797 protein-coding genes, 10 tRNA genes, 81 pseudogenes and 1 riboswitch (2 of these 889 only partly in view) are annotated in these 913015 nt (G+C 63.3%); of the genes and pseudogenes, 328 read left to right on the forward strand and 560 right to left on the reverse strand.

What is annotated here, in order from left to right; all coding sequences use genetic code 11:
- Window positions 1-239: the 5' portion of an IS110 family transposase gene (locus ACHMW6_RS30255; protein WP_395402598.1), read on the reverse strand. Its footprint begins 985 nt before the window's first position; the window shows 239 of its 1224 coding nt (coding positions 1-239); it begins with the start codon at window positions 237-239; the stop codon falls past the left edge of the window.
- Between the two features lie 484 nt (window positions 240-723).
- Between ACHMW6_RS30255 and ACHMW6_RS30260 the strand changes: the two genes are divergently transcribed.
- Window positions 724-1362 (forward strand): hypothetical protein, encoded by a 639-nt coding sequence (locus ACHMW6_RS30260; protein ID WP_395402600.1) that lies wholly within the window; start codon window positions 724-726, stop codon window positions 1360-1362.
- Here the strand turns inward: ACHMW6_RS30260 and ACHMW6_RS30265 are convergent.
- From ACHMW6_RS30265 to ACHMW6_RS30310, 10 genes and pseudogenes are all read right to left on the reverse strand, one after another.
- Window positions 1334-3089: pseudogene (locus ACHMW6_RS30265) on the reverse strand (chloride channel protein). The gene ACHMW6_RS30260 and the pseudogene ACHMW6_RS30265 sit on opposite strands and share 29 nt — an antisense overlap.
- A complete protein-coding gene (locus tag ACHMW6_RS30270) occupies window positions 3086-3499 on the reverse strand; it encodes a MarR family winged helix-turn-helix transcriptional regulator (RefSeq protein WP_395402602.1) in 414 nt (137 codons plus the stop codon). Before ACHMW6_RS30270 ends, ACHMW6_RS30265 begins: the two are co-directional and overlap by 4 nt.
- Window positions 3500-3786: 287 nt before the next feature.
- The gene (locus tag ACHMW6_RS30275; protein WP_395402604.1) at window positions 3787-4893 is read right to left on the reverse strand and encodes a ribonucleotide-diphosphate reductase subunit beta; all 1107 of its coding nucleotides are present in this window, start codon (window positions 4891-4893) and stop codon (window positions 3787-3789) included.
- A gap of 102 nt (window positions 4894-4995) precedes the next feature.
- Window positions 4996-7911, reverse strand: a complete 2916-nt coding sequence (locus ACHMW6_RS30280) for a ribonucleoside-diphosphate reductase subunit alpha (RefSeq protein WP_395402606.1) — start codon at window positions 7909-7911, stop codon at window positions 4996-4998.
- Between the two features lie 386 nt (window positions 7912-8297).
- Window positions 8298-9767, reverse strand: a complete 1470-nt coding sequence (locus ACHMW6_RS30285; RefSeq protein ID WP_395402608.1) for a sigma-54-dependent transcriptional regulator — start codon at window positions 9765-9767, stop codon at window positions 8298-8300.
- Window positions 9764-11461: a sensor histidine kinase gene (locus tag ACHMW6_RS30290; protein WP_395402610.1), complete on the reverse strand. Its 1698-nt coding sequence runs from the start codon at window positions 11459-11461 to the stop codon at window positions 9764-9766. Before ACHMW6_RS30290 ends, ACHMW6_RS30285 begins: the two co-directional genes overlap by 4 nt.
- 1 nt (window position 11462) lies before the next feature.
- Window positions 11463-11711, reverse strand: a complete 249-nt coding sequence (locus ACHMW6_RS30295; RefSeq protein WP_395402612.1) for a PP0621 family protein — start codon at window positions 11709-11711, stop codon at window positions 11463-11465.
- Window positions 11708-12512, reverse strand: a pseudogene (locus ACHMW6_RS30300) (inner membrane protein YpjD). The gene ACHMW6_RS30295 and the pseudogene ACHMW6_RS30300 overlap by 4 nt, the downstream one beginning before the upstream one ends.
- A gap of 143 nt (window positions 12513-12655) precedes the next feature.
- Window positions 12656-13642, reverse strand: a complete 987-nt coding sequence (locus ACHMW6_RS30305) for a M48 family metallopeptidase (protein WP_395402614.1) — start codon at window positions 13640-13642, stop codon at window positions 12656-12658.
- Window positions 13642-14664 carry a YjgN family protein gene (locus ACHMW6_RS30310; RefSeq protein WP_395402616.1) on the reverse strand — a complete coding sequence of 341 codons (1023 nt, stop codon included), beginning with the start codon at window positions 14662-14664 and terminating at the stop codon, window positions 13642-13644. Before ACHMW6_RS30310 ends, ACHMW6_RS30305 begins: the two co-directional genes overlap by 1 nt.
- A 167-nt stretch (window positions 14665-14831) precedes the next feature.
- Here ACHMW6_RS30310 and ACHMW6_RS30315 point away from each other — a divergent pair, with 167 nt between their 5' ends.
- The 7 genes and pseudogenes from ACHMW6_RS30315 to ACHMW6_RS30345 all read left to right on the forward strand — a co-directional run bounded on the left by ACHMW6_RS30315 (window position 14832) and on the right by ACHMW6_RS30345 (window position 21265).
- Entirely contained in the window at window positions 14832-15911 is a 1080-nt protein-coding gene (locus ACHMW6_RS30315; RefSeq protein ID WP_395402617.1) for a hypothetical protein, read from the forward strand.
- A 19-nt stretch (window positions 15912-15930) separates the two neighbouring features.
- On the forward strand, window positions 15931-16860 hold the full coding sequence (locus ACHMW6_RS30320) for a hypothetical protein (protein ID WP_395402619.1): 930 nt from the start codon (window positions 15931-15933) through the stop codon (window positions 16858-16860).
- Between the two features lie 2 nt (window positions 16861-16862).
- Window positions 16863-18047 carry a hypothetical protein gene (locus ACHMW6_RS30325; protein WP_395402621.1) on the forward strand — a complete coding sequence of 395 codons (1185 nt, stop codon included), beginning with the start codon at window positions 16863-16865 and terminating at the stop codon, window positions 18045-18047.
- A gap of 64 nt (window positions 18048-18111) precedes the next feature.
- Window positions 18112-19481 (forward strand): annotated as a pseudogene (gene ffh / locus ACHMW6_RS30330) (signal recognition particle protein).
- A 181-nt stretch (window positions 19482-19662) separates the two neighbouring features.
- Window positions 19663-20043, forward strand: coding sequence for an SWIB/MDM2 domain-containing protein (locus ACHMW6_RS30335; RefSeq protein WP_395402623.1), 381 nt, complete (start codon window positions 19663-19665; stop codon window positions 20041-20043).
- A gap of 65 nt (window positions 20044-20108) precedes the next feature.
- Entirely contained in the window at window positions 20109-20756 is a 648-nt protein-coding gene (locus tag ACHMW6_RS30340) for an MFS transporter (RefSeq protein ID WP_395402625.1), read from the forward strand.
- Window positions 20741-21265: a hypothetical protein gene (locus tag ACHMW6_RS30345; protein WP_395402627.1), complete on the forward strand. Its 525-nt coding sequence runs from the start codon at window positions 20741-20743 to the stop codon at window positions 21263-21265. The genes ACHMW6_RS30340 and ACHMW6_RS30345 overlap by 16 nt, the downstream gene beginning before the upstream one ends.
- On the opposite strand, the gene ACHMW6_RS30350 is transcribed toward ACHMW6_RS30345, so the two are convergent.
- The 3 genes and pseudogenes from ACHMW6_RS30350 to ACHMW6_RS30360 all read right to left on the reverse strand — a co-directional run bounded on the left by ACHMW6_RS30350 (window position 21254) and on the right by ACHMW6_RS30360 (window position 24030).
- A complete protein-coding gene (locus ACHMW6_RS30350) occupies window positions 21254-21574 on the reverse strand; it encodes a hypothetical protein (protein WP_395402629.1) in 321 nt (106 codons plus the stop codon). The genes ACHMW6_RS30345 and ACHMW6_RS30350 overlap by 12 nt on opposite strands.
- Window positions 21575-21645: 71 nt before the next feature.
- On the reverse strand, window positions 21646-22305 hold the full coding sequence (locus tag ACHMW6_RS30355; RefSeq protein ID WP_395402631.1) for a lytic transglycosylase domain-containing protein: 660 nt from the start codon (window positions 22303-22305) through the stop codon (window positions 21646-21648).
- Window positions 22305-24030: pseudogene (locus ACHMW6_RS30360) on the reverse strand (proline--tRNA ligase). The gene ACHMW6_RS30355 and the pseudogene ACHMW6_RS30360 overlap by 1 nt, the downstream one beginning before the upstream one ends.
- A 193-nt stretch (window positions 24031-24223) precedes the next feature.
- On the opposite strand from ACHMW6_RS30360, the gene ACHMW6_RS30365 reads away from it, so the two are divergent.
- Together ACHMW6_RS30365 and ACHMW6_RS30370 are read left to right on the forward strand one after the other, a co-directional pair.
- Complete coding sequence (locus ACHMW6_RS30365; RefSeq protein WP_395402633.1) at window positions 24224-24841, forward strand: RNA pyrophosphohydrolase; 618 nt, start codon at window positions 24224-24226, stop codon at window positions 24839-24841.
- Between the two features lie 62 nt (window positions 24842-24903).
- Window positions 24904-25332, forward strand: coding sequence for a DUF1841 family protein (locus tag ACHMW6_RS30370; RefSeq protein WP_395402635.1), 429 nt, complete (start codon window positions 24904-24906; stop codon window positions 25330-25332).
- A 113-nt stretch (window positions 25333-25445) separates the two neighbouring features.
- Here the strand turns inward: ACHMW6_RS30370 and ACHMW6_RS30375 are convergent, their stop codons facing one another.
- Entirely contained in the window at window positions 25446-25787 is a 342-nt protein-coding gene (locus tag ACHMW6_RS30375; protein WP_395402637.1) for a c-type cytochrome, read from the reverse strand.
- Window positions 25788-25798: 11 nt separating this feature from the next.
- Complete coding sequence (locus ACHMW6_RS30380) at window positions 25799-26119, reverse strand: c-type cytochrome (RefSeq protein WP_395402639.1); 321 nt, start codon at window positions 26117-26119, stop codon at window positions 25799-25801.
- A 161-nt stretch (window positions 26120-26280) separates the two neighbouring features.
- Between ACHMW6_RS30380 and ACHMW6_RS30385 the strand changes: the two genes are divergently transcribed.
- From ACHMW6_RS30385 to ACHMW6_RS30395, 3 genes and pseudogenes are all read left to right on the forward strand, one after another.
- Window positions 26281-27135 (forward strand): AAA family ATPase, encoded by an 855-nt coding sequence (locus ACHMW6_RS30385; protein ID WP_395402641.1) that lies wholly within the window; start codon window positions 26281-26283, stop codon window positions 27133-27135.
- Window positions 27135-27721, forward strand: a pseudogene (locus ACHMW6_RS30390) (GNAT family N-acetyltransferase). The gene ACHMW6_RS30385 and the pseudogene ACHMW6_RS30390 overlap by 1 nt, the downstream one beginning before the upstream one ends.
- The gene (locus ACHMW6_RS30395) at window positions 27721-28890 is read left to right on the forward strand and encodes a VWA domain-containing protein (RefSeq protein WP_395408751.1); all 1170 of its coding nucleotides are present in this window, start codon (window positions 27721-27723) and stop codon (window positions 28888-28890) included. The pseudogene ACHMW6_RS30390 and the gene ACHMW6_RS30395 overlap by 1 nt, the downstream one beginning before the upstream one ends.
- Here ACHMW6_RS30395 and kdpE read toward each other — a convergent pair whose 3' ends face one another.
- From kdpE to ACHMW6_RS30430, 7 genes and pseudogenes are all read right to left on the reverse strand, one after another.
- Entirely contained in the window at window positions 28891-29586 is a 696-nt protein-coding gene (gene kdpE / locus ACHMW6_RS30400; protein ID WP_395402643.1) for a two-component system response regulator KdpE, read from the reverse strand. It abuts the gene before it with no gap.
- Window positions 29586-32330 carry a two-component system sensor histidine kinase KdpD gene (gene kdpD, locus ACHMW6_RS30405; RefSeq protein WP_395402645.1) on the reverse strand — a complete coding sequence of 915 codons (2745 nt, stop codon included), beginning with the start codon at window positions 32328-32330 and terminating at the stop codon, window positions 29586-29588. The genes kdpE and kdpD overlap by 1 nt, the downstream gene beginning before the upstream one ends.
- A gap of 3 nt (window positions 32331-32333) precedes the next feature.
- Window positions 32334-32918: a potassium-transporting ATPase subunit KdpC gene (gene kdpC / locus ACHMW6_RS30410; protein ID WP_395402647.1), complete on the reverse strand. Its 585-nt coding sequence runs from the start codon at window positions 32916-32918 to the stop codon at window positions 32334-32336.
- 13 nt (window positions 32919-32931) lie between these two features.
- Window positions 32932-35026 (reverse strand): annotated as a pseudogene (kdpB, locus tag ACHMW6_RS30415) (potassium-transporting ATPase subunit KdpB).
- A 10-nt stretch (window positions 35027-35036) separates the two neighbouring features.
- Window positions 35037-36824, reverse strand: coding sequence for a potassium-transporting ATPase subunit KdpA (kdpA, locus tag ACHMW6_RS30420; RefSeq protein WP_395402649.1), 1788 nt, complete (start codon window positions 36822-36824; stop codon window positions 35037-35039).
- Window positions 36824-36913 (reverse strand): K(+)-transporting ATPase subunit F, encoded by a 90-nt coding sequence (gene kdpF, locus ACHMW6_RS30425; RefSeq protein ID WP_395402651.1) that lies wholly within the window; start codon window positions 36911-36913, stop codon window positions 36824-36826. The genes kdpA and kdpF overlap by 1 nt, the downstream gene beginning before the upstream one ends.
- A gap of 318 nt (window positions 36914-37231) precedes the next feature.
- The gene (locus ACHMW6_RS30430; RefSeq protein ID WP_395402598.1) at window positions 37232-38455 is read right to left on the reverse strand and encodes an IS110 family transposase; all 1224 of its coding nucleotides are present in this window, start codon (window positions 38453-38455) and stop codon (window positions 37232-37234) included.
- Window positions 38456-39386: 931 nt separating this feature from the next.
- Here ACHMW6_RS30430 and ACHMW6_RS30435 point away from each other — a divergent pair.
- The 3 genes and pseudogenes from ACHMW6_RS30435 to ACHMW6_RS30445 form a co-directional block, all read left to right on the forward strand.
- Window positions 39387-39461, forward strand: a tRNA-Phe gene (locus ACHMW6_RS30435).
- A 296-nt stretch (window positions 39462-39757) separates the two neighbouring features.
- Entirely contained in the window at window positions 39758-40531 is a 774-nt protein-coding gene (locus tag ACHMW6_RS30440) for an alpha/beta hydrolase fold domain-containing protein (protein ID WP_395402653.1), read from the forward strand.
- A 13-nt stretch (window positions 40532-40544) separates the two neighbouring features.
- Window positions 40545-40832 (forward strand): annotated as a pseudogene (locus ACHMW6_RS30445) (alpha/beta hydrolase); the annotation flags it as partial.
- A gap of 6 nt (window positions 40833-40838) precedes the next feature.
- On the opposite strand, the gene ACHMW6_RS30450 reads toward ACHMW6_RS30445, so the two are convergent.
- The gene (locus tag ACHMW6_RS30450; protein WP_395408752.1) at window positions 40839-43016 is read right to left on the reverse strand and encodes a molybdopterin cofactor-binding domain-containing protein; all 2178 of its coding nucleotides are present in this window, start codon (window positions 43014-43016) and stop codon (window positions 40839-40841) included.
- Here ACHMW6_RS30450 and ACHMW6_RS30455 point away from each other — a divergent pair.
- Entirely contained in the window at window positions 42919-43254 is a 336-nt protein-coding gene (locus tag ACHMW6_RS30455; RefSeq protein ID WP_395408802.1) for a hypothetical protein, read from the forward strand. The two genes, ACHMW6_RS30450 and ACHMW6_RS30455, sit on opposite strands and share 98 nt — an antisense overlap.
- Here the strand turns inward: ACHMW6_RS30455 and ACHMW6_RS30460 are convergent.
- Window positions 43236-46055 carry a M16 family metallopeptidase gene (locus ACHMW6_RS30460; RefSeq protein WP_395402655.1) on the reverse strand — a complete coding sequence of 940 codons (2820 nt, stop codon included), beginning with the start codon at window positions 46053-46055 and terminating at the stop codon, window positions 43236-43238. The two genes, ACHMW6_RS30455 and ACHMW6_RS30460, sit on opposite strands and share 19 nt — an antisense overlap.
- 125 nt (window positions 46056-46180) lie before the next feature.
- Here ACHMW6_RS30460 and ACHMW6_RS30465 point away from each other — a divergent pair, with 125 nt between their 5' ends.
- The 5 genes and pseudogenes from ACHMW6_RS30465 (at window position 46181) to ACHMW6_RS30485 (ending at window position 51177) form a co-directional block, all read left to right on the forward strand.
- Window positions 46181-46921, forward strand: coding sequence for a glutathione S-transferase family protein (locus ACHMW6_RS30465; protein WP_395402657.1), 741 nt, complete (start codon window positions 46181-46183; stop codon window positions 46919-46921).
- 186 nt (window positions 46922-47107) lie between these two features.
- Window positions 47108-48312 (forward strand): annotated as a pseudogene (locus tag ACHMW6_RS30470) (ammonium transporter).
- 348 nt (window positions 48313-48660) lie between these two features.
- Window positions 48661-49779, forward strand: a complete 1119-nt coding sequence (locus tag ACHMW6_RS30475; protein WP_395402659.1) for an alcohol dehydrogenase catalytic domain-containing protein — start codon at window positions 48661-48663, stop codon at window positions 49777-49779.
- Between the two features lie 26 nt (window positions 49780-49805).
- Window positions 49806-50333: a cupin domain-containing protein gene (locus ACHMW6_RS30480; RefSeq protein WP_395402661.1), complete on the forward strand. Its 528-nt coding sequence runs from the start codon at window positions 49806-49808 to the stop codon at window positions 50331-50333.
- A 103-nt stretch (window positions 50334-50436) separates the two neighbouring features.
- Window positions 50437-51177: an SDR family NAD(P)-dependent oxidoreductase gene (locus tag ACHMW6_RS30485; protein ID WP_395402663.1), complete on the forward strand. Its 741-nt coding sequence runs from the start codon at window positions 50437-50439 to the stop codon at window positions 51175-51177.
- 56 nt (window positions 51178-51233) lie between these two features.
- Here ACHMW6_RS30485 and ACHMW6_RS30490 read toward each other — a convergent pair whose 3' ends face one another.
- The 20 genes from ACHMW6_RS30490 to ACHMW6_RS30585 all read right to left on the reverse strand — a co-directional run bounded on the left by ACHMW6_RS30490 (window position 51234) and on the right by ACHMW6_RS30585 (window position 73288).
- Complete coding sequence (locus ACHMW6_RS30490; protein WP_395402665.1) at window positions 51234-52097, reverse strand: alpha/beta fold hydrolase; 864 nt, start codon at window positions 52095-52097, stop codon at window positions 51234-51236.
- 22 nt (window positions 52098-52119) lie between these two features.
- The gene (gene dmpG, locus ACHMW6_RS30495; protein WP_395402667.1) at window positions 52120-53151 is read right to left on the reverse strand and encodes a 4-hydroxy-2-oxovalerate aldolase; all 1032 of its coding nucleotides are present in this window, start codon (window positions 53149-53151) and stop codon (window positions 52120-52122) included.
- A 15-nt stretch (window positions 53152-53166) separates the two neighbouring features.
- Entirely contained in the window at window positions 53167-54111 is a 945-nt protein-coding gene (locus tag ACHMW6_RS30500) for an acetaldehyde dehydrogenase (acetylating) (protein WP_395402669.1), read from the reverse strand.
- A gap of 13 nt (window positions 54112-54124) precedes the next feature.
- Window positions 54125-54913: a 2-keto-4-pentenoate hydratase gene (gene mhpD / locus ACHMW6_RS30505; protein WP_395402671.1), complete on the reverse strand. Its 789-nt coding sequence runs from the start codon at window positions 54911-54913 to the stop codon at window positions 54125-54127.
- Between the two features lie 28 nt (window positions 54914-54941).
- On the reverse strand, window positions 54942-55883 hold the full coding sequence (locus ACHMW6_RS30510) for a 3-carboxyethylcatechol 2,3-dioxygenase (protein ID WP_395402673.1): 942 nt from the start codon (window positions 55881-55883) through the stop codon (window positions 54942-54944).
- Window positions 55884-55947: 64 nt separating this feature from the next.
- Window positions 55948-57195, reverse strand: a complete 1248-nt coding sequence (locus ACHMW6_RS30515; protein ID WP_395402675.1) for a DUF1329 domain-containing protein — start codon at window positions 57193-57195, stop codon at window positions 55948-55950.
- A gap of 25 nt (window positions 57196-57220) precedes the next feature.
- Window positions 57221-58843 (reverse strand): DUF1302 family protein, encoded by a 1623-nt coding sequence (locus ACHMW6_RS30520; protein WP_395402677.1) that lies wholly within the window; start codon window positions 58841-58843, stop codon window positions 57221-57223.
- A gap of 23 nt (window positions 58844-58866) precedes the next feature.
- Entirely contained in the window at window positions 58867-61035 is a 2169-nt protein-coding gene (locus tag ACHMW6_RS30525; RefSeq protein WP_395402679.1) for an RND family transporter, read from the reverse strand.
- Window positions 61020-61229, reverse strand: coding sequence for a hypothetical protein (locus ACHMW6_RS30530; protein ID WP_395402681.1), 210 nt, complete (start codon window positions 61227-61229; stop codon window positions 61020-61022). The genes ACHMW6_RS30525 and ACHMW6_RS30530 overlap by 16 nt, the downstream gene beginning before the upstream one ends.
- A gap of 45 nt (window positions 61230-61274) precedes the next feature.
- Complete coding sequence (locus ACHMW6_RS30535) at window positions 61275-62324, reverse strand: WD40/YVTN/BNR-like repeat-containing protein (RefSeq protein ID WP_395402683.1); 1050 nt, start codon at window positions 62322-62324, stop codon at window positions 61275-61277.
- A 228-nt stretch (window positions 62325-62552) separates the two neighbouring features.
- A complete protein-coding gene (locus ACHMW6_RS30540) occupies window positions 62553-63893 on the reverse strand; it encodes a M20 family metallopeptidase (protein ID WP_395402685.1) in 1341 nt (446 codons plus the stop codon).
- A 22-nt stretch (window positions 63894-63915) separates the two neighbouring features.
- The gene (locus tag ACHMW6_RS30545) at window positions 63916-64572 is read right to left on the reverse strand and encodes an FAD-binding oxidoreductase (RefSeq protein WP_395402687.1); all 657 of its coding nucleotides are present in this window, start codon (window positions 64570-64572) and stop codon (window positions 63916-63918) included.
- Window positions 64556-64930 carry a 2Fe-2S iron-sulfur cluster-binding protein gene (locus ACHMW6_RS30550; protein WP_395402689.1) on the reverse strand — a complete coding sequence of 125 codons (375 nt, stop codon included), beginning with the start codon at window positions 64928-64930 and terminating at the stop codon, window positions 64556-64558. The genes ACHMW6_RS30545 and ACHMW6_RS30550 overlap by 17 nt, the downstream gene beginning before the upstream one ends.
- Window positions 64931-64953: 23 nt before the next feature.
- Window positions 64954-66351, reverse strand: coding sequence for an amidase (locus tag ACHMW6_RS30555; protein ID WP_395402691.1), 1398 nt, complete (start codon window positions 66349-66351; stop codon window positions 64954-64956).
- 70 nt (window positions 66352-66421) lie between these two features.
- On the reverse strand, window positions 66422-67759 hold the full coding sequence (locus ACHMW6_RS30560) for a Rieske 2Fe-2S domain-containing protein (RefSeq protein ID WP_395402693.1): 1338 nt from the start codon (window positions 67757-67759) through the stop codon (window positions 66422-66424).
- Between the two features lie 151 nt (window positions 67760-67910).
- A complete protein-coding gene (locus ACHMW6_RS30565) occupies window positions 67911-68906 on the reverse strand; it encodes an AraC family transcriptional regulator (protein WP_395402695.1) in 996 nt (331 codons plus the stop codon).
- Between the two features lie 191 nt (window positions 68907-69097).
- On the reverse strand, window positions 69098-70150 hold the full coding sequence (locus ACHMW6_RS30570) for a porin (protein WP_395402697.1): 1053 nt from the start codon (window positions 70148-70150) through the stop codon (window positions 69098-69100).
- A gap of 119 nt (window positions 70151-70269) precedes the next feature.
- Window positions 70270-71592 carry an MFS transporter gene (locus ACHMW6_RS30575; protein ID WP_395402699.1) on the reverse strand — a complete coding sequence of 441 codons (1323 nt, stop codon included), beginning with the start codon at window positions 71590-71592 and terminating at the stop codon, window positions 70270-70272.
- Between the two features lie 56 nt (window positions 71593-71648).
- A complete protein-coding gene (locus tag ACHMW6_RS30580; protein WP_395402701.1) occupies window positions 71649-72596 on the reverse strand; it encodes a hydroxyacid dehydrogenase in 948 nt (315 codons plus the stop codon).
- Entirely contained in the window at window positions 72593-73288 is a 696-nt protein-coding gene (locus tag ACHMW6_RS30585) for an RraA family protein (protein ID WP_395402703.1), read from the reverse strand. Before ACHMW6_RS30585 ends, ACHMW6_RS30580 begins: the two co-directional genes overlap by 4 nt.
- Window positions 73289-73391: 103 nt before the next feature.
- Between ACHMW6_RS30585 and ACHMW6_RS30590 the strand changes: the two genes are divergently transcribed.
- The gene (locus tag ACHMW6_RS30590) at window positions 73392-74285 is read left to right on the forward strand and encodes a LysR family transcriptional regulator (protein ID WP_395402705.1); all 894 of its coding nucleotides are present in this window, start codon (window positions 73392-73394) and stop codon (window positions 74283-74285) included.
- 3 nt (window positions 74286-74288) lie between these two features.
- Here the strand turns inward: ACHMW6_RS30590 and ACHMW6_RS30595 are convergent, their stop codons facing one another.
- Window positions 74289-74480: a DUF2945 domain-containing protein gene (locus tag ACHMW6_RS30595; RefSeq protein WP_395402706.1), complete on the reverse strand. Its 192-nt coding sequence runs from the start codon at window positions 74478-74480 to the stop codon at window positions 74289-74291.
- 249 nt (window positions 74481-74729) lie between these two features.
- Between ACHMW6_RS30595 and ACHMW6_RS30600 the strand changes: the two genes are divergently transcribed.
- Both ACHMW6_RS30600 and ACHMW6_RS30605 read left to right on the forward strand, forming a co-directional pair.
- On the forward strand, window positions 74730-75473 hold the full coding sequence (locus tag ACHMW6_RS30600) for a hypothetical protein (protein ID WP_395402708.1): 744 nt from the start codon (window positions 74730-74732) through the stop codon (window positions 75471-75473).
- A complete protein-coding gene (locus ACHMW6_RS30605) occupies window positions 75397-75945 on the forward strand; it encodes a hypothetical protein (RefSeq protein ID WP_395402710.1) in 549 nt (182 codons plus the stop codon). Before ACHMW6_RS30600 ends, ACHMW6_RS30605 begins: the two co-directional genes overlap by 77 nt.
- A 48-nt stretch (window positions 75946-75993) precedes the next feature.
- On the opposite strand, the gene ACHMW6_RS30610 is transcribed toward ACHMW6_RS30605, so the two are convergent.
- Window positions 75994-77202, reverse strand: a complete 1209-nt coding sequence (locus ACHMW6_RS30610) for an NAD(P)/FAD-dependent oxidoreductase (RefSeq protein WP_395402712.1) — start codon at window positions 77200-77202, stop codon at window positions 75994-75996.
- A 162-nt stretch (window positions 77203-77364) separates the two neighbouring features.
- Between ACHMW6_RS30610 and ACHMW6_RS30615 the strand changes: the two genes are divergently transcribed.
- Window positions 77365-78135, forward strand: coding sequence for a ParA family protein (locus ACHMW6_RS30615; protein ID WP_395402714.1), 771 nt, complete (start codon window positions 77365-77367; stop codon window positions 78133-78135).
- On the opposite strand, the gene ACHMW6_RS30620 is transcribed toward ACHMW6_RS30615, so the two are convergent.
- The 11 genes from ACHMW6_RS30620 to ACHMW6_RS30670 all read right to left on the reverse strand — a co-directional run bounded on the left by ACHMW6_RS30620 (window position 78136) and on the right by ACHMW6_RS30670 (window position 86017).
- A complete protein-coding gene (locus ACHMW6_RS30620; RefSeq protein WP_395402716.1) occupies window positions 78136-79212 on the reverse strand; it encodes an alkene reductase in 1077 nt (358 codons plus the stop codon).
- Between the two features lie 18 nt (window positions 79213-79230).
- Window positions 79231-79431, reverse strand: coding sequence for a DUF2905 domain-containing protein (locus tag ACHMW6_RS30625; protein WP_395402718.1), 201 nt, complete (start codon window positions 79429-79431; stop codon window positions 79231-79233).
- 43 nt (window positions 79432-79474) lie between these two features.
- The gene (locus ACHMW6_RS30630; RefSeq protein WP_395402720.1) at window positions 79475-80125 is read right to left on the reverse strand and encodes a protocatechuate 3,4-dioxygenase; all 651 of its coding nucleotides are present in this window, start codon (window positions 80123-80125) and stop codon (window positions 79475-79477) included.
- Window positions 80126-80181: 56 nt separating this feature from the next.
- Window positions 80182-80649 (reverse strand): carboxymuconolactone decarboxylase family protein, encoded by a 468-nt coding sequence (locus ACHMW6_RS30635; protein ID WP_395402722.1) that lies wholly within the window; start codon window positions 80647-80649, stop codon window positions 80182-80184.
- A gap of 83 nt (window positions 80650-80732) precedes the next feature.
- Window positions 80733-81476, reverse strand: a complete 744-nt coding sequence (locus ACHMW6_RS30640; protein ID WP_395402724.1) for an SDR family NAD(P)-dependent oxidoreductase — start codon at window positions 81474-81476, stop codon at window positions 80733-80735.
- Entirely contained in the window at window positions 81455-81853 is a 399-nt protein-coding gene (locus tag ACHMW6_RS30645; protein ID WP_395402726.1) for a MerR family transcriptional regulator, read from the reverse strand. Before ACHMW6_RS30645 ends, ACHMW6_RS30640 begins: the two co-directional genes overlap by 22 nt.
- A gap of 56 nt (window positions 81854-81909) precedes the next feature.
- Entirely contained in the window at window positions 81910-82374 is a 465-nt protein-coding gene (locus tag ACHMW6_RS30650) for a carboxymuconolactone decarboxylase family protein (protein ID WP_395402728.1), read from the reverse strand.
- A complete protein-coding gene (locus ACHMW6_RS30655) occupies window positions 82371-83273 on the reverse strand; it encodes an AraC family transcriptional regulator (RefSeq protein ID WP_395402730.1) in 903 nt (300 codons plus the stop codon). Before ACHMW6_RS30655 ends, ACHMW6_RS30650 begins: the two co-directional genes overlap by 4 nt.
- A gap of 7 nt (window positions 83274-83280) precedes the next feature.
- Entirely contained in the window at window positions 83281-84045 is a 765-nt protein-coding gene (locus tag ACHMW6_RS30660) for a cysteine hydrolase family protein (RefSeq protein WP_395402732.1), read from the reverse strand.
- Window positions 84046-84225: 180 nt separating this feature from the next.
- Entirely contained in the window at window positions 84226-85077 is an 852-nt protein-coding gene (gene bla / locus ACHMW6_RS30665) for a class A beta-lactamase (protein ID WP_395402734.1), read from the reverse strand.
- A gap of 7 nt (window positions 85078-85084) precedes the next feature.
- Window positions 85085-86017 (reverse strand): LysR family transcriptional regulator, encoded by a 933-nt coding sequence (locus ACHMW6_RS30670; RefSeq protein ID WP_395402736.1) that lies wholly within the window; start codon window positions 86015-86017, stop codon window positions 85085-85087.
- A 99-nt stretch (window positions 86018-86116) separates the two neighbouring features.
- Here ACHMW6_RS30670 and ACHMW6_RS30675 point away from each other — a divergent pair.
- Window positions 86117-87037: pseudogene (locus ACHMW6_RS30675) on the forward strand (MFS transporter); the annotation flags it as partial.
- 140 nt (window positions 87038-87177) lie between these two features.
- Here ACHMW6_RS30675 and ACHMW6_RS30680 read toward each other — a convergent pair.
- Window positions 87178-88248 (reverse strand): tartrate dehydrogenase, encoded by a 1071-nt coding sequence (locus tag ACHMW6_RS30680; protein ID WP_395402738.1) that lies wholly within the window; start codon window positions 88246-88248, stop codon window positions 87178-87180.
- Between the two features lie 83 nt (window positions 88249-88331).
- Here ACHMW6_RS30680 and ACHMW6_RS30685 point away from each other — a divergent pair, with 83 nt between their 5' ends.
- The gene (locus tag ACHMW6_RS30685; protein ID WP_395408753.1) at window positions 88332-89216 is read left to right on the forward strand and encodes a LysR family transcriptional regulator; all 885 of its coding nucleotides are present in this window, start codon (window positions 88332-88334) and stop codon (window positions 89214-89216) included.
- On the opposite strand, the gene ACHMW6_RS30690 is transcribed toward ACHMW6_RS30685, so the two are convergent.
- From ACHMW6_RS30690 to ACHMW6_RS30700, 3 genes are all read right to left on the reverse strand, one after another.
- A complete protein-coding gene (locus tag ACHMW6_RS30690; RefSeq protein WP_395402740.1) occupies window positions 89147-89803 on the reverse strand; it encodes a lysostaphin resistance A-like protein in 657 nt (218 codons plus the stop codon). The genes ACHMW6_RS30685 and ACHMW6_RS30690 overlap by 70 nt on opposite strands.
- Before the next feature lie 239 nt (window positions 89804-90042).
- Complete coding sequence (locus ACHMW6_RS30695) at window positions 90043-91659, reverse strand: methyl-accepting chemotaxis protein (protein ID WP_395402742.1); 1617 nt, start codon at window positions 91657-91659, stop codon at window positions 90043-90045.
- 161 nt (window positions 91660-91820) lie between these two features.
- Window positions 91821-92240, reverse strand: coding sequence for a winged helix-turn-helix transcriptional regulator (locus tag ACHMW6_RS30700; protein WP_395402744.1), 420 nt, complete (start codon window positions 92238-92240; stop codon window positions 91821-91823).
- Between the two features lie 81 nt (window positions 92241-92321).
- Here ACHMW6_RS30700 and ACHMW6_RS30705 point away from each other — a divergent pair, with 81 nt between their 5' ends.
- The 3 genes from ACHMW6_RS30705 (at window position 92322) to ACHMW6_RS30715 (ending at window position 94329) form a co-directional block, all read left to right on the forward strand.
- On the forward strand, window positions 92322-92873 hold the full coding sequence (locus ACHMW6_RS30705; RefSeq protein ID WP_395402746.1) for an FMN-dependent NADH-azoreductase: 552 nt from the start codon (window positions 92322-92324) through the stop codon (window positions 92871-92873).
- Between the two features lie 96 nt (window positions 92874-92969).
- Entirely contained in the window at window positions 92970-93962 is a 993-nt protein-coding gene (locus ACHMW6_RS30710; protein WP_395402748.1) for a cyanophycinase, read from the forward strand.
- Window positions 93963-94029: 67 nt separating this feature from the next.
- Window positions 94030-94329: a hypothetical protein gene (locus tag ACHMW6_RS30715; protein WP_395402750.1), complete on the forward strand. Its 300-nt coding sequence runs from the start codon at window positions 94030-94032 to the stop codon at window positions 94327-94329.
- A 76-nt stretch (window positions 94330-94405) separates the two neighbouring features.
- Here ACHMW6_RS30715 and ACHMW6_RS30720 read toward each other — a convergent pair whose 3' ends face one another.
- Window positions 94406-94654: a DUF1059 domain-containing protein gene (locus ACHMW6_RS30720; protein WP_395402752.1), complete on the reverse strand. Its 249-nt coding sequence runs from the start codon at window positions 94652-94654 to the stop codon at window positions 94406-94408.
- A 156-nt stretch (window positions 94655-94810) separates the two neighbouring features.
- Here ACHMW6_RS30720 and ACHMW6_RS30725 point away from each other — a divergent pair, with 156 nt between their 5' ends.
- Entirely contained in the window at window positions 94811-96088 is a 1278-nt protein-coding gene (locus tag ACHMW6_RS30725; RefSeq protein ID WP_395408754.1) for a sodium/glutamate symporter, read from the forward strand.
- 1 nt (window position 96089) lies between these two features.
- Here the strand turns inward: ACHMW6_RS30725 and ACHMW6_RS30730 are convergent, their stop codons facing one another.
- Both ACHMW6_RS30730 and ACHMW6_RS30735 read right to left on the reverse strand, forming a co-directional pair.
- Window positions 96090-96707 (reverse strand): CsgG/HfaB family protein, encoded by a 618-nt coding sequence (locus tag ACHMW6_RS30730; protein WP_395402754.1) that lies wholly within the window; start codon window positions 96705-96707, stop codon window positions 96090-96092.
- Window positions 96670-96969, reverse strand: a complete 300-nt coding sequence (locus tag ACHMW6_RS30735; protein WP_395402756.1) for a hypothetical protein — start codon at window positions 96967-96969, stop codon at window positions 96670-96672. Before ACHMW6_RS30735 ends, ACHMW6_RS30730 begins: the two co-directional genes overlap by 38 nt.
- A gap of 134 nt (window positions 96970-97103) precedes the next feature.
- Between ACHMW6_RS30735 and ACHMW6_RS30740 the strand changes: the two genes are divergently transcribed.
- Window positions 97104-97403 carry a PsiF family protein gene (locus tag ACHMW6_RS30740; RefSeq protein WP_395402758.1) on the forward strand — a complete coding sequence of 100 codons (300 nt, stop codon included), beginning with the start codon at window positions 97104-97106 and terminating at the stop codon, window positions 97401-97403.
- Between the two features lie 44 nt (window positions 97404-97447).
- On the opposite strand, the gene ACHMW6_RS30745 is transcribed toward ACHMW6_RS30740, so the two are convergent.
- Together ACHMW6_RS30745 and ACHMW6_RS30750 are read right to left on the reverse strand one after the other, a co-directional pair.
- Window positions 97448-98731, reverse strand: a complete 1284-nt coding sequence (locus tag ACHMW6_RS30745) for a hypothetical protein (protein ID WP_395402760.1) — start codon at window positions 98729-98731, stop codon at window positions 97448-97450.
- A complete protein-coding gene (locus ACHMW6_RS30750) occupies window positions 98728-99741 on the reverse strand; it encodes a mechanosensitive ion channel family protein (RefSeq protein ID WP_395402762.1) in 1014 nt (337 codons plus the stop codon). The genes ACHMW6_RS30745 and ACHMW6_RS30750 overlap by 4 nt, the downstream gene beginning before the upstream one ends.
- A gap of 176 nt (window positions 99742-99917) precedes the next feature.
- Between ACHMW6_RS30750 and ACHMW6_RS30755 the strand changes: the two genes are divergently transcribed.
- The 9 genes from ACHMW6_RS30755 (at window position 99918) to ACHMW6_RS30795 (ending at window position 109309) form a co-directional block, all read left to right on the forward strand.
- Window positions 99918-102149 (forward strand): family 1 glycosylhydrolase, encoded by a 2232-nt coding sequence (locus ACHMW6_RS30755; RefSeq protein ID WP_395402764.1) that lies wholly within the window; start codon window positions 99918-99920, stop codon window positions 102147-102149.
- 161 nt (window positions 102150-102310) lie between these two features.
- On the forward strand, window positions 102311-103060 hold the full coding sequence (locus ACHMW6_RS30760) for a GntR family transcriptional regulator (RefSeq protein WP_395402766.1): 750 nt from the start codon (window positions 102311-102313) through the stop codon (window positions 103058-103060).
- Window positions 103057-104805, forward strand: coding sequence for a fumarate reductase/succinate dehydrogenase flavoprotein subunit (locus ACHMW6_RS30765; protein WP_395402768.1), 1749 nt, complete (start codon window positions 103057-103059; stop codon window positions 104803-104805). The genes ACHMW6_RS30760 and ACHMW6_RS30765 overlap by 4 nt, the downstream gene beginning before the upstream one ends.
- Window positions 104780-105013, forward strand: a complete 234-nt coding sequence (locus ACHMW6_RS30770; RefSeq protein WP_395402770.1) for a ferredoxin family protein — start codon at window positions 104780-104782, stop codon at window positions 105011-105013. Before ACHMW6_RS30765 ends, ACHMW6_RS30770 begins: the two co-directional genes overlap by 26 nt.
- Before the next feature lie 17 nt (window positions 105014-105030).
- Window positions 105031-106425 carry an ABC transporter substrate-binding protein gene (locus ACHMW6_RS30775; protein WP_395402772.1) on the forward strand — a complete coding sequence of 465 codons (1395 nt, stop codon included), beginning with the start codon at window positions 105031-105033 and terminating at the stop codon, window positions 106423-106425.
- A gap of 8 nt (window positions 106426-106433) precedes the next feature.
- Window positions 106434-107318 (forward strand): ABC transporter permease, encoded by an 885-nt coding sequence (locus tag ACHMW6_RS30780; RefSeq protein WP_395402774.1) that lies wholly within the window; start codon window positions 106434-106436, stop codon window positions 107316-107318.
- Window positions 107315-108109 (forward strand): ABC transporter ATP-binding protein, encoded by a 795-nt coding sequence (locus tag ACHMW6_RS30785; RefSeq protein WP_395402776.1) that lies wholly within the window; start codon window positions 107315-107317, stop codon window positions 108107-108109. Before ACHMW6_RS30780 ends, ACHMW6_RS30785 begins: the two co-directional genes overlap by 4 nt.
- A gap of 10 nt (window positions 108110-108119) precedes the next feature.
- Window positions 108120-109043 (forward strand): HEAT repeat domain-containing protein, encoded by a 924-nt coding sequence (locus ACHMW6_RS30790; RefSeq protein WP_395402778.1) that lies wholly within the window; start codon window positions 108120-108122, stop codon window positions 109041-109043.
- Complete coding sequence (locus tag ACHMW6_RS30795) at window positions 109040-109309, forward strand: DUF971 domain-containing protein (protein WP_395402780.1); 270 nt, start codon at window positions 109040-109042, stop codon at window positions 109307-109309. Before ACHMW6_RS30790 ends, ACHMW6_RS30795 begins: the two co-directional genes overlap by 4 nt.
- Here ACHMW6_RS30795 and ACHMW6_RS30800 read toward each other — a convergent pair.
- Complete coding sequence (locus ACHMW6_RS30800; RefSeq protein ID WP_395402781.1) at window positions 109306-111216, reverse strand: PAS domain S-box protein; 1911 nt, start codon at window positions 111214-111216, stop codon at window positions 109306-109308. The genes ACHMW6_RS30795 and ACHMW6_RS30800 overlap by 4 nt on opposite strands.
- Window positions 111217-111263: 47 nt before the next feature.
- Between ACHMW6_RS30800 and ACHMW6_RS30805 the strand changes: the two genes are divergently transcribed.
- From ACHMW6_RS30805 to ACHMW6_RS30815, 3 genes are all read left to right on the forward strand, one after another.
- Window positions 111264-112271, forward strand: a complete 1008-nt coding sequence (locus tag ACHMW6_RS30805; protein WP_395402783.1) for a hypothetical protein — start codon at window positions 111264-111266, stop codon at window positions 112269-112271.
- A 185-nt stretch (window positions 112272-112456) separates the two neighbouring features.
- A complete protein-coding gene (locus tag ACHMW6_RS30810; protein ID WP_395402785.1) occupies window positions 112457-113059 on the forward strand; it encodes a hemerythrin domain-containing protein in 603 nt (200 codons plus the stop codon).
- Window positions 113016-113153: a hypothetical protein gene (locus ACHMW6_RS30815; RefSeq protein ID WP_395402787.1), complete on the forward strand. Its 138-nt coding sequence runs from the start codon at window positions 113016-113018 to the stop codon at window positions 113151-113153. Before ACHMW6_RS30810 ends, ACHMW6_RS30815 begins: the two co-directional genes overlap by 44 nt.
- Window positions 113154-113158: 5 nt before the next feature.
- Here the strand turns inward: ACHMW6_RS30815 and ACHMW6_RS30820 are convergent, their stop codons facing one another.
- The 5 genes and pseudogenes from ACHMW6_RS30820 to ACHMW6_RS30840 form a co-directional block, all read right to left on the reverse strand.
- Entirely contained in the window at window positions 113159-113473 is a 315-nt protein-coding gene (locus ACHMW6_RS30820; protein ID WP_395408804.1) for a hypothetical protein, read from the reverse strand.
- A 144-nt stretch (window positions 113474-113617) separates the two neighbouring features.
- Window positions 113618-113878: pseudogene (locus tag ACHMW6_RS30825) on the reverse strand (hypothetical protein); the annotation flags it as partial.
- A 431-nt stretch (window positions 113879-114309) separates the two neighbouring features.
- Window positions 114310-114486 (reverse strand): annotated as a pseudogene (locus ACHMW6_RS30830) (GAF domain-containing protein); the annotation flags it as partial.
- A complete protein-coding gene (locus ACHMW6_RS30835; RefSeq protein WP_395402789.1) occupies window positions 114483-114971 on the reverse strand; it encodes a hypothetical protein in 489 nt (162 codons plus the stop codon). The gene ACHMW6_RS30835 and the pseudogene ACHMW6_RS30830, both read right to left, overlap by 4 nt.
- Window positions 114972-114983: 12 nt before the next feature.
- Window positions 114984-115370 (reverse strand): GtrA family protein, encoded by a 387-nt coding sequence (locus ACHMW6_RS30840; protein WP_395402791.1) that lies wholly within the window; start codon window positions 115368-115370, stop codon window positions 114984-114986.
- Between the two features lie 97 nt (window positions 115371-115467).
- Between ACHMW6_RS30840 and ACHMW6_RS30845 the strand changes: the two genes are divergently transcribed.
- The 5 genes from ACHMW6_RS30845 to ACHMW6_RS30865 all read left to right on the forward strand — a co-directional run bounded on the left by ACHMW6_RS30845 (window position 115468) and on the right by ACHMW6_RS30865 (window position 120625).
- A tRNA-Phe gene (locus ACHMW6_RS30845) sits at window positions 115468-115543 on the forward strand.
- Between the two features lie 110 nt (window positions 115544-115653).
- Complete coding sequence (locus ACHMW6_RS30850) at window positions 115654-116580, forward strand: LysR family transcriptional regulator (protein ID WP_395402793.1); 927 nt, start codon at window positions 115654-115656, stop codon at window positions 116578-116580.
- 77 nt (window positions 116581-116657) lie between these two features.
- Window positions 116658-118064 (forward strand): FAD-dependent tricarballylate dehydrogenase TcuA, encoded by a 1407-nt coding sequence (tcuA, locus tag ACHMW6_RS30855; RefSeq protein WP_395402795.1) that lies wholly within the window; start codon window positions 116658-116660, stop codon window positions 118062-118064.
- Window positions 118051-119223, forward strand: a complete 1173-nt coding sequence (tcuB, locus tag ACHMW6_RS30860) for a tricarballylate utilization 4Fe-4S protein TcuB (RefSeq protein WP_395402797.1) — start codon at window positions 118051-118053, stop codon at window positions 119221-119223. Before tcuA ends, tcuB begins: the two co-directional genes overlap by 14 nt.
- A gap of 58 nt (window positions 119224-119281) precedes the next feature.
- On the forward strand, window positions 119282-120625 hold the full coding sequence (locus ACHMW6_RS30865; RefSeq protein ID WP_395408755.1) for an MFS transporter: 1344 nt from the start codon (window positions 119282-119284) through the stop codon (window positions 120623-120625).
- A gap of 13 nt (window positions 120626-120638) precedes the next feature.
- Here the strand turns inward: ACHMW6_RS30865 and ACHMW6_RS30870 are convergent, their stop codons facing one another.
- From ACHMW6_RS30870 to ACHMW6_RS30890, 5 genes are all read right to left on the reverse strand, one after another.
- On the reverse strand, window positions 120639-121622 hold the full coding sequence (locus tag ACHMW6_RS30870; protein ID WP_395402799.1) for an LLM class oxidoreductase: 984 nt from the start codon (window positions 121620-121622) through the stop codon (window positions 120639-120641).
- Between the two features lie 99 nt (window positions 121623-121721).
- Window positions 121722-122297, reverse strand: a complete 576-nt coding sequence (locus tag ACHMW6_RS30875; RefSeq protein ID WP_395402801.1) for a DsbA family protein — start codon at window positions 122295-122297, stop codon at window positions 121722-121724.
- A complete protein-coding gene (locus tag ACHMW6_RS30880) occupies window positions 122294-122767 on the reverse strand; it encodes a redoxin domain-containing protein (protein WP_395402803.1) in 474 nt (157 codons plus the stop codon). The genes ACHMW6_RS30875 and ACHMW6_RS30880 overlap by 4 nt, the downstream gene beginning before the upstream one ends.
- Before the next feature lie 141 nt (window positions 122768-122908).
- Entirely contained in the window at window positions 122909-123502 is a 594-nt protein-coding gene (locus tag ACHMW6_RS30885; RefSeq protein ID WP_395402805.1) for a low temperature requirement protein A, read from the reverse strand.
- Window positions 123396-124070: a low temperature requirement protein A gene (locus ACHMW6_RS30890; protein ID WP_395402807.1), complete on the reverse strand. Its 675-nt coding sequence runs from the start codon at window positions 124068-124070 to the stop codon at window positions 123396-123398. Before ACHMW6_RS30890 ends, ACHMW6_RS30885 begins: the two co-directional genes overlap by 107 nt.
- Before the next feature lie 430 nt (window positions 124071-124500).
- On the opposite strand from ACHMW6_RS30890, the gene rnk reads away from it, so the two are divergent.
- On the forward strand, window positions 124501-124875 hold the full coding sequence (rnk, locus tag ACHMW6_RS30895; RefSeq protein WP_395402809.1) for a nucleoside diphosphate kinase regulator: 375 nt from the start codon (window positions 124501-124503) through the stop codon (window positions 124873-124875).
- A gap of 154 nt (window positions 124876-125029) precedes the next feature.
- Here the strand turns inward: rnk and ACHMW6_RS30900 are convergent, their stop codons facing one another.
- The 7 genes and pseudogenes from ACHMW6_RS30900 to ACHMW6_RS30930 form a co-directional block, all read right to left on the reverse strand.
- Window positions 125030-127462 carry a penicillin acylase family protein gene (locus ACHMW6_RS30900; protein WP_395402811.1) on the reverse strand — a complete coding sequence of 811 codons (2433 nt, stop codon included), beginning with the start codon at window positions 127460-127462 and terminating at the stop codon, window positions 125030-125032.
- Between the two features lie 222 nt (window positions 127463-127684).
- Window positions 127685-128602: an MYG1 family protein gene (locus ACHMW6_RS30905; protein WP_395402813.1), complete on the reverse strand. Its 918-nt coding sequence runs from the start codon at window positions 128600-128602 to the stop codon at window positions 127685-127687.
- Window positions 128603-128711: 109 nt separating this feature from the next.
- Entirely contained in the window at window positions 128712-129386 is a 675-nt protein-coding gene (locus ACHMW6_RS30910) for a hypothetical protein (RefSeq protein ID WP_395402814.1), read from the reverse strand.
- Between the two features lie 82 nt (window positions 129387-129468).
- Window positions 129469-131037, reverse strand: coding sequence for a diguanylate cyclase (locus ACHMW6_RS30915; RefSeq protein WP_395402815.1), 1569 nt, complete (start codon window positions 131035-131037; stop codon window positions 129469-129471).
- 39 nt (window positions 131038-131076) lie between these two features.
- Entirely contained in the window at window positions 131077-132912 is a 1836-nt protein-coding gene (locus ACHMW6_RS30920; RefSeq protein ID WP_395402816.1) for a glycoside hydrolase family 2 protein, read from the reverse strand.
- Window positions 132909-134183 (reverse strand): hypothetical protein, encoded by a 1275-nt coding sequence (locus tag ACHMW6_RS30925; protein WP_395408756.1) that lies wholly within the window; start codon window positions 134181-134183, stop codon window positions 132909-132911. Before ACHMW6_RS30925 ends, ACHMW6_RS30920 begins: the two co-directional genes overlap by 4 nt.
- 54 nt (window positions 134184-134237) lie before the next feature.
- Window positions 134238-135643: pseudogene (locus tag ACHMW6_RS30930) on the reverse strand (Tat pathway signal sequence domain protein); the annotation flags it as partial.
- A gap of 211 nt (window positions 135644-135854) precedes the next feature.
- Between ACHMW6_RS30930 and ACHMW6_RS30935 the strand changes: the two are divergent.
- Window positions 135855-136175: pseudogene (locus ACHMW6_RS30935) on the forward strand (DUF1840 domain-containing protein); the annotation flags it as partial.
- Between the two features lie 18 nt (window positions 136176-136193).
- Here the strand turns inward: ACHMW6_RS30935 and ACHMW6_RS30940 are convergent.
- From ACHMW6_RS30940 to ACHMW6_RS30950, 3 genes are read right to left on the reverse strand one after another with little or no spacing between them, the layout of a single operon-like run.
- Window positions 136194-137024: a GNAT family N-acetyltransferase gene (locus ACHMW6_RS30940; protein ID WP_395402818.1), complete on the reverse strand. Its 831-nt coding sequence runs from the start codon at window positions 137022-137024 to the stop codon at window positions 136194-136196.
- Window positions 137021-137356: a hypothetical protein gene (locus tag ACHMW6_RS30945; RefSeq protein ID WP_395402820.1), complete on the reverse strand. Its 336-nt coding sequence runs from the start codon at window positions 137354-137356 to the stop codon at window positions 137021-137023. Before ACHMW6_RS30945 ends, ACHMW6_RS30940 begins: the two co-directional genes overlap by 4 nt.
- 6 nt (window positions 137357-137362) lie before the next feature.
- Window positions 137363-137899 carry a DUF2058 domain-containing protein gene (locus tag ACHMW6_RS30950; protein ID WP_395402822.1) on the reverse strand — a complete coding sequence of 179 codons (537 nt, stop codon included), beginning with the start codon at window positions 137897-137899 and terminating at the stop codon, window positions 137363-137365.
- An 86-nt stretch (window positions 137900-137985) separates the two neighbouring features.
- On the opposite strand from ACHMW6_RS30950, the gene ACHMW6_RS30955 reads away from it, so the two are divergent.
- The 4 genes from ACHMW6_RS30955 to ACHMW6_RS30970 all read left to right on the forward strand — a co-directional run bounded on the left by ACHMW6_RS30955 (window position 137986) and on the right by ACHMW6_RS30970 (window position 141912).
- Entirely contained in the window at window positions 137986-138738 is a 753-nt protein-coding gene (locus tag ACHMW6_RS30955; protein ID WP_395402824.1) for a hypothetical protein, read from the forward strand.
- Complete coding sequence (locus tag ACHMW6_RS30960) at window positions 138735-139112, forward strand: VOC family protein (RefSeq protein ID WP_395402826.1); 378 nt, start codon at window positions 138735-138737, stop codon at window positions 139110-139112. Before ACHMW6_RS30955 ends, ACHMW6_RS30960 begins: the two co-directional genes overlap by 4 nt.
- Window positions 139113-139183: 71 nt before the next feature.
- Window positions 139184-140218: an alpha/beta hydrolase gene (locus tag ACHMW6_RS30965; RefSeq protein WP_395402828.1), complete on the forward strand. Its 1035-nt coding sequence runs from the start codon at window positions 139184-139186 to the stop codon at window positions 140216-140218.
- A 584-nt stretch (window positions 140219-140802) separates the two neighbouring features.
- Window positions 140803-141912, forward strand: a complete 1110-nt coding sequence (locus ACHMW6_RS30970; RefSeq protein WP_395402830.1) for a M28 family peptidase — start codon at window positions 140803-140805, stop codon at window positions 141910-141912.
- Between the two features lie 31 nt (window positions 141913-141943).
- Here ACHMW6_RS30970 and ACHMW6_RS30975 read toward each other — a convergent pair whose 3' ends face one another.
- The 3 genes from ACHMW6_RS30975 to ACHMW6_RS30985 all read right to left on the reverse strand — a co-directional run bounded on the left by ACHMW6_RS30975 (window position 141944) and on the right by ACHMW6_RS30985 (window position 143488).
- Entirely contained in the window at window positions 141944-142405 is a 462-nt protein-coding gene (locus tag ACHMW6_RS30975; protein WP_395402832.1) for a Rid family detoxifying hydrolase, read from the reverse strand.
- Window positions 142406-142488: 83 nt separating this feature from the next.
- Window positions 142489-142839, reverse strand: coding sequence for a DUF5335 family protein (locus ACHMW6_RS30980; protein WP_395402834.1), 351 nt, complete (start codon window positions 142837-142839; stop codon window positions 142489-142491).
- 43 nt (window positions 142840-142882) lie between these two features.
- Window positions 142883-143488 carry a DUF1579 domain-containing protein gene (locus ACHMW6_RS30985; RefSeq protein WP_395402836.1) on the reverse strand — a complete coding sequence of 202 codons (606 nt, stop codon included), beginning with the start codon at window positions 143486-143488 and terminating at the stop codon, window positions 142883-142885.
- A 118-nt stretch (window positions 143489-143606) separates the two neighbouring features.
- Between ACHMW6_RS30985 and ACHMW6_RS30990 the strand changes: the two genes are divergently transcribed.
- Complete coding sequence (locus tag ACHMW6_RS30990; protein ID WP_395402838.1) at window positions 143607-144449, forward strand: CAP domain-containing protein; 843 nt, start codon at window positions 143607-143609, stop codon at window positions 144447-144449.
- Here the strand turns inward: ACHMW6_RS30990 and ACHMW6_RS30995 are convergent.
- Window positions 144446-144955: a YgjV family protein gene (locus ACHMW6_RS30995; protein ID WP_395402840.1), complete on the reverse strand. Its 510-nt coding sequence runs from the start codon at window positions 144953-144955 to the stop codon at window positions 144446-144448. The genes ACHMW6_RS30990 and ACHMW6_RS30995 overlap by 4 nt on opposite strands.
- Before the next feature lie 199 nt (window positions 144956-145154).
- Between ACHMW6_RS30995 and ACHMW6_RS31000 the strand changes: the two genes are divergently transcribed.
- The 3 genes from ACHMW6_RS31000 to ACHMW6_RS31010 all read left to right on the forward strand — a co-directional run bounded on the left by ACHMW6_RS31000 (window position 145155) and on the right by ACHMW6_RS31010 (window position 148122).
- Window positions 145155-145598, forward strand: a complete 444-nt coding sequence (locus ACHMW6_RS31000; protein WP_395402842.1) for a nuclear transport factor 2 family protein — start codon at window positions 145155-145157, stop codon at window positions 145596-145598.
- A gap of 149 nt (window positions 145599-145747) precedes the next feature.
- Window positions 145748-146923 carry a GGDEF domain-containing protein gene (locus ACHMW6_RS31005; RefSeq protein WP_395402844.1) on the forward strand — a complete coding sequence of 392 codons (1176 nt, stop codon included), beginning with the start codon at window positions 145748-145750 and terminating at the stop codon, window positions 146921-146923.
- Window positions 146924-147003: 80 nt separating this feature from the next.
- Window positions 147004-148122 (forward strand): ScyD/ScyE family protein, encoded by a 1119-nt coding sequence (locus ACHMW6_RS31010; protein WP_395402846.1) that lies wholly within the window; start codon window positions 147004-147006, stop codon window positions 148120-148122.
- Between the two features lie 207 nt (window positions 148123-148329).
- On the opposite strand, the gene ACHMW6_RS31015 is transcribed toward ACHMW6_RS31010, so the two are convergent.
- Entirely contained in the window at window positions 148330-149301 is a 972-nt protein-coding gene (locus ACHMW6_RS31015; protein WP_395402848.1) for a DUF4214 domain-containing protein, read from the reverse strand.
- A 537-nt stretch (window positions 149302-149838) separates the two neighbouring features.
- Here ACHMW6_RS31015 and ACHMW6_RS31020 point away from each other — a divergent pair.
- Complete coding sequence (locus ACHMW6_RS31020) at window positions 149839-151224, forward strand: tetratricopeptide repeat protein (RefSeq protein ID WP_395402850.1); 1386 nt, start codon at window positions 149839-149841, stop codon at window positions 151222-151224.
- Window positions 151225-151282: 58 nt separating this feature from the next.
- On the opposite strand, the gene ACHMW6_RS31025 is transcribed toward ACHMW6_RS31020, so the two are convergent.
- The 3 genes and pseudogenes from ACHMW6_RS31025 to pepN all read right to left on the reverse strand — a co-directional run.
- Entirely contained in the window at window positions 151283-151708 is a 426-nt protein-coding gene (locus ACHMW6_RS31025; protein WP_395402852.1) for a hypothetical protein, read from the reverse strand.
- Between the two features lie 114 nt (window positions 151709-151822).
- Window positions 151823-152362: a hypothetical protein gene (locus tag ACHMW6_RS31030; protein ID WP_395402854.1), complete on the reverse strand. Its 540-nt coding sequence runs from the start codon at window positions 152360-152362 to the stop codon at window positions 151823-151825.
- Window positions 152363-152438: 76 nt separating this feature from the next.
- Window positions 152439-154544 (reverse strand): annotated as a pseudogene (gene pepN / locus ACHMW6_RS31035) (aminopeptidase N); the annotation flags it as partial.
- A 15-nt stretch (window positions 154545-154559) separates the two neighbouring features.
- Between pepN and ACHMW6_RS31040 the strand changes: the two are divergent.
- Both ACHMW6_RS31040 and ACHMW6_RS31045 read left to right on the forward strand, forming a co-directional pair.
- Complete coding sequence (locus ACHMW6_RS31040; RefSeq protein ID WP_395402856.1) at window positions 154560-155012, forward strand: GNAT family N-acetyltransferase; 453 nt, start codon at window positions 154560-154562, stop codon at window positions 155010-155012.
- Window positions 155009-155353 carry a nucleotide pyrophosphohydrolase gene (locus tag ACHMW6_RS31045; protein WP_395402858.1) on the forward strand — a complete coding sequence of 115 codons (345 nt, stop codon included), beginning with the start codon at window positions 155009-155011 and terminating at the stop codon, window positions 155351-155353. The genes ACHMW6_RS31040 and ACHMW6_RS31045 overlap by 4 nt, the downstream gene beginning before the upstream one ends.
- Window positions 155354-155401: 48 nt before the next feature.
- Here the strand turns inward: ACHMW6_RS31045 and ACHMW6_RS31050 are convergent, their stop codons facing one another.
- The 7 genes from ACHMW6_RS31050 to ACHMW6_RS31080 form a co-directional block, all read right to left on the reverse strand.
- A complete protein-coding gene (locus ACHMW6_RS31050) occupies window positions 155402-156232 on the reverse strand; it encodes an alpha/beta hydrolase (protein ID WP_395402860.1) in 831 nt (276 codons plus the stop codon).
- A gap of 202 nt (window positions 156233-156434) precedes the next feature.
- Entirely contained in the window at window positions 156435-158903 is a 2469-nt protein-coding gene (locus tag ACHMW6_RS31055; RefSeq protein WP_395402861.1) for a TonB-dependent receptor plug domain-containing protein, read from the reverse strand.
- Window positions 158904-158942: 39 nt separating this feature from the next.
- Entirely contained in the window at window positions 158943-159434 is a 492-nt protein-coding gene (locus ACHMW6_RS31060) for a RidA family protein (protein WP_395402863.1), read from the reverse strand.
- Between the two features lie 166 nt (window positions 159435-159600).
- Window positions 159601-159987, reverse strand: a complete 387-nt coding sequence (locus tag ACHMW6_RS31065; protein ID WP_395402865.1) for a c-type cytochrome — start codon at window positions 159985-159987, stop codon at window positions 159601-159603.
- A complete protein-coding gene (locus tag ACHMW6_RS31070; protein WP_395402867.1) occupies window positions 159984-161558 on the reverse strand; it encodes a flavin monoamine oxidase family protein in 1575 nt (524 codons plus the stop codon). Before ACHMW6_RS31070 ends, ACHMW6_RS31065 begins: the two co-directional genes overlap by 4 nt.
- A gap of 176 nt (window positions 161559-161734) precedes the next feature.
- Window positions 161735-163375, reverse strand: coding sequence for a hypothetical protein (locus tag ACHMW6_RS31075; RefSeq protein WP_395402869.1), 1641 nt, complete (start codon window positions 163373-163375; stop codon window positions 161735-161737).
- 212 nt (window positions 163376-163587) lie between these two features.
- Window positions 163588-165747, reverse strand: a complete 2160-nt coding sequence (locus ACHMW6_RS31080) for a DEAD/DEAH box helicase (protein ID WP_395402871.1) — start codon at window positions 165745-165747, stop codon at window positions 163588-163590.
- A gap of 162 nt (window positions 165748-165909) precedes the next feature.
- Here ACHMW6_RS31080 and ACHMW6_RS31085 point away from each other — a divergent pair, with 162 nt between their 5' ends.
- The 4 genes from ACHMW6_RS31085 to ACHMW6_RS31100 all read left to right on the forward strand — a co-directional run bounded on the left by ACHMW6_RS31085 (window position 165910) and on the right by ACHMW6_RS31100 (window position 169528).
- The gene (locus tag ACHMW6_RS31085; protein WP_395402873.1) at window positions 165910-166974 is read left to right on the forward strand and encodes a sensor histidine kinase; all 1065 of its coding nucleotides are present in this window, start codon (window positions 165910-165912) and stop codon (window positions 166972-166974) included.
- Window positions 166971-167576 (forward strand): response regulator transcription factor, encoded by a 606-nt coding sequence (locus ACHMW6_RS31090; protein WP_395402875.1) that lies wholly within the window; start codon window positions 166971-166973, stop codon window positions 167574-167576. The genes ACHMW6_RS31085 and ACHMW6_RS31090 overlap by 4 nt, the downstream gene beginning before the upstream one ends.
- An 84-nt stretch (window positions 167577-167660) precedes the next feature.
- Window positions 167661-168026, forward strand: coding sequence for a response regulator transcription factor (locus ACHMW6_RS31095; RefSeq protein ID WP_395402877.1), 366 nt, complete (start codon window positions 167661-167663; stop codon window positions 168024-168026).
- Window positions 168023-169528: a putative bifunctional diguanylate cyclase/phosphodiesterase gene (locus tag ACHMW6_RS31100; RefSeq protein ID WP_395402879.1), complete on the forward strand. Its 1506-nt coding sequence runs from the start codon at window positions 168023-168025 to the stop codon at window positions 169526-169528. The genes ACHMW6_RS31095 and ACHMW6_RS31100 overlap by 4 nt, the downstream gene beginning before the upstream one ends.
- A gap of 69 nt (window positions 169529-169597) precedes the next feature.
- Here the strand turns inward: ACHMW6_RS31100 and ACHMW6_RS31105 are convergent, their stop codons facing one another.
- Complete coding sequence (locus tag ACHMW6_RS31105) at window positions 169598-170407, reverse strand: SDR family oxidoreductase (RefSeq protein WP_395402881.1); 810 nt, start codon at window positions 170405-170407, stop codon at window positions 169598-169600.
- Window positions 170408-170472: 65 nt separating this feature from the next.
- On the opposite strand from ACHMW6_RS31105, the gene ACHMW6_RS31110 reads away from it, so the two are divergent.
- On the forward strand, window positions 170473-172095 hold the full coding sequence (locus tag ACHMW6_RS31110; RefSeq protein ID WP_395402883.1) for a M28 family peptidase: 1623 nt from the start codon (window positions 170473-170475) through the stop codon (window positions 172093-172095).
- Between the two features lie 55 nt (window positions 172096-172150).
- On the opposite strand, the gene ACHMW6_RS31115 is transcribed toward ACHMW6_RS31110, so the two are convergent.
- On the reverse strand, window positions 172151-174985 hold the full coding sequence (locus ACHMW6_RS31115; protein WP_395402885.1) for an EAL domain-containing protein: 2835 nt from the start codon (window positions 174983-174985) through the stop codon (window positions 172151-172153).
- A 137-nt stretch (window positions 174986-175122) separates the two neighbouring features.
- Between ACHMW6_RS31115 and ACHMW6_RS31120 the strand changes: the two genes are divergently transcribed.
- The 4 genes from ACHMW6_RS31120 (at window position 175123) to ACHMW6_RS31135 (ending at window position 178088) form a co-directional block, all read left to right on the forward strand.
- The gene (locus ACHMW6_RS31120; RefSeq protein ID WP_395402887.1) at window positions 175123-175605 is read left to right on the forward strand and encodes a host attachment protein; all 483 of its coding nucleotides are present in this window, start codon (window positions 175123-175125) and stop codon (window positions 175603-175605) included.
- Window positions 175606-176304 carry a dienelactone hydrolase family protein gene (locus ACHMW6_RS31125; RefSeq protein ID WP_395402889.1) on the forward strand — a complete coding sequence of 233 codons (699 nt, stop codon included), beginning with the start codon at window positions 175606-175608 and terminating at the stop codon, window positions 176302-176304. It abuts the gene before it with no gap.
- 77 nt (window positions 176305-176381) lie between these two features.
- A complete protein-coding gene (locus tag ACHMW6_RS31130; RefSeq protein WP_395402891.1) occupies window positions 176382-177560 on the forward strand; it encodes a PQQ-dependent sugar dehydrogenase in 1179 nt (392 codons plus the stop codon).
- A gap of 84 nt (window positions 177561-177644) precedes the next feature.
- Complete coding sequence (locus ACHMW6_RS31135) at window positions 177645-178088, forward strand: thioesterase family protein (RefSeq protein ID WP_395402893.1); 444 nt, start codon at window positions 177645-177647, stop codon at window positions 178086-178088.
- Window positions 178089-178103: 15 nt separating this feature from the next.
- Here ACHMW6_RS31135 and ACHMW6_RS31140 read toward each other — a convergent pair whose 3' ends face one another.
- Window positions 178104-178592, reverse strand: a complete 489-nt coding sequence (locus ACHMW6_RS31140) for a DUF3016 domain-containing protein (RefSeq protein WP_395402895.1) — start codon at window positions 178590-178592, stop codon at window positions 178104-178106.
- Window positions 178593-178900: 308 nt separating this feature from the next.
- On the opposite strand from ACHMW6_RS31140, the gene ACHMW6_RS31145 reads away from it, so the two are divergent.
- Entirely contained in the window at window positions 178901-179551 is a 651-nt protein-coding gene (locus ACHMW6_RS31145) for a DNA-formamidopyrimidine glycosylase family protein (protein WP_395402897.1), read from the forward strand.
- 131 nt (window positions 179552-179682) lie between these two features.
- Window positions 179683-181188 carry an HD domain-containing phosphohydrolase gene (locus ACHMW6_RS31150; RefSeq protein ID WP_395402899.1) on the forward strand — a complete coding sequence of 502 codons (1506 nt, stop codon included), beginning with the start codon at window positions 179683-179685 and terminating at the stop codon, window positions 181186-181188.
- Between the two features lie 104 nt (window positions 181189-181292).
- Here the strand turns inward: ACHMW6_RS31150 and ACHMW6_RS31155 are convergent, their stop codons facing one another.
- On the reverse strand, window positions 181293-183257 hold the full coding sequence (locus ACHMW6_RS31155) for a GAF domain-containing protein (RefSeq protein ID WP_395402901.1): 1965 nt from the start codon (window positions 183255-183257) through the stop codon (window positions 181293-181295).
- Between the two features lie 80 nt (window positions 183258-183337).
- Window positions 183338-183815 (reverse strand): annotated as a pseudogene (locus ACHMW6_RS31160) (hypothetical protein).
- 38 nt (window positions 183816-183853) lie between these two features.
- Between ACHMW6_RS31160 and ACHMW6_RS31165 the strand changes: the two are divergent.
- The 4 genes from ACHMW6_RS31165 to ACHMW6_RS31180 all read left to right on the forward strand — a co-directional run bounded on the left by ACHMW6_RS31165 (window position 183854) and on the right by ACHMW6_RS31180 (window position 189924).
- Window positions 183854-184237, forward strand: coding sequence for a hypothetical protein (locus ACHMW6_RS31165; protein WP_395402903.1), 384 nt, complete (start codon window positions 183854-183856; stop codon window positions 184235-184237).
- A gap of 65 nt (window positions 184238-184302) precedes the next feature.
- A complete protein-coding gene (locus ACHMW6_RS31170) occupies window positions 184303-185646 on the forward strand; it encodes a TolC family protein (protein ID WP_395402905.1) in 1344 nt (447 codons plus the stop codon).
- The gene (locus tag ACHMW6_RS31175) at window positions 185643-186806 is read left to right on the forward strand and encodes an efflux RND transporter periplasmic adaptor subunit (RefSeq protein WP_395402907.1); all 1164 of its coding nucleotides are present in this window, start codon (window positions 185643-185645) and stop codon (window positions 186804-186806) included. The genes ACHMW6_RS31170 and ACHMW6_RS31175 overlap by 4 nt, the downstream gene beginning before the upstream one ends.
- Before the next feature lie 13 nt (window positions 186807-186819).
- Complete coding sequence (locus ACHMW6_RS31180) at window positions 186820-189924, forward strand: CusA/CzcA family heavy metal efflux RND transporter (RefSeq protein ID WP_395402909.1); 3105 nt, start codon at window positions 186820-186822, stop codon at window positions 189922-189924.
- Window positions 189925-189958: 34 nt separating this feature from the next.
- Here ACHMW6_RS31180 and ACHMW6_RS31185 read toward each other — a convergent pair whose 3' ends face one another.
- The gene (locus tag ACHMW6_RS31185) at window positions 189959-190147 is read right to left on the reverse strand and encodes a hypothetical protein (RefSeq protein WP_395402911.1); all 189 of its coding nucleotides are present in this window, start codon (window positions 190145-190147) and stop codon (window positions 189959-189961) included.
- Between the two features lie 177 nt (window positions 190148-190324).
- Between ACHMW6_RS31185 and ACHMW6_RS31190 the strand changes: the two genes are divergently transcribed.
- Entirely contained in the window at window positions 190325-190705 is a 381-nt protein-coding gene (locus ACHMW6_RS31190) for a hypothetical protein (RefSeq protein ID WP_395402913.1), read from the forward strand.
- On the opposite strand, the gene ACHMW6_RS31195 is transcribed toward ACHMW6_RS31190, so the two are convergent.
- A complete protein-coding gene (locus ACHMW6_RS31195; RefSeq protein ID WP_395402915.1) occupies window positions 190702-193656 on the reverse strand; it encodes a CHASE domain-containing protein in 2955 nt (984 codons plus the stop codon). The two genes, ACHMW6_RS31190 and ACHMW6_RS31195, sit on opposite strands and share 4 nt — an antisense overlap.
- A 50-nt stretch (window positions 193657-193706) precedes the next feature.
- Window positions 193707-194414, reverse strand: a complete 708-nt coding sequence (queC, locus tag ACHMW6_RS31200) for a 7-cyano-7-deazaguanine synthase QueC (protein ID WP_395402917.1) — start codon at window positions 194412-194414, stop codon at window positions 193707-193709.
- Window positions 194415-194539: 125 nt separating this feature from the next.
- On the opposite strand from queC, the gene ACHMW6_RS31205 reads away from it, so the two are divergent.
- From ACHMW6_RS31205 to ACHMW6_RS31215, 3 genes are read left to right on the forward strand one after another with little or no spacing between them, the layout of a single operon-like run.
- Entirely contained in the window at window positions 194540-196318 is a 1779-nt protein-coding gene (locus tag ACHMW6_RS31205) for an autotransporter assembly complex family protein (RefSeq protein WP_395402919.1), read from the forward strand.
- Window positions 196318-198663 (forward strand): hypothetical protein, encoded by a 2346-nt coding sequence (locus tag ACHMW6_RS31210; protein WP_395402921.1) that lies wholly within the window; start codon window positions 196318-196320, stop codon window positions 198661-198663. Before ACHMW6_RS31205 ends, ACHMW6_RS31210 begins: the two co-directional genes overlap by 1 nt.
- The gene (locus ACHMW6_RS31215; protein ID WP_395402923.1) at window positions 198639-201269 is read left to right on the forward strand and encodes a translocation/assembly module TamB domain-containing protein; all 2631 of its coding nucleotides are present in this window, start codon (window positions 198639-198641) and stop codon (window positions 201267-201269) included. The genes ACHMW6_RS31210 and ACHMW6_RS31215 overlap by 25 nt, the downstream gene beginning before the upstream one ends.
- Here ACHMW6_RS31215 and ACHMW6_RS31220 read toward each other — a convergent pair.
- Complete coding sequence (locus ACHMW6_RS31220) at window positions 201266-201421, reverse strand: hypothetical protein (protein WP_395402925.1); 156 nt, start codon at window positions 201419-201421, stop codon at window positions 201266-201268. The two genes, ACHMW6_RS31215 and ACHMW6_RS31220, sit on opposite strands and share 4 nt — an antisense overlap.
- 84 nt (window positions 201422-201505) lie before the next feature.
- Here ACHMW6_RS31220 and ACHMW6_RS31225 point away from each other — a divergent pair, with 84 nt between their 5' ends.
- Entirely contained in the window at window positions 201506-202036 is a 531-nt protein-coding gene (locus ACHMW6_RS31225; protein WP_395402927.1) for a hypothetical protein, read from the forward strand.
- Between the two features lie 86 nt (window positions 202037-202122).
- Window positions 202123-202602 carry a hypothetical protein gene (locus ACHMW6_RS31230; RefSeq protein WP_395402929.1) on the forward strand — a complete coding sequence of 160 codons (480 nt, stop codon included), beginning with the start codon at window positions 202123-202125 and terminating at the stop codon, window positions 202600-202602.
- A gap of 119 nt (window positions 202603-202721) precedes the next feature.
- Here the strand turns inward: ACHMW6_RS31230 and ACHMW6_RS31235 are convergent, their stop codons facing one another.
- From ACHMW6_RS31235 to ACHMW6_RS31255, 5 genes are all read right to left on the reverse strand, one after another.
- Complete coding sequence (locus ACHMW6_RS31235; RefSeq protein ID WP_395402931.1) at window positions 202722-205541, reverse strand: ATP-binding protein; 2820 nt, start codon at window positions 205539-205541, stop codon at window positions 202722-202724.
- 3 nt (window positions 205542-205544) lie between these two features.
- Complete coding sequence (locus ACHMW6_RS31240; protein ID WP_395402932.1) at window positions 205545-206294, reverse strand: hypothetical protein; 750 nt, start codon at window positions 206292-206294, stop codon at window positions 205545-205547.
- On the reverse strand, window positions 206287-207651 hold the full coding sequence (locus tag ACHMW6_RS31245; RefSeq protein WP_395402934.1) for a hypothetical protein: 1365 nt from the start codon (window positions 207649-207651) through the stop codon (window positions 206287-206289). Before ACHMW6_RS31245 ends, ACHMW6_RS31240 begins: the two co-directional genes overlap by 8 nt.
- A gap of 205 nt (window positions 207652-207856) precedes the next feature.
- Window positions 207857-208606: a DUF3108 domain-containing protein gene (locus tag ACHMW6_RS31250; protein WP_395402935.1), complete on the reverse strand. Its 750-nt coding sequence runs from the start codon at window positions 208604-208606 to the stop codon at window positions 207857-207859.
- Window positions 208599-209747: a DUF3108 domain-containing protein gene (locus tag ACHMW6_RS31255; protein WP_395402937.1), complete on the reverse strand. Its 1149-nt coding sequence runs from the start codon at window positions 209745-209747 to the stop codon at window positions 208599-208601. Before ACHMW6_RS31255 ends, ACHMW6_RS31250 begins: the two co-directional genes overlap by 8 nt.
- 99 nt (window positions 209748-209846) lie before the next feature.
- On the opposite strand from ACHMW6_RS31255, the gene ACHMW6_RS31260 reads away from it, so the two are divergent.
- Window positions 209847-211022: a low temperature requirement protein A gene (locus tag ACHMW6_RS31260; protein ID WP_395402939.1), complete on the forward strand. Its 1176-nt coding sequence runs from the start codon at window positions 209847-209849 to the stop codon at window positions 211020-211022.
- Here ACHMW6_RS31260 and ACHMW6_RS31265 read toward each other — a convergent pair.
- The 6 genes and pseudogenes from ACHMW6_RS31265 to ACHMW6_RS31290 form a co-directional block, all read right to left on the reverse strand.
- On the reverse strand, window positions 210991-211875 hold the full coding sequence (locus ACHMW6_RS31265; RefSeq protein WP_395408757.1) for an aminotransferase class V-fold PLP-dependent enzyme: 885 nt from the start codon (window positions 211873-211875) through the stop codon (window positions 210991-210993). The genes ACHMW6_RS31260 and ACHMW6_RS31265 overlap by 32 nt on opposite strands.
- Window positions 211802-212785 (reverse strand): annotated as a pseudogene (locus ACHMW6_RS31270) (aminotransferase class V-fold PLP-dependent enzyme); the annotation flags it as partial. The pseudogene ACHMW6_RS31270 and the gene ACHMW6_RS31265, both read right to left, overlap by 74 nt.
- Complete coding sequence (locus tag ACHMW6_RS31275; RefSeq protein ID WP_395402941.1) at window positions 212760-213689, reverse strand: family 2A encapsulin nanocompartment shell protein; 930 nt, start codon at window positions 213687-213689, stop codon at window positions 212760-212762. The gene ACHMW6_RS31275 and the pseudogene ACHMW6_RS31270, both read right to left, overlap by 26 nt.
- A 103-nt stretch (window positions 213690-213792) precedes the next feature.
- Complete coding sequence (locus tag ACHMW6_RS31280) at window positions 213793-214014, reverse strand: helix-turn-helix domain-containing protein (RefSeq protein WP_395402943.1); 222 nt, start codon at window positions 214012-214014, stop codon at window positions 213793-213795.
- Window positions 214015-214021: 7 nt separating this feature from the next.
- A complete protein-coding gene (gene epsC / locus ACHMW6_RS31285; protein ID WP_395402945.1) occupies window positions 214022-214981 on the reverse strand; it encodes a serine O-acetyltransferase EpsC in 960 nt (319 codons plus the stop codon).
- Window positions 214982-214991: 10 nt separating this feature from the next.
- Entirely contained in the window at window positions 214992-215444 is a 453-nt protein-coding gene (locus ACHMW6_RS31290; protein ID WP_395402947.1) for a rhodanese-like domain-containing protein, read from the reverse strand.
- A gap of 158 nt (window positions 215445-215602) precedes the next feature.
- Here ACHMW6_RS31290 and ACHMW6_RS31295 point away from each other — a divergent pair, with 158 nt between their 5' ends.
- On the forward strand, window positions 215603-216322 hold the full coding sequence (locus tag ACHMW6_RS31295; RefSeq protein ID WP_395402949.1) for a PhaM family polyhydroxyalkanoate granule multifunctional regulatory protein: 720 nt from the start codon (window positions 215603-215605) through the stop codon (window positions 216320-216322).
- A 29-nt stretch (window positions 216323-216351) separates the two neighbouring features.
- Here the strand turns inward: ACHMW6_RS31295 and ACHMW6_RS31300 are convergent, their stop codons facing one another.
- The 8 genes from ACHMW6_RS31300 to ACHMW6_RS31335 all read right to left on the reverse strand — a co-directional run bounded on the left by ACHMW6_RS31300 (window position 216352) and on the right by ACHMW6_RS31335 (window position 224891).
- The gene (locus tag ACHMW6_RS31300) at window positions 216352-216567 is read right to left on the reverse strand and encodes a hypothetical protein (protein WP_395402951.1); all 216 of its coding nucleotides are present in this window, start codon (window positions 216565-216567) and stop codon (window positions 216352-216354) included.
- A 26-nt stretch (window positions 216568-216593) separates the two neighbouring features.
- Window positions 216594-218294, reverse strand: coding sequence for a tetratricopeptide repeat protein (locus ACHMW6_RS31305; protein ID WP_395402953.1), 1701 nt, complete (start codon window positions 218292-218294; stop codon window positions 216594-216596).
- Window positions 218291-218992, reverse strand: coding sequence for a sensor histidine kinase (locus tag ACHMW6_RS31310; protein ID WP_395402955.1), 702 nt, complete (start codon window positions 218990-218992; stop codon window positions 218291-218293). The genes ACHMW6_RS31305 and ACHMW6_RS31310 overlap by 4 nt, the downstream gene beginning before the upstream one ends.
- A 29-nt stretch (window positions 218993-219021) precedes the next feature.
- Window positions 219022-219204 carry a hypothetical protein gene (locus ACHMW6_RS31315; RefSeq protein ID WP_395402957.1) on the reverse strand — a complete coding sequence of 61 codons (183 nt, stop codon included), beginning with the start codon at window positions 219202-219204 and terminating at the stop codon, window positions 219022-219024.
- A gap of 31 nt (window positions 219205-219235) precedes the next feature.
- Window positions 219236-220717 carry an FAD-dependent 5-carboxymethylaminomethyl-2-thiouridine(34) oxidoreductase MnmC gene (mnmC, locus tag ACHMW6_RS31320; protein WP_395402959.1) on the reverse strand — a complete coding sequence of 494 codons (1482 nt, stop codon included), beginning with the start codon at window positions 220715-220717 and terminating at the stop codon, window positions 219236-219238.
- Window positions 220707-221267, reverse strand: coding sequence for a DNA-3-methyladenine glycosylase I (locus ACHMW6_RS31325; RefSeq protein WP_395402961.1), 561 nt, complete (start codon window positions 221265-221267; stop codon window positions 220707-220709). The genes mnmC and ACHMW6_RS31325 overlap by 11 nt, the downstream gene beginning before the upstream one ends.
- Window positions 221268-221297: 30 nt before the next feature.
- Window positions 221298-224078, reverse strand: a complete 2781-nt coding sequence (locus ACHMW6_RS31330; RefSeq protein ID WP_395402963.1) for a diguanylate cyclase — start codon at window positions 224076-224078, stop codon at window positions 221298-221300.
- A gap of 135 nt (window positions 224079-224213) precedes the next feature.
- Window positions 224214-224891, reverse strand: coding sequence for a DUF4142 domain-containing protein (locus ACHMW6_RS31335; RefSeq protein WP_395402965.1), 678 nt, complete (start codon window positions 224889-224891; stop codon window positions 224214-224216).
- A 144-nt stretch (window positions 224892-225035) separates the two neighbouring features.
- Between ACHMW6_RS31335 and ACHMW6_RS31340 the strand changes: the two genes are divergently transcribed.
- From ACHMW6_RS31340 to ACHMW6_RS31350, 3 genes are read left to right on the forward strand one after another with little or no spacing between them, the layout of a single operon-like run.
- A complete protein-coding gene (locus ACHMW6_RS31340; protein ID WP_395402967.1) occupies window positions 225036-225392 on the forward strand; it encodes a hypothetical protein in 357 nt (118 codons plus the stop codon).
- A gap of 6 nt (window positions 225393-225398) precedes the next feature.
- Entirely contained in the window at window positions 225399-225902 is a 504-nt protein-coding gene (locus ACHMW6_RS31345; protein WP_395402969.1) for an RNA polymerase sigma factor, read from the forward strand.
- Window positions 225899-226654, forward strand: coding sequence for an anti-sigma factor family protein (locus ACHMW6_RS31350; protein ID WP_395402971.1), 756 nt, complete (start codon window positions 225899-225901; stop codon window positions 226652-226654). Before ACHMW6_RS31345 ends, ACHMW6_RS31350 begins: the two co-directional genes overlap by 4 nt.
- Before the next feature lie 12 nt (window positions 226655-226666).
- Here ACHMW6_RS31350 and ACHMW6_RS31355 read toward each other — a convergent pair whose 3' ends face one another.
- The gene (locus ACHMW6_RS31355) at window positions 226667-227164 is read right to left on the reverse strand and encodes a winged helix-turn-helix transcriptional regulator (RefSeq protein ID WP_395402973.1); all 498 of its coding nucleotides are present in this window, start codon (window positions 227162-227164) and stop codon (window positions 226667-226669) included.
- 257 nt (window positions 227165-227421) lie between these two features.
- On the opposite strand from ACHMW6_RS31355, the gene ACHMW6_RS31360 reads away from it, so the two are divergent.
- A complete protein-coding gene (locus ACHMW6_RS31360) occupies window positions 227422-228195 on the forward strand; it encodes a response regulator (protein ID WP_395402975.1) in 774 nt (257 codons plus the stop codon).
- 161 nt (window positions 228196-228356) lie between these two features.
- Here ACHMW6_RS31360 and ACHMW6_RS31365 read toward each other — a convergent pair whose 3' ends face one another.
- Window positions 228357-229406, reverse strand: a complete 1050-nt coding sequence (locus ACHMW6_RS31365; RefSeq protein ID WP_395402977.1) for a TonB-dependent receptor domain-containing protein — start codon at window positions 229404-229406, stop codon at window positions 228357-228359.
- A complete protein-coding gene (locus tag ACHMW6_RS31370) occupies window positions 229403-230779 on the reverse strand; it encodes a TonB-dependent receptor plug domain-containing protein (protein ID WP_395402979.1) in 1377 nt (458 codons plus the stop codon). The genes ACHMW6_RS31365 and ACHMW6_RS31370 overlap by 4 nt, the downstream gene beginning before the upstream one ends.
- Before the next feature lie 460 nt (window positions 230780-231239).
- Between ACHMW6_RS31370 and ACHMW6_RS31375 the strand changes: the two genes are divergently transcribed.
- The 3 genes from ACHMW6_RS31375 to ACHMW6_RS31385 are packed head-to-tail and all read left to right on the forward strand — an operon-like array spanning window position 231240 to window position 233640.
- Window positions 231240-231629 carry a BlaI/MecI/CopY family transcriptional regulator gene (locus ACHMW6_RS31375; RefSeq protein ID WP_395402981.1) on the forward strand — a complete coding sequence of 130 codons (390 nt, stop codon included), beginning with the start codon at window positions 231240-231242 and terminating at the stop codon, window positions 231627-231629.
- Entirely contained in the window at window positions 231626-232918 is a 1293-nt protein-coding gene (locus ACHMW6_RS31380; RefSeq protein WP_395402983.1) for a TonB family protein, read from the forward strand. Before ACHMW6_RS31375 ends, ACHMW6_RS31380 begins: the two co-directional genes overlap by 4 nt.
- Window positions 232918-233640, forward strand: a complete 723-nt coding sequence (locus ACHMW6_RS31385) for an SIMPL domain-containing protein (protein ID WP_395402985.1) — start codon at window positions 232918-232920, stop codon at window positions 233638-233640. Before ACHMW6_RS31380 ends, ACHMW6_RS31385 begins: the two co-directional genes overlap by 1 nt.
- On the opposite strand, the gene yghU is transcribed toward ACHMW6_RS31385, so the two are convergent.
- From yghU to ACHMW6_RS31410, 5 genes and pseudogenes are all read right to left on the reverse strand, one after another.
- Window positions 233633-234478: a glutathione-dependent disulfide-bond oxidoreductase gene (gene yghU, locus ACHMW6_RS31390; protein ID WP_395402987.1), complete on the reverse strand. Its 846-nt coding sequence runs from the start codon at window positions 234476-234478 to the stop codon at window positions 233633-233635. The two genes, ACHMW6_RS31385 and yghU, sit on opposite strands and share 8 nt — an antisense overlap.
- Window positions 234479-234507: 29 nt before the next feature.
- A pseudogene (locus ACHMW6_RS31395) lies at window positions 234508-235684 on the reverse strand (MFS transporter).
- Between the two features lies 1 nt (window position 235685).
- Entirely contained in the window at window positions 235686-236249 is a 564-nt protein-coding gene (gene pnuC, locus ACHMW6_RS31400; RefSeq protein WP_395402989.1) for a nicotinamide riboside transporter PnuC, read from the reverse strand.
- A gap of 3 nt (window positions 236250-236252) precedes the next feature.
- Window positions 236253-237242: a peptidase M48 family protein gene (locus tag ACHMW6_RS31405; RefSeq protein ID WP_395402991.1), complete on the reverse strand. Its 990-nt coding sequence runs from the start codon at window positions 237240-237242 to the stop codon at window positions 236253-236255.
- Window positions 237205-237465, reverse strand: a complete 261-nt coding sequence (locus ACHMW6_RS31410; RefSeq protein WP_395402993.1) for a hypothetical protein — start codon at window positions 237463-237465, stop codon at window positions 237205-237207. The genes ACHMW6_RS31405 and ACHMW6_RS31410 overlap by 38 nt, the downstream gene beginning before the upstream one ends.
- Before the next feature lie 171 nt (window positions 237466-237636).
- On the opposite strand from ACHMW6_RS31410, the gene ACHMW6_RS31415 reads away from it, so the two are divergent.
- Both ACHMW6_RS31415 and ACHMW6_RS31420 read left to right on the forward strand, forming a co-directional pair.
- A complete protein-coding gene (locus ACHMW6_RS31415) occupies window positions 237637-238665 on the forward strand; it encodes a hypothetical protein (protein ID WP_395402995.1) in 1029 nt (342 codons plus the stop codon).
- A 20-nt stretch (window positions 238666-238685) separates the two neighbouring features.
- Entirely contained in the window at window positions 238686-241988 is a 3303-nt protein-coding gene (locus ACHMW6_RS31420) for an ATP-binding protein (protein WP_395402997.1), read from the forward strand.
- Here the strand turns inward: ACHMW6_RS31420 and ACHMW6_RS31425 are convergent.
- On the reverse strand, window positions 241982-243490 hold the full coding sequence (locus tag ACHMW6_RS31425; protein ID WP_395402999.1) for a tetratricopeptide repeat protein: 1509 nt from the start codon (window positions 243488-243490) through the stop codon (window positions 241982-241984). The two genes, ACHMW6_RS31420 and ACHMW6_RS31425, sit on opposite strands and share 7 nt — an antisense overlap.
- Window positions 243491-243671: 181 nt before the next feature.
- Here ACHMW6_RS31425 and ACHMW6_RS31430 point away from each other — a divergent pair, with 181 nt between their 5' ends.
- Window positions 243672-244421 carry a substrate-binding periplasmic protein gene (locus tag ACHMW6_RS31430; RefSeq protein WP_395403001.1) on the forward strand — a complete coding sequence of 250 codons (750 nt, stop codon included), beginning with the start codon at window positions 243672-243674 and terminating at the stop codon, window positions 244419-244421.
- Here ACHMW6_RS31430 and ACHMW6_RS31435 read toward each other — a convergent pair.
- From ACHMW6_RS31435 to ACHMW6_RS31445, 3 genes are all read right to left on the reverse strand, one after another.
- Window positions 244418-245392 (reverse strand): alpha/beta hydrolase, encoded by a 975-nt coding sequence (locus ACHMW6_RS31435; RefSeq protein WP_395403003.1) that lies wholly within the window; start codon window positions 245390-245392, stop codon window positions 244418-244420. The genes ACHMW6_RS31430 and ACHMW6_RS31435 overlap by 4 nt on opposite strands.
- A gap of 80 nt (window positions 245393-245472) precedes the next feature.
- Window positions 245473-246354, reverse strand: a complete 882-nt coding sequence (locus tag ACHMW6_RS31440; protein WP_395403005.1) for a DUF2145 domain-containing protein — start codon at window positions 246352-246354, stop codon at window positions 245473-245475.
- Window positions 246354-246821 carry a hypothetical protein gene (locus ACHMW6_RS31445; protein WP_395403007.1) on the reverse strand — a complete coding sequence of 156 codons (468 nt, stop codon included), beginning with the start codon at window positions 246819-246821 and terminating at the stop codon, window positions 246354-246356. The genes ACHMW6_RS31440 and ACHMW6_RS31445 overlap by 1 nt, the downstream gene beginning before the upstream one ends.
- A gap of 158 nt (window positions 246822-246979) precedes the next feature.
- Between ACHMW6_RS31445 and ACHMW6_RS31450 the strand changes: the two genes are divergently transcribed.
- Window positions 246980-247321, forward strand: coding sequence for a carboxymuconolactone decarboxylase family protein (locus tag ACHMW6_RS31450; protein ID WP_395403009.1), 342 nt, complete (start codon window positions 246980-246982; stop codon window positions 247319-247321).
- 9 nt (window positions 247322-247330) lie between these two features.
- On the forward strand, window positions 247331-248095 hold the full coding sequence (locus ACHMW6_RS31455) for an SDR family oxidoreductase (RefSeq protein WP_395408758.1): 765 nt from the start codon (window positions 247331-247333) through the stop codon (window positions 248093-248095).
- Here ACHMW6_RS31455 and gcvA read toward each other — a convergent pair.
- Window positions 248086-248997, reverse strand: coding sequence for a transcriptional regulator GcvA (gene gcvA, locus ACHMW6_RS31460; protein ID WP_395403011.1), 912 nt, complete (start codon window positions 248995-248997; stop codon window positions 248086-248088). The genes ACHMW6_RS31455 and gcvA overlap by 10 nt on opposite strands.
- 47 nt (window positions 248998-249044) lie before the next feature.
- On the opposite strand from gcvA, the gene ACHMW6_RS31465 reads away from it, so the two are divergent.
- Window positions 249045-249818, forward strand: coding sequence for an SDR family NAD(P)-dependent oxidoreductase (locus ACHMW6_RS31465; RefSeq protein WP_395403013.1), 774 nt, complete (start codon window positions 249045-249047; stop codon window positions 249816-249818).
- 11 nt (window positions 249819-249829) lie between these two features.
- On the forward strand, window positions 249830-250309 hold the full coding sequence (locus tag ACHMW6_RS31470; protein ID WP_395403015.1) for a DUF6130 family protein: 480 nt from the start codon (window positions 249830-249832) through the stop codon (window positions 250307-250309).
- Here ACHMW6_RS31470 and ACHMW6_RS31475 read toward each other — a convergent pair.
- Window positions 250306-250620, reverse strand: a complete 315-nt coding sequence (locus ACHMW6_RS31475) for an Lrp/AsnC family transcriptional regulator (protein WP_395403017.1) — start codon at window positions 250618-250620, stop codon at window positions 250306-250308. The two genes, ACHMW6_RS31470 and ACHMW6_RS31475, sit on opposite strands and share 4 nt — an antisense overlap.
- A 222-nt stretch (window positions 250621-250842) precedes the next feature.
- Between ACHMW6_RS31475 and ACHMW6_RS31480 the strand changes: the two genes are divergently transcribed.
- The gene (locus tag ACHMW6_RS31480) at window positions 250843-251445 is read left to right on the forward strand and encodes a LysE family translocator (RefSeq protein WP_395403019.1); all 603 of its coding nucleotides are present in this window, start codon (window positions 250843-250845) and stop codon (window positions 251443-251445) included.
- On the opposite strand, the gene ACHMW6_RS31485 is transcribed toward ACHMW6_RS31480, so the two are convergent.
- The 3 genes from ACHMW6_RS31485 to ACHMW6_RS31495 are packed head-to-tail and all read right to left on the reverse strand — an operon-like array spanning window position 251433 to window position 253302.
- Window positions 251433-251828, reverse strand: coding sequence for an alpha/beta fold hydrolase (locus tag ACHMW6_RS31485; RefSeq protein ID WP_395403021.1), 396 nt, complete (start codon window positions 251826-251828; stop codon window positions 251433-251435). The two genes, ACHMW6_RS31480 and ACHMW6_RS31485, sit on opposite strands and share 13 nt — an antisense overlap.
- Window positions 251743-252351 (reverse strand): alpha/beta fold hydrolase, encoded by a 609-nt coding sequence (locus tag ACHMW6_RS31490; protein WP_395403023.1) that lies wholly within the window; start codon window positions 252349-252351, stop codon window positions 251743-251745. The genes ACHMW6_RS31485 and ACHMW6_RS31490 overlap by 86 nt, the downstream gene beginning before the upstream one ends.
- Before the next feature lie 48 nt (window positions 252352-252399).
- Window positions 252400-253302 carry a LysR family transcriptional regulator gene (locus tag ACHMW6_RS31495; RefSeq protein WP_395403025.1) on the reverse strand — a complete coding sequence of 301 codons (903 nt, stop codon included), beginning with the start codon at window positions 253300-253302 and terminating at the stop codon, window positions 252400-252402.
- 120 nt (window positions 253303-253422) lie between these two features.
- Here ACHMW6_RS31495 and ACHMW6_RS31500 point away from each other — a divergent pair, with 120 nt between their 5' ends.
- Both ACHMW6_RS31500 and ACHMW6_RS31505 read left to right on the forward strand, forming a co-directional pair.
- Complete coding sequence (locus tag ACHMW6_RS31500; RefSeq protein WP_395403027.1) at window positions 253423-254097, forward strand: type 1 glutamine amidotransferase domain-containing protein; 675 nt, start codon at window positions 253423-253425, stop codon at window positions 254095-254097.
- A complete protein-coding gene (locus tag ACHMW6_RS31505; protein WP_395403029.1) occupies window positions 254094-254402 on the forward strand; it encodes a putative quinol monooxygenase in 309 nt (102 codons plus the stop codon). Before ACHMW6_RS31500 ends, ACHMW6_RS31505 begins: the two co-directional genes overlap by 4 nt.
- 17 nt (window positions 254403-254419) lie before the next feature.
- Here the strand turns inward: ACHMW6_RS31505 and ACHMW6_RS31510 are convergent, their stop codons facing one another.
- Both ACHMW6_RS31510 and ACHMW6_RS31515 read right to left on the reverse strand, forming a co-directional pair.
- The gene (locus tag ACHMW6_RS31510; protein WP_395403031.1) at window positions 254420-255139 is read right to left on the reverse strand and encodes a hypothetical protein; all 720 of its coding nucleotides are present in this window, start codon (window positions 255137-255139) and stop codon (window positions 254420-254422) included.
- 3 nt (window positions 255140-255142) lie between these two features.
- A complete protein-coding gene (locus tag ACHMW6_RS31515) occupies window positions 255143-256006 on the reverse strand; it encodes a LysR family transcriptional regulator (protein WP_395403033.1) in 864 nt (287 codons plus the stop codon).
- A 97-nt stretch (window positions 256007-256103) separates the two neighbouring features.
- On the opposite strand from ACHMW6_RS31515, the gene ACHMW6_RS31520 reads away from it, so the two are divergent.
- Both ACHMW6_RS31520 and ACHMW6_RS31525 read left to right on the forward strand, forming a co-directional pair.
- On the forward strand, window positions 256104-256568 hold the full coding sequence (locus ACHMW6_RS31520) for a nucleoside deaminase (RefSeq protein ID WP_395403035.1): 465 nt from the start codon (window positions 256104-256106) through the stop codon (window positions 256566-256568).
- Window positions 256531-257779, forward strand: a pseudogene (locus tag ACHMW6_RS31525) (cyanate transporter). Before ACHMW6_RS31520 ends, ACHMW6_RS31525 begins: the two are co-directional and overlap by 38 nt.
- Window positions 257780-258396: 617 nt before the next feature.
- On the opposite strand, the gene ACHMW6_RS31530 reads toward ACHMW6_RS31525, so the two are convergent.
- The 21 genes and pseudogenes from ACHMW6_RS31530 to ubiE form a co-directional block, all read right to left on the reverse strand.
- Complete coding sequence (locus tag ACHMW6_RS31530) at window positions 258397-259164, reverse strand: enoyl-CoA hydratase (protein ID WP_395403037.1); 768 nt, start codon at window positions 259162-259164, stop codon at window positions 258397-258399.
- 54 nt (window positions 259165-259218) lie between these two features.
- Window positions 259219-260415 carry an acetyl-CoA C-acyltransferase gene (locus ACHMW6_RS31535; protein ID WP_395403039.1) on the reverse strand — a complete coding sequence of 399 codons (1197 nt, stop codon included), beginning with the start codon at window positions 260413-260415 and terminating at the stop codon, window positions 259219-259221.
- A gap of 127 nt (window positions 260416-260542) precedes the next feature.
- Entirely contained in the window at window positions 260543-260941 is a 399-nt protein-coding gene (locus ACHMW6_RS31540) for a PaaI family thioesterase (protein WP_395403041.1), read from the reverse strand.
- 7 nt (window positions 260942-260948) lie between these two features.
- Window positions 260949-263349 (reverse strand): annotated as a pseudogene (locus ACHMW6_RS31545) (3-hydroxyacyl-CoA dehydrogenase/enoyl-CoA hydratase family protein).
- A 127-nt stretch (window positions 263350-263476) separates the two neighbouring features.
- Window positions 263477-265267 (reverse strand): acyl-CoA dehydrogenase C-terminal domain-containing protein, encoded by a 1791-nt coding sequence (locus ACHMW6_RS31550; protein ID WP_395403043.1) that lies wholly within the window; start codon window positions 265265-265267, stop codon window positions 263477-263479.
- 54 nt (window positions 265268-265321) lie between these two features.
- Complete coding sequence (locus ACHMW6_RS31555) at window positions 265322-265909, reverse strand: TetR/AcrR family transcriptional regulator (protein WP_395403045.1); 588 nt, start codon at window positions 265907-265909, stop codon at window positions 265322-265324.
- Window positions 265910-266170: 261 nt separating this feature from the next.
- Window positions 266171-266545, reverse strand: a complete 375-nt coding sequence (locus ACHMW6_RS31560) for an RNA-binding S4 domain-containing protein (RefSeq protein WP_395408759.1) — start codon at window positions 266543-266545, stop codon at window positions 266171-266173.
- Window positions 266545-267709 (reverse strand): annotated as a pseudogene (gene clsB, locus ACHMW6_RS31565) (cardiolipin synthase ClsB). Before clsB ends, ACHMW6_RS31560 begins: the two are co-directional and overlap by 1 nt.
- Window positions 267710-268522, reverse strand: coding sequence for an endonuclease/exonuclease/phosphatase family protein (locus ACHMW6_RS31570; RefSeq protein ID WP_395403047.1), 813 nt, complete (start codon window positions 268520-268522; stop codon window positions 267710-267712).
- Window positions 268523-268560: 38 nt separating this feature from the next.
- A complete protein-coding gene (locus tag ACHMW6_RS31575) occupies window positions 268561-268701 on the reverse strand; it encodes a hypothetical protein (RefSeq protein WP_395403049.1) in 141 nt (46 codons plus the stop codon).
- A 20-nt stretch (window positions 268702-268721) separates the two neighbouring features.
- A complete protein-coding gene (locus ACHMW6_RS31580) occupies window positions 268722-268892 on the reverse strand; it encodes an ATP-binding protein (RefSeq protein WP_395403051.1) in 171 nt (56 codons plus the stop codon).
- Window positions 268819-271527, reverse strand: coding sequence for a DUF3391 domain-containing protein (locus ACHMW6_RS31585; RefSeq protein WP_395403053.1), 2709 nt, complete (start codon window positions 271525-271527; stop codon window positions 268819-268821). The genes ACHMW6_RS31580 and ACHMW6_RS31585 overlap by 74 nt, the downstream gene beginning before the upstream one ends.
- 69 nt (window positions 271528-271596) lie before the next feature.
- On the reverse strand, window positions 271597-272061 hold the full coding sequence (gene nudB, locus ACHMW6_RS31590; protein ID WP_395403055.1) for a dihydroneopterin triphosphate diphosphatase: 465 nt from the start codon (window positions 272059-272061) through the stop codon (window positions 271597-271599).
- Window positions 272062-272134: 73 nt separating this feature from the next.
- Window positions 272135-273940 (reverse strand): aspartate--tRNA ligase, encoded by a 1806-nt coding sequence (gene aspS / locus ACHMW6_RS31595; RefSeq protein ID WP_395403057.1) that lies wholly within the window; start codon window positions 273938-273940, stop codon window positions 272135-272137.
- A 25-nt stretch (window positions 273941-273965) separates the two neighbouring features.
- Entirely contained in the window at window positions 273966-274553 is a 588-nt protein-coding gene (locus ACHMW6_RS31600) for a DUF502 domain-containing protein (RefSeq protein ID WP_395403059.1), read from the reverse strand.
- Window positions 274554-274574: 21 nt separating this feature from the next.
- On the reverse strand, window positions 274575-274859 hold the full coding sequence (locus ACHMW6_RS31605; RefSeq protein ID WP_395403061.1) for an FmdB family zinc ribbon protein: 285 nt from the start codon (window positions 274857-274859) through the stop codon (window positions 274575-274577).
- A 32-nt stretch (window positions 274860-274891) separates the two neighbouring features.
- Window positions 274892-275533, reverse strand: coding sequence for a methyltransferase (locus ACHMW6_RS31610; RefSeq protein WP_395403063.1), 642 nt, complete (start codon window positions 275531-275533; stop codon window positions 274892-274894).
- Window positions 275533-277100: pseudogene (gene ubiB / locus ACHMW6_RS31615) on the reverse strand (ubiquinone biosynthesis regulatory protein kinase UbiB). Before ubiB ends, ACHMW6_RS31610 begins: the two are co-directional and overlap by 1 nt.
- Window positions 277100-277732: an SCP2 domain-containing protein gene (locus ACHMW6_RS31620; protein WP_395403065.1), complete on the reverse strand. Its 633-nt coding sequence runs from the start codon at window positions 277730-277732 to the stop codon at window positions 277100-277102. The pseudogene ubiB and the gene ACHMW6_RS31620 overlap by 1 nt, the downstream one beginning before the upstream one ends.
- An 81-nt stretch (window positions 277733-277813) precedes the next feature.
- Window positions 277814-278788, reverse strand: coding sequence for a Tim44 domain-containing protein (locus tag ACHMW6_RS31625; RefSeq protein WP_395403067.1), 975 nt, complete (start codon window positions 278786-278788; stop codon window positions 277814-277816).
- 8 nt (window positions 278789-278796) lie between these two features.
- Window positions 278797-279531: a bifunctional demethylmenaquinone methyltransferase/2-methoxy-6-polyprenyl-1,4-benzoquinol methylase UbiE gene (gene ubiE, locus ACHMW6_RS31630; RefSeq protein ID WP_395403069.1), complete on the reverse strand. Its 735-nt coding sequence runs from the start codon at window positions 279529-279531 to the stop codon at window positions 278797-278799.
- A 179-nt stretch (window positions 279532-279710) separates the two neighbouring features.
- On the opposite strand from ubiE, the gene ACHMW6_RS31635 reads away from it, so the two are divergent.
- On the forward strand, window positions 279711-279959 hold the full coding sequence (locus ACHMW6_RS31635) for a hypothetical protein (RefSeq protein ID WP_395403071.1): 249 nt from the start codon (window positions 279711-279713) through the stop codon (window positions 279957-279959).
- A 576-nt stretch (window positions 279960-280535) separates the two neighbouring features.
- Window positions 280536-280787 carry a hypothetical protein gene (locus tag ACHMW6_RS31640; RefSeq protein WP_395403073.1) on the forward strand — a complete coding sequence of 84 codons (252 nt, stop codon included), beginning with the start codon at window positions 280536-280538 and terminating at the stop codon, window positions 280785-280787.
- Here the strand turns inward: ACHMW6_RS31640 and ACHMW6_RS31645 are convergent.
- The 5 genes and pseudogenes from ACHMW6_RS31645 to ACHMW6_RS31665 all read right to left on the reverse strand — a co-directional run bounded on the left by ACHMW6_RS31645 (window position 280784) and on the right by ACHMW6_RS31665 (window position 286772).
- Complete coding sequence (locus tag ACHMW6_RS31645; protein WP_395403075.1) at window positions 280784-281134, reverse strand: YciI family protein; 351 nt, start codon at window positions 281132-281134, stop codon at window positions 280784-280786. The genes ACHMW6_RS31640 and ACHMW6_RS31645 overlap by 4 nt on opposite strands.
- A gap of 73 nt (window positions 281135-281207) precedes the next feature.
- Window positions 281208-281624 (reverse strand): gamma-butyrobetaine hydroxylase-like domain-containing protein, encoded by a 417-nt coding sequence (locus ACHMW6_RS31650; protein ID WP_395403077.1) that lies wholly within the window; start codon window positions 281622-281624, stop codon window positions 281208-281210.
- On the reverse strand, window positions 281617-282087 hold the full coding sequence (locus tag ACHMW6_RS31655) for an HIT family protein (protein WP_395403079.1): 471 nt from the start codon (window positions 282085-282087) through the stop codon (window positions 281617-281619). The genes ACHMW6_RS31650 and ACHMW6_RS31655 overlap by 8 nt, the downstream gene beginning before the upstream one ends.
- Window positions 282084-286098 (reverse strand): annotated as a pseudogene (locus tag ACHMW6_RS31660) (DUF3683 domain-containing protein). The gene ACHMW6_RS31655 and the pseudogene ACHMW6_RS31660 overlap by 4 nt, the downstream one beginning before the upstream one ends.
- Window positions 286099-286277: 179 nt before the next feature.
- Window positions 286278-286772, reverse strand: coding sequence for a YqaA family protein (locus ACHMW6_RS31665; RefSeq protein WP_395403081.1), 495 nt, complete (start codon window positions 286770-286772; stop codon window positions 286278-286280).
- A 198-nt stretch (window positions 286773-286970) separates the two neighbouring features.
- Here ACHMW6_RS31665 and ilvA point away from each other — a divergent pair.
- The 5 genes and pseudogenes from ilvA (at window position 286971) to rapZ (ending at window position 292013) form a co-directional block, all read left to right on the forward strand.
- Window positions 286971-288503 (forward strand): annotated as a pseudogene (gene ilvA, locus ACHMW6_RS31670) (threonine ammonia-lyase, biosynthetic).
- 140 nt (window positions 288504-288643) lie between these two features.
- Complete coding sequence (gene queF, locus ACHMW6_RS31675; protein ID WP_395403083.1) at window positions 288644-289480, forward strand: NADPH-dependent 7-cyano-7-deazaguanine reductase QueF; 837 nt, start codon at window positions 288644-288646, stop codon at window positions 289478-289480.
- A 204-nt stretch (window positions 289481-289684) separates the two neighbouring features.
- Window positions 289685-290167, forward strand: coding sequence for a PTS sugar transporter subunit IIA (locus ACHMW6_RS31680; RefSeq protein WP_395403085.1), 483 nt, complete (start codon window positions 289685-289687; stop codon window positions 290165-290167).
- 45 nt (window positions 290168-290212) lie between these two features.
- The gene (gene hprK, locus ACHMW6_RS31685; protein ID WP_395403087.1) at window positions 290213-291148 is read left to right on the forward strand and encodes an HPr(Ser) kinase/phosphatase; all 936 of its coding nucleotides are present in this window, start codon (window positions 290213-290215) and stop codon (window positions 291146-291148) included.
- A gap of 1 nt (window position 291149) precedes the next feature.
- Window positions 291150-292013: an RNase adapter RapZ gene (gene rapZ / locus ACHMW6_RS31690; RefSeq protein ID WP_395403089.1), complete on the forward strand. Its 864-nt coding sequence runs from the start codon at window positions 291150-291152 to the stop codon at window positions 292011-292013.
- Window positions 292014-292135: 122 nt separating this feature from the next.
- On the opposite strand, the gene ACHMW6_RS31695 is transcribed toward rapZ, so the two are convergent.
- The 11 genes and pseudogenes from ACHMW6_RS31695 to ACHMW6_RS31745 all read right to left on the reverse strand — a co-directional run bounded on the left by ACHMW6_RS31695 (window position 292136) and on the right by ACHMW6_RS31745 (window position 300240).
- Window positions 292136-292633, reverse strand: a complete 498-nt coding sequence (locus ACHMW6_RS31695; RefSeq protein WP_395403091.1) for an arsinothricin resistance N-acetyltransferase ArsN1 family B — start codon at window positions 292631-292633, stop codon at window positions 292136-292138.
- An 88-nt stretch (window positions 292634-292721) separates the two neighbouring features.
- The gene (locus ACHMW6_RS31700) at window positions 292722-293099 is read right to left on the reverse strand and encodes a VOC family protein (RefSeq protein WP_395403093.1); all 378 of its coding nucleotides are present in this window, start codon (window positions 293097-293099) and stop codon (window positions 292722-292724) included.
- 84 nt (window positions 293100-293183) lie between these two features.
- Window positions 293184-293645 (reverse strand): Lrp/AsnC family transcriptional regulator, encoded by a 462-nt coding sequence (locus tag ACHMW6_RS31705; RefSeq protein ID WP_395403094.1) that lies wholly within the window; start codon window positions 293643-293645, stop codon window positions 293184-293186.
- Window positions 293642-294726 (reverse strand): annotated as a pseudogene (locus ACHMW6_RS31710) (enoyl-CoA hydratase/isomerase family protein). The gene ACHMW6_RS31705 and the pseudogene ACHMW6_RS31710 overlap by 4 nt, the downstream one beginning before the upstream one ends.
- A gap of 67 nt (window positions 294727-294793) precedes the next feature.
- Complete coding sequence (gene hpf, locus ACHMW6_RS31715) at window positions 294794-295153, reverse strand: ribosome hibernation-promoting factor, HPF/YfiA family (protein WP_395403096.1); 360 nt, start codon at window positions 295151-295153, stop codon at window positions 294794-294796.
- A gap of 67 nt (window positions 295154-295220) precedes the next feature.
- Window positions 295221-296705, reverse strand: coding sequence for an RNA polymerase factor sigma-54 (locus tag ACHMW6_RS31720; protein ID WP_395403098.1), 1485 nt, complete (start codon window positions 296703-296705; stop codon window positions 295221-295223).
- A gap of 8 nt (window positions 296706-296713) precedes the next feature.
- Entirely contained in the window at window positions 296714-297469 is a 756-nt protein-coding gene (lptB, locus tag ACHMW6_RS31725) for an LPS export ABC transporter ATP-binding protein (protein ID WP_395408760.1), read from the reverse strand.
- Between the two features lie 171 nt (window positions 297470-297640).
- Window positions 297641-298054, reverse strand: a pseudogene (gene lptA / locus ACHMW6_RS31730) (lipopolysaccharide transport periplasmic protein LptA); the annotation flags it as partial.
- Window positions 298055-298075: 21 nt separating this feature from the next.
- Complete coding sequence (lptC, locus tag ACHMW6_RS31735; RefSeq protein WP_395403100.1) at window positions 298076-298669, reverse strand: LPS export ABC transporter periplasmic protein LptC; 594 nt, start codon at window positions 298667-298669, stop codon at window positions 298076-298078.
- Between the two features lie 9 nt (window positions 298670-298678).
- Entirely contained in the window at window positions 298679-299218 is a 540-nt protein-coding gene (locus tag ACHMW6_RS31740) for a KdsC family phosphatase (protein WP_395403102.1), read from the reverse strand.
- Window positions 299218-300240, reverse strand: coding sequence for an SIS domain-containing protein (locus tag ACHMW6_RS31745; protein ID WP_395408761.1), 1023 nt, complete (start codon window positions 300238-300240; stop codon window positions 299218-299220). Before ACHMW6_RS31745 ends, ACHMW6_RS31740 begins: the two co-directional genes overlap by 1 nt.
- 81 nt (window positions 300241-300321) lie before the next feature.
- Here ACHMW6_RS31745 and ACHMW6_RS31750 point away from each other — a divergent pair.
- A pseudogene (locus ACHMW6_RS31750) lies at window positions 300322-302302 on the forward strand (cation:proton antiporter).
- Between the two features lie 99 nt (window positions 302303-302401).
- On the opposite strand, the gene ACHMW6_RS31755 reads toward ACHMW6_RS31750, so the two are convergent.
- The 3 genes and pseudogenes from ACHMW6_RS31755 to ACHMW6_RS31765 form a co-directional block, all read right to left on the reverse strand.
- On the reverse strand, window positions 302402-303535 hold the full coding sequence (locus ACHMW6_RS31755; RefSeq protein ID WP_395403104.1) for a DUF484 family protein: 1134 nt from the start codon (window positions 303533-303535) through the stop codon (window positions 302402-302404).
- A gap of 31 nt (window positions 303536-303566) precedes the next feature.
- Window positions 303567-304420, reverse strand: a pseudogene (locus ACHMW6_RS31760) (MOSC domain-containing protein).
- A 92-nt stretch (window positions 304421-304512) separates the two neighbouring features.
- Complete coding sequence (locus ACHMW6_RS31765; RefSeq protein ID WP_395403106.1) at window positions 304513-306012, reverse strand: NYN domain-containing protein; 1500 nt, start codon at window positions 306010-306012, stop codon at window positions 304513-304515.
- Window positions 306013-306142: 130 nt separating this feature from the next.
- Between ACHMW6_RS31765 and ACHMW6_RS31770 the strand changes: the two genes are divergently transcribed.
- A complete protein-coding gene (locus ACHMW6_RS31770) occupies window positions 306143-307531 on the forward strand; it encodes a proline iminopeptidase-family hydrolase (protein WP_395403108.1) in 1389 nt (462 codons plus the stop codon).
- 65 nt (window positions 307532-307596) lie between these two features.
- Here ACHMW6_RS31770 and ACHMW6_RS31775 read toward each other — a convergent pair whose 3' ends face one another.
- The 6 genes from ACHMW6_RS31775 to pepA all read right to left on the reverse strand — a co-directional run bounded on the left by ACHMW6_RS31775 (window position 307597) and on the right by pepA (window position 312361).
- Window positions 307597-309009, reverse strand: a complete 1413-nt coding sequence (locus ACHMW6_RS31775; protein ID WP_395403110.1) for a YncE family protein — start codon at window positions 309007-309009, stop codon at window positions 307597-307599.
- 142 nt (window positions 309010-309151) lie between these two features.
- Window positions 309152-310168, reverse strand: coding sequence for a hypothetical protein (locus ACHMW6_RS31780; protein ID WP_395403112.1), 1017 nt, complete (start codon window positions 310166-310168; stop codon window positions 309152-309154).
- Window positions 310169-310182: 14 nt separating this feature from the next.
- Window positions 310183-310449 carry a hypothetical protein gene (locus ACHMW6_RS31785; protein WP_395403114.1) on the reverse strand — a complete coding sequence of 89 codons (267 nt, stop codon included), beginning with the start codon at window positions 310447-310449 and terminating at the stop codon, window positions 310183-310185.
- Between the two features lie 50 nt (window positions 310450-310499).
- Window positions 310500-310736: an IS66 family insertion sequence element accessory protein TnpB gene (gene tnpB / locus ACHMW6_RS31790; RefSeq protein ID WP_395403116.1), complete on the reverse strand. Its 237-nt coding sequence runs from the start codon at window positions 310734-310736 to the stop codon at window positions 310500-310502.
- Between the two features lie 90 nt (window positions 310737-310826).
- Window positions 310827-311195: a transposase gene (locus tag ACHMW6_RS31795; RefSeq protein ID WP_395403118.1), complete on the reverse strand. Its 369-nt coding sequence runs from the start codon at window positions 311193-311195 to the stop codon at window positions 310827-310829.
- A gap of 281 nt (window positions 311196-311476) precedes the next feature.
- Window positions 311477-312361: a flocculation-associated PEP-CTERM protein PepA gene (gene pepA / locus ACHMW6_RS31800; protein WP_395403120.1), complete on the reverse strand. Its 885-nt coding sequence runs from the start codon at window positions 312359-312361 to the stop codon at window positions 311477-311479.
- Window positions 312362-312859: 498 nt separating this feature from the next.
- Here pepA and ACHMW6_RS31805 point away from each other — a divergent pair, with 498 nt between their 5' ends.
- From ACHMW6_RS31805 to ACHMW6_RS31815, 3 genes are read left to right on the forward strand one after another with little or no spacing between them, the layout of a single operon-like run.
- Complete coding sequence (locus tag ACHMW6_RS31805) at window positions 312860-313042, forward strand: hypothetical protein (protein ID WP_395403122.1); 183 nt, start codon at window positions 312860-312862, stop codon at window positions 313040-313042.
- 15 nt (window positions 313043-313057) lie between these two features.
- On the forward strand, window positions 313058-313612 hold the full coding sequence (locus ACHMW6_RS31810; protein WP_395403124.1) for a hypothetical protein: 555 nt from the start codon (window positions 313058-313060) through the stop codon (window positions 313610-313612).
- Complete coding sequence (locus ACHMW6_RS31815) at window positions 313540-313698, forward strand: transposase (RefSeq protein WP_395408762.1); 159 nt, start codon at window positions 313540-313542, stop codon at window positions 313696-313698. Before ACHMW6_RS31810 ends, ACHMW6_RS31815 begins: the two co-directional genes overlap by 73 nt.
- A 509-nt stretch (window positions 313699-314207) precedes the next feature.
- On the opposite strand, the gene ACHMW6_RS31820 is transcribed toward ACHMW6_RS31815, so the two are convergent.
- Complete coding sequence (locus tag ACHMW6_RS31820) at window positions 314208-315404, reverse strand: IS256 family transposase (protein ID WP_395398832.1); 1197 nt, start codon at window positions 315402-315404, stop codon at window positions 314208-314210.
- Between the two features lie 224 nt (window positions 315405-315628).
- On the opposite strand from ACHMW6_RS31820, the gene ACHMW6_RS31825 reads away from it, so the two are divergent.
- Complete coding sequence (locus ACHMW6_RS31825) at window positions 315629-315892, forward strand: hypothetical protein (RefSeq protein ID WP_395403126.1); 264 nt, start codon at window positions 315629-315631, stop codon at window positions 315890-315892.
- A gap of 57 nt (window positions 315893-315949) precedes the next feature.
- Here the strand turns inward: ACHMW6_RS31825 and ychF are convergent, their stop codons facing one another.
- The gene (ychF, locus tag ACHMW6_RS31830) at window positions 315950-317041 is read right to left on the reverse strand and encodes a redox-regulated ATPase YchF (protein ID WP_395403128.1); all 1092 of its coding nucleotides are present in this window, start codon (window positions 317039-317041) and stop codon (window positions 315950-315952) included.
- A 70-nt stretch (window positions 317042-317111) separates the two neighbouring features.
- Here ychF and ACHMW6_RS31835 point away from each other — a divergent pair, with 70 nt between their 5' ends.
- The 5 genes and pseudogenes from ACHMW6_RS31835 (at window position 317112) to ACHMW6_RS31855 (ending at window position 322349) form a co-directional block, all read left to right on the forward strand.
- The gene (locus ACHMW6_RS31835) at window positions 317112-317648 is read left to right on the forward strand and encodes a DinB family protein (protein ID WP_395403130.1); all 537 of its coding nucleotides are present in this window, start codon (window positions 317112-317114) and stop codon (window positions 317646-317648) included.
- A gap of 692 nt (window positions 317649-318340) precedes the next feature.
- Window positions 318341-319414 (forward strand): DUF2339 domain-containing protein, encoded by a 1074-nt coding sequence (locus ACHMW6_RS31840; RefSeq protein ID WP_395408763.1) that lies wholly within the window; start codon window positions 318341-318343, stop codon window positions 319412-319414.
- Window positions 319305-320987: a DUF2339 domain-containing protein gene (locus tag ACHMW6_RS31845; protein ID WP_395403132.1), complete on the forward strand. Its 1683-nt coding sequence runs from the start codon at window positions 319305-319307 to the stop codon at window positions 320985-320987. Before ACHMW6_RS31840 ends, ACHMW6_RS31845 begins: the two co-directional genes overlap by 110 nt.
- A pseudogene (locus tag ACHMW6_RS31850) lies at window positions 320984-321622 on the forward strand (DUF3999 family protein); the annotation flags it as partial. The gene ACHMW6_RS31845 and the pseudogene ACHMW6_RS31850, both read left to right, overlap by 4 nt.
- Window positions 321576-322349, forward strand: coding sequence for a DUF3999 family protein (locus tag ACHMW6_RS31855; protein WP_395408764.1), 774 nt, complete (start codon window positions 321576-321578; stop codon window positions 322347-322349). The pseudogene ACHMW6_RS31850 and the gene ACHMW6_RS31855, both read left to right, overlap by 47 nt.
- A 19-nt stretch (window positions 322350-322368) precedes the next feature.
- Here ACHMW6_RS31855 and pth read toward each other — a convergent pair whose 3' ends face one another.
- The 13 genes and pseudogenes from pth to ACHMW6_RS31920 form a co-directional block, all read right to left on the reverse strand.
- On the reverse strand, window positions 322369-322953 hold the full coding sequence (gene pth, locus ACHMW6_RS31860; RefSeq protein WP_395403134.1) for an aminoacyl-tRNA hydrolase: 585 nt from the start codon (window positions 322951-322953) through the stop codon (window positions 322369-322371).
- 51 nt (window positions 322954-323004) lie between these two features.
- Entirely contained in the window at window positions 323005-323466 is a 462-nt protein-coding gene (locus ACHMW6_RS31865) for a YybH family protein (protein ID WP_395403136.1), read from the reverse strand.
- 1 nt (window position 323467) lies between these two features.
- Window positions 323468-323893 (reverse strand): hypothetical protein, encoded by a 426-nt coding sequence (locus tag ACHMW6_RS31870; RefSeq protein ID WP_395403138.1) that lies wholly within the window; start codon window positions 323891-323893, stop codon window positions 323468-323470.
- A gap of 11 nt (window positions 323894-323904) precedes the next feature.
- Window positions 323905-324150 carry a hypothetical protein gene (locus ACHMW6_RS31875; protein WP_395403140.1) on the reverse strand — a complete coding sequence of 82 codons (246 nt, stop codon included), beginning with the start codon at window positions 324148-324150 and terminating at the stop codon, window positions 323905-323907.
- 2 nt (window positions 324151-324152) lie between these two features.
- A complete protein-coding gene (locus tag ACHMW6_RS31880) occupies window positions 324153-324671 on the reverse strand; it encodes an ArsR/SmtB family transcription factor (protein WP_395403141.1) in 519 nt (172 codons plus the stop codon).
- Window positions 324628-325233, reverse strand: a complete 606-nt coding sequence (locus tag ACHMW6_RS31885; RefSeq protein WP_395403143.1) for a 50S ribosomal protein L25/general stress protein Ctc — start codon at window positions 325231-325233, stop codon at window positions 324628-324630. Before ACHMW6_RS31885 ends, ACHMW6_RS31880 begins: the two co-directional genes overlap by 44 nt.
- A 109-nt stretch (window positions 325234-325342) precedes the next feature.
- Window positions 325343-326294: pseudogene (locus ACHMW6_RS31890) on the reverse strand (ribose-phosphate pyrophosphokinase).
- A 115-nt stretch (window positions 326295-326409) separates the two neighbouring features.
- Window positions 326410-326486: transfer RNA gene (locus ACHMW6_RS31895), tRNA-Gln, on the reverse strand.
- Between the two features lie 77 nt (window positions 326487-326563).
- Complete coding sequence (ispE, locus tag ACHMW6_RS31900) at window positions 326564-327442, reverse strand: 4-(cytidine 5'-diphospho)-2-C-methyl-D-erythritol kinase (protein ID WP_395403145.1); 879 nt, start codon at window positions 327440-327442, stop codon at window positions 326564-326566.
- Window positions 327443-327448: 6 nt separating this feature from the next.
- Window positions 327449-327943 (reverse strand): outer membrane lipoprotein LolB, encoded by a 495-nt coding sequence (locus ACHMW6_RS31905; protein ID WP_395403147.1) that lies wholly within the window; start codon window positions 327941-327943, stop codon window positions 327449-327451.
- 93 nt (window positions 327944-328036) lie between these two features.
- Complete coding sequence (locus ACHMW6_RS31910) at window positions 328037-328789, reverse strand: heme biosynthesis protein HemY (protein ID WP_395403149.1); 753 nt, start codon at window positions 328787-328789, stop codon at window positions 328037-328039.
- Window positions 328789-329205: a tetratricopeptide repeat protein gene (locus tag ACHMW6_RS31915; RefSeq protein ID WP_395403150.1), complete on the reverse strand. Its 417-nt coding sequence runs from the start codon at window positions 329203-329205 to the stop codon at window positions 328789-328791. Before ACHMW6_RS31915 ends, ACHMW6_RS31910 begins: the two co-directional genes overlap by 1 nt.
- Window positions 329103-329816 carry a hypothetical protein gene (locus ACHMW6_RS31920; RefSeq protein ID WP_395403152.1) on the reverse strand — a complete coding sequence of 238 codons (714 nt, stop codon included), beginning with the start codon at window positions 329814-329816 and terminating at the stop codon, window positions 329103-329105. The genes ACHMW6_RS31915 and ACHMW6_RS31920 overlap by 103 nt, the downstream gene beginning before the upstream one ends.
- A gap of 89 nt (window positions 329817-329905) precedes the next feature.
- On the opposite strand from ACHMW6_RS31920, the gene mutM reads away from it, so the two are divergent.
- The 3 genes from mutM (at window position 329906) to mutY (ending at window position 333896) form a co-directional block, all read left to right on the forward strand.
- On the forward strand, window positions 329906-330739 hold the full coding sequence (gene mutM, locus ACHMW6_RS31925; protein WP_395408765.1) for a bifunctional DNA-formamidopyrimidine glycosylase/DNA-(apurinic or apyrimidinic site) lyase: 834 nt from the start codon (window positions 329906-329908) through the stop codon (window positions 330737-330739).
- Window positions 330740-330758: 19 nt separating this feature from the next.
- Window positions 330759-332687 (forward strand): dynamin family protein, encoded by a 1929-nt coding sequence (locus tag ACHMW6_RS31930; RefSeq protein ID WP_395408766.1) that lies wholly within the window; start codon window positions 330759-330761, stop codon window positions 332685-332687.
- 69 nt (window positions 332688-332756) lie between these two features.
- Entirely contained in the window at window positions 332757-333896 is a 1140-nt protein-coding gene (gene mutY, locus ACHMW6_RS31935; protein ID WP_395403154.1) for an A/G-specific adenine glycosylase, read from the forward strand.
- Here the strand turns inward: mutY and ACHMW6_RS31940 are convergent.
- From ACHMW6_RS31940 to ACHMW6_RS31975, 8 genes and pseudogenes are all read right to left on the reverse strand, one after another.
- Complete coding sequence (locus ACHMW6_RS31940) at window positions 333893-335020, reverse strand: deoxyguanosinetriphosphate triphosphohydrolase (protein ID WP_395403156.1); 1128 nt, start codon at window positions 335018-335020, stop codon at window positions 333893-333895. The genes mutY and ACHMW6_RS31940 overlap by 4 nt on opposite strands.
- A gap of 2 nt (window positions 335021-335022) precedes the next feature.
- A complete protein-coding gene (gene aroKB, locus ACHMW6_RS31945) occupies window positions 335023-336642 on the reverse strand; it encodes a bifunctional shikimate kinase/3-dehydroquinate synthase AroKB (RefSeq protein WP_395403158.1) in 1620 nt (539 codons plus the stop codon).
- 55 nt (window positions 336643-336697) lie between these two features.
- A complete protein-coding gene (locus tag ACHMW6_RS31950) occupies window positions 336698-338914 on the reverse strand; it encodes an Ig-like domain-containing protein (RefSeq protein ID WP_395403160.1) in 2217 nt (738 codons plus the stop codon).
- A gap of 35 nt (window positions 338915-338949) precedes the next feature.
- Entirely contained in the window at window positions 338950-341112 is a 2163-nt protein-coding gene (gene pilQ / locus ACHMW6_RS31955) for a type IV pilus secretin PilQ (RefSeq protein WP_395403162.1), read from the reverse strand.
- Window positions 341109-341642 (reverse strand): pilus assembly protein PilP, encoded by a 534-nt coding sequence (locus ACHMW6_RS31960; RefSeq protein WP_395403164.1) that lies wholly within the window; start codon window positions 341640-341642, stop codon window positions 341109-341111. Before ACHMW6_RS31960 ends, pilQ begins: the two co-directional genes overlap by 4 nt.
- Window positions 341639-342303 (reverse strand): annotated as a pseudogene (locus ACHMW6_RS31965) (type 4a pilus biogenesis protein PilO). Before ACHMW6_RS31965 ends, ACHMW6_RS31960 begins: the two are co-directional and overlap by 4 nt.
- Before the next feature lie 11 nt (window positions 342304-342314).
- Window positions 342315-342947, reverse strand: a complete 633-nt coding sequence (locus ACHMW6_RS31970) for a PilN domain-containing protein (RefSeq protein WP_395403166.1) — start codon at window positions 342945-342947, stop codon at window positions 342315-342317.
- Window positions 342947-344024: pseudogene (locus tag ACHMW6_RS31975) on the reverse strand (pilus assembly protein PilM). Before ACHMW6_RS31975 ends, ACHMW6_RS31970 begins: the two are co-directional and overlap by 1 nt.
- A gap of 321 nt (window positions 344025-344345) precedes the next feature.
- On the opposite strand from ACHMW6_RS31975, the gene ACHMW6_RS31980 reads away from it, so the two are divergent.
- The gene (locus tag ACHMW6_RS31980) at window positions 344346-346667 is read left to right on the forward strand and encodes a penicillin-binding protein 1A (RefSeq protein WP_395403168.1); all 2322 of its coding nucleotides are present in this window, start codon (window positions 344346-344348) and stop codon (window positions 346665-346667) included.
- 150 nt (window positions 346668-346817) lie between these two features.
- On the opposite strand, the gene cyaY is transcribed toward ACHMW6_RS31980, so the two are convergent.
- Window positions 346818-347150: an iron donor protein CyaY gene (gene cyaY, locus ACHMW6_RS31985; RefSeq protein ID WP_395403170.1), complete on the reverse strand. Its 333-nt coding sequence runs from the start codon at window positions 347148-347150 to the stop codon at window positions 346818-346820.
- A 39-nt stretch (window positions 347151-347189) separates the two neighbouring features.
- On the opposite strand from cyaY, the gene ACHMW6_RS31990 reads away from it, so the two are divergent.
- Both ACHMW6_RS31990 and lysA read left to right on the forward strand, forming a co-directional pair.
- A complete protein-coding gene (locus ACHMW6_RS31990) occupies window positions 347190-347378 on the forward strand; it encodes a lipoprotein (protein WP_395403172.1) in 189 nt (62 codons plus the stop codon).
- A 3-nt stretch (window positions 347379-347381) separates the two neighbouring features.
- Window positions 347382-348650 carry a diaminopimelate decarboxylase gene (gene lysA / locus ACHMW6_RS31995; RefSeq protein WP_395403174.1) on the forward strand — a complete coding sequence of 423 codons (1269 nt, stop codon included), beginning with the start codon at window positions 347382-347384 and terminating at the stop codon, window positions 348648-348650.
- A gap of 122 nt (window positions 348651-348772) precedes the next feature.
- Here the strand turns inward: lysA and ACHMW6_RS32000 are convergent, their stop codons facing one another.
- The 5 genes and pseudogenes from ACHMW6_RS32000 to ACHMW6_RS32020 form a co-directional block, all read right to left on the reverse strand.
- Complete coding sequence (locus ACHMW6_RS32000; protein WP_395403176.1) at window positions 348773-349444, reverse strand: sulfite oxidase heme-binding subunit YedZ; 672 nt, start codon at window positions 349442-349444, stop codon at window positions 348773-348775.
- Window positions 349444-350409: a protein-methionine-sulfoxide reductase catalytic subunit MsrP gene (msrP, locus tag ACHMW6_RS32005; protein ID WP_395403178.1), complete on the reverse strand. Its 966-nt coding sequence runs from the start codon at window positions 350407-350409 to the stop codon at window positions 349444-349446. Before msrP ends, ACHMW6_RS32000 begins: the two co-directional genes overlap by 1 nt.
- A 157-nt stretch (window positions 350410-350566) precedes the next feature.
- Window positions 350567-351718 (reverse strand): c-type cytochrome biogenesis protein CcsB, encoded by a 1152-nt coding sequence (gene ccsB, locus ACHMW6_RS32010; RefSeq protein ID WP_395403180.1) that lies wholly within the window; start codon window positions 351716-351718, stop codon window positions 350567-350569.
- A gap of 28 nt (window positions 351719-351746) precedes the next feature.
- A pseudogene (locus ACHMW6_RS32015) lies at window positions 351747-353832 on the reverse strand (cytochrome c biogenesis protein ResB).
- A gap of 100 nt (window positions 353833-353932) precedes the next feature.
- A complete protein-coding gene (locus ACHMW6_RS32020) occupies window positions 353933-354595 on the reverse strand; it encodes a c-type cytochrome (RefSeq protein ID WP_395403182.1) in 663 nt (220 codons plus the stop codon).
- Between the two features lie 162 nt (window positions 354596-354757).
- On the opposite strand from ACHMW6_RS32020, the gene yihA reads away from it, so the two are divergent.
- Together yihA and hemB are read left to right on the forward strand one after the other, a co-directional pair.
- Window positions 354758-355456 carry a ribosome biogenesis GTP-binding protein YihA/YsxC gene (gene yihA, locus ACHMW6_RS32025; protein WP_395403184.1) on the forward strand — a complete coding sequence of 233 codons (699 nt, stop codon included), beginning with the start codon at window positions 354758-354760 and terminating at the stop codon, window positions 355454-355456.
- Window positions 355457-355458: 2 nt separating this feature from the next.
- The gene (hemB, locus tag ACHMW6_RS32030; protein WP_395403186.1) at window positions 355459-356460 is read left to right on the forward strand and encodes a porphobilinogen synthase; all 1002 of its coding nucleotides are present in this window, start codon (window positions 355459-355461) and stop codon (window positions 356458-356460) included.
- A 146-nt stretch (window positions 356461-356606) separates the two neighbouring features.
- Here hemB and ACHMW6_RS32035 read toward each other — a convergent pair whose 3' ends face one another.
- The 7 genes and pseudogenes from ACHMW6_RS32035 to ACHMW6_RS32065 form a co-directional block, all read right to left on the reverse strand.
- Window positions 356607-358070 (reverse strand): sodium:solute symporter family protein, encoded by a 1464-nt coding sequence (locus tag ACHMW6_RS32035; RefSeq protein ID WP_395403188.1) that lies wholly within the window; start codon window positions 358068-358070, stop codon window positions 356607-356609.
- Between the two features lie 110 nt (window positions 358071-358180).
- Entirely contained in the window at window positions 358181-359095 is a 915-nt protein-coding gene (locus ACHMW6_RS32040; protein ID WP_395403190.1) for a hypothetical protein, read from the reverse strand.
- Window positions 359096-359188: 93 nt separating this feature from the next.
- A complete protein-coding gene (locus tag ACHMW6_RS32045) occupies window positions 359189-362326 on the reverse strand; it encodes an efflux RND transporter permease subunit (protein WP_395403192.1) in 3138 nt (1045 codons plus the stop codon).
- Window positions 362323-363087, reverse strand: a complete 765-nt coding sequence (locus tag ACHMW6_RS32050; RefSeq protein WP_395408767.1) for an efflux RND transporter periplasmic adaptor subunit — start codon at window positions 363085-363087, stop codon at window positions 362323-362325. Before ACHMW6_RS32050 ends, ACHMW6_RS32045 begins: the two co-directional genes overlap by 4 nt.
- A gap of 118 nt (window positions 363088-363205) precedes the next feature.
- Window positions 363206-363511, reverse strand: a pseudogene (locus tag ACHMW6_RS32055) (biotin/lipoyl-binding protein); the annotation flags it as partial.
- 21 nt (window positions 363512-363532) lie between these two features.
- The gene (locus tag ACHMW6_RS32060; RefSeq protein WP_395403194.1) at window positions 363533-364879 is read right to left on the reverse strand and encodes an ATP-binding protein; all 1347 of its coding nucleotides are present in this window, start codon (window positions 364877-364879) and stop codon (window positions 363533-363535) included.
- A gap of 17 nt (window positions 364880-364896) precedes the next feature.
- Window positions 364897-365622 (reverse strand): response regulator, encoded by a 726-nt coding sequence (locus ACHMW6_RS32065; protein ID WP_395403196.1) that lies wholly within the window; start codon window positions 365620-365622, stop codon window positions 364897-364899.
- A 381-nt stretch (window positions 365623-366003) separates the two neighbouring features.
- Here ACHMW6_RS32065 and ACHMW6_RS32070 point away from each other — a divergent pair, with 381 nt between their 5' ends.
- Window positions 366004-366486, forward strand: coding sequence for a Spy/CpxP family protein refolding chaperone (locus tag ACHMW6_RS32070; RefSeq protein WP_395403198.1), 483 nt, complete (start codon window positions 366004-366006; stop codon window positions 366484-366486).
- A 293-nt stretch (window positions 366487-366779) separates the two neighbouring features.
- Here ACHMW6_RS32070 and dsbD read toward each other — a convergent pair whose 3' ends face one another.
- On the reverse strand, window positions 366780-368633 hold the full coding sequence (gene dsbD / locus ACHMW6_RS32075; protein WP_395403200.1) for a protein-disulfide reductase DsbD: 1854 nt from the start codon (window positions 368631-368633) through the stop codon (window positions 366780-366782).
- 120 nt (window positions 368634-368753) lie between these two features.
- On the opposite strand from dsbD, the gene ACHMW6_RS32080 reads away from it, so the two are divergent.
- Window positions 368754-370421: a M20/M25/M40 family metallo-hydrolase gene (locus tag ACHMW6_RS32080; RefSeq protein WP_395403202.1), complete on the forward strand. Its 1668-nt coding sequence runs from the start codon at window positions 368754-368756 to the stop codon at window positions 370419-370421.
- 172 nt (window positions 370422-370593) lie between these two features.
- On the opposite strand, the gene rplQ is transcribed toward ACHMW6_RS32080, so the two are convergent.
- The 28 genes and pseudogenes from rplQ to rplC all read right to left on the reverse strand — a co-directional run bounded on the left by rplQ (window position 370594) and on the right by rplC (window position 384649).
- Window positions 370594-370989 (reverse strand): 50S ribosomal protein L17, encoded by a 396-nt coding sequence (gene rplQ / locus ACHMW6_RS32085; RefSeq protein ID WP_395403204.1) that lies wholly within the window; start codon window positions 370987-370989, stop codon window positions 370594-370596.
- A gap of 118 nt (window positions 370990-371107) precedes the next feature.
- Complete coding sequence (locus tag ACHMW6_RS32090) at window positions 371108-372085, reverse strand: DNA-directed RNA polymerase subunit alpha (RefSeq protein WP_395403206.1); 978 nt, start codon at window positions 372083-372085, stop codon at window positions 371108-371110.
- A 138-nt stretch (window positions 372086-372223) separates the two neighbouring features.
- Window positions 372224-372847 carry a 30S ribosomal protein S4 gene (gene rpsD, locus ACHMW6_RS32095; protein WP_395403208.1) on the reverse strand — a complete coding sequence of 208 codons (624 nt, stop codon included), beginning with the start codon at window positions 372845-372847 and terminating at the stop codon, window positions 372224-372226.
- A gap of 225 nt (window positions 372848-373072) precedes the next feature.
- Window positions 373073-373477, reverse strand: coding sequence for a 30S ribosomal protein S11 (rpsK, locus tag ACHMW6_RS32100; RefSeq protein ID WP_028101645.1), 405 nt, complete (start codon window positions 373475-373477; stop codon window positions 373073-373075).
- Window positions 373478-373491: 14 nt separating this feature from the next.
- Entirely contained in the window at window positions 373492-373857 is a 366-nt protein-coding gene (gene rpsM / locus ACHMW6_RS32105) for a 30S ribosomal protein S13 (RefSeq protein WP_395403211.1), read from the reverse strand.
- Between the two features lie 19 nt (window positions 373858-373876).
- Entirely contained in the window at window positions 373877-373990 is a 114-nt protein-coding gene (gene rpmJ / locus ACHMW6_RS32110; RefSeq protein ID WP_005663407.1) for a 50S ribosomal protein L36, read from the reverse strand.
- 32 nt (window positions 373991-374022) lie between these two features.
- Window positions 374023-374241 (reverse strand): translation initiation factor IF-1, encoded by a 219-nt coding sequence (infA, locus tag ACHMW6_RS32115; RefSeq protein ID WP_005663428.1) that lies wholly within the window; start codon window positions 374239-374241, stop codon window positions 374023-374025.
- Window positions 374242-375575: pseudogene (gene secY, locus ACHMW6_RS32120) on the reverse strand (preprotein translocase subunit SecY).
- A 27-nt stretch (window positions 375576-375602) separates the two neighbouring features.
- Window positions 375603-376034: a 50S ribosomal protein L15 gene (rplO, locus tag ACHMW6_RS32125; protein ID WP_395403219.1), complete on the reverse strand. Its 432-nt coding sequence runs from the start codon at window positions 376032-376034 to the stop codon at window positions 375603-375605.
- 26 nt (window positions 376035-376060) lie between these two features.
- Window positions 376061-376237 (reverse strand): 50S ribosomal protein L30, encoded by a 177-nt coding sequence (gene rpmD / locus ACHMW6_RS32130; protein ID WP_395403221.1) that lies wholly within the window; start codon window positions 376235-376237, stop codon window positions 376061-376063.
- Window positions 376238-376247: 10 nt separating this feature from the next.
- Entirely contained in the window at window positions 376248-376766 is a 519-nt protein-coding gene (rpsE, locus tag ACHMW6_RS32135; RefSeq protein ID WP_395403223.1) for a 30S ribosomal protein S5, read from the reverse strand.
- Window positions 376767-376776: 10 nt separating this feature from the next.
- Entirely contained in the window at window positions 376777-377139 is a 363-nt protein-coding gene (gene rplR, locus ACHMW6_RS32140; RefSeq protein ID WP_028101651.1) for a 50S ribosomal protein L18, read from the reverse strand.
- A gap of 13 nt (window positions 377140-377152) precedes the next feature.
- Window positions 377153-377686, reverse strand: coding sequence for a 50S ribosomal protein L6 (gene rplF, locus ACHMW6_RS32145; RefSeq protein ID WP_395403225.1), 534 nt, complete (start codon window positions 377684-377686; stop codon window positions 377153-377155).
- 11 nt (window positions 377687-377697) lie between these two features.
- Window positions 377698-378093, reverse strand: a complete 396-nt coding sequence (rpsH, locus tag ACHMW6_RS32150; RefSeq protein WP_395403227.1) for a 30S ribosomal protein S8 — start codon at window positions 378091-378093, stop codon at window positions 377698-377700.
- A gap of 14 nt (window positions 378094-378107) precedes the next feature.
- Window positions 378108-378413 carry a 30S ribosomal protein S14 gene (gene rpsN, locus ACHMW6_RS32155; RefSeq protein WP_055937643.1) on the reverse strand — a complete coding sequence of 102 codons (306 nt, stop codon included), beginning with the start codon at window positions 378411-378413 and terminating at the stop codon, window positions 378108-378110.
- Between the two features lie 6 nt (window positions 378414-378419).
- Window positions 378420-378959, reverse strand: a complete 540-nt coding sequence (gene rplE / locus ACHMW6_RS32160) for a 50S ribosomal protein L5 (protein ID WP_395403230.1) — start codon at window positions 378957-378959, stop codon at window positions 378420-378422.
- A gap of 6 nt (window positions 378960-378965) precedes the next feature.
- Entirely contained in the window at window positions 378966-379280 is a 315-nt protein-coding gene (gene rplX, locus ACHMW6_RS32165; protein ID WP_395403232.1) for a 50S ribosomal protein L24, read from the reverse strand.
- An 11-nt stretch (window positions 379281-379291) separates the two neighbouring features.
- The gene (rplN, locus tag ACHMW6_RS32170) at window positions 379292-379660 is read right to left on the reverse strand and encodes a 50S ribosomal protein L14 (protein WP_028101657.1); all 369 of its coding nucleotides are present in this window, start codon (window positions 379658-379660) and stop codon (window positions 379292-379294) included.
- A gap of 255 nt (window positions 379661-379915) precedes the next feature.
- Window positions 379916-380182, reverse strand: a complete 267-nt coding sequence (gene rpsQ / locus ACHMW6_RS32175; protein ID WP_395403234.1) for a 30S ribosomal protein S17 — start codon at window positions 380180-380182, stop codon at window positions 379916-379918.
- On the reverse strand, window positions 380179-380370 hold the full coding sequence (gene rpmC, locus ACHMW6_RS32180; protein ID WP_395403236.1) for a 50S ribosomal protein L29: 192 nt from the start codon (window positions 380368-380370) through the stop codon (window positions 380179-380181). The genes rpsQ and rpmC overlap by 4 nt, the downstream gene beginning before the upstream one ends.
- Before the next feature lie 14 nt (window positions 380371-380384).
- The gene (gene rplP / locus ACHMW6_RS32185; RefSeq protein ID WP_231767621.1) at window positions 380385-380804 is read right to left on the reverse strand and encodes a 50S ribosomal protein L16; all 420 of its coding nucleotides are present in this window, start codon (window positions 380802-380804) and stop codon (window positions 380385-380387) included.
- Between the two features lie 2 nt (window positions 380805-380806).
- A complete protein-coding gene (gene rpsC, locus ACHMW6_RS32190) occupies window positions 380807-381604 on the reverse strand; it encodes a 30S ribosomal protein S3 (protein ID WP_395403239.1) in 798 nt (265 codons plus the stop codon).
- Between the two features lie 9 nt (window positions 381605-381613).
- The gene (gene rplV, locus ACHMW6_RS32195; RefSeq protein WP_395408768.1) at window positions 381614-381946 is read right to left on the reverse strand and encodes a 50S ribosomal protein L22; all 333 of its coding nucleotides are present in this window, start codon (window positions 381944-381946) and stop codon (window positions 381614-381616) included.
- A complete protein-coding gene (gene rpsS, locus ACHMW6_RS32200; RefSeq protein ID WP_093556914.1) occupies window positions 381943-382218 on the reverse strand; it encodes a 30S ribosomal protein S19 in 276 nt (91 codons plus the stop codon). The genes rplV and rpsS overlap by 4 nt, the downstream gene beginning before the upstream one ends.
- Before the next feature lie 9 nt (window positions 382219-382227).
- Window positions 382228-383055, reverse strand: a complete 828-nt coding sequence (gene rplB, locus ACHMW6_RS32205; protein ID WP_395403241.1) for a 50S ribosomal protein L2 — start codon at window positions 383053-383055, stop codon at window positions 382228-382230.
- The gene (gene rplW, locus ACHMW6_RS32210) at window positions 383055-383372 is read right to left on the reverse strand and encodes a 50S ribosomal protein L23 (RefSeq protein ID WP_395403243.1); all 318 of its coding nucleotides are present in this window, start codon (window positions 383370-383372) and stop codon (window positions 383055-383057) included. Before rplW ends, rplB begins: the two co-directional genes overlap by 1 nt.
- Window positions 383369-383989, reverse strand: a complete 621-nt coding sequence (gene rplD, locus ACHMW6_RS32215; protein WP_395403245.1) for a 50S ribosomal protein L4 — start codon at window positions 383987-383989, stop codon at window positions 383369-383371. Before rplD ends, rplW begins: the two co-directional genes overlap by 4 nt.
- 3 nt (window positions 383990-383992) lie before the next feature.
- Window positions 383993-384649, reverse strand: coding sequence for a 50S ribosomal protein L3 (gene rplC / locus ACHMW6_RS32220; protein ID WP_395403247.1), 657 nt, complete (start codon window positions 384647-384649; stop codon window positions 383993-383995).
- A gap of 332 nt (window positions 384650-384981) precedes the next feature.
- Between rplC and ACHMW6_RS32225 the strand changes: the two genes are divergently transcribed.
- From ACHMW6_RS32225 to ACHMW6_RS32235, 3 genes are all read left to right on the forward strand, one after another.
- The gene (locus ACHMW6_RS32225) at window positions 384982-385173 is read left to right on the forward strand and encodes a hypothetical protein (RefSeq protein WP_395403249.1); all 192 of its coding nucleotides are present in this window, start codon (window positions 384982-384984) and stop codon (window positions 385171-385173) included.
- Between the two features lie 120 nt (window positions 385174-385293).
- On the forward strand, window positions 385294-386658 hold the full coding sequence (locus ACHMW6_RS32230) for a family 43 glycosylhydrolase (protein WP_395403251.1): 1365 nt from the start codon (window positions 385294-385296) through the stop codon (window positions 386656-386658).
- 38 nt (window positions 386659-386696) lie between these two features.
- The gene (locus ACHMW6_RS32235) at window positions 386697-386969 is read left to right on the forward strand and encodes a DUF2784 domain-containing protein (protein ID WP_395403253.1); all 273 of its coding nucleotides are present in this window, start codon (window positions 386697-386699) and stop codon (window positions 386967-386969) included.
- 42 nt (window positions 386970-387011) lie between these two features.
- On the opposite strand, the gene ACHMW6_RS32240 is transcribed toward ACHMW6_RS32235, so the two are convergent.
- From ACHMW6_RS32240 to ACHMW6_RS32315, 16 genes and pseudogenes are all read right to left on the reverse strand, one after another.
- The gene (locus tag ACHMW6_RS32240) at window positions 387012-388916 is read right to left on the reverse strand and encodes a glycoside hydrolase family 127 protein (RefSeq protein WP_395403255.1); all 1905 of its coding nucleotides are present in this window, start codon (window positions 388914-388916) and stop codon (window positions 387012-387014) included.
- Between the two features lies 1 nt (window position 388917).
- On the reverse strand, window positions 388918-390354 hold the full coding sequence (locus ACHMW6_RS32245) for a formylglycine-generating enzyme family protein (protein WP_395403257.1): 1437 nt from the start codon (window positions 390352-390354) through the stop codon (window positions 388918-388920).
- Entirely contained in the window at window positions 390303-391106 is an 804-nt protein-coding gene (locus ACHMW6_RS32250) for a hypothetical protein (protein ID WP_395403259.1), read from the reverse strand. The genes ACHMW6_RS32245 and ACHMW6_RS32250 overlap by 52 nt, the downstream gene beginning before the upstream one ends.
- On the reverse strand, window positions 391078-393546 hold the full coding sequence (locus ACHMW6_RS32255) for a sodium/solute symporter (RefSeq protein ID WP_395403261.1): 2469 nt from the start codon (window positions 393544-393546) through the stop codon (window positions 391078-391080). Before ACHMW6_RS32255 ends, ACHMW6_RS32250 begins: the two co-directional genes overlap by 29 nt.
- Window positions 393547-393553: 7 nt before the next feature.
- Complete coding sequence (locus ACHMW6_RS32260; protein ID WP_395408769.1) at window positions 393554-394807, reverse strand: CaiB/BaiF CoA transferase family protein; 1254 nt, start codon at window positions 394805-394807, stop codon at window positions 393554-393556.
- Window positions 394692-395618: an HpcH/HpaI aldolase/citrate lyase family protein gene (locus tag ACHMW6_RS32265; protein ID WP_395403263.1), complete on the reverse strand. Its 927-nt coding sequence runs from the start codon at window positions 395616-395618 to the stop codon at window positions 394692-394694. Before ACHMW6_RS32265 ends, ACHMW6_RS32260 begins: the two co-directional genes overlap by 116 nt.
- Before the next feature lie 26 nt (window positions 395619-395644).
- On the reverse strand, window positions 395645-397654 hold the full coding sequence (locus ACHMW6_RS32270) for a TonB-dependent receptor (protein WP_395403265.1): 2010 nt from the start codon (window positions 397652-397654) through the stop codon (window positions 395645-395647).
- A gap of 194 nt (window positions 397655-397848) precedes the next feature.
- A pseudogene (rbsK, locus tag ACHMW6_RS32275) lies at window positions 397849-398798 on the reverse strand (ribokinase).
- Between the two features lie 103 nt (window positions 398799-398901).
- Window positions 398902-399903, reverse strand: a complete 1002-nt coding sequence (locus tag ACHMW6_RS32280; RefSeq protein WP_395403267.1) for a LacI family DNA-binding transcriptional regulator — start codon at window positions 399901-399903, stop codon at window positions 398902-398904.
- A gap of 1 nt (window position 399904) precedes the next feature.
- Window positions 399905-400849 (reverse strand): serine hydrolase domain-containing protein, encoded by a 945-nt coding sequence (locus ACHMW6_RS32285; RefSeq protein WP_395408770.1) that lies wholly within the window; start codon window positions 400847-400849, stop codon window positions 399905-399907.
- A complete protein-coding gene (locus tag ACHMW6_RS32290) occupies window positions 400749-401177 on the reverse strand; it encodes a hypothetical protein (protein ID WP_395403269.1) in 429 nt (142 codons plus the stop codon). Before ACHMW6_RS32290 ends, ACHMW6_RS32285 begins: the two co-directional genes overlap by 101 nt.
- A gap of 37 nt (window positions 401178-401214) precedes the next feature.
- Window positions 401215-402705, reverse strand: coding sequence for a tryptophan halogenase family protein (locus tag ACHMW6_RS32295; RefSeq protein ID WP_395403271.1), 1491 nt, complete (start codon window positions 402703-402705; stop codon window positions 401215-401217).
- 10 nt (window positions 402706-402715) lie between these two features.
- Entirely contained in the window at window positions 402716-403720 is a 1005-nt protein-coding gene (locus ACHMW6_RS32300) for a cupin-like domain-containing protein (protein WP_395403273.1), read from the reverse strand.
- Window positions 403713-404423: a SapC family protein gene (locus tag ACHMW6_RS32305; RefSeq protein ID WP_395403275.1), complete on the reverse strand. Its 711-nt coding sequence runs from the start codon at window positions 404421-404423 to the stop codon at window positions 403713-403715. The genes ACHMW6_RS32300 and ACHMW6_RS32305 overlap by 8 nt, the downstream gene beginning before the upstream one ends.
- 30 nt (window positions 404424-404453) lie before the next feature.
- Complete coding sequence (locus tag ACHMW6_RS32310) at window positions 404454-406010, reverse strand: tryptophan halogenase family protein (RefSeq protein ID WP_395403277.1); 1557 nt, start codon at window positions 406008-406010, stop codon at window positions 404454-404456.
- An 88-nt stretch (window positions 406011-406098) separates the two neighbouring features.
- Window positions 406099-409074: a TonB-dependent receptor gene (locus tag ACHMW6_RS32315; RefSeq protein WP_395403279.1), complete on the reverse strand. Its 2976-nt coding sequence runs from the start codon at window positions 409072-409074 to the stop codon at window positions 406099-406101.
- Window positions 409075-409392: 318 nt separating this feature from the next.
- Here ACHMW6_RS32315 and ACHMW6_RS32320 point away from each other — a divergent pair, with 318 nt between their 5' ends.
- Complete coding sequence (locus ACHMW6_RS32320; protein ID WP_395403281.1) at window positions 409393-410664, forward strand: ROK family protein; 1272 nt, start codon at window positions 409393-409395, stop codon at window positions 410662-410664.
- A gap of 10 nt (window positions 410665-410674) precedes the next feature.
- Here the strand turns inward: ACHMW6_RS32320 and creD are convergent, their stop codons facing one another.
- The 10 genes from creD to rpsL form a co-directional block, all read right to left on the reverse strand.
- Window positions 410675-412027, reverse strand: a complete 1353-nt coding sequence (gene creD, locus ACHMW6_RS32325) for a cell envelope integrity protein CreD (protein ID WP_395403283.1) — start codon at window positions 412025-412027, stop codon at window positions 410675-410677.
- Between the two features lie 75 nt (window positions 412028-412102).
- Window positions 412103-413533 carry a two-component system sensor histidine kinase CreC gene (gene creC / locus ACHMW6_RS32330; RefSeq protein ID WP_395403285.1) on the reverse strand — a complete coding sequence of 477 codons (1431 nt, stop codon included), beginning with the start codon at window positions 413531-413533 and terminating at the stop codon, window positions 412103-412105.
- Entirely contained in the window at window positions 413530-414198 is a 669-nt protein-coding gene (gene creB, locus ACHMW6_RS32335) for a two-component system response regulator CreB (RefSeq protein WP_395403287.1), read from the reverse strand. Before creB ends, creC begins: the two co-directional genes overlap by 4 nt.
- A complete protein-coding gene (locus tag ACHMW6_RS32340) occupies window positions 414195-414392 on the reverse strand; it encodes a hypothetical protein (RefSeq protein ID WP_395403289.1) in 198 nt (65 codons plus the stop codon). Before ACHMW6_RS32340 ends, creB begins: the two co-directional genes overlap by 4 nt.
- A gap of 51 nt (window positions 414393-414443) precedes the next feature.
- Window positions 414444-415118, reverse strand: coding sequence for a M15 family metallopeptidase (locus tag ACHMW6_RS32345; RefSeq protein ID WP_395403291.1), 675 nt, complete (start codon window positions 415116-415118; stop codon window positions 414444-414446).
- A 95-nt stretch (window positions 415119-415213) separates the two neighbouring features.
- Complete coding sequence (gene rpsJ, locus ACHMW6_RS32350; protein WP_028101676.1) at window positions 415214-415531, reverse strand: 30S ribosomal protein S10; 318 nt, start codon at window positions 415529-415531, stop codon at window positions 415214-415216.
- Between the two features lie 116 nt (window positions 415532-415647).
- Window positions 415648-416838 carry an elongation factor Tu gene (gene tuf, locus ACHMW6_RS32355; protein ID WP_395403294.1) on the reverse strand — a complete coding sequence of 397 codons (1191 nt, stop codon included), beginning with the start codon at window positions 416836-416838 and terminating at the stop codon, window positions 415648-415650.
- Between the two features lie 75 nt (window positions 416839-416913).
- Entirely contained in the window at window positions 416914-419019 is a 2106-nt protein-coding gene (fusA, locus tag ACHMW6_RS32360) for an elongation factor G (RefSeq protein WP_395403296.1), read from the reverse strand.
- A 105-nt stretch (window positions 419020-419124) separates the two neighbouring features.
- A complete protein-coding gene (gene rpsG / locus ACHMW6_RS32365; protein WP_395403298.1) occupies window positions 419125-419595 on the reverse strand; it encodes a 30S ribosomal protein S7 in 471 nt (156 codons plus the stop codon).
- Between the two features lie 114 nt (window positions 419596-419709).
- Complete coding sequence (gene rpsL, locus ACHMW6_RS32370) at window positions 419710-420093, reverse strand: 30S ribosomal protein S12 (protein WP_395403300.1); 384 nt, start codon at window positions 420091-420093, stop codon at window positions 419710-419712.
- Window positions 420094-420389: 296 nt separating this feature from the next.
- On the opposite strand from rpsL, the gene ACHMW6_RS32375 reads away from it, so the two are divergent.
- From ACHMW6_RS32375 to ACHMW6_RS32425, 11 genes are all read left to right on the forward strand, one after another.
- Window positions 420390-422240 carry a phosphoethanolamine transferase gene (locus tag ACHMW6_RS32375; RefSeq protein ID WP_395403302.1) on the forward strand — a complete coding sequence of 617 codons (1851 nt, stop codon included), beginning with the start codon at window positions 420390-420392 and terminating at the stop codon, window positions 422238-422240.
- A gap of 135 nt (window positions 422241-422375) precedes the next feature.
- Entirely contained in the window at window positions 422376-423512 is a 1137-nt protein-coding gene (locus ACHMW6_RS32380; protein WP_395403304.1) for a DUF1624 domain-containing protein, read from the forward strand.
- Window positions 423513-423585: 73 nt separating this feature from the next.
- Window positions 423586-424854: an efflux RND transporter periplasmic adaptor subunit gene (locus ACHMW6_RS32385; protein ID WP_395403306.1), complete on the forward strand. Its 1269-nt coding sequence runs from the start codon at window positions 423586-423588 to the stop codon at window positions 424852-424854.
- 18 nt (window positions 424855-424872) lie between these two features.
- Entirely contained in the window at window positions 424873-425577 is a 705-nt protein-coding gene (locus tag ACHMW6_RS32390; protein WP_395403308.1) for an ABC transporter ATP-binding protein, read from the forward strand.
- A gap of 132 nt (window positions 425578-425709) precedes the next feature.
- Window positions 425710-427023 (forward strand): ABC transporter permease, encoded by a 1314-nt coding sequence (locus ACHMW6_RS32395; protein ID WP_395403310.1) that lies wholly within the window; start codon window positions 425710-425712, stop codon window positions 427021-427023.
- 284 nt (window positions 427024-427307) lie between these two features.
- Complete coding sequence (locus tag ACHMW6_RS32400; RefSeq protein WP_395403312.1) at window positions 427308-428267, forward strand: ABC transporter permease; 960 nt, start codon at window positions 427308-427310, stop codon at window positions 428265-428267.
- A gap of 15 nt (window positions 428268-428282) precedes the next feature.
- On the forward strand, window positions 428283-429623 hold the full coding sequence (locus ACHMW6_RS32405) for a sigma-54-dependent transcriptional regulator (RefSeq protein WP_395403314.1): 1341 nt from the start codon (window positions 428283-428285) through the stop codon (window positions 429621-429623).
- 44 nt (window positions 429624-429667) lie between these two features.
- Window positions 429668-430972, forward strand: coding sequence for a sensor histidine kinase (locus ACHMW6_RS32410; protein ID WP_395403316.1), 1305 nt, complete (start codon window positions 429668-429670; stop codon window positions 430970-430972).
- A gap of 43 nt (window positions 430973-431015) precedes the next feature.
- The gene (locus ACHMW6_RS32415) at window positions 431016-431774 is read left to right on the forward strand and encodes a spermidine synthase (RefSeq protein ID WP_395403318.1); all 759 of its coding nucleotides are present in this window, start codon (window positions 431016-431018) and stop codon (window positions 431772-431774) included.
- A gap of 223 nt (window positions 431775-431997) precedes the next feature.
- On the forward strand, window positions 431998-432807 hold the full coding sequence (locus ACHMW6_RS32420) for a TonB-dependent receptor plug domain-containing protein (protein ID WP_395403320.1): 810 nt from the start codon (window positions 431998-432000) through the stop codon (window positions 432805-432807).
- Window positions 432794-434443: a TonB-dependent receptor plug domain-containing protein gene (locus ACHMW6_RS32425; protein WP_395403322.1), complete on the forward strand. Its 1650-nt coding sequence runs from the start codon at window positions 432794-432796 to the stop codon at window positions 434441-434443. Before ACHMW6_RS32420 ends, ACHMW6_RS32425 begins: the two co-directional genes overlap by 14 nt.
- Window positions 434444-434485: 42 nt before the next feature.
- On the opposite strand, the gene ACHMW6_RS32430 is transcribed toward ACHMW6_RS32425, so the two are convergent.
- Window positions 434486-435136 carry a pentapeptide repeat-containing protein gene (locus ACHMW6_RS32430; RefSeq protein WP_395403324.1) on the reverse strand — a complete coding sequence of 217 codons (651 nt, stop codon included), beginning with the start codon at window positions 435134-435136 and terminating at the stop codon, window positions 434486-434488.
- Between the two features lie 70 nt (window positions 435137-435206).
- Between ACHMW6_RS32430 and ACHMW6_RS32435 the strand changes: the two genes are divergently transcribed.
- Window positions 435207-435608 (forward strand): hypothetical protein, encoded by a 402-nt coding sequence (locus ACHMW6_RS32435; RefSeq protein ID WP_395408805.1) that lies wholly within the window; start codon window positions 435207-435209, stop codon window positions 435606-435608.
- A gap of 108 nt (window positions 435609-435716) precedes the next feature.
- On the opposite strand, the pseudogene ACHMW6_RS32440 reads toward ACHMW6_RS32435, so the two are convergent.
- From ACHMW6_RS32440 to ACHMW6_RS32450, 3 genes and pseudogenes are all read right to left on the reverse strand, one after another.
- Window positions 435717-435767: pseudogene (locus tag ACHMW6_RS32440) on the reverse strand (hypothetical protein); the annotation flags it as partial.
- The gene (locus tag ACHMW6_RS32445) at window positions 435767-435892 is read right to left on the reverse strand and encodes a hypothetical protein (protein WP_395403326.1); all 126 of its coding nucleotides are present in this window, start codon (window positions 435890-435892) and stop codon (window positions 435767-435769) included. The pseudogene ACHMW6_RS32440 and the gene ACHMW6_RS32445, both read right to left, overlap by 1 nt.
- Before the next feature lie 116 nt (window positions 435893-436008).
- Complete coding sequence (locus tag ACHMW6_RS32450; protein ID WP_395403328.1) at window positions 436009-436257, reverse strand: hypothetical protein; 249 nt, start codon at window positions 436255-436257, stop codon at window positions 436009-436011.
- A 145-nt stretch (window positions 436258-436402) separates the two neighbouring features.
- On the opposite strand from ACHMW6_RS32450, the gene ACHMW6_RS32455 reads away from it, so the two are divergent.
- A complete protein-coding gene (locus tag ACHMW6_RS32455; protein ID WP_395403330.1) occupies window positions 436403-437029 on the forward strand; it encodes a Crp/Fnr family transcriptional regulator in 627 nt (208 codons plus the stop codon).
- On the opposite strand, the gene ACHMW6_RS32460 is transcribed toward ACHMW6_RS32455, so the two are convergent.
- On the reverse strand, window positions 436992-437624 hold the full coding sequence (locus tag ACHMW6_RS32460; RefSeq protein WP_395403332.1) for a Crp/Fnr family transcriptional regulator: 633 nt from the start codon (window positions 437622-437624) through the stop codon (window positions 436992-436994). The two genes, ACHMW6_RS32455 and ACHMW6_RS32460, sit on opposite strands and share 38 nt — an antisense overlap.
- Window positions 437625-437726: 102 nt before the next feature.
- Window positions 437727-439205 carry a PLP-dependent aminotransferase family protein gene (locus ACHMW6_RS32465; protein WP_395403334.1) on the reverse strand — a complete coding sequence of 493 codons (1479 nt, stop codon included), beginning with the start codon at window positions 439203-439205 and terminating at the stop codon, window positions 437727-437729.
- Window positions 439206-439275: 70 nt separating this feature from the next.
- Between ACHMW6_RS32465 and ACHMW6_RS32470 the strand changes: the two are divergent.
- A pseudogene (locus ACHMW6_RS32470) lies at window positions 439276-439786 on the forward strand (pyridoxamine 5'-phosphate oxidase family protein).
- Here the strand turns inward: ACHMW6_RS32470 and ACHMW6_RS32475 are convergent.
- From ACHMW6_RS32475 to ACHMW6_RS32520, 10 genes and pseudogenes are all read right to left on the reverse strand, one after another.
- Window positions 439783-441429 (reverse strand): hypothetical protein, encoded by a 1647-nt coding sequence (locus tag ACHMW6_RS32475; protein ID WP_395403336.1) that lies wholly within the window; start codon window positions 441427-441429, stop codon window positions 439783-439785. The pseudogene ACHMW6_RS32470 and the gene ACHMW6_RS32475 overlap by 4 nt on opposite strands.
- Window positions 441426-443477: a DUF4175 family protein gene (locus ACHMW6_RS32480; protein WP_395403338.1), complete on the reverse strand. Its 2052-nt coding sequence runs from the start codon at window positions 443475-443477 to the stop codon at window positions 441426-441428. Before ACHMW6_RS32480 ends, ACHMW6_RS32475 begins: the two co-directional genes overlap by 4 nt.
- Window positions 443458-444459 carry a BatA domain-containing protein gene (locus ACHMW6_RS32485; protein ID WP_395403340.1) on the reverse strand — a complete coding sequence of 334 codons (1002 nt, stop codon included), beginning with the start codon at window positions 444457-444459 and terminating at the stop codon, window positions 443458-443460. The genes ACHMW6_RS32480 and ACHMW6_RS32485 overlap by 20 nt, the downstream gene beginning before the upstream one ends.
- Complete coding sequence (locus ACHMW6_RS32490) at window positions 444456-445334, reverse strand: DUF58 domain-containing protein (RefSeq protein WP_395403342.1); 879 nt, start codon at window positions 445332-445334, stop codon at window positions 444456-444458. Before ACHMW6_RS32490 ends, ACHMW6_RS32485 begins: the two co-directional genes overlap by 4 nt.
- A gap of 18 nt (window positions 445335-445352) precedes the next feature.
- Window positions 445353-446354: an AAA family ATPase gene (locus ACHMW6_RS32495; protein ID WP_395403344.1), complete on the reverse strand. Its 1002-nt coding sequence runs from the start codon at window positions 446352-446354 to the stop codon at window positions 445353-445355.
- Window positions 446351-446971, reverse strand: coding sequence for a DUF4159 domain-containing protein (locus ACHMW6_RS32500; RefSeq protein ID WP_395403346.1), 621 nt, complete (start codon window positions 446969-446971; stop codon window positions 446351-446353). Before ACHMW6_RS32500 ends, ACHMW6_RS32495 begins: the two co-directional genes overlap by 4 nt.
- Window positions 446972-447125: 154 nt before the next feature.
- On the reverse strand, window positions 447126-448460 hold the full coding sequence (locus ACHMW6_RS32505) for a TldD/PmbA family protein (protein ID WP_395403348.1): 1335 nt from the start codon (window positions 448458-448460) through the stop codon (window positions 447126-447128).
- Window positions 448461-448468: 8 nt separating this feature from the next.
- A pseudogene (locus tag ACHMW6_RS32510) lies at window positions 448469-450107 on the reverse strand (TldD/PmbA family protein).
- Between the two features lie 133 nt (window positions 450108-450240).
- Window positions 450241-451578 carry a TldD/PmbA family protein gene (locus ACHMW6_RS32515; protein ID WP_395403350.1) on the reverse strand — a complete coding sequence of 446 codons (1338 nt, stop codon included), beginning with the start codon at window positions 451576-451578 and terminating at the stop codon, window positions 450241-450243.
- Window positions 451579-451589: 11 nt separating this feature from the next.
- Window positions 451590-453225: pseudogene (locus ACHMW6_RS32520) on the reverse strand (TldD/PmbA family protein).
- Between the two features lie 217 nt (window positions 453226-453442).
- Here ACHMW6_RS32520 and ACHMW6_RS32525 point away from each other — a divergent pair.
- Together ACHMW6_RS32525 and ACHMW6_RS32530 are read left to right on the forward strand one after the other, a co-directional pair.
- Entirely contained in the window at window positions 453443-454252 is an 810-nt protein-coding gene (locus tag ACHMW6_RS32525) for a class I SAM-dependent methyltransferase (RefSeq protein WP_395403352.1), read from the forward strand.
- Window positions 454253-454257: 5 nt separating this feature from the next.
- The gene (locus ACHMW6_RS32530) at window positions 454258-455106 is read left to right on the forward strand and encodes a hypothetical protein (RefSeq protein ID WP_395403354.1); all 849 of its coding nucleotides are present in this window, start codon (window positions 454258-454260) and stop codon (window positions 455104-455106) included.
- 325 nt (window positions 455107-455431) lie between these two features.
- Here the strand turns inward: ACHMW6_RS32530 and ACHMW6_RS32535 are convergent, their stop codons facing one another.
- From ACHMW6_RS32535 to ACHMW6_RS32555, 5 genes and pseudogenes are all read right to left on the reverse strand, one after another.
- On the reverse strand, window positions 455432-457048 hold the full coding sequence (locus ACHMW6_RS32535) for a serine hydrolase (protein WP_395403356.1): 1617 nt from the start codon (window positions 457046-457048) through the stop codon (window positions 455432-455434).
- Between the two features lie 20 nt (window positions 457049-457068).
- Complete coding sequence (locus tag ACHMW6_RS32540) at window positions 457069-458910, reverse strand: M1 family metallopeptidase (RefSeq protein ID WP_395403358.1); 1842 nt, start codon at window positions 458908-458910, stop codon at window positions 457069-457071.
- A 58-nt stretch (window positions 458911-458968) separates the two neighbouring features.
- Window positions 458969-462907: a GH36-type glycosyl hydrolase domain-containing protein gene (locus tag ACHMW6_RS32545; protein WP_395408772.1), complete on the reverse strand. Its 3939-nt coding sequence runs from the start codon at window positions 462905-462907 to the stop codon at window positions 458969-458971.
- Between the two features lie 96 nt (window positions 462908-463003).
- Window positions 463004-463291: pseudogene (locus tag ACHMW6_RS32550) on the reverse strand (glucoamylase family protein); the annotation flags it as partial.
- Between the two features lie 4454 nt (window positions 463292-467745).
- The gene (locus ACHMW6_RS32555; protein WP_395403360.1) at window positions 467746-469950 is read right to left on the reverse strand and encodes a LamG-like jellyroll fold domain-containing protein; all 2205 of its coding nucleotides are present in this window, start codon (window positions 469948-469950) and stop codon (window positions 467746-467748) included.
- 157 nt (window positions 469951-470107) lie between these two features.
- On the opposite strand from ACHMW6_RS32555, the gene ACHMW6_RS32560 reads away from it, so the two are divergent.
- The gene (locus ACHMW6_RS32560; protein WP_395403362.1) at window positions 470108-472264 is read left to right on the forward strand and encodes a TonB-dependent receptor plug domain-containing protein; all 2157 of its coding nucleotides are present in this window, start codon (window positions 470108-470110) and stop codon (window positions 472262-472264) included.
- 25 nt (window positions 472265-472289) lie between these two features.
- On the opposite strand, the gene ACHMW6_RS32565 is transcribed toward ACHMW6_RS32560, so the two are convergent.
- Window positions 472290-474290, reverse strand: coding sequence for an aminotransferase class V-fold PLP-dependent enzyme (locus tag ACHMW6_RS32565; RefSeq protein WP_395403364.1), 2001 nt, complete (start codon window positions 474288-474290; stop codon window positions 472290-472292).
- Between the two features lie 99 nt (window positions 474291-474389).
- On the opposite strand from ACHMW6_RS32565, the gene ACHMW6_RS32570 reads away from it, so the two are divergent.
- A complete protein-coding gene (locus tag ACHMW6_RS32570) occupies window positions 474390-474869 on the forward strand; it encodes an Lrp/AsnC family transcriptional regulator (RefSeq protein ID WP_395403366.1) in 480 nt (159 codons plus the stop codon).
- A gap of 10 nt (window positions 474870-474879) precedes the next feature.
- Window positions 474880-476019, forward strand: a complete 1140-nt coding sequence (locus ACHMW6_RS32575) for an HPP family protein (RefSeq protein WP_395403368.1) — start codon at window positions 474880-474882, stop codon at window positions 476017-476019.
- Window positions 476020-476087: 68 nt separating this feature from the next.
- On the opposite strand, the gene ACHMW6_RS32580 is transcribed toward ACHMW6_RS32575, so the two are convergent.
- Window positions 476088-476720 (reverse strand): TIGR02281 family clan AA aspartic protease, encoded by a 633-nt coding sequence (locus ACHMW6_RS32580; protein WP_395403370.1) that lies wholly within the window; start codon window positions 476718-476720, stop codon window positions 476088-476090.
- A gap of 101 nt (window positions 476721-476821) precedes the next feature.
- Here ACHMW6_RS32580 and ACHMW6_RS32585 point away from each other — a divergent pair, with 101 nt between their 5' ends.
- Entirely contained in the window at window positions 476822-478642 is a 1821-nt protein-coding gene (locus tag ACHMW6_RS32585; protein WP_395403372.1) for a DUF885 domain-containing protein, read from the forward strand.
- A gap of 67 nt (window positions 478643-478709) precedes the next feature.
- On the opposite strand, the gene ACHMW6_RS32590 is transcribed toward ACHMW6_RS32585, so the two are convergent.
- Window positions 478710-479156 carry an acyl-CoA thioesterase gene (locus ACHMW6_RS32590; protein WP_395403374.1) on the reverse strand — a complete coding sequence of 149 codons (447 nt, stop codon included), beginning with the start codon at window positions 479154-479156 and terminating at the stop codon, window positions 478710-478712.
- A gap of 155 nt (window positions 479157-479311) precedes the next feature.
- Here ACHMW6_RS32590 and ACHMW6_RS32595 point away from each other — a divergent pair, with 155 nt between their 5' ends.
- On the forward strand, window positions 479312-480733 hold the full coding sequence (locus ACHMW6_RS32595) for an ATP-binding protein (RefSeq protein ID WP_395403376.1): 1422 nt from the start codon (window positions 479312-479314) through the stop codon (window positions 480731-480733).
- Here the strand turns inward: ACHMW6_RS32595 and ACHMW6_RS32600 are convergent.
- The 4 genes from ACHMW6_RS32600 to ACHMW6_RS32615 all read right to left on the reverse strand — a co-directional run bounded on the left by ACHMW6_RS32600 (window position 480668) and on the right by ACHMW6_RS32615 (window position 485004).
- On the reverse strand, window positions 480668-480988 hold the full coding sequence (locus ACHMW6_RS32600; protein WP_395403378.1) for an Mpo1-like protein: 321 nt from the start codon (window positions 480986-480988) through the stop codon (window positions 480668-480670). The genes ACHMW6_RS32595 and ACHMW6_RS32600 overlap by 66 nt on opposite strands.
- A complete protein-coding gene (locus ACHMW6_RS32605; protein WP_395403380.1) occupies window positions 480948-481592 on the reverse strand; it encodes an ArsR family transcriptional regulator in 645 nt (214 codons plus the stop codon). The genes ACHMW6_RS32600 and ACHMW6_RS32605 overlap by 41 nt, the downstream gene beginning before the upstream one ends.
- A 106-nt stretch (window positions 481593-481698) precedes the next feature.
- The gene (locus ACHMW6_RS32610; protein ID WP_395403382.1) at window positions 481699-482790 is read right to left on the reverse strand and encodes a LacI family DNA-binding transcriptional regulator; all 1092 of its coding nucleotides are present in this window, start codon (window positions 482788-482790) and stop codon (window positions 481699-481701) included.
- Between the two features lie 54 nt (window positions 482791-482844).
- Complete coding sequence (locus ACHMW6_RS32615; RefSeq protein ID WP_395403384.1) at window positions 482845-485004, reverse strand: alpha-glucuronidase family glycosyl hydrolase; 2160 nt, start codon at window positions 485002-485004, stop codon at window positions 482845-482847.
- A gap of 94 nt (window positions 485005-485098) precedes the next feature.
- Between ACHMW6_RS32615 and ACHMW6_RS32620 the strand changes: the two genes are divergently transcribed.
- Complete coding sequence (locus tag ACHMW6_RS32620; protein ID WP_395403386.1) at window positions 485099-486214, forward strand: endo-1,4-beta-xylanase; 1116 nt, start codon at window positions 485099-485101, stop codon at window positions 486212-486214.
- 196 nt (window positions 486215-486410) lie between these two features.
- Here ACHMW6_RS32620 and ACHMW6_RS32625 read toward each other — a convergent pair whose 3' ends face one another.
- Both ACHMW6_RS32625 and ACHMW6_RS32630 read right to left on the reverse strand, forming a co-directional pair.
- The gene (locus tag ACHMW6_RS32625; protein WP_395403388.1) at window positions 486411-489248 is read right to left on the reverse strand and encodes a glycosyl hydrolase 115 family protein; all 2838 of its coding nucleotides are present in this window, start codon (window positions 489246-489248) and stop codon (window positions 486411-486413) included.
- A 52-nt stretch (window positions 489249-489300) separates the two neighbouring features.
- The gene (locus tag ACHMW6_RS32630) at window positions 489301-490434 is read right to left on the reverse strand and encodes an SGNH/GDSL hydrolase family protein (RefSeq protein WP_395403390.1); all 1134 of its coding nucleotides are present in this window, start codon (window positions 490432-490434) and stop codon (window positions 489301-489303) included.
- A gap of 168 nt (window positions 490435-490602) precedes the next feature.
- Between ACHMW6_RS32630 and ACHMW6_RS32635 the strand changes: the two genes are divergently transcribed.
- The 9 genes from ACHMW6_RS32635 (at window position 490603) to ACHMW6_RS32675 (ending at window position 501359) form a co-directional block, all read left to right on the forward strand.
- Window positions 490603-491991: an enolase C-terminal domain-like protein gene (locus tag ACHMW6_RS32635; protein WP_395403392.1), complete on the forward strand. Its 1389-nt coding sequence runs from the start codon at window positions 490603-490605 to the stop codon at window positions 491989-491991.
- Window positions 491992-492018: 27 nt separating this feature from the next.
- Complete coding sequence (locus tag ACHMW6_RS32640) at window positions 492019-493200, forward strand: fumarylacetoacetate hydrolase family protein (RefSeq protein ID WP_395403394.1); 1182 nt, start codon at window positions 492019-492021, stop codon at window positions 493198-493200.
- Window positions 493201-493205: 5 nt separating this feature from the next.
- Window positions 493206-493994: an SDR family NAD(P)-dependent oxidoreductase gene (locus ACHMW6_RS32645; RefSeq protein WP_395403396.1), complete on the forward strand. Its 789-nt coding sequence runs from the start codon at window positions 493206-493208 to the stop codon at window positions 493992-493994.
- Window positions 493991-494860 (forward strand): SMP-30/gluconolactonase/LRE family protein, encoded by an 870-nt coding sequence (locus ACHMW6_RS32650; RefSeq protein WP_395403398.1) that lies wholly within the window; start codon window positions 493991-493993, stop codon window positions 494858-494860. The genes ACHMW6_RS32645 and ACHMW6_RS32650 overlap by 4 nt, the downstream gene beginning before the upstream one ends.
- Entirely contained in the window at window positions 494857-496629 is a 1773-nt protein-coding gene (locus ACHMW6_RS32655) for an IlvD/Edd family dehydratase (RefSeq protein ID WP_395403400.1), read from the forward strand. Before ACHMW6_RS32650 ends, ACHMW6_RS32655 begins: the two co-directional genes overlap by 4 nt.
- A gap of 42 nt (window positions 496630-496671) precedes the next feature.
- A complete protein-coding gene (locus ACHMW6_RS32660) occupies window positions 496672-497832 on the forward strand; it encodes a sugar porter family MFS transporter (RefSeq protein ID WP_395403402.1) in 1161 nt (386 codons plus the stop codon).
- Window positions 497829-498104 carry an MFS transporter gene (locus ACHMW6_RS32665; protein WP_395403404.1) on the forward strand — a complete coding sequence of 92 codons (276 nt, stop codon included), beginning with the start codon at window positions 497829-497831 and terminating at the stop codon, window positions 498102-498104. The genes ACHMW6_RS32660 and ACHMW6_RS32665 overlap by 4 nt, the downstream gene beginning before the upstream one ends.
- 58 nt (window positions 498105-498162) lie before the next feature.
- Entirely contained in the window at window positions 498163-500550 is a 2388-nt protein-coding gene (locus ACHMW6_RS32670) for a glycoside hydrolase family 3 N-terminal domain-containing protein (protein ID WP_395403406.1), read from the forward strand.
- A gap of 134 nt (window positions 500551-500684) precedes the next feature.
- The gene (locus ACHMW6_RS32675; RefSeq protein WP_395403408.1) at window positions 500685-501359 is read left to right on the forward strand and encodes a PEP-CTERM sorting domain-containing protein; all 675 of its coding nucleotides are present in this window, start codon (window positions 500685-500687) and stop codon (window positions 501357-501359) included.
- On the opposite strand, the gene ACHMW6_RS32680 is transcribed toward ACHMW6_RS32675, so the two are convergent.
- The 15 genes and pseudogenes from ACHMW6_RS32680 to ACHMW6_RS32750 form a co-directional block, all read right to left on the reverse strand.
- Entirely contained in the window at window positions 501356-503347 is a 1992-nt protein-coding gene (locus tag ACHMW6_RS32680; protein ID WP_395403410.1) for a hypothetical protein, read from the reverse strand. The genes ACHMW6_RS32675 and ACHMW6_RS32680 overlap by 4 nt on opposite strands.
- 8 nt (window positions 503348-503355) lie before the next feature.
- Window positions 503356-503937 (reverse strand): hypothetical protein, encoded by a 582-nt coding sequence (locus tag ACHMW6_RS32685; protein WP_395403412.1) that lies wholly within the window; start codon window positions 503935-503937, stop codon window positions 503356-503358.
- Window positions 503938-504019: 82 nt separating this feature from the next.
- The gene (rpoC, locus tag ACHMW6_RS32690; protein ID WP_395403414.1) at window positions 504020-508243 is read right to left on the reverse strand and encodes a DNA-directed RNA polymerase subunit beta'; all 4224 of its coding nucleotides are present in this window, start codon (window positions 508241-508243) and stop codon (window positions 504020-504022) included.
- Window positions 508244-508360: 117 nt separating this feature from the next.
- Entirely contained in the window at window positions 508361-512470 is a 4110-nt protein-coding gene (gene rpoB / locus ACHMW6_RS32695; RefSeq protein WP_395403416.1) for a DNA-directed RNA polymerase subunit beta, read from the reverse strand.
- Window positions 512471-512668: 198 nt separating this feature from the next.
- Window positions 512669-513046 carry a 50S ribosomal protein L7/L12 gene (gene rplL, locus ACHMW6_RS32700; RefSeq protein WP_395403418.1) on the reverse strand — a complete coding sequence of 126 codons (378 nt, stop codon included), beginning with the start codon at window positions 513044-513046 and terminating at the stop codon, window positions 512669-512671.
- Window positions 513047-513110: 64 nt separating this feature from the next.
- Window positions 513111-513609 (reverse strand): annotated as a pseudogene (gene rplJ, locus ACHMW6_RS32705) (50S ribosomal protein L10).
- Window positions 513610-513852: 243 nt separating this feature from the next.
- Complete coding sequence (gene rplA, locus ACHMW6_RS32710; RefSeq protein ID WP_395403420.1) at window positions 513853-514548, reverse strand: 50S ribosomal protein L1; 696 nt, start codon at window positions 514546-514548, stop codon at window positions 513853-513855.
- A gap of 2 nt (window positions 514549-514550) precedes the next feature.
- Window positions 514551-514981, reverse strand: a pseudogene (rplK, locus tag ACHMW6_RS32715) (50S ribosomal protein L11).
- Window positions 514982-515079: 98 nt separating this feature from the next.
- Complete coding sequence (gene nusG, locus ACHMW6_RS32720) at window positions 515080-515679, reverse strand: transcription termination/antitermination protein NusG (RefSeq protein ID WP_395403422.1); 600 nt, start codon at window positions 515677-515679, stop codon at window positions 515080-515082.
- Complete coding sequence (gene secE / locus ACHMW6_RS32725; protein ID WP_395403424.1) at window positions 515679-516062, reverse strand: preprotein translocase subunit SecE; 384 nt, start codon at window positions 516060-516062, stop codon at window positions 515679-515681. Before secE ends, nusG begins: the two co-directional genes overlap by 1 nt.
- A gap of 36 nt (window positions 516063-516098) precedes the next feature.
- Window positions 516099-516174 (reverse strand) — tRNA-Trp (locus ACHMW6_RS32730).
- Window positions 516175-516252: 78 nt separating this feature from the next.
- Window positions 516253-517444, reverse strand: a pseudogene (tuf, locus tag ACHMW6_RS32735) (elongation factor Tu).
- A 69-nt stretch (window positions 517445-517513) separates the two neighbouring features.
- Window positions 517514-517588, reverse strand: a tRNA-Thr gene (locus ACHMW6_RS32740).
- 31 nt (window positions 517589-517619) lie between these two features.
- Window positions 517620-517693, reverse strand: a tRNA-Gly gene (locus ACHMW6_RS32745).
- A 41-nt stretch (window positions 517694-517734) separates the two neighbouring features.
- Window positions 517735-517820, reverse strand: a tRNA-Tyr gene (locus tag ACHMW6_RS32750).
- A 203-nt stretch (window positions 517821-518023) separates the two neighbouring features.
- Here ACHMW6_RS32750 and ACHMW6_RS32755 point away from each other — a divergent pair.
- On the forward strand, window positions 518024-521059 hold the full coding sequence (locus ACHMW6_RS32755) for a diguanylate cyclase domain-containing protein (RefSeq protein ID WP_395403427.1): 3036 nt from the start codon (window positions 518024-518026) through the stop codon (window positions 521057-521059).
- On the forward strand, window positions 520941-521270 hold the full coding sequence (locus tag ACHMW6_RS32760) for an EAL domain-containing protein (protein ID WP_395403429.1): 330 nt from the start codon (window positions 520941-520943) through the stop codon (window positions 521268-521270). The genes ACHMW6_RS32755 and ACHMW6_RS32760 overlap by 119 nt, the downstream gene beginning before the upstream one ends.
- Before the next feature lie 6 nt (window positions 521271-521276).
- Here the strand turns inward: ACHMW6_RS32760 and ACHMW6_RS32765 are convergent, their stop codons facing one another.
- The 4 genes and pseudogenes from ACHMW6_RS32765 to ACHMW6_RS32780 form a co-directional block, all read right to left on the reverse strand.
- Entirely contained in the window at window positions 521277-522800 is a 1524-nt protein-coding gene (locus tag ACHMW6_RS32765) for an HDOD domain-containing protein (RefSeq protein WP_395403431.1), read from the reverse strand.
- A gap of 49 nt (window positions 522801-522849) precedes the next feature.
- A complete protein-coding gene (locus ACHMW6_RS32770; protein WP_395408806.1) occupies window positions 522850-523662 on the reverse strand; it encodes a hypothetical protein in 813 nt (270 codons plus the stop codon).
- Window positions 523663-524194: 532 nt separating this feature from the next.
- Window positions 524195-524503, reverse strand: a pseudogene (locus ACHMW6_RS32775) (response regulator); the annotation flags it as partial.
- A 52-nt stretch (window positions 524504-524555) separates the two neighbouring features.
- The gene (locus ACHMW6_RS32780; protein WP_395403433.1) at window positions 524556-526217 is read right to left on the reverse strand and encodes a DUF3369 domain-containing protein; all 1662 of its coding nucleotides are present in this window, start codon (window positions 526215-526217) and stop codon (window positions 524556-524558) included.
- 102 nt (window positions 526218-526319) lie between these two features.
- On the opposite strand from ACHMW6_RS32780, the gene ACHMW6_RS32785 reads away from it, so the two are divergent.
- Window positions 526320-526805: a chemotaxis protein CheW gene (locus tag ACHMW6_RS32785; protein WP_395403435.1), complete on the forward strand. Its 486-nt coding sequence runs from the start codon at window positions 526320-526322 to the stop codon at window positions 526803-526805.
- A gap of 8 nt (window positions 526806-526813) precedes the next feature.
- On the opposite strand, the gene ACHMW6_RS32790 is transcribed toward ACHMW6_RS32785, so the two are convergent.
- The 3 genes from ACHMW6_RS32790 to ACHMW6_RS32800 form a co-directional block, all read right to left on the reverse strand.
- The gene (locus ACHMW6_RS32790; protein WP_395403437.1) at window positions 526814-527107 is read right to left on the reverse strand and encodes a hypothetical protein; all 294 of its coding nucleotides are present in this window, start codon (window positions 527105-527107) and stop codon (window positions 526814-526816) included.
- A gap of 272 nt (window positions 527108-527379) precedes the next feature.
- Entirely contained in the window at window positions 527380-527652 is a 273-nt protein-coding gene (locus tag ACHMW6_RS32795) for a hypothetical protein (protein WP_395403439.1), read from the reverse strand.
- Between the two features lie 169 nt (window positions 527653-527821).
- Window positions 527822-528964 carry a class I SAM-dependent methyltransferase gene (locus ACHMW6_RS32800; RefSeq protein WP_395403441.1) on the reverse strand — a complete coding sequence of 381 codons (1143 nt, stop codon included), beginning with the start codon at window positions 528962-528964 and terminating at the stop codon, window positions 527822-527824.
- Between the two features lie 50 nt (window positions 528965-529014).
- On the opposite strand from ACHMW6_RS32800, the gene ACHMW6_RS32805 reads away from it, so the two are divergent.
- The 4 genes and pseudogenes from ACHMW6_RS32805 (at window position 529015) to ACHMW6_RS32820 (ending at window position 532322) form a co-directional block, all read left to right on the forward strand.
- Window positions 529015-529794 carry an SDR family oxidoreductase gene (locus ACHMW6_RS32805; RefSeq protein WP_395403443.1) on the forward strand — a complete coding sequence of 260 codons (780 nt, stop codon included), beginning with the start codon at window positions 529015-529017 and terminating at the stop codon, window positions 529792-529794.
- Window positions 529795-529818: 24 nt separating this feature from the next.
- Window positions 529819-530218 (forward strand): annotated as a pseudogene (locus ACHMW6_RS32810) (dihydroneopterin aldolase).
- Complete coding sequence (ttcA, locus tag ACHMW6_RS32815) at window positions 530215-531129, forward strand: tRNA 2-thiocytidine(32) synthetase TtcA (RefSeq protein WP_395403445.1); 915 nt, start codon at window positions 530215-530217, stop codon at window positions 531127-531129. The pseudogene ACHMW6_RS32810 and the gene ttcA overlap by 4 nt, the downstream one beginning before the upstream one ends.
- A gap of 215 nt (window positions 531130-531344) precedes the next feature.
- Complete coding sequence (locus ACHMW6_RS32820) at window positions 531345-532322, forward strand: IS110 family transposase (RefSeq protein WP_395403447.1); 978 nt, start codon at window positions 531345-531347, stop codon at window positions 532320-532322.
- A 22-nt stretch (window positions 532323-532344) separates the two neighbouring features.
- Here ACHMW6_RS32820 and ACHMW6_RS32825 read toward each other — a convergent pair.
- Both ACHMW6_RS32825 and ACHMW6_RS32830 read right to left on the reverse strand, forming a co-directional pair.
- Window positions 532345-533483, reverse strand: a pseudogene (locus tag ACHMW6_RS32825) (GH92 family glycosyl hydrolase).
- Window positions 533443-534663 carry a glycoside hydrolase domain-containing protein gene (locus tag ACHMW6_RS32830; protein ID WP_395403449.1) on the reverse strand — a complete coding sequence of 407 codons (1221 nt, stop codon included), beginning with the start codon at window positions 534661-534663 and terminating at the stop codon, window positions 533443-533445. The pseudogene ACHMW6_RS32825 and the gene ACHMW6_RS32830 overlap by 41 nt, the downstream one beginning before the upstream one ends.
- A gap of 101 nt (window positions 534664-534764) precedes the next feature.
- On the opposite strand from ACHMW6_RS32830, the gene ACHMW6_RS32835 reads away from it, so the two are divergent.
- Window positions 534765-535472, forward strand: coding sequence for a substrate-binding periplasmic protein (locus ACHMW6_RS32835; RefSeq protein WP_395403451.1), 708 nt, complete (start codon window positions 534765-534767; stop codon window positions 535470-535472).
- 153 nt (window positions 535473-535625) lie between these two features.
- On the opposite strand, the gene ACHMW6_RS32840 is transcribed toward ACHMW6_RS32835, so the two are convergent.
- The 3 genes from ACHMW6_RS32840 to ACHMW6_RS32850 are packed head-to-tail and all read right to left on the reverse strand — an operon-like array spanning window position 535626 to window position 538487.
- The gene (locus ACHMW6_RS32840; RefSeq protein WP_395403453.1) at window positions 535626-536474 is read right to left on the reverse strand and encodes a hypothetical protein; all 849 of its coding nucleotides are present in this window, start codon (window positions 536472-536474) and stop codon (window positions 535626-535628) included.
- Window positions 536429-537379 (reverse strand): M14 family zinc carboxypeptidase, encoded by a 951-nt coding sequence (locus ACHMW6_RS32845; protein ID WP_395403455.1) that lies wholly within the window; start codon window positions 537377-537379, stop codon window positions 536429-536431. Before ACHMW6_RS32845 ends, ACHMW6_RS32840 begins: the two co-directional genes overlap by 46 nt.
- A 58-nt stretch (window positions 537380-537437) precedes the next feature.
- Window positions 537438-538487 carry a PAS domain-containing protein gene (locus ACHMW6_RS32850; RefSeq protein ID WP_395403457.1) on the reverse strand — a complete coding sequence of 350 codons (1050 nt, stop codon included), beginning with the start codon at window positions 538485-538487 and terminating at the stop codon, window positions 537438-537440.
- A gap of 168 nt (window positions 538488-538655) precedes the next feature.
- Between ACHMW6_RS32850 and ACHMW6_RS32855 the strand changes: the two genes are divergently transcribed.
- The 10 genes and pseudogenes from ACHMW6_RS32855 to ACHMW6_RS32900 all read left to right on the forward strand — a co-directional run bounded on the left by ACHMW6_RS32855 (window position 538656) and on the right by ACHMW6_RS32900 (window position 546962).
- Complete coding sequence (locus ACHMW6_RS32855; protein ID WP_395403459.1) at window positions 538656-539234, forward strand: aromatic ring-hydroxylating dioxygenase subunit alpha; 579 nt, start codon at window positions 538656-538658, stop codon at window positions 539232-539234.
- A complete protein-coding gene (locus ACHMW6_RS32860) occupies window positions 539128-539784 on the forward strand; it encodes an RHO alpha subunit C-terminal catalytic domain-containing protein (RefSeq protein ID WP_395403461.1) in 657 nt (218 codons plus the stop codon). Before ACHMW6_RS32855 ends, ACHMW6_RS32860 begins: the two co-directional genes overlap by 107 nt.
- A 17-nt stretch (window positions 539785-539801) precedes the next feature.
- A pseudogene (locus tag ACHMW6_RS32865) lies at window positions 539802-540683 on the forward strand (aldehyde dehydrogenase family protein); the annotation flags it as partial.
- A 76-nt stretch (window positions 540684-540759) separates the two neighbouring features.
- Window positions 540760-541269, forward strand: a complete 510-nt coding sequence (locus ACHMW6_RS32870) for an aldehyde dehydrogenase family protein (protein WP_395403463.1) — start codon at window positions 540760-540762, stop codon at window positions 541267-541269.
- 20 nt (window positions 541270-541289) lie between these two features.
- Window positions 541290-542999, forward strand: a pseudogene (betA, locus tag ACHMW6_RS32875) (choline dehydrogenase).
- 127 nt (window positions 543000-543126) lie between these two features.
- Window positions 543127-543375 (forward strand): annotated as a pseudogene (locus ACHMW6_RS32880) (TorF family putative porin); the annotation flags it as partial.
- 7 nt (window positions 543376-543382) lie between these two features.
- The gene (locus tag ACHMW6_RS32885; RefSeq protein WP_395403465.1) at window positions 543383-544003 is read left to right on the forward strand and encodes a TorF family putative porin; all 621 of its coding nucleotides are present in this window, start codon (window positions 543383-543385) and stop codon (window positions 544001-544003) included.
- 33 nt (window positions 544004-544036) lie between these two features.
- Window positions 544037-544309: a hypothetical protein gene (locus ACHMW6_RS32890; protein ID WP_395403467.1), complete on the forward strand. Its 273-nt coding sequence runs from the start codon at window positions 544037-544039 to the stop codon at window positions 544307-544309.
- Between the two features lie 72 nt (window positions 544310-544381).
- Window positions 544382-545990: pseudogene (locus tag ACHMW6_RS32895) on the forward strand (APC family permease).
- An 18-nt stretch (window positions 545991-546008) separates the two neighbouring features.
- The gene (locus ACHMW6_RS32900; protein WP_395403469.1) at window positions 546009-546962 is read left to right on the forward strand and encodes a PDR/VanB family oxidoreductase; all 954 of its coding nucleotides are present in this window, start codon (window positions 546009-546011) and stop codon (window positions 546960-546962) included.
- A gap of 24 nt (window positions 546963-546986) precedes the next feature.
- Here ACHMW6_RS32900 and ACHMW6_RS32905 read toward each other — a convergent pair whose 3' ends face one another.
- From ACHMW6_RS32905 to hppD, 3 genes and pseudogenes are all read right to left on the reverse strand, one after another.
- Complete coding sequence (locus ACHMW6_RS32905) at window positions 546987-548534, reverse strand: S41 family peptidase (protein ID WP_395403471.1); 1548 nt, start codon at window positions 548532-548534, stop codon at window positions 546987-546989.
- A 64-nt stretch (window positions 548535-548598) separates the two neighbouring features.
- Entirely contained in the window at window positions 548599-552177 is a 3579-nt protein-coding gene (locus ACHMW6_RS32910) for an indolepyruvate ferredoxin oxidoreductase family protein (protein WP_395403473.1), read from the reverse strand.
- 128 nt (window positions 552178-552305) lie between these two features.
- Window positions 552306-553434: pseudogene (gene hppD / locus ACHMW6_RS32915) on the reverse strand (4-hydroxyphenylpyruvate dioxygenase).
- 126 nt (window positions 553435-553560) lie between these two features.
- Here hppD and ACHMW6_RS32920 point away from each other — a divergent pair.
- The 4 genes from ACHMW6_RS32920 to ACHMW6_RS32935 all read left to right on the forward strand — a co-directional run bounded on the left by ACHMW6_RS32920 (window position 553561) and on the right by ACHMW6_RS32935 (window position 559160).
- A complete protein-coding gene (locus ACHMW6_RS32920; RefSeq protein WP_395403475.1) occupies window positions 553561-554079 on the forward strand; it encodes an Lrp/AsnC family transcriptional regulator in 519 nt (172 codons plus the stop codon).
- 58 nt (window positions 554080-554137) lie between these two features.
- On the forward strand, window positions 554138-555028 hold the full coding sequence (locus ACHMW6_RS32925; protein WP_395403477.1) for a bile acid:sodium symporter family protein: 891 nt from the start codon (window positions 554138-554140) through the stop codon (window positions 555026-555028).
- Between the two features lie 333 nt (window positions 555029-555361).
- Window positions 555362-557704 (forward strand): TonB-dependent receptor, encoded by a 2343-nt coding sequence (locus ACHMW6_RS32930; RefSeq protein ID WP_395403479.1) that lies wholly within the window; start codon window positions 555362-555364, stop codon window positions 557702-557704.
- Window positions 557694-559160: a CehA/McbA family metallohydrolase gene (locus tag ACHMW6_RS32935; RefSeq protein WP_395403481.1), complete on the forward strand. Its 1467-nt coding sequence runs from the start codon at window positions 557694-557696 to the stop codon at window positions 559158-559160. The genes ACHMW6_RS32930 and ACHMW6_RS32935 overlap by 11 nt, the downstream gene beginning before the upstream one ends.
- A 6-nt stretch (window positions 559161-559166) precedes the next feature.
- Here ACHMW6_RS32935 and ACHMW6_RS32940 read toward each other — a convergent pair whose 3' ends face one another.
- Both ACHMW6_RS32940 and ACHMW6_RS32945 read right to left on the reverse strand, forming a co-directional pair.
- Complete coding sequence (locus ACHMW6_RS32940) at window positions 559167-559940, reverse strand: hypothetical protein (RefSeq protein ID WP_395403483.1); 774 nt, start codon at window positions 559938-559940, stop codon at window positions 559167-559169.
- A gap of 27 nt (window positions 559941-559967) precedes the next feature.
- The gene (locus tag ACHMW6_RS32945; protein WP_395403485.1) at window positions 559968-560705 is read right to left on the reverse strand and encodes an alpha/beta fold hydrolase; all 738 of its coding nucleotides are present in this window, start codon (window positions 560703-560705) and stop codon (window positions 559968-559970) included.
- Window positions 560706-560818: 113 nt separating this feature from the next.
- Here ACHMW6_RS32945 and istA point away from each other — a divergent pair, with 113 nt between their 5' ends.
- Both istA and istB read left to right on the forward strand, forming a co-directional pair.
- Window positions 560819-562432 (forward strand): IS21 family transposase, encoded by a 1614-nt coding sequence (gene istA, locus ACHMW6_RS32950; RefSeq protein WP_395400544.1) that lies wholly within the window; start codon window positions 560819-560821, stop codon window positions 562430-562432.
- A 2-nt stretch (window positions 562433-562434) separates the two neighbouring features.
- Window positions 562435-563211 carry an IS21-like element helper ATPase IstB gene (gene istB, locus ACHMW6_RS32955; RefSeq protein ID WP_395408548.1) on the forward strand — a complete coding sequence of 259 codons (777 nt, stop codon included), beginning with the start codon at window positions 562435-562437 and terminating at the stop codon, window positions 563209-563211.
- Between the two features lie 24 nt (window positions 563212-563235).
- On the opposite strand, the gene ACHMW6_RS32960 is transcribed toward istB, so the two are convergent.
- On the reverse strand, window positions 563236-563697 hold the full coding sequence (locus ACHMW6_RS32960; protein ID WP_395403487.1) for a hypothetical protein: 462 nt from the start codon (window positions 563695-563697) through the stop codon (window positions 563236-563238).
- Window positions 563698-563782: 85 nt separating this feature from the next.
- Here ACHMW6_RS32960 and ACHMW6_RS32965 point away from each other — a divergent pair, with 85 nt between their 5' ends.
- Together ACHMW6_RS32965 and ACHMW6_RS32970 are read left to right on the forward strand one after the other, a co-directional pair.
- Window positions 563783-564310, forward strand: a complete 528-nt coding sequence (locus ACHMW6_RS32965) for a PAAR domain-containing protein (RefSeq protein WP_395403489.1) — start codon at window positions 563783-563785, stop codon at window positions 564308-564310.
- Window positions 564307-565527 carry a hypothetical protein gene (locus ACHMW6_RS32970; protein ID WP_395403491.1) on the forward strand — a complete coding sequence of 407 codons (1221 nt, stop codon included), beginning with the start codon at window positions 564307-564309 and terminating at the stop codon, window positions 565525-565527. Before ACHMW6_RS32965 ends, ACHMW6_RS32970 begins: the two co-directional genes overlap by 4 nt.
- A 1574-nt stretch (window positions 565528-567101) precedes the next feature.
- Here the strand turns inward: ACHMW6_RS32970 and ACHMW6_RS32975 are convergent.
- From ACHMW6_RS32975 to ACHMW6_RS32995, 5 genes are read right to left on the reverse strand one after another with little or no spacing between them, the layout of a single operon-like run.
- Window positions 567102-567776, reverse strand: a complete 675-nt coding sequence (locus ACHMW6_RS32975) for a GNAT family N-acetyltransferase (protein WP_395403493.1) — start codon at window positions 567774-567776, stop codon at window positions 567102-567104.
- Window positions 567773-569038, reverse strand: a complete 1266-nt coding sequence (locus tag ACHMW6_RS32980) for a multifunctional CCA addition/repair protein (protein ID WP_395403495.1) — start codon at window positions 569036-569038, stop codon at window positions 567773-567775. Before ACHMW6_RS32980 ends, ACHMW6_RS32975 begins: the two co-directional genes overlap by 4 nt.
- Before the next feature lie 2 nt (window positions 569039-569040).
- Window positions 569041-569757 carry a glutathione S-transferase family protein gene (locus tag ACHMW6_RS32985; protein WP_395403497.1) on the reverse strand — a complete coding sequence of 239 codons (717 nt, stop codon included), beginning with the start codon at window positions 569755-569757 and terminating at the stop codon, window positions 569041-569043.
- Window positions 569758-569774: 17 nt separating this feature from the next.
- Window positions 569775-571016: a transglycosylase SLT domain-containing protein gene (locus ACHMW6_RS32990; protein WP_395403499.1), complete on the reverse strand. Its 1242-nt coding sequence runs from the start codon at window positions 571014-571016 to the stop codon at window positions 569775-569777.
- Entirely contained in the window at window positions 570989-571711 is a 723-nt protein-coding gene (locus ACHMW6_RS32995; RefSeq protein ID WP_395403501.1) for a hypothetical protein, read from the reverse strand. The genes ACHMW6_RS32990 and ACHMW6_RS32995 overlap by 28 nt, the downstream gene beginning before the upstream one ends.
- A gap of 63 nt (window positions 571712-571774) precedes the next feature.
- On the opposite strand from ACHMW6_RS32995, the gene ACHMW6_RS33000 reads away from it, so the two are divergent.
- On the forward strand, window positions 571775-572362 hold the full coding sequence (locus ACHMW6_RS33000; protein WP_395403503.1) for a 5-formyltetrahydrofolate cyclo-ligase: 588 nt from the start codon (window positions 571775-571777) through the stop codon (window positions 572360-572362).
- 115 nt (window positions 572363-572477) lie between these two features.
- On the opposite strand, the gene metF is transcribed toward ACHMW6_RS33000, so the two are convergent.
- From metF to metK, 4 genes and pseudogenes are all read right to left on the reverse strand, one after another.
- A complete protein-coding gene (gene metF / locus ACHMW6_RS33005; RefSeq protein WP_395403505.1) occupies window positions 572478-573305 on the reverse strand; it encodes a methylenetetrahydrofolate reductase [NAD(P)H] in 828 nt (275 codons plus the stop codon).
- Window positions 573298-573648: a phage holin family protein gene (locus ACHMW6_RS33010; protein ID WP_395403507.1), complete on the reverse strand. Its 351-nt coding sequence runs from the start codon at window positions 573646-573648 to the stop codon at window positions 573298-573300. The genes metF and ACHMW6_RS33010 overlap by 8 nt, the downstream gene beginning before the upstream one ends.
- A gap of 75 nt (window positions 573649-573723) precedes the next feature.
- Window positions 573724-575139: an adenosylhomocysteinase gene (gene ahcY / locus ACHMW6_RS33015; protein WP_395403509.1), complete on the reverse strand. Its 1416-nt coding sequence runs from the start codon at window positions 575137-575139 to the stop codon at window positions 573724-573726.
- Between the two features lie 28 nt (window positions 575140-575167).
- A riboswitch (S-adenosyl-L-homocysteine riboswitch) is annotated at window positions 575168-575234 on the reverse strand.
- Window positions 575235-575363: 129 nt separating this feature from the next.
- A pseudogene (metK, locus tag ACHMW6_RS33020) lies at window positions 575364-576529 on the reverse strand (methionine adenosyltransferase).
- A gap of 190 nt (window positions 576530-576719) precedes the next feature.
- Between metK and ACHMW6_RS33025 the strand changes: the two are divergent.
- The 3 genes and pseudogenes from ACHMW6_RS33025 (at window position 576720) to dapF (ending at window position 579324) form a co-directional block, all read left to right on the forward strand.
- Window positions 576720-577571 carry a lysophospholipid acyltransferase family protein gene (locus ACHMW6_RS33025; RefSeq protein WP_395403511.1) on the forward strand — a complete coding sequence of 284 codons (852 nt, stop codon included), beginning with the start codon at window positions 576720-576722 and terminating at the stop codon, window positions 577569-577571.
- Window positions 577568-578465, forward strand: a pseudogene (locus tag ACHMW6_RS33030) (lipid A biosynthesis acyltransferase). The gene ACHMW6_RS33025 and the pseudogene ACHMW6_RS33030 overlap by 4 nt, the downstream one beginning before the upstream one ends.
- Window positions 578462-579324, forward strand: a pseudogene (dapF, locus tag ACHMW6_RS33035) (diaminopimelate epimerase). The pseudogenes ACHMW6_RS33030 and dapF overlap by 4 nt, the downstream one beginning before the upstream one ends.
- Before the next feature lie 105 nt (window positions 579325-579429).
- On the opposite strand, the gene ACHMW6_RS33040 reads toward dapF, so the two are convergent.
- Complete coding sequence (locus ACHMW6_RS33040; RefSeq protein WP_395403513.1) at window positions 579430-580569, reverse strand: tetratricopeptide repeat protein; 1140 nt, start codon at window positions 580567-580569, stop codon at window positions 579430-579432.
- Between the two features lie 613 nt (window positions 580570-581182).
- Between ACHMW6_RS33040 and ACHMW6_RS33045 the strand changes: the two genes are divergently transcribed.
- The 10 genes and pseudogenes from ACHMW6_RS33045 (at window position 581183) to ACHMW6_RS33090 (ending at window position 590969) form a co-directional block, all read left to right on the forward strand.
- Window positions 581183-582280, forward strand: coding sequence for a porin (locus tag ACHMW6_RS33045; RefSeq protein ID WP_395403515.1), 1098 nt, complete (start codon window positions 581183-581185; stop codon window positions 582278-582280).
- Window positions 582281-582489: 209 nt separating this feature from the next.
- Window positions 582490-583785: a porin gene (locus ACHMW6_RS33050; RefSeq protein ID WP_395403517.1), complete on the forward strand. Its 1296-nt coding sequence runs from the start codon at window positions 582490-582492 to the stop codon at window positions 583783-583785.
- A 181-nt stretch (window positions 583786-583966) separates the two neighbouring features.
- On the forward strand, window positions 583967-584638 hold the full coding sequence (locus ACHMW6_RS33055; RefSeq protein WP_395403519.1) for a DUF484 family protein: 672 nt from the start codon (window positions 583967-583969) through the stop codon (window positions 584636-584638).
- 8 nt (window positions 584639-584646) lie between these two features.
- Complete coding sequence (locus ACHMW6_RS33060) at window positions 584647-585588, forward strand: tyrosine recombinase XerC (RefSeq protein WP_395403521.1); 942 nt, start codon at window positions 584647-584649, stop codon at window positions 585586-585588.
- Window positions 585589-585701: 113 nt separating this feature from the next.
- Window positions 585702-586755, forward strand: a pseudogene (locus tag ACHMW6_RS33065) (CobW family GTP-binding protein).
- A gap of 69 nt (window positions 586756-586824) precedes the next feature.
- On the forward strand, window positions 586825-587274 hold the full coding sequence (gene dksA, locus ACHMW6_RS33070) for an RNA polymerase-binding protein DksA (protein WP_395403523.1): 450 nt from the start codon (window positions 586825-586827) through the stop codon (window positions 587272-587274).
- 68 nt (window positions 587275-587342) lie between these two features.
- On the forward strand, window positions 587343-588671 hold the full coding sequence (locus ACHMW6_RS33075) for a hypothetical protein (RefSeq protein WP_395403525.1): 1329 nt from the start codon (window positions 587343-587345) through the stop codon (window positions 588669-588671).
- 208 nt (window positions 588672-588879) lie between these two features.
- On the forward strand, window positions 588880-589416 hold the full coding sequence (gene hslV / locus ACHMW6_RS33080) for an ATP-dependent protease subunit HslV (RefSeq protein ID WP_395403527.1): 537 nt from the start codon (window positions 588880-588882) through the stop codon (window positions 589414-589416).
- A gap of 9 nt (window positions 589417-589425) precedes the next feature.
- Window positions 589426-590763 carry an ATP-dependent protease ATPase subunit HslU gene (gene hslU, locus ACHMW6_RS33085; protein WP_395403529.1) on the forward strand — a complete coding sequence of 446 codons (1338 nt, stop codon included), beginning with the start codon at window positions 589426-589428 and terminating at the stop codon, window positions 590761-590763.
- Window positions 590763-590969 carry a hypothetical protein gene (locus ACHMW6_RS33090; RefSeq protein ID WP_395403531.1) on the forward strand — a complete coding sequence of 69 codons (207 nt, stop codon included), beginning with the start codon at window positions 590763-590765 and terminating at the stop codon, window positions 590967-590969. The genes hslU and ACHMW6_RS33090 overlap by 1 nt, the downstream gene beginning before the upstream one ends.
- Here ACHMW6_RS33090 and ACHMW6_RS33095 read toward each other — a convergent pair whose 3' ends face one another.
- From ACHMW6_RS33095 to gpmA, 18 genes and pseudogenes are all read right to left on the reverse strand, one after another.
- Window positions 590970-593183 carry a patatin-like phospholipase family protein gene (locus ACHMW6_RS33095; RefSeq protein ID WP_395403533.1) on the reverse strand — a complete coding sequence of 738 codons (2214 nt, stop codon included), beginning with the start codon at window positions 593181-593183 and terminating at the stop codon, window positions 590970-590972.
- Between the two features lie 4 nt (window positions 593184-593187).
- Complete coding sequence (locus ACHMW6_RS33100; RefSeq protein ID WP_395403535.1) at window positions 593188-593856, reverse strand: type II secretion system protein N; 669 nt, start codon at window positions 593854-593856, stop codon at window positions 593188-593190.
- A gap of 16 nt (window positions 593857-593872) precedes the next feature.
- The gene (gspF, locus tag ACHMW6_RS33105; protein WP_395403537.1) at window positions 593873-595093 is read right to left on the reverse strand and encodes a type II secretion system inner membrane protein GspF; all 1221 of its coding nucleotides are present in this window, start codon (window positions 595091-595093) and stop codon (window positions 593873-593875) included.
- Window positions 595094-595096: 3 nt separating this feature from the next.
- Window positions 595097-596518: a type II secretion system ATPase GspE gene (gspE, locus tag ACHMW6_RS33110; RefSeq protein WP_395403539.1), complete on the reverse strand. Its 1422-nt coding sequence runs from the start codon at window positions 596516-596518 to the stop codon at window positions 595097-595099.
- Window positions 596515-598689 carry a type II secretion system secretin GspD gene (gene gspD, locus ACHMW6_RS33115; protein ID WP_395403541.1) on the reverse strand — a complete coding sequence of 725 codons (2175 nt, stop codon included), beginning with the start codon at window positions 598687-598689 and terminating at the stop codon, window positions 596515-596517. Before gspD ends, gspE begins: the two co-directional genes overlap by 4 nt.
- Window positions 598689-599498 (reverse strand): type II secretion system protein N, encoded by an 810-nt coding sequence (gspN, locus tag ACHMW6_RS33120; protein ID WP_395403543.1) that lies wholly within the window; start codon window positions 599496-599498, stop codon window positions 598689-598691. Before gspN ends, gspD begins: the two co-directional genes overlap by 1 nt.
- On the reverse strand, window positions 599458-599976 hold the full coding sequence (gspM, locus tag ACHMW6_RS33125; RefSeq protein WP_395403545.1) for a type II secretion system protein GspM: 519 nt from the start codon (window positions 599974-599976) through the stop codon (window positions 599458-599460). Before gspM ends, gspN begins: the two co-directional genes overlap by 41 nt.
- Entirely contained in the window at window positions 599973-601154 is a 1182-nt protein-coding gene (gspL, locus tag ACHMW6_RS33130) for a type II secretion system protein GspL (protein WP_395403547.1), read from the reverse strand. Before gspL ends, gspM begins: the two co-directional genes overlap by 4 nt.
- Before the next feature lie 77 nt (window positions 601155-601231).
- The gene (gspK, locus tag ACHMW6_RS33135) at window positions 601232-602203 is read right to left on the reverse strand and encodes a type II secretion system minor pseudopilin GspK (RefSeq protein WP_395403549.1); all 972 of its coding nucleotides are present in this window, start codon (window positions 602201-602203) and stop codon (window positions 601232-601234) included.
- Window positions 602200-602955, reverse strand: coding sequence for a type II secretion system protein J (locus ACHMW6_RS33140; RefSeq protein ID WP_395403551.1), 756 nt, complete (start codon window positions 602953-602955; stop codon window positions 602200-602202). Before ACHMW6_RS33140 ends, gspK begins: the two co-directional genes overlap by 4 nt.
- Window positions 602952-603317, reverse strand: a complete 366-nt coding sequence (gspI, locus tag ACHMW6_RS33145; RefSeq protein WP_395403553.1) for a type II secretion system minor pseudopilin GspI — start codon at window positions 603315-603317, stop codon at window positions 602952-602954. The genes ACHMW6_RS33140 and gspI overlap by 4 nt, the downstream gene beginning before the upstream one ends.
- Before the next feature lie 2 nt (window positions 603318-603319).
- On the reverse strand, window positions 603320-603781 hold the full coding sequence (gene gspH, locus ACHMW6_RS33150; protein ID WP_395403555.1) for a type II secretion system minor pseudopilin GspH: 462 nt from the start codon (window positions 603779-603781) through the stop codon (window positions 603320-603322).
- Between the two features lie 13 nt (window positions 603782-603794).
- Window positions 603795-604235 carry a type II secretion system major pseudopilin GspG gene (gene gspG, locus ACHMW6_RS33155; RefSeq protein WP_395403557.1) on the reverse strand — a complete coding sequence of 147 codons (441 nt, stop codon included), beginning with the start codon at window positions 604233-604235 and terminating at the stop codon, window positions 603795-603797.
- 54 nt (window positions 604236-604289) lie between these two features.
- Window positions 604290-606287: an amidohydrolase family protein gene (locus ACHMW6_RS33160; protein ID WP_395403559.1), complete on the reverse strand. Its 1998-nt coding sequence runs from the start codon at window positions 606285-606287 to the stop codon at window positions 604290-604292.
- A 124-nt stretch (window positions 606288-606411) separates the two neighbouring features.
- Window positions 606412-607170: a HesA/MoeB/ThiF family protein gene (locus ACHMW6_RS33165; protein ID WP_395403561.1), complete on the reverse strand. Its 759-nt coding sequence runs from the start codon at window positions 607168-607170 to the stop codon at window positions 606412-606414.
- Between the two features lie 2 nt (window positions 607171-607172).
- A complete protein-coding gene (locus ACHMW6_RS33170) occupies window positions 607173-608645 on the reverse strand; it encodes a S41 family peptidase (RefSeq protein ID WP_395403563.1) in 1473 nt (490 codons plus the stop codon).
- 223 nt (window positions 608646-608868) lie between these two features.
- The gene (locus ACHMW6_RS33175) at window positions 608869-610317 is read right to left on the reverse strand and encodes a murein hydrolase activator EnvC family protein (protein ID WP_395403565.1); all 1449 of its coding nucleotides are present in this window, start codon (window positions 610315-610317) and stop codon (window positions 608869-608871) included.
- Between the two features lie 6 nt (window positions 610318-610323).
- Window positions 610324-611071: pseudogene (gene gpmA, locus ACHMW6_RS33180) on the reverse strand (2,3-diphosphoglycerate-dependent phosphoglycerate mutase).
- 104 nt (window positions 611072-611175) lie between these two features.
- On the opposite strand from gpmA, the gene ACHMW6_RS33185 reads away from it, so the two are divergent.
- From ACHMW6_RS33185 to ACHMW6_RS33210, 6 genes and pseudogenes are all read left to right on the forward strand, one after another.
- A complete protein-coding gene (locus tag ACHMW6_RS33185; RefSeq protein ID WP_395403567.1) occupies window positions 611176-611577 on the forward strand; it encodes a rhodanese-like domain-containing protein in 402 nt (133 codons plus the stop codon).
- Window positions 611578-611593: 16 nt separating this feature from the next.
- A pseudogene (grxC, locus tag ACHMW6_RS33190) lies at window positions 611594-611855 on the forward strand (glutaredoxin 3).
- Window positions 611856-611997: 142 nt separating this feature from the next.
- Window positions 611998-612477, forward strand: a complete 480-nt coding sequence (gene secB, locus ACHMW6_RS33195; protein WP_395403569.1) for a protein-export chaperone SecB — start codon at window positions 611998-612000, stop codon at window positions 612475-612477.
- Between the two features lie 89 nt (window positions 612478-612566).
- A complete protein-coding gene (locus ACHMW6_RS33200) occupies window positions 612567-613013 on the forward strand; it encodes an SH3 domain-containing protein (protein ID WP_395403571.1) in 447 nt (148 codons plus the stop codon).
- Between the two features lie 5 nt (window positions 613014-613018).
- Window positions 613019-614056, forward strand: a complete 1038-nt coding sequence (locus ACHMW6_RS33205) for an NAD(P)H-dependent glycerol-3-phosphate dehydrogenase (RefSeq protein ID WP_395403573.1) — start codon at window positions 613019-613021, stop codon at window positions 614054-614056.
- A 41-nt stretch (window positions 614057-614097) separates the two neighbouring features.
- Entirely contained in the window at window positions 614098-615363 is a 1266-nt protein-coding gene (locus tag ACHMW6_RS33210) for an ATP-binding protein (RefSeq protein ID WP_395403575.1), read from the forward strand.
- On the opposite strand, the gene ACHMW6_RS33215 is transcribed toward ACHMW6_RS33210, so the two are convergent.
- The 6 genes from ACHMW6_RS33215 to ACHMW6_RS33240 form a co-directional block, all read right to left on the reverse strand.
- Window positions 615344-615742 carry a cupin domain-containing protein gene (locus tag ACHMW6_RS33215; protein ID WP_395403577.1) on the reverse strand — a complete coding sequence of 133 codons (399 nt, stop codon included), beginning with the start codon at window positions 615740-615742 and terminating at the stop codon, window positions 615344-615346. The genes ACHMW6_RS33210 and ACHMW6_RS33215 overlap by 20 nt on opposite strands.
- 53 nt (window positions 615743-615795) lie before the next feature.
- Window positions 615796-616521, reverse strand: coding sequence for a PEP-CTERM sorting domain-containing protein (locus tag ACHMW6_RS33220; RefSeq protein WP_395403579.1), 726 nt, complete (start codon window positions 616519-616521; stop codon window positions 615796-615798).
- A gap of 206 nt (window positions 616522-616727) precedes the next feature.
- Window positions 616728-618563, reverse strand: a complete 1836-nt coding sequence (locus tag ACHMW6_RS33225) for a glycoside hydrolase family 35 protein (protein WP_395403581.1) — start codon at window positions 618561-618563, stop codon at window positions 616728-616730.
- Between the two features lie 187 nt (window positions 618564-618750).
- The gene (locus ACHMW6_RS33230; protein ID WP_395403583.1) at window positions 618751-619170 is read right to left on the reverse strand and encodes a DUF4019 domain-containing protein; all 420 of its coding nucleotides are present in this window, start codon (window positions 619168-619170) and stop codon (window positions 618751-618753) included.
- 61 nt (window positions 619171-619231) lie between these two features.
- Window positions 619232-619462 (reverse strand): hypothetical protein, encoded by a 231-nt coding sequence (locus ACHMW6_RS33235; RefSeq protein ID WP_395403585.1) that lies wholly within the window; start codon window positions 619460-619462, stop codon window positions 619232-619234.
- 13 nt (window positions 619463-619475) lie between these two features.
- Window positions 619476-620363: a cupin-like domain-containing protein gene (locus ACHMW6_RS33240; RefSeq protein WP_395403587.1), complete on the reverse strand. Its 888-nt coding sequence runs from the start codon at window positions 620361-620363 to the stop codon at window positions 619476-619478.
- Window positions 620364-620462: 99 nt separating this feature from the next.
- On the opposite strand from ACHMW6_RS33240, the gene ACHMW6_RS33245 reads away from it, so the two are divergent.
- The gene (locus ACHMW6_RS33245; protein ID WP_395403589.1) at window positions 620463-620645 is read left to right on the forward strand and encodes a hypothetical protein; all 183 of its coding nucleotides are present in this window, start codon (window positions 620463-620465) and stop codon (window positions 620643-620645) included.
- Here the strand turns inward: ACHMW6_RS33245 and ACHMW6_RS33250 are convergent.
- Entirely contained in the window at window positions 620642-621568 is a 927-nt protein-coding gene (locus ACHMW6_RS33250) for an AraC family transcriptional regulator (RefSeq protein ID WP_395403591.1), read from the reverse strand. The two genes, ACHMW6_RS33245 and ACHMW6_RS33250, sit on opposite strands and share 4 nt — an antisense overlap.
- Before the next feature lie 115 nt (window positions 621569-621683).
- Here ACHMW6_RS33250 and ACHMW6_RS33255 point away from each other — a divergent pair, with 115 nt between their 5' ends.
- The 4 genes from ACHMW6_RS33255 to ACHMW6_RS33270 are packed head-to-tail and all read left to right on the forward strand — an operon-like array spanning window position 621684 to window position 623373.
- Entirely contained in the window at window positions 621684-622220 is a 537-nt protein-coding gene (locus tag ACHMW6_RS33255; protein WP_395403593.1) for a carboxymuconolactone decarboxylase family protein, read from the forward strand.
- Between the two features lie 11 nt (window positions 622221-622231).
- The gene (locus ACHMW6_RS33260; protein ID WP_395403595.1) at window positions 622232-622360 is read left to right on the forward strand and encodes a hypothetical protein; all 129 of its coding nucleotides are present in this window, start codon (window positions 622232-622234) and stop codon (window positions 622358-622360) included.
- 22 nt (window positions 622361-622382) lie between these two features.
- Window positions 622383-622712, forward strand: coding sequence for a DUF417 family protein (locus ACHMW6_RS33265; protein ID WP_395408774.1), 330 nt, complete (start codon window positions 622383-622385; stop codon window positions 622710-622712).
- A 37-nt stretch (window positions 622713-622749) separates the two neighbouring features.
- Window positions 622750-623373, forward strand: coding sequence for an amidohydrolase family protein (locus tag ACHMW6_RS33270; protein ID WP_395403597.1), 624 nt, complete (start codon window positions 622750-622752; stop codon window positions 623371-623373).
- Between the two features lie 24 nt (window positions 623374-623397).
- On the opposite strand, the gene ACHMW6_RS33275 is transcribed toward ACHMW6_RS33270, so the two are convergent.
- Entirely contained in the window at window positions 623398-623763 is a 366-nt protein-coding gene (locus tag ACHMW6_RS33275) for a cupin domain-containing protein (protein ID WP_395408775.1), read from the reverse strand.
- 387 nt (window positions 623764-624150) lie between these two features.
- On the opposite strand from ACHMW6_RS33275, the gene ACHMW6_RS33280 reads away from it, so the two are divergent.
- The 4 genes from ACHMW6_RS33280 (at window position 624151) to ACHMW6_RS33295 (ending at window position 626751) form a co-directional block, all read left to right on the forward strand.
- Window positions 624151-625071: a LysR family transcriptional regulator gene (locus ACHMW6_RS33280; RefSeq protein ID WP_395403599.1), complete on the forward strand. Its 921-nt coding sequence runs from the start codon at window positions 624151-624153 to the stop codon at window positions 625069-625071.
- Window positions 625072-625181: 110 nt separating this feature from the next.
- The gene (locus ACHMW6_RS33285) at window positions 625182-625937 is read left to right on the forward strand and encodes an SDR family oxidoreductase (protein ID WP_395403601.1); all 756 of its coding nucleotides are present in this window, start codon (window positions 625182-625184) and stop codon (window positions 625935-625937) included.
- A 119-nt stretch (window positions 625938-626056) separates the two neighbouring features.
- Complete coding sequence (locus ACHMW6_RS33290) at window positions 626057-626179, forward strand: hypothetical protein (protein WP_395403603.1); 123 nt, start codon at window positions 626057-626059, stop codon at window positions 626177-626179.
- A 74-nt stretch (window positions 626180-626253) separates the two neighbouring features.
- The gene (locus ACHMW6_RS33295) at window positions 626254-626751 is read left to right on the forward strand and encodes a pyridoxamine 5'-phosphate oxidase family protein (RefSeq protein ID WP_395403605.1); all 498 of its coding nucleotides are present in this window, start codon (window positions 626254-626256) and stop codon (window positions 626749-626751) included.
- On the opposite strand, the gene ACHMW6_RS33300 is transcribed toward ACHMW6_RS33295, so the two are convergent.
- The 6 genes from ACHMW6_RS33300 to ACHMW6_RS33325 form a co-directional block, all read right to left on the reverse strand.
- Entirely contained in the window at window positions 626746-627102 is a 357-nt protein-coding gene (locus tag ACHMW6_RS33300) for a hypothetical protein (protein WP_395403607.1), read from the reverse strand. The genes ACHMW6_RS33295 and ACHMW6_RS33300 overlap by 6 nt on opposite strands.
- 3 nt (window positions 627103-627105) lie before the next feature.
- Window positions 627106-628455, reverse strand: coding sequence for a CoA transferase (locus tag ACHMW6_RS33305; protein ID WP_395403609.1), 1350 nt, complete (start codon window positions 628453-628455; stop codon window positions 627106-627108).
- A gap of 38 nt (window positions 628456-628493) precedes the next feature.
- Complete coding sequence (locus ACHMW6_RS33310) at window positions 628494-628613, reverse strand: PEP-CTERM sorting domain-containing protein (protein ID WP_395403611.1); 120 nt, start codon at window positions 628611-628613, stop codon at window positions 628494-628496.
- Window positions 628600-629067: an NF038129 family PEP-CTERM protein gene (locus ACHMW6_RS33315; RefSeq protein ID WP_395403613.1), complete on the reverse strand. Its 468-nt coding sequence runs from the start codon at window positions 629065-629067 to the stop codon at window positions 628600-628602. The genes ACHMW6_RS33310 and ACHMW6_RS33315 overlap by 14 nt, the downstream gene beginning before the upstream one ends.
- A gap of 10 nt (window positions 629068-629077) precedes the next feature.
- Entirely contained in the window at window positions 629078-630721 is a 1644-nt protein-coding gene (locus ACHMW6_RS33320; RefSeq protein ID WP_395403615.1) for a right-handed parallel beta-helix repeat-containing protein, read from the reverse strand.
- Window positions 630722-630799: 78 nt separating this feature from the next.
- The gene (locus ACHMW6_RS33325; protein ID WP_395403617.1) at window positions 630800-631702 is read right to left on the reverse strand and encodes a polysaccharide deacetylase family protein; all 903 of its coding nucleotides are present in this window, start codon (window positions 631700-631702) and stop codon (window positions 630800-630802) included.
- A gap of 317 nt (window positions 631703-632019) precedes the next feature.
- Between ACHMW6_RS33325 and ACHMW6_RS33330 the strand changes: the two genes are divergently transcribed.
- Complete coding sequence (locus tag ACHMW6_RS33330; RefSeq protein ID WP_395403619.1) at window positions 632020-632661, forward strand: PEP-CTERM sorting domain-containing protein; 642 nt, start codon at window positions 632020-632022, stop codon at window positions 632659-632661.
- A 52-nt stretch (window positions 632662-632713) separates the two neighbouring features.
- Here ACHMW6_RS33330 and ACHMW6_RS33335 read toward each other — a convergent pair.
- From ACHMW6_RS33335 to petA, 6 genes and pseudogenes are all read right to left on the reverse strand, one after another.
- Window positions 632714-632789: transfer RNA gene (locus tag ACHMW6_RS33335), tRNA-Thr, on the reverse strand.
- A 25-nt stretch (window positions 632790-632814) separates the two neighbouring features.
- Complete coding sequence (locus ACHMW6_RS33340; protein WP_395403621.1) at window positions 632815-633297, reverse strand: ClpXP protease specificity-enhancing factor; 483 nt, start codon at window positions 633295-633297, stop codon at window positions 632815-632817.
- A gap of 65 nt (window positions 633298-633362) precedes the next feature.
- Window positions 633363-633975 (reverse strand): annotated as a pseudogene (locus ACHMW6_RS33345) (glutathione S-transferase N-terminal domain-containing protein).
- 118 nt (window positions 633976-634093) lie between these two features.
- The gene (locus ACHMW6_RS33350; RefSeq protein WP_395403623.1) at window positions 634094-634858 is read right to left on the reverse strand and encodes a cytochrome c1; all 765 of its coding nucleotides are present in this window, start codon (window positions 634856-634858) and stop codon (window positions 634094-634096) included.
- A 34-nt stretch (window positions 634859-634892) separates the two neighbouring features.
- Window positions 634893-636305, reverse strand: a complete 1413-nt coding sequence (locus ACHMW6_RS33355; RefSeq protein WP_395403625.1) for a cytochrome bc complex cytochrome b subunit — start codon at window positions 636303-636305, stop codon at window positions 634893-634895.
- Window positions 636306-636308: 3 nt separating this feature from the next.
- Entirely contained in the window at window positions 636309-636917 is a 609-nt protein-coding gene (gene petA / locus ACHMW6_RS33360) for a ubiquinol-cytochrome c reductase iron-sulfur subunit (protein WP_395403627.1), read from the reverse strand.
- Between the two features lie 277 nt (window positions 636918-637194).
- On the opposite strand from petA, the gene mscL reads away from it, so the two are divergent.
- The 5 genes and pseudogenes from mscL (at window position 637195) to ACHMW6_RS33385 (ending at window position 640706) form a co-directional block, all read left to right on the forward strand.
- A complete protein-coding gene (gene mscL / locus ACHMW6_RS33365; RefSeq protein ID WP_395403629.1) occupies window positions 637195-637623 on the forward strand; it encodes a large conductance mechanosensitive channel protein MscL in 429 nt (142 codons plus the stop codon).
- A gap of 44 nt (window positions 637624-637667) precedes the next feature.
- A pseudogene (locus tag ACHMW6_RS33370) lies at window positions 637668-638812 on the forward strand (Do family serine endopeptidase); the annotation flags it as partial.
- A 24-nt stretch (window positions 638813-638836) separates the two neighbouring features.
- Window positions 638837-639532 carry a DUF2461 domain-containing protein gene (locus tag ACHMW6_RS33375; RefSeq protein WP_395408777.1) on the forward strand — a complete coding sequence of 232 codons (696 nt, stop codon included), beginning with the start codon at window positions 638837-638839 and terminating at the stop codon, window positions 639530-639532.
- A gap of 192 nt (window positions 639533-639724) precedes the next feature.
- A complete protein-coding gene (locus tag ACHMW6_RS33380) occupies window positions 639725-639919 on the forward strand; it encodes a hypothetical protein (protein ID WP_395403631.1) in 195 nt (64 codons plus the stop codon).
- Between the two features lie 34 nt (window positions 639920-639953).
- Entirely contained in the window at window positions 639954-640706 is a 753-nt protein-coding gene (locus tag ACHMW6_RS33385; protein ID WP_395403633.1) for a GIN domain-containing protein, read from the forward strand.
- Between the two features lie 73 nt (window positions 640707-640779).
- Here the strand turns inward: ACHMW6_RS33385 and ACHMW6_RS33390 are convergent, their stop codons facing one another.
- The 15 genes from ACHMW6_RS33390 to ACHMW6_RS33460 all read right to left on the reverse strand — a co-directional run bounded on the left by ACHMW6_RS33390 (window position 640780) and on the right by ACHMW6_RS33460 (window position 652845).
- Window positions 640780-641283: a LytR C-terminal domain-containing protein gene (locus tag ACHMW6_RS33390; protein WP_395403635.1), complete on the reverse strand. Its 504-nt coding sequence runs from the start codon at window positions 641281-641283 to the stop codon at window positions 640780-640782.
- Window positions 641284-641460: 177 nt separating this feature from the next.
- Window positions 641461-642381 carry a type II secretion system F family protein gene (locus ACHMW6_RS33395; protein WP_395403637.1) on the reverse strand — a complete coding sequence of 307 codons (921 nt, stop codon included), beginning with the start codon at window positions 642379-642381 and terminating at the stop codon, window positions 641461-641463.
- Window positions 642378-642827, reverse strand: coding sequence for a type II secretion system F family protein (locus ACHMW6_RS33400; RefSeq protein ID WP_395403639.1), 450 nt, complete (start codon window positions 642825-642827; stop codon window positions 642378-642380). Before ACHMW6_RS33400 ends, ACHMW6_RS33395 begins: the two co-directional genes overlap by 4 nt.
- A 535-nt stretch (window positions 642828-643362) precedes the next feature.
- On the reverse strand, window positions 643363-644706 hold the full coding sequence (locus ACHMW6_RS33405; protein ID WP_395403641.1) for a CpaF family protein: 1344 nt from the start codon (window positions 644704-644706) through the stop codon (window positions 643363-643365).
- Window positions 644693-645865 (reverse strand): CpaE family protein, encoded by a 1173-nt coding sequence (locus tag ACHMW6_RS33410; protein WP_395403643.1) that lies wholly within the window; start codon window positions 645863-645865, stop codon window positions 644693-644695. The genes ACHMW6_RS33405 and ACHMW6_RS33410 overlap by 14 nt, the downstream gene beginning before the upstream one ends.
- Window positions 645866-645891: 26 nt before the next feature.
- On the reverse strand, window positions 645892-646455 hold the full coding sequence (locus tag ACHMW6_RS33415) for a TadE/TadG family type IV pilus assembly protein (protein ID WP_395403644.1): 564 nt from the start codon (window positions 646453-646455) through the stop codon (window positions 645892-645894).
- Window positions 646445-646912: a hypothetical protein gene (locus ACHMW6_RS33420; protein WP_395403646.1), complete on the reverse strand. Its 468-nt coding sequence runs from the start codon at window positions 646910-646912 to the stop codon at window positions 646445-646447. Before ACHMW6_RS33420 ends, ACHMW6_RS33415 begins: the two co-directional genes overlap by 11 nt.
- Window positions 646909-648333 (reverse strand): pilus assembly protein TadG-related protein, encoded by a 1425-nt coding sequence (locus ACHMW6_RS33425; protein ID WP_395403648.1) that lies wholly within the window; start codon window positions 648331-648333, stop codon window positions 646909-646911. The genes ACHMW6_RS33420 and ACHMW6_RS33425 overlap by 4 nt, the downstream gene beginning before the upstream one ends.
- Complete coding sequence (locus ACHMW6_RS33430) at window positions 648330-648590, reverse strand: hypothetical protein (RefSeq protein WP_395403650.1); 261 nt, start codon at window positions 648588-648590, stop codon at window positions 648330-648332. The genes ACHMW6_RS33425 and ACHMW6_RS33430 overlap by 4 nt, the downstream gene beginning before the upstream one ends.
- Window positions 648587-649942 carry a type II and III secretion system protein family protein gene (locus tag ACHMW6_RS33435; RefSeq protein ID WP_395403652.1) on the reverse strand — a complete coding sequence of 452 codons (1356 nt, stop codon included), beginning with the start codon at window positions 649940-649942 and terminating at the stop codon, window positions 648587-648589. Before ACHMW6_RS33435 ends, ACHMW6_RS33430 begins: the two co-directional genes overlap by 4 nt.
- A gap of 9 nt (window positions 649943-649951) precedes the next feature.
- The gene (gene cpaB / locus ACHMW6_RS33440; protein WP_395403653.1) at window positions 649952-650797 is read right to left on the reverse strand and encodes a Flp pilus assembly protein CpaB; all 846 of its coding nucleotides are present in this window, start codon (window positions 650795-650797) and stop codon (window positions 649952-649954) included.
- Window positions 650794-651393, reverse strand: coding sequence for a hypothetical protein (locus ACHMW6_RS33445; RefSeq protein ID WP_395403655.1), 600 nt, complete (start codon window positions 651391-651393; stop codon window positions 650794-650796). Before ACHMW6_RS33445 ends, cpaB begins: the two co-directional genes overlap by 4 nt.
- Window positions 651335-652144: a hypothetical protein gene (locus tag ACHMW6_RS33450; protein ID WP_395403657.1), complete on the reverse strand. Its 810-nt coding sequence runs from the start codon at window positions 652142-652144 to the stop codon at window positions 651335-651337. Before ACHMW6_RS33450 ends, ACHMW6_RS33445 begins: the two co-directional genes overlap by 59 nt.
- Window positions 652145-652213: 69 nt before the next feature.
- Window positions 652214-652654 carry a prepilin peptidase gene (locus ACHMW6_RS33455; protein ID WP_395403659.1) on the reverse strand — a complete coding sequence of 147 codons (441 nt, stop codon included), beginning with the start codon at window positions 652652-652654 and terminating at the stop codon, window positions 652214-652216.
- A gap of 17 nt (window positions 652655-652671) precedes the next feature.
- A complete protein-coding gene (locus tag ACHMW6_RS33460) occupies window positions 652672-652845 on the reverse strand; it encodes a Flp family type IVb pilin (RefSeq protein WP_395403661.1) in 174 nt (57 codons plus the stop codon).
- A 319-nt stretch (window positions 652846-653164) separates the two neighbouring features.
- Here ACHMW6_RS33460 and ACHMW6_RS33465 point away from each other — a divergent pair, with 319 nt between their 5' ends.
- Complete coding sequence (locus ACHMW6_RS33465; RefSeq protein ID WP_395403663.1) at window positions 653165-654217, forward strand: GGDEF domain-containing protein; 1053 nt, start codon at window positions 653165-653167, stop codon at window positions 654215-654217.
- Window positions 654218-654323: 106 nt separating this feature from the next.
- Here ACHMW6_RS33465 and ACHMW6_RS33470 read toward each other — a convergent pair whose 3' ends face one another.
- Window positions 654324-655541 carry an HD-GYP domain-containing protein gene (locus ACHMW6_RS33470; RefSeq protein WP_395403665.1) on the reverse strand — a complete coding sequence of 406 codons (1218 nt, stop codon included), beginning with the start codon at window positions 655539-655541 and terminating at the stop codon, window positions 654324-654326.
- An 88-nt stretch (window positions 655542-655629) separates the two neighbouring features.
- Here ACHMW6_RS33470 and ACHMW6_RS33475 point away from each other — a divergent pair, with 88 nt between their 5' ends.
- The 4 genes from ACHMW6_RS33475 to ACHMW6_RS33490 all read left to right on the forward strand — a co-directional run bounded on the left by ACHMW6_RS33475 (window position 655630) and on the right by ACHMW6_RS33490 (window position 664847).
- The gene (locus tag ACHMW6_RS33475) at window positions 655630-656568 is read left to right on the forward strand and encodes a LysR substrate-binding domain-containing protein (protein ID WP_395403667.1); all 939 of its coding nucleotides are present in this window, start codon (window positions 655630-655632) and stop codon (window positions 656566-656568) included.
- A 262-nt stretch (window positions 656569-656830) separates the two neighbouring features.
- Window positions 656831-660376, forward strand: a complete 3546-nt coding sequence (locus ACHMW6_RS33480) for an indolepyruvate ferredoxin oxidoreductase family protein (protein WP_395403669.1) — start codon at window positions 656831-656833, stop codon at window positions 660374-660376.
- 135 nt (window positions 660377-660511) lie between these two features.
- Window positions 660512-663805, forward strand: coding sequence for a fused isobutyryl-CoA mutase/GTPase IcmF (icmF, locus tag ACHMW6_RS33485; protein ID WP_395403671.1), 3294 nt, complete (start codon window positions 660512-660514; stop codon window positions 663803-663805).
- A 133-nt stretch (window positions 663806-663938) separates the two neighbouring features.
- Window positions 663939-664847 (forward strand): phytanoyl-CoA dioxygenase family protein, encoded by a 909-nt coding sequence (locus ACHMW6_RS33490; RefSeq protein WP_395403673.1) that lies wholly within the window; start codon window positions 663939-663941, stop codon window positions 664845-664847.
- On the opposite strand, the gene ACHMW6_RS33495 is transcribed toward ACHMW6_RS33490, so the two are convergent.
- From ACHMW6_RS33495 to ACHMW6_RS33515, 5 genes are all read right to left on the reverse strand, one after another.
- Window positions 664819-665835 (reverse strand): substrate-binding domain-containing protein, encoded by a 1017-nt coding sequence (locus tag ACHMW6_RS33495; RefSeq protein ID WP_395403675.1) that lies wholly within the window; start codon window positions 665833-665835, stop codon window positions 664819-664821. The two genes, ACHMW6_RS33490 and ACHMW6_RS33495, sit on opposite strands and share 29 nt — an antisense overlap.
- Entirely contained in the window at window positions 665835-667094 is a 1260-nt protein-coding gene (locus tag ACHMW6_RS33500) for an MFS transporter (protein WP_395403677.1), read from the reverse strand. Before ACHMW6_RS33500 ends, ACHMW6_RS33495 begins: the two co-directional genes overlap by 1 nt.
- Window positions 667095-667127: 33 nt before the next feature.
- Complete coding sequence (pgmB, locus tag ACHMW6_RS33505; protein WP_395403679.1) at window positions 667128-667769, reverse strand: beta-phosphoglucomutase; 642 nt, start codon at window positions 667767-667769, stop codon at window positions 667128-667130.
- Window positions 667766-670078 carry a glycoside hydrolase family 65 protein gene (locus ACHMW6_RS33510; RefSeq protein ID WP_395403681.1) on the reverse strand — a complete coding sequence of 771 codons (2313 nt, stop codon included), beginning with the start codon at window positions 670076-670078 and terminating at the stop codon, window positions 667766-667768. The genes pgmB and ACHMW6_RS33510 overlap by 4 nt, the downstream gene beginning before the upstream one ends.
- Before the next feature lie 74 nt (window positions 670079-670152).
- Window positions 670153-671112, reverse strand: coding sequence for a LacI family DNA-binding transcriptional regulator (locus ACHMW6_RS33515; protein WP_395403683.1), 960 nt, complete (start codon window positions 671110-671112; stop codon window positions 670153-670155).
- 193 nt (window positions 671113-671305) lie between these two features.
- On the opposite strand from ACHMW6_RS33515, the gene ACHMW6_RS33520 reads away from it, so the two are divergent.
- Entirely contained in the window at window positions 671306-673741 is a 2436-nt protein-coding gene (locus tag ACHMW6_RS33520; protein WP_395403684.1) for a TonB-dependent receptor, read from the forward strand.
- Between the two features lie 177 nt (window positions 673742-673918).
- On the forward strand, window positions 673919-674200 hold the full coding sequence (locus ACHMW6_RS33525; protein WP_395403686.1) for a hypothetical protein: 282 nt from the start codon (window positions 673919-673921) through the stop codon (window positions 674198-674200).
- A gap of 8 nt (window positions 674201-674208) precedes the next feature.
- On the opposite strand, the gene ACHMW6_RS33530 is transcribed toward ACHMW6_RS33525, so the two are convergent.
- Both ACHMW6_RS33530 and ACHMW6_RS33535 read right to left on the reverse strand, forming a co-directional pair.
- On the reverse strand, window positions 674209-675198 hold the full coding sequence (locus ACHMW6_RS33530; RefSeq protein WP_395403688.1) for a TonB family protein: 990 nt from the start codon (window positions 675196-675198) through the stop codon (window positions 674209-674211).
- A 40-nt stretch (window positions 675199-675238) separates the two neighbouring features.
- Window positions 675239-676255 (reverse strand): MBL fold metallo-hydrolase, encoded by a 1017-nt coding sequence (locus ACHMW6_RS33535; RefSeq protein WP_395403689.1) that lies wholly within the window; start codon window positions 676253-676255, stop codon window positions 675239-675241.
- 94 nt (window positions 676256-676349) lie between these two features.
- Between ACHMW6_RS33535 and ACHMW6_RS33540 the strand changes: the two genes are divergently transcribed.
- Window positions 676350-676940, forward strand: coding sequence for a TetR/AcrR family transcriptional regulator (locus ACHMW6_RS33540; RefSeq protein WP_395403691.1), 591 nt, complete (start codon window positions 676350-676352; stop codon window positions 676938-676940).
- Between the two features lie 64 nt (window positions 676941-677004).
- Here ACHMW6_RS33540 and ACHMW6_RS33545 read toward each other — a convergent pair.
- Window positions 677005-678091 (reverse strand): annotated as a pseudogene (locus tag ACHMW6_RS33545) (WD40/YVTN/BNR-like repeat-containing protein).
- A 1-nt stretch (window position 678092) separates the two neighbouring features.
- Window positions 678093-678362: a MoaD/ThiS family protein gene (locus tag ACHMW6_RS33550; protein ID WP_395403693.1), complete on the reverse strand. Its 270-nt coding sequence runs from the start codon at window positions 678360-678362 to the stop codon at window positions 678093-678095.
- A gap of 52 nt (window positions 678363-678414) precedes the next feature.
- On the opposite strand from ACHMW6_RS33550, the gene ACHMW6_RS33555 reads away from it, so the two are divergent.
- Entirely contained in the window at window positions 678415-678735 is a 321-nt protein-coding gene (locus tag ACHMW6_RS33555; RefSeq protein ID WP_395403695.1) for a hypothetical protein, read from the forward strand.
- On the opposite strand, the gene ACHMW6_RS33560 is transcribed toward ACHMW6_RS33555, so the two are convergent.
- The 19 genes and pseudogenes from ACHMW6_RS33560 to ACHMW6_RS33650 all read right to left on the reverse strand — a co-directional run bounded on the left by ACHMW6_RS33560 (window position 678732) and on the right by ACHMW6_RS33650 (window position 703611).
- Window positions 678732-680468 carry an asparagine synthase-related protein gene (locus tag ACHMW6_RS33560; RefSeq protein WP_395403697.1) on the reverse strand — a complete coding sequence of 579 codons (1737 nt, stop codon included), beginning with the start codon at window positions 680466-680468 and terminating at the stop codon, window positions 678732-678734. The genes ACHMW6_RS33555 and ACHMW6_RS33560 overlap by 4 nt on opposite strands.
- Complete coding sequence (locus tag ACHMW6_RS33565; RefSeq protein ID WP_395403699.1) at window positions 680465-682024, reverse strand: hypothetical protein; 1560 nt, start codon at window positions 682022-682024, stop codon at window positions 680465-680467. The genes ACHMW6_RS33560 and ACHMW6_RS33565 overlap by 4 nt, the downstream gene beginning before the upstream one ends.
- Window positions 682021-683460, reverse strand: coding sequence for a lipopolysaccharide biosynthesis protein (locus tag ACHMW6_RS33570; RefSeq protein WP_395403701.1), 1440 nt, complete (start codon window positions 683458-683460; stop codon window positions 682021-682023). The genes ACHMW6_RS33565 and ACHMW6_RS33570 overlap by 4 nt, the downstream gene beginning before the upstream one ends.
- A 9-nt stretch (window positions 683461-683469) precedes the next feature.
- Window positions 683470-684465, reverse strand: coding sequence for a polysaccharide deacetylase family protein (locus ACHMW6_RS33575; RefSeq protein ID WP_395403703.1), 996 nt, complete (start codon window positions 684463-684465; stop codon window positions 683470-683472).
- Complete coding sequence (locus tag ACHMW6_RS33580; RefSeq protein WP_395403705.1) at window positions 684462-685781, reverse strand: putative O-glycosylation ligase, exosortase A system-associated; 1320 nt, start codon at window positions 685779-685781, stop codon at window positions 684462-684464. Before ACHMW6_RS33580 ends, ACHMW6_RS33575 begins: the two co-directional genes overlap by 4 nt.
- Window positions 685782-685856: 75 nt before the next feature.
- Complete coding sequence (locus tag ACHMW6_RS33585; protein ID WP_395403707.1) at window positions 685857-687215, reverse strand: phenylacetate--CoA ligase family protein; 1359 nt, start codon at window positions 687213-687215, stop codon at window positions 685857-685859.
- A complete protein-coding gene (locus ACHMW6_RS33590; RefSeq protein ID WP_395403709.1) occupies window positions 687212-688456 on the reverse strand; it encodes a glycosyltransferase family 4 protein in 1245 nt (414 codons plus the stop codon). The genes ACHMW6_RS33585 and ACHMW6_RS33590 overlap by 4 nt, the downstream gene beginning before the upstream one ends.
- Window positions 688339-689554: pseudogene (locus ACHMW6_RS33595) on the reverse strand (TIGR04063 family PEP-CTERM/XrtA system glycosyltransferase). Before ACHMW6_RS33595 ends, ACHMW6_RS33590 begins: the two are co-directional and overlap by 118 nt.
- 2 nt (window positions 689555-689556) lie before the next feature.
- Window positions 689557-691453: pseudogene (locus ACHMW6_RS33600) on the reverse strand (XrtA/PEP-CTERM system amidotransferase).
- On the reverse strand, window positions 691441-692607 hold the full coding sequence (locus tag ACHMW6_RS33605) for a TIGR03088 family PEP-CTERM/XrtA system glycosyltransferase (RefSeq protein WP_395403711.1): 1167 nt from the start codon (window positions 692605-692607) through the stop codon (window positions 691441-691443). The pseudogene ACHMW6_RS33600 and the gene ACHMW6_RS33605 overlap by 13 nt, the downstream one beginning before the upstream one ends.
- Window positions 692608-692618: 11 nt before the next feature.
- Window positions 692619-694187 (reverse strand): exosortase A, encoded by a 1569-nt coding sequence (xrtA, locus tag ACHMW6_RS33610; protein WP_395403713.1) that lies wholly within the window; start codon window positions 694185-694187, stop codon window positions 692619-692621.
- Window positions 694184-695392: a TIGR03087 family PEP-CTERM/XrtA system glycosyltransferase gene (locus ACHMW6_RS33615; protein ID WP_395403715.1), complete on the reverse strand. Its 1209-nt coding sequence runs from the start codon at window positions 695390-695392 to the stop codon at window positions 694184-694186. Before ACHMW6_RS33615 ends, xrtA begins: the two co-directional genes overlap by 4 nt.
- 3 nt (window positions 695393-695395) lie before the next feature.
- Entirely contained in the window at window positions 695396-696580 is a 1185-nt protein-coding gene (locus ACHMW6_RS33620) for a FemAB family XrtA/PEP-CTERM system-associated protein (RefSeq protein ID WP_395403717.1), read from the reverse strand.
- Window positions 696577-697422 carry an XrtA system polysaccharide deacetylase gene (locus ACHMW6_RS33625; protein ID WP_395403719.1) on the reverse strand — a complete coding sequence of 282 codons (846 nt, stop codon included), beginning with the start codon at window positions 697420-697422 and terminating at the stop codon, window positions 696577-696579. The genes ACHMW6_RS33620 and ACHMW6_RS33625 overlap by 4 nt, the downstream gene beginning before the upstream one ends.
- A gap of 5 nt (window positions 697423-697427) precedes the next feature.
- Window positions 697428-699581 carry an XrtA/PEP-CTERM system-associated ATPase gene (locus tag ACHMW6_RS33630; protein ID WP_395403721.1) on the reverse strand — a complete coding sequence of 718 codons (2154 nt, stop codon included), beginning with the start codon at window positions 699579-699581 and terminating at the stop codon, window positions 697428-697430.
- 15 nt (window positions 699582-699596) lie between these two features.
- Window positions 699597-701150 (reverse strand): TIGR03016 family PEP-CTERM system-associated outer membrane protein, encoded by a 1554-nt coding sequence (locus ACHMW6_RS33635; RefSeq protein ID WP_395403723.1) that lies wholly within the window; start codon window positions 701148-701150, stop codon window positions 699597-699599.
- Window positions 701131-702060, reverse strand: a complete 930-nt coding sequence (locus ACHMW6_RS33640; protein WP_395403725.1) for an XrtA-associated tyrosine autokinase — start codon at window positions 702058-702060, stop codon at window positions 701131-701133. Before ACHMW6_RS33640 ends, ACHMW6_RS33635 begins: the two co-directional genes overlap by 20 nt.
- 124 nt (window positions 702061-702184) lie before the next feature.
- Window positions 702185-703270, reverse strand: a pseudogene (locus ACHMW6_RS33645) (XrtA system polysaccharide chain length determinant); the annotation flags it as partial.
- A gap of 8 nt (window positions 703271-703278) precedes the next feature.
- On the reverse strand, window positions 703279-703611 hold the full coding sequence (locus tag ACHMW6_RS33650; protein WP_395403727.1) for a Wzz/FepE/Etk N-terminal domain-containing protein: 333 nt from the start codon (window positions 703609-703611) through the stop codon (window positions 703279-703281).
- A gap of 213 nt (window positions 703612-703824) precedes the next feature.
- On the opposite strand from ACHMW6_RS33650, the gene ACHMW6_RS33655 reads away from it, so the two are divergent.
- From ACHMW6_RS33655 to ACHMW6_RS33680, 6 genes and pseudogenes are all read left to right on the forward strand, one after another.
- Entirely contained in the window at window positions 703825-704589 is a 765-nt protein-coding gene (locus tag ACHMW6_RS33655; protein ID WP_395403729.1) for a serine protease, read from the forward strand.
- Between the two features lie 200 nt (window positions 704590-704789).
- Window positions 704790-705345, forward strand: a pseudogene (locus ACHMW6_RS33660) (XrtA/PEP-CTERM system exopolysaccharide export protein).
- Between the two features lie 203 nt (window positions 705346-705548).
- Entirely contained in the window at window positions 705549-706130 is a 582-nt protein-coding gene (locus tag ACHMW6_RS33665; protein ID WP_395403731.1) for a hypothetical protein, read from the forward strand.
- Window positions 706127-706360 (forward strand): hypothetical protein, encoded by a 234-nt coding sequence (locus ACHMW6_RS33670; protein ID WP_395403733.1) that lies wholly within the window; start codon window positions 706127-706129, stop codon window positions 706358-706360. The genes ACHMW6_RS33665 and ACHMW6_RS33670 overlap by 4 nt, the downstream gene beginning before the upstream one ends.
- On the forward strand, window positions 706354-707274 hold the full coding sequence (locus tag ACHMW6_RS33675; RefSeq protein ID WP_395403735.1) for an HprK-related kinase A: 921 nt from the start codon (window positions 706354-706356) through the stop codon (window positions 707272-707274). Before ACHMW6_RS33670 ends, ACHMW6_RS33675 begins: the two co-directional genes overlap by 7 nt.
- Window positions 707271-708383 carry a nucleotidyltransferase family protein gene (locus tag ACHMW6_RS33680; RefSeq protein WP_395403737.1) on the forward strand — a complete coding sequence of 371 codons (1113 nt, stop codon included), beginning with the start codon at window positions 707271-707273 and terminating at the stop codon, window positions 708381-708383. Before ACHMW6_RS33675 ends, ACHMW6_RS33680 begins: the two co-directional genes overlap by 4 nt.
- On the opposite strand, the gene ACHMW6_RS33685 is transcribed toward ACHMW6_RS33680, so the two are convergent.
- The 8 genes from ACHMW6_RS33685 to ACHMW6_RS33720 all read right to left on the reverse strand — a co-directional run bounded on the left by ACHMW6_RS33685 (window position 708380) and on the right by ACHMW6_RS33720 (window position 719996).
- Window positions 708380-709447 (reverse strand): molybdopterin biosynthesis protein MoeY, encoded by a 1068-nt coding sequence (locus tag ACHMW6_RS33685; RefSeq protein ID WP_395403739.1) that lies wholly within the window; start codon window positions 709445-709447, stop codon window positions 708380-708382. The two genes, ACHMW6_RS33680 and ACHMW6_RS33685, sit on opposite strands and share 4 nt — an antisense overlap.
- Window positions 709444-710325 (reverse strand): ThiF family adenylyltransferase, encoded by an 882-nt coding sequence (locus ACHMW6_RS33690; RefSeq protein WP_395403741.1) that lies wholly within the window; start codon window positions 710323-710325, stop codon window positions 709444-709446. Before ACHMW6_RS33690 ends, ACHMW6_RS33685 begins: the two co-directional genes overlap by 4 nt.
- 12 nt (window positions 710326-710337) lie before the next feature.
- Complete coding sequence (locus ACHMW6_RS33695; RefSeq protein WP_395403743.1) at window positions 710338-711102, reverse strand: N-acyl amino acid synthase FeeM domain-containing protein; 765 nt, start codon at window positions 711100-711102, stop codon at window positions 710338-710340.
- 425 nt (window positions 711103-711527) lie between these two features.
- The gene (prsT, locus tag ACHMW6_RS33700; protein ID WP_395403746.1) at window positions 711528-714290 is read right to left on the reverse strand and encodes an XrtA/PEP-CTERM system TPR-repeat protein PrsT; all 2763 of its coding nucleotides are present in this window, start codon (window positions 714288-714290) and stop codon (window positions 711528-711530) included.
- A gap of 48 nt (window positions 714291-714338) precedes the next feature.
- On the reverse strand, window positions 714339-716186 hold the full coding sequence (locus ACHMW6_RS33705) for an asparagine synthetase B family protein (RefSeq protein ID WP_395403748.1): 1848 nt from the start codon (window positions 716184-716186) through the stop codon (window positions 714339-714341).
- Entirely contained in the window at window positions 716183-717166 is a 984-nt protein-coding gene (locus ACHMW6_RS33710) for a glycosyltransferase family 2 protein (protein WP_395403750.1), read from the reverse strand. Before ACHMW6_RS33710 ends, ACHMW6_RS33705 begins: the two co-directional genes overlap by 4 nt.
- 14 nt (window positions 717167-717180) lie before the next feature.
- On the reverse strand, window positions 717181-718416 hold the full coding sequence (locus ACHMW6_RS33715) for a pyridoxal-dependent decarboxylase, exosortase A system-associated (protein WP_395403752.1): 1236 nt from the start codon (window positions 718414-718416) through the stop codon (window positions 717181-717183).
- A complete protein-coding gene (locus ACHMW6_RS33720) occupies window positions 718413-719996 on the reverse strand; it encodes an acyl-CoA ligase (AMP-forming), exosortase A system-associated (RefSeq protein WP_395403754.1) in 1584 nt (527 codons plus the stop codon). The genes ACHMW6_RS33715 and ACHMW6_RS33720 overlap by 4 nt, the downstream gene beginning before the upstream one ends.
- Before the next feature lie 255 nt (window positions 719997-720251).
- On the opposite strand from ACHMW6_RS33720, the gene ACHMW6_RS33725 reads away from it, so the two are divergent.
- From ACHMW6_RS33725 to ACHMW6_RS33760, 8 genes are all read left to right on the forward strand, one after another.
- On the forward strand, window positions 720252-721529 hold the full coding sequence (locus ACHMW6_RS33725) for an aminotransferase class I/II-fold pyridoxal phosphate-dependent enzyme (protein ID WP_395403756.1): 1278 nt from the start codon (window positions 720252-720254) through the stop codon (window positions 721527-721529).
- On the forward strand, window positions 721526-722617 hold the full coding sequence (locus tag ACHMW6_RS33730; protein WP_395403758.1) for a GNAT family N-acetyltransferase: 1092 nt from the start codon (window positions 721526-721528) through the stop codon (window positions 722615-722617). Before ACHMW6_RS33725 ends, ACHMW6_RS33730 begins: the two co-directional genes overlap by 4 nt.
- A 12-nt stretch (window positions 722618-722629) precedes the next feature.
- A complete protein-coding gene (locus ACHMW6_RS33735) occupies window positions 722630-722884 on the forward strand; it encodes an acyl carrier protein (RefSeq protein ID WP_395403760.1) in 255 nt (84 codons plus the stop codon).
- Window positions 722881-723738: a hydrolase 2, exosortase A system-associated gene (locus ACHMW6_RS33740; RefSeq protein WP_395403762.1), complete on the forward strand. Its 858-nt coding sequence runs from the start codon at window positions 722881-722883 to the stop codon at window positions 723736-723738. Before ACHMW6_RS33735 ends, ACHMW6_RS33740 begins: the two co-directional genes overlap by 4 nt.
- The gene (locus ACHMW6_RS33745; RefSeq protein WP_395403764.1) at window positions 723728-724627 is read left to right on the forward strand and encodes a hydrolase 1, exosortase A system-associated; all 900 of its coding nucleotides are present in this window, start codon (window positions 723728-723730) and stop codon (window positions 724625-724627) included. Before ACHMW6_RS33740 ends, ACHMW6_RS33745 begins: the two co-directional genes overlap by 11 nt.
- Window positions 724597-725916, forward strand: a complete 1320-nt coding sequence (locus ACHMW6_RS33750) for a glycosyltransferase (RefSeq protein ID WP_395403766.1) — start codon at window positions 724597-724599, stop codon at window positions 725914-725916. Before ACHMW6_RS33745 ends, ACHMW6_RS33750 begins: the two co-directional genes overlap by 31 nt.
- Entirely contained in the window at window positions 725913-726632 is a 720-nt protein-coding gene (locus ACHMW6_RS33755) for a tetratricopeptide repeat protein (protein WP_395403768.1), read from the forward strand. The genes ACHMW6_RS33750 and ACHMW6_RS33755 overlap by 4 nt, the downstream gene beginning before the upstream one ends.
- 562 nt (window positions 726633-727194) lie before the next feature.
- Window positions 727195-729054 (forward strand): hypothetical protein, encoded by a 1860-nt coding sequence (locus tag ACHMW6_RS33760; protein ID WP_395403770.1) that lies wholly within the window; start codon window positions 727195-727197, stop codon window positions 729052-729054.
- Here the strand turns inward: ACHMW6_RS33760 and prsR are convergent.
- From prsR to ACHMW6_RS33790, 6 genes and pseudogenes are all read right to left on the reverse strand, one after another.
- Window positions 729027-730391: a PEP-CTERM-box response regulator transcription factor gene (gene prsR, locus ACHMW6_RS33765; protein WP_395403772.1), complete on the reverse strand. Its 1365-nt coding sequence runs from the start codon at window positions 730389-730391 to the stop codon at window positions 729027-729029. The genes ACHMW6_RS33760 and prsR overlap by 28 nt on opposite strands.
- 16 nt (window positions 730392-730407) lie before the next feature.
- A complete protein-coding gene (locus ACHMW6_RS33770; RefSeq protein WP_395408778.1) occupies window positions 730408-730827 on the reverse strand; it encodes an ATP-binding protein in 420 nt (139 codons plus the stop codon).
- Window positions 730828-730948: 121 nt separating this feature from the next.
- Window positions 730949-732460, reverse strand: a pseudogene (gene prsK, locus ACHMW6_RS33775) (XrtA/PEP-CTERM system histidine kinase PrsK); the annotation flags it as partial.
- A gap of 20 nt (window positions 732461-732480) precedes the next feature.
- Window positions 732481-733884 carry a TIGR03013 family XrtA/PEP-CTERM system glycosyltransferase gene (locus ACHMW6_RS33780; protein ID WP_395403774.1) on the reverse strand — a complete coding sequence of 468 codons (1404 nt, stop codon included), beginning with the start codon at window positions 733882-733884 and terminating at the stop codon, window positions 732481-732483.
- A gap of 86 nt (window positions 733885-733970) precedes the next feature.
- Entirely contained in the window at window positions 733971-735008 is a 1038-nt protein-coding gene (locus ACHMW6_RS33785) for an SDR family oxidoreductase (RefSeq protein ID WP_395403776.1), read from the reverse strand.
- Window positions 735009-735023: 15 nt separating this feature from the next.
- Window positions 735024-736313 (reverse strand): nucleotide sugar dehydrogenase, encoded by a 1290-nt coding sequence (locus tag ACHMW6_RS33790; protein WP_395403778.1) that lies wholly within the window; start codon window positions 736311-736313, stop codon window positions 735024-735026.
- Window positions 736314-736649: 336 nt separating this feature from the next.
- On the opposite strand from ACHMW6_RS33790, the gene ACHMW6_RS33795 reads away from it, so the two are divergent.
- From ACHMW6_RS33795 to ACHMW6_RS33830, 8 genes are all read left to right on the forward strand, one after another.
- Window positions 736650-737597, forward strand: a complete 948-nt coding sequence (locus ACHMW6_RS33795; protein ID WP_395403780.1) for a glycosyltransferase family 2 protein — start codon at window positions 736650-736652, stop codon at window positions 737595-737597.
- A gap of 38 nt (window positions 737598-737635) precedes the next feature.
- Window positions 737636-738295 carry a class I SAM-dependent methyltransferase gene (locus ACHMW6_RS33800; protein ID WP_395403782.1) on the forward strand — a complete coding sequence of 220 codons (660 nt, stop codon included), beginning with the start codon at window positions 737636-737638 and terminating at the stop codon, window positions 738293-738295.
- Window positions 738296-738336: 41 nt separating this feature from the next.
- Complete coding sequence (locus ACHMW6_RS33805) at window positions 738337-738819, forward strand: glycosyltransferase (RefSeq protein ID WP_395403784.1); 483 nt, start codon at window positions 738337-738339, stop codon at window positions 738817-738819.
- 113 nt (window positions 738820-738932) lie between these two features.
- Complete coding sequence (locus tag ACHMW6_RS33810) at window positions 738933-739346, forward strand: hypothetical protein (protein WP_395403786.1); 414 nt, start codon at window positions 738933-738935, stop codon at window positions 739344-739346.
- Window positions 739347-739482: 136 nt separating this feature from the next.
- A complete protein-coding gene (locus tag ACHMW6_RS33815) occupies window positions 739483-740337 on the forward strand; it encodes a TIGR02466 family protein (RefSeq protein ID WP_395403788.1) in 855 nt (284 codons plus the stop codon).
- A gap of 45 nt (window positions 740338-740382) precedes the next feature.
- On the forward strand, window positions 740383-741522 hold the full coding sequence (locus tag ACHMW6_RS33820) for an acyltransferase family protein (protein WP_395403790.1): 1140 nt from the start codon (window positions 740383-740385) through the stop codon (window positions 741520-741522).
- A gap of 16 nt (window positions 741523-741538) precedes the next feature.
- A complete protein-coding gene (locus ACHMW6_RS33825) occupies window positions 741539-742732 on the forward strand; it encodes a hypothetical protein (RefSeq protein WP_395403792.1) in 1194 nt (397 codons plus the stop codon).
- Window positions 742725-743648 carry an AAC(3) family N-acetyltransferase gene (locus ACHMW6_RS33830; RefSeq protein WP_395403794.1) on the forward strand — a complete coding sequence of 308 codons (924 nt, stop codon included), beginning with the start codon at window positions 742725-742727 and terminating at the stop codon, window positions 743646-743648. Before ACHMW6_RS33825 ends, ACHMW6_RS33830 begins: the two co-directional genes overlap by 8 nt.
- Here ACHMW6_RS33830 and ACHMW6_RS33835 read toward each other — a convergent pair.
- From ACHMW6_RS33835 to ACHMW6_RS33845, 3 genes are all read right to left on the reverse strand, one after another.
- Window positions 743645-744628: an acyltransferase family protein gene (locus tag ACHMW6_RS33835; RefSeq protein WP_395403796.1), complete on the reverse strand. Its 984-nt coding sequence runs from the start codon at window positions 744626-744628 to the stop codon at window positions 743645-743647. The two genes, ACHMW6_RS33830 and ACHMW6_RS33835, sit on opposite strands and share 4 nt — an antisense overlap.
- Before the next feature lie 111 nt (window positions 744629-744739).
- Window positions 744740-745291 (reverse strand): GNAT family N-acetyltransferase, encoded by a 552-nt coding sequence (locus ACHMW6_RS33840; RefSeq protein ID WP_395403798.1) that lies wholly within the window; start codon window positions 745289-745291, stop codon window positions 744740-744742.
- Window positions 745291-745902, reverse strand: a complete 612-nt coding sequence (locus tag ACHMW6_RS33845) for a GNAT family N-acetyltransferase (protein ID WP_395403800.1) — start codon at window positions 745900-745902, stop codon at window positions 745291-745293. Before ACHMW6_RS33845 ends, ACHMW6_RS33840 begins: the two co-directional genes overlap by 1 nt.
- 71 nt (window positions 745903-745973) lie before the next feature.
- Here ACHMW6_RS33845 and ACHMW6_RS33850 point away from each other — a divergent pair, with 71 nt between their 5' ends.
- On the forward strand, window positions 745974-746255 hold the full coding sequence (locus tag ACHMW6_RS33850) for a hypothetical protein (RefSeq protein ID WP_395403802.1): 282 nt from the start codon (window positions 745974-745976) through the stop codon (window positions 746253-746255).
- Here ACHMW6_RS33850 and ACHMW6_RS33855 read toward each other — a convergent pair.
- From ACHMW6_RS33855 to ACHMW6_RS33875, 5 genes are all read right to left on the reverse strand, one after another.
- Window positions 746234-747193, reverse strand: a complete 960-nt coding sequence (locus ACHMW6_RS33855) for a hypothetical protein (protein WP_395403804.1) — start codon at window positions 747191-747193, stop codon at window positions 746234-746236. The genes ACHMW6_RS33850 and ACHMW6_RS33855 overlap by 22 nt on opposite strands.
- 81 nt (window positions 747194-747274) lie before the next feature.
- On the reverse strand, window positions 747275-749089 hold the full coding sequence (locus tag ACHMW6_RS33860) for a hypothetical protein (protein WP_395403806.1): 1815 nt from the start codon (window positions 749087-749089) through the stop codon (window positions 747275-747277).
- Between the two features lie 158 nt (window positions 749090-749247).
- Window positions 749248-749323: transfer RNA gene (locus tag ACHMW6_RS33865), tRNA-Arg, on the reverse strand.
- Between the two features lie 53 nt (window positions 749324-749376).
- Complete coding sequence (locus tag ACHMW6_RS33870; protein ID WP_395403808.1) at window positions 749377-750798, reverse strand: MBOAT family O-acyltransferase; 1422 nt, start codon at window positions 750796-750798, stop codon at window positions 749377-749379.
- Between the two features lie 8 nt (window positions 750799-750806).
- Window positions 750807-753521 (reverse strand): AMP-binding protein, encoded by a 2715-nt coding sequence (locus ACHMW6_RS33875; protein ID WP_395403810.1) that lies wholly within the window; start codon window positions 753519-753521, stop codon window positions 750807-750809.
- Window positions 753522-753721: 200 nt separating this feature from the next.
- Here ACHMW6_RS33875 and ACHMW6_RS33880 point away from each other — a divergent pair, with 200 nt between their 5' ends.
- The gene (locus ACHMW6_RS33880; RefSeq protein ID WP_395403812.1) at window positions 753722-754267 is read left to right on the forward strand and encodes a c-type cytochrome; all 546 of its coding nucleotides are present in this window, start codon (window positions 753722-753724) and stop codon (window positions 754265-754267) included.
- A gap of 110 nt (window positions 754268-754377) precedes the next feature.
- On the opposite strand, the pseudogene ACHMW6_RS33885 reads toward ACHMW6_RS33880, so the two are convergent.
- From ACHMW6_RS33885 to ACHMW6_RS33915, 7 genes and pseudogenes are all read right to left on the reverse strand, one after another.
- A pseudogene (locus ACHMW6_RS33885) lies at window positions 754378-756394 on the reverse strand (M13 family metallopeptidase).
- An 86-nt stretch (window positions 756395-756480) separates the two neighbouring features.
- The gene (locus ACHMW6_RS33890) at window positions 756481-758502 is read right to left on the reverse strand and encodes a M13 family metallopeptidase (RefSeq protein WP_395403814.1); all 2022 of its coding nucleotides are present in this window, start codon (window positions 758500-758502) and stop codon (window positions 756481-756483) included.
- A gap of 160 nt (window positions 758503-758662) precedes the next feature.
- Window positions 758663-760682 (reverse strand): annotated as a pseudogene (locus ACHMW6_RS33895) (M13 family metallopeptidase).
- A gap of 130 nt (window positions 760683-760812) precedes the next feature.
- Window positions 760813-761625, reverse strand: a complete 813-nt coding sequence (locus ACHMW6_RS33900; RefSeq protein ID WP_395403816.1) for a class I SAM-dependent methyltransferase — start codon at window positions 761623-761625, stop codon at window positions 760813-760815.
- 45 nt (window positions 761626-761670) lie between these two features.
- On the reverse strand, window positions 761671-762873 hold the full coding sequence (locus ACHMW6_RS33905; RefSeq protein ID WP_395408779.1) for a TonB-dependent receptor plug domain-containing protein: 1203 nt from the start codon (window positions 762871-762873) through the stop codon (window positions 761671-761673).
- Window positions 762874-763471: 598 nt separating this feature from the next.
- Window positions 763472-763963, reverse strand: a pseudogene (locus tag ACHMW6_RS33910) (TonB-dependent receptor plug domain-containing protein); the annotation flags it as partial.
- Window positions 763964-764101: 138 nt separating this feature from the next.
- Window positions 764102-764647, reverse strand: a complete 546-nt coding sequence (locus ACHMW6_RS33915) for a hypothetical protein (protein WP_395403818.1) — start codon at window positions 764645-764647, stop codon at window positions 764102-764104.
- A gap of 318 nt (window positions 764648-764965) precedes the next feature.
- Here ACHMW6_RS33915 and ACHMW6_RS33920 point away from each other — a divergent pair, with 318 nt between their 5' ends.
- The 3 genes and pseudogenes from ACHMW6_RS33920 to ybaL all read left to right on the forward strand — a co-directional run bounded on the left by ACHMW6_RS33920 (window position 764966) and on the right by ybaL (window position 769459).
- Window positions 764966-766408 (forward strand): S41 family peptidase, encoded by a 1443-nt coding sequence (locus ACHMW6_RS33920; RefSeq protein ID WP_395403820.1) that lies wholly within the window; start codon window positions 764966-764968, stop codon window positions 766406-766408.
- A gap of 176 nt (window positions 766409-766584) precedes the next feature.
- Entirely contained in the window at window positions 766585-767706 is a 1122-nt protein-coding gene (locus ACHMW6_RS33925; RefSeq protein WP_395403822.1) for a beta-ketoacyl-ACP synthase III, read from the forward strand.
- Window positions 767707-767712: 6 nt separating this feature from the next.
- Window positions 767713-769459 (forward strand): annotated as a pseudogene (gene ybaL, locus ACHMW6_RS33930) (YbaL family putative K(+) efflux transporter).
- Window positions 769460-769527: 68 nt separating this feature from the next.
- Here ybaL and ACHMW6_RS33935 read toward each other — a convergent pair.
- Window positions 769528-771563 (reverse strand): annotated as a pseudogene (locus ACHMW6_RS33935) (FAD-dependent oxidoreductase).
- An 87-nt stretch (window positions 771564-771650) separates the two neighbouring features.
- Between ACHMW6_RS33935 and ACHMW6_RS33940 the strand changes: the two are divergent.
- Window positions 771651-772289 carry an SRPBCC family protein gene (locus tag ACHMW6_RS33940; protein WP_395403824.1) on the forward strand — a complete coding sequence of 213 codons (639 nt, stop codon included), beginning with the start codon at window positions 771651-771653 and terminating at the stop codon, window positions 772287-772289.
- Here ACHMW6_RS33940 and ACHMW6_RS33945 read toward each other — a convergent pair.
- From ACHMW6_RS33945 to ACHMW6_RS33995, 11 genes and pseudogenes are all read right to left on the reverse strand, one after another.
- Window positions 772286-772738, reverse strand: coding sequence for a hypothetical protein (locus tag ACHMW6_RS33945; RefSeq protein WP_395403826.1), 453 nt, complete (start codon window positions 772736-772738; stop codon window positions 772286-772288). The genes ACHMW6_RS33940 and ACHMW6_RS33945 overlap by 4 nt on opposite strands.
- A 4-nt stretch (window positions 772739-772742) precedes the next feature.
- The gene (locus tag ACHMW6_RS33950; RefSeq protein WP_395403828.1) at window positions 772743-773195 is read right to left on the reverse strand and encodes a DUF2721 domain-containing protein; all 453 of its coding nucleotides are present in this window, start codon (window positions 773193-773195) and stop codon (window positions 772743-772745) included.
- Window positions 773192-773500 carry an alpha/beta hydrolase gene (locus ACHMW6_RS33955; RefSeq protein WP_395403830.1) on the reverse strand — a complete coding sequence of 103 codons (309 nt, stop codon included), beginning with the start codon at window positions 773498-773500 and terminating at the stop codon, window positions 773192-773194. Before ACHMW6_RS33955 ends, ACHMW6_RS33950 begins: the two co-directional genes overlap by 4 nt.
- Window positions 773449-774183: an alpha/beta fold hydrolase gene (locus ACHMW6_RS33960; protein ID WP_395403832.1), complete on the reverse strand. Its 735-nt coding sequence runs from the start codon at window positions 774181-774183 to the stop codon at window positions 773449-773451. Before ACHMW6_RS33960 ends, ACHMW6_RS33955 begins: the two co-directional genes overlap by 52 nt.
- An 8-nt stretch (window positions 774184-774191) precedes the next feature.
- The gene (locus tag ACHMW6_RS33965; protein WP_395408780.1) at window positions 774192-774944 is read right to left on the reverse strand and encodes a hypothetical protein; all 753 of its coding nucleotides are present in this window, start codon (window positions 774942-774944) and stop codon (window positions 774192-774194) included.
- Window positions 774847-775491, reverse strand: coding sequence for a hypothetical protein (locus ACHMW6_RS33970; RefSeq protein WP_395403834.1), 645 nt, complete (start codon window positions 775489-775491; stop codon window positions 774847-774849). The genes ACHMW6_RS33965 and ACHMW6_RS33970 overlap by 98 nt, the downstream gene beginning before the upstream one ends.
- 33 nt (window positions 775492-775524) lie before the next feature.
- Window positions 775525-775974 carry a DUF1761 domain-containing protein gene (locus tag ACHMW6_RS33975; RefSeq protein WP_395403836.1) on the reverse strand — a complete coding sequence of 150 codons (450 nt, stop codon included), beginning with the start codon at window positions 775972-775974 and terminating at the stop codon, window positions 775525-775527.
- A gap of 201 nt (window positions 775975-776175) precedes the next feature.
- Window positions 776176-776917, reverse strand: a pseudogene (phbB, locus tag ACHMW6_RS33980) (acetoacetyl-CoA reductase).
- 45 nt (window positions 776918-776962) lie between these two features.
- A complete protein-coding gene (locus ACHMW6_RS33985; protein ID WP_395403838.1) occupies window positions 776963-778141 on the reverse strand; it encodes an acetyl-CoA C-acetyltransferase in 1179 nt (392 codons plus the stop codon).
- Between the two features lie 79 nt (window positions 778142-778220).
- Window positions 778221-778493: a hypothetical protein gene (locus ACHMW6_RS33990; protein WP_395403840.1), complete on the reverse strand. Its 273-nt coding sequence runs from the start codon at window positions 778491-778493 to the stop codon at window positions 778221-778223.
- Between the two features lie 118 nt (window positions 778494-778611).
- Window positions 778612-779523 (reverse strand): LysR substrate-binding domain-containing protein, encoded by a 912-nt coding sequence (locus ACHMW6_RS33995; protein ID WP_395403842.1) that lies wholly within the window; start codon window positions 779521-779523, stop codon window positions 778612-778614.
- Window positions 779524-779623: 100 nt separating this feature from the next.
- Between ACHMW6_RS33995 and metE the strand changes: the two genes are divergently transcribed.
- Entirely contained in the window at window positions 779624-781954 is a 2331-nt protein-coding gene (gene metE, locus ACHMW6_RS34000; protein WP_395403844.1) for a 5-methyltetrahydropteroyltriglutamate--homocysteine S-methyltransferase, read from the forward strand.
- Here metE and ACHMW6_RS34005 read toward each other — a convergent pair.
- The gene (locus ACHMW6_RS34005) at window positions 781951-783855 is read right to left on the reverse strand and encodes an alpha/beta hydrolase family protein (RefSeq protein ID WP_395403846.1); all 1905 of its coding nucleotides are present in this window, start codon (window positions 783853-783855) and stop codon (window positions 781951-781953) included. The two genes, metE and ACHMW6_RS34005, sit on opposite strands and share 4 nt — an antisense overlap.
- Before the next feature lie 111 nt (window positions 783856-783966).
- Between ACHMW6_RS34005 and minC the strand changes: the two genes are divergently transcribed.
- The 3 genes from minC to minE are packed head-to-tail and all read left to right on the forward strand — an operon-like array spanning window position 783967 to window position 785835.
- On the forward strand, window positions 783967-784734 hold the full coding sequence (minC, locus tag ACHMW6_RS34010; RefSeq protein WP_395403848.1) for a septum site-determining protein MinC: 768 nt from the start codon (window positions 783967-783969) through the stop codon (window positions 784732-784734).
- Between the two features lie 33 nt (window positions 784735-784767).
- Window positions 784768-785583, forward strand: a complete 816-nt coding sequence (gene minD, locus ACHMW6_RS34015; protein WP_395403850.1) for a septum site-determining protein MinD — start codon at window positions 784768-784770, stop codon at window positions 785581-785583.
- Window positions 785584-785835 (forward strand): cell division topological specificity factor MinE, encoded by a 252-nt coding sequence (minE, locus tag ACHMW6_RS34020; protein ID WP_395403852.1) that lies wholly within the window; start codon window positions 785584-785586, stop codon window positions 785833-785835.
- Between the two features lie 68 nt (window positions 785836-785903).
- On the opposite strand, the gene ACHMW6_RS34025 is transcribed toward minE, so the two are convergent.
- On the reverse strand, window positions 785904-786392 hold the full coding sequence (locus ACHMW6_RS34025) for a hypothetical protein (protein ID WP_395403854.1): 489 nt from the start codon (window positions 786390-786392) through the stop codon (window positions 785904-785906).
- Window positions 786393-786589: 197 nt separating this feature from the next.
- Here ACHMW6_RS34025 and ACHMW6_RS34030 point away from each other — a divergent pair, with 197 nt between their 5' ends.
- The 10 genes from ACHMW6_RS34030 (at window position 786590) to ACHMW6_RS34075 (ending at window position 795344) form a co-directional block, all read left to right on the forward strand.
- A complete protein-coding gene (locus tag ACHMW6_RS34030; protein ID WP_395403856.1) occupies window positions 786590-787279 on the forward strand; it encodes a response regulator transcription factor in 690 nt (229 codons plus the stop codon).
- Window positions 787280-787333: 54 nt separating this feature from the next.
- Window positions 787334-788608 carry a glutamyl-tRNA reductase gene (hemA, locus tag ACHMW6_RS34035; RefSeq protein ID WP_395403858.1) on the forward strand — a complete coding sequence of 425 codons (1275 nt, stop codon included), beginning with the start codon at window positions 787334-787336 and terminating at the stop codon, window positions 788606-788608.
- A 72-nt stretch (window positions 788609-788680) separates the two neighbouring features.
- Window positions 788681-789757 carry a peptide chain release factor 1 gene (prfA, locus tag ACHMW6_RS34040; RefSeq protein ID WP_395403860.1) on the forward strand — a complete coding sequence of 359 codons (1077 nt, stop codon included), beginning with the start codon at window positions 788681-788683 and terminating at the stop codon, window positions 789755-789757.
- Window positions 789758-789886: 129 nt separating this feature from the next.
- Entirely contained in the window at window positions 789887-790354 is a 468-nt protein-coding gene (locus tag ACHMW6_RS34045; RefSeq protein ID WP_395403862.1) for a disulfide bond formation protein B, read from the forward strand.
- Entirely contained in the window at window positions 790351-791181 is an 831-nt protein-coding gene (gene prmC / locus ACHMW6_RS34050; protein ID WP_395403864.1) for a peptide chain release factor N(5)-glutamine methyltransferase, read from the forward strand. The genes ACHMW6_RS34045 and prmC overlap by 4 nt, the downstream gene beginning before the upstream one ends.
- Before the next feature lie 125 nt (window positions 791182-791306).
- The gene (gene gshA / locus ACHMW6_RS34055; RefSeq protein WP_395403866.1) at window positions 791307-792899 is read left to right on the forward strand and encodes a glutamate--cysteine ligase; all 1593 of its coding nucleotides are present in this window, start codon (window positions 791307-791309) and stop codon (window positions 792897-792899) included.
- Window positions 792893-793936: a histone deacetylase family protein gene (locus ACHMW6_RS34060; RefSeq protein WP_395403868.1), complete on the forward strand. Its 1044-nt coding sequence runs from the start codon at window positions 792893-792895 to the stop codon at window positions 793934-793936. The genes gshA and ACHMW6_RS34060 overlap by 7 nt, the downstream gene beginning before the upstream one ends.
- A 138-nt stretch (window positions 793937-794074) precedes the next feature.
- Window positions 794075-794500, forward strand: coding sequence for an organic hydroperoxide resistance protein (locus tag ACHMW6_RS34065; RefSeq protein WP_395403870.1), 426 nt, complete (start codon window positions 794075-794077; stop codon window positions 794498-794500).
- Window positions 794501-794556: 56 nt separating this feature from the next.
- Window positions 794557-794850, forward strand: coding sequence for a DUF4148 domain-containing protein (locus ACHMW6_RS34070; protein WP_395403872.1), 294 nt, complete (start codon window positions 794557-794559; stop codon window positions 794848-794850).
- A 41-nt stretch (window positions 794851-794891) separates the two neighbouring features.
- Entirely contained in the window at window positions 794892-795344 is a 453-nt protein-coding gene (locus ACHMW6_RS34075; RefSeq protein WP_395403874.1) for a GNAT family N-acetyltransferase, read from the forward strand.
- 49 nt (window positions 795345-795393) lie between these two features.
- On the opposite strand, the pseudogene ACHMW6_RS34080 reads toward ACHMW6_RS34075, so the two are convergent.
- Together ACHMW6_RS34080 and ACHMW6_RS34085 are read right to left on the reverse strand one after the other, a co-directional pair.
- Window positions 795394-795802: pseudogene (locus ACHMW6_RS34080) on the reverse strand (FKBP-type peptidyl-prolyl cis-trans isomerase).
- Between the two features lie 145 nt (window positions 795803-795947).
- Entirely contained in the window at window positions 795948-797831 is a 1884-nt protein-coding gene (locus tag ACHMW6_RS34085) for a potassium transporter Kup (protein ID WP_395403876.1), read from the reverse strand.
- Between the two features lie 210 nt (window positions 797832-798041).
- On the opposite strand from ACHMW6_RS34085, the gene rarD reads away from it, so the two are divergent.
- Complete coding sequence (rarD, locus tag ACHMW6_RS34090) at window positions 798042-798926, forward strand: EamA family transporter RarD (RefSeq protein ID WP_395403878.1); 885 nt, start codon at window positions 798042-798044, stop codon at window positions 798924-798926.
- On the opposite strand, the gene ACHMW6_RS34095 is transcribed toward rarD, so the two are convergent.
- Entirely contained in the window at window positions 798910-799485 is a 576-nt protein-coding gene (locus ACHMW6_RS34095) for a hypothetical protein (RefSeq protein ID WP_395403880.1), read from the reverse strand. The two genes, rarD and ACHMW6_RS34095, sit on opposite strands and share 17 nt — an antisense overlap.
- Window positions 799445-800890 carry a hypothetical protein gene (locus tag ACHMW6_RS34100; protein WP_395403882.1) on the reverse strand — a complete coding sequence of 482 codons (1446 nt, stop codon included), beginning with the start codon at window positions 800888-800890 and terminating at the stop codon, window positions 799445-799447. Before ACHMW6_RS34100 ends, ACHMW6_RS34095 begins: the two co-directional genes overlap by 41 nt.
- A gap of 243 nt (window positions 800891-801133) precedes the next feature.
- Between ACHMW6_RS34100 and ACHMW6_RS34105 the strand changes: the two genes are divergently transcribed.
- From ACHMW6_RS34105 to ettA, 3 genes are read left to right on the forward strand one after another with little or no spacing between them, the layout of a single operon-like run.
- Window positions 801134-802213, forward strand: coding sequence for a hypothetical protein (locus ACHMW6_RS34105; RefSeq protein ID WP_395403884.1), 1080 nt, complete (start codon window positions 801134-801136; stop codon window positions 802211-802213).
- Entirely contained in the window at window positions 802159-802710 is a 552-nt protein-coding gene (locus ACHMW6_RS34110) for a hypothetical protein (RefSeq protein WP_395403886.1), read from the forward strand. The genes ACHMW6_RS34105 and ACHMW6_RS34110 overlap by 55 nt, the downstream gene beginning before the upstream one ends.
- 59 nt (window positions 802711-802769) lie before the next feature.
- On the forward strand, window positions 802770-804437 hold the full coding sequence (ettA, locus tag ACHMW6_RS34115; RefSeq protein WP_395403888.1) for an energy-dependent translational throttle protein EttA: 1668 nt from the start codon (window positions 802770-802772) through the stop codon (window positions 804435-804437).
- A 186-nt stretch (window positions 804438-804623) separates the two neighbouring features.
- Here the strand turns inward: ettA and ACHMW6_RS34120 are convergent, their stop codons facing one another.
- Together ACHMW6_RS34120 and ACHMW6_RS34125 are read right to left on the reverse strand one after the other, a co-directional pair.
- Complete coding sequence (locus ACHMW6_RS34120) at window positions 804624-804824, reverse strand: hypothetical protein (protein ID WP_395403890.1); 201 nt, start codon at window positions 804822-804824, stop codon at window positions 804624-804626.
- Window positions 804817-805410, reverse strand: coding sequence for a YdeI family protein (locus tag ACHMW6_RS34125; protein WP_395403892.1), 594 nt, complete (start codon window positions 805408-805410; stop codon window positions 804817-804819). The genes ACHMW6_RS34120 and ACHMW6_RS34125 overlap by 8 nt, the downstream gene beginning before the upstream one ends.
- Before the next feature lie 116 nt (window positions 805411-805526).
- On the opposite strand from ACHMW6_RS34125, the gene ACHMW6_RS34130 reads away from it, so the two are divergent.
- Window positions 805527-805988, forward strand: coding sequence for a DUF6265 family protein (locus ACHMW6_RS34130; RefSeq protein WP_395403894.1), 462 nt, complete (start codon window positions 805527-805529; stop codon window positions 805986-805988).
- Window positions 805989-806085: 97 nt separating this feature from the next.
- Here ACHMW6_RS34130 and ACHMW6_RS34135 read toward each other — a convergent pair whose 3' ends face one another.
- The 3 genes from ACHMW6_RS34135 to ACHMW6_RS34145 form a co-directional block, all read right to left on the reverse strand.
- Window positions 806086-806481, reverse strand: coding sequence for an outer membrane protein (locus ACHMW6_RS34135; protein ID WP_395403896.1), 396 nt, complete (start codon window positions 806479-806481; stop codon window positions 806086-806088).
- The gene (locus tag ACHMW6_RS34140) at window positions 806481-806675 is read right to left on the reverse strand and encodes a hypothetical protein (RefSeq protein ID WP_395403898.1); all 195 of its coding nucleotides are present in this window, start codon (window positions 806673-806675) and stop codon (window positions 806481-806483) included. The genes ACHMW6_RS34135 and ACHMW6_RS34140 overlap by 1 nt, the downstream gene beginning before the upstream one ends.
- Window positions 806676-806858: 183 nt before the next feature.
- The gene (locus ACHMW6_RS34145; protein ID WP_395403900.1) at window positions 806859-807431 is read right to left on the reverse strand and encodes an alpha-ketoglutarate-dependent dioxygenase AlkB family protein; all 573 of its coding nucleotides are present in this window, start codon (window positions 807429-807431) and stop codon (window positions 806859-806861) included.
- Between the two features lie 44 nt (window positions 807432-807475).
- Here ACHMW6_RS34145 and ACHMW6_RS34150 point away from each other — a divergent pair, with 44 nt between their 5' ends.
- On the forward strand, window positions 807476-808054 hold the full coding sequence (locus tag ACHMW6_RS34150; RefSeq protein ID WP_395403902.1) for a molybdopterin-dependent oxidoreductase: 579 nt from the start codon (window positions 807476-807478) through the stop codon (window positions 808052-808054).
- Here ACHMW6_RS34150 and ACHMW6_RS34155 read toward each other — a convergent pair.
- The 7 genes from ACHMW6_RS34155 to ACHMW6_RS34185 form a co-directional block, all read right to left on the reverse strand.
- A complete protein-coding gene (locus tag ACHMW6_RS34155; protein WP_395403904.1) occupies window positions 808045-808407 on the reverse strand; it encodes a hypothetical protein in 363 nt (120 codons plus the stop codon). The two genes, ACHMW6_RS34150 and ACHMW6_RS34155, sit on opposite strands and share 10 nt — an antisense overlap.
- A 255-nt stretch (window positions 808408-808662) precedes the next feature.
- Window positions 808663-809490: a Rossmann-like and DUF2520 domain-containing protein gene (locus ACHMW6_RS34160; RefSeq protein WP_395403906.1), complete on the reverse strand. Its 828-nt coding sequence runs from the start codon at window positions 809488-809490 to the stop codon at window positions 808663-808665.
- The gene (locus tag ACHMW6_RS34165; RefSeq protein WP_395403908.1) at window positions 809490-810074 is read right to left on the reverse strand and encodes a DUF924 family protein; all 585 of its coding nucleotides are present in this window, start codon (window positions 810072-810074) and stop codon (window positions 809490-809492) included. Before ACHMW6_RS34165 ends, ACHMW6_RS34160 begins: the two co-directional genes overlap by 1 nt.
- A gap of 9 nt (window positions 810075-810083) precedes the next feature.
- Window positions 810084-810827 carry an MgtC/SapB family protein gene (locus tag ACHMW6_RS34170; protein ID WP_395403910.1) on the reverse strand — a complete coding sequence of 248 codons (744 nt, stop codon included), beginning with the start codon at window positions 810825-810827 and terminating at the stop codon, window positions 810084-810086.
- A gap of 12 nt (window positions 810828-810839) precedes the next feature.
- Window positions 810840-811100, reverse strand: coding sequence for a hypothetical protein (locus tag ACHMW6_RS34175; protein ID WP_395403912.1), 261 nt, complete (start codon window positions 811098-811100; stop codon window positions 810840-810842).
- Window positions 811097-812902: an aminopeptidase P family protein gene (locus ACHMW6_RS34180; RefSeq protein ID WP_395403914.1), complete on the reverse strand. Its 1806-nt coding sequence runs from the start codon at window positions 812900-812902 to the stop codon at window positions 811097-811099. Before ACHMW6_RS34180 ends, ACHMW6_RS34175 begins: the two co-directional genes overlap by 4 nt.
- Before the next feature lie 84 nt (window positions 812903-812986).
- On the reverse strand, window positions 812987-813673 hold the full coding sequence (locus ACHMW6_RS34185) for a Crp/Fnr family transcriptional regulator (protein WP_395403915.1): 687 nt from the start codon (window positions 813671-813673) through the stop codon (window positions 812987-812989).
- Between the two features lie 179 nt (window positions 813674-813852).
- Here ACHMW6_RS34185 and ACHMW6_RS34190 point away from each other — a divergent pair, with 179 nt between their 5' ends.
- From ACHMW6_RS34190 to ACHMW6_RS34230, 9 genes are all read left to right on the forward strand, one after another.
- On the forward strand, window positions 813853-815763 hold the full coding sequence (locus tag ACHMW6_RS34190) for an AMP-binding protein (RefSeq protein ID WP_395408781.1): 1911 nt from the start codon (window positions 813853-813855) through the stop codon (window positions 815761-815763).
- Window positions 815760-816590 (forward strand): ABC transporter ATP-binding protein, encoded by an 831-nt coding sequence (locus tag ACHMW6_RS34195; RefSeq protein ID WP_395403917.1) that lies wholly within the window; start codon window positions 815760-815762, stop codon window positions 816588-816590. The genes ACHMW6_RS34190 and ACHMW6_RS34195 overlap by 4 nt, the downstream gene beginning before the upstream one ends.
- 7 nt (window positions 816591-816597) lie before the next feature.
- Window positions 816598-817494 (forward strand): branched-chain amino acid ABC transporter permease, encoded by an 897-nt coding sequence (locus ACHMW6_RS34200; RefSeq protein ID WP_395408782.1) that lies wholly within the window; start codon window positions 816598-816600, stop codon window positions 817492-817494.
- A 1-nt stretch (window position 817495) separates the two neighbouring features.
- Complete coding sequence (locus ACHMW6_RS34205; RefSeq protein ID WP_395403919.1) at window positions 817496-818554, forward strand: branched-chain amino acid ABC transporter permease; 1059 nt, start codon at window positions 817496-817498, stop codon at window positions 818552-818554.
- A 29-nt stretch (window positions 818555-818583) separates the two neighbouring features.
- Window positions 818584-819891: an ABC transporter substrate-binding protein gene (locus ACHMW6_RS34210; RefSeq protein ID WP_395403921.1), complete on the forward strand. Its 1308-nt coding sequence runs from the start codon at window positions 818584-818586 to the stop codon at window positions 819889-819891.
- The gene (locus ACHMW6_RS34215) at window positions 819888-820745 is read left to right on the forward strand and encodes an ABC transporter ATP-binding protein (RefSeq protein WP_395403923.1); all 858 of its coding nucleotides are present in this window, start codon (window positions 819888-819890) and stop codon (window positions 820743-820745) included. Before ACHMW6_RS34210 ends, ACHMW6_RS34215 begins: the two co-directional genes overlap by 4 nt.
- Window positions 820746-820755: 10 nt before the next feature.
- Entirely contained in the window at window positions 820756-821109 is a 354-nt protein-coding gene (locus ACHMW6_RS34220; protein WP_395403925.1) for an MmcQ/YjbR family DNA-binding protein, read from the forward strand.
- A complete protein-coding gene (locus tag ACHMW6_RS34225) occupies window positions 821109-822365 on the forward strand; it encodes a phenylacetate--CoA ligase family protein (RefSeq protein ID WP_395408783.1) in 1257 nt (418 codons plus the stop codon). Before ACHMW6_RS34220 ends, ACHMW6_RS34225 begins: the two co-directional genes overlap by 1 nt.
- 113 nt (window positions 822366-822478) lie before the next feature.
- Entirely contained in the window at window positions 822479-823060 is a 582-nt protein-coding gene (locus ACHMW6_RS34230) for a hypoxanthine-guanine phosphoribosyltransferase (RefSeq protein ID WP_395403927.1), read from the forward strand.
- Here ACHMW6_RS34230 and ACHMW6_RS34235 read toward each other — a convergent pair.
- The 4 genes from ACHMW6_RS34235 to ACHMW6_RS34250 all read right to left on the reverse strand — a co-directional run bounded on the left by ACHMW6_RS34235 (window position 823047) and on the right by ACHMW6_RS34250 (window position 825957).
- The gene (locus ACHMW6_RS34235) at window positions 823047-823658 is read right to left on the reverse strand and encodes a YSC84-related protein (RefSeq protein WP_395403929.1); all 612 of its coding nucleotides are present in this window, start codon (window positions 823656-823658) and stop codon (window positions 823047-823049) included. The two genes, ACHMW6_RS34230 and ACHMW6_RS34235, sit on opposite strands and share 14 nt — an antisense overlap.
- A gap of 49 nt (window positions 823659-823707) precedes the next feature.
- On the reverse strand, window positions 823708-824664 hold the full coding sequence (locus ACHMW6_RS34240) for an NAD(P)H-dependent flavin oxidoreductase (protein ID WP_395403931.1): 957 nt from the start codon (window positions 824662-824664) through the stop codon (window positions 823708-823710).
- Window positions 824665-824830: 166 nt separating this feature from the next.
- The gene (locus tag ACHMW6_RS34245) at window positions 824831-825742 is read right to left on the reverse strand and encodes an MBL fold metallo-hydrolase (RefSeq protein WP_395403933.1); all 912 of its coding nucleotides are present in this window, start codon (window positions 825740-825742) and stop codon (window positions 824831-824833) included.
- Entirely contained in the window at window positions 825742-825957 is a 216-nt protein-coding gene (locus ACHMW6_RS34250) for a DUF1289 domain-containing protein (protein ID WP_395403935.1), read from the reverse strand. The genes ACHMW6_RS34245 and ACHMW6_RS34250 overlap by 1 nt, the downstream gene beginning before the upstream one ends.
- A 178-nt stretch (window positions 825958-826135) precedes the next feature.
- Between ACHMW6_RS34250 and ACHMW6_RS34255 the strand changes: the two genes are divergently transcribed.
- A complete protein-coding gene (locus tag ACHMW6_RS34255; protein WP_395403936.1) occupies window positions 826136-827119 on the forward strand; it encodes an alpha/beta hydrolase family esterase in 984 nt (327 codons plus the stop codon).
- Here ACHMW6_RS34255 and ACHMW6_RS34260 read toward each other — a convergent pair.
- From ACHMW6_RS34260 to ACHMW6_RS34275, 4 genes are read right to left on the reverse strand one after another with little or no spacing between them, the layout of a single operon-like run.
- Window positions 827058-827372 (reverse strand): SemiSWEET transporter, encoded by a 315-nt coding sequence (locus ACHMW6_RS34260; protein ID WP_395403938.1) that lies wholly within the window; start codon window positions 827370-827372, stop codon window positions 827058-827060. The two genes, ACHMW6_RS34255 and ACHMW6_RS34260, sit on opposite strands and share 62 nt — an antisense overlap.
- Window positions 827324-827548, reverse strand: a complete 225-nt coding sequence (locus ACHMW6_RS34265; protein WP_395403940.1) for a cysteine-rich CWC family protein — start codon at window positions 827546-827548, stop codon at window positions 827324-827326. The genes ACHMW6_RS34260 and ACHMW6_RS34265 overlap by 49 nt, the downstream gene beginning before the upstream one ends.
- A complete protein-coding gene (locus ACHMW6_RS34270) occupies window positions 827545-827745 on the reverse strand; it encodes a zf-HC2 domain-containing protein (protein ID WP_395403942.1) in 201 nt (66 codons plus the stop codon). Before ACHMW6_RS34270 ends, ACHMW6_RS34265 begins: the two co-directional genes overlap by 4 nt.
- Window positions 827742-828308 carry a sigma-70 family RNA polymerase sigma factor gene (locus ACHMW6_RS34275; protein ID WP_395408784.1) on the reverse strand — a complete coding sequence of 189 codons (567 nt, stop codon included), beginning with the start codon at window positions 828306-828308 and terminating at the stop codon, window positions 827742-827744. The genes ACHMW6_RS34270 and ACHMW6_RS34275 overlap by 4 nt, the downstream gene beginning before the upstream one ends.
- A gap of 112 nt (window positions 828309-828420) precedes the next feature.
- On the opposite strand from ACHMW6_RS34275, the gene argB reads away from it, so the two are divergent.
- Entirely contained in the window at window positions 828421-829344 is a 924-nt protein-coding gene (argB, locus tag ACHMW6_RS34280) for an acetylglutamate kinase (RefSeq protein ID WP_395403944.1), read from the forward strand.
- A 50-nt stretch (window positions 829345-829394) separates the two neighbouring features.
- A tRNA-Thr gene (locus ACHMW6_RS34285) sits at window positions 829395-829469 on the forward strand.
- Window positions 829470-829533: 64 nt separating this feature from the next.
- On the opposite strand, the gene ACHMW6_RS34290 is transcribed toward ACHMW6_RS34285, so the two are convergent.
- Complete coding sequence (locus tag ACHMW6_RS34290) at window positions 829534-830454, reverse strand: TraB/GumN family protein (RefSeq protein WP_395403946.1); 921 nt, start codon at window positions 830452-830454, stop codon at window positions 829534-829536.
- Between the two features lie 21 nt (window positions 830455-830475).
- Here ACHMW6_RS34290 and ACHMW6_RS34295 point away from each other — a divergent pair, with 21 nt between their 5' ends.
- The 3 genes and pseudogenes from ACHMW6_RS34295 (at window position 830476) to ACHMW6_RS34305 (ending at window position 833627) form a co-directional block, all read left to right on the forward strand.
- Window positions 830476-831201, forward strand: a complete 726-nt coding sequence (locus ACHMW6_RS34295; protein ID WP_395403948.1) for a pyrimidine 5'-nucleotidase — start codon at window positions 830476-830478, stop codon at window positions 831199-831201.
- Between the two features lie 22 nt (window positions 831202-831223).
- Window positions 831224-831798: pseudogene (slmA, locus tag ACHMW6_RS34300) on the forward strand (nucleoid occlusion factor SlmA).
- A pseudogene (locus ACHMW6_RS34305) lies at window positions 831799-833627 on the forward strand (chorismate-binding protein).
- Here ACHMW6_RS34305 and ACHMW6_RS34310 read toward each other — a convergent pair.
- Both ACHMW6_RS34310 and ftrA read right to left on the reverse strand, forming a co-directional pair.
- Window positions 833622-833981, reverse strand: a complete 360-nt coding sequence (locus ACHMW6_RS34310) for a DUF1428 domain-containing protein (protein ID WP_395403950.1) — start codon at window positions 833979-833981, stop codon at window positions 833622-833624. The pseudogene ACHMW6_RS34305 and the gene ACHMW6_RS34310 overlap by 6 nt on opposite strands.
- 30 nt (window positions 833982-834011) lie before the next feature.
- Window positions 834012-834980 (reverse strand): transcriptional regulator FtrA, encoded by a 969-nt coding sequence (ftrA, locus tag ACHMW6_RS34315; RefSeq protein WP_395403952.1) that lies wholly within the window; start codon window positions 834978-834980, stop codon window positions 834012-834014.
- A gap of 214 nt (window positions 834981-835194) precedes the next feature.
- On the opposite strand from ftrA, the gene ACHMW6_RS34320 reads away from it, so the two are divergent.
- Entirely contained in the window at window positions 835195-835605 is a 411-nt protein-coding gene (locus ACHMW6_RS34320; RefSeq protein WP_395403954.1) for a rhodanese-like domain-containing protein, read from the forward strand.
- A gap of 4 nt (window positions 835606-835609) precedes the next feature.
- On the opposite strand, the gene ACHMW6_RS34325 is transcribed toward ACHMW6_RS34320, so the two are convergent.
- Complete coding sequence (locus ACHMW6_RS34325; protein ID WP_395403956.1) at window positions 835610-836215, reverse strand: glutathione peroxidase; 606 nt, start codon at window positions 836213-836215, stop codon at window positions 835610-835612.
- A gap of 59 nt (window positions 836216-836274) precedes the next feature.
- Between ACHMW6_RS34325 and ACHMW6_RS34330 the strand changes: the two genes are divergently transcribed.
- Window positions 836275-837513, forward strand: coding sequence for a PHA-depolymerase-like protein (locus ACHMW6_RS34330; RefSeq protein ID WP_395403958.1), 1239 nt, complete (start codon window positions 836275-836277; stop codon window positions 837511-837513).
- A gap of 8 nt (window positions 837514-837521) precedes the next feature.
- Here the strand turns inward: ACHMW6_RS34330 and ACHMW6_RS34335 are convergent, their stop codons facing one another.
- Window positions 837522-838319 carry a PPK2 family polyphosphate kinase gene (locus ACHMW6_RS34335; protein WP_395403960.1) on the reverse strand — a complete coding sequence of 266 codons (798 nt, stop codon included), beginning with the start codon at window positions 838317-838319 and terminating at the stop codon, window positions 837522-837524.
- Window positions 838320-838470: 151 nt separating this feature from the next.
- On the opposite strand from ACHMW6_RS34335, the gene ACHMW6_RS34340 reads away from it, so the two are divergent.
- Window positions 838471-838716, forward strand: a complete 246-nt coding sequence (locus ACHMW6_RS34340) for a hypothetical protein (RefSeq protein ID WP_395403962.1) — start codon at window positions 838471-838473, stop codon at window positions 838714-838716.
- Window positions 838717-838719: 3 nt separating this feature from the next.
- Here the strand turns inward: ACHMW6_RS34340 and ACHMW6_RS34345 are convergent, their stop codons facing one another.
- Together ACHMW6_RS34345 and ACHMW6_RS34350 are read right to left on the reverse strand one after the other, a co-directional pair.
- Window positions 838720-840330 carry an NAD(P)-binding protein gene (locus ACHMW6_RS34345; protein ID WP_395403964.1) on the reverse strand — a complete coding sequence of 537 codons (1611 nt, stop codon included), beginning with the start codon at window positions 840328-840330 and terminating at the stop codon, window positions 838720-838722.
- Window positions 840330-841841 (reverse strand): polyamine aminopropyltransferase, encoded by a 1512-nt coding sequence (locus tag ACHMW6_RS34350; RefSeq protein ID WP_395403966.1) that lies wholly within the window; start codon window positions 841839-841841, stop codon window positions 840330-840332. The genes ACHMW6_RS34345 and ACHMW6_RS34350 overlap by 1 nt, the downstream gene beginning before the upstream one ends.
- A gap of 64 nt (window positions 841842-841905) precedes the next feature.
- On the opposite strand from ACHMW6_RS34350, the gene ACHMW6_RS34355 reads away from it, so the two are divergent.
- The 7 genes from ACHMW6_RS34355 (at window position 841906) to ACHMW6_RS34385 (ending at window position 847101) form a co-directional block, all read left to right on the forward strand.
- Window positions 841906-842292, forward strand: a complete 387-nt coding sequence (locus ACHMW6_RS34355) for a DUF350 domain-containing protein (protein WP_395403968.1) — start codon at window positions 841906-841908, stop codon at window positions 842290-842292.
- Between the two features lie 19 nt (window positions 842293-842311).
- Complete coding sequence (locus ACHMW6_RS34360; protein WP_395403970.1) at window positions 842312-843379, forward strand: SPFH domain-containing protein; 1068 nt, start codon at window positions 842312-842314, stop codon at window positions 843377-843379.
- A 9-nt stretch (window positions 843380-843388) separates the two neighbouring features.
- The gene (locus ACHMW6_RS34365; protein ID WP_395403972.1) at window positions 843389-844873 is read left to right on the forward strand and encodes a DUF4178 domain-containing protein; all 1485 of its coding nucleotides are present in this window, start codon (window positions 843389-843391) and stop codon (window positions 844871-844873) included.
- Complete coding sequence (locus ACHMW6_RS34370) at window positions 844870-845049, forward strand: hypothetical protein (RefSeq protein WP_395403974.1); 180 nt, start codon at window positions 844870-844872, stop codon at window positions 845047-845049. Before ACHMW6_RS34365 ends, ACHMW6_RS34370 begins: the two co-directional genes overlap by 4 nt.
- A complete protein-coding gene (speD, locus tag ACHMW6_RS34375) occupies window positions 845046-845420 on the forward strand; it encodes an adenosylmethionine decarboxylase (protein WP_395403976.1) in 375 nt (124 codons plus the stop codon). The genes ACHMW6_RS34370 and speD overlap by 4 nt, the downstream gene beginning before the upstream one ends.
- A 269-nt stretch (window positions 845421-845689) precedes the next feature.
- Window positions 845690-846712, forward strand: coding sequence for a ribosome small subunit-dependent GTPase A (gene rsgA / locus ACHMW6_RS34380; protein WP_395403978.1), 1023 nt, complete (start codon window positions 845690-845692; stop codon window positions 846710-846712).
- A gap of 20 nt (window positions 846713-846732) precedes the next feature.
- Window positions 846733-847101: a VOC family protein gene (locus ACHMW6_RS34385; protein WP_395403980.1), complete on the forward strand. Its 369-nt coding sequence runs from the start codon at window positions 846733-846735 to the stop codon at window positions 847099-847101.
- Here the strand turns inward: ACHMW6_RS34385 and ACHMW6_RS34390 are convergent.
- Window positions 847098-847487: a VOC family protein gene (locus tag ACHMW6_RS34390; RefSeq protein ID WP_395403982.1), complete on the reverse strand. Its 390-nt coding sequence runs from the start codon at window positions 847485-847487 to the stop codon at window positions 847098-847100. The genes ACHMW6_RS34385 and ACHMW6_RS34390 overlap by 4 nt on opposite strands.
- A 74-nt stretch (window positions 847488-847561) precedes the next feature.
- Here ACHMW6_RS34390 and ACHMW6_RS34395 point away from each other — a divergent pair, with 74 nt between their 5' ends.
- Window positions 847562-847864, forward strand: coding sequence for a hypothetical protein (locus ACHMW6_RS34395; protein ID WP_395403984.1), 303 nt, complete (start codon window positions 847562-847564; stop codon window positions 847862-847864).
- A gap of 195 nt (window positions 847865-848059) precedes the next feature.
- The gene (locus ACHMW6_RS34400; RefSeq protein ID WP_395403986.1) at window positions 848060-848611 is read left to right on the forward strand and encodes a hypothetical protein; all 552 of its coding nucleotides are present in this window, start codon (window positions 848060-848062) and stop codon (window positions 848609-848611) included.
- 75 nt (window positions 848612-848686) lie between these two features.
- Here the strand turns inward: ACHMW6_RS34400 and ACHMW6_RS34405 are convergent, their stop codons facing one another.
- From ACHMW6_RS34405 to ACHMW6_RS34475, 15 genes are all read right to left on the reverse strand, one after another.
- Window positions 848687-849367 carry an SDR family NAD(P)-dependent oxidoreductase gene (locus ACHMW6_RS34405; RefSeq protein WP_395403988.1) on the reverse strand — a complete coding sequence of 227 codons (681 nt, stop codon included), beginning with the start codon at window positions 849365-849367 and terminating at the stop codon, window positions 848687-848689.
- A 66-nt stretch (window positions 849368-849433) separates the two neighbouring features.
- Window positions 849434-849859 carry a F0F1 ATP synthase subunit epsilon gene (locus ACHMW6_RS34410; RefSeq protein ID WP_395403990.1) on the reverse strand — a complete coding sequence of 142 codons (426 nt, stop codon included), beginning with the start codon at window positions 849857-849859 and terminating at the stop codon, window positions 849434-849436.
- 54 nt (window positions 849860-849913) lie between these two features.
- On the reverse strand, window positions 849914-851314 hold the full coding sequence (atpD, locus tag ACHMW6_RS34415) for a F0F1 ATP synthase subunit beta (protein WP_395403992.1): 1401 nt from the start codon (window positions 851312-851314) through the stop codon (window positions 849914-849916).
- Window positions 851315-851344: 30 nt separating this feature from the next.
- Entirely contained in the window at window positions 851345-852217 is an 873-nt protein-coding gene (gene atpG / locus ACHMW6_RS34420) for a F0F1 ATP synthase subunit gamma (protein WP_395403994.1), read from the reverse strand.
- 53 nt (window positions 852218-852270) lie between these two features.
- Complete coding sequence (atpA, locus tag ACHMW6_RS34425) at window positions 852271-853812, reverse strand: F0F1 ATP synthase subunit alpha (protein WP_395403996.1); 1542 nt, start codon at window positions 853810-853812, stop codon at window positions 852271-852273.
- 65 nt (window positions 853813-853877) lie between these two features.
- Window positions 853878-854411: a F0F1 ATP synthase subunit delta gene (locus ACHMW6_RS34430; RefSeq protein ID WP_395403998.1), complete on the reverse strand. Its 534-nt coding sequence runs from the start codon at window positions 854409-854411 to the stop codon at window positions 853878-853880.
- A 2-nt stretch (window positions 854412-854413) separates the two neighbouring features.
- Window positions 854414-854884 (reverse strand): F0F1 ATP synthase subunit B, encoded by a 471-nt coding sequence (locus ACHMW6_RS34435; protein WP_395404000.1) that lies wholly within the window; start codon window positions 854882-854884, stop codon window positions 854414-854416.
- A gap of 38 nt (window positions 854885-854922) precedes the next feature.
- Window positions 854923-855204, reverse strand: a complete 282-nt coding sequence (gene atpE, locus ACHMW6_RS34440) for a F0F1 ATP synthase subunit C (RefSeq protein WP_395404002.1) — start codon at window positions 855202-855204, stop codon at window positions 854923-854925.
- Between the two features lie 65 nt (window positions 855205-855269).
- The gene (atpB, locus tag ACHMW6_RS34445; RefSeq protein WP_395404004.1) at window positions 855270-856088 is read right to left on the reverse strand and encodes a F0F1 ATP synthase subunit A; all 819 of its coding nucleotides are present in this window, start codon (window positions 856086-856088) and stop codon (window positions 855270-855272) included.
- Window positions 856089-856106: 18 nt separating this feature from the next.
- Window positions 856107-856475 carry an ATP synthase subunit I gene (locus ACHMW6_RS34450; protein ID WP_395404006.1) on the reverse strand — a complete coding sequence of 123 codons (369 nt, stop codon included), beginning with the start codon at window positions 856473-856475 and terminating at the stop codon, window positions 856107-856109.
- A 274-nt stretch (window positions 856476-856749) separates the two neighbouring features.
- Window positions 856750-857622, reverse strand: a complete 873-nt coding sequence (locus ACHMW6_RS34455; RefSeq protein WP_395404008.1) for a ParB/RepB/Spo0J family partition protein — start codon at window positions 857620-857622, stop codon at window positions 856750-856752.
- Between the two features lie 18 nt (window positions 857623-857640).
- Window positions 857641-858411, reverse strand: a complete 771-nt coding sequence (locus tag ACHMW6_RS34460) for a ParA family protein (protein WP_395404010.1) — start codon at window positions 858409-858411, stop codon at window positions 857641-857643.
- A 79-nt stretch (window positions 858412-858490) separates the two neighbouring features.
- Complete coding sequence (rsmG, locus tag ACHMW6_RS34465; RefSeq protein ID WP_395404012.1) at window positions 858491-859144, reverse strand: 16S rRNA (guanine(527)-N(7))-methyltransferase RsmG; 654 nt, start codon at window positions 859142-859144, stop codon at window positions 858491-858493.
- Complete coding sequence (gene mnmG / locus ACHMW6_RS34470) at window positions 859144-861072, reverse strand: tRNA uridine-5-carboxymethylaminomethyl(34) synthesis enzyme MnmG (RefSeq protein ID WP_395404014.1); 1929 nt, start codon at window positions 861070-861072, stop codon at window positions 859144-859146. Before mnmG ends, rsmG begins: the two co-directional genes overlap by 1 nt.
- Window positions 861073-862509: 1437 nt before the next feature.
- On the reverse strand, window positions 862510-863277 hold the full coding sequence (locus tag ACHMW6_RS34475; RefSeq protein ID WP_395404016.1) for a TSUP family transporter: 768 nt from the start codon (window positions 863275-863277) through the stop codon (window positions 862510-862512).
- 101 nt (window positions 863278-863378) lie between these two features.
- Here ACHMW6_RS34475 and ACHMW6_RS34480 point away from each other — a divergent pair, with 101 nt between their 5' ends.
- Complete coding sequence (locus ACHMW6_RS34480; RefSeq protein ID WP_395408785.1) at window positions 863379-864536, forward strand: iron-containing alcohol dehydrogenase; 1158 nt, start codon at window positions 863379-863381, stop codon at window positions 864534-864536.
- A 101-nt stretch (window positions 864537-864637) separates the two neighbouring features.
- Here ACHMW6_RS34480 and ACHMW6_RS34485 read toward each other — a convergent pair whose 3' ends face one another.
- The 8 genes and pseudogenes from ACHMW6_RS34485 to ACHMW6_RS34520 all read right to left on the reverse strand — a co-directional run bounded on the left by ACHMW6_RS34485 (window position 864638) and on the right by ACHMW6_RS34520 (window position 874161).
- Window positions 864638-866683 carry a 3-hydroxybutyrate oligomer hydrolase family protein gene (locus ACHMW6_RS34485; protein WP_395404018.1) on the reverse strand — a complete coding sequence of 682 codons (2046 nt, stop codon included), beginning with the start codon at window positions 866681-866683 and terminating at the stop codon, window positions 864638-864640.
- Window positions 866684-866731: 48 nt separating this feature from the next.
- Window positions 866732-867706 (reverse strand): branched-chain amino acid ABC transporter permease, encoded by a 975-nt coding sequence (locus ACHMW6_RS34490; protein WP_395404020.1) that lies wholly within the window; start codon window positions 867704-867706, stop codon window positions 866732-866734.
- A 1-nt stretch (window position 867707) separates the two neighbouring features.
- A complete protein-coding gene (locus tag ACHMW6_RS34495; RefSeq protein ID WP_395404022.1) occupies window positions 867708-868592 on the reverse strand; it encodes a branched-chain amino acid ABC transporter permease in 885 nt (294 codons plus the stop codon).
- An 88-nt stretch (window positions 868593-868680) separates the two neighbouring features.
- Window positions 868681-869890: pseudogene (locus ACHMW6_RS34500) on the reverse strand (ABC transporter substrate-binding protein).
- Between the two features lie 43 nt (window positions 869891-869933).
- On the reverse strand, window positions 869934-870641 hold the full coding sequence (locus ACHMW6_RS34505) for an ABC transporter ATP-binding protein (protein ID WP_395404023.1): 708 nt from the start codon (window positions 870639-870641) through the stop codon (window positions 869934-869936).
- Window positions 870641-871411, reverse strand: a complete 771-nt coding sequence (locus ACHMW6_RS34510) for an ABC transporter ATP-binding protein (RefSeq protein ID WP_395404025.1) — start codon at window positions 871409-871411, stop codon at window positions 870641-870643. The genes ACHMW6_RS34505 and ACHMW6_RS34510 overlap by 1 nt, the downstream gene beginning before the upstream one ends.
- Before the next feature lie 83 nt (window positions 871412-871494).
- Complete coding sequence (locus tag ACHMW6_RS34515; protein ID WP_395404027.1) at window positions 871495-873117, reverse strand: GMC family oxidoreductase; 1623 nt, start codon at window positions 873115-873117, stop codon at window positions 871495-871497.
- Window positions 873118-873127: 10 nt separating this feature from the next.
- Window positions 873128-874161: pseudogene (locus tag ACHMW6_RS34520) on the reverse strand (NAD(P)H-dependent flavin oxidoreductase).
- Window positions 874162-875009: 848 nt separating this feature from the next.
- Between ACHMW6_RS34520 and ACHMW6_RS34525 the strand changes: the two are divergent.
- The 3 genes and pseudogenes from ACHMW6_RS34525 to ACHMW6_RS34535 all read left to right on the forward strand — a co-directional run bounded on the left by ACHMW6_RS34525 (window position 875010) and on the right by ACHMW6_RS34535 (window position 878444).
- The gene (locus tag ACHMW6_RS34525; protein WP_395404029.1) at window positions 875010-876323 is read left to right on the forward strand and encodes a PAS domain S-box protein; all 1314 of its coding nucleotides are present in this window, start codon (window positions 875010-875012) and stop codon (window positions 876321-876323) included.
- A complete protein-coding gene (locus ACHMW6_RS34530) occupies window positions 876293-877426 on the forward strand; it encodes a putative bifunctional diguanylate cyclase/phosphodiesterase (RefSeq protein ID WP_395404030.1) in 1134 nt (377 codons plus the stop codon). Before ACHMW6_RS34525 ends, ACHMW6_RS34530 begins: the two co-directional genes overlap by 31 nt.
- 309 nt (window positions 877427-877735) lie before the next feature.
- A pseudogene (locus ACHMW6_RS34535) lies at window positions 877736-878444 on the forward strand (5'-methylthioadenosine/adenosylhomocysteine nucleosidase).
- 62 nt (window positions 878445-878506) lie between these two features.
- Here the strand turns inward: ACHMW6_RS34535 and putA are convergent.
- A pseudogene (gene putA / locus ACHMW6_RS34540) lies at window positions 878507-882145 on the reverse strand (trifunctional transcriptional regulator/proline dehydrogenase/L-glutamate gamma-semialdehyde dehydrogenase).
- A gap of 212 nt (window positions 882146-882357) precedes the next feature.
- Here putA and ACHMW6_RS34545 point away from each other — a divergent pair.
- Window positions 882358-882813: an Lrp/AsnC ligand binding domain-containing protein gene (locus ACHMW6_RS34545; RefSeq protein ID WP_395404032.1), complete on the forward strand. Its 456-nt coding sequence runs from the start codon at window positions 882358-882360 to the stop codon at window positions 882811-882813.
- Window positions 882814-882966: 153 nt separating this feature from the next.
- A complete protein-coding gene (locus ACHMW6_RS34550; RefSeq protein ID WP_395408786.1) occupies window positions 882967-884397 on the forward strand; it encodes a methyl-accepting chemotaxis protein in 1431 nt (476 codons plus the stop codon).
- Between the two features lie 68 nt (window positions 884398-884465).
- Here the strand turns inward: ACHMW6_RS34550 and ACHMW6_RS34555 are convergent, their stop codons facing one another.
- Window positions 884466-885434 carry a LysR family transcriptional regulator gene (locus ACHMW6_RS34555; RefSeq protein ID WP_395404034.1) on the reverse strand — a complete coding sequence of 323 codons (969 nt, stop codon included), beginning with the start codon at window positions 885432-885434 and terminating at the stop codon, window positions 884466-884468.
- A gap of 102 nt (window positions 885435-885536) precedes the next feature.
- Here ACHMW6_RS34555 and ACHMW6_RS34560 point away from each other — a divergent pair, with 102 nt between their 5' ends.
- Window positions 885537-885800: a hypothetical protein gene (locus ACHMW6_RS34560; RefSeq protein ID WP_395404036.1), complete on the forward strand. Its 264-nt coding sequence runs from the start codon at window positions 885537-885539 to the stop codon at window positions 885798-885800.
- Window positions 885801-885841: 41 nt separating this feature from the next.
- Here the strand turns inward: ACHMW6_RS34560 and ACHMW6_RS34565 are convergent, their stop codons facing one another.
- The 5 genes from ACHMW6_RS34565 to ACHMW6_RS34585 all read right to left on the reverse strand — a co-directional run bounded on the left by ACHMW6_RS34565 (window position 885842) and on the right by ACHMW6_RS34585 (window position 888929).
- Complete coding sequence (locus tag ACHMW6_RS34565) at window positions 885842-886447, reverse strand: chalcone isomerase family protein (protein WP_395404038.1); 606 nt, start codon at window positions 886445-886447, stop codon at window positions 885842-885844.
- Window positions 886448-886563: 116 nt separating this feature from the next.
- On the reverse strand, window positions 886564-886821 hold the full coding sequence (locus ACHMW6_RS34570; RefSeq protein ID WP_395404040.1) for a YfhL family 4Fe-4S dicluster ferredoxin: 258 nt from the start codon (window positions 886819-886821) through the stop codon (window positions 886564-886566).
- Window positions 886822-886833: 12 nt separating this feature from the next.
- Entirely contained in the window at window positions 886834-887325 is a 492-nt protein-coding gene (gene coaD, locus ACHMW6_RS34575) for a pantetheine-phosphate adenylyltransferase (RefSeq protein ID WP_395404042.1), read from the reverse strand.
- A gap of 50 nt (window positions 887326-887375) precedes the next feature.
- On the reverse strand, window positions 887376-887948 hold the full coding sequence (gene rsmD / locus ACHMW6_RS34580) for a 16S rRNA (guanine(966)-N(2))-methyltransferase RsmD (RefSeq protein ID WP_395404044.1): 573 nt from the start codon (window positions 887946-887948) through the stop codon (window positions 887376-887378).
- A 114-nt stretch (window positions 887949-888062) separates the two neighbouring features.
- Window positions 888063-888929 carry a DUF6279 family lipoprotein gene (locus tag ACHMW6_RS34585; RefSeq protein WP_395404046.1) on the reverse strand — a complete coding sequence of 289 codons (867 nt, stop codon included), beginning with the start codon at window positions 888927-888929 and terminating at the stop codon, window positions 888063-888065.
- Window positions 888930-888958: 29 nt separating this feature from the next.
- Here ACHMW6_RS34585 and glmU point away from each other — a divergent pair.
- A pseudogene (gene glmU, locus ACHMW6_RS34590) lies at window positions 888959-890336 on the forward strand (bifunctional UDP-N-acetylglucosamine diphosphorylase/glucosamine-1-phosphate N-acetyltransferase GlmU).
- A gap of 19 nt (window positions 890337-890355) precedes the next feature.
- Here glmU and ACHMW6_RS34595 read toward each other — a convergent pair.
- On the reverse strand, window positions 890356-890883 hold the full coding sequence (locus ACHMW6_RS34595) for an ACP phosphodiesterase (RefSeq protein ID WP_395408787.1): 528 nt from the start codon (window positions 890881-890883) through the stop codon (window positions 890356-890358).
- Between the two features lie 417 nt (window positions 890884-891300).
- Window positions 891301-891766, reverse strand: a pseudogene (locus tag ACHMW6_RS34600) (Lrp/AsnC family transcriptional regulator).
- Between the two features lie 129 nt (window positions 891767-891895).
- Between ACHMW6_RS34600 and glmS the strand changes: the two are divergent.
- Both glmS and ACHMW6_RS34610 read left to right on the forward strand, forming a co-directional pair.
- Window positions 891896-893723 (forward strand): annotated as a pseudogene (gene glmS / locus ACHMW6_RS34605) (glutamine--fructose-6-phosphate transaminase (isomerizing)).
- Window positions 893724-893873: 150 nt separating this feature from the next.
- The gene (locus tag ACHMW6_RS34610; RefSeq protein WP_395404048.1) at window positions 893874-896438 is read left to right on the forward strand and encodes an ATP-binding protein; all 2565 of its coding nucleotides are present in this window, start codon (window positions 893874-893876) and stop codon (window positions 896436-896438) included.
- A 23-nt stretch (window positions 896439-896461) separates the two neighbouring features.
- On the opposite strand, the gene ACHMW6_RS34615 is transcribed toward ACHMW6_RS34610, so the two are convergent.
- The 8 genes from ACHMW6_RS34615 to ACHMW6_RS34650 all read right to left on the reverse strand — a co-directional run bounded on the left by ACHMW6_RS34615 (window position 896462) and on the right by ACHMW6_RS34650 (window position 906753).
- Window positions 896462-898000: a PHA/PHB synthase family protein gene (locus ACHMW6_RS34615; protein WP_395404050.1), complete on the reverse strand. Its 1539-nt coding sequence runs from the start codon at window positions 897998-898000 to the stop codon at window positions 896462-896464.
- A 190-nt stretch (window positions 898001-898190) separates the two neighbouring features.
- On the reverse strand, window positions 898191-900539 hold the full coding sequence (locus ACHMW6_RS34620) for a glycoside hydrolase family 31 protein (RefSeq protein WP_395404052.1): 2349 nt from the start codon (window positions 900537-900539) through the stop codon (window positions 898191-898193).
- Between the two features lie 10 nt (window positions 900540-900549).
- Entirely contained in the window at window positions 900550-902226 is a 1677-nt protein-coding gene (locus ACHMW6_RS34625) for a hypothetical protein (protein ID WP_395404054.1), read from the reverse strand.
- Window positions 902227-902409: 183 nt separating this feature from the next.
- The gene (locus tag ACHMW6_RS34630) at window positions 902410-903390 is read right to left on the reverse strand and encodes a Bug family tripartite tricarboxylate transporter substrate binding protein (protein ID WP_395404056.1); all 981 of its coding nucleotides are present in this window, start codon (window positions 903388-903390) and stop codon (window positions 902410-902412) included.
- Window positions 903391-903439: 49 nt separating this feature from the next.
- Entirely contained in the window at window positions 903440-904630 is a 1191-nt protein-coding gene (locus ACHMW6_RS34635; protein WP_395404058.1) for a glycoside hydrolase family 28 protein, read from the reverse strand.
- A gap of 339 nt (window positions 904631-904969) precedes the next feature.
- Window positions 904970-905476 (reverse strand): peptide-methionine (S)-S-oxide reductase MsrA, encoded by a 507-nt coding sequence (gene msrA / locus ACHMW6_RS34640; RefSeq protein ID WP_395404060.1) that lies wholly within the window; start codon window positions 905474-905476, stop codon window positions 904970-904972.
- A 40-nt stretch (window positions 905477-905516) separates the two neighbouring features.
- A complete protein-coding gene (locus tag ACHMW6_RS34645; RefSeq protein WP_395404062.1) occupies window positions 905517-905909 on the reverse strand; it encodes a cupin domain-containing protein in 393 nt (130 codons plus the stop codon).
- 112 nt (window positions 905910-906021) lie between these two features.
- Window positions 906022-906753 carry an SDR family oxidoreductase gene (locus ACHMW6_RS34650; RefSeq protein ID WP_395404064.1) on the reverse strand — a complete coding sequence of 244 codons (732 nt, stop codon included), beginning with the start codon at window positions 906751-906753 and terminating at the stop codon, window positions 906022-906024.
- A gap of 109 nt (window positions 906754-906862) precedes the next feature.
- On the opposite strand from ACHMW6_RS34650, the gene ACHMW6_RS34655 reads away from it, so the two are divergent.
- On the forward strand, window positions 906863-907777 hold the full coding sequence (locus ACHMW6_RS34655) for a cupin domain-containing protein (RefSeq protein ID WP_395404065.1): 915 nt from the start codon (window positions 906863-906865) through the stop codon (window positions 907775-907777).
- Here ACHMW6_RS34655 and ACHMW6_RS34660 read toward each other — a convergent pair.
- The 3 genes from ACHMW6_RS34660 to ACHMW6_RS34670 are packed head-to-tail and all read right to left on the reverse strand — an operon-like array spanning window position 907749 to window position 909713.
- Window positions 907749-908711, reverse strand: coding sequence for an ATP-binding protein (locus tag ACHMW6_RS34660; protein ID WP_395404066.1), 963 nt, complete (start codon window positions 908709-908711; stop codon window positions 907749-907751). The genes ACHMW6_RS34655 and ACHMW6_RS34660 overlap by 29 nt on opposite strands.
- Entirely contained in the window at window positions 908659-909054 is a 396-nt protein-coding gene (locus tag ACHMW6_RS34665; protein ID WP_395404068.1) for a hypothetical protein, read from the reverse strand. The genes ACHMW6_RS34660 and ACHMW6_RS34665 overlap by 53 nt, the downstream gene beginning before the upstream one ends.
- Window positions 909051-909713: a response regulator gene (locus ACHMW6_RS34670; protein WP_395404070.1), complete on the reverse strand. Its 663-nt coding sequence runs from the start codon at window positions 909711-909713 to the stop codon at window positions 909051-909053. Before ACHMW6_RS34670 ends, ACHMW6_RS34665 begins: the two co-directional genes overlap by 4 nt.
- 118 nt (window positions 909714-909831) lie before the next feature.
- Between ACHMW6_RS34670 and ACHMW6_RS34675 the strand changes: the two genes are divergently transcribed.
- The 4 genes in view from ACHMW6_RS34675 to ACHMW6_RS34690 are tightly spaced (at most 1 nt apart) and all read left to right on the forward strand, a layout consistent with a single transcriptional unit that may run on beyond the window.
- The gene (locus ACHMW6_RS34675) at window positions 909832-911259 is read left to right on the forward strand and encodes an ArnT family glycosyltransferase (protein WP_395404072.1); all 1428 of its coding nucleotides are present in this window, start codon (window positions 909832-909834) and stop codon (window positions 911257-911259) included.
- Window position 911260: 1 nt separating this feature from the next.
- The gene (locus ACHMW6_RS34680; protein ID WP_395404074.1) at window positions 911261-912271 is read left to right on the forward strand and encodes a glycosyltransferase family 2 protein; all 1011 of its coding nucleotides are present in this window, start codon (window positions 911261-911263) and stop codon (window positions 912269-912271) included.
- The gene (locus ACHMW6_RS34685; protein WP_395404076.1) at window positions 912268-912945 is read left to right on the forward strand and encodes a ChbG/HpnK family deacetylase; all 678 of its coding nucleotides are present in this window, start codon (window positions 912268-912270) and stop codon (window positions 912943-912945) included. Before ACHMW6_RS34680 ends, ACHMW6_RS34685 begins: the two co-directional genes overlap by 4 nt.
- Window positions 912917-913015: the 5' portion of a hypothetical protein gene (locus ACHMW6_RS34690; protein ID WP_395404078.1), read on the forward strand. The gene runs 36 nt beyond the window's last position; only the first 99 of its 135 coding nucleotides appear in the window; it begins with the start codon at window positions 912917-912919; its stop codon lies beyond the right edge, outside the window. Before ACHMW6_RS34685 ends, ACHMW6_RS34690 begins: the two co-directional genes overlap by 29 nt.

Genomic DNA, 913015 nt, shown 5'->3' on the forward strand with positions numbered 1-913015 from the left:
ATTTCCAGCGCTGCATAAGGGCTCTTCCAGTAAATGCCGGTACTTTCCATCACGACTTCGTCAGGCTTCAGAGCGGCTGCCCAAGCTGCGAGCTCCTGGCGATGTCGCTTGAAGGCACCAAATTGCCGCTGCTCAATCCGTTGCGTACCGTCGGCTTCCTCAATTAAGGCGCAGGCAGTGATTTGGCTCTGGTGCACATCCAGGCCAATCACGCGTTTGTAGAGTGTTTGCAGTTCCACATGACCTCCCGCTGTTTTACACTGATGGAGGAAAGCGGCGGATGTGGCCTGAAGTCTGCCTGAGGGCACCGAAGCGCCCACGGCCTTTTTAGCGTGCGCTCTCTAGGAAGCAATCCGGGGTACGGATCAGGTCAAGGGATCATGTTACTAACGGGGTCTGACCGCCAAAAAACACAACGATCTCGATCCGCCGCTTTCTCTCCCCAGTCTAGTTTCTTTCATCCTCCGGGGCGGCGGTGTGCTCCGCCATGCCTGTTACTAAAACGCGATATCCCTTACTACTTCGCGCGGGTCGTCGCTATTTTGTCGGAGTTTGCTCTATTAGGGGAACTAATTCGCGCTGCCCACTCCAACGAACACAGGCCACACGCATTTAGTACCGATTCGCGTTCTGAAGGGCAATTTTAGTAACAGCCAGTACGTTTTAGCAGGCATTGGAAGGAAGTAGTAGCGCTTAGTAAAAACCGACTTTTGGAGACCCATCATGTCTACGCTCCATTACCCGATTCGCTTGCCCAGCGATCTGTTGGAAACCCTGGGCGAATTCACCGGCCAATGCTGGTCGGATTCTTTAGCACTGGAGCCGTTTATTTGCGAGGCGATACGCAACTACGTACGGCCGGCAGCGGCGGCCGAGGCGCAGCCAGCGGAACCGTCCGGGACCGGATACCAATGGAAGCAGGTCTTCCTTCCCGATGGAACACGGTTGCGCGCCAGCTTTGGCGGTCACAATTATTTCGCGAAGGTGGAAGGCGGCGAAATCAAGTATGGCGAGCATGCGATGTCGCCGTCGCGCTTTGCAAATCTTCAGGGCAGCGGCAATCGCAATGCATGGAAGGCCGTCTGGCTCTGCCTTCCTGGCAGTGAAGAATGGCTGCTTGCCGATGTCTGCCGGTCCGCACGGTATACGGCAATAGCGCGCCTGATTGGAGACATTGCTTCGGCCGAGCGCCCGCCGCAAGCGAGAGAGCGTGCCGAAGCACGTCAAGCGCCTCTGGCGCACCTGGCGGCGCCGGCCGAAATGGTCGCCGCAGGCACCGTGCGGGGGATCGCCTTCCGGGAGTCTGTGATGAACCAAGGCAGCCGGCGGAGGCTTAATCCGCTTTTTCGGCCTGCAATGTAAAGCGCCTGAAAGTGTGCCGCGTGTGCTCCTCGTTGTGCAAGGCCAGCGAAGATTTGATCAGGTCGCTGCGGCTGATCACGCCCACCAAAAGGCGGCTGTAGACATCGTCTACGACCGGCAGGCGCTCCAGGTCGTGCACCGCCATGCGCACGGCCACGGTGCGGCAGGTTTCGCCGCGCAGGGCGACGATGGGGGTGTTCACGCCATATAGGTCGCGTACGAAAACGGCGCCCTCGCTGCGGTCCAGGCCAGCGCGGTCCAGCATGCCGACCACGGCGCCATCGCGCGTGACCGGGTAGGCGCGGTGCCGCTGCGTAGCGCCGAAATGGGAGTGCAGCACGTCGGCCAGCAGCGCATTGGCGTCGATGGACTGCGGCGTGGCGCTCATCACTTCTTCCACGCTGTGCCGCTCCAGCGGATCGATGCCGTATTCGCGGTAGATGTGGTGGCCGCGACGGGCGATCTTTTCGGTAAGGATGGAGCGGTGCATGGTGATGACCGTGAAGCCGTAGGCGACGACCGATGCCGCCAGCACGGGCAGCAGCGCGTTCGTGTCGTGCGTCAACTCGAAGGCGAACACGGTGGCCATGATGGGTGCGCGCATCATGCCACCCAGCGTGGCGGCCATGAAGACCAGCGGCCAGACGGCCGGCGAGCCGCCCGGCAGATAGGGGCCGAGCACGGCGCCGAGGCCGGCGCCCAGCATCAGCAGGGGGCGCCAGCACGCCGCCCGAGGTGCCGGAGCCGAGGGCGATCAGCCAGATGATGGCCTTGACGATCAGCAGGCCGGCCACCACGCTGCCTGCCAGGTGGTTCTGCAGCAAGTCCCCTATCACGTCGTAACCGACGCCCAGGGCGCGCGGCTGGAAATAGCCGCCGATGCCGATCGCCAACGCCCCCAAGGCGGGCCACCACATCCAGTGGATCGGCAGTTTGTGGAAGCCGTCTTCAACGCGGTAGAGCGCGGTGGACAGCAGCCAGGCCATGGCGCCGCACAGCAGGCCGGCGAGCACGCAGGCGAACAGGGCCGTCGGCTGCAGCGCGGGGCTTTGCTGCGGGAACAGCGGCCCGGCCTCCATCACCAGCGGACGCAGGAAGCCGGCCACGGCGCAGGCAATCGCCACCGGCAGCAGGCTGCGCGGACGCAGTTCGAACAGCAGCAGTTCGACGGCCAGCAGCAGCGCCGCGATCGGCGTGCCGAAAACGGCTGTCATGCCGGCCACGGCGCCCGCCACCAGCAGGGTCTTGCGCTCGGCGTCGTTCAGGTGGAAGTGCTGGGCGATCAGCGAACCGACCGCGCCGCCCGTCATGATGATCGGACCTTCGGCGCCGAACGGCCCGCCGCTGCCGATGGCGATGGCCGAGGCCAGCGGCTTGAGCACCGCCACCTTGGGCGACATCGCGCTGCGCTTGAACAGGATGGCTTCGATCGCTTCCGGAATGCCGTGGCCGCGGATCTGCTCGGAGCCGTAACGGGCGATCAGGCCGATGATCAGCGCGCCGATCACCGGTACCACGATCACCCAGGCGCCCAGCGCGTGGTCGGCGGGCGAGTGCGCTTCGGTGGACAGCGTCTGGTAGAAGAACAGGTTGGTGAAGAAGGCGATGGCGTGCAGCAGCACCCAGGCGGTGCCGGTGCTCAGGATGCCGATGACGGCGGCAATGGCGCCGATCGGCAGCAGACGCGCGTCGCCGCTGAAGTCGCGGCGGGAGTCGTAGGGTTTCATGGTTGGGCCGGCAGGTTGGGAATCGTGAACACGCCGGCCAGCGATTGCAACTCGGCACGGTGGATTGCGGCCAGGCGCGACAGCACTTCTTCGCCGGCCGGCAGCAGGTGGATTTCGACGCGGCGGCGGTCAAGCGCGCTCTGCCGGCGCTGGACCAGGCCGGCGGTCTCGCAACGGGTCAGCAGCGCGACCACGCCGTGCTGCTGCGCCTGCAGCCGCTCGGCCAGCTCCCCCACCGTGGCCCAGTCGCGGCCGGGGTAGCCCTTGATGTGAAGGAGCAGCAGGTACTGCAGGGGCGTGATGCCCTCAGCCTGCGCGGCATTCTCCGAAAAACGCTCGAAGCGCCGCATCTGGTAACGGAATTCGGACAAGGCCGAGAAGTCGGCCTTGCTTAGTGGCGAAGATGACATGGCGAAATTTATATCACGTTATGATGTAATTTAGCCGTAAATCATACCATCGAAAACCCGAGACGTAACCCTGGTGTCTGCCACATCGTGGCAGACACCTGCTTTATGCCGTGGGTTCTAAGAGCGTCAGCGGCGCGCGAGAAAACCAACGGCGTAACCCTGGTGGCTGCCACGTCGTGGCAGCTACCTGCTTTATGCCGTGGGTTCTAAGAGCGTCAGCGGCGCGCGGAATGCAAAAAGGGCCGGGTCCCTTGCAGGACCCGGCCCTTTTCAGGCAAGGCGAAAAATCAGTCCCAGCTCAGCGCGCCGCCGGTCTGGTATTCGGTGACGCGGGTTTCGAAGAAGTTGCGTTCCTTCTTCAGGTCGATCATTTCGGACATCCATGGGAATGGATTCTCGTCCTGGTCGAACAGTTGCTCGAGGCCGATCTGGACCGCGCGGCGGTTGGCGATGAAGCGCAGGTAGCCCTTGAACATGGCGGCGTTCAGTCCCAGCACGCCACGTGGCATGGTGTCTTCGGCGTAGCGGTATTCCAGCTCGACGGCTTGCAGGAACAGCTGCTTGATCTCTTCCTTGAAGGCCGGGGTCCACAGTTGCGGGTTTTCCAGCTTGATGGTGTTGATCAGGTCGATGCCGAAGTTGCAGTGCATGGACTCGTCGCGCAGGATGTACTGGTACTGCTCGGCAGCGCCCATCATCTTGTTCTGACGGCCCAGCGCCAGGATCTGGGTAAAGCCGACGTAGAAGAACAGGCCTTCCATCAGGCAGGCGAACACGATCAGGGACTTCAGCAGTTGCTGGTCGCTCTCAATGGTGCCGGTCTTGAAGGCTGGATCGGTCAGGACGTTGATGAACGGAATCAGAAACTGGTCCTTGTCGCGGATCGACGCCACTTCATTGTAGGCGTTGAAGATTTCCTGCTCGTCCAGGCCCAGCGACTCGACGATGTACTGGTAGGCGTGGGTGTGGATCGCTTCTTCGAACGCCTGGCGCAGCAGGTACTGGCGGCACTCAGGCGCGGTGATGTGGCGGTAGGTGCCCAGCACGATGTTGTTGGCGGCCAGCGAGTCGGCAGTCACGAAGAAGCCGAGGTTGCGCTTGACCAGGCGGCGCTCGTCTTCGGACAGGCCGTTCGGGTTCTTCCACAGCTCGATGTCGCGCTGCATGTTCACTTCCTGCGGCATCCAGTGGTTGGCGCAGCCGGCCAGGTATTTGTCCCAGGCCCATTTGTACTTGAACGGCACCAGCTGGTTGACGTCGGTCTGGCCGTTGATGACGCGCTTGTCGTCGGCGTTCACGCGCAGGGCGACCTGCTCGGCGCTCGCTTCGGCGGTGGCGCCCATCGGAGGGGTTTGGCGCGGGGTTGCCGCGGCTTCATCATCCCAGGATAGCATTTTGTTGAGTTCCTTCTCTTTAAGCTTTTAAACCCGAGGCCAAAATCCAGTGCCTGCCACATCGTGGCAGGCACTTGTTTTGCCGGTTCTATGTGTATTGTATTACTGGCAGGCTTCGCACTCTTCGAAACCGTCGTCACCCGGACGCAGGTAGCAGGCGGCGCCTTCGACCACGGCTGGTGCTGCCTCGACCGGAGCGGCCGGTGCGGAGCTCAGCGCTGCCGGGGCGTTGGCCGACACGGCGTTCAGCGCGCCGGTGCGGGTGGTCGACTTTTCCATGTGCGACGCAGCGATGGTGCGCAGGTAGTAGGTCGTCTTCAGACCGCGCAGCCATGCCAGCTTGTAAGTCTCGTCCAGTTTCTTGCCGGAAGCGCCAGCCATGTAAATGTTCAGCGACTGGGCCTGGTCGATCCACTTCTGGCGGCGCGATGCAGCTTCCACCAGCCAGGTTGGCGAGATTTCGAAGGCGGTGGCGTAGATGTCGCGCAGGTCTTGCGGCACGCGGTCGATCTTGCTCAGGGAGCCGTCGAAGTACTTCAGGTCGGCAATCATCACTTCATCCCACAGTTCGCGCGCCTTCAGGTCGCGCACCAGGTAGGCGTTGATTTCGGTGAACTCGCCGGACAGGTTGGACTTCACGTACAGGTTCTGGAAGGTCGGCTCGATGCAAGCGGACACGCCAATGATGTTCGAGATGGTCGCGGTCGGAGCGATCGCCACGCAGTTCGAGTTGCGCATGCCGAACTTGGCGATGCGCTCGCGCACCGGCGTCCAGTCCATCGCGGACGACAGGTCCTGCTCCAGGTAGCCGCCGCGGTTTTCAGCCAGCAGCTTGACGGAATCCTGCGGCAGGATGCCGCGGTCCCACAGGGAACCTTTGTAGGACTCGTACTGGCCGCGCTCTTCCGCCAGCTCGGTCGACGCCAGGTAGGCGTAGTAGCAGACCGCTTCCATCGAGGTGTCGGCGAAAGCAACGGCTTCCTGCGAAGCGTAAGGCACGCGCATCATGTGCAGGCAGTCCTGGAAGCCCATCACGCCCAGGCCGACCGGACGGTGGCGCAGGTTGGCGTTGCGCGCCTTGTCGACAGCGTAGTAGTTGATGTCGATCACGTTATCCAGCATGCGCATCGCGGTGCGGATGGTCTTCTGCAGCTTGATGTGGTCCAGCTTGCCCTCTTTCATGTGGGCAGGCATGTTCACGGAACCCAGGTTGCAGACGGCGATTTCGTCTTCGTTGGTGTTCAGCGTGATCTCGGTGCACAGGTTGGAGCTGTGCACCACGCCCACGTGCTGCTGCGGCGAACGGATGTTGCATGGGTCCTTGAAGGTGATCCATGGGTGGCCGGTTTCGAACAGCATGGACAGCATCTTGCGCCACAGGTCCAGCGCTTCGATCTTCTTGAACAGGCGCAGTTCGCCCGCGGCCGCCTTGGCTTCATAGCCCAGGTAGGCTTCTTCGAAGGCCTTGCCGACCTTGTCGTGCAGGTCCGGGCAGTCGGACGGCGAGAACAGGGTCCAGGTGCCCTTTTCCATCACGCGCTTCATGAACAGGTCGGGAATCCAGTTCGCGGTGTTCATGTCGTGGGTGCGGCGGCGGTCGTCACCGGTGTTCTTGCGCAGGTCGAGGAATTCCTCGATGTCCATGTGCCAGGTTTCCAGGTAGGCGCAGACGGCGCCCTTGCGCTTGCCGCCCTGGTTCACGGCGACGGCGGTGTCGTTGACCACTTTCAGGAACGGCACCACGCCTTGCGACTTGCCGTTGGTGCCCTTGATGTGGGCGCCCAGCGCACGCACCGGGGTCCAGTCGTTGCCCAGGCCGCCTGCGAACTTGGCCAGCAGTGCGTTTTCCTTGATGGCGTCGTAGATGCCTTCCAGGTCGTCGGACACGGTAGTCAGGTAGCAGGAAGACAGCTGCGAACGCAGGGTGCCCGAGTTAAACAGGGTCGGGGTCGACGACATGAAGTCGAAGGTCGACAGCAGGTTGTAGAACTCGATGGCGCGCGCTTCGCGGTTTTCTTCGTTCAGGGACAGGCCCATCGCGACACGCATATAGAAGGCCTGCGGCATTTCGATGCGCACATCGCGCACGTGCAGGAAGTAGCGGTCGTACAGGGTCTGCAGGCCGATGTAGCCGAATTGCAGGTCGCGGTCGGCCACCAGGGCCTTGGCCAGCTTGGCCAGGTCGAACTTGGCCAGCTCAGGGTTCAGCAGCTCGGCGTCGATACCCTTGGCGATGTATTTCGGGAAGTATTCGATGTATTCGGCGGCAGCTTTCGCTTGCGGGGTTTCCTTGCCGAAGACTTCCTTGCGGATGGTGTGCAGCAGGATGCGGGCGGTCACTTGCGAGTAAGCCGGGTCCTTTTCCATCAGCGCGCGGGCAGCCAGGATGGCGGACTTGTGCAGCTCTTCGACCGGCACGCCGTCGTACAGGTTCTTCACGGTTTCAGCCAGGATGGCGTCGGAATCGACGTGCTTTTCCAGGCCGGAGCAGGCGGCGCTGATCAGGTCGCGCACTTCCTGCATCACCAGCGGACGGCGCACGCCGTTTTCGGTGACGGAGATTTGCGGCTCGGCAGCAGCGGCGGTGCCTTGCGCTTCCTTTTTCAGGCGGCGTTCTTCCATGTGCTTGGCGCGGTACAGCACATAGGCGCGGGCCACGTCGTGCTCGCCGGAGCGCATCAGGGCCAGTTCCACCTGGTCCTGCACGTCTTCGATGTGGAAGGTGCCGCCGGACGGCTGGCGGCGCACCAGGGCGTTCACGACGTTATTCGTGAGCTGCTCCACCAGTTCGCGGATGCGCGCGGACGCTGCACCCTGGCCACCATTCACGGCGAGAAACGCCTTGGTCATCGCCACGGCGATCTTGGACGGCTCGAAAGCGACCACGGCGCCATTGCGGCGGATGATACGGTAGTCGCCCAGCGCGCTGGCTGGGGTGGTCAGACCGCCGGCGTTAGCGCCTGCGGCTGCCGGTGCTTGTGGCACTGGGGTGATGGAGGTGTCTTGAGTAGATTGCATTTAGGCTCCCACGATAACGCGTGTCAGGTATGTTTTCTTACGGCAATTACGACCACTACATCTAGTGAATCGGATAAATCCATCCACTAATTGTAGTGACGGCTTCCCGGACGCACAAGGGCAATTTTTTAGAGCCCGGACAATATTTCTATTGACTTTTCAGTTCGCCGGAAACGGCGGGCGATCGACGGTTAGCAAGTACTAACTGAGTAATTTTATTGCTCAGAAAGTAAGCAAAGTTGAGCCCCGGCAGGGTATTGTGCATTGGCAAAAACGCTACAGGTTCGGGCTGGAAAAGGGCCGGGGGACGGCATTATAAACCCACGGCGTGAAGCAGGTGTCAGCCACGATGTGGCTGACACCAGGTCTATGCCGTGGGTTCTGAATTACGCCTCCGGCTCCTGGATGTTGAGCTTCTGCATCTGGTAGCGCAGCTGGCGGAAGCTGATACCCAGCAATTGGGCGGCCTGGGTGCGGTTGTAGTTGGTCTGGGCCAGGGCGCGGATGATGATGTCACGCTCGACAGCAGCCAGATAGGCCGGCAGGTCGCTGGGCAGGACATCGAAGGCCGGCAGCGGCGGCATGGCCGACACTGGCGCGGCCGCAGCAGGCGCGGTCGGCGCAGGCGTGACGACAGGCGCCGGCACGGCCGGGACGGAGACAAAGGCCGGCGCAGCGGGCGCAGTCACCGGCGGCGGCGCAGCGTAAGGCGCGCCCTTCAGCGCCAGGTCCTCTATATTAATAACGCCATCGTTGGAGAAAGCCAGCGCCCGCTCAAGAATGTTCTCCAGCTCGCGCACATTGCCCGGGAAGGAATACGAGCGCAGCGCGTCGAGCACGCCCGGCCCCAGCGTGACCTTGTGTTCGAAGGTGCCGAGCCGCGACAGGATCGCCTCGGTGAGTTCTTCCAGGTCGTCGAGCCGTTCGCGCAGCGGCGCCAGGCGCAGCTCGATCACGTTCAGGCGGTAGAACAAGTCCTGGCGGAACAGGCCCTCCTCCACCAGCTTTTCCAGGTTCTTGTGGGTGGCGCTGATGATGCGAACGTCCACCGGCTCCTCGGACGTGGCGCCGATCTTGCGCACGCGCCGCTCCTGGATGGCGCGCAGCAGCTTGACCTGCATGGCCAGCGGCAGGTCGGCCACCTCGTCCAGCATCAGGGTGCCGCCATTGGCGGCCTGGAAGAAGCCGTCGCGCTCGTCGGCCGCGCCGGTGAAGGCGCCCTTGCGGTAGCCGAAGAACTCGGCCTCCATCAGCGCTTCCGGAATGGCGCCGCAGTTGACGGCGATGAAAGCCTTGTCCGCGCGCGAACTCTGGGCGTGGATCTCGCGCGCCGCCAGCTCCTTGCCGCTGCCCGACTCGCCATTGATGGCGATCGGCGCCATCGAACGCGCCAGGCGTCCGATCTGGGCGCGCAGCGCCTGGATGGCGGCCGAGTGGCCGCGCAGGCGGCTGGTGACGGCGGGCTTGTCCGCCGCGGCAGGCATAGCATCGTTCAGCTTCAGGGCCGACTGCACCATCACGCGCAGCTGATCCAGTTGCACCGGCTTGCTGACGTAATCGAAGGCGCCCGCCTTCAGCGCCACCACTGCGTTGTCGGCGCTGCCGAAGGCTGTCACCACGGCGATCGGGATATTCTTGCCGCTGGCCGTCACGTCGCGCACCAGCTCCAGGCCCAGGCCGTCCGGCAGGCGCATATCGGTCAGCACCAGGGAATACTCGCTCTCGGCGTAGCGGCGGCGCGCTTCGGCCAGGGTTTCGGCGCTGTCCACGTCCAGCCCCATTTTCAGCAGCGTTATTTCCAGCAATTCGCGCAGGTCGGCTTCGTCATCGACGACCAGGACACGTGGAGACCTCATGCAATTCCCTTGTTGGCTTGCGCGGCATGCCGCGCGAAAGTAATCACGAATCGTCCGCTCGACTTGCGGCCGCCAGCTGCCATTTCGGAATCGAAGCGGTATTCGTAATCCAGCATGGCCTCGTTATTCAAGCACAATTCGCGCGCCAGATACAGCCCCAGGCCCGTGCCCTTGCTGGACGTGGTGTAGAAAGGCTCGAACAAATGGGCGCGCACTTCGGGCGAAATGCCGGGGCCGTCGTCCTGCACATGCATTTCCAGCGCCCGGCCCTTGGGCTGCACGATGAAGATTTGCATGCTGCCCGGCTTGCCGCTGGCGTAGCGCACGGCGTTGTTCAGCAGGTTGATCAGCACCTCGCGCAGATGCAGCGGATCGAAGCGCACGGTCACATCCTGCACGCCGCCGAGGCAGACGATGTCGCCACTGAGCTTGTGGGTTTCGTCGAATTCCGCTTTCAGCTCCGCCAGGAAGTGGCGCAGCGCCAGCGGGTCGTGGTGGCTCTGCGCCTTGCGCGAGAGTTGCAGGATGTCCTCCACCATGCGGTTCACGCGCGCCACATTGTCGCTGATGATCTTCAGCAGGCGCTTGTGCACGGGCGCCTGCAGGTCCTCTTCCAGCAGCGAGTTGGCGTGGCCGATGGCCGACAGCGGATTGCGCACCTCGTGCGCGATGCTGGCCGTGAGGCGGCCCATCGAGGCCAGCTTCAGCTGCTGCGCCTTTTCCTCGATGCCCGTCACGTCTTCCAGGAAGATCACATTGCGCTCGGCGCCCAGGCCGGCCGTGTCGGCGGCGGCGAAGCGCACTTTCAGGTGGGAAGCGACGTCGCGCCGCGCGCTCCAGGCGGCGGTCACTTCCTGCAGCGCGGGATCGTCATTGGGCTTGATGGTGACGAAGACGGAAGCATGTTCGGGATGGCCGCGCCAGTCGTTATAGGCTTGCACGATGGGCTGCAGCGCCGGCGTGTCGGTCAGGCGGCTGCCCTGGCGCGCGCCGACGGTGCCGAGCATCTTCTGCGCCGCCGGATTGTTCATGTGGATCACGCCATCGCCGCCCACCACCAGGATGCCGTCGCCGGACTGCGCCAGCACCAGGCGGTTGATGGCCTGCTGCACGCCGATCTCCAGGCCGCGCTGCACGGCCAGTTCTTCCTGCCCGATCAGGCGCGCGGCCATGCGGTTGACCACGATCACGGTGGCGAAGCCGGCCGCGCCGTACAGGCCGGCCTGCACCAGCAGCACCAGTTCGCCATCCGGTCCGAAGGCGCGGTAGGCGGCGTCCGCCAGCAACACCAGGGATGCCGTCGACGCAAAGAACAGGGCCACCAGCAGCGGCGCCAGGATGGCGCAGCCGGCCAGCGGGAACAGATAGAGGATGGCCAGGCCGCTGCGCATGCCGCCATCGGTCAGGTAGAGCATGGAGATGATGGCGATGTCGCAGGCCAGCTGCACCACCAGCTGCAGCATGAAGCGGCGCTTCCAGTAGCTGGCCGCCAGCACGAAGCCGAGCGAGGCCGCCAGGTAAAGCACGCACAATTCCAGGCGCGGGCTGCGGTTGGCGGCGCTGCCCGCGGCGCCCAGGCTCAGGTAGGCAAGCAGGACGACGGCGATGATGGCGCGCGTGCCATTCAGCGTTTGCAGCGAACGCCAGAAGGTCTCGCGCGATTCGGCCGACAGGGAAGCCAGGCGTGCGCGCAAGTTATTTCGCCGCCAGCTGGGCGTGGGCCGTGCTGCAGTAGTCGCGGCCGTTGACCACGACATTCTCGGAAGCGGGGTAATGCACGCCGCAGTGGGTGCAGCACAGCATCGCTTCAACCTGGTCGGCCGGCCGCGCTGCCGGACGCTGCGGCGTCGATGGCGGCGGCACGTGGCGTGCGCTGCGCAGCTTGGCGCGGATGGCGGCGATGACCAGGAAGACCAGCGCCAGCCAGAACAGAATACGTGTCATGCAATCCCTCGATGTAAAACCACTTCCAGTACAAAACGGCTGCCGACATAGGCCAGCAGCAGCGTCGCAAACCCGGCCAGCGTAAAGCTCAGCGCGGTGCGGCCGCGCCAGCCGCGGAAATGGCGGCCCGCCAGCAGCGACGCAAACAGAATCCAGGACAGCAGGGTGAAGACCGATTTATGGTCCCACTTCAGCGCCCGGCCAAACAATTCTTCCGAAAACACGATGCCCGACAGGACGGTCAGGCTAAGCAGCAGGAAGCCGAAACCGATCAGGCGGAACAGCAGCTTTTCCATCGTCAGCAGCGCGGGCAGCTGGTCAAGCGCGGTGGACAGGAAGCTGGCGCGTTCGCTGCGCGTATGCAGCCGCGATTCCTGCAGCGCCATCAGCACGGCGTGGAAGGCGGCGATGGTCAGGGTGGCGTAGGCCAGCGTGGCGATCGCAGATATGCCAGCCCAGCGCGCTCGAGTGGCCGGTGACCGGCACCAGGTTGCCGGGAAAAGCCGCCTGCAGCACGGTGGAGCAGGCCGCGACCGGCATCACGATGCGGCGCAATCCGTCCAGCGGATAGTTCTGATTCTCCAGCCAATACGCCGCCACCGAAATCCACAGCGCGGACGACAGCATGGCCGCAAAGCCGATGCGCAGCGAGCCAGGCAGCATCACATCGATCCACAGCGCCGCGCCGTGCAGCAGCCATGCACCGGCGATCAGCGCGGCAATGGGGACGGCCTTGCGGGATGGGAGGAAGGCACAAACAAGATAGAGCAGCGTCGCTGCGATCAGGAAGTAAGTCTGCATTTAGTAAGTGTAACACCGCAATACCCTGGGGGCAGATCCGACATTCCAATACCCTGGGGTCAGATCCGACATTCGGACACGGCCTCAGCCACCACGAGGCTGAGGCCGTGTCCGAATGTCGGATCTGACCCCAGGGTTCTAAGTTATTCGGTGCGGCGGGCGTGGAGGCGGGCCAGGCGGTCGGCGCTGAGGGGGTGGCTGGACAGGTAGGGCAGCTGCGATTTTTCCAATGTCTGCAGGACCTTGAAGCCGTCCTCCAGGCTGGACAGGGAGATGCCGTTGTGGACCAGCATATCGGCCGCGTAATCGTCCGCTTCCGTTTCGGCGTCGCGCGAGTAGTGCATGTCCAGCGCCAGCGCGGGCAGGCCGGAGATGGCGGCGCTGGCGTCGCCGAACAGCAGGGCGCTGACCGCTGCCACGGCCGAGCCCTGGATCAGGCGGCGCGTCATGTGACGGCGGTGCAGGTGGCCCAGTTCGTGGGCCAGTACGCCCATCACGGCGCCATCGTCCGGCATCAGCGTGACCAGTTCGTCGGTCAGCACGATGTCGCCGGACGGCAGGGCGAAGGCATTCGGCCCGATGCGGCTCTTGCGGAACAGCAGGCGATAGGACGGCGCGCCTTCGTGCGGCGCCTTCAGGTTGGCGAAGGATTCGGCAATGCGCCGGCGCCGCTCGTCCGGCAATTCGCTGGGCGCGAAGACGCGGCGGTCCAGCATGTCGAGCACGCCCTGCCCCAGCTGCTGCTCGGCGGCCGGCGGCAGCGCCTGCGCGACACGGTCGGCCACGACCGGCAACGCATACAAATAGGCCAGCGCCAGCACCGTGACGATGGCCAGCAGCGATGCCAGCACGATGCGCCAGCTGCCCTGGGCGTGGACGACAGAACTGTCCTGGTGGCCGGTCTGTTCCAGCAGCGTATTGAAGGCTTGCTGGTCTTCCGCTTCGAAGGTGGCGCCATCAGGAAAGGTCACCCGGCGCGCCGTATGGCTGCTGCGTTCGGAAACGCGCAGCGCATCGAGCGGACAGGCGCGATCCGCCTCCCCTTCCAGTACGGCCGTGCCGTCCTGCACGGACAGCGCCACGCGGTAAGCGCGCGAAGTACGGCCGTCGAAATAGCGCCCCGGCAGCATCACAGCGACAGGTCGAGGTCCATGAAATCGGCCACGCCTTCGCCGGTCGCGCCGACCTGCACCTGCTCGCCGGCCACGAAGTTATCCAGGCTGCCGTTGACCACCATGGCCATCGCCTCCACCCGGTACTTCATCGCCCGCACCTTGGCGAAGGGAATGAACAGGCCGAGCGTGCAGACAATGCCCAGCAGGTTGGTGAAATAAATCCAGCACAGCGGGCCCCACTTCAGGTTGCAGCGGAATTCATGCTCGCCCAGGCGGGTGTGGTTCCAGATGATGTTCTGGATCATGGAGAAGAACAGCGGCATCAGGGACAGCATCAGCAGATAAACCGCCAGCGGGGCGTACACGGCATTCTCCGCGTTCACACCCAGCAGAGCCGCCAGGATGCCGGCGCCGAATGTGAACACGAGGAAGAAACCAAACATGATGCCGTAGGCCTTGTAAAAGCTGAGGGCTGACGCGTCGTAGCTGAAATGGCTGGCGCCGAAGCGGCTTTCCGTGTGCTGGAAGCGCTTGATGCGGTTGTGGGCCAGCGGCGCCAGCAGGCCGGTGCCGAACAGCAGGGGCAGGAGCAGATAGTGGGCGTAGGCTTCGCCGATGCTGCCGTCGAAACCGAAGCGGATGCCGCGGTAGCTGGCGTTGTGCAGCTTGAACTGCAGGCTCTTCCAGGTCAGCACCGGCATCACCAGCGCCATCACGCCCAGCATCACGAAGCCCGCCGTGGCCGACACGCTGAACGCGTAGTTATAGCCGCCCAGCAGCGCCACGGCCAGGATGCGGCCCTTGAGGATGGCCCCGGGATTGCCGTGGTATTCGAAGCTGCTGCCGGCCAGTCGCGTGCTCGCGTAGAAGTACTGGTTACGGCGCACCTTGGCCCAGGCGGAGTAGATGCCCAGGGTCACGATGCTCAGCAAAAGGTTGACGATCCAGATGCGGAAGTATTCGCTGCCTGTCGCGGAAAAGGCGAGCTGCTGCTCGCCGTCCTCGACCACCTGTTCCCGCATCGCGAGGTTATGCATGACCGCTCCTCCGGTTGATTAAATTACAACCAAGATGCCGTGCGCCACGAAAGTTGTCAATCAGAAACGTCAAGCACTTAAAGTTTTGTGCATGACTGTGACAATGTGAGAGTTAGTTGCAGGCCGGCCCAGCGCATAATCGCGCTTTTCATAATTTATTGCCATTCATGAAACTATGCTTTTGCGCCGCAGCGTTGGCGTTTGCCCTTTCCGCATGCGGCGGCGGCGGCGGAGGAAGCAATGGGCCGCAGCCTTCTGCTCCCCCGCCGCAGGCTGCGGCCGAGATCACGCTGAGCGGTGCGCCTGCCTTGGTGTTCACGGGCGATGGACCGGTGCCTATCCAGTCCAGGCTATCGGCCGCCGGCACGGTCAGCTGGAGCCTGGAGACGGGCTCGCCGGGCAGCCTGTCCGCCGCCACTGGCGAATCGGTCAACTACCTGCCGCCGGCAGCGCGGCAAGCCGCCGCCACCGTGACCGTAGTCGCCACATCCGGCAGCAGCCGCAAGACCATCAGTTTCAAGCTCTATCCCAATCCTGGCGCGGCCGGCATTTCCATCGTGGCGGGAGCCAGCGGCAGCAAGGACGTGATCGACGGCGCGGGCACGGCTGCGCGCTTCCAGTCGATCACCAATATGACGCCAGACAGCCAGGGCAATGTCTGGCTCATCGACGGTAATGCGCTGCGCCTGCTGCAGCCCGATGGCAGCGTGCGCACGCTGAAGGATTTCGCCCAGCGCTCGGACGACGGCCTGGCCACCGGCTACTTCCCCAGCATGAAGGGCGTGGCGCTGGCGCGGGATGGCAGTCCCCTGCTGCTGTGGTGGTGGCAGGGCTCGACCATCAGTTCCGTCGACAGCCATGGCGTCCTGCACGATATCGTGAAATTCCCCGACCAGCGCCCGCCGCTGGGCATGGTTGATCGCGGCAATGGCCAGTTCTATCTGCTGTACGCCAACCATATCCACAGCGTGTCCACCACTGGCAGCAGCGTGCTGCTGGCCGGACGGCAGGACCAGCCGGGCAAGACGGATGGCAATGGCGCCGATGCCCGCTTCGAAGGTATCCAGGATGCCGCGCTTGCCGCCGACGGCACGCTGGTCGTAGCGGACCTTAATGGCGTGCGCAGGGTGCAGCCGAATGGCACGGTGTCGACGCTGCACAGCACGGCCGTTGCGCTGGACCGGCCGCGCTCCGTGGCGCGGGATAACAACGGTAATGTGCTGATACTCGAATCGCGGCACCGCTGACGCCTACACCATCAGCGTGATGCTGGCGGGCGGCGAGATCCGCCCAGTGCTGCAGGCGCAGGATCCGTCCATCGGCGGCAAGGCTGCGCTGATGCGCCTGACCAGCAATAACCAGCTGATCCTGGGCGCCGGCAGCCGCGCCGATATCGTAGCGGGCGACCGCGTAGTCCCGCTGGCCGGACTGGAAGACGACACGACCGTCGCCGTCGACGGCCCCGCCGCCAGCGCCCGCTTCCAGCGCCCAAGCGCCCTGGCGGCCGACGCTGCAGGCAATCTGTATGTGCTGGACCGCCCGTTCGACCCGGCCGATGCGGCCAGGCTGACCACCCACCTCGTGGTGCGCAAGATCACACCCGAGGGCCAGGTGAGCACCATGGTCGACCAGTCCATGGGCGATCCGGCGGGGCTGGCAGCGGCTCCGTCTGGCAGCGTTTATGTGGCGATCCGCCCGACGGGCAGGCTGCTGCCGCAAGGGCCGGCCATCTACCGCGTGAACGCGACAGGGCCGCTCGAGCTGGTGGCAGGCCAGCCGCTGGCCGCGCCCTCGCTGCGCGACGGTGCCGGCATCGAAGCGCGCTTTGCCGAACCGGTCGTGCAAAACGTCGCGGCCGACGGCAGCGTGATCGTTTCCGACTACGATAAGGAAAAGCAGACTGCCGTCTGGCGCAAAGTGTCGCCGGCCGGCCTGGTGACCACGCTGCCGGACGGGAAAGATGCCGGGAAGCTGGCCTGGGATGGCCGGCAATACACGGTCAATCTCAACAACCAGATCGTGCGCATCAATGCCGATGGCAGCACGACAGTCGTTACCAACGGCGGCTACGGCGCCAGCGCACCAGGCCCATTGCCGGGCCGTCTGACGCCGGCGGGCCTGCCAGTGCCCTACGGCCCTTATGCGCTGGCGGTCATCGGCGGCAATACCATTTATAAAGTTGTTCTTCCCCACTGATCATGAAAAATACCCTGCTTACGATGAGCTTGTCCCTGTTCCTGGCTGCCTGCGGTGGCGGTGGCGACGGCGCGGGCGATACTTCGCCACCGCCGGCAGTCCTGGCCCTGGCCGCTGCCAGCAGCGAGACGCTGGCGGGCGGCAAGGCGATCGATCTCAGTGCGTCCGGCGTGAGCGTCAATGTCAACTGGCAGCTGGCGGCAGGCAGTCCCGGTTCGCTCAGCGCCAGCAGCGGCGCGACGGTGCGCTACCAGCCGCCGGCCACACTGAAGGACAATGCGCGCGTGACCGTGACCGCCACTGCAGGCGCGTCCACGCAGTCCATCACGCTGACGGTGTATCCCGATCCGGGCACGCCGGGGCTGTACCTGATGGCGGGCGATCCGAACGGCCGCCCCTACCCGTTCTCCGAAGCCGACAAGGACGGCGCCGCCGCGGATGCGCGCTTCTTCGGCCCGAGCACGCTGGCGGCCGACCGCCAGGGCAATGTGTACGTGATCGAAAACCAGAATCCCAGCCCGTCCAAGCAATCGGGCCTGGTGCTGCGCAAGCTGGCCGCGGCCGGCCAGGTCAGCACGCTGGCCGACTACAGCAACTGGTTCGGCAAGCCGGGGGCACAGCCCGAGCCCATCTTCATTTATCCGAGCGGCATCGCAACCGACAGCCAGGGCAATCTGTTCATCTCCGACCGCCAGGTGCTGTCCAACAGCCGCAGCCTGATCCACAAGCTGGGCGCGGATGGCGCGAATACCGTTTTCGCCGGCACCGACCAGACGGTGAGCGCCTCGGTCAAGGATGGCACAGGCAAGGATGCGCGTTTCAGCGCCCCCACCCTGCTCGGCATCGATGGCGCGGACAACCTCTATGTGCGCGACGACCTGGATAAGCAATTCCTGCGCAAGATCACGCCGCAAGCCGTGGTCACTACCATCGACAGCCTGCCGGCGGACCTGAACGCTGACCTGAACGGCAATATCTACCGCATCGATCCGATTCGCTTTGTGGTCCTGCAACGCGCGAAAGATGGCACGGAGCGCGTGATCGCGGGCGTGGACGGCGTCGGCGGCAACCGCCTGGGCGCCCTGCCCGGCGGCCTGGCGCGTCCCGTCGCCATCGCCAGGCTGGGTCCCGCCAGCTATGCCGTGATCGCGGAGACGGCGATCCTGAAGCTGGTGGTGCCGCACTGAGGTAAAATCAGCCCTTTTCCCGGCCCTGCCGGGACCGAGCTTGTATATATTTAGTAGGTAGCCAATGCTAGACAATCTGACCCAGCGCCTTGCCAAGGTCGTCAAGACCATGCGCGGCGAAGCGCGCCTGACCGAGTCCAACACCGCCGAAATGCTGCGCGAAGTGCGCCTGGCGCTGCTGGAGGCCGACGTGGCCCTGCCGGCCGTGCGCGAGTTCATCGCCAGGGTCAAGGAAAAGGCCCTGGGCGAGGAAGTGATTTCCTCGCTGACGCCGGGCCAGGCCCTGGTGGGCGTGGTGCAGCGCGAACTGGCCGCCCTGATGGGCGCCGACCTGGGTCCGGAAGCGGCCCAGCTCAGTTTTGCGCAACAGCCGCCGGCGATCATTCTGATGGCCGGCCTGCAAGGTGTGGGTAAGACCACCACCGTCGGCAAGCTGGCCAAGTACCTGAAGGAACAAAAGAAGAAGAAGGTGCTGACCGTGTCGGCCGACGTGTACCGTCCCGCCGCTATCGCCCAGCTGCAATCGGTGACCGGCCAGGTCGGCGCCGACTTCTTCCCGTCCACCGCGCAGGACAAGCCGGTCGATATCGCGCTGGCCGCGCTGGACTGGGCCAAGAAGCACTACCACGATGTGCTGATCATCGACACCGCCGGCCGCCTCGGTATCGACGAAGAGATGATGAAAGAGATCGCCGCCGTGCACGGCGCGGTCAAGCCGGTCGAGACCCTGTTCGTGGTCGACGCCATGCTGGGCCAGGATGCGATCAATACCGCCAAGGCTTTCAACGATGCGCTGCCGCTGACCGGCGTGGTGCTGACCAAGCTCGATGGCGATTCGCGCGGCGGTGCGGCGCTGTCCGTGCGCCATATCACGGGCAAGCCGATCAAGTTTGCCGGTGTCTCGGAAAAACTGGACGGCCTGGAAGCCTTCGATCCGGCGCGCATGGCCAACCGCGTGCTGGGCATGGGCGACATCCTGGCCCTGGTCGAGGAAGCGCGCAAGGGCGTGGACGAGAAGGCAGCGGCCGAACTGGCGGCCAAGGTCAAGTCCGGCGGCAAGTTCGACATGAATGACTTCAAGTCGCAGCTGACGCAGATGAAGAAGATCGGGCGGCATGTCCGGCCTGCTCGACAAGCTGCCGGCGCAGTTCCAGCAGGCGGCCTCCGGCGCCAACATGGACCAGGCGGAAAAGCAGGTGCGCCGCATGGTCGGCATCATCGACTCGATGACGCCGGCCGAACGCGCCAAGCCGGAGCTGATCAAGGCGGCCCGCAAGCGCCGCATCGCGGCCGGCGCCGGCGTCCAGGTGCAGGAGGTAAACCGTTATGCTCAACCAGTTCGAGCAGATGCAGACGATGATGAAAAAGCTGTCCGGCGGCGGCCTGATGAAGATGATGAGGTCGATGAAAGGCATGATGCCGGGACTGCGCTGATTCGCCTTTTTCCCCTATGAGAGCCGCCTTTTTGGCGGCTTTTTACATTTTGTAGCTGCTTTAACGTGTGTTTCCCACAAAAAAGGGAAAAAACACTTGCATAAGCTGCAAATCCCTACCAATATTAGCCGTGCGAATGTATTGCGCAATTTTTCCAAGTGTTTGTTAAGGAGGCTCGAATATGGCAACAGCCAAGAAAACCCCAGCAGCACCAGCAAAAAAAGCGGCAGCCAAGCCGGCCGCCAAAAAAGCAGCTCCGGCCAAAGCCGCTGCCAAACCTGCAGCAGCAAAGAAAGCAGCACCGGCCGCACGTAAGCCAAATGCCGCTTTCATGAAAGAGATGACTCCTTCGTCCGCACTGTCCGCGGTGGTCGGCTCGGCTCCACTGCCACGCACCGAAGTGACCAAGAAAGTGTGGGATTATATTAAGAAGCTGAATCTGCAGGATGCCGCTAACCGCCGCATGATTAATGCAGACGACAAGCTCAAAGCCGTTTTCGGCGGCAAGTCGCAAGTCTCCATGTTCGAAATGACCAAGCTGATCTCCGATCATCTGAAATAAAGCGCCTCCGGCTGTTGCGGCCGCAAAAAAGCCCCGATGCTCCGCGCTCGGGGCGTTTTTTTTATATGTCCAAGCCACATCTTCTCGCCATGCCGCTGGCCAGCCTGACGGCGGTCGGCCTGCTCGCTTCCGATCTTTATTTGCCGGCGCTGCCTTCGATGGGCGCGGAGCTTGCTGCGTCCATTCCTGCGGCGCAGGCGACCATGGCGCTGTTCATGATTGCGCTGGCCTTGTCGCAGCTGGTGTGGGGATGGGCGGCGGATCATTTCGGCGACCGCTGGACCATCCTTGCCGGCACTGCGCTGCTGGCGGGCGGCAGCCTGCTGTGCGCTCTGGCGCCGGGGATTGATGCGATGCTGGCCGGGAGGCTGGTGCAGGGGCTGGGCGCGGGCGCGGCTACCGTTGCCGTGCCGGCGCTGATTCGGCGGCGGTTTTCGGAGACGGATGCGGTGAGCGCGCTGGCCATGGTGGCGATGGCGGAGTCGGTGATTCCGGCGATTGGGCCGGCGGTGGGGGCGGCGATTGTTTTGTATGCGGGGTGGCGCGTGACGTTTTGGGTGATTGCGGTGATGTCGGTGGCGTTAATGCCGTTAGCGGCGCGCATAGTCGGCGCCGCAATCGAGGCACGGGTCGGGGCGGGACTGCGGGCGGAAGCGCGCTACTGGCGTATGTGCCACTGCTGCGTAACGGGCCGTTCATGCGCTACGCCCTGAGCTACGCGCTGATGTTTGGCGCGCTGCTGATGTTTGTCGCGAGCGCGCCGGTGATTGTGACGCATTCGATGGGCCTGAGCATCCGCGCCTTCGCGGTGCTGCAAATCTGCGGCGTGGCGGCCTTCATGCTCGGCGCGACGACGGCGATGCGCAGGGTGAAGCAGACCGGCGCGGCGCCGCTGCTGCGCTGGGGAGCGTGGATGCAGATCGCGTCCGGCGTGCTGATGACGATGTTGGCATGGCAAGGCGATTTCGGGCTGGCGCCGCTGGTGGTGCTGTGGGCGCTGTTTTGCAGCGGACTCGGTGTGCGCGGCCCGTCCACCATGGGCGGCGCGTTACAGGCCGCAGGCGAGCACGCCGGCAAAGGCGCGGGACTGACGATGTTCCTGGCGTTTGCAGCGGTTGCGCTGGCGACCATGGCCGCGGCGCCGCTGCTGCATTTCGGCCTGTTGCCTGTAGCCGCCCTGCTGCTCGCGCTGGCTGCAGCAAGCAAGCTACTACTGCGTTAAATCGGGATACCAGGCGACCGGCGCGCGCCTGATCAACTTCAGTTGCGTGCCGGTCCACTTATAGAATGAGATGCCGCGCTGTTTGGTATCCTCGTTCGGCATGCCGATCAGCACCAGCAAGCGGCTGTCGGGCCGGAAGCGCAGCGAGCCTGCGCCATGCCAGCCACCGACGCCCAGGTCCTCGTGCACGTTGACTGCGACATTGGTGGCGATGTCCGGCTGGTGCACTTTGCCGGTCCGGGCATCGATGATCATGAACATCGTGCAGTCAGTGCCGCAGCCCCAGTCCTTCAGGCGCGTGCGGAACATGCGCGCGGCGCGTCAGCCGGATAGTGGGAAGCGTGGATCGTGTATTCGCGCTGCGCAGCACAGGCGGCGGCTCAGAGCTTCCACTTGTTCCAGGCGGAGAGCACGGCGTTGGGGTATTCAGGGCGGCCGCGGCTGCCGTTGTAGCGGCCGAGGGCGAGGTAGAGGTTGCCGCCTTCCATGTCCAGGTACATGCGCAGGATGGCGCAACCGTAGCGCAGGTTGGTCTGCATATTGAACAGCTTGCGGCGGTCGCTGTCGCCGATGATGTTGGTCCAGAAGGGCATCACCTGCATATAGCCGCGCGCGCCGACAATCGACACGGCGTACTTGCGGTAGGCCGATTCGACCTGGATCAGTCCGAGCACGAGGCCGGGATCGAGGCCGGCGCGGCGCGCTTCGTACCAGGCGGTTTCGAGGAATTCGCGGCGCTGCATTTCGTCCGGCAGCTTGCGCCGCAGGCGGTCGGACATGGCAAAGTGCCACGCATCGTACTGCGCCTTGTCGGAAGGATTGAGGAAGACGGGCTTGGGCGGCCGCGAGTCCAGGATGGCGTTGGAGAGCGCCAGCCGCACCGAGTCGGCCAGCGCTTCCTCTTTCTGGTTGCCGGCAAAGCCGAACGGCGCCGACAGCACGCCGGCCGAGAAAGCCAGGACGTGCCACCAGCGCAGCGGCCGCGCCCACCAGCGGCGGCGTTCACGGCCTGCGGGCAGCGGCTTGGCGGCTTCCGGCATCACTGCTGGACTTTGCCCTTGATGAAGGAAACGATATCGGCCAGCGGCACGGCGGTGGCTTCGGCATCGCGGCGGCCCTGGTATTCCAGGTTGCCTTCCTTCAGGCCGCGCTCGCCGATCACGACGCGGTGCGGCACGCCGATCAGTTCCCAGTCCGCGAACATGGCGCCCGGACGCAGGCCGCGGTCGTCCACGATCACGTCGATGCCGGCGGCTTGTGCGGCGGCGTACAGCTTGTCGGTCTCCTCCTTCACCAGCTCGGAGCGGTCATAGCCCATCGGGCACAGCACCAGCTCGAAGGGAGCCAGCGAGGTCGGCCAGATGATGCCCTTGTCGTCGAAGTTCTGCTCGATGGCGGCGCCCAGGATGCGGGTGATGCCGATGCCGTAGCAGCCCATTTGCAGCGGGGCCGGCTTCTGGTTCTCGTCCAGGAAGGTAGCCTGCATCGACTCGGAGTAGGCGGTGCCCAGCTGGAACACGTGGCCCACTTCGATGCCACGCTCGATGGCCAGCACGCCCTTGCCGTCGGGCGAAGGATCGCCTTCGACCACGTTGCGCAGGTCAGCGACGATTGCCGGTTCGGCCATGTCGCGGCCCCAGTTGGCGCCTGTGTAGTGGTAGTCGGCTTCATTGGCGCCGGTCACGAAGTCGGACATCAGCGCCACCGTGCGGTCGGCCACCACGGTGACCGGCGCCTTGGTGCCGATCGGCCCCAGGTAGCCCGGCACGCAGCCGTACACTTCCTGGATTTCCGCCTCGGTGGAGAAGCGGTTCTGCGCCAGGCCCGGCACCTTGCCGGCCTTGATCTCGTTCAACTCATGGTCGCCGCGCAGCAGCAGCATGAAGTATTCCTTCTTGCCGTCTTCTTTCTCCACGGTCAGCGCGATGGTCTTCACGGTCTGCTTCAGGTCGATATTGAGCAGCTTGGCAACGTCTTCGCACTTGGCCGCTTTCGGCGTGGAAGTCTTGGCCAGTGCGGCGGAGCCGGTAGCGCGGGTGCCGTTGGCCACCGCTTCGGCGGCTTCGATATTGGCCGCGAAGTCGGAGGTCGGGCAGTAGACCAGCGCGTCCTCGCCGGTGGAGGCGATCACATGGAATTCATGCGAACCGGTGCCGCCGATGGCGCCGTTATCCGCCGCCACGGCGCGGAACTTCAGGCCGAAGCGGCTGAAGATGCGGGTGTAAGCGTCGTACATGATCTGGTAGGACTTTTGCATGCCTTCCACATCGCGGTCGAAGGAATAAGCGTCCTTCATCGTGAACTCGCGGCCGCGCATCAGGCCGAAGCGCGGACGGCGCTCGTCGCGGAATTTGGTCTGAATGTGGTAAAAATTCAACGGAATTTGTCGGTAGGACTTAACCTCATTGCGCACGACATCGGTGATCACTTCTTCCGATGTCGGCTGCAGCGCGAAGTCGCGGCCGTGGCGATCCTTCATGCGCAGCAGCTCGGGACCCATCTTGTCCCAGCGGCCAGTCTCCTGCCACAGTTCGGCCGGCTGTACCAGCGGCATCAGCAGCTCAATGGCGCCGGCGTTGTTCATTTCCTCGCGCACAATCGCCTCGACCTTGCGGATCACTTTCAGGCCCATCGGCATATAGGTGTAAATGCCGGAACCGAGGCGCTTGATCATGCCCGCGCGCATCATCAACTTGTGACTAACGATTTCTGCGTCCGAAGGCGCTTCTTTGAGTGTAGAAATAAAAAAAACGGGAAGCACGCATAACGGTGAATTCTTTTTAAAAAGAGAGAGTTATAATCGACCTAATTTTAAAGGATTAGCTGGCCGATGCGTCCAAACTTTATACAAATGAGCGCAATTGCAAGCCTCCCGGGCTGTTTCCGACGGCCCGGCGGCGGGATTTGTAGCCAAAAATATAAGAGGAAGGCTCGGCCACGGAAAGTTTGAGGTGCAATATGCTCGATCGTGAAGGGTTCCGCCCCAACGTCGGCATCATCCTGCTCAACGCCCATAACGAGGTGTGGTGGGGCAAACGGGTGCGGGAGCACTCGTGGCAGTTTCCGCAAGGTGGCATCAAATATGGTGAAACGCCTGAGCAGGCGATGTATCGGGAGTTGGAAGAAGAAATAGGTTTACGTCCGGAGCACGTCAAGATTATCGGCCGCACGCGCGACTGGCTGCGTTACGAAGTGCCGGATCACTTCATCAAGCGGGAAATCCGCGGCCATTATCGTGGCCAGAAGCAGATCTGGTTCCTGTTGCGAATGTGTGCACGTGATAATGAAGTCAATCTGCGATTGACCGATCATCCGGAATTCGACGCCTGGCGCTGGCACGAATACTGGGTGCCGCTGGATGTGGTCATCGAGTTCAAGCGCGAGGTGTACCAGCGCGCGCTGCAGGAGTTGTCCAGGTTCCTGACCTGGCCTGCACATGGTGACCGCCGGCATTCGTCGCGCTACCTGCGCCAGCCTCACGGCCAGCGCAGCACGCCGCCGGCGCAGCGGGATAAGCCGCAGCAGCCGGTGGTAGCACCGCCGGAGCCGGGCACCGTGGTGTGCGACAAGGATTGAATCCGGTTCAAAAAAGGGGCGGCGCCTGCGGGCCTGCCCCTTTTTTCATATAATGACGGCTTATGTTTACACCGTCCTCCCACGACGTTCGCCGCTTTTTCTGCGAAGTCTTCCGCAAGCACCACGCCAAAGAGATCCTCACGCCGCTGGAATCCATGGCGCTGGACTGGATCGTCCAGCATCCCGAGTATGACGACGCGCTTCAGGATGCCGAAGCCGCTGTCGCCCGCGACTATTCGGTAGAGGGCGGGCAGGCGAATCCCTTCCTGCATCTGTCGATGCACCTTTCGATCGCCGAGCAAGTGTCGATCGACCAGCCGCGCGGCATCCGCGCCGCTTACGAGGCTTTGTCCCGCAAACTCGACTCTTCCCACGAGGCGCACCATGTGATCATGGAATGCCTGGGCGAGATGATCTGGAACTCCCAGCGCCGCGGCCTGCCGCCGGACGGCGAAGCCTACGTTGAGGCGGTGAGACGGCGGCTGTCTTAGAACCCAAGCCGTAACCCTGGTGGCTGCCACGATGTGGCAGCCACCTGCTTTACGCCGTTGGTTAAAAAAAAGCCTGCGGCAAGCAGGCTTTTTTTTCGGGCGGATCGCGAAGATCAGCGGTGGTTCACCAGCGAGCCTGGCAGGGAGTGCAGGTAGGCGGCGATGTCCTTGATGTCCTGGTTGGTCAGCGGCTTGACCTGGCCGGTCATGATGGCGTTGGAGCGGCCGTTGGCGCCGTCGCCGCGCTTGTAGGCGGTCAGGGCGTGCTGCAGGTAGTCCTGGTGCTGGCCAGCCAGCTTCGGGTAGGACGGGTCGATCGGGCTGTTGAAGTCCTTGCCGTGGCAGGCGGCGCAGCTGTACTTGTCGGCCAGGGCCTTGCCGTTGTCGACATTACCACCCGCCAGGGCGCTGAACGAGACTGCGGAGCAGAACAGAGCGAGAATCAGTTTTTTCATGGTGAAGGGCCTTATTTCTGCTGGGAGTAGTAAGCGGCGATGTCAGCGATGTCCTGGTCGGACAGGCTGACAGCGATACCCTTCATGGACGGGTGCTTGCGCTCGCCCTTCTGATAGCCCTTCAGGGCGTTCTCGATGTATTTGGCAGACTGGCCACCGATCTTCGGCACCTGGAACACTTCCGGGAAAGTCGCCTTGTAGCCAGGGATTGCATGGCATCCGATACACATTTCGATCTTGGCTGGGGCGGCTTTGGCGTCTCCAACGATGTCCGCGGCTGCGGCAACCTGGGCGACGCCGGCGAGCACGAGAAGTGCGAAGATTTTTTTCATGGTGATGGCTTAGCTTATAAGTTTGTGATCGGTTTGCCCGTGCAAAAACATCACTTTTGCACTATCAACCTGCGATTCTAACCCACAATTTGGCAGATCGTCCACATCACCGTTCTGGCATATACTCGGGGAATCGCGTCTATCAACAGGAAACCCGCACCATGCAAGCACCGCAGCGCTTCGAGGGCAGCGACAACTACGTCGCCACCAATGACCTGAAACTGGCGGTCAATGCCGCCCTGACCCTGCAACGTCCCTTGCTGATCAAGGGTGAACCCGGCACCGGCAAGACCATGCTGGCCGAGGAAGTGGCCGCCGCGCTGAACATGCCGCTGATGCAGTGGCATATCAAATCGACCACGAAGGCCCAGCAAGGCCTGTATGAATATGACGCCGTGTCCCGCCTGCGCGACTCGCAGCTGGGCGACGAGCGCGTGCGCGACATCCATAACTACATCGTCAAGGGCGTGCTGTGGCAAGCCTTCACCTCGCCGGAACCGGTGGTGCTGCTGATCGACGAAATCGACAAGGCCGATATCGAATTCCCCAACGACCTGCTGCGCGAACTCGATCGCATGGAGTTCTATGTATACGAGACGCGCGAAATGGTCACGGCCAGGCACCGTCCGCTGGTCATCATCACGTCCAACAACGAGAAGGAACTGCCGGACGCCTTCCTGCGCCGCTGCTTCTTCCACTACATCAAATTCCCGGACAAGGACACGATGGAAGCCATCGTCAAGGTCCACTACCCGCACCTGAAGCAGGAGCTGCTGGCGACCGCCCTGCAGACCTTCTATGAAGTGCGCGAAGTCTCGGGCCTGAAGAAAAAGCCGTCCACCTCCGAATTCCTGGACTGGCTCAAGCTGCTGATGGCCGAGGACATTCCGCCGGAAGCCCTGCGCAGCAAGGACCAGAAGTCCATCGTGCCGCCGCTGCACGGCGCCCTGCTGAAGAACGAGCAGGACGTGCACCTGTTCGAGCGCCTGGTCTTCATGTCGCGGACGAACCGCTGATGATTGCCGTTGCCCCGGTCACGCTGGAACTGGACGGCATCCGCCTGGAGCCGCTCGGCCCGGAGCATGCGGACGGCCTGCTGCAGGCCGCGCAGGACGGCGAACTGTGGAAGCTGCGCATCACCTCCGTGCCGGAGCCGCAGCAGGTGGCGCAGTACATCGCCACCGCGCTGGAAATGCGCCCTTCCCGTCTGGCCTGGGCCGTGACCGAGGCGGCGTCCGGCCGCGTGCTGGGCACCACCAGCTACCACGACATCCTGCCGACCGTGGACCGCGTGGAGATTGGCTACACCTGGTACCGCCAGAGCGTGCAGCGCAGCCACGTCAACACCAGCTGCAAGCTGATGCTGCTGACGCATGCCTTCGACACGCTGGGCTGCGCCGTGGTCGGCTTCCGCACCGATAACTTCAACCACGCGTCGCAGAAGGCCATCGAACGCCTGGGCGCGAAAAGGATGGCGTGATCCGCCACCACATGATGCGCCGCGACGGCACGGTGCGCGATACCGTCATGTACAGCATCGTGCGCGGCGAATGGCCCGAGATCCGCGCCCACCTGCGCTACCTGCTCGACCGGAGGGCATGATGCTCATCGATTTCTTCTTCACGCTGAAAGACGCGAAAATCCCCGTCACCATCAAGGAGTTTCTGACGCTGCTGGAGGCGATGGAGAAGCAGGTGCTGGAACCGTCGCTGGACGACTTCTATTACATGTCGCGCCTGTGCCTGGTCAAGGACGAAGCGAACTACGACAAGTTCGACCGCGCTTTCGGCGCCTACTTCAAGGGCATCAGCAGCGTGTTCGACACCAAGGGCGAGATCCCGCTGGACTGGCTGCTGCAGCGCATGAAGCGCGAGCTGACCGAGGAGCAGATCGCCCAGCTGGAGAAATTCGGCTACGACAAGCTGATGGACCGCCTGAACCAGCTCCTCAAGGAGCAGAAGGAACGCCACGAAGGCGGCAACCGCTGGATCGGCACCGGCGGCACTTCCCCCTTCGGCAATGGCGGCACCAATCCGGAAGGCATCCGCATCGGCGGCAAGGGCGGCAACCGCACGGCAGTCAAGGTGTGGGAGCAGCGCAGCTACAAGGACTACGACTCGGAACGCGAACTGGGCACGCGCAATATCAAGGTGGCACTGCGCCGCCTGCGCCGTTTCGCGCGCGAGGGCATGGCCGAGGAACTGGCGCTGGACCAGACCATCCGCGCCACGGCCAATAACGCCGGCTGGCTGGACATCAAGATGCAGCCCGAGCGCAAGAACAATATCAAGGTGCTGATGCTGATGGACGTGGGCGGCACGATGGACGACCACATCGAGCGCGCCGAGGAGCTGTTCTCGGCGGCCAAGTCCGAGTTCAAGAACATGGAGTTCTATTACTTCCACAACTGCGTCTATGACTACCTGTGGAAGCACAACCGCCGCCGCAATTCCGAGCGCTTTGCCACCTGGGACGTGCTGCGCAAGTACACGCCGGACACGAAGCTGATCTTCGTCGGCGATGCGACCATGAGCCCCTACGAAGTCCTGCAGCCGGGCGGCTCGGTCGAATACAACAACGAGGAAGCGGGCAGCGAATGGCTGACGCGCTTCACCAATACCTTCCCCAAATTCGTCTGGCTCAATCCCGAGCCTGAAGGCCTGTGGCAGTACCGCCAGTCCATCACGGTGATTCGCCAGCTGATGAACAACCGCATGTTTCCGATCACGATCGAAGGCCTGGAGCGGGCCATGCGCCTGCTCAGCAAATAGTCAGGGCAGCTGCAGGCGGTAGCCGACCGCCGTTTCGGTCAGCAGGTATTGCGGCTGGGCGGGATCGTCTTCCAGCTTGTGGCGCAGGTGGCCCATGTAGATGCGCAGGTAGTGGCTGTTGTCCGACTGCGCCGGCCCCCAGACGGCGCGCAGCAGCTGCGGCGCTGTCATCACCCGGTTGGCATTGGCCACCAGCACGGACAGCAGGCGGTATTCGGTAGGCGTCAGGTGCACCGGCTGGCCGCCCTTCGTCACGCGGCGGTTCGGCAGGTCGACACTGACTTCGCCGAACTGGATCTGGCCGGCGCTGTTGGCCTCCGGCTGCCGCTGCCGGCGCAGCGTGGCGCGCACGCGCGCCAGCAGTTCGCCAACGCCGAAGGGCTTGCTCAGGTAATCGTCGGCGCCGGCATCGAGGGCGCGGATCTTGTCCGCCTCGTTGACGCGCGCGGACAGAACGATCACCGGAACGTTCGACCACTTGCGCAGGTCGCCGATGAAGTCGATGCCGTCGCCGTCCGGCAGGCCGAGGTCGAGGATCACCAGGTCGGGGCGGCGCGTGCCGGCGTCGATCAGGCCGCGCTGCATGCTGGCCGATTCATGCACATGCCAGCCCTCCTCTTCCAGCGCCCCGCGCACGAAGCGGCGGATTTGCGGCTCGTCTTCCACCAGCAGGGCGGTCGGCGCGATATCAGTCATTACAGTTCATTCTCCATGCGTTCGGAGGGCGGCTCGGGCAGGTCCGGCATTTCCGGCGGCGTGCCAACCGGCAGCGTAAAGACAAAGGCGGCGCCGCCGATCGGCGATTTCGCTGCCTCGATCGTGCCGCCGTGGGCTTCCACGATGGCGCGGCAAATGGCCAGTCCCAGGCCGACGCCCGGCTTGGCCGATTCGCGCTCGCCGCGCGTGAATTTCTCGAAAATCGCTTCCTCGCGGCCGCGCGGCAATCCGGGGCCGTTATCGTACACCATCACGCGCACGAATTCGCCGCGCTGCACGGCATGGATGACGATGGACGATCCCGGCGGCGTGTATTTGCCGGCGTTTTCCAGCAGGTTGCACAGCACGCGCTCGATCAGGACGGCGTCGAAGCGCAGCAGCGGCAGGTCATGCGGCAGCTGCGTGCCGACCTTGTGCTGCTTCAGTTGCAACGCGCTGCAGCGCAAGGCGCTGCCCACGACTTCTTCCAGCGGCTGCCATTGCAGGTTGAACCGGAGTTCGCCGCTTTCGATGCGCGCCATGTCCAGCAGGTTGGCTACCAGGGCGCTCATGCGCAGCGATTCGTCGTGCAGCGAGCGCGCCAGGTCCAGCTGCGCCGGCGTCAGCGGCGGTTTCGAGCCCGCCAGCGATTCGGACAGGCCGACCAGCGATGTCAGTGGCGTGCGCAGGTCATGCGACAGCGCGGCAAGCAGCGAGTTGCGCAGGCGCTCGGATTCCATGCTGACCAAGGCTTCCTGCGCCACTTCGATATAGTGCACGCGCTCCAGCGCGATGGCTGCCAGGGCCGCGAAAGTGTCCAGGTGCTGCCGCTGCTCGGGGATGAAGATCCAGCGCCGCTGCGCCGGCTCGATCGCCAGCACGCCGCGCGTGCGCATCGGCGCTACCAGCGGCATGTAGTAAAGGGCGCTGGCCGGCAGCGTATCGGTGCCCGTGCCGGCACTATCGGCATGGTCGAAAGCCCATTGGGCAACGCCCTCGTCCAGTCCGGGCGGCGGCGACGCGCCCGGCGGCAGATGCAGGCGGCCGTCGTTGTCCGGCACCAGCAGCGTGGCATGGGCACGGAAGGTGGACTGTACAAAGCGCGCCGTGGTCTCGAAGATCTGCTCCGTCTGCAGCGCGCCGGATAGTTCGCGGGCGAATTCGTACAGCGCCCTCGCCCGCGATTCGCGATGCGCCGCCACCCTTGCCTGGAAGCGCAGGCCGGCCGTCAGGTGGCCGGTGATCAGTCCCACCGCCAGCATGACGCCGAAGGTGATCGCGTACTGCAGGTCGGAGATGGCAAAGCTGAAGCGCGGCGCGACAAAGAAGTAGTCGAAGCAGGCCACGCTGACGCAGGTCGCCAGCACCGACGGGCCGCGTCCGAATTTCACGGCCACCAGCAGCACGACCAGCAGGAAGAGCATGGCGATGTTGGCCAGGTCGAGGTAGGCCAGCAACGGCGTGGCCAGCAGGGCCATGCCAATGCTGGCGGCGGCGCCCATGCCATAGCCGATGGCGCGCGACCGCGCATGGCTGGAGTCCGCGTCATCCACCTCATCGCGGCCGGAGCCGGCAGCGGCGACGCCACGCGAGGTTTCGTCGCGCTCGGCTACGGAAACTTCGATCAGGTCGATATCCGGCGCCATGTGCGCCAGGCTGCGGATATGCGAACGGCGCCAGGGCCAGGTCAGGTGGCCGCGGCCCATCGTGATGCGCGACAGGTTATGGCTGCGCGCATAGTCGACGGCCGTGGCGGCAATGCTGTTTCCGGACAGGACTGCGGTGGTGGCGCCCAGGTCCTGCGCCATCTTCAGCGTTTTCAGGATGCGTTCGCGTTCGGCCGCGGGCAGACGCTGCAAGCCCGGCGTTTCAACGTACACGGCATGCCATTCGGTGCCCAGTTGCCCGGCCAGGCGCGCCGCACTGCGCACCACCTGCTCACTGCCGGGGCGCGGGCCGACCAGCGCCAGCACCGAGGCGCCGGTCTTCCAGATGGTGTCGATCGACTGTTCGACGCGGTAGGCCCGCACATCGTCTTCGATGCGGTCGGCGGTGCGGCGCAGCGCCAGCTCGCGCAGCGCAATCAGGTTCCCCTTGCGGAAGAAATTGCGGGCGGCGCGCTCGGCCTGGGTCGCGTGATAGACCTTGCCGCCCTTCAGGCGCGCCAGCAGTTCATCGGCGGGGATATCGACCAGCACCACTTCGTCGGCGGCGTCGAAGACGGTGTCCGGCACGGTTTCGTTGACCTGGATGCCGGTGATGCCGCTCACCACGTCGTTCAGGCTTTCCAGGTGCTGCACGTTGACGGTGCTGAAAACATCGATGCCCGCCTCCAGCAATTCCTCGACGTCCTGCCAGCGCTTGGGATGGCGCGAGCCGGGCGCGTTCGAGTGCGCCAGCTCGTCGATCAGGATCAGCGGAGGACGGCGCTCCAGCGCAGCGTCGATATCGAATTCGTGCAGGGTCTTGCCGCGGTATTCCACCGCGCGCAGCGGCAGCAGCGGCAGGCCGTCCACCAGTGCCGCCGTCTCGCTGCGGCCGTGGGTTTCAATCACGCCGACCAGCAGGTGCTGGCCGGCCGCCTGCAGCTTGCGGGCGGCCGACAGCATGGCGTAGGTCTTGCCGACGCCCGCCGACGCCCCGAAGTAGATGCGCAACTTGCCGCGCGCAGCCTTGCGTTCCTGCGCCTGCACCTGCGCCAACAGCGCATCGGGATCGGGTCGGTCGTCGTCGTTCGGCATCATATATCAGCGAGTATGCGTCGTTTTGCCGTCCAGCGCCAGATTCAGTTCCAGGACATTGACGCGCGGCTCGCCGAAGAAACCGAAATACTGCCTGCCGGCGTGCTGCTGCACCAGCGCGCGCACCTGCTCCGGCGCCATGCGGCGCTGGGCGGCCACGCGGTTCAGCTGATACTCAGCCGCAGCCAGGCTGACTTCCGGATCGAGGCCGCTGCCGGAGGCGGTGACCAGGTCGACCGGGATCGGCGCGCTATTGGCCGGATCGGCCGCTTGCAGCGCTTCGATGCGGGCCTTGACCGCGTCCGTGAAGGCCGGATTCAGCGGGCCCTGGTTGGAGCCGGAAGAAGCACTGGCGTTGTACGGCATGGGGCCGGTCGCCGACGGGCGGCCCCAGAAGTATTTCGGCGATGTGAACTGCTGGCCGATCAGGGACGAGCCCACGGCCTTGCCGCCCACTTCGATCATGGAGCCGGCCGCCTGCTGCGGGAAGGCCGCCGCGCCGACGCCGGTGATGGCCAGCGGATACAGTACGCCGCAGGCCAGGGTCAGTCCGGCGAACAGCACCAGGGCGGGACGGATAGTCGAAATCATGGTGTACTCCTGCTTAAACGAGGTTGAAGGCTGCCAGCAGCAGGTCGATCAGCTTGATGCCGATGAACGGCAGGACCAGGCCACCGGCGCCGTAGATCAGCAGATTACGGCGCAGCAGCGCGGTGGCGCCGATGGCGCGATAGCGCACTCCCTTCAGTGCCAGCGGGATCAGGAATACGATGATCAGCGCATTGAAGATCACGGCGGACATGATGGCCGAATCCGGGCTGGCCAGCTGCATGATGTCCAGCGCTTTCAGCTGCGGATAGGTGCCGACGAAGGCAGCCGGGATGATGGCGAAATACTTGGCGACGTCGTTGGCGATCGAGAAGGTGGTCAGCGAGCCGCGCGTCATCAGCATCTGTTTGCCGATTTCCACGATTTCCAGCAGCTTGGTCGGATTGGAATCCAGGTCCACCATATTGCCGGCTTCCTTGGCAGCCTGCGTGCCGGAACTCATGGCCACGGCCACATCGGCCTGGGCCAGTGCAGGAGCATCGTTGGTGCCGTCGCCCGTCATCGCGACCAGGCGGCCATCGGACTGGTAACTGCGGATCAGTTTCAGCTTGTCTTCCGGCGTCGCCTCAGCAAGGAAGTCGTCCACGCCCGCTTCGGCGGCAATCGCGGCGGCGGTCAGCTTGTTGTCGCCGGTGATCATCACGGTCTTGATGCCCATGCGGCGCAGTTCGGCGAAGCGCTCCTTGATGCCGCCCTTGACGATGTCCTTCAGCTCGATCACGCCCATCACGCGGCCGCTGTCGGCCACTACCAGCGGCGTGCCGCCGCGGCGCGACACTTCTTCCACGGCGCACGCCACTTCGGCAGGCCAGGACTGGCCGTTGCCTTCCACATATTTGCGCACGGCTTCCGCGGCGCCCTTGCGCACTTCGCGGCCGTCCAGGTCCACCCCACTCATGCGGGTCTGGGCGGAGAAAGGCAGGAACACGGCGTGCATCGAAGACAGCTCGCGTTCGCGGATATTGAACTTCTGCTTGGCCAGCACCACGATGCTGCGGCCTTCGGGCGTTTCATCGGCCAGCGACGCCAGTTGCGCCACGTCCGCCAGTTCACGCTCGGACACGCCGGGCGCCGGGAACAGCGCCGATGCCTGGCGGTTGCCCAGCGTGATGGTGCCGGTCTTGTCCAGCAGGAGCACGTCCACATCGCCCGCCGCTTCCACGGCGCGGCCGGAAGTGGCGATCACGTTCGCCTGCATCATGCGGGCTCATGCCGGCAACGCCAATCGCGGACAGCAGGCCGCCGATGGTGGTCGGGATCAGGCAGACCAGCAGTGCGATCAGCACGGTAATGGTGATCGGCGTGCCGGCTTTCGCCACTTCCACGGAATACATGGACATTGGCAACAGGGTTGCCGTCACGACCAGGAAGACGATGGTCAGCGCCACCAGCAGGATGGTCAGGGCAATTTCGTTCGGCGTCTTCTTGCGCCTGGCGCCTTCGACCATGGCGATCATGCGGTCGAGGAAGGTCTCGCCGGGATTGGATGTCACCTGCACCACCAGCCAGTCGGACAACACGCGCGTGCCGCCGGTCACGGACGAGAAGTCGCCGCCCGATTCACGGATCACAGGCGCCGATTCGCCTGTAATGGCGCTTTCATCCACCGACGCAACGCCTTCGATCACGGTGCCGTCGATGGGGATCACGTCACCGGCTTCGACCAGCAGGTAATTACCCTTGCGCAGGTCAGTGGCCGGGCATGGCAGCCAGCTGCTGCCGTGCTTCGGCGCGGCCAGCTTCTTGGCGCTCACGCTCTGTTTCAAGCTGCGCAGCGACGCCGCCTGCGCCTTGCTGCGGCCTTCCGCCAGCGCTTCGGCAAAATTGGCGAACAGCACGGTGAACCACAGCCAGACCGTGGTCGCCAGGATGAAGCCGGGGCTCGCTTCGGCCTGGCCGAACAGGGCTTGCACATACAGCAGCGTGGTGATGATGCTGCCCACATAGACGACAAACATCACGGGGCTGCGCAGCTGCACGCGCGGGTGCAGCTTGCGGAAGGAATCGGCGATGGCGGGCAGCACCAGCTGCGCGTCAAAGAGTTTCAGGCGCTGGCCCGGCTGGGCTGCAATCGCTTGGGTATGCGACATTTTGCGCTCCTTATTTATACAGTTGCAGATGTTCGATCACCGGGCCGAGGGCCAGGGAAGGAACGTAATTCAACACGCCTACCAGCAGCACGACGGACACCAGGAGGAACACGAACATCAGGCCGTGGGTCGGCATGGTTCCGGCGTTGGCTTGCAGGCGCTGCTTACCGGCCAGCGAACCGGCAATGGCCAGCACCGGCACGATCATGGCGAAGCGGCCGAACCACATCGCAATGCCGAGCATGACGTTGTAGAACGGGACGTTGGCCGAGATGCCGGCAAAGGCGCTGCCGTTGTTGTTGGCGGCGGAGCTGAAGGCATACAGGATCTCGGAGAAGCCGTGCGCGCCTGGGTTGGCCACGCCGGCCTTGCCGGCGTCCAGCATCACGGCCACCGCCGTGCCAGCCAGCACCAGAACAGGCGTCACCAGGATGGCGATGGATGTCATCTTCATTTCATAGGACTGGATCTTCTTGCCCAGGTATTCCGGTGTGCGGCCAATCATCAGGCCCGCGATGAACACGGCCATGATGGCGAAGATCAGCATGCCGTACAGGCCGGAGCCAACGCCGCCAAAGATCACTTCGCCCAGCTGCATCAGCAGCATCGGCACCATGCCGCCGATTGGCGTGAAGGAATCATGCATGCCGTTCACGGCGCCGCACGAAGCTGCGGTGGTAACGGCTGCGAACAGCGTGGAAGCGCTGATGCCGAAGCGCGTTTCCTTGCCTTCCATATTGCCCCCGGCCTGCAGGGCACTCGCCGACTGGTCGACGCCCATGGCCTGCAGCGCGGGATGCGCCTGCTGCTCGGCGCCCATGATGACTGCCGTCGCGACCACGAACATGATGGTCATGGCGCCCAGCACGGCCCAGCCCTGGCGGCGGTCGCCGACCAGCTGGCCGAAGGCGAAGCACAGCGCCGCCGGGATCAGGAAGATCGCGATCATCTGGAAGAAGTTCGCCAGCGGGGTCGGATTTTCATACGGGTGGGCCGAGTTGGCGTTGAAGAAGCCGCCGCCATTCGTGCCCAGCATCTTGATGGCTTCCTGCGACGCGACCGGTCCCATGGCGATGGTCTGGATGGTTGCCGTCTGCTCCACCGTCACCGGTTGGCCGGTCGGGGAAGTCGATGGCACCGAATAGGTCACCGGCTCCAGCAGCGGCACTTCCTTGTACGCCGAGAAGTTCTGGATGGCGCCCTGCCCGACCAGGAAGATGGCGAACACGAAGGACAGCGGCAGCAGCACATACAAGGTCACGCGCGTCAGATCCACCCAGAAGTTGCCGATCGACCGCGCCGAGCGCGAAGCAAAGCCGCGGATCAGCGCGAAGGCAACGGCAATGCCGGTAGCGGCGGAGAAGAAATTCTGTCCGCTCAGCGCGACCATCTGACTGAAGTAGCTCATGGTCTGTTCGCCCACATAGCCCTGCCAGTTGGTGTTGGCCGCAAAGCTGATGGCGGTATTGAAGGAGGAATCGACGCTCACATTGGCCATGCCCTGTGGGTTCAGCGGCAGCCAGGATTGCTGGCGCTGCACGCCATAGACGAACAGCGTGCCCAGTACGTTGAACACTAACAGCGCCATGGCGTAGGCTTTCCAGCCCATGCCCTGGCGTCCGGCGTCGAGCGGCACGCCGGCGGCGCGGTACAACAGCTTTTCGACCGGCGCCAGCCAGCCCATGCCGGGAATCCTGCGGCCATCGGCTACGCGCGTCAGCAGGTAGCCGAGGGGCCATGCCACGGCCAGCAGCACGACCAGGAACAGGGCCAGCAACAGGAAGGACGCGGTATTCATTACAGGTCCTCCGCTTTCAGCAGGGCCACCAGCAGGTAGACCAGCAGGCCGGCGGTGGCGACGGCGCCGATGAAGTAAAAGGCGTTCATTGCTGGCCTCCCAGCTTGTCGCAGCCAGCGGCCATGGCGGCCATCAGCGCGAAAAAGGCGACGATTGCGCCGATATATACAAGGTCCATTTCTTTCCCCGAAAGGTTATGTTTTGACACTGTCAGCTTATCGAGCGATGTCTAAAATCGGTGTAAAGACATGGCAGGGCTGTGTAAACAAGGTGTAAAAAGGCTTCCCGCAAAGCGCGTATAGGGAGGGGTACTTGATTTTTCGGTTTTTAGCGTGAAAGAATCAGGTATCAGGGCGAGCTAGTACCTGACTCACCAAAGGCCAGTGTGGTATTAACTCGGACGGCAATCAGGCTTGAACTGGCTTGATGTATCCAAATTTGTTGAGCGCCTTGAACCAGCGCGGGGCATTGCGCTGCACCGACATGGCCTCATAATCGGCACTGCTATCGCGATAAGGTTGTTCGCGCCTGAGGATGTAATAGATGGTGCGCAGCATCTTGTGAGCGACGGCGACGATAGCGCGCTTATACCCTCGTCGCAATTTCATGGCTTGGAACTTCAATTTGAAGACGCATTTGGTGCGGCTGGCAGCATGTGCAAACTCGCACAGCAGGCGACGGATGTAGTTGTTGCCTTTGCCGGCCTTGCCAGTTTTCCGCTTACCAGCAGATTCGTTATTGCCCGGACAGATACCCACCCAGGAGGCGAGGCGGTCAGCGCTGTTGAACAGCGACATGTCAGTACCGATTTCTACCAGCAGCATGGCTGCGCCTATTAGATCGATACCGGGCATGGTCTGCAGCAATTTTAGCTTGGGCTGCTCATTGGCCAGTTCGCTGAGCAGGCGTGCGTCGAAGCGAGCGATGCGTGCCTCAATTTCGTCGATATGTCGCATTAGCTCATCCAGTACAAAGCGGTGACTCCGGCTCAAGTCTCCTTGCACAGCGTCGAACAGTTCTTCTCTGCTGGCTTTAAAGCGGCGCCCAGCCAGATCGAGTATTTCATGGGGCGCCTTACCTACAATAATGGCTTTGACCATGGCACGGGCCGATTGTCCAAACACATCGCTGACGACGACACTCAGGCGGATGCCGCCATCGCTCAGTATTTTATGCAGGCGATTCTTTTCCGAAGCTAGTTGGCCAACCAGTTTTTGTCGTTGTCGCGCGATAAGACGCAATTCGCGCAATGCAGTGGGTGGCACGAAAGAGGCGCGTAGCAGGCCTGCCCGCGCCAGCATGGCCAGCCAATGCGCGTCTGCCACATCGGTTTTTCGCCCAGGGACATTCTTGACGTGACGCGCATTGACCACTTTGGCCTGAATGCCCACCATTTCCAGCGCTGCATAAGGGCTCTTCCAGTAAATGCCGGTACTTTCCATCACGACTTCGTCAGGCTTCAGAGCGGCTGCCCAAGCTGCGAGCTCCTGGCGATGTCGCTTGAAGGCACCAAATTGCCGCTGCTCAATCCGTTGCGTACCGTCGGCTTCCTCAATTAAGGCGCAGGCAGTGATTTGGCTCTGGTGCACATCCAGGCCAATCACGCGTTTGTAGAGTGTTTGCAGTTCCACATGACCTCCCGCTGTTTTACACTGATGGAGGAAAGCGGCGGATGTGGCCTGAAGTCTGCCTGAGGGCACCGAAGCGCCCACGGCCTTTTTAGCGTGCGCTCTCTAGGAAGCAATCCGGGGTACGGATCAGGTCAAGGGATCATGTTACTAACGGGGTCTGACCGCAAAAAAACACAACGATCTCGATCCGCCGCTTTCTCTCCCCAGTCTAGTTTCTTTCATCCTCCGGGGCGGCGGTGTGCTCCGCCATGCCTGTTACTAAAACGCGATATCTGGTGCTACTCCGCACTGGTCATCGCTATTTCGTCCGCGTTAGCACTATTCGGGGAACTAATTTGCGCTACCTGACTCCAACGAACACAAGTCATGTCTACGCTTGCCTACCCCATCCGCGTGCCCAGCGATATTCTGGAAGCCCTGGGCGAATTCACCGGCCAGCTGTGGTCGGACTCTCTAGCACTGGAGCCGTTCATCTGCGAGGCGATCCGCAATTATGTCCAGCCAGCGCCGGCAGGCCGAACGCTGCCTGCCCGGCAACGAAGAGTGGCTGCTTGCCGATGTCTGTCGGTCAGCGCGGCAAGCGGCGATAGCGCGCATGATCGGAGACAGTGTTCCGGCCGATCGCTCGCCGCAAGACCGGGAGCGGCGCGTTGCGCAACGCCGCACATTCCGCAGTGCGGCTATCGGAAAGCGCACCCGTGACTTGAGTCACCCCGCCGCGCGGGCCAGTGCCCTATATCCAAGCGATTCGCGCGAAAACGTGCCAAGCGCGCCGGTCGTCTTAAATATCAACGGCAATCAGCGCACGAGCGGCACTGAGCGAAATGGCCGCCGTAAGCGCCTGCGACGTATCGCCTTCCCGGAAATCCGTGAAGAACCCGAAAAAAGGACTATTGCAATCCGCTATCGGCCTGCTATAATGCGGCCTCTTGGCCTGGTAGCTCAGTTGGTAGAGCAGAGGACTGAAAATCCTTGTGTCGGTGGTTCGATTCCGCCCGGGCCACCAAGAATAAAAAGTGAAAACGCCGACCCATCCAGGTCGGCGTTTTTCGTTCTCAGCTCCGTTTGTCCGCTCTTTCAATATTCGGTGGGGGCTGACGGCCAATTGACCGAGGTTGGCAGCATCGCGACGCCCGGCCAACCGACGCAGATCATCCTGTTCCATCGGTGACCAACGCTTTTCTCGTCAAGCCGGAGTATGAATTTGCTGAGCTCCGGTTGCGAAATTTCCCAAGTGCACTAAGGCGGCCAATGCCGCTCATATAATTTGAGCAATTTCATTACCGTGAGAACGAGATGATCTTGCTGCATAAAGTCAGGTTGGCCATGCTGCAGGCGTTAATTGCGACCAGCGTTCAAGCACAGGTCACTGTGGGAGTGATTGAATCGGACGGTACGGTGGTTGTGCCTTCCTACCGCCTGCCGCCATCACCTTACATGAGCGCAGAAGCGAAAAAAGCGCTGCCACGGGAGGTTTCTGAAGACAGCAATGGGTGGGCATCCCTGGTGACGAGCGGCGCGACCCCGGCTCAGCGGCGCGCAGCGGCCGGGAACTCTACCTGGATTCAACATATCAAGGAACTCTATCCGGCCAAAACCGAGGAAGTGACCATCGCCGGAGTTCACGCGTATCGCGTCATGCCCTTGGCAGGCGTTCCGAAACAAAACCGGGGCAAGATTCTGATCAATCTCTCCGGTGGCGGCTTCGTCCTGGCCAATGCCGCAACTGGCGGCCTCAATGAATCGATTCCGTTGGCGGCACTTGCCAAGATCGAGGTTGTAACACTCGATTACCGGCAAGCGCCAGAAGCGACCTTTCCTGCCGCTAGCGAGGATGTCGCGGCCGTCTATCGTGAACTGTTGAAAACCCACAAACCACAGAACATTGGTATCTACGGATGTTCAGCCGGCGGCCTGCTCACTGCGCAGTCACTCGCGTGGTTCCAGAAAGAGGGCTTGCCGGCGCCAGCGGCAGCCGGCATTTTCTGCGCGTCCGCGGACGCCCGATGGGGCGGCGACAGTTGGTTCTGGCAAAAGCCGATACAGGGACTGGCAACGCCCCCCGTCGCTCAATGAACGGTTCTATTACGGCGATCATGACCTGGCAGATCCGCTGATGTCGCCAATGGAATCGCTGGCAGTCCTGTCCCGCTTCCCGCCTACTCTATTTATTACCGGATCCCGCTCCGGCGAATTGAGCTCGGCGATCAATACGCACCGCCTTCTCACCAAGGTTGGCGTACGCGCCGACCTACATGTCTGGGATGGCATGGGCCACGGATTTTTCGGCAACGTGGACCTGCCTGAGTCGAGGGAGGCGTTCGACGTCATGGCCAGGTTTTTCCAAACCCAGTTAGGCCGTCCTCAGAAACGCTAGTGCACCTCATGCCGATCCCAAGTCAAACGGCAGCTTGCGCAGACGCTTGCCGGTGATGTCGAAGATGGCGTTGGCGAAGGCCGGCGCCAGTGGCGGCAGTCCCGCCTCGCCAATGCCGGTCGGCGGGTCATTTGACGGAACGATGAACACCTCCACCTGCGGCATGTCGGGCATGCGCGCCACGGTGTAGGTGTCAAAATTCCGCTGTTCGACGATGCCATCCTTGAGCGTGATGGCAGAGCCCGGCAAGGTGGTGCCGACGGCCATCAGCACCGCCCCCTGCACTTGCGCTTCAATTGTCAGAGGATTGACCGCGACGCCGCAATGAACCCCAGCCGTGACCTTGTGCAGCCGGGGCACGCCATCTCTCACCGAGGCCTCCACCACGTAGGCCACCACGCTGCCAGATACGCCATGCAGCGCCACTCCCCAGCCATGGCCCCTGGCCAGCTTTTTCTTTCCATAGCCGGACTTGGCCACTGCCAGATCGAGCGCAGCCAGATGGCGTGAACGCTTCCCGCTCAATAAGCTGCGGCGGTAGACAACCGGATCGACTCCTGCTGCATGGGCGGCTTCATCGAGCAAGGTTTCCATGACAAAGGCGGTGTGGGACGAACCCGCCGCACGCCACCACAGTACCGGCACGTTGACCTTGACGTGATGGACTGTCAGATTCACCGGCAATGCATAGGTTTCACCGATGCCCTCGATCGTCGTGGCGTCGACGCCATTTCTCACCAATGCCGATTCGAATGGCGTCCCGGCACTGATGGACTGGCCAACCACCACATGATTCCAGGCCAGGACGCCACCCAGTTCATCCAGGCCAATATCGACCTTGTGGACATGCGACGGACGGTAATAGCCGCCCGTGATGTCGTCTTCGCGGCTCCAGATCACTTTCAGCGGGCCGCGTTTATAGGACTTGGCGATATTGACCGCTTCGATCAGATCGTCCGAGGTACTGACTCCACGGCGGCCGAAGCTCCCGCCCGACATCATGGTATGCAGGACGACCTGCTCCGGTTTGAGACCCGTGGCGGCAGCGATGGCGGCATGGTCCAGGGTCTGGAATTGCGAACCGGTCCATACCGTGCAGCGGTCCGCCTGGAGATCGACCAGGCAATTGACTGGCTCCAGCGGCGCATGCGCAAGGTAGGGGAACTCATAGACCGCCGAGATCTTCCTGGGCGCAGATGCCAGCTTGCCGACGTCCGCCACCACGGCCGGCACACCAGGGGTGTTGGCAAGCGCACGGTAGGCGTTCATCTGTTGATCGGAACTGACCTTTTCCACATTGCTGGTATCCCAACTGATCGCAAGCGCGTTCCGGCCTTGCGTGGCGGGCCAATAGCCATCGGCGATCACCGCCACACCGCGGCCACCGCAGCAGGTACCCACTTCAATCACATCGATCACGCCCTTGATGGCGTTTGCCTTGCTGGCGTCCACGCTGCCTGCCCTGGCGCCGAATACCGGTGGCCGCGCGACCACTGCCACCTTGGCGCCGGGCAGCGTGAAATCGATGCCGAACTGCTGGCTGCCGCACGACTTGGCGCGTGCATCCACGCGCTGGACCGGTTTGCCGATGTACCGGAAGGTCTTGGTCTCCTTTAGCTGGACGGCGACTGGTAGCGGCTGCTTCATGGCCGCGTCGGCCAGCGCGCCGTAGCCGGCCCGCTGGCCATTCGGACCAAGCACCACGCCCCTGGCGGTAGTGCACTGCTCCGGCTTGACTTGCCATCGTTCAGCTGCGGCAGCGATCAGCATCGCGCGGGCGCGCGCGCCGATTTCGCGATAATGAGTAAACGAATGCGCTACCGAAATCGAACCGGCAGTCATCTGAATGCCGAAGCGCGGATCCTTATAGGGGCCATCGGCCGGCGCCAGTTCGCTGCGCACCTGCTGCCAGTCGGCGTCAAGTTCTTCTGCGATCAGCATCGGCAGCGCGGTATCCACACCCTGCCCAAATTCGAGACGGTTGACCATCACGGTGACAGTGCCATCTGGCGCAATGCGCAGGAAGGCATTGGGCGCTGAAGGCACGGCCGCGCCGCCAGCCTGCGCCAAGTGGCTGGCGGAGGGCATGACAAAGCCCAGTATCAGTCCACCTGTGGCAACCGTTCCGGCTTTCAGAAAGCCGCGGCGCGAGATGACTCCTTGGGTTGAACGTGGCAAGGCCACATGCTTGATCCATTTATTTCGCATGCGGCTCCTCAGGCGAACGTACTGGCGGCGTCCTGCTGCCCCGGCAATCGCCGGGCCGGCGGATGATCGAAAAATCATACGCTTTGGCCATTTTTTGCAATATTACAAATTTCACCAATTTGCTTTGCAAAATCTGCCAGCTAAAAATGAAAACGCCACCCGCAGGTGGCGTTTGATTTCAGCGTCGGAAGTCGTTTATGGCTTGGAAACCTGAGGCGAAGCGGATGCGCCGGCAGCGGCCTTGGCGAAATCGCCGGCCTTGATCACGGAAACGGCTTCAGGCTTCAGGTGCGCGCGCAGGGCTTCGTTGACCTGCGCCACGGTCAGCGCGCGAACTTTGGCTTCCAGGTCCTTGTCGAAAGCCATGGTGCGGTCGAAGCTCAGGTAGTTCGCCAGGCGGCCGGCCAGGCCGGCGTCAGCGGTACGGCCTACTTCCTGCGATTGCAGCCAGGCTTTCTTGGCATCGGCCAGTTCGGCGTCGGTGAAGCCTTCCTTGAGCGCCTTGTCCAGCTCCTCGCGCAGCGCGGCTTCAACCTTGACGGTGTTTTGCGGCGCGCTGATCGCGAAGGCCAGCCACAGGCCGGCCGGATCGCGCGATGGCACGGACAATTGAGAACCGATCCCGTAAGACAAGCCTTCCTTCTGTCGGATGCGGTCCGCCAACCGGCTGCGCAATGCGCCGCCGCCCAGCATGTAGTTGCCCATCAGGAGGGCTGGATAGACCGCCGCATCGTCCTTCAACGGCACCGGTTGGATGGCGAGCAGGACCGAGTTGGCCTTATCGGGCGTCTCCAACGCTACGCTCTGACCCGCCACGGGCTTCATGATGCTGGCAATGCGGACATAGGGCTGCTCCGCCTTCCAATTGCCGAACAGCCTGGCCGCCTGCTCCTTCACGGCAGCAGCATCGAAGTCGCCAACCACGGCCAGGGTAGCATTGCCGGCGCCGTAGTAGGCTTTGTGGAAGGCTTTGACTTCCTCCAAAGTCACGGCTTTTTCGGCCGCAAGTTGCTCCTGCAAGGTCGGGACATGACGCACGTGGCCTGCCGGGAAAGCGTCGGTCATGCGCTGCAGCGCATTGTTGGCGAGCGGCTGCGGCTCGGTCATTTGCTGTTCGGTGCCGGAGGTGAACTCGCGCTGGCGCTCGGAGAAGTCCTTGGCGGTGAACGCCGGCTTGGTCAGCGATTCGCCCAACAGATCCAGCGCCGGCGCCAGATTGTCGCGCGTGGTGGTCACGGTGGCCGTCACCCCTTCGGCGTTGCCGCGGATGTTGACGTTGGCTTTCAGTTTGTCGAAGGCATCCTTGACTTCCTGGCGCGACAGGCGCTCGGTGCCATCCGTCAACAGCGACGCGGTCAAGGCGCCGATGGTGCCCTTGCCGGCCAGGTTCTCGGCAGTGCCCATGCGCAGCTGCACGGTAGCGCTTACGGTATTGCCCTTGGTGCTCTTCGGCAGCAGCGCGAGCTTCATGCCGTTGGCGAGGACCGAACGCTGGGTGCGCTTTTCGATATTGTCCGGGCTCGGATCGAACACTTCACCCTGTGCGATCGCCGCGTGGCCCTTATAGTCCTTGACCAGGGCGGCGACGTCCGGCGTCATCGGCACTTCGGTGCGGTCGGCCGCATCGGTCGGGATGAAGCGCGCCAGCGTCCGGTTCGACGGTTTCAGGTATTTGACCGCCACTGCCTGCACAGCTGCCACATCGACTTTCTCGACCTGGTCGCGGCGCTGGTAGAACAGGCGCCAGTCGCCGGCGGCCTGCGCGGAGGTCAGTGCGATCGTGAAACGAGCAGTGTCGTTCACGATCAGGTCGATATCCTTGGCAATCGCGGCCTTGGCACGCGCCACTTCGGCTTCGCTGACCGGGTTGGACTTCGTGTCCTCCAGCGCCTTGAGCATCGCGTCTTCAACCGCTGCGGTCTGGCCGTCTTTCGGCACCACGGCGGCGAACAGGCGGTAGCCCGGTTCCATGTGGTTGAAATCGAGATCCATCACGGAAGACGCCAGCTTGGCATCCACCAGGGCTTTGTGGAGGCGGCCGCTGGGTGCGTCGACGAGGATTCGTCCCAGCACCTGCAAGGCTGCCGCATCGGCATGGCTGGCCGGGGCAACGTGGTAGCCGGTCGCCACGATCTGGGTGCCACCGGTGCGGCGGATGGTAACGGAACGCTCGCCGTCCTGGGTCGGCTCCGCGGTATAGGTCGGCGCCAGCACGCGGGTCGGCTTTGGAATTTTCCCGAACAGATCGTTGATCTGGGCCAGCACCTTGGCTTCGTCGAAGCGGCCCGCGACCATCAGGATCGCATTGTCCGGCTGGTAGTAGCGCTTGTAGAACGCACGCAGGCGGTCAATGCTCACACCTTCGATATCGGAGCGGGCGCCGATGGTCGATTTGCCGTAATTGTGCCAGTCGAAGGCAACCGACATGGTGCGCTCAAGCGTGACGCGGAATGGATCACTCTCACCGCTTTCGAACTCATTGCGCACGACCGTCATTTCGCCTTTTTGGGTCTTGTTGTTCCACAGGTCGTCCTGGCTGATCGGCGAGTTGACCATGCGGTCGGCTTCCAGCGCCAGCATCTGCTTCAGGTTGTCGTCGTTGGCGGGGAAGGTCGCGAAGTAGTTCGTGCGGTCATACCAGGTGGTGCCATTGAAGCGGCCGCCGATCTGGTTCAGCACTTCCACCGGCGTCTTCGTGCCTTTCTTGATGCCGAAGTTGGCCGTCGGCTTGAACAGCAGGTGCTCCAGCAAGTGGGCCATACCGGTCTCGCCATAGTTCTCGTGGCGCGAACCCACCATATAGACGATGTTGGTGGTCAGGGTCGGCTTGCTCGCATCCGGGAACAGCAGCACGCGCAGGCCGTTGGCCAGGCGGTACTCGCTCATCCCCTCGACCGAGGTGACTTTGACTGCGGCAGTCTTGGCAGCGGCAGTCTTGACCGGAACAGCCGGCTCGGCGGCGAAGGCGGGCGACAGGATCCCTGCGCTGAGCATGATGGCGGTAAGTAACTTCATTCTTGAGACTCCCCCACGGAAATAAGGTTATCAATTATATAATCCGAAATGCTTGCCTTTGAAAAATTTTATCGACGCCGGCACGTGTCATGATTTCTTATAGAAAAATATAAAAGGGGAAGGCCATGATTGTGTACAAGTACGGTCATCCAGAACCCAAGGTGTCTCCGGATATCAGCCCTTTTGTGGTCAAGCTGGAGACATGGCTGCGCATGTCGGGCATCGACTACGAAACGCGCACTGGGACCAACCGGGACATGCCATATAAAAAACTGCCGGTAGCCAGGATAAACGGCGAACTCGTCCCCGATTCTTCCCTCATTATCCGGCGCCTGCGCCAGCTCCACCCGCAAGCCATCTCCGACGACAACCTCTCCGAAACCAATCGCGCCGTATCGGCCGCCCTGACGGCATTATTCGAGCAGCATCTTTACTTTGTCGTTCTATTCGTCCGGTGGTGCGTGCCGGCTAATTTCAATACTTACAAACCGCTGTTGCTGGATTATGCGAGGCGTATCACACCCGGCTGGCAACAGCCGCTGCTTTCCTTGCTGGCTCCGGTGATCCTTCCCATGGCGAGAAACAAGCTCCGCCGGCAGGCATGGCAACAGGGAACAGCACGCCACACGATTGAAGAAATCAACGCGATGGGTATCGAGGTCTGGAAGTCGGCAAAGGCAATTCTCGGCGATAAGCCCTTCCTCTTCGGCGACGCGCCGAATACCATCGACGCCACCGCATTTGCCTTCCTGCACGCCGAAATACGCTACCCATTCCTTAGCCCGATTCACGACTATGTGCTGAGCGAGCCGGCACTGATCGCTTATCACGATCGCATCTGGAAGCGGTACTGGTCGGTCGCCTAGCGGTGCGCCCCCCGGCCGACGCACCAAAATCAGGCACTCCCCACGAGGGCGCATCATCCCGGTGCACGCGCGCCCTTCCTCTATCGCCAAATCAAGCACTTAGCTTCCCGCACCAAATTGGAATGTTTTTTGCTTACCAGTTCAGACTTTATTTTTTGTCTTGCACTTTTTTGGGGAGTTTTGGGGATGGAAGGTTTGAAAAGCGCCAACGACGCACTCTTTATCCTGTTGGGGGCGATCATGATCCTGGCAATGCATGCCGGCTTTGCATTTCTTGAGCTGGGCACGGTGCGCAAGAAGAACCAGGTCAATGCACTGGTAAAAATCCTGGCCGATATGGCCGTCTCCACCATCGCCTACTTCTTTGTCGGCTATGCAGTGGCTTATGGCGTGAACTTTTTCGACGCCGCCCCGGTGCTGGCCGCGCACAACGGCTACGAGCTGGTGAAATTCTTCTTCCTGCTGACCTTTGCCGCTGCGATCCCCGCCATCATTTCCGGCGGCATTGCCGAGCGCGCACGCTTCCAGCCGCAACTGATCGCCACCGCCGTGCTGGTCGGCCTGGTCTATCCATTCTTCGAAGGCATTGCCTGGAACCAGCGCTTCGGCGTGCAAGCCTGGCTGCTGGCTACATTCGGCGCCGAATTCCATGATTTTGCCGGCTCGGTTGTCGTGCACGCTGTTGGTGGCTGGGTCGCGCTGCCCGCCGTGCTGCTGCTGGGCGCGCGCCGCGGCCGCTATGCAAAAAACGGCGCCATCGCCGCGCACCCGCCCTCGTCCATCCCCTTCCTGGCGCTGGGCGCCTGGGTGCTGACCGTTGGATGGTTCGGCTTCAACGTGATGAGCGCCCAGACGCTGGACAAGATCAATGGCCTGGTCGCCATGAATTCGCTGATGGCCATGGCCGGCGGCACCCTGGTTGCGCTGCTGATGGGCAAGAACGATCCAGGCTTCGCCTACAACGGCCCGCTGGCCGGCCTGGTCGCCGTTTGCGCCGGCTCCGACCTGATGCATCCGCTGGGCGCGCTGGCTACCGGTGGCATTGCCGGCGCCATCTTTGTTGCCATGTTCACGCTGACCCAGAACCGTTGGAAAATCGACGACGTACTCGGCGTCTGGCCCCTGCACGGCCTGTGCGGCGCATGGGGTGGTGTCGCAGCCGGCATCTTTGGCCTGAAGGCGCTGGGCGGCATCGGCGGCATCTCCTTTGGCGCCCAGCTGGCTGGCACCGTGCTCGGCGTGGTGATCGCGTTGGCGGGCGGCGCCCTGGTGTACGGCGTGCTCAAGCGCACGGTCGGCATCCGCCTGGATCCCGAGCAGGAATTCCAGGGGGCCGATTCTGCTCCATCCACCATATTTCGTCCACGCCGGAGCGCGAATCGAATTGGTAAGAGCGCTGGCGCGTCGTGCGCGCCACACATTCGTGGAAGCGAAGGCAGGCTCCGGCCAAACGTCAGACTGGTACCCAATGTACTGGGGCGCCAGGGGAACCCAGGGTCAAGCAGTCCCTGTTTGACAGCCCTGCGTCGCCGGCCGCGGCGATGCCAGCGCAGCAATCGCACGCGGCCGCATAAAAGACGACCTGCGGGAACAAAGCCCCGAAAGCTGAATATCAGCTTTCGGGGCTTTTGCTTTTGATGTCACTTTCCGCATTTACTGGATAGGTCGTGCGGTGTGTGGAGTGCCGGCTTATGCGCATGTGAATACCCTCTTCTCAATAATCATCAACAGGAGACCAAATGAACTCTTCGAACCATATGCGCGCAATGCGTGTACATGAACCGAGCGGGCGCTTCCGCCTGGATACCATTCCGCGTCCAACGCTGCTGCGCCCGACCGATGTGCTGGTAGACGTGAAGGCGTCCGGTGTTGTCCCTAACCTGCGCAATGTGATGAGCCACTACGGCGAACGCTCCTACCTGACCGTGCCGGATCTGCCTGCGATCTATGGCCTCGATACTGCCGGCGTCGTGACGGAAGTGGGCAGTGCAGTTACCGGGATCGCGCCGGGGGACCGCGTGTACATCAATCCGGGGCGCTCTTGCGGATCATGCCATGCATGCCGTAGCGGCGAATGGACCAACTGCGTGGCTTACACATTCCAGGGCTATTTCGGTTTTGGTCCACGCTCGAAGCAGATTTACGAGCAGTACCCGTATGGCGGTTTCAGCGAATTCGCAACCGCGCCGGCCGACGGCCTCGTCAAACTACCGCCTGCGGTGAGCTTCGAACAGGCCGCGCGCTTCGGTTATCTGGGAACCGCTTATTCTGGCCTGCGCAAAGCCGGCATCAGCTCTGGAAAGACACTTTTGATCAGCGGCGCGAGCGGCACGCTGGGTCTGGGCGCAGTGCAGATTGCGCGTGCGATGGGCGCGGTGAAGATCCTCTGTGTCGCGCGCAACCCCGAATTGCTTGAGCGCGTACGTCAGCTTGATCCGCAGCGCATTCGCACCTTCGCGCACGGTAACGGCGACCTCGGCGCATGGGCGCGCGAGGAAACCGACGGCGTCGGCGTGGATGCGGTACTGGACGCCATCGGTCCGGGCGCATCGCATCAGGTCACACTGGACTGCATCAAAGCTCTGCGTCGTGGCGGCCGGCTGGTCGAGGTTGGCGCTATGTCAGACCCGCTGCCGCTCAACCTGCACGAAATGATGTGCTCGCAGCTCAGCGTGATCGGTTCGCTGTGGTTCTCGGTCGCGGAAGGACAGGACCTCGCCTATATGGCCGCCGCCGGCACGCTGGACTTGAACATTTTCGAGCATCACAGCTATGCCCTGGAACAGGCCAACGAAGCGCTGGCCGATGCCGAGCAGCGCAAAGGCGGATTCGTCAACGTCGTGATCGTGCAGCAGTAAAACGCACGCAGAACAGGGAGATTGATATGGTAAGACGCATCGTAACCGGCGAACGCAACGGAAAATCCGTCATTGTTTCCGACGGTCCGGCAGAGAACACGCATGACTACGCAGCAGTGCCCGGTTTTCGGACCACGCTGGCCTGGGCCACCACACGGGCTGTGCCCGTGTTGCCCTTCGATTGGCGCGACCCGGTTGCCAACAGCCGCTCGGCGCTGCCCGCCCCCCACGGCACCCGGCTGATCGTGGTGCAGTTCCCGCCGGATAGCGTCACAGCCTCGCCCAGCTTCAATCCAGTTGCCGCCGGCGAAGAATACGCGAAGTACCTACCCGGCCTCGCCGAGACCTTCGATACGGATGGTTCGGGCTTTCATCGCACGCAGACCGTCGACTATGACGTTATCCTGTCGGGCGAACTCTGGCTGGAGCTCGATGACGGTGACGTCCGCCACCTCAAGGCTGGCGACATCGTGATCCAGAATGGCACGCGCCACGCATGGCGTAACCGCAGCGAATCGCCTGCAGTGATGCTTTCGGTGCTGATTGGTGCCTGAGCTAAACCGAAACGGCCCACGTCAGCCCGTCAACGACCACGGCCGGTTTTTCGTCACTGTTTCATTCACCACTGACCGTGAGAACAAGGAAACGGAGCCACGCATGCTGATGCAAGACAAAATAGGATTGGTAACAGGCGCCGGATCGGGCATGGGCCGGGCAGCTGCGCTCACCCTCGCCGCAGAAGGTGCCACGATCGTGCTGGTGGGCCGCAGTGAGGACAAGCTCGCCGGCGTACGCCAGGAAATCGTGGATGCCCGCGGCAAGGCCGAGATCTTCTCCGCCGACGCCGGCAAGCGCGATGACAACAAAGCCATGGTCGATTTCGTCGTCTCCAGGTTCGGCCGCCTCGATTTCGCCTTCAACAATGCCGGTGGCCACGGAAAGCTTCAACCCATCCACGAAACCAGCGACGACGAGATCGAGTGGGTCGTCGACCTGAATTTCAAAGGCGTGCTCTACGGCGTCAAGTACCAGGTCGAGGCTATGCTCAGGAATGGCGGCGTCATCGTCAACAACGCCTCGATCTTCGGCCTGCGCGGCATGGATGGCATTGCGCACTATGTGGCAAGCAAGCACGCCATAGTTGGCCTCACTAAGGCGGTTGCGAAGGAATATGCCGGCAAGAACATCCGCATCAACGCTGTTTGCCCCGGTGCCACGCAGACGCCCAACTACATGCGCTCGATGAACGACAATGTGCATGCGCTGGACGACATGATTCCCATGCGCCGCATCGGGCAACCCACCGATGTCGCCAAGGCGGTGCTTTACCTGATGTCGGACCAGTCGGCCTATACGACCGGCACTACGCTTTCCGTGGATGGCGGCATGACCGCCTGATCAGCATCAAAGCAGAAACGCCGCGCAGATCCCTCCATCTATGCGGCGCTTTGGTTTCAAGTTCCGAGGAAGTCGAGCATCATCCGGTTGAAGGCATCGGCATGCTCCCACTGTACCCAGTGGCCGCAGCGGCTAAAGATGTGCATCTGCGAATTCGCGATGCCGGCAATCAGTTTCAGCCCGGTGTCCAGCGGCACGAAGCGGTCGTCACGCCCCCAGATGACCAGTGTCGGTGCCGTGATCTCGCCAAGGCGCGAGCTGTAGTCGTTGAACTGCTTTGGATTAGCCGCCAGGCTCTTGAGGAAGTTTTCCAAGTGGTCCCGGCGCGCGAGAATGTTGTTCAATCGCTGCTGCATAAGGTCCTCCGTGATCGCGCTGGCATCGTACACGAACACGTCCATCATGCGCCTCAGGTTCTGGATGGTCGGCTCGCGATAGACGCCATTGAGCAGCTTGATCCCTTCGGTGGGCATCGGCGCATACAGGCTCGGACCGCCGGTGCCTCCGCCCATGAGAACCAGCTTGCCAATGCGCCTCTTGTTCGCCAGAGCGAAGGCCACCGCACTGTGCCCACCCATTGAATTGCCGAGGATATGGATGCGCTCGATATCCAGCACATCGACCAGGCCCTTCAGGATGGCGGCATTCAGTTCCGAGCGGGAGCCGGTGTTGACGATGGTGTCGCTCTTGCTCCAGCCCGGGCAGTCCATCAGCACCACTCGGTAGCCGGCGGCGACCAGTGGTTCGATGTTGCGATGGAAGTTGGCCCAGCCGCTGGCGCCGGGGCCGGAGCCGTGCAGCATGACCACGGTTTCGCCGTTACCGCCGTCGCTCCTCACATCGTTGTAATGGATGTTCAGACCCAGTTCGCCGTGCCTGATGCGCACGAACCTGCTCGTGGAGGCTTCTGTGAAATTCATTATCCAGGTTCCTTTTGTTATTTCATGCGTGTTCGGCGCGCTGCTTGAGCATGTCCAGCGCCACGTCGACGATCATGTCTTCCTGCCCGCCGACCATGCGGCGCTTGCCCAGCTCGACCAGGATGTCGAAAGCCGGCAAGCCGTATTTCTGCGCCGCGGCTTCCGAGTGACGCAGGAAGCTGCTGTAAACGCCGGCGTAGCCCAGAGCCAGCGTTTCGCGGTCCACCCGTACGGGGCGCTCCTGGAGCGGCCGCACGATGTCTTCCGCGGCATCGATCAGCTTCTTGACGTCGCAGCCGTGGCTCAATCCCATGCGGTCCACCGCCGCGATGAACACCTCCAGCGGCGCGTTGCCGGCGCCCGCCCCCATGCCGGTCAGGCTGGCATCGATGCGATCGCAGCCATGCTCCAGCGCGACAATGGAGTTGGCCACGCCGAGGCTGAGATTATGGTGCGCATGCATGCCGGTGTGCGTCTCGGGTTTCAGCACGTCCTTGAACGACTTGAAGCGGTCCGCCACGTCGTACATATTCAGTGCACCGCCCGAGTCCACCACGTAGATCGTGGTTGCGCCGTAGCTCTCCATCTTCTTGGCTTCCTGCGCGAGATTTTGCGGCGTGGTCATGTGGCTCATCATCAGGAAGCCCACTGTGTCCATGCCCAGGTGCCTTGCGTATTCGATGTGCTGTCGGGAGACGTCCGCTTCAGTGCAGTGGGTGGCGACACGCACCACCCTCGCGCCAGCGTCATAGGCATTCTTCAGGTCGTGGACAGTGCCGATGCCGGGCAGCAGCAGGGTGGCGACCTTCGCATGTTTCAGCACGCCGGCCACCGCTTCGATCCACTCCAAGTCCGTGTGTGCGCCGAAGCCGTAGTTAAAGCTGGCGCCCTGCAAACCGTCGCCGTGCGCGACTTCGATGGAATCCACTTTTGCCTCGTCCAGCGCTCTGGCGACCTGTACCGCTTGCGCCAGAGAATACTGGTGACGGATGGCGTGCATACCGTCGCGCAGCGTTACGTCGGAGACGTAGATTTTCTTACTCTTGTCGATCATATTCATTGCTCCGCTTCAGGCCATTGCCACAGAAAATTCACGTTCCGCCATGCGCTCGGCGGTCTTCAAGGCTGCGCTTGTCATGATGTCGAGGTTGCCGGCGTAGGCCGGCAGGTAGTGGGCTGCACCCTCAACTTCGAGGAAGACGGAGACTTTCAGCCCCGGCGTGTTGCCAATACCGGGCAGGTTCAGGCCATCCTCAAAACGGTCGAACTGGACTTCCTGCTTCAGGCGGTAGCCGGGCACGTATTCCTGCACGGCTGCCGCCATGTCCTTAATCGATTTGCGGATCGCTTCCTGGTCGGCATTGAGTGCCGTCATGCAGTACACCGTGTCGCGCATGATCAAGGGCGGTTCAGCCGGGTTCAGGATGATGATGGCCTTGCCCTTTTGCGCGCCGCCGACCTGTTCGATCGCCCTGGAAGTTGTTTCCGTGAATTCGTCGATGTTGGCGCGCGTGCCTGGGCCAGCGCTCTTGCTTGAAATCGAAGCGATGATCTCGCCGTAATAGACCTTAGCCACGCGCGAAACCGCCGCGACCATCGGGATCGTGGCCTGGCCGCCACAGGTGACCATGTTGACATTCGGCGCTTCCAGATGCTCAACGCCGTTCACCACGGGGACGCAGTATGGGCCGATCGCCGCCGGCGTCAAGTCGACCATGCGGATGCCTGGATTGAGCTTTCGCAGGAAGGCGTCGTTGCTGACATGCGCCGACGCCGAAGTGGCGTCGAAGACGATGCCGATCTCACCAAAATCCGGCATGCGCGCCAAACCTTCCACGCCCTCGTGCGTGACAGCCACACCCATGCGCACGGCTCGCGCCAGGCCGTCCGAATTGGGGTCGATGCCAACCATCGTCCCCATCTCGATATGCTTTCCATGCCGCAAAATCTTGATCATCAGGTCCGTGCCGATGTTGCCCGAACCAATGATGGCGGCTTTGATTTTCTTTCCCATAAAGACTCCAGTGTTATGCAGAGAACACGGCGCGCACCGCGCCGAGTCCTTCGATTTGAGCAGTAAACGTACCCGGCTGCGTGACGGCCACCATCGGTCCAAGCGCGCCGGTCAGCACCACATCGCCGGCACGCAGCGGCGTACCCAGCCTGACCATGCGATCGGCCAGCCAGGCGGCGGCGTTCAGCGGATTGCCCAGACAGGCGGCGCCACTGCCGCGCGACGGCACTTCGCCTTCGCGCGACAGTGTCATCGTGGCCGCGGCGAGATCGGCATCGGACAGGCGCACCGGGCGGCTGCCCAGCACGAACAGTGCGCTCGAAGCGTTGTCGGCGACGGTATCGACGAAACGAATGTCCCAGTTCTGGATGCGGCTGTCGACCACTTCAATCGCCGCCAGTGCATAGGCGCTTGCGCTGATGATATCGGCGAAGGTATGCTTTTCCTGCGTCAGGTCGCGCTCCAGCACGAGCGCGATTTCAGCCTCGACCTTGGGCTGGATGAGCTTCGAGAGCGGCATCGCTTCGCCGTCGCCATAAGCCATGCTGGCGAACAGCGCGCCGAAGTCGGGCTGGTCGACGCCCAATTGCTTTTGCACGGCGAGCGAGGTCAGGCCAATCTTGCGGCCGACGATGCGCTCGCCCTGCGCCAGGCGGGCATCCACATTCGCCTGCTGCACGGCATAGGCCGTGGCCATATCGTCGAGCGCGATGTCGCCGCGTAGCGGAGCGACGGTTTGCCGGGCGGTTTCGGCCTGGCGCAGCCTGGCTGCCAATGCCTGCACGGTATTCTTGTTGGACATCAATGACTCCTGTTTCGTCTATGTGTATTCATGCTGCGGCTGGCACGGCGTGCATGGCCGCGAATCCCGCGATCCATTCTGGAATCGCACGATAGAAATCCATCGAGGCGCTGTAGCCGCCGTAGGCCGACAGCACACCGAATGCAGCGACCCAGGTACGGATCTCGTGTGCGGACCTGCCGCCATCGCGCGTGATGTCGTCGTTGCTCATGCTGTCAACTGCTGGAAAATCGTTCGCCAGCCGCTCAAGGAAAGCGAGATCCCACTCGGGATTCAGCGGACGCAGACTGCTGCTGCCTGCGGTGAAGTCCTTGGCTGCGGCTATCGTGCGTGCTTGGCGTGCGGCGCGCGCTTCGGGTGTCGGGTTGCGTCCGGCAATGAGGCGCTCGGCCACTTCATCGTTGGCGGTAGCCAGCTCCGGTACAGGCGGCTCGTGCGAGATTCCGCCTGAGCCGATGACGAGCACACGTCTGCCGCTGCGCTTCAGGAAGCGTCCGATGGCCTCTCCGAACAGGCGCGTGCGGCGCAGCGTCGCCATGGGTGGTGCGACGGAATTGATAAACACCGGAATCACCGGATACACGTCCAGGCCACCTGTCAGTACCTCCAGCGCCTGTGCGCAGCCGTGATCGACCTGCATGCGATAGGACAAGGCCGTGTCAATATCGTCCGCAAGCACACTCGCCGCCATGTCGCGCGCCAGTGTGCACGGCACCGCCAGTGGTCCGGCAAGACTCTTGTAGTCGCCCACGGCGCTGGCGTCCGCGCCAATGCAGAACGGCGGCATCAGGTCGTAAAAGAAGCCGTTATAGTGGTCTGGCGCGAACACCACGACCAGTTCGGGATCGTAGGCGCGCACGCGTTCGAGCGCAGCAGCCTGCACGCGCTCCACTTCCGCCACCACTTCCGGCGCCGGATCGAAATAGCCGTGCAGCGGCGTGTGGGAAAGGCATTCGAGATGAATTGGCATATTGATGCTTAAGAATTAGACCGGCCGCTCACTCCGGGGTAGTGAGCGGCCCTGCAGCCCCTGATCAGCGTCCGGCAGACTCCAGCCGGTTCAAGGACACATCACTCGGCTTGGCATCGAAATTGGTGCGCCAGGTCGAAACATCGATCAGCGAAATCGTCGCGTGGTTGCGCTGGACATCGATCACGTCGGCCGCGACGGTGCGGATATCGCCATCCTTGGTATTGACGTAGGAGTGGATCTCCATGAACTTCCAAAATTCACCCTTGCGGTTATAGGCTTCCACATAATGAACGCGCGGGTATTCGGTCTCGACATAGAGCACCTTCTTGCTGTATGGATGCTGCGACGGCGTTGTTACCTCAACCATGTAAACTTCGCGCGGCTCAAAATTGTCATTGAGGTTCCAGTACGGCGCGCCTCGGTCCAGCGTCGGATACTTATCGGCAGGTGACGAGGCCTTCTGCTGCCAGACATCCAGCTTGCTGTTGGCCGGCGCCAGGACCCAGCGCTTGCCCAAAAGCTTGTAGTCCGGATACCAGCAAGGGCGTGCATTGAATCCCTCCAGGTCATCCTGTAATTGATCGGAAGAACCGACCGGATCCATCCAGGCGCCGCCCGACAAGCGGCGCGTACGGCGTACCGCCGGCACATAGGCCCAGACATCCGGCACCTTGTTCGAGTCATACATCATGGAATAGGTGCCGATGCCCTTGACCTCGGAAGGCGCCTTGAAGAACAGCAGCTGGCGTCCGCTTTCATCATCCTCGCCGAGCGTCGATGAATTGCCGCTCAGGCGGCCTTTCATATTGAGGCGGGTGAATTCGGCCACCAGCTCGGCGTGGATGCCGGTCTTGCCGTCGATCAGCAATTGCGTGAAATTCGGCACCGAGGACACGTCACCAAGCAACGCGCCGATGCCCACGTTCCAGATCACCTTCTTCGCCGCTTCAGGATCCTTCATGTCGATGCTCGGGAATGGCGCGCCGGCTTTCCAGCCATCGACCTTGCAGGCTGCATCGTTGATCCTGGTCTTGCCTTCGTTGGCCTTGCTGGCCTTGACCCAGCGCGGATCGAGAGGAATTTTCTTCGAGCGAGCCAGCGTGAGCTTCCAGCCACCGGTACGGATGCGGGCTTCCATCTTTTCGGTCAGCATGCTGCCGATGGTGTGGCCTTCAAAGGTCTGGTTCTTCAGCTGGTCGAGGTTAGCGGCGGAAATCACCGTTCCTTCAGCCAGATCGGCCGCCAGCGCCGGCAGGCAGGCCGCGCCGATCAGCGCAGCCAGCAGGTGACGATATGAGCTTGCTTTCATGATTTTGTCTCCGTGTTGATGTGGATTAGAACTGGTAGGTCAGGCTGGTGTAGACCTGGTCACGCTTGTGGAAATAACCGAACATCGTGGCGTTGTCCTGATTCACGCCAACGGCGCCGGCCGGGCGATGGCCACTATCCCAAAAACCGTCGTATTCAATCTTCCAGCGCAAGTTCTTGCTCAGCTGGAAGGTCACGGAGGGCACATAGAAGCCGCCGCCATTGGTCACGTCCGAGCCCAGCACGAGCTGCGGATGGAGGCGGCCGTTGTCATAGCTTAGGTCGAAGATGGTGGTCACGAGCGCGTTGTGGCGCTTGACCTTGCCGCCCCAGCCCACGCTATACAGCAGTCCGTCATCCGCGTCGAAATTCTGGATCCACTTATCGAATACCTGCACCGAGAAGAACATCGGCTTCTCTGTGCCCAGCAGGGTCTGAGTGAAGGCGAAGTTCTTGTCCATGCGGATCATGGAAGCGACCACGTTCTTGCGCCTCCAGCCGTCGAAGCCGGGAGCGATCAACTGGCTCAGCATCATTGCGCTGGCGGCCTGGTAGTTGTAAGGCGCGCCCTTGATGTAGGCGACTTCGGCACTGAATACGGCATCGGCCATGTCGGAATAGCGGCTGGCCGTTGCACCGAAGATGTTGACAATCGGGTAGATGATGTCGCCGGCAAAGCCCATCGAGGCAGCGTCCCCGCTGCCGACCGGATTCATCGACGAGTTCAGGATCGGTGCGTTGTAGAAAGTGCGCATCCACGACAGCGAATAATTGGTATCGCCGGCTAGGCCGGTCCAGCGCACGCCGCCTGTCTTGCTGTGGATGTCGGCTTCGCTATTGTTCCAGGCGTAGGGGTCGATGTTGCGGAAATCCACGCCGGCGTATGGCTGGCTGGACCAGCGACCGCCGTAGATGTCGATCTCAGTGCCCATGTCGCGCTTCCTATCCCAGCCGGGGCGCAGGAAGGCTTCGATGCCGCCATTTAGTTCGGGCACATCGATATTGAGCTTGGCGGCGATACTGCCCTTGCGTAGTTCTTCGTTGGCCGGCTCCAGGAAACTGCGCCAGGTGTAGTCATAACCCATGGCCAGGTCGTTGGCGACGAAGAAGTCGGTCTCGCCCCAGACGATCTGCTGTTTGCCCAGGCGGAATTTAACGCGATCGTTCACTTTGACATCGGCATACCACTCGCGCAGGTCGATGTCCTTGTACAAGTCCATCAGCTTGCCATTGTTATAGTTGTAGGCCCCCATCGACTTCAGGTGACTCAGGAACGGCGTCTCGTATTCATAGGAGGCGCGCGCCTTGGCCGAGAACGACACGGCATCGCTCGCCTTGAAGTCCACGTTCAGGCGGATAGTCGAACGCGCCATGGATACCTTGCCCTGGTCTTTGTAATCGGGCGTGTCGTCCCAGTTCTTGGCGTTGACGGATATTTCCTGGCGCAGATAGCCGTCAAAATGGAAGCGGCTCTCTTCATTGGAAGCTGTCATATCTGTCGAAGCTGCTGCATCGCCGGCCAGTGCCAGGGGACTGGCCGCTGCCAATATGAACGTGGGGACAAGCGCGCCGAAAAGACAGCGGCTTGGCGAAAGGCTCCTGTTGCGTTTTCTCATTTTATATTCCTGCAAATGCGTTGAAGGTGTCATGTTTTGCTTTGGTATGCGGCTGCTCAGGCGGCTTGCTCCAGCGGCGTCCGCATTTCGCCGTGGGATTCGCCGAAGATGAACTTCGGGCGGAATACGTAAATCATGGAAGGCATGACGAAGAGCGCCGACATTGCCGACACGCTCAGCCAGATAGCCATCAGCAGGCCCATCTCTGCCTGAAAGCGCAGCGAAGACACCCACCACAACAGGGTGCTGAGGATCAGCACGCTTGCCGTGACGATGACACCCATGCCGGCCGACTGCAGCGCCTGGCGGATGGCGTGTTCGGGTGTGCTACCAATGGCGATCTCTTCCTTGACGCGGTCTGCGATGTAGAAAGCGTAGTCAACGCCAAGGCCGATGCCCAACGCGGCCACCGGCACGGTGTTGATGCTCATGCCGATGCCCATCCAGACCATGAAAGCAAAGGTCAGCATGTTGGAGATAATCACTGGCACCATGAACAGCATGCCGGCGATCGTGGAGCGATAGACGATGGTGCACAGCACGGCCAGAACCAGCAGCGCCAGTGCAATGGCTTCGATCTGGCTCGACAGGATGATCTCGTTGATCGCGGCCATCACGCCGACCGTGCCGCCGGCCAGCTGCCACTTGCCCTCCCTGAGCGGATTGGCGGCGATGAATTCCTTGATGCGCGCCACCGCGGTACGTATGGTTTCGCCCTGGCGGTCGCGGAACATCAGCGTCACCGAAGCGTTGGCAGGGCCCCGATCGATGAAGCGGTCCATATCGCCAGGCTCTGAGACCGAATCGAGCATGGCCAGGAGGCTGCCGTTGATGGCCTCGTTATCCGACATTTCCAGATAGTGTGGATTGCCTTCGTGCAGGCTGGCATTGACGTGCGGCAGCACGTCGGCAACCGAAAGCGAGCCGCCGATCTCCGGCTGCACTTCCATGAAGCGCTGGAAGCGGTTCATCGATTGCAGCGCCTCATTGCTCTTGACTAGGCCGGGATGCTTGTCGTCACCAATGACCACGAACATGCGGTCGACGCCCTCGAAGCGCTTGTTGATCGCAGAAGAATCCTGGTTGTATTTCGCTTGCGGCCAAAGAATCGGCGAACCCGGATTGGCATCGCCGATCTTCAGGTTCAGCGCATAGATGCCGGCGCTGACGATCACTATGAGGCTTATAGCCAGCACGACAAAACGGGCGCGGGACAGGGTGATGCCCACGGCGAAATCGAGCACCTTGCGCAACAGTGGCTGCAGGTTGACCGGATGCGCGAAGCCACGCGGCTTGCGGATGTAGGACAACAATACCGGTGTCAGGATCACAGCGCTTACCGTCAGGGTGGCAACCCAGACCACCGACAGCACCGTCAGCTTCTGCAGCATGGGGATCGGGCTCATGGCGACCACGGCCATGCATGCGGCATCGGCAATCACCCCCAGCATGCCGGGTCGGAACAAGTCTGCCAGTGCAACCCTGGCCGCGGTGCGTGGGAGCTCAACGCCTTCCGGCTGTATGTCCAGTTCATCATCGAAGCGGTTAACAATCTGCACCGAGTGCGACACCGCCCGCGAGGTGATCAGCATCGCCACCACGATGACCAGCGGTTCGAAATGGATGCCCAGGATCTGGCAGATGCCCAGTGCCCAGATCGCGCTGACCAGGCCGGCCAGCAAAGGCAGCACTACGCCGCGCCAGGTGCGCAGCAACACGAACAGCATGACCAGCGTCAGGCCCAACGCGTAAAACACGAGGTGCAGCGTTTCCGGCAGATAGTGGTTCACCCAGCCGAACAGGATCGGATCGCCCACCACACGGATGCGCACCGAACCGTCATCGACTTTGGCAATGGCGGCATTGATTTCCTTGAAGACCGTGGCGTAATCCACTTTCTGGTCGATGAAGTCGACCGTGATGAGCGTGGCTTGTAAGTCCTTCGATACGTAGGGGCCATACACCAGCGGATTGCGCAGCACGGCGGACCTCAGTTCGGCCATTCGTTCGGCATCCTGAGGTACGTCCGGCCACATCAGCGGCGAGCTTTCGATACCTTCGGTGGACGAATGCACTTCCTTGAGCTTCTTGGAAGCCAGCGACGTAATCTGGAACTGATTGACCGCAGACACTTCGCGCATGGCCAGCGTCAGGTCGCGTACTTTCTCCAGCACGGACTTGTGGAAGATATCGCCCTGGTCGACCTCGATCATGATCGTGACCATGTCGAGCCGCCGAAGGTATCCTTGAATTTTTCGTGTGTCTTCACGTATTCGTGCTTCGAGGGCAGCATATCCTCGAACACGGTGCGTACCTGAATTTGCAGGGCAAACCAGCTCAGGATCAGAGTACAGGCAGCCAACAGGCCGGCTACCCAGTTCCGGCGGCGGATGCAGAAATGTGCGATGCGTTCAATCATGGCAACTCTTGGCTAGGTGATTAAGAACAGGGACTCAGGACAGGGTCAGCGGGATGTCAGTGGCGACCATTGCTTGCCGTCCCAGGTACCGATATCGGCGCCCGACAGCCAATAAACGGGTCCGGCGGCGAGTGCGCGGGTGTGCCAGGACAAGGTGTGCTCGCCCAAAACGCCGCTGCTCCAGTCCACACCCTCGCCAGCCGGCGCGCCGCTGACCCAGCGCCCCATCACGCCGACAGCGAACCATTCCTTCTTGTCGGCGTTCCACAGCACGTCCAGCAAGTGATCGTGAATGCCCGTGTCGGCCTTAACCCACTTGCGTCCACCATCGCTGCTTGTCAGCACCACGCCGTCCAGGCCGACGGCAACGCCGTTGACCGTGTCGCGGAAAGCAAGCGCCATCAGCGAACCCTTGACTGGCGCCTGTTCCTCGATCCAGTCCTTGCCGCCGTTTGCGCTGCGCAGCATGCGGCCGAATTCGCCCGCTACCAGCAAATTGTTTGCATCGAGAATGGCCACATCGTTCCAGGCCACGTCCTCTTCCTTGCGCAGGCGTTGCCAGGTCTTGCCGTAGTCCGGTGTCAGCAGCAGGGCCCCCATCTCGCCGACGGCCACTGCTACGCCGTTGGCGCCGGCGCGCAGGCGGTTCAGCTTGTTGGCGACGGCCGAGCGCGGCACATTGCCGGACTGGATCCAATGCTTGCCGCCGTCTTCGGTGTAAAGCACGGTGTTGTCATTCCCGACCGCCACTGCCCGGGTGCCGTCGAAGGCGGCGATGTCCTGCAGGGATAGGAATACCGGTGTTGGCTGGCGCGTGATACTGCCGTCTTTGCCGATGGCGAAGATCTTGCCGTTGGAAGCCGCCGCCAGCAGCGTGCCATTTTCTCCATGGGCGATGCCGTAAACGCGGTCACGGTGTTCCAGGATCGGCGGCGTGACGCTGCCGCCGACTGGCCTGGGCTTGACGAAAAGGCCCGCATACAGCAGACCGGAAATGATCAGCCACGGCAGCGCCGAGACCACGAAACCGGCCAACCGCGGCTTGCCTTTTGGCTGGCCCAGGTTCACGGTGTTGAGACTGGAAGACTTGTTCATGAAGCGATCCACAAAATTGAGATGCCGGAAAACGGCCTCTATGGATTGCATTCTGTAGAGCTGGTCTCGGCGCGACTATCCAGAGACCGCGGGCTTATCCCTTCGCTGCAATATTTGACGGCAGCATGGCAATCGCACCACAACCGGAGCGGCGGCTGGGCTCCAAAAAAACAAAAGCGCGACCACATGGGTCGCGCAGGAGTGCATTTTCCGGATAATGCATGTTGCTTACCGCAGGCCGACTTCCTCACGGCTACGGGTCAGCGTGTCGATGAGCGCATACATGATTTTCCTGGCACAAGGGATCAGCTCAGGGATGTAGGTTGCGCCCATGCCGCCCAACCCTTCGGCAACCGGCAGTGGCGAACCCCGCGCCGGCCATGGCCAGCCGATGCGTGCGGTCGGTACCCCCCAGCGGCGCAAAGCCGCGCCATCGGTCTGCCCCCCCAGCAGGTCCGGCGTGCCATGCGGCCTGCCCTCGATGTACTCCCAACCGCGCCTGGCGGACTGGATGATCCAGTTCTGCGGATCGGTCGTGCCGCCGGGCACGGAGCCGTACATTTCCCAGTCCATCTGCAGTTCCGGACGGCGCGCCTTGAGAGCAGAGACAAAGTTTGCGAATTGCGCCTTTACTTCCGCCGGCGAGGTGCGCGGGTTGACGCGCACATCGAAGAACAATTCCGTCAGGAAGCTCGGGAAGGCTGGCCGTTCGGGCGAACCGCCGCGCACACCGGCGATCCAGCCGTGCGGCTTGACCACGCCAGAGGTGTTTCTCTCGGCATACTCGATGATCCATTTCTCCAATTCCGGAATGACGGTCGCCATCGCGCCGACCGAACTGCGGAAACCTGGAATATCGTGCGGCACGCCGGCGTAGCCCAGGGTGCCGTAAACACGCAGCTTGAACCAGGCCATCCCTGGCTCTTCGTGATAGATCCAGTTCCACGGCTTCATGATGATGGCGAAGTCGGGATACATGCCTCGATTCAGAAGATGCAGTACGCCGCCGGACATGCCGGCATGCTGTCGCGCTGCAATGTCCACCGGCATTCCGCCATCAGCCAGGCCCATTAGCAGGTCGCCCTTGATCGGCACCCTGGCTTCAATCAGTGCAGTGGCGACTTCGGTCAACGTGGCGATCATGCCCTTTGGATTCGAGGATCCCAGCCCGTACACCCAGTCATCAACCTGCTGCGCGTAGGGCTGCATATCGGCTTCGACTGCAGGACCGGTCAGCTCCGCCTTTTCTTCCGGCGTGCATTCGAGGTGGGTATCGATCGGGGCATACAACATCACGGCAGCACCACCGCCGCTGCCCCTGTACTGCGCCCTGACGTTGCCGCTGATATCGGTAAGGGCTTGATAGTCGGCCTCGAAACCCAACGAGCGCAGGTGCCCGGCCATGAATTCGCTGGCAGCGCGCGTGGCCCCGGTCGGGCTGTGGATATTGGTCAGATCGAACAGCAGTCTTTGCAGGCGCCTGGGATTGATCTTGGCGCAGGCTTGCTCATACCACTGCTTCTGCAGGTCGGAAAACGGCGCTTGGGTGGTTGGTGTCGACGAGGACATGACGACTCTCTTTCTGCCTTGCTTAATTGCTCGGCGTGAACTGTTCGCTGTAGATATTTTCCGGCGCGGCGCCCAGTTCGATGAGGCGCCGCGTCGCCGCATCGATCATGACCTGCGGACCGCACAGGTACGCCACGGTATCGTGCGTCACATCGCCTGCGCACAAGGCGCTGACCGGATTGCCGTGGTGCATACCCTCCTGCGGATCCCGGTCCACACAGATGCGCGTCTCGAGCGTCGGCAGCCATTGCTTACGCAGATCGAGGTCCTGCAGGCAAAACAGCGCGTCCGGGGTGGCGCAACCGAAGCTGAGCAGCATGCGCGGCTTGCGGCCGCTGGTCTGGCGTAGCGTATCAATCATCGACAGGATGGGCGCCAGGCCTGTGCCGCCAGCCACGAAAATGTGCGGTGCACGCTTCTTCTCCTCGCGCAGGAAGAAGGAACCGTAAGGACCTGTCAGTTTCAACACCTGGTCCGGTTCCACTTCCTTCGACAGGAAGTTGGACATCGCGCCATCGGGCAGGATGCGGATCAGGAACTCAAGCTTCGGCACATCCGTGCCTACGCTCGACGGCGAATAGCTGCGCACGGCGCCTTGTCCCGGCACTTCGATCTGCATGAACTGGCCGGGGCGAAACTCCATCCAGTCGCCCTCCGCCAGTTCAAGTCTCAGGCGCACGGCATTGCTGGCGACCTGCTCTACCGAGTCGACGAAGGCATTGACTTGCTGGGGGACGTTCCGCGCCGGCTTCGCTAGTGTAAGCGAGATCGAAGCTGCAATCCGTTTTGGCTTCGCACACACAGAGCAGGCGCAAGCCGTCGCTGACTTCGCTGGACAGCAGGGTCGAGCTGGCGCCGGCACGGGTCTGCGCATCGCCATCTGACAGCTTGGCCACGCAGGTGGAGCAACTGCCCGACTGGCATTGGTACAGCACGGGAATTTCCGCCGCAATGGCGGCATTGAGGATGGGTTCGCCAGGCGCGACATCGAAGCTGCGGCTCGCACCGTCCGCAAAGTTGAAAGTTACCTGATGCATGATGTGTATCTCGCTGATGAATTTCAGAGTCCGGGCGGATGCTGTTTGTGCCAGTCGCTGACGCGCTGCACGGCCATGCCGGCTCGGCACAGGGTGCCTTCCGAGCCCTTTTTCCCAATGAATTGCGCGCCCAGCGGCAAGCCCTGCTCCGTAAAGCCGCAAGGCAGGCTCAGGCACGGATGGCCGCTGACGTTGAACGGTGAAGTGAATTGAATCAGGCGGCGATTGGCTTCCGGGTCGGACGCCAGGCCAGCCAGCTGCTCGTAGGTTGGTGCGGCATGAGGCTGGACTGGCGCGAGCACCAGATCAACCTCGTTGAGAAGCGCATCGACCTCACCGGTGAACCATTGCGCGGCCAGCAGGATGCGCTGGTAGTCCACACCGCTCAACTCGCGGCCGCCATCGATCAGCCGGCTGAGCGCGGGGCCATATTCGGCAGCGCGGCTGGGGTAGCTAGCCTCGTGCGCGAGCGCCGTCTGCACACCGCAATGGCGTTCCCAGTTGGAGCTGACGGCACGCGTATCGGGCATTTCCACGCGCACCAGCTTGCCGCCGCCCTGGCGAATCAAGTCCATGATCTGCTGCAGGCCCCGCTGGATCGCGGGATCGACGCCGTCGCTCAACCAGACCTCGTCCACGCCGACACGCAGTCCCTTGAAGCTTTCGTCGATACCCGGAATTTCCAGGCATGCGCTGGGCAGCGAGGTCGAATCCTTTGGATCGTGACCGGCGATGGTGGACAGCAGGAACAACACATCCTTGGCGTTGCGCGCCATCGGGCCGACATGGTCCAGGCTGGCCGCTAGCTCAAACGCGCCAAACCGGCTCACGCGACCCCAGGTCGGCTTCAGGCCGGTCAGGTTGTTGGCGGCAGCAGGGAAGCGGATCGACCCGCCCGTGTCGGTGCCAAGTGCGGCAAAGCACAGGCCGGCAGCCGTGGCCACGCCACTGCCGCTGGACGAGGCCCCGGCCCAATGCGCTGCGCCCCAAGGATTGTTGGGCGCCGGCAGGTCGGGATGATGAATGGCGAATGCGCCTTCGGTCATGCGCAGTTTGCCGAGGATGACCGCACCGGCTTCCTTCAGGCGTGCCACCACAGTGGCATCCTCCTGCGCCATGAAGCCGCGATGGATGGTCGTACCAGCCGTGGTGGGCATGTCTTTGGTCCAGAACAGATCTTTCACGGCGATGGGCACGCCGTGCAGCGGGCTGCGGCATTTACCGCGCATCAGCTCGGCTTCAGCCTGCCTGGCCTGTGCCAGTGCAGACTCGGCGGCGACACAGGCGTAGCTGTTCAAGGCTCCATCGAGCTTTTCGATACGCGCAAGCAGCGCCTGCGTGATGTCGACGGGTGAGACCCTGCCGCTGCGGATCAAGAGCGACATGTCGAACATGTCCAGATAGTGCAACTCGTTTTCCATACCAATTCCAATCCTGGGAAGAAGGGCAAACAGGACCGCGCGCGACGACGAGATCCTGCCAGGGCGGTGATTACTCTTCTTCGATCTTGATGACCTTGTAGCCAGGACGACGACCATCCGCCGTATCCTTGAAGCGCAGGCTGGTGTCCTTGCGAGCCCCGGCTACGCCGCGCGCCGGCTTGGCAATGCCGCGGTTCCAGCGCGAAGCCAGCTTGCGCCAGGTGATAGGCGAAATATCGGTCGCCATCAGTTGCTCATCGTCCCAGCCGCTACCATCGGAGTAGAAGTTCTGCATGGCTTCACGTGCATACAGGTCGCAATCGTTAAAGCCGTGCAGCGCCAGCGGCTTATAGAAATGGTTGAAGCGATATTGGAATTTCTCGCGCTCGGCATCGGTCGGGCAGACGCGTACCAGTACTTCCCAGTATTCGTGCGTATCGTCGGTGATCGGCACATACCATTCGTACTGCACCACATGCTCTTCCGGCCAGTTCTCGACCATCAACACCCCCGGCAGCACCACGGAAGTACGGTACGGACGGCCCTTGGTATTCTCGACCTTCAGGCCCAGCTCCTTGTTTTGCATCACAGGCGCCCACTTCTCGGTGAACAGCCACTGAACCAGGCCTTTCGGCCCGTTGTCGTCTTCAACCGTGGCGATGCAATCGTCGCTGGTCGGCAGGATGCCAAGCGGCAGCACCCAGTCCATGGCGTGGATGATGGTATTGTCCTTGTGGACCAGGATGTGCGCATTATCGAAGCCGTTTTCGCAGGCGATGCGCCAGTTGCCGAAGCCGGTGCGGTGCATGCCATGCGCGACGGCGTTGTCGTCCAGGATGCTTGGCGAGGCGGGCCACAGCGGGTGCGGGAATTTCTCGCTGTTCTCCGGGAAGCGGAACGGCAGGTCATGCGACAGCGGCGGCACATCGGCATCGGGGAAATCGTCTTCGCGTACGAACACGAAGATCATGCCGGCAACTTCCTGTACCGGATACGTCGTGATACCGGTTGTACCAACCAGCTTGTCGTCAGGGTTGGCTACGATGGTAGACAAAACACCGTCATCGAGGTTGAAGGTGAACCCGTGGTACCAGCAGGAGATCGTTTCCTTGTTAAAGCACATCGGCTTTTCCGACAGGCGCACGCCCCGGTGCAAACACTGGTCCTTCAACGCAAAGATCTTGCCGTTGACCCGGCGCAGCACGATGGGCGTACCACAAATTTGGATGCCTTCGACGTGGTCTTCCGGCAATTCCTTGCTGAACAGTGCGGGATACCAGTGATTGCTGAAGCCCCATGCCGCATCTTTGTACGGCTGGTATTGGCTCTGGACTTTGCTGCTGTTGGTACGTTCTTCGCTAATGCCGGTCTTGACGATACGGCGACGGACAACGGGTTGATCTGCCATGGAAGTCTCCTGCGGTTCTATGAAAAAACGTTTCGCGTGCCGCGAAACAGTTGACTCATAGTACGCAGTGACACCTCTGCATGACGCTCCCTGGGGCGAAGCCACTATCCCATCAATGCAAGAAACTTTGGGATAGTTTGCGCCCGCCGGCTCAACGCATCAGGGTTTCGGACGGGGTTTCGCCAAAGCGGCGTTTGTAGTCAGTCGTGAAGTGACCGAGATGGCTGAAGCCCCAGCGGAAGGCAATGGTGGTCACCACACCACTGGAAGACGAGGAGCGCAGCAGCTCCTCGTGTACGCGGCGCAGGCGCACCTCCTTGAGATAATGCATCGGCGAGGTATTGCGGAAATTACGGAAGCCGGCATAGAGCGAGCGCGTGCTGACCCCGGCGTACTCCGCCAGATCGCCCACCGTGATCGGCTCGTGGGCATTCTCTTCGACGTAGTGCTCCACCCTCTTGACGAACGAAGGGGCAAGCGACGAGCCCTTGTCCTCGCACAGTTCCGCGCTATAGTTATGTGGCTGGTAAGTTAGCAACGCAGCAACAAAGGTCGATTCGAACTGCGCGCCCAACAAAGGCGAAAGCTTGTCGGAGTTGGAAAGAATATCGCACATCCAGGCCAGCATCTGGGTGAAGTTCCGTCCTTCAACCGTATCCAGGACCATCTCCGGCCTGAACTCGACATCTTTCCGCAATGTGCGGCCGAGATGCTGCTGGCACTGGCGCTTGATCATGTCATTATCCACACGGACGATGATCTTCTCCGTGTTCTCCATGTGCTGGATGCGCGTCGGAACGTTAGCGTTCAGGATCACGCCCTGCCCTTCTTCGAACAGGACGCGCCGATCTCCTACCGTGACGAACTCGCGCCCTCTGATGGGAATCTGGACCAGGGCAAACGAGTGCATGACCTCCGGTTCAATGATGGCTTCGCCACCATAGGTCATGCGTCCGACACCTAATCCTCCCGCCCGCCGATAGTTGATGCGCGTATTGAACCGCGGATCTTTTGAATACACTTTGTTCTTGCAGAAAATGCGTTCGCCTACCGCAATGGCTTCTTCAATATTGCCCGTTTTGCACAAGCCATATCCGGCCAATACAGAGTCTGCTGGAGTCTGAGAGGGAAAGACTGCGCGGCCCATAGATGCCTCTATTGGATAAATTGATTGATATGCAACCAGAAGGCCCATCCGCACTTAATCAATTTATTTTCATGCGTGGCACCACCATGCGACCCGATTATCTGGAAATAAGTCCACGTCGGTCAATCAATTATTTGACTTGTGGCACGCATTCCTTGGAGGAAACCGTTGTCGGCGCGCAGCCGTCGCCATCAGAACAGGTGCAAAATCCCCACCGACATGCCTCGCTGGGAAGCCTGCTTCGATGCGGGAAGCAGCGCGCCGCGATAGCGGTTCAAGTCGAACTCGGCGTAAAGATTTGTATTTTTCGAGAAGACATAAGTCCCACCGGCCAGCGCCAGTGTGCGACTGCCGACGCTCGCTGCACTATCGAACGCAGAGCGATAGACGGCGGCAGTCAGCTCCAACGCCGGGGTGAACCTGTAACTCGCGCCGCCGAACGCCGTCTCTAGCTGATAGGTGCCCGCGCTGGCGGATTCCTGGCGTTCGCGCGAAAAGCCGGCCTTGGCCCGGATGGCGCCAAACTTCACGCCGCCGCCCGCAATAAAGGCCTGGTTGGTGAATCCGCTCGGCGTTTCCTTGCGGGTGTAGGCGGCCGCAGCGAGCACAGTGTCGCCCGTGTAGGCGAAGCCCGCTGCCTTGGCAGCACCTTTGCCGGTATCGCCCACCACTTCGCCCAGCGCATACTCGGCGCGCACGATCAGTCCGCCAAACGTACCGGTGTAGTGCACGTCATTATTAAAGCGCGTTCCCGAGGAAGATGATGCACTGAGCCCGGCGGTTTTGGCCGCCGCAGGCAGGGTCGTGCCGGCGCCCGAGGAAAGCGGCACGATGCCGGTGTAGTGGTGATCAAAAGGATCGAGGAATTTTTCGGTGCGGAAGCCGATCGTGTACTGCCGGCCAAGATCGATCGATCCCCACTTGCCGCCAATCCCGACCGAAGCGGTACGGTTGAACAGCACGTTGTTGGCATTATCGAGTTCGCCGGTCTTGGTGTTGAAGCCTGACTCCAGCTGGAAGTGGGCGTTCATTCCGTCGCCGAGATCCTCCTGGCCGCGGAAGCCGAGCCGGTTGGCGTAGGAATTGCCGGATGCCATCGAATACAGGCCATCGCCTGCGGCGGTGACGTTGGTCTGGTAACGCACGCCGGCGTCGATCGATCCATAAATCTTTACGCTGGATTGAGCGAATACAGCGGCCGGGAACATGGCCGCCAGTGCCAGCATCAGTGCAGTTCGTTTCATTGCTTGTCTCTTTATAATGTTTTAGGAAGCGAAGGGACGCCAGGGCCCCTCCGCGTACTGCCGGTGTGAATAAACCGAGGTGGAGCGGCTATTGCTGCCGCTTCAGGGGAGAGCGGATGTCAGACGGTCGCCTTGGCCGCGGCGTTGCGGGCCTCACGACGGGCGTCGTTGCTCAGGGAGAAGAGGGTGATGATGCTGGCTACCGCCAGGGCCGCGATCGGCAACAGCGCCAGCGAATAACTGCCCGTTTCCTGCTTGATCCAGCCATACACGTTGACCATCAGGCCACCGCCAATCAGGTTGGAAAACGCATTGATCGATGCCAGGCCTGCCGCCGCAGCGGAAGGCGCCAGCCAGCTGGAGCTGAGCGCCCAGAACGGCCCCTTGAAGGAATAGGCGCCGACCAGGATGCACGACAGCAGCAGGATGGTCGATGCGAGTTCACTGGTGATGAGCGTGCACAGCATGCCGCCACCAATCAGGGACAGCGGAATTGCGGTGTGCCAGCGGCGTTCGCCCGTTTTGTCCGAATGCCGGCCCCAGGCCACCATGACGATCGCTGCAATCACGTAGGGCACGGAATTCAGCAGGCCCGTCTGCATGACGGTCAGGCCGAACGATTTGATCAGCTGGGGCTGCCACACGCCAAGCACGGAGCCCGCTGCGGAAGCGGCCGAACAGATCAGGGCCATGCCCAATACTTCCTTGCTGCGGAACAGCTTCCAGATGGACTGGCGCGCGACACTCTTTTTCTCCTGGCGCTCGCTGTCCATGCGGGTGCAGAGCCAGTTGCGCTCGGCGTCGCTCAGCCAGGCGGCCTGGTGCGGGCGGTCGGTCAGGAAGAAGAGGCAGCTGAAGCCCATCAGCACGGTAGGCAAGCCCTCGAGGATAAACAGCCACTGCCAGCCGCGCAGGCCCAGGAAGCCGTCCGTCTGTAACAGCAGCGCGGAAAGCGGCGAGCCGACAAAGCTGGCCATCGGGATCGCCACCATGAACATCGCGATGATACGGGCGCGATAGGCGGCCGGGAACCAGTAGGTCAGGTAGAGCACGACGCCCGGGAAGAAGCCTGCCTCAGCGGCGCCAAGCAGGAAACGCAGCACGAAGAGCGAGTTCTGGCCTTGCACGAACGCGGTGCCTGCGGAAACGATGCCCCAGGTGACCATGATGCGGGCAATCCACTTGCGGGCGCCGAACTTCTGCAAGGCCAGGTTGCTGGGTACTTCGAACAGGAAGTAAGAGAAGAAAAACAGGCTGCCGGCAAAGCCGAACATCTTCTTGGTGAGGCCCAGGTCGTCGTTCATCTGCAAAGCGGCCATGCCAATATTGCCGCGGTCGATGAAGGCGAGCAGATAGCACACCATCAGGAATGGCAGGAGGCGCCAGGTCACCTTGCGCATGGTGGCCGCCTCCAGCGATACATTTTTATCGATATTACTCATGTCGTCTCCGGTTTAACTTTAATCTTAAGGCGCGTCTTGGTGCGCGCTTCTTCGAATTACGCTGCGTGACCCAGTGCGGCGAGCACGTTCTTAGCCGCCGCCACGCCCATGCCGACGTAGGCGTCGCTCGTCACGCCACCGATGTGCGGGGACAGGATCACGTTCGGGATGGCCGTAAATGGATGACCTGCGCCGAACGGCTCTTCCTGGAAACTGTCCAGGCCCGCTGCGCGCAGCGTGCCGCTGCGCAGTGCGGCCGCGAGCGCCTGCTCGTCGATCAGGCCGCCGCGTGCCGTATTGACCACGATTGCGCCCGGGCGCATGGTTGCCAGGGTGGTGGCGTTCAGCATGTTCGCGTTGTTGCTGGTCAGCGGGCAATGGAGCGACAACACATCGGCACCGGCGATAACGTCTGCCAGGGATGCCAGTTCAATCCCTTCCGGCGCAGTCGTTGCGAAGGGATCGTGCGCGATGACGCCCATGCCCATGGCCAGGCCGACCGCCGCCACGCGCGCGCCGATGGCGCCGATGCCGACCAGGCCCAGCGTACGACCGCGCAGTTCCAAGCTCTTATGGGTAGCCTTGTCCCAGTGGCCGTCGTGCATCCGGCGGTCGAGCGTCACCACATCTTTGGCGCAGGCAAGGATCAGGGCCCAGGTATGCTCGGCGACGGCAGCCGCATTGGCGCCCAGGGCAGCCTTGACCGCGATGCCGCGACGGGCGGCCGTCACACTATCGATGGTGTCGATGCCGGTGCCGTGCTTGGAAATCACGCGTAAATTGCTGCTGGCTTCGATCACGCGCTCGGTAATGCGGCCATAGCGCACGATGATTGCGACCGGCTGATGCTCGCGGGTCAGGGAGACCAGCGTTTCCTCATCCGGCGTCTTGCCGGCATAGACCAGGTCAAAGTCGGACAGCAGGCCCACAGCCTGTTCAGCCAGGTCGGCGCCGGTCACCAGGATCACGTCGCGGCGGGGCTGGATGTTCGGCAATGCGCTCACAGCGTTTCCCCCTCCGCCAGCACGCCGGCCTTGCGCAGTGCGCCGTCGAGCCAGGTGGGACGCAGCTGGGCGCCGCTGCGGATGCCTTCCAGGCGAGCGGTTTCGTCCGCCAGTTTTTTCTTCGCCAGTTCCAGCACGGCCGGTACCTTGGCCGGCTCGACGACAACAACGCCGTCGCCGTCCGCCACGATCAGGTCGCCCGCTTGCACGGTGACGCCGCCCACGGAAATAGGCCAGTTGAGGCGGCCCGGTACCAGCTTGGTCGGGCCATTCGGATTGGCGCCGATGGCGTACATCGGGAAGCCCAGGGCGCGGATCGCTTCGGTGTCGCGCACGGCGCCGTAGATGATCACGCCGGCGATGCCGGATGCCATGCATTGCGACACCATGATCTCGCCCATCAGCGCGGAGCTCTCGTCGCCCTTGCCGTCGATGACCAGCACGTCGCCGGGCTTCGCGATCGCCATGGCCGCATGAATCATCAGGTTGTCGCCGGGACGCACTTCGACCGTCAGCGCAGAACCGGTCACGCGCATGGTCGGCGCCAGCGGCGCAATGCGGCTGCTCAGCGCTCCGCGGCGGCCGGCGACGTCTGCAAGAATGGACGACGGGTACTGCGCAGCACGGTCGATAAGTTCTGGACTGATCCGGTTGAAGTCACGGATCACATCGGGTGGGGTCGGGTGGCTCATGAAGTCTCCTGCTCGTGGGTGGAATGTGAACCGAGTATAGGAAGCCCCATCTATAATGTATATTCACTTAATTTTCGTATTTTTAAACTTTGGGGAATATGTCGTGGACCTTCGTGACCTGAAATATTTCGAGGTCATCGCCACCGAGGGCAACCTCGGCCGCGCTGCCGAACGCCTGCACCGCACCCAGCCGGCGTTGACCAAATGCATTGACCGGCTCGAGGAGGCAATCGGGACGAGGCTGTTTGCCAAGGACGGGCGCGGCATGCGCCTGACGGCGGCCGGCCACATCCTGTTGAGGCGCACCCGCCAGCTGACGATCATGGTGGATGAATCCGCGCGCGAAATTCAGGACTACGCTGCCGGGCTCCAGGGCGAGGTCCGTCTCGGCTGCGTACCGACAGTGGCGCAATACCTGATGCCGGCCGTGTTCGAGCAGTTGCTGGCGGAAGCGCCGGAGGTCAGCGTGAAGCTGGCGGTGGCTACCAACGATAGCCTGCTGGCCAGCCTGCGCGATGCCGAGATCGATCTCGTAATCGGCCCGATGATAGACACTGGCCCGGACTTTGAATGCGAGCAGATCGCGGAAGATACCGTGGTCGTCATGGCGCGCGAGGACCATCCGATTTTCGGCTCTCCCTGCACGCTCGCGGACCTGCTGGAGTACAAATGGATGCTGCCGGCGGCCACCGTGGCAACGCGCCAGTGGCTGGACCAGACTTTCGAGCGGAATGGCCTTGCGCGTCCCCACGTGCAAATCGAATCGAATGTACTGACCCTGACCTTGCAGATTCTGGAGAAGACGCCCTTGCTGGGCTTTGTCACGCGCTACAACCTGGTCGGCGGACGGGCCAACGTGCGCGAGGTTGCGGTGCCTGAAACGCATATGAAGCGCCGCCTCGGCCTGACCTATCGGCGCAACGGCTACCTGTCGCCTGTGGCGACCCGCGTGGCGGATATCCTGCGCGAGCGCGGGAAGGATTTGCTTTCTGTCTGACGTTCAGATTTTCTTCAACGCTTCGGGCTTGTGGGCTGCCTCCGCGCCGGACCTGTCACTGACGACCAGGTACTCGACGTGATCGGGCGAAGCGGCGACTTCGTGACCCTTGATGTGGGTCGCCGAAGTCAGCTTCTTCTTGACCGTGCCGCGGACGGGCCCTTGCGATGAGTGCCACTCTACTTTGTCACCCACTTTGAGCTCGTCCGCCATGCCCGGCCCACTTAGTGGAAGAAGAAGTAAATCAGGACCAGCACAATCGCCGGAACACCCAACAGCCATGCCAGGAAATATTTACCCATGATTGCGTCTCCTTATTGAACGTGGTGTGGATGCAGGATGCCGTGGCACGCAAAAGGCGTCCGTACGGTGATGCACGTATGTCCCGGCCTTTTGGCGAGCCAGTGACAAAGCGAGAGTTTTGTTTATAAATGAACAAGTAAAATGGCCATTTCCCGCTTTCCCAGGCCTGGCATGACAACTTCCCGCGGCTTTATTTCCTTAAGCATTTGCACGCTGCTCGTCGCGTGCGGTGGCGGTTCCTCGTCGAGCCCGGCGGAGCCGCCGACGACGACGCCGCCAGCGTCCCAGGCCGGCATCGTACTGCTTGCCGAAAACCCTGGCGGCTATTTCTTCCCGGGCGGGATTGCGGTGGATCCGGCCGGTGTGGTCTACGTGGGTAACAACGCCCGGCATCAGGTACACAAAGTGTCGCCATCCGGCGCAGTAAGCGACTTTGCCGGCAGCCCGGCCATGGTGTCGGGAACGGATGGCGTGGGCGACAAGGCGGGATTCGATTACATCGACCAAATCGTGTATGACAAGCGCAGCCAGTCGCTGTACGCAGTCGACCGGCACTACCAGGAAACGAGCGGCTTGTTGCGGCGCATCGGCATGGCAGGCGAAGTCAGCACGATGACGCTGACATCCTTCCCTTCGCACGCCAGTGAGGGCCAGGTTGGCACCGCAAATTATGGCGACCGCCCTGCTTCGCTCGCGGTGGGCGTCGATGGCGGTTTGTACGCAGCCACGATGTTCAGCGCCGAGCCGGCGCGACGGCGGCGGGCCGCACATTTCCTACACCGGCTACCGCTTCCTGAGCTGGCGCACCGTGGAAACCGATGGCAGCGGCCGTCCGCTGTTTTCGCAGGAAATCTATTACAGCCGATTCGGCTCGCTTCCGGATGAATCGTCGCCGGCTTATCTGTATCCGGCGGACGTCAGCGCCACCGGCGGCGTGCTCGGCTTCAATCTGCTGGGACTGGCGCTGGACCGCGCCGGCAACGGCTACATCGCCGATACCGGCCGCAACGTAATCATCAAGGTCACGCCGTCCGGCGCGGCCAGCATCTTTGCGGGGGCCGTGAAGGTGGAAGGCGCGGTTGACGGAACGGGCGCTGCGGCACGCTTCCGGCGGCCGACACAACTGGTCGTCGACAAGGCGGACAATCTCTACGTGCTCGATCGCGGCAATTCGACTGTGCGCAAGATTACGCCGGCTGGTGTGGTCAGCACCGTGGCCGGCGTGGCGGGGCAGGATAAGACGGTGGCAGGGCCGCTGCCGGGCGGTCTGGGCACGCCGTCAGGACTGGCGATTGACGACAGCGGACGCCTTTACCTCACGGTTGAAAAAGGCGTTGTGCGCGTTCAACTGCCTTGAACCCCAAACCCAGGGTCAGACCCCTCGGGTCTGACCCAGCCGTTCGGTTTAGGGAACAATCACGTAGTCCGGATTGGCGACGGCGAAGATGGCATCGCGATCCGGCACCGGCGGGTAAATCCACACGGTGTTGATTTCGCGCTTGATCGCCTTGCCCTGCTCGCTTTCGAAACGCAGCTGGCGATCCCAACCCTCGGCGTAGATGGCGCCCCAGGCGCCCAGGTCCAGGCACATCACATACTTCGGCTGGCTGTAGGCATGCAGCGGCAGGCCGACCAGTTCCGCCGCAGCGTTATGGCCCGCAACGCGGCCCAGGCTGAGCGCGTGCTGGCAGGACATGGCCGCGACATTGCCCACGTCGTCGGTTGCGGCGCGCACCGTGTCGCCCGCCACAAAGACGCCCGGCGTGCCCGGTGCATGCAACATCGGATCCGCCACCACGCGGCCGAAATTGTCGGTGGTCTCACCCAGCGACGCGGCCAGCGCCTGCGCGCGCACACCCGCGGTCCACACCACGGTCGAAGCTTCGATCTTCGAGCCATCGGACAGGGTCACGCCATCGGCGCCGATGGCGGTCACGCCGGTCCCGGTCAGCACTTCCACGCCGCAGAAGTCCAGCGCCTCATGTACCTTGGCGAGGGACTCGTCGGACATGTCCGGACCGACCTTCGCGCCACGCTCGATCAGCACCACGCGCACGGCAGCATCCGCGCCGAGGACATTACGCAGGCGCGCCGGCAGCTCGGTAGCCGCTTCCAGGCCGGTGAAGCCGCCGCCGATCACCACCACCGTATTGCGCGCCTTGCTAGCGGCATGCGACGGCAGACGATTCAGGTGCGCGTCGAGCGCATGTGCGCTTTCCAGCGAATCGACGTCGAACGCGAACTCGGCCAGGCCGGGCAGCGGCGGACGGAACACATTGCTGCCGGTGGCCAGCACGAAGCGGTCGTAGTTCAGGGTGGTGCTGTGGCCATCGCGCTGCTTGACCTGCACGCGGCGGCCGCCGCTGTCGATCTCCTTCACCCAGCCCGGCAGGTGGCGCACGCCGACCGCTTCGAATACCGCGCTCAGGTCCGGCGCCATATTTTCCAGGCTTTGCTCGTAAAAGCGCGGGCGGATGTGCAGGGCTGGCTCCGGGGACACGACGGTGATGTCGATCGAATCGGTCTTGCCGGCCAGGGATACGGCGCGCGCGGCCGACAGTGCTGCCCACAGTCCAGCGAAGCCGCTGCCGGCGATAACGATATGCTGTTTCATTCTGGTTCCAGGAAAGTAGTTACGGTCGGTCAATTCTCCATGTGAACCGGACCAATGTCTTGAGCCATTTTTTGCGACTTGCTATAGGCCACATTTGACATCGTTTGTTGCGGCGCATCATGCTAAAATCGTTGCATTCTTGGCCATGTGATGGGGCAGCATATGAAACGGGTGATCTTCAACCAGAAGGGCGGCGTCGGCAAATCAACTATTGCAGTGAATCTCGCTGCCATCGCGGCCCACCAGGGCAAGCGCACCCTGTTGATCGATATCGATCCGCAGTGCAATTCCAGCCGCTATGTGCTGGGCGCGGCCACGGCGGACGTGGCTCCCACCCTCGGCGCCTATTTCGAACAACTGCTGAGTTTTTCCATGTTTTCCCGGCCGGCCGGCGAATACGTGCACCAGACGCCGTTCGAAAACCTGTCCATCATGGTGGCCCATCCGGAACTGGGCGACCTGCAATCCAAGCTGGAATCGCGTCACAAGATCTACAAGCTGCGCGACACGCTGAACGAGCTGAACAAGGAATACGACGAGATCTTCGTCGACACGCCGCCCGCCTATAACTTCTTCACCCAGTCCGCCCTGATCGCGGCGGACAGCTGCCTGATCCCCTTCGACTGCGACGATTTCTCGCGCCAGGCCCTGTACACCCTGATCAACAATGTGAAGGAAATCAAGGCCGACCACAACGCCAAGCTGGAAATCGAAGGCATTGTCGTCAACCAGTTCCAGCCGCGCGCACTGCTGCCGCAGCGCCTGGTCGATGAGCTGATAGGGGAAGGCTTGCCGGTCTTCGAGAACAAGCTGTCGAGCTCGATCCGCATCCGCGAATCGCACGAACGCAACCTGCCCATGATCCACCTGGACCGCAGCCACAAGCTGAGCCAGGAATTCCTGGCCCTGTACGACGAATTGCAGGCCGCCTGATTACAGCGTCGGATAGTCCGTATAGCCGGCCGCGCCGCCACCGTAATAGGTGGACGGGTTCGGCTTGTTGAGCGGCGCGCCGCGGCGGAAGCGCTCGACCAGGTCGGGATTGGCCAGGAAAGGCTGGCCAAACGCGATCAGGTCCGCCAGGCCCTCCTTCAGCACTTCATTGGCGCGCTCCAGCGTATAGCCGCCGGCAACGATCAACGTGCCCGGATACAGGGGACGGAAATAGCTTGCCGAAAGGTCCGGCATCGGGTGCTCGCCAGCCGAGGCTGCTGGTTCGATCAGGTGCAGGTAAGCCAGGTTCATGGTTGCCATGCGCTTGACCACATAGCCGAAAGTGTCCGCCGGGTGGCGGTCGCACATATCGTTGAAGGTGCCGCCGGGCGACAGGCGCACGCCTACCCGCTGGCTGTCCCACACCTGGCAGACGGCGCTGATCACTTCGAACAGCAGGCGCGCGCGGTTTTCCACGCTGCCGCCATACTCGTCGGTGCGCTGGTTGGTACCGTCTTCCAGGAACTGGTCGAGCAGGTAGCCGTTCGCGCTGTGCACTTCGATACCGTCAAAGCCGGCGGATTTCGCGTTTTCTGCTGCGCTGCGGAATTCCTCGATGATGGCCGCGATTTCCGTTTTTTCCAGCGCGCGGGGCGTTGGAATGTCCTGCAAGCCGCTGGCGGTGTAGGTCTGCACGCCGCGCGGGGCAATGGCCGAGGGCGCGACTGGCGGCTCGCCGTTGCGGAAGTCCGGATGCGAGATGCGGCCCGTGTGCCAGAGCTGGACGAAGATCAGGCCGTTTTTCTGGTGTACCGCGTCCGTCACCTTGCGCCAGCCAGCCACCTGTTCCGGGCTGTACAGGCCGGGCGTTGCGATATAGCCCTGCCCGCCCGCGCCCGCCTGCGTGGCTTCGGTGACGACCAGTCCTGCGCCAGCGCGCTGGCTGTAATACTCGGCCGCAAAATTCGACGGCAGGTTGTCCGTTTCCGCCCGACTGCGCGTCAGCGGCGCCATCACCGTGCGGTTCTTCAGTTGCAGCCCGCCAAGCACATATGGCGCGAAAATATCGATATCCATGGCATCCCTTTCCGGTGACTATCGCCGAAAAAACCAAACCACCACCCACACAAGCGCCGACACCACAATGCAACTCACGATCGGAAAATGAAAACTGAAGCCCTCGCGCACGATATGGATATCGCCCGGCAGGCGCCCCAGTGGCAGCTTGCGCAGCCAGGGCCAGGCAAAGCCGCCGATGAGCAAGACCGCTCCCAGCACAATCAAGAAACGCTGCATCTGCAATCCCCTGGCGCAAATCAAATGCCAGTGTAGCGCAGCGTCACGCAGTGCGAAGCACGACGTCCCACTCCAGCCGGGTTACCCCATCCGTAACGCCGGCCTGGCGCGCCAGCACCGCGGCGCGCTCGGCTTCGGGGATGGCAAGGAAAAGCCTGTCCGTGCCATTCAGGCTTTCATTGGGGAAGAACATTTGCGTGACTTCGCGCGAAGTCTTGCTGCGCACATCGAAATGGATGTGCGGCGGACGGGTCCAGCCGGTTGTGGCCGGATAGGCGCCGGGCTTGATGGTAAGCAGCTTGTAGCGGCCCTCGCTATCCGTGCGAACCAGGGCATAACCCTGGAAGTCGGGATCGAGCGGGGCGGGATTGGTGTCAGCCGGGTGGGCGTAGCGGCCGTGGTGGTTGGCCTGCCAGATTTCGATGATGGCGTCGGCGATGGGTTTGCCGTCCAGCGCCAGCACGCGGCCGCTGATTTCCACGACCTGCCCTGCGGCGCGCTGGCTGTGCCCGCGGACCAGGGTGAGATCGGCATCGCTGTCTTCCGGCTTCTTCACCGGGTAAAAAGGGCCTCGGTCCACGGCGGGCGTTGGCCCCGCCAGTACGGCAGGCAAAACGAGGCCGGACGCCAGCGGCGCCCCGGCCATCCATCTCAGCAGGCTGCGCCTGCCGAACCGCGTCGAACGCTCTGTCATGGCCGCCTCCGTTTTTTCTCTCCAGAATATGCAGCGACGGCCCTGAAGTCCAGTTTTTACATGCCTGGCGGCGGCACTTCCGGAATCTGGTTGCGCAGGCTCAGGTTCAGCATGTTCCAGCCCTTGATCACGGAGATCGCATAACCCATCTGCGCGATTTCCTCGTCGTTGAAGTGTTCCTTCACTTCGCGGAAGGCGGCATCGGTATCGTCCTTTTGCGGCAGCGCGTTCACGGCTTCGGCCCAGCCCAGCGCGGCGCGTTCACGCTCGTTGAAGAAGGGCGACTCGCGCCAGCCGGCGATCGAGTTCAGGTGGCGCGGGTCGGCGCCCTGCTTGATCAGGTCGCGCCAGTGCATGTCGATGCAGACGCCGCAGCCATTGATTTGCGAAACGCGCAGGTTGATCAGCTCGATCAGGCGGTGACCAAGCACGCCGTTTTTGACGGACATGGACAGGGCGACCATGCTTTTCAACTGGGCCTGGGCCACGGTGAAGAAGGCTGGGATGCGGGCAGTGTGGGTCATGATTTGCTCCATTAAGTGGTGGTATCTGACCTATAAGACGTGGCCAGTAAACGGTTTGTGACAGCCTGCGCGAAATTTTTTTATCAGGCGATATTCAGCCCGCCGTCAGCGGCGAGAACCTGGCCGGTAATCCAGCCGGCTTCCGGGCCGGCCAGGGCGACAATCCAGGAGGCCACATCGTCCGGTGCGCCGCGCCGTCCCAACGGGATGCGGGCGCGCTCCTGTGCCTTGACCTCTTCGATCTGCGCAGGCGTGAGGTGCATGCGTTCGGCCAGGAACTCGGTTTCAGTAGGCCCGGCGGCTACGGCGTTTACGCGCACGCCGTCCGCCGCCAGTTCGAGAGCCCAGCAGCGCGTCATGTGCTCCAGCGCCGCCTTGCTTGCCGCGTAATGCGACAGCGCCGGCGCAGCCTTGTGACCGAAGGTGCTGGATATGTTGACAATCGCGCCGCGCGCCGCCTTCAGGTGCGGCAAGGCGGCCGTGGCCAGCAGCGATGGTCCGATGACATTGGTGGCGAAAATATCGCGCACCTGCTGCAGGCCCGCCTGCGCCAGCGGCAGGATGGCGCCTGCACCGGCGTTATTCACCAGCACATCGAGCCGGCCGTGGCGCTGTACCACCTCCGATACCGTGCGCGCCGCATCGTCCGCGCTGGACGCATCGGCCAGCACGTAACTGATGCGGGGTGACTCCGCAGACAGCGCCTGCAGCGCTGCCTCGCGGCGCCCCGTCACCACGACCTGGGCGCCGAGCGCCGCGAAACGCAGCGCAGCGGCGCGGCCAATGCCGGCGCCACCGCCGGTGATCAATACGACTCTTCCTTCCATGGGATTTCCTTTGCTTCGTCAATGTGAGCGCCGAAAAGCTGGTCCATACGGGCAGCAAGCCGCGTGCGGCGTTCGCTGAGGACGGAGATGACGTCGTCCAGCTCACGCAATTTCTCGCGGTGCTGCGCCAGCCCTGCGGCGCATTGAACGGCATCGACATGCTCCTGGCCGAAGCAGTGCAGGAAACCCTGGATCTGGCGGGTACTGAACCCGCAGTCGATCAGGTCGCGAATCCAGCGCACCTGCTTCACGGCGTCCGGGTGATAGTCCCGGTAGCCGTTGGGCAGGCGGCTTGCCTGCAGCAGCCCCTGTGCTTCATAGTGCCGCAGCAGGCGTTCGCTGGTTTGTGCTGCTCGTGCCAATTGGCCAATCTTCATGTTCGTGCCTCCGAAATGAATCCTGGCCCCTTCTCATTAATGTCAGTGTCAAGCATTTACATACCTGGGGGTGGAACTTCCGGGATCTGGTTGCGCAGGCTCAGGTTCAGCATGTTCCAGCCCTTGATGACGGAGATGGCATAACCCATCTGGGCGATTTCCTCGTCGTTGAAGTGCTCCTTCACTTCACGGAAGGCAGCGTCGGTATCGTCCTTCTGCGGCAGCGCGTTCACGGCTTCGGCCCAGCCCAGCGCGGCGCGTTCGCGCTCGCTGAAGAAAGGCGACTCGCGCCAGCCGGCGATCGAGTTCAGGTGGCGCGGGTCGGCGCCCTGCTTGATCAGGTCGCGCCAGTGCATATCGATGCACACGCCGCAGCCATTGATTTGCGATACGCGCAGGTTGATCAGCTCGATCAGGCGGTGGCCAAGCACGCCGTTTTTGACGGACATGGACAGGGCAACCATATTCTTCAGCGGGGTCTGGGCCAGGGTGAAGAACGGCAGACGGGCAGTGTGGGTCATGATTTTCTCCATAAAAGTGGTTGGATCTGCCCTATAAGACGAGGCCCGCCAGCGGTTTGTGACAGCTCTCGCGAAAAAATATCGTCAACCCCTGCCCTGCAGGCGGAATTGCTCGGGTCGATGCCGTGGGCATCCTTGAACAGCTTCCAGAAATGACTGCGGCTGCGATAGCCAAGGCGCGCGGTGATGGTCTTGATCGGCATATCCGTTTCGGACAGCAGCGCCTGCGCGCGCTTCATGCGGAATTCGCGCAGCATGGCCAGCGGCGAGCTGCCATAGGTTCGCGTGAACAGGCGATGGAATACGGTGCGGCTCATGCCGGCCGCCTGCGCCAGTCCATCCAGTGTGTATTCGCGCGCTGGGTCCTTCTTGAGCAAATCGACAATCTTGCCGAGCCGCTCCTGCTGGCTGGCGACGCCCGCCGGCGAAATCTCGTCAGGCTTCGGCCACGCATCGCGCACCAGGGTCGTGACCAGGCGCCGCGCCAGGCAGGTCACGATGGCGGCCGAGCCGGCGCCGCCATGGGCTGACTCGCGCAACATCTCGGGAATCGCCCCGGTCAGCAATTCAGTGCCCGCCGCGTTGAGACGGTGCGGCAGGGGCAGCAAGGCGAACAGGCTGCGGCCATCGAGCAGCGTCGCTCCCAGCAGGCCGTGCGCCAGCACCAGCTCCGGTGACGGCCGAAGTTCCATTTGCTCCGGCAAGAGCAGCAGCTCGCCTTCGGTGACGGGAATCGGCTCCGGCGCGCCATCCAGCGTGCCGGAACCACCCAGGACAGCGATGAAATGCACCAGGCCAGGCGCCGCGGGCGCGAGTACCGTTTCCGGCAGTTCGACGCGACGGAAGGCGATGGCCGTGATATCCAGCTGCCCCAGCGCCTGGTCCAGTGTCAGTCCCATGCTGTTCTCACTTCTCCAGCCGCTTCAGGACTTCGTCCGTCGTCCAGACGGCATTGGCGATGAAGCGGAAATTCACCAGCGCGCTGCCGTAGCCGTCACCTTCCGGCACCTTGGGGCCGGCGACAGCGTCCTTCACCACCACGACTTCGAAACCGCGCTCCAGGAATTCGCGCAGGTGCGATTCCACGCACAGGTTGGAGGCCATGCCCGTGAGGATGATCTTGTCGATGCCCTGCTTGCGCAGCTGGAGCATCAGGTCATTGCTCTGCGGGCCATACAGCTTGTGGGTGGACGCGACCAGCGTCTTGCCATCTTCTATATACGGCTTGAACTCGGGCATCCAGTCCGAGCCGGAACCGGTAAATCCTTCCAGGTTCAGGTTGCCCTTGCGCTCGAACATGCGCAGCTTGTGCTGCACGCTTTCGGCGGGCGCCTGGAATTTCCAGTCATGGTCGTGCGGATAGTAGTAGTGCGGCGAGATCGCCACCGTCATGCCGGCGCGCTTGGTCGCAGCAAACAGCTGCAGGAGGTGCGGCACCAGTTTCTGCTCCGTGACGCTCTCGCCAACGATGCCCCAGGCCGCGCCTTTGGGGCTCATGAAATCGATCTGCGGATCGATCACGACCAGCGCCGTGCGGCTGGCATCCCATTTGAAGGTGGACGCAGGCAGCGCCGGATTAGCCGGATCGGCATAAGGATTTTGCGGGGCGGCGTTGGCAGCGCAGGCCAGCAGCATCGCTGTGGCCAGGACGAGGGGTTTCAGGCTTTTCATTCGAAGACTCCGGTAAGTTAGGAGCCTCCAGATTAGCGGCGGGCGCGAACGGAATGGTACGCAAATGGTTCTGTTTCGTTCCGCTCGCAGCCGGCATTCGCGCGGACTCCTTGACCAGTGAGACGAGCCCCGCGTCCGGTTTGTGACAGCTCGCGCGAAAAATCTGCGAAGGGTGCTGCTTTAAAGCTGTTCGAGCACCAGCCTGGTCGCAGCGGCCAGCAGTGGAACGGGATTGTCGGCCTTGGGCTGGTTGCGGCGCAGGTAAATCGAGAGCACGATGGGCGCGCGGCCGGCGGGCCAGATCACGCCGATGTCGTTGGTGGCGCCGTAGGGACCGGTGCCGGTCTTGTCGCCAACCTTCCAGCCCGAGGGCACGCCGGCGCGGATGCGCTCATCGCCGGTGGTATTCCCGACCAGCCATTCCTGGAAGCGCGCCTGCTGTGCCGGGGGGAGCGCCTTGTCCAGCGCCAGCTTGCGCAAGGTCGCGGTCATGGCGCGCGGCGTGGTCGTGTCACGCAGGTCGCCGGGGATGGACGTGTTCAACTCCGGCTCCCAGCGGTCGAGACGCGTGGTCTGGTCGCCGATGCTGCGCAGGAAGGCAGTCAGCTGGGCGGGACCGCCGATTTCCTTCAGCAGCAGGTTGGCGGCAGCGTTGTCGCTGTAGGCCACGGCGGCCGCGCACAGTTCCTCGATCGGCATGCCGTCATGCAGGTGCTTCTCGGTGATGGGGCAGTGATTGAGCAGCACGCGCTTGTCGTAGCGGATGCGCTTCTGCATCAGCTTTGGATTCTTCACGCTGCGCTCCAGCAGCGAAGCCGCCAGCGCAGCTTTGAAGGTGCTGCACATCGGGAAGGCTTCGTCCGCGCGCCACGCCACTTCCTTGCCGCTGCCGGTATCGATGGCGTAGACGCCGATCTGTCCATCCAGCCCCTCTTCCAGCGCCGCGAATCCGGACGGCGCTGCGGCGAAGGCCAGCGAAGGAAATGCGGAGACGGATGCGGTGGCAAGCAGGAATTGGCGGCGTGTGCTCATGGTCGGTTCAGGGCAGGAAGCCCGCTGGTAAATCGGCAAGCGCATCTTCGCAGCGCTGCGCCAGAAAGTCCAGCAGCACGCGCACGCGCGGCGGCATGTAGCGGCTGCGCTGGAACAGAGCATGGATCGACGTGGGACGCGACTTCCAGTCCGGCAGCAGCACCTGCAGCCGGCCGGCGTTCAGATCGTCCGCGATATCCCACAGCGATTTGTAGGCAATGCAGCGGCCGCACAGCGCCCATTCGCGCACCAGGGCGCCATCGTTGGTATCCCAGGCCTGGTCATGCGGCACCACGTGCAGCCAGCGCTCGTCGCCGCGCGTGAACTCGATTTCGTTCTGCGTGCCGGCGGATGTGGCCCACAGTGCGAAACGATGTTTGGACAGGTCGGCCGGGCTTTGCGGCACGCCGTGCTGCTTCAGGTAGGCGGGCGAGGCGCACAGCAAGCGGCAATCCGGCGCCAGGCGGCGCGCAGCCAGGGCGCTGTCCTGCGGCATGGAGAAGCGGATGGCGAGGTCGATCTCTTCCTGCAGCAGGTTGGACATGGCGTCGGTCAGATAAAGCGAGAACGTCACCTCGGGATACAGCTCGCAAAATTCTTCCAGCCATTTGCGCAGGCGGTTGCGGCCGAAGTCGGACGTGGCGGACAGCCTCACCTTCCCGCGCACCATCTCACGGCGGGCATGCAGGGCTGCCTCGCCGTCCTCGATCGCTTGCAGGGCGATGCGGCAGTGCTCCAGGTAGAGCAGGCCCTCGGGCGTGACGCGCAGCTGGCGCGTGGTGCGGTCGAACAGGCGGGTGGAGAGGTCGCGCTCCAGTTTCAGCAGGCGCGCGCTGGCCGCGGCGGGCGAGAGTCCGAGCTTGCGGCCGGCCGCGGACAGGCTGCCCAGGTCCGCAGCTTCCACGAACAAACGCATGTCTCCCAGACGGTCAGTCGCCATATTCAAATCCAATTTGAAAACCGTTCAAATTCTAAGCCAATTATCAAATCGGCGTTGCATCCCCACAATTCAGGCATTCAGCCTTTAAAAGGACTTGTCATGCCAATCACCTTGCTCGCGCTGGCCATCAGCGCATTCGCGATCGGAACCACGGAGTTCGTGATCATGGGAATCCTGCCGGATGTGGCGCGGGATCTTGCCGTCTCGCTGCCCGATGCGGGACTTCTCGTCAGCGGCTACGCACTGGGCGTGGCCGTGGGCGCCCCTCTGCTGGCGGTGCTGACCAATAAGCTGCGCCGCAAGCTCGCGCTGCAGCTGCTGATGCTGATCTTCATTGTCGGGAATGTGCTGTGCGCACTGGCGCCAGGCTACACGGTGCTGATGGTGGCGCGCGTGGTCACTTCGTTTGCGCACGGGTCCTTCTTCGGCATCGGCGCCGTGGTGGCGGCGTCCCTGGTGCCCGCCGACAAACGCGCCAGCGCGATCGCGCTGATGTTCACCGGCCTTACGCTGGCCAATGTGCTGGGCGTGCCCTTCGGGACGTTCATCGGCCAGGAATTCGGCTGGCGCACAACGTTCTGGATTGTCGCCGTGATGGGCGTGCTGTCGTTTGCTGGCCTGAGCGTGCTGCTGCCAAACCGTTCGGAGTCCTCCGCCGCGCGCCTGGGACAGGAAGTGCGCGTGCTGGCCGAACCGGCGGCCTGGCTTGCGCTTTTGATGACGGTGGTCGGCTTCGGCGGGGTGTTCGTCGTGTTCACCTACATCGCACCGATTCTCGAACAAGTGACCGGCTTTTCGCCGCGCGCGATTTCGCTGGTGCTGGTGCTGTTCGGGGTTGGCCTCACGCTTGGCAATACTCTTGGCGGACGACTGGCCGACCGCGCGCTGATGCCGTCGCTGATGGGCATCCTGGCCGTGCTGGCGGTGATCATGGTGGTGTTTGCGTTCACCAGCCATTATCGGCTGGCGGCGGTTGCCACGATCTTTGTCTGGGGTATCGCGCCGGCCTGCAACGTGCCGAACAGGGATTCCGGCGCAGGCAGCCCCGATCGTCCATGTTCCCCCTGAAGTAGCGATAGAAATTCGACATATCTCCTCCCATCCGTGGATGAGAGGAGAATAGCGCCTGCGCAGGAAGCGGACTTTGCGGTAGCTTAAGGTCAGGCGTGGGCGATGGCGGCGGCGATGGACTGGCCGACTTCGGTGGTGCTGGCTGAGCCGCCCATGTCCGGCGTGCGGGGGCCTTCGACCAGGGCGGCTTCGATGGCGCGCACGACCGCGTCGTGAGCCTCTTTGTGGCCGAGGAAGTCGAGCATCATGGCGCCGGACCAGATCATGGCGATCGGGTTGGCGATGTTCTTGCCGTAGATGTCCGGCGCGGAGCCGTGCACGGGTTCGAACAGCGACGGGAAATTCCGCTCCGGATTCAGGTTGGCGGACGGCGCGATGCCGATCGTGCCCGCGCAAGCCGGTCCGAGGTCGGACAGGATATCGCCGAACAGGTTGGAGGCAACGACCACGTCAAACCGCTCAGGGCTCAGCACAAAGCGCGCGGCCAGGATATCGATGTGGTACTGGTCCCAGCGCACATCCGAATACGACTCGGACATCAGCTTCACCCGCTCATCCCAATAAGGCATTGAAATCGAAATGCCGTTGGACTTGGTGGCCGAGGTCAGATGCTTCTTGGGGCGCGACTGCGCCAGGTCGAAGGCAAACTTCAGGATGCGGTCCACGCCCTTGCGCGAAAACACAGCCTCCTGCAGCACCAGCTCGCGCTCGGTCCCCTCGAACACCTTGCCGCCCACGGCCGAATACTCACCCTCGGTATTCTCGCGCACCACGTAGAAGTCGATATCGCCCGGCTTCTTGCCGGCCAGCGGGCAAGGCACGCCCGGCAGCAGCCGCACGGGACGCAGGTTCACATATTGGTCGAACTCGCGACGGAACTTCAGCAGGGACCCCCACAGCGAAATATGGTCGGGCACCGTCGCCGGCCAGCCCACGGCGCCGAAGAAGATCGCGTCGAAGCCGGACAGCTGCGCGTGCCAGTCATCCGGCATCATCTTCCCGTGCTGCGCGTAGTAGTCGCAGCTCGCCCACTCAAAGGTCTTGAACTCCAGCGAAATGCCGAAACGCCCGGCGGCCGCCTGCACGGCGCGCAGGCCCTCGGGCATCACTTCCTTGCCAATGCCGTCACCGGCCAGTACTGCGATTTTGTGAGTTGTCATGGCTTTGCTCCTTTCGATGAACTACAGGATAGCACCGCACACCATGTATATAATCCCCATTATCGTGAATTAATGGAACACGAATCGTGAATAATGACGATCTGCGGGTTTTTGCCATGGCCGCCCGCAAGGCCAGCTTTGCCGCCGCCGCCGCGGAACTGGGCATGTCGCCCGCCTACGTGAGCAAGCGTATCGGCATCCTGGAGGAGACGCTGGGCGTGAAACTGTTCCACCGCACCACCCGCCGCGTGGTCATCACCGAGGACGGCGAACGGATCTACGCCCGCGCCCAGGCCATCCTCGATAACCTGGACCAGCTGTTCGACGAAGTAGCCGAGCAGCGCAGCACCCCGCGCGGCCAGCTGCGCATCAGCAGCAGCTTCGGTTTCGGCCGCAATGTGGTCGCCCCCGCCATCGCCCGCCTGGCCGAACGCCACCCTGCCCTGCAGGTGCGCTTCGAAGTGTTCGACCGGGTGGTGGATATTGTCGAAGAGGGCTTCGACCTGGACGTGCGCGTCGGCGACGAAATTGCGCCGGACCTGATCGCCCGCAAGCTGAAATCCAACCACCGCGTGCTGTGCGCGTCGCCCGCCTATGTCGACAAGCATGGCGCGCCGAAGCACCTGCAGGATCTCTCCAGTCACAACTGCCTGGCGATCAAGGAACGCGACCTGCCCTTTGGCGTATGGCGCCTGCGCGGCCCGGCCGGCGATGAAACGGTGAAGGTTACGGGCTCGCTGTCCACCAACCACGGCGAAATCGCGCTGCAGTGGGCCATCGAAGGCGCCGGCATCGTGCTGCGTTCACTGTGGGACGCCCAGGCCCACATCGACGCCGGCCGCCTGGTCCAGCTCCTGCCCGACTACCGGCAGGACGCGAATGTGTGGGCGGTCTACCCTCAGCGGCTTGGCGGCTCGGCCAAGGTGCGCGTCTGCGTGGAGTTCCTGGCAGAGTACCTGAGCACATAGGCCACCAGCGCCAACTCGATCACATTCGCCGTGCGCTCGAAGGCGAACTCCGCATCCGGCCCGATGTTCGAAAAGATCATGCACAGGTTAAGGGTCATGTGCAGCAAGATGGTGAGCCACAGGCTGCCCGTCGCATAGCGCACGGACGCGAACATCATGCCGGCCACCGAGGTTACGCAGGCCTGCCACAAGGCCGTGCTCCAGTCGACGCCCATGAAACCGTGCAGCAGGTGCATGGACCCGAACAGCACGCCGGACAAGACAATGCCCTGCCAGCGCGGCAGCGTTAGCAGCAGCGCGAAAATCACGCCGCGGAACAGCAGCTCTTCGCCGAAGGCGTTCACGAACTGCATCAGCAGCTCGCCGCCAAAGCCGCCCTTGGAACTCACGCCCATCACCAGGAACAGGGCGGCGGTCAGCAGGCTGGCGAGGAAGACCGGCGTGGGACGGATCTTGTCCAGATCGAAGCCGACCTGGCGCCACAGGCCAAGCGCGTGCACCAGCGCGAGCGGCAGCACTACGGTGGATGCGAAGGCGGCGAGCTTCACCTTGCCGAACGCGTCCCGGCGGCGCGAACGCGAAACCAACTTTCAGGATCAGTACCGTCAGCAGGAACTGGGCGGCGGCGCAGGCGACTGCGGCATGAATGGGGCGCTGGATAGCCATGGCGTGTATGCATCGTTAGTTAGCTTGGCCCTCACTGTATCGATGCCACGAGCGCCGTGGCAGCGCCGTGCGACGAAATGCAAAATTCGAGACACAGCCTGTAACATTAGCACCCGGCGCGGCCGCGCACCAGGATGCGTCGGGCGCAGGCAATCCGGAATCACGCCACCAGCTTCAGCGCCGGCACGGCGCGTACCGGCGACGTCACTGCCACAGCCGCCTTGCGGACCTCGCCCGCCAGCCGGAACACGCCCACGGCGCGCGACAGCTGGTTGGTCTGCTGGTGCAACGAGCCGACGGCGGCGGCAGCCTCCTCCACCAGGGACGCGTTCTGCTGCGTCACGCGGTCCATCGATGTCATCGCCTGGTTGACCTGCGCGATGCCGTCGCTCTGCTCTTGGCTGGCGGCAGTAATTTCGCCCATCAGGCCCGTCACCTGCTGGATGCCGGCGACGATCTGCTCCATCGTGGCGCCGGCCTGCTGCACCAGGCGGCTGCCTGCGTCGACCTGCTCCACCGAATTGCCGATCAACGTCTTGATTTCTTTCGCCGCGGCGGCGCTGCGCTGGGCGAGGTTGCGCACCTCGCTGGCCACGACGGCGAAGCCCCTGCCCTGCTCGCCGGCGCGGGCAGCTTCCACGGCGGCGTTCAGCGCCAAAATATTGGTCTGGAAGGCGATGCCGTCGATCACGCTGATGATGTCCACCACCTTGCGCGAGGAGCCATTGATCGAGTCCATGATGTCCACCACTTCCGACATCACGGCGCCGCCGGTGCCCGCAATGTCCGTCGCGGCGCGCGCCAGCTGGTTAGCCTGGCGCGAATGGTCGGCATTGCGCTGCACGGCAGTCACCAGGTCGCCCATCGAAGCGGCGGTTTCCTCCAGCGAGCCGGCCTGCTCCTCGGTGCGCGCCGCCAGGTCCTGGCTGCCCGCCGCGATCTGGCTGGAGGCGGACGCAATCGCGTCCGTACCCTGGCGCACCTGGTCCACGATGCTGGCCAGGCCATCGTTCATGTCCTTCAGCGCCTGCAGCAGCAGGCCCGTTTCGTCGGTGTTGGAGACTTCGATGTCGGCGCTCAGGTCGCCGCCCGCCACCTGCCTGGCGATGTCCACTGCGCGGCGAATGGGCAGGATGATCGAGCGCGCCGTCCATATCGCGAACACTGTCCCGGCCAGCAGGGCCACCACGCTCAGGCAAATCAGCAGGATCTGGCTGCTCCGGTTCTGGCCGGCCGCCTCGCGCGACAGCGCATCGATCTCCGCGACCTGGCGCCGCGCCAGCTGGTCGATCGACTCAAGATAAGCATTCATGGCCGGCTCCAGCCGGGACTCCGTGAGCACGGCCGCGGACTCGCCGTCGCCTTTGTCCCTCTGCGCGATTACTTCCTGCCGCGCCGCGCGGTAGGCGTCGCGCCGCTCGCCGATGGCGGCATACAGCGCAGCTTCGTCATCGCCGTGCAGCATGCCCTCCAGCTTCTGCTGGATTTCGCTGACGCGCGCACTGGCGATCGCGATGCGCTGCTCATTGCGCTGGCGTTCCCGGTCGCCGTTTGCGGACGCAAGGGCCAGTGTGCGGGCACCGTTTACGTGGGTGAGGCTGTACCACTCGGTGATCAGGCGTTCCTTGACCAGCGTGTCATTCAGCATGCGCGAGATCAGCACGCCTGCCGCTTCCAGACGCCAGTAGCCGATGCCGGCCACCATCATCAGCAATACCAGCACGAACCCGAAACCGGCCGCCAGCCGGGTCGATACCTTCCAGTTTTTGATGTTCACTTTTTTCCTCGACTGATCGACATATCACCCGGTCGAGGTTAGTGCATGGGCTTGGGCGCAGGTAAGCGGATTTACGTGGTTTAACACGTTCGCCGAAGATCCCTACACTTCAGAAACAGTAAGCGACAAAAAGGTAGGGATATCCTGACAGAAGCCGCTGACTACTTTGGTGCAAACAGCGCGGCGTGCACGGCGGCGCGCTCGGCCGCCTTCCGCTCGAAGGCGTTGCGCGCCGCGGCCACTTCGGACTGATGCGCCACCGCCCAGTCATACAGCACCAGCAAGGGTTGATGCAGGCTGCGTCCAAGCCCCGTGAGTTCATAATCTACGCGGGGCGGGATGGTCGGGTACATGGTGCGCTCCACCATGCCATCCTGCTCCAGGCCTTTCAGGGTAAGCGTCAGCATGCGCTGCGAGATGCCTTCCACGCGCCGCTGAATCTCGTTGTAGCGCAGCGGCCCGTTACGCAGCGTGCCGACCACCATCACCGTCCATTTATCCCCGATGCGGGCCAGCAGATCCGTTACCGCCATGCAGGCGGAATGATCGACGCCGCATACATCCGTGTTCGTATCGCCCATAAAAGTGCCTCCTTGTTTCAATCCTCCCACAGTCTAACATGGCGTCACGAACAATTTGTTCCTTACATACAGGAGTAGCCCATGAAGGTATTGCATATCGATTCCAGCATCAACGGCCAGCAGTCCGTGAGCCGTCAACTGAGCGCCGCCATCGTGCGCCGCCTGCGCGAAGCGAATACCGGCGCCAGCGTAGCCTACCGCGACGTGGTCGCCGATCCGGTGCCGCAGTCCAGCGGCATGGCCGGCAGCAGCCCGCTGCTGGATGAATTCCTGGCCGCGGACGTGGTCGTCATCGGCGCGCCGATGTACAACTTCGGCGTTCCCAGCCAGTTGAAGGCGTGGCTGGACACCCTGGCCGTGGCCGGCGTCACCTTCAGCTACGGCGCCAGCGGTCCGCAGGGCCTGTGCGGCGGCAAGCGCATCATCGTCGCTTCCTCGCGCGGCGGCATCTACAGCGCGCCGTCGCCGGCGGCCGGCATGGACCATCAGGAAAGCTACCTGAGCAGCTTCTTCGGCTTCCTCGGCGCGCAGATTGAATTCATCCGCGCGGAAGGCGTGGGCATGGGCGACGAGCAGCGCCAGCGTGCCATGGACTCCGCCTTCGCCGCCGCCGGCGCCCTGCAGGCTGCGTGATCGCGCTAAATCGCTGCACTGTCGGCTAAATAGCAACCTTGTACAGGCGGGCAGGGCTTAGAATGGCTCAACAACAAACTACTGCAGAGAGCCGCCATGACCCGCCTGTTCCGCTTTTTTGCTGTATTACTGCTGCTGGCTTCGTCGGCCGCCTACGCCGGCAAGCCCTACCAGCACTTCGTGGTGGGCGATCCCACCGATGTCGTGCTGCGGGCGCCCAAGAAGCCCAGCCTGGTGCTGATGGGCGGCGGCCCGGACGTGGACCAGGCCTTTGCCTGGATGATCGGCAAATCCGGCGGCGGCAATTTCGTCGTGATCCGCAGCCGTGGCACGGATGCCTACAACCCTTACATCTATGCGATGGGCGGCGTGCAATCCGTTGAAACGCTGGTGATCCCCAGCCGCGATGCCGCCAACGATCCCTTCGTACTGCAGCGTATCCGCGGCGCCGAGGCGCTCTTCATTGCCGGCGGCGACCAGTCCGACTACATCAAGTTCTGGGAAGGTACGCCGGTGCAGGCCGCCATCCAGGAACTGGCGGCGAAGAATATCCCGATCGGCGGCACCAGCGCGGGACTGGCGCTGATGGGCAAGTTCGGTTTCTCCGCCCTGAACGGCAGCATCACGTCCGACGCGGCCCTGTCCGATCCTTTCGACAAGCGCATCACGCTGGAACGCGATTTCCTGACCCTGCCCGACCTGGGCGGCCTGATCACCGATTCCCACCTCGACGCGCGCGACCGCATGGGCCGCCTGATCACCTTCATGGCGCGCATCGTTAACGACGGCTGGGCAGGTACCGTGCGCGGTATCGGCGTGGACGTAGAAACCGCGCTGCTGGTCGAAGCAGGCGTGGGCACACGCGCTGGCCTGGGCTCGGTCTATTTCATGCAGACGGTCGGCTTGCCGCAGGTCTGCTCGCCGAAGACGCCACTCACTTACCGCAATGTGGATACGCAGCGCCTGTCCGGCAGCGGCAGCTTCGATCTGGGCAACTGGGCCGGCTATGGCGGCGCTACAACACGTTATTCGATTTCTGCCGTGGGCGGTGTGCTCAGTTCGACACAGCCGGGCGGCGCGATCTACTGAGTTCCCCGAATCTCGCCTATATTGGACAGATGGCGCTTGCACTGGAGCGGCGCAGGGGAGAACTGCCATGATCACATTCAGCAGGACTGCAAACGTTGCACCGGGCAAGACCACTGAGGCAATCAAGTTCGCCAAGACCATACAGGCCTACCTGAAGGAGGGCTATGGCATTGAGCTGGAAGTCATGCTGCCGTTCGGCGGCAATCCCCTTCGTGTCGCCTGGACGGGGCGCTTCGACAGCGTCGCCAAAATCGACGAGTTCCAGCAGAAAATGATGGGCGATCAGCAGTACTGGAACATCATCAGCCAGTATAAGGACTGCCTGCTGCCCGGCTCGGTGAACGATTCGATCTGGCGCACGGTCTGATTAAAACCCAAGGCGTAAAGCTGGTGTCAGCCACATCGTGGCTGACACCTGTTTTTGGCCGTGGGTTTTGATTTGCTCAGTGGCGGGTCGGCGAAGTGGCATGCTCCCCAACCGGCGCGCCGGCAGGCACCACATGCTCCGGCGGCATGCCGTCGCGGAACAGCTTGCGCAGCTCGGTGCGCAGTTCGGGGCTGTCGGTGTAGCCATGGCTGGCGATGGCATGCTGGACGGCGATGGTCAGCAATTCCTCTTCCGTATCGGCGGAGATCGCGATGCTGCAGTGCGACTCGCTGGGGAACTCACGGCAGTCGATATACTTTCTCATTTCAGTTCTCCCTTTGCCACGGAAGCCGGTCCGTTGCGGACCAGTTTGCCCTTCCGCTGCTATTCACTATAGGCCGCGCAGCGCGTGCTGCAATGCGGTTTGACAGGGTCTGCGGGCGCGGCAATACTTGCCGCTTTCAAACTGATCTTGTCCGCCATGACGCTGTCCGCCTGGTATCTGCTTGCGCTCGCCGTTCCTGTACTCCTGCTGGGTGAATTCGTCTTGCGCCGCGTGCCGGTGCTGGCGCGCTTCAATATCCCGGTGCCGGTGGTGGGCGGGCTGCTGTTCGCCCTGCTCCTGCTCGGCCTGCGCTACGCCGGAATGCCGGTGAGCTTCGCCGGCAAAGTGGACGCGGCCTGGTGGACCTGGCTGGTCACCACCGAGCCTGAGTGGCTGGCCCCTCCGGCGCGTAACCTGAACCTGCCTTTGCTGATCGGCTTCTTCACCTGCGTCGGCCTGGCAGCGCCCTTACGCCTGCTGCGCACGGGCGGGCGCATGCTGCTGGTGCTGCTGGTGGCCACTACCGTGTTGTCTGTCTTGCAGAATGCGGTGGGGGTCGCGGTAGCTGTGGCTCTCGGCGCACCCGCGCTGCTCGGCGTTGCCTGCGGCTCGCTCACACTCGTCGGCGGACACGGTACCGCGCTCGGCTTTGCCCCGCGCTTCGAACAGGCTGGCCTCGCTGCGGCCGCCACTATCGGCGCCTCCGCCGCAACCTTCGGTCTCGTCGCCGGCGCCCTCCTCTCCGGGCCCCTCGGCGCCTGGCTGTTGCGCAAACGGGGCGCGAATCCCACCTCGTCCGCCGCCGCAGCCCCGGCCCACGACGCTCAGCGCGCGCCTGTCGTGGCGAGCTTTGTGGCGGACGTGCAGGCGGTCGCAGCGCTGGGCTGGAGCGCGCTGGGCCATGCCTTGCTGATTGCAGCCTGCGTCAAGGCCGGCGCCTGGGCCAGCTATGGACTGGACAAGCTGGGCGCTACCCTGCCCGCCTACATGGGCGCCCTGCTGGCCGGCTTCACCGTCCGCGCGCTGCACGACGCCGCAGGCCAGAACTGGCTCCGTAGCGAGGTAATCACAAAGATCGCGGCGGTGCTGCTGCCGCTGTTCCTGGCGGTCACGCTGTCGGCCCTGAACCTGCAGGAACTGGCGCAAGTGGCCGGGCCGATGCTGGCCATCCTGGCGGTGAACACGATTGTCACGCTGGCCTTCGCTGCAGCGCTCGTCTACCCATTGCTGGGACGCGACTATGAAGCCGCCGTGGCAACGGCCGGCCTGACAGGCTACGGAATAGGCTCCACCGCCACCGCCGTTGCGGCGATGGACGCGATTACACGACAGCGCGGCCCGGCGCCCCGGGCCACGACCATCGTCCCGCCAACAGGCGGCTTCCTGATCGACCTGACGAACGCGCCAGTGATCGCCGCCTTCCTGCGTCTCTAGCCTACTGTTTCTTTTTGGCCTTCGGATCTTTCGGCGCCGGTTTGTCCAGCGCCTTGGACGCCGGCGTCGAACCACCTTGGACGCCGAGCGCACCGCCCGTGCCCATGCCGCCGGCCACTTCCTGTGCCTTGTAATTGCGCACAGCCCGCACCAGCTGGTTATACGAATCCATGAAGGCAGCAATCAGGATCTTGCCTTCCGGCGTATTCGAATACCCCCCGGCGCCGCCGAATGCGCCGCCGCCGAACAGGCCGCCGGCGACATTGAAGTCAAAGTTCTTGGCGCTGCCCTCCGCGGCAGCCAGCTGGACCCCGGACCGGTTATCGATCATCAACAGCGTGGTCGACGCTTCATTGGCCTTGATGCCGCCAGCGACCGCACCCGCTATGCTGCCCAGCATGCCCGTGCCGCCCAGCATGCCGCCCATGCCCTGGGTGCCTTTCTGGCTGAAGGTAATGGTCGGGCTCATCGTGTAGTCCGCCGCCACCACCTGCCCTTTGCCCATATTGCTGCCGGAGCGCATCTCACCCGACTGGGCCAGCTGGCGTTCCATCATCATCTTGTTCATGGCGCCGCCACGCTCAACGATGACGAAGCAGTTCGACTGCTGGATCATCATGCGCAGCACCGGCACAGTCGATCCAAGCTTGTATTGCGACAGCTGGTCGGTACCAGGGTGCGGCTGTGTCTTCCACCACGCCCAGCGTGCCCAGGGTTTTGTCGCATTTTTCCAATTGCGGATTCGCGTTTGCCGCCTGCGCGCCACCGGCTGCGCCAGTCGCCACCGTGCCGCCGCCGCCCAGTTTTGGTTCTGTTCCCGCGCATGCTGCGAGTGTCAACGCCACAGCAGCAATCGCCGTTGATACGATGAGTCTGTTCATGGTATTTCTCCCCTTTTTTACTCAACCGCACATTCAAGAATAGGGCACATCGACGAAAAATCCACTTCCGCCACAGATTATTTGTCGTATATAGTTACTCCGCCGCAAGGCTAACTTCTATAAGGATCTGACCTATGAACAAACTGATCGCTGCCTCCATCGCCATGTTCTTTGCCGCATCCGCCTACGCCGCGCCGGACGCGCCTGCCAAGAACTCCCAGCAATCGAAAATGGCGAGCTGCAATGCGGATGCCAAGGAATTGAAAGGCGACGAACGCAAGGTATTCATGAAGGAATGCCTGAGCGCGAAACCTGCGAAAGCTCCGACTCAGCAGGAGAAGATGAAGACCTGTAACGCGGACGCGGCAGGCAAGAAGGGGGATGAACGGAAGGCGTTTATGAAGGAATGTTTGAGCGCGAAGAAAGCGGCATAAGGAAACGCCGCAGGCCCGCGCGGGCCCGCGGCGAGGCGCATCGTTTAACGCAATCCGCTGGCGAGGCGCGGCGACGACAATAACTGCTTGAACGCATCCCACCGCTGAACACGGGCGGCCGCCGGATCGGTGGCCGTCGCGTGACGTTCCACGAAGGCCTTGACCATGTCCTGGCCCAGGTTGTAGTTGATCACATAACCGCGGTTCGCGTCATAGAAGGAGACGCGCTGCGCCGACTTCTCCGGCGGATACAGGCCGACATTCACCATCCACTCCTGCGCCTGCTCCTTGCTGAAGCGCCCTTCCAGGTACTCGCGCGCGCCGTCATTGTCCGCATAGCTCAGTTTTGCCATCAGCTTCAGCAGCTGTGCATATTTCGGCGCCAGCGCGGGATCGAGGCCGGCCAGCGGGAACAGGGTTTTCTGTTCAAAGTCCAGTCGCTCATCGTCCGTGAAAGCCATCTTGATGCCATAGTTCGCGCTGCCCTCGGCGATCAGGGACATCGGCGAATACAGCGGATACACGCTGAACTCCACCCAGTTGCGCTTCTTCACCAGCTCCTGCTCCAGCAGCGCGTTGTAGACGTGGTGACCCGGATAGCCCTCGTGGCAGCCCAGGTCCAGCGCGCGCTCGATATAGATCGGGAATTCGGTATTGATCTGGATGAGGGAATGGGCATTGCCCTTGTACCAGTTGTAGCCTGACCAGGGCTTGTTGCTCACGAACTCCAGCACAAAGCTCTCGTTCTTCGGCAGTTCGACGAAGCGCGCCGTGCGTTCGCGGCAGGCGGCGATGGATGCGTCGAACACGGTCTTCAGGCGCTCCTTCGGAATCACGAACTGGGCGCGGAATGTTTTCAGGCGCTCCTGCAGCGGGCCGGCGCCGGGAATCAGCTTGTCCACTTCAGCCACGATGGCTTCGTAATAGGCGCGGTCATGATGGGGCGACACAGCATCGTACAGCAGCGAAGTCTCCTCATCGAAGCTGAACTTCTTCCCCTCCAGCATATCGATGCGCGCCTCCACCGCGCGCAGCTGCTTGGACAGGAACTCGATGCGCAGCGCCTCGTCCGGATTGCCGGCTTTCTGTTGCGCGATATCGCGCCGCGCGGCCTGCACATCCTTGCGAATCGCAGCCAGCGGCTGCTTGCTCTTCACCGCCGCTTCCTGCAGCGCGGCCGGGCCATAATACGCGTCCACATAGTTCGCGTCATGCTGGCCTACCGCCAGCACCGCCTTGCGGTACCGCTCCGCCACATCCTGAACCGACGCCGCCAATGCACTCCCCGCCATCACCATGGCAATCCCTCCCATGACCAGCTTTTTCATACTACCTCTTCGGTTATCTTCGAAGGGGTCAAGTTTAGCTGATCGGGGACCATCAGTCGCATCGGCACCGCAAGCTCGATGCCGGCCGCGTCCAGCTCGCGCACCACGGAAAGGAAGATGGCCTGCTGTGTGTCCATGAACACGAAGTAGTCCGGCGACTTGATCCAGTAGACGGTTTCAAAGTCGAAGGACCATTCGCCCATGCCTGAGAAATGCGCCCGCTCGAAATTGGCAGTCTTCGATTGCGCCAGTACGGCGTTCTTCAGGATCTCGGGGATGAGCCGCAGCTGATCCTCGCCGGTGCCGTGGCGCACGCGCAGGATGAAAGCCGCGCGGCGCATCTGCATGCGCGTCTGGTTCAGGATGCGCGCCTTCAGGATGTCGCCGTTGGAAAAGATGATCTGGTCGCCGCCCAGGCCGCGCAGGCGCGTAGTCTTCAGGCCGATGTATTCGACGGAGCCCAGCTTGTCGTCCACGATGATGAAGTCGCCGACCACGAAAGGCTTGTCCAGCACGATGGAGAGCGAGGCGAACAGGTCGCCGAGGATGTTCTGCACCGCCAGCGCCACGGCGATACCGCTGATGCCCAGGCTCGCCACCAGGGTTGTGATATTGAAGCCGAGATTGTCCAGCACCATCAGGGTGAAGACGATCCACAGCATCAGGCGCAGCACGAAATCGATGATGGCGGCCGACGTGGCCGAAGCGCCGGTTTCCCTGCGCCGGTAATGGCCGCGCCACGAGCGCACCAGGCTGTCGCCCCACACGCCGGCCTGCACCAGCAAGGTGGTCGCCGTCACGCGCCACACCCATGTGTGCTGTTTCGATGGAAGGTCCAGCATCTGGCTGCCCATCCAGGCGGCGCCGACGAGAATGGTCAGCAGCCAGGTGGAGCGCAGCATGCGCACCAGCCAGTCATCAATGGGAGTATGGGTGCTCTCGGCAATCACTGCCAGGCGCCGCACCGCCAGGCACTTCACCAGGTACAGGACCACAGCCGTCGCTGCCATCACAGCCAGCGCCGTGCCCCAGTCTTCGAGTGTATTTCCGAGAAAAGAAAAACGCATGCGACGCAGTGTAGCCAAGCATCCAGGGCAGGCGCGCACGCATGACTGGAGGCAAGGTTGCGCCACCCCGACAAAAAATTCTGGATACTTTTTGTCTCCTCTACTAACAAAGCCCAATAATGTCCACGAACAAGCCAACCACTATTCAGTTGTGGGGCGGGCTGGAAGGCACCGTCAACCGCGTATCCGATCAGTATTTCAGCCAGATAGAACAGAACGGCCACGACCGCCGTGAAGATGACCTCGACCGCTTTGCCGCACTGGGCATACGCGCACTGCGCTATCCCGTGCTGTGGGAGCGCGTGGCCCCGGAAGGCATCGCCAATGCCGACTGGAGCCAGCCCGATGAGCGCCTGCCGGCCTTGCAGGCGCTGGGCGTCACCCCGATCGTTGGCCTGATCCACCACGGCAGCGGCCCGCGCCACACCAGCCTGGTGGACCCGGACTTCCCCGAACAACTGGCCGAATACGCCGGCGCGGTTGCGCAGCGCTATCCCTGGGTGCAGTACTACACGCCTGTCAACGAACCATTGACGACGGCGCGCTTCTGCGGCCTGTATGGCTTGTGGTATCCCCATGGCCGCGACGATGTGACCTTCCTGCGCGCGCTGATCAACCAGTGCCGCGCTACCGTGCTATCGATGCGTGCGATCCGCGCGGTCAATCCGAACGCCAGGCTGGTGCAGACGGATGACCTGGGCAAGACCTACAGTACGCCGGAGCTGGCCGGATGGGCGAATTTCTATAACGAGCGGCGCTGGCTGGCCTGGGATCTGCTGTACGGCCGCATGGGCCCGGATCACGCGCTGTGGGACTACCTTACGCGGCGCGGCAAACTGAGCGAGGAAGAACTGCTCTGGTTCAGGGATAATCCCTGCCCTCCCGATATCGTGGGCCTGAACTACTACATCACCAGCGAACGCTGGCTCGATCACCGCGCCGACCGCTATCCCCAGCGCTATGTAGGCGTGGACGGCTTCGCCGATATTGAAACGGCGCGTGCGCTGGCCGTGCCCACGCCCGGCATCGGTCCGCTGATCGAAGAAGTGTGGGAGCGCTACGGGCTGCCGATGGCCGTTACCGAAGCGCATATCGACGCCAACCGCGAGGACCAGCTGCGCTGGCTGCTGGAAGTGTGGAACGCGGCGCTCGATGTCAAGCGGCGCGGTGCGGACGTGCGCGCCGTCACCGTCTGGTCCCTGCTCGGCTCCTTCGACTGGAATTGTCTCGTGACCGAATGCAAGGGGTATTACGAAACCGGCGCCTTCGACCTGCGCTCGCCCGTGCCGCGCCCAACCGCACTGGCCGGGATGATGCGCGAGCTGGCCACGGGCCGTCCGCCAAGCAACCCGGTATTGCAGGGCGCAGGCTGGTGGCGCCGGCCTGGGCGCTTTCTCTGTCCACCCGCTGCGACCAGTACGACGATTGCAGCCCTGCCGCCGGAACGCCACTTCCCGCAGCGTCCCGTGCAACCGATCCTCGTCATCGGGGCCACCGGCACGCTGGGCTCGGCCTTCGCCCGCATCTGCGAGCAGCGCAACCTGTCCTATCGCGTGCTCACGCGGCAGGACATGGACATCGCCGATCCTGCCTCCGTGGAGGCGGCCATCCAGCGCTATCAGCCCTGGGCCATCATCAATGCCGGCGGCTACGTACGCGTACACCAGGCGGAGCACGACGCCGTGCGCTGCCTGCGCGAGAACACGCATGGCGCCGTCGTGCTGGCGGTGGCGTGCGCGAAGCATGCGCTGCATCTGCTCGGCTTCTCCAGCGACCTGGTCTTCGATGGCAGCAAGGGAGCGCCCTATGTGGAAAGCGACGCCGTGGCGCCGCTGAACGTGTATGGCCGCAGCAAGGCGGAAGCGGAAAAGCGCATGCTGTCCATCCACCCGCAAACGCTGGTGGTGCGCACCAGCGCCTTCTTCGGACCATGGGACTGCCACAACTTCGTCACGCTGGCCCTGCAGGCGCTGGCGGCCGGCGAGCCATTCGCCGCAGCGAACGACCTGGTGGTGTCGCCAACCTATGTGCCGGACTTGGTGCAGACCTGCCTCGACCTGCTGATCGACAAGGAATGCGGCATCTGGCACCTCTCCAACGGCAAGGCCCTGAGCTGGCATGATCTGGCGCAGCGCGTATGCGCCATGGCGGGCGTGGATCCGGAGGGACTGGAAGGCCGGCCTGCAGCCGCCTTCGACGCACAGGCCGCCCAGCCACGCTTCTCGGCCCTCGGCACCGAGCGCGGCATCCTGATGCCTTCGCTGGACGATGCCCTGGCACGCTACCTCGATACCGCCACCGGCCTGGCCGAAAGCGGCGCCGCGCAGACCGCGCATTACGGCAGCAGCTGAAGCAATCAGCTGACGGCGGCCATCCTCGTTTGCCGCATTAGCATATGCGCCGGCGGCGCATATGCATGCGCGAATTGATTCGTTTTCATGCATGAAGGTGCTCGATAAGATCGGTTCATCCAAATCGATCATGACCTGTCATAACAGGTCGAGCCACCTTCATGACCCTGTCCTTATCGCCGCTGCCGCTGTATGCCCAGGTCAAGGAAAGCCTGCGCGAGCGCATCCTTGACGGCACCTATCCGCCGCACGCCCAGTTGCCCGCCGAGAGCGATATCGGCAGCCGTTTCGGCGTCAGCCGCATCACCGTGCGGCAGGCGCTGAACGACCTGCAGAAGGAAGGCGTGATCTTCAAGGTGCCGGGCAAGGGCACTTTCGTCTCCAAGCCCAAGGCATTCCAGGAACTAACCCAGCTCGAAGGCTTCGCCGAGGCGATGTCGCGGCGCGGCTATGAAATCTATAACCGGGTGGCCGGCATCGACAGCGTCGCCGCGGCGCCTCAAGTGGCGCAGCAACTGGGCCTTGCCGCCGGCGCGCCGGTGACCGAGATCCGGCGCATCCGCCTGCTGAACCGCGAGCCTGTCTCGCTGGAAGTGACCTATGTGAGCCCGGAACTCGGCGAGCGCCTGCGCCATGAAGACCTTGCCGTGCGCGACATTTTCCTGATCCTGGAAAACGACTTCGGCATCGCGCTCGGCAAGGCCGACCTGCGCATCGACGCCATCCTGGCCGACCACGCGCTTTCCGCCGCACTGCAGATCGACGAAGGCATGCCTGTGCTGCGCATCGAGCGCCTGACCCACACGGCCGGCGGCAAGCCGATCGATTTCGAATACCTCTACTTCCGCGGCGACGCCTTTCAGTACCGGCTGCAGATCGCGCGCCGCTCTCCAACCCAGGAAACCCCATGAATACACATATCCAGACTGTGGACGTGCTGGTGATCGGCGGCGGCACGGCCGGTCCGATGGCGGCAGTCAAGGCCAAGGAGGCCAATCCGGAGCTGCGCGTGCTGCTGCTGGAGAAGGCCAACGTCAAGCGCAGCGGCGCCATCTCGATGGGGATGGACGGGCTGAATAACGCCGTCGTCCCCGGCTTCGCCACGCCCGAGCAGTACGTGAAGGAGATCACCACCGCCAACGACGGCATCGTCAACCAGAAGACGGTGATGGCCTATGCGCGCAACAGCTATCCGATGATCGAGGAACTGGACCGCTGGGGCGTGAAGTTCGAGAAGGATGAAACGGGCGATTACGCGATGCGCAAGGTGCACCATATGGGCACCTACGTGCTGCCCATGCCCGAAGGCCACGACATCAAGAAGGTGCTGTACCGCCGGCTGAAGCGCGCCCGCGTCGAGATCACCAACCGCCTGGTCGCCACGCGCCTGCTGACGGCCGCCGACGGCAGCATCGCCGGCGCCATGGCCTTCGACTGCCGCACGGCGGAGTTCCACGTGATCCGCGCCAAGACCGTGGTGCTGTGCACGGGCGCCGCCGGGCGTCTCGGCCTGCCCGCTTCCGGCTACCTGTTCGGCACCTACGAGAACCCGACCAATGCGGGCGACGGCTACAGCATGGCCTATCACGCGGGCGCCGAGCTGTCCGGCATCGAGTGCTTCCAGATCAATCCTTTGATCAAGGACTACAACGGCCCGGCCTGCGCCTATGTGACCGGCCCCTTCGGCGGCTACACGACCAATAACAAGGGCGAGCGCTTCATCGAGTGCGATTACTGGAGCGGCCAGATGATGATGGAGTTCTACCGCGAACTGCAAGGCGGCGACGGTCCCGTGTTCCTCAAGCTGAACCACCTGGCCGAGGAAACCATCAGCACCATCGAAACGATCCTGCACACGAACGAACGTCCAAGCCGCGGCCGCTTCCATGAGGGCCGCGGCACCGACTACCGCGAGCAGATGGTGGAAATGCATATTTCGGAGATCGGCCTGTGCAGCGGGCATTCCGCTTCCGGCGTCTGGGTCAACGAACATGCCGCGACCACCGTGCCCGGCCTGTACGCGGCAGGCGACCTGGCCTGCGTGCCGCACAACTACATGCTGGGCGCCTTCGTGTACGGCAAGCTGGCCGGCGAAAGCGCGGCGCGCTACTGCGCCGAGCGTCCGCTGCCGGAGGTGGACGAGGCCCAGGTCGAGCGCGAACGCGCCCGCGTACTGGCGCCGCTCACCCGCGAGGACGGGCTGCCGTCGAACCAGGTCGAGTACAAGCTGCGCCGCATGGTGAACGATTATCTGCAGCCGCCCAAGGTCACGCGCAAGATGGAAATCGGCCTGCAGCGCTTCGAGGCCATCCGCGAAGACCTGGACCGCCTGTCCGCGCGCAATCCGCATGAACTGATGCGCGCCATGGAAGTGCACGCGATCCGCGATTGCGCCGAGATGGCGGCGCGCGCCTCGCTGTATCGCAAGGAGAGCCGCTGGGGACTTTATCACTACCGGGTAGACCATCCGGAGCGCAACGATGCCGACTGGTTCGTGCACGTTCAGCTGCAAAAACAGAACGACGCAATGACCTGCTTCAAGCGGCCGATCGAGCCTTACATCGTGAAGCTGGATGAAGAGGAAAGGACCGCCTACCAGCGGCTGCGGATCAACAAGGAAGAGAAACAGGATGCCAACGACTTTGAATATAACTAGCGTGCCGGTGCGCGTGGATGAGGATAAATGCATCGCGCACAAAGGCTGCACCGTCTGCGTCGACGTCTGCCCGCTGGACGTACTGGCCATCGATTTCGTCAAGGGCAAGGCCTATATGAAATTCGACGAGTGCTGGTACTGCATGCCTTGCGAGAAGGATTGCCCCACGGGCGCCGTCCACGTCGATATCCCTTATTTGCTGCGCTAAAACCAGGAGAGAAGAAAATGAAACAACCGCTACTAGGGCTTGCACTTGCACTGCTGCTCGGCACAGCGAATGCCGAAACCATCCGCGTCGCCATCGGCACGCAGGATACGACAATCAATTGCGCCACCGGCGGCATCCTGATCCGCGAACTGAAGCTGCTGGAGAAATACCTGCCGCGCGACGGAAAATACAAGGATGCCCAGTACGACATCCAGTGGAAGAACTTCACCTCCGGCGCGCCGCTGACCAATGAGATGGTGGCCGGCAAACTGGATATCGGCTCGATGGCCGACTTCCCAGGCTCCTTCAACGGCGCCGCCTTTGCCAAGGCGGGCCGGCAAAGCCTGTTCATCACCGTCCTTTCCGGCAGCACGGCAGGCAGCGGCAACGGCATCGTGGTGCCGAAGGCATCCGCCGTGCAGTCGCTGGCGGAACTGAAAGGCAAGACCATTTCCGTGCCCTTCGCCTCCACCGCCCACGGCATGCTGCTGCGTGCCGTCAAGGCCCAGGGCTGGGACCCGGATAAGGACGTGAATATCACCACCCAGGCGCCGGAAATCGCCGGCTCGGCCCTGCAGAGCAACAAGGTCGACGCCCACGCCGACTTCGTGCCCTTCGCCGAACTGTTCCCGCACCGCGGCTTCGCCCGCAAGATCTATGATGGCTCGCAAGCCAACGCTCCCACCATGCACGGCAGCCTGGTGGACAGCGACTACGCGAAAAAGTATCCGGAAGTCGTGGTGGCCTTCCTGCGCGCCGCCATCGAAGCCGACCGCCTGTTTGCCGCCGAGCCGGAGAAATACAGCGAACTGGTGGCGAAAGTGACCGGCATCGAAGCCGAAGTGAATTATCTGTTCCACGGCCCCCTCGGCCTGCAGACGCGTGACCTGAGCTGGAAGCCGGAGTACCGCCAGGCGGTCAAGACGTCGATCGAAACCCTGCGCCTGCTGAAACGCACGGACAGCGATATCGACGCCAGCACCTTCATCAACGACCAGTACATCCGCACAGCCTTCAAACAGGCAGGCCTGGATTACGACTCCCAGCTGAAGAACTACGCCAAGCTACCGCTGGCAGGCAAGGACGCCGTCAGCGGCAAGCCGATCACCGACGTCAAGCGCGTGGCCCAGATCTGGGTCAGCGGCGAACCGCTGGTGCGCAACTACTCCACGCCGGAATCGGCCCTCACTGACCTGGCGAAGCTGGAGAAGTCCGGCAAGAAAATCCGCACCGTCTATGCCCAGGACCGTGAAACCGGCATCAAGCTGTTCGCCAGCGACGCGTGGTTCGTCAGCAGCGGCAAGAACGAGATCAATGCCTTCCTGCTGAAGGAATCGGCCGAAGCGTGGGCAAAGAAAAACAACGGCAAGGTGCTGGACTTTAACGGCGCCAGGGCCGCCATCGCTGGCTGAGGCGCATCATGACTGCATCGACGCTCAACTCCGCCGCACCGGCTGCCACGCGCGGCCAGGCACAGCCCGCCCGGCCCGCCGGCGCCGCCCGCATCGGCCAGTCCGGCACGCTCGGCCGCCTCGCCCGCATCGCCCTGCGCGTGCTCTCGGTCGCCGCCTGCGTGCTCGCCTGGCAGTGGGCGTCGACACACCGGATCGACCTCGGCCTGGTGACCTTCCGCAATGTGCCCTCGCCACAGGAAGCACTGCTGGCCGCCGGCGCCCTGCTCCAGTCGCCGAAACTGGCGCACCACCTCACGGCCAGCGTCTACCGCGTCTTCGCCGGATATGCCGCGGCAGCCCTGGTGGGCATCGCGCTCGGCCTGCTGATCGGCCGCTCGCGCTTCCTGGAGGACACCTTGCTGCCGCCGCTGGAAGTGCTTCGCCCCATCCCCGCCGTGGCCTGGATTCCGCTGGCGATCCTGATGTTCCCATCGTCCGAACTGTCGATGGTCTTCATCACTTTTATCGGCGCGCTGTTCCCGATCCTGCTCAACACGATACACGGGGTGGAAGGCGTGGATGCCAGGCTGATCGCGTCCGCGCGCAGCCTGGGCAGCGGACCGGCATCCGTCTTCACCGAAGTGATCCTGCCGGCTGCCGCGCCCAGCATCGTCACCGGCCTCTCGATCGGCATGGGCACGGCCTGGTTCTGCCTCGTGACGGCGGAGATGATCTCGGGCCAGTTCGGCATCGGCTACTACACGTGGGCGTCCTACATCGTGCAGAACTATCCGGAAATTATCGTCGGCATGCTGTTCATCGGCGTGTTCGGCATGGGCAGCAGCGTGCTGGTGAAAAAGATCGGCAACGCGCTGATGCCCTGGTACTTCATGGGGAGGAAAGCAGCATGACGCAAGGTTCCATCGATATCCGCAAGCTGCACATCGAGCGCGGCGGCGTGACGGCACTGCAGGATGTTTCGCTGTCGGCCCGGCCGGGCGAATTCATCTGCGTACTCGGGCCTTCCGGCTGCGGCAAGTCCACCCTGCTTGACGCATTGGCGGGGCACCTGCGGCCGGACGCCGGCAGCGTGCACGTTGACGGTCAGCCCGTGACCGGTCCGCATCCGGACCGCGGCATGGTCTTCCAGCAGCACACCCTCTTCCCGTGGAAGAAGGTGCTGGATAACGTGGCCTTCGGCCTGAAGATGAAAGGCGTGCCGCGCACCGAACGCCGCGAGCGGGCCCGCGAAATGCTGCAGCTCGTAGGCCTGGAAGGATTCGAAAACAGCTATCCCTCCCAGCTCTCGGGCGGCATGCAGCAGCGCGTGGAAATCGCCCGTGTGCTGATCAACCATCCGCGCGTGATGCTGATGGACGAGCCCTTCGGCGCGCTCGATGCGCAAACCCGGCTGAAGATGCAGGAGCTGTTGCTGGACGTATGGGCGCGCATCCGCACCACCATCGTCTTCATCACCCACGATATCGACGAAGCCCTGTTCCTGGCCGACCGCATCGTGGTCATGAGCCCGCGCCCCGGCCGCATCATCGAGGAAATCACGCTGGACTTCCCGCGCCCGCGCCATTCCGGCCTGGTGACCTCGCTGGAATTCATGCGCCTGAAGCGCCATTGCCTCGACCTGCTGCACACGCGTACCGCCGCAGAAGAAGCGCCGGCCGCTCAACTCCGTTTCGCCACATGAGGAATACAGATTGACTACGATAGAACACCGCCTGCAGCACGAGGACAGCGAAGTGCGCCGCATCGCCGTGCTGGACCTGGCCGACGAAGCCGACGAAGACGATGCCCACCTGTTCATCGCCGCCCTGCGCGACTCCAGCGCCGAAGTGCGCGCGGCTGCCGCCCGCGCGCTGGAGTTCTTCGAAAGCGATGCCGCCGTCACCGGCCTGGTTGAACTGCTGGACGACGAGGAGGCTGACGTGCGGGCTGCCGCCGCGCAAAGCCTGAGCGAACTGAAAGACCCGCAGTCGGCACGGCTGCTGGCCCCGCACGCCGCCCATCCGCAAGCCTTCGTCCGCTTCGCCATCCTGCGCGCCCTGCGCGAATTGCGGGCGCCGGAAAGCATCGCGCCCGCCCTGGCCGCGCTGGAGGATGCCGACGCCATCGTGCGCCGCGAGGCCGTCGCGGTACTCGGCTACCTGAAGCACGTCCCTGCCCTACCCGCACTGACCGGCCTCGCTACCGCCGATCCAGACCCCGAAGTGCGCCGTGCAGCGGCCGGCGCCCTCGGCCTGGCCAGCGACGCCAGCGTGTTATCCGCGTTGGTGGCCGCCTTGATAGACCCGGCCTGGCAGGTGCGCGAGGAAGCCGCCACCACGCTGGGCAAGCTGCGGCTGCCGCAGGCCGGCGAGCAACTGGTCGCCGCGCTGCAGGACAGCTACTGGCAAGTGGCGCTGCGCGCCGCCCGCAGCCTGGGCCGGCTGCGCAGTCCGGCCGCCGTGCCCGCCCTGCTCCCTTTGCTGGCGCACGCCATCGCCAATCTGCGGCGCGAGACCGCACTGGCGCTGGGAGAGATCGGCGATAGCGCCGCCCTGCCCGCATTGCGCAGCGCGGCACAGGACCCGGACCCGGAAGTGCGCAAGGCCGTGCGCCTGGCGCTGGAACAGATCCGATGACGCCCCTGTCGATCAGCCGCGGCGGCGGCATCGTGGAAATTGAATGGCCGGACGCAGCCCGCCAGCAACTGGACGATGCCCTGCTGCGCCGCAGCTGCCGCTGCGCCGACTGCACTGCGGCCCGCCGTCGCAACGCGGAAACGCCCGTGGCGCCGGACGTGCGGCTGCTGGATATCCGCCCTGTCGGCAGCTACGCCGTGCTGCTGGTGTTCAGCGATGGCCACGAGCGTGGCATCTACCCCTGGCCCTACCTGAAAGGGCTTTAAGTACGCAGATGGCGCGCCACGTCGGCCAGGCGGTAAGGCTTGCTGACGAAGGCGAATTCGCTGAGGTCCTGCTGTTCGGACTTCAGCGCGGGTAGCGGGTCGCCGGAAGCGAGGATGATCTTCACCGCCGGGTAGCGCTCGCGCACCGCATGCGCCAGTTCCAGGCCCGACATCCCGTTCGGCATCATCACATCGCTGAACAGGACATCGATATCCGGCTCGCGCTGCAGCAGGCGCAGCGCTTCGGCGCCGTCGCGCGCGCTCAGCACCGTATAGCCCATGGCCTGGAACAGTTCACTGGCCGCCTCCAGCACCAGCTGGTCGTCTTCCACTACCAGGGCGCGTTCCTCGCGCGGCTTATCGTTGCTGGACGGCTGCACTTCCGCGCCCTCCGGCAGTGCGGGCAAATAAAGCCTGATCGACGTGCCGAATCCTACTTCGGTATCGATGGCCACGTCGCCGCCCGACTGCACGATAAAGCCGTACACCTGGCTCAGCCCGAGGCCCGTGCCCTTGCCTGGCTCCTTGGTCGTGAAGAAGGGTTCAAAGGCGCGCAAACGCGTGGCCTGCGACATGCCGGTGCCCGTATCGCGCACCGTCACCTTCACGTAGGCGGCGGCAGGCAGCGTTCCCACTTCATTCTCGGCCAGCGAGACATTGCGCGTTTCCACCGTCAGCGATCCGCCTTCCGGCATCGCATCGCGCGCGTTGACCACAAGGTTCAGCAGGGCCGCCTCGAAGCGCGCTTCGTCCACGGACACCAGGGCCAGTTGCGGTCCCAGGTTCAGTTCAAACCGCACCTGTGGACCGGCCGCCCGCCGCAGCACGGCCTCGAAGCCGGCGATCAGGGTGTTCAGCTGGTGCACGGCCGGCGCCAGCGGCTGCTGGCGGGCGAAAGACAGCAGCTGCTGCGTGAGCAGGGCGCCGCGGTCCACCGCGCGCCGCATGCCGTCCAGCACGCGCGCACCAGGACCGGACAGCTGCATCGTGTTGAGAATGTCGATACCGCTGGAAACCACGGCCAGCAGGTTGTTGAAGTCATGCGCCACGCCGCCGGTGAGCTGGCCGATGGCTTCCATCTTCTGCGCCTGGAACAGCGCGGCACGCGCCTGCTCCAGGGACTCGGCAGTCTTGCGCCGCTCCGTGTTGTCGCGCGTGATCTTGGCAAAGCCGATCAGCGTGCCTTGCTCGTCGTAGATCGCATCGAGCACCGCGTGGGCCCAGAAGCGCGTGCCATCCTTGCGCACGCGCCAGCCCTCGCTTTCGTAGCGGCCTTCGCGTGCAGCGGTGGCCAGTGCGCGTTCCGGCACGCCGGCGCGCTGGTCTTCGGGCGTGAAGAAGCGGCGGAAGTGCGTGTTCAGCACTTCGTCCTGGGAAAAACCCTTGATGCGCTCGGCGCCCAGGTTCCAGTTGCTGATCAGGCCCTCCGGCGACAGCATGTACAGTGCGTAATCGGTCACGCCCTGCACCAGCAGGCGGAAACGCTGCTCGCTCAGGCGCAGTGCTTCCTGCGCCTCCTTGCGTTCCGTGATGTCGCGTGTGATCTTGGCAAAGCCCACATGCTCGCCGCGGGGCGTATAGACGGGATCGATCACTACGCTGGCCCAGAAGCGCGAGCCATCCTTGCGCACGCGCCAGCCCTCGCTCTCATAGCGCCCTTCGCGCAGCGCAGTCGCCAGCGCACGGGCGGGAAGGCCGCCCTCCCGATCTTCGGGCGTATAGAATTTGGAGAAGTGCTCACCGAGCACTTCCTGGGCCTGATAACCTTTAAAGCGCTGAGCACCAGTATTCCAGCTGCTGACTCGGCCTTCCGTGTCCAGCATGTAGATGGCATAGTCGCTGATGCTCTCCACCAGCAGCTCATAGCGGGTCGGCAGGCTTTCGCTTGGCGGAGTCTCTTTTAACATCGTTTAATTGTAGCGCGTACTTATTAAGGGTGTGACACAATTAGAAAATGGGGAGCAAAGCACGCCTGTTGGCGGCCAGCCTGCTGCTGGCCTGCGGCGCCGTACCGGCCCAGGAGCCGGCGGCACCCAGTGTCGTTGTACGCAACACGCGCGATCCCGTCGATAAATCCTACCGCAAAATGCTCAGTGGAATCGCGCGATTTGAGCGCGACCATGCGCTGGCGCCGGGCGCCACGCTGCGTTTCCGGCTGTTGCCGCGCACGGCCACGGTCGACATGAAAGGGATCGAGCTGAAGGTGGTGGGCGATACCGCCAGCATGACGGTGCCGATTGCCCAGGACAACAGTTTCACGCTCGCGCGCAACGATGTCCTGCTGCGCGAAGACGCCGCCTTGATCGCCAACCGCAGGACCAGTTCGATGACCTGGCGCGCCGAAGTGCGCAGCCCTGGCGTACCCGACGGCATGCGGCGGCTGGGCGACTTGCGGCTGGAATGCCTGGTGGGGATCGACGCCGGGCTGGTATCCAACAATGCCCAGCTGTTTCGCTGGCTGGGCGAGCTGTTCACCAATGCCGACCGCGTGTGCGGCGATCCGGATGGCAACTATCTTTTCTTCACTGAACGTCCCGTGTTTGCGGTCATCGCGCAGCACGGCGAGCGGCGCGAAACGATGCCCTTCCGCATGACTTATGCGAACGGCGGACCGCCCGCCTCCGAGCTGCCCTACTGCGATTGCCAGGTGTTGCTGGACCGCAGCTATTTCGCGCCGATCTGGGACCGCAGCTGGCCGGACGATACCCTGCTCAGCTTTGAATACATGGACGATCCGCCACAGCCTGATGCCGCCCCGTCCAGCCGCGAAGAAGCGCGCGCGGCGCTGGGGCCGCCGCTGAAGGAATTGCGTTTCGACCGTGGCTACGAAATCTGGCTCTACGAATGGCCGCCCGCGCGCAAGCTTCCGCCGGGACAGGACAAGCGTCCTCAGATAGCGGAACAGGTATTGCTATTCGACTCCGACGGTTCCACCCGAAAAACCCGCCGCCGCGAGCCTTGAATGGGGTCAGGCACGAAATGCTACATGCGCTTGCTTGAGAAGCGAGCTTATGTAGCATTTCGTGCCTGACCCCAGTTAAGAAGTATTTAAGGTTTACTGAGGCGTTTTTTAAGAACGCCGCGGGCATCCTCTTACTACCATTCTGTTCGGGCATTTCGCCCACGGATCATGAAAGAGGACTGGAAATGAGCGAACAACAAATCAGCCGCCTGAACCTGTACAGCGGCATTCACAAAGCACTGCGCGCCTACATGAACGACACCGTGCAACGCACGTCCCGCATCGATGCGGAAGATGCCGAGGACCTGTCCGGCGGCCTGCGCCAGGTGCGCGAGCTGCTGGCCTTCATGCGCAAGCACCTGCAGCACGAGGCGAAGCACGTCCACCCCGCCATGAATGCGCGCCGTCCCGGCTCCGCGCAAGTGACCGAAGGCGACCACGATCACCACGACTGGGCCATCGACAAGCTGAACGCATTGTGCGACCACGTGGAGCAGGCCAGCGGCGCCAGGCGCGCGGCCCAGCTCTATCACCTGCAGCTGCAGCTGTCGGTGTTCGTGGGCGAGAACCTGGTGCACATGAATATGGAGGAAACCGAGAACAACGCCGTGCTGTGGGCCTGCTATACGGATGAGGAGCTGGAAGGCATCCACCACGCCATCGTCTCCGATATTTCCGCCGGAAGAAATGCAGTTCACGATGCGCTGGATGCTGCCTGCGCTGAATCCGCAGGAGCGCGCGGGCATGCTGATGGGGATGCGCGCCGGGATGCCGCCGCCCGTGTTTGAAGGCTTTTTCGCCTTTGCCTGCAGCCTGCTCGACGAACGCGACGTACGCAAGCTGAAGGCGGCGCTGGATGCACCACAGGCGCTCGCCGCGTGACCGGGCTACCCGGCTTCCTGCAGTTGCAAGGGCTGGCGCACGCAGAGACGGAAATGGCCGCGTCCCGTCTTCTCGATCTGCACGCCGGCGCGGCGCTCGCACAGGCGGCGCGCCAGCAATACCAGGCGCGCTTCCAGGTTGTCGCTGATGTCCGGCAGGCGGATGCGCGGATCGAGGCGCAGCTCGCGGTTGCTGAAACAGGTGCGGCCCTGCGCCGCATGGTCGCTGAGAAGGCACCACAGCACGGCGCCCGCCACGCCCTTGATCAGGTAATCGTCGCCAAAGAAAACGGAATCATTGCCCGCGTAATGACGCACCACCAGCGGCGCCGCTTCGCCTTCGCTGCGGGACTCGGGCGCAGGCGGCTCTTCCGCTTCCGGCTCGGCGCTCTGCAGGATGTACATCTGCGCCGCCAGCTGGTTGCACAGCGTGACCAGCGCATCCTCATCGTCGTAGGTAAAGCGCAGGTCCTGCGGACTTTCCACGTACAGCACGCCCAGCACATGTTCGCAGCCGATAATGGGCACGGCCAGCTGGCTGCGCGCCTCGGCCAGGCCGGGAAGGGAATTTCCGCATCCAGTTCGCTGCCCGCGAGCTGCTGGCGGATGGCGCGGCTGTAGCTGTATTCCGCCGTCATGTGGCTGATGCGGACTGGCGTGCGCTCGCGCGCCGCCACGCCGATCACGCCCTGCCCCAGCGGGATTTCCGAGCCCACGCCGGAGCACGCGTAACCGTGGCTGGCGACCGTGTACAGATTGCCCGCCGCCTTGTCGTGCATCAGCAGCATGGCGTGGCTGATGCCCAGCTTCTCGTCCAGGCAAGCCATGGTTTCATCGAACAGGCGGTCCAGGTCACGGCAGGCCAGCAGGCGCTCGGAGCACACGCGCAGCGCGGCCAGCGTGTTGCGCGAGGCTTCCGGCGCCGGGATTGCGTCGCGGTCAACGCGCTGCAGTTCCAGCACCTGGTAGACGTCCGACCCCAGCAGCCTGAACACGCCGCTCATGCCCGTGTGCGAAGCCAGTCCCGCCAGGCGCGCCTTCATGCTCTCGAACAGCGAGCCCTCGGTTTCCGTGCGCAGGTATTTGATCACCAGCGCATACTGGGCACCGGTGAAGGGATTGATGACCATCAGCCGCGCCAGCGGATTGGCAAGGATGTTGGCGCGCGTCTTGTTGAAGAACTGGTAGGACAGCGCGATGTGGCCGCGGTCCATGTACTGCACCTGCGACAGGTAGGAGACGTTGGGCACGCCCGCCCTGTCGGCCGTGGCCAGCACGGCGGGGATCACGCCTTCAAAACACTCGCGAATCGTATCGAGGCGCACGTCGCTCATGCGCCGGACTCCAGCGGCTTGCCGGCATTGGGTCCCGGAGTCTGCGTGAAGGCTGCCTGCGGACGGAAGCTCAGGCCCACGATTTCATCCGGCGGGCAAGTGAGCAGTAGGCGCACCATCCCGGCGTTGAATCCAAGCTGGCCCACTTCGGCCACGAAGGCGTCGCGATACGCTTCGATCAGCGGCAAGTCTTCCGGCGCGAGCGCGGCCACGCGCGCGTCATCGCTTTTCAGTTGCATCGTGCGGTGACTGGAAGGCTGGGTGAAGGCGACGGCAATGCGGCCCGTGGCGAAGATATCGCGCTGCACGGCCTGCGATTTCGATTCGGGCACGAAGACGGTCACGCTGCTGCCGTCATCGGCCACACGGCAGCCTATCCCCCGCACGAGCTCCGGCACGCCGCCTGCCGCGCAGGTGGCGACGCTGATGGACACGCCACCGCGCATGAACGCGATCTGTCCGGCATCGAGGGAAGGCTGGCTCATGTCCGGTTCATTTTATCTGAACACGAAACGCTTGGCCGTGACGAAGTTCGACAGCATGCCCGCCAGCGAGCCCGCCGCAACACCCGCCGCCGGCGCCCATACGCTGGGCGGCAATAGGTGCAGCACCAGCGTGTAGGTCGCGTAATTGATCGCGCCGCCGCCCAGCATGGCCGTCAGGTAGCGCAGCCATTCGCGGAAGGGATTGTCAGTGGCGGCGAACGTGTAGCGCCGGTTCAGGCTCCACGTGACCCAGACCGCGAACAGGAAGGACAGTAGGCGGCCCAGGTAATAGCCGCTGCCCAGTGCCAGCGCGAGATACAGCGCGCCCATGTCGGCCACCAGCCCGGCCACCCCGGTGGCGGCAAAGCGCAGGAACTGATGGGATGTCGATTTCGTCATTATTGGTTGTTTCGCAATGCCCTCGCGGGCGTCAGCCAGGAATTATAAAACAGGCACTAGCCAAGCGGCCAAACACCCTGCTATAATTGCGCGCCTTGGCCTGGTAGCTCAGTTGGTAGAGCAGAGGACTGAAAATCCTTGTGTCGGTGGTTCGATTCCGCCCCGGGCCACCAAGAACATCCCAAGCAAAACGCCGATCCCTGCAGATCGGCGTTTTGCGTTTGTAGGCGCGACAGCGCATGCTAAGATCCGCCATTCCAATGCTGGGACAGGTCTATCTACTATGGAACTCAGGCAATTGCGATACTTCGTGCGCGTGGTCGAGCTTGGAAGTATGGGGCGTGCCGCTGCGGACCTGGGCGTCGTCACATCGACACTGAGTCAGCAAATCAGCCGGCTCGAAAGCGAGCTGTCCACCCGTCTCTTGCGCCGGACCACGACAGGTATTGCGCCGACGGACGCGGGACTTGCGTTTTGGCGGCAGGCGCAGCTGGCCTTGCGGCATGCGGATGAAGCCACGCGGGTCGCACAGCAGGCAAGGTTGGCCGGTCACGTCAGTGTCGGACTCGCCCCTTCGACGGCGTCCGTCCTTGCACTGCCGTTCATGACCGCGTTGCGTCAACGCTATCCGGACGTCAGTTTGAGGCTGGTCGAGAGCCTGTCGGGCAATCTGTCCGCCATGCTCAACGCGCGGCAGCTGGATCTTGCGGTGCTATTCGAAACCGACGCGGCAAGCCATCTCAGTTCCAGTCCACTGCTCGATGAGCGCTTGTTCCTTATCGGAGCGTCCACTCTGACCGGCATGCCGGCCACCCAAAAGGTTCGGCTCAAGGACATATTGGCACTGCCGCTGGTCATGCCCAGCGGTACGCATGGGCTGCGGGCCATCGTTTCGACGGCCTTCGCACGGGCCAGATGCAAACCCAATATCGTCGCAGAGGTCGATGGCCTGGCGATTTTGATGGACGTGGTTCGCTCGGGCCTGGCCGCGACGATTCAGCCTGGCGCTGCCACAACGCGTTTGCCTGCTTCAGAGATCCGGTTGGCCGAGCTGGCGGAAAGCGGACTGCGCCGCCGCAATCTGCTGGCGAGTCTTCCCGAGGACGAGCTATCCCCGGCAGTGCTCGCCTCCCGCATTGTCCTTAGGGATGTGGTGCGAGAACTCGTGGCCAATGCCGCCTGGCCCGGCGCAAGTCTTCACGAATCGTAAACAGGCCTTGCCGGCCAGGGTACTACCTGGCATGCATGCCTTCTCCTACCATTGTTTTCCAATCAGGAGGAAAACAAATGGTGGACGTATTGGTAATTGGCGGAGGTAATGCGGCCCTTTGCGCAGCGCTGATGGCGCGTGAGGCCGGTGCTTCCGTACTACTGCTGGAAGCATCACCGCGCGAGTGGCGAGGAGGTAATTCGCAACACACCCGCAACTTGCGCTGCATGCACGAGGCGCCGCAAGATGTCCTGGTCGACGCCTATCCCGAAGAAGAATATTGGCAGGACTTGCTCAAGGTTACGGGCGGGATTACCAATGAAAAGCTGGCCCGGCTGGTGATTCGTGCTTCATCTAATTGCCGTGACTGGATGCGTAGTCACGGTGTGCGCTTCCAGGCGCCGCTGTCGGGAGCCTTGCACGTAGCACGCACCAATGCTTTCTTTATGGGCGGTGGCAAGGCGCTGGTCAACGCGTACTATCGCAGCGCCGAGCGGCTTGGCGTCCAGATCCGGTATTCCACGCCAGTGATTTCATTGGAACTCGATGACGGACGTTTTGTTGCCGCCCTGACGGCTGGCGGGGAGCGCATTCCAGCCAAGAGTTGCGTACTTGCGGCTGGCGGCTTCGAATCGAATCGGGACTGGCTGCGCGAGGCCTGGGGCCAGAACGAACGCGGTGAATGGCCTTCGGACAATTTTCTGATCCGGGGCACGCGTTTCAACGAAGGCATACTTCTCAAGCATATGATGGGCGCCGGCGCGGACACGATTGGCGACCCGACGCAGGCGCACATGGTGGCGATTGATGCGCGTGCTCCCTTATATGACGGCGGTATTTGCACGCGCATCGATTGCGTCTCGCTTGGTGTGGTTGTGAATCGCGATGGCGCCCGGTTCTACGATGAGGGCCAGGATTTCTGGCCGAAGCGTTATGCGATATGGGGCCGTCTCGTTGCCAGGCAGCCCGGCCAGGTTGCGTACTCGATCATCGACCAGAAGGCGATCGGCCGGTTCATGCCTCCGGTATTCCCAGGCGTTACCGCCAGCTCATTGCCGGAACTGGCATTCAAGCTTGGATTGCCGCAGGACGCCTTCGTGAAGACGATGGCGGACTATAACGCCGCGTGCCAGCCAGGTGATTTCGACCACGCCGCGCTAGACAACTGCCACACCCAGGACTTGATGCCCCCTAAAACGCACTGGGCGCGGCCCATCGATACGCCGCCCTTCTACGGCTACGCACTAAAGCCAGGCGTCACCTTTACTTACCTTGGTCTCAAGGTCAATGAAGAGGCCGCCGTCCATTTCAACGGGTGCCCCAGCCCTAACCTCTTCGTCGCTGGCGAAATGATGGCCGGGAACGTCCTCGGCCAGGGTTATACGGCTGGCGTCGGCATGTCCATTGGTACTGCCTTCGGCCGCATTGCGGGCACCCAGGCTGCCAAAGCCGCTACACGGAAAGTGAACCATGCAACAGCTTGAAGCAATCATTCGCGAGGGTAGAGCACTGGCTGCCCCGGCCTATCCCGTTATTCCTATCCTTAGCGCCAGCGAGGCGGAAGTGAGTCGCCAGATGACGATTTGCAATTCCTGCCGCTACTGCGAAGGGTATTGCGCCGTGTTCCCCGCCATGACGCGGCGGCTGGAGTTCGTGAAGGCAGACATTCACTATCTCGCCAACCTTTGCCATAACTGCGGCGCGTGCCTGCATGCGTGCCAATATGCGCCGCCGCACGAATTCGCGATCAATGTGCCACAGGCCTTGGCCAAGGTACGCGTAGAGACCTACGCTGACTATGCGTGGCCACCGGCACTCGGGGCACTGTACAAGCGCAATGGCTTGATGCTTTCAGTCGCATTGGTTTCGGCGTTGACGTTGTTCCTGGCCCTGGCTGCGGGACTTCGAGGCTCGCTATTCAACGTCAACCCTGGCGCAAGCTTCTATTCCATCTTCCCGCATCAGCTGATGGTGAACCTGTTTGCGCCAATCTTCCTGTTCGCCGCGTTGGCGCTTGGCCTTGGAGTCCGGAGGTTCTGGCGTGATGTCTCGCCTGGCCAGGCTTCACTGGAATCCATGGGGGATGCTGTCGATAAGGTGCTGCGGCTGAAATTCCTGGATGGTGGGCACGGCGATGGATGCAATAACTCAGATGACGCTTACACGCTCGCGCGCCGCCGCTTCCATCACTTGACGTTTTACGGCTTTATGCTGTGCTTCGCCGCCACCGGCGTCGCTACGCTGTTTCACTACCTCTTCGGCTGGGAAGCGCCTTACGGCTACACCACGCTCCCCAAGCTGCTCGGCATTGCAGGCGGTGTTTCCTTATTGGCCGGCACGACAGGCCTGTTCTGGCTGAACCTGCGCCGGCATCCGCTGCAAGGTGACGCGGCCCAGAAACCGATGGACAGGGGCTTCATCGCATTGCTTTTCCTCGTCGCGCTAAGCGGATTGGCGCTGCTGCCGGCCCGTGCGACGCCGTTCCTGCCATCGGTCCTGTGCATCCACCTGGCATCCGTCATGGCTTTGTTCGCGACACTGCCCTACGGGAAGTTTGCCCACGGTGTTTTCAGGAGCGCTGCACTGCTCAAGTGGGCAATCGAGAAAAGGCAACCGAACCGCCTTCAACTGGGCGGCGACTAAAAAAATCCAGTTGACTGCATACAGCCAAACCAAAAACACGATATCGGAGATGAATAACATGAATTGCCAGACTCAGGCCGCCGTCAGCGAAAAGGCAGTTGCGGCGCCTTCAAAAATCGGCGCCGTTCTGCGCGTGACGAGCGGGAACTTCTTGGAACAGTTTGATTTCTTCCTGTTCGGCTTCTATGCCAACTACATTTCGAAGGTCTTTTTCCCCGTCGACAGCGAGTTTGCGTCCCTGATGCTGACCTTTTCCGTGTTCGGCGCCGGCTTCCTGATGCGACCATTAGGCGCAATTATCCTGGGTGGGTATATCGACAGCGTCGGCCGCCGCCAGGGCCTGATCGTCACATTGTCGATTATGGCCAGTGGTACTGTCCTGATTGCGTTGGTTCCGAGCTACGCCACAATTGGATTACTCGCCCCCGCGCTGGTGCTGGTTGGACGACTGCTTCAAGGCTTCTCGGCTGGCGCCGAACTGGGCGGCGTATCCGTGTATTTGGCGGAGATCGCGACGCCGGGGCATAAAGGGTTCTACACCGCCTGGCAGTCCGCCAGCCAGCAAGTTGCGATTGTTTTCGCCGCGGCTATCGGCTACGGATTGAATCTGTGGTTGTCGGCAGAAGAACTGTCAACCTGGGGATGGCGCATGCCGTTCCTGATTGGCTGCGCCATCGTGCCGCTCATTTTCTTCCTGCGACGCAGCTTGCAGGAGACCTCCGCGTTTCAGGCGCGCCGGCATCACCCCGGCACCCGTGAAATTTTCCACTCGATGCTGCAAAACTGGCGGACAGTGTTGACCGGGATGCTCTTCGTGGCAATGACGACGACGACGTTTTATCTCATCACCGTCTACACGCCGACCTTTGGCCGGAAGGTGCTGCATCTGAGCGCAGCGGATAGTCTCCTCGTTACGCTTCTGGTCGGTGTGTCGAACTTCGTCTGGCTTCCGATCGGCGGCGCACTCTCCGATAAAGTGGGCAGAAAACCAATTCTGATCGCGATATCCACTCTTGCTCTGTTGACCGCATACCCAGCCATGTCCTGGCTTGCAGCAGCGCCAAGTTTTGCTCATTTGCTTGCGGTGTTACTGTTGTTCTCGTCTTACTTTGGGTTGTACAACGGCGCCATGGTTGTGGCGCTGACCGAAGTGATGCCGGTGAGCGTGCGCGTGGTTGGTTTTTCGCTGGCTTTCAGCCTCTCTACCGCGTTGTTCGGCGGGTTCACGCCGGCCATATCCACGTACTTGATCGATGTGACCGGCAATAGCGCCGGGCCGGGCATTTGGTTGAGTTGCGCCGCGCTGAGCGGATTGCTCGCTACCTTGATCTTCTATCGGCGTGATGGCGCCGCGAATCGTGCCTTGGCAATTGCATCACCAGGAAAGAGTCGCCCGGAGTGAAAAAGAGCGTAGCTCAGGGCTGGGATGCCGCCAACTGCGGCAGGATCTCCTTGCCGATCTCTTCAAGCACGTCGCCGGCGTTGCGCGCGCCGTACTTGAAGTTAAGGATGACGTGATTGACCCCGATCGAGCGTAGCGCCTCGAGGAAGCGCAGGACGAAATGCCGTCCGGCGCGAAAGCCCAGGTGGATCGGCGTGGGCGCCGCGTCGGGATAGTCGCTCAGATCGACATAGAACGATTGCACGAACGGCTTGAAGACACCGGGCGCCGCAGTTCCCACGGCGGCGCGCCAGTGCGCTGCGACCTCGGCCTGGCGCTCGAGTCCGCGCGGGTAGGTAATCCACCCGTCCGCATTTTTCGCGATCCATTCCAGTGGCTGCCCGCTGTGACCGGTAACCAGCAGTGGCACGGGAGTCATCGGCTTGGGCACCAGGTCCGCGGTCCCGGCCAGCGTGCCGTAGGACGACTGGAGCATCGGGAACGCCTCGGCAAGGGTGGCGCGCACGACCCGCAGGTTGTCGCGGAACAGAGTGGAACGCTGTTCAAAGTCGACCCCGAAGGCCGGGAACTCCACCGGCCGGTCGCCCGAGGCAATGCCGAGGACCAGGCGGTTGCCCGACAGCCGGTCGACCGATGCCGCGCCCTTGGCGGTATGCAGGGGGTGACGCAGGGTAAGGACCAAGGAGCCGGTCGCCAGCGTGATCTCGCTGGTCTGCGCCTCGATCCAGCCAAGATAGACCCACGGATCGTACACCTGCCCCACGTCGCCGAAGCCCGGGTCGCGCAGCGGAACGTCGCGGAACCACAGCGCGGCGTATCCCAGCTCTTCAGCACGACGGGCCAGGCCTTCCTGCCCAAGCATGCTGGGTTGGTCGCCGGAAAATGCCTCGATTGGGAAGAACACGCCGAGCGTCAACCGGTCCGGCGCAAACATTCGCGTAAAGCCTCTGGAATCGCCTGGCCTGGCCGTCCGGTTCGGTGTCAGCATGTCTGCCATGACTTCCCCCGCGCGTTGAATTGCCATCCTCGACAAAGCCATGAAGGAATACCGATGGCCAAGGTCCGCAGCGTGGGCGCGGCGCCGACGCTGCCGCAGTCAGTGCGCCCGCGGCCGTGGGGCGTGCTGCCCCTTCGTCACGTGCGGGACACGCGCCTGCACGGCAAAGCGCAGTGCGTCGATCAGCGCCTCATCGTCGAAGCTGCCTTCATACGGCTCGCCATTGATGAAGAAACTTGGCGTGCCAGCCGCGCCGCTGCGCACGGCGCTCATGAAGTCCTCCTTCACCTTGGGAAGAAAGCGGTGGGATGCCGAATCGTCGGTGAAACGCTGCATGTCGAGCCCCAGGCGCTGCCCCAGTCGCGTTAGCAGCGCTGGGCTGAGCAGGTCCTGGTTCTCGTAGATCAGGTCGTGCAGGGGCCAGAACTTGCCCTGCGCGCCGGCCGCTTCGGCCGCCTCGGCCGCTAGTTGCGCCATCGGGCGGATCTGGGTCAGCGGCATGTGACGGAACACGAAACGCACATCGTCACCCATCGTCGCCAGCACGTTCTTCAAATAAAAATGCGCCGTTCTGCAGTGCGGGCACTGGAAATCGCCGTACTCGACCAGGGTCACCGGCGCATCTGCCGGTCCGAGCACGTGGTCATTTTCGTCGACTGGCTTTGCTAAACTCATGATGTACTCCCATCCATTTCCCCCAGCACCTTGAGGATGCCGTCGGCGCCCGGATTGATGCCGATCGGGGAAACATAAGTCCAGCGCACCACGCCTTCCTCATCGATGATGAACAAGGCCCGTTCGCTCACCCCTTCCCTGGTCCGGTATACGCTGTAGCCGCGGGCAACTTCGCCCTTGGGCTCGAAGTCGGACAGCAGCGCAAGTTTGTAGCCGCGCTGCTCGCGAAAGGCAGCATGGCACCAGGCGCCGTCGACTGAAATGCCGATGCAAATCGCCTTGTGTCTGGCGAACTCATCGCGCAGTTCGTTGTAAAGCGCCAGCTGATCGCCGCAGACGGGACTCCAGTCGGCAGGATAGAACGCGAGAATCACCCGCTGGCCGCGAAACTCCGAGAGTTTTACGCGCTGGTCGGGAGTGGAATTCAGTTCAAACTCTGGGGCAAGTGTGCCCGCTTGCAATGCGTCCATGCTGACCCCCTCGATCACATAAAAACCCGGTAACCCGTCGAACGGGAGGTGGCGAGCCAAACTACCACTTTATATCAGATGGCGGGAAGGGCAAGGCTGGAAAAGGATGACCGGGTTTCACAACTTTGTCTGCTGCGTGGCTCATGGCCGGTCTCCCGTGACCGGGCTGTCGCGCGGATGGTCGTTACGGCCGCGGGGCACGTTCAGGTACCTGAGACTGAGGACGGCATAACAAATCATCGCAGCGGTAAGACCAAGCAGGATGTAATCAATCCTGGGCAATAGCAGTGCAAGCCCGCTCAACATGAAGACGACCAGGGTGTTGACGACCAGCTGCCGCCGCAACTCGGGAATCTCCATGAAGTAAGCGTACTGCTTGCCGATGAAAAAGCAGACCGCACCGATGGCAGCCAGCACCCTGAAATCGGAAACCACCATGTTGTCCATGATCGCGTGCCGGATCAGGCTGGCCAGGATCGACAGCCCGATGAAGACGAAAAAGTGCGAGTAAATCACCGAATGGCCGGTCGTGAGCTTCTGTCTGGTCAGCAAGTGAAAACTGTCAAAGTAGACCCACCAGATCGCCGATATCATCACAAACCCGGTGACGGCGGTCAGCAGCGTCTCCTCAGTCCAGCTGAAGTTGGCCAGTCCCACAGACAGGCTGCTGACGGACTCTCCCAGTAAGATGATCGTGAGCAGGCCCACACGCTCGATCAGGTGTTTGGTATGCACGGGGATGACCTCGAGCCGAGGCGGCAAGAAAAAAGATGAACGCAAGCAGATCGAATGCTATGCCCACGTAAAACACGACATATCGCTGTGGCGCCGGGAACAGGATCGAAGCGAGGCTGATGCTGGCGCCAGCGACGATCACCCAGCAAACTGCCGTTGTGAGTTTGTCGCTTTCCTTGTGCCGGTACTTTGACACGAAGTACATCACGGCGATGATGTATTTCGAGAGGGCGTAGCAGACGACAATGGCGTCAAAGCTGGCCAGGAATCGTCGGTCGATCAAGCCCGAGATGATGATCAGCAGGAACATGATGCACAGGGTTGCCAGCCGATGCTTGCGGTCATCCGCGTCGAACCGGTTGGCATAGACCGTATGGCTGGCCCATATCCACCACAGCGGTATGAAGATCAGGACGAATTTCCAGAACTGGAGCGGGTCGAGATGACCCTCGTGCGTGTGGCTCAGGATATGCGTTACGTCACCGATCGTCACCACAAAAATCAGGTCGAAGAACAACTCGAGCCAAGTGGCGGTGCGATTGGGCTCGAAATATTTTGTGTTGTGCATATCGTCTGGTCCCCGTTGGCCATGTCAGATTTTCCAGGCCGGACAGACCGATTGTAGTCCTCGTTCCTGCCGCGGGCCCTGTGAGTCGTGTTTGACGTCGGCAAGGGTCAACCGCGGGCGTCGTGAAGAAGCTTCGCCCCGCCAGGACGACGGATAACGCCAAACGCCGCGTTCGGGCGATATCCTGTTTTCCGGGCTATACTCGCTGCCATGATGAAGGCCGCTATCGCTGCACGCTGCAACGCTTGCTCCCAGACCGGGAGCGGATCGCTTGCGCCCGTCGTGCCTGGCCTGCTCTTCAACCGCAATCTCGCCTGGCTTTCCTAGGCTCGGTGGGGCCGGTCGGACTAATCCGGCATCCTTCGCCTCTCCGAGCCTCCCTCAGCTTCCCGCTTGCTTCATGCTGAATCGAAAACCAGGAGATATTCCAATGAAACCCCACATCACCATCTCATCGCTCGACGCCGACCGCCTGGAAGCGCTGATCAGCGCCATGCGGCCTGACAACCTCGCCGGCCGTGCGCTGCTCAATGAAATCACGCGCGCCGATATCCTGGCGCCGGAAGACATGCCGGCCGACGTCGTCACGATGAATTCCACGGTCCGCTTTGAAATTGCCGGGTCGACCGAAGTGCGTTGCCTGACCCTCGCCTACCCCAGGGATATGGCGCAACTGCCGAACGGCATTTCCATCCTCACGCCCATCGGCTCCGCCCTGCTGGGTCTATCCGTAGGCGACACCATCGACTGGCCCGGTCCCGACGGCCAGCTCCTGACGGTGCGCGTGCTGGAAGTGGTGCGCTAACCCCATTCGGGGTCAGCTCTGTCATTCGGACAGCTAGCGCTAGCTTTTGATCTATCTCAATACGCAAAATCGGCTGAATTTTCGTATTGAGGAATATCAAAGAATTGGTGCGCGTGTCCGAATGACAGACCTGACCCCGGATTTGGGCCGGGCTTTATTCCGATATGTCGATGCGCCGGTACTCGGGGTCGGCGGTGATTTGGGCTTCCGTGTAGGGGAGCGTTATCCATTTGCCGGCTGCGTAAAGCCTGGTCAGGTCGCTGAAGTGGGCGCTTTCGGGGTTCGACGATTGGCCGTAGCTCAGCATGCCTTCGGCGACGGGGCCGTCATCGCCCCAGGTCACGAACTGGAGGTAGCTGTTGCCGTAGGCGCCGGCGTTGGTCGCCGGATGGCCGGTGTAGATCCAGTTGCCGGGTGCTACCTGGGTCTTTACGCCGCGCCAGTTGTAGAAAGTGTAGCGCCCTCCGGGGATGGACTGCGGACCTCCACTGCGCGAAAGGATTTGCACATCCTGCGGACGCACGCGCCGTTTAGCAGCGCTGTCGAATTGCGAGGAGGCGACGAGTTCCTCCAGCCTGGCCAGCGCAGCGTCGATGCCGGCGGCGCCACGCGGCGTTTCCAGCGGGTCGGCCGGATCGAGCGGGACCCTCCACCAGGAAGCAGCATTCAGCTCGCCCAGCGCCGTATACAGCTCCTGGAACAGGATCGCCCCCGAGCTGCCGGGCGTATGCGTCTTGTCCCGATCCTGCAGCACCGCGCAGGCGTCCCTGGCGGCGGCAGAAGCGGAGCTTGAGGCCAGGCAGGCGCTGACAAATTCGGGCAGCCATTTCTCCGCCTTGAAGAAGCGGCCCTGAAGGTAGAGCTGCTGCAGCCTGGCGATGTTGAAGCGGTTGCCTGCCGCGCCGTCCGTGCCGGCCAGCCGGTCGCGCACGATGGCGTGGCCGGTGCGGGTGCGATTGTTCGCCGCCACGCCCTCGGCGTAGGGGCCGGTAGCGATGATGCGCGGATAGCCGGTGAGGAAGCTGTTCATGCTCGGCCACCAGTGGCTGTCATTCGAGTTGAGCACATAGTCGCTGCGCTTGACCCACGGGCGCTTGTCGGCGCCGACCGCGCCAGCCCAGTCGCAGGCGGAGCTGGCGCCGCTCATGACGACCACGCCTGACGAGGCCATGATGTTGCGGAACGGGCCGACCACGCAGGCATCCAGCTGGGCGTCGGACACATTAGCCGCCACCGAGTAGTTGGCGTACAGCGCATTGCCCTTGCGGTCGGCGGCCATGGTGTTCACCCAGGGCATGGCGGTGTAGGTTGCCGCCGCTTCGCGCAGTTCGTCCACGCTGTCGGATTTGCCGTTCAGGATGACCTGGTCGATCAGCTTGTAGTTCGTCAGGTTCGCATCCTGGATGGCGAAGGCGGACGACGCTCCCCAGGCAAACGAGCCATCCATCAGCATCGGCCCGAACTCGGTCGTGTACAGGGTGCGCGACAAGGTGGTCATGCTGCCGTCCGCGGCTTTCGCGCTGATGGTCAGCGGCACGGCCGTCATCGCAACCGGCTTGCCATCCTTGATGTAGCGCGTCGGGCTGGAAGGGTCGAGCGTCAGGTAGCGCAAGGTGAAGCGGTTGTCGGTCGAGAAGGTGTGGGTCCACGCGACCTTGTTGTTAAAGCCGATCAGGGGCAGCGGCACGCCCATCAGCGTCGCGCCATACACGTCATAGCCCTTGTTGCTGACGGTCAGGTGCAGCTGGTTCAGGCGCAAGGCGCCCCACCACGGAAAGTGCGGATTGCCGAACACAATGCCCTTGCCGCTTTCAGTCACGTCCTTGCCCAGGCCGAAGCCGTTGGAGCCGATCGTATGGTCCTGGATGGCCTGCAGGCTGCGGGCAATCGAGGAATTCGCGTAGTCGATGGCCGGCAATTTCCCCTTGCGCAGGCCGGACAGCGCGATGCCGGCGGCCGGTGGCTGCGCCGAGCCAATTTGCCTGACGAAGGCCAGCGAGCTGGCCACCGTCGTTGCTTGCGCAAAGCGCAGGTAGGCGTCGTCTTCGGTCATCGGCTGGACCCAGGCCGCGTTACGGCAAGCGGCGGGCAGGCCATCGGCGCCCGCTTCCCTCAGGTAGCGGTTGTAGCCGGCGGTGAAGCCGGCGGCGAGGTCTTGCGCGTCGGGACTCGCAGCCTCCCGCATCTTTGCCGCCAACGCCTGCGTGAACAGCAGCTTGTAAAAGAAGTCGGAATCGACATTGCCGAAACTGTCGCCCAACTGGCCGAGGTAGCCGCCGGCCATGCCAAAGTATCTGGCGCGCTCGCCGTGCAGCGTCACCAGTTCCTCGGCATAGAGGCAGATATTCTCCTGCGCGAACGCATATCCGTAGCCATAGCCGGCGCCCTTGAAGTCGTTGGCCTTGATGTGCGGCACGCCATAGGACGTGTAGCGGATCGTGGCGCTGTAGGGCTTGGGCGCGGAAGCCGAAACCAGTGACGCCAGCCGTTGCGGCGGGGCGCTGTCTTTATCGCTGCTGCCGCAGGCAGCCAGTAGTGTGAAGGGTAGGATCGCCAGGATGCCACTGGCTGGGGAGCGTGGTTTCATCTGTTTCCTTTTTTGCGACGGGTGGATCGGCCAAAGCTGGAAAGATTTCCAATTTGCCAAATCTACTACGACGCATCGGACGCGCGATACCATCTATCACAAGAACAGCTGAGTCCTGGTTATTTTGTTGTGCGCTTCAAACGCACGGCGTCCCTTGCAATCGGCAAGCAGGCATTGCTGCGGGAAGCGGGAGGAAGGGACGCGGACGCGCGCAGGAAAAGGCTAGGCCGCGCCTTCGTCGACGGCCTTGAGCGCCAGCGCCGCCATGGCGCGGGCGCCTTCGTAGGATTTGACCGCGGCGATGAAGCGCCCGTTGTGGCAGAAGGTGGCGTCCGGCACGCCGGTGACTGCGGCCAGCTCCGCATCGCGCAGCCCGGCCCAGGATTCCGGAAGATCGGCCCGCGCATCAAAGCTTTCGGGGCTGACGGGCACCGTGTGCAGCATGTAGCGCTGCTCGGCGATGCTGTGGCTGATCACGAACAGCACCTTGGGCATTTCCTTGCGCACGATCTGCGTCCACGGCAAGGCGCCGTTTTTCAGGAACAGGACCTTGCCGCCTTCCAGCACTTCCGACTGGCGCACCTGTTCCACCGCGAGCAAGGCGCCGACGCGGTATTTGACTGAATTCACGAGGATATCGGTCAGCAGGGACATCGCGCGGCGGAACTGGCCCAGCCGATACTCGTCCGCAGCGGGGCCGTAGTTCAGCCTTTGTTCGTCCAGCCAGTTGGGATTGAAGCCGGATACCACCGCGGACAAGCCATAACCGCCGGGCGCGCTCTTGGCAGCGCCGACATCGGCCAGGTCCAGGTACTGCACCAGTTCCGCATCGATGGCGTAAGCCATCTCGCGTGCCTTGTCTTCCGACAGCTGATGTCCCGCATGCGCCAGGGCCAGCGCAGTCACGCAACGCGGCCCGTACTCGCGCCACACCAGGCCCGCGCTGGCATAAGGGACGCCGGTCTGCCTGGCAGCGCCGAAGCCCTTCTGGTGGTGGTCGAAGCGGCCGGTGGCCGGGTCCCAGATGCCGCCGACATCGACCGCGAAGTCGGCCGCTTCGATCGTGGCCGGATCGCGCGTGCGGATGATTTCGGCGTCCGGGGAACAGGACGTTGAGGACGGCGACCGCCCACGCGTCATCCGCGTGGAACTTGCCGCCATGAGTCACGATGACCATGGGGCTTCCAGTACTTGCATTGATATAGCGAGGATCATATCCCGATTGTGGCATGGACCGCGTCCCCCACGGTCAGCCCTTCAAGGCCACCATCAGGCGCTTCTTCAAATCGTCGGGCAGGCCGAGCGCATCGCTCTGCAACGCCTGCATCGCGTTCGGCTGGTATTCGGCCGGCTGCTCGCGGAAGGTTTTCACCAGCTCGGCCACCACTTCCTGACGCTCCGGCTCGGACATCGCGGCATACGCTTCCCGCATCTTCGCCTGCTCCGCCTTCATTTCCTGGAACTGCCGCAGCTGCATGCGCAGCATGCCGATCATTTGCGGCGGCATATTGGCCATCCCGGCACGCAGCTCGCGCACATCGGGGATCTCGTCCGGTCCGGCTCCCGCCGCCTTGGCCATCATGGTCACGGTCTGCTCGTACTCGGCCCACTCGGCATCGGTGAACGGCTTCGCGCCGGTGTCGTTGAAACCTGCCGCCTGCAGGCTTGCCGTCGCCTCGGACGACATGCCCGGCCGCGGCCTGAAGCCGCCCATGCCAGGCATCATGCCCAGCAAGCCCGCGCCCGGCACGTCCGCCAGCGCTTCCCCCGCCAGGCCCGTGGCTTTTTCCTTGGCGTAGGCAATCAGCTTTTCCTTCAGCGCCTGCTTGACGTAGCCGATAACAATGGCGGCCAGCGGACCAACCGCATAGGCGGGTGTTGCCAGGCTGATCGCCAGCGCGGCGACGACGAGCATGCGTTTCACGGAGTTTCCCCTGATTTAACAAAGCTGCTATTTTAGCCACTTTTCCTGGCACTTTCATTATCGCCAGGCAGAAACTGTTGCGTCAGCGCGCCGGGTCGGATGCCCGGGCCTGGCGCTCGACAGGCCAGATGATTTTGCGGACCGTACAGCTGCGGCCGGCCGCCTTGGCTTCGTAAAGGGCGTTGTCGGCCAGCGAGTACAGGCCTGCCGCATCGATTTCGGCGCCGGGTAGCACGCAGACCAGGCCAAAGGACATGGTGACCACGCCGGCCGGGTTGTCCTCATGGGACAGGCCAAGCTGCTCGATACGGTGGCGCACCGCTTCCACCAGCTGCCAGGCTTCGTCGGGGCCGGGCGCGGCAAACAGCATGGCAAACTCCTCGCCGCCAAGACGGAAAGCGTAATCGGCGGCGCGGTGCATGGCTTCGCGCATCAGACGGGATGCCTGCTGGAGCGCGGCGTCGCCTTGCGGATGGCCGTAGCGGTCGTTGTACTTCTTGAAGTTGTCCATATCGCCGATGCAGAAGGCCAGCATCGCATCGCTGCGGCGCGCGCGCAGGATCTCGCGCGGGAACACGACGTTGAAGTAGCGGCGGTTGTGCAGGTTCGTGAGCGGGTCGACGATCGCCTGCTGTTTCAGCTCCTCGTTCAACGTACGCAGCGCCTCGTTCTGCTCGTGCAGCGTGGCCTGCGCCGCCATCAGCTGCGTCAGATGGCGCCATAGAAGGCCAATCAGCGCCAGCATCAGCAGGATGGACGCGCCGCCGATCAGCAATGCCTGCTGTCGCCGCTCATGCCAGGGCCGAAGCACTTCATCTTCGCGCTGGGCCACCACCACCAGCAGCGGGAAATGCGGAACGCGCGCGAAGGACACCAGCCGCGCCGTGCCGTCCATTACGCTGGTATCGGTGGTAAAGCTGCCGGATTCATCATCCTTGTATTGCGCCCAGTACGGCGAGCGTGACAAGTCGCGCGCGCCCGCTCCCGGCAGGGCGGGACTTTCCACCAGCACCGGACCGCCGGCGCTTACGAGCATCACACGCACGCCCTTGCCCGCATCGAGCGTGCGATAGAACTCGCCGAAGTAATCGGTGCGCATGCTGCACAATATGACACCCTTCAACGTACCGTTTTCATTGCGCTGGCTGCGCGTCAGCGCGAATACCTGACGGTCGTTGACCTTGCTCTTGTAGGTCGGTGTCACGAACAGTGAGCCATCCTTGTGCGACTTGTGGTAGCTGTAATAGCCGGTGTCGCTGGCATCGGCCGGCTCCATCAGCTGGGCGCCGCTGACAGCCAGTACCTTGCCATCGCCGTCGATGATGGTGAGCTTGGAAATCTGCGGCAGTTCCATCGAGTAGCGCCGCAGGATGCGCTCCAGGGCGAAGCGGTTGTCCCAGGTCAGCGCCAGGCCGCTGCGCGCGATCTCTCCCATTGCCGCCTGCATCACGCGATCGGCCTCGCCCACGGAGCGGGCGGCGTGTTCCTTCAGCGCGGCGGCAATCTGGCGATTTTCCGCATCCGCGTCGGCTATGGTGGTGCGATAGTCGCGCTGGGCGGACACGTACTGCACGTACACATAGACAAGGGGGAACACCACGGCCAATACGAGCAAGCCCTGGCGCATCAACCGCAAACGCGAAGAATTCATGCCTTGCTCCAAGCAAATGTGCATGAATTCTACATGTTTTTATTGGCTTGCCGCACGGTTCCTGTAGTACTCAGCCAACACTTCAAAGGCCTCCTTGCGCACGCCTGTCTCGGACAGCAGGCCCTTGCGGTTCCAGCCGTTCTGGAACACCGGGTGCTCCCGGCGCGGCGAACGGAAATCTTTCAGCACCCAGGGCGACATGCCGCGCAGCGTGGGGATCTTTCCCGCCATCGCCAGCGTCTTGCGGTAATACTCGGCCTGGTATTCCTCGGTAAACTTCCTGGCGCCATCGTTCCTGTAGCCCGCCAGCGCATCGGCGCCGAACTCGGAGAAGATCAGCGGACGGTCGGCGGGCAGCTGCCATTTCAGGTCAGGCAGCGATTCCAGCTTGTCGTCGCCATACCAGCCCGCGTAGGTGTTCACGGCCAGTACATCGAGCTTGTTCGCCAGCGGATCGTGGATGGCCGTGACGCCGTCCTTGCGCTCGACCAGCAGCGCGGCGCTGATCAGGCGCGTGGGATCGAGGCTGCGCACGTTATCGGCCATCGCGCTGTGGAAGCGCGTGCGCGCTTCGGACACCGGCGTTTCATTCCCCACGCTCCACAGCACCACCGACGCGCGGTTGCGGTCGCGGTAAATGGTTTCGGCCTGCATTGCAAGCGCCTTGCGCAGCACGGCCGGATTCTCCCAGTCCACGCTCCAGTAGACGGGAATCTCGCTCCACACCAGCAGGCCCATTTCATCGGCCAGACGCAGCGTGGTTTCGGAATGCGGGTAGTGCGACAGGCGCACGTAATTGCCGTGCAACCCGTGCTTCACTTCATGCAGCAGCGCGCGCGCAGCCTGCTCCGTCATATTGCGCGCCGGGTTGGGGCCGAACTCCTCTTCGTGCAGCGAGATCCCGCGCAGGAAGACCGGTTTGCCGTTCAGGAGGATTTCACCGCCCTTGACCGCGATGGTGCGGAAGCCGATGCGGTCGCGCACCGTATCGCCGGCGGCGCTGAAGCGCACGTCGTACAGCTTCGGGCTTTCCGGCGACCAGCGTTCAAGCGCGGCGGGCGCCTTGATGTCGATGGCCGCGCGGCCGGCTTCGTCCGTCGTCGCGGTTGCCGGCGCGAGCGAGCCGATGGCCACGGTGACCTGTTGGCGCGCCGCCTTCGGGCCCTGCAGGCGCACTTCGCCGGCAATATGCCCGTCCGTCCGCAGGGTCAGCGTAGCGTCGTCGATAAAGGTCGCGGGTGCATACACCAGGCGCACCGGGCGCGTGATGCCGCCGTACAGGTCCCAGTCGGTGATGAAGGTCGGGATCGATTGCGCATCGTGCGTGGAATCGACGCCGACGGTCAACCGGTTGTCGCCCGCGCGCAGCGCATCGGTGACATCCAGGACGAAGGGCGTGAAGCCGCCTTCGTGCCGCCCGACCTCCTTGCCGTTCAGGTAGACATAGGCGCGGTAGTTGACCGCTTCGAAGCGCAGGAAGGCGCGGCCGCCATTCACTGGCTTGGCGTTGAACTTGCGCTGGAACCAGATCAGGCCATCGTAGTAGCGCAATTCCGCATCGGCAGCGTTCCATGCGCCGGGGATGGACATCTGCGGGCCGCGGTCCATGTCGAATTCATAAAAGCCGGCGCCGCCGCGCGACTCCTCGGCCGCCACATTGATGTCGCGGTAGCGCTGCATGCGCGACTTGGCGACCCAGCCGTTGATGTCGGTCAGGCCGGTGCGGTACAAGTCCTTCGAGTATGTCCACTGGCCCGAGAGGTCCTGGCTGTCGCGCGACTGCGAGGCGGTCAGCAGCAGCGCGGGGCGGAGGTCCTGCGCAGCAACGCCGCCGCAGCCGATCGCAAACAGCAGGGCAAGGAGGAGCCGCCTCATTGCGTGAGGCCTGCCGTGCGCGCCGCTTCCTCCAGGCTGTCGCCGATCAGGGCCAGGTTCTGGATGGCGGCCAGGCTCCATTGCGCAGCGCCGTTGGTATTGGCGCCCCCCTGCTCGTCCAGCGGACGGATCACGGCCGGGCCATCGACGCGCCGCGAGCGCGCCTTTAGCCCGCGCGAAGCACCCAGGAATTCACGCCAGGCCCGCAGCGCCAGCGCGTGGTCGCGCTCCTGGTAAGCCGCATAAGCCGTGATGCGCGAGTGCGCATCCGTCAGCGAGCGGCCGCCTGGATCGGTGCCCAGCAGCGATACCAGGTCTTCCTTCGGCGCGTTGTAGTAGCGGCAGTACTCCAGCCACGCCTTGCGGTAAGCCGGTGCGTCGACCAGCGTAAGCAGTTCCGAACTCATTTCGACCACGCCGAATACGCCGTTCAGGTGCGAGATCGCGAGGTGGTCGCCCGGCCCCTGGAACTTGCCGGTCTTCGCATCGTACGGCGCGGAGGAAGCGAACCAGCGGCGCTTCATGGCGCCAATGCTTTCCATGCCGTTGACGATCTTGTCGCGCCAGCGCGGATCGCCGGTGCGCTCCCACTCCGCCAGCCAGGACGCCACCAGCGAACCCCACATGGTGCCGAAGGAAGCGTTGGTCATGCCCGGCGCGCTTTCAAGCGCGGCGCTGCGCGCCAGCTTGCGCGAGATATCGACATTGCCCAGGTCCGCATCGGAATCGAGCAGCTCGCGCATCAGGTCCCCTACACGCTCGTCCGCGGTCAGATAGTAGTAGATGCGGCGGTAGGCGGCGTTTGACACGCGCGGCTGCTTGGATGAATCGGACCAGTGCTGCACCCCGTGGCGCGTGCCGAAGCCCTTGAAGCGGCCCAGGTGATACACGTCCACCTCGCCCGTGTGGCGCGTCATCGCTTCGGCAAGGCGGAAGATGTCGGCGCGGCCCGTGCGCAGGTAGCTGTACCACAGCCACAGGTCGGTGGAGAGCTCCGAGTTGTCCCAGGCGAAGCCGCCGATATCGTAGCGCCACATATGGCGGTCGTTATCGTAGGTGTGCATCACGTCGCCGTAGGACCAGAAGCCGTACCAGCGGTGCTGCTCGACCTCCCTCAAGTACTGGTCCACCTGGTAGGCCAGGCGGTCTTCGACGATCTTGCGCGCGGGCTTGCTGGAATCGGCCACGTCCCAGTCGCCGAACACGCCGCACTGGTGGATGCGCTGCGGCGCCAGCACCAGGCGCGGCGGGGTGGCGACTTGCGAAGCCATCTCGGACAGGGCTTCATGCGAGGGCGTTGCACCCAGCACCCACAGCTGCAGCTCGGAGGTGCGCGCCACGCCGATCGGCGTATCCCAGCCCGGTTCGTAGTCCTCATAGGTGATGTTCAAGCCTTCGTTCTGCTTGGCGTAAGTATCCATGCCATCGACGGCGCGGTAGGGCCGCATATCCATCGCCGGCGCGGACGGCGACCAGAGCCAAGCCGTGACTTCGGCCATCGGCGTTGCCGCATTGCGCACATCGAGTTGCGTGGGCGCGCGCTGCCAGAAGTCCTTCAGTCCCAGCGCGATGCCGCCGCTTGCGCCGCCTGCATACGCCAAGCCCTTGGTGCGCGTGCCGGCATTGGAATCGATCCAGGCCTGGCCCGTGGTGGTGCGCTTGCGGATCACGAAGCCGTCGGCGGTCTGGTGCGACAGCGAAAAATCGCCCCACTCCGGAATCCACTTTAGGCCATCCTGCACCTGCTTGTTCATGCCATCCAGCGGCGGCAGGGCCTTGCCGGCGATCTGCGCGTCGCGGTAAGCCTGGCCGGGATCGCGGCGCAGGCCGGTCAGCGAGCGCACGGCTTCCCCCACACGCCCACGCCTTCACCGGAGAAGCGGATGTGGCGGTTGACCGTGGCATCGCTCATCGGCACCCTGGCGGTCACGCCCAGGCCACGGATGAAGTCTTTCGCCGGATCGCCGTCGTAGATGAAGGAGTGGACGATGCGCACGCTGTCCGAACCGGAATAGAAGTAGAGCCGCACCGAGAACGGCAGCCAGTCGCGCCCTACTCCCGCATGCATGCCCTCCACTTTCAGCACGGCGCGCACCGGGCCGGCCTGCTCAATCGTCACGCGCGTGACCTTGCTGGCGAAGGGCTGGCGCGAGACGGAACCGCCCGCGTCCGGATCGGGGCCGTCCTGGCGCAGGCCAACCAGCTTCAGTTCCTGCATGGTCACGCGGCCCTTGCGCGTGGCCTTGGCGATCAGGTGCTCGCCGCTGGTGGGTACGGTCCATACGAGGTCGCCGGCTGTGACCACGATTTCCGCGCCGGACTGCTTTACCGTCACGCTGCCCGCCGCCGGGGCGCCTGCTTCGAGCTGCCAGCCTTCCGCCGGGGCGCCGCCGCCCACCGCATGGGCCGTCCATTTGAGCGACCCGTCCGGCCAGTACGCCAGCGGCCAGGATTGCACGGGCAGGCCCGATCCGCCACCCAGGCGGAACTGCAGGTTCTTGTTGGCGGGCAGGCGCATCGTGCCGCGCGGCCACGGCACGCCGAAGGTCGCGCCTTCGAAGCGGGCCGGCATCTTGCCATCCAGCCAATGCAGTGCGGTGCCGGCTACCGGGGCCACTTTGGCGCTGGTATTGGACGTTACCGCCCAGGAAACAGCCGGAAAGGCCGACATGACGGATACTGCGGCGGCCGACTGCAGGAAGCGGCGGCGGGATGGGATCTGCGTTGCCATGGGAATCCTAGCGAAATAAAAACCGAGTATAAGAGCTGGTTTTCGCTATGTTTCACGCCGATTACAAATAATCAAAGGAATGAATTTTGAAACTTAATGGTTACTTAAGGATACAAATAGGACTATGGATTTTCAGCGCATTGGCCTAATGTTTGCTCAAAGGGCAGCACATTTGGAGTTGCCGCCCCTTAAATCGAATAAAGGTGTGCAAATGCTAATAACCTTCAAGTCCAAGTCCTCGCCCGAAGTACTGATGTACCAGGAACATGCCGAACGCATATTGCATCTGCTGCACAAGAGTCCGAAGCGCGGCGTGATTACTCCGGACGAGGCAGCCGAAGCCCTGCAGTTGCTGGAGCGCGAGGTGGCGTGGACGAAGGACCACCCGAGCGAGGATGTGGAGCATGATGTGCACTCCCATGAACGCGAAGAAGGCGAAACCGAGGAGCATGCAAAGCTGCAGCGCGTGAGCTTCTCGGCGCGCGCCTATCCCCTGCTGGAGATGCTGCGCGCGGCCCGGCAGGAAAACGAATACATCATGTGGGGCGTCTTAGCCCAGTTCGAACGTGGTAATGCCGTAAGTGCGGGCGAGGCTGATTTCCGGCTCGCCCGCCGTATACATGCGCGCCGTTTCGAAGCACTGTCGCAACTGATGGCGTTCCGCCAGCGCCAGCGCGGCTTGGTTCGGTTCCGGGACATCGAGGAATAGGGGCGCTCCTTGCGGCGCCTCGTCTTGCAGTGCCGTGAACAGCTGCTCCGCCAGCTCCGGAGTATCCGCGAACAGGGGACCGATCTTGTAGCCGTTGCGGCAGGGGCGCATGACCGCATAGCCTGCGATTCCGCCGGCCACGCGCGCCGCCAGGGTGACGTGCTGCGGCTGGCCCGTCCAGCAACGCAGGAAGTCTGTGCGATCGTCTGCGAAAAAGGCGCTGTCGTAGCGAGCCAGCTCCGTGTGGCCTGATACGCGCTCAAAGCTGGCCCCCGGCGCGGTCCGCCCCGTGCCCTGCCCTTCGAACCGGATATTACGGTGCGCCAGCACGAAGCCGGATTTCGCGTAATTCGCCTGCTGCGCCACCACGCCATCCAGCGCCACATTGCGCCCTGCCAGGCGGTCCATGCCGGCGTTCCAGACGGCGATGCCGTGGCCCTTGCCACGGTATTCCGGCTTGACGATGTAGCCGCCGATGAAGCCAAACGAAGCGCCATAGCGCACGGCGAAAATGCTGGCGGCCATTGCGCCGTCAACGAAACCGGCCAGATAGCCGCCGGGATCGGCGGCGTAAAAGCAGTCCGCATCATGCAGACCCGGGTTCCAGCCTTCAGCGGCGGCCCAGTCGAGCGCCACGTCCAGCTCCTGCCGGCTCATTGCGCGGATGATCATCCCACCCACCTGGATTTGCGTGAGGCGCGGCACTGGCGGGCCGCGGGGCCCGGCTCGATGTGGGATTCGAGGCCCGTGAGCCTGTCCATCACCTGTTTGCTCAAACGGTACTTCTTCTTCAGGCTCGCCAGCTTGCGATCGGTGCCGGCGCAATACTGGCAGACCGACCAGCTGATTTCCGCGCGGCGGTCGGCGTCGTAGCCATCTTCGCCGCGCCAGTGATCGCAGGACTCGCGCTCCGCCAGGAAGGCGCTCACATCATCCGGCAGCCCGGCGGGTTCCGCCGATGCCGTCAGCGCGGCCGCCATCAGAAGCAAGAGCGCGGTCCGCATGATGGCTTACCACATTAGGTCATCAGGAATCTTGAAGGCTGCGTACGGATCGTCCTCATCGACCTCGTTGCTGGCCTGCTTGGCGAAGACCACGATTGACGCATCGCGTTCGGCGATCTTTTCGCCGATGACCTTGGGCACCAGTTCAAACGCACCGTCCAGGCCCACGATCGCCAGGCGGCGCGCGATCAGGTGGCCGCGTACGGCTTCGGAAACGTAAATGCGCTCGATCTTGCTGCCGATGGTGAAGTTGTAGGCGATATCGCCATTGCCCTTGGACTGGCGATTCTGCTGCACCATTTGCGCAATTTGCGCGCGGATCGCCTTCTGCTGTGCCGCGGCGTCGCGCTGCGCATTCAGTTCGCGGGCGCGCTCGGCGCTCTGGCGTTGCTGCTCCTGCACGGCCAGCTTCGCCTCGTCCACCGATTGCGCACCGGTGCGGCGTTCTTCCTTTTTCTGCTTCGCCTTGTCCTGGTTGATCTTCTTGGCCTTGTTCTTGTCGCCCAGGCCGGCTTTCAGCAGTTGCTCTTGCAACGAAACCATCTCTGCTACTCCGAATAATGCAAAGACCCTAGCATAGCAAATGCGCGCGGCGTATAGTTGGCGGACTTTCAACTGCCAGCTCAGCAATGACACCTCATCCTAGCGCCGCGGCCGCCGCCCTCGCGGTGGCACTGGCCGCGCCGGCGTGGGCCGATCCAGCGGCCGCCGAGCCGCAAATGGTGGAAATCAAGGGCGTCCGCAATCCCGAACTATTCCGCTACCGCGCCATGCTGGCGGGGCTGGACGCGTTCGAGTCCTACCACGAGCTGGCGCCCACTGCGCCGGAGGTTCGCTTCCGCCTGCGTTCCCAGCCTGGCGCCGGCGCGGAGCTGAACGACCTCACGCTGCGCATCGCGGGCGACAACACGTCCATCAATGTGCCGATCGACGTCAACCTCACCTTCATCCTGCCGCGCGATGAAGCCGCCGCCGCCGACAACGCGGACCTGCTGCTGAACAAGCCCAAGTCCGGATACCGCTGGCAGCCGGACATTCGCAGCCCGAACGTATCCACGAACATGCGCCGCCTCGGCGACCTGCGGCTGGAATGCGAAGTGCTGGTCGGCGTGGCCAAGGAGGAATTGGGATTCGTGTTCAAGGCGATGATCAACTCGCTGCTGCTGACCACCCGCTGGTGCACGCACGAGAAAATCAGGCTGTCCACCTCGGTCAGCCCGCGCAAACTAAGCACGGCGACCCTGCTGCATGACGGGCGCCGCGTGGAGCTCAAGCTGTCGGACAAGGGCCGGGCCTACTATCCGCCGCTGGCGGACAAATCGTACCCTGACGATTCGCTGATCGAGCTAGAATTCGCGGACGACAAGGAGGGACCACCATGATCCAGCTCGACCACCTGATCCTGCACGTGCACGAACCTGCCGCCATCGTGAAGTTCTACGGCGAAGTGCTGGGCTTCACCCATGCCGGCCGCGCCGAGCCATTCGAGATATTGCGCGTCAACGAGCACCTGACGATTGACCTGATGCAGGCGCCGCCGGGCCATCCCCAGCACCTGGCCTTCGCGCTGGAGCGCGAGGAATTCGACGCGGTGCACCAGCGCCTGATCCAGATGGGCATCCCCTACGGCGGCACGCCCTTCGACCGCAGCAGCCATGGTCCGGCCCAGACCCAGGGCGCCCGCGGCATGGCCGAGTCAATCTACTTCTACGATCCTGACAGGAACAACATCGAAATCCGCTGCTATTCCAGCTAAATTCGGACACACATCAGATACATTCTGTACATATACTTCTTCCATGCACACAACATTTAGCGGAGGAAGCGATGAACGAAAAGATCAATAAGCAGCGCCGTTTCATGATGACCGGCGCGTTCGCACTGGCGGGCTTGTCCACCCTGGAGCTGGCATTCGGCCCGACCGCCAGGGCGGCCGCCTTGCCCTCCTCCGCCAGCCGTTCGCCGCTGGACCAGCTGCGCCATGTGCGCACGTCCGAACTGGATATCGCTTATGCGGAACTGGGTCCGGCCAGCGGCCAGCCCGTGATCCTGCTGCATGGCTGGCCCTATGACATCCACGCCTTCGAAGACGTGGCCCCGCTGCTGGCCGCCGCGGGCTACCGCGTGATTGTGCCCTACCTGCGCGGCTACGGCGCCACCCGTTTCCTGTCCAAGGACACCTTCCGCAACGGCCAGCAAGCCGCGATCGCCGTCGATATCGTGCAGATGATGGACGCGCTGAAGATCCCAAGCGCCGTCTTCGGCGCCTTCGACTGGGGTGCGCGTACGGCCTGCATCGTGGCAGCCCTGCATCCTCAGCGCGTGAAGGGACTGGTTTCGGTCAGTGGCTACCTGATCGGCAGCCAGGCGGCCAACAAGAACCCCCTGCCGCCGCAGGCGGAGCTGGAATGGTGGTACCAGTACTACTTTGCCACCGAGCGTGGCCGCGCGGGCTATGAAGCCAACCGCAAGGACTTCAACCGCCTGATCTGGAAGCTGGCCTCGCCCAAATGGGCTTTCGACGAAGCCACCTACCTGCGCAGCGCCCAGTCCTTCGACAATCCGGACCATGTGGACGTTGTCATTCACAACTACCGCTGGCGCCTCGGCGCGGCCCAGGGCGATGCGAAGTACGATGAAATCGAGCAGAAACTGGCGCAGTTCCCCGCGATCTCGGTACCGACCATCACGATGGAAGGCGACGCGAATGGTGCACCGCACCCAAACCCGAGCGCCTATGCCAAGAAGTTCAGCGGCAAGTACGAGCACCGCACGTCCACCGGCGGCATCGGCCACAATCTGCCGCAGGAAGCGCCGCGCGACTTCGCCCAGGCCGTTCTGGACGTAGCCGCCATGCGCTGAACCTGATACGCTGTTGCCTCCAAAAGAAACCATGGAGAACACAGTGAAAAAAGCACTGCTGGCTAGCCTGATCCTGTCCGCTACCGCGGCCCAGGCTCAGGATGCCCCGAAATTCGACCCGCAACACCTGTCGCAGGACGTGAAAGTCCTGGCCTCCGATGAATTTGAAGGCCGCGGCCCGAACACCGCCGGTGAAACCAAGACGGTCAGCTACATCGTCGACGGATTCAAGGCTGCCGGCCTGCAGCCGGGCGGCGACCTGGTGAAGGGCAAGCGCAACTGGACGCAGGAAGTGCCGCTGGGCCGCTTCGAGATCAAGGGTCAGGTCACGCTGACCGTCAACGACGGCAAGCAGGACCAGAGCTTCACCCAGGGCGAACAGATGGCCGTGCGCGCCGCCATGAACGGCAAGCAGCGCGTGGACTTCGACAAGGCCCCGCTGGTCTTCGTCGGCTATGGCGTGACGGCGCCCGAGCGCAAGTGGGACGATTTCAAGGGCCAGGACCTGAAGGGCAAGCTGGCCGTGGTGCTGATCAACGACCCTGACTTCGAAAACGGGACAGGGCGACTTCGGCGGCAAGGCCATGACCTATTACGGCCGCTGGACCTACAAGTACGAAGAGATGGCCCGCCGCGGCGCACTGGGCACGATCATCGTGCACGAAACCGCGCCCGCCTCCTATGGCTGGCCGACGGTGAAGAATTCCAACACCAACGTCATGTACGACATCGTGCGCAAGGAGCCGGCCAAGGCCCACGCGCCGATGGAAGCCTGGATCCAGCGCGATGTGGTGGTGGACCTGTTCAAGCGCGCCGGCATGGACTTCGAAGCGTCGAAGAAGCTGGCGCAGACGCGCGAGTTCAAGCCGCAACTGCTGAAGGGCGTGACTCTGTCCGCCCACTATGCGGTGGATGCGCAGGTGATCAAGTCGAAGAACGTGGTCGGCATCAAGCCAGGCACCGAGCGCCCCAACGAAACCGTGATCTACAGCGGCCACTGGGACCACCTCGGCGTGGGCCTGCCGGATGCCAAGGGCGACAAGATCTATAACGGCGCCGTGGACAACGCCACCGGCATCGCCTCCCTGCTGGAACTGGCGCGCGCCTACGGCAAGGCGCCGGCGCCGAAGCGCAGCGTGGTCTTCCTGGCTGTAACGGCCGAAGAAAAAGGCTTGCTGGGCACCGAGTACTACGCCTCCAACCCGCTCTATCCGCTGGCGACCACCGTCGGCATGATCAATATGGACGCGCTCCGTCCCGACGGTCCGGCACGCAATTTCAGCAGCTCCGGCGACGCCAAACAGGACATGCTGGACATGCTGGTCGCCAAGGCCAAGCAGTGGAACATGAGCTACTCGCCTGACCCGCAGCCGGAAGCCGGCCACTTCTTCCGCTCCGACCACTTCCCGATGGCCAAGCGCGGCGTGCCGGCGATTTCCTTCGAATCCGGCGAGGACTGGCTGGAAGGCGGCGAAGCGGCGGGCCGTGCGGCCAAGGAAGCCTACACGACCAACAACTATCACCAGCCTTCCGACGAGTGGAGTGCGCAGTGGCCATTCACGGGCATGGCGCGCGACCTGGAAGTGCTGTACAGCCTGGGCCGCGATCTGGCGGACTCGAAAGCCTGGCCGAACTGGTCGCAGGATTCCGAGTTCCGTACCGTGCGCGACCAGACTGCAGCCAAGCGCAAGTAAGCACGGCGCAGGTGGCGCGCCCCACAGCGCGCTAAGGCAGGCGCGCCACCATATCCACCTCCATGTTCGCACCACCCGGCAGCTTGGCTGCCTGGATGGTGGAACGGGCGGGCTTGTTCTCCCCGAAGCGGGCCGCGTAGGCCTCATTCATCTTGGGGAAGTCATTCAGGTCCGTCATGTAGACGGTGACCTTCACCACATCCTTCAGCGAGCAGCCGGCGCCGGCCAGGATCGCTTCCAGGTTATCGATGATGCGGTTGGTCTGCACCGTGATATCGCCTTCCACGGGCTTGTTGGTTTCCGGATCACGCGCCAGCATGCCGGCCGTGTACAGGAATCCGTTGGCGACCACGCCCTGCGAATACGGGCCGATAGCCTTGGGCGCGCCATTCACCGCGACCGGCCGCATATCGGGGCGGTTCATGGTGGCGCAGCCGGACAAGGTCAATGCAATCAAGCCAATCACGAACGGAACACGCAGGCGGGTACGCATGGCAGATCCTTTCAGGGCAGGTGGATGAATTTAACAAATTAGCATCCGGCCAGCAATCTGCAAGGTCCTGCCAGGCTTTGTGGCTAGGATGCACCAGTGTGCGGCGCCGGCAGCATCAAGGGCTCGCGCAGCCTGATGATTTGCCGTATGCCTTCCTCGTCGATGACAAGCAGGCTGTTCAAGCCCGCCGGCCCTTCATCGACATGGATTTCGCGTGGCTGTTGAACGAGATGGTCGAGCCCCTCCAGCAGCACGGCCAGCACCCGGCGGGCAGGGTCGTAGCTGATGCCCATCAGGGGCAGCCAGTCCGCCTGGACCTGGTTGCCCAGGGCCAGCGCGGCAATTTCAATTTCGGCCGACTGGCCGTGGAGGTTTCTGGACAGGCCGTCAAAGTAAGCCTGCCAGGATGCGCCCTCGAGCTTGCGTGGTCCCATGATGCATCTCCATGAGCCGTGGTGGATGCAGCCGATTCTACTTTTATTTGGCGCGCGTGTACTGAAGTTCCATCCACTTCACGTTCTTGCCGTCCGGTCCGGGCCCCCACATCTCCAGCGTGTGGTGGTCGTTGTCCGCGATCTTCAGGCTCATCGTGTAGGGCACTTCCTTGCCCGCCATCGGGTCGCTCATCTTGCCCTTGTACTTGATGGTATTGCCGGCCAGGGTACCGGTCGACATCGACATGCTGGTGCTGCCCGAATCGATCCAGCTGCCGAAGTAGCGCTTCATCACATTGTCGTAGCCCTGGATGCCCATGCCGGTAAAGGCCTGGCCCATCATGGTGCCCTTGTACTCTTCCTGCAGGTAGCGGTTGCCCATGATCCATTTGCGCTCGGTCGAGCCGGTGCTTTCCTCGGGCGGCTTGGACGGGTCCATCCACATCTTCGATTTCACGGCGAACTTGCCGGCCAGCGGTTCCAGCTTCTTGTGGCCTTCGCCGGGCGCAGCGGCTTTCTCCATCGCTTCCATCGCTTTTGCATCGGCGGGCGCGGCGGCTTGCTTCTTGTCGTCCGCAGCGGTGGCGGTGACGGCCAGGCCCAGGGCGCCGGCAACAACCAGGTACTGCGCGACATTACGGAGCTTCATGGCTCTCTCCTATCAGCAGGGGTTGTGGAATGGACATTGTTTCGCGAGCGCTGGACAGTGTCAATCCATCGCCGTGGTGCAGTGGCTTTTTTGGCGCGGGCCGGGCATAGTGGCCGCCATGAACTTCCTGCTGAAATCCGCTGCCGCCTGCGCCCTGCTTGCCGCCCTGCCCGCGCAGGCCGCCGACGACCTGGCCGCCCTGATCAATGGCTTCCGCGCCGCGCCTGGCGCCTGCCAGGGCCGCAAGCCGCTTCCCGCACCTCCGCTGACGCCGCATCCGGCCCTGTCCCGCGTCGAATTGCGGCCGGGCTCCATCCTGATCGCCGCGCTCGACCAGCAGGGCTACGAAGCGGAGCTGGCCGACGCGGTGCAGGTCAGCGGCCCCACCGATGCGCGCAGCGCGTTGGAGGCGTTGTCCGAGCACTATTGCAGCACCCTGCTGGGTACCCAATACGCGGCGATCGGCGTTTCGCGGCGCGGCGAAACCTGGACCGTGGTGCTGGCCCAGCCTTCGCCCGACCTGGCGGTGCTGCTGCCGCCCTGGCCGGAAGTCGGTCAGCAGATCCTGGCCGCGACCAATGCGGCGCGGGCGAAAGCGCAGGACTGTGGCGGCGTGCGCATGGCGCCGGCCGGTCCGCTGGCCTGGAACGAAGCGCTGGGGCGCGCCGCCCTGGCCCACAGCGAGGACATGGCGAAACGCCGCTACTTCAGCCATAAGGGCAAGGATGGCCACGACTCCGGCGACCGGGCACGCGCGGCAGGCTACAGCTGGCGCCGCGTGGGCGAGAATATCTCGCTGGGCCAGATCAGCGCGGAGGAAGCGGTGGCAGGCTGGCTTTCCAGCCCCGGCCATTGCGCCAACCTGATGAATCCGGGTTTCACGGAAATGGGGGCGGCGTATGCGATCCGCGAAGGCAAGCGCCCATCCGCCTACTGGACGCAGGTGTTCGGCACGCGTTAAGCCGCGGCCGCCTCCTGGCGGCGCAGGCGCAGGATGGTGGAGATATTGACCACGGCCACCACCACTTCCAGCGCGGTACCGCCAATTGATCCGGCGATTACATTGTTGACGATCCACAGCATCGTCCCGCACAGCATCAGCAGGCGCATCGGCACGCCGCGCAAGAGGAACAGCGCCAGCGTGCCCAGGCAGGAAGCACACAGGGGCAGCCAGTCGCTGGGCTGCTTCGCGATTGCCAGGCCGAAGCCGACGTTCGCGGCTACCACGGCAAAGACCACCCATTTCGAACGCGTGCGCAGCGATATCAGCGAACGCAGGAAGGACAGCGAGGAACTGGCCACCGCGGTCGGATTGCCCAGCAGCGCGAAGTGGACGATGTACGCCAGGCACTCGCCGGTCATGAACAGTTTGAAGCGCCGATCGTCGGTTTGCAGGAAGGAGCCTACGCCAAGCACGAAGGCCACATAGCCTATGCACTGCGCGGGGGAGAGCCAGTCGGTCAACATAGCCCGCCATATTAAACCAAAGGCGTGAACCAGGTGTCAGCCACGATGTGGCTGACACCAGATTTTGGCCGTGGGTTTTAAGGAAGCCGGCGGCTGGTTTATAGCAGGCTTGTAGCTTGACATCGCCTTGCCCCGTATTAGGCTGAACAAACGGCCGTCCGTGGCGCCGCTGCGGCGGCCGGCCATCAGGAGGGACGTCATGAATATTCAAGAGAACAAACAGCGGGTCATGGAGGGCTACAAGCTGTTCCAGGCCGGCGACATCCAGAATCTTCTGGGCCTCTATCACGAGAACGCCGAGTGGCTCGCGCCCGAGTCGGAACACGTGCCGTTCAGCGGTAACTTCCACGGCAGGGCGGGCATTGCCGAATTCTTCAGGAAGCTGGACGCCAGCGTGCAGCCGCTGCACATGGAGCCGCGGCGCATGATCGCGGAAGGTGACACCGTGGTCGTCATCGGCGACTCGACCTGGCAGGCCCGCAACACCGGCCGCCAGTACGATAACCCATTCGTCCATATCTTCACCCTGCGCGACGGCATGGTGGAACGTTTCGAAGGCATGTGGGACACCGGCCCGGCGGAACGCGCGCTCAGCACCGATCTGCCGCTCGGCCAGGACCTCGGCAAGCCCCTGCACCACTAATCCCCCGACCTTGCCCGCCGCGCCCGGCGGGCCCTCCCCCTGTAATCGTTGGTTTTCACCCATCTGTGACAATCTGAGCATTTTTGCATATGCGAAACTCCCTATACTGACGGGCCACAACAACCGTAGCTCAAGGGTAAAGGGAAAGGATGGATGCATTCACTTTGATCGTTGCATCAGGGTTGGCGTCCGCCATCATGGCGATGGCCATGTTCTTCCTGTACCGCGCCAGCCGGCGCGAGCTGTGCCTGATGGACTGGTCCTTCGCCGGCCTGTCCTTCCTCGCCTCGAACATTGTGGGCGGCGTCGCGGCCGCCCGCCAGCTGGACCACTTCCTGCTGCCGGCGATCGGCAATGCCTTTTATATTGCAGGTCACTTCGCGATTGCCGCCGGCCTGCGCCGCCACCTCGGCCTGGCGCCGCGCTATCTGCTGCTGGGACTGATGTCTACGGCTATCGTACTGCTGCACCTGCTGCCGTTCACCCAGGCTTCCGTCGCCAACCGGCTGCTGCTGTTCACGCCCATGATTGCCGTGATCAATTTCCATGTGGTGTCGCTGATCTGGCGCCTGCCGCCAGGCCCTGAGCGCTCGGCCTACCTGCCGCTGCTAGTGATCGAGCTGGGCTTCATGGTGCAGCTCAGCCTGCGCACCGTCTACATGGTGCTGAACCGCGACAATCACCTGACCTTCCTCGGCAGCCAGATCCTGCAGACGTCCGGCTCGCTGTGCGTGCTGGTGTTCCTGTCTGTCGCCGGCATGTGCTGCGCCGTGATCGTGATCCGGCACCAGGAACTGGCGCTGCGCAAGGCATCGCTGACGGACAGCCTGACCGGCTGGCTGAACCGGCGCGCCCTGCACGACGCGGCGCACCGCGAATTCGAGCGCACACGCCGCACCGGCCAGCCGCTGGCTTTCATCGCTTTCGATATCGACCACTTCAAGTCCGTCAACGACCGCTACGGCCACCAGACGGGCGACGCGGCGATACGCCATGTCACGGACCTGGCCGCGCATGCGCTGCGCGGCTACGATGCCTTGTTCCGCCTGGGCGGCGAAGAGTTTGCCGTGCTGGTCACCGGCATCGCGCCGCAGCAGGTGCTGCACATGGCGGAGCGCGTGCGCGCCCTGATCGAAGCGACGCCGCTGCCAACCGACGAAGGCCCGGTGCCCATGACGGTCAGCCTCGGCGTCGCGGCCCTGGCACGCCAGGATGCAAGCTGGGAGGCCGCGTTGCGCCGTGCCGACAACGCGCTCTACCGCTCCAAGAAGGATGGCCGCAACCGCTGCACACCTCATGAACTTCTGGTGGCTGCGGCTGCTTGACTTGCCTTCCTGCTGTGCTAAGTTGAATCCTTGCCGATATTGCATCACCCCCGCTTTAACTAGAATAACGGAGGTTTGCCATGCACGGATTCCGCTACATCCTCGGCTGCGCCTTGTCTGCAGCCTTTGCGGCCCAGGCCGCTCCCCAGGTCGACGTGATTGCCAAAGGGCTCAGCAACCCGCGCGGCATCGCTTTTGCGCCAAACGGACAGCTCTTTGTTGCCGAAGCCGGCGTTGGCGGCGCCGGACCCTGCTTCGTCCTCGCCGACAACCGCAATGCCTGCTATGGCGAATCCGGCGCCATGACGCGGGTCGATCCCAGCGGCCTGGCCGCTCCGGTGCGCGTGATCACCGGCCTGCCCTCGCTGGCGCCGCCGGGCGGCTTCGGCGCGGTTGGCGCGCAGGGCATTTCCTTCCACGGTTCCGGCAATGGCCAGCTCGTGCTGGGGCTGGCCGCGCTGGCCAATGCGCGCGACAATCTGCCAGCCAAGGCCGCGCTGCTGGGCCGCGCCATCCAGGTGGGCGTGGGCGGCAACTGGAAAGCGGGCGCGGACATCGCGGGCTATGAGCTGGCCAACGACCCCGTCCCCGGCGGCAAGGACAGCAACCTGAACGGCGTGGCCGCAACCGGCAGCCGCCACTTCATTGCGGACGCGGGCGGCAATGCCGTGTACGAGGTGGCCGCCAACGGCAAGGTCAGCGTGTTCGCCGCCTTCCCCTCGCGCATGATTCCGGCGCCGCCCTTCATGCACGTGCCGGCCGGCGCGATGATTCCAATGCAGTCAGTGCCTACTTCGGTGGTGGACGGCCAGGATGGCTATATCTACATCGGCGAGCTGACCGGTTTCCCATTCCCTGTGGGGGCGGCCAATGTCTACCGCGTGCCGGCGGGCGGCGGCGCGCCGGAAGTGTTTGCCAGCGGCTTCACCAATATCATGGGCATCGCCTTCGACGTCCGCCATCGCCTCTACGTGCTGCAGGTCGGCAGCGGCTTCGCCGGCGGCATGCCGCCATTGCTGCCGCCCGGCCGGCTGATCCGCCTGAACGCGGACGGCAGCCGGACCGTGATTTACGAGGGCCTGTTCTATCCGGGCGGACTGGCCATCGGGCCGGATGGCGCGGCCTATGTGACGAACTTCGGCATCGCGCCTGGCTCCGTCCCGGATAGCGGCCAGGTTTTGCGGATCAGCCTGGATTGACCGCCGGTGCAGGCGAGCACGGACGCCGCAGGCACGCATGCACGGCGGATCAATGATCCGCCCTACGCGTCTCATGGTAAACATGCCGATGCATTCCGAGCCCGCCAGTCGCCGGCCGCGCGGCACGACGGCGATGCAGCGACGCAAGTCGGCACGGGGAGCGTAGGGCGGATCATTGATCCGCCGTGCCTGCCCCGTGTTGGCGTCCTATTTGGCGCCGGCTTCGAACCACTGCTTGATGGTGACCCGTTCGTCTTCGGTCATGCCGGTCGAATTCCCTTGCGGCATGGCGCGCGTCACCCAGACCTGGGTGTAGATATCGGCCGCATGGCTGCGGATGCCGGCCTCCGTATCGAGGCGGATGCCGAGCGGTGCGAACGAACCGGAGTGGCAGACGATGCAGCGCCGGTTAATGATGCCCTGCACCGTGGCGAAGCTTGGCCCGGCCGCGGCAAGCAGGGCATTGATGGTGTTTTCGATTTCCACGTTGAAGGCGGCAATATCGGTATTGGCATCCACCTTGGCGAGCATGGCTCGGGCGGCGGCGGCGGCGGCGTCGCCGCTGTAGGCGGACTGCTTGGCCGGCGTATTCAGCGCAGCGGTGAAATTGCCGGCCACGACAATGCGGTTGCGCACGAGCTTGCCGTCCTGCAAGCCCTGCGGAGTCTGGTTGAGCAAGGCGCCGGCCATGATGGACAGGGAAGCGTCCGGGCGGGTCAGCGCGCCACTATTGATGGCGTTGACCCAGAAGGCCTTGCCTTCCGCATCCGGCGCACGGTTCAGCACATTGGCGTAAATGGCCGTGACAAAGGCATCGTTATCGCCGGAATAAAGGGCCGCCGATTCCGCGCTGGTGCCGAAGCTGTCGATCAGCTCGCGCAGCGAGGCGCTGGTGGCATAGGAGGCGTTGACGCCCTGGATCTCGGAAGGCGCCTGCAGCTGGGATAGCCGGTTGGCGAAATTCGTCAGCCCGCCCGTATCGGCGGGACGGCCGAAGTACGAGATATACAGCTCCTGCACGACTTCAAAATAGCTGGAAGCCGGAAGCGGAGCGGATTGTGTGACGGAAGCGGCTTGCTTCTGCGGCATGGAAGCAGAATCCATATTGCCGCCGCCGCAGGAGGCGAGCAACGTCGTAACGCCAGCCATCAGGCAGGCGCGAAGAAGTGTGACCTTCATTTTTGTGTACCCTTGAAAAAGGGTGCGTGTGCATAGTGAGTATAACCAAAAGTCTGACGAATTGGCTATCTTTGTTCTTCCGGCATTCTTGGCTAAACTCATTTTGTCTGCTGCACTGCCTTAGGGAGGCTATCATGCATCAGAAGTCCCTGTTGGCCGCTGCCCTGATGACACTGGGCACGGCTCCTTCGCTGGCCGGGCGGGATGCCCCCCAGAACACCTTCGATCCGCTGCTGTCCAGTAACCGGGCGCTGTGCGCACCGGGGCCGGCCGGCCGCCCCGCACTGCTGGACAAGCTGCTGCTGGCGCAAGCGGAAACGGCTCCTTTCAAGCCGACCCAGCAGGCCCGCCCTGCCGCCAATGCAGCCAAGCCCCCGCTCTATCCGAGCCTGGGCAGCCTGCACATGAAGATCAGCACAGCCGTTCCGGTCGCACAGTCCTATTTTCGACCAGGGCCTGCGCCTGACCTTCTCCTTCAACCACGCGGAAGCGGCGCGCGCCTTCCGCGCGGCCCAGCAGGCCGATCCCCAGTGCGCCATGTGCTACTGGGGCGAAGCGCTGGTGCTGGGGCCGAATATCAACGCGCCCATGTTCCCGGACGCTGTCGCCCCCGCCGCTGCCGCCGCAGCCAAGGCCGAATCGCTGATGGCCAGCGCCAGCCCGCCTGAGCAGGCGCTGATCCGCGCCGTCGTCAAACGCTACCAGGCCAGTCCGCCGGCCGACCGCGCGCCGCTCGATGCGGCCTATGCGGACGGCATGACGGAAGCGGCGCGCGCCTTCCCCAACAACGACACCATCCAGGTGCTGTTCGCGGAAAGCATCATGGACCTCTCGCCGTGGGACTACTGGCAGGCCGGCGGCGCCCAGCCCAAGGGGCGCACGGCCGAAACGGTGGATGCGCTGGAGCGCGTGCTGGAGCGCAATCCCAGCCACCCGGGCGCCATCCACTACTACATCCACGCCGTGGAAGCGTCCACTCATCCGGAAAGAGCCCTGCCCTATGCGCGCCAGCTGGCCAAGCAGATTCCCGGCGCCGGCCACATCGTGCACATGCCCTCGCACATCTACTACCGCGTGGGCCTGTACCGCGAAGCGCTGCAATCGAATATCGAGGCGATTGCCATCGATGAAAAATACTTCAGCAAGGCGGACAGCGACCCTGTCTACAAGGGCGCCTACTACCCGCACAACATCCACTTCGCCATGGTGTCCGCACTGATGGGCGGCGACGCCAAAACGGCGCTGGATGCGGCCTCCAAGCTGGACAAGGCGGTACCGGTGGAAGCGGCCAAGGCCTTCGGCTCGCTGCAGCCGATCAAGGCCGCGCCCTACTTCAGCCAGGTGCAGTTCAGCTCACCCGACGCGCTGCTGGCCCTGCCGGATCCGGGCAACGACCTGGTGCTGGTGAAAGCCATGTGGCACTACGCCCGCGCCACCGGCTATTCGCGCAAGGGGGCGCTGGCCGAAGCGCAGAAGGAAGTGGAAGCGCTGGCGGCGCTGGAAAAGGCGGACTTCAAGCCGGTGCAGGACTGGGGCGTGCCAGGTCCGGACATTGTGCATACCGCGCGCGCCGTCGCCACGGGCCGCGTGGCGGAGGCGCGCGGCGACCTGGACGGCGCCATCAAGGCCTACGAGGAAGCGGTTGCCGTGCAGGACACCCTGCCCTACACCGAACCGCCCTACTGGTACTACCCGGTGCGCCAGTCGCTGGGAGCCGCCCTGCTGAAGGCGGGCAAGCTGGATGCCGCGGAAGCAGCGTTCCGGTCCTCGTTTGCCAAGACCCCGAGCAATGGCTGGGCCCTGCGCGGGCTGATGGAAGTGTACAAGCAGCGCGGCGACACGGCGGCGCTGGCCGCAGCGCGCAAGCGCTTCGAGACGACATGGCTGGGCCGCAAGGATGGACCCGACCTCGCCAGACTATAAGGGGAGAGATGGCGGAAGGCCGGGCTAAGATTGTGCCCGGCCTTTGGGTGGTGTGGTATTACTGGGCGCCGAAGGTCAACAGCACTGGAGCGGCCGGTAGGCCCGCCATGGCTGCAGGAGAAGCAAGCAGCACATCGCCGCGCACTTCGCCTTCAATATTACGGTTCAGGTTAAGTTTCATGCTGCGGTCCATGGCCACGAATGTGTTCATGTCTGCAGCGATCACCTGGACTTTGTCGCGGCCATCAATTTCGGCATACATCGTGCGGCCGCGCTGGGTGAGGGAAATGGTCCGTCCATCGGAAAGGTCATAAGCACCTTTGTAGACATCCCAGTTGGTCAGGGCACTGCTCAAAGCCCTGGCCGGCAGGTCGATGCTCAGGGGGGCGGGCACGCGGACGGTGCTGTCCCCCTGTTCCACTGACTGGGCGGCCACCACGCAGGGCAGCGCACACAGTAGTGCGGTGAGGATTGTCGCTTTCATGATTGTCTCCCTGTGGTTGCGGAGCAAAACCACTATACCGCGCCGCAGCACCCACCGCGCACCGATAGTGAAATGCAATGGCGCTACCAAAAGCGTAGCGCCTTTGCCGATCGATCAGCTCAGGGGGACGGTGATCGCCTTGCGGATCGCCACGCAGCGTGCATCTTCCTGGTGCGCCACCAGCAGCGCACGGCGCGTGCCGGCCGACAGGTCCTTGTACTCCTCGGCGGCCTTCGCCAGGCGCTGCACGCTGTCGGCGGTGCAGGCGGCAGGGATCATGCTCACGTTATAGGAGCGCATAAAGACCGGGCCGGCGGCCTTGTCCAGCACCGGCAGCTGCGCCAGGCGCTGGGCCGCGGTCTGTTCACCCAGCTTGTTCTGCGAAGCCGGATACATGGATTCCATGGCCGTGCGGATGCGCGAGAACGGCAGCTTGGTCTGCAGGTCGTTGATGCGGCCCAGCCATTCCTCCTTGACCTTGGCGTCAGGACGCACCACGGTGGCCGCCAGCGCCGAGGACTGGCCGGTGTCCGACTTGTCCTTCTCCTGCTCGGCCGCCAGCAGCGCATCCGCGCCGGCATAGCCCACCCCGTTCAGGTGGGCGATGATGGTCCAGCGCAGGTCCTGGCTGACGTTCAGGCCCTTGAGCTGCACGCTGCCGTCCAGCAGGCCGGCCAGGCGCTTCTGCGCTTCCGGCGTAGTGGCGAAGTTCACATAGCTTCCGAACCAGCGGCGCTGGAAGTCGGCCCGTGCTGGACTGGGCGCCCTTCCACGTCATCTGCTCCAGCGCGGCCACGGTCTTGCGCGCGTAGGCGGAATCGGGGCCGATCTTGTCCAGGTAAGCCTTGGCGCGCGCGGTCTTGGCCAGTACATCGCCCAGCAGCACATAGTCCTTCTCGGCTGGCGCGTTATTCAGCACGGTCTGCAGGAAGTCGTTCAGCGGCAGTTCGCCGTCACGCACGCCATCCCACATCGACTGCCACAACATAGTGCGCAGCAGCGGATCTTCCACCTTGCTCAGGCTCTTGCGCGCGGCGGTGAAGGAACGCTGGTCCAGCTTGGCCTTGACGAAGCCCCAGTCCTGGTAGTTCGGGTAGACCAGGTCCGGGCAGGCGGCGCCCTTCAGCTCCGGCACTTCGGTAGCGGCGCCCTTGTAGGTCACGGCCACGACCTTGTCCACCTTCATGTGCTTGCCCATCAGGGCCAGCTGCACGCGCTGCTCACGCAGCACCGGGTACTGGGCGCTCGCGCTTTGCTGCAGGCTGAAGTTGCTGATCTTGCCGCCCGCGCAGCTGTAGCTGGCGGTCACGGTATTGACGCCCGGCTGGTACAGCCACTCCTTGGTCCACTGCGACAGGTCGCGGCCGGCCGCTTCGCCCAGGCTGCCGATGAAGTCATCCAGTTTGGCGTTCTTCCACTGGTACTTGACCAGGTAGTTGTGCACACCCTTGCGGAAGGTTTCTTCGCCCAGCAGGTGGCGCAACTGCTTCAGCGTGGAAGCGCCTTTCGAATAAGTGATGGCGTCGATATTGTCGAAGGCGTTTGCCGTGGACGGCACCGGGACTTCGATCGGGTGCGTCGTCACTTGCTGGTCCTGCACGTAGGCGGCGGACTTGCCCTGCGTGTAGAAGTACTGCCAGCCATTCTTGAATTCCGTTGCCTCGGTGGTAGCCAGGGTGCCCATGAAGGAGGCGAAGCTCTCGTTCAGCCACAGGCCATTCCACCACTGCATGGTCACGAGGTCGCCGAACCACTGGTGGGCCATTTCGTGCATGATCACGCTGGCCAGGCTGTGGCGCTCGCTGGCCGTCATCTTATCCTTGTGCATGAAGCCATGCTCGGCGAAGGTCACGGCGCCGGCGTTTTCCATCGCGCCGTAGAGGAAGTCCGGCACCAGCAGCTGGTCGTACTTGTCGTACTGGTAAGGGACGCCGAAGTATTCGTCGAACCAGGCCAGGCCCTGCTTGGTGAACTTGAACCATTCTTCCGGCTGGATCTGCGACGCCACCGACTGGCGCGCAAAGAGGCGCATCGGGTACTTGGCGCTATTGTCTTCCCACACCTTGTACGGACCGGCGTGCAGCGAGAAGTTGTAGGGGCTCAGGATCTTCGAAACGGGGAAGGTCCAGCGCTTGCTGGCGCCGGCGTCTTCCACCTTTCTTTCGCGCGTGGTGGAAACCACGGTCCAGTCGGCGGGCGCAGTCACATTGACCTGGTAGGTCGCCTTCAGGTCAGGCTGGTCGAACAGCGCGAACATCTGGTGCGCGGCGGCGGGTTCGAAGTGAGAGTAGGTATACACGCGGCCATCGACCGGGTCCACCATGCGGTGCAGGCCTTCGCCGTTGGTGCTGTGCAGGCGTTCGTATTCCACGGTCACCGTGTTGCGGCCGGCGAGCAGGTCGGCGGCGGCCAGGGTGATGAACCATTTGTTGTACTGCGGCTGGACTTCCTTGCCGTTGACGACCAGTTTCTTGATGGTGGCCTTGTCCAGGTCCAGGGTCAGCGGCTGGTCCTTGTCCTTCAGGTCGAACTGCACTGTGGTGGTGGCGGCGAAGCTCTCCTTGCCGGTCAGCGTGAAGTCCAGCACATAGGCCACTTTCGACACGCGCGCCGAACGGGCGGCGGCATCGGCCTGGGACAGGTAGGGGTTCTCGGCACGCTGGGCGTCCACCGCGAAAGCGCTGGTGGTATAGCCGGCGCCGGCCAGGAATACGGATGCAACGGCCAGGGCGGCCGCGCGAGGCACGAATCTCGTCACTTTGTCTCCCTTGTAGTGAGTGTTAGTGTGCCCAGCCTCTTGGATTGGGCGGCGCAAAGAATACCACGGTCGGGGCATGATAAGATCAACAGCATGAAGATCTCTTTCGAAACGCCCGACCAGCCCGAGGTCATTTCCCTGATCGCCGACCTCGACGCCTACCAGCTGACCCTCTACCCTCCCGAGTCCGTATATGCGCTGGACATGGCTTCGCTGAAGCAGCCGAACGTGCTGTTCGCCGTGGCGCGCTCGCCGGAAGGCGCGGCCGTCGGCTGTGGCGCGATTGTGGTGACGCCGGAATTCGGTGAAGTGAAGCGCATGTTCGTGTCGCCCGCCGCGCGCGGACAGGGCGTGGCGCGCCGCTTGCTTGGCGCGCTGGAGACGGAAGCGCAGGAACGCGGCGTTTCCCGTTTCATGCTCGAAACGGGGCCTTACCAGCCCGAGGCGCTGGCCCTGTACGAACGCCTGGGCTATGCACGGCGCGGCCCTTATGCCGATTATCCGGACGATCCCTTGAGCGTGTTCATGGAAAAGCGCGTGGCATGAGCACCGATCCGCTGACCACCCTGCGCGACGCCACCCGCGCCTTTGCCGCGGAACGCGACTGGGAGCAGTACCACACGCCGAAAAACCTGGCGATGGCGCTGTCGGTCGAAGTGGCCGAACTGGCCGAGCATTTCCAGTGGCTGCAGACCGGCGTTGCCTCCGAACTCGACGACGCAACACGCGAGGGCGTGCGCCAGGAGCTGGCCGATGTGCTGCTCTATCTGGTGCAGATCGCCGATAAGCTGGATGTGGACCTCTACGCCGCCGCGGTTGAGAAAATGCGCCTCAACGCGTTGAAATACCCAGCGAGCCGCGAAACCGAACCAACACCCAAGGCGTGAAACAGGTGTCTGCCACGATGTGGCAGACACCAGCTCTTGCTTTGGTGGTCATTCGAGCGCGCGCATAATCTCGCGCCCCACGATCGCCCACGATGGCGAATCGGCCGACACCTCGTCATAATGACTGGCCCCCGGCAGCATGAAAACCTCCACCTCATCGCCTGCCGCCCGCGCCCGCGCCGCGTAGCGCTCGCCCATGGCCAGCGGCGAAATCTCATCGAACTCGCCATGAATCAGCACCGTGTGTGCGTTGCAGGGCAGCAGTTCGGCCGGTGATGTATCGAGGAACACGTCCGGACGATCGGCCGTCGGCACGCCCGCCAGTTGCGGCGTGGTGCGCTCGCAGCTGGTACAGATCAGGCCCGCCTCGTTGCGCAGATCCGCCAGGCCGCCCAGGCTGACCACCTGCGGCAGCGGCAGCGGATCCTGCGTCCACGTGGCGCTCCATGATGGCAGCTTGTGACGCGATGCTGCCCATTGCGCCAGGTGCCCGCCCGCCGAATGTCCGACTGCCACGATGCGCGACAAGTCCAGCGCGTGTTCGGCCGCATGCTCGCGCAGCAGGTCCACGGCGCTTGCCACGTCCTGGTACATGCCCGGATATCCACCGCCTTCTTCGTCGTAGCGGCGGTATTCGACGTTCCACACGGCGGCGCCTACTGCTGCCAGCGCGCTGGCCATACTCCGCATCTGGCGGATGCCGCCGAAGTCCACCGTCCAGCAGCCGCCATGCAGCAGGACCACCACCGGATGCGGACCAGGGCCTTCTGGCAGGAACAGTTCGACGAATTGCGATGGCGCGGCGCCGTAGACGATATGCTTTTCCGGCGCGCGGCCGTCCAGGGACAGGTAATCCTGCAGGGTCATTGCTGCGGCCATCGCGCGTTCTCCTCCACATTGTTCGAATTGCGTGAAGGATGCCATAAGTCGCGGGCGGCGCACAGACGGCGGATCAATGATCCGCCCTACGCAGCACGACAGATCACGTGGGGTGTAACCGCCGACGGATCATCGTGAGGGAAAATCCGCCGAGGCGCGTAGGGCGGATCGTTTGATCCGCCGTGCATGGGCCGACGCGGGCTTAGAACCTGAAGCTGGCGCGTGCGTAGTAATACCCTCCGTTGATGCCAAACGGCGAGAAGGACGGATAAATCGACACCGCCGAATTGTCCAGATTCGCGCGATAAACGGCCAGCAGCTCCGAATTCACCTTATCAGGATACTTGTTGAAGATATTATTGCCGCCGACAGTCAGCGTCCAGGCCTTATCGAGCTTGTAGCTGACCTCAAGATCCGTGGTCGCCGTGTTGCCGATCTCGTTCTTGTACCACGCCGCCCCGTCCGGACTCGCCCACTCGTGCGACTTGCCATACAGCGACTCGCGCAGGTTGACCGACCACGGCCCCAGCTTCCACAGCGCACCAAGATTGATGCGCGTCTTGGGCGACGCCGTCTCCAGATGCGAGATCGCCTGCTGATCAAGCAAGGTTTGCGGCTGCAGCTGCACCGGCGCCTGGTTGATCTTCGTCACGCGCACCTCGTTCCAGTTGGCGGCGATCGACCAGTCCACGCGGCCATAGTCGGCGTAATTGGAATTCAGCGTCGTCACGAATTCCACACCGCGGGAGCGCGTGTTGACGGCGTTAGAGAAGATGTTGATACCAGTCTGCACCACCGTCGGGTCCAGCACATTGCCATTGGCCTTGATCGCCGCGACCACGGCCGGCGAATTGTCGGCGCCACCGGAGCCATACAGTGCGCCGGAGCCGACAATCCGGTCGCGGATCTTGATCTGGTAGGCGTCCAGCGTGACGGCGAGATTGCTGGCCGGGTTCAGCACCACGCCGAGGCTCAGGTTGGTGGACGCCTCCGGCTTTAAGCCATCGACGCCGACCAGCTTCGCGCCCGGCGAATTCGGCGCCAGCTGCACGAAGGCGCTGCGCGGCGACACATTGGTGGCCGAGTAGTACTGCTCCGCCAGCGTCGGCGCGCGGAAGCCGTTGGAGAAAGTACCGCGCACGGCGAACATCGGATTGAAGTCGTAGCGGCTGGTCAGCTTGCCCACCTTGGCGTTGCCGAAATCGCTGAAATGCTCATAGCGGCCGGCCAGGTCCACCGTCCAGTCGGCGACCGGCTTCACGATGAAGTTGAGATAGATCGCCTTGTTGTTGCGCGAGTGCTTGCCGGCATCCGTCAGCGAGAAGCCCGGATAGGACTGCGAACCTTCCTTGTAGCGCGAGGCGGAATCGCCGGCCTTGATCTCGTACTTGTCCTGGCGGTGCTCCAGGCCCAGCGCAAAGGTCAGCGGCGTAGCGAGGCCGATCTCGAACTCGCGGCTGATGTCCAGGTTATTGGTCCATTGGCTGGCGATGAACTGGCCGGCTTCGAAGACGGTCGGCGTGTAGCCGGTATCCGTGTACAGCGACACATTGCCGGAATCCTCCACGCCGATGCGCGACTTGTCGCGTCCATAGGTCGAGCTGAAGTCCCAGTTCCACGCATCGATCTTGCCCTTGGCGCCGGCCGTGAAGGCAAAGTCTTCCTCGCGCATGGTTTCCTTCGGGCTGAAGCCCAGCGGATAGACGGCAGGCAGACGGTTCGGCATGCGGTAGTTCTCGAAGGCGCGTGCATTCTTGCGGCCGGCCGTGGCGAAGGCATACAGCTCGGTGCCTCCGCCCAGGTCATACCCCGCGTTGGCGCCCAGCGTGTACAGGTGATACTGTGCGTCGCCCGAGATGTGGTTCAGCTGCGGATAGCCGGGCACCTGCAGCAGCGGCATGTTCTTGATATTTTTTGGGTCGCTCACGCGCGGGTCGACGCCGCCCCGGTCGGTGAAGTCATGGTATTTGCCTTCGGCGGTGAGACTGATGTAGCCCTGCTCTCCCAGCTTGAAGCCGGCATTGGCCGTCGCATCCGGCGTCTTGCCGCCGCCATCGGTGTAGCCGCCGCCGCTCACGGAGCCGCTCACGCCCTGGTTGTTCGATTTCAGGATGATGTTGATCACACCCGCGATCGCATCCGTGCCGTACTGCGCGGCCGCGCCGTCGGTCAGCACCTCGATGTGGTCGATCATCGCCACCGGAATGAAGTTCAGGTCCGCCGCGGCGCTGCCCTGGTATGGGCCGCCCAGCACGGCCAGGTTGGACGTGCCGTGGCGACGTTTGCCGTTGACCAGCACCAGCGTGTTGTTCGGGCTCAGGCCGCGCAGCCGGGCCGACAGCGTCAGGTTGGCGGTGTCGCCGCCGAAGGCCTGGGCCGTGAAGGAGGGCAGGTTTTGCGCCAGCGCCTGGATCAGGTCAGGCTGGCCGGTACGCTGCAGCGTGCCCGCGTCCAGCACCTGGATGGGCGAGGCGCTGTTTTCCACTTTGAGGCCGTTGGCGCGCGTACCCGTCACGATCACGGCGCCCGCCATGGCCGGACTGGCCGCGGCCGCGCCGGCTACGCTATCCGCTTGCGCATCGGCCGCGTCGACAGGGTCGGCCAGGCTTACGCCGGCATAGAGCAGCATGACCGCTGCGGCACAGGTTTTCAGTTTGCCCTTCTTATGCATCGCGTATTCCTTTTCTGATGAGGAGTGAGTAGTGCGGCTTTACTTCTTTGCAGCTACAACTTCGATTTCAACCAGCCAGCCGGGCACGTTCAGCGCGGCCACCTGCATCACGGCGCGGGCCGGCAGGTTGGGTTGTGCCCCCCCGAAGAACTGGGTGTAGGACTCCATGAAGCCCTTGACGTCGGCGCGGCCGCCCTTGGCCGGGTCGCCGACCAGGAAGACCTGCATCTTCACCACATCGCCCATGGACAGGCCCATGCCCTTCAGGATCTCCTCAATCTTCTTCAATACGCCCAGTGTCTGGGTCTTGGTATCGCCATACGCGGCCAGCGAATCGGCCGGGGCGTTCTTGTCAATCACCGGCGGCACCTGGCCGCTGATGAAATGAATGGTTGCACTCGGCGGCAGGGTTACGGCCTGCGCAATCGGGAAGTCCGAGCCGGGGATTTTGTGGCGGACGATGTCCTGGGCGGCGGCGAGGTTGGCGACCAGGGTCAGGGTTGCGGCGGCCAGGATTGCTTTGGTTTGCATGCGGTTTCCTTTGTATTCGATGTTGGTGGCGGCTCTGGCACGGCGGATCAATGATCCGCCCTACGCTTTTCGCGACGCGGTGGGCTGCAATTCGTTCAATTCGTTCAATTGGCCGAGCCACAGCAGCGTAGGGCGGATCGTTTTGATCCGCCGTGCGTGCGGACCGTTAATGTTTGTTCGACATCTGCCCGGCGGCGAACCGCTCGACCTTCAATGCGTCGCGCAGCGATGAAACTTCCTGCTCCGTCAGCGCAGGCGCCTGGTTGCCCCAGGAGCTGCGCACGTAGCTGAGGACTTCGGCGATATCGGCATCCGCCAGCGTGGGCGAGAAATCGGGCATGCCGCCCCGCCCTTTCAGCAGCACGGCTGCCACGTCCGCCGACGGCCCCTGCACGAACTTGCTGCCAGCCAGCGCCGGGAAAGCGCCGGGGATGCCTTTGCCTGTGGCCTGGTGGCAGGCCGCGCAGTTCTTGGCAAAAATCGCCTTGCCGTCGGCGAAGGCGCCGCCGTGGACGATCAGCATTGCTGCGGCGAGAATGGTCCTCAAGGTCATGCGCTTGCCCTTTCATGAATGCGTTCCAGTTGCTGCCAAGCCGATTCGATGGCGCCTGCCTGCCAGCCGCCCAGGTAGCTCAGGTGCTCGCCGGCCAGCATCACCCTGCCCTCGCCCTGCAGCAGCAGCGGGTAGACGGTCTTGCGTTTTTCCTCGCTCCAGTCGGCCCAGCCGCCCAGGTTGTATTGCACGCGGTGCCACGCGACGGAGAACGCGCTTTCGTAGGAGTCGCGGTAGGCCGGGAAGATCTTCTGGCCCGCCTTCACTGCGAACTCGGCGCGTTCGGCCGGGGACAGCGCGCTGATTTCGATGGCCGAGGTCTGGTAGTTGTAGTAGCCCAGCAACACGCCCTTCTTCTTCTGCCAATTGGAGGACGGCAGGGAAATCGTGTTGATGCCCGCCATATCGGTCAGCACATGGCCGCCGTAGATCTGGTCGTCCTCTTCCCAGAAGCGGCGCTTCATCTGCAGGCCGATCTTGCCGACGGGCGCGTAGGCGACGGTGGCAATGGCCTGCTTGAAGTTGTCGGAGAAGTCCGTCTCCACATGGCGCAGCACGGAGAGCGGCAAGGTGCAGAGGCAGTAATCGGCGGTCACGCTGTGCAGCTTGCCGCTGGCGGTGTCCTTGTACTTCACCGTCACGCTGCGCTCCCCGTGCGCAATGGACTGCACTTCCGCCTTGTAGCGGATGGTGCGTCCCACCTGCTTCTCGAAAGCCTTGGCAATGGCATCCATGCCGCCCACCGGCTGGAACATGGTGTTCTGCATCGGGAAGTCCTGCACGGCGCTATAGACATTGCCGATGCGCGAGGACAGCAGCTCCTCGAAGCCGAGCGGGTCGGACAGGCGTCCCGGATTCAGGCCGGCGCCGGGATTGACGGCATAACCGCGGCCGCTGCGGCCCTTGTAGCGCAGATCCACCTGATCCAGCTGGCCCTCGTGCGCCAGGTAGTCGAGCAGTGAGCGCTTGTCGTCCGCGGTCAGATCCTGGTCCAGCATATTGCCCTTGACGGCCTTGGCCAGCAGCTCGGCCACGTGGCCGCGCATGTCGGCCTTGATCTGGGCCGGACGCAGCCGCTGTTTCGCCAGCGGCCCGCCATTTTCCAGATAGACGAAGGAGTGGTCGTTATCGTTGACCATGACTTCCAGCGGTACGTTGAACAGGCGCGTGTAGTACAGCGTTGACTGGTGGTGCAGCGGGATGCGCCAGGGGCCGTGGTTGATGTACTGGCCTTCATCGAATTTGCAGTCCTGCTTCTCGCCGCCCAGCTCCGTCAGCGAAAAGCCCTTGCGCGCAGTCTGGCAGCGGCCGCCAGCGAAATCACGGGCCTCCAGCACCTGCACCGTGTATCCGAGCTTGCCCAGCTCATAGGCCGCCGTCATCCCCGCCAGGCCCGCGCCAAGGATCACCACGCGCTTCCCTTTGCCGTCGCCGACCAGCACCGGCGGCGAATTTACCTTCGATGCGATGCCTATGCCCCATGCATTCATCGCGTTCAGCAAGAGCCCTGTGCCGCCCACCGCCGCCGCGCGGTACAGGAACTGCCTTCGTGTAATCGAGCGTTCTTCCATCTGTCACCTCGTCTGCTATGAATGACAGTGGTAAAGCAATCGTTGTGCCAAAACCCTCTGCGAAACGACTCTATTCGGAAGAAGAAATAAACTGTTTAAACAAAAAGCGCGCCTTGTGGGACAAGGCGCGCTTTATTACGGACCACGACAGTACTTTGTTTTGTGTAAGCTCTTTTTCAGATACTTGCCAATTGCACGGATGGCTGCACCATCGCGATGCGCTCGACCGGACGGCACACATGGAACTGCAGCGGCGCGGCCGCATCCACCAGGTACACCATGCCCTCGCTGGACGGATCGACCGCCACTCGTACGGGCCAGCGGCCGCGCATGCGGGCACGCTCGAACCAGCGCTCATGCTCGGCGCGCGGGCAGCTGAAGTAATTCCCCTGCACGCAGATGCCTTCGGCCGTCACCCATGCCTCGCTGACGGGCAGCAGGCAGCAGCGCACCAGGTCTTCCGGGAACTGCTTGAGCGACGCCCCGCGCTGACGCACGCCCCATTCCCACAGCTGCAGCGGTGCGTGCACGCCGGCGCCGGCCGTGCGGTTGTAGGCCAGCAGGCGGTCCATGACGATGCGACGGAACTCGCTCAGGGTGAGGACGCCATCCAGCTTGCCCAAGCCCGCGCCGTCCGCAGCGGCGCCGAAGCAGCTGCGCAGGAAGGACAACCAGGGCCGGTCCGGCGTTTCATAGTCGGCCACGCAGCGCACGTGGAAATTCGCCAGCAGCGCATCACTGTTCGCACGCAGCATCAACTCGGGCGGCAGCAGCAGGCGTTCCGGCAGGTGCGCGCACGGCCACTCCTGCGGCGTCAGCATGCGGCCGTGGCGGCGCGCCATGCGCTGCTTGTCGGACGCGCAGCTGGCCAGCGCCATCATGGCCTGGCTGAAGCCCGTCGCCTCCATGCTGGCGTAGAAGCCCGTGACCATGCCGCTGAAGACGTCCGTGACCACGTACAGCGTGGGCGAGCCGGCCAGCAGGTTGCGGTCCTGCCCGTGCAGCAGCTGCAGGCCGAACGGCAACACGTCCAGCCGGAAAGCGGCGCCGGGCTGGCCCTGGCGTGCTACGGCCGTCCCTTCAGGCAAGGGCGCCTCCTGCGGCTGCGATGACAGCATGCCATCCTGGTCCAGCCAGTAATTGAACTGGCCGAAGCTGGGCAAGGCGCCGCTGGCTTGCGTGCGGCGCAGGCGGCGCGAGTACTGGTCGGGAGTGCGCTCGCACAGGAAGTCGCGCAGCATCTCGTCATAGCAGGCGCGGCGCGAGAACTGCCTGTTCGACGCTGCATGGCGCGCAGCCGCCAGCCGGAACACCACGCGCATCGCATCGTCCACATTCACGCCGTCCGCGCCGCCATCCTTGCGCGGCCGGCCGCGCTTGACGCCCACCGTGGACGTGCGGCTCTTGCCCCGCCCACCGGAGTTGGCGTAATCCGGCAGCAACGCATTGGGCGTCTGCCCGCGCTGCCAGTAGCGGCGCAGGTAGCGGTAGATGGTGGGATGGGAGATGCCGTGACGGCGCGTGGCTTCCTGCACCAGCTGGCCGCGCCGGCGCGGCTCGTAAATGTCCGGCTCCTGCAGCACCAGGTCGGAGAGCACATTCCAGGCGCGGTCGCGGAGCTGGATGTGCTTGGCCGGCAGCAGCTGCTGGTTCGCGATCACCAGATGCGGGTCGGACTCCAGCCGGCGCACCCGGCCCTTTGCCAGTTCGCTTTCCAGCACCGGCACGCGGTGCAGTTCGACTTCCGCAGCCGCGGAAGCCACGTCGAACACATAGGCGAAACTGCGTGAGACGTCGATCCAGAGTATCCGGACCACCCTGCGCCTTGGCTCGCTGAATTCAAGGAGATCGTTTCGCAATAACATCCGCCACCTTTCGAAAAGAAGGGATAACTGGTGTATGTCATGCAAAATTCAGGCCACGCCCCAATGTCGGGGTCAGACCCCGACATTGGTGGGGTCTGACCCCGACATTTTGGCGGCGAGGCGTTATCCGTGGTGCAAGATTGCACCAGCGATGTGCGAAAAGCTTATTTTTCGCGGCGCGGCTTGCCGGGAACGGGCTTCTTCGGCGGGGTGTGCTTGGCCGATTCAGGCGGCATTTCGTCGGCCTTGCTGATTTTCAGCTGCTGGCCGCCGACCCAGACTTTTTTCAGATGGCGGAAAATCTCGTCCGGCATCCCGTCCGGCATTTCGAGGAAGCTGTGGTCGTCCAGGATCTCGATGCGGCCGATGAAGCGCGCTTCCAGGCCGCTCTCGTTGGCGATGGCGCCAACGATATTGGCCGGCGTGGCGGCGTGCTGGCTGCCCACCTCGATGCGGTAGGCGCGCATCGGCACATCGGGCTGGCCGGTCTTGTCCTTCTTTTTCTTTTTCGGCTTGTCTTCGAAGGCCGGCTCCTCGTCGTCCTCACGCGAAACCAAGGGCGGAACCCTGGTGTCAGGCACGTCGTGCCTGACACCACCTTTTGGCTTCTCGGTTGGCGCGTCGTCGCCGTCGCGGTGGATGCGCAGGAACTGGCCCGCCACGCGCAGGCCGCCGATCACGTCCAGCGTGTCGGGCGGCAGGTCGTCCGGCATGTCGAGGATGGTGTAGTCGTCGAAGATTTCGATGCGGCCGATGTACTTGGAATCGACGCCGCCTTCGTTGGCGATGGCGCCCACGATATTGCCCGGCTTGACGCCGTGGCGGTAACCCACTTCAACGCGATAGGTCTGCATGCCCGCTTCCGCCTCGCGCGGGACACGCTCCTTCTTCGCGCGCTCAGGGCGCTCGGCGCGAGGAGGACGATCCTCACGGAACTCACGCTCGCCGCGTTCAGCGCGTTCGGGACGCGGCGCGCCGTCTTCATGCCAGCCGCGCTCCAGCGACTTGTCCAGCAACAGCGGCTTGCCGCCGCGCGCCATCACGGCCAGGGCCGCGGCAATTTCCGTTGCCGGCACATTGTGTTCGTTCTCGTATTCCTCGATCAGGCCCTGGAAATGTTCCAGCCCGCCGGCGGCCAGCGTTTCGGTGATCTCGTCCTTGAACCTCTGGATGCGCACATCGTTCACCGCCTGCAGCGTCGGCAGCTGCATCGGCGTGACCGGCTGGCGCGTGGTGCGCTCGATCAGCTTCAGCAGGTTGCGCTCGCGCGGCGTGATGAACAGGATCGCTTCGCCGCTGCGGCCCGCGCGGCCGGTGCGGCCGATGCGGTGGGTGTAGCTTTCCGGGTCGTACGGCACGTCGTAATTGACCACGTGGCTGATGCGCTCCACGTCCAGGCCGCGCGCCGCTACGTCGGTGGCGACGAGGATATCGATCTTGCCGTTCTTGAGCTGCTCGATCATGCGTTCGCGCGCCGCCTGCTGCATGTCGCCGTTGATGGCGCCGGCCGAGAAGCCGCGCGCCTGCAGACGCTCCGCCAGCTCCTCGGTACCGATCTTGGTGCGCGAGAAGATGATCATGCCGTCGAACGGTTCGGCTTCCAGGATGCGGGTCAGCGCATCCAGCTTGTGCATGCCGCTCACCAGCCAGTAGCGCTGGCGGATATTGGTGTTGGTGGTGGTCTTGGCCGCCATCGCCACTTCGGCCGGGTCGTGCAGGTAGGTGGTGGCGATGCGCTTGATCTGCGCCGGCATGGTGGCCGAGAACAGCGCGGTCTGGCGCGACTCCGGCACTTCCTGCAGGATGCGCTCCACGTCGTCGATAAAGCCCATGCGCAGCATTTCGTCCGCTTCGTCCAGCACCAGCGTCTTCAGGCCGGAGAGGTCAAGCGAGCCTTTGTCCAGGTGGTCGATCACGCGGCCCGGCGTGCCGACGACAACGTGCACGCCGCGGCGTAGCGACGCCAGTTGCGGGCCGTAGCTCTGGCCGCCGTAGATCGGCAGCACATGGAATTTCGGAATATGGTTGGCGTAGCGCTGGAAGGCTTCCGCCACCTGGATCGCCAGTTCGCGCGTGGGCGCCAGCACCAGCGCCTGCGGCGTGGTCTGCTTGATGTCGATCTGGTTCAGGATGGGCAGGGCAAAGGCCGCGGTCTTGCCAGTACCCGTCTGCGCCGTGCCGAGGACATCGCGCCCTGCCAGCAGGTGCGGGATGGTGGCGGCCTGGATCGGAGATGGGCTTTCGTAGCCGACCTCTTTCAACGCCTTGAGCAAGGGGTTGCTGAGCTGGAGATCGGTAAACAGAATTGGGGCTGTGTCAGACATGGCGGCACTCGCTTGTTGGTTATTGTTCGAATCGCCTAAATGCGACAGAAAGACGTAGTTTACCGTTTTTGCGAGCTTTCTGCGCGGCAACGCCGCCGACCAACCTATACATTGGTTTAGGTCCCCCTGCATACCGGTAGTAACTAATCTATACTCGGTTACATGCTACGCCACATCTCGCCCCAATTGCTGCGCCTCCTGATCGTGCAGGTGGCGACAGTGATCTTCATCATTGACGCGTTCACGCCGCTGGATATCGCCATCGCCGTGCTGTATGTCGTGGTGGTGCTGGCGTCCGTGCATGCCTGGCCTCGCCACGTGCTGCGCATCAGCGGCATCTGCGTGGTCCTGACGCTGTTCGGTTTCCTGTTCTCGAACTGGGGCCATCTGGTCGACGCTTCAGCCGGGCGCTGTGCCGTCAGCCTGGCGGCCATTGCCATCACCGGCTATCTGGCGCACACCAATCACATCGCCAATGAACGCCTGTGGCAGCAGGAAGAAACGCTGCGCGAGTCGCGCAACCAGCTGGCGCATGCGGCGCGCGTTTCGACGCTGGGCGAGCTGGCGGCTTCCATCGCCCATGAGGTCAACCAGCCGCTGGCCGCGATTTCGGCCAATGGCTCGGCCGCCCTGCGCTGGCTGAACCGCCCGCAGCCCGAACTGGAAGAAGTGCGCATCGCGATCGGCCGCATCCAGGCCGACACCGCCCGCGCCAGCGAAGTCATTACCCGCATCCGCGCGCTGGCGCGGCGCAGCGATCCCGAACAGCAGGCGCTGGACCTTAACGAGGTGGCGCGAGAGAGCGCGGCCCTGGTGCGGCGCGAACTGAAATCCCACAAGGTAACCCTGCGCCTGGCGCTCGCGCAGGGCCTGCCGCCAGTGCTGGGCGACCGCGTGCAATTGCAGCAAGTGATTATCAACCTGCTCATGAACGGCATGCAGGCCATGGACGGCCAGGGCGGCGGCAGGCTGGAACTGGCCACGCAAGCCGGCGCCGAAGGCGGCGTGCAGCTGTCGGTGGCCGACACTGGGCCCGGCATCGCCAGCGAAAACCTGGGACGCCTGTTCGACCCCTTCTTCAGCACCAAGCCGGACGGCATGGGCATGGGCCTGGCCATCAGCCGCTCCATCATCGACAGCCACGGCGGCCGCATAGCCGCCACTTCCAGCGGCAGCGGCGCCGTGCTGCAATGTACGCTGCCGGCGCTGGCGGAGGTGCCGGCATGAGCGAAATGGTCTATATCGTCGATGACGATGCGGGCTTGCGCGATGCGCTGCTTGGCCTGATGCGCTCGGCCGGTATGCAGGCGGCAGCCTTCGATTCGGTGCCGGATTTCCTGGAGCATACGCGCCTCGACTGCCCCAGCTGCCTGGTACTGGACGTGCGCCTGCGCGGCGGCAGTGGCCTGGATTTCCATACCGAACTGCTGCGCCGGGGAGAGACCCTGCCCGTGATTTTCATGACGGGCCACGGCGACATCCCGATGTCGGTGCGGGCCATGAAGGCCGGCGCAGTCGATTTCCTGGCCAAGCCTTTCCGCGAACAGGACTTGCTGGACGCCGTGGCCGGCGCCCTGGAAAGCGACCGCCGGCGCCGCAGCGAGCACGAAGCCGGCGCCGACCTGCGCCGCCGCTACGAGTCACTGACGCCGCGCGAGCGCGAGATCATGGGCCTGGCGGCGCGGGGCCTGATGAACAAGCAGATTGCCGGCGAAGTCGGCACCAGCGAAATCACCGTCAAGATCCATCGCGGCAATGCGATGAAAAAAATGCAAGCCCGCACCTTCGCCGGCCTGGTGCGCATGGCCGAAGCGCTTGGCCTGAAATAACTTCTCCTAATACCCAGGTATGATTTTGCGCCGCCGCGGGGCGGGGTAAAGTTGTCACATGTCAGACGTATTCGGGAGTTTCCAGTGCCAGCAGTAGCAATCATCGATGACGACGAATCGGTCCGTTCCGCAATCAGCAGCCTGCTGCGGTCGGTCGGATTGGACGTGAGCCTGTTCGGATCGGCCGAGGAATTCCTGGCGCCGGATGGCCCGCGCAACTTCGACTGCGTGGTCAGCGATGTGCAAATGAGCGGCATGAGCGGCATCGAGCTGCTGGAAACGCTGCGCTCCCGTCAATGCAGCACGCCTTTCATCGTGATTACCGCCTTCCCGCAGGAGCACTTGCGCAAGCGCGCCAGCCAGGCCGGCGCCAGTTGCTTCCTGACCAAGCCTTTCGACAGCGCGGCCCTGCTGCACTGTGTGGAGAACGCCGTAAAGGACCTGCCATGAGCCTTCCGCCACTTGCCGGACGCCAGTACCGCGCCGCCATCTACATGCTGCTGTTGCTGCTGCTTGCCGGCGGCGCCGTCGCCTCCCTGGTGCTGGAACGCTACGCCAGCCTGCACGCGATGGCGCACGTGTTCAACCTGATGGCGCTCGGCACGGCGAGCTTCATGATCTATCACGTGTGGTCGCGCTTCCGTTCCGAGGATGCACTGACCCACCTGGCCAATCACGATCCCCTCACGGGCCTGGCGCACCGCCGCTATTTCGAGCAGCGCCTGCAATCGCTGCCGCCCGCTCCGCACACCGTGGTGCTGGGCACCATCGACCGCTTCTCGCGCGTGATCGGCAGCTTCGGCCACGCCTTCGGCGACCAGATGATGAAATCCATGGCGCGGCGCATCCGCGAGGCGGCCGAGGCCCACGGCGGCCAGGCCTTCCGCCTCGACGGCGCCAACATCGCCGTGCTGTATCCGATGGACCAGCAGGCGCCGGCTTTCCGCAGCGCGCTGTCCGCGCTGCAGGAATATATGCGCAGCCCTTTCAGCTGCCAGAATCACGAGGTGTACTCCACCCTGAGCCTGGGTGCAGCCACCTTCCCTCTCGATGGCGCCGACCCGGCCACGCTGCTGCGCAATGCGGATGCGGCGTTGCAGGCGGCGCGCCGCAACGGCGGCGACCTGCTGGTGTCCTATTCCGATGAGCTGAACACAGAGGAGGACCAGCGTCTTGACATGGAATCGGACCTGCGCCACGCCATCGAGCGCAACGAGCTGGAATTGCACTATCAGCCGCAGCAATCGCTGCTGGATGGTTCGCTGTCCGGCTTCGAAGCCCTGCTGCGCTGGCGCCGCCGCGGCGAGCTGGTGCCGCCTTCGGTCTTCATTCCGCTGGCCGAGGAGTCGGGCCTGATCGTGTCCATCGGCGACTGGGTGCTGGAGCAGGCCTGCCGCCAGGCCAGCCAGTGGATCGCGCACTACGGCCGCCCACTGACGATTGCCGTGAACATTTCACCGCGCCAGTTTGCGCACCCATCCTTCCTGCCGAAGATTATGGACCTGCTGGAAACCACGCATATCGATCCTTCCGCGCTGGAGCTGGAAATCACGGAGGGTGTGGTGATGGAGAATACCGAGCAGGCCATCGCAGTGCTGGTGCGCCTGCGCGCGCTGGGCCTGAAACTCTCCATCGACGATTTCGGCACCGGCTATTCGAGCCTGGCTTACCTGAAGCGCTTCCCTATCCATAAGCTGAAGATCGACCAGAGCTTCGTGCGCCAGCTGGCGCCCGGCACCGGCGATGCCGCCATCGTGCAGGCCGTTATCGGCCTGGGACGCAACCTGGGCATCAGCGTGATTGCGGAGGGCGTGGAGGATGCGGGACAGCGTGCTTTATTGCATCAGTGGGGATGCGATGAGATCCAGGGCTACCATTACGGCCGGCCGATGCCGCCGCGCGAAGCGGCGCGGTATTTGCGCGAGGGGGTAAGCGTCGCGTTGGCCGCCTAGAAAACCCACGGCGTAAAGCTGGTGTCTGACACATCGTGTCAGACACCTGGTTTCGGCCTTGGGTTTTAATCAGGCCTGCGGCTTGGCTTCTTCCTTTAATGCCGCCATCGCCATTTTCTCCACCAGCCCCGGCGCCAGCAATTTGAGCCAGCGTCCCAGCTTTCCCTTGGCCGTCATCACCACCTCGCGCCTCCGCGCCTGCATGCCATCGACAATCAGCGCCGCGCACTCGGCCACCGGCATGGCCTTATCCTCCTTCAAGCCGCTCATGCCCAGCTCCCCGCCCGCCGCGTTATAGCCGCGATGGCGAATCCGCGTATCGACCACACCCGGATATGCCGTGGTCACCGAAACTCCATGCGGTTTCAGCTCCGCGCGCAGGCTCTCGAAAAAGCCGGACATGGCAAACTTCGAGGCCCCATACGCACTGCGCCCCGGCACGCCCACCAGCCCTGCCAGCGAGCACACGGCCACGACGCGTCCGCGTGACGCCTTCAGGTAAGGCAGCGCCGCGTGCGTGCACCACACGCTGCCCCACAGGTTCACGCGCATCAGGTCTTCGTACCAGCCCAGGTCCTGCACTTCCTCGAACAGCGCCTGCGCCGAGCGGCCGGCATTGTTGACCAGCGTATCGACGCGGCCGAAGCGTTCCACGGCAGCGGCGATCAGGCGGCGGCACTGCGCCTGGTCTCCCACGTCGGTCGGCACCACCAGCGCTTGTGCGCCCAGCGCCGTGCAGGCATCGGCCACGGTCTGCAGCTGGTCGACCTTGCGCGCGGCCAGCACCAGGGCCACTTCCCTGCCGCGGCGCCGCGCCAGCTGGCGCGCCATTTCCGCGCCGATGCCGTCGGACGCGCCGGTAATCACGATGACTTCCATTTGTCCCCCGTTTTGCTCTTATGATGAATAATTAGGTATATCGATTATGCGTTAAGATGGCCGCCATGAAAACTCAACGCACCCTGATCGCCGCCAGCCTCGCGCTGGCCTGCGCCGCCGCCTCCGCGCAGCAAGCGCCTATCGTTCGTGAAGCGCCGCTGCGCGCCCACCTTTCCTTCCTCGCCGACGACCTGCTCGAAGGCCGCGGCACCGGCCAGCGCGGCGGCGACCTCGCCGTGCGCTACCTGGAAACCCAGGCCGCCGCGATCGGCCTGAAGCCGCTGGCGGACGGCACGTATCGCCAGTCCGTCAAGTTCCAGGGCAGCAAACTGCTGGCCGGCAGCTCGGTGACTTTCAATGTCGGCGGCACGCGCGTGCAGCCGCAGATCGGGAAGGACATCGTCTTCGGCACCGGCAGCGGCCGCGCCGACCTGAACTTCGACGCTCCCCTGGTGTTCGTCGGCTACGGCGCCGCCGCCCCGGAAGAGAACTGGGACGACTACAAGGGCGAGGACATGAAGGGCAAGATCCTCGTGATGATGGTGAACGACCCGCAGCCGACTGCCGAAGAACCGAACCGCTTTGCCGGCAAGGCCTACACCTACTATGGCCGCTGGATGTACAAGTACGAGGAAGCGGTGCGCCGTGGCGCCGCCGGCGCGCTGCTGATCCACACCACGCCTTCCGCGTCCTACGACTGGAACGTGCCGGCAACCAGCTTCTCGCACGAGCGCTTCCACCTGCCGGGCGGCGGCAACCAGATCGAAGGCTGGATCAGCGAAGACCAGGCGCGCCGCCTGTTCGGCGCGGCCGGCTTCGATCTCGACAAGCTGCGCGCCGACGCTGAAAAGCGCGACTTCCGTCCCGTGGACCTGAAGACCAGCGCCCACGTGGAGCTGCGTTCCTCGATCCGCCAGGTCGAGCAGTTCAACGTGGTCGGCATCGTGCCGGGCAGCGATCCGAAACTGAAGGAACAGGCGGTCGTCTATTCCGCGCACTGGGACCACCTGGGCATCGACGAAGGCGCCAAGGATGGCGGCGACCATATCTATAACGGCGCCATCGACAACGCTTCCGGCTCGGCGGCCTTGCTGGCGATGGCGGCGGAGGCGGTGAAGAAGCCCGCCAAACGCTCGCAAGTTTTCCTGTGGCCGGCGGCCGAGGAACAGGGCATGCACGGCGCGGCGACCTATGTGAAGAATCCGGCCTTCCCGCTGAAGGATACGCTGGCTGACCTGAACCTGGACAGCATGAACTTCGCCGGCCGAACGAAAGATATCGGCGTGGCGGGGGCGGAGCGCAGTTCGCTGTACGAGTCGTCGGCCAGGGTGGCGAAGCAGATGGGACTGAGGCTGGCGCCGGCGATTCCGGATTTGTCCGGCGCTTACTTCCGCGCGGATCACTTCCAGTTCGCCAAGGCGGGCGTGCCGGCGTTTAATGTGGGCTCGGCCGTGTTTTCGGGCGATGGACATTTCGAGTTCGAGCATCATCATGCCGACGCGGCGGCCAGCATTGTGGGATTCAAGAAGGATTACCACACGGTGAAGGATGAGTACCACGCGAACTGGGATTTGTCCGGCATGGTGCAGCAGGCGCAGTTTACGCTGAACCTGGGGTATGAGCTGGCAAATGGCAAGACTATGCCGACGTGGAAGAAGGGGGATGCGTTCGGGCAGGTGAAGCGTTAACGACGTCGCACGGATGCGCCGGGATGCAGCGTAGGGCGGATCATTGATCCGCCGTTTATGCGGCGACGCGGGCTTCGTTTTCTTCCAGGACCGTAATAAACGCGCTGGGCGGCACGGGGCGGCTGAAATAATACCCCTGCATCTGCTGGCAGCCATGCTGGCGCAGGAAGGAGATCTGCTCCTCCGTCTCCACCCCTTCCGAAATCACTTCCAGGTCCAGGTTGGACGCCAGCGCGATGATGGTGATGACGATGGCCGCGTCGTCCGGATCCTCGGTCAGGTCGCGCACGAAAGTCTGGTCGATCTTCAGCACATCGATCTCGAAGCGCTTCAGGTGAGCCAGCGAGGAATAGCCGGTGCCGAAATCGTCGATCGCCAGCTTCACGCCCAGCTTCTTCAGCTGGCGCATCACGGTGATGGCGTGCTCCACATCGTTCATCACCGTGCTCTCGGTCAGTTCCAGTTCCAGGCACTGCGGCTTCAGGCCCGTTTCGGCCAGCACCGCCGCCACGGACTGCACGAAGTCCGGCTCCGCCATCTGGCGTGCGGACACATTGACCGCCATGCGCAGATGCTCCCGTCCTTCACTCTGCCAGGCGCGCAGCTGCTGGCAGGCGGTGCGCAGCACCCAGGCGCCCACCGGCAGGATCAGGCCCGTTTCCTCCGCCAGCGGAATGAACCGGTTCGGCGCCACCATGCCCATCTCCGGATGGCGCCAGCGGATCAACGCTTCCATGCCGACGATGCGGCCGCTGGCCGTATCCACTTGCGGCTGGTAATGCAGCTCGAATTCGCGCCGCTCCAGCGCGGTGCGCAGCGCCGACTCGATGCGCAGGCGTTCACCGAGGCGTTCGTTCATCGCCGCCGTATAGAACTGGTAATTGCTGCCGCCCATTTCCTTGGCGCGGTACATGGCGATATCGGCGCGTTCGGCCAGGATGTGGGGATCGTCGCTGTCGGCCGGATAAACGGCAATACCCGCGCTGCAGCTCATGAACAATTCCACGCCATCCAGCACCAGCGGCTCGGCCAGCTTGTCCAGCACGCGCTGCAGCTGGTCGGCGCGCGGCGCATTGCTGCCCTGTTCCGCCAGCAACAGCAAGGCGAATTCGTCGCCACCCAGGCGCGCCACCGTATCGAGTGGACGCACCGCCGCGCGCAGGCGCGCCGCCACCACTTGCAACAGGCGGTCGCCGCCCTTGTGTCCCAGGCGGCTGTTGGTGAACTTGAAGCGATCCAGGTCCATGGACACCAGCCACAGCTCGTGCCCCTTGCGTGATGCGTGCTGGATGGTTTGCAGCAGCCGGTCCTGCAGCAGCACGCGGTTCGGCAGCCCGGTCAGCGCATCGTGCGTGGCCTGGTGGTGCAGTTCGGACTCGTAAGCCTTCATCGCCGTGATGTCGTGCTGGATGGAGACGAAGTGGGTAACCCTGCCCTCGTCATCGCGCACCGGCGACAGCGTCACGTCGTTCCAGAACATCGTGCCATCCTTGCGGTAGCAGCGCAGCACGGCGTGGCCGTCGCGCTGCTCGCGGATGGCATTGCGGATTTCCGCCACGCCGTGCTGGTCCAGGTCCGCGCCGTACAGCAGGCTGGGGCTCTTGCCCTGCATATCGGCCAGGCTGTAGCCGGTGGTGTGTTCAAACGCCGGATTCACATAGACGGTGGGGTTGCCCTCGCGCGCCTCGCTGACCACGATGGAGCTGGTGCTCGATTCGATGGCGCGCTCGCGCAGGCGCAGCGCCTCGTTGACGCGCTTGAGCTGGGCCGTGCGCTCCTCCACCCGGCCCTGGATCACGCGGTTGCGCGAAGCGAGCGAACTTACATAGGCCGTGCCCAGCAGCGTGGTGACGATGCCCAGCACCAGCGTGAACAGGGAGGCCAGGTGCTCGCCCGCCATCACCGCGCGGTCCGGGCTCGCCTCCAGCATCCAGGTCTTGCCCGCCACTTCGATCGGCACTTCCACCGGCTGCACGCGCACCGGATACAGCCAGCTCGGCAGCGCCAGCCCCGCAGTTGGGGCGCGCTGGGGCGACTGGTAGACCAGCGAGTCGGGCGAAGGCTCGATGCTGGCATAGACTTTCAGGTCGGCCTGCTGCGGCGCGCCCATGCCGGACTTCTCCACGATCTTCTCGATCATTTCGCCCGGCAGCACGGCCAGCGTGGTTTCACCGATCACCGCGGCGCGCCGCGCGGCGGCATCGGTCAGCGGCGCGCCGGCGCGGTAGACCGGCATGGCAATCACCACGCCCATGCGCGAGCGGGCGCGCTGCGCCAGCGGGACCAGCTTGCCGGCCGAAGGCAGGCCGGTGGCATAGGCGCGCTCGCGTGCGGCTTCGTCGCGCGCAGGGTATAGGGTATCGAGGCCGAGGGCGCCCGCATTGTCGTCCAGCGGCTCGATGTATTCGATGGCGCGGTACAGGGGGCGGCGCCCGGCCGGCTCGGGATGGCCGTCGTGCATTTCGCGCAGGATGGCGCCCGGACGCACGGCCGCCAGCTCGGCCTCAAAAGCGGCGCGCTCTTCGTCGCGGATGAAACGGATGAAGCTTGCGCTCAGCACATAGGGACGCTGTTCCAGCAGCGGCACGGCGAACTTGCGGAATTCCTCGCGGCTCACGTCAGTCCGGCTGGCAAACAGCAGGTTGATCGCTTCCAGCCCCGTGATGGCATTGGCCAGGCCCTCGCGCAGCGCCGACACGCGGCCATGCACCTGCTGCTTGAAGGTCAGTTCCAGCCGGTCCTGTTCAAGATGGCTGACGCCGGCAAACAGCACGCCGGTCAGCCCGAATCCGCACAGCATGGCCAGCACGGCCGCCTTCGAGCGGAAGTTCCGGCCGGGCCGGCGCTCGGACGCTGCTGCTGGCGATGATTCGCTGTTCGGTTCATCCATGTCAAAATGCCATCTAAAGTGCAAGGTTAGCACGCCCTGCCATTTTCGCACGGACGTGTCATAAATGCCATACGGAAACTTTCTTTCTGTGGTATGCCTGCCGCGCGTCGCAGCGCGCTTCCCTTGGCTATACTGAAATGCCACTTACATGGAGGCGAACATGGAAAAAACATGGGGTCGTCGTGGCCGACAGCAGCCACGCGCGTATCTTCCAGGTGCGCGACGCACAGCACTCCCTCGAAGAAATTGAAGACATGGCCAATCCCCTCGGCCGGGCCGACAACAGGCAATTCCAATCCGACGCCAACGCGCAGTTCTTCAGCCCGGAAGGCGCACGGCACACTTACCAGCCGTCCGAAGATCCGGTCGAGCATGAAGTGCACCAGTTTGCACGCCAGCTGGCCCACCGCCTGGATACGGCCGCCGCGCAGAACAAGTTCCAGCATCTGTGCCTGCTCGCCGCACCGAAATTCCTCGGCCTGCTGCGCGACAGCTTGAACCGGACCACCCGCAAGCTGGTGGTCGCCGAGTCGAACAAGAATTTCGCTGCCTTCCCGCGTCCCGAAATCGAAGCCTGCGTACGGGACCTGATCAAGCCCCCTCGTCCGCAGGAGAGCTAAATGGATACTTATCCGCAGTGGATCGACGTGCATGGCGCTGACGGCAAGTTCAGCGCCTACCTCGCCGTGCCGCGCAGCGGTCAGGGTCCCGGCATCCTGCTGATTCAGGAAATCTTCGGCGTCAACGCCCATATCCGCAGTGTGGCCGACCAGTATGCGGCCGACGGCTTCGTGGTGCTGGCGCCCGATATGTTCTGGCGCCAGCAGCCGCGCGTGGAACTGGGCTACGACGAGCAGGATCGGGGCAAGGCCGCCGCCTTCATGCAAAAGGCGGACGTGGCCAAGGCCCAGCAGGACATCGCGGCCACCGCGAAGGAGCTGCGCGGCCTGCCCGGCGTGGGACAGAAAATCGTGTCCATCGGCTATTGCTGGGGCGGCCGCATGTCCTACCTGGCTGCCGCCAACGGCCATGTGGATGCGGCCGTCGCCTACTACGGCGGTGGCATCCAGAATTGCCTAGACCGGGCGGACGATATCAAGGTTCCCCTGCTGATGCATTTCGGCGGCAAGGACAGCCACATCCCGAAGGAAGCCGTGCGCAGCATCGCCGAACGCTTCGGCGAGCGGGAAGATGTGGAAATCCATCTCTATCCGGATGCGGAACACGGTTTCAACTGCTCCCACCGCAGCACGTACCACCAGCGCTCGGCAACCGAAGCCCACGGCCATACCCTGATCTTCCTCAGCGAGAACTCCTGAGCTTTTGTGCGCTGCCGCACAGATGCCCCCCAGCCCGCCCTTTAGTCTTAACAGCTGGACAACTTGAGGAGGCGGGCATGGCGGGTTCTATCAAATTGAAACTGGCGGCGTGCGCCGCGGCAGTGCTGGCGGCAGCTTGCGGCGGCGGTGGTGGCGGAGGAGGCGGCACAGTTGCGTCGCCCTCCACGCCGGCCACCCCCACGCCGACGCCAACGCCCACCTTCACCCTGGCGCTACGCGAAGTCGCGTCCGGCCTCAGCGAACCGCTGCTGCTGACGGCGCCCACCGGCGACAGCCGCCAGTTCATCGTCGAGCGGCCGGGACGCATCCGCATCCTGTCCAATGGCGCCCTGCTGCCCACGCCCTTCCTCGACTTGAGCGGGCTGATCAGCACGGCAGGCGAAGGCGGCCTGCTCTCGGTCGCCTTCCACCCGAACTACGCCAGCAATGGCCGCTTCTACGTCTATTACACGGACAAGTTCGGCAATATCGCCATCGACTCGGTGAAGGTATCGGCCAGCAATCCGAACGTGGCGGACAACCAGTCGCTGAACCGCATCATCACCATCCCCCACCCGACTTATACCAACCACTACGGCGGCATGCTGGCCTTCGGCCCGGACGGCTACCTGTACGCCGGTACGGGCGACGGCGGCAGCGCCGGCGATCCCGACAAGAATGCGCAGAACCTCGACTCCCTGCTGGGCAAGCTGCTGCGCCTGAACGTGGATACCGCCGTTGCCCCGCTGTACAACGTCCCGGCCGACAACCCCTTCGCCAACCAGGATGGCAAGCGCGGCGAAATCTGGGCCTATGGCTTGCGCAACCCATGGCGCTTCGCCTTCGACCCGGTGGACAAGCAGCTCTACATTGCGGACGTGGGCCAGGATGCGCGCGAGGAAGTGAATATCGTCGCAGCCAATACGGCGGCCGCCAACTATGGCTGGAACATCATGGAAGGCACCGGCTGCTATAACGCCACCAGCTGCAACCAGACCGGCATCACCCTGCCCAAGGTCGAATACCAGCACGGCGCCAGCAACGTCAACGGCTGCTCGATCACGGGCGGCTTTGTCTACCGCGGCAAGGATTTGCCTGAGCTGGCCGGCCGCTACCTGTACTCCGACTATTGCAAGGGCTTCCTGAAGAGCTTTGTGTACAGTAACGGGGCCGTCAGTGAACAGAAGGACTGGGCCGTGAACAATATCGGCACGTGCCGGGGTTCGGCCAGGATGCGCAGGGCGAGCTCTACCTGATGGGCGGCGACGGCAAGGTCTACAAGATCGTGCGCGGGCAGTAAGCGCTAAAATCGGAAGCTTTCGTTTCCCCTGACTGCAACCATGGCCAGACTGAAGCTTGAGTTCCCTGAAGACCAATACTGCTTTTCCACCCAGCTGACAGTGCGCGTGACCGACATCAACGGCGCCAACCACCTGGGCAACGATTCGATGATTTCAATGATTTCGGAGGCGCGGGCGCGCTTCCTGTACGAATTCGGCGTGCGGGAAACGGAGGGGGACGGCACGGGAATCATCGTCACCGACCTCGCCACCACCTACCGCGCCGAAGCGCATGCGCGCGACCAGCTGCTGTTCGAAGTGGGCGTGATGGACTTTAACAAGTACGGGGGTGATGTGATCTTCCGCATCACCCGTCCGCACGATGGCACGCTGATTGCGATGGCGAAGTCCGGCTTTGTGTTCTTTAATTATCGGCACAAGGAGGTTGTGCCGATGCCGGATGATTTTCGGGGGAAGTTTCCGCGCGTGAACTGGATCGACTGAGCAGGCAACGACGGATCAATGATCCGCCCTACTTACCCGGGCCGGTTCGAATTTTTCGCGGAACCAGTCGTCGAGCATTTGCTTCTCGTATTTCAGGTTGTCGTTGTCGTAGCGGTTGATGCGGTTCAGGTACATCATATTCGACACGCGTTCGTCGCCCGACTTGAGTACCTGTCCATTCTGCTCAAGCGAGTACTGGATCTGCATGCTGGGCCAGTCGGCGCCGCCGCGCAGGATGCGGATGTCGTCGATGCGGCGGCGGGTCGGTTCCTCGCGGCCGGCCAGGTCGATGTCCTTCACCGTGATGACCAGATCCTGCCCGGCGGGCAGCTTCTTGGCCAGCTTGGCGAAGTGTTCGCTCAGGTCCTTCATGATTTGCGCGCGGTCGCGGTCGTTGTGCGGCATATCCTGGAAGTTTTCCGGATTGTCGTACTTGACCGTCACTCCGGCCGATGCCATGCCTGCGCAGGCCAGCAGCGCGGCGGCAATAATTTGGTAGCGCATGATGTGCTCCTTCTGGTACGTGCGTCGAGCCTTGCAGCCCCTGCTATCACAATATACGCCTACCCTGCCGCACCGCAGCCGCTGAAACTAATTTTTACCAAAAAAACGGCCCGGATACAAGGCGCGATTCGGCCGCGCCGGCTCGGTGCGCGTGCGCACAGGCGGCCCGCCAGCGGCACGCCACACTGGCGTATCGCAACGCCGGGAGAGCGCCATGCCGGAAGGCCCATCCATCGTCATCCTCAGGGACCTGGCCGAAACCCTTCGAGGGCCGCACCATTGCCGAAGCCAGCGGCAACAGCAAGGCCGTGCCGTACGCAGACTTGCCGGGCCAGCCCATCCTTTCGCTGCGCAGCTGGGGCAAGCATTTCCTGATCGAGCTGCCGCTATTCAGCCTGCGCGTCCATTTCCTGATGTTCGGCTCTTATCGCATTGACGAGCGAAAAGACAGTCCACCCCGGCTCTCCCTGCAATTCGAAGAAGGCGGGGAAATGAATTTCTACACGTGCTCGATTAAGGTAATTGAAGAAGAATTGGACTACGCTTATGACTGGCGGTCGGATGTCATGGCTGACCAATGGTCAGCGGCACTGGCATTAAAGAAGTTGCGAGCTGTCCCGGACAAGCTGGCATGCGACGCGCTGCTCGACCAAAATATTTTCTCGGGTGTTGGCAACATTATCAAAAACGAAGTATTGTTTCGCTTGCGCATTCACCCTCTCTCTACAGTAACAGCACTACCGGTTACAAAGCAGAGAGAACTGGTGAAACAGGCGCGCCAATACAGCTTTGAATTCCTTGAATGGAAAAAGGCATTTGTATTGAAGCAGCATTGGCTGGTGCATACAAAGAAAATATGTCCTCGGTGCAATATCCCCTTGCATAAGGCCCACCTGGGGCTGACAAATCGGCGGACATTCTGGTGTGAGCGCTGTCAAAAGCGTTACGGAAGCCCGTAGGTGTTGTAAAGAATCCGGTAAATAGTATTGCCTGTTGTTAATAGCAGCGCTGTCGTTCTATACTCGTCCAGATGTACCTCACAAGGTGTACATCGCCCAGGACTTTGTGTCATTTTGCGGAATTCGCCTATATGTCTTTTTTGTCTTCAGCATCGCCCAAGTTAGCGCCATGGAAAATCCTGCTGGTTGATGACGAACCGGATATTCACGACATTACCAAGCTGACCCTGAGCCGCTTCCGCCTGGAAGGCCGCGGCCTGACTTTCCTCCACGCTTACAGCGGCGCCGAAGCCAAGGAAGTGCTGGCGCGTGAATCGGATATTGCCCTCGTCTTCCTCGACGTGGTGATGGAAAAGGAGGACTCCGGCCTGGAAGTGGCGCGCTGGATGCGCCAGGACCTGGACAACCAGTTCACCCGCATTGTGCTGCGCACCGGCCAGCCCGGCCAGGCGCCCGAAGAGCGCGTGATCGTCAATTACGACATCAACGATTACAAGGAAAAGACGGAGCTGGACCGCACCAAGCTGTTCACCACGACTTTTGCCGCCCTGCGCGCCTATCGCGACATCATGAAGGTCGAGGAAGCGCGCCGCGCCCAGGCCCATTACCGCGAAGGCCTGGAGCGCGTGATTGCCGCCTCCGCCCACATCTTCCAGCAGCGTAACCTGAAGGACTTCGCCAACGGCCTGCTGCAGCAGGTGGTGGCGCTGCTGCGCCTGGAGAACAGCATGCTGCTGCGCCTGCGCGGCGCAACGGCGATCACGGGCGAAAACGAATACGAAATCCTGGCCCAGATCGGGCAGGAAGAAGACACCCTGCTGACGCCGGAGCTGCTGTCCCACCTGAAGGATGCCGAGAGCAACAAGATCTCGCGCATGCTGGGCGATACCTACGTCGGCTACTTCCCCAACAACAGCGGCAAGGCTTCGCTGCTGGTCCTGAAGGGTGTGGAAGAGATTTCCGAAATCGACGGCAAGCTACTGGAAATCTTCTGCAGCGGCGTGGCCATCGCCTTCGACAATATCCTGCTGACGCAGGAGATCACCGATACCCAGGCAGAACTGATCATGCGCCTCGGCGACGTGGTCGAATCGCGCTCGAACGAAGCGGGCAACCACGTGCGCCGCATGTCCGAATTCTGCTTCCTGCTGGCGCAGGCCGCGGGCATGCCGGAAGATGAAACAGCCGTGCTGCGCCACGCTGCGCCGATGCACGATATCGGCAAGATCGCCACGCCGGATTCGGTGCTGCTCAAGCCGGGCAAGCTCGATGCGGCGGAATGGGAAATCATGAAGCAGCACCCGGCGGTGGGCTTGTCCATCCTGGACGGCTCGCAGCGGCCGATCTTAAAGGCCGCCGCGGTGATCGCTTACCAGCACCATGAGAAGTTTGACGGCAGCGGCTATCCGCAGGGGCTGAAGGGCGAGAACATCCACGAATACGCCCGCATCGTCGCCGTCGCCGACGTGTTCGATGCGCTGATGCACAAGCGCTGCTACAAGGATGCGTGGCCGGTGGAGGAAGTGATGATCCACATGCGCGAGGTGGCGGGCAAGCACCTCGATCCGAAGTATGTGGAGCTGCTGATCAGGAATATCGACAAGGCGCTGGCGATTAACGAGCGGTTCCCGGACTGAGCACACACGGCGGATCAATGATCCGCCCTACGCAGTGTTGGCGGTACCCCGTTATAAATGTCACGTTGACGCGTAGGGCGGATCGTTTTGATCCGCCGTGCGTGCTACGCCGCTACCTTACGCTGGTCGCGGGGGAAGCGGAGGTGGTAGTGCAAGCCCATGCCGGGCGACGAAACCACCTTAACCGTCCCGCCCAACGGCCCCGTGACCAGGTTGTACAGGATATGCGCCCCCAGCCCGCTGCCGCCCGAGCCACGCTTGGTGGTGAAGAAGGGATCGAACAGCTGCTGCAGCGTCGCCGGGTCCATGCCCACGCCATCATCGCTGTAATCGAACACCACGTGATCGCCCTCCAGCCTGCCCGCGATGCGGATCTTGCCGGACTGGCCCTCCTCGAAGCCGTGCACCAGCGAGTTCACGACCATATTCGTCACGATCTGCGACACGGCGCCGGGGAAGCTCTCCATATTGATGTCGGAGGGGCATTCCACGCTCACTTCGATCGGCTTCCCTTTCAGCTTGGGCTGCAGTGACAGCAGCACCTCGTCCAGGTATTTGCGCAGGTTGAAGTGGCGGATATTGTCCGAAGACTGATCGACCGCGACCTGCTTGAAGCTGCGCACCAGCGCGGCCGCGCGCTGGGTATTGGTGGTCATGATCTTCAGCGACTGGTCTATCGTATCGAAGAAACCGTTCAGGCCATCCTCATCGAGCACGCCGTCGGCCAGATCCTGTTTGGTCAGGCGCAGTTCCTCGACCAGGTGGGAAGTCGCCGTCACGCAGATGCCCAGCGGCGTATTGATTTCGTGCGCCACGCCGGCCACGAGGCGGCCCAGCGACGCCAGCTTCTCCTGGCGCACCAGTTCCGATTGTGCATCCTGAAGCTGATTGATGGCGGTGGCCAGCGCCGTGTTCTGCTCTTCCAGTTCCGTCTTGGCGCGGCGGATCGCCAGGTCGGCGCGCGTGCGCGCGATAGCGACGGCCGTGTGGCTGGCCATGAAGGCCAGGATGTCCATCTCGGCCTGGGTATAGGTCACGCTCTCGTCGTAGCTTTGCACGATGATCACGCCATAAGCCTGGTCGCCCAGCAGCATGGGCGCGCCCATCCAGCTGGAGATGCCCTGGTTGCCCAGCGGCTCATTGATCTCGCCGGACGCCAGCAGCGCGGCAAAGCCCGGGCCATCGAGCAAAGTCGGCGCGCGGCGCTTCAACACGAAGGAACTCATGCCGATGCCATACTCGAAGCGCTTCACCGGCGCGTCCACGTCCTTCTCGTCGACAAAATAGGGAATCGAGATTTCTTCCGTCTTCGCGTGAAACAGCGCGATGAGGAAATTACGGGCCGTGATCAGCTCACTGATGATTTCGTGCAGGTGGCGATACAGGTCGCGCGGATCGGATTCCGTGGAAGCGGCGGCGGACAGGCTGGCGATCTCGTACAGCGCGCGCTGCAGCTTCTCCGCCTTGCTGCGCTCGGCCACTTCGCGTTCCAGTTCCAGCGTGCGCTCGTGCACGGCGCGCTCCAGGCGGTCCATGCTTTGCAGGCCTTGCAGCGCGCTGGACACGTGGTTGGCGATCTGCGCGAACAGGGCCTGGTCTTCGTCACTGTAGGTGTGCTGCCGATCGTAACTCTGGATCACCATCGCGCCGATCACCTCGTGGTTCTGGTCCATCAGCGGACAGCCCATCCAGTGCTCCGCCACCGTGCCCACGCCGAAGTCGTCCTCGCCGCGCGCCAGCTGGTCGGCAGCCGTCATCACCAGGCGCTGTCCGTTCAGGATGACCCAGGCGGTTGGCGATTCATCGGGCGATGCCAGCTGCACCAGCTGGTCGCGGTAGGGATGGTCGTCCACTTCATCGACGAAGTAGACAAAACGGACAGCATTGCCTTCCGCCTCGCGGTCGCACAGCGCCACATAGAAATTGGCCGCATACATGATGCGGCCCAGCGCAGCGTGCACCGATTGCAGGAACACGGCGATATCGGTGCAGCTGCTTGAGAGCTGGCCGATTTCCAGCAGAATCTCCTGGACTGCTTCCAGGCGGCGAAGACGGCTTTCGCTTTCCATAATTTCCCTAGTTTTGGTGCGTCTGGGAAATATATCAGGCCGCCCCTGTTAGGGCCAGCCTGAAGGCGCAAATGCAACAGCTACGGCCGGCCGAACCCGCCCTCGATCCAGGCCGACGCACTGGACGTGGTCAATTTGAAATCGGGCCGCGCGCGCACGCTGGCCACTTCCTCGCCGAAGGCGTCGACCGCGCTGAGGGTGGCGGTAGGATTATCCTCGTCCGGATCGATATCCAGCTTCACCGTCAGCTCGCCCACGCGCACGGACTTGTGCAATTGCGCGTGCAGCTGCTGCTCATGGCGGCGCAGCACTTCGCTTGCCGTTTTGACCAGTGTGTTGAAGGCGTTGATATCCAGCGGCTTGCGGATTTTTCTTGTCGCGGCCCATGGTCCAGGGGCCGACCAGGGCCGGTTCCGGCTCGCCGTCCTGGTACATGGCGACGGCCCAGCCATCGTCATCTTCGTTCTTGATCACCCGCGCGGTCCAGCCATTGCCCTGCCATACGCGGTCTTCCTGGATCGGGGCTGTTTCATCGTCAAATTCGCTCATGGCCGGCATGATAAAGCAAAGCGGGCGACGATGTTATACTGCTCCGCATGGTCCGCCGCTTCGTCTACCTGCTGCTTGTCGCTTTCACACTCCAGCTTAGCTGGGGGACGATTGCCGCCTATTGCGAGCACGAGTCCGGACGTGCCGCGCGCCACCTCGGCCACCACGAGCATTCTCCTGCCACGGCCGATGCCGCCGACGCCGCGTCCACTGCCGCCAGCGACCACGGCGACCAGTCCGGCGCCGCGAAAAAGTCCGCCGGCCACACGCACTGCTCCTCTTGCTCGCACGCCGCGCTGGCGGCGATCGAGCTTGACGGCGGTCACGCGCACCCGCAAGCGATTGCCATCGCCGCGGCGGCGCCGATCATCCGCATCTCCTCCGCTTACTTAGCTCCGCCTGAACGCCCCCAGTGGCTGCACGCTGCCTGATCCCGGCTCGCGGGTAATGTCCCGCGCCGCCGGATAGCCATCGTGTTCATCCACTGGAGTTATCCATGCAAATCCGAATTCCCTTGCGGGGATGGGCCTGCGCCTTGGCGCTGTCCATTCCGGCGGGCCTTTCCTGCGCAGCCGAGACGCTGACGCTGGAGCAGGCCATCGCCCGCGCCTACGCGGCGAATCCTTCATTACGGGCCGTGTCGCACGGCGTAGCCATTGCCGATGCAGAGCGCGAGCAGGCCGGCGCGCTGCCGAACCCTGAATTTTCTTATCTGCGCGAGGGCAGCGATACGCGCACCGTACAGGTGTCGCAGGCGCTGGAGCTGGGCGGCAAGCGTGGCGCGCGCATCGGCGTCGCCGACCGCCAGCGTCAGCTCGCTGTCGACGCGCTGGCCGTGCAGCGTACCGCGCTGCGGGCTGACGTGACCGCCGCTTATCTGGACGCGCTGCTGGCGTCCCAGCGCGTGGAGCTGGCGCAGGCGGAGCTTGATCTGGCCGCCCAGGCCACGTCCGCCGCCTCACGCCGCGTGGCCGCCGGCAAAATCTCGCCGATAGAGCAAACCCGCTCCAGTGTCGCCGAAGCCGGCGCCCGCCTCGAGCTGACCCAGGCCAGCGCAGCCCTCACCCTCGCCCGCCGCAAGCTCGCTGCCCTCTGGGCCGGCAAGTCCGACGCCAGCCCAGCCGCCGTCGCCTCCGGTCAGAGCGCCGCGGTGGCCGCGTCCGCCGTTCTGCGCGGCGAGTCCACGGCGATCCCGGCACAGCTTGACGCCGGCGCATCTCCCCTGCCCGCCCGCCGTGCGGACGAGCAGCTCGTGGCGCCGGCGCTGGTGGAAGCGCAAGTGCCGCCGCTGCAAGAACTGCTGGCGCGGCTGGAAGGCGGGCCCGCCATCAGGCACGCCCGCGCCAACGTCGCGCACGCCGAAGCGCAATCGAAGCTGGAGCGCGCCAGGCGCGTGCCGGACGTAACACTCACCCTGGGCAGCAAGCGCGAAGCCGCCGATCCGTCGCGCAGCCAGACCGTGGCGGGCATCGCCATCCCCCTGCCCCTGTTCGACCGCAACCAAGGCAATGTGCTCGCCGCGCTGCGCCGCGCCGACCAGGCGCGTGACCAACTGGAAGCCGAGCGCCTGCGCCAGCGGGAAGCGCTGGCCGAAGCCTGGCAGCGCGCCGACGTCGCGCAAACCCAGCTGGCCGCCATCCAGCAATCCGTGCTGCCGCCGGCAAGGGAAGCCTACGCCGCCTCAGTCAAAGGCTTCGAACTGGGCAAGTTCAGCTTCCTGGACGTGCTGGACGCCCAGCGCACCTTGTTCGGCGCGCGCGCCCAATTTCTGACCGCCTTGTCTGACCGCTACCGCGCCATCGCCGACCTGCAGCGCCACATTGAAGGACCCGCACAATGAACACGAACAAACGCAGCATCCTTACCATCCTCGCCATCGGCGCCGTACTGGCCGCAGCCATCCTGCTCTGGCAGCGCGCGCCCGCGCACAACGACGAACATGGCGAACACGCCGCCGCGGAAAAGGAACACGAAGGCCTGGTCGAACTGAGCGAAGAACAGATCAAGGCCGCCAATATCAGCACCGAGCGCGCCGGCAGCGCCGCCATCGCGCAAGCCGTGCAGCTGCCCGGCGAAGTGCGCTTCAACGAAGACCGTACGGCGCACATCGTGCCGCGCCTGCCGGGCGTGGCGGAAAGCGTGTCCGCCGACCTCGGGCAGCAGGTGAAGAAAGGCCAGGTGCTGGCCGTGATCTCCAGCCCGGAACTGGCCGAACTGCGCAGCGCCGAACTGGCGGCGCGCAAGCGTCTCGACCTCGCGCGCCTGACCTACGAGCGCGAGCAGGAACTGTGGCAGGACAAGATCTCCGCCGAGCAGGATTTCCTGCAGGCGCGCCAGTCGCTGCGCGAGGCGGAAATCACCGAACAGGCGGCCAGCGCCAAGCTGTCCGCCCTCGGTGCGCCCGACGAGCGGCAGGCGCTGAGCCGCTATGTGCTGCGCGCCCCCTTCGACGGCATCGTCGTCGAAAAGCATATCGCGCTGGGCGAAGCGGTGAAGGAAGACGCGAATGTCTTCCTGCTGTCCGACCTCTCGACCGTCTGGGTCGAAGTCGTGGTCACGCCGCAGGACCTGGAAGCGGTGCGCGTGGGCGACAAAGCCACCGTGCAATCGTCCGCCACCGGCGCCAGGGCCACGGGCGTGATCAGCCACGTGGGCGCCCTGCTCGGCGAACAGACCCGCACCGCCAAGGCCCGCGTGGTGCTGGACAATCCGCAGCGCGCCTGGCGTCCCGGCCTGCTGGTCAACGTGGCATTGCAGCGCGGCGAGCGCAGCGTGCCCATCGCCGTGAAGGCGGACGCGGTCCATAGCACCGATGGCAAGCAGGTCGTCTACGTGCGGCACAAGGAAGGCTTCGAAGCGCTGCCGGTACGCACCGGCGCCGGAGACGGCAGCATGGTCGAAATCCTTGAGGGCCTGAAGCCGGGCGCCGAATACGCAGCCAGCGGCAGCTTCGTGCTGAAAGCGCAGCAGGGCAAAGACGGCGCAAGCCACGATCACTGAAACGGGGATGACCATGTTTGAACGACTGATACGCTTCGCCATCGCGCAGCGCTGGCTGGTCCTGCTCGCCGTGCTGGCCATGGCCGCCGTGGGCGCCTACAGCTACCGCCTGCTACCCATCGACGCCGTGCCGGACATCACCAACGTCCAGGTCCAGATCAACACCGCAGCGCCAGGCTACTCGCCGCTGGAAACCGAGCAGCGCATCACCTATCCGGTGGAGAACGCAATGGCCGGCCTGCCCGGCATCGAGCAAACGCGTTCGCTTTCCCGCTATGGCCTGTCGCAGGTGACCGTGGTCTTCAAGGACGGCACGGACATCTACTTTGCCCGCCAACTGGTCAACCAGCGCATCCAGGAAGCGCGCGACCGCCTGCCTCCTGGTATTGCGCCGGCCATGGGTCCGATCTCGTCCGGCCTGGGCGAAATCTACCTGTGGACGGTGGAAGCGGAGCCGGACGCGCGCAAGGCCGACGGCACACCCTACACGCCGGCCGACCTGCGAGAAGTGCAGGACTGGATCATCAAGCCCCAGCTGCGCCAAGTCACGGGCGTCACCGAGATCAACACCATCGGCGGCTACTCGAAGGAATACCACATTACGCCCGATCCGCTGAAGCTCAGTGGCCACGGCCTCACGCTGCAGCAGGTGGTGGCCGCGATCGAACGCAATAACGGCAATGTGGGCGCCGGCTACATCGAGCGCAGTGGCGAGCAGTTGCTGGTGCGCGCACCGGGCCAGTTGCGCACGCTGGACGACCTGCGCAATACAGTGCTCACCACCGTGCAGGGCGTGCCCGTGCGCGTGCGCGACGTGGCCGAAGTAGGCCTGGGCCGCGAGCTGCGCACCGGCGCCGCCACCGAGAATGGACGCGAGGTGGTGCTGGGCACCGTCTTCATGCTGATCGGCGAGAACAGCCGCGCCGTGGCGCATGCCGTTGCCACCCGCATGCAGGAAATTGCCGCCACGCTGCCGAAGGGCGTGAAGGCCGTTCCCGTCTACGACCGCACGGTGCTGGTGGACAAGGCTATCGCCACCGTTCGCAACAACCTGCTGGAAGGCGCCGCCCTGGTGGTGGCGATTCTCTTCCTCTTCCTCGGCAACCTGCGCGCGGCGCTGATCACGGCGATGGTGATTCCGCTCTCCATGCTGTTCACCTTCTCCGGCATGGTGGCTTACCGCGTGAGCGCCAACCTGATGAGCCTTGGTGCGCTGGACTTCGGCATCATCGTGGACGGCGCCGTGGTCATCGTGGAGAACTGCGTGCGCCGCCTGGCCCACGCCCAGCACGCGAAGGGCCGCGCCCTGACCCGCGCCGAACGCTTCGAGGAAGTATTTGCCGCCGCCCGCGAGGCGCGCCGCCCGCTGCTGTTCGGGCAATTGATCATCATGGTGGTGTACCTGCCCATCTTCGCACTGACGGGCGTGGAAGGCCGCATGTTCCACCCGATGGCGATCACCGTGGTGGTGGCGCTGCTGGGCGCCATGCTGCTGTCCATCACCTTCGTCCCCGCCGCCGTGGCGCTGTTCATCGGCGAGCGCGTGGATGAACGCGAAAACCGCCTGATGGCGGCAGCGCGCCGCGCCTATATGCCGCTGCTGGATGGCGTGCTGCGCCAGGGTGCGCCCGTGCTGACGGGCGCCGGTGTGCTGGTGGCGCTATCCCTGCTGCTGGCCCTGCGCATGGGCAGCGAATTTGTGCCCAGCCTGAACGAGGGCGACCTGGCGCTGCAGGCGCTGCGCATCCCCGGCACGAGCCTGAGCCAGTCGCTGGAAATGCAGAAGCAGCTGGAGGCAGGGCTGAAGGCGAACGTGCCGGAAGTGGAGCGCGTGTTCACGCGCACCGGTACTGCGGAAATCGCCTCCGACCCCATGCCGCCGAATATTTCGGACGGCTTCATCATGCTCAAGCCGCAGCGCGAGTGGACCAGGCCGCGCGAGGAAATCATCGAAGCGGTGGAGAAGGAAGCGGCGCGCCATCCCGGCAATGGCTATGAGCTGTCGCAACCGATCCAGCTGCGCTTCAACGAGCTGATTTCGGGCGTGCGCAGCGACGTGGCCGTGAAGATCTATGGCGACGATATGGAGGTGCTGGCGAACAGCGGCCAGCAGGTGGCCAAGGTCCTGCAGCGCATCCGCGGCGCGGCCGAAGTGAAGGTGGAGCAGACTGCCGGCCTGCCCGTGCTGACTGTGACCGCCGACCGCGAAAAGGCGGCGCGCTTCGGCCTGAATATCGCCGACATCCAGGATGCGCTGGCCATCGCCACCGGCGGCCGCGAAGCCGGCGCCATCTTCGACGGCGACCGCCGCTTCGCCATCATGGTGCGCCTGCCCGAATCGCTGCGCGGCGATCCGTCCGCCCTGCGCCGCCTGCCGATTCCGCTGCCGCCGCAGGCCGGTTCGGCCGCCGCCTTCATCCCGCTGGGCGAAGTGGCGGCAATCGACGTGGCGCCGGGCCCGAACCAGGTGAGCCGCGAAAACGGCAAGCGCCGCATCGTGGTCAGCGCCAATGTGCGGGGACGCGATATCGGCTCCTTCGTGGCGGAGGCGGAGGAAGCGATGGCCGCCGTCCAGCTGCCGGCCGGCTATTGGACCAGCTGGGGCGGCACCTTCGAGCAGCTGCAGTCCGCCACGCGCCGCCTGCAACTGGTGGTGCCGCTGGCCCTGGGCCTGGTATTCACCCTGCTCTTCATCATGTTCGGCAATGTGAAGGATGGCTTGCTGGTCTTCACCGGCATCCCCTTCGCGCTCACGGGCGGCATTGCGGCGCTCGCGCTGCGCGGCATTCCGCTGTCGATTTCCGCCGCCGTGGGTTTCATCGCGCTATGCGGGGTCGCGGTGCTGAACGGACTGGTGATGATTTCCTTCATCCGCGGCTTGCGGGAGGAAGGCATGGGACTGGATGTAGCGATCCGCCACGGCGCACTGACGCGCCTGCGGCCGGTGCTGATGACGGCGCTGGTGGCTTCGCTGGGTTTCCTGCCGATGGCGCTGGCCAAGGGCACGGGCGCCGAGGTCCAGCGCCCGCTGGCGACGGTGGTCATCGGCGGCATCCTGTCTTCCACCGCGCTGACCTTGCTGGTCCTGCCCCTCCTCTACCGCCGCGCGCACCGCTAACGCAAATGGGGTCAGGCACGAAATTCGCACGCGGCTACAGCAGCGACAGCGCCGGGCGGCGTGGCGGACGTACCGGTGGGTTGAGCGGGGTGATGCGCGGGTCGATGGCCGGCTCGGGCGTCTGATACTTGAAAGGATTGATGATGATGGGCGGGATGGTGGGCGGTGCCGATGGCGGGCCTTTTGGGCCGCCTGAACATCCGATTGTTGCTAGCCTTGCCATGTTGCCCTCCCTAAGCGAGATCGGATATTCAGTATAGGCAAGACATTCCTCATTTCAAGTCGACGGCCCTGCCATTCCATTCGCCCCCGCAAAATGGCAGTCCGTCGCATTCCGATGGCCCGTCGCCCGCCCCGGGAATACAGTGGAGCCATACCAAACAACACTTGGGGAATGATGATGAAAAAGCTGCTTGCCATCGTACTGGTCGCTGTCCTGGCTATGGCCGCCTGGTATTCGATAGTCGACTACAACAATATGATCGTCCACATCGGCGACGAGGACTTCGATGGCCCGCTCGGTGCGCTGATCGGCATGGTCGCGGCCGGCGGCGGCATGGTGATCGCTTTCATTGCCATGACCTGCGCGGCGGTCTTTGTCGGCTTCGTGTTTGCCGGCCTGGGCATCCTGATGCTGATCGGCCTGTGCCTGCTGGCCATTGTGCTGGCCGCAGTCATCGCTCCCTTTCTGCTTCCTCTTCTGATCCCGATCGGCATCATCTGGTGGATTGCACGGCGCAACAAGCGCAAGGAAACCCTGGCCCTGGAACAACCCGTCTAAACCATCACCTTGTTGCGGCCGCTGCGTTTGGCTGCGTACAGCGCCTTGTCGGCGCGCACCAGCGCAGCGTCGCCGCACTCATCCTCCGGCGCCAGCGCCGCAATCCCCACACTCACCGTCACCGCAAAGCTGTGCCCCTCCTGCTTCAGGGGGGTCTCCGCGATGCGCAGGCGCAGGCGTTCCGCGAAAGCATGGGCCGCTTCCAGGTCGGCGCCGGGCAGCAGGGCCGCAAACTCCTCGCCGCCTACGCGGCCCAGCACGTCGATCTTGCGCAGGGTGTCGCGCATCAGCGCCGCCAGGTGGCGCAGCACGGCGTCGCCGACCGGGTGGCCGTATTCATCGTTGACATCCTTGAAGTGGTCGATGTCCAGCATTAGCACGGCGGCACGAGCGTGCGCGTCGCGCTGCATGCGGTTCTGTTCCGCTTCCAGCCGCGCCATGAATTCGCGCCGGTTGGGCAGGCCGGTGAGGAAATCGGTAGTGGCCAGCACCAGCAATTCCTCGTTGGCGCGCTTGCGCTCCGTGATGTCCACGGTGGAGACAATCACGAAGTCCAGCGTGTGTTCATGGCCGGGCATCACCAGCAGGGTCAGTTCGTTCTGGCGCGCCACGCCATCCAGCCGCAGGTAGCCGCTTTCGCACACGAACATATGGGCGCCCTTGGACAGCGCCCCCAGCGCCCGCGCAAAGCAGGCCATCGAGTTGCACACCTGCGCCAGGCTGAGGGCAGACGCATCCTTCCTGCCGCCCACCGCGCCCACCTGTGCCAGCGCAGCCGCGTTCACGTCGGTGATGCGCACCAGGACCGCCAGGCGCTCCAGCTGGCTGGGATTGTTCTGCAGCCAGGCCTGCACATCCTCCACGCCCGAATTTTCCAGTTCGATCAGCGCCCGCCGCACGGCCGACCAGTCCTGCTCCCACAAGGCGACGGGGGCATTGTCGTACAGGCTGCGGAAGCGCGCCTGCCCGGCGCGCAGCGCTTGCGCGGCCTGCGCCCTTTCGATGGCGCTGCTGGCCAGCTGGGCTGCCTGCTCGATCTGTGCGATATGCGCCACGCTGGGACGATAGGCTTCCTGGTGGTAAATGGCGAAGGTGCCCAGCACCCTGCCGGCCGCTGTGCGGATTGGTTCCGTCCAGCAGGAGCCAAGCCCCGCCTGGGCCGCCAGCTCGCGGAAAGGAGCCCACAGCGGGTCGCTACGGATGTCTTCCACGATCACGCGGCTGTTGGTCTGGACGGCCCTGCCGCAGGAGCCATTGCCATAGCCGATGGGCTGCCCGTGGATGGCCGCATTGAAGAAGGCCGGCAGGCTGGGCGCTGCGCCGATCAGCAGGTGCTTGCCTTCTTCATCCAGCAGCATCACGCTGCACAGCATGGACGGGTTGCGTTCCTCCACGCCCTGCACCACGATTTCCAGCACTGACTTCAGCGTGGCGCCGCCGGCCAGCGCTTCCAGCATCTGGCGCCGCGTGGCTTCGCGCCGCTCGATCTGCACGCTTTCCGTAATATCGCGGAAGGACCACAGGCGCGCCGCCTCGCTGCCCAGGCGCAGCGGGCGCGTGGTCTGCTCAATCGTGCGGCCATCCTTCAGCTGCAGGCGCAGGCGGCAATCCTCGTTGCGCCGCTTCTTGCTGCAATCGTTGAATTCGTCGGAAGACTCCAGCTGGGAAGCCATGTGTTCGAGCAGGATAGCGCCATCGTTGCGCCAGTCCAGCTGCTCGGGCACGCTCCACAACTGGCGGAAGCGGCGGTTCGAATTCAACACGCCGCCGTGGTAGTTGTCGACGAGGATACCGTCCACCGTCGAATCGAGGATGCTGCGCAACATGGCCTGGCTATTCTGCGCATCCTCCGCCATCGCCAGCAGGTTGGATTGCCCTTCTTTCAGCTCCGACGCCATTTTGTGAGAATGCGCCAGCGCGTCGGCGGCGCGGCGGCGGCTCTCGGCCAGTGCATACGCCAGTGCCGCCAGCAACACGCTGAACAGGATGCCGCCCAGGCCAATCAGCAGGGCCTTGTCGGCCAGCGGTCCCTTAACTGCTGCGGCGGACGAGATCTGCATCGTCCAGCGGTGCCTGGCGATGCTGAGCTTCTGCGCGGACTGGCGCAGCCCTTCGCCAAAGGTGCGCGGCGTGCTGTTGTACATGCGATTGTGTTCGCTCGTTTCCTCACCGTCGTAGATTTCGATATCGAGGTCGGCGCTGCGGTCGCCGAGGATGTCCAGCATCACATCGCCGATGCGGAATGGCGCGTACACCCAGCCCATGATGGAGCTGCGGCGCTGCGCCAGTGTGATGTGCGGCTCGCCATTGCGGTAGACCGGCACCACGATCAGGAAGCCCGACTGCACGGCGGCCCGCGTCTCCTGCTTGAGCGTGATCTTGCCCGTCATCGCCGGCAGGCCGGAATCGCGCGCCTGTTCCAGCGCGGCCCGCCGCACCGGATCGGACCAGGAATCGAAGCCGACTGCCAGCATATTGATGCCGGTGTACGGTTCCAGATAGACGACAGGGGCATACACGCTGCGCTGGCCCGCCGGCTTGATGGCATAGTCGGGCAGGCCTTCCTTGCGCACCAGGGCTTCGTGCTCCTGCCGCTGCGTGCCGGGCACCAGGCGCATATAGCCAACGCCCTGCATGCCGTCGAAATGCCCTGCCAGTTCCTGCCGTTCGAGATAGGTGCGGAATTCCTCGCGCTCCACGTATTCGGAGCTGGCGAACAGGCCTTGTGCGCCGTACAGGATCTGCACATAGCCATGCATGCGCGAGGCTATATTGTTGACCAGTTCGCGCACGCGGTAATCGAAATCGGCGCGCGCATTGCGCTCAGCGTCTTCGCGCGCCCCCTGCCATAAACCTGCCGTGAGCGTCAGGCACAGGATCAGCACCAGCCCGGACAACAGTCGTGGGCTGAGCAGCTTCTGAACCGCGACACTGGTTGTAAATTTCGGCATACAACCATAGTAGGCGAGATTTTATGGATCTGTGGAAATATCTAGATCCGTCAAGGCTTGCGCGAACGGTAAGCCTGGTAGCCCCGCGCACGCAGTTCGCAGGCCGGGCAGGCGCCGCAGCCATAGCCCCAATCGTGCAGATCGCCGCGCTCGCCCTTGTAGCAGGTGTGGGTGTCGGCGCGGATCAGGTCGACGAGCTGCTGGCCGCCGAGGGACTCGGCCAGGTCCCATGTTTGCCCTTTGTCCAGCCACATCAGCGGCGTTTCCAGCTTGACGCGCGTATCCATGCCCAGGTTGAGCGCGACCTGCAGGGCTTTCATCGTATCGTCGCGGCAGTCCGGATAGCCGGAGAAATCGGTTTCACACATGCCGCCCACCAGCACGTTCAGGCCGCGGCGGTAGGCCAGCGTGGCGGCCACGGTCATGAACAGCAGATTGCGGCCGGGGACGAAGGTATTCGGCAAACCGTTGGCCTGCATCGTGATTTCGATATCCTCGGTCATGGCGGTCTGCGAGAGCCGGGAGATCAGGCCCAGGTCCACCATATGGTCTTCGCCAAGGCGGCCGGCCCATTCCGGCTTCACGCTGCGGATCTTCTCCAGCACGGTAGGGCGCACGGTAAGCTCGATGGCGTGGCGCTGGCCATAGTCGAAACCGATGGTTTCCACGCGCTCGAAGCGGTCGAGCGCCCAGGCCAGGCAGGTGGTGGAATCTTGTCCACCGCTGAACAGCACGAGAGCGGCGTCGGTTTTCTGCATGGGGGGATTCTTTCTAAAACGGAAATCTTAGTGAGTACGCCATCCTCGCAATCGATCCGGTAACATTCGGTATTGCTCATCGGACGGCAGAAAGAAGAATTTTGGCACAACTCGGCATAAAAGTATTGCGGGCCCTGGCCTTGATGGCCGTCCTGCTGCTGCCCGGCCTGCTCATGGCCCAGGGCCTGGACTATCGCGTCCAGATCAATGCGCCGGGCAAACTGGACACCCTGCTGGAGCAAAACCTGGACCTGGTGCGCTTCCGCGGCAATCCCCGCACCGACCGCGACCAGCTGCAGCGCCTGGTGCGCGCGGCGCCGGAGCAGATCCGCACCCTGGTCGCCACCGAGGGCTTCTACACGCCGCTGGTCAATGTGTCGATGAACGATGCCGCTACGCCCGTGGTCACGGTGGAAGTGCAGCCGGGCCAGCCGACGCTGGTGGGCGATGTGCAGATCGACCTGGAAGGATTCGAGTCCACTTCGGAAAAGCCTTTCGACAAGGATGCGCTGAAGGCGGGCTGGCTGCTGCCCAAGGGCGCCGTGTTCCAGCAGGAGGCCTGGGAGACGGCCAAGCGCTCCATGCTGCGCGCCGTGGTGCAGACCCGCTATCCGCGCGCCCAGATGACGGAAAGCGAGGCCGTGGTCGATCCCGAGAACCGCGTGGCCCTTTTGCGACTGAAGCTGGAGAGCGGCCCGGAAATGCGCTTCGGCCAGTTGCGCATCGAGGGCTTGCGGCGCTATCCGGAGTCGATCGTGCGCAACCTGAACCAGATCAAGCCGGGCGACTACTACGATGAAGCGGCGCTGCAGTCCTACCAGGCGAAGCTGCAGGACACGGGCTATTTCTCCAGCGTGGAAGTGAGCGCGGACCTGTCCGCCGTGCTGGGCGAGCAGATGGAGGCGGCGGAGGCAAAGAACGAAGGCTTGCCCCAGCCCGAGACGATGGCGCCGCTGCCGCTGCTGGTGCGCGTGATCGAGAACAAGCGCAAGAACGCCAGCGTGGGCCTGGGTTATTCGACCAACACGGGCTATCGCGTGTCCGGCGCTTACGATGACCTGTCCATCTTCGGCCTGAAGATGAAGAGCGCGCTGACGCTGGAACAGAAGAAGCAGACCGCGCGCGGCGATTTCTACTTTCCCACCACGGCCGACGGCTATACGGACAGCTTCGGCGCGGCCGTGGAGCGCAAGGATATCGAAGGCGAGATCACGCGCACCGCGTCCATCGCCGGCAAGCGGGCCTGGGGCACGCCGCTGCTGGAGCGCAGCATCTCCATCGAGTTCCTCACCGAGAGCAAGACGGTGGACGGCTTGCCTTCGACCGTGTCGCGCAGCCTGCCGCTGACCTATGCGGTCACCTGGCGCAAGCTGGATAACCTGGTGTTCCCGACCAAGGGCTATGTGCTGAACGCCACGCTGGGCGGTGCGCTGCTGCCGATTCTCACGGACGAGAAGTTCATCCGCTCCACCGCGCGCGGCATCATGTACCTGCCCCTGGGCAGCAAGAGCACCGTGATCCTGCGTGCGGAACTGGGCGCGTTGGCTTCCGCCACCAAGGTTGGTGTGCCGGCCACCTACCTGTTCCGCGCCGGCGGCGACAACTCGGTGCGCGGATACGGTTATCAGGAGCTGGGCGTGAAGGAAGGCGATGCGACCGTGGGCGGGCGCTATCTGGCCACGGCCAGCGCGGAGTATCAGTACTGGTTCCGTCCGACCTGGGGCGCGGCGGTGTTCTATGACGCGGGCAATGCGGCCGATTCGCTGGGCGGGATTCATCCGAAGTCCGGCTACGGCGTCGGCGCGCGCTACAAGAGCCCTGTGGGGCCGATCAATGTCGACGTGGCGTATGGCCATGCGGTGCGCAAGGCGCGGCTGCACTTCTCCCTGGGGTTCACGTTCTGATGGATACGCACGACACCTCGCCTCCGGCCCCGCCTTCGCCGCCTGCGCCTCCTTCCCGGCCGCCGCGGCGCTGGCTGCGCCGCACGCTGATCGGCGGCGGCGTGGTGGTCGCGCTGCTGGCCGGCGGCGTGTGGCTGCTGGGACGCGAGTCCACGCTGCAGCAGATCGTGGCGCAGATTGCGCGCTCCAGCGGGGGCAGCATCACAGTGACCGGCGCGACCGGGTCGCTGTATGGACGCATGCATATCGTGCGCATCGTGTACCGCAGTCCCGAGAGCGTGCTGACCATCGAGGATGTGGACATCAACTGGTCGCCGCTGCAGTATTTTTCCGAGGGCGTGGCGATCAGCGAGCTGCATGCGGCGCGCGCCGTGCAGCAGAGCATTGGTCCTTCCAAGCCGCCCGAAATGCCGGTATCTCTCGCGCCGCCGTTCCGCCTGCGCCTTTCCGACGCGCGCCTGGATCGCCTGTCGCTCATTTCCGCCGACGGCACCCGCAACGAGGTCAGCGCCGTGCGCCTCCAGCTGTACGGCGACAGCCAGCGCTGGCAGCTCAAGGACGCCAGCGCCCTCACCCGCATCGGCCGCCTCGACGCCTCCGCCGAAATCGCCACCACCCGCCCCTTCGCGCTGACCGGCACCGCCACCCTGAGCCAGATCTTCCACGCCGCGTCAGCCCCCGCGCCCTCCCCCTCCGCCGCCACCACGCCGCGCGTCGCGCCAGCCGCCCCCCCGCGCAGGCCGCCTCCGGCGCCCCCCACCGGCCCCGCCGCCGACGCGTCTCGAGCGGCGCAACGCTATGCGGCCCGTGCCGCTGATTCGCACGCGTCCACCGCGCAGCAAGGCGCTGTGCCGCCTGCCGCTGGCCGTCGCGCTCGTGGCAGCGCGTCCCAACCCGCGCCGGCCACTGGCAAGCCGAGCACCGCGCGCGCAGAAGCGCAATCGGCAAAACCACGCGCCGCAGGCACACCGAGCGTGCAGCCCGCGCGGCTGACCGCAATAATGAGCGGCAATCTGGAACAGATGACGGCCCGGCTCACGGGCACATCGCCGAACGCGGATGGCGACGGGGTAATGGTGCTGGCCCCGTTCGATCCGGTGATCCTGCGCTCGGCCAGCCTGCGCGCGAAAGGCGTAGACCCATCGCGTTTCGATCCCGCCTGGCCGCAAGCAAGCCTGGACATGGCCGTGGACGCAACCATCGCCAAGGACCAGAAAATAAGCGGCAGCCTCGCCATAGCCAACTCCGGCAAACCCGGCCCCCTCGACCAGCAACTGCTGCCGCTGAAGACCGTCAGCGCAAAACTGGGCGGCACGCTGACCGTGGCGACCATCAACGACACGCTGATCGACCTCGGCGCCGCCGGCAAATTCACCGGCGGCGGCAATATCAAGCGCGTGGCGATCGACAGCGGCGTCGAAACCGCCAGCTTCAGGCTGCATACGGACAGGCTGGACCTGCACGAGGTGCACGGCAGCGCGAACAAGACCGCCATCGCCGGCGATATCAGCGTGGACAGCAATAAAGGCCAGCTGCACACCTTGCGCGCCGCGCTGGCCGAGAAAAACCTGCGCCTCGATGCCCACGCCACGCTGCAGGATCTGCTGCTGACCGTTACGCAGGCACGCCTGCAGGCGAAGCAAGGCAGCGTCACGCTCGCGGGACAGGCCAGCCTGAAGGAAGACAAGGCATTCAAGGCCAACGCGGTCGTCAGCCACTTCGACCCGTCCGCACTGGGCGCCTATCCGGCCGCGGACCTGAACATCGACGCGCAGGCTTCCGGCAAGCTCGTGCCGGACTGGAACGCCGCGCTAGCCTTCAAGATCAAGCCCAGCCGCGCCATGAACCAGGCCTTGTCCGGCGAGGGCAAGCTGCAAGCGGATGCCAGACACCTGAGCGGCATCAACGTCAACCTGGCCATCGGCCCGAACACGGCCACTGCGCGCGGCGCCTTCGGCCTGCCCGGCGAGCAGCTTGCCTGGCAGTTCGACGGCCGCCAGCTTTCGGCGCTGGACAGCCGGCTGCAGGGCATCCTCACCGCGTCCGGCACCGCCACCGGCGGCTACGCCGCACCGCGCACTACGTTTTACGGCCGAATCGCGCGCGCTCGCGTTCGCGCCGTCAACCACGACAGGCCGCGCACCGGCCGCACCGCCCGCACCCGTCGCGCCCACTGCCCTTGCCCGCAAGGCCGCCGCCAAGCCCGCTGGCGACACGTCAACTTCTGCCACGTCACCGGCGGTGGCCCGGGCGACTGCAAAGGCGGCCCGCGCGCGCGGCGGAGCAGCCGGCGCAGGGCGGTGGGCGCGGAGCGGCCGGGGTGGCACGGAACGCGGACGGCGTGATCAAGGCCAGCGGCGAGCTGTGGCTGTCGGGCACGGGCAAGCAGCGCGCGCCGGAGTTCAAGGTCGCGGGCAGCGCGGCGAAAATCAACCCGGCCGCTTTCGGCGCGCCAACGGCAGGCAGCGTGAACGCGGACTTCAGCGCCAATGGCAGGCTGTCAAACGACTGGCGCGTGACCGCAGACCTGCGCCTGCAACCGTCGACACTGGGCGCGGCCCCGCTGACCGGCTACGCGAAAGTCGCAGCCACCAGCGTCCACGTCGAAAACGCCGACGTCGACCTGCACGTCGGCCCCAACACCCTGCAGGCCAAAGGCGGCTTCGGCGGCGCCAGGGACCGCCTGGACTGGAAAATCGACGCGCCGCAACTGGCCAGCCTGGGCCCGGACTTTGCCGGCGTCGTACGCGGCACCGGCTACGCATCCGGCAGCACGGACAAGGTCACACTGGGCCTGAGCATGGACGCCAGCAGCCTGCGCCTGCCCGGCCAGCAGCGCCTGAAAGCGATGAAGGCCAGCGCCACCATCGGCCTCACCACAGCGCAAGGCGCGATGACCATCGGCCCCAACGACCCGCTTACCGCCGACATCGACCTGCTGGGCTACTCCGCGCCAAGCGCGAGCGGCGGCACAAACATCGACCGCGCCCGCCTGCAGGCATCCGGCATCGGCAGCGCCCACACGCTGCAGCTGACCGCCACCAGTCCCGACTTCGACGCCACCACAACACTGCGCGGCGCCTTCGGCAAGGACAACTGGAACGGCACCATCGAATCCTTGCAAAACCGCGGCCGCTTCGCCTTCACCCTGCAATCGCCAGCTCCGCTGCGCATCGCGGGACCGGAAGGACACGGCCTGGCCGGTCTGGCGAAACCCGAACAGCTGGCACTGGGCGGAGCGACGATCGCCCTGCCCGAAGGCGGCATCCGCATCGAATCGCTGGAAAAGAACGGCAACAAATGGCGCAGCCGCGGACTGGCCAGCGGCGTGAACGCCAGCTACCTTGCGCAATTGTCGGACGCGTGGCGCAGCAATGTCGCCAGCACGATGACCCTGGGCGCCGACTGGTCGATCGAGCTTGTGGCACCGGCCGCGAAAGGCGCCGCCCCGGCGGTCGACGGCTACGTGCACGTGCTGAGGGAAAAAGGCGACATCACCGTGACCGGCGGCAGCAAGCCGATCCCGCTTGGCCTGCGCACACTCGACGCGCGCCTCAGCGTGCAAGGCAACGCGCTGCGCGCCCAGGCGGAACTGGATGGCGCGCGCACCGGCCAGGCGAAACTGAACGCCACCGCACAACTGCAGAACGGCCGCATCCCCAGCGACAGTCCGCTCACCGTCAGCGGAAATGTGAACATGCCCTCGATCGCCTGGCTGTCGCCGCTGGCCGGCGTCGATGGCCTGGAACTGGATGGCGCCCTGAAGGCCAATTTCAGCGGTCATGGCACGATCGCCAATCCGGCGCTGGATGGTGAAGTCAGCGGCCAGGAGCTGGTCGTAAACTGGCCCGACCAGGGCATTCGCCTGCGCAACGGGCAGCTGCAGGCGCGGGTGGCCGGCGACCAGCTGCAACTGCAGCGCCTGCGCTTCGAAGGCAATAAGGGCAGCGCGCAAGCGGAAGGATGGCTGCGCATGGCGAACGCCGAAGCGACGATGGACCTGAAGCTGAATGCGGACAAGCTGGAAATCCTGTCCCGCCCCGACCGCACCCTGGTAGTCACGGGCCAGAGCACGCTGGTACGCGACGTCAAACACTTCCAGCTGGACGGAAAATTCCGCGCCGACCGTGCCAGCATCGAGCTGCCGTCCCAGGACGCCCCAACCATCAGCGACGATGTGGTCATCCTCGGCAGGGACAAGCCCACTGTCAAATCCGCCGCCCAGGCCACGCCGCTGAACATGGACGTGGAGGCCGACCTTGGCGACGACTTCTTCCTGAAAGGGAAAGGCCTCGATGCGCAGCTGGCCGGCGCCGTACGCGTGCGCATGACCGAGCGCCGCACGCCGCGCATCAACGGCAGCATCCGCGTGGTGAACGGCACCTATGCGGCGTATGGGCAGAAACTGGCGATCGAGCGCGGCGTGATCAACTTCACCGGCGCTTACGACAACCCGGGCCTGAACATCCGCGCCGTGCGCAAGCGTCCCGAAGGCGAAGAGCTGACGGAGACCAATGTGGAGGCAGGCGTGGAAGTGCGCGGCACGGCGCTGGCGCCGGTGGCGCGGCTGGTGTCCACGCCATCGGTGCCGGACAGCGAGAAGCTGGCCTGGCTGGTGCTGGGCCACGGCATGGAAGACATGGCCGGCAACGAAATGGGCCTGCTCAGCACGGCCGCCGCCGCACTGTTCGGCGGCAAGGGCGGCGGCAGCCTGGCCAACAAGGTCGGGCTGGACGAACTGGGTGTGTCCCAGGCGAAAGGGCTGGAGAGCACCGTGGTCACGGTGGGCAAGAAACTATCCTCGCGCGCCTACCTGAGCTTCGAGCAGGGCGCAGGCACGGCGACCAGCCTGGTCAAGCTGCGTTACAAACTCAATCCGCGCTTCACGCTGCAATTCCAGACCGGCACCAATAATGCCCTGGACGTGCTGTACACCTGGGCGTTCGACTAATCCGCTTCGGGTTTATGGTCGGGCACCGGATCTTCCTGCTGCACCGGCGCGTGCGGGTGATGCGGATGGGCGGGTTGCGGCTCGGGTGCCGGCTCGTCGACGGGCACAGGCAGGTCCGGCGCGCGGTGGGCGTGAACTGGGGATTTGTCCATGGCTGAAGCTCCCTCGGTGGCTGGGCTTGAATGGCTATTTTACGCCGCAATGTACAATCGCTCTTTTCCGCACGATCCCTATTTATGGAACTGACCGTTACGACCGTTGTTTTGCTCATCCTGATCCCGCTGCTGGTGTGGCGTATCTACAATCGCCTGCGCAAGCTGTTTACCAAGCAGGAATCGGTGATGTGGCGGCACTGGTCGGGCGCCGTGTTCTTCCCGATCGCGCTGGCCGCATCCGCCAGCTCGATGACGGCCAATCCCCCGGCACTCTCCATGCTCGGCGGCGCCGTGCTGGCCGGCGGCTGGCTGGCCGTCTTTGCGCTGAAAAAGACGCGCTTCGAAAACTCTTCGCACGGCTTCTTCTTCCTGCCGCCCGTGCGCACCGGCATGGTCATCTGCATGCTGTTCACCGCGCGCGTGCTGCAGATCGCGGTCGAGTTCTACATCAACCGCCAGTCCGAATTCCCGCGCGTGATCCGTCACGACGAAGTCATGCAACACCCCTTCACCGTCGTCACCTTCGGCCTGCTGGTCGGCTACTTCGGGCTGTACTCGATCGGCCTGATCCGCTGGCGCCTGTCGCAGAAGCCGGTGGCCGAGCAGGAGTGAGTTGTTGTTACTTTGCATCTGAGGTGATGTCTTTTTCGTAAAACGGGAGTATCCTCGAGGAAAATAATTCCAACAGGAAACTTCCCATGACTATTTACGATAAGACCGTCAAGGGGCGGGAGGAGATTGCTTCACGTTGCTACCAGCTGGCGCCGCGCATGCGCTCGCTGTTGGTGATGATCGATGGGCGCCATCCCATCGAAGACCTGCTGTCGAAAGTGGCGGGCCTGGGGCTGGGAGAGGCGAACGTGCAGTCCTTGCTGGACGATGGCTTTATCGAACCTGCCAAGCCAAGCTTCGCGCCGCCCGAGCCCGAACCGCTGCCGCCCGATCCGGCCACGATCGCCGAGCAGTTCAAGTCCGCCTACGAATACTACACGCGCACCATCAAGCCGACGCTCGGCATCCGCGGCATCAATTTACAACTGAAAGTTGAAAAAGCGGCCACATTGGATGAATTGCGGGAGTTGCGCATTCCCTTCTTCGAAATGGCCGTCCGCGCCAAAGGCCGCCCGGCCGCGCTGCAGCTGCGGCGGGAGCTGGATGATATTTTTCTGGAACGCTGAAATAAAACCAAAGACGTGAAGCTGGTGGCAGGCACGATGTGCCAGCCACCGGGCATGGGCCACAGGCCTCAAACAGGTGGCTGGCACATCGTGCCTGCCACCAGCTTTTGGTGTGGGTTTCAGGCCGCCTGCTGCTGCCGGCGCTGAAGAACGAAGATCGGTTGCGCCCACTGCGTATCCTTCTTCTTCTTGCTCGTGATGAGGGTAAGCTCGGAAGGATCGTAGACGTCCGTGTTGTGGGTCAGCGGGGTGGTCATCAGGTACTGGGCTTCGGTGTTCTTCAGGAACTCGCCGACCAGCTGGATGTTGCGGATGTCCAGGTGGGCGAAGGGTTCGTCGATGAAGACGAAGCCGCCGGAGCCTTCGTCGGACTTCAGCAGGCCAATCAGCAGCACCAGCGATTTCATCACCTGCTGGCCGCCGGACGCTTCGCCGTCGTTCATGCCGATCGGGCCCTTGCCGTCGAACTTGAAGCGCACGTGCAGGCCCGCCTGCGCCAGCAGCAGATCGTCGTTCTCCAGCTTGACCGGATCGGCGTTGACTTCGATATTCGCCAGCTGGCCCAGCTCCTTGATATTGGCCGTGTAAGTCTTGATCGTGTAGCGCAGTCGCTCGATATAGGCGCCGCGGGCATTCGCCGTCGCTTCGATCGCGCGGTTGTTCTGGTAGCGGCGCTCCTCGGTTTCCGATTTGCGGCTGGACAGCTGGTCGTTCAGGCGCTGGTACTGGTCGATCACGGTCGCATCCAGTTCCCAGTCATCACGCGCCAGCGAAGACTGCAGGCTGGCGACGCGCAGATCCACCTGGTGGGCATTCTGGTGCTGGGCCACGAGCGCCTGGCGGCGTGCGGGACGCTTCCAGGCCGGCGGCAGATGGCGCCACTGGCGGCGCAGCGCCAGCAGTGCACGGGCATGGTCGGAGCGCTGCTCCAGCTGACGCTTGTGCGTCAGGCGCATGCCCGCTTCGGCTTCGGACAAGGCCATGCGCGCCGACTGCCAGGTGGTGTCCGCGCGGGTGCGGGTCACGGTGGCGTTCTTCATCAGGCCCTGCAACTCGCCCAGGCGGCCACCCACTTCCAGGCGCTCGGCGCGCAGCGGCACGGCCGCGCGGGCGGCTTCGTCGAATTCCTCGGTGCGGGCCGACAGTTCCTTCACCGCGTCCACGCCGGCCACGCGCGCCTTCAGCGCGCTGGTTTCGGAAGCCAGCTTGGAAATCTGCAGCGTGTACTTGTCCTCCTCCGCTTCCAGCGAGGGCAGGTTCTTCTGGATCGCGTCCATACGCTGGGTCTTGCCCGCGGAACCAAAGCGGTAGCGCGACGCTTCAACGAACAGCGAACGGCCGCCGCGGCGCTCCTTGTGGTAAGCGTCCGGCGTGATCCACTCTTCGATATTGCCCAGCTTTGCGCCGTCTTCCACCGACTCCACGCGCGTGATGCGCGAGAGCTGGTCGATCAGCCATTCCGGCGCCAGGCCGCTGAAGCGGACCACGGACAGCAGGCTCTGGTTCTTCGGCTCGTGCGCCTTCACGCAATCGGGCACGATGAAGTGGCGATAGCGTTCCTTCTCCGCCAGGCGGTAGGCGGCCGATGCGTCGGACGAGCGCTCCAGCAGCACCACGGAAGCATAGCCACCCAGCACGCCTTCCACGGCGCCCTGCCATTTCGGATCGGTGACTTCGACGATATCGGACAGCATGGCATGCGGGATGTTGGCATCGCGCAGCGCACGGCGCATAGCGCGCACATTGTCCGGCTCCGGCATGGCGGTCTTGCCTTGCAGGGCCGAAATGGTGGCCTTGTCCTGCGCGATGCGGGCGGAAACGGCGTCACGCGAGGCGCGCAGCTTGGCCAGCTCCGCCTCTTTCGACTCCAGCGTGGCGACAGCGTCCGCCACATCGGCGCCCGCTTCGGCGGCCAGCTTCTGCAGGCGCTGCTTCTGTTCGGCCAGCGATTCCAGCGGCTTCAGTTTGGAGTTGATCTGGTTCAGGCGCGACTGCAGCGCCGTCTGCTCCTGCTCCAGCAAGGTTTCCTGCTGCTGCGCGTCCTGCAGCGCCTTGGCCTGGCGCGCCAGCTCATTGCGCTTGTCCGCCAGCTGCTGGTCGGCCTGGGCCAGCGGCTTGCGCGCTTCGCGCAGCTGCCTGCCCAGGTTGTTGGCCTTCTCGCGCGCCTCGTGGTACTCCAGCGACGGCAGCACTTCCTCTTGCAGGTTGCGGCGTTCCTTGTGCAGCGTTTCCCACTGGTGGTAGTTAGCCACGCGCAGACGCAGGCCCTCCAGGTTGGTCTTGGAGCCTTCCAGTTCAGCCTCGAAGCGCTTCAGCTCTTCCTCGGTGTCGCGCTGGTGGCGCTTCGCCTCGTCGTAGGCATCCAGCACCTCCTTGTCGCCGAAGACCTGGAACACCAGGTCCAGCAACTGGCGCGGCGCGTATTCGCATAGCTTGTCCGTTTCGCCCTGCTCCAGCGCCAGCACTTTGGCCATCGCCGGCGACAGGCCTGCCTGCGCCAGGCGCTTGCGGTAGTTCTCCACGCCCAGCCAGTCGTTCGCCTCGGTCACTTCCTCGATGTCGACATTCCCGGGACGCATCAGGTACTGGCGCTTCCAGTCGCCGCCGTTCTTCTCGACCTTGCAGAACAGGGTCACCTCGTCTTCCGCGAAGAAGCCGCTGTGGCGGAAGGGACGGTTCGACAACTGCTTGCCCACCGGGCGGTTGTCCACGACTGAGCGCAGCCACGCGGTCTGCTGGCCGCTGTGACGGGCGTAGTGCTTGTAGGTGCGGCCCATCGAGCAATCGAGGCCGAACAGGGTGCGCATCGCATCCAGCAGCGTGGTCTTGCCCGAGCCGTTCTGGCCCGCGATGGTGATGATCTTCGCATCGAGCGGAATGTTCTTGATGCGCTGCCAGTAATCCCAGTGGACTAGCTCGAGAGATTTGATGTGGAACATGGATCAGTCCTCGTTCGGGGTATCGGTGGGCGCGGCATCGGCCGGCGGTGCTTCTTCAACGGCGGACGCGTTGTCGATCGCGGCGGCGGCTTCGGCCAGCACTTCGCGCGGGATGTGCACGACCTGGGCGGGCGCGCGCTTGAACACGTCGGCCAGGGCGCCGTTGATGATGCGCTCCTTCAGCAGGTCGGTATCCATCAGCAGGTCCAGCAGCGGGCCTTCGACGATGATGTCGCCGCGGCGCTCGATGAAACCGAGCTTGCCGAGGATGCCGAGGTTCATGTCCATGCGGGTTTTCTTGCCAAGCTTGTCGCCGAAGTCGGCCAGCAGTGCTTTATAGGGAATGCCGATGGACGTGTCTTCCGCGCGCGGCACGGGCTTGTCAGTGCCGAACATATCGTTCTGGTCATCGTCAGCCGCCTGGTGGGTTTCCTGGCGCTCGCGCTTGGGCAGGATGATCAGCGCCCACAGCACGACCAGCAGGGCCACGCCGTCGCGCGCCAGGCCGAAGTTATTGTTCTGCCATACGTCGCGCGCGCCGAACACCTTCGGCTCGATGGCGCGGTGCAGGGCCAGGGTCACGTGGTCGGCATAGACGTTATCCAGCAGCTTCAGGCCGCAGGCGGTCAGGCGCGCGTCCACTTCGGCGCGGAACAGTTCATCGGACAGGGCGCGCTTGACCAGCTTGTCGTCGCGGCGCAGCGTCTGATGCGTCATCAGGCGCGCGATCAGGATTTGGGTATCGTCATTCATCGGCCTTGCCGCTTTCATCTTTCAGTTGGAGCGAGAGCGCAGCCAGGGACATGGCGGCAATCTCAAGGTCGGGCAGCTGCACCATGTCATCCTGCGGCTGGAACCGTACCGGCAGGCGCGCCAGGTCGGCGGTCGCGCCCTGCATCGACGCCTCGGCTTCATCGCCCAACAGCGGCAGCAGCGAAGCGCGGTAGGACGCCACGGCAAACGAGGCAGGCAGCAGCGCTTCGTGCGCCTGGATCTGGCGCGGCGACTCTTCGGCCACGCTCGGGAAGTTGTTCAGCTGCGCGAAATCGGAAAGGCGCGCCAGCCAGTCGTCCAGCTCTTTCTGCATCGCTGGCGAATCGTTGATCGTGGTCGGAGCATCCTGGCCGGCAGGCAGGCCATTCAGCCCATTGTTATTGGCACGTTCTGTCATTAATTCTGTTTCTGCTACGTCGATCATTTCTGCGGGTGTGACGAACAGCGGCTTCACCGGCTGGTCGATCGCATCCTGCGCCAGCGAGGAAAGGTCCTCATGGGCCAGCAGCCAGCGCTTGATGTCCGTGGTGGACAGGCCGGACTGGCCCAGGTGCACGCGCTGGCGCTCGATCTGGTTCAGCGCGCGCGAGAACATGCCCTGCATGTTCAGCAGCGCGGACTGGGCGCGGCCGATCGCCTGCGCGGCTTTGTGCGTGGCGCTGTCCGCGTTTTCATCGGAGGTGATGGCGCGCAGGATCTCGCTGCCCTTCTCCACCCAATCGCACGCCTGGTGCCACTTCGCCTGCGATTCGCGCAGGCGGAACTCGGAACCGGAAGCGATGGCGTCGCGGAATTCCTCGGTCAGGTCCACCAGGCGGCCCAGCAGGTGCTGCAACTGCTCGCCGGTGACCCCGCCCACGGCCTGCGCGCCCGCCACCTGGGACAGCAGGAAGCCCATTTCGGCCTCGTCGTCCGGCTGCGACAGCGCCAGCAGGCCATCGATGGCCGACAGCACATTGCGCGCCATCGGCGTCACGCGATAGACCGCCTGCTGCGCATCCCAGGCCAGCAGGCCGTTGGTGCGCAGGCGGATCAGCACCGTTTCCAGGCTTTCGGGCAGCAGATAGGCCAGCTTGGTGTTGATGTCGGCACGCGAATAGAACGACGTGGTCGTATCGTTCGCCAGCTCGCGCAGCACGAGCAGGCGCACCAGCACGCCCTCGAAGCCGCCATGGAACAGGGCCGTGAAGACCTGCAGCAACGGCTGAGCACGCTTCAAGTGGAAGACTTGCTCGATTTCGTCTGCTGAAATATGGGGCTGGAAGTGGGCTTGCAGGGCATCCTGCTGCTCTTGCTCAGTCGGGTTCGCGTCGGCAGCCGTAGCCGCACTTGGCATTAAGTCAATCATTGCACTCCGTTAATCAAAACCGGGGTCAGCTCTGTCATTCGGACAGCTAGCGCTAGCGTTTGACGCAGATCAATACGCAAAATCGGGCGAAATTGCGTATTGAGCAAGATCAAAGGTTAGCGCTAGCTGTCCGAATGACAGACCTGACCCCGGTTCTATGGGCGGGGGTGTGAGTATATCAGGCTGGGTGTGGCTATTTGCGGTTGACTTTTTCGAGAAGTTGCTCAAAGGAATCGCCGTTTTCTTCCACGAAGCGGATTTTGGCGGGGTACCATTCGAGCGAGGGGGCGAGCCAGAGGTCGACTTGCTGGCCGTTGTCGCGCTTGGGCGGCTCCTTGACGAAGTGGATGGCCTTGATGTCGCCCATGCCCGTTTGCAGGGTTTCGGTGCCGACCACCTTGAAGGTCCAGACGTCGGCATCCTTGCGGCCGGCCGTGAAGAAGGCCCATTCCGTGCCCGGCTTGAAGTGGTCCGGGGCGTGGCGCGCTTGCGACACCAGCTGCCACTGCGCGCTGCTGCGGTCCTGTTCGCCGCCCTTCAACGGGTAGGTCTTGTCGCCGCCCTGGAATTCGATCTGCTTGGCCTGGCGGTTGAAGGTGGTCGTCGTGGGGTCCTTACGGATGCGTTTTTCATAATAGCTGGACGGCGCCAGGCCATAGTCGTCCACCGCGCCTTCGCTGCGGTGCTCCAGTACTTTGCCGAACAGGCCGGAGCGTGCTTCGGTGACCAGCGTATATTTGCCGTCACCCTGGCGCCAGGCCACCGTGCCGGTGCCGCTCAGCGGAAGGCCGTGATTGCTGCCCTTGACCGTGTACACGAGGTCCGCGGACGGCGGCAGGCTGTAGCCGCGCTTGACCACGGGATGGTCGGGGTCCTGGGCCTGGGCGCCGCCGGCAGCCAGCGCCAGGGTCAGCGCCATTGCGGCGGGAATAAATTTATCCATTTTCTTTCCTGATAATTTTGGTCACGGTCTGCGTGGTCACCGCGCCATTGCCTTCTGTATTCCTGATCTGCACCGGGTACCATTCCAGCGACGGCGCCAGCCAGATATCCAGCCGCGCGTTGTAGCTGCCCGGCTTCGGCGGACGGGCCAGCCGCCACGTGACCAGCTTGCCCATCCCGGTTTCCAGTTCCTCTTCGCCCACCAGCTGGAAACGGTAGATGGTGGCGCTCTTGTCCTCGCCCACCAGCATATCGATATCGCTGCCGAACTGGTTGACGTCGGCGCGGCCGATCGCGGCCAGCTGGAAGGGCACGGTGGCCTTGTCCTGCGCGCCGGCCAGCAGCGGGAACGAGCGCTCGCTGGCCGAGAACGTGATGCGCTTCTCTTCCTGGTTGAAGTGGGTGGCCGTCTCCGACCGCCCGCGGCGCTTCTCGCGCATCGTCTGCGGCGCAATGCCCGCATCGTCGATGATGCCTTCGCTGTTCAGCGTCAGCAGGTTGACCCGGAATACGATGCTGATGCCCACGTCCAGCCCGACCTTGTAATTGCTGCCATCGCTCTGCCAGGACATCGTCGCCGACCCGCTCCACTTCTTGCCATCGGGGTCGGTGCGCTTCACGTCCAGTTCAAATGACGCCGGCGGCGGCAGGTTGACCTTGTAGCGCCGCGCGCCCGGCGGCGGCGCATTGTCCTGTTGCGGCGGCTCCGGTTGGGCGGATTGTACTGCGCCCGGCGTTGGCGCAGCGCCCGCCTGGTCAGCCGGCGAAGCCTGTGGCTCGGGCGGCGCCATGTCCGTGCCCGCCGCATCCGGCTCGGCGGCCGCCGTCAGCGCACCATCGGCGGCCGGTTGCGGCGCCGGCGCGGCAGCGGGGGCCAGCTTGGGCGCGACCTTGCGCGGACGCTTCGGCTTGGGCGCAGCTTCCTCCGGCTTCACTTCCGGCACCGGTTCGGCAGCGGCCACGCGCGGCGGCAGGGCCAGGCGCAGTTCGGCCTTCACCACGGCCGGCGTAGCCTTGCGGCTGTCCTCCAGCAGTCCGATGCGGGACACGAACCAGTCGATCGCCACCACATGCAGGGCCACCGTGGCCGCGCACAGGGCGAGCACGCGGCGGCGGCGGGAAAGGAAGGTAACAATCGTCATGGCCGCTAGTTTAACGTCTACCGCCACCCTTCCGCTGACAGCAGAGTTAAAAGCGCGGTGGCATAATCGCGCCATAATCATTTTGATAAGGTTCAGAGGATGTCCCTCCTGCGCACCCGCGGCCTGGCCGATTCCGGCAAGGTTGGCATGGTCGAGCTGTTTTTCGACCTGGTCTTCGTCTTCGCCGTCACCCAGCTCTCGCACACGCTGCTGAAAGACCTCAGCCTGGGCGGCGCCCTGCAGGTAGGCATGCTGTTCTTCACGACCTGGTGGATCTGGATTTATACGACCTGGGTGACCAATGCGCTGGACCCGGACAAGATCCCGGTGCGCATCGCCCTGTTCGTGCTGATGGTGGTCGGGCTGATGATGTCCATCTCGATCCCGCAGGCGTTTGGCGACAAGGGCTGGCTGTTCGCCGCCGCCGTGGTGGCCCAGCAGGTGGGACGCAGCCTGTTCGCCATCTGGGCGGCCCGCAGCAGCGCCAGCCTGCGCCGCAACTTCACGCGCATCACGGCATGGACCGCCACCTCGGCCATCTTCTGGCTGCTGGGCGCCGCCGCCGCGCCTTCGCAGCGGGCCGCCATCTGGGCCGTGGCCATCGCCATCGAGCTGCTGGGCCCTCCCCTGTATTTCTGGACGCCTTTCCTCGGCCGCTCCACATCCGCCGACTGGAATGTGGAAGGCAGCCATATGGCCGAGCGCAGTGCAGGCTTCGTCATCATCGCGCTCGGCGAATCGCTGCTGGTCACCGGCGCAACCTTTGCCGAACTGCCTTCCAGCCCGGAAGGCACGGGCATCTTCCTGCTGGCCGTGCTGGGCACGGTGCTGATGTGGTGGCTCTATTTTGACCACGGTGCACAGGACGGCCACCATCACATCCTGCATACAAAAGATCCCGGCCGCCACGCCCGCAATACCTACACTTACCTGCACGTGCCCCTCATCGCCGGCATCATCGTCAACGCCGTCGGCGATGAGCTGGTGCAGGCCCACCCGGACCATGCCGATCCCGCCGCGATGGCGGTGATCGTTGGCGGCCCGCTGCTGTTCCTGATCGGGACCATGCTGTTCAAATGGGTGACCCACCAGCGCACCTTCCCGCCCCCATCCCATATGGCGGGCGTGCTGCTGCTGGCGGCACTGGCCTTGCTGGCCGTGCCGCTGCACCTGACGCCGGTGGCGGCCACCGCCGCAGCGGTGGCCATTTTGCTGGTGGTAGCAGTCTGGGAGGGCGTTGCGCTCAGCGGCGCGCGGAAGACAGCCGGCGAGTGACGGCAATCATCCGGTCGATTTCCTCGCAAGTGTTATAGAACGCGAACGAGGGACGCACGGTCGCTTCCACGCCAAAGCGGCGCAGGATGGGCTGGGCGCAATGGTGGCCTGTACGTACCGCGATACCTTCCTGGTTCAGCGCCTGGCCGACTTCACCCGTCTCGTAACCCGCCAGCACGAAGGAAGCCACGCTGGCTTTTTCGTGTGCGGTGCCGATCAGGCGCACACCGGGAATGGACTGCAAGTGGCGGGTTGCGTACTCCAGCAGCGCCGTTTCGTAGCGCGCCACGTTTTCCAGGCCGATGCGTTCCAGGTAATCCAGCGCAGCGCCCAGGCCGACAGCATCGGCGATATTGCCGGTGCCGGCTTCCAGACGGGTGGGTGGAGCATGATACAGGGTCCGCTCGAATGTCACGTCCGCAATCATATTGCCGCCGCCCTGCCATGGAGGCAACTGCTCCAGCAGTGCAGCCTTGCCGTATACGACGCCGATGCCGGTCGGGCCGAACACCTTGTGGCCGGAGAACACATAGAAGTCGGCATCCAGCGCCTGCACATTCACCCGCAGATGGGAAACGGCCTGCGCGCCGTCGACCAGCACACGCACACCGGCCTTGTGGGCGAGTTCGATGATTTCCTTCACCGGCGTTACCGTGCCGAGCGCATTCGACACCTGGGTGACCGCTACCAGCCTGGTACGTGGATTGAGCAGGCGGGGCGAATTCGTCCAGCAGCAGCTGGCCGCTGTCGTCGACCGGAATGACGCGGATCGCCGCGCCCTTCTCCGCCGCCAGCTGCTGCCAGGGCACGATATTGGCGTGATGCTCCAGGTGTGAGACGATGATTTCGTCACCTTCGCCGATGAACTTCCTGCCGAAGGTATTGGCCACCAGGTTGATCGCTTCCGTGGCGCCGCGCACAAACACGATTTCATTCGGGCTGGCTGCGCCGAGGAAGCGCGCCACCTTGCTGCGGGCGCCTTCGTAGGCATCGGTCGCGCGCGCGGCCAGTTCATGGGCGGCGCGGTGGATGTTCGAGTTTTCGTGGGCGTAGAAATAGGCCAGGCGGTCGATCACGGCTTGCGGCTTGTGCGTGGTCGCCGCGTTGTCGAACCATGCCAGCGGCTTGCCGTTCACCCGTTCGGAGAGGATGGGAAAATCGCGGCGGATCGCCTGCACATCGAAACCGGAATATCCCTGCCATTGCGGCCGCTGCTGGCGTGGCGGGGCATTGTCATCGAAGTAGTAGGCCGGCTGCAGCGTTGGCGTAGCCGGGCCGGCCGGCGCTTGCGGCGCGGCGCCGATCAGCAGCTGGCGCAAGGCGTCGGCGCCCGGCAGGCCGAACGCCTGCGCGGTCACGCGGTCGTCGGGACGGCCCGCCTGCTGCGCCAGGCCATCCAGGTCAGGCGCGGTGCGCGGATAGCCCCCCGCCTCGCCGAGGAAGTAGTACGGCGAGGATGGCACCGCAGGCAGCGGGTGGCCGCCCGCCTGCGGCAGCGCGGCGGCATAGCTATGCGCCGGCGTTCCGGGCTGCGCCTGTGCGGCCGGCGCAGGAGCAGCCGCGGCGGCGGCCGTGCCCTGCGGCGCGGCGGACAGCGCGGGCGCGTATTGCGGCGCGGCGGTGGGACCGCGCGGCGAGACCGGCAGCGCAGGCGCCGGCGACAGAGCACCCGGCAGGCGGGCGAAGAATTCCCCCGCCAGCTGGTTCAGCACGGCCTCGTCGAACGGTGCCCCGGGATTACTTGTAGGTGTCTGGATAGTCATGGTACTTGCCGATCTCCACGTCTTCCAGCACGGCCACTGCGTCGTCCGTCAGCACCGCCAGCGAGCAATACAGCGAAATCAGATAGGACGAAATCGCGTTGCGCTGGATGCCCATGAACCGCACCGACAGGCCCGGGCTCTGCTCACCCGCCAGGCCAGGCTGGAACAGGCCAACCACGCCCTGGCGCTGCTCGCCCACACGCAGCAGCAGGATCCTGGTCTTGCCGTCCTCGATCGGCAGCTTGTCGGAAGGGATGAGCGGCACGCCGCGCCAGGTCAGGAACTGGGAACCGAACAGGCTCACGGTCGGCGGCGGCACGCCGCGGCGCGTGCATTCGCGCCCGAAGGCGGCGATCGCCAGCGGATGCGCCAGGAAGAAGCCGGGCTCCTTCCACACCTTGGTCAGCAGTTCATCCAGATCGTCCGGCGTGGGCGCGCCGGTCAGCGGGAAGATGCGCTGGTCGTCGTGGACGTTGGCCAGCAGGCCGTAGTCCGGATTGTTGATCAATTCGCTCTCCTGGCGCTCCTTGATCGTCTCGATCGTCAGCCGCAACTGCTCCTTGATCTGGTCGTGCGGGCTGCTGTACAGGTCGGACACGCGGGTATGCACGTCCAGCACGGTGCTGACGGCATTCAGGAAGTATTCACGCGGCTGTTCGTCGTAGTCGACAAAGGTTTGCGGCAGTTCCGATTCGTCGCGCTGGGCGCAGGCCACGCGCACATCGCGCGGATTCTTCACCCTGTTCAGGCGATAGATGCCGGCTTCCACAGGCAGCCATTGCAGCAGATGCACCAGCCAGCGCGGCGTGATGGTGGAAAGCTGGGGAACGGTCTTGGTTGCATTGGCCAACTGGCGCGCGGCGTTATCGCCGAGTGCAAGCTGGCTCTCGTTTACTTCGGCCATGAATACTCCTAATGAGCTGACTAAATAAGGTTATGAGCGGAACGCATGTAGTATCGGCCGCCGCGCGGGGGCGGCTCAACATGCTATAGCCAGCAATTTGCGCTCAGGCGGCGATTTCTTCGCAGCGTTCCAGCAGGCGTGACGGCGTGGTGGCGAGGGCGCCGGCCAGCTTGTGGATGGTCTGCAGCGACGGCATGGCGATGCCGCGCTCCAGTTCTCCGATATAGGAACGGTTCATGTCGGCTGCTTCGGCCAGCCGTTCCTGCGACCAGCCGCGTTCCTCGCGCAAGCGGCGCACCGCGAGACCAAATTGACGGGACGGCATGGCGGCCTCACGCGGCAACGGCCGTGGCGGCAGCGCCCTCGGGCTGCGCGATGACCTGGGTGATATTGCTGTGCGGGGGCACGCCGCGCGTCAGCCATACATTGCCGCCAATGACGGAGCCCCTGCCGATGGTGATGCGGCCCAGGATGGTGGCGCCGGCATAGATCACCACATCGTCCTCCACCACCGGGTGGCGCGCCAGGCCTTTCTGCAGCGCGCCGTTGTCGTCGGTGGGAAAGCGCTTGGCGCCCAGCGTGACCGCCTGGTAGATGCGTACACGCTCTCCGATTACAGCAGTCTCGCCGATCACCACGCCGGTGCCATGGTCGATGAAAAAGCTGCCGCCGATGGTGGCGCCGGGGTGAATGTCGATGCCGGTTTCCGAGTGCGCCAGCTCGGCCACGATGCGCGCCACCAGCGGCGCCCCCAGGCTGTACAGCGTATGCGCCAGCCGGTGATGGATGATGGCGAGGATGCCGGGATAGCAGAGCAGGACTTCGTCCACGCTCAGCGCGGCGGGGTCGCCGTGGTAGGCCGCTTCGACATCGGTGTCCAGCAGGGCGCGGATCTGCGGCAGCTTGCGGGCGAAATGCTGCACGATGTCGTAGGCGCGCTGCTCGGCGCCGGCTGCCTGTGCCGCGTCGTGCCGGGCGTTGTAGGCCAGCTCGCGGCGCACCTGCTCGTGCAGGCCGCTCAGCGCCGTGTCCAGCGTGTGGCCGACATAGAAGTCTTCCGTTTCCTGCCGCAACTCGGCCGGGCCAAGGCGCATCGGAAAGAGCGCGGCGCACAGCAGCTGCAATACCTCGCGCAGGCGCTGGCGCGATGGGAATTCGCGTCCCCCGCACTCCTGGTTGCGCAGGCGGGCCTGGCGCCAGCGCGCCCGCACCTGGCGCAGTTCATCGACAATGGCGGCCAGCTCCCAGTGCGGAGCGGCGGCGGGCAATATAGCAAATACGCGATCGTTCATGGCTGTCCCCTCAATCCTGCACCCATGGCAGGCCGTGCCAGCGCCAGCCGCCGACGTGGCCGCGCTGTCCCGCTTCATCGAGTTCGCCCTCGAAACCTTCCGCGACATTGAAAACATTGGTGAAGCCTGCCGACCTCGCCGCCGCGGCCGCCGCCGCCGAACGCTTGCCGCTGCGGCACAGCAGGAATATCACGACATCCCTGCCGCCGGCCTTCGCTTCCAGCTCGCGCACGAAGCGCGGATTGCGCGTCAGCGCGGTGCCGGTGGCCCACGCCACATGCAGCGAATGCGGCACGCGGCCGACGAAGACCCGCTCTTCGTTGGTACGCACATCGACCAGCACGGCGTCGCCCTGCTGCACCAGGCGCCAGGCTTCCTGCGGCGGCACGTTGCCGGAGGGGGCCAATCCGAACGGCGCGCCGCGCGAGGCAGGCGCAAAAGGAATCGGGGCTGCAGTGCTCATCTTGTTTCCTTTCCTTGCACAGTGATTGCTGTCTATGCCCATCAATGTAACTAACGGTCGGTCCCGCTGAGAACGAATTTAAAAGCACATGCAAAATCGAAAAATGGATAACAGTTGCGTAATCTGCTACGCTTAACCATCTAACAAGGAGATTCGCTATGGCTCTTCATCAAATGCCCAACATGCCGGGCGCCGGTGTGATGACGGATACGCTGGACTTCGTCAAATCACTGTGGGGCAGCATGGGAGTACCGGGCATTAACATCCCTGGGATTGCCGCGCCCACCTTGTCGGTCGATGACCTGGACAAGAAAATCAATGAACTGAAAGCCGTGGAATCGTGGCTCAACCTGAACTCCACCATGCTGCGGAGTAGCATCCAGGCGCTGGAAGTCCAGCGCGGCACGATCGCTGCCTTGAAGTCGATGGGCCAGTCGCTGGCGGCCAGCATGGCACAGTCGGTGCCCACGCCGGACAAGTCGCCCTTTGCGTCCGCCTCGTCCGCCAACGCTTCCTGGCCTGCCACTGAGCGCAAGGCGGAAGCAAAGCCGGAACCGGCGGCCGCCGCGCCGGCGCCCGAAGCGGAGAAGCCGGCAGAAAAACCTCAGGCCGCCGCGGACGCCGCTACCGCCGCCGCGCAAATGGCCAATCCGGCGATCTGGTGGAACCTGCTGCAGGAACAGTTCAAGCAGGCTGTGAGCACGGCCATGGCTCCGGAGCCGGCAAAACCCGCAGCGCCAAAAGCCAACGGCGACGGCAACGACAAGGGCAACGGCGCACCCGCCAAGCCTGCTGCATCGGCTGCATCGGCCACAACAAGCGCGGCGCGCAAGCCGGCGGCTAAGCGCCCGCCCAAGCCGCCGAAGAACGCGAACTGAGGCGCCCCCCGCGCGCAGCAACAGCGGCGCTAACTCAGGCGCTGGATGCGGATGGCCGATATCTGGCCTTCCGCATCGCGTTCAATCTTCATGATATTGATCAGGCCCTCCTCTTCGAGGGCTTGTGCCGCTTCGTGCGCGGACTGGAAACTGGCGATCGTGTCGCCCCGTGCGGAGACCGGCTTTACCCAGGCCATCGCCCCAATCTTCATCTTGTTGTAGACCTCTTTGGCGATATCACGCATGATCACTCCTTCCCGGGTCGATTTTTCTATTCGCCGGACACCTGTTCATTGAGCGCGGCGTCCAGCTCCGCTTCGATTTCCTCCGGTGTGGCCGTGCGGCCCGGCACCAGCAACTGCAATTGTTCGATCAGCTGGGCGAAGCGCTGCTGGCCCGGCGCGACCTTGTCGACGTGCATCAGCACTCCATTCGCTTCCATCATCAGCAGCTCGTCGTAGCCCCTGGCCTGCATGTGCGAGATTAGGATCTGCGCGGAGTTGAACAGGATGCGCAGATTATCCGGCAAGGCCTGGCGCGCCTCGCGCATCCAGGCCACGGCTTCGTCGAGCTTGTTGGTCTTCCACAGCAGCACACCCTTGTTCATCATCTCGGCCGCTTCCTTGCGCGCGGACTGGATCAGGGCCGCGCCCTCTTCGCTCATGCGCGCCTTGTCGAAGATGCGCTGGACATCGTCGTGCAGCAGCTGGTTGTCGTGGTTGTTGCGCACCACGTAGCACAGCAGCTCCACCGGCGCATCTTTTACGCCGACGGCAAACAGCAGGGTCGCCATTTCCAGGCAGGTGCCGGTGTCTGGACGGCCCCTGTCCGCCTTCAGCATTTCCTCCAGCTCATCGCCGGACTTGCGCGCGCGGCGATAGTCCCCGCTTTCATGATAGACCAGCCCCTCGGTGATTTTGGCGCGCAGCTGCACCAGCTCACCCGGAAAGTCATGCTGCGCGACGGAGAGCAGCTGCAGCGCTTCCTTCGGATCGTTCCTGTGGCCGCACACGCGGGCCAGGCCAAAGTAGGCATCCTCCGAGCGCAGGATGGAGTACTCGCCGATGGTCAGGCATTTGCGGAAAGCCTTTTCCGCCAGCGGAATATTGCCCAGCCTGAGCGCAGCGTTACCGAGGTTGCGCTGGCGCGGCACGGAGTTGGGCGACAGCCTTGCCGCGCGTTCCAGCACCTCGCAGGCTTCTTCCATGCGGCCCATATTCTGCAGCGACAGCGCCAGCTGGTCGTAGGCGTCGATATAGAAGCGGTTCTCGGCGATCACGCCCTGGAACATCTGGCGCGCGGCTTCGTGGTCGCCGTTGGCCATGCGGATCTTGCCGACGCCCGTGCGCGCCCAGTTGTAGTCGCGGTCCTGCAGCAGCTTTTCATAGACTTCGCGCGCCTGTTCCGGCTCGCCCGCCTTGAGCAGCAGGCTGGCCTTCATGCGCAGCAGGTCGGTCTCGTGCAGCTTGTGGTGCGGCACCTGCGCGTCACACAGTTTTGCGGCGCGCAGGAAGTCTTTCTCCAGGTAAGCATGGTCGATCTCGCGGAAGATCTGCTTCTTCTGCCACACGCGGTTCAGGCGCGTGAGCAGCACGCCTTCGGTGATGGGCTTGATCAGGTAGGCGTCCGGCTGATGCTCGGCGGCGCCCATCACCGCTTCCACGCTCTTCTCTGCGGACACCATCAGCCACACGCTGCTGGGCGCCAGCAGGTGCCGGATGCGCGCCTCCTCCAGCACGTGCTGGCCGCTCTTGCCTTCGCCGAGATTGAAATCGCACAGCACCACGTCGTACACGGTACGCTGCAGCAGGCCGATCGCCTCGCCGCCGCTGGAGGCCTGGTCAATATGCCTGGCGCCCAGGCTGCGCAGCGATTCGCGCAGCAGCTGGCGCACGCCGACGAAATCGTCGACGATCAGGTATTTTTTCTCGGCCCAGTCTACGCCGGGCGCTTCGGCGGCGGGTGCGGTCATGGCAGGCGCAGGATGAAGCAGCCGCCGCACAGCGAGCCGCAGTTTTCCAGGCGGATGCTGCCGTGGCGGCCGCGGTGCTTGTGGCTGCGCGCCACTTCGCTGGCGAAGTAGAGTCCCAGCCCGCTGCTGTTGGTCATGAAGTTGATGCCCTGCCCCACCAGCGTGCCCGCTTCCAGCATCGAGGGCGGGAAGCCGATGCCGTTGTCTTCCACGCGGAACTCCAGCATGCCATCGTTTTCCGCGATGACGAGGCGGATCTTGTCCTGCGTGTAGCGCACGGCATTGTTGATGGCGTGAGCCAGCACGCCGAGCACGAGGTCTTCGTCGAAGGTCCAGATCAGGTCTGACGGGTAGCTGCTTTCGAGTTCGATGCCTTTCGATTGCAGCAGGATGCGCTGGCCGCTCTCCAGCTGTTCGACCAGTTCGCGCAGCGGCACGGCGGTCGGTTCGAAGGGATAGCCTGGTTTGCCGACTTCCTTGTACAAGGCAAGCAGCTGGATCAGGTTGTCGTTCAGGCGCTTGGTCTGGTACAGCATGTGCGCCATCTGCGGGTAGGCGGGATTGTCCTGCGCTGCGCCCTCGGACTGCACAAGCAAATTCTCCAGCGTGCCACTGAGGACGCTGATCGAATTTTTCATGTCGTGCACCGTCGATGCCAGGAACATGAACAGCTCAGGCGAGCCCGGTTGATCTTCCATGAATTCTCCCGCGGGGTCGATGGACGTCATTATAACTTGCGGCGGGCTTTCAGAAGGAAGCGTGCCGGGTCCAGCGCGGCGGCTAGCGTGGCCTCCAGCGGCAGCGGTTCGTGCTCGAGCTGACTGGCCAGCAGCTCGGCGGCCAGCGGAGCCCAGATCAGTCCCCGACTCGCGTAGCCTAGCAGGGTGTAGATGCCTTCGTGACGCTGCACGTCGCGCAGCCTCTCCGCCCGGCTGGCCGCCTCATAGTCGGGCAGCGCGCCGACCAGGGGCAGGCGGTCGGGGGCCATGGTGCGGAAGCCGACGCGTCCCCGCCAGCGCGGCATTGCGCGCGCCGGCGGCCTGCAGCCGCTCTGCACCCAGGATTTCTTCCGCCCGCTGCAGGTTTTCTTCCTGGCTTTCGGCGCGCAAGCCACGGTCGTCGTCACGGTCGTAGGTGGCGCCGACGCTGGCGATGCCTTGCACGGGCGGGGTCATATACGCCTCGCGGCAGACGACCATTTTCAGCTGCGGGAAAGCGTCCGCCGGCAGGTGGGTGACCTGGCCGCGCATCGTGTACAGCGGCAGCTCGGCCGCCTGCGCGATGTCCGTCGCCCCCGCGCCGTTCGCCAGCACGACGGTCGGCGCCGACGCGATCACGCGCCCGTCCGCCGCCACGGCTTCCCACTCGCCGCCAGCGCGGCGCAGGGTGATGGCTTCGGCATGGAAGATGCGCGTGAGGCGGTCGCCGCAGGCAGCGAGCATGGCGCGGCACACGGACGCGGGATTCGCCCAGCCGCCTTGCCCGAACAGCCAGGCGCCGTGGGGCGTTTCCGACCCGAGCAGCGCGGCTGCTTCATTGGCGTCCAGCCACTGCACGAACTCCCGCGGATACTGCCAGGCCTCGGCGACCTCGCGCTGCAACGCTGCGTGTTCTGCGTCACGTGCCAGCTGCAGCACGCCACACTGGTCGCCCAGCACCGGCGCGCTGCCGTCCGGCGCAAGTCCGCCCAGGCGCTGCCAGGCGCGCATCGCGTGCAGGTAAGCGGCGCGCGTGAGACGGGTCGGAATATTGTCGTCCTTCGACAGCAGCGGCATGAAGATGCCGGCGCGGTTGCCGGACGCTTCCTGCGCCGGTTCTTCCTGACGCTCGATCAGCGTGACCTGCCAGCCGCGCGCAGCCAGGCGCTCGCAGGCCGCCGAACCGGCCACGCCCGCGCCGATCACGATGGCACGGCGCTCACGCGGCGGCGGCGCCGGCGGCTGCGGCTTGCGGCTGGTGTAATCGGCATGCAGCCAGCCTTCTGCGTCCGGCGCGTGCTGCCAGCTGAAGCCGGCCGCTTTCAACGCCCGCAGCTGTTGCTCGTCGGGGGCGTGCACACGCAGCTTTGCGCCGGGAGCGGCCAGGCGGGATAGCGCGCGCATGGCGTCCAGCGGTTCGGGGATGACGAATTCGTCGACGCGCGCAGTGATTTCGGGCAGCCATTGCGCCGCCGTGCCGCCCACCAGCAGGTCGAGCGTCACGCCGCCGTCCAGCGCCAGCCGGTGCAGGCCCGCAACCGCAACCGGCCATGCGGCGCGCAAGTCCACCGGAGCATCCGCCCCCAGGGACGGCAGCTCCGGCGCGATTGCGATGTAATGCAACGTCGCGCTGGTTGGCGCACGATGTGACGCCAGAATGGCCAGAAGGCGGGAGGCGTCGGCGAAGGCGGTTTCGAGGACGACGCGGCGCGACTCAGGCGCCACGCTGGCACTCCGCGTGGCGGAAGCACTTGATGTCATGGTCGTTCACCATGCCGATGCCCTGCATATACGCATACACAATCGTCGAGCCCACGAACTTGAAGCCGCGCTTCGACAGATCCTTCGACAGCCGGTCGGATAACTCCGTCTTGGCGACACGCTCGCCGCGATTGACGATCGGCTTGCCATCGACCCAATCCCACAGATAAGCATCAAGCGTGCTGCCGGCATCGCGCAGCCGCAGATAAGCCTGGGCATTGCTGATCGCCGCCGCGACTTTGAGTTTGTTGCGAATGATGCCAGGGTTGGCAAGGAGTTCGCCGACCTTGTCCGGCCCGTAGGCTGCGATCTTGCGGGCGTCCCAGCCGTCGAAAGCCTCGCGGTATGACTCCCGCTTGTTCAGCACCGTCTCCCAGCTCAAGCCCGCCTGCGCGCCCTCCAGATTGAGCATCTCGAACAGGCGCAGCTCGTCGTGGCAGGGCAAACCCCACTCCTCGTCGTGGTAAGCGATATAACGGGGATTGGCCGGATTGGCCCAGGAACAGCGGTGCATGGTCTTTAAGGATGAATGATGGGTTGTTGCTCAAAGCTGGTCACCACGCGCACTTCGCCCTCGGTCACGGTGCGCGCCAGCTGGTGCATGAGGCGGGGGGAACAGTTCTTCCGAGCGCGTGCGCTCGGTGGCGTACAGCGCCGCCCAGGCGTTGCGTCCCGAATGCTTGGCGATGTAGAGGCCCTGGTCGGCCAGCTCCACCACCTGCGACCACGAAAGAAGACGAGGATGCGATGGCAGGAAGGGGAAACAGGCGAAGCCGATCGAACAGGTCTTGGGCAGGCGCTTCCCGTCCGGCAGCACGAAATCGCGCGAGGACACGGCCTGGCGGATGCGCTCCGCCACCACCTTGGCTTCTTCGCGGTGCGTGGCGCGCGCCAGCACGAGGAATTCCTCGCCACCCCAGCGCACCAGGTAGTCGGACTCGCGGAACACCTCGCGCAGGCGCTCCTTCATCTGCACCAGGATCGAATCGCCGGCCGCGTGGCCGTACTGGTCGTTCACTTCCTTGAAGTGGTCCAGGTCCACCATGAAGAACACCAGGTCGCGGTCCGGCAGCGGCTCGCGCGCGGGTTCGGCCAGCAGGGCCGGATCGTCATAGCGGCGCAGCGACATCGCCACGTCCGCATCCACATGCTGCAGGAAGAAGCGGCGGTTGCGCAGGCCGGTCAGCTGGTCGGTCAGGCTCACATCTTCCAGCGTCTTGTAGGCGCGTTCCAGCTCGATGTTTTTCTCGAGCAGCTGCGCCTGCGTTGCGCTCAGGGTCTTCAGCGTGGCCGCCACCTGGCGGTAAGCCGCCGCATTATCCAGCGCAATCGCGCCGTAGGCGCACAGCGTGCGGAAGATCATGCGATCGCGCTCGCCGTAAGCCTTGGACAGCAGGGACTGCACCGTCATCACGCCCAGCACGCGCTCGCCAATGGTCAGCGGCGCGAACAGCAGCGTCAGGGTCGGCAGCGTGCCGGGGATCAGGTTCGGCGTGTCGGCATGACTGTCGATCTCGATCAGGATTTCGCGCCGCTCGCGCACGCAGCGCGCCGAGTTCATGTTCGGATCGACCAGCGGGAAACGGGTGGACGGCACCGGGCGGCCCGCCTCCACGCCGAACGCGCAGTACAGGTGGTGTCCATCCGGCTCCAGCAGGAAAACGGAGAAATGCGTCGCATCGAGCAGGCCGTGCACGTGGCGGTCCAGCGCGCGGAAGACGGCCGCCGCATCCAGGTGGGCCGTGATTTCCTGCCCGATCGCGGACAGGTGGCTCAGCGTGGCCGTAGTCTGCTGCAGCACTTCCACGCGCTCCGCTTCGGCCGCCGCCAGCTGGCGATGATGCTCGCCTTCCGTTTGCGCGCGCTCGGTCTGGTACTGCACCTGCATCGCGATGGCGCGGTTGGTGGCATCCTGGCTGTGCGTCTTGTCGCGGGCTGCGCTGGCCTGCAGCGAAATCTCGTAGGCGCGCGCATAGTCGCCGGTGGCTGCATACTCGCGCGCCGCGACATCGAGCAGCGCGCCGGGCACCGTGTAGCCCTCGATGGTCGCCGCCACGGCCAACGCCCGGTTCAGGTAATGCAGCACGGCGTTGGGCGCTTCCAGCGCGGGAGGCGGCGGCAGCACATGGCGCGAATGGATATCGGCCAGCACGCGCAGCGCGGCGATCTCGTTGTAATGGTCGCCCTGCTCGCGCGAGAGCGACAGCGCCGACTGCGCCGCGGCCAAGGCCTCGGCCGGACGTCCCAGGCCGGACAGCGCATGTGCCTGCCCGCGCCGCGCGCCGCTCTGGAAGTCCGCCTGGGCCAGCGCATGGCCGCGCTGCTCCAGGTCGCGGAAGCTTTCCAGCGCCGCCTCGTAATCGCCCAGGTCCAGCGACAGGTCGCCGCGGTATTCCAGCGCCACCGCGTAGGCGCGCGAACCGGACAATGGCTTCAGCGTCTGCAGCGCCTCGCCCAGCAAGGTCCTGGCGGCTTCGCGCTGGCCCAGCTGGCGCAGGGTTTCCGCCGTCTGCATCTGGCACAGGCCAATGCTCATCGGCCAGCCGGTGGGGCGCGCGATATCCAGACCGCGCTGCATCCACTCCAGTGCGGCGTCGTGGGCATTCAGGCTGGTGAAGGCATTGCCGATATTGGTGGCGACATTGATCGCGCGGCGCAACTGGCCGGACAGCATGGCCGCCTCGAAAGCCACCATCAAGTGGCTGATGGCGCGCCCGAAGTCGGCTTGCTGAAAGGCGCTGGTGCCGTAGAAATCGCTGATCCAGCCGGCGACCACGGGATGCTGGGTATCCAGGTCAACGTTGAAGCGCTTGCCCCAGCGCTCGGTGGCGGCGGCCAGGTTGCGGAAGGAGGCGAACAGCGCGGCCGCGCTTTCGAAGACATCGGTACGCAGGCAGTCGCCGGCGGCGCGCGCATCGGCCGCCGCCAGGGACAGTTCATTGTCGCAGCCGGCGGAATCTCCCCGATCGACGGCGATCCAGGCCAGCAGATGGTGGGCGTCGGCCGTGCCGTAGCGGTCGTTCAGGCGGGTGAATTCCTGCATCGCCTGTCCGGCCAGGGACGCTGCTGCATCCAGTTCACCGAACAGCCAGCGCGCTTCGGCCTGCACCAGGGTATAGCGCGCGGCCAGCACGCGCTGTTCAGTGGGACCGAGCAGGAAACCCAGCGGCGCCGCTTCGGCGGCCAGCTGTTCCGCGCGCGCCACATTGCGCTGCCGCAGGTGCCAGGACAATTTGGCCAGCAGGGCGAGGCGAGGCACGCCATCCGCATGCGGCAATTGCAATTCCCACTGGTCCAGCTCGTCGTCGAGCGCAAAAAGTTCCACTAATTTAAGTCCCTGAACAATATTGCCGCAGCGCATTTTCGGTCACACTGCATTATTCCACAGTTCTCGGCCGCAGCAAGCGAAATTGCCCAGGACATGCCGGACGGTTTCCCCCGGTTTTACCGTCCGTTGGCCCTATTTAACCGGCGCTGGCGTCATGGGCGCCGGTGGCTGGGTGGTCGGATTGGCCGGGTTTTCCGGATTGTCCGTATTGCCGCTGGCCGGTTGCGGCTTGCGTTCGCTGCTGCCGCTGCGTCCCTTGGTGCCGCTGGCGCCCATGCTGGTGCTGCCCTTGATGCTGGCGTTCAGCTGCTCGGCATTGCCCGTGTGCTGCTGGATAGTCGGCTGCAACTTGACGGCCAGCGCCTTCACTTCGCCATCCTTGGCGCTGGACTCGGCCTTCGCCACGAGGCGGCTGGCGTCATGGTGGGCCTTCACCCCTGCCTGGTCCATATAGGCGCGGTCGAACTTGTCGCCGGACAAGCCTTGCAGCTTGTGCGCCATGGCCTTGTGTTTGCTGTCCAGTTCAGTGGGCAGGCTTACATTCTTGGCGGCCGCTACTTTTTTCACTTCTTCCAGACCCTTGCTGTGGTCATCGACCATTTGCTGGGCGAAACTCTTGACCTGGTCGCTGTGCGACTTCTGCAGCGCCAGCTTGCCCGCTTCGACCTCGGCCATATTGGCCATGGCCATGTCCGTCAGAAGCTTCTGATCGGATTTCTCCAGCGACTGCGCGAAGGCCGCGCCGGCGCCGAACAGGGCGGCCAGCAGCGGCACACCCACGATATGCTTCCACAACCTTGCCTTGCTCATGCGATTCTCCTGTCCAGTTTGGGGAAAAGCCGCTTTCAGGACTTGTGTCTTTTCGTTGTGTGGAAAATAATTTTACGCAGGATGGAATAGAAGGGCCGCACACTTCGTATACGCCATTGTTCACCCACCTGAAGGAGACTGACCATGAAACGTACTGCCCTGCTGATTTCCGCCCTGCTGCTGAGCGCCACCGCCTTTGCCGCCGATCCCGTCAAAAAATCCGGCGACATCTATGTCAATGGCGAAGGCATGACCATCTACACCTTCGACAAGGACACCGCCGGCAGCGGCAAGAGCGCCTGCGCAGATGCCTGCCTGAAGAACTGGCCGGCCGTGGCCGCCACCGGCGACGTGTCGGGCGACTGGTCGACCATCACCCGCGACGACGGCTTCAAGCAGCTGGCCTACAAGGGCAAGCCCGTCTATACCTTCGCCGGCGACAAGAAGGCCGGCGACCGTAACGGCGATGGCTTCAAGGATATGTGGCGCCTGGTGAAGTAAACGCCCATGCCGGACCCGCGCGAACGCCTGCTTGCCTGCCTGCCGCGCCTGCGCCGTTACGCGCGGGCGCTGACGGGCGAGCGCTGCAGCGCCGATGACCTTGTGCAGGACACCGTGGAACGCGGCTGGGCGCGCCTGTCCCAGTGGCGCTCGACCAGCGATATGCGGGCCTGGCTGTTCAGCATCATGCACAACCTGCACGTGGACCAGATGCGGCGCCCGCATTTGTCCACGGTCGAACTGGAGGAGGCGCCGCCGACGCCCGCGCCCACGTCCGCCTCCGCCCGGCTGGAACTGCGCGATGTGCAGACCGCGCTGGCCCTGCTGCCTGCCGAACAGCGCGAGGTGTTGTTGCTGGTCGCATTGGAAGAAATGACGTATGAGGAAGTGGCGGGCACGCTCGGCATTCCGCTGGGAACGGTGATGTCGCGCCTGTCGCGCGGACGCGAACGCCTGCGCCTGCTGATGCTCGGTCAGGCCGTGCCCGCGCCGCTGAAAGTCGTGAAATGAACATGCCTACCGAAGCCGAATTGCAAGCCTGGGTTGACGGCTACCTGGCCCCGTCCCGCCGCGCCGACGTGGACTCCTACCTGGCCACCCGGCCCGAGGAAGCGGAACGCCTGAAGGCTTACCGCCTGCAGAACAAGGAGTTGCGCGCACTGTTCAACCCCGTCCTGGACGAACCCCTGCCTTATGCGCACATCAAGCCGCGGCGACGCCAGTGGCCGTGGGTGCGCATTGCCGCCGGGGCCGCCATTGCCGTCGGCGCTGGCCTGCTGGGCGGGGTCGCCGGCTGGTCGCTGCGTGGCGCGGCGCCAACAGTTTCGGCCGAAAACCTGCCGCGCATGGCGGCCGTGGCCCACGCCGTCTATGTGCCGGAGGTGCGTCATCCCGTCGAAGTTGCGGCGGATCAGCAACAGCATCTGGTGGCCTGGCTGTCGAAACGCCTGGGCACGCAGCTAAAACCGCCCCAGCTTGGTGCGCTGGGCTATGAACTGGTGGGCGGCCGGCTGCTGCCCGGCGATGGCGGCCCCGTCGCGCAATTCATGTACGCCGACGCCAGCGGCCAGCGCCTGACGCTTTACGTGAGCTCGGGCCAGAAAGAAAAACGCGAAACGGGTTTCCGTTTCGCGCAAGAGGGAGCAGTGAGCGTTTTCTACTGGATCGATGGCAGCTTCGGTTATGCGCTGTCCGGTGGCATCAGCCGCCCGGACCTGGGCCGTGTAGCGAAGGTGGTCTACGACCAGTTGGCGGATCAATGATCCGCCCCTGAATCAACTATGCATCCGGCGGCTCGCTTCCGCGATCCGCATGCGGGTGATTTCATTCGCTGCCGGGCCCGGTGCGAACATATAGTCCTCATCGTTGATGGCCAGGCCGCTGTTGGCATCCACCAGCACCTGGTCGGCCGGCTTGCCGGTTTCGCGGCTCACCACCAACAGGCTCGCGCCTTCCGGCGACAGGTGTTCATTGCCCCATGCGACAAACGCCAGCAGTACAGGTTTGAAGTCGCGGCCCGCCTTGGTCAGCACGTATTCATAGCGTGGTGGGCGGGCGCTGTACTGTCGACGCTCCATCAGCCCGCCTTCAACCAGCCCGGCCAGTCGGCGGGTCAGCATGTTGGGGGCGATTTTCAGACTCTTCTCGAACTCATCGAAGCGGGTCAAGCCGTAGAAAGCATCACGCAGGATCAGGATGCTCCACCACTCACCCACCTTGGACAGGCTGCGAGCGATTGGGCACGGCATCTGGCCAAAGTCTGTGTGTTTCATATTTCCTCCGTTTCAGGTGGATAACCAAGTGTCAACGCCAGTCTCTGTTTTACATCTAAAAGTGCCTGAAAAGACTCACCAATAATCACTAGCGGATCTCAACCCTGCAAAACTGCAGGATTGCTAGTGCATTTTGGCGAAGCAAAAGGGGTTTCGCTTTTGCCAGACGCGACAGCATGTTTGCCAGAGGAGAAAAATGAAAAATTTCATGGAAGTTGGGCATAATAAGCAACAGCCCCTTGTATGAATGCGCCCACATGTACCTGACCAGTGATGCACAAGTTCGCAACATCCTGATCGTGGATGACTCCGCGTTCGAGCAGCGCATGCTCGTGGACCTGCTTAGCGAACTGCCTTATCGCGTTTCCGTAGCCTTCAACGGCGAGCAGGGTTATCAGCTCGCGCTGTCCAGCCGGCCCGACCTGATCCTGCTCGATGTGCGCATGCCGAACATGGACGGCTACACTTGTTGCCGCCTGCTGAAGGCCAATCCGGCCACGCGCGACATTCCAATCATCTTTTTGAGCGGAACGGATGCGGTGGAGGATCGCATCATGGGACTCTCGATTGGCGGGGTGGATTTCGTTTCGAAACCCTTCACGCCTGGCGAACTGGCGGCGCGCATCCATGTGCACCTGAACCTGATCCAGCGCCAGCCGGCGCCTGTCGCGCAGGAGGAAGCGCCGCCGGCGGATCCGGATACTGTCATCGTGAATGCGGCCAAGCGGCTGATTTCCGACAATCTCGCCGCCCTGCCGACCCTGGCGGAAATTGCCTGTAGCGTGGGCACTTATCGCGAGAAACTGAACCACCTGTTCCGCACGCACACGGGGATGACGGTGTTTGCCTTCATCCGCGAGGCGCGCATCCAGCGCGGCTTGCAGCTGCTGCGTGATACGGATATGGATGTCCAGGACATCGCCCTCCTCATCGGCTTCAACAACGCCGGCAACTTCGCCACCGCCTTCCGCGAGAAAACCGGCAACACGCCGAGCGCGTTCCGCGCGTCGTTGCAGGACGATACGGCGTAATCCATCGCGCAGGCCGCGGGACCGCATGCACGGCGGATCAATGATCCGCCCTACGCGTCGTGGTATGCGACATTCGTGTTCCGGGTGCCATCTCCCATCGCGTGACGGCCCGAAGGGTGTAGGGCGGATCATTGATCCGCCGTGCGTGAGGGCGACGCGGCTTAAAACTTGTGCGTCAACTTAACCGACGCAAACCTCCCCCGCGGATCCGACTGCGTGTAATCAAAGAACGCAAACGACGAATCCCACGAAGGCCGCTTGTCCCCCACATTCAGCACAATGAGGTTCAGCGTAGTTGCCGTGCTCACCTTATACCCAAGATTCACGTCAAAAGTCCCCACCGGCTTCACCCGCTCGCCCGGACGCGTAGTCTGGTCATATCCATCCACATAATTCCAGGTCAGCGTGCCGCTATACGGACCATTCTCCCAGTTCGCAGCCGTCACGCCGCGCCACTTCGGAATCGACCCAAACCAGTTATTGCCAGCCCCATTGGTCAGCGGCGCCCCGACGGACAAAGGCTGCTCAAACTTCAGCACATAGCTCAATTGCGCATTCAGCGTGAAGCTGCCGTAAGCCGTGCGCGGGAAGCGCTGGCGCAGGTCCAGGTCGAAGCCGCTGGCGAGACGATCGCCCTGGTTCGCATACTGGCGATACAGCGTCGTGATGCGCCCCTGCGCGTCGCGCACGATTTTCTCAGGATGCGCGCCCTCGTTGGCGATGATGCTGTCCGCGCTTTCGGTGCCGATCACGCCATTGGTGCGGATACGGTAGTAATCGAGGCCGATGCTGCTGGTCGAAGTGGGCGACAACACAAAGCCCAGGTTCAGGTTATTCGAACGCTCCGGCGATAGCGCGCTGTTGGCGACCGTGATATTGGTGATGCCGCGCGCCTGCGTCGGCGTGATCGGATCGCGTGGATCGATCACATTGCCATAGCTGACCGAAGTCGAATTCGTGATCTCCGGCAGCGACGGCGCACGGAAGCCGCGCGACGCCGTGCCGCGCAGCAGCAGCCACGGCGCCGCCTGATAGCGCACGCTGGCCTTCGGCGAGAAAGCGCTGCCGAAGTCCGAGTAGCGGTCGGCGCGGCCGGCCAGGTTCACGCTCAGGTCCTTCACTACCGGGATATTGAACTCGGTGAACAGCGCCGTCACATCGCGCTTGCCGTTGATGATATTGATGGCCGGGCGCAGTTCGGTGCCGCTCAATACGGCGGTCGAAGTCGAGAGTCCATCTCTTCCTGGCGCCACTGGCCGCCGAATGCAAAGCCCAGCGGACCGGCCGGCAGTTGCGCGATTTCCTTTGACGCGTTGAAGTCCACCGTGGTCAGCGTGGATTCAGCGGGACGCAGAGTGGAAAGGCGCAGGCGATTGCGCACGGCCTCGCTGTTCTTCGACTGGTCGGCGAAGTTGTAGCTGCCGTCCGCCAGCACTTTCTCGAACTCGTAGCGGTTGACGAAGTTCTGTACCGTCTCTTTCAGCTTGCTGCCCGAACGGCCGACGGAAAAGTCATAGTCCCAGCCCTGCCACACGCCTTTCACGCCGGTCAGCGCGCGGTAGAAATCGACCTTATCCTGCTTCATGCGCGGACCGAGATCGAACAGCGTGGCGGTGAACGGCAGCGGCGTCGTGCCCGGATTGTTCGGATGGCCGACAGGCAGTACCACATTGATCGTGTCCAGCGCCTGCTTGCCATTGTTCCAGGCGCGCAGGCCGCTACCCACCGTCAGCGGAGCGCTGAAGGTTTGCTCGGCCCAGGAGTAGCCGTACAGCAGGTCGGCGTAGGCTTCCGTATCTTCATTCAGTTTCAGCGTGCCGCGCAGCGAGGTATGGACGCGCTCAACGCCCGGAATCAGGGTGCGGAATTCGGCCGGGTTATAGGCCAGCACACTGCCCTTCTTGCCCGGCGTGATGTCGCCGTATGGCTTGACCTGCAGCGGGCCTTGCACGCCGCCGAGGAATTTCGTCGGATCAGTGCCGAAGTAATTGGTCGGCACCCAGCCCAGCGTGCCGTTCGCATTGCCGCGGAAATCGGAATCGCGCATCCAGGACACATCGCTTTGCTGCAGCTTGTCGCGCTTCAGCGCATCCAGCGAGAACACGATGCTCCAGCCCTTTTCATCGAGACTGCCAAAGCCCGTCTGCAGCGATGCGCTGCGCTCGACCTGGCCAGTGCCTTCAGTGGACGTGCCCACTTGCGCGCTCACTTCGGTTCCCGTGAATTCCTTGTAGAGGATGATGTTGACCACACCCGCCACCGCGTCCGAACCATAGACGGAGGACGCGCCATCCTTCAGCACTTCGATGCGCTGCACGGCCGCCATCGGCAGGCTGTTCAGGTCAACGAAGGTCTCCTGCAGGTTCTGCGCCGTGGCGTAGCTCGATACGCGCTTACCGTTCACGAGGATCAGCGTGTTCTTCTGCCCCAGGCCGCGCAGCGAAAGGCCCGCCGTGCCGGCCGAGAAGGAACCGGTGAACTGTTCGTTGTAGCTGTTGCCGCTGTTGGCGGAGATGGTGCGCAGGATATCCGCGACGTTGGTCTTGCCCGTGGCGGCAAGGTCCTTCGCGCTGAACACCTGCACGGCGCTGGCGCCCTCCTTCTGCGCGGTGCGGATCTGGACCCGGTGACGACAACGCGCGCCAGTTCCTCCTGGGCGGCAGCGAGTTGCGGGAATGCGGCCGCAATGGCCAGGGCAATACTGAGTGGCTTGAACATATTTTCCTCTTGATGGGATGTAGGCACGCGCGTCCACTGCCGTTCTTGTGAAACGGTGCGGTGCTACGCGATGGGGTTACGGCGGGGGTTAGATACAGCGGCACATTCGCCGCGCCATAGAAAGCACGGGATTGCGAGAGAAGTGATTACGGGATGTTTGGCTGAAATAAGACATTACTGAACTATACACAAGTACTTTCACGCGTGAAACGAATTTAAATGCAGTTACATATGCCAAAAATCACATATAGACAAGTTTGTCTATAAGTCGCAACAGCGGCATAAAAGAAGTATACAAGTCTGTCTAGACAGACTATTCTGGACTTATGAAAACGCCACCCAAACCGACTCCAGCGGAACTGGACCTGCTGCAATTCATTTGGCCACTGGGCGCCGCAACCGCCAAGCAGGTACATGAGGCCATGCTGAAGGAGCGCCCGGATGTCGCCTACGGCACCGTGCTGCGCCTGATGCAGATCATGCACGGCAAGGGCTTGCTGATCCGCGATGAGAGCCAACGCTCCCACATCTACGCGCCGGCCGTCGGCAAGGAAGCGATGCAGACCAATATGCTGCAAGACCTGCTGCAGCGCGCCTTCTCCGGCTCGGCCAAGGCGCTGGTGCTCACTGCCCTGCGCAGCGGTATCAGCAAGAAGGACCGTGAAGAAATCGAGAAGCTGCTGAAAGACGGGGACCAGCAATCAGCGCCGCCATGACCGCGGCCACCGAGGCTGTCGGCTGGACGCTGGTGCACTTCGTCTGGCAGGGCGCGCTGATCGGCGCCGCCGCTGCGCTGCTGCTTGTAATGCTGCGCCGTGCGCCGGCGACGCAGCGCTATCTCGTCGCCTGCCTGGCACTGTTGATGTGTGCGGCCTGGCCGGCCGCGGGGCTGGTGCTGCGCCTCACCGCTCCCGCCGGCCCTGCGCTCGCCGCCGACAGCGCATCCGGCGCGGCCAGTCTGTCCGCCCTGGCCGCGCTGGCCGGCTTCGGCGCCGGCTGGCCCGGCATGCTACGCGCGCATCTGGGCGGCGTGGTCGCCTTCTGGCTGGCCTGCATCGTCTTGCTGTGCGCGCGCTCCGTGCTTGGACTGCTGTGGATCGGCCGCGCCGCGCGCCGTGGCGACTCAGACGCTGTCTGGCAAGCGCGCCTGTCGGCGATGGCGGAGCGCTTCGGCATTGCGCGCCCTGTGCGGTTGCGCATCGTGAACACGCTGGCCAGCCCAATGACGGCCGGCTGGTGGCGTCCCGTGGTGCTGGTGCCCGGCACGCTGATAACGGGCATGCCGCCCGACCTGCTGGAAGCGCTGCTGGCGCACGAACTGGCCCATGTGCGGCGTCACGACTACCTCGTGAACCTGCTGCAGAACCTGATCGAAATCCTGCTGTTCTATCACCCTGTGGTGTGGTGGCTGTCGCGCCGCGTCCGCAGCGAACGTGAACTGATTGCCGACGATCTCGCCTCAAGCCAGTCGGGCGAACCGCGGCGCCTGGCCCTTGCACTTTCCGAGCTGGAGAAACTCCAGTTTTCCAACCACCACCTGGCGCTCGGCGCCGACGGAGGAGACCTGATGAAGCGCATCAAGCATCTGCTGCAACCGCAACCTGCCGCAAGCAACTGGAAGGCCGTCATCGGCGTGCTGGCCCTGGCCGCGGCCTGCGGGGCCAACGTCGCCAACGCTCACATCGATGCCGACGCGCCGCCGCACGCCGCGCCAGCTCCTAAGCTCGAGGACCGCGCAATGGTGGACTTCAAGAGCTGCTCCAAGCCTGCATGGTCGAAGCCCGACCTCGAGGCCGGCCATACGGGCACAGTCGTACTGGGCTTCCTCATCTCGGCCGAAGGCGAAGTCCTGCAATCGACAGTCAAGAAATCCAGCGGCTATCCGGGCCTCGACAAGGCTGCGGAAAGCGGCATCTCCAAATGCCGCTTCAAGCCCGCCAAGGTGAACGGCAAGCCGGTCGAGTCCTGGATGCAGATGATGTACGTCTGGCAGCTGCACAACTGATGCGCGGACTGCTGACTGCACTGGCCCTGTGCGCCGCACTTGGCGCGCAAGCCTCGCCCCTGCCCGAGTATCCCTTCGTCACCGCCAGCGGCAAAGCCCAGGTCTGGCTGGCGCCCGACATCGGCGAGTTGCAATTCGACCTCGGTGCGCAGAGTCCCAGTTCCGAGGACGCCGCGGCCGAACTGGAGGCGCTTGCCACCACGGTGCTGGCCGCGCTGGCCGAACGCGGGATCCCGGAAGCGGACATCGAATGCTTCGACCTGGCGAAGAAGACCACGCAGCTCTCACGCCCGACCGCCAGCGGCATCACCCAAACCTATTCATTGGCGCGCCACTTCCGCGTGCAGGTGCGCGACCTGGCACAGTGGCAGCCGCTGGTAGCGTCGCTGGTGGGACTCGACCACGTCGAGAACATGAACGTGTCGTTCGACCGCACCGACCGTGACCGCGTCAACACGAAGCTGATGGCCGAAGCGGCGCAGGACGCGCACGGCAACGGCGCGCTGCTGGCCGAATCCTTCGGCCGCAAGCTGGGTCCCGTCCAGGCCATCACGCGCGCGCCGCTGGACAAGCTTGCCGCGCCATTCGGGCTGCAGGAATCAGCAGCGCCCGCCGGCGTGCGCACGGCAACGCCGCCCGCAGCGGCCAGCACGGCACGCTACGCCGTGCCGCTCAACCTGGCCTTCACGCAGGCCGTGCACGCCGTATTCCGGCTCAAGTAGCCAGCTTGTCCTGCGTCTTGGTTTCGAAGTCGCTGGCGTCGTGGCGCTCGTGAAGTTGTTCGGACAGCGCGCCGCTAGTGCGGTTGACCATGCGTCCGCGCTTGACGGCGGGGCGGGCCAGCATGGCGTCGGCCCAGCGCAGAACGTTCCTGTATTCGTGCACGGAAAGGAACTCGGCGGCGCCGTAGACCCAGCCCTTCACCAGCCCGCCGAACCACGGGAAGCAGGCGATATCGGCAATCGAATACTCCTCGCCGCCGATCCAGGTGTTGCCGGCCAGGCGTTGGTCCAGCACATCGAGCAGGCGCTTGGTTTCCATCGCATAGCGGTTGATCGCATACTCGATCTTCACCGGCGCGAAATGGAAGAAGTGGCCGAAACCGCCGCCGATAAAGGGCGCGCTGCCCATCTGCCAGAACAGCCAGGACAGGCATTCGGTACGCTTTACAGGGTCCTTCGGCAGCAATGCGCTGAACTTCTCCGCCAGGTACAGCAGGATCGCGCCGGACTCGAACACGCGCACCGGCTCGGCGCCGGAACGGTCCACCAGCGCCGGGATCTTCGAATTCGGGTTGATCTCCACAAAGCCGCTGCCAAACTGCTCGCCGTTGATGCGGACCAGCCATGCGTCGTACTCGGCGCCCGCGTGGCCCAGGGCCAGCAGCTCCTCCAGCATGATCGTGACCTTTTGGCCGTTCGGCGTGCCGAGAGAATAAAGCTGCAGCGGATGACGGCCGACAGGCAGTTCCTTCTCGTGCGTGGCGCCGGCGATCGGGCGGTTGGTGCCGCCGGCCGATTTATCCCATGTCCACACTGGCGGTGGGGTGTAATCGCTCATATCGCGCTCCAAAAATTTTGGGGACGATACTAGCGCATTCCGCCAAAGCGTGCATGCCAGCCAAGCGCCAGCAGTGACAGCAGGCTGAAAGCGGCGCCCGCATAGAAGGTGGCGGCGGCGCCGTAGCGTTCCCACAGCAGCCCGGCCAGCACGCTGGCCAGCAGCATGGCGATGCCGCTGGCGAGATTAAAGAAGCCGAAGGCCGTGCCGCGCATATTGTCCGGCGCGGCATCGGCCACCATGCGCGACAGCAGCCCTTGCGTAAGGCCCATGTGGACGCCCCACAACGCCACGCCGCCCAGCACCAGCATCCAGCCGCCGTCCTGTGCCAGCACCAGGTCGGAGGCTATCAGCACGGCAAGGCCCAGCGCCAGCATCTTGTGGTGGCTGTAGTTATCGGACAGCTTGCCGAACGGATAAGCCGTGGCGGCATAGACCACATTCATCGCCACCATCACCAGCGGCGCCATCGCCAGCGACATGCCCGCCTGCTCGCGCGCGCAGCACGAGGAAGGCTTCACTGAAGCGCGCCAGCGTGAACACGGCGCCGAAAATGACCACCATCCAGAAGTCCCTGCCCATGCGGCGCATGGCCTTGCGCGTCAATGGCGGCGAGCGTTTCGGGGCGGAGGAACCCGTGGGCTCGCGCACGCCCAGCCAAAGCAGAGTGACCGAAGCGACGGCCGGTATCACGGCCACCCAGAACACGGCGCGGAAGTCGTTGGCCCAGGCCAGCATCAGCACCACCGCCAGCAGCGGACCGGCCACGGCGCCTATCGTATCGAGCGACTGGCGCAAGCCGAATGCCGCGCCGCGCATGTCGGACGGCGTGATATCCGTGATCAGCGCATCGCGCGGCGCGCCGCGCATGCCCTTGCCGATGCGGTCCAGCAGGCGCGCCACCAGCACCATGCCGGCGACCGGCGCCACGGCAAACAGGGGCTTGGTGGCAGCGGCCATGCCGTAGCCGAATACGGCCAGCACCTTGCGCTTGCCAAGCCTGTCGCTCCAGGCGCCGGAAAACACCTTGACGATCAGCGCCGTGGATTCGCCCAGGCCTTCCACCAGGCCCACCATGAACACGCTGGCGCCGAGCGGGCCGATCATGAACAGGGGCAGCAGGCTGTGGATCATTTCCGAAGATACGTCCATCAGCATGCTGACCAGGCCCAGGAGCCATACACCGGACGGTATCTTCGAAGCCATGCTATGCCCCTGCCCTCATCTGGCGGCGCCAGAACCACCACGACACCACCGCATTGACCCAATAGGCCGCGTACAGCGCGGACGTCAGATAAAGGCCGCGGCTTGCGTACAGCGGAACGGAAACAGTATTCACCAATACCCATACCGGCCAGGTTTCGATGCGGCGCCCCATCAGCAGCACCTGCGCCACGATGGAAAACATCAGCACCGAGGAATCGATGAAAGGTGCATAAGCATCAGTGTAGTACTTCAGCATGGCGCCGTACGCCACGGTTGCCGCCAGGCCGGTGAGCGCCATCCAGCTTAGCGTGCGGACATGGGCGGAGGTGATGTGCAATGCGTGTCCGTGGTCGCCGCGCAGCCAGCGCAGCCAGCCGATTGCGCAGGTGACGATGAAGAACAGTTGCAGGGCCACGTCCGCATAGAGCTGGGTCGTGTAAAAAAGCACCGCGAACATCGAGCAGCCGATGATGCCGAGCCACCAGGAATGGACATTATTGCGTCCGGCGAGGACGATGGAAACAGTCATGACCGCGTTGGCGGCCAGTTCGAGGGGAGAGGTCATCCCTCAATTATCCCTGCATTCGGACGGAAGGAGGTGGGCTGGAATCTGGGCGCTGCCGCACAGCCAGGAAAGCTTATGGTCCGCATCCTGCACGGGCACGAAGGCGATCGGCTTGCTGCGCCACTCGTAGGCGGAAGGATAGACGCGCACCACGCCGCCCGCATCCAGCTGCACCGACACCACGGCGCGGCCCGGATCGTCCAGCGCGAAGCCCGCCTCGGACAGGGTGTCCGGACTGCGGCCATTGGTGTAGTAGTAGCGCTCCACCGCCGCCGTGGCTTCCTTGCCGACTTCCACCGCGCTGGCAATGCGCTGCAGGTCGCGGTTTTCGCGGTAGGCCGGCAGCAGGCCCGCCCCGGCGATGCCCAGCACGGCCAGCAGCACCAGCAGGCCGCCCACGCCGCCGACGACGCCCGTGCGCGGCACGAACAGCGCCGTCACGAAGGCCAAGGGGGGGCGTTCGGGCACGGCGGGAGGACGCCCAGCCGCCATGGCGTTCAGGACTGCCATGCGCTTGACCAGCCAGGGACTGTCCGACACCAGTTCATGGAAGGACATCCAGAAACCCGCCGATTCCCGCGACTGTTCCGCATACTCGGTCACGCTGAGCTGGCGCCGGCGGCGTCCCCCGGCTGCCAGGGCGGCCAGGCCCTGCTCCGCGCTGTGCAGGCTGTCGCAGGCCAGGAAACCGTGCCGGTCGCTGGTATAGGCGCAGGCACGCGAATAGGCAGCGCCCAGCAGGGGCAGCACGGCCGCCGGTATTAATAAAGGTGCCCAGCGGCGATTGCGCCGCTTGATGTTGCCGATCTCGTGGCCAATATAAAAATTGATGGCCTCGGGTTTATCTTCCAGCGCTTCCACAATAGCGCTATCGAGGATGATAAATCGTCCGGACAGAATTCGGAGGGCAATCACATCCAGCGCGCCGCGCACCTGCACCAGATAGGCGCTGGGATTATCCAGCAAGCCAAGGCGCTCGCAGCAGACGTCCACGCGCGACCGCAGGTCCGGAAACTGCTGGTAGCTTATTTTTGACCCCGGTCCCTTTCAGCCAGGCAGCGAGAGCGGAGTTAACAAATACGTGCGCAAGAACCACAAGTACCGGGCATAGCGCGCCCGGCAGCGGCACAGTGGCAATCAGCGCGGTCCAGAATAATAAGGAAAACCCCATCATCAGAAAAAACAGCACGCGCTCGTTTTTATAAGTCAGCTCCATGGCGCGCATTTTAGGATAGTTTATTAAAAAATAAAACCTACATTAACTTAATATTAATTCGCCATTAATACCGGGATCATCTGATACCGAACTGAGACGACACTGGACTGTCGCCCGCGGCGGCAGGGCTGGATACTGGCTCCATACCACCCAGCCACGGATTTATCTGCAATGAGCACCCTGCCCGCCGTCACCCTGCCCACCATCACATTGCCGCCAGGCCGCCGTTTCAACGCCGCGCTGCCGATGAATGAGGTATTCCACGTGGGCGACATCATCGTTTCCGACAACGGCCTGTTCTTCGCCACCCTGCGCGAGGACGGCTGCTTTGCCGTCTACCGGGGCATCGACGACAGCGATCCCGAAGCCCTGCTCTGGCAAAGCGCCAGCAAACCGGCGGAAGGCCCCTTCTTCGCCCTGGTGCAGAACGACGGCAATTTCTGCATTTACCAGGGCGCAGACCTGGCGCACAACGCCGGCTGGCACTGGGGCAGCCAGATGACGGCCAAGGGCAGCCGCTTCTACGGTGCGCTGCAGGATGATGGCAATTTCTCCGTCCGCAAGGGCACGGGACCGGACGACAGCTGTGGCCTGATCTGGGCCAGCGGCGCCACCGACCGCGTGGAAAGCATTGTCGAAGTGCTGCACATCGAATACGAGATGGAGCAGGCCTGCGTGCTGCGCACCAGCCCCGCCAGCCTGTATAGCGAAACCCTCTGCAACTGCAAGAACGAAGAAGAGACGCACCGCGTGCTGGGCGCGATCGCAGTGACCGAAACCACGGCGTGGACCAATGCCCTCAACGCCCGCTACTGCGCCGACACCCACTTCCGCGCGCCGGTGCCGGAGATGGATGGCGATGAATGCCAGCTGTCGTCCGAAGCCAAGCGCTATGAACCGAACGGCGCCCAGACCAGCACCCGCAACTGGGGCTTCAACACGCCTGTCGCCATGGGCCCGCAAACGACGCTGCGCGCCTCGATTGCCGTGACCTATTCCACCATCGCCGTGCCTTATGTGCTTCTTGGACAACTGCGCTTCGAATCCGGCGTGCGCGTCGTCGGTCCCGTCAAAGGCGCTTTCCTCGGCACCAATGCCCACAGCCTGGCCACCACTTTCGCGCCGCTCGGCCCAAAACCCAACAACGCTGGCCGCATTGAGCGCCAAATGCCGCAGGCAGCGGGGCCGCACCCGGTTTGACGTGCTATATTGGTCGGGCCATGAGTCCGGACCAGAACACGCCCTACGCCAGCGAGCAAGCTCCATCCGACGGCCGTGTCCTGCTTGATGCCAGTTTGCTAAAGAAATTGCGCAAGGCCCGCGGACTAAGCCAGGAAGCGCTTGCCGAATTGTGCTTCCACCAGCAGCTGTGCGTTTCCATTGCCTCCATCAAGCGCGCCGAAACGGGCAAGGTGGTCCTGTACCGCACCGCGCGCCACCTGGCCCAGGTTTATGGGGTAACCCTGGAATCGCTGGTTGCGTCCAGCGCCTCCGCCTCCATGCCGGCCGATGTACCGCAGCAGATCGCGGACTTTGCCGCCGCCTACGCCTCCCTGCAGCCGGCCGCACCGCTCGCCGAAGACATCGTGCGCTACGTGGTGATGCTGCACATCGAGCTTTCCGAACCGCCGGACCATAAGCTGCAGCAGGAAGTGGGCGCCCATGTGCTGCAATTTGGTGGCCGCGTGGAATCCGTCACGGGTGCCCAGCTGTGGGCCGTGTTCGGCCTGCCGCGAGCCTACCGCTCCGATGCCGAGCGTGCCGTGCGCTGCGCGCTGGAGCTGAACCGCCTGCTGCTGGCCAATGGCGGACGTGCGATGGCGATCCGCCTTGCGCGCTGGGAGCACGGACGGCCCGGCCGCGTTGAAGGCGCGTTGCCGGACCTGCGCCTGCCCGAAGCGGCGGCACGGCCCATCCGCCTGCCGCTCTATGTATCGGCCGGCCTCGTGCCGCAGCTGGATGGCCGCTTCCTGTTCGACACGGGGCCGCGCCGCTTCCCGGGCTATATCGCCTTCAGCCGCGCCGCCGCCGGCGATGCGGCCGCACTGCCGGCCCTGATCGGGCGTTATTCCGAAACGCGCCAGTTCAAGGCCGTGGTGGAAGCCATGCTGGAAGCGCAAAGCGGCAGCCTGGTCTACCTGCGCGCCATGGCAGGCGTGGGCAAGAGCCGCCTGGCCCAGGAATTCGCCGAGATCGCGCGCCAGGATGGCATGCGCTGCCACAGCTGCGAGGTGGCGGATGCCGGCGCGGACAACTGGCGCGCTCCGCTCGAACAACTGGCGCGCAGCCTCTTCGGCATCAGCGCCTCCAGTGCGGACGCGGCCCAGGTCATCGAAGACACCGTCGCCACGCTGCGCCTGCCACAGGAATCCGCGATGTTCTTCCGCGCGCTGTGCGGCGTGCCGCTTGAGACGCAGCAGACCGCCCTCTACGGCGCCATGAGCCACGAGGTGCGCGAGCGCGGGCTGGCGCGAGCGCTGGAAGTACTGGTGCTGCGCCTGGCCGTCAACGAGCCGCTGCAGATCACGGTGGAGGATGTGCACTGGGGCGAGCCGCACTTCTTCGATGCGCTGGCCGCGCTGTTGTCCGCCACGCGCGAGGCGCCCGTGCTGTGGGTGTTAACTTCGCGCGTCGACGACGATCCGCTGGAAGCGGCGCTGCGCCCGCAGCTTTACGATATGGCGCTGACCGTGTTCGACTTGGGTCCCATGAGCCCGCGCGAAGCGGTGGCGCTGGCGGACCAGTACAGCGAAGTCGATCCCGCATTCCGCCGCCAGTGCGTCGAACGCGCGCAGGGGAATCCGCTCTTTCTTACGCAGCTGCTGGCCAACCCCGGCGACCTCCTCCCGGACAGCCTGAAACACCTGATCCAGGCCCGCCTCGACACCCTGCCGCCGGAGCACAGCCGCGCGCTGCGCATGGCGTCCGTGCTGGGCAACCGCTTCGAACTGGCGCAGCTGCGCGCCGCGCTGGGCGAGCCGGAATACACGCCGCCCGCGTCCGGGCGAAACAGCCTGCTGCGTCCTGCCGGCGCGGGGCGCTACGCCTTCGTGCACGACCTGGTCATGCACTGCATTTACGAATCCATCGAGGGTGAACAGCAGCAGCGCATGCACGCCATCGCGGCGGACCTGTTCCGCGAACACGATGCCGCGCAGTGCGCCCAGCACCTCTACCGCGCCAGCGATCCGGGCGCGCTGGACATGATGCTGACGGCGATCCAGGGCAAGCTCTCGCAGCATGAATACGAGGCGGCGCTGGATCTCACGCGCGAGTGCAACAAGGCCGATTCCACCAGTTTCTCCAGCTTCCCCCTGGCCCTGCTGCGCGCCCACGCCAGTGCGGGCATGGGGCAGATGGGCAATGCGCGCCAGTACTACCAGCACGCGATGATGCTGGCCGGGCGCCCCGAGGAAAAGATCGATGCGGTTGTCGGGCTGGCGACCACGCTGAATATTCTCGAGGAACTGGAAGAGGAAGAGCGCCTGCTGGACGAGACAGTGCCGCTGGCCATGTCCATCGGCGCCGAGGCCGCGCTGGGCAAACTGCTTTACCTGAAGGGGAATATCTACTTCCCGCGCGGCGACTACAGCGAATGCCGCCGCTATCACGAGGATGCGGCGCGCTATGCGCAGGCCAGCGATATGGCCGAAACGCGGGCGCGCGCGCTGAGCGGCGTCGGCGATTCGTATTACGCGCAGGGACGCATGCGCAAAGCGAATGAGCTGTTCAGCGAGTGCCTGTCCATGTGCGAGCAGCACAGCTATCTGCATATCGAGGCGGCCAACCGCTCGGCACTCGGTTCAACACGCATCTACCTGGGCGAGTCGGAGCGCGCCGTGGCGGATGCGCTGGCCTCGGCCGATATCGCGCGCAAGGTGGGCAACCGCCGCGCCGAGACGTTTGCGCGCATGACGGCCGGCTGGGCGCTCGTTTCCAGCGGCCAGGCCGATGCGGCGCACGAACAGGTGGAATCAGGGCTCGAACTGGCGCGCTCACTTGGCAGCGCGCGCTTCGAGACTTTCCTGCGCGAGAGCCAGGCGCGCATTACCTGGCAGCGCGGCGACCACGATATGGCCTTGCGCCAGATTCTTGCCGTGGCCGAGGATGTGGAACGGCATAAGCTGCAGAATTTCATCGGCCCGTGGGTGATGGGGACGCTGGCCCTGTTTGCCCGCGACGCGGCGGTGCGCAAGCGCGCCTTGCTCAAGGGCGCGTCCTATTTCACACGCGACTGCCTGGCGCATAATGCTTATCGCTTCTATCTCAATGCGGCGGAAGTGTCGCTGCTGGATGGAGATTTTGTGTCGGCGGAGTTTTATGCGGAGCAGCTGGCGGCTTGCGGTTCGGCCGAGCCTTGCACGTGGGTGGAGCATCATGTGCAGCTGATTCGGGATTGCGCGCAGTGGCAATCCGCGCGCGACGAGGCGGCCGGCGCCCGCCTGTCTGCGCTGCGCGCGCAGGGCGCGGTGTACGGGTTCACGCAGGCCGCGCCACTGCTCTACGGTTCGGCAGATCAATGATCCGCCGTCAACACCGCCAGCAGGCCGGCGATGTCCGCGCTATTCTCCTTGCGTAATACACACGACTCCATCGCGATCACCTCAAACCCATGCGCTGCAGCGAGCGCGCGCAGATAAGCCTCCGAATGCGCATAGCGCCCTGACGCGCGCAAGGCAAACTCGCCGTCCGCCAGCGCCTCGACAGAAAACGCCAGCTGCCCGCCGCGCCGCAAAGCCGCCCGCGCCGCGGCGAAAACGGCCGACAAATCGCCCGCATACACAAACACATCCGCCGCCACGACCAGGTCCGCACTGGCAGGCCGCGCGCGCAGGAACTCCGTCATCTCCGCACAATGCAGCGCATCGTAGATGCCCAGCTCGCGCGCCCGCTCCAACATGCGCGGCGAGAGATCCACGCCCTCCAGCCTGCGCGCCAGTGGACGCAGCAACGCGCCGCACAAGCCCGTGCCGCAACCGAGGTCCAGCACATCGTGCACCGGCTCGGCCGCAACCGACTGCAACGCACTGCGGCGTAAGGCGTCCGCCAGCAAGGCCGGCGTGCGGTACTGCAGCACTTCCACCAGGTGACGATCGAAACGTCCCGCATACTGATCGAACAAGCCCTGCACATACGCCGCAGGCGAAGACGACGGCGCCTGCTGCGCACCCAGCGCAGCCAGCATATAGCCGACAACTTCCGGGTCCGCGCCAAGCGACAGCGCCTGCTCATAGGCCGCAACAGCCTCCGGCACGCGCTGCATGGCGCGCAAGGTATTCGCCAGGCCGAGCTGGGCGCGGGCGTAGTCGTTGCGAATATCCAGCGCATGCTGGAAACTGGCGCGCGCTTCATCGAAGTCCTGCGCGCGCAACAGCAGGCTGCCGCGCGCACACCATGCCTCCGCATAATCGGGACGCAGCTTCAGCGCGCGCTCGAAGCCTTCCAGCGCCTGCCCCGCTTCGCCCAGGGCCAGCAAGGAATTCGCCGCTCCATGCAGCGCCTCCGGATACGCGCGCCGGGCGGACAGCGCCGCGCCGAAGTCATCCAGCGCTTCCTCGTGGCGTCCCAGTTCCTGCAATGCCGCACCGCGGTTGCACAGCGCCTCCGCATAGTCCGGCTGCACGGACAGCGCGGCGGCATAACTGTCCAGCGCTTCCTCCGTGCGCCCCAGCTTGCGCAAGGCGTTGCCGCGATTACTGTGCGCCATCGGGTAGCGCGGCTGCAGCGCCAGCGCGCGCTCGAAACTCGCCAGCGCGTCTGCGTGGCGGCGCAAATCCTGCAAGGCGACGCCGAGATTGCAGTGTGCGATGGCCTTGCCGTCGTCAATGGCAATCGCCTGCCCGATCAGGGCGAGCGCGCGCTCCGCATCGCCGCGCTGGCGCGCCAGAACCCCGCTCAAATGCAAGGCATCGAAATTGCGCGGATCGGCGGCCAGCACCTCATCGTACAAAGCCTGCGCGCGAGCGAAATCGCCCTGCTGATGCAGCGTCACCGCTTGTTGCAACAATAATTGCTTGTCATTCATATCGCGTATTACAGCACATCAGTCAAACGCCTGTCATATTCAAAGGGCAGAATGCCGGCTTCTGGTGTTCAGCACCACTACCGGCGCCGGCGGTCGGGAAATATACCGGCACCAGAATCTTTACATTGCCAGTCGCTTCTGAAACACTTACGCGTGTAGAAAATTTCTCGAAGCGACTCTCATGAGGCATTTGTTTGCAGCCCTGCTATGCGTGCTCGCCATGCCGCTGCACGCGTGCACGCTGCGCATGGCGCCCGAAGACTGGCCGCCTTACATCTACCGCAGCGGCGGCCATCTCACCGGTATCGATTACGAGCTGGCCTCCGCCATTTTGCGCCAGGCCGGCTGCAAGTTGAAAGAGGAAGAAGAAGTTCCGCCGGCGCGCCGGCAACTGATGTTCGAACAGGGCCGCATCGACCTGCTGCTCGCGGCCTTCGACACGCCGGAACGCCGCGGCATCGCACGCTTCAGCCTACCCTACCGCAATGAGACTGTCGGCCTGTTCTCGCTCCCGGCGGCGCAGCCGCGCTACCGCGACATCAGCAGCTTCACGGCCCTGGCGGATGCCGGCTCCTCGCTGCTCACGCCCCGTGTCGGCTTCTATGGCGCCGATTACGAACGCGCACTGCCCAGGCTGGACGCCGGCGGCAAGCGCAGCACCTTCAGCAGCTTCGAACAGGGCATCAGGATGCTGAAGGCAGGGCGCGCGGACCTGATCATGGGTGACACCGTGGCGTTGCGCTATGCGGCGCGCCAGCTGGGTGTAGCGATCGAGGCCCTGCCCTTTGTGCCTTACCACGCGCCCGTGCACATGATGCTGAATGCTGCCAGCACCACGCGCGAGCAACTGGCGCGCATCAACCGGGCGATTGCTTTGCTTGAGAGGAACGGCACGCTGCGCGCGATACGCGAGCGCTACGGCATCGACTAGTCCCGTTCGAGGAAGTTTTCCACCGCCTGCTTCAGCTGCGTGTGCGCGGCTTCCAGGTGCATGACGTGGGTGCCGCGCGGGATAATCACGTACTCCGTGCTTGCGGCGCCGGTCATACGCGCCTTGAGCTGCCTGTAGTCTTCATCGTTGGGCCACGCGTCCCATTCGCCGCGCACCAGCAGCGCTGGCGCCTTGATGCGCGCGGGATCGTAATAGGGCTGACCGTGGCGCAGGTCGTCGGCGTCGGCCGAGGGGCCGGAGGGGAAGCGCACAGCGCCGGCCGCCGCGCTCGCCCCCGCCGCCGACGCAAGCCATTCCTCGCCCCACCGCGCATACACGTCCGCATGCAGCTGCGAAGGCTCGCTCGCTGGGCGCAGGCTATCCATGCCCGCGATGCGCTGCACCGGCGTCAGCTCCTCATACGGCGGCACCGCCGTACGCGGCCCGGCTTCATTGCGCACGGTAATCGCCGCAAACAGTACGAGCTTGCCTACCTTTGCCGCATGCCGCTCTGCGTACAAGGCGCCCACGGAGCCGCCCCACGAGTGTGCGATCAACGCTACCTGGCGCGCGCCGGTTTTCGCCAGCACCAGGTCTACGGCGCGGTCGACATCCTGCACCACGTCGCGCGCGCGGCCTTGCGGCTGTTGCGCGTCCGGGTAGCGGTCGGAAAGGCCGTAACCAAGGAAGTCCAGCGCGTAGACATCGTGGCCGCGTGCGGACAGCCTGTCCATCCATGACTGGCCGTCCATGCGGAAATCGAAGGCCAGTGCGGAAGGGAAAGAAGCGCCGTGGATGAACAGGACCGGAATGCGGGCCGCCCGCGTCGCCATGGCGGGCGGCGTGTGCCGCAGCCGGATCTGCAGTCCCGGCACGTGGCTGGCAGTCGCCAGCACTTCCGCGCGCGCGTCTGCTCTCGCGCCGGCCAGCGTGGCGGCGGCGGTGGCGGCCGCGAAAATCAGCTTGCTCATGATAATGTCTCCATATCGAAAGCGCGCATGCTAGCCCGCTTAAAAGGCCAACAATTCGCCGGCCATCGAAATATGGAAGATCAGAAGGCGATGACTTCGTCGCCGGGCAATGGCTCGCAGCCGGGGCCGAGCGGCTGCCAGCCGCGGTGGATGACCATGCGCTGCGTGTCGTAGCACATCTCCACGCGCTGCGCATCCGGCACTTCGCGGCGCGTGAAAGCTTCGATGGAGCTGGGCATGCTGACGCGCATTTTCAGCGCATAGATATCGTCAACCGGATGATCGCTCAGGTGAACGAGCGGAATGAACTGGCCCGCGAACATCAGCGCCTGGCCGGGAATCTTTACTTCCTCGGGCGCGTAGTCCTGCTCGCGCAGCCACTGCTGCGCTTCATCGCGGCCACGGCGCGCCCCCCATGCGCCGGCCAGCATCTCCATCACCCACTGGTTGCAGTTCTGGTAGCGCGTGGCCCAGGCGTAGGCGTTGGCGCTGTAATCGCTTGCCAGCAGGGCCAGTGCAAGCGGCTTGTCCAGCGCCGTTGACGCCAGGGCGTCGGCGCGCGGACCGGACGGCATCACCATCGACACATAGCCCAGCCGCGCCGCATCGGCGCCGACCACAAAGCCAGCCATGCCCTGGTCGAACACGCGCGGACGCGACTCGTCACAAGCGTAGTAAAGCTGGCGCACCGACCATGTGCCATTCGGACTGTCGCGCAAGGCGATGCCCGCATGCGAATAGCGGATGCCGAAGCGGCTCAGGTCCGTGCCGGCGCGCGACACCAGGGCTACCTGCGCGCCGGAGCGCTCCAGCTCCTCCTTCACCACGGCGCTGAAACGCAGCATGCGGTCCTGGTCCGCGGCCGTGATGTCGGTGGCGCGGTCGCAGAAAACGAGGCCGCCCGCCAGCGCCGACGTGCCCCAGCACGCCGCCAGCGCAGCCGCGGCGAGGCGCAACTTCATCAAAGAGCGTTGGAACGCAGCTCGCTATACCAGTCGTCGTGCAGCGCGAGGAAGAACGGACGCTGGGTCTGCACATTGGCGAACTCGTAGCCATAGGCGCGCTCGCGCACGTCCACCAGATTGCCTGCCGCCAGCGGCTGGTCGGCCAGCGCGCGGTTCGGCACGTCCAGATAGAACTCGCCGCTCATGCCGGCATCAGCGGCACGCAGGGTCAGGCGAACCTTGCCTGCCTTGCCCGGAGCCTGGGCAATGTCGATCACGCGGTACTGGCCCGCTGCGACCTTCTTCTTGCCGCTGGAGCTGTCGCTGGAACCGCCAATGGAATCGGACACGCTGCCCGACGATGCCGAACCGGCACTGGAAGCCGAGGATGCGAAGCTTTCGGCATGCGCCGGCAGGGAGAAGCTGGCCGCCAGCAGGGACGCGAATGCGGCGTTACGCAGGAGTTTCGTTACAGGAGAAACCATAGTCAAAATTTCAAGTGCGTGGAATAAAGGCAGGCGTGATTGTCTCACAAGGTTCGCGGCAAAGATTTTCTTTAGGCGAGACGCAAATAATCGCGTTTGTCGGGCGAGACACGGACGCCAATAATGGGTTCATCGATCACCACCTGAAGGAACGAACCATGATGCAGGACTGGAACACACAACGCGAAGCCCTCCTTGGCCGCGTTGGCGAATTCGCGAAGCTGAGCCCCGACACCGTGCGCGGCATCGGCATGATGGATGCGGCAGGCAAGAACGGCACGCTCGGCCCCAAGATCCATGAGCTGATCGCCTTGGCCGTGGCCGTGACCACCCGTTGCGACGGCTGTATCGCCGTGCATACGAAAAATGCCGTCGCACGAGGTGCAACGCGCGAGGAAATCGCCGAAGCGCTGGGCGTGGCCGTCGCTCTCAATGCGGGCGCCGCACTGACCTACACCGCACGTGTGCTCGACGCCCACGACGCGCTCACGAACAAGTAAGGAGAATCCATCATGTTGAAAAACAAAACGGCACTGATCACCGGCGGCAGCTCCGGCATCGGCCTGGCCACGGCAAAACTGCTCCTCGAAAATGGCGCCCGCGTCGCCATCACCGGCCGCGATGCCGCCTCCCTGAATCAGGCACGCGAAGTCCTCGGCAACGACGTGCTCACACTGGAAGCGGACGTGCGCTCCCGCGCCGACCTGCAGCGCATGGCAGCCACCGTCAAGGAAAGCTTCGGCGGCCTGGATATCCTCTTCGCCAACGCGGGCGTGGCCTTCGTTACGCCGCTGGCGACCACCACCGAGGAACAGTTCGACACACTGATGGACATCAACGTGAAGGGCGCCTTCTTCACCATCCAGGCGGTGGAACCCATCATGCGCGAGGGCGGTTCGGTCATCCTCAACACTGCCTGGCTGAACCAGGTCGGCGCGCCGGGCCGCGGCGCCCTGTCCGCATCCAAGGCCGCGGTACGCTCCTTCGCGCGTACGCTGTCCGCCGAACTGTTGCCGCGCCGGATTCGCGTGAACGCGGTCAGCCCGGGCCTGATCGAAACTCCGATCCTGCGCGGTGTCGGCCAGTCCGAACATCCGGGCCAGACCGATACGGAATTCAAGGCTTACATCCAGGGCGCGGTCGACATGATCCCGATCGGCCGCCTTGGCAGCGCGGAGGAAATCGCGGGTGCGGTGCTCTTCCTGGCCAGCGATGCGTCCAGCTATATGCTCGGTTCCGAACTGGTGGTGGACGGCGGCTTCGGTCAGCTCTGAGCCGCTGCCTCTGAAATCAGCCAGTCGCGGAAGGCCCTGATCTTCGGGAGGCTTTCACATTCGGTGCGATACACGACGTAGTAGCCCAGGTTCAGGGCGCTGCATTGCTCACCGAAGGGTTTGATCAGGCGGCCGGCGGCAAGGTCGTCGGACGCCATGACGCTGCGCGCCAGTGCGACACCTTGCCCATCCATCGCGGCCTGCAGCACGGACGCGGAATTATTGATGCGCAGGCCATTGTCGGCCTGGATGCCTGAGTAAGCGAATTCGTTCAGCCAGTGGCGCCAGCCGGGAAAGTCGGAAATGGCGGTCACGTCGTGCAGCAGAGTGGCGCGGGACAGCGCCTCGATCGAGAGCTTGCCATCAACCAGCAGCGGAAAGTCCGGTGAGCATACGGGGAAGAGCGTTTCCTTCATCAGGTGCACCGCGGTCAGGCCGGTCCACTTGCCCGCGCCGTAGCGCACGCCGATGTCAATCTGTTCGGCGACGAAATCGACGGTGCGCCAGTTGGTGTTCAGGAAAACGTTCAGGTTTGGGTTGGCGTGCTGGAAGCGGTCAAGCCGCGGCAGCAGCCACTTGGTGGCAAAGGCGGGGCTGACGGTAACGCTCAACTGGGCGTGCGCTGTTTCATCCTTCAGGCGCGCAAGGCCGATGCTCAGCTTTGCGAAGCCTTCCTGGATGTCGGGCAGCGCAGCGCGCGCTGCATCAGTGAGGATCAGGCGCGACGACCCGCTGCCGAGGCGGTCGAACAGGGCGATGCCCAGCCACGACTCAAGGCTGCGAACTTGCTGCCCCACCGCTGCGGCGGTGACGTTCAGCTCTGCGGCAGCGGCGGCAAAACTCTGGTGCCTTGCGGCGGCTTCGAACGCTTTCAGGGCGTTCAGGTACGCGGGGGTGGTCATCTTCGTACTACGAACCAATAGTCAACGTCTCATATTTTCCCACTATCATGAAAAAATTTCTGAACAAAGTTGCGGTTATAACGGGCGGCAGTTCCGGCATCGGCAAGGAAGTGGCCCAGCGCCTGGTTGAAGCGGGCGCGCAGGTTGTCATCGGTGGACGCGATGCGGCCAGGCTTGAGCAGGCCGCGAACGATATCGATCCCAGCGGCGAACGTGCGCGCATCCTTGCGGGCGATATCGCCCTGCCCTCCACCGCACAGGCTCTGGTGGACCTTGCGGTACGCGAGTTCTGCGGAGTGGACATCCTCTTCAATAACGCGGGCGTGTTCCGTCCCAAATCCTTCCTTGAGGTGGATGCGCAGGAATACGACTGGTTCCTGGATACGATCCTGAAGGGCAAATTCTTCATGGCGCAGGCGGCTGCGAAGGCCATGCAGAAGCGTGGCGGCGGCGTGATCGTGCAGACCGGATCGTTCTGGGCCAACCAGGCAGTCGGCGCCACGCCTGCCGCTGCCTACTCGGCCGCCAACGCCGGCGTACATGCGCTCACGCGCAACCTGGCCATCGAGCTGGCGCCGTCGAAGATCCGCATCAACACGGTAGCGCCGGCCGTGGTGGAGACGCCGATCTTCGGTACCTTCATGGACCCGGCGCACGTCAAGAATGTGCTCCCCACCTTTAATGCCTTCCATCCGCTGGGGCGCAACGGCCAGCCGTCCGATATCGCGGACGCGGTGCTGTTCCTCGCTTCGGACGAGGCCTCCTGGATTACCGGCGCCGTGCTGCCTGTCGATGGCGGTGCGTCGGCCGGCCATAGCTGATTGAAGAAATCATGAATAGCATGCGTTTGATGGCCGCTACGGCCGCCCTGCTGGCAGCAAGCGCCGCGGCTTGCGCCGCGCCCACGGCGAAAGAGATTCGCGGCGCCTCGACCTATGTGGAAATCGACAACGAACCGCCTCCGAAACTTTTCGTGGATCAGCCGCTTCCGGAAGGGCTGGCGATCGGCATCGTGTGGATCCAGTACCGCGTTGAGAACCTGCGCATCGTGCCGGTGTTCGGCGCCGGCGCCACCAGGGTGTCGCCGCGCGTCGGCCATTTGCACATCACGGTCGACGACCTGCCGTGGTGGTGGGCCGATGCGAGCGACAACAATACAATCGATATCGCCGGGCTGCCGGTGGGCGAGCACACGGTGCGGATCGAGCTGGTCAACCCGAACCACAAGATCTACGAGACCAGGGTCGTGAAGTTCAATCTGCCGGTGGCCGTGCAGCACGAGTTTCACAAGAGCGGCACCGGGCACCACTAGAACCGCTGCACGCCCCGGCGCGGGATCTGCGAGGACATCACAATCGATGTCCTCGTTTCACCATATTTGTTCAGGCTCGCGAGGATCTGCTCCAGGTCGGCCATATTCTTTGCCACCACCGTGAACAGGCAGGAATCGGCGCCCGTAACGTGCAGGCATTCCAGCACCTGCGGCATGGCGCGCAGTACGTCGATGAATTTGTGCTTGTACGGATGCTGGGTGGTGATCGCGATCACGGCCTTGATGATGTAGCCGAGTGCTTCGGGATCGATGTCCGCGTGGTAGCCGCGGATGATGCCCGCCTCCTCCATCTTCCGGATGCGCTCCGCTGTCGCGGGAACCGACAGGCCGGCGGTTTTCGGCCAGCGCCTTCAGCGGCGCCCGCGCATCTGCCTGCAGCGCGGTCAGGATGCGCCAGGACTTTTCATCTACTGCACTCATACGCCAGATCTCCTTAAATTCTAAGGCGAAGACCTTATTTTGCCTGAATAATCGCATTCTGCGCAGCGACGCAGCTGGCTATACTTTTCGGCATGGATACCTTGCCTCTCTTCTTCAAGTCGGCGCTGATCGGCCTTTCGGTCGCAGCGCCTGTCGGGCCGATTGGCCTGCTCTGCATCCAGCGCACGCTGGATCACGGACCGCGCGTCGGTCTCGCCACCGGCCTCGGTGCCGCCGTCGCGGACGCGCTGTATGGCGCTCTGGGCGCCTTCGGCGTCACAGCCGTTATCACACTGCTGACCGGCGCACGGGCGCAGTTGACCGTCGGCGGTGCGATCTTCCTGCTGTGGCTAGCGTGGCGCACCTGGCGCGAGGGCCTGCCGCAACAAGCTGCCGTGGTCAAAGGCGACGTAAAGGGATGGCACGCATTCGGCGGCACCTTCCTGCTCACGATCTCCAACCCCGCCACCATCCTCTCCTTCATGGCGGTGTTCTCGGCGTTGGCGGGCGGCATGTCGACGGCGTCGCCGGCGTGGATGATTGCCGGCGTGTTCGCCGGTTCGGCGGCGTGGTGGCTGCTGCTGGTCGGCATGGTGGGGCGCCTGCGCGTCCGCCTGCAGCCGCAGCACCTGCGCTGGCTGCGCCGCGGCTCGGCGCTGCTACTCGCAGGGTTTGCTGTCTATCAGTTGGCCTGATCGACAAAGGCCTGGATGGCGTCGATGGTCGGCTCGGTCGCCTCTTCCATCAGCCAGTGGCCGGCGTCCGGAATCACCAGTTCCGTGACATTCGTGGCTGCCGCGCGCATCACCAGCGCTTCATTGGCGCCGAAGGACTTGGCCCCGCCAATGGCGAGCACCGGCATGGCAAGCTTGCTGGCGGCGACGGCCTTCTGGTTGTCTTCAGCGTCCTTCGGAATGCTGCGGAACTGGGCGAAGGCCGAGTGCATGGCGCCGGGACGGGCGTAGAGCCTTGCGTAGTGGACCCGCGTGGCTTCATCGACTTTCTTCGGATCGCCGGCGAATTCGTTCCAGAACCGGTCCAGGTAGATGCGCTCGCGGCCCGCGACCAGGCGTTCCATGTCCGGCCCGCCGAAGTTGAAGTGCCACAGCAAGGGATTGCGCACGATCTGGTCCCAGGGACCGACGCCCGGCACCGGCGCATCCATCACGACCAGCCTTTCCGTTTTTGTCGGGATAGCGCGCGGCGTAGGCGAAAGCCACCATGGTGCCGATATCGTGGCCCACCACGACCGCCCGGTCGATTTTCAGCTCGGCCAGCACGGCACGGATGTCGCCTGCCTGTGTCCATTTATCGTAGCCCTCGGCCGGATGCGACGACAAACCCATGCCGCGCAGGTCGGGCACGACGACGGTATGTTTTGCAGCCAGCCTGGCGGCCAGCGGCGACCACATGGCGCCGGTGTCGCCGAAGCCGTGCAGCAGCACCACTGCAGGTCCCTCCCCTCCGACCATCACGTGTATGGTGGCGCCTTCGGTCTTGATGTCGCGCGCCTTGAAGGTTGAAGGGAACGGCCGAACCTCCGCCGCTGCCGGCAGGGAGAGGGTCAGGACAACGACGGCGCTTGCTATCAATCTGAACATGACGGACGCTCCTCGCCAAAAGTGGGATTAGTCCAGTATAGGCTGAATTTACGCCGCCGCATCCCGCGCCGAATCGAGCAGAAAGTCGCGCAGCAGGCGCGCGCTGGGGCCGATGCGCTGCGAGTGAACCAGGAAGATCTCCAGCGGCGCGGTTTCGACTTCGGGCAGCACCTGAACCAGTTCGCCGGACGCCAGCAGCGCGGCGGCGTCGTAAGCAGGCAGGCGTGCGATGCCTTCGCCAGCCAGCACAAACGCCAGGCGGGACGCCGCGCTGTCCGTCACCACATCGCCTTGCACGGGAATCTGCACTTCCTGCCCGCCGGCGCGCGCGGTGAGCGTTCGCTGGCTGGGCGGATAGAGCACCCAGCGATGCTGCGCCAGGTCGGCGACGGTAGCCGGCGGTCGATGGCGCCGCAGATAGGACGGCGCCGCACAAAGCATGGTCGACTCGCGCACCAGCCGGCGCGCGACCAGCGATGAATCCGCAAGAGGCCCAGCGCGCACGGCGAGCTCGATACCATGCTGGACCAGGTCGACGTTGGCGTCATTCATCGCCACGTGCAGGCGGATGGCGGGATAGCGCCGGCGGAACTCAAGCAAGGCCGGCATGATGCGCTTGCTGCCGAAATGATGCGAGCACGTGATGCGCACTTCGCCGCGCGGCTCGGCGCGCAGCAGCTCCATGCCGCGAATACCGTCCTGCGCTTCATCGAGCAGGCGCTCGCAATGCACGCGGAACGCCTCGCCTGCCGGCGTGAGGCTGAAACTGCGGGTGCTGCGCTGGGCGAGCGGCACGCCCAGCTTGGCCTCCAACGCACGAATGTGGTGGCTCACCACCGCGCGGGTTAGCCCCAGTGTGCGCGCGCCGGCCGCAAAGCTTCCACTGCGCACCACCGTGGCGAAGATCGCCATTGCGCGCAACTCGTCCAGAATGGGGGCCTGGTCGCTCATGGATTGTCTTATTCAATTTGACATTGAGTCATCTTAGCAGCATCTACCGGCGTCGGCATTGCCCTCCTATAGTGAGTTCAACCGCAGCACGCTGCGTCCCAAACCCTAAAGGAGCAAGCCATGAAACACGTACTGTTTATTTTGACAAACGCTGCCGAAATCGGTCCGAACAAGCGCAAGACCGGTTACTTCTTCCCTGAAGTCGCCCACCCGGTTGAAGTCTTCGAGCACGCCGGCGTGGCCGTGGAATACGCATCTCCGCTGGGCGGCGCGGTTCCGGAAGACGGCTACGACGAGGACGATCCCTCGCAATTGGCTTTCCGTAACAGCGCTGCGATCCGCCGCCTGAATCACAGCCGCAAACTGTCCGAAGTGGATGTGCTGGATTATGACGCGATCTTCTTCCCCGGCGGCCTTGGCCCGATGGTGGACATCGCCAACGATCCGGACGTGAAGGCCGCCGTGGCCCGCGCCTGGGACGGCGGCAAGATCGTGGCTGCAGTTTGCCACGGTCCGGCAGCCTTCCTGGGCGTGAAGCTGGAGGATGGCACGGCGCTCGTCAGCGGCCGCAAGCTGACTTCCTTCTCCAATGCCGAAGAAGAAGGCTATGCCCAGGCCGACGTGCCCTTCAAGCTGGAAGATGCCCTGAAAGCGGAAGGCGCCGAGTACTCGTCGGCCGGCGTATGGCAGGAAAAGGTTGTTGTCGATGGCCGTCTGATGACGGGCCAGAACCCCGCCTCCGGCGCCCCGCTGGCGAAGGAAATCGTTGCAGCACTGCGCGGAGAATCGAAATGAGCGCACCAGGCCCGATTACCGTTGTCGCCCACTGGCATCCGGTCGCCAACGCATTTGACGAAGTACTAACCATCGTCGCCGAATTGCGAGCCAAGTCCCTGTTGGAGCCGGGCTGCCTTGGCTACGAGGTGTACCGCAGCGAGGAGGACCCGCATGTTCTCCTGCTGCTGGAACGCTACCGCGACGAGGCCGCGATCGAAGCCCATCGCCAGTCGCTGCACTACCAGTCGCTGGTACCTGGGCGCGTGTTGCCCTTGCTCGCAGAGCGCCGTCTAGAACTCCTGCAGACGCGAGCTCCCACCTGACGCGCCGCGAAGGCAAATCAGAGAGCCGCCTCCAAAGCGGCTCTCTCTTTCATTGCCATCACCGCTTCGATAAAGCGCTGCCGCCCGGTCCGCCCCTGCATTGGCCGGGAAGGTCGATTCCACCATGAGGTGGCGGGATGAGGCACACCCACCGTCCTGACGCCCGCGGTTTCAAGTTGCATCAAGAGCCCACTCTCTTTTGCATGTCGCCATCCAAGCCGCGATGCAAAAACGATTAATTGCGGCTGCAGCGCCGCTGTAACATTCAGGAGCACTCGACTCGCCTCGGACACGTCACGTGGCCGCACTTTTATCGACAGCTTTGCGCGTTCGGCTGGTCGTTGAAAAAAGTTCATATATGCGATGGACTGCAGGGGACTGCGCATTTGGTACGCTTCAATTCCGCAGTCAGCCAGCGCGGCGGCGAGGGAGTAAAAAATGGCTTTCGATTTGCGCGGAAACCGTCCCAGTACTGCGTTGTTGAACACATTGCGCGTGTTGATGTTATCTGCGGATTTGCCAAGCGTGAATTCGCGCTGCTCATACCAGCGCTCCGGATGATTCGAATCTTCCGGCTTGTCGAGATAATGACTTTCTCCCAAAACAAGGATCCTGCCGTGCGGTCCTGCATAGTGAGAGCCGACAGCAACCATCATTTCAGGATAAAGCGCGTAGTGCGGGATTGTTGACAGCATGTCGTCAAACTGGCTCGAAAGTGCCGCGTAGTTTCTTTTCATCTTTCACTTTCGTGTCTTGACGGGCAAGTTGACCCGGGTTGCGAGAACAGCCTCCATCTGATCGACCAGTTCGGCGATGAGGCCAGCGCTTTCCCAGGCGTAGATCGAGATGGCGATAGGCGGCACGCCGGGGAAGCGCGCGAATGGACGCACGCGATAGCGGGCAGCCGCATGGCGGGGCAGGAGCGAAACGCCCAGGCCCGCCTCCACCGCCACCAGCACGTTGTGAAGACTGCTGCCCGAGAACGCGATATACCAACGCAATTGCTCCTGTTCGATACGCTCGAACATCGCTTCGCGGTAAAGGCCACCCGGCGGGAAGGCGACCAGGGGGATTGGGTTGGGCCACTCGTCCGGCGCGTCGGCACTTTCGAACCAGGCCAGCGGCTCAGGAAAAGTCGCCCGGCAATCGGGGCCGGCGGCGGGCTCCTTGACGATGACGATGTCGAATTCGCCGGCGCGGTAGCGGGCGCTCAGATCGCGGCTCAAGCCGGCCGTGACGTCCAGATGGATTTCTCGGTGGCTGCCGGCAAAGTCGTGGAATGCCTTTGCCATCGTGCTGCTGACGATGTCCTCAGGCACGCCAATGCGGATGGTCGCCGTGCCGGACGGATCGCCAAGCGCGGATTCCGCTTCCTGTTGCAGGGCGAGGATCCGGCGCGCATACCCCAGCAGCCGCTCGCCCGCCACGGTAGTCTTGACCGGCCGCGCCGCGCGGTCAAGCAGCGCCGCACCAACGGCATCTTCCAGCCGCGCGAGCTGCTGGCTGATCGTGGACTGCGTCATGTTCAACCGCTCCGCCGCGAGCGTGAAGCCGCCGGCATCGACGATGGCAATGAAGGAACGCAGCAGGCGCGGGTCGAGCATTTCTAGGCCCCATGCAGGAAATGAATTAATTCTATCTGAATATTTAATTTCCAAATGTCCAGCCGGCTCCTTATATTGGCGTATGAAGGAGATCCCAATGCAGAACGAAGAGCGCTACCTGCGCGAAGCAATCGAACTGGCCCGCGCCAATATCGGCCGCGGCGGCCGGCCATTTGGCGCGCTGGTGATCCGCGATGGCGCCGTGATCGCCACGGGTGTCAATGAAATCCTCGCCACCAACGATCCGACCGCGCATGCGGAATTAACGGCCATCCGCGCCGCGAGCCGAGCGCTCGGTTCGCCGGACCTGGGCGGCTGCACCGTCTACGCGAGCGGCCATCCCTGCCCCATGTGCATGGCCGCGATGCGGCTGGCGGGCGTGCGCGAGGTGGTCTTTGCCTACTCCAACGATGTCGGCGCGCCGTTCGGATTGTCCACGGCGGCGATCTATGAAGATCTGGCGAAGCCGTTCGCCGAGCAATCGATGAACATCCGCCATTTACCGCAGGCGCGCTCCGATTTGTATGCCGAGTGGGCGCATTTACGCGACCAGCGGGCGTAAGCGCGTGCAGTCCGCAAAGTCCGCCTCCGCCACCCTGCTGCTGGCGGCAATCGCCCTCGTTGCGCTAAATCTCAGGCCCTTCATCACCGGCATCGGCCCCCTTGCGGCCGACATCGGCGCCCATACAGGCTTGCAGCGCCAGGGTGTGGCGCTTCTGACGCTGGTGCCGATGCTGCTGATGGGGATCTTTGCGTTCGCCGGGCCCGCGCTGCAGGCACGGATCGGCGCAAGGCTTGCAGTCATCGCAGCGTTGGGGGGCGCTCGCACTGGGTTCGCTCTTGCGATTGCTTGCCTCGACCGGCTGGCAGATGGTGGGGACTGCAGCCGTGCTGGGAGTTGGAGCAGCGGTCATTCAAGCCGTCCTGCCAGGCATCATCAAGCGACAGTTTCCGCGCCATGTGGGCGCGGCCATGGGACTCTATTCAGCCATGCTGATGGGCGGCGGCGCGCTCGGTGCGCAATTGTCGCCTCTGGTCGCCGCAGCCAGCGGCAGCTGGCAGACCGGCCTCGCATGGACGGCATTGCCGGCGCTGCTTGCCCTTGCACTGGCAGCGCGCTGCCTGCCGCGCGACGCTGCCAACCGGCAGGGTGGGATCAACGTGGCGCGCCTCCTGCGCCTTCCGCGCGTCTGGCTGCTGATGGCCTGCTTTGGCCTCGTCAACGGCGGCTATTCGACTGTGGTGGCGTGGCTGGCGCCCTTCTATCGTGAACACGGCTGGAGCGCCGCCGCCAGCGGCAGCCTGCTTGCGACGCTCGCGCTGTGCCAGGCGGCGGCTGCCCTGCTGCTGCCAATGCTCGCCGTCCGCAGCGACGACCGCAGGCCCTGGCTGTGGCTCACCCTCGCCATGCAGGCCGCCGGCTTCGCCGCCCTGGCGTTATGGCCCGCGGCGGCGCCCTTTGTTTGGGCTATGCTGCTGGGGATGGGATTGGGCGGCTGCTTCGCCCTCTCGCTGATCACGGCCCTCGATCATTTGCACGACCCGGCGCACGCGGGCGCGCTGTCCGCTCTGATGCAGGGCGGCGGCTTCCTGCTCGCCGCGCTCCCGCCCGCGATCGTCGCAGTGCTCCGCGACGCTACCGGCGGCTTCTCGGCGGGCTGGTTGCTGCACCTGTGCTGCGCTGCCGTCGTTGCAGCGCTCTACTTGCGCGTGACCCCGACGAGCTATGCTGCGGCGATTAGTGGCAAGCAGTATTCATGTCTGCGGGTGTGACCGGCTTATTCGCGAGCGGAGGACTTACTTTCCGCGTGTCGACTACGTTTCTCATTCGCGAACTCGGATATTGCTGAAACTACGGACATGACCAGAGAAGCAGCCAGACGGAAGCTGTCTTTGAACCCGTCTGCAAAGGAATGCAGCACGCTCTTCATTTCTGATTCTCCCAACCATCCTTGATGAAACGAATTGCCCCTCCGAGCAACACGAACGCACAAAGAACGGAATCACCATACACCAAATATAGTTCAAACTTCCTGATGAATCCGAAAATCTCCACAGGGAATGGAAAAATTCCATGCAAGTAATGCAGGACGAAGGAAACTGTCCACCCTATCGCGAAAAACGAAACGAATATTAGAGCGGTGCCAACGAGATGGCCAATTAGCCGAACCACTGATTGTGCGTAACTCCCATGGTCCGTATGTTTCGACTCACGAGGTTTATGCCGTTGGAACATCGTTTGGTCCATGAAGGTTGGTTCAACCTCACAATGTTCCCTCCAACGGCCAATCAGTTTCTTTCTTAATCAAGGATCTTTGACATCAGTCTAGTAGCCACGTCCTGTCAGTAGCGTACAGGCGACGCGAAGCCGATTCGCGTCGCTGCGCGACTCAGGCGAACTTGGAGAAGTCCGGCTTGCGCTTTTCGAAGAAGGCGGTGAAGGCTTCCTTAGCTTCGGCGCCCATCAGCATTTCGCCGAACATCTTGCTTTCGACGTCGATGTGGGCTTGCAGGGCTTCGCGGCCGGATTTCATCAGGCGCTTGGTGGCGCGGATGGAGGCGGCGGGCAGTGCGACCAGCTTGGCGGCTTGCGCCTGGGCGTGGGCCAGCACGTCGGCGGCGGGGAGGACTTTGGAGATCAGGCCCATGTCATAGGCTTCCTGCACGCCCCAGGCCTCGCCCAGCATCAGCTTCTCGGCGGCGCGGGCGTGGCCGGCGGTGCGCGGCAGCAGCAGGCTGGAGCCGAATTCGGGGCACAGGCCCAGTTGCGCGAAGGGCACGGAGAATTTGGCGTTGTCGCCGGCGTAGACCAGGTCGCAGTGCAGCAGCATCGTGGTGCCGATGCCGATGGCCGCGCCGGTGACGGCAGCCACCACGGGCTTGTTGCAGTGGCTCAGCGCGTGCATGAAGCGGAACACGGGACGGTCGGCGATCGGCGCGTCCGGCGACGTTTTCAGGAAATCATCCAGGTCGTTACCGGCAGTGAAAATTTCGGGTTTGCCGCAGAACAGGATGACGCGCACTTCGGCGTCGGCATCGGCTGCGTTGATGGCGTCGGCCATCGCCTGGTACATCGCGGACGTGATGGCGTTCTTGCGTTCGGCGCGGTTGAATTCGAGCGTGAGGATGCCGCCGGCCTTGGTGGTCTGGATTTCCATGGATTCTCCACATCAAAAAAAAGGGCGGGTCCGCAGACCCGCCCGAAGTGCGCGTTATACGCGCTCGATAATGCCTGCTGCGCCCATGCCGGCGCCCACGCACATTGTCACCATGCCGTATTTCAGGCTGTTGCGACGCAGTGCATGCACGACGGTCGCGGCGCGGATAGCGCCGGTAGCGCCCAGCGGGTGGCCCAGGGCGATTGCACCGCCCATCGGGTTCACTTTGCTGGTGTCCAGGTTCAGGTCGCGGATCACGGCCAGTGCCTGGGCGGCAAATGCTTCGTTCAGTTCAATCCAGTCCAGCTGGTCCTGGGTGATGCCGGCGGCCGCGCAGGCGACAGGGATCGCCACTTTCGGGCCGATGCCCATGATCTCCGGCGGCACGCCGCGCACGGCGAAGGAGGAGAATTTGGCCAGCGGGGTCAGGTTGTGTTCCTTCAGGATCTTCTCGGACACCACGATCAGCGCGCCGGCGCCGTCGGACATCTGCGAGGAAGTCGCGGCAGTCACGGAACCCTTGGCGGCGAAGACCGGCTTCAGCTTGGCCATCGATTCCATCGACGCATCGGCGCGCGGGCCTTCGTCCAGGTCCACGGTGCGCTTGCCGATCTTGATTTCGCCGCTGCGCAGGTCAGGCGTGCGGGTCACGACTTCCACGGGAGTGATCTCGTCCTTGAACAGGCCGGCCTGCTGGGCGGCGATGGCCTTGCGGTGCGATTCCAGGCCGAAGGCATCCTGGTCTTCGCGCGACACCTTCCACTGGGCAGCCACTTTTTCAGCGGTCAGGCCCATGCCGTAGGCCAGGCCCACGTTCTCGTCCTTGAAGGTTTCCATATTGATGGACGGGTGGTGGCCCATCATCGGCACCATGGACATGGATTCCACGCCGCCGGCGATCATCACGTCCGCCTCGCCGACGCGGATACGGTCCGCAGCCATGGCCAGGGCGGTGATGCCCGAAGCGCAGTAACGGTTCACGGTCACGCCGCCCACGGTGTTCGGCAGGCCTGCCAGCACCACGGAGTTACGCGCCACGTTGAAGCCCTGCTCCGCTTCCGGGAAGGAGCAGCCGACGATGGCGTCCACGATCAGGGCCGGATCCAGGTTGGGCACGGCAGCCATGGCGCCCTTGATGGCGGCGACCAGCAGGTCGTCCGGACGGGTGGTGCGGAACATGCCGCGCGGCGCCTTGCCGATCGGGGTGCGGGTGGCGGCGACGATGTATGCGTCTTGAAGTTGTTTGCTCATTTTAAGCTTCCGATATTTGGTGTTCGATTAGCGTTTGGCGGAGAGGTACCAGTCCACCTGTACTTGCGCTGCCAGCGTGCCGTGTTCGTCGAAGACGTCGACATCGACCGGGAACGCCACTTTTCCTTCATCCTTCAGCTGGGCCTTGAGCGCCGCGATATCGCCAGGCACGCGGCCGGAGGCGCGCGTCGCGCCCTTGGCCACTTTCTGGTACTGGATGCGCGACTCCTTGGCCACCGGACGCATGTCCATGATCAGCTCCGCGAAGCCGCCGGCCATGGCCGCGCCGGGACGCGGTTTCGGCCAGCGTGAACAGGGCGCCGGCATGCGGCGTGCCGAGGTGGTTATGCAGCTTCGCATCATCCGGCATCGACACTTCGGCCGTGCCCGGGCCGATGCTGTCGATGCTGATGCCCAGCAGCCGCACGAACGGCAGCGTCTCGCTCATTTGCTTCTTGATCAGTTCATAGACCATGGTCGGTTTCACTTTCAGCAGGACATTGAAGGCCAGCGACAGGGTGGACATGGGCCTCTTAGTTGCGTACCGGCTTACCGGTTTGCAGCATGCCCATGATGCGCTCCTGCGACTTCGGATTGTTCAGCAATTCCAGGAAGGCCTTGCGTTCCATATCCAGCAGCCACTGCTCGCTCACCACGCTGCCCTGGTCGATGTCGCCGCCGGACACGATCTCGGCGATCATGTCGCCCAGCTTGTAGTCGTGGGCGGAGATGAAGCCGCCGTCGCGCATATTGACCAGCTGGCCGCGGATGGTGCCCCAGCCGTAACGGCCCGTCACAGTCACCGGACGCTGGATCGGCGCGCGGTAGCCTGCGTCGAACATGGAGCGCGCGGTCACTTTCGCCACATGCAGCAGTTCATACGGGTTGAACACGATAACGTCGTCTTCCTTCAGGTAGCCCATGGCCTTCGCTTCCAGCGCGGACTTGGACACGTTCGCGGTGGCCGCGTTGGTGAAGCCGGTCTTCAGGAATTGCAGGATGTCGTTACCCTTGGCTTCGCGCTGTGCACGCACAGCCGCTTCCTTCAGGCCGCCGCCCGCAGGAATCAGGCCCACGCCCACTTCCACCAGGCCGATATAGGACTCGATGGACGCCACGCGCTTCGATGCGTGCAGCGCCATTTCGCAGCCGCCGCCCAGCGCCAGGCCCGCGACAGCAGCCACCACAGGCACGTTGGAATACTTCATGGCCATGAAGGTATCCTGCAGTTCGCGGATGATCGGATCGACCGCTTTCGCGCCGCCCGCCATGAAGGCTGGCAGCGCCGATTGCAGGTCCGCACCGGCGGAGAATGCGCCGCCGTCGGCTGCGTCCCGCGCTCCAGATCACCAGGCCCTTGAAGCTCTTTTCGGCTTCGGCCAGGCCGCGCTGCAGGCCCTTGATCACGCCGTCGCCAATCACGTGCATCTTGGTCTTCAGCGAGATGATCAGCACTTCGTCGCCGGTATGCCACAGGCGCACGGAGTCGTCTTCGAACACGGTGGTGCCGGCGGTCTTCGGATCGGCTGCGCCGCTGCCGAATACCGGCGCACGGAATTCCTGGCGCTGGTACACGTCCAGCGTCGAACGCGGTACGTAGGACTTCGACACAGCGGAGTAGGAACCCTCAGGGGTGTGCACACCCTTCTCGGCCACGGCGCCTTGGAACACCCAAGCCGGCAGCGGTGCATTGCACAGCGCCTTGCCTTCTTCGATATCCTGCTTCACCCATTCGGCGATCTGGGTCCAGCCCGCGGCCTGCCAGGTCTCGAACGGACCGACGGACCAGCCGAAGCCCCAGCGCATGGCGAAGTCCACGTCGCGCGCGTTGTCGGCGATGGACTCCAGGTGATAGGCGATGTAGTGGAAAGCGTCGCGGAAGATCGCCCACAGGAACTGGCCTTGCGGGTTGGTCGATTCGCGCAGCGCCTTGAATTTCTTGACCGGATCCTTTTCCTTCAGGATGCGGGCGATGATGTCGGTCGCTTTTGCGCCGCCGTCAACGTATTCGCCGGATGCGAAGTCCAGGCGCTTGATGTCCTTGCCGACTTTCTTGTAGAAGCCGCCGCCGGTCTTCTGGCCCAGGGCGCCCTGCTCGATCAGCTTGGACAGGATGGCCGGGGTCTTGTAGACGCCGAAGAAGGGATCGTCAGCCAGGTTGTCCTGCATGGTCTTGATCACGTGGCCCATGGTGTCCAGGCCGACCACGTCCGCGGTGCGGAAGGTGCCGGACTTGGCGCGGCCCAGCTTGGCGCCGGTCAGGTCGTCCACCACGTCCACGGACAGGCCGAATTTCTCGGCTTCGTGGATGGTGGCCAGCATGCCGAAGATGCCGACGCGGTTGGCGATGAAGTTCGGCGTGTCCTTGGCGCGCACCACGCCCTTGCCCAGGGTCGAGGTCAGGAAGGTTTCCAGCTGGTCCAGGATTTCCGGCTTGGTCGCGGCGGTCGGGATCAGTTCCACCAGGTGCATATAGCGCGGAGGATTGAAGAAGTGCACGCCGCAGAAGCGCGCCTTCAGGTCCGCGTCGAAGCCGTCGGCCAGCTTCTCGATCGAGAGGCCGGAAGTGTTGGAGGCGAAGATGGCGTTCTGGCCGATGTGCGGAGCGACCTTCTTGTACAGGTCATGCTTCCAGTCCATGCGCTCGGCGATGGCTTCGATGATGATGTCGCAGCCGGCCAGCAGGTCCAGGTTGTCTTCGTAGTTGGCGACCTGGATCAGTTCAGCGTCGGCCTTGTCGCCGAACGGCGCGGGGGACAGCTTCTTCAGGTTTTCGATGGCTTTCAGGACGATGCCGTTTTTCGGCGTGCCCTCTTTTCCGGGCAGGTCGAACAGGACGACCGGCACCTTGGCGTTGACGCAGTGGGCGGCGATCTGCGCACCCATCACGCCCGCGCCCAGCACGGCTACTTTTTTCACGTTGAAGTTGCTCATGGTTTTCCTTTGGGTTGTGTGCCGGGGACTCTTGCTAAAACCCGAGGCTTAAAGCTGGTGTCTGCCAAATCGTGGCAGACACCTGGTTCACGCCTTGGGTTCTAAAGAGGCCAACGGCACTTCACGATTAGAACAGGTCAGCGTCCAGTGCCATCAGGTTGGCGGAGCCGGAACGGGCCTGGCGGATCAGGGATGCAGTTTCCGGATACAGGCGGCCGAAGTAGAAGCGCGCGGTCGCCAGCTTGGAGGTATAGAACTTGTCGCCGGTGGACTCCTTCGCCAGCGCGATCTTGGCCATCTGCGCGAAGAAGTAAGAGTACACCAGGTGGCCCACGACGCGCAGGTAAGGCACGGCGGCGGCGCCCACTTCATCCTGGTTCTGGAAGGCCTTCATGCCGATTTCCATCGTCAGCTTACCGACCTTCTCGCCCAGATCGCCCAGCGGGGTGATGAACTCGGACATGGCTTCGTCCGTGCCGTTTTCTTCCACGAAGGCGCGGATTTTCTCGCCGAACTTGCGCAGCTTGGCGCCGTTGTCCATCAGGATCTTGCGGCCCAGCAGGTCGAGCGATTGCACGGTGTTGGTGCCTTCGTAGATCAGGTTGATGCGCGCGTCGCGCACGTACTGCTCCATGCCCCACTCGCTGATGTAGCCGTGGCCGCCGTACACCTGCATCGCGTCCGAGGTTGCGGTCCATGCGTTGTCGGTGATGAAGGCCTTGATGATCGGGGTCAGCAGAGCGACTTCGTCGCCGGCTTCCTTGCGCACATCTTCGTTCGGGTGGTTCAGTTCGCGGTCGATCTGCAGCGCCACGTAAGAGGCGAAGGCGCGGGCGCCTTCGGCATAGGCTTTACCGGTCAGCAGCATGCGGCGCACGTCCGGGTGCACGATGATCGGGTCGGCCGGGCCTTCCGGGTTCTTCACGCCGGACAGGGAGCGCATCTGCAGGCGGTCTTTCGCATACACCAGCGCGTTCTGGTAAGCCACTTCGGTCAGGCCCAGGGACTGCACGCCCACGCCCAGGCGGGCGGCGTTCATGAACACGAACATCGCCTGCAGGCCCTTGTTCGGCTGGCCGATGATCCAGCCCTTGGCGCCGTCCAGGTTCATCTGGCAGGTGGAGTTGCCGTGGATGCCCATCTTCTCTTCGATCGCGCCGCAGAAAATCGGGTTGCGCTCGCCGATGCCGCCGTCAGCGGTCGGCAGGAATTTCGGCACCAGAAACAGGGAAATGCCCTTCGAGCCTTCCGGTGCGTCCGGCACGCGGGCCAGCACCAGGTGCAGGATGTTTTCGGACATATCGTGCTCGCCGGCCGAGATGAAGATCTTGGCGCCGGTGATGTCCCACGAGCCGTCGGCGTTCGGGATGGCTTTGGAGCGCAGCATGCCCAGGTCGGTGCCGCAGTGCGGCTCGGTCAGGCACATGGTGCCGGTCCACTCGCCGGAGACCAGTTTCGGCAGGTACAGGCGCTTTTGCTCGTCGGTGCCGTGTTCCTTCAGGCACTCGTAGGCGCCGTGCGACAGGCCGGGGTACATGGTCCACGCCTGGTTGGCCGAGTTCAGCATCTCGTAGAAGGAGTTGTTCAGCACGATCGGCAGGCCCTGGCCGCCGTATTGGGGATCGCAGGCCAGCGCCGCCCAGCCGCCTTCCACGTACTGCTTGTACGCTTCCTTGAAGCCCTTCGGAGTGGTTACGGTCTTGGCGGCCGCGTCGTGATGGCAGCCTTCGCGGTCGCCGGAATGGTTCAGCGGGAACAGCACTTCAGAGGTGAACTTAGCGCCCTCTTCCAGCACCTGGTTGATGATGTCGGCATCGGTTTCCGCGTGCGCCGGCAGTTCCTTCAGCTTCTCTTCCACGTTCAGCAGCTCATGCAGCACGAACTGCATATCACGGATTGGCGCGACGTATTGACCCATTTCTTTTCTCCTGATGAAGGCTAAATAGTGTGAAAGGCTGCGGCTGGCGCAGCGTTAGGATTGGTAATTCTCAATCAAGCGATCGAAGCCGATGCTGGCGCGGTCCACGCTGCCCGGACTGCGCATGAAGCGCGCGTCATGGTGCAGGGCCAGGATCAGGCCGTACATCTCGTAGACCAGCTGGCCCGCATCCGTTTCGGAGCGCAGGTCGCCGTTCTCGATAGCCTGGCGCACGCAGCGCAGCAAGGCACCCTGCCATGCCGCCACCATCGCCACCAGCTCCTCGCGGATCGGGCCCGGACGGTCGTCATACTCGACGGCGCCGCTGATGTAGATGCAGCCGGACGCGATTTCCACGCTGACCTTTTTCACCCAGTGGGCGAACATGGAGCGCAGGCGCGGCAAGCCACGGGCTTCCTTCATGGCCGGGTAAAACACTTCCTGCTCGAAACGGCGGTGATACAGCTTCAGCACTTCGATCTGCAAATCTTCACGCGAGCCGAAGTGGGCAAATACGCCGGACTTACTCATGTTCATCTTGTCGGCCAGCACGCCAATGGTCAGGCCTTCCAGGCCGTCACGGCTCGCCAGGTCAAGGGCCACATCCAGAATGGCCGCCCGGGTCAACTCGCCTTTGCGCATGAATTTCGTAGGAGTATTAATAAGAATGCCACTCACGTTAGTAACCCATCAGAGAGATTGGAAAATCTTATTTTCTCTCCAACAGGCCAGCTTTGGTGCAAAAAGATTTGCGAACGTTCGTACTATTATCTAGTGCAGTGCAAAAGTCAAACGCGAATCTAGAGGTGGCGTTCTAGATTCGGGGTCAGCTCTGTCATTCGGACACGGCCTCAGCCAATAAATTGCTGAGCTTGTGTCCAAATGACAGAGCTGACCCCGAATCTATTCGTTGAAGCTGTCGAGTGTGCGGCGGTCGCGCTTGGTGGGGCGGCCTTTGATGTCGGCGCCGGGTTCGCGGAAGAGGCGGCGGCGGTCGGCCTCTTTGGCACGGCGGGCGATGGAGTCGGGGCTCTCCTCGTACAGCGTGCGGGCGATGGGGGCAGCCTGGCGCTTGTCGGAGAGGCCTACCACGAGTACCTCCCATTCGTCCGAGCCGTTGTCGATGTGCAGCTTGTCGCCCAACTTGACCAGGCGCGCCGGCTTGACGCGGTCGCCGCCCGCTTTCACCCGGCCATTGTCGATGGCATCGATGGCCAGCTGGCGGGTCTTGAAGAAGCGCGCTGCCCACAGCCATTTATCGATCCGTACATTGTCCATCATGCGTATTTCCCTACAGCAAAAATTCTCATCAGTGTCTTATACACAACAAACGCGACTTCGTAGCCGATGCGGCGGAAGCGGCCGATATGCTCGAAATCCTGGGCATGGATCACCACACCCTCGGCCACGGCCGCTTCAATCTTCTCGCGCAGTGCGCGGGCGAAGCGGGCATCCTTGATCACCACGTTCGCTTCCTGGTTCAGGAACAGGCTCAGCCCGTCGACATTGCTGGAGCCCACCGTGGCCCAATCATCGTCGATTACCGCCACTTTTGCATGCAGCTGCGTCTTGCGGTATTCGACCACCTTGACGCCGGCCTGCAGCAGCTTGGGATAGAAAGAGTGGGCGACGGCGTCCTGCAGCCAGATTTCGCCCACGCCGATCAGCAGCACGACTTCCACGCCGCGCTGGGCGGCCTTGGCCAGCCCGCGGCGGAAACTTGCGGCCCGGGGCGAAGTAGGGATTGGCAATCAGCACCGACTTGCGCGCCCGCCCCAGCGCGTGCAGGTAGGCTTTCTGGATCTTGCTGCGATTGCGCAGGTTGTCGCGCACCACGAAGCCGGCGTGTACGGTGGTGTCGCTGGCCGCCTTGGCGACCTTGCGCATTTCCTTGAACAGCTGGTAGCGCTTGATCAGGCCGATGTGTCCCTGGCGCTGCCACTGGGCCTGGGCTTCTCGGTGGATGGAAGCCACCAGCGGCCCGCGCACGGAGACGGCAAAGTCCCAGCGCGGCGCCGCCAGCGCGATGCGCGGCCCGATGTCCGAGAACAGGTCGTCGTTGATATTGATGCCGCCGACGAAGGCGATGTCGCGGTCCACCACGCAGATCTTGCGGTGCGTACGCGTGATGCCGCGCGTGAACCAGGGATTGAAGATGCGGTGCTCCACGCCGGCCGCTTGCATTTCCTCGTGCATGCGGTTGGCGGACTTGTGGCCGGTGCCGAACCAGTCCGTCAGCACCCGCACTTGCACGCCGCGGCTGGCCGCCAGCTTCAGGGCGGACTTGACCAGCTTGCCCGTGTCATCGTCGGCAAAGATATAGGTCTCGAAATAGATTTCATACTGCGCCTGGTCGATGGCATCGATCAGGGCCGGGAAATAATCTGTACCGCAATGGAGGAGGCTGACTTCGTTATCGGCTATGAACTCGACAGGTCGCATCTAAGACACCAGTTTCAGGTTCGCCACAATGGGTGCGTGATCCGAGAGCCTGGCCCACATGGAGCCGTGCAGGACTTCTGCGGATTCTACCCTGAACCCCCGCACATAGATGCGGTCCAACCTGAAAAAGGGCAAGGCTGCCGGGAAGGTACGGGCCGGACGGATAGCTGTCTCGCGTCGTGCCAGGGTACGGACCAGGTCGCCCAGGCTGGAGCCGGAACCAACGTCGTCAAAGACCTCGACCACTCCCAGCGCCTTGCGCAGTTTGGCGCTAAGCGTGTTGCGCCAGTCGTTGAAATCGCCGGCGATGATCACCGGCTCGCCGTTCGGCGCGGAGTGCCGTACGGCTTCAATCAGTGCTTCGACCTGGCGCACGCGGCTGCGTTCGAACAGGCCAAGGTGGATCACGTAGCAGTGCACGGTGGTATCAGGCGTCTGCACGATGGAGTGCAGGATGCCGCGCGCTTCGTACGCATGATCCGATATATCGGTATTGCTCCATTTTTCAATGGGATATTTGCTGAGCAAGGCATTGCCATGGTGGCCGTGGTCATACTGGGCGTTCAGCCCGTAGACCGACTGGTGCGACTCGCCCGCGAAGAATTCATGCTGGGCCTTCTTCGGCCAATTCCGGTGCCCGTGCTGTTCGTCGCCATACAGGGCTTCGATCCGGTCATGCTGGCCCTGCACTTCCTGCAGGAAGATCAGGTCCGCATGGAAAGCCTCAATAGCATTCCGTAGCGCGTGTACCCTTGGATGGCTGCGGTACGACACGCCCTTGTGGATGTTGTAGGTGGCAACGCGGATCTTCATGACGCCGATTGTACCTCCGAGTCGTGATTTGCCGGAGGTCAATTGTGCGGCGGCGACACAATTGCGGCGCCCGCAGCCTGGCGCGGCAGGATCACGCGGAAGGTAGTACCCTGATTGATCACGCTGTCCACCTCGATGCGACCGCCGTGCTTCTGCACAATGCCGTAGGACAGCGACAAGCCCAGCCCCGTGCCCTTCCCTACCGGCTTGGTAGTGAAGAAAGGCTCGAAGATGCGCCCAGGTTTTCCTCGGGGATGCCGCTACCGGTGTCGCTCACTTCGACCGTCACGTTGGCATCATCCTGCCGTGTGCGCACGGTGATGCGGCCCCGTTCTCGGATGGCGTGGGCGGCGTTGATCAGCAGGTTCATGAACACCTGGTTCAGTTGCGAAGGGATGCATTCGATCGGCGCCACGCCACCGAATTCGCGCACCACTTCGGCCTTGTATTTGAGCTCGTTTCCACACCACGTTCAACGTGCTTTCCAGCCCCGCTTCCAGGTTGGCTACCAGCACATCGCCGCCGCCCACATGGGAGAAATCCTTCATGTCCTGCACGATGCGCTTGATGCGGTCCAGGCCGTCCATCGACTCGGACAGCAGGCTGCCGAGGTCTTCGCGCAGGTAATCGGCATCGACATCGCGACGCAGGGCCGCCAGCACGACCTGGTCCTCTGCGCTCAGGCGCGTGGCCGCTTCCTCATAGCCGTCCAGCAGTTGCAGCAGGGCCTGCGCATAGCGCTGCAGGCTGCTCAGGTTGGAATTGACGAAGCCCACGGGGTTATTGATCTCGTGCGCCACGCCGGCCGCCAGCACGCCGATGGACGCCATCTTTTCCGACTGCAGCAGCTGGCTCTGCGCCTCGCCCAGCTTGCGTATCAGTTCGGCCTGGCGCTCCTTTTCCTTCTCCAGCGTTTCGTTCGCCATCTGCAGCGCCAGCGTGCGTTCGCTGACGCGGCTCTCCAGCTGGTCGCGCGATTCGCGCAGCGCTTCTTCGGCGCGCTGGCGTTCCGTGATGTCGGTGTAGCCGAACACGCGGCCGATGATGCGCTCGCCCAGGTACTGCGGGCGGGAGCGGCATTCGAAGACGCGGCCATCGTTCAGCCGGAACGTGTCTTCCGTTTCGCTGCGGTCCACCACCTGCTGCAACCGCTCGCGGCACAACTCGCTCTCCACCACGCTGGACGCGAGGAAGGCCAGGATGGCGGCGTCATTCCCCGCCTGCAGCAGCGCTTCGGGTATGCCCCACATCTGGCTGAACAGGCGGTTCATGCTGGCGATGCGGTTATGCCAGTCGATCACCAGGATGCCGTTGCCGGTCGATTCCAGCGTGGTGCGCAACTGGGACAGCGTCTGCTCCAGCGCATCCTCCACCTTGCGCTCCTGGCGCACATCGCGCGCCTGCACCAGCAGCAGCGTGCGGCCTTCATATGCGACCGGCTTGACCGACTTCATCACGGCGATGGATGTGGCATCGGCCCGGTGGTATTCGCCTTCCTGGGCCTGGATTTCCTGGTACTGGCCGTTGCGCACTTCCTCCCAGTAGAACACGTCCTGCAGCGAGGATTCGATATCGGTGATCTGCATCGCCAGCAGCTGCTTGCCGCTATAGCCCAGCGCCTGTTCGACTGCGCGATTGGAGACGAGGATATGCAGATCGGCCGGATCGACAAGCAGCATCATCTGCGGACTGTGATCCAGCATCAGTTGCCGCAATTCCGCTATCACGTGCTTGCCCCCTGCCCCGGCTGGCCTGCGTCGAAGTAGTAGCTGACCCGCTTGCGGGGGCTCAGGTAATTGAAGATCTCTTTTCGGCACCTGGGCGGGCTTGATCGAGCGCACGATGTTCAGGTCCGGCTCTCGGTCCAGGTCCACCATGATGGCTTCCTCGCGCGGCACGCCCGCTTCATAGATCACCAGCACGGGCTTGGTCGGCTTGTCCGTATTGACGGTAGCGACCATGCCGGTGGCCCCGTTCGCCAGTTGCACGATGGTGCCGGGCGGGTAGACGCCGAGGCAGCGGATGAAGACTTGCAGCAGCTTGGGATCGAATTTGCTGCGCAGCTTGGCGAACATCAGAGACAGCGCCTCGTGCGGCGTGAGGCCGGTACCGCCATTGATCGGGTTGCACAGCTCGTCGTAGTAATTGGTGATGGCGACGATGCGCGCCAGCATGCCGATCGCCTCCCCTTTCAAGCCGCGCGAGTAGCCGCTGCCGTCGAACATTTCGTGATGGTCGCGGCAGACGGCGATGGCGGCGTGGGGGAAGCTCATCGACTGGCCCATCTCGTAGCCGGCATGTGCGTGGGTTTCGTAGAGCTTCTGCTCGGAGCCGGTCCAGGGATCGAGTTTATTCAGTACGCGGTCGGGGATGTTCTTCACGCCGATATCGTGGAACAGCGCGCCGACGCCGAGCGCCTTCGCCACTTCGACCGGCAGCTTGATGTCGCGCGCGATCATCATGGACAGCATGGTCACGTTCAGCGAGTGCACGTAGATTTCCTCGCCACCCGCCTTGTCGCCCATGACGTGAATGGCAAGGTCCGGCGCGACCAGGATGGAATCCGTGATCTTGCCAATCAACTCGGTCGCACGCTGCAAGCTCTCGGCGGGACGGGAGAACAGGTTCTTTTCGATGTCGCGTATCGACTTGGCCGTGTCCACAAAGGCGTGCTCGATGCGGGCCGCGCTTTCACGCTGGGCGCGGATGCGCGCCATCATCGCGCGCTTGGCGGCCAGTTCGGGCGATTCGGGTGGGGGCGTGCGCAGCGCTTCAGCCGGCGGCGCTGGCGGCGCATCGGGCGGCAGCGGCACGGGCGGCACGTCGCTGAGGGCGGGATCGAAGCGTATCCTTTGCAAGCCGAGGCTGCGCAGGGTGCGGATCTGGTCGTCCGACTTGATCTTGAACTGGCTGAATGCGAAGGGGTGCTCGAACCATTTCAGGTCGAGATGGATATACAGTCCAACTTGCAGCTGCTCCAGCGAGATGTCCTGAGTGTCTGGCATGACGGCCGTCCCGGCAAAGACGAGTAGGTGTTTCCATTATCCACACTTTGGCCGCGAACGCACGTGGTCTTAAAGCTTGTACTTTGCTAGCTGATGCGGCAGCTGCAGGACGGCTTCCGCATTGGAGGGAGAGAAGCAGCGGTCGGCCGCTTCGAGCCAGGGCAGCCATACGTGCGCCACGTGCTCGCGGGCGCTGAGCATGATGGGAATGTCGCGCGGGACTTCGACGCTGAAGACGTGCTCGGTGTTGTGCGTGACGCCGGGTTCGTAGCGGTGACGCCAGACCGGGTAGATTTCGTAGATGTTGGAGAGGCCCCAGTCGCGCAGCACGATGTCCTTGCCGTCGGCAACGATGCCGGTTTCTTCGAACAGTTCGCGGGTGGCGGTGGTGAGCAGGGGTTCGTCGAGCCGGTCCTTCGAACCGGTGACGGATTGCCAGTAGCCGCCTTTGTCGGCGCGCTCGATCAGCAGCACCTGCAGGTCGGAGGTGTGGATGACTACCAGGACGGATTCTGGAATCTTGAAGGGCCGCATACGCTTTTAGAACCAAAGGCGAAGAGCTGGTGTCTGCCACGATGTGGCAGACACCTGTTTTGGGCCGTGGGTTTTAGCCGGCGACTTTAGGCTCGGGCGTGCGCAGGCGGATGTGCAGCTCGCGCAGCTGCTTCTCGTCCACCGGCGACGGTGCGTGGGTCAGCAGGCACTGTGCGCGCTGGGTTTTCGGGAAGGCGATCACGTCGCGGATCGAATCGGACTTGGTCATCAGGGTCACGATACGATCCAGGCCGAAGGCCAGGCCGCCGTGCGGAGGCGCGCCGTACTGCAGCGCGTCCAGCAGGAAGCCGAACTTCTCGCGCGCTTCCTCAGCGTCGATCTTCAGCGCGCGGAACACCTTCGACTGCACTTCCTCGCGGTGGATACGGATCGAGCCGCCGCCCAGTTCCCAGCCGTTCAGCACCATGTCGTAGGCCTTGGCGATGCAGGCGCCCGGATTGGTTTCCAGCATGTCTTCGTGGCCGTCCTTCGGCGAGGTGAACGGGTGGTGGGTTGCGGTCCAGCGGTCGTCTTCCTCGTCGTACTCGAACATCGGGAAGTCGATCACCCACAGCGGCGCCCACACGTCGTCGAACAGGCCGGCGTTCTTGCCGAAGTCCGAGTGGCCGATCTTCACGCGCAGCGCGCCGATCGCATCGTTGACCACCTTGGCCTTGTCGGCGCCGAAGAAGATCAGGTCGCCGTCCTGCGCGCCGGTGCGCTCCAGGATCTGGGCCAGTGCCGCGTCGTGCAGGTTCTTCACGATCGGGGACTGCAGGCCGTCGCGGCCCTTGGCCTTCTCGTTGACCTTGATGTAGGCCAAGCCCTTGGCGCCGTAGATGGCGACGAACTGGGTGTAGGCGTCGATTTCCGAACGCGGCATGTCCGCGCCCTTCGGCACGCGCAGGCCGACCACGCGGCCATTGGCCATGTTGGCGGCGCCGGAGAAGACCTTGAAGTCCACGTCCTTCATCACGTCGGTCAGGTCGGTGAAGGCCAGCTTCACGCGCATGTCCGGCTTGTCGGAACCGTATTTGCCCATGGCTTCGGCGAAGTCCATGACCGGGAACGGGTTAGGCAAGTCGACGTCCATGGTGTTCTTGAACACCAGGCGGATCATGTCTTCGAACAGATCGCGGATTTCCTGTTCGTTCAGGAAGGAGGTTTCGCAGTCGATCTGGGTGAATTCAGGCTGGCGGTCGGCGCGCAGGTCTTCGTCGCGGAAGCACTTGGTGATCTGGTAGTAACGGTCGAAGTTGGCGACCATCAGCAGCTGCTTGAACAGCTGCGGCGACTGCGGCAGCGCGAAGAATTCGCCTGCGTTCACGCGCGACGGCACCAGGTAGTCGCGCGCGCCTTCCGGGGTGGACTTGGTCAGCACCGGGGTTTCGATATCGATGAAGCCCAGGTTGTCCAGGTACTTGCGCACTTCCATCGACACCTTGTAGCGCAGGCGCAGGTTGTTCTGCATCTGCGGACGGCGCAGGTCCAGCACGCGGTGGGTCAGGCGGGTGGTTTCGGACAGGTTGTCGTCGTCCAGCTGGAACGGCACCGGCACGGAAGCGTTCAGCACTTCCACCTGCGATGCGATTACTTCGATCTTGCCCGACTTCAGGTTGTTGTTGACGGTGCCGGCCAGGCGATCCTTCACTACGCCGGTCACGCGCAGGCAGTACTCGTTGCGCACGGACTCGGCGACCTTGAACACGTCCGCCTGGTCCGGATTGCAAACGACCTGCACCAGGCCTTCGCGGTCGCGCAGGTCGATGAAGATCACGCCGCCGTGGTCGCGGCGACGGTGTACCCAGCCACACAGGCTGACGGTTTGGCCTACGAGTGCTTCAGTGGTGAGGCCGCAGTAATGAGTACGCATGGACATATTGATTCTCAGTTCAGGTTGGATTTTATTCAGGGGCGACAACGCCCATCGAAACGATGTACTTCAGCGCGGCGTCGACAGTCATGTCGAGTTCGATAACGTCTTTTTTCGGCAGCATCAGGAAGAAGCCGGACGTGGGGTTGGGGGTGGTGGGCACGTAGACGCTGATGAATTCCTCGTCCAGGTGCCTGGCCACGCCGGTGGCGGGCGTGCCGGTCAGGAAGCCGATGGTGCGCGAACCCGCGTGCGGATACGGCACCAGCACGGCCTTGCGGAAGGCATTGCCGGAGGAGGAGAACAGCGTGTCCGACACCTGCTTCACGCTGCCGTACAGCGAGCTGACCACGGGAATGCGGTGCAACAGCTTTTCCCACTGGCGTACGATGAAGTTGCCGACCAGGTTATTGGTCAGCAGGCCGGTCAGGAACACGATGAGGATGGTCAGGATCGTCCCCAGGCCCGGGATGTCGAAGCCGAACAGGGTATGCGGCTGCCAGCGCTCGGGCACCAGCAGCAGCGACTGATCCAGCGTGCCGACGATGATGTTGAGCACCCAGGCGGTAATGGCCAGGGGCACCAGGATCAGCAAACCGGTAATGAAATATTTACGCATCGGGTTCCTTGTGCGGAGGACTTAGTCGGCCTTGGCCGCAGGCGTCGGCGCAGCCGCTGCAGACGCCGGTGCTGCATCGCTCTTGGCGCCCGTGCCGCTGGACACGCCGGTGGCCGGCGCGCTGCCGCCACGGAAGTCCGTCACATACCAGCCGGTGCCCTTCAGTTGGAAACCGGCGGCGGTCAGCTGCTTCTTGAAGGTCGATTTGCCGCAGGATGGGCAATCGGTCAGCTGCGGATCGGAGATCTTTTGCAGCACGTCCTTCGCAAAGCCACAGTCCTCGCAGCGGTAAGCATAGATAGGCATCTTTACTCCGCAAAAAACATCAAAACCCTGAATTATAAGCCTTTTTTCCGGCGCCAGGACATCCAGCGCTCCTTGCCCTGGAACACAGGGATGGAGTCTTCCACCGCTTCGTCCTGTTCCAGCACGAAATATCGTTCGAGCTGCGCCTGCAGCTCTGCGCGGTCGGCGCCGAATGGGGGGCCTTTTTCGTTGTTATCGAAGAAGAAATATCCGACCAGCTGGCCGCCTTCCGGCAGCAGGTCCGCCCATCGGACGATGACTTGCGGCCACATGTGGCGCGGCATGGCGCACAGGAAGGCGCGCTCGTAGATGATGTCCAGCGGCTGCGGCGGCTCATAGGCGAAGAAATCGGCCTCGACGACGCGGTCGGCATGGCGACCAACGTTCTGTCGCGCGGCTGCCACAGCGGAAGGAGAGAAGTCGATGGCCGTGGCGTCCCAGCCGGATTCGCACAGCAAAGCCAGCTCGTAGCCGGCGCCGCAGCCGGGGATCAAAACCCGAGGCCCAAAACCTGGTGTCTGCCACATCGTGGCAGACACCTGTTTTGCGGTTTCGGCAATAAATGCCCGCAGGCGCGCGGGCGCTGTCCCACGGTCCCAGGGCGTGAAGGCCTGGTCGAAGCGCTCATCCCAGAACTCCGGCGACAAGGGGTCGCGCGTGCGGAACTCGGGCATCAGTGCCCCCCGCCCCAGCGCATCCAGGCCTGGAAGCCGACCGCGCCGAGCACGAAGGCGCCGACGAAGAACACGAAGAAGGCCAGCAGGCGGTTGGTGCGGCGCTGCTCGATGGCCATCAGGCGCAGCAGCGCCTTGGTTTCATCGTCACGTTCGCCAGCCACGACCAGCGCTTGCTGCGCCAGGCGCGGCAAGGCGGGCAGGATCGTGGGAATAGCGCGGCGCCTCGGCCTTCAGGCGCTCGATGAGGCCGCGCCAGCCCACCTGCTCGGCCATCCAGCGCTCCAGGTAAGGCTTGGCGGTCTTCCACAGGTCCAGGTCCGGGTCCAGCGTGCGGCCCAGGCCCTCGATGTTCAGCAGGGTCTTTTGCAGCAGCACCAGCTGCGGCTGCACTTCCACATTGAAGCGGCGCGAAGTCTGGAACAGGCGCAGCAGGACCTGGCCGAAGGAGATGTCCTTCAGCGGACGGTCGAAGATCGGCTCGCAGCAGGCGCGCACGGCGGCTTCCAGCTCGTCCACCCGGGTCTCTTTTTGGCGCCCAGCCCGACTCGATGTGCGCCTCGGCCACGCGCTTGTAGTCGCGGCGGAAGAAGGCCAGGAAGTTCTGCGACAGGTAATCCTTGTCGTAATCGTTCAGCGTGCCGACGATGCCGAAGTCCAGCGCGATATAGCGGCCGAAGGTTTCCGGCTCGATCGACACCAGGATATTCCCCGGGTGCATATCGGCGTGGAAGAAACCGTCGCGGAACACCTGGGTGAAGAAAATCTCGACGCCGTCGGACGACAGCTTTTTCATGTCCACGCCCGCCTCGATCAGGCGGTCGATCTGCGACACCGGAATGCCGTGCATGCGCTCCATCACGATCACGCTGCTGGAGCAGTAGTCCCAGTACATCTCCGGCACCAGCAGCAGGTGCGAATCGACGAAGTTGCGGCGCAGCTGGCTGGCGTTGGCCGCCTCGCGCATCAGGTCCAGTTCATCGTGCAGGTATTTGTCGAACTCGGACACGACTTCCTGGATCTTGAGGCGCTTCGAGTCCTCCCACACGCTGTTGATAAAGTTGGCCGCGATATGCATCAGGGCCACGTCTTCATCGATCAGGCGCTTCATGCCGGGGCGCAGCACCTTCACCGCCACCTGGGTGCCATCCTTCAGCGCGGCGAAGTGCACCTGGGCGATGGAGGCCGAGGCGACGGGCACGCGCTCGAAGCGGGCGAACAGTTCATCCGGGTGGGCGCCCAGCGAAGATTGGATCAGCTCGATGGCGAGATCGGAATCGAAAGGCGGCACGCGGTCCTGCAGCTTGGACAGCTCATACACCAGGTCCGGCGGAATCAGGTCGCTGCGGGTGGAGAGCACCTGGCCGAACTTGACGAAGATCGGGCCCAGCTCCTCCAGCGCGCGGCGCAGGCGCACGCCGCGCGGCGTGGACAGGTCGCGCCAGAAGAAAACGAGGTCGAGGAACTGGCTGATGCGCGGCTTGTCGAAGCCGGAGATGGCGATTTCGTCCAGCCCGTATTTGACGGACACGCGGACGATCTTGAACAGCCGGAGGAATTTACGGATCATTGAGCTTCGGGATTCGATTGCGCCGCCTGGCGCGCCAGTTTTTGTTCGAGTTTTTCGAGGCGCTTGCTGGCGCGTTCGACATCATCCCGCAGCTTCACCACGCTGGCGCCGAACTCCTCGGCCAGCACGGGACGGATCAGCAGCGGCTTCTCTTCCAGGAAGTATTCAGCCACATTCTCGGCCAGCTTGCGCTGCCCGTTCTGCGCGGCGGTCATGGCCGCCCTGGCGCCCTGCACCACGCGCACGGCCGCTATCGGCCCCACCAGCTTTTCCAGGTCATGCTCGGCTTCCCAGCGCAGCGACTGGCTGAGGTGGGAAATGGCGTTGGCGAATTCCGCGTCGCCTTCGATCTGCACATAGGAAAAGGCGCGTTCGCGGTTCTGCGCAATCAGCGGCAGGTCGGACAGCTTGAGGCTGATCTTCACATTGGCGGCCGCATCGGCCGGCGCCGCAGCCACCATGCCATCGGGCGACACGCGCAGGCGCAGTGCGACCGGGCTGGCGTCGATCACGGCCACCTTCCCCGCATGCAGCTTCAGTTCCGTGCGCGCCCAGTCCTCCTGCGCCAGCAGGTGGTTGATGGTGGCTGCAACGGGAACGGCGAATGTGGGCAGGGAAAATGGGAACATAAACGTTTTGAACAAACAAAAACCGCCCCGGAAATCGGGGCGGTCTCGATCTTACCAGCTAGAAGGCTGCAACGCTGCTCTTCAGGCAATCTGCTGGATACCGCCCAGCAGCCAGCCGCCGTTGCCGGAGACAGGCTTGACCAGGTTCCACACTTCCTTGAACGGTTCGGCCAGTGCGTCCTTTGCAGGCTTGATCATGCCGGTGAAGCGAACGCTTGCCAGGTAATCCTTGCCGTCGTTCTCGATGCCCAGCAGTTCGGCGTCGATCTGCACCACGTCGGTGAAGTCTTCCTGGCCGTCGCGCTCCTGGATCTGCATGCGCAGTTCGGCGAACACTTCCGGGGTGGTGAATTCGCGGATATCGTTCACGTCGGACTTGTCCCAGGCTGCCTGCAGGCGGATGAAGTTGCTCTTCGCGTGGCGCAGGAAGTTGTAGGAGTCGAAGTCGGCCGGCACGCCCCACTGGGCGTGCGCAGGCGCCTCAGCCGCTGCAGGAGCCGCGACCGGCTCAGGCTGCACAGGCTGGAACGCTGACGGCTGTGCTGCGGGCTGATTCAGGCCCGAGCCGATTTCCGGCGTCGCCACGCCTTGCGGGCCGCCATAGCCCTGCTGGCCGCCGAAAGCGGACACGGGACGTGGCGCCGGCGCCGATTTGCGGCGCAGCATGCTGACGATGAAGAAGATCACGCCGCCGATCAGGGCGATCATCAGGATCGAGCCCAGGGCGCTGGCCAGTGCGCCACCCATGCCGAAGTGGGAGAACAGCGCACCGAGGCCCAGGCCCAGCAGCGCGCCGCCCAGGATGCCCTTCCAGGGGCTGGGCGGTTTCGGGGTGGCGGCAGGCGGCACGGCTGGGGCCGGTGCAGGCTGGGCAGCCTGGCGCGGCGCCATCGAAGGCGACTGCGACGGCGCAGGCGCGGCCGGCATGCGGCTCACGTTCTGCGACTGGCGTCCGAACGAGCGGCCACCGCCCATCGGGCGGGCGGCCAGTTCCGCCATCACACCCATGGTGGTGATGGCAATGGTCAAGCCGACCAGGAATTTTTTCAGTTTCATCGCGTCTCTCACAGTTTGATACCGGTGTGCAAAGCGGCCACACCTGCCGTCAGGTTGTAGTACTGCACGCGCTCCAGACCTGCTGCCTGCATCATGGTCTTCAGCGTTTCCTGGTCCGGGTGCATGCGGATGGACTCGGCCAGGTAGCGGTAGGACTCCGCATCGTTGGCCACTTTCTGGCCCATCCACGGCAGCACCGTGAAGGAATAGAAGTCGTACGGCTTCTGCAGCGGCTCGGCCACCTTGGAGAACTCCAGTACCAGCAGTTTGCCACCCGGTTTCAGCACGCGGCGCATTTCAGACAGGGCCAGGTCCTTGTGCGTCATATTACGCAGGCCGAAGGCAACGCTGACACGGTCGAAGTAGTTGTCCGGGAAGGGCAGCTTTTCCGCGTCGCACAACAAAGTGGGGGTCACCATGCCGCGATTCAAGAGGCGGTCGCGTCCCACACGCAGCATGGATTCGTTAATGTCGGTCAGCCAGACTTCGCCCGTGGGGCCGGCCTGCTTGGCGAAAACCTTGGCCAGGTCGCCGGTGCCGCCGGCAATGTCGAGCACCTTCATGCCGGGGCGCACGGCCGCATTGGCAATCGTGAAGGTCTTCCACACGCGGTGCAGGCCGGCCGACATGAGGTCATTCATCACATCGTACTTGGCGGCAACAGAGTGGAAGACTTTCGCGACTTCCTTTACCTTATCGTCTTCATTGACGGTCTTGTAGCCGAAATGGGTCGTATTTGTCATGGTGAGCAAGCCTTAATGTTGGCAGCATTATACAAGCCCCGCAGGATGCAAATGTTTTCTTTAAAGCAATTCAAGCAATTAAGAAAAAAGTTTGTCAACCGCTTTGCTCAACAGGCGTTAATGATTCCAGATCCCGCGCAAAACATGACAGGGATCAATCGCACACTTAGGAGCAAAGAATGGAACTTCAGCAAAAATTGCCCGCGGATATCTTTTTCCCGGAGATCGATGATGCAACCAAGCAATTCATTGATGCCACCCGTGCGCAATCCCGTGTGCTGCCGGACGATGAGCCGCATCCGATGACCTTCAACGTTGAAGCCATCCGCCGCCTGAACCCGGAAGCCCGCGCCGCTTTCCGCTACATCTGGGAGCGCGAACAGCTGCGCTACGAGGAATTCCAGCGCCGCAAGCGCCTGGTCAACTAAGTTCGTCCCCTTACGGCGGCGCCTCGATCCTGCGCCGCCTTCCCCTGATTCTCCGCAAGCCTTCAGCCCGCGTCCAGCCCTAAGCTGGACGCATGGCATGTTCCCTCTACCTCGACAGCTCGCTGATCGCCGCCCTCGCCGATCCGCTTAGCCGACGCGCATCCGTCCGCCACACCCAGCTGCTCGCCCGCCGCTGGTGGCGTTCATGCGCCCCGGCCTTCCATTGCTGCACTTCAGAGTACGCCCTCCCCACCCTCTCCACCGGCAATCCGCACCTGTTTTCCGCCCGCCTTACGCTGGCGCAATCATTGATGCAATTGCCAACGTCCAGGGAGTGCGAGCATATTGAGGAACTTTTGCTCTCAGGTGGCGGTCTATTAGCTCATGACTGGCGAAAAGGGTGCGAACTCGCGTGCGCAGCCTACATGGAATCGGCCTGTTCGCAACTTGCGACGGCGAGCTCGGCGCAGCGCTGCGACTTCCAAAGCTGCGGTTCCTGTTCGATGTCAGAGAACTTGCGATGCCCGACATCGTGACAATCATTCAACTAGTCGAGGACAGCTATGACCCCTGACTTTGAAATTCCCGGAAGACATTGAGTATCCCGAACTCGACCCACGAAAAAAGGCTGAAATTGACGAACTACATGGACGGATACTGGCCATGCAGGCGCAAAGGCATGATCAGCAGAGGCCTCCACCGCCGAAATTCAAGATGGAAGCGCTCAGAAAGCTGGAACCGCAGGAGCGTTCAGCAGTACGGTATGTGCTTGAAATGCATCTGCGCGAGTGCCACGAGTGGGAAAAAGCCCACCCGGGACAGGACTAAGCGCCGCTAAGGATTGGACGGACTTCGATCGAGCCGTCCACGGCTGAGGGGCAGCGGGAGGCCCATTTCACAGCTTCGTCCATGTCCGCGCAATCGATCAGGAAGTAGCCGCCGAGGCATTCCTTGGTCTCGGCGAAGGGTCCGTCGGTGATGGCGGGCTCGCCTTTGCGGACGCGCACGGTGCGCGCCTTGCGGACGGACGCCAGCTCGGCGCCGTGGCGCATCACGCCGGCAACCCGCATTTCGCTCTCGTACACGCCGTAAGCGGCCATCACATCCGCAATCTGGGCTTCGGACATGCGTTCGTAGACTTGCTCGTCCGCGTAAATCAGGATCATGAATTCCATTGCTGCCTCCATAAGTGGTTAGCCTGCACCGCCACGACGGGCGCGGCGGGGGGAATTCGACAATGCTGGAAACTTAGTGGTGGTGGCCGCAGCCGTGGGCCTTCGGGGCGCCGGGGAGCTCGGTTCCGGGTTCACGGCCGGTGTCGCCGGGAAAGCCGGCGGCTTCGAGGCGGGCGCGGTAGTCGGCCCAGTGGTGGTCCTGGCGGGCGCCGAGGTCGTACAGATAATCCCAGGTGTATAAGCCGGAGTTATGGCCGTCCGTGAAGGTCGGCTTCACGGCATAGTTGCCGACCGGCTCAAGGTCGCTCATGCCAACTTCGCGCTTGCCAACCTGCAGCACTTCCTGGCCTGGACCATGCCCCTTTACCTCGGCCGACGGCGAATACACGCGCAGCAGCTCGTAAGGGATGTTGAAGCTGGCGCCGTCGTCGAAGGAGATTTCGAGATAGCGCGATTTGTTGTGCAGGGTCAGTCCGGTCGGATTAGGCATGGTTCAGTTTCTTGACGATGGCTGCGCGCAATTGCGGCAGCAGGGCCTCACGGGACGCCACCGTGGCGGCGTCCGGCTCGCGCTGCTTCGCGCCCCAGGTGGGGTTCGGGAAGTGCGCATCGTCAGTGTAACGCGGGATCACGTGCCAGTGCACGTGAGGGGTCATATTGCCGAAGCTGGCCACGTTCACCTTGTGCGGGGACATGGTTTCGCGCTGCGCTTGCTCGACGGCCCAGACGGCCTGCATGATGTGGCCGCGGTCTTGCGGGGACAGGTCGGTCATTTCACGCACGTGCTCGTGCCACACCACGCGCGCGAAGCCGGGGTAGCCCGGCTCGTCGACCAGGATCACAGCCAGGAGGTCGTTGCGCCAGACCAGCGGGCCGGTGGCCGCGGAGGCCGGGTCGGACGCGGCGGCGTCGAAGCCGGCCAGCAGGCGGCACAGGTCGCAGCCTGCCGTCATACCAGCACCCGCTCGATGCCGCCGTCGTTGGCCTTGGCGACGTAATCGACCAGCCAGTTCTCGCCCAGCTTGTGCTTGGCGATCTCGATCACGATGTAGTCGGCGGTGGTGCCGGAATCGTCGTTGTAGCGGGTCAGGCCCTGCAGGCAGGACGGGCAGGAAGTGAGGATCTTCACCTCGCCATTGAAGCCGTCTGCCCGCAGCTTGTCCGCGCCGCTGACCATTTCCTGCTCCTTGCGGAAGCGGACCTGGGTCGAGATATCGGGACGGGCGGCAGCGAAGGTGCCGGACTCGCCGCAGCAGCGGTCGTTCTTCTCGATCTTCACGTTATCGACCGTGGACACCAGCGCATTCACCGTCTTCAGCGGGTCCTGCTGCTTCATCGGCGTGTGGCAAGGATCGTGGTACATATAGCGGGTACCGTTCACGCCTTCCAGCTTCACGCCCTTCTCCAGAAGGTACTCGTGGATGTCCATGATGCGGCAGCCCGGGAAGATCTTCTCGAACTCGTAGGACGCCAGCTGGTCGTAGCAGGTGCCGCAGGAAACGACCACGGTCTTGATATCCAGGTAGTTCAGCGTATTGGCCATGCGGTGGAAGAGGACGCGGTTATCCGTCATCATCTTCTCGGCCTTGTCGTAGTCGCCCGAGCCGCGCTGCGGATAGCCGCAGCACAGATAGCCCGGCGGCAGCACGGTCTGCACGCCCACATCCCACAGCATCGCCTGGGTTGCCAGCCCGACTTGCGAGAACAGGCGCTCGGAACCACAGCCCGGGAAGTAGAACACGGCTTCCGAGTTCGCGCTGGTCTTCTTCGGATCGCGGATGATCGGGATCATCTTGTTATCCTCGATATCCAGCAGCGCACGCGCCGTCTTCTTCGGCAGGTTGCCCGGCATCTTCTTGTTGACGAAGTGGATCACCTGCTCGCGGATGGCCGGCTTGCCCACCGATGGCGGCGGCGCCTTGGTCTGCTTGCGCGCCACGGACTTGAACACTTCATGGCCCAGGCGCTGCGCCTTGTAGCCCCAGCGCAGCATGGTCTCGCGCGTGGCGTGGATGGTCGCAGGATCGGTCGCATTCAGGAAGAACATGGCCGCCTTCTTGCCGGGGTTGAAGGAGCGCTTGTCCATCTTGCGCAGCAGATTACGCATATTCATCGACACGTCGCCGAAGTCGATGTTGACCGGGCACGGGGTCACGCACTTGTGGCACACGGTGCAGTGGTCGGACACGTCCTCGAACTCTTCCCAGTGGCGGATCGACACGCCGCGGCGGGTCTGCTCTTCGTACAGGAAGGCTTCGATCAGCGAGGACGTCGCCAGGATCTTGTCGCGCGGCGAATACAGCAGGTTGGCGCGCGGCACGTGGGTCGAGCACACCGGCTTGCATTTGCCGCAGCGCAGGCAGTCCTTGACGCTGTTGGCGATCTCGCCGATATCGCTCTGCTGCATGATCAGCGATTCGTGGCCCATCAGGCCGAACGAAGGCGTATAGGCATTGGTCAGCGTGGCGTCCATGCCCGGCAGGTTGAGCAGCTTGCCCTTATTGAAGCGGCCTTCCGGATCGACGCGCTCCTTGTACTTGCGGAAGTCGCCGATTTCGTCATCGGTCAGGAATTCCAGCTTGGTGATGCCGATGCCGTGCTCGCCCGAGATCACGCCGTTCAGCGAACGGGCCAGCTTCATGATGCGCGCCACTGCCTTGTGCGCGTCCTGCAGCATCTCGTAGTGGTCGGAGTTCACCGGCAGGTTGGTGTGGACGTTGCCATCGCCTGCGTGCATGTGCAGCGCCACGAACACGCGGCCGTGCAGCACGCGCTTGTGGATGGCCTGGGCTTCATCCAGGATCACCTTATAGGCGCCGCCATTGAAGATGTGGCGCAGTTCGGCGCGGATCTCCTGCTTCCAGCTGATGCGCACCGTGCGGTCCTGCGCCACGTCGAACAGGGTGGCGTTGGGCTGGTGCTGCAGGCGCTCGTCGAAGGCGCCGGCCAGCGATTGCAGGCCAAGTTCGAACAGCTGCTCGCGCACTTCGGCCAGGGGCTTGTCCAGATTGTCGAGGATGAAGGACCAGCGTGCCTGCACCTGGTCCAGCAGCGCCAGCGCCTGGGCAGGACGGTCGCCTATGATTTCGGCGTAAGGCACCTTCTCGTCCGACACTTCATCGCTCTTGCCGACCGGGAGATTCCCGGCCGCGAAGAATTCGCGCAGGGCTTCGGCCAGCTGCAGCTTGTTCTTGATCGACAGCTCGATGTTGATGCGCTCGATGCCGTCCGTGTACTCGCCCCATGCGGTTCAGCGGGATCACCACGTCTTCATTGATCTTGAAGGCGTTGGTATGCTTCGCGATGGCCGCGGTGCGGGCGCGGTCCAGCCAGAATTTCTTGCGCGCTTCCGGGCTCACGGCCACGAAGCCTTCGCCCACGCGGGTATTCGCCAGGCGCACCACTTCGGAGGTGGCCAGCGCCACGGCGTCTTCATTGTCGCCGACGATGTCGCCGAACAGCGCCATCTTGGGCAGCGTGCCGCGCTTCGATTTGGTGGCGTAGCCGACAGCGCGCAGGTAGCGCTCGTCCAGGTGCTCCAGGCCGGCCAGACGCAGGGTGGTGAATTGCTCGCCCTGTTTCGGCAGGCCGTCCAGGTAATCCTTGATTTCAACGATCGACGGGATCGCGTCGCGCGCCTGGCCGAAGAATTCGAGGCAGACGGTGCGCGTGTACTTCGGCATCTTGTGCAGGATCCAGCGCGCGGACGTGATCAGGCCATCGGTGCCCTCTTTCTGCACACCCGGCAGGCCGGCCAGGAACTTGTCGGTGACGTCCTTGCCCAAGCCTTCCTTGCGGAACTTGCGGCCTTCGATTTCCAGGATCTCGGTCCTGAACGGCTCGCCCTTTGCTTCGCCCTTGGCGTTCGGATGCGTCCATTCCAGCTTGAAGCGGGCCAGCGGGGTATCGTGAATCTTGGACAGATTGTGGTCCAGGCGGGTGACTTCCAGCCAGTCGCCCTGCGGATCAACCATGCGCCACGAGGCCAGGTTGTCCAGCGCGGTGCCCCACAGCACGGCCTTCTTGCCGCCCGCGTTCATGGCGATATTGCCGCCGATGCAGGAAGCGTGGGCCGAAGTCGGGTCCACGGCAAATACGAAGCCCGCCTTCTCGGCCGCTTCGCTGACCTTGTTGGTGATCACGCCCGCTTCGGAGAAGATGGTCGCGTATTCTCGATCCACGCCCGGCAGGACTTTCATCTCGACCTTGCCCAACGTAAGCAGTTTTTCCGTGTTGATGACGGCCGACAGTGGCGTCAGCGGGATCGCGCCGCCGGTGTAGCCGGTGCCGCCGCCGCGCGGGATGATAGTCAGGCCCAGTTCGATACAGCCTTTGACCAGGCCGGCCATTTCATCTTCGGTATCCGGCGTCAGCACCACGAACGGGTATTCAACGCGCCAGTCGGTGGCGTCGGTCACGTGGGAGATGCGCTTCATGCCGTCGAAGCAGATATTGTGCTTCTCAGTGTATTTGCCCAGTACCTTCTGCGTACGCTTGCGCAGGTCGTACATCTGGCGGAACTCTTCGCCGAAGTCGGCTACGGCCTTGCTGGCGGCGCGCAGCAGCTTCTCGACGTTCTCGCTGCGCTTGGCGGCATCGCTGTCATTGTCGCTGGAGTCGACGGCCAGGCGGCGCTTGTCCACTTCCGTCAGGCGGTGATGCAGGGCGTCGATCAGGGCATTGCGGCGCTTCGGGTTATCCAGCAGGTCATCCTGCAGATAGGGGTTGCGGCGCACCACCCAGATATCGCCCAGCACTTCGTACAGCATGCGCGCGGAACGGCCGGTCTGGCGGGCGCCGCGCAGTTGATCCAGCAATTGCCAGGCCTCTTCGCCCAGCAGGCGAATGACAATTTCGCGGTCGGAGAAGGACGTGTAGTTATAAGGGATTTCGCGCAAGCGGGTGTGCGCGTGACCATCGGGCGATTCTGCGAGCAATGCCTGGATTTGGGCTGGGGCGTTCATTATCTGCGTGGACGTAAGGCTGACGCTGGGCATGACATTCTAGCTTATTGCGGCGCACAAAGGCCGAACAGCCTTAGAACCCGTCCGGGTTCCGTTAACGTCAATTGCCAAGCAAATATTTAGTTGAGTGCGATACCAACTGAATAAGATTCAGTTTAGCACACTCGGCAAGCCTTGGTTCAGCCGCCGAAGAAGTTCGCGACCGAACGCCAGAAACCGTCGGGAATAAACAGCAGCGCAGCGGTCATGGTGACGTAGCGGGCGAATTTGCCGATGGCCATATAGGTGACCGAGGACCAGAACGGCAGCTTGAGCCAGCCGCCCAGGGTACAGAGGGGGTCACCGATGCCTGGCAGCCAGGCCAGCAGCATGGTTTTCGACCCGTAGTGGGACAGCCAGCCGAACCACCGGCTTTGGCGTTCCTTGGCGAATGCTGCCTTGGCGTAATAGCCGATCCAGTAATCGACGATGCCGCCCAGGGTGTTGCCGACCGTGGCCACGGCGATGGCGGGCCAGAACATGTCGCCATTGGCCTTGCAGACGGCAAATACGGCCGGTTCCGAGCCCAGCGGAACCAGGGTGGCGGAGACAAAACTGATGACGAAGACCGATGTCAGGCCTACTTCGGGTGCGGCCAGCACGCCCAGCAGCCAGCGGATTGCAGATTCGATCATCGATCAGGGTGGATGAGCTATAGAGGAGGTGAATGGCATACATTATAATGGTCCGCACCAAGCACACCGCACGACTGGACAGCCGGCCACCCGCAGACCCGCGCAGGCCGGCGTGCTGCACCCCTTCGGTTACAAGCCGTTGAAGCATGTCTTTGCACCAGGCCACCCTGCCTGGCCTTAATCGTTGAATCCAAGACTATGACTATCGACTACCTGAAGAAAATCCTGACCTCCGCGTCTACGACGTGGCTCATGAAACGCCTCTGGAACTGGCGCCGACCCTGTCGCAGCGTTACCAGAACCAGATTTATTTCAAGCGCGAGGACATGCAGGACGTCTTTAGCTTCAAGGTACGCGGCGCTTACAACAAGATGGCGAATCTGAGCGACGCGCAATTGAAGCGCGGCGTCATTTGCGCCTCCGCCGGCAACCACGCTCAAGGCGTCGCCCTCTCGGCTGCAAAGCTGGGCTGCCGCGCGCTGATCGTGATGCCGACCACCACCCCGCCGCTGAAGATCGAGTCGGTGCGCGCACGCGGCGGCTCCAGCGTGGAAATCGTGCCTGCACGGCGATTCCTACACGGACGCCTACAACCACGCGCTGCTGCTGGAAAAAGAGCAGAAACTGACCTTCGTCCACCCCTTCGACGATCCGGACGTGATCGCCGGCCAGGGCACGATCGCGATGGAAATCCTGCGCCAGCATTCCGGCCCGATCCACGCCATCTTCGTGGCCATCGGCGGCGGCGGCCTGATTGCCGGCGTGGCGGCCTACGTCAAGCAGCTGCGCCCGGACATCAAGGTGATCGGCGTGCAGACCATGGATTCCGATGCGATGGCGCGCAGCCTGAAAGCGGGCGAACGCATAACCTTGCCGGACGTGGGCCTGTTCTCCGACGGTACTGCCGTGCGCCTGGTAGGCCAGGAAACCTTCCGCCTCGCGCAGCAGTTCGTGGACGAGATCATCATCGTCGACACGGACGCGATCTGCGCGGCCATCAAGGATGTGTTCACCGATACGCGCTCGATCCTGGAGCCTGCCGGTGCGCTCGCGATTGCCGGCGCCAAGGCTTATATCGAACGCGCGGAGCTTTCCAAGAACCCGGTCAAGCATGAAACGCTGGTCACCATTGCCTGCGGTGCGAACATGAACTTCGACCGCCTGCGCTTCGTGGCTGAACGCGCGGAGCTGGGCGAGTCGCGCGAGGCGGTGTTCGCGGTGTCGATGCCGGAGCAGCGCGGTTCCTTCAAGCGTTTCTGCAGCCTGATCGGCCCGCGCAATGTGACCGAGTTCAACTACCGTATAAGCGATGAGGCGACCGCGCACGTGTTCGTGGGCGTGCAGATCAGCGACCGCGGCGAATCCGGCTCGGTGGCGCGGCGCTTCGAAGAAAATGGCTTCGATACGCTGGACCTGACGCACGATGAACTGGCGAAGTCCCACCTGCGCCACCTGGTCGGCGGCAAGAGCGCGCTGGCGAAGGATGAATTGCTGTACCGCTTCGAGTTCCCCGAGCGTCCGGGCGCGCTGATGCGCTTCCTCGATTCGATGGCGCCGAACTGGAATATCTCGCTGTGCCACTACCGCTCGCAAGGCGGCGACGTGGGACGTATCCTGATCGGCTTGCAGGTGCCGCCGGATGAGATGGACGAGTTCGCACGCTTCCTGGCAACGCTGGGCTATCGTTATTGGGATGAGTCGCAGAATCCGGTGTACAAGCTGTTCCTGTAAACCGGGAAGTGCTGGTGCCTGCCACGATGTGGCAGGCACCCGTTACGCGCCGCCGGCCAAGGTGTCTGCCACATCGTGGCAGACACCAGCATTTGGGTTTGGTTTACCATGTCGGTCTTAAGTAACAATCAAATGCACCCATGTCCACCAATTCCCCCGACCAATCCCCTCTCGGCAAGACTTCCTCGTACCGCACCGAGTACGCCCCCGAGCTGCTGTTCCCTATTCCGCGCCAGGCCAAGCGCGATGAGCTGGGGCTGGCGGGCACGCTGCCCTTCTACGGCGTGGACATCTGGAACGCCTACGAACTTTCCTGGCTGAATATGCGCGGCAAGCCGCAGGTGGCGGTGGCGCGCATCACGGTGCCGGCGGCGTCGCCGAACATCATCGAATCGAAGTCCTTCAAGCTTTACCTGAACTCCTTCAACCAGACGCGGCTCGCGGGTCCGGATGCGCTGAAGATGCTGCTGGAGCAGGACCTGTCCGCTGCGGCGGGCGCCAACGTGCATGTGGTGATCACGATGCAGGAAGATTTCGCCAAGCTGCAAATGGGTGAACTCGATGGGCAGTTGCTGGACCGCCTCGATATCGAAGTGGATAACTACTCGCCCAAGCCCGATATCCTGAAAGCGAATTTCGATGAGCAACCAGTGGAAGAAATCCTGGTATCCCACCTTCTCAAATCAAATTGCCTGGTCACCGGACAGCCGGATTGGGGCAGCGTGCAAATCACGTATGCGGGTCCGCAAATCGACCAGGAAAGCCTGCTGAAATATCTCATCGGTTTCCGCGAACATAATGAATTTCACGAGCAGTGCGTGGAACGTATCTTTACGGACATATTGCGCCAATGCAAGCCTCAACATTTAACGGTGTACGCACGCTACACCCGTCGAGGCGGTCTTGATATTAATCCGTGGCGCACCAACTTTAGTGGTGCAAGCAAGCCGTCAAATTTACGCAACGCCCGACAGTAATTTGGCGGAATCTGTCTTACAATGAATCAATAACTGTTGCGGCAATTCCTCAGCAATTGCCGCCTCAAGTCCCGCTCAAAAAACGGCGAAACCGCGCCACAACAAGGCAAAACATGGTGTTTGCCTTGCATGACCGATTTCAAGTGTCACGGCTGAGAAAGAAGCCTATAATTCGCTCGCAGTCAGCAGAAACTATGTCGCGTTATGAATAACCTGAGCAAAATCCTGTCGCTCGAGAACGTACAACTGGACCTAGAAGTGTCCAGCAAAAAACGTGCTTTTGAGCAAGCAGGTCTGATCTTCGAGAACAACTGCGGCATCGCCCGTTCCACTGTGTCCGACAACCTGTTCGCGCGCGAGCGCCTCGGTTCGACCGGCCTCGGCCACGGCGTCGCAGTGCCCCACGGTCGCATTAAAGGCTCGAAAAGCCTGAAGTCGCCGCTGGCCGCTTTCGTGCGCCTGTCCGAGCCGATTCCTTTCGAATCGCCGGATGGCAAGCCCGTCAATCTCTTGTTCTTCCTGCTGATCCCGGATCATGTAACGCAGCAGCACCTGGAAATCCTGTCCGAGATCGCTGAGATGTTCTCGGATGATGCTTTCCGTACGGCACTTTCCACCGACCCCGATCCGGCTTCCGTGTACAGCCGCATTGTCAACTGGCAGCCAAGCCTTCAGGCGGCCGGTTAAGTTTAAGTTAAACTAGGGGCTTCGACATCACCTTCAGGCAGGCCCATGCTGCAAACCCCTCTGACGATTCAACGCTTATACGACGATAATCGGGAGACGTTGCAGCTGGGATGGTTCGCCGGCTTTCCCGGCGGCGAGCGCCTGATTTCGGGCGACGTGGCATCCGCGGCCGACCAGGTCGGCCACCTGAACACCATCCACCCAGGCCGTATCCAGGTCTTCGGGCACCAGGAAATCAATTACTACCAGCGCCTGAAGTCGCTGACGCGCGCCCATGTGATCGGTGAGCTGATTGCGGGCGGACCGCCGGCGCTGATCATCGCGCAGGGCCTGGAAACGCCGCCGGACATCCTCGCAATCTGCGACGAGAAAAACATCCCGCTGTTCTCCACGCCGTTGCCTGCGGCACAGGTGATCGACTTCCTGCGCGTCTATCTGTCCAAAAAGCTGGCGCAGCGCGTGATCATGCACGGCGTGTTCATGGACGTGCTGGGCGTGGGCGTGCTGATTACCGGCGATTCCGGCCTGGGCAAGTCCGAACTTGGCCTGGAACTGATTTCGCGTTCCCACGGCCTGGTGGCGGATGATGCGGTGGAGTTCTCGCGCATCGCGCCGAACATGATCGAGGGCCGCTGCCCTCCCCTGCTGCAAAACCTGCTCGAAGTGCGCGGCCTGGGCCTGCTGGACATCAAGGCCATCTTCGGCGAGACGGCAGTGCGCCGCAAGATGCGCCTGAAGCTGATCGTGCATCTGGTGCGGCGCTCGGCGTTGGAAGAGGAAGTGGAGCGCCTGCCTTTCCAGTTCCCGACCGAGGACGTACTTGGCCTGCCGGTCCGCAAGGTCGTGATCCCGGTGGCGGCCGGCCGCAACATCGCGGTTCTGTTGGAAGCCGCGGTGCGCAACACCATCCTGCAACTGCGCGGCATCGATACCCTCCAGGAGTTCATGGAGCGCCAGCGCCAGGCAATGAGCGGAGACTGATATGCGCATCGTTCTGATTACAGGCATCTCCGGTTCCGGCAAATCCGTGGCGCTGAACGTGCTGGAGGACATCGGCTACTATTGCGTCGACAACCTGCCGCCGGCGCTGCTGCCAAATCTCGTTTCCACGCTGTCCGACGAAGGCGCTGACGCGCTGGCCGTGGCGGTCGATGCGCGCAGCGCGGCTTCGCTGGCCAGCCTGCCGGCCGAGTTCCGCAAGCTGAAGGAAGAAGGTCATGATGTGAAGATCATGTACCTGACGGCCAGCACGCATTCGCTGGTGGCGCGCTTTTCCGAGACACGCCGCAGCCATCCTTTGTCGCACGAGCTGCATCCTGGACAGAATCCGGCCGGGCGGCGTACGCTCATTGAGTGCATTGCGGAGGAGCGCGAGCGCTTGTCCGCCATCCAGCAGCTGGGGCATGTGATCGATACGTCGGAACTGAGCGCGAACAAGCTGCGGGCGCTGATCAAAGATCTGGTGCTGAGCGAGAATGCGCCGTTGACGCTGTTCTTCGAGTCGTTTGCGTTCAAGATGGGCGTGCCGCTGGATGCGGACTTCATGTTCGATGTGCGCGCAATTCCCAATCCTTATTACGACCTGGCGCTGCGTCCTTTGACGGGACGCGATGAGCCGGTGATTGCTTTCCTCGATGCGCAGCCCAGCGCGGAGGAGATGTTCAACGATATCCGCGGCTTCGTTGAGAAGTGGCTGCCGGCGTTCAAGAAGGATAACCGGAGCTATCTGACTGTGGCTATCGGCTGCACCGGGGGACAGCACCGCTCCGTCTACATGGCAGAGCGCCTGGCGCGGCATTTTCACGATACGGAGAACGTCGTTCTACGGCACCGCGAGCAGTCGTAGCCGTGCACGCACGGCGGATCAAACGATCCGCCCTACGCCGGGCAGCAGATCATCGTCTCATGTGATTTGACGCAACGCGTAGGGCGGATCATTGATCCGCCGTGTCGAGGCCGTCGGCGGCGTTAAACGCCGAGGCGGAGCTGCCAGTAGCTCACGTCAAGCCAAGAACCGAACTTGAACCCGACCTCGCGGAAGCTGCCGACTGGCTCGAACCCCATCTTCTGGTGCAGGGCCATGCTGGCCTCGTTTGGCTGCGCCACGCCGCCGATCACCAGGTGGATGCCGCACTGGGTCAGCAGTTCGAGCAAACGGGCGTAAAGCCTTCGCGCATGGCCGTTGCCGATAGCGCAGGGCTTGAGGTAAATGGAACTCTCCACCGAACGCCGGTAAGCCGAGCGCTCCTTCCATTTGGTCGCATAGGCATAGCCGAGAATCTCGTCGCGGTCTTCCAGCACCAGCCAGGGCAGGCCGGCTGTGATCACATGATCGATCCGGCGCGCAATTTCGGCGCTGGTGACTTCGATCTCTTCAAAGGTGATGGTGGAATGCGTGACGTAATGGTTGTAGATGCCTGCGATGGCTGCTGCATCGGCCGGGTGGGCTGCGCGTATCGTGGTCATGTCCGCTTCGATAAAAGTTAATGACCACGATGAATGAGCAAGTAGCGCGCCAGAGAATAGCGGCGTCCGCCGCACCATAGCGGTGCGATCAGCCCAGCCAGTGCACCACTTCGATCGTATGCTGGTCAGGATCGGTGATCATGGTGCCGTAGTAACGTTCGTTGATGTCGGGACGCAGGCCCGGCTGGCGCAAGGTCCGAGCGCCCAGTTCGGTGGCGCGGGCATGGAAGGCTTGCGCGGCTTCCGCCGACGGCGCGGCAAACGCAATGTGCGCGCGATGGCCGGGTAAAGGGCTGTCATCCTGCGCGGGATAGATGGCGAAACCCCAGTGGCCGTCGGCGCCGAAGATGGCCTGGGTACCGTCCTGATGCTGCACGGTGTAGCCGAGCGGGGCGAGGCAGGCAGTGTAGAAGTCCAGCGCACGCTGCAGGTCGCGGGTGCCGATGGATACGTGGTCGATCATCATGCTTCTCCTTGTGTGGGAGAGCACATCTTACGGACGGGCCGTGGAACGATTTCGCAATTTAAAGGCAGCGAATGGGAAATTTTCTCACAGCGTGAGCTTGGTCTCGAACTTCGAGCAATTCATGGCGAACAGGCTCTTCACGTTGATCACGTTGTTATTCGACGTGAACACGCGCCGCGTGAACTCGTGATAAGCCTCCATCGAAGCCGCCGTCACGATCAGCATGAAGTCGAATTCGCCCGCCACCTCGTAGCAGGACATCACATCCGACTCCCGCCGCATCTGCGCCTCGAACTGCTGCAGGATGGCGCTGTTCTGGTGGTCCAGCTCCACGGACACGAACACCGTCAGCGGACGCCCCGCCTGCACGCGGTCCACCAGCGCCACATCCTTCAGCAGCACGCCGGACGCGCGCAACTGTGCGATGCGGCGCTGGCAGGTCGCCACCGACGAATGCACGCGCTCCGCGATCTCGCGCAAGGGGGTAGCCGCGTCGTCCTGCAGGATGTTGAGGATGGCGCGGTCGATGCGGTCCAGCTCCTTCATGCGAGGAGGCGCAGCGGGTGGGCGTAGTCCGGCCAGCAGGGTTCGAAGAAGTGCTCCACCATTGCGGGCGTGACGCCATCCAGCGTGGGCGGATTCCAGCGTGGGGCATTGTCCTTGTCGATGACCAGGGCGCGTACGCCTTCCAGGATTTCGCCATGCTCGAAGTTGCGGCGCACCAGGTTGCGCTCCATCCGCAGGCAGTCGGCCACGTCCAGCGACGCGCCGCGGCGCAGCAGTTCGTGGGTGACGCACATCATCAGCGGCGAGCGCTGCTCCATGGCGTTCAGCGACTTCTTCGCGAACGGGTCGGCATCGGTGCGCAGCGAGTCCATGATGGCGTCCACGCTGCCGGCCGAGAAGTGGCGGTCGATCAGGGCGCGCTGAGCTTCCAGCTCGCCGGCACCGGCCAGCTCGCGCATCGGCGCTGCGAAGGCGGCAATTTCGGCGGGCAGCGCAGCGGCGGGGGACGCGTCGATCAGCGCGCCCAGCGTACGCCATTCGGCTTCCGGCACGAAATGGTCGGCCAGGCCGAGATAGAGCGCGTCGGCGGCGCCCACGGTCAGGCCGGTCAGGCCCAGCCACATGCCCAGGCTGCCCGGCGCATGGGACAGGAAATGGCTGCCGCCCACGTCCGGGAACAAGCCGATATTGACTTCCGGCATCGCCAACTTCGTACGGCCGCTGACAATGCGCACGCCGCAGCCCGGCCCGCCCTGCGAGATGCCCATGCCGCCTCCCATCACCACCCCATCCATCAGGGCAATATACGGTTTGTTGTAGAAATGAATTAAATGATTTAGCCCGTATTCCTCGGTGAAGAAATCCTCAAGCAGCGCGCTGTTGCCCTGGGCGAGCTGTGGCCCACTTCATGGAAGAAACGGATATCACCGCCCGCGCACAAGGCTTTGCCGCTGCTGCTGCGGATCACCACCGCCGCCACGGACGCATCGCCGCGCCAGGCCAGCAGCGCACGCGTGATGGCGCGCACCATGTCGAGGGAGAGGGAGTTGAGTGCCTTGGGGCGGTCGAGGGTGATGAAGCCGGTGCTGTTGCTGATGTGGGTGATGACGTATTCGCTCATTGTTCTCAGGGTGAGGTTGCAAAAAGGGCGCCAGATGCGCCCTTTGTTGATGAGTCCCGCGTGTCCTTTACATAGCGGTGACTGGTGCTTCGTAAGTGTCCGGCAGATGCTTGATCGCTTCGTGGTTATGGTTCTGCACGCGGTCCTTGTGCTTCATGACCTGGCGATCCAGTTTGTCGATCAGCGTATCGATGGCGGCATAAAGGTCTTGCGAAAGGCTCTCCACATACACAGTCTTACCCGACATGCGCAGATTAATCTCTGCTTTTTGACGTTTTTCTTTCTCGGTGAGGTTATCTACAGTCAGGATGACAGCAATATCAATCACTTGATCGAAATGGCGTTTAATCCGCTCCAGCTTGTTCTGCACGTACTCGCGAATCGCTGGGGTCACTTCGACATGATGTCCACTGATGGTGAGATTCATACACACTCCTAAAGATGATGTCGCTTACAAGTTCATACATGCTTGTAGCATGCAGCGGAACCGTGCACTACAAAGACTTGCGGAGACTTACTGGTGGGATCTTCAATGCTTCTCGGTACTTGGCAACAGTACGTCGCGCTATGACCATGCCCTGTTCTCCCAGCATGTCCGCAATCTTACTGTCGGATAAAGGATTTTTCGGGTCTTCTGCTCCTGTCAATTGCACGATCAGCGCACGGATCGCAGTCGATGAGGCTTCACCCCCAGCTTCAGTCGCGACGTGGCTTCCAAAGAAATATTTCAACTCAAACATGCCATGCGGGGTGAGCATGTATTTTTGAGTTGTTACCCGAGAAATAGTGCTCTCGTGTAGTCCCAGTGTATCAGCTATTTCACGCAACACAAGGGGTCTCATGGCCACTGCGCCATGACTGAAAAAGTTCTTTTGTCTTTCTACTATCGCCTGCGAAACGCGCAGGATTGTGTCGAAGCGCTGGCGCATATTCTTGATCAGCCACTTGGCTTCCTGCAGCTGGGCGCTCATCTGGGATTCGCCCTTGCCCTGCTTGAGCAGGCTCGCGTACAAGGCATTCACGCGCAGGCGCGGCATGACGTCGTTGTTCAGGCTGACCTGCCAGCCATTGCGGCTCTTCTTCACGATCACGTCCGGCACGACATAGTCTGACACGTCTGACGCAAATTCAGCGCCCGGATGGGGATTGCACTGGCGAATCACCGCCTGCGCTTCGCGCAAGTCTTCATCGTCGCAGTCCAGCGCCTTCTTCAGCTTGTTGAACTCGCGCTGGGCAAACCAGGTCAGATGCTTCTCGACAATGCACAGCGCCATGCGGCGCGTGACCATGGGCACATTGGGCAGGCGCTTGATCTGCAGCGCCAGGCATTCGGACGCATTGCGCGCGCCCACGCCGACCGGGTCGAAGTTCTGCAGCAGCAACAGGGCCGTGCGCAACTCTTCCAGTTCGACTTCCAGCTCTTCCGGCAGGCGCGCATGGATCTCTTCCAGCGGTTCTTCCAGGTAGCCGTTCTCGTCCAGCGCATCGATGATGATTTCCATCAGCGCGCGGTCGCGCGCTTCCGCCACGGTCACGCGCATCTGCTCCAGCAGGTGCTCGCGCAGCGTGCAGTGGTTCGCTTCCAATTGCGGGCGGCTGTCCTCGTCGTCCGGCGACTTGTTGCGGCCGGAATCGCTCCAGTCGCTATCGCCTATGTCGCCGCCCTCGCCTTCGCCGCCTTCACCGCCTTCATAGCTGTCGGCTTCGGCGCTGGGCGCGGATTCGCCCTCGCCTTGCGGCGCGGACTCTTGTGGTGCTTCGGCAGAGCCATTGCCCTGGTTGATGGCGCCGTCCGCCAGCAGGCGCACCGAATGATCGAGCGGATCATCCAGGCGTTCCAGCAGCGGGTTGTCGCTCAGCAGCTGCTCCAACTCCTGGTGCAGCTCGAGCGTCGAGAGCTGCAACAGGCGGATGGATTGCTGCAGCTGCGGTGTGAGCGCCAGGTGTTGCGAGGTTCGCAGTTGCAGTGACTGTTTCATGGCCTTGCTTACATGCGGAAGTGTTCGCCGAGATACACGCGGCGGACAGACTCGTCGGCAATAATATCGTCCGGGCGGCCCGAAGCCAGCACCGAACCCTGGTTGATGATGTAGGCGCGATCGCAGATACCGAGCGTCTCACGCACATTGTGGTCGGTAATCAGCACACCGATATTGCGCTCCTTCAGGAAACGTACGATACGCTGGATTTCGATCACGGCAATCGGGTCCACGCCCGCGAACGGCTCGTCCAGCAGCACGAAGCGGGGGTTGGTGGCGAGGGCGCGCGCAATTTCCACGCGGCGGCGTTCACCGCCGGACAGCGACAGCGCCTGGTTCTCGCGCAGCTTTTCGATCTGCAGGTCGGCCAGCAGGGCTTCCAGGCGCTCGTCGATCTGCGCCTTGGTCATCGGCTTGCCGTCCACGTTCTGAATCTCCAGCACGGCGCGGATATTCTCTTCCACGGTCAGCTTGCGGAACACCGAAGCTTCCTGCGGCAGGTAGGACAGGCCCAGGGTGGCGCGCTTGTGGATGGGCAGCATGGACACGTCCACGCCGCCGATATCGATGGTGCCTGCGTCGGACGCGACCAGGCCCACGATCATGTAGAAGGACGTTGTCTTGCCCGCGCCGTTCGGCCCCAGCAGGCCTACCACTTCGCCGCAATCCACCTGCAGCGACACGTCATGCACCACCTGGCGCTTGCCGTAGGTCTTTTGCAGGCCCTTGACGACCAGGGTGCTTTCGCAAGTCGAAACCGCCATGCTTATTTCCCTGCCGCTGGCGTTGGGTTGGTCGTGGCCGGCGGCGTTGCCGGTGGAGCGGTGCGCGTCGGCTGGATCACCATCGTGCCGCGGCCGCCGCCCTGTTTTACTCTCGCCGGTGGAAGTGTTCTTCACGCTGAAGAATTCCTTGCGGCTGTCATAGGAGATGAATTCGCCTTCGACTTCGTCGCTCGGCTTGGCGCCTTCCAGGCGCTTGATCTTCGCCTTGCTGAACATCTTCACCAGTTCAACGTTCTCGTCGTACTCGATGCGTTCAGCCTCGCCTTCCACCCACTGGTCGCCTTCGCCGTCGCGCTTCTGGCGGAAGGTGGCCTTGCCGCCGCCGCCCGTCAGCACCACGTGCTGGAAGCCTTCCGGCGTCTGCGACACCACGGCGCGCGCCGCCTTCATCAACAGCGTGCCGCGCGTGAGGACCACATTGCCGGTGGCGATGCGCTGCTGCTTCACATCGTCCACTTCCAGGTTATCGAACTTGATTTCCATCGGCTTGTAGGAGTCGGCTTTTTCGGCGGCGGCCATGCCGCTCACCAAAGCCAGGACTGCCGAAAGCAGGAGTTTTTTCATCGTAATTCCATTCGTATTGGGTTAGCGCGCCTTCGGCGGGAAGACGAGCGTGCCGCGGCCGGACAGTTCCAACTGTCGGCTGGCGTTATTGGCGCGCATGCCACTGGCTTGCGCGGTGGTTTCACCCGATTTCATGCGCACCGGCTGGTCCGTCTCCATACGGTCCTCGTCCGGGTAGATCACCAGCTTATCCGTTTCCAGGTGCAGTTCCTGGTTCGCCTGCCCGGCGGCGCGGTCGATCCTTACCTCGTCGCGCAGGGTCACGCGGCTGTTCACATCATCCACCCGCGCCGTTTTCGAGCGGATATCCATGGGAGGCTTGTCCTCGGCCAGGCTGCGCACGATCGGCTTGTCGATCTCGGAGGAATCGTCGATCGGACGGTGGGTCAGCTTGTCGCCGGAGATGATGTAGCTTGGCTTGCCAACCTTGTTCAGGCGCACGAAGCTGAAGCGTTCGACGATGTAGTCCGGTTCATTCATCCGCATATCGGCCTGCATTTCCTCGCCGGCGCGGTTCAGCAACTCCAGTATCCAGAAGGAGCCGACGGCGGCAAACAGCGCCAGCAGCATGCCGAGCGACAGGCGGAAACGGTGGGCGGTCCTCTGGTTGCGCATGCTGCTCCCTTACACCATGAACTGGGTCATGATGCGCTCGTAGTTGCCCTGGGCGCGCAGAATGAATTCGCACACCTCGCGCACGGCGCCGCGGCCGCCGGCCGCTTCGGTAATATGATGCGCACGGCTGTGCACTTCCGGGCGGCCGTTCGGCACGCTGACGGCAAAGCCCACGCGGCTCAGGATGGGCAGGTCCACCACATCGTCGCCGATGAAGCCGACCTGCTCTTCGGTCAGGCCCAGTTGCTGGATCAGGGCGCGGAAGGGGGTGAGCTTGTCGTGCCCGCCCTGGTGCACGAACTCGATGCCCAGGTCCTTGGCGCGCGCAGCTACGGTGGCCGAACGGCGGGCGCTGATGATGGCGGTCTGCACGCCCGATTCCTGCAGCAGCTTTATGCCCAGGCCATCGTGCACGTTGAAGGTCTTCATCATCTCGCCTTCGGGGCCGTAGTGCAGGCTGCCGTCGGTCAGCACGCCATCGACGTCGAAGATCATCAGGCGCACCTTGGCGGCGCGCTTGACGTTGTCCATATTGTAGGGGCGGCTCATCAGATCACCTTGGCGCGGGTCAGGTCGTGGATATGCAGGGCGCCAACCAGGATGCCCGCATCATCGGTGACCAGCATCTGGTTGATGCGGAATTCTTCCATGATGGCGACAGCGTCCACGGCCAGCTTGTCCGGGCCGATGGTGCGCGGGCTCAGGTGCATCACGTCCTTGATGACGACCTTGCCGAAGTCCTGCACCTTTTCGATCATGCGGCGCAGGTCGCCGTCGGTGAAGACGCCGACCGGCTTGTTGTCCGCATCGACGACGGCGGTCATGCCCATGCCCTTCTGGGTGATTTCCAGCAGCGCATCGGGCAGGCGGGTGTCCAGGCCCACGGCGGGGATGGCGGCGCCGGTACGCATGATGTCGCGCACATGGGTCAGCAGGCGGCGGCCCAGGGCGCCGCCCGGGTGCGAGCGGGCGAAATCCTCTTCCTTGAAGCCGCGCAGGTCCAGCAGGGCCACGGCGATCGCGTCGCCCAGCGCCAGCGTGGCGGTGGTGGAGGCGGTGGGCGCCAGGTTCATTGGGCAGGCTTCCTTGGCCACGGAAACGTCCAGGTGCACGTCCGACAGCTTGGCCAGGCTCGATTCCGGCTTGCCGGTCATCGAGATCACCACGCCGCCCATGCGCTTCACGACCGGCAGGATGGCCATCAGTTCGGCCGCCTCGCCGGAATAGGAAATGGCGATCACCGCATCTTCCGGCGTGATCATGCCCAGGTCGCCGTGCGCGGCTTCGGCCGGGTGCACGAACAGGGCCGGGGTGCCGGTGGACGCCAGCGTAGCGGCAATCTTGCGGCCGATATGGCCGGACTTGCCAATGCCGGATACCACGACGCGACCTTTGCATTGCAGCAACAGGGACACGGCCTTGCCTACGGATTCGTCGGTCGCCAGGCGTTCATGCAGGGCGCGCAGCGCGTCCGTCTCGATTTGCAGGGCCTCGCGCGCCAGTTCCAGTGCGCGGGTTGCGGTCTTGGCATCAAAAACTTTCAGCATTGTTTTTTCATCGGTTACACTCATGCCGGAAGTATAGCCGAATTGGTAAAGCAAAAAACTTGCCAGACGCAACAAACAACGGTGCCAATCGACTAAGATCAGATAATGTTCACGCCTCTTGAACTGACCCTCCTGCTGCTCGCCAGCGCGGTGCTGGGGGTGGTCGCCTTCCGCATGATGCACCTGCCGCCCATGCTGGGCTACCTGGCGGTCGGCATCCTGATCGGTCCCAATGCCCTGGGACTGGCCACCGAAAGCGACGCCACCCACTCCCTTGCCGAATTCGGCGTGGTCTTCCTGATGTTCTCCATCGGGCTGGAGTTCTCCCTGCCCAAGCTGATGGCCATGCGGCGCATCGTGTTCGGGCTGGGCATGGCCCAGGTGGCGCTGACCATCGTCGCCACAATGGTATTTGGCTGGGTCATCCACTTCGTGCTGCCGCCTTCCATCCACCTGACGTGGCAGGCTTCGTTCGCCCTGGGCGGCGCGCTGGCGATGTCCTCCACCGCCATCGTGGTGAAGATGCTGACCGAGCGCCTGGAACTGGAAAGCGAGCATGGGCGCAATATCGTCGGCATCCTGCTGTTCCAGGATCTGGCCGTGGTGCCCCTGCTGATCCTGATCCCGGCCCTGGCCAAGAATCCCGATAACCTGGCCGGCACGCTGGCCCTGGCGAGCCTGAAGGCGGTGGTGGTGCTGGTGCTGCTGCTGTTCATCGGCCAGCGCGTGATGCGCAAGTGGTTCACCATCGTGGTCAAGCGCCGCTCGCAGGAGCTGTTCATGCTGAACCTGCTGCTGATCACGCTGGGCGCGGCCTGGATTACCGAGATGGCCGGCCTGTCCCTGGCGCTGGGCGCCTTCGTGGCCGGCATGCTGATTTCCGAAACCGAATACAAGCACCAGGTGGAAGAGGACATCAAGCCTTTCCGCGACGTGCTGCTGGGGCTTTTCTTCATCACCGTCGGCATGCTGCTGAATATCCGCGTGGTGGCGGAGAACTGGTGGCTGGTGCTGATCCTGCTGGCCGGCCCCGTGCTGCTGAAATTCGCCCTGATCGCCGGCCTGGCGCGGCTGTTCGGCGCCTCCACCGGCACGGCGATGCGCACCGGCCTGGCGCTGGCCCAAGCCGGCGAGTTCGGCTTCGTGCTGCTGAATGTGGTGGGCGGCATGCGCCTGGTCGACCCCTTCGTGGTGCAGGTCGTGCTGGCGTCGATGGTGCTGTCCATGCTGTTGGCGCCCTTCCTGATCGAGCAGTCGGACAAGATTGTGCTGAAGTTCTCTGCCAACGAGTGGATGATGCAGTCGCTGACGCTGACCAAGATCGCGGCGCGCACCATGTCCACCAACAAGCACGTGATCGTGGCGGGCTTCGGCCGCTCCGGCCAGAGCCTGGCCACCCTGCTGACCGAGGAGAAGATCGATTATCACGCGCTGGACCTGGACCCGACCCGGGTGCAGGAAGCGCAGACGGCGGGCGCCAACGTTTCCTATGGCGATGCGGCGCGGCGCGAATCCCTGGTGGCGGCCGGTATCTACCGCGCTTCGGCGGTTGTGATCACCTATGCCAGCACCCCGTCCGCGCTGAAGGTGCTGCACCTGGTGCACGAATTGGCCCCCCACCCTGCCCGTCATTGTTCGCTCGCATGACGATACGGACCTGGACCGGCTGAAGTCCGCCGGCGCCGCCGAAGTGGTTCCGGAAATGATGGAAGGCTCGCTGATGCTGGCCTCCCACGCGCTGGTGATGCTGGGCGTGCCGCTGCGGCGAGTAGTGCACCGCGTGCAGCGCGCCCGCGAGGAACGCTATGCCTCGCTGCGCGGCTACTTCCACGGCGCCAGCGATACGGCGGACGAGTCGGAACTGGTACGCCTGCATTCGGTGGCGCTGGCCGATGGCGCCTCATGCGTCGGCCGGGAGTTGGGCGAAATCGACATTGCCGCCACGGGCGCGGAAGTCTCGGCCATCCGGCGCGGCAAGGAGCGGCTGGAGGTGGCGCCCGATACGGTGCTGGAGGCAGGCGACGTGGTGGTGCTGCGCGGCGCTGCCGACGCCGTGGCGCGGGCTGAGGGGGAGCTGTTGGCTTGAACCGGGCCGCGGGTCGGGATGCACGGCGGATCAATGATCCGCCCTACGACGCGTCCCGTGCCCGTCAGGGTGTAGGGCGGATCATTGATCCGCCGGCGTTTACGGTGCGTACCTGATTACGCGGTTACGGCCGCCGTCCTTGGCCTGATACAAGGCTTCGTCGGCGTGGGCGATCAATTCCTGGGCCTGGACTTCAACCGCGCCGCCGGCGGCGGTCTGGGACAGGCTGGCTACGCCCACCGATGCGGTAATCGATACCTTTACGCCACCGGACAAGTCGATCATGCTGGCCGCAATGCTGGCGCGGATACGCTCGGCCACGAAGGCGGCGCTCTCCAAATCCGCGTTGATCAGCAGGACCACGAACTCCTCGCCGCCGAAGCGGGCCAGTGCGTCCGAAAGCCGCAGCTCGTTCTTGATGCGGTTGGCGATCTCGCGCAGCACATCGTCGCCGCCCTGGTGGCCCACGGTGTCGTTGACGCGCTTGAAGTGGTCGATGTCGATGTACATGAAGGAAATCGGATACTCCTGGCGGCGCGCACGGGAGATCTCCTCGATCAGGCGGCGGTCCACATAGCGGCGGTTGTAGACGCCGGTCAGGGAATCGGTCAGGCCGATGTACTTCAACATCTCGTTGGAGATCACGTTCTCCAGGCAGATGGCGATGATGGAGGCCATGTGCTCGACGAAATCCGTGCCCAGCGACGGCGAGAAGCGCGCCGGGTCAACGCTGCCCAGATTCAGGCTGCCGATGATGCGCTTGTTGCGCAGCAGGGGCACGATGGCCGCGCTTTGCAGGCGCTGCTCGGGACTCGGGAATTGCGCGCCGTGGCGCTGCGCGTCGAACATGCCTAGCTCCGGCTTGGGCGGGGTACGAGGGTTCAGCTCGAAACCGAGGGCGTCCACGTCCGGCACAAAGATCAGCTGCGGGAAGTCGGCGAAGTTCACGCCCAACTTTTCCATCACGGTGCGGATATCCGAATCCTCATCGATCAGGCTGAGGGTGACAGCGCTCAGGTCCGAGATCACCGGCAGGGTCCGGAAGATAGTGCCAATCAGCTCGGGGAAGGTGGACGCGCCGACGATCTCCAGGTCGAAGGCCTGGTGGCGCATCATGATTTCGTGATTGCGTTCGGCCTGCTCGATCAGATAGGCGAGACGAGCACGCAGCGCCTTGTTTTCGGCCACAAGGTCCGTTTGCTTGGGCTGCTTGCCCGGAAGTTTTTGCGCCATGTCCATCCGCACCGCCGATCCAGCTAAGCTATCAAAATGCCAGTGTAACCCCGATTTCCTGCCCCACCTTCAATTGCTGGCCCTCGCCTTGCAGAACTACCACATTCATGCCGAAGCAGATGCCGCCTTCGACTTCCTCCTTGGCGCGGTAGGACTGCAGGATATCCAGCGGGTCGGGGCCGAATTCGCCGGTTCCCTGGTCGACCGAAGGCATCGGGCAGCGGGCGCAGGGCTTTACCGGCTTGAGGATTGCGTCGCCGACGCAGAAGGTTTCCGTGTAGTCCTCTTCGAAGGGCTCGATATCGCCGATCACGATATTGGGACGGAAGCGGTTCATCGGCAGCGGTTCGCGGCCGGCCGTGTGCAGCTTTTCATTGAGGTCCTGCAGGGAGCCGGTGCCGATCACCAGGATGGGATAGCCGTCCGAGAACAGGGTCGGATGCAGCTCGCCATCGGTCCACCTGCCGCTGGTGGTGCGCTTGGCGTTGGCGTGGTAGCGCGCCAGGCGGCACGGCACGCCGAGGAAGCTGGAGAACCAGGTGGCGGTAGTCTCGTCGCAGTCGTAGGCGAGGACCGTGTCTTCCCCACACCTGGACTTGCAGCGTGGGCGCTGTTTCGGGATCGGGCAGGCCGAGGGGGATTTCCAGGCGCAGCATGCCGGGCGCGCGCAGCTCCAGCGTTTCGCTTTTCAGCCTGGGCACAATCAGGGACATGCGCGGATGCTCGCGCTGGGTGAGCGCCACGCCATCCAGGCCGACGACCGCCCACTCGCGGTCATAAATCTGCTCGGTCATCAGCCCGGCGCGGGGTCAGCGTGGCTTCCTTCAGCGCAATGCCGGCGCAGGATTTGATCGGATAGAGATTGAGTTCGGACAAGATGGCCATAACGCTAACGCCTAATGACTAATTATTAAGCATCGATTATGGCAGCAAAGCCGGGCGCAGACAATCAACTATCTGCGCCCGGCCGCCCGAAATCAGGCTTCGGTCTTGCTGGTCTTGGGCTTGCGCGGCAGGCGGCTGCGGGCCGGCGCCTTGTGCGTGCCTGGCTTCGGCATGCGCTTTTTCTGCGCAGAGTCGGCATCCAGCGAGTTCTCGATCGCGTTGACCGAGGCTTCGGCAGCGCGGTCTGCTGCGGCTTCGGCATCGGCTTCGGCTTCGGCGGCGATATTGTCCGCCGCGGCGGCGCCGGCGTCGGCCGCCAGCACGGCTTCCGCTTCGGCGGCTGAGGCCTTGGCCTTGCTGGTGCGGCCGGTCTTCTTGGCGGCGGGCTTGCGGGCCGCGCCGCGCGCGCCGCGCTTGGCCGGCGCCGGGGCTTCGGCTTCGGGCTCGCCGGCAACGGCGTATCCGGCCGCTTCCTCGGCGGCGACCACCGGTGCGGCGGCAGGCGCCCCGAACTCGGATGCATCGTCGAGCGCGGATTCGACTTCGTTGGCTTCCTCCTCGAGCATCTGCTCGGCGCTCGCCGCTGCGGCGGCGATTTCGGCGGCCATCGACTCTTCGGACTCCGGCACCGGCGCGCCGCCGCGGCGATTGCGTCCGCCACGGTTGCCGCGGCCACGACGGCCGTCCTGGCGGCCTTCACGCTGCTCGGCGGCGTCGCCCTGCTCCGCACCCTCGGCTGCGGCCAGGTTTTCGCCTTCGGCAGCGGCAGCAGGCTCGGTCACGGCGACGGGCGCAGCCACAGGCTGGCTGCCTCGGTAGACGTAAGCGCCGGATTTCTCATCGCGGCCGAATTCCAGCAGCCCGCGCGCCTTCATCTCTTCCAGCAGGTTGCCGAAGGTGCGGTAGCCGTAATAGGACTCGCTGAAATCCGGCTTGCGGCGCTTGATCGCTTCCTTCAGCACCGAAGCCCAGATCTTGCCCTCGCCCCGCTCGGCGGCCAGCGCATCGAAGGTCGAGTAGGCGATTTCGACGGCCTGGTTGCGGCGCTTTTCCATTTCCTCCTTGCGGCGCTTCTCCTCTTCCGGCGTACGCTTCGGCTGCTGCTCGCGCGAATCGCGGCGGGCGGCCTGCTGGCGGCGCGATTCGCGCACCAGGTCGTCGTAGAAGATGAATTCGTCGCAGTTGGCCACCAGCAGGTCGGAAGTCGAATCCTTCACGCCCACGCCGATCACGCGCTTGGCGTTCTCGCGCAGCTTGGAAACCAGGGGGGAGAAGTCGGAGTCACCGGAGATGATGACGAAGGTATTCACGTGGGACTTGGTGTAGCACAGGTCGAGCGCATCGACGACCATGCGGATGTCGGCGGAATTCTTGCCGGACATGCGCACGTGCGGAATCTCGATCAGTTCGAAATTCGCCTCGTGCATGCTGCCCTTGAAGGCCTTGTAGCGGTCCCAGTCGCAATACGCCTTCTTGACCACAATGCTGCCTTTCAGCAGCAGGCGTTCGAGCACCGGCTTGATATCGAATTTTTCGTAGTTTGCATCGCGTACGCCCAGTGCGACGTTCTCGAAGTCGCAGAACAGCGCCATGCTGAGATTTTCGTTTGAAGCCATGAGTAAAAGTGATTGTTATCAGCTGTGCACAATCCAACGATTATACAGCCAGCGCCAAAGCGCTTGATGCTATGCTGCGCGCACGATAACAACAAGGAGAGAATCGATGAAACTGTTCCTGGCGATGATTGCCGCCCTCGTCTTTGCCGGCGCCGCGCCGGCGGCGGAAGTACAGACCGGCGGCGTGCGCATGATCCCTGTCCAGACACCAAAAGGCGAGTTCCGCGTATGGACCAAGCGGGTAGGCAACAACCCCACGGTCAAGGTCCTGCTGCTGCACGGCGGCCCCGGCGCCACCCATGAATACTTCGAAGCCTTCGACAGCTTCTTCCCCCAGGCGGGCATCGAATACTATTACTACGACCAGCTGGGTTCCGACCGCAGCGACAAGCCGGAAGATCCGTCCCTGGTCGATACCGCGCGCTATGTGGAGGAAGTGGAACAGGTGCGCAAGGCGCTTGGCCTGGACAAAAGCAACTTCTACCTGCTGGGCCATTCCTGGGGCGGCATCCTCGCCATGGAATATGCGCTGAAATACCAGCAGAACCTGAAGGGCCTGGTGATCTCGAACATGATGGCCAGCATCCCCGCCTACAACAAGTATGCGCACGATGTGTTGATGCCGAAGATGGACCAGAAGGCCCTGGCCCGCATCAAGCAACTGGAAGCCGAGGGCAAATACGAGTCGCCCGAGTACATGGAATTGCTGATGCCGCACCACTACGAGCACCACGTGCTGCGCCTGCCTGCGGCCCAGTGGCCGGAACCCGTCACCCGTTCTTTCGGCCACCTGAACCCGAAGATCTATGTACCGATGCAAGGCCCGAGTGAACTGGGCGCCAGCGGCAAGCTGCTGAACTGGGACCGCGTTGCGGACCTGGGCAAGATCACCGTGCCCACGCTGGTGATCGGCGCCGAGCACGATACGATGGACCCGGCCCATATGAAAATGATGGCCGCCAAACTGCCGCACGGCAGCTATCTCTATCTGCCGAACGGCAGCCATATGTCCATGTACGACGACCAGCAGGCTTACTTCAAGGGCTTGATCGGTTTCCTCACCAGCAGCGACGACGCGGCATTCAGCAAGGCGGTCAATGCTTTTGTCGACCGCTGGCACGATGATGCGGCGAACACCCGTCCCGATTACTGGGACAAGTTCGCGCCGCAAGGCGTCTTCATTGGCACGGACAAGTCCGAAGTCTGGACCCGCGACCAGTTCAAGACCTGGGCCAAGCGTTTCTGGGACCGCAAGAAAGCCTGGAACTTCACAGCGCAGCAGCGCAACGTGTACTTCTCGCCGGACAAGCAGTATGTGTGGTTCGATGAACAGCTGAATACCCAGATGGGCACCTGCCAGGCCAGCGGCGTGCTGCGCAACACGCCCGAGGGGTTCAGGATTGAGCACTATCAACTGTCGCTCGCCGTGCCGAATCCACTGATGGACAGCTTCAGCAAGGCTATCGCCGAGCATGAGAAGAAAGCGGCGCCTTAAAACCGAAAGTCGGGGTCAGACGGGGACGCCGAGTCCCGGCGGGTCTGACCCCGGGTTAGGTTTTTTTAAGGCCCGACGGCGATGAAAGTGATGCTGGGGTCATCGGTCACGCCGATCAGCATCATGCCGTCGCCGGAAACGACCAGTTGGCGCTCCAACAGGTTCTTGCCGACTCCCGACAGGCGGAAGGCTTTCAGCAGGGTGCCGGTGGCGCTGTGCATCCAGACATCGTTGTTGCCGTATGGCGCAGCGCTGCCGCAATACACGCGGCCAAGGCTGTCCACTTCAACGTTGCTTGGCCAGGGTTCGCCACCCGGCAGGATCCCAAGGTTCGAAAAATCCGAAGCTTTCGCCACCGTGCAGCGCGACGGCGTGGCGCTGGCACTGTAGACGCGCGTGCCATCAGTGCTGACTGCGATGTCATTGCCGCTGCTGCCATTGCCCGCATAAGCCGTGCGTCCTTCCACTGCGAACAGCGTGCCGCCGCCCATCGCCGAGAAGTCGACATCGTAAATGCTCACGGTAGTGCTGTCCCTCTCGTTCTGGACGTACACACGGCGGCCATCCGGCGATGCGGCAATGATACCCGTCCTGAATGGCGTGGCCAGGCGCCGGCCGGTCGCCACACGGTAGGCGCCCTGCTCACTGGTCAGCAACAGTTCTTCGCCATTCGGGCGAATTACCTTCAGTTTGGTTTCCAGGTCGGTGACACCTGTTACCGGCCACGCCGCCTGTTTCGTCATCGTGGCCAGATCGACCACGACGATGGAGCGTCCGCCGCGATCGACTGCATACAGGCGGTCGCCGTTCGGGCTCACGGCCATGTCCCCGAGCGTGCTGCCCAGGGCGGCGGTGCTCAGTACGAGCTGGCCGGTGTAGACGTTGTAGACGTCGATCTTGCTGTCACCGTTGTGCACATAAACCAGCGGACGAATCGGATCGGCTGCCACGCGCCAGTAGCTGGTCTTTACGCGAAACGCCGTCGCCGGAGCGTACGCGCTGCGCCACAGCGCCACGCGCACCACTTCGGGCGCGGCCACGCCTGCCGTCGTCGGCGAGAGCGTGACGGTGGCGTAGCTGATGGTTTCCAGCGGCGTGGACGGCGCGGCGCTCAGGGTCAGCGTGTCGCCGTTCTGGCTCACGGTCAGCCAGGGCTGGCTGGAGCTCGCGGTCCAGGTCGCGCCGAGGCCGAAGTTGTCGCTGATCTTGATGGTGGCGTTCAGGCGCGTCCAGCCGGGCACGGACACCAGCGCCACGCCCACATCGGAAGGCACCAGCTTGCGCTGGTCGCGGTTGACGGTGAGGGTGACCGGCTTGACCACCGTGTCGCCATTGACGATGGCGGTAGCGTTCACCACGGCGCTGCTGGTGCCTGCCGGCAGCGCGGACGTGTTGGCCGTAAATCGCACGGTGCTGCCGTTCTCGTTCACCGCGCCGCTGGTGGCGCTCGGCGTGATCCAGGCAGGTACGCCGCTCAAGGTCCACGGCCACGCGTTGTCCCGCGTGTTCAGGGCAAGGGTCAGCGCAGCGGCGTGCTATCGCGGCCGTAGGCGCCGCCCAGCGTCACGGAGTTGGAGGACAGGGACAGCGCAGGCTGGGTCAGGGTCAGGCTGAAAGGCGTTACGCGGTCGCTCTCCCGGGCGCGCTGAGCGTGACCTTGCCCGCATGGGTGCCGCTGGCCAGCGGGCCGCGTGCGGGATTGACGGTAAGGCTCAGCAGGCCCGGAGTTGTGCTGCTGGGCGCGGCGCTCAGCCACGCAACGTCCGCCTTCGCGCTCCAGGTGCCGGTGCTGGGCAATTGCATCTGCAGCGGTGCGATCGGCGCACCATTCACGGCGGTAACGCTGAAGCTGCCGGAATTGCCCTGGTTGCCGGGCTGCAGGTTGAGCACGGCGGGCAGCACGACTTTCTGCCCATCGCCGCTGCTGACGGTGATTTCGCCGCGCAGGGTGGTATCGGCGATCACGATCATGCCGCTGGTGTCATAGGTTACGGCGAAGCTGCCGTCGCCTTCGCCCGCGGACGTGGAAATCTTAAGCCAGGGCACGTTCGAGGCGGCCGTCCATTTCAGCGACGCGCCTTTGACAGCAATTTGCACGGGCGCTGGCGCCGTGCCGCCGATAGTCATGGTGGCCGTCAGCGGCGCGGCGGGCGTTGCGGCCAGTACGGCGGTGGGAGCGACGACCTTGAAGTCATACGGCAGCTGCATCGGCGAGCCGGGCCAGTGGGCGGCGCAGCCGGTATCCTTGCACAGGCTGACGCTGAAATTGCCCTTGTAGCTGCCCGGCGCGAGCGTGGCGGCCGTCTGCAGCACGGCGCTGTATTCGGTCGCGGAGCTGGACAGGATCTTCGCGGTCGGCAGCAGCACGCCGGTGCTGTCGACGATCAGCGCGTAGACATTGCCGGTGAAGTCCGAGGGACGGTTGACGCTGGCATTGATGGTGAGGGTGCTGCTCTTGCCCGCTTCCAGCGTCGCCGTCGCGGTCGAGGGACGGAAGGTCAGGGCTGCCGAGGTGGTGGGAGGGATGGGCGCCGTGGTGCTGTCGCCTCCACCACTGCTGCCGCCGCCCCCGCCGCCGCAGCCGGACATCAGCACGGACATGGCGGCGAGAAGGCCCGTAAAGAAATTTCTGGTCACTGGGATAACCTTGCCTATGGTAAATTAAAGTTGGCAAGGCTACCATCGCGGCATAGCAGCAAAACTATCGAATTTTCACTTTTGGTAAATTTTTCGATATGTAAAAAGCCCCGGCTGCGGACAGCAATCTGGGCTTTTAGCTGCGGAACCCGCCGGATTCCGGCCTGGCTTTGACGTTGAACATTACGCGTAATGACTTCGGCTTGCTGGCGAACCAACTCGCGCAGTTCGTCGGCCGTCAGTTGATCGAGGTTGGCGGGCAATGTCATGGCCGACATCATGCCGCCTGCAAGATGAACTGGCCATCGTGGACTTCCCTACTGGTAGATACTCACAGAACCCGGATCACGCCGCCGTCGGCCAGCCGTTCCCAGGGCAGACCCAGGATCAGCGCCTCGAATTGCCCGCGGGTGAGCGCGACGCTGCCCTCGCTTGGCCGGAGTTGAAACCGCCCCTGGTTCAGACGACGTTTGGCCAGCCAGACGCCGTAACCGTCATGCACCAGCACCTTCAGGCGATTGCCTCGTCGGTTGGCAAAAGAGATAGGCATGGTGCGGTTGCGCCTCACCGAAGATCCGGACGACCTGGGCCAGGATCGTTTCCGTTCCCGCCCGCATCTCAAGCGGTCGGGTCGAGAGCCAGGGGGCATCGACCCGGATCATCGCAGCCAATTGCGCAACCCGGCGGCGCAATCGCCGGATGCCTGGACCGGCCATTCGACCTTGATCGCAGTATTGTCCCGGCGAACCTCGATCCGGATATCCCCCAATGTCGGCATCGCTGGGGCAATCGGCAATTGCACGAAGGCCGGCGTTGGCCCCGTTTCGAGCACTGGCATCGCTACGCGTCGCGTCGGCGGTTCAATACCGCGCTCACGCATCCAGCGCCGGACCTGATTCGCGTTGACGCTGTTGGCCACGGCAATGCCAGCGACCGAGGCACCCGGCTCGCAGCACGCTTCAATTACCGCCTGCTTGAATGCCTCCGGATGATGACGCCGGCTGCGGCCTGGCTTCTGGATTTCCATCGAAAGTGTCCACCATCGTTTTAAGGGGACACGATCTTCGCGGTCTAACGTCTCAATTTACAAATGGGTTCGCCGGGCGCTTACGAAGATAGCCCTGTTTTGTCTTATGGAGGTAACCGGACAATCGCAGTCTGTCGGCGTGTACTCTGGGGAAACGCATAATAAAAACTGCGCAGCGAGTGGCTGCGCAGTTTGACAAATACAGCGTTAGCTGTAACTCGTTAATTGTGGATGCAGGCTACCTACATCGATATCCCGACAACTCCACTGCCTGTCCTATATCAGGCGGAGGGAGTGCGGCGACGCTTTGCACCGGTGACGGCCAGTCCGGCCAAACCAAGCCCCAAGAGTGCGAGCGAACCCGGTTCCGGAACGGCAGCACTGAAGCTGTTGGACCCGTCAAGCTTAAGTAGCAGACCGGAGCTAGTAGGGGTTCCGTTAGCCATCGTCGCAGGGTTGAAAAATGGTGGAAGATTGAGCGTGCCGGTTGCTTCAATATCAAAAATACTGCCAGTCGCGACATCAATGTAGTCCGAGTTGGACCCATCGATGATGTAACGAATATTGAACGATCCAGTACCAGTCCCCGCGCCCGTTCCGGCGATGATGCCGTCGAAACTGGATACAGCGCTCACTGCGTGACCGCACAAAATCGCACCGCTAGCGCAAGTCGAACTGCCGGATATGATTGGCGAAATATAGCCGGATGCAATATTCGGGTTCGCGTTGACCGTGCTGTCAAAGTAGAGGTCAAAAACGTTGGTGCCCGCAGCTAAGCCAAAGCTAGCTACTTCATGGGTACTGCCAAAAAGAACACCGGTAGATTGGCTAAGCACCGTTTCTTTGATCGCGGTCACAAACGTAAGTTCGTAAGTGCTGTTAAGACCTGCTGGCGTAACGACCGCCCCGCCATTCTGAAGAGCCCCGATTCGCCCTTGAGCAATCAAGTCAATAGGGCCATAAGCTGGCGGAGCTGTCGTCCCGGGCACGAACCCGACGGAGAGTGCCGAATCCGTGAGCCATGTAAAGAGGTCGGCCTGCACATATCCGGCGCCTGAGCCGGTGGGGGTAAAGCCTATCGCGGGGGCGGCATTGGCTTGGCCTGTAGCTCCCATTGCAAGCACGGCCGCAGTGCCCAGCGTCCAAATCGTTTTCTTCATGTTCATGGTTTTACTCCAGTTGGCTGTCCGAAATAATTAGTGCGCATAATCACCCTGCCGGGCATCATTTTGTGCAAGGAGTTAAGCACCGTACATTACCTATGCAAAAGTCGGGCCATATATATTAATCACCAATAAAACAAGATGTTGAGTGTGCATTGGCTGGGTTTGCTCGCGGGGGGGCGGTGGGGGGTGTAAAATTATCCGACACTATCCTGGCCGGCATTCGTACCCGAAAAAGTCAACAACACATCACCTCATGCTTCTGTTGTGTTGAGCAACGATATGTATTGCCAGCACATGGGAGGCATCTTCTTTTTTTGAGCCTCTAGCCAGTTCCTCGGCACGGTTCGCAAATGTTGGATGTTGAGTTGCACCGAAGATTGACCCACCATCACCACAGATTTGCATCTGAACCTGATAATCATCTAGCCGTCCTCCCTTTGGCAGTAGCCGGAGCATAAAGTCACGGTACGAATCCGAACTTTATCGAGGAGGGGCGTCATGTTATTTTGTAGCATTGATCTTCATTCCAACAACTGCTTTGTCGTCGTCTCCGACGATGCCGACAAGATCGTGTATTCCAAGCGGCTCCCCAACGATCTTGTCGCCATACGTGCCGCGTTAAGTCCATATCAGCAGGAGCTGTTCGGCGTGGTCGTGAAGTCCACCTACAACTGGTACTGACTAGTTAATGGACTGATGGCCGCTGGCTATTCGCTCCACCTAACCAACACCACCGCGATCAAGCAGTACGACCGTCTTAAGCATCGTGGCGATGAATGTGACGCTCGCCATCTGGCACATATCCTTCGCCTGGGTTTGCTGCCAGAAGGTCACATCATGCTGCAGCCGATTCGCGCAGTTCGGGATCTAGCCCGCGAACGTATGCAGTTGGTCCAGCAACGCACAACCCAGCTCGTGGCCATACAGACTTGTTTGATGCAGCAAACTGGCGAGGCTGTCGCTGCCAACGATATTAAGCGACTGACCTGTTCCTTTGTCGATGCCCTGGCGCTAGAGCCAGACACAGTGCTTGGTATCAAGGCAAATCTTTTCGTACTCCAGGCGCTGCAAACCAGATCGACATCGTTGAAGACGTCCTGGCAGCGTATTGCCATGGCAACCCAGAATATAAATTGCTCACCAGCGTGGCAGGCATTGGCCCCATCCTCGCTACGCTCATTCTTCTTGAGACCGGCAAGATCGAGCGCTTTGCTAACGCCGGCAACTACGCATCGTACTGCCGATGTCTGAACAGCACGTACGTCTCGAATGGGAAAAAGAAAGGTGAAGGCAACACCAAGAACGGAAACCGCTACTTAGCGTGGGCCTACGTCTAGGCCGCAAATTTTGCCATCCGCTATTGCGAGCCAGCTCGTAAATTCCACCAGCGGAAGAAGGCAAAGCGAAACAAACGGTACCGAGATGCTTCTGGGGCAGCACAGGCTGCCAGGACAGCGGTCGATTTGGCACCGCTGCTTGATCCATATGGGTGACTGGTGCGATTCAGGCAACCAACTAACGAAGCGCAGGATGCGATGTCAGATTCGTCTATCTACAAAGCGATGGCCAAGTTGTCGAGAGATCGCCAGGCAGGCGAGGAAGACGTCTGCGCCCTTGACTATGGACGGCTAATGGGTGACCCACGTTAGTAGCACAATTCCACCTGTCTTATCGGCAGGAGATCGGAGTGATCGACGTGGCTGTGCTTTGCAAAATTCGACGCTGGCACCTTCGTGACCAGGTCCCACTACGAGAGATCGCCAGACGACTCGGCATCTCGCGCAACACCGATGGTGTCCCCAGGAGTGGTGTACGAGAAGTGATTCTCAAGGGGCTGGGTCCCCGATCAGTTGATCACGGCAGAGAGCCGTGCGGACTGATTGTCGCTCAAGGACTGCAATCCTTCAAGCTGCATGTATCGGCGTTGCAGTGACCACTCGTCATTTTGCTCCAGCATCAAGGCGCCCACGAGCCGGATGATGGCGCGGTCATTGGGGAAGATGCCAATAACGTTAGTGCGGCGTTTGACCTCGGCGTTCAGGCGTTCCAACGGATTGGTGCTGTGAATCTGGGTTCGGTGCGCCTTGGGAAAGCTCATGAAGGATAGAACCTCATATTCGGCGTCATCCATCATGGCAGCCAGCTTGGAGAATTTGGCCCGCAGCTGGTCGGCCACTGTTCGCCACTGCCCGCTGGCTGCCTCGGCGCTTTCCTGCACAAAGATGGTATTGATCATGGCCAGTACGGCCTGGCGCTGGCCTTTACCAACATGCGCCAGGGCGTTACGGATAAAGTGCACACGGCAACGCTGCCAAGTTGTCTTCAACACCTTGCTGGTGGCCGCCTTCAGCCCTTCATGGGCATCCGAGATAACCAGCTTAACGCCACGCAGCCCTCGCCGCGTCAGGCCGCGCAGAAACTCGGTCCAGAAAGGCTCAGCCTCGGAAGGGCCGGTCGCCACGCCAAGGATTTCGCGCACGCCGTCAGTGTTGACGGCCACCGCGATTATCACGGCCACTGACACAACTCGGCCGGCCTGACGCGATTTAACGTAGGTGGCATCGATCCACAGGTAAGGCCAATCGCCTTCGATAGGCCGACCAAGGAAAGCTTGTACCCGCTCATCGATCTCTTCGCACAGCCGCGAGACCTGGCTCTTGGAGACGCCGGTCATGCCCATAGCCTTGACCAGTTCATCGACTGAGCGGGTGGAGATGCCCTGAATATAGGCCTCCTGAATCACCGCTGTTAGCGCCTTTTCGGCTGTGCGCCGTGGCTCCAGGAAGCCGGGGAAATAACTGCCGCTGCGCAGCTTGGGTATTTTGAGATCGACTTTGCCGGCCCGGGTTTCATAAGCGCGGTCGCGATAGCCGTTGCGGCTGTTGATGCGTTCATCACTGCGCTCGCCATAGGCGGCCTGGCAAAGCGCTTCCACGTCCATTTCCATGAGCCGCTGCAAGGCATGTTGCAAGGTCTGACGGATGAAATCTGCATCCGCCCCCTTTTCGGCGAGCTCGGATAGTGCGATAGTGGCGTTGGTCATTGTGTTTCCCTTAGGTTGAGTTAAGGTCTTCGCAAACCCAACATTACCTTAAGAATCACAATGGCCGCCCTCAAGCAGCCTTCCTAAACGCCGACTCCGGCGACCTCTTCATACACCACACCCTGGGGCACCATCGCAACACCGTCCGACGTTATCTACGTTCGGAAACCGTAGAGCCCTCCTATGCGGAGCGGCGTTCCTCCAGCGGACTCGACAAATACACAGTGCAGCTTTCAGGCTGGATCAAGGTCGAGGCGAGCAAGCCTCGTAAGCAGCGGCGAAATTTGCGGCAGCTCCATCTGGACCTGAAGGAATTGGGTTATGAAGAGTCATACGACCGCGTGGCCGCATTTGCAAGGCAGTGGAAGGCGGGTCAGTTGCAGTGGGTCAATTCGGCGAGCAAACGCACAGATAGAGCTTCTCTTGTGGAAATGAAACAGCACAAAAACAAAAAAGCCGCGAAATATCGCGGCTTTTCAATGACTTAGAATTCCCTTGTTATCCTCACGAAATAAATAGAAACCTCATGAAACAGCTATGACAACTTAGACGTTGAACAGGAAGTTCAGCACGTCGCCATCCTTGACGACATATTCCTTGCCTTCAGCGCGCATTTTGCCCGCTTCCTTGGCGCCGGTTTCACCCTTGTACTGGATGTAGTCGTCGTAGGAGATGGTCTGGGCGCGGATGAAGCCGCGTTCGAAGTCGGTGTGGATCACGCCGGCGGCTTGCGGAGCGGTGTCGCCGATGTGGATGGTCCAGGCGCGCACTTCCTTCACGCCGGCGGTGAAGTAGGTTTGCAGGCCGAGCAGCTTGTAGCCGGCGCGGATCAGGCGGTTCAGGCCTGGCTCGTCCATGCCCATGTCGGCCAGGAAGGCGCCCTTGTCGGCGTCGTCTAGGTCGGCGATCTCCGCTTCGATGGCGGCGCAGATGGCGACGATCGGCGCGTTCTGGGTTTCGGCGTACTTGGTCAGCTGGTCCAGCAGCGGGTTGTTGGTGAAGCCGCTGTCGGACACGTTGGCCACATACATGGCCGGCTTGGCGGTGATCAGGCACAGCGGCTTGATCAGGGCCATTTTTTCTTCGTCCAGGCCGAGGGCGCGCACCGGCTTGGCTTCGTTCAGGTGCGGCACCAGGGTTTCCAGCACGGCAACCAGCTTGGCGGATTCCTTGTCGCCGGAGCGGGCTTTCTTCTGCTCGCGGGCGATGGTCTTTTCGACGGTGGACAGGTCGGCCAGGCACAGTTCGGTCTGAATCACTTCGATATCGTCCAGCGGGCTGACCTTGCCGGCCACGTGCACCACGTTGTCGTCTTCGAAGCAGCGCACCACGTTGACGATGGCGTCCGTCTCGCGGATGTGGGACAGGAACTGGTTGCCCAGGCCCTCGCCTTTCGACGCGCCCGCGACCAGGCCGGCGATGTCGACGAATTCCACGATGGCGTTGACCATGCGCTCGGGTTTGACGATTTCCGCCAGCTTGTCCATGCGCGAGTCAGGCACTTCGACCACGCCCACGTTCGGCTCGATGGTGCAGAACGGGTAGTTCTCGGCGGCGATGCCGGCCTTGGTCAGTGCATTGAAGAGGGTGGACTTGCCGACGTTAGGCAGGCCGACGATGCCGCATTTGAGACTCATGGAAAACCTTTTAATATACTGTTCTGCTACGGCGAACGCCGCAAAATAAACCGAGATTGTACCCCAGAACATGTCCCGAACCGCCCATTTCCGCCTGCTGGCCCAGTACAACGACTGGATGAACCACAAGCTGTATGAAGCCGCCGCGACCTTGCCGGAAGAGGAGCGTCACGCTGAACGCGGCGCATTTTTCGGCTCTCTGCACATGACGCTGCAGCACATTGCGGTGGCGGATGTGATCTGGCTGCGCCGCTTCGGCGCCCATCCGCATTTCGCATCCATCCTGGCGGAGGTGATGGCCCTGCCGCAGACGGTGGACGGTCGCGGCGAGCCGATGAGCTGGGAAGCACTACGCGTGCGCCGCGCCTGGCTGGACCGCCAGATCATGCACTGGACTTGCGCGCTGACCGAGGCGGATCTCGACCTGGTGATCCACTACAAGAGCCTGGCCGGGGTGCCGGGCAGCCGCTGTCTTGGCGGGCTGGTCACGCACTTCTTCAACCATCAGACCCATCATCGCGGACAGGCGACCACTCTGCTGTTCCAGCAGGGCATTGATGTGGGCGTGACCGATCTGGTGGCCCTGATTCCTGAACACGGGACCTGATACAGCTCATATTCCGATACTTTTGGCAGCTTGGGGTGATACAGGTATCGCCGGGCTTGTGCTATCGTCAGCCCTTGCAAATAATGCACTGCGACCATTTTTTCGGGGGCGTTCATGGATTTGCTTTGGTTCTTGCTGTTCATCGTCATCGGGCGATGGGCGTGGACGGCGCGGCGTGATGCACGCAACGCCGCGGCGTTGATCGAGCGCTTGCAGCGCGACTTGCGCTTGCTCGAGGGTTCGGTTGAACGGTTGCGCCCGGGCGTTACGCGGCAGCCGGCAGAAAGTGAGACGCTTGTGGCGCGTGCGCAGGCCGCGTCCGACGCACAGTCTGCGCCCGTTGACATGCCCGTCGTGGCGGACGGCGGACGGAGCGTGATGCCTGCCGATGCGGCGCGACAGTCAGATAGCGCCGGCGCGGAGGCTGCGATCGCGGCTGGGCAGCGCGACACGTTCGACGCGACAGCGATGGCTGCAGACGCTGCAGCGACGGCCGGGGACGAGGCGGCGACGGCCGCGGACGCGGCGGGGGCGCGGCGAGGGAGCGAACGCGGGCGGCGAGACGCAAGCGGCGCGGAGGCTGCCGAGCGAGCCGCCGGCGTGGGTGCGGGCTGCGCGGCGCTGGCTGTTCGAGGGGAACCTGGTTCGCGAAGATCGGCCTGCTGGTCCTGTTTATTGGCGTCAGCTTCCTGCTGAAATATGCGGCCGCGCGCGTCACAGTACCGATCGAACTGCGCCTGGCCAGCATCGTGCTGGTCGACCTGGCCGCGCTGGCCTGGGCCTGGCGCATCCGCGACAGCAACAAGTCGGTCAGCCTCCCGCTGCAAGGCACCTGCATGGCCGTGCTGATGCTGGTGACTTTCGGCGCGTTCCGGCTGTACCACCTGATCCCGGGCGGCATGGCCTTCGCCCTGCTGTTCCTGCTGACGCTGGGCACCTGCCTGCTGGCCGTGCTGCAGAATGCGCAATGGCTGGCGATCTTCGGCATCGTCGGCGGTTTCGCGGCGCCGATCCTGGCTTCGACCGGCGGCGGCAGCCACGTCGCGCTGTTCAGCTATTACGCCGTGCTGAATGCCGGCGTGCTGGCGATTGCGCTGAAGCGCTCCTGGCGCGCACTGAACCTGCTCGGGTTTGCGTTCACCTTTGCCATCGGCACCGCCTGGGGTGTGCTGCGCTACGAGCCGCAGGATTACCTGTCGGTGCAAGCCTTCCTGGCCCTGTTTTTCCTCTACTACGTTGGCATCGCCGTCGCTTACGCGCGCCTGCAGGCGCCCAGGTTGAAAAGCTATGTCGATGGCACCCTGGTATTCGGCACGCCGATGCTGGCCGCCAGCCTGCAATTCCCGCTGGTTAAGGATATGGCATTCGGCATGGCCTATTCCGCCCTGGCGCTCGCCCTGTTCTACGCCACGCTGGCGATGACGCTGGCGCGCCGCCGCGCCGTGTACGGCATGCTGGTCGACGCCTTCGTCGCGCTGGCCGTGGTGTTCGGCACGCTCGCCATTCCCTTCGCCCTCGATGGCCGCTGGACGTCCGCCGCCTGGGCACTGGAAGGCGCGGGCATCGTGTGGATCGGACTGCGCCAGCGCCAGCCGCTGGCCTGGGGCTTCGGCCTGCTGGTGCAACTGGGCGCGTGGGGCGAGCTTCATCGGCAGCGTGTCCGGCATCGACCAGGAAGCGGCGCTGCATTCCAACCTGTGGCTGGGCTTCCTGCTGCTGGCCGTCAGCGCCTTCCTGATGGCGACGCGCTTCCGTGCTCAGCGTGACGACGCGTCGCCGCTGGTGAAAGTCCTGGCCGCCGTGTTCCTGGCCGGCGCCGCCGTGTGGCTGGTCGGCGGCGCGTGGACGGAGATCCTGCTGCGTACCCACGGCACGGTGCAGGCCAACCTGCTGGTCGCCAGCGCTCTCGTTGCCGCCGCGCTGCTGGGGTTCGTCGCACAACGCATGGAATGGACGCTGGCACGCGGACTGGCGCTGGCCGCCCAGTGGCTCGCAGGCGCCGCCCTGCTCTTCCTGATGCTGTTGCAGGCGGAACTGGCGCCTGTGTCCACCGACCTGTTTGCGACGCCCTTCCTCGGCGGCGTGATGATTCTCGCCGGCGGCGGCTTCACCGCCTGGGCGCTGATGCGGCATGGACAAGCCGCGCAACAGCGGCTGTCGGCGATCGCGCTGGGGTGGTCGGCCTTGTGGTGGCTGCTGATGGTGGCGCCGACGCTGTCCAACTGGGCGCTGGCGCACTACGAGCGCGGCGACTATGTGCGCCTGGACCTGCAATGGCCGGCCTACTGCCTGCTGATCGCGGCCACTACTCCGCTTTGGATGATGCTCGCGCATCGCCTCGCCTGGCCGGCGCTGCGCTGGACCGCTTTGCCGGCATGGGCGCTGTTTGCGCTGTCTACGGTGGGCATGCTGATCCAGCTGCACTTCGACAGCATGCCCGGAAGGGAATTCTGGACCGCCTTCGCCGCGCTATGGCTGCTGTCCGAATGGCTGCTGCACAGCTGGCCGCGGCAAGGCTGGACGATCTCGCCGCTTGCGCTGCGCGTTCTGCACACGCTGCGTTCGGCCGGTCCGTGGCTGATGATCTGGCCGGTGGCGGCGTATTGGATCAAGCTCGGACTGGAGGGCAGCCATGCCGACCCGGCCTGGTCGCGTTTCCTGCCGGCCTGGCTGATGATGGGCGTGCTGGCGTGGACCATACGCCGCGTGCGTGCGGATGCCTGGCCGGTGCATCCTGTCGCCGAGTGGTATCGCACGGTGCTGCTGCCGCTGGGCTGCGCGTGGTCGCTGCTGCTTGCGGCGGCGTGGAACCTGTCGCAGGATGGGGCGATGGCGCCGCTGCCCTATATCCCGCTGGCGAACCCGCTGGACCTGACCAGCATCTTCGCCCTGCTACTGGCCATTGCCGCCTACCGCCTGCTGGAGGACAAGCTGGCCAGCCGGCGCCCGCAACTGATCGTCGTTGCGGCACTGGCCGGCTACGGGTGGTTCAACCTGGCTCTGCTGCGCACTGTCTCGCACTATCTCGACGTGCCCTACACCTTCGACGCCATGTTCGCCTCGCAGTTCGTGCAAGCCATGCTGTCGCTGGTGTGGAGCGTAACGGCGCTGGTGCTGATGCGCCATGCGGCGCGCAGGCAGGGCCGCGCGCTGTGGGTGGCGGGCGCCGTACTGCTTGGCGTGGTGCTGGCCAAGCTGTTCCTGGTAGATCTCTCCAATGTAGGCGGCGTTGAGCGCATCGTTTCCTTCCTCGGCGTGGGTGCGCTGATGGTCGGCATCGGCTATCTGGCGCCCTACCCCGCCGACCGGGGCGGCCCATCGCAGAAGGAGGCGGCATGAGCGCCCTGATCCTCGCGGCCGCGCTGGCGGCGGCCAGCGATACGCCGCTCGATTACAGCCACGTGATTCCGGTGAACGTCAGCGGCAAGCAAAGCGTGGTGCAGCTGCAGGTTCCGCGCGCCGTCTATCTCAATGCTCATTCGCCCGACCTGCGCGACTTGCGCGTGTTCGATGCGCGCGGCGTGGTGCAGCCCTTTGCGCTGCGCCAGCCGGAAAACGCGATGCAGACCAGCCACCGCAGCCTTGCCGTGCGCGTGTTCCCGCTGATGGCCGACAGCGTTGACGGCGAGCTGGCGGGACTGGAAGTCAGCACCGGCAGCGATGGCCGCGTGCTGTCGGTGCGTTTGCCGGCGGCGAAGGATGCTGCGCGCCCGCGCCAGCAACTCGCCGCGCTGGTCCTGGATTTGCGCCAGGAAGGCGACGCCGAGCCGCCGCTGATCGATGCGCTGCGTTTCCAGCTGCCAGCGGGGCGCAGCACCTACACCGGCCAGGTATGGCTGGAGGCCAGCAATGATCTGAAGAGCTGGGAGACCGTGGGCGTGGCGGAACTGAGCTGGCTGGCCAATGCCAGCGATGAAACGCTTGCCAATGACAAGCTGGAGTTCGCGCCGCGCCGCATGCGTTACGCCCGCCTGCGCTGGCGCGGCGGCGAGCCGGTGCAGTTCGCGGCCATCACGGCCGAGGCGCAGGTGCACTCGAGACGCGCCGGCAGCTGTCGAATCGCTGCTGCTGCCGGCGCAAGCGGGTCGGGAAGCGCGGGATCTTCAGTACGCGAAGCCGCCAGGTGTTCCCGCCACGCGTGCCGGGCTGCAGTTCGACGGCGGCGCCGTCGTGCTGCCGGCCACGCTGGGCCGCTACCGCGAGCAGGCGCGCAAGGGCCGAATATGGTTCGAGCCGGTGCTGCGCACGACTTTCTATCGGCTGGAGCGCGATGGCAAGCCTTACGAATCGGCGGATATCCTTGTGCCGTCCTACCTCGGTGACCGCTGGGTACTGCGCTTCGACCAGCCGCCCGCCGCCAGCCCGGCACTGCGCGTGAGCTGGCAGCCCGCCACGCTGGTCTTCGTCGCCGGCGGCACTGCGCCCTACTCGCTCGCCGTTGGGCGGGACAAGGCGGTTTCCGCCGAGCGGGCAATGAGCGATGTGGCGCCCGGCTTCAAGGAAGCGGAACTGCGATCGCTGGAACAGGCACGGGACCGGCGCAGCGCAGTTGCAGGGCGATGTCCTGGCCGCCGCCGCAAGGCGGGCCGACGCGGACGCCGCCAGCGCCACGCGCCGCCTGGTCCTGCTGTGGGGCGTGCTGCTGTTGGGCGTTGCGGTGGTTGCCGCGATGGTGTGGCGCCTGCTGCGCCAGGTGGATAGCAAGGCCTGAGCGCCGGCCTCATGGCGTATGCAGCTCCATCGTCGCCTTGGGGAAGTCGCCGGCGACGGCGATTGGGATGATGCGTAGGGATTTCTCGATCGCTTCTTCGATCAGCAGCTGTTCTTCGCGGCGCGGGCGGTGCAGCACGAAGTCGGCGACGGGTTGCTGCAGGTTCAGCGTGCGCGGGTGGCCGATGCCGATGCGCAGGCGCCAGTAGTCCTGGGTGCCAAGGGCGGAGGTAATGTCTTTCAGGCCGTTGTGGCCGCCGGAGGAGCCGCCCTTTTTCAGCTTGGCCGAGCCGGGCGGCAGGTCCAGCTCATCGTGCACCACCAGCACTTCGTCCGGCTGGATCTTGTAGAAGCGCGCGATGGCGCCGACCGACTGGCCGGAGCGGTTCATATAGGTTTGCGGTTCGATCAGCCAGACCTGGTTGCCGCCGATGACCGTCTTGGCCACCAGCGCGTTGAAGCCGGACTCGCGCTGCAGGCGCGCATTCGGCAGCGAGTTGGCCAGGTTGTCCACCAGCCAGAAGCCGGCGTTGTGACGGGTTTGTTCGTAATCGGGACCGGGGTTGCCGAGACCGACGATCAGGCGGATGGGCATGGCTGTGCTAACGCTTGGAAAAGCGCAGATTATACCCGGCCGCCTGTTGCGTCAGGGTTTGCCGGGCATGGCGTCGGTATTCCAGGTGTCGCGCCAGTACAGCCACTTGCCGTTGACCTTCTTGCTCACCGAAAGATATTTGCCGGTGGCGACGCTCTTGCCGTCCTTGTCCTTGACGGTGAAAGTGCCGGAGGCCCAGCCCAGGTTGCCGTTCGCGCCGCCATCGGGCTTGTCGCCAAAGCTCGTGCTGACGCCAGCCTTGGAGGTTTCGGCGATGTCCTTGACGAAGAATTCCCTGATTGCCGCGCGGCCCTTCACGGCCGGGTGGTTGGCGGGCAGCAGCACGGCCTGCTCGTCATACAGTTTCGAGATGGCGTCCGCATCGCCGGCGGTGTAGGCCTTGAGCCAGGCGTGGTCGACGGCGTGGATGGCCGTCACTTCGGCATTCTTGTCGGCCGCCCAGGCCGGAGCGGAGATGAAAGCAAGTGCTGCAATCCAGACGTGTGTGCGCATGTCATGCCTCCCTTGTCGAGCGTTCAGCATACCACCGGTCGCCGGGTTTGCGGAGGTAGTGGTCGAATACATAGCCCCAGGGGATGACGAAGGGGATCAGGATGACCAGCGAGCAGTCGAAGGCGGTTTGCGCGGTGCGGGCATCCATCGTGCCGTTCAGCCATTGCGGCAGGGCGACGTTCAGCAGCCAGATGGTTTTCCACGTCAGCTCCCAGAACAGGATGGGCAGCATCTGCAGCGGATAGCGCAGGCCGAGCAGCGCGGCCAGCGAGAAGGCGGCGAGCATGCTGGAGATCACGCTCTGGTTCAAGTCGTGCATGGCGCGGCCGCTCAGCACGCCGGGCCAGATGACGGCGCCCAGGCCAAGCACGATCAGCAGGTACATCGCCCGCAACAGGTACAGGCGCCACAGCGGTATGGTGTTCATGTCCGGCCTCCTTATTCCACTTGTTTGAGAAGCTTTTCGACGGCTGCCAGGCGTACGGCCGTTTCGGCGGCCGTGGCGCGCAGCGCGGTCAGGGTGGTGAGCATGTCGGCCTGCTGTGCGGCGGCCTGGGCGGCGAGCTGGCGGTAGGCTTCGTTCGCCCGCGCCTGCTGGATGGCCGCGTAATACTTCATGCCGAAGATGATCAGCGCCGTGATGAAGGGAAAGCTGAGCGTCACCAGATAGATATGTTCAGACATTGCTATTCCTCTTTGCTCAATGTGGGCGCCGCCGCCGCAATGGTGGACGGCGTCAGTTCCAGCCCAAAGGGGTTGACCTCGAAGTAATTCAGCGCCTTGCCGTCCTGCGACAGCTCCAGCTGACTGGTGACCAGGCCGGCGTCTTCCAGCTTCTGCAGGTGCAGGTGCAGCAGCGGACGGCTCATCTCCAGCTCGCGGGCAAGCTGGCTGACATAATTGCGGCCGCCGTTGGCGAGGGCCGCAATGATGCGCAGGCGGTGCGGATTGGCGAGGGCAGCCAGTCTTGCCAGCAGCAGATCACCATCGCTACGGTTCGTTTTTTCTCTCACATGTAAAAAATAGCTGACAGGTGTCAGGAATTCAAGGTGGACGGGCGAAAAAAAAACCCCGCGGGGCGGGGTTCTTCTTAAAACCAACGGCGGAAACCAAGTGTCTGCCACGATGTGGCAGACACCAGTTTTAGGCCTTGGGTTTAAATTACTTCTTCTCTTCGTCAGCAGCGGCAGCAGCTTCAGCAGCAACGTGGCCGGCCGGGATGGAAGCGGTGGCGATGGTTGCGTCGGAACCGTGGGTCACGATGGTCACGCCCTTCGGCAGGGTCAGCGCGGAAGCGTGGATCGACTGGCCGACTTCCATCTTCGACAGGTCAACAACGATGAACTCTGGCAGGTCGCCTGGCAGGCAGGAGATCTCGATCTCGTTGGCCACGTGGCTGATGGTCGCAGCGTGCAGTTTCACAGCTGGGGACACTTCAGCGTTTTCGAAGTGCAGGGCCACTTTCACGTGCAGCGGCTTGTTGGCGTCAACGCGCTGGAAGTCAGCGTGCAGAACCAGTTGCTTGTACGCGTGCATCTGGAAGTCACGCAGCAGTACTTTCTGTACTTTGCCGTCGATTTCCAGGTCCAGGATGGACGAGTGGAACACTTCTTTTTTCAGCGCGTGGTACAGCGCGTTGTGGTCCAGGGCGATGGTCACCGGTGCTTCGGTACCGCCGTAGATGATGCCAGGGGTCTGGCCGGAATTACGCAGGCGGCGGCTCGCACCCGTGCCCTGCAGATCACGTTTGAATGCTACAACTTTCATGGAAAGCTCCAAATAAAAAGACAAGGCCGATGCCTTGCCGGGTAATTGAGATGCCCCGCGACCAGGGCAGCTCACGCAAACGGCCGCGGTTTCCCGCGGCCGGAAAATCTTAGTCTACGAACAGGGAGATCACGGAATCGCCCTTGATGATGCGCTTGAAGGTCTCTGCCAGCAGCGGTGCGCAGGTCAGTTGACGGATCTTGCCGCAGGACTTGGCTGCTTCGGACAGCGGGATGGTGTCGGTCACCACCAGCTCGTCCAGCGAGGAGCCGGTAATACGTTCGATCGCCGGGCCGGACAGCACGGCGTGCGTGCAGTATGCGGTCACTTTCTTGGCGCCGCGCTCTTTCAGCACTTCAGCGGCCTTGACCAGGGTACCGGCGGTATCGACCATGTCGTCCATGATCACGCAGTTGCGGCCTTCGACGTCACCGATGATGTTCATCACTTCGGACACGTTGGCTTTTGGACGGCGCTTGTCGATGATGGCCAGGTCGCAGTTCAGGCGCTTGGCCAGCGCACGGGCGCGCACCACGCCGCCGACGTCCGGGGACACCACCAGCAGGTTTTCGTTGTCCTTCTTCTGCAGGTCGCCCAGCAGGATTGGCGAAGCGTAAATATTGTCAACCGGGATATCGAAGAAACCCTGGATCTGGTCAGCGTGCAGATCCATGATCAGCACGCGTTCAACGCCGGCGCCTTCCAGCATATTGGCCACAACCTTGGCCGAAATTGCCACGCGGGCGGAAACGCGGACGGCGGTCCTGGCGGGCGTAGCCGAAGTAAGGAATTGCAGCGGTGATACGGCCAGCGGACGCACGTTTCAGGGCATCGACCATCAGGATCAGTTCCATCAGGCTGTCATTAGTCGGCGCACAGGTCGATTGCAGCACGAAGACGTCTTTACCGCGGACGTTTTCGTTGATTTCGACCATGACTTCGCCGTCCGAGAACTTCGATACGACTGCTTTGCCGAGAGGAATGCCGAGATTCTTTGCGACCCCTTCTGCCAAGGCAGGATTAGCGTTGCCGGTAAAAACCATCAGGTTTTCGTAAGCCATTGGGAGTCCCGAGAGATGAGTTTTGAAATCTTGAAAGTGCTCCGCGCTTGCTAGCGGGAGTCTTGTTTTTAACCCTGGCTGGAGACCAGCGCCTCGACAGATCCAGGGAAAACGGTGGCAGGGGAACAAGGATTCGAACCTTGGTATGCCGGAATCAAAATCCGGTGCCTTAACCAGCTTGGCGATTCCCCTACTCTTAACTGACTGCTTTCCGTCAGTAGGCCGACATTATAAGGCCTAATTCACGAAAAGCCAAATCTTTTTACGCTTCACAACTTTTCGATGATCGGGTGCCGTTTCAGCGCTTTCGCCTTCCAGCCAGTCCAGGCGGCAGGCACTCTGGCGAGCACTGCATCGGCCTGTTCTTCGCTGCGGACTGCGCAGAACACACATGCACCGGAGCCAGTCATCCTGGCGTCACCGTAAGCATCCAGCCATTCTACCGCTTCTGCTACTTGCGGGAACAACCGGGTCGCTACCTGTTGCAAATCGTTCTTCCCAAACTGCCGCAGATCGTTTCGATTTGCGTGGTAGCTGGAAAAGTCCGACATATTAACGGGCTGGGTATTCCTTGTCAAATGCCCGGAAGTAAAAATTTGTGGCGTTGGCACGTGCACGCCCGGCTCGATCACCACGTACCACCAGTCAGGCGCATCCACCGCACGCAGCGCCTCGCCGACGCCTTCGGCAAAGGCGGTCTCGCCGAAGATGAAGAATGGGACGTCGGCGCCCAGGGGGAGCGCGAGGTCCATCAGCTCCTGCTTCGACAGGCCGGCCGCCCACAGTTTGTTCAAGGCCATGAACGTCGTCGCCGCGTCCGAGGAGCCGCCGCCAACGCCGCCGCCCATGGGCAGCACCTTGTGCAGCGTGATATCCGCGCCGGGTGGCTGCACGCCGGTGCGCTGCTGCACGGCGGCCGCCAGCATGCGGGCGGCGCGGATCACGAGGTCGCTATCTTCCGGCACACCCGGCACATCGTTCACGCGGCGGATTTCATGGTCATCGCGCAGCTCGAAGTCGAGGGAGTCGCAGCGGTCGATCATCTGGAATACTGTTTGCAGCAAGTGGTAGCCATCGGCGCGGCGGCCGGTCACGTGCAGGAACAGGTTCAGCTTGGCCGGAGCCGGGCAATTCTTCAGGCTTTTCATTCTTGCTTATTCGGCATCGATGACGATGCGCAGGGACATTTCTTCAATCTGGCCGGTGGCGGAGCGTTCGGCGTCGATGCGCTTGGGTTTCGGCGGCGTGGCGCCCTCCTGCCAGGACACAAAGCTCAGGCGCCAGCCATCGTTGGTGGTGACGGCGTCGTGGGCGGGGCTGGCGGTGAAGCGCTTGCCGTCGGCGGCGGTGGCCTGCCCTTGCAGCCAGTCGCGCAGGCCGGCCACGGGCAGCGACCAGCCGAGGATGCGGGCGCTCAGGGTGTCGATATCGGGCGCGCTGCGCGGCGGCTTGCCGCTTTCGGTCAGCACCGCTTCCTGCGGCGTGACGGCGATGGTGGCGATGGTGGACCCGACCGGCGACATCAGCGCCACATCCGTGCGCTGCGGCGTCTGCTTCCAGTCGAACTTGCCGGACATGGATTTCGGTTCGCCGTTCTGCGTGTACTTCACGGACAGGCGGCCATGCAGCTCGACGGCGTCGGCGGACACCGCGCCAGCCGCGCGCGCGCGGCGTGCTCGTCGTGGCGCAGCCGGCAAGGAGGAAGGCCGCGGCGACGGCGGCGATGCGAATGCGTGCGCCCATCAGATGCTGGCATTCAGGCGCGCCAGGGTGCTGCGCAGCGCATCGTTATTCGGATCCTTGGAGCGCGCTTCGCGCCACAGCTGCTGGGCGGCGGCCTTGTCGCCCTGGGCCCACAGCACTTCGCCCAGGTGAACGGCAATTTCCGGATCGCTGCGCAGCGTGTAGGCCTGGCGCAGCATCTGCTCCGCTTCCTTCAGCTGGCCCATGCGGAACTTGACCCAGCCCATGCTGTCCATGATGAAAGGATCGCCCGGCGCCATCGTCAGCGCCTTTTCGATCAGCTCATAGGCTTCCTGCAGGCGGATATTGCGGTCGGCGAAGGAGTAACCCAGCGCGTTGTAGGCGTGATGGTTTTCCGGCACGGACTCGATCACCTTGCGCAGCGCCGTTTCCATCGAATCGAGCTTGCCCAGCTTTTCAGCTGCCAGCGCGTAGTCGTACATCAGGTCCGGGCTGTTCGGGAAACGCAGCACGCCATCTTCCAGCGTGGAATAGGCTTCCTTGGAGCGGCCCGCATCGCGCAGCAGCTGGCCCTTGGTCTGCAGGATCTGCACTTCTTCGGCCTGGTCGGTCGGCTGGATTTCCTTCAGCTGCGCCATGGCGCCATCGACATCGCCCTTGCGCGACGTGAGGTGGGCGCGTTTCAGGCGGGCCGCCAGCAGCATGCGCGGATCATCGTTGTCGATGCGCTCCAGCCAACCGATGGCGGCATCGTAGTCACCGCGTTCTTCAGCGATCTGGGACAGGATCATCAGCGCCTTGGACGGGTCGCGGTCCGGGTCCGGCTCTTGTCCAGCACTTCCACATAGCGCTTGAAGTAATCCTCGGCGACCTTGGCGTTATTCCCTTGCATGGACATGATGCCCAGCGCATACAGCGTGGCGGGATTGTCCGGCTGGGCTTTCAGCAGGATCTGGAACTGGTCGGTGGCCTTGTCGAATTTCTTTTGTTCGACCAGCAGGCGGGCGTAGGCGGAGCGCACTTCGCGCGCGTCGGGATATTTCTTGAGGAAGCCGGTGAACAGGGTGGCGGCGCCATCGAGGTCCTGCAGCACCTGGGCCATGGTCAGGGCCGCCAGCTCGGAATCGGGCTTGATGGCCAGCGCACGCTTCGCTTCGGCCTGGGCGCGTTCCTTGTCTTCCGCCGCATAGGCGCCCTGGGCCAGCACCAGTGGGTTTCCAGCATCGAGTCATAAGGCTTCAGCACGCGCTGCATCAGGGCGAAGGCGGCGGCCTTGTCCTTGGCACGCAGCAGGAATTGCTGCATCTGGAACATGGCCAGGCCGCGCGTGGCCGGCGGGGCCGCCTGCAGGCGCTGCGCAAACAGCTGCTCGGCCTCGCTCAGGTCGTCGCCCAGCACCGAGAAGCCGAGAAAGTATTGCGCCGCTTCGTCCGAATCCGGGGCCAGTTCGCGCCACAGGCGGATCGCCGCCAGCGCCTCGTTGCCCTGCTTGGCGGCCAGCGCCATTTCGGCGGAACGCTTGGCCAGGCGCGGGTCGCGGGTCTGCTGGGCCAGCACCATCATGCTGATATAGGCGCTTTGCCACTGGCCGCGCTTGAAGTCCAGTTCGGCCTTGGTCAGTTTGTAGAACAGGTCGCTTGTAAGCTCGACGGAGGGCAGCGGCTCTTCCTGCCTGGCGATCGTAGCGAGGGCGTCGCCCGGCGTGGATGGCAAGGCGGCCAGGTCCGGCGCCTGGGCGGGCTCGGGCGCTTGCTTCGGTACGACGGCGCAAGCGGACAGCAGGGCCGAGAGCGTTACAATGGCGAATGCGTTTTTCAATGGATGATCCTGCAAAGTCGGGCTCAGGTCTTGATTCTACGCCAACCCACAACTTGCGTTGCTTTGCAGGTGTAAGCAAATCCCCAAACATGCCTGAATTACCAGAAGTTGAAGTCACCCGGCGCGGGGTAGCGCCCCATATCGAAGGCCGTACCGTGCGCGAAGTCATCCTGCGGCGCGACGGCCTGCGCTGGCCGTTTCCGGAGGATTTGCCTGCCGCGCTGGCGGGCAAGGCGGTGCTTGCGACCGGGCGGCGCGGCAAATACCTGCTGATACATTTCGATACGGGCACGCTGATCATCCACCTGGGCATGTCCGGCCATTTGCGCGTGCTGCCCACCGATATTCCCGCGCAAAAGCATGATCATTTCGACATGGTCGTGGACGGCCCCGATGGCTTGCAAGTGTTGCGCATGACCGATCCGCGCCGTTTCGGCGCCGTGCTGTGGCATCCGCGCGAGGAAGGCGAACTGGACGAGCACCTGCTGCTGCGCGGCCTGGGCGTGGAGCCGCTCGGCCCCGAGTTTACCGGCAAGCTGCTGTGGGAACAGACGCGCACGCGCAGCGCCGCCATCAAGCAGGTGCTGATGGCGGGCGACATCGTGGTCGGCGTGGGCAATATCTATTGTTCTGAAAGCCTCTTCCGGGCCGGCATCAACCCGAAAACGGCGGCCAACCGCATCAGCGCGGCACGTTACGATCGTCTCGCGCAAGCGATCCGCGACGTGCTGTCCGAGGCGATTGTGCAAGGCGGCAGCACTTTGCGTGACTTTATCAGCGTAAATGGACAATCCGGGTATTTCCAGCAGACATATTTCGTCTATGATCGTGCTGGTGTCCCGTGCCGGATCTGCGGTGCCCCCGTGCGCCAGATCAAGCAGGGACAGCGTTCAACCTTCTATTGCGTAAACTGTCAAAAATAACAACGGGGTAAGTCTCATGATGGTCAGGGACCTGGAGCAGTACAGCGCGTGGCGACAGAATGTGGTCGCGGCGCTGCAAAATTACCGCAACTGGGTGGTGGGGGCCGAGCTGGCCGACGCCGCCGCCGAGCAGCGCCTGGCGCGCACGCTGGCAAAGCTGGTGGACGATAAATTGTCCGTCGCTTTCGTCGCTGAATTCTCGCGCGGTAAATCGGAACTGATCAACGCCATCTTCTTCGCCGACTACGGCCAGCGCATCCTGCCGTCGGCCGCCGGGCGCACCACGATGTGTCCGACGGAGCTGATGTACGACCCGGCTTACCCGCCCTGCATCCGCCTGCTGCCGATCGAAACGCGGGCCGAGAACCTCTCCACCAGCGACTACCGCGACCAGGCAGCCGCGTGGACCATGCTGCCGCTGAACCTTGACCGTGCGGACGAGATGCACGATGTGTTCAAGCAGGTCAGCCTGACGCGCCACGTAAGCGTGGAGGAAGCGAAGCGCTACGGCCTGTATGACGAGAACGATCCGGACATGCCCGTCACGCTGGACGACAACGGCCTGGTCGAAATCTCGCTGTGGCGCCACGCCATCATCAACTTCCCCCACCCGCTGCTGAAGCAGGGCCTGGTGATCCTCGATACGCCGGGCCTGAACGCGATCGGCACCGAGCCGGAGCTGACGCTGAACCTGATTCCGCACGCGCACGCCGTGCTGTTCATCCTGGCCGCCGACACCGGCGTGACCAAAAGCGATATCGAAGTCTGGCGCAACCACATCGGCGGCGGCGCGGGACGCATGGTGGTGCTGAACAAGATCGACTCGATGTGGGATGCGCTGCGCAGCGATGCGGAAGTCGAAAGCGAGATCGCGCGCCAGCAGGAGCATGTGGCGCACATGCTGGGCCTTCCGGCGCGCCAGGTGTTCCCGGTGTCCGCGCAGAAGGCGCTGCTGGGCAAGATTACCAGCGACAAGGCCTTGCTGGAAAAGAGCCGCATGGAGCAGCTGGAAGGCGCGCTGTTCAACGAGCTGATCCCGGCCAAGAAGGACATCATCCGCAAGCGCCTGTCCGACGAGATGCAGGCCTTGAGCACGTCGCAGCATGCGATGCTGTCCACGCGCGTGCGCGGCATCGTGGAGCAGCTGCTGGAGCTGAAGGGCTTGCGCGGCAAGAACCAGAACGTGATCACGCACATGATGAAGCGCGTGGATGCGGAGAAGAAGGAGTTCGACGAGAGCCTGTTCAAGCTGCAGGCGACGCGCGCGGTGTTCACGCGCCTGTCCACCGAGCTGTATTCCAGCCTGGGCATGGACGTGCTGCGCGACCATGTGCACACGGTGCGCGATGCGATGTCCAGCAGCCGCTTCTCGGCCGGCATGCGCGATGCGGTGCGCGTGTTCTTCGACCAGCTGCGCGCGGACTTCGATGCGTCCGAAAAGAAGATCGTGGAAATCCGCGAGATGATGGAAGGGATGTACCGCAAGTTCTCCGGCGAGCATGGCTTGCAGCTGAACATGCCCATGCCTTTCTCGCTGGCCAGGTATGTGGACGAAATCGCGGCAACGGAGGAGGTCTATCACAAGCAGTTCGGCACCGCCGCGCTGATGACGACCACGCGCGTGGTGCTGATGGAGCGCTTTTTCGATTCCATCGCTTCGTCCGTGAAGCGCTGCTACAAGTCGGCCAATGCGGACGCGGAAGCCTGGCTGAAAGTGATCATGGCGCCGCTCGAGGCGCAGATCAAGCAGCATAAGGAACAGCTGAAGCACCGCCAGGCCTCGATCCAGCGCATCCACGACGCGACCGACACGCTGGAGCAGAAGATCGAAGCATTCGAGCGCATGCAGGAGGAGCTGGAAGCGCAGAAGTCGCGCCTGGCCGAACTGGCCGGCGCCGTGAATATCGCCATCAACTCCGAACTCGTCGCCCTTCCCGCCGCCGCATAAGGCCGGCGCAAAAGGAAACAGCATCCACGCCACCCCCGGCGTGTAGGGCGGATCATTGATCCGCCGTGCATGAACAGAGGAATACTTTTGCAGTACCACGACCCCACCTTCTCCGCCGCCCTGATCAGCTGGCAAAAGCAGCACGGCCGCCACACGCTGCCCTGGCAAAACACCCGCGACGCCTACAAGATCTGGCTGTCCGAAATCATGCTGCAGCAAACGCAAGTCAGCGCCGTGCTGGGCTACTTCGCCCGCTTCCTCGAGCGCTTCCCCACTCTGCAAGACCTGGCCGCCGCGCCGGTGGAGGACGTGATGGCGCAATGGTCCGGCCTGGGCTACTACACGCGCGCCCGCAACCTGCACAAATGCGCCCAGCGCGTGGTGGCTGAATATGGCGGCATCTTCCCCAGCGACCCCGCCCTGCTGGCCGACCTGCCCGGCATCGGCCGCTCCACCGCCGCCGCCATCGCCGCGTTCTCGTCAGGCCGCCGCGCCGCCATCATGGACGGCAACGTGAAGCGCGTCTTCGCGCGCGTGTTCGGCGTCGACAGCTACCCCGGCGAGCGCAAGACGGAAGAAGCCATGTGGGCGCGCGCCGAAGCGCTGCTGCCGCAAGAAGGTATCGAGCCGTACACGCAAGGCCTGATGGACATGGGCGCCACGCTGTGCACGCGCAGCAGCCCCGATTGCACGCGCTGTCCGATGCAGCCGCGCTGCGTGGCCTTTGCCACGCAGCGCGTGAAAGACCTCCCGGTGCGTAAGCCTAAGAAGGCGACGCCCGAAAAGCACGCAACCATGCTGCTGATCGTGGACCGTGATGAGGTGCTGCTCGAGCAGCGTCCGGCGAGCGGCATCTGGGGCGGGCTGCTCTCGCTGCCCGAACTGGACGGACACAACGCCGCAGATGACGACGATGGCGCCGCCGTGCCGGACGTCGATCCGGCCGCCGTCGCCGCAGCCGCGTCCCCCTTCGGCGCCGTCGAATCGCAGGAACGCCTGAAAACCGTGACGCACGTCTTCACCCACTACAAGCTGCACATCGCGCCGCTGCTGATTACGCTGTCAAAGCGCGCCGCGCTGGCCGGCGAACCGCATTACAGCTGGCTGCCAGCCGCCGCGCTGGCCGAAGCCGCCCTGCCCGCCCCCATCAAGAAGCTGTTGCTGGAGTTGCTGGGCGACCGCGCACAAGCGCAGACAAGGATGTTCTAAAGCTCTTCGAGCGAATACAGCCGGCGGTGTTCGGCGATGGCGTAGCGGTCGGTCATGCCGGCGATGTAGTCCGCGATGCGGCGCGCCTGGGCGCTGGGGCCTTCCTCGCAGCGGTAGTCGGGCGGCAGCAGCGCCGCGTCGGCGCCGAAGGCTTCGTACAGCTCGCGCACAATGCGGCTGGCCTTCAGGCGCATGCGGTTGACCTTGTAGTGGCGGTAGAGGTTCTCGTGCAGGAAGCGCTTCAGTTCCGTGGCATCCTTGCGCATCTGGTCCGAGAAGCGGATCAGCGGCGGTGCGTTGCGCACATCGTCCAGGCTTTGCGGGCCATGTTCGGCGATGCGCTCGGTGGACGTGACGATCAGATCGTCCGCCAGTGCAGTGATCAGGCGGCGCAAGGTTTCATAGATTGCGCGGCGTCCCGCCAGGCCCGGATGCGCATGCTGCACATCGCGCCACAGGCGGGCGAAGAAATCCACCTGTTCCAGCTGCGGAATCGAGATCAGGCCGGAGCGCAGTCCATCGTCGATATCATGGCTGTTGTAGGCGATTTCGTCGGCCAGGTTGGTCAATTGGGCTTCCAGCGAGGGCTGGGTGCGGTCGATGAAGCGCTGCGCCACTTCGCCCAGCAGCCTGGCGTTCTTCAGCGAACAGTGCTTGAGGATGCCCTCGCGCGTTTCGAACATCAGGTTCAGGCCATCGAAGGCGCCGTACTGCTCCTCCAGATGATCGACCACGCGCAGGCTTTGCAGATTGTGCTCGAAGCCGCCGTGCTCCTTCATGCATTCGTTCAGTACATCCTGGCCGACGTGGCCGAAAGGCGTGTGGCCCAGGTCGTGCGCCAGCGCGATTGCTTCGACCAGGTCCTCGTTCAGCAGCAGGTTGCGCGCCAGCGAGCGGCCGATCTGGGCCACTTCCAGGCTATGCGTCAGGCGCGTGCGGAATAGGTCTCCCTCGTGGTTGAGGAAGACCTGGGTCTTGTATTCGAGGCGGCGGAAGGCCGTGGAATGGATGATGCGGTCGCGGTCGCGCTGGAACTGCGAGCGCGAGGCGTGGGGCGTTTCGGCATAACGGCGGCCGCGCCCCTTATCCGAATGTGCGGCGTAGGGCGCGAGCGTCTCTTCCATGCTTATTCCGTGCAGGCTGCCAGCGTTTGCAGCAGCAGGTCCTGCGGTGCGTTGGTGATATCGGCTTTGCCGAGAGGATTGAGCAGGATGAACTTGATCGCACCGCCCTCGTTCTTCTTGTCCACCTCCATCAGCTCCAGCCAGCGCTGCACGCCCAGGTTGGGCGCCTTCACCGGCAGGCCGGCGGCGTCCACCAGGGCGCGGATGCGCTCCACGGTGGCGGCGTCGATATAGCCCATGCGCTGGGACAGGTCGGCCGCCATCACCATGCCGCAGCCCACCGCCTCGCCGTGCAGCCAGTCGCCATAGCCCAGGCCCGCCTCGATGGCGTGGCCGAAGGTGTGGCCGAAATTGAGGATGGCGCGCAAGCCGCCCTCGCGCTCATCCTGGCGCACCACGTCAGCCTTGATTTCGCAGGAGCGGGCGATGGCGTAAGCCAGGGCGCCCTTGTCGCGCGCCATCAGCTTGCCGATATTCGCTTCGATCCACTCGAAGAAGGCGGTGTCGATGATGCAGCCATGCTTGATCACTTCGGCCAGGCCGGCAGACAGTTCGCGGTCCGGCAGCGTATCGAGCGTGGAAGTATCGGCCACCACCACTTTCGGCTGGTAGAAGGCGCCGATCATGTTCTTGCCCAACGGGTGGTTGATGCCGGTCTTGCCGCCCACCGAGGAATCGACCTGGGACAGCAAGGTGGTCGGCACCTGGATGAAGTCCACGCCGCGCATATAGGACGCCGCGGCAAAGCCGGTCATGTCGCCGATCACGCCGCCGCCAAGGGCGATCATGGTCGTCTTGCGATCGCATTTATTGGCCAGCAGCGCATCGAAGATCTGCATCAGGCTGGACCAGTTCTTGAATTCTTCGCCATCCTGCAGCACCACGGAAATGACTTCCTTGCCGGCCGCCGCCAGCGGGGCGCGTATGCGCTCCAGGTACAGCGGCGCCACGGTGGTGTTGGTGACGATGGCCACTTTCTTGCCGCCGGCGTGGCGGGCAAACAGTTCCGGCTCGTCCAGCAGGGACGGGCCGATATTAATAGGGTAGCTGCGCTCGCCGAGATCGACGTTCAGCAGCAGTCGGGATTCTTCAGTCATCGAGGGTTCCGCCTGGGTGGAGCAGTTCGGCGCGGCCTGGCAGGCCAGCGCGTCCAGCTGGTTCAAAATCGCGTTAACCATCGATTGTACGTTAGGACGGCCGGTATCGATCACCAGATGGGCCATTTCCATGTACAGCGGCTCGCGCTGGGCCAGCAACTCTTCCAGTTTCTTGCGGGGATCGGCCGTCTGGAGCAGGGGCCGGTTCTTGTCGTGCGCCGTGCGCGCCAGGATGCTGTTGATCGAGGCGCGCAGGTAGATCACGGTGCCGCGCTCCATCAGCAGCGCGCGGCTTTCGTCATTGAGGATGGCGCCGCCGCCCGTGGCCAGCACTACGCCGTGCTGGCCGGTCAGGTCACGGATCACATCCGCTTCCCTGCGACGGAACGCCTGTTCGCCTTCGATCTCGAAGATCCACGGGATCGATGCGCCGGTGCGCGCTTCAATCTCGTGATCCGAGTCTATGAAGCGCAACCCCAGTTTCCGGGCAAGAAGACGGCCGATGGTCGTCTTGCCTGCCCCCATTAAACCTACCAGATAAACATTTTGCATTCACATATTTTAATTCGGATTTGCACAGTCACCCAAGACGCCGGATGGCGCGGTGACAAATGCTCCGAATGGGCTGGTCGCGCCAGGCGGCGTGATGGCCTTGTCGCGGTAGTCGTCGGCGAGGCCCAGCAGGCGTGGAATGTAAGCCACGTAGTACCGCTTCGCTGCCCGATGCCTGGCCGCGGATGGTCAGGTCCACCGCCATCCATTTGGCGCGGTCGCGCGGGTAGGTCAGCGACACGGTGGCCTTGCCCGCGGCGTCCGTGGTGCCGGTCGAGGTCACGTTGATCGGAATGCCCGGATCGAGGCGGCCATTGCCGTTCACGTCTTCACCACCGCCCAGCAGGCCGTTGCCGTCGACGTCTTCGTTCGGGCAGGCATAGGAAGCTTGCGGCACCCATGGGCCATCCTGACCCACGAAGATCATGACACCTTTGTAATAGTAGCGCGGGCGCACGGCGGCGGTGACGTTCACGCCCGGCACGGCATTGCCGTTCGCATCGGACACGAAGACGGCGTAATCCACGCGGTAGGTGGCGCTGTCCGGCGTAGCAACGGAGTTACCGGTGCCGGCGGAGATGAACAGGGACTTGCGCGCCACCGTCAGGGCGACGGTGTTGTTGGCGCTCACGCCCTGTACCTGGGCGCGGATCACCACGCCGTTGACGGCGGTCGACGAGGTACCGGCAATATAGCTGATGGAAGCGGAACCATCGGCGCCGGTGGTCACCAGCGAAGGCTGGGTCAGCGTGCCGCCGCTTGGGTCGGTCACGATGGAGAAGCTCACCACGGCGTTTTTCACCAGGTTGTTCTGGGCGGTGCCATCACGCACCACGGCGCGGATGGTGGTCTGCTGCGAGGTGCTGCCCGGCGTATTGGCGCCCAGCACGGCCGGATCGGCCTGCACGGTCACGGTGGACGACGGCAGCAGCGGGGCCACGAATTCCACGACGCCCTGGGCGGTGGAGCCGGTGCTGCTGGCAGTCGCGTTCAGGGTGGAAACGCCCGGGCTGGTGGCCTGGACATAGGCGGTCGCGTTGCCGGCAACGAAGGCCACGCCCGAATTCAGCACGGTGGTGCAGGAGGCATCGGAATACATGGTGCCGCGCGAGGAGCTGACGGTGGCGGTGCCGGTCAGCACGGTGCCGCCCAGGCTGCGCACCAGCACGCGCTGGCAGGTGTTGATGTCGGCGCTGGCAAGGGCCGTATCGGCGCCGTCCACTACGGCCACGCTGAAGCTGGAGGAACCGACGGTAATCGAGGCGCTGGCCGTTTCACCCATGGATTTCACGGTGATCACGTCGCTGCCGCTGCTGCTGCCGGAGTAGCTCAGGATCAGCTGGCCGGCTGCGTCAGTCACGGCACTGCCACCGCCCTTGACGGAAACCTGGTTGCGCGAAGCGCTGAAGCTCACGGTCTTGCCGGACAGCGCATTGCCGGCCGAATCGACCAGCTTGACGGTGACGTCGGTGGTGGCGCCCAGGTTGACGGCGCTGTTGGAGTTGACGGTCAGATGAGTGCCGGAAACTGCCACCGTGGTGCTGACCGGAGTCAGGCCAGGGATCGAGGCAGTCACCTTGATCTGGCGCGAGGTCGGGTCGCCGCCGGTGGACAGCTTCTCGGTCACGCGGCCGTTGGCGTCGGTCAGGCGGGTGCCCGAGGTCAGGCTGCCCGAATCGGCGGACAGGTCGACCTTCACGCCCGACATCACGGTGTTGTTGGAATCCTTGACCAGGGCCGTCACGGTCACTTCGGAGCCGGAGGCGCCCGACGATTGCAGCGTGCCGGAATCGGTGGTCAGGGTCAGGGTCTGGGTGGCGGAGACGACCTTCACCGTGACGGTGTTGGAGGTCGCGCCGCCAGCGCTGGCGGTGATGGTGATGTCGCGCAGGCTGGAATCGCCCTTCACGTTCAGTTTCTCCACCACCTGGCCGTTGGAATCGGTGGTGCGGTTGCTGTTGCTGATGTTGCCGGAGCTGGACTTGAAGCTCACGGTCTCATTCGGCAGCACATTGTTGTTTCCGTCCTTGACGATGGCCGTCAGGGTCACTTCGGTGCCATCCTGGCCGGAGGACGCGATGGTGCCGGCGCTGGCCGTCAGCACGATGCTGGAAGCCTTCGACGGCTGCTGGCCGTTGAAGTTGGTGCCGGCCGAGCCGCCACCGCCGCCGCAGGCGGCCAGCAGGCTGGCGCAGGCTAAGGCGCCCAGCCAGCCGGAGAATTTTCGTAAACCTTGAATGCTCATTTCTTATTACCCTTTTTTGAAGCGGAATACTCGTCTCAGCGCGCCGACAGGCGTTCTGCAACGATTTTTGGCGTGATAAAGACCAGCAGTTCGGTCTTGTCGTTTGTACGGCTGTTATTCTTGAACAGGTTGCCAAGTATCGGCACATCGCCCAACACCGGCACTTTGCTGACGGAGTTGCGTTCGATTTGCTGGTAAATGCCACCCAGTACAACAGTACCGCCGTTTTCCACCATCACCTGAGTTTTCACGTGCTTGGTGTCGATTGCGAAGCCGGCCCGGGTTTCCTGGCCGACGCTATCCTTATTCACATCCACGTCCAGCACCACATTGCCGTCCGGCGTGATCTGCGGTACCACGTCCAGCTTCAGGTTGGCCTTGCGGAACACGATGGCGGTGGCGCCGCTGGAAGTGGCGATCTGGTATGGCAGTTCCACGCCCTGCTCGATGGTGGCGGCGGCCTTGTCGGCGGTGACCACGCGCGGGCTGGAGATGATCTTGCCGGTGCCGTCCGCTTCCAGGGCCGACAGCTCCAGGTTCAGGAAGCGGTTGGCGGCCGAGGAGAACAGGCTGATGGCCAGGCTGCCGGCCTGCTGGCCGTTGATGCCGGCCGCCGGCAGGTTGATGAACTGGGTGTTGTTCCAGGAATCGGTGGCGTTGTCGACCCTGACCTGGCCCGTGCCCTGGCCCACGCCGGTAATATTGCCGCCCAGCCCCAGGCGGGTGTCGCCGCTGCCCAGCTGCCAGCCCGAATCGCCGCCGCGCAGGGTGCGCAGGTCGGCGAAGCCCAGCTTGGCGCCCAGGTTGCGGGTGAAGGTGTCGGCCGCTTCCACGATACGTGCCTCGATCAGCACCTGCTTGGTGGCGACGTCGGTCTTGGCGATCAGCTTGCGCACGTCGTCCAGCTTGGACGCGATATCGGTCACGAACAGCTGGTTGGTACGCGGTTCGATGATGGCGCTGCCGCGCTTGGACAGGATGCGGTTCTTGGCGTCGCCGGCGCCCTCCAGGCCGAACACGGACTTGAACGCTTCAGCCTTCTGGTAATTGAGCTGGAAGATTTCGGACTTCAGCGGTTCCAGGTCGGCGATCTGGGCGCGCTGCTCCAGTTCCAGTTTTTCCTTGGTCAGCAATTCTTCCTTGGGTGCGATCCACAGCACATTGCCGTTCTTGCGCATGTCCAGGCCCTTGGCCTGCATCACCACGTCCAGCGCCTGGTCCCACGGCACTTCCTTCAGGCGCAGGGTCAGGTTGCCCTGCACGCTGTCGCTGGTGATGATGTTCAGGCCCGAGATGTCGGCAATCGCCTGCAGCGCGGCGCGCACGTCCACGTTCTGGAAGTTGAAGGACAGCTTCTCGCCGCGGTAGCCCTGGGTGCCCTGCACCAGCTTGTTCGGGTCTTCCTTGATCGGCTTCACGTCCACCACCAGCTGGGTGTCGCTCTGGTACACGCTCTGCTCCCACAGGCCGTGGGCTTCGATGGTCATGCGCACATTGTCGCCCTGGGGCACGGTGGTGACCCTGGAGACGGGAGTGCCGAAGTCCATCACGTCCAGGCGGCGGCGCAGCGTTTCCGGCAGGCCGGTCTTCATGAAGTCCACCACCACGCCGGTCGGGCCCTGGCGCACATCCACGGCGACCTGGCTGTTCGGCAGGTCCACCACCACGCGGCCTTCGCCGCCGGAGCCGCGGCGGAAGTCGATATCGCGCAGGATCTGCTTGCCCGACGGGACGGGAGCGGCAGCCTGCTTCACCGGCAGGCCGCGCGCATCGACGGCGGTGGCGATGCCGCCCGAAGCGTCGATGGTCATGATCACGGCATTGCCGTCGATGGCGGTGGCGTAGTTCAGCGGCCGTTTCAGGTTGAAGACCAGGCGCGAACGCTCGCCGGCCTGCACCACGTTGACGCTGTTCAGGTCACCGAGGTTGATTTCCTGGCTGGTCTTGCCGGTGCCGTTGCTGGTGGCGCCGAAGTCCAGCGCAATGCGCGCCGGATTGGTGATGGCAAAGCCGATGGGCAGCTTGGCGGGCGCATCTTTCAGCGCGATTTTCACGATGACGTTGCTGCCCTGCTGGTTGGCCGTGATCGATTCGATCGCGTTGCCTTGCTGGGCCTGCGCCACGGCTGCGCTACCGGCCAGCGCCAGCGCGAGGCCTGCAAAACGCAGGGCACGCGTCACGGTTCTGATGGCGATCATTTGGTGTTCTCCTTACTTTCCTGCAGTTCCAGCTTCGACATGCGCTCGACCCAGTCGCCGGCCGCATCCTGTACGATTTCCTTAACCGCTATCGCATCTTCGGAGACTGAGGTGATCAGCCCGAAGTTCTGGCCCGCGTGCTGGCCCGGCCGCACCTGGTACACGGTGCGGTCGATCTGCAGCAGGCCGTACATCTGCCTGTCCTTTTCCATCGTGCCCACCATCTTCATGGCGTCCAGAGGGAAGCCTTCGAGGAATTCCTTGCGGCGGTTGGTGTCCGGCTGCAGGCCGCCGCCGGGGCGCGCCTTGGCCAGCTCGGTCAGCAGCTTGTTGGGATTGAAGGGGTCCGTCTGCTCGACCGGGGCGTAGGCGAAGGGCACGAATTTCTTCGGCTCCGACAGCGGCTGCACGGTGGGCTGGGTCTGGGCGTCCACTTCCTTCATCCAGTTGCGGACTTCCTGCACATTGCTGTCGCCGCAGCCGGCCAGCGCCAGCAGCAGGGGCAGCAGGAGGTAAGCGCGGCGCATCATTTCTTCCTCTCCGCTTTCTTCTTTTCGGCGGCTGCCTTGCGCGCCGCCGCCACTTCCTCAGGATCGAGGTAGCGGAAGGTCTTGGCCACGGCATTCAGCACCAGGGTGCCGTCCTTGCCGGTATCCAGGGCCATATTATTCAGCGTCACGATACGCGGCAGGTTGGCCATGTCGCCGGCAAAGGAGCCCACGTCGTGGTAATTGCCGGTGACGCGGATATCGATCGGCAGTTCGGCGTAATATTCCTTGACGTCGACCTTGCCCGGCTTGAACAGCTCGAACTGCAGGCCGCGGCCCAGGCCGGCCTGGTTGATGTCCGACAGCAGGGCCGCCATTTCCGCCTTGCTCGGCAGCTGCTTTTCCATCTGCAGCACGTACTGGTCGACTTTTTCCTTCTGCTTCTTCAGCTCTTCCAGGTTGACCGCCTGCGCCGTCTTCAGGCGGTATTCGTCGCGCAGCTTGAGTTCCTGCTGGGCGCCCGCTTCCTGTTCCTCGAACTGGCCCTGCCAGTAGGCGAAGTAGCCGAGCGCCACCACCACGGCCGCCACGCCCACGCCGCACAGGACGCGCGGCACGATCGGCCACATGCCGGGTGAACGCCGCTCAACCCCTGGAACTGGGCCGACAGCGATGCTCCAATGTCTTTCAAATCGATGTTCATGGTGTGCGCTCTCAGGGCTGGGCGGCGGAAGCCGTCACGGGCGCCTTGGCGCCGGGCTTGCCGCCGGGCGGCAAGTCCTTGTCACGCGGGCGCTTGATATTGACGGTCAGGTTGAACTCAACCACCTTGCGTCCCGTATTCTTGTTCTGGCCGAGCGTGGCGGCCTTGACTTCGATCAGGTCCGGGCGCTCCAGCCATGGCGAATTGCCGGCCAGGTTGCGAAGCAGCTCCGAAACGCGCTCCTGCGACTGGGCAAAGCCGGTCAGCGTGACCTTCTGCCCGTCCTGCTTGAAGGATTTCAGGTAAACGCCGGCCGGGGTCTGCTTGACCAGTTCATCCATCAGGTAGACGGGCTGGTTGCGGTCGGCCTGCAGGTCTTCCACCGCCTGCTGGCGCGCCTTCAGCGATTCGATTTCCTGTTTCAGCGAGGCGATCTGGGCGATCTTCACGTCCAGCTGCTTGATGGAGGTCTTCAGCACTTCGTTGCGCTGGTCCTGCACGGCGATGGCGCGTGCGTTGTACGCGCCCACCAGCAGCACGATGGCTGCGCCGGCCAGGCCGCCCAGCACCAGCAGGGCGGCAAAGGCGGCCTTGCGCTGCTTGCGCTTTTCCTCGCGGTGAGGCAGCAGGTTAATACGTATCATCAGCCAAACCTCCGCATCGCCAGGCCGCAGGCCACGAGATAGCCGGGAGCGTCGCTGCGCAGCGCCTGCTCGCGCACGCCGGCACCCAGCTGCATGCCCTTGAAGGGCGAAATCACCGCGCTGGAGATGCGGGTCCGGCTGGCGATGATGTCGAGCAGGCCTGGCAGCACGGCGCTGCCGCCGGCCAGGAAGATCTGGTCGATCTTGGTATAAGGAGTGGAGGTGAAGAAGAACTGGATGGCGCGCGTGACTTCCAGCGCCGCGCTTTCCAGGAAGGGGGCCAGCACTTCGCTGGCGTAGTTCTCGGGCAGGTCGCCCGTCTTCTTGCGCGCGTCGGCTTCCTCGTAGGCCAGGCCGTAGCTGCGCACGATGTCCTGGGTCAGGGAGTGGCCGCCGAAAGGCTGCTCGCGCTCATACACGGTCACGCCATCCAGCATCACCGAGATATGGGTGACCTGGGCGCCGATCTGGAACAGGGCGATCACCTGGCCGGCGCCGCCATCCGGCATCTGGGCCACGACGCGGTCCATGGCGGCGCGCGCGGCGTAGGATTCGATGTCCATCACCTGGGCCTTCATGCCCGAAGCTTCGGCGATCGCCACGCGGTCTTCCACTTTCTCGCGGCGGGCGGCGGCCAGCATCACTTCGATGTCTTCGGTGGAATTGGGCACGGGTCCGAGCACATCGAAGTCCAGGCTCACTTCATCGAGGGCGAACGGGATATACTGGCTTGCTTCGGATTCGACCTGCACTTCCAGCTGTTCTTCGGACATGCCGGCCGGCAGCACGATCTTCTTGGTGATCACGGCGGCGGGCGGCATGCCCAGCGCCACGTGGCGGGCGCGCGTGCCGCTCTTCTTGATGACACGGCGCACGGCATCGACCACCTGATCCATGTTTTCAATATTTCCGTCGGCAACAGCGCCGCGCGGCAGGGGGTTCGGCGGCATAGCGCTCCAGGCGCAGGCCATCCTTGCCGGCATCGGCCAGCTCAACCAGGCGTACGCTGGAGGTGCTGATGTCGAGGCCGACCAGCGGCGCCTGCGCGCCGCCGAGCAGGGCTTTTAGATCGAGCATCATTTATGCACTCCTGACAACTCCATAGACATTTGCATATCGGAATTCGTTTAAAAACCCGTGCTTAGCGAGTAAAGGTGAGACAGTACATTAGATGCTAGCAATATTGCTTTAGAGGTGTAAAGATATTTCTGTGAGGAACGATTGTGTCGCTGTTTGCCTTACGCCACAGTCACTTAGGCCATTTGTGGCCGCGAAATTAACACAGTTGTTTCGTTGCTCATGGTAAATATTACTGAAAATAAGGTCCATTTTCGTGCGCGCCTGCTTAATTGCTGCTCGCTTATAATTCCTTGAATAATTATTTACCTCGTCCTGCGCATGACTTCTATTAATAAAGAGGCCCCGTCCAAACCGTCCCGCGGCTTCCTGCTGATGGCCCTGGTTTCCGTGCTGGGCCTGATCCTGGCCGGCGTGCTGCTGGTAGTGTTCGGCCTGGCCCTGGCCTACCCCAACCTGCCCTCGCTTGATACACTGACCGATTACCGGCCCAAGATGCCACTGCGGATCTTCTCCGCCGACAATGTGCTGATCGGCGAGTTCGGCGAAGAGCGCCGCAACCTGGTGCACATCAAGGACATCCCCGACGTCATGAAGAAGGCCGTGCTGGCCATCGAGGATGACCGCTTCTACGAACACGGCGGCGTCGATTACTGGGGCATCCTGCGCGCCGCCCTGCATAACGCGACCGGCGGCGCCCGCCAGGGCGCGTCCACGATCACGCAGCAGGTCGCGCGCAACTTTTTCCTTTCCAGCGAACAGACTCTGAAGCGCAAGGCCTATGAAGCGTTACTGGCCTGGAAAATCGAGCAGAACCTGACCAAGGACCAGATCCTTGAGGTCTACATGAACCAGATCTACCTGGGCCAGCGCGCCTACGGTTTTTCCTCGGCTGCCCAGATCTACTTCGGCAAGAATTTGAAAGACATTAGCGTGGCCGAAGCGGCCATGCTGGCCGGACTGCCCAAGGCGCCTTCGGCTTACAACCCGGTAGTCAATCCGAAGCGCGCCCGCACGCGCCAGCAGTACATCCTGCAGCGCATGGCCCAGCTTGGGTATATTACGCCGGCACAGTACGAAGCGGCGAAGAACGAGCAACTGAAAGTGAAAACAGACAGCAGCGAGTTCGGCGTCCACGCGGAATATGTGGCGGAAATGGCGCGCCAGCTGGTCTATGAACAGTTCAAGGAAGAAACCTACACGCGCGGCCTGAACGTCTTCACCACCATCACCAAGGCCGACCAGGATGCCGCTTACCTGGCCCTGCGCCGCGGCGTGATGGATTACGAGCGCCGCCACACCTACCGCGGCCCGGAAGCCTATGTCGACCTGCCGAACAACAAGTCCGAAGCGGACGAGATGATCGAGACCGAACTGGCCGAGCATCCGGACAGCGACGATATCGTGGCCGCCATGGTGCTGAGCGCCTCGGCCACCAAGCTGACGGCGGTCACCGCATCCGGCGAAGAAATCACGATCACCGGCGCCGGCCTGGAACAGGGCCGCTCGTGGCTATCGGACAAGAACCCGCCCAACAAGCGCCTGCGCCGCGGCGCCGTGATCCGCGTGGTCCAGGAAGGCAAGGACTGGCTGCTGACCCAGATGCCGGAAGTCGAATCGGCCTTCATCGCAGCCAGCACCGAAGACGGCTCGATCAAGGCCATGGTGGGCGGCTTCGATTACAACCGCAACAAATTCAATCACGTGACCCAGGCCTGGCGCCAGCCGGGCTCCTCGTTCAAGCCCTTCATCTATTCGGCTTCGCTGGAGCGCGGCCTGTCGCCGTCCACGATGATCAACGATGCGCCGATCTCCTTTGACGCGGGCCAGACCGGCGGCCAGGCGTGGGAACCGAAGAACTACGACGGCAAGTATGAAGGGCCGATGAGCATGCGCCGCGGCCTGACCAAGTCGAAGAACATGATTTCGATCCGCATCCTGCACAAGATCGGCGCCAAGTACGGCCAGGAATACGCGACCCGCTTCGGCTTCGACGCCGAACGCAATCCGCCCTACCTGACGCTGGCCCTGGGCGCGGGCGCCGTGACGCCGCTGCAGATGGCGGGCGCGTATTCGGTGTTCGCCAACGGCGGCTACAAGGTCACGCCTTACCTGATCTCCAGGGTGACCGATGCAAACGGCAAGGTGCTGTCCCAGGCGGCGCCGGACCGCGCGGGCGACGAGAAGAACCGCGTGATCGACGAACGCAACGCCTTCCTGATGGATTCGATGATGAAGGATGTAGTGCGCTTCGGTACCGCGACCAAGGCGCTGTCGCTCAAGCGTCCGGATATCGCGGGCAAGACCGGCACCACCAACGATTCGATCGACGCCTGGTTCGCCGGCTACCAGCCCAAGCTGGTGGGCATCGCCTGGATCGGCTTCGACCAGCCGCGCAACCTGGGCAACCGCGAAACCGGCGGCGGCCTGGCCCTGCCGATCTGGATCGGCTATATGCAGAAGGCGCTGAAGAATCTTCCTGTCGAGGAACGTGCCGTGCCGGAGGGCGTCATCATGGCGGACGGCGAGTATTACTATGCCGAGAACCCGCCGGGCATGGGCGTGCAGAGCCTGGAAGGCGCTACCCGCGGGACGCCGGCGGAGGAGAAGGCGAAGGATGCGGTGAAGAACGAGTTGTTCTAGAACCTGAACCTGAAAGGCTGGTGTCTGCCACGATGTGGCAGGCACCTGGCACATGCCGACGGCTTAGACAAGCCGCTGCGGCTCGCTAAGGCATTCGGTGCCGAACGGGTGGCTGCCACATCGTGGCTGCCACCAGGGTGTGCCGTGGGTTCAGGGTTCGAGCACCACCGGCGCGCCGCCCTGGGCGGTCGCGATCTCCGACAAGGCGGCGAACAATTCCAGGCCGCTGCGCGTATCGCTCCACTGGCCATCCACATGGCGGTAATGGAAACCGCCCGAGCGTGCGGCGACCCACAGTTCCTGCATGGCCGCCTGGCTGTTGACGATCACCTTGGATCCATTGCCCAGGAACTCGATTTCCAGCACATTGCCGCTGCGGCTGCACTCCACGTCGACCATATCCTGCTCAGCCAGGCGGTCCAGCGCGGCCTCGATCCCATCCAGCGTCTCTTCCGCCAGCTCCAAAAATTCCGATTCGGTCATGCTACACTCCAAGATTCCTATCAAGACCCTATTTTAATCGTGAAGTCCCGAATTGCACTGCCCGCCGCGCTGGCCATCGCCGCCCTGCTGACCGCATGCGGCCAGACCGGCCCGCTCTACCTGCCCAAGCCGCCAGCCAAGCCTGCCACCTCCGACAACCTTGGAAAACCAGGCGTGGCGCCACCGTCCGCCCCCGTGCCGTCGACTCCTCCCGCCTCCCAACAATAATTTATGTCCCAATTTGAATACCAGAATGGCGTGATGCACGCCGAAGGCGTTGCGCTGACCGCCATCGCAGAACAGTACGGCACGCCGGCTTACGTCTATTCCAAAAAGACGCTGCTGGATAACTTCGATTCATACGCAAACGCCGCGGCCGGCCGCGATGCGCTGGTCTGCTATGCAATGAAGGCGAATTCCAATCTGGCGATCCTGAAACTGCTGGCGGACCGCGGTGCGGGCTTCGATATCGTGTCCGGCGGCGAACTGCTGCGCGTGGTCGCTGCGGGCGGCGACGCGAAGAAAGTAATCTTCTCCGGCGTCGGCAAGAGCGTGGACGAGATGCGCCTGGCGCTGAGCCACGACATCCTGTGCTTCAACGTGGAATCCATCCCTGAGCTGCACCGCCTGAACGACGTGGCGGCCGGCATGGGCAAGAAGGCGCGCGTATCGCTGCGCGTGAACCCGAACGTGGATGCCAAGACCCACCCGTATATTGCGACCGGCCTGAAAGCCAACAAGTTCGGCGTGGCCTTCTCCGATGCGCTGGATACTTACCACGTGGCGTCGAAGCTGCCGGCGCTGGACGTGGTCGGCATCGATTGCCACATCGGCTCCCAGCTGCTGGACGATGCGCCGCTGCTGGAAGCGCTGGACAAGCTGATTGAGCTGATCGATACCCTGCACGCCGAAGGCATCCACCTGCACCACCTGGACATCGGCGGTGGCCTGGGCATCGACTATGGCGACGGCGCTCCGGTGCCGGTCGGCGACTACCTGGGACGCCTGTTCAAGCGCATCGACGCCTGGCGCGCCGCGAAGCACGGCGGCCAGCCGGTCAAGGTGATCTTCGAACCGGGCCGCTCGATCGTCGGCAACGCCGGCGTGCTGCTGACGCGCGTGGAGTTCATCAAGCACGGCGAGGAAAAGAATTTCTGCATCGTGGACGCGGCCATGAACGATATGGCGCGTCCGGCAATGTATCAGGCCTGGATGGATATGCAGCCTGTCGTGCAGGGCGGCGCCGAGTCGGCCATGTTCGATGTGGTGGGGCCGATCTGCGAATCCGGCGACTGGCTGGCGCGCGACCGCGAACTGGCGGTGGCGCCGGGGGATCTGCTGGTGATGAAGACCGCCGGCGCCTACGGCATGACCATGGCGTCCAATTACAACACGCGCGGCCGCGCCGTTGAATTGGTCGTGGATGGCGCACAGGTGCACGTGGTGCGCCAGCGCGAGAATCCGGCGGATTTGTTCGCGCTGGAGTCCACGATCAAGTAATTACGCCCCGGGACCGCACGCACGGCGGATCAATGATCCGCCCTACGCCGTGCGGCAAATCATCGTGCCCCGCCCCCGGCCATGGCGAGACAACGGTCCACATTGGCCCGGACACGCGCGTGTCAACGTTGGGCGTGCATGCGCACGCGAGGTGCGTAGGGCGGATCATTGATCCGCCGCTGTTCCGCCCGCGACTTTTCCCGCGCCCACCAGACCCTCAGCGCCAGCAGCGCGAAGACGATCAGCCCGAACAGAATCGGCTGCCCGAAATCGTGCTTGGCCGCCTTCATCCACCAGAAGTGCAGAATCCCCAGCGGCGCGATCACGTAGATCAACTTGTGCAGCAACTGCCAGCGCTTGCCGCCCAGCCGGCGCACCATGGCATTGGTGCTTGTCACCGCCAACGGGATCAGCAGCACAAAGGCCGTAAAGCCAACCGTGATGAACGGCCGCTTGGCCACATCCTTCAGCATCTCCTGCACATCGAAGAAATGATCGAACCACAGGAAAGTGGTGAAGTGCAGCAGGCCGTAGAAGAAAGCATACAGCCCCAGCATGCGGCGCAGCTTCAGCACCCAGTTCCATTTCGAGAACCGGCGCAGCGGCGTCACCGCCAGCGTGATGCAGAGGAAGTACAGCGTCCAGTCCCCCGTCGCGCGGGTGATGTATTGCAGCGGCTCGACCAGCTGATCGTTGCCGACCAGCCAGGCCAGCTTGAAGAACGGCAGCAGTGACAGCACGAAGACAACGGCCTTCAGCGCTGTGATCTGCCGCGGCGAAGGATTGAAAGCCATCAGAAATTCTTCCTCAAATCCATGCCGGTGTAGAGCGAAGCCACATCGGAATAACCGTTGAACATCAGCGTCTTGCGCTTGCGCGTGAAGAAGCCGTCCTCGCCGATGCGACGCTCGGTGGCCTGCGACCAGCGCGGGTGGTCCACATCCGGATTTACGTTGGAATAGAAGCCGTATTCGCTAGGCGCCGCCAGGTTCCAGGCAGTGCGCGGCATATCCTTCACGAAGCGGATCTTCACGATGGACTTGGCCGACTTGAAACCATACTTCCACGGCACGATGATGCGCACCGGCGCGCCGTTCTGGTTCGGCAGCACTTCGCCATACATGCCCAGGGTCAGCAGCGCCAGCGGATGGTTGGCTTCATCCATGCGCAAGCCTTCCACGTATGGCCAGTCCAGCACGCGGCTGCCGACGCCCGGCATCTGCTTCTTGTCCGCCAGCGACACGAATTCCACGTACTTGGCATTGCCCGTCGGCTCGGCCTTCTTGATGATCTCGGAGAAGGAATAGCCGATCCACGGAATGACCATCGACCAGCCTTCCACGCAGCGCAGGCGATACACTCGCTCTTCCAGCGGCGCCAGCTTGAGCAGGCTGTCGATATCCAGCGTGAACGGCTTCTTTACCTCGCCCTCGATGGACACGGTCCAGGGCCGCGGCTTCAGGGTGCCGGCGTAATGCGCCGGGTCGCTCTTGTCCGTGCCGAATTCGTAGAAGTTGTTATAGGTGGTGGCATCCTTGTAGGCCGTCTGCTTTTCCATGGCCGACCAGGCGGGATTCAGCCTGGCGGCCAGCTTGGCGTTGCCGCTCTGGGCCCAGGCCTGGTCCAGCAGCCCGGCGCCCGCGATCGAGCCCACGGCCAGCTGCTTGATGAAGGTGCGGCGCGACTCGAAGATTTCGCGCGGGGTGATTTCGGATGAGAACGGCAGGTCGATGCCGTTCGGGCTGCGTTTGATCAACATGACAACTCCGGAAAAGTGTTCGGTCAGGCTTTAGAACCCACGGCTTAAATCTGGTGGCTGCCACGCCGTGGCAGCCACCTGTTTTACGCCTCGGGTGTTGGTCGTTCTATTAGCCCTAACCTTACACGAATCCGGAATTCACATAATTACGATGTAATTACAATTTGCCGTAGGAATGCAGACCGGAAAGGAACATGTTGACGCCAAGGAAAGCAAAGGTCGTTACCAGCAGGCCGACCACAGCCCACCAGGCCGCTGCACGGCCGCGCAGGCCTGACATCAGGCGCATGTGCAGCCAGGCCGCATAGTTCAGCCAAACGATCAGCGCCCAGGTTTCCTTCGGGTCCCAGGACCAGTAACCGCCCCAGGCCTCGGCCGCCCACAGCGCGCCCAGGATGGTGGCGATGGTGAAGAAGGCGAAACCGACGGAAATGGCCTTGTACATCACATCGTCCAGCAGTTCCAGCGACGGCAGGCGGTCCGCCAGGTAGCCGTGCGACTTCAGCAGGTAAGCCGTGCCCACCATGGCTGCCAGCGCGAAAGTGCCGTAGCCGATGAAGTTGGCCGGCACGTGGATTTTCATCCACCAGCTCTGCAGCGCCGGCACCAGCGGCTGGATGTCCGAGGCGCCGCGCGCCACCGTGTACCACAGCAGGAAGCCGATGGCCGCCGAGATCACCAGCAGCACGAAGGGGCCCAGCTGGCGGGTCTGATAATGCTGCTCATAGTAGAGGTAAAACAGGGCCGTGATCAGCGAGAACAGGACGAAGACTTCGTACAGGTTGGAAATCGGAATGTGGCCCACGTCCGTGCCGATCAGGTAGGACTCGTACCAGCGCACCAGCATGCCGGTCAGGCCCAGCACCACGGCCGCCCAGCTCAGCTTGGAGCCCACCGAGCCGCCGAACGGGGAGCGTGCGACCAGGCCTCCCCAATAGAACAACGTGGACAGGAAGAACAGCGTGCTCATCCACAGAATGGCGGACTGGCTCGACAGCGCATACTTCAGGAAGAAGCGCGTATCTGCGTTCGGCAGCTGGCCGGCGTACAGCTTGACGGCATACAAGGCCAGCAGGAAGGCCAGCGGCATCACCCAGCGCACCGGTTTCCAGTGCCAGCCCAGCGCCGCAAAAGTCGGCACGGCCGCCAGCAGGATGGCCTTTTCGTAATAATCCATATAGGCGCCGAAGCGGTTCAGCGCATACAGCGCGCCGCCCAGCAGCAAGAGCGCGAACAGCCAGTCCAGGACGTTCAGGCGCTTGAAATAGCCCGGCGCCTGCGTATAGGTTTGGTTTTGCGTGATTTCCATCGTAATTCTCCAAAAAACTTGCTTCAGCTTACGCCGATTGCGGCAGTTTTTCCTTCAATTCCTTAAATTCGCGTTCGAAGTCCATGGTCTTGCGCTGGGTGCTCATCGCCATCAGCGCGTCGGCGCCCTGCGCGCTATCCTTGATCCACACCCACAGGCGGCGCTCGCGGATGTAGAACATGGAAAATACGCCCAGTACAAGGAAGACGCAGCCAATGTACACCACTGTCTTGCCGGGCGAACGCGTCACCTGGAATACCGATGCTTTGATTTGCGTATAGTCGTCCAGCTGGAGGAAGACCGGAGCGCCGTAGAAGAATGCATCCGACAGCGCGGTCGTGGCCATCTGCAGGTAGCGCGCGTGCTTCTCGTCGGCGGCCGGCGGCTGCTGGCCATGCTCTTCGCGCACCAGCTGCCACAGTTCCCACATGGTGCCGTTCAGGATTTTCATGAAGATGTCGGCCGCCTTGGTCTGCTCGGCTTCCGGCACCCTTTCGAGGAATTTGCTGATGGCGAAGAAACCGGCGGCCTTATCGTCCCCCGCGAAAATTTCCAGGCCCTTCTCGGGCGGAAGCCTGCAACTGCGAGCGCACTTCGCTGCCGCCTTGCGGCATGGCGCGGCGGGCGTAACGTTCGGCCGCCCTGGCGCGCAGGGCCGGATCGTTCAGGCCGGCGCGCAGGTTCATCCATTCGCGCACGCTGTGCTCATCGTCCGCCGGAATGCGCAGGTAGCTGAACGGGTCGCCCGGGTTGGCGCGCACGCCGGCCAGGAAGATGGTTTCCCCATCGATGGTCACCGGCTGCATGTAGTTCTGGAATTCGCGCGCCTGGCCGTTCTTGTCGCGCAGCTTGTACTGCACGGAAGGGCCGACGTTCTTCAGGTCCTTGTTGTGGGCGTTCTTGGCGGCCGAGCCCAGCTGCTTGTCCAGGCTGCGGGCGAAGGATTCGTTCAGGTTTTCGCCCTTGGTGACGGAGCGCGCATCTTGCGTGCCGATATTTTCCACGTTGAAGGGACGGAAGTCGCTCCACTCCACCGTGTATTCGTCGTTCAGCTTGGTCGCGTTGCCCACTTCGCCGGCAATGTCGAATTTTTCGTTGCTGCTGCCCTTCATCGGGAAGCCCGTCAGCTTCAGCTTGCTGCCGCCATCTTCAAAGCTGGACTGGTAGATCGCCACGCCCTTAAAGATCAGCGGCTTGTTCACTTCGATGGTGCCGGAGATGGTTTCGCCCGTGTCGTTGGCACGCACCACCACATCGCTGGCGAACAGCTTGGGCATGCCGGTGCTGTAGAAGTCGATGTCGAACTTCTTCAGCTGGATCGAGAACGGCAGATCCTGCAGCAGCACGCCATCCGGGCGCGGCAGGATCGCGATATTGCCCGTCTGCCCCTCCGGCAGCGAAATATTGCCGCGGTAAGTCGGGTTATGCACGCCAAGGCGGTGCCTGGCCGGGATTCCGCTGATCAGGCCATTGCCGCTGAAGGCAGTCTTGTTGAACAGCCACTGCTGCAGGCGGATCGGCACGTCCGAATCGAGCATGCCGCCCACGCAGATCACCACGATCGCGGTGTGGGCGAAGATATAGCCGAACTTGTTGCCTGCGCCGCGCTTGGCCGTTACCAGGGTGGCGCCATCCTTCTCGACGACCTTGGTCGAGTAGCCGGCGTGCTGCAGGCGCTCGGAGGTCTGGGCAGCCAGCGCCGGGCGGGCCAGGGACGAAGCCCACTGGTTCTTGTGGTGGAAGTTATTGAGGGATTGCTCGCGCACCTTTTCGCGCCAGCTGCGCATATCCTTCAGCATCTTCGGCGTGTTGTGCACGACGCACAGCGAGGTCGAAATGACCAGCACGCCCATGATCAGCAGGAACCACCAGGACGAATAGATCGCATACAGCCCCAGCTTGCTGTACACCTCGGCCCAGAACGGCCCGAACTGGTTGATGTAGTCACCGGAGGGCTTGTTCTGCTGCATGATGGTGCCGATGACCGAGGCAATTGCGATCATGGCCAGCAAGGCAATGGCAAAACGCATCGAGGACAGCAGCTCGACGATTTCAGCGACGGCGCCGCGCCTGTTGCGCAGCTGGATTCCGGAAGTGCTGGGGGTGTTGCTCATGTGCGGAAATTTCAGGAGGATAAAACAAAAAAGGGCAGCCTGCTTACGCAGCCGCCCTTTTCACGTCCAGGCCGCACGCCCTGGAGCGGCCGGATATCGATTACTTCAAGCCGGCCACGTAGTCGGCGACGGCTTTGATCTCGTCGTCGGACAGGCGGGAGGCGATGGTCGCCATCTCAGCACTGTTCTTGCGGGTCTTCGCCTTGAAGCCATTCAGCTGGGCGATGGTGTAATCCTGGTGCTGGCCGCCCACGCGTGGGTAGCGGGCCGGCATGCCGCCGCCGGAAGCGCCGTGGCAGGATGCGCAGGCAGGCACGCTCTTCTCGGCGATGCCGCCGCGGTAGATCTTCTTGCCCAGCTCGACGGTGTCCTTGTTCTTGGCAGCGCCCGGCTTCTGGGTCTGGGTGGACAGGTAAGCGGCGATGTTCTTCTTCTCTTCGTCCGACAGCATCTTGGCGTAGGTGGTCATCACCGGCTGGTTGCGCGACGGCTCAGTGAAATCCACCAGCTGCTTATAGACATAGGCTTCCGGCAGGCCGGCCAGCTTCGGGTTGGCGGCAATGGTCGAATTGCCGGCAGCGCCGTGGCAGGATACGCAAGCCGGCAGGCCGCGTGCGGAGTCACCATCACCGTACAGGGTTGCGCCCTTGGCCGGATCAACCTTGGCGGCAGGAGCATGCGCTTCGGCAGCGGATGCCACACCAGATACAGCCAGCAGTGCAACGAACAAGGATTTTACAAATGGTGAAAACGCACGATTCATTCAGACACCCTGAGACTAGTAAATAATAGTGGTAGAGGATTGTTTACCGCACATTGCCTTATAAATAGGCAGAATGGCGCATGACAACAATTCGTAACCCCTTATTGTACAATAGCTTTCTAGCGTTTTTCCCACCTTTTGTTGCAATTTCTGCCCCATCCCATGTCCAAACTCTGGCAAGCCCGCTTTTTCACGACCGTAAACCATTTGCGCGACCTGCCACGCACCACCGTGCCTGAAATTGCTTTCGCGGGCCGTTCAAATGCCGGTAAATCGACGGCAATTAATATTCTTTGCAATCAGAAAGGCCTGGCGTTCGCGTCCAAAACACCGGGCCGCACCCAGCACATTAATTTCTTTTCCGTCGGCGGCTCCCATGTGGCGATGCACCGCCACGATGCGACCAAGGTCGAGGAAATCGAATGCCTGATTGCCGACTTGCCGGGGTATGGCTACGCCGAAGTGTCCGGCGACGCCAAGCTGCACTGGCAGCGCCTGCTGGGCGATTATGTGCAGCAGCGCGAACAGCTGGCCGCCCTGGTGCTGATGATGGATGCGCGCCGCCCGTTCACTGACCTGGACCAGCAAATGATCGAGTGGTTCGCACCGACCGGCAAGCCGATCCATTGCATCCTGACCAAGGCAGACAAGCTGAACCGCAATGAATCCGTCAACGTGCTGCGCCAGGCGCAAGCCAAGCTCGACAGCTACGTGGACGAAGATGGCGAAGGCTTCCCCTTCACCGTGCAACTGTTTTCCGCGCTCAAGCGCACCGGCATCGAGGAAGCGACGGCCAAGATCGAAGAACTGGCCGGCCTCACCGGTGACGCGGACGCATCCACCCCAACCGAAACGGAATAAAGATGATTACGCCTGACTTCCCAGCCATCCGCATGCGCCGCATGCGCCGCGATCCCTTCTCCCGCGCCCTGATGCGCGAGAATGTGGTGACCGCTTCCGACCTGATCTACCCCGTCTTCATCCTGGAAGGCACGAACCAGCGCGAGCCGGTGTTGTCCATGCCGGGCGTGGAGCGCGTGTCGGTGGACTTGCTGATGAAGGTGGCCGAGGAATGCGTGAGCCTGGGCATCCCCGTGCTGGCCCTGTTCCCCGTAATCGATGCGTCGAAGAAAACGCCGGACGGCGTGGAAGCGACCAATCCTGAAGGCCTGGTGCCGCGCGCCGTGCGGGCACTGAAGAAGAACTTCCCCGAGCTGGGCATCCTGACCGACGTGGCGCTCGACCCTTACACCAGCCACGGCCAGGACGGCCTGATCGACGACAATGGCTATGTGCTGAACGATGTGACCACCGAAATGCTGGTGCGCCAGGCGCTGGCCCAGGCCGAAGCCGGCGTGGACGTGGTGGCGCCTTCGGACATGATGGATGGCCGCATCGGCTATGTGCGCGCCGCGCTGGAGGAGAAGAATTTCATCCACACGCGCATCATGGCGTATTCGGCCAAGTATGCTTCTGCCTTCTACGGTCCCTTCCGCGATGCGGTGGGCTCGGCCAAGAACCTGGGCAAGAGCGACAAGAACACTTACCAGATGGACCCGGCCAATTCGAACGAGGCCCTGCGCGAAGTGGCGCTGGATATCGCCGAAGGCGCGGACATGGTCATGGTCAAGCCCGGCATGCCTTACCTGGATATCGTGCGCCGCGTGAAGGATGAGTTCAAGGTGCCGACTTTTGCTTACCAGGTGTCCGGCGAGTACGCGATGATCAAGGCCGCCGCCCAGAACGGCTGGCTGGATCATGACAAGGTGATGATGGAATCGATGCTGGCGTTCAAGCGCGCCGGGGCGGATGGGGTGTTGACCTATTTTGCGCTGGATATTGCACGCAAGCTGAAAGCCGCGTGACCGCATGCACGGCGGATCAATGATCCGCCCTACACACCTCGATTACGCAAGTCCCAATGAAAAACGCCGCGAATTCGCGGCGTTTGCATTTCGGTGACGCGTAGGGCGGATCATTGATCCGCCGTGCCTCCCGGCCCGCGGCGCCGTTATGCGCTGAGGCCCTTGACGAGGTGTTTCGGATCGTGCCGGTTCTTGAGGATCTGCGGCATCAGCGATCCGCCGATCATCCCCACGAATGCCGCCATCAGGCCCGCCAGCTGTCCCGGGAAATGCGTGCCCAGCTCCGACACCTGCGGGAAGAACACAATCCACGTCCCGATGCCCAGCGCCAGCGAAGCAATCGCGCCCTGTGTCGTCGAACGCTTCCAGTACAAGCCCATCACCAGCGGCACAAAGGCGCCCACCAGCGTCACCTGGTAAGCACTCGACACCAGGTCATAAATCGAAGTGCCCTTCATCGCCACCGCATACGCCAGCACCAGGGCGGCAAACACGACGATGGTCATGCGCATGGCCAGCAGCTGCTGGCGGTCGCCCATGCCGGGACGCAGGTTCTTCAGGATGTTCTCCACGAAGCTGGTCGAAGGCGCCAGCAGCGTCGCCGACGAAGTCGACTTGATTGCGGACAGCAGCGCGCCAAAGAACAGGATCTGCATGACCAGCGGCATCCTGGTCAGCACAAAGGTCGGCAGCAGGCGCTGGTAATCGTTCTTGGCCATTTCCATCGCGTTATCGCCCATCACGATCACGGCGCAGGCCACAATGAACATCGGCACGAAAGCGAAGAGGATGTACGACGCGCCGCCGATCATGGCGCCGGTGCGCGCCGTCGGCGCATTCTTGGCGGACATCACGCGCTGGAACACGTCCTGCTGCGGAATCGAGCCCAGCATCATGGTCACGCCGGCGCCGATGAAGAAGGCGATGTCGGTGAAGGAAGCCGGCGGCAGGAAGTTCCACAGGTTCGAATCGGACGCCATCGCGACCACCTTGCCGGCGCCGCCCGCCAGGTCAGCGGAGAAAAAGGCGATCACGGACAAACCCAGCACCAGAACGATCATCTGGATGAAGTCGGTCCAGGCCACGGCCAGGAAGCCGCCCACCACCACGTAGATAAGCACGGCCAATGTGCCCACGATCATGCCCATGGTTTCGGACATGGCGCCATTGGTCAGCACCGAAAACACCAGGCCCAGCGCGGTAATCTGCGCCGCCACCCAGCCGAGATAGGAAACAATGATGGCCACCGAGCAGAACACCTCGATGCCCTTGCCGTAGCGCTGGCGGTAGAAGTCGCCGATGGTCAGCAGGTTCAGTTTGTAGAGGCGGGCCGCGAAGAACATGCCGACGAGGATCAGGCAGGTGCCCGCGCCGAACGGGTCTTCCACCAGCGCATTCAGGCCGCCCTGCACGAACTTGGCGGGAATGCCCATCACGGTTTCCGCGCCGAACCAGGTGGCGAAGGTCGTGGTCACGACCATGATCAGCGGCAGGCTGCGGCCGGCCACGGCGAAGTCGGTCGTATTCTTGATCCGCGTTCCTGCCCACACGCCCAAGGCAAGCGTACCCAGCAAATACAGTACGACGAAGGAAATCAGCGTGACGTTCATCTCAGTTCAGTGCTCCGGCCATATGCAAAAATTTTGGGCGATTATAGCGGCAGAACGAAGCCGGAACTACGTCAGTTGCAAGAAAAAGATCGCAGTGACAACACTTTTTTTCAGCGCAGCTTACCGTAGCCAGGGAAGAACTCCTGCAGCAGGAAAGCCTGCAGTTCCGCTTCGTCTTCCTTGCGCGCACTCATCGGCACATTGCGGCCGAGGCGGTGCGATTCCCAGACGAAGTCGCCAGGTTTTTCCTTGCGGATCATCTCGATCATTTTCTTCACGATGGCCGTTTCGATATCCTTTTCCAGGCCCTGGTCCACGTGGACCTGCTGCGACCACTGGCGCTTGAAGTTCGAACTGAAGCCGCGGAACTTGATGTCAGCGCCGTTGAAGGTCTTGTCCACGACCTGGAAGATGCCGCCCGTATCGTTGCGCTCGCCGTTCGCACTGCGGCCCTGGGCGCCCATGATATTGGCCATGGCGCGGCCCTTGGCGGCCGCTGCTTCGCTTTCGGCGGCGGACGGCTCAGCCGGCTGCGCATCCGCATTGCGGGCGCGGCGGCGCATTTCGACCATGGCCTGCATATCGGTCGCCTCCGGCGGCGGTGGCGTCAGCTTGGCCTGCTCGGGCGGCACGATCTGTTCCTGCGGCTTGATGCGCTCGGTGATGGCGTTTTTGTTCGGCGGCAGGTAGGCGCGGGTCGCCTTCGGCGTTTCGGCCTTGGCCGTTTTGGTCGGTTTGGACGGAGTCGGCTTCGGCGTGGGCTTAGGCTTGGAGACCGGCAGCGGCGCCACCCACACCATTTCGCCCTCCTTGGCCGGCGGCGTTATCTTGATTTCAGTCTTGGGATGAATGAAATACGCCAGGACCACCAGCAGGTGAACCAGCACCGTCGCGCCGATACCGTAGCGGTTCGGCTGCTTGTGTGCACCATATTCGTGCACGACGATCTGCTCCTGCGGCATGGGCTGGCCGCAGTGGGGGCAGAACTCGGTGTGCTCTTCGGGGACTTGGGCGAATTGGTACAAGATAAACAGTCTTCGGCAGGTACAGGGGACAAGCTTACTCAAAGTCGACTTTGACGAATGTTACAGTATGTAAGCTTGACCCCGGCAATGATATCAGTGCTTGCCGGCACTGACTGCTTTCAGCTCGATGGCGCGCACTTCCTTGCCATCGCCACCCTCTTCCATATCCTCGTCCTTCATCGGACCATTGCCGCTGTACTTGTCGAGGAACAGGTAAATCACAGGCGTAATGTAAAGCGTGATCACCTGCGAGAAGATCAGGCCGCCGCACACCGCCAAACCGAGCGGCTGGCGCAGCTCGGCGCCGGCGCCCAGGCCGAGCGCGATAGGCAGCGCGCCCATCAGTGCCGCCAGCGTGGTCATCATGATCGGGCGGAAGCGCAGGATACAGGCTTCGCGGATCGCGTCGGATGGCTTCATGTTCTGCTCGCGCTGGGCGTGCAGGGCGAAGTCGATCATCATGATCGCGTTCTTCTTCACGATACCGATCAGCATCAGGATGCCGATGATGGCAATCATGCTGAGGTCCATCTTGAAGATCCACAAGGTCAGCAGCGCACCCACGGCCGCGGACGGCAAGCCGGCCAGGATGGTGATCGGATGGATATAGCTTTCGTACAGCACGCCCAGCAGCACGTAGATCACGCCCAGTGCGGCAATGATCAGGATCAGCTGGCTGCCCTGGGTGCTCTGGAACACGGCCGCGTCGCCGCCGTAGCTGGTGATGATGGACGCGGGCAGGCCCATGTCCTGCCCCATCTTGTCGATCTTGGCGGTCGCGTTACCCAGCGGGACATCCGGCGCCAGGTTGAAGGAAATCGTGATTGCCTGCAACTGGCCCTGGTGGTTGACGGCGGTCGGGCCCACGGTGCGTTCCACGGTGGCAAAGCTGGACAACTGCACCAGGTTGCCGGCCGAATTGCGTACCGACACCTTGGTCAGCGCATCGTCGAACTGGCGGTCCTCATCGGAGGCTTCCATGATCACGTAATAGCTGGCCGCCGACGAGTAGATGGTCGAGACCTGGCGCTCGCCATAAGCGAGGTACAGCGCGGTGCGGATATCGGCCATCTTCACGCCCAGGATGTTGGCCTTGTCGCGGTCGATCTTCAGCTGGGCCTGCAAGCCCTTGGCCTGGGAATCGCTGGTCACGTCGCGGAAATCCGGGTCGGAGCGCATGCGTTCCTGGAATTTGGAAGCCCAGTCGTTCAGCGAATCGGGGCTGACGGACTGCAGCGTGTACTGGTAGCGGCTCTTGGACGGGCGACCGCCCAGTTGCAGATTCTGTACCGGGCTCAGGTACACCGAAACGCCGGCCACCTTTTTCGTTTCCTGGCGCAGACTGTCCAGCACCTGGGGCATGGGCTTGCGCTCGGAGCGCGGCTTCAGCACCAGGAACATGCGGCCCGTATTGCCGCCGCCGGTGAAGGACGTGACATCCTTCACGGCCGGATTGGCGCGGATCACGTCCACCACTTTCATCTGCAGTTCCAGCATGGCGGAGGTGGAAATATCTTCGGACGCTTCCGTGGTCACGCGGATCTGGCTCAGGTCTTCCTCGGGGAAGAAGCCCTTCGGCATGACCGCATACAGCCACACCGTCAGCGCGAAGGTGCCGAAAGCGATGCCGAGCACAACGAAGCGGTGGCGCAGCGCGATGTCCAGCGTGCGCGCATAGCCGTTGCGGGTGGCGTTGAACAGGCGTTCGAAGTGGCGGCCGATGAAGGTGTCGTCGCCCGAGGTTTCGTGCGAATCGGACGGCAGCAGGCGCGAGCACAGCATCGGCACCAGGGTCAGCGACACGATGGCCGACACCAGCACCGACAGGGCCACCACCACGGCGAATTCGTGGAACAGCAGGCCGATCACGCCCGGCATGAAGAAGATCGGAATAAACACCGCCACCAGCGACACGGAAATCGACACGATGGTGAAGCCCATTTCGCGCGAGCCGACAAAGGCCGCCTGCAAAGGCTTCATGCCATGCTCGATGTGGCGCACGATGTTTTCCAGCACCACGATCGCATCGTCCACCACCAGGCCGACGGCCAGCGTGATGCCCAGCAGAGACACGTTGTCCAGGCTGTAGCCGAAGGCATACAGCAGGGCCAGCGCGCCCAGCAGCGAAATCGGCATCGTGATCGCCGGAATGAAGGTAGCGGCCGCACGGTGCAGGAAGAGGAAGATCACCAGCACCACCAGGATCACCGTCAGGCCCAGGGTCAGGTTCACGTCGTGGATCGCTTCGCGGATGGAGACCGAACGGTCATTGACCAGGTTGATGTTGACCGAGGCCGGCATCTGGGCCTTGAAGCGCGGCAGCAACTGGCGCACGCCATCCACCACCTGCACGGTATTGGCATCCGGCTGACGCTGCACCAGCAGCACGATGGAGCGCTCGCCGTTGTAGCTGCCGGCAGCCTTGATCGACTGGAAGCTGTCCTCCACCGTGGCCACATCCTTCAGGCGTACCGGCTGGCCGTTGCGCGTGGCGACAATGATCTCGGCGAATTCGGCGGCGCGCATCATCTGCGCATTGCCCTGGATGGTCAGGGTCTGCTTCGGACCATCCAGGATACCCAGTGGCGTGTTCGCGTTGGCGGCCTTGATGGCCTGCTGCAGCTCATCCAGCGTCATATTGCGCGAATTGAGCAGGTCGGAGCGGGCGCGGACACGCACGGCAAAGCGTTTCTGGCCATTGACCGACACCTGGGCCACGCCCGGCAGGGTCGACAGGCTCGGTGCAATCAGGTTTTCCGCGTAATCGTTGAGCTCGGACAGGCTCAGCGATGGCGAGTTCATCGTCATGAACAGGACCGGCGCATCGGCCGGGTTGAGCTTGCGGTACGAAGGCAAGTCCGTCATTTCCTGCGGCAACTGGCGCTGGGCGCGCAGCAGCGCGGCCTGCACGTCCACCGCCGCTTCATTGACGTTGATCGAGGGATCGAATTCCAGCGTCAGCGAGGTATTGCCCAGCGTGCTGGTCGAGGTAATCAGGGACAGGCCGGCAATCGTAGAGAATTGCTTCTCCAGCGGCAGCGCGACGGAAGACGCCATCGTCTCCGGGCTGGCGCCCGGCAGGTCGGCCGAAACGTTGATGACCGGGGTGTTGTAGCTCGGCAGCGCCGCCACAGGGATGTGCGAATAGGCGAGCACACCAGCCAGGATCACGGCTATCGAGAGCAGCACCACCATGACGGGGCGCCGGATGCTCAGCTCGGAAAGGTTCATTCGGCTTTACCCTTCTTATTGCCCTGCCCTTCGCCCGGGCCCTCCTGCTGAGCCAGCTTGGCATCGGCGATACGCACCTTGCCGCCTGGACGCAGGTTCTGCTTGCCCTCGACGATGACTTTCTCGTCGCCCTGCAGGCCGTCCACCGCGGCGTTCGCGCCAAAGGCATAGAGACGCTTGATATTGATGACCTTGGCCGTCTGGTCCGGGGCCACCGCGTATACGAAAGTGCCGCGTGTGTTGGTAATGATAGCGTTTTGCGGCACGACAAGCGCGCCTTTCAGCGTGGCCACGGTCAGCCTGGTGGTCACGTACTGGCCCGGCCAGAGGCGGGTGTCCTTGTTGTCGAAGCGGCCCTTGACGCGGATCACGCCGGCCACCGGATCGACGGTGTTGTCGACGAAACTGAGTTCACCGTTGATAGGCTTGTCCGAATTGTTCTGGAAAGCCTGTACCGACACTTTGCCGGCGCGCTGCGCGTCCAGCAGGGCAGCCAGGTTCGTTTCCGGCACGTTGAAGGCAACGTTGATCGGATCGAGCTGGGTGATCGTGGTCAGCGAGGTGGTCAGTTGCACCAGGCTGCCTGGATAGACATTGATGGCGCCCACGCGGCCGGACTGCGGCGCGCGGATAGCGTTGTAGCTCTGGTCCACGCGTTCGGCGCGGGCAGCGGCGATATTCGATTCCAGCACGGCGCGCTGGGAGTCGACCTGGGCCTTGAGCGTGTCGACCGAGCTCTTGGCCATGAAGTTCTGGGCCACCAGTTCCTGTGCGCGCTTGTATTTGGCGCTCCAGGTCTGCCAGGGTGGCGCGGTCCTTCTGCACCTGGGCTTCAGCCTTGTCCACATTGGCGGTGGCGCTGCGGCTGTCCAGCGTGAACATCAGCTGGCCTTCCTTGACGAACTGGCCTTCCTTCACATGCACCTTGACGATGGTGCTGGTGGTTTGCGGATGCAGGTCCACGGTACTGATAGGGCTAACAGTACCGTTAGCACTCAAGGTTACGGGCACATCCTGGCGTTCCGGCGCAATGACGTTGACGGTGGTCGGGCCCATGTCGCCGCCCTTGCCTTTGCCGCCGGCAGGCGCGCCGCTGCCTTCGGCCGGCGCCTTCATCGAATACCAGGCGCCAGCGCCGACGACGGCTGCCACGCCTACCAGAACTACCAATGTTTTCTTTTTCATCGTTGAAGTGGGATTTGCTTTTTACTTACCTGCATAGAATTCGGGTACGACCAGTACGGCTTCGAGTCCGCCCCGATCGTGGTTGGCCAGGCTCAGGCTGGCGCCATGTTGTTCGGCGATATTGCGGGCGATCGTCAGCCCCAGGCCGGTGCCGCCGGAACTGCGCGAACGCGACGTTTCCAGCCGGTAGAAAGGTTCGAACACGCGCGCCAGCTGGTCCTGGGGAATGCCGGGACCTTCGTCGCGGATGCGCACGCGTGCAGCGCCGGCCATGCGTTCCACTGTGACGTGGGCGCGCTGGCCGTACTTGACTGCATTATCGATCAAGTTGACGAGGCAGCGGCGAATATCGAGCGGGCGGCCCATCAGCGCCATGGCGGCATGGCCCTTCAGGTCCACCGACTGGCCGGCATCGGCGGCGTCGGCACAGACGCTGTCCAGCAGGGCATCGAGATCGAGGCGCTGCATCGCTTCCGTGGTATCCATGCTGCGCGCCAGGTCGAGCCCCTCCCTCACCATCTGCTGCATGGCGGACAAATCGCCCAGCAGCTTCTGCTGCAGGTCATCGTCGCTCACCTTTTCCAGGCGCAGGCGCATGCGGGTCAGCGGCGTCTGCAAATCATGAGTGATGGCGGCCAGCATTTCGGTGCGCTGGGCGATATGCTGGCGGATACGCGCCTGCATCGCGTTGAAGGCGGCGCTGGCCTGGCGGATTTCATTGGAACCACTGAGCTCAAGCGGCGGATGGTTGATGTCATTGCCGAGATCCTTGGCGGCGCTGGCCAGGCTCTTCAGGGGATTCATCGTCATGCGCGCCACCAGGTAAGCCAGCACGGCAATGCTGAGCAGGAAGGGCACGAAGGCGGCATACTCGTTCTGGCCGGCGCCGGGCGGCTGGCGCGGCGGGAGGATGGAAAGCTTCAGCGTCTGGCCATCCGGCATTTCCACCAGCATGGCTTCACAGGCGCCGCGGTACTCGGTGACCTGGGGCGCGAAGATGGCGAAGGTGGAATAGGACTGGCGCGGCTGGTCGCAGCGGTCGGGACGGTCAACCAGCGAGGTCAGCTTGTATTCGCTGCCGAGGCGGCCGGCCAGCGCCGTGCCGAACTCGCTCAGCGGCTGGCTGGCTTCGTTACCGTGGGCCACTTCCAGCTTCACATTGGCCTTGCTGGCCACTTTCAGGTACTGGTCGCGCGACTCGGGGCGCACGACTTCGGTGGTCGCAATGATTTGCTCGGCACGTTCCAGCGCGTGGAAACCGCGATAGCGTTCCAGCGTGCGCTGGCGTTCGTTGACGGCCAGCCATTGGGTCAGCGCGGCGGAGGCGACGATGCCCAGCATCAGCACCAGGAACACGCGGCCCGTCATGGACCTCCAGAAAGCAATCACGCAGTGGGCTCCACAGAGACCGGGCCGGCCAGCACATAGCCTCCGTTACGTACGGTCTTGATGATCTGGGGCAGGCGCGCGTCCTCACCCAGCTTCTGGCGCAGGCGGCTGATCTGGATGTCGATCGAACGATCGAAGGGGTCGGCGTCCCGGCCCTGGGTCAGGTTCAGCAACTGGTCGCGGTTCAGCACGCGGTTCGGATGCTCGAGGAAGACCTTGAGCAGGCGGAACTCGGCGCCGGACAGCATGATGACCGTGCCCTGCGGGTTCAGCAGATGGCGGGCGGTCAGGTCCAGGATCCAGCCGGAAAAGCGGATCTGGGTTGCCTTGTCCGAGCCGGAAGCCGCAGTCGCCGTGCTGCGGCGAAGCACGCTGCGGATGCGGGCCAGCAGCTCGCGCGGCTCGAAAGGCTTGGGCAGGTAATCGTCGGCGCCCATCTCGAGGCCGAGGATGCGGTCCAGAGGCTCGCTGCGGGCGGTCAGCATGATCACCGGCAGGTTGGAATGCGCGCGCAGCTTGCGGCAGAGGGTCAGGCCATCTTCGCCGGGCAGGTTCAGGTCGAGCACGATGAGGTCGGGCTTGGATTCGTCCAGCAGCTTCCACATGGCCGAGCCGTCGCCCGCACCCTGGGTGCGATAGCCGTTAGTTTCCAGATAATCCTGCAGCAGCGTGCGGATATCACGATCGTCGTCGACGATGAGGATGTTGGTGGCATTTTCCATGCCCATAATTATCCCTTGCAACGCCGACGGCAGGTAAGCAGTTTGTATCGTCATGTTTAAAAATGAGGCACCGATACATGACGTTACAAAACTTTTCGCCTAATAATTCAAATAGTTAATTGTGAATCATGATGAATGGACTGCTAACTCCGCCGCGGCCAATCATCCAAAAATTTGCCCGCAAAATCCAGCGCCGGCCGCGTGCAGGTCATCGCGCGAGTCCCGGCCGCCGACCTGATACCAAGCGCCGCCGCCCCTCGCGAAACACTCGGATACAAAAATTGGGGCTCGGGACACTTCGCTGAAACAGCATGTTGAGAAGATGCACTCATGTGCCGACGAATTGCACATCAATCGTCAACGAATCGGGAGATTTAAAGCATGAAAACCTTGCAAAAAGTATTCATTATCGGTGCGGCTGTTATCGGCATGAGCTCGGCCGCATTTAGCGCCCAGGCGCAGGATGCGACGCCGCATCGCCAATATGCGGCAACCAAATTCGATCCGGCCAAAATGGCCGAGCGCATGGATAAGCGCATGCAAAAACTGCACGACGCCTTGAAACTGACGTCGAATCAGGAAGGCGCCTGGCAGACTTATGCCTCCGCCATTAAAGCGGATATGCCAACCACGCGCCCGGATTTCGCCTCGTTTAAAAACCTGAGCGCACCGGAAAAAATGGAAAAGCGCATTGAATTCGCCAAGACCCATATTACCCATATGGAGAATCACCTGGCCGCGCTGAAAACTTTTTACGCAGTGCTGACTCCGGAACAGCAAAAGACTTTCGACCAGGCGATGAGCCACGGTCGCCACGGCCGCGGTGGTCATCATGGTGATCCGGCAGCCCGCAAGCAGGGTTAAGCCCTACTTCTGATTTTCTTGCTCTTTGGTGCTTAGCCGGGACAGCGCAAGCTTTCCCGGCCTTTTTCGCCCTTATCACGCCAAGATTTAGCGCGATCTGGCTAGAATCCGGCATGAAAGGGCCGACGGCGCATCTGAAACCAGTAGCGTAACCCTGGTGGCAGCCACCCCATTTGCTGCTGCGCGACGGACCGCACGATAAGCAATGGGGTGGCTGCCACCTGCTTTTGAGCCGTTGGTGTGGAAAAGAAAAAGGGCGCCTTGCGGCGCCCTCTTCTGTCTTGAGTTCGATCCTAATTGAGCCGTTCAAGCGACTTCAGGAACTTGCCGCTATCCTGGAATCCGATCACGCGGCTCGCGGGAATTTCCTGGCCTTGCGCGTTGAAGAGAATAATTCCCGGCGGGCCGAATAATCCGAATCGCTTCAGCATTGCCTTATCATCTTCATTATTGGCCGTCACATCGATTTGCAGGGTAATGGTATTAGCCAGCTTTTGCTGAATAACCGGCTCAACAAATGTCAGCTTTTCCATTTCCTTGCAGGAAACGCACCAGTCGGCATAGAAATCGAGCAGCACGGTTTTGCCGCCGGTATTGGCAAGAATGGCATCCAGTTCCGCGCTGTTTTTAATGCGCGCGAATTTCATATGACGATCGGCGCTGCCGGTCAAATGGCTTAATGGCGCAAGCGCATCGCGTCCGCCGGTTGCCACACCGACCAATTGCACGGTGCCGAAAATAACAAATACCGCACCGATGACTTTCGGCAACAAGGTGCCGCGCTGGCGCAGCAAATAAACACCGTAGCCGAGGCCAAGGAGGGTCCATCCCACCATTTGCACGACTGCCGGCAATACCGGTGAAACCAGCCACCAGGCCATGGCCAGCAGCAGCACGCCAAAGAACTTCTTCACCGAATCCATCCAGGCGCCAGCGCGCGGGATTAGTGCACCTGCCGACACGCCCACCAGGATCAGCGGCACGCTCATGCCCACCGCCATCGAGAACAGCGCGCCGCCACCGACGACCACGTCGCGGGTCTGGCTGATGTAGACCAGGGCGCCGGCCAGCGGGGCTGCCACGCAGGGGCCGACGATCAGCGCGGAAATGGCGCCCATTGCGAACACGCCGGCCAGCTTGCCCGACGACTGGCGGTTGGATGCCATCGTCAGGCGGCTCTGCATCCCGGCCGGCACTTGCAAGTCATACACGCCGAACATGGACAGCGCCATGCCCGCCATGCCCAGCCCGAAGATACCCAGCACCCAGGGATTCTGCAGCGCGGCCGACAGGCCTTCGCCGATCAGGCCGGCCGCCACGCCCAGTGCGGTATAAACAATGGCCATGCCCAGCGAATAGGTCACCGACAGCGCAAAGCCGCGCGAGCGATTGCCGCGTGCGCCGTCGCCGACAATGATGGAGGACAGGATGGGCACCATCGGCAACACGCATGGCGTGAACGACAATCCCAGGCCCAGCGCAATGAACAGGGGAACGATGACGAACAGGCTGCGGCCTTTCAGCGCGGATTCGATGCGGCCCATCTCGCTTCCCTCGGCAGCCGCGGGTGCGGCAGCGGCGACAGGCGCGGCGGCGGCAGGCACCACGGCGGCGGTCGCCGCTGCGTCGGCGCCGGGCGCACCCGCCACGCTCACGTCGGCAGGCGCCGGCTGCGTGCCGAGCGCAAGCGCGGATTTCGCGCCGGCCGCCGGCGGACCGGCCAGCGCCGCACCGCCCACAGCCATCAAGCGTGCGGTCGATTCCTGCGGCGAGTAGCACAAGCCCTTGTCCGAACACCCCTGGCTGGTCGCCACCAGGGTGAACGGTCCTGCCGCGGACTGCACCGGCACCAGGATCGTCACGCTGTGGCGGTAAGTCTCGACATTCTTGGCAAAGGTTTCGTCGTACTTGACCTTGCCGGGCGGGATCTGGGGTGCACCCAGTGTGGCGCCGTCCGCCTTGAAGGCGAAGCGCTCGCGGTACATGTAATAGCCCTCGGCAATGTCATACGTGATGGAGATGGTCTTTCCATCAACAATTCTGGCCGAGAACTTGAAGGCGACGGCCGGGTCGAGGAATTCTTCATCCGCGCGCGCCGGATGGGCGAACAGGGAGAGCAGGAGCAGCACGGCGGATAGCAGTGCCATCAGGGGAGTTTGGGAACGGGGCATGGATCGGGCGAATTGGTGAATCGACAGCGCAGGCAAATAGTACACCTATGCATGGTTTTCTGTGCGAGACTGGGAAATCTTTTGCCAGGAGAACTTATGCCATGTTTGCTTGCCGCGATAGGTGTCGCCACCAGCCTCGCCGCCGCCCCTGCCCTGCTGCTCGCGGCCGACAAGGCCGAACAGCGCGCCCTGTCCGCGATTACCGAACCCGGCTTGATGGGCACGATCAGGATCCTCGCTTCCGACGAATACGAGGGCCGATCGCCCGGCACGGAAGGGGAAACGAAAACCATCGCTTACCTGGAGCGGGAATTCCGCAAACTTGGCCTGAAACCGGGCAATCCCAACGGCTCTTACCTGCAGGCGGTGCCCTTGCGCAGCCAGACTGCCACGCCGCGCTTCAGCTACACGGTCGCCGGCAAGACTGTGGACCTGAAGTTTCCGGATGATTTCGTCGCCCACTCCACCGGACCCGCTACCGATGTGAACATCAAGGATTCCGAACTGGTCTTCGTCGGCTATGGCGTGCAGGCGCCGGAATACGGATGGGACGATTACAAGGGCCTGGATGTGAAGGGCAAGACCATCGTCATGCTGATCAACGATCCGGCGGTTCCCGATCCGAAAGATCCGTCCCAACTCGACCCGTCTCTGTTCAAGGGCAAGGAGATGACGTACTACGGGCGCTGGACCTACAAGTATGAAATTGCGGCGAAGCTTGGCGCTGCGGCGGCCATCATCGTTCATGAAACCAAGCCGGCGGCCTACCCCTACGGCGTGGTACGCAGCGGCGGCATCGGCGAGCAGTTCAGCCTGGAAGGCGACAGCAGGGATAATCCGGAAGTGCCCGGCTGGATTCACGAGGACCGTGCGCGCGAGCTGGTCGCGGCTGCCGGCTACGACTTCGACGCGCTGAAGAAGGCGGCGCTGTCGAAGGACTTCAAGCCAGTCAGCCTGAAGGGCGTGGCGAATTTCGAGATCAGGAGCCAGCGCCGCATGCTGGACTCGCACAATGTGGCCGCCCTGCTGCCCGGCTCGGACCCGAAGCTGAAGAATGAGTTCATCATCTATTCGGCGCACTGGGACCACCTTGGTATCGACGAGAAGCTGCCGGGCTCGCGCACGCAGCAGATCTATCACGGGGCGCTGGACAATGCGTCCGGCACGGCGGCGCTGCTGGAGCTGGCCAAGGCCTTTAAAGCGCTGCCTAAGCCGCCCAAACGGTCCATCCTGTTCCTGGCCACCACGGCCGAGGAGCGCGGCCTGCTGGGGGCCAAGTATTACGCCCACCATCCGCTGTATCCGATCGATAAGACGCTGGCCAATATCAATATCGACGGCGTGAACGCCTGGGGACGCACGGCGCAGATCGAGAACGTGACCTCGGGCCACTCGACGCTGGATGATTTGCTGGAGCGCCGCGCGACGCAGCAGGGGCGCAGGATGGTGCCGAATTCGCGTCCCGAGCTGGGGAACTTCTATCGGGCGGATCAGCTGGAGTTTGCGCGCGTGGGGGTGCCGGTGCTGTACACCAAGGCGCGCAGTAATTATTTGGGGAAGCCGGAATCGTATGCGCGGGAGGTGGTGGACCGGTATACCGAGCACGATTATCACAAGGTGACGGATGATGTGCGCGGGGATTGGGATTTCAGCGGGGGGATTCAGGATATCCGGCTGCTGTTCCAGGTGGGGCTGGATGTGGCCAATGGGGTGGCGCGGCCGGTGTGGAAGCCTGCTTCCGAATTCAGCAAGCTGCGCGACTGAGCATGCACGGCGTGGCTAGGCGCCTCCATATGATCCGCCCTACAGCCCCTGCGGGGCCTAACGGCATGTTTCGTGTTGCGGCGTAGGGCGGATCGTTTTGATCCGCCGTGCAGGCGCCGCCGTAAACAAAAAAAGCCGGGCAAAGCCCGGCTTCTCTAACAACCAGCTGAAATTACTCAGCGGTCGGTGCCTCTTCAGCGGTGGTGATCTCTGGACGATCCACCAGCTCAACGAACGCCATAGGCGCATTGTCGCCGTGACGGAAACCCATCTTCAGGATACGCAGGTAGCCGCCGTTGCGGTTGGCGTAGCGTGGGCCCAGTTCAGCGAACAGCTTCAGGACGATCTCGCGGTCACGCAGACGGGAGAAGGCCAGACGCTTGTTAGCCAGGGTGTCGGTCTTGCCCAGGGTCAGGATCGGCTCCACGACGCGACGCAGTTCCTTTGCCTTCGGCACGGTGGTCTTGATCGCTTCGTGACGCAGCAGCGAAACAGTCATGTTGCGCAGCATTGCCAGACGGTGGGAGGAGGTACGGTTCAGTTTACGAAGGCCGTGACGGTGACGCATAGTGCTTCCTTTCGATAATGTTTAAATCCGAGATCTTCGATCGCCTTGGCAAGCCGCGGCGCGGTCCGGTTATAAGGGAAAACGCCCGGAGCACAACGCCCCAGGCGGGTACTGCAAATTACTTCTCCAGGCCGGCAGGCGGCCAGTTTTCCAGCTTCATGCCCAGGGTCAGACCGCGGGATGCCAGAACTTCCTTGATTTCGTTCAGCGACTTGCGGCCCAGGTTCGGGGTCTTCAGCAGCTCGTTTTCGGTGCGCTGGATCAGGTCGCCGATGTAGTAGATGTTCTCGGCCTTCAGGCAGTTTGCCGAACGGACGGTCAGCTCCAGGTCGTCGACCGGACGCAGCAGGATCGGATCGACCAGCGGAGCGCGGGATGGCGCTTCGGCGGCGGTCTCGGTGCCTTCCAGGGCGGCGAACACGTTCAGCTGGTCAACCAGCACGCGGGCCGACTGGCGGATCGCTTCTTCCGGGGTGATCACGCCATTGGTTTCAATGTTGATGATCAGCTTGTCCAGGTCGGTACGCTGTTCCACACGGGCCGATTCCACGGCGTAGGACACACGGCGCACTGGCGAGAACGAGGCGTCCAGGATGATGCGGCCGATGGTCTTGTTGGTGTCTTCGGACAGGCGACGCACGTTGCCTGGCACATAGCCACGGCCTTTTTCGACCTTGATCTGCATGTCCAGCTTGCCGCCGGCGGTCAGGTGAGCGATCACGTGATCCGGGTTGATCAGTTCCACGTCGTGCGGCAGATCGATATCCGATGCCAGCACGGCGCCTTCGCCTTCCTTCTTCAGGGTCAGGGTCACGGAGTCACGGTTGTGCACCTTGAACACGACGCCCTTCAGGTTCAGCAGCAGGTCAACCACGTCTTCCTGCACACCGTCCAGCGAGGAGTACTCGTGAACGACGCCAGCGATGGTCACTTCGGTCGGCGCGTAGCCGATCATCGAGGACAGCAGCACGCGGCGCAGTGCATTGCCCAGAGTGTGGCCGTAGCCGCGCTCGAACGGCTCCATCACGACTTTGGCGTGACCGTGGCCCAGGGCTTCAACGTCGATAATACGTGGTTTCAACAAGCTATTTTGCATGTGTAAATGTCCTTTTCATTACCCTCGGCTCGTTACACCGATAAGGCTGATGGCATTAAAAATGGTGAAGGCGGATCGAAGATCCGCCTCGGGTACAACGGTGCTGCATGCACGGCGGATCAATGATCCGCCCTACAATTAACGCGAGTACAGTTCGACGATCAGCGCTTCGTTCACGTCCTGAGCGATTTCCGAACGCTCCGGCAGGGACTTGAAGGTGCCTTCCATCTTCTTGGAATCCACCGACACCCATGCCGGCATGCCGACTTGTTCAGCCAGCGACAGGGCTTCAACGATACGGGTCTGCTTCTTGGACTTTTCGCGCACAGCGATCACATCGCCGGTCTTCACAACGTAGGAAGGGATGTTCACCACGTTGCCGTTCACGGTGAAGGCCTTGTGGGATACCAGCTGGCGTGCTTCAGCGCGGGTGGAGCCGAAGCCCATGCGGTAAGTTACGTTGTCCAGGCGGGTTTCCAGCAGGGACAGCAGGGTTTCACCGGTGTTGCCCTTGCGGCGGGAAGCTTCGGCGAAGTAGCGGCGGAACTGACGCTCCAGCACGCCGTAGATACGCTTCACTTTCTGCTTTTCGCGCAGCTGGTTGCCGTAGTCGGAGGTGCGGGCACCCGACTTGACGCCGTGCTGGCCTGGCTTCACGTCCAGTTTGCACTTGGAATCCAGCGAGCGGCGGGCGCTCTTCAGGAACAGGTCGGTGCCTTCACGGCGGGCGAGTTTTGCTTTTGGTCCGATATAACGTGCCACGGTAGTTTTCCTTAATGATTAAATGACGCCCCAGCCGCATCGGAGTGCGGTTAGGCGCTAGCCTGGCTCACTTGCTGCGCAGGCGGTGGCTCAACAGCCTTGCCGGCAAACCGGAAAGGCGAAAATAGCCGGACAGTATAACCGTTTCCGGTTCACTGTTCCAGCGATTTCATTCAGAGGGACGGTGGCCGGTGCACACCGCACCGGCCATGGTCTTGCTCGATATTAGATACGACGACGCTTTGGAGGACGGCAGCCGTTGTGCGGCACTGGGGTCACGTCCTGGATCTCGGTGATCTTGATGCCCAGGTTGTTCAGTGCACGAACAGCGGATTCGCGGCCAGGACCAGGGCCCTTGATGCGAACTTCCAGGTTCTTCACGCCGCATTCCTGCGCCACTTTACCAGCGGCTTCAGCAGCAACCTGCGCTGCGAACGGGGTCGACTTACGCGAACCCTTGAAGCCAGCACCACCGGAGGTCGCCCACGACAGAGCGTTGCCCTGACGGTCGGTGATGGTGATGATGGTGTTGTTGAAGGAAGCGTGAACGTGAGCGATACCTTCAGCGACGTTCTTTTTAACTTTCTTACGAACGCGAGCTGCTGCTGCGCTGCTTTGTTGCTTAGCCATAATAGTTCCCTAGATTATTTCTTCAGCGATTGAGCGGCCTTACGCGGGCCCTTGCGGGTACGCGCATTGGTGCGGGTGCGCTGGCCGCGGACCGGCAGGCCCTTACGGTGACGCATGCCGCGGTAGCAGCCCAGGTCCATCAGACGCTTGATGTTCATCGACAGTTCGCGGCGCAGGTCGCCCTCGACTACGAACTTGCCGATTTCATCACGCAGCTTTTCCAGCTCGCTGTCGTCCAGGTCCTTGACCTTCTTGTTGGTTGCAACGCCGGACTGGGCGCAGATGAACTGCGCGCGAGGACGGCCAATACCGTAGATCTCGGTCAGGCCGATAACGGTGTGCTTATGATTTGGGATGTTAACCCCTGCAATACGTGCCATTCGTTATTCCTCGAACTGATTAACCTTGACGCTGCTTGTGACGCGGCTCGACGCAGATTACGCGTACCACGCCCTTGCGCTTGATGATCTTGCAGTTGCGGCAGATCCGCTTGACTGAAGCGTTAACTTTCATGATTGCACTCTCTATGGTTCGATTTTCTAAAATTACTTGGTCCGGAACACAATACGGGCCCGGGAGAGATCGTACGGCGTCAATTCAACCGTGACCTTGTCACCGGGGAGAATGCGGATGTAGTTCATGCGCATTTTACCCGAAATGTGGCCGAGTACCACGTGACCGTTTTCCAGCTTTACTCGAAATGTTGCATTCGGCAGATTCTCCAGAATCTCACCCTGCATCTGTATGACGTCGTCTTTTGCCATTTATCGCGTCGGAATTCCGCCCTTGAAGTTAGCTTTGCGCAGCAGCGATTCATATTGCTGCGACATCACATAGTTTTGTACCTGGGCCATGAAATCCATGGTCACCACGACAATAATCAACAGGGATGTGCCACCAAAATAGAACGGCACTTTCCACTGGGCTTGCATGAATTCCGGCAGCAAGCACACTACGGTAATGTAGACGGCGCCTGCCAGGGTCAATCGGGTCAGGATCTTGTCGATGTAACGGGCTGTCTGCTCTCCGGGACGAATCCCTGGCACAAAGGCCCCGCTCTTCTTCAAGTTATCCGCAGTCTCCTTGCTGTTGAACACCAGAGCGGTGTAGAAGAAGCAGAAGAACACGATTGCCACGGCGTACAACAGTGCATGGATGGGCTCACCAGGAGCCATCGATGCAGCCAGATCTTTCAGGAACCGCACCACCGGATTGGCGGTGTCGGCGCCCTTCGAAAACCAGTCCACGATGGTAGCCGGGAACAAGATAATCGACGAAGCGAAGATCGGCGGGATCACACCTGCCATGTTCAGCTTGAGCGGCAAGTGGCTGGTCTGCCCACCGTAGATCTTGTTACCGACCTGACGCTTGGCGTAGTTGACCAGGATCTTGCGCTGTCCGCGTTCCACGAACACCACGGCATAGGTCACGGCTGCAACCAGTACCACGATGACGATGGCCGAGAAGGCGCCGATGGTGCCCGTCGAGACCTGGGTGAACAAGCCACCCAGCGCGCCCGGCAGGCCGGCAGCGATACCGGCAAAGATGATGATCGAGATGCCATTACCCAGACCACGCTCGGTAATTTGCTCGCCCAACCACATCAGGAACATGGTGCCAGTCAGCAGCGTCACAATCGTGACGAAGCGGAAGCCCATGCCAGGGTCCAGTACCAGGCCGGGCTGGGCTTCCAGCGCGACTGCGATACCGAAGGCCTGGAACAGGGCCAGCAGCACGGTGGCATAGCGGGTGTACTGGGTAATCTTGCGACGACCTGCTTCACCCTCTTTTTCAGCGCTTCCATCTGCGGCACGACGATCGACACCAGTTGCATGATGATCGACGCCGAGATGTAAGGCGTAATGCCCAGTGCGAACACCGTAAAGCGCGACAGGGCACCACCCGAGAACATGTTGAACATGCCCAGGATGCCGCCTTCCTGCGACTTGAACAGTGCTGCCAGCTGTACCGGATCAACCCCGGGAACGGGGATGTGTGCACCGATCCGGTACACTACCAGAGCGCCCAGCAAAAACCACAGCCGGTTCCAGGGGAAGCCGGCGGCGGCACTTTTAGCAAGCTGTTGGTTCGTTGCCAATTTTCGCTCCGATCAAGCCAGCGGGACTCAGGCTACCGAGCCGCCGGCTGCTTCGATGGCGGCTTTCGCGCCAGCGGTCACCTTCAGGCCCTTGAGGGTCACTGCTTTGGTGATTTCGCCGGAAGCGATCACGCGCACGTCACGTGCCAGGACATTCAGCACGCCCGCTTGCTTCAGCACCAGCAGGTCCACTTCGGACACTGCCAGGGCGTTCAGCTCGGACAGACGTACTTCCGCCTTGAAAGTAGCATTCAGCGATTTGAAGCCACGCTTCGGCAGACGACGCTGCAGAGGCATCTGACCGCCTTCGAAACCGACTTTGTGGAAGCCGCCCGAACGCGATTTCTGACCTTTGTGGCCACGGCCAGCGGTTTTACCCAGGCCGGAGCCGATACCGCGGCCTACGCGGCGCTTAGCATGCTTCGCGCCTTCTGCCGGTTGAATGGTATTCAATTCCATTAGTTTCTCCTGATCGTAAGGGGTGCTTACGACACGACTTTGACGAGGTAGGCGACCTTGGTGATCATGCCGCGCACAGCAGGAGTGTCCTGCAGTTCACGCACGGAGTTCACGCGGCGCAGGCCCAGGCCGCGCACGGTGGCACGGTGGTCCTGACGGGTGCCGATCAGGCCCTTCACCAGTTTTACTTTAATAGTGCTCATGAAGTTCCCCTTAAGCCAGGATGTCTTCAACCGACTTGCCACGCTTGGCGGCGATCTCGGCTGGAGTGCTCATTTTCGACAGGCCGTCCAGGGTGGCGCGCACCAGGTTGTACGGGTTGTTCGAACCGGTGGATTTCGCCACCACGTCGGTCACGCCCATCACCTCGAAGATAGCGCGCATGGCGCCACCTGCGATCACGCCGGTACCTGGCTTGGCCGGGCTCATCAGGACGCGCGAGGCGCCATGGCGGCCGGTCACGGTATGCTGCAGCGTACCGTTCTTCAGAGGCACCTTGATCAGGTTGCGGCGGGCTTCTTCCATTGCCTTTTGCACACCGACCGGAACTTCCTTCGACTTGCCCTTGCCCATGCCGATGCGGCCATCGCCGTCACCAACCACGGTCAGCGCGGCGAAGCCCATGATACGACCACCCTTGACCACTTTGGTCACGCGGTTGATCGCGATCATTTTTTCGCGCATGCCATCATCCGGCTTGTCGCTTGCCATTTTTGCTTGCATTTTTGCCATGATCGTACCCTTAGAACTTCAGACCGGCTTCACGCGCGGCTTCCGCCAGCGCCTTGATACGGCCGTGGTAACGGAAACCGGAGCGGTCGAAGGCGACTTCGGTGATGCCCGCTTTCAGTGCTTTTTCTGCGACGCGCTTGCCAACCAGTGCGGCAGCGGCGGCGTTGCCACCCTTGCCAGACTTGCCAGCCAGCTCGGCGCGCACTTCCGCTTCCACGGTCGAGGCCGAAACCAGAACTTTGGCGTCCGGGCTGATCAGGTTCGCGTAAATGTGCAGGTTAGTGCGGTGGACCGACAGGCGGTTCACTTTCAGTTGCGCGATCTTGATGCGAGTTTGACGTCCGCGGCGCAGACGAGATTCTTTTTTGTCCATCGTCAGCCCCTAATTACTTCTTCTTGGTTTCTTTGAGCTTAACCACTTCGTCCACATAGCGGACACCCTTGCCCTTGTAAGGCTCAGGGGAGCGGTAAGCACGAACTTCAGCAGCCACCTGGCCCACCTTCTGGCGATCAACACCGCTGATCACGATTTCGGTTGGGGTCGGGGTTGCCACCTTGACGCCGGCAGGCATGTCGTGAACGACAGGGTGCGAGAAGCCCAGGGACAGGTTCAGCTTGTCGCCTTGCGCTTGCGCCTTGTAACCCACGCCAACCAGGGACAGCTTCTTCTCGAAGCCCTTGGTGACGCCGGTAACCATGTTGTTGACCAGGGCACGCAGGGTGCCGGACATGGCGTTCGATTCACGGCTGTCGTTGACCACGTCGAAGGTCAGGGTGCCAGCATTGTTTTCGACTTTAACCAGGCCGTTCAGGCTCTGGGTCAGGGTGCCCAGCGGGCCCTTGACGGTGATCGCTTGCGCGGAGATGGCGACTTCGGCGCCAGCAGGCACAACGATCGGCATTTTAGCTACACGAGACATTGTGTTACTCCTTAAGCCACGAAGCAGATGACTTCGCCACCGACGCCGGTAGCGCGCGCTTTGCGGTCGGTCATGACACCTTTCGGGGTCGACACAATCGCCACGCCCAGGCCGTTCATCACGGTCGGGATTTCATCCTTGCCCTTGTAGATGCGCAGGCCTGGACGCGACACACGCTCCAGACGCTCGATCACAGGACGGCCTACATAATATTTCAAACCGATCTTCAGTTCCGCCTTGCCTTCCGCGGTGCTCACGGCGAAGTCCTCGATATAGCCCTCGTCCTTCAGGACGGCGGCGATAGCTACTTTGACTTTCGACGATGGCATGGCCACGGTGGTCTTCTGCACGCCCTGGGCGTTGCGAATGCGGGTCAGCATATCGGCGATAGGATCGCTCATACTCATTGCTTATTCTCCTATTACCAGCTGGCTTTGGTCATACCCGGGATTTCGCCGCGCATGGCGAATTCACGGAGCTTGATACGACCCAGGCCGAATTTACGGAAGGTGCCACGTGGGCGACCGGTCACCTGGCAGCGGTTACGCTGACGGGTCGGTGCGGAGTTACGCGGCAGGGCCTGCAGCTTCAGGCGGGCCTCGTAACGCTCTTCTTCCGACTTGGTCTGGTCATCAATGATGGCCTTCAGAGCGGCGCGCTTGGCAGCAAACTTGGCTACCAGGTCAGCACGCTTCTGTTCACGGTTAATCAGTGCGAGTTTTGCCATGATCGTTTAGTTCCTGAACGGGAATTTAAAGGCGGCGAGCAGCGCTTTGGCTTCATCGTCGGACTTCGCGGTAGTGGTGATCGAGATGTTCATACCACGCAGTGCATCGATCTTGTCGTACTCGATTTCCGGGAAGATGATCTGCTCTTTCACACCGATGTTGTAGTTGCCGCGGCCATCGAAGGATTTGCCGGACACACCACGGAAGTCACGCACGCGCGGCAGGGCCACGGTGATGAAACGGTCCAGGAATTCATACATGCGGGCGCCGCGCAGGGTCACCATGGTACCGATCGGGTAGCCTTCGCGGATCTTGAAGCCTGCGATTGCCTTACGGGCCTTGGTCACGACTGGCTTCTGACCGGCGATCTTGGTCAGGTCGCCAACAGCGTGCTCGATAATCTTCTTGTCAGCCACGGCTTCCGACAGACCCATATTCAGGGTGATCTTGGTCAGGCGCGGCACTTCCATCACCGATTTGTAACCGAATTTTTCGGTCAGCTCGGCGACGACTTTGTCTTTGTACAGTTGTTGCAGACGGGCCATTTCTTATTACCCCTTCACTACTTCGCCGTTCGACTTGAAGACGCGGACTTTTTTGCCGTCCACATCCTTGAAGCCTACGCGATCTGCCTTACCGGTCGCAGCGTTGAACAGAGCAACGTTGGACACGTGAATCGGCATGGTCTTGTCGACGATGCCACCGGTAACACCAGTCATCGGGTTCGGCTTAACGGCCTTCTTGGCCACGTTAACGCCTTCCACTACGACGTGCTCAGCGTCTACACGCTGGGTCACTACGCCGCGCTTGCCCTTGTCCTTACCAGTCAGGACGATGACTTCGTCGTTTTTGCGAATCTTATCCATTGTCTGACTCCTTACAGGACTTCCGGTGCCAGGGACACGATCTTCATGAACTTCTCAGTGCGCAGTTCACGCGTCACTGGGCCGAAGATACGGGTACCGATCGGTTCCAGTTTGTTGTTCAGCAGGACAGCGGCGTTGCCGTCGAACTTCACCAGGGAACCGTCCTGGCGACGCACACCCTTAGCGGTGCGCACTACCACGGCGTTATAAATTTCACCTTTTTTGACACGGCCGCGAGGCTGAGCCACCTTAACGGTGACTTTGATCACGTCGCCAATGCCAGCGTAACGGCGCTTGGAACCGCCCAACACCTTGATGCACATTACTTCTTTCGCACCGGTGTTGTCGGCCACTTCGAGCCGGCTCTCAGTTTGAATCATAGTATTCTCTTTCCCAACTTAAGCCGAAGAATCCACACAATGCGGACATCGGTCAGTCTTGGTCCCGCCAGAGGGCACAATGCCCGCTGCTTGGGTGCTTGATCTTCATACAAGTAACTGACCGCTACCGCGCCTGTGGAGAGACACTTTGCGGCGGATACATGAACGAAGCCCGCAAGTATTACATAAAACCTGCGGGCCTGCAAGAACTAATTGGATTGTGGCCGGAACCAGACGGTTCCGGCCCCAGTCTTCTTAGACGATTTGTGCGACTTGCACTACTCGGGTCACCGTCCACGCCTTCGTTTTGGAGATCGGGCGGCCTTCCTGGATTTCAACCGTATCACCGGTCTTGGCCTGGTTGGCTTCGTCGTGCGCGTGGTACTTGGCGCTACGAACGATGATCTTGCCGTACAGAGGGTGCTTGACGTGACGCTCGATCAGAACGGTAACGGTCTTGTCCATCTTGTCGGACACAACTTTACCGATCAGCGTGCGCTTCAGCTTTACTTGATCAGTCATTTTGCTTCCTTCGAGTTCATTACCGTTTTCACGCGTGCGATGTCGCGGCGTACCTTCTTCAGCTGGGAGGTGTTGCTCAGCTGCTGCGTAGCGGATTGCATGCGCAGGCCGAATTGTGCCTTCAGCAGGTCGTTCAGCTCTTTTTGCAGAGCTTCCTGGTCTTTGCCGCGGAGTTCAGATGCTTTCATATTTCACTCCACAATTATTGGCCAACCTGGCGCACCACGAAGGTGGTAGCCAGCGGCAGTTTGGCAGCAGCCAGGCGGAACGCTTCGCGTGCCAGTTCTTCGGCCACGCCGTCCATTTCGTACAGGACTTTGCCCGGACGGATTTCGGCCACGTAGTACTCCGGATTACCCTTACCGTTACCCATACGGACTTCGGCCGGCTTGTTGGAGATTGGCTTGTCCGGGAACACACGGATCCAGATACGGCCACCACGCTTGATGTGACGGGTCATCGCACGACGTGCGGACTCGATCTGGCGCGCGGTGATACGGCCGCGTGCCACGGCCTTCAGGCCGAACTCACCGAACGACACGGAAGTGCCGGTGGTGTGCGAAATGCCGGTGTTACGGCCTTTCTGCTCTTTACGATATTTCCTGCGGCTAGGTTGCAGCATGCTTATTCTCCTGCTTTGTCAGCTGCAGCCGGCTTGGCAGCGCGGCGACCGGCTGGTGCGGTTGCTGGTTTAGCACCTGGACGGCCACGGCCAGCTGGCTTGCCATCTTCGCGACGCGGACCACGTGGCTTCTTCTCGTCGGCCGGAGTCTCGATGACTGGTGCTTCGCCGGTAGCGGAGCGGTCACCCTTGTAGACCCAGACCTTGACGCCGATGATGCCGTAGGTGGTCGATGCTTCGGAGGTACCGTAGTCGATGTCCGCCTTCAGGGTATGCAGAGGCACGCGGCCTTCGCGATACCATTCGGTACGGGCGATCTCGATGCCGTTCAGACGGCCGGAGGACATGATCTTGATGCCCAGGGCGCCCAGGCGCATTGCGTTCTGCATGGCGCGCTTCATGGCGCGGCGGAACATAATACGCTTTTCCAGCTGCTGCGAGATCGAATCGGCGATCAGTTGCGAATCGATTTCCGGCTTGCGGATTTCTTCGATGTTCACGTGCACAGGCACGCCCATGATCTTCGACAGGGAAGACTTCAGCACTTCGATGTCTTCGCCCTTCTTGCCGATCACAACGCCCGGACGGGAGCTGTAAATGGTGAAGCGTGCATTCTTGGCAGGACGCTCGATGACGATGCGGCCCACGGAAGCGTTCTTCAGCTTCTTCTTCAGGAAAGCACGTGCCTTCAGGTCTTCGTTCAGCATCGAAGCGAAGTTGCCGTTGGTTGCGTACCAGCGCGAAGCCCAGTTACGGGTGACCGCCAGACGGAAACCGGTTGGATGAATTTTCTGACCCATCTCAGCTCCTTAGTTACCGACAGTCACGTAGATGTGACAGGATTGTTTGGAAATACGATCACCACGGCCTTTAGCGCGAGCGGTGAAGCGCTTCAGGATCGGGCCCTTTTCGACGTAGATCGTTTTCACGAACAGTTCGTCGATGTCGGCGCCGTCGTTGTGCTCAGCGTTCGCAATTGCGGACTCCAGCACTTTCTTCATGATGAACGCGCCTTTTTTCGGGCTGAACGTCAGGATGTTCAGCGCAGCGTCAACCTTCTTGCCACGGATCAGGTCCGCGATCAGGCGGCCCTTTTGATCCGACAGGCGCACGCCTTTGAGGATAGCTTTGGTTTCCATTATTTCTTAGCCTTTTTGTCAGCAGCGTGGCCCTTGAAGGTACGGGTCAGCGCGAATTCGCCGAGCTTGTGACCAACCATGTTCTCGGAAACGTACACAGGCACGTGCACCTTGCCGTTGTGCACGGCAATGGTCAGACCGATGAAGTCAGGCATGATCGTCGAGCGACGGGACCAGGTTTTGATTGGCTTTTTGTCTTTGGTCGCTTGAGCGGCTTCGACTTTTTTCACCAGGTGGGCGTCGCAGAACGGCCCTTTTTTCAATGAACGAGTCATGGTTTATCCTTATTTCTTGCCGCGGCGCGAGACGATCATCGAAGAAGTACGCTTGTTGGAGCGAGTCTTCTTGCCCTTGGTCTGCTGGCCCCATGGCGACACTGGATGACGACCAGCGGCGGTACGGCCTTCACCACCACCGTGCGGGTGGTCGATCGGGTTCATCACCACACCACGGACGGTCGGACGCACACCGCGCCAGCGCATGGCACCGGCTTTACCGATTTTGCGCAGCGAGTGTTCGGCGTTGCCGACTTCACCGATGGTGGCGCGGCACTCGATGTGCACGCGGCGCACTTCGCCGGAGCGCAGACGCACCTGGGCGTAAGTACCTTCACGGGCCATCAGCACCACAACCGCGCCGGCGGTACGGGCCATCTGGGCGCCCTTACCCGGCAGCATTTCCACGCAGTGGATGTTGGTGCCCACTGGGATGTTGCGGATTGGCAGGCAGTTACCCGGCTTGATCGGCGCTTCCGAGCCGTTGAACAGGGTGTCGCCGACAGCAACGCCCTTCGGGGCGATGATGTACTTGCGCTCGCCGTCGGCGTAGCACAGCAGGGCGATGTGCGCGGTGCGGTTCGGATCGTATTCGATGCGTTCCACTTTCGCAGGGATGCCATCCTTGTTGCGCTTGAAGTCCACCAGACGGTAGTGGTGCTTGTGACCACCGCCGATGTGACGGGTGGTGATGTGGCCGTTGTTGTTACGGCCAGCAGTCTTGGACTTCTTTTCCAGCAGGGCGGCGAACGGACGACCCTTGTACAGGTCGGCGTTCACAACCTTCACCATGCCGCGACGGCCTGGGGAGGTTGGCTTCATCTTAACGAGTGCCATTACTTAGCCTCCTCGGTGAAATTGATTTCCTGGCCGGGCTTCAGGCACACGAAAGCACGCTTGGTGTGGTTGCGGCGGCCGATGAAACGGCCCGAACGCTTAACCTTACCTTCGCGGTTTACGGTCTGCACCGATTCCACTTGGACCTTGAACAGCAGTTCAACGGCGGCCTTGATTTCTGGCTTGGTCGCATCCTTGGAAACCAGGAACACGATCTGCTCGTTCTTTTCCGCGACCATGGTGGCCTTCTCGGAAATGACCGGCGCCACGAGCACCTTCATCAGGCGCTCTTCGCTGTGTTTGATGACTGCGCTCATGCCAGCATCTCCTCAATCTGTGCCAGTGCCGCTTTGGTAACCAGGACCTTCTTGTAGAAGACCAGCGACATTGGATCTGCGTGACGCGGCTCAACAACCAGCACGTTCGGCAGGTTACGGGAAGCCAGCTCCAGGTTTTCCTGAATGGTGTCGGTGATGATCAGAACCGATTCCAGACCCATGCCGGTCAGCTTTTGCGACAGCAGCTTGGTCTTCGGAGCTTCGATTGCGATATCTTCGATCACAACCAGACGCTCTTCGCGTGCCAGCTGCGACAGGATCGAGCAGAGACCTGCGCGATACATCTTCTTGTTCACTTTGTGGGTGAAGTTCTCGTCAGGCGAGTTCGGGAAGATACGGCCACCACCGCGCCACAGAGGCGAGGACGACATACCGGCACGTGCGCGGCCAGTACCTTTCTGGCGCCACGGCTTCTTGGTCGTGTGGTGAACTTCTTCACGGTCTTTTTGCTTGCGGTTGCCGCTACGCGCGTTGGCAGCGTAAGCAACAACAACCTGGTGGATCAGCGCTTCGTTGTAGTCGCGGCCGAAGACGGTGTCAGCGGCAGCCACGTTCGACGCAGCTTGACCTTGCGCGTTCAAGAGCTTGAGTTCCATCGATTAAGCTCCCTTCTTAGCTTTGACTTTAACGGCTGGCGATACAACAACCTGGCCGTTCTTCGCGCCTGGTACTGCACCTTTCACCAGCAGCAGCTGGCGGTCAGCATCGATACGAGCGATTTCCAGGTTCTGGGTGGTGACGGTAACGTCGCCCATGTGACCGGTCATGCGCTTACCTGGGAACACGCGGCCCGGATCCTGCGCCATACCGATGGAGCCTGGCACGTTGTGCGAACGGGAGTTACCGTGGGTAGCACGGCCGGACGAGAAGTTGTAGCGCTTGATGGTACCGGCATAGCCTTTACCAATGGAAACGCCTTGCACGTCGATCTTCTGACCGACTTCGAACAGGGACACGGCAACAGCGTCGCCGGCTTTCAGTTCGTTTGCTTTGGCAGCGTCAACGCGGAATTCCTTGACGAAGGAACCAGCTTCAACACCAGCATTAGCGTAGTGACCGGCAGCGGCTTTGTTCACGCGGGAAGCGCGACGCTGACCGAAGACAACCTGAACAGCGGAATAACCATCCACTTCAGGAGTTTTGATTTGCGCAACACGGTTGTTCGATACGTCCAGCACGGTCACAGGGATCGAGTCCCCATCATCCGTGAAGATGCGCATCATGCCAACCTTGCGACCGAGGAGGCCAAGGCTCATTTTTTCTCCATTCCCACCTACGATTGGGCGGGGCTTTGTTGAACTACAAAAAAAGATACGGGCCAAATAAAAAGACGAACCCATACCGAAGCCGGCTAGTGTACTTCGATTTGCCTCTTGACGCAACAGCTTTGTACGAGGTATGTCAGTTGTGCGCACCCCACAGCCCGCTTTGCCTACACTCCTCAAGTTGTTAAAAAAATAACAATGGAGGGAGTGATGGCGAAAAATGCAATGCGTTTCGCGCCCGCGCTGCTACTGGCTTCGCCCGAATCCGGTGCTGGCTTCGGCGGCCACCTTCGGCTCCCTGAAGCGGCGGCGCCGTCTCCGGGATGCGGGGCGACGGTCTGCTGTTGCTGCATCTGGACCGGGCGGGCTATCCGTGGCGCTACGCCGATGCCGACATTGGCAGCGTCGTCTACATCGACCTGGCGCCGCACTGTGCCTGTCCCCGGCCAGCGGGTCCTGCACGGCGGGCTGACCGTGCTGGGTGCGGCTGGGGCGCGCCGGCAACGCTGATGTAGGGCAATTCCCATGTCAAAAAACATATCGCGGCCGGAAAAAATCTCATTAGCGGCCGCGGCGGGCGTCTCCTAAGCTCTGGAACGAGCTCAGCTCATCCATAAAACAATACGGGAGACACGATGAAACGATTGCTGGCAGCCCTCTGCCTGATGGCGCTCGCCCTGGCGAGCCATGCAGTAACCCTGAGCGGCGTGCAGAACGCCCACGACCCCGGCACCGTCACGAAGGACGGCGACACTTACTTCAACTTCACCACCGGCACCGGCATCTGGTATTCGACCTCGAAGGACTTGCTGAGCTGGTCGGCCGGCCCGGCGCCCGTGTTCACCACCTATCCCAGCTGGATCGCCAACAAGATCCCGAACTTCAGCGGCTCATTCTGGGCGCCGGACGTGATCCACATGAACGGCTATTACTATCTGTATTACTCGGTCTCGACCTTCGGCACTTCCAGTTCGGCCATCGGCGTGGCGCGCTCCGCATCGCTGAAGAATCCGGCCTGGACCGACCTGGGCATCGTGGTCGAATCCTTCGGCGGCGCCGGCGAAATCAATGCCATCGACCCCGCCCTGTACCGCGACCACGACGGCAAGGTGTATATGACGTACGGTTCCTTTTTCGGCGGCATCGGCATCGCCGAGATCAACCAGGGCACCGGCAAGCTGGCATCCAGCGTCAGCACCATCCTGGGCGGTGGCGGCAAGGATATGGAAGCGCCCTACATCACGCGCGACGGCAATTACTATTATCTGTGGGTCAACCGCGGCGCCTGCTGCAAGGGCGTGGACTCCACCTATTATGTGGAAGTGCAGCGCGCCACCAGCATCACCGGGCCCTATTCCGGCACCCGCACCGCGCTGCCGAACGTGGATGGCCGCTACAAGGGTCCCGGCCATATCGGCGTGCTGAAGCAGGACGGCTGCAACTGGACGTCGATCCACTACTATGACCTGAACGACAACGGCAACGCCAAGCTGGACTTCCTGAAGATGACGTACAGCGGCGGCTGGCCCGTCCTCACGCGCAACTTCACCGCCTTCGACAGCTGTGGCGGCATCAGCGACGGCCCCTGGGTCTTCAAGTCCCGCCTGAGCGGCAAGGCGCTGGCCGTGGCTGGCGCGTCCACCAGCAACGGCGCCTGGGTGCAGCAGCAAACGTATACCGGGGCGAAGAACCAGTACTGGTACCTGATCGGCCACGGCGACGGCCAGTACAGCATCATCAATGGCAACAGCCTGCTCAGCATGGATAACTATGACAACTCCACCACGGCCGGCACCAATATCGCCCAGTGGTCGTACTGGGCCGGCATTGGCCAGCACTGGAGCTTTGCCAGCCCGGCCGCCGGCTACGTCACCGTGAAAAACCTCCTGAGCGGCTATGTCCTCGATGTGCAGAACAAGAGCACGGCCGAAAACGCGCAAATCATCCAGTGGACGCTGAATAACGGCAGCAACCAGCAGTGGTCGATGAGCCGGCCGTAAGAGAACGGCTGTCGGCGGGAGCGTAGAATGCTCGCATCATGCTCACCCGCTTTGCCGCCGACGCCGTGCTGCTGCTGCACCTGGCCTTCATCCTGTTCGCCACTTTCGGCGCCCTGCTCGCGCTGCACTGGCGCTGGGCGCCGCTCGTCCATCTGCCGGCCGCCGGCTGGGCGATGTACGTGGAACTGGCGGGCCAGCTCTGTCCGCTGACCACGCTGGAGAATTACCTGCTGCAGCGGGCCGGGGATTTCGGCTATAGCGGCAGCTTCATCGACCACTACCTGATCCCCCTGCTCTACCCGCCGGACTGAAGCCGGCCACGCAAAACATCCTGGCCGGCCTGGTGCTGATCATCAACCTGGCGCTGTATGGCTGGCTGCTGTGGCGCCGGGCGGCGCGAGCTGCAGCCAGGTGAGGCGCCAGGTCCCGTCGGCACGGCCGCCCGCCTCGTAATACGGCACAAACACCAGGTCCGGCCGCGAAGCCAGCTTCAGGCGGATGGCCGGACCATTGGCGCCGGCGGGCAATGCTTCGGGCGCCATTTCCAGCTGCGGACCGTCGGCCAGGATCACCGTTTCCTCGGTCTTGAAACCATCGATGAGACCCGTCGCAAATACCAGCGGGCCGCGCGTGACGGCCGCGTATTCATAGCGCATGACCTGCTGGGCCACCGGCGAGCCATCCGGCGCGCGCGATTCCTGGGTATTCTGGCTCAGCTTGCGATGCAGGCGCGGCGCCATCGGCAGTGACAATTCGACCACATCGCCGTTGCGCCATTCGCGCTCCAGGCACAGGTAGCCGCCGGCCGGCGCCACGCCGGCGGCAGCACCGGTCCATGCCGCGCCATCGGCGCCGTTCACACGCACCGAGGCGTCTTCCGCCCAGGACGGGATGCGCAGCGCCAGCGCAAAGCGCGCCGCCTGCGCGGGTTCCACGCTGATGCGCACGGCGCCGTCGGCCGGATAAGCCGTCTGCTGCACCAGCCGCACGCGCCCGGCTGCGGGCAGCTCCAGCTCCGCAACGCCCGGCCCGTACAGGTTCACAGCAATCTCGTCGGCGCCGCGCAAGGCATAGGCCACGGCCGGCAACTCCTCCAGCGCCATGGCGCCGCTGGACTTGCAGCAGCGCCAGTAGGTCGTGAAGACCCGCTTCCCGTTCGGGAAGATGTAATAGCACCAGTCCTCGCCGTTCGGCGCCTGCGCGCCCAGCAGATCGTTATATGCCGAGCGCTCGATCTCCTCGGCATACTGCGCTTCTCCCGTGATGGCCAGCAGCTCGCGGTTCATTTGCAGCCAGGCCAGCGTGGAACAGGTTTCGATATAGCCGTAGGGCGAGAAAGCGCCATGATGGTTGAACACCTCGCGCGAGCGGTGCGCCACGCCGCCCCAGGGGCCGCCTCCCAGGCTCAGATGGTATTCATGCACGCTGCGCCAGACATTGCGTACCGCGTTCAGGTAATCCTGCTTGCCGGTGGCGCGGTGCAGCTTGGCCAGGCCGACCATATTCCAGCACAGTTGGTACGCCTTGCCGGTCGCGATGTCCGCCGCATCCGTGCCCTGCAGCGCCTGCGCCAGCAGGTTCAGTTCCGGGCGCGCGTCCGCCTGCTGCACAATCAGCTCCGCCAGTTGCAGGTAGCGCGCCTCGCCGGTGCGCAGGTACAGCTCCGCCGCCGGGTCGAGCAGGATGGTGGCGGACATGCCATGATGGTTGCCCAGCTCCGTAATGTCGACGCCGCCCTGCGTCAGCGCCTGCAGGCACAGGTCGCCGATGCGGCAGGCGGCGTCCAGGTAGCGCGATTCAGGGAAGTATTTGTGGACTTCCAGCAGGCCGATGACCAGGTAGCTGTGGGTCCAGATATCCCAGGTGCGCTGGCCCGGCGCGCCATCCCAGGTACGCGGCCCGCGCGGCTGCCTGTGCATGAAGCGGCGCTCCTGCGCATAGGTGCCGAGGTAGCCGTCCGCCTCCTGCTGCGCGGCCAGGAAGTCGGTCACGCGCCGCACCTGGGCTGCCAGCGGATGGCCGGCGCTGCGGCTGGCCGCGCGGGCGGCCGCGTACAGCCATTTGCCGGCGTGCTCGCCGTACCAGTCGCCTTCATGGTTGCAGCACTTGTGCTCCGCCCCGAACAGCGCGATGGCCGGACTGTGCTCATCCTCGATGAAGTGGGACAGGCGGCCATTCAGGTTGGCCTCCAGCGCGGCGCCGAGCAGGCCGTGCAATTGCACCTGCGCCGGCGACGGGAATCGTGTGACCGCTTCCATATCAGGCCGCGTCCACCACGCAGCGGAAGCCCAGCATGCCCGAGCGGTCCTTGGACGGCGCCATCAGCAGGTACTTGCCGTGCTGATCAAGGCGGTGCGCCTGCGGGAAGTACCAGTGCGAGCTTTGCGGGATGTAGGAGCTGCCGCCGCGCAGGGCCGCGGCGCGCGTGTGCTCGTCCTCGAACTCGCTGGTCCATTGCCACACATTGCCAACCAGGTCCATGACGCCGAAGGGGCTGGCGCCTTCCGGGTGGGCATCCACGTCGTCCGGCGGCAGCAGTTCACGGCCGGTATTCTGCTTCGGCACAACGCTTTCATTCCACTGGTCGCCCCAGGGATAGAGGCGGCCATCCGTGCCTTGCGCGGCATACTGCCATTCCCATTCGTGCGGCAGGCGCTTGCCGGCCCAGGCGGCGTAAGCGCGCGCATCTTCCAGGCTGACCCAGGTCACGGGCTTGTTTTCCCAGCCCTTGCGCGGCGCGCCACCGTCCCAGTCCTTGAGGAAGTTGTGGGCATCGCGCGGCGCGTAGCCGGTGGCGTCCAGGAAGCGCTTGAACTGGGCGTTGGTGACGTTGTACTTGTCGATGTAGAAGGGCTTCATTTCCATGCGGCGGCGATGCGCGCGGCGGCCGATGCTCTCCCATGGATACTGGAAGTCCATGCTGGCCCAGGTATAGCCCTCCACCTCGATGCCGGTCACGACGAAATCGAATTCGCCGCCGGGGATGGCAACCATGCCCGCCGGCGCTTCCGCGGCAGGTGCGGTCGGCGCGATGTCGATCATCTTTTGCGGCAGCGGCTTCCAGGAGCCGGAGAAGCTGCGCAGCGGCGTGGCAGCCATACCGGCCATCCTGTGCAGGAAGTCGTCCATGCCCGGCACGCTGGCGCCGCTGTCCACGCCGACGACGGCGCCGAAGCCCTTGGTCTCAAGCCTGAGGTCGAAAGTTGCGGTGGTCTGCTCGCCCTGGCCGCTGATGCGCGGCGTGAGCGCCGCACCGTTCCATGCGTCGTAATACATGCGGCCTTCGGTGTGCGGCACCACCAGCTGGTCGCCGTCCACCTCGTATTCATTGCGGTTCACGATGGTCCACAGCGTGACGCCATTGGCCGGGAAGCGGCTGGCGAAGACGTTTTGCTGCAGCGCCATCGAATACGGTTCCCAGCCGGGGCTGACCAGCTGCTCGGGGAACTGGCGATAGATGGTGGCGATGCGGCGCAGCGCTTCGCCGTCACGGTCCGTGAACTGGTTCCAGATGCCCCACACGTTTTCCCAGGCCGTGTAGCCGACGCCATTGAAGAACATGTACTGGAAATCGTCGGTGCGGTCGCGGCACCAGCGGTTTTCCAGGTTGACCATGTGGCGCGATTCCAGCCACTTCACCTTGCTCACGGCCGGGATGATGTCGGTCGACGCCTTGCCCAGGTCTGCTGGTTCCACTGCAGCGCTTCGTCGGCAGTCAGCGAACCTTCCGGCTGGAAGATCAGCGGGCGGTTGGCCTTGTCCGACACGTCCGCATACACGCGCGGCACGCCATTGTAGGTGTCGCCGTTCACGCCATCGGCGCCCAGCTGTACGGCGAGGCCGGTGACGGCATCCCAGTCTTCCACGCCTTCCGGCCTGGTGCCGTTATCCCAGGGCATGGTCGGCAGAAACACGCGCACGCCGCGCTTCTGGAATGCCTGCACCGCCTTCTTCAGGCCATCCAGGCCGCCCGGCATATCGCTGGCCAGCATGGTCTGGTTGCGGTTGTCGATGCCGATGTTGGGATAGACGTACCAAATCAACACACTGTCGATGCCGCCGAAGCGCTTTTCGAGGTCGTCCAGATAGCGGTCCACCGTGTACTCTCCCTTCACGGGATCGTAGAAATAGCGGTCCTCCACCATCATCTGCGTATGCACGAAATTGCGCTGCGACCAGGCCAGTTCCGGGCGGTCGTAGCGCGAACCGTCGTAACCGGCGCGGATCTTGTGCTCGTGGCGCCATATCGTCAATTCCTTGCGCCAGCTCTCCGCATAGTTGTTGACGTCGATCTTCCACTTGCCGATATTGATGTAGGGCCAGTCCGGCGACTTGCCCGGCGTGGGCAAGTGGGCCGGCAGCGTGTGCGGCAGCGGCGTATCCCAGTGCTTCGGCTCCCTGGCGGGAACGGTGCGGGTGTCATAGGTTGGTGGACGTTTGCCGGTCATGATCTTCCTCGGTACTCGATGGGGTGTCTGTGTAGATGGTGAGGCCGGCCAGCGACTGCGTCGGCGCCGGGAACAGGTAGCTGGCCAGATAGCCGAAGACGATGCACAGCATGATCGAAATCGGCAGGTAGAAGTAAGGGTGGACCAGCTTCATGGTCCAGCAGATGGTGGTCAGCACCGAACTGCAGACAATGCCGATGGCCACGCCCTGCCAGTTGGCACGGCGCGTGAACATGCCCAGCGTGTAGGCGCCCGCGAAACCGCCGCTCAGCAGGCCAGCCAGTTCGATCGATACGTCGAACAGCGAGTGCGCATTGAAGCGCGACAGCAACAGCGCGGCCGCAATGCCGATCAGGCCTGTGGCCACGGTGGCGATTTCGGCGAACAGCACGCTCTTTTTCGGCGTGGGGTGCTTCACCAGCTTCTCGTAGAAGTCCACCGAGGCCAGCGTGGCAACGCTGTTCATGATGCCGGACAGCGTGGCCATCGCCGCCGCCAGGATGCCGGCGATGATCAGGCCCGTGATGCCGGTCGGCAGTTCGGCGGCGATGAACAGGGGGAAGGTCGCGTCCACGTTCAGCAGGGGGTTCATGCGCTCGGGATGGCTCTTGTAGAAGGTATAGAGCGCGGTGCCGATGGTGTAGAAAATGAAGCCGCCGGGAATGGAGATGGCTGCGAAAGTCCAGATCGACAAGGTTGCTTCCTTGGCCGACCTGGTGGACAGCACGCGCTGCATCAGCACCTGATCCTTGGGGAAGGTCAGCACCACGTCGAATACGACGAGGAAGATGAAGCCCCATACGGTGGGCTGGGTCAGGTCCCAGCTGAAGTCGAACAGCTTCGTCTTGCTCTCAGCAGCCGCCACGCTGACGAATTCCGTCACGCCGCCATCGAGCTTCCACAGGATGAAGCCGATGGCGAACAGCGCGCCGCCCATCTTCACGAACAGTTGCACGAAGTCGGTCCACACGACCGCCTTCATGCCGCCCATCGCCGTGTAGACGATGGTGAAGCTGCCCATGATGATGATGCTCCAGGTGACGTCGATGCCGGTAATCGTGGCAATGGCCAGCGACGGCAGCAGCAGGATTACGCTCATGCGGCTGCCGATCTGCACCAGGATGCAGATCAGGCTTGCGATCATGCGGATGGAAGGATGGAAGCGAATTTCAAGATACTGGAATACCGACATCAGGTTCAGGCGGCGCAGCAGGGGCACGATGGCGACCGCCACGAAGGTCAGCGCCACGACGGCGACCAGGTTGTTGGTCATGTACTGCCAGTTGGTCTCGAATGCCTTGGCAGGAATCGCGATATAGCTGATGGAGCTGGTGTTGGCCGCGTACAGGCTGACGCCGGCCGCCCAGAAGGGAATGCTGCGGCCGCCGACGAAGAAATCCGACGTGGAATTGCGCTTCTCGCGGATGTAGCAGTACCAGCCGATGCCCAGCATGCCCGCCAGATAGGCCACGATGACGATCCAGTCGAAGGTCTTCAGCAGGCGCTTGCCGCTGACGATTTCCGTGTAGGCCAGCTGCTGCTTGCCGTCCGCCCCGGTGTAGGCGCGCAGCAGGCCGTTGCCCCAGCCGGCGCCGAATTCTGCGCCCTGCCCGGCCTCCGCTTCAGGCACCGGCGCCACGGCCCAGGAGCCGGTAATCGTGTGGTAAGTGTGCAGCTGCGGCAGGCCTGGCTGCTCGCCTGCCGCCACAACCGGATAAGCCAGGTAGAGCACGTGCGCCTGGCCGGTGGCGCGCGCGGCGCCGGCCAGCACGCGGCCGCCCACTGGCTTCATGTCCGTCCATCCGCCGCGCGCGGTCCAGCGCAGCAGGCGGTCGGCCTGCCCTTCCGCGCCGCGCAAGGTCAGCAGCACGGAGGAATTCTGCGCCACCAGGGAACTGATGCCGAAGCCGCGGCCAGCCCACGGCGGCAGCGTTTCCCAGCTTGCGCCCGGGGCGACGGTATCCAGCGCCAGCATGCGCGGTTCGCTGGCCGCGTTGTAGCCGGCCACGTACAGTTTGTCGGCGAGGACCGCCGCGTAAGCCTGGTGCAGCGGCTCGGGCAGCGGCGGCAGCGGCCGGCTTTCGATGGCTGCGCCCTGCAAGGCAAGGCGCTGCGCAGCGACGGTGCTTTCGTTCGGGCCGGACAGCAGCCAGGTGTAGTGTGCGCCGGCGGCGTAGCTGCGCGCCTGCGGCGCCCGTAAATCAGCGGGACGCCATGCCTTGCGGTCCTCGTCGAGCAGCCAGCTGCCCGATCCGGTCAGCGCCAGCAGACGGCCCGCGACGGGCAGCAACTGCGTGGCCGGCTGCGGCAGCGGCGGCAGCTCGACCTTGCGCACGGTGGCGAGATTGTCGGCCAGCGCGAGGCGCGGCGCCAGCGTGCCGATGCAGAGTGCCGTCAATAGCGCCAGCAAGCGCGCCAGGAAAAGGTAATGCCTGCTCATGTGTACCTCAGCGAATCACATCGAGGGCGCGCAGGCGCGCGATCTCTTCGGCCGAATAGCCGTTGGCGGCCAGGATCTGGTCCGAATGCTGGCCCAGCGCCGGTGCTGCAAAAGGCGCCGGCGGCGGCGCGTCGCCGAAGCGTACTGCCTCGGTGAAGCCCCGGTAGCTGCCGACGGCCGGATGCTGCATGTCCGCCATCATATTCTCAGCCAGCACTTGCGGGTGGTCGAACATTTCCTCCAGCTGCCGGGCGGCGGCGCAGGGCACGTCGCTGCCGAAAATCTGCTCCCATTCCCGCGCTGTGCGCGCGGCCAGCGCGTCGCGCAGCTTCGGTACCAGTACTGCCGCATGCTCGGCGCGCTTGCGCACGCTGTCATAGCGCTCATCCGACGCCAGTTTGGGCAGGCCGACGCGCTCGCACAGCGTGGCCCAGAAGTGCGGCGTATTCGCGGACAGGTAGATATAGCCCTCGCGCGCCGGGTGGATGCCGGTAATGCCGCCGGAGCGCATGTCGCGGCCGATATCCAGCGGTTCGCCCTCGGCCTTGATCAGGCGCGCCGACTGCATGGCCAGCGCGCTGCGCAGCAGGGAGACGCCGACATACTGGCCACGTCCTGTGCGGCTGCGCTCGAACAGGGCCGCGTTGACGCCCGAAGCCACCAGGGCGGCGGCGTAATAATCGACCACGCTGCCGTAAACGATCTGCGGCTCGCCGCCTTGCGGCCCCTGCATGGCGCAGATGCCGGTAAAGGTTTGCAGCACCTGGTCGTAGCCGGCGTTGTCCTTCATCGGCCCCGTCTCGCCGTAGCCGGTGACGGCGCAATACACCAGCTGCGGGCGGCGCTGTTTCAGCTGCTCGTAGCCTATGCCCAGGCGCTCAGGCACGCCGGGGCGGAAGTTGTGCACCAGGACGTCGGCTGTATCGACCAGCTTATGCAGGACCTCGCGGCCCTCCTGCTGTTTCAGGTCGATGACGATGCCGCGCTTGCTGCGGTTCACGCCGAGGAAGGCGCGGCTTTCTTCCTGCAGCGTGGACGGATATTTGCGCAGGTTGTCGCCCGCGGGCGGCTCGATCTTGATGACTTCAGCGCCCATGTCCGCCAGTTGCGTGCAGCCGTAGGGGCCAGCAATGTAGGCGCTCAGGTCAAGAACGCGGATGCCGGCCAGGGGCTGGCGCGCATTCGCCGGAGGCGCGGCGGGCGCGGTGGAGGACGCGGCAGCGGGGCGGCCGGCGGCGACGACGGCTTGCGCCCGGCGGATGAACGGCAGGTCGATCATCTTGCCATCCACCGTGAATGCGCCCCGCGCCGGACGCCTGCGCAGCGCGCGCTGCATCCAGCACGCGCAATGCGAAGTCGTATTCCTCTTCGCTCGCACTGAAAACCTCATTTGCCAGCGCCACCTGCGAAGGATGAATGCAGCTCTTGCCCCAGAACCCCAGCCGGCGCGACATCGAGGCCTCCGCGCGGAAGCCCTCCACATCCCGGATATCGGGAAACGCGCTGTCGTAAGCAAACACGCCCGCCTCCGCCGCCGCCATGCGCAGGGCGAACATGGCCGCATGCACATTGCCTGCATCGCGGCGCGCAATGCCATTGACCTCGAACAGATCGGCAAACCCCAGCTGCAATCCCGCCACGCGCGGATCCGCTACGCCAATTTCCGCAGCGCGGCGCAAGCCGGCCGCCGACTCGATATTGGCCAGCAGCCGCACTGGCGACGCAACACCGTTGGCCGCCTCGGCACGCGCCAGCGCCGCGCAAGCGGTATGAACATCGGCCGCCGATTCCGCCTTGGGCAAATTCAGCATGCCCAGCGCCGGCAGCGTCACGGCCAGGACGTCGGCCTCGAAATGCGGTGTGCCGATGCCGTTCACGCGCACGATAATCAGCTTGCCGCTTTCCAGCGCCTGGGGCGAGCGCAGGAAGTCGGCAACCGCACGACGCGCCTCCTCCTTGCGCGCTTCCGGCACCGCATCCTCCAGGTCGATCGAAATCGCATCGGCCTGGCCCTGGAGCGCCTTGACGAATAACTCCGGGCGCGAGCCCGGCACAAAGAGTTTGCTGCGCATGGTGTTCCGTTCCGCGATCCCGCTACTTAAAAGGTGATGCTGTGGGTCAGCGAGAAAGTCCGGCCACGGCCGGCGAAATAGTTCTGGAAGCCCGGCACCTGCGCCCACGTGAGGATGTAGAAGCGGTCAGCCAGGTTCTCGATGCCCAGGGTCAGGTCGCCGTAGCGCGTCTTGTAGGTGCTGGTCAGGTCGAACAGCGTGTAGCCACCGGTCTTTTCCGCCGAGCTCCTGCCTTCGTTGATCGAGCGACCCTTCAGCGTAGTGGAGCTGAGGCGCACATTGCCGCGATCGGACCACTGCCAGCTGGCGCCGAGGCCCAGCTTGTCCGGATTGATGGTGGCGACACCCTGCTCGGTATCCAGCGGACCGCCGAGGCGCGAAGCGGACTTGCCGCGGATGCGCGAATACAGGCCGTTCAGGCGGATCGAAGGCGTAACGATAAACTCACCAGACAACTCGAAGCCCTTCACCTGCACCGGCGAACGCTGCATGACAAAGTCGCCCGTCACCGGATCGATGGACAGCGACACGCCAAAGTCCGAATCGGACTTGTAGTAGGAAGCCGCCAGGCTGCCCCACTTGCCCTTCCAGTTGGCGCCGATTTCCTTGTTCTCGACGATGACGGCCTGCAGGTCGAGGATGCCCTCCACCGACTGGCCCGGCGTCTTGATGTTACGCAGCGGGATGCCCACGTTCGGCAGGCTGAAGCCCTTGGCGTAAGACACATAGGTCGACCAGCCCGGCGCAAAGCGCCAGACCACGCCGCCGTTGGGCAGATTGGCCTTGTAGTCCAGCGAGCCGCCCTGCACGAACACGCGGTTGTTGAAGTACGTGGTGGTGTAGCTGTCCACTTCCAGATCGCCGCTCTCGCGGCGGAAGCCGCCGCTCACAGTGAAGTCGCCGATGTCGTAGGACAGCTGCGCATATGGCGCGGTGCTGGTATAGACCATCGGCGGCACCCAGGTGCGGTTGGTCAGCGCCAGGCGCTGCTCCGTCTGGTCGCGCACCACGTCCACGCCGGCGCGCAGTTCCAGGCCGCTGATGAAGAGATCCGGACGGCTGTAGCCGGTGCGCAGGCCGCGCTTCTTCGAGAACACTTCGGATTGATCGACCAGAGTGCCCAGCGGCGCGATCTGCGGATCCTGCTTGTCCGGACCACCCTTTTCCGCCACGAAGCGCATGCGCTGCTGTGCCGCATAGGCCTGCGCGGTTACCGTGCCGCCCAACACATCGTCATTGCTGTAGTTGGCCGCGTACTGGCGGAAGTCGTTGAATTCCGCCTGGTTGTTGAACGGCTGGCCCGGCACCGAAGTATCGGTGATGAACTTGGCGCGGTTGCCTTCCTGGTAGACGTAATTGCCCTTGCCATTCAGCTTGAAGCGGCTGGCCTGCAGTTCCACGCGCTGATGCGGGGTCAGGTTGAAGCCCGTCTTCAGGAACAGGTTACGGCCTTCGGTGTCGTTCAGCGAACCGGAAGCATTCATGCCGATGCGGCGGCCATTGGCATCCCATTGCATGCCGCGGTCGACTTCGGACATCGCCAGCAGCAAATCGTAAGACTCCTCCTTGTGGGCGAAGACTCCGCCAATCTTCCAGCCGAAGCTGTCGTCTTCGAACTGGCTGGTCAGCTTGGTGGTCAGGGTAAATTCATTGCCCATCTTGGTGGGCGTTTTCGACACGTAGTTGATGATGCCGCCCGCCGCGCCCACGCCTTCGGAGGCGGACGGGCCATTGATCACTTCGATGCGGCCCACCACGCCGAGATCGGTGAAGGAGCCGCCGCGCTGGGTCTCGCGCAACGGAGAGCTTTGCGGGATGCCGTCGAACAGGCGCAGCGCGATGCGGCCGCGCAGGGTTTCGCCGGTGTTGCTCATGGCCTGGGTGGATTCGGCATAGCCGGGCACCACGCGCGACAGGACGGCGGTGGCGTCTTCGCTGATGGCCAGCGAGTTGGCTACTTCGGCACTTGAAATCACGTTCACAGCGCCGGGAATCTTGTCCACGGCCTTTGCCGTGCGCGTGCCGGTCACGATCACGGTGCCGGCATTCTTTTCCTTGTCCTCGTCCGTCTTCTTCTCATCGGCCTGCTGGGCGAAGGCGCCGCCGCAGAAAAGCAGCGCCGCTATGGCCGCGGCGATGGGCTTCAGTTTGATGGTCTCACTGATTGCTATCTCCTCTTTATTGCGGTTTTTTATGCTTATGAGAGTTACTGGAAAACGGGCCGGCCCTCCTATCCATCGAGACCGAGGGCGGCCCGTCCACCCCGGCTTTCGATAAACTCCTGCAATTCCGCACGTGTGGGAATCGAGGTCTGGGCGCCGATGCGCGTCACCGCCAGCGCCGCCGCAAACTGCGCTTCGCGGGTGGCGGCAGGCAAGGCCATGCCGCGCGCCAGCGCCACCGTCAATGCGCCCACGAAGGTGTCGCCCGCCGCCGTGGTATCGACCGGCTGCACTTTCACGGCCGGCACCAGGTATTCGCCATCGGCCGCGCAAACGGCCACGCCGGCTTCGCCCATCGTCAGCAGCACAGCGCCGGCGCCACGATGGCGCAGGGCGCGCGCGGCCGCTTCCGCATCGGCGGGACCGGTGACACAGAGGCCGCTCAGTTGCATCGCTTCCGTTTCATTGACGACGAGGTAGTCGGCCATGGCCAGCAGGCTGTCCGGCAGCGGCGCGGCCGGCGCCGGGTTGAATACGACTTTCACGCCGGCGCCGTGGGCGATTTCGATCGCGCGCTGCACGCTTTCCAGCGGCGACTCCAGCTGGCAGACAAGATAGGAAGAGGAGGCAATGGTTGCGGCGGCCGCTTCGACCTGGACCACGCTGAGCGCATCGTTCGCGCCAGGGGCAGCACGATGCTGTTGGCGCCTTCCGCATCGACGAAAATGCCGGCCACGCCGGTGGCCACGTCCGGCGCCACCACAATCCGGGTAGTGTCCACGCCATTGGCGCGCAGGTCGGCCAGCGCGCTCTGCCCGAATGCGTCGCTGCCCACGGCGCCCACGAAGTGCACTTCGGCGCCCTGCCGTGCTGCGGCAACGGCCTGGTTGGCGCCCTTGCCGCCGCCGACCTGGCGGAAGCCGCTGCCGCTGATGGTTTCACCCAGCAGCGGCATGCGCGGCGTGCGCAACACCAGATCGATGTTGATACTGCCGACGATGGTGATGCGGGGAGTCATGCTGGGTATCTCCGATTTAACTATTTTCAGACGCAATCGTTTGCGCAAACGATTGCTATTGAATACGTGCACCGATCGGCTGTCAACTCTTTCTTTTCGGAAATTAGGTCAATTGGCGGGTGGATTGCCGCACAACCAGCTTGGTGTGCAGCAGTTCGCGGCGCAGCGCCTGGCTCTGGCCCGCTACGCGCTCGAGGAGAAGGCGGGCCGTCAGCTCGCCCATTTCATACTTCGGCTGGGCGACCGTGGTCAGCGGCGGCGTTGTAAAGGAGGCAAGCGCAATGTCGTCATAACCCAACACCGACAGCTGGTCCGGCACGCGCACGCCGCGCGCGCTGGCCGCGCAAATGCCGCCAATTGCCATCAGGTCGTTGCTGGCGAAGATGGCGGTCGGCGGTTTGGCCAGCGCCAGCAACTGGCTGAAAGCCTGGTAGCCGCCCTCGCTGGTGAAATCGCTGCGCACCAGGCAGTCGAGACGGAAACGCAGGCCCGCCTCCTTCAGCGCACGCAGGTAGCCTTCCACACGCGCCCGCGAAGGCGGCAGGTCGATGGGGCCGGACACGCAAGCGATGTCGCGGTGTCCCAGTTCGATCAGGTAGCGCGCGGCGAGGTAGCCGCCCTCCTCGTGGTCGGCTTCCACGAAGTCGGCCTCCACGCCCGCCACTTCGCGGTCCACCAGCACGGTGGGGATGGGCAGGTGCTGGAGCCGGGCGGACAACTCCGCATCGCCTCCCGACGCCACCAGGATCAGGCCATCGATGCGCTTTTCCATCAGCACCTGCAGGTAGGCCGTCTGCTTGCGCGTGTCGTCATAGGCGTTGCACAGGATGACGTTATAGCCCTGCTTGAAGGATGCATCCTCGATGCCCTGGATCAGTTCCGCAAAATAGGGATTGGTGTTATTCGGGATCATCATCCCGATGGTATGGGTCTTGTCGCCCTTCAGGCTGCGCGCCACGGCGCTCGGGATATAGCGCAGCTCTTTCATTGCCGCGCGCACCCGCTCCTGCACGTCCTCGCTGACGACGCGCGTGTTATTGAGCACGTGGGATACGGTCGTGGTGGATACGCCTGCGCGCTCCGCCACCTGCTTCATTGTTGCCATATCAGTCGATCAAGGATTGGTAGACCAGGTTATAGAATTTGAGATGGAGCTTCGGCGGATCGCCGGGCAAGCCTTGCGGCAGGTGCTGCATCATCAGCAGCATCACCAGCTGCTCTTTGGGGTCGATAGTGTAATAGGTGGCCGCCGCTCCCAGCCAGCCAAATTGTCCGGCGCTGCCCTGCCGGCCGCGCCGCGCTACATCCAGCAGCACATAGCCGCCCAGGCCAAAGCCTTCGGCCTGGCTGAATTCATGCACGGGTGGAGTCAGGTGGGTGAGGTGGTTGGACATCATCAGTTCCACACTCTTGCGGCCCAGTATACGCACGCCATCCAGCTGCCCGCCATTGAGCAGCATCTGGGCGAAGCGCGCGTAGTCGGGCGCGGTCGAATACAGCCCGCCGGCGCCGCTGACATAGGGATTCTGCTGTTCGCCGTCCGCTGCGATCCTGCCGGGCGCGGCCAGCCGGCCATCGGCATCGGTAGTCGTCATCGCGGCAATGCGGTGGCGCTTCGCCGGCGGCACGGTGAAGCCGGTATCCACCATCTGCAGTGGCTTGAACAGGCGCTCCTGCAGGAAGACATCAAAGGATTGGCCGGAGATGACTTCAACGAGACGGCCTGCGAGCACGGTGGCGGTGCCGTCATAATGAAATTCCTCGCCCGGCTCGTGTGCCAGCGGCAGCTTCGCCAGGCGCTGGGCGAACACGGCGAGGTCCGGCGCATGCGGCAAGTCGGCAGCATCGAAGATGCGGTTGACGGGCAGCGAGCGGTCGCCGTAGCTGGCGAAGCCCGGCGTGTGCGTGAGCAGCTGGCGGATCGTCACCGGCCCTTTCGGCGCCCGGGTTTCAGGCGCCTCCGCCGTGCCGCCAGCGAAGAGGCGCGGCCCGGCAAATTCGGGGATGTACTTCGACACGGGATCTTCCAGCAGCAGCTTGCCCTCTTCCATCAGGATCAGGATGGCGGCGGCGGTGACGGTCTTGGACATCGAATAAGATGCGGAAAATGGCGTCGCGCTGCAGCGGCTCGTTGCGCGCCAGGTCGCGGTGGCCGAATGCCTTGTAATCGACCACCCTGCCCTTGCGCAGCACCAGCGCGACCGCTCCCAGGTACTCCTGGCGCTCGATGGCGCTGGCGAGCAAGCTGTCCGCCCGCTGCAGGCGCTCGGCGGACATGCCCAGCGCCGCCGGCGCGGCGGCCGGCAGCGCGCCTGCCTGCACGGGCGGGGCGCCGGCGCAGGCGGATGCAAGGGCTATGGCAGGCAGCAGTCGTTTCATCGAGGGCGGATACGGGAGTAACGCGCCCAATTGTACGTCAGGGCGCGGGACAGTAGCGCCGCAGGTAATCCTGATGGCGCGGCAGCTGGCGCACGACCGCCTCCACGGAGCCGCTGATATTGCGCAGGAATTGCGTCAGCTCGGCGTCGCCCATCATGTCGGCGATCTGGTGGTAGCGCTCCGGCTCAATGCCCTGGCCCAGCATCACCTGCACCCAGGAGTTTTCCGCAAACAGCTCATTCGGCACACGGAACACGCGGCCCGTTTCACGGAAGTGGCTGATGCGATGGCGCAGCGACGGCGGCAGTTCGAGTTCGCGGCAAGCGCGCCAGAACGGCGAGTCGTCACGGTTGGTCACGTGGTAGTGCAGGATGATGAAATCGCGGATGTGCGCCACTTCGTGCGCCGTCTGCTGGTTGAATTCATCGATGTCGGTCTGGCAGATGCCGGCGCTCGGGAACATTTGCAGCAGGCGGATCAGGCTGCGCTGGATCAGGTGGATGCTGGTCGATTCGATCGGTTCCAGGAAGCCGCTGGCAAGGCCGATGGCCACGCAGTTGCCGCGCCAGGTCTGGCGGCGCTGGCCCGGCTTGAAGCGGATTGGACGCGGCTCCATCAGCGGCTCACCGGCCAGGTTGGAGAGCAGCATGCGGCGCGCCTCTTCGTCATCCAGGTAACGGCTGGAATACACGAGGCCATTGCCGACGCGGTGCTGCAGCGGGATGCGCCATTGCCATCCCGCGTGGTGGGCGATGGCGCGCGTGTACGGCGGCACCACGCCTGTCGATCCGGTCTGCACTGCCAGTGCACTGTCGCAGAACAGCAGATGCGACCAGTCTTCGAATTCCACGCCCATGGTCTGACCCAGCAGCAGGCTGCGGAAGCCCGAGCAGTCGATGAACAGGTCGCCTTCGATCTGCGCGCCGCCATCCAGTGTCAGGGAACGGATAAAGCCGGATTGCGCATCCTGGCCCACCTGCACGATCCTGCCCTCCACGCGGCGCACGCCCAGCGCCTCGCTGAACTTGCGCAGGTAGCGTGCGTACAGCCCCGCATCGAGGTGATAGGCGTAGTTCATGCCCTGGTCCGGCAGGTGGGCAAAGCGGTCCATCTGTGCCGCCTTCAGTTCGCGGCAATAGTCGCCATAGTCGCCCGCCAGGCGGCGCGCGCGGGCCTTGAGCCAGAAGTGCTGGAAGCCGGCGGTCCAGTGGTCGGTGCCGGTAGTGCCGAAGGAATGGATGTAGTCCTCGCCCACGTTGCGCCAGTTCTCGAAGCTGATACCCAGCTTGAAGGTCGCCTGCGTGGCGGCCATGAACTCGCTCTCGTTCAGTTGCAGCAGGTCGTGGAAGGTGATCATGGACGGGATGGTGGCTTCGCCCACGCCCACCGTGCCGATTTCGTCGGATTCGACCAGGGTGATGTCGAGGATCTTGCCCATCGTCCTGGACAGCGCGGCCGCAGCCATCCATCCGGCCGTGCCGCCGCCGGCGATGACGACGCGGCGGATCGGGTGATTATTTGCTTGCATGGGAATGTCCTTAACGGTTCATGCGGTTGAGGATCTGGCCGCGCAGCGCGCGCGCGGCGGCATCGTCCAGGGGCGCCAGCACGCCGCGCGCGCCAGGGGGAATGTGCGCGGCCTCGCTGCCGTCGCTGTCGAAGACGTAATGGCGGAACAGTTCCTGCCAGGCGGCGCGCTGGGCCGGCGGCAGCTCGCGCATGGTCATCAGCGCCAGCATCAGGGTATTGGTGGGCGTGTCCATGTAGCCGGGCGACTGGCGCCACCAGTAATTGACCAGGATGTTGAAGGGGTCCAGCGCCTCCACGTGGTGCCACCACATGCTGGGGATGAAGATCGCGTCGCCTGCCTCCAGTTCAGCCGACTGCGCATGTTCCAGCGCCGTGGCAAAGCGGGGAAAGCGGGCCAGGTCGGGACGGTGAAAGTCGACCAGGCTGATGGCCTGCCCGGCCGGCGTGAAATCGAGCGGGCCGATATACAGGTTGCCCAGCTGCCCGGGCGGGAACAGTGTGAAACGGCGGCGGCCGGCCGCCACGCAGGCGATATTGTCCGGCAGGTCATAGTGGGCCGCGATGCGGGTCTGGTTGCCCAGCCAGATGCTGACGTAGGGCTGGCGCGCACCGAGATCCAGGTCGTTCTCCGCGCGCAGGCCCGGCAGGCAGCCGTCAACTTCGGTGGAACCCACATAGATGGCGGGCGGCTGCGGTGCGTTGCGGTGCGCCGCCAGTTCGTCCAGCACGCCGCCCAGGCCCGTGCGCACGGATGCGAAATTGAAGCCGCTCAAGTCTTCGTTGTAGAAAAAGCGGCCGCCGATATCCGGAGCGCCCAGCATGGCAATCACCTTTTCGCCCCGATAGTAGCGGCGCAGGTAGTCGCTGGCGGCCTGCTGCGATGCGCGTCCGGCCTTCACCAGCGGCCACTCCGCGGCCAGGCCACGCAAGACCAGCGGCTCGGTGGAGGTCAGCAGCTCGTCGCTGAGATCCGCCGGGCGCAGGCCGGACAGCTCGCGGATCGGCTTAAGCATGGGCGTTGACGGCGCGCTGCTTGCGGTCGATCAGGCCGCGGAAATTGGACAGCGAGGCCATCACCATGTAGATCGACTGCAGATGGCCCGCGCGCATCAGGCCTTCCAGCACGGCGCCCGGCAGTTGCAGCAGCTTGTCCTCATTGATGGTGTAGAAGCCGAACAGGCGGTTTTGCGAGCCGTCTTCCAGTTCGATGTCGGCCACGAAGGATTCCAGCAGGTCATGCTCGCGCAGCGCGGCGATAAAGCCCGGCAGGTCCTGCAAGCCCTGGTGGATCGTCAGCAGCATGGAATTGATGCGCTCCAGGTAAGGCGTGATGCCGCCATACGCCAGGAACAGCGCCTCGCCTTCCGTGCGGCTGACGCGCGGGCTGTCCAGGTCGATGTGGATGTTCAGCTCTTCGCCCGAGCGGCCGATCAGGAAAGGCAGGCGCTCCATCGCCATCGGGATGTAGTTCACGTCCCAGCCCTGCGGGCCGAGATACAGGTTTTCGCCCTCCTGGAAGCCCAGCAGCGCCACGGGCTCGAAACCGAAGCCGTCTTCCGTCTTGCGGAACACGATGGGGTAATGCGCCTGCAGGTCGCGAAACTCGCGCGGAAAGGTGGCGCAGGTCATCAGGTTGTCGCCATACTTTTCACCGTGCGCAGTGACAACGCGCAGGTTCTGGTGGTCGACATTATTGAGCATTACGATATTGGTCATGGTGTACCTGTCGTTAAAGGGCTGGGCGGCTCAGCGCCGCGCCAGGCCATGGCGTTGAATGTGTGCGATCAGTTCGCGGTTGCCCGGCAGGCCGGCCAGCATCCTGCGGGTGAGCTCCTGGGTTTCGGCGAAACAGGCATCGGCCAGCTCCGGGCGGTCGGAGCGCCGGCGGCCGTCGCCATAGTCGGTCTCGAAACCCATGCCATACAGGATGTACTGGTAGCTGGCGGCCGGGAATACCTCCTCGATGCGCTGCAAATCATAGCGCGAGGGCGGCTGGTGCCGCCACAGCTGCAGCAGCTCCTGGAGCCGCAGCGGAATCGATCCGGCTTCGCGATTCTCGCGCCAGTAGCTGCTGTCATCGCGCCTGCTCAGCACATAGTGCAGCTTGAGGAAATCGATGACGCGCTCCCAGCGATAGCGGAATGCCTCGTTGAAGCGCTGCGCGGCAATGTCCATCGCCGCACGGTTGGCCGGCATGGCGTCGGCCAGCATCGCCGCCGACAGTTCGACCATCGCCAGCGCCGAGGCCTCGAGCGGTTCCAGGAAGCCCGCCGCCTGGCCGATAGCCACGCAGTTGCCCACCCAGAAGCGCTCCCGGTAGCCGGGCTGGAAGGACAGCTTGCGCGGCGTGGGCAAATCATGCTGGCTGCCCGTGCGCCGCAGGTAGGCGTGCAGGGCGTTGACCGCCTGCTCGTCGCTGCAGTGCGCACCGGAATATACATAGCCGATGCCGCGCCGGGTGGGCAGGCCGATATCCCAGATCCAGCCATGTGCCTGCGCCGTGGACACGGTCTGCGACGCGATCGGGGCCTGGTCATCAGGATATGCCTGCTGCAGCGCCATCGCGCTGTCGTTGAACAGGATGTGCTGCTGCGGCAGCAAGGGTACGCCGAAGTGCTGGCCCAGCAGCAGCGACTGCGAGCCGGTGCAATCGATGAACAGGTCGGCCTCGATGGCGCCGTGCCGGCGTGTCTGCAAGGCGGCGATATCGCCGTTGTCGCGCGAGGTGACGGCCGTGACATGGTCGGTAATATGGCGCACCCGCAGCCGGTCGGTGCAATGCCGCCGCAGGAAGGTGCCGAATTTGCCCGCGTCCAGGTGGTAGCCGTAGTTGGACACCGCCGCAAACTCCGGCGTGCCGGCCTGCTTGGGCGCCCGCCCGTGCAGGCAGAGCTGCGGCTGATAGCAGACCAGGTCGGCGAAGGCGGCATCGGGATGCGCCTGCCGCCAGCGCGCCGCCAAGTTGGCTTCGCCGTATCCTTGCGGCACAACGAAGGGATGGAAGTAGTGGTCGCCTTCGCTGCCGTCGACCCAGGCATTGAAGCGCGAACCTTGTTTGAAGGAGGCGTCGCATTGGCGGAAGAAGTCCGTCTCCGAAACGCCGATTCGCGCCAGCGTGTCGCGCATGCTGGGCCAGGTGCCCTCGCCGACGCCGATGGGCGCCACATCCGGCGATTCGAGCAGGGTCACGCGCAGGCGCGCGCCCGCGTGCGCCGAGTGTTCCGCCGCAAGCACGCCGGCCGTGAGCCAGCCTGCCGAGCCACCGCCGACAATCACGATATGCTGAAGTTCCTGGATACTCATGGGTACTTTCGAAAAAGGCAGGCCGCGATCGCGGCCTGTGAAAAATGCCGGGGCAGCACCACACTACCCCGGCATCGCGCCCCAGAGATCAGAACTTGTAGCGGGCCCCGAACATATAGCGCGGTCCGGATTGCGTCAGGCTGAGCACCATCATTTCGGTGCGGCCGTGGATGCGCTGCTGCTGGTCGGTGAGGTTGATCACCTCAAACTGGAAACTGAGGTTCTTGTTGTAGGCGTAGCCCACGCTCAAGTCCAGTTGGCCGTAAGGCTCGACATACTGCGGGTTCGGCCCCGCCAGGTCGGTGGTCGAAGCGAGGAACTTGTCGCGCCAGTTATAGGCCGCGCGAATACTCCACTTGTTATCCTCGTAGATACCCACCAGGTTGGCCGAATTGCCAAGGCCCACCAGCGCGAACTGGTCGCCAAAGCCGTTGTCGTTGTAGGTCAGGCCGGACTTCACATAGGTGTAGTTGGCCTGGATGCCGAAGCCGCTGTTGCCAAACATGTGCTGCCAGTTGATTTCCGCGCCACGCAGGTTGGCCGACTGCGCGTTGACGTAGCTGGTGGTCTGGAAATTGATGATCGGGTCGAAGTCCTGGCCCGTGATGGTGCCGGTGATTTCGCCTTTCTCGTTGTCCGGCCCGCGCACCACGCCAGGCTGGCCGTTGAAGTTCTTGAAGATGAAGTTGCGGATGCAGGCGGTGTCGGTACTGATACAGCCCGCCCCCAGCGCCGCGTTCCAGTACTTGCCGCCCACTGGCGTGTGCAGGCCCGCCTGCGGGATGCTGGTCACGGACTGGCCCGCGTAGTTGCTCAGCTTCTTGTAGAACAGGCCCAGCGAGACCACGCTGCGGTCGTCGTAATACCATTCGCCCGACAGGTCCAGGTTCTTGGACTTGACCGGCTTCAGGCCCGGATTGCCGGTGGATGCTGAGTCGCCGTTCACGTTGGCCGTGGCGCCGATAGTGGTGCCGCCCTGGATCTGGTCATAGCGCGGCCGGCCGATGGTGACGCCATAGCTGGCGCGTACCTTGATGTCCTGCCGCAGGTCGGCATCCCAGTCCACATTCGGCAGCACATTGGTGTAGGAGCCGGTCTGCGAAGTGAAGGTCTTGCCGTCGAACTTGATCGGCAATTCATTCTGCGACACCCAGGTCACCGCCACCGGCTTCACGGACAGCGCCGTGGACAGCACGTCGGTCTTCTCATAGCGCACGCCGACGCCGGCATGCATCGGGATGGCCGTGTCCCAGTCCGTCACGAACTGCAGATAGGCGGACTTGGACTTCTCGCGCGTGCGGCGGTCGTAGTCCGGATTGGCCAGGCTTGGCATGTACAGCTCCGGCTTGCCGGTCGCCTTTGCCGCCACCTCGCGCATGGCGGCGAAGTTGAAGGTGTGGATCTGGTTGAACAGGGCCGGATCATCCACGCCGTCCATCTTGCCGAAGTACTTGCGCAGATCGTCCGCCACGAACAGCGACTGCGGGTAGTCGGACGCCTTGGTAGCGCCACCCCAGGTATCGCTTTGCACCTGCTGGAAGGCGGAGCGGTTGCGCACGCGGGTGAACGAGAGGCCGAAGTTCAGGTTGGAGCTTTCCATCAGTTTCAGGCTGCCGCTGCCCTGGGCCTGGTCGACCGTCATCTTCTGGTAGCCGTCCTGGAACCAGGAACCGGAGACCTGCATCGGCGCGTTCACGAAGTCCGCCCCCTGGATGCTCAGCACCGGCATCTCGTGCTCGAAGTTGACGCGCGTGTTGCCGCGGCTGAAGCTGACCGTGGACAGGTCATTGTTCGAGCCAAACGGGCTGTCGGCCTTCGATTCGGCGGTCGAATGGTGGGCGTCGAACACCAGTTTCAGGCCGCTGGTGGGTTTCCAGACGGCGTTGAAGCCGGTCGACTTGTTTTCCGACTTGGTGGCATAGTCCGCGCCGTTCATGGCGATATCCTGCGCCGTCACGTTCTCCTGGTAGAAGATCGGCGAAGCGATCGGGCCGCCGGTCCAGGAGCTCACGGAAGGACCCATATTGAACCAGGCGCTCAGCTCGTGCGACCTGGTCTGGATCTTGTTCTGCGAGTAGGTGTAGTCCAGCGTGGTGACCAGCTCATTCACCGGCTTGAACTGCATGGTCAGCTGGCCGTTGGTGCGCTGACGCTGCGAACCGCGCATGAAGTAGGAGATATTCTGCGGCACCGAATAGATGGTGTCTCCCGTCGGGCGGTTGGTGATGTTGCCGTAGCCGGTCTGGCCCGGCTGCGGGATGGTGCCCCAGTTATTTTCATCCGCGCGGAACGGACCGCGCCAGCCATTGGTGATGGAGGCCGTGTTCACGCCCAGGTTGCGTTCCTGGTAGCTGCCGCTGACGGCGATGCCGAATTTGCCGTCGGCGAAGGTATTGCTGTAGATGCCGGAGATTTCCGGCGTCACCGAGGTGCTGGCCTTGTCTTCCTTCGGCAGGTGGTCGTTCGAGCTGTCGTACACGCCCTTCATGCCGATGCTCGAATGCAGGCCCGGATTGTCGAAGGGCCGCGCGGTGATGATGTTGACCGTGGCGCCGATGCCGCCGGGCGGCGTGTCGGCACGGCTGGTCTTGTAGACCTGGATCTGCTGGACAGCGTCCGAAGCCAGGTTGGCGAAGTCGAAAGCGCGGCCGTTCAGGTCGGCCAGGCCGGACGTCGGCATCTGGCGGCCGTTCAGCAGGATCATGTTCAGGTCCGGGCCCACACCGCGCACGGTGACTTTGGCGCCCTCGCCATTGGTGCGGTCGATCGAGACGCCGGAAATGCGCTGGATCGATTCGGCCAGGTTGGTATCGGGGAATTTGCCGATGTCGTCGGCGACGATGCCATCGACGATACCGTCGGAATTGCGCTTCAGGTTCAGGGTGGACTGCATCGCGGCACGGATGCCGGACACAATCACTTTGGGCGCGTCGCCCGAATCCCCCACCGACCTGACGGCCTCGGCGTCCTGTGCCTGGGCCGGCAGATAGCTGGCGCAGGCGCCGGCAACGGCGAGGCTGATCAGGGTGCGCCGGTTCAGCCGGCGACTTGAAAACGTTTTCATATTGTGCTGCACGTTGTCTCCTGTTTTGTTTATTAGAAACGACTAGCGGTGCTGAGAACTGCAAACGGCTGCGGCGTGCGAACGCCGAGATACTGCACTACCGTGCGGCGCGAGCCGCCTGGAAGCTGATACGAGAGGTACGACTTGGTGGTACGACTTAGTTAAATCGATTTACTAATTGAAAAGCAGGGTCAGAATAGGAGAAATGTAATAATTCGTCAATCGGATGAACAAATGCGATCCGTGCAATGTTGCATGAATACAGCACTGACAGCTTCGTGTATGATCGGCGAACGCCCTACTTCTCCTACGAAACCCATGATTGTCGCTGGCGACCAGCAGATGCTGAAGCAGATCAACCGCATGGCCCTGGTGCGCCAGCTGTGCAGCCAGCCCGGCCTGTCGCGCGCGGCGCTGGCCGAGACTGTGGGGCTGACCAAGTCCACCGTCAGCATGCTGGTACGCGAGCTATTGGACGAGGGCTGGCTGACCGAAAGCGAGCTGCGTTCCACGGGCGCCCTGGGCCGGCGCGCCACGCCGCTGCACATCGATGGCAGCCGCCTCGCGCTGCTGGGCGCCGACATGGGCATCGGCGAGGCCCGCCTCGTCGCCACCAACCTGCTGGGAGAGGTGCTGGCCGAGCGCGTGCTGCCCTACGCGGACGCCAACGATCCCGGCGCCTGCATTGCCGCCGCCGCCGCCGCCATGGCGGAGCTGGCCCGGCCGGACGGCGCGCTGTCCGGCCGCACCGTGCTGGGCACGGGAGTCGGCCTGCACGGCGTGGTCGACGACGTGATGGGCATGCTGCACTACGCGCCGCACCTGGGCTGGCGCAATGTCGATGTGGCGGGCCAGCTGCGCGCGCATTTCGAAGGCACGGCCCTGGCGGGCTTGCCGCTGTATGTGCAGAACGAGGCGAACGTGGCGGCGCTGGCCGAGCTGGAATTCTCCGGCCAGGTCGATGCCGACCCGCTGATCTACCTGAGTATCGGCTATGGCGTGGGCTCGGGCATTATCGTCAATGGCCGCCTGCTGACCGGCCTGTATGGTTTCGCAGGCGAGGTCGGACACACCATCCTGCAACAGAACGGCCCGCCCTGCTCCTGCGGACGGCGCGGCTGCGCCGACGCGCTGATCGGCCTGCAAGCCCTGATGGACGAGGTGTATGGCAAGTTGTCCGGCGCCAGCCCGGAACAGCTGGAGCGCCTGTTCCAGCAGTCGGAATCCGGCGACCCGGCCGCCTGCAAGGCGATCGAGGCGGCGGGACGCAACCTCGGTGTGCTGCTGAATAATCTGTGGGTCGCCTTCGACCCGATGTGCATCGTGATCGGCGGCGCCGCGATCCGCCTCGGCGAGCGCTTCATCGAACCGGGCCGCCGCGTGCTGAACGACTGCGCCAGCGCTACGCTGCTGCCGGCGCCCACCATCCGCACGCCGCGCTTCGGCCTCAACGCCATCGCCATCGGCGGCGGAGCGATGGTGCGCCATTACCTGATGCGCCCCTTCGCCGACGACGGCGCCGCGCGCCGCAACGCCGGCAGAGCGGGCGCCCCTTCCACGCTGGCCGCCGGCTTCTGGGCCTGGAGCTGAGCCCCAGCGATCAGCCCCGCGCTGGCAAAGGGTCGCCGAGACGGTACCAGTCCACCTTGCGGGTCGCCACCATGATGCCTGCCAATACCGCGAACAGCAGGATCGCCCCGAGCAGCAAGGCATTGCTTTCGGAGCTGAGCAAGCCATACAGCACACCATAAAGCACCGTCAGGGCGGCGCCGAAGCTGATGCCGCGCCGGCGGTCATGCAGCACGTGGGCCAGGTAGTAGCCGATCAGCACGATGCACGCGGCGCTGGCCAGCAGATAGGCCGGCAGGAAAGCGATGTGCTCGGAAAGGCTGAGCAGCAGCAGGAAGAACAATGCCAGCGCCAGTCCCACCAGGGCATACTGCACGGGGTGGATCGGCAGCCGTTTCATCACTTCGAACAGGAAGAAGGCGGCGAAGGTCAGCGCGACAAAAAGCAGGCCATACTTGGTGGCGCGGTCCGCCATCGAATACACATTGACCGGCTCGATAAAGCTGGTGCGGATCACGTCCAGCGCCGGCGCGGCGCGCTGGCCCTGCGTTGCACCGCGCTCTGTGCGCAGCAGCTGGTCCTGCGCTTCCGTCGCCAACGATGAAATACGCCACACCGCCTGGAAGCCCTTGTCGCCAACCTCGCGCTGCTCCGGCAGGAAGCGGCCGCCGAACTGCGGGTGCGGCCACGGCGACGACATCACAAAGCGGTTGTTCCTCGCCAGCGGCACGAACTCCTGGCTGTTCATGCCGGACAAATTCAGATCGAAACTGAACTTCACCGGTCCGGGCGTGACGTCCGCGATCTGCAGCGTGGCATGCAGGCCGGCCGGCTGCGAGCGCAGTCCCGAGCCGCGCTCAAATTCAAAGTTCTGCAAGCCCCACACGAGACGCGGAAAATCGTGCACGCCCCGTACGTCGGCGACCGCCAGGGCGACGAACGGCAGACCAAGCTTGATATCGGAGCCAATCACCTTATGCGGAATATCGCTCAGCGGCGGCACCACGAAGTCGCCGCTCACCCTGTGCGCGCCGTTGTACATCAGCACCTGGTGGATGCCGCGGTAACGGCGCTCCGTGCCCAGCCTGGATACGACCTCCAGCTGGTTCGGGAAAATGAGATGCGTGGCGTGCACGGTCTGGCGACGGACTTCTTTCCTGTCGCCGTTCTTTTCCTCTACGTTGTAGCTCTCGTCATAGGGAATGACGAGCACGGGGCCGTACACCTGCTGCTCTCCCACCGAGTCCTGGGCGATGCTCCTTGCCGCATTGTCGCGGAAAACCATGCGCTCACTGATGGTCGACTGGATCATCAGCAGCGGCAAGCCTAACAGCAGCATCAGCACGCCGATGATGATGGCTTTAATGGCTAGATTCTTTTGCATGGGTGGCGCTTTCCGTTGTTAAGGTTGCGCCAGTGTAGAAAGCGAATATGCGTTGACGATGCGTTCTTTGTGAAGTCAGAGCGAAAGGGGGAAAGGCAGGCGCAGGGTGGCGCGGCAGCCGCCTTGCGGAGCGTTGGCGACTTCCACGCTGCCGCCATGCAGCGCGGACACCTCGCGCACGAAGGGCAGGCCCAGGCCAGTGCTCCTTGCGCCGTCCGGCCGAGGCAGCGAATAGAAGCGCTCGAACACGCGCTGCGCTGCATAGTCGGGTATGCCGGCGCCCGTGTCGATGACGTGGATCGCGGCCTGCTCGCCTGCGCGCTGCGCTTCCATGCGCAGCGTGCTGTGGGCCGGTGCGAAACTGATGGCGTTGTCCAGCAGGTTGCCGAGGGCCTGGCGCAGCAGCAGCGGATCGCCGCGCACCTGCAGCTGGCCGGCGACAGCGATGTCGAGCATCTGGCTGCGGTCGGCGAGGCGGGCGCGGTAGTCGTCCGCCACATCCTGCAGCAGCGCGGCCACATCCACCGGCTCGGCGGCATCGAGGCGCTGCTGCTTCTCGACGCGCACGAGGGCCAGCAGCTTGTCGATCAGGTCGCGCTGGCGCGCGTTCTGGCTCTGGATATTGGACAGGAAGCGGCGCCGTTCTTCCTCCGGCATGTCCTCTTCCAGCAATTCAGCCGCGGCCTGGATGGCGGCGATCGGACTTTTCAGCTCGTGGGTCAGCGTGTGCATCAGCGTTTCCACATACTCCTTGCCTTCGAGCTTGACGCGCATCGCTTCCAGCGCGTGGCCCAGGGTGCCGATCTCGGTGCGTCCCAGTTCCGGCAGCACCGCCTTGCGGCCGGCCTGCACATCCTCCACATAGGCCATCAGCTTGCGCAGGGCGCGCGCCAGCCAGAGCGTGACGGCGACGCCGATCAGCAGCGACAGGCCAAGCAGCACGGCGCCGCGGCTCAGGATGATGCGCTGGCTGCGATCGACGAAAGCCTGCACGCTGGAGATGGGCTTGGCCACGGTCAGCACGCCGATGATGCGCTGGCCGTCCCGTATGGGCGCGGCGACGTACATCACGGCGCTGGCGTCGTCTTCGGGATGGCTGCGCGTCATGCGCGCGCCGTACTGGCCGCGCAGCGTCAGGTAGACGTCGTTCCAGCGCGAATAGTCTTCGCCCACGGCCTTCTTCGCGGTATCGAAGCGCACGATGCCTTTTTCATCCGTGAGGTAGATGCGGTAATCGATGCGGCGCTTCGGCAGGCCGCCGATGTTGGCATCGAGCGGACGGGCCGCGGCGCGCTGCAGGCGGGCCAGCAGGGCTTCATCCAGGGCGCTGCCGCGCACATCGTCTGCCACGGCGCCGGCCAGCAGCTGCGCGGTGTCGTTCAGCGTGTCCTCCAGCGTGGAGCGCACGCCGGGCTTGACCTGTTCGACAAAGACATTCAGCAGGAACCACGCGGCCAGGCCCACCACCAGGAAGTAGCCGAGCAGGATGCGCAGGCCGATCTTCATGCCGGCGGCAGGCTGTAGCCCATGCCGCGGTGGGTCTGGATCGGGTCGGCGGCGGGGTCGATGGCGCGGATTTTCGCGCGCAGGGATTTGATGTGGGCGTCGACGGTGCGGTCGAGCGTGTCCGGCGCGTCGGACCAGACGCGGTCCATCAACTGGGCGCGGGAGAGCACGTGGCCGGGATGCTCGATGAGAGTCTTCAGCAGCAGGTATTCGTAGCGCGTGAGGTCGAGGGGACGGCCGCCGTACAGCACGCGCGCTTCGGCGGCGCGCAGCTCGAAGGCGGGCGCGCCGACCGCCGGCCCACCGGCGCGGCGCAGGATCACCCGCACGCGCGCCACCAGTTCGCGCGGCGAAAACGGCTTGGTGACGTAATCGTCCGCCCCGATTTCGAGGCCGACGATACGGTCGATTTCATCGCTGCGCGCGGTCAGGAAGATCACCGGCACATCGGAAAACTGCCGCAGGCGGCGGCACACTTCCAGCCCGCTGATATCGGGCAGGCCGACGTCCAGGATCATCAATGCCGGCGGCGTTGCGCGCGCCGAGGCCAGCGCCTGCTCGCCGAGCGTGATGTGCAGGGGCTCGTAGCCATCCTTGCGCAGCGCGTAGGCGATGCTGTCGGCAATGGCCGCCTCGTCCTCGACGATCAGGATCGCCTTGTTCACTGCTTCTCTTCGCCGGCCTTGTCAGCCGCTTCCTTTGCCTTGTTCTGGCTTTCCTCCAGCTGCTTCAGCGCGTCCTGCGCCCTGGTGCGCTGCTCGCCCATGGCCTTGATATCCTGCGCCGCCTGGTCCGCAGGATTCTTCTTGCCGCAACCGCCAAGCGCCGCCAGCACCACGATCAATCCCAATACCTTCATTTCGCCTCCCAGCTCTGGAACCGCCATATTGACATAAGTCGCGGCGGCCGCCTAAGGCCCGTCGACGTTCTGCACGTGGTTGCGGTAGATGTCGGGGAGCAGGTCGAGCACGAGGTCGCGTCCCAGCATGTCCGATTCGCGGACGGCGCGGGCGACCATGTCGATGTCGAGGGCGGCGAGCGCCGGCTGGGCGGTGGCGATGTGGCTGAGGTGCCAGGGTTCGGGGTACATGCCGCCGCGCCAGGTGCGGTAGGGGCGGAAGAAGCCGAAACTGGCGAGGTGCAGATCGAGCCAGGCGTGCAGGTGTTCGTAGACGCCGCCAGGCGCCACTTCCTCCGGCAGCAGCTTCACCTTGTAGCCGACGGGTTGGGTCGCGCGGTCAAAGACATCGATATCCGTGCCCCAGTGGCGGCGCGTGGCGCCCGGCAGCGCCGACCAGCCGAGGATGGCCCATACCAGCTGTTCCGGCGCCAGCGCGGCGGCATCGCGCGGCTGACCATGGTGGTCGCGCAGGGTACCCTCGCCGGAGAATTTGCGGTTCCAGATGCGCACCTGGCCCGCCAGCGGACGAAACGATGCGCAGGGCAGCATGTCGATCCCGTCGCGCAACGCCGCTTCGCGCATGACCAGAAAGGCGGCAGCCACCTCAGGCCGGGCGGCAAAGCGCGGCTGAGAATACTGCTGCACGTGAGTGCGGGCGCGGCCCGTCAATTCCCATTCGTCCATCGCGGCTCCCGATGACGCTAAAAGAAAAAGGCCGGTCCGCGTGAACGGACCGGCCTTTCTGTGGCTGGCGGCTCAGGGCCGCCTGCCGAAACCGATTACTGCAGTTTGATTTCGACGTCCACGCCAGCTGGCAGGTCCAGCTTCATCAGGGCGTCAACGGTCTTGTCGGTCGGATCCACGATGTCCATCAGGCGCTGGTGGGTGCGGATTTCGAACTGGTCGCGCGAGGTCTTGTTCACGTGCGGGGAACGCAGCACGTCGTAACGCTGGATACGGGTCGGCAGAGGAACCGGACCTTTGACCACAGCGCCGGTGCGCTTGGCGGTGTCAACGATTTCCAGGGCGGACTGGTCGATCAGCTTGTAGTCGAAAGCCTTCAGGCGGATGCGGATCTTTTGGTTTGGAGCGGACATGCTATTTCCTTAAAAAGAACGAACCGGCAACTTTGCGTCACCAGCAATGTAAGTAAGTACAGCAACTGGGCCGACATGATAGCACATGTCGGCCCAGTTGTTTCAGCGCTTAAAAATTAAGCGATGATCTTGGCAACAACGCCGGCGCCAACGGTACGGCCGCCTTCGCGGATTGCGAAGCGCAGACCTTCTTCCATAGCGATCGGGGAGATCAGCTTGACGGTGATCGACACGTTATCGCCAGGCATAACCATTTCCTTGTCGGCTGGCAGCTCGATGGAACCGGTCACGTCGGTGGTACGGAAGTAGAACTGCGGACGGTAGTTGTTGAAGAACGGGGTGTGACGGCCGCCTTCATCTTTCGACAGAACGTAGATCTCGCCGGTGAAGTGGTCGTGCGGCTTGATCGAGGCTGGCTTGGCCAGAACCTGGCCACGCTGCACGTCTTCACGCTTGGTGCCGCGCAGCAGCAGGCCAACGTTGTCGCCGGCTTGACCCTGGTCCAGCAGCTTGCGGAACATTTCCACGCCGGTCACGGTGGTCTTGACGGTGTCAACGATACCAACGATTTCGATTTCTTCGCCGACCTTGATGATGCCGCGCTCAACACGACCGGTCACCACGGTGCCGCGGCCGGAGATCGAGAACACGTCTTCCACTGGCATCAGGAAGGCGCCGTCAACAGCGCGTTCCGGAGTCGGGATGTAGGTGTCCAGTGCATCGGCCAGACGCATGATGCAGTCTTCGCCCATTTCGCCCGGCTGGCCTTCCAGGGCCATACGTGCCGAACCCTTGATGATTGGCAGGTCGTCGCCTGGGAACTCGTACTTGGACAGCAGCTCGCGCACTTCCATTTCCACCAGTTCCAGCAGTTCAGCGTCGTCCACCAGGTCGCACTTGTTCAGGAACACGATGATGTAAGGAACGCCAACCTGACGCGCCAGCAGGATGTGCTCGCGGGTCTGCGGCATTGGGCCGTCAGCGGCGGAGCAAACCAGGATCGCGCCGTCCATCTGCGCAGCACCGGTAATCATGTTCTTGATGTAGTCGGCGTGGCCTGGGCAGTCAACGTGGGCGTAGTGACGTGCCTGGGTTTCGTACTCGACGTGCGCGGTGTTGATGGTGATGCCGCGTGCTTTTTCTTCTGGAGCAGCGTCGATCTGGTCGTAAGCTTTAGCTTCGCCGCCGAACTTCTTCGACAGAACGGTTGCGATAGCAGCGGTCAGGGTGGTCTTGCCGTGGTCAACGTGACCGATGGTGCCTACGTTCACGTGCGGTTTAGTCCGCTCGAACTTTTCTTTTGCCATTTTAATTCTTCCTTAGAACTATGAATTTAAGGTTTGCGGCCTGCCGGAGGATCGCCCCAGCAGGCCAAATCAAGATTACTTCGCTTTCGCGGTGACGATTGCGTCGATCACGTGCTTAGGCGCTTCGGAGTAGTGCTTGAATTCCATCGTGTAGGTTGCACGGCCCTGGGTTGCGGAACGCAGGACGGTCGAGTAGCCGAACATCTCGGACAGAGGAACCTCTGCCTTGATGATCTTGCCGCCGCCGCCTGGGATCTCGTCCATGCCCTGCACCATACCGCGGCGGGACGACAGGTCGCCCATCACGGTACCGGCGTAGTCTTCCGGCGTTTCCACTTCCACAGCCATCATTGGCTCCAGAATCACTGGGGACGCTTTACGGCAGCCTTCCTTGAACGCCATCGAACCGGCCATGCGGAATGCATTTTCGTTCGAGTCCACGTCGTGGTAGGAACCGAAGGTCAGGGTGACTTTAACGTCAACCACTGGGTAGCCAGCCAGCACGCCGCTGTTCAGGGTTTCACGAACACCCTTCTCAACTGCAGGGATGTATTCGCGAGGAACGGTACCGCCCTTGATCGCGTCGATGAACTCGAAACCCTTGCCGGCTTCTTGCGGTTCGATGGTCAGCACAGCGTGGCCGTACTGGCCGCGACCGCCGGACTGCTTGACGAACTTACCTTCCGAATCCACAACGGTCTTGCGGATGGTTTCGCGGTATGCCACCTGTGGCTTGCCGACGGTCGCTTCCACGCCGAATTCGCGCTTCATACGGTCGACGATAATTTCCAGGTGCAGCTCGCCCATACCGCCGATGATGGTCTGGCCGGATTCTTCGTCGGTCTTCACGCGGAACGAAGGATCTTCCTGTGCCAGGCGGTTCAGCGCCAGGCCCATTTTTTCCTGGTCAGCTTTGGTCTTCGGCTCAACAGCCTGCTGAATCACTGGCTCTGGGAACACCATGCGTTCCAGGATGATCACTGCGGTTGGATCGCACAGGGTTTCGCCGGTGGTCACGTCTTTCAGACCAACTGCAGCAGCGATGTCACCAGCGCGCACTTCCTTGATCTCTTCACGCTGGTTGGCGTGCATCTGCAGAATACGGCCCAGACGCTCTTTACGGTTCTTCACCGAGTTCAGCACGGTGTCGCCCGAGTTGATGGCGCCGGAATACACGCGGAAGAAGGCCAGCTGACCAACGAACGGGTCGGTCATGATCTTGAATGCCAGCGCGGAGAATTTCTCCTCGTCCGAAGCTTTACGGGTTGCAGGCTGCTCATCGTCGTCGGTACCGGCAACGTCGTCGATGTCCACTGGGGATGGCAGGAATTCAACAACCGCGTCCAGCATTGCCTGCACGCCTTTGTTCTTGAATGCAGTGCCGCACAGCATCGGAACGATTTCCGAAGCGATGGTACGCTGGCGCAGGGCGGTCTTGATCTCTTCTTCGGTCAGATCGCCTTCTTCCAGGTACTTGTTCATCAGCTCTTCCGACGACTCGGCAGCTGCTTCCACCATCTTCTCGCGCCACTCCTGAGCAACGTCGACCAGTTCCGCAGGGATGTCACGGTAGTCGAACTTCATGCCCTGGGAAGCGTCGTCCCAGATAATCGCTTTCATCTTGACCAGGTCAATCACGCCAGCGAAGGAATCTTCGGCGCCGATTGGTACCTGGATCGGTACTGGGTTTGCCTTCAGGCGAGCACGCATCTGCTCGTAGACCTTGAAGAAGTTGGCGCCGGTACGGTCCATCTTGTTCACGAAAGCCAGACGAGGGACTTTGTACTTGTTAGCTTGACGCCACACGGTTTCCGACTGTGGCTGCACGCCGCCCACTGCACAGTAAACCATGCAGGCGCCGTCCAGAACACGCATCGAGCGCTCAACTTCAATGGTGAAGTCCACGTGGCCCGGGGTGTCGATGATGTTGATGTGGTGTGGCTTGAAGTTGTTCGCCATACCACTCCAGAAGCAGGTAGTCGCTGCGGAGGTAATGGTAATACCGCGCTCTTGTTCCTGCTCCATCCAGTCCATGGTGGCGGCGCCGTCGTGCACTTCACCAATCTTGTGGTTCACGCCGGTGTAGAACAGCACGCGCTCGGTAGTGGTCGTCTTACCGGCGTCGATGTGAGCGGAGATACCGATATTACGGTAGCGCTCAATGGGGGTCTTGCGGGCCATAGTTAATCCTAAATCTTTTAATGGACAAAACCGAGCAGCATTTTTTGAATCAAAAATGTGCCCGGCCTGAACAACTCAAGGGGCCGGACGATCCGGCCGAATGTATTAGAAGCGGAAGTGCGAGAACGCCTTGTTCGCTTCAGCCATACGGTGCACCTCGTCACGACGCTTCATCGCGCCGCCGCGGCCTTCCGCAGCTTCCATCAGCTCACCGCCCAGGCGTTGTGGCATGGATTTCTCGGAACGCTTGTTCGCGGCTTCGCGCAGCCAACGCATGGACAGGGCCAGGCGGCGTACTGGACGCACTTCAACCGGCACCTGGTAGTTAGCGCCGCCAACACGGCGGGACTTCACTTCAACCATTGGCTTGGCGTTGTTGATCGCTGCGGTGAACACTTCCAGAGGATCCTTGCCGGATTTCGATTGGATGTGGTCAAACGCACCGTAGATGATGTTCTCAGCAACCGACTTCTTGCCGGACAGCATCAGAACGTTAACGAATTTAGCGACTTCGGTGCTACCGAATTTTGGATCCGGCAGAATCTCGCGCTTGGGTACTTCACGACGACGTGGCATGTTATTTCCTTCCTGTCTTCAGTTGAGCGCCACTGTTTTGGCACTCGCGGAGGCCATCTTAGCCTTCCACTTACTCGGTCTCGCGACCGCCTCAACTCATTTAAATTGCAAGAATTACTTCTTGGTGGCCTTAGCGCGCTTCGCACCGTACTTGGAGCGAGCCTGCTTACGGTCTTTAACGCCCTGGGTATCCAGAGAGCCGCGAACCATGTGGTAACGAACACCTGGCAAGTCTTTTACACGACCGCCGCGGATCAGAACAACCGAGTGTTCCTGCAGGTTGTGGCCTTCACCGCCGATGTACGAAATGACTTCGAAACCGTTGGTCAGGCGCACTTTTGCAACTTTACGCAGTGCCGAGTTAGGCTTCTTAGGAGTGGTGGTGTACACACGGGTGCACACGCCACGCTTTTGCGGGCAGTTTTCAAGTGCCGGCGATTTGCTCTTCACGACCAGAGCGGTACGTGGGCTGCGAATCAATTGATTGATGGTTGGCATCGTTCTTAATCCAACAAAATTACAGCATTGACATCCCAGGCTCGCTTGCCTGGGGGCTAAAACCGATTCCCGATGAAGTCGCGCAAGAGGCGCAAAAAGCCACCCTCAGACGGAGCGGCTGGCAAACGCGTATACGAGGCGCAGACTAAATTGAGAACTCGCGAGTATATACCGTGTCAACAGAGCAGTCAATCGGTTTTGCTGAATAATGTGGCAGACGGCGCCCCGCGGGGAGCCTCCCATTGGAGAGGGAATACCACCATAATAGCGCTCGTTTTCGCCATTTTCCCGCCTTTATGCAATATATGCTGCGTCCCGCCCATCTGTTCATCCTGCTCAGCTACCTGGCCCTGTCGCTGGTGCCCTTCGTGCCGATGGCGCTGGGCAAGCCGGTGGACATGGCCTGGCAGCTGGCGGGCATGGAAATCATGGCATGGACGGCGGTTTGGGCCGTGTTCAAGCGTCCGGCCTATTTTCACTGGCTGTTGGTCCCGGCCTTCCTGGCGCTGCCGACGGAGATTTATCTATTTGTCTTCTACGGCCAGGGCATCTCCACCCATCACCTGGGCATCCTGGCCGAAACCAGTCCGCGCGAGGCGCTCGAATTCCTGGGGCAGAAGGTGTGGACCATGCTGGCCGTGATGGTTGCCGTGGCGGTGTGGTGGGTGCTCACTTTCCGTGCAGCCCGCCAGACGCGCGAGATGGACTGGCATGACAAATCGCGCTGGGTGGCCATCGGCGCCCTGGTGCTGCTGGGTGCGGTGGCCGCTTATGGCTATGAGTTCGGGGCGAGCGCGGCGCCGAAGCCGGGTGCGGCGCGGATGTCCGCCCCCACGTCGGCATCGGTGTCGGGCAGCGCCAGCGACGATGACGCATCTGACGCGCCGGCGGCCAAGCCGATCGCCGCTGCCGGCAACACGGGCTGGAAGCTGCCGCCCCTGCCCTACTGGGCGCGCGTGCCGGTGGCGGGCAAGGCTTTCGGCGAGTCCTGGCCCTTCGGCCTGGCTGTGCGCGGTTATGACTTCTATAAGGAGCGCCGCTACCTGGCGGAGCTGAACGAACGGAGCGCGAAGTTCGCCTTCCACGCCAGCCAGCCGGAGCCGGACAAGCTCCCGGAAGTGGTGGTGGTCGTCATTGGCGAGTCCTCGCGCTACGACCGCTGGAGCCTGAACGGCTACGGGCGCGAGACCAATCCGCTGCTGTCCAAAGAGGCAAACCTGGTGCCGCTGGCGGACGTGGTGTCCGCCGTCTCGGCCACGCGGCTGTCGGTGCCGGTCATCATTTCGCGCAAGCCGGCGCGGCAAAGCCTGAAGGATGGATTCAGCGAAAAGTCCTTCCTCACGGCCTACAAGGAAGCGGGCTTCAAGACCTGGTGGCTGTCCAACCAGATCTCGTTCGGCCAGTACGACACGCCGGTGTCCGTGTTCGCCAAGGAAGCGAACGTGATCCAGTTCCTGAACCTGGGCGGCTTCACCAACAATTCGAATTTCGACGAAATCCTGTTCGATCCGCTCAAGCTCGCCCTGGCCGATCCGGCGCCGAAAAAGCTGATCGTGCTGCACACCCTGGGCAGCCACTGGAACTACAGCCAGCGCCACCCGAAGGCCTTCGACAAGTGGCAGCCCTCGCTGTTCGGCATCGACAAGCCGGTGTACACGGACCTGAAGATCAAGCCCCAGCTGAACAACAGCTACGACAACTCGATCCTCTACACCGACTGGTTCCTGTCGCAGGTGATCGGCCGCCTGAAGCAGGCCGCGCCACTGTCCTCGCTGATGTATGTGGCCGACCACGGCCAGACCCTGTACGACAACGCCTGCCGCCTCGCCTTCCACGGCCACAACACCCAGTACGAATTCCACGTGCCAGCGTTCATGTGGTACTCGGATGATTACCAGGTGCGTTATCCGGAAAAAATCGACCAGCTGAAACGCCACCGCAAAACGAAGCTGGCCACGGAGAACTTCTTCCACACCCTGGTCGACATGGCCGACATCCGCTACCCCGGCGACCACCTCGAATGGAGCTTCCTCAGCCCCGAGTTCACGCTGCACAAGCGCTATGTGGACAGCTATGGCTGGTCCAACTACGACAACGCCACCTTCAAGGGCGATTGCCGTGAAGTGATCGACAAGTCCCGCCGCTGACGTTCTTAGAACCCAAGGCGCAAACCTGGTGTCTGCCACGTCGTGGCAGACACCTGTTTTTATGCCGTGGGTTGTAATGCTTGCTTCGGCGCGCCGGCAGCATGAGAATGAGCAAAAATAAACAGGGAGACCAGCATGCCCAGGACTGCGCGCCTTGCCAGCATCGATATGCTGCGCGGGCTGGTGATTGTGTTGATGGCGCTCGACCACGTGCGCGACTACTTCGGTCCCGCCACCTGGGGCCCGGAACAGCTGGACCAGACCACACCAGCGTGGTTCTTCACGCGCTGGATTACGCATCTGTGCGCGCCGACCTTCGTGCTGCTGGCCGGCAGCTCAGCCTTCCTGCGCGGCACCAACTGCGGTATCCCGGCCCTGTCGCGCTACCTGGCCACGCGCGGCGCCCTGCTCCTGCTGCTGGAGGCGACGTGGATCAGCTTCAGCTGGCAGTTCGGCTATAACGTGATCATTTTCCAGGTGCTGTGGGCGCTGGGCGTGGGCATGATTTTCCTGTCGCTGCTGGTGTGGCTGCCGCAAGCCGCGGTCGCGCTGATTGCCGCGCTGCTCATCGTGCCGCATAACCTGCTGGACGCGCTGCAATCGAAAAATCCTCTGTGGCAGGCCTGGCACCAGGGCGGCTTCACGGCGCTCGGCGATTCCGGCTTCGGCATGGTGTTTGTCTATCCGCTGATGCCCTGGCTGGGGCTGATCGCCGCCGGCTACGCCCTCGGCCCCGTCTTCCTGTGGGATGCCGCCCGCCGCCGCCGGCTGCTGCTGACGGCAGGCGCGGTGCTGTTGCTGGTCTTTGTTGCCCTGCGCAGCGGCAACTTCTACGGCGACAACCAGCCATGGACGCCCCAGCACGCCGGCGCTATGTGGGACCTGATTTCCTTCCTGCGCGTGCAAAAATATCCGCCCTCGCTGCTGTATATCTGCGTGACGATGGGTCTCTCGCTGCCGCTGCTGGTGCTGCTGGAGCGCGTCAGGCCGATTCCGCTGCTGATGCTGTTCGGCGGCTCGCCCATGTTCTTCTACGTCATCCACATCTCCCTGATCCACTTCCTGGCCGGTCCCTACTTCCTCGCCCGCTACGGCGCCTTGCCGCAGGGCAGTCCGCTGGGCATGACCTTCCCGGATGGTTACCAGCCCTCGCTGCCGGTGGTTTACGCGGCCTGGGTCGGCATCATCGCCATCATGTACGGCCTGACGCTATGGTGGCGCGGACACTACGGACGGACGCGGACAGCCGTCCGGCCCGTCCACCCCTTGTAAAATCAATCACTTAGCCACTGGCACAGTTCGTGCATCGTCGGGTGCAATACAACGCCGACGATAGACCGAACACATGATCCGCGACACCTCCCATCAAGACACCGTGATCGCCACGCCATCCGGCCGCATCGCCAAACGCCGCGCCATCCTGGCCGTGGGCGCGGTGGCGATCCTGGCGGCCGCCTACGGGTTGCTGAAGACCTGGAACGGCAGCGAGCACTCCGTCAACGCATCCCGCCTGCGCATCGCCGAAGTCACGCGCGGCACCCTGATCCGCGACGCTGCCGTCAATGGCCGCATCGTGGCCGCCGTCAGCCCGACCCTGTATTCGACCGCGCCGTCCACCGTCACGCTGAAAGTGCATGCGGGCGACACGGTGAAGAAAGGCGATGTGCTGGCCGTGCTGGAATCGCCCGACCTGGCCGATGAGCTTAAGAAGGAACAGTCCAGCTACAACGAATTGTCCGCCGAAGTGGCGCGCCAGCAGATCCTGGCCCGCAAGCAGAAGCTGGCCGCGCAGCGCGAAGCCGACACCGCCGAAATCGAGCGCGTGTCCGCCATGCGCACGCTGCAGCGCTACGAGAGCGTGTCCAACGAAGGCATCGTGGCCAAGATCGACTTCCAGAAAGCCAAGGACGCGGTGGCTGCCGCCGAGATCCGCGCCAAACACACCAGGCAGGCGGCGGAGCTGGAACAGGACAATGTCGCGCTGGAACTGAAGACCAAGAGCGCCCAGCTGGAACGCCAGAAAGCCGTGCTGTCCAACGCCCAGCGCCGGGTCGAAGAGCTGACGGTGCGCGCGCCGGTTGATGGCTTCATCGGCACGCTGTCTGTGGCCAATCGCAGCGTGGTGCAGGCCAACGTACCGCTGATGACGCTCGTCGACCTGAGCCAGCTCGAAGTGGAACTGGAAGTGCCTGAGACTTACGTGAATGACCTGGGCCTGGGCATGAATGCGGAAATCGAAGTGGCGGGCGTGAAGACGACCGGCAAGCTGTCCGCCTTGTCGCCGGAAGTGGTGAAGAACCAGGTGCTGGCGCGCGTGCGCTTCAACGGCAAGCAGCCGGAAGGCCTGCGCCAGAACCAGCGCCTGTCCGCGCGCCTGCTGATCGACGAGAAGCCGAATGTGCTGATGGTGCAGCGCGGCCCCTTCGTGGAATCGGAAGGCGGACGCTATGCCTACCTGGTGCGCGACGGCATCGCCGAACGCACGCCGATCAAGATGGGCGCGACCAGCGTGAGCGCCGTCGAAATCATCAGCGGCCTGAAACAGGGCGACAAGATTGTTATCTCCGGAACCGAAAACTTCGAGAACGCGGCGCGCGTCTCGATCAACCAATAATCCACACAGGAGTACACCATGCTGCGCATGCAGAACCTGAGCAAAGTCTACCGCACCCACATGATCGAAACCCACGCGCTGCGCGGCTTCGAAATCGATGTCAAGCAGGGTGAATTCGTCACCGTGACCGGTCCTTCCGGCTCGGGCAAGACCAGCTTCCTGAACATCGCCGGCCTGCTGGAAGACTTCACCAGTGGCGAGTACATCCTGGACGGCATCAATGTCAAAGGCATGGACGACAATGCCCGCTCGCGCCTGCGCAACGAGAAACTGGGCTTCATCTTCCAGGGCTTCAACCTGATTCCCGACCTGTCCCTGTTTGATAACGTGGACGTGCCGCTGCGCTACCGCGGCTTCAATGCGGCCGAGCGCAAGGAGCGCATCACGGACGCGCTGACCAAGGTGGGGCTGGCTTCACGCATGAAGCACTATCCGGCGGAGCTGTCCGGCGGCCAGCAGCAGCGCGTGGCCATCGCGCGCGCACTGGCAGGTTCGCCCAAGCTGCTGCTGGCCGACGAACCGACCGGCAACCTCGACACCGCCATGGCGCGCGGCGTGATGGAGCTGCTGGAGGAAATCAATGCAGAAGGCACGACCATCCTGATGGTGACCCACGATCCGGAACTGGCGCAGCGCTCGCAGCGCAATGTGCACATCATCGACGGGCAGGTGTCGGATCTGGTGCGCAAGTCGCCGACACTGTCCGTCGCACGCGAGGCGTAGACGCATGCACGGCGGATCAATGATCCGCCCTACGCTGTACGTCGTGGAAATTGTGAGAACCGTCGAATGATCGAGGTGCGTAGGGCGGATCATTGATCCGCCGATGCGTACCGCAAACGGAGAATATAAAAAATGTTCCAATACTATTTCATGCTGGGCGTGCGCAGCCTGCGCCGCAACCCGGCGCTGACGGCGCTGATGGTGCTGATCCTGGCGGTCGGCGTGGCGGCGAGCGTAGCGACGCTGACCATCCTGCACGTGATGTCCGGCGACCCGTATCCGCACAAGAGCGAGCGCATGATCGTGCCGCTGGTCGATAACGGTCCGATCGAAGGCTACACGCCGGGCGAGGAGCGCAACGACAACCAGGCTTCCTACCGCGACGCAGTCAATTTCCTGAACAGCAAGCAGGGCGACCGCCGCACCGTGGTGTATGGCGTGGCCGGTTCCGTGGAGCCGGACCGCAAGGACATCGGCGTGTTCACCGCCGAAGGCCTGGCGCCCACCCGCGACTTCTTCGACATCTTCGAAGTGCCCTTCCTGTACGGCCAGTCCTGGAGCGCCGCCGAGGACAAGGACGCGACGGATGTCGTGGTCCTGGGCCGCAAGCTGTCCGACAAGCTGTATGGCGCCACGAACCCCGTCGGCCAGCGCATCAAGCTGCTGGGCAACAGCTACCAGATCGTCGGCGTGATCGACACCTGGCGCCCCGTCCCGCGCGTGCACCGCATCATTGGCGGTCCTGGCGCCTTTGGCGACGAGGACGAATTCTTCATCCCCTTCAGCACGGCCATCCGCCACGAAACGGGCCACAACGGCAGCATGAACTGCTCCAGCTACCGCGACCCGGGCTGGCAATCGCTGCTCGACTCCGAGTGCACCTGGCTGCAGGTATGGATCGAACTGCACTCGGCCAGCGACCGCGCCGACTTCCAGAACTGGCTGGACGCCTACGCTGCCGAGCAGCGCAAGCTGGGCCGCCTGAAGCGCGCTGCGCCGAACGTGCAGTTCAACCTGATGCAATGGCTGGAAGAGATGAAGGTCGTCGGCAAGGACAGCCGCATTTCCGCCTGGCTGGCCTTCGGCTTCCTGATCCTGTGCCTGGTGAACACCATCGGCCTGCTGCTGGCGAAGTTCTCGGTGCGCGCCCCGGAAATCGGCGTGCGCCGGGCGCTGGGCGCCTCGCGCAAGGAAATCTTCACCCAGTTCCTGATCGAGAGCGCGGTGGTCGGCCTGGTGGGCGGCGTGCTGGGCCTGGCCCTGGCTATTGGCGCGCTGTCGCTGATCGGCAGCATCTCGAAGCAGCTGGCCATCGTCACCCATATGGACTGGCTGATGCTGGGCGTTACCTTCGTGATGGCGGTGAGCGCCGCCATTCTGGCCGGCCTGCTGCCAACCTGGCGCGCCTGCCAGGTGACGCCCGCCCTGCAACTCAAATCCCAGTGAGGAAACCATGGAAATCAAACCGATTTTCGCCGCGCTGATGCGCAACAAGACCGGCCCCATCCTGGTCGCCGTGCAGGTGGCGCTGTCGCTGGCAATCCTGGCCAATGCGCTGCATATCGTGAACGTGCGCCAGGCCGTTTCCGCCCGCCCGAGCGGCGTGGTGGCCGAAGAAAACACCTTCAGCCTGCGCGTGCGTCCACTGCGCATGGGCAGCCATGAAGAACAGCTGGCCACGCAAAAGGCCGAAAACGGCGGCGCTGCGCGCGGTGCCGGGCGTGGTCTCCGTGGCCGGCACGATCCAGGTGCCGCTGTCCAACTCCGGCAACTACAACAGCCTGGCCGCGGTGCGCGAGCAGCTGAAGGAAAGCACCAACGCGGCCATGTACGTCACGCCCGATTCGCTGGTGAAGACCTGGGGCCTGAAGATCATTGAAGGCCGCGACTTCAACGAAGCCGATGTGCTGGAGATCGATCAGAACGCCAGCAAGGCCTTCCCCAACGCCACCCTCATCACGAAGAAGGTGGGCGAGCGGGTATGGCCGGGCGCCACCAGCTATGTGGGCAAGACGCTGTACTACGGCACCGGCAAGGAAGCGCGCCAGGCGCAGGTGATCGGCGTCATCGAGAAGCTGCAGACGCCGAGCGCCGCCGTCGGCGACGATGGCGAAACGTCGACCATCGTGCCGGCCCGCCTGACCGGCAATACGCGCACCATGTACGCCATCCGCGCCGAACCGGGCCAGCGCGACCGCGTCATGCGCGATGCCGAGCAAGCCATGCGCAATCTGCACAAGGGCCAGGTGGTCACGCGCGTGCGCACCATGCTGGAAGACCGCACCGACCGCTACAAGGCTGACAATGCGCTGGCCTGGATGCTGATCACGGTGAGCGTGCTGCTGCTGATCGTCACCGCCAGCGGCATCGTCGGCATGGCCAGCCTGTGGGTCACGCAGCGCCGCAAGCAGATCGGCGTGCGCCGCGCACTGGGCGCCCGCAAGCTGGACATCCTGCGCTACTTCGTCACGGAGAACATCATGATCACCACGGCCGGCATTTCCGCCGGCCTGCTGGGCGCCCTGGCGCTGAACCAGCTGCTGGTCAGCAAGCTCGAATTGGCGCGGTTGCCGGCCGAGTACATGATCGTCGGCGCCATCCTGTTCTGGGCGCTGGGCATCTTTGCGGTGTATGGGCCGGCCTGGCGCGCCGCGTCGATTTCCCCCGCGCTCGCCACCCGCAGCGCCTGATGTTATGCTTTGTGCATGCCTACTGTACTGATCATTGACGATAACGCGGCGGTCGCCGTTGCGCTCGAAGTCCTGTTCTCGCTGCACGATATCGATGCGCTGCGCGCGGCCTCGCCGGAAGAGGGCCTGGCCCTGCTGGAAAAGCGGGGCGCCGCCATCGACCTGGTGCTCCAGGACATGAACTTCACTGCCGACACCACGTCCGGCGAGGAAGGCGTGGCCCTGTTCCGCGAAATCCGCAAGCGCTACCCCGACTTGCCGGTGATCCTGCTGACAGCATGGACCCACCTCGACGCGGCGGTCGACCTGATCAAGGCCGGCGCCGCCGACTACCTGGCCAAGCCCTGGGACGACAAGCGCCTGATCGCCACCGTGCAGAACCTGCTGGAGCTGGGCCAGGCCAATCGCGCCCTGCGCCAGCGCCTGCAGGGCGACCTGCGCCAGCGGCGCGAACTGGAGCGCTTCGACCTGCGCGGCATGGTGTTTGCCGACCCGGCCACCGAGCGCGTGGTCACGCTGGCCTGCCAGGTGGCGCGCGCCGACGTGCCGGTGCTGATCAGCGGTCCGAATGGCACAGGCAAGGAACGCATTGCGGAAATCATCCAGGCCAATTCCTCGGTCAAGGATGGTCCCTTCGTCGTGCTGAATTGCGGCGCGCTGCCGGCGGAGCTGATCGAAGCCGAACTGTTTGGCGCCGACGCCGGCGCCTACACAGGCGCCTCCAAGGCGCGCGAAGGCAAGTTCGAGGCGGCCGACGGCGGCACCCTCTTCCTCGACGAAATCGGCAACCTGCCGCTGGCCGGGCAAATGAAGCTGCTGCGCGTGCTGGAAACGGGACGCTTCGAGCGCCTGGGCTCCAACCGCGAGCGCCAGGTGCAGGTGCGCGTGATCAGCGCCACCAATGCGGACCTGCAGTCCATGATCCGCGCCGGCACCTTCCGCGAGGACCTGTACTACCGCCTGAATGTGATTGAACTGAAGCTGCCGCCGCTGGCGGCGCGTCCCGGCGACATCCTGCCGCTGGCGCGCGGCTTCCTCGGCAACGGACGTCGGCTGCGCGCCGATGCGGAAGCGGCCCTGCTGGCGCATAACTGGCCGGGCAATGTGCGCGAGCTGAAAAACGTGATGGCGCGCGCCAGCCTGCTCGCCACCGGCGACGAGATTGCCGCCGACGACCTGGGCTTGCCGGCGGCCGCGTCCACCGGCGCCGGCGCGGACGCCGAACCTGACCGCGAGGCGATCGTGGTTGCACTGAGCCGCGCCAATGGCGTCGTGGCGCAGGCGGCCGCCGAACTGGGACTGTCGCGCCAGGCCTTGTACCGCCGCATGGAGCGGCTGGGTATCGCGCGGCCCTGATGTCCGCACCGGCGCCGTCAGACAAGCCTGTGCCGCATAAGCGCATGCGCTTATCCCTGCTCACGCGCTGGTCGGCCCTGGTCGGCACGCTGCTCACCGTCGGCATCCTGATTGCATTGGCCCTGATGCGCCTGATGCCCGACCAGCCGCTGGTCGTGATCGGCATCTGCCTGCTGTGCGTAGTGCCGATTTCGATCATCACGATCCGCATCCACCTTGAGCAAACCCTGTCGCTGTACCGCGCGCTGACCGGCACTGTGACCAGCTACCGCGACGGCGACTTTTCCTTCAGCCTGCACTGGCCGCAGAACGATGAGCTGAGCGACCTGGTAGGCGCGCACAATGAGCTGGGCCAGGTCCTGCGCGAGCAGCGCCTGGCGCTGGTGCAGCGCGAACTGCTGCTGGATACGATGGTGCAGCATACGCCCGTGGCGATGCTGCTCGTCTCCGACAGCGGCGCCATCGTCTACGGCAATATCGCCGCCCGCCAGCTGCTGCACGAAGGCCGCAAGCTGGAAGGAGCCCACCTGCACGAGATCATGCAAAACGCCGCGCCCGCGCTGCGCGAAGCGATGGGTCGCGGCGGAGACGGCCTGTTCACGAGCGGCGAAGCGGAGGAAGAGGAAGTCTTCCACCTGGCCCGCCGCAGCTTCAGCCTGAACGGGCGCCAGCATGAACTGATCCTGCTGCGCCTGCTCACGCCCGAATTGCGCCGCCAGGAAGTGCAGACGTGGAAAAAAGTCATCCGCGTCATCAGCCATGAGCTGAACAACTCGCTCGCGCCACTGACCTCCCTCGCCCACTCCGGCGCCGAACTGGTGCGCCGCGGCCAGACGGAACGCCTGCCGCAAATCCTCGCCACCATCGAGGAACGCACGCGCCACTTGGAAAGTTCCATCCTCGGCTACGCCCGTTTCGCCAAGCTGCCCACGCCCCGACTGGACCCGCAGGACTGGCAAGCCTTCGTCAGCGGCCTGGCCGATCAGGTGCAGTTCAAACTGGCCGGCGACGTGCCGCAGGAACCGTCCGCCTTCGATGCCGCCCAGATGGAGCAGGCCCTGCTCAACCTGCTGAAGAATGCCCACGAATCCGGCTCCCCGGCACACGAGGTGGTGCTCGACGTGCGCCGCGTGCAGGGCCTGCTGCGCATCGAAGTGCTGGACCGCGGCCCCGGCATGAGCGACGCCGTGCTGGCCAACGCGCTGGTCCCCTTCTATTCCACCAAGCGCAGCGGCACCGGCCTGGGCCTGGCGCTGGCACGCGAAATTGCGGAAGCCCACGGCGGACGCATCACGCTGGCCAACCGCGACGGCGGCGGCCTGGCGGTCACGATGGTGCTGCCGATATAGCCCGGCGCGGCGGGCGGGCCCCGGATCGGGTAAACTGCCGGCCATGCAAAACCGACGTTTCGACCAGCCAGGCCACCCTCCCGCCACCATTACCGAATTTGAAGGCGTTCGCTCGCTGCACCTGGGGACCTCCTGGGTCCAGGGCGCCATGCGTCTCTCCAAGCCGGACAATATCGAGCTGGAATATGTGCAAATGATGACGATGTGGATGCTGTTCCTGCAACAGCCGCGCCACATCGTCCAGCTTGGCCTGGGCAGCGCGGCGCTGACCAAGTTCAGCTACCGCCGCTTCCCCGATGCCCGCGTAACGGCCATCGAACTGAATCCCAATGTGATTGCCATCTGTGAAGCACTGTTCGGCCTGCCGGCCAATGACCAGCGCCTGCAGGTGCGGGAAATGAATGCGATGGACTGGGTTACCGATCCGGCCAACCACAATACCGTGGACGTGCTGCAGGTCGACCTGTACGACGAGGAGGCGCGCGGCCCGGTGCTGAGCAGTCCGGAGTTCTACCAGGCTTGCGCCGACTGCCTGAGCGCCGATGGCATCATGACAACAAACGTTTTTGGTGAATTCAGCAATTACGACAAGAACCTGAGCGCGATGGCGGAAGTCTTCGACGCCGTCGTCTGGCTGCCGGAAGTCCACGATGCCAACATCGTCGTACTTGCATTTAAGAACTCACCGTCGCTGGACTTCAGCGTGCTCTATGACCGTGCGGCCACCATCAAGAAACAGATGAACCTGAACGCGAAAGCGTGGGTGAACGGGTTGAAGGATTGGATGCAGGACCAGCAGTGAAGAGCGGTGAAAAATTCAGCACTGTTGTAAAAAACCCATACCCAATTTATATGGGGGCATAAGGTTACTTTATTCCCAAGTGTTGTGCACGAAATATTGTTTATTGTGCACATTCCGCAACATTACGATACATCGGCTTTTGTCTGTATCAAATGTGCGCGTTACGTATTTTTTTCGCGTTGCTTCCGGTAACGCCAAGAAAACACAACGAGAGAACGCTTATATGAAGAAAGCCGCGCCCGCAGCACCTCAGTTCAAACGTACCATCCTCGCCAGCGCCATCCTGCTGGCAGCCGCCGGCCAGGCCTGGGCCCAGACCGACACCCCACCCGAAGAACAGAAAGTGATCGTGCTCGGTTCCCGCTCGCCGGCCAAGACCGCGCTGGATACCGCGAACCCGGTCGGCCTGATCAGCCTGAAAGACATGGAAACCGCCGGCCCGCTGGAACTGGGCAAGCTGCTGCAGACGCTGGACCCGTCGTTCAACTTCTCGTCCACCTTCATTTCGGACGGCACCGACATCATCCGCCCGGCCACCCTGCGCTCCCTCGGCCCTGACCAGCTGCTGGTGCTGGTGAACGGCAAGCGCCGCCACCAGCAGGCCCTGGTCAACGTGCAGCAAACCGTGGGCCGCGGCTCGGCCGGTACCGACATCAACGCCATTCCGCTGTCCGCCATCCACCACGTGGAAGTGCTGCGCGACGGCGCGGCCGCGCAGTACGGCTCGGATGCAATCGCCGGCGTGATCAACATCGTGCTGAAGAAGAATGTGGGCGAGACCGCCCTGTCTGGCCAGCTGGGCACCACCTCGGAAGGCGACGGCGACCTGGTGTCCGCCAGCCTGAACCGCGGCTGGGCCATCGGCGACCGCGGCTACATCAACCTGACCCTGGAAGGCCGCAAGCGCGACGAAACCAACCGCGCCGGGCCGGACACGCTGCGCGTCAATCCGCCGCGCGTGACCCCAGCGCATCGGCGACTCCGATGCCAAGGATGCTTACCTGTGGTGGAACGCCGCAGTGGCGGCCGATAACGGCGGCGAGTTCTACGCCTTCGGCGGCGCGTCCAAGCGCAGGGGCGATTCCTCCGGCTTCTTCCGCTCCAAGGGCGATGGCCGCACCGTGCCGGCCGTGTATCCGGAAGGCTTCCTGCCGAATATCCGCACCACTGTGAAGGATTACTCCACCGCCTTCGGCTTCCGCAAGGACCTGGCCAACGAGTGGAACTTCGATATCAGCGTGAACTACGGTCACTCCGAGCTGGGCTTCCGCGAGGCGAACACGATCAACGTGTCCTACTGGTATGAGCCGAAACCGGGCGGCGGCATCTATGCCGAATCGCCGCTGTCGGCCGATACCGGCAAGTTGAAATTCAACCAGACCACCTTCAACGCCGACCTGAAAGGCCCGATGAAGCTGGGCGGTGCTGAAATCTTCCTGGCGACCGGCTTCGAATGGCGCCGCGATAACTACCAGATCGAAGCGGGCGATCCGGTGTCCTACCAGTATGGCCGCAGCAACAACCCGGCCATCGTGATCAAGGACCAGACGGGCGGCGTGGCTGCTGCGGGCACCCAGGGCTTCCCGGGCTACACCCCGGCCACCGCAGTGGACGCAGGCCGCCACAATATCGCTCTGTACCTGGACGCAGAATACCGTCCGTTCAAGGAACTGCTGCTGGCAGGCGCCGTGCGCTACGAGGATTACTCGGACTTCGGCAAAACCACCACCGGCAAGATCAGCGCACGCTGGGATCCGACCGAGCAGTTCGGCCTGCGCGGTTCCGTGTCCACCGGCTTCCGCGCTCCGGGCGTGCAGCAGGAGTTCTACAGCTCCGTATCGACCAACCTGAATGCGGCTGGCGTGCTGACCGAAACCCTGACCGCGCGCCAGGGCAGCCCCGTGACCAAGGCACTGGGCATCGCTCCGCTGAAGGAAGAGACTTCGAAGAGCGCGTCCATCGGCATGGTGCTGCGTCCGGCGAAAGACACTTCGCTGACCGCCGACCTGTATCGCATCAAGATCGACGACCGCATCGTGTTCTCCAGCGTGATCGAGCCTGAAGCGAAGGGTGGCCCGATCGCCAATGTGCTGATCCCGCTGAAAGTGGGCCAGGCGCAGTTCTTCACCAACGCGATCGATACCACCACCACGGGCCTGGACATCGTGGCCGAGAAGACCCTGCGCTTGCCGTCCTCGACCCTGGTGCTGTCCGGCCAGCTGGGCTTCAACAGGACCAAAGTCGATGGCCGCCACTCCACCTCGTCCATCCTGAGCGGCACCCAGCTGTTCGACGATTCCCAGGTGACCCTGATCGAACATGGCCAGCCACGCAAGCACCACGTGGTCGCAGCCGACTTCACCACCGGCCCATGGAACGCCACCGCACGCGCCAACTACTACGGCGAAGTGCAGGGCCAGGGCTTCACCCCGGGCTATATCCAGACCTGGGCCGCCAAGTGGCTGCTGGACATCACGGGCCGCTACAGCTTCAGCAAGAAGACCCACATTTCCGTGGGTGTGAACAACGTCTTCGACACCATGCCGACCAAGTGGGACCCGGTCAAGGCAGCGCCCTTCCCTCAGCTGGGCTTCACCCACTGCTGGGAAACCTGCCCGTTCGGCATCAACGGACGTTCGATGTACGTCCGTTTCGACACCGCGTTTTAATCCCGGTAGTCTTCAACACGGCGCCTTCGGGCGCCGTTTTTTTTACGCCACCACCAGGCCCAGTTCGCGCATCAGCGCCGCGGCCTGCGCGTGCGAGATGACGGCGCCCTTGAACATGGCGTCGGCCACGCGCACGCCTTCGATGTGTGCGCCGCGCAGGTCGGCGCCGCTGAACTTCGCCTGCTTCAGCACCGCGTTGCGAAGGCTGCCGCCTTCGAATACCGCGTCGCGGAAGTCGCAACCGGCGAGGTAGGCGTCGGAGAAATCCAGCTCCTTCAGCGTGGCGCCCTTGAAGGAGAAGCCGCGCAGGTCGGCGCCCACCAGCAGGGTTTCCTCGAAATGCAGGCCCAGATGCGCCACTTCCTCGAACGAAGCGCCCGTCAGCTTGCAGCTCCTGAAGCTTGCCGACGCCAGCTTGGCGCGACGCCATTTGCTGTTATTCAGGTCGCAGCCGGCGAATTGCGCGTCGACCGCGTCCACCGACTCGAAATCGGCGCCGCCGGCGCGGCAGCGCAGCCATTTGCTGCCCGCCAGTCTGCTGGCAAAAAGCACGGTATCGGCAAAAGTGCAGCGTTCAAAGGTGCAGGCTTGCAGGTCCAGGCGCGACAAATCTTCGCCGTCGAACGAGCAATCCGAAAAGTGTTTTTGCGACTGCGCGAGTGCGCTTTCAAACGTGGCCCGGTCCATGGTCATATTACTTAGAAGAGGGATTGCGGTGGCGCTGCGCATGAGCGAAGATAGACGCAGCATAAAGGGGAAGATTATGGACGAAAATCAGATGCGCGGGGAACTGCGCGAACTGTCGCGCGCACTGCGCCGGGTGCACAAGGCGGTGGCCGACATTGAGCTGCAATACGTTACCGGTTCGGTGAGTGCGCTGGAACAGTTGCAGATCCTGACCAATCATCCGCAGCTGCTATGGCTGCAGAAACTGTCCGCGCTGATGGCGGAGCTGGATGAGTGCATGGAAGAGCCGGACGTCGCCGCCGCCGACATCGCCGCCCGCTTCCGCACCGTGATCGAACAGCTGGTCGGCCCGCGCGCGCCCAGCGACGAAGAATTCCGCAAGCGCTACACCACGCTGCTGCACGACGGCCCGGACGTCGCCATCGCCCACGGCGGCCTGCGCGCGGTGCTCATGCGCCTGCCCTCCGCCGAGGTGTAAGCGCTGCCTCACCTGCCGCGCGATCAACCGACGCTGATCTCCGCCGCCGCTATCGAGCGTCGAATGCGCGTCCGACGCCAGCACAACTTCATAGCCGCGCGCCAGCGCCCCGCGCACGGTCGCATCGATGCAGCAATCGCTCTGCTGGCCGCAGATCACTAGCCGCTGCGCGCCTTGCCGATCAGCGCATTCACGCGCCCGATCACATTTTCCACCTCGAACGCCTCCTCCTCGCCCTCGCACAACCCGCGCTGCATATCCACCACTACCAACGCCGCACTCATATTCCCTCCCCAAATCCCTACGAAGCGAACAGCTTACCCCATCCCCGCCAGCCCGCGCCGCCGGCCAGGTGGCTGCCACATCGTGGCTGCCACCAGTTTCCGATTCTGGTTTCGTATCAATGATCCGCCCGACGCGCCGCGGAGGCGCCGTCCAGAAAACGGCGGCCGGCGGGGGAGAGGGTGACGAGGGTGCCGGCGCCGGGCGTGTGGGTGCGCTGGACCAGTCCGCGGGAATTCGCTTCCTCCCAGACCGGCATGCGGGGACAGGACGTGCGCCAGACTTCCATCACTTCGGCATAAGGCTTGCCCTCGCTGCCCAGCCACTCGAGCAGATCGAGAACCAGGGTGTCAACGGTATCGGCCATTGGGGCGCCTCCCTAGGACAAGTTGGAGAAGATTGTAACCAGTTGTCAAACGTTAGCGACAAAGCATTGCGTCGCGCAATCGCGCGGGTTTATATTGCGAAGCCAGTTTTTTGCCAGTTGGCAAAATGGTTTTAATATAAATACCATGCCCAAACTATTCCTCCATCAGCGCGAACGCTTCCGCAATGCCGTGACCACGCGTCTCGGCGTCAGCGACGAACTGTATGACCAGTTTAATCGCACCGTGGCGCCGTACGTGCAGCATGTGCGCTTCCGCAAGGGGGAATTCCTGCAGTGCTGTGCGCATCCGGCGGTGGCGGCGTTCTGGCTGAGCGGGGGCGTGACGCGGCGCGGCATGTTCACGCGCGATGGCGGGGACATGACGATGGGCTTCGCCATCGAGGGCGAACCGGTGGGCTCGCACCACGACCTGCTGGCAGGCCAGGAAGGCAAGCCCGCGATGGAATTCGTCGTCGCGGAATCGCCAGTCACTGCGGCGCGCTTCGAATGGGCCACGCTGATGCGCCTGCGCGACGAGCATGAGTTCATGCGCGAGTATTACCTGAAAGTGGCCGAGTACTCGCTGCGGCACTATTCGCGCAGCACCTATATGCGCAGCATCACGGCGGCAGCGGACCGCCTGCTGGCATTCAGGGAACTGCATCCCGGACTGGAGGAGCGCATTTCGCAAAAGGCGCTGGCCTCCTTCCTCGGCATCACACCGCAGTATATGTCTACGCTGCTGCGGCGCGCTCACTCTCGCGGCGAATGAGCTGCGACAGATAGGCCGGCGTAATCTGCAGGTAGGACGCCAGCACCTTCTGCGAAATGCGGCGTTCCAGTCCCGGGTAATCCTGGCGGAAGATGGACAGGCGCTCCTCGGCGTCGGATGCGCTGTGCGTGACGAAGCGGCGCGCCTGGCTGCCCAGTGCATGCTCCAGCAATCCCGTGTGATACGCCAGCAGCACATGATTGTCGCGGCGCACGCGGCATACAGCCTGCCAGTCAAAGCGGAAACCGTTCAAGGCCGTCTCGGCGACGATGAAGCTCTCCACCAGCTGGTGCTCCCTGAATTCCAGGTAATCCTCATAGGCGTTGGCGCCCTGCCCTTCAGTCGCGAAGCGCATGGTGATCTCGTTGCCCATTTCGCTGACATAGCCGACGCGCGCCACACCGCCCGTGAGCCAGAATACTTCGCGCGCCCCCTGGCCTGGACGCTGCAGCAATTCGCCGCGCCGTATGCTGAACGGGATCGCCATCGGCGCGAGCGTAATACTGGCGTCGTCGTAGATCTTCTCGCTGATGCCGTAGCGCGTCATCATGTCCGCTTTGTAGTGCTGGCGTTGCCGCAGGAAGTGCTGGCTCATTTCGCTGTTGTTCCTTGCTGATTCATTAAGCTTCAAACATTCTAGAAGTATGTTTAAAGCTCGATGTTCAACTGGTTGAAGAAAGCGAAAAAAATCTGCCGGCTATCTTTCGTTTTGCCTGCGGGCCGTATACGCGAACAGATGCACGACCGCCGCGAGCCGCTTCACCAGGCCCTCCATTTGCGCCGGCGGTACCTGCGCATAGCCCAGCATCAGGCCCTGCCAGGGCGATTCACCCTGCACCGTCTGTACGCTGAGCGCATTGACGATAATACCTTCATCCCGTGCACGCTCGCTGATGGCGACATCCGACAACGCCGGGTCGCGGAGACGCAGCGACAGATGCATGCCGGTGGAAGCGCCGTGCACTTCGGCGATATTCCCCAGATGCTTCTCCAGCAGCTGCACCAGCGTGTCGCGGCGCTGGCGATAGATGCGGCGCATGCGGCGCAGGTGCAGGGCGAACTGGCCGCTGCGCAGGAATTCCGCCAGCGCCAGCTGTTCCGCAGGGCGTCCGCGTGACGCGGCCTGGGCCAGCATCACCGACAGCGGCTGCGCCAGTTCGGGCGGCACAACCAGATAGCCCATGCGCAGGCCGGGGAACATGGTCTTGCTGAAGGTGCCGGCGTAGAGCACCGGCGCATCCGGACGCAGGCCCTGCATGGCCGACAGCGGCGGCCCATCGTGGCGGAATTCGCTGTCGTAATCGTCCTCGATGATCAGGGCGCCGCAGGCGCGCGCGCCGTCGATCAGCGCCATGCGCCGCTGCAGCGAAAGCACGGTGCCTGTCGGGTACTGGTGCGAGGGCGTGGTGTAGATCAGTTTGGGCGGGCGCTCCAGCCAGTCCGCGGTGGAAGGCGCGATGCCGTCTTCGTCCACCGGGATGCCCTCGATGCGCAGGCCGGCCGCGCGGAAGGCAGCCATGGCGCCGCCGTAGCCGGGGTTTCCCATCCAGATGGTGTCGCCGCTGTCGGCGCAGGCGCGGGCGCACAGATCAAGGCTGCTCTGGCTTCCGTCCGTGATGAAGACTTGCGCGGCCTCGCAGACCACGCCGCGCGAGGCGCGCAGGTAATCGGCGACGGCTTCGCGCAGGACGGCCTCGCCGCTGGGGTCACCGTAATTCAGCTTTGCGCTGGGCATGCTGCGCCAGGCGCGGTCCAGCAGGCGGCGCCACAGCGCGATCGGGAAGCTGGCCAGGTCCGGCACACCGGGAACGAATGGTAGGCCGATGCTGGCCGAGATGGTGGTGCGGCGCAGGTTGCGGGCGCGCTGCGACAGGCCCGCCTGCGGAATCGGCGCGGGCTGGCGCTCCGTCTTTGCTGCCGCCGCCGCGACGATGGTGCCGCGGCGGTCCGTGGTCACGAAACCTTCGCTGGCCAGCTGTTCATACGCGTACAGCACGGTGTTGCGGGCCACGCCCAGCTCGGACGCCAGCGCCCGCGTGGCCACCAGCCGCGTGCCTGCGGCCAGCTTGCCGTCGCGGATGGCGGCGCGCAGGCATTCGTGCAGCAGGCGCTGGCGCGGCCAGGCATTGTGTCCGTGTTCTTCGTTGAAGCAGGAAAGCAGCAGGGCGTAGTCCATCTTGTGGCTCCATCAAATCGCGCATCGCTGGACCTGTTTCTGGTGCCAGCTTGGCAATTATAGTGCGCCCATGAACACACTTTCCACTGCTCCCAGCGCTCGCACACAGGTGCGGCGCATTCCGCTGGCCGCTTCCTACGACCGCGCACTGGTTCATGCGATCGTTGACGAGGCCTATATCTGCCATATCGCCTTTGCCGATGCGCATGGCGCGCACTGCATCCCTACGGCCTGCTGGCGCGAGGGCGATGACCTGTACATCCACGGTTCGAACGGCTCGCGCATGCTCAAGCGCCTGTGCGAGCAGGATGCCTGCGTGACCATCACGCACCTCGATGGGCTGGTGCTGGCGCGGGCGGCGTTCAATCATCGAATATGCCGCCACGACGGTGATGCGCATTTCCCTTGCCGAGGCGGCGTGCAAGTCGCGTTCAGGACCGCCCAAGGATGAGGAGGAGGATTTGTCCGTAGCTGCCTGGGCGGGCGTGCTGCCCTTGCGCGCTTCCCGGCTATCGCCCGTTGCGGACGCACACTGCCCGGAACCGGCTCCGGACCACGTGCTCGCCTGGGCGGAGCGCTAGCGCCGCTCGCGCCACCAGAGCGTGAGCAGCGCAGCGGCAAAGAGGACGCCCGGCGGCCAGCGCGGCCAGCGCGGCCACGTGTGCGACGGTGCAGGCGCGGACGCGGGCGCGGCGGCGGGTGCCGAGGGGACCGCGCGGGCGGCGTAGGCCTGGGTGGCGTCGTGGCGGAGGGCTTGCTGCCAGGCGGGCCAGTCGGAGGCGGCGTAGACGTAGATCCGGGTGGCGGCGTCGCCGCTGCGGATCGTGGTCCAACCGGCGCGCGCGGGCCAGAACGCGGCGCAGACGGCGTCGGCGCGGTCGGTGCGGGATTGCCAGGCTGCGGGCGGGACGCCGTCAATGGCGACTGCGGCGCCCGAGGCAGGACCTTGCGCACAGGTTTCGGTGCGCAGGCCCGCCAGCGGCATCGGATCAGCGTCGAGCCAGCGCACCTTCTGCGGACTGCCCAACGCCGCCAGATCCATCACCTGCTGCCACCAATGACCGAGCGCCGCCGGCTCGGTAATCGCATAGCGGTGCCAGTCGCGCACGCCCAGCCAGATCACGCGTCCTTTCTGCCAGTCACGCTGCCACAGCCAGGGCTTGCCATCCTTGTCCTTCGCCAGTACCTGCCAGTTGCCGGCAGACGGATTCCACGGCGCGGGCGCCAAGGCCAATGAAGTACCGGGCAGCGCGGGATGGCGCGTGTCTTCAAGCTCGGTGGTCGCCGACTGCTGCGACAACTTCAGCCCCAGCTCGCGCTCCCACAAGGCCGCGTCTTCGGCATTCCCGCCAAGGACCAGCACCGGCACGCCCTGCGCGGCCTGCGCCAGCGCGCCGCGGATGCCGCCCTTCTCCATCCACGCCGCATCGGCCACCAGCACACTTTGCTGCGTCTGCGCCGCGCGCGACTGCTCGCTGCGGGTCAGCGACTTACCCAGCGTGGTCTGCCAGTCAAGCAGGGCGCCGCCATCCGTCAGCAGCTGGTTCAGCACGCGCGCATCGAACGATGGCGCGCCAAAGCGGCCTTGCACCTGCAGCGGCACCGCCTCCTGCACGCGCAAAGGAACAGGCCCCTGCGCCAGCGCTTTGCCGGCGCTATCGAGAACGCGTGCCTGCAGCACGAGGTTCTCGGCCAGCGGCGGTTGCCATTGCACGGACAGTGCTTCCGCCGCGCCGGCGGCGTTGGCATCGGCCAGCACCTGCCCATTTTCAGCCAGCAGTTGCAGGCGCCAGCCGGGCTGCGGCTGCTCGCGCTGCACGGTCAGTGTGAAGTTTCGGCCCAGGGAGACCGTACGGGGGAAGTCCAGCCGCATCAGCGCGCCGGCCGGGGGCTTCCACGTGAGGGGGCGAGACGGTAAGTCGCGCCACTGTGCTTCGCGCAAGCCATGGCCCTGCAGCTCAATGGCCGAGGCGGCAGGGACAGCCGCAAGCGCCGCGGCGAGTGAGTCGTCCGGCACCGCGGTGGCGCTGCGCTCCGTAGCAAGCGACACCACGCGCGACTCCGCAGGCGGCGCGACAGGTGCGGCCAACACGGCAGCCAGCGCCACGCCGGCCACGCCGGCGAGCGCGGCATCAGCCCAGCGTTTCCTGCGCGCATACAGCCCGGCGCTCGCCGCCCCGGCCAGCAAAGCGCCGCCGCAAAGCAGGTTGATATCCAGCGTCACGGCGCCCCCTTCCCTTGCAAGACCTGTTCGAACCGCGTTTGCGCCTGTGGGCGTGCCTGCAGCACAACCGCAGGATTGGACAGCGTCGCACGCAGCCAGGCACGCAGCGGCGCGCGGCATGGCACACAGCCATCGGCCACGTCCTGCACGGCGCCCTGGGCAGCGAGGCGCTGTTCGTCATCCTTCAGCCGCGCAATCGCTTCGCGCGCGGTCTTGCTCCACAAGGCCGGCAAGGCGCCGTCGCCGTCGAGGGCCTGCACCAGCGTGCGCACATCGGCCGGCACCAGGTCGCTGGCCTCGGCCTGCGGACGCTTGTAGCTCTGCGCCCCCGTCAACTCGCCGCTCATGCGCTTCTCTTCCTTCAGCGCGGGCGGCACGAAGGCTGTGCGGTGCAGGTAGACGCGTTCGGCCTGCTGCAATTCCTTGATCGCTTCCAGCGCCTTGTACTCGTGTGGCAGCGCAGGCTTGGGCGTGATGGCGCGCAGTTGCTTCTCGGCGTCCCACATGGCGGCCAGCGCGCGGCGCAGGATGGCCTTGGCTTGCGGATCGAAAATGGTGGCGTTGTCTTCCTGGTCGTGGGCGTGGCCGTACTGCGCCGCGATATTGCCGGTACCAAAACCGCCCGGCGGCGGCGAGCCGGCGCTGTGATCGTGGCCATCGCCATCGCCATGCTCGTCGCCACCGCCGAACAGCGACGATTCCTCGCCCAGGAACTGGCCGTAGCGCAGGCGCAGCTTGGCCTGGTCGCCGGCGATCTTCTCGCTGCGCGCACGTAGCTCGGGCGGTGCGAGGCGTGGCTGGTCGGCCAGCAGCTGTTCCGTGTCCAGGATGATCTGGCGCTGGCTGCGCAAGCTCTCGGGCTTGACCATCGATGGCAGCGCAGTGGACTCGACCGACTCGCCCTGCTGGCCCGGGAGACGCAGCGTGTAGGTCGGCGATTGCGTGGTATGCGGCTCCGGTGCGTTGTCGCTGGCGCGCACGAAGAAATACAGCTCGTCGCCGGGTTCCATGCCCAGTTCCTTCAGCATCCACTGCTTGTTCCAGCTGCGCTTGCGCGGATCGCTGGACGCGGGCAGCGGCGCTTCCTTGTCGCTGAAGCGGATGTTCTCGCCGCTGCCGCGCGCGAGGGTCATGTGCAGCGTGGCTTTTGTGATCGCGTAATCGTCACTGACCGTTACATTGATCTGGGCGCCTTGCGCATCCGGCTTCATCACCGTGACTGACTCATTGGGAACGGCGATGGCGACTTGCGGCGCCTGGTCGGCGATCACGCGGATGTTGTAGCGCTGGGCCGGCGTTTTGCGGCTGCGCCAGAACACCGTATCGTCGGCACGCCACTCGGCGCATTGCCCGTTTTCGATATTGAAAGCCTGTCCGTCACTCAGTTCGACGGTGACGTCGCCGCCATGGGCACACCAGCGGATCTTGCTGTGCTGCGGCAGCTGCAGGTCGCGCGGAGCGCCTTCGCTTGGCTTGGCGCCGGTGTATGCAGGCGGCTCGGCATGCAGGCTGATGCCGGCGGCGGCGATGGCGGCTTTGGTTGATGGCCCGCTGGCTAATGCTTGCACGAGCCGCGGACTGTGGGCGGCGGCGTAGGCCCAGGTAGAAGCCGCTGCGACTGCCGCCAGCGCAGCCGGAATGAAGGTGGTCCGGACGCGGGCGCGCACGATGGACTGGATACGGGCCGCGTCCAGCACCTGGTCGATGCGGGCCAGCAGGCGGGCGCGCTGCAGGGCGGCGACGCCGCTGGCCGGTTCGACGCGCAGCAGTGCGCTGCTGTCCTCCAGCTCGGGAATGTCGTGGTCGAGCCAGCGCAGCAGGCCGGCGTTGACGCGCCTGCGCCACAGCGCGCAATCGATGGCGGCCCATAGCGCGGCGGCGGCAACCTGGGCGGCGCATGCCAGCGGTGAGATGAGGTCACGCGCGGTCGCGGCAAGCACGATGGGTGGCAGCATCGGCAGCAGCCAGCTGAGAACGCGCCGCCGCGCCAGCGCCTGCATCAGGCGGCGCTGGATGGCCTGAAGCTGGTCAGCGGCTGCGGCGGACATGGGCGAGGATCCTCTCTATTGCGAACAGTGCGAGCATGGCTGCGGCAAGCCACTCGGGCGATGCGGCCAGCGTCGCAGGCAGTGGCGTTTTGCGCTGGGCTGGCATGGTCTGAATGGCTGGCATCGGGTAGGCGCCAGGTGGACAGCTTTGACGTTGCCACTGTTCGTACAGCGTGCGCGCGGCGGCAGCATCCTGCAGCGGCCATTGCGAGGCGGACCAGATGTGGCCGCGGCGCTCAGGTGCTGCGCCGGCTGCGGTGGTACGCCACCAGAGGGGGGATTGCCAGGACGTGGGCGGTTGGGCGTCCGGGCGGTCCCAGACGATCAGCTCTGTTTCAGGCGTGGGCTGGTCGGTGAGGACGTAGCGGTAGGCGTTATCGCCGGCAGTGCTGAAGGCGGCGAACAGCGCCTTCCAGCGCGCGAGCCGCTCCGGCGAGGTGGCGATCACTACGTGACGCTCCGCCGGCGCGGACACGGCGGCGGGTGCGGGCGTGTGCGGCGCGGGGGTGCGCAGGGTGACCGTGTGGGCGAGGCGCGGCGGGAGCGCGGGCATGGGCAGCTTGCGGGCGACGATGAGGAAGCGCGCGGACGGGTGCCAGGCGTGCTCGTTGCGGGCGAGCCAGTTCCACACGTCGGCCGGCAGCGGCTCGCGCGTGGCGGCGTCCATGCCGGCAGCGCGGATCTGCTGGACGGCCCAGGCGTCGGATGCCAGCGCAGGATCGATGAAAACCGTGTCGCGCTTCAACGGCATGGTCAGCACCGCCAGCCACGCGATGAGCGCAACGAGGAGCAGCAGGCGGGCGAAAAGCAGCAGCAAATCAATCAGACGAGGAACGCGCTGCTGGCGCGGCGCGGCCGCGGGCAGGAAGCGCGCGGTGGCAAGGGGCTCGGTGCGCGTGCGCTCGCGCTTCTGCAGATGCCACCACAGCGGCAGCAGCAATACCGGCAGCGCGAACCACCACATAGGCAGCATGCTCGTCATCGTGGATTCCTCAGCCAGGCGCGCAAGACCTCGCCCAGCGGCTGCTCGACCTGCGCCACGCACAAGGGGATGTCGTGCCGGCGCGTTGCAGTGCGAACAGCGGAGAAGTGCTCGTCCAGCGCAGCGCGGTAGGCATCGCGCGAATCACGGTCAAAGCTGTGCAGGCCGGACGGCGCTTCAGGATCGCGATAGGCGTGTCCGGACGCGAGTTGGGCGTTGGCCTCGGCCTCCGTGCGCAGGGCCAGCAGGCGCACATCATGGCGCATGTGGCGCAGGCGGATCAGCGCCTCGCTGAGCGGCGACGGCCAGTCCAGGGCATCGGTCGCGGCGAAGACCATGCTTTGCGAGCGCGCGAAATGCAGGTTGGCGCGCAGGGTGTCGGCATCCGGCAACACGCCGACGGGACGCGCGCGCTGCAAGGCCGCCAGCACGCGCTGCAGCTGTCGCGGACCGCGCGAGGCGGGTGTAAAGTCGACCCGGCCGTCGCTGCAGACCACCAGCCCGAACGCATCGCCCTGCCGCTGCGCGATCGCCGCCATGCAAGCCAGCGCCGTGCGCGCGAACCAGAACTTGTCCAGCCCCTGCACGCGGCGGCTTCGCTCGGCCATCGAGGCAGTGGCGTCCAGCCAGAGCCAGACGGCGACATGGCTGTCTCGCTCCGCCTCGCGCACATAGTAGCGGTCCGCACGGGCCAGCAGCTTCCAGTCCACACGGCGCCATTCGTCGCCCGGTGCGTAGGCACGGTATTCCGAGAATTCGACGCCAGCACCGCGCTCGCGGCCCGCGTGGATGCCATGGCCGAGACCCGCCAGCACGTGGCGGATCACCAGCTCAAGATCGGCGGCATGCGCAACGAGCGCAGGAGTTTCCAGCATGGTTCTTCTGCGGCCAGCTTATTCGGGACGGACCGCTTCGCGCAGCGCGGTCAGGATGTCCGCAATCGCAATGCCATCCGCTTCGGCCTCGAAGTTGCGCAGCACGCGGTGCGCCAGCACGGGCAGCAGCATGTGCGCGATGTCCTCGCGCGTGACAGCCAGGCGGCCCTGCATCAGCGCGCGCGCCTTGGACGCCAGCACCAGCGCCTGCCCGGCGCGCGGACCGGCGCCCCAGCCGACATGCTTGCGCACGGCCTCCACTGTCGATTCGCGCGGGCGCGTGGCGCGCACAAGGCGGGTTGCCCAGCGCAGCAGATGTTCGCCGATCTCGATATCGCGCACCAGGGTCTGCAGGCGCAGCAGCGTAACCACGTCCATCGCCGGGTGGGCATCGGCCAGCCCGGCGTGCGTGGTGGCGGAGACCATGGCCATTTCCTCGTCTTCGGTCGGATAGCCGACATCGATATGCAGCAGGAAACGGTCCAGCTGCGCTTCCGGCAAAGGATAGGTGCCTGCCTGTTCGATCGGGTTCTGCGTGGCCAGCACGAAGAAAGGCCTGGGCAGCTTGTGCGTCTGGCCGGCGAAGGTCACGGCGCGTTCCTGCATGGCTTCCAGCAGCGCGGACTGGGTCTTCGGCGGCGCGCGGTTGATCTCGTCCGCCAGCAGCACCTGCGTGAACACGGGGCCCTGCTGGAAGCGGAATTCGCGTTTGCCGGTGGCGTGTTCCTCTTCCAGGATCTCGGTGCCGACGATATCGGACGGCATCAGGTCCGGCGTGAACTGCACGCGGCGGAACTGCATGTCCGTCGCCTGCGCCAGCGACTTCACCAGCAGCGTCTTGCCCAGCCCCGGCACACCCTCCACCAGCGCATGGCCGCCGGCCAGCAGGCAGATGATCAGGGAATCGATCACGGACTCCTGGCCGATAATGACCTTGCCCATGCTGGCTTTCAGGTCCTTTACCCTGGCGTGCAATACGCCGATCTCGTTTTCGCTCCAGCCGCTTTCAGCCACGGTCATGCTCCCAAAGCATATTGAATGATGTTGACGGCGAAGCGCGTGTTGTCCACCGCCAGCCAGCGCTTGTTGCGGAAGTCGTAGTCCCACTCGCAGCCATAATCCTTGTTGCTGTATAAAACCCTGATACGGCCGCCCAATTCGATGGCCTTCAGGTAGTCGTGCACCAGATCGTCGCCCCAGCCATTCAGCTCCACGGCCGTATTCGGCGGCCCGTCGAACTTGAAGAAGGCCGAATACAGCGGATGGTTGTTAGGGATCTTGTGCAGCGCTTTCGGCCCGAAGATACGGGCCAGCTCCGCCTCGAACGATTTCGCAAACAGGCCGTCGATATCGTGGTTGCAGTCGTCCACGAAGACGAAGCCGCCGCCCTTCACGTAGCGCTCGAAGTTCCTGCGCTCGGCCGGCGTGAACTGCACCAGCTTGTGGCCGGCCATATAGCAGAACGGCGCTTCCAGCATCTTCGGGTCGGACAGCGCCACGATGCGTTCAACGGGATCAACCTTCAGGGTCGTGTATTCGACCAGGGAATTGAGCACGTTGCTCGGCATGCGGATGTCCACATCCCAGTCGCCCGATTCGTAGGTCAGGCGGGTGAAGTAGAAGTCGTAGGCGGGCATTTTCGTTCGCGTCCATTCACGCACGGCGGATCAATGATCCGCCCTACGCATTGCGGTTACACATCCAATTTCGAACACCGGCGCCGCGAGTTTGGCGGCAAATTTTGAACGCCCGCACGGTGTAGGGCGGATCATTGATCCGCCGTGCATGCGCTTAGACGGCATCGGACAACGACGTAAAGTTAAAGTCCCTGACCTTCATCGCCGGCACCAGCAGCTTGCGCGAATCGGTATCGCCGATCAGGACCGGCCGGCCCAGCTCCTCGATATTATTCAGCATCGTCACCGGGCTGTCGTTGAAGCGGAAGTTCTTGATCGGATGCTTGATCTTGCCGTTCTCGATATAGAACGTGCCGTCCCGGGTCAAGCCGGTTAAAGACACCGCCTGCGGATCGACCATCCGGATATACCAGGTGCGCGTAACCAGAATGCCCTTCTTCGTGCCCGCAATCAGCTCCTCGGTCGATTTGCTGCCACCGCCCATGATCACATTGCCGGCGCCGGCCACGGCCTGCTTGCCCTGCTTCTGCGCCCAGTAGCGGTCATAGTCCAGCGAAGCGACCACGCCATTCTTCACCAGATCGCGGCGGCCGCGCGCCATCATGGAAGTCTGATCCCACGGCAGCACAGGCGCGCGCGGGTCCCACGGGTCGGTCCAGATGTTCACCTGCTCATCGAACAGCTTGTCGCCCAGGCGGTTGGCGCCGCCCTTCTTGGACAGGAAGCTGCGCCCTTCATCCGCATTGCGCGCATTGAAGGAGCTGAACATGAAGTTCAGCAGATCGGACGTGGCAGCCGGCTCCATCACGACCGTGTAGCGGCCCGGCTCCAGCGCCTTGGCGTCCACCGAGCGCAGTGCCTTGTCGATCGCGATTTCGGACGCTTCACGCGCATCGAACTGCTTCGGATCATAGGCCGAGCGGCTCACCCAGCCGGAGCCGCGGCCGTCTTCAGTACGCGTGGTCACGGTGAAGTTCAGGCCTGCGGTCTGCTGGAAACCAAATACGCCATTGGAATTGGCGATGCACTCGAAACCGACGCTGTCGTTGAAGAAGCCTGCAGCCACGAGGCCCTTCTTGCGCGCCGCGTCAATGCTGGCAAAAGCCACGTCCGCACGGTATTCCGGGCTGAAGGCTTCAGCCGACGGGCTGTAGGTCGCGGTGGCCTTGAAATCCTGCTTGCCGATGGCCGGCACGAACTCAGGATTATCGGGCGCCAGGCGCGCCACTTCTTCCGCCCGGCGCACGGCCGATTCCAGCGACTTGTCGTCGAACTGGTTGATGGTGGCCGCGCCCTGGCGCTTGCCAAAAGCCACCGTCACCAGCAGCTGCGTGTCCTCATTCAGCCCTGCAGTCGATACGCTGTTGCGCGCATAGCGCACATTGCCCTTGCGGCTGCCGCTCAGCACGACGCGGCATTCGTCCGCCTTTGACAGGGACATCACCTTGTCGGTAATACGTTTCGCTTCTTCCTGGTTCAGAAGTTTCATGGATATCCTCAGTCGATCTTGCGAGCAGTGTTGATCACGTTCACGCCGTTGAAGCGCGTGGTGGACGAGCCGTGCGACACGGCGCTGACCTGCGAAGGCTGGCCCTTGCCGTCGAAGAAGGAGCCGCCCATGCGCCAGTCGCGTTCATCGCACATGGCGGTGCAGGCATTCCAGAATTCCTGGGTGTTGGCCTGGTAGGCGACGTCGTTCAGCATCTGGCCGATCTTGCCGTCCTTGATTTCGTAGAACAGCTGGCCGCCGAACTGGAAGTTGTAGCGCTGCTGGTCGATGGAATAGGAGCCACGGCCCATGATGTAGATGCCCTTCTTCACATCCTTCACTAGTTCGTCCGGCGTGAGCGGCTTCTTGCCCGCGGCAAGCGACACGTTGGGCATACGCTGGAACTGCACGCTGCTCCAGGAATCGGCGTAGGAACAGCCGTGCGACTCTTTTTCGCCGATAATGTGGGCCTGGTCGCGCGTGGCCTGGTAGTTGACCAAAACACCGTCCTTGATGATGTCCCAGCGCTTGCCTGCCACGCCCTCGTCGTCAAAGCCGACGGCGCCCAGGGGAACCGGCGCTGGTCTTGTCGGCGACGAAGTTGACGATATCGGAGCCGTACTTGAAGTTCCTGCCTTCCCACTTGTCCAGCGTGGCGAAGGACGTGCCGGCGTAATTGGCTTCGTAGCCCAGAACGCGGTCCAGTTCCGTGGCATGGCCGACGGATTCGTGGATGGTCAGGAACAGGTGTTCGGGCGACAGCACCAGGTCATATTTGCCCGGATCGACCGATTTTGTGGTGAGCTTCTCGCGGGCCTGGCGGCCGGCGGCGCGCGCATCCTCGATAATGTCGTAGCCGCCGTTGTACAGTGTGGTGACGCCGCCCGCGGCGCGCACCTTGTGCTCGGGCTTCACGTCGAAGAATTCATAGCCCATGCCCGCCGGCGAGGACAGGCCATCGCGCGTGCGGAACTTGCCGGTGGTCTTGTCCACGGCGGTCGCGGTGAGCGGGGACCACAGGCGGTGGAAGTCCTGGTCGATATAGGAACCGTCGGTGGACGCGAAGTACTTCTGCTGGTTCACCTGGAACAGCATCGATTGCATGAAGGAGGCGCCCGCTTCCATGCCGGCCTTGTTGGCGGCGAGCAGCATCTCGGCCTTGTCCTTCACGGGCACGGCGCGCCAGTCCTTTTTGTATGGCGTGCTCCATGCGACTTCGCCTACGCCTTTTACCGGCGCCAGTTGCACAGGCTCCGTTTGCAGCCTTGCATTGGCTTTGGCGATGGCGACGGCCTGGCGGGCGGCGTCGGCCACGGAATCAAGGGTCATTACGTTGGTGGCGGCGAAGCCGTAGGCGCCGTTGGCGATCACGCGCACGCCGACGCCGGAGGATTCGGTGTTGACGATGTTTTCGACGCGCGTGTCGCGCGTGGTGATGAACTGGTTCAGGTAGCGGCCGATGCGCACGTCGCAGTAGGTGGCGCCGGCTTTTGTGGCTGCGTTCAGGGCGGCGTCGGCCAGCTGCTTCTTGAACTGGCGGGCGAGAGGGTTGAGCAGCTCTTCGGCTGCGATTGCGTTGCCGAAGACCGGTACCATTAACACGCCGCCTGCGGCAGCGCTGACTTTCAGGAATGTTCTGCGTTCCAAGTTTGCTCCAGATTGCTTTTTACGTTCGCGGCCTGCGGGCACGGCGGATCAATGATCCGCCCTACGCACCAGTGGCTAATCCATGGCAGCCGGACAGCGTAGGGCGGATCGTTTTGATCCGCCGTGCGTGCGCTTAGACGGCGTCAGACAGAGAGGTAAAGTTAAAGTCCCTCACCTTCATGGCCGGAATCAGCAGCTGGAACTGGCTCTCGTCGCCGGCCAGCACCTCGGGCCGGCCCAGCTCCTCGATATTATTCAGCATCGTCACCGGACTCTCATTGAAGCGGAAGTTCTTGATCGGATGCTTGATCTTGCCGTTCTCGATATAGAAAGTTCCGTCGCGGGTCAGGCCCGTGAGCAGCACGGTCTGCGGATCGACCATGCGGATATACCAGGTACGGGTCACGAGCACGCCCTTCTTGGTGCTGGCGATCAGTTCCTGGGTGGACTTGCTGCCGCCGGCCATCACGATATTGCCCGGCGCGCCAACCGCGCGTGCGCCCTGCTTCTTCGCCCAGTAAGGCGAATAGTTCAGGGACGCGATCTTGCCGCCCTTGATGATGTCCATGCGCTCGCGCGCCAGCATCGTGCCGTTATCCCAAGGCAGCACGGGAATGTCCTTATCCCACGGATCCGCCCACACATTGACCTGCTCATCGAACAGCTTCTCACCCAGGCGGTTGCCGCCGCCCTTCTTCGCGAGGAAGCTGCGGCCCTCGTCCGCGTTACGCGCGTCGAAGCTGTTGAACATATAGGCCAGCAGGTCGGATGTAGCAGCCGGCTCCAGGATCACCGTATAACGGCCCGGCTCAAGCGCCTTCGCGTCCATCGAGCGCATGGCCTTTTCCATCGCCACTTCAGCCGCTGCGCGCGGATCGAACTTGCTCACGTCGTTCGCATCGCGGCGCACCCAGCCCGAACCGCGGCCATCTTCCGTACGCACGGTGCAGGTGAAGTCCACGCCCGTCTGCGCCTGGTGGCCGAACACGCCACGCGAGTTCGCAATCGTCTCGAATGACGACTGGTCGGTGAAGAAGCCCGCGGCGACCAGCTTGCTCTTGCGGCAGGCTTCGATGCTGTAGGCCGCAACCTGGGCGCGGTACTCGGGATCGATCGCGTCCGTGCTCTTGCTGAAGGTGTTCGATGCCTTGAATTCCTGCTTGTCCGGCGTCGGCATGAACTCCGGATTTTCCGGCGCCAGGCGGGCCAGTTCCTCGGCGCGGCGCACGGCCTTTTCCAGCGACTTGTCGTCGAACTCATTGACGATGGCCGTGCCCTGCTTCTTGCCGAAGGCGACCTGTACCTGCAGCTGGGTGTTTTCCACCAGGCCCGCGGTGGACACCGCATTGCGCGCGTAGCGGATATTGCCGGTGCGGGCGCCATTGATGGTCACGGAGCATTCATCGGCTTTCGACAGGGACAGCACCTTGTCCGTGATGCGTTTGGTCTCTTCCTGATTCAGAATCTTCATCGATTATCCCCTCAGCCGATCTTGCGTGCAGTGTTGATCACGTTGATGCCGTTGAAGCGCGAGGTCGAGGAACCGTCGGGACACGGCGCTCACCTGCATCGGCTGGCCCTTGCCGTCGAAGAAGGAGCCGCCCATGCGCCAGTCGCGCGCGTCGCACATCGCCGTACAGGCATTCCAGAACTCCTGCGTGTTGGACTGGTAAGCCACGTCCTCCAGCATCTGGCCGATCTTGCCGTCCTTGATTTCGTAGAACAGCTGGCCGCCGAACTGGAAGTTGTAACGCTGCTGGTCGATCGAGAACGAACCGGCGCCCACGATGTAGATGCCCTTCTTGACATCCTTCACCAGTTCGTCCGGCGTGACCTGCTTCTTGCCCGACTTGAGGGAGACGTTCGGCATGCGCTGGAACTGCACATTGGACCAGGAATCCGCATACGAGCAGCCGTGGGACGCGGTCTCGCCGATCATCGCCGCCTGGTCGCGCGTGGCCTGGTAATTGACGAGGATGCCGTCCTTGATGATGTCCCAGCGCTTGCACTGCACGCCTTCATCGTCGAAACCGACAGCGCCCAGAGAGCCTTGCGTGACCTTGTCGGCCTCGATGTTCACCAGCTCCGAGCCGTACTTGAATTTCTTCGACTGCTGCTTGTCCAGCGTGGCGAAGGAAGTGCCGGCGAAGTTCGCCTCGTAGCCCAGCACACGGTCCAGTTCCGTCGGGTGGCCTACGGATTCGTGGATGGTCAGCCACATATGCTCCGGCGACAGCACCAGGTCATACTTGCCCGGCTCGACCGATTTGGCGACCAGCTTTTCCTTCGCCTGGCGGCCCGCGGCGCGCGCATCTTCGATCAGGTCATAGGACCCGCGGTACAGGGTGGCGACGCCACCGGCGGCCTTGATCTTGTCTTCCTTGCGGCCGTCCAGGTATTCGTAGCCCATGCCGACCGGCGTACCCAGGTCGCTGCGGCTGCGGAACTTGCCGGTGGCCTTGTCCACGGCGGTTGCCTGGAACGGCACCCACAGGCGGTGCAGGTCCTGGTCGATATAAGAGCCGTCGGTGGAAGCGAAGTACTTCTGCTGGTTCACCTGGAACAGCAGCGATTGCATGAAGGACGCGCCCGCATCCATGCCGGCCTTGTTGGCGGCGATCAGCAGGTCGGCCTTCTCCTTGATCGGAACAACGCGCCAGTCCTTCTTGATCGGCGTGGCCCAGGACACTTCACCCACACCCGGCGTCGGCGCCAGGCGCACCGGTTCCAGCTGCAGTTTGGCGTTGGCCTTGGCGATGGCCACAGCCTGGCGGGCCGCTGCGGCGACATCATCCGGCGACATGCTGCTGGTCGCCGCAAAGCCGTATGCGCCGTTGGCGATCACGCGCACGCCCACACCGGCCGATTCCGTGTTGGTCACGTTCTCGATATTCAGGTCGCGGGTGGTGATGAATTGATTCAGGTAGCGGCCGATGCGCACATCGCAGTAGCTGGCGCCGGCTTGGGTGGCCGCGGTCAGCGCGGTATCGGCCAGCATTTTCTTGAACTTCGTGTCGACGGGCTTGAGCAGCTCGTCGGCCGCGATGGCGCGGCCAAAAGGCATCATCACGGCGGCCATAGCGCCACCGCTCATATTGAGGAATGCACGACGATCCATAGTCTCTCCAGGTTTTTTATAGGTTCGGACAGGCTTGCAAGGGCAAGATCGTACGCAATTTTTATGCCACTGTGTAATCGATCGATGCGGCACTGCCGCAAGGGAGAACGCTGGTCGAATGTGTCCGGAAAGTGTCCGGCCGGCGTCCGCGCGGACACTTGACCGGCGCCCGCGCTTGCACCATCATCTGCGGCACTAACCCACCAGGAGACTCCGTATGAAACGACTGATCCTCGCAGGCTTGATGGCAGTATCCACCGTAGTATCCGGCACCGCCGTGGCGGACGACGCGTTGAAGGCGGCCATCGCCAGCCCGGCGCGCTCGCCGGCCAACACGCCGCGCGATGTCTACCGCCACCCATACGAGACGCTGACCTTCTTCGGCATCAAGCCGAATATGACGGTGATCGAATTGTCGCCGGGCGGCGGCTGGTACACCGAGATCCTTGGCCCCTATCTGAAGGAGCACGGCAAGCTGATTGCCGCGGGCTCTTCGCCGGAATCGAAAGATGAACGCGTGCGCGCTTCCGCTTCGCGCTTCCAGGACAAGCTGAATGCGAACCCAGGCACCGCCAAGGTCCATCTGGCAGCCTTCGAACCGGGCAACGCCGTGTACAGCTTCGGCCCCAGGGGCAGCGCCGACATGGTGCTCACCTTCCGCAACATCCACAACTGGATCGGCACCGGCGACGAGAACATGAAGAACCTGTTTGCCGCCGTGTACGACGTGCTGAAACCGGGCGGCTTATTCGGCGTCGAAGAGCACCGCCGTCCCGCCTCGCAGCCGCAGGATGCGAAGGCCGATAGCGGCTATGTGCACGAAGCCTATGTGATCAAAATGGCCGAACGCGCGGGCTTCAAGCTGGCCGGCAAATCCGAAGTCAATGCAAACCCGAAAGATGACGCCAACCACGAAGGCGGCGTCTGGGCCCTGCCTCCGACCTATACCAACAAGGACAAGGACCGCGCCAAATATACGGCCATTGGCGAGAGCGATCGCATGACGCTCAAATTCGTCAAGCCTTGATTGGGTTGTGGCGATACGCCGCCGCCGGCCTGCTGCTGGCGGCGGCCATGATTCAAGCCTGGGCGGCCGAGCCTTTGCGCATCGTGCTGCCCATGACGGCGCCGGGGTCCGAAGAACACACGCGCTACTTCCCCATGCTGCTTCGTCTTGCGCTCGAAAAGACTGAAGCGCGGGACGGTCCTTTTATCCTCTCCTACTACGGCTATGATCTGACCAGTCCCCGCCGCTCGCTGGAACTGAAGCGCAATGGCGCCATCAATGTGATGTGGGACGGCACCAATGCCCAGCGCGAACGCGACCTGCTGGCGATCCACATCCCCCTGCTGCGCGACTTGAACGATTACCGCGTGTTCCTGATCCGCCGCGATGACCAGGCGCGCTTCCGGCAGGTGCACACGCTGGACGACCTGCGCAAGCTGCGCGCGGGCGCCGGCTACAACTGGCCTTCAGTGGACGTGCTGCGCCATAACGGACTTGTAGTGGAAACGTCGGTCGCCTATCACTCTCTGTTCCCGATGCTGCTGGCGAAGCGCTTCGACTACATGCCGCGCGGCGTGCACGAAGCGTGGGCGGAGGAGAAGGTACACGCGCACGAAGGGCTGATGGTCGAACCGACCATCTTCCTGCACTATCGCGTGCCGTTTTATTTTTTTGTTAACCGGAATAATCCAGCGCTGGCGGACCGCATTGAGCGCGGCCTGCGCCTGGCCATGGCCGACGGCAGCTTTGACCGTCTCTTGAACAGCTATCCCGCCTTCCGGCGCGGACTGGCCGAAATCGCGGCCCACAAACGGACCGTCTTCGAACTGGAATTACCTACTCCGCAGCCGACTGCAGATGGCTCATCAAGGTAAGGAAGGCAAACAAGCCAACACCCCATCGCGCCGCAAACGGCGCCAATCGCGAGTAACAATTCGGTCATGCAGTGTAATCCGTGGTATGCAAAACGCTATTATGCTGCATCCGCACATTAAAAAGTGTCACAGATTTTCACTACTTATTCAAAAATTATCGCCTGGAAATTTGGGGTCAGCTCTGTCATTCGGACACGCAAAGCTTTTCTTTGAGGTAGATCAATACGCCAAAACGGCTATATCCGCGTATTGATCTACATCAAACGTTAGCGCTAGCTGTCCAAATGACAGAGCTGACCCCGAATTTCGTGGAACGCTGCGGTGGTCAGTTCTTGACGGGGACGGGTTTCTTCACGGGGGTGAAGGCCAGGTCCTGGAAGTCGTAGCTGAAGTCGGTCTCGGAGGAGATGGGGGCCATTTTCATGCGGTCGATGCTGCCGTCCGGGTTCAGGGCGAAGGTGATGTAGGCGTCGGCGTTGAAGTTGCGCTGCTTCCAGCGAACGATGAACGTGTCGTGCTGGAAGTGCTCCATCTCGCCGACCAGGTCCGGCGTGCGCGAGAAGGACATCAACTGCTTGCCGCCTTCCTGGCGGATCGTCACGCTGCCATACCAGGCGTCGCGGTACTCGCCATCATAGGCAGCAAGCGGCAGGGACGGACGCGATTTCGCAGCGCGTACGGCATTGGCCTTGCCCTGCTTCGCCAGTTCTGCCGCATGATCTTCCGCCTCGCGCGCCGCGATGATCTTGATCCAGTCGATCGGCGACGCGCCCATGTAGTGGTCGAGGATGCGCCAGCCCAGCGCCGTCATCGAGCCGCTGTTCTCGGCATTGGTGAAGATGGCCACGCCCAGCTTCTCTTCCGGCACCAGCAGGATGCGCGAGTAGAAGCCTTGCAGCGCGCCGCCGTGCATGGCGATCTTGCGCCCGTTGTAGTCGCGCAGGTTGAAGCCCAGGCCATAGCCACTGAAGTTGGGACGGGTCTTCTCCAGCCCCGGCTTGGGCTCCGAAATCTTCATCGGCGTCTGCTCGGTGAACAGTTCGCGCACCTGCCTGGCGCCGATCAGCTGCTTGCCGTCTTCCTGCTTGCCGCCGTTGAGCAGCAACATCATCCACTTGGCGATGTCTTCGGCATTGGTGTTGATGCCCACCGCGCCTACGGCATTCGACACGGGCATCGGCTTGACCACGGAAATCTTTTCGTTGATCTTGCTGTGCGGCGCGGAATAATCCGCCGACTTGAGCATCTCGTCCACCGAAGTGGTGGTGGTGTCCATGCCCAGCGGCGACAGGATGCGTTCGCGCACCGTCTCGCCCCAGCTCTTGCCCGCCTTCTCGGCGATGATCTTGCCCGCCACGATGTAGAGCAGATTATCGTAGGCGTAGCTGTTGCGGAAGCTGGTGGCCGGCTTCACGTAACGCAGGCGCTCGATGATTTCATCGGTGCTGAAAGTGGTGGTTGGCCACCACAGCAGGTCTCCCGCGCCCAGGCCCAGTCCACTGCGGTGCGTCAGCAGGTCGCGCACCGTCATTTCGCGCGTCACGTAGGCATCGTACATCGCGAAGTTCGGCAGATGCTTGATCACGGGATCGTCCCAGGACAGCTTGCCTTCATCGACCAGCATGGCCAGCGCCGCAGCGGTAAAAGCCTTGGAGTTGGACGCCACTTCGAACAGCGTCTTGCCGGTCACCTGCGCCGCATCGCCCAGCTTGCGCACGCCGAAGCCTTTCGCGGCCACCACCTTGCCATCCTTGACGATGGCGATCGCCATGCCCGGCACGTCAAAGGTTTTCAGGGCGGCGTTGACATCGCGGTCCAGGTCAAAGGCTTGCGTCGCGGCGGCCGATGCCGGCAAAGCGCCCTCGGGTGCGGCCAGCACGGGATACGCCATGGCGGAACAGGCCAGCCAGACCAGGGCGGCAAGAGGCTTCTTCAGGTACATCGGGGATTCTCCAGGATCGGTTATTTTCTCATCTGCTTATCCACCGACGCTTGGGTATCGGGGTGGTAGCGTGGCCGTGCCTTCAGGTACAGGCTTTTGGCCCATCCCGTCTCGGACGGATTCTTCAGCATTGCGCTGTACAGCGGCAGTACGAACTTCTTGCGTCCCACCTGCATCAGGAAGGTGTTCAGCGGATCGCGCACGTTATAGCCCGCATTCACGGAAGCGAGATAGAAGCGGAAGGCGATTTCATTATTCTGGCTGGTGCGCAGGCCATAGACTTCGTCCAGCTCCTTCAGCTGGGCGGCATTGGCCTTGGTGTCGATGTCGTTCAGAAAGTGCATCCATTCCAGCGCGATCCAGTTCTTCGCATCCAGGTCCACGGTCGGCAGCTCGCCCCTCAGCCACGCGTCACGCTTGGCGTCCAGCGCGGCCAGGCGCGGCGAGGACACGTGCTGGGCGCTGGCGGGAATGCCGCTGCCGTACAGCCACTCGTCCAGCTCCGCATCGCTCATCGCATCCGGGAATTTCTCCAGCAGGTTCTTGCGCAGGTAGGCGACGAATTGCTCGGTAGTGGCGGACTGGAAAGCATGCTGGTCGAACCAGCCGCGCAGGAAGGGATCGAAGGCTTCGCGGCCCACGCGCTGTTCCAGCGTGTGCAGCAGCCAGGCGCCTTTAGGATAAGCCAGGCCTTCATCGGTGTAGGTGGCAGGATTGACGTCCGGATCGCGCGTCAGCAAGGCTTGCTTCGCGACGGGAATGACCTTCAGCGACGCCAGTGCTTCCTCCTGCTCGACCTGCAGGTTCATCTCCGCCACTTCCTTGCCGTACAGGCTTTCCACGATGCGCGTCGTCACATAGGTGGTGAAGCCTTCGTTCAGCCACCAGTGCTTCCACGATGCGTTGGTGACCAGGTTGCCGGACCAGGAATGCGCCAGTTCATGGGCGATCAGGTCGTTCAGGCTGCGGTCGCCGGCGATCATGGTCGGCGTGAGGAAAGTCATGCGCGGATTTTCCATGCCGCCGATGGGGAAGGACGGCGGCAGCACCAGCATGTCGTAACGCCCCCAGCGATAGGGACCGTACAGGGATTCGGCGGCGGCCACCATTTTCTCGGTGTCCGCCAGTTCGAAGGCGGCCGCTTCGATGCGGCCCGGTTCCGCGTACACGGCGGTGCGCGGGCCGAGGTTGCGTACTTCGATCTCGCCGATGGCAATCGCCAGCAGGTAGGACGGAACCGGTTGCGGCATGCGGAACTGCCAGCCGCCCGCGCCCGTGGCATTCTGGTCGCTCTCGGCGCTCATCACCACGCGCATGCCCTGCGGTGCGGCGATGCGCGCGCTGTAGGTGAAGCGCACGGCCGGCGTATCCTGCACCGGCGCCCAGGAACGGGCGTCGATGGTTTCGGACTGGCTGAACATGAAGGGACGCTTGCCGGACAAGGTCTGCGCCGGCGTCATCCACTGCAGCGCACTGGCGGTTGGCGCGGTGTGGTAATAGATACGCACTTTTTCCGGCTGCGACGAGAGCTTGATGCGCAGGGCCTGGCCCTTCTTCGCATCGGGGCGGTCCAGCATATAGGACGCCGGCTGCCAGCGATTGTTTGCATCCAGCACCTGCACGCGCGCGATGCTCAGCTGGCGCGTATCGAGCACCAGGGTGCGGGCATTCTTGTCGATCCAGTTCAGGCTTAGTTCCGCGTAGCCGTCCAATGACTTGCGTGCGAAGTCGGCCTTCAGGTCGAGGTGCAGGTCGGTCGTGCGGACCTGGTCGTAGCGCGCGTAGCTGAGCGGGTCCTGGGCCAATGCAGGCAGTGCGGCCAGGCCAAGCAGCGCGGCGGCGATCGGGTTCAGTCGGGACATGTTTCCTCTTTTTTTCAGTGCGCCTGCTCCACGGCAGGCGCGGAGAGGATAGCACAGGCTAGCGTGGGACGCGGACTTCGACCTCGTGTTCGCCGGCATGCGCGCTTAACGGTATCACCGCCGGTAGGACGCCGTCGCCGCGCACCACGCGGATCCGGTACGTGGCATCGCCATGGCGGTAGCTGAGCGTGAAGCCCTCCCAGTCGGCCGGGATGCGAGGAGACAGCAACAGCCGGTCCGGTTCACGGGTCAGGCCCAGCAGCGACTCCAGCATCAGGCGGTACATCCAGCCGGAAGAACCGGTATACCAGCTCCAGCCGCCGCGGCCGATATGCGGCGGCACGGCATACACGTCCGCCGTGACCACATAAGGTTCGACCTTGTAGACCTCCGGCCCGTCGCCATGCTGCACGGGATTAATCATGCGCATCAGCTCCCAGGCTTTCTCGACATCGCCCATCTTCGCGAACGCCATCACGGTCCAGATGGCGGCGTGGGTGTACTGGCCGCCGTTCTCGCGCACGCCAGGCACATAGCCGCGGATATAGCCCGGATTGAGCGGCGACTTGTCGAACGGCGGATCCAGCAGCTGGATCAGGCCGAAGTCGCGCCGCACCAGGCGCTGGTCGACCTGCGCCATCGCGCCCTTGACGCGCTGCGGATCCGCGGCGCCGGACAGCACGCCCCAGCTTTGCGAGATGGAGTCGATCTGGCATTCCTCGTTCTCTTTCGAGCCAAGCGGCGTGCCGTCGTCGAAATAGGCGCGGCGGTACCATTCGCCGTCCCAGGCATTCTGCTCGATATTGGCCGCGACCGTTTTCGCATGCTCGCGGCATTCGTTGGCGAAGGCTTCATCGTTGCGGCGCTCCGCCACCTCGGCAAAGCGCTGCAGCACCTCGATCAGGAACCAGGCCAGCCATACGCTCTCGCCCTTGCCCTCCTCGCCCACCTTGTCCATGCCGTCGTTCCAGTCGCAGGACCCGATCAGCGGCAGGCCATGCACGCCAAAGCGCAGGCCGTTGCGGATGGCGCGCACGCAATGCTCGTACAGGTCGCCCACCTGGCCCGAACGGGCCGGCATATCGTAATAGGAATCCTCTTCCGGCTTGACGGGGCGGCCTTCCAGGTAGTGCACCGTCTCGTTCATCACGGACATATCACCCGTCGTGGCGACATAGCGCCAGGCGGCCAGCGGCAGCCAGAGGTAATCGTCCGAGCAGTGGGTCCGCACGCCGCGGTCGGACGGCGGGTGCCACCAGTGCTGCACATCGCCTTCCACGAACTGGTGGGCTGCGCACAGTACCAGGTGGTCGCGCAGGATCTGCGGTTGCGTGTGCACCATGGCCATCGCATCCTGCAGCTGGTCGCGGAAGCCGAAGGCGCCGCCGGATCGGTAATAGCCGCTGCGCGCCCACATGCGGCAGGCGATGGTCTGGTACATCAGCCAGCCGTTGGCGATCAGGTCCAGGTGCGGTTCCGGCGTTGCCACCTGCACGGCGCCCAGCACCTTGTCCCAATGCGCGCGAACGGCATCGAGCGCCGACATGGCTGCCTCGTAGCCGCCGTGCTTCTGCACCATCGTCGAGGCATCCGCATTGCGGCGGCCGCCCATGCCCAGCACGAAGGCCACCGTGCGCTCCTGGCCCGGCTGCAGCTCGAACGGCGTGTGGATGGCGGCGCAGGCGTCCAGCCCCGTTCCCGCCTTGCCGGACAGGCGCACGCGCCGCAGCGCGGCCGGGTTGGCGAGGCTGCCGTTGCGGCCGATGAATTCCGTGCGGTCGCAGCTCACGGTACGCTGCACCGAGTCGGCATTGAAGAAGGCTACGCGGCCCGAGAATTCCGTGTTGTAGGCATTCTTGGCGAACAGCGCACCGCTGACGGGATCGACCTCGGTCACAATGTGCATGCCGGACTTGGAGCGCATATCGCCCAGCACCCATTCCACATAGCCGATGACGGACACGCGCCGAACCACCGGTGAATCATTGCGCACCTTGAGCAGCGTATAGCGCACCGGCGCATCCAGCGCGACGAAGGTGGTCAGCTCGCTGCTGATGCCCGCCTCGCTGTGTTCGAACACGCTGTAGCCGAAGCCGTGGCGCGTGACGTAGTCGCCTGTGCCGCGCGCCGGCAGCGCCGTGGGCGACCAGAAGCGGCCGCTCTGTTCATCGCGGATGTAGAAGGCTTCGCCGCTCAGGTCCGACACCGGATCGTTGTGCCACGGCGTGAGGCGGAATTCGTGGGCATTCTCCTGCCACGTATAGGCCTGGCCGCTTTCCGAGATCACAGTGCCGAACTGCGGATTGGCCAGCACGTTCGACCACGGCGCCGGCGTGCGCTTGCTGTCGCTGGTGACGATCACATATTCGCGCCCATCGGAAGAGAAGCCGCCCAGTCCATTTTCCAGCTGCAGGCCTTGCGGCAGCGGCGTCGATGGACCGCCTTCCTCGTATTCGCCGCGTGAATCGGCCAGCAGCGGCGGCATGCGCAGCGGCGTGACGGCGCCCCGTTTTAGCTGGTCGGCCAGCGTGCCGCGTTCGTCGCTCAGCACCGCGCGCGCCACCGTCTGCAACAGCACGCGGTCTTCCGGTGCAATGCCTTCCAGCGGACGCACGAAGATGCCGCCCGGGCGGTCGATCGACTGCGCATCGATGCCGGAGGCGATCAGGCCCATGATCATGTCGTGCAGGGCCTGGCGGTAGCCGGAAACATCCTCGTACCAGATCACCAGGTCCACCACCAGGCCTTTCAGTCGCCAGTAGGCGTGCGCCTGCACCAGCTGGCGCGCCAGCTCGATATTGCTGGAATCGCGGATGGTCATCAGCACGATCGGCAGGTCGCCGGAAATGGCGTAGGCCCACAGGCCGGACTGGCCGCGCTGGTTGCGCGCCAGCACGGCGCCCTCGGCGCGCAGCGCCGCGTTCGGGTAGATCACGTGGTTGGCCAGGCGCCCGTACAGCTGGGCGTCCGCCTCGCTGGCGTTCAGCTGGCGCAGCACCACCTGGCTGTGGGTCCAGGCCAGCTCGAACACGCGGTCGGCCATGTGGCGGTCCTGGTATTTGTCGATCAGGTGCTGGGCGCCTTCGCGGTTGTCCGCCATGCCCGTCACCAGGTCGGCGATCGCGGCCTGGCCAGGCTGCAGCACGATGCGGTAGCGGATCGCCACCACCGGGTCGAGCACCGAGCCTTCGCTGTTGGACAGCGGACCCGGCTCGCGCAGGGCCAGCGGATTCTGCGCCGTGTTGCCGCGCCCGATGAAGCGCGCACGGTCCGTCTCGTAGGACACCTGCACCACCTGGGCATCGTGCATCGTCATCACATGCAGCAGGTAAGGCGTGGAATCGCCCTTGCTGCGCGGGCGGCGCGTGCACAGGATGGCGCTTTCGTCTTCCACGATCTCAGTCTGCACGAACAGCTTGCTGAAGGCCGGGTGGGCGGCGTCCGCGGCCGGCGGCGCCAGCACCACCTCGGCAAAGCTGGTCAGCTCGATGGTGCGTTCGCGGCCGGAGTGGTTGGTAATGCGCGTGCGGCGCATTTCGATATCGTCTTCCGGCGACACCACGATTTCCGTATGCAGCTCGATATCGTGCTCGCTGCGGCGGAATTCGGCGCGCCCTTCGGAGAAGATCACTTCCATGCGCTGCGGCTCGATCAGCGTCGGTTGCCAGGTGGTGGACCACATGCGGCTGTCGTCCACATCCTGCACATAGCAGAAGTTGCCCCAGTTGTCGCGCGTGCTGTCCTCGCGCCAGCGCGTGACCGACAGATCCTTCCAGCGGCTGTAGCTGCCGCCCGCATTGCTGACCATGACGTGGTAGCGGCCATTGGACAGCAGCTGCGTTTCCGGCACCGCCGTATTGGCCTGGTTCAGGATGCGCATCGGCGCGGCCTGTTCCGGCGCCGGCGTGCGCAGCGCGGCCTGTTCGGCGCTGGACGAGTAGAAGGCGCCCATGCGCGGGCTGCGCTCCTGCAGCACCAGCAGCGTCGATTGCAGCATCGGGTCGGCTTCGAAGCGGCGCTGCATCGGCCGGTCGTTCAGCACATAGTTCAGGGCCAGCAGGCCCATGCCCTGGTGGTGCACCATGAAGGACTTGACGATGGCGTGGTTCTGCCCGCGCGGCAGGCGCGCCGCCGTGTAATCGATCGCCTCGTAGAAACCGTAGCGGCCCATGAAGCCCATCGCCTGCATCTTCTGCAGGTTCTGGCAGGCCGCGTCCGGATCGACCATCAGGGCCAGCATGGACGCATACGGCGCCACCACCAGGTCTTCCGCCAGGCCGCGTTTCAGGCCGATACCCGGCACGCCGAAGGCGCGGTACTGGTAGTTCAGGTTCGCATCGGTGGTGTTGTAGCCGGGACTCGGAAATCCCCCACGGCACATTGCGCTGTTTCGCGTATTCGATCTGGGCCGCGACCACCGAGCGGTAGGTCTGGTCCAGCAGCGTGCTGGGATAGCTCGGCATCACCAGCAGCGGCATCAGGTATTCGAACATGGAGCCGGACCAGGACAGCAGCACGGGCTGGCTGTGCACGATGCACAGCTGGCGGCCCATGGCGAACCAGTGCTCCTGCGGCAGCTGGGCCTGGGCGATGGCGACAAAGCTGGCCAGGCGGATTTCCGACGCCAGCAAGTCGTAGCAGGCGGCATCCAGGCGGCGGTCCGTCAGGTTGTAGCCGATGGCCAGCAGCTTGGTGGTGGGGTTAAACAGGAAGCCGTATTCGATGCGCGAGAATTCGCAAGCCTGCTGCGCCAGGGCCGCCAGGTCCTCCAGACGCTGGCGCGCAGCAGCGGCGCCCTGCTCCACCAGTACGGACAGTTGCTGCTGCCGTTCGCGCTCCTCCGGCGCCAGGTCCGATTGCGCCGCTCCCGCCAGCGGATAGCCGGCCAGTTCGCGCAGTGTGGGGATGCGGTCCAGGCTCGCGTCGAGCACCGTGCCCTGCGCGGCGGACAGCCAGGGCGCCAGCGCGTTCACCTCGTCCAGCGCATCGCGGCACTGGGTACACAGCGCGCTGGCCCACATGCGCAGGGTGGCGTCGCTGTGCACGCCGGCCTTGGGCATGAAGGCTTCCGCTTCGGCATGCACGCGCGCCAGCCAGTCGCGCACGACGGACAGCTTGTCCGGCAGCGGCACAGGCAGCGTGCAGGCTGCCGACAGCGCCTGCAGCGCCTCGGCCGGCACGGTTTCGGACGGCCCTGCCGCCAACGCCGCCTCCTGCAGCACGGCGCAGGTGGTGGCGATGCCTTGCAGCGCCTGTGCGCCGATCGCTGGCTGGTCGGGCAGCCCGAGCAGGCCGGCCTGCAGCGTGATCAGGTGGCCGGCCAGGTTGCCGCTGTCCACCGTCGAAATATAGATGGGGTGCAGGGGCTTCATCGACTGGGTGTCGTACCAGTTGTAGAAGTGGCCGTTGTGGCGCTCCAGCTGGGCCATGCTGTCCATCGTGCTGCGGCTGCGGACGATCAGCTGGCTGGTGGTGATATAGCCGAAGTCCCAGGCGGTCAGGTTGGCCAGCAGCGCCATGCCGATATTGGTGGGCGAGGTGCGGTGCGCCACCACCTGGGTCGGATGCTCCTGCATATTATCGGGCGGCAGCCAGTTGTCCTCGGGGCCGACGAAAGTATCGAACCACGCCCAGGTACGGCGCGACAGCTTGTGCAGGAAGAGATTCTGGTCTTCCTTCAGCTCCGTCTGCACGCGCGCAATGGGCAGGCTGATCCACCAGGCGACGATGGGCGCCACGGCCCAGGCCAGCAGGAAGATCATGGCCGGCTGCAGCGCGTGCGGCCGCCACATCACCAGCGCCGCGCCGACGCCCAGCGCCAGCAGCGGCGAAGTCCACATCGTGCGCCAGTTGCTGGCCAGGCTGGTGCCGGACTGCGACAGCGCCGAGGCGCGCCATTGCAGCAGGCGCTTGTGAGAGAACAGCAGGCGCCACATGGTGCGGCCGATGGCGTCCAGGCTGACGAAGGCTTCATACGGCAGGAACACCAGCGTGAGCAGGGCGTGCGCGAATTGCAGGCCGCTGCGCCGGACCGAGCCGGGCAAATGCTGGCGCCACAGCGTGTCGCGCGGCTTGGCGACCAGGTCCCACAGCGCGGCCACGACGGCCGGCAGGAAGATGATGGTCAGCACGGCGGCGGTCCAGAACCAGGGGTGGGGCATGGCGCCGAAGGCCAGCAGCAGCGAGGCAATCAGCACCGCCGGCACCAGGCTGCGGCGCAGGTTGTCGAACAGCTTCCAGCGCGAGAGGGCGGACAGCGGATTGCCTTCCTTGCCGCCGCCGCGCACCGGCACGCGCGGCTTCAGCCAGGACAGCAGTTGCCAGTCGCCGCGCATCCAGCGCTGGCGGCGGCTCACGTCCTCGCGGTAGCGCGCCGGATAGTGTTCATACAGCTGGGCGTCGCTCAGCAGGCCGGCGCGCAGGTAGCAGCCTTCCAGCAGGTCGTGGCTGAGGATGCGGTTGTCGGGGAAGCGGTCGCCCAGCAGCTGTTCGAACACGTCCACATCGTAGATGCCCTTGCCGATGAAGGAACCCTCGGCAAACACGTCCTGGTAGACGTCGGACACGGTGCGGGTATACGGGTCGATGCCCGGCTCGCCGCCGCACAGGCGCTCGTAGCGCGACGCATCCTCGCTCGGCAGGCTGACGGCCACGCGCGGCTGCAGGATGCCATAGCCTTCCACCACCCGCTTCTTGCGCGGGTCGATGCGGGGGCGGTTCAGCGGGTGGCACATGGTGGCCACGAACTGGCGCGCCGAGTCGCGCGGCAGCTGGGTGTCGGTGTCCAGCGTGATCACATAGCGGAAGGCATCCAGGTCGCCCGTTTCGCCGACCACCAGGTTGAACGCATCGCGCGCGCCGCCGCGCATGAAGTGGTTCAGGTCTTCCAGCTTGCCGCGCTTGCGTTCGCGGCCCATCCAGGCACGCTCGCCCGCATTCCAGCGGCGCGGACGGTGCAGCAGCAGGAATGGCGGCGCAACGCCGTTGGTGTACTTGCCATTCAGGCGCGTGATGCATTCGCGTGCCTGCTCCAGCAGGGCGGCATCGGTCGGCAAGACTTCTTCCTGCGCATCCTCGAAATCGGTCAGCAGGCAGAAACGCATGTTTTCGTCGCGGTTGGCGAGGAAGCGCACTTCCAGCTGCTCGCACAGTTCGTCCACATTGTCGCGGCTGTACAGCAGGGTCGGCACCACCACCAGCGTGCGCGCATCGGGCGGGATGCCCTCGCGGAAGTCCAGGCGCGGCAAGGGACGCGGACGCACCGTCTGCGTGGCGGCCCAGTTCACCAGCGCCAGCGCCAGCTGGCTGCTGCCCATCAGGCCCAGAATGCCGATCACCACCACCAGCCACAGGGACACATCATCGCGCACGGCACGCTCCAGCATCAGCGCGGTCAGGATCACGGACAGCACCCCGATCGCACCGAGGTAGGAGGTGAGCGGCGATGTGCGCAGCGTCTTGCGGAATGCCATCCAGGCGGGCAACCGTACGCTGGCCTTCTTCTCCAGCAGCACGGCGCCGCCGCCGACGAGATAAAAGCCCACATGGGAATGGCGCGGGTCGCCATTGCCGTGGGTGCGCGCCAGCTCAAGCGCCTGCTGCGCCACTTCGACTTCGGTCAGCTCGGAATACCGGGCCAGCTTTTCCACCACATGGCGGTACTGGTCGCGCGTGGCGAAGTCCATATCGCTGTACACGTCCGCCGGATCGCAGCGCAGGGCCTGTTCGACCGCGCTCATCGTCTCGACGAATTCCTGCCAGTCCATCGTACCGAGGAAGCGCAGGCTGCCGATGCTGTTGGCGATCGATACCTGCTCGGCGGCCTGCATATGGATCTCGGCCTGGATCTGGGCTTCGATGGTCTGGCCCGTTTCGGCCAGGCGGTAGGTGATCCAGTTCAGCGCCAGCGTCAGCACGGGGCTCTGGCCCTGCAGGCGGCGCGCCAGCTCGGCAACAAAGGCGCTGGTGATGGGCGGATCGGAGCGGGCCATGTCCGCCACCAGCAAGATCAGGCCGCTGGGATTCTTGTCCGCGATTTCCACCATCTGGTCGGCCCAGCTGTTGGCCAGGTCGCGCTGCTGCCGGTTCTCGGCCACGCGCGCGGCTACCCGGCGCAGATTCTCGATCAGGGCCAGGCGCAGCATGATCGGAATCGCCCACAGCTCACCCAGCTTCAGCGTGGCGCGCTCCTGGTAGGCTTCCACGAAGCGGCACAGGCTTTCCGGATCGACACGGCCATCGCCGTGGGAAATGATTTCCAGCGCGATCTGGTACACGCGCGGCGTGCCTTCCGGGGCGCCCTTGGCCAGGCGCGGCAGTTCCTTGCTGTAGTCTTTCGGCAAGTGACGGCGGGCAATACGAATCTGCTCTTCAATCAGGTAGAAATTGTCGAGCAGCCATTCGGAGGCCGGCGTGATCTGGCGGCCATCCTTCACGGCTGCGGTGAGTTCCTCGCAGGTGCGGCTGATGACGTCGGCGTTCTCGCTCAGGCGCGACAGCAGGCGATCGCTGCCGCCGCGCTTGCTGAGTTCGTGATGGGCCGCCAGCAGGCGGCCATGATGCGCCATTTGCTGGGCGCTGAATAATTCGGCTCGCAGGGGCAGCTCAGCTGTATCCCCGCTGTCCATGTTGCCGGATAGATTTTCCTTGAAGCTGGCGCGGGACGCCGGCCACAATAAGGGATGCTCTTTCAAGGGTGGCCTCGCTGTTCTTACTTGTTTGCGCGCAGTGCAGAAGTATGTGCCAAGCAATAGTATTCGGGCGCACGTCTGCCGACTGTTCGCTAGCGTACATACAGGCCCGGCGCACAGGCCGGGCCGCAAGGCCGTCCCCCCTTCAGCCCTGGCTGAGCGCCAGCACTTGTGCCGCAGTCAGCGCTCCGCGGTAGATGCGGAAGTCATCGATTTGCCCGGCAAAACGGGAATCGCCGCTGTATTGCGAACGGCCCAGCCAGTTCTTGCTGGTCGGTCCCAGCCGGAACGGCGACAAATTCACTCCCGACGTGCTGTTGACGGCCACCCCATTCACATACAGTGTAAGCGTTGCGCCCGACAATGTGACCGCAACATGCACCCATTGATTGCCAGGCAGTGCCGCGTTGCCCAGCACGCGCTGTTCAGCGTTGCCGCCGCTGGTGGTCATCGCGAAGCGCACCAGGCCATCCGAGCCGCGCGGCGTCAGAAACATATAGCGGCCGGTGCCGGTTCCGAAGTCGAAAATGCGCGTCCAGTTCTTGCTGGTGTTGGTCCAGTACACCCAGCTGGCAATGGAGAAATCGGACAGCGTGCTGACGATATCCGCCGGCAGCAGCACATCGTCGTCCGCGCCATCGAACACGATCGAGCTGCCGCTGCGGCCCGCCGCCCAGGCCGCGCCGCTTTCCAGCGTGGCCGTGAAACCGTTGCCGCTGCTGTCAGCCGCGCTGGTACCGCTACCCTCATTGAACAGCCACGTCGCATGGGCAACGACTGCCGTGACGGCCTTCACTTCGTTCGACGTCAGCGTGGCGCCGCCCGGCATCTGGGCCGTGACCACATAGTAGTAAGTGCCCGCCGCCAGTCCGCTATCCGTATAGCTCAGCAAGCCGGTGATGCCGCTCGCCACAGTCGTGTATGGCCCGCCGGACGTTGTCGCGCGCTTCACCGTATAGCTGCTGGCATATTGCCCGCCCCACCACGACAGTTGCACCGAACTCGCGCCCGCGATGGCGGAAAGGCCGCTTGGCGCGGCTCCGCTGGCGATCCCGTCCAGCGCATGCGTCAGGCTGCCGTAGCCCAGGCTGTCGTAGCCGCCGCTGTTTGGGCCGTAATTGCCGCCACCGCCTTCCGGCAGCACCTTGTCGCGCATGGCCTGGCACCAGGGCGCGGCCATGCCCTTGCGGTTGGCGTAATGGTTGTACACCATTGACCAGACCGGCACCGAATTGCCCTGCCCGCTCGTTCCGATCACCGTCTGGTTGACGTTGTCCACATTGTTGTAGGGCACAAACGGCATGCTGTAAAAAGCGCCGGTGGACGGATCGATGAGATTGGTCTTGGCCACGTATTCGGCGCCGGCCAGCACGCGGTTGTTCTCGAAGCCGTACAGATCGATGCCCTGGTGCCAGGCGATCTCACAAATCACGCTGACCAGTCCGATGCCGAGCAGGCAGTGACCCTGGTCGCGCCCGGTTTCCTGCCACTGCCCCATATAGCCGGGATGCATGTAGTACATGGCTTGCTCGATGCGGCCGTTGCCCAGGCCGTTGTAAAAGTAATTCAAGCCCTCGTTGAACAGCGCCGTGTCGTCGCACAGCACGCCGGTGGCCATGATGCTGGCGGTGGCGCACAGGTCCCAGTTGGCCCAGTAGTGGGTGATGTCGGTGCCGTTGTGGCGCACCAGGAAATCGCTGCAGATCGGATAGAACACCGTTTTCATCATGTTCTGGAAGCGCGCAAAATCGGCGGCGGCCCAGCCGCTGTAAGTGCGCATGATCTCGGCGGCGCAGCAGAACTGGTAGCCGTAGATGCCGGCCGCCAGCAGCGCATCGGTGCTGCCGCCGATCACGGTCAGTGTGCTGGACCAGCCATTCATGATGGCGATGGACTTCTCCGCATAGGCGGGGTCGTTCGATACCTTCCAGCGCAGCGCGGTGGCGTAGGCGGCGGCGACATCGTTGTAGAGAATGGGATAGTTCTGGGCGTGCACGCCATCGTCGCCGCGATAGACGGCCGATTGCGGACGGTAGTTGTAATTCAGGCTGGAGCGGCCATTGGCCAGCAGGACGTTCCAGGTGTCGTACCAGGGCTGCTCCTTCGCGCCCACCTTGTTGCGCATACGGGTGAAATCGTCCTCCGTATTCAGCAGGCCCGGATGCGCGAAGCTGGTAACGACGGCAGCGGCCAGTTGGCGGGGCGAAGCGGGTGCAGCGCCCGAATCTGTTTCGTTATCGATAACACCGCCGCATGCGGAAAGGGCCATGGGACCCAGGACAGCCAGCCCAAGGGAATTGGCGCAGAAGGCGCGGCGTTTCAGGGATAACTCCGGATGCTTGTCTTGCATGGTTTTCTCCTGGTTAGGGTTGAGGGGACAGCACCCGGGAGCATCCCACATATTTGCCTCGGAGCAACAGTGCGCGGCCAATCGTGCCAGAAAATCAGGATTTCCTTACCGCATACCGGTGCGATACAGGTATGCTTATGCCTCCCAGAAAAAACCGTTGCCCTATCACCAGATGAAGATCAAGATTTTGCCGCTGTCCCTGTTCCTGGCTTATGGGGCGGCAGTGGCCGCCGATGAGCTGTCCGCCGACAAGGTCGTCCCCAAGGTGGAAGTGAAGGGCAGCGCGGCCATGGAAGCACGGCGCAACGACACGGCGACCAAGATCGTGGTCACGCAGGAAGAAATCCTGAAGAACGGCGACACCAGCATCGGCGAAGTCCTGAAGCGCCTGCCCGGCATCACCATCGGCGGCGTGCAGGGCCGCGGCGGCGATATCCGCATGCGCGGCCTGGGCAGCGGCTACACGTCCATCCTGCTGAACGGCGAGCCTGCGCCGCCGGGCTTCTCCCTCGATTCGCTGACGCCGGACATGATCGAGCGCATCGAGATCATGCGCGCCGCCACGGCGGAGTTTTCCACGCAGGCCATCGCGGGCGGCATCAACATCGTGCTGAAGCGCACCGTGCACACGGGGCAGACCGAAATCAAGGCCGGGCTGCAGTCGGAGAACGGCCATCCGGGCGGCTCGCTGAATGTGCAGCTGTCCGACCGCAAGGGCCCGTGGTCTTATGCGATCGGCGGCGGCGTGATCGCTTCGCGTTTCGACCGCCCGGCCCGCGAGCTGACCGAGGGCGAGGATGCGAGCGGCAAGCCGAACCTGCGGCGCGAAGGCGAAACCTGGAGCACGGGCAGCTTCCGCCAGCTGAACATCTCGCCGCGCGTGAACTATGCGATCAAGCCGGGTGACGTGATCACCTCGCAAACCTTCATCAACGTGAACCGCTTCAATGCGGACAACGGTGAACGCATCACCACCCTGTTCGGCGCGCCGCCGCCGTACAGCGCCTCCATCATCGGCGTGAACGCGAAATTCGAACAGTTCCGCGAAGACCTGAGCTGGTCGCGCAACCTGGGCGAAGGCGTGAAGCTGGACATCAAGGCGGGCGTTAACTACAACCACCGTGATGTGACGGCGCCGTCGCACCAGTTCTGGGCAGATGGCACGCAGGCGCTGGACCGACTGATCACGTCCGAAGGCACGGACAAGGGCTTCACCACCACCGGCAAATATTCCACGCCCGTGGGCGCCGGCCACGCGCTGGCCATGGGCTGGGACGCCGGCTACAGCAAGCGCAGCGAAAGCCGCATCCAGCGCGAAAGCTCCACCGTGGGCGCCAGGGCAGAGAACCTGGACCAGCTCTATGACGCCGACGTGAAGCGCATCGCCGTCTACGCGCAGGATGAATGGAATGTGACCGAGCGCTGGTCAGTTTACTTCGGCCTGCGCTGGGAAGGGCTGGAAGTGACCAGCACCGGCAATGACTACGAAGACGTCAACAACAAGTTCCACGTGCTAAGCCCACTGTTCCAGACCCTGTGGAAGCTGGGCGAGCAGAAGAAGGACCAGGTCCGCCTGGGGATCACGCGCACCTACAAGGCGCCGGGCGTGGGCGACCTGATCCCGCGCCGCTTCGCGTCCAACAACAACACGGCGACCACGCCGGACCAGAAGGGCAATCCCGATCTGAAGCCGGAACTGGCCTGGGGCCTGGACCTCGCCTTCGAACACTATCTCGGCGAAGGCGGCCTGCTGAGCGCATCCACCTTCGTGCGCCGCATAGAGGACATCACCCATCGCCGCGTGGACCTGATCAACGGATTGTGGGTATCTCGGCCCGTGAACGATGGTGTCGCCAACACGCGTGGCGTGGAACTGGAAGCCAAGCTGCCGCTGCGCAGCCTGATGAAAGGCGCGCCGGCGGTCGAAATGCGGGCGAACCTGGCGCGCAACTGGTCCGAACTCGATTCCGTGCCGGGCCCCAACAACCGCCTCGACCAGCAGACGCCGGTCAGCGGCACCGTGGGCGCGGACTGGAAACTCGATAGCCTGCCATTAACCACGGGCGGCAGCTACAGCTTCCAGTCCGGCGGGCCGGTGCGCATTTCTGCGCAGCAGTCGGCCTATACCTCGGCCAAGCGCTCGCTCGATCTGTATGCCTTGTGGAAGTTCGACCCGAAGAAGCAGCTGCGCGTGTCGATGTCCAACGCCCTGCACCAGGACAACATCGCCCAGACCAGCTACCTCACCCTGCACGACAGCACCATCACCCCCACCTTCGCCCAATTCCGCGCCCAGCTCGAAATCAAGCTCTGATCATTTTGGGGTCAGGCACGAAATGTTACATGAGCTCGTGTAACGAAACGTGCCTGACCCCAAAATCGGCGGCGAGGGCGAGGCCGCCGTTCAGGGTGTAGGCTGACGCGTAGCCGAGGCGGCGCAGGCAGAGGGCGGCTTTGGCGCTGCGGTTGCCGCTGCGGCAGAAGAAGACCAGCGGCACTTGCGGCTGCGTGGACAGCCAACCCGGCAGCTCGTCCGCCAGCCGGCTCAGGGGCACGCTGACGGCCGCGCGTCCGCCCGGGATGCACGCGGCCTGTTCATAGCGCTCGCGCACGTCGACCAACAGCGCATTCGGGTGCGACAGCAGCAGCGCTTCCAGCGAGGCGCTGTCCAGCTGCATATCGGCGTAGCTGCCGCGCGCGAGCTGCGCTTCGGCACGCAGGCTTGTGCAGCAGGCGTTCTGCGCTTCGCGTGCGGGACAGAGCAAGGTTTCCGGCGATACCCAGCGCGCCAGTTCGTGCGAGGCCGCGTCGCCCGTGAAGGCATACGCCACTTCGGAGGCCGACAAGCGGTCAACGCCATCGCCCAGCAAATAAGCCAGCTGCCCGGCATTCAGCACCAAGCGCTGCAACAGTTGCCCACCAATCCGCAGTACATCGCCATCCACTGGCCAGGAACTGCCTTCGCGCGTGCAAAGGCGCGCGGCCAGCGTGTAGCCATGGCGACGCAGCAGACCGTCAATTCGTTCGGACATTTCATCCTGGTGGTCGATCACCACGCAACGGCGCGACGCTTCATCGCACACCAGCCAGGTGTGCACGCCGCCCGCGCTCAGTTGCAGCACGCCGTCCAGCGCCTGCGCATCGGCGTGTTCTTCGGACAGCAGGCCGGCGCTACGCAGGGCCTGTCCGCAGCGCTCGATGCGCGCACAGGCTTCGTCGATCATCGCTTCATCCGCCAGGGGCCCGAAGGACATGCGCACCGCGCTGCTGCTGCGCCACTCCGGCAGTCCCATCGCGTCCAGCACATAGCTCGGCGCAGCCTTGGCCGCCGAACAGGCACTGCCCGCACTCACGCGCACATTGGCCGCGTCGAAGACATCCAGCAGCTCTTTGCTCGACAAACCCGGCACGGAGAAATTCAGCGTGGTCGGCAGCGCCTTGTCGAACGGCGCATTGAAGACGATGTCCGGGAACGCGCGGCGCAGGCTCTCCGCCAGCGCGGCACGGTAGCCTTGCAGCTCGCCGTGCGTACGGAACGTGCCGCCCTGCTCCAGCGCCGCGAGCACGGCGCCCAGCGCGGCGATGCCGGCCATGTTTTCGGTGCCGGAGCGCAGGCCGGTTTCCTGTCCACCGCCCATGATCAGCGGCGTGAAGGGCGCGCCTTCGCGCACATACAGCATGCCGATGCCTTTCGGCGCGTACAGCTTGTGGCCGGAGAACGGCGCGTAATCGATGCGCGTGGCGGAGAGGTTCAGCGCCAGCTTGCCCAGGCCCTGCACGCAGTCCACCAGCCACAGCGCCTTCGCATACTTCAGCACCGCTTCGATGCCCGCCAGGTCGGACATCACGCCCGTCTCGTTATTCGCCGCCATCGTGCAGACCAGGGCCGCATCGCGCGCCAGCTCGCGCAGCGCTTCGAGATCGTGGCGCCCTTCGCCATCCACCGGCAGCTTCACCAGCTCGAAATCCAGTCCCAGCAAGCGGTTCCAGTGCGCCAGCGCTTCCGGCACGGCCTTGTGCTCGGTGGCGCCGTACACCAGCAAGGTGCCGACGGCTTCGCCACGCGCGCGGCGTTCACGCAACGACACCAGCGCGGACAGGACCGCCGTCTGGATGCCTTCCGTGGCGCCGCTGTTGAACATCAGCCGCCCCGTGCCCACGCCCAGCAGGCGCGTGGCGCGCTGGCGGACTTCGTCCATCATGGCTCTAGCCTTCAGGCCGGTGCCGTGAGTGCTGCTGGGATTGCCGAAACGTTCCCCCATCGCCTGCACGGCCGCGTCAATGGCGGCGGGCAGGACGCAGGTGGTGGCATTGCCGTCTAGATAGATTTCATTGTTCATATAGGTAGCTTACGCAGCGCAGCCGAAGTATTCATTCCAAATTTTCCCAATGCGACGTAATATTTGGCATATCCATGCTACTTTTTCTCCAAAATAAGAATGAATGAACTTGATCGTTTTGACTACGCCATCCTGGGCGCCCTGCAGGTGGATGGCACGCTGTCCGTGGCCGAGTTGGCCGAGAAGGTAGGTTTGTCCTCCACGCCGTGCTGGAAGCGCCTGAAGCGGCTGGAAGAGGACGGCTATATCGACCGCCGCGTGGCCATCATCAACCGGCGCAAGGCGGGCCTGCCGGTGACGGTGTTCGTCAGCGTGCGCACCAGCCAGCACGACGAGAAGTGGCTGGCGAAATTTGCGGCCGGCGTGATCGCCCTGCCCGAAGTGCAGGAATTCCACCGCATGAGCGGCGATGTCGACTATTTGTTAAAGGTCGTGACGACGGATATCGAGGGCTACGATCGCTTTTACAAAAAGTTAATCAAAGTCGCTAACCTGACAGGCGTTTCCTCTGCGTTCTCAATGGAACAAATCAAGTATTCGACGGCGTTACCGTTGCACTTGGTGGCAACAGGCGTGTGATAATCATGGGATGTGGAAATCCCTCCTGCCCGTAAAAAACACGACCAGCCCTGTTGAACGGATGCGCGCCTGCGGCGGCGCGCTGATTGGGCTTTTGATCACCGCGCTGTGTGCGCACTACCTGCTGGGCAACCAGGCCATCTGGCTGGTCGCGCCAATCGGCGCCTCATCGGTGCTGGTGTTTGCGCTGCCCGCCAGTCCGATGGCCCAGCCGTGGGCCGTGGTGGGCGGCAACGTCATTTCCGGTCTGGCCGGCGCGGCGTGCGTGAAATTGCTGGGCACCGATCCGTATGTGGGCGCTGCAGCGGCCGCCGCGGCGATTGGTGCGATGTTCGCGCTGCGCTGCCTGCATCCGCCCGGCGGCGCCGTGGCGCTGACGACCGTGATTGGCGGACCGGCCATTCATTCCCTTGGCTTCGGCTTCGCGCTCGGACCGGTCGCCATCAACGGCGTGCTGCTGGTGCTGGCCGGCGTCATCTACAACAACCTGACGGGCAAGCGCTATCCGCACGCGCAAGTGCTGGCGCATCCGAATCCGCACGCGACGAGAGATGAAGTGCCGACCATGCGGATGGGCTTCCGTCCCGAGGACCTGGATGCGGTGCTGAAGCAGTACAACCAGGTGCTGGACATCAGCCGCGATGACCTGGAAGAGCTGTTCCTGAAGACGGAAATGCGCGCATACCAGCGCCGCTTCGGCGTGATCACCTGCGGCGACATCATGTCGAAGGATGTGGTCACCGCCGATTTCGCAACGCCGCTGGCCCAGGCCTGGAAGGAAATCCGCGCCCACCACATTTCCGCGCTGCCTGTGCTGAACCGCGCGCGGCGCGTGATCGGGCTTGTCACCCAGGGCGACTTCCTCAAGCACGGCCAGCTGGACGAGGCCTACACCAGCATGCGCGAGCGCCTCACGCATTTCCTGCGCCCCAGCGGCACGACGCATTCGGAAAAGCCGGAGGTGGTGGGACAAATCATGGTCAAGCATCCGCGCACGGCCAAGGTCGATACGCCGATCACCGAACTGGTGCCGCTGATGGCGGATTCGGGTTTCCACCATATTCCGATTGTCGACAATGAAAATCGCTTTGCGGGGATTGTTACTCAGTCGGATGTTGTGGCTGCTCTCTACGAGACGCGGTTGGCTTGATTTAAAACCCACGGCAGAAGCAGGTGGCTGCCACGATGTGGCAGCCACCAGGGTTACGCCTTTGGTTTTTAATTTTTCCGCGACAGCGTCATCGTGGTGCCGTCGCGGCGCATCTCAAAGCGGTTGAGGAAGTTATTGCCGAGCAGGATAATCGGCAGCCCGTCTTCTATGACCATCGCTTCGATATTGTTCACTTCCACATCGCTGATCTTCAGCCGGTCCACCTTCACCACCCAGGCCTCCTGCTTGCCGCCCGCAGTCTGCACGAAGGCGCGCGTGCCTTTCAGGCGGTAATCGATGCCCATGCGTTTGGCTTCATAGCCTGGGATGGCGACCGTGGTGGCGCCGGTGTCGATCATCATGCGCGTGAGAACGCCATTGATCTCACCCGGCACCACGTAGTGCCCGTTCGGGTCTGCATAGAACACCAGCTTGGGCGCGCCCATCGACGGCGCCGCGTTGGCGAACTGCCCTAGCTGGACGGAATAGCGCTTGCCATTCTCTTCCAGCGTGACGCCGTTGCCGCTCACGGCCACCAGCCTGCTGCCGTCGGGCAGCGTGGCGCCGACCGGATAGACCTTGCCCGGCCCGCCATCCACCGACAGCAGCGCTTTCTCCTTCAGCACGCCGACCACGCTCACGTCCGCCTGGACGGCGCCGCAGGCCAGCGCCAGCACGGCGGTCATCACATTCTTCCGCATCCGATATATCCTCCTCGCAACATTATGCCAGCAGTCCCGGACTGTTCCGCCGGGCGCTGATCGCGTATCCTTGTCGCTTCTTCTTTCCAAGGAACAAAAAGATGAAGCAACGCATTACCCTCGGCGTGCTGGCAGCCGCCGTGCTGCTGGCCTGGGCACCCGCCCAGGCGGCAACGCCGGCCACCAAGCCGGCTTCTGTTGAAAAAGCGCCCGCCAAAAGCGAGCCGCAAGCGCGCAAGCATTTCCTGGCACTGGCCGATGAGTACTGGGACGCTGTCGCCAAGTTCAATCCGGTGGACGCTACGCAGAACGGCGACAATCGCTTCGACGACCAGATCGGCATGGCCATCAGCCCCGCCGAGCGCGCCAAGCAGTTCGACCGCTACCGCGCCTTCAGCAAGCGCCTGCACGCAATCCCGCGCGCCCAGTTGAACCGGTCCGACCGCATCAGCTATGACGTGCTGACCTTCGAGCTGAAGACCCTGCTGTCCTACGAGCCCTTCCCCGAACACCTGCTGCCGATTAACCAGATGGACAGCATCCCCGTCACGCTGGCGAACTTCTCCAGCGGCGAAGCCTCGCAGCCGCTGACGAATGTGCCGCAGTACGAGGCTTACCTGAGCCGTATGAACCAGCTGCCCGCGTGGATCGACCAGGCCATCGCCAATATGAAGGAAGGCATGGCCAAGGGCATCGTGCAGCCGAAAGCGATCATGGTGTCCGCCCTGCCCCAGTTCCAGAAGCTGGTCAGCGAAGCGCCCGAGAACAGCATCTTCTACGCGCCGGTGACCAAGTTCCCGGCCACCTTCAGCGAGGAAGACAAGAAGCGCCTGTCCGCCGACTATCACAGCACTATCGCCAACAAGCTGAATCCCGCGCTGACCAGGCTGGCGGCTTTCCTTGAAAACGAATACATCCCGTCGTGCCGCACCAGCACCGGCCTGTCCGCCCTGACCAACGGCGCCGCCTGGTATCAGGTGCGCGTATCGGATTCGACCACCACCCAGATGACGCCGGAGCAGATCCACAAGATCGGCCTGGAAGAAGTCGCCCGCATCCAGGGTGAATTCGCCAAGCTGGGTCCGAAGCTGGGCTATGACGGTCCGCCGGCCGGGCTGCCGGGCTGGGTGGCGCAGCAGCCGAAGTTCTTCCCCTTCAAGACGGAAGGCGAAGTCCAGGCCGTGTACGAAAAGCTGAACACATTGCTGGACTCCAAGCTGCCAGCCATGTTCACCCTGGTCCCGAAAGCGAAGCTGGACCTGCGCCTGGAGCCTGAGCTGAGCCGCGATACCGCGTCCGACCACTACACGGCGCCGGCGCTGGATGGCACGCGCCCTGGCGTGTTCTGGTCCGTGGTGACCGATCCGAGCAAGTACGCATCCACCGGCATGAACACGCTGTTCCTGCATGAAGGCAAGCCAGGCCACCATTTCCACATCGCCCTGATGCAGGAGCTGGACATGCCGAAGTTCCGCAAGCTGGGCGGCAACACGGCCTTCACCGAAGGCTGGGCGCTGTACGCCGAAACCCTGGGCAAGGAAATGGGCCTGTTCGACGATCCGGCCCAGTACTTCGGCCACCTGAACGACGAGCTGCTGCGCGCCACGCGCCTGGTGGTCGACACCGGCATGCACGCCAAGGGCTGGACCCGCGAACAGTCCATCCAGTACATGAAGGACACGCTGGGCTACGACCAGGGCGCCAAGACCGAGACCGAGCGCTATATGGCCTGGCCGGGACAGGCGCTGGCCTACAAGGTCGGCGCACTGAAGATCCAGGAACTGCGCCGCCGCGCCGAGCAAGCCCTCGGCGACAAGTTCAGCTTGCCGAAGTTCCATGCCATTGTGCTGGGCGATGGCACCGTGCCGCTGGCTTTGCTGGAGCAGAAGGTGGATGCGTGGATTGCGTCCACGCGCAAATAAAACCCACGGCGTAAAACTGATGTCTGCCACGATGTGGCAGACACCTGATTCATGCCTTGGGTTCTAATCACTTCATCATTTCATAGCGTTTAATACGCTTGATCACAATTTCCGGCAAAGCCGTAATCTGCTTCTGGTGGTTGGCAAACACAATCTGCTGCCGCCCCACGGACACCGGATGTCCCTCCGAATAAAAGCGGAACTCCAGCCAGAACGAGCAGCGCCTCACGTCAAGAGTATTTACCTCGCAGCGAACATCCTGGAACGGGAACGTCTCCTGCAGATAATCCTGCTCCGCGTGTTTGGTAATGAACACGCCCTCTTTTTGCAGCATGTCGCGCGAAATGCACTCGTAAAACCACTTTTCGCGGCAAATCCCCTGCCATTCGAAATAGCGCGCGAAATAGGTATTGCCATAGGCGTTTGAATCCTTCAGGTAGATCGACAACTGATGGTGAAAGGTCAGGTCGGCGACGATGGCGGAATCATTGGCAACTGTGGCGTGCATAAACATGGTTTTTCTCCGTGGAAAGTGGTGTTCGCCAGCTGAATTACTGGTCGAAGCTTGCACTTATTGCGTATTGGCACGGCGCACTGTTGAGAAAGATCAATACTTGGTAGAAATCCAGCCATAACATGTAATTACTTAGATCTCCGTCAAGCTTATTGATGTATTCGATCCTGCCAGCCCTCGTTTCCGCCCTGTTCATCGGCTACGGCATTTACGTGCTGAGCTCACGCGGACCCAGCCGTGTTTCGCTGACCTTTTTCCTGGTCTGCGTGCTGACCTTCAATTGGCAGGCCGCCTGGGCGCTGTTGTTCCAGATGCGCGATGAAAGCACAGCGCTGGCGATTGCCCAGCTGGGCTATCTGTTCATCCTCTTCCTGCCGACAACGCTCTACCACTTCATCACCGAGCTCACGGGCGCCAGGGCCGACCGACGCTGGGTCTACACCAGCTATGCCCTGGCCTTCTTGCTGGGTTTGCTACTGCCGCTGTCGGACTGGGTCGTCAACGGGCTGAACCGCTACTTCTACGGCTTCTATCCGCGCGCCGGCTCACTGCATCCACTGCATTTGCTGCAGACTATGCTGGTAATCGGACGTGGGCTATGGCTGCTGTATCAGCGGCTGCAACTGGCTGTGTCGACCGAGAGGGCGCGGCTGCGCTACTGCCTGCTGAGCGTGCTGATCTACTTCGCCGCCGCGATTGACTATTTGTGCAACTATGGCCTGTCCTTCTACCCGCCCGGTGTGATCTTCATCGCCGCCAGCCTGGGTCTGATCGCGCAAGCCATGGTGCGCCACAACCTGCTGGCCGATCCGATGGCCGCCGCAGCCACCATCGCCCATGAAATGCGCACGCCGCTGGCCTCCATTCGTGGCCAGGCTCGCGTGCTGGCGCGCAGCCTGCCGGAGCTGATCCGAGGCTACCAACCCACGCGCGAGTCGCCGCTCGGTGACGCTCAGCTCAAGCAACTGAGCGAAATTGCGCGCAGCATCGATGCCGAAGTCCAGCGCTCGAATCTGGTGGTGGACATGCTGCTGGCCGCTGCGCGCGACGGCGTGTTTCAGGGCGAAAGCTTCCGCCCCCATTCGATCCGCGCGTGCGTGACCGAAGCCATGGCCTGCTACCCGTTCAGCGGCGCCGAGCGCGATCGCGTCAGCGTTACCGTGCACGCCGACTACCGCTTCCACGGCTCGGACGTGCTGCTGATGTACGTGCTGTACAACCTGCTGAAAAACGCCCTGCTGGCGGTGCAGGCAGCGCGCCGCGGCTCGGTGGAAATCGACTGCTTCTGCCGCGAGCACTGGAACTGGCTGGTGGTAACAGACACCGGCCAGGGCATCGCACCGGACGTGCTGCCCCACGTGTTCGACCCGTTCTACACGACGCGCCGGGTGGGCACGGGCATGGGGCTGGCGTTCTGCCAGCGCGTGGTCACGGCCTTCGGCGGCCAGATCCGCTGCGAATCGGAGCTGGGCAGCTACACCCGCATTTCCATCCTGCTGCCGCCGGATGCGCTACCAGGCGATGCGCCCCGTGAGCATGTCGCGGAACATCACCCAGTCGCCCATCAGGCTGAATAAGGGATACTTGAAGGTGGCCGGGCGGTTGTGCTCGAAGAAGAAATGGCCGACCCAGGCGAAGCCGTAGCCGACCACGGGCAGCAGCCACAGCAAGGACCACTGCTGCGTGAACAAGGCCGTTGCGATCAGCACCAGCACGATAGTCGAGCCGATGAAATGCAGGCGGCGACAGGTCGCATTGCGGTGCTCGTTCAGGTAGAAGGGATAGAACTCTTTAAAACTTTGAAACCTCTTGGCCGTCGCTTCCATCGTCATCCTCCGTCTGGGTTTCTTTGATGATGTTATCGAGATCGGTTTCGTCGCCCAGCACGAAGACCTTGCGGTCCTGCAGCATATTCATGATGAAGGCTTGCTGCTCGCGCAGGCGGCGCTTGAAGTCGGGCACGGAATACAGGTTCGGATAAATCTTGCGGCGCAGGATGCGCTCGGCGACCGGCAGGCGGCTCAGCAGCTCGCCATAGGTGGTGTTCTCGCCGATCAGCAGCAACTCGATCGCATTGGTCGAGTCCTCCGCCTCGCGCGCCGTGGCGCCGTACACGAAAGCCACGTTGAGCTGACGGCGCATGGGCGCCAGCGCCGAGTTCAGCACGCTGACCAGGCCAAAGGTTTTCTTGACGATGCTGGCCAGTTCGTCATACACCAGGTTGTTCTTGTTGGGACGGAATTGACGCACGTTGCCAATGCGTTCGGAGACGATGAGTCCCGATTCATGCAGGCGCTTCAGCTCGCGCTGGGCCGACGCGCTGCCCAGCCCGGTAAGGCGCATGATTTCATTGAGGTGGAACCCCTCATTCACGCGCACAAACAGCAAGCCCAGCAGCTTTTGCTGGGCGGGGGTAAACAGGGCTGAGGCGATCATAGACCAAATCTTAGCATGACCTGCTTCCTAAAACCCACGGCCTAAAACAGGTGCCTGCCACGATGTGGCAGGCACCAGGGTCACGCCGTGGGTTTTTAGGAAGGCGTCAGCCCTTGAAGACCTTGCTGGAAGGCCGCGTGCGCGGCGCTGCATCCGACTGGCGGCGGATCAGCGAGAAATCGACCAGCAGATGCTCCGGATCCTCCGGCGCTCCCTCGCGCTCGGCGCGGATCTGGCGCACGAGGAATTTGACCGCCGTCTCAGCCATGTCTGAAATCGGCTGACGCACAGTAGTCAGCTCCGGCCAGATCGTGGTGGCCAGCGCGGTATCGTCGAAGCCGGCGACGGTCAGGTCACCAGGCACATCGAGACCCATGCGGTGGGCGATAGCGACCGTTGCGGCCGCCATATCGTCGTTGCTGGCAAAGATAGCGGTGGGGCGCTGCTCCAGGCTCAGCAGGGACTCCGCCGCGTCGAGGCCGGAACGATAGGTAAACATGCCCTGCACGAACAACTCGGGCGGCGTATTGACGGAGCGGTCCTTGATTGCCGCCTTGAAGCCTTCCAGGCGGCGCGCCGATGCGGTCTGGTTCGGATTGCCGATGACGAAGCCGATGCGCTGGTGCCCCAGCGAGATCAGGTGGTTGGTCATGGCATAGGCAGCCTGGTAGTCGTCAATGCTGACGGCGCTCACACGCTTGTCCGGCAAGCCACAGGCCACGGCCACTGCGGGCGTGTCGGATTTGGCGATCAGATCGATCAGGCCCTGCACATCGCACAGGGGCGGCGGCAGGATGATGCCGTCCGCACCGTTATCGATCAGGCGCTGGGTCATGTCCTTCCACTGCTCGCCCTCGCACTTCTCCACCACCAGCTGCACATTGTTCAAGCTGGCCTGGTTCAGCAGGCCGACCAGGAACTCAGTCAGGTACCCGGCGGACGGATTGCTGTACAAGAACCCAATGCGGATCGGCCGCACGCCCGCCAGGCGGCGCGCCGCCTGGTTCGGCACATAATTCAGCGCCGCTACCGCTTCGTCCACTTTCTTGCGCGTGCTCGCGCGCACATTCGGGTCGCCGTTCATCACGCGCGACACCGTCATCGGCGACACCCCTGCCAGCTTGGCGACATCCGACATCGTCGGCGCTCCCGGCTTTGCGGCTGGCTCCACTTCCGGCTTCACCTGTTTTCTGGTCATCTTCCTGCAGTTTTGGAAATTGTTATAACAATCGGGACTCTACCACAGCGTTAATTAACCGTGGCCCGGTGCATAAGGGAACTGCAGCGACTTGTAGTATTCCAGCGTCTGCGGCGGCGCTTTCACACCGGCCGGCAGCGGCAGCCCGTTCACCGACTGGAAATAGGCAATCGACGCATCGCGCCACCATTGCGCTTCCTTCAGCTGGCGCGCCAGGCGCTGCGCAGTTTCCTCGTAGCGCTGCTGGTCAACCAGCGGCTTCAGTTTCTGCCAGCGCTGCTGCATGTCCGCCACCTGGGCCACGCCATGGTCGTAATGCGCAACCAGCTCGGTCCACAGCGTGCGGCCGGACGGCATCTTGTAATCCCACGGCAGGTGGTGGAACCACAGCAGGTCGGCCAGCGGCGTGGTGCGCGGATCGGCATACTGGCGCGCGATTTCCGGCGCGTACTGGGCCAGCGCATTGCTGCCGGTGGCGGTGCGGTCGAAGCCGATGCCGTTCTTGTCAGCCTTGTGATAGTAGACGGGGTTCCAGTCCGGGCGGCCCAGGTTGTCCACCCACGGCGCCGGGCCGTGATGGTGGCCGGTGCCCATCACGTGGTGCAGGCCCAGTGGCGACATGTAATCGACAACGGCTTCGCGCGACATCATCATGATCTGCACGATGTCATCAGCGGCCTGCGGCGCGAAGGTTTGCTGCGCCCATTCGCGGGCGATGGCCTTGCTGGACGCTTGCGGGTCCCAGGCCAGGCGGCCGAACGCATACCAGTTCGCCTGGTCGAAATGCGAGCCGCTCCAGTTGCGCGAGCTGCCGATATTGGCCACGCCGGCCATGCCGGTGAGGTGGCCCGCGTCTTCCAGCGCATCGGCGACGGTCGGGCCCTTGCCCTTCTGCTTCGTATCGGACTGCAGCGTTTCCTCGTACATGGCGCCGAGGTAAGCCAAGTGCGTGGAGTAGCCCAGGTATTCCTTGGTGATCTGGAATTCCATCATCAGGGGCGTTTTGTCCATCGCGCCGAACAGCGGATGGAAAGGCTCGCGCGGCTGGAAATCGATGGCGCCGTTCTTTACCTGCACCAGCACGTTCCGTGCAAACTTGCCGTCCAGCGGCTTGAATTCGCCATAGGCCTGCTTGGCGCGGTCGTCAGGCTTTTCGGCAGCGTAGACGAAGGCGCGCCACATCACGATGCCCTTGTGCGGCGCGACGGCGGCGGCCAGCATATTGGCGCCGTCGGCGTGGGTGCGGTGATAGTCCTGCGGGCCGGGCTGGCCTTCGGAGTTCGCTTTTACGAGGAAGCCGCCGAAGTCGGGAATGGCCTTGTAGATTTCGTCGGCCTTGGCTTTCCACCAGGCGGCCACTTGCGGATCGAGCGGATCGGCGCTCTGCGTTTCCTTCAGCTCCAGCGGGGTGGAGAAGCGTGCGGACAGGTAGACCTTGATGCCGTAAGGACGCAGCTGGTTCGCGACGGCGGCGACTTTCTCGATCCAGGGCGAGGTCAGGATTTCCTTTTTCGAGTTGACGTTGTTCAGCACCGTGCCATTGATGCCCAGCGAGGCGTTGGCGCGGGCGTAGTCGGTATAGCGCTGGTCGGTGACTTCCGGCAGGTCCCACCAATGCCAGATCGATTCGCCGGCGTAACCGCGTTCCACGGTGCGGTCCAGGTTGTCCCAGTGGTTCAGCACGCGCAGCTGCAGCTTTGGCTTGCTTTGTTCGTTCAGGGCGTCCATTTGCTGGCCGGTGCGGGCGGCGCGCAGCCAGGCGAAGGCGCCATACAGCAGGCCGATGTCCGTGTTGGCGGCGATGATCGTCGATTTGCGCCCCTGCCCGCGCGTTGCCCGCAACAGGTAGCCCTCGGTTCCCAGCGCTTCCAGATCCTGCGCCTTGACGCCTGCGCGCAGCGCTGCATCCTTCAGGGCGAGGACGATGGCGCCGTCCGCCGGCTGCCCGGCCGCGGACGCGGTGGTGGCGGGCGCCTTGCCGAGCATGCCGGCCAGGCCACGTTGCAATTCGTCGACAGCTGCATTCACCGTCGCCGACTGAGGTGCGGCGACAACAATGCTGCGCGTCTGAGGTGCAAGCTTCGCCCGGGCCGCCGAATCCAGGGGCCGATAGCGCAGCCACAGGTCATAGCCATCCTCGGCCGACGCGGCGCCAGGGGCAAGGCCGAGCAATACCAACAACAAGGGCAGCAATGCCCGCAGCATGATTCTCATTGTGTCTCCAGGGGGAATATTTTTGGTTGCGCAATCTTTTGGAAGTCAATCTATGTTAGCGTAACTTCACAACTAAATCCAATAGGAGACTTTGATGAACACAAACCGCCGCCGCTCGCTGCAGCTGCTGGCCGGCGCCGCCGCTGTTGCGGCCATGCCAATTACGCCCTTCGCGCAGGAAGAATCGCTGAAATCCATCGCCTCCCGCAAGGGCATGCGCTTCGGGAATGCGCTCGGCTACCGTCACCGCACACCGGACTACCTGGCGCTGATGGCGCGCGAGTGCAACGTGATCGTCGCGGAAAATGAGACGAAATGGCAGGCTTTGGAGCCCCGTCCCGGCGACTACCAGTTTGAGAAGGCGGACGAAATGTTCGCCTGGGCGCGCTCGCAGGGCATGCAGGTGCGCGGCCACACGCTGGTGTGGCAGCCAGCCAAATGGCTGCCGGACTGGGTCAACAAGCATGATTTCGGCGCCAATCCGGCGCGCGAAGCCGAGCGGCTGCTGCGCGATCACGTGGGCAAGGTGTGCGACCATTTCGGCCGCGGCATCTATAGCTGGGACGTCGTCAACGAAGCCGTGGATCCGGAAACTGGCCTGAACCGGGTGAATGTGTTCACCGAGCGCCTGGGCGCCGTCGAGCAGATCGACCTGACTTTCCAGCTGGCGCGCGAGCATGCGCCGACCGCGCATCTGGTCTACAACGACTACATGCGCTGGGACGAAGGGAGCGCCAAACATCGCGCCGGCGTGCTGAAACTGCTGCAGGACCTGAAGAAGCGCAATGCGCCCGTGCAGGCGCTGGGCATCCAGAGCCACATCGGTTCCTGGGACAGTTCGCGCAATGCGTCCAACGACCTGCGCGAGTGGCGCAAGTTTTTGGACGAAGTCACGGGGATGGGGCTGGATTTGCTGATTACGGAGTTCGACGTGAACGACCGCAAGCTGCCGGGCGATATCGCCAGGCGCGATGCGGGCGTGGCTGCTTTGGCGCGCGATTATCTGGATGTGACGCTCAGTTATCCCCGCTTGCGTGATTTCCTGCTGTGGGGGATGTCGGACGATCACAGCTGGCTGCTGACCTGGGATGAAGCGCCGCGCACCGACGGGCTGCCGATGCGGCCTACTCCCTACGACGCTCAACTCCGCGCCAAGCCGCTGCGCGGCGCGATCGCCGACGCGCTGCGCGCCATGCCACAGCGGGTTTGAGCCGGCCGCCGCGTTCAGGCGTTCGCGGCGCGCGAGCACGGCGGATCAATGATCCGCCCTACGCACCTCGATAATTTTCCGCACCTCGCGCCCCGATGTGCGCACGACGTGCGTCCGAACACGCCGCGATGGGCGCCTAAACGGGACGTGTAGGGCGGATCATATGGGGGCGCCGAGCCCCGCCGTGCATGCGCAGTTACAGGCGCGGGCTTTCTTCGGGACCGAGATAACTCGGTTTCAACCCACCCGCATCGATAACCACCTTCTGCAACACCACCCCCGGATCCACGGCCCAGAACTTGAGCACATGCTTGCCCGGCCCGGCAACAGCATGTTTGGTCTTGAACACAACCGCCCCATCCGACACCGCCTTCTCCCAGAACTGCTGCGACTCATCCGCATGCACGTTCACGATCTGCGGCGCCTCATCATCGATCGACACGGCATAGCGCAAGCCGGAACCCGGCTGGAACTTCAAAGTCGGCGCCAGCGTGGCGTGCACGGTAACCGCACCAGCCTTCTCCAGATTCACCTCATACTCCAGGCGCATGCCATCGCCACCCGGCGTTGCCGCCGCCGCCAGCACCGGCATCGCGGCCACAGCGGACAGCGTGCGGCCGTGGTCCGGAATGGTCAACCAGCTGCGTCCCTGCGGCGCCACGGCGCGCGTATAGTGCGCGGCCTCCATCGACACCACACCGCCCGTTTCCACGAACCCGTGCGGCGCCGCCGCGCCGGCATGCACCACCGGCACGCGCACCGGCATCTTCTGCCCATTCGGCCCACTGACGGTCAGCGTGGCAGTCGTCGCACCTGCCGGCACATCGGCCCAGCGCACATCCACCGTGATGCGCTCCTCGCGGTCCACCGTGCCGGACGTCTTGCTCAGCACAACCCACGGCTGGTCCGACGTAACGGTGAAAGCAAACGGCTTCTGCCCGCGATTAAACACATCAAAGAAGCGCGCCTTGCGCTCGTAGCCATCCAGCGCCGGCACCTTCAGCTCATTCACCTGCCAGTACGGCCACGCATACTCATTGCCTTCAACGGCCACACCCATATCGCTGCCCTTGAGCAGCCGCACTTCGGACACCGGCGGCATCACATTCACCGTCGGCTGGTTCCAGTAGGTATAGCCCAGGTGAGCCTGCGACATCATATGGTTCCACTTGCCGCCGCCCAGCGCGTGATACTGCGCCACCAGCGCCTCGTCCTGCGCGAACAGCTCGCGCGCACGCGCCGCCAGGGCATTGGTCGACGAGCGGCCCTGCACCGCATACAGCTTGTTCAGGCCCGCCGTCGCATACAGCTCATTCACCACAGAACCAGCCTTGACCGGATACAGCACCAGCTGGAAGAAGGCGTCCTTCTGCGACGCCGGCAGCGAGGCATACACCTTCTCGGCGCGTGCGGCCAAAGCCTTGTACTCGCCCACCACGCGCGCCGACTCGTTGTAGTTGACCAGGCTATAGGTCGAAGGCTCCACCTGCTCCGGCTTGCGGCGGCCGTTGTACTTCACATATTTGGCAACCAGGTCGGCGATTTCGTCCGCATGCTGGGCGCCAAACTCGCGTGCGGCCCACAGCTTCAGGTATTCCGGCAGGCGCTCGGCCGGCCAGGCAGACGGGTTCCAGGCGTAGGCCAGGAAGAACTCGATCGGCACTTCCATCGGCTTCAAGTCGCCCACGTTGACGATCCACATGCGGTCCGCCTTGTACTGCCAGGCCAGGTGCATCTGCTCCCAGATCTTCGGCAGCGGGGTGACGTTGACCCATTTGTAGGAACGCGGGCCGCCCACGTAGTCGAAGTGGTAGTACACGCCCGCGCCACCGGGACGCTTGCGCTCCTCGGCCGTCGGCAGGCGGCGGATATTGCCCCAGTTGTCGTCGCACCATAGCAGCAGCACGTCGTCCGGCACGCGCATGCCCTTCTCGTAATAGTCCTGCACTTCCTTGTACAGCGCCCACAGTTGCGTGGTGCCGGGCGACAGCATGGCGCGCTGGTCGGCCACGATCTTCTGCAGCAGCGCCACATTCGACTCTTCGGACATCGGCTCATCGCCATCGCCGCGCATGCCGATCGTGACGACCTTATCCAGGTCCTTGCGCTGGTCCACGGCCGTCTTCCAGAAGTCCTTCAGCACCGCCTCGTTGCGGTGGTAGTCCCACGGCCCCTTGCCGTGGCGCGCCCATTCGCGCTGGGCGCGCGTCATCGGCTCATGGTGGGAGGTGCCCATCACCACGCCATACTCGTCCGCCAGCTTGCCGTTGAGCGGATCGTCGTCGTAGAAGGCGGCATCCCACATTGCCGGCCACAGGTAATTGCCGCGCAGGCGCAGGATCAGCTCAAACACCTTTTCATAGAAGCCGTGCTTGTAGCCGCCGTATTTTTCCTTCACCCAGCCCGTCAGCGCAGGCGCTTCGTCGTTCAGGAAGATGCCTCGGTACTGCACCACCGGCGCATCGCTGACCGCCTGTGCGGCCGAAACGTAGAGGGACTTGCTCTGCCTGACCGGCACGTCCGCCCACCAGTACCAGGGCGATACGCCAATCTGTTCGGAGATTTCGTAGATGCCGTAGATCGTGCCGCGCTTGTCGCTGCCAGCGACCACCAGCGCACGCTCCACACCCGGCATCGGGTTGGCAACGGTCTGCACCTGCCAACCCTCCCACTTGCCCTTGATCGCGGACGTATCCAGCTTGCCCGCCGCCACCAGGCCGTCGATCAGCGCGCTCTTGCCCAGCGTGCCGACGATAACCACGTCGCTGCCCTTGGGCGCGCCGCGTTCCAGTGCGGGGCGCTTGCCCGTTACGCGTTCGATATCGCCCTGCAGGCTGGCCGCAGCACGCAGCACGCCCGCGTGGTCGGCGCCATCGACAAAGATCGTGGCGGCGCGGCCGTTCTCCGCCAGCGTGAAACTGGCTGCTGCAGGGCGCTGCGTACTGATGAAGGGTTTCTGCCCGAGAGCCTGGGCGGATGTGGCGACGGTAAGCGCCAGGACTGCGCCGGCAATGGCGCGTCGGATAAGGGTCATGCAAGTCTCCTAAGGATGCGTCGCCCGGTCTGCGCCCGGCGTACATTATGAATTATTTAGCTGCTTTGCACTGGCGCAGGGACGCCAGCGGGAATGCGTTTGCCAGTTGCTGGTAGCCGGCGATCGACGGGTGCAGGCCATCGTTGTCGACATCCTTGCGCAGGCGGTCGGGCGCGGCCGGGTCACGCAGCGCGGCATCGAAGTCGGCCACGCCATCGAACACGCCCGAGGTGCGGATCCACTGGTTCAGGGCCACGCGGTCGGCTTCATTGTCCGGGCCCGGCTTGTAATAGTCGCTGCCGGCATAAGGCGTCACCGTGGCGCCGATCACGCAGACGCCGCGCACATGGGCGCGTTCCACGATCTGGCGGTGCGCCTGCTTCAGGTCCTCCAGCATTTGCTGGCGCGCTTCCGGCGTGTCCTTGCCGGCGCGATGCAGGCCGCCCATATCGTTCACGCCAATGAAGACCAGGGCATGCGTCACGCCGCTGCGGCCCAGCACATCGCGCTCGAAGCGCGACGCCAGGTTCGGGCCCAGGCCATCCAGCAGCATGCGGCCGCCGCCGATACCGGCATTGACGATGCCCATCTTCACGCCCTCCTTCGCCATGCGCGCGGCCAGGAAGTCAGGCCAGCGGTTGTTGGCGTCCGTGGTGGTGCCGTAGCCGTCCGTGATCGAGTCGCCGATCGTGACCAAAGCGCCAATATTGCGCGGCGCCTGCACCTCGATGTCGGTGATGGCATACCAGCGGGTCACCTTGCCCGCTTCCGGCCAGCTCGCCGCCATCTCCTGGCGGCCCGGCAGCGTAAAGCTGGTGGTGCGCGAACCCGGGTGGCCGGTCTGGCGCGCCGGAGCATCCTTGAAATACAGCGTGATCGCCAGGTCGGCACCGGGCGCATGCTCCAGCGTTACGCTGTCGCTGTAATACTCGGCGCCGGGGGGCACCGTCACGCTGGTGCTGCCGCCGAACGTCAGCTGGCGCAGCGTGGAAGGCTCCACGTCCGCCGTGCCAAGCTTCACGGCGCGGGCAATGCTGGCGCCATCGACTATTAGCGGGGTGGTGCCGTGCACATTGCTGACGCGTACCCGCAACATCTTGCCGCCCAGGGTCGTATGCACGATCTGGCGCAGGCTGCCCTCCTTCCAGGCGGCGGCGGGCAATTCATTCTGCGGTTCGACGACCATTTGCGCCGAACCCCACGAGGTAACCCAATGCAACGGCTGAGCTGCTGTTGCAGTGCCGCATAAACCCAGCGCCAGTGCTGCCACCGACGCACACATCATCTGTTGACTTGCCCGCATAAATACCTCACACTTGAGAAATGGTAGCGCTATTCATTTTAGGATAATCAAATGGTACACGCAACAATTCAGGGTAGCGGAGGCACTCCCCTGGTAACGGAAATGCGCGTGATCCCAGTAGCGGGTCACGACAGCATGCTGCTTAATCTGTGCGGCGCGCATGCCCCGTACTTCATCCGCACACTCGTGCTGTTGAAGGACAGCGCCGGCAACACCGGTATCGGCGAAGTTCCAGGCGGTGCCGGCATCAACCGCGCGCTGGAAAATTCGATCCCGCGCGTGGTAGGCACCGAGATTGGCCGCTTTAACCGTACCCTGAATTCCGTGCGTGCGTCCATCGCCGGCAACCGCGGCGGCATGCAGCACCAGGTCACTTCCGAAGCGGAAGCGGCCGTGCTGAAACAGCCGCACGAAATCAACCTGCGCCTGGAAAACGTGGTGACGGCTATCGAAGCCGCCCTGCTCGACCTGCTGGGACAGCACCTCGGCGTGCCGGTGTGCGAACTGCTCGGCTCCGGCCAGCAGCGCGACACCGTTCCCATGCTCGCCTACCTGTTCTATATCGGCGATCGCAGCAAGACCGACCTGCCCTACCTGTCCGGCGACGGCCAGACCGGCTGGTACGCGGCGCGCCACCGCGAAGCGGTCACCCCGCAAGGCATCGCCGAGCAGGCCGCCGCCGCCGCCGAGAAATACGGCTTCCGCGACTTCAAGCTGAAAGGCGGCGTGATGCGCGGCCATGACGAGCTGGAAGCCGTGAAGGCGATCAAGGCGATCTTCCCCGATTCCCGCGTCACCCTCGACCCGAACGGCGCCTGGAGCCTGCGCGAAGCGATCGACGTCTGCCGCGGCCAGGGCCATGTGCTGGCATATGCCGAAGACCCTTGCGGTCCGGAAGACGGCTACTCCGGCCGCGAGATCATGGCCGAATTCAAGCGCGCCACCGGCATCCAGACCGCCACCAATATGGTCGCCACCGACTGGCGCCAGATGGCTCACTCCCACCTGCTGGGCGCGGTCGACATTCCTCTCGCCGACCCACACTTCTGGACCATGCAGGGTTCCGTGCGCCTGGCGCAGCTGTGCGAGGACTGGGGCATGACCTGGGGTTCGCACTCCAACAACCACTTCGACGTGTCGCTGGCCATGTTCACCCACGCCGCTGCTGCAGCGCCGGGCAAGATCACCGCCATCGACACCCACTGGATCTGGCAGGAAGGCCAGGAACGCCTGACGAAGGAACCGCTGCAGATCGTGGGCGGCGAAGTCGCCGTGCCGGACACGCCGGGCCTGGGCATCGAGCCGGATATGGACCGCATCGAAGCAGCACACGAGTTGTTCAAGAAAGTCGGCACCGGCGCGCGTGATGACGCGATGGCCATGCAGTACCTGGTGCCGGGATGGAAGTACTCGCCCAAGCTGCCAAGCCTTGGCCGATAACACAAAACCAGAACTCCAAGGAGACATATGAAACCCGTTACCGCATCTTCCTGCCTGCCGCAGGACCTGGGCAGTGCTTTGCTGGTTGGCCGCATCTGGCGCGGCGGCGACATCAACGGCCCTTGCGTGGTCGTTGTGCGCGAAGGCCAGATCATCGACATCACCGCCAGGGCGCCGATCATGGCCGACCTGCTGGACCGCAGCGACGTGGCCGATTTCGTGCGCAGCGTGCAGGGCGAGAACCTGGGCAGCGTGGAAGCGCTGATTGAAGCCAGCCTGTCCGGCGAACAGAACGCGCCGCGCCTGCTGGCCCCCTGCGACGTGCAGGCGATCAAGGCTTGCGGCGTGACCTTCGCCGTCAGCCTGCTGGAGCGCGTGATCGAAGAACAGGCCGGCGGCGACCCGGCGCGCGCCGATGCGCTGCGCGCCGAACTGCTGTCCACCATCGGCGCCGACCTGTCTTCCATCAAGCCCGGCTCGGAAGACGCGGAAAAGCTGAAGAAGGAATTCCAGGCGCGCGGCGCATGGTCGCAGTATATGGAAGTGGGTATCGGCCCGTTTGCCGAAGTGTTCTCGAAGTCGCAGCCTATGTCCGCCGTTGGTTTCGGCGCCGATGTGGGCCTGCACCCGGCTTCCGAGTGGAACAATCCTGAACCGGAAATCGTGCTGGCCGTGAACAGCCGCCACGAAACCGTGGGCGCCACCCTGGGCAACGACGTCAACCTGCGCGATATCGAAGGCCGCAGCGCGCTCCTGCTGGGCAAGGCCAAGGACAATAACGCTTCCACTTCCATCGGCCCCTTCATCCGCCTGTTCGACGGCAACTTCACGATCGACAGCGTGCGCAATGCGGAAGTGCGCATGACCATCGAAGGCACGAATGACGGTTTCGAGCTGGATGGCGTCAGCCGCATGAAGGAAATCAGCCGCGATCCGCTGGATCTGGTATCCCAGACCGCCGGCGCGCACCACCAGTATCCGGACGGCTTCATGCTCTTCCTCGGCACCATGTTCTCGCCGATCAAGGACCGTGGCGCCAAAGGTGCGGGCTTCACCCACCATATGGGCGACCGCGTCACCATCAGCAGCCCGTCGCTGGGTGCTTTGATCAATCATGTCCAGCGCAGCGACCAGATCACCCCCTGGACTTTCGGCGTTCGCGCCCTTTACAGCAACCTGGCACGCCGCGGCATCGCGGCAGGAGAATAAGCAACATGACCGAAGCAAGAAAACCACTGGTGTTCGCCACCTATCCCGACCTCGCGGACAAGCGCGTGGTCATCACGGGCGGCGGCACTGGCATCGGCGCAGCCATCGTTGAGGCATTCGTAAAACAAGGTGCGCAGGTCGTGTTCCTCGACATCCAGGACGAAGCTTCGCAAGCCCTGGCCGCCAGCCTGGCCGGTGAAAAGCACGCGCCGAAATACATCCGCTGCGACCTGACCAACCTGGACGCCGTCACTGCGGTGTTCGCCCAGATCGAGAAGGAACAGGGCGCCACACAGATCCTGGTCAACAACGCCGCCAACGACAACCGCCACAACGTGGAGGACGTCACCGCCAAGTACTGGGACGACAGCCTGGCCGTAAACCTGCGCCACCAGTTCTTCTGCGCGCAAGCCGTGGCGCCGGGCATGAAGGCCGCCGGCGGCGGCGTGATCCTGAACTTCGGTTCCATCTCCTGGCACCTGGCGCTGGGCAACCTGACCCTGTACATGACCGCCAAGGCGGCCATTGAAGGCCTGACCCGCGGCCTGGCGCGCGACCTGGGCGCCGACGGCATCCGCGTCAACTGCATCGTCCCGGGCCAGATCCAGACTGCGCGCCAGATGGCCCTGTGGTACTCGCCGGAACAGGAAGCGCAAATCCTGTCGGCACAATGCCTGCCGGAGCGCGTATTGCCGGAAGATGTGGCTGCGCTGACCCTGTTCCTGGCATCGGACAATGCCGGCCGCTGCTCCGGCCGCGATTACTTCGTCGACGCAGGCTGGTACGGTTCATGAGCGCCCCAGGCTGCATCTGGAACGTCGGCGCCAAGCTGGCCGAAGGGCCAGTCTGGCACGCTGCCGACAACGCGTTCTACTTCGTGGACATCAAGGGCCAGCGCCTGCACCGCGTCAATGAAGACGGCAGCGGGCAGCAAAGCTGGGATGCGCCGGGCGAAATCGGCTTCGCCCTGCCGGTGGAAGGCGGCGGCTTCGTCTGCGGCCTGCCCGGCCAGCTGATGCAGTTCACGCCGGAGCTGGGCTTCCGCCCGATGCTGGTGCTGGAAACGGCCATCCCCGGCAACCGCCTGAATGACGGCGGCGTCGATGCCGAAGGCCGCCTGTGGTTCGGCTCCATGGACAATGCCGAGGAAGCGCCTACCGGCTCCCTGTACCGCCTGGACAAGCGCGGCCTGCAGCAGATGGACAGCGGCATCGTCATCACCAATGGCCCGGCCACCAGCCCGGATGGCAAGACCTTCTACCATACCGACACCCTGGGCAAGGTGGTGTACGCTTTCGACAAGGCGGAGGACGGCAGCCTGTCCAACAAGTGCGTGTTCGTGCGCACGGCGGCCCCCGGCCACCCGGACGGCAGCACCGTCGACTCGCAAGGCAATGTGTGGATCGCCATGTTCGGCGGCCACCGCATCGACTGCTATGCGCCGGACGGCAAACTGTCCGCCACGGTCGAGATGCCCTGCCCTAATATCACCAAGATCGCCTTTGGCGGCAAGGACCTGCGCACGGTCTTCGCGACCACGGCCTGGAAAGGCCTGACGGACGCGGAGCGCGCCCAGTATCCGCTGGCAGGCGGCGTGTTCACCTTCCGCGTGGACGTGCCTGGCCTGCCGCAACCCCTTTTCAACAGGAACGCAGCATGAGCAACACCCGCCGTTACCGTTCGCAGGATTGGTTCGACAATCCCGACCACATCGACATGACCGCGCTCTACCTCGAGCGCTTCATGAACTATGGCATCACGCCGGAAGAGCTGCGCAGCGGCCGTCCCATCATCGGCATCGCGCAGTCGGGCAGCGATATCAGCCCCTGCAACCGCATCCACCTGGAACTGGCCAAGCGCGTGCGCGACGGCATCCGCGATGCGGGCGGCATCCCGATGGAATTCCCTCTGCATCCGATCTTCGAGAACTGCCGCCGTCCTACCGCGGCGATCGACCGCAACCTGGCGTATATGGGCCTGGTCGAGATCCTGCACGGCTACCCGATCGACGCAGTGGTGCTGACCACCGGCTGCGACAAGACCACGCCTTCGCAGATCATGGCTGCATCCACCGTCAATATCCCGGCCATCGTGCTGTCCGGCGGTCCGATGCTGGATGGCTGGCTCGATGGTGAGCTGGTGGGTTCCGGCGCCGCGATCTGGAAAGGCCGCCGCCGCCTGGCTGCGGGCGAGATCGACAACGAGAAATTCCTGCAGATCGCGGCCGCATCGGCGCCTTCTTCGGGCCACTGCAACACCATGGGCACGGCGTCCACGATGAATGCGATTGCCGAGGCGCTGGGCATGTCCCTGACCGGCTGCTCCGCGATTCCGGCGCCTTACCGCGAACGCGGCCAGATGGCTTACGAAACGGGCAAGCGCATCGTGGAGATGGCCAAGCTGGATATCCGTCCTTCGTCCATTCTCTCGCGCGACGCCTTCCTGGATGCGATCGTGGTCAATGCCGCCATCGGCGGTTCCACCAACGCCCAGCAGCACATCATGGCGATGGCGCGCCACGCCGGCGTGGAGATCAAACAGGAAGACTGGATGGAATTCGGCCACGACGTGCCGCTGCTGCTGAACATGCAGCCGTCCGGCAAATACCTGGGCGAACGCTTCCACCGCGCGGGCGGCGTGCCGGCCGTGATGTGGGAACTGGAGCAGGCGGGCAAGCTGCGCTCGAAGCGCCCTACCGTCACCGGCAGGACCATGGCCGAGAACCTGCAGGGCCACGAGAGCGTCGACCGCGAGATGATCACGCCGTTCGACCAGCCGCTGAAGGACAAGGCCGGCTTCTTCGTCCTGAAGGGCAATCTGTTCAATTTCGCGATCATGAAGACTTCCGTGATTTCGGAAGAATTCCGCCAGCGCTACCTGAGCCGCCCGGGCGAGGAAAATGTGTTCGAATGCCGCGCCGTGGTGTTCGACGGTTCCGGCGACTACCACGCGCGCATCAACGATCCTTCGCTCAACATCGACGAGGACAGCATCCTGGTCATCCGCGGCGCCGGTCCGGTAGGCTGGCCTGGCTCGGCGGAAGTGGTGAACATGCAGCCGCCTGATGCGCTGATCAAGCGCGGCATCAAGAACCTGCCGACGCTGGGCGACGGCCGCCAGTCCGGCACGTCGGACAGCCCGTCCATCCTGAACGCTTCGCCGGAGAGCGCGGTGGGCGGAGGACTGGCTTATATCCGCACTGGTGATATCGTACGCATCGACCTGAACAAGGGCGAATGCAATATGCTGGTCGGCGAAGAAGAACTGGCGAAGCGCAAGGCGGAGGGCATTCCAGCCTACCCGCCAAGCCAGACGCCGTGGCAGGAGCTGTACCGCGCTACCGTGGGCCAGATGGAAAGCGGGGCCTGCATGGAGCTGGCATTGAAGTACCGTGGTGTAGCGGACGACACGCCGCGCCACAATCACTGACCCGGCGCGAGCCGGGCCTGAAAAACAAAGGAGGGGACACACATGAACAGCATTGCAATAGAAAATACCGAATCCACGCATGAAGCGGAAAACACCGCGCTCATCATCCTGATCAGCTGTATCGCCACCATCGGCGGTTTCCTGTTCGGCTTCGATAGTGGCGTCATCAACGGCACGGTCGACGGTCTGAAACAGGCCTTCCATTCGACTTCCGCCGGGATCGGCTTCGAAGTCGCTTCGATGCTGCTGGGCTGCGCAGCAGGCGCCTTCTTCGCAGGCCGCCTCGGCGACCGCTGGGGACGCCGCGCAGTGCTGATCATCTCCTCCGTGATGTTCCTGCTGTCGGCGCTGGGCGCAGGCTTTGCCACCACCTCGGCGTTCTTTATCGCGGCACGCGTGCTGGGTGGCTTTGCGGTCGGTGCCGCCAGCGTGATGTCGCCGGCCTACATTGCGGAAGTCGCCTCGGCGCGCTACCGCGGCCGCCTCGCCACCGTGCAGCAGATCGCGATCATCAGCGGCCTGTTCTGCGCCTTCCTGAGCAACTATGTGCTGGCGAATGCAGCCGGCAGTTCCACCGGTGTGCTGTGGCTCGGACAAGAGGCGTGGCGCTGGATGTTCTGGATGATGGCGATTCCATCGGCGCTGTTCCTGGTGCTCCTGCTGGCGATTCCGGAAAGCCCGCGCTTCCTGGTCGTGAAAAAGCGCAAGGATGAAGCGCTGGCCGTGCTGGAACGCCTGTATGGCGCATCGGCTGCCAAGGCCAAGTTTGACGCGATCGACGTTTCGCTGTCCGAAGACCACCATCGTCCGCGCCTGTCCGACCTGGTCAACAAGGCAACCGGCAAGCTGCGCCCTATCGTCTGGGTCGGCATCGGCCTGGCCACCTTCCAGCAGCTGGTCGGCATCAACGTGGTGTTCTACTACGGCGCGGTACTGTGGCAGGCCGTTGGCTTCTCGGAGAGCGATGCGCTGCTGATTAACGTGCTCTCGGGCGCCCTGAGCATCGGCGCCTGTATCGTCACCGTGTTCCTGATCGACCGCATCGGCCGCAAGCCGCTGCTGTGGATTGGCTCGGCCGGCATGGCTGTGACGCTCGGCCTGGTCACGTTCGCATTCGCCAGCGCAGGCCTCGACGCAAACGGCAAGCTGCAACTGTCCGGATCGATGGGTGTCTCGCGCTGGTTGCCGCGAATGTCTACGTGATCTTCTTTAACCTGTCGTGGGGCCCGGTGATGTGGGTCATGCTGGGCGAGATGTTCCCCAATCAGATCCGCGGTTCCGGCCTGGCGGTCGCCGGTGCGGCCCAGTGGACTTCGAATTTCATCATCACGGTGACGTTCCCGATCCTGCTCGCCGGCATCGGCCTGGCTGGCGCCTACGGCATCTACACCGTGGCCGCAGTAATTTCCCTGTTCTTCGTGCTGCGCTACGTGTATGAGACGCGCGGTAAGGAACTCGAGCAGATGGAAGGCTGAACCTCAGCACCCGCAGACTAAAACAATCAGTTCAAATCAAAAAAACAGGAGACACTACATGAAGCGCCGGCAGTTCCTCACATCCCTATCCAGCGTCGCAGGCGTCAGCGCCATCGGCGCACCAGCCGCCATGGCTGCCGCAGCAGCACGGCCCCTCTACAAGGACCCTGCCGCGCCTGTGCCGTCGCGCGTGAAGGACCTGCTGGGCCGCATGACCCTGGAAGAAAAAGTCGCGCAGATGCTGTGCATCTGGGCCGACAAGAGCGCCGTCGAAGACAAGGGTGAATTCTCGGGCGAGAAAGCCGCCAAGACCCACCCCTACGGCCTGGGCATGATCGCCCGTCCGTCCGACCGCATGGGCTCCGGCGCGGGCGACGTGGTGGTGGCCGGCGATGACGGCGGCCGCAATGGCCGAAACGCCTACCAGACCGCAGTCTACGTGAACGCCGTCCAGAAATGGGCGGTGGAACAGACCCGCCTCGGCATCCCCGTCTTCATGCATGAAGAATCGCTGCACGGCTATGTGGCCAACGACGCCACCAGCTTCCCGCAGGCGATCGCGCTGGCTTCGTCCTTCGACCCGGCCATGGTGCGCAAGGTGTTCTCCGTCGCCGCACGCGAAATGCGCGCACGCGGCGCCAACCTGGCGCTGGCGCCGGTGGTGGACGTGGCGCGCGAGCCGCGCTGGGGCCGTATCGAGGAAACCTATGGCGAAGATGCGCACTTGTGCGCCGAAATGGGCAAGGCCGCCGTGCTGGGCTTCCAGGGCGAGGACCGCAAGCTGGCCAAGGACAAGGTGTTCGCCACGCTGAAGCACATGACCGGTCACGGCCAGCCGGAAAGCGGCACCAATATCGGTCCTGCGGAAATCAGCGAGCGCACGCTGCGCGAAGACTTCTTCCCGCCGTTCGAGCGCCTGATCAAGGAAACCAATGTGGCGGCCGTGATGCCGTCCTATAACGAGATCGGCGGCCTGCCGTCGCACGCCAACCGCTGGCTGCTGACCAAGGTCCTGCGCGAGGAGTGGGGCTTCAAGGGCGTGACCGTGTCCGACTACTTCGGCATCAAGGAACTGATCACCCGCCACAGCCTGGTGGACAACGAGAAGGACGCCGCCTACCGCGCCATCAAGGCCGGCGTGGATATCGAAACGCCGGACATCTTCGGCTACAAGATGCTGCCCCAGCTGGTGAAGGAAGGCCGCGTGTCGGTGAAGGAAATCGACGCCGTGGTGTCGCGTATCCTGGAACTGAAATTCCTCTCCGGCCTGTTCGAGCAGCCTTACGTGGACGCCGACCTGGCCGACAAGCTGACCGCCACGCCGGACGCTGTCGCCCTGTCCCATGAAGCGGCCGTGCGCTCCGCCGTGCTGCTGAAGAATGACAAGGGCCTGCTGCCGCTGAATCCGAAGAAGATCGGCAAGGTGCTGCTGGTCGGCACGCACGCCAAGGATACGCCGATCGGCGGCTACTCGAATGTGCCGCGCCATGTGGTGTCGATCTACGACGGCCTGAAAGCCGAGGCGGACCGCCAGGGCTTCCAGCTGTCCTGGTCCGAAGGCGTGCGCATCACCGAAGGCCACAGCTGGGGCAAGGACGAAATCGTCTTCACCAAGCCGGAAGTGAACGCGAAGCTGATCGCCGAGGCGGTGGAAGCGGCCAAACAGGCCGATACCATCATCATGGTCCTGGGCGACAATGAGCAGACCAGCCGCGAAGCCTGGGCCGACAATCACCTGGGCGACCGCCAGTCGCTGGACATGTACGGCCAGCAGAACGACCTGGCGAAGGCCCTCTTCGACCTGGGCAAGCCGACCGTGGTATTCCTGCTGAATGGCCGTCCACTGTCCGTGAACCTGCTGGCCGAGCGTGCGGACGCACTGGTGGAAGGCTGGTACCTGGGCCAGGAAACCGGCTTCGCTGCCGCCGACCTGCTGTTCGGCCGCGCCAACCCGGGCGGCAAGCTGCCCGTGTCCTTCGCGCGCAATACGGGCCAGCTGCCGATCTTCTACAACCACAAGCCTTCCGCGCGCCGCGGCTATATCGACGGCGTGACCACGCCTTTGTTCCCCTTCGGCTTTGGCCTGAGCTACACCACCTTCGCGATCTCCGAGCCGCGCCTGTCTTCCGCCAAGATCGGCGTGGACGGCACGACCAAGGTGTCGGTGGACGTGGCCAACACCGGCAAGGTGGCCGGCGATGAAGTCGTCCAGCTCTACATCCGCGACGACATCAGCTCCGCCACCCGTCCGGTGAAAGAGCTGAAAGGCTTCCAGCGCCTCACGCTGCAGCCAGGCGAGAAGCGCACCGTCACCTTCGACATCAAGCCGACCGACCTGCGCTTCTACAACTTCGAAATGAAACGCCTGGTCGAACCGGGTTCCTTCACGATCTCCGTCGGCCCGAACAGCGCCGACCTGAAGTCGACCAAGCTGATCGTTTCATAACTGTCGGAAAACTTTACATTTGAGGGGCGGCCGCAGTTGGGGTCGCCCCTAATTATTTGATTTCAAAGAAACTTAATTTTCTGGCCTGAAATTTACTTTAACGTGAAGAATCATTGTTAAGTCGGATTTCATTCATGTCCAAGTTCAGCAGCATCGTCCTCGCTTCCGCCCTCGCCTTCTGCGCTTCGTCCCAGGCAGCGGTCATCAATTTCAACAACCTCGCCGGCACCAATATTGCGAACAATAACTACATCTATAACGCAGGCGACAGCACCAAATACACCCATTTCTACAACAGCGACGCTGCGCTGGATGGCTTCTACTTCCACGGCAACAACACGTACGGCAATACCTGGGAATACTTCATCTCATCCGGCTATGGCGGCGGCGGCGATGCGGCAGGCACGGCATACAACGGTACGGACTTCCTGATGGGCTTTGGCGGCATCGTCATGAGCAGCCAAAACGGTTCGGCATTTTCGGTAAGCAAGATCGACCTGGTGAGCTGGCAAGGCGACCAGGCTATCGCCACGTTGTTCGGCACCCGGATGGACAGCAGCACCATCAGCTACACCGTCGATCTGAGCACCGCGGCCAATTGGTCCAAGCAGACCGGCGATGACTTCACCAGCTTCTCACTGAATGGGTTCACTGGCCTGAAGTCGCTGAGCATCACCAGCAGTAACGCCGGCAGCTACCTGGCGGTCGACAACATCACGGTTAACGCCGTCCCGGAACCCGGCTCGCTGGCCATCGTCGGCCTTGGCCTTGGCGCCCTGGGCCTCGTCCGCCGCCGCAAGCGCGGCTAACGGCCGGCGGCGGCCTTGAAGGCGGCGATCTTGTCGTAGTTTTCGCAGTCCTGTAATTCAGGCTGCCAGTTGCGACTCCAGGTGACTGCGATGGAGTGCATATTGCCGGCTTCAAGATCGAGTTCGCGCGCCAGCTCGTAGTTGGCGTTGACCTCGGCCTGGCATTCGGCGGTCGTCATGCCTTCATACTTGGCCTGCCCGGCCGGCTTCGGCTGGACGAGGTGGGCGAAGTAGTAGCGCCGGCAGCCCAGCGCCACATGGGGCGCACCCTGGCATTCGGACGCCTTGGCGGGCGAATTATTCTGCGCCCAGCGCTCCCCCTCCTCTTCCTGCCGCTTGCGGCGCGCTTCGATGGCGCTGCGGCAGCCGCGCATGAATTCGTCCGAGCCCTCGCACTCGGAAAACTTCACCGGCGACTCTTTGCTGCCCCAGTCGCGCCCGGCCATGAATTGATCGCTTTCACGCGCGGCGGCTGGCGCCATCGGTATCACCGACGCAGCGCGCTCCCGCGCATGATCAGGCTTCCTGCATGCGCTGAGTCCCAGGCCGAGCGCCATGGCGACGATGATGATAGTGGTCTTCAAAGAGCAGTCTCCAGGCGTTTCAGACGAATGCGGATCGGATGGTCGGCCGCCAGCGCCGCATATGCCGGCAGACTGCGCCGCGACTGCCTCGCGCAGCAGGCCGGCCGCTTCAGGGTCGGACTGCGCCAGCCGCTGCAGGCATGCCTGTTCGCCGTCCGGCGCGCACATTGCGAGCTCCCAGGCGGCGCGCAAGGCCGGCTCCTGCCCTGCCATGCCGTCCGACGGCATCCAGTCAGCGACGCCAGCGCGTCGCAGCACCGCGGCGCGTTCTTCGATCGTATGCAGGGCCGGATACAGGTCCAGGCTGTCCTCGGGCCGGTCCAGCTGCAGCGCCTTGCCAAGGACGGCCTTCACCGCCGCGCCACGGAAAGCCGGATGCACTTGCGTCAGCGCGGGGCCGAGCTTCGCATATGTCGCCGGATAATTCTCATTCGGCATGACCAGCCAGTTGGCGAAGACCGGCCCGCCCTCGCCTGCCTCCGGGAGCAGCAGCATCTTCACGCCGCCATTATCGGCCTTCGGCGCGCCGGACAGCGACACCGAACGGCTCTCGCCACCCAGGGACGCGATCAGTTCAACAGGCACGCCCCCAACGCTGTCCAGCGCCACCGACACCTTCGCCTCACGCCCGGCCAGATCGCGGCCGGCGAAGTCGAGCCACATACGGCCACCCTCGACGCGCACCAGCAGGCTGTCGCCCGCTTTCTTGTCCGCGCCGCGCACGAAGACGGGCATCAGCCGCACTTTCTCCATCAGGCGCATGACGTCGGCCGCCTGGCCCACCGGCAGCGCGCCCTCAGGCAGCACAGGGAAGCCGTCCCTGCGCCGCGCCTGCGCCAGGCCAGGACAGTCGCTCAGGGCCAGTCCATCCACGCAGTGCTCATGCCAGGCGCCCTTGCGGACGGCGTCCGCGGCGAAATAGGCCAGCAGATCGACACTGTCGTACCCGAAGCCCCCCACCCGCAGCGACTGCGGCTCCAGCCACCCGCGTCCGCGCATCCATGCGCCAATGCGCTGACCCCATGCGCCGTCGATATCGCTGCGGGCGACCGCGGACACCAGCCTGCCGCGCATGCCGTAATCGATGCTGGCCTGGATCGTCAGCGTCCGCGCCGGCCAGGCCATGCGCTTGCTGCAGCTCAGGGGCTGCACATCGCTTTGCTCGCGCGGCAACTGACACTGGTAACCCGCGTTGCGCAGCGCACCGGTCAATGTCTCGACCGGCATGCCGTAGGTCGCCCAGCGGTCGATACCGCCATAGCCGGCGCTGTGGGTGCTCGTGTAGTACGCGTAGGCGGGATCGCCCGGCGCCTCCAGCAAGGCCTCGCCGCCGGCCAGGCGCGCAGCCAGCAGTGCGCCGACCGTGACAGCGGCGACCACAGCCCCCGCGCCGGCTACTCGCATGCGCCGCCTCATTTCGTGCCCACGGCGACGCCGTCCAGCGTGATACGCCAGGTGTTCTTCGCATCGGCTGCGAAAATCAGCGTCTGCTCCTGCCCATCGGCGCTGCGCGTATAGCGCGCCATGCTGACGTATGGGATGGGCGGAGCGGGCGGCGGCTCCGGCTCCCCACAGGCCACCCGGTGCAGCAGGCACTGCGTGGCCCGCGGATAAATGGTGCGCGCATTGCCGGTTTCGGTGGCGACCTGCCGGAAGCCATGGCGGCGGAACAGCGCATCGAAATGCGCCAGCATCGCATGCTGCAACGCTGCGTAGTTTTCGTCGGAGGATAGCTGCGGCCCCGGTCCCAGTGTCAGTTCGCCGATCAACTCCAGCACGCGGCGGCCCGGCGCCGGCTTGTCGGCAGTGTCATAGGTGACGACAGGCCCCGCACAGGAGCGGATGCGGATCGGCGGCTGGTAAGGCAGCTTCCACTCGATGCCGCCGAAATCGGCAAGACAGCGCCGCAGTTCTTCCGTGCGCACGCCGGCCTGGCTGGATAGCGGCACGCACAGCGCTGCGATCGCCGCGAATAGGACTAGATGTATCTTCATTGCAAATAATTCTACTAGAGCAAGCCGCCGCGGCAAAAAAAAACGCCACCCGAAGGTGGCGTTTTTGTCAGCGGGAGGAAGCTTATGCTTCGTCGCTGTGGTGCGGTTCGTCCGCTGGCAGTTCGGCCACGATGGCGGCGCGTTCGGCGTCGAGCAGCGCCTTGCGCTCTTCGGCTTCCCACACTTCCTTCTCCTTGCGGGCGCGGTGGAAGGCCAGACCGGTACCGCCCGGGATCAGGCGGCCGACGATCACGTTTTCCTTCAGGCCGCGCAGGCCGTCGCGCTTGCCCATGATCGCAGCTTCGGTCAGCACGCGGGTGGTTTCCTGGAACGATGCGGCCGAGATGAAGGAGTCGGTCGACAGCGATGCCTTGGTAATACCCAGCAGCACGTTCTCGTAGGTCGCCGGCAGTTTGCCTGCGGCCACGGCCTTGTCGTTTTCTTCCAGCAGCTCGGAACGCTCCACCTGCTCGCCGACGATGTAGTCGGTGTCGCCAGCCTGGACGATCTGAACACGGCGCAGCATCTGGCGAACGATCACCTCGATGTGCTTGTCGTTAATCTTCACGCCCTGCAGACGGTACACGTCCTGCACTTCGTCAACGATGTAGCGCGCCAGGGCTTCGATACCCAGCAGACGCAGGATGTCTTGCGGATCGGCCGGGCCGTCCACGATCATCTCGCCCTTGTTCACCACCTGGCCGTCGTGCACCAGCACTTGCTTGTCCTTGGTAATCAGGAACTCGTGCTTGTTGCCGTCCATGTCGGTGATTTCCAGACGCTGCTTGCCCTTGGTTTCCTTACCGAAGGCCACGGTACCGGTGACTTCCGCCAGCATGCCCGCGTCTTTCGGCGAACGTGCTTCGAACAGCTCGGCAACGCGCGGCAGACCACCGGTAATGTCACGGGTTTTCTGCGATTCGGTCGGGATACGTGCCAGCACTTCACCCACCGACACTTGCTGGCCATCTTTCACCATGATCAGCGCGCCTACCTGGAAGCCGATCGCCACGGCGTGTTCCGTGCCGGCGATCTTCACTTCCTGGCCGTCTTCGTTCAGCAGTTTCACCTGCGGACGCATGGCCTTGCCCGGCGAGCCACGACGCTTGGCGTCGATCACCACCAGGGTTGCCAGACCGGTCACGTCGTCCACCTGACGGGCCACGGTCACGCCTTCTTCGACATTCTCGAAACGCACCGTACCGGCGTATTCGGTAATGATCGGACGGGTCAGAGGGTCCCAGGTTGCCAGAGGAGCGCCGGCCTTGACGGTCATGCCATCCTTGACGATCAAGGTCGCACCGTACGGCACCTTGTGACGCTCGCGCTCACGGCCGTGGTCGTCGGTGATCAGCACTTCGCCGGAACGGGAAATGACGATCTGCGCGCCCTTGCCGTTGGTGACGTAACGCATGGTCGCGGTGAAACGGATGATACCGTTCGACTTCGCTTCCACCGAGGACGCCACTGCCGCACGCGATGCCGCACCGCCGATGTGGAAGGTACGCATGGTCAGCTGGGTACCCGGCTCACCGATCGACTGCGCTGCCACCACGCCGACCGCTTCGCCGGAGTTCACCAGCAGGCCGCGGCCCAGGTCGCGGCCGTAGCACTTGGCGCACAGACCGTAACGGGTTTCGCAGGTCAGCGGCGTACGGACTTTCACCTCGTCGATGCCCAGACGTTCGATCTCTTCGACCATGTCTTCGTCCAGCAGCGAGCCGGCTTCGTACAGGGTTTCCTGGGTTTCAGGATTGACCACGTCGGTACCGGCCACGCGGCCGAGGATACGGTCGCGCAGGGCTTCGATCACTTCACCGCCTTCGACCATCGCCTTCATCTGCGTGCCGTTGGAAGTGCCGCAATCGTCCTCGGTCACCACCAGATCCTGGGTCACGTCCACCAGACGGCGGGTCAGGTAACCGGAGTTTGCAGTCTTCAGCGCGGTGTCGGCCAGACCTTTACGGGCGCCGTGCGTCGAGATGAAGTACTGCAGAACGTTCAGGCCTTCGCGGAAGTTCGCGGTAATCGGCGTTTCAATAATGGAGCCGTCCGGCTTCGCCATCAGGCCTCGCATACCGGCCAGCTGACGGATCTGGGCAGCGGAACCACGTGCGCCCGAGTCGGCCATCATGTAAATCGCGTTGAACGATTCCTGGGTCGACTGGGTGCCGTCGCGGCGCACCACGTCTTCCACCTTCAGCTGGTCCATCATCGCCTTGCCGACTTCATCGGAGGTCTTGCCCCAGATGTCGACGACCTTGTTGTAGCGCTCGCCCGCGGTCACCAGACCGGAAGCGTATTGCTGCTCGATCTGCTTGACTTCGGATTCGGCGGTCGCGATCAGGGTCTTCTTCACGTCCGGCACCAGCATGTCGTCCACGCAGATGGAGATACCGGCGCGGGTCGCCAGGCGGAAGCCCGACTGCATCAGCTGGTCGGCAAACACCACGGTCGCGCGCAGGCCGCACTTGCGGAAGGACGTGTTGATCAGCTTCGAGATTTCCTTCTTCTTCAGCGCGCGGTTCAGCACGGAGAATGGCAGGCCCTTCGGCAGGATCTCGGACAGGATCGCACGGCCGACGGTGGTCTCGTAACGGGTCAGGGTACGCACGAATTCGCCGGTGGCCGGATCTTTCGGGTTTTCCACGATACGCACGGTGATGCGGGTCGCCAGTTCCACTTCCTTGTTGTCGTAGGCGCGGATCACTTCGGACACGTCCGGGAACAGCATGCCTTCGCCCTTGGCGTTGATCGCCTCGCGGGTCGCGTAGTACAGGCCCAGCACGATATCCTGGGACGGCACGATCGACGGTTCGCCGTTGGACGGGAACAGGATGTTGTTCGACGCCAGCATCAGGGTGCGCGCTTCCATCTGAGCTTCGATGGACAGCGGCACGTGAACTGCCATCTGGTCACCGTCGAAGTCAGCGTTGAAGGCGGCGCAGACCAGCGGGTGCAGCTGGATCGCCTTGCCTTCGATCAGCACCGGCTCGAACGCCTGGATACCCAGACGGTGCAGGGTCGGCGCACGGTTCAGCATGATCGGATGTTCGCGGATCACTTCTTCCAGGATGTCCCACACCACCGGTTCCTGTTGCTCAACCAGTTTCTTGGCAGCCTTGATGGTGGTCGCGAGACCCATCAGTTCCAGCTTGTTGAAGATGAAGGGCTTGAACAGTTCCAGGGCCATCAGCTTCGGCAGGCCGCACTGGTGCAGTTTCAGCTGCGGACCCACCACGATCACGGAACGGCCGGAGTAGTCTACGCGCTTACCCAGCAGGTTCTGACGGAAGCGGCCGCCCTTACCCTTGATCATTTCAGCCAGCGACTTCAGCGGACGCTTGTTGGCGCCGGTCATCGCCTTGCCGCGACGGCCGTTGTCCAGCAGCGAGTCCACTGCTTCCTGCAGCATGCGCTTTTCGTTACGCGTAATGATTTCCGGAGCGCGCAGTTCCATCAGGCGCTTCAGACGGTTGTTACGGTTGATGACGCGGCGATACAGGTCGTTCAGGTCGGAGGTCGCAAAGCGGCCGCCATCCAGCGGGACCAGCGGACGCAGTTCCGGCGGCAGCACCGGCAGCACTTCCATGATCATCCAGTCCGGCTTGATGCCGGAACGCTGGAACGCTTCCAGCACTTTCAGGCGCTTGGCGTACTTCTTGATCTTCGCTTCGGACTTCGATTCCTTCAGTTCCACGCGCAGGGCTTCGGCATCGCGGTGGATGTCGATGGAGCGCAGCAGTTCGCGGATACCTTCAGCGCCCATGAAGGCAGTGAAGTCGTCGCCGTACTCTTCGTACTTGGCGGCGTAATCATCTTCCGACATGATCTGGCACTTCTTCAGCGGGGTCATGCCAGGATCGGTCACAACGTATGCTTCGAAGTACAGCACGCGCTCGATATCGCGCAGGGTCATGTCCAGGACCATACCCAGACGCGACGGCAGCGATTTCAGGAACCAGATGTGGGCGACCGGCGAAGCCAGTTCGATGTGGCCCATGCGCTCACGGCGCACCTTGGCCAGCGTGACTTCAACGCCGCACTTTTCGCAGATGACGCCGCGGTGCTTCAGGCGCTTGTACTTGCCGCACAGGCACTCGTAGTCCTTGATCGGGCCAAAGATCTTGGCGCAGAACAGGCCGTCGCGCTCAGGCTTGAAGGTACGGTAGTTGATGGTCTCAGGCTTCTTGACTTCGCCGTAAGACCAGGAACGAATTTTTTCAGGCGAGGCCAGACCGATCTTGATCGCGTCGAAGGACTCGTTTTGCTGTACTTGCTTGAATAGATCCAGCAGTGCTTTCATGTATCACTCCAGGTAGTGATGAATTCTTAAACTTGCGCGTTGGTGACTTCTTTAAAACCCGAGGCGGAAACCTGGTGTCAGACACATCGTGTCTGACACCTGCTTCTGCCGGTGGTTTTAGTTGCGTTCCAGGTCGATATCGATACCCAGGGAACGGATCTCTTTCACCAGCACGTTGAACGATTCCGGCATGCCGGCATCGATCACGTGATCGCCCTTGACGAGGTTCTCGTACACTTTGGTACGGCCGTTCACGTCGTCGGACTTCACGGTCAGCATTTCTTGCAGCACGTACGATGCGCCGTAAGCTTCCAGAGCCCACACCTCCATCTCACCGAAGCGCTGACCGCCGAACTGGGCTTTACCGCCCAGAGGCTGCTGCGTCACCAGCGAGTAAGGACCGGTCGAACGCGCGTGCATCTTGTCGTCCACCAGGTGGTGCAGCTTCAGCATGTGCATCACGCCCACGGTGACCTTTCGCTCGAAGGCTTCGCCGGTGCGGCCGTCGTACATGGTGACCTGGTTCTTGGAGTCGGTCATGCCCAGCTTGGTTGCGATCTCGTCCGGATACGCCAGGTCCAGCATGCGGCGGATTTCGGATTCGTGCGCACCGTCGAACACCGGGGTCGCGAACGGCACACCCTTCTTCAGGTTGGCCGCCAGCGACATGATTTCCTCGTCGCTGAAGTTGGCGATGTCTTCCTTCGAACCGGTCTCGTTGTACACGGTGGTCAGGTACTTGCGCATCTCTTCAACCTTGATCTGCGCCTGCAGCATTTCGCCGATACGGATGCCCAGGCCCTTCGCTGCCCAGCCCAGGTGGGTTTCCAGGATCTGGCCCACGTTCATACGGGACGGAACGCCCAGCGGGTTCAGCACCACGTCGGCCGGGGTGCCGTCTGCCATGTAAGGCATGTCTTCCACCGGAACGATACGCGAGACCACACCCTTGTTACCGTGGCGGCCTGCCATCTTGTCGCCGGACTGCAGGCGGCGCTTCACGGCCAGGTAAACCTTGACCATCTTCTGCACGCCAGGCTGCAGCTCGTCGCCCTGGGTCAGCTTCTTGCGCTTCTCTTCGAAGGCCAGGTCGAACTGGTGGCGCTTCTCGTTGATGGATTCCTTGATGGCTTCCAGCGCGGTCGCAGCGGTGTCTTCCGCCGGACGGATGTCGAACCAGTGGAACTTGTCCAGATCGTCCAGGTATTCCTTGGTGATCTTGGCGCCTTTCGCCAGCTTCTTCGGACCGCCGTTCACGACCTGGCCGATCAGCATCTTTTCCAGACGCTGGAAGGCGTCGCCTTCCACGATACGCATCTGGTCGTTCAGGTCCAGGCGGAAGCGCTTCAGTTCATCGTCGATGATCTGCTGGGCGCGCTTGTCGCGCGGGATGCCTTCGCGGGTGAACACTTGCACGTCGATCACGGTGCCGACCATGCCCGAAGGCACGCGCAGCGAAGTGTCTTTCACGTCGGAGGCTTTTTCGCCGAAGATCGCGCGCAGCAGCTTCTCTTCCGGAGTCAGCTGGGTTTCGCCCTTCGGGGTCACCTTGCCGACCAGGGTGTCGCCGGCCTGCACTTCAGCGCCGATGTACACGATGCCGGATTCGTCCAGGCGGGCCAATTGGTTCTCGGCCAGGTTGGAGATATCGCGGGTGATTTCTTCAGGGCCCAGCTTGGTGTCGCGGGCCACCACGGACAGTTCTTCGATGTGGATCGAGGTGTAACGGTCGTCTTTCACGACGTTTTCCGAAATCAGGATCGAGTCCTCGAAGTTCAGGCCGTTCCATGGCATGAAGGCCACGGTCATGTTCTGGCCCAGCGCCAGTTCGCCCAGGTCGGTCGATGCGCCGTCGGCAATCACGTCGCCCTTGGCCACGCGGTCGCCCACTTGCACGATCGGACGCTGGTTGATGTTGGTGTTCTGGTTGGAACGGGTGTACTTGATCAGGTTGTAGATGTCGACACCGACTTCGCCAGCCTGTGCTTCTTCATCGTTCACGCGGATCACGACGCGGCCCGCGTCGATGTAGTCCACCACGCCGCCGCGCAGCGCCTGCACGGTGGTGCCGGAGTCGACTGCCACGGTGCGCTCGATGCCGGTACCGACCAGCGCCTTTTCAGGACGCAGGCAAGGCACAGCCTGGCGCTGCATGTTGGCGCCCATCAGTGCACGGTTCGCGTCATCGTGCTCCAGGAATGGAATCAGCGAGGCTGCCACGGACACGATCTGGCCCGGGGCCACGTCCATGTACTGCACGCGTTCCGGCGACACCAGGATGGTCTCGCCCGCTTCACGGGACGATACCAGCTCGTCGACCAGTTGGCCGTCTTCATTCACTTTAGCGTTTGCCTGGGCGATGATGTAACGGCCTTCTTCGATGGCGGACAGGTAATCGATCTTGTCGGTCACCTTGGAACCTTCGACCTTGCGGTACGGGGTTTCCAGGAAGCCGTATTCGTTCAGGCGGGCATACAGTGCCAGCGAGTTGATCAGGCCGATGTTCGGGCCTTCAGGCGTCTCGATCGGGCACACGCGGCCGTAGTGGGTCGGGTGCACGTCGCGCACCTCGAAGCCGGCGCGTTCGCGCGTCAGGCCGCCCGGGCCCAGAGCGGAAACACGGCGCTTGTGGGTGATCTCGGACAGCGGGTTGGTCTGGTCCATGAACTGCGACAGCTGGGACGAACCGAAGAACTCACGGATGGCAGCCGAAATCGGCTTGGAGTTGATCAGGTCGTGCGGCATCAGGTTGTCGGCTTCGGCCTGGCCCAGGCGTTCCTTGACGGCGCGTTCAACGCGCACCAGGCCGGCGCGGAACTGGTTCTCGGCCAGTTCGCCCACGCAGCGCACGCGGCGGTTACCCAGGTGATCGATATCGTCCACTTCGCCGCGGCCATTGCGCAGCTCGACGAGGATCTTGATGACGGCCAGCACGTCTTCGTTCGACAGCGTCATGGCGCCGGTCAGTTCATCACGGCCGATGCGGCGGTTGAACTTCATGCGGCCCACGGCGGACAGGTCGTAACGCTCAGGGCTGTAGAACAGGCCGTTGAACAGCGCTTCCACCGATTCTTCGGTCGGCGGTTCGCCAGGACGCATCATGCGGTAGATCGCCACGCGGGCGGCGGTCTGGTCGGCGGTGTCGTCGATACGCAGGGTCTGGGAAATGTAGCCGCCCTGGTCCAGGTCATTGGTGTACAGGGTCTGGATCTGGTTGATGCTGGCATCGCGCAGTTTGCCCAGGGTTTCCTCGGTCAGCTCGTCGTTGGCCAGGGCCACCACTTCGCCGGTTTCCGGATCAACGATGTTCTTGGCGAGCACACGGCCCAGCAGGTAGTCTTCCGGCACGGAGATGTGCTGGATGCCGGCCTGCTCGATTTCACGCACGTGCTTGGCGTTGATACGCTTGTCCTTGACCACGATGGTCTTGCCCGACTTCGGATCGACGATGTCGAAGCGCGCGACTTCGCCGCGCAGGCGTTCGGACACGAACTCCATCTCCGCCCCTTCCGAGCGCAGGTTGAAGTTGTCGAAGACAAAGAAGTTGGCCAGGATCTGTTCCGGCGTCATGCCGATCGCCTTCAGCAGGATCGATACCGGCATCTTGCGGCGGCGGTCGACGCGGAAGTACAGGATGTCTTTCGGGTCGAACTCGAAGTCCAGCCAGGAACCGCGGTAAGGGATGATACGGGCCGAGAACAGCAGCTTGCCGGAGGAGTGCGTCTTGCCGCGGTCGTGCTCGAAGAACACGCCCGGGGAACGATGCAGCTGAGAAACGATCACACGTTCGGTACCGTTGATGACGAACGAACCGGTGGTAGTCATCAGGGGCAGTTCGCCCATGTAGACTTCCTGTTCCTTCATTTCCTTGACGACCGGCTTGGTCGGCGATTCCTTGTCCAGGATCACCAGGCGCACCTTGGCGCGCAGCGGAGACGCGAAGGTCAGGCCGCGCAGCTGGCATTCCTTGACGTCGAAGGCGGGATCGCCCAGCACATAGGACAGAAATTCCAGGCGGGCAAAGCCGTTGTGGGAAACGATGGGGAAGATGGAGCTGAAAGCCGACTGCAGGCCTTCATTCTTGCGTGTGGCAGGTGGAGTGTGCTCCTGCAAGAAGTTTTCGTACGACTCGAGCTGGGTAGCCAGCAGGAACGGAACGTTGTGGACGTTGGCGCGCTTCGCAAAAGACTTGCGAATGCGTTTCTTCTCAGTAAATGAGTAGTGCATGGACACTCCGTGAGTGACAGGAAAGGGTAGAGGATTCAGGTTTTGGCTGGCACACGCCAGCGAAAACCTCAAGCCACTGAGCGAACAAACAACACTTACAACACAGACGACAAAGGAGCCAAAGGCGGACCCCTCCTTTCAGAGGAGATCCGCCGCTTGGCTTCCCACGTTTAGCGACTTGCGCCGCCTTACGCAAAATTACTTCAGATCGGCCTTGGCGCCAGCTTCTTCCAGCTTCTTCTTAGCGGCTTCAGCGTCAGCTTTCGACAGGGCTTCTTTCACGGTCTTCGGTGCGCCGTCAACCAGGTCCTTGGCTTCTTTCAGGCCCAGACCGGTGATTTCGCGAACTGCCTTGATCACGCCAACTTTGTTCGCGCCGACTTCGGACAGAACCAGGTTGAATTCGGTCTGCTCTTCAGCAGCAGCTGCACCAGCAGCGGCGCCGCCAGCAGCCGGAGCTGCCATTGCAGCGGCGGACACGCCGAACTTCTCTTCGAATGCCTTGACCAGTTCGTTCAGGTCCATCACGGACATTTCGCTCACTGCGTTCAGGATATCGTCTTTGCTAATTGCCATTTGAAACTCCTAATTTGTTTGTAATGCTACAGAATTGGTATTGACTAAGAAACGCAGCCAGCGATTAAGCGGCTTCGGTTTCTTTCTTGGCTGCCAGAGCAGCCAGACCACGTGCAAAGCCCGACACCGGAGCCAGCATAACGCCCAACAGCTGCGAGATGAGGACTTCACGGCTTGGAATGCTCGCCAGTGCGGTAACGCCAGCTACGTCGAGCTGTTTTACCTGCAAAGTTACCAGCCTTCACAACCAGCTTGTCGTTGGTTTTGGCGAAGTCGGCGACGACTTTCGCTGCAGCAACGGCATCATCCGAGATCGAGTAGATCAGCGGACCGGTCATGGAATCGGCCAGAGGGGCGAACTGCGTGCCTTCTACTGCACGACGTGCCAGGGTGTTCTTCAGAACACGGATGTACACGCCTTGCGCACGCGCTTTGGCACGGAGTTGAGTCAAGTGACCAACCTGGATGCCACGGTACTCGGCCACGACGATAGTTTGCGCAGTTGCTACTTTTGCGGAAACTTCGGCGACAACGGCCTTTTTGTCATTCAGATTGAGACCCACGGTCAACCTCCTTAAATGATGTCAGGCTTGCGCCCCACATCGGTTCGAACAACGGCGTCCGAGGTTTAGGAGTCCAATGGACTACAGAAACTTGTTCGGGTACACCATCTGCGTTGGGCGCCTTCCGGCGATTAACCCGATGCCTGCCTGCTGCATCGAGCCCAACGGTCTTTGAAGGCCTGGCAGGAAAACCCTGCCAGCCCAAAGATCCGCCCGGCGTTTCCACCGGGACTTAATTCTTTATTACGCTGCCAGGGTAGCGTGGTCCACGCGAACACCGGCGCCCATGGTCGAGGAAATCGACACTTTGCGCAGGTACACGCCTTTGGACGAAGCCGGCTTGGCCTTGTTCAGTGCGTCGATCAGAGCCAGCAGGTTGGTCTTCAGGTCAGCATCGGCGAAGGACTTGCGGCCGATGGTGGCGTGGATGATACCTGCCTTGTCGGTACGGTATTGAACCTGGCCGGCCTTGGCGTTCTTGACGGCGCCAGCCACGTCCGGGGTCACGGTGCCAACCTTCGGGTTCGGCATCAGGCCGCGCGGGCCCAGGATCTGACCCAGGGTACCCACGATACGCATGGTGTCCGGGGAAGCGATCACGATGTCGAAAGGCATGTCGCCGGCTTTGACGCGCTCGGCCAGGTCTTCCATACCCACCACGTCGGCGCCGGCTGCTTTAGCAGCTTCAGCCTTGTCGCCGGATGCGAACACAGCAACACGAACGGTCTTGCCGGTGCCGGCTGGCAGAACGACGGAACCACGCACCACCTGGTCGGACTTCTTCGGGTCCACGCCCAGCTGGACGGAGACGTCGATCGATTCGTTGAACTTGGCGGTAGCCAGCTCTTTCACCAGGGAAACAGCGTTGTCGAAGGCGTACACTTTGGTACGGTCTACTTTAGCCTTGATGGCTTGAGCGCGCTTGGACAGTTTTGCCATGATCAGATGCCCTCTACGGTGATGCCCATGGAACGTGCGGAACCAGCGATGGTGCGCACAGCCGCTTCCAGATCGGCAGCGGTCAGGTCCGGGGTCTTCAGTTTTGCGATTTCTTCCGCCTGAGCGCGGGTCAGCTTGCCAACCTTGTCGGTGTGCGGCTTGGGGAGCCTTTTTGCACGCCGGAGTGCTTCTTGATCAGGTAGGTCGCTGGCGGGGTCTTCATCACGAAGGTGAAGGACTTGTCCGCGAAGGCGGTGATGATCACAGGGATCGGCATGCCTGGTTCCATACCTTGGGTCTGCGCGTTGAACGCCTTGCAGAATTCCATGATGTTCAGGCCGCGCTGACCCAGGGCCGGGCCGATCGGAGGGGATGGGTTTGCCTTACCAGCTGGCACTTGCAGCTTGATAAAGCCAATGATTTTCTTTGCCATGTTGGGCACTTCCTATCGTTGGATTGAGTAGTAGCGCCCCGCACGCGGCGGGGCTCCTCTTGGTTGGCGGATTAGACGTTCCGCCGGGACGTGAATCTTTAGACCTTCTCGACCTGGCCGAACTCGAGTTCGACAGGCGTTGCGCGGCCGAAGATGGTGACCGATACACGCACCTTGGACTTCTCGTAGTTGACTTCCTCGACATTGCCGTTGAAGTCGGTGAACGGACCATCCTTGATGCGGACTTGCTCGCCCACTTCGTACAGCACTTTTGGACGCGGCTTTTCCACGCCTTCCTGCATCTGGTGCATGATCTTTTCGATCTCGCGCGCAGGAATCGGGGTCGGCTTGTTCGACTTGCCGCCAATGAAACCGGTCACCTTGCTGGTGTTCTTCACCAGGTGCCAGGTTTCGTCCGTCATTTCCATTTCAACCAGCACATAGCCCGGGAAGAAACGGCGTTCGGTAACGGACTTCTGGCCGTTGCGCACTTCAACGACCTCTTCAGTCGGAACCAGGATCTGGCCGAACTGTTCTTGCATGCCGGCGCGCTCGACGCGCTCCGTCAGGGCTCGCTGCACGCTCTTCTCCATGCCGGAGTAAGCGTGGACGACGTACCAGCGCTTGTTGCTGACCGGCGTGGAAACCGCCTGCTCAGGCTCTTCCTTGCCCGGCTCGTCTTGCACAATTTCGCTCATTATTTCTTCCAACCAAGGATTACGTCGTACAACAGGAATTCCAGCAATTTATCCGTGCCCCACAGGAACACAGCCATCACCAGCACAAAACCGAACACGATCAGGGTGATCTGGGTCGCTTCCTTGCGGGTCGGCCAGACCACCTTCTTGGTCTCGCGAATGGATTCCTTCGCGAAATTCATGAATTCGCGACCAGTGGTCGAGGTGTACGCGATGCCGGCGGAAATGAGCAAACCAACCACAAGCGCGGCTGCCCGCACAAGGGTTGGTTGACCTGCCAGGTAGAAGAACCCGACTACGCCCGCAACCAGCGCAACCACTGCCAGCACGACTTTGAACTTATCGTTCGTCGTGCTAACGGTTTGCACGGATTGATTAGACATTTACTTTTTACTTTCGGTGCCCTGCACCAGATTCGGTGGCAGGGGCGGAGGGCATCGAACCCCCAACCTTCGGTTTTGGAGACCGACGCTCTGCCAATTGAGCTACGCCCCTACGTGTAAAACTTTATCAGTGGAATCCGTGATTCTAGCACCCATCACGGATGGGCGCTAGCCTTGGCCCGGATTCTTATCAGGCGATGATCTTGGCAACCACGCCGGCGCCGACGGTACGGCCGCCTTCGCGGATTGCGAAGCGCAGACCTTCTTCCATAGCGATCGGGGAGATCAGCTTGACGGTGATCGACACGTTATCGCCTGGCATAACCATTTCTTTATCGGCTGGCAGCTCGATGGAACCGGTCACGTCGGTGGTACGGAAGTAGAACTGCGGACGGTAGTTGTTGAAGAACGGGGTATGACGGCCGCCTTCATCTTTCGACAGAACGTAGATCTCACCGGTGAAGTGGTTGTGCGGCTTGATCGAGCCCGGCTTAGCCAGAACCTGACCACGCTGAACGTCTTCACGCTTGGTGCCGCGCAGCAGCAGGCCAACGTTGTCGCCGGCTTGACCCTGATCCAGCAGCTTGCGGAACATTTCCACGCCGGTGCAGGTGGTCTTGACGGTGTCGATGATACCAACGATTTCGATTTCTTCGCCGACCTTGATGATGCCGCGCTCAACACGACCGGTCACCACGGTGCCGCGGCCGGAGATCGAGAACACGTCTTCCACTGGCATCAGGAAGGTGCCGTCAACAGCGCGTTCCGGAGTCGGGATGTAGGTGTCCAGTGCATCGGCCAGACGCATGATGCAGTCTTCGCCCCATTTCGCCCGGCTGGCCTTCCAGGGCCATACGTGCGGAACCCTTGATGATTGGCAGGTCGTCGCCTGGGAACTCGTACTTGGAGAGCAGCTCGCGCACTTCCATTTCCACCAGCTCCAGCAGTTCAGCGTCGTCCACCAGGTCGCACTTGTTCAGGAACACGATGATGTAAGGAACGCCAACCTGACGCGCCAGCAGGATGTGCTCGCGGGTCTGCGGCATTGGGCCGTCAGCTGCGGAGCAAACCAGGATTGCGCCGTCCATCTGCGCAGCACCGGTAATCATGTTCTTGATGTAGTCGGCGTGGCCTGGGCAGTCAACGTGGGCGTAGTGACGTGCCTGGGTTTCGTACTCGACGTGCGCGGTGTTGATGGTGATGCCGCGTGCTTTTTCTTCTGGAGCAGCGTCGATCTGGTCGTAAGCTTTAGCTTCGCCGCCGAACTTCTTCGACAGAACAGTTGCGATTGCAGCGGTCAGGGTGGTCTTGCCATGGTCAACGTGACCGATGGTGCCAACGTTCACGTGCGGCTTAGTCCGCTCGAACTTTTCTTTTGCCATTTTAGACTCCTAACAATATGTAAGATTGCAGGGCACGTGCCCGTCTGTCGATCTGATACTTCTGAATTCTGGTGCCCTTGACGTGGATTGAACACGTGGCCTCTCCCTTACCAAGGGAGTGCTCTACCACTGAGCTACAAGGGCTTTGTTTGATGCCATGTATTGCGTGCCATACTGGAGCGGGTGAAGGGAATCGAACCCTCGTCTTAAGCTTGGAAGGCTTCAGCTCTACCATTGAGCTACACCCGCGAGGTCCGTATTACATTTTCTTCACTCTGTTCCTTGCAATCTGGTGGAGGGGACTGGATTCGAACCAGTGTACTCATAAGAGGGCAGATTTACAGTCTGCTGCCTTTAACCACTCGGCCACCCCTCCGCGAAGGAACCGCAGAGTATGAAGCAATTACAATCAACTGTCAACAAGCGCCGTGCGGCTTTCTGCACTGCGAAGCTGACCGTCTGCTTCGGGGCGAGATTGTAAGGGCTACGCCTGCAAATTTGCAAGTGTTGTTTTTAGGTTGCGATTTCGTCAGCTTGTACGACAATGTGGCACCCTGCTGTTTTCACCCGGAGTCCACCTTGACCACCCTGCCCCGGCGCCGCTGGCTGCTGGCCAACCTGCTGCTGCTTGCCGCCTACCTGGTGACGGGCCGCTTCGGCCTCTACCTCTCGCTGGCGCCCGGCTATGCCACTCCCCTCTTCCTGCCGGCCGGCATCGCGCTGGCGGCTGTCGCCAGCCGCGGCCCCGCCCTGCTGCCGGGCGTGGCGCTCGGCGCCCTGCTGGTCAACCTGTTGCCCCTGCCTGCTGCGCCCGATCCCTTTACCCTGCCCACAGCGTCGCAGGCCATGGCCGCCTTGTGCGCAGCGCTGGGCGCCAGCCTGCAGGCGGGGCTGGCGGCGCATGCCTTCCGCCGCTGGATCCGGCCCGACATCGGCGCCGGGCGCGACGTACTGCTGTTCCTGCTGCTGGCGCCCCTGGCCAGCCTGGTCAGCTCCACCGTGTCGATCGGCGGCGCCGCACTGGCCGGCGCCGTGGCAGTCGCCGATGCGCCGGCCAACTGGCTGGCCTGGTGGATTGGCGACGCAGTAGGCATGCTGCTGGCCGCGCCCCTGGTATGGATCGTCATCGCCGAACCGCGCGCCCTGTGGTGGCGCCGCCGCTGGCTGGTGGGCCTGCCCCTGCTGGTGCTGATGACCACCTTCATTGCCGTGTATGTGCAGGTGGCGCACTGGGAAGCGCAGCAGCGCATGCAGGGCTTCCGCCTCAAGGCGCAGCAGGTGGGCGACTTGCTGCAGGCCCGCTTCTCCGAGCATGAACGCTACCTGTACGCCATGTCGCGCGGCATCACGGTGTACGGCAACTTCATGACGCGCGACGACTTCCGCAAGTTCGCTTCCGGCTACCTCGACCAGCGCCCGGAGCTGTTGTCGATGGCCTGGCTGCGTCCCGTTGAACACGCCGACCGCGAGCGCTTCGAAGCATGGGCGCGCGTCGCAGCCGCACCCGATTTCCAGCTGCGCCAGTTTGCCCCGCAGGGCGAGAACATTCCCGCGCCGCGGCGCCCGCACTACCTGGTGGCCACCTTCATCGAGCCGCAGGAGCGCGCCCACTACCTGGGCGTGGACATCCTCGGCTCGCCGCAACGCGCCGGCGCGGTGGACGCCGCCCTGCGCAGCGGCTTTCCGGCGGCCAGCGCACCACACATGCTGATGCGGCGCGGCGCCGGCCGCGGCATCGTGCTGATGCAGGCCGTGCGCGCTGCGGACGGCGCGCCGCCGATGGGAGTGCTGCAACTGTCGCTGTACATCGAATCCTTCGTGCAGGTGGCGCTGCAGCAGGCCTACTTCCCCCATCTGCGCGTGAAGCTGGAAGACACGTCGGACGGCGCGCCCGTGATCGACCAGCTGGAGCGCGTGCCGCACCTGGACGCGGTGACGAGGACGCTGCACCTGGGCGGCCGCAGCTACCGCCTGACGATGGCGCCCACACTGGACTATGCGCTGCAGCAGCGCGGCTGGCAAAGCTGGACCGCGCTGACGGCCGGCCTGGCGCTGACCGGCCTGCTGGGCGCGCTGATGTTGCTGATCAGCGGCGAACGGGCCCAGATCCAGGCCCAGGTCAAGCAGAGCACGGCCCAGCTGCGCGAACGCGAGGCGCGCCTGCAGGCCATCCTCGACAAGGCGGCGGACGCTATCCTCACCATCGGCTGCGATGGCGCCATCCTGTCCGCCAATGCGGCGGCGGGCGATCTGTTCGGCCAGCGGCCGGACGCCCTGCGCGGCCAGCCGCTGGCGCGCTTCCTGCCGCTGCCGGAGGGCCAGGCGCCGGGCGCTTTCCTGCGGCATGTGGCCGAAGGCGACAGCCGCGAACACGAAGCCGAAGGACGGCGCAGCAATGGCGAAGCCTTCCCGCTCGCCCTTTCCGTCAGCGAGGTGGACCTGCCGGACGGCCATCTCTTCGTCACCATCCTGCATGACCTCACGGAGCAGCAGCGCGCCCAGGAGCGTATCTACCGCCTGGCCCATCACGATCCGCTGACCGGCCTGGATAACCGCCTCTCGCTCAACCTGCGCCTGGAACAGTTGCTGGCACAGACGCGCCGCAGCCGCGGCCAGGCGGCCGTGATGTTCCTCGACCTCGACCACTTCAAGAAGATCAACGATACCCACGGCCACCAGACGGGCGACCTGCTGCTGCAGGCCGTGGCGGACCGGCTGCGCGAGCTGCTGCGCGAAGTGGACACCATCGCCCGCCTGGGCGGCGACGAATTCATCGTCGTCACCAATGGCGCTGTCACGCCGGAAGACGCGGGCGCCATCGCGGTGCGCATCGTCGATGCGCTGGCGGCGCCCTTCCAGCTGGCGGGCAAGCTGATTCACAGCGGCACCAGCGTGGGCGTGGCCATGTTCCCGGCCGATGGCGATAATGCGGCCACCCTGCTGCGCCATGCCGATACCGCGATGTACGCCGCCAAGAGCCAGGGCCGCGGCAATTTCCAGTTCTTCCAGCCGGCCATGAACGCGGCCACGCACGAGCGCCTGCTGATGGAGAACCGCCTGCAACAGGGACTGGAGCAGCAGCAGTTCGAGCTTTATCTGCAGCCGCAGGTTGCGCTGTCCGACAGCCGCCTGCTGGGCGCAGAAGTGCTGCTGCGCTGGCATCATCCGGAGCTGGGCATGGTCAGCCCGAACCGCTTTATCCCCATCGCCGAGGAATCGGGCCTGATCCTGCCGCTGGGCGAATGGGTGTTGACGCGCGCCGTGCAGCTGCTGGACAAGTGGCGCGCCTCGGGCCTGGGCCATTTGCGGCTGGCGGTGAACCTGTCCGCCCGCCAGTGCCACGGCAGCGGCCTGCTGCCGCTGCTGGACCGCCTACTCGCCAACAGCGGTGTCGATGCCTCGCGGCTGGAACTGGAAATCACGGAATCGGCTGCCATGCAGGACCCCGGAACACAGCCGCCGCCTGCTGCGCGAACTGCGCCGGCGCGGCATCACCGTGGCCATCGACGATTTCGGCACCGGCTATTCCTCGCTCAGCTACCTGAAGCTGTTCGAGCTCGATCGCCTCAAGATCGACCGCGCGTTCGTGAAAGATATCGAGACCGATCCGAATGATGCGGCGATCGTGACGGCGACCATCGGACTGGCGCATTCATTGGGCTTGTCGGTGGTTGCGGAAGGTGTGGAAACCGAAGCGCAGGCGGCGTTTTTGCGCGGGAAGCATTGCGAGGAGGCACAGGGATATTTGTTCGCCCGGCCCATGCCCATCGCCGCGTTCGAAGCGCTGGCCGGAGCCGCAGCGCCGGCATACACGGCGGATCAATGATCCGCCCTACGGGGTCAGCGCCGCCAGAACTTGCCCTTTAAGCGCGCGGATCAGGGAGGTTTCGTCGGGAGGCACCCCCTCCGGCGCCGGCTGTGAACGATCCGCATAAAACAACCCCAGCTGCACCCCCTGCACGACCAAAGGCAGCACGATAAAGCTGCGCGCATCCGGCAGCAGCTTCAAGTGCCACTCCGGCAGCAGATCGCGGATCTTCGGCACGGACGCATCAGCGATCATCAAGTCCGCATCATTCTCCATCGCCAGATGAAAGAGATCCTTGCCCTGCAAGGGAAACGCGAACCTCGTGGCGCGCTGCACATGCTGCTCGCCGAAGGCGATGCGCGCCCGGAACTGGCCGCTCTTCACATCCTTCAGCGCCACCGTCGCAAAGCGGAAGCCCATGCTGCGATACAGCGTCTCCAGCACCGCCTGGATCAGCTCATTGACCTTGCTGCGTCCCGTTGCGCGCATCTGCGTGACTTCCTGCACGCCCGACAGCAGCAGCTCGCGCGCATGGAAAGGCTTGCCGCTCGGGTAGACGCCCTCCTGCTCGCTCTCGCCCGCATCCATGGTGGCCAGCGCCAGCACATTCGGCAGCCCTTCATGCGCTTCCTCACCGGCCTCCTCCTGCGGGCCGAGCTGCATGCTGTCCAGCAGCGCGTCCATATTGCGCCGCACGGTAAAGAACAGCTGCTCGATCTGCTCGCGTTCCAGGTTCAGCGCGGGACCATAGCGTTGCGTCAGCAGGCGCGCATCGTCCGGCGCCGGGCCGCTCTTGCGCGCCACGGCGCGCGCTGCGTCCATGCTGAAAGACACCACGGTACGCATCCACTCCGCGCGGTCGACCGGATCACGAATCACGCCCGGCGCCAGCGGCGCCACCGAGCGCACGATCACATCCGGAATCTTCCACTCCTTGAGGATGGCGGCGGACAGCGTGTCGTAGGTCGAGCCCAAAATCATCTGCGACGCCTGCGCCTGCGTATGCTGCCCAGTCGCCATCAGCTGGCCGATTTCGCGGAAACGCTCATGCTCGCGCGAGGCGATCAGCAGCGGCCCGATATTCTTGAACAGCGCGCCGATCGACGCTTCCTCCGCCTTCTGATAAGGGCTGAGGCGCGCCAGTTCGCGCCCCACCAGGCTGGCGCACAGCGCCGCCTCCAGCTCCGTGCGCACGCTCTGCGCGTGCTTGCTGTTGGCCAGCGTATCGACCAGCAGCATGGCCAGCGCCGTGGTTTTCACATTATCGAAACCAAGCAGCGAAATCGCGCGGGAGACGGTGGTGACGGCCATGCCGGCGGCGGTGCGGTATTGCGGCGTATTGGCCAGGCGCAGGATTTTCTGGGTCAGCGCGACATCGGACAGCACGTAATAAGCCAGGCTTTGCGTGCCCTGGTCTTCCGAGTCGGCCAGCTGCACGACGCGCGCGACGGACACGCCCAGGGCGAACAGGCCTTCGTCATCGCTGCAAAGCTTTTTCAGCAGCAGCCCGCGTACCGGCCGCCCCTCATCATGGGAATGTGGTGGCATTACTTTTTCGTTATAAGTAGATCAGGCCATTGTAGCGCCACAAGGCCGCCTAGATTGCGGCGCGCACGGCGGGAGAGGCGCCCCGGCCGGGCCGGATGTTGTATTTCTTCAAAATTTCCTGGTGCAGGCCGGCCAGCGCATGCAATTTCGGGTTGACGGGGTCGAGGCGGCGCACGCCGGCGATGAATTCCAGCGCGGACTTCCCCAGATGCTCGTCCCAGCCTGTGTTCTCCAGGCACTTCAGCACCGCCACGGCGGCGTTGAACACCACCTGCGGGTTGTCCGGCAGCTTGGCGACGGCTTCCGTCATCAGGTCCACGGCGCCACGGAAATCGCCCTCCTTCGCCAGGCGGGCGCCTTCGGCCACCATATCGCCCACCTCGGCCCGGCTCTCGTTGGCCAGGCGCGCGGCCAGTTCGCCGTGGCCGGTCTGCTCCATCATGCGCACGGCCTTGTCGATCGCCGCATTGCTGGCGGCATTGCGCATCACATCGCGCATCACTTCCGTGGCCTGCTCCTCCTTGCCCACTTCCAGGCAGGTGCGCGCCAGCTCCATCTTCATTTCGTTCGACAGCCCGGTGGCGCGTTTGCAGCCGGCCAGCGCGGAGTCGAGCGAAGCATTCATGCGCGCCTCGTTGCCCGTGTACTCGTGCAGCATGGCGGACGAAATCGCGCTGCACACTTCCGTGTTCTTCTGTCCCCCCAGCGACTTGTCGAGGTCGCGGATCACCGCCGCGGCCTGCACCGGATCGCCCTTCTTCACCAGCGTCTGGGCCAGGCGCGCATGGTCTTCCGGGTTGCGGAATTCCGAATAGCGCGCCTTGCTGACCACCTGCTTCAGCGCGCGTTCGGGCGGCTTCAACGTCGCCCGCTTCCAGCGCCACTTCGCCCAACCGGCGCAGGCGGCGCACCGCGTGCGGCGACAATTCCACCGCATCGTTCAGCACGGCCTGGGCCGCCGGCAGGTCGCCCTTCGCTTCATGGGTTTTCGCCAGCCAGTCGTAGGCGTCGAGAAAGCGTGCATTGTGGCCCAGTAGCTCTTCCAGCATCTCGCGCGCTTCCTCGTAGCGCTCGCGCAGGAACAGCGTCTTGGCCTGGCCCAGGCGGGCCCAATGGACGCGGCGGCTGTTCCACAACTCGGCGTAAACCGGTTCGGCCAGTTCCGGCTCGCCCAGTTGCAAATGCATTTCGGCGCGCAGGCGCATGAAGTCGGCGGAGAAGCGCGGCTGCGCCAGCTCGCCCGCTTCGCAGGCTTCGATGGCGGCGCGCTGGTCGCCCACTTCCACCAGCTGGTAGACGGGCAGCAGCGCCGTGCGCCGGTCCAGCGCGCGCCAGATGCGGTCCATCATATTGTCGGCGGCGAAGGGCTTCAGGATGTAATCGCTGGGCATCAGCTCGGCGGCGCTGACGACCTTGCTGAACTGGCCTTCGCCCGTGACCATGAAGAACATGGTGGCGGCGGAGATCAGCTTATGGTGGCGCAAGTCTTCCAGCATCTGCTGGCCGTCCTGGCCGGTTTCAAGATCGTACTCACAAAGGATCAGGTCGTAGCTCTTGCTGGCCAGGGCGCGGATGGCCTGGCCGGAGCTGGAGGCGTCATCGATGCGGCTCAGGCCGCACAGGTTCAGCATATTGTGAAGGCTGGCGCGCATGCCCGGGTGGGGTTCGATGATCAGCGCGCTGAGGCCCTTCAGTTCTTTCATGATATTTGGCGTAAACGGGGGCAATCCCCTCTCAAGGGCTGCCCCAAGTATATTACGCCGCAGTGAGAATTGGTGAGATTGGCCGGGCGGGCGCGGCGCGGCCGCCACAGCCACTGACTCTCAGTTGGGTTTGCTGATTTCGTCCGTGCCCAGTTTCGGGTCGCGCTCGATCACTTCCAGCAGCGCATCCACCACGTCCGGATCGAACTCGGGTGCCGCGGCGCGCCGTGATATAGCTCATCACATCCGGGTACGGCCACGGTTCCTTGTAGGGGCGCTCATGCAGCAGCGAATCGAAGACATCGACCACGGCCACGATGCGGGCGGACAGCGGAATGTCCTTGCCCTTCAGGCCGTTCGGGTAGCCCTGGCCATCGTAATGCTCGTGGTGGGCGCCCGCAATCTCGGCGCCATAGTGCAGGTAGCTGACGCCATCGACCATGTGGGCGGCGCGTTCGAGCACGCTGCGGCCGACGGCGGCGTGGGTCTGCATCAGCGCCCTCTCTTCTTCCGTATGCGGGCCCGGCTTCAGCAGGATGTGGTCCGGCGTGGCGACCTTGCCTACGTCGTGCAGGATGGAGGCGAGGCCGATCATGTCCACCAGCTGGGTCGTCAGCTGCGGATCGTCGATGCCGCGCTCCTTCATGCGCGCCGCGATCGCCGACGACAGGCGCTGCACGCGCCGCACATGGCCGCCGGTGCAGCCGTCACGGAACTCGGCCAGGTCGGCCAGTGCGACCACGGTCGCTTCCTGCGCCTTGCGCAACTGGCCGAACATGTAGAGATTGTCGAAGGCGGCGGCGATGCGCTCGCAGAACACTTCCAGCAGGTCGCGCTGGATCTGGGCCAGCGGCCAGGGCGGCGTGACGGAAATGGCCACGTCGCGGTTTTCCTGGGTGTGGATGTAGAGCACATTGGCCGGGTGTTCGAACTGGCTCTTCTTCTCGGCGAAAGCCTTGGCGATGGCCGGCCACAGCGTATGCTCATGCGGCATGCTCTCGTTCTCTGCCAGCGGCGCGTAATTGCCGGTGGCGGCCACCACGGTGGCGTCGCCGGTATCGACCTGCATCAGGCACAGCACGCCGTCCGCCCCCACATCGAGGATGGCGGATACCTGGTTCAGTACGCCGGACGCGAACTCGCGCAGCGAATGGATCTGGTACAGGTTGGTGGCGCCGGCCAGGATCTTGCCGAGGCCGATGCGGCTGCGCTCCAGCATGTTCAGGCTTTCATAAGCGCGCAGCGCGGAAATGACGGTGGTGAACAGCTTTTGCGTGGTCAGCTCAGTCTTGGCCTTGTAGTCGTTGATATCGTATTCGATGATCACGCGCTGCTCGGGCGCCTGGCCCGGCTGGCCGGTGCGCAGCACCACGCGCACGATGGAGTTGTGCAGCTCTTCGCGGATGCGGCGCGCCAGCAGCAGGCCGGCATCGTCCGTTTCCATCACCACATCGAGCAGCACGAGCGCGATATCGGGGGTATCGCGCAGGATATCGAAGGCTTCACGGCCGCTGTAAGCGGAAAACAGTTCCAGCTCGCGTCCCTTGAAGCTGACGTTGCGCAGGGCCAGGCGGGTAACGGCGTGCACATCCTGGTCGTCATCGACGATCAGGACGCGCCATTGGCGCTGGTCGGGTGCCGCCAGGGCGGTCTGCTTGTCATCGTCATCTTCTTCCAGCAGCCAGTCGTCCTCGACGGCGTTGGGGTCCGCCATACCATCTCCTTGATTTAAAATGCCGAATCGTCACAACCAGCATAATCAGAATTTAATTGTGTGACAATCGAAACTTTCCTCAACACCACGAAGGAGAAAGCCATGCAAGACAATCAAGTCGCGGCCGCCGACGGCCTGGGACGCGAGTTCCTGGCTTTCAAGCTGGGCAGTGAGGAATACGGCATCGATATCCTCAAAGTCCAGGAAATCCGGGGATATGAGGCTGTCACGCGCATTGCCAACGCGCCGGACTTCATCAAGGGCGTGATCAATCTGCGCGGCATCATTATTCCGCTGGTCGATATGCGCATCAAATTCAAGCTGGGTGACCCCGTCTATGACCAGTTCACCGTGGTCATCATCCTCAATATTAATGGCCGCGTGGTCGGCATGGTGGTCGATTCGGTGTCCGACGTGACCACGCTGACGCCGGACCAGATCCGCCCCGCGCCGGACTTGGGCACCGTCTTCAGCACCGAGTACATGATCGGCCTTGGCACCATCGATGAGCGCATGCTGATCCTGGTGGACATCAACAAGCTGATGTCGAGCGCCGAAATGGGATTGATCGACGGCCTGGCTACCTGATTCGGCGCTTAACTGGCAGCCTGCTTGGCCCGGCGGTCGGCGCAGCCGTTCTTGCCCGGGCCCAGGTCGATGTTCTGGTAGCGGATTTCGTACTTGCCGTTGGAGAGCTGATCGACCACCAGCTTGTCGTGCGCCTGCACGAAGGCATAGCGCACGTTGACGTGGCGCTCGAGGTCGTAAACCTTGATGAAGACGGCGGAGGCATTGCTGGCATTGTCCAGCGTCAACTGCATATCCTCGCCCTTGTTTCCGACCGGGAAACCATCCACATAGCCGGACTGGGCCGGCCAGGGGCTCGCCATTCGGCGCCACCAGGGTCGGGCTGTCATGTTCGCAATCGACGACCGAGCTCGGCAACACCACCTGGGACAGGGTCACGACCTTGATTGGCGGCGGTTTAGCCACGTTCGGTTCCGGCGAGTAAGGCTTGGCGACGGCCCAGCCATCGTCGCCCGTCTGGGCTTTCTCGACGCGGGGGAAGCTGCGGGTGGGCGTGGTGGTTGCGGTGGCCGTCAGCTCGGCGGCAGGTTTGCCGCCCCAGCCGGACGCCAGGACGGAAGAAACGCGGTGCGGCTCACCCACGGTCAACATGCCGCCCATCCAGCCCAGGGCCAGGCAGCCGCTCGAGCGAACCCCACAGCTTGAGGCGATGCTTCAGTTTCCGGCGGCGCGGGATATCGACGGGATGATCGGTCCAGCCCTGCTCAGCCGGCGGCGGATGCTGGCCCTCGTGCCTGGTGCTTTCCAGCCATTCCACTTCCCATTCTTCCTGGGCAATCCACTCATCGTGCTCCTTGCGCCGCACGGGATCGGCCAGGGCGCCGTACGCCGTGTTGACGATAGCCATGATGCGCGCCGCCTTTTCATCACCCGGATTCTTGTCCGGATGATATTCTGGCTCAGCGCCTTATAGGCGGCACGTATGACTTCCTGCGGCGCGCCGCGGGACACCTTCAGGTTGTCATAGTGAGTGTGGATCTTTCCCATCTCTTAATATTATCAGCGGCTGGCTGCCTCTACAAACGGTGGGTTCGATCCGCGCGCAGGAGTTCCTCAGGCAATTCCACGCCCTTGCCGACCGTCAGCACCTTGAACAGCTCGCCCATTTCAGCCGGGGACAGCAGCTTTTGCAGGGCATTGGCCTGAGGCAGGTAGCGCACGGCGTCCGACGGATCGGTGCGCAGCAGCAGTTCGCCCACGCCCACGCCGATCAGGAAGCCGGCCTGGCTGGCGTAGCCAAGCACCTCTGCCCCCGCCTCCTGGGCTGCCAGCGCCATCGCCGTAAAGTCGACGTGGGCTGTGATGTCCTGCAGGCCTGGCAGGTAGAAGGGATCCGGATGGGCGTGGTGGCGGTAGTGGCACATCAGCGTGCCGGTGGCGCGGTCGCCCAGATAGAATTCACGGGCCGGGAAGCCGTAGTCGAACAGCAGGGCTGCGCCCTTGCCCAGCATCCGTCCCAGCGTCGCCATGAATCCGCAGGCGGCGCCATGGACTTCGGTCACGTAGCCGACCGGCAGCGTGTCCTGGTCAGGAACTTGGCGCTCGATCTGCGCCGCCAGCGCGGCATCGGGCGCCACCGGCTGCCAGGCGAATGCGCCGTCGCGTACCGTGACGTGCAGCGCCTGCCAGCCCTGTTCGGTCAGCGTGACCACATCGACCGGCATGGCGTCGAGCACTTCATTGCCCAGGACAACGCCATCGAAGCGCTCCGGCAGCGTGTCCAGCCAGCGCACTTGCGGGAAATCCTTCAGGCGCTCCTGCTGGCGCGCGCGCAGCTCGCCGGACAGGTCGACAATCGAATAGCTCTCGACCGCCACGCCGGCCGCTGCCAGCTCGGTCAGCACATCGAAGGCCAGCTTGCCCGTGCCGGCCCCGAATTCGAGGATATGCGGCGCGCTTTGGGCGATAATAGCGGCTGTAGCGTGCGCCAGCGCCTGCCCGAACAGGGGCGTGAGCTCGGGCGCGGTTGTAAAATCGCCATCCCTGCCTAGCTTGGCGGAGCCGCCGCTGTAATAGCCCAGGCCGGGCGCATACAGCGCCTGTTCCATGAAGCGGGAGAAGGGAATTGCGCCGCCCTGCCGCTCGATATCGGCGGCGATCTGGCGCTGCAAGGCTTGGGACGCGGCCAGCGCGTCGGGAGAAGGTGCTGGTAAAGACATTCCGGCATTGTAGCGAATCGGCGTCTCCATGGGATCACACCGTACTTAATATGACGACAACACAGCCAGACAATTCGCCGCGCGTCGCCCTCGTCACGGGCGCCGGCAAGCGCCTCGGCCGCGCCATCGCCCTCGGGCTGGCGCGCGCAGGCTGGGACATCGCCGTCCACTACCGCCACTCGCACGACGAGGCGCGCGCCCTTGCGCATGAAATCGCCGCCCTGGGCCGGCGCGCGGTAATCCTCGACTGCGACCTGTCCGACGAAGCCGCCGCAAAGCAACTGGTGCCGCGCGCCGTGGTCGCGCTGGATGCCGTGCACTGCGTGGTCAACAACGCTTCCCTGTTCGATTACGACAGCCACTTCGACTTCGGCATCGAACGCTTCGACGCCCACATGCACGCCAACGTGGCCGCGCCAGTACTGCTGGCCCACGCCCTGTACGAAGCCACGCCGGAGCGCGGCGAGGCGGTCGTCATCAATCTGCTGGACCAGAAGCTTTATAATCTCAATCCCGATTTTCTGTCCTACACCCTGTCCAAGGCGGCGCTGGGCGCGGCCAACACGATGCTGGCCCAGGCGCTGGCGCCGCGCGTGCGGGTGGTGGGCGTGGCGCCGGGAATCACCATGGTGTCCGGCGACCAGAGCGAGGAAGGCTTCGCCAAGGCGCACAAACAGACGCCATTGGGCCGCTCCAGCACGCCGGAGGATATTGCCGCCGCTGTCGTCTATGCGGCCGGCGCACGCGCCATGACGGGCACGGTCTTGCTGGTCGATGGCGGCCAGCACCTGGTGCCGATGGAACGCGACGTGATGTTCGTCGCCAAATAATTTCAACTTTAAGGTTTACGCATAATGCTGTCCGCCCTGATTCACCCACAACTGCAGGATTGCCGCCGGCTGTTCCTGCGCAATTACGAAGTGCTGATCAATATCGGCGTGCACGATTTCGAGAAGAAGGGCGAGCAGCGCGTGCTGATCAACGTGGACTTGTATATTCCGCTGGCCGTGTCCACGCCCAAGGCCGACGAGCTGCAGGAAGTGGTCGATTACGACTTCATGCGCGAGACCATTGCGCGCCGCATGGCGCAGGGCCATGTCCATCTGCAGGAAACCCTGGTGGACGATGTGGTGCGCGCGATGCTGGAACACCCGCATGTGCGCGCCGCGCGCGTGTCCACCATGAAGCCGGGACGTGTATCCGGATTGCGAAGGCGTGGGCGTGGAAGTATTCAAGATCAAGGATGCAGCATGAACGCCGTTGTAGACACCAAGGCCGCCGATAAAGTCACCTACGAAAACAACAAGCTGCACAAGCGCCTGTGCCGCCTGGTCGGCCAGGCCATCGGCGACTTCAATATGATCGAGGAAGGCGACAAGGTCATGGTCTGCCTGTCCGGCGGCAAGGACTCCTACGCCCTGCTGGACATCCTGATGACGCTGCGCGAGCGCGCCCCGATCAATTTCGAGATCGTGGCCGTGAACCTGGACCAGAAGCAGCCGAACTTCCCGGCCGATGTGCTGCCGCGCTATCTGACGGAACTGGGCGTGGCTTTCCACATCGAGAACCAGGATACGTATTCCATCGTCAAGCGCCTGATCCCGGAAGGCAAGACCACCTGCTCGCTGTGCTCGCGCCTGCGCCGCGGCATCCTGTACCGCGTGGCCGATGAACTGGGCTGCACCAAGATCGCCCTCGGCCACCACCGCGACGACATCCTCGAAACCTTCTTCCTCAATATGTTCTTCGGCGGGAAGATCAAGGGCATGCCGGCCAAGCTGGTGTCCGACGACGGCAAGCACGTGGTGATCCGTCCGCTGGCCTATGTGAAGGAAGAAGACACCGAGCGCTACGCGGCCGTGAAGAACTTCCCAATCATCCCTTGCGACCTGTGCGGCTCGCAGGAGAACCTGCAGCGCAAGCAGATCAAGGCCATGCTGCGCGACTGGGAGAAGAAGCATCCGGGGCGCGTGGAAAACACCTTCTCCGCCTTGTCGACCGTGGTGCCGTCGCACCTGATGGACCGCGCGCTGTTCCCGTTTGCCGAGATCAAGGCGGACGGCGTCGCCAATCCTCTTGGCGATATCGCGTTTGACGAAGAGCCCTGCTCGACCACCACGTCCGTTCCAGGCGTTATCCCATTGCAGGCAACGGCGGATCAATGATCCGCCCTTGTATCTTTACCTTGTTGGTGGTTAGCTACTACCAACGGAAGTGATGGGGAACTTGCATCCGCCCTGAGGGCTTAGACCCTGCTGCGTAGATGAAGCCCATCACTTCGCCTCCACACCATTTCGACACTGGACGGTAGCCTAGGGCTTGGACCCTGCATGTACAAGGTGAGTGGGTGGGATGATTCGCTGAGGCAAAGGGGAAGATCATGTTCTATTTGGGCATAGATGTATCCAAGGCCAAGCTCGACTGCGCCTTGTTCGATAGTTCAACTAGCAAGCAGAAATGTAAAGTCGTGAGTAATGACCCGGATGGCTTCGCTAAGTTGCTGGACTGGCTGGCCAAGCAAAAGGTAGAGGCGGTGCATGTCATCATGGAGCCGACTGGCGTTTATCATGAGCCAGCCGCCTTGGCACTGACCGATGCGGGCATTAGGTTATCGCTGGTTAATCCGGCCCAACTGCGCAATTTTGCCAAGGGGCTTGGGGTTAAGACGAAGACCGACAAAGCAGATAGCAGTGTCCTGGCACGCTTTGGGGCCACGCAAAATCCCGAACTCTGGCAACCGCCTTCCATCGCCGCACGCACTTTGAAAGCCCTGCTGGCAAGGCGCGATGTGCTCGCCGAACACCTGCAGCGTGAACATAATCGCAGGGAAATGATTCAGTTCAGCGAAGTGCCTGCGCCCGTTCAGCAGTCCATCGCTGCCTCTATCGAATTTCTTACTGGCGAACTGGCACGGCTGGATCAACAAATTCAGAGCCATATAGACGATGACCCAGATCTGAGAGGGAAGAAAGACCTCTTGGAGACCATTCCTGGCGTCGGTCCGCGTGTTGCGCTCAATATGACGGCGTTGCTGGCTGCGCGCCATTTTGAGCGCGCCGAACAACTGGCCGCCTATCTGGGCCTGGTGCCGGTTCAGTGGGAGTCCGGCACTTCAGTCAGTGCTCGGCCACGCATGTCCAAAGCCGGCCCTTCTCATTTGCGCAAGCTGCTTTATATGCCAGCAGTAGTAGCGATCCGCGCAAATCCCCACATCAAGGCGCTTTATGAACGACTGCTGATCCGTGGCAAGCCCAAGATGGCTGCCATCGGCGCAGCCATGCGCAAACTAGCCCACTTATGTTTTGGAGTCGTCCACACCGGCAAGCCTTATGACGCAAAATTAATGCATCCAGCTTGACGGCGGAGACGGTATCTACGCGCTAGTAGGCGGTCTGGCTGTACGGCCGGACCGTCCGGTCGCGTCCCCAATCGGTGTTGGGCGCCGCCTGCATGCGGAATACCAGCTCCCCGCCGGCCATGATGTCTTCGTGGCGCAGGAAGCTGCGCGCTAAAGGCTTGCCGTTCAGCGACACGCTGCCGATATAAACGTTGGCAGCGGACAGCTGCTCGGCGCGAATCGTAAAGCGCTTCCCGTTCGGCAGATTCAGCACCGCCTTGTCCACAAATGGGCGCCCAATCACATACTCGTTACTGCCCGGCGCCACCGGATAAAACCCCAGCGCCGTGAACGCGAGCCAGGCGGACATCTGCCCCAGGTCATCGTTGCCCGCCAGCCCGTCCGGCCTGTTGCCATACTGGCTGGCGACAATCTGCCCAGCCGCGCCTGGGTCTTCCACGGCGCGCCCGCGTAGTTGTACAGGTAAGCCACATGACGCGAAGGCTCATTGCCATGAGCGTAGTGGCCAATCAGCCCCGAGATATCCTCCATGTGCGCGTACACATTCTCATCCACGTTCGCATCGAACACCTGATCGATCTTCGCGCTCATGCCCGCGTCCCCGCCCAGCATGGAGATCAGGCCCGCGTTATCGTGCGGCATATACCATGAGTACTGCCAGGCGCTGCCCTCGGTATAGTCGCTGCCGAAGTTCGACTGCACCGGATTGAAAGGCTCGCGGAACTCGCCGCTCGATTTGCGGGCGCGGATGAAGCCCGTCTTCGTATCGAACACATTGCGGTAATTCTGCGCGCGCTGGTAGTAGCGCGCCGCGATATCCTTGCGGCCCATCTTCTCGGCCACGCGCGCAATGGTCCAGTCATCGAAGGCATATTCGACCGTCTTGGACGCCGCTTCCGGTTCCAGGTCGATCGGCACATAGCCCAGCTTCATGTAGTGTTCAAGCCCGCCGTAAGGCCCATACTCGGCGCTGGCCATCATCGCCGTCAGGGCTTCGTCGGCATTGATGCCCTTCATGCCTTTCATGTAGGCGTCCGCAATCACGGGCACCGCGTGGTAGCCGATCATGCACCAGGTTTCCAGGCCGTGGAACTGCCAGACGGGCAGGATGCCGTAAGGGCTATGCTGCTGTGACGCGATCAGCGAGCGCACGAAGTCCACATTGCGCTGCTCCGGCTGGATCAGCGTCAGCAAAGGATGCAGGGCGCGGTAGGTGTCCCGACAGCGAGAAGGTGGAATGGAAGCGGAAGCCTTTCGCCTGGTGCACCTGGTTGTCCGGACCGCGATACTTGCCGTCGCGGTCCATGAACAGGCTTGGCGCCAGCATGCTGTGATACAGGCTGGTATAGACCATGGTGCGCATGTCCGCCGGCGCATCGATCGTCACGGCGGACAAAGCCTCATTCCAGGCATCGCCCGCGCGCTTGCGCTCCGCATCGAAGTCCCAGCCCGGCATCTCTTCCATGTTGGCCAGCGCGCCATCCTCGCTGACGGCGGACAGCGCCACCTTGACCATCACCGTGCCGTCTTCGGGCACGCCGAAATCCAGCGCACCGACCAGCGCCTTGCCTTCGACATAAATTTTTTCCGCCGGCGTCTTGCCCGGCGCAGCGAAGCCTTTGTACTCGACGCCCTCTTCCCGGTTGTAAAGCGCGCGGCCCGCGATCGGACGCGAGAACTTCATCGCGAAGAAAACCTGGCGCCCCGGCGCCCAGCCGCGCGTGATGCGCATGCCGGTAATCGTGCTGCTGTCGCGCACGCGCACGGAAGACCACAGGTTCTTGCCGTTGTAGTCGTAGATGCTGTTGCGCAGGTCGAGGATCAGCTTTGCGCCGGCGCCTTTGGCGTAGCGGTAGCGGTGCAGCCCTACGCGCTCGCCGGCGGTCAGCTCCACGTCCACATCATGATCCTGCAGGCGCACTGCGTAGTAGCCCGGTTCTGCGCGCTCGTCCTCATGGCGGAAGCGCGAGCGGTAGCCGCTGACGGGACGCTCGGGATAGCCCGGTTCCAGCTTGGTGTCGCCGCTGTAGGGCATCAGCAGCACATCGCCCAGGTCGGAATGGCCGCTGCCGGAGAAATGGGTGTGGGAGAAGCCGAGGATGGAATTGTCCTCATAGCGGTAGCCGGCGGCCCAGGGATAGCTCTGCCTGAAGTGGCGCACCTGGGTGTCCGGGCTCAGTTGCACCATGCCGAAGGGACGCGTTGCGCCAGGGAAGGTGTGGCCGTCGCCACCGGTACCGATGAACACATTGACTGCCGCCGCCGGACTGCCCGGCTGCGCCGCCTGTGCCGCCATCGCGGTCAGCAACGCGAGCCCTCCGATCACGCTCCGAATACCCATTATCCCTCCCCAGATTGTTAGCTCAGCCGCGACATCTTATACAATGTGGCACGAATCGCAACGGAATGCTGAAAGATATGCTGCCAGTAGTGAAACGACTGATGCTGTTCTTATGGCTCGCCGCCGGCGTTGCCAGCGCCGCACCGCCAATCGAAATCATGGTCGAGGATGGGGCCGCGCCGTGGTCCGGGCCGGACGGCAACGGCTATGCGAATGACCTGGTACGCGCCGCCTTCGCCGCCGTCCACACCGAGATCAGGCTGGCAGTCGTTCCCTACGCGCGCTGCAAGGCATATGTGATGCAGGGCGCGGTGGCGGGCTGCTTCAATATGTCGCCCTCGCCCGAGCACCAGGGCAAATTGCTGCTGTCGGACATGCCGCTGTTTGAAGTCCATCCCCGCTATTACTACAACACGGACAAGCCGCTGCCGGCGGTGTCTGAACACATGGTCGCTGCCGGAACCCGCATCGGCGTGGTCAATGGCTATGAATATCCGCCCTCGCTGGCCGAGCTGGAAAAGCGCGGCGCCATTCTCGACCGGGCCAATACGGAAATCGCCACCCTGCGCAAGCTGGCGGCGGGCCGGGTGGACCTGGCGCTGATGATGGCCGACCAGGTCAAGGCCGACGCGGCGCAGATGCGCAACGTGGCAGTGGCCTTCCACGCCGCATCCATGGGCTCCTACATCGGTTTCAGCACCATCCACCCGCAGGGCGAACAGGCGCGCAAGTTATTCAACGAAGGTTACCGCATCATTTCCACCAACGGCCGCAAGGCCGAAATCGCCCGCCGGTGGCAGATCCGTTAAGCCGCAGGCCCGCAAACACGGCGGATCAATGATCCGCCCTACGCCGCACCGAGGCCATTTACGTCCAACACCGCAGCCCACCACATGGCCACGTGCCAGGGGGCTGTAGGGCGGATCGTTTTGATCCGCCGTGCGTGCGAACCGACGGCAGTTTTAGTACCTGCGCGCTGTACGGAACAAGGGGTAGAGATTAAACCGCTCATCCCACGAAGCATGCCGCCTGGCGAAGAAATTCAGCCGCGCCCGCGGATTTTTGGCAAACTCCGGATCGCTCGCCAGCCGCGCCTTGAACTCCGCGGCGACAGCAGGATCCGCCGCAATCTGCTCACGCGCCACCTCCTCCGCCACATACTCCTCCATATACTCCTTGCGCTCGAAGGAATTGTTGAAGAAGCCCCAGGCCAGCAGCGAATCAGCGCCTTGCGGCTCCAGCATCGTCATCACCAGGCGCGACTTCGGCTGTGCGGACGGAATGAACAGCGCACCCTTGCCGATCTCGCGCTGCTCCGGCTTCCACACCCCATCAACTGTCAGCATCTGATGCCCCTCGAAGGAAGTCGGCGTCAGCTTCGTGCGCTCGGCGCGGAAAGCTTCGACATCCACCTTGCCCGGCGCCGACGCCAGCACCTTGTACGCAATCCCGTGCACCTTCAGCTTCGGCTCAACGATCGAAGCCTGCGCCGCCGGAACCAGATAGCCGCCGGCCGGCGCTTTCATCACGAAGTCCGGCACCACCTCATCGCGCAGCGGCACGGTCCACACCTGCGGCTTCGATTCATCGTACTTCGTCCACAGACCGCCCGAGATATCCGATGGCGTGCGGGTGTATTCATAGCCGCCGAACTGGATGGTGGTGACCTTGTCCGTGGTCTTGTAGCTGAGCGGCGTATCGGCCAGCGCGACGGCGCGCGCGTCGGCTTCGGCCGCCAGCTTCGACCACGCGGCGCCATGCTGCGCTACCTGTTCGAGCAGGGACACGATGGTATTGTGCGTGATGCGCACGCGGGTCGGATAATCCTTCCACGAATGCGTTTCCACCAGCATGGCGAAGCGGTTCCGCAGCGGGAAATAACCGGTGGAGAGCGTGGCGTGGACATGCTGTCCACGAAGCCGGAAGTCGGATCGTCTGTCTTGTCGAAGGAAATGTAATAGTGCTTCGGATCGGAACCCCGCTTGCGCAAATCCGCCATCACATTCTCGCGCAGGTCGAGGCCCGCCTTCATCAGCGCAGCATCGCCGCCGTGCACCGGCTCGACCTGGATCGACACGTCCGGCTGGAACTTGGCGCCGTCCGTCACGTGCAGGTCAATATAGGCCAGCGGGTCCCACTCGTTGACCAGCGCCAGCATGTTCTGCATTTCAGGCGCGTCAGCCTTCACGTAGTCGCGATTCAGGTTGTAGTTCTGCGCCGTGACGCGCCAGCCCATTTCCACAGGGCCGCGCTGGTTGGGACGATTGTTCTTGCCGAAGCGCTCGTGACCATCGACATTGAAGACGGGGACGAAGAGCAGCACCTGCTTGTCCAGCGCGCCCACGGCCGCCTCGCCCTCAAGCGCCTCGCGCAGAGCCAGAAAACCGGCATCCTTGCCGTCAATCTCGCCGGCATGGATGCCGCCCTGCACCAGCAACACCGGCAGCTTGCGCGCCTTGGCCGCCTTCGCCGCCAGCGCGCCCGTACGCGACACGGCCAGCGCCAGCATCGGGCGCCCTTCCGGTGTCGTGCCAAAGCTGAAGCAGCGTACGGCTTTCGGATAAGCCTTCTGGAACTCTCCGCACAGCTTCACCACTTCATCGTATCGGCCCGTGGCCTGGAAGCCGGAGCGTTCGGAAACGGTGGTCAGATCTGGGGCCGCATTGGCCAGTGGCAAGGCAGCAAGCAGGGACAGCAGGACGGCAGGTCGAATCATCAAATGCTCCGGCAGGGGTTGATCAATGCCGGGGCATTATAGACGCGGCTCACAGGTTTCAGGACTTCATGCCCTTCACCATGGCCAGTAATTGCATCTGCTCCGTCACATCCTGCGACGCGCCGACCATATTGGCGACGTTGCCGTTTTCGTCGAGGGATACCTCGCCCTCCTCGTGGATGTTGCGCAGGCTGCCGTCCGGCAGCTGTATCGTGTAATCGACGCGGTAAGGCGCCTTGTTGGCGATCGCGCCATCGATGGCGGCTTTCACACGCGCACGGTCGCCGTCCACGATCGACGCCAGGTAGCGCTCCATGGTCACCTTGAACGCTTGCGGCGCCCAGCCAAAGATGCGATAGGCTTCGTCGGTCCAGGAGCAATCGTCGGTCTGCACATTCCAGTACCAGCCGCCCAGGTGGGCAATGGCCTGCGCCTTGGCCAGCAGCGCTTCGTTTTGCCGCAATGCGGCTTCGGCGCGACGGCGCTCCGTGATGTCGATGCTGACGCCGATCATCTTGACGGGTCGCTGCTCGGAATCGTGCACCAGTGTTGCACGCGATGAGATCCAGCGCGGCGTATCGCCGGCCTGCACGCGAAACTCCCATTCGTGCATTTCACTGGCTTGCAGCGTCCGCTGCAGGACTTCCTTCAGGCGCGCCACGTCGGCCGGGTAGACGCAGGCCCAGAAGTCGTCCATGGAGCGGATGTGGCGGCCGAACAGCGCAACATCGTTGCTGGAATAGGTCAGCGCATCGGACAGCACATTCCACTCCCAGGTAACGATGCCCGACACTTCCTGCGCAAACTTCATGCGCGCTTCGCTTTCCATGATTTCGGACAGGTGCTTCTGGCGCAAGGCGCGCAAGTGCGGGTCTTCCGACGTGCTGGCCTGCAATTCTGCAATGGCCTGTTCGCCATAGCGCAGCCACAGCCAGTTCACGCTCAAGAAGCGGGCCAGCTCCACCAGGCGCTCATGTTCGATTTCCCCGCCACGTGTCCATTTGTGCACGGCGGACGGCGACACCTGCAGCGCCTCGGCCACCTGTTTGCCCATGATTTTTTTTGTTTCCAGCAAGCCCTTGAGGCGGTCTCCAAAGGTCTGTTCCATAGAGAGAATTTACTGATGGTGAATTGATTGGGTGAAGAATACACCACAAGTGAACCCAAACCCCAGCATTTTTACCTTGACCTCGTCTATCTGCCATCCTAAACTCATCTCAAATTGATCTACGGTGAATTAATTAACTGATGGTAAATTCAGAAAGAGGAGACAACCATGCAGCAATCGACGTTCCCAGCCTGCCCAATTGATCAGCCACCCGGCGAGCTGGGCTACAGCCTGCCTGCGCACTACTACACGTCCCAGGAAGTGTTTGAACAGGAAAAAAATACGATCTTTGCCCGCAACTGGATCTGCGTGATGCACCGCAGCCAGGTGGCCGAGGCCAACCAGTACGCGACCGCGAAAGTCGCCGGCGAAAACGTACTGGTGGTGCGCGGCCGCGACGGCGTGCTGCGCGGCTTCTACAACGTGTGCCCGCACCGCGCCCATGAACTGTTTGCCGATGGCGCCGGCAAAGCCAAGAACGTCATCACCTGCCCTTACCACGCCTGGTCGTTCGGCCTGGACGGCAAATTGATCCACGTGCGCAACGCGGAAAACGTGCCTGGCTTCTGCAAGGACAATGCCGGCCTGACGCCGGTGCGCGTGGAAGAATTCTGCGGCCTGGTCTTCGTCAACCTGGGACATGAACGCCACCCCGCTGGCCGAGCTGGCGCCCGGCCTGAACGACGATATCCGTGCCCGCTGCCCGGACGTGGACAAGCTGGTGCCGGCAGTGCGCCTGACCTATGAAATGAAGGCGAACTGGAAGGTGGTGGTCGATAACTACCTGGAATGCCTGCACTGCCAGACCGCGCACCCGGCCTTGGTCGAGTCGATCAATATGGAAACCTATCGCCACGTCGTGCATGGCATCTACACCAGCCAGATCGGCAAGACCCGCTCCGGCAGCGAAGCCTTTACCTACGATAACGAGGCGCCGAACACGGACTTCGCCGCTTACTGGCTGTGGCCCAACGTGACCCTGAACGTGCTGCCGGGCGATGGCAACTACGGCGTGTTCTACATGTTCCCGGTCGACGCCGACACCACCATCCAGCACTTCGAATTCTATTTCCGCGACGGCACGCCGACCGCGGAGCAGGAGCAATTGATCGACTACTACAAGAACGTCCTCAAGCCGGAAGACCTGAGCATCGTCGAATCCGTGCAGCGCGGCCTGAAATCGCGCGGCTACCGCAATGGCCAGGGACCGCTGCTGGTCACTGCCGACAAGACTTCCGCCATCGGCGAACACGGCGTACAGCACTTCCAGCAAATGGTGCTGGACGCGCTGGCTTAATAACAAAGGAACAAAGAATGATTCACACCCAGCTCTATATCAACGGCCAATGGCAGGCGCCTGTAACCGCCGCCACCCGCGCGATTATCAATCCCGCCGATGAAAGCGTGATTGCGCAAGCGGCCGAAGGCACGCGCGCCGACGCCCGCCTGGCCATCGCCGCCGCGCGCCAGGCATTTGACGGCCCGTGGCGCCAGAGCACGATCCGCGAGCGCGCCAAACTGCTCAACAAGATCGCGGAACTGGTCGACCGCGACGCCGAGAAACTGGCGCACCTGGAATCCCTGAACACCGGCAAGACCCTGACGGAAAGCCGCACCGATATGGGCGACATCGCCGCCACCTTCCGCTACTTTGCCGGCCTGGTGGCATCCGAATCGGGCGCCGTCAACGAAGCGCCGCACCATGTGATCAGCCGCACGCTGCGCGAACCGGTCGGCGTCTGCGGCTTGATCACGCCGTGGAATTACCCGCTGTTGCAAGCGGCATGGAAGATCGCTCCAGCGCTGGGCGCCGGCAATACCGTCGTCATCAAACCCAGCAACCTGACGCCGCTGACCACGCACCATTTCACGCAACTGATCGCTGAACTGGATCTGCCGCCCGGCGTCTTCAACCTGGTAACGGGCGGCGCCGAAGTGGGCGCTGAACTGGCGGAGAGCCATGACGTGGACCTGGTGTCGTTCACCGGCGGCGCCATTGCCGGCGAAAGCATCATGAAGGCCGCGACCGGCAACTTCAAGCGCATCGGGCTGGAACTGGGCGGCAAGAACCCGAACATCGTGTTTGCCGACGCCGACCTCGATGTCGCCGCCGACTATGCGCTGAACGCGGCCTTCTTCCATGCCGGCCAGGTGTGCTCGGCCGGCTCGCGCCTGATGGTGGAAGACAGCGTGTATGACGCCTTCATTGCCAGGCTGGCGGAGCGCATGCCGCGCATCGTGATCGGCAACGGCTTCAACGCCGAAAACGCAGATGGGCCCCGTGCAATCGGCGCACCAGCACGAAAAAATCCTCGGCATGGTACGCGCCGGCATCAACGAAGGCGCACGCCTGGTCCATGGCGGCAAGCGCCCGGCCGGCCATGTCTACCAGAACGGCTACTGGCTGGAGCCGACCCTGCTGGCGGACGTCACCGCGGACATGAAGATCGCCAAGGAAGAAATCTTCGGCCCCGTGATCACGGCGGAACGCTTCCACTCGGAAGAGGAAGTGCTGTTTGCCGCCAACGACACGCCTTATGGCCTGGCTGCTGCCGTGTGGACCAAAGACCTGGACAAGGCCAACCGCCTGTCGCGCAAGCTGCGCTTCGGCACCGTTTGGGTCAACGATTACCACCCGTACTTCCCGGAAGCGCCGTGGGGCGGCTACAAGGCGAGCGGCATCGGCCGCGAACTGGCGCGCATCGGCCTGGATGAATACACGGAACTCAAGCACAGCTACATCAACCTGGCGCCGAAGGCGATGGGCTGGTTTGGCGCATAATGGACGAGAGGAGATTGCAAATGAGCGCAATCGCAGAATACGACTACATCATCATTCGGCGCCGGCTCGGCCGGCTGCGTGCTGGCTGCGCGGCTGACCGAGGATGCGGACGTGACGGTGCTGCTGCTGGAAGCGGGCGGCCCGGACTGGCGCCTGGACTGGCGCACCCAAATGCCGGCCGCGCTGGCCTATCCGCTGCAGGGCACCACCTATAACTGGGCCTATGTGACGGAGCCGGAGCCGCACATGAACAACCGCCGCATGACACAAGGCCGTGGCAAGGGCCTGGGCGGCTCATCGCTGATCAATGGCATGGTGTATATCCGTGGCAATGCCATGGATTACGACGGCTGGGCGGAAAACAAGTCGCTGGAAAACTGGAGCTACGCCGACTGCCTGCCCTATTTCCGCAAGGCGGAAACCTATGACAAGGGCGCCAACGATTACCATGGCGGCGACGGCCCGCTGCACGTCACCACGCCGAAACCGGATATCAGCCCGCTGTTCGACGCCTTCGTGCGCGCCGGCGCGCAGGCCGGGTACAAGGCCACCGACGATCTGAATGGCTTCCGCCAGGAAGGCTTCGGCCGATGGACCGCACCACCACGGCCCAGGGTCGCCGCTGCAGCACCTCGCTGGCCTATCTCGACCAGGCAAAGGACAGGCCCAACCTGACGGTGCGCACCCGTGCGCTGGCCGACCGCATCGTGTTCACGGGCCAGCGCGCCACCGGCATCGCCTACCTGCAGGGCGACCAGGTGCAGACTGCCCATGCGCGGCGCGAAGTCATCGTCAGCAATGGCGCCATCGCTTCGCCGCAACTGCTGCTGCGTTCCGGCGTCGGCAATGCCGATGAGTTGCGCGCTCTGGGCATCGACCCGGTGGCGCATTTGCCGGGTGTGGGCGAGAACCTGCAAGACCACCTGGAGATGTACCTGCAATACGAGTGCACCAAGCCGGTCTCGCTGTATCCCGCCCTGAAATGGTGGAACAAGCCAGCCATCGGCATCGAATGGTATTTGCGCGGCACCGGCACGGCGGCGTCCAACCATTTCGAAGCGGGCGGCTTTATCCGCAGCAGCGCGGAATTCGCCTGGCCCAACCTGCAATACCATTTCATTCCGCTGGCCATGAATTACGACGGCAGCAACCCGGTCGAGATGCACGGCTTCCAGTGCCACGTCGGTTCGATGCGCTCGCCCAGCACAGGCTTCGTCAAGCTGGCCAGCCGCGATCCGCGCGTGAAACCGCGCCTGCTGTTCAACTACATGGCGCATGACGTCGACTGGCGCGAATTCCGCGCCGGCGTGCGCATCACGCGTGAAATCATCAGCCAGCAGGCGATGGACCAGTACCGTGGCCGTGAAATAAAGCCCGGCATGAAAATCCAGAGCGACGCGGAAATCGATGCCTTCGTGCGCGACCATGCGGAAACCGCGCTGCACCCTTCCTGCACCTGCAAGATGGGTGACGCGTCCGACCCGATGGCCGTGGTGGACAACCAGGGCCGCGTGCATGGCCTGCATGGCTTGCGCGTGGTGGATGCATCGATTATGCCGAAGATCATCACCGGCAATCTGAACGCCCCCACGATCATGATGGCGGAAAAAATCGCCGACGTGATCCGCGGCCGTCCGCCATTGCAACGTTCAACAGCGCCTTACTTCAAGGCCGCCCAGCCCACACGGGCAGTACAGGAACCAGCGCGCCACACCCTCGTGCATTCCTGAGCCAGACCAGCGTTTCATCCCGCTGCCATCCATGACCTGCCAAGGACGCAGGCGGCTGCCTGCGTCCCGCACATAACGAAAACGGCCCAATGCCCGCCAGAGGCACCGGCCATCCGAGGAGACTTTTATGTTGCGCAAATTTGTAGATCGACGTATCTGTGCCCGTTTCAGCTGCGCCCTGTTGCTGTTCCCGGCTGTTGCCGCACATGCGGACACGGCGCCGGCCGATGCCGAAGGGGCGCCGCCGCCTGTCACTACCCCGGTGGCGGCGCCCGCAACCGCGGCATCGCCTTTCACCGCCAATGTGACGCTGGCTTCGCAATATGTGTCGCGCGGCTTCCGCCAAGGCTGGGGCAAGCCCGCCGTCCAGGGCGGCGTCGATTATGCACATCCCAGCGGCTGGTCGGTCGGCACCTGGATGTCGTCCGTCAGCGATAAATTCATCGAAGGCGGCTCGCTGGAATGGGGACATTTACGGCGGCTACAGCGGCGCCGTTGGCGACGTGACTTATGGGCTGCAGCTGTATTACTACCTGTATCCCGGCGCGAAGCTGCAATACGCACAGGTCAAGTACGACTATGGCGAAGTGGCGGCGTCGTTGACGTACAAATGGCTCACGGTCAAATACTGGCTGACCTACACGCCGGACTATTTCGGCTACAACAGCAGTTCCCTGTTGCTGGGCAAGGACCAGCACAGCCGCGGTTCCGGCTATGCGGACATCAACGGCAACTTTGACCTGGGCCATGGCACATCCCTGCTGCTGCACTTCGGCCATGAGCGCGTGCGTAATTTTTCGGACTACAGCTTCCGCGATGCCCGCATTGCGCTGACCAAGACCTTCGATGGCGGCTGGAGCCTTACCGGCGCCGTCACGCGCGGCTGGAACAGCTCCGGCGTCTATCGCAGTTACACCACCGGTGCGCTGGATTCGTCCGGCAAGCCGGCGGTTTCCAACCCCTTGCAAAGCACTTTCCTGGTCTCGCTGACCAGGACGTTTTGAACGGGCCCCGTTTCACTTAACAACAACATACCAATGATATCCCTGAGCCTTACCGATGCGACCGGACTGGTCGGCGTTGTCGCCTATATCGGCGCACATTTTGCCGTGCAAGTCCTCCACAAATCCCCCACCAGCAACCTGGTGATCGCCCTCAACGTGATCGGCCCCGCCTGCATCCTGATTTCACTGACCGGCGCATTCAATCTTGCGTCGTTCCTGACCCAGGTGTTCTGGCTGGTGCTGACGGTGGCGGGCTGGTGGCGCAAACGGACGGCGAGGAGCACCGCGGCTGCGCAATTCCCATAGCCGCTCCCCAAATGCGGCAAAATATAATTAGGAGACATCGTGTATACACAAAAAGACGTGCTTCCGGCCGGTATGATTCCGGCCCGCGACGAGACCATGGCACAGTCCCATACACATCATCAATTGAAGCGCACCCTGACCTGGAAAGACGCGTTCTGGGTGACGAGCGGCGTTCCGGCCGGCGTGCTGTTCACGATCGGCGGCGTGTCGTCGACCATCGGCAACCCGGCCTGGGTTATCTGGATCATGGCGATCCTGATCGGCTTTGCGCAAAGCTTCGTCTATGCGGAGATTTCGACCCTGTATCCGCACAAATCCGGCGGCGCTTCCGTCTATGGCGCGCTGGGCTGGGTACGCTACAGCAAACTGGTGGCGCCAGTCTCGGTCTGGTGTAACTGGATTGCCTGGTCGCCGATGCTGGCACTGGGCACCAGCCTCGCGGCCGGCTATATGCTGAGCAGCCTGTTCCCCGCGGATTCCGTGATCAATACCTGGCACTGGACGCTGCTGGACCTGGGCATCATCAGCAAGAGCCTGACCCTGCGCGTCAACGCCACCTTCATCCTGGCCGCAATCTTCCTGCTGATCACCTTCAAGCTGCAGCACAGCGGCGCCAGCGCCGCCGCCACCACGCAACGCATCCTCGGCATCGCTTCGCTGACGCCACTGGTGATCATCGCCCTGGTGCCGATGTTCACCGGCGATATGCCGTCGACCAACTTCCTGCCCCTGCTGCCCTTGACGCATGATGCCCTCCGGCGCCGCGGTGCTGGGCGGCTGGAATGCGGCGGGCCTGAGTACCGCGATGGGCGCCATGTTCCTCGCGTGCTGGTCCACCTTCGGCTTCGAAACTGCCGTGTGCTACACCCGCGAGTTCAAGGACCCGCAAAAAGACGTGTTCAAGGCGATTTTCTGGTCCGGCGTGCTGTGCCTGTTCATGTTCATCGCAGTGCCGATCGCATTCCAGGGTTCACTGGGCCTGGAAGGGATGCTGAAGCCATCCATCGTTGATGGTTCCGGCGTCGGCGCTGCCATGGCGAACTTCGTTGGCGGCGGCAAGGTGGTGTTCAATGTGATCGTGGTGATGCTGGTGCTGGCGATCCTGCTGATCGTCATGACTTCGATGACGGGTTCGTCCCGCACGCTGTACCAGGCGGCCGAAGATGGCTGGCTGCCGCGCTACCTGACGCACGTGAATGAGCACGGCGCACCGACCCGCGCCATGTGGACCGATCTGATCTTCAACCTGTTCCTGCTGCTGATGTCCGACTACATGGCGATCCTCTCGGTCTCCAATGTGTGCTACATGATCTTCGTGTTCCTGAATCTGCAATCGGGCTGGATCCACCGCCTCGACCGCGCCGACTGGCCGCGCGCCTACAAGTGCAAGAACTGGCTGCTGATGCTGGGCGCCGCCTGCGGTTTCCTCGACCTGGTGTTCGTCGGCGCGGGCGCCAACTTCCAGGGTGAGAACACGCTGCGCAACGGTCTGCTGACGGTGCTGCTGATCGTGCCGGTATTCGTCTACCGCCACTACATCCAGGACAAGGGCCACTTCCCGGAATCCATGCGCCGCGATATGGAACTGCCCCATGCCCGCGCCGGCGTGCTGCCCTACGTGACGATGGCGGCAGCCGTGCTGGTGGTGTGGATTTCCTCGCGCCTGACCGTGATCACCTGATGCCGTAAGGAGAAACCCATGTACCCAACCTTGCGAGTGCGGGTCAGCCGCATCGAACAGCTGGCGGCCGGCATCAAGAGCTTTACCCTGCAACCTTGCGATGGCGGCGCCCTGCCCGCCTTCGACAGCGGCAGCCACATCGTCGTGCACATGGACCAGGGCCGGATGCGCAATGCGTATTCGCTGACCAGCGCGCTGGATGACCGCAGCCGCTACCAGATCAGCGTGCGGCTGGAGGAAGCGTCGCGCGGCGGCTCGCGCTTCATGCACGAACAGCTGCGTGAAAACGATGAACTGGATATAGGCGCCCCGGCCAACCTGTTCGGCCTGGGCGACGGCGCCGGCAAGCATGTGCTGGTGGCGGGCGGCATCGGCATCACGCCGTTCATGACGCATATCCAGGCGCTGGCGCGGCAGCAGGCCTCATTCGAGCTGCATTACTGCTTCCGCAACCGGGACAGCGCCGCCTACCTGGACGAGCTGCCGTCCACGCTGGCGCCGGATCAACTGCACCTGTATGAAAGCGATACCGGTGGCAAGCTCGATATCGATGCGCTGGTGGCGTCGCAACCGGCCGGCGCGCACATCTATGTGTGCGGGCCGCAGGCGCTGAACGATGCGGTGGTGGCAGCCGCGCGCGCCGCAGGCTGGGCTGCAGGCAGGGTGCACTTCGAGCAGTTCCGCAATGAGGTCGATGCTACCGGCGGCGCCTTCGAAGTGGCGCTGCGCAAGAGCGGCGTGACGCTGCAGGTGGGAGCGGACGAGCCATTGTTGCGGGCGATCGAAAAAGCCGGCGTCAAGATCGATTGCATGTGCCGCGAAGGCATATGCGGCACATGCGAGACCGCCATCATCGAAGGGGAAGCGGATCACCGCGACCAGTACTTGTCGGACGCTGAAAAGGCGGCGCAAAAGACCATGATGGTCTGCGTGTCGCGCTGCAAGGGCAAGCGGCTGGTACTGGACCTCTGACGCCGTCTGCCGCCCTGCCGCCCGTCAGCGCTCGCGCACTGCAATCTCAGCCGCTTCCGGACGTGCCGGCACCAGCGCCGGCACAGGAGCGGCGGCGCGGGCGCGGGCCGAGGCGGCTGGCGCCGGGCAGACGCCATTGGCGCGCAGCGACAGGGCCGCAGCCAGCTGGCCTTCGGCCTTGTCGCCCAGCGCGTGGCTGAAATCATCGTCCACCTTGCAGGTGGGCGCGAAGCCGTCGCCATAGTCGCCGAAACCCTTGGCGTTGATGCCCTGGTACTGGATCGCGAAATAAGTGGTGCCGCAGTTCGGCAGCGGCGTGAACGCGTAAGGCTTGCCGCAAGTCTGGCCGCCCACCAGGTTCACTTCCACGTCCACCCCGCGCAAGCTGTTAATCACGGACTCGCTGGCCGAGCAGGTGCCGGCGCTGGTGAGGATGGTCACGCGCTTCAGGCCCAGGTAAGGCAGCGGCGTGTTGCGCGGCGCCGGGTTCGGCACCAGATAGCCTACGGTTTTCGTCACGAACTGGATCGGCCTGGGCTGGTCGGTCTTGTCGTTGGCAACGGTCTGCTCGAAGATCTTGTCCCTGGTAGGGACGGGGCCGGCGATCATATAGGACAGCTGGCTGGCGATCGACAGCAGGCCGCCCCCGTTGTAGCGCATATCCAGCACCAGATCCTTCACATCCGCATCGCGCAGCTGGGTGAAAGCGTCGAACAGGTATTTCTCGGCCGCCGTATTGTGCGAATTGAACATCAGGTAGCCAACCTTGCCGGTCGGCGTATCGATCGCCTGCACATACTGCACGGGAGAGATGTCCAGGCGTGCCGAGCGCATGGCGACAGCAAACTTCTGCCCGCCGCGCAGCACCTTGAAGTCGTGCAGCTCGTTGACAGCTTTCGGCGTAATCCCGGCGTTCAGCTTTGCGACCGAATCGGCGTCCGACGCGTTGATGAAGTCGACGCCATCCACTTCCACCAGCTGGTCGCCGCGCTGCAGTCCGGCCAAGGCTGCGGCCGTGCCGGCAATCACATAGGTCACGCGCCAGGTGCGCGGCGCCTTGCCGTCCGCATTGCGCGCCCAGTAGACGCCATAGCCGTAGTCCACGCCCTTCTGCAACTCATCCCACTGCGCGCTCGGATAGGTGAAGTGGAAGCGGTCCTTGGCCGCGCCCGATGCCGTCACAAGCGGCGTTTTGAGGGCGTTGAAATGGCTGATCGCGCTGGGGTAGCTGGCCTCATCCAGTTTTGGCAATTCCTTGTACCAGAGATAAGCCTCGTTCAGGTACAGGCGCATGAACTTCTTCTCGTCGGCCAGCGTGCCCTGCACATCGGGATAGGGAAGGAAGCCGTCCGGCGAACCGGTGCGCGGATGCTCGCAGCGGTTCCAGTATGGCAGCGACGCTTCATCCTCCGCCGGCGGCGGTGGTTCGACTGGTGGCGGAGGCTCGACCGGCGGCGGTTCCACGGGCGGCGGCGGACTGCCGCTGTCCGGCTGGCGCGGCGGCACGTAGTCGTTGCCGCCACAGGCAGCCAGAGTGGCGCACACGGCCAGCAGGACGAGAGTTTTTTGCATGGCCGCGATTATAGGTCAAAAAAAACGGCGCCCGCAGGCGCCGTTTGCACTAAATTGTATCCGCTCAGGCAGCGTGGGACGCCGCAGCGGTGGCCGATGCGGCAGCCGGGGCGCCGAACGTCGCCAGCAGCGCTGCTTCCTTCTGCTTCGCGGCCTTCAGGTGGCGCTCCTTCACATGGCCATAGCCGCGGATGTCTTCCGGGATGCGGGCGATGGCAACGGCAGTGGCGTGGTTCTCGGCCGTCAGTTTCGGCAGCAGGGCCGCGATGGTGTCGCGGTATTCGCCGATCAGCGCGCGCTCCATCTTGCGCTCCTCGGTGTAGCCGAAGATGTCCAGCGCGGTGCCGCGCAGGCCCTTGAACTTCGCCAGCACGCCGAAGGCTTTCATCATCCACGGGCCGAATTCCTGCTTGACCAGGTGGCCGTCCTTGTCCTTCTTCGCCAGCAGCGGCGGAGCGAGGTGGAACTTGACCTTGTAATCGCCTTCGAACATGCCGGCGATCTTTTCGCGGAAGGCCGGGTCGCTGTGCAGGCGCGCCACTTCGTACTCGTCCTTGTAAGCCATCAGCTTGTAGAAGTAGCGGGCCACGGCTTCGGTCAGCTTCAGGGATTTCACACCCAGCTTGCTTTCCGCGGCCTTTACCTGCTCCACGAACTCGATGTATTTCTTGGCGTATGCCATGTCCTGGTAGGCGGTCAGCAGCTCAACGCGCTTGTTGACGATTTCTTCCAGCGTCTGCGTGCGCTTGAACTCAATCACCTTGGCCGGGCTCGTGATCCTGGTGACGGCGGCAATATCGTGCGCCGCATAACGGCCCCAGGTAAAGGCGGACTTGTTGAAGCCCACGGACACGCCATTCAGCTCGATCGCCTTCATCAGCGACTCTTCCGACAGCGGCACATGGCCCTTCTGGAAGGAGTAGCCCAGCATGAACATATTGGTGGCGATGGAGTCGCCCATCAGGGCGGTCGCAATCGCGCCCGCATCGACGAAGTCCGTATTCTGCTCGCCGCAGGCACGCTTGATTTCAGACTGCGAAGTCGAACCCGGGAACTGCCAGTCCGGATTCTTGATGAAGGCCGCCGTGGTGGCGCCGGTCGAGTTGATCGCGGCCCAGGTGCGGCCTTCGCCCATGCGCGAGAGCGCATCGCGGCTGGCGGTCACGATCTGGTCGCAGCCGATCACCAGGTCTGCGCTGCCGGTGCCCACACGGGTCGAGTACAGGTCCGACTGCTTGTCCGCCAGGCGCACGTGCGACATCACCGGGCCGCCCTTCTGGGCCAGGCCGGACATATCGAGCACGATGGCGCCCTTGCCTTCCACGTGGGCCGCCATCGCCAGGATCTGGCCGACGGTGACCACGCCCGTACCGCCGATACCGGTGATCAGGATGCCGTAGGGGTTCAGCGTCGACGGCAGCTTGGGCAGCGGCAGCGCAGGCACTTCGCCGCCGGTGCCGGCAGCCTTCTTCGCCTTCTTCAGGCCACCGCCTTCCACCGTCACGAAGGACGGGCAGAAGCCGTTCACGCAGGAGTAGTCCTTGTTGCAGCTGGACTGGTTGATCTGGCGCTTGCGGCCCAGTTCCGTTTCCAGCGGCTCCACGGACAGGCAGTTCGACTGCACGGAGCAGTCGCCGCAGCCTTCGCACACGGCTTCGTTGATCACGGCGCGCTTGGCCGGGTCAGGGTATTCGCCTTTTTTCCGGCGGCGGCGCTTCTCGGACGCGCAAGTCTGGTCGTAGATCATGGCGGACACGCCCGGCATGTCGCGCAATTCCTTCTGCACGTCCATCAGCTCGGAGCGGTGGCGCACGGTGACGCCCTTGGCCCAGTTGTAATCGTCCGGATACTTGTCCGGATCGTCGGTCACAACGATAATCGGCGTGACGCCTTCGGCCGCGATCTGGCGCGAGATCATGCCCGGATCGAGCGGACCGTCCACGTTCTGGCCGCCGGTCATTGCCACCGCATCGTTGTACAGGATCTTGTAGGTGATGTTCACCTTCGCCGCCACGGCAGCGCGGATCGCCAGGATGCCGGAGTGGAAGTAGGTACCGTCACCCAGGTTGGTGAATACGTGTTTCTCGTTGGTGAACGGCGCCTGGCCGACCCAGGTCACGCCTTCCGCGCCCATATGCGTGAAGGTGGACGTTTCGCGGTCCATCCACAGCACCATGTAGTGGCAACCGATACCGGCCATGGCGCGTGAACCTTCCGGCACCTTGGTGGACGAGTTGTGCGGGCAGCCGGAGCAGAAATAAGGAATGCGGTCCGTTTCCGGATTGGCTTTCACCGGCAGGCTTTTCAGCGCGGCTTCCTTCGCTTCCAGGAAGGCGATACGCTCCTTCACGCGTGCCGCCACCGGATGGCCGGTGCAATAGTGCTCGATGCGCGATGCGATGGCGCGCGCGATCTGGGCCGGGTTCAGCTCATAGGTTGCCGGCAGCAGCCAGTCGCCGTGGCCGGTCTTGCCCTTGTTGCTCCACTCGCCGGTGTCGTCGAACTTGCCGACCACGCGCGGACGCTCGCCGTCCGGCAGGTTGTACAGCTCTTCCTTCAGCGCGTATTCCAGGATCTGGCGCTTTTCCTCGACCACGATGATCTCGTCCAGGCCCTTGGCGAATTCGTGCACCCCGTCCGCTTCCAGCGGCCAGGTCATGCCGATCTTGTACAGGCGGATGCCGATGTCGGCGGCGGCCTGCTCGTCGATACCCAGGTCGGCCAGCGCCTGGCGGGTGTCCAGGTAGGACTTGCCGGCGGTAATGATGCCGATCTTCGGCTTCGGCGAATCCCAGATAATCTTGTTGAGCTTATTGGCTCGGCAGTAGGCCAGGGCGGCGTACCACTTGTAGCTGTTCATGCGGACTTCCATGTCCAGCACGGTGTCCGGCCAGCGGATATTCAGGCCGCCTGCCGGCAGCTCGAAGTCTTCCGGCATCTTGATCTGCACCCGGTCAGGATCGAAGTCCACCACGGCGCCCGACTCGATGATGTCGGTCACGCACTTCATGGACACCCACAGGCCCGTGTAGCGGCTCATCGCCCAGGCGTGCAGGCCGTAGTCGATGTATTCCTGCACCGAGCTTGGATAAAGCACGGGGATGCCGCAGGCGTTCAGAATGTGGTCGGACTGGTGGGCGGTGGACGAGGACTTCGCTGCGTGGTCGTCGCCGGCCAGCACCAGCACGCCGCCATGCTTGGCGGAGCCGGCATTGTTGGCGTGCTTGAACACGTCGCCGCAGCGGTCCACGCCCGGGCCCTTGCCGTACCACATGGCGAACACGCCGTCGTACTTGGCGTCTTCGAACAGGTTGGTCTGCTGGGTGCCCCAGACGGCGGTCGCCGCCAGGTCTTCGTTCATGCCGGGGTGGAATTTGACGTGGTGCGCGTCCAGGTACTTTTTGGCCTTCATCGACGTCATGTCGATCGAGGTCACGGGCGAACCGCGGTAGCCGGTGATGTAGCCGGCGGTGTTCAGGCCCGCTTTCAGGTCGCGCTCGCGCTGCAGCATCGGCAGGCGCACGAGCGCCTGGGTGCCGGTCATGAAGGCGCGGCCGCGTTCCAGCGTCCACTTGTCGTCGAGAGTGATGTCCTGCGCTGGTAGGCCGGATTCTAGCTGACCGCTTTTGGCGGGTGCGTTCATTGATATGTCTCCAAGTAGTATTCGTTGCCGGTCCCCGTCTTGTCGCGGGATTGCGGACTAGAACCCGAGGCTGAAACCAGGTGGCTGCCACATCGTGGCAGCCACTTGTTCTACGCCTCTGGTTTCATTCAAGCTGCCGATTTATTCGGGTCTTCAAGCACCCCGCGGCGAATCTGATCGAGCTCGATCGACTCGAACAGCGCGCGGAAATTGCCTTCGCCGAAGCCCTGGTCGCCCTTGCGCTGGATGATCTCGAAGAAGATCGGGCCAATCACGTTCTGCGTAAAGATCTGCAGCAGCAGCTCGCGCTCATTCGAATCCGGGCTGCTGTGTCCATCGATCAGGATCCGCAGGCGGCGCAGTTCTTCAAGGTTCTCGCCGTGGTTCGGCAGGCGGCGGTTCACCAGTTCGTAATAGGTCTCGATCGTGTCCTGGAACACGATGCCCTGGCCGCGCATGCCCTGGATCGACGAATAGATATCGTTCGAGCCCAGCGCGATGTGCTGGATGCCCTCGCCGTGGTATTCGTTCAGGTATTCGGCGATCTGCGACTTGTCATCCGAAGACTCATTGATCGGAATGCGGGATCTTGCCGCAAGGGGAAGTCATGGCCTTCGACTTCAGGCCGGTCAGCTTGCCCTCGATATCGAAGTAGCGCACTTCGCGGAAGTTGAACAGGCGCTCGTAGTAGTCCGCCCATTCCTTCATGCGGCCGCGGTGCACGTTGTGGGTCAGGTGGTCGATATAGGTCAGGCCATTGCCGACAGGGTTGGCTACCGCGCCCGGGATGGCGACGAAGTCCGCGTCATAGATGCTGATATCGCCGATGCTGCCTGGCTCCGAGTCCTTGTTCTTGCCGCGCCAGCGGTCCACCAGGTAGATCAGGGAATCGCCCACGCCCTTGATGGCGGGGATATTCAGTTCCATCGGGCCGGTCTTGTTGTCGAAGCCCCAGGCGCCCAGTTCCAGCGCGCGCTTGTAGGCGTAGGCGGCGTCGTTCACGCGGATCGCGATCGCGCATACGGACGGACCGTGGATACGGGCGAAACGCTGCGCGAACGAATCCTGTTCGGCATTGATAATGAAATTGATTTCGCCCTGGCGGTACAGGGTCACGTCCTTGTGGCGGTGGCGCGCGATCGCGGTAAAGCCCATGCGCTCGAACAGCGCCCCCAGTGCCTTAGGATCGGGAGCGGCGTATTCGACGAACTCGAAACCGTCGGTGCCCATCGGATTTTCCCAGGGGGTGAATTTCATGCCTGTCTCCTATTCTGAATTGCGCCCAGTATAGTCCCGGGAAAGAGACATTAAATTGCAAAGATTTCCCTGCTTTCAGGGTTATGAGCAATAATATTGCTGGAACCACGAATAACAGAGGAAATAATGACCAAGATTGCGCTGGATAAAACCGACCGCAAAATTCTTTCCATATTGCAAACGGATGGACGCCTGTCGAACCAGGATGTGGCCGAGCAGGTCAACCTGTCGCCATCGCCCTGCCTGCGCCGCATCAAGCGCCTGGAAGAGGAAGGCGTGATCCGCCAGTACGTGGCCCTGCTGGACCCGGACAAGATCGGCCTGGGCCTGCTGGCCTACGTGAACGTACGCCTGGAAAAGCATAGCGAAGTCACGGCCGGCACGGCGCGCGTGCTGGGCGTGAACCCGCCCGTTTCCTCGCCGCGCGCCGACTTCGCCGTGGCGGTCGAGCAGTGGCCGGAAGTCGTTGCCTGCTATGCGATGACGGGCGAGATGGATTACCTGCTGCGCGTGCACGTGGAAGACATGGACCACTTCTCGCGCTTCATGATGTCCACCCTGCTGCGCCACCCGGCCGTCCTGGATGTGAAATCAAGCTTTGCTTTACAGCGCGTGAAAGACACGACCGCGCTGCCGCTCGTGTAGTGAGTTCCGCCTCATAAAGAGCCGCCCGCCGGGCGGCCGCACAATAAGGAGACGCACCATGCAAGGCGATATCGTTTCGACTGTTCTGCTGCCGTTTTCCCTGGCTTTCATCATGTTCTCGCTGGGCCTTGGCCTGACACCCGCCGATTTCGGCCGCATCGTGCGCCAGCCGCGCGCGCTGCTGGTGGGCGTGCTGTGCCACTTCGTGCTGCTGCCCCTGGTCTGCTTCGCCATGGTGCAGGCGGCCGGCCTCACCGGCGCCTTTGCTGTCGGCTTCATGATCCTGGCGGCCTGCCCCACCGGCTCCACGTCCAACCTCCTCACCTACATCGCGCGCGGCGACGTGGCGCTGGCCCTGAGCTTCACTGCGGTGGCCAGCGTGCTGACCATCTTCACGCTTCCCGTGGTGGTGACGTTCGCGCTGGAATATTTCGCCGGCAGTTCGCAGGCTGTCAAAGCACCGGTCGGCGCGATGATGGGCCAGATCTTCCTGATGCTTGGCGTGCCCGTGGTCCTCGGCATGTTCGTGCGCCACCGCTGGACGCAGCGCGCACTGAAGCTGGAGAAAACATGCACAAAAGTGGCCACCGTGCTGTTCATCCTGATCGTTGCCGCCGCCGTGGCCAAGAACTGGGCCCTGCTGCGCGATAACTTCACCACGCTGGCGCCATTCGCGGTGGCGCTGAACGTGACCATGCTGCTGGTGGGCTTCTTCGTGGCCTGGCTGGTGCGCCTGTCGCGCAAGCAGTCCGTCACGCTGGGCATCGAGACGGCGGTGCAGAACGCCACGCTGGGCCTGGTCATCGCCAGCACTATGCTGAAGCAGGACGCGATGGCCGTGCCGGTGGCGCTGTACGGGGTGCTGATGTACGCGGGCGGCCTGCTGTTCGCCTACGCCATGCGGCGTTTCACGGCCGGGGACCCGGCCGCCGCCGCGATTGCCGCCTGAGCAACAGTATCACTTTTGGTAATACCTCCATAATACCACCTCAATGCAGGCCGCGCACGCTTGAAAGCGGCCTGTCATCAAGCTTTCACAATCACTTGTCAGTATAGCGCCCGCTGTTACCGATCACATTTTGCGCATTGGTATCTGACTGGTCTTATCATAAACTGACAAGGGAATTCATCGTGGCAAATCCAATCATCGCGCGCGCCGTGAGCGCGGCCCTGTTGACCATGGCGGCGTTGCCGTTGCACGCCCGAGGAGGCGGCCGAACCGGCAGCGCCCGCCGAAGCAGCGGCCGCCGCCGGCGATGCACTGCCGGGCGACGTGGTCGTCGTGAGCGGCACTGCGAACAAGCGCAGCAAAACCAAGGCCAGCTACTCGATCACCACCATCAACGAAGAAACCCTGCGCCTGCAGGCGCCGACTTCGGTCACGGAAGCGATGAAGTCCGTGCCGGGCTTCTGGGTCGAATCCTCGGGCGGCGAAGCTTCCGGCAATATCCGCGCACGCGGCATTCCGGTGGACGGCTTCGGCTCCGTGACCCTGCTGGAAGACGGCATCCCCGTCCAGCACGACCCATCCCTGGGCTACCTGAACGCCGATCAGGCTTTCCGCCTCGATGAAACCATCGACCGCATCGAAGTCGTGCGCGGCGGCCCGTCCTCCGTCTTCTACACCAATGCCCCGGCCGGCGCGATCAACTTCCGCTCGCGCGAAATCGGCGACCAGCCGAATGGCCTGATCAAGTTCAGCGTGGGCGACTACGGCATGCGCCGCGCCGACTTCTGGTACGCCACCCCGCTACAGGATGGCTACGGCATCGGCATCGGCGGCTTCTACCGCCAGGACGACGGCGTGCGCGACCCGGGCTACAAGGCCAATGACGGCGGCCAGATCCGCCTGAAGCTGACCAAGGATATCGACCACGGCCGCATCACCTTCGACGCCAAGCACCTGGACGACAAGGTCGCCCTCTTCCTCGCCATTCCGATGCGCAGCTATCCGGACGGCGAAATCCGCGCCATCCCCGGCTTCGACGGCAACTACGGCACCGTGGCCGGACCGGACACCAAGATCGTCGACCAGAAGATGGGTAACGGCGGCACCTACCACTTCGACAATGGCGAAGGCACGCACGTGAAGCGCAACCAGGTGAGCATCAGCCTGGAAAAGGAACTGGGCGACTGGAAGCTGACCGATGGCCTGCGCTATTCGAAGACCGACACCCAGCGCAACGGCGTGTACGCCAACCAGCTCCTGAGCGTTTCCGCCTTCCTGAAACAGTCGCAATCGCTGCTGTCCTACGTACCGGGCGCCACCCAGCTCTCGCTGCAGTACGCCAAACAGCAGCCGGGCACCGCCTACAACGACCCGAATGGCCTGCTCATCGTGGGCGGCCTGCGCGGCGTGACCCTGCCGCTGGAAGAAGTGACCAACGACCTGCGCGTATCGCGCGCCTTCGACATCGCCGGCCAGCGCCATGAAATCACGGCCGGCTACTACTTCGCCCGTTTCAACCAGCACTTCAACCGATACTCCTCCTCCGTGCTGCTGGGCGCGCAGAGCCAGGCGCCGCTGCTGAACCTCGTTGGCAGCGACGCTTCCGGCAAGACCATCGGCAGCATCACCGACAACGGCATCTACAACTACGGCTACGAATCCGAGAACGCAAACGGCGTCTCGAAGACCCACGCCGTCTACCTGGCCGACGAATGGCAGATCGATCCGAAGCTGCGCGTGGATGCGGGCGTGCGCTGGGAGCAGGTCAACACCACCGGCCAGACCGAGCGCCAGGCCAATGTGAACCTGGGCACCTTTGCCACGTCGAAGATCCGCACCGGCACCGGCGTATTCGACTACTACGACCACAGCTTCAGCAAGGTGGGCTGGACCCTGGGCGCGAATTACCAGCTAGCGCCAAGCTCCGGCGTGTTCGGCCGCTGGACCAAGGCTTTCCGCCTGCCTAACCTGAGCTCCTACATCACCAGCCCGACCGCCACGCCAATCACCCAGACCATGGACCTGGGCGAAGTAGGCTACAAGATCGCGGGCCAGCAGTATGAGTTCTTCCCGACCTTCTTCTACTCGAAGTACGACAACGTCAGCTACACCAACTATGTGTTCAACCTGAACAACTCCACTTCCACGCCGCAGACGGGTTATGCATCGACCCGCACCTACGGCCTGGAACTGGAAGGCAAGCTGCGTCCTGTCAGCTGGGGCGACCTTGGCTTCACTTTCACTTACCAGCAGCCCGAGTACCGCAACCTGCAATACACCGACCGCGTAAACAACCTGCCGGTGGACCGCAACTTCAGCGGCAACCAGCTGGTGCGCGTGCCGAAAGTCAGTGCGCGCCTGGTGCCGGGCGTGAACCTGATGGACGACAAACTGCGCCTGCAGTTGTCCTGGGAATATGAAGGCGCCCGCTTCGTCGATTCCGCCAACTCGGTGCGCCTGCCTTCCTACAAGGTGCTGAACTTCTCCGCGCGCTACCAGGTCACGCCGGCGATCACCGGCTACTTCTATGTCGACAATATCGACAACTCGCAGGGCCTCACTGAAGGGAACCCGCGCGCCGGCGAACTGCAAAGCGCCGACGCGGGCGCCAACACCTTCCTGGCCCGTCCGGTGCTGGGCCGCACCATCCGCCTGGCTGTGAAATATGACTTCTAAGGCCCGCCGCCTGCTGTCCGCCCCGGCCCTGGCTCTGCTGCTTGCAGCGGCCGCGGGCGCCGCACCGGCCGCGTCCGCGCAGGATCTCGTCCTGCGCGGCACGCTGGACGGGAACGACCACCAGCGCTACCGCAAGCTGCCATTTACCGTACCGGCCGGCGTGGAGCGCGTCACGATCCGCTTCAGCTACACGGGCAAGGCCGAACGCAGCGTGATCGACCTGGGCGTCATTGGTCCGGACGGCGAACCGCGCGGCTGGAGCGGCGGCAACAAGGACGTGATCACCATCAGCAGCACCGATGCCACGCCTTCCTACCTGCCGATGCCGCATATGCGGGGCGAATGGGCCGTCCTGATGGGCGTGCCCAACCTGCGCAAGACGGCACGCGCCGACTACACGGCGGAGATCTTCTTCTCGCGAGGCCTGAACGCCGCCGATGAACCGGCGCTGCTGCGCATGCCGCTGAAGCCGGGTCCCGGCTGGTTCCGCGGCGACCTGCACAGCCATACCGCCCATTCGGACGGCAGCTGCAAGAGCCAGAGCGGCAAGAGCGTACCCTGCCCCATGTTCCTGACAGCGAAGGAAGCGTCCGACCGCAAGCTGGACTTCCTTGCCATCACCGAGCATAACGGCATCGCCCATAGCAGCGGCATCCGCGAACTGCAGCCCTACTTCGACAAGACCCTGCTGATGCCGGGCCGCGAGATCACCACCTTCTACGGCCACGCCAACCTGTTCGGCACCGTGGCGCCGCTGGACTTCCGCGTGGCGCCGGATGCGTCGCCCGACTGGAACACGCTGCTGTCGCGCGCGGCGCAGCTGAAAGGCCTGGTGTCGATCAACCATCCGGTGCGCCCTTCCGGCGAAGACTGCATGGGCTGCGGCTGGGAGCAGCCGACGGATATGCGCCTGGTGCAGGCCATCGAAGCGGTCAACGGCCCCGATGCCGACACGCCCTGGTCCGGCGTGCCGTTCTGGGAAAAGCAGCTGAACGCGGGCCACCGCATCGCGGCCATCGGCGGCAGCGACAGTCACCGTCCGGACGAACACGGCATCGGCAAGCCGGCTACCGTGGTGTATGCGCCGGAGCTGTCGCAGCTGGCCATCCTGCAGGGCATCCGCGCCGGCCACGTGTTTGTGGATGTGACGGGCGCCGGCACTGGCCTGCTCGACGTTCGCGCACGCGAAGCCATGATGGGCGACGCGCTCGCCGCCTCTGCCGGCGCCAGGGTACCGTTCCGCGTGCAGGTTTCCGGCATGCGCGGCGCCCAGCTGCGCGTAACGGACAACGGCCGCGTAATCCAGCCGCTGCGCGATGCCGCCATCGGCGGCGACGAATCCCGGCTGGCGTTCGACTACGCCAGCGACGGCCAGCCGCACTGGGTTCGCATCGACGTGGTCAGCGCCGAAGGCAAGCTGCTGTTGTTGGGGAATCCCGTCTACCTGAACCACTGAAGCGGTTCAGTCCTCGCGCCGCGCCTCGGCTTCCATCTTGCGGAATTCAGGCGTGGCGCGCACCACCGGGATGGCGCTCCAGATCGCCTCGATGCGCTTCGGGTCGCGCTCGTACACCTTGCGGCTGATGTGCAGGTAGAGGGGTAAGGTGACATAGGGCGTCTTCGCCAGGTCGATCCTGTCCCTGAAACGTGGGTCGTTGTGCACCAGGTCCTCGGCGGCACGCCCCTGCAGCACTGCCACATCGGCCATTCCGGCTGCCACCATGCGCAAGCCGTCTTCCACCGACTTCACCGTATCGAGCACGCGCTGGCCGCGCTGCTGCAGGATGTCCGCCACGTAGTAGCCGCGCTGCGCGGCCACCACGCCGCGCGGATTGATCAGGTCCCTGCCATCCCAGCTGGCACCGCTGCCCGTGCGTATGTAGACACTCGCGTGATCATGGTACAGGGCCTTGTCCGCATTGGCGGTGCCGTCCGGGTTCAATGGCGGCAGGCTGTAGTTGCGGCGGTCGGGTGAATCAGCGCCACCGATCATGCCGTCCATGTGGCCGGTGCGGGTCTCTTCCTGGCAGCGCTTCCAGGGGCGCGGATGGTAGATGAATTCCTCGCCGGTGAGCCTGGCGACGCGCTTCAATAGTTCGATATTGAGGCCGGTGCCATCGGGCATGGTCCAGGGAGCTTGTGGGGCATCCTCATAGCAAAAGTGCAGGGGTGCAGCGAGGGCCGCGGCCTGAGTCAGGCCGCACAGGATTGTGACTGTCAGTGTCCCCAAGCGCATAGACGCCTCCCCGGAACACATTATGCATCACTTTGCCGTTTGCTCAAGCAAAGCCTGCAGATGCTGTTTCCAAAGCGCCGCAACGGTATGGCTGCCGTGGCCGCGCGTTTGCGGCGTGAGCGGCAGCACGATGGCGCGGCCCTGCGGCACGCGCTTGATGCCTTTTTCCAGGATGCCCAGTTCCGGCGGGTTGATCAGGTCATCGGCGGAGTTCACCGCCACGAGCGGCACGCGGATCTTCTCCAGCTCGGGCGCGGGGTCGTAATCGTGGGACGCGTCCAGCTGGTACAGCAGGTCGTTGGCGTCGGCGTGACGCACGCCTTCGTTCACGTAGGCGTCCAGCGCCGCATCGGTGGCGGCCAGCGTGGGTGTGGCCTGCTGGCGCAACACCGGATTGCTGCCCATGAAGTACAGCATCTGTTCCGCCGTGCGCAGGCTTTGCGGCTGCTGCCTGTATTCGCCGCCCTGCCAAGTCGGGTCATTGCGGATCGCGTCCATCACCGTCTTGCGCCAAACGCGATTGCGGCCCGAGATCTGGTCGGGCAGGCTGGCCAGCGGCATCAGCGCGTCCATGAAGTCCGGATAGCGCTCGCCCCAGACCCAGGTCTGCATGCCGCCCATGGACGTGCCCATCACGAGGCGCAGGTGGTTCACCTTCAGCGCTTCCGTGAGCAGGCGGTGCTGGGCGTCCACCATATCCCGGTAGCCATAGCGCGGGAAGCGCCCCGTTGGCCGGGCAAAATCCCCCACCCCTGGCCGGGTCAAAATCCCCCACCTCCTGACCGAGTAGCGCTGCTGTAGGCTGGCGGTCCCCGGAGAGCAATCCCGCTGGCAGGACGTAACCTTACCCCTTCGACCATCGAAGGGGAGCATGGAGGGTGAACGTCTTGAAACCAAACAAACGCACCACAGTCGCCACGCTGCTGGCAACCGGTACCAGCCAGCGCGAGATAGCGCGGCTGACCGGGGTGGACCGAAAAACCATCCGCCGCCTGGCGCTGGGCACGACCGGGCCGGAACCAAATTCCCCCACCCTGGCCGCCGGATCAGCGACAGCAAATTCCTCCACCCCGGCCACCGGCGCCCCGCTTGAAATTCCCCCACCCCGGCCACCGGCTCCAGATACCGGCCCGCAGTCCCTGTGCGAACCACACCGTGCCTTCATCGAGGCCCAGCTGCGCCTTCGCCGCAACTACACGGCGATCTATCAGGACCTGGTCGACCAATTCGGCTTCACGGGCCGCTACAACAGCGTCAAGCGCTTCGCCGGCCGTCTGGTGCAGCGCGATCCGGAGCAGTTCGACCGCCTTGAGTTCGCGCCCGGCGAGGAAGCCCAGGTCGACTACGGCGAGGGCGCGCTGACGCGCATCGCCGGCAGCGACCGATACCGGCGGCCACGCCTGTTCGTCATGACCCTGCGTTACTCGCGGCGCTGCTTCCGGCGTGTGGTCTGGAAATCATCGAAGGAAACGTGGGCCCAACTGCACGAGCAGGCCTTCCGGTACTTCGGCGGCACCACGGCCTACGTCGTGCTCGACAACCTCAAGGAAGGCGTCATCAAGCCCGACCTGTACGAACCGGAGCTGAACCCCGTCTACAGGGACGTGCTGGCCCACTACGGCGTCGTCGCCGACCCGGCCAGGGTGCGTGACCCAAACCGCAAGGGTACGGTCGAAAACGCGATCCAGCACACCCAGAGCACCGCGCTCAAGGGACGCCGCTTCGAGACCATCGAGGAGCAGAACGCCTTCCTCGAACAATGGGAAATCAAGTGGGCGGCGCCGCGCATCCACGGCAGCGCAAAGCGCCAGGTCGAGGCCATGTTTCAGGAGGAACGCGCCCACCTCGGCGCGTTGCCGCAGCAGGGCTTCGGCTATTACACCGAGTGCGAGCGCACCGTCGCCGACGACACCTGCATCCGCATCGACCATAGCAGCTACGCGGCGCGCCCGGCGAAGATCGGCAGCCGGGTGCTAGTGCGCCTGTTCGAGCGCCACGTCGAGATCCGCGACCGCTTCACGCTGGCCCTATTGCGCACGCATCCGCGCGCCCAGCGCCCCGGCAGCGTGCTGCTGCCCGACGATGAGCGGCCCTTCAACCCCTCACGCGAAACGCGCCGCATCCTGGCCCAGGCCGGCGACATCGGCGACGCCGCGCTGGCCCTGTGCCAGCAATGGTTCGAGCATGAAGGGCGAGTGGGCCAGCGCAAGCTGCGCGGCGTGGTGGGTCTGGCCAAGCGCTTTCCGCGCCGTCTGATCGACCAGGCTTGCGCCCAGGCTTTGCAGGAGAACGTGCGCAACTACAAGTCGATCAAGGTCCTGACCGAACGCTTGCTGGCGCAGGCGCTGGCCAAGATCGACGCGCCGCTCCAGGCCGAACTGGACCTGCAGCAGCACCATCCACTGATCCGCGAAGGCGAGGACTACGCCGACCTGTTCACGCGCGCGGCGAACGCCAGCGCCGCCATTACACCGACCACGGAGGCACCATGAGCATGAGCATGAACGAAATCGAGCGCGCCCTGCGCGAGCTGCGTCTGTCGGGCATCCGCGCCACTCTCGACACCCGCATCTTGCAGGCCCAAGCCAACCAGGAGCCCTTCCTCGACACCTTCTCGCTGATCCTGCAGGATGAACTGGACCGGCGCCGTTCGCGCCTGATGGAACGGCGCTTCCAGCAAAGCGGACTGGATGAACGGATGTCGCTGGCCGACTTCGACTGGCGTTTCAACCCCAAGCTGCCACGGGCCGCCTGCTTCGAGCTGCACACCCTCAAGTTCGTCGCCGAGGGGCAGAACGCCCTGATCATCGGCAGGCCAGGGACCGGCAAGAGCCACATCGCCAAGGCGGTGGCCTACCAGGCCACGCTGCAGGGGCACAACGTGCGCTACCTGGAGGCCGACGGCGCGTTCGCGGCCTATGCGCTGGGTGGCGATGCCGAACAACGGCAGCAGCTACGTACCTTGATCGACGCCGATCTTCTGGTCCTCGACGATCTGTTCCTGGCGCGCCGTATCGGCGACAAGGCCGGTGAGCTGCTGCAGACGCTAGTGCACCAGCGTTACAAACTCAAGCGCAGCATCGTGGTGACCTCCAACCGGGTCGTGCAGGACTGGGGCAAGTACCTTGGCGACAACACGATGGCGACCACCATCTTGGATCGGCTCATGCACAGGGCGCAGATCCTGGAGTTCGAGGGAAAAAGCTACCGACTGAAGGAGGCAGCGTCGCGGCTTACGCGCTTGACGTCTGCCGACGTCAAGCAGGACTGACAAGGCCGGCGGCAGGAACATGAACTACAATCCGGACTGTCCTGCCTGGGGGAATTTGACCTGGCCAAAGGTGGAGGAATTTAACCTGGCCAACGGGGAGCGCGCATGCAGGCCGTCGCTCGGTTTGCTCGAGCCGCCGTGGCCGATGCCGTCGGTCAGGATGATGTAGTAGCGCTGCGCGTCCAGCAGTCCTCCCGGCGCAAACAGCTCGCCCGCAAATTCGGGGCGCAGGAATTGCGTGCCGCTGCCGCCCGTGCCGTGCGTGATCAGCACCGCGTTCGTTACGCGGCCCTGCGCGTCGCGCTGCGGCTTGCCCAGCGTGCGGTAGTGGATTCTGAGCTCGGGCATCGTCTGGCCCGAGGCGAAGCGGAAGTCCTTCAGCACATGGTCGCCCTGCACGGGCTCGGGATATTCGGCGGCATGTGCAGCGACATGCGCGCCGGCCATTGCGGCGCACAGCGCCAGGACGAGGACGAGTTTTTTCATGGGCCTCATCTTAGCCCGAATCCTTGCGCCACCTCAATCCGTCCCCACGCCTTGCGGCCTACATTACGCCAGGGAGGGAGACATCATGCGCGCAGTGATCTGCAAGGGCGACCGCACCTCGCACGGCGGCCGCGTCCTGGAAGGCAACCCGAACGTCACCACCGGCGGCCGCCCGATCGCCCAACTCGGCCACGCCACCATCTGCCCTCTCTGCAAAGGCAAATTCCCGATCGTCGAAGGCGTCGCCACCCACACCTACGGCGGCAAGCCCACCGCCGTCGAGGGCATGCACACCGCCTGCGGCGCCATCCTGATCGCCAGCCAGCGCGAGATGGTCATCGATGCCGGCGGCGGTGGCGGTGGCGGATCATCCGATTCCGCTGTCTCTTCCGCACCCGGCCAAGTAGCTGCGGCAGAAAGTGACGAGGTGTACAGCGGCGCTTTCCGCGCCGTCGACGAGTCCACGGGCGAACCTGTCGCAGGCCTGCCTTACCGCATCGAACTGTCGGACGGCCGCATCCTGCGCGGCGTAACCGACGCAGGCGGATACACCCAACGAGTCAGCCATCACGAAGCATTAACCATGTCGCTTCACTGGGAGAATGAGGAATGAGCGTCGCAAACTGTGCTCTAACCCGTCAAGGATCGACAACGACAGTCCGTGTCGAACAAATGATCAACATATGCTACCAATTCAAGACAGAAACTCAGAACGACTTGGCCCTACCATACGCCGTAACGATTGACGGTAAAGTTCTGACGGAGCATGCGCGAAGGCCAAAAGTTCTGGGGGCGGATCGAAAAATCAAACTATCTGTGCCGACGGGCAGTGAGGTGTCACTCTTCCTGAATAGCGACTCTTATCCGCGATTTAGAAATCAACCTGTGTTCGCCGTTAAAGCTGGTTACGACGATGTCTTGGTCAACATTAAAGAGCAGTATGGTCGTCTTGGTCATGTGAAGCCGGTCTTATCGGCGCCCCTCTACTGTGAGTCAGGTAACGGCAAGCGGACAGAGACTTACGATGCTCAGCTGACTGGCGATATCTGGGCAACCATATCTCACAAATATACACGCGAGGAGGCGGATTCAATCCTTCCTCGAAGTTTGTTGCCAGCCATAAGGAGTTCAATTCTCGAAATTTACACCGGCCTTGATCAACCCTCAATGCTAATAGAGATAATTGCTCAAGGCGACAAGTCAGCAAAAACCATGCAAATAATTTGGGCCGCTGGCTTCGACGAAAACGTTCGCAAAAATACTTCCTACTGCCCGCTCCTGAGTGAAGTCCTTCCGCGTACTCACCCGCTGGCTTACGCGAGTCTTCTGGCAGAAGCATACCAAGCCGGTGTCACCAAGTTGAGCCTGAGCTCCGGCTGGAGGCCTATGTTCGGATCAATTGTCCACCGCTCGGGGCGCGGGTTGGACGTAAACATAATTGGCGACGATATGCAGGAATTTAAAATGAAGCGTACACATGCCTTCGCATCAGTGAATAAAGAAACGGGCAAAGCTCGCTCAGATCCGCCGGCTTCCAATAGCTCGAACGGAAAGCAGACCACTGACTCAAAAGTACCGGGCAGTATAGCGTCCGGCGCCACTAAGGATTTACGAACCCGGAAGCAGGATGGCAAGGAGCCTGAAGTTATGCAGAGACTTCGTGACAACCTGCACTCAAACAATGCAATCGATCAAATTTTCGACCCGTGGTTCATGGACGTGAATACACACGACAAGGTGACGCCTCAACCAAATATGCAAAGGACCCAGATCGAAACAAAGCACAGTGATCATCTGCACATCACCATTAGCGATGAGTGCCTTCTATGATACGGAAGCTTCTTCTTTTAGCACTGGCGGCCTTGCCCGTCATATCGGTGGCAGCGGAGCCGGATCGCTCAAGGGTATGGCTCAAGAAGCCGTGGCAGCTTCGCTACATGATCTTTGTTTCAGATCTACAGATTGCAAAAGACCGTATCCGGCTTTCGCGAATGTGGAACGCGCACAATATGCACGATGGCGAAGCACTGGTCTACTATGAGGCACATGCGCTATTCCAACCTCCCACAGCGTTCTACTCTTCAAAAGGACGGTCGATAGCCGTGACGCTACTGATCATCGACCAAAGCGGTCGCGTCCAATCAAGCGCCTTAGCGAACCAAGCCTGGAGTGCAAGGCATAGCGTGCTTGATCGTCTCTTGCTAGTTTAACCCAGTTCATCCTAGCAAAAAACCGTATCGCCTGGCTGAATGGTCTCAAGGGATCCCTGGCAATGACACGTTTGGTCCGGCAGTTTGCGCTTGGGACGACGCTCAGCGTTACGTTGATGGTTGGGCCGAGAACGACTCGGCTGGCGGCTTCGGTTGTCGCGAATGGACAGCACAGCTATATCGCTGGGACCAGCCTTATATCGACGTTACGTCATACACATCCTCCGGGGCGTTTATCGGAGACTTCGTAGGCTGGTCCCGATTTTCCGACCCAGCCAAGCCTGTGATTGGCCTTGAAGGAAAAACCTGGCTGTGTCTGCATGAGTGCCCGTCAGGCGAGAAGCCCGGTGCAATAAACGACATTCATGCCTGGGCACATAAACACAAATTCCCACTGCCAGAGCGGCCTCCCAAGCAGCCTCTGTACCCAGACTCGGACTACAAAGATGATCGCAATGAATTCAGCGACTGAGTGATATCGCCTTTGGCCACGGCAGCTTCTGATTCTTTGCTCACTGACGTTAGCCATTTTCCTTGTAACGCCGCGAGGATCCACAAGGACATCAGAAAATGATCCGGCCAGGCGATGGTGCCCCGGAACGTAGTTTATGAAGAAAACTCCGGAGTCGGCGCTTAGGAAGGCTGCTTGAGGGCGGCCATTGTGATTCGCCAGGTAATGTTGGGTTTGCGAACTACGCGGCGGCAGCTACTCCCTCGTTTTGTGCGACTGTCGGCAGTGAAAATGACGTTAAGACCCTGGTTTATATTTCTCGCCGCGGCCACGAGCACATTTGTAATTTCGCGCGAAGTTCAGCCATTGAGCCAAAGGGATGATTTTTTTGTCCACCTCTCCAACTCTACTAGTCACTCGCTGGACATGTGCAATTCCGAGCTAACATTCTGCAGGAAGATTTTGGCTGGAAAAATATTCAGCGACGCATATGCTACCGATAGGAATGCTGCTGATTATTTCAGTTTCTGGTTAGCTCACAGTGTCATCAAAGCGTGCGAAAGAGTGATTCCATTGACTAAGCTAGTGGACGATCCGTTGAAGTCAAAAATCTGTGGGGAAAAGTAACGTCCTGGTTGAACATCCCAGAAGAGAGCTATCTCCGAGAATGTAACGCGGCAAAAAGCAAAGAAAGTCCGTCTCTTTGACATCGGACGTTCCGATGGGCGACCAACAGCCAGCAGTCAGTCTTCGCTCTTGACGCCAGGGATCTTGTCGAGGAGCTTGGTGGCGGCGCGGACGTTGGCTTTGAGGGCGTAGTCGATGGAGGCGAGCTGCTCCTCCATCGCTTCCTGCAGCACGGTACCCGGGCTGGCGGGGCCGAGCTTGAGGTAGGCGTCGGCTTCGCCGTAGTCGCGGTGGATTTCCATGCCGGCTTTTTTCGCGATGTGCATCATGACCTGATTGGACGACAGGCAGTGCATGTAGAGCGTGTCCACATCGTGGTTGCGACAGGTGATGCTGGCGCGTTCGAACAGCTTGGAGCCGACGCCCAGGCCGCGGGCGGACTTCAGCACGGAGACGCCGAATTCGGCGACACGGTCCTTCTCGGTAGCCTGCTTGCGCTCTTCCGAGGTTTCGGCGAAAGCGAGGTGTCCCACGCCGACCAGCTTGAACACGCGGTTATACACGCCAAAGACCATGTCGCGGTCGAAGTCGATGCTCTGGACGTAGCGGGTGACCTGTTCGTCGGTCACGGGCGAGCCGAAACGCAGCAGGCGGTCGCGCCCTTCCAGGCAGAGGAAATGCCGCAGCATGCGCCGGCGGTCGCGCTCGCGCAGCTCCTTTACGGGCACGGTGGGCTTCTCGTCGCCGAACCAGTGGCGGAATGGGTTGCGGAAGAAGTTCAGGGAAGTCATGTGCGCTCCTCACCATCTTCGCTATCGTCGCCGTCGAAGCCGATGGCTTCCTTCACGGCACGCACGCGGGCGGCGCGCACGAGTTCGGGGATCTTGCCGGGATTGTCCACGCAGCGCTGGGCGATCTCGCCGGCGTTGACAGCGCGCGCAGCGGCCAGCGCTTTTTCGAGATGCGCCTTCTGCGGGAAGGGACGGTCGCGGAAACTGACGCCGCCGCCCTCACGGCTGCGCACATCGCATTCGGACGCAAGCAGCATCTGTGAAAAGCGCTCCGGCTTGCGGAAGCCATCGTTACGCTCGAACAGCGTGACGATGGTGCTGGGACGCAGCTCCAATGCACGCGCCACGTTGCCATGATCGCGCGCCGTCATCACGGCCAGATCGCGGCAATCGGTCGGTACGCGCAGACGCTTGCACACCTGCTGCACGAGATCCACGCCCTCCCCTTCATGGCCATGATGCGCCGGCCATTTTTCAGGACGGGTGACCGCCTTGCCCAGGTCGTGCATCAGTGCCGCGAAGCGAACCGGCAGCTCATGGCCGCAGGCGGCGGCGTAATCGACCACCTGCTCCATGTGGATGCCGGTGTCGATCTCCGGATGCCACTGCGGCGGTTGCGGCACACCCCACAGGCGGTCCAGTTCAGGGATGATGTGGGCCAGCGCGCCGCAGCCGCGCAGCACCTGCAGCATGCGCGACGGCTTCTGTTCCATCAGGCCACGCGAAATCTCCTGCCACACGCGCTCCGGCACCAGCGCATCGACTTCGCCGTGGTCGACCATCTTGCGCATCAGCGCATTGGTTTCCTCGGCGACGGTGAACCCGGGGAAGCGCGCAGCGAAGCGGGCCACGCGCAGGATGCGCACCGGGTCTTCGGAAAACGCATCGGACACGTGGCGGAATATGCGGTCCTTGATGTCCTGCTGACCGTTGTAGGGATCGATCAGCGCGCCGTCTTCGGCCTGGGCGATGGCGTTGATGGTGAGGTCGCGCCGCACCAGGTCATCTTCCAGCTTCACATCGGGCGAGGTGTGGAAGACGAAGCCCTTGTAGCCGGGCGCGGTCTTGCGCTCGGTGCGGGCCAGCGCATATTCCTCCTGCGTTTCAGGATGGAGGAAAACGGGGAAGTCCTTGCCGACGGGCCGGAAGCCCGCCTTGACCATTTCTTCAGGAGTTGCACCGACCACCACATGGTCGTGGTCCTTGACCGGCAGGCCAAGCAATGCATCGCGTACGGCGCCGCCGACCACATAGGTTTTCATCGTCAGTCCGGCATCTCGGCGTCGTGCAGCGGCGCCGCTTCCGTTTCGGCCAGCGCCTGTTCGACCCACTCCGCCACGGCGGGGTGGGACAACATGCGCTCGCAGTATGCGGACAGCGCGGGCGGCAGCACCACGCCATAGGTCTTGAATCGCGAAACGACCGGTGCGAAGAAGGCATCCGCAATGGAGAAGTCGCCGAACAGGTATTCATTGTGGCCGAAGCGGCTCAGGCATTCTTCCCAGATTTCGCTGATGCGGCCAATATCCGCCTGGGTCGCAGGCGTGCGACCCTTGCCCGGATAGCTGCCCTTGATATTCATGGACATCGTGGTGCGCAGGCTGCCAAAAGAACTGTGCATCTCGGCGCAGATGGAGCGCGCCATCGCGCGCGCGGCCACGTCCTGCGGCCACATATGCTTGTCCGGGAACTGCTCGGCGAGGTATTCGCAGATCGCCAGGCTGTCCCAGATCGTCATGTCGCCGGCCAGCAGCACGGGCACGCGGCCGCTTTGGCACCATTTGGCGATATTGTTGGCGGTGTCCGGCCGGTCAAGCAGTACGCGCACTTCGGTGAAGGGAATCGCAAACGCCTTCAGCGCCACCCACGGCCGCATCGACCACGAAGAATAGTTCTTGTTGCCGATGACGAGAGTCAGGCCCGGCGCGCGCGCCGCAGCCAGGGTTTGCTCCAGGGTGGGATCGAGTAAGGTGGTTTGCATAAGCGCTTTCTGTCTTGTTATCGGCTGCCGAAAGTGGTTTCCTGCTGCTCCGCTTCCGTGTAGCCCTTCGGCGTGACCACACCCAGCCGCGCCTTGAGCGACTGTGGACGGCCCTCGAACAGCGCGGCGTAGAAGGTGGCGTTGGTCATCACATTCTTCACATAGCCGCGCGTTTCATAGTAGGGAATCGACTCGATGAAGATGGTGCTGTCCATCGGACGCGTGAGCGCCGAGCGCCAGGAGCGCAGGCGTCCCGGCCCCGCGTTGTAGGCAGCGGTAGCCAGCACCTGCGAACCATCCATGCTGCCCAACACCATGTTCATATAATTCGCACCGAGCAGGATATTGGTCTTCACGTCGCTCAGCATGTCCTGCACGAAGTCGGTCAGCCCGATCTTCTTGGCCACCCAGCGGCCGGTGGACGGCATCACCTGCATCAGGCCCGATGCGCCCGCGGTGGACTGGGCTTCCATGATGAAGCGCGATTCCTGCCGGATCAGGCCATAGACCCAGGCGCGGTCCAGACCCAGGGTGCTGGTGGTCGGCTGCATGATTTCGTCATGCGGCACCGGATAGCGGTGCGTGTAGTCGGCCTGCACGCGCGTCTTTTCGGACGTGTACACCATGCGGTCGAGGATGTGGTTCTGGCGCGCGAATTCGGCGGCGGCGATCAGTTCACGCTCGCTCAGCTTGCGCGTCTCCCAGTTCCACTCGCGCGTGCCTTCGAAGCGCAGGCGCATGCTGAAGAATTTCAGCGCGCGCTGCAAGCCCTGGTTGGTGCCGATGGCCGCCATTTCCAGCGCCGTTGGCGCGGGGCCCGGCGGCGGAATCGTCACCAGCTGGCCCAGTTCTTCACCCGCCAGCAAGCCGTAGTAGTCGGACTTGTCGGCGATACTGCGATACAGGGACTGCACTTCCGGCGCGTGCTTGCCATCCTGCGCGGCCAGCGCGCGGGCGTTCCAGTAGATCCAGGTCGGGTCGCTGCGCAGCGAGGCGGGCATGGCGGCGATGGTGGCGCGCACGGTCTTCCAGTCCTGGTTGCGCAGCGCGATGCGCGCCTTCCATTGCGCCTGGTCGATGGTCAGCGGCGCACCATTCGACTTTTGCCAGTACTCGGACGTTTCGGGCGCCAGCACATACGAAGCCTGCAACGCGATATTGGCCCAGCCGATGGCGCGCTCCTGCGCAGTCAGTTTCGACGCATTGCGGTTCATCGCGCCGACAGCCAGTTTCAGGCTGGTCTTGGCGCCGCGGCCCACGGCAACGAGGAAGGTCTCATGGTCGGCGCGGCTGCTGCCGGCGCCCTGGCCATGACGATGGTCGAGAGGTCGATCGCTTGCGCGATTTTCTTGTCCGAGCCATTCAGCAGAGCGATGGCGCGGCGCGCGGGGCCGGTGGCGTTGGTCTCGCCGGCCAGGCGCACCTGGGCCCACACATCATCGTCCTTGAACTGGCCGCTCTGGTACAGCGATGCGATCAGCGAGCTGCAGGCCTCGCCATAGTATGGCGGGAACACCAGCAGCGCACGCGCGTCGGATGCGACGTTCTGGCCCTTGCTCAGGCGCGACAGCAGGTTGTAGCACTTGACCTGGGTATCGTCCTGCAGCACGAAGAGCGGGAACTGTTCATCGAAGGTCGACCATTCGCGCTTGCGGCCCAGCTCCAGCAGCCAGTCGTTGCGCAGGCGGTCGGCGATGGCGCTGCCCTCGTAACGCTGCAGGAAGTCGCGCACCTCTGCATTGGTGGCATCCTTGAAATGGGATTTCAGCCGATAATAGTCGACATAGGAAGGAATGCCGTAGCCGGTTAACTGTCCTGCATAGAATTCGGCCTTGGCCGCATCATCGCGGCGGACCGAGTCGCGCAAGAGCAGGAAGGCGTCGTCCGCCTTGCGGGAATCAATGACGGTATCCTGCGCGCAGGCCAAACCAGCGGTGGCGCATGCGGTCACCATCAGTGCGCCGGCTATCCATTTCGACGGGGAAATCAATGTACGACTCTCAATGTAATTCATGATATGACCAGCGCAACTAGAATACCACGCAACCCTGCCGAGCTACCAGCCTCCAGCGCACAGACTAAGGCCGATTTAAGGCGTACTTTGCTGGCTGAACGGCGCGCGGTTCCGGCTGAAACGCGGGCGGAGTGGGACCGTCAATTGTGCGCCAATATCGTGAAATGGTGGGAAGACAGCGGGGTCGACGCGCTCGGCGTTTACTGGCCCTTGCGCGATGAGCCGGATCTGCATGCGGCTTATGCGGAACTGTCGCACCGTGGCGTGCGGCTGCTGCTGCCGGTCGTGATCCAGCGCGATACGGCGCTGGAATTCGCATCGTGGGAAATCGGCGAGACGATGGTGAAGGATGGCATGGGCGTGGCCGTGCCGGCCCACCTGCGCATCGAGCCTTATCCGCCGGCGCTGCTGGTGCCTTGCCTCGGCTTTAACTCGGGCGGCTTTCGCCTGGGGTATGGCGGCGGGTTCTATGACCGCACACTGGCGCGCGATCCGCGGCCGGCCACGGTCGGCGTGGCGTGGAGTTGTCTTGAGGTGGAGTTTGGGGTCGATAATCACGATATCGCTTTGGATGTCGTGATCACGGAATAGAGACGGCGCGGGTCCCGCATGCACGGCGGATCAATGATCCGCCCTACGCTGTGACGGCTACGCAATTGGCCCCGAAGGGGCTGTAGGGCGGATCGTTTTGATCCGCCCTGCGTGATCAGACGAGCTGGTTCCAGATGGCCGTGGTAGCAGCCGCCTGGTTCATCGAGTAGAAGTGCAGCCCCGGCGCACCACCCTTGAGCAGGCGGTGGCACAGTTCCGTCACCACTTCCTGGCCGAAGGCCTTGATCGAAGCCGAATCGTCGCCGAACGACGCCAGCTTCAATCGCACCCAGCGCGGAATCTCCGCGCCGCACATATCGGAGAAGCGCATCAGCTGCGTGTAGTTCGTGATCGGCATGATGCCGGGCACGATCGGCACGTCCACGCCCGCCTTCTGCGCCTGTTCCACGAAGTAGAAGTAGGAATCGGCGTTGTAGAAGTACTGCGTGATGGCGGCATTGGCGCCCGCCTTCACCTTGCGCACGAAGGCCTGCAGGTCATCCTGCGGCGAGCGCGCCTGCGGATGCACCTCGGGATAGGCCGCCACTTCGATGTGGAACCAGTCGCCCGTTTCGGCGCGCACGAACTCCACCAGCTCGTTCGCATAGCGGAACTCGCCCATGCCGCCGTAGCCGCTGGGCAGGTCGCCGCGCAGCGCCACGAGGCGCTTGATGCCGTGCGATTTGTATTTCTCCAGGACGGCGCGGATCGACTCGCGCGAGCCGCCCACGCAGCTCAGGTGAGGCGCCGCGTCTTCACCGGCGGCCATGATTTCGAGGACGGTGTCCAGCGTGCCTTGCTGGGTCGAACCGCCGGCGCCGAAGGTCACGGAAAAATACTTGGGGTGCAGCTCGGACAGTCTGGCGCGCGTGGCGCGCAGCTTTTCTGCCCCTTCCGCCGTCTTGGGCGGGAAGAATTCGATACTGAAGTTATGGTTAGCCATTGTCGTCTTTAAGCAGGAGAGTGGACAAGGCCCAGGAGATCACGCTGTACAGCAGCGCGCCGAAGATCGCCGACCAGAAGCTATCGACATGGAAGCCGTCCACCAGTTGCGCCACCAGCCAGAACATCAGGCCATTGATGACGAAGATGAACAGGCCAAGCGTCAGCACGGTAACGGGCAACGTCAGCAACAGCAGCAGCGGGCGGATCAGGGTATTCACCAGGCCGAGCAAGAGGGCTGCAACCAGGGCGGCGCCGATGCTTGTGACATCGACGGAATGCATCAGGTAAGGCACAGCGAATAACGCCGCGGCATTGATTAACCAGGTAAGGACCAAACGCATAGGAGTGCCTCGCAGCGAGGGCACGCGGAGCCGGCGGCCCCGCGCAGGGCGGATCACCGATCCGCCGCTCTCGGATTAATAACGATAGTGATCCGGCTTGTACGGGCCTTCGACGCTGACGTTGATGTACGCGGCCTGCTCTTCGGTCAGCACGGTCAGCTGTGCGTTCAGCTTTTTCAGCTGCAGGCGGGCGACCTTCTCGTCCAGGTGCTTCGGCAGGGTGTACACGCCCACCGGATACTGCTTGGTGTTGGCGAACAGTTCGATCTGCGCGATGGTCTGGTTGGCGAAGGACGACGACATCACATACGACGGGTGGCCGGTACCGCAGCCCAGGTTCACCAGGCGGCCTTCCGCCAGCAGGATGATGCGCTTACCGTTCGGGAAGATCACGTGATCCACCTGCGGCTTGATGTTCTCCCACTGGTACTTCTTCAGTGCGGCGACATCGATTTCGTTGTCGAAGTGGCCGATATTGCAGACGATGGCCTGGTCCTTCATCTTGAGCATGTGCTCTTCGGTCAGGATGTGGTAGTTGCCGGTGCAGGTCACGAAGATGTCGCCGTGTTCAGCGGCGTAATCCATGGTCACCACGCGGTAGCCTTCCATCGCTGCCTGCAGCGCGCAGATCGGGTCGATCTCGGTCACCCACACCTGGGCGGACAGTGCGCGCATGGCCTGGGCCGAGCCCTTGCCCACGTCACCATAGCCGGCGATCACGGCGATCTTGCCGGCGACCATGACGTCGGTCGCACGCTTGATGCCGTCCACCAGGGATTCGCGGCAGCCGTACAGGTTGTCGAACTTGGACTTGGTGACGGAGTCGTTCACGTTAATTGCCGGGAAGGCCAGCTTGCCGTCCTTGTGCATCTGGTACAGGCGGTGCACGCCGGTGGTGGTTTCTTCGGTCACGCCCAGGATGTGCGGCAGGCGCTTGGAGTACCACGAAGGGTCCTTGGCCAGGTGGGCCTTGATGGAGTTGAACAGGCAGATCTCTTCTTCGGAGCCCGGGTTGGCCAGCACGGAGATGTCTTTCTCTGCGCGCGCGCCCAGGTGCAGCAGCAGGGTTGCGTCGCCGCCGTCGTCCAGGATCATGTTGGAGTAGACGTTATCGCCCGGCCATTCGAAGATGCGGTGGGTGTAGTCCCAGTAGTCATCCAGGGTTTCGCCCTTCACGGCGAACACCGGGGTGCCGACGGCAGCGATGGCGGCAGCGGCGTGGTCCTGGGTGGAGTAGATGTTGCAGGAGGCCCAGCGTACCTGCGCGCCCAGCGCTTCCAGCGTGCGGATCAGCACCGCGGTCTGGATGGTCATGTGCAGGGAGCCGGTGATGCGCGCGCCTTTCAGCGGCTGGGATGCGGCGAATTCTTCGCGGATGGCCATCAGGCCAGGCGTTTCCGTTTCCGCGATCTTGATCTCTTTTTCGCCCCAGGCGGCCAGGCCGATGTCGGCGATGATGTAGTCTTGGGATTCTTTCAGTACGGCGTTCATCACGCCCTCCTTTCGTTCATAGAAAAAAGTAACGTGAGCGCGGTGTTGAGGTTCCGAGCCTGGCCATTCACATGGTCGCAGCGCTCCTCGGAGAGGGGAAATTATACATTAACGGGACGCATGCACGGCGGATCAATGATCCGCCCTACGCCCTGCGAGCCCGAAGACACCACCGGCGCGTCGGGCGGATCATTCGATCCGCCGTGCGTGCGGTCCGCGGTCGCTTACTTGATGCCGGCGGCGTCGCGCAGGATCGCGGCCTTGTCGGTGCGTTCCCAGGTGAATTCCGGCTCTTCGCGGCCGAAGTGGCCGTAAGCGGCGGACTTGGTGTAGATCGGACGCAGCAGGTCCAGCATCTGCACGATGCCCTTCGGACGCAGGTCGAAGTGCTCGTGCACCAGCTGGGCAATTTTCTCGTCCGGGATCACGCCGGTGCCTTCGGTGTACACGGTGATGTTGATCGGACGCGCCACGCCGATCGCGTAGGACACCTGCACCTGGCACTGGCGCGCCAGGCCGGCGGCCACAATGTTCTTGGCCACGTAGCGGGCGGCGTAGGCGGCGGAACGGTCAACCTTGGACGGGTCCTTGCCGGAGAAGGCGCCGCCGCCGTGCGGCGCTGCGCCGCCGTAGGTGTCGACGATGATCTTGCGGCCGGTCAGGCCGCAGTCGCCCTGCGGGCCACCGATCACGAAACGGCCGGTCGGATTCACCAGGTACTTGGTGTCCTGCAGCCATTCGCGCGGCAGCACCGGGCGGATGATGTCTTCGATCACGGCTTCTTCGATCTGCTTGTGCGACATTTCCGGCGCGTGCTGGGTCGACAGCACCACGGTGTCCACCGCCACCGGACGGCCGTTCACATAGCGCAGCGTGACCTGGGACTTGGCGTCCGGACGCAGCCACGGCAGGCGGCCATCCTTGCGCAACTGCGACTGGCGCTCCACCAGGCGGTGCGCGTAATAGATCGCGGCCGGCATCAGTTCCGGGGTTTGGTGCAGGCGTAGCCGAACATCAGGCCCTGGTCGCCGGCGCCCTGGTCGAGATCCAGGCCGGCGCCTTCGTCCACGCCCTGGGCGATATCCGGCGACTGCTTGTCATAGGCCACCAGCACGGCGCAACCCTTGTAGTCGATGCCGTATTCGGTGTTGTCGTAGCCGATGCGCTTGATGGTTTCCCGCGCAACTTGAATATAATCCACGTTCGCGTGCGTAGTGATCTCGCCGGCCAGAACGACCAGGCCGGTGTTGCACAGGGTTTCAGCGGCGACGCGGGCTTTGGGATCCTGGGCCAAGATGGCATCCAGGATGGCGTCCGAAATCTGGTCCGCGACTTTGTCGGGATGGCCTTCGGAGACGGATTCAGAGGTAAACAGATAATCGTTGGACATCGCAAGCTCCATAGTTTTGATAAATATTGTCGCAAAACTAACACAGCTTGCGACGCTTTAGCGAAATTTATATACCGCCTCGCAAGTTGTCTGTTAACTCAGCGGTTGAAACTAACTAACGTGGTATTTTACGCTTCCTAAAAATTTTTTGGCTAGAGCAACGCTAGCTTTTGCTCTTATATACATATTCATGCTGTTACGAATTTTCCGCTTCTTCTCGGTCTTCCCCTTGCCGGTGCTGCATGCGCTGGGCGCCGCGCTGGGCTGGCTGGTGTATGGCCTGTCCCCTTCCTACCGTCGCCGCATGAAGGCTAACATGGCGCAGGCAGGCTTCTCCGCACACTTGAACCAGGCCGTGTCCGAGGCGGGCAAGGCGCTGGCCGAACTTCCTTTCATCTGGTGCGCCGCCCCCGAGCGCGTGTCGCGCCATGCCAACATCGAAAACTGGGAACTGGTGCAGAAAAACCTGGACGCAGGCAAGGGCATTGTGTTCCTGACACCCCACCTCGGCTGCTTCGAAATCACGGCCCAGGAAATCGCCCACCGCACCGAGCTGATGGTGATGTACCGCCCGCCCAAGAAGGAGGCGATGAAGCCCCTGATCGAAGGCGCCCGCGCGCGCAAGAACCTGCTGCTGGCGCCCGCCAATATGAGCGGCGTGCGCATGCTGGCCAAGTTCCTGAAAAAAGGACAACCAATCGGCCTGCTGCCCGACCAGGTGCCGCAGGAAGGCGAAGGCGTGTGGGCCGATTTCTTCGGCCGCACCGCCTACACCATGACGCTGCCGGCCAAGATGGCCCAGCTGGGCGACGCCACCGTTGTCATCGTCTATGCCGAACGCCTGCCGGGCGGCAAGGGCTATACCGTGCGCTTCGTGCCGTTTGAAGGCTCGCTGGAGGGCGACAACGCCGCCCAGGCGCGCGCCATCAATGCGGCGATGGAAAAGCTGATCGCCCGCTGCCCCGCCCAGTACTACTGGAGCTATAACCGCTACAAGGTCCCGGCCGGCGTGGCCGCGCCCGCGCAGCAGGAGGCGGCATGAGGGTTTTGCTGGGGTTTATGTGGCTGCTGCACTGGCTGCCGCTGCCGGTACTGGGCCGCTTTGGCGACGCCATCGGTTTCCTGCTGTTCTACATCATGGGTCCGCGCCGCGAAATCGCGCTGACCAACCTGCGCCTGGCGCGGCCTGAGCTGTCCGAGGACGAGCGCCGCGCAATCGCGCGCAAGCACTTCCAGGCTTATTCGCGCTCCGTGTTCGAACGCGCCATCCTGTGGTGGGCGTCCGAAGCGCGCCTGCGCCGCCTGATCAAGGTCGAGACGAGCGATGGCATGCCGTCGGGCCAGATCCCGGTCGCGACGATGACGGAAAAGCCGACCATCCTGCTCTGCCCCCACTTCGTCTGCCTGGACGTGGGCGGCGCCTCGATTGCGATGGAAGCGTCCGCCTCCTCGATGTATGTGGCACAGAAGAATGCCGTGTTCGATGAAGTGCTGCGCGCCGGCCGCGCCCGCTTCAAGCCGGTCAAGCTGTTCACCCGCCAGGACGGCATCAAGCCCATCCTGCGCGCGCTGAAGGAGCACCTGCCCTACTTCATGCTGCCGGACATGGACTTCGGCGAGAAGGATGCGGAATTTGTGCCCTTCTTCGGCGTTCCCGCCGCCACCCTGACCGCAACTGCGCGCATCGCCGCGACCACAGGCGCCCAGGTGCTGCCGGTCATCGCCACCTTCCTGCCAAATTATCAGGGCTGGCGCGTCAAGTTCTACCCAGTGTGGGAAAATTACCCTGGTCCCGACATGGTAGCCGCCACCCGCCGCATGAACGAGTTCATCGAGGAGCGTGTGCGCGAGTCGCCGGCGGGAATATTTCTGGACGCATAAGCGGTACAAGACCCGCCCCAACGGCGAACCGTCCTTCTATTCGGATAAGCGATGAAACTCAAATTCACCAAGATGCATGGCGCAGGCAATGATTTCGTGGTCATTGATGCGATTAACCAGCAGATCGACTTTACTCCCGCCCAGTGGCAGGCCATCGCCGACCGCCGCTTCGGCGTTGGCGCCGACCAGATGCTGGTGGTCGAAAAGTCCACCATGCCGGGCTGCGATTTCCGCTACCGCATCTTCAACAACGATGGCGGCGAGGTCGAACAGTGCGGCAATGGTGCGCGCGCCTTCGTCAAGTTCGTGTCCGAAAAAGGCCTGACTTCCTTGCGCAAGATTTCGGTGGAAACCATGGCCGGCGTGATTGCGCCGCGCCTGGAAGACGATGGCAGCATCACCGTGGACATGGGCGCGCCCATCCTGGAACCGGAGCAAGTGCCCTTCGATCCGGAAGGCCTGCAGGGCCGCTCCGAAGGCCGCGACACGCTGTGGCCGCTGGTGCTGGAACTGGGCGGCAACCGCGAAACGATCGAAGTGTCGGCTGTCTCCATGGGCAATCCACATGCGGTGCAGGTGGTGGCCGATGTGGAAACGGCGCCGGTGGAACTGACCGGCCCGCTGATCGAGCACCACTCGCGCTTCCCCAAGCGCGTGAACGCGGGCTTCATGCAGATCGTGAACCGCCAGCACGTCAAGCTGCGCGTGTTCGAGCGCGGCGCCGGCGAGACGCTGGCCTGCGGCACGGGCGCCTGCGCGGCGGTTGTCGCCGGCATCCGCCGCGGCCTGCTGATTCGCCGGTGCGCGTGGATGCGCGCGGCGGGCAGCTGTCGATCGCCTGGGCCGGCGAAGGGCAGCCGGTTTACCTGACCGGCCCGGCGGTAACGGTGTTTGAAGGCGAAATCACCGTTTAGGCCGCCACCAGATCGGCCCCGGCCACGGACATCACCCACGTCTTGAACCGGTACAAACGCTGCCGGTAATTCCCCTCCGGCCCGGCCAGGCTGCAATCGACCTGTTCAAACAGGCGGATGATGCGGTCCAGCGCCTGGCGTTGCTGGGCGCTGCGCACCAGTACCAGCCGCCGCTTGCTGCGGCCGTAGGAAGCGCGGATATCGACGACCAGGCAATGCCCCTGGTCGGCCGCCTTCACGTCCAGTAACAGCGCCTCGGCACGTGTCAGGCGGGAACAGCGCCGCCAGTTCGATGCGCGCTGCGAGCAAGGGCTGGCTGGAAAGCAATTCACGCGTGAGCAGCGGCAGCAGCGGCTCCGCCCAGTCCGCCGGATCGGGCGGCGGCGCGATGCGATCCAGCGCCGCCTGCGCTTCCGCGCTGCCCTGGGCCGCAGCCTTCTGCAGCCAGTACGCCGCCCTCACATCATTCTGTTCGTCGCCGCGCCGCGCGCGCCAGGCATGGATGCCGCATTCCAGCTGGGCGCCGCTATGGCCCATGTCCGCCGCCTTCTCCAGGCAAGCCTGGGCTTCGCGCAAGCTGCGTTGGGAAAATTCGGGACGGATATAGATGCGCGACATGGCAAACCAGGCGTCGGCCAGGCCCTGCTCGCCGGCCCGCGCCAGCCAGCGCAGCGCACGCTTGAAGTTGACCGTGCCGTCGGAGTGCTCAACCCGGTCGCCCTCGGTATTCATGCGCGCCAGCGCCAGCCCAAGGGCCAGCTGCGCCGTGCGGTCGCCGCCCTGCGCCGCCAGCTCGCGCATGCGCGCCAGGTCGTCGCCCGGCACATCCTGTTCGGCCAGCGCCTGGGCGCAGCGGGAAAGCAGCAGCACTTGCGCGGGCTGCAGCATGCTGCGGGCGGCGCCGTCCACAGCCGCCATCACGCTGCGTGCCAGCGGCAAGGCGCAGGCCAGGAAATCGGCGCGCTCGTGTTCGTGCCAGATGCGCTCGAGCAACTCGTACTGCGCCTGCTCGACGCCATCGGCCGCAGCGGCCCAGCGCTCCGGAGATGGCTCCCCCGCCGGCTGCGGCGCGGGTGGCTGCAGGCGCAGCAGCAATTGCAGCGCCTCCTTGTCCGGCAAGCGGCGCAGCGCCTTGCAGGCAATCGCGCGCCAGGCCTCGTCGCCCTCCACTGCAGGACCATCGAGCAGCAGCCCGGCCAGCACGAAGGCGGCCTGCGGCTCCCCTTCCGCAGCGCGCGCGCGCATACAGCGGCAGCGCGAATTCGCGGGAGTTCCTTGCATGTTCAAAGGAGATATGGCGCCCGACCAGCTGCCAGGCCTCCGCGACATCCTGCGCGGCGGCGCGGCAAAGCCAGTGCAGCGCCGTCGGCGCATTAAGGGGCAGGCTGGCGCCGCCGAACAGATACAGCTTGCCCAGCGCCAGCTGATGGTGTGCGTCTCCCGACCGCGCCCCCCTGATAATAGTTAGCTCTTCACGATTGGCCATCGTTCCCACTATTTATCTGGTTCCAAGAAAAGGCTGCCGTCCAGTGTAGTCAGCATGTCATTTGTATGACGCGCGCAACTCACTTTTTTTTGATTTATGACAAATATGACAGCCCCAGCTTTCGGCTACCTTACACAACGGAAATACCAAACTTTGAAAGGAAATATAGGCGAAATTGATCAGATGAACAGGCAGTCAAGCGTTTCAAAAATACAACAAGTTCCGCTGATTCCATCGCTTTCGACCAATAACCGTGCCCATAATCGACCAATCCTTCGCGATAACCAGAGCCTGAGCTTATGGTTTCTGCATCCGTAGTGTTTGAGACGCACGTGTGGATCTAGACCGTCATACTTATAAAGGAAAGAACATATGAAGAAATCCTTAGTGGCCCTGGCCTTGATGGGCGCATTCAGCAGTGCAGCTTTTGCGCAGTCGTCCGTCACTATCTATGGCACCCTGGATGCCGGCATCAACAAAACCACCCACACCGCAAACTCGAGCGTGCAAGAAGGCAAGCGCGACAATAACAAACTGGGCTTCCGTGGCGTCGAAGACCTGGGCAGCGGCCTGAAGGCGCTGTTCCAGTTGGAGATCCGCTTCGAGCCGGACACCGGCACCAACGAAAGCGGCAGCCGCCCACTGTTCCAGGGCCAGAGCCGCGTCGGCCTGCAAGGCTCCTTCGGTACCGTGCGCCTGGGCCGCGGCCTGACTTCGCTGCAGGAAACCACCACTGCGTATGAACCCTGGTCCGGCCAGCCGAACGTGGCCGGCTTCCAGACCGACATCATGGTCGGCGGCTACCGCTCCGCGCAGACCGGTTCCGGTTCCGACCCGCTGGGCGCGGCCGGCAACTCCGGCAACCGCTTCGCCAACGGCCTCTGGTACAACAGCCCGGTCTATAACGGCTTCCAGCTGAACCTGAACATGGCGTCGAAGGAAAACAATGGGTTGACGACCGCCATCGTCGGCCGCGGCACCGCCGCCGCGCCGCAATATCCGATCGGCTCGCTGGCATCCGCCTATCCTTACTCGGTCAGCGCCACCTTCAGTGAGCCAGGCGCCAGCGTGCCGCGCTACTCCGTGTATGCCGCCGCCGAGCGCAACGCGCTGGAAGTCAAGCTGTGGTCCGTGGGCGCCTACTTCCGCCCGATTCCGGACCTGAAGCTGATGGCCAACTACAGCAAGCAGGACCTGGAACATATCACCGCCATCAACGACACCATCAATACCTGGATGGTCGGCGCCAACTACAACGTCGGCCCGGGCAAGATCCTGTTCGGCTACGGCCAGAAGGACCCGGACGGTTCGCTGAAGTGGAAGCAGCTGTCGGTGGGCTACGAGTACAACCTGTCGGCCCGCACCTACCTGTACCTGGACCTGTCGCAGAAGAAGCTGCCGCTGACGACCACGGCCACCTTCACCACCAAGCAGAACCACTACGCGCTGGGCGTACACCACAACTTCTGATCAGAAGCAGCGCACGCCACGCAAAGCGGACCCGGGCAACCTGGTCCGCTTTTTTCTTGTGGCGTTTTAACAACCCTGCTTCCGTGCCAATCATGCCTTTTCATCAAAGGTATGCGATATTTACTTGCCGCATTTAAGAACGGCCGTTCGTATTTAAGTACATAAATATATAAGGCGCCGCAAGGCGTCCCCCACCCCGGAGACAAGCAATGAAATTGAAACTGTTGGCAGCCGCGCTCGCGGCCAGCTGTGCCGCATCTGCATTCGCCCAATCCTCGATCATCGTCTACGGCATTGCCGACGCAGGCGTGATGTACGTCAATAATGGCGGCACCGATTCGAAAACCAAGCTGGTCAGCGGCATTGCCGACGGCTCCCGCCTCGGTTTCAAGGGCACGGAAGACCTGGGAGGCGGCTACAAGGCCGTGTTCAACCTGGAAGCGCGTGTTGAGCTGGACAACGGCAAGCAACAGGCCGGCAATCTCTCGTCCAACCAGGGCGTGGCGCTGATCGAAGGCCTGAACTTCACCGTGCCGCCTGCCGCCGGCGGCGGCGCCACCGCGGCCGCGCTGGTGGCCGGCGTGAGGAATGCGCTGAATCCGGCCGTCGTGGTGAATATCAACAACGCGCTGTTCGACCGCACCTCGATGGTCGGCCTGGTCACGCCGGTGGGCGCGGTGCTGCTGGGCCGCATGTACACCCCGGGCTACGAAGTGATCGACAATGGCGACACCTTCGAGTCGGGCACGGCCGGCAGCTGGGGCGGCGTCCTGATGGGCACCGGTGGCCTGTTGACCGCCGGCATGGCGATCCGCTCCGATGAAGCGATCCAGTACCGCATCGAACTGCCGAACGGCATCGGCGCCGCCCTGATGTATGCCAGCCGCAATTCCGGCTATATCGGCATGGACCGCCGCTTCCGCGCCGCGAATATCCGCTACAAGGCCAATGGCTGGGATGTCGGCGCCGCCTACAACGAGGGCCTGGACCAGGTCGGCAACCGCGGCCTGGTGACGTCCACCATCGCCGGCTCCTATGCCACCGGCGACTGGAAGTTCTTCGCCGGCGCGCATAAGCAGAAGAACGAGAACTCGGTCATCATCCGCTTCGCCAACGACCAGCTGGCGCCGACCTTCACGCAGTTCGGTGCGACGCTGGGCCCGATCCTGGCGGCGCAGGCCAATGCCGCGCTGCGCCGCAACTTCCTGCTGGATGCGATCAGCTACCAGGTGGGCCTGCACTACCGCGTCGGCGCCGGCCGCATCATGGCCAGCGTGGCGCGCCAGAACGACCGCCGCGCCGATGCGTCCGACGCGACGCAGTACGCCATTGGCTACGATCACAACCTGTCCAAGCGCACCGATGTCTACCTGGTCGCGGCCATGATCAAGAACGAGAACGATGGCCAGTACGCGATCGGCGCCGCCAGCGCACCGGGCGGCTTTACCGGCAAGCCGGGACAGGATAGCAAGGGCGTGCAGCTGGGGATTCGGCACCGCTTCTGAAACCCCACGGCAAAGGCTGGTGTCTGCCACGGTGTGGCAGACACCCGATCCAGGTCGGTGGCTGCGGCACGCGGCAGAAACAGGTGTCTGCCACATCGTGGCAGACACCAGCTTTCCGCGGTTCGGTTTTCAGGAAGCGTCAGGTAGAATGTGACTTGCTTAAAATTACGATGCAATAACAATGACCGCTATCCTGGATTCCGCCGCCGTCGCGCAATACCTGGCCGACCACCCGCACTTTTTCGAAGAACACGCCAACCTGCTGGGCGATGTAAGGCTTTCCAGCCCGCTGACCGGCCGCGCCGTGTCGCTGCAGGAACGCCAGATGGAAGTGATGCGCGACAAGTACAAGGCGCTGGAACTGCGCCTGTCTGACCTGACCCGCCACGCCCAGGAAAACGCGTCCATCGCCAACCGATTCCACAGCTGGAACCAGGCCCTGCTGCAAACACGCGACGTGGCCGACCTGCCGCGCGCCGTCGCCGACGGCCTGAAGACCAGCTTCCACGTACCGCAAGCCACGCTGCGCCTGTTCAACGTCGCCCCGCAATATGCAGGCGAATGGTTTGCCACCGGCGCCACCGAAGATTCGCAGCTGTTCGCCAACAGCCTGATGGCACCCTACTGCGGCGGCAACAACGATTTTGAAGCAGCCCGCTGGCTGGACGATGCGGCCAATATCAAGTCGGTCGTGATCCTTCCGCTGCGCAAGCCGGGCGTGAAAGGCGCTGCCTTCGGCCTGCTGGTGATGGGCTCGCCGGATCCGGAACGCTTCACCTCGCTGATGGCGACCGACTTCCTGGTCCACATCGGCGAAACGGCCAGCGTGGCGCTGGCCCAGCTGCAAGGCTGAGGCTGGCCATGAGCGCGGCAAAGCTGGAATCGGCCGACGCTTACCTGAGCCACCTTGCCACCCAGCGCAAGCTCTCCATGCACACGGTCGCCGCCTACCGGCGCGACCTGCAGGAACTGGCCCGGCTGTCCGGCGACAAGGACTGGGCTGCCCTCACCCATTTCGACGTGCGCCGCTTCACGGCCCAGCTGCATGCGCGCGGACTCGATGCACGCTCGATTGCGCGCAAGCTGTCCGGCTGGCGCGGCTTCTTTGAATGGCTGGGGCGCCAGGGCGGCGTCAGCGCCAACCCGGTCGAGGGCGTGAAGCCGCCCAAGCGCGCGAAGACCCTGCCCAAGGCTTTATCGGTGGACGATGCCGTCAATCTCGTCGCCCCTTCCACACCGCGCGCCGAAGCAAACGCACCGGCCCGGCTGTGCGACCGCGCCATGTTCGAGCTGCTGTATTCCAGCGGCCTGCGCGTCTCCGAACTGTCCGGCCTGGATGTGCACTACCGCAAGGCGGAAGCCGGACACCCTGCGTCGCTGGGCTGGCTGGAGCGCGAAAACGCGGAAGTCGTGGTGACCGGCAAAGGCGGCAAGATGCGGCGCGTGCCCGTCGGCAGCGCGGCCATGGCGGCGATCGATGCCTGGCTCACCGTGCGCCAGGCGCCGTCGGACGGCAGCAATGCCCTCTTCGTCAGCGAACGCGGCACGCGCATATCGCCGCGCGTGGTCCAGATGCGGCTCAAGGCGCACAGCCTGGCGGCCGGCGCGCCCGTCCATGTGCACCCGCACATGCTGCGCCACAGTTTCGCTTCACACGTGCTGCAATCGTCCGGCGATTTGCGGGCCGTGCAGGAAATGCTGGGGCACGCCAGCATTACTTCCACCCAGGTCTACACGGCGCTTGATTTCCAGCACCTTGCGCTGGTCTATGACAAGGCGCACCCAAGAGCTAAAATCAAATAACGCGGATTATCCATCCGCCGGTGCGGCTGACATGATCCAAGTCAATGGCCGCGTTTGCCAGTGATAAAGGAATTCCGGCATAATCGTCCGATTCCCAAAGCGGCGAGCTGAACATGGCACTGATTCCTACTACTATCCTGACCGGTTTTCTTGGCGCCGGCAAAACCACGCTGCTGAACCGCATTTTGCAGGAACAGCACGGCATGCGTATTGCCGTCATCGAAAATGAATTCGGCCAGGAAAATATCGACAACGAAAATCCTCGTGCAGGAAAGCCGCGAGCAAATCGTTGAAATGAATAATGGCTGCATTTGCTGCACCGTGCGCGGCGACCTGATCATCGGCCTGACCGACCTGGCGAAAAAGCGCGCTGCGGGCGAGATCCAGTTTGACCGCGTGGTGATTGAAACCACCGGCCTGGCCAATCCCGGCCCCGTGGCGCAGACCTTCTTCATGGATGATGAAGTCGGCAGCCAGTATCTGCTGGACGCCATCGTCACCGTGGTCGATGCGCGCCACGCCATGCAGCAATTGGACGATAACGAAGAGGCCCAGCGCCAGGTCGGCTTTGCCGACAAGCTGCTGCTGTCCAAGACCGACCTGGTGGACCAGGCCGCCATCGACGAGCTGACCACCCGCCTGAAGCGCATCAATCCGCGCGCCCCGATCGGCCGCAGCGACCATGGCCGCGCCCCGATCACCGAGGTGCTGGACTTGCGCGGCTTCAATCTGAATGAGAAGCTGGAAATCGATCCGGATTTCCTGGCGGCGGAAGAAGATGAGCACGAGCATCATCACCATGACCACGAGCATGGCGAACATTGCGACCACCCGAGCCACGCGCACGACCACCACCACGCCCACCACACCGATGAAATCGCGGCTTTCGTGTTCAAAAGCGAACGTCCGTTCGACCCGGCCAAGCTGGACGAATTCCTTGGCGGCCTCGTCAATGTGTACGGCCCTCGCATGTTGCGCTACAAAGGCGTATTGTTGATGCAGGGCGCAGAAAGGAAAGTAGTGTTCCAGGGAGTACACCAGTTAATGGGCAGCGACCTAGGAGCAAAGTGGGGTGAAAACGAGACACGTGGCAGCAAAATGGTGTTTATTGGCAAAAATCTTCCAAAAGACATCTTTATTAGCGGACTAGAACAATGTTTGGTATAAACTAAGTCGTTTTTTTGAGCCGCAACGCTGCAATTTGAAAACTCTGTCGTATCGAAGGTAAGCGAAGTCATGACAAAAGCAAACAAATCGACCCCCGCCGCAGCAGAAGCTCCGATCCTCACCGATGAAGAAATTCTGAAGATGAGCGACAAGGACTATATGAACCCGGCCCAGCAGGCTTTCTTCAAAGCCAAGCTCCAGGCGCTGGAAAAGGAATTGCTCAAGAACGCCGGCGAAACCACGGAACACCTGCGCGAAACCGTGCTGGTGCCAGACCCTGCCGACCGCGCCACCATCGAGGAAGAGCACGCACTGGAATTGCGTACCCGCGACCGCGAGCGCAAGCTGCTGAAGAAAGTGCAGCAATCGCTGATCGCCATCGACAATGGTGACTACGGCTGGTGCGAGGAAACGGGCGAACCGATCGGCATTCCGCGCCTGATCGCCCGCCCGACCGCAACGCTGTCCCTGGAAGCGCAGCAGCGCCGCGAGCTGAAGCAAAAGCTCTACGGTGACTAAGCGCACAATTGACAAAAAAGCACGCCGCGGCGTGCTTTTTTTTGCTCTTAGGCTACACTAACAGTCCCATGGGACTTTTCTCCATTTTCAAAAAGAACAAGGCCGAAGAGTTCGTCGAGGATGACGAAGCCGCCGCTCGCCTGGCCGCCGACAGCGAACTGCAGCGCCAGCGCGCCCAGTCCGACCTGCAGCGCGATATGGCCCGCGCCACGGCCTTGAAGATCGACGCTATCGAAGCGGCGATGGCGGCCGACATTTTCAACGAACCGGAGCCGGCCTGGCAGCGTCCGCGCCGCCCGGCCCGTCCTGCGCCGGCCGAAGCCGCCGCCGCCGGTGATGGCAATACCTTGCCCATGCTGGAGCATGACACCACCGAGCTGCTGGGCGAAGACGACACTCCGATCGAAGCCGCTGCCGCCGAAAGCGCGCCTATCGTCGAGGAAATCGCCATCCTGTACGCCAACGGCCAGACCGACGCGGCACGCGAAATCCTGGCTTCCAGCGTGCGTGAGTCCGGCGCCAATGACCGCACGGCCTGGTGGATGCTGTTCGACCTGTACCAGGTGCTGAATGACCAGATGGCGTTCGACGACCTCTCGATCGATTACGCCAGCAAGTTCGAGACTTCCCCGCCGCCCTGGGCACCGCTGCCGGCCGAAGCGCCGCAGACCGGCAATGCCGGCTACTCCGGCCTCACGCCAACCGTGGCGCTGGCCGGTGTACTGAATGCCGCCATTGCGGCCCAGCTGGCCAAGGTGGACACCGCACCCAGCCGCCTGCCGCTGCGCTTCGACTTCAGCCGCGTCAACGGCGTGGAGCCGGAAGGCTGCGCCCTGCTGCTGGAAGCGCTGCGCAAGGCCCAGTCTGGCCAGCGCGAGCTGATCGTGGCGGCCGCGCCCGAACTGGCCAACCAGATCCGCGCCACTCTCGATGTCGGCCGGCGCGACGAAGGCGAAGCGCCGTGGCTGCTCTATCTGGAGCTGCTGCGCCTCCAGAACCGCGAGAAGGACTTCGAAGAAGCGAGCATGGACTATTGCGTGACCTTCGAAGTGTCGCCGCCGCCTTTCGTGGCGCCGACCAAGGTCGCGAATGCACCAAAACAGGCCGCCGCCGCGGCTTCCGACCGCTTCATGCTGCCGGCCCTGATCGATGGCGACCTGGCGGGTTTACTCGCCGCCATCAGCGGCTATGCTGATCAGTATCCGGCCCTGGTTTTCGACTGCTCGCGCCTGACCCGCATCGAATTCGGCGCGGCCGGGCAGTTGCTGGCCAAGCTGAAGGAACTGGCGGTCGACGAGCGGCGCATTGAATTCCGCGATGTGAATCACCTGGTGGCGGCGTTGTTGCGGCTGCTGGGATACGCGGATATTGCGCGGCTCTTCCCCCACCGTTATTAGCGGCGCGCGCACGGCGGGTCAATGACCCGCCCTACGCTTCGGTGGCGAATCGACGAGGCGTAGGGCGGATCATATGGGGGCGCCGAGCCACGCCGTGTTTGCGGACCCGCGGCGCGTCCGCAAACGCCGCCGGCCGCGTCTTGCATTCCCGACAGTCGGCCGCATATTTGCGGCTGGACGCCCGATCGCGTCATTACATGAGGCAACTATGGAACAATTTCACGGAACGACCATTCTGTGCGTGCGCCGCGGCAAGCAAGTGGCGCTGGGGGGCGACGGCCAGGTAACCCTGGGCAACGTCGTCATGAAGGGCACGGCGCGCAAGGTGCGCAAGCTGTACCAGGGCAAGGTCCTGTGCGGCTTTGCCGGCGGCACCGCCGACGCCTTCACCCTGCTCGACCGCTTTGAAGCAAAACTGGAAAAACACCAGGGCAATCTGCTGCGCGCCTCGGTGGAAATGGCAAAGGACTGGCGCACCGACCGCGTGCTGCGCCGCCTGGAAGCCATGCTGCTGGTCGCCGACAGCGAATCGACCCTGGTCATCACCGGCAACGGCGATGTGCTGGAACCGGAAGGCGGTGTCGGCGCCATCGGCTCGGGCGGTTCCTACGCCCAGTCCGCCGCACTGGCCCTGACCCAGAACACCGACCTGGCGCCGGCCGACATCGTCAAGAAATCGCTGACCATCGCCGGCGAGCTGTGCATCTACACCAACCTGAACCACATCATCGAAACCCTGGACTAAGCTAAGACTATGAACATGACTCCGCAGGAAATCGTCGGGGAACTCGACAAGCACGTCGTCGGCCAGGGCAAGGCCAAGAAGGCCGTGGCGATCGCGCTGCGCAACCGCTGGCGCCGCCAGCAGGTGGAAGAACCGCTGCGCCATGAAATCACGCCCAAGAACATCCTGATGATCGGCCCCACCGGCGTCGGCAAGACCGAGATCGCGCGCCGCCTGGCCAAGCTGGCCGATGCGCCCTTCATCAAAGTGGAAGCGACCAAGTTTACCGAAGTGGGCTATGTGGGCCGCGATGTGGACACCATCATCCGCGACCTGATCGATATCGGCGTGAAGCAGACGCGCCAGTCGGAAATGGCCAAGGTGCGCGCGCGCGCCGAAGATGCGGCCGAAGACCGCATCCTGGACATCCTGCTGCCGCCGCCGCGCGACTTCGGCTTCAGCACTTCGCAAACGCCTGAAGCGCCGGCCAATGACGCCACGCGCCAGACGTTCCGCAAGCGCCTGCGCCAGGGCGAGCTCGATGACAAGGAAATCGAGATCGAGCTGGCCGAGCAGAGCCCGACCATGGAAATCATGGCGCCGCCAGGCATGGAAGAAATGACGGAACAGATCAAGTCCATGTTTTCCGGCATGGGCAGCGGCCGCAAGAAGGCGCGCAAGATCAAGATCAGGGAAGCCATGAAGCTGCTGCTGGACGAGGAAGCGGCCAAGCTGGTCAACGAAGACGAGATGAAGCAGAAGGCCATCCAGAACGTTGAGCAGAACGGCATCGTCTTCCTCGACGAGGTGGACAAGATCGCGTCCCGCTCCGAAGTGGGCGGCGCCGACGTGTCGCGCGCCGGCGTGCAGCGCGACCTGCTCCCGCTGGTCGAGGGCACCACGGTGAACACCAAGTACGGCATGATCCGCACCGACCATATCCTGTTCATCGCGTCCGGCGCCTTCCACCTGGCCAAGCCTTCGGACCTGATCCCCGAGCTGCAGGGCCGCTTCCCGATCCGCGTGGAACTGGAATCGCTGTCGATCGCCGACTTCGAACGCATCCTGACCAGCACGGACGCCTGCCTCACCAAGCAGTACGAAGCGCTGCTGGCGACGGAAGGCGTAAAATTGATCTTCGCACCGGAGGGCATCACGCGCCTGGCGGAGATTGCCTTCCAGGTCAACGAACGCACCGAGAACATCGGCGCGCGCCGCCTGTATACGGTAATGGAAAAGCTGCTGGAAGAAATTTCCTACTCGGCCACCGAGAACGGCAGCAAGGAAATCACCATCGATACGGCGTATGTGAACCAGCGCCTGGATGCGCTGTCCGTCAACGAAGACTTGTCGCGCTACGTACTGTAATGGCAAACAAGGAACTGGCAACCCGGCAGAAGATGCGATTCCGCGTCGAGCCCTCGCAGCACATCAGCAAGCCGCGCAACCCGTTTGCGCAGCTTGCCAAAGCACGTGCCGCCGGCCCGCACGACAAGAGCCGCACCACGGCCGAACGCCAGGAAGCCAAGCGCCTGATCGCCAAGAAGCTGCGCGGCGATCAGGACGAAAACTAGTCACCAGATCGGGCCGAGGAAGAGATAGCCTGTCTGCTCGCCGTTCTTCGTTGCGCCGGCGCCGAGGAAGAGCGGTCCGAAGCGCGTTTCCACCTGCAGGAACACACTGCCCGCCTGCTTCAGCGCGCGGCCCAGCGCATCGGGCTTGCGGTCGAAGCCTCCCCCCGCCTCCAATGAAAATCCTGCACGCAGCGTGCCGCCGAAAGCGCTGGGCAGCGCGCCGACGCGCTTCGCCAGCACCAGCCGCGTGAGCACCACCGTTGGCTGCTGGATTGAATCGTTGCGCGTGCCGGACAGGCGCAGGAAGCCGCCCAGGTTGATCGGCGCCGCGCCGGACTTGGATCGCGCCCATTCCCCCAGCACGTGCCCGGCCCAGTCGCCGTAATGGAAGGCCCACAGGCCCTGGGCGCCCACGCTGGCCTGGGCCGCGCCAACGCCGGCGCCGCTGGCGGGCGAGCTTTCGCTGCCCAGATTGACCAGCACGCCGCGCGTGGGGAAGCCCAGGGAATCGAGGGTGTCGATGCGGAAGTTGATGAAGCGCGTGTGGTTGGTGGCCTTCGTATCCGGTACATCGGGTTGTTCCGGCACCAGCGTATGCGCCGTGTAGCGCTGGCGCTTGAAGCCAATATTCAGGTCGCCCCAGTTGCCGAATTCGCGGCCGATGGCCAGCGAGGCAGTGCGCGCGTCATAGCCTATGCGTGCCGTACGCAGGCCGCTGCTGTACAGGTCCGAAATCACGGCGCCCGCTTCCAGCGCGGGCAGCACATACCATTTCGAGCCGGGACCCAGCGGCTGCCACCATTGCACGCCGATGCCGCGTATATTGCCCAGGCGCGCCTGGGTGCGCAGTTCGCCGCCCCAGCTGTTCAGCGAAGAGCGCACGTGCATCATCTTGATGGCGAAGTCGTTGGCGTCGCGGAAGTCGCTGGCCAGTTCCAGTCCCACACGGGTGCGGTGACGGGCCCATTCGGCTTCGGTGGCGTTGATGGTCACCTCGCGGCCGCTTTCCTTGTCGCGCACGTCCGTTTCCACCCGGGCCAGGTCGCCGCGGCCGTACAGCGCGACTTCAGCCTGCCGCACATCCTCGCGCGTGACGGGCTGGCCCGGGTCCAGGCCGGACTGCGCTTTCAGCACTTCCGGGTTGATGTGCTGTGTGCCCTGCACTTCCAGCTTCGCCAGCAGTTTGGGCTGGTCCCGTTCACCGGGGCCGGCCAGGCGGTTCGCTTCCAGGCGGGCGTATTGCGCCGCCGGGATGGACAGCGCTGCCAGCCGTGGCGCAAGCTCGTCCGCAGCCGCTTCACCGGCTGCGATCGCGCGCTGCCATGTGCTGAAATCGAGGAAGCTCACTCCCTGCAGGTCGGGCGCGATAAGCAAGTCATTGGGCCCCAGCTCGCGGATCGAGCGCTGCACATTCTGCTCGGTGAGAATTTGCAGCATCTGGTTAGCCACGCCGAGCGCGCTGCCCAGCTCTTTCTCCGATGCCAGCGGCGTACCGACGTTGACGGCGATGACCACGTCCGCCCCCATGGCGCGCGCCATGTCCACCGGCAGGTTGCGCACCAGGCCACCATCGACCACCAGGCGGCCCTTGATGCGCACCGGCGCGAACACGCCCGGCACGGCCAGCGAAGCGCGCATGGTCTGGAACAGGGGTGTGTCGTCCAGTTCCACCAGCTCGCCCGTCAGCAGGTCGGAGGCGACGGAGCGGAACGGCAACGGCAACTGCGCCACGGACGTGTTGCGGGTGCCGGCCGGGATGATGCGCTGCAGGGCCATCTCCAGCGCTGCGTTGCTGGCGGCCGCCGGCGGCAGCGTAACGCCCTGGCTGCTCAAGCCGAATTCGATGCGGGAGGGGATGTTGATGTCTTCATCGCGGCGGCGGAAGGCCAGTGCATCGCGCGCCGGGCGATCGGCCACCACGCTGTCCCAGTCGGTGGTGGCGGCCATTTTTTCCAGGTCTTCGATCGAGGCGCCTGCCGCAAAGGCGCCGCCGACCACGCTGCCCATGCTGGTGCCGACCACGATGTCGACCGGCACGCGCAGCTTGTGCAGCGCGCGCAGCACGCCTACGTGAGCGAAGCCGCGGGCGCCGCCGCCGGAAAGCACGAGGGCGATGCGCGGGCGCGCGGATGCGCTGTGTTCAGGCCCCTGCGCCGACGCCGGGCCATGCAGCGCCAGCAGGCAGCAGACGAGGGTGGCGCACAGCGCGCGCATGGCCTTAGCGTGCCGGGTTGGTCGTCACCGGCTGAGCGGGCGCCATTTGCGCCGGCGGACCCTGGACGGTACCAGGAACCGGTGCCGGCACAGCGCCAGGCTGGCCGGGCTGCTGGGCCACCGGCGGCAGGCTCACGCCTTGTCCTGGGATCGGCGCCGACGCCGGTTGTTGCGGCGCAGGCGCAGGCTGCGGCGGCGGCACGGGCACCGGCTGCGGCACCGGTTGCGGCCCGGATGGCGGCGGCAGCATCGGCTGCACGCCATTGGCCGCCGAGCCTTCGTCCACGGCCAGGTCCAGCCGTTTCTGGATGCCGCCTTCCATCAGGGTGACGAAGCGCGGCTGCACATCCTTCACGGTCACGCCCGGCGCGACTTCCTTGCCTACGCCATAGGCTTTCGCCGGCTGGCCATCGGCCGAAATAATGGCCGCGCTGCCGCGGCCATTGGCGGCAGCCACCACGCCGCGCAGCTGGTAGTTGCTGACCTGGGCGACAGCCGTCTGGCCGCCGAACAGGCCGCGCGCGGCGTCCACATTGACTTCGGGCGCCTGCACAGCCGGCGGCGGTGCGATGGGACGCTGCTTGGGCTTGAACAGCTGCAGCCCCCAGTACGCCAGCGAGGCGGACAACACCGCCACCGCGGCCACACTGCAAATCAAAGGCAAACGCTTCAAGTTCTATTCTCCGTTTTCAGCGTACCAGCTGATTGATTTCGATGATCGGCATCAGCACAGCCAGCACGATCAGCAGCACCACCACGCCCATTGCCAGGATCAGCATCGGTTCCAGCAGGCCGGCAATGGTCAGCGTGCGGCGTTCCAGGTCCGCTTCCTGCGCGCTGGCGGCGCGGTCCAGCATGGCGGGCAGTTCGCCCGTGATTTCGCCGGCGCGGATCATGTGGATCAGCATGGGCGGGAAATGCTTTTGCGCGGACAGCGCCCGCGCCAGGCTTACGCCCTCGCGCACCGCGTCGCTGGCCTGCTCCACCAGCTCGCGCATGGCCACGTTGGACAGCGTATCGCGGCTGGTTTCCAGCGCGCGCAGGATGGGCACGCCCGAACCGGTGGTGATGGCCAGCGTGCTGGCGAAGCGCGACGTGTTCAGGCTGCGTTCGAACTTGCCGTACAGGGGCGCCGTCAGCAGCCAGGTATGCCAGCGCAGCTTAAGGGCCGAGTTCTGCAGCGCGCGCCGCCAGCCGAACCAGGCGGCGATCAGCGCGGCCAGCACCACGAAGCCGTAGCTGCGCACGAAGTCCGAGATGGCCAGCATGATCACGGTCAGGATCGGCAGCTTCTGCTTGGTGTTCGCGAACACGGACACGATCTGCGGCACCACATAGGTGAGCAGGAAGATCACGATCAGGAACGCCACCACGGTCACGATGGCCGGGTAGGTAAAGGCCAGGCGCACCTTCTGCACCAGCGCATTGCGGCGCTCGATATAGTCGGCCAGGCGCGACAGCACGCGCGACAGCTGGCCGATCTGCTCGCCCGACGCCACCAGGGCGCGGTAAATCTCGGCGAAGTCGCGCGGGTGGCGCGACAGCACGTCCGACAGCGCCGCGCCGCCGATCACTTCCGAGCGGATCGAGGCGATCAGGTCGCGCACATACGGGCGCTCCGCCTGTTCCAGCAGGGCCGTGAAAGCCTGCTCCAGCGGCAGGCCCGCTTCCAGCAGGCTGGCCAGCTGGCGCGTGAACAGGGCCAGCTCGGTGGTGCTCAGCTTCTCGCCGAAACCGCGCCGGGTGGCGGCGCCGCTGGCGTCCACCTGGGCCGCGATGGCGTCCACCTTGATCGGCACCAGGCCCTGCGCCCGCAGGTCGGCGCGGGCCGAGCGGGCGCTGTCGGCGTTGACTACGCCCTTCTTGCTTGCGCCGCCTTCGTCGACGGCTTCATAACGGAAGGCCGGCATCGCTTAATCCTTGGTCACGCGCAGCAGTTCGGCCGGCGTGGTGGTGCCGTTCGCCAGCCAGCGCTCGCCGTCTTCGCGCATGGTCTGCATGCCGTGCTGCTGGGCGGTGGCGCGCACTTCCGCTTCCGAGGTGCGGTCGTGGATCTGGGCGCGGATATGTTCGTCCGTCTGCAGCAGCTCGTAGATGCCGACGCGGCCCTGGTAGCCCGTCATGCCGCACTTGTCGCAGCCGACAGCGTGCCATTGCTGGCCGTCGAAGGTCTTGCACTCGGGGCACAGCTTGCGTACCAGGCGCTGGGCCAGCACGCCAAGCAGGGACGACGACAGCAGGAACGGTTCGATACCCATGTCCAGCAGACGCGTGACGGCGGACGCAGCATCGTTGGTGTGCAGGGTCGCCAGCACCAGGTGGCCGGTCAGCGAAGCCTGCACCGCGATCTGCGCCGTTTCCAGGTCGCGGATCTCGCCGATCATGATCACGTCCGGGTCCTGGCGCAGGATGGCGCGCAGCGCCTTGGCGAAAGTCATGTCGATGCGCGGATTGACCTGGGTCTGGCCCACGCCCTGCAGGTCGTATTCGATCGGGTCTTCCACCGTCATGATATTGGTGGTGGTGGAATTCAGCAGCGACAGCGCGGCGTACAGCGTGGTCGTCTTGCCGGAGCCGGTGGGGCCGGTGACCAGCACGATGCCGTGCGGCTGGTTGATCAGGTGGTTGAACTGGCCGAGCATGGTTTCGCTCATGCCCAGGTGCTGCAGGTCGAGGCGGCCCGCTTCCTTGTCCAGCAAACGCAGCACGGCGCGCTCGCCGTGGCCGGTCGGCAGCGTGGAGACGCGCACGTCCACCGGCTTGCCGCCCACGCGCAGGGTGATGCGGCCGTCCTGCGGCAGGCGCTTTTCCGCGATGTCCAGCTGGGCCATGATCTTGATACGCGAGATCAGCGAGCCGTGGATGGCCTTGCGCGGACGCACGATATCGCGCAGCGCGCCGTCCACACGGAAGCGCACCACGGACGTCTGCTCGAATGGTTCGATGTGGATGTCGGATGCGGCATCGCGCAAGGCTTGCGTCAGCAGCGCATTGATCATGCGGATCACGGGCGCATCGTCGGACGATTCCAGCAAGTCCTCGATGGCCGGCACATCCTGAAGCAACTTGGTCAGGTCCAGGTCGGCGTCGAATTCCTCGGCCACCTGGGAAGCGTCGCCGCCCGCACCGGCGTAGGCGCTGGCGATGGCGGCATCGAGGTCGGCGCGCGGCATGTGCTTCAGGTTGACGCGGCCGAAACGGCGCGACACTTCCGCGATCGCCGCCGGCGGCGTCGCGTTCGAGATCAGCACATCGACCGTATGCGCATCGCCTTCCGTGGGCTGGGCCAGCACCAGGAAGTCGCGCGCAAAGGCGTAAGGCAGGAGGTTGGTCATTGCTGCTTGGGCTCCGTAACTGCGCCAGGTTCAGTCGGCGGCACTGGCGCCGGCGGCACCGGACGCGCCAGCATGCCGCCCGTCGGCTGGCCATTCATCACTTCCGGCAGCACGGGCTGGCCGAGCTTCGGCAGCAGGATGGTGGTATCCGGCTGGATCTGCTGCTGCGTGCCGCGGATGAAGTCATAGCGGTCGCCGGTCAGGTTGGTGCTCTGGTCGCGCGTGCGGATCACCTGCGGACGCAGGAACACCATCAGGTTGGTCTTCTTGCGCGAACGCTTCTGGTACTTGAACAGGTTGCCGATCACCGGAATGTCGCCCAGGCCGCGCACCTTCTCGACGTTGTCGCCGGCATCGTCCTGGATCAGGCCACCAAGCACGATGATCTGGCCGTCGTCGGCAATCACATTGCTTTCGATCTGGCGTGTCTTCAGGATGATGCCGCTGGAGTTGGTCACGGTATCGTCGATGCTGGAGTTCTCGTTGTAGATCGCCAGCTTGATGGTGCCGCCCTCGGAAATCTGCGGACGCACTTTCAGGATCAGGCCCACGTCCTTGCGGTCGATGGTCTGGAAGGGATTGGTGCTGCTGCCCGACGTCGTGGTGAAGGAACCGGTCAGGATCGGCACGTTCTGGCCGACGCGGATGGTGGCCACTTCATTGTCCAGCGTGATCATGTTCGGCGTGGACAGGATATTCGTGCCGCCCACGGTTTCCAGCGAGTGCGCCACGGCGCCCAGTCCCAGGTCGCCGTTGGCCAGCTGCTTGAACACGCCGATGGTCAGGCCCGGGCCGGGCGGCGTGTTGGCGCCGGTGGCGAGGTTGACCAGGTTATTGCCGGTGCCGTTCTGGAAGGATGTGCCGCCGCCAACGCGGTAGTGGTTGCCGGCGCTCAGGCCGGCCCACTGCACGCCGAATTCGGCCGCCTTGTCGGCGCTGACTTCGACCACCAGGGCTTCGATATAGACCTGGGCGCGGCGCACATCCAGCTGGTCGATCACGGAGCGCAGGTTGCGGTAGACGGCTTCCGGCGCGGTGATGATCAGGGTGTTGGTGGACGCGTCGGCCTGGATGAAGCCGCCGGCGCCGCCGGTGCTCAGGGTCTGGGCGCCGCGGTTGCCGGTCAGCGCGGGATTGGTCGGGCCGGTGGCGCCGCCGGTGGTGCTGCCCGTGCCGGACTGGCCGAGACCCTGCTGGCCGGCGCCCGGGGTCGTGCCCAGCGTCGACAGGCCGCTCTGGCCGCCGCTCTGGGAACCGGTGGAGGAGCTGTCGCTGGCGACCACGGCGCGCAGCGTTTCCGCCAGCTTGGTCGCTTCCGCATTCTTCAGGTAAACCACGTGCACATTGCCCAGCTGCGCGGTCGGCTGGTCCAGCTTCGTGATCAGGGACTTGGCCAGGTTGGCGCGCGCCACGGACGGTGCGCGCAGCACCAGCGAATTGGTGCGCGGATCGGCCATCACGGTCACGCGGCCGGAATCGCCGCCGGCGCCCGGCTCCATCAGCTTGTTGACCATGGCCGCCAGGTCGCTGGCAATGGCGTAGCGCACGGGGACCACGTCCAGGTCCGTGGCGGACGGCGCATCCAGCGAAGCGATGATCTTGGCCAGGCGCTTCAGGTTGTCCGCATAGTCGGTGATGACGAGGGAGTTATTGCCCGGATTGGCGTTGATCGTATTGTTCGGCGTGATCAGGGGACGCAGCACGGTCACCAGGTTGGCCGCCGCCTCGTGGTTCAGGTGGAACACCTGGGTCACCACCTGGTCGCCCTTCGGCGCCGCCTGGCCGCCCACCACGGTGGGGCTGGCCTGCAGCTTGGCTTCCGCTTCCGGCACCACCTTGGCATAGCCGTCGCCGCTGACGATGGCGTAGCCCTGCAGGCGCAGCGCGGATGTCAGCAGGCTGAAGGCCTGCGACTTGGTCACCGACTTTTCCGACACCAGGGTGATCGTGCCCTTCACGCGCGGGTCGATCAGGAAGGTGATGTTGGTGTAGTGGCCCACCGCCTTGATGACGGACTCGATGTCGGCGCCCACGAAGTTCAGCGCCGCTTCATCGTTCGGAGCCGCCCAGACCGGCGCGGCGGCCGGAGCCAGCGCACAGCACAGCAGCGCGGCGGCGCTCAGTCGGCGCAGCGCCGGGAAGGTGTTTTTGCTTGCGGTGTGTGTCTTCATTATCTGAACTCTAGTGCAATGACGTTTTTAACGCTATTCGGACGGCGCTGGCCCAGCAAATTGAGCAGGCCCGCCAACGTATCTTCATAACCGCTTGCCGCTTCGGCCTGCCCCGAGAACTGCAGGCGGCCATGGTCGATCTTGCCGGTGCCGCTCAGCAGCAGCGGACCTTTCACGGTCCCCAGCAGCAGGTTCGCCACCTGGCCCTGCCAGTCCAGGGCAACCGTGTAGCTGCCCAGCGGACGGATCGAGGTCAGGCGCGAGGCCATGTCCTGCATCTCCAGCGTGGTGCGCCCGTTCAGCGACACCGCATTGCCTTCGCGCGCCAGCTGCAGCGACGTCCAGGAAAGCTTCATGCGCCCGCTCGGCGCCAGCGTATTCAGCGGCGCGCCCAGCCCGGACAAGCCCTCGGCCGGCAGCATGATGGCGGCCGGGCTGATTTGCCACTGGCTGAAGCCCCCGCGCAGGTTCACCGGCTGGGACAGCGATTCGGGATTGGACAATTCCACATCCACGCTTCCCACCAGCACCAGCGGCGACAGCTTCCAGGCAAAGCGCCCCGGCAGCAGCGGCGTGACGGCATCCTTGCCGCTGGCCGCGCCGCCGATGAAAGCGGAGCCGCGCCACAGCGTACCCTGCGCGTCGCCCAGCGTCAAACGGCCGCCGGTCTGGGTTTCCACCATCTGCGCCACCCAGGACGCGGGAAGAACGCCAGCAGCGTCAGGCCCGCGCTGGCGGCAATCGCCAGGATCCAGAGCAAGGCGCGCTTCATCGTGCTCCTGCTTCCTGGCGCAGCGTGAACGTGGCATCGACCTGCCCCGGCGTGCTCTGCGCGCTGATATTCGCGTCCTGCACCAGCAGGCGCTGTTCGCGGCGCATGGCGTCCAACCAGGCGACGATGCCGGCGAAGGCCGCGCCCTTGAATTCCAGCCTTGCATATTCGCCGGTGACGGTCAGGCTTTGCGGCGACAGGCCGCGCTGCTGCAGGCTGGCGTTGACGCTCTCGCGCGACATGGGCGGCGGCTGGATCGGCGCCTGGGCCGAGAGCTGGGCCGCTTCGCCGGCCAGCGACTGCAGCTCGGCGACCTGCTGGCGCAGCTGCGGCAGCTCTTTCGCCAGCTTCGCGCGGCCGCTGAAGGCCGGATCGATCAGCAGGCCGTACACGAGGCCGAAGGCGACGACGGCGCCGCCGATCTTCAGCATGCGGCGCTCCTGCTCGTTGCGTTCGTTCCACCAGGCGCCGACGGCGGCGCGGTAGCCGCCGAATTTGTCGGTCAGTTTGCTCATTTCGCGCCTCCCGCCTTGACCTGCCACACGCCGGGACCCGTTTCCAGCAAGGCCAGCTTGCGCGGCGCCAGCGCGGCCTGCACCTGCGACATGCCATTCGCGTCCACGCTGTTCGGCTTCAGTTTCACGATCAGGGCGCGCTCCTTGTATTCCAGGCCGGCTACGATTTCGCGGTTCGGCAACATGGCCAGCGCCTCGGCCAGCGCGGCGCTCACGGCGGTGAATTCGTCGCCCCCGCCCTCGCCGCTGGCGGCGCGCGCGACGGAGATATTGCGGCGCATCTGCGCCACCGGGTCGCCCGTCACCGGCTGGTTCGGATAGGCGGCGCGGAAGACCTGCAGCATGGCCTGGCGCTCGGTGGCCGCTTCGCCGCGCAGGCGGAACCATTCGACATTGGCGCCGATGATATTCACCAGCAGGGCCGCAACGGCAATCCCGACCGGCCATTTCCAGCGCTGCCACATGCGCGCCGAAGCGCCGCTGACGGCGCCCAGGCCGGCGGCCAGGTCCAGCTGCACGGCCTTGGCGGCCGAGATGCGGTGCGCCCAGTGGTCTTCCTCGACCACGATGCCGGGCACTTCCAGCGCCAGCTTCTCGTATTCGGCGCGCACGGCGGGCGCCACGTACAGGGTGACGGGAGCGTCGCAGGCCAGCGCGCGCAGCGTGTGCAGCGCCGCTTCCGGCTGCGGCGGCAGGGTCAGGCCCATGCCTTCGTATTGCGCGGTACGCAGGGTCAGTTCCAGGCCGGCGTCATCCAGCCCCAGCGCGGCGGAAGCGCCGCCCGGCTGCAGCGGCAGGCAAAGCTGGGTGGGCAGCGCGCTGATGCCGTGCGCACCCTGCGCCACCAGGGCCTTGACCAGCACTTCCAGCCAGGCGCGGTTAGCGACGGCTATCACGCGTTCGCCGGTATCGCCGGTCGCGGGGGCCAGGGCCAGCACGCAATCGGCGGGATCGCCCAGGATCTGTTCTTCGACGAGGTTGGGCAGGGCGGCTTTCAGTTTGGCGCCGGACAGCGGCGGCACCTTCACGCGCAGCAGCGTCACATCGGCGGCGGCCAGCAGCAGCACCACGCGGCGTGCACCGGCGACGAGATCGCCCAGGTTGCCCAGCGCGCCGGCGCCCTGCTGCATCACATTGCCGCCATCGCCCACCATGGCGAACTGGCAGCTGTGCGGCACGCCCGTATCGGGGGGCGCCAGCGGCGCGGGCCGGATACCGAATGTAGAGAGTCGTCAAAGCGTTCTTTCCTTGTTCCTTAGATTTCCCGTATCCATACAATGCTGGTCTTGCCGGTCGGCTCGCGCTTGACCAGCGCCCAGCTGACCAGCTCCGCGCGGTCCAGCCGCACGCGGCTCAGGACCAGGAAGTAGTTGCTCAGAACCGCCACTTCCACGTTCTGTATGCGTTTCTTGCCGCTGGCCTTGAGGTAATTATCAAATTCGTCCACGCGCCCGTAGAACGAGCGCTTGCGCGACCCCACCAGCGACTGCGCCTCGCTCACCGACAAATCCGTCAGCGCCGACAGCACTTCGGCCGGCGCCGTGTTCACATTCACCTGCGATCCCTCCGGCAGCACGATCACGAAGTCGCGCAGCTTTTCGATCGCGGCCTGGTTGAAGCCGGAAATCGACAGCAAATCCTCCACCCGCACCAGCTCCATCGGCTGGCCATTGCCGCCCGGGACAGGCAGCTGCCCGGGCAAGCTACCGGCCGGCGCCGTGGTGCTGCCCACCTGGCTGCGCGCCACCTGCTCGGCCACCGTCTGCGCCAGCGAGGGATTCAGCTGGAGGTTTTGCAGCAGGCGCTGGAAAACTGTCACCTGCCCTGGCAGTACGTAACGGTTAAGGGCCAGATTCGCCAGATTGTAGCGCGACTGTGCGTCGTAAGTCTGCCCCGCAATTGTCGCATCGAAAGATTCGTTCTGGATGCGCTCGCGCTCCACAAACTGGTCGAGCCGCGTTTCAGCCAGCGGCGTGGCCCAGATGCCGTCCGCGCGCGTGGAGCCGTGGCTGTCCACCAGGTCCTGGCGCAGTACCAGGCGGACCAGGTCAAGGCCGCCGCGCAGGATCCAGCGCGTCTGGAAATGCAGGCGCTGGTTTTCCATCGAACGCACCTGCACCTGCTGCTGCCAGAACAGGCTGGCGACGATGGCGACCGCCAGGGTCGTCAGCAGCAAGGCCGTGACCACGGCCACGCCGCGCTGCCGGATACCGGGACGCCTGCTCATACGGCCCCCAGCAGGAAGATCTTGGCCAGCACATTCGGCAAGCCCTGGAGCTGCAGCGACACTTCGATGCCGGTGGGGCCGGACTGCGGCACGGCGATCTGCGGCGTGGGCGGTCCGCTCGGGTTCGGCGTGCCACCTGGGCTGGTACCGATGCCCCCCTCGCCCTGTCCCTGGCAGGCGCCAGGCTCCGGATTGGTGCAGGGCGCTTCGCCGGACGATTGCGTCGCATTCGAGAAGGAAGTCGACGCATTCTCCGGCTGCTTCCAGGCGCCGTTCTCCCACACGCGTACCGCCATGCTGGTCACGCCGCCATGCAGCGCCACTTCGCGTTGCACGTCGCCGCCGGCGTCGCCCAGCGATGCCTGCCACAGAGCGTCCAGCTGGGCCAGGTCGCGCGTCGATTGCGATTCGCTGCGCGACAGCACGCCGTCGCGGATACGGTAGCTGACCACCTGCAGCTGGGTCGGCGCATTCTCGGCCAGCACGGTGCGGACGAAGACCAGGCGCGTGTTGTCGGCCATCAGGTTCTGGTGGTTGTTCAGCACCGTGCCCTTGTCCGCGATCTGTTCCAGGTCGCTTTGCAGCTGGGCGAAGGCGAGCTGGATGCCGCGCGTCTGCTCCATCTGCGTGGTCAGCTGCTCGCGCGAGCGCACGATGCCATCCAGGCCGCGCCAGCCCAGCACGGCCACGATGGCCAGCACCGTGATCGCGACCAGCAGTTCGACGAGAGTAAAGCCGCGTGCGTTCTTCATTCCTGCAGCACCAGTTGGACCAGCTTGATGATGCGGCGCTCCGGGCGGCTGGCTTCGAACACGCTCACCTCCACCCGGCGCATGCGCGGATTGGGGCTCTGTATCACTTCTTCCTGGCACAGCAGCTGCAGGTCGCCCTGCGGGCATTCGAAGGTCGTCTTGCCCACGGCCGGATAAACTTTCGCCAGGCGCACCTGCACCAGGCGGTTCTCGGCCGACCAGGTGGACATCATGGTCAGGCGCAGGCCATCGCTGTTCTGCGTCAGGCTGCCGATGGCGCGCAGCGAAGCGCCCAGCGCCGTGCCGACAATCAGCAGCGCCACCAACACTTCCAGCAGGGTAAAGCCTTGTTGACGGCGCATCCTCAGTCCACAGTGAAATGGCCCACGCCATCGGCGCGGATGGTGGCGCTGACGTCGCCCAGCGCCAGGGTCAGCGCAAAGGGCTTGTCCACCGGTTCGCGGCCGAACACGATGCGCAGGTTGCCTGGCGCATTGGTGGCCGGATCGAGCAGCAGCCGGATGGGGGATTGCTTGAACTGGCGTTCGCGCAGCATATCGTCCTGCGGCAGCGGCTCCCAGGTGCGGTCGTTGCGGACCAGGAAGCGGTAAGCCTCCGAACTGGCTTCGAAAGCCACCGGGCGGTTGCGCACGATGGCTTCGTCGCGCGCCAGCTGCAGCAAGAGCGCGATGCGTTGCGCCTCCTGCTGCAAGGCCTGGCGCTGGCTGGGCGCGGCATTCATCGTGACCAGGCCCAGCGTGAGGCCGATGATGACCAGCACCACCAGCAGTTCAATCAGCGTAAATCCGCGCTGGCGGCCGCGCATGCCTCAGATTTCCTTAGTTGTCCCAGGAACCGACGTCGGCATCGTCACCGGTGCCGCCGGGCTGGCCGTCGGCGCCATAGGAGAACACATCGATCTCGCCTTTCAAACCGGGGGACAGGTACTGGTAAGGATTGCCCCACGGGTCCTTCGGCATTTTCTCGATGTAGCCGCCCGCCTTCCAGCCATTGGCTGCCGGGCCGGAAGTCGGCTTGGTCAGCAGCGCCTGCAGGCCCTGTTCGGTGGTCGGGTAGCGCTGGTTATCCAGCTTGTAGAGCTTGAGCGCCTGCATGATGGTCGCAATATCCACCTTGGCGGCGGCCACCTTCGATTCGGCGGCGCGGCCCAGCAGCTTCGGGACCACGAGCGCGGCCAGCACGCCCATGATCACAACGACAACCATAATTTCAATCAGCGTAAAGCCGCGGGCACGGCGGCGTTGAACAATCTTTTGCATAAAGGTCAAGTTATGAAATAAACAATGATGCCTGGATCCAGCAGTATAGACGAATCAGTCACGCTGGCGGCCACTAAGTCCTATCTGGCGCAGCGCGCCCTCATTGCTGCCGGCGATATTGGACGGCACGGCTTGCAGCGGCTTCACGGCGGGCGCCTCGCTGACGAAAGGCTTGATGCCGAGCGCCTTGTCCACTTCCTGCGGATAGATGATGCGCCCGCGCGTGATCACGGCCGCCACTTTCTGCAAGTCGCGGATATCCCTGGTAGGGTCGCCATCGACCAGCACCAGGTCGGCCAGCTTGCCTTGCTCGATGCTGCCGCGTTCATGGCTGGTGCGCGTGTAACGCGCGCCGTTGCGCGTGCCAATCTGGATCGCCTGCGCCGGCGTCAGGCCGGCCTTGACCAGGAATTCCAGCTCGGACCACAGCGTGAAGCCGGCCAGGTCGTCGGTGCCGGCCACCAGCGGCACACCTGCCTTGTGCAGGCGGCCCACGAATTCCACCATCTTCGCGAATGACTTTTCATAGCGCTTCTGCGTGACCGCGTCCGGAATCTTCATGGTGCCGACGTGGAAGCTGCGCGCCACATCCGGCGGCATATTCGCTTCCACCGGCGCCCAGGGTTCGTTCACATCGCCATCCTGCTGCTTGAGGAAGGCAAAGGTGGACAAGGTGGGATCGATCACGATCTGCTTTTTCGCCAGCATGGCGACGAAGTCCTTCACCGGCTTCGAGTTGAAATCGAGATCGCCCGTCTTTTCAGCCGGCAGGTAGAAGCGTTCCAGGCTGCGCGTTTCCACGCCCGGCTTGAACAGGAAGTTCAGCATCACCTGGTTGATGTGCTGGATCTCGTCATAGCCTGCGTCCAGCGCCTGCTGGGCGCGCAGGCCGGCCGGAATGTGGCCGGACACGCGCATGCCGCGCTGGTGGGCGTAGGCCACCGTATCCTTCAGGATCTCCTTCGGAAAGGAGTTGTAGATCTTCAGCTGCGGATAGCCGTGCTCCGCGTACCAGTCGACGGCGTTCTTCGCCTGCGGCAGCGTATTCACGACAAAGCCAGCTTTCGAGGAGTACTCGCTCTCGCCTTCCAGGAAGCCGGCCGGCACGATCTGCGGCGCCAGCAGCTTGCCGTCCGCCGTCTCATCGATCATCATTTGCAGCTGGGCGTTGTCATTGCCCATATCGCGCACGCTGGTCACGCCGGCCGCGACATGCAGCGCGCCTTCCCAGCGGTTGATGTGCGAGTGCATGTCGAACAGGCCGGGCAGCACGATGCGGTTGCCCGCATCGATCTCGTTGACGGCGCCGCGCACCGGCGAACCGGCCGGCAGCACGGCGGTGATGCGCCCGCGCAGCAGATAGATGTCGGAAGGCTTGCCGACCACCGCTTTCTCGCTGTCGAACACGCGCGCATTCTTCACGACCGTCAGGCCATCCAGCGGATGCTGCAGCTTTTCCGCCAGCTCCCGGAGCATGCGGGCTTCGGCCTGCTGCTGGCGTTCGGCCAGCAGTTTGCTGTTGCCCTGCCAGCCGTCCAGCGACGCGACATAGGTGCCCGGCACCACAACGGCAAACAGGTATGGCTTCTCGCCCGTGGTGGCCCAGTAGAACTGCGGGCTCAGGCCCAGGCCCGTCTGGGCTAGCAGCTGCACGGTCTGCGTCTGGCCGCCCGCACCGGTGACCTGCACTTCATCGAGCTTGCGATGGGTCAGCGTGCCGGAGGGCAGCAGCGGCAGGCTGTGATCCGGCGCCGCGGCCAGTGCGGCGATCGCGGCGGAGTTGAATTCATAACTGCTGTTCAGCGGCACATAAATGGCTGGGCCGCTGACATCCTTGCTGCCTTTTTCCGAAGTCGATTTCCACTCCGCCTTACTGCCGCTGCGCGTGAACGTCTCGTCCACCACGGCGCCGAAGGTCGAATTACCCTTGACCGTGAAGCTGCTCATGGTGCCGTCCGGCGCGAGGCGGAATTCCTCGTTCAGTTCCGGACCGCGGCCATTGTCCTTGTAGATGAAGCGTACTTTGGTGAGCCCGTCGTCCTGGCGTTCCACCACCTGTTCGCCTGTCTGCTTGCCGCTGTTCTCGGAAATGATGACGTAGCGGGTGGTCTCGGGTTGCCGCCTGCGAAAAGGCGGCGGTGATGGACAGTGCGATGACGGCGGAAAGTCGCTTCATTCAGTCTCCTTTTTTGACGGCGCAGACGGGGCAACCGTCATTGCGCCCGATGGCGATGCTGCTCCACTCCATGCGCAGGCCGTCCAGCAGCAGCAGCCGGCCGGCCAGCGATTCGCCGATGCCCATCACCAGCTTAAGCGCTTCGGCGGCCTGCATGGCGCCGACCACGCCCACCAGCGGTGCAAACACGCCCATGGTGGAACAGGCCACGTCCTCGAAAGGCTGGTCCTGCGGGAACAGGCAGGAATAGCAGGGCTGCTCGCCCGTGCGCGGATCGAACACGCTGACCTGGCCATCGAAGCGGATCACGGCCCCGGAGACGAGGGGCACTTTGTGCGCGACGCAGGCGCGGTTGACGGCATGGCGGGTCTTGAAGTTGTCGGTGCAGTCGAGCACCACGTCGTGCTGCGACACCAGCTCGGCCAGGCGCGCATCGTCGGCCCGCTCCACCAGCGCGGTGACGGTGATATCGGGATTGATGGCGTGCAGGGTTTCGCGCGCCGACTCCGCCTTGGCGCGGCCCACGCGCGCCGTGGTGTGGGCGATCTGGCGCTGCAGGTTGGTGAGGTCGACCGTGTCGTTGTCGATGATGGTCAGCTGGCCGATGCCGGCCGAGGCCAGGTACATGGCGGCGGGCGAACCGAGGCCGCCGGCGCCGATCACCAGGGCTTTCGCCTCCAGGATCTTCTGCTGGCCCTCTATACCGATTTCATCGAGCAGGATATGGCGCGAGTAGCGCAGCAGCTGGTTGTCGTCCATGCTTATTTTTTAGCTGCCGCCTTGTCGTCCAGCTTGGGCATCTGCACCGGCTTGGGTTCCGGTTTCAGGTCCACTACCGGCGGCTGCTGCACTTCAGCCTTGGCCAGCTTCACCGGCAAGCCCTTGAAGTGGTTCAGGGCCTGGGCCAGCTGGAAGTCGTCCTTGCCGCCGAATTCGATCGGCTTCTGCGTCTTGGCCAGCGCGATCAGGCGCTGCTCTTCTTCCAGCTCGTCGCGGCGGTTGGCAGGGGCCGCTTCCTCGCCGTTGCTCAGGTGCTTGTCCAGGTCCGATTCGCGCACGCGCAGGGCGTTGAGCGCATCGCCTTCGGCCGTTTCATCGACCAGGATGTCCGGCACGATGCCCTTGGCCTGGATGGCGCGGCCGTTTGGCGTGTAGTAGCGGGCCGTGGTCAGCTTGACGGCGGTATCGGCGGTCAGCTGGCGCAGGGTCTGTACCGAGCCCTTGCCGAAGGTCTGGCTGCCCATCACGATGGCGCGCTTGTAGTCCTGCAGGGCGCCAGCCACGATTTCGGAGGCGGAAGCGGAACCGCCGTTGACCAGCACCACCATGGGCACCGTTTTCAGCGCGGCGGGCAGCTTGGACAGCGGGTCGCCGCCGCTGCGGCCGGAATAGTATTCGGGACGGGCGTAGAAGGTCTGCTGGGAGTCGATCAGCTGGCCGTTGGTGGACACCACCACGGAATCCTTGGGCAGGAAGGCCGCCGACACGCCGATCGCACCCGGCACCACGCCGCCCGGATCATTGCGCAGGTCCAGCACCAGGCCCTTGATGTTCGGATTGTCCGCATACAGCTTGCCCAGCTTCCTGGCCATGTCATCCAGCGTGGGCTCCTGGAATTGCGAGATGCGCAGCCAGGCGTAGCCCGGCTCGATCATCTTCGCCTTCACGCTGTGCACATGGATTTCCTCGCGCACGATGGGGAAGATCAGGGGCTTGTCTTCATTCTTGCGCGAGATGGTCAGGGTGACCTTGCTCTTCGGATCGCCGCGCATCTTCTTGATCGCTTCATCGAGGGACAGGCCCTTGAGCGGCGTGTTATCCAGGCGGGTAATCAGGTCGCCCGCCTTGATGCCGGCCCTGAATGCAGGCGAATCCTCGATCGGCGACACCACCTTCACATAGCCGTCTTCCATGCCGACCTCGATGCCGATGCCGACAAACTTGCCGGCCACCGATTCGCGCATTTCCTTGAAGGCTTTCTTGTCCAGGTAGACGGAGTGGGGGTCGAGGGAAGCGACCATGCCGGCAATGGCGTCCTGCACCAGCTTCTTGTCGTCCACCTGCTCCACGTAGTCGGACTTGATCAGGCCGAACACGTCCGAGAGCTGGCGCAACTCCTCGAGCGGCAGCGGCGCGCCGGATTTTTGCGCCACGGCGGAAAATTGCATGGACGCGGCCACGCCGGCGACCATGCCCAGGCCGATCAGGCCGATGCTCTTGAACTTGTTTCCCATGACGCTTTCACTTGTGTTCTTCGTTCGAAATGACGTTCCGGGCCGGTCGCGGCGGATCAATGATCCGCCCTACACGTCAATCACCAAGGACGCAGTCGAACCGCCAACGCCGCATCGCCAATCATTTACGCACCGCCGACCCGCGCCGACGAACGGTCATTGAACCGCCACCGGCGCGTAGGGCGGATCATTGATCCGCCGTCTGTTTGCCATTTCGAAAAATTTAAAACTTCACCCACCCTGCAGGGTCGAACGCCTTGCCCTGGTGTCGTAATTCAAAGTATAAACCCGATTCTTCGTTGCCACCGGTATTTCCGGCCGCCGCGATCGCATCGCCCGCCTTCACTGCATCGCCTTCCCGTTTCAGCAGCGATTCGTTGAAACCGTAGATGCTCCAGTACTGGCCGCCGTGGTCGACGATGATCAGGTTGCCGAAGCCGCGCAGCCAGCGTGCGAAGACCACGCGGCCGCCGGCCACCGAGCGCACTTCCGCGCCTTCCGCCGCCTGGATGAACATGCCCTTCCAGCTCACGCCTTCGCCGCGCTTGGTGCCGAACTTCGCGGCCACCTTGCCGGTGACGGGTGCGCGCATCTGGCCTTTCAGGCTGGCGAAAGCGCCATCGGGTGCGGCCGGCGCCAGCGCCACGTCGGACGGACGGGGTGTTTTCTCGTCGCGCTCCGGCGCTTTCTCGGCCACTTTCGGCTCTTCCGGCTCCACCGGTTCCGGTTTCGGCGGCGGCGTCCTGATGCCCTTGGCCTTGTTTTCCTGGGCGATGCGTTCGCGTTCGGCCTGGGCCTTGGCGCGGGCCAGGGCACGCGCTTCGGCGGCCGCCTTGGCCTTGGCGGCGCGTTCGGCCGCCAGTTTTTCCTGGCGCGCCTTTTCCGCCGCAGCGGCGCGCGCCTGTTCTTCGATCAGCTTGTTCAGGCGCTCGACCAGGCCGCCCAGGCGCTGCTCGTCCTGTTCGACCTTGCCCGCTTCCTTGCGCTGGGCGGTCAGCTTCTTCGACAGATTGGACAGCATGGCGGCGCGGCGCGCCTTTTCCTGCTCCAGCACGGACTTCTGCTGGCGCTCTTCCTGGGCGATCTCGTCCAGCTCTTCCTTGGCGTTCTGCGCTTCCGCCTGGTTTTCCTCGACCGCCTTCAGGTTGGCGCGCAGGGATTCCAGCAATTTGGCCTGGGCCTGGGACACATAGGCCATCAGCTGCAGTTCGCGGTTGATGCGGTTGGGATTGTCGCCGGACAGCAGCAGCTTCATGCGGTCTTCATTGCCCGCCACATACTGCTCGCGCAGCAGCTTGGCCAGCTGCTGTTTTTGCGCCGCCACGGTGGCGGCCAGACGCAGCTGCTCGGCGGCCAGCTGGGCCAGCTTCGCATTGGTCTGCGACTGTTCCTCGGCCAGCTCGCGCAGCGAGCGGTTGGCGTTGGAAATGGCCTCCTCCGACTCGGCCAGCGTGTCGGCCGCGTCTTCGCGCGCGCTCTCGGTCTTGCCGATATCGCGCTTCAGGTCCACCAGCTTTTTCTGCAAAGCGGTGCGCTCCGCCTCGGCGACGGCCTTTTGCTTGCTGCGTTCGGTCTGCTTGGGGGCCGCGTAAGCGCCCCCAGCGGCCAGCGCCAGCGCAAGAGCGGCAGCCCATGCGAACGCGCCGGCGCGCCGGGTCGGAGTCACTGCCATTGAAACTTACTTGGCCTTGCCCTGGTTTGCCACGGCGGCCTGGGCCTCAGCGATGGCGGCCGGGTCGCCCAGGTAGTAGCTTCTTGATCGGCTTCAGGTTGGCGTCCAGTTCGTACACCAGCGGCTGGCCGTTCGGGATGTTGAGGCCAACGATGTCCTGGTCGCTGATGCCGTCCAGCATCTTGATCAGGGCGCGCAGGCTGTTGCCGTGGGCCGAGATCAGGATCTGCTTGCCGGCCTTGATGGCGGGGGCGATTTCATCATCCCAGGCCGGCATCACGCGGGCTACGGTGTCTTTCAGGCATTCGGTCAGCGGAATGGAATCCTTCGGCAGGCCGGCGTAGCGCGGATCGTTGAAGGAGGCGCGGTCGTCGTCCGCTTCCAGGGCTGGCGGCGGAATGTCATAGCTGCGGCGCCATACCAGCACTTGCTGGTCGCCGAACTTGGCGGCGGTTTCACCCTTGTCGAGGCCCTGCAGGGCGCCGTAGTGGCGCTCGTTCAGGCGCCAGTCGTGCTTGATCGGCAGATACATCAGGTCCATCTCGTCCAGCGTCAGCCACAGGGTGCGGATGGCGCGCTTCAGTACGGAGGTGTAGCACAGGTCGAAGGTGAAGCCGGCATCCTTCAGCACCTGGCCGGCGATCTTTGCTTCGCTAACGCCTTTTTCCGTCAGGTCCACATCGGTCCAGCCGGTGAAGCGATTTTCAAGATTCCAGGTGGACTCGCCATGACGCATGAAAACAATCTTATACATAGAGCAATATCTTAAGGGTTGGAAATTAGTGGAAAACCGCCGCCGGAGCCGCGCACAAGCATCTATTTTATAATGCGCGGATTAAGTTCAACCATTGGAACCCCGTGAAATTCATTCTCGACCATATCTTTCTTATTGGCATCGTCCTTGTTTCCGGCGGCGCCCTGCTGTGGCCAACGTTGACCCAGCGCGGAAAAAAAGCCTCGCCGGCCCAAGCGACCCTGTTGATAAACCGCGGTAAAACCACCATTGTCGATGTACGCAGCGCGGAGGAATTCGCGACGGGCCGCTTGCCGGATGCAATCAATATCCCGGTTGCCGACCTGTCGAACCGCGTGGGCGAGCTGGAAAAATCCAAAAGCAAGACCACGATTGTTGTTTGCCAAAAGGGTACGCGCGCTTTCGGCGCCGCGAGAGTTCTGGAAAAGGCTGGATTCACTGACGTCGTCGTGCTGGATGGCGGCGTCGCGGCTTGGCAGGCTGCCGGTCTGCCAATGAAGAAATAACTGTGAAGGAATCGCCATGACAGCCAACGTAACCATGTACAGCACCCTGGTGTGCCCCTATTGCGTCCCGGGCCGAGCGCCTGCTCGAGAGCAAGGGCGTCGCAAACATTAACAAGATCCGTGTTGACCTGGATCCAGCCCAGCGCCAGCTGATGATGCAAAAGACTGGCCGCCGCACGGTGCCGCAGATCTACATCGGCGAAACGCATGTGGGCGGTTTCGATGACTTGTACGCGCTCGACCAGGCTGGCGGCCTCGATCCCTTGTTAAAAGGTTAAACAGTCCCCAAATACAACGAAGGGCGCCAAAACGGTTTGCAAATAAATCAGTTTTGCTACAATCAGCCCTCGCGTTTGATTTGGGCTGTCCGCAGCCTGGCCAAGCATTAACAGAGACTTAACACGATAACGAAAGCGATCCATGTCTGACGAAACCCTGCAACCCGTATTCCAAATTCAACGCGTCTACCTGAAGGACATGTCGCTGGAACAGCCTAACTCCCCAGGCATCTTCCTCGAGCAGACCCAGCCGACCATCGAAGTCGCCCTGGACGTTGGCGCCGAGCCGCTGTCCGAAGGCATCTTCGAATCGACCGTGACCATCACCGTGACCGCCAAGGTCGGTGAAAAAGTCGCTTTCCTGGTTGAAGGCAAACAAGCCGGCATCTTTGAAGCCCGCAACATCCCGGCTGAACAGCTGGATCCGCTGCTGGGCATTGGCTGCCCGAACATCGTGTACCCGTACCTGCGTTCGAACATCGCCGACCTGATCACCCGTGCCGGCTTCCCGCCTGTGCACCTGGCTGAGATCAACTTCGAAGTGTTCTACCAGCAGCGTCTGCAGGCCCTGGCCCAGCAGCAAGCTGCCGCCGGCACCGAAGGCACTCCAACCGTGCAGTAATATTTCTGTTGTACCATGGGAGTCCGAGCGGCTCCTTGTCCACAAAGGCCCGTAGTGGCCTTTGTGCGTTTATAGACATGCGTTTTGCAATGAAAATTTCCCGTTCGATTGTTTTCGCCGCGGCCTTGCTGGCCTCCGCCAGTGCCTGGGCTGTGGACTACCGGACGGTAGGCGCTGCGCCGGCCATCCTGTACGATGCGCCGTCCAGCAAGGCGAGCAAGCAGTTCATCGTTCCGCGCGGCACGCCGCTGGAGGTCGTCCTGACCTACGGCGAATGGGTCAAGGTGCGCGATATTGACGGCGGCCTGGCCTGGACCGAGGCAAAAAGCCTGGGTGGCAAGCAGCGCAATGTCATGGTGCGCAGCGCCAATACCAGGGTGCGCGCCTCGGCCGACGAGGCTGCCACCGTCGTCTTTATCGCCGACAAGGGCGTGCTGCTCGAACTGGCGGAACCGGCCGGCAACGGCTGGACGAAAGTGCGCCACCGCGACGGCCAGAGCGGCTTTGTGCGCAGCACCGATATCTGGGGCCTCTGAAGTCAATGCCGAATAATCATAAGAACGCGGCCGCGCCGCGCAAAGTCAGCGTGCTCGGCGCCGGCGCCTGGGGCACGGCTGTCGCCATCGCCGTGGCGGCGCGCCATGATGTGCTGCTATGGGGACGCAACGCCGCCGCCATGGCGGAAATCGATGCCGCCCGCGAGAACACCCATTACCTGAAGGGCTACCCCTTCCCCGCCAGCCTGGCCGTGACCGCCGATTTCGACGCGGCCGTGGCCCATGTGGGCAGCGACGGGCTGCTGATTGCCGCCAGCCCTGTAGCCGGACTGCGTCCGCTGCTGCAGGCGCTGAAAGGCAGGAACATTCCGAACATCGTGTGGCTGTGCAAGGGCTTCGAATACGAAACCGGACTGCTGCCGCACCAGATCGTGCGCGACATCCTGGGCGACACGGTGCCGGCCGGCGCCCTGTCCGGCCCATCGTTCGCGCAGGAAGTGGCCAAAGGCCTCCCTTGCGCACTGACCATCGCTTCCTCTTCGGCCGCGCTGCGCGACTGCGTGCTGCAGACCGTGCACGGCGGCACCATGCGGGTGTACTCCAGCGAAGACCTGGTGGGCGTGGAAGTGGGCGGCGCCGTCAAGAATGTGCTGGCGATTGCGACCGGCATTGCGGACGGCATGGGCCTGGGCCTGAACGCCCGCGCGGCCCTGATCACGCGCGGCCTGGCGGAAATCACCCGCCTCGGCACCGCGTTGGGCGGCTCGGTGGAAACCTTCATGGGCCTGACCGGCATGGGCGACCTGATCCTGACCTGCACCGGCGATCTGTCGCGCAACCGGCGCGTGGGCCTCGGCCTGGCGCAGGGCAAGTCGCTGGACACCGTGGTTAATGAACTGGGCCATGTGGCGGAAGGCGTGCCTTGCGCGAAAGCCGTGCGGGAACTGTCCGCCAGGCTGGGCGTGGAGATGCCGATCACCAATGCCGTGGCCGGCGTGCTGTTCGATGGCGACAAACCTGCGGAATTGGTACAACGTTTGCTGGCACGGGACCCGCGCGTCGAGACCGGCCCTGCCGCCTGATCTATAATTGTTCATCAACGCTTTTTTCCTGAAAGCGAACGATGAACACTACCGAGATCGACCCGGGCGAGCTTGCCGTTGCGCCGGCTGTCATAGCCAAGTGGCAGGGCATTCTCGACCTCGTGGCGCAAGTCATCCAGGTGCCGGCGGCCCTCATCACGAAGGCCGAGCCGGGTTCCCTGCGCGTTTTCGTCAGCAGCCATTCCAGCGGCAACCCTTATGGGCGGGGCGAGTCGCCGCAGAGTTGCGGCTCGTATTGCCACACAGTGCTGGCCACCCGGCGTCCGCTGGTGGTGGCGAACGCGCTCACGGACCCGCACTGGCATGGCAGCCCCAATGCCCAGCAGGGCATGATTTCCTATATGGGCTACCCACTGCGCTGGCCCAACGACCACCTGTTCGGCACCATGTGCATCCTGGACAGCCAGGAGCACGCCTATGCTCCCGCCCACCAGCAGTTGCTGGAGCAGTTTCGCGACGTGGTCGAACAGGACCTGCAGCAGCTCTACACCTCGCGCCAGCGCGAGGAAGACGATGCGGCGATGATGCAGCAGATCATCATTACCGAGAAAATGGCTACCGTCGGCCGGCTGGTGACGGGCATCGCCCATGAACTGAATACGCCGCTGGGCAATATCGTGCTGTGCGCGTCCACGCTGGCGGACCGGCTCGGCGAGATATCCACGCAGGCGGCCTCCAGGAAGCTGACCCAGGGCGGGCTCAAGCACCTGCTGGAAGAAGGCCGCGACGCCTGCCAGATGATCGAACGGAACAGTGCCCGCGCAGGCGACCTGATCGCCAGTTTCAAGCAGATTGCCGTCGACCAGGATGCGCAGGAGCGGCGCCTGTTCAAGCTGGAAGAAACGGTACGCAATATCACGACGGCGATGGGGCCGATGCTGCGCCGTGAACATGTGGAGCTGGCCGTGGACATCCAGCCTGGCCTGACGATGAACAGTTATCCCGGTCACGTCGAGCAGGTGCTGGCCAAGCTGATCGACAATTCGGTGACCCACGCGTTCGTGGGCCGCGAGATACGCCGCATCACCATTTCAGCGGCGATGGACGGCGACATGGTGCAGTTGATTTATGAGGACAATGGCTGCGGCATCGCGCCCGATGTGCTGCCGCGCGTGTTCGATCCCTTCTTCACCACGCGCGTCGGCGGCGGTTCACAGGGGCTGGGACTGGCCATCGTGCTGAACGTAGTGCAGGCCATCCTGCACGGCACCGTGCGGCTCGAAAGCACGCCGGAGGCCGGCGTCCGCTTCACTTTCCGCCTGCCGCTCAATCCTTTAGCAAGATAGTCAGCAGCAGCAGCGAATCCTGGTTGGCGCGCAATGCATGCGGCGCGCCGCCTTCGAGGTACAGCATCTCGCCGCCGCGCAGGATCGCGGTGCGGCCGTGTGCATCGAACGCCACTTCGCCCTGCAGACATTGCAGCGTGATCTGCCCCTTCACGCTATGCTCCGGCAGCGCTTTTCCCGCCGGCAGCACGATACGAATCAGCTCCAGCTGTTCCGTCTTTGCCAGCGCAATCGACGCGAACTGCGACAGGTTCTCCCCCCGCCAGTCCCTGAATCGCGATGACCTGCCCGGATGATGCATGTGGTAGCGCCATGATGCCCTCCTCTGCGTTTCCTCCATGTTACCAGTCCCGCCCACACCGCACAGCTTCGCACCCATGCAAAAAAAAATCGGGCCGGCAAGGGCCCGATTTTTACGGCGCTCACTAACGCTTAGCCGATGCGTCGACGGCGGGCATAAGCCAGGCCAAGCAGGCCCGTGCCGAGGATCGCGAGCGTGCCTGGCTCCGGAATCTCGTTCGAACCGCCGCCACAGCCCGGCGTGCCGGGCCGACATGGCGCCGGCTCGCAGTTGGTCGAGCCAGGAAGGCAGGCGCCGGATTTTGCCGAGGTATTGTTATAGCCTTGCACGTGGACAGCCGCGTACAAGCCAGGCGCCGGATTCCTGCCCGGCAGTTGCGACAGCAGCTGGAAGTTGTCCACGCTGAGAATGCCGGACGCGATCGTCAGGCGATAAGTGGACGTATGGCCAATGCCCAGTTCGCCAGGATTCGCGTTGGCAAACTGGAAGATCCCGTCATAATCGCCGGACGCCGAGCCGTGCTGGCAATCGCCGCAAATGGTAGCCTTGGTCGCCGCCACATCACCCACGCCACCGATATGGCTGAGGACGCCACCCTGTGCGATGGCATCGCCGTTGAACCACCAGTCATTCACGTAAATGCCGGCCTGAAGCACGCCGGTGGCCACGCGCATGGTGATGTCGACATAGTTGGTGCCATAGTCGGTAAATTGCAGGGTGGCCCAGGTGTCCAGGCTGGTCTTGCCTGGCAGCAGCGATGCTGCTGTGCCGGTATAAATGTTCGCGTTATTAAAGTCCAATGTCCAGGTGCCGGCTTGAGCCATCGGGGCCAATGCGGCCAACGCAAGTGCCAGCATACTTGCTTTTGTTTTGAGGTATTTCATATGCTCCCTTTGATTGAATGTCCGGTCAAAGGGAGCAAATCTCGTGCCAAAAATACAAAATATTACCAAATCAATACGTTAGCGACGCACGATCTGAGTGCACCTTTACTAGGTGCAAGATTTCCCGACACTAACTTGTCAAACCGCAGGAGCACCGATGTTACGTTTGCCTGCCAGGTTCAGCCTGGCGTGGCGAAAACCGGGTCCGGCAGGCCTTGCACGCTGGGCGCCTCGGGTGCGCCATCGAGGTCGAGAATAACGATCTCGTTGTCCCCATTGCGCAGCCAGGGCGCGGGCAGGAACAGGCTCTGCTGCGGCCCGACACGCCAGTAGCGCCCAAGGTGATGGCCATTGACCCAGACGTGGCCCTTGCCAAGAGCACGCATGTCGAGGAAGGTGCTGCCCGGCGCACTGGTGCGGAAATGGCCGCGCCAGAATGTGGGACCGCGCTTCGCCGGCGCCCCACGCTCGAAGCGCAGGCCGGACAGGTCGTCCAGCGGCATATTGAACACTTGCCAGTCCACCAGCGGCTTGCCGCCCAGGGACACGGAGCGCGTGAGGCCTTTGCGCTCGTCCGGCAGCAGCGGACCAAAATTCACGCGGCCCATGTTTTCGACCACGACGTCCAGCGTGCTGCCGGGCTTGAGGTCGATAGTCGTTTCATGCTCGTTGCGCCGGCGGTCCATGGTGGCGAAAGTGGCGCCGTCGGCCAGCAGATGGGCGTAGTCGCGCACCGCACCCAGGTCCAGCTTGGCAGACGCACCCTCTGTGAAGCGCTTGCGGTAGACAATGAAGCCGTAGCCCTGTCCATACGCTTCCATATTGCGGGCCAGGTGGGATGTGCTGGGCTTGGGCAGCGCATCGACCAGCGCTACGGACTCATCCAGCGTGAAGCGCGGCACAGCGATCGTGGGCGTCTGCTTCGGCAGGTCCGGCAGGCGCTCGCCCGGCGCCAGGTGACGTTCGATGGCGGCGCGGATGGCGTAGAACTTCGGCGTAGGCCGCCCTGCCTCATCGATCGCGGCGTCGTAGTCGTAGCTGGTGGTGTCGGGCGTGTAGTTGGTGCCCTGGCTGTTGGCGCCGGGTTGCCAGCCGAAGCTGGTGCCGCCGTGCGCCATGTACAGGTTGAATGAAATGCCCTGCCCCAGCATCCAGTCCACCGCATCGGCCGCCAGTTTCGGACTGGTCTGATTGTGGCGCGAGCCCCAGTGATCAAACCAGCCGGCCCAGTATTCGCCGGCCATGCGCGGTACATTCTGGCGGAAGGCAGCGAGCTGTGCGAAGGCATCCTTCACCTCATCCAGCGTCCCGTTGAAATTGACGACGGGCGTTATGCCGGGCAGGGTGCCGCGGTCGAGCAGGGTCGGATCGGGGCCGTCCGAGGTGAACAGGGGCAGGTCGAAGCCGGCTTCGCGCATCTGCTTCTGGATGGTTGCCATGTACTCGTGGTCGTCGCCGTACGAGCCGTATTCGTTCTCCACCTGCACCATCAGGACCGGCCCGCCGCGCGAGGACAGGAGCGGCGCCACTTCCTGCGCCACCCGCTTCAGGTAGCGTTCCGACGCTGCCAGGAAGCGCGGGTCCATGCTGCGCACGCGCAGGCCGGGCGTACGCAGCAGCGACGCGGGGAAACCGCCAAAGTCCAGCTCCGCGCAGACATAAGGGCCGGGACGCAGCACGACGTTCAGGCCCTCTTCCCTGGCGGTGCGAATGAACGCTGCCAGGTCCAGGTTGCCGCTGAAGTTGAATTGCCCCGGCTCGGTCTCGTGCAGGTTCCAGAACACATAGGTGGTGATGGTGTTCAGGCCCATCGCGCGCACCTGCTGCAGGCGCTCGCGCCAGAACGCGCGGGGGATGCGGGCATAGTGCATCTCACCGGCGCGGATGACGTAAGGTTTGCCGTCCAGTTCGAAGTGGTCGTTCACCACCGCAAAATGCGGCGCAGCCGCCTGCGCGCCCAGCGCCGCCATCATCATGCCCAGCGCCGCCAGGCCCTTCATTCCTTTGAATTGCAATGCAGTCTCCTCGTAGTTAAATAGCCGTTATTATTTTTCTTTGGCGCTATTCTAGTAATTGCCGGAAGAGTCGAGCTATGCAATTCTTGCGAAAATCTATAAATTAGATAATGGTAGCGCTAATACGAAAGAACCGTGTCGGGCATACTTTCATATTGCCGTAGTTATTAGAAAATGCCATATTGAATTATTTTACGAAATAACCGGACACACGCCAGACACCATCAGCGTCTTTGCTGGGGGTTACAGTCTCAATCGCTGCTTTCTTGTTTGCGAACTGTGTCTGGTATTGAATCAAGACATATTGGCCGGCCGGAGCGCCGGGAAGCTGTTCGGTGTAGGTGGCGGAGATGAGGGCTCGTTTTTCGAGGGGGCCGAGCGGCGACCGGGCGCTGGTGATCGCGGTTTGCCAGTCGGATTGGGAAATCGCGGTTCTGAAAGGCTGGGCCGCCTCGTCCCAGCTTGAGGCGTACTGCGCGGAATCGACCAGCGTGAGCCAGCGCTGGGCGACGGTTTGAGCCTGTTGCACGGCGTCGGGTTCGGGCTGGACCGCAGACGCGCTGGCCGAAAGCAGTGTGAAAAATATTGAAGCAATAATTTCCCGCATGAGTCCCCCTAATGTCGAATAGTCAGCACCGCCTGCCACTATGCCACAAGCCACGCAGCTGTTATTTGAAAAACACCTTCCTGACTATTTCATAGACGACCAGCGCCGCAAATAAGAAGGCGGTGGCGTCAATGGCCATTATCGGCAGGGACGGCACGCGGATGACTTTATCCAGCAGCGTATAGGCAGTTGCAAAAACGAAGGCAATGGCGAGAATCCAGCGCTGTTGGCCGGCAAAAACGCCAACGCAGGCGACGGAGCTGACAAGGCTGATTATTGTTGCGATTTTCATGGATTGAGATTGTTTAGTTTTGATCTGGCTGCAAGCCCCGCAGCGCGAACGGCATTCCGCGCGCCCAGCGATTGGAGGATAGCGAAAAAGTCAGGGCGTGGACATAGTGGTACCAGCCGGCCGGAATATAGAGCATGTCGCCGGGATTGACGATGACTTCGATCAGCGCCGCCTGCCGCGCGAGGGGAAATTGATCGAAGTCGGGCGCCTCCGGATTGACGGGGGAGCCGAAAAGCACAGGGTTGGCTTCCCAGGCATAGAGGAATTCATCGTGATGCGGCGGGCTGAGGAAGATACGCTTGGTGCCCCAGATTTGCGCGAAGATGTTGTCGTCGAAATCGCAATGCAGCGGCGTCATCGTACCGGCGGGGCCGAGCCAGAAGCGCGGCGGGCCCATCTTGTCGAAATAGGCAGGCCAGTGGCACATGCTATTCAGTTCACGCAGTTCGAGATTGCCGACGTAGGGCGGCAGACCGGGCGCATCAAGATCGAGGTATTCGCGCATCGACATATCCTGCATGGCGCGGTCCGGCGCGAACGCCGTATTAATGTAATCGCCGACCCGTGCACGGACCGGCACGTGACCGAAGCGCTCGCGCAGGTCATCCCGCGTGAGGGCCAGCAAAGGCCAGCGGCCGACCACGCCTGTGATCAGGAAGGGCAGACCCTGGGCCGCCTGTGCGCGGAAGGCGCGCGCGTTCAGGGAGTTGACGCGCGGGACAGTGACGATGGCAGGCAGGCTGCGCGCGGCGCGCCGGATCGCTTCGCGCATTTCCTGCACCGAGGCCACGCCGCGCACCTGCGCATCGCGCTGCTCGCGCGCCTGCTTGCGGGCGAGCTCGGCGTCCGCATGGGGATTCGTCGGCGGCAGGCGCCGCGAAACTTTTTTTTCATTAAGCATGATTCAATTCAACTTCCGGTCACCGAATTGGCGACGGTGAAACTATAATGGCTGCGCGAAACGGCACGCTTTTGCCGCATCCACACCTGGAGTCCCCGCATGAAACATCTCTTCGTCGCCGCCATCGCTCTGGCTCTGTCCGTACCTGCATTCGCCAAGGGCACCACCCACACTACCAAGCACACTGCACATCACACCACCGCGAAGCACAGCGCTCACAAAACCACCAACAAAGCGCACAAGACCACCGCGCACAAGCGCAGCAAAGCGCCGAAGGCCTAAGCTGCGACAGCCGCCGGGCCAGCGCGCCGCCACTCGGCCGGCGTGTGGCCTGTGTGCTGCTTGAATACCCGCTTGAACGCCGCAACGGAATGGTAGCCGACCAGCTCGGCCACACGCTCCGTCGAGCCTCCGGGCTTGCGCAACTCGGTAGCGGCCAGCGTCATGCGGATATCGGCCAGAAGGCTGCTGGCTGAACGTCCCAGCTTATCCTGGAAATGCCGCGCCATCGTGGCGCGCGACATATTGCACAATGCCGCCAGCCGAGGCAAGGTCCATTCCTCAGCCGGCGAAGACATCATCGCTTCCATCGCCGGCGCCAGCCGCGGCGATCCCGCCAGCGCCATCAGTCCCACCGGCGCATCCTGCACCTCGCTCGCCAGCCGCAGCACCAGCGCAAACAAGGCAGCCGACAATGCCTTCAGCATCGCATCCCCGCCCGCCGCCCCCGCGCCGGACTCCTGCCGCATCAAGGCCACCAGGCCGGACAACTGCCCAGCGTTCTCGCCGCCGCGCACGATCAGCCGCGCCGGCAGATAGGCCCGCATCAGGCGATCCGCATGCGCGGGCAGCACGAAGCGCCCGCACAGCATGTCCAGCCGCTCTCCGCTGCCCACATTTTCGCTGACGGTGAGATTGGGTGCTTCCCGGTAGCGCGCGGTGGCCGGCTTGCGTCCGCTGCCATCGTGCAGCAGGTGGGCGGATCCGTGCGCCATCAGCACGATGTCGCCGGCATGCAGGACCTCGGCCGGACCGCCCGCTGGATCTTCCACCACGGCGGCGCCCGCGATCACCACGTGATACGGAATCTCGCCCGCCGCCGAATCCTCATAGACCACGCGCCACGGCGCGCCGTACAAGCAGCGCACTTCCAGCCGTCCGCTGGCGGGTGTAAGTTCAAGCAGGCGGCTGAGCCAGTCGGCCATAGCGGTTTAGTGAGTGAGTCGAATTAGCATGATATTGAGTAATTTCTGCATTATCAAGCTCACACGCAAACTCTAAAGTACTCCCATCGCAACCACAAACCGAAAGGAGTACATCATGACCCGTATCGCCACCCCTGCCATTGCCGACGCCACCGGCGCTACCGCCGAAGTCTACGCACAGATCAAGAAAGCCGCCGGCGCCGTGCCGAACACCTTCGCCACCATCGGCGCCCACGGCCCGGCCGCGCTGAAAGCCGTGCTCGCCGCTGATGGCGCGCTGGCCGCAGGCTCGCTGAGCAGGCAGGACCAGGAAACGATCAAGCTGCTCGTCAGCGAAATCGCCAGCTGCGACTATTGCGTCGCCGCGCACACGATGCTGGGCAAGATGGCCGGTCTCAGCCGCGAAACGATGAAGCAGATCCGCGGTTTCAAGCCGACCGGAGACGCGAGGCGCGATGCCCTGGTGCGCTTCGTGCGCATCCTGCAGCAGACCCGCGGCACCATCATCCAGCCCGAGTTCGACGCCATCAAGGCGGCCGGCTACACCGACCAGCAAATCGTGGAGATCAGCCTGGCCATCGCGGTGACGGTGTTCACCAATGTGTTCAACCGCATCAACGACACGGCCGTGGACTTCCCGGCCGCCGACTGAGGAGAACGCATATGAACGCACTGATCAACGCATTGTCGCGCTCGAAGCTGATGGCGCCGGGCCTGGACCTGCATGTCGTCCGCGCCTCGATGGTCATCATCTTTTTTTTTCTTCGGCTACCAGAAGTGGTGGGAATATGAGGCGCAGATCCTGATCCCCTACATCAGCAACGGTCCGCTGATTTCGTGGATGTACCCGGTGTTCGGCATCCGCGGCGCCAGCTGGTTCCTCGGCGTGGCCGAGTGGGCATTCGGCCTGCTGATCTTCGCCGGCTTCTGGAACCGCAAGCTGGGCATCCTGGGCGCACTGGGTTCCCTGATCACCTACGTGATGACGGTAACCATCATCCCCTTCATGCCGGGCGGCTGGGCCGAGTCCACAGGCGGCTTCCCGGCCATGGTGGGCAATGTGCCCTTCCTGATGAAGGATGTGGTGCTGCTGGCCGCCTCGGTCTACCTGCTGAAACAGGACGTGGCGAAAGCCGCAGCCTGAAGCTGACCGCGGGCTGATCAACCATGCTGCCTCCACCGTGGTGGTCGACAATGGCAAGGTGCAGGCCGTGCTGGATGGTTTCGTCGGCACCGACAGGTATCCCGGCGCCAAAGTCATCGACCTGCGCCAGCGCTTTGTGCTGCCCGGCCTGATCGACAGCCATGTCCACCTGATTTCCGACCGTGCCGGCGCGGACGGCACGCTGGCCGTTGTCAGCACCTGTGCCGCCGCCGCGGCTTATGAGGCACAGATGAATGCCGGCACCCTGGCGCTGCGCGACGCCATCAGCATGGGCTGGGTCAACGGACCGCGCATCATCGATGCCGGCAGGGCAACCTCCACCACATCCGGCCATATGGATGGACGCCTGGGCTATGCCGAATGGGTGCAGGAAGGCGTCCACACCGACAACCTGTGCGACAGCCCCGAAAGCTGCCGCCGCGCCGTCCGCATGCAAGTAGGCCGTGGCGTTGACGTGATCAAGATCGCCACCGTGAACGCCGCCGACCTGCTGGGCGTGAGCAAGCTCGCCGGCTCGCTGGAGCCGGGCAAGAGCGCGGACATCATCGCCGTCGGCGGCGACCCGCTGAAGGACGTGAAAGTGCTGAAGCAGGTGCCGTTCGTGATGGCGTCCGGTAAAGTCTTCAAGCACGAACAGTAATCGCGAGCCTTCCGGGTTTCGCCGTCACTTATCGGTTGGGATCAGTGCGGGCTTGCCGGCATCTTTCAGCAGCACAACGACGAACTTGGCGCGCTTGGTCTTGCTGGCGTTACGGCCTACGGTATGCAGGTCCTGAGGCGCTTCGTAGAAAGTGTCGCCCGCCTTCAGGTGCACTTCTTTTCCGCCCTTCACCCCCATCACGATTTCGCCTTCGATCACATAAACGAATGCGTGCGCGTCATGGCGGTGGATAGGATCAGCCCCGCCCGGCGGGTACTCGACTGAAAGCATCAACGCTTCCTTGCCGGGGTAGTCCGCCAGCGCTTTCGTGAACAGGGCTTTCACGTCAGGCTGAGGGGCCTCGGCGAATGCCAGGGGGCTGGCCAGCATGGCCGCCAGCAGGCAAGCGGGGGCGAGAATTTTTTTGGTATTGAACATGTCGGTCTCCAACGGACGAAGGAAGAATTCATTGCGCAGCAAATACATTGTAGGAAGAGCGCTGGCGCGGCGGTAGTGACCTTGAGGGCTGCACACTGGTGCGTGAAATGCACCAATCGCGGCCAGCGCATGGGTTAGTATTGTCAGGAAATCAGGGGTTTTTGGCATAGTTAAAGAACACTCCCTCCCTACTATTGCGTCTGGCGCATGAGGCGCCGCAATCGCAATGTGAGGTAAGGAATGAATGTAAAAGCGGGATGGCGGGCTACGGCGCGCGATGGAGGCTCGGACTCGTTGGCATCCAGTTTTGCAGCTACCTATGCCGGTGTGGTCGCCTTTATGGCCGTGGTACACGAGGGCAGCTTCGCCAAGGCCGCCGACCGCCTGGGCGTGGGACGATCAGCCGTCAGCCGCAGCGTGCAGCGGCTGGAAACTCAACTCGATACTCGCCTGTTCCAGCGTACCACCCGCAGCACCACCCTTACCGACGAAGGACAGCTGTTCTATGAAAGCTGCGGGCCCGGCGTGGAACGCATTATCCAATCGGTGGAAGAGTTGCAGGACCTGCGCTGCGGCTTCCCGCGCGGCCACCTGCGCATTTCCTCGGCCGTGGGGTTCGGACGCAAGGTCGTAGCGCCCCTGCTCAGCGACTTCCAGCAGCAGTATCCCGACATCACCCTTGAACTCATCCTGGATGACGCTCCGGCCGAGTTCACTGCCGGGCGCATCGACGTGGCCTTCCGCAACGGCCGCCTGGACCATAACCAGATCATTGCCAAGCAGCTGATTCCGATGGAAATGCTGGTATGCGCCTCACCCGAGTACATCGCCGGGCATGGGGTCCCGCAAAGCATTACCGAACTGGCCGGACACCGCTGCATCAACTTCCGCTTTGCCTCCGGCCGCATCTTCGAATGGGAATTCAAGGTGAACGGCTATCCGGAGAAATTTCTGCCGAAGGGGGTACAGACCTTCAACGATGCCGACCTTGTGCTGCAGGCGGTGCTGAACGGCGAAGGTATTGCGCAGATGGCGGGCTACCAGATCTGCGAACACCTGCGCAGCGGCCGTCTTGTCGCCTGCCTTGGCGGCTATGTGCCGGATGACCGGGGCCATTACATCTGCTACCTCAGCCGCCGCCAGTTGCCGATGCGGATACGCGTCTTCATCGACTTCATGACATCCCGCATCCGCATGCTGAACCTGCACTGCCTGGACAGCTATATTCCATCGCAACCCGTTGTCGCCCTGAGAGCCTGAGGATTGGTGCTTTGCGCACACCACAGTGTGGCCTTTTGGAGATCTACCGCGGCGCTTCGCCGGTTCCTAAACTCCTCGATGTGATTCATCTTTAACCCAGAGGAGCTAACATGAAAATCGTAGTCATCGGAGGCACGGGCCTGATCGGCAGCAAGCTGGTCACTCTATTGATCGAGCGCGGCCATCAGGCCATTGCCGCATCGCCCGCCTCGGGCGTCAACACCATGACCGGCGAAGGGCTGGCGGAAGCGCTGAAGGGCGCGGATGTCGTGGTGGACGTGGCCAATTCGCCTTCCTTCGAAGACAAGGCGGTGCTCGAATTCTTTGGAACCTCCGGCCGCAACCTGTTGCGTGCAGAGGCTCTCGCCGGCGTGAAGCACCACGTGGCACTGTCGGTCGTCGGTACGGACAAGCTGGCCGCCAGCGGCTATTTCCGCGGCAAGATCGCACAGGAAAAACTGATCCGCGAATCCGGCATTCCCTACACCATCGTGCATTCGACCCAGTTCTTCGAATTCCTGGGCGGGATCGCGAATTCCGGCGCGCAGGGTAACGCCATCCACCTTTCGCCAGCCTATGTGCAACCGATCTCGTCCACCGACGTGGCCGTGGCCATGGCCGATGCGACGCTGGGTGAACCGCTCAACGGCATCGTCGAGATTGCCGGTCCGGACCGCATCCGTCTTGCCGACCTGGTGCAGCAATACCTGACCGCGACCGGCGACAAGCGCAGCGTGGTAGCCGATAGCCAGGCGCTCTACTTCGGCGCCGCTTTGCAAGACAGCACGCTGGTCCCGGTAGGCACAGCCCGCATCGGCAAGGCCCACATCGCCGATTACCTGAAACAGGCGGCAACCCGTCACTGACACCCGGCAGCGCGGCGGCGGCCACTCGCTGCCGCGCGTATGGGTAATGTCATCCGCGACAATACTGATGCGACCATGGGCGACGAAAAGATCGGACGGCGCGCTGATGCGTGGCTTGTATGACACGCGCAGGAAGTCAGCCGCGCGCGGTGCCGCAAGGAGAGTTGCTCGATGGCAGCGGCAATCACATCAAGACCACGTTCCTGCGGCGGTACGAGATCACGAACGCCGCTTCCGGCTGACCGTTCGTTGGCGCACAGAGCCCGCCGGATTGCTGCCGTAAGGTATTGCCCTGTGTTGAACAAAGGAGGCCACAATGACTCCCTTTACTACCGAAGAGCTGAACGACTTGCGCGACAAGGTCAAGGACGTGAAGTACGGCATGTTCACCACCGCCGACGACATGCGCGCGCTGACCAGCCGCCCGCTCACGCTGCAGGAGCTGGATGACGAAGGCAATATGTGGTTCTTCGTTTCCGACGAGGAGCAGTTCACGCGCGAGCTGCTGAACAATCCGCTGGTCAACGTCAGCTTTACCGACGTCGATGACCACCTCTACGTTTCCGTCTCCGGCTATGCGGAACTGATGCGCGACCCAGCCAAGGCGGAAGAACTGTGGAACCCGATGGTCCAGGCCTGGTTCCCCCATGGCTTGGATGACCCGCACCTGGCGCTGCTGAAATTCACCATCGATACCGCCGAATACTGGGACACGGGCAGCAGCAAGATGGTCACGCTGCTGGCGATGGCCAAGGCTGCGCTGACCGGCCAACCGCCGAGGAACATCGGCGAGCATCACCGCATGGGCTTATAGCGGTACGCCCAGCTCGCGCAGCAGCTGATCCAGTTGCTGCAGCGTTGCCTGCAGCTCGCCCAGCTGCGGCGACGCCCCGCCGTGGAATTCCGTGTTGTGCAACAGATCATTGCGGAACTTCGACAGGCCACGTGCCTGCCGCAGCAGCGCCAGCGTCGGCTCGCACTGGCCCTGCGACTGCTGCTTCAGCTGTGCCTTGATACGGTCGAGCCGTTTGCCAAAGGTGAGCTTGCGCGTATCGTCCGGGCCGATGATGCCGGCGCACTGACGGAACACATAGGCTTCCAGCTTGGCGAATTCATAGATAAAGCTGCCGAGGGCAAACTTCCACTGGTCCTCGGGTGACAGCATCGCTCACTCCCAGCGCGCTTCCGCTGAGCCCAGCGCGGTGGCCGGCCGGTCCCATTGCATGCGCACGCCGCCCACACTGACCGGCGCGGCCACGCGGCGCGCCGGGCCCCAGCTGGTTTGCTCGATGTGTGGAGCGATGTCGTCCGGCCGCAGCGGCTGCCATGCCGCGCGCTGCGGTGGGCGCGGACTGTCGACCAGCAGCCGCGCCGTGCGCGCCAGCGACAGGCGGATGCGCAACGCCCGCTGCTCATTCACCCGCGCCTGCACGCCTCGCAGCACAGCGGCCGCCATCAGGTAGCCCGTGGCATGGTCCAGTGCCTGCACGGGCAGAGGAACCGGCTTCGCCGCGCCCTGAGCGGACATGCCCGCATCCGCAATGCCGCAGCTCATTTGCACGAGGCTGTCGAAGCCGCGGCGGTCGCGCCACGGTCCGCTCCAGCCATAGGCGTTCAACGATACATCGATCAGGTTTGGATTGAGCACAGCGCGTTCCTCAGCGCTGAAGCCGAGATGATCGAGCGCGCCATTGCGGTAGCCGTGCACCAGCACGTCCGCTTCGGACAGCAGGCGCGCGAACACGGCGTGGTCTTCCGCCTTGCGCAAGTCGAGCCGTGCGCAGCGCTTGCCCAGCGCGACTTCGGGAATCACGCCTGCCTCCTCCCATGTGGGCGGGTCGATGCGCAGCACGTCCGCGCCGAAACCGGCAAGGAAGCGTGTGGCGACGGGCCCTGCCAGCACGCGCGTCAGGTCCAGCACGCGCAGGCCGCGCAAGGGACGGACCGGGTCCGGACGCCAGGCCCACGGTGCACAGTCGCGGCTCTCCTGCAGGAACAGCGGGGCTTCGGACAATGCCCGGCCCTGCGGGTGTTCACGCCATTCCTCGATCGAGCGCATGGTGGCGGCGCAGCCGCCTTGCGCGACAACGGCGGCTTCCAGTTCGTCCGCCTGCCAGCCTGCGACGGCGTGTGCAACGGCTTCGTGTTCAGGTGCGCAGTCCAGCACGGCCAGCGCAGCGGCGCGATGGTGCGGCGCATTGGTGTGGAGGCGTATCCAGCGATCGGCGGCACGGTAGTCGCCGGTCACCACATCCCGCAGCGGCGGCAGTTCCCAACCCTGCGGCTGTATCGACCAGCCGAACCATAGCGAAGCGAGGCGACGCGAAACCGCCACTTCGCCGCCAATGCCTGACAGCTGGGCCAGCATCAGCCCCGCCGCGCCTACCGATGCGGCGGCCAGGTCCGAGGTGCCGAAGATGGAAGGCAGGCTGTCTTCGTCGCGAAAAACGCACGGCGTGGAGGCGCCACCCAGCTCGCGCAGGATGGCGTCCAACATCTGGTGGGAAAGTTCGTGCATGGAATGGTCCCTCGCTGTGGAGGGACCATTCTCGCACATCAGAACAGTGGCTTGCGCAAGCGCAGCAGGCCTAGCAGGATCAGGCCGAGTCCTATCAGCAGCAGCACGGACGGCTCCGGAACTGCCGCCACCTGGGCGAAGGCGTCATCCGCTACCACCGCGGTCGCGGAGCCTGGCTGCAGGGCGAAGGTGACGATGTCCGCCGCTGTGCCGAGGTAGTTGAAGGCACTGTCCAGCAGGGCGACGCTGAGGGTGGTGCCGTCGCCGGAAGGCAGCGCCGTGCTCGAACTCCACGTCGAAGGTGAACAGCCCGCCGAAGTTGGCGCCCAGCGCTAGCTCGTTCCAGCCCGTGCTGTTGCCGATCACGAAGCCCGTTGCCGCCGTGCCGCTGACGTCCCCGAAGACCTGGTCGGCGCCGGTGAAATCGCCGGCGAGATTGGACACCGTCGCCTGCGCCGGCGTGGCCGTGGCCAGACCGAGGAAGAGGAAATCCAGATAGCCGCTGAAACCGGACAACGCCGCCGTATTGACCGACACCTGGTAAATTGGCGCGGCGCCCGCGTTACCCACGAACGCCAGCAACAGCATCAAACGCAAGATAAATCGCTTCATGAATGAGTCCTTAGAGAGAGCCGACGAGCAGCTTCGGCGTATAGCCAATGGAAGCGCGTGCCGGGTTCAGAAAGATGGTCGTGACGGACACTGTCTCGCCCGGCGCCAGCGAAGACTTCGGCAAGGCCAGCGTGGGCGCACCGCCCAGCGAGCCGGTGCGGTTGTCCAGCGTGACGCCGCTGGTCAGGTAATCCGCACGCAGGATCAGGTTGCCGCTGATGGTGGCGTTCGAAGTATTCGTGAACGACACGGTACCGCTCATCTTCTGCGTCGCGCGATCCAGCGTAAGGCCGGACTGCACCACGTTCACGCTGCCCGTCGAATCGCTGAACGATGCCACCGGCGTGCTGCCTTCATACGCGCCCAGGTCCGGCGCCGCGCCAGTAAATGGCAGGCCAACGTCCACGCCCGCATCAATCAGGTCGCTGCCCGCAACCAGATGAAAGTGCGGCAGCGGCGGCAGGCTGCCATCGGGCAGGCGCGGCGCGTCCCAGCCCTGCGTGGATACGCCCTGGAAGTCCGCCGCCGTCACGGAGACCGGCAAATTCCAGCTGTTGTAGGCGTTATCGGTGCCTGCGATGTTGGTGACGGCCGTGCCGAGATAGGCCAGGTTGTTGCGCAGGATGCCGAGGTTGATCGTGGCGCCGCTTGGGTCCACGCCCAGCATATTGAAGTTGTAGCGGTTGTTCACACCCGTGTTGTTGTAGAAGATGGTCGCAACCGGGTGATGGTTGGCATAGAAGCCGGACGACTTGTTATTGAAGGCGACGTTGCCGCGCGTGATGTGCTGTGGCGCATTTGCCGCATAGCCGCCGCCGAAGCCGCCGATCTTGAAGCCATTGCCGTTGCCGGCCGCGATCGGCGTCGTGGTGCCGGGATAGTAGCCGTGCAGCCAGGCCCACGAATTCTCGATGGTGACCACCGAGGCGGCGTTGATGGTGTCGTAACCATCGTCGGTGTTCGACCATGAGCGGCAGCCGCGGAAGGTGTTGCCCGGCAGGTTGGCCTTGATGTGGGCGCCGAAGCCGTCTGCGTTCTGGCCGGCCCCGCTCTTGCTGTACGGGTCGTAGTTGTGGTGAGAGTCCGAGTTCAGCACCAGGTTGTTGCCGCCGTTCGAGATGAACAGGCCGGGTCCCATATGGTGGTGCGTGTTCAGCATCTCGAACACATTATTGCTGCCGTTGATCCACACGCCCCAGCTCTCGTTGTTCAGCAGGTTGCCCGGCTGCTGCGGCGCGCCCGTGACTTCTAGGCCTTTCAGGTGCAGGTAGCTGGCGACGACATTGAAGCCCTTCACCCGGCAGTTGTCCTTCATTTGCGAGAAGTCGAACACCGGCGTTTCGCCCGGATAGGCAAAGTAGCGGATCGGCTTCCCCGCCGTACCGCTCTTGTTCAGCGTGATCACATTGACCGTGTCGGTCATGCTGGCGCAGCTGTTCAGGCCTGCCGTAAAGATGTAGGAACCACCGCGAAAGTAAATCGTGTCGTCGGCCACAGCGACCGACTGCGCCTTGGCGAACGTCTGCCATGGCGCGGCCTGCGTGCCGGCGTTGTTGTCATTACCGTTGGGAGAAACGTAGTACGTTGCAGCTGATGCGAGGGATGATGTGGCGAGCGCAACCGCCAGGAACAGACTTCTCTGCCTTAGATTCATAACGTCTCCGATTGTTGTGTTTGTTGAACAATCTTAGGACGAATCTATGGCAGAGACTTGTCAGTTTGATGAGTGTTTTCAGCGGCAGAGCGTGTTCAGTTCAAGGCGGTCTGCGCTCGGCCCCGGCAACTGCATGCCACGCTCCTTGGCCGTGCGCGCGATCAGGGCACCGCTGCCGGGATGGTTATAGGCAGGATCGGCCTGCGCCTGCGACAGCGTGACATACCGCGCACCCGCCGCATCCAGTCGCTTCAGCACTTCATCCAGAGTCGCTGCGCTGAAGGCGCCGATGTGCAGCAGCAGCACTTGCGGGATCATGCGTCCATACACCTGCTGCGAACCGTTCTTCATGCGCGTGATTTCGTCGTCCACGCCTTTCAGGTACTGCGCCTTCATCGCTTCGATGCTGGTGTTGTCGCCTTTGGCGGTGCAGCGCGTGAAGGCGTCCGTATAGTCCCAGTCGTTGAAGCTCACACTGACGTCCGCGATCTTATAGCCGCGCACGCGGAGGAATGCGAAGCCGCCTTCGCGTCGCACCGGATCGCTGCCGGTAGCAAGGAAGGGATAACGGAAGTAGCGCCAGTCGGCGCCACCCATGCGCGGCACGATCGGCGATTCGCCGGCTTCCACGTCGCGCTCCCACACATCCTGCGATTCCGCGGTATCGATGCTGAGGTGGCTGTAAGTGTGATTGCCAAGCGGGTAGCCTGCGCGCCGCCAGAGGTCCAGCACCTGCACGCTGTTTGGTTCGACCGCCAGCGCCCGCGCATTCACGAACCCGTAGGCTTCCGGCACGCCGTGCGCTTTGAGGGTCTTGATGAAGGTGTCCGCGATGGCGACACGCGACGTCCCTGGCGGCAGCACGCTGCCGTGTGCTGGCAGGTCGTCGACGGTGATGGCGATATCGAAGCGGTCAGCGGCGCCGGCTATGGCGGAGGCGGCGATCAGGCCGATGAAGAGTGAGCAGCGAAGTGCGTTCATGGCAGCGTTCCTCTCATGCGATGGTACTGCTTCGATCTGAGCCGCCCGGCCCTGGAGCTGGGCGACACCGTGCTCCTGTACAGTAGTTTAAACCTATTCGGCGACCACAAGTGTGACATTGTGGCTGCAAGTTCACTCTGTTGCGCGGGACGGCCAGCTACGCTTCCTGCTTTCGCCAAACTGTCGGAAAACTTTACATAGGCCAATCTTCATTTCTTTTAAGTTATTTATTTTTCTCAAAATCAACTGTTGGCACATCTCTTGCTTCGATTTTGGTAGTTGATTAATGACGGCCAATCTTAGGAATCGAGAATTTAATGAAGAAGTTTGTAGCAGTCGCAGCGGCACTTCTGGCAAGCAGCGCATTCGCATCCCCAATTAACGGTACCGGCGTACCGGCGCCCATCGAGACTGGAAAAACCACGAAGATCCAGTTCAATAATCAGTCCAATTCCTCGTTCGCCTCGACGGATATCGATGGTGTCACTTTCGCTGGCATTGGCGGCAATTTGCGTATCGCCTCCACCTTCGCCGGCTCGTACAACACCAATGGCTCGCGCTACCTGGATAACAATGAAGGCGCCACGGACGGCATTCGTTTTGACTTCGACGATCCCGTCAGCGCCTTCGCCTTCAATTTCGGCGCATCGGACGTGATCTGGACGCTGAGCGCCTATTCGGTTTCCGGTGCCCTGCTCGAATCGCGCACCCTTGCGCCCACGCGTGGCGGTAACAACGGCGCCTACTTCGGCCTGGCAGACGCCGGCATTTCCTACGCGCTGCTGACCGCTGCCAGCCACGACTACATCATGCTCGATAACTTCACCTACGCCGGACAGGCAGCCTCGGGCGGCGCCCCGGCTTCCGAGGTCCCTGAGCCGGGTTCGCTGGCCCTGCTGGGCCTCGGCCTGGCCGGCGTATGGGCGGCAACCCGCCGTCAGCAGCAGCGCAAAGCCTGAAGCTGAGCCGCAAAGCAAAAAGCCCAGCGCTAAGGCTGGGCTTTTTTAATTTTGGTGCCGGCTGCAGGACTCGAACCCGCCACCTGATGATTACAAATCAACTGCTCTACCTGATGAGCTAAGCCGGCTGTAAAACTGTCGGGCGATTATACGTTATTTGATGCGTGTGAGGGTGGGACGTCCGCCCTTTTTTGGAGGTTCGTCATCCGGGCCGCTGGAATCGTCGTCCGCGCGCGGGGCGGCAGTGGGGACGGAGGACAGCGTGGGCGCAGCTGGTTCCTCGCCAGTCGGCGCAGCAGTCGGTGCAGCTGCGGGAGCGGCAGCGCCCAGCAGCGGCTCGAAAGCCATGCCCTGGCCGTTCTCGTTGGCATAGATCGCCATCACATTGTTGACCGGCACGTAGATTTCGCGCGACACGCCATTGAAGCGCGCGTGGAAGTGGATAGCGTCGTTGTCCATCTTCAGGCCGGAAGTGGCGCCGAAGCTGATGTTGAGGACGATTTCACCCTTTTTCACGTATTCCATCGGTACCTGGGTCGCGGAATCGACCTTGACGGCCAGGTAGGGAGTGTAGCCGCTGTCGGTGCACCATTCGTAAATGGCGCGCAGCATATAGGGCTTGGTGGAGATTTCCATGGTCTTGCTTCGTCAAACCGGGACGCGCCACACATGCGCGGGCGCATCCCCAAGGGCCGCAAGGATCAGCGGCGCATTACTTTCTCGGACGGGGTCAGCGCTTCGATGTAGGCCGGACGCGAGAAGATACGTTCAGCATACTTCATCAGAGGCGCAGCCGTCTTCGACAGTTCGATACCGTAATGGTCCAGGCGCCACAGCAGCGGAGCCACGGCCACGTCCAGCATGGAGAACTCGTCGCCCAGCATGTACTTGTTCTTCAGGAACAGCGGAGCCAGCGTGGTCAGGCGGTCGCGGATTTCGGCGCGGGCCTTGTCGTGGCTCTCTGTCGTTCGTCTTGTTGCGCTCGCTTTCCAGCGTGTGCACGTGGACGAACAGCTCTTTCTCGAAGTTGAACAGCATCAGGCGGGCACGGGCGCGCATCAGCGGGTCCGCCGGCATCAGCTGCGGATGCGGGAAGCGCTCGTCGATGTACTCATTGATGATGTTCGATTCGTACAGGATGAGTTCGCGCTCGACCAGGATAGGCACCTGGCCGTATGGGTTCATGGTCGAGATATCTTCCGGCTTGTTGAACAGGTCAACGTCGCGCACTTCAAAGTCCATGCCTTTTTCAAACAGGACCAGGCGGCAGCGCTGGGAAAATGGGCAAGTGGTGCCCGAGTAGAGAACCATCATTTTGGTAGTTCCTTAAGAAACAAAAGGGGGCGAAACCGCGAACGGTTCACCCCAGTTGGGCCGTCCGCACTATGTACGAACGGCGCACACACGCGCCGGGTGGACCGGCGCGAACAAATTATTTAACTTCTTTCCAGTACGACGCGTTCAGGCGCCATGCCAGGATTGCGAAGCCGGTCAGGAAGAGCAGCACCCACACGCCCAGACGCTTGCGGGTCTGTGCGGCCGGCTCGGCCATCCATTCCATATAGCCGACCAGGTCCGCCACTGCCGTGTCGAACTCGATCTTGCTCATGCTGCCAGGCTTGACTTGTTCGAAGCCGACGAACTTGTGCACGGTCTTCGCTTCGTCATGCGGATCTTTTTCTTCGGCAAACTTCGCAGCCTGCACACCCTGCATTTCCCACAGCACGTGCGGCATCGCAGCGTTCGGCAGCACCATGTTGTTGAAGCCGGTTGGGCGGCCTTCGTCCTTGTAGAAGGTACGCAGGTAGGTGTAGATGTAGTCGCCGCCGGAGTTGCTAGGGGTCGCTTTCGCGCGGGCGATCACGGACAGGTCAGGCGGCACGGTGCCGAACCATGCCTTGGCATCCTTGGCCGGCATGGAGGTGGTCATCATTTCGCCGACTTTCTCGCCGGTGAACAGCAGGTTCTGCTTGATCTGGTCTTCGGTCAGGCCCAGGTCGCGCAGGCGGTTGTAACGCATGGACGAAGCGTTGTGGCAGTTCAGGCAGTAGTTCACGAACAGCTTGGCGCCATTCTGCAGCGCGGCCATATTGTGCGAACGGTCAGGAGCCTTGTCCAGCGGGAAGCCACCTTCGCTTGCGAAGGCCAGGCCCGGCACCAGGGCCAGGATAGCCAGCATCTTCTTAGTGAAATTCATGTATTCAATCCTTTGCTTAGCGTATCTGGTCCAATTAGTGCGCGTGGAAGACTACACGGTCCGGCACTTTCTTGAACGTACCCATCTCGCTCCACCATGGCATCAGCAGGAAGAAGGCGAAGTAGTACAGAGTCGCCACCTGGGACACGATCGTGCCGACAGGGCTTGGCGGCTGGGTACCCAGATAGCCCAGCAGCAGGAAGGAGATGAACAGGCCGGCGTAAACATACTTGTGCCAGTCAGGACGGTAACGGATCGACTTCACCGGCGAGTGGTCCAGCCAAGGCAGGAAGGCCAGGATCACGACGGAACCGCCGAAGAACACCACGCCCCAGAACTTCGCGTCCAGCACGGAAGGCAGCATGCCGATGATGGCCAGCAGGGCGATCACGGCGATGATGGCCTTGGTGCGGAAGGCCAGGCGGGACTTCAGCCACAGGAAGGACACATAGGCCGCCACACCCACCATCAGCACCCACATGAAGTCGGCGGTAGTCGCACGCAGCACGGAGTAGAACGGGGTGAAGTACCAGGTCGGAGCGATGTGCAGCGGGGTCTTCAGGGAGTCACCCGGCAGGAAGTTGTTGTACTCCAGGAAGTAACCGCCCATCTCCGGCGCGAAGAACACCACGGCGCTGAAGATCACCAGGAACACGGACACGCCAAAGATGTCGTGCACGGTGTAGTAAGGGTGCGAAGGGATGGAATCCACCGGGTGGCCGTCGGCGCCCAGGTTTTCCTTGACTTCGATGCCGTCCGGGTTGGACGAGCCCACTTCGTGCAGCGCGATCAGGTGCGCAGCCACCAGGCCCAGCAGGACCAGCGGGATGGCGATCACGTGGAAGGCGAAGAAGCGGTTCAGGGTAGCGTCGGACACCACATAGTCGCCGCGGATCCACAGCGACAGGTCCGGGCCGATCAGCGGGATCGCGCCGAACAGGTTCACGATCACCTGTGCGCCCCAGTAGGACATCTGGCCCCAAGGCAGCAGGTAGCCGAAGAAGGCCTCGGCCATCAGGCACAGGAACACGGCGAAACCGAACAGCCAGACCAGTTCGCGCGGCTTACGGTAGGAACCGTACAGCAGACCGCGGGTCATGTGCAGGTAAACGATGATGAAGAACGACGAAGCGCCGGTCGAGTGCATATAGCGCACCAGCCAGCCCCACGGTACTTCACGCATGATGTATTCGACCGATGCGAAGGCCAGGTTGGCGTCCGGCTTGTAGTGCATGGTCAGGAAGATGCCGGTGACGATCTGCAGCACCAGGACCAGGGCGGCCAGGGAACCGAAGATGTACCAGAAGTTGAAGTTCTTGGGAGCGTAGTACTTGCCCCACTGGTCATTCCACAGCTTGGTCAGAGGGAAGCGGTCATCGACCCAGCCCAGGGCTTTTTGCGAAGCCGGCGCATCGGCCGGGAATTTGGTTTCCTTGAATGCACCCATGGATTATGCCTCGCCTTTCTCGTCTTTACCGATCAGGATCTTGGTATCGCTCAGGTACATGTGGCGTGGAACCGGCAGGTTGTCCGGAGCAGGCTTATTCTTGAATACGCGGCCGGCCAGGTCGAAGGTGGAGCCGTGGCACGGGCACAGGAAACCGCCGGCCCAGTCGTCCGGCAGGGATGCCTGCGGGCCCGGGACAAATTTGGTCGATGGCGAGCAGCCGAGGTGGGTGCAGATGCCGATTGCGATCAGGATTTCCGGCTTAATGGAGCGATGTTCGTTGGCGCAGTATTCCGGGGTGAATTCGGACGGGTTGCGCTTGGATTCCGGGTCGGCCACCTGGTTGTCGGTCTTCTTCAGGGAAGCGACCATTTCAGGAGTGCGTTTCAGGATCCATACCGGCTTGCCGCGCCATTCGACCGTCTTCATTTCGCCTGGCTGCAGCGAGGAGATATCCACTTCGACCGGTGCACCGGCTGCTTTAGCGCGTTCGGACGGCTGGAAGGTGCTTACCAAGGCACCCGTAGCGCCCAAACCGACCACACCGCCCGCCGCGCACGTGGCGACGAGCAAGCCGCGTCGGCTCGAATCGACCTGCTTTTCGATACTCATACAAACCCCAATCAGTCAAAAATCTGAAATCTTTATTATGAATTTGCTTCAAAAAGGCCCTGTTCGAAGGCGGCATGGCCGTTTTGAAACGTCTCCAACGTTAAACAAAGCTTCTAGCAACCTTAAATTATAAGGTAAGCGGAATGCGATTTAAAGCAAATCTTGCAATCGTCCAACTCGTCCCCAAGGGGGATGCCGGGCGGCGGCCCCATGTGTTTGTCGCAAAGTTGAAAAATCAGTATGATCAGGAGTAACAAAACAAGAAGGAGGTCTGGTTATGGCCATGTTGCAAGAATTTAAAGAATTTGCCATGAAGGGCAATGTGATCGACCTGGCGGTCGGCGTCATCATTGGCGCGGCCTTTGGCAAGATCGTCGACTCCCTGGTGGCGGACGTGATCATGCCCCCGATCGGCATGCTGCTGGGCGGCCTGGACTTTGCCAATTATTACGTTCCTCTCAACGGCCAGGCGCACAACCTGAGCCTGGCGGAAGCGAAAAAGCTGGGCGCGGTTTTGGCGTACGGCAACTTCTTCACCATCCTGCTTAACTTCGTCATCCTGGCCTTCGTCATCTTCCAGATGGTGCGCCTGGTGGCCAAACTGCGCCGCGACGAACAGCCTGCCCCGGCGGCGCCTGCGGAAGCTGCTCCACCGTCTGAAGATATCGTGCTGCTGCGCGAAATTCGCGATTCTTTGCGAAAATAGAGTATTAGCGGGCATTTCGCCCGCTCTTACTCATCGGAATTGCTATGCGACGACTCTGGTTATTGTTTGCGCAAACGGTGACCATTGTCCTGGCACTGTATTTTGTCTATTCGGCCGTGCGGCCGGATGGGCAAGGCGCCCTTGCCGTGCGCCCGCCAGTCGCGGGCAGCACTACGACCACCCGCGCTGCCTCGCTGACCGAGGCGGCCGTCGGCCCGTCGCCGGGTTCCTACCGGGCCGCCGCGGGGCGCGCCATGCCGGCGGTGGTCAATATCCTCACCTCGAAGGCGGTCAAACGCCGCCATCCGCTGTCGCGCGATCCCTTCTTCCGTAAATTCTTCGGCGACCGCGACGACGAGAACGATGAGCAGAACAGCCTGGGCTCGGGCGTCATTGTCAGCCCGGAAGGCTATATTCTGACCAATAACCACGTGGTGGAAGCGGCCGACGACATCGAAGTCGTGCTGGCCGACAGCCGCAAGGCCAAGGCCAAGGTGGTGGGCACCGACCCGGAAACCGACCTGGCCGTCATCAAGATCAACCTGGAGCGCCTGCCCGTGATCGTGCTGGGCCAGGTGGACCAGGCCAAGGTGGGCGACGTGGTGCTCGCCATCGGCAACCCCTTCGGCGTGGGGCAGACCGTCACCATGGGCATCATTTCCGCCCTGGGCCGCAACAACCTGCACATTAATCACTTCGAAAACTTCATCCAGACCGATGCCGCCATCAACTTCGGCAATTCGGGCGGCGCCCTGATCGACGCCAACGGCCATCTGCTGGGCATCAACTCGGCCATCTACTCGCAAACGGGCGGCTCGGTGGGCATCGGCTTCGCCATCCCCGTCAGCACGGCCAAGACGGTGATGGAATCCATCATCCGCGACGGCCACGTCGTGCGCGGCTGGATCGGCGTGGAATCGCAGGAAATCACGCCGGAAATGGCGGAAAGCTTCGGCCTGAAACGCGAGTCCGGCGCCATCATTGCCGGCGTGGTGCGCAATGGACCGGCCGACAAGGGCGGCATGCGCCCGGGCGATATCCTGCTGTCCGTGGACGGCAAGCCGGTCAAGGACACCAATGAAATGCTGAACCTGATCGCCCAACTGTCCCGGGCGGCAAATCCACCATGCGCATCCTGCGCAAGGCGCAGGAATCCGACCTGGCCATCACGGTCGGCCAGCGCCCCCCTTCCCAAGAAACGCTAAGAGAAAACATGCACCTGCGCGACCTGACCCGCTTCCTGCAAGAGCTGACCGACAATAACAACCGCCCCTGGTTCGTCATGAACAAACCGCGCTACGACATCCTGCGCGAGGAATTCCTGGCCCTGGTAACCCAGGTGATCGTTGAACTGGGCAAGATGGACCCGGCGGTAAAATTCTGCAATCCGAAGAAAGCCATGTTCCGCATCAACCGCGATGTGCGCTTCGCCCACGATAAGAGCCCCTACAAGACGCACTTCTCGGCCGCCATCGCACCCAACGATATGCGCCGCCCCAGCATGGCAGGCGGGCCGACTTATTATTTTGAACTGACCAGGGAAGGCCGCCTGGGCATCGGCGCCGGCGAATACATCCCGCCGCCGCACCGCCTTAAGGCCCTGCGCAACCACATGGTCGAAGACGCGGCCGGCTTCCGCAAGGCGCTGGCCAACAAGGCGCTGAAGGCGCGCTACGGCTCGATCACCGAAGAGCACAAGCTGCAGCGCCCTCCGAAGGGCTTCGACCCTGAGCACGAGCATATCGAATTCATCAAGCTGAAAAGCTTCTTCGTCTTCACCGAGATCAAGCTGAGCCTGAACAAGCCGGAAGAGCTGGTACCCCTGATTGCGGCCTGTTTCAAGGATGCCTGGCCCCTCGTGAAGTGGATGCGCGAGGCCAGGGTGGAGGAAGACGCTGAAGCGGCGTAAGCCTCCCCTCCCCTGCAACGGGCGCTGCGGCGCCCGTTTTGCTTTTTTCGGGCCCGTATTTGCAGTTCATGTCGCCAAAAATGCATTTCGTCGCAAGCCCGTAGTGTTGGACAGTGGCCTTATCTATAGTTCATTCAACGCAGCACGAAACGCACAACAAGCAGCACTAACCAACACTTAACGGAGCTCAAAATGAACATCGCCAAAAACATGGAAACCATCTTCCTCAGCGCAGTTGCCGTGATCGCCCTGACCGGCTTCGCCACCGCCGCTGTCCCTGCCAAACACGCCGCACCGGCAGCCGTGGTAGCGAAGGCCGACGCCAACATGCCAGTGGTCGTCGTCAGCGCCAAGCGCCTGACTGCAGCAGAAAAAGCAGCACTGTAATCCACAACAAAACCAACCAGACACGGAGCCCTCGATGAAAAAGTTCTTCAGCACGACGATGATCGCAGCCGCACTGTTTGCCGGTGCGGCCCATGCGGATGAAATCGTCAGCGAAACCCGCACCATCGATGGACGCGCCGTGAAAGTAGTACTGGATGGTGTAATCGACCTGAAGCTGAAGCAAGGTCCTGCGGCGCTGGTGGTTTCCGGCGACAAGCGTTACCTGCCGAAAGTGATGGTGACGCAAAGCGGCGATACGCTGCGCATCAGCACCGACCTGAATGGTGTCCACCTGAACAACCCGAAGCTGCGCGCCGAACTGTCGCTGCCGCAAGTGCGTGAGCTGATCTCCGCCGGTGTCGGCTCGACTGAAATGAACGGCTTCAATGGCGACGACCTGCGCCTGTCGCTGGAAGGCGCCGGCGCCGTGAAAGTGAATTCGCAATACCGCAAGGTCGAAGCGCGCCTGACGGGCGTAGGCAGCATGAACGTTATCGCGAACACCGCCGAGAACGTGGACCTGAACCTGAAAGGCGCCGGCCAGATCACGATCTCCGGCCAGAGCAAGAACCTGCACGCCCAGCTGGGCGGCATCGGCAGCCTCGATGCGAGGCAGCTGCAGTCCGACAGCCTCGATGCCGAGATGACGGGCCTGGGCAGCGCCACTTTCTATGCAAAGAATTCCGCCAACCTGCGCCTGAGCGGCATGGGTTCGGCAACCGTCTTCGGCAAGCCAGCCGCCCGCAACGCCACCGCGCGCGGCCTTGGCAGCGTCGCCTGGAACTGACGGGACCTTCTCCAACCACTCTTGACTCGGTCAGAGAGTTTAAGCCGCCTTCCTCCCAGTGGGCGGCTTTTTTTTATCTCGGTTCGCGCAGGTCGCGGCCAAGCACCAGGCGCAGGTCAGGCTCGCCGGCGCGTGCTTCGACTTGCGCCGCCACTGTGCGCACGCCGACTCGTTGCGCCAGGCGCCGCGCCTGCGGTTCACTGCCGGCGCGGTATTCGATGCGGCTGGTGCGCTCCGCAAACGGCAGCGCGTTCGACAGGCGCACCACCGTCCATCCACCGTGTTTCAGCGCGCGGCTCCAAGCAGCCGCCAGGCCTCCTACGCCGTTGCCGTTGCTGATTTCGAGCCGCGCGCCAGCTGTCGGCTTGCCGGTCGGGCCGACACGGCGCAACTCCAGCAGCGCGGGGCCGATTGCGTGCAGCTCGGTACGCGGCATGTCCGCCGGCCAGCGCGCTTCCTCCAGTGCGGCGCGCAGCACGCTGTAGTCTGCCGGCAGCGGGTGCCGGCGCAGGCTGCCGGCTTGCTGCAGTATCGCGCGCGGCGCGCTCGTTTTCGCCGCGCGCCTGGAGTGCCTCACCGAGGTACTGCCAGACCGCAGCGTTACCAGGGTCTTCCAGGCAGGAACGCTCCAGCGCGGACAGCACGTCCGGCGTGGCGGGCGTGGTGGAGGGCTGCGGCACGGGCGTGAGCAGCGAGCACGCAGCCAGTGTGCCGGCGGCCGCAATCGATGGCATCATGCGCATGGCCGCGCTCCTCATCGCATCAGCACGCGGCTGATCTGGATGCCGGCAGGTCCCAGCAGCACCAGCATCAGAGCAGGAAACATGCAGAGGATCAGCGGGAACAGCAGCTTGACGCCGATCCTGGCGGCTTCCTCCTCGGCCAGCACGCTGCGCTTCTGCCGCAGGTTATCCGCATGCACGCGCAGCGAATCGCCCATGCTGGTGCCGAAGCGTTCCGACTGCACCAGCATGGCGACCAGCGCGTCCATATCCTCCACGCCTGTGCGCATGGCGAGGTTGCGCAGCGCACGCTCCTTGGTAAAGCCGGCGCGCATTTCCATCAGCACCAGCTGCAGCTCCTGCGCCAGCGCCAGGCTCTTGATATGGATCTCGGCCGCCACCTTGGACAGCGCGCGCTCCATGCTCAGCCCGGCCTCCACGCACACGGTCAGCAGGTCCAGTGCGTCAGGAATATTCTCGAAGATCTCGCGCCGCCGGGACGCCGCCGTGCGCGCCAGCGCGGCGTTCGGCAGGTAGTAGCCGGCCGCCGCGGCGGTGAGCAGAAAGAAGATGAAGTACTTGCGCAGCGAGCCGTCGGCCCCGGCCAGCACGATCGCGGCGAGCGCGGGCAGGCCGAGCGCGAGCACTGTCTTGGCCGCGAAGTACAGCGTGGGCGCGGAAGCGCTGCGCCAGCCTGCGTTCATGAAACGCGTGCGCAGCGTGGAGCGCTCCCAGCCCTCTTCCGGCAGCGAGAGCCGCGTAAACGGTTCGGCCACGCGCGCCACCCGCTCGATCCACTGGCCGCCCTCGCCGGGCTGCTGTGCGCTGCCCGGCGTGTGGCCGCGCAAGCGCTCGCGCAAGGCCTGCGGTGCGAACAGCAGCATGCCAACCAGGGCGATGGCGGCCACCACGAGGAAGACAATGCACAGAAATAGCAGTTCGCTCCCGTTCATATGCGTATCCTCACCACTTTGCGCATCCATAAGATTCCGACCAGGCATCCGCTGACGGCATACCAGGACAGCCTGACGCCCACGGGGTCGTTCAACAGCACGTCCACATAGCGCGGGTTTGCCACCGACATCAGGGCCAGTACCGCCAGCGGCAGCACGGACAGGATCCAGGCCGACAGCCGCCCTTCCGCCGACTGTACGCGCACATGGGCCAGCAGCTTCAGGCGCGCACGCGTGATGCGGCTGACATTGCCGAGCAACTCGGCCAGGTTGCCGCCGGATTCGCGCTGGATCAGCACCGCAATCACCAGGTAGCGCAAGTCCGTCAGCGGCACGCGGGCCGCCAGGTTCTGCAAGGCTTCGTTCATCGGAACGCCGAAATTGACTTCCTCGTAGGTGGCCCGGAACTCGCCGGCCAGCGGTTCCGGCATCTCGTCGCCCGCCATCTGCAGCACATTGGCAAAGGAATGGCCGGCGCGTACGCGCGCGCGACAGGAAATCCGCCAGCTCGGGCAATTGCTCCTCCACCTTGCGCATGCGGGCGGCGCGCGTTTGCAGCAGCAAGACAAACGGCGCACCGGCCCCCACGGCAAGCACCAGGCAGGCCGGGATGACGGGCATGCCCGCCGCCGGCGGCGCCAGTGCGGACGCCAGCAGCAACAGGGCGGCGCCGCCAAGGAAACGCCCCACCTGCCAGCGCAGTCCCGATTGCAGCAGCAGGCGGTCCAGGGACGCCATGCGCGGTGCGCGGCGCAACAGTTGGTCCAGCCAGGGCGCATCGGCATAGCGGCGCTGCTTGAGGATGGTGATGCGCTCACCGCCGCTCTCGCTGCGGGACATCAGGCGCAAGCGCCGCGCAATACGGCGTGCACCGCCGCCGTGGCTGTTGCTCCACCACAGCCACGCTCCTTCCACCAGGAAGATCACGGCGGCGAACAGCAGCACGGAAAATGCAAACAAGACATAGTCCATGGCGCCCTCCTATTCGAACACGCGGCCCGAATCGAAGACGCTGTCCGGCACGGGAACGCCGAACATGCGCAGGCGCTCGGCGAAGCGGGGACGAACGCCGGTGGCGTAGAACTGGCCCAGCACCCCGCCGTTGCCGTCCACGCCCGTCTGGTCGAAGTGGAAGATCTCGTGCATGGCGGCCGTTTCGCCCTCCATGCCGGTGATCTCCTGCACGCTCACCAGCTTGCGCGTGCCGTCCGCCAGCCGCGAAAGCTGCATCACCACGGTGATCGCCGCCACGATCTGCTGCCGCGCAGCGCGTGCGCCCAGGTTGGCGCCAGCCATGCCCACCATGTTTTCCAGCCGGGACAGGGCATCGCGCGGCGAATTGGCGTGGATGGTGGCGAACGATCCTTCGTGGCCCGTGTTCATCGCCTGCAGCATGTCGATGGCTTCCGCGCCGCGCACCTCGCCGAGGATGATGCGGTCGGGCCGCATGCGCAGCGCATTGCGCACCAGCGCGCGCTGTGTGACCTCGCCCTTGCCTTCGATATTCGGCGGCCGCGTTTCCAGCCGCACCACGTGGGGCTGGCGCAGCTGCAGTTCGGCAGCATCCTCGATGGTGACGATCCGTTCGCTGGCCGGGATAAAGCCGGACAGCACATTGAGCAGCGTGGTCTTGCCGCTGCCCGTGCCGCCCGAAATCAGGATGTTCAGGCGTGCCTGCCCCAGGGCGCGCAGCACTTCCAGCATCGGCGGGGTCAGGCTCTTGAACTCCAGCAGGCGCTCGACGGTCAGCGGCTGGGTGGCAAAGCGCCGCACGGACAGGATCGGTCCATCGACCGCCAGTGGCGGGATGATGGCGTTCACGCGCGAGCCGTCCGGCAGGCGCGCATCCACCATGGGGCTCGATTCATCGACCCTGCGGCCCACGCGCGACACGATCTTCTCGATGATCTTCATCAGGTGGGCGTTGTCGTGGAAGGTGACGCCGGTCAGCTCCAGCCGGCCGTTGCGCTCCACATAGACCTGGGTGTGGGTGTTGACCAAGATGTCCGACACGCCGGGGTCGGCCAGCAGCGGCTCCAGCGGGCCGAAGCCGAGCATTTCGTGCTGGATGTCGAGCACCAGCTGGTGGCGCTCGGACTGGTTCAGCACAATGCGCTCGTCCTCGATGATGCGCTGGATCAGCAGGGCCAGTTCGTGTTTGAACTGCTCCGGCGTCAGGCGCTTCAGGCGTTCCAGGTCGATGCGCTCCAGGATCATCTGGTGCATGGACTTCTTCAAGTCCTGGTAAGCCGTGGCGACCAGCCCGTGCAGCCCGGCCGGCGGTGCTTCCTCCTCGACGGCGGCGAGGCGCTCACGCAGGCTCATTATTGCCTCCCTTGAACAGGCGGTCGAACAGCCCCCGGCTTTCCGGCGTGCGGCGCTCCGTCACCAGTTCCACCATCTCGGCCAGGCTGCGCGCCACGGGACTGTTGCGCGCCAGCTGGAGCAGCGGGATGCCCTGGTTGACCGAGTCCGTCGCGGACAAGTAATCGTTTGGCACCGTGTGCATCACGTCCGCACCCAGGGCATGTTCCAGGTCGGCCAGGCGCAGCCTGCCATTCTTCTCGTAGCGGTTGACGATCAGGCGCGTGCGCTCGACGGGGTAGCCGAGGGAACGGAAGATATCCAGCAGGCGGCGGCCATCGCGGATGTCGGGCAGCGCCAGTTGCAGCACGGGGAAGATCAGGTCGGATTTGTCCAGCGCGCGCAGCGACAGCGCATCGATCTGGCGCCCGACATCCAGCAGGATATAGTCGTAGTGCTGGCGCGCCACGCGCAGCACGGCGTCGATGTGGTCCGGCTTCATTTCCTGGGTGTGGTCGTCCGCCGCCGCCAGGATGCCGAAATTGTGCGACACATGCACCAGCGAGGATTCGAGGAAGGCGCCGTCCAGCCGCCCGATCTGGCTGCAGATGCCGGACAGCGTCATGGCCGGCTTCTGGTCCGACACATACAACGTGGCGTCGCCGAACTGCCCATGCAGGTCGAGCAGCATTACCTTTTTGTCCGCCAGCGTGGCCAACGCATAGCCGAAATTGGTGGACAGGAAGGTGGTACCGCTGCCGCCCTTGCAGGAGATGAAGGCCAGCGCCTTGCCATCCCGCATGCGCGTCACGCCGCGTTCGATCTCGATGCGGTCCATCGCCTCGTGGAAAGCGCGGTGCACCAGCGGCAGTTGCAGCACCTCACGCATGCCCGCGCGCATGGCGCGGATCAGCAGCTCATGCTGGGGTGTGCGTGTCAGGAGCACGCAGGAAGCCAGCGGATAGTGCTGCACCAGCCGTTCCAGCAAGTCCACCTCACCCGGCTCGACTTCGCTCGCATCGAGCAGCACCAACTCGGGCGCATCGGGCAGCAGGCGCTCCAGCGCATCGTGCAGGCCGGCGCGCGTGGCCGCCAGCTGCACGGGAGGCAGCCGCGCCGCGCCCTGCGCCGAAATTTCGGCCTGCAGCTGGCTGTCATTGCCGATCATCAGGGCTTTCATAGGCACACCTCCGGGTTGGACAGGGTTCATGGACACAGTGCATCGCCCGGCCGAAAGCCGAGCGACTCGGCGCGCATGGTCAGGGTGGACGGCGGCAGCTGCGCCGGCACCGGCACCAGCGGCATCAGGCGCACATAGGGCAGCGGCGGGCAGCCGCCCGCGCCCGCACCGTCGGCGCACAGGCGCACGCGCACGAAGCGGATGCAGCTGGCTCCATACGGATTGCTGTTGCAGTTGACGACATTGCGGGCCGGGCAGCCCGGCAGCACAGGAAGCGGCGCCAGCGTACCCGCCGCACTGAGGGAGAGGTATTCGATCCGCAGAACGTCCGGCGTCACGCCCGGCGCGAGCGCCAGCGCGCCATCGTCGGCGCGAAACAGGGCGCTGCGGCGCAGGGCCTGCATGGCGCCGGCATCGGCGAAATCGGCCGTGGCCGCGGCGCGCGCGGCACGTCGCACGACTTCCTGCTGCGTGTTCCACAAATACATCATGCGCGCGTATTCGATGGTGGCGAAGACCATCATCAGGAAAACGATGATGCAGAGGGCGAATTCCACGGCCACCACGCCGCGCTGCGAATCAGTTGCCATAGCGCTGGACCGCGTCGAACGTCAGCGGATATTCATAGGGCATGAGCGTGCCGGTGTAGCCATCGAAGAACACCGGGTCCGTGAACAGCAGCCTGATATGCACCGTCACCAGCGCTGGCATGCCGGCAAAACCCATCTGGTTGCAATCGAAGTCGTCGCATTCGATTTCGATGGCCCACGGTCTGGTATCGAGCCGCGCTCCGGCGACGGCTTCGCTGATCAGGCCACGGGCTAGGCCCAGCGCCGTCGCCTGCAGCGCCGGATCGCGGATCTGTTCGCGCGGCAGTGTGGCCAGGTAGCGCGATGCGCTGAACGAGGCTTGCTGCAGCACCGCGCTATGCAAGGTCAGGCGGGCGAAATACAGTAAGAATGGCAGCAACGCGAATGAGGCCAGCAGCAACAGCGCCGTTTCGATGGCCACCACACCGCGCTGGCTCGTCTTGCGGACGGTCTTCATCGGATCAGCTCCACATCGGCAGCCAGCGGCGGCTCGCCATTGGCGGGCACGCCCAGCACGCCGGCAAATTCCGCACTGAGTTCGGTGGCCGTGGCCGGCGCCGTCATCAGGAAGCGCGCCACGGCCAGTACGGGCGCCGTCACATACTGCCCGGCAGGGACGGGGCAGGACAGCAGCGGCACATACAGCAGACGGCGGAAGCTGCGTCCCGCCTGTGGTGGCGGCGTGCTGTAGGCCGGGTTGCGGTAGGGCGGCAGGCCCGCGCCCGGCCAGCCGATGCCGCTGATGGCCGGCGCGGAAGGATAAAGCGTCTGCCAATTTGCCGTAGCGAAGCCCAGGTTGGGCGGCGTCGCACGCAGCGCCGGGCCATAGGTCCACAGCACGCCATACAGGCCGGGCGCCACGGGCGGCAGCAGCGGCGCCGGATCGGCAATCGTGCGAAGCGGCTGGCCGCCAGCGCCGGCAGGCGTGGACTGCGCGGTCTGCAGCGCCGCCGCGTTGTTCATCCACGGCGCCTGTGCGGCGGTGTAGGCGCGGATATTGGCGTCCGGCGGCGCCGCGTCGGCATTGCAGGCGGGCGTGCTGCTGAAACGGGAGTTAAGTTGCGGCCACAGCGTGAACGCACCCGGCCGCCGCAGGTTGGCGGCGCCGCCCAACAGGTTGACGTATGCGACCTTGCCGGTGCACATGAACGGCCCGATCTGGCTGTCGTCGGTATTGGCAGGCGGGGATGGCGTGCCGGGCGGCGCCAAGGGATCAAGCAGGAAGTATTCGCCCGCTGCCGCAGCGGACGCTGGATTCAGCCGCAGCAGGTTGTAGCCCACGCCGTAGCGGAAGCCGTATTCCACCAGCTCCTGCACCAGGACACTGTTGGCGCGCGTCTGCGTGGCCGGCCCCATGGCGCAGATGGCGAAAGGCAGCACGTTCAGCGCATGCGGCCCGGCCACCGCCACACCGGCGATATCGATGGCCGGCAGGGCGACGCCCAGCACGCCCATGAAGAAGGGCTGCATTACGCCTGGCGCGCCGCCCAGCTGGCGCGTATCCACCCGGGCGTAGCGCATCGCGGCCGGCGTCGTCGCGGCCGCCGCCGCGCTGAGCCAGGCGTTGGCGGGGGCATCGGGATCGCTGCTGAACCTCAGCGCGCTGTCGTTCCACGTCAGCCGCGTGCTGCCTCCCGTATGCAGGCTGATCGCAATGTCCTGCGCCTGCGCGCCGGCCGCCGCCACGCCCGCCGCCGTGCCGTTCAGGCGCAGCGCGGCGGCCAGCGCGATGCTGTCGGCGGCGTTCTGCAGCTGCGCCTTGCGCTGGTACATGAGGCCGAGGTCCACCGCCAAGCCCGCAAAGCCCAGCAGCACGACCAGCATCAGCGCATAGATGATGGCCACCACACCATGCTGCCTGTGCCGGGGCGGTTTCATTTTTTCCCCGCGATGGGAGCACTGTCCTGCGGCGTTTCGCCGAAGGACTTCTGGTAGCGCTGCTGCGCCGCTGCGGCGCTGCGGCCATCCATGCCGCTAAGGGGCTGGGGAGCGCGCTCACGCCCGCGCCCGGCGTCTGCGTCGAGTATCTGCATGGCCAGCGCTCGGCGCGTTGCTTCGCCATGCTGCAACGCGGGTGGTTGCCAGGCAGCGCAGCCGCAGAGCAGCGCCAGCATGCACAGGGTGTAGCGCATCATGGCTGGCCTCCGTTCTGCGGCGCGTCGGTAGGGAGCGGATAGCCCGGCGGCAGCGGCTTGACCAGGTGGACAGTGACCACGAACAGCAGTTCGCTGCGGTCGTTCTGGAAATCGGTGCTGCGGAACAGCGCGCCGAGGATGGGCACGTCGCCCAGCAGCGGCAGGCCGGCAACGTTGTTGACCTGGGTATTGCGGATCAGGCCTCCGATGGCGAAGCTCTGGCCGTCGTACAGCTGCACCGTGGTGCTGGCGCGGCGCGTGGTGATCAGCGGCAGCAGGGTGCGGCCGTTGAATGTGCTGATGCCGATGCCGTCGCGCGACAGTTCCGAGACTTCCGGCGCCACGCGCAGGTTGATGCGCCCGCCCGACAGCACGGTCGGCGTGAAGCGCAGTCCCACGCCGAACTCCTTTTCCTCCAGCGTGATCTTGTTATTGTCCTGCCCCACCGGCACCAGGATCTTGCCGCCCGCCAGGAAGCTGCCTTCCTGTCCGCTTATAGCGACCACCGTGGGTTCAGCCAGCATGCGCACCAGGCCATCCTGCTTCTCTGCCTCCAGCGCCAGCCTGTTGCCGTTGGTTTTGACGAGGTTGAGCAGGCCGCGCATATTCCCGCTGACGAAATTCGACAGCAGCTTGCCGGTCCAGCTGCCGCTGCTGAAGTGCAGGTCCGCCGCGCCTTCCATGCGGTCGAGCAGGGATTTCGACACTTCCGCGACCTTCACCTCCAGCATCACCTGCTGCGGTGCGCGCACGGCCAGCAGGTTGATCACGCGCGCGTTGGCGGCCGGCGCGGCATTCTGTGCGCCCGTTGCCGTTGAGGCCAGCGCGTGCGGCGCGGCCTGCGCACCGCCGGCGGCGCCGGCGAGGGGACGCAGCGGCTCGCGCACATAGGCCTGGGCCAGTTCCAGCACCTGGGCCAGCGCCGGCCCGTCGCTCACCGAACCGCTCAATACCAGCGCATCGGCCGCCGCGCTGACACGGACTTCCCTCTCTTCTGGCAGCAACGCAGCAAGCGTAGCGGCCAGCGCGCCGGTATCCATCGCCACCGTCACATCGATCACGCTGCAGGCGCCGCTAAGCGCCTGCACGATCAGGTTGGTGCTGCCGACGCCGGCGCCGGCCAGGTAAAGCGTGTCTTGCGCCACAAGCAGGGCTTGCAGTACGGCGGGATTGCCGATGGCGCGTCCCACCACAGGTTCGGGCAGGCGCAGCATGGTCGACTTGCCCAGCTGGAGCGCAAGCTGCGCGGGTGCGGCAGCCTGGCCGCCGCAGCGCAGACCCTCAGCGCCGGCGGGCGCGGCGATTGCGCAGGCGAGGGCCAGCGCGCGGGCAAGGGCCGGAATGGATTTCATGACGCCCCCTCACAGGCATTCCCGGCTGTTGTGCACACCGTTGATCACGGCGATGCAATGCGTACGCGGCGCGGCGGCCGGCGCGGTGGCTGCTGGCTGCACACGTGCAGGCGCCGGCTGGAGTGCGGTGACCGGCGCGACTGGCGCAGGCTCGGCGCGCGCCAGCAGCACATGCCGGGTCGCTCCCGTTGTGGCGGCGGACCGGGGGTCGACCTGGTTGCGCAGCGCCAGTGACAGCTGGCCCACGCTGCGCGCCAGGTCCAGCCGCTCCGCCTGTTCCGGCGTGACTTCCAGCGTGACGGCATTGACCACGCGCGGCTTCGTTTCATCGCGCGAGACTTCCTGGGCCACGGCCAGCACCAGGATACGTTCCAGCACGATCTTGGAAATCGCATTGTCCTTGCCCTGCCCTTCCCCATCGGCCTGGGTGTTGACGAGGATGTCCACGAAATTCCCGGGCAGGGCGAATCCCGCCACGCCCACGACGTCGTTGACGCGCACGGTGATGGCGCGCCGCCCTTCCGTGATCAGGGCAGACAAGCCCCCCAGCGTGCCGGCCGGCGCCAGCTTGGCTTCCGTCAGCGGCTCGCCGCGCTGCACGCTGGTCTTCAGCACGCGGCCATTGAGCTGGCCGGGATCGCGCAGCGCGCCCTGCGGCAGGCTGGCGGACGGCCAGTCGGCCAGCCTGCCCATGTCCGGCGCCAGGCGCTGGCCCAGGTTCACGTCGGCCGCCGCCACCACGATGCGTGCGCCGCCGGGCGTTTGCCGCAGCAGCCAGCGGGAGGCCAGCACGACGGCCGCCAGGCCAAGCACGATGGCCAGGCCCATCATCGCGAAGGCGCGCCGGTTTTTCATGCGATGCTCTCGTCCAGCACGCGATCTTCGGCGCGCAGCACGGCCGGTGCGCAACCGGCGAAGATGCTGGTCCATGCCTGGTCCAGCGTGGCGGCGGAAAGGCGCGGCGGCATGCCGGCGAAGCCCGCGAAGTCGGCCACGCGGCTAATGATCTCGCGCGGCAGGCTGGCCAGCAGCGCTTGACCGCTGCCGGCGTGCAGTTCGTTGACCAGGTAGGCCAGCGAGGCCTCGTCCATTTCAACGGACAATGCACGGCACTGCTGGCGGCACAGCGTGCGGTAATTGGCTTCGGACAGCGCCCCCACCTTCACCTTGTAGCCGATGCGGCGCAGGGCTGCCGCATCCAGCAGGGCAGAGGGTTCGCAATTGGTGGCGCACACCAGCACCGCCTGGAAGGGGATGGTGAGCTTCCGGCCTCCTTGCAGCGCCAGCTGGTCCATGCCCACGTCCAGCGGCTGGATGAAGCGGTCCAGCAGCGCGGCCGCCGGCACGCGCTGGCGGCCCAGATCGTCCACAATGAACATGCCGTTGTTGGCCTTAAAATGGGGCGGCGCGTGATAGCAGCCGCTGTGGGCATCGTAGCGCAGCTCCAGCATGTCGGCGCTCAGCTCCGCACCTAGGTGCACCACGGGACGCTGGCACAGCGCCCAGCGCAGATCGCTGCTGCGATGTGGCGCGGCGCGGCCTGGCGCGGCGGGCGGCGGCAGGTGGATGGCTGGGTCGTAGACCTGGACGATTTCCTGTCCCACGCACACCGCATAAGGCACGGCCACCGTGCCTTGCAGCAGGCGGCCCAGCTTGCGCGCCAGCGTGCTCTTGCCGCTGCCCGGCACGCCGTACAGCAGCAGCGAACGCGCCGAGTACATCGCGGCGCCGGCCAGTTCGTGGATGCGCGGGATCAAGGCAATCGTCGGCAAAGACGTGGTGCACGTCGTCCGCGTTCACATCGGGCAGCGCATCGGCCTGGCGGCGCACGAGCGCGCGATAGTCGTCCAGCGGAACGGGGGCCGGGCCAACATAGGGGCGCCGCTCCAGCCAGGCCGCGGCGCGTTCGCGGCCCGGACCTGTCAGCTGGTACTGCACATCGATGTCGGTATCGCCGCGCCATGCCACTTCGGCCAGCTGCTCGGCAGAGAGGAAGTCCATCACCTCGCGCAGCACATTGATCGACAGGCGCAGGCGGGTGGTCAGGATGGGCAGGTGGGTCTTGCCCGTGATGTAGAGCGACTTGGCCACCAGCTCGGCCAGCATCTGCAATTCCAGTCCGGTGTCGCGCACGGTGCGCGGCGGGGGCGGCAGCAGGGGCTGCGGCTCCAGGGATTTGAGGATGTCTTCAGTGTCGATCATGGTGTTTCTCCAGGTGAGGAACCGATGATAGCGAGACGTTTCCATGTGGATATTGATGTGCAGCAAAGCCTAGGCGCGCGTTGCGGCGACCGCACAGGTGGTGCCCAGCGCGATGGCGAGGGCGTATGGCATGCCAGTCAGCGGCCGGCCCGTGTACCGGGACAAGGCCAGCATCAGCAGCGCCACGCCGCCGCCTGCAATGACCGTCAGCATGGCGGCCAGCGCGGCCGTAGCGGGGCCGAGGAAGGCGCCCACCATGGCCATCAGCTTGACGTCTCCCGCAGCCATGCCGCGCAGCAGGTAGAGCGGCAGGAAAATGGCGCCGCCGGCCGCCATGCCTGCCAGTCCCAGGCGCAGCATGGCCGGCGGTCCTCCGCTGGCCAGGTGCAGCAGCAGTGCTGCCGCGAGCCCGCTCACGACCAGAAGATTGGGGATGCGGCGACGGTCGATGTCGCAGTAGGCCGCCAGGCCGACCAGCGACAAAAGCAGGAAGTCAGGAAGGGTCGGCATGGCGGACGGGCGCTGGTTCAGGTGAGCGCGTTAACGATCGTAGTGAAGACAGTCGAAAGGCCGCCGCTGAGGGCGACCATTGCCGTGCCGATTGCGGCGGCCATCGCGGCCGCGATCAGGCCATACTCGATCGCGGTGACGCCACGCTCGTCCCGGACGAAGGTCCGGACTGCTGCCATAAGTGCTTTCATGATCAACTCCTTAGGAAAGAAAGCCTCTGGCACCTGGGCTGCGCGCCATTGCCTCAACTATAGAAGTCGTGCATTCGAGCAACTTGATGCACCGCAAGATTTCCGCTCGGAACTTTTCCTGCAGTGTTTGATGTTCTATGTCAAACTGGCGCGTCACCGGCACGCTAGATTGATGGCAGTAAACGTGGTGTTTTTAATGAAAAGGCGCAAAGACAATTGCCCTTAATACAAAAAGACATTATGCTGATCAGCTGTCTTTTGGAAAGGCCTCGTGCTTGGTGTCACTGTGAGCCTTGAATACCGGAAACATTAAGCGCAAATGGATTCCCTTCTGAAACATATGGTGGACATGACTGGCCACCGGGATCACACGATGCTCGACATCTCTGTGATTTCGGCGGTACAGGAACTGGCCTCCGCTACACAGACCCGGGTGCTCAGCCTGGTGAATGTGCGCGGCCAGTTGTTTGTGCGTCCACGCGCCATCATCGAGCGCGGCCAGCCGGCCCGTATGGAGGAGATCGCCGATCCGGCCAGCCCGGGTGAGCCGATTGCGCAATACCCTGCCCTGGCGCGCTGCATCGCCCAGCATGAGTCCAGCGCGGACTACATGAACGCGGCCGGCGAACACACGCTGTGGCTGCCCATCTGGATGGGCGACAAGGCCGACACCTGCCTGGAAATCATCAATCCGACGCCCTACACCAGCGATACCATCCACATCATTGGCGGCATCGTCAGCGTTTATCGCAATTTCCAGAACCTGCTCGACTACAGCGAGCGCGATTCCCTGACCGGCCTGCTGAACCGCAAGACTTTCGACGATCAGCTGTCGAAAATGCTGCAGGCCAGCAGCGTAGAACAGGATGCACTGGTGGCCGTGCCACCGGACGGTCATGAACGCCGCCAGCACAGCGACGAAGAAAAGCAGTGGCTGGCCGTGGTGGATGTCGACCATTTCAAGGCGGTCAACGACAAGTTCGGCCACCTGTACGGCGACGAGGTGCTGATCCTGATCGCCAACCTGCTGACGTCATCGTTCCGCGCGCAGGACCGCGTGTTCCGCTTCGGCGGCGAGGAGTTCGTGGTGCTGCTGCGCTCTTCCACGCTGGAGAACGCCAAGAAAATCATCGAACGCTTCCGCAAGAATGTGGAGGAGCATGAGTTCCCGCAGGTGGGACGGGTGACGGTTTCGGTGGGGTTCGTCAGCATCAGCGCCTATGAGGCGCCGGTGATCATTCTCGGCCGCGCGGACCAGGCGCTGTATTACGCCAAGAGCCATGGACGGAATATGGCTTGCCATTATGATGAGCTGGTGAGCAGCGGCAGGCTGCACACGGTTGAATCCAACGATACGGCGGAATTCTTCTAGACGCACACACGGCGGATCAATGATCCGCCCTACACGCTGAGGGCCATAAGCGTTAACGGTAATTTTGCCGAGGTGCGTAGGGCGGATCATTGATCCGCCGTCTCAGCTACGCCAAGGTCATAAACCTCATCGGGTCCACATTCCATTTGGATGGCGTCTCGTAACCGACGATCTTGTCCCCGCCGCCAAAACCGAGGCCGCGCGAGAGGTCGAGCGTTTCGGGCTTGATATAGACCTTGGTCTTCGTATTGAAGAACACATTCACCTTCGGCGCCAGCAGGTTGGTTTCGTGCGGTTCGACCACCACGCCCAGGCGCCCGGACTCGAGCAGCACCAGCGTGCCGACCGGGTAGATGCCCACGCAGCGCATGAATTCCTGCACCAGCTGCTGGTTGAAATGGTGCTTGCTCCACTCATAGATCTTGCGCAAGGCCGCCGCGGCGGGAATGCCCTTGTGGTAGACGCGGTCGGCGGTCAGCGCGTCGTACACGTCGACGATGGCTGCCATCTGGGCCAGCTCGCTGATCTCGTCGCCGGACTGCTTGTCCGGGTAACCGGTGCCGTCGCGGCGCTCGTGGTGATGGCGCGTGATGTCCAGCGCAATCGCAGGCACTTCGGGCGACTGACGCAGGATGTTCCAGCCGTCCTCCGGATGCCTCTTGATGATAGCGAATTCCTCGTCGGTCAGGGGGCCCGGCTTGTTCAGGATTGCGTCCGGCACCATGGCCTTGCCGGTGTCGTGCAGCAGGCCGCCGATGCCGGCCTGGCGGACGGTGTCGGCATCCATACCGCGCGCATTGCAGAACGCCACCAGCAGCGCACAGACGCTGACCGAATGCAGGAAGGTGTAATCGTCCTTGGTCTTGATGCGGAGCAGGCCGAGCAGGGCGCCGGGATTGCGCAGGATGGATTCCGTGATGTTCTGCACCACCGGCTGCACCGCGCCGATTTCGATGGCTTTTCCGAGGCGGGCGTCCGCCATCACATTGCGCACCACGCCGGCCGCCTGGTGGCGGATCTGGGCTGCGCGCTGCAACTCTTCACCCAGCGATGTCCTGGCGATGCGGGCAGGCTGCTGCGCCAGGACGGCCAGTTCGCGCTCCGTTTCGGCCTGGGCCTCGGCCAGGGTGGGCGCGTCCACGTCCAGCCCTTTCTCGCTGTCGATGACCACGTCGTGGATGCCGGCCTTGATGATCTTGGCGATCTCATCGTGGGTGGCGATGACGAAGCGGTTTCGGACAAAGGGATGGGTCATCCAGTCGCAGCTCAGGTCGTGGATGTACATGCCAACCTTCAACTGGGAGGAATCGACTTTCTTGAGCATTCTTTACCTGAATGATGAAGGAGCGCGGAACAAGTTAGAATAAGTATAAATGTTTCCCAATGAAATGACTACTTAACAATATATACAAATGGAACTGCGTCAGCTGCGTTACTTTGTTGCCATAGTCGACCACGGCTCCCTGTCGCGGGCGGCGCTCGTCCTCCATGTAGCCCAGCCTGCACTCACGCAGCAGCTGCGCCAGCTGGAAGACGAGCTGGGGGCGCAGCTGCTGCATCGCAGCGCCCAGGGCGTGGTCAGCACGGATGCGGGCAAGGTGTTTTATGAGCACGCCCAGGCTATCCTGAAACAGGTGGCCGATGCGCGCTCGGCTGTTACGCAATCGGCGCGCCCCTCGGGCAGCGTGACGATGGGCTTGCCGCATAGCATCTCCGCCGCCCTCGCCCTGCCCCTGCTGACGGCGGCGCGCGAGCAGTATCCGGACATCACCCTGCAATTGACCGAGGAACTGACCGGCAACCTGGCCGAACAGCTGAAAAGCGGCCGCGTGAACCTGGCCGTGCTGTTCGACGATGGCCAGCTGACGCCTTTCAACACCACGCCGCTGGCCGAGGAGGCGCTGAGCTATATCTGCCGCGCCGATTTCCCTGTCTTTGAGCGTGGCCAGTCGATCAAGCTGAAACAGGCGCTGCAGACCACACTAATCCTGCCGGGGCTGCAGCATGGGGTGCGTCCACGCATCGAGGCGGTGGCACGGGCGGCCGGGCTGGTGGTGGGCAATGTCATTGAAATCAATTCGATTGCCATCCTGAAGTCGGCCATCATGGCGGGCATGGGGGCAACCATTTTGCCGGTGGCGCCGGTGTTGCCGGAAATCGAGCGCGGCGCCATGCGCGCACACAATGTTGAAAATCCGTCCATCAGCAGGACGGTGGTGCTGTGCGCTTCGCGCAATATTCCGCTGACCAATGCAGCCAACGCTATCTCGGCACTGGCGCAGCAGGTTGCCGCCGACCTGTGCGCCAGCGGTGCCTGGCCGGGCGCGGCTCCCGTTAAACCAGCGGCGTAACCAGGGTGTCAGGCACCCCATTTGTTACGGCGCGATTAGTCGAACCATAACAATTGGGGTGCCTGACACCTGCTCTTGGGCTATCGTTTTTTCTTATACCCCCATCCCCAATTCGTATTTCCGTATACGTAAAGTAAACCGTACACTCGAATGCTGAGATGGGCCGCAAACCCGCGGCCACAGTGTCCAGGCAAGGACGCGCCTACCCGGCGCCTACCGCAGCCGAACACGCACCGAATCATGAATTTTGGAGACAGCCACCATGTCCGCTACCACGGCGAACGGCAGCAACACGCCTGCACTGAGCAACGTCAGCCTCGACGATAAGTACACCGCCACTTCCGGCAAAATCTTCCTCTCCGGTATTCAAGCCCTGGTCCGCCTGCCGCTGATGCAGCAAGTGCGCGACAAAAAAGACGGCCTGAACACCGGCGGTTTCATTTCCGGCTACCGCGGTTCGCCGCTGGGCGGCCTGGACGAGAACCTGTGGAAAGCCAAAAAGCACCTGGAAACGCACAATGTGCAATTCGTGCCGGGCGTGAACGAGGACCTGGCGGCAACGGCCGTCTGGGGCTCGCAGCAGGTTGACCTGATCGGCCCGGCCAAATATGACGGCGTGTTCGCCATGTGGTACGGCAAGGGCCCGGGCGTGGACCGCTGCGGCGACGTCTTCAAGCACATGAACCACGCCGGCACCTCGAAGCACGGCGGCATCCTGCTGGTGGCCGGCGACGACCACGGCGCTTACTCCTCCACCCTGCCCCACCAATCCGACCACATCTTCTCGGCCTGCATGATCCCCGTGCTGTATCCCTGCAATGTGCAGGAATACCTGGACCTGGGCGTGCACGGCTGGGCCATGTCGCGCTTTTCCGGCTGCGCCGTTGCCTTCAAGGCGCTGGCCGACACCGTGGAATCGAGCGCTTCGGTGGATGCGAACCCGTTCCGCGTCGATGTGAAGATTCCACAGGACTTCGTGATGCCGGAAGGTGGCCTGAATGCCCGCCTGTCCAGCATTCCGCTGGGCCAGCAGGCGCGCAATCAGGAAGCCCTGATGCAGGACTATAAGATCTACGCAGCGCTGGCCTATGCGCGCGAGAACAAGCTGAATCACACTACCATCGATTCGAAGGACGCCAAGCTGGGCATCATCGCCTCCGGCAAGTCCTACCTGGATGTGCTGGAAGCGCTGGAAGAACTGGGCATCGATGAAGACATGGCCGCCAAGGTCGGCCTGCGCCTGTTCAAGGTGTCGATGCCATGGCCGCTGGAGCCGGACTCGGTGCGCGAATTCGCCCAGGGCCTGGACGAGATCCTGGTGGTGGAAGAAAAGCGCCAGTTCGTCGAGTACCAGCTGAAGGAACAGCTGTACAACTGGCGCGACGACGTGCGCCCGCACATTATCGGCAAGTTCGACGACAAGGGCGAATGGGTGGCGCCGCGCGGCGAATGGCTGCTGCCACCGAAGGCCGACTTTTCCGTGTCCCAGGTGGCGCGCGTGATCGCCGGCCGCATCGCCCGCTACATTGCCGACACCAATATCCAGGACCAGATCAAGGACCGCCTGACCTTCCTGGAAGCGAAGGACGCTGTGCTGAAGAAGGCCATCGAGACGCCATTCCGCCCCGCCTTCTATTGCTCCGGCTGCCCGCACAACACCTCGACCAAGGTGCCGGAAGGCTCCTTCGCCCTGGCCGGCATCGGCTGCCACGTGATGGCAACCTCGATCTACCCGGAGATGAACAAGCTGACCACCCATATGGGCGGCGAAGGCACGCCGTGGATCGGCCAGGCGGCGTTCTCCAAAGTGCCGCACGTGTTCCAGAACCTGGGCGACGGCACCTACTTCCACTCCGGCTACCTGGCGATCCGCGCTGCCGTGGCGGCAAAGGTCAACATCACGTACAAGATCCTGTACAACGACGCCGTGGCAATGACGGGCGGCCAGCCGGTGGACGGCACCGTGTCCGTGCCGATGATCGCGCAGCAGATGGCTGCAGAAGGCATCAAGCGCATTGCGCTGGTGACGGAAGACCTGTCCCGCTATACCGACCGCTCGGCCCTGCCGGCCATCGTTTCCCTGCACGACCGCAAGGAGATGGATGCGGTGCAGCGCGAACTGCGTGAACTGCCAGGCTGCACGGTCATCATCTACGACCAGACCTGCGCCGCCGAGAAGCGCCGCCGCCGCAAGAAAAACGAATTCCCGGACCCGAACAAGCGCATGGTCATCAACGAAGCCGTGTGCGAAGGCTGCGGCGACTGCGGCATCCAGTCCAACTGCGTCTCGATCCTGCCGAAGGAAACCGAGTTTGGCCGCAAGCGCACCATCGACCAGTCTTCCTGCAACAAGGACTACAGCTGCACGAAGGGCTTCTGCCCTTCCTTCGTGACCGTTGAAGGCGGCACGCTGAAGAAGTCCAGGACCGGCGTGGCGAAGACCGATGACTGGGGCGACCTGCCGCAGCCTGCACTGCCGGCCTGCGAGAACCCATACAACATCCTGATCAATGGCATCGGCGGCACCGGCGTGATTACCGTCGGCGCGCTGATGGGCATGGCCGCCCACCTGGAAGGCAAGGGCGCTTCCGTGCTGGACATGACCGGCATGTCGCAGAAGAACGGCTCGGTGACGTCGCATGTGAAGATCGCCCGTACGCCGGCCCACCTGCGCGCACAACGCATCGCCACCGGCGAAGCGGACCTGATCCTGGGCTGCGACATGCTCACTTCGGGCGCTGCCGATGCCGTGTCGAAGATGCGTCCGGGCCGCACCCTGGCCGTGGTCAACCTGCACGAGCAGCCGCCAGGCACCTTTGCGCAGAACGCCGACTGGGAATATCCGGTGGGCGACGTGAAGGCGCTGATCACTGAATCGGCCGGCGGCGAAAGCGCAGTCGACTTCATCGACGCGACTAAGCTGGCTACCGCCCTGATGGGTGATTCGATTGCCGCCAATCTGTTCATGCTGGGCTACGCCTGGCAGCGCGGCCGCATCCCGCTGAGCGAAGGCGCCCTGCTGCGCGCCATCGAGCTGAATGGCGTGGCCGTGGAGTCGAACAAGAAGAGCTTCCTGTGGGGCCGCCGCGCCGCCGTGGACCTGAAGCGCGTGGAGAAGACCGCTACGCCGACACAGGCCATCGTGGTGCAGATGCCGCAATCGTTGGAGAATGTGATCAAGAAACGCGTGGACTTCCTGACCGCTTACCAGGACGCCGCTTATGCCGCTTCCTATGAGGAGCTGGTGTCGCAAGTGCGCGCCAGGGAATCGGCGCTCGGTCTGGGCAACAAGCTCTCCACCGCCGTAGCGAAGTCGCTGTTCAAGCTGATGTCCTACAAGGATGAATACGAAGTGGCGCGCCTGTACACGGACGGCCGCTTCGTCGAGCAGCTGAAGCAGCAGTTCGAGGGCGACTTCTCGCTGAAGTTCAACCTGGCGCCGCCGCTGTTCGCGAAGAAGGATGCCAAGGGCCATCTGGTCAAGGCGGAATACGGTTCGTGGATGTGGAAGGCCTTCACGCTGCTGGCCAAATTCAAGGGCCTGCGCGGCGGAGCGCTGGATATCTTCGGCCACACCGCGGAGCGTAAGATGGAGCGTGCGCTGATTACCGAGTACCGCGCGCTGGTTGCCGAGCTGCTGGCTGGCCTGAACGCCAATAACCATGAGCAGGCCGTGGCACTGGCTGCGCTGCCGGAGAAAGTGCGCGGCTTTGGCCATGTGAAGGAGAAGGCAGTGGAGACTTATCACGCCGACAAATCGCGCATGCTGGCCGCGTTCAAGGGCGGCAAGCACGCTCACGCCGCTTGATCAAAACCAACGGCGTAAATCTAGTGTCTGCCACATCGTGGCAGACACTTGGTTCACGACTTGGGTTCTAAAAGCTTGACTTGACGTTAACGTAAACGTCATATAATGAAAAATCTACCGTTCCAAGGATTCCCAATGAACGATCTCGCCACCGCCAAGAAACTCGCCACTGAGCCGGAACAGTACAAGCCTGCGAACAAAGTCCGCTTTGTGACCGCCGCTTCCCTGTTCGACGGCCACGACGCCTCGATCAACATCATGCGCCGCATCCTGCAGTCCAACGGCACCGAAGTGGTCCACCTGGGCCACAACCGCTCGGTCGACGAAGTGGTCACCGCGGCCCTGGCGGAAGACGTGCAGGGCATCGCCATTTCCAGCTACCAGGGCGGCCATGTCGAATACTTCAAATACATGATCGACCTGCTGCGCCAGCGCGGCGGCGCCCACATCAAGGTGTTCGGCGGCGGCGGCGGCGTGATCGTGCCGCACGAGATCAAGGACCTGCACGACTACGGCGTGACCCGCATCTTCAGCCCGGAAGACGGCCAGCGCATGGGCCTGGCCGGCATGATCCAGTGGATGGTGCAGCAGTGCGATATCGACCTGTCCACCTACTCCCCCACTTCGCTCAAGCCGCTGAAGGATGGCGACATCGAACAGCGCCACCGTCCGCTGGCACAGCTGATCACCGCGCTGGAAAACGGCAAGGCGGACGCCAGGCTGGTGAAGGAAATCCACAAGGCGGCAGAAGGTCTGTCCGTGCCGACGCTGGGCATCACCGGCACCGGCGGCGCCGGCAAATCCTCGCTGACCGATGAACTAATCCGCCGCATTCGGCTGGACCAGGGCGATGCACTGAACATCGCCGTGATTTCGATCGACCCGTCGCGCCGCAAATCCGGCGGCGCACTGCTGGGCGACCGTATCCGCATGAACGCCATCAATCCGTGGGCCGGCCACGCGCGCGTGTTCATGCGCTCCCTGGCGACCCGCGAAGCCGGCTCCGAGATTTCCCAGGCGCTGCCTGACGTGATCGCGGCGTGCAAGGTCGCCGGCTTTGACATCGTGATCGTGGAAACCTCCGGCATCGGCCAGGGCGACGCGGCCATCGTGCCGCACGTGGATGTATCGATGTACGTGATGACGCCGGAATTCGGCGCCGCTTCCCAGCTGGAGAAAATCGATATGCTGGACTTCGCGGACTTCATCGCGATCAACAAGTTTGACCGCAAGGGCGCGCAGGACGCACTGCGCGACGTGGCCAAGCAATACCAGCGCAACCGCGAACTGTTCGCGAAGCGTCCGGAAGAAATGCCTGTATTCGGCACCCAGGCTTCCCGCTTCAACGACGATGGCGTGACCGCGCTGTACCAAGGGCTGCTGCCGAAGCTGGCCGAGAAGGGCCTGAAGACCAAGGCCGGCATCCTGCCGCAGGTGGACGTGCGCTTCAGCACCGGCAAGAACGTGATCGTGCCGCCGGCACGCGCGCGCTACCTGGCCGAGATTGCGGACACCGTCCGCGGCTACCACAAGAACACGCACAAGCAGGTCAAGCTGGCGCGCGAACGCCAGCAGCTGCAGGAATCCAAGCGCATGCTGGCGGTGGCCGGCAAGTCCGTGGCGGACTTCGATGACCTGATCGTCGAACGCGATCACGCGATGGAAGCGGGCGCCAAGAAGCTGCTGGCCATGTGGCCGGACATGCAGGCCGCCTACTCCGGCGACGAATACGTGGTGAAGATCCGCGACAAGGAAATCCGCACGGGCCTGGTGCAGCAGACGCTGTCCGGCACCAAGATCCGCAAGGTTTCGCTGCCGAAGTTCGAGGACCACGGCGAGCTGCTGCGCTGGCTGATGCTGGAAAACGTGCCGGGCTCCTTCCCGTTCACGGCCGGCGTGTTTGCCTTCAAGCGCGAAGGCGAAGATCCGACCCGCATGTTCGCGGGCGAAGGCGATGCCTTCCGCACCAACCGCCGCTTCAAGCTGGTTTCCACCGGCATGGACGCGAAGCGCCTGTCCACCGCGTTCGACTCCGTCACGCTGTACGGCGCCGACCCGGCCATCCGTCCGGACATCTACGGCAAGGTCGGCAACTCCGGCGTGTCGATCGCCACGCTGGACGATATGAAGGTGCTGTACGACGGCTTCAATCTGTGCAGCCCGAGCACCTCGGTATCGATGACCATCAACGGTCCGGCGCCGACCATCCTGGCGATGTTCATGAACACCGCCATCGACCAGCAGGTTGCAAAATTCGTTGAAGAGAACAAGCGCCAGCCGAGCGACGACGAGTTCCAGAAAATCAAGGACTGGGTGCTGCAGAACGTGCGCGGCACCGTGCAGGCGGACATCCTGAAGGAAGACCAGGGCCAGAACACCTGCATCTTCTCGACCGAGTTCTCGCTGAAGGTAATGGGCGATATCCAGGAATACTTCGTGCACCACCAGGTGCGCAATTTCTATTCCGTGTCTATTTCCGGCTACCACATTGCCGAAGCGGGTGCGAATCCGATTTCGCAGCTGGCGTTCACGCTGTCGAACGGCTTCACCTTCGTGGAAGCCTACCTGGCGCGCGGCATGCACATCGACGACTTCGCACCGAACCTGTCCTTCTTCTTCTCGAACGGCATGGATCCGGAATACACGGTGCTCGGCCGCGTAGCGCGCCGCATCTGGGGCGTAACCATGCGCGACAAGTACGGCGCCAACGACCGCAGCCAGAAGCTCAAGTACCACATCCAGACTTCCGGCCGTTCGCTGCACGCGCAGGAGATCGACTTCAACGATATCCGCACCACGCTGCAGGCGCTGATCGCGATCTACGACAACTGCAACTCGCTGCACACCAACGCCTATGATGAAGCGATCACCACGCCGACCGATGAATCCGTGCGCCGCGCGCTGGCGATCCAGCTGATCATCAACCGCGAATGGGGCCTGGCGAAGAACGAGAACCCGAACCAGGGCGCCTTCATCATCGAAGAACTGACCGACCTGGTGGAAGAAGCCGTGCTGCAGGAGTTCGAGCGCATCGCCGAGCGTGGCGGGGTGCTGGGCGCGATGGAAACCGGCTACCAGCGCGGCAAGATCCAGGAAGAGTCCCTGCTGTACGAGCACAAGAAGCACGACGGCTCGCTGCCGATCATCGGCGTGAACACCTTCCGCAACCCGAAAGGTTCGGAAGCGCCGGCCACCATCGAACTGGCCCGTTCCACCGACGATGAGAAGCAGTCGCAGCTGACGCGCCTGGAAGAGTTCCACGCCCGTAATGCCGACAAGGCGCCTGCCGCCTTGGCCGCGCTGCAGAAGGCCGCCATCGACAACGAGAACGTGTTCGCCAAACTGATGGACGCCGCCCGCGTCTGCTCGCTGGGCCAGATCACGACCGCGCTGTTCGAGGTGGGAGGCCAGTATCGCCGCAATATGTAATCGAAAGTGACGCGGAAAGTGGCGGTCCGCCGCCACTAGTACATGATCAATTGTAGCGATTGATTTTGGTCAATACCATCCGGTAACGGCTGGCTAACCTCATTGAGCCACGTGGCCTCCGTGAGGGACCAAAATGAAATACGCGCGACTTACCCCGGGACAGGGCTTCCGGCCCGTCAACAGCTTCCTTTACTACCTGCAGCGCATTGTCGTGTCGCCACGCCTGCGCCGCCTGTGCATCCGCGCCTTCCGCAACTGGGTTCGCATGCGCAGGGGCGGCGGCACAGCGGCCGGCGCCGCCACGCCTACGCAGCGCCAGCTGCTCGATACCCTCCGCTCCGATGGCTATTCCCCGCTTGGCCCCCTGCTCTCGGAAGCGCAGTGCGGCGACATCCACCGCTATTTTGCGGACAAGCCGCTGACCGGCCGCGGCGACGGCGCTTCCGGCTATATCATCAGCGAAGCCCCACCCGATGCCCGGATAGCCGAATACAGCCTGCGCGACATCGTCGGCTGCCCGCACATCCTGGAACTGGCCAACGACCGCAAGCTGCTGCAGCTGGCGTCCAGCTATATCGGCTGCAAACCCACGATTTCCCAGCTCGGCCTGCGCTGGTCCTTCCCCGTCCAGGAAACGCGCAGCGACCTGCAAACCTTCCACCGCGACTCGGAAGACTGGCGTTACCTGAAAGTGCTGGTCTACCTGACCGATGTCGGCCCCGGCGACGGCCCCCATGTCTATGTGCGCGGCACACACCTGACCAAGGCGTCGATGCGGCTGCGCGTGCAGAGCGACAGCGAAATCGCGCAGCAATACGGCAAGGACAAGCTGATCGTCGCCACCGGCAGCCGCGGCTCCGGCTTCGCGGTGGACACCGCCGGCATCCACAAAGGCTCCCGCCCCGCCGACAAGCCGCGCCTGATGCTGCAGATCCAGTATTCCCTGTTCCGCAGCTACGCCTACGTCTACGAACCCCAGCCCTACCGCGGCTGGCCGCCGTTCGACCGCTACATCAACCGCCTGATCCTGGCCTTCCCATAGTCGCCCCCTGCAGCAGCGCCGGCTGCCACAATACCTGCAGCGATTCCGCAGGTGCCCCTTCGACCAGCGCCTGCAGCATGCCGGCCATTTTTGCACCGGCGGCAGCGGCGTTGGGCTGGTCGATGGTGGTGACGTCGATGTCGGAGAGGGCGTCGGCCATGCTGCCCCAGACGATGAGGGAAATATCTTCGCCAATACGGATGCCGGCATCGAGCAGGGCGCGCACGGCGCCAACGCCGGCCAGGTGGTTGTCGACGATGACGGCGGTCGGGCGCGGGCTGCAGGCCAGCAGTTGCTGCATGGCCGTGTAGCCGCTGCGGCGGTCGATGCTGGCTTCGGCCAGGAAGCGCGGGTCGCAGGCCAGGCCGGCGCCGGCCAGCGTGGCGAGGAAGCTCGCGCGGCGCTGGGCAGCGAAATTCATTTGCAGCGGCGCGCTGACCATGGCGATGCGCTGGTGGCCGAAGGACAGCAGGCGCTCCACGGCCATGCGGATGCCTGCCTCATTGTCGTAGTCGAACCAGGCGTAAGGCGCGTCGATCTGGGTGCGGCCGTGCGCCACGAAGGGGAAGCCGGCTTGGGCAAGGTAGGCGATACGGGGATCGTGCACCAGCGTGCGACTGACTACCAGGCCGTCCACCCGCTTGCCGCGCACCATCTGCTCATAGGACGGCATCTCGTTCGACGGCGACACCGGCGCGATGATCAGGTTCATCTTGCGCGCTTCGAGTGCTGCGGCCATGCCGCCCACCACGTCCAGGAACATGGCGTCGCCCAGGTCGGCCGGCAGCAGCGGATAGATAATGCCCAGCACATTGCTGCGCCCCACCGCCAGGCTGCGCGCCATCGGATTGGCCTGGTAGCCTGCTTCCTGCGCCGCCTTCAGCACGCGCTCACGCGTGAGGGGACTGACTTCGGGGTAACCGTTCAGCGCGCGGCTGACGGTGGTCTTGGACATTCCGAGCTGATCGGCGAGGCGCTTGAGGTTCATCAGGAAATTATAGCGGACGCGTTCAACCCATCGTCCGTGCCATCCACCGCCCGTTTGAAGAAGTACAGCGTCACCAGCACCACCGAGATCGGCACCAGCGTCAGGTAGAAGGCCGTATGGCCACTGAAGGCGCCAAACACATAGCCGGTGATCAGCGAGCCCGTGGTACCGCCCAGTGCCGAGAAGATCACCAGCAGGCCGGTCATCGCCGAGTGCTGGTGCTTGGGCAGCGACGACAGCATCACGGAATTGATGCCGGGGTAGACGGGCGCCATGAACAGGCCAATCAGCGGGAACAGGAAGGCGGCCAGCGGCGCGCTGCCCCAGCTCACATTGGGATCGAGGGCCACGTCATGCGTCAGCGGCAGCGCCACCAGCACGATCACGCCCATGCCGACCAGGCAGACATTCATTACCGGATACCAGTTCATGCGGCGCATCAGCACACCGGCCGACAGGCGGCCCAGCGCAAGGCAGGCTGCGAAGATCGACGTCACCTGCACACTCATCGCCGCCGGCAGCTTCAGGATCTCGTTATTGAAGGTCGGCAGCCAGGTACCGACGCTCTGCTCGATCAGCACATACAGGAAGGCCGTGATGATGAAGACGCACACCAGCGGCTTGAAGAACAGCTTCAGCATGGCGGCAAAATCCTGTGCCAGGCTGCGCTGCTCGGGCGCTACGGCGAGGTGCTCGTCGAATTCGGTCGTCAGCAGCAGAACGAAGGTCAGCGCGCACAGGGCCGCCAGCACCCAGTACACATGCAGCCAGCTTTGCGATTTCGGATTGGCGGAATCGATGAAGAAGCTGAACACCCAGTAGGCGCACAGCACGCCCACCATGAAAAAGCCTTCCAGCGTGTTCATGATGCCGGCATGCTGGCGGCGGTCCTGGGCGATCAGGCCCAGCGTGGAGTAGACCGACACCTTCACCAGCGCGAAGGAAACGCCGACCGACAGGAAGAGCAGCTTGGTGGTCAGGAAGCCCGGCGCCATCGGCATCGCGAGGCAGGCCACCGTCACGATGGCAAGACCGGTCAGCATGGCGCGCTTGTAGCCCAGGCGCGGCAGGAAGGACGCCACCAGGAAGGACACCACCGCGATCGGCAAGTCCTTGAAGCCTTCCAGCACACTGGCGGCCGACTTGCTCACTTCGTAGTTGTTGATGACCTGCAGGATTACCGTGCCCACGCTGTTCAGCAGGATCGCAAAATTGAAATAGATCAGGAACAGGATGTAGAGGACGCGCTGGTTTTTCATTAATGTCTCCGTCTTTATTATTGTTATGGTTTTTTAGTAGTCCTGCAGCTCGAAGTGCGCCAGGCTGGGGATCACCCTGTCAGCCTGCTGCAACACTGCCGGGTCGCCGATGCCCAGGGCCCACATGCCGGCAGACTTGATCGACGCCACGCCAGCCACGGCGTCCTCTACGCCCAGGCAGTCGGCCGGCGATACACCCAGCTCGGATGCGGCTTTCAGGAAGATTTCGGGGTCGGGCTTGCCGCGCTCGATCTTCGCGGCATCGACCACGTAATCGAATTTGTCCGTGATGCCCAGCATTTCCAGCACCGTGAAGGCATTCTTGCTGACGGAGGCCAGCCCGATCCTGAGGCCCGCAGCGCGGCATTCGTCCAGCGCCTCGAGCGCGCCAGGCAGCAGGTCGGCCGGCGACATGGTGGCGATCAACTCCTTGTAGTGCTCATTCTTCTCGTGGGCCAGCGCCAGCTTTTCATCCTGCGTGTATTTGCGCGGCGAAGAAGCGAGGATCAATTCCAGTGAGCCCATGCGGTCGATGCCTTTCAGGTGCTCGTTGAAGGCTTCGTCGAAATGCACGCCCTGCGATTCGGCCAGGCGCTTCCAGGCCAGGTAGTGATAGCGGGCGGTATCGGTGATCACGCCATCGAGGTCGAAGATCACGGCTTTGAATGTGCTCATGGCAGCTCCTTGACGGGCGACGAGGCGGTGACTTCAACACGGTCGCCGCGGTGGGTGAAGGCCAGCACGTCGCCGTGCAGCAGCTTGTATTCGGTCTTGCCCGCGCTGACGCGCACCTGCAGCAGGCAGCCGTGCAAATGGATGCGGAACTGATAGTGCTGCCACTGCGCCGGCAGCGTGGGCGCGAAACGCACCTCGCCTTCCACCACGCGCATGCCTGCAAAGCCGTAGGCGACGCCCATCCAGGTGCCCGCCATTGCGGCAGTGTGCACGCCGTAGTGGGTGTTGCCGTGGGTGTCGTCCAGGTCCAGGCGTGCAGTCTCCATGAAGTATTCGTAGGCCTTGTCGTGATAGCCCACTTCGGACGCGATGATGCTGAAGATGCAGGAGCTGAGCGAGGAGTCGTGGGTGGTCACCGCCTCGTAGTAGTCGAAGTCGCGCTTCTTGTCTTCCAGCGTGAACTGATCGCTCAGGAGCAGCAGCGCCAGCACCACGTCAGCCTGCTTGCAGACCTGGTGGCGGTAGATCACCATCGGGTGATAGTTCAGCAAGAGCGGATAATTTTCCTTCGGCGTGTTGGCGAAATCCCACACTTTCCTGGACAGGAAGCTGTCGTCCTGCTCGTGGATTTTCAGCGTTTCATCGTAGGGCAGCAGCATCAGCTGCGCGGCACGGCGCCATTCGGCAGGCTCGTTGGCATTCAGCTGCACGGCGGCGGCGATGCGTGCGAATGCCTCGGGCTGCTGCGCCGCCAGGTGCTCGGCGATGGACGCGGCAAAGTTCAGGTGCATCTGCGCCATCGCATTGGTGTAGTAGTTGTTGTTCACCAGGGCCGTGTATTCATCGGGGCCGGTGACTTCGTTGATGACGAAGCGGCCTTCGCGGTTGTAGCTGCCGATGCCGGTCCAGATACGCGCCGTTTCCATCACGATCTCGGCGCCATACTGCAGCAGATAGGACTCGTCGCCGGTCGCTTCCATGTACAGCTTGATGGAATAAGCGATGTCGGCGTTGATGTGGTACTGCGCGGTGCCGGCCGGGAAATAGGCTGAGCACTCTTCGCCCGCGATGGTGCGCCATGGGTAGAGTGCACCCTTGGCATGCGACATCTGGCGGGCACGCTCGCGCGCGAACGGCAGGCCGGCATAGCGGTATTCCAGCAGCTTGCGCGCGATTTCGGGTTTGTTGTACAGGAAGAAGGGGAAGATGTAGATCTCCGTGTCCCAGAAATAGTGGCCTTCGTAGCCTTCGCCCGTCACGCCCTTTGCGGAGATATTGGTCCTGCCGTCGCGGCCGACCGACTGCAGCAGGTGGAACTGATTGAAGCGGATGCCTTGCTGGAGCGCGTCGTCGCCGGCGATTTCGACATCAGCCTGGGCCCAGAAGTCGGCCAGATAGGCGGCCTGCTCGGCAACCAGCGCTTCGAAACCGGCGGCTTGCGCGGCCTGCAGTGTCTGGCGGCTGCGGGCCGCCAGCTCACTCTCCGCGTAGTCGCGCGAGCTGTAATAGCTGCCAAATTTGGTGAGGCGGATTTCGACATCCTGCTGCGCCGGCACCATGTAGATTTGTTCAAGGCGCAGGCCATCCTGTGCTGCGCCCTGCTCGTGCGGGACGCTCACTTCGGTCAGCGCGGCGCTTACCAGCATGAAGCCGCTGTTGAGCGTGCGTTGCAGCAGCGCACTGTAATGCGGCTCCAGATCCGCGCCCAGCAGGTGCAACGCCGGGCCGGACACAGCGGAACCCACGCGTGGATCATCACCGGCTTCCTGGTTCTTCACCGCGCCATCGATGGACGACAGCACTTCCACCTTGCCCGAAAAATTCAGCGGCGTGACGGCAAACTCGATCGCGAACAAATGCTTGTTGGCGAAGCTGACCAGGCGCCGGCTGCGGATCGCGGCGCGGCGGCCCTGCGGCGAGGTCCACACCAGAGAACGCTCCAGAACGCCGGTACGGAAGTCCAGCTTGCGCTCATAGTTTTCCACCTGGCCCGCCAGCATGTCGAAGCGCTCGCCTTCCAGCCACAGGCTGACGCCTTTGGCGTTCGGCACATTCAGCATGAACTGATTGGTTTTCGCCAGCGCGAATGCGGCTTCGGGATAGGTGATGGGCTCGGATTCATAGAAGCCGTTCAGGTAGCTGCCATCCAGCGAAGTGCCGGCCGGGCCGCCATAGCCCTCCTCCAGTGTGCCCCGCAGGCCGATGTAGCCATTGCCGAGGGCGAACAGGGTCTCATCGAGGAAATTCGAGGCCGTGTCGAAGGAGGTTTCGCGGATACACCAGGCGTCTAGTGGATAAGTATGTGGCATCTTCGTCCTTTTTCGCGACTCAAACCGGTTTGGATTCGCGCCGCGTCGTTATCGTCATTACATTCGTCAGGGGATCAGGTCTGGCGCACAGTCAGCGTGGTGGGCAGGGTTTCCGACGCCACCGGCTTGCCATTCATCAGGTCGAGCATCTTCTTTGCCAGCAGCACGCCGCCGTCGCGCAGATACTGGTGCACGCTGGTCAGCGGCGGCACAAAACTGGCCGCGCCCGGCGTGTCGTCATAGCCGATGACGGAAACAATCTCCGGCACCCGCAGGTTACGTTCGGCCAGTGCACGGATCGCACCCATCGCCAATAAGTCGCTGGCGGCAAATACGCCGTCGAAGGTCTGGCCTTTCTTCTTCAGCAAGGCTGAAATACAGTCGAAGCCCGCCTCGAAGGTAAAAGCCTTGGGGCGGATGATGTGTACCGTGCCCTGTCCGCCCATCGCATCGATGAAGCCGGCGCAGCGTTCCTGCACTTCCGCATGGTCGACGTCGCCAAGGAAGACCAGCTTCTTGCGCCCCAGCTCGATAAAGCGCTGGGCCACACTGGCGCCGCCCTTGCGGTTGTCGCTGCCGACCACGATGGTGTCCGAACCGTTTTCCGGCGCGCCCCAGACCACCAGTGGCAGCTTGGTCTTTTGCAGGGTTTTCACGGCTTCACCGTGGGAGCCCTGGCCCAGCAGGATCAGGCCGTCGGCGCCTTGCACGGGGGCCGTGTCCAGCAACTGCTTGGAGGTCAGCACCACGCTGTAGCCGGATGTGGTCAGCTCTTGCGTGATACCGCCCAGCAATTCCATCGGATAGGGATCGGACATCGGCCGGCCCTTGGCGGGTGTCATTTCCACAACAACCGCCACCGAGTAGGAACGCCCCATGCGCAGGTTGCGGGCGCTGACATTGAAGCGGTAGCCCTGCGCTTCCGCGATGGCGCGCACCTTCTGTCGTGTTTCCTCCGTGACGAGCGGACTGTCGCGCAGCGCACGGGACACAGTGATTTTCGAGACCCCGGCCAGCTTGGCGAGGTCTTCCATAGTTTTACTCACAGCCATCAATCACTCAGTTGGGAAACAATTCGGCGAAAGCATTATGACAGGTTTTTTTGACCGTTTTTCGTTTTGTCGCAAAGAATGACATCGATATCATTTCGATTGACATCGATGTCATTTCTTGTTTCAATGACCAAGCCTTGGAGCCAAACACATAACACGAAAGAAGAGACGCCACATGAAGACCGCGCAAAACAAGCTGTTGCTTTCCTCGATTTCTCTTGCCGTCCTGACCCTGATCAACCAAGCGCAGGCGCAGGAACAAGCCCCTCAAGTCCAGTCCGAAGCACCGACCAAGGAAGTGCAGTCCGAGATCCAGCAGGTGGTGGTGACGGGTGTCGCTTCGGCGGGCGGTGTACGCAAGCTCGATTCCGCGTTTTCGATCACGACTGCCACTGAAGAGCAGCTGAAGTCCGCCTCCCCGTCCAGCACCGCCGACGTGCTGAAGCTGGTGCCGGGTGTGTACGCGGAAGCCACAGGCGGCCAGTCCGGCGCCAATATCGAGGTGCGCGGCTTCCCATCGGGTTCCGACTCGCCTTTCGTGTCCGTGCAAATGCAGGGCAACCCGATCTATCCGGTACCGACGCTCTCCTTCTTCGAAGGTTCCTCGGCCTTCCGCCTGGACGACACCATCGAGCGCGTGGAAGTGCTGCGCGGCGGCCCGAGCACCATCTTCTCCAGCGGTCAGCCGGGCGCGACCATGAACTTCATCCTGAAGAAGGGTTCGGACACGCCGGAAGGCTCGATCCGCTTCACCACCGGCACCGGCGAACTGCGCCGCGTTGACGTGTTCTACGGCGGCAAGATCAGCGAAGGCTGGTACGGCACCGTGGGCGGCTTCTACCGCAACACCAATGGCGTGCGCGACGCCGGCTTCCCGGCCGACAAGGGCGGCCAGATCACCGCCACCCTGACCCGCAAGCTGGACCAGGGCGAGCTGACCTTCTACGCCCGCCGCACCGACGACAAGAACGCCTTCTATACCGGCGTCCCCCTGGTTTCCAGCAATGAAGGCCGCACTATTTCCGAATTCCCCGGCTTCGATCCGCTGACCGGCACGCTGATGAGCCGCGAAATGCGCCGCTTTACAGTGGAAGCCGGGCCGGGCAAGACCCTGAACTACGACCTGGGCGATGGCCGCGGCCTGAAGTCCACCGTGCTCGGCGCCGAATTCGAGCAGAATATCTCGGGCTGGAGCGTGTCCAACAAGTTCAACTACTTCGATGGCGACCTGAACACCATCGCCATGTTTACCGGTAATAACCCGCTGAAGATGTCCGAGTACAACGCCGCGGCGTTGAAAGCGAATGGCGGCACCGTCGCCACCGCGACCTACCTGGACGGCACGCCGGTTTCGGGCGACCAGCAGGTGGTACAGGCCGGCCTGTGGGCCGTGGAGAAAAAGCTGAAATCCTTCACCGACGAAATCCGCGTCAGCAAGGAGTGGATGAAGGACAACACCGTGACCGTGGGCGGCTACTTCGCCAACTATTCCTCGGACGACGTTTGGTACCTCGGCAACAGCCACCTGATGACGGCCGTGCCGAACGCGCGCCTGATCAACGTCAAGCTGAACAATGGCGTGATCGTGTCGCAGAACGGCAAGGATGGCGGCGTGTTCTATGCGCCGGTGGCGTCCTATGACGGCAGCAACACCGCCTTCTTTATCGCCAACGAATGGAAGGTCAACGACCGCATCAAGGTGGATGGCGGCGTGCGCCGCGAGCGCCAGAAGATCGATGCCACCATTTCCAACCTGAGCAGCGGCGATACCGACAACAACCCGCTGACCGTCTACAACAACAATACCTCGATGCCGAATGGCTCGAACACTTCGCTGACCCGCACCGACTCGGCCAACTCCTTCACCCTGGGCGGCAACTACAAGCTGGCCAAGGACATGAGCGTGTTCGTGCGCGCCAACCAGGGCCATACCTTCGTCGCGTTCGATGACCTGCGCAATGCCGGCACCCAGGCCAAGGTGGATGACCGCAGCTTCCTGCCGACGCCGAAGATCAAGCAGTACGAGATCGGCTTCAAGACCGCGAGCCAGCTGTACAGCGCCTATATCAACTACTTCCACACGGACTTCGAGGGCATCGCCTTCCAGCAGATCCTGGCCAATGGCACGATCCTGAATTCCGTGTCCGGCTCCAAGGGCGACGGTGTGGAATGGGAACTGGCCGTGCGCCCGATCCGCGACCTGACCCTGACCCTGAGCGGCGACTGGCAGGATTCGAAGTACAAGGATAATCCGCTGACCGAAGGCAAGCGCGTACAGCGTCAGCCGAGGCTGCAGTACCGCTTCACGCCGACCTACCGCATCCCGATGGGCGAGAACTCGCTGAAACTGTACGGCACCTTCACCCACATCGGTGCGCGCTGGGCGGACCAGGCCAACCTGCAATACCTGCCGTCCTATAAGACCTACGACCTGGGTGCGCTGTTCTCGATTGGCGAGAAGATCGAGCTGCGCCTGTCCGGCACCAACCTGTCGAACGAACTGGGCCTGACCGAAGGTAACTCGCGTCTGACCACGGGCAATACCGGTCCGATCAACGCCCGTCCGCTGTTCGGCCGCACCTGGGAAGCATCGGTGATGTTCCGCTTCTAAACGATTTCTGTTCCTTGTAGCACCCCCTCGGGGCAGCGCGGAGTCCAAGGCCGTGCTGCCCTTTTTTGTTGCAATCTCAACAAACATCACCTACCCTTACATTGGTGCCTTTATGAAAGGTTACTTGCGAGGTGAGATGTGTTTGCCCTGACTTCCCTGAACTCGTTGCAGAGTGCCGTGGCCCTTGCAGAGCGCAAGGTCCAGGATAGCCGCGCGCAAGTGGCGCGCGACGAAGACCGCCTGGACGACAGCCGCGCGCGCCTTGACCAGGAAAACCAGAACCTGAACCGCACCCAGCGCGACACCGTCAAGGCCGAAGCAGCCGCCACGCCACTGCCGACCGCGCCCCGCCTCGACCGCGCCATCGATATCCAGGTTCCTTCCACGCTGCAGCCGAAGCCGCCCACGGTCAATGCGCTGGGCCAGACGATCGGCCAATTGATCAACGAAGTGGCATAAGGGCGACCTCAGCCGCCTGCCGCCTTCATCCGATCGAGCGCCATTTGCGCGCCCGTCGAGCCGCCGGCGGCAGCGCGCTCATAAAGTTCCCGAGCCTTCTTGCGGTCCTGCATCAGCCCCAGACCGAGCTCGTAGCATATGCCAAGCATGTACTGGCCATGCCGCACGTGCTGGTCGGCAGACGCCTGCAGCAGGGTGACCGCTTCCGCCACCGTGGCATCGTCGGCCAGCAATTGCGCGCCCAGCTCGGCTTGTGCAGGGCCATACCCCTGACTGGCCGACTTGCGCAGCCATGCCGTTGAGGCGTCCCGGTCGCCATTGCGCCGCAAAAGCGTCGCCAGCGCGTGCTGCGCGCGGGCCGTGCCTGCTTCGGCGGCCTTGCGCAGCCAGGCTTCGGCCTCGGTGGGGTCTCCGGCCCCAGACTGGCCGGACATCAGCCACGCCCCCAGCGCTTCCGCGGCGCCGCCGTGGCCCTGCTCGGCGGACTTGCGCAGCAGCGACATGCCCAGTTCGACGTTCTTGTCCGGTCCGGTCAGATAAATGCCGGCCGCCTTGTACTGGGCTTCCGCATCGCCCTGCCCGGCAGCGGACAGGATTTTCGCGCGCTCGGCGGCGCGTTTTTCCGGATCGGTAGGCGCCAGCGTCCACACATACTGCATCTTCGTCCATTGCGGCTGGGTGCGGCCGACCTGGGGCGGCGGCGTGAACCTGCACTTTTCCAGGCCATCGCGCGCGGCCAGGTCGAGCAGCGGATGGCCGCTCGATGCCAATACCTTCGATTCCAGTACCGTGCCATCGAGACCGATGAGGAAGGCCAGCGTAACCTTGCCGGTTTCTTCGCGGCGCAAGGATTCCTGCGGCCAGACAGGCTTGGCGCAGGTGTTCAGGTCGGCGGTGATGGTTTTCTGGCGGACGGGATCAGAAGTGCGGTCAGCTTGCGCCAAGGCGGAGAAGCAAGCGGACACGCATGCCAGCGACAACAGGAGTTGGGCGCGCATGAATTATCAAAAAAGTAATTATGCGGCCCATTGTAGCGTCCTACTCGTGGTCGCGCCACCATGGCTGGGCAGCGGCAGGGGCGGCCACGCTCAGGGGTTCGCCGATGGCCGGCGTGGCCAGCACTTGTTCATGTTCGGCGGCCAGCGCCGTGATGCGCTCGAAGGGATCGTGCCAGCTGTGCATGGCCAGGTCGAAGGTGCCGTTGTGGATAGGCATCAGGACCTTGCCGCGCAAATCCAGGTGCGCCAGCATGGTTTCCTCGGGCTGCATGTGAACATCCGGCCACATCGGGTCGTAGGCGCCGGTTTCCATCAGCGTCAGGTCGAAGGGACCAAACTGGTCGCCGATTTCCTTGAAGCCCTTGAAATAGCCGGAATCGCCGCTGAAGAAGATGCGGTAGCTGCCGGTGTCGATCACCCACGAGGACCACAGCGTTTCATTGCCGTCGAACGGCGTGCGGCCGGAAAAGTGCTGCGCCGGGGTGGCGGTCAGGGCCAGGCCGCCGACGACCGTGCTCTGCCACCAGTCCAGCTGCCGCACTTTCTCGGCCGGCACGCCCCATTTGACCAGGGTGTCGCCCACACCCAGCGGCGCGATGAAGTGCTCGGTCTTGGCGGCCAGCTTGAGCACGGCGGCCTGGTCCAGGTGGTCGTAGTGGTTGTGCGACAGGATCACACCCTTGATCGGCGGCAGCTCCTCGATGCCGATCGGCGGCTGGTGGAAGCGCGACGGGCCGGCCCACTGCACCGGCGAGGCACGCTCGGAAAACACGGGATCGGTCAGCCAGAACTGATTATTCAGCTTGAGCAGCACCGTGGAATGGCCCAGGCGGTAGACGGTGTTATCAGGCGCAGCAATCAATTCTGCGCTAGTGAGCGCTCGCACCGATATTTCGTAACGGGGTTCGGCGTCGTCCGGCTTGCTGAACAGGACCTTCCACATGATCTTCAGCGTTTCGCCCACACCCATCTTGCGCATGCGCGCCGCGTTGCGGAATTTGCGCCCACTGCGCAGCGATGGCATCAGGGTCGGACGATTCAGAGTCAGGCTGGTCATGGGAGCTCCCTTTGTGAAAAGTACACTACACAGTGTAGTTTCTGTTTTGGGAAAAGTAAACTCCCCGGTGTAAAATTAATTCATGAACGAAAAAATGACCGACCGCAAACGCGCCGCCATCGTCGAGGCGGCGCTGCGGGAATTTCGCGCCAACGGTTTCGAAGCCACCAGCATGGACCGCATCGCCGCGGCTGCCTGCGTCTCAAAGCGCACTGTCTACAACCATTTCCCTTCCAAGGATGAGCTGTTCGAGCAGATCCTGATCGAGCTGTGGAATTGCAGCGCTGCCCTCAACGCCATCGTCTATCAGCCCGGCCGGCCGCTGCGCGAGCAATTGCTGGAACTGATGCAACAGAAAATGCTGCTGCTGCGCGACCCCTACTTCCTGGACATGGCGCGGGTGGCGATCGCGGAAGCGATCCATGCGCCGCAGCGGGCGCTGGACATGGTTGCCAAGCTGGGCAGCAAGGAGGAAGGCGTGTCTATCTTCGTGCGCGCCGCCCAGGCGGACGGCAAGCTGAAGCCGGGCGATACGCAATTCATGGCCATGATGCTGCAGGGATTGCTGAAGAGTTTTGCGTTCTGGCCCCAGGTGGCGATGGGCCAGCCGCCGCTGGACGACAGCCAGCAGGCAGCCCTGGTCACGACTGCCGTCGACATGTTCCTCGGTTACTTCGGCGCCTGAACGCCCGGCGGGGCTCGGCGCCCCCATCCGATCCGCCCTACGCGCCACGACGGCACATGGTGCGTCAGGCAAACCTCACCGCATACACCGGCGGCAAGGAAGTCGAAATCGTCTGCCAATGCTCGCCGCTGTCGCCCGACAGCCAGCATCCGCCGGTGGTGGACGCCATCAGCAGCGTCTTGCCATCGTCGGCCACCGCCAGGCCATGGCGGTACACCAGGTCATAGCAATGCTGCTGCGGCAGCCCCTCGCGCGACACGCTGAAAGTGGCCCCGCCATCCTTCGTGCGGTTGACGGCGAGCGCCGCGTCGACCGGCACACGCTGCTGGTCCGCCACGGCCGGCGCGAACCAGGCGGTGCGGCCATCCTGTGGGTGCACGGCCACCGCGAAGCCGAAACTGGACCCCAGGCGCTTCCACCTCGGCCCAGCTGGCGGCATTGTCCGTTGAATGCCAGATGCCGCAGTGATGCTGGCACCACAGCACATCGGGATCGGCTGCGCTACGGACGATGCGGTGCGGGTCCTGCACTTCGCCCGCATCCTGCATTTCCGGCGGCATATAGCGGGCGGCCATGCCCTTGGTGCGCAGGTCCCAGGTTTCGCCGCCGTCGCGCGTGAGCCACGCGCCGCCGCAGGATATGCCCACCAGCAGCGAGTTGCTGTCGCGCGGATCGACGCAGATGCTGTGGATGCCTGGTACATCGTAGCCGCCGCCGAACCACTTCGGGCGGGATTCGTCATTCCACAGCGACTCGATCAGCTGCCAGGTTTCACCGCGGTCATTCGAGCGAAACAGGCCACCAGGAAGCGTGCCCGCCCACAGCACGCCCGGCTGGTCCGGCCCGCCCGCTTCCAGGGACCAGATCTGCTTCAGCGTCCATTCGGTCTTGTCTTCGCTGTCTTCCGGCTTGGGCGGATAGACCGGCACGCCGACTTCCTTCCACTCGCTGCTGCCGGCATCGCGCCGGTGCAGCTTGGTGCCGAAGTGGCCCAGGTTCAGGGCGGCGTACAGGGCGCCGTCGCGCTTATCGTGCAGCACCATGGATACGGGTTCGCCGTAGAAGTGCTTGTCCGCGATGGCCCATGCGCCACTGCGGTGTGCCAGTTCGAACAAACCCTTGCGGGTCGCCACATACGCGCGGTCTGCCATGTCAGCCTCCTGAAAGTGCCTGCAAAATATAGATCTTCGAACCGGATTGCAGCGGGTCGTCCAGCGTCTTGCGGTCGCGGCTGCGTTTGCCGTCGATGAAGATGACGACGTTCTCGCGCAGACAGCCCTGGTCGTCCAGCACATAGGCGCCGAGGCGGGGATTGTCCGCGAAGGCGCCATCCAGGGCCGCGCGCAAGGTGGCCGCCTGCGTGTCCAGTGTGGGAACGGGCAGGAAGCGGGCCAGTTGCTGGGTGAAGATGATCTGCGCCATGCGCCAGATTCTAGCGCTAAAATGAAGGCGGGCGAACCCACCGGAGCCATGCATGCGAATTACCCAGCAAGATCTCGAAGTGCTGATGCAGGAAGTGGAACAGGAAGATCCGATCGATTTCGCCGACCTCCCCTTCCAGGAGGATGAATTGCGCAGCCTGGTGGCCAGCCACCTGTGCGAAATGGCCGATGCCATGGACGGATTCACCGAGGAAGACCGCCGTCTCACCTTGCTGGCAGTGGCGGCCAAGCTGGTGCTGGAAAACATGGTCCTGCATATCCAGCTGCTGCGGCGCCACGGCCTGCCCCTGAACGAACAGACCGAGGCGCTGCTGCGGCGCCTGCGCAAGGGCAAGCCGGACCAGGAAGGCTAGATGCGCGGCGCGTTCACCGTGCGGCCGCAGATCGACCAGTATTTGTGGAAGGTGGACGCCGTCTCGAGCAGGTACGAGTAGTCGCGCCAGCCCATGCGCGTAACCCAGGTTGCCGCGTGCAGCACGGTGCGGCTGATCAGGTGGCGCGGGAAAGGCTGGTCCGCCAGCAGGCTGCGCGCGCGCTCAATGCGGCGCTGGATCTGCTGCGCAATCATCTCATGGGCGAAGTAGCCGCCCTCCCACTGGTAACCCAGGCCTTCCGGCATCGGCAAGGTGCATTGCACATGGCCCGGATATGCCTGCCACGGCACGGACGCCAGCTTGTTGGGGAATTTATCCAGCCAGTCCATGTAATAGGCGTGGCCCAGGAAAGGCACACAGGGGCCGGACAGCACGACCTCCAGGAATTCGCCGTCGAAGAAGGGCAGCTGGAATTCGATGCGCTCGATATCCAGGTCCTCGAAATGCTGCACCATGTGGCGCCGCTGGTCATTCGCCATCAGGAACAGGTGGAAGGCGCGTGCCGGTTCGTGGTCTGCGCCCGCTGCGGCAATTTCCTCCACAGCGCCCTGCAGGGGCATTCTTTCAAGCTTGCTGCGCACCGTACGCGCCAGCACGCGGCCTGGCAGTCCGCTGTTAAAACGCAGCACGGCCTGCTCCACCTGGCCGCGCTCCATGTCCGCGACGATTTGCGGATTCATGTAGACCAGGCCCAGCGACACACTGCCGCCGTCGCCCGACCACATGGTGCGGGGGCGTGCGCCGTCCCCGAAGCGCGTTTCCATCCACTCCTGCACGATCTCCTTGCGCTTGCTCAGGCGCATATCGGTCGAGAGTTCGTCGTGGTGCGTGTGCAACAGGTCCGCGACCAGTTTGGCGAAGACGCGGTCCTGCGTCGCTTCCGGTGCGAAGTTGATGGTATCGACTTCAGTGCCCAACGCGCGCAGACCGCCGACGATGGCGCGCGAATCCAGCCCGCCGCTCAGGAAGGCTGCCGCTTCGGCGTTGCCGCGGTGACGCCGGCGCAGCGCGCGGATAAAGGCATCGTAGCCATCCTGCACCAGCTGCTCATAGGGCCGCGCCGGCTTCTCCTCGGTCCAGCGGGCATAGGCATGGCACTGCACATCGGCTGCCGAAATGCACATCACTTCGCTGCCGTTCAGCATGCGGATATTGCGGTAAGGCGTGCGGTCGGACAGCGGGTAATGGAAGGCCGCAATCTCGCTGACGCCGCGCACGTCGAGCTCCTTGCGCAACAGCTCCACCTCTTCCAGCACGCGCATGGCGGTCGAAAACACCACCAGTTCGGGGCTGGTCCAGACGTACAGCGGGCGAACGCCCACGCGGTCGCTGAACAGGGAAAGCACTCCGCTGGCGGCGTCGTACTGCATGCCGCAAAAGGTGCCGCAGCATTGCGTCAGCTTGCCGTAATCGCCCGCCAGCAGCGCAGCCTGCAGCACTTCGAGCTCGCGCGTGCGGTTCCAGCCAGGGACATTGTCGCCATCGCGCAGCAGCGCTTCGCCCGCCACCGCCGTCAGCAAGCCTGCCTGCTGCAGCACGCCCTCGCCGTCGAAAGCGCCCAGGTCAACATAGGCCAGGTAGCAGCGATCGTCGCCGTACAAGGCGACTTCTTCGCCCGGGAAGCGGGACACGTTCTGTTTCAGCGCCTCACGCAGCGCCTGGGAAACGGGCACGCCGGGTTGCCGGCTGAATGCCCCCGCGAAGATACTCATCGATAATCCTTCAGGTTGCCGGTCTGGTAGTCCATTTTCCGGCGGTTGACACAGAAACAGTAGAGCGCACTGTCCAGGTGCTGCCAGACCATGGGCAGATGGCGTCCCCGGAAGCGCAGATAGGCGCGCTTGAAGTAATACAGCGGAAGGTATTTGCTGGGCGAGGCGAACCAGATGCGGGCATTCAGCCAGTGCACCAGCGGGAGCAGGGCAATTTGCCAGCGGCGCAACAGTCCCTGCTGCACCAGCCAGCTCCGGAACTCCGCGCTCAGGCCCGACTCCACCGGGAAGGTCGGGCGTGAATAGACGACCGTACTGGCCATTTTCTTCTGCCCGAATGCCTCCCGCGGGATGCCTGCTTCTTCCGCCAACCGGCGCGCAATGGGGCGGTCGTAGGAAGTGTTCAGGCGCCACGGATCCATCGCGCTCGACTCCGTGATCGCCACAATGGATTCACGCTGGCGCGCGCCGGCGTAGATCAGTGGCGCCTGCACCAGCCCAACCTGCAGGCGCACTTCGCCCATCCCGTGGCCGCCGCCAATGTCGCCGCGCCGCAGTTCCGGGCCGATTTTGCCGGGGCCGAACATGTCCTCGTGCTTGCGGCGATTATAGTAAATCTCGCCCAGTGTGCCGGTCAGCAGCAGGGAAGGCTGGTCGATGTGCGTCATCATTCCAGCGAAGTTCAGGTCTTCGCAATTGGTGATGCCGGCAAAGTAGAGGTATTCGTCCAGAAGGCCTTCTTCGAACTGACGCCGCTCCAGTGCCACGCACGGCATTTTCAGGATCGCGGCGATTTCGCTGCCGTCGTCATTGACCTGCACGGCGGCGTCGCCTTCCGCGAAGGAATCCTTGCCCTTGCCTTTGGAGATGGTGAACACCTTGTCCACGCCGAACGGCGCGGCCAGGGCATTTATGGCAGTTGAATCGTAGCCGCGCGACTGCGTCGACAGGATGCGCAGTGGCTGCTTCCTTTCGGCAGCCCTCGCATTGGCCGCGACTGCCGCGTATTGCCCGCGCAGGTATGCGGCGTATTCCTCATAATTGGAAAAGGGCTTGCCGGACGGCTTGTCGACCAGGCGCACCGCCGCGCCGTCCCAGACCAGGTTGCGGAACATCAGCCTGCGCACTGTTCCATGCGCCGTCGGGATCTCCGCCTGGTAGGCATCGATGCCCTGGGTAATGGACTCGCAAATGGCACCATAATGCGCGCAGCGCGCATCCAGCAGTTCATCCAGCCGCGCCAATAGGAAAGGCAGCGAATTCGACACGATCAGGCCCTCGGCCGAATCGCGGTAGTACAGATAGTCCGTCGTGGCGGTACTGCTGACGAAGGTCAGCACGCCATCAGCGATCACGCCGGCGGAGCCGAACGCCAGTTCCGACAGATCAGGACGCGCCGCCGCATAGTCGCCACTCCACGCGCCCTCGACAAAGAAATGCTCGCCCACTTCAACCCAGCGGCCGTGCAGCAGCGACACCGTACCGCCGGCGTCGCTGGTCCAGGCACACCACGCCAGAGGCGGTAGTTGCGCGTCGCATGTCGCGATGAATTTCATTTGTTCCATCCCAAGAATTTGAACAGACCCTGCAACGCCGCACGGTTGATGCTCCAGGTCATACCCAGATAAGCGAGCGCGCCTACCACAACTTCGGCCACGAGCTGCACTCGCTTGTCTACGGCGTCGAGCAGCGCTAGGCGCGCCAGCGTCACCGCCAGATACATCACAGCGCCGCAGGCAACCGAACGCAGCACGGCCGGGCCCAGGTCCTTCAGCGCCAGGTCAAGCACCTTCAGCATGCGCTGTGCATTCAGCAGCAGCACCACGGGATATGCCAGCAGCCAGGCCATCGCCACGCCGACCATGCCCCAGAAGCTGCCGACATAGAAGGCGGGCAGCATGCACACGGTGCCGAGAATGACATTTTGCATGCTGATTTCCGGACGTCCGATGGCATCCGTCACCGTGGGCAGGAAGCCGACCAGGGTGCGGAAGGGCATCACCAGCGTCAACGCCTGCAATGGGAAAGCGGCATCGCTCCATGCGGCGCCCAGCAACACCAGAACGATCTCCCGGGAGGTAGCCGAAATGCCCCACAGGACCGGGATGGCGATCAGGCTGAGCATCTCGACCACCCGCAGCAGATAGCTGCGCAACAGCTGGCGCTCCTCCTGGATGCGGGCCAGCGCGGGGAAGCCGACCTGGTTGATGATGGCCGTGACGCGTTGCACGGGCAAGGTTGCCAGGTGCATGGCTACGGAATAATAGCCCAGCACTTCGCGTCCCAGGACCCGGCCAATGATCATGACGTCAACCTGGGTGAAAAAGGTCCACAGGAAACGCGACAGCGTCACAATGCCGCCAAACGTTAGCAGCCTGCGCATTCCTCTGAGCCGGAATTGAGGCCAATAGGGGAACGGCGACGCCACATTCAGGACCACGGCCCGCCACAGCGCGCCAACGAGGTTGGGCCAGACCAGCGCCCACACTCCGGCCCCGGCAAAAGCCATCGCCAGGGTGCAGAGACTGGTCACGACGGCGGAACTCAGTTCGATCAGGGAACGCTGCTTGTATTCGAGCTGGCGCTGCAACTGGATGTCGGAAATCACGCCCAGGGGCACGACCAGGAACTGCAGCGACAACGCACGCAAGATCAGCTCCAGGCGCGGCTCGGCGTACAAGGTCGCCAGCACCGGCGCGCCCAGGTTGAGCAACAGGCAAAGGCCAACGTTCAACAGGATGAAAATTCCCTGCGCCTGCCGCAACTGGTCCCTGCGCGCTTCAGCCGCCTGGACCAGCGCAGTGCCCAGCCCGAGTTCGGCGAACATATTCAGGAATACCAGCGCCACGGAAGCCATCGCCACCAGGCCATAGTCCGACGGCTGCAGCAGGCGCATGACGAGAATGGAAATGGCCCAGGTCAGGATCTGGCCGCCAAAGCGCGCGCCAGCGGTCCATTTCAAGCCAGTGAGGATTTGAGCTTCGAGCGCCATCAGCAGCTCCTACACCGTGACCGCATTTTGCGTCAGATTGCGCGCGAGGCGCAGCACGAAACCGAACCGGTTGCGGTCCCAGGGCGTAAAACGGGGCAGCTGGAAAAAGTCGGAACGGCCCCGGGAAGTGCCCCAGGCGGTCGAGACGGCAGCCTCGAAGCCCAGGTCCCGCACCATATCGACGTGCTCCGCGCCATAGTCGGTGCCCGGCTTGCCGTTCGGGTAGGCGAACAGCGGAATCTCCTCATCCAGCAATTCCCGCAGCGCCGCCCGTCCGCCGGCAATTTCCTGCCGCGCCTGCGCGGCAGGGATGCGCGCCAGGATTGGATGATTCATTGTGTGTGCTCCGATGTGCATGCCGGCGCCGTGCAGTCGGCGCAGCTGGGCGGTGTCCATCATCAGGTCGGCCGGCAGCGCCCTGCCGGCCTTGGCCGACAGCGCGTCGACCAGTTGCTGGCGCTCTTCCATGTCGCGGTACTTCAGCTGGCCGATCAGGGAATGCAGCGCCGTGCGCCTGTCTTCCACGCTGGCCAGCGCATGACGGCCCAGGCCCAGTTCCGTGGCATCCAGCACATCGCCGGGCGCCATGCGCACGGTTTCGATGACCGTGTCATTCCACATGCGGCCGCCATTCAGGAAGCCGCTGGCGATGAAGAACGTGGCATGCAGTCCGTGCTTCTGCAGGATGGGCAAGGCGATGTCGGCATTGTCCGCATAGCCATCGTCGAATGTGATGCAGGCGGCGCGGCGTGGCAGGCGGCCTTCCCGCATCAAGCGGACGGCGTCGCGCAGCGGCAGCACATTGAAGTGCGAACGCACCAGGGCCATGTGACGGTCGAATTCGATGCGGTCGACATCGCCAGGGAACAAGGGATCCTTGCGCGGCAGCACACGGTGATAAATCAAAATGGACAGCCCGCGCGGCCCACCAGGCGAAAGCAGACTGAGGAGACCTTTTGGCAACAGGGGCAGCCCGGTGCGCAGGCCGGAATCTCGCAAACTCACCTGCCACCTCCCCCGGCCACGACCAGTGCAGGCTCAGCCTGCGCCAATTCTTCCTCCTCCGCCAGCGGCGCATGGCCAACCTTGATCTCCTCTTCCACCAGCTTACGAGCCGCGACCATGGCCACCATCAGATAATAAGGAACGTCAAAGTAGGCCAGACTGAGGAAGGCGCCACCGATCATGAAGCCTACCAGGCTCACTTGAATCATCCGCACCAGCGCCGTGGCCCACTCCAGCGACGGCATGCCGCGGGCATGACGCAGCACCCATGCCCCTTCGCGCCACACGGCCAGGTAGAGCAGCAGATACAGGAGCAGCCCAATATAGCCGTGCTCTCCAAGCACCTGGAAGTAAATGCTGTGCGCGGCGTGGATGTCTTCCGGATTGGGCGCGTACCGGTTGAAGATGAAGGGATCGTAGATATTGAAGCCGCCACCGACCAGGGGACGGTCGTTCGCGAGGTTGAACGCCATCTTCCAGGCATTGATACGGCCCATGGCCGACCCGTCCTGCTCGTAATTGTCGATGGTGTCGATACGGTTGTGCCACTGCTGTGGCATGAACATCAGCGCCAACGGAATCAGCATGACCATGATGGTGCCGAGCAGCACCTTGCGAGGGCTTTTCAGCCACAGCACAAACAGCATGCCCGCCAATGCGACGGCCGCGCCTCGCGAATAGGAGCCCAACGAGGCCAGCGCACACAGGCCGGCGGATGCGACCATCGCGCGGCGGTACCATTTGTTCTGGATGGGACGCAGCAGGTACAGCATCAGCGGCACCGTCATGATCAGGGCCAGCGCGATCTCGTTATTACCGTCGATGAAGGTACCGTAAGGTCCCCAGACACGGAACTGGCCGCCGGTCTGGATCGTGAAAATCCCGCCCTTGACGCCGTAGTAGCCCAGGGAGATCGCCACCGCCCAGATCACGCCTTCGATTTCCTCGCGGCTGCGCACCAGCATCCAGATGACGAGCGTCATGCCCATGATCTTGATGACCTTTTTCAGCGCCGTCAGGTTGTCCTCCGGGTAGAAGGAGAACGCCGTCGTGATGACCATCCACAGCACGAACAGCAGGAATATCTTGACCGCGGGACTGTCGGGAAAACGTATCTCCTTGGGCTTGCTCAGCATCGCCAGCAGCGTGGTCACGGCGATGATGGCCGCGAAAGGAAATTCACGGGCAAAGCCCCAGCCCTGCGTGTGCGGATTCATGACGCTGATCCAGATCCACATGATGGCGCCATAGTAGGGGCGCTTGAAGATGTAGGGCAGCGAGCCGAATACGATCAGCGTGACGAGTATGTCCCTCATTGCGGCGCCCTCCCTTCAGCGGCCGGCAGTGCGGAGATTATTTGGTATAGGTATTCCATGGTGTTTCCAACTTGGTCACGCAATAACGGTATTTGCCGGACTTCTCGGCGGGATGTCGCTCACCTGCTCCACTTCGATGCGCACCGCATCGCCCATGCGCGCGTGGAAGCCGCGTGCAATGCGCTCGCGCTCGGCGTCGCCGAAGGGGCCGTCGAACACGACCTGGACGCGCGTCCAGTCCAGCGTTTCCTGGATGATCTTGAAGGCACGTACTTCGGGGATATCGCGCATCACATAGGCCAGCGCCGCGCTGTGGATCAACGTCCCGTCCGGCATGATGAGAAAGTCCGTGGTGCGGCCGTGGATTTCCTTCAGGACCGGCAGCGTGCGGCCGCAGGTGCACGGTTCGGTATCGAGCGCGCCCACGTCGCCGGTGCGGTAGCGGATGAAGGGAAAATCGCCCGAACGCAGGTGGGTGACGACGATTTCGCCGGATTCGCCATCGGGCAGCGGCTGGCCATCGGTGCCCAGCACTTCGATGACGATGTCTTCGGCGGTGATGTGCAGCTTGCCGGCCGGGCATTCGTGGGCGATGAAGCCCGAATCGCGTCCGCCATAGCCGTTCGCGGCCGGGCAGCCGAACACGCGCTCGATCTGCTCGCGCTGGCCGTCATACAGGCACTCGGAAGTTACGAAGGCGACGCGGATGCCCAGGTTGTCCAGGCGAATGCCCTTGTCCTGCGCATGGGCGGCGATGCGGGCCAGCACGGTCGGATAGCCGAACAGCATGCGCGGCTTGCGCTTGAGGATGCGCGCCACATGGCCATCGAGCCCGGTATTGGTGGTGGCGAAGGCCGACATGAGTTCCGTGCGCATCAGGCGGTCGCGCCAGATGCGCACGCGGTCCTGGGCGCCCAGTTCAATATTTGAGCCCCAGATAACGATTTCCGGATCGCCGATATCCACGTTCCACCAGCGCGTGGCGCGCCATTTGGCGGCGATATCGTGGCTGACGCGGTGCTTGCCCACGTAGAAGGTCAGCGGCGCGCCGGTCGAGCCGCCCGTGTTGTAGCGCACCAGGTTTCTGGCGTCTTCCGCCTTCAGCCTGTCCTGGTTGGCGCGGATCTCGTCCTTGCCCAGCAGCGGCAGGCGCGCCAGGTCGCGCACCGAATGCAGGTCGCGCGCCGGATCGAAGCCGATCTGCTGGAAGATGTCGCGGTAATACGGCACCTTTTCGGCCGCGCGCACCAGCAGGGCGCGCAGGCTGTCCATCCGGTGCTGCTGCAATTGTGCGGCCGGCCAGTACTGCGATTCTTCCAGGTGGCGCCGCACGGCCACGCTCTGGTGCTGTTTCAGCGATTCGTGTGCCGGGAACAGGACTCCGGCCACCAGCGACGTGTACCAGTCGTTGCCCGGTTGGGTAGGCATATTCATTGGCATTCTCCCAGCGCGTTTCGGTATGCGGCCAGCAGGCGCGGACGCACGCTGGCCCAGGAGTATTGCTCTACATAGCTCGTGCCGGCGTCACGCAGGCGCGCGGCCAGGGCACGGTCTTCCAGCAGGCGCAATACCGCCTGCGCCATCGCATCGGGGTCCTGCGGCGGCACCAGCAGCGCGGTCCTGCCGTCTTCCACCAGATAGGGTACGCCACCGACATTGGTGCTCACCACCAGCACGCCGCTGGCCAGCGCTTCGAGCACCGAGTTGGGCGTGTTATCGATCAGGCTGGGATTCAGCATGATGTCGGCCGAGCGGTACAGGGCCGGCACGTTTACCGTATCCACGCGGCCGGTGAAAGTTACGTGACTGGCCACGCCCAGTTCCTGCGCCAGCTGTTCCAGTTCCGCGCGCAGCTCGCCTGAGCCGGCGATGGTCAGCCGCGCGTCGGGATACCGGGTGCGCACCTTGACCAGCACGCGCAGCGCGGTGGCATTGTCGTAGATCGGTTCCAGGTTGCGCGTCACGAGCAGGTGGGGCGCCGGCCGCTGCCCGCCGCTTGGGGCGGCGGCAAAGCGCGACAGGTCGACGATATTGGGTACGATCTTTGGCGTGAAGCCGTAGTTGCCGAACACATGCTCGAGGAAGGCGGATGGCACGATGAGCGAGGTGGCGCGCTGCATGCTGGGGCGCACCCAGCCGGCGGAGCGGCGCAGGAAATTGTCCGCCTCGCCGCCACGGTAGTTGACCACGATGGGTGTGCCGCGCAGGTGGGCAATCCAGATCGCGGGCGCCGCGAACAGGTGCCAGGACCAGCCGGAATTGGCCATCATATGCATCAGCTGCACCTTGCCGGCGGCGCGCCACAGCTGCACCAGGTAAGGCAACATGCGGCATACGGCGCGCACGCCCTTGATGCGGCCGGCCCACGCCGGCTGGTAGGGAGCATTGATCTGCACGAACGTGACGTCGATACCTTCCGCGCGCAGCAGTTTTGCCAGCTGCAGCGACTGATTGGCCATGCCGCCCGATGGCGGCGGCAGCGGTCCGACCAGGGCCATCCGGGTCAGGGCCTGCGCCTTGCCGGCGGACGGCGTCAGTTGTTCGATGCGGGCATTCATCAGGCCAGCGCCTTCCTGGCGACGCCGCCGTAGACCTGCTTGTAGCGCGCCACGCTGGCGGCCCAGTTGCGTTCCGCTTCCACGAAATGGCGGCCGCGCTGGCGGAATTCCGGCCATTGCTGCGGCGTGTCCAGCAGCGCCAGCACCTTGGCGGCGAGCGCCTGCGCGTCGCCGGCCTTGAACAGCACGCCGGTGCGGCCGTCTTCGATCAATTCCTTGTGGCCGCCCACGTCGGACGCCACCATCAGGCGGCCCTGGGCCATCGCTTCCAGCGGCTTGAGCGGGGTCACGAGGTCGGTCAGGCGCATCTTGTGGCGCGGGGTAGCACAGCACATCCACCAGGTTGTAGTAGCGCTGCACTTCGCTGTGCGGCACGCGGCCGGTGAAGATCACGGAATCCGCCACGCCGAGGTCTTTTGCCTGCTGGCGCAGGTTCGCGTCCTGCGGGCCGCCGCCGACCAGCAGCACGCGGAGCTCGGGGCGCTGCGCCAGCATGGCCGGCAGCGCGTTGAGCAGGATGTCCAGGCCCTCATAGGCGTAGAAGGAACCGATGAAGCCCAGCACGGTCCGGCCTTCCAGGCCGAGCTGCGCCGCCAGCGCTTCATCGCGCACGCCGTCGGTGCTGAAGTCGCCGATGTCGACCGCGTTCGGAATCACTTCGACCTTCTGCGCCGGGATGCCGCGGCTGACGATTTCCGCGCGCAAGCCCTCGCAGATCGTGGTGGCCGCGTTCACCCGCTTCAGCGCCCAGGTTTCCATGCCGCGCGTGAGGCGGTAGCGCAAGCCCCACTCCTTGCTGGTGCCGTGATCGACCGCCGCGTCTTCCCAGAAGGCGCGGATCTCGTAGACAACGGGGATGCCCAGCTTGCGGCCCACGCGCAGCGCGGCCACGGCGTTCAGCGCCGGCGAATGGGCGTGGATCACGTCCGGCTTCACTTCCTTTGCAACTTCCAGCAGGCGCTTCGCCAGCGCATCGATGACGGCCAGCTGGTTCAGCACCGGCAGTTTCGACAACGCGCCGGAGGCGGGCTCGGTGCGGTAGAAAGTCAGGCCGTCCACTTCCTCGCGCGCCTGCTTCACCGCGCCCTGCTTTGGGCTCGTGAGGTGATAGGTTTCCCAGCCCAGCGCGCGCTGTTCCTGCAGGATGGAGCGCGTGCGGAAGGTATACCCGCTGTGCAGCGGGATCGAGTGGTCCAGCACGTGCAGGATACGGATACTCATGCCTGCATCTCTTTTCTCAGGAAGGCTTCAAACATCAGCAGGGTCCAGATCGGTGCGCTGTAGTCGCGGCGGCCGGACTGGTGCTGTTCCACGATCTCCTGCAGGAAGGCCTGGTTGAAGATGCCGGTGGCGGCCAGCCTGGGCCCCAGCAGCGATTCCTTCACGCGCTCGCGCAGCGGGCCGCGGAACCAGCCCGCCAGCGGCACGGCAAAGCCCTGCTTCCTGCGGTACAGGATATCGTCGGGCAGGTAAGGCTCCATGCTCTTCTTGAAGATGTACTTGCCCTCGCTGCCTTTCAGCTTCATGTCCGGCGGCAGGCCGGAAATCCACTCGACCAGCTTGTGGTCCAGCAGCGGCACGCGCACCTCCAGCGCATGCGCCATGCTGGCGCGGTCCACTTTGGTCAGGATGTCGCCGGGCAGATAGGTTTTCATGTCCAGGTACTGGATCATCGACAGCGGATCGTCGGTCGGCGACTTGTCCGCATGGCCGCGCATCACGTCGATGGCGCGGTAGCCCTGCAGCTTGCTGCGGAAGCTGTCCGAGAACAGCTGCTCGCGCATCCTGTCCGTCATGATGGACACGCCATGGAAATAGCCTTCCACCAGGTCGCGCGACAGCGCCTCGAAGGTGGTCTTGGCGCGGAACACGCGCGGCGCCCAGTCGGCCTTCGGGTACAGCCGGCCGAGGGTGCCGAAGACGGGCTTGCGCAAGCCGTCCGGGATGCGGCCGCGCACGCGCTCTTCGGCCATCGCATAGCGGTAGCGGCGGTAGCCGGCCAGGTTTTCGTCGCCGCCGTCGCCCGACAGGGCCACCGTCACCCGCTTGCGCGCCAGCTGGCACACGCGGTAAGTGGGGATGGCCGAGCTGTCGGCATAGGGCTCGTCGTACAGGCCGGCCAGGGTATCGAGCAGGCCATAGTCGTCGGTGTCGACGGTTTCCACGAAGTGGTCGGTCTTGTATTGCTGCGCCACCTGCCGGGCATAGGCCGATTCATCGAAAGCCTTGTCCTGGAAGGCGATCGAGCAGGTGTGCACGGGGCCGTCGGAGAGGCCGGCCATCATGGCCACCACGGCCGAGGAATCGACGCCGCCGGAGAGGAAGGCGCCCAGCGGCACTTCCGCCACCAGGCGGATCTTCACCGCCTCGCGCAGGCGTTCGACCAGCTCGCCGCGCGCATCGCTTTCCGTCATCGCCTGGTGCGGCTTGAAGGGCACGTCCCAGAACTGCTTCGGCTCGGCCAGCGGCGCGCCCACTTTCTGCACCAGGCGGAAGCCCGGCGACAGCTTCAGCGCGCCCTTGTAGATGGTCTTCGGCTCCGGCACATAGCCGTAGGCGAAATAGTCCTCCACCGCGCGCGGGTCGATCTCGTGCGACAGCGAGGGATGCATGCGCAGGGCCTTCAGCTCGGAGCTGAAGGCGAACCAGCCATCCGGCGTCATCGCGTAGTACAGGGGCTTCACGCCCAGGCGGTCGCGCGCCAGGAACATCACCTGCTGGTTGCGGTCCCACAGGCCGATGGCAAACATGCCGCGGAAGTGGTCGACGCAGTCTTCGCCCCACTCTTCCCAGGCATGCACGATCACTTCCGTATCGCTCTTGGTCTTGAAGATGTGGCCCAGCGCCTTCAGTTCCTCGGTCAGCTCGCGGTAGTTGTAGATCTCGCCGTTGTAGCAGACCGATCACGCTGCCGTCTTCATTGCCCAGCGGCTGCTGGCCCATGGCGATGTCGATCACGGACAGGCGGCGGTGGCCGAAGCCCACGCCCGGCTCGATATAGGTATCGCCCTCGTCCGGCCCGCGGTGGTGCTGGGTGTCGTTCATGCGGCGCAGCAGCGCCTCGTCTACAGTGCGCCCGCCGCGCGCATCCAGGATGCCAACTATTCCGCACATGATGGGATTGCCCTTCTTGTCTTGATCTTGCGCTCGCACAGCGTGTCGTACAGTTCCTGGTAGCAGGCCACGCTGGCGGCCATGCTGTATTTGCGCTGTACGCGCTCACGTGCGGCGAGGCCGTGGCTGCGCAGCAGGGCCGGCGCCACGAGGTATTTTTCCAGGGCGGCTGCCATTTCCTGGGCGCTGCCCGGCGCCACCAGCATGCCGCTGACGCCGTTGTCGATCACTTCCGGAATGCCGCCCACGCGCGTGCCGACCACCGGCAGGCCGCAGGCCATGGCTTCCAGCGCCGCCCCCGGCGTGCCCTCGGCAAGGGAACTCAGGGCGAAAATATCCATGCTGCGCAGGACTTCCGGCACGTCCGTGCGCGCGCCCGGCAGCCAGACGGCATCCGCCACGCCGGCTTGCGTGGCGCTGGCGCGCAGCGTGTCCAGCAGCGGCCCATCGCCCACGATCGCCAGGCGCAGGCGCTCACGCAGCTGGGGCAGGCGCTCGCGCAGCAGCAGGAAGGCTTGCAGCAGGGTGGCGTGGTCCTTCACCGCCTGCACCCGGCCGACGCTGCCGATCACGATCGCGTCGCTGTCGAAGAACTGGCGCGGCTCGTGGCCGCGCGGGTGGAAGCGCTCCACATCGATGCCGTTGGCCAGCACGCGGCTTTTCGGTTCGGGCACGCCGATCACTTCGCGGTTCCACACTTCCATCGCGGCAGAGTTGGCATAGCAGGCGTCGTAGAACGGCACCAGCAGGCGGCGCAAGGTGTTGTGCTTGCGGTTGGTGCCATGCGGGTCGTTGATATCGCGCCCGTGGGCGCCGTTGACGCGCACCGGTACGCCGGCCAGCAGCGCGGCCGGCGCATATTCCATGGCCGCCAGGTTATAGCTGTGCAGCACGGCCGGGCGCAGCTGGCGCAGCAGTTGCCACAGCCTGACATGGGTGTGCAGCGAGAGGCCAGCCTGCTTGTCCAGCGTGTACACCGCCACGTCCGGCTTGCTGATGCGGGCGGCAAAGCCCGGGTTGTAGCCGCTCAGGGTGACAATGGCGTGGCGGTAGCGCTCAGCCGGCATGCGGTTGATGCGCTCGACCATCTGCGCTTCCAGGCCGCCCACATCGAGGCGGTAGATCAGATGGACAATCAGCGGGATATCACTCATGACGGACACTCTCATGGCCGCTGGCTGCTCGCCAGGGTGGTGCTGAGCACGGCAAAGTTCTTGTTCAGGAATTCCCGCATGGCGTCGCGCGCTGCCGCCGGGTTCTCATCATATTGTGAGAATACCATCACGACGGCCCCATCGCCGCTGCCATTAAGCAATTTACCCTTAACTTGTAACAATTTACCAACATAGTTACTTTGCGTCACCTTCCCATTTAACCAATACCAGCGCCATACGAGCAAGCGCTGGCCAGGTCCGTCGATAACGGATTCGCGCAATTCCAGCGGGTGGCCCGCCACGGTTTCGTTGCGCACGGTGATGTGGTCTTCGCGGAAGCCGTCGGCGGGCCTGGTCATCCGGTTCGCCGAGCTGACGAGCTTGCCATCGCCGGACGGATCGCCGTCGAAATACTGGAGTTCCAGGCCCACGGGCCGGGTGGATGTGGCCTGGACCACGCGCAGCTTCGCGGCGGCGGGCGTGAAATCCGGCTCCCACTTGGTGAAGGCAACGCCATCGTCGGGCAGCGGCGTCAGCTGCACGGCGCGGGCAGCCGGGGCCAGGGCATCCGCACGGTAGGCCAGCGCCGGCCAGGCGCCAATGCTGAGCAGCACGGCCAGGCCCGCGGCGGCGCGGCGCCAGCCCGGCGCCGCCGCGGCCAGGCGCTGGACGCGCGACGCTTCTTCCCGGCTGGGCGGCGTATTGTCTTCGCGCCAGAAGCTGCCTGCCCAGTACAGCACCAGCATGACCAGGCCGAAGAAGGCCCAGCCGTAAATGATGTGGTCGACGCCGACCGCCAGCGTCATTCCGCTCATGTGGCCGATCATCACGATCATGTAGGCGCGCAGGCCGTTGGCGAGGATGGGTACCAGCGTGGCGGCCACGATGAAGGCCAGGCGGCGCCACGGCGAGCGGTAAGTCAGGTAAGCGTACAGGCAGCCCAGGGTAATGGAGGCGATCAGGTAGCGCAGGCCGCTGCAGGCATCGACCACCGACCAGTTGCCGGTGGGGATAGCGAAGCTGTTGCCGTCGCGCAGCACCGGGATGCCCGTCAGGCGCAGCGCGTCGATGGTGAAGTTGGCCGTGATGTCCATCAGCGGCGGTACCAGGCTTTCGCCGACCGGCACCATGAACAGCAGGTAGGCCAGCGGGAAAGCGATGGCGCGCGCCACCTGCACTCCCAGCAGGGCCGCCACGCACAGCGGCATCATGGCGGCAAGGGCGTACTGGCGCACGATCTGCACATCGCCTTCCTTGGCCACCAGCCAGGCGCCGCCGCAGGCCAGCAGCGCCAGCAGCGCCGGCCAGTAAGGACGGCTGGGCGTTGCCGCCAGCACGTCGCGCCGGCGCCAGATCAGCCACATGCTGATGGGCAGGATCACATAGCCGTGGGCATAGGTGCCGGAACGCTCCCAGATCGAGACGATGGACCAGGCCGTCGACCAGTAAGCCAGCAGGGGCAGCAGCATGGCGCCATACACGCGCAGCAGCGCTTGCAGCGGACTGGCGGCGGCCGGCGCCGGCGGAGTGGCCCGGCCCGTGTCGGCGGCGGGACGTTCAATGGTCGGAACGGTATTCATGCCTGTATCCATTCGTGAGCTAGTTCACCCGCAATCATATTGTCCAGCAAGGCCAGCCGGGCTTCCCAGCTGTAAGCGGTTTCGACGCGGGCCCGCGCCGCCGCGCCGATGGCGGCCAGCGCTTCCTGCGGCCCGGCCAGGGCGGAGGTGATGGCGGCGATCGTCTGCGGCACATCGGCCGCCAGCAGCAGCTCGCGGCCCACGGCGGCGTCGATACCTTCCAGTGCTTGCGGCGTGACCACCACGGCCTTCGCCATGGCCATCGCTTCCAGCACCTTGTTCTGGATGCCGCGCGCGATGCGCAGCGGCGCCACGGACAGCGCCGCATGCTGCACATAGGGCCGCACATCGGGCACGGTGCCGGTCACCACCACGTTGGGCGCCGCCAGCGCCTGCACTTCCGCCGAGGGTCGCGCGCCGACGATGTAGAAACGCACGTCCTTCAGCGCCGGCAGCACGTGCTGCGCAAACCACTGCACGGCATCCACATTCGGCCAGTAATCCATGGCGCCGCAGAAAACGATGGCGCGTTCACCCGGCGCATAGGGATTCTCGAAGGTCCCGGGCGCGAAATAGCCGGTATCCACGCCGTTGCTGAACCAGCCGATGCGGGCGGCGCTCTCCGGCGCCAGGCGGCGGAACAGGTCCGCCTCGGGCGCAGAGACCAGCAGCGAGGCATCGCAGGTGGCCGCGACATGGCGCTCGTAGCGCAGGAGGCGGCTCGCTTCATAGCGGTACAGCAGGCTGGCGGGCCAGGACTTTTTCTCCGCGTACTGGCGCCATTTGTCGGAATCGACGTCGCACAGGTCGACCACGCGGCGCGCCTGGGCATAGGGCTCGGCGTACTGCGCCATCGGCGAGGAAAACACGACGATGCGGCCGATGCCATGTTCGCGCATGGCGGCATCGACCCAGCGGCGCAGGCCCTCGTCGCGGTAGTAGTCGAGCGACAGCGCGCGGTTGCCCAGCAAGGCGCCGAGGCTGCGTACGCGCGCCGAGCGCGGGTTCAGCGCGGCGAAATGGCTGCTGGCGCAGACCGCCTGCACCGTCGGCACATACTGCCAGTCATCCTCGTCATCGACGAAGGTGGCCAGGTGCACGCGATAGCGCCTGGCCAGATGCTTGAGCAAATGCCAGGAGCGGATCTTGTCTCCCTTGTTCGGCGGATAAGGGATGCGGTGCACCAGCAGCAGCAGGTCTTCCACGATTCACCCCAGGTCTTTCACGATGTGCGGGCCGAGCAGGTTCGCCAGCGCCAGCGGCATCTTCTGCCACATCTTGATGAAGAGCTGATACTTCGGGTTCAGCGGGTTCACGTCCGGCAATTCGCTGGAGGCAAACAGCCGGTACTCGTAGGGCAGCGGCTGCGCCGTGAAGCCCCAGTTCTTCTTGAAGTCGTAGGCGCCCGTGCCCTTCTTGCTGCGGCCGAAATCGAACAGGCGGTAGCCGCTGGCGGCGGAAGCCTGCATCAGGTTCCAGTACATGAAGTCGTTGCCCGCCACGTCGCGCGCAATCGGCATGCCGCCGCCGTAGTAAGGCAGCACTTCGTCGCGGAAGAAGAAGCTCAGCACGCCGGCCACCAGCTGCTCGCCCTGCAGGATCACGCGCACTTCGCAATCGCTGCCGAATTCCTCCTTCAGCAGGGCGAAGTATTTTTTCGAGAACACGGGTGTGCCCAGGCGGTGCACGCTGTTCGCATAGGCGGTGAAGAAGCGCTCGACATTGTCGTCCACTTCGCCGCGCAGTTCGAGCTTGATGCCCTTGCGCACCATCGCGCGCTGCTTGCGCGGAATGGCGTTCATATTCGTTTCATCGTCCGCCACGATGGCCTTGCGGAAGGTGTAGTACAGGTCCTTGCCCAGCCACTGAGGATCGCCCTCATGGGCGGGCGTGAAGTTGTGGTGCTCCAGGTGGCCCACGTTCAGCGAGGCCGCCAGTTCCTCGGCCGCCGCATCGAGCAGCTTGCGCGCGGCCTCCGTCTCGGCCGCCACGCCGCCATAGACGCAGAAAGGCAGCGAGATCAGGGAGTGGCCGAACAGGCGGCTCCTGATCCGGGCCAGGGGCAGCACGCCCGTGATTTCGCCCTGCTCCTCGACGTAGAAGAACCAGGTCTTGTGGCCGAAAGCCTGCTCGATCACGCGCTGCCAGCCGGCGCGGTGGAAGAAAGTGGCCGAGGGGCTGCGCTGCACGAAGGCGTCCCAGCGCGCGCGCTCCTCGGCGCTGCCGCCCAGCAGCTGCACCAGGGGCGCCGCGCTGCGCGGCTCAGGCCCGGTGGCGACAGGCTCCGGCGCAGCGGCCGTAGCGCCAGCCCTGGCCAGCACGGCCGCAGCCTCCGCTTCCGCCCTGGCGCGTGCCGCCCGGCGTTCGGCTGCCGCTTCGATAATCGAGGTCATGATTGCCCCAGGAAGATCCGGTCCATGCGGTCCCAGGCGAAGTCACGCGTCAGGGACCTGATACGGGCATCCATCTTGCCCAGATTGACGTAATGGCGGAAGCGCGTCTTCAGGCCGATGCCTGAGGGACGCGGCTGGCCCGGATCCAGCTCCCACGGATGGAAGTAGAAGATCGCGGGCTGGCCGTCTTCCTGGTTCACGCGGCGCATCATGCGGCGCGAGAGTGCATAGGGCAGCAGGCGGAAATAGCCGCCGCCGCCGGCCGGCAGGTTGCGCTGGCCGATACGCACGGTGGTGATGGGGACTTCGAGCAAGCCAGCGCTGCCGTTCGGGTGGAAGGCGAAGCGCGGCGCGTCGGGCATGCCGTAATGGTCATGCGCGATCGGATAAATCGAGGAACTGTAGCGGTAGCCCGCTTCCTGCAGCACGTCCAGCGCCCACAGGTTGGCGGGGCCGATGGAAAAGCTGGGGGCGCGGTAGCCTTGCACGGCCTGGCCGCCGATGTCTTCCAGAATGCCCTTGCTGCGCGCCACATCGTCCATGAATTCGGCGCGCGACTGATCGGAGGCGCGCAGGTGGCCGTAGCCGTGGCTGGCCAGTTCATGGCCGCCGGCCACGATCTTTTTGACCATCTGCGGATAGCGCTCGGCGATCCAGCCCAGCGTGAAGAAGGTGGCCTTGGCGCCGCCCGTCTCCAGGATGCCGAGGATGCGTTCGATGTTCGCCTCCACCCGGCATTCGCGCTCCGGCCAGCTGTCGCGCGGAATATGGGGGGCAAAGGCGGAGACCTGGAAGTAGTCTTCCACGTCAATCGTCATCGCATTGCGGACCGGCGCATTCATGGTGCTTATCCCCTGCCCTTCAGCCAGTCCAGCACGACGGCGGCGATGCGCTCGGCGGCGCGGCCATCCCAGTAATGGGGCACGCGGCCGGCCTTGCCGCCGCCGGACATCAGCTCTTCGTAGGCTGCCAGGATGTGCGCCGGATCATTGCCGGCGATGGTGTTGGTGCCTTCGTCGACGGTGATCGGGCGCTCGGTATTGTTGCGCAGCGTGATGCAGGGCGTGCCCAGGGCGGTGGTCTCTTCCTGGATGCCGCCGGAATCGGTCAGCACCACGCGCGCATCCTTCATCAGGCCCAGCATTTCCAGGTAGCCCATGGGCGGCAACAGCAGCACGTCCGGGCGCTCCAGCAAATGCGACAGGCCGAACTTCTCGATGGTGGCCTTGGTGCGCGGGTGCACGGGGAAGATCACCGGCGTGCGCGCGCTGATGGCCGCCGCCGTTTCCAGCAGGCCGCGCAGGATCACGGGGTCGTCCACGTTCGATGGGCGGTGCAGGGTCAACACGGCATAGCCATCCTTGCGGCCGTCGAGGAAGCCGGCGCGGCCCGCATCGGCGGCAATCGCATCGACCGGGATCGCGCTCTCCAGGTTGGCGCGCAGGGTATCGATCATCACATTGCCGACGAAGTGGATGCGTTCCTTCGCAATGCCTTCCTTCAGCAGGTTTTCCTCGCCGCTTTCCTCGGTGGTAAACAGCAGGTCCGACAATTGGTCGGTCAGCAGGCGGTTGATTTCCTCCGGCATGGCGCGGTCGAAGCTGCGCAGGCCCGCTTCCACGTGGATCACGGGCACGCCCTTCTTGGCGGCCACCAGGGCGCAGGCGATGGTGGAGTTGACGTCGCCCACCACCAGCACGGCCGCCGGCTGCACTTCATCCATGGCCGGCTCGAAACGCTTCATCACTTCGGCAGTCTGCTGGGCGTGGCTGCCCGAGCCCACTTCCAGGTTGATGTCCGGGCTTGGGATGCCCAGAGCCTCGAAATACTGGTGGTTCATCGCCACGTCGTAATGCTGGCCGGTGTGGACCAGTTTTGCCTGGACCTGCGGACCGAGCTTGCCGAAGGCGGCCATGATGGGCGCCATCTTCATGAAGTTCGGGCGGGCGCCGACCACGCATAGGATGCGGTAGGTGTTCATTCGTTGCCGTCGATGTTCAGGTTGGTGGCCGGGGAGCGCACGATCTTTTTTCAGGATCGACAGCACGGAGACCAGGGATTTTTCAAGGCGCATCATGCGCTCGTCCAGCACGGCGGGGTACTGGTTGCTGAACATGGTGTCCGGTTCGAACATCATGTTTTCGTCGCGCGCAGGCGCGGCCGGCGCCGGGGCGGCTGGCGGCGGCTGGAATTCCTGCTGGATGTCGCGGATCACAGTATCCACATCGGCGTCCGCAAACTCGTGCATCTCTTCCAGGAAGCCCATCAGCAGCAGGCGGTCCATCAGGTGGTTGGTCTTGCGCGGGATGCCGCCCGTGTATTCGTAGATGGCGGCATGGGCCGCCGGCGAAATCGATGGATCGCTCTTCCAGCCCACCGTGTGCAGGCGGTGCTCGATATAGGCCTGGCTTTCCGTGCTGTCCATCGGGCCCAGGTGGTAGGTCGCGATGACGCGCTGGCGCAGCTGCTGCATGCCGGGGCTGTGCAGCGTGGCGCGGAATTCGGGCTGGCCAAGCAGGAAGGTCTGCAGCAGCGACTTGTCGTCAGTCTGGAAATTGGACAGCATGCGCAATTCTTCCACCACCTTGGGCGTCAGGTTTTGCGCCTCGTCAACCACCAGCAGTGCGCGCTTGCCTTCCTGGCCGCAGGAGCGCAGGAAGTTTTCCAGGCGCGCCAGCAGCGTGGTCTTGCTGGCCGTGTCCTCGCAGGGCAGGCCGAAGCCGCCCACTACGCCGCGCAGGACATCGTCGGAATCGAGGTGGGTGTTGACCAGGTGGCAGGTTACGATGCGTTCGCTGGCGATCTGGTTGAAGAGGTTGCGCACCAGCGTGGTCTTGCCCGCGCCGACGTCGCCGGTGATGACGATGAAGCCTTCACCCTGCGACAGGCCATACTCCAGGTAGGCCATGGCGCGCTTGTGTCCCTTGCTGCCGAAGAAGAAGTGCGGGTCGGGACGGAGGCGGAAGGGCTTGTCGCTCAGCCCATAATAACTTTCATACATGACATATTGCTCCGCTTAAAATTTCATCGACAGGCCGGCGGACAGCGCATTTTCGGTGTACTTGCCACCGACAAAACTGAAGCTGGTGCCACGCGTGCGGCGTACTTCAGCAATACCAGACAGCTTAGCGCTGAATTGGCGCGTCAGGTATAGGCTGAGCTGGCGACTGTTGTCAACACGGTCTGTGCTCAGCGATTCTGTCCTGTAGGCCGCAGCCGACAGGGTAGCCTGCGAGCGTGCGCCGAGTTGATAACTCAGAGAGGCATTCAAGCCTTTCTGGTCGGTATTGTCGTTCAGGTTGAAAAGCTGGGTGCCCAGCAGCTGGCTGTCCTGCTGCGTCTCGGACAGCGCCCGCCGTTTGCTGCGGAACACCGTGACCATGGCCGTGCTGTGCGCCAGCTGGAAGGCCGACGAGGCGCGGAACTGGCGCTGCAAGGTGTAGCGGTTGCTCAGGTAATTGATGGCGTTCGGCAGCGCGAGCGGCAAGCCCCGGGCCGCGATATAGGCCTGAATGAAGGCGGCACGCTGGATCGGGTCGGGAATGGCGACGCTGAACAGCTGGTTCAGCAAGCCTGCCGTATTAATGGTGGCGGGCAAGGTAAACTGGTTGCGGGTATTGGTCACCGCATCGTCATAGCTGATATTCCACACCGTGCCGCGGCTGCGGTGCGTCGCCGCCAGGTAATAGCTGGGGCCGTAGAAGCGGTGGCCCACATTGGCTTCGATCGAGGTGCGTCCGGACGGAGTCCAGCGGAAGCCGCCCGAGTAGGAAGCACCCTGCGTCTTGCCACCCTGGCTGTGATAGTCGAAGCGGTCGTAGCCGCCGCTCAGGTTCAAGGTCAGCTGAGTGGACAGCAGATAGCGCAAGCCCAGGTTGGCCGCGTCGGTGGTCGAGTCGTCAGCGATATTGTCATGCAGCACCTGGCGCGAGGCCGTCATCGTCCAGCCGACCTTGCGGAAGGTCGGGCCGCTGGACAGCAGCAGGCTCAGGGTATCGCCCGTGCTCTGTCCAAAGCCGGCAGCGCTGCTGCTGACGTAATCATGGACATAGCGCAATTCACCGCTCGCCAGACTGCCGAACGATTCGCGCAGATAAGGACTGATGCGGTAGCTGCGCATCTGGCTGCTGTTGGTGGACGAATAGCCGCCGCCCGGCAACTGGGGCCCGAAGGCGGAAGTCGGCGTCTGCTGCACGCTGGCATTGGCGTCCAGGAACAGGATTTCCCCCACCAGCCGTGCCCGGGCCTCGGCCGTCATGTAGCTAGTGTGGCGCTGGGTGTTGTCCGGGCGGCTGCCACGGTAGTCATACAGGCTCAGCTGATAGTTGGCACGGAACTGCAGGCGCGGCGTATCGTTGGCGAGCTGGAAACCGGGCGACAGCGTGCTGACCAGGCGGCTGTGTTCCTGGCCCGGCGGTGCAAGATTGACGTTGTCGGTCCAGGTTTCGCGCAAGTCCACCGTCGGGGTGAAACGCCACTCTGCGCGCGCCACGGGCGTTGCCAGGAAGGCGGCGAGGGCGGGTCCAAGCAGGGATATCGCCGGCCTTGCCTTAACCATAGTGATAGTCATACGACTCCGTACCTGGGAAGGAGCGCGACTTGTTGTATACCAGGTTGACGTTGCTGCAGCCTTCCAGCTGGCGCAGGGCTTCCTTGACCGCATGCTGGGTGGTGCTTTCCGCTTCCACCACCATGACGATCTGGCCCATATTGCTGGCCAGCACGTGCGACTCGGAAGTCAGCAGCAGCGGCGGCGAATCGAAGATGACGATACGGTCCGGATAGCGGTTGGCGATTTCCATCACCAGCGCCTTCATCGTATGGGATGCCAGCAATTCGGTGGCGCGCGGGCTGCTCGTGCCGGCCGGCAGGATGCTGAGGGTATTCACGTTGGTGCGCAGCATCACCTCGGACATGTCCAGATTGTCGTCCAGCAGGATGTCCATCAGGCCGAGCTGGGCCGGCAAGCCCAGGGTGCGCAGCACGGACGGGCGCGCCACGTCGGCATCCACCAGCAGCACGGTGTGGTCCAGTTCCATGGCAATGCTCATCGCCAGGTTGACGGCGCAGAAGGTCTTGCCTTCGCCCGGCAGCGAGCTGGTGATCATGATCAGGTTGCCTGGATTTTCCGACGACTTGCGCTGGGCAAAGGCACGCTTGATCAGGGGGCGCTTGATGATGCGGAAGTCTTCCATCAGGCTGGTGCGGCCGCCGGCGGCGGTGACCAGGCCGGCATCGTGCATGCGGGCCAGGTCCAGTTCCACGGTGCGCGTGCTGCGGCGCTGCTCGGTGGCGCCGGCAGCGGTTGCAGCCTCGGCCACAACCGGTGCCGCTGCGGCCGGCGCAGGCGCCGCAGCAGCGGCTGGGGCGGCAGCCACGTCCGCTTCCGGCAGGGTGGCGACGGCGGCATCGGCGGGCGCCGGCGTGTCGGCCGGGCTGGTATGGGAAATGCGGCTGGCGGCTTTTTCGATAATGCTCACGATGACTCCTTTGGCCGCTCAGGCCTGGCGCAACAGGGTAAAGGTCAACACGCCACCATAGGCGGTAAAACAGGGTGGCCACCGCCACGCCGAAGGCGTACAGGCGGCGCTTGCGCGCAACCTTTTGGCGCTCGGTCCAGTTCATGCCGATGCTGCCCAGGATCGGCATATTGGTCACTTCGCGCAGGCTGTTCTGGCTGAGGAAGGTCGGACGGATCTGGCTCAGCAGCAGTGCCGAGCCCAGGCCGGCCAGCAGCGCGCCGCCGAAGACCAGCGAGTACAGGCGCACGCGGTTGGGGCCGATCGGCGTCACCGGCGCGGTGGGGGGATCGACCACGCGGAAGCTCATCATGTCGGTAGCCGAGCTCAGGTCGCCGGACAGCTTGGCCGATTCACGGCGCTGCACCAGCTTTTCATAGTTTTCCTTGTTGATCAGGTAGTCGCGGTTCAGCTGCGACAGCTGGGCTTCCACTTCCGGCGCAGCCGTGCTCATCGAGCGCAGGCGGCCCAGGCGCGACTGGTATTCGGCCACGCGGGTCTTCAGCGCAGCCACCCGCGCTTCCTCGGCGGACAGGGCCACGTTCAGCTGCTGCAGCATGGGGCTGTAGCCAGCGCCCGGGTCGCTGCTGCGCACCTGCTTCTTGGCTTCTTCCTTCTTGCGCTCTTCCAGCTGGGCAATCAGGCGCTTGGAGGCGACAATGTCCGGATGCTCTTCGGTGTATTGCATGCGCAACGCATCGAGCTGCTTTTCAATGGTGGAAATACGCGAGTCGATTTCCGGATTGGCGGGCAGAGCCTCTGCCTTGCCGGCGATGGGGGCCATGTCTTCGCCGGAAATCTGGCGCTTGATGGCGTTGCGCGACTGTTCCGCTTCGGCCAGCTCCAGCTGGGCGGCGTTGAGCTTGTCGGCCAGGTCGCCATAAGTGCCGCTGTAGTCGGCGCCGCCGCGCGGCAGCATGCCGATATTGCGGATCTTGAATTCCTTCAGCGCATTCTCGCCGGCGGCCAGGCGCTCTTCGTACATCTTGATCTGGTCGTCGATGAACTGCACCGCCTTCTCGGAATCCTGCTTCTTGCCGCCGAAGCTGCCCTCCACGAAGATGGTCAGCAGCGACTGCACCACGTCCTTGCCGAGCTTGGGGTTGGCATTGTTGTAGGCGATGGTGTAGATGTCGTCGCGCTCGGTGCCGCTCATGCGGATCTGCGACATCAATTCGTCTACCTGCTTTCGTGTTCCTTCGGGGTGAGCGCCTTGATGTCCAGGTCCACCATGCGCAACACGCGTTCCACGTTGGGGCGGCTGATCAGGGTGCGGCGCATGAACATCACTTGCTGCTCCACGTTCGGCATGGTGGTCATGCCGGACATCAGTGGCTTCAGGATGCTTTGCGTATCGACATACACGCGGGCAGACGCCTGGTAGTCGTTGGGCAGCTGGTACACCACAATCCATCCGATGACCGCCACTACCCAAGTAATGATCACTGCGTACCAGCGATACTTTCCGATTGCTTTCAGAAAGGTCAAAAGCAAGGCCATCAATTCTGCCATCTCGTTCACCACCCCTTTGTGCAGCCGGTCCGAAAAGGCCCGGCGCGGCTGCTTTTAATATTGCTTAAATTACATCTAATCACTATCATACAGCAGAAATACCTGTACGTTGCAGTAAATTTATCGCCAATGTTGGGTACTGACACCTAGAAATTTAATTTGTTTTCCGGCAAGCACTATAAATGTGCGGAAAACCCCACAAGGATTGCTTCCATGAACAGTTTTCGCCGTTTGCTGTTGGCTGCTTGCATCACCTTGCCATTTGCAAGTCACGCCACGGAGTTGCCGCGCACCATTGCGGCCGTGAAGCCGTCCGTCGTGGGCATCGGCACCATGTTGCGCACGCGCAGCCCGGCCATCGTGTTTACCGCCACCGGCTTTGTCGTGGGTGACGGCCTCAGCGTGATCAGCAATGCCCACGCCCTGCCGGACAATATGGACAGCATGGAAACCCTGGGCATCGTCACCGGCAGCGGCGACAACCTGCAGTTCCGTCCCGCCACCGTGGAAGGCATCGACCGCCAGCACGACCTGCTGCACCTGCGCCTGAGCGGCGCGCCGATGCCAGCCCTGCAGCTGAGCGGCGACGCGCCGGAAGAGGGACGCCTGCTGGCCTTTACCGGCTTCCCGCTGGGCATGATGCTGGGCCTGACCCCGGTCACCCACCATGCCATGCTGTCGGCCATCACCCCCATCGTGCTGCCCACCGTGGGCGCCGCCAAGCTGCAGGCGCGCGCCATCGCCCAGATCAAGCGCGGGTCGCCCTTCCTGATTTACCAGCTGGACGGCACCGCCTACCCGGGCAACAGCGGCAGTCCGGTCTACAACCCGGACAACGGCCAGGTGGTCGGCGTCATCAATATGACGCTGATCAAGGGCCTGAAGGAAAGCGCCATCAGCGCCCCCAGCGGCATCAGTTATGCGATTCCGGTCAGCCATGTGCGCGAGCTGTTACAGCTGGAACCGCCCAAAAAATAATCGGATTGCCGCGGAGACTCATGGTATAAAATAAGCATGCTAAAAAGAAAATTAATGAATATTTCCGTGCAGCACCAAAGTTGCCCTAGCCGGGACCCAAAACACAGGAGAAAGTCGTGAAAACTCTGCAAAACAAGCTGATCCGAATTCTGGCGGGCTCTGCCGTCGTGCTGGGTGCGCTGGCTCTCGGCGGCTGCTCCATGCTGCGCGGCAGCTCGGGCCCGGCCCCCGTTGCAGGACCTGAACCGACCACGGACTATCTGATCGGTCCGGGCGACAGCATTAACATTAATGTGTGGCGCAATCCGGAAGTGTCGCAGACCGTGCCGGTACGCCCGGGACGGCAAGATCACCACGCCGCTGGTCGAAGACTTGCAGGCCAGCGGCAAGACGTCCACCGAACTGGCGCGCGATATCGAGAAAGCGCTGTCGAAATACATCCAGCAACCAGTAGTCACCGTCATCGTGACCGGCTTCGTCGGCACTTATGGCGAGCAGATCCGTGTGATCGGCCAGGCCGCCAAGCCGCAGGCGCTGTCATACCGCCGCGATATGTCGCTGATGGATGTATTGATTGCCGTCGGCGGTGTTACTGAGTTCGCAGCGGGTAACAAGGCTACGATCATCCGCAATGTGGACGGCAAACAGCAGCAGTTTATCGTACGCCTGAACGATCTGATCAAGGATGGTGACATTTCCGCCAATGTTCCGATGCGTCCAGGCGACATTCTTATCATTCCGGAAAGCTTCTTCTGATCTTTTGCCACCGGTAGTGTCGGGTTTTCTTACAACCCGGGCTAAGATAGGATCCGGATCGGCAGGCAGGGCTTGGCCGTCGCCGCCAAGCCCTTGATTTTGAAGGTTGGGCGGCAGCCGGGCCGCCAATGGAACGGGACTTGCTTCACAAGTAGGAAACAGGACAGCTCAAAGCTTTCCAAATTCGACTAAGGGATAACGACGTGGCCAACCAACAACAGCCTGGAGACAGCGCCGCAGGGCTGGCGCCGATGTCGCCGAAAGGCGCTGCCCGCCGCCGCTTCGCGCGCGCCGGCGCGACCGCTTCCGGCGTACTGCTTACACTGCAAAGCGCACCGGCAATGGCGCAAGTGATTTGCGCTTCGCCCTCCGGCTCGCTGTCCCATGGACCGGCGAGCACCCAGCCCGGCGCAGGCTCGACCTGCCAGGGCGTGCAGCCCCTCGGCTGGGCCGCCACCACGAAGACGTGGCCGGGCGGCTTCACCAAGAACACCAAGTACGGCGATATGTATACCTGCGGCGGTACGCTGTCGCAGACCAAGCTGATCGACCTGCTGACGAAAACGAATGCTTCGCCTGATGTCAACGAAGTCGCCAAATACCTGATTGCCGCCAAGCTGAATGTGCTGTCGCTGAAAACCAGCTTCCAGACCGTGCCCATGCTGAATACGATGTGGGGCGAGGTGCGCGACAAGAATTGCTATGAACCCATGGCCGGCGTCACGCCCTGGGATTGCGCGAAGGTCGTCGACTATCTCAAGCGCACAATGCCCAACGCCACATGATTTTGCCGTGGCGTCTCCAGCCCGGCCAGATGCTGCTGCACCGGAGCTGGGGCGAGGAGACGGTGATCTATAACGATGTGACAGGCGCCACCCACCTGCTGGATGCCGGCGCCCTGGAACTGCTGACCGCCCTGCGCGACGGCAGCGTGACGGCCGGCGAACTGGCCGACCCCGACGTCATCGCCTTGCTCGAGCAGCTGGCCCAGCTGGAACTGGTCGAAGCATGCTGACGGTCGCTTCCCTCAGCCGCAGCGAACTGGCGGCCCGCCTGGCCGGCGACGGCATCCGCCTGCGCACTGGCCGCTTCACCGCGCGCCTGCAGGCCGACATCCCCGCCATTACCGAAGGCATCGCCCTGCTCTACCCCGACTATGCGCTGGAGCCGGACGACGCCTTTGCCGATTTCCACCTGCAGATCGCGCGCCCCTGGTCGGTGCGGCGCTGGTTCCGTCCCCAGATCGAATTGCTGTACGACGGCCGCAAGCTGTTCCAGCCGCTGCCTCTGCCGCAGGCGCTGCCGGTGTTCGAATGGGGCTTGAACTGGTGCGTGTCCAGCCGCGCCCACCGCTACCTGCTGGTACATGCGGCCGTGCTGGAAAGGAATGGGCGCGCCCTGATCCTGCCGGCGCCGCCCGGTTCCGGCAAGAGCACGCTGACGGCCGCCCTGGCGGGCCGCGGCGGCTGGCGCCTGCTGTCCGATGAACTGACGCTGCTGGACCTGGACGACCTGAGCGTGGTGCCGAACCCGCGCCCGGTCAGCCTGAAGAACCAGTCCATCGAGGTGATCCGCCGCTATGTGCCGGATGCCGTGCTCAGCCCGGCCGTGCGCGACACCGTCAAGGGCACGGTGGCCCATATGCGCGCGCCGGCGGCCAGCGTGGCGCGCAGCCTCGAGCCGGCTTTGCCGGCCTGGGTCATCTTTCCCAAGTACGAGGCTGGCGCCGCCTCCACGCTGGACGCTATGGCGCCCGCCACCACGTTCATCGAGCTGGCCGGCAACTCCTTCAACTACAGCATCCTGGCGCAACGCGGCTTCGACGCACTGGGCCGCCTGATCGACCAGGTGCAGGGTTACCGTTTCCGCTACAGCGATCTGGATGAGGCGCTGGAAATCATGTCCCGCCTCACGCCGCGCAACGGATGACGCCCAACCGCCCGTTTCCCCTGCTGATCCAGGCGCTGCGCGAGCCGGCGATGACGGCCGGTCTCTCGCCGGCCGAGTGGGACTTGCTGCTGCGCCAGGCCGAACCGGCCTTCCTGATGGCCACGCTGTACTACCTGCTGCAGGACGCCGGCATGCTGCAGCGCGCCGCGCCGCAGGCGCGCGAACAGCTGGAGTGGGCCCATGTGCTGGCGTCGCGCCACAGCCAGGGCGTGTACTGGGAAGTGCGCCTGATCCGCAAGGCGCTGCAACAGCTGGACTTGCCCGTCGTGCTGCTGAAAGGCGGCGCCTACGCGACCGCCGGCCTGCCGCCCGCGCGCGGCCGGCTGTTTTCCGATATCGACATCCTGGTGCCGGAAGCGCGCCTGCCGGAAGTGGAGTCGGCGCTGATGGTGGATGGCTGGGCGGCGACCCACCACGACGCCTACGACCAGCGCTACTACCGCGAGTGGATGCACGAGCTGCCGCCGCTGCAGAATGTGCTGCGCGATACGCTGATCGATGTGCACCACGCACTGTTGCCGCGCACCGCCGCCCATCACCCGGACTCGGCCAAACTGCTGGCGGCGGCACAGCCGATCGAACAGGCGCCCGAGTTCCGGCAGCTGGCGCCCGTGGACATGGTGCTGCACAGTGCCACCCACCTGTTCGCCGACGGCGAATTCGACAAGGGCTTGCGCGATCTGTACGACCTGGACCGCCTGCTGCGCCACTTCGGTCCCACGCCCGGCTTCTGGGATAGCCTGCCGGCGCGGGCGCGCGAACTGGAATTGCAGCGCTTCCTGTACTACGCGCTGCGCTATGCGCAAGCGGTGCTGGGGACGCCCGTACCGGAGCAGGTGCTGGCTGCCGTGGCGCCGGATGGTCCGCCGGCGCCGCTGCGCTGGCTGATGGATGCGCTGTTCCTGCGCGCGCTGCTGCCGGACCACATGAGCTGCCGCGGCCCGCTGACAGGCGCGGCGCGCTTCCTCCTGTACGTGCGCGGCAACTGGCTGCGCATGCCGCCGCTGCGCCTGGCGCGCCACCTGCTGCACAAGGCTTTCCTGTCGCCCCGCAAGACGAAGGAAGAGCGGCCGGAAGCGGCCGTTTAGGGACGGTACATCAGCTGGGATACCGGCTTGCGCAGCGAGCGCGCGGCAGGAGCCGGCCCGGCGCCCACGCGCGCGATGAAGACGGGGAAGCCGGTGCCCTTGAAGAACAGGGCCTGGGTGCGCTGCCGCAGTGCGCGCGCGTCCTCGCGGAGTTTGCCGACGGCGGTGAAGGCCGTGTTGTTGCTGGCGTAGCGGGTGAAGATCAGCGGCGTCATTTCCGGCTGCAGGAAATAGCCCTGGGCGGTCAGCGTCAGCCAGAAGCGCTGCACGGCGCGGCCGGCGGCGACGTAATCGTCGATGCTTTGCGGTTCCTGCGCGGCCTCGATCGACACGTGGGCCGAACAGGCCAGGCCGGGCACCAGGTCCATCTGCAGGCGCGGCGCCCAGGTGCCCATCAGCGCATTCATTTTCGACAGGCGCTGCCAGCTGACCATGGCCCACTTCATCAGTTTGAGCGTGGCATTGTCCACGCCCAGCGCCTGGTCAGGCACCTTGTCTTCGCTATGGGTCTTGCCCCAGTCGATGATGCGCCGGTGCACTTCATAAGCTTCCGGCATGGTCAGGCGCAGCCGGGCATTGTCATACATCAGTCGGGCCGCGGCCAGGCGCTCGTCGAACGATTCCAGCCAGCGCAAGCGGTAGCCGGGGCCGACCGCATCGGCCAGCGCCTGCTTCTGCGCCGCGCTCAGCGGCGTGGCCTTCATCGGCCGGCGCTGCACGCTGCGCACCTTGATCGCGGCCAGCAGTGGCGAAGGCTGCACGCTGGCATCGGGCACGAAACGCACGTCGAACACGGGGCGCGCATCTTCCGCCGGCGGCAGGGCGCGGCGCGCGATGTCGGCGCGCAGGCCGTGGGCGCTGGCGGCGATCGCCATGGTTTCCAGCAGCGCGCCAAAGGAGATCTGGCTGGGATGGCCGTCCAGGTCGTAGACGGTATCGTGGCGCGTGTCGCGGCCATGCACGACCACATGGTCGGGGCCGGCCACTTCGAATTGCCAGGATTGGACATTGTCGCCGCTGGGCGCCCAGCGTGCGAGGTCAAGGATGGAGTCGATGGTGGTCATTGCTTGAGCAAGGCTTTGGCGAAGACGCGCTTGCCGATGGCCAGCGCCAGCTGAGTCAGGGGATTGCGGTAGCCGCCGGGGCGCCAGGTATGCACCAGCTTGTCGCGGTAGGCATCGTACTGGAAGCCGCGCGGCGCGGTAATCACTTCGCCCCGGCCCAGCAGGATCTTCAGCGTCTGGGTGCCGGCCACGCCGGCGCACAGCTGGCAAGCCATGATGGTGGACGGGCCGCGCCGTTCCTGCAGATTGACTGCCTCCGGCCACACCAGGTAGCGGCGGTGCAGGCCGGCCGGCGCCAGGCCGACCAGGAAACGCAGCGCCTTTTCCAGCTCGGGACGGTCGCCCCAGCCAAAGTATTCTTCAAACGTCATGCCGCCCGGCAGGAAGTTCAGGCAGGCGGCGCCCATGCCCAGCGGCGCCACGGTGGTGGCGGGAATGCCGCGCGTGGCGCACATGGCGAAGATCTGCTGGCGCGCGGCGAAGGCAAAGAAGTCCAGGCCATCGACATAGATGTCCACGCCATCGAGGAATTCGGCCATATTGGACGCGTCCACGCCCTTGCCGAAGACCTTGACCTGCATCTCGGGGTTGATGTCCCTGGCCATGCGCGCCGCCACGTCGGCCTTGGGCAAGCCCATGGTGGACATGAAGGCTGCCGCCTGGCGGTTCAGGTTGGCGATATCGAAGGAATCGAAGTCGGCGATGTGGAACTGGGTGATGCCCAGGCGCGCCAACGTCAGCAGGTAAACGCCGCCCACCCCGCCGACACCAGCGATGGCGACGCGCTTGCCTTTGAGCTGCGCCTGTTCGGCCGGGGTTACCCAGCCGATATTTCTAGAGAAAGCCTGGTCATACGAAAATGAGAAGGCTGCCGCCATGAAGCTCCTTTTTTATTGGATATTTTTCAGACGGTTAATGATACCGCGCTCTTCACGCGGCGAGTAAAACAGTGGAAAGAACGAGCGCTCGGTATTGGCCACAGCCATGCCCTTGCCGCCGAATTTCTTGATCTGCTCGGTGGCCCATTTCAGGTCCACCACCAGCAGATAGGCTGGAGCATTGACGCGCGGATTACTCTTCAGATCGCCCAGGCGCTTGAAGCCTAACATGCGTTCGTAGAAGCGGCGGTGGCGGGGATTAACCTCAATAAAGATGTGCGTGCAGTTGTGCAAGTCACGCGCATAGATAAGGGACAGGTGGAAAAGCGATGCCATCTGCTCCTTGCTGCCGCCACTGTCAAAGGCCAGCTTCGTGATTTCGCAGACGCGGGCGCCCTGGGCGCGGAACGCATCGACTTCCTCCTTGAATATTTCGTCGGCCATAATGCCGATCGGGGAATCCAGCCCCAAAGTCAGGGTACCGACGACCTCGCCTTGATTACTCGCTGTCAATGTGATCCGGTTAGGATCGTCAGTCAGCTTATGAGTGCCGGCGTAGCCACGCCAGGCGTACATCTTGTTAATCAGTAGGCTGGCCTTGCTGCGGCCTTCGACTGTATCGATCATGCGTATACCAAATGATTTCTCGTCGGTGACCAGATCCTCCATATTCTCCGGGAGCTGGTCATCGAGGGTGGCGCGCGCATGTTTTTCTGGTTCAGTTTGAGCCTTAACTTCCGGCTCGCCGTCCAGCACAGGGGGGGCGTTTCCATTCATGGCTTATCCTCCTCTTGGAACCGACCTCGCTTCAGCGGGCAGGCACCAATGAGCACGGTTTGCGGCGCGGGCGCCGTACTCATCAGAAAAATCATAGTTCATTAAAGTAGCTACAGCAATGCGCGCACGTCTTGTGTCTGGACGAAATTGTTTCCAATTGCAAGCGTCCAATTTACTCATATGGCAAGTACTTGTTTTCGATATCACGAATCGGGCCGATAAGTGGAAAAATTGCTAACATCCACATGTTGGCATGGCTCCGCCCGTCAGGCAATAGCCTCCGTGCCAAAGTTGCAAAAATTTCTGCTTTCTTACACTGGAACAACTTACGGCAGGTGTGCTGCAGAGTGAAAAGCCTGCACCGCCCTCGTTGGGGCAGTGCAACGCTAGCAGGGCGGTAGCCGGCACGACGGCCGGCTGGCGGGTTATTGCAGTTCTTTCAACAGGCTGCGGGCATCGTCGGCTTGCGCGAACTGGGCGCCGGACAGGGCCGTCTCCAGTTCCTTGCGCGCGCCGGCCTTGTCGCCCGCCTTGTGCAGGCCGACCGCCAGGTGGTAGCGGATGTCGCCCGCCTGCGGCGCCAGGCCGGACGCCTTGCGCAGCAAGCCCAGGCCACGCTCCAGCTTGCCCTGCTCGATCAGGATGAAGCCCAGGGTGTCCATCACCTGCGGATTGTCGCCGGACAGCTTGTAGGCCTGCTCGGCCGTCGGGATGGCGCGGGCATCCTTTTCCTGCTGATAGACCCAAGCCAGGTTGTTCAACGCGGCCGGATTGTTCGGCGCCTTCTTCAGCACGCCTTCCAGCTGCTCGGCCGCCTGCTTGTACTGCCTGGCCGTAATGCTCTGCTCGGCCACGTACATGCCGGTCAGCGGATCATCCGGCTGGGTCTTGCGCCACTGGGCCACGCGCTGGTCCGCTTCCCCAGCCTTGCCGGCAAGGCGCAGCGCCGTGGTCAGCTTGATCAGCATTTGCGGCGTCTTCACCACGTCCAGCGATTTTTCATACGGCGGCACGGCCTGGGCCGGCTTTTTCTGCATCATCATGATGTCGCCTTCGGCCAGGAAGCCGGCGTAGGACTTGGGATGGCTCTTCTGCAGGCCGCGTGCGATCTCCAGCGCCTTGTCGACCTGGCCCTTGTTCAAGGCCAGGTCAATCTGCGTCAGATAGGTCGGAATATAATTCGGCGCCAGCGCCACCGCCTTTTTCAGGTCTTCCGACGCGGCGTTTTCGTTTTTCAACGCCAGGTGCACGCCGGCCAGGCGCAGCTGGGCCAGCGCCGACTTCGGCGCCAGGCCGACCAGCTTGCTGGCCGCTTCCAGCGCGCCGCTGGTATCGCCGGTCAGCACCAGGGCCCGGGTAAGGAGGTCCAGCAGGGCGGTATTGGACGCATTCTCGACCTGCATCTTGCGCATCAGCTCCACCGTCTTGGCGGCCTCATTGGTACGCAGATAGTAGGCGCCCAGGCGCAGCGCTGGGGCCATCGCGTCCGGCTGGGCGGCGACGGCACTTTCCAGCCAGCGCTTGGCGTCGTCGCGCTGGCCCGACTGGTCGGCCAGCAGGGCCAGGGCCGTCATCACCTCGACACTCTTGGGATCCTTCTGCAGCAGGTTCTGCAGGTGCTGGCGGGCGGCCTCCGGTTTCTTTTCCAGCACTTCGAGGCGGGCCAGGCTGCCTACGGCGGCAAAATTGGTCGGCGCCAGTTCCACCGCTTTCAGGTAACTGGCGCGCGCGCCGGCATTATCCTTCTTCTCCAGCAGCGCCAGGCCGCGCAGCAGGTGGAATTGCGGCACCTTGGCGAATTGCTGCTCGACCCTGGACAGGGTCGCCAGCGCCTGGTCCGCATTGCCCAGTTCGAGCTGGGTGCGCACCAGGGCCGCAATCGGCGGCAGCGACTTGCTGTCGAGCGCCACCGCGCGTTCCAGCTCGCTCAGTGCATGGGTGCGGTCGCCCATGGCCAGGCGGGCACTGCCCAGTGCCATGTGCAGCGCCGCGCGATCGGGCACCTGCGCCACCGCCTCTTCCAGGTAGCCTGCTGCCTTGTCCGGCTGGCGCATCTGCATCGACGCTTCGGCCGCCAGCTCCAGCAGCGCGGCGTCGCTGACTTTGCCCTTCAATACCGGACCCAGGGTCGCCATCGCTTCGGCCGGCTCTCCCGTACGCAGCAGTGTGCCCACCAGCAGCTTGCGGGCGTACAGGTTCTCCGGCTGGCTGTCCAGGTATTTGCGCAGCGACAGCTGGGCTTGCTTCAAATTGCCCAGGTGGTATTCCGTGGCGCCCAACAGCAGGACGCTCGGCAAATGATCGGGCGCGACTTTCTGCACCGCCTGCAGGTTTTCGTGCGCCGTCTTGTAGTTGCCGCGGCTGAAATCGAGCACGGCCTGCATATAGCGCACGGTAAAGTTCTTCGGGCTGCCCTTGTTGGCGGCATTGATGGCGGCCTGCGCCTGCTCATACTTGCCGGCCACGATGTCCAGATAGGCCGATTCCAGGTTGGCGTTGCGGTTGGTCGGGTCGAGCTTGATCACTTCCTGGAAGGCGGCCCGCGCTTCTTCCGGCTTGCGCTGGTTGCGCAGCAGTTCGCCCTTGAAGGTCCAGGCGGCTACGCTGGTGGCATCCTTGGCGATGGCCTGGTCGGCGAAGTCGCGCGCCGCATCGAAATCCTTGTCGATGGCGGACAGGCGCGCCAGCCCAGTCAGGGCGGCGGCGCTGTCCGGCGAGGCGGCCAGCGCGTCATTGAATTCCTGGCGCGCCTTGCCGGTCTGCTTCAGGGCCAGCAGCGCTTCGCCGCGCAGGGCCAGCAGCGCCGGCGTGCGCTTGGAAAATTCCGTTTCGTCGAGCACTTTCTGGAATTCGCCCTGTCCCATCATCACCTGCGCCAGCAGCATGCGCGAGTCTTCCAGGTTGTACTCCAGCTCGATGGCGCGGCGCACTTCCTTTTCAGCCGCGGCCAGGTTGCCCAGTTCGTACGCCAGCTTCGCCAGCAGGAAGCGCGCCTCGGCATTGTCGGGCGTCTGCGCCAGCAGATTCTTGAGCTGGATCTGCGCCGCCTTCTTGTCCCCTTTCTGCTGGAAGGCCTTGGCTTCGGCCATCAGGCTTTCAGGGGTTTCGGATTTGCAGCCGCCCAGCAGCATTGCGGAGCTGACAGCCAGTACTGCTGCCAGGGCCAGGGATTTGGAACGATGAGCCATAGGTGATCCCTATTAAAAGAGTTATGCAAGATCTGCTGTTGTACCGCTTCAGGCGGACGCCTGACCGTGCTGGCGGTACCACTGCTCCAGCATCATCAACACCCACACCATGGTGCCGTGATAGCCCGCATGCTCGGCGAGGTGTTCGCCGACCAGCTTTTCGATGAAATCGCCGCGCACCACCTTGCGCGCCTTCAGGTCGTTCAGGCTGTCCGCCGCCAGTTCCTGCAAGGCCTTGTGCCGCTGCAGCCAGACGCCGAAGGGCAGGCCGAAGCCGTGCTTCTGCTTGGTGATGATGGCGTCCGGCAGGAAGCCGCGCAGGGCTTCCTTGAAGAACCAGCGCAGCTGGGTGCCGTTCAGCTTTTGCTGCGGCGTCAGCCCGGCCGAGAAGGCCACCATGGCATCGTTCAGGAAGGGGAAGGCCGCTTCCACGCCCGCCAGCTCGCAGGCTTTCATGACCTTCGGCAAATCGTTGTCGGCCAGGGTGATCTGCAGGTCCAGCGCCAGCATGCGGTTGATCAGCGACTTCGCTTCGCTGCGGCCATAGGTCTTGTCCAGGCTGGCGAGCGGCTGGCCAATATCGGCAGCCGCCAGGAAGTCGGCGGTAAACACTTGCTGCGGGCCGTAGCGGCCCAGCAGGTTATAGGTTTCCAGGCGCGCCGGCATGGCGATCGATGCCTGCTCGATATAGCTGCGCGCCTTGCGCAGCAGGCGCACCCGTTCGCCGCCCGGGAAATTGAACACGGCCGGCTCCAGCAGCACCTCGCGGAACAGGCGCGGCACGCGCTCGTACAGGGCAAACACATGCTGCTTGGCGTAGCGTTCATTGCCGCCGAACAGTTCGTCGCCGCCATCGCCGCCGAACATGCGCGTGACGCCGTCGGCACGCGCCATGCGGGCGCAGTAATAGGCCGGCACGGCGGAAGCGTTGCCGAAGGGCTGGTCGAACACCGCGGCCACCTGCGGAATGGCGGCCACCACATCGTCCGGCGTCACATAATATTCGTGGTGGGCGGTGCCGAAATGGCGCGAGGCGGTGCGCGCGTATTCCATCTCGTCATAACCCTGGGCTTCGAAGCCGATCGAATACGTATCGGCCGGCTTGCCACCGATCTGGGTCAGCATGCCCGCAATGGTCGAAGAATCCGTGCCGCCGGACAGGAAGGCGCCCACTTTGGCATCGCCCATCGCTTCCTTTACGCTGCTGCGCAGGTGGCCGAGAAAGTCTTCCTTCAGCTCGGCGAAGGAGCGCTTGCCCTCTTCCTGGAACTGCATGCGCCAGTAGGATTTGATCTCCACGCGGCCCTGGCGGTAATGCAGGTATTCGCCCGGCATCAGGCGCTGCTGGCCTTTGTACACGGTACCGGGCGACGGCACCATGTGGAAGTAGACGTAGTTGTACAAGCCCTGGTGGTCGAGCATGGGCGGCGTCAGCGGATGGCGCAGCAGCGCATCGGCCGAGCTGGCGAAGACCAGCGTCTCGCCGGCCAGCTGCCAGCTCAGCGGCTGGATGCCCATGCGGTCGGCTGCCAGCAGCGCTTCGCCGCTGCGTTCATCGAGGATGGCCAGACCGAAGGCGCCGCTCAGCAGCTGGCACAGGCGCTCCGGCTGGCCCTGCAGCCAGACGGCGGCCAGCGTACTGGCCAGGCCTTGCGACTGGGCGCGCTCGGCCAGCACCGCATCATTGATGCCGGGATGGCCCCAGACCGCCACCAGCAGGCCGTCGCGCTGGTGCAGCTGGGCGCCGCCGGCCGCCGCCGCCACCGCCGCTGCGCTGCGCGAGCCGTGCAGGACCTGCACCGCGCTGCCGTCGAACCTGGCCAGCGGTGCGGCCATTGCCTCGATCAGGCTGCGCTGGTCGCCGCCAAACCCCATCCATCCACACAGACCACTCATCTTGCTTTCCTCATTCCGCGCTTCAAAACAATCATCAGGGCCAGCGGCATGGCGTACATGAAGGTCTGCGGATCGGTGCGCAGCTGCTTCTTCAGTACATTCCACTTCAGCGAACGCCGGTGCGCGGCACGGTGCAGCAGCTCGGCAATGAAGCTGCGGCGCAGCGTCCATACCGACGCACGATTGGCTTCCATCTGCGCGGCATTCAGTTCGAACAGCCGCGGCAGCGTCTTCTTGTACTTGATTTCATAGTGCGCGCGGATCAGTGCGTTCTCCGTGCCCCAGCCCGAGCCGGCAAACACATTGACGCCGGGCCCATAGGTGCATTCCACCCATTCCGAGAAGGCAAAGCGCTGCGTGCGGCGCGACAGCTCGAGCCAGAACAGGTAATCCTCGCCCGCGTAGACAAATTCCTGCCGGAAGCGCTGCTCCGGGAATTTCGCAAAACGGTAGGCCACGGTCGAGGTGCCGATGATGTTGCCGCTCAGGATCTGGTCGAACATATCGCCTTCATAGGCGTGCAAGCCCTCGCCGGCCTGCAGGCTGCGGTGCTGCTCGGGCGTGATGCGGCCGGCGCGGCGGAAGCCGCTGACGGTCTGGTCCAGCTGGTAGAGGTCGGCGAAATAAAAGTCATAGCCTTCGTCCAGCGCGGCTACCGCACGCATCAGGTGCTGCGGGAACCATTCATCGTCTGAATCGATGAAGGCCACATATTCGGTGCCGGGCGGGACATTATCCAGCCCCTTGTTGCGCGCCGCGGCGGGGCCGCCGTTGGGCTGCTCGACGATGCGGATGCGCGCCTCGTTGCCCGGCAGGAGCTGCTCCAGCTCGGTACGCGCCGGCACCGGCGATGCATCGTCAACAATGATCAGCTGCCAGTCCACGCCGCCTTCCTGCGCCAGCACGGAACGCACAGCCTTGGACAGGATGCCCGGCTTCCGCTGGAAATACGGAATAACGATGGTAACTTTGGCTGACATGGGCAACCTCCGGTTCAGACGAGAACTTCGACGGCAGCAGGGTGGCTGAGGAACGCGGCCGGACTGGCCGTCACGCCATAGGCGCCGGACTGCAGCACAACCACCAAGTCACCCACGTCCGCCTGGCCCAGTTCCATCTGGTCAGCCAGCAGGTCCAGCGGCGTGCACAGGGGGCCAACCACGGAAGCCTGTTCGCGCGGACCCTGCGCCACTTTCGTGCCGACCACGACCGGATAATTTTTGCGGATCACCTGGCCGAAGTTGCCGGAGGCGGACAGGTGATGGTGCAGGCCGCCGTCCGTCACCAGGAAGACCTGGCCGCGCGACAGCTTGCGGTCGACCACGCGGCACACATAGGCGCCCGCTTCGCCGACCAGGTAGCGTCCCAGCTCGATCACCACTTGTGCGCCCTGCAGGCGCGGGCGCAGCTCGTCCAGCAGGCGCGCCAGGTTGGCGCCCACCGCTTCCAGGTCGAGACGTTCTTCGCCGGGGAAATACGGGACGCCGAAGCCGCCGCCGATATTCAGCAGGCGCGGCGCACGGGGTGCCGCTTCGGCCAGGCGCAGCGCCAGCGCGAAAGTCTTTTCGTGCGCTTCCTGGATCGCGGCCGCCTTCAGGTTCTGCGAACCGCTGAAGATGTGGAAGCCCTCGAAGTCCAGCTCCAGCTCGCCGATCCGGCGCAGCATGTCGGGCACGCGCTCGGCGTCCACGCCGAACTGCTTGGGGCCGCCGCCCATCTTCATGCCGGAGGATTTCAATTCAAAGTCCGGATTCACGCGCACCGCCACCCTGGGCTGGATGCCGAGGCGCTGGCCAATCACGGCGGCGCGCTCCATCTCGCCTTCCGATTCCAGGTTCAGCACGATGCCGGCCGCGATCGCGCAGGACAATTCCGCATCGCTCTTGCCCGGGCCCGCAAAGCTGATGCGCGACGGGTCCATCGTGGTATCGAGGGCCACGCGCAGCTCGCCGCCGGAGGCGACGTCGATGCCGTCGACCAGGCCGGCCATATGCTGCACCACGGCCGGCATCGGGTTGGCCTTCATGGCGTAATGCAGGTGCACGTCCGGCGGCAGGTGGCGGCGCAGCAGGGCCACGCGTTCGGTCATCGCCTTGCGCTCATAGACGTAGAACGGGGTCTGCCCCACGCGCTGCGCCAGGCGGGCGAGCGGGATGCCGCCGATGTGCAGGCTGTCAGCGCGCACTTCGAACTGGGTCAGCGCGGCGTGTTGCGGGCGCTGGACGCTCATGCACCCTCCGCGAACACGTTCTCGTACTGCGTGGACAGCAGCTTGCGGTCGATCTTGCCGTTCGGGTTGCGCGGCAGGGCCGCGTCGGCGATCACGATCTTTTGCGGCAGCATATAGGCCGGCAGGTGCGGCTTGCAGGCGGCCAGCAAGTCGGAGGCGGTCATCGCCACGCCCTCGCGCGGCAGCACAATCACCACGATGGCCTGGCCCAGCGCCGGGTGCTTGACGCCAATGGCGGCCGCTTCGGCCACATGTTCGCGCGCATACACGACTTCTTCCACTTCGGTGGGCGACACGCGGTAGCCGGAGGTCTTGATCATTTCATCGTTGCGGCTGATGAAGTAGAGGAAGCCTTCCTCATCCTTGCGCACCGTGTCGCCCGACCACACGGCCAGTTCCGTGATCGGCAAGCCATAGTGCAGGGCCGCGATGGGCTTGAAGCGCTCGGCCGTCTTGGCCGGGTCGTTCCAGTAGCCCAGCGACACCAGGGCGCCGCGGTGCACCAGTTCGCCCGGTTCGCCCGGCGCGCATTCGCTGCCGTCGGGGCGCAGCACCATCACTTCCGCGTTGGGGATGGCCTTGCCCATCGAATCGGGACGGCGTTCCAGCTCGTCCGGCGGCAGGAAGGTGGAACGGAAAGCTTCGGTCAGGCCGTACATGAGGAAAGGCCTGGCTTTCGGCAGCGCCTTGCGCAGCGCCTCCAGCGTGGGGCGCTGCATGGCGCCGCCGGAATTGGTCAGGTAGCGCAGCGTGCAGTCTTCCGGCCACGGCAGGGGCGCCAGCTGTATCCATAGCGGCGGCACGGCGGCCAGTCCCGTGATCTTTTCGGCGACCACGGCGTTCAGCACGTCGCGCGCCAGCAGGTGGTTGATCAGCACGGCGGTGGCGCCCACATGGAAGGCCGTCGTCAGCTGCGACAGGCCATAGTCAAAGCTGAGCGGCAGCACGGCCAGCAGGCGGTCCGCCGGCGTGTTTTCCAGGTAGCTCGACACGCTGACCGCGCCCGCCACCATATTGCGGTGGGACAGCACCACGCCCTTCGGCTTGCCCGTACTGCCCGAGGTATACAGGATGGCCGCCATATCGGTATCGATGGCGCGATGGGCGCGCAAGCTGGCCTCCGCCGTGGCCTGGAACTCGTCCCAGGCCAGCATTTCCACGCCGTGCAGGAGCGGCAGCTCGCCATTGCCGGTAGCCACCACCAGGCGCAGGTCGCGGCAGTGCGACAGCGCATCCTGCAGCAGGCGCAGGCGGTCGATCGACGTCACCAGCACGCGCACATTGCAGTCGGCCAGGATGTAGGCGACCTGCTCCGGCTTCAGCAGCGGATTGACGGGCACGAAGGCGCCGCCGGCCGCCGCCGCGCCGAACATGGCCGCGACATTTTCGATATTCTTCTCGAGGTAGACCGCGACGCGCTCGCCCCGCTCGAGGCCGGAGGCCAGCAGGGCGGACGCCGTCTGCCGCACCAGGCCGGCCAGTTCACCATAGTTCAGCCGGCGCTGGCCATAGACCAGCGCTTCCGCGCCAGGGGTCCGCTGGGCCGAGCGCAGCAGCAAGTCGTGGATCAGGTCGCTCATCTTTCAAATCCTGCGTTATTTAATGCGGAGCGGCAAGCCCCCCGGTTCGGATATTAACATTTTATAATCGACATCATTCCCCTTTTTTGGGGCCCAAAGCCTTAGCATTTCACAATTTTCGTATAAAAAACAACAACAAGTGTAAGCACCTAGCAACGGATTGTGGTTTTATTAACTCAATCGATCCGCCGGGCTGCGCGCGGGTTATACTTTCGAACATGCCAATCTTGAAACTACGCCTTCCAGCGAGTGTCCATGGGGAATTTCAGCATTTCAGATGTTAAATCCGGGGAAGCAGCCGACCAGGCCCGGGCCCTCGGCAGTTTTGTGCCGAATGTGCCGGATTATCCGCGCTCGCGCCTGCCGATCAACCCGCCGCTCTCGATGGCCTCCTTCCTGCGAGGTTTGCACGGCGCTGTCCCCTCGATCCTGGATGCCGGCCCGCGCCGCTACACGACCAGCGGCCGCGTCGCCATCGCCCTGGCGCTGCGCGACGCCGGCATCGGCCCCGGCGACAAGGTGCTGGTGCCCTCCTACCACTGCTCGTCGATGGTCGAGCCGGTGATCTGGGCCGGCGCCACGCCCGTTTTCTTCCGCGTCCACGCCAACACCGCCATCAACCTGGACGATGTGGCGGCCAAGCTGGATGAGCGCTGCAAGCTGCTGATGGCCACCAATTACTTTGGCTTCCCGCAAGACCTGGGCGCGCTGCGCGCCTTCTGCGACAGCCGCGGCCTGCTGCTGCTGGAAGACTGCGCGCACTCCTTCCTGGGCGAGCACAAGGGCCGGCCGCTGGGCTCCTGGGGCGATTACGCGATTGCCAGCAGCATGAAGTTCTTCCCGCTGTACGAAGGCGGACTGCTGGTGTCGGCACGCCGTCCGCTGGACAAGGTGGAGCAGCATTCGGCCGGCCTCGCCTTCGAAGCGAAGGCCATGATCAATACGCTGGAAGACGGCTTTGCCCACGACCGCCTGCGCCTGCTGCGCGCGCTGACCTATGTGCCGATGAAGCTGAAATCGCTGCTGTGGAGCCAGATCAAGGCGCGCCGCCAGCCCGACGCCCAGCCGCTGGCGCCCGGCTCCTCGGATGGCGGCTTCGGTTTCGATCCGCGCTGGCTGGACAAGCGCTCCTCCCGCTTCTCGCGCATGATGCTGCGCGTGGTGTCGCGCAACCGCATGGGCGCCCTGCGCCGCCGCAATTACCTGCGCCTGCAGCAGGCCCTGGCCGACCTGCCGGGCATCCATCCGCTGCATGCGGAGCTGCCGGACAATGTCTATCCCTGGGTCTTCCCCATGGTGGCGGACGAGCCGGAAGCGATCTTCCGCGTGCTGAAAATGGATGGCGCGCCCGTGATCCGTTTCGGCGAATTCCTGTGGCCGGGCGTGGACGCGAGCGTATGCGCCAACAGCGTGGACCTGTCGCGCCGTGTGCTGCAGCTGCCCTGCCACCAGGAAATGCGCGAACGCGAGATGGCCTGGATGATCGATAAAGTGCGCAGCGTGGTGCTGGCACAGAAAGCGAAGTCCTCATGAGCTGGCGCGTGCTGCCTGCGACGGAATTCGCCCGCCACACCGACCTGTGGCGGGACTGCAACGCCGCCACCACGCGCTCGCCGCTGCTGGAGCCGGACTTCGTGCAAGCCCTGCTCGACGCTTTCGGCACGGGCGAGGAGAAGCTGGCCATCCATGAACAAAACGGCCGCCTGCTGGCGATGGGCATCGTTGCGCCCGGCGGGCGCGGCGCCTGGAGCACCTTCCAGCCTTCGCAGGCGCCTGTCAGCATGTGGATGCACGCGCCGAACGTGGAGCTGCAGCCGCTGCTGGGTGGCCTGCTGCGCGCCCTGCCCGGCCTGCCGCTGATGCTGGGCCTGACCCAGCGCGATCCGCAGCTCGAAGCGCGCCCCGCGGAAAGCGGGCAGCTGAACACGGCCGACTATATCCGCACGGCGCGCGTGTCGCTGGCCGGCACTTTCGAGGATTACTGGAATGCGCGCGGCAAGAACCTGCGCAGCAACCTGAAGAAGCAGCGTTCCAAGCTGCAGAAGGATGGCATCGTGCCGCGCCTGGAAGCGTTCCGCGCGCCGGAACAGATGGCGCAGGCCGTGGCCGACTATGGCCGGCTGGAGAGCGCGGGCTGGAAGGCCGGCCGCGGCACCGCCGTGCATCCGGACAATGAGCAGGGCCGCTTCTACACGCAGATGCTGGAAGCCTTCGCGCGGCGCGGCGCGGCCTGCGTCTACCGCTACTGGTTCAATGAGCAGCTGGTGGCGACCGACCTGTGCATCGAAGGCAATGGCTGCGTGATCGTGCTGAAAACCACCTATGACGAGTCGGTGCCCTCCAGCCTGTCGCCAACCCTGCTGATGCGCGAGGAATGCGTGCAGCAGCTGTTCGGGGAACAGCGCTTCGAACGGCTGGAGTTCTACGGCAAGGTCATGGAATGGCATACGCGCTGGACCGAGGAAATCCGGACCATGTACCATGTCAACCTTTACCGCTGGCCCGGGCTGATGCCGCTGCATCGCCTGGTCCGGAATCGCCATGCCCTGCCCGGCCTGCTGCGCGCCAGATTTGCGCCGGCCCCGGCCCCGGCGGCGGCGCAATCCCCGACAACGGAGTAACGGAGTTTATCAATGCAGCAGTATCTCGACGAAGTAAAAACCCTCCTGATCGACACGCTCGCCCTCGGCCCTGCCGGCCAGCACCTGAACGAGCATTCGGCCCTGCTGGGCAGCATCCCGGAACTCGATTCGATGGCCGTGGTGCAGCTGATCGGCGCACTGGAAGAGCAGTTCGGCTTCAGCGTGGACGATGACGAAATCAGCGCCTCCACTTTCGCCACCCTCGGCAGCCTGGCCGCCTTCGTCCAACACAAGCTGACAGCATGAATGCCCGCCCTGCGCCGCACGCCCATCCGTTCTTCCTGGACGGCGGGGCAGCAGCGCGCTTTTGCCTGTACCACGCGCCGCAGGGTTCCTGCCGCGGCGCCTTCATCTATCTGCACCCGTTTGCCGAGGAGATGAACAAGGCGCGCCGCATGGCGGCGCTGCAGGCACGCACGCTGGCGGCGCAGGGCTTTGCCATCCTGCAGATCGACCTGCACGGCTGCGGCGACAGCGCCGGCGATTTTGCCGACGCGCGCTGGGAAACCTGGCTGGCCGACGTGGCGCGCGCCGAGCGCTGGCTGGAGCAGAAGCTGGGCGACGCCCTGCTGGCGCCGGTCGGCCTGTGGGGCCTGCGCCTGGGCGCCCTGCTGGCCCTCGACTACGCGCGCCAGTCGCCGCACATGCCGTCCGCCATGCTGCTGTGGCAGCCCGTCTCCAGCGGCTCGGCCTTCCTGACCCAGTTCCTGCGCCTCAAGGTGGCGGCGCAGATGCTCGAGGACGGCCAGCAGAATGGCGGCACAGCCGCCCTGCGCGCCGCGCTGGAACAGGGCGAAGCGCTGGAAATCGCCGGCTATACGTTGGCGCCCGAACTGGCGCGCGCCATCGATGGCCAGGATGCGACGCGCATCATGCCGCCGCTGTGCCCCGTGCACTGGTTTGAAATGGTGGCCGAAGCGAGCCGTCCGCTGCCGCCGGCCGCGGCGCGCGTGCTGCAGACCTGGCAGGTCAACGGCGCCGACGCCACCGGCCACGCCGTACCCGGCCCCGCCTTCTGGGCCAGCCAGGAAATCGCGGAAGCACCCTTCCTGCTGCGGGCCACCTGCGCAGCCCTGCAGGAGGCCGCCTATGCAGCCTGACGAACAAGCCCTGGCCTTCGCCTGCGGCGGCGAGCCGCTGGTCGCCATCCTCAGCCCCAGCGCCGCGCCGGCAAAGCGCGGCGTGCTGATCATTGTTGGCGGCCCGCAGTACCGGGCCGGCAGCCACCGCCAGTTCGCCCTGCTGGCGCGCGACCTGGCCGCGCAAGGCATTCCCGCCATGCGTTTCGACTACCGCGGCATGGGCGACAGCGGCGGCGATCTGCGCAATTTTGAAATGGTGCAGGACGACCTGCGCGCCGCCGTCGACGCCTTCCTGCACGCCGTGCCGGGCCTGCAGGAAGTGGTGCTGTGGGGGCTGTGCGACGCCGCGTCCGCCGCCATGTTCCATGCCCACGCCGACCGGCGCGTGGCCGGCCTGGTGCTGCTCAACCCGTGGGCGCGCACCGAGGATGGCCTGGCGCGCGCCACGCTGAAGCACTATTACCGCGACCGCCTGCTGCAGCCGGCGCTGTGGAAGAAGATAGTCAGCGGCCAGTTCGATTTCCGCGGCGCCCTGCGCTCGTTCGCCGGCGTGCTGGGCGCGGCGCGCGGCAAGGCGCCGGCAGACGAACCGGCCCCGGCGCCGGAAGCGGCGGCACCGGCCCCCGTCTACTCGGTCGGCGCACCGCCGGGCGGTCCCGGCCTGCACGGGCGCATGCTGGAAGGCATGCAGCGCTTCGGCGGCCCCGTCCTTTTCATTTTCAGTGGCGCCGACCTCACGGCTCAGGAGTTTCTTGACATGACCAAGGCATCCCGCCGCTGGCAGGACTTGCTGGCCGCACCGCGCGTGCAACAGCAGACCCTGCAGGCGGCCGACCATACCTTCTCGCGCCGCGAATGGCGCGACCAGGTGGCCGCATGGACCGGCGAATGGGTGCGCGCATGGTAAAGCGTGTGCTGATGATCGCCTTTCACTTTCCGCCGCTGCGCGGCAGCAGCGGGATCCAGCGCACGCTGAAGTTTGCGCAATACCTGCCCGCGCTGGGCTGGCAACCTCTGGTGCTGTCGGCCCATCCGCGCGTCTACGAAAACCAGGGCCCGGACCAGATGAAGGAAATTCCGTCCGAAGCCATCGTGCACCGCGCCTTTGCGCTCGACACGCGGCGTCACCTGTCCTTCCGCAACCGCTACGTGGGCTGGATGGCCCTGCCGGACCGCTGGGTCAGCTGGTGCCTGGGCGCCGTGCCGACCGGGCTGCGCCTGGTGCGCCGCTACAAGCCGCAGGTGCTGTGGTCGACCTATCCGATCGCCACCGCCAACCTGATCGCCTATTTCCTGCACAAGCTGACCGGCCTGCCCTGGGTGGCCGACCTGCGCGACCCGATGACCGATGTCGACTATCCGTCCAATCCCGTCACGCGCAAGGTCTACCGCTGGATCGAGGACCGCACGGTGGAAAACTGCACGGTGGCCGTGTGCACCACGCCGGGCGCCATCGTCACCTATACCAAACGCTATCCGCACATCCCGGCCAGCCGCTTCACGCTGATCGAGAATGGCTACGATGAAGAGAACTTCACCGATGCGGCGCGCGCAGCCGCCAGCTTCCAGCGCCCGCCCGGCCGGCCGTTCACGCTGATCCACAGCGGCGTGATCTACCCGTCCGAGCGCGATCCGGTGCCGCTGTTCGAGGCCCTGTCCGACCTGCAGCGCACGGGCGAGGTCACGCCGCAGCGGCTGCATATCGTGCTGCGCGCCACCGGTCACGATGACTACCTCGCCGGCCTGATCGACCGCTACAACATCGGCAGCCTGGTCAGCCTGGCGCCGCACATCGCCTACCGCGACGCGCTGACCGAAATGCTGACGGCGGACGGCCTGCTGGTGCTGCAGGCGACCAACTGCAACCACCAGATCCCGGCCAAGCTGTATGAATACCTGCGCGCGCGCCGCCCCATCCTGGCCCTGACGGATACGATCGGCGACACCGCCGCCGCGCTGCGCAGCGCCGGCATCGACACCATCGCGCCGCTGGACGACAAGGAAGGCATCAAGGCCGGCCTGCTGCACTTCCTGCGCCAGGCGGAAGCGGGCCAGGCGCCGCTGGCGACGTCCGCGGCGGTGGCCGGCGCCTCGCGCCGCGCCCGCACCGCAGAGCTGGGCCGCCTGCTGGACCATATCACCGCGACCGCGCACGCCAAACGTCCGGTCACCCAAGGCAGTACGGAGGAAGTATGAAGAAAGCGATATTGATTTCCGGCGCCAGCTTGCTCATGCTCTCGGGCGGCATGGCGCAGGCCAGGCAGATTTGCGGCAGCCTGGGCGTCGCACACGACGTGCGGGATAACGAACTAATTCTGCAGATCGTTGAGGGCGCCCACTTCACTGAAGAGGTGGAAGCGGGCGGACGCGGCACCTCGGGCGGCCTGGCGGCGGCGGACATCCACTACACCCTGGCCACCTTCCCCAACCACCGGCGCGCGCTGGAAGCGGTGATCCGGATGGCGCCGCGCTACAAGGGCGGCACGATTCCCGGCATGCAATACCCTTCCGAGTGCTATCTGGAACGCGCAGTGCGCTTCCGTCCGGACGATGGCATCGTCTGGGGGCTGTATGGCCGTTACCTGTATGTGATGGGCAAGGAGTCGCAAGCCTTGCCCATGTTCGAGCGGGCAATCGCGCTCAGCCCGGACGATCCCGCCATCAATTACAACATCGGCCTGATGTACGCCAAGCAGAAACAGTACGACAAGGCCCTGCCTTACGCCCAGAAGGCCTATGCCGCCGGCTTCCCCCTGGCGGGCCTGAAGAACATGCTGGTCAGTGCCCGCGCCTGGGTTGAGCCGCCGAAGTCCGCCGCCGCCGATGCTGAAAGTGCAGCCCCAGGCGCCGCTGCCCCTGCTGCTGCGGCGGCCGCTTCCTCTGCCAGCACCGAAGCGACGACGAAACAATGATGCGTGTTGTGTTTGCGCGCGCCACCGCGGTGGCGGCGCTGGCCCTGCTGGCCCTCGTTTGCTGGTACTACCCGGCCAACAAGCTGCTGCTGGGCGCCGGACTTGGCGCCTATATCGCCCTGCTGCTGTGGCGTCCCACCTGGTGGCTGGCCATCGTGCCGGCCCTGCTGCCCGTGCTCGATTTCGCGCCGTGGACCGGCTGGTATTTCGTCGACGAGCTGGACCTGCTGCTGCTGGCCACCTGTGCCGGCGGCTACCTGCGTTACGGCAAAGAACAGCCCACCCGCCTGCCGGGCCTGGCGAAGGCGGCCTGCGTGCTGCTGGTGCTGTGCTGGCTGGGCGCAGCCGCGCGCGGCCTGCTGCCGCTGCCGCCGTGGGACGCCAATGCACTGTCCAACTATGTCAGCCCGTATAACAGCCTGCGCGTGCTGAAAGGCCTGCTGTGGCCGCTCTTGCTGCTGCCCCTGCTGCGCCAGAGCGCGGGAGCGGAAGCCGTCAACATCGAGCGCCTGTTCGTGCCGGGCATGCTGGCCGGCCTGGCGCTCACCAGCCTGGCCGTGATGTGGGAGCGCGATACCTTCCCGGCCTGCTCAACTTCGCCAGCGATTACCGTCCCACGGCGCCCTTCTCCGCCATGCACACCGGCGGCGCCGCCCTCGACGCCTACCTGGCGATGGCCTTCCCCTTTGTCGCCCTGTGGCTGATCGATGGCCGCCATCACCCGTCCCGGCTGGCGGCCGGCCTGGCGTGCCTGATGCTGGGCTGCTTCGCGGGCCTGACCATTTTCTCGCGCGACATTTACATCGCTTACGCCGCCTCCGGCGCCCTGATCGGCGCGCTCATCTGCGCGCACCGCGTGCGCCGCGGCGCCCTGCGCTGGCAGGCCTTGCTGGCGGCCCTGCTGATGGGAGTGCTGCTGGTGTGGATGCTGTCGCATGTGTTCAGCACCAGCGGCTACCGCGGCCTGCTGGCATCGCTCGGCCTGCTGGGCGCGGCGGTCGTGGCCGGCGGCGCCGAACAGCGCCTGCGGCACTGGCTGCTTGCTGCCGGGGTGGCCGTGGCGCTGCTGGCGGCCAATGGCGCGCTGGAATTGCTGGGCGGTGGCGGCGAGACGTCGAAAACCGCCTATGCGGGCTATATCCTGGCCGGCGCCGTGTGCGCGGCCGGCACCGCGCTGCTGCTGTTCGGCCGCGAACAGCAGCGCCTGCAGGGCATTGCCCTGGCCCTGGGTGCACTACCCGCAATCGGCCTCGCCGCCATTCTGGTCGGCAGGCACTGGGGCGGCAACGAAACCCTGCCCGACCTGGCCATGGTGCTGCTGCTGGCCGCCGCCCTGGCCGCCTGCCGCCTGCTGCCGCAGCGCCCCTGGACACTGAACCGCGGCACGCTGACGGTCGGCTTTTTTGCCACCATCGTGCTGGCCATCCTGATCCCGATTACCGGCAGTTATTACACCGGCAGCCGCTTCTCCACCGTGGGCGACGACCTGGGCGTGCGTCTCGACCACTGGCAGGAAGCACTGGACATGATGGACAAGGACGGCATGACCCAGGCTTTCGGCCAGGGCTTGGGCCGCTATCCGCAGCTGTACATGTGGCGTAACACGCACGGTGAAACGCCCGGCTCCTTCCGCTATATCGAGGAAGGCAGCAACCGCTACCTGCGCCTGGGCGGCTCGGAGCTGTCCACCGGCTACGGCGAAATCCTGCGCTTCCTGCAGCGGGTGGACGTGCAGCCCGGCCGCCGCTACGTGCTGTCCATGGATTACCGCACCAGCAGCGACAAGGCCGGGCTCAGCACCGCCGTCTGCGAACGCTGGCTGCTCTATCCGCAGAGCTGCCTGATCCCGCGCGTTCCGGGCGCCAAATGGACGCCGGACTGGGTGCATGTGGAGCAGCCGCTGCCGCCGCGCACCAGCACGGACGGCCTGATCGGCACGCCGATGCAGCTGGAAATCGCCGTCTGGTCGCGCACCGGCACCATGGATGTGGATAACGTCAGCCTGCGCGAAGCGGACACGGGCCGCGAGCTGATCCGCAACGGCAGCTTCAGCGACGCCAACGATTACTGGTTCTTCAGCAGCGACCGCAACCACATGCCCTGGCACGTGAAGAATTACGCGGTCAATACGGTGTTCGAACTGGGCTGGGTGGGCGCCCTGGCCACCGCCTTCTTCCTGCTGGCGGTAGGCGCGCCGCTGGTGGGGCGCGGCCTGGGCGGGGACTTGCAGGCTGCCGTGTTCCTGGCGGCGATGACGGGCTGCATGATGGTGGGCCTGTTCGACTCCATCACCGACGTGCCGCGCCTGACCATCCTGTTCATGCTGCTGGCCCTGGCGGGCAATCTGAAAGCGGTGGCAGCAAAGCGCAAGCGCCGCCGCCGCACCACCGAAGATCAGGCCGCGGAAGCCTTGATCGCGTGACGTTCCATCAAATCGTACAGGGTCGGGCGGCTCACGCCCAATAGCTCGGAAGCCTTGACGATATTGCCCTCGACCTGGGCCAGCGCCTTGACGATGGCCCGGTATTCGGCCTCGTCGCGCACCTGGCGCAGGTTGAAGGGCTGTTCTTCCAGCGGCGCACCTGACAGGCCCAGGTCGTCGGCCGTGATGGCCGGGCCGTCCGCCATGATGACGGCGCGCTTGATGATGTTTTCCATCTCCCGTACATTGCCCGGCCACTCGTGGTGGCTGATCTGCGCCAGGGCATCGGTGCTGAAGTGCATATTGCCGCGCCCTTCCTGGGTGCAGAAGCGGTTCTTGAAGTGCTGCGCCAGCAGCACCGCGTCGCCTTCGCGCTGGCGCAGCGGCGGCAGGGTCAGCACGATTTCGGACAGGCGGTAATACAGGTCTTCGCGGAAGCGGCCGGACTTCGCAAGTTCCTTCAGGTTCTGGTGGGTGGCGCAGACGATGCGCACATCCACCGGGATTTCCTCATGGCCGCCGACGCGCTCGATCACGCGCTCCTGCAGGAAGCGCAGCAGCTTGGCCTGCAGCGGCATCGGCATGTCGCCCACTTCGTCGAGGAAGAAGGTGCCGCCATGGGCCAGTTCCACCTTGCCCTTGGTCTGCTTGACGGCGCCGGTGAAGGCGCCCTTCTCGTAACCGAATAGTTCGGACTCGAGCAGCGTTTCCGGGATCGCCGCGCAATTGATGGCCGTGAAGCGCTCCTTGGCGCGCGGGCTGCCCTGGTGCAGGGCGCGCGCAATCACTTCCTTGCCGGTGCCCGATTCGCCCAGCACCATGACGGTGGCGGAACTGGGCGCCACCTTCTCGACCTGGCGGCACACCTTGAGCATGCCGGGGTCGCGGCTGATGATGCCGTTCAGCGGGCTGTCCGCCTGGCTTTGCTGCATGCGGCGGTTTTCCTGCTGCAGGCCGTATAGGAAGAAGGCGCGCTTGATCACCAGCGACAGCAACTCCGGCTCGCAGGGCTTCTGGTGGAAATCGTAGGCGCCCATGGCGATCGCCTGCACGGCGTGGGCGCGGTCCTGATTGCCGGTCAGCACGATGACCTTGGTGTCCGGCGCCAGCGCCAGGATGGACTGCAGCGTGGCCAGGCCTTCGGTGGCGCCATCCGGATCGGGCGGCAGGCCCAGGTCCATGGTGCAGACGGCCGGCTCGTGGCGGCGCAACTGCGCCAGCGCACTTTCGCGGTCGCCCGCCACCACCACATCGTAGTCGTCAAAACTCCACTTCAGCTGCTTTTGCAGTCCAGGGTCGTCTTCAATAATCAGCAGCTTCGGTTTGCTCGTGCTCACAGCGTGTCCTCTATCTTCAGGCGGCTTGTTCAATGGATTGCTGACGGTGCAGCGGAAGGCTGACCGTGAACGTGGTGCCTTGATCTGGCTGGCTGCGCACCTGCAGCTGTCCACCGAGCTGGTGGATGTATTCCCGGCTCTCGAAAGCGCCAATGCCCATGCCGGCCGACTTGGTGGAGTCGAAGGGCTTGAACAGGCGCTCGCGGATGAAATCTTCCGTCATGCCGCAGCCGGTGTCGCTCACTTCGACCTGCACCGTTTCGCCGACACGGGCTACGCGCACCGTCACCCGGCCTTCGCGCGGCGTCGCTTCGATCGCATTCTGGATCAGGTGGCCCAGCACGCGCTCCAGGCGCTCGGCCTCGGCCAGCACGCGCAGGCCGGGCTGGCCGATTTCCAGCAGCGGACGCGGCTCGAACGCGGCCTTGCCCGCCACCGCCTGCGCCAGCAGCGGACCGATGTCCAGCGCGGTGGCGCATTCGGGCGAGGCGGTACGGCTCGAATTTTTGCAGCATCAGTTTCATCTTTTGCACCGACAAGTCGACAGTCTCCATCATATCGCGCTGGAACTCCGGATTGTCGCGATGTTTTTCCGCATTGGCCATCAGCAGCGACAGCTGGGCCACCAGGTTCTTCAGGTCGTGCACGACGAAGGTGGACAGGCGGTTGAAGGAATCGAACTGGCGCGCCAGCATCAACGCGCTGTCGGCTTCCTGCTGCGCAAGATAGGAGGCGGCCTGGGTGCCGGCAATCTTCAGCAGGTCGCGCACCTCCCAGTTCAGGTTGACGGCGCTGCGCGCTTCCTGCAGCACGACAAAGCCGAACAGGCGCCCTTGCAGCAGCAGCGGCACCACCAGCCAGGCGCGCGAGAAGGCATGCAGCCACGCCGGCAGCGCGAGATTGTCATACAGCGATTGGTCGCGCTCGTATTCATCCAGGTCGATCAGCCACTGCTTCTGCTCCAGGAACTGGCACAGCACGGAATCGGCCGGCTCGACGACTTTCTGCGGCGACACATGCCACTGCGCGGCCGGCTCGAAGGCGCCCGATTCGCTCCGGATCCACAGGGCGCCGCCCGGGCTCTCGACCAGGGCGCCCAGCGCCGAGATGCTGCGCTCGCCCAGGCCCGGCCCCTGCTGCGACAGCGTGCGCGTAAATCCCAGCCACTCTTCGCGGTAATCGTAGTTGTAGCTGTAGAAGTGCTTGCTGATGAACACTTTCAGCCAGGCGCGGAAGGTGCCGGAAAAGAGGATACCGGCCAGCAGGACGGTGGCGCCGAACAGGAACACCAGCTGCATCAGCGAGCCCCAGGTGCCGCCCACATAGCGCAGATAGTAGGCGGCCGAGCTCATGGCCAGCAGGTAGATGGCCGAACCGATCAGGGCGGCCGAATGGAACACCACCCGGCGCGAGACGGCGATCTGCCCCGCCCAGGAGGCGCTGCGCAGCATGGAGAGGCCGATCAGCGGCACCGTCAGCGCATTGACCACACCGCGCGCGGCCCACAGTTCCTGGCTCAGTTCGCGGAACAGCAGGGTGTCGCTGTACATGTAGAAATCGTAGGCGAACATGGCGCCGATGCCGAGGCAGGCGAACTTGATGGCCCAGCGCTCCTGCACGCCGCGGTTGCGGTACAGCTGCTCGACCAGCAGCATGCCCAGCACGGCGATGCCCAGGCGGCCCAGCACGCTGACATGGAATTCCACCAGCTGCGGAATCAGCGGCGCTGCCAGGGCGGACAGCAGCAAAACCAGGTAGAAGGCGGCAATCATGCGCACGTTGCGCGACCGGCGCGCGCCCGGCGCCGGTCCAAGCTGGCCCTGCAGCGCCAGCAGGGCCGCAGTCCAGGCGGCGTCGCGCAGCAGTTCGGCGAGGTAGAGCAGCAGGGCCGGCTCGGCCGTGACCGCGGCCCAGGCCAGGATACCGCCCCAGCCGGCCGTGACCAGGCTGGACAAGGCCAGCACGCGGCCATGCGGACGCTGGCGCCATCCCGTCAGCAGCAGCAGGCCGAAGAAAAGGAACGCCAGCGCGGCGCTGGCATAGCTAAAGACGGCGGTGCTGGTCGGCATCAGCGCTCCATAAGCTGGGCTCAGCGGCCTCCCCTGAACATCACCACCTTGAAGGTGTCGATCAGGACCAGCACATCCAGCAGCAGGCTGTTGTTTTTCACGTAATACAGGTCGTACTGCAGTTTCTGCAGGGCGTCCTCGATCGAGTCGCCGTAGCCGTAGCGCACCTGGGCCCAGCCCGTGATGCCCGGCTTGATGCTGTGGCGCACGTCATAGAAAGGCACGCGCTCGTTCAGCTGGTCGACGAAATACGGCCGTTCCGGGCGCGGGCCGACAAAGGACATCTCGCCCTTCAGCACGTTCAGGATCTGCGGCAATTCATCGATCCGCAGCTTGCGGATGATATTGCCCACGCGCGTGATGCGCGGGTCGTTTTTCGAGGCCCACTGCGGGGTGCCGTTCTTTTCCGCGTTCTTGTACATGCTGCGGAACTTCAGCACCTTGAACAGACGGCCATCCTTGCCTACGCGCTCCTGCTCGTAGAACACGGGCGCGCCGTCTTCCAGCGCGATCGCGATGGCGGTCAGCACCATCACCGGCAGCGAGACGGCCAGGATGGCCAGGCTGACCAGCACGTCGAAGGTGCGCTTCATGAAGGTCCGCACATAGCTCTGGTCGAAGCCGCCGCCGAACACCAGCCAGGAAGGCTGCAGCGAATCGACGCGGATCTGGCAAGTTTCGCGCTCGAAGAAGGTGGCGGCATCGGTCACCTGGATGCCGAAGGTCTTGCACTCCAGCAGTTCCTTGATCGGGAACGCGCCGCCGCGGCGGTTCTGCACCGAGACCACGATTTCGGACACGCGCTGGGCATTGGCCAGCGCCACCAGCGAAGCGCCGTCGGCCAGGTGCAGCAACTTGCTCTGCGGCACAGCCACGTCTTCGGACGGCACCGGCACATAGCCGGCGATATCGTATTTACGGTAGTTCCCCGGCCGCACTGCCAGGTCGCCGCACTCCTTTGCCAGGGAGCCTCCGCCCAGGAAGATGATGCGCGTTTCCAGGAAGTGGGTGCGCGACGTCTGCAGGAAAATGCCGCGCGCCAGCAGGATGCCGGTGGCCGCGAACAGGTAGACCAGCACCAGGATGCCGCGCCCGAAATACAGTTCCGGCGCCAGGTAAAACACCAGGGTCAGGATGCAGAAACCCATGGCGAAGGAAGGCATCAGCTGCAGGAAGAAGGGATTGCGCAAGCCTTCCTGGAAATTGATCTGGTACATGCCCAGCGCACTCATGCTGAACACGATGGCGGCGGCAAAAATGCAGGCCGACATGAAGAAATGGTCCAGGCGCGGCAACGCGAACTGCTCGCCGTCGAAGAAGCGCAAGCCCGCTCCGGCATAGAACGAACCGATCAGGATCATCACTTCCAGGAACAACAGGCTGAACACCACCTTCGAGATGTAGTGGTTGGAGATTCTTAGCATTTTTTCCCTCCCGCATTACTTCTTATTGCCGGATGAATTGCTGCGTCCCCACGCAGTTTCCCCGGTGATTCGTTGTAATGGCGGATTTATTCTTGACCCGCCAAATTGCGGACATACCAATCCATTGCTTCCTTCAAGCCTTCGCCGATGCGGTGCGAAGGATGGAAACCCAGGAGCTCGCGCGCCTTGCTGATATCGGCTTGCGAATGCCGCACGTCGCCCGTGCGGAACCCCTGGTACTGCGCCTTGTGCTCGTTCAGGTGCGGGAATCGCGGCTGAAGGAGCTCACGCATCATCAGGTAAAGCTGGTTTAGCGTCGTGCGCTCGTTGAGCGCAACGTTGTAGACCTGGTTGACGGCTTCCGGAGCCTCCACGGTTGCCGCCAGCAGGTTGGCCTGAACCACGTTATCGATGAAGCAGAAGTCGCGGCTCGTTTCGCCGTCGCCATTGATGAACAGCGGACGGTTGCGGATCAGGCCGGCCACCCACTGCGGTATCACCGCGGCATAGGCGCCTTCCGGATCCTGGCGCGGCCCGAACACATTGAAGTAGCGCAGGCCGATGGATTGCGTGCCGTAGCAGCGGCCGAAGACGTCCGCGTACAGTTCGTTGGCATATTTGGTCACCGCATAGGGCGACAGCGGGTTGCCGATCTGGTCCTCCACCTTCGGCAGGCCCGGATGGTCGCCATAGGTGGAGCTGGATGCGGCGTAGACGAAGCGCTTGACCCTGGCGTCGCGCGCCGCAGTCAGCATGTGCAGGAAACCGGTGACATTGGTTTCGTGCGTGGCCAGCGGATTTTCAATCGAGCGGGTCACCGAGCCGAGCGCCGCTTCGTGCAGCACGTAGTCCACGCCCATGCAGGCGCGGGCGCAGGTGGCCGGGTCGCGGATATCGCCTTCGATGAAGGTGAAATTGGCCCAGTGCGCGGAACCGACCAGCTCGTGCACCTGGTCCAGGTTGTGCTGATGGCCGGTGGCGAAATTATCCAGGCCGGTGACGCGCTGGCCCAGCTTGAGCAGGGCCTCCACCAGGTTGGACCCGATGAAGCCGGCCGCACCCGTCACCAGCCAGTGATAAGACTGGCTGCGCAGGTGCTCCTGTACTTGCTCAAACTTTGACACTACCGCTCTCCCGGATTACAGGCGCCAGACGCTGAAACCTGCTTCGCGCAGGCCGGCCATATTGAAGGCCGATTTCACGTCGATGAAGCAGCCGCCAGGATTCAGCTTGGCCGACAGGTCGCCCAGCGACAGGGCCAGCAATTCCTTGTGCGACACGGCCGCCACCAGGGCGTCGGCCTGCGGCAGGCTGTCCCAGCTTTCCAGCCTGATGCCGTATTCATGCACGGATTCCTCCGCATCGGCCACCGGATCGTACACATGCACGTCGAGGCCATACGATTGCAGTTCGAACACCACGTCCGCCACCTTGGAATTGCGCAGGTCCGGGCAGTTTTCCTTGAAGGTCAGGCCCAGCACGTTCACCTTGGCGCCCTTGATATGGCAGCCGGCGGCAATCATTTGCTTGACGGTCTTTTCCGCCACGAACTTTGCCATGCCGTCGTTGATGCGGCGGCCGGCCAGGATCACTTGCGGGTGGTAGCCGATCATGTCGGCCTTGTGCGTCAGGTAGTAGGGATCGACGCCGATGCAGTGGCCGCCCACCAGGCCCGGACGGAAGGGCAGGAAGTTCCACTTGGTGCCGGCAGCCTGCAGTACTTCCAGGGTGTCGATGCCGATCTTGTCGAAGATGATGGCCAGCTCGTTCATCAGCGCGATATTCAGGTCGCGCTGGGTGTTTTCGATGACCTTCGCCGCCTCGGCCACCTTGACGCTGGAGGCGCGGTAGACGCCGGCGGTCACGATGGATTCGTACAGCTTGGCGATCGCATCCAGGGTCGGCGCGTCATCGCCGGACACCACCTTCAGGATATTGGTCAGGGTGTGCTGCTTGTCGCCCGGATTGATGCGCTCCGGCGAGAAGCCGACGTGGAAATCGCGCCGCCACTGCAGGCCGGAATGCGCTTCCAGCACGGGGATGCAGACTTCCTCGGTAGCGCCCGGGTACACGGTCGATTCGTAGACCACGATGGCGCCCTTTTTCATATACTTGCCGACGCTGGTGGAAGCGCCGATCAGGGGACCGAAATCGGGATTGTGAGCGATATCAACAGGGGTCGGCACAGCGACCACGATATAGTCCGCCTCGGCCAGCACGGCCGGGTCGGTGCTGACGGTCAGCTGGTTGGCTGCGCGCAGGTCATCTTCCGAAACTTCACCCGTGGGGTCAATGAAGCGGCGGTAGTTTTCTACCTTGGCTTCCGACAGGTCGAAACCGATCGTCTTGCGTTTTTTGCCAAATTCGACTGCCAGCGGTAAGCCGACATAGCCCAATCCTACAACCGCGACCACCTTCGTGTTATCCATTTCGGGTTCCTGTGAGAATTACGTATTACTATTATGCTAACTATATAACATAAAGCGGACTACTTCAATGCTGAGTTTCACAATTTGAAGGCCCGGTTCATCGCGTCCATTGGGAAAGAGCGTTTTTGTTGTCGTTATGGCTGTTGGCGCAGCGCCACATAACTTCATGCAATTTGGTCAATTCAATTGACCAATTAGCATGAATTGTCAATTTTACACCGCGCTGTCCAGCCTGTCACAGCCTTTTGCAAGGAACGACGAAATGGCAACACACTGCATTGCAGCAATCCACTGGCTAAGGTAGCGTTGAGGATAATTTGATAATTTGACCACGTTATGACTGCCCCGCTCGTTTCCGTCATCATGCCTGTGTTTAACACCGGCGCTTACCTGCGCGAAGCGGTCGCCTCAGTCCTGAACCAGCGGGACCTGGCCGGACAGGCAGTGCCGCCGTTCGAGCTGATCATCGTCGACGACGGCAGCACGGACCCCGTAACGCTGGACATCCTCAACAGTTTCAGCCACGTGCCCAATCTCCGGATGCTGCGTAATGCCCGTGGCAAGGGCGCCGCAGGCGCGCGCAATACCGGCATCGAGGCCGCCGCCGGCCAATGGATCAGTTTCCTGGATTCGGACGATTTGCTCTTCCCCTACGCGCTGGCACGGCGCTGGCAAGTCGCCTGCGAGCATCCCGATGCGGCCTGGATCGCGGCCCGCTTCCGGCTCCTGCGCCCGGCGCCGGACCAGGGCACGTTCGAGAGCGCCGCAGCGCTGCTTGACATGGCGCCCCCCGCCGGCCCGCCAAAGATGCGCCGCCTGCCCTTGCCGGTGGCCGCCTTCGCAGCTGAATGCATGGTGGGCATCATGAGCGTGCTGATCCGCCGCGATCTCGTTATCGCGCAAGGCATGTTCGATGAGCGCCTGCCGCGCTCGGAAGACTACTACCTGTGGTTCCAGTGCGCGCGCGAGCACGACCTGTGGCTGCTGGAAGAGGATGTGGCCTGGTACCGCATCCATACGGCAAGCCTGACCCATGGCGATGCACCGCGCTTCCTGCACGAGGAGCGCATGCTCGAGCTGATGCTCGGCGACCATGCCTGGCAGCCCCACCGCAGGCTGCTGGTGCAACGCCTCGATGTGGTCATGCAGGACCATTGCTATTTCTACCGCAGCCGCCGCCGCTTCCAGCGCTCGCTCGGCTGCGCCCTGTACTGGCTGCGCAGGCGGCCGGTGCACGCCGCGGCGTGGAAGGAATTGCTCGCGAGTGGTTTGCGCTTCAGTTGATTGCACCAGTTTTCCCGGCTAACTCTACAGGAGTATTCATGTCGTCCCTGGTTACATCGTCGCCCTACCATGATTCGCCCCGGCCGGAAATGCTCGCTTTCGTACCGGACCAGGCCCTGCGCGTTCTCGACGTGGGCTGCCACACCGGCGCCTTTGGCGCCGCGGTGAAGAAAAAGTGCGGTGGCGAAGTGTGGGGCATTGAGCCGAACCCGGAAACGGCGCAGGTCGCGACGAAAGTCCTGGACAAGGTATTCAACGATATCTTTACCCCCGACCTGCCCCTGCCCGACCAGTACTTCGACGCCATCGTCTTCAATGACGTGCTGGAGCACATGGTTGATCCCTGGTCGGCGCTGAAACTGGCCGCCACCAAGGTCAAGGCCAACGGATGCGTGCTGGTATCGCTGCCCAACCTGCGCCACATCGATAACCTCGTGCACATTATGCGTGAGCGCGATTTCAACTACGAGCCGGCCGGAATCCGCGACAAAACGCATTTGCGCTTTTTCACGCGCAAGAGCCTGCTGCGCCTGTTCGATGGCAGCGGCCTCGTCGTCGAGCAAATCCATGGCATTAACGAGGAATGCTACCCCTCGCTCCCGCGCCGCATCGCGTATTTCCTCTTCAAGGATTATCTTGAAGACACCCGCCACATCCAGTTCGCCGTCATAGCCAGGCCCGCCGCGTCCTTAAGTTAGTCGGATCCGCTCGAGCCAAAGTCAACCCATGGGGAGCAACGATGGAAATGAGCACGACAAGAACCCTGGTCAGCATACTGAACTGGCGCGCACCGGAAAAAACCATAGCAGCCGTCGCGAGACTGCTGGAGCTTCAGCCACCCGCCTGCCATGTCGAGCTGCTGGTGATAGACAACGGTTCCAGCCTCGATGAATTCGAGACACTGCAGCGCCTGCTGCCGCCCACGGTGAGCCTGCGCCGCAACGCGGCGAACCTCGGATTTGCCGGCGGCCATAACCAGGCCATCCGGCTCGCGATGGAGCAGGACTTCGACTTCATCTGGTTATTCAACAACGATGCCAGCGTGCTGGCGTCCGATACGCTGCCGGCGCTAATCCGCATCATGGAAAGCGACCCCGGCTGTGCCGCCGTTTCGCCGCGCCTGGAAGACGACCATGGCCGCGTTTTACTTCAACGGCGGCGAGCACGACTGGAAAAACCGCCAGAGCAACTGGCCCTCCCTGGAAAAAATGCAGAAGCTTGACGGCGCCACGCCGATGAATCAGTGGCTGTCGGGTGCCGCCTTGCTGCTGCGTGTGGCGGCGCTCAGGAAAGTCGGGCTCCTCGATGAGCGGTATTTCGCCTACTACGAGGACAATGAACTCAGCGTACGGCTGGCAAAGGCGGGATGGAAGCTCGAGAGTTGCGTTCGAGGCCAGGGTGCGTCATCCTCTCCCGGCGAAAGATACGGAACGGCCGCCCTACTATTTCTATCTTACACAGAGAAATTATCTTCTTTTCTGGTACGAGAACACGCCGCCGGAATACCGCCACCGTTTATGGCTGCGCCTGCTGGACCAGGCCTTCTACAACTGCAACCAGCTTTACGATGATGGTTTTCCCGCACATGGCAATGCCAGCCTGCTCGGAATCAGGGATTTCATCGTCGGCAGGACGGGCAAGCCGGATCTTGATCGACGGAATAATTTATTGCTGGTAGGCGCGAGAAAACTGACGCGCCTGCGGCAGAACCTGATGGCGGCGGCGCGCGGCGGGCAGCGCTACAGCTAGTCTCCTGGCGCCGCCAACCAGCCGTCGCTGAGGTGCGGCACAAACACAACGAAAACTGTAGAAGCCGCAATAAAGTTTCCTTTCTATTAACGGCATGCTATAGTTGCAGAGCGAGTCACTACCCGTGTGCGATGCCATGATTTCCCCGCCTGCGCAGCAAGAACACCCCAGCGACCTTAGCGGTGCCAGCCTGCAACTCCTGTTCCCCTCGCCCGTCATGTACTTTGACTGGCCCGAGAGCGAGGCCCTGAATGCATCGCTGCGCGACGTCGTCCTCGAACGCCGGCGCAGCAGCGCAGGCACCGTCAAAACCAACCGCGGCGGCTGGCAATCGAACACCGACCTGCAGGACTGGACGGAGCCGGCCGTGCGCCAGCTGCTCGACCGCGTGCTGGAGCTGGCGAAGGAGTATGTGGCGCGCCAGACCGGGCGCCGCGACCCCGCCTTTGAACAGGGCTGGAAAATACGCGCCTGGGCCAATGTCAATGAGCGCGGCCACTTCAACCGCGTGCACGACCACCTCGGCAAATACTCCTTCTTCTCCGGCGTCTACTACGTGAACGTGGGCGATATCGAGGAAGGCCGCGCCGGCGGCGGTCGCACCCGCTTCGAAGACTGGTCGCTGGTGGCGATCGACACCAACCGCGAACCGGATGTACTGCGGCGCGACGTGCTGATGTCGCCGCGCAACGGCCGCATGCTGCTCTTCCCGTCCAGCCTGATGCACTCGGTGGAACGCTATGAGGGCGACACCCAGCGCATCACGCTGGCCTTCAACCTCTACCACCCCGGCTTCGGCATCCCTCGCCTGGACCAGCGCCTGCAGCAGCAAGGCTGGTGGTGGACGAATTTCCGCGGCATCATGGTGCTGAGGCGCAAGATCCCGGAAAAACTGTACGCGCTGTGCCTGCTGCCGCGCATGATGGCGGCGCGCCGCGTGCCCAATCCGCTCTCCCCTCCGCCTGGAAGCAGCACCTGTCGATGGCGCTGAGCCACGCCACGGCGCTGGCCTCCGAGCGCTTCGAGGCCAAGACCGATGCCTGATGCTGCCCAAGGCATGTCGCGCCAGCTTTCCCTTTACCTGGATTTGCTGCGCTTCCTGGCCGCGCTGACCGTCCTGGTGTCGCACGCGTCCGGGCATACCCTGGGTGGGCGCGTGCTGCCCGTCTCACTGGGCCACAATGCCGTCATCGTTTTCTTCCTTTTGTCCGGCTATGTGATTGCCCACGTGGCGGATCACAAGGAACGTTCGCCGCGCGCCTTCTGGATCAGCCGCTTTGCCCGTGTGTATTCAGTCGCCCTGCCCGCCATCCTGCTGACGCCGCTGGTCGACCAGATCGGCCTGCACATCGATCCCGGTTTTTATGCGGGCGGCATGACGACCCATGACTATTCCCTGGTGCGCATCGTCGCCAGCCTGGGCTTCGTCAATGAACTGTGGTTCGTGTCCATCATGCCCTTCTCGAACTCGCCCTACTGGTCGCTGTGCTACGAGATGAGCTATTACCTGCTGTTCGCCATCTATACGTTTGCCGGCCAGCGCCGCTGGTTCTGGCTGGCCCTGGCGGCGCTGGTCATTGGCCCGAAAATCCTGCTGCTGGCGCCGATCTGGCTGGTTGGCGTCGTGCTGTACCGCCAGCGCAGCTGGTATCACATCAGCGAGGCGGCCGGCTGGCTGCTGTGGAGCACATCGCTGCTGGCTGCGGCCGCCTTCCAGTACTGGGACCTGACCGACCGGATTGCCGGCTGGCTCGCCGGCCAGGTGGGACCCGAGCTGTTTTACGCTGCTGCATTTCTCGAAGCGCTTCTTGGGCGACTACATCCTTACCGCCATCATCGCCGCCCATTTTGTCGGCTTCCGCCGCATCGCGCCACGCTTTGCAGGCCTGCTGGAACTGGGCGCGCGCCCGATCCGCAGCGCCTCCAGCCTCACGTTCTCGCTCTACCTGTTCCATGTGCCGGTGCTGCTGCTGGTACTCCTGCTGCTGCGCGGCATGCAGCCCGGCCTGGGCTACTTCCTCGCCACCCTGGCAATCACTCTTGCGCTGGTTCTGCCACTGGGCGTCATCACGGAGCGCCAGAAGGACGTGCTCAAGCGCTGGCTGGAGCGCCATGTGCCAGCCTGGGGGCCAATGCGGCCGGCCGCTCCGGGCAATATCTGATCCAACTCCTTTAACCCTATCAGGACGAAAATGTTCCAGCTACTCCGATCGATCAAGAACAAATTTGCCCAGGAGCCTGCGTTGCCCGAAGGCGCCATTGCCGAACTAGAGGCAGACCAGCGCGGCCTGCCTGAACGCGATCCGGGCTGCCAGGCTGTCATCGATGCCTGCACCGACTGGCTTTGCGCGGCGCAGGACAATTCCGCCACGGCCGACGGCGGTGTGGCCCGTGATTACAGCCTGATCAAGGGTTGGGCCTCGTCCTACCCGGAGACCACCGGTTATGTCGTGCCGACCGTGATCGACATGGCGCAGCGCAGGAACAGTGCCGAGCTGCATGCCCGCGCCCGCCGCATGCTCGACTGGTTCGTGGCAATCCAGTTCCCGGAAGGCGGTTTCCAGGGCGGTAAGGTCGATTCCACGCCGCGCGTGCCCGTCACCTTCAACACGGGCCAGATCCTGATTGGCCTGGCGGCCGGCGCCAAGACCTATGACGACCCGCGCTACATGGACGCCATGCAGCGCGCGGCAGCCTGGCTGCGCGACAGCCTGGATCCGGACGGCTGCTGGCGCAAGCACCCGACCCCATTCGCGCAGCCGGGCGAGAAAGCCTATGAAACCCATGTGTCCTGGGGCCTGTTCGAGGCCGACCGCGTGGCGCCCGGCAAGGGCTACGGCGCCGCCGGCCTGCGCCAGGTGGACTGGGCGCTGACCAAGCAGCAGCCCAACGGCTGGTTCGCATCGAACTGCCTGAACGACCCCGCCCATCCGCTCAGTCACACGATCGGCTACGTGCTGCGCGGCGTGCTGGAAGGCCACCTGTACTCGCGCCGGCCCGACCTGCTGGCCGCAGCCGTGCGCACCGCCGACAGCCTGCTCAAGGCCATTGCCGACGACGGCTTCCTGCCGGCGCGCATGGACAGCGATTTCAAGCCGGCCGCCGACTTCGTCTGCCTCACCGGTTCGGTACAGATCGCGCACTGCCTGTTCCTCCTGCACCAGCTGACGGGCGAGCAGCGCTACTTCGAAGCAGGCCAGCGCCTGACCCGCTTCGTGCGCCGCACGATCTGGCTGGACGGCCCGAAAGAAACGCTGGGCGGCGTCAAAGGGTCCTTCCCGATCAACGGCAGCTATGGCCAGTGGGAATACCTGAACTGGGCCGCGAAATTCTGCATCGACGCCAACCTGCTGGAGCAGGACATCCTGCTGGCGGCCAATGCTTAATCCCATCAAACGCCAGGTCAAGGCGCTGCTCGAAACGCTGCGCCGGCGCAACAGCGCCAACACGCAGCGCCAGACCCGGCGCCATATAGGCCGGGAAGAGCTGGCCGCCGACCTGGCCCGCATGGGCATCGTCAAAGGCGACACGCTGTTCATCCACTCTTCGCTGAAAAGCCTGGGCTATGTGGACGGCGGCGCCGCGACCGTCGTACAAGCCTTGCAGGACGCCGTCGGCCCGCAGGGCACGCTGATCATCCCGACCTACTATATGCCGGGCGGGACCATCCTCGCGACCTGCAAGATGCAGGACTACGTATTCGATGTGCGCAAGGATGGCACCAATATGGGCCGCCTGCCCGAGTCCTTCCTGGCCTGCGACGGCATCCGCCGCAGCGTCCATCCGACGCATTCGGTCTCCGCATGGGGCCGCCATGCCGCCTTCCTGACCGAAGCCCACCACCGCGCGCCCTCCGTGTTCGGCGAAGGATCGCCCTGGCAGCGCTTTGTCGGCATCGAACAGGGCAAGGTGCTGGGCCTGGGCATTTCGATGGGTCCGGTGACCTTTTACCATGTGCTGGAAGACGCCATGGGCGAGGCCTTCCCTGTGCCGGTATGGGGTGAAGAGCAGTTCCTGATGCCCTGCCTGGACCAGCAGGGCCAACGCTGGGAAGTGCCCGTGCGTCCCTTTGCCGCGGCGATCGCGCAACGCCGGATCGACAACCCGTCGCGCGCCGATTTGCGCGAGTATTTCCAGGCGGAGTTCCAGCGTGCGGGTTTGCTGACGGAAGGCCAGGTCGGCGATGCGGCCTCATGGTGGATACCGGCGCGCGGCTTCTTCGATCACCTGCAGCAAATGTCGGGCGAGAACCTGACAATCTATTCGACGCCGGAGCAACTGGCGGCACGCCCCCTGGCTTAAGCGGCCGGAGCAACCACCTTGGCCGTGCCCTTGCGCTCGGTCCAGGCGTGGCCCAGCTTGATCATCGGATGCTCGATCAGGTGGTAGGCCACAAACGGAATCCCGGTGACACTGATCAGGAACACGCCCCACTGCACCGCGTAGGGACGGTCCGCCAGCGTTTCGAAGGCAAATTCCAGCAGCGGATAATGGAACAGGTAGATGCCGTAGCTGTATTTGGCGACGGTCTTGCTGAAGGCGTTCAGGCTCGCCTGTTTCAGCTGGCGCACTTGCGGAATGATCAGGCCTACAACGAGACAAACGACCCAGCGCCCATAGTCATTGTTCCATGGGTCGGCCAGGTAGAAGAACGCGATGCAGCAGACCGCCAGCAGCGGCGGCCAGGCCCATCCCGGCAGTTTTTCATGGCCCTGCATGCGCCATGCAATCACGCCGCCAAGGAAGCAGGGTACGAATTCCAGCATATTGATGCGGCCGGAGATGAAGGGAACGGCGTACGCCACCGGCACCGACAGCACCCACAGCACGAGCAGCCAGCTGACAGGCCTGTTCCTGAAAAAGATGTACAGGATGGGCAGGCAGATATACATCTGCACTTCCAGCGGCAGTGACCACAGGACGCCGCTCGCATAGCCTACATAGAACAGGTTCTGGGTCAGCGTCAGATTGCTGAACATGGCAAACGGCGTCCACTGCTTGCTGCCCAGGATGAAGATACTGGTGATAAACACAATAGCCAAAGGATAGATGCGGAATATCCTCTGGACATAGAAGCGCTTGAACATGGTCGAGCCGGTCAGTTGCTGCCGCTCCAGCGACTGCATCAGGACCAGGGCGGTGTGCACAAAGAACAGCACTACACCCAGCTGGCCCCAACGGTGCAGATCCAGTGTCATCTTGCCCGTTACCACGGTAATCGTGTGCGATACCAGGACGAAAAGCACGGCCACCGCGCGCAGCAGATCGAGATTTGGTTGCATCTTGAATTCTCAGCAGATTGGACGGGCGTGGCAGATGAGCTTCCATTCTGCATGGAGATTGCAAAATGGACAACTAGTTTTTCGAAAGCTGTTGCGTATTCGCTCGCCCGGTCAGGGCAGGCGCAAGCGCCACGGCCGCGCCTGCCGGAAGGGGTTGATCTCGATGACCATGGCGCAACGCGTCCAGCCGGCACCGGCAAAGGCGCGCAACGACGGAGTATTGGAATGCCACACGCGCGCGAAGGTGCGCTTGAAGCCATGGGTCATCACGTCCGCGCACGATAGTGCGATCAGCGTTCCGGCCACTTTCCGTCCCCGCATGCGCGGCGAGGTGATGACCTGCACCAGCTTGGCCTCGTCCGCTTGCAGGGGCCAGAAATTGCGCGGCAGGTAGCGTGCCCCATGCCAGTAGAAGCACAGGCCGGCGATCTGATCGTCATGCCAGCAAGCGTAAGCCAGCGCGCCTTCGCCTGCGTAACCGGCCTGTTCGCGCATCACTGGATCGTTGCTGGCTTCGATGTCTGCGCGGGTGACGGGAGTGATCCTGAACCCTGCGCCGGCCGGCGCCGCAATCGCGGCCTGTCCTTCGGAGCGCTGCAGGATCTGGTAAATGGAATACTCGCCCAGCACCAGGTGCGCCAGGCGCTTCAACAATTCCTTCATCACGCCGCCATCCGGCCGAAACGCAGGACGCGCTTGATCCGTGCCTTCAGGCCAAAGCGCTCGACAACCTCGCCCAGCCAGGCCGACAGCAAGTCCATTGCGTGATGCACGCGCAGCAGGACACCGTTGCGCAGGCTGCGGCGGACAAAGAAGATATTGGCGCACAGCCGCTGATCGGTCGCGAACAGTCGCTTGTGATCGGTCTCCCCTTCGGTAAAGTCGAAGAAGCGGAATTTCTCCTCGGCGAACAGCTGTTCGAGCGCCAGCCATTGCAGCACCGTTCCTACCGACAGCCGCATGTATTCCGGATCATAGCCCTGGTAAGAATAGGAAAGCACCCCATCCTTCGCCGGGCAGCACAGGTAAGAGACGGGACGGTCGCCTTCGAACAACAGATAAGCGCGGATCTGATCGTTCGCGGCCAGTTCGCGTGCCTGCAAACGGAAGGTTTCGGACGCGGGCAAGCCTGCATCGAGCAAGCGGTCCTGATAGGTGCGCCGCGACAGCGGCAATGCCAGCTGCAGAAAGCGGTCGATTTCATCTGGCGTGCGGTAGCCCTGCCATACGAGCTGGCCGCCGCAGTGTTCAGCGTATTTGCGCACCTTGCGCACGATCGTCGCACGCGTCTTGGACGAAACTTCGCCTGGTAGCGCTCAAAGCCAAGCGTCAGGTCGATATAGCAATGCTGGTAATGCTGGGGTACGTAGCACAGATAATTGCCGGCCCGGCGAATGACGTCCGCACGTTCATCCAGCGGCTGGCCGCGCACGACAAAGCCCTGGCTGCCTGGCAGCAGTTCCGACTCGGGAGCGGCCAACAGACGCGACGCGCAAACATCGGCACCCAGGGCAGCGGCGCGCACCTGAAGCGGCACGCCGACGCTGGCCAGCGTCAGGTCGCTCAGCTGGAACCTGAAGGGCACCGTACGCAAGTCCCATTGCTTCATCCGTATCTCCTGCGGTAAGCCTGTTCCAGCATGCGCCATCCAGTCCGGTGCAGCGGTGAAGTCAGTGGACCGTGCTGGGTGCCTGACGGGGTCGGGGTGCGTCCGGCAAAACCGGCGGTACGGAAACTGTCGCGGTTGCGCTCCAGGAAGCCGCACAGGCGCTGGAAGCGCTCTACCACCGTCGGGTCGCTGCGCGTCTTTGCCGTATTCAGCAGCTCAAACCCGTGCGACAGCAAGACGAAGGCCTCGCGGCCCTGCTCCAGCGCCTGCCACAGCAGGCCTTCCAGTTCGGCAGACGTGCAGGAAGTCAGTTGCGTGTGGCGAAGGCCGCGGCCATCGCGGTAAACCGTCATCGGATATTCGGCAACGCCGTCACAAAGTACCGGATCGGTCAGCAGCATGCCAGGCATGACACCGCTCTCCGGGCCGAACATGGTGGCGTTGTAGCTGCTGTCGAAGGGAATGCCGTTGGCGGCCAGCGCCAGCAAGGTATCGCGGTTGAAGCCGAAGCTGCCGGCGCGGAAGGCGTTCACGTCCGCCGCCCCCGCTTCGACCAGCATGGCGCGCGCCTGGCGCAGCAGCTCCGTTTGCTCATCCAGGGAAAAGAAGCCGAGGTGCTGGCGTTTATCCTGCGCGCGCTGCAGCAGCGGCTGGCGTGCTTCGTCGATCCACTCGGGGTGCAGGTGGAGCTGCACCTCATGTCCCGCAGAACGGATCATGCCGACGATATCGGCCAGCGGTTGCCGGCCAAAGCGCGCAGCAAACAGCGGCTCAACGAAAAAAACGCCCGTCAGCCCATGCTCGGACAAGACCCTCAGCTGGTATGGAAGACCAAACTCGCCGCTGGCGGTCGGTCCGTGGATGTAGCGCCGGTAGGCGTCCGGAAAGCGGGAATCGATATCCTTCCAGCCGTTACACCAGATCTCCACATCGACAGTTATAAAAACGTCCAGCATGCGTAACGATGGCAAAGATTATCAAATTATTCACCATCTTAACGGCTACCTGCCTGAGATGCAACGCAAGTATTGCTGCGGTTATGGCCCATCCACGCGGCACAAGCGGTAAGGGTGAGGCGCTATGCCAATTGCCGCCTTGTACGTGCGGCAGCTCGCCTGGTCCAGTTTCAGCCCCCATTGCGCAACCTTCTCCGTCATTTTCTGCTCGTTGTCGCGCTGCATCGCCTCCAGGTCAAGCTGGTACTTGGGCTGCAACTCCAAAGTACAGCGCTCGGCGCCGCCGGCAGACAGCTTCCTGACCTGGACCTGGAAACGCACCTTGGTCAGGAGCCGGTCGAGGCGAGCGCAGCTCTCCTCGCTCTTCGTCATGCCCAGGAACTGGAATGCCTCGATTTTTTTGCGCAGCGACTGGTCCTTGGGATTGTGAGCAGCATTGAACAGCACGTAGTGCGGGCCGCTTCGCGCGCGTCCCGCTTCCGCTATTTTTTCGTGATACAGGGGCGATTCCGGGAAGCCGATGCCCAGGCCAATGAATTGGACATCGCGTGGGAAGAGCTGTACCAGCCAGCCGAAAGGTGGATCGGGCTCGGTCAGATAGACAATGCTCGACGCCGGCTGCGAGAATTCAGGGACGTCCGCGCTGAAGCTTCGGTCGGCCCAGTCGGCGTGTCCCCACGTTGAGAATGGCAGCGCATACAGTGTCACCGCCCCCAGCACGACGATAGCGGCGCGCTGCGCGGCCGCCGGCGGTAACAGGCGCTGCAGCAGGATCCAGACCACAAGCGGCGCCAGCATCTCCGCCGGGATCAGGTACCGGTGGATGCTGAACACTTTCATCCACACCAGATACGAGATGGCAAAGAAAAGCAGCACGAAGCTGCCATGCCGCGACGTCACGCCCTCCGAGCGGCGGCGCAGCAGCCATCGCACGCCCAGCGCGATAAACAGCACGTAGCTCACCGCCCAGATCGACTGCCGCATGTCCAGCTCCGATACGCGGACAAAATTCTTCGTGAAGACAAAAGGCCACAGCAGCACCTCGGTCCAGCCGTTGGGCAGGTGATAGAGATCCATAATGCCCTTCTGCGCTGCCAAAGGACTGTGGAATATATTGTTAAATTGAGGGAAAAGCGGATTGCCGTACAACTTCCACATCTCCAGCATCCACCAGCCGCCGGCCATTGCAATACCGGCCAACACGCCCAACCCAAACACAAAAGCCAGACGCAATCGGACCATCCAATTGCCGGGCGCGAGCAGGAAAATCGACAGGCACAGTCCAACGGCATAGACAGCATTAGTCAGCTTCAGCCCGGCGCCAAGTCCCATCAAAACGCCTGACAAAACGGAATAGAGCAATCCTTTCGATTCGGATAATTGTTCCCAGCGCTGGAGCAATAAAAGCAGCGACCAAAGCGTCAATATCGCCGTCAGGTTATCTCCCATGCTGTTGCCTAATTCGGCAAGGAAGCCGATGCTGAGAATGCCAGCCAGCGCCAGCAGCAGTGGCAGCCGGGGCCCGGCTTGCTTACCCACCACGCAACGGATAATGGCCAGCACCAGAGGGAAGTTAATGCCTTGTACCACGCCAAAAATAAAAGCGACGAGCTGCGGCGCAAGCCAGGAAGTCAGCAGAAAATATGGCAGCTCAAGCGTCGGATTGAAATAGCTTTGAAAACCGCCAGGCGCGAAGTCAAATCCCACCCGCCCCTCCAGCACAGCGTAGGCATTATAGAGGTGGTAATTCCGCATATCCCAGCCCTCATCCTGCCCCAATGCGACAGATAACAAGCCAAGCAGCAGCGGCACGAGCCACATCGCCAAAGTTTCAGCACGCGGATTCGTCAGAAACGCCGTCCGGCGATTTAACCAGCTTTCAATATTATTAATCATGGGTTAATCGGACAGATTGATCTGCCGTTTGCGATGCACATTCGTTCAAAGGACGATATTGTGCCATAGCAAGATTTAATGCCAATATTCAGCGTAAAAAGCGGGAAAAGGGGAAATTTCTCGGAACGAGGCAGTTCCTTGATCTGACAAGGAAAGTTTGGCGCGGCTGGCGGGGATCGAACCCACGACCCTCGGCTTCGGAGGCCGATACTCTATCCACTGAGCTACAGCCGCTGGAAGAGACACGAAGAATAGCGGGTTTCCGGGCGCGCGTCCATGGGAAGAGTTCAGAACTGGTAATAAATGAAGCCGGATGCGCCCTGGCTGAGGGCGGATACCACATAGACCAGGCCGGCGAACTGCGCGCCGAACAGCCAGGCCGGCTGCCGGGCGACCCAGGCCATGAAAGCATCGCGCCAGCGCATCGGCGTGAAATGCAGTCCCAGTGCGGCCAGCAGCGCCAGCCCGGCCTGAGGCGACAAGGGGAAAGCGCCGGTGAGCGGACCGGCCAAGGCGGCGAAGAAGCCGCCCGCCCCCGCGAAATCGGTGCTGCGGAACAGCACACGCGTCAGCGACACAACGGCAAAGACCAGCCCGATCTGCAGCACCAGCCGTCCGCCGCGATACACGGGCAGCGGCAGGCCGCGCTTCTGGCGCGCCGTACTGCGCCAGTGCTCCAGCGCCACCATGCTGCCGTGGATCAGTCCGTAGACGACGAAGTTCCAGCCGGCGCCATGCCACAAGCCGATGGCCACAAACACGATCAGCAGGTTGATGCCCACGGGCGCGCGCCAGGCTGAACTGAGCGGGTTGTATAGATAATTGCGGAAGAAAGAGGACATCGTTATGTGCCAGCGCTGCCAGAAATTGGCGATGCCGGTGGCCATGTACGGCCGGTTGAAGTTGGACGGCAGGCGGTAGCCGAGCATGCGCGCTGCGCCCAGCGCCATGTCCGTGTACCCGCTCAGGTCGTAATACGCCTGCAGCGAGTAGCCGAACATCGCCAGCCACACGAAGGGCGCGCTGAAATCGGCCGGGCGGGCGAAAACGGGATCGACCAGGTGCGCGCCCAGCAAGTCGGCCAGCAGCACCTTCTTGACGAGGCCACGCATGATCAGGGCCGCGCCGGAAAAACGCTGCTCGTCCGTGACAGGCTGGGCGGCCTGCTGCAGTTGCGGCAGGAACTGGGCTGCCGGCACGATGGGTCCGGCCAGGAGACGCGGAAAGAAGGCCATGAACAGCATGAAGTCGGCCAGGCTGGCGCGCCGCGCCAGGCGTCCCGCGTAGAGGTCGATCGGATAGCTGATGGCCTGGAAGGTCATGAAGGAAATGCCGACCGGCAGCAGCAGCTTGAGCACAGGCACCAGCGCACCGCCGCCGAGCCAGGCGGACAGGCCGTTCAGCATGCCGCCGAAGAAGTTCAGGTATTTGAAGTAGGCGAGTATGGCGACACTGGCCAGCACGGCCAGCGCCACCGCTTGCCGCGCGGTGCGGCGGTCCTGTGCCTGCCCTACGGCCTCGCCCGCGCCCCAATTAATCAGGGTCAGCGTCAGCAGCAGGATAGGGAAACGCCAGTCGACAGTGGCATAGAAATAGTAGCTGGCCAGCGTCAGCATGGCTTTCTGCAGCCGGTCGCGGCCCGCCAGCAGCGCGTGCAATCCAAGCACGCAAAGGAAGAAGATAAAGTAGCCGAAACCCGAAATATCCATGGAACTTTTCAGCGGCTGCCAAGCTGCACGGGAGCGGAGGCGAGCCCGCGGGCTTCCAACTCATGCGCCAGGTAGTCCGCAACAAAATGCTCGCCCCGCGCCGTGAAGTGGCCGCCATCCACAAAGTAGTCGCGGCCGCCCGGCATGACCCTGGAAAGGTCCAGCAAAGTGACGTTTTCCGTTTCGGCCACGTTTCGGATGACCTTGTTGTACATCTTGCCGGCCTTGATCAGGCCGTCATAGTCCAGGCAGGAGTTGTAGTACAGCGCCGACGCGGCCAGCTGCATGCCTTCCTGCCGGCTGCCGCGGCCGAAGGAGCGGGCCACGGTCATCAGCACCGGCTCGATGCCGCGGCCGCGGATCTTATGCACAATGTCGCGCAGCGTTTCAGCATAGGCGGTGGGGAAAAAGGCCGCCGGGTCGACCGCTTTGGACTTGATCGGCGGCTCGCGCAGGGCAACCGTGTTCTTTGCCAGTATGCTGGAAGACAACGTCCAGCGCGGCATCGATGGCGCCGGCAAAGGCTCGCGCTGCGCCTTCTGCCCGCGTGACGCATGGCAGATGCCCGTCATGTCGTTCAGGCCCGGATAAATGATGATGGTCGTCGGCCGCAGGCCAGCCACCGCGAATTCGATCAGGCGGCCGGTCTGGCCCAGCGTATGGCCTTCGATGCCGGCATTGATGACGTTGATGGGCTGCTTCGGGTAGGCCTTGCGCAGGTTCTGCTCCAGCAGGCTGGGGAAGGTATCGTCGTTGCGCAGCGCGTAAGCGCCAGCGACGGTGGAAGCGCCCACCACTGCCAGCCTGACTTCGCGCGGCTCGGGGTCGCGCTTGATTTCCGGGCTGCGCAAGCCGAGGGAATTGGTGGCGAAGTAGCGCCCGTCCTCGCCTCCGGCCAGCACATGATTTGGGCGATAGGTCGGCACGCCCCAGAGTTCGTTGAACACCACCGTGCTCTGGCCGGTCAGCAGGGTCGCGGCGCTGCGGCCTGTCTTCAGGTAGGAGCGCAGCTGCAGTCCGCCTTCGCCGGCCAGCATCACACATAGCGCAGCGGCCACCGCTACTTTGAACGAGCTGCGCAGACACGGCGCGGCCGCATCATTGGCGGCTGGGCCGCGCTGCGCGGGCTGGGGTTGGCGCAGCGCTTCCAGGGCGCCGACCGTCATCGCTTCCCAGTTGTCGGGCACGTGGCCCAGGTGCTCTTCCAGCAGCAGCGAGACTTCGACAAAACTGACGGAATCGCCGCCCAGGTCGAGGAAGCTATCCGTTGCCAGTACCGACGCAATGCCGAGAATGTCCGCGAAGCCTTCGGCCAGTGTGGCATGGCGTTGCTGCTTGCGGCAGGCTTCGCGCACCAGGCGCAGCACGCTGCGATGGTCGATCTTGCCGGACGCCAGCTTCGGCAACGGATCGAGCACGGCCGCTTCCACAGCCATCGCCGGCAGGCCGAAGCGCTGCAACAGGCGCTGCTTCAAGGCGGCAGGGTCGCCGCTGCTGGTTACCGCGACGGCAATCACTTCATCGTTGCCGCTCACGGCAGCCGATACACCCTGCTGTTCCAGCCAGCGCTCGATCTCGTCCAGGCTGATGCGCTTGCCGACAATCTTCACGAAGCGGCTCATGCGGCCTGCAATATAGTAGTTACCATTGGCCTTGCGGCAGGCCAGGTCACCGGTGCGCAACTCGTCCACTACCTTGCCCAGGGCCAGGTCGGAGGCTTGCACGGCATAGCCCATCATCACATTCGGGCCGCGGTAGACCAGCTCGCCCGGCTGGTCGGGCCGGGTTTCCAGCGAACCATCGTCCCGCCGCAACTCGAAGCTGCCGCCGGGAACGGGCACACCGATGCATTCCGCGTTGCCGCGCAGCTGGGCGGGCGGCACGTAGGCCATGCGCGGCGCCGCTTCCGTCTGGCCATACATGACGAAGAATTGCTTGTCCTGGCTCTCAGCCCATTCCGCATACAGCTTCACCATTTCGGCGGACAGCCGGCCGCCGGCTTGCGTCAGGTAGCGCAAGTAGGGATAGCGGCGGCTGCGGAAGCCGGTCCGCTCCAGGATTTCAAAGGTGAAGGGGACGCCGGCAAAGGATGTGGCGCGTTCGCGCTCGGCGCGCAGCCAGAAGCCATCCTGGGCCACCGAATCTTCCGTCAGCAGCAGGCAGGCGCCAGCATGCAAGTGGGAGTTGATGACCGACATGCCGTAGGAATAGAAGGCCGGCAGCGAGGTCAGCGCCCGGTCGTCGGCGGTGATGCCGAGGTATTCGGCAATCGCGGCCGCGTTGGAGTCGATGTTGGCATGCGACAGGCGCACCAGCTTGGGGCTGCCGGTCGAGCCGGAGGTCGACAGGAGCACGCACAGGTCCGGATGGACGGCCATCCGCTCCTTGGCATAGCGTTCAAATTGCCAGACGCCTTGGTCGTTGGCGCGGAATACCCACGCGGCATGGAAGGTATCGGCTATACGGGAATCACGTACAGTCGTACCCGGCTCCGCCAGCAGCACGGGACAACGTGCTCGCAGGCAAGCCAGGTAAGCGACTATGCAATCGACAGTATTAGCGGCTTCAACAATGACTGGTGCAGCCTCCCCGCATAGGTGGCTTGCAACCTCGTCAGCGGCTTGCGCCAATTGCTGATAGCTCCACTGTGATCCGTCGCCGGCAATGATTGCAGTGCGCGTGCCGTGCTCTTCCAGCCGCTGCGCAAACATACGTTCAGCCAAGCAACACCCCGTTTATTAGGATTTCTCGTAGATTTTTTTGCAATTAAACATTAATTGAAGAGACTTAGTCAAATATCAAATCCATTCCATCAGGGATGTTTTTGAGTCTATAATTGCAGGTTTGACGAGGGCGTGCCCGGCAGCGTGTAAATTTAGCAACCCTCTATGACCAGCTTTCGAAAAACTGTCTTAAGGAAACCATGAGCCACGAATCCGCTATCAGAACGCCAAAGCAGCTGGTTGCTGCCGTCATTGGCTTCTTCGCCTTCACCATCATCGGCATCATCCTGCTGGTGCAATTCGTCACCCAGCAGAAGTTGACCGGCGCAGGTTCCGAAGGCCAGAGCACTGAAGCTATCGCTGCCCGCCTGAAGCCGGTGGCTGATCAAGGGTTCACCCTCAAGGACGCCAACGCACCAAAAGTGCTGCAAGCCGGTGAAGCCATCTTCACCTCCACCTGCCAGGCTTGCCACGGCACCGGCGCTGCCGGCGCTCCGAAGGTCGGCGACAACGGCGCATGGGCTGCCCGTATCGGCCAGGGCCAGGACACTGTGGTGAAGCACGCGATCGAAGGCCTGCGCGCGATGCCGGCCAAGGGCGGCAATCCGGATCTGGACGATGTGGAAGTGGCGCGCGCTGTGGTCTACATGGTCAACAAGTCGGGCGGCAAGTTCAAGGAGCCTGAGGTTCCCGCTGCGCCGGCGGCTCCGGCAGCTGCTGAGGCTACTCCAGCGCCTAAGGGCTGATTCAGCCGCTCATAAAAAAAACCGCTCTTCGGAGCGGTTTTTTTTTACACCCAAGGCCCAAAGCAGGTGTCAGGCACATCGTGCCTGACACCAGGGTTACGCCGTGGGTTTTACCAGATGATGACGCGGTCCTTCGGGGCGAGGTACATCTTGTCGCCCTGCTTCACCTTGAACGCGTCGTAGAAGCCCGGCTGATTGCGCAGGGTGCCGTTGGCGCGGAATTCCTCGGGCGAGTGCGGGTCGGTGGTGACCTGGCGGATCAGCGCAGCTTCGCGGGTCTTGGCGCGCCATGCCTGGGCCCAGCCCTGATAGAAGCGCTGTTCGCCCGTGTAGCCGGCGATAACCGGCGCCGGCTTGCCCTTCAGCGAGAGCTTGTACGCCTTGTAGGCGATGGCCAGGCCGGAGTTGTCGGCAATGTTCTCGCCCAGGGTCAGCTCGCCGTTCACCTTGTAGCCGGGAACCGGGCTGAAGGCGCCGTACTGGGCGACCAGCTGCTTGGTCTTGCGCTCGAAGTTCTTGTGGTCACGCGCCGACCACCAGTCGCGCAGATTGCCGTCGCCATCGTACTGGGCGCCCTGGTCGTCGAAGCCGTGGCTGATTTCGTGACCGATCACCGCGCCGATCGCCCCATAGTTGACGGCGTCATCCGCTTTCGGATCGAAGAACGGCGGCTGCAGGATGGCGGCCGGGAACACGATCTCGTTCAACTCGGGGTTGTAATAGGCGTTGATGGTTTGCGGCGTCATGCCCCATTCATCGCGGTCGATCGGCTTGTCCAGCTTGTCCAGCTCGTGACGCACCAGGAACTCATTGGCACGCAGCACGTTGCCGACCAGGTCGTCGCGCTTCACTTCCAGCGCGCTGTAGTCGCGCCACTTGTTCGGATAGCCGATCTTCGGCGTGAACTTGGCCAGCTTGGCCTGGGCTTCCTTCCTGGTCTGCGGGCTCATCCAGTCGAGCTTGTTGATGCTCTGCTTGTAGGCGGCCAGCAGGTTCTTCACCAGTTTTTCCATGCGCGCCTTGCTGGCGGCCGGGAAGTGCTGCTCCACGTAGACCTTGCCGATCGCTTCGCCCAGCGCGCCTTCGGTGGCGCTCACGCCGCGCTTCCAGCGGGGACGCATTTCCGTTACGCCACCCAGCACCTTGCCATACATGTCGAAATTGGTTTCCAGGAATTGCTTGGACAGGTAAGGCGCCGCGTTGTGCAGCAGGTGCCACTGGAAGTATGGCTTCAGCGTTTCCATCGGCGTTTTCGGCCAGCAGCTTGTCCAGCGCCTTCAGGTAGGTCGGCTGGCTGACGATCACGTAATCGACCTTGCCCTTCACGCCGCCGATGCCGTCCAGGTAGGCGTTCCAGTCATAGTTCGGCATCAGCTCGCCCAGCTTGGCGATGCTGACCTTGTTGTAGGCCTTGACCGGGTCGCGCAGCTCGACCTTGCTCCACTGGATCTCGGCGATCTTCGTTTCGAAGGCGACGATGGCCTTGGCGTTGGCGGCGGCATCGGCATCGCCCGCCAGGGACAGCATCTTCGCCACGGTCTGCTCGTACCTGGCCAGGGTGTCGGCCATCTTCGCGTCATCCTTCTTCAGGTAGTAATCTCGGTCGGGCAGGCCCAGGCCGGATTGGGTGAAGTCGATGACGTATTTGGTCGAATCCTTGTTGTCCTGGTGGATGCCGAAATCGACCAGCACGCTGCGGTTCTGCAGGTTGGCGTGCGCCAGCAGGGCGGGCAGTTCTTTCTTGTCCTTCAGCGCGGCGATGCGGTCCAGCTCTAGCTGGATGGGCGACAGTTGCAGCTGCTCGAGACGCGCTTCGTCCATGAAGGCGGCGTAGTAGTCGCCGATGCGCTTCTTGTCGGCGCTGTCGGCGCTGGCGGCGGCGTTTTCGATGATGGCGCGCAGCTGGGGCTGGGTGTCTTCAAACAGCTTTTCGAAAACGCCCCAGCTGGACATCTCGCCGGGAATTTCGGTGGTCGACAGCCACTTGCCGTTCAGGTGACGGAAGAAGTCGTCCTGGGCGCGGACGGCGGGGTCGATGTATTGCAGTTCGATGCCGGATTTGTCGGCGGCTACGCCGGCAGAAGACAGCAGGGCTAGCGCGAGGGCGCTGAGCAGGTGTTTTTTCATTTGTTGGTGTCCTTTTTAAAACCAGAGGCGTGAAGCTGGTGTCTGCCACATCGTGGCAGACACCTGTTTTTGGCCGTGGGTTCTTGTTACCAGATGATGGCGCGCTCTTTCGGGGAGAGGTACATCTTGTCGCCCGGCTTCACCTTGAAGGCGTCGTAGAACGCCGGCTGGTTGCGCAGGGTGCCGTTGGCGCGGAACTGGCCCGGCGAGTGCGGGTCGGCCTTGATGCGGGCGATCAGGGCGGCGTCGCGGTACTTCACGCGCCAGACCTGGGTCCAGCCCATATAGAAGCGCTGGTCGCCGGTGAAGCCGTCGATCACCGGCGCCTTCTTGCCCTTCAGCGACAGCTTGTACGCCTTGTACGCAATGGCCATGCCGGAGTTGTCGCCGATGTTCTCGCCCAGGGTCAGCTCGCCGTTGACCTTGTAGCCCGGCAGCGCCTCAAAGCTGCCGTACTGCTTGACGAGGATCTCGGTGCGTTCCTTATACTTCTTATGGTCCTGCTCGGTCCACCAGTTGCGCAGGTTGCCGTCGCCATCGTACTGCGAACCCTGGTCGTCGAAGCCGTGGCTGATTTCGTGGCCGATCACGGCGCCGATGGAGCCGTAGTTGACGGCGTCGTCCGCGCTCATATCGAAGTAAGGCGGCTGCAGGATGCCGGCCGGGAAAACGATCTCGTTCATCTCCGGGTTGTAGTAGGCGTTGACTTCCTGCGGCGTCATCAGCCACTCTTCGCGGTCGATCGGCTTGCCCAGCTTGTTCGTTTCGCGCAGGTGGTCGAAGTCATGCCAGCGCATCACATTGCCCACCAGGTCATCGCGCTTCACGTCCAGCGAGGAGTAGTCGCGCCACTTGCTCGGATAGCCGATCTTCGGCGTGAACTTGGCCAGCTTGGCCTGGGCTTCCTTCCTGGTGGCCGGGCTCATCCAGTCGAGCTTGTTGATGCTTTCCTTGTAGGCCAGCAGCAGGTTCTTCACCAATTCTTCCATGCGTGCCTTGGCTTCCGGCGGGAAGTACTTTTCCACGTACAGCTTGCCCACCGCTTCGCCCAGCGCGGACTGGGTCAGCGTCACCGAGCGCTTCCAGCGCGGGCGGTTCTCGGTGGCGCCGGTCAGCACGGTGCCGTAGAAGGCGAAGTGCTCATCGACGAAAGCCTTGGACAGCACCGGCGCGTAGGCGCGCAGCAGCTGGTAGTCCATATACGATTTCCAGTCCTGCAGCGGGACATCCTGCAGCACCTTGTCCAGGCCCTTGATATAGGTCGGCTGGCCGACGATCACATCCTTCACCTTGCCTGCGACATTGGCGCGCTCCAGCCAGGCGTTCCATTTGAAGCTGGGCGCCAGTTCGTTCAGTTTGGCGATCTCGAACTTGTTGTAGGCCTTGATCGGGTCGCGCAGCTCGACCTTGGTCCACTGGATCTCGGCCAGCTTCGTTTCCAGCGCCACGATGGCCTTGGCGGTGGCGGCAGCGTTCTGGTCGCCGGCCAGCGTCATCATGCGCGCGACGTGGGCTTCGTATTTGGCCAGGGTATCGGCCAGCTTTGGATCGTCCTTCTTCAGGTAGTAGTCGCGGTCCGGCATGCTCAGGCCGGACTGCGCCAGGTCGGCCACGTAGCGGGTCGAATCCTTGTTGTCCTGGTGGATGGAGACGTCGAACGGCGACGTCACGGCCAGGCGCGACATATGGGCGAACTGCTCGGCCAGTTGCGACTTGTCCGTAATGGCGGCGATGCGGGCGCGCTCGGCGTTCAGCGGCGTCAGGCCCAGCTGGTCGGCGCGCGCTTCATCCATGGTGGAGGCGAACAGGTCGCCAACCTTTTTCGCTTCGGGCGTGCTGGCCTTGGCTGCGGCATCTTCGATCAGTTGGCGCAGGCGCGGCTGGATGTCTTCCACCAGCTGGGCGCCGGTGCCCCATGCGGAACGGTCGGCCGGGATTTCGGCAGTCTTCATCCAGTGGCCGTTCAGGTAGGAGTAGAAATCATCTTGCGCGCGGACGGATTTGTCCATGTTCGCCAGCTCGATGCCGGACTTCAAGGGCGCCTTGTCGGCGGCGCCGGCCGTGAGGAAGATACTCGTGAGCAGGACGCTCAGAATGGTGCGTTTCAAAGTGAACCCTCCGATTTTTTATTAGGATTACGGGGCGACTCTAGCATGCTGAATAGCAAATAATAAAAAAAAGCCACGATGCCCGTGGCTTTTTTGAAAACCCAAGGCAAAGAACAAGTGTCTGCCGCATCGTGGCAGACACTAGGGTTACGCCGTGGGTTTACCAGATGATGATACGGCTCTCCGGCGCGACATACATCTTGTCGCCTTCCTTCACGCCAAAGGCCTCGTAGAAGCCCGGCTGGTTGACCACGGTGCCGTTGGCGCGGAACTGTCCCGGCGAATGCGGGTCGGTTTTCACGCGCTTGATCTGCTCGGCGTCGCGGGTCTTCGAACGCCACACCTGGCCGAAGCCCATGTAGAAGCGCTGGTCGCCGCTCAGGCCGTCGATCACCGGCGCAGGCTTGCCGCCCAGCGAGATTTTGTAAGCCTTGTAGGCGATGGCCAGGCCCGAGTTGTCGGCGATGTTCTCGCCCAGGGTCAGTTCACCGTTCACGTTGTAGCCGGGCAGCGGGCTGTAGGACGAGTACTGCTTGACCATCGCATCCTTCTTCACCTTGAAGTTCACGCGGTCCTGCTCGCTCCACCACACGCGCAGGTTGCCATCGCCGTCGTACTGCGAGCCGGAATCGTCGAAGCCGTGCGAGATTTCATGGCCGATCACTGCGCCGATCGCGCCGTAGTTGACGGCGTCATCCGCGCGCTGATCGAAGAACGGCGGCTGCAGGATGGCGGCCGGGAACACGATCTCGTTGGCGGTCGGACGGTAGTAGGCGTTCACCGTCTGCGGGGTCATGCCCCACTCTTCCTTGTCGATCGGCTGGCCCAGCTTGGCCAGGTTGCGGTTATAGCTGAATTCGGCGGCGCGCTTCAGATTGCCAACCAGGTCACCATTGGTCATCTGCAGCTTGCTGTAGTCGCGCCACTTGTTCGGGTAAGCGATCTTCGGCGTGAACTTGGCCAGCTTTTCCTGTGCCTGCTGCTTGGTTTCAGGGCTCATCCAGTCCAGGCCGTCGATGCTCTGTTTATAGGCGGCAAGCACGTTCTTCACCAGCTCGTCCATGCGCGCCTTGCGCTCGGCCGGGAAGTACTTGGCGACATACAGCTTGCCCAGGCCTTCGCCGATCGCGCCTTCAACCGTATCCACGCCACGCTTCCAGCGCGGCTCCTGCTCGGTTACGCCGGACAGCACCGTGCCGTAGAAGGCGAAGTTGGTGTCGTTGAATTCCTTGGTCAGGTAAGGCGAGGCATCGCGCAGCAGCTGCCATTCGAAGTAAGACTTCCAGGTTTCGACCGGCACGCTGTTGGCCATCTTGGCGAACGCTGCAAAGTAGCTCGGCTGGCTGACGATCACGGTATCGGTCTTCGAGGCGATACCGGTGGCGCCCAGGGCGGCTTTCCAGTCAAAGCCCGGCGCCATTTCATCCAGTTTGGCGATCTCGACCTTGTTGTAGCGCTTGACCGGGTCGCGCTGCTGCACACGGGTCCACTGCGCTTCGGCAAGCTGGGTTTCCAGGGCGACGATGTCCTTGGCCCTGGCGGCCGAATCCTTGTTGCCGGCCATGGCGAGGATCTTCGCCACGTGCTGCTCGTACTTGGCCAGGGTCTCGGCCATCTTCGGATCGTCCTTCTTCAGGTAGTAGTCGCGATCCGGAAGGCCCAGGCCGCTCTGGCCCATATAGGCGGCGTACTGGGTGGAATTGCGCGCGTCCTGGCTGACGAACACGCCGTAAGGTGCGGCCACGCCGATCTTGTTGAAGTGGGCGATCAGGGCCGGCAGGCCCTTGGTGTCCTTCAGGCTGCGCACGCGGCTCAGCTCGCCTGCCAGCGGCTTGATGCCGGCCTTTTCCAGCGCCGCTTCGTTCATATAGCTCGTGTACAGCGCTGCAATCTTTTGCTCGTCGCCTTTCAGGCCCTTCTGCTTCTGCAGGTCTTCGATGATGCCGCGCAATTGCGGCTTGGTGTCATCGGCCAGCTTGTTGAAGGAGCCCCAGCGCGACTTGTCCGCCGGGATTTCGGTGGTCTTCGAGCCACTGGCCGTTCAGGTGGGTGAAGAAATCGTCCTGCGCGCGCACGCTGCTGTCGATGTACTGGGTGTCGATGCCCGAAATAGGCTCGGCCGCGTTCGCAAAGGCTGCTGCAATGCTCAGGGCCAGGGTGCTCAGGAGGTGTCGGTTCACGAGGTGCTTCCTTTGAAGTCTGGTTATGAATAGCCGGCCAGTCCGCCTTGTGGGCGGGCCGGCCGGTGCGCTAGCGTACACCAGATTTTTCCGGATGACACCTTTGGATGAGTAACGTAACGTTGCCCCCTCAGACGGCGACCGTAACTCGCAGGAAGGTTGCAGGAATGACTGTCTGTTGCGGGTTTCCGCTTTCGTTCTTGCTGTTGAACAGTTCCTCCAGCTCCCGCCGCAGGTCTTCTTCCTTGCCGCCCTTGGCTGCCGCGTCGAAGGCATTCATCGTCGGACCGTAATACAGGCGGAAATTATCGAATAAGCCCTTGGGCGGGCCGGGATAGCGGAAGGTGAACGTGTCTTTCAGGAACGATATATTCCCTGCTGACACACCCGCTGCCGCGAAACGCTCGGTCACATTCGCCTCCACACCCCAGGTCATCGGACTGATGAAACCGGCCGGCGGTGGCGGCGTGTAGGCGGCGCTGATTTTCAGGATTTGCGCCACGAGCGTGGGATCGCCGGGAATCCAGTTGCCCATCACGATACGGCCGCCCGGTTTCGTCACGCGCACCATTTCCTTCGCCACGGCAAATGGGTCGGGCGCAAACATGGCGCCGAAGATGCTGACCACGAGATCGAAGGTGCGGTCCGCCAGGAAGTTCAGGTTGATCGCATCCCCTTCCTGGAACACGCAATTGCTCAGGCCTTCTTCCTTGGCGCGCTTATTGCCGGCAGCAACCAGGTTGCTGGCAATGTCGACACCCAGCACATGGGCGGCCAGTTTCGCTTCGGGCAGCGCCGTGGTGCCGTCGCCGCAGCCGAGGTCGAGTATGTGGTGCTGCTTCGTGATGCCCAGCTGATCAACCAGCGCCGCGCCGCTTTCGCGCATGCTGGCGGCAATGCGCGTGAAATCGCCCTTCTCCCACAATGCCTTGTTCGGATTCATAGTGCCTCCTCAGGACAAAACCAGTGTCTGTCCAGTGTAGGCAACTCAGAACTTGGTTTCCAGGCGAATGCTGACCTGGCGATAGGTCGGGTTCAACGTGGTGGCGTGCGAGGTCAGCCCGTTGGCATCGACCGTGTTTTCGCCGGTGGCATCGTCGGCCAGCAGGTTGGCGGCGGAGACGCGCAGCTGGGTGCGGGCGTCGAACTTCCACAGGCCGTACATATCGACCACGCGCTTGCGGCTGATTTCCACCAGCTGAGTGGTGCTGGTCTGCACGCGGATGGCCGGTGTCCAGTTATAGCTCGCACCCAGGGTCAGCGGGATGGTCTTGATGCGCCAGTCCGCGCCGATATTGGCGGTCTGCTTTGCCTGCTGATCGAGGCGGTTGTCTGGGCCCTGGATGCCATCCACTTTCGACCAGAAGCGGCTGTAGTTGCTGCGGAAATCGACGTTCGGCGCATTGTCCATCAGCTCGGCCAGCTGGAACTTCGCTTCCAGTTCGATGCCGCTGGTACGGGCGTGGCCGATATTGCCGGGCGTGGATACCCAGCGCTGGCCGAGGTCGGTCTGCTGCAGGCTCAGCTGGCGGCGGATCAGGTTGTCGATATCGCGGATGAAGCCACTTACACTGAGGATGCCGTTGCGGCCGAGGTAGTGCTCGTACGCGAGGTCCAGGCCGGTAGCCAGTTCAGGCTTCAGGTCCGGATTGCCGGTACGGTCCGGACGCGTAGCGCTGTTCAGGCGCGACAGGAACGGCAGCGCGATCAGATCCTGCACATTCGGCGACTTATAGCTCTTGGTCAGGCTGGCGCGGATCTGGTCCTTCTCGTGGCCGGGGATTTTCCATACGCCGTGCAGCAGGGGGCTGAACACCTTGCTGGTATTGGTGATGGTGCCGCTGCTGCGGTCGCTCGACGTGCGGATGCCTTCCCAGCGCGCGCCCATGTAGACGGCCCATTGCGGCGTGATGTCCCACTCGTCCTGCGCGAAGACGGCAACGCGACGGGTATCAGCCGTGAGGTTGTCGCCGGAATCGGCGAACTGCGGATTGCCGTTCTTGTCCAGCGAAACCTTGGTCTGTTCGCGGTGACTCGCTTCCAGGTCCCAGCCGGCGGCCAGCAGGTGTCCCTTGCCCAGCGGCGAAGTGTATTTGCCGCCGGTGTTGACGCTGCGGTCGCGCGTCTTGTCGGTATCGGTGAAGCGCTCCAGCAGGCCGCCATCGGCATCGTACCTGGTTGCGCAGGGAATCGGACTCGCGCTTGCCGAGGCCGAAGCCGAACTTCACGTCGAGCTTGGACGCGCCTTCCAGCTTGTGCACCCAGTTGCCGAAGCCGCGCAGGAAAGTGTTCTCCGCATGCGAAGTCTGCTGCGCCGAGTTGTACTCGGGCGGGATGATGCCGGTGGTCTGGTCGAGCACACTGTTCGAACCGCCCTCGCTCTTGTTATACATGAGGAAGGGCTGAAAGTTCAGCGTATCGCCGCTGTCGAATTTCCAGGACAGGCGCGGCGTCAGGTGCAGCATCTTGTTGGTGCTGGAGCTTTCGTCGTGCACCAGCTGGTCCTTGGTGACAGCGCCTTCATCCAGCACATCCTGGTTGTGAGTGAAGGTGCTGTCATGCTGGCGGTTCTCGCCGACCGAGCCGGAGAAGGTATAGGTCAGGTTGCCCGACTTGCCCGGTAGCGTTACCGACACGTTCGGAGAATGGCGCCCCTGCTCGATCGTGTCGGCCGCTTTCACCTGGATGTCGCGCTGCTGGTAGCCCTCGCGCAGCACGATGTTGATGGTACCGGCGATGGCGCGCGTGCTGTGCTCGGCAACCGGGCCGCGCATCACTTCGATGCGCTCGACCTGGTCGGGCGACAGCGATTCCATGGAGAAGCCCATCGGCGGACGCTCGCCGTTCAGCAGGATCTGCGTATAGCCGCTGCCGAGGCCACGCATGCGCACGTCGCCGCCTCGGCCTGGACGGCCGCCGCCGATGGTCACGCCGGGGAGGCGCTTGAGCACATCGCCGAGGTTGGTGTCGCCATTGCGGTCCAGTTCCTCGCGGCCGTAGATCTGCTTGCCGGCCGTGGAGTTGCGGCGTTCTTCCATATCGCTCAGGCGGCCGCCGTTGACGGTCACCTGGGGCATGACTTTGCCATCGGCGGCCTGTGCAGGCTTGACCGGCGCGGCGTCGGTGGGCGGGGTCGGCGGCTGGTCCTGCGTTTGCGCTGACACTGCGCCCGCAGCACCCAGCATGGCCAGGGCGATTGGAACGAATTTGCTCATGTTTTTGATTGGATTCCCGAGCGGGCGGAGGGCTGGCACGGTTCGGTTGGAATGCGGCGCTGGCATTGTAAGCGCGGCTTGGCGGCGATGGCTTGGGAGGGGGCTGTTTTTTACTTTTCGATACTTTTCAGTTCTTAGAACCCACGGCAGAGACAGGTGTCAGCCACATCGTGGCTGACACCAGGGTTACGCCTTGGGTTTTAATCAGCGCGTCGGCCCGCCAGCGCCGGGGACGCCCATGCCGCCGTGTCCGCCGCGATGGCGTCCGCCGCCATCGCCGGCCGGGCGCTCGCCGCTGCCGGGTCGGCCCGGTCCCTCGTCCTTGCGCGTCATTACTTCAGCAATGAAGCTCGCCACCTGCCGGCGCTGGTTCTCATCCAGGGCATCGTTAACGGTGAGCCACCACTCGCGCAATTGCTTGTCCTCAGCTGCGGTGGCGGAGGTTTCGGCATCCATGGCGCCGGTCAACTCGCGCAGTTCGACATCCTTGCCGCCCAGCGCTGACTGGGTCGAAGCCTCAAGCTTCTCGCGCCGCGCCTTGCGCTCGCGCAGCAGGTTCTTGCTGCGGGTCTCGACCTGCGACCACAGCGTTTGCTGGTTGGCATTCAGGTTCAGCTCTTTGCGGAACTCGGACGCCATCGGCACCAGGTCCTCCGCTTTCATGTCCATCAGGGGCACGGCCAGCGCGGGTGCGGACAGGCCGATAAGCAGCGCGGCCAGCAGGCTCAGCGCACCGGATTTGCGATTCATCAAATCTCCAGCTAAAAAAAAGCCTGCGCGGAGGGGCGCAGGCAGAAACCACTTCAGGGTAGAGAGAAATACAGGGCCAGTGTAGGACGCTGCTTAGGCCGCTTCTGCTTTTCTTACAATTACTTACCGAAGTAAAAACAAACCCAACAGACCGTACATGCCGCAATAATCCGCAATATTGTTAGGCTCATATCGGCTTAACGTAAATCGTCGTAAAAACGCGCCTTTATTCCAAAGCAGCAGCGTCGCTTGCTGAGAATCAGGTTTATACTGATCCGCATGGCGGCTCCTTCCGCCGTACTCCGGAACAGGTGACGCATGGGCAAGAAACTCAAGAACACCGGGCTGATCGGCCTGGGCGTAGTGGCGGGTATCGCCGTTTCCCTTCAGTTTTCCGCGATGGCGCAAAAGCAGGTCGATACCGGCCTGCCGCTCGAAGAGCTGCGCCAGTTGGCCGATGTGTACGGCCTGATCAAGTCGGACTATGTGGAATCGGTGGAAGACAAGAAACTGCTGACCGAAGCCATCTCCGGCATGGTCGCATCGCTCGATCCCCACTCCGCCTACCTGGACAAGAAATCCTATGCCGAACTGCGCGAAGGTTCGCAGGGCAAGTTCGTGGGCCTGGGCATCGAGATCGGCGCCGGCGATGACGGCTACATCAAGATTGTCGCCCCCATCGAGGATTCCCCTGCCTACCGCGCCGGCATCAAGCCGGGCGACCTGATCACCCGCCTGGACTCCACGCCGCTAAAGGGTTTGACCCTGGACGAGTCCGTCAAGAAAATGCGCGGCGAGCCGAACAGCAAAGTCACGCTGACCATCCTGCGCAAGGATGAACCGCAGCCGCTGACCTTCACCATTGCGCGCGAAGAAATCCACCAGAAGAGCGTGAAGGGCAAGGTCGTGGCGCCCGGCTACGCCTGGTTGCGCATTTCCCAGTTCCAGGAACCGACCGTGGATGACATGGCCGCCAAGATCGCGGAACTGTACAAACAGGAACCCAACCTGAAGGGCCTGATCCTCGATCTGCGCAATGACCCGGGCGGCGTGCTGCAGGGCGCGATCGGCGTAGCGGCAGCCTTCCTGCCGAAGGATGCGCCCATCGTCTCCACCAACGGCCAGTTGCCGGACTCGAAACAGATTTACTACGGCCGCGCCGAGTACTACTCGATGCGCGCCGACAGCGATGCGCTGGCCAAGCTGCCGGAAGCGATCAAGCACATCCCGATGGCAGTGCTGGTCAACACCGGTTCGGCCTCGGCCTCGGAAATCGTCGCCGGCGCGCTGCAGGACTACAAGCGCGCCACCATCATCGGTTCCCAGACCTTCGGCAAGGGTTCGGTGCAGACCATCCGCCAGCTGACCGCCGACACGGCCGTGAAGCTGACCACGGCGCGCTACTACACGCCGCACGGCCGCTCCATCCAAGCCAAGGGCATCACGCCCGACCTGCAGGTGGACGAGAACGAGGATGGCGACGGCCTGAACGCCCTGCGCATGCGCGAGGCGGACCTGACCAGGCACCTGTCCAACGACCGCGAGGAAGAAGCCGCCAAGCAGAAGCGTGACGAGCTGGAGGAGCAGATCCGCATCATCGCCCAGGAGAAGAAGCGCAAGCCCCTGGAGTATGGCGGCAACGAGGACTTCCAGCTGAAGCAGGCGCTGAACCACCTGCAGGGCTTGCCCGTGCAGCTGGCCAAGCAGGAAACCAAACTGGTAGCCCGCACCGAGCCGCGCACCAAGGCTGTCGACGAATAAAACTGAATGTTCCCTCTGAAAACGGCGCCCTCGGGCGCCGTTTTTCATTACCACTTGCTGTAAAATCAAGCCGATTTAGCGGCCAATTGAGACAAATCGACGATACAGCGTAGGGCGGATCATCGATCCGCCGTGCGTACATGGCCGCAAAACTTACAAGAATAGAAAGCTTAATCATGAAACAAGCCGTCATCAGCGGAACCGGCCTCTTCACCCCACCGAATTCGATTTCGAACGCGGAACTGGTCGCGTGCTTCAACGCCTATGTCGAACAGTTCAACGCGGAAAATGCCGACGCCATTGCAGCGGGCACGGTAACGGCGCTGGAGCCGTCCAGCGAAGGTTTTATCGAGAAGGCGTCCGGCATCAAGGCCCGCCACGTGATGGAAAAGGAAGGCATCCTCGATCCGAAGCGCATGGTGCCGCGCATTCCCGAGCGCAGCGACGAGGAACTGTCGCTGCAGGCTGAAATCTGCGTGAAGGCCGCCCAGCAGGCGCTGGACCGCGCCGGCCGCACCGCCGCCGATATCGACATGGTGCTGGTGGCCTGCTCAAACATGCAGCGCCCCTACCCCGCCATGGCCGTGGAAGTGCAGAACGCACTCGGCATCGACGGCTACGGCTTCGACATGAACGTGGCCTGCTCCTCCGCCACCTTCGGCATCCAGACCGCCGTGGCGGCCGTGCAGAGCGGCCAGGCGCGCGCCGTGCTGATCCTGAACCCTGAAATCACCAGCGCCCACCTGAACTGGCGCGACCGCGATTCCCACTTCATCTTCGGCGATGCCTGCACCGCCATCGTGGTGGAAGCGAAAGATGCGGCCACGTCCCAGTACCAGTGGGAAATCCTGGATACGAGGCTGAAGACCAGCTTCTCCAACAACATCCGCAACAACTTCGGCTTCATGAACCGCTTCGACGAAAGCGGCGTCGGCAAGCCCGACAAGCTGTTCCGCCAGCAGGGCCGCAAGGTGTTCAAGGACGTGTGCCCGATGGCCGCCGAAATGATCAAGGCGTCGATCGCCAATGCCGGCCTGCAGGTCGAGCAGGTCAGCCGCTACTGGCTGCACCAGGCCAACCTGAACATGAACCAGCTGATCGCGCGCATGATCCTGGGCCGCGACGCCGAGCCGCAGGAAGCGCCGGTGATCCTCGATACCTATGCGAACACTTCGTCCGCCGGATCGGTGATCGCCTTCCACAAATATTCGGACGACCTGCCTGCCGGCGCCTATGGTGTGATCTGCTCCTTCGGCGCGGGCTACTCGATCGGCAGCGTCGTCATACGCAAACTGTAAAGGGAGATTGATGCCCACGACGTCAGCCTGATCACGACAATCGCCGCCGCGCTGGGCTTCGGCCTGGTATTCGGCTTCATCGCAACCCGTCTCAAGCTGCCGGCCCTCGTGGGCTATCTCGCAGCAGGCATCCTGTGCGGACCTGCCACGCCAGGCTTTGTCGCGGATGCCGCCCTGGCAGGCCAGCTGGCGGAAATCGGCGTGATGCTGATGATGTTCGGCGTGGGCTTGCATTTTTCGCTGGACGATCTGTGGGAGGTGCGCAAGATCGCGCTGCCGGGCGCGGTGCTGCAGATCGCGGCGGCAACGGCGATGGGCATGGGGCTGGCGCACTGGTGGGGCTGGAGCCTGGGCGGCGGCCTCGTATTCGGCCTGGCGCTATCGGTGGCTTCCACCGTGGTGCTGCTGCGCGCGCTGGAAGAGCGCGGCATTCTCGATTCCTTCAACGGCCGCATCGCTGTCGGCTGGCTGGTGGTCGAAGACCTCGTGACCGTGATCGTACTGGTATTGCTGCCGCCACTGGCGGGTTCGCTGGGTGGCGATCCGGCCGGCGCCGCGCATGGCGATGCCGCCGCCACCACGGAGGCCTCGAGCGGGCTGCTGGCCACGCTGGCCATCACGCTGGGCCAGGTCGGGATCTTCATCGGCTTCATGCTGCTGGTCGGCCGCAAGCTGTTCCCCTGGATCCTGTGGCAGGTGGCGCGCACCAATTCGCGCGAGCTGTTCACGCTGTGCGTGATTGCGGCGGCCGTCGGCATCGCTTATGCGGCGACCAAGCTGTTCGGCATCTCCTTCGCGCTAGGGGCCTTCTTTGCCGGCATGGTGCTGCGCGAAATCGGAACTGAGCCACCGCGCGGCGCATGAGTCGCTGCCGCTGCGCGATGCGTTTGCCGTGCTGTTCTTCGTGTCGGTTGGCATGCTGTTCGAGCCTTCGATCATCATCGAGTCGCCGGTGCGCCTGCTGGCCGTGATCGGTATTATCGTGCTGGGCAAGTCGCTGGCCGCGTTTGCGCTGGTGGTGCTGCTGCGCTATCCGGCGAAGACGGCACTGATGGTCTCCGCCAGCCTGGCGCAGATCGGCGAGTTTTCCTTCATCCTGGCTGCGCTGGGCATTTCGTTGAAGCTGATGCCGCATGAGGGACAAAGCCTGCTGCTGGCAGGCGCCATCATCTCGATTGCACTGAATCCGCTGGTGTTTGCGGTCACCGGTCCACTGGAACGCCTGCTGGGCCGCGACCGTTCGCTGGCCTCCAGATTCGATCGCAGCACCGACCCGCTGGCGGAGCTGCCGATGTCCACCGCGCACTCAAAGCTGGAGGGACAGGTGGTGCTGGTCGGCTATGGACGCGTGGGCCGCCGCATCGCGGCATCGCTGGCTGCCCAGGGCATTCACTACGTGGTGGCGGAACAGAACCGCGAGATCGTCGACCGCCTGCGCCAGGAAGGCGTGCCTGCCGTGGCGGGCAATGCGGGCGAGGCCGCGGTGCTGATCCAGGCCCATATCGCACGCGCGCGCATGCTGGCGATCGCGACGCCGGATACTTTCCACGTGCGTGCGATGGTCGAGGTGGCGCGGGCGCTGAATCCGGATATTGCGATTCTCGTCCGCTCGCATAACGACGATGAGGCGGACCTGCTGCGCAAGGAGGGCGCGGGGATGGTGTTTGTGGGCGAGGAGGAGTTGGCCAACGGGATGTCCGGGCATATCCTCGCGCAATATGGCAAGCGCGAACGCCGGACGGCGGATCAATGATCCGCCCTACGCAGCCCGATCGATTCGCGTAGGGCGGATCGTTTGATCCGCCGCACACGCGGCGTTGATCACAGACGCGCCGCCAGCTCCGCCCCCTCACGAATCGCGCGCTTGGCGTCGAGCTCCGCGGCCAGCGCAGCCCCGCCAATCTTGTGGAAGGCCGGCCCGCCGGCCGTCGCGCCATCGGCCGGCATCAGCTCCGTCAAGCTCTCCTGCCCCGCGCAGATCACCACGTTATCGACTGCCAGCAAGCGCTCCTCTTCGCCGACCATGATATGCAGCCCATGATCGTCGATGCGCTTGTACTGCACACCCGGAATCATCACAACGCCATTGCGCGCCAGCACGGCGCGGTGCACCCAGCCTGAAGTCTTGCCCAGCCCCGCCCCCAGTTTGCTCGTCTTGCGCTGCAGCAGATAGAGCTGGCGCACCGGCTCTCCCGCGCGCGGCGGCACAAGCCCGCCACCGGATCGCGCATGCAGGTCCACACCCCACTCCACCGCCCAATGCTCGACCGGCAAAGGCAGCGCATGCGCCGGATCATGCAGCAGGAACTCGCCCACATCGAAGCCGATGCCGCCCGCACCGATGATGGCGACGCGCTTGCCGACCGGCTTCCGCTCACGCAGCACATCGAGATAAGTCAATACCTTCGGATTTTCGATGCCTTCGATCTTCGGCTTACGCACGCTGATGCCCGTGGCGACCACCACATCGTCATAGCCCGCCGCCAGCAACTCTTCGCGCGTCACGCGATGATTGAGCCGCACGTTCACGCCGGTCAGCTCCAGCTTGCGGCCGAAGTAGCGGACGGTTTCCGCAAACTCCTCCTTGCCCGGAATCTGCATCGCCACGTTGAACTGGCCGCCGATGCGGTCGCTGCCCTCGTACAGCGTAACCTCGTGCCCGCACTCCGCCGCCACCGTCGCTGCCGACAGGCCCGCAGGCCCTGCGCCCACCACCGCCACCTTGCGCGGACGCGCGCTGCGGCGATAGACCAGTTCCGTCTCATGGCAGGCGCGCGGATTGACCAGGCAAGTCGCGCGCTCGTTCCTGAAGGTGTGATCCAGGCAGGCCTGGTTGCAAGCGATGCAAGTGTTGATCTCGTCCACCCTGCCCTCGCCGGCCTTGCGCACGAAGTCCGGGTCCGCCAGGAAGGGCCGCGCCATCTACACCAGGTCGCCATCGCCGCGGCGCAGGATATCCTCCGCCTCCGCCGGCATATTGATGCGGTTCGAGGCCACGACCGGTATCGTCACCTCGCGCCGCAAGCGCCCCGCCACTTCCGCAAACGCGCCTCGCGGCACCGACGTCACGATGGTGGGCACGCGCGCCTCATGCCAGCCTATGCCCGTGTTCAGGATGGTCGCACCGGCCTGCTGCAGCGCCCTGGCTACGGTTACAACTTCCTCCAGGTATTGCCTCCATCGACCAGGTCCAACAGTGAATGCCGGTACATGACGATAAAGTTCAATCCGCCGGCTTCGCGCACGCGGCGCACGATCTCCACCGGCAGGCGCATGCGGTTCTCGATGCTGCCGCCCCAGCGGTCCGTGCGCAGGTTGGTGCGCGCGCATAGGAACTGGTTCAACAGATAACCCTCGCTGCCCATGATCTCGATACCATCGTAGCCGGCGCGCTGCGCCAGCCGTGCCGCCCGCACATAAGCGCGGATTGTCGACTCAATGCCCGCCTCGCTCAGGGCGCGCGGTTTGAAAGGCGAAATCGGCGACTTCACTGCGGAAGCGGACACGCAGAAAGGCTGGTAGCCATAGCGCCCGGCGTGCAGGATCTGCATCAGGATCTTGCCGCCCTCCTCATGGACAGCGCGCGTGAGCTTGCGGTGATTGCACACATCGCCCGCGAAATTCATGGTGCCGCCGAAGGGCAGCAGCCAGCCCTGGCGATTGGGGGAAATTCCGCCGGTAACAATCAGGCCCGCGCCGCCGCGCGCACGTTCGCGGTAGAAAGCAGCCAGCCGGTCATAGTTATAGAAGCGATCCTCTAATCCCGTGTGCATGGAGCCCATGATCACGCGGTTGCGCAGGGTAGTGAAGCCAAGGTCCAGAGGGGCCAGCAGGTGCGGGAAGCTTGTCGGGGTCATATTCTTGTCATTGTCCTTCTGTACGCTGCCTAACGCTGGAGACGTGTCGCGCTTGTATTCTGCCAGCAGTTCCCTTACGCTGGAAGAATGAAGCGACTGTTACTGCTCTTGTTGATTGGCTTTACCGCGCCCGCGCCCAGCATGGCGCAGGCTTCGCGTCTTGACGTCCCCAAGCTGGAAGTCTCGGTCAATCGCGTGAACGTTGACGCCGTGCATATGTATGAAGTGAACGCCAGCGGCACGGTGCAGGCCTCGCTGCCAGCCGTGTGGCGCACGCTCACCTCCTACGACCGCATGGAAGAATTCGTGCCGGACATGGCCTCCTGCCGCGTGCTCTCGCGCAATGGCAATGAAGTCATTATTGAGCAATTTGGCACGGCCCGCTTCCTGTTCATGTCCCGCTCCATCCACCTGATCGTGCGCGCGACCGAGCAGCCGATGCAGGCCATCGACATTGCCCTGATCTCGGGCGACATGAAGCACTACGAAGCGCGCTGGGAACTGGTGCCGGTACCGGAGACGGGCGGCACGCGCGTTCTGTACACCGGCCGCCTGGTGCCCAACTTCTATGTGCCCGGCATCCTCGGCACGAACATCATCCGCGGCGATATCGAACGCATGATGGGCGCCGTGCTGGCCCACCTGGACAAGCTTCCTTCCAGCACCCGGCAATCCGCCGAAACCGCCCGCGCCGGACACGGCATGGGCAGCCCGCAAACTCCTTAAACCGTGTAGTGGTCGCGGTCGCGCACTTCTGCAAACGCTTCCAGGCTGCCGATGCGGATCATGACCGGGTTCATGCTGGACTGGCTTTGCATGGCGCGCCAGGCGAATTGCCATTCCTTTTCCAGCGCTTCATCGCGGCCCTTGGTGAAGGCCGATCCGAGCGCCGCGCGCGTGCCGTATTCGATGTTGCCGTCGATGCCCGCCCAGTTGGGCAGGGTGCGCTGGACGGCGCGGTGCACGCGCTCGCCGAATTCCTCGGTATTGTGGATGACGAGACAGGAGTCCGCGCCGAAATGGTCGAACAGGTCGCGCTTCCAGGCTTTCGAGAAACTCAGGGTCAGGAAGCTGCCGACAGGGCGCAGCACGAACTGTCCTTCTTTCAGGGCCAGTTCGAGTTCGCTGCGCGGACCGTAGCGGTGCAGGGTGGGAGGGCGTTGATAGTCGTGCATATTCTTAGTTCGGATGTCGTTCAACGTGGCGTACATGGCGATGGTCGCGCATGAAGGCCGATGCGATAAAGATCTCGCGCAACAGGAAGCCGAAGCTGCCGATCAGGCAAAACACCGCGCCGACGAACATGCTGGCGATGTATTTGTCCAGCGTGGCATTGGTGGTATCGCCAATGAACAGCAGGGCAACGATCAGGCAGACAAAGAGTCCGCAGGCGGTCGAGAGCGAAATCGCAATATTGATCAGGTGGGATCGGCGGTAAAGGATATCCAGCTCATTCAGGTAAGTATCGTTATACGCCACATCAAGGCGCTCTTCCAGCGTGCGCGAGCGGTCGATGATGCGCGCGAGGCGATTGAGCAGCACCAGCAGCTTGGTGCAGACGGCCGACAACAGGAAAACAGGAGCAATGGCCAGCTGGATGATGTGGCCAATGTCCCCAAGCTGAATGTTCATGTACTTATATTTTTAGAGGGGATACGCAAGTTTACTCGAAAACGGCCGCCCGCACGAAACTGTTCCGTGGCAGCCACGAGCGCCTTGCTGATGCCCTGCTCCATTGCGCCGTGGCCGGCGTCCTGGATGATCTTCAGCGTCGAGCCCGGCCAGGCCTTGTGCAGGCGCCAGGCGGTAACGGGCGGACAGATCACGTCGTAGCGCCCCTGCACGATGACGGCCGGCAGGTGGGCGATACGGCTGACGTTGTTCATCAGCTGGTCCGGCTCGAAGAAGCCGCCGTGGGCCATGTCGTGCGATTCCATGCGGCCGACGCCCAGGTCCAGCGTGTCGGACGGCGCTTCCTCCGGCTGCGGCAGCAGGAAGACGCGGCGGCCCTCGAATTTGCTCCAGGCGCGCACGGCCGGCCAGTGTACGGCCGGGTCGGGTCCATGATGCGGGTGACGTAGGCTTGCAGCAGGTTGCTGCGCTCAGGCTGCGGGATCGCCTCCACGAATTCGTCATAGACATCCGGGTGGAACCACTCGGCGCCGTCCAGGAAGAAGTCGATTTCCTTTTTCGTGCACAGGAAGATGCCGCGCAGGACGAAGCCGAGGCAGCGCTCGGGATGGGCTTCGCCGTAAGCCAGGGCCAGCGTCGAGCCCCAGGAACCGCCGAAGACCAGCCATTTTTCGATGCCAAACCTGGTGCGCAGGCGTTCGATATCCTCGATCAGCAGCTGGGTAGTGTTGTTGCGCACGTCGCCCAGCGGGGTGGACTTGCCGGCACCGCGCTGGTCGAACAGGATCACGCGGTAGTGGTCCGGATTAAAGAAGCGGCGGTGCTGCGGCGACAGGCCGGCGCCCGGGCCGCCGTGCAGGAAGACCACCGGGATGCCGTCCGGATTGCCTACCTCTTCCCAGTAGATCGTGTGGATATCATCGACTTGCAGCATGCCGCTGTGGCGCGGCGCGATCGGGGGGAACAGGTGGGCGAGCGGATCGGACATGGCTTTCCTTAGAAGAAGGTATTGATTGCGTGCTGCACATTGTACTGGTCGTCCACCACCAGCATAAGCTGCCACTTGTCGAAGGTGGTGCACGGGTGGCTGATGCCGCAACCCACAAGGTCGCCGACCTTGATGTCGGCGACCGCGCCTTCCGGCCAGCGCAGGTAGGCGTGCTGGTCGTTCATCTTCACGATTTCGCAGCCTTCCGGCAGTTGCGACGGACCACCCGCCACGCCCGGCCGCTGATGGTAAAGCGCCTTGGGCAAGCCCAGGTCATGCGACGCGTCGCGCTTGCCCATCGACAGGATCGCCAGGTTCGGTTCGGGGCGCGACAGCACCATGCTCCAGATTTCCAGCGCCGGCTGGAGGCCCCCGGTCGGCGCACCTTCGCGCTCGCCCAGCTCGCGGATCGCGTCCTGGTAATGGCCATGGTCGTTGGTCAGGTAGCAGCCGCTGCGCAGCACCGGCAGCACGCGCTTGCTCAATCCCTGCACGTCCGTGAAGCCGCGCGCCACCAGGTCGAAGAAGGCAGAACCGCCGGCCGAAATCAGGATCTGCTCGCTTTCGAACAGGCGCTCCTGGTCCGCCTGGCGCAGCAGGGCGACCATCTTCTGCAAGAAGGCGTTCACCTCCTGCACATCGGAGGCCAGTCCCTCGTAGCCTTCAATGCCGGCCAGTTGCAGGCCGGGCGCCTTCGCCACCGCGCGTGCGACAGCGAGCACCTCGTCCGCTTCGCGCGCGCCGGCACGCTTGCCCAGCATGCCCAGTTCCACCAGCAGCGGCAAGGGCCGCTGCAATCCGCCCCGCCTGCACGGCCTGCGACAAACGCTCGACGCCTGCGAGCGAATCGACCAGCGCATGGAATTCGAAGCCGGCGTCTTCGCGCATCAGGTGCAGCATGGCTTTGATGTCCGCGGGCGCCACGAGTTCGTTGGCGAGGATGATGCGGCGCACGCCAAAGCGCGCCGCAATCTGCACCTGCGCGGCGGTCGCCAGTGTGATGCCCCAGGCGCCGTTGGCGAGCTGGGCGCCGAACAGCTGCGGACTCATTGTCGTCTTGCCGTGCGGCGCGAGCACCACCCCGTAGTGATCGCAATACGCGCGCATCCATTGCAGGTTATGCAGCAGCGCGGACTGCTTGAGGACTGCGACGGGGAAGCTGGTGTCGGCGTTCAGGACGTTCCAGTCCTGCGCCCCGATCATGTGCTGGCGCAGCGGTTCGGTAATCGGCAAGCCCTTCACGCCGGGCTGCAGGACCTGTTCTTCCAAAGCGGCCAGCGCAAGACCATCGTCTGGCAAAGTGTTCATACTGCCTCCTGTTGATATCCCGGCTATTCTACGTCAGTGCCAAAGGCCGAGAATCAGGCCGAACAGGAGGAATTGAGCAGTGTGATAACCGCCGTCGATCAGCCACAGCTTGAACGAGCGCTGCGCGAACTGATAATTGATGCCAAAGCTGGTCGCCGCAATGCCGAAGCCGGCCGAGAAGCCGGCCTGCAGCGCCTTATCCAGCGCCGGCGCCGCGCCCAGCCAGTACGCAAAGCAGAAAGCCCCGATCAGCGAAAACGCGAACGCCGTCCCGAACACCTGGCCGGATGCCCTTTCCTGCTTCACCCCGCCGTTTTCCCGGTTCCATGCCTCACCAAACAGCTTCGGCGAATACCACAGCCCGCCCAGCATGAAACTCGACACGGCCGCCACCAGGATCGCCAGATAGTTCATCGTTTCCCCTTCCCCAATATTGTTGATATGGCGAAAGAGGTTAATCGCTCGCGCCCCGCGCGCAAGCAATTCGGGGTCAGCTCTGTCATTCGGACAGCTAGCGCTAACCTTTGATCGAGCTCAATACGGGAAATCGCCTGTTCTTGCGTATTGAGCTAGCTGAAAGAAGTTGCGCGCGTGTCCGAATGACAGAGCTGACCCCGAATTTTGGGAAATAAAAAAGCCGCGCGGCGGGGCCGGGCGGCTTTTGTCGGCGGGAGCCGGACGGGGTCAGGACATGTGCTGGCCGCCGTTGATGGCGATGTTCGCGCCAGTCAGGAACGCGGCTTCTTCGGAAGCCAGGTAGGCCACCAGGCCTGCGACTTCTTCAGGCTTGCCCCAGACGGGACATCGGGATCTGCGGGATGATCTTGGAATCCAGCACATCCTTCGGGATTTCCATCACCATCTTGGTGCCGATGTAGCCCGGCGAGATGGTATTGACGGTCACGCCCTTGCGCGCCACTTCCAGTGCCAGCGCCTTGGTGAAACCGTGTACGCCGGCTTTCGCTGCGGAGTAGTTGGTCTGGCCGAAGGCGCCCTTCTGGCCGTTCACCGATGAGATGTTGATCACACGGCCCCAGCCACGGTCCACCATGCCATCCGCTACCGGCTTGGTCATGTTGAACACGGAGTCCAGGTTGGTCTTCATCACTGCGTCCCAATTGACCTTGTCCATCTTCTTGAAGGTCATGTCACGGGTAATACCCGCGTTGTTCACCAGCACATCGACCGGGCCGATATCGCGCTCGATCGCTTTCACGCATTCCTGTGCGGACTCGTAGTCCGACACATCGCATGGATACGCCGAGAATTGGAAGCCCTGGTCCTTCATGGAGGCCAGCCAAGCATCGTGCGTTTTGTTCGTTGGGGAATACGTGGTTACCACTTTGTAGCCCAGTGCGACCATCTTGATGCAGATCGCTTCACCCAGACCACCCATGCCGCCTGTTACCAATGCAACTCGTGCCATTTATGTTCCCCTCAAATGCGTCTCTAGTTAGACTCTTAAACTCTTTCAGTCCCTCTCTACTGCCAGTGCTACACCCATGCCGCCGCCGATGCACAGCGAGGCCAGGCCTTTCTTCGCGTCGCGACGGACCATCTCATGCAGCAGGGTCACCAGGATGCGGGCGCCGGAAGCGCCGATCGGGTGGCCAATTGCGATGGCGCCGCCGTTCACGTTGATCTTGCTGGTGTCCCAGCCCATTTCCTTGTTCACGGCAATTGCCTGCGCCGCAAACGCTTCGTTGATTTCCATCAGGTCCAGGTCCTGCGGGGTCCAGCCGGCCTTCTTCAGGCACAGCTTGGATGCGGACACAGGGCCCATGCCCATTACGGACGGATCCAGGCCGGACGATGCGTAAGCCTTGATGCGCGCCAGCGGGGTCAGGCCCAGCTGCTTGGCTTGCGACGCGGTCATCATGATCACGGCAGCGGCGCCGTCATTGAGGCCCGACGCATTGCCTGCGGTGACACTGCCTTCCTTGTTGAATGCAGGACGCAGGCCAGCCAGCGCTTCCAGCGTGGAACCCGGCTTGATGTATTCGTCCTGGTCGAAAACGATGCTGCCTTTCTTCTGCACGATTTCCAGCGGCAGGATCTCGTCCTTGAACTTGCCGGCCTTCTGCGCGGCTTCCGCTTTCAATTGCGACTGCAGCGCGAACTCGTCCTGCTCGGCGCGCGAGATCTCGTATTTCTTCGCGACGTTCTCCGCGGTCACGCCCATGTGGTACTGGTTGTACACATCCCACAGGCCATCGACGATCATCGAGTCGATCATCTTCACATCGCCCATGCGGAAGCCGTCGCGCGAATTGTTCAGTACGTGCGGTGCCGCACTCATGTTTTCCTGGCCGCCGGCGATAATGATGTTCGCGTCGCCGCACTTGATGGCTTGCGTTGCCAGGTGGGTTGCCTTCAGGCCGCTACCGCACACCTTGTTGATGGTGTATGCGGGGATGGCATTTGGCAGGCCTGCCTTGATCACGGCCTGGCGTGCCGGGTTCTGGCCAACGCCAGCAGTCAGTACCTGGCCGAGGATGGCTTCGCTGATCAGGTTGGGATCAATCTTGGTCTGCGCCAGCAGGCCCTTGATCACGTGAGCACCCAGTTCCGATGCGGGAATCTTGGCCAGACTTCCGCCGAACTTGCCGACCGCGGTACGAGCCGCGGCAACGATGACTACTTCTTCCATGTGCTTCTCCGGTGCTGTGGTTGAGTTATGAATAATTCATTTAATTCTATCGAAGCGATCTGCGGCAAGCCACTATGTCCTACCGGAACAAGGGCTTATTTAGAGCAGCATCTGTTGCTTCACGGGAGTAGGCCTGTGCCAGGCCCAACGCCAGCTGCGATTGGCTCGTAGCGACGTCGAAAAATTCTTCAGTGTTTTGGGCTGACAAAAACTGATTGGAAGCAACGGTGGCAGTCGCCAGCGAGGAGAGCGCGACATCTACGACAGCTTGCGCACATTCATCGAACTGTGCCATCTGCGCATTGAAGGCCGCGAATGCGGCACGGGAAAATTCGTCAGTCAGTGCAAACATTGGGGACAACTCCTTCGATGAGATAACGCAAGGATCTTTCATCGTAGTGAACAGTTCCATTCAACTCTTTGACAAAGATCAATGCTTTCTTTCATTTTGCATAAAAATAAAAGGCATGTCACGACAATAACTTGATTCCATCGAGCGAACCGGCACACTGCTCGCGTATCACGTTGACAAAGTCAGTCACAAAAGCCTTATGGCGTAAGGCTTCCGGCACCGAAACGAACAGGTCGCTCCATAGTCCCTGCTCTCCAATGGGCCGCGCAATCACATAGTCATAGTCGACGTAGTTTTTGATAGCCCAATTCGGCAAAGCCGCAACACCGCGGCGGCTAGCAACTAACTGCAAGATTGCAACCGTCAGTTCTGCAGTTCGTCGCTTGTACGCGACGTTGGCGGGGCGCAAGATTTCCCTGATTAAATCAATGCGTTCTTCAGGCACTGGATACGTGATGAGGGTTTCATTTTCGAAGTCATTCGCCTGCAAGCGGCGTAGTGCCTGCAAGCGGTGCTTCTGCGCCAGCACCGTCATGATCTCGAAGCGGAACAGCGGGAATACGGCATAGCCGCCCAGGCTGTAGTCGGAGCCAATCACGAGGTCTGCATCGCCGCTGCGCAGCAGGTCCGAAGGCTCGCTGTGGAAACCGGACACAAGATCGATTTCCACTTCCGGCCAGCGCATGCGGAATTCATCCATCACGGGCATCAGCCAGTCGAAGCAGGTGTGGCATTCGAGCGCCACACGCAGCTGGCCGCTGTCGCCTTGCGACAGGCGTGCGACATCGCGCTCGGCCTGCTCGACTTCGGGCAGCAGCGTATCCGCCAGGCGCAGCAAGCGCGCGCCCATTGCGGTAAAGCCGATCGGCACCGTCTTGCGCTCGAACAGCGGGCCGCCGTAGCGGTCCTCAAGCAGCTTGATCTGATGCGACAGAGCGGACTGGGTCAGGTTCAGCAACTGAGCGGCGCGGACCAGGCTGCCGGCTGAGCGCAACGCTGAGAGCGTGCGGAGGTGGCGTATCTCGAGCATGAATGAATAATTTTCATGTTATGAGGCAAAAAGTTTCGTTTTTATTATATGACGAGATGTCGGACACTTTACGTCACCAATATTTAATTTTAATGACAAAATGAAAACAGTACGATCGCACGTTTTAGGCTTCCCCCGTATGGGAGCGAAGCGCGAATTAAAGTTCTTACTTGAAAAACACTGGCGTGGTGAAGTTGCCGAATCCGCGCTGGGAGAGCTGGGCCGCGAGCTGCGCGCCCGCCACTGGGCGTTGCAGCGCGATGCCGGCCTGGACTTCGTTGCCGTGGGCGATTTTGCCTTTTACGACCATGTAGCCAACCATATCCAGCTGTTCGGCTGCGAGCCCGCCCGCTTCGGCTTCGACTCTTCCCAATCGCAGCTGTCGCGCTACTTTGCGATGGCGCGCGGCGATGCGCAGCATTCGCATTGCGGCTGCGGCCACGATGGCAAGGCGCTGGAAATGACGAAGTGGTTCGACACGAATTACCACTACCTGGTGCCGGAGTTCGCCGATTCGACAGCGTTCACGCTTTCCTCCACGCGGTTGCTGGACGAAGTCGCGGAGGCGCGCGCGCTGGGCCACCGCGTGAAGGTCACGCTGCTTGGTCCGCTGACCTTCCTCTGGCTGGGCAAGGAACGCGGCGCTGCCGACGGCTTCTCGCGCCTGTCCCTGCTGGATGCGCTGCTGCCTGTGTATGGCGAACTGCTGGCGCAACTGCGCGCTGCCGGCGCCGAGTGGGTGCAGCTTGACGAACCCGCGCTGGGCCTGGACTTGCCGCCCGCGTGGCGCAATGCCTATGAGCCGGCCTACTGGTCGCTGGCGCAGTCGGGCGCGCAAATCCTGGTGGCGACGTACTTCTCGCCGCTGGAAGAGAACGTGAGCCTGGCCTGCCGCCTGCCGGTCGCGGGCCTGCATGTGGACGGCGTGCGTGCGGCTACAGAACTGGCCAGCGTGGCGGACTGGCTGCCGGCGCACAAGGTGCTCTCGGTCGGCATCGTCGATGGCCGCAATGTGTGGCGCTCCGATCTGGACGCGGCCTTGTCCCGCCTGCAGCCCTTGCTGGACAAGCGCAGCGGCGAGCTGTGGCTGTCCGCATCGTGCTCGCTGCTGCATGTGCCCTTCAGCCTGCAGGGCGAGCAGGACCTCGATGCCGAGCTGCGCTCATGGCTCGCCTTCGCCACCGAAAAGCTGGACGAGATCGCCCTGCTGAAGTCCGCCCTGGATTTGGGGTCAGGCACGAAATGTTACACGAGCCCGGCGCTAGCGGAAGCGCGGGCGGCAGTGGCGCAGCGGCGCGTGAGCGATCGTGTGCATCGCCGCGAGGTAGCGGCGCGCGTGGCGCAATTGGCCGCGGACCCAGGCGCGGACAGGCGCGCTTCGTCGTTCGATGCGCGCCAGCGCGTGCAGCGCGAACGCCTGCAGCTGCCGTCCTTCCCCACCACCACCATCGGCTCCTTCCCGCAAACGCCGCACATCCGCGCGGCGCGTGCGGCGCACAAGCGCGGCGAACTGGATGCGGCCAGCTACGAGCAGGCGATGCAGGCGGAGATCGAACACGCCGTGCGCCGGCAGGAAGAACTGGGCCTGGACGTGCTGGTGCACGGCGAAGCCGAGCGCAATGACATGGTCGAATACTTCGGCGAGCAGCTGGACGGCTTCGCCTTTACCGCCAACGGCTGGGTGCAATCCTATGGTTCGCGCTGCGTGAAGCCGCCCATCATCTACGGAGACGTGGCGCGGCCGCAACCGATGACGGTGCGCTGGGCCCAGTACGCGCAAAGCCTGACGGACAAGCCGATGAAGGGCATGCTCACCGGCCCCGTCACCATCCTGCAGTGGTCCTTCGTGCGCGACGACCAGCCGCGCTCGCAGACAGCGCTGCAGATCGCGGTCGCCATCCGTGACGAAGTGGCCGACCTGCAGCAGGCCGGCATCGCCATCATCCAGATCGATGAACCGGCCGTGCGCGAAGGCTTGCCGTTGCGCCGCAGCCGCTGGAGCGACTACCTGTCCTGGGCCACGCAGGCATTCCGCATCAGCGCCAGTTCAGCGCACGACGCCACGCAGATCCATACCCATATGTGCTACGCGGAGTTCAACGATATCCTGCCCGCCATTGCGGCCATGGATGCGGACGTGATCACGATCGAAACCAGCCGCTCGGCCATGGAGCTGCTCACCGGCTTCGGCCAGTTCCGTTACCGGAACGAGATAGGCCCCGGCGTGTACGACATTCACTCGCCCCGCGTGCCCGACAGCGATGAAATGGCCGCCCTGCTGCGCAAGGCCGCCGCCGTGATTCCGCCCGCCCAGCTGTGGGTCAATCCGGACTGCGGCCTGAAAACGCGCGGCTGGGATGAAACGGCGCAGGCGCTGCGCAATATGGTGACGGCAGCACGCCAGCTGCGCAAGGAAGCCGAAATCTTCTAGCGCAGGTGGCGGGCCAGGAAGCGTTCCAGCTTTTCGTAGAAGTCGGCACGGTTGTCAGGATTGTAGAAACCGTGCCCCTCGCTGGACACTTCCCAGTACTCGGGCTCGTTGCCCGCCTCGCGCAAGGCCGTCCGCATGGCGCGCGCCTGCAGCAGCGGCGCCGTTTCGTCGGACTTGCCGTGTGCGAGAAACACCGGGACCCTGATCTGCGCGGCGAGGAAGGATGGCGAATTGCGTTTCTGCTCTTCCTCGTCGGTGCCGATGTATTCCCTCAGCAGGCGCTCGCCGCCTGCGTCCTTCTCTTCCTTCAACAGCAGCGGCAAGTCGTAGACGCCGGCGTTCCCCGCAGCACAGCGCAGCAGGCCTGGCGCGCGCACCGCGACCATCATGGCCGCGTAGGCGCCGAAGCTGCTGCCGTACGCGCAAACGCGTTGCGGGTCGGCCAGGCCATGCGCCAGTGTCCAGCGTACGCCGTCGATCAGGTCATCCACGATAAGGCCGCCCCACGCACGGTAGCCTGCCTTCTCGAAGTCCATTCCGCGGCCGCCCGAGCCACGGAAGTTCACCTGCAGCACGGCGTAGCCGCGGCTGGCGAGGAAGGCGGCGTCGACATCGAATTCCCAGCGGTCGGCGAAACCATGCGGTCCACCGTGCGGCAGCAGGACCAGCGGCGGACGCGCCACGCCGGCCGGTGCGGTCAGGTAGCCATGCAGCACCATGCCATCGCGCGCGCTAAAGCTGATGGGCCGGCGCGACGGCATCGCAGCGGGGTCGATGCGCGCGAGCCGCGTCACCAGCAGATCGGCGCGGCCACTGGCGCTATCGTAAAGATAAGTGCTGCCGGGATCGCGGTCGCTGCGCACGTCGAACAGCCACAGCTTGCCGTCGGCACTGGCGTTGAGCAGGCGCACCATTTGTCCCGGGAACTGCGCGCTGAGCTGGCGATGCAGCCGCGCTTCAGGCAGCGATTCATCCAGGTAGCGCACGGCCGGCACACCAAGCTGGGTGGCGTAGGCAAAGGGACGATCTCCCTGCTGCGACCACATGACCAGGCCAATATCCGCCTGCGCATCGGAAGCCAGTATGCGTCCCGCGCCGCCCTCGAACGGCTGCTCGTACAGCGCCACCGGCGCTCCGCCCACACCGCGCAGCACGTAGAAGCCCGCCGCTGCGGGCGAAACGCCAAGCACCCGGATTTCGTCCCTGCTGCCATCCAGCGCCGCCGGCACCCAGCTGTCACCGGCCGGACGGCGCATCACCAGCTTGCCATCCGCGCCGAGCTTGTAGGCCAGGCGCGGCACGCCATTGCGGTCCTGCAGGAAGTGCATCGCGGGCATATTCAGATCAGCCAGCTCCCTGCGGCCACCATTTCTGCTGTCCAGTCTGTAAAGAATGCTGTGCTGCCGTTGTGTGAACTCCGTCAGGTAGATCGTGCCATCCAGCTGCTCCGGCAGCGCCACGTCGGCCGCGAAACCATAATCGATGCCCGCCCGGCGGCGGCGGCCGTACAAGTACTGCTGGTTGCTGCCATCGATATCGGTCGCCATCACTTCGCCGGTGGAAACAGGCGCCTCCATCCACGTCTTTTCTTTCGCGGTGCGGATGATCAGCCGGCGGTTGCTGGCCCAGACATAGCTGGCGGGGATTTCATACTGGTCGAGCCGGATCGCGACTTTGGCATGCATGTCGGGCAACGAGAGAATGGTCACCGCCGAATAAGTTGACAGGAATTGAAGCACGCGCGTGGAAACGGCCAGATACCTGCCGTCCGGCGAGAGCACGGGACGCACGATGCTGTCCTGATCGACGAAATCGCGGATCGGGACGGGCGCGGCGGCGCCCCGCAGCGCAGTCGCCACGCCACAAAACAACAAGGCGGCGCACAAAGGAAATCCCTGCATGCCGGCCCTCCGTAAAAGCTTTGAATCGCTTGTAGATTGTGCAATTATGCTGATTGTCCGCGGTTTATTTTCAAGTAGAATGCACGGATTCTGCGATCTCCAGACCTAGTCATGTCCAAGAGCGTTTTCCAAAAGCCCATCGAAATCAAGATTTCCACCGTTGTCGCCGTCTCTGCCATCCTGCAGACTTCCGACCTCATCACCCTCGACGCTGCATTGCACGAAATGACCGGCGGCGTGTCCGACTTCTTCGAAGGAGACCCGGCGGTGATCGATGTCGGCTCCCTGGCGCCGGGTTGCGAGCGCATCGACTGGGCGGCCCTGGTCGCGTTGCTGAAGAAATACCGCCTGAATCCAGTGGCCGTGCGCAATGCCACGCCGGATATGGTGGATGAAATCCAGGCCAACGGCCTGTCGCTGGACAGCGGCAAGCGCGAGGAAACGCCGGCGCCCGAACCGAAAAAGCCCGCAGCGGCACCCGAGCCGGCACCGACGCCGGCATCGGCGGCTGGCGCCGCGCCAGTGCCCGCGAACGGGACCATGATCATCGATACCCCGGTCCGCGCCGGCCAGCGCATCTATGCTCGTGGCGGCGACCTGATCGTGATGGCCGTCGTCAACAACGGCGCGGAGATCATTGCGGACGGCAGTATTCACGTTTACAACACTTTGAATGGCCGCGCTCTGGCCGGTGCTTCCGGCGACGCGAGTGCCCGCATTTTCGCTCTGCAGATGTCCCCGGAACTGGTGTCTATCGCAGGCGTTTATCGCACCTTTGAGGATGGTTTCCCGGCGTCGCACGCACGCCAGCCGACACAAATCCGCTTGAAAGGCGACAGTCTGGATATACAATCTGTCAATTCCGCAACGCGTGCTTAATGCAAACTGTTTATTGAAATAAAGGATTCCTTCGTGGCTCGAATTATTGTTGTAACGTCCGGCAAGGGCGGTGTCGGCAAAACGACTTCCAGCGCCAGCTTCTCTACCGGCCTCGCGCAGCGCGGCCACAAAACCGTAGTGATCGATTTCGACGTCGGCCTGCGGAACCTCGACCTCATCATGGGGTGCGAACGCCGCGTGGTGTACGACCTGATCAATGTGATCAACAAGGAAGCGACGCTGAACCAGGCCCTGATCAAGGATAAGCACTGCGACAACCTGTTCATCCTGCCCGCCTCCCAGACCCGCGACAAGGATGCGCTGAGCGAAGACGGCGTGGAAACCGTGCTGGCCGAGCTGATCAAGATGGACTTCGACTTCATCATCTGCGATTCTCCGGCAGGCATCGAGCACGGCGCCCTGATGGCGCTGACCTTCGCCGACGAAGCGCTGATCGTGACCAACCCGGAAGTGTCGTCGGTGCGCGACTCGGACCGCATCCTGGGCATCATCCAGGCCAAGTCCCGCCGCGCCCTGTCCGGCGGCGAACCGGTCAAGGAACACTTGCTGATCACGCGCTACTCGCCGAAGCGCGTGGAAGCGGGCGAAATGCTGAGCCACGAAGACGTGCAGGAAATCCTGCGCATCCCCTTGCTCGGCATCATCCCGGAATCCGAGCAGGTGCTGCATGCTTCCAACCAGGGTAACCCTGCGATCCATTTCAAGGGTTCCGACGTGGCCGAGGCTTACGAGGACGTGGTGGGCCGCTTCATGGGCGAAGACCGTCCGCTGCGTTTTACCGACTATGAAAAGCCAGGCTTCCTGAAGCGAATCTTTGGAGCAAAGTAAATGGCCCTGCTCTCATTCCTATTCCCCAACAAGCCGAAAACGGCGACCGCCGCCAAGGAGCGCCTGCAGATCATCATCGCGCGCGAGCGCAACGGCCGCGCCGGCCCGGACTTCCTGCCGGCCCTGCACAAGGAACTGATCGATGTGATCTCCAAGTACACCAAGGTGAATGCGGACGATATCAAGATCTCGCTGGACCGCCAGGGCAATCTCGAGGTGCTGGACGTTAACGTGGTGCTGCCGGACGTTTGATTTTCAAACCCAGAGCAAACCCAAGTGTCAGGCACAGCGTGCCTGACACTAGCTTCACGCCTTGGGTTCTAAGCACGCGCCATCAGCAACTCCTGCGCCACCTTCGCGCAGGCATCGACGTGCTGATAGCCGATCTGGCGGAACGCAAAGAAACCGATGGCGGCCGCGGCCGCCTGACCCGCCAGCGGCACGATTTTGGTCGCCTGCCTGGCCAACAGCTTGACCCCGCTGCGCCTGACCAGCGACAGCACCAGTTCCTTGGTAATCACCTTCCCCACCAGCATGCCGCCGATGCTGATGGCAGCTTCATAAGCAATCAGGCGGAATTTGGGCTGCAGCCGGTCGATCTGGTCGGCTGACAGACCAAACTCCCGGTTAACATCGTCGATCAGCATCGTAAACAGGCGCAGATCGGCGGCGACGTCCATGCCGGGAATTGGCACCGCCGCAACACCTGCCGACATGGCCGCGCGTCTGCGCACCAGGCGGCGGCAACGCTGCCGTGTCTCTTCTATTTCTTTGGGCGAAGAAGGCAGCAAAGTCCAGTCGTTTTCCACGATTTTGCCTCCTGATAACTATCAATAATCAAGCCTATGCATTGTCATGGGCGCGTAAGCAGTGTACCGTGTGATCAATACACAGGTACGCACGGCTACAGTGAAATGGTGCCTGCAAGAAATATTTTGCCACTTCGGTAAGTATTTTTTGTAAATCTCTGTTATATTCGTGTGACTGTTTCTTAACAATCTTTGAGATGAGAATTGTTGTTTTAGACCCGGACAAAAGCCAGACAGACCTGATCTGTCAGGTACTGACCTCTGCGGGCCATGTCTGCCACGGCTTCCAGACGGGCAAAGACCTGTTGGCGCACGTGCGGAAAGACAGTTACGACATGCTCATCCTGGATTGGCAGGTCGGTGACATGGATGGCGCCGACGTCGTGCGCAGAGCCCGCGAAAAGCTGCCGGAAAACGCTCCCGTGATGTTCATGACCACCAGTTCCGGCGAGGACGATATCGTTGCCGGCCTGGGCGCCGGCGCCTGCGACTACCTGGTCAAGCCCCTGCGCCGCAGCGAGCTGGTGGCCCGCGTGCAAGCCCAGCTGCGCCGCGCCTATCCAAGCCAGAACGGCGCTGAACAGCTGCAATTCGGACAATACGTGTTCGAAACCCGGCCGGGCCGGCTGCTGATGGATGGCCAGGTCCTGGACGTCACGCACAAGGAGTTCTACCTGGCGTTGCTGTTTTTCCGCAACATCGGGCGTCCCCTGTCGCGCGCCTACATTCACGAGTCCGTCTGGATCCGCGAAACCGAGGTGCCATCGCGCACCATGGACACGCACGTCTCCCGTGTGCGCAACAAGCTGCAGCTCAAGCCCGAGAACGGTTTCCGCCTCGTGCCCGTCTACAGTTACGGCTACCGGCTGGAAAAGCTGGGTTCCTGAAGGGCTTGTAGCATCACGGTATAATGTCGGCTAATCCCCCACGTGTGACCGTAAATGCAACTTCTCGCCGTCGGCCTTAACCACACCACTGCGCCTGTCGCCTTGCGCGAACGGCTGGCGTTCGCGCCTGAGCAGCTGGGGACGGCCGTGGCGGCGGCACGCAACTGGTTCCAGCGTATCGACGGCGCCGGCGGCACTGAAGCGGCGATCCTGTCCACCTGCAACCGCACCGAACTGTACGCAGCCAGCAATGCCGACAATCCGCTGGATGCGGGCGCGCACTTCCTGGCCGACTTCCACCAGCTGAACTTCAACGAGCTGCGTCCGCACCTCTACATGCTGCCGCAGCACGATGCCGTGCGCCACACCTTCCGTGTCGCTTCCGGCCTGGACTCGATGGTGCTGGGCGAGACCCAGATCCTGGGCCAGATCAAGGACGCGATCCGCACCGCCGATGAAGCGGGCGGCCTCGGCACCTACCTGCACCAGCTGTTCCAGCGCAGCTTCTCGGTGGCCAAGGAAGTGCGCAGCACCACCGAAATCGGCGCGCACAGCGTGTCGATGGCGGCAGCGGCCGTGCGCCTGTCGCAACGCATCTTCGACAAGATCAACCAGCAGAACGTGCTCTTCATCGGCGCCGGCGAAATGATCGAGCTGTGCGCCACGCACTTCGCGGCGCAGAACCCGAAATCGATCACGGTGGCCAACCGCACGATGGAGCGCGGCGAATCGCTGGCGCACCGCTTCAACGGCAAGGCCATGCGCCTGGCCGAACTGCAGAACCAGCTGCACCAGTACGATATCGTGATTTCCTGCACGGCTTCCTCGCTGCCGCTGATCGGCCTCGGCATGGTCGAGCGTGCGATCAAGGCGCGCCGCCACAAGCCGATGTTCATGGTCGACCTGGCCGTACCGCGCGATATCGAGGCCGAGGTGGGCCGCCTGAACGACGTCTTCCTCTACACCGTGGACGACCTCGGCAAGGTGGTGCAAACCGGCATGGAAAACCGCCAGGCCGCCGTGGCCCAGGCCGAAGCCATCATTGAAACCCGCGTGCAATCCTTCATGCACTGGATCGACGACCGCGCCGTGGTGCCTGTCATCCAGGGCCTGCACGAGAACGGCGAAGCGATCCGCCTGATGGAGCTGGAGCGCGCGCGCAAGCTGCTCGCCAAAGGCGAATCGGTGGATGCGGTGCTGGAAGCGCTGTCGCGCGGCCTGACCGCCAAATTCATGCACGGCCCGCAGCAGGCGCTGCACCGCGCACAGGGCGACGAGCGCGCCCAGCTGGCCGAACTGCTGCCTACGCTGTTCCGCGGCCGCCGTTAGCGGCGTCTTCGCCTCCTCCCCTTCCGCATTACCCCGCGCCGGCCCGGCGCACCCTACACCAACAGGATTCTGATGAAACCATCAATGCTGGCCAAGCTGGACCAATTGGCAAACCGCCTGGTCGAACTGGACGAACTGCTGATGTCCGAAGGCGCCACGTCAAATATGGACAGCTACCGCAAGATGACACGCGAGCACAGCGAGCTGGGGCCTCTGGTGGCGCTGTACAAGGATTACCAGCAGGCGCAGGGCGATATCGAGGAAGCGCAGGCCATGCTGTCCGACCCGGACATGAAGGAATTCGCGCAGGAGGAAATCGACAGCGGCAAGGCGCGCATCGCCACGCTGGACGTGGAGCTGCAGAAGATGCTGCTGCCGAAGGATGAAAACGACGAGCGCAACATCTTCCTCGAAATCCGTGCCGGCACGGGCGGCGACGAATCGGCGCTGTTCGCGGGCGACCTGCTGCGCATGTACACGCGCTTCGCCGAGCGCTCGCGCTGGCAGGTGGAGATTGTGTCGGCTTCGGAAAGCGACCTGGGCGGCTATCGCGAAGTCATCGCGCGCATCATCGGCAACGGCGCCTACTCCAAGCTGAAGTTCGAGTCCGGCGGGCATCGCGTGCAGCGCGTGCCGGCCACCGAAACCCAGGGCCGCATCCACACTTCCGCCTGCACGGTGGCCGTGATGCCGGAAGCGGACGAAGTGGAAGACGTCCACATCAACCCGGCCGACCTGCGCATCGACACCTTCCGCGCCTCCGGCGCCGGCGGCCAGCACATCAACAAGACCGACTCCGCGGTGCGCATCACGCACATCCCGTCCGGCATCGTGGTCGAATGCCAGGACGACCGCTCGCAGCACAAGAACAAGGCGTCCGCCATGAAAGTGCTGGCGGCGCGCATCAAGGACGTGCAACTGCGCGAGCAGCAATCGAAGGAAGCGGCCACGCGCAAGAGCCTGATCGGCTCCGGCGACCGTAGCGAGCGCATCCGCACCTACAACTTCCCGCAAGGCCGCATGACCGACCACCGCATCAACCTCACGCTCTACAAGCTCGACATGATCATGGACGGCGACCTCACCGAACTGACCACCGCCCTCACCACCGAGCACCAGGCCGAACAGCTCGCCGCCCTCGGCGACTAACGTTTTTCGGGTTAGGCACGAAATGGTACATAAGCTCGCTTTGCAAGCGAGCTTATGTACCATTTCGTGCCTGACCCCAAAGTACAGATTGTGGGAGAATGTGGCGGTTTTTATTGTGCGGATGGTGATATGAATTCGAGGAATGTATTGCTGGTGACGGCGTTTGTGTGCTTCGGCTTGATCGGCGTCGCGATGTATTTGCAGCATGTGCTGTTCTTGCTGCCTTGCCCGCTGTGCGTGATCCAGCGCTATCTGTTCATCGGCATCGGCGTCGCTTGCCTGATCGGGTATTTTGGGAAATCCCCCAAGCTGGGCGCGGGTATTGGCCTGCTGGCGGCGCTTGGCGGACTGGGCGTGGTGTCCAAGCATCTGTGGGTGCTGGCGCATCCGGGCCTGTCCTGCGGCATCGATCCGCTGGAGACCGCACTGAACAAGATCCCGACCGCCACTGCCATGCCCTGGCTGTTCTATGCCGATGGACTGTGCGAGAACGCGACCGACGGTTTCCTCGGCCTTTCCATCCCCCAGTGGTCGCTGATCTGGTTCGTCATCCTCGGCGTGACCATGATCTGGCTGCTGTTGCGCAAGCGCGCATGACCATCGTCGTCGCACCCGGCACCACGCTGGGCGCCCTGCAGCGCCAGCCGCTGCTCGATCCGGTCGACCAGCGCATTCTCGTCTGCCATGCGCTGGGCGTCACGCGCACGGCGCTGATCACGCAGTCGGAGCGCGTGCTGTCCGAAGAGGAAGCGCTGCGCATCACGCAGCTGCTGCAGCGCCGCGAGCACGGCGAGCCGGTGGCGTATCTCGTCGGCAGCCGCGAGTTCTTCGGCCTGCCCTTCGAGACCACACCGGCCGTGCTGATTCCCCGCCCCGATACGGAACTTTTGGTGGAGCTGGCCCTGGAGCGCCTGCCGCCAACAGGACGGGTACTCGACCTGGGCACCGGCAGCGGCGCCATCGCCGTCGCCATCGCCCACACCCGCCCCGATGCGGACGTGAGTGCGCTCGATGTCAGCACCGAAGCGCTGGCCGTGGCGCAACGCAATGCGCAGCGCAATGGCGCCCGGGTGCGTTTCCTGCACAGCGACTGGTTCGCCGCCGTCGCGGGCGAAAAATTCGACTTAATCGTTTCCAATCCACCCTATATCGCCAGCGGCGACCGCCATCTGGACGAAGGCGACCTGCGCTTCGAGCCGTCCGGCGCCCTCACCGATTTCGCGGACGGCCTTTCCGCACTGCGCCAGCTGGTGCAAGACGCCCCGCGGCACGCCCATCCCGGCGCCTGGTTGCTGATGGAACATGGCTACGACCAGGCCGAAGCCGTGCGCGGACTGCTGTCATCGGCAGGTTACACTGAAGTGGCAAGCTGGCAGGATTTGGCCGGAATCCAGCGCGTCAGCGGCGGCCGCGTCCCCGGGTAAAATAGCTCATCCCACGGCGCCATGCGGCCTGCCGGGCCGTTTTTGGAGGCACTTGCACGCAGTTTTCGGATTTCGGTTACATTCGCACCAATTCAAAGTTTGCTGCATCGGAAAGGAAGTGCCAATTGTCCAATCTATTGACTCGCCGCCTGGCCTTGCTGGCCGACGACAAGCACCGTGCGGTGCTGGGCGGCGGCCTGCGTGGCATTGAGCGAGAAACCCTGCGTGTTGACAAGTCCGCCCATCTGGCGCGCACGCCCCATCCGGCCGCCCTGGGTTCGGCCCTGACCAATCCCCATATCACCACCGACTACGCGGAAGCCCTGCTGGAGTTCATCACCCCGGCCGAAAACGATATCGCCACCACCCTGCAGAAGCTGGATGGCATCCACCGCTTCAGCTATACGAAGCTGGGCGACGAGCTGCTGTGGTCGCAGTCCATGCCCTGCCAGCTGCCGCCGGAAGAGGACATCGAAATCGCCTGGTATGGCAAGTCCAACCTGGGCATGCTGAAACACGTGTACCGCCGCGGCCTGGCCCTGCGCTATGGCAAGGCCATGCAGTGCATCGCCGGCATCCACTACAACTATTCGCTGGACGAGCGCCTGTGGCGCATCCTCGCCGAGAACGAGGGCGCAAGCCATATCTCGGCCAAGGCCTACCAGTCCGAAGCCTACCTGGCGACGATCCGTAATTTCCGCCGCTACAGCTGGCTGCTGATGTACCTGTTCGGCGCCTCGCCCGCGCTGGCCAGCAACTTCCTGCGCGGCCGTCCGCACAAGCTGGAAACCCTGTCGTCGGACACGCTCTACCTGCCTTACGCCACCAGCCTGCGCATGAGCGACCTGGGTTACCAGAACGAAGCGCAATCCGGCCTGCATCCGCACGAGAACAGCCTGGACTCCTACGTGGCCACGCTGACCCGCGCCGTCAACCAGCCTTACGAGCCGTACCAGAAGATCGGCACCAAGATCGATGGCGAGTGGGTGCAGCTGTCCACCAACGTGATCCAGATCGAAAACGAGTACTACTCCACCATCCGCCCCAAGCGCGTGATCCGCACCGGCGAGCGCCCAATCCAGGCGCTGTGCAACCGCGGCGTGCAGTACATCGAAGTACGCTGCATGGATGTGGACCCTTACGAGCCGGTCGGCATCAATGTGCAGACGGGCCGCTTCCTGGACGTGTTCCTGTTGTTCTGCGCGCTGGAAGAAAGCCCGCAGATCACGCCGGAATGCGGCGAGCTGCTGGCGCGTAATTTCGGCCGCACCGTCAAGGAAGGCCGCCGTCCCGGCCTGCTGCTGAAGCGCAATGGCGGCGAAGTCACGCTGAAGGACTGGGGCCTGGAAATCATGGAGCGCCTGCGTCCCGTGGCCGAATTGCTGGACCGCGAACGCGGCGGCAGCGAGCACATGGCGGCGCTGCAGGCCCAGGTCGCCAAGCTGAACGACCCGGAAATCACCCCGTCCGCCCGCGTGCTGGCCGAACTGCGCTCCAATGGCAAGTCTTTCTCCGACTTCGCCCTGCGCCAGAGCGAGAAGCACGCCGCCTACTTCCGCGCGCACGCGCCGAGCGCCGAAGAACAGGCTTACTACGAGCAGCTGGCCCAGACTTCGCTCGCCGAACAGGAAGAACTGGAGCGCACCCAGACCGGCAGCTTCGACGATTACGTCACGGCCTACCGCGCCAGCAACCTCTGCCCCAACAGCCCTTGCTGACCTTCTATAACGAACAGCATGCGCAACAGCGCCTCCGCCACATCCTGGCGGGCGGCGCCCCGGCTCCCGCGCCGGACCAGCCGGAGCGGGCCGACATCGTGCTGGCCGAACTGGGCCGGCGCGGCCTGGGCCAGATCGTCACCCCTCACAGCGTGCCGCCGGTTTCGCTGGAGCGCGCGCACAGCCCGCGCTACCTGCACTTCCTGCGCACGGCATGGAGCGAATGGATCGCACAGGCGCCATCCAATGCCGGCCGCGACGCCTTCCCTTCGCTGGCGGTAATCCGCAACCTGCGCGCCGACCTGGAACCGGAAGATTTCGGCGCCCGCTTCGGCCTGTATGCGATGGATACGCTGACGCCGATCGGCCCCGGCACCTGGAGCGCCGCCAAGACCGGCGCCGACTGCGCCATCAATGCCGCCCATTCCCTGCGTATCGGCGAGCGCGGCAGCTTTGCCCTGACCCGCCCTCCCGGCCACCACGCCGGGCCGGATGCGATGGGCGGCGGATGCTACCTGAATAACGCAGCCCTGGCAGCCCAGCACCTGCTGGATGACGGCCTGGCCCGCGTCGCCGTGCTGGATCTCGACTACCACCATGGCAACGGCACACAGGCCATCTTCTACGACCGCAGCGATGTGCTGTGTCTTTCGCTGCACGCCGATCCCCGCTACGCCTATCCCTGGTTCGCCGGCCATGCGGACGAAACGGGCGCCGGCGCCGGGCTGGGCTACAACGTCAACCTGCCCCTGCCACCGGGCAGCAAAGCAGGCGACTGGTTCTCCGCGCTGGAAACGGCCTGCGTGCGCATTTCCATGAACCGCCCCGAAGCGCTGGTCGTGGCTCTGGGCGGCAATACCTGGGCCGGCGAGCCCCACGGCGGTTTCGGCCTGCAGTCGGCTGATTATTTGCGCGCCGGCGAACGGCTGGCGTGGCTGGGCCTGCCTACCGTGTTTATACTGGAAGGCGGCAGCGCGCAACGGGAGCTGGGCACCAACGTGGTCAACGTGCTCGAAGGTTTCGAAACGGCTGTCTAAAAAAATTTTTAGAAAAATAGCTTGCAATTGAATCGCACGCTATGTATAGTGTGTTCATGGGCGCTGCACATGATTATGAAAAAGCCCTAATCGATAGCACGCTACTTAATAGCAGTCAATTTACCGAAAGGAATTACCATGTCTCTCCAACAAGTTCTGTACCGCACCAGCGCAACTTCCACCGGCGGCCGCGAAGGCACTACCAAAGCCAACGACGGCACTTTCGAAATGAAGCTGACCACGCCAAAAGAACTGGGCGGTAACGGCGCTGCCGGCGCAAACCCTGAGCAGCTGTTCGCTGCCGGTTACTCGGCATGCTTCATCGGCGCCCTGAAATTTGTTGGCGGCCGCGACAAAATCGCTGTTCCGGCTGACACCTCGATCAACGCCACCGTCGGCATCGGCCTGATCCCGCAAGGCTTCGGCATCGAAGTGAAGATGGACATTTCCCTGCCAGGCGTGGACCGCGCTACGGCCGAGAAGCTGGTGGAAGAAGCCCACAAAGTGTGCCCGTACTCCAACGCGACCCGCGGCAACATCGACGTGACCCTGAACATCGTATAAGCAGCCCCCCTCTCGGCCGGCGCCACGGGGCGCCGGCCTCCCCAAAGGAGATTGAAATGAAAGCGACCATTTTTGCCGCTGTGGCCCTTGCTTTGTCCGCAGCTTCCGCATCTTACGCAGCCGAGCCCGTCAACAGCGGCGAAGGCTACCAGGGCGACATCAGCTTCGTGTCCACCAAGACCCGCGCCGAGGTGAAGGCGGAAACCATCGCCGCCCTGAAACGTGGCGAGATTGCCTACGGCGAAAGCTATCCCTTCAACCAGCCGCCGCAAGCGCAGCGTACCCGCGCCGAAGTGCGCGCCGAACTGGCCATCGCCAAGCAGGCAGGCGAACTGCGCAATGAGCAATAAAGCTCCCGTACAATGGTCGCCTCTGACGAAACGAGGCGACCATGATCGAGTGGCAGTGGCTGGACTTTGAAAGTATTCCCCGCAACGATTTATACGAAATACTGCGGCAGCGGCAGGAAGTGTTCCTGATCGAGCAGCAGTGCTTCTATTCCGACCTCGATGGACTGGACCAGGATGCCCACCACCTGCTGGGCTGGCAAGTCATCGACGGCAAGCGCCAGCTGGCAGCCTATCTGCGCTGCATCGCCCCTGGCGTGAAATTCCCTGAAATGTCCCTCGGCCGTGTCCTGACCGCCCAAGCCGCGCGCGGCGCCGGCATCGGCCGTGAACTGGTGGCGGAAGGCATACGGCGCGCCGAAGCGCAGCACCCTGGACACCACATCCGCATCGGCGCCCAGGCGCATCTGCAGGACTTTTACGGCAGCTTCGGTTTCCAGCGCATCTCCGAACCCTACGACGAGGACGGCATCATGCACCTCGACATGCTGCGCTGAGGCGAAAAAAAACGGCCCTGGCGGGCCGTTTTTTCCTGGAGCGCTGTGCTTAGCGCTTGATCGAAATCAGTTCGACTTCGAAGATCAGCGGCGAGTAAGCCGGAATCGCAGTGCCAGAGCCCGCCTGGCCGTAGGCCAGGTCCTGCGGGATGATCAGGGTGCGCTTGCCGCCGGCCTTCATGCCCAGCAAGCCTTTTTCCCAGCCGCCGATGACGGTGCCCTTGCCCAGGGTGAAGGTGAACGGGGTCTTGTCGCGGGAGGTGTCGAACTGAGTGCCCTTTCTTGTCGCTCTTGGTGCTGTCGTACAGCCAGCCGGTGTAGTGCACGGTCAGCTGGTCGCCAGCGATGGCTTCGATGCCGGTGCCGACTACGGTGTCGATCGCCTGGAACGCTGGCTGAGCCGGAATGGTGGGAGCCGTGTCATTATTGTTGCCGCCACCGCAGGCGGTCAGAGCCAGTGCGCAAGCCAGCGTAGCGAACAGTTGAAGCATCGATTTCATCTTGTCTTACCTATAAGTATTGGTCGGGAAGCCGGAGCAGCAGTTTAGCAGACTGCTACCGGCATTTCCCAGTGTCCCTACACAGTATTACAAAAAAGTTGTCTCAGATTTCCACCTGCGTACCGAGCTCGATGACCCGGTTGGGAGGGATCTGGTAGTAGTCCGCCGCCGCGCGCGCATTGCGCGACATGGCCACGAACAAGTGTTCGCGCCACGGTGCCATGCCCGCCCCTGGGGACGAGATCACCGTCTGGCGGGCGATGAAGAAGGAGGTTTCCATCATCTCGAAATGCAGGCCCTTGTCGCCGCACAGGGCCAGCAGCTTGGGCATGTCCGGCTCGTCCTTGAAACCGTAGTACACGCTCAGCTGATAGCACTCGTGGCCCAGGGCCGTGACTTTCACCTGCTCGTCCGGCAGCACATAGGGCTCTTCCACGATGTGCACGGTGAAGAACACGACGCGTTCATGCAGCACCTTGTTATGCGACAGGTTGTGCAGCAGTGCATGCGGCACGCCGTCGCTCTCGCCGCGCAGGAACACGGCCGTGCCCGGCACGCGCACCGGCGGCGCCATGAACAGCGAGTTCAGGAAGGCTTCCAGCGGAATCGCATGCTTTTCCAGGTTCTGGAACACCAGTTCGCGGCCGGTGCGCCAGGTCAGCATGACGGTGAACAGCGCAGTCCCCAGCAGCAGCGGCAGCCAGCCGCCGTGCAGCAGCTTCAGCGTGCTGGCGGAGAACAGGGCGATGTCCATCACGACAAAGAAGCCCGTGGCGATAAAGCACAGCACCAGCGGCAGGTGCCAGCGGTAGCGGATCACGAAGAAGGTCAGGATGGTGGTGGCCAGCATTGTGGCGGTCACGGCGATACCGTAGGCGCCAGCCAGCGCGTCCGAGGACTGGAAGCCGATCACAGCCAGCAGCACGACGATCAGCTGCAGCCAATTCACCATCGGGATATAGATCTGGCCGATCTCGCTTTCAGAGGTGTGCAGCACGCGCATGCGCGGCAGCATGCCCAGGGCGATGGCCTGCTTGGTCATCGAGAAGGTGCCGGAAATGGTGGCCTGGGAAGCGATCACCGCCGCCATCGTCGACAGCACGACCAGCGGGTACACGCTCCACGGGCCCAGCATATTGAAGAAGGGGTTGCTGGCCGCATTCGGGTCGTGGATCAGCAGCGCGCCCTGCCCCAGGTAGTTCAGCGCCAGCGCGGGGAAGCAGACCAGGAACCAGGCCATGCGGATCGGCTTCTTGCCGAAGTGGCCCATGTCCGCATACAGCGCTTCGGCGCCGGTGAAAGCCAGCACCACGGCGCCCAGTGCAACGAAGGCGACAAAGCCATTACGCAGCAGGAACTTGAAGCCGTGGACAGGGTTCAGCGCATTCAGGATGGATGGCTCATCCATGATATTGACCACGCCCATCGCGGCCAGCGCGATAAACCAGACCACCATGACGGGACCGAAGAAGCGGCCGATGCCGGCCGTGCCGTGGCGCTGCACCGAGTACAGCGACACCAGCACAATGATGGTCAGCGGCACCACGAACTGCTCCAGCGCCGGGGCAGCCACTTCCAGGCCCTCGATTGCGCCCAGCACGGAAATGGCGGGGGTAATCACGCTGTCGCCGTAGAACATGGTGGCGCCGAAAGTACCCAGCAGCAGCAGCGGGAAGTGCCACTTGCCGGCCACCTTGGCCACGGAGTTCAGGGCCAGGGCCATCAGCGCCATGATGCCGCCCTCGCCGCGGTTATCGGCGCGCAGCACCAGGCTGACGTACTTGAGAGAAACGATCATCGTCAGGCCCCAGAAGATCAGGGAGACGACACCCACCAAGTTGTCGTGGTTCAGGGCCAGACCGTGAGTCGGATCGAAAATGGTCTTGAGTGTGTAGAGCGGGCTGGTGCCAATATCGCCATATACGATACCGACCGCCGCCAATGTCAGAGCCGCCAGGCTGCTTTTCTTATGTTGTTGCGACGTCAAGTTTTCACCTTACGAAGGTTTGGTGCGTTGCACAATAGGCCATCCCCGGTCAAATTGCAAGCTGGAGGGCGCCCGGTGCGATTTCCGCAATTGTGTTATTTTCCTCCTTTACGGAAAGAAAATCATGCAAATCAGCAAAGCCGCCCAACGCGCGACATCACTTTACTGCCGGCGCGAGGGTCGCGGCGCGCCATATGCGGGGGCCCGTCCGTGAATCCCGGTGTTCTGTATGCCACCTCGGCCTTCCTGTGCTGGGGCCTGTTTCCCCTTTATTTCCACGCCATCGGCGACGTGCCGCCGATGGAGATCCTGGCCCACCGCATGCTGTGGTCCCTGCTATTTCTCGTGATCGTGCTGACCGCGCGCAGCCAGTGGCGCTGGCTCCCCGATGTGCTGAAAAAGCCGAAAGTGGTGTGGAGTTTCATCGCCAGCGCCCTGCTGCTGAGCGCGAACTGGTTCGTCTATATCTGGGCGGTCAAGAATGGCCATGTGATCGATGCCAGCCTGGGCTACTTCATCAATCCACTCGTCAACGTGCTGCTGGGGCAGCTCGTGCTGAAGGAACATTTGCGCCGCGGGCAGTGGCTGGCGGTCGCCATCGCTGCGGCCGGCGTGCTGTGGTTGACGGTGCAGGCCGGCCAGCTGCCGTGGATCGCCCTGATCCTGGGCTGCACCTTCGGCGGCTATGGCCTTCTGCGCAAGACTGCGGCGCTGGCGGCTCTGGAGGGCTTGTCCTTCGAAACCCTGATCCTGTTCCCGCTGGCCCTCGCCTATGTCGCCTGGCTTACCGTGACCGGCCAGAACGCCTTCCTCAATGCACCGAGCGACAGCACCCGCTGGCTGCTGGCAGCGGCCGGCCCGATCACCGCCATTCCCTTGCTGCTGTTCGCCGCCGGCGCGCGCCGCATTCCAATGGCGGTACTGGGCATGCTGCAGTACCTGTCGCCGACCATCCAGATGCTGCTCGGCCTGTGGGTCTTCCATGAAGCCTTCTCGTCCGAACGCATGGCCGGATTCATCGTGATCTGGAGCGCCCTGGCCGTCTATATGGCCGAGGGACTGTGGACCAGCCGCCGCGCTAGCGCCGCTGCATAGTTTTCCAGTAGGCCAGCAGTGCGCGCAGCGCTTCGGGCTTGTTGATCGGATTACCCAGCCCGGCCTGGGTCGCAGTATTCACGCCGTGGCAGGCGGCGCAGGTGCGCATTTCGCCTGGCTGGAAAGTGACCCAGTTGCGCTCGCGGACCACCGCGTTGCCTCGTGCGTCCGCGGTTTGCCAGGTCAGCGCACGGCGGGCGGGGACGAAGGCGGCAGTTGAACCATCCGCCGCGATGCGCACGCTGCCCGCCGGGCCTTCTGCGTTGGCAGGATTGAGGCCGTCGTGCATCGGCTGCGGCAACACGCGCCGCCCTTCGCGGCCGGGATAGGCGCGCACCTGGTCGGCCTGGAAGATCTGGAAGTGGCTGATGTCGTAGACGCGCGCGTTCGGCGTATCGGGCGCCGTGGTCTTCTTGCCGCCGGGGACGCGCAGGTTGTACGGCTGCTGCCGCTCCGCCCGGTCGCGCGCAGTCTGGTCGCGCGTGACGATCAGCGCCAGCTCATTCTTCACGAGCCAGTCACGCAACTGCTGCTCGCTGACTTTCTCTTCCGCCAGCACGGCACGCTCCGGCGTTTCCAGCGTGCTGGCCGTGAGGGGCGGACGCGGCCTCGCCCTCACCTCCACCGCTTCCAATTCCCACAGCTCCACACCGCCTTGGCGGATGCCTTGCGTCAGCGGTGCTCCGGCGCGGTAAAGGCCGCTCGAGTCGCGCTCCAGCCAGGTCAGGCGCAGGCCGTCCAGCGTGCCGCCGGGTTCGGCGCGCGCGCACGCTGGCGGTACGGCTGGCGACCAGGCTGCCGTCGGACAGCGGCAGCGGATTGCGGTAGCGGCCGCCTTTCAGCACATCGCTGGCGGCTGACTCGGTCAGCGGCGCGAGCGTCATTTTCTCGGGATTCGCGCCCGGTGGGCCACTCAGGCGCACCAGCGCATTGGTCGTGAACGAATCCTGCTCGCGTGCGGCCGTGGCCAAGTACTCACCCGGATGGGCTGGATCCTCGCGCAAGTGGAACAGCCCACCTTCACGGCGCAGCGCGATGCGGTTGGCGTGCAACTTGTCGCTGGTGCGGCTGGACAGTGCGGGGTCGCCACGAAAGCTGGGCGTCTGATAGCCGAAGGATAGTTCGTGCAGGCCGATATGGTTCAGCGTTTCCTCGTTGCTGCCGTCCTGGTTCATCGCCCAGGGTGCGAAGAAATTACTGATGTAGGCGCTTACTTCACCGTAAGCGCTTGAGCTGCCTGCGCGCGACTCGGGGAATCTCTCTTCGCGCGAGGCCAGCGCTCTGGCGTTGCTGCGTTCGCTGTCGTAATTGAAGGAGCGGAACGGCAGGGCGACGCCGTTGTGCACGGCGTCGCGGTCGCGCTCGGCGAGCTGGTCCTGCTGCAAGTGGTCCCAGCGGGTGAAGATGATGCGGCCGAAGCTGTCCAGCGAGGGGCTGAAGGCGCCGCTGGGCGCGTGGTTCAGCAGCGCCAGCTCTCGGCGTTGCGGATCCAGTCGCCAGATGCCGGTGGTCGTGGGCGTGGCTTCGTATTCGTCCAGCTGCGGATAGAGTTTCGGGTCGCCGTTGCGCGGGCGGTCGGAGGTGAACAGGATGCGGCCCGCGGAGTCGTAGAACGGCGACACATTGTTGTACCGCTCCGGCTGGCCCGGAATCTTCCGCATCGATATTCGCTCGCCGGGCGCGAAACCGCTCACTTCGTACAGCTGCCAGACTGCGCCGGACAGCATGCTGAACACGGCACGCCTGCCGTCCCAATGCACCGTCGGCTCGCGTACCGCCACATTCCTGAAGCCGGCTTCGGCTGTCAGGTCGCGCAGGGCGCCGTCCGGGTAACGCAGCATCAGTCCGCCGCCGCGGGGGGCTTGCGCAGCGCCGGGCAGGTGGTTGGCGAAGGTGGACAGGCGCGCCGCGAAGTCGGTATGCAGGGGAACCTGGGGCGACGAACAGGATCGGCGAGGGCGCAAGCCGTGCCGCCGCCGCAGCCCGCGCCGCGTCCCGGCCAGCAAACGGCGGCGCGAGCGGCCCGCTATTGCGCTCGCAAGCGGCAAGCACCGCACACAGCGCCAGCCCAACCGCGCCGCGCACACCACGGCGCAGGGTAATGTTCATAGTCTCCAAAGTAACGCCAGTGTATCCGACTCAACTGGGCTTGAGTTTTTTGCCATAAAGATGCAACCTTGCGCTCATAACGATAGTGAGGAGACAGAATGCAGCAGCAACGCAAGCGGACCGCCCTGGCCGCGTCCGTCATGGCCGTCGTCACGGCGGCAACCGTGATCGCCTGCGGCGGCGGTGGTGGCGGCACATCCGGCGGCACGACACTGCCCCCGCCAGCGACGGACACGCCTGTCAACGGCCCGGCATGGCTCTCGTTCGCCGGCAACGCCCAGCACACCGCGCAATCCGGCATCGCCACCCAGCCCCTGAGCCGCATCGTGTGGCGCACCGCCGTCGACACCGCGCCCCAGTATTCGCCGCAAGGTTACCTGTTGGTGCACTACGGCTCGCCCGTGATCACCCCGAAAAACACCGTGATCGTGCCGGTCAAGCGCGCGGTCGCCGAGCTGTACCGCATCGAGGCGCACGACGGCGGCTCCGGCACCCTGCTGTGGAGCATGGACAGCGACTACATGATGCCTGCCCATGTCTGGACGCCCAGCTACAACGTCACGCTGACCGCGTCCAACCGCATGATCGCGCCGGGTGCGGGCGGGAAGATCTACTACCGCGACGATGCCGATTCGGCGAGCGCCACCACGCAAACCGCCGTTTTCTACGGCGACGCCAACTATGCCGCCAACCGCGCCGCGCTCGACCAGCAAATCTTCATCAACACGCCGATCACGGCCGACAGCGCAGGCAACCTCTACTTCGGCTTCCTGGCCAATGCCGGCAACAGCCTCAACCTGGTCAGCGGCATCGCCCGCCTCGGGGCGGACGGCAAAGGCAGCTGGGTCAGCGCCAGCGATGCCAGCGGTGATTCCCTGATCACCGCCGTTGCCATGAACAGCGCGCCCGCCGTGTCGGCCGACCAGAAAACCCTGTACGTGGTCACCAAGACCGCCGGCACGGATGGCTACCTGGTTGCGCTCGATGCCGCGACCCTGCAGCCGAAGTCCAAAGCCGCCTGGTCGATCCAGACTCAGGCCAGCGCGCCCGCGTCAGCAACGACGGCACCGCTTCTCCGACCATCGGCCCGGACGGCGACGTCTACATCGGCGTACTGGAAAGCGTGCCCAACGCGCACAACCAGCGCGGCTGGCTGCTGCACTTCAACGCCGCGCTGAGCCTGGCAAAAACGCCGGGCGGCTTCGGCTGGGACGACACCGCGTCCATCGTGCCGCGCGCCATGGTACCGAGCTACACGGGCACGTCCGACTACCTGGTCATGGTGAAGTACAACAACTACGGCCGTTCCGGCAGCGGCGACTCGCAGAACAAGGTTGCCATCCTCGATCCCAACACGCCGGCGCCCGACTTCATTTCCGGCAAACCCGTAATGAAGGAAGTGCTGACCATCCTCGGCCCCACGCCGGACCCACGCTTCCCTGGCGGCGTGGTCGAGTGGTGCATCAACACGGCGGCCGTCGATCCGTTCACCAGGTCCGTACTGGTAAACAGCGAAGACGGCTTCCTTTATCGCTGGGACCTGAGCACCAACACGCTGAGCGAAAAGATCCGCCTGACCAGCGGACTGGGCGAGTCCTACACGCCGACCGCAGTGGGCGCAGACGGCAAGGTCTATGCCATCAACAATGCCATCCTGTTCGCAGTGGGAAGGTAGATAAAGGGCCGGGTTTGGCGTATCCTTGTTGACCTTTGTAAAAAACCGAGAATTTCCTGATGGCAAACTACGTCTATACCATGAACCGCGTGGGCAAAATCGTCCCGCCCAAGCGCCAGATCCTGAAAGATATTTCGCTGTCCTTCTTCCCGGGCGCGAAGATCGGCGTGCTGGGCCTGAACGGCTCCGGTAAGTCGACTCTGCTGAAAATCATGGCCGGCATCGATACCGACATCCAGGGCGAAGCACGCCCGATGCCCGGCCTGAACATCGGCTACCTGCCACAGGAACCGCAACTCGACCCGGAAAAGACCGTGCGCCAGGAAGTCGAGTCCGGCCTGGGCGAAGCCTTCAGCGCGCAAGCCCAGCTGGAAGCCGTGTACGCCGCCTACGCTGATGAGGACGCGGACTTCGACGCGCTGGCGAAGGAGCAGGAACGCCTGGAATCGATCATCGCCGCAGCCGACGGCGGCAACCTGAACCTGCAGCTGGAAATGGCCGCCGACGCGCTGCGCCTGCCGCCGTGGGACCAGAAGATCGGCGTACTGTCCGGCGGTGAAAAGCGCCGCGTGGCGCTGTGCAAGCTGCTGCTGTCCAAACCGGATATGCTGCTGCTCGACGAACCGACCAACCACCTGGACGCCGAATCCGTCGAATGGCTGGAGCAGTTCCTGGTGCGCTTCCCGGGCACCGTAGTCGGCATCACCCACGACCGCTACTTCCTCGACAACGCCGCCGAATGGATCCTGGAACTGGACCGCGGCCATGGCATTCCATGGAAGGGCAATTACTCTTCGTGGCTGGACCAGAAACAGGCACGCCTGAAGCAGGAAGAAGCGACTGAGTCCGCGCGCCAGAAAGCGCTGCAGAAAGAACTGGAATGGTCGCGCCAGAATCCGAAGGCGCGCCAGGCCAAGTCCAAGGCACGCATGGCCCGCTTCAACGAGCTGAGCGAATACGAATACCAGAAGCGCAATGAGACCCAGGAGATCTTCATCCCTGTGGCCGAGCGACTGGGCAACGATGTGATCGAGTTCAAGAACGTGTCGAAAGCGTTTGGCGACCGCCTGCTGATCGACAACCTGTCGTTCACCATTCCGCCGGGCGCGATCGTCGGCATCATCGGCCCGAACGGCGCCGGCAAATCGACGCTGTTCAAGATGATCGCCGGCGTTGAGCAGCCGGACTCGGGCGAAGTGGCGATCGGCAAGACCGCCAAGATCTCGCTGGTGGACCAGAGCCGCGACAAGCTGGACAACGAGAAGACCGTGTTCGAAGCCGTTTCCGGCGGCGCCGACATCCTGAGCGTGGGCCGCTTCGAAATGCCGTCACGCGCCTACGTGGGCCGCTTCAACTTCAAGGGCTCGGACCAGCAGAAGATCGTCGGCAACCTGTCCGGCGGTGAGCGTGGCCGACTGCACCTGGCCAAGACGCTGCTAATGGGCGGCAACGTCCTGCTGCTGGACGAGCCGTCCAACGACCTGGACGTGGAAACCCTGCGCGCGCTGGAAGACGCCCTGCTCGAGTTCGCCGGCTCGGTGATGGTGATCTCCCACGACCGCTGGTTCCTGGACCGTATCGCCACCCACATCCTGGCCTTCGAAGGCGACTCCCAGGTCACCTTCTTCGCAGGTAACTACCAGGAATACGAAGCCGACAAGAAAAAACGCCTCGGCGAAGAAGGCGCCAAGCCCAAGCGCATCCGCTATAAGCCGCTGCACGGCTAATCCCCCAAGCCCGCCTCCGCGGGCTTTTCTTTGCAATTCGGGGTCAGCTCTGTCATTCGGACATCCGAGCAGATTGTTTGAGCCAGATCAATACGCAAAATTGAGCGATTTCGCGTATTGATCCAAATCAAACAATGGGCGCGCGTGTCCGAATGACAAACCTGACCCCGAATTTTGACTGCGGTTTTAGTCTTTGCTGCCGGTGATTTTGTTCAGCAGTTCGTGGGGGATGGGCTGGCCGTTCGCGCTGAGGTGGCGGACGGTTTCGTGGAGTAATTTCAGCCGTGTCACTCTGACTACCGCCCACGCGATAATGCCGACGATAGGTATGAACAGGGCAATGATCGGAATCAGGATTGGCGAGAGATCGCGTAATAAATCAATCATTTAGTCCTCGCCCTTCGAGAATTTGGTCCATGCATTTTTCAACTCTTGATTCACGGGTTTTGGAGAGCTTGGGCGTTGCGAAGTGCAGCAGGTAGCCGCGCTGGCGGCCGGGTGTCAGGGCATAGAAGGCGTCGCGCAACGCGGGCAGTTCGTCGAATTTAATCTGCAGTTCTTCCGGCACCGGATACTCCTTCGTTTCCTTGAACTCGACTTTCTGGCCAGATTTCTCAACAGCGATCGCTTCCTGGATATAAGCCTTCAGGATTTTGGCCGACCTGGTAATTTCCTTGAGGCTGGTAAAGCGAATCTGACGTGCGGATTGCACATTTTCAGTTTGCTGGATCAGGATGCCGTTGGGGTCCTTCATCAGCGCGCCTTTGAAGAACAGCAGCGCAGTGTATTCCTTGAATGAATGGATCAGCACCACATTGCTTCCATCCAGCGTGTAACACGGCTGGCCCCACTTCATTTCTTCATTCAAGTCGCATTCGAGGACGATTTCCCGCAGTTTCGCCATCTCGTCCTTCCAGCTTGTGGCCTTGCCGAGAAAGGCATTCACTGCGGGATTCAACTGATGCTCTGTCATCGCTCACCTCGTAGAAAAATTTGAAAAATATTAACTCCTTCTTCACTTCTTGACGAGCAATTGCCTGATCCGAGTGTAATATTGTTAATGCTCAACATGGATGGGGGAGGCGGACGATGCGCAAACAATTTATCTGCGGACTGGTACTGGCCTGCGCCGGGGCGGCGGCATGCGCTGCGCCGATCGACAGCCTGAACTGGCTGGCAGGTTGCTGGGCCTCGGTGGGCGGTGAGCCAGGCTCGGGTGAGCATTGGTCGACGCCGGCAGGCGGCACGATGTTGAGCACCGCGCGCACGATCAAGAACGGCAAGACCGTCGGCTGGGAATTCGTGGTGATCCGCGAGGTCGAGCCGGGCAAGCTGGCGTATGTGGCCAAACCGCACAATCAGGCTGAGGCGGCCTTTCCGGCCGTGAAGCTGGAGGATGGCGAAGTGGTGTTCGAGAACCCGTCGCATGACTTCCCGCAGCGCATTATCTACAAGCGCAGCGGTGACGGCGTTGATGCGCGCATCGAGGGGATGTCGAAGGGGAAACTGAAAGGCATCGATTACCCGCTGAAGCGGGCTGCCTGCCAGTAAAAGGGCGAGGCGGGCACAAGGACATTAGCATCCGGGGGAATGCCGCTGTCGCGCCCGGCCTCTATCGGAGGCGGACCAGGCTGGTCCGCTGGCGAACTTAGAAGTTGAACTTGGCGCCGACGCTGATCGCGCCTTTGCGGCGGCCCTGGTCGATGTCATTCTTGCCGTAGTGTTCGTACTCGACCACTGCGGACACCTTCTGGTTAAACGCATATTCCGCGCCAACGCCGGCGTAGACCGAGGTCTTGCTGCTGTCGCCAGTGTTGTATACGGCAGCCAGGCCGGAAGTATTCACGTCGTTCTTGTTGTGAGCGACGCCCAGCTTACCGAAGACATTGATCTGCTCATTGACCGGCCAGGAAGCTTTGCCGGCGATGTAGTAGGACTTGGCGTGCGCGTCGATATTGCCGTTCAGGCCGTTGACGGTATAGCCGTAGCTGGACTTGCCGAAGTCGGTATAGCCGGCTTCGAGGCCGAAGTTCTTGTCGAACATCACGCCGCCGTAATCTTGCCGCCGTACTCGGTGCTTTTGCGGTCACCATTGCTGGTGTCGTTGGACAGGTTGTACTTGTGCTCGGAACCGATGACGCTGGCGCCGATGTACGGCTTCAGGTCTTCAGCGTGGGCAGTGGACAGTGCGCCTGCTGCACTGGCAGCAGTGATAAGGGCGAGTGCAATCTTCTTCATTTTCGTGATCTTTCAGCAAAGTTAAGTTGTTGTCTTGCTTGGGATCGCAGTTCGTTCAGTTATGAATTGCGATGGGGTGCACGATAACACTTGCCAAAATGAATGTGGGGAAAGATCCGGTAAGAATTGTATGAAGATGTAAGCGACCTTGAATTACAGATGTTGACCTCAAAATAGCGGAACTTAACCGCAGATGAGCCGGAAGGTGAGATTTATGCGCGGTCCGCGCGGAGTTCGCTCCTTGTTGATGCCATGTCGCCAACAATTCTGGAGTTTTCCGGACATCAACAACAAGCTGCCATCGGTGAGGTCCAGCTTGAGAGTTCTCGGCAGCTTTTTGTGCTTCAGGATGAAGGTGCGGGTCTCGCCAAAGCTTACCGACGCGATCGCCGGCTCGCGGCCCAGCTCCGGCTCATCGTCGCTGTGGAAGCCCATGCTGTCGTTTCCGTCGCGATAGTAGTTCAGCAGGACGCTGTTGAATTTCCTCCCGCTCACTTCCTCCACCACGCGCTTGATTGCCAGCTGCAGCGGCGTGAACGGCAGCGGATGGAAAGTCCGTCCCGAATAGGTGTAGCTTTTCTCACCATACCAGGCGCTCAGCCGTGGCTGCGGCACTTCCCTTCCGAACAGGAAGATCGTTTCCGCCTTCCATTCCGTCTCGTCCACCAGTTGGCGCACGATCTCGGCGTTGGACAGCCCCAGCGGCAGCTGGATCATAAAGGAAAGTTCGCCATCCTCGACGGGGATCGGCAGCAATTCAGGCTGTGCAGCAAATAGGTCCATTCCGCTATGATAATGGAATGCACAAACGACACTTTCTCTCCGCGCTGGCCGTGGCCGGCGCCCTGCCCTCGCTGGCGCCGGCGGCGCCCAAGTCGGCGCGCGGCCCGACGCTGTTGACCATCACCGGCGCCGTCGGCAAGCCGAACCGCGGTCCGTTCGACCAGGTCACGGACCAGATGATGTACAAGCAGAAGCTGCGTTTCGATAAAGCCTATGCCTTCGATTACGCGGCGCTGGATGCGCTGCCGGCGGTCACGATCAAGCCGGTGCTGGAGTATGACCGCAAGCAGCATGCACTGTCCGGCCCGCTGCTGCTGGATGTGCTGAAGACCGTCGGCGCGCCGCTGGATGGCACGGTGAAGCTGACATTGCGGGCGGTGGATGGCTATGCCGTCACCATGACGGTCGCGCAGGCGCAAGCCCAGCGCTTCATCGTGGCGACGAAAATGGATGGCGCGCCCATGTCGCTGGGCGGCCTCGGTCCGCTATGGGCGATCTATGAGCCGGAACGCATTCCGGAAATGGCAAGCAGGGCCGTGCAGGACCGTTTCGGTTCCTGCCCCTGGGCCCTGTATCACATCGACGTTCAGGCGTAGGCTTCGGCCAGCGACATCACGCGTGGCGTGACGGTCACGCCGATGTCGGTGAAGATCTTGTTGATGATGGCCATATTGGCTTCGGCCTCTTCCGGCTTCCAGCCTTTGAAGAGGTCGGTGCCGTCTTTCTGGAAGTGCAGGTCCAGCACCTTGCCGCGGTCCTTGTGGGTGTAGCCGGAACTGTGGGTCTGCTGGAAGCCGCCGGCGGCGAGAGCTTGCAGGACGGCGGTCGGAGGATTGTCCGGGTCGGTTGCCATGTATACGCCAAAGGTCTTGCCAGGCGGCTTGGCGGCGATGTCAACTTCATAGATGCCAGGCGCCTTGGTGACGGACGTAGTTTTCAAAAATAGCATTGCTTTCCCCTGATTACTTTTTGTGACAACTCCAAGTGGCCTAGCTTATTGCGTTGGGCGGGCTTTGTCGATGTTCATGGACAATTTTTTGCTCCTGCACAACAAATTTGTCTGGATTCGAGCGTTGGGCGACGGTGATTCGTTAGCCGCCCGTCCGCGCAGGCACGGCGGGCCTCGGCGGCCCCATATGATCCGCCCTACGCCAAAGTGGCAGATCATCCCGCGCAGCGGCAGGTCACCCGGCGCGAGGACGCGTCAGGGGCGGTGGGCGCGTTTGCGGGCGGCGAGGGCTACGGTGGGGGAGACCAGCGCATCATAGAGCTGTCCGGTGGCGGGATCCCAGGCGGCGACCGCGTCGTGCTGACGCTGGACGGTCGCCATATCGCCCCGCGCAATCGGCCCGCTGAGCGCCGGCGCCGCACCGAGGCGGAATACATTCTCCATCGATTCGCTGGCAAGGGGACGTGCCAGTTCGCGTGCCACATCCTCGGGAATGCCGGCCGCCTGGTAGGCGCGTAAAGCGGCGTCGAGCACCGTCACCAGATAGTTGGACGCAAATACCGCCGCCGCGTGATAAACCGTCTTGGCCGACGCATCGATCTGCACTGCCCGCGCGCCGATGGCCGAAAGCGCGGGCAAAAGCACGTCCAGCGCCTGTGCATCGCCTTCCACGCCGCAGAAGGTGCCATCAAACGCGGCAGCCACCGCCTCCATATCCGCAAAGCTGCGTATCGGATGCACGCTGGCCACGAAAGCGCCCGCATCGCGGGCCGCTTGCAGCAGGTTGGACGCCAGCGCGCCGCTGCAATGGAAAACCACCGCGCCCTTGAGCGGCACGGACGCGGCCAGCGCTTCGCAGGCCGGCACGATCTGGTCGTCCGTCACGGACAGCATGTAGACATCAGCAACAGCCAGCGCCGGGTAGGCGTCGAGCGGACGGCCGGCGCCAATGAAGGCGGCTGCCTCATTAGCCGACGCCGCCGAGCGGGCCAGCACGTCGGCCACAATAAAGCCGCCACGCGTGCCGAGCAAGCGGCCCAGCACGCGGCCCACATGGCCGCCGCCAATCACGGTAAGGCGCATCAGAACCCCGACCCCGGCTGCTTCAGGAATTCCACTTCCTCCGGCGTGGACTCGCGCCCGAGAATCTTGTTCCGGTGCGGGAAGCGTCCGAAGCGGCGGATGACTTCATGGTGCCGCTTCGCATAATCCAGCGTGCTGGCAAAGCCCTGCGCGTCGGCAGCCAGCATGGTGAACAGGTCCACGCAGCGGATCTGCATGGACAGGTTCTCGGCGTGCTCGAAGGGCATATAGGAAAACGCCCGCTGCACCGGCGGCAAGGTCTGGTTGGCGCCCGTATCGTCCAGCGCCTTGGCCGCTTCAAGGGCGAGCGGATCGCCGGCAAAAGACTTGGCCGTGCCGCGATAGATGTTGCGGGTGAACTGGTCCAGCACGATAATGCGGGCCAGCGTGCCTTGCGTGCCTTCATCGTCCCACTGGCGCAGGCCGCCCGCCAGCGCTTCCTCGACCACGCCGCCGAACTGGCTGAAAATCAGCTGATCGAATGCATCGTCCTTGCGGAACCACTCGGTGCGCTGCGTGTTGTGTCCTTTCACGCCGATGGGCAGGAACCAGAAATCCAGGATATCCTGGGCATTGATGATCAAGCTCGTCTCCTAGTTGCGTGCGTGGGTAACGTGGAAGCTCTCGATGCCTTCGAAGTGACACATTTCAGCCGCCAGCTTGGCCAGCGGCGCGCCACTGCGCTTGCTCAGCGCCAGCGCCACGAACTTCCATTCCTGTTTGCCTTCCGCCAGGCCGATGGTCAGGGAGCCGCCGGCGATTTCATAGCCGCGCTCCAGCGCCATCCTGCGCAAGGCGTCCTCCTGCGGCTCATAGCCCACCTTGAAGCGCATCGAAATCGCGATCGCATGCCGTGACGGCAGCCACGCCTCCAGTTTGGACAGGAAAATCATCGCCATCGCGCTCAGGAAGGCCAGGCCCATGGCGCCAAGATAAAAGCCTACGCCCACCATGACGCCGATCACGGACGAAGCCCAGATCGATGCCGCCGTGGTCAGGCCGCTGATATTGAAGCCCTCGCGCATGATCACGCCCGCGCCGAGGAAGCCGATGCCGGTCACGATGCCCTGGATCACGCGGGTGGGATCGGTGCCCACCAGCTCCGTCATATGACCACCGAACCATTGCGCGGGGTAGCCGCAGATTACGGTCAGAGAGGCCGAGGCCATGCAAACCAGGCCATAAGTGCGCATGCCGGCCGCGCGGCCGTGATAGGAGCGCTCATAGCCGACCAGCAGGCCAAGCGCCAGTGCACCGAGAAGGTTCAACAGGACTACGCCATTGGTCGCCAGCTCGCCGGAAGACCAATAGGCACGCAGGAAATCCACTGTGGGCATAAGCGCCTCGCCTTATTTTTCTGTTTTCTTGACCAGCTGCTTCTCGAATTCGGTATCGAGCTTGCTGACACGCCTTGCCTTCTGCGGCCCTTGCGCGTTGACGAAGGCAACAAAATCATCCAGCTCCATCGGGGGGCAGAGCGGCGGCCCGTCCGGCGTTTCGGACAGGTAGAAATGGCCTGCGCCCGTAATCGTCATCGAATACCCCTGGTTGCCGCTGCGCTCCTTCAGGCGCGCGAGCGCGTTGGAAGCCCTGGTGGAACGTGCGCTCATAGGAAGGCCGTCCTTTTCTCCAGCCAGGCCAGCGCATCCCCACTGATCAGGGGGCTCACGCGCGCCTTCACCATCGAGTGGTAGTTGTTCAGCCATTCGATTTCGTCGGCACGCAGCAGCGAGCGGTCGATGCAGCGCGTATCGATCGGGCACAGGGTCAGGGTTTCAAAGCGCAGGAATTCGCCGAATTCGGTGGACCCGGCGGGCACGTTCAGCACCAGGTTTTCGATGCGGATGCCCCGCTTGCCGGGACGGTACACGCCCGGCTCGTTGGACGTGATCATGCCCGGTTCCATGGCCGTATGCGGCTCGGGCGGCGTGGAGGGCGAAATCGACTGCGGCCCTTCGTGCACATTAAGGAAGTAGCCCACGCCGTGGCCGGTGCCGTGACCGAAGTCGATGCCGGCCGCCCACAGCGGCGCGCGGGCAATCGCGTCCAGCATCGGCGACTTGCAGCCGCGCGGGAAATGCGCGACGGAGAGCGCCATCATCCCTTTCAAGACCAGCGTGAAATCACGCTTCTGCTCAGGCGTAATGGTACCGACGCCAATCACCCGCGTGACATCGGTAGTGCCGCCCACGTACTGCCCGCCGGAGTCGATCAGCAGCAGTCCGTCGCCTCCGATCTGTGCGCAGCCCTTTTCGCTGGCGCGGTAATGCATGATGGCGCCGTTGGCGCGGAAGCCGGCAATGGTGCCGAAACTGGGGCTGATGAAGCCTGGACGGCGCTTGCGGAAGCCCAGCAGGTGCTCGCCGACCTCGTACTCATTCAGCGGCTCGCGGCGATTCAGGGCGCCTTCCAGCCAGCAGAAGAATTCGGCCAGCGCGGCGCCATCCTGCTCCATCGTCGCGCGGATATGGTCGGCTTCGGCCTCGGTCTTGCGCGCCTTGGCGAAGGTGGTCGGGTTCACGGCCTCGATCACGCGCACATGGTCCGGCACGGCCTGGCGCGTGCCGTAGGTGATGCGGCGCGGGTCCAGCAGCAGCACGGCATCTTCCGGCAGGGCGGCCAGCGCAGCGGCGGCTTGCTCGTAAGGCCGCACATGGATGCCGTCCGCCGCCAGTTCGCCGGCCAGGTCGGCCGCCACCTTGCCTTCGGCCACGAAGACCTGCGCCTGGCCGGCGTCGATCAACGCGTGGGACAGGAAGATCGGATTGAAATTCACGTCCGATCCGCGCAGGTTGAACAGCCAGGCGATATCGTCCAGCGTCGAGATGACGTGATGCGTGGCGCCGAGGCGGGCCATGTCGGCGCGCAATTCGGCCAGCTTGGTGCCGCGGCCTTTCGGCGCATACGGCGGCAAGTGCTCGTAGACCTGTTCAGTTGGCAGCGACGGGCGGTTGGTCCAGACTTCATCCAACACATCGAGGTCGGTGCGCAATTGCACGCCCGTGGCGCTTAGCGCGGCTTGCAGCAGGCGCGCGATCGACAGGCCCAGAACAGCGCCGTCCACTGCCACGGTCTGGCCGGCGCGCATGTTCTCCGCCAGCCAGTCCACATACTGCACGCTGGCGCCGGAACTGATCTTCATCAGCTGCACACCGGTGCCGGCCAGCTCGGACTCGGCCTGCGTCCAGTAGCGGCCATCGGTCCACACGCCCGCAAAATCGGCCGTGATGATGAAAGTGCCCACCGAACCCGTAAAATTGGACAGCCACTCGCGCCCCTGGAAGCGCGCAGGCAGGTATTCGGACAGGTGCGGATCGGCCGACGGCACCAGCAGCGCGTCGACCCCAAGGCGCTGCATGGCCTTCCGCAAGGCGGAAAGGCGCGCCGGTACTTGATTGGTAGAGTCTTCCATAGCGCGATGATACTACGGGGTCAGATCTGACAATCGGACAATTGCTCGGCCAAATGGCGGATTGTCAGATCTGACCCCGTGACTTCAAGCTTCGAAGCGGCGCAAGCCTTCCAGGTCGAGGATGCGGATGCCGCCGTAGTCGACCCGCACCAGGCCTTCCTTCTCCAGCACTTGCAAGGCCTGGTTGGCGCGCTGGCGCGAGGAGCCGGACAACAGCCCCACTTCTTCCTGCGAAATCTGCACCAGGCGCTCGATGCCGGGATAGAGATGGCTATTGAAGAGTGAGGCCAGGCAACGCGCGACGCGCGTGTCCGGGTCCAGCAAACGCTCGTTTTCGACCATGCCGATGAACTGGGCCAGCCGTTCATTGAGCTGCATCAACAGGAAGCGGGTGAAAGGCAGGCTATTCTCCAGCAGGTGATGGAAGGTGGCGGCCGGCATGCGGGCAATGCGGCTGTCGCGCAGGGTCATGGCGTCGTAGCGGCGGCGCTCGTCCTTCAGCAGTGAACCTTCGCCGAACCAGCCACCGGGCGGCACGCCCGTGAACGTGACGCTCTTCCCCGAAGGCGAGAAATTATTCATCTTGACCATGCCGGAAATGATGCCAATCCAGTTGTCGACCACCTCGCCCTTGTGGCAAACGAAGCCGCCCTTCGGGATGAACACCTCGAAGGTGGTCGCTTCCACCAGTTCCAATTGCTCAGCCGTAAGCGTCTGCGCCCAGATGGCTGAGCGTATGGCTTCCTTCAGGCTGGGGGTTTCCAATTTCATTGTTGCGCCGCACCATCAAAAGTCTTCGAATTGTCTCCGAAAAGACAACCTTGGCGAAATTCGCACGCTAATATCATCACACAAATCGCGCCACCTACCCAAAACATGTAGATGCCTCTTTAAAGAGGACGAAGGAGACCAAGGTGCAGAACGAGTTGAACACCTTCCCGCGCCAGCTGATGGCACATGGAAGAGAACGGCCGAACAAGCCCGCATTCCGCGAGAAGTACCTGGGCATCTGGCAGACCTGGAACTGGTCGCAGGTGAACGAGGAAGTCCGCGCACTGGCATGCGGCCTTGCAGCACTGGGCTTCCAGCGCGGCATGAACCTGGCGATCATCGGCGATAACCGTCCGCGCCTTTACTGGGCCATGCTGGCGGCGCAGTGCCTGGGCGGCGTGCCGGTGCCGCTGTACCAGGATGCACCTGCGGCCGACATGTCCTACGTCCTCGAAAACGCTGAAATCAAATACGCGATCGTCGAGGACCAGGAGCAGGTCGACAAGCTGCTCGAACTGATCGGCTGCTGCCCCGACATCGCCCACATCGCCTACGAAGACGAACGGGGCATGCGCAACTACACGCACAAGGAGCTGATCTCCTATGCGAAGCTGCAGGAACTGGGACGTGATTACGATAAGTCCCATCCCGGCTTCTACGAAAGCACCATCGCCACTGGCATGGAGTGCGATAACGCGATCATTCTCTACACGTCGGGTACGACGGGGAAACCTAAGGGGGTATGCCAGACGCATAAGGCATTGATCGCAGCCGCCACCGGCGGCATTGGGTTCGACAAGCTGAGCGACGAGGAAAACGTGCTCTCCTACCTGCCGATGGCATGGGTAGGCGACTGCCTCTTCTCCTTCGCGCAAGCCATGGTCGCGGGCTTCACAGTGAATTGCCCGGAATCGAGCGACACCGTCACGACGGATATGCGCGAGATCGGCCCTTCCTATTATTTCGCGCCGCCGCGCATCTTCGAAAACATGCTGACGCAAGTGATGATCCGCATGGAAGACGCAGGCGCGATCAAGCGCAAGATGTTCCATCACTATATGGAAGTTGCGCGCCGCTGCGGCGCCGATATCCTGAACGGCAAGCATGTGCCGCTCGGCGACCGCATCGAATACGCCATCGGCAATGTGCTGGTCTACGGACCGTTGAAGAATGTGCTGGGCCTGTCCCGCGTGCGCGTGGCCTACACGGCAGGCGCCGCGATCGGACCGGACCTCTTCAAGTTCTACCGCTCGATCGGCGTGAATCTCAAGCAGTTCTACGGTTCCACTGAAACCTGCGCCTACATCTGCTTCCAGCCTGACGGCAAGATCAAGTTCGACAGCGTGGGCCTGCCTGCGCCGGGCGTGGAAGTGAAGCTGGCCGCCAACGGCGAAGTGCTGGTGAAGTCGCCCACGCTGATGGACTGCTACTACAAGCGCCCGGACGCCACTAGCGAAGCGATCGACGGCGAAGGCTACTTCCACACGGGCGACGCCGGCTTCTTCGACAACGACGGCCACCTGAAAATCATCGACCGCGCAGCCGACGTGGGCAAGATGAACAACGGCTCCATGTTCGCGCCGAACTATATCGAGAACAAGCTGAAGTTCTTCCCCTTCATCAAGGAAGCCGTCAGCTTCGGCAACCAGCGCGACCAGGTGTGCGCCTTCATCAATATCGATATGGAGGCCGTGGGCAACTGGGCCGAACGGCGCGGCATCGCCTACTCCGGCTATACCGACCTGGCGGCCAACAGGCAGGTGTACGAACTGGTGAAGGAGTGCGTGGAAAAAGTCAACGCCGACCTGGCCGGCGAAGCACTGATGGGCGATACCCAGGTCCACCGCTTCCTCGTCCTGCACAAGGAGCTCGATCCCGACGACGATGAACTGACCCGTACCCGCAAGGTGCGCCGCCGCTTCATCGCGGACAAATACGCCGTGCTGATCGACGCACTGTACGGCGGCAAGCCATCGCAATACATCGAAACCCAGGTCAAGTTCGAGGATGGACGCACCGGCGTCGTATCCGCCGACCTGAAAATCTGGGACAGCAAGACCTTCCCTGTCGTAACGCGGCAAGCCGCATGAGCGAGGCCATTATGCAGATGAATGAAACGGATGCGATGCTGGACGCAGGGCGGAATATTGGCCCGGTGATCCTGGACCTGCAGAATATTTCGCTGTCTTTCGGCGGGGTCAAGGCGCTGACCAATATCTCCTTCAATGTGCGCGAGCACGAGATCCGCGCCATCATCGGTCCCAACGGCGCGGGCAAGAGCTCGATGCTGAACGTGATCAATGGCGTGTACCGCCCGCAGCAGGGCCAGATCATGTACCGCGGCGAGCAGCGCAAGAATATGGACTGCTACCACGCGGCGAAGTCCGGCATCGCCCGCACCTTCCAGAACATCGCCCTGTTCAAGGGCATGACGGTGCTGGACAACATCATGACCGGCCGTAACCTGAAGATGCAGACCAACTTCCTGCTGCAGGCCCTTTACTGGGGCCCGGCGCGGCGCGAGGAAATCGCGCACCGCATGAAGTGCGAGGAAATCATCGACTTCCTGGAAATCCAGCATATCCGCAAGACGCCCGTGGGCCGACTGCCTTATGGCCTGCAAAAGCGCGTGGAACTGGGCCGCGCCCTGGCCGCCGAGCCGCAGATCCTGCTGCTGGACGAGCCGATGGCCGGCATGAACGTGGAAGAGAAGCAGGACATGTGCCGCTTCATCCTGGACGTGAACGAGCAGTTCGGCACCACCATCGTGCTGATCGAGCACGATATGGGCGTGGTGATGGATATCTCGGACCGCGTAGTGGTGCTGGACTACGGCAAGAAGATCGGCGACGGCACGCCGGATGAAGTCCGCACCAACCAGGAAGTGATCAACGCATACCTCGGCACGGCGCATTGACATGAACATCAATTTCTTCTTCGAAGTGCTGATCGGCGGCCTGCTGTCGGGCGTGATGTATGCGCTGGTGGCGATCGGCTTTGTGCTGATCTACAAGGCTTCCGGCGTCTTCAACTTCGCCCAGGGCGCCATGGTGTTCTTCGCCGCCCTCACCTGCGTCGGCTTCATGGACAAGTTCGGATTCTCGCTGTGGCTGGCCATCCCCGCCACCATCGTGGCGATGATCATCCTCGGCTTCGCCATCGAGCGCGTGGTGCTGCGGCCCCTCGTCAACCAGCCGGAAATCACACTGTTCATGGCCACCATCGGCCTCGCCTTCTTCATCGAGGGCCTGGCGCAGCTGATCTGGGGTTCGCAAGTGCACAAGCTGGACGTTCCGATCGAGGACGTGCCGATGCAGGTGCTGATGGACAAGTTCAACATCATCGTGTCCCAGTTCGACGTCACGGCGGCCGCCATCTGCGCCATCATGGTCACGGTGCTGGCCCTGCTGTTCGCCAAGACCAAGATCGGCCGAGCCCTGCGCGCCGTGGCGGACGACCACCAGGCCGCGCTGGCCGTCGGCATTCCGCTGCAGCGCATCTGGGGCATCCTGTGGGCGGTGGCTGGCATAGTGGCCCTGGTAGCCGGCCTGCTGTGGGGCGCACGCAATGGCGTGCAGTTCGCGCTGACCTTCATTGCGCTGAAGGCGCTGCCGGTACTGATCCTGGGCGGCTTCACCTCCGTGCCGGGCGCCATTGTCGGTGGCCTGATAATCGGCGCTTCCGAAAAGCTGGCCGAAGTCTATATCGGCCCGGCGGTGGGCGGCGGCATCGAGGGCTGGTTCCCGTATGTGCTGGCCCTGCTGTTCCTGCTGGTGCGGCCTGAAGGCCTGTTCGGCGAAAAAATCATCCGGAGGATCTGAGATGTTCTACCGTGAAGCAGGACAATTCAAGACCAGCTACGAAGCGGACGGCCAGATCCTGCCGATCCGCCAGGACCGCATCGCCCTGTTTGCGACGCTGGCCCTGGCCGCACTGGTACTGCCGACTTTCTCGTCGCCCTATATCCTGTCCGCCATCCTGATCCCCTTCCTGATCTTTGCGCTGGCGGCGCTGGGCCTCAATATCCTGACTGGCTATGCGGGACAGCTGTCGCTAGGGACGGCTGCCTTCATGGCGGTGGGTGCTTTCGCCTCCTACAACTTCGTGCTGCGCATCCCCGGCATCCCGGTGCTGCTGGCCTTCGTGCTGGGCGGCCTGAGCGCCGCGATCGTGGGCATGGCATTCGGCCTGCCTTCGCTGCGCATCCGCGGCTTCTACCTGGCTGCGTCCACGCTGGCCACGCAGTTCTTCGTGGTGTGGTGCCTGACCAAGATCGGCTGGCTGACGAACTACAGCTCCTCCGGCGTGATCACCGCGCAGAAGATGGAAATCCTCGGCTACGCATTCGACACGCCGGCCCGCAAATACATGCTGGTGCTGGTGATCGTTGCGCTGATGGCGCTGATGGCGAAGAACATGATCCGCTCCAACGTGGGCCGCTCCTGGATGGCCGTGCGCGACATGGACGTGGCGGCCGAAGTGATCGGCTTCCGCCTGATGCGCACCAAGCTGCTGGCCTTTGCCGTCAGCTCCTTCTACTGCGGCGTGGCGGGCGCGCTGTATGCCTTTGCCTATCTCGGCACGGTGGAACCGGAAGCCTACAACCTGGACCTCTCCTTCCGCATCCTGTTCATGATCATCATCGGCGGCGTCGGTTCGGTGCTCGGTTCCTTCCTCGGCGCCGCCTTCATCGTGCTGCTGCCGGTCTTCCTGAATATTCTCGCGCACGTCCTGGCTTTGCCCACCAGCGTTGCGTCCAACCTCGAACTGATGGTGTTCGGCGCTCTGATTATTTTCTTCCTGATCGTGGAACCTCACGGTCTGGCGCGTTTGTGGCAAATCGGTAAAGAGAAACTTCGCCTGTGGCCTTTCCCGCACTGAGCGATCCATAACTACTCTTGGAGACATAAATGAAGATGAAATCCCTCGTACTTGGCATTGCAACCGCTTGCTGCGTGGTTACCACCGCCTGGGCCCAACAGCCCTCCGAGCAGTTCGTTGCCCTGCCCTCTTACCGAGTGGGCCCGTATGCGGCGGGCGGTTCCGGCTTCTATGGCGGCATCATCGACTACTTCAATCTCGTCAACGCCAACGGCGGTGTGAATGGCGTGAAGATCAGCTGGGAAGAATGCGAGACCGAATACAACCCGTCGCGCGGCGTGGAATGCTATGAACGCTTGAAGACCAAGAATGGCGGCGCCACCGTGGTGGAACCGCTGTCCACCGGCATCGCCTACGGCGTACTGGATCGCCTGCCGGCCGACAAGGTGCCGATGACCACCCTCGGCTACGGCCGCTCCGATGCCGCCAACGGCAAGGTCTTCCCCTATGTGTTCCCCCTGATCTCCAACTACTGGAGCCAGGCGGCCGCCATGATCAAGTACCTGGCGGACAAGCACGGTGGCTCGCTGAAGGGCAAGAAGATCGTGCACCTGTACCACGACTCGGCCTTCGGCAAGGAACCCTTGCCGGTGCTGGAAGCGCTGGCCGCCCAGCAGGGCTTTGAACTGATCAAGATCCCGGTGGCGCCACCGGGCAGCGAGCAGCAGTCGCAGTGGCTGCAAATCCGCCAGGCCAATCCGGACCACGTGATCCTGTGGGGTTGGGGCGTGATGAATTCTGTCGCCATCAAGACGGCGCAGCGCAACGGCTTCCCGCGCGAGAAGATGCTGGGCGTGTGGTGGGCCGGTTCGGAAGAAGATACCGTTCCATCGGGCGATGCAGCGAAAGGCTATACGGCGATGACCTTCAACACGCCGGGCCATTATCCGCTGCTGGATGACCTGAAGAAGAAGGTGTACGCGGCCGGCAAGGGCAACCTGGCCGACCAGTCGCGCATCGGTTCCGTCTACCACATGCGCGGCCTGACCGCCGGCGTCATGTATGTGGAAGCGATGCGCGCCGCGCAGGAGAAATTCGGCAAAGGCAAGCCGGTCACGGGAGAGCAGTTGCGCTGGGGCCTGGAGAACCTGAACGTGGACGAGGCCCGCCAGAAGGCCCTCGGCGTGTTCAATATGTTCCCGCCTGTGAAAACCAGCTGTGATGACCACGAAGGCTCGGGTGCCGTAAAGGTGCAGCAGTGGGATGGCAAGAAATGGGTCGCGATCACGCCGAACTGGGTAATCGGCGATAAGGCGCTGGTACGCAAGCTGACCGATGAGTCGTCAGCCAAGTACGCAGCTGAGAAAAAAATTATTCCGGCCTGCATGAAGTCATGAGCACACTGCACCCAGCACACGCTGCGGCGGCCCCCACGGCCGTCGCAGCGCCGCAGCCCTACCTCTCCGTCAATAACATCGAGGTGATCTACGACCATGTGATCCTCGTGCTGAAAGGCGTGTCGCTGCAGGTCCCGCAGGGCAAGATCGTTGCCCTGCTGGGCGCCAACGGCGCCGGCAAATCGACCACGCTGAAGACCATCTCGACCCTGCTGCGCAATGAGCGCGGCGATGTGACCAAGGGCGAGGTGCTGTTCAAGGGCGAACGCATCGACCAGCTCACCCCGAATGAGCTGGTGCGGCGCGGCCTGTCGCAGGTGATGGAGGGGAGGCACTGCTTCGGCCACCTGACCATCGAGGAAAACCTGCTGACGGGCGCCTTCACCCGCAGCGATTCGCGCGCCGCACTGCGCGAGTCGCTGGAAAAGGTCTATCACTACTTCCCGCGGCTGAAGGAGCGCCGCCAGAGCCAGGCGGGCTACACCTCGGGCGGCGAGCAGCAGATGTGCGCCATCGGGCGCGCGCTGATGGCCAAGCCTTCCATGATCCTGCTGGACGAACCGTCGATGGGCATCGCGCCGCAGATCGTGGAAGAGATCTTCGGCATCGTGAAAGACTTGAACGTGAAGGAAAACGTGTCCTTCCTGCTGGCCGAGCAGAACACCATGGTGGCGCTGCGCTATGCGGACTTCGGCTACATCCTGGAGAACGGCCGCGTAGTGATGGAAGGCGACGCCCAGGAACTGGTCAGCAATGAAGACGTGAAGGAATTCTATCTGGGCATGTCCGGCGCGGGCCGCAAGAGCTTCCGGGACATGAAGTTTTACCGCCGCCGCAAGCGCTGGCTGGCTTGACGAAAGACGCATGAATATCAAGAAAGCGAAGGAAATGTGCCGTTCCCTGCCTGGCGCAACGGAAGACATCAAATGGACCGATCATCTGGTGTTCTCCATCGGCGGCAAGATGTTCGCCGTGGCGGACGTGGATGAAAAGTCGACCAGCATCCGGTTCAAGGTCGATGACGACCGCTTCCTGGAGCTGACCGACCGTCCCGGCATCATTCCTGCGCCCTACCTGGCGCGCTCGAAGTGGATACGCGTGGAAGACATGAGATCACTGGCCGATACCGAAGCGGAGCAGCTGTTGCGGCGCGCCTATGAGCTGGTGTTCTCGAAACTGACCAAGAAACTGCAAAGAGAGATCGAAGGAGCCGCATGATGGCCGACACGCTCGACAGCCTGGAAACCCGCCCACCCGAACAACGCGAACGCGAGCTGATGGCGCGCCTGCCAAAACTGGTGGCGCAGGCGCAGACTGCGCCCGGCTGGTCGCGCATTCTGGAGGGTGTGGACGCCGCCAGCATCACTTCGCGTGAAGCGCTGGCGAAGCTGCCGGTCACGCGCAAGTCCGAGCTGAAAGGCTTGCAGCACATGCTGCCGCCCTTCGGCGGGCTGACGAGCACCGCGCCGCGCCAGCTGGGCCGCATCTTCATGTCGCCCGGCCCCATCTTCGATCCGGAAGGCCGCGGCACCGACTGGTGGCGCTTCGCGCGTCCCATGTATGCGGCGGGCGTGCGCGCGGGCGGGCTGCTGCAGAACTGCTTCTCCTACCACTTCACGCCGGCCGCCTTCATGGTCGAAGGCGGCGCAGCGCGCATCGGCTGCACAGTGATTCCGGCCGGCGTCGGACAAACCGAGCTGCAGGTGCAGGCGATGGCCGAACTGAAGCCGGATACGTATGTCGGCACGCCCTCCTTCCTCAAGCTCATTATCGAGAAGGCGCGCGAGACAGGGGCCGATATCGGCAGCGTGAAGCGCGCCGTCGTCAGCGCCGAAGCGCTGCCGGAATCGCTGCGCCAGTGGTTCGCGGAACATGGCGTGCAGGACGTGGTCCAGACTTACGGCTCGGCCGACGTGGGCAATATCGCCTACGAAACCAAGACCGGCGGCAAGGTCAATCCCGGCCTGGTGCTGGATGAAGAAGTGGTCCTGGAAATTGTGCGCCCCGGCTCGGGAGAACCCGTGGCGCCGGGCGAAGTGGGCGAAGTGGTCGTCACCGTGTTCAATCCCGATTACCCGCTGGTACGCTTCGCCACGGGCGATTTGTCCGCCGTGCTGACCGATGCAGCGCCCTCGCCCTGCGGCCGCACCAACACCCGCATCAGGGGCTGGATGGGCCGCGCGGACCAGACCACCAAGGTGCGCGCCATGTTCGTCCATCCCTCGCAGGTGCACGAGATCACGCGCCGCCACCCGCAGGTGCTGAAGGCGCGCCTGGTGGTATCGGGCCGGATCGCCGATGAGGTGATGACCCTGCATTGCGAAGTGAGCGATCCTTCGGCGCAAAATGCGGCTGCGGACATCGTCGCCACCATCCGCGACGTCACCAAGTTGCGCGGTGAAGTGCAATTCGCAGCCAGCGGCAGCCTGCCGAATGACGGCAAGATAATCGACGATATACGCGATTACAGCTAAGTTAAGGATGGGTTAGCGCGACCTGTGGCGTAAAACCAACTCATCCTGCGGCGGCCGGGCAGATGGCGGATAATGAAAGCCATTCATCACCCAGTCGTTTGGTAGGCAAAATCATGCAAGACTTCCATCACAACCGCGCCCGCGCACTGCTGGAAAACGCGGAAGAAATCTTCGACCAGGAAACCGTGCAGGCTTCCGTGCGCCGGATGGCCGAAACCCTGAATGCACGCTTCGGCGACGAGGAAAAGCAGGAGTTCCCGCTGGTGCTTGGCGTGATGGGCGGCGCCGTGGTCTTTACCGGCAGCCTGCTGCCGCAACTGACTTTCCCGCTCGAATTCGATTACATCCACGTGAGCCGCTATGGCGATGACGACCAGGGCGGCAAGGTAGTGTGGAAGGTCGTGCCGCGTCCTACCGTTTCCGGCCGCACGGTGATCGTGCTGGACGATATCCTGGACGAGGGCGAAACCCTGGCCCACGTGAAATCGCGCCTGCTGGAGATGGGCGCCAAGGAAGTGATCATCGCCGTGTTCGCGGACAAAAACATCGGCAAGTCCAAGCCCGTGAAGGCGGACATCGTGGGACTGACCATCCCGAACCGCTTTGTGGTCGGATTCGGGATGGACGTCTATGGCTACTGGCGCAACCTGCCGGGCCTGTGGGCGATCCGCAACGAGGACCTTAGTACCCGCTAGGCGCGCTCGATCCCCCCAGGTCCAGCTTCGTGATCTTGGTGCCTTCCAGGTTAAGGCCTGCCATCAGGCCGGCATTGGTGAGCACCAGGGCTTCCACGGGCTGGGTGGCGGTGGTCGTATCGATCTCGCCGTTTGCGCCGACCTTCAGCAGGGCCACCGTGCCGTCAACGCCAGCGGTCCAGCCGGAGCTGTTGCGGAACTTATTCAGCGCATCCTGCGTCATGAACAGCATGATGATGGCCTTGGATTGCGCGCCGGCCTGCAAGCCGACGGACAGGCTGCCGATGCTGTAATAGCCTTCGGTGCGCCCGCCTGCGCGCAAGGCGCCCTTGCCGTATTCACCGCCAACCACCAGGCCCGCCGACACCACGCGCGGGAAGACCAGCACGCCGGCGGCCTTGCCCACCAGCTCGCGCGAGCCCTTCACTTCCTTGTATAGCCGGTCAAGCGTGCTGTCGATGCCCTGGCCGATTTCGGCGCGCTGGGCGCCTGCATCGGCCGTGGAACCGGTCGTGGTGGTAGTGGTACAGCCTCCAAGCGCCAGGCCGGCCAGGGCCAGCGCTGCCACGGTTTTCAACACAAACGTACGATTTCGCATGGAACCCTCCGTTGTTTGAAGCGGCCGGCCTCCCGGCCATCTGACGATTCTAGCTCAACTGAAGCCGCTCGCGCGCGGCAATGTACTCGGCCTTGAGCCGGTCCACCATTTCCTGTGCCGTTGGCACATCATGCATCAGGCCCACGCCCTGGCCGGCGCCCCAGATGTCGCGCCATGCTTTCGCGCTCGCGCTGCCGAAGCTCATTTTCGATTTGTCGGATTCCGGCAGGTTTTCCGGGTCCAGGCCTGCTGCTTGAATCGACTTCTTCAGGTAGTTGCCGTGCACGCCGGTGAACAGGTTGGTGTAGACGATGTCCGATGCCGACGACGAAAGAATGGTTTCGCGGTACTGATCGGTCACATTCGATTCCTTCGTGGCCAGCCAGCGCGAGCCGATATAGGCGAAGTCGGCGCCCATGGCCTGCGCGGCCAGGATGGCATCGCCGGTGGCGATGGAGCCTGAGAGCGCAATGGGGCCTTTGAAGAACTTGCGCACTTCGCCCACCAGCGCGAATGGCGACAACGTGCCGGCATGGCCTCCCGCGCCGCTGGCGACCAGGATCAGGCCATCGACGCCCGCTTCCAGCGCCTTTTCCGCATGGCGGATATTGATCACATCGTGCAGCACGATGCCGCCGTAGGAATGGATGGCGTCCAGCATTTCACGCGGCGGCGCGCGCAGCGAGGAAATGATGATCGGCACCTGGTGCTTCACGCAGACTTCCACGTCATGCTCCAGGCGGTCATTCGAGTGGTGCACGATCTGGTTCACGGCGATGGGGCCGACGCGCTTGTCCGGATTGGCCTGTGCAAAGGCCGCCAGCTCGGACTGCAGCTCGGTGAGCCAGGTGTCCAGCAGCTCTTTCGGGCGTGCGTTCAGCGCGGGGAAGGAGCCCACGATGCCCGCCTTGCACTGCGCCGCCACCAGGGCCGGGCCGCTGGCGATGAACATCGGGGATGCGATGACTGGGAGGGTAAGGTTCTGCAGTACGGCAGGCAGTGACATGGCGGCACTCCGGAAGTGAACGATCGTACTATTATATGCCCTGGCCGCGGTTTGTGTTGGTGGCGGCGCATGCACGGCGGATCAATGATCCGCCCTACACGCCGATGGCGTCCCTGAGACGATGATCTGTGGCGAAGCGTAGGGCGGATCATTGATCCGCCGTCTGTTAGCCGTCGTTGAGCAGGAACTCGCCATCGATGCGCGCCGTGCACGCACGCACCAGGTGCTTAACGGCCCACGCCGCAAGGTCTTCATTCGACATATGCAAATGCCGCCGATTCGATTCCGCAATCACCGGCATCGATCCGAGAACTGAAGCCACATCCGCCACCGGAATCCGCTGCCGCTCCAGCAGCAAGAACTTGAGCAGCACCTTTACCGCATACTCCGCATTGCGCTTCGGATCACCTGACAGGAAATCCAGCCGGCGCCGCGCGCGCTGCAAGGCCGGCCCCACGTCCTCGAACACGGCGCCATGGCCCGGAATCACCAGGCGCACATCCAGCCCCGCAATCAGGTCCAGCGTCGCGCCCGCCTCGGCAAAGCCCTCCTCGCCTTCCAGCTCAGGGAAGATCACGCCGAAGCCATTCCACCACAGCGCGTCCGCCGACACCAGCACCTTCTCCTGCGGACAGTAGAAGATCACCGAATGCGCATGGTGGCCCGGCGCGCCGAGCACCTGCCATTCCAGGTCGCCCAGGGTCAGCGTTTCGCCCGGCGTGATCACGCCATCGATAGTGAAACGTTCGCACTGCTGGCCGGTGGCCTTGAAGGACAGCGCATCCTCATCCCAGCGCCGCACCTTCTCCTCCTCCGCCGCGGGAACAAAGGTATTACATCCGAAATGCGCCTGCAAAATCGCGTTGCCGCCGCAGTGGTCCGAATGCAGGTGCGTGGTGTACAGGCGATCGAGGCGGCGGCCGCGCAGGCCATGGCGCACCAGCGCCAGCGTCTGGTCGCGGTGCGTGTAGTAGCCACTGTCGATCAGGGCCGTGTCGTGGCGGCCGATGAGCAGCACATTGTTGGCGGACAGCCACCCACGTTCGAATACCTGGATGGAGGAAGGAAGATTCGTCATTACTCGAAGTCGATCAAATGCTCGCGACGGCGGATTTCAGCCCATACCGCGCGCTTAAAGGCGTCGTCCGCCCCCGACCATGCGACGATTTCCTCGATGGTGCGCAGGCAGCCTTCGCAAAAACCGGTGTCGCGGTTCATCTTGCACAGGCTGATACAGGGGGACGGCACCGGCGTGGCCAGCTCGGGTGCGCCAGGCGGCAGATCAGTACTCATACACGGTGGAGTTGGATAGTCAAGCCGTATTCTATCGCAGTGCGGCAAATTCGCTGACTTAACTGAAAAGCCATTCTTGCTATACTGGACTCAAACAGATGGCAGGCAGTAGGCCACCGGAGTGCCGAGGAGATGCGGAAAAGAGCAACACTGTTTCAACTTGACTCCGAGGTGCATCATGAAGCTCGACCATCATTGGTTTTCCCGTGTTCGCAAACGAGCGAGCGCGTTGTTTTTCGGCGCCGATCCAGAGCCCGGAAAGGCGCAATTCATCAGTGGTGAATTCCGCAACGAAGCGGGCGCGCGCAGTTACAAACTTTATATCCCCAGCACCTATACCGGCCAGCCCATGCCGCTGCTCGTGATGCTGCACGGCTGTACCCAGGACCCGGACGATTTCGCCGCCGGCACGCAAATGAATGCGGTGGCGGAGGAGCAGCGCTGTTTCGTGGTCTATCCCGCGCAGTCGAAGGGCGCCAATCAGTCGCGCTGCTGGAACTGGTTCAGCGCCCTGGACCAGAAACGCGGCCAGGGCGAGCCATCCATCATTGCCGGCATCGCGCGCCTGGTGATGGCGCGCTATCCGGTGATGCACGACCACGTTTATGTGGCGGGGCTGTCGGCCGGCGGCGCCATGGCGATTATCGTCGGCACGCTATATCCGGAAATCTTTTCCGCCGTGGGCGTGCATTCCGGCCTGCCTTATGCGTCGGCCGCCGACCTGCCCTCCGCACTGACGGCCATGCGCCGCGGCGCCACCAGTGCGCGCCTGCCCAATAGCGCAGGCCAGCCCATCATCGTCTTCCATGGCGACCAGGACCGCACCGTGCATCCTGTGAATGGCGAAGAACTGATCGCGCAAGGCTTGCGCAGCCACCCGCGCGGCGGCAGCGCGAATCCGGCGCGGCTTGCGGGCCGCGTGCCCGACGGCCACGAGTTCACGCTGACAGCGCACTGGCTGGAAGACGGCTCGCCGCTGGGCGAGCACTGGGTGATCCACGGCGCCGGCCATGCCTGGTCCGGCGGCAGCGAAGCGGGCAGCTACACGGACGCGCGCGGGCCCGACGCAAGCCGCGAAATGATGCGCTTCTTCAGCACCATCAGCGCGAACGCTCAAAAAGCCATTTCATCACGAGCACGCACACCGCAAGCACAAATGTGATGCCGTTGGCAAGGATGATCGGCCAGTCCACGCTGGCCAGCCCGTACAGGAACCACAGCAGCACGCCGGTGCAGAAAATCAGGTACATGCCGGTCGAGATGCCCTCGGCGTGGCGCTGGCGCCAGACCAGCAGTACCTGCGGGACAAAGGCAAAGGTGGTGCAAAAGGCGGCAATATAGCCGACCAGCTCCGTGTTGGATGGCATCAGGAAGCTTTCAGGCTGGCGATATGCGCGCGCAGGCAGTCGGGACACCAGCAACCCACGGCCGCTGTTGGCGCGGCGCCGGCAACCTCCGGCACGCGCACGGCGGGCGGCTCGAACGTGCACCAGCACGGCGTTTCGCCCAGCGCTCCGGTCGGTTTCTGCCCCGGCGGCGCATCCGCCATCGCGCAATGGAATTCGGCGCCGCAGCGCTCGCATGTGCTCATTTTGTGCCTCCGTCCGGCGGGAAGCCGCGCATCGCCTTGCGCAGCAGCTCCATTTGGCCATTGAAACGGGTGCAGGCGTCGCACACCATGAGGTGCAGGCGCATGCGGGTGCGCTCCACGAAGCTCAGTTCGCGGTCCATTCCCTCGGAGACGAGGCGGTGCACTTCGCGGCAGGTAGGTTTCAGGCCATCTTTCATCGTGTTGCAAACCAGTTCAGGTCAAGGCATTCGCGCAGGCGCATACGGGCCCGGTACAGCAGCACCCATGCATTAGACGTGGAAATCGCCAGTTCCTTACAGATTTCCTCGGTTTCCAGCTCCAGCCATTCCCGCATCATGAAAATGCGCGCGGTCTTGGCCGGCAGCTTCTCCAGGCAGACTTCGAGCACGCGAAAGAAGTCTTTTTGCTGCAGCGTAGCATCGGGATTGCCCCACTCGCGCGGCATGTCGCGCGTGTGGCCGTCGGCGACAAACAGGGAATCGATCGCCTCGTCCTCGGTCTGGCCTTCGTCCGGTTCCAGCTGGCGCTCGCGCGTGGTCGCGCGCAGGTTGTCGATGATCTTGAATTTCAGGATGCCCGTCACATAGGTGCGCAGGCTGGACTGGCCGGCAAAGCGCTCCGGCTGCTCGAGCACGGCCAGCAAGGCATCCTGCACCGCGTCTTCCGCCAGCGTCTGATTCCGTAATTGCAATTGTGCGAAACGGACAAGCATGGGCCGCATTGCTTGAAGCTGGGCATGGAGATTGTCGGGCGCGCTCATATCCGGGCAGACTAGCGGATCAGTCAAGAAATTACAATCGGATGGCCCTATAATGCGCACCTGACGTGCTGCATTGCCGTAAAATTGCGCAAATATCTTTTCCGGAACCGCCATGACCCATCTTCCTAAAGTAGACCCAGAGCAGAATGCCGACCTGAGCGGCGTAGAACCCAAGATCAAGGCGACGATTCTGGCCGAGGCACTGCCTTACATCCGCAATTTCCATGGCAAGACCATTGTCATAAAATACGGTGGCAACGCGATGACCGACGAGCGCCTGAAGCACGGCTTCGCGCGCGACGTGATCCTGCTGAAACTGGTGGGCATGAACCCGGTCGTGGTGCACGGCGGCGGTCCGCAGATCGACAACGCGCTGAAGAAGATCGGCAAGCAGGGCACCTTCGTGCAGGGCATGCGTATCACCGACGAAGAAACCATGGAAGTGGTGGAATGGGTTCTGGGCGGCGAAGTGCAGCAGGACATCGTGATGCTGATTAACCACTACGGCGGCCAGGCAGTGGGCCTGACCGGCAAGGACGGTGGCCTGATCCGCGCCCGCAAGATGGCGATGCCGGACAAGGAAAACCCGGGCAAGTTCCTGGACATCGGCTACGTCGGCGAAATCGATGCGATCAACCCGGCCGTGGTGAAAGCGCTGCAGGACGATGCCTTCATCCCGATCATCTCGCCTATCGGTTTCGGCCAGGACGGCCAGGCCTACAACATCAATGCCGACGTTGTCGCCGGCAAGATCGCCGAAATCCTGAAAGCCGAAAAGCTGATCATGATGACCAATATCGCCGGCGTGCAGGACAAGAACGGCAACCTGGTCACCGACCTCTCCGCACGTGAAATCGATGAGATGTTCGCCGACGGCACCATCTCCGGCGGCATGCTGCCTAAAATTTCATCGGCCCTGGACGCAGCCAAGTCCGGCGTGAACACCGTGCACATCATCGACGGACGAATTGAACACAGTTTGTTGCTGGAAGTCTTGACCGAACAGGCTTTTGGCACTATGATCCGGTCTCACTAAATTTTTTGGCGGTGCAACAGCTGTACCACCAGCACCGCCGAAATGTGAATGCCCTTGTAGCTCAGTGGTAGAGCACTCCCTTGGTAAGGGAGAGGCCACGTGTTCAATCCACGTCAAGGGCACCATACTCTCCTCCCCTGTTCGATCCATCGAATCGCGTAGGTCGGATCATTGATCCGACGTTCCAGCTCAGTAGACCCGCTGAACGCTGACGCCCCGCTGCCGCAACAATTCCGGCACACTCCCCGCACCAACCAGATGCAGAATGCCGATCGCGGCAAAGCTGTTCTTCTCGCGCGCCATCATCGCCACGATCCCATCCGCCAGACCCGGATTGCGCTCCTCCAGCAGCACCTTCTGCACAAAACGTCCCGAGAACGTCTCATCCTCCGCCGCCTTCTTCGCCAGCGCGTCCAACTTCACCTGATCCGCATCGCGCCACGCCTGCGTGATATCGCGCGCCTGGATCGCCTGTTCCTGGTCCTCGATGGCGTCGATGCCCTCCTCCAGGAAGCGCAGCTGTTCCGCGGCGGTCATGCGGTCGAACAGCGCCATCTGCGCGCCGGCCGATTCCAGCTCCATCACGCGGATCTTCTTGCGCTTCGCCTGGCGTGACAGCCAGCCATCGACGGAAAGGTCCGCCTGATAGCCCTGCGCCGCGAATTCAGCAACGGTCAGCAAGCTGGCAATCATCCACGGCTTCATCGGCGCTATCGTTGCGGAAGGGATGCTGTACTGCTGCAGCAGCTTTTGCAGGCGCGGACGATAGGACTCGCCGATCGTGTCCAGCGCCGGACCCTGGCCCGGCTGGTACATGCCATGCTGGACCACCGCCTGCATCATGCGCGCCGGGTCGCCGGCCGGATCGACTTCCAGCGCCAGCGCCGTGGACTTGTCCAGCGCCGCCATCAAGCGCGGCTCAAGCGGGAAGAAATCCGGTGCCCCCACGTGGATGGTGCCGAACAGCCATGACGTGTGACCGCCGTGCTCCAGCCTGAACAGCGCACCGTGTTTCTGCGCCTGCGCCGCCCCTTTCGGCGCCTCCGCCCATGCGGGCGTCAGGGCAAATCCGAGCAGCAGGGAAAAGATCACTATAATCTGGCGTCGCATGATTTCCTTTCGATGAGTGTCGTGAATATTAAACCTTCGGCGCCGGTCTGGCTGTTCGACCTGGACAACACCCTGCACAATGCTTCGCATGCGATCTTCCCCGTGATCGTGGCGAACATGAACGCCTATATGGCGCGCGTGCTGGGCGAAGCCGGCACGCCTGCCACGCAAGAGCAGATCAATGCCGCGCGCACGCTGTACTGGAAGCGCTATGGCGTAACCCTGCTCGGCCTGATGCACCACCATGGCGTGGACATGGCGCACTTCCTGGACACCACGCACGATATCCCCGACCTGCTGGCCAGCATCCGCCATGAGAAGGGCCTGGGACGCCTGCTGAAGCGCCTGCCGGGCCGCAAGGTGCTGCTGACCAACGCGCCGCACCGCTATTCGACCAGGGTGATGCGCCACATGGGCATCCAGCGCCATTTCTCGCACCATATCGCGATCGAATCGATGCGCGTGCATGGCAAGCTGCGTCCCAAGCCGTCGAAACACCTGCTGCGCAAGGTCATGCAGCGGCAGGGACTCACGCCGCGCCGCTGCATCCTTGTCGAGGACACACTGGCCAACCTGCGCACGGCGCATGCGCTGGGATTACGCACGGTCTGGATCACGCAATACCTGAAAGTCGCCGATCCGGCGGGCGCGGCCCACCTGCCGAAACGGCTGAATCGACCCGCTTGGGTCGATGTGCAAGTAAAATCTGTCAAACATCTGCCCGCGCAGCTATCCCGGCTGCGCTGAAACTCACCCAGGTCACAGGAATATGGCAAGCACACCGCCCGGGCAGCGCAGGCTGCAAATTCTCCAGGCACTGGCAGAGATGCTGGAGCACCCGAAGGGGAAAAAATCACCACCGCCGCACTGGCACGCAAGCTGGAAGTCTCCGAAGCAGCGCTGTACCGGCATTTCGCCAGCAAGGCACAGATGTTCGAAGGCCTGATCGAATTCATCGAGTCGTCCGTGTTTGGCCTGATTAACCAGATCTCGGAAAAGCATTCCGATGGCCTGGACCAGGCGCGCCATATCGTCGGCATGCTGCTGCACTTCTCGAGCAGCAATCCGGGTATGACGCGCGTATTGATCGGCGACGCGCTGGTCAATGAAGACGAGCGCCTGCAGCAGCGCATGAACCAGTTCTACGACCGCGTGGAGCTGGCGCTGAAGCAGGCTTTGCGGCTGGCGGTGGCGGAAGGCCAGGCGCAGGAGGCGGACGTCACCGCGCGCGCCAGCATGCTGGTGAGCTTCGTGGTGGGCCGCTGGCACCGCTATGCGAAAGGCGGCTTCAAGACCAGTCCTACCCAGGATGCTCCCGTACAGATTGCGATGTTGTTGAATTAAATGGATGTTGAATGCTTTGCCCTGCTCGATGACGCCCAGGCCGGCGGCCATCGCTCACGCCTGTACACCGGCCATCTCGGCACGCTGACCTGCCAGCGTTACGAAGAGTGGCCGCAGTTGCTGGAAGATGTGCAGGCAGCACTGGCGCGCGGCGAATACGCCGTGTTCACGGGCAGCTATGAGCTGGGTCACCACATCGTCGGCATTCCCGCGCGCGATGCCGGTATGCCGCTGGCCCGCGTGCTGCGCTTCCAGCAGTGCGAAGTGCTGACCCAGGCGGAAGTAGGCGCCTGGCTGGCCGCGCTGGCGGCAGAGAATCCCGGCCCGGCCGGCGTGGCCGATATCCGCGCCAGCGTCAACGAAACGCAATTCGTCGATGCCATCGAGCGCATCCGCGATTACATCGCCGCTGGCGACACTTACCAGGTCAACTACACCTTCCGCCTGCGCTTCGACGCTTTCGGTTCCCTGTTCGGCCTTTACGAGCGCCTGCGCGCACGACAGCCTGTGCCCTACGGCGCGCTGATCGCGCTGGATGACGGCAGTGCCATCGTCTCGCTCTCGCCCGAACTGTTCGTGCGCCACGAGGCGGGCACGCTGACGGCACGCCCCATGAAGGGCACGGCGCCCGCCGCCCTGCCTTCGCCTGAAATGCCGGATGTGGACGCGGAAAATTCGCGCCGCGCCGCCGCGCTGGCAGCGGACACCAAGAACCGCGCCGAGAACCTGATGATCGTTGACCTGCTGCGCAACGACATTGGCCGCGTCGCCGCCACCGGCACCGTACAGGTGCCGAAGCTGTTCGAAGTCACGCGCTTTTCCAGCGTGCTGCAGATGACCTCCACCGTGAACGCGCAACTGCGTGAAGACGCCACGCTGCACGACATCTTCGCCGCTCTCTATCCCTGCGGCTCGATCACCGGCGCGCCCAAGCGCCGCACGATGGAAATCATCGCCGAACTGGAACCGGACCCGCGCGGCATCTACACGGGAGCCATCGGCTGGTTCGATGCGCCGATCGATCCATCGCACAAGTTCGGCGATTTCTGCCTCAGTGTGCCGATTCGCACGCTCTCCCTGCAGGCCCCCGTGAACGGGGTGCGCCGCGGCGAAATGGGCGTGGGCGCCGGCGTCGTCTACGACAGCGATCCGCAGGAAGAATTCGCGGAATGCCAGCTGAAGGCGCGCTTCCTCACCGGCCTGACGAACGACTTCGAACTGTTCGAGACCATGTACGCCACGCACGAACAGGCGCGCGCCATCTCGAACGGCACATGCAGCGCCTGGCCGCGTCCGCGCGCTACTTCGGCTTCTCCTGGGATGAGGCGGCGGCGCGCGCCTATATCACGCTGGCCTGCCAGTCGCTGCCGCCAGGCGTGCCGCACCGCCTGCGCCTTGCCGCCAACCGCGCGGGCGCCTTCGTCGTGCAGACGGGCGAACTGAAGCCGCTGCAGGAGCCCGTGGGCGTGCTGCTGGCGGAAGACAACACGGTCAGCAGCGAGCTTTTCCTGCGTCACAAATCCACGCTGCGCGAACGCTACGATGCGGCGTGGAGGGCCGCCGAAGCGCAAGGCGCCTTCGACCAGCTGTTCTTCAACGAGCGCGGGGAATTGACGGAAGGTGGGCGCAGCAATGTCTTCATCAAGCTGGGCGGCCGCTGGGTCACCCCGCCTCTGGCGGCCGGCCTGCTGCCGGGTGTGATGCGCGCCGTGATCCTCGATGCGTGGAATGCGGAGGAACGCACGGTCACGCGCGGGATGCTGGCCGATGCCGAAGACATCGTGCTGTGCAACGCGCTGCGCGGCGCCCTCCGCGCGAAGATCCTATAGGTCGACCAGCATCTCGAAGCCGCCATAGATCATGCGCTTGCCGTCGAAGGGCATTTCCTTCGGGTCCATCATCTCGGCCATGCGCGGGTCTTTCATCACTTTCTCATTGATCTCGTCGCGCGCGGCACGCGACGGGAAAACGATCCACGAAAACAGCACCACTTCATTCTCTTCCAGTTTCACGGCGCGCGGGAAGGACGTGACTTCGCCCACCTTCACATCGTCCGCCACGGTTTCGCGGAACTGCAAGGCGCCGTGCTCGCGCCAGATTGCGCCGCACTTTTCCGCCATCGCGCGGTACTTCGCCAGGTTTTCCTTCGGTACGGGTACGATAAATCCATCAACGTAAGCCATGGCCGCCTCCGGTCAGTGGAAAAGCCCAGCTTATGCCACACAATTGGACGTGACAAGAAATGCTTTCCGGTAAGCTCCGGGGGTGGTGGACACGATGCGGCGGAAGTGATGCCGCAGTGATTCTTCGGAGCCGAATCCGGCCCTTTCCGCTACTTGCGAGAGGGCGATGTCCGGCGATTCGAGCAAGTCCTTGGCGATGGCGACGCGCTCGCGTGTCAGCCACTCGATAGGTCCCATGCCGGTAGCATCCTGAAATTGGCGCTGCAGCGTGCGCGCGCTCATGGCCGCACGCTCGGCCATGCTGGCAATGGTGTGCGGGCCGGCCGGATTACTGCGCAGCCAATCCATCAGCTTCGACAGCCGCCCCTGCTCGTCATGCGCCATAGGACGTGGCAGGAATTGCGCCTGGCCGCCTTCCCGGTGCGGCGCAACCACCAGGCGCTGCGCCACCAGGTTACCCACACGCGCGCCGTAATCGCGGCGGACGAGGTGCAGCAGCATGTCCAGTCCGGCTGCCGAGCCGGCGCTGGTGATAACTTGTCCGTTATCCACATACAGATCGTCTGCCTGCACCATGATTTTAGGGAAGCGCCGGGCCAGGCGTTCGGCGTAGCGCCAGTGCGTGGTGGCGCGCTGGCCATCCAGCACGCCGGCGGCGGCCAGCACGAAGACGCCGGAACAGATCGAGCACAGGCGAGCGCCGCGCTCATGCGCCTTGCGGATCAGCGCCAGCAGCTCTTCCGGGGGCGGCTCGTCGGCATCGCGCCAGCCGGGGATGATGATGGTGTCGGCTTTTTCCAGTAGCTCGGGCGCGTACGGCGCCTGCACCGTGATGCCGCCCATGGCGCGAATCTGCCCCGGCTCGGCGGCGCAGACGGCAAAGTCGTACCAGTCCACACCCAGTTCCGGACGGTCCAGGGCGAACAATTCGACCGTGCAGCCGAATTCGAAGGTGCAGAGGCGATCGTAGGCGAGCGCCACGACGAGATGTTTGGCCATGGCGTGATCTTAACGCATGTTGGCAGTCGCGCCAGTGCCGGTCAGCGGCGAAATTTTCGACAATGCATGCACGGCGGATCAATGATCCGCCCTACGCACCGCGCGGCATCGCAATTGACGGTAAGCCCCACGTGGCAATTGACGAACGGGCCCCAACGGGGCTGTAGGGCGGATCATTGATCCGCCGTTTCAACCAACACCGGAGAACTCAACAATGTCTATCGTCACCGAAGTCCCCGCCGCGGCCAGCGCCGATGCCCTCGCCCACTTCGAATCCTCCCTGCGCTTCGAAACCGACTGCTGGGACGTCCACAGCGTCATGAACACCCCCGACCAGGATTTCGTCCTGCTCGACGTCCGCGGCACGGAGAAATACAACGCCGGCCACATCCCCGGCGCCATCGACCTCGCCCACCGCAAGATCATCGCCGGCAAACTGGCCGCCTACCCGGCCGAAACGGTCTTCATCACCTACTGCGCCGGCCCCCACTGCAATGGCGCGGCCCGCGCAGCGATCCGGCTGGCGAAACTGGGCCGCCCGGTCAAGATCATGACGGGCGGCATCACCGGCTGGCTCGACGAAGGCTTCGAACTCGTCAGCGGCGCCGAAGCCGCCGCGGCGTAGAAAATCAGCTTGCCAGCGCCTTTTCGACCGCGCCGACCAGGGCCTTGTCGACCGGCGTGACCTTGCTTGGGAAGCTTTCGATCACATTACCTTTGCGATCGATCAAATATTTGTGGAAATTCCAGGCCGGAGTCTTGCCTGTCGCCTGAATCAGCTTAACGTAGAAGGGATTGGGCGACGAGCCGGATACCACCGACTTGGCGAACATCGGGAACTTCACGCCGTAGGTGTTGTAGCAGAAGTCCGCGATTTCCTTGCTGCTGCCGGGTTCCTGCTTGCCGAAGTCGTTGGACGGGAAGCCCAGCACGACCAGGCCTTTGGGCGCGTACTTGGCGTACATGGCTTCCAGGCCTTCGTACTGGTTAGTGTAGCCGCAGTAGCTGGCGGTATTCACAACCAGGATCACCTTGCCGGAGTACTGGCACAGGTCCTGCGGCACGTCGTCCTGCAGGCGGTTGAAGGTTTGCTTCAGGATGGCCGGGCACGATGCGGACTGCACGGCTGCCGGGGAACCGGGCATCGCTGGCGTGGCGTTTTGCGCCATGGCAGCGCCGGCGGCGCCGAGGCCCAGGGCGGACAACGCGGCAAACTTGGCAAGGGTAAGGGACATGGACTTCCTCATGAGGGTTCGTGAAGAATCCGATTGTATTCCAATACTCAGGAGGCTACATGACGAGCAAGTTACTGATGCGGACCCTGGCCCTGCTCGCAATGCTGCTGGCGCCGCCGCTGCAGGCGCAGGTCGTTCCCCTGCCCGCTCTCAAGACTACCCAGCTGTCCGTTTCCGGCCTGTCCTCCGGTGGCTACATGGCTGTGCAATTCGACGTGGCCTTCTCCGCCAGCGTGATCGGCGCCGGCATCGTGGCGGGCGGCCCCTACTTCTGCGCGCGGGCTAACGTCGGCACCGCGACCTCGGTATGTAGCTGCACGGGCTTCGGCCTTTGCCAGGTGAGCCCGGGCGGCACGGGCGTGGCGGACCTGATCGCCAAGACCGGCCAGAACGCCGCCAGCGGCGCCATCGACAGCACCGGCAACCTCGCCAGCCACCGCATCTGGCTATTCTCCGGCACAGCGGACAGCCTGGTGCCGCAAGCCGTGATGAATGACCTGGAAAGCTATTACAAGAACTACGTGTCGCCGGCCCAGATCAGCTTCAAGAAGAACCTGCAGGCGCAGCATGCAATGCCGACGGACTTATTCGGCAACAGCTGCACCACACTGTCCTCTCCCTATATCAACAACTGCGGCTATGACGCTGCAGGTCAGCTGCTGCAATGGATCTACGGGCCCCTGGCCCAGAAAACCGGCAACACGCCGGCCGGCAGCTTCCTGCAATTCGACCAGTCCGAATTCCTGCCCAGTCCCGCCAGCCATGGCATGGCGCCAAGCGGCTACCTGTACATCCCGCCCGGCTGCGCAGGGGATGCATCCTCCTGCAAGCTGCACGTGGCCTTCCACGGCTGCAAGCAGGACGCCGCAACGATTGGCGAAAGCTATGTGCGCAACGCCGGCTACAACGGCTGGGCGGACGCCAACCGCATCGTCATCCTCTACCCCCAGGCCGCTTCTGTGCCGCCGCTGACCAACCCCAATGCTTGCTGGGACTGGTGGGCCTATGACGACGCCAACTACGCGGTCAAAACCGGCCGCCAGATGCAGGCCGTAAGGCGCATGACCGAGCGCCTGATGGGCGCCGGCGGCGGCAATCCGCCACCACCTCCCTCACCGGCGTCCGAATGCTTCAGCGCTTCGAACTCCGAACACGTGCAGGCCGGGCGCGCTTACGACAAATTCTTTTTTGCCTACGCAGTCGGCTCGCATCAAAGATTGGGCCTCGACTTCAGATTCTTCCACACTACATTGAAGCGCACTGCACCGAATTACTATGTCGTTGGCGCCTGTAGCTGACGACCTGTCTACTTGATCTTGATCTTGTCCAGCCCCGGCGCGGGGGGCGGGAACTTCAGCTTCATTCCCTGCATGGTCTCGAGCAGGATCTTGGCGACGATCAGGTTGCGGTGCGGCTTGGAGTTGGCAGGCACGATGTACCACGGCGCGTGCTTCGCGTCCGTTTCCATGATGGCCGCCTCGTAGGCGCGCAGATAGTCATTCCAGTACTCGCGCTGCTTCAGGTCTTCGGGATCGAACTTCCAGTGCTTCTCGGGATTGTCCAGGCGCGCCTGCAGGCGCTGGCGCTGTTCCTCCTTGGAGATGTGAAGGAAAATCTTTACGATTGTGGTGCCGGTTTCGGACAGCATCCGTTCGAAGTCCCGGATCTGCGCATAGCGGCGCTTGCATTCTCCCGGCGTAATCATGCCCTGCACGCGGGTGATCAGCACTTCTTCGTAATGACTGCGGTTGAAAACAGCGATCTCGCCCGCCTGCGGCACCTCGCGGTGCACGCGCCACAGATAGTCGTGCGCCGCTTCGATCGCCGTCGGCGCCTTGAAGCCCACGGCGCGCAGGCCCATGGGACTGATCCTGCTGAACAAGGCGCGCACCGTTCCATCCTTGCCCGATGTATCCGTGCCCTGCAGGACAACCAGCAGCTTCTTCCTGCGCTCAGCGAAAAGCATTTCCTGCAGGCTGGCGATTGCTACGTGCATCTCCGCCAGGATTTTTTCGTGCTTGTCTGTCGCGCCGTGCGGTCCGGCGGCATTCTTGTCGCGCAGCTTGAGTTTTTCCGGGGCCCTGAATTGTTCTGTCGCCTTCATGTTATTGCCTCCTTTTTCGGCGACGATAACACATGAGATTGTAAGCAGGTGTAAAGACCGTCAACTGTGCCGGGTCCCACGTCGTTTTTTGCTCAGTAGCACAGCAGTAATTAAACGCCGGAAACGATTTATATCATTTAGGAGAAAACTCATGAAGAAGACCATCGCCACCCTGATCGCCGGCCTGTTTGCAAGCGCTGCATTCGCGCAAACCCCAGCTCCGACCGCTGCTCCCGCTGAAGCGGCCAAAGCCCCCGCAGCCGCCACCGCCGAAGCAAAGGTGGACAAGTCCAAGCATCATCACAAGGCCGAGAAGACCGAGAAGGCGAAGGAAGCCGCACCTGCTGCAGCACCCGCAGCCGCTGCACCGGCAGCAGCACCCGCCGCAGCCAAGTAAGCCCTAGCGCATAGCCAGCCCTGCGGCCCGATAGCCCCACCAAGACGCCTCCTCGAAGACCGAGAATCCACTCAGGTCGGAGTGGGCGAAGAGGATGGGGCCATCGTATTCCCGCAGGGCTTGCAGTCCTGCATTGCTGCGGAATCCCGGCTGCGGGATCGCCATCGCGTGAGCGCGCAAGGTGATGTCCACACGCTCCACATGCGCTGCGAACCGTGCGCCATACGCTTCACGCAAATCAGAGCTGGCCAGCGCCAGCAACTCTTCCCCGCTCGCCGACTGCATCCAGCGCCTGGCTTCTGCCGGCTCCCGGTCGGACAGCGCCGTGTAGGCCGTGAACACGGTTCGCTCCGGCGGCGTGACACGAATATCCTGGTGGGTTGACACCACGTAGCCCAGGCCCTTTCCCCCATAAACCACGTTGTCCCACGAGAGCGGCGCCTGCGCCAGTTCGGACGGGAAGCGCTTCATCAGGAAGTTCGCGACCAGCCATGGTGCATGCTGCGGCTGGTGCCGCGCGGCGTCGAAGCCGTCCGGCATCTGCTGCACCACGCGCGCCGCCACGTGCAGCGGCATCGCGCAAATTGCCTTTCGCGCACGCACCGTGAAGGTCCGCGGCTTGCCGCCCTCCAGCACAAAGCACGACGCCTCCACGCCCGCACGACCGACCGCCGCTCGCACCGAGACCGCCGTCCCGGCTATCCACCGCGGCTGCGCCTGACGCTCCAGCCCACTGGCCAGCGCCTGCAAGCCCTCCGGCCATGTCAGCCACGCACCCTGCTCCGCATTGGCCGCCTCCGCCCCGCGCCCGCAGAAATAGTGCAGCCCGGCCCAGGCCGACACCTTGCCGCTCGCCGCGCCATAGTCATCGCGGCAGCAGTAGTCCAGATACCAGCGCAAGGATGGCGAACGATAACCTTCCCGGTCCAGCCACTGCGCAAAGCTGAGCGCATCGAGCCTCAGCCACTCCGGATCGCTGGAGCAGGCCGCAGTCGGGAAAGTAAACACGCGCCGTCCATCGCGTCCCCGCGCCTCGCGCAAGGCCTCCACCTGCGCCATGAAGCGCCGGTGCTCGGACAATTCGGTGTCCGGTACGCCCTCATGCGGCAGAACCCCTTCCTGCCAGACACCCTTGTACAGCACGCGTTCTTCCGGCGCATGCAGCAGGAAGCGCTCATCGTAGTAAGGCCGCGCAGCCGACACATCGCGCTGGATCACGCCCAGATCGGCCAGAATCTCGCGCACATGGAAGCAATCCTGCGACGGCAGTGGTAGGTAGTGGGCGCCGGTCGGGAAGCCAAGCTCCCCGAAGCGCCCGCCGGCAGCGTTGCCATAACGCTCCGGCCCATCGAGCATCAGGAAATCGCCATGCCCCTCCTTGCGCAGCTTCCAGGCCGCCGTCTGCGCGCCGATGCCCGAGCCGAGGATCAGCACGTCGGTTTCGAGCACCTTCGACGGAGGCGGTAACGCGCCATGATCGCGCAGGAAGTGCCCTTCATCGCGTCCCGGCGCCAGCACGCGCGGCGTGACCTCCTGCCAGCGGCGGAAGCCAGCCAGTCCCGCGCCGGCAACAGCGGCGGCGCCGGCCCAGGCAAGAAACGAGCGACGCAGCATCAGCGAATCACCCTGCGCCAATCCTGCTCGAACTCGTGAACCAGCGATTGCGTATTCAGCCGGTTCGGCTCCATGGCCAGCGGCTTCATGTCCGGCGGGAAGGCGAACATCTCGCGCGTGGTCTGCGCATTCAGATAGCGCATCGGAAGCCGGTACGATTCCGGCGCCTTGTAGGCCATCTGCGGCGACGCCAGGATGAAGCCCCACTCGCCGAACGAAGGCACATAGGCGTGGTAAGGCCAGGTGCGCAGGCCCACTTCGCGCAAGGTCGCATCGATCGTCCAGTAAGCGTGCGGCGCAAAGAAGGGCGACGTGGACTGCACCACCACCAGGCCATTCGCCGCCATATGCTTGCGCACCATGCCATAAAAAGGCACCGAGTACAGCTTGCCCAGCGCGAAGCTGGATGGATCGGGGAAATCGATGATGACCGCATCAAAGGTTTCGTCCGTGTGCTCCAGCCACTGCGCCGCATCGGCATTGATTACGCGGGCGCGCTCTGTCGTCAGCGAGCCCTTGTTCAGCGCCACCAGTTCCTCGCGCTTGCTGAAGGCGGCCGTCATGGCCGGATCGAGATCCACCAGCGTCGCCTGCTCCACGTTTGGATAGCGCAGCACTTCGCGCAGTGCCAGGCCATCGCCGCCGCCCAGGATCAGCACACGGCGCGCCCAGGGCAGCGCTTCCATCACCGGATGCACCAGGGCCTCGTGGTACCGGTACTCGTCACGCGACGAGAACTGCAGGTTGCCGTTGATGTAGAGGCGCAGGTCATCCTTCCACTTGGTGATGACAAGGCGCTGGTAAGGCGTGGTGGTCGAATACACGATCTCGTCGCCGAACAGGCCGTGCTCGCCCCAACTGGTCATGCGGTCCGCGCTGGCAAAGCCGACGGACAGCGCCAGCAGCACCGCACAGGCGCGCAGCATGCGGCCCGCCAGGTTAGCCAGCTCTGTGCGAAACACGTAAATTGTCCACAGGGCCACGCCGATATTCAGCATCCCGAACAGGAATCCCGTGCGCACCAGGCCGAGATGAGGCGCCAGCACCAGAGGGAACAGCAGGGACACTGCCAGCGCGCCCAGATAGTCGAAGGTCAGCACCCGGCTCACCAGCTCACTGAACTCCGTCTGGCGCGAATTCAGGGCGCGCATCACCAGCGGAATCTCCATACCCACCAGAGCACCGACCATGAACACGACCACATACAGCACGGTGCGGAACGGCGCCGCCATCCAGGAAAAGGTCATGAACAGCAGGGCCGCGGACACGCCACCGATCAGCCCTACCGCCAGTTCGATGTCGACAAAGCGCGCCAGTACGTCTTCATCCTTCACATACTTCGACAGGTGCGCGCCCACGCCCATCGCGAACAGATAGCAGCCAATAATGGTGGAAAACTGCAGCACCGAATCCCCCAGCAGGTAGCTGGAGAGGGCGCCCGCGATCAGCTCATAGGCCAGCCCGCAGGACGCCACGACGAAAACGGACAGTATCAGAATCTTTTTGGTCATTTGGCCGCTTTTGCTCTAATATGTTTCTATGTTAACAAGCTTGTTACTTTAATCGGGGATCGACGTGTACGCCATCGCAAATTATCTGATCCATTTGTTTCTGGCCGCCGTTTTGCTCGTTGTGTTCTTCAAAGCCTACACCTGGCTGACCCCCTACGATGAAGTGACCCTGATCCGGCAAGGCAACCATGCGGCGGCCCTGTCGCTGGGCGGCGCGATGCTGGGCTTTTCGCTGACCATCGCTTCCAGCCTGCTGCACACCAGTAACTACCAGGAATTCTTCGCCTGGGCCGCCGGCGCCATGGTGGTACAGGCGCTGGGCTATGCCGCAACGACGCGCTGCCTGAAAATGGCGCAGGACCAGATCGAAGCCGACAACAGCGCCTTCGGTGGCCTGCTCGGCACCATCTCGCTTTCCATCGGCGGTATCAACGCCGCCTGCATTTCCTGATTTCCGAACGAGGCCCATCATGAGTATCGGCAGCTTTATCAAGAAGCAGTTTATCGACGTACTGCAGTGGAATGAAGAGACGGAAGGCGTACTGTCCTGGCGCTACCCGATGCAGGACTTCGAAATCCAGAACGGCGCCGTGCTGATCGTGCGCGAGTCGCAGGTGGCCGTGTTCGTAAACGAAGGCCAGATCGCCGACGTGTTCGGCCCCGGCACCCACAAGCTCACTACGCAGACCCTGCCCGTGCTGACCAACCTGAAGAACTGGGACAAGCTGTTCGCCTCGCCCTTCAAGTCCGACGTCTACTTCTTCAGCACCCGCGTGCAGACCGGCCGCAAGTGGGGCACGCAGCAGCCGATCACGATCCGCGACAAGGATTTCGACATGATCCGCGTGCGCGCCTTCGGCATGTATTCCTATCGCGTATCCGATGCGCGCAAGTTCTTCACCGAATTGAGCGGCACGCGCGAAGCCTATACCCGCGAGCAGGTGGAAGACCAGCTGCGCGGCCTGCTGATGGCGACCATGGCCAGTGCGCTGGGCGCGTCCCAGATCGCCTTCCTGGACATGGCGGCCAACCAGGCCCTGATGGCGCAGGAGGTCAAGGGTGCACTGGCGGACGCCTTCTCGCGCTACGGCATCGGCCTGGATGAATTCAACGTGGCCAGCGTGAGCCTGCCGGAAGAACTGCAGGCGGCGCTGGACCAGCGCATCTCCGCCGGCATGAAGGGCGGCCTGGGCGCCGACAAGCTGGCCGGCTATACCAAGTTCCAGACAGCGGAGGCGATCCCACTGGCTGCGCAAAACGAAGGCGGACTGGCAGGACTGGGCGCAGGACTGGGCGCCGGCGTGACCGTCGGCCAGGCCATGGGCGCCGCGATGGGACAGGCGATGGGCACCGCACCGGGCGCAACGTCCGGCGCAGCGGCGCCTGCACCAGCGGCGGCATCGACGCCGGCCGCACCGGCGGCCGAGTCCATCGAAGACCGCCTGGCCAAGCTGAAAGGCTTGCTCGACAAAGGCCTGATCTCCGCTGCCGACTACGACAGCACCAAGGCGGAGCTGCTGAAAAAGCTGGTCGGATAAGCCGCCTGCATGCAGACAGTTTCCTGCCCCAGCTGCGGCGCGGAGGTCAAGTTCCGCTCGCACGCATCGGTCATGGCCGTGTGCGAGTACTGCAATACGCGCGTGCTGAAGGAAGCAGGCGCGGTGCGGGACCTGGGCAAGATCTCGTCCGTACTGGAAGACTATTCGCCGATCCAGATCGGCAGCAGCGGCTCGCTGGCCGGACGCGCGTTCACCGTAGTCGGCCGCATCCAGCTGCGCTACAGCGCGGGCATGTGGAACGAGTGGTACCTGCAGTTCGATGACGCGAGCACTGGCTGGCTGGGCGATGCCTCCGGCCAGTACACGGCCACCTCGCTGCGTCCCCCCTCGCCCAATCCGCCCGCCTTCGAGGAGTTGCAGCCGGGGCGCCAGTACAACATCGATGGCGATCGCTTCACAGCCGCCGACATCCGCACGGCCGAATGCATCGGCGGCCAGGGCGAACTGCCATTCAAGGTGGGCGACGGCTGGCAAGCAAAAGTGGCAGACTTCCGCCGTGGCGCCGCCTTCGTCACGCTCGATTATTCGGACGAAGGCCCGCCTCTGGTCTATTCCGGCGTGCCCGTCACGCTGGAACAGATGCAAATGCAGTTGCTGCGCGACGAGGACCAGATCAGGCAGAGCGCGGGCCGTTATCGCGGCAAGCTCGATAAGCTGGATTGCCCTTCCTGCGGCAGCGCGATCCAGTACTTGCCGGGCATGACGGCCAACCTGGTCTGCCAGTCCTGCCACGCGCAGCTGGATGCCTCCAGTCCCAAGATCGAAGTGCTCGCGGCCGGCGAAAGCGTGGAAGCGCAGCGCTTCACGCTGGAACCCGGCGCCACGGGCAAGCTCGGGAGCCAGGAGTTCACCGTGCTGGGCGCCATGCGCCGCGCGGACGATGAAGGCACGGTGTGGACCGAATACCTGCTGTACGGCCCGCGCGCCGGCTTCACCTGGCTGGTCGAAACGGATGAAGGCTGGTCGCGCGCCAATGTAGTGGACGAGTGGCCGGAATGGTCCGGCGGCCCGGCCACCCTGAACAAGATCGAATTCGAAAAGCTCTACGAGTACGAATCCACGGTGCGCTATGCAGCGGGCGCCTTCAACTGGCGCGTGAGCGTGGGCGACCGCACGCGCGTGGCCGAATTCCGCCGCCAGCAGATCAGCCTTGCCGCCGAAATGACGGACGAGGAAATGACCTGGTCGCGTTCCACGCCGGTGGCCTTCGACCAGCTGAAATCCTGGTTCGGCAATTCGGTGCGCGGCTCGGCCCCGCCGCGCACGGCGCAAGGCGACACGATGGCCGCACGAGCCGGCCGCTACAAGCGGACGGCCAAGGGTTTCGTCACCGCCATGCTGATGCTGAACGCGGTGCCGCTGCTCGCCACGCTGGGCGAATCCGGCTTCGGCTCGCAGTTCGCCTATAGCGCGCTGGGCGCCATCGCCATCTATCTGCCCGCGATCTTCCTCGATTCGGTCGACAAATCATGAACAAGTTCTTCGCCTACGCCCTGTTCGTCACCATCTTCAGCGCCGGTACCAGCTGGGTGCGCCTGTTCAGTAATCCCGCACCTACGGGCGGCGGCAGCAGCTGGTCGCACAGCTCCGGCAGCTGGGGCGGTGGTGGCGGTTGGAGCGGCGGTGGCGGCGGCGGAGGGCATAAGTGAGCGCTCACGTTTTGCCTCTGCATCAGCCGGCTGGCGTGCATCTGCTGGCCGATATGTCCGGCATCGCGGCCGACCTGCTGACCAGTTGCACAAAAATCGAGCAATTGCTGCGCGATGCGGCCGACGTGGCGGGAGCCCACGTGCTGCACAGCCATTTCCACGGCTTCGGCGAAGGCCAGGGCGTGACCGGCGTGGTACTGCTGGCCGAGTCCCATATTTCGATCCATACCTGGCCGGAGGACGGCTTCGCGGCTGCCGATATCTTCATGTGCGGCGCGTCCAACCCACAGAGCGCGCTGACCCTGCTGCGCCTGGCGTTGCAGCCGGCAGGCTGCGCCGTCACCACCATCCGCCGCCAGCCGCCGCGTTGACAGTCGGCGTGGCCGGTGCCACACTTGGCCCACTTTCAACTAAACAGGAGACCAAAAAATGCATACGCCGGATATTGCCCTCCTGTCGGCCGCCTGATCGCCGCGCCTCAAGCCTTCCTTACTCCGAGCCTTACCTGAGCTGGTGTTGAGCCGCGCCTGACCGCGCGCCGACCTTCCCTATGCCGCCATCGCATGCGGAGCGTTGCCTTGCGTCCCGACGCAGGCCGCCCGCGCGCGCCGTGAACACTTTTTGGGAACACCAACTCATCATGATCGACTTCGATTTCGAAGCACTGCGCCATCTCGGCCTGAACAACCTCATCGTTTCGCGCCTGGCCGGCATGTCCGCGCCGCCGGGCGCTCGCCTCGTCCGCCTGACTGAAATCCAGCGCGCCGGGCTGACCGTCCACGACGGCGCCGCAGAGCACACGGCGCGCGCCCATCCTTCGCTGAACGCCGAACTGGCTGTCGGCGATTGGCTGCTCGCCGCGCGCAACTCGCTGGATGAGCTGTGGATAATCGAGCAGATATCCCCAGCCACTCAAATCGCCCGCCGCACCGGTGAAGGCCGCCGCCAGCTCTTGGCCAGCAATATCGATACCGCGCTGCTGGTCATGGGCTTGGACCAGGATTTCAACCTGCGCCGCCTGGAACGCTATATCGCTATCGTGACGGCGGCCGATATCGCACCTGTGGTGGTTTTCACGAAATCCGACCTCGCCGAGCGCGATACCGGCCACCGCCTGCCCGCCCAAATTCCGGTCCTACAGATAAACGGCCTGGATGCCTCTTCCGCTGCCCAACTGGATCCCTGGCTGGGCGAAGGTCAGACGGTGTGCCTCCTGGGCGCATCCGGGGCGGGCAAATCGACCCTGACCAACACCCTTACTGGCGCGCATCAGCCCACTGGTGGGGTCCGCAAGGGCGACAACCGTGGCCGCCACACGACAACAGCCCGCTCCCTGCATTTCTGCCAGACCGGCGCCTGTATCATCGATACGCCGGGATTACGCAGCTGGAGTCCGGATGCCGACGAATCGTCCATTGCAGCCGCATTTGACGATATCGAAGCGCTGGCCGCCGGTTGCCAGTTCCGCGATTGCCGGCACGAATCGGAGCCCGGCTGCGCCGTGCGTGGCGCAGTCGATGCCGACCGGCTGCAGAACTACCACAAGCTGCTGCGCGAAGTGCGCCGCAGCCGGGCCACGCCGCTCGACCGCATCGCCGAGCGGAACAGGTGGAAAGTCCTCGGCAAGGCGGCGGTAGCGCGCAGCAGGGAAAAACGCAGTTAACCAAAAAAACAGGAGATTCAATGAGCCTTTCCCGCATCGGCCAGATCGCCCTCCCCGTTTCGGACGCCAACCGCGCCGAAGCGTTCTACGGCGATACGCTCGGCCTGAAAAAGTTGTTTCGTTTCGGCGAACTGGTATTTTTCGATTGCGCCGGCGTGCGGCTGATGCTGGAAGGGACGCCCAAAACGGTCACGCCCGGCGCGGGCGTGTGCCATTACTTCGCGGTCGAGAATATCGAAGCCGTTGCGGCCGGCCTGAAATCGAAAGGCGTACCTTTCGAAGACGAGCCGCACCTCATCGCCAAAATGCCCGACCACGATTTATGGATGACCTTCTTCCGCGATCCGGACGGGCATTTGCTCGCCCTGATGGAGGAAAAGCGGCATTAAGGTTCGCGTATCGTCGCTTCGATATTGTTGCCGTCGAGGTCGAGGATATAGGCTGAGTAGAAATTGGCCCAGCTGACGCGCGGACCTGGTGAGCCGTTATCTTCGGCGCCATGGGTCAATGCAGCCACATAAAACGCATCGACTGCGGCACGGTCGGGAGCATTGAAGGCGATATGCAATGGCGTGCGTCCCGCTTCGTGGTGCGGCTCCCAGTAACTGGGTATTTCGGAACCTATCCACAGGAATGGTTCGCCTGACGCAGGCGCGTAAATTGCCCAGTCCAGGTCCGTTTCCAGCCGATGGAAACCCAGCGGCGCGAGGCACGCGTCATAGAGCGTCGTGCTACGTATGAAATCAGACACGACCAAGCCAAGATGGTTGATCATAGGGACCTCCGCAAAAGGGAACCACTGGTATCCCAGCGTATCATTCCGCGAAAGTGAATGGCGCACTGATAGTGATGACCAGACTGTACTTGCTTCTGTTCACTGCCCTGCTCGGCGCTGCGCCCGCTGCTGCTGCGCCACTGCTCATCCCCGGCCTCAACCATATCCCGCTGGCCGTGCACGACCTCGATCAGGCTGGCGGCGAGTATGTTCGCCACTTGCGCGCCGGCGACGGTCTGGCATCGCCCACGGACAGCGCCGGCCTACTTCACTCGTTGCTCCCGGCCGCCCGGTGCACCTCCCCGGCGCCACGATCGCCCTGGTCGCGCAACTGGCCGAAGGCGAAGTCATCTTCCTGCCCGCCCAGCGCCAGTTGATGCCCGGCCGTCGCATCATCGGCGCAGTGCTGAGGACGCGCAATCTGGCGAATCCGCCCCGGACTCTGGCTGGAATTTCGCGAGCAGCCGCACTCAGAAGCGAAAGGTACTGGCGAGCGCAATTGCGTTGAGGCCCCACCTCCGGGTGCGATTACTTGGTAAACTGGCAGGTAGTAAGAACAACAACGCTCACATATGCGCCGCTACGCGCCACTCTCCCTGCTCCTGATTCTCGCCGCCTGCGGCGAAGCCTACGACCCGCCGCCGCTGTACCAGGCAACGTCCGCCGACTGCGGAACGCTGCTGGATGCCGATACTTTCCCGCTGCCGCGCGGGATCACGGTGTCGGCGACCAATCCGATTCCTACGCCGGATGGGGGGATCGATATCGGCGTGAACTACCTGCTGCCGCGCACGACTCAGTTGCAGTTTGCTACGGATGGGTTCCCGCTAACGCTTCCAAAAGGGGCGGTGGTCGAGAAGGCCGAGGTGGTCAGTGTTTATCAGCGGCCGACCAATCAGCGGGCGGAGATTGTGGAGATCGTTAATGGGGTGCCGCTGGCGCTGATGTCGGTCGGCACGGCGGACCATACGCAGTTCCGTTACCGCCTGCATTTCAAGGGCAAGCTGCCGCCGCGGTTTGATCTGGTCACGCCGGATGTGAAGATTGGGCAGAAGCGGTATGAGTCGCGGGTGTTTACTTATCGCTGGGTGGAGCAGACGAAGTCTTATTCGATGTGCCGCTGACTGAGCTGGCACGGCGAATCAATGATCCGCACTACAGCCCCTGCGGGGCCACGGCGCGCCTCGGCGTGCGGTCGGTCATGTGCATGGAATCGCCGCGCCATGCACGGCGCGGGCGGCGTCGCTGCATAGGAACATGATCACGTCTGCCAGCGCCTCGGGACTGACCCACTTGCTGCGGTCGGCCTTCGGCATAGCGGCGCGGTTCTGCGGTGTATCGATCGTCCCCGGCAGCACGCAATTCACATTGATCCCCTTGCCGCGCAACTCGGCCGACATCGCCTCCGTCAGCCGGATCACAGCATCCTTGCTCACGCAATATGCGCCCATATTCGCCAGCCCCTGCCGCGCCGAGGCCGACGCCACGCTGACAATCTTGCCGCCGGCCGCGTCAAGCATGAAGGGCACCACCGCGCGCACCGCGTTCAGCATGCTGCGGAAGTTCACGTCCAGCATCTGCTCCCAATCCTCATCCGGCGTCGCATGCACGGGCGTGCCCATATGGAAGCCGCCGGCGCAATTGACCAGCGCATCGATGCGCCCGAAGCACTGCACGCCCGCCGCCGCTGCGGATGCTACGGTCGCCGCGTCGCGCAGGTCGGCTGCCACGTACAGCATGCCCGCGGCCTGCGGCCCGAAAGCCTGCTCCAGCTGCTCCCCGCTGCGTCCCAGCGCAACGACATTGGCGCCAGCGGCGCGAAATGCCGCCACGACTGCGTGGCCCAGGACGCCCGCGGCGCCGGTGATGAGTACGTTCATGAAACGCTCCGGAAAATAAAAAAGGCAGCCGAAGCTGCCTTTCCATTATGCCTGCGATGCGACCGATCAGTGCTTGGTCTGGCGCAGTTTGGCGATGGCTGCCAGCTGGCCGATAGCCGCTGCCAGTTCCGCCTGTGCTTTCGCGTAGTCGATGCCAGTCTTGTTGTTGGCCAGGTTTTCTTCCGCCAGTTTCTTGGCAGCGGTAGCCTTGGCTTCGTCCAGGTCGTGGCCGCGGATTGCGGTGTCGGCCAGGACCGTCACGGCGTTCGGCTGCACTTCCAGCAGGCCGCCGGCGACGAAGACGAACTCTTCTTCAGCCTGGCCTGGAACCTGGATGCGCACCGCGCCCGGACGGATACGGGTGATCAGCGGGGTGTGCTTCGGGTAGATACCCAGCTCGCCCTGCTCGCCCGGCAACGCCACGAAAGTCGCTTCGCCCGAGAAGATCTGCTCTTCGGCCGAAACCACATCAACGTGAATAGTGTTTGCCATGTTTATCCTCTATGACTATAGCTGCCCCGCAAGCGAGGCAGCTAAGACAATCGATCAGCCCAGCTTCTTGGCTTTTTCGATGGCTTCTTCGATGGTACCGACCATGTAGAAGGCCTGCTCTGGCAGGTGGTCCAGTTCGCCGGAAGCGATCATCTTGAAGCCCTTGATCGTGTCTTTCAGCGAAACGTACTTGCCTGGGGAGCCGGTGAACACTTCAGCAACGTGGAACGGCTGGGACAGGAAACGCTGCATCTTACGAGCACGCGCCACCAGCAGCTTGTCTTCCGGAGCCAGTTCGTCCATGCCCAGAATTGCGATGATGTCACGCAGTTCCTTGTAGCGCTGCAGGGTACCCTGCACGGCACGGGCGGTGTCGTAGTGTTCCTGACCAACGACCAGCGGGTCCAGCTGGCGGGAGGTCGAATCCAGTGGGTCCACTGCAGGGTAGATACCCAGAGCGGCGATGTCACGGGACAGAACGACGGTCGAATCCAGGTGACCGAAGGTGGTCGCTGGCGACGGGTCGGTCAAGTCATCCGCTGGAACGTACACGGCCTGGATCGAGGTGATCGAACCGGTCTTGGTGGAGGTAATACGCTCCTGCAGACGGCCCATCTCTTCAGCCAGGGTCGGCTGGTAGCCCACTGCGGAAGGCATACGGCCCAGCAGTGCGGAAACTTCGGTACCGGCCAGGGTGAAGCGGTAGATGTTGTCAACGAAGAACAGAACGTCACGGCCTTCGTCACGGAAGGATTCGGCGATGGTCAGACCGGTCAGCGCCACGCGCAGACGGTTGCCAGGCGGTTCGTTCATCTGACCGTAAACCATGGCCACTTTGGAGTTGGCCGGGTTTTCCAGGTCAACCACTTTGGCGTCGGCCATTTCGTGGTAGAAGTCGTTACCTTCACGGGTACGCTCACCAACACCGGCGAACACGGACAGACCCGAGTGCGCTTTAGCGATGTTGTTGATCAGTTCCATCATGTTCACGGTCTTGCCCACACCTGCACCGCCGAACAGACCGACCTTACCGCCTTTGGCGAACGGGCACACCAGGTCAATAACCTTGATGCCGGTTTCCAGCAGGTCTTGCGAAGGGGACAGTTCGTCGTAAGCCGGAGCCACGCGGTGGATCGAAGCCACCTGGTCGTGAGCAACAGGACCGCACTCGTCGATCGGGTTGCCCAGCACGTCCATAATACGGCCCAGGGTAGCTTTACCTACCGGAACCATGATTGGTTTGCCGGTGTTCTGGATGGTCATGCCGCGACGCAGACCGTCGGAGGAGCCCAGAGCAATGGTACGGACCACGCCGTCACCCAACTGCTGTTGCACTTCCAGGGTCAGCTCGGAGCCTTCCATTTTCAGCGCGTCAAAAACCTTAGGCATCGCGTTGCGTGGGAACTCAACGTCCACCACTGCGCCGATACACTGAACGATTTTGCCATCAGCCATGTTCGTTCCTTCAAATATAGTTAAATTCGTTTAAACCGCTGCCGCACCGGCGACGATTTCAGACAGTTCTTTGGTAATTGCAGCCTGGCGGGTCTTGTTGTAGACCAGCTTCAGTTCACCGATCACGTTACCGGCGTTGTCGCTTGCGGCCTTCATGGCCACCATGCGCGCCGACTGTTCGGATGCCAGGTTTTCCGCTACCGACTGGTACACCAGCGCTTCGATGAAACGCTCCAGCAGTTCGTCAATCACGGTTGCCGCATCTGGTTCGTAAATGTAGTCCCAGTTGTGGTTGTTCGTGTCGGCCTTCATCTTGTCTGCCGTCAGCGGCAGCAATTGTTCGACCATTGGCTCCTGCTTCATCGTGTTGATGAACTTGGTGTAGCACAGGTAAACGGCGTCCAGTTTGCCTTCCTGGAATTTCTCCAGCATCACTTGTACCGGGCCGATCAGCTTTTCCAGGTGCGGCGTATCGCCGATCTGGGTAGCCTGGGCGACGATGGGTACGCCGACGCGGTTCAGGAAGCCCAAACCTTTATTACCGATTGCAACTGCTTCAATCTTGTTACCAGCAGCTTCCAGCTCGCGGGCCTTATTGGTCACCATACGCAGAACGTTGGTGTTCAGGCCGCCGCACAGACCCTTGTCGGTCGTGACGACGATAAAACCTACGGCTTTGGCTTCCGTCTTGGCATCAGCCAGGAACGGGTGCGTGTACTCGGGGTTGGCATTTGCCAGGTTCGCAGCGATATTACGAATCTTGTCACTGTAGGGACGGGCGGCACGCATGCGGTCCTGCGCCTTGCGCATTTTCGATGCGGCGACCATTTCCATCGCCTTGGTGATCTTCTTCGTATTCTCTACGCTCTTGATCTTGCCACGTATCTCTTTGCCTACTGCCATGAGTCCTTACTCCTTTGCGCTTGTAGGCGGCCTCTTGCGAGGCCGCCGAGCACTTAGAATGCGCCGGATTTCTTGAAATCAGCAATGGCGGCGGCCAGAGCAGCTTCGCCGTCCTTGTCCAGTTGCTTGCTTTCTTCGATCTTGGCCAGCAGGGCAGCTTGCTTGGTCTTCAGGTAGCCGTGCAGGCCAGCTTCGAAGGCCAGAACTTTCTTCACAGGCACGTCGTCCAGGTAACCCTTGTTCACTGCGAACAGCGAGGCAGCCATCAGGGAAATCGACAGCGGGGAGTACTGAGCCTGCTTCAGCAGTTCGGTCACGCGGGCGCCACGGTCCAGCTGCTTACGGGTCGATTCGTCCAGGTCGGAAGCGAACTGCGCGAACGCAGCCAGTTCACGGTACTGCGCCAGGTCGGTACGGATACCGCCGGACAGGCCCTTGATGACCTTGGTCTGCGCAGCACCACCCACGCGCGACACCGAGATACCGGCGTTAATCGCAGGACGGATACCGGCGTTGAACAGCGAGGTTTCCAGGAAGATCTGGCCGTCGGTAATCGAGATCACGTTGGTCGGAACGAAGGCGGAAACGTCACCAGCCTGGGTTTCGATGATCGGCAGTGCGGTCAGGGAACCGGTCTTGCCTTTCACGGCGCCGTTGGTGAACTTCTCGACGTAGTCGGCGTTCACGCGGGCTGCGCGTTCCAGCAGACGGCTGTGCAGGTAGAACACGTCGCCTGGGTATGCTTCGCGGCCAGGTGGGCGGCGCAGCAGCAGGGAAATCTGACGGTAGGCCACAGCTTGCTTGGACAGGTCATCGTACACGATCAGCGCGTCTTCGCCGCGGTCGCGGAAGTACTCGCCCATGGCGCAACCGGAGTAAGCCGAGATGTACTGCATTGCGGCCGATTCCGAAGCGGAAGCGGCAACAACGATGGTGTACTCCATCGCGCCGTGCTGTTCCAGGGAACGCACGATGTTTTTGATGGTCGATGCTTTCTGGCCGATTGCAACGTAGATGCAGGTCATGCCCTGGCCTTTTTGGTTGATGATCGCATCAACCGCTACGGCGGACTTACCAGTTTGACGGTCGCCAATGATCAGCTCACGCTGGCCACGGCCGATCGGCACCATTGCATCGATCGATTTCAGGCCGGTCTGCATAGGCTGGCCGACGGACTCACGGGCGATAACGCCTGGAGCGATCTTTTCGATCGGGGAGGTCAGGGAGGTGGTGATTGGACCTTTGCCGTCGATCGGCTGGCCCAGTGCGTTGACCACGCGGCCTTTCAGTTCCGGACCAACCGGCACTTCCAGGATGCGGCCCGTGGTTTTCACGGTGTCGCCTTCGGAAATGTGCTCGTAGGAACCCAGGATAACGGAACCGACGGAGTCGCGTTCCAGGTTCATTGCCAGGCCAAAGGTGTTGCCAGGGAATTCCAGCATCTCGCCCTGCATCACATCGGACAGACCGTGGATGCGGCAGATACCGTCGGCAACGGAAATAACCGTGCCTTGATTGCGCACTTCAGCGCCGCCTTCAATGCCTTGGATCCGGCTCTTGATCAGCTCGCTGATTTCAGATGGGTTGAGTTGCATACTAACTCCTAAATGTTTTCTCTCTCAGCTTGCGCGAGGGTAAAAGGGTCTGCCGAAGCGGGGGCTCAAGCTACCAGCGCGTTGCGCAGGTCTTGCAGCTTGGCGCGCACCGAAGTGTCGAGCACTTCGTCGCCTACCACTACGCGGACGCCGCCAATCAGGCTTGGATCCACGGTAACGGCCGGCTTGAGCTTGCGGCTGAATTTCTTTTCCAGCGTCGTGACGAGCGTTGCCACCTGGGCGTCGCTCATGTCGAATGCGCTCGTGATTTCGGCGTCTGCCGCGCCTTCCGCGCTGTTTTTCAGCGCTTGGAATTGGGCGCCGATTTCCGGCAGCAGTTCGATGCGGCCGTTTTCGATCAGCATCGAGAGGAAGTTGTTCGCTTCCGCGTTGAGCGGCGATTTCAGCAGTGACTGGATGGTGGCGATGACGTCTTTATCCGAAACTTTCGGATTGCGGGCGTATGCCAGCACCTCGGAATGCGAACCGATCTGGGCCAGTTCGGACACCAGATCGGACCACTGCGCGAGGTTACCAGCCTTGGCTACGCGGAAGAGGGCTTCCGCGTAAGGACGGGCGACGGTTGCGAGTTCTGCCATGATCAGAGCTCGGTTGCCAGGCGAGACAGCAGGTCGGCGTGGGCCGACGCGTTGACTTCGCGCTTCAGGATTTGTTCGGCGCCCTTCACTGCCAGATCGGCTACCTGGCCACGCAGTGCTTCGCGGGCCTGGGTTGCTTGCTGTTCAGCTTCTGCTTTAGCTTGTGCAATGATGCGTGCAGCTTCGGCTTGTGCGTTGGCCTTGATTTCTTCTGCAACCAGCTGAGCGCGCTTTTCGGCGTCCGCGACGCGCTGTGCAGCTTCGTCGCGGGCAGCTGCCAGGGCGGTGGTAGCACGCTCTTCAGCTTGCTTCACCAGCACCTGGCCCTGGTCGGCCGCAGCCAGACCGTCTGCAATACGCTTGGCACGCTCATCCAGCGCATTGTTCAGCGCCGGGAATACGAACTTCATCGAGAACCAGACGAGCACCGCGAAGGTGATCATCTGACCGATGAGAGACATATTGATGTTCATACCTTGCTCCTAAAAGTTTTCTCCGGGAGGGAGAACGATTACTGAGCAGCAGCGGTAGCCAGGGCGGTCAGGAACGGGTTGTTGAAGGTGAACAGCAGAGCAACACCAACGCCGATCATGGAGATCGCGTCCAGCAGACCAGCGATAACGAACAGTTTGGTTTGCAGCTGAGGCATCAGTTCAGGCTGACGTGCGGAAGCTTCCAGGAATTTACCGCCCAGGATTGCGAAGCCGAGTGCGGTGCCGATGGCGCCCAGGCCAACGATGATGGCAACTGCCAGAACGGTCATGCTTTGTACTTGTGCGATCAGAGCTTGCATTAGATTTCTCCTAATTTAAAAAAACGAAAATACCAAAAAACTAAAACCAAAAAATAAGTTGCTGATTAGTGCTTCTCAACCGCAAGGGCCAGGTACACAACCGTCAACGCCATAAACACAAACGCTTGCAGAGTCACAATCAGAATGTGGAAGATTGCCCATGGACCGCCCAGCAGCCACTGTGCCCACCATGGCAGCAGCGCGATCAGGATGAAGATCAGTTCGCCGGCGTACATATTGCCGAACAGTCGCAGCGACAGCGAAATAGGCTTGGCCAGCAATTCCAGCATCTGGAAGATGAAGTTCACGGGTGCCAGCAGGATGCTGGCGAAGGTACCGTGAGCGTGGAACGGAGCGGTGAACAGTTCCTTGGTCCAGCCGCCGGCGCCTTTGGCCTTGATCGAGAAGCCGATAATGCAGAGCAGGACGCCGATCGACATGCCGAAAGTGTGGTTCACGTCAGCGGTCGGCACCACGCGCAGTTTGTAGACGCCGAAGAATTCCAGCACTTTCGGCAGCAGGTCCACCGGCAGGAAGTCCATTGCGTTCATCAGCCAGACCCAGACGAAGATGGTGATGGCCAGCGGGGCGATCACGTTGGATTTCGCGTGGAAAGCGGAGTTAACGGTGTCGTTGACGAGTTCCATGACCCATTCAACGAAGTTTTGCAGCTTGCCCGGCACGCCGGCAGTGGCGCGCTTGGAAGCCATGTAGAACAGACCCAGGAAAACCACACCCAGGATCGCGGAGATCCAGAAGGTATCCAGGTTGAAAGTGCCAGCGGCGACGTCGGATGGCGTCAGGCTGTTGTGGGAAAGGTGGTGCTGAATATACTCTGTGGCGTTTGCCGGAGCCGCATGGCCCCCGTGATGTTCAGTGGTCATAGTTAAGTTGATTGATTTTTAAACCGTGAGCAGCGCCAACCAATACGAAAAGGTTGCCACCACGAATCCTAATATCAGCCACAACCATGCAGCTGATTGAAACAGCACCAGTGCGACAATAAACAGCACTGCTGTTACAAATACTTTTGCCATCTCGGCGCGGAAGTGCGTCCGGAATGCTTTTTTAGCATCCTCGCTACCGCGCGCCACCATGATCGCGTAGATCAGGCTACCTAAGACTGCAATAACGCCGCCCATGGCAGCGGACCAGCCTTTCCCCACCCCGGCGAAAAGCGCGACGAGGGCTGAAAAAAGGACGGCGATTGTTAACTGCAGGGCAACTACTCGGAAAACTGGCTTGGCAATACTTTGCTTCAAATCTGTCACTTGCCGAGTTCCCGAAGATAGTCATTAGACCCAAAGACACGGGATTATAGTTTGTTTACGCCAGCAAGGTCAAACATGCTGCGCTGCAGCAAGACAAATCTCGCAACGTTGGGTTGCGGGTTGCTCAATTCAAGAGCAAGTTCGTAACGTATTGTTTTTCTTCAAAACCCACGGCAAGTTCCAGTGTCTGCCACGATGTGGCAGACACTTTGGCCGGCGCCGCATGACAGGTGTCAGCCACATCGTGGCTGACACCAGCATCTGCTTTGGGTTCTCAGCCGCGCAGCCGCGCAATCACGCCATCCAGGATATCCAGGTCAGCGAAATCGATAATCATCTGCCCCTTGCCCTTCGCGCCCATCTTGAACACCACCGAGGTCGCGAGTGTATCCGACAACTCCTCCTCGAGGCGCTTGATATCGCCCGACTTCTCGCGCACGCGGGGCGCCGGCTTGGCCGCCGCCTCTTCCTGATGCTTCTGCACCAGCTTCTCCGTCTCGCGCACAGACAGACGTTTCGCAATAACAACATTCGCCAGCTGGATCTGCGATGCTGCATCCACTGCCAGCAGCGCACGCGCATGGCCCATGTCGATGTCGCCCGCCATCAACATGGTCTGCACCGGCTCCGCCAGGTTCATCAGGCGCAGCAGGTTCGACACAGCCGAACGCGAGCGCCCCACCGCATGCGCAGCTTGCTCATGGGTAAAACTGAAGTCGGTGATCAGGCGATGGATACCCTGCGCCTCTTCCAGCGGATTCAGGTCCTCGCGCTGGATGTTCTCGATCAGGGCCATCGCGGCCGCCGTCGTGTCGTCCACATCCTTCACCAGCACCGGCACGCTTTCCAGGCCGGCCAGTTGCGCGGCGCGGAAACGGCGTTCGCCGGCGATGATTTCGTAGCGCACGTGACCATTCGACTTATCCACACCCACCGGGCGCACCAGCAGCGGCTGGATGATGCCCTGGGTCTTGATCGAGGCCGCCAGCTCGGACAGGCTGCCCTCGTCCATCTGGGGTACGCGGCTGGTATTTGCCGCCTGCAGATAAGCGATTTGCATCTCGTGCGGGTTCGGATGGGAACTCGGGTCTGCCGGATCCTGGTCTCCGCCCAGCAGAGCGTCGAGGCCTCGTCCCAGGCCTTTCATTTTCTTTACCATGAGTGATTACATTTTCTTGATGCGTTTAACCATTTCGGCGCCGAAGGCAATGTAAGCCTGCGCCCCTTTGGAAGTCGGATCGAATGTCACGCCCGGCATGCCGTAGGACGGCGCTTCTGCCAGGCGCACATTGCGCGGGATGATGGTCTTGAAGACCTTGTCGCCGAAGTGCTGCTCCAGCTGCTGCGACACCTGCTGCGACAGCGTCATGCGCGGGTCGAACATCACGCGCAGCAGGCCAATGATCTTCAGGTCCGGATTCAGGTTGGCGTGCACCTTCTTGATGGTGTTCACCAGGTCGGACAAGCCTTCGAGCGCGTAGTACTCGCACTGCATCGGGATGATCACGCCATGCGCGCCTACCAGGCCGTTCAGTGTGAGCATGGACAGCGCGGGCGGGCAGTCGATCAGGACGAAGTCGTAGTCCTTGTCCACGAGGGCCAGCGCTTCGCGCAGGCGGCGCTCGCGGTTATCCAGTTGCACCATCTCCACTTCGGCGCCGGCCAGTTCGCGGTTGGCCGGCAGCACATCGAAGCCTCCGGACTCGGAGCGCTGGCGCGCAGACGCGATGTCGGACGTGCCGAGCATGACTTCATAAGTGGAAGCCTTGAGGCCTGCCTTGTTGATGCCTGCGCCCATGGTGGCATTGCCTTGGGGGTCCAGATCTACCAGCAATACGCGCTGGTTGAGTTTGGCCAATCCGGCGGAGAGGTTGACCGTGGTGGTGGTCTTGCCCACGCCGCCCTTTTGATTTGCTACACAGAAAATTTTGGCCATGTATTCTTCGTTTGATATAAATCGTTTATACGGTATAAATTGTTTATACTATTTATTCAGTTTATACGGTATAAATCGTTTATACCGTTGTTGTTTTATTTATAAAAACCAGGTGGCGCTCTGCGTCCAGCCCCGGTACCTGTAGCGCTCTTAATTCGCTCACTTTCCAGGGCTCTGGCAGCCGCTCCCGTTCGTCTGCCGGCGCCGTGCCTTTGAGGGCTATGAATCGGCCGCCCTCCGCCAGCAGGTGCCCGGACCAGTTGACGAAGTCCGAGAGGTCTGCGAAGGCCCGCGAAGTAATGACATCGAAAAGCGTCTTCACCTGCAGGTCCTGCACCTTTTTCGTGTAGACCGTCACGTTGCCCAGTCCCAGCTCCGCCTTCACCTGCGTGAGGAAGGCCGTTTTCTTGTGCACCGTGTCGATCATGGACACTTTCATGTCCGGCCGGGAGATCGCCAGCACCATGCCCGGCAACCCGCCCCCTGCCCCAACGTCCAGCACATTCTGCACACCCTCGAAGGCCGGCACTGCGGCCAGCGAATCCAGCAAGTGCAGCGTCATCATTTCCATCGGGTCGCGCACCGCCGTCAGGTTGTACACGTTGTTCCACTTATGCAGCAGGGCCAGGTAATCCAGCAGCTTGCCCTGCTGCGCTTCCGTCAATTCCAGCTTCAGGTCGGTGACACCGTTCGCCAATACCTGCGCCAAGCGCGCACGATCGAACAGCGCCATCAAGCCGCCTCGTCTTTCAGCGTGACGAAGCCGCCGTAGCCGGCCTTCTTCAGGTGCACCAGCAGCAGCGAAATCGCAGCCGGCGTCACGCCCGAAATACGCGACGCCTGGCCCAGGGTTTCCGGCTTGTGCTTCTGCAGTTTCTGGCGCACTTCCATCGACAGCGCCGTAATCTCCGCATAGTTGAAGCCGTCCGGCAGCTTCAGGTTTTCGTAGTGTTCGTGGCGCTCCACTTCGCGCAGCTGGCGGTCGATATAGCCCGAATACTTCAGGGTGATCTCCACCTGCTCCTTCACGGACTCGTCCGCCACGCCCGGACCGGCCAGCGCCTGGCCTTCGTTGCCGGTCATGGTCATCAGCTTGTCGTACTCGACACCCGGACGGCGCAGCAAATCGGCCAGCGAATACTCGCGCTCGATAGCCTGGCCAACCACGCGCTCGGATTCGGCAGCTGCCAGGATACGCGGGTTGACCCAGGTCGATTTCAGGCGTTCCAGTTCCAGGGCCACGGCTTCGCGCTTGTGCTCGAAGGCTTCCCACTGCGCATCGCCAACCACGCCCAGCTTACGCCCGATTTCTGTCAGGCGCATGTCAGCGTTGTCTTCACGCAGGCTCAGGCGGTACTCGGCGCGGCTGGTGAACATGCGGTACGGTTCCTGCACACCTTGCGTGACGAGGTCGTCCACGAGCACGCCGAGGTAGGCTTCGGAGCGGCCTGGCGTCCAGGATTCCTTGCCCTGGGTTTGCAGCGCGGCGTTGATACCGGCCAGCATGCCCTGTGCCGCCGCCTCTTCATAGCCGGTCGTGCCATTGATCTGGCCGGCAAAGAACAGGCCATTGATCGCCTTGGTTTCCAGCGACGCCTTCAGGCCGCGCGGATCGAAATAGTCGTACTCGATGGCGTAGCCGGGACGCAGGATGTGCGCGTTTTCCAGGCCCTTCATCGAGCGCACTAGTTCGATCTGCACGTCGAACGGCAGGCTGGTCGAGATACCGTTCGGGTAGAACTCGTGGGTGGTCAGGCCTTCCGGTTCCAGGAAAATCTGGTGCGATTCCTTGGACGAGAAGCGGTGGATCTTGTCTTCGATCGACGGGCAGTAGCGCGGGCCCACGCCCTCGATCACGCCGGTAAACATCGGGCTGCGGTCGAGGCCGTTGCGGATGATGTCGTGCGTTTTCGTGTTGGTGTGGGTCACCCAGCATGGCAGCTGCTGCGGGTGCATGGACGTATTGCCCATCACGGAGAACACCGGCACCGGGTCGAGGTCGCCCGGCTGTTCAGTCATCTGCGAGAAGTCAATGCTGCGGCCGTCGATGCGCGGCGGCGTGCCGGTCTTCAGGCGACCTTGCGGCAGCTTCAGTTCTTTCAGGCGCGCGCCCAGCGAAATGGCGGGCGGATCGCCGGCACGGCCGGCCGAGTAGTTCTCGAGGCCGACGTGGATTTTGCCGTTCAGGAAGGTGCCGGCCGTCAGCACAACAGCGCGGCCCAGGAACTTCAGGCCGATCTGGGTGATGGCGCCGACCACGCGGTCGCCCTCCACCATCAGGTCGTCCACCGCCTGCTGGAACAGCCACAGGTTGGGCTGGTTTTCCAGGCGCGAACGGATCGCGGCCTTGTACAGGATACGGTCGGCCTGGGCGCGCGTGGCGCGGACTGCCGGGCCTTTGGACGAGTTCAGGATACGGAACTGGATGCCCGACTCATCGGTCGCGATGGCCATGGCGCCGCCCATCGCGTCAACCTCTTTGACGAGGTGGCCCTTGCCGATGCCGCCAATGGACGGGTTGCACGACATCTGGCCCAGCGTCTCGATGTTGTGCGTCAACAAAAGCGTCTTCTGGCCCATACGGGCCGAAGCGAGCGCAGCCTCGGTACCGGCGTGACCACCGCCGACAACGATAACGTCGAATTCAGTAGGAAATAGCATGGTGAAAAATGGGGAAATTCTGGAGATCGAACAGAATTATAAAGTTTTTTACCCCCTGCGACTTTTTTGGGCAGAAATTTTTCCCCACCAATGTTTCACGTGAAACAAAAAGTGGCCATTTAAACCGGCTTCGCGCGCGCTCCGGGGAGCACCTTACCGCCCCGCCCTGGCCAGCCTCTCCCGCTCCCCGCTCGCCCGTACCCCTTACCCAACCCTTCGCCTGGCGATCCAACCACTAAGCAGCCCACAAAATGTCAGCCGCCAGGACGCGCTCATCAGCCCACGGCCAACACACTAAGCCGGCCGAAATGCTACTCCAAACAGACCGTCTTAATTCGCATTCCCCAATGCACACTCGGCACCGAGTGACGCTTCGTCGTGCACAATCGCTGCCAGCCAAGTCGCCAGTAAATTTGCGCAAACCGCACCAGCTCCGCGCCATCGTACATTACGCCGAATTCCCCCCGGCCCCGCCACGCAAGCCGGAAACTCCAGATTCGAGTCGTACCGAATAACTCATCGCCCTCAGTAAATCACGACCACAGAAAGTGCCCAAGCCGAGCGCCAACGAGGGCAACCGGCAGTAGCACTGGAACACGAGCAAGGAATCGCAGTGCAGACCAGACTATCGGTTCCGGAACCGGACCTACCCTCGTTTCAGCCACTGCAACGCACCAAGCGGCGCTGCGTCGACCTTCGTGCCCAGGAAGTCCCGGCCAACAGTCTGGCCGGACAGCCGGAGTGCGCCGCCTCTCTGCGAATCTGTGCAACCAAAACAGCACCTGCGACACAGCCCAAATCTGCCCGATACACTTAGCGTCCGATGCTCGAGTATTTCAAGGCGCTATCCTATCGTAAGCAATGGCCCATTGATGCGTCGATGTTGCCAGTGGGCGCTCCCTGACCGCAATCTGAGCGTGGTCAGCGCGCCAAAGCGTTGAGTATTTCCCGTGCTGATCTGATTTCGCTTACCCCCGAGTAAACGCGCACAGTGGACATGCCAAGCCGGAGATGTCCCTGGTCAAGGGTCTGTACGGTCCGATAAATACAAACGCAAGCACAAAGGCGCTACTGAGCACCGCGTCGCCCATCCAAACCGCCGGGATCGACTGGCGGCACTTGCATACGCGCAAGGCCGCGCCAGCGCGACCGCCGCGGCCCGGTCTTCCGAGCCTGAGTTTGGCGTTCATGTTCAACGTCCAGATGGGTGCGCACACTTCGACACGCCGACCGTAAAGTGCGGAGTGATGTGGAACGACAGTCGGAGCAACCGCGCCGTTAGCCTCGATGCGCTGGTGATGGCGAAACCGACTACGATGGCGACGACCGCTTGAGTCAAATCTGGTGCCTGGCAAGATCAGCCAACGGGAACAAAAAAAGGCGGAACCTTGAGATTCCGCCCTTCACAAAGACAACTGTTTCACGTGAAACAATCACTCATTTTAACCATGCGTCATACCCCGTCTTGAGAATCAGTATCCCGACTACGAACAGGAACAACCGCCGCACAAACCCACTGCCGTGCTTGAGCGCGAGCTTGGTTCCAAGAATCGAACCGACGACTTGGCATACGGCCATGGTCAGTCCAAGCTGCCAGAGCAGGTGGCCGTTAAAGCCGAACACCAGCAGCGCCGCGATATTCGTCGCCACATTCACTACCTTAGACGCGGCCGATGCGCTCAGGAAGTCGAAGCCGAAGCTGCGTACAAAAAGGAAAACGAGGAAGCTGCCTACCCCCGGGCCGAAGAAGCCATCGTAGAAACCGATGCCGGCGCCCACCAGCACGGCCATCACTTTTTCCTTAACGCCACTGTGCAGCGGGCGATGGACGCTGCCCAGATCCTTACGGCGGAAGGTGTAGACGGCGACAGCCAGCAGAACAAAGGGCAACAAGCTGCGCAGGAAATCGGCCGGAATCCGCGTGACGGTCCAGGCGCCCAACAGGGAAAACAGGAAAGCCGTCGACGCGGCAGGCGCCACCGTCGACCAGGCCACCGGAGTCCGGCGCGCATAATTCACCGCCGCCGCGCTGGTACCAAACACGCTGGCCAGCTTGTTCGTGCCGAGAAGCGTCGCCGGGGACGTGCCCTGCATTACCGAGAAAATTGCTGGAATCTGGATCAGTCCACCGCCGCCTACTACCGCATCCACAAAGCCGGCAGCGAACGCCGCGACCAACAAAACACCACCACCAACATCCAACATCTCTCCCCTGCTCCCCGGAAAATGCAAACCCCACATTCTACTCCTCGGCTGGTGTAAGCTTTCCGGACAATCATTCCGATGGAGTCGCCGCGATGAGCCAGATCCCCGCCTTCAGCTTCAGCACTGTCCCGCACATCGTCTCCGAACTGGGTGCTGCCCGCGTCTTGGGCGAACTGCTTCGTCCACGCTTCACGTCGGCCCGCCACGCAATGATCGTCACCGATCCCGGCTTCCTGAAAACCGGGCTGGTGGAGTTGCCGGCACAGAGCCTGAAAGCCGCCGGTTTCCACGTGAAAATCTATTCGGATGTGATGGCCGATCCACCCGAACGTGTGGTGCTGGATGCGGTCGCGGCCGCGCGCCAGTTCGAGGCGGACCTCATCATCGGCATCGGCGGAGGCAGCTCGATGGACGTCGCCAAGCTGATCGCCATCATGACCGACAACAGCCAGCCGCTGCGCGAGATCTACGGCATCGGCAATGTGAAGGGCGAGCGTCTGCCGCTGGTGCAGGTGCCGACCACGGCGGGCACCGGTTCCGAGGTTACCAATATCTCCATCGTGACCACCGGCGCCACCACCAAGATGGGCGTGGTTGCGCCTCAACTGTATGCAGACATGGCCGTGCTGGATGCCGAGCTCACCCTCGGCCTGCCGCCCGCCGTCACCGCCGCGACCGGTATCGACGCTATGGTTCACGCCATCGAAGCCTATACGAGCAGGCTCAAGAAGAATCCACTGTCGGACGGACTGGCACGGCAGGCGCTGGCCTTGCTGTCCGCCAACCTGATTCCGGCTTGCGAGAATGGACGCGATGTCGGCGCGCGCCAGGCCATGCTGCTGGGCGCTTGCCTGGCGGGGCAGGCCTTCGCCAACGCTCCGGTTGCCGCGGTGCATGCGCTGGCTTATCCGATCGGCGGCATCTTCCATGTGCCGCACGGACTCTCGAACTCCCTCGTGCTGCCGCATGTACTGCGCTTCAATGCGCCTGTCGCTGCGCCTTTGTACGCCGAACTGGCCACTATCGTCGTTCCGCACGCCGCAGGCAGTGACGAAGCCCGTACCGAAGCGCTCGTTGTTGCGATGCAGCAACTGGCGACCATCGCCGGGATTGAGCGCACCTTGCAGCAGGTTGGCATCGCCGAAACCGACCTCGACCGCCTCGCCGACGACGCCATGCTCCAGACCCGCCTGCTCGGCAACAACCCGCGCGACGTCAGCCGCGCCGACGCCCGCGCCATCTACGCTGCAGCGCTATAGGGCCGCGGCAGCTTTCAGAACCAACAGCAAGAAGCAGGTGTCTGCCACATCGTGGCAGACACCAGGTTTCAGCCTTGGGTTTAGGCATGCATCGCCGGCACTCAGTTGGGGATGTTCACCGTCGTACCGCTAACGGTGATGGCATCAGCGCCAGGTGACGGACTGAGCGCCGGCAGATTGAAGAGAGTCATGGGCACGTCCGCGGAGGCGCGGGGCTGGGTCCGGACGACTTGCGAGGGCGGCAGCGCAACCGCGCTGTTGCGAGCCGTGGCATAGGCCGCGTCCAGCGCGCGGAACAGATAGGCGTGCAGAGGCACGATACTCTGGGGAAACACGCTGCTGTAAAGATCGAAATGATTGGCGTTGAGGACCTCGATGTAGCGCAACTTGCTGCCGGCGCCCTCCACCGCCGCATTCAGTCCGACATAAGCGCGGCTGGCGTGGTTCACAGGCAGCAGGGCGTCACTGCGGCCGGAAACGATGATGACCGGCTTGCCGTGCAGGTTGCCGGTCGCCTGAGCCTCCTGCATGCCGGCGCGCACGCGTGTGCTCAGTGCCGCCATATTGCCGGTCAGCGCAGCGCCAGTGACGGCGTCCACGCCCGTCGCCAGCGAGCGCAGACAGAGGAAGCCGTCCAGCCCCTGATCCATCACCCCCGTAGACGGCGAAATCGCGGCCGTATAGGCTTTTGCGCCGCCGGACGACTCTTCATATACCGGCGTGCCGATAATGCCGCTGAAGGCCGCAAAACCGCCCGCACGGGCCGCTGCCGTGAAGGGGACGACTGCGCCGCTCGCATCCACGTTCGCGAAACTGAATCCGCACACGCGGTCGGTAACATTGAAACGTCCATACGCGTTCATATAAGTCACCGCCACCAGGATATTGGTCAGCGCATGCGCGCCCTGCAGCACCTCGGCTTCCGGCTGCCAGCCATAAGCCACCATGCGCGCCTTCGCGTTTGCCTGACGCGCAGCGAGATCCACGCCGTTCAGCAAACCTTTCGCCACCAGCGCCTCGCAACGTCCCGCCGCGCCGGCGATGCAGGGCTGGTACAGCGCCGCATAGCTCGAATAATCCAGCAGCGCCCTGCCCTGCGACACCACCGCCGCGCCGCCCTGCCGCACCGTGTAACCGCTGGACTTGTTCGGCTGAATCTGCGGTTCGGTCACTGCCACTGCGTCGATCAGGCCCTTGCTGTCCTGCTCCGCTGCCAGCAGTGCAGCGCCGCCGCCGTTGGAGATGCTGGACGCGATCGTCACCGTGTTCTCGGGCGTCAGCCGCACGACCCTGGATTTGTTATCGCTGGCCAGCACGCCGTACTTTTCGTTCAGCACGTAGAACGCGAACTCCAGCGCCTGCAGCGTCACCCTGCCCCAATCCTTCTCGGGATTTTGCAGCGAGTGGGCATGCTTGAAGGCGATGCGGTCCGGATAGGCGGAAGCGAATGCCGCGCGCTCCGCGTCGCTGAGCAGCGGCGCAAAGATCGCATTCTTGCCGGCCGCCGTGCGCGTGGCGCGCTGGCCGTTCTGCAGGTTTACCGAATCGTCATCGAAGGTATAGAGGCCGATGCCGCCGCCCTTGTCCGCATACGCCACGGCGCACTTGTTTTTCAGGCCCCATTCGCCTGCGCTGCCGATCGCGCCGTAGATGCCGCGCGAGCCGCTGGAAACGCCGGTGACGATGCAGGCGTTCGCAACCTCGAACGTAGAGGGCACCTGCACCATCAAGGTCACATTGAACTTGCCGCTGCCATCGTCCGCATAGGCCAGGTATTCGGTGCCGGCGACCTTGCCTTCATCCGAAGTCGCCACGCCGGCCGCATTCACGTTCGGGCCGTACAAGGTTCCATAGCCGCTGTTGGCGGCGATATCGAGCACCGCGCGATAGTTGTTGAAGATCGCGTTGCGGCGCAGCTCACGGGGCGTGGGATTGTTCGCGTCGGCATAGAGCGGCGCGCTGGCGGCGGCGAGGCCGGTCTTGCCCAGGCCCGCCGTAAGCAGGTCGTCCGTGCTGCCGTCGTAGGTGGTGGACGTGATGCCGCCGAGATAGCTCGGCATGGTGTTGATGTTTTCGGGATCGCTGCCGTGATGGCTGCTGCCGCAACCGGCGATGAGAAGCGTTGCTGCAAGAACGTAGATGCGCATGTGTGCCTCCAAATAAAAAACGCCGGAGCAGGTCCGGCGTTCTTGATCTCAGGCTGGCTTTCTCCTGCCGAAGTAAGCCAGGACTTCTCCCACTATGCCGCGGCGGAACAGGAGAACGCAGGTTACAAAGATCAGCCCCGTCACCATGCTCACCGCTTCACCCAGCGTGTTGAACCACTCGATGCCGGTCTGCGACGCCACGAACGTGCCGAAGTCGCCCAGCTTGTTTTCCAGTGCAATGATGATCACCGCACCCAGGATCGGGCCGACCATGGTGCCCATGCCGCCGACCAGCGTCATGAGGATCACCAGGCCGGACATGGACCAATGCACGTCCGTCAGCGTTTCGAAGCCCAGCACCATGGTCTTGGTCGCGCCGGCCAGCGCTGCCAGCGCGGCGGACAGCACGAAGGCCATCAGCTTGAACTTGTCCACGTCGTAGCCGAGCGAGATGGCACGCGGCTCGTTTTCCTTGATCGCCTTCAGCACCTGGCCGAACGGCGAATGCACGGTACGCACGATCAGCGCAAAGCCGATGACGAATATCGCCAGCACCACGTAATACAGCGCCAGGTCGCTCGACAGGTCCAGCACGCCCAGCAGCTTGCCGCGCGGGACGCCCTGCAAGCCATCCTCGCCGCCGGTGAAATTCCCCAGGCGCAGGGCAACGAAGAACACCATCTGGGCCAACGCAAGCGTGATCATCGAGAAGTAGATGCCCTGGCGGCGAATCGCCAGAGCGCCCATCACCAGGCCGATGACAGCACCCGCAACCACGCCGGTCAGGATGGCCAGTTCGAAAGGCAGGCCCCAGTTCTTGATCGCATTGCCGGCAAAGTAGCCCGCCGCGCCGAAGAAGGCCGCGTGGCCGAAGGACAGCAAACCGGTAAAGCCGATCAGCAGGTTGAATGCACAGGCGAACAGCGCGAAGCACAGGAGCTTCATCAGAAACACGGGATAGCCAACAAACGGCGCCCCCAGCGCCAGCAACAGAGCAATTGCGTAGCCAACATTCTTGTTCATCTTATTTTTCCTTGCCGAACAGGCCAGCTGGACGCAGCAGCAGCACGATCACCATCACCAGGAACACGACGGTGGACGAGAACTCCGGATAGAACACCTTGGTCAGCCCCTCGATCACGCCCAGTCCCAGGCCGGTGAGGATGGAGCCCATGATGGAACCCATGCCGCCGATCACCACAACGGCGAAGACGACGATAATCAGGTTGGAGCCCATCAGGGGTGTCACCTGGATGATCGGCGCCGCCAGCACCCCTGCAAAAGCCGCCAAAGCGACGCCGAAGCCGTAGGTCATGGTCACCATCAGCGGCACATTGATGCCGAAGGCCTCGACCAGCTTCGGGTTCTCCGTGCCGGCGCGCAGATAGGAACCGAGCTTGGTCTTTTCGATCACGAACCAGGTGGCCAGGCACACCACGAGCGAAGCGACGACCACCCAGCCGCGGTAATTCGGCATCACCATGAAGCCCAGGTCCGTTGCGCCCTGCAGCAGTTCCGGCGTATCGACCGGCTGGCCGGAAACGCCGTAGAAGGAGCGGAAGACGCCTTCGATCAGCAGGGTGATGCCGAACGTCAGCAACAGGCCATAAAGGTGGTCCAGCTTGTAGAGCCAGCGCAGCATGGTCTTCTCGATGACGATGCCCAGCACGCCCACGAGCAGCGGCGCCAGGATCAGCATCTGCCAGTAGTTCAGGCCAAAGTAGGCCATCCCCATCCAGGCGAGGAAGGCGCCCATCATGTACAGCGCGCCGTGGGAAAAGTTAATCACGTTCAGCAGGCCGAAAATGACCGCCAGACCGAGGGACAGCATCGCATAGAAGGAGCCGTTGACGAGGCCAAGCAGCAGTTGGCTCATCATCGCCGGCATCGGGACACCGAAAATTTCCATAAGCTCGCAATGTGAATGGCGGGCGATGCGGCCGCCCGCCGAAGGGTGTAGGGCGGATCATTGATCCGCCATGTTCAGACGAGACGCGTTATTTCCAGAGCGCGCACTTGGTTTCAGCCTTGGTCACGTACGCCTGGTCGCCCGGAATGGTGGCCACGACCTTGTAGTAATCCCACGGATACTTCGACTCCGAAGGCTTCTTCACTTCCATCAGGTACATATCGTGCACCATGCGGCCGTCCGGACGGATCACCCCGCCCTTGGCGAACATATCGTTGATCGGCGTCGCCTTCATCTTGGCAATTACCTTGTCCGAATCGTCGGTGCCCAGGGCCTTCACGGCTGCCAGGTAGTTCGAGGTGGCCGAGTAGTCGCCCGCCTGCAGCATGGACGGCTCCTTCTTCATCTTGGCGAAGTAGCGCTTGGACCAGGCGCGGGTGGCGTCGTTCATGTCCCAGTACCAGCCGTCGGTCAGGTACATGCCTTCGGTGGTCTTCAGGCCCAGCGAGTGCACGTCGTTGATGAAGATCAGCAGGCCCGCCAGCTTGGCTTTCTTGGTGATGCCGAATTCATTGGCGGCCTTGATGGAGTTGATCGCGTCGCCACCCGCATTGGCCAGGCCCAGGATCTGCGCGCCGGACGACTGCGCCTGCAGCAGGAAGGACGAGAAGTCCGATGCGGACAGCGGATGCTTCACGGAGCCCAGCACCTTGCCGCCGGCCTTGGTCACCACCTCCGCGGTATCCTTCTCCAGCGACTGGCCGAAGGCATAGTCGGCGGTCATGAAATACCAGTTCTTGCCGCCCTGCTTCACGATCGCGCCGCCGGTGCCGCGCGCCAGCGCCACGGTGTCGTAGGCGTAGTGCACGGTGTAGGGCGTGCATTCCTCATTGGTCAGGCGCGAGGAGCCGGCGCCGATGGAGATGAAGATCTTTTTTCTTTTCCGCCGCGACCTTGGCCATGGCCAGGTTGGCGCCGGAGTTGGTGCCGCCGATCAGCATGTCCACGCCCTGCTGGTCGAACCATTCGCGCGCCTTGGACGCGGCGATATCGGCCTTGTTCTGGTGGTCGGCGGAGATGAATTCGACCTTCTTGCCGGCGATGACCGTGCCCGCATCGGCAATCGCCATCTTGATCGCTTCCGCGCCGCCCTGGCCGTCGATATCGGAATACAGGCCGGACATGTCGGTGATGAAGCCGATCTTGATCGTGTCGCCGGACACTTGTGCATGTGCCGCGAGCGAGAAGCTCATTGCGCAAATGGCGGCAGCGGCAGTGGCGATAGCTGTGCGTTTCATATTGTCTCCGTTTCCTGGGTGATTTATCGATTTAGTAGCCCATTCAAACGCCCAGCAGCTGGTTCAGGACCGGCATCTTGGCGCTCAATTCGGATGCAGCAAAGGTCTCCACAATCTGCCCATGCTCCATCACATAAAACCGGTCCGCCAGCGGCGCGGCAAACCGGAAATTCTGTTCCACCATGACGATGGTGTAGCCCTTCGCCTTCAGCGTCGTGATCATGCGGGCCAGGCCCTGCACGATCACCGGCGCCAGGCCTTCCGAGATCTCGTCCAGCAGCAGCAGGCGCGCGCCGGTGCGCAGGATGCGCGCCACGGCCAGCATTTGCTGTTCGCCGCCCGAAAGGCGCGTGCCCTGGCTGTTGCGGCGCTCCTTCAGGTTAGGGAACATGTCGTAGATCTCTTCGACCGACATGCCCTTCCCGTCCGTCTTCAACGCGGGCGGCAGCATCAGGTTTTCTTCGGTCGACAGCGAGGAGAAGATCCCGCGCTCCTCCGGACAGTAGCCGACCCCGAGGTGGGCCACTTTGTGCGTCGGCAAACCGATCGCTTCCTGGCCGTTGATACGGATCGAACCCTTGCGCGATCCGGTCAGGCCCATGATGGCGCGCAGCGTGGTGGTGCGGCCGGCGCCGTTGCGGCCCAGCAGGGTCACCACCTCGCCTGGATTTACCTTGATGTTCACGTCATGCAGGATATGCGACTCGCCATACCAGGCCTGCAGCTTGTTGATTTCCAGTGCGGCCGCCATCAGTGCGCTCCCACCAGTTCGGTCGCTTCCGTGCCCATATACGCCTCCATCACCTGCGGGTTCTTCGAGACTTCGGCATACGTGCCTTCCGCCAGCATGGCGCCGCGCTGTAGCACCGAGATGCGGTCGCAGATGCCGGACACCACGTTCATATTGTGTTCGACCATCAGGATGGTGCGGCCGCTGGAGACCTTCTTGATCAGCTCCGTCACGCGGTGCACATCCTCGTGGCCCATGCCCTGGGTCGGCTCGTCCAGCAGCATCAGCTCGGGCTCCATCGCCAGCGTGGTGGCGATCTCCAGTGCGCGCTTGCGGCCGTAGGGCATATCCACGGTGACGGTGTCTGCAAAGCTGGTCAGGTCCACTTCGGCCAGCAGCTGCATGGCGCGGTCGTTCAGCTGGTTCAGCGTGCGCTCGCTTTTCCAGAAATGGAAGGTGGTGCCGAGCTGGCGCTGCAGGCCGATGCGGACATTCTGCAGCACCGTCAGGTGGGGGAAGACGGCCGAAATCTGGAAGGAGCGGATCACGCCCATGCGCGCGATCTGCGCGGGCCGGGCGGAAGTAATGTCCTTGCCATTGAAGAGAATTTGGCCCGATGTCGGGACCAGAAACTTGGTCAACAGGTTGAAGCAGGTGGTTTTTCCGGCCCCATTGGGACCGATCAGCGCGTGAATATGGCCGCGCTGCACTTTCAAATTCACATCATTAACGGCCGTGAATCCCTTGAACTCCTTCGTCAAATTCCTTGTTTCCAAGATGAAGTCTGACATTCTGTCTCCCGGTTATTCTTTACAACCAGCTAAATTTTTTCTTAGATAATACACACAATTGACCACCACGCAATACAGTAAAACTACGCAGATGAAGCCAGATCAAGCGCCGCTTTTTCGGCGATCATGATGACCGGGGAATTGGTATTGCCCGAGGTGATCGTGGGCATGATAGAGGCGTCGATAACCCGCAGGCCCGCCACATCAATGACTCTGAGCCTGCTGTCCACCACCACCGTGGGGTCATCGGCCTTGCCCATCTTGCAGGTGCCAACCGGATGAAAAATAGTCGTTCCTATTGATCCGGCAGCTTCGGCTAATTCTTCATCCGAGCAATATTGAATGCCCGGCTTATATTCTTCGGGTTTGAATCTGGCCAGTGCCGGCGCTGCCGCAATTTTGCGGGTGAGATTCAATGCCGCGCAGGCGACTTTTTTATCTTCCGGCGTGCTCAGATACATCGGACTAATCTTCGGCGGCGCATAAGAATCGGCTGACGCGATACGGACATGGCCACGCGAAGTCGGCCGCAGGTTGCATACGCTGGCCGTGAAAGCGGGGAAGGTATGCAACGGTTCGCCGAAGCGTTCCAGAGACAGCGGCTGCACGTGGTATTGCAGGTTCGGCGTCGCCTCGCTGTCATGCGATTTGGCGAAAGCACCCAGCTGCGAAGGCGCCATCGACATCGGCCCGCTCTGGAACAGCGCATATTCGAGGCCGATGCGCGCCTTGCCCAACCAGCTGTTGGCCATGATGTTCAGCGTCTTCGTGCCCTGTATCCTGAACACCATGCGCAGTTGCAGATGATCCTGCAGGTTGGCGCCCACGCCTTCGCGCGCAACGACAGGCTCGATGCCGGCTGCACGCAAAGTCTCCGCAGGACCTATGCCGGAAAGCTGCAGGATCTGCGGGGTGCCAACGGCGCCGGCCGCCAGCAGGGTTTCGCGCTTCGCTTCCGCCGTCCATTTCGTGCCGCCGCCAGTGAAAATCACGCCCTTGCAGACCGCCCCCTGGTCGCCCTTCTCGATGATCAGCTTTTCGACGTGGCAGCCCGTCATGATGGTGAGGTTGGGGCGCTTGGCTGCGCCGCGCAGGAAGGCCTTCGCCGTGTTCCAGCGGATACCGCGTTTCTGGTTCACCTCGAAATAGGAACAGCCGAAATTGTCGCCGCGGTTGAAATCCTCGATCTTCGGAATGCCGGTTTCTGCCGCCGCCTCGCGGAAAGCATCCAGGATCGGCCAGGAAAGGCGCTGCTTTTCGACCCGCCATTCGCCGCCCGCGCCGTGATAATCGGACGCGCCGCCGTGGTAATCCTCGCTCTTCCTGAACAATGGCAGGACCTCCGACCAGCGCCAGCTCGGATCGCCGCTCAATTCCGCCCACAGATCGTAATCGCGTGCCTGTCCGCGCATGTAGATCATGCCGTTGATGGACGAACTGCCACCCAGCACCTTGCCGCGCGGGTAGATCAGGCTGCGGCCGCCCAGGCCCGCGTCCGGCTCGGTGCGGTAAAGCCAGTCGGTGCGCGGATTGTCGATGCAGTGGAGATAGCCGACGGGGATATGGATCCAGACGTAATCGTCCTTGCCGCCGGCTTCGATCAGCAGCACTTCCCTTTTAGAATTTTCAGAGAGGCGGTTGGCGAGAACACAGCCGGCAGTGCCGGCCCCGATGATGATGTAATCAAACTGGCCTGCAGATTCCAAACACGTCTCCCTATTCTTTTATTTCCGCCACCAAAGTCTCAACCAGTTCCGCGGCCGGCATGGCCCGCGCCCTCGCCACGCCCGTTCCGCACCACAGCGACATCAGTTCCGGATCGCCCCGCTTCGCAGCCTCGGCCCGGATGCTGCCGGTCAGCGCGTTCTGCACCGGATAAGCGGGCACGTCCGCCTCCACCGACGCCATCTGCTCCATGAAACGGTTCACCAGTCCGCGCGCATAACGGCCCGAGAACGATCGCGTCAGCCTCGTCTCCGTCGCGCCCGCCCCCAGCAGCGCCTCCTTGTTCGCCGGATGCAGCCCCGTCTCGTCCGTCACGAGAAACGCCGTTCCCATCTGCACCGCACAGGCGCCCAGCGCCAGCCGTGCACGAATATCGGCGCCATTCATGATATTGCCGGCCGAAATGACCGGAATCCGAACCGCCGCCGCCACCCCACGCAATAAATCAGCCGCCCCCAGCGTCGCCTCACGCTGATCGACCAGGAAAGTCCCCCGATGCCCGCCCGCCTCCACGCCCGAAGCGACGACAGCGTCCGCCCGGCCGCCTGCCAGGCCAGCGCCTCGTCAACAGTTGTGGTCGTGCCAATCACGAATATCCCAGCATCGTGCAGCCTCTGCACCTGGGCGGCAGACAGGATATCGAAGGTAAAACTGGCGACCGCTGGACGCAATTCCAGCAAAAGTTCGAACTGCGCATTGAAATCCTCGCACCATTTGTCCGGCCGCGGCAGCTCTGTCCATCCCAGCGACGACCAGACTGGACGCAGCAATTCCGCCCCCCGAGCCACTTCCGCATCGGAAGGCGACGGCGTTTGCTGGACAAAGAAATTGAGCATGAACGGCTTATCGGTCAGCCGCCGGACCTCGGCAACCTGGCCGCGGATGGTATCCAGCGCCAGCATGGAAGCGCCGATCGAGCCCAGCCCGCCGGCATTCGACACCGCAGCCACCATTGCCGGCGTGTTCGAACCGCCAGCCATCGGTCCCTGGATGATCGGATGAGGAAAAAGAGCTTGTAAACCCATTCCACCCCCTCTTTGATCTGTGGATAACCTTATGAATATCCACAGGTACGGTTTGTGAGTAAACAAAGGTCCTGTTGAGAACGCAAAAATTGTCCAAAAACAGTTCTTTGCCCATACAAGGTTTACGCGTCCGCTTATGCAGACCGTAAACTCTTGATTTTTCTCCGTCAAGTCCACTTATCCACAGAAAGTGGCACTTGTCAACAACCACTACTATTCTGTATACACACTAATCTAAAGTAAAGAGAACTCTCAGCCATTGCAGGGCTATACTGAACAAAGCAAGTTCATCCATGCAAGCGAAGCTGGAGAAGCTTTGTTCACACTGCGCAGACAGCCGGTTCAGGTTGCTTCGGTGGCGTATTTACGCTTCCGCCGCCGTCTGTTGGCTATCATGTTTGCCTTGTCTGCACTGGCTATCGCTATAGTCGCCTGGCAACTGCTCTACTCCGCAAGGGAACGCGAACAGGCTGTCCGCCTGCAAACCCAGCACTACGCGCGGGCAATGTCCGCTCACGTTCTCTACTCGCTGCAACTCGCGGATGTTTCCCTGCTCGGCTTTGCGAACGCCATCAAAGCCCTGCCAAAGCGCGATTCACCCGAAGTTATCGCCAGCATCCTCACTGCCGGACGCACCAATTTCCACGGGACTTTCTGGCTGGCTTACATCGACAATGAAGGCAATGGCGTCGCCAGCTCTAACGACACCTCTGTCTCCGGCTACAACTTTTCCGACCGCGACTACTTCATTGCCCACAAAAACGGCGAAAAAGGCTTGTTCATCGGTGGCCCCACCATGGGCCGCGTGAGCAGGCAACCGGTATTTCTGATCAGCCGTCGGGTGGAAAGTGAAGACGGCAAGTTCATGGGCGTCCTGGTCGCCCCTCTGGATGCCTCCCGCTATGCCGAAGTTTTTCGAAAATTCCCGCCTCAGCAGCGACGTCGCCATCACCCTCTTGCACGCGAGCGGCCGAATCATTGCCCGTGCCCCCGACTTCGAACGCACATTCAACCGCGACGTCAGCAAAACCGAAATTTTCCAGCGCCTGATGCAAGGCGAAAGCGGCACTTTCCAGGCAAACAGCGCTTGGGACGGCCGCTCCCGCATATTCAGCTTCCGCCACCTGCCCAAATTGCCGCTGATCGTAAATGCCGGAAGTTCGGATGTCGGCATCGCCCTGCTCTCGCAACGCCACTTCATCATTGCCGGCGCCGGACTCGGCCTGTTTCTGCTGCTGGTGATCGCCGGCAGTGCGCTGGCGCTGAAGACCTTTGCCACGCTTGAGGAAGGCGAAACCCGCCACCGCAAGCTCTACGTGGATTCGGTTGAGACCGAAGAAAAACTGATGCTGAGTGAACAACGTCTGCGCCTGATTGCCGACAACCTGCCCATCGTCATTGCTTACATCGACCGCACAGAGCGTTACACCTTCGCCAACCGCAAATTCACGAAGCTGTTCGATCTTCCCTATCCGGCCAGTCCCGGCAAATCGGTCGAAGAAGTCCTGGGAACGGAACTTTACGAGCGCACCAAACCCAATATGCAGCGCGCTTTCGCTGGAGAAACCGTGTACTTCGAGCGCAAAATCTGGAGCAATGGCATCGAACGCTGCGATGGCGTGACTTACGTGCCGGACCGGGATGACGAAGGCAACGTTATCGGCCTCTTCGTGATGGCGGAAGACGTGACCGAGCGCAAAAAATCGGAAGAATCGATGCAACTGGCCGCCCTGATGTACGAGAACAGCAGCGAAGGGATGATGGTGACCGACGCTGAAGGCATGATCCTGTCGGTAAACCCCGCTTTTTCACGCATCAGCGGCTTTCCGGCCGATGAAGTGGTCGGCCACCAGGCATATGAACTGACCTCCGGCCGGCAGGACATCAACTTTTTCAGCCGCATGCGCCAGCACATCAGCGACACCGGCCACTGGGAAGGCGAAATCTGGCACCAGCACAAGAACGGCGAGCACTACCTGGTCTGGCTGCGCTTCAACACGGTTTACGACGACGACCACAAGGCCCTGCGCCATGTCGCCTGTTCGCGGACATCACGAAAAAGAAGGCCACCGAAGAAGCGATCTGGAAGCAGGCCAACTTCGACGCTCTCACCGGCCTGCCGAATCGCCGCATGTTCAACGACCGCCTGCGCCAGGAAATGAAAAAAGCGGGCCGCGACCTGCTGCCTATGGCCCTGATTTTCATGGACCTGGACGGTTTCAAGGGCGTCAACGATACCCTGGGCCACGATTACGGCGATCTTTTGCTCAGACAAGTCGCAGAAAGGCTGCTGCAGAGCGTACGGAATACCGATACGGTGGCCCGGCTGGGAGGCGATGAGTTCACCGTCATCCTCAGCGAGCTCAAGGACAACTCGGACGTCGTCCGCATCGTGCAGGAAATCCTCGGCAATATGTCCACGCCCTTCCATTTGCAGACGGAGTTGGTTGAAATTTCCGCCAGTATCGGCATCACGCTCTATCCGGAAGACGGCGGAGATGCGGAAACGCTGATCAAGAACGCCGACCAGGCCATGTACGCCGCCAAACAGCAAGGCCGTAACCGCTTCAACTACTTCGCGCCCTTCATGCAGGAAGCCAGCCAGATGCGGATCCAGCTGGCCAACGAGTTGCGGGAGGGTCTGAAACGGGGAGAACTAAGACTGGTCTACCAGCCCATCCGCAACCTGCGCAATGGACGGGTTGAAATGGCGGAAGCGCTGGTCCGCTGGGAACACCCGCAACGAGGACTGCTGATTCCAGCGCAATTCATCGAGGTGGCGGAACACAGCGGGCTGATTTCCTCGGTCGGGGAATGGGTGTTCGAGGAAGCGGCCTCCCAGATCCAGCGCCTGCAGACTGCCGCCGGCACTTCCTTCCAGGTCTGCGTGAATAAATCGGCCTGGCAATTCCGCCACGAATCGGTCAGCGTGAGTCACTGGATCGAGCTGCTGGACAAATTCGCGCTGGCGCCGCACAGCATCGTCATCGAAATCACTGAAAAACTGCTGCTGGAAGCCAACCGGGAGGTGGCCAGGCGCCTGAAATCCCTGCGGGACGCCCATATGCAGCTTTCGCTGGACGATTTCGGCGCTGGCTACTCCTCCCTGGCCGTTTTGAAGCACTTCAAGCTCGATTACCTGAAGCTGGACCCCGGTTTCACCAGCAATCCCCATCTTTGCGAAGCAATCACCACGATGGCGCACCGGCTGGGCATCAAAGTCGTGGCCGACGTATCGAAACGGAGGACCAGCTGGAGATCTTGAGCGCTGCAGGATGTGATTTTGCCCAGGGCTACCTGCTGAAAAGCCCGATTTCACTGTTGGAATTGGAGCGTCTGTTGATAACTCAATGAATATCCACAGGATCGAATGTGCGTAAAACGCCGAATTTTCACACACGGCGAAAATCTGTCCAGAACTCATCCTTCGCCGATACAATGATTGTCCAGCAGGTTTTGCGAATCGTAAACTAATGATTTTGTGGATGTTAACAGCTTTATCCACAGATGATCCCTCGTTTACTATCTACTACCATCCTTATATATACTTTTACCTTATTAAAGGAAAAGTTTTATGCGACTTGGCATCATCTCCGCTCTCGCGGAAGAACAGCAGGGATTGATCGAAGCCATGGAGAGCCCCTACAAGCTCATCCACGGCATGCGTGAGTACACGGCCGGAAATCTCTGGAAAATCGATTCTGTGTGCGTTTTATCGCGAATTGGGAAGGTTGCTGCTGCCATGACAGCTTCAACCCTTGTGGAGAAGTTCGGAGTTACCCACATCATCTTTACCGGAGTCGCTGGAAGCGCCGATTTTGGAGTCCGTGTTGGCGATGTTGTGATCGCTGAAAGCCTGGTTCAGCACGATATCGATGCCAGCCCCTTGTTTCCACGCTTTGAAGTCCCGCTGACGGGCCTGTCGCACCTGCCGACAGACCGCGATCTGGGCCGTAGACTGGGCGCTGCAGCACGTGAATTCCTGGATAACGAAGCCGAAAGCGCGCAACTGCACCGTGGATTGATCGGCAGCGGCGATCAATTCATCACGGATCCGGTAAAACTGGCGGCTTTGAAGGATGCACTGCCTGATTTATTGGCAGTGGAAATGGAGGGAGCGGCTGTCGCCCAGGTCTGTTTTCGAACTGGGCGTGCCGTTTGCGGTGATCAGGACGATTTCCGACAACGCCAATGAGGATGCCGCGACGGATTTCATGCACTTCGTAAAAACCGTCGCGTCCCGTTATGCCTTCGGCATCATCAAAAACTTCTGCGCGGTGTAGGACACCCGCGCAGCGTAGGGCGGATCATTGATCCGCCGTGCCTGCCTTTTGTTGGCTTATGCTCAAGCCTCCAACGTCATCAAGCTGGCATTCCCCCCCGCCGCAGTCGTATTCACGCACAGCGCCCGCTCCGCAACCAGCCTCCACAGCGGAATCTCACCCTCTTCCGTCGTATCGATAACCGAAACCAGGGCGCCGTCGCGTGCCGCCAGCTGCTCGCGCACGCCCGCAGTGAGGCTGGAATCCACCAAAGCGATCTGCACGCCTTCCTGCAGGCCGGTTAAGCCGGTCACCTGCTGAATCGACGCCTTTACCGCGGCCGGCAGGTCCGCAGGCAGCAACGAGCCACCATCCACCACCACCGCCGTATTCCCGGTCGCGAAAGCCGCTGCCAGCTGGTTCATCAACACTTCACGGCTGGCGGCCAGGCAGGCGATCGCTCCGCGCGGCACGTAAGCCAGCGTATTGCGCTCACCAGTCGGGCCTGGCAGGCCGATCACGGAGCCAACCGGCGTGGTGCGCGCGTACGCCTCAACCTGGGTCAGCAGGCGCTGTTTGCCCTGTCCTTTTGCCCAGACTGCCAGTGCATCCGCCGCCCGGAGTAGCCTGGCGCTCGTGGCGTTCGGTCGAAACGACGCCTTTCTGCAAACGCTTAAGGTAAAGCGGACCACCGGCTTTCGGACCAGTGCCGGATTTGCCTTCGCCGCCGAAGGGCTGCACGCCCACCACCGCGCCAACGATGTTGCGGTTCACGTAGATATTGCCCACATGGGCGCGCGAAGTGATGAAATCGATGGTTTCGTCGATGCGCGAATGCACGCCCAGGGTCAGGCCGAAGCCGCTGTTGTTGATCTGGTCGATCACTTTCGGCAAGTCGGAGCGCTTGTAGCGGATCACGTGCATCACCGGGCCGAAGACCTCTTTTCGTCAGCTCATCCAGAGAACCGATTTCCAGCACGGTAGGCGGCACGAAAGTGCCCTGGTCAGCGCCCGGAGCCTGCAGCGAGAAGCTGGCTTTTGCCGACTTCTTCACCTTTTCAATGTGGGACAGCAGGTTTTGCTGCGCTTCTGCGTCAATAACCGGGCCGATATCGGTTACCAGGCGGTCCGGCGAGCCCAGTTTCAACTCCTGCATTGCGCCTTTCAGCATTTTGATCGTCTTGTCGGCGATATCTTCCTGCAGGAAGAGCACGCGCAGCGCCGAGCAACGCTGGCCGGCGGAATCGAAAGCCGAAGAAATCGCGTCGATCACCACCTGTTCCGGCAGCGACGAGGAATCCACGATCATGGCGTTCTGGCCGCCGGTTTCGGCGATCAGCGGAATATCCACATTTTCCGTCGCGGCACGTTTTGCCAGCGTGCGATTGATCAGCTGTGCGACTTCGGTCGAGCCGGTGAAGATCACACCCTTTACGCGGCTGTCGTTGCACAGGCCGGCGCCGACGACTTCGCCGCGGCCCGGCAGGAATTGCAGGGCCGAACGGGGTACGCCAGCCTCGTGCAGAAGCTGCACCGCGCGGTGCGCGATCAGCGGCGTCTGCTCGGCAGGCTTCGCCAGTACCACGTTGCCGGCAGCCAACGCAGCAGCCGCCTGGCCGGTGAAGATCGCCAGCGGGAAGTTCCATGGGCTGATGCAGGTGACCGGACCCAGCGCCAGGGTATTGGTCGACGTACGGGTCTGGGCAGCGTAATAACGCAGGAAGTCGACCGCTTCACGCACTTCGGCGATGGCGTTCGGCAGCGATTTGCCCGCCTCACGGATGGCCAATGCCATCAGTTCCAGCATGTTTTCCTCGAACAGGTCGGCGGCACGGCCCAAGGCGGCGGCGCGTTCCGACGGTTCGGTGGTTTGCCAATCCATCGCGAAATGGCTGGCGCTGGTCAGCGCCGCATCGACGTCGGCAGCGGTCGCTTCAGTGACCTGGCCGACCAGGTCATCCTTGCGTGCTGGATTGACGACCGGCTGGGAAGGTTGGCTGGCAGTGGCTTCGGCCGCCAGCAACGGGCCCGCAGTCCAGCTGCGGGGCTCGGCCAGCACGGCCGACACCTGGCGCAGCACGTCTTCGTTGGAAAGGTCCAGGCCCTTCGAATTCATGCGCTCGGCGCCGAACATTTCCAGCGGCAGCTTGATGGCCGGGTGCGGCGAGCCTTGCAGTTCGCGCGCCACGGCCAGCGGGTTCTGGATCAGGGAGTCCACTGGAATGCTTTCGTCCACGATCTGGTTCACGAAGGACGAGTTTGCGCCGTTTTCCAGCAGGCGGCGCACCAGGTAGGCCAGCAGGGTTTCATGGGAACCGACCGGCGCGTAGATACGGCAAGGCTTGTCCAGCTTGTCGGCGCCGACGACTTGGTCGTACAGGGTTTCGCCCATACCGTGCAGGCATTGGAATTCGTAGCCGCTGATGTTGTCGCGCTTGGCCCAGGTATAGATCATCGACAGGGTTTGGGCGTTATGCGTGGCGAACTGCGGATAAATCACGTCAGTTGCAGCCAGCAGGCGCTGGGCGCAGGCGAGGTAGGAAACGTCGGTGTAGACCTTGCGGGTATAGACCGGATAGCCAGGCATGCCGTCCACCTGGGCGCGCTTGATTTCCGCATCCCAGTAAGCGCCCTTCACCAGGCGCACCATGAATTTGCGGCCGCTGCGCCTGGCCAGGTCAACCAGGTAATCGATGGCGAACGGGCAGCGCTTCTGGTAAGCCTGCACCACGAAGCCGATACCGTCGAAACCGGCCAGCGACGGGTCGAAAGCCATCGCTTCCATCAGGTCCAGCGACAGCTCCAGGCGGTCAGCCTCTTCCGCATCGATGTTCAGGCCGATGTTGTATTCCTTGGCCAGCTTCACCAGCGCAGTCAGGCGCGGCAGCAGTTCGCTCATCACGCGGTCGCGCTGGGCGCGGCTGTAGCGTGGGTGCAGGGCGGACAGTTTCACGGAAATGCCGGGGCCATTGCGGATGCCGCGGCCGTTCGACGCCTTGCCGATCGCGTGAATCGCCTTTTCGTAGGCAGCGTAGTAGTTGGCGGCGTCCGCCTCGGTCAGCGCGGCTTCGCCCAGCATGTCATAAGAGTAGCGGTAGCCGCGGGCTTCATTGTCCTTGCCGTTCTTGATGGCTTCGTCGATGGTCTGGCCGGTTACGAACTGGTTGCCGAGCATGCGCATTGCCAAGTCCACGCCCTTGCGGATCAGCGGCTCGCCGCCCTTGGCGATCAGGCTGGTAATCGCGGCGCCCAGGCCTTCTTCACTGGACGAGCCGACCAGCTTGCCGGTCACCACCAGGCCCCAGGTCGCGGCGTTCACGAACAGCGATGGCGATTCGCCCAGGTGCTTGCGCCAGTCTCCTTTGGAAATCTTGTCAGCGATCAGGCGGTCGGCGGTGGCGTTGTCCGGAATGCGCAGCAGGGCTTCGAGCCAGGCACATCAGCGCGACACCTTCTTCCGAGGACAGCGAGAATTGATGCATTAATGCATCAACGCCGGAAGATCGTGTACGCTTCTCGCGCACGGCGGTCACCAGGCGCTTGGCCAGGTTCTGGGCTTCCAGCGTGGTCTCCGGCGCGCCTTCGCGAATTTGCGAAAGCAACCACTGCACAGCGGATTGCTCATCCTTGCGATAGGCAGCCGTGATGGCTGCGCGCAGCGGCGTCGGGTCGCGCAGGACTTCGCTTTGCAGGGTGCTGAACGGAAGGTCTTTTGGGTGCATGTAAGGACTCTATTAAGAATGGTTTTTGATTAAGCTTTGCACGTACAAAAACACGCCCGGCAAAGCAAGTTTGCGAGGCGTGTCTAGCGGTGCTGCTGATGATTCGATTGTAAGCGGGAATCTTTCGGATTAATTCTGGTATTGCTGGGGGCTAGCAATAGATAGTTTTTGGTGAGAGAATTTGACCAAATAAAATTAACGAGGGGATTTCCATGCTGGACAAGATCAGTAAAAAGATCCTGATGGAGCTGCAAAGTGACGGCCGCATCAGCAATGTGGAGCTTGCTGCGAGAGTGAATCTGTCGCCGGCAGCCTGCCTGGAGCGGGTGCGCAAGCTGCACGAGGCCGGCTACATCATGGGCTATACGGCTCAGCTTAATCCGCAGCTGCTGGATGTGTCATTGCTCGTCTTCATCGAGGTTGTGCTCGACCGCACCACGCCGGAAGTGTTCGATGCCTTCAAACATAGCGTCCAGTTGATCCCCGAAGTGCTGGAATGCCATATGGTGGCCGGCGGTTTTGACTACCTGGTGAAGGCCCGCGTGAAGGACATGGCCGCCTACCGGGAATTCCTTGGAAAAACTTTGTTGCAAAAAGGTGTGCGCGAGACACATACTTACGCTGTGATGGAAGAAGTTAAGAATACGAGCAAGTTGCCGATTAAATAACGATTCCCCAACGGCGACGTGCTCCAGGAGACGGAGGATGCATGAAGCTGTTGCAGCAAAACCGGGGCCTGCTCGCGGCCCTCGTTGCAGGGACTTTGTTGGCTTGGCTGATTCAATGGGCAACCGGAATCGGGCCCGCTATGGACTGCCTTCCTGGCGGCACTCGCGGCCACGGCTGGGGCAGCTTTGGCAGCTCGCAGCAGTGCGGATGACGGCCCCCGCCGCTTTGCCGTCACCGTCGGCAAGGAAATCGACGCCATCATGATCGGCGCCGCCGAAACTTCCTATTTCGTCGATTCCGTCAAAAAGAAAATCGAGCAGGATGTGCAGACCGCCAGCGGCATCGTCAACAGCTCGGACCAGAACGCCCGCACCACCGAACTGATCGCCAATAACGCCGAAAGCGCCTCCCGCGTCGCCCACCAGGTGCGGGAAGAGACCGTGGCGGGGCGCGCGGAAGCTGACCAGGGCCTGTCCCGTATTTCCGCGGCCCGGCGTGATGCCGAAGCGGCTGCCGAGACCATGGCCAGCTTGCAGGAAAAAGCGAAACGCATTTCCGGCTTTACCAACGCCATTTCCGAGATTTCCGCCCGCACTAACCTGCTGGCGCTGAATGCCGCGATCGAAGCGGCCCGCGCCGGCGAACAGGGACGCGGTTTCGCCGTGGTGGCCGGCGAGGTGCGCCAGCTGGCCCAGCGCACCAAGGAAGCCACGGACGAGATAAGCGTGATGGTGCGCGAGATCAATGAGCAGGCGGAAAAGGCCTCACGCGGCATGTCTTCGCTGGCGACGGGCGTGAAGGAGGCGGCGGTGAACGTGGAGCAGGTGCACGGCCTGCTCAGCAATATCGAAGCGTCCTCCAGCGAATCGGAGGCCAAGATCGACGAAATTGCCCACGCTTCGCGCGAGCACGTGGAAACCACCCAGGTGATTGCCGAGGCGATTACCCAGATCCGCGATTCCATGCTCTCCACCGACCGCGATTTGCCGCGCGTGACCGGTTCCGCCATGGCGCTGGCCGAGCGTGCCGAGGTGATGGCTGGCGCGCTGGGTGAGGCCGAGGTGGAAACGCCGCACGACGATATCCGGCGCGCAGCCCAGCAGGCGGCGCGCGAAGTGGGCAAGCTGTTCGAGTCCGCCATCGCGGCCGGAAAGATTACCCGCGAGGCGCTGTTCGATCGCCGCTACGAAGAAATTCCCAACACGAATCCGAGCAAATTCCACACCAAATTCGACCGTTTTACGGACAAGGTATTGCCAGAACTTCAGGAAGGTTTATTGGCCGCCATGCCTCAATTGGCATATGCCGGAGCTGTGGATAACAATGGGTATTTCCCCACCCATAACCGCAAATTCTCCCAGCCACTGACTGGGGACTACGATGTGGATATCATTCACAATCGAACGAAGCGCATCTTCCGTGATCGCACCGGAAAACGCTGCGGATCGAACACCCGGCCCTTCCTTTTGCAGACCTACAAGCGCGACACGGGCGAAGTCATGCACGACCTCTCGGCGCCGATTTATGTTGATGGAAAGCATTGGGGTGGGTTCCGCATAGGATACCGGTCGTCGGCGCATTAAAAACCCACGGCCAAAAGCAAGTGTCAGCCACATCGTGGCTGACACACTAGGTTCACGCCTTGGGTTTTTTAATACGTGTCGCTCTTGGGAGCCGTTCCAGGCGCCGTGCGCGCCGCCACATTATTCATATTCTCCAGATGCCCGCGCAGCCACTTGTGGGCCGGCGAGCGCGCATCGCGCTCATGCCACAGCATGTCCAGGTGCACGGCCGGCAGCTGGAACGGCAATTCCTTATAAACCAGTGCATCCGTCATCCCGGTCGAAGCAATCAAATGCTTCGGCAGCACGGTAATCAGATCCGAATTCGCCACCACGCGGCCGGCCGTGAAGAACTGGTTCACGGTCAGCAGGATGCGGCGCTCGCGCTGCACCTGGGCCAGCGCCTCGTCCACCAGGCCGTGAGCGCGGCCGGAGAAGCTCACCAGCAAATGGTTAGCCGAGCAATAGTTATCCATCGTCAATTCCTGCTTGGCCAGCGGATGGCCGCGGCGCATCACGCACACATATGTACCTGAATACAGCCGCTCGTGGCGGATTGGCGAACTTGGCTCGCTCATCAGCTGGGCTGCCACGCCCGGGAAGAAGCCTACCGCCAGGTCGATATCCCCGCGCAGCAGCATGGGGCGCGGTTCGCGCGTGGTCAGCGGCACCATGCGCACGTTCACGCCCGGCGCCTCGCTTTCGATCGAGCGCATCAGCGAGGGCAGCCAGAAGGCTGCGGTCGCGTCCGCCATCGCCAGGCGGAAGGTTGCATGCGCCTTGGAAACATCGAAAGTGCCGGGTGACACCGCCGATTCCAGCGCCGCCAGCGCGCTGCGCACATGCGGCCACAGCGCCTCGGCGCGCGGCGTCGGCTTCACGCCGTAAGCCGTGCGGATCAGCAAATCGTCCCCCAGGCTTTCGCGCAGGCGCTTGATGGCGTTCGACACCGCCGGCTGGGTCATGGCGAGATGGCCGGCCGCGCGGGTCAGGTTCTGCTCGGTCATGACCGCGTCGAAAACGCGCAGCAGGTTAAGGTCAAGCGTCAGGAAGCTCATGGGTTATTCACGCCAAGAATGATTGTTATGGAGAAACGCAATTGGATTGATATGTTGCGGCGCAGTATAGTTACGATAGATTCTAAATGCAATGAAACACCGATGTCTACCTACATGAACCTGATGGAAATCGTGCACAACTGGCCGCTGGTGATCCTGGCGCTGGCGCTGCTCGTCGTATTCAAGCCTATGCTGTTCGGCATTGCCAAGGCTGCAATGCTTGTCGTTAAGCCAAAATTGACCAAAGAAGAACGCCTGCAGCGCCGCCAGATGCGCGATGCGATGATGCTCAAGCGCATGCTCAACTCGATGGACGGTTCGCCGAGCCACGTCGCCGAACTGCGCGCCCTGGCCTCCCGCGCCTGAGTCTTTAGAGCGCGGCAGAACCCTGCCGCGCCGCAGCAAAATCACTTCTGTTCGCTACCCAGCAGTTTGGGCTTGAGCGAACTGTCCACCGGCTTGTCGCCGATCCAGATCTTCATGATCGCGTTGTAAAAGCCCAGCTCGGGCACGACTTCGCCGATTTTCTTGCCGTTGAGCATGCATTGCGTGCCTACGCCCGGCAGCCAGTCGACGATCAGGACGTCACCCTTTTTCAGGCCCGGAATGGCGCCGAACATCTCGCCGAAGACCTTGGTTTGGGGCAGGTATTTGGTGCGCTCGTCCGCCGAGGTGTTGGCGTTGAGGCCGGCCATAAAAGCGGCGCCGAAATCGTCCGAAGTCAGGTCGCGCATGCTGACGATCTGGATGCGGCGCGGGCCGGCGGCGTTCAGCACATCCTGCACTGTGGATTTCTGCTCCTGCAAGTAAAAGCCCAGCGCATAGACCTTGAAGACGACCTTGGTACGCACGCCGGCGCCGTTCAGCTTCAGTTCCTGGCCGCCGACATTGGCGGTTTCCGCGAATTTCACGCCAGCCACGTCCACGGCGGCCAGCGCGGGCTGGGCAAAGGCGGACGCCAACAGGACAGCGGCGGCCGCGCCCTGCATGATTTTTCTACGGGTGATTGTCATCCTGTCTCCTAAGGGTGTGTTGCGGAAAGCAATATACCACCCTTGGAGTTTAAAACCCGAGGCGTAAGACTGGTGTCTGCCACATCGTGGCAGACACCTGATCCTGGCCGTGGGTTTTAAGCGGCTTTAGCGGCCTGCAAGCGCTCGTATTTCGCGCGCAACTGCTCTTCCGTCTCGCGCCAGGCGGGATTGAAGGGGATGCAGGCGACCGGGCACACTTGCTGGCACTGGGGCTCATTGAAGTGGCCCACGCACTCGGTGCACTTGTTCGGATCGATTTCGTAAATTTCCGGGCCCATGTAGATCGCGTCGTTCGGGCACTCGGGCTCGCACACGTCGCAATTGATACAGTCGTCGGTAATCATCAAAGCCATGGCAATACTCGCTTATTCACCGCGGTTGGCTGCGATCTTCTTGCGAAGCCAGCGGTCCACCGACGGGAAGACAAACTTGGATACATCGCCGCCCAGCTCGGCAATCTCGCGCACGATGGTGCCGGAGATAAACTGATACTGGTCGGAGGGGGTGAGGAACAGGGTTTCCACGTCCGGCAGCATATAGCGGTTCATGCCCGCCATCTGGAACTCGAATTCGAAGTCGGACACGGCGCGCAGGCCACGCACGATCACGCGGGCATCGTGCTCGCGCACGAAATCCTTCAGCAGCCCGGAGAAGCTCTGCACTTCGACGTTCGGATAATGGCCAAGCACTTCGTTGGCGATCTCCAGCCGTTCCTGGACGGTGAAGAAGGGACGCTTGTTCTTGCTGTCGGCCACGCCGACGATGAGCTTGTCGAACAGGCCGGACGCGCGGCGCACCAGATCTTCGTGGCCACGGGTCAGCGGGTCGAACGTCCCTGGATAAACTGCTACAACCATTACGGCTCCCTGCTTAAAAGCACCAATCAGGTGCGCATTATGCCTGAAAATCAGGCAGCTGCCCGGAGCAGGTGGTAGTAAACCATCCCTGCCTTGTCCGAACGGATCACTTCCCAGCCTTCCGGCGCCTCGACCGGAGCGTCTGATTCAGCATAGACGAGCCCGTCTTCCTTCACTAATTGTAGGCACACCGGCAGGCTACGGCTAAGTAAATCCAGGTTATAGGGCGGATCGAGGAAGATCAGGTCGAATTTCTCGCCCCGCGCGGCCATCGACTGGGCGGACGCGAGGGCGTCGCCGCGCACGATGCGGACGGCTTCGGCCTTGAGCCTGTCCTTGATGGTTTCCAGCTGACGGATCACCGCGCTGTTGGCGTCGATCATTGTGACGCTGGCCGCGCCACGGCTGGCGGCCTCGAAGCCGAGCGCCCCGGAGCCGGCAAACAGGTCCAGCACGCGGGCTTCGGACCAGGCGCCATCGCGCAGGTGGTTCAGCCAATTGAATATCGTTTCGCGGACGCGGTCCGGAGTCGGCCGCAAGCCCAGCGCATCGAGCACCGGCAGCGGCGTGCGTTTCCAGGCGCCGCCAATGATGCGCACTTGTTGGGGTTTCTTCTTTTGCATGGCGGTATTATCGCCGAAACCCGGAACCCCTAGTGTCAGCCACGTTGTGGCAGACACTTAGTTGGCGCCAACCCAGGGTCTGGCACACCGCGCCTGACACTAGCTTTTACCGGTTTAACGCTGCTCCGCCGCCAGCGTACTAAAGTCCTTGATCCACCCCGCCATTCGCTTCTGCGCATGCTCCTTCTGCTGAGGCGTTGAAATCCTGATGACCGTATGCACCAGCTCCACCGTGCTATTGGTATAAGTATCAAAGAACGGCTTGCGCTGGCCCTGATCCATCCTCTCGAAGCTTTGCCGGATCAGGTCATTGATCCACCCCACCGCCACCTCCTTCGAAGGCTTCTCCTGCATGATGCGCCGCGCCAGGCTGAGAATATTGCGCTGGCGGCGCATCCGTTCATCCAGCCAGAGCCCGTTATCCAGCGGACGCGCATCCGAAGCCCGGCGAATCGCCGCCTCCTGCTCGCGTGAAAAGCCGCCGAACCACAGCTCGAACTGCTCCATCGACTTCTTGTAGCGGAACTTGTTCTGCTCTTCCGCATCCCCGCGCATATTCTCGCGGCGGAACTTGGAATTATTCTTGGTGAACTTCTTCTCCATCTGTTCCAGCTGCTCCGGCTTCAGCGAGAGCGCCAGCTCGGCGATATCGGGCGCCGCCTTGGTCAGCAGGGCCTGCGTGCGGCGGCGCACGTCCTGGTAGTCGGCCAGCAGGTCGGCCGGCGTGGGGTTCCCCTTCAGTTGCTGCTGGGCGTGCTGCAGCACCTGCGCATAATCCTGCAACTGGGTCTTGCGGTGCCAGCGGAAGAGGTCATCAATATCCTGTTTGACTTCAGCCTTTTGTTCGCTGTCGAAATCAATATAGGCATCGAGCCACCAGTAAAGCAGCGTGTCGCCGTTGTTATACGCGAGACGCAAAGAGCTGCAGGCGGCGAGAAGAAGTGCAAAAGCCACCACGATGCACGTGTTAAACTTTTTCATCTTTATCAACCCACAAGAAACCACGGTCTATGAACGTCGTTATCCTCGCCGCAGGCATGGGCAAGCGCATGCAATCCGCGCTGCCAAAAGTACTTCACCCGCTGGCAGGCAAGCCGCTGTTGTCGCATGTTATTGAAACGGCACGCAGCCTTTCTCCAGCCAAATTATGCGTCGTTTTACGGGCATGGCGGCGCAGCGGTGCTGGCCTCGCTGGGCAAATACATGATGATGGGCGGCACGACCATCCTGTCCGCCCTGCAGGAACAGCAACTGGGCACGGGCCACGCCGTGATGCAGGCCCTGCCTCATCTCGACGATGACGTGCCGACCCTGGTGCTGTACGGCGACGTGCCGCTGACGACGGACGACTCCCTGCGCCGCCTGGCAGACGCCGCTGGCAGCGACAAGCTCGGCATCCTGACCGTGGTGCAGGACGATCCCTATGGCCTCGGCCGCATCGTCCGCCACGGCGGCGCCATCAAGCGCATCGTGGAAGAAAAGGACGCCACTGAAGCCGAGCGCATGATCAAGGAAATCAATTCCGGCATCATGATCATCCCGACCCGCAAGCTGAAGCAGTGGCTGGGCGCACTGGGGAATGAGAATGCCCAGGGCGAGTACTACCTGACGGACATCGTCGCGATGGCGGTGGAAGAAGGCGTGCAGGTCGTGTCCGCCCATCCGGGGGCGCAGTGGGAAGTGCTGGGCGTGAACAGCAAGGTGCAGCTGGCCCAGCTGGAACGCATCCACCAGTCCAATATCGCCAACGCCCTGCTGGAAAAAGGCGTCACGCTGGCCGACCCGTCGCGCATCGACGTCCGTGGCGAGCTGGTGTGTGGCCGCGACGTGAGCATCGATGTCGGCTGCGTCTTCGAAGGCAAGGTCGTGCTGGCGGACGGCGTGACCATCGGCGCCAACAGTGTGCTGATCAACGCCACCATCGAAGCCGGCGCCAACATCAAGCCCTTCTGCCATATCGAAGACGCCAAGGTCGGCCCCTCGTCGCAGATCGGCCCCTACGCCCGCCTGCGCCCCGGCACCGAGCTGGGCGAGGACGTCCACATCGGCAATTTCGTGGAAGTGAAGAACAGCCAGGTCGCCGCGCACAGCAAGGCCAACCACCTCGCCTACGTGGGCGACGCCACCGTCGGCTCGCGTGTGAACATCGGTGCCGGTACCATCACCTGCAATTACGATGGCGCCAACAAGTTCCGCACCGTCATCGAAGACGACGCCTTCATCGGCAGCGACAGCCAGCTGGTCGCCCCTGTGACGATCGGCGCCGGCGCCACCATCGGCGCTGGCACCACCCTCACCAAGGACGCCCCCGCCGGCAAGCTCACCATCAGCCGCCCGAAGCAGCTGACAGTCGAAGGCTGGAAGCGCCCCGTCAAAGTAAAAAAATAAAGGGGCCAGGCACGAAACGTTACACGGCCTCTGCCATCAACTCGCTACGCCGGTCGCCGGCGTAGCGCACCAGCTGCGGGAAGAATTCCTCAAAGCCCTCGGCCATGGCGGCATAGTGCACGCGCACGTCCGCCAGCCCCTCACGCAGCAGCTCGCCATTGCGGCTCAGTCGCTGCGAGATGCGCGTCACCGCCCTCTCCACACCTTCCAGCTCGGAATAACTGCCCAGCCAATCCTGCTGCACGATGCGCGGCGCGATCAGACGCAACTTTTCCGGCAGCATCTCCTGATGGGCCAACAGCGCGCGGTAAAAGCGCTGGATGAATTCCGTCCTGTGGATATCGCAGAAGTTATCCCAGCGCTGGCTCAGCAGATGATCATAGAGCACATCCAGCACGATGCCGGCATAGCGCCGGCGCCCCTCGCCGAACAGCTGCACGGACGAGCGGAACAAGGGATGGCTATCGGTATAGCTGTCGATATTGCGATGCAGAGTGATTTCCCGCGCGATTTCAGCGGGATAGTTCCGCACATCGTTCGCCTTCACGAAATCTCCCAGCATGGCCCCGATCATGGCCGCGTCGCTCTGGCGGGCCAGCAGGATATGCGCGAGATAGTTCATGTGGGCATTCTAGACGGCTGTGGATAATCATGTGTAAAACCATGCTCAACAGTGTTTGACAAGCACGGTATAAGCGCTGGACAGAATCTGGATAAGCCGGAAGTGGTACGGTCCGCTTATCCTCAGCCCCTGTCCTGTCACTGTTTTCTGTCGTGGCTGTGGAAAAGCCTGTGCATACCAGTCTCACAACTTCGGATAACTTTAAAATGTGGATAAAGCTGTGATCAAGCAAGCGGAAAAGCCGTGAAAAGCCCGTGGGAAACGCGGGAAAACTGCCTCCCGGCGCCAGCCCGATGTGGAAAACAGTGTGGAAAAGCCGGTGAATAGCAGCGTACAACTGTTTCAGATGGCGATTCTGGTCTCGAACTTGCTCCGGAATGTGGAGAAGTAGGCTTTTACGTTGCGCACATTGGTCCGGGGTGGCGAACAAGCGATGGGCCAGCGCATGGTAGGCTGGCATATCCGCCACCTGCACGATCAGCACGAAATCCGGACCGGGCGACACGCGATAGCACTGCAGCACGGCCTCCTCGCCGGCCACATGCGCTTCGAACTCGGCCATGCGGTCGGACGCCTGCACATCCAGCGTGATTTCCACAATCGCGGTCAGCCGCACACCCACCTTGTCCGGCGACACGATGGCCACCTGGCGTTCGATCACGCCGCTTTCAGTCAGGTGTTTGACCCGGCGCAAGCAGGTCGGCGCCGAAACGTGTACCGTTTGGGCCAGTTCGGCATTGGTCTGCGAGGCGTCCTGTTGTAAAGCGTTCAATATGCGACGATCTATTTCGTCAAATTCTGCGTTCATTTGAAAGAATATTTCATAAGTCATAGGTGATGAAATATTCTGTCACGCACGGTTGAACAAAGAAAGCATATTTCGCATGCACTGCTCTAGGATGGCTCCATTAACTTTCTTTTACGAACTGAGGCTTATATGTGCGGCATTGTCGGCGCAGTAGCGCAACGCAATATCACTCCTATCCTGCTGGAAGGCCTGAACGCCTGGAATATCGCGGCTATGATTCCTGCGGCGTCGCCCTGCATGTGGACGGCGCCCTGCAGCGCTCGCGCAGCACCTCGCGCGTGGCGGACCTCGAAAAACAGATCAACGAAGTGGGCCTGCAAGGCTTCACCGGCATCGCCCACACCCGCTGGGCCACCCACGGCGCCCCGGCGTCGCACAACGCCCACCCGCACTTCTCCCCGAGCTCGGAGAACGCCCGCATCGCCCTCGTGCACAACGGCATCATCGAAAATCATGACGAGCTGCGCGCCGAGTTGACCAAGCTGGGCTATGTCTTCCAAAGCCAGACCGATACCGAAGTGATCGCCCACCTGGTCGATCACATGTACAACGGCGACCTGTTCGAAACCGTGCAGCAAGCCGTCAAGCGCCTGCATGGCGCCTACGCGATCGCCGTGTTCTGCCGGGAAGAGCCGCACCGCGTAGTGGCAGCGCGCCAGGGCTCGCCGCTGATCGTCGGCCTCGGCCAGGGCGAAAACTTCGTCGCTTCGGACGCGATGGCGCTGGCCGGCACCACCGACCAGATCATCTACCTGGAAGAAGGCGACGTGGTCGACCTGCAGCTGGGCCGCACCTGGATCGTGGACGTGCACGGCCGCCAGGTCACGCGCGAAGTGAAAACGGTGCACGCCCACACCGGCGCCGCCGAGCTGGGCCCTTACCGCCATTACATGCAGAAGGAAATCTTCGAGCAGCCGCGCGTGGTTGGCGACACGCTGGAAGGCGTGACCGGCGTGATGCCCAGCTCTTCGGCGACGGCGCCTACAAGGTCTTCAAGCAGATCGACCGCGTGCTGATCCTCGCTTGCGGCACGTCGTACTACGCCGGCCTGACTGCCAAATACTGGATCGAATCGATCGCCAAGCTGCCGGTGAACGTGGAAATCGCGTCCGAATACCGCTACCGCGACAGCGTGCCGCACCCGAACACGCTGGTGGTCACGATCTCCCAGTCAGGTGAAACGGCCGACACCATCGCCGCGCTGAAGCACGCCCGCGAGCTGGGCATGGAGCACACGCTGACCATCTGCAACGTAGCCACCAGCGCCATGGTGCGCGAGTGCAAGCTGGCCTACATCACCCGCGCCGGCGTGGAAGTTGGCGTCGCGTCCACCAAGGCCTTCACTACCCAGCTGGCCGCGCTCTTCCTGCTCACGCTGAGCCTGGCGCAAGTGAACGGCCGGCTGACCGACGAGCAGGAAGCGTCGCACCTGAAAGCGATGCGCCACCTGCCATCCGCCATCGCCTCTGTGCTGGCGCTGGAGCCGCAAATCATCGCCTGGGCTGAAGAGTTCGCCCGCAAGGAAAACGCGCTCTTCCTCGGCCGCGGCATGCATTACCCGATCGCCCTGGAAGGCGCGCTGAAGCTGAAGGAGATTTCGTACATCCACGCTGAAGCCTACCCGGCAGGCGAGCTGAAACACGGCCCGCTGGCGCTGGTGACGGAAGAAATGCCGGTGGTCACCATCGCGCCGAACGATGCGCTGATCGAAAAGCTGAAGTCCAATATGCAGGAAGTCCGCGCCCGCGGCGGCCAGCTCTACGTCTTCGCCGACGTCGACTCCCGCATCACCTCCGGCGACGGCGTCCACGTGATTCGCCTGCCCGAGCACTACGGTCACCTGTCCCCCATCCTGCACGTGGTCTCGCTGCAGCTGCTAGCCTACCACTCCGCTCTGGCACGCGGCACGGACGTCGATAAGCCTCGCAACCTCGCCAAGTCAGTAACCGTCGAGTAATCCGAACAGGGCCAGTCAGCGCTCCCCGCGCTGACTCGGCTTAAGCCCACAGCCAAGGGCTGGCCGCAAAAGCAAGGCAGAGGCAACTTCTCGGTGTATGCTGGCAACATCGATACATGACTTCATGTCTAAGAAACCATTGATCTGCACATGAATCAGCCGGCCTCCCGCACGATGTTGATAAGTTATTATTTGATAACTTTCCTGTTGTTGCTCACCCCTACATTATTGATCTGGCAGCACTTCGGCATGACCCGGATCATCGAGATTTCGCCCCGCGAACCGCACGGCGCAAGGGTCACCGATGACAGTCAGGACAACAACGGCGACTCAGCCTCATCGCTCGTTGTCAGCAAGGATGCGATCACCATGCACTGCAAGCTGGGCCGGGCCGCTCCCTACCCATTTTGCAAACTGCAATTTCTGTTGGGCGCCGCCGGCAAAGGAGTGGACCTTTCCAGGTTTGACTCGATCGTGTTCGAGATGCGCTATCCGGAGACATCCCCGCAATATATCAAGCTCCACCTCATGAATTTTGAACCGGAATTTTCCACGGTTGGAGAGTGGAACTCGCAGCGGTTCAACGAGGCCGAAATTGAACCCGCCGGCCAGCCCACTTTGACGATTCCTTTCAATGTGCTGCGCACTGCGGACTGGTGGCGCGGCACACGGAAAATACCGCTGTCCAAGAGCTACGCCAGGTTTGATAACGTGACGGCTATAGAGATTTCGACGGGAGCTATAGCGCCCGGCCAGCTGGTCACAATCGAGGTGCGCTCGATCCAGTTGCGTGGAAAATGGATCTCACAGGCGAAACTCCTCATGTATCTGGTTTCCGCGTGGATTGCATTCGGCATTCTCGGGCTGTTAAACATGCAAACGCGCACCGCCCAGCTGCGCCGGCAAACCCGGTATCTGCGCACGTTGATCGACACGCTGCCGCTGCTGGTCTGGCTCAAGGATACGAGCTCGCGCTACCTAGCGGTCAACCAGGCGGAAGCCGCGGCGTGCGGTCGAAGCGTCGACGAGATGGTAGGCAAGTCGGACCAGGAATTGTGGCCGCCCGAGTTGGCAGGACCCTATCACGCCAAGGACAACGAAGTGATCACGACGCGCGAACGCGCAACCGTGGAACAGGCGATCGAAGGCGCGAACGGTCTGGTGTGGATGGAAACTTATCGGGCTCCCGTGCTGGACGAGGACGGCACGCTGCTGGGCATGGTGGGAGTATCGCGCAACATCAGCGAGCGCAAGGCGGCGGAGGCGGCGCGGGAAAAGGCGCTGGCCGAAGCGGTGCGGCTGGCGCGCCTGCGCAGCGACTTCCTGGCGCAGATGAGCCACGAATTGCGCACCCCGCTGAATGCCATTCTCGGCTATGCGCAAATCCTGCAGCGGGAGCCGCAGTTGCCGAAGCGGCAGGCGGTGGGCCTGGCGACCATCCACGAAAGCGGCCAGCACCTGCTCACCCTCATCAACGACATCCTGGACCTGGCGCGTGTCGAGGCCGGCAAGCTCTGTCTGCAGGCGACCGATATCGATCTTTCCAACTTTCTTCGCATCGTCGACGACATCATTCGTGTGAAGGCAGAGGAGAAAAGCCTGTCCTTCGAGCTCCGCGCCTCGCCCGAACTGCCCGCCGCGGTAAGCGTGGACGACAAACGCTTACGCCAGATACTGCTCAACCTCCTGGGCAATGCGGTGAAGTTCACCGATCGCGGCGGAATTGTTCTTGGCGTACAGCGCGTTGCGACTGCAGTGAACGGCCAAACCACGGTCCGGCTGCGCTTCGAAGTGGAGGACAGCGGTATCGGTATGAGCGAGGAACAGCTTTCGCGCATCTTCCTGCCGTTTGAACAGGTGAGCGATGTGAGACGGCGCGAGGCCGGAACCGGATTGGGCCTGGCCATCAGCCACCAGCTCATCCGGCTTATGGGCGGAGATATCCATGTACGCAGCGTGTTGGGCAAGGGAAGCCTGTTCTGGTTCGAGCTGGATCTGCCGCTTGCCGAGCCCCTGCTTACCGAGCTGTCGGCACAGGCGCCGATCCTTGGTCATGAAGGTCCGGGCAAGAAAATACTGGTCGTTGATGACGTGGCGCACAACCGCGCCATGCTGATCGAAGCCTTGCAACCGCTCGGCTTCGACGTCCACGACGCGAAGAATGGTGAGGAATGCCTGGAAATGCTCGACGCTGTCCGCCCTGATCTTATCGTGATGGATGTCATGATGCCGGTCATGGATGGACGGGACGCGACGCGCAGGATACGCGCCATGCCGGAGTTCGCCGGAATCCCCATCATCATCGTGACGGCCAGTGCCAGCCGCGAAGATGAGACGAAGAATCTGGAAGCGGGCGCCAACGCCTTCATTCCCAAACCCATAGAACTTCCTGTGCTGCTGAAAACCATCGGCAAGCTTTTGTCACTGACCTGGATTCACGACAAAGCTAAGCGGGACAGCGCGGAAGAGCCGGCGGAGCTCGTCGCACCGCCGGCACACGAAATCGAGACGCTTTACCGGCTGGCCAGGCTCGGCAACATGGGCATGCTCAGGGAGCGCGCCGATTACCTGAAACAGCTGGACCAGCGTTACATTCCCTTCGCCTCGCGGCTGCGGCAGCTGGCGGACAGCTACCAGTCCAAGGCAATCATGGCCCTGGTGGAGCGGTATCGTACGAGTCCGGAAGTAACGCGGACGGAAAGCCCGCCAGGCTGATGAGCCTCGGTGAGGCAACGGGCTCAGCGCTCCAGTACGTACTTCCCGGGCGCCGCATCCAGCCACGGGAAGTGGGCGTGCGCCTCAGCCGACGGCTGGCGCCAGCTGCCGCAGCGCTGTGCCAGCCAGGCGTCCCAGTCGCTCCACCAGGAACCCTTTACAGGAGTCTGCAGCGCGCGCCAGGACTTGGCATCGCGGTCCTTCACCAGCTCATCCGACCAGAATTGCTGGTTGTGGTTGCCGCCCGGCGGGTTGACGATGCCCAGGATGTGGCCGGAGGCGGTCAGCGTGTAGCGCACGGGGCCGCCGCTGAGGGCGGCGCTCTTGTAGGTGCTGCGCCATGGCGTGATGTGGTCGGCTACGGCGCCGACGGCGTACAGGGGCTGCTTGATGCGCCCGAGGTCGATCGGCTCCCCGCGCAGGGTCAGGCCATCTGCCTTCGCCAGCTTGTTGCCGAGATAAAGCTCGCGCAGCAGGAAGTTCTGCGTCGCGCGCGGCTGGCGGGTGCCGTCGGCGTTCCAGGCCAGCGGCGCCAGCGCGGGCGCCGCTTCGCCGTACAGGTATTTGTGCACCACGTAGCGCCAGATCTGCGTGTTCGGGCGCAACATGCGGAAGCTCCAGCCGATCTGCATATTGTTGAGAAAGCCCTGGCGCTGCATCAGGCTGCCCAGCATGGCCACGCTTTCCTCGCTGATCAGGCTGGCGATATCGCCTGGCTTGGAGAAGTCCATCAGCGTTGCCAGCAGTGTCCAGTGCGCGATGGGCATGTCCGATGTCCGCTCGCGGTTCAGCCAGGCCATCAGCGCCGACAGCGCGGTGCCGCCGATGCAGTAGCCTACGGCATGGACCTGCGGCACGCCGGCGATCTGCCGCGCCGCTTCCACCGCCGCCAGGATTCCTTCGAACAGATGGTCCTCGAAGGTCGCGCCCGCCAACTCGGAACCGGGATTGCGCCAGCTGATAATAAACACATCGAAGCCACGTTCGACCAGGTGGCGCACCATGCTTTGCTTCGCCGTCAGGTCGAGGATGTAGTACTTGTTGATCCACGGCGGCACCACTACCACGGGTATGGTGTGGACCTGCTTGCGCACGGGCGTGTATTGGATCAATTCCATCATCCTGTTACGCAGCACAACACGGCCAGGCGTACCCGCCAGTTCGCGGCCCAGCTCGAAGCCGCTGCTGTCCACCATGCGCAGGTCGCCGGCCAGCAAATCGTGCCACCACTCTTCCATGCCGCGGCGCAGGCTGCCGCCGGCGGTTTCGAAAGCATGCTGCAGCGCTTCCGGGTTCGTCAGCAGGAAGTTGCTCGGCGACACCGCATTGCACCAGTGGCGTAGCCAGAACGCCGCGCTGCGGCTATCCCGGTCATCAACGCCAGGCGTGTCGTACACCAGACGCTCCAGCGTTCGGGTTACCGCCAGGTACTGTTGCATCAGGCCGTGGAAGTAAGGATTCTCGTGCCAGGCGATATGCGTGAAGCGGTCGTCACCTCGGCCGCTTCTGCGAGCGGCGCAGGCATAGCCGAGGCCCAGGTAATCGTGGCCATTTCCTGCCACGCCCGGGCCAGTTCGAAGGGGTGGCCCAGCCAGGCGGCGGCCACGTTGACGAATGGATTCGGCATTAGTTGAGTATAAGCCCAGCAGCCGGCTGCGCGCGTTGTATCGCGCTACTTAAACAACGCCGCAGCAACGCTGCAGTTGGACATGGTGAGCACCCTGCTGCACCTGGCGTTGAAAAGGTGCCCAGCTAGCGGCAGTCCGGCAACTCCACAGTGACGGCGGCGCCCGTGTACTGGACGCTGCGCGCAGGTGCGCCTGGCGCCGTTCCGCAGGCCACCCGATAAGCCTGGGCGGTGGGCATGCCCGGATACTGGCCCTTGCGCCCGCCCAACGTCAGGCTGTGGCGGCCTTCGTCCCAGCTGAGGGCGACGCTGGCGTAACGGCCCTGTTCATAGCCGTAGCCGTCACCCTCGTCGTCGTAGAGAACGAAGCTGCCGTCGCGGCCGGGATAAACGCGCAGCTCGATGGGTTCGGTGCTTGGCTGGTCCGCGTACTGCTTCACGGGACCGAGCGGCAGGATGCTGCCCGCGCGAACGAAGAGCGGAATCGTCTCCAGCGGTGCGGTTGCGGCGATCACGCGGCCGCCGGTGGACTGCTTGCCGGTCCAGAAGTCATACCAGGTTTCCTTGCCGGGCAGGTAGACGGTACGTACGTCCGCCGAAGGCTGCGTGACGGGAGCGACCATCAATGACTTGCCGAACAGGTATTGATCGGCCACGCCGAGGGCCGCACGGTCGCTGCGGAAATCCATCGCCAGCGGACGCATCATCGTGCCCGCATTGCGCGTTACGTCCCAGGACAGCGAATAGATGTAGGGCAGCAGCCGGTAGCGCAGCTTGTCGTAATCGACCAGGATTTTCTGCGTGCGGTCATCAAACTGCCAGATCTCCTTGCCCTCGCCGGTACCATGCACGCGGAACATCGGATTGAACACGCCGAACTGGTACCAGCGCACGAACAGTTCCGCATAGGCCGGATCGCTGGGTTTGCCGCCGAAGAAGCCGCCAATGTCGGCCGACCAGTACGGAATGCCGCTGATGCTGAAGTTCAGCGCGGCCGGCACCTGGCGGCGGAAAACGTCCCAGTTGCCGCCGGTGTCACCGGACCAGGTAATCGCTGCGTGCCGCTGCTGGCCGGCGTAAGCGGAACGCGTGAGGATGAAAGCGCGCTTTTCCGGCATGTCGCGCCTCATGCCTTCATAGACGGCCTTGGTATGGAACAGGGGATAGGCGTTGTAGACTTCGGCGCCCGGACCTTGTCCCGTCTTCACTTCGCGCAACTGGCCCCAGGCGCCGCCCAGTTCGGCTTCGCTGGCGTCCAGCCACCAGCCATCGAATCCCAGCTTGCCCAGGCGGTTCATCACCTGTCGCCAGTAGATGGAGCGGCCTGTCTCCGAGAAGGCGTCATACCAGCGGCCTTCGCCGGCCGGATAGACGTTCTGGTACACCTTGGGATACATGGCGCCCGCGCGGTCCAGTTCCGCCGTTGTATCCAGGCCCAGGTCGAAGCGCGCCCATACCGAGATGATCGAGTGCACGTTCCTGTCATGCAGATCCTTCACCATGGCGGCCGGATCCGGATAGCGCGTGCGGTCGAACTGGTGGCTGCCCCAGGACTTCGGCGCCCAGTATTGCCAGTCCTGCACAATAGCGTCCAGCGGCACCTGCATGGCGCGGTAGCGCGAAGCGACGGACAGCATTTCCTCCTGAGTGGCGTAGCGCTCCTTCGATTGCCACAGGCCCCAGGTCCAGCGCGCCATCATGGGCGCGTCCCCCGTCAGCGCACGGTAGCCGGTCACCACGTCGTCGAGCTCCGGGCCGTAGATGAAGTGGTAGTCGATGCCGCTGCCCGCTTCCGAGCGGATCACCTGCTGGGACGCCGTCTGCGGCAGGTCGACATCCACCCGCGTCACTGAGGCATTGTTCCAGAGCACACCGTAGCCATCGGACGAAACCAGCATCGGCACGCCCACATCGAGATTCGCCTGCTGCAGCAACACGCTGTTGCCGCTGTAGTCGAGCAGCCCTCCCTGGTGCTGGCCCAGGCCATAGATAGCGCCGCCATGGGAGAAGGTTTGCGATACCCCGCCGCCTTTCGCCGTCGGCAGGACGCGGGCCTGCGGGCCGGCTTCTTCCATGATCGTCTTGCCGTCCTTGCCCTCAAAAGCGAGCGTGGCCTTGGCCTTGTCGATGCGCACCGAGAATGCGGACGTGGATAGCATGTAAGCCTCGGCACTCTCCGTCAGCTCCCAGTTCACGGCACGCGGCTTGCCGATCACGGCGGCGTTCCAGGAGCCCGGCCAGTCGGCGCGGCGGTGGAAGCGCACATGCACGATGCGGTCGGACCAAGGCTCGATCTTGAGCACGCCCTGTGCGGTGCGCAGCGTGATGCCTGCCGGCGACCTGGACATGCCGGTAATAGCTGCGGAAGCCGTGGCGGTAGTGTGTGCGCTATCCGCTGCGAACGCGCCGCCCATGCAAGCCAGGGCGACACAGAGGACGGACGTGCGCAATCCCTCGCGTGGTGTGAAGTGCATGCTGCTCTCCTTACTCGATGATCAATAGCGAGACGCCCTGGCGCGGAAGGGCAAAGTTGAGGCTTGCGGCGCCGCCCTTGACTGTCAGCACCGGCAGGGCCGCCGGCTTCATTGCCGATGCGGCTTCCAGCGCCTGGTATTGCTTGTCGTTCGGCGACTGCGGCGAACCGAGGGCCTGCCAGGCGGTGAAGGCGTTGGCGTTCGCCTTGTCCACGCGCCATTGCGTGACCTTGCGCGAGCCCGCAGTGCCAAGGCCCTTGAGATCAAGCTTTACGGCCGCATCGGGACCGGCGACATCGTCATCGTGGTAGTGCCAGCTCAGGATGGCGAGCCGGCCATCGCCGGTGCGTGTGGCGATCACGCCCACATCGGGCGCGGCGCGAACGCCCTTGGCCAGGATTTCGTCCACAGGCAGGGCGCCGCTGCTGCTGGCGGCAACGCGAAGCGGCCCGAGTTTCGAGAACAGGCGGAACACGTTCAGCACCGGCAAGTCGACGCCATTGGTCGCGAGCTGGCGGTAGCCCGCGAACCAGGGCTGGTCCTCGAAGGTGAAGGCCCAGGTCAGCGCGCCATCCAGGTTCACGCCGCGGCGCGCGGCCAGCTCCCAGATGCGGGCGAAGCTGGCGGCCGTATAGCTGGAATACATGGTGCCGTTGCGGTAGGCGTTCTGCGGGCCGGGGCAAGCGGCGCAGCCTTCGGGATCGCTCTCGCCGATGACGATGGGCTTGTCCTTCAGCTGCGGGATGGCGACAATCTTGGCAAAGCCTTCGTCCACGCCGCGCAGGTGCTCCTGGATGCCCATGCGCACGTGGCCGTCGACAAAGCGCGGCATGCCTTTGGCGTGGAAGGAGAGGAAATCGGTCGGCGTGCCGGTCTGGCCGGTGGCGTAGTTAGTGCCGGAAACTACGTGCTTGAGGAAGGCGTCCATCCATGCGCCGCCGGTGCCGGCCACGTCGGGCCCGCCGACAAAGGCTTCCGGCAAGGCGCGCTTGATGCCGGCGATGGCGTAGTCATGCAGCTTGTTGAATTCGTCCTGCGTGCCGCTCCAGTAAGTGTTGAAGTTGGGTTCGTTCCAGACTTCGAAGTACCACTTCTTCACCTCATCGCGGCCGTAGCGCTCGATATTGTGCTTCGTCCACTGATAAACGAGCTCACCCCACTTCGCATAATCCTTCGGCGGCGCATTCCAGCCGGCTTCGATCAGGTTGTAGGCGAAGCCTGGGCGCCAGCTGTGCTGGTAGGGTGTGCCCGGCTTCGCGCTCGACATCGCCTCCGGCATGAAGCCGACCTGCAGATAGGGCCGCACGCCGCGCGCCAGATAGGTATCGATGATGCGGTCGGTCACGCTCCAGTCATACACCGTCTGGCCGTCTTTGGTTTCGGTGTAGGCGTTGGTGCTGCCCCATTTGAAGGCCGGCGTGCCGTCGCCCGTATTGAGGAGATTATGCGTGCGGAAGAAGATCTCGCCTTGCCGCAACTCGCCCAGATGGGACATCAGCTTGCGGCCATCCTTCATCGTGGCATAGTTCGGTTCGTCTGCGCCGAAGAAGCGCCAGATGGGCTTCAGTTCGCCGGCGGGCCGGGAGGCATCGACATGGATCGTTACGGGAAAGGACGGCGGCGCTTCTTGCGCCAGGACCGGACCAGCCGCCAGCAAGGCGGCCATCCCGAGGGGAAGGCGAACCATGAATCTCCTCCAGTCTTTTTATAGTTGAGCAAAAGCATACGCTCGCCCAACCTCGACCGTGATGAAATTCAGGACGCAGTCGATACCGGTTTCGATATCGTTTATGGGGTCAGGCACGAAATGTTTCATGAGCTCGCCTACGCGCCGAGCTCATGAAACATTTCGTGCCTGACCCCTAATTATTTAGTCGACGGTGGCGCCGCTGTCTTTTACGACCTTGCCCCATTTCGCGTGCTCGGCCTGGACGAATTTGCCGAAGTTTTCGGGCGTGTCGCCGACGTAGGCGGAGCCGGTGTCGGCCAGCACTTTCTGGAAATCGGGGCCTTTCATAACTTTCTGCGCTTCGGCGTTGATCTTGGCGACCACGTCCTTCGGCGTCTTGGCCGGGGCGAACAGGCCGTACCAGGCGTAGGACTCGATGGACGGCACGCCGGACTCGACAAACGTCGGCACATCCGGCAGCAGCGGCGAGCGCTGGGCGCTGGTGATGGCGATGGCCTTTACCTTGCCGCTCTTAATGTGCGGCATGATCGCGATCGTGCTGTCGAACATCATCGGGATATGGCCGCCCAGCAGGTCCGAAATGGCTGGCGCCGAGCCCTTGTACGGCACGTGGGTCATCTGCAGCTTGGTGGTGCTGGCGAACAGTTCGCCGGTCAGGTGCTGCGGCGTGCCGTTGCCGGACGAGGCGAAGGAGAAATCGCCCTTCTTCGACTGGATATAGGCCATCATTTCCTTCAGGTTCTTGGCCGGTACCGATGGATGCACGACCAGCACCAGCGGCACGCGCAGCAGGTTGGTCACCGGCGCCAGGTCCTTCAGCGGATCGAAGGTCATGTTCTTGTAGAGGCTGGGATTGATCACGATCGGCGCGCTCGACGTGACCAGCAGCGTGTTGCCATCCGGCTTGGAACGCACCACCGCGGCGGTGCCGATATTGCCGCCGCCGCCCGCGCGGTTATCGATGACGAAAGGCTTGCCCAAGTCCTCGGTCAAACCCTTGCCCAGTGGACGCGCCGCGATATCGGATGGGCCGCCTGGCGGCCATGGCACGACAACGGTCACGGTGCCGTTGGGCCAGCTTTGGGCGAATGCACTGAGGGATAAGAGCGATGCTGCGAAAGCGAAAACGAGGGATTTGCGCTCGCCGGAGAGAAGTCTCATTTTTATTGTCCTCTAAAGTGATGTGCTCAAAGAGTACACCTTTTTCACTTTAGATAACAATTCCCTCTGCGTGCTCTATGGAAACCGGCTTGCCGCGCACAGTCGTGACCTTAATATCGCGCATGCTGACATTGCGCACCGGCAGCGAGGCTTCGCCCTTGATCTGGCACATGAAGCCCGCTTCGCCCACCACGACATTGCTGACGTGCAAGCCCTCAATCGGCGTCAGGCGCCGCTCATAAGTCGGCACCAGCTCGCGCCACTGGTAGAGCACGTCCGTATCCACGCTCAGCACGCCGCCTGCGATGCTGGTTGCGCTGACGTTCGACAGGTGGATATTGCGCACATAGCCGCCGCGCCGTTCATTGGTCTTGACGAACAGCAGGTTGTTGATGCTGCTGCGCACGGCGGAACCGCTGTGATCAAAGTGGCAGTTATCCACAAACACATTTTCGATGCCGGCGGAGAGCTCGCTGCCGATGGCCATTAGCTGGTGTCCGTTCTTGATGCGGCAATTGCGCATCACGATATTCTTCGACGGCACGCCGAGGCGCCACGCATCCTGGTCGCGCCCCGACTTCACCGAGATCGCATCGTCGCCCTGGTCGAACACGCAATCCTCGATCAGCACATTCTGCGACATCTCGGGGTCCACGCCATCATTGTTATGGCCGTGCGCCTTGATCTTCACTCGGCGGATCACCACGTCGCGGCACAGGAAGGGATGCAGCACCCAGAAGGGACTGTTCTCGATGCTGATGTCCTCCACCAGCACATTGCGGCAGCGGTTGAACTGCACGAATTGCGGGCGCAGGTTGGCCTGGCCGTTGGTCATCTGGCGCTCGCTGACCGGCACGCCTTTCGCGGCCATGTGATACAGCGCCACCAGCGCATCCATATGCGGCTTGGGACGGGCGTACCACACCTTCCACACATCCAGCTTCGCCTGCAGCTTGCCTTCACCCGTGATCGCCACGTTTTCGCAGTCATAGGCGTAGACCAGCGGCGAATAGTTATAGCATTCCAGTCCCTCCCACGTGGACTGCACGGCAGGCAGGTAGTCGGCGGGATTCGACGAGAACAGCAGCGTGGCGCCCTTCTCCAGGTGCAGGTTCACATTACTCTTCAGGTGGACCTTGCCCGTCGGCCAGACGCCGGGCGGCACGACCACCGTGCCCGCCCCCGCCCCATGCGCCGCCTCAATCGCCCGCTGAAGTGCCGCCCCATTCTTTAAAACCAAAGTCGCAAAGCTAGTGTTAGGTCTCAGCCACGGGGTGGCTGAGACATCGTGGCTGACACTTGGGTTTGCTTCTGGTTTTGCGCCAAAGTCCGTAATCAGGAAGCGCTGCGCCCCCGAAAAATCCGGCACCGCAATTGATGGCATCTCAAACGGCGCATCCACGCGGACAATCCGCTGGCGGGGTGACGGCGCCAAACTGGCGCAACCAATCAAGGGCAAGGAAAGCCCGGCGAACAGCAAGGTCCGCCGGGAAAGGGAGAGCTCTTTCATGCGTCCATACTACCGCCAGGAGCCGCATGCGGAACATGGCAAGCGCAATCGCTCACCATGTTGAGCCGATCAGCCTCGCGCCGACAGCTTCCAGTCCGGACGCACCCAGTGGCAGGTATAGCCGTTCGGGATGCGCTCCAGGTAATCCTGGTGTTCCGGCTCCGCTTCCCAGAACGGCCCGGCGGCCGCCACTTCGGTCACCACCTTGCCGGGCCACAGGTCCGACGCATTCACGTCGGCGATCGTGCCCTCGGCAATGAGCTTCTGCTCGTCGTTGAGGTAGAAGATTGCGGAGCGGTAGCTCATGCCCAGGTCGTTGCCCTGGCGGTCCTTCGTGGTCGGGTCGTGGATCTGGAAGAAGAATTCCAGGATCTTGCGGTAGCTGATCTTGCTCGGGTCGAACACGATCTCGATACCCTCGGCGTGTGTGCCGTGGTTACGGTAAGTCGCATTGGGCACATCGCCGCCCGTATAGCCCACGCGGGTGGAGATTACGCCGGGCTGGCGGCGCAGCAGCTGCTGCATGCCCCAGAAGCATCCGCCGGCGAGGATGGCGGTTTCGGTTTGTGTTGTCATTTAAGGTTCTCCTTGAACAGCCGAGATGGGGGCGGCGGGCTTATTTGGCAAGCTTCACCAGCGGCTGGTCCTTGCGCACCAGGTAAGTTGCCAGTTCGGATGCGTCACGGTCGCCGATCACGCGCACGGAATGGTTCACGCCGGCCGGGATGTATACGGCGTCGCCCTTCTTCAGCAACACCGGCGGACGGCCTTCCAGAGTGTATTCCATCGTACCTTCCAGCACATAGGCGATTTCCTCGCCCGGATGCGAGTGGTTCGGTGCTGTCACGCCGGCCGGAATGTCGACACGCACCTGGATCGCCTCCACGCCCGGCACCGAATGGTCATGGCGCAGGATTTCAGTGCGGCCGATGCCGGCCATTTGCTGGGCGCTGGCGAAACCTGCAGTGGCGAACAGGGCGGCGGCGAAGATTTTATGGGTCGTTTTCATGCTATTTCCATCCTTTTCAAAGTGACGGAAGGATTTATACCGCTGACTTCGCGCCGATGTGTATCGCTCTTTGTATGCGGACCTTCCAGACACAAATCAGTACAAATGGCCGCTAGCGCACCAGGGCCAGCGCGTCGGCCCCGGCGGGGAAATGCAGCTGTCCGGTGCTGTCGTTCGCGGCGCGCCACACGGCGTCGGCGACATCCGCCTCGGTGGTCACCGGACCTGGCTCCGCATAGCCGGCAAACACCGATTGGGCGAACGCCGCATAAGGCTCGGTGAACAGGCCATCCATGCGCGAGCCGGTGTTCTGCGTGAAGCGCGTGCTGGCGCAGTATCCGGGTTCCACCAGCTTCGCCTGCACGTTGAACTGTTCCATCTCCAGCGCCAGCGAGGCCGTGAAGCCGTCGATGGCCGATTTGCTGGCGGTGTAGACGGCCACCAGCGGGAAGGGCGCCATCGTCGCGCTGGAGGTCACGTTGACGATCACCCCCTCGCGGCGAGCGCGGAACTGCGGCAGCGCGGCCTGGGTCATCGCCATCGTGCCGAAGGTGTTGGTCTCGAACACTTCGCGGATGGTGTCCATTGGCGTCGCCTCGAAGGCGCCGGCCAGGCCGATGCCCGCATTGTTCACCAGCACATCGATCGGCCCGGCCGCCTGCAGGACGGCGGCGATGCTGTCCGCTTTCGTAATATCGAGCGCCAGCACGCGCATACGCTCCGAGCGCATCTCCTCCCGCGGCGTACGCATGGTCGCAACCACATTCCATCCTCGCGCATGAAAATACCGCGCCGTCTCCAGCCCATACCCCGAAGAGCACCCCGTAATCAAAACAGTCTTCATCCTCATTCCTTCGCAATTAGTGGTGTCAGATCTGACATCACAACTTTAGCGGGGCGGGGGCGGATTCTCTATAATTGGTAGTCCATGTTTTGTTTGTGAGAGTCCGGTGATGGCTGATCCGCTTTCGGAGGTGATTGCGCAGCTGCGGCCGCATGCGGTGTTTTCGAAGGGGATCAGCGGAGCGGGACGCTGGGGTGTGCGGTATGGCGAATTCGGGCATCCGAGCTTTTGTGCGGTACTCGAGGGGAGCTGTTTGCTGGCTGTTGACGGGCAGGCGCCGGTCACGCTGGGGATGGGCGATTTCGTGTTGATGCCCGCCACGCCGGGCTTTACCCTGTCCGGCTTCGAGCCGATAACGCCGCAGCTTATCGACCCGAAAACTGCGCCGCAACCCACTGAGGATGTGCGCCACGGCGACCAGGAGGCGGTAGCCGACGTGCGTCTGCTGGGCGGCTACTTCGTGTTTGACTCTCCGGATGCGTCGCTGCTGGTGTCATTGTTCCCGGCGCTCGTGCATGTGCAGGGCGCCGAGCGCCTGTCCACACTTGTGCACTTGGTCTCCGACGAGGAAAAGGCGCAGCGCGCCGGCCGCGACCTGGTGCTCACGCGCCTGGTGGAGGTGCTGCTGGTCGAAGCCTTGCGCGCCACCCCCGGCGAGCAGGCGCCCCCTGGCCTGCTGCGCGGCCTGGCAGATTCGCGTCTCGCCACCGCCATGCGCGAAATGCACGCCGACCTCGCACATTCATGGACGGTGGAGCAGTTGGCGAACAAAGCCGCCCTGTCCCGCTCCGCCTTCTTCGAGCGCTTCACGCGCGCCGTGGGACTGGCGCCGATGGAATACCTGCTGGCCTGGCGCATGGCCGTCGCCAAGGACCTGCTGCGCCGCACCGACCTGGCGCTGGCGGAAGTCGCGGAGCGTGTCGGCTATGGTTCATCGAGCGCCTTCAGCACCGCTTTCAGCCGCTACGTGGGCATGCCGCCGGGGCGGTATGCGCTCACGTTTGCGCAGCGAACTTCACCGTGACGCATAGCCCTCGCCCATCGACTCCCTCTCCCAGCGTCACCTGCGCGCCGTGGTTGTGGGCGATATTGCGCACGATGGAAAGACCCAGTCCGGCGCCCCATACCGCATTGCCTTCGGGCCGGTAAAAACGGTCAAACAGGCGTTCGCGCTGCTCGGGCAGCACGCCGGGGCCGTTATCGCATACGCGCAGCACCGGCCAGCCCTCGGACAGTTCGGCGACCACGTCTACCCGGCCGCCAGCCTGTGTATAACGCAGGGCGTTGTCCACAAGGTTATTGAGCAGCACGCGCAAGCCGTCCGGATCGGCCTGCACATGGACGGGCGTGGGCGCTACGGCGCCCAGGTCGATGCCGCGGTTGTCCGCTATGGCCGCATGATCGGCCACGATTCCGCGCAGCAGTTCGCCCAGCTCCACTTGCTGCAGCTGTTCCGCCGTATGGCCCGGCTCGAAGCGCGCGAGACTGAGCAGCTGCTGCACAAGGTGCGCGCTCCGGTCCAGGCGTTCATGCAATTTCGCCATCGCCAGGGCGCGCGCCTCCGGTGTGGTGGCGCGCTCCGCCAGTTGCAGCTGGATTTTCAGGGCCGTCAGCGGCGAGCGCAATTCATGCGCGGCATCTGCGACAAAGATCCGCTGTGCGGCCAGGGTTTCGTCGAACTTGGCCAGCAGCACGTTCAAAGCCTGCACGACGGGCGCCAGTTCGGACGGCCAGCCATCGGGATTCAGGGGATCGAGGGTGCTGGGCGAGCGGTCCTCGACCGCCCGCGCAAGACGGTCCAGCGGACCCATGGCGCGGCCGATCACGATCAGCACCAGCACCACCAGCATGCCGACAAATCCCACCAGCGGCAGGCCGGTGCGCAGCACGATGTGCGCCGCCATCTCATTGCGCACCTGCAGCGGCTGGCTCGCCTGCGCGTACAGCTTGTGGTGCACTTCGCCATAGACGCGCCAGGCCTGCCCTTTGATCGTTACGGTCGAGAAGCCACGCGTGTTGTAATTGGGCGTCGGCGGATTCGGGCGGGAGGCAAACAGTGGCCTGCCCTTCAGGTCCCAAACCTGCAGGATGAATTCTTCCTCGGGATCCTCGGGAGCCGGCAGGGAGGCGTCGGGTGCGAATTCGTCCCGGCAGGGCGCTGACCAGCTGGCGCAACTGCAAGTCTGCCAGCTCGCCGGTTTCGACCTGCAGCGAGTGGTAGAGCATGGCGCCGGCGCCGATGGCGCTGGCAATAGTTGCGCACAGCAGGCCGACCAGCAGCTGTTGGCGTATGGTCTTCATTCGGCGGCAGCAACCTTGTAGCCGACGCCGCGCACGGTCTGGATGAAGGTCTGCCCGAATTTCTTGCGCAGGTGGTGCACGTAGACGTCGATCGTATTGCTCTCGACTTCAGCGTTCCAGCCATACAGCTTCTCTTCCAGCACGCTTTTCGCGACCACGCTTCCCGGCTCGTCGAGCAGCGCGCGCAGCACGGCAAATTCGCGTGCGGACAGCGTTACCGCCGCGCCATCGAGGCTGGCTTCGTGGCTGGCCAGATCCAGCACAACGCGTCCATGACGGATGATCGATGTGGTGCGCGACACGCGGCGCCGCAGCAGGGCGCGGATGCGCGCCAGCAACTCATCGAGATCGAAAGGCTTGACGAGATAATCGTCTGCGCCGGCGTCCAGGCCCTGCACACGGTCGGCCGTGCTGTCGCGCGCGGTCACGATCAGGACAGGCACATCGAGCCCCCGGGCGCGCAAACCGCGCAATACGTCCATGCCCTGCTTGCGCGGCAGGCCAAGGTCGAGCAGCACCAGGTCATATGCCTGCGTGGACAGCGCCAGCTCAGCGCCGGCGCCATCGCGCACCCAGTCCACTGCGTAATTTTCCGCCCGCAATCCACCTTCAATGCTGTCGCCGATCATCGGATCGTCTTCCACCAGTAGCAGCCGCACGTTCACCTCGCCGAAAAGTCTCCGGAAATTATAGCGAGCTGCCCGTTAACGTTGCCTTAACCATGGATTTGATAGCGTATGGCCATGGTATTCAGGTTGTAGAAGGAATGGGAAAGCTATGCAATTAGAACAACAGGCCCAATTGGCCGGGGCAGCACCTGCTGCACTTCCCATTGATTCCTCGGCATTGCGCAGTTGGCGCACATGGCTGATCCTGGCCGTCGCCGTGCTGCTGCTGTGCAGGCTGGGACTGATGCTGGCCGCGCCCCTGGCGGACACGACGGAAGCGCGCTATGGCGAACTGGCGCGCCAGACTGCGGTCAACGGCTTCTGGCTGATGCCGCATATGGACCCGCAAACGCCCTTCTTCGCCAAGCCGCCGCTGTCGACCTGGCTCAGCGCAGCGTCGATGCGCCTGTTCGGCGTCAATGAATTCGCCGCGCGCCTGCCTGCCCTGCTGGTGTCGCTGCCCGCCCTGTGGATTACCATGCAGTTCTCCACAGCACTTGGACTGCGCCAGCGCTGGCTGGTTGTGCCTGTACTGGCGGCTTCTCCGCTGTTCTTCGTCAGTGCCGGCGCCGTGATGACGGACGCGGTGCAGATGACCATCGTCTGGGCTGCCCAGTACTGCGCCATCCAGGCGCTGGGCGCAGGTCGCACCGAGGGCCGCGCCTGGCGCCTTGGCTTCTGGGCGCTGGTGGGTCTGGGCGCCCTGTCGAAGGGCCTGGCTACCTGGGCCCTGATCGGCATGCCGCTAGCCGCATACGCACTGCTGCATCGCCGTCTCATGCAAATGCTGGGTCACGTGTGGGACTGGGCCGGCCTGACGCTGGCCTGTGCCATTTTCCTGCCGTGGTATCTCGCCGCGGAGCACGCCTATCCCGGCTTCATCAGCTACTTCATCATCGGCGAGCACTTTTCTCGTTTCCTGGTGCCTGGCTGGACGGGCGACCGCTACGGCTTCGCACACAGCCAGCCCTTCGGGGCAATCTGGGTGTTCTGGATCGGCGCGGCGCTGCCGTGGATGCACATCTTCATTCCACGCCTGGCGGCCCTGCTGCGCAGGCAGGAAAGGCCCGATCCGCTGGCCAGCTTCCTCTGGTGCGCGACGCTGGTGCCGCTGGCCTTCTTTACCTTCAGCCGCAACATCATCTGGACTTACGCTCTGACCGCCTTGCCGCCCTTTGCCGTACTGGTGGCCCAGCATATCGAACGGAGCACTGAGCTTGTCCAGCGGCGTACCGCGATCGGCCTGTTCATCTACGCGCTGCTGGTGGCGGCCGCGTCGCCTCTGATTGTGCGCCAGGTTGGCCGGAATTCGGACCGTGACCTGGTCCAGGCTGCACCGGCCGGTGCGCAGCTGCAGTATCTGGCCAAGCCAGCCTTCTCATCGGCTTTTTACACGCATGGCAATTTGCGCCGCGTGCCTTCCGGGGACCACGTCCACGGGTATGTAGTCATCGACAATGAAGACCTGAAGCGCCTGGATATCCAGCCGAAGCAGGTCCGCTTTGCCGGGACACACCGTTCACTGGTGGAGGAATAATATGCCAGCCAGCTCAATCTCTTTGCGGCGCGGCGCCCGCACTTCCATCTCGGTGGTCATGCCGGTGCTGAACGAGGCCGCATCCCTCGCGCAACTGCTGCCGCAACTGGCCGATACGCTGACCCGCACCGAAATGGAATGGGAAATCGTCATCGTCAACGATGGCGGCAGCGATGCCCTGGAAGAAGTGGTTGCCTCCTTCGAGCGCAGCCGTGCCTACAGCAATGTGCAGCTGCTACGCCTGTCGCGCAATTTCGGTAAGGAAGCCGCGCTGACCGCCGGCCTGAATGCGGCGCGCGGCGATGCGGTGCTGTCCATGGATGGCGATGGCCAGCATCCGGTGCAGCTGATCCCGCAACTGATCGCCTACTGGCGGGCCGGTGACGATATGGTGGTGCCGGTCCCCGAGTCGCGTTCGCATGAGCCGCGCCTGTTGGGTATGGCCAAGCGCGCCTTCTACCGCTTCATGCAGGGCGGCGAGCGCTTCCATATCCCGCCCAGCGCCGGCGACTTCCGGCTGATGGACCGGCGCGTCGTGGATGCGCTGCTGCAGCTGCCGGAGCGCACGCGCTTCATGAAGGGGCTGTATGCCTGGCTTGGCTTCCGCACACGCCTGCTGCCTTATGCAGTGCAGCCCAGGATGGCGGGCAGTACCAAGTTTCCGCTGCGCCGCCTGATCGAACTGGCGTCGCTGGGCATTACCTCGTTCTCGCTGAAGCCGCTGCGTTTCGTCTCCATCGCCGGCGCCCTGATCTCGCTGGGCGCCCTGAGCTACGGCTCATATATCCTCGTTGAGACGCTGGTGGTGGGCAATCCGGTATCCGGCTGGGCGACGCTGGCTTCCGGCATCATGCTCCTGTCCGGCATCCAGCTCCTGTGCCTTGGCGTGATTGCCGAATATCTGGGGCGGGTTTTCGAAGAGGCCAAGCAGCGGCCACTGTATGTGCTGGACGAATGCATCGACCATAGCCGCCTGGGCCGCCGCGAGCCGGTGTTGAAAGCCATGCCGTGAAGACCGTCATCATCAATGCTGATGACATAGGAATGCATCCGGCCATCGATGATGGCGTAGCGGCCCTGGTGGCGCAGGGCATGGTGACAGCGGCCAGCGTGATGGCCCTGGGTAAGCCGGACCGTCACGCATTAAGCGTCATGCGCAGCTGCGGCGCCAGCCTCGGCCTGCATCTGGACTTCACGAGCACCCTGGCGCACGCGCATCAGCACGGCGAACGGACAGTTGCCACCACGATACTCGCCGCCTGGGCCGGCCGTCTCGACCGCCGTCGCACGCGCGAGGCGATCCGCTATCAGCTGCAGCGCTACCAGGAGCTGACCGGCGCCCTGCCGGAATTCGTGGACGGCCACGAACACGTGCACCAGTTTCCGGTCATACGCGAAGCGCTGTTCGAGGTGCTGGCGGAAGCAGCCCCAGGGCGGCAGATCTGCATCCGCAATACGCTGCCACTGAGCTGGCGCGGGGGGAAGGCAGCGCTGATAGCCGCCCTTGGTGCTGGCGGCATGCTGCGCCTTGCCCAGCGCGCAGGCTACTACTACAACACGGATTTCTACGGCGTTTCACGACCTCTCGCCGCGCGCCGACCTGGCCCGCTGCTGGCGCAACTGGTTCGCGTCCCAGCGTGTATCGGGCGCACTGGCCATGTGCCATCCCGCCTCGGTGGCGCGTAGCCTTGAGCCTTTCCGGCTGCGCGAATTCCTGTTCCTTGGCGGCGCTCAGTTCTCCGACCTGCTGGCCGAA

The organism is Pseudoduganella sp. UC29_106, from assembly GCF_044055365.1.
In the GTDB taxonomy this organism is placed as follows: domain Bacteria; phylum Pseudomonadota; class Gammaproteobacteria; order Burkholderiales; family Burkholderiaceae_D; genus Rugamonas.

Bases quoted from the DNA above. Each gene is read 5' to 3' on its own strand.
- ACHMW6_RS30260 (WP_395402600.1), top strand. From the start codon at position 724: ATGTCTACGCTCCATTACCCGATTCGCTTGCCCAGCGATCTGTTGGAA.
- ACHMW6_RS30270 (WP_395402602.1), bottom strand. From the start codon at position 3,499: ATGTCATCTTCGCCACTAAGCAAGGCCGACTTCTCGGCCTTGTCCGAA.
- ACHMW6_RS30275 (WP_395402604.1), bottom strand. From the start codon at position 4,893: ATGCTATCCTGGGATGATGAAGCCGCGGCAACCCCGCGCCAAACCCCT.
- ACHMW6_RS30280 (WP_395402606.1), bottom strand. From the start codon at position 7,911: ATGCAATCTACTCAAGACACCTCCATCACCCCAGTGCCACAAGCACCG.
- ACHMW6_RS30285 (WP_395402608.1), bottom strand. From the start codon at position 9,767: ATGAGGTCTCCACGTGTCCTGGTCGTCGATGACGAAGCCGACCTGCGC.
- ACHMW6_RS30295 (WP_395402612.1), bottom strand. From the start codon at position 11,711: ATGACACGTATTCTGTTCTGGCTGGCGCTGGTCTTCCTGGTCATCGCC.
- ACHMW6_RS30305 (WP_395402614.1), bottom strand. From the start codon at position 13,642: ATGCTGCCGGGGCGCTATTTCGACGGCCGTACTTCGCGCGCTTACCGC.
- ACHMW6_RS30310 (WP_395402616.1), bottom strand. From the start codon at position 14,664: ATGCATAACCTCGCGATGCGGGAACAGGTGGTCGAGGACGGCGAGCAG.
- ACHMW6_RS30315 (WP_395402617.1), top strand. From the start codon at position 14,832: ATGAAACTATGCTTTTGCGCCGCAGCGTTGGCGTTTGCCCTTTCCGCA.
- ACHMW6_RS30320 (WP_395402619.1), top strand. From the start codon at position 15,931: ATGCTGGCGGGCGGCGAGATCCGCCCAGTGCTGCAGGCGCAGGATCCG.
- ACHMW6_RS30325 (WP_395402621.1), top strand. From the start codon at position 16,863: ATGAAAAATACCCTGCTTACGATGAGCTTGTCCCTGTTCCTGGCTGCC.
- ACHMW6_RS30335 (WP_395402623.1), top strand. From the start codon at position 19,663: ATGGCAACAGCCAAGAAAACCCCAGCAGCACCAGCAAAAAAAGCGGCA.
- ACHMW6_RS30340 (WP_395402625.1), top strand. From the start codon at position 20,109: ATGTCCAAGCCACATCTTCTCGCCATGCCGCTGGCCAGCCTGACGGCG.
- ACHMW6_RS30345 (WP_395402627.1), top strand. From the start codon at position 20,741: ATGCGCTACGCCCTGAGCTACGCGCTGATGTTTGGCGCGCTGCTGATG.
- ACHMW6_RS30350 (WP_395402629.1), bottom strand. From the start codon at position 21,574: ATGTTCCGCACGCGCCTGAAGGACTGGGGCTGCGGCACTGACTGCACG.
- ACHMW6_RS30355 (WP_395402631.1), bottom strand. From the start codon at position 22,305: ATGCCGGAAGCCGCCAAGCCGCTGCCCGCAGGCCGTGAACGCCGCCGC.
- ACHMW6_RS30365 (WP_395402633.1), top strand. From the start codon at position 24,224: ATGCTCGATCGTGAAGGGTTCCGCCCCAACGTCGGCATCATCCTGCTC.
- ACHMW6_RS30370 (WP_395402635.1), top strand. From the start codon at position 24,904: ATGTTTACACCGTCCTCCCACGACGTTCGCCGCTTTTTCTGCGAAGTC.
- ACHMW6_RS30375 (WP_395402637.1), bottom strand. From the start codon at position 25,787: ATGAAAAAACTGATTCTCGCTCTGTTCTGCTCCGCAGTCTCGTTCAGC.
- ACHMW6_RS30380 (WP_395402639.1), bottom strand. From the start codon at position 26,119: ATGAAAAAAATCTTCGCACTTCTCGTGCTCGCCGGCGTCGCCCAGGTT.
- ACHMW6_RS30385 (WP_395402641.1), top strand. From the start codon at position 26,281: ATGCAAGCACCGCAGCGCTTCGAGGGCAGCGACAACTACGTCGCCACC.
- ACHMW6_RS30395 (WP_395408751.1), top strand. From the start codon at position 27,721: ATGCTCATCGATTTCTTCTTCACGCTGAAAGACGCGAAAATCCCCGTC.
- kdpE (WP_395402643.1), bottom strand. From the start codon at position 29,586: ATGACTGATATCGCGCCGACCGCCCTGCTGGTGGAAGACGAGCCGCAA.
- kdpD (WP_395402645.1), bottom strand. From the start codon at position 32,330: ATGATGCCGAACGACGACGACCGACCCGATCCCGATGCGCTGTTGGCG.
- kdpC (WP_395402647.1), bottom strand. From the start codon at position 32,918: ATGATTTCGACTATCCGTCCCGCCCTGGTGCTGTTCGCCGGACTGACC.
- kdpA (WP_395402649.1), bottom strand. From the start codon at position 36,824: ATGAATACCGCGTCCTTCCTGTTGCTGGCCCTGTTCCTGGTCGTGCTG.
- kdpF (WP_395402651.1), bottom strand. From the start codon at position 36,913: ATGAACGCCTTTTACTTCATCGGCGCCGTCGCCACCGCCGGCCTGCTG.
- ACHMW6_RS30455 (WP_395408802.1), top strand. From the start codon at position 42,919: ATGACAAAGCCCAGTATCAGTCCACCTGTGGCAACCGTTCCGGCTTTC.
- ACHMW6_RS30460 (WP_395402655.1), bottom strand. From the start codon at position 46,055: ATGAAGTTACTTACCGCCATCATGCTCAGCGCAGGGATCCTGTCGCCC.
- ACHMW6_RS30465 (WP_395402657.1), top strand. From the start codon at position 46,181: ATGATTGTGTACAAGTACGGTCATCCAGAACCCAAGGTGTCTCCGGAT.
- ACHMW6_RS30475 (WP_395402659.1), top strand. From the start codon at position 48,661: ATGAACTCTTCGAACCATATGCGCGCAATGCGTGTACATGAACCGAGC.
- ACHMW6_RS30480 (WP_395402661.1), top strand. From the start codon at position 49,806: ATGGTAAGACGCATCGTAACCGGCGAACGCAACGGAAAATCCGTCATT.
- ACHMW6_RS30485 (WP_395402663.1), top strand. From the start codon at position 50,437: ATGCTGATGCAAGACAAAATAGGATTGGTAACAGGCGCCGGATCGGGC.
- ACHMW6_RS30490 (WP_395402665.1), bottom strand. From the start codon at position 52,097: ATGAATTTCACAGAAGCCTCCACGAGCAGGTTCGTGCGCATCAGGCAC.
- dmpG (WP_395402667.1), bottom strand. From the start codon at position 53,151: ATGATCGACAAGAGTAAGAAAATCTACGTCTCCGACGTAACGCTGCGC.
- ACHMW6_RS30500 (WP_395402669.1), bottom strand. From the start codon at position 54,111: ATGGGAAAGAAAATCAAAGCCGCCATCATTGGTTCGGGCAACATCGGC.
- mhpD (WP_395402671.1), bottom strand. From the start codon at position 54,913: ATGTCCAACAAGAATACCGTGCAGGCATTGGCAGCCAGGCTGCGCCAG.
- ACHMW6_RS30510 (WP_395402673.1), bottom strand. From the start codon at position 55,883: ATGCCAATTCATCTCGAATGCCTTTCCCACACGCCGCTGCACGGCTAT.
- ACHMW6_RS30515 (WP_395402675.1), bottom strand. From the start codon at position 57,195: ATGAAAGCAAGCTCATATCGTCACCTGCTGGCTGCGCTGATCGGCGCG.
- ACHMW6_RS30520 (WP_395402677.1), bottom strand. From the start codon at position 58,843: ATGACACCTTCAACGCATTTGCAGGAATATAAAATGAGAAAACGCAAC.
- ACHMW6_RS30525 (WP_395402679.1), bottom strand. From the start codon at position 61,035: ATGGTCACGATCATGATCGAGGTCGACCAGGGCGATATCTTCCACAAG.
- ACHMW6_RS30530 (WP_395402681.1), bottom strand. From the start codon at position 61,229: ATGATTGAACGCATCGCACATTTCTGCATCCGCCGCCGGAACTGGGTA.
- ACHMW6_RS30535 (WP_395402683.1), bottom strand. From the start codon at position 62,324: ATGAACAAGTCTTCCAGTCTCAACACCGTGAACCTGGGCCAGCCAAAA.
- ACHMW6_RS30540 (WP_395402685.1), bottom strand. From the start codon at position 63,893: ATGTCCTCGTCGACACCAACCACCCAAGCGCCGTTTTCCGACCTGCAG.
- ACHMW6_RS30550 (WP_395402689.1), bottom strand. From the start codon at position 64,930: ATGCATCAGGTAACTTTCAACTTTGCGGACGGTGCGAGCCGCAGCTTC.
- ACHMW6_RS30555 (WP_395402691.1), bottom strand. From the start codon at position 66,351: ATGGAAAACGAGTTGCACTATCTGGACATGTTCGACATGTCGCTCTTG.
- ACHMW6_RS30560 (WP_395402693.1), bottom strand. From the start codon at position 67,759: ATGGCAGATCAACCCGTTGTCCGTCGCCGTATCGTCAAGACCGGCATT.
- ACHMW6_RS30565 (WP_395402695.1), bottom strand. From the start codon at position 68,906: ATGGGCCGCGCAGTCTTTCCCTCTCAGACTCCAGCAGACTCTGTATTG.
- ACHMW6_RS30570 (WP_395402697.1), bottom strand. From the start codon at position 70,150: ATGAAACGAACTGCACTGATGCTGGCACTGGCGGCCATGTTCCCGGCC.
- ACHMW6_RS30575 (WP_395402699.1), bottom strand. From the start codon at position 71,592: ATGAGTAATATCGATAAAAATGTATCGCTGGAGGCGGCCACCATGCGC.
- ACHMW6_RS30585 (WP_395402703.1), bottom strand. From the start codon at position 73,288: ATGAGCCACCCGACCCCACCCGATGTGATCCGTGACTTCAACCGGATC.
- ACHMW6_RS30600 (WP_395402708.1), top strand. From the start codon at position 74,730: ATGGCCATTTCCCGCTTTCCCAGGCCTGGCATGACAACTTCCCGCGGC.
- ACHMW6_RS30610 (WP_395402712.1), bottom strand. From the start codon at position 77,202: ATGAAACAGCATATCGTTATCGCCGGCAGCGGCTTCGCTGGACTGTGG.
- ACHMW6_RS30615 (WP_395402714.1), top strand. From the start codon at position 77,365: ATGAAACGGGTGATCTTCAACCAGAAGGGCGGCGTCGGCAAATCAACT.
- ACHMW6_RS30620 (WP_395402716.1), bottom strand. From the start codon at position 79,212: ATGGATATCGATATTTTCGCGCCATATGTGCTTGGCGGGCTGCAACTG.
- ACHMW6_RS30625 (WP_395402718.1), bottom strand. From the start codon at position 79,431: ATGCAGCGTTTCTTGATTGTGCTGGGAGCGGTCTTGCTCATCGGCGGC.
- ACHMW6_RS30630 (WP_395402720.1), bottom strand. From the start codon at position 80,125: ATGACAGAGCGTTCGACGCGGTTCGGCAGGCGCAGCCTGCTGAGATGG.
- ACHMW6_RS30635 (WP_395402722.1), bottom strand. From the start codon at position 80,649: ATGACCCACACTGCCCGCATCCCAGCCTTCTTCACCGTGGCCCAGGCC.
- ACHMW6_RS30640 (WP_395402724.1), bottom strand. From the start codon at position 81,476: ATGGAAGGAAGAGTCGTATTGATCACCGGCGGTGGCGCCGGCATTGGC.
- ACHMW6_RS30645 (WP_395402726.1), bottom strand. From the start codon at position 81,853: ATGAAGATTGGCCAATTGGCACGAGCAGCACAAACCAGCGAACGCCTG.
- ACHMW6_RS30650 (WP_395402728.1), bottom strand. From the start codon at position 82,374: ATGACCCACACTGCCCGTCTGCCGTTCTTCACCCTGGCCCAGACCCCG.
- ACHMW6_RS30655 (WP_395402730.1), bottom strand. From the start codon at position 83,273: ATGGGACTGACACTGGACCAGGCGCTGGGGCAGCTGGATATCACGGCC.
- ACHMW6_RS30660 (WP_395402732.1), bottom strand. From the start codon at position 84,045: ATGAAAAGCCTGAAACCCCTCGTCCTGGCCACAGCGATGCTGCTGGCC.
- bla (WP_395402734.1), bottom strand. From the start codon at position 85,077: ATGAGCACACGCCGCCAATTCCTGCTTGCCACCGCATCCGTCTCCGCA.
- ACHMW6_RS30670 (WP_395402736.1), bottom strand. From the start codon at position 86,017: ATGGCGACTGACCGTCTGGGAGACATGCGTTTGTTCGTGGAAGCTGCG.
- ACHMW6_RS30680 (WP_395402738.1), bottom strand. From the start codon at position 88,248: ATGACAACTCACAAAATCGCAGTACTGGCCGGTGACGGCATTGGCAAG.
- ACHMW6_RS30700 (WP_395402744.1), bottom strand. From the start codon at position 92,240: ATGGGCGATACGAACACGGATGTATGCGGCGTCGATCATTCCGCCTGC.
- ACHMW6_RS30705 (WP_395402746.1), top strand. From the start codon at position 92,322: ATGAAGGTATTGCATATCGATTCCAGCATCAACGGCCAGCAGTCCGTG.
- ACHMW6_RS30710 (WP_395402748.1), top strand. From the start codon at position 92,970: ATGACCCGCCTGTTCCGCTTTTTTGCTGTATTACTGCTGCTGGCTTCG.
- ACHMW6_RS30715 (WP_395402750.1), top strand. From the start codon at position 94,030: ATGATCACATTCAGCAGGACTGCAAACGTTGCACCGGGCAAGACCACT.
- ACHMW6_RS30720 (WP_395402752.1), bottom strand. From the start codon at position 94,654: ATGAGAAAGTATATCGACTGCCGTGAGTTCCCCAGCGAGTCGCACTGC.
- ACHMW6_RS30725 (WP_395408754.1), top strand. From the start codon at position 94,811: ATGACGCTGTCCGCCTGGTATCTGCTTGCGCTCGCCGTTCCTGTACTC.
- ACHMW6_RS30730 (WP_395402754.1), bottom strand. From the start codon at position 96,707: ATGATGATCCAGCAGTCGAACTGCTTCGTCATCGTTGAGCGTGGCGGC.
- ACHMW6_RS30735 (WP_395402756.1), bottom strand. From the start codon at position 96,969: ATGAACAGACTCATCGTATCAACGGCGATTGCTGCTGTGGCGTTGACA.
- ACHMW6_RS30740 (WP_395402758.1), top strand. From the start codon at position 97,104: ATGAACAAACTGATCGCTGCCTCCATCGCCATGTTCTTTGCCGCATCC.
- ACHMW6_RS30745 (WP_395402760.1), bottom strand. From the start codon at position 98,731: ATGAAAAAGCTGGTCATGGGAGGGATTGCCATGGTGATGGCGGGGAGT.
- ACHMW6_RS30750 (WP_395402762.1), bottom strand. From the start codon at position 99,741: ATGGCAGCGACGGCTGTGGTCCTGTACCTGGTGAAGTGCCTGGCGGTG.
- ACHMW6_RS30755 (WP_395402764.1), top strand. From the start codon at position 99,918: ATGTCCACGAACAAGCCAACCACTATTCAGTTGTGGGGCGGGCTGGAA.
- ACHMW6_RS30760 (WP_395402766.1), top strand. From the start codon at position 102,311: ATGACCCTGTCCTTATCGCCGCTGCCGCTGTATGCCCAGGTCAAGGAA.
- ACHMW6_RS30765 (WP_395402768.1), top strand. From the start codon at position 103,057: ATGAATACACATATCCAGACTGTGGACGTGCTGGTGATCGGCGGCGGC.
- ACHMW6_RS30770 (WP_395402770.1), top strand. From the start codon at position 104,780: ATGCCAACGACTTTGAATATAACTAGCGTGCCGGTGCGCGTGGATGAG.
- ACHMW6_RS30775 (WP_395402772.1), top strand. From the start codon at position 105,031: ATGAAACAACCGCTACTAGGGCTTGCACTTGCACTGCTGCTCGGCACA.
- ACHMW6_RS30780 (WP_395402774.1), top strand. From the start codon at position 106,434: ATGACTGCATCGACGCTCAACTCCGCCGCACCGGCTGCCACGCGCGGC.
- ACHMW6_RS30785 (WP_395402776.1), top strand. From the start codon at position 107,315: ATGACGCAAGGTTCCATCGATATCCGCAAGCTGCACATCGAGCGCGGC.
- ACHMW6_RS30795 (WP_395402780.1), top strand. From the start codon at position 109,040: ATGACGCCCCTGTCGATCAGCCGCGGCGGCGGCATCGTGGAAATTGAA.
- ACHMW6_RS30800 (WP_395402781.1), bottom strand. From the start codon at position 111,216: ATGTTAAAAGAGACTCCGCCAAGCGAAAGCCTGCCGACCCGCTATGAG.
- ACHMW6_RS30805 (WP_395402783.1), top strand. From the start codon at position 111,264: ATGGGGAGCAAAGCACGCCTGTTGGCGGCCAGCCTGCTGCTGGCCTGC.
- ACHMW6_RS30810 (WP_395402785.1), top strand. From the start codon at position 112,457: ATGAGCGAACAACAAATCAGCCGCCTGAACCTGTACAGCGGCATTCAC.
- ACHMW6_RS30815 (WP_395402787.1), top strand. From the start codon at position 113,016: ATGCTGATGGGGATGCGCGCCGGGATGCCGCCGCCCGTGTTTGAAGGC.
- ACHMW6_RS30835 (WP_395402789.1), bottom strand. From the start codon at position 114,971: ATGAGCCAGCCTTCCCTCGATGCCGGACAGATCGCGTTCATGCGCGGT.
- ACHMW6_RS30840 (WP_395402791.1), bottom strand. From the start codon at position 115,370: ATGACGAAATCGACATCCCATCAGTTCCTGCGCTTTGCCGCCACCGGG.
- ACHMW6_RS30850 (WP_395402793.1), top strand. From the start codon at position 115,654: ATGGAACTCAGGCAATTGCGATACTTCGTGCGCGTGGTCGAGCTTGGA.
- tcuA (WP_395402795.1), top strand. From the start codon at position 116,658: ATGGTGGACGTATTGGTAATTGGCGGAGGTAATGCGGCCCTTTGCGCA.
- tcuB (WP_395402797.1), top strand. From the start codon at position 118,051: ATGCAACAGCTTGAAGCAATCATTCGCGAGGGTAGAGCACTGGCTGCC.
- ACHMW6_RS30865 (WP_395408755.1), top strand. From the start codon at position 119,282: ATGAATTGCCAGACTCAGGCCGCCGTCAGCGAAAAGGCAGTTGCGGCG.
- ACHMW6_RS30870 (WP_395402799.1), bottom strand. From the start codon at position 121,622: ATGGCAGACATGCTGACACCGAACCGGACGGCCAGGCCAGGCGATTCC.
- ACHMW6_RS30875 (WP_395402801.1), bottom strand. From the start codon at position 122,297: ATGAGTTTAGCAAAGCCAGTCGACGAAAATGACCACGTGCTCGGACCG.
- ACHMW6_RS30880 (WP_395402803.1), bottom strand. From the start codon at position 122,767: ATGGACGCATTGCAAGCGGGCACACTTGCCCCAGAGTTTGAACTGAAT.
- ACHMW6_RS30890 (WP_395402807.1), bottom strand. From the start codon at position 124,070: ATGCACAACACAAAATATTTCGAGCCCAATCGCACCGCCACTTGGCTC.
- rnk (WP_395402809.1), top strand. From the start codon at position 124,501: ATGAAACCCCACATCACCATCTCATCGCTCGACGCCGACCGCCTGGAA.
- ACHMW6_RS30900 (WP_395402811.1), bottom strand. From the start codon at position 127,462: ATGAAACCACGCTCCCCAGCCAGTGGCATCCTGGCGATCCTACCCTTC.
- ACHMW6_RS30905 (WP_395402813.1), bottom strand. From the start codon at position 128,602: ATGACGCGTGGGCGGTCGCCGTCCTCAACGTCCTGTTCCCCGGACGCC.
- ACHMW6_RS30915 (WP_395402815.1), bottom strand. From the start codon at position 131,037: ATGAATTCTTCGCGTTTGCGGTTGATGCGCCAGGGCTTGCTCGTATTG.
- ACHMW6_RS30920 (WP_395402816.1), bottom strand. From the start codon at position 132,912: ATGAGGCGGCTCCTCCTTGCCCTGCTGTTTGCGATCGGCTGCGGCGGC.
- ACHMW6_RS30925 (WP_395408756.1), bottom strand. From the start codon at position 134,183: ATGGCTTCGCAAGTCGCCACCCCGCCGCGCCTGGTGCTGGCGCCGCAG.
- ACHMW6_RS30940 (WP_395402818.1), bottom strand. From the start codon at position 137,024: ATGATCATCCGCGCAATGAGCCGGCAGGAGCTGGACGTGGCGCTCGAC.
- ACHMW6_RS30945 (WP_395402820.1), bottom strand. From the start codon at position 137,356: ATGCGGACCGCGCTCTTGCTTCTGATGGCGGCCGCGCTGACGGCATCG.
- ACHMW6_RS30950 (WP_395402822.1), bottom strand. From the start codon at position 137,899: ATGGTTTCGTTGCAAGAGCAACTGCTGAAAGCCGGCCTGGGCGACAAG.
- ACHMW6_RS30955 (WP_395402824.1), top strand. From the start codon at position 137,986: ATGACACCTCATCCTAGCGCCGCGGCCGCCGCCCTCGCGGTGGCACTG.
- ACHMW6_RS30960 (WP_395402826.1), top strand. From the start codon at position 138,735: ATGATCCAGCTCGACCACCTGATCCTGCACGTGCACGAACCTGCCGCC.
- ACHMW6_RS30965 (WP_395402828.1), top strand. From the start codon at position 139,184: ATGAACGAAAAGATCAATAAGCAGCGCCGTTTCATGATGACCGGCGCG.
- ACHMW6_RS30970 (WP_395402830.1), top strand. From the start codon at position 140,803: ATGACCTATTACGGCCGCTGGACCTACAAGTACGAAGAGATGGCCCGC.
- ACHMW6_RS30975 (WP_395402832.1), bottom strand. From the start codon at position 142,405: ATGCGTACCCGCCTGCGTGTTCCGTTCGTGATTGGCTTGATTGCATTG.
- ACHMW6_RS30980 (WP_395402834.1), bottom strand. From the start codon at position 142,839: ATGGGACCACGCAAGCTCGAGGGCGCATCCTGGCAGGCTTACTTTGAC.
- ACHMW6_RS30985 (WP_395402836.1), bottom strand. From the start codon at position 143,488: ATGAAGCTCCGTAATGTCGCGCAGTACCTGGTTGTTGCCGGCGCCCTG.
- ACHMW6_RS30990 (WP_395402838.1), top strand. From the start codon at position 143,607: ATGAACTTCCTGCTGAAATCCGCTGCCGCCTGCGCCCTGCTTGCCGCC.
- ACHMW6_RS30995 (WP_395402840.1), bottom strand. From the start codon at position 144,955: ATGTTGACCGACTGGCTCTCCCCCGCGCAGTGCATAGGCTATGTGGCC.
- ACHMW6_RS31000 (WP_395402842.1), top strand. From the start codon at position 145,155: ATGAATATTCAAGAGAACAAACAGCGGGTCATGGAGGGCTACAAGCTG.
- ACHMW6_RS31005 (WP_395402844.1), top strand. From the start codon at position 145,748: ATGGATGCATTCACTTTGATCGTTGCATCAGGGTTGGCGTCCGCCATC.
- ACHMW6_RS31010 (WP_395402846.1), top strand. From the start codon at position 147,004: ATGCACGGATTCCGCTACATCCTCGGCTGCGCCTTGTCTGCAGCCTTT.
- ACHMW6_RS31015 (WP_395402848.1), bottom strand. From the start codon at position 149,301: ATGAAGGTCACACTTCTTCGCGCCTGCCTGATGGCTGGCGTTACGACG.
- ACHMW6_RS31020 (WP_395402850.1), top strand. From the start codon at position 149,839: ATGTGCTACTGGGGCGAAGCGCTGGTGCTGGGGCCGAATATCAACGCG.
- ACHMW6_RS31025 (WP_395402852.1), bottom strand. From the start codon at position 151,708: ATGAAAGCGACAATCCTCACCGCACTACTGTGTGCGCTGCCCTGCGTG.
- ACHMW6_RS31040 (WP_395402856.1), top strand. From the start codon at position 154,560: ATGAAGATCTCTTTCGAAACGCCCGACCAGCCCGAGGTCATTTCCCTG.
- ACHMW6_RS31045 (WP_395402858.1), top strand. From the start codon at position 155,009: ATGAGCACCGATCCGCTGACCACCCTGCGCGACGCCACCCGCGCCTTT.
- ACHMW6_RS31050 (WP_395402860.1), bottom strand. From the start codon at position 156,232: ATGGCCGCAGCAATGACCCTGCAGGATTACCTGTCCCTGGACGGCCGC.
- ACHMW6_RS31055 (WP_395402861.1), bottom strand. From the start codon at position 158,903: ATGCATAAGAAGGGCAAACTGAAAACCTGTGCCGCAGCGGTCATGCTG.
- ACHMW6_RS31060 (WP_395402863.1), bottom strand. From the start codon at position 159,434: ATGCAAACCAAAGCAATCCTGGCCGCCGCAACCCTGACCCTGGTCGCC.
- ACHMW6_RS31065 (WP_395402865.1), bottom strand. From the start codon at position 159,987: ATGACCTTGAGGACCATTCTCGCCGCAGCAATGCTGATCGTCCACGGC.
- ACHMW6_RS31070 (WP_395402867.1), bottom strand. From the start codon at position 161,558: ATGGAAGAACGCTCGATTACACGAAGGCAGTTCCTGTACCGCGCGGCG.
- ACHMW6_RS31080 (WP_395402871.1), bottom strand. From the start codon at position 165,747: ATGTCTGACACAGCCCCAATTCTGTTTACCGATCTCCAGCTCAGCAAC.
- ACHMW6_RS31085 (WP_395402873.1), top strand. From the start codon at position 165,910: ATGCTACGCCACATCTCGCCCCAATTGCTGCGCCTCCTGATCGTGCAG.
- ACHMW6_RS31090 (WP_395402875.1), top strand. From the start codon at position 166,971: ATGAGCGAAATGGTCTATATCGTCGATGACGATGCGGGCTTGCGCGAT.
- ACHMW6_RS31100 (WP_395402879.1), top strand. From the start codon at position 168,023: ATGAGCCTTCCGCCACTTGCCGGACGCCAGTACCGCGCCGCCATCTAC.
- ACHMW6_RS31105 (WP_395402881.1), bottom strand. From the start codon at position 170,407: ATGGAAGTCATCGTGATTACCGGCGCGTCCGACGGCATCGGCGCGGAA.
- ACHMW6_RS31110 (WP_395402883.1), top strand. From the start codon at position 170,473: ATGAAAACTCAACGCACCCTGATCGCCGCCAGCCTCGCGCTGGCCTGC.
- ACHMW6_RS31115 (WP_395402885.1), bottom strand. From the start codon at position 174,985: ATGGATGAACCGAACAGCGAATCATCGCCAGCAGCAGCGTCCGAGCGC.
- ACHMW6_RS31120 (WP_395402887.1), top strand. From the start codon at position 175,123: ATGCCACTTACATGGAGGCGAACATGGAAAAAACATGGGGTCGTCGTG.
- ACHMW6_RS31125 (WP_395402889.1), top strand. From the start codon at position 175,606: ATGGATACTTATCCGCAGTGGATCGACGTGCATGGCGCTGACGGCAAG.
- ACHMW6_RS31130 (WP_395402891.1), top strand. From the start codon at position 176,382: ATGGCGGGTTCTATCAAATTGAAACTGGCGGCGTGCGCCGCGGCAGTG.
- ACHMW6_RS31135 (WP_395402893.1), top strand. From the start codon at position 177,645: ATGGCCAGACTGAAGCTTGAGTTCCCTGAAGACCAATACTGCTTTTCC.
- ACHMW6_RS31140 (WP_395402895.1), bottom strand. From the start codon at position 178,592: ATGCGCTACCAAATTATTGCCGCCGCGCTGCTGGCCTGCGCAGGCATG.
- ACHMW6_RS31150 (WP_395402899.1), top strand. From the start codon at position 179,683: ATGTCTTTTTTGTCTTCAGCATCGCCCAAGTTAGCGCCATGGAAAATC.
- ACHMW6_RS31155 (WP_395402901.1), bottom strand. From the start codon at position 183,257: ATGGAAAGCGAAAGCCGTCTTCGCCGCCTGGAAGCAGTCCAGGAGATT.
- ACHMW6_RS31165 (WP_395402903.1), top strand. From the start codon at position 183,854: ATGGTCCGCCGCTTCGTCTACCTGCTGCTTGTCGCTTTCACACTCCAG.
- ACHMW6_RS31170 (WP_395402905.1), top strand. From the start codon at position 184,303: ATGCAAATCCGAATTCCCTTGCGGGGATGGGCCTGCGCCTTGGCGCTG.
- ACHMW6_RS31175 (WP_395402907.1), top strand. From the start codon at position 185,643: ATGAACACGAACAAACGCAGCATCCTTACCATCCTCGCCATCGGCGCC.
- ACHMW6_RS31180 (WP_395402909.1), top strand. From the start codon at position 186,820: ATGTTTGAACGACTGATACGCTTCGCCATCGCGCAGCGCTGGCTGGTC.
- ACHMW6_RS31185 (WP_395402911.1), bottom strand. From the start codon at position 190,147: ATGGCAAGGCTAGCAACAATCGGATGTTCAGGCGGCCCAAAAGGCCCG.
- ACHMW6_RS31190 (WP_395402913.1), top strand. From the start codon at position 190,325: ATGAAAAAGCTGCTTGCCATCGTACTGGTCGCTGTCCTGGCTATGGCC.
- ACHMW6_RS31195 (WP_395402915.1), bottom strand. From the start codon at position 193,656: ATGCCGAAATTTACAACCAGTGTCGCGGTTCAGAAGCTGCTCAGCCCA.
- queC (WP_395402917.1), bottom strand. From the start codon at position 194,414: ATGCAGAAAACCGACGCCGCTCTCGTGCTGTTCAGCGGTGGACAAGAT.
- ACHMW6_RS31210 (WP_395402921.1), top strand. From the start codon at position 196,318: ATGGATACGCACGACACCTCGCCTCCGGCCCCGCCTTCGCCGCCTGCG.
- ACHMW6_RS31220 (WP_395402925.1), bottom strand. From the start codon at position 201,421: ATGGACAAATCCCCAGTTCACGCCCACCGCGCGCCGGACCTGCCTGTG.
- ACHMW6_RS31225 (WP_395402927.1), top strand. From the start codon at position 201,506: ATGGAACTGACCGTTACGACCGTTGTTTTGCTCATCCTGATCCCGCTG.
- ACHMW6_RS31230 (WP_395402929.1), top strand. From the start codon at position 202,123: ATGACTATTTACGATAAGACCGTCAAGGGGCGGGAGGAGATTGCTTCA.
- ACHMW6_RS31235 (WP_395402931.1), bottom strand. From the start codon at position 205,541: ATGTTCCACATCAAATCTCTCGAGCTAGTCCACTGGGATTACTGGCAG.
- ACHMW6_RS31240 (WP_395402932.1), bottom strand. From the start codon at position 206,294: ATGAATGACGATACCCAAATCCTGATCGCGCGCCTGATGACGCATCAG.
- ACHMW6_RS31245 (WP_395402934.1), bottom strand. From the start codon at position 207,651: ATGCCAAGTGCGGCTACGGCTGCCGACGCGAACCCGACTGAGCAAGAG.
- ACHMW6_RS31250 (WP_395402935.1), bottom strand. From the start codon at position 208,606: ATGGATAAATTTATTCCCGCCGCAATGGCGCTGACCCTGGCGCTGGCT.
- ACHMW6_RS31255 (WP_395402937.1), bottom strand. From the start codon at position 209,747: ATGACGATTGTTACCTTCCTTTCCCGCCGCCGCCGCGTGCTCGCCCTG.
- ACHMW6_RS31260 (WP_395402939.1), top strand. From the start codon at position 209,847: ATGTCCCTCCTGCGCACCCGCGGCCTGGCCGATTCCGGCAAGGTTGGC.
- ACHMW6_RS31275 (WP_395402941.1), bottom strand. From the start codon at position 213,689: ATGGCCGAAGTAAACGAGAGCCAGCTTGCACTCGGCGATAACGCCGCG.
- ACHMW6_RS31280 (WP_395402943.1), bottom strand. From the start codon at position 214,014: ATGCCGTCCCGTCAATTTGGTCTCGCGGTGCGCCGCTTGCGCGAGGAA.
- epsC (WP_395402945.1), bottom strand. From the start codon at position 214,981: ATGAACGATCGCGTATTTGCTATATTGCCCGCCGCCGCTCCGCACTGG.
- ACHMW6_RS31290 (WP_395402947.1), bottom strand. From the start codon at position 215,444: ATGAGCACTGCAGCCCCGATTCCTTTTGCGCCTGCCTCGCGCGGCGCG.
- ACHMW6_RS31295 (WP_395402949.1), top strand. From the start codon at position 215,603: ATGGCTCTTCATCAAATGCCCAACATGCCGGGCGCCGGTGTGATGACG.
- ACHMW6_RS31300 (WP_395402951.1), bottom strand. From the start codon at position 216,567: ATGCGTGATATCGCCAAAGAGGTCTACAACAAGATGAAGATTGGGGCG.
- ACHMW6_RS31305 (WP_395402953.1), bottom strand. From the start codon at position 218,294: ATGACCGCACCCGCCGCCGAAGCGCCCGGCGTAGACTGGGCCGAGAAA.
- ACHMW6_RS31310 (WP_395402955.1), bottom strand. From the start codon at position 218,992: ATGGAAGATCAACCGGGCTCGCCTGAGCTGTTCATGTTCCTGGCATCG.
- ACHMW6_RS31325 (WP_395402961.1), bottom strand. From the start codon at position 221,267: ATGCACCGCTGTTCCTGGGCCAATCCGGCCAATCCCCGTTATATCGCT.
- ACHMW6_RS31335 (WP_395402965.1), bottom strand. From the start codon at position 224,891: ATGAGCAAGGCAAGGTTGTGGAAGCATATCGTGGGTGTGCCGCTGCTG.
- ACHMW6_RS31340 (WP_395402967.1), top strand. From the start codon at position 225,036: ATGAAACGTACTGCCCTGCTGATTTCCGCCCTGCTGCTGAGCGCCACC.
- ACHMW6_RS31345 (WP_395402969.1), top strand. From the start codon at position 225,399: ATGCCGGACCCGCGCGAACGCCTGCTTGCCTGCCTGCCGCGCCTGCGC.
- ACHMW6_RS31350 (WP_395402971.1), top strand. From the start codon at position 225,899: ATGAACATGCCTACCGAAGCCGAATTGCAAGCCTGGGTTGACGGCTAC.
- ACHMW6_RS31355 (WP_395402973.1), bottom strand. From the start codon at position 227,164: ATGAAACACACAGACTTTGGCCAGATGCCGTGCCCAATCGCTCGCAGC.
- ACHMW6_RS31360 (WP_395402975.1), top strand. From the start codon at position 227,422: ATGTACCTGACCAGTGATGCACAAGTTCGCAACATCCTGATCGTGGAT.
- ACHMW6_RS31375 (WP_395402981.1), top strand. From the start codon at position 231,240: ATGAAAACGCCACCCAAACCGACTCCAGCGGAACTGGACCTGCTGCAA.
- ACHMW6_RS31380 (WP_395402983.1), top strand. From the start codon at position 231,626: ATGACCGCGGCCACCGAGGCTGTCGGCTGGACGCTGGTGCACTTCGTC.
- ACHMW6_RS31385 (WP_395402985.1), top strand. From the start codon at position 232,918: ATGCGCGGACTGCTGACTGCACTGGCCCTGTGCGCCGCACTTGGCGCG.
- yghU (WP_395402987.1), bottom strand. From the start codon at position 234,478: ATGAGCGATTACACCCCACCGCCAGTGTGGACATGGGATAAATCGGCC.
- pnuC (WP_395402989.1), bottom strand. From the start codon at position 236,249: ATGACCTCTCCCCTCGAACTGGCCGCCAACGCGGTCATGACTGTTTCC.
- ACHMW6_RS31410 (WP_395402993.1), bottom strand. From the start codon at position 237,465: ATGGAGCTGACTTATAAAAACGAGCGCGTGCTGTTTTTTCTGATGATG.
- ACHMW6_RS31415 (WP_395402995.1), top strand. From the start codon at position 237,637: ATGAGCACCCTGCCCGCCGTCACCCTGCCCACCATCACATTGCCGCCA.
- ACHMW6_RS31420 (WP_395402997.1), top strand. From the start codon at position 238,686: ATGAGTCCGGACCAGAACACGCCCTACGCCAGCGAGCAAGCTCCATCC.
- ACHMW6_RS31425 (WP_395402999.1), bottom strand. From the start codon at position 243,490: ATGAATGACAAGCAATTATTGTTGCAACAAGCGGTGACGCTGCATCAG.
- ACHMW6_RS31430 (WP_395403001.1), top strand. From the start codon at position 243,672: ATGAGGCATTTGTTTGCAGCCCTGCTATGCGTGCTCGCCATGCCGCTG.
- ACHMW6_RS31435 (WP_395403003.1), bottom strand. From the start codon at position 245,392: ATGAGCAAGCTGATTTTCGCGGCCGCCACCGCCGCCGCCACGCTGGCC.
- ACHMW6_RS31440 (WP_395403005.1), bottom strand. From the start codon at position 246,354: ATGAAGTTGCGCCTCGCCGCGGCTGCGCTGGCGGCGTGCTGGGGCACG.
- ACHMW6_RS31445 (WP_395403007.1), bottom strand. From the start codon at position 246,821: ATGGTTTCTCCTGTAACGAAACTCCTGCGTAACGCCGCATTCGCGTCC.
- ACHMW6_RS31450 (WP_395403009.1), top strand. From the start codon at position 246,980: ATGATGCAGGACTGGAACACACAACGCGAAGCCCTCCTTGGCCGCGTT.
- gcvA (WP_395403011.1), bottom strand. From the start codon at position 248,997: ATGACCACCCCCGCGTACCTGAACGCCCTGAAAGCGTTCGAAGCCGCC.
- ACHMW6_RS31465 (WP_395403013.1), top strand. From the start codon at position 249,045: ATGAAAAAATTTCTGAACAAAGTTGCGGTTATAACGGGCGGCAGTTCC.
- ACHMW6_RS31470 (WP_395403015.1), top strand. From the start codon at position 249,830: ATGAATAGCATGCGTTTGATGGCCGCTACGGCCGCCCTGCTGGCAGCA.
- ACHMW6_RS31475 (WP_395403017.1), bottom strand. From the start codon at position 250,620: ATGGAGGAGGCGGGCATCATCCGCGGCTACCACGCGGACATCGATCCC.
- ACHMW6_RS31480 (WP_395403019.1), top strand. From the start codon at position 250,843: ATGGATACCTTGCCTCTCTTCTTCAAGTCGGCGCTGATCGGCCTTTCG.
- ACHMW6_RS31485 (WP_395403021.1), bottom strand. From the start codon at position 251,828: ATGGAACGCCTGGTCGCGGGCCGCGAGCGCATCTACCTGGACCGGTTC.
- ACHMW6_RS31490 (WP_395403023.1), bottom strand. From the start codon at position 252,351: ATGTTCAGATTGATAGCAAGCGCCGTCGTTGTCCTGACCCTCTCCCTG.
- ACHMW6_RS31495 (WP_395403025.1), bottom strand. From the start codon at position 253,302: ATGAGCGACCAGGCCCCCATTCTGGACGAGTTGCGCGCAATGGCGATC.
- ACHMW6_RS31500 (WP_395403027.1), top strand. From the start codon at position 253,423: ATGAAACACGTACTGTTTATTTTGACAAACGCTGCCGAAATCGGTCCG.
- ACHMW6_RS31505 (WP_395403029.1), top strand. From the start codon at position 254,094: ATGAGCGCACCAGGCCCGATTACCGTTGTCGCCCACTGGCATCCGGTC.
- ACHMW6_RS31510 (WP_395403031.1), bottom strand. From the start codon at position 255,139: ATGAAAAGAAACTACGCGGCACTTTCGAGCCAGTTTGACGACATGCTG.
- ACHMW6_RS31515 (WP_395403033.1), bottom strand. From the start codon at position 256,006: ATGCTCGACCCGCGCCTGCTGCGTTCCTTCATTGCCATCGTCGATGCC.
- ACHMW6_RS31520 (WP_395403035.1), top strand. From the start codon at position 256,104: ATGCAGAACGAAGAGCGCTACCTGCGCGAAGCAATCGAACTGGCCCGC.
- ACHMW6_RS31530 (WP_395403037.1), bottom strand. From the start codon at position 259,164: ATGGAAATCCAGACCACCAAGGCCGGCGGCATCCTCACGCTCGAATTC.
- ACHMW6_RS31535 (WP_395403039.1), bottom strand. From the start codon at position 260,415: ATGAGCAAACAACTTCAAGACGCATACATCGTCGCCGCCACCCGCACC.
- ACHMW6_RS31540 (WP_395403041.1), bottom strand. From the start codon at position 260,941: ATGTCCACCCTGTCGCTGGCCTTCAATGTCCTGCTGAAAGTGAAACCG.
- ACHMW6_RS31550 (WP_395403043.1), bottom strand. From the start codon at position 265,267: ATGGGTCAATACGTCGCGCCAATCCGTGATATGCAGTTCGTGCTGCAT.
- ACHMW6_RS31555 (WP_395403045.1), bottom strand. From the start codon at position 265,909: ATGCGCAAAGGCGAGTTGACCCGGGCGGCCATTCTGGATGTGGCCCTT.
- ACHMW6_RS31560 (WP_395408759.1), bottom strand. From the start codon at position 266,545: ATGGACAATGTACGGATCGATAAATGGCTGTGGGCAGCGCGCTTCTTC.
- ACHMW6_RS31570 (WP_395403047.1), bottom strand. From the start codon at position 268,522: ATGAAGATCCGCGTTGCCACCTACAACATCCACAAGGGCGTGTCGTAC.
- ACHMW6_RS31580 (WP_395403051.1), bottom strand. From the start codon at position 268,892: ATGAACCTGCTGATCAACGCCGCCCACGCCATCCGAGAACGGGGCCGC.
- ACHMW6_RS31585 (WP_395403053.1), bottom strand. From the start codon at position 271,527: ATGCCAGACACTCAGGACATCTCGCTGGAGCAGCTGCAAGTTGGACTG.
- nudB (WP_395403055.1), bottom strand. From the start codon at position 272,061: ATGCGGCCCTTCAAGATTCCAGAATCCGTCCTGGTAGTCATCCACACC.
- aspS (WP_395403057.1), bottom strand. From the start codon at position 273,940: ATGTCCATGCGTACTCATTACTGCGGCCTCACCACTGAAGCACTCGTA.
- ACHMW6_RS31600 (WP_395403059.1), bottom strand. From the start codon at position 274,553: ATGCGTAAATATTTCATTACCGGTTTGCTGATCCTGGTGCCCCTGGCC.
- ACHMW6_RS31605 (WP_395403061.1), bottom strand. From the start codon at position 274,859: ATGCCTATCTATGCTTACCGCTGCGAGGACTGTGGCTTTGCGAAGGAC.
- ACHMW6_RS31610 (WP_395403063.1), bottom strand. From the start codon at position 275,533: ATGCCCGAGTTCCGCACGCGCGACCCCTTGTCGCCGGAGTTCTGGGAT.
- ACHMW6_RS31620 (WP_395403065.1), bottom strand. From the start codon at position 277,732: ATGTTCCCATTTTCCCTGCCCACATTCGCCGTTCCCGTTGCAGCCACC.
- ACHMW6_RS31625 (WP_395403067.1), bottom strand. From the start codon at position 278,788: ATGAAACTGAAAAAATTCCTGGTCGGCTTGACCATTGCCATCACCACC.
- ubiE (WP_395403069.1), bottom strand. From the start codon at position 279,531: ATGACAAATACGACCCATTTCGGCTACAAGACCGTCAATGAAGACGAT.
- ACHMW6_RS31635 (WP_395403071.1), top strand. From the start codon at position 279,711: ATGGAACTTCAGCAAAAATTGCCCGCGGATATCTTTTTCCCGGAGATC.
- ACHMW6_RS31645 (WP_395403075.1), bottom strand. From the start codon at position 281,134: ATGGAATTCATGATCCTGATTTACGCGGACGAGCAAGTCTACGAACGC.
- ACHMW6_RS31650 (WP_395403077.1), bottom strand. From the start codon at position 281,624: ATGCCTAATCCGACCGGACTGACCCTGCACAACAAATCGCGCTATCTC.
- ACHMW6_RS31655 (WP_395403079.1), bottom strand. From the start codon at position 282,087: ATGACGGCAGGCTGCGACCTGTGCCGCCTGCTGGCCGGCTTCGACGCC.
- ACHMW6_RS31665 (WP_395403081.1), bottom strand. From the start codon at position 286,772: ATGATCGAATCTGCAATCCGCTGGCTGCTGGGCGTGCTGGCCGCACCC.
- queF (WP_395403083.1), top strand. From the start codon at position 288,644: ATGTCCACCAATTCCCCCGACCAATCCCCTCTCGGCAAGACTTCCTCG.
- ACHMW6_RS31680 (WP_395403085.1), top strand. From the start codon at position 289,685: ATGAATAACCTGAGCAAAATCCTGTCGCTCGAGAACGTACAACTGGAC.
- hprK (WP_395403087.1), top strand. From the start codon at position 290,213: ATGCTGCAAACCCCTCTGACGATTCAACGCTTATACGACGATAATCGG.
- rapZ (WP_395403089.1), top strand. From the start codon at position 291,150: ATGCGCATCGTTCTGATTACAGGCATCTCCGGTTCCGGCAAATCCGTG.
- ACHMW6_RS31695 (WP_395403091.1), bottom strand. From the start codon at position 292,633: ATGACCACGATACGCGCAGCCCACCCGGCCGATGCAGCAGCCATCGCA.
- ACHMW6_RS31700 (WP_395403093.1), bottom strand. From the start codon at position 293,099: ATGATGATCGACCACGTATCCATCGGCACCCGCGACCTGCAGCGTGCG.
- ACHMW6_RS31705 (WP_395403094.1), bottom strand. From the start codon at position 293,645: ATGAAGGAGCTGGACCGCATCGACCGCGCCATCCTCAACATCCTGCAG.
- hpf (WP_395403096.1), bottom strand. From the start codon at position 295,153: ATGAATCTCACCATCAGTGGACATCATGTCGAAGTGACCCCAGCGATT.
- ACHMW6_RS31720 (WP_395403098.1), bottom strand. From the start codon at position 296,705: ATGAAACAGTCACTGCAACTGCGAACCTCGCAACACCTGGCGCTCACA.
- lptB (WP_395408760.1), bottom strand. From the start codon at position 297,469: ATGGCGGTTTCGACTTGCGAAAGCACCCTGGTCGTCAAGGGCCTGCAA.
- lptC (WP_395403100.1), bottom strand. From the start codon at position 298,669: ATGCGCAACCAGAGGACCGCCCACCGTTTCCGCCTGTCGCTCGGCATG.
- ACHMW6_RS31740 (WP_395403102.1), bottom strand. From the start codon at position 299,218: ATGAGCCGCCCCTACAATATGGACAACGTCAAGCGCGCCGCCAAGGTG.
- ACHMW6_RS31745 (WP_395408761.1), bottom strand. From the start codon at position 300,240: ATGAGTGTAACCGATGAAAAAACAATGCTGAAAGTTTTTGATGCCAAG.
- ACHMW6_RS31755 (WP_395403104.1), bottom strand. From the start codon at position 303,535: ATGGCGCAAAAACTTCCGGGCAAGCAGCCCAAGCAAACGGACCTTGTG.
- ACHMW6_RS31765 (WP_395403106.1), bottom strand. From the start codon at position 306,012: ATGGCGCTGTTCTGCGACTTCGAGAACGTCGCACTGGGCGTACGCGAT.
- ACHMW6_RS31770 (WP_395403108.1), top strand. From the start codon at position 306,143: ATGAAACTGTTCCTGGCGATGATTGCCGCCCTCGTCTTTGCCGGCGCC.
- ACHMW6_RS31785 (WP_395403114.1), bottom strand. From the start codon at position 310,449: ATGATGTCGGCCATGACATTGCCCGCCAACCTCGATCAACTGACGGCC.
- ACHMW6_RS31795 (WP_395403118.1), bottom strand. From the start codon at position 311,195: ATGGAAATCCAGAAGCCAGGCCGCAGCCGGCGTCATCATCCGGAGGCA.
- pepA (WP_395403120.1), bottom strand. From the start codon at position 312,361: ATGAACATGAAGAAAACGATTTGGACGCTGGGCACTGCGGCCGTGCTT.
- ACHMW6_RS31805 (WP_395403122.1), top strand. From the start codon at position 312,860: ATGTTATTTTGTAGCATTGATCTTCATTCCAACAACTGCTTTGTCGTC.
- ACHMW6_RS31810 (WP_395403124.1), top strand. From the start codon at position 313,058: ATGGCCGCTGGCTATTCGCTCCACCTAACCAACACCACCGCGATCAAG.
- ACHMW6_RS31820 (WP_395398832.1), bottom strand. From the start codon at position 315,404: ATGACCAACGCCACTATCGCACTATCCGAGCTCGCCGAAAAGGGGGCG.
- ychF (WP_395403128.1), bottom strand. From the start codon at position 317,041: ATGAGTCTCAAATGCGGCATCGTCGGCCTGCCTAACGTCGGCAAGTCC.
- ACHMW6_RS31835 (WP_395403130.1), top strand. From the start codon at position 317,112: ATGTCCCGAACCGCCCATTTCCGCCTGCTGGCCCAGTACAACGACTGG.
- ACHMW6_RS31855 (WP_395408764.1), top strand. From the start codon at position 321,576: ATGACAAGCTGGAGTTCGCGCCGCGCCGCATGCGTTACGCCCGCCTGC.
- pth (WP_395403134.1), bottom strand. From the start codon at position 322,953: ATGCCCATCCGCCTGATCGTCGGTCTCGGCAACCCCGGTCCCGATTAC.
- ACHMW6_RS31865 (WP_395403136.1), bottom strand. From the start codon at position 323,466: ATGCGCACACACGTCTGGATTGCAGCACTTGCTTTCATCTCCGCTCCG.
- ACHMW6_RS31870 (WP_395403138.1), bottom strand. From the start codon at position 323,893: ATGAACACCATACCGCTGTGGCGCCTGTACCTGTTGCGGGCGATGTAC.
- ACHMW6_RS31875 (WP_395403140.1), bottom strand. From the start codon at position 324,150: ATGTCTGAACATATCTATCTGGTGACGCTCAGCTTTCCCTTCATCACG.
- ACHMW6_RS31885 (WP_395403143.1), bottom strand. From the start codon at position 325,233: ATGAAAGTTGTAGCATTCAAACGTGATCTGCAGGGCACGGGTGCGAGC.
- ispE (WP_395403145.1), bottom strand. From the start codon at position 327,442: ATGAAAAGCCTGAAGAATTGCCCGGCTCCGGCCAAGCTGAACCTGTTC.
- ACHMW6_RS31910 (WP_395403149.1), bottom strand. From the start codon at position 328,789: ATGATCCTGTCCCAGATCGCTGAAGAACGCGGTGACTACGATGCCGCC.
- mutM (WP_395408765.1), top strand. From the start codon at position 329,906: ATGCCTGAATTACCAGAAGTTGAAGTCACCCGGCGCGGGGTAGCGCCC.
- ACHMW6_RS31930 (WP_395408766.1), top strand. From the start codon at position 330,759: ATGGTCAGGGACCTGGAGCAGTACAGCGCGTGGCGACAGAATGTGGTC.
- mutY (WP_395403154.1), top strand. From the start codon at position 332,757: ATGAACAGAGGAATACTTTTGCAGTACCACGACCCCACCTTCTCCGCC.
- ACHMW6_RS31940 (WP_395403156.1), bottom strand. From the start codon at position 335,020: ATGGAAGAGACGCTCGCGCCCTACGCCGCACATTCGGATAAGGGGCGC.
- aroKB (WP_395403158.1), bottom strand. From the start codon at position 336,642: ATGGGGGCAGGCAAGACGACCATCGGCCGTCTTCTTGCCCGGAAACTG.
- ACHMW6_RS31950 (WP_395403160.1), bottom strand. From the start codon at position 338,914: ATGAGCATTCAAGGTTTACGAAAATTCTCCGGCTGGCTGGGCGCCTTA.
- pilQ (WP_395403162.1), bottom strand. From the start codon at position 341,112: ATGATCGCCATCAGAACCGTGACGCGTGCCCTGCGTTTTGCAGGCCTC.
- ACHMW6_RS31960 (WP_395403164.1), bottom strand. From the start codon at position 341,642: ATGATGCGCCGCGCTTACCTCCTGCTGCCCCTGCTGCTGGCGCTGGCC.
- ACHMW6_RS31970 (WP_395403166.1), bottom strand. From the start codon at position 342,947: ATGATACGTATTAACCTGCTGCCTCACCGCGAGGAAAAGCGCAAGCAG.
- ACHMW6_RS31980 (WP_395403168.1), top strand. From the start codon at position 344,346: ATGACTTCTATTAATAAAGAGGCCCCGTCCAAACCGTCCCGCGGCTTC.
- cyaY (WP_395403170.1), bottom strand. From the start codon at position 347,150: ATGACCGAATCGGAATTTTTGGAGCTGGCGGAAGAGACGCTGGATGGG.
- lysA (WP_395403174.1), top strand. From the start codon at position 347,382: ATGTCCCAATTTGAATACCAGAATGGCGTGATGCACGCCGAAGGCGTT.
- ACHMW6_RS32000 (WP_395403176.1), bottom strand. From the start codon at position 349,444: ATGGCTTTCAATCCTTCGCCGCGGCAGATCACAGCGCTGAAGGCCGTT.
- msrP (WP_395403178.1), bottom strand. From the start codon at position 350,409: ATGTTGATCAAACGCAGCCCGAACGGCATCGACCTGCCGTTCTCATCC.
- ccsB (WP_395403180.1), bottom strand. From the start codon at position 351,718: ATGGAAATCACGCAAAACCAAACCTATACGCAGGCGCCGGGCTATTTC.
- ACHMW6_RS32020 (WP_395403182.1), bottom strand. From the start codon at position 354,595: ATGAATCGTGCGTTTTCACCATTTGTAAAATCCTTGTTCGTTGCACTG.
- yihA (WP_395403184.1), top strand. From the start codon at position 354,758: ATGTCCAAACTCTGGCAAGCCCGCTTTTTCACGACCGTAAACCATTTG.
- hemB (WP_395403186.1), top strand. From the start codon at position 355,459: ATGATTACGCCTGACTTCCCAGCCATCCGCATGCGCCGCATGCGCCGC.
- ACHMW6_RS32035 (WP_395403188.1), bottom strand. From the start codon at position 358,070: ATGAACGTCACGCTGATTTCCTTCGTCGTACTGTATTTGCTGGGTACG.
- ACHMW6_RS32045 (WP_395403192.1), bottom strand. From the start codon at position 362,326: ATGAACCTTTCCGAGCTGAGCATCCGGCGCCCCGTCATGGTGGTGCTG.
- ACHMW6_RS32060 (WP_395403194.1), bottom strand. From the start codon at position 364,879: ATGACGGGCCGCGTGTTCCTGGTGCTGATGCTGGGCATCGTCGCCTCC.
- ACHMW6_RS32065 (WP_395403196.1), bottom strand. From the start codon at position 365,622: ATGGAAAATGCCACCAACATCCTCATCGTCGACGACGATCGTGATATC.
- ACHMW6_RS32070 (WP_395403198.1), top strand. From the start codon at position 366,004: ATGAAAACCTTGCAAAAAGTATTCATTATCGGTGCGGCTGTTATCGGC.
- dsbD (WP_395403200.1), bottom strand. From the start codon at position 368,633: ATGGCACTGCTATCCGCCGTGCTGCTCCTGCTCTCCCTGTTCGCCCAT.
- ACHMW6_RS32080 (WP_395403202.1), top strand. From the start codon at position 368,754: ATGCCATGTTTGCTTGCCGCGATAGGTGTCGCCACCAGCCTCGCCGCC.
- rplQ (WP_395403204.1), bottom strand. From the start codon at position 370,989: ATGCGTCACCGTCACGGCCTTCGTAAACTGAACCGTACCTCCTCCCAC.
- ACHMW6_RS32090 (WP_395403206.1), bottom strand. From the start codon at position 372,085: ATGCAAAATAGCTTGTTGAAACCACGTATTATCGACGTTGAAGCCCTG.
- rpsK (WP_028101645.1), bottom strand. From the start codon at position 373,477: ATGGCTAAGCAACAAAGCAGCGCAGCAGCAGCTCGCGTTCGTAAGAAA.
- rpsM (WP_395403211.1), bottom strand. From the start codon at position 373,857: ATGGCACGTATTGCAGGGGTTAACATCCCAAATCATAAGCACACCGTT.
- rpmJ (WP_005663407.1), bottom strand. From the start codon at position 373,990: ATGAAAGTTAACGCTTCAGTCAAGCGGATCTGCCGCAACTGCAAGATC.
- infA (WP_005663428.1), bottom strand. From the start codon at position 374,241: ATGGCAAAAGACGACGTCATACAGATGCAGGGTGAGATTCTGGAGAAT.
- rplO (WP_395403219.1), bottom strand. From the start codon at position 376,034: ATGGAATTGAATACCATTCAACCGGCAGAAGGCGCGAAGCATGCTAAG.
- rpmD (WP_395403221.1), bottom strand. From the start codon at position 376,237: ATGAGCACTATTAAAGTAAAACTGGTGAAGGGCCTGATCGGCACCCGT.
- rpsE (WP_395403223.1), bottom strand. From the start codon at position 376,766: ATGGCAAAAATGCAAGCAAAAATGGCAAGCGACAAGCCGGATGATGGC.
- rplR (WP_028101651.1), bottom strand. From the start codon at position 377,139: ATGGACAAAAAAGAATCTCGTCTGCGCCGCGGACGTCAAACTCGCATC.
- rplF (WP_395403225.1), bottom strand. From the start codon at position 377,686: ATGTCTCGTGTAGCTAAAATGCCGATCGTTGTGCCTGCTGGCGCCGAA.
- rpsH (WP_395403227.1), bottom strand. From the start codon at position 378,093: ATGAGTATGAGCGATCCTATCGCCGATATGCTGACCCGCATTCGCAAC.
- rpsN (WP_055937643.1), bottom strand. From the start codon at position 378,413: ATGGCAAAACTCGCACTGATTAACCGTGAACAGAAGCGTGCTGACCTG.
- rplE (WP_395403230.1), bottom strand. From the start codon at position 378,959: ATGGCCCGTCTGCAACAACTGTACAAAGACAAAGTCGTCGCCGAGCTG.
- rplX (WP_395403232.1), bottom strand. From the start codon at position 379,280: ATGGATAAGATTCGCAAAAACGACGAAGTCATCGTCCTGACTGGTAAG.
- rplN (WP_028101657.1), bottom strand. From the start codon at position 379,660: ATGATTCAAACTGAGAGCCGGCTCGAAGTGGCCGACAACACCGGTGCG.
- rpsQ (WP_395403234.1), bottom strand. From the start codon at position 380,182: ATGACTGATCAAGTAAAGCTGAAGCGCACGCTGATCGGTAAAGTTGTG.
- rpmC (WP_395403236.1), bottom strand. From the start codon at position 380,370: ATGAAAGCATCTGAACTCCGCGGCAAAGACCAGGAAGCTCTGCAAAAA.
- rplP (WP_231767621.1), bottom strand. From the start codon at position 380,804: ATGCTGCAACCTAGCCGCAGGAAATATCGTAAAGAGCAGAAAGGCCGT.
- rpsC (WP_395403239.1), bottom strand. From the start codon at position 381,604: ATGGGTCAGAAAATTCATCCAACCGGTTTCCGTCTGGCGGTCACCCGT.
- rpsS (WP_093556914.1), bottom strand. From the start codon at position 382,218: ATGACTCGTTCATTGAAAAAAGGGCCGTTCTGCGACGCCCACCTGGTG.
- rplB (WP_395403241.1), bottom strand. From the start codon at position 383,055: ATGGCACTCGTTAAGATGAAGCCAACCTCCCCAGGCCGTCGCGGCATG.
- rplW (WP_395403243.1), bottom strand. From the start codon at position 383,372: ATGAGCGCAGTCATCAAACACAGCGAAGAGCGCCTGATGAAGGTGCTC.
- rplD (WP_395403245.1), bottom strand. From the start codon at position 383,989: ATGGAACTCAAGCTCTTGAACGCGCAAGGTCAAGCTGCGTCGAACGTG.
- rplC (WP_395403247.1), bottom strand. From the start codon at position 384,649: ATGAGCCTTGGCCTCCTCGGTCGCAAGGTTGGCATGATGCGCATCTTC.
- ACHMW6_RS32225 (WP_395403249.1), top strand. From the start codon at position 384,982: ATGCGGGGCGACGGTCTGCTGTTGCTGCATCTGGACCGGGCGGGCTAT.
- ACHMW6_RS32230 (WP_395403251.1), top strand. From the start codon at position 385,294: ATGAAACGATTGCTGGCAGCCCTCTGCCTGATGGCGCTCGCCCTGGCG.
- ACHMW6_RS32235 (WP_395403253.1), top strand. From the start codon at position 386,697: ATGCTCACCCGCTTTGCCGCCGACGCCGTGCTGCTGCTGCACCTGGCC.
- ACHMW6_RS32240 (WP_395403255.1), bottom strand. From the start codon at position 388,916: ATGGAAGCGGTCACACGATTCCCGTCGCCGGCGCAGGTGCAATTGCAC.
- ACHMW6_RS32250 (WP_395403259.1), bottom strand. From the start codon at position 391,106: ATGACCGGCAAACGTCCACCAACCTATGACACCCGCACCGTTCCCGCC.
- ACHMW6_RS32255 (WP_395403261.1), bottom strand. From the start codon at position 393,546: ATGAGCAGGCATTACCTTTTCCTGGCGCGCTTGCTGGCGCTATTGACG.
- ACHMW6_RS32265 (WP_395403263.1), bottom strand. From the start codon at position 395,618: ATGCGCAGCAAACTCTTTGTGCCGGGCTCGCGCCCGGAGTTATTCGTC.
- ACHMW6_RS32280 (WP_395403267.1), bottom strand. From the start codon at position 399,903: ATGGCAACAATGAAGCAGGTGGCGGAGCGCGCAGGCGTATCCACCACG.
- ACHMW6_RS32285 (WP_395408770.1), bottom strand. From the start codon at position 400,849: ATGGAAGAGGGCAAGCTGCTGCTGGAAGATCCCGTGTCGAAGTACATC.
- ACHMW6_RS32290 (WP_395403269.1), bottom strand. From the start codon at position 401,177: ATGAAACGACTGCTGCCTGCCATAGCCCTTGCATCCGCCTGCGCCGGC.
- ACHMW6_RS32295 (WP_395403271.1), bottom strand. From the start codon at position 402,705: ATGCAAGCAAATAATCACCCGATCCGCCGCGTCGTCATCGCCGGCGGC.
- ACHMW6_RS32300 (WP_395403273.1), bottom strand. From the start codon at position 403,720: ATGCTTAAGCCGATCCGCGAGCTGTCCGGCCTGCGCCCGGCGGATCTC.
- ACHMW6_RS32305 (WP_395403275.1), bottom strand. From the start codon at position 404,423: ATGACCAATATCGTAATGCTCAATAATGTCGACCACCAGAACCTGCGC.
- ACHMW6_RS32310 (WP_395403277.1), bottom strand. From the start codon at position 406,010: ATGAGTATCCAGGAACTTCAGCATATCGTGATTGTCGGCGGTGGCTCG.
- ACHMW6_RS32315 (WP_395403279.1), bottom strand. From the start codon at position 409,074: ATGAAAACGTTTTCAAGTCGCCGGCTGAACCGGCGCACCCTGATCAGC.
- ACHMW6_RS32320 (WP_395403281.1), top strand. From the start codon at position 409,393: ATGATTGTCGCTGGCGACCAGCAGATGCTGAAGCAGATCAACCGCATG.
- creD (WP_395403283.1), bottom strand. From the start codon at position 412,027: ATGCAAAAGAATCTAGCCATTAAAGCCATCATCATCGGCGTGCTGATG.
- creC (WP_395403285.1), bottom strand. From the start codon at position 413,533: ATGAAGATCGGCCTGCGCATCCTGCTCGGCTACTTCCTGGTGGTGGGC.
- ACHMW6_RS32340 (WP_395403289.1), bottom strand. From the start codon at position 414,392: ATGAAGGTATTGGGATTGATCGTGGTGCTGGCGGCGCTTGGCGGTTGC.
- ACHMW6_RS32345 (WP_395403291.1), bottom strand. From the start codon at position 415,118: ATGGACGAATGGGAATTGACGGGCCGCGCCCGCACTCACGTGCAGCAG.
- rpsJ (WP_028101676.1), bottom strand. From the start codon at position 415,531: ATGTCCGCTCCAAACCAAAAGATCCGCATCCGCCTGAAGGCTTTCGAC.
- tuf (WP_395403294.1), bottom strand. From the start codon at position 416,838: ATGGCAAAAGAAAAGTTCGAGCGGACTAAACCGCACGTGAACGTAGGC.
- fusA (WP_395403296.1), bottom strand. From the start codon at position 419,019: ATGGCCCGCAAGACCCCCATTGAGCGCTACCGTAATATCGGTATCTCC.
- rpsG (WP_395403298.1), bottom strand. From the start codon at position 419,595: ATGCCACGTCGTCGTGAAGTACCCAAGCGCGAGATTCTGCCGGATCCA.
- rpsL (WP_395403300.1), bottom strand. From the start codon at position 420,093: ATGCCAACCATCAATCAATTGATTCGCAGCCCACGTACCGCTCTGGTC.
- ACHMW6_RS32375 (WP_395403302.1), top strand. From the start codon at position 420,390: ATGCAATATATGCTGCGTCCCGCCCATCTGTTCATCCTGCTCAGCTAC.
- ACHMW6_RS32380 (WP_395403304.1), top strand. From the start codon at position 422,376: ATGCCCAGGACTGCGCGCCTTGCCAGCATCGATATGCTGCGCGGGCTG.
- ACHMW6_RS32385 (WP_395403306.1), top strand. From the start codon at position 423,586: ATGATCCGCGACACCTCCCATCAAGACACCGTGATCGCCACGCCATCC.
- ACHMW6_RS32390 (WP_395403308.1), top strand. From the start codon at position 424,873: ATGCTGCGCATGCAGAACCTGAGCAAAGTCTACCGCACCCACATGATC.
- ACHMW6_RS32395 (WP_395403310.1), top strand. From the start codon at position 425,710: ATGTTCCAATACTATTTCATGCTGGGCGTGCGCAGCCTGCGCCGCAAC.
- ACHMW6_RS32405 (WP_395403314.1), top strand. From the start codon at position 428,283: ATGCCTACTGTACTGATCATTGACGATAACGCGGCGGTCGCCGTTGCG.
- ACHMW6_RS32410 (WP_395403316.1), top strand. From the start codon at position 429,668: ATGCGCTTATCCCTGCTCACGCGCTGGTCGGCCCTGGTCGGCACGCTG.
- ACHMW6_RS32415 (WP_395403318.1), top strand. From the start codon at position 431,016: ATGCAAAACCGACGTTTCGACCAGCCAGGCCACCCTCCCGCCACCATT.
- ACHMW6_RS32420 (WP_395403320.1), top strand. From the start codon at position 431,998: ATGAAGAAAGCCGCGCCCGCAGCACCTCAGTTCAAACGTACCATCCTC.
- ACHMW6_RS32430 (WP_395403324.1), bottom strand. From the start codon at position 435,136: ATGACCATGGACCGGGCCACGTTTGAAAGCGCACTCGCGCAGTCGCAA.
- ACHMW6_RS32435 (WP_395408805.1), top strand. From the start codon at position 435,207: ATGGACGAAAATCAGATGCGCGGGGAACTGCGCGAACTGTCGCGCGCA.
- ACHMW6_RS32445 (WP_395403326.1), bottom strand. From the start codon at position 435,892: ATGAGTGCGGCGTTGGTAGTGGTGGATATGCAGCGCGGGTTGTGCGAG.
- ACHMW6_RS32450 (WP_395403328.1), bottom strand. From the start codon at position 436,257: ATGGCCGATACCGTTGACACCCTGGTTCTCGATCTGCTCGAGTGGCTG.
- ACHMW6_RS32455 (WP_395403330.1), top strand. From the start codon at position 436,403: ATGCCCAAACTATTCCTCCATCAGCGCGAACGCTTCCGCAATGCCGTG.
- ACHMW6_RS32460 (WP_395403332.1), bottom strand. From the start codon at position 437,624: ATGAGCCAGCACTTCCTGCGGCAACGCCAGCACTACAAAGCGGACATG.
- ACHMW6_RS32465 (WP_395403334.1), bottom strand. From the start codon at position 439,205: ATGGACTACGCCCTGCTGCTTTCCTGCTTCAACGAAGAACACGGACAC.
- ACHMW6_RS32480 (WP_395403338.1), bottom strand. From the start codon at position 443,477: ATGTCCGCCGCAGCCGCTGACCAGCTTCAGGCCATCCAGCGCCGCCTG.
- ACHMW6_RS32485 (WP_395403340.1), bottom strand. From the start codon at position 444,459: ATGACGAGCATGCTGCCTATGTGGTGGTTCGCGCTGCCGGTATTGCTG.
- ACHMW6_RS32490 (WP_395403342.1), bottom strand. From the start codon at position 445,334: ATGCTGGAAACTCCTGCGCTCGTTGCGCATGCCGCCGATCTTGAGCTG.
- ACHMW6_RS32495 (WP_395403344.1), bottom strand. From the start codon at position 446,354: ATGACCGTGGCTGAAAGCGGCTGGAGCGAAAACGAGATCGGCGTATTG.
- ACHMW6_RS32500 (WP_395403346.1), bottom strand. From the start codon at position 446,971: ATGCCCGCCTACGACTTCTACTTCACCCGCCTGACCTACGAATCGGGC.
- ACHMW6_RS32505 (WP_395403348.1), bottom strand. From the start codon at position 448,460: ATGAAACTTCTGAACCAGGAAGAAGCGAAACGTATTACCGACAAGGTG.
- ACHMW6_RS32515 (WP_395403350.1), bottom strand. From the start codon at position 451,578: ATGAAGATTCTGAATCAGGAAGAGACCAAACGCATCACGGACAAGGTG.
- ACHMW6_RS32525 (WP_395403352.1), top strand. From the start codon at position 453,443: ATGAAACGACTGATCCTCGCAGGCTTGATGGCAGTATCCACCGTAGTA.
- ACHMW6_RS32535 (WP_395403356.1), bottom strand. From the start codon at position 457,048: ATGTACCTGAAGAAGCCTCTTGCCGCCCTGGTCTGGCTGGCCTGTTCC.
- ACHMW6_RS32540 (WP_395403358.1), bottom strand. From the start codon at position 458,910: ATGTCCCGACTGAACCCGATCGCCGCCGCGCTGCTTGGCCTGGCCGCA.
- ACHMW6_RS32545 (WP_395408772.1), bottom strand. From the start codon at position 462,907: ATGCTGCAATCGACGCTGCTGGTGCTGCAGGAGCGCAGCCCGCGCATG.
- ACHMW6_RS32555 (WP_395403360.1), bottom strand. From the start codon at position 469,950: ATGCAAGACAAGCATCCGGAGTTATCCCTGAAACGCCGCGCCTTCTGC.
- ACHMW6_RS32565 (WP_395403364.1), bottom strand. From the start codon at position 474,290: ATGAACAATGAAATCTATCTAGACGGCAATGCCACCACCTGCGTCCTG.
- ACHMW6_RS32570 (WP_395403366.1), top strand. From the start codon at position 474,390: ATGAATGAACTTGATCGTTTTGACTACGCCATCCTGGGCGCCCTGCAG.
- ACHMW6_RS32575 (WP_395403368.1), top strand. From the start codon at position 474,880: ATGTGGAAATCCCTCCTGCCCGTAAAAAACACGACCAGCCCTGTTGAA.
- ACHMW6_RS32580 (WP_395403370.1), bottom strand. From the start codon at position 476,720: ATGCGGAAGAATGTGATGACCGCCGTGCTGGCGCTGGCCTGCGGCGCC.
- ACHMW6_RS32585 (WP_395403372.1), top strand. From the start codon at position 476,822: ATGAAGCAACGCATTACCCTCGGCGTGCTGGCAGCCGCCGTGCTGCTG.
- ACHMW6_RS32590 (WP_395403374.1), bottom strand. From the start codon at position 479,156: ATGTTTATGCACGCCACAGTTGCCAATGATTCCGCCATCGTCGCCGAC.
- ACHMW6_RS32595 (WP_395403376.1), top strand. From the start codon at position 479,312: ATGTATTCGATCCTGCCAGCCCTCGTTTCCGCCCTGTTCATCGGCTAC.
- ACHMW6_RS32600 (WP_395403378.1), bottom strand. From the start codon at position 480,988: ATGACGATGGAAGCGACGGCCAAGAGGTTTCAAAGTTTTAAAGAGTTC.
- ACHMW6_RS32605 (WP_395403380.1), bottom strand. From the start codon at position 481,592: ATGATCGCCTCAGCCCTGTTTACCCCCGCCCAGCAAAAGCTGCTGGGC.
- ACHMW6_RS32610 (WP_395403382.1), bottom strand. From the start codon at position 482,790: ATGACCAGAAAACAGGTGAAGCCGGAAGTGGAGCCAGCCGCAAAGCCG.
- ACHMW6_RS32615 (WP_395403384.1), bottom strand. From the start codon at position 485,004: ATGAGAATCATGCTGCGGGCATTGCTGCCCTTGTTGTTGGTATTGCTC.
- ACHMW6_RS32620 (WP_395403386.1), top strand. From the start codon at position 485,099: ATGAACACAAACCGCCGCCGCTCGCTGCAGCTGCTGGCCGGCGCCGCC.
- ACHMW6_RS32625 (WP_395403388.1), bottom strand. From the start codon at position 489,248: ATGACCCTTATCCGACGCGCCATTGCCGGCGCAGTCCTGGCGCTTACC.
- ACHMW6_RS32630 (WP_395403390.1), bottom strand. From the start codon at position 490,434: ATGGTCGTCGAACCGCAGAATGAATTGCCCGCCGCCGCCTGGAAGGAG.
- ACHMW6_RS32635 (WP_395403392.1), top strand. From the start codon at position 490,603: ATGGTACACGCAACAATTCAGGGTAGCGGAGGCACTCCCCTGGTAACG.
- ACHMW6_RS32640 (WP_395403394.1), top strand. From the start codon at position 492,019: ATGAAACCCGTTACCGCATCTTCCTGCCTGCCGCAGGACCTGGGCAGT.
- ACHMW6_RS32645 (WP_395403396.1), top strand. From the start codon at position 493,206: ATGACCGAAGCAAGAAAACCACTGGTGTTCGCCACCTATCCCGACCTC.
- ACHMW6_RS32650 (WP_395403398.1), top strand. From the start codon at position 493,991: ATGAGCGCCCCAGGCTGCATCTGGAACGTCGGCGCCAAGCTGGCCGAA.
- ACHMW6_RS32655 (WP_395403400.1), top strand. From the start codon at position 494,857: ATGAGCAACACCCGCCGTTACCGTTCGCAGGATTGGTTCGACAATCCC.
- ACHMW6_RS32660 (WP_395403402.1), top strand. From the start codon at position 496,672: ATGAACAGCATTGCAATAGAAAATACCGAATCCACGCATGAAGCGGAA.
- ACHMW6_RS32670 (WP_395403406.1), top strand. From the start codon at position 498,163: ATGAAGCGCCGGCAGTTCCTCACATCCCTATCCAGCGTCGCAGGCGTC.
- ACHMW6_RS32675 (WP_395403408.1), top strand. From the start codon at position 500,685: ATGTCCAAGTTCAGCAGCATCGTCCTCGCTTCCGCCCTCGCCTTCTGC.
- ACHMW6_RS32680 (WP_395403410.1), bottom strand. From the start codon at position 503,347: ATGCGAGTAGCCGGCGCGGGGGCTGTGGTCGCCGCTGTCACGGTCGGC.
- ACHMW6_RS32685 (WP_395403412.1), bottom strand. From the start codon at position 503,937: ATGAAGATACATCTAGTCCTATTCGCGGCGATCGCAGCGCTGTGCGTG.
- rpoC (WP_395403414.1), bottom strand. From the start codon at position 508,243: ATGAAAGCACTGCTGGATCTATTCAAGCAAGTACAGCAAAACGAGTCC.
- rpoB (WP_395403416.1), bottom strand. From the start codon at position 512,470: ATGCACTACTCATTTACTGAGAAGAAACGCATTCGCAAGTCTTTTGCG.
- rplL (WP_395403418.1), bottom strand. From the start codon at position 513,046: ATGGCAATTAGCAAAGACGATATCCTGAACGCAGTGAGCGAAATGTCC.
- rplA (WP_395403420.1), bottom strand. From the start codon at position 514,548: ATGGCAAAACTGTCCAAGCGCGCTCAAGCCATCAAGGCTAAAGTAGAC.
- nusG (WP_395403422.1), bottom strand. From the start codon at position 515,679: ATGAGCGAAATTGTGCAAGACGAGCCGGGCAAGGAAGAGCCTGAGCAG.
- secE (WP_395403424.1), bottom strand. From the start codon at position 516,062: ATGTCTAATCAATCCGTGCAAACCGTTAGCACGACGAACGATAAGTTC.
- ACHMW6_RS32765 (WP_395403431.1), bottom strand. From the start codon at position 522,800: ATGCCACCACATTCCCATGATGAGGGGCGGCCGGTACGCGGGCTGCTG.
- ACHMW6_RS32780 (WP_395403433.1), bottom strand. From the start codon at position 526,217: ATGGCGGACCCCAACGCCGTCGAGGACGACTGGCTGCTGGAAGAAGAT.
- ACHMW6_RS32785 (WP_395403435.1), top strand. From the start codon at position 526,320: ATGCAAGACAATCAAGTCGCGGCCGCCGACGGCCTGGGACGCGAGTTC.
- ACHMW6_RS32790 (WP_395403437.1), bottom strand. From the start codon at position 527,107: ATGGCGAGCCCCTGGCCGGCCCAGTCCGGCTATGTGGATGGTTTCCCG.
- ACHMW6_RS32795 (WP_395403439.1), bottom strand. From the start codon at position 527,652: ATGGCTATCGTCAACACGGCGTACGGCGCCCTGGCCGATCCCGTGCGG.
- ACHMW6_RS32800 (WP_395403441.1), bottom strand. From the start codon at position 528,964: ATGTCTTTACCAGCACCTTCTCCCGACGCGCTGGCCGCGTCCCAAGCC.
- ACHMW6_RS32805 (WP_395403443.1), top strand. From the start codon at position 529,015: ATGACGACAACACAGCCAGACAATTCGCCGCGCGTCGCCCTCGTCACG.
- ttcA (WP_395403445.1), top strand. From the start codon at position 530,215: ATGAACGCCGTTGTAGACACCAAGGCCGCCGATAAAGTCACCTACGAA.
- ACHMW6_RS32820 (WP_395403447.1), top strand. From the start codon at position 531,345: ATGTTCTATTTGGGCATAGATGTATCCAAGGCCAAGCTCGACTGCGCC.
- ACHMW6_RS32830 (WP_395403449.1), bottom strand. From the start codon at position 534,663: ATGGGTATTCGGAGCGTGATCGGAGGGCTCGCGTTGCTGACCGCGATG.
- ACHMW6_RS32835 (WP_395403451.1), top strand. From the start codon at position 534,765: ATGCTGTTCTTATGGCTCGCCGCCGGCGTTGCCAGCGCCGCACCGCCA.
- ACHMW6_RS32845 (WP_395403455.1), bottom strand. From the start codon at position 537,379: ATGATTCGACCTGCCGTCCTGCTGTCCCTGCTTGCTGCCTTGCCACTG.
- ACHMW6_RS32850 (WP_395403457.1), bottom strand. From the start codon at position 538,487: ATGGAACAGACCTTTGGAGACCGCCTCAAGGGCTTGCTGGAAACAAAA.
- ACHMW6_RS32855 (WP_395403459.1), top strand. From the start codon at position 538,656: ATGCAGCAATCGACGTTCCCAGCCTGCCCAATTGATCAGCCACCCGGC.
- ACHMW6_RS32860 (WP_395403461.1), top strand. From the start codon at position 539,128: ATGAACGCCACCCCGCTGGCCGAGCTGGCGCCCGGCCTGAACGACGAT.
- ACHMW6_RS32870 (WP_395403463.1), top strand. From the start codon at position 540,760: ATGGGCCCCGTGCAATCGGCGCACCAGCACGAAAAAATCCTCGGCATG.
- ACHMW6_RS32885 (WP_395403465.1), top strand. From the start codon at position 543,383: ATGCACATCCCAGCGGCTGGTCGGTCGGCACCTGGATGTCGTCCGTCA.
- ACHMW6_RS32890 (WP_395403467.1), top strand. From the start codon at position 544,037: ATGATATCCCTGAGCCTTACCGATGCGACCGGACTGGTCGGCGTTGTC.
- ACHMW6_RS32900 (WP_395403469.1), top strand. From the start codon at position 546,009: ATGTACCCAACCTTGCGAGTGCGGGTCAGCCGCATCGAACAGCTGGCG.
- ACHMW6_RS32905 (WP_395403471.1), bottom strand. From the start codon at position 548,534: ATGCAAAAAACTCTCGTCCTGCTGGCCGTGTGCGCCACTCTGGCTGCC.
- ACHMW6_RS32910 (WP_395403473.1), bottom strand. From the start codon at position 552,177: ATGAACGCACCCGCCAAAAGCGGTCAGCTAGAATCCGGCCTACCAGCG.
- ACHMW6_RS32920 (WP_395403475.1), top strand. From the start codon at position 553,561: ATGACCAAGATTGCGCTGGATAAAACCGACCGCAAAATTCTTTCCATA.
- ACHMW6_RS32925 (WP_395403477.1), top strand. From the start codon at position 554,138: ATGCAAGGCGATATCGTTTCGACTGTTCTGCTGCCGTTTTCCCTGGCT.
- ACHMW6_RS32935 (WP_395403481.1), top strand. From the start codon at position 557,694: ATGACTTCTAAGGCCCGCCGCCTGCTGTCCGCCCCGGCCCTGGCTCTG.
- ACHMW6_RS32940 (WP_395403483.1), bottom strand. From the start codon at position 559,940: ATGCGCTTGGGGACACTGACAGTCACAATCCTGTGCGGCCTGACTCAG.
- istB (WP_395408548.1), top strand. From the start codon at position 562,435: ATGAGCATGAACGAAATCGAGCGCGCCCTGCGCGAGCTGCGTCTGTCG.
- ACHMW6_RS32960 (WP_395403487.1), bottom strand. From the start codon at position 563,697: ATGAAAAAACTCGTCCTCGTCCTGGCGCTGTGCGCCGCAATGGCCGGC.
- ACHMW6_RS32965 (WP_395403489.1), top strand. From the start codon at position 563,783: ATGCGCGCAGTGATCTGCAAGGGCGACCGCACCTCGCACGGCGGCCGC.
- ACHMW6_RS32970 (WP_395403491.1), top strand. From the start codon at position 564,307: ATGAGCGTCGCAAACTGTGCTCTAACCCGTCAAGGATCGACAACGACA.
- ACHMW6_RS32975 (WP_395403493.1), bottom strand. From the start codon at position 567,776: ATGACTTCCCTGAACTTCTTCCGCAACCCATTCCGCCACTGGTTCGGC.
- ACHMW6_RS32980 (WP_395403495.1), bottom strand. From the start codon at position 569,038: ATGAAAACCTATGTGGTCGGCGGCGCCGTACGCGATGCATTGCTTGGC.
- ACHMW6_RS32985 (WP_395403497.1), bottom strand. From the start codon at position 569,757: ATGCAAACCACCTTACTCGATCCCACCCTGGAGCAAACCCTGGCTGCG.
- ACHMW6_RS32995 (WP_395403501.1), bottom strand. From the start codon at position 571,711: ATGGTGACCGCATGCGCCACCGCTGGTTTGGCCTGCGCGCAGGATACC.
- ACHMW6_RS33000 (WP_395403503.1), top strand. From the start codon at position 571,775: ATGACCAGCGCAACTAGAATACCACGCAACCCTGCCGAGCTACCAGCC.
- metF (WP_395403505.1), bottom strand. From the start codon at position 573,305: ATGGCTAACCATAACTTCAGTATCGAATTCTTCCCGCCCAAGACGGCG.
- ACHMW6_RS33010 (WP_395403507.1), bottom strand. From the start codon at position 573,648: ATGCGTTTGGTCCTTACCTGGTTAATCAATGCCGCGGCGTTATTCGCT.
- ahcY (WP_395403509.1), bottom strand. From the start codon at position 575,139: ATGAACGCCGTACTGAAAGAATCCCAAGACTACATCATCGCCGACATC.
- ACHMW6_RS33025 (WP_395403511.1), top strand. From the start codon at position 576,720: ATGCTGTTACGAATTTTCCGCTTCTTCTCGGTCTTCCCCTTGCCGGTG.
- ACHMW6_RS33040 (WP_395403513.1), bottom strand. From the start codon at position 580,569: ATGCGCGCGCGCGCTGCGGAAGGGGAGCCGCAGGCCGCCTTCGTGCTG.
- ACHMW6_RS33045 (WP_395403515.1), top strand. From the start codon at position 581,183: ATGAAGAAATCCTTAGTGGCCCTGGCCTTGATGGGCGCATTCAGCAGT.
- ACHMW6_RS33050 (WP_395403517.1), top strand. From the start codon at position 582,490: ATGAAATTGAAACTGTTGGCAGCCGCGCTCGCGGCCAGCTGTGCCGCA.
- ACHMW6_RS33055 (WP_395403519.1), top strand. From the start codon at position 583,967: ATGACCGCTATCCTGGATTCCGCCGCCGTCGCGCAATACCTGGCCGAC.
- ACHMW6_RS33060 (WP_395403521.1), top strand. From the start codon at position 584,647: ATGAGCGCGGCAAAGCTGGAATCGGCCGACGCTTACCTGAGCCACCTT.
- dksA (WP_395403523.1), top strand. From the start codon at position 586,825: ATGACAAAAGCAAACAAATCGACCCCCGCCGCAGCAGAAGCTCCGATC.
- ACHMW6_RS33075 (WP_395403525.1), top strand. From the start codon at position 587,343: ATGGGACTTTTCTCCATTTTCAAAAAGAACAAGGCCGAAGAGTTCGTC.
- hslV (WP_395403527.1), top strand. From the start codon at position 588,880: ATGGAACAATTTCACGGAACGACCATTCTGTGCGTGCGCCGCGGCAAG.
- hslU (WP_395403529.1), top strand. From the start codon at position 589,426: ATGAACATGACTCCGCAGGAAATCGTCGGGGAACTCGACAAGCACGTC.
- ACHMW6_RS33090 (WP_395403531.1), top strand. From the start codon at position 590,763: ATGGCAAACAAGGAACTGGCAACCCGGCAGAAGATGCGATTCCGCGTC.
- ACHMW6_RS33095 (WP_395403533.1), bottom strand. From the start codon at position 593,183: ATGCGCGCGCTGTGCGCCACCCTCGTCTGCTGCCTGCTGGCGCTGCAT.
- gspF (WP_395403537.1), bottom strand. From the start codon at position 595,093: ATGCCGGCCTTCCGTTATGAAGCCGTCGACGAAGGCGGCGCAAGCAAG.
- gspE (WP_395403539.1), bottom strand. From the start codon at position 596,518: ATGACCAACCTCCTGCCTTACGCCTTTGCGCGCGACTTCCTGGTGCTG.
- gspD (WP_395403541.1), bottom strand. From the start codon at position 598,689: ATGAAGACACACACCGCAAGCAAAAACACCTTCCCGGCGCTGCGCCGA.
- gspN (WP_395403543.1), bottom strand. From the start codon at position 599,498: ATGCCACGTTCACGCTGCGCCAGGAAGCAGGAGCACGATGAAGCGCGC.
- gspM (WP_395403545.1), bottom strand. From the start codon at position 599,976: ATGAGCAAACTGACCGACAAATTCGGCGGCTACCGCGCCGCCGTCGGC.
- gspK (WP_395403549.1), bottom strand. From the start codon at position 602,203: ATGAGCAGGCGTCCCGGTATCCGGCAGCGCGGCGTGGCCGTGGTCACG.
- ACHMW6_RS33140 (WP_395403551.1), bottom strand. From the start codon at position 602,955: ATGAAGAACGCACGCGGCTTTACTCTCGTCGAACTGCTGGTCGCGATC.
- gspI (WP_395403553.1), bottom strand. From the start codon at position 603,317: ATGCGCCGTCAACAAGGCTTTACCCTGCTGGAAGTGTTGGTGGCGCTG.
- gspH (WP_395403555.1), bottom strand. From the start codon at position 603,781: ATGCGCGGCCGCCAGCGCGGATTTACGCTGATTGAACTGCTGGTGGTG.
- gspG (WP_395403557.1), bottom strand. From the start codon at position 604,235: ATGCAAAAGATTGTTCAACGCCGCCGTGCCCGCGGCTTTACGCTGATT.
- ACHMW6_RS33165 (WP_395403561.1), bottom strand. From the start codon at position 607,170: ATGGACGACAACCAGCTGCTGCGCTACTCGCGCCATATCCTGCTCGAT.
- ACHMW6_RS33170 (WP_395403563.1), bottom strand. From the start codon at position 608,645: ATGGGAAACAAGTTCAAGAGCATCGGCCTGATCGGCCTGGGCATGGTC.
- ACHMW6_RS33175 (WP_395403565.1), bottom strand. From the start codon at position 610,317: ATGGCAGTGACTCCGACCCGGCGCGCCGGCGCGTTCGCATGGGCTGCC.
- secB (WP_395403569.1), top strand. From the start codon at position 611,998: ATGTCTGACGAAACCCTGCAACCCGTATTCCAAATTCAACGCGTCTAC.
- ACHMW6_RS33200 (WP_395403571.1), top strand. From the start codon at position 612,567: ATGAAAATTTCCCGTTCGATTGTTTTCGCCGCGGCCTTGCTGGCCTCC.
- ACHMW6_RS33205 (WP_395403573.1), top strand. From the start codon at position 613,019: ATGCCGAATAATCATAAGAACGCGGCCGCGCCGCGCAAAGTCAGCGTG.
- ACHMW6_RS33210 (WP_395403575.1), top strand. From the start codon at position 614,098: ATGAACACTACCGAGATCGACCCGGGCGAGCTTGCCGTTGCGCCGGCT.
- ACHMW6_RS33215 (WP_395403577.1), bottom strand. From the start codon at position 615,742: ATGGGTGCGAAGCTGTGCGGTGTGGGCGGGACTGGTAACATGGAGGAA.
- ACHMW6_RS33220 (WP_395403579.1), bottom strand. From the start codon at position 616,521: ATGCTGGCACTTGCGTTGGCCGCATTGGCCCCGATGGCTCAAGCCGGC.
- ACHMW6_RS33230 (WP_395403583.1), bottom strand. From the start codon at position 619,170: ATGCGGGAAATTATTGCTTCAATATTTTTCACACTGCTTTCGGCCAGC.
- ACHMW6_RS33235 (WP_395403585.1), bottom strand. From the start codon at position 619,462: ATGAAAATCGCAACAATAATCAGCCTTGTCAGCTCCGTCGCCTGCGTT.
- ACHMW6_RS33240 (WP_395403587.1), bottom strand. From the start codon at position 620,363: ATGCTTAATGAAAAAAAAGTTTCGCGGCGCCTGCCGCCGACGAATCCC.
- ACHMW6_RS33245 (WP_395403589.1), top strand. From the start codon at position 620,463: ATGAAACATCTCTTCGTCGCCGCCATCGCTCTGGCTCTGTCCGTACCT.
- ACHMW6_RS33250 (WP_395403591.1), bottom strand. From the start codon at position 621,568: ATGGCCGACTGGCTCAGCCGCCTGCTTGAACTTACACCCGCCAGCGGA.
- ACHMW6_RS33255 (WP_395403593.1), top strand. From the start codon at position 621,684: ATGACCCGTATCGCCACCCCTGCCATTGCCGACGCCACCGGCGCTACC.
- ACHMW6_RS33260 (WP_395403595.1), top strand. From the start codon at position 622,232: ATGAACGCACTGATCAACGCATTGTCGCGCTCGAAGCTGATGGCGCCG.
- ACHMW6_RS33275 (WP_395408775.1), bottom strand. From the start codon at position 623,763: ATGCTGGCCAGCCCCCTGGCATTCGCCGAGGCCCCTCAGCCTGACGTG.
- ACHMW6_RS33280 (WP_395403599.1), top strand. From the start codon at position 624,151: ATGGCCGTGGTACACGAGGGCAGCTTCGCCAAGGCCGCCGACCGCCTG.
- ACHMW6_RS33285 (WP_395403601.1), top strand. From the start codon at position 625,182: ATGAAAATCGTAGTCATCGGAGGCACGGGCCTGATCGGCAGCAAGCTG.
- ACHMW6_RS33290 (WP_395403603.1), top strand. From the start codon at position 626,057: ATGACACGCGCAGGAAGTCAGCCGCGCGCGGTGCCGCAAGGAGAGTTG.
- ACHMW6_RS33295 (WP_395403605.1), top strand. From the start codon at position 626,254: ATGACTCCCTTTACTACCGAAGAGCTGAACGACTTGCGCGACAAGGTC.
- ACHMW6_RS33300 (WP_395403607.1), bottom strand. From the start codon at position 627,102: ATGCTGTCACCCGAGGACCAGTGGAAGTTTGCCCTCGGCAGCTTTATC.
- ACHMW6_RS33305 (WP_395403609.1), bottom strand. From the start codon at position 628,455: ATGCACGAACTTTCCCACCAGATGTTGGACGCCATCCTGCGCGAGCTG.
- ACHMW6_RS33315 (WP_395403613.1), bottom strand. From the start codon at position 629,067: ATGAAGCGATTTATCTTGCGTTTGATGCTGTTGCTGGCGTTCGTGGGT.
- ACHMW6_RS33320 (WP_395403615.1), bottom strand. From the start codon at position 630,721: ATGAATCTAAGGCAGAGAAGTCTGTTCCTGGCGGTTGCGCTCGCCACA.
- ACHMW6_RS33325 (WP_395403617.1), bottom strand. From the start codon at position 631,702: ATGAACGCACTTCGCTGCTCACTCTTCATCGGCCTGATCGCCGCCTCC.
- ACHMW6_RS33330 (WP_395403619.1), top strand. From the start codon at position 632,020: ATGAAGAAGTTTGTAGCAGTCGCAGCGGCACTTCTGGCAAGCAGCGCA.
- ACHMW6_RS33340 (WP_395403621.1), bottom strand. From the start codon at position 633,297: ATGGAAATCTCCACCAAGCCCTATATGCTGCGCGCCATTTACGAATGG.
- ACHMW6_RS33350 (WP_395403623.1), bottom strand. From the start codon at position 634,858: ATGAATTTCACTAAGAAGATGCTGGCTATCCTGGCCCTGGTGCCGGGC.
- ACHMW6_RS33355 (WP_395403625.1), bottom strand. From the start codon at position 636,305: ATGGGTGCATTCAAGGAAACCAAATTCCCGGCCGATGCGCCGGCTTCG.
- petA (WP_395403627.1), bottom strand. From the start codon at position 636,917: ATGAGTATCGAAAAGCAGGTCGATTCGAGCCGACGCGGCTTGCTCGTC.
- mscL (WP_395403629.1), top strand. From the start codon at position 637,195: ATGGCCATGTTGCAAGAATTTAAAGAATTTGCCATGAAGGGCAATGTG.
- ACHMW6_RS33375 (WP_395408777.1), top strand. From the start codon at position 638,837: ATGCACCTGCGCGACCTGACCCGCTTCCTGCAAGAGCTGACCGACAAT.
- ACHMW6_RS33380 (WP_395403631.1), top strand. From the start codon at position 639,725: ATGAACATCGCCAAAAACATGGAAACCATCTTCCTCAGCGCAGTTGCC.
- ACHMW6_RS33385 (WP_395403633.1), top strand. From the start codon at position 639,954: ATGAAAAAGTTCTTCAGCACGACGATGATCGCAGCCGCACTGTTTGCC.
- ACHMW6_RS33395 (WP_395403637.1), bottom strand. From the start codon at position 642,381: ATGAACGGGAGCGAACTGCTATTTCTGTGCATTGTCTTCCTCGTGGTG.
- ACHMW6_RS33400 (WP_395403639.1), bottom strand. From the start codon at position 642,827: ATGGCGGGCGACGAGATGCCGGAACCGCTGGCCGGCGAGTTCCGGGCC.
- ACHMW6_RS33405 (WP_395403641.1), bottom strand. From the start codon at position 644,706: ATGAGCCTGCGTGAGCGCCTCGCCGCCGTCGAGGAGGAAGCACCGCCG.
- ACHMW6_RS33410 (WP_395403643.1), bottom strand. From the start codon at position 645,865: ATGAAAGCCCTGATGATCGGCAATGACAGCCAGCTGCAGGCCGAAATT.
- ACHMW6_RS33415 (WP_395403644.1), bottom strand. From the start codon at position 646,455: ATGGCAACTGATTCGCAGCGCGGCGTGGTGGCCGTGGAATTCGCCCTC.
- ACHMW6_RS33420 (WP_395403646.1), bottom strand. From the start codon at position 646,912: ATGAAGACCGTCCGCAAGACGAGCCAGCGCGGTGTGGTGGCCATCGAA.
- ACHMW6_RS33425 (WP_395403648.1), bottom strand. From the start codon at position 648,333: ATGAAACCGCCCCGGCACAGGCAGCATGGTGTGGTGGCCATCATCTAT.
- ACHMW6_RS33430 (WP_395403650.1), bottom strand. From the start codon at position 648,590: ATGATGCGCTACACCCTGTGCATGCTGGCGCTGCTCTGCGGCTGCGCT.
- ACHMW6_RS33435 (WP_395403652.1), bottom strand. From the start codon at position 649,942: ATGAAATCCATTCCGGCCCTTGCCCGCGCGCTGGCCCTCGCCTGCGCA.
- cpaB (WP_395403653.1), bottom strand. From the start codon at position 650,797: ATGAAAAACCGGCGCGCCTTCGCGATGATGGGCCTGGCCATCGTGCTT.
- ACHMW6_RS33445 (WP_395403655.1), bottom strand. From the start codon at position 651,393: ATGCTGGAGCTGCGCTACGATGCCCACAGCGGCTGCTATCACGCGCCG.
- ACHMW6_RS33450 (WP_395403657.1), bottom strand. From the start codon at position 652,144: ATGATCGACACTGAAGACATCCTCAAATCCCTGGAGCCGCAGCCCCTG.
- ACHMW6_RS33455 (WP_395403659.1), bottom strand. From the start codon at position 652,654: ATGCCGACCCTTCCTGACTTCCTGCTTTTGTCGCTGGTCGGCCTGGCG.
- ACHMW6_RS33460 (WP_395403661.1), bottom strand. From the start codon at position 652,845: ATGAAAGCACTTATGGCAGCAGTCCGGACCTTCGTCCGGGACGAGCGT.
- ACHMW6_RS33465 (WP_395403663.1), top strand. From the start codon at position 653,165: ATGGATTCCCTTCTGAAACATATGGTGGACATGACTGGCCACCGGGAT.
- ACHMW6_RS33470 (WP_395403665.1), bottom strand. From the start codon at position 655,541: ATGCTCAAGAAAGTCGATTCCTCCCAGTTGAAGGTTGGCATGTACATC.
- ACHMW6_RS33475 (WP_395403667.1), top strand. From the start codon at position 655,630: ATGGAACTGCGTCAGCTGCGTTACTTTGTTGCCATAGTCGACCACGGC.
- ACHMW6_RS33480 (WP_395403669.1), top strand. From the start codon at position 656,831: ATGTCCGCTACCACGGCGAACGGCAGCAACACGCCTGCACTGAGCAAC.
- icmF (WP_395403671.1), top strand. From the start codon at position 660,512: ATGAACGATCTCGCCACCGCCAAGAAACTCGCCACTGAGCCGGAACAG.
- ACHMW6_RS33490 (WP_395403673.1), top strand. From the start codon at position 663,939: ATGAAATACGCGCGACTTACCCCGGGACAGGGCTTCCGGCCCGTCAAC.
- ACHMW6_RS33495 (WP_395403675.1), bottom strand. From the start codon at position 665,835: ATGAACCTCAAGCGCCTCGCCGATCAGCTCGGAATGTCCAAGACCACC.
- ACHMW6_RS33500 (WP_395403677.1), bottom strand. From the start codon at position 667,094: ATGAAAAACCAGCGCGTCCTCTACATCCTGTTCCTGATCTATTTCAAT.
- pgmB (WP_395403679.1), bottom strand. From the start codon at position 667,769: ATGAGCACATTCAAAGCCGTGATCTTCGACCTCGATGGCGTGATCACC.
- ACHMW6_RS33510 (WP_395403681.1), bottom strand. From the start codon at position 670,078: ATGCCACATACTTATCCACTAGACGCCTGGTGTATCCGCGAAACCTCC.
- ACHMW6_RS33515 (WP_395403683.1), bottom strand. From the start codon at position 671,112: ATGGAAGACCTCGCCAAGCTGGCCGGGGTCTCGAAAATCACTGTGTCC.
- ACHMW6_RS33520 (WP_395403684.1), top strand. From the start codon at position 671,306: ATGAAGACCGCGCAAAACAAGCTGTTGCTTTCCTCGATTTCTCTTGCC.
- ACHMW6_RS33530 (WP_395403688.1), bottom strand. From the start codon at position 675,198: ATGCGCGCCCAACTCCTGTTGTCGCTGGCATGCGTGTCCGCTTGCTTC.
- ACHMW6_RS33535 (WP_395403689.1), bottom strand. From the start codon at position 676,255: ATGACCAGCCTGACTCTGAATCGTCCGACCCTGATGCCATCGCTGCGC.
- ACHMW6_RS33540 (WP_395403691.1), top strand. From the start codon at position 676,350: ATGACCGACCGCAAACGCGCCGCCATCGTCGAGGCGGCGCTGCGGGAA.
- ACHMW6_RS33550 (WP_395403693.1), bottom strand. From the start codon at position 678,362: ATGGCGCAGATCATCTTCACCCAGCAACTGGCCCGCTTCCTGCCCGTT.
- ACHMW6_RS33555 (WP_395403695.1), top strand. From the start codon at position 678,415: ATGCGAATTACCCAGCAAGATCTCGAAGTGCTGATGCAGGAAGTGGAA.
- ACHMW6_RS33560 (WP_395403697.1), bottom strand. From the start codon at position 680,468: ATGAGTATCTTCGCGGGGGCATTCAGCCGGCAACCCGGCGTGCCCGTT.
- ACHMW6_RS33565 (WP_395403699.1), bottom strand. From the start codon at position 682,024: ATGAAATTCATCGCGACATGCGACGCGCAACTACCGCCTCTGGCGTGG.
- ACHMW6_RS33570 (WP_395403701.1), bottom strand. From the start codon at position 683,460: ATGGCGCTCGAAGCTCAAATCCTCACTGGCTTGAAATGGACCGCTGGC.
- ACHMW6_RS33580 (WP_395403705.1), bottom strand. From the start codon at position 685,781: ATGAGGGACATACTCGTCACGCTGATCGTATTCGGCTCGCTGCCCTAC.
- ACHMW6_RS33585 (WP_395403707.1), bottom strand. From the start codon at position 687,215: ATGAATATGCCTACCCAACCGGGCAACGACTGGTACACGTCGCTGGTG.
- ACHMW6_RS33590 (WP_395403709.1), bottom strand. From the start codon at position 688,456: ATGGCCGGAATTCCGCCAGCGCGGCCGCCATTTCGTGGAAGCGGAACG.
- ACHMW6_RS33605 (WP_395403711.1), bottom strand. From the start codon at position 692,607: ATGAGTGATATCCCGCTGATTGTCCATCTGATCTACCGCCTCGATGTG.
- xrtA (WP_395403713.1), bottom strand. From the start codon at position 694,187: ATGAATACCGTTCCGACCATTGAACGTCCCGCCGCCGACACGGGCCGG.
- ACHMW6_RS33620 (WP_395403717.1), bottom strand. From the start codon at position 696,580: ATGACCTCGATTATCGAAGCGGCAGCCGAACGCCGGGCGGCACGCGCC.
- ACHMW6_RS33625 (WP_395403719.1), bottom strand. From the start codon at position 697,422: ATGAATGCGCCGGTCCGCAATGCGATGACGATTGACGTGGAAGACTAC.
- ACHMW6_RS33630 (WP_395403721.1), bottom strand. From the start codon at position 699,581: ATGTATGAAAGTTATTATGGGCTGAGCGACAAGCCCTTCCGCCTCCGT.
- ACHMW6_RS33635 (WP_395403723.1), bottom strand. From the start codon at position 701,150: ATGACTATCACTATGGTTAAGGCAAGGCCGGCGATATCCCTGCTTGGA.
- ACHMW6_RS33650 (WP_395403727.1), bottom strand. From the start codon at position 703,611: ATGGCAGAATTGATGGCCTTGCTTTTGACCTTTCTGAAAGCAATCGGA.
- ACHMW6_RS33655 (WP_395403729.1), top strand. From the start codon at position 703,825: ATGAACAGTTTTCGCCGTTTGCTGTTGGCTGCTTGCATCACCTTGCCA.
- ACHMW6_RS33670 (WP_395403733.1), top strand. From the start codon at position 706,127: ATGATTTTGCCGTGGCGTCTCCAGCCCGGCCAGATGCTGCTGCACCGG.
- ACHMW6_RS33675 (WP_395403735.1), top strand. From the start codon at position 706,354: ATGCTGACGGTCGCTTCCCTCAGCCGCAGCGAACTGGCGGCCCGCCTG.
- ACHMW6_RS33680 (WP_395403737.1), top strand. From the start codon at position 707,271: ATGACGCCCAACCGCCCGTTTCCCCTGCTGATCCAGGCGCTGCGCGAG.
- ACHMW6_RS33685 (WP_395403739.1), bottom strand. From the start codon at position 709,447: ATGACCACCATCGACTCCATCCTTGACCTCGCACGCTGGGCGCCCAGC.
- ACHMW6_RS33690 (WP_395403741.1), bottom strand. From the start codon at position 710,325: ATGGCGGCAGCCTTCTCATTTTCGTATGACCAGGCTTTCTCTAGAAAT.
- ACHMW6_RS33695 (WP_395403743.1), bottom strand. From the start codon at position 711,102: ATGAATGGAAACGCCCCCCCTGTGCTGGACGGCGAGCCGGAAGTTAAG.
- prsT (WP_395403746.1), bottom strand. From the start codon at position 714,290: ATGGCTCATCGTTCCAAATCCCTGGCCCTGGCAGCAGTACTGGCTGTC.
- ACHMW6_RS33705 (WP_395403748.1), bottom strand. From the start codon at position 716,186: ATGAGTGGTCTGTGTGGATGGATGGGGTTTGGCGGCGACCAGCGCAGC.
- ACHMW6_RS33710 (WP_395403750.1), bottom strand. From the start codon at position 717,166: ATGTCAGCCAAAGTTACCATCGTTATTCCGTATTTCCAGCGGAAGCCG.
- ACHMW6_RS33715 (WP_395403752.1), bottom strand. From the start codon at position 718,416: ATGAGCGTCCAGCGCCCGCAACACGCCGCGCTGACCCAGTTCGAAGTG.
- ACHMW6_RS33720 (WP_395403754.1), bottom strand. From the start codon at position 719,996: ATGAGCGACCTGATCCACGACTTGCTGCTGCGCTCGGCCCAGCGGACC.
- ACHMW6_RS33725 (WP_395403756.1), top strand. From the start codon at position 720,252: ATGGGGAATTTCAGCATTTCAGATGTTAAATCCGGGGAAGCAGCCGAC.
- ACHMW6_RS33730 (WP_395403758.1), top strand. From the start codon at position 721,526: ATGAGCTGGCGCGTGCTGCCTGCGACGGAATTCGCCCGCCACACCGAC.
- ACHMW6_RS33735 (WP_395403760.1), top strand. From the start codon at position 722,630: ATGCAGCAGTATCTCGACGAAGTAAAAACCCTCCTGATCGACACGCTC.
- ACHMW6_RS33740 (WP_395403762.1), top strand. From the start codon at position 722,881: ATGAATGCCCGCCCTGCGCCGCACGCCCATCCGTTCTTCCTGGACGGC.
- ACHMW6_RS33745 (WP_395403764.1), top strand. From the start codon at position 723,728: ATGCAGCCTGACGAACAAGCCCTGGCCTTCGCCTGCGGCGGCGAGCCG.
- ACHMW6_RS33750 (WP_395403766.1), top strand. From the start codon at position 724,597: ATGGACCGGCGAATGGGTGCGCGCATGGTAAAGCGTGTGCTGATGATC.
- ACHMW6_RS33755 (WP_395403768.1), top strand. From the start codon at position 725,913: ATGAAGAAAGCGATATTGATTTCCGGCGCCAGCTTGCTCATGCTCTCG.
- ACHMW6_RS33780 (WP_395403774.1), bottom strand. From the start codon at position 733,884: ATGCTAAGAATCTCCAACCACTACATCTCGAAGGTGGTGTTCAGCCTG.
- ACHMW6_RS33790 (WP_395403778.1), bottom strand. From the start codon at position 736,313: ATGGATAACACGAAGGTGGTCGCGGTTGTAGGATTGGGCTATGTCGGC.
- ACHMW6_RS33795 (WP_395403780.1), top strand. From the start codon at position 736,650: ATGACTGCCCCGCTCGTTTCCGTCATCATGCCTGTGTTTAACACCGGC.
- ACHMW6_RS33800 (WP_395403782.1), top strand. From the start codon at position 737,636: ATGTCGTCCCTGGTTACATCGTCGCCCTACCATGATTCGCCCCGGCCG.
- ACHMW6_RS33805 (WP_395403784.1), top strand. From the start codon at position 738,337: ATGGAAATGAGCACGACAAGAACCCTGGTCAGCATACTGAACTGGCGC.
- ACHMW6_RS33810 (WP_395403786.1), top strand. From the start codon at position 738,933: ATGAACTCAGCGTACGGCTGGCAAAGGCGGGATGGAAGCTCGAGAGTT.
- ACHMW6_RS33815 (WP_395403788.1), top strand. From the start codon at position 739,483: ATGATTTCCCCGCCTGCGCAGCAAGAACACCCCAGCGACCTTAGCGGT.
- ACHMW6_RS33820 (WP_395403790.1), top strand. From the start codon at position 740,383: ATGCCTGATGCTGCCCAAGGCATGTCGCGCCAGCTTTCCCTTTACCTG.
- ACHMW6_RS33825 (WP_395403792.1), top strand. From the start codon at position 741,539: ATGTTCCAGCTACTCCGATCGATCAAGAACAAATTTGCCCAGGAGCCT.
- ACHMW6_RS33830 (WP_395403794.1), top strand. From the start codon at position 742,725: ATGCTTAATCCCATCAAACGCCAGGTCAAGGCGCTGCTCGAAACGCTG.
- ACHMW6_RS33835 (WP_395403796.1), bottom strand. From the start codon at position 744,628: ATGCAACCAAATCTCGATCTGCTGCGCGCGGTGGCCGTGCTTTTCGTC.
- ACHMW6_RS33840 (WP_395403798.1), bottom strand. From the start codon at position 745,291: ATGAAGGAATTGTTGAAGCGCCTGGCGCACCTGGTGCTGGGCGAGTAT.
- ACHMW6_RS33850 (WP_395403802.1), top strand. From the start codon at position 745,974: ATGCTGGTAATGCTGGGGTACGTAGCACAGATAATTGCCGGCCCGGCG.
- ACHMW6_RS33855 (WP_395403804.1), bottom strand. From the start codon at position 747,193: ATGCTGGACGTTTTTATAACTGTCGATGTGGAGATCTGGTGTAACGGC.
- ACHMW6_RS33860 (WP_395403806.1), bottom strand. From the start codon at position 749,089: ATGATTAATAATATTGAAAGCTGGTTAAATCGCCGGACGGCGTTTCTG.
- ACHMW6_RS33870 (WP_395403808.1), bottom strand. From the start codon at position 750,798: ATGGATATTTCGGGTTTCGGCTACTTTATCTTCTTCCTTTGCGTGCTT.
- ACHMW6_RS33880 (WP_395403812.1), top strand. From the start codon at position 753,722: ATGAGCCACGAATCCGCTATCAGAACGCCAAAGCAGCTGGTTGCTGCC.
- ACHMW6_RS33900 (WP_395403816.1), bottom strand. From the start codon at position 761,625: ATGAATCCGAACAAGGCATTGTGGGAGAAGGGCGATTTCACGCGCATT.
- ACHMW6_RS33915 (WP_395403818.1), bottom strand. From the start codon at position 764,647: ATGAATCGCAAATCCGGTGCGCTGAGCCTGCTGGCCGCGCTGCTTATC.
- ACHMW6_RS33920 (WP_395403820.1), top strand. From the start codon at position 764,966: ATGGGCAAGAAACTCAAGAACACCGGGCTGATCGGCCTGGGCGTAGTG.
- ACHMW6_RS33925 (WP_395403822.1), top strand. From the start codon at position 766,585: ATGAAACAAGCCGTCATCAGCGGAACCGGCCTCTTCACCCCACCGAAT.
- ACHMW6_RS33940 (WP_395403824.1), top strand. From the start codon at position 771,651: ATGAAGCGACTGTTACTGCTCTTGTTGATTGGCTTTACCGCGCCCGCG.
- ACHMW6_RS33945 (WP_395403826.1), bottom strand. From the start codon at position 772,738: ATGCACGACTATCAACGCCCTCCCACCCTGCACCGCTACGGTCCGCGC.
- ACHMW6_RS33950 (WP_395403828.1), bottom strand. From the start codon at position 773,195: ATGAACATTCAGCTTGGGGACATTGGCCACATCATCCAGCTGGCCATT.
- ACHMW6_RS33955 (WP_395403830.1), bottom strand. From the start codon at position 773,500: ATGGAATCGCACGACATGGCCCACGGCGGCTTCTTCGAGCCGGACCAG.
- ACHMW6_RS33960 (WP_395403832.1), bottom strand. From the start codon at position 774,183: ATGTCCGATCCGCTCGCCCACCTGTTCCCCCCGATCGCGCCGCGCCAC.
- ACHMW6_RS33965 (WP_395408780.1), bottom strand. From the start codon at position 774,944: ATGCTGGGCAAGCGTGCCGGCGCGCGCGAAGCGGACGAGGTGCTCGCT.
- ACHMW6_RS33970 (WP_395403834.1), bottom strand. From the start codon at position 775,491: ATGAACACTTTGCCAGACGATGGTCTTGCGCTGGCCGCTTTGGAAGAA.
- ACHMW6_RS33985 (WP_395403838.1), bottom strand. From the start codon at position 778,141: ATGGAAGAAGTAGTCATCGTTGCCGCGGCTCGTACCGCGGTCGGCAAG.
- ACHMW6_RS33990 (WP_395403840.1), bottom strand. From the start codon at position 778,493: ATGTTTGCACTGACTGACGAATTTTCCCGTGCCGCATTCGCGGCCTTC.
- ACHMW6_RS33995 (WP_395403842.1), bottom strand. From the start codon at position 779,523: ATGCTCGAGATACGCCACCTCCGCACGCTCTCAGCGTTGCGCTCAGCC.
- metE (WP_395403844.1), top strand. From the start codon at position 779,624: ATGAAAACAGTACGATCGCACGTTTTAGGCTTCCCCCGTATGGGAGCG.
- ACHMW6_RS34005 (WP_395403846.1), bottom strand. From the start codon at position 783,855: ATGCAGGGATTTCCTTTGTGCGCCGCCTTGTTGTTTTGTGGCGTGGCG.
- minC (WP_395403848.1), top strand. From the start codon at position 783,967: ATGTCCAAGAGCGTTTTCCAAAAGCCCATCGAAATCAAGATTTCCACC.
- minE (WP_395403852.1), top strand. From the start codon at position 785,584: ATGGCCCTGCTCTCATTCCTATTCCCCAACAAGCCGAAAACGGCGACC.
- ACHMW6_RS34030 (WP_395403856.1), top strand. From the start codon at position 786,590: ATGAGAATTGTTGTTTTAGACCCGGACAAAAGCCAGACAGACCTGATC.
- hemA (WP_395403858.1), top strand. From the start codon at position 787,334: ATGCAACTTCTCGCCGTCGGCCTTAACCACACCACTGCGCCTGTCGCC.
- prfA (WP_395403860.1), top strand. From the start codon at position 788,681: ATGAAACCATCAATGCTGGCCAAGCTGGACCAATTGGCAAACCGCCTG.
- ACHMW6_RS34045 (WP_395403862.1), top strand. From the start codon at position 789,887: ATGAATTCGAGGAATGTATTGCTGGTGACGGCGTTTGTGTGCTTCGGC.
- prmC (WP_395403864.1), top strand. From the start codon at position 790,351: ATGACCATCGTCGTCGCACCCGGCACCACGCTGGGCGCCCTGCAGCGC.
- ACHMW6_RS34065 (WP_395403870.1), top strand. From the start codon at position 794,075: ATGTCTCTCCAACAAGTTCTGTACCGCACCAGCGCAACTTCCACCGGC.
- ACHMW6_RS34070 (WP_395403872.1), top strand. From the start codon at position 794,557: ATGAAAGCGACCATTTTTGCCGCTGTGGCCCTTGCTTTGTCCGCAGCT.
- ACHMW6_RS34075 (WP_395403874.1), top strand. From the start codon at position 794,892: ATGATCGAGTGGCAGTGGCTGGACTTTGAAAGTATTCCCCGCAACGAT.
- ACHMW6_RS34105 (WP_395403884.1), top strand. From the start codon at position 801,134: ATGCAGCAGCAACGCAAGCGGACCGCCCTGGCCGCGTCCGTCATGGCC.
- ettA (WP_395403888.1), top strand. From the start codon at position 802,770: ATGGCAAACTACGTCTATACCATGAACCGCGTGGGCAAAATCGTCCCG.
- ACHMW6_RS34120 (WP_395403890.1), bottom strand. From the start codon at position 804,824: ATGATTGATTTATTACGCGATCTCTCGCCAATCCTGATTCCGATCATT.
- ACHMW6_RS34125 (WP_395403892.1), bottom strand. From the start codon at position 805,410: ATGACAGAGCATCAGTTGAATCCCGCAGTGAATGCCTTTCTCGGCAAG.
- ACHMW6_RS34130 (WP_395403894.1), top strand. From the start codon at position 805,527: ATGCGCAAACAATTTATCTGCGGACTGGTACTGGCCTGCGCCGGGGCG.
- ACHMW6_RS34135 (WP_395403896.1), bottom strand. From the start codon at position 806,481: ATGTTCGACAAGAACTTCGGCCTCGAAGCCGGCTATACCGACTTCGGC.
- ACHMW6_RS34140 (WP_395403898.1), bottom strand. From the start codon at position 806,675: ATGAAGAAGATTGCACTCGCCCTTATCACTGCTGCCAGTGCAGCAGGC.
- ACHMW6_RS34150 (WP_395403902.1), top strand. From the start codon at position 807,476: ATGCACAAACGACACTTTCTCTCCGCGCTGGCCGTGGCCGGCGCCCTG.
- ACHMW6_RS34155 (WP_395403904.1), bottom strand. From the start codon at position 808,407: ATGCTATTTTTGAAAACTACGTCCGTCACCAAGGCGCCTGGCATCTAT.
- ACHMW6_RS34160 (WP_395403906.1), bottom strand. From the start codon at position 809,490: ATGCGCCTTACCGTGATTGGCGGCGGCCATGTGGGCCGCGTGCTGGGC.
- ACHMW6_RS34170 (WP_395403910.1), bottom strand. From the start codon at position 810,827: ATGCCCACAGTGGATTTCCTGCGTGCCTATTGGTCTTCCGGCGAGCTG.
- ACHMW6_RS34175 (WP_395403912.1), bottom strand. From the start codon at position 811,100: ATGAGCGCACGTTCCACCAGGGCTTCCAACGCGCTCGCGCGCCTGAAG.
- ACHMW6_RS34180 (WP_395403914.1), bottom strand. From the start codon at position 812,902: ATGGAAGACTCTACCAATCAAGTACCGGCGCGCCTTTCCGCCTTGCGG.
- ACHMW6_RS34185 (WP_395403915.1), bottom strand. From the start codon at position 813,673: ATGAAATTGGAAACCCCCAGCCTGAAGGAAGCCATACGCTCAGCCATC.
- ACHMW6_RS34190 (WP_395408781.1), top strand. From the start codon at position 813,853: ATGGCACATGGAAGAGAACGGCCGAACAAGCCCGCATTCCGCGAGAAG.
- ACHMW6_RS34195 (WP_395403917.1), top strand. From the start codon at position 815,760: ATGAGCGAGGCCATTATGCAGATGAATGAAACGGATGCGATGCTGGAC.
- ACHMW6_RS34205 (WP_395403919.1), top strand. From the start codon at position 817,496: ATGTTCTACCGTGAAGCAGGACAATTCAAGACCAGCTACGAAGCGGAC.
- ACHMW6_RS34210 (WP_395403921.1), top strand. From the start codon at position 818,584: ATGAAGATGAAATCCCTCGTACTTGGCATTGCAACCGCTTGCTGCGTG.
- ACHMW6_RS34215 (WP_395403923.1), top strand. From the start codon at position 819,888: ATGAGCACACTGCACCCAGCACACGCTGCGGCGGCCCCCACGGCCGTC.
- ACHMW6_RS34220 (WP_395403925.1), top strand. From the start codon at position 820,756: ATGAATATCAAGAAAGCGAAGGAAATGTGCCGTTCCCTGCCTGGCGCA.
- ACHMW6_RS34225 (WP_395408783.1), top strand. From the start codon at position 821,109: ATGGCCGACACGCTCGACAGCCTGGAAACCCGCCCACCCGAACAACGC.
- ACHMW6_RS34230 (WP_395403927.1), top strand. From the start codon at position 822,479: ATGCAAGACTTCCATCACAACCGCGCCCGCGCACTGCTGGAAAACGCG.
- ACHMW6_RS34235 (WP_395403929.1), bottom strand. From the start codon at position 823,658: ATGCGAAATCGTACGTTTGTGTTGAAAACCGTGGCAGCGCTGGCCCTG.
- ACHMW6_RS34240 (WP_395403931.1), bottom strand. From the start codon at position 824,664: ATGTCACTGCCTGCCGTACTGCAGAACCTTACCCTCCCAGTCATCGCA.
- ACHMW6_RS34245 (WP_395403933.1), bottom strand. From the start codon at position 825,742: ATGACGAATCTTCCTTCCTCCATCCAGGTATTCGAACGTGGGTGGCTG.
- ACHMW6_RS34250 (WP_395403935.1), bottom strand. From the start codon at position 825,957: ATGAGTACTGATCTGCCGCCTGGCGCACCCGAGCTGGCCACGCCGGTG.
- ACHMW6_RS34255 (WP_395403936.1), top strand. From the start codon at position 826,136: ATGAAGCTCGACCATCATTGGTTTTCCCGTGTTCGCAAACGAGCGAGC.
- ACHMW6_RS34265 (WP_395403940.1), bottom strand. From the start codon at position 827,548: ATGAGCACATGCGAGCGCTGCGGCGCCGAATTCCATTGCGCGATGGCG.
- ACHMW6_RS34270 (WP_395403942.1), bottom strand. From the start codon at position 827,745: ATGAAAGATGGCCTGAAACCTACCTGCCGCGAAGTGCACCGCCTCGTC.
- ACHMW6_RS34275 (WP_395408784.1), bottom strand. From the start codon at position 828,308: ATGAGCGCGCCCGACAATCTCCATGCCCAGCTTCAAGCAATGCGGCCC.
- argB (WP_395403944.1), top strand. From the start codon at position 828,421: ATGACCCATCTTCCTAAAGTAGACCCAGAGCAGAATGCCGACCTGAGC.
- ACHMW6_RS34290 (WP_395403946.1), bottom strand. From the start codon at position 830,454: ATGCGACGCCAGATTATAGTGATCTTTTCCCTGCTGCTCGGATTTGCC.
- ACHMW6_RS34310 (WP_395403950.1), bottom strand. From the start codon at position 833,981: ATGGCTTACGTTGATGGATTTATCGTACCCGTACCGAAGGAAAACCTG.
- ftrA (WP_395403952.1), bottom strand. From the start codon at position 834,980: ATGGCCAAACATCTCGTCGTGGCGCTCGCCTACGATCGCCTCTGCACC.
- ACHMW6_RS34320 (WP_395403954.1), top strand. From the start codon at position 835,195: ATGTCTATCGTCACCGAAGTCCCCGCCGCGGCCAGCGCCGATGCCCTC.
- ACHMW6_RS34325 (WP_395403956.1), bottom strand. From the start codon at position 836,215: ATGTCCCTTACCCTTGCCAAGTTTGCCGCGTTGTCCGCCCTGGGCCTC.
- ACHMW6_RS34330 (WP_395403958.1), top strand. From the start codon at position 836,275: ATGACGAGCAAGTTACTGATGCGGACCCTGGCCCTGCTCGCAATGCTG.
- ACHMW6_RS34335 (WP_395403960.1), bottom strand. From the start codon at position 838,319: ATGAAGGCGACAGAACAATTCAGGGCCCCGGAAAAACTCAAGCTGCGC.
- ACHMW6_RS34340 (WP_395403962.1), top strand. From the start codon at position 838,471: ATGAAGAAGACCATCGCCACCCTGATCGCCGGCCTGTTTGCAAGCGCT.
- ACHMW6_RS34345 (WP_395403964.1), bottom strand. From the start codon at position 840,330: ATGCTGCGTCGCTCGTTTCTTGCCTGGGCCGGCGCCGCCGCTGTTGCC.
- ACHMW6_RS34350 (WP_395403966.1), bottom strand. From the start codon at position 841,841: ATGACCAAAAAGATTCTGATACTGTCCGTTTTCGTCGTGGCGTCCTGC.
- ACHMW6_RS34360 (WP_395403970.1), top strand. From the start codon at position 842,312: ATGAGTATCGGCAGCTTTATCAAGAAGCAGTTTATCGACGTACTGCAG.
- ACHMW6_RS34365 (WP_395403972.1), top strand. From the start codon at position 843,389: ATGCAGACAGTTTCCTGCCCCAGCTGCGGCGCGGAGGTCAAGTTCCGC.
- ACHMW6_RS34370 (WP_395403974.1), top strand. From the start codon at position 844,870: ATGAACAAGTTCTTCGCCTACGCCCTGTTCGTCACCATCTTCAGCGCC.
- rsgA (WP_395403978.1), top strand. From the start codon at position 845,690: ATGATCGACTTCGATTTCGAAGCACTGCGCCATCTCGGCCTGAACAAC.
- ACHMW6_RS34385 (WP_395403980.1), top strand. From the start codon at position 846,733: ATGAGCCTTTCCCGCATCGGCCAGATCGCCCTCCCCGTTTCGGACGCC.
- ACHMW6_RS34390 (WP_395403982.1), bottom strand. From the start codon at position 847,487: ATGATCAACCATCTTGGCTTGGTCGTGTCTGATTTCATACGTAGCACG.
- ACHMW6_RS34395 (WP_395403984.1), top strand. From the start codon at position 847,562: ATGACCAGACTGTACTTGCTTCTGTTCACTGCCCTGCTCGGCGCTGCG.
- ACHMW6_RS34400 (WP_395403986.1), top strand. From the start codon at position 848,060: ATGCGCCGCTACGCGCCACTCTCCCTGCTCCTGATTCTCGCCGCCTGC.
- ACHMW6_RS34405 (WP_395403988.1), bottom strand. From the start codon at position 849,367: ATGAACGTACTCATCACCGGCGCCGCGGGCGTCCTGGGCCACGCAGTC.
- ACHMW6_RS34410 (WP_395403990.1), bottom strand. From the start codon at position 849,859: ATGGCAAACACTATTCACGTTGATGTGGTTTCGGCCGAAGAGCAGATC.
- atpD (WP_395403992.1), bottom strand. From the start codon at position 851,314: ATGGCTGATGGCAAAATCGTTCAGTGTATCGGCGCAGTGGTGGACGTT.
- atpG (WP_395403994.1), bottom strand. From the start codon at position 852,217: ATGGCAGTAGGCAAAGAGATACGTGGCAAGATCAAGAGCGTAGAGAAT.
- atpA (WP_395403996.1), bottom strand. From the start codon at position 853,812: ATGCAACTCAACCCATCTGAAATCAGCGAGCTGATCAAGAGCCGGATC.
- ACHMW6_RS34430 (WP_395403998.1), bottom strand. From the start codon at position 854,411: ATGGCAGAACTCGCAACCGTCGCCCGTCCTTACGCGGAAGCCCTCTTC.
- ACHMW6_RS34435 (WP_395404000.1), bottom strand. From the start codon at position 854,884: ATGAACATCAATATGTCTCTCATCGGTCAGATGATCACCTTCGCGGTG.
- atpE (WP_395404002.1), bottom strand. From the start codon at position 855,204: ATGCAAGCTCTGATCGCACAAGTACAAAGCATGACCGTTCTGGCAGTT.
- atpB (WP_395404004.1), bottom strand. From the start codon at position 856,088: ATGACCACTGAACATCACGGGGGCCATGCGGCTCCGGCAAACGCCACA.
- ACHMW6_RS34455 (WP_395404008.1), bottom strand. From the start codon at position 857,622: ATGAAAGGCCTGGGACGAGGCCTCGACGCTCTGCTGGGCGGAGACCAG.
- ACHMW6_RS34460 (WP_395404010.1), bottom strand. From the start codon at position 858,411: ATGGCCAAAATTTTCTGTGTAGCAAATCAAAAGGGCGGCGTGGGCAAG.
- rsmG (WP_395404012.1), bottom strand. From the start codon at position 859,144: ATGGCGCTGTTCGATCGTGCGCGCTTGGCGCAGGTATTGGCGAACGGT.
- mnmG (WP_395404014.1), bottom strand. From the start codon at position 861,072: ATGCTATTTCCTACTGAATTCGACGTTATCGTTGTCGGCGGTGGTCAC.
- ACHMW6_RS34475 (WP_395404016.1), bottom strand. From the start codon at position 863,277: ATGTTGGATGTTGGTGGTGGTGTTTTGTTGGTCGCGGCGTTCGCTGCC.
- ACHMW6_RS34485 (WP_395404018.1), bottom strand. From the start codon at position 866,683: ATGCGCATCTACGTTCTTGCAGCAACGCTTCTCATCGCCGGTTGCGGC.
- ACHMW6_RS34490 (WP_395404020.1), bottom strand. From the start codon at position 867,706: ATGAACAAGAATGTTGGCTACGCAATTGCTCTGTTGCTGGCGCTGGGG.
- ACHMW6_RS34495 (WP_395404022.1), bottom strand. From the start codon at position 868,592: ATGGAAATTTTCGGTGTCCCGATGCCGGCGATGATGAGCCAACTGCTG.
- ACHMW6_RS34505 (WP_395404023.1), bottom strand. From the start codon at position 870,641: ATGGCGGCCGCACTGGAAATCAACAAGCTGCAGGCCTGGTATGGCGAG.
- ACHMW6_RS34510 (WP_395404025.1), bottom strand. From the start codon at position 871,411: ATGTCAGACTTCATCTTGGAAACAAGGAATTTGACGAAGGAGTTCAAG.
- ACHMW6_RS34530 (WP_395404030.1), top strand. From the start codon at position 876,293: ATGTTCAACGACCGCCTGCGCCAGGAAATGAAAAAAGCGGGCCGCGAC.
- ACHMW6_RS34545 (WP_395404032.1), top strand. From the start codon at position 882,358: ATGCTGGACAAGATCAGTAAAAAGATCCTGATGGAGCTGCAAAGTGAC.
- ACHMW6_RS34555 (WP_395404034.1), bottom strand. From the start codon at position 885,434: ATGAGCTTCCTGACGCTTGACCTTAACCTGCTGCGCGTTTTCGACGCG.
- ACHMW6_RS34560 (WP_395404036.1), top strand. From the start codon at position 885,537: ATGTCTACCTACATGAACCTGATGGAAATCGTGCACAACTGGCCGCTG.
- ACHMW6_RS34565 (WP_395404038.1), bottom strand. From the start codon at position 886,447: ATGACAATCACCCGTAGAAAAATCATGCAGGGCGCGGCCGCCGCTGTC.
- ACHMW6_RS34570 (WP_395404040.1), bottom strand. From the start codon at position 886,821: ATGGCTTTGATGATTACCGACGACTGTATCAATTGCGACGTGTGCGAG.
- coaD (WP_395404042.1), bottom strand. From the start codon at position 887,325: ATGGTTGTAGCAGTTTATCCAGGGACGTTCGACCCGCTGACCCGTGGC.
- rsmD (WP_395404044.1), bottom strand. From the start codon at position 887,948: ATGCAAAAGAAGAAACCCCAACAAGTGCGCATCATTGGCGGCGCCTGG.
- ACHMW6_RS34585 (WP_395404046.1), bottom strand. From the start codon at position 888,929: ATGAAAAAGTTTAACACGTGCATCGTGGTGGCTTTTGCACTTCTTCTC.
- ACHMW6_RS34610 (WP_395404048.1), top strand. From the start codon at position 893,874: ATGAATCAGCCGGCCTCCCGCACGATGTTGATAAGTTATTATTTGATA.
- ACHMW6_RS34620 (WP_395404052.1), bottom strand. From the start codon at position 900,539: ATGCACTTCACACCACGCGAGGGATTGCGCACGTCCGTCCTCTGTGTC.
- ACHMW6_RS34625 (WP_395404054.1), bottom strand. From the start codon at position 902,226: ATGGTTCGCCTTCCCCTCGGGATGGCCGCCTTGCTGGCGGCTGGTCCG.
- ACHMW6_RS34630 (WP_395404056.1), bottom strand. From the start codon at position 903,390: ATGAGACTTCTCTCCGGCGAGCGCAAATCCCTCGTTTTCGCTTTCGCA.
- msrA (WP_395404060.1), bottom strand. From the start codon at position 905,476: ATGACAACACAAACCGAAACCGCCATCCTCGCCGGCGGATGCTTCTGG.
- ACHMW6_RS34645 (WP_395404062.1), bottom strand. From the start codon at position 905,909: ATGAAAACGACCCATAAAATCTTCGCCGCCGCCCTGTTCGCCACTGCA.
- ACHMW6_RS34650 (WP_395404064.1), bottom strand. From the start codon at position 906,753: ATGAAGACTGTTTTGATTACGGGGTGCTCTTCGGGGTATGGGCTGGAG.
- ACHMW6_RS34655 (WP_395404065.1), top strand. From the start codon at position 906,863: ATGGCTGATCCGCTTTCGGAGGTGATTGCGCAGCTGCGGCCGCATGCG.
- ACHMW6_RS34665 (WP_395404068.1), bottom strand. From the start codon at position 909,054: ATGAAGACCATACGCCAACAGCTGCTGGTCGGCCTGCTGTGCGCAACT.
- ACHMW6_RS34675 (WP_395404072.1), top strand. From the start codon at position 909,832: ATGCAATTAGAACAACAGGCCCAATTGGCCGGGGCAGCACCTGCTGCA.
- ACHMW6_RS34680 (WP_395404074.1), top strand. From the start codon at position 911,261: ATGCCAGCCAGCTCAATCTCTTTGCGGCGCGGCGCCCGCACTTCCATC.